Annotated in this window: 768 protein-coding genes, 20 tRNA genes, 3 rRNA genes, 2 other RNA genes, 7 pseudogenes and 1 riboswitch; of the genes and pseudogenes, 489 read left to right on the forward strand and 311 right to left on the reverse strand. The window is 42.1% G+C overall.

The genetic code is table 11. The features are described from left to right. Positions 1–494: 494 nt before the first annotated feature. From dnaA to DABAL43B_RS00025, 5 genes are all read left to right on the forward strand, one after another. Positions 495–1,940, forward strand: coding sequence for a chromosomal replication initiator protein DnaA (gene dnaA / locus DABAL43B_RS00005; RefSeq protein WP_079690480.1), 1,446 nt, complete (start codon positions 495–497; stop codon positions 1,938–1,940). Between the two features lie 161 nt (positions 1,941–2,101). Beyond that, on the forward strand, positions 2,102–3,277 hold the full coding sequence (gene dnaN, locus DABAL43B_RS00010; protein WP_079690481.1) for a DNA polymerase III subunit beta: 1,176 nt from the start codon (positions 2,102–2,104) through the stop codon (positions 3,275–3,277). A gap of 117 nt (positions 3,278–3,394) precedes the next feature. Further along, the gene (gene recF / locus DABAL43B_RS00015) at positions 3,395–4,609 is read left to right on the forward strand and encodes a DNA replication/repair protein RecF (RefSeq protein WP_079690482.1); all 1,215 of its coding nucleotides are present in this window, start codon (positions 3,395–3,397) and stop codon (positions 4,607–4,609) included. 533 nt (positions 4,610–5,142) lie between these two features. After that, positions 5,143–7,770, forward strand: a complete 2,628-nt coding sequence (gyrB, locus tag DABAL43B_RS00020) for a DNA topoisomerase (ATP-hydrolyzing) subunit B (RefSeq protein ID WP_079690483.1) — start codon at positions 5,143–5,145, stop codon at positions 7,768–7,770. A 109-nt stretch (positions 7,771–7,879) separates the two neighbouring features. Further along, a complete protein-coding gene (locus DABAL43B_RS00025) occupies positions 7,880–8,488 on the forward strand; it encodes a manganese efflux pump MntP family protein (RefSeq protein ID WP_079690484.1) in 609 nt (202 codons plus the stop codon). Between the two features lie 125 nt (positions 8,489–8,613). Here DABAL43B_RS00025 and rlmF read toward each other — a convergent pair whose 3' ends face one another. Then, on the reverse strand, positions 8,614–9,651 hold the full coding sequence (gene rlmF / locus DABAL43B_RS00030) for a 23S rRNA (adenine(1618)-N(6))-methyltransferase RlmF (RefSeq protein WP_079692973.1): 1,038 nt from the start codon (positions 9,649–9,651) through the stop codon (positions 8,614–8,616). A 226-nt stretch (positions 9,652–9,877) separates the two neighbouring features. Here rlmF and DABAL43B_RS00035 point away from each other — a divergent pair, with 226 nt between their 5' ends. The 3 genes from DABAL43B_RS00035 (at position 9,878) to DABAL43B_RS00045 (ending at position 13,118) form a co-directional block, all read left to right on the forward strand. Then, entirely contained in the window at positions 9,878–10,693 is an 816-nt protein-coding gene (locus DABAL43B_RS00035) for a crotonase/enoyl-CoA hydratase family protein (RefSeq protein ID WP_079690485.1), read from the forward strand. Positions 10,694–10,710: 17 nt separating this feature from the next. After that, complete coding sequence (locus DABAL43B_RS00040; protein ID WP_079690486.1) at positions 10,711–11,697, forward strand: hypothetical protein; 987 nt, start codon at positions 10,711–10,713, stop codon at positions 11,695–11,697. A gap of 254 nt (positions 11,698–11,951) precedes the next feature. After that, positions 11,952–13,118 carry a MalY/PatB family protein gene (locus DABAL43B_RS00045; RefSeq protein WP_079690487.1) on the forward strand — a complete coding sequence of 389 codons (1,167 nt, stop codon included), beginning with the start codon at positions 11,952–11,954 and terminating at the stop codon, positions 13,116–13,118. Between the two features lie 22 nt (positions 13,119–13,140). Here DABAL43B_RS00045 and DABAL43B_RS00050 read toward each other — a convergent pair whose 3' ends face one another. The 4 genes from DABAL43B_RS00050 to DABAL43B_RS00065 all read right to left on the reverse strand — a co-directional run bounded on the left by DABAL43B_RS00050 (position 13,141) and on the right by DABAL43B_RS00065 (position 18,975). After that, the gene (locus tag DABAL43B_RS00050; RefSeq protein ID WP_079690488.1) at positions 13,141–13,641 is read right to left on the reverse strand and encodes a cupin domain-containing protein; all 501 of its coding nucleotides are present in this window, start codon (positions 13,639–13,641) and stop codon (positions 13,141–13,143) included. Between the two features lie 67 nt (positions 13,642–13,708). After that, on the reverse strand, positions 13,709–15,277 hold the full coding sequence (locus DABAL43B_RS00055; protein ID WP_079690489.1) for an FGGY-family carbohydrate kinase: 1,569 nt from the start codon (positions 15,275–15,277) through the stop codon (positions 13,709–13,711). Positions 15,278–15,321: 44 nt separating this feature from the next. Beyond that, entirely contained in the window at positions 15,322–16,977 is a 1,656-nt protein-coding gene (locus DABAL43B_RS00060) for a glycerol-3-phosphate dehydrogenase/oxidase (protein WP_079690490.1), read from the reverse strand. A gap of 261 nt (positions 16,978–17,238) precedes the next feature. Then, positions 17,239–18,975, reverse strand: coding sequence for an FAD-binding oxidoreductase (locus DABAL43B_RS00065; protein ID WP_079690491.1), 1,737 nt, complete (start codon positions 18,973–18,975; stop codon positions 17,239–17,241). A 515-nt stretch (positions 18,976–19,490) separates the two neighbouring features. On the opposite strand from DABAL43B_RS00065, the gene guaA reads away from it, so the two are divergent. From guaA to DABAL43B_RS00080, 3 genes are all read left to right on the forward strand, one after another. Then, on the forward strand, positions 19,491–21,095 hold the full coding sequence (gene guaA / locus DABAL43B_RS00070) for a glutamine-hydrolyzing GMP synthase (RefSeq protein ID WP_079690492.1): 1,605 nt from the start codon (positions 19,491–19,493) through the stop codon (positions 21,093–21,095). A 212-nt stretch (positions 21,096–21,307) separates the two neighbouring features. Continuing rightward, positions 21,308–21,994 carry a DUF2628 domain-containing protein gene (locus tag DABAL43B_RS00075; protein ID WP_079690493.1) on the forward strand — a complete coding sequence of 229 codons (687 nt, stop codon included), beginning with the start codon at positions 21,308–21,310 and terminating at the stop codon, positions 21,992–21,994. Between the two features lie 154 nt (positions 21,995–22,148). Continuing rightward, a complete protein-coding gene (locus tag DABAL43B_RS00080) occupies positions 22,149–22,847 on the forward strand; it encodes a hypothetical protein (protein ID WP_079690494.1) in 699 nt (232 codons plus the stop codon). A gap of 137 nt (positions 22,848–22,984) precedes the next feature. On the opposite strand, the gene DABAL43B_RS00085 is transcribed toward DABAL43B_RS00080, so the two are convergent. The 9 genes from DABAL43B_RS00085 to DABAL43B_RS00125 all read right to left on the reverse strand — a co-directional run bounded on the left by DABAL43B_RS00085 (position 22,985) and on the right by DABAL43B_RS00125 (position 31,867). Further along, complete coding sequence (locus DABAL43B_RS00085) at positions 22,985–23,938, reverse strand: hypothetical protein (RefSeq protein ID WP_145952474.1); 954 nt, start codon at positions 23,936–23,938, stop codon at positions 22,985–22,987. 336 nt (positions 23,939–24,274) lie between these two features. Continuing rightward, positions 24,275–25,294, reverse strand: coding sequence for an oxidoreductase (locus DABAL43B_RS00090; protein ID WP_079690496.1), 1,020 nt, complete (start codon positions 25,292–25,294; stop codon positions 24,275–24,277). 65 nt (positions 25,295–25,359) lie between these two features. Then, positions 25,360–26,340 (reverse strand): zinc-binding dehydrogenase, encoded by a 981-nt coding sequence (locus DABAL43B_RS00095; protein WP_079690497.1) that lies wholly within the window; start codon positions 26,338–26,340, stop codon positions 25,360–25,362. A 466-nt stretch (positions 26,341–26,806) separates the two neighbouring features. Then, entirely contained in the window at positions 26,807–27,784 is a 978-nt protein-coding gene (locus DABAL43B_RS00100) for a zinc-binding dehydrogenase (RefSeq protein ID WP_079690498.1), read from the reverse strand. 137 nt (positions 27,785–27,921) lie between these two features. Continuing rightward, positions 27,922–28,545 carry a GDYXXLXY domain-containing protein gene (locus DABAL43B_RS00105; protein ID WP_079690499.1) on the reverse strand — a complete coding sequence of 208 codons (624 nt, stop codon included), beginning with the start codon at positions 28,543–28,545 and terminating at the stop codon, positions 27,922–27,924. Then, a complete protein-coding gene (locus DABAL43B_RS00110; RefSeq protein ID WP_171996305.1) occupies positions 28,542–29,741 on the reverse strand; it encodes a DUF4401 domain-containing protein in 1,200 nt (399 codons plus the stop codon). The genes DABAL43B_RS00105 and DABAL43B_RS00110 overlap by 4 nt, the downstream gene beginning before the upstream one ends. Continuing rightward, a complete protein-coding gene (locus DABAL43B_RS00115; RefSeq protein WP_079690501.1) occupies positions 29,734–30,921 on the reverse strand; it encodes a DUF2157 domain-containing protein in 1,188 nt (395 codons plus the stop codon). Before DABAL43B_RS00115 ends, DABAL43B_RS00110 begins: the two co-directional genes overlap by 8 nt. A 122-nt stretch (positions 30,922–31,043) precedes the next feature. Next, positions 31,044–31,589, reverse strand: coding sequence for a DinB family protein (locus DABAL43B_RS00120; RefSeq protein ID WP_197684663.1), 546 nt, complete (start codon positions 31,587–31,589; stop codon positions 31,044–31,046). A 23-nt stretch (positions 31,590–31,612) separates the two neighbouring features. Continuing rightward, positions 31,613–31,867, reverse strand: coding sequence for a DUF2798 domain-containing protein (locus DABAL43B_RS00125; protein WP_079690503.1), 255 nt, complete (start codon positions 31,865–31,867; stop codon positions 31,613–31,615). A gap of 231 nt (positions 31,868–32,098) precedes the next feature. Here DABAL43B_RS00125 and DABAL43B_RS00130 point away from each other — a divergent pair, with 231 nt between their 5' ends. Next, positions 32,099–32,872, forward strand: a complete 774-nt coding sequence (locus DABAL43B_RS00130; protein WP_079690504.1) for an aspartate/glutamate racemase family protein — start codon at positions 32,099–32,101, stop codon at positions 32,870–32,872. Between the two features lie 229 nt (positions 32,873–33,101). Here DABAL43B_RS00130 and DABAL43B_RS00135 read toward each other — a convergent pair whose 3' ends face one another. After that, the gene (locus DABAL43B_RS00135; RefSeq protein WP_079690505.1) at positions 33,102–34,667 is read right to left on the reverse strand and encodes an MATE family efflux transporter; all 1,566 of its coding nucleotides are present in this window, start codon (positions 34,665–34,667) and stop codon (positions 33,102–33,104) included. Between the two features lie 287 nt (positions 34,668–34,954). On the opposite strand from DABAL43B_RS00135, the gene DABAL43B_RS00140 reads away from it, so the two are divergent. Further along, complete coding sequence (locus DABAL43B_RS00140; protein WP_079690506.1) at positions 34,955–35,902, forward strand: alpha/beta hydrolase; 948 nt, start codon at positions 34,955–34,957, stop codon at positions 35,900–35,902. 237 nt (positions 35,903–36,139) lie between these two features. Here DABAL43B_RS00140 and DABAL43B_RS00145 read toward each other — a convergent pair whose 3' ends face one another. Continuing rightward, positions 36,140–37,183, reverse strand: a complete 1,044-nt coding sequence (locus tag DABAL43B_RS00145; protein WP_079690507.1) for an NAD(P)H-dependent flavin oxidoreductase — start codon at positions 37,181–37,183, stop codon at positions 36,140–36,142. Positions 37,184–37,385: 202 nt separating this feature from the next. On the opposite strand from DABAL43B_RS00145, the gene DABAL43B_RS00150 reads away from it, so the two are divergent. Continuing rightward, entirely contained in the window at positions 37,386–38,576 is a 1,191-nt protein-coding gene (locus DABAL43B_RS00150; protein ID WP_079690508.1) for a hypothetical protein, read from the forward strand. After that, positions 38,566–40,650, forward strand: coding sequence for a helix-turn-helix domain-containing protein (locus tag DABAL43B_RS00155; protein WP_079690509.1), 2,085 nt, complete (start codon positions 38,566–38,568; stop codon positions 40,648–40,650). Before DABAL43B_RS00150 ends, DABAL43B_RS00155 begins: the two co-directional genes overlap by 11 nt. A gap of 52 nt (positions 40,651–40,702) precedes the next feature. On the opposite strand, the gene DABAL43B_RS00160 is transcribed toward DABAL43B_RS00155, so the two are convergent. The 3 genes from DABAL43B_RS00160 to DABAL43B_RS00170 all read right to left on the reverse strand — a co-directional run bounded on the left by DABAL43B_RS00160 (position 40,703) and on the right by DABAL43B_RS00170 (position 43,072). Continuing rightward, positions 40,703–41,245, reverse strand: coding sequence for an acyl-CoA thioesterase (locus tag DABAL43B_RS00160; protein ID WP_079690510.1), 543 nt, complete (start codon positions 41,243–41,245; stop codon positions 40,703–40,705). Positions 41,246–41,294: 49 nt separating this feature from the next. After that, entirely contained in the window at positions 41,295–42,341 is a 1,047-nt protein-coding gene (locus DABAL43B_RS00165) for a YheT family hydrolase (protein WP_079690511.1), read from the reverse strand. A 134-nt stretch (positions 42,342–42,475) separates the two neighbouring features. Further along, positions 42,476–43,072 (reverse strand): YigZ family protein, encoded by a 597-nt coding sequence (locus DABAL43B_RS00170; RefSeq protein WP_079690512.1) that lies wholly within the window; start codon positions 43,070–43,072, stop codon positions 42,476–42,478. 196 nt (positions 43,073–43,268) lie between these two features. Here DABAL43B_RS00170 and DABAL43B_RS00175 point away from each other — a divergent pair, with 196 nt between their 5' ends. Then, positions 43,269–43,973, forward strand: coding sequence for a pseudouridine synthase (locus tag DABAL43B_RS00175; protein ID WP_079692974.1), 705 nt, complete (start codon positions 43,269–43,271; stop codon positions 43,971–43,973). 367 nt (positions 43,974–44,340) lie between these two features. Beyond that, complete coding sequence (locus tag DABAL43B_RS00180; RefSeq protein ID WP_079690513.1) at positions 44,341–45,405, forward strand: disulfide isomerase DsbC N-terminal domain-containing protein; 1,065 nt, start codon at positions 44,341–44,343, stop codon at positions 45,403–45,405. A 133-nt stretch (positions 45,406–45,538) separates the two neighbouring features. On the opposite strand, the gene DABAL43B_RS00185 is transcribed toward DABAL43B_RS00180, so the two are convergent. After that, on the reverse strand, positions 45,539–46,189 hold the full coding sequence (locus tag DABAL43B_RS00185) for a DUF2939 domain-containing protein (protein WP_079690514.1): 651 nt from the start codon (positions 46,187–46,189) through the stop codon (positions 45,539–45,541). A gap of 460 nt (positions 46,190–46,649) precedes the next feature. Between DABAL43B_RS00185 and dnaJ the strand changes: the two genes are divergently transcribed. The 3 genes from dnaJ to DABAL43B_RS00200 all read left to right on the forward strand — a co-directional run bounded on the left by dnaJ (position 46,650) and on the right by DABAL43B_RS00200 (position 49,766). After that, the gene (gene dnaJ, locus DABAL43B_RS00190) at positions 46,650–47,786 is read left to right on the forward strand and encodes a molecular chaperone DnaJ (RefSeq protein WP_079690515.1); all 1,137 of its coding nucleotides are present in this window, start codon (positions 46,650–46,652) and stop codon (positions 47,784–47,786) included. Positions 47,787–47,955: 169 nt separating this feature from the next. Next, entirely contained in the window at positions 47,956–48,786 is an 831-nt protein-coding gene (dapB, locus tag DABAL43B_RS00195) for a 4-hydroxy-tetrahydrodipicolinate reductase (RefSeq protein ID WP_079690516.1), read from the forward strand. Positions 48,787–48,848: 62 nt separating this feature from the next. After that, complete coding sequence (locus DABAL43B_RS00200; protein WP_079690518.1) at positions 48,849–49,766, forward strand: hypothetical protein; 918 nt, start codon at positions 48,849–48,851, stop codon at positions 49,764–49,766. A gap of 226 nt (positions 49,767–49,992) precedes the next feature. Here DABAL43B_RS00200 and DABAL43B_RS00205 read toward each other — a convergent pair whose 3' ends face one another. The 9 genes from DABAL43B_RS00205 to erpA form a co-directional block, all read right to left on the reverse strand. Then, positions 49,993–51,168: a type III PLP-dependent enzyme gene (locus tag DABAL43B_RS00205; protein WP_079692975.1), complete on the reverse strand. Its 1,176-nt coding sequence runs from the start codon at positions 51,166–51,168 to the stop codon at positions 49,993–49,995. Between the two features lie 77 nt (positions 51,169–51,245). Next, positions 51,246–51,791, reverse strand: a complete 546-nt coding sequence (gene def, locus DABAL43B_RS00210) for a peptide deformylase (protein WP_079690520.1) — start codon at positions 51,789–51,791, stop codon at positions 51,246–51,248. A 205-nt stretch (positions 51,792–51,996) separates the two neighbouring features. Then, positions 51,997–52,251, reverse strand: a complete 255-nt coding sequence (locus DABAL43B_RS00215; RefSeq protein ID WP_020442437.1) for a GlsB/YeaQ/YmgE family stress response membrane protein — start codon at positions 52,249–52,251, stop codon at positions 51,997–51,999. Positions 52,252–52,587: 336 nt separating this feature from the next. Then, positions 52,588–54,093 carry a UDP-N-acetylmuramate:L-alanyl-gamma-D-glutamyl-meso-diaminopimelate ligase gene (gene mpl, locus DABAL43B_RS00220; protein ID WP_079690521.1) on the reverse strand — a complete coding sequence of 502 codons (1,506 nt, stop codon included), beginning with the start codon at positions 54,091–54,093 and terminating at the stop codon, positions 52,588–52,590. Between the two features lie 340 nt (positions 54,094–54,433). Next, positions 54,434–55,060 (reverse strand): copper resistance protein NlpE N-terminal domain-containing protein, encoded by a 627-nt coding sequence (locus DABAL43B_RS00225; RefSeq protein ID WP_079690522.1) that lies wholly within the window; start codon positions 55,058–55,060, stop codon positions 54,434–54,436. A gap of 229 nt (positions 55,061–55,289) precedes the next feature. After that, positions 55,290–55,814, reverse strand: coding sequence for a disulfide bond formation protein B (locus tag DABAL43B_RS00230; protein WP_079690524.1), 525 nt, complete (start codon positions 55,812–55,814; stop codon positions 55,290–55,292). A gap of 54 nt (positions 55,815–55,868) precedes the next feature. After that, complete coding sequence (gshA, locus tag DABAL43B_RS00235; protein ID WP_413771820.1) at positions 55,869–57,452, reverse strand: glutamate--cysteine ligase; 1,584 nt, start codon at positions 57,450–57,452, stop codon at positions 55,869–55,871. 322 nt (positions 57,453–57,774) lie between these two features. Then, positions 57,775–58,131 (reverse strand): hypothetical protein, encoded by a 357-nt coding sequence (locus DABAL43B_RS00240; protein ID WP_079690528.1) that lies wholly within the window; start codon positions 58,129–58,131, stop codon positions 57,775–57,777. A 312-nt stretch (positions 58,132–58,443) separates the two neighbouring features. After that, positions 58,444–58,812: an iron-sulfur cluster insertion protein ErpA gene (gene erpA / locus DABAL43B_RS00245; protein WP_079690529.1), complete on the reverse strand. Its 369-nt coding sequence runs from the start codon at positions 58,810–58,812 to the stop codon at positions 58,444–58,446. Positions 58,813–59,304: 492 nt separating this feature from the next. Between erpA and DABAL43B_RS00250 the strand changes: the two genes are divergently transcribed. Continuing rightward, positions 59,305–61,323: an ATP-binding cassette domain-containing protein gene (locus DABAL43B_RS00250; protein ID WP_079690530.1), complete on the forward strand. Its 2,019-nt coding sequence runs from the start codon at positions 59,305–59,307 to the stop codon at positions 61,321–61,323. Between the two features lie 121 nt (positions 61,324–61,444). Here DABAL43B_RS00250 and DABAL43B_RS00255 read toward each other — a convergent pair whose 3' ends face one another. Further along, on the reverse strand, positions 61,445–61,807 hold the full coding sequence (locus DABAL43B_RS00255) for a septal ring lytic transglycosylase RlpA family protein (RefSeq protein ID WP_079690531.1): 363 nt from the start codon (positions 61,805–61,807) through the stop codon (positions 61,445–61,447). Between the two features lie 485 nt (positions 61,808–62,292). Here DABAL43B_RS00255 and DABAL43B_RS00260 point away from each other — a divergent pair, with 485 nt between their 5' ends. The 4 genes from DABAL43B_RS00260 (at position 62,293) to DABAL43B_RS00275 (ending at position 65,835) form a co-directional block, all read left to right on the forward strand. Next, positions 62,293–62,595 (forward strand): hypothetical protein, encoded by a 303-nt coding sequence (locus tag DABAL43B_RS00260; RefSeq protein WP_079690532.1) that lies wholly within the window; start codon positions 62,293–62,295, stop codon positions 62,593–62,595. Positions 62,596–62,703: 108 nt separating this feature from the next. After that, complete coding sequence (locus DABAL43B_RS00265) at positions 62,704–64,323, forward strand: DUF4105 domain-containing protein (RefSeq protein WP_079690533.1); 1,620 nt, start codon at positions 62,704–62,706, stop codon at positions 64,321–64,323. Between the two features lie 108 nt (positions 64,324–64,431). After that, the gene (locus DABAL43B_RS00270; protein ID WP_079690534.1) at positions 64,432–65,415 is read left to right on the forward strand and encodes a DnaJ C-terminal domain-containing protein; all 984 of its coding nucleotides are present in this window, start codon (positions 64,432–64,434) and stop codon (positions 65,413–65,415) included. Positions 65,416–65,523: 108 nt separating this feature from the next. Then, entirely contained in the window at positions 65,524–65,835 is a 312-nt protein-coding gene (locus tag DABAL43B_RS00275) for a chaperone modulator CbpM (protein ID WP_079690535.1), read from the forward strand. A 209-nt stretch (positions 65,836–66,044) separates the two neighbouring features. On the opposite strand, the gene sstT is transcribed toward DABAL43B_RS00275, so the two are convergent. The 4 genes from sstT to DABAL43B_RS00295 all read right to left on the reverse strand — a co-directional run bounded on the left by sstT (position 66,045) and on the right by DABAL43B_RS00295 (position 70,509). Further along, positions 66,045–67,247, reverse strand: coding sequence for a serine/threonine transporter SstT (sstT, locus tag DABAL43B_RS00280; RefSeq protein ID WP_079690537.1), 1,203 nt, complete (start codon positions 67,245–67,247; stop codon positions 66,045–66,047). 195 nt (positions 67,248–67,442) lie between these two features. Continuing rightward, entirely contained in the window at positions 67,443–67,943 is a 501-nt protein-coding gene (locus DABAL43B_RS00285; RefSeq protein WP_079690538.1) for a DNA polymerase III subunit chi, read from the reverse strand. A gap of 36 nt (positions 67,944–67,979) precedes the next feature. Beyond that, positions 67,980–69,674, reverse strand: a complete 1,695-nt coding sequence (locus DABAL43B_RS00290; protein ID WP_079690539.1) for a leucyl aminopeptidase — start codon at positions 69,672–69,674, stop codon at positions 67,980–67,982. A gap of 235 nt (positions 69,675–69,909) precedes the next feature. Beyond that, entirely contained in the window at positions 69,910–70,509 is a 600-nt protein-coding gene (locus tag DABAL43B_RS00295) for a cysteine hydrolase family protein (RefSeq protein WP_079690540.1), read from the reverse strand. 480 nt (positions 70,510–70,989) lie between these two features. Between DABAL43B_RS00295 and DABAL43B_RS00300 the strand changes: the two genes are divergently transcribed. Together DABAL43B_RS00300 and lptG are read left to right on the forward strand one after the other, a co-directional pair. After that, positions 70,990–72,339: an LPS export ABC transporter permease LptF gene (locus tag DABAL43B_RS00300; RefSeq protein ID WP_227516706.1), complete on the forward strand. Its 1,350-nt coding sequence runs from the start codon at positions 70,990–70,992 to the stop codon at positions 72,337–72,339. Next, the gene (gene lptG, locus DABAL43B_RS00305) at positions 72,339–73,547 is read left to right on the forward strand and encodes an LPS export ABC transporter permease LptG (protein ID WP_079690542.1); all 1,209 of its coding nucleotides are present in this window, start codon (positions 72,339–72,341) and stop codon (positions 73,545–73,547) included. The genes DABAL43B_RS00300 and lptG overlap by 1 nt, the downstream gene beginning before the upstream one ends. 95 nt (positions 73,548–73,642) lie before the next feature. Here the strand turns inward: lptG and DABAL43B_RS00310 are convergent, their stop codons facing one another. Beyond that, entirely contained in the window at positions 73,643–74,251 is a 609-nt protein-coding gene (locus tag DABAL43B_RS00310) for a class I SAM-dependent methyltransferase (protein WP_079690543.1), read from the reverse strand. 418 nt (positions 74,252–74,669) lie between these two features. Next, the gene (locus DABAL43B_RS00315) at positions 74,670–77,699 is read right to left on the reverse strand and encodes a hypothetical protein (RefSeq protein WP_079690545.1); all 3,030 of its coding nucleotides are present in this window, start codon (positions 77,697–77,699) and stop codon (positions 74,670–74,672) included. Positions 77,700–78,144: 445 nt separating this feature from the next. Here DABAL43B_RS00315 and DABAL43B_RS00320 point away from each other — a divergent pair, with 445 nt between their 5' ends. After that, positions 78,145–78,579 (forward strand): hypothetical protein, encoded by a 435-nt coding sequence (locus DABAL43B_RS00320; RefSeq protein ID WP_079690547.1) that lies wholly within the window; start codon positions 78,145–78,147, stop codon positions 78,577–78,579. A 202-nt stretch (positions 78,580–78,781) separates the two neighbouring features. Here the strand turns inward: DABAL43B_RS00320 and xerD are convergent, their stop codons facing one another. The 7 genes from xerD to recN form a co-directional block, all read right to left on the reverse strand. After that, entirely contained in the window at positions 78,782–79,720 is a 939-nt protein-coding gene (gene xerD, locus DABAL43B_RS00325; RefSeq protein ID WP_079690548.1) for a site-specific tyrosine recombinase XerD, read from the reverse strand. Positions 79,721–79,844: 124 nt separating this feature from the next. Continuing rightward, on the reverse strand, positions 79,845–81,053 hold the full coding sequence (locus DABAL43B_RS00330) for a methyltransferase (RefSeq protein ID WP_079690549.1): 1,209 nt from the start codon (positions 81,051–81,053) through the stop codon (positions 79,845–79,847). 52 nt (positions 81,054–81,105) lie between these two features. Next, positions 81,106–81,366 carry a sulfurtransferase TusA gene (gene tusA / locus DABAL43B_RS00335; protein ID WP_079690550.1) on the reverse strand — a complete coding sequence of 87 codons (261 nt, stop codon included), beginning with the start codon at positions 81,364–81,366 and terminating at the stop codon, positions 81,106–81,108. Between the two features lie 75 nt (positions 81,367–81,441). Continuing rightward, positions 81,442–81,966, reverse strand: coding sequence for a hypothetical protein (locus tag DABAL43B_RS00340; RefSeq protein ID WP_079690551.1), 525 nt, complete (start codon positions 81,964–81,966; stop codon positions 81,442–81,444). A gap of 77 nt (positions 81,967–82,043) precedes the next feature. After that, complete coding sequence (ruvX, locus tag DABAL43B_RS00345; RefSeq protein ID WP_079690553.1) at positions 82,044–82,598, reverse strand: Holliday junction resolvase RuvX; 555 nt, start codon at positions 82,596–82,598, stop codon at positions 82,044–82,046. Positions 82,599–82,661: 63 nt separating this feature from the next. Then, positions 82,662–83,225 carry a YqgE/AlgH family protein gene (locus DABAL43B_RS00350; protein ID WP_079690555.1) on the reverse strand — a complete coding sequence of 188 codons (564 nt, stop codon included), beginning with the start codon at positions 83,223–83,225 and terminating at the stop codon, positions 82,662–82,664. A gap of 117 nt (positions 83,226–83,342) precedes the next feature. Continuing rightward, positions 83,343–85,022, reverse strand: coding sequence for a DNA repair protein RecN (gene recN, locus DABAL43B_RS00355; protein ID WP_079690556.1), 1,680 nt, complete (start codon positions 85,020–85,022; stop codon positions 83,343–83,345). Between the two features lie 569 nt (positions 85,023–85,591). Here recN and DABAL43B_RS00360 point away from each other — a divergent pair. Next, complete coding sequence (locus DABAL43B_RS00360; protein WP_079690558.1) at positions 85,592–85,927, forward strand: pyrimidine/purine nucleoside phosphorylase; 336 nt, start codon at positions 85,592–85,594, stop codon at positions 85,925–85,927. A 218-nt stretch (positions 85,928–86,145) separates the two neighbouring features. Further along, positions 86,146–86,916 carry a 23S rRNA (guanosine(2251)-2'-O)-methyltransferase RlmB gene (rlmB, locus tag DABAL43B_RS00365; RefSeq protein ID WP_079690559.1) on the forward strand — a complete coding sequence of 257 codons (771 nt, stop codon included), beginning with the start codon at positions 86,146–86,148 and terminating at the stop codon, positions 86,914–86,916. On the opposite strand, the gene coaE is transcribed toward rlmB, so the two are convergent. From coaE to pilB, 4 genes are all read right to left on the reverse strand, one after another. Beyond that, the gene (coaE, locus tag DABAL43B_RS00370) at positions 86,879–87,571 is read right to left on the reverse strand and encodes a dephospho-CoA kinase (protein WP_079690560.1); all 693 of its coding nucleotides are present in this window, start codon (positions 87,569–87,571) and stop codon (positions 86,879–86,881) included. The two genes, rlmB and coaE, sit on opposite strands and share 38 nt — an antisense overlap. Positions 87,572–87,724: 153 nt before the next feature. Continuing rightward, positions 87,725–88,624, reverse strand: coding sequence for a prepilin peptidase (locus tag DABAL43B_RS00375; RefSeq protein ID WP_079690561.1), 900 nt, complete (start codon positions 88,622–88,624; stop codon positions 87,725–87,727). A 25-nt stretch (positions 88,625–88,649) separates the two neighbouring features. Beyond that, positions 88,650–89,873 carry a type II secretion system F family protein gene (locus DABAL43B_RS00380; protein ID WP_079690562.1) on the reverse strand — a complete coding sequence of 408 codons (1,224 nt, stop codon included), beginning with the start codon at positions 89,871–89,873 and terminating at the stop codon, positions 88,650–88,652. A gap of 230 nt (positions 89,874–90,103) precedes the next feature. Next, positions 90,104–91,813, reverse strand: coding sequence for a type IV-A pilus assembly ATPase PilB (gene pilB, locus DABAL43B_RS00385; RefSeq protein ID WP_079690563.1), 1,710 nt, complete (start codon positions 91,811–91,813; stop codon positions 90,104–90,106). 449 nt (positions 91,814–92,262) lie between these two features. Here pilB and tpiA point away from each other — a divergent pair, with 449 nt between their 5' ends. The 14 genes from tpiA (at position 92,263) to pnp (ending at position 106,170) form a co-directional block, all read left to right on the forward strand. Then, complete coding sequence (gene tpiA / locus DABAL43B_RS00390) at positions 92,263–93,072, forward strand: triose-phosphate isomerase (protein ID WP_079690564.1); 810 nt, start codon at positions 92,263–92,265, stop codon at positions 93,070–93,072. 216 nt (positions 93,073–93,288) lie between these two features. Further along, on the forward strand, positions 93,289–93,597 hold the full coding sequence (gene secG / locus DABAL43B_RS00395) for a preprotein translocase subunit SecG (RefSeq protein ID WP_079692976.1): 309 nt from the start codon (positions 93,289–93,291) through the stop codon (positions 93,595–93,597). A 159-nt stretch (positions 93,598–93,756) separates the two neighbouring features. Then, positions 93,757–93,841: transfer RNA gene (locus DABAL43B_RS00400), tRNA-Leu, on the forward strand. 121 nt (positions 93,842–93,962) lie between these two features. After that, positions 93,963–94,039: transfer RNA gene (locus DABAL43B_RS00405), tRNA-Met, on the forward strand. Positions 94,040–94,458: 419 nt separating this feature from the next. After that, on the forward strand, positions 94,459–94,959 hold the full coding sequence (gene rimP / locus DABAL43B_RS00410; RefSeq protein ID WP_079690565.1) for a ribosome maturation factor RimP: 501 nt from the start codon (positions 94,459–94,461) through the stop codon (positions 94,957–94,959). A 178-nt stretch (positions 94,960–95,137) separates the two neighbouring features. Continuing rightward, the gene (nusA, locus tag DABAL43B_RS00415) at positions 95,138–96,622 is read left to right on the forward strand and encodes a transcription termination factor NusA (protein WP_079690566.1); all 1,485 of its coding nucleotides are present in this window, start codon (positions 95,138–95,140) and stop codon (positions 96,620–96,622) included. 151 nt (positions 96,623–96,773) lie between these two features. Beyond that, positions 96,774–99,500, forward strand: a complete 2,727-nt coding sequence (infB, locus tag DABAL43B_RS00420; protein ID WP_079690567.1) for a translation initiation factor IF-2 — start codon at positions 96,774–96,776, stop codon at positions 99,498–99,500. Between the two features lie 295 nt (positions 99,501–99,795). Beyond that, positions 99,796–100,200, forward strand: a complete 405-nt coding sequence (locus DABAL43B_RS00425) for a ribosome-binding factor A (protein ID WP_079690568.1) — start codon at positions 99,796–99,798, stop codon at positions 100,198–100,200. Positions 100,201–100,218: 18 nt separating this feature from the next. Beyond that, a complete protein-coding gene (gene truB, locus DABAL43B_RS00430) occupies positions 100,219–101,298 on the forward strand; it encodes a tRNA pseudouridine(55) synthase TruB (RefSeq protein ID WP_079690569.1) in 1,080 nt (359 codons plus the stop codon). Between the two features lie 346 nt (positions 101,299–101,644). Next, the gene (locus tag DABAL43B_RS00435) at positions 101,645–102,169 is read left to right on the forward strand and encodes a type 1 glutamine amidotransferase domain-containing protein (protein WP_079690570.1); all 525 of its coding nucleotides are present in this window, start codon (positions 101,645–101,647) and stop codon (positions 102,167–102,169) included. A gap of 57 nt (positions 102,170–102,226) precedes the next feature. Then, positions 102,227–102,397 carry a hypothetical protein gene (locus tag DABAL43B_RS14200; RefSeq protein WP_171996306.1) on the forward strand — a complete coding sequence of 57 codons (171 nt, stop codon included), beginning with the start codon at positions 102,227–102,229 and terminating at the stop codon, positions 102,395–102,397. Between the two features lie 159 nt (positions 102,398–102,556). Beyond that, positions 102,557–102,742, forward strand: a complete 186-nt coding sequence (locus DABAL43B_RS00440) for a hypothetical protein (RefSeq protein WP_079690571.1) — start codon at positions 102,557–102,559, stop codon at positions 102,740–102,742. 257 nt (positions 102,743–102,999) lie between these two features. Next, positions 103,000–103,266, forward strand: a complete 267-nt coding sequence (gene rpsO, locus DABAL43B_RS00445; RefSeq protein ID WP_079690572.1) for a 30S ribosomal protein S15 — start codon at positions 103,000–103,002, stop codon at positions 103,264–103,266. Between the two features lie 801 nt (positions 103,267–104,067). Continuing rightward, complete coding sequence (gene pnp / locus DABAL43B_RS00450; protein WP_079690573.1) at positions 104,068–106,170, forward strand: polyribonucleotide nucleotidyltransferase; 2,103 nt, start codon at positions 104,068–104,070, stop codon at positions 106,168–106,170. Positions 106,171–106,283: 113 nt separating this feature from the next. On the opposite strand, the gene DABAL43B_RS00455 is transcribed toward pnp, so the two are convergent. The 4 genes from DABAL43B_RS00455 to DABAL43B_RS00470 form a co-directional block, all read right to left on the reverse strand. Continuing rightward, positions 106,284–106,847: a hypothetical protein gene (locus DABAL43B_RS00455; protein WP_079690574.1), complete on the reverse strand. Its 564-nt coding sequence runs from the start codon at positions 106,845–106,847 to the stop codon at positions 106,284–106,286. A 26-nt stretch (positions 106,848–106,873) separates the two neighbouring features. Next, positions 106,874–107,407: a hypothetical protein gene (locus DABAL43B_RS00460; protein ID WP_079690575.1), complete on the reverse strand. Its 534-nt coding sequence runs from the start codon at positions 107,405–107,407 to the stop codon at positions 106,874–106,876. Between the two features lie 141 nt (positions 107,408–107,548). Then, positions 107,549–107,806, reverse strand: a complete 258-nt coding sequence (locus tag DABAL43B_RS00465; RefSeq protein WP_079690576.1) for a YheV family putative metal-binding protein — start codon at positions 107,804–107,806, stop codon at positions 107,549–107,551. Then, the gene (locus DABAL43B_RS00470) at positions 107,807–110,002 is read right to left on the reverse strand and encodes a M3 family metallopeptidase (RefSeq protein WP_079690577.1); all 2,196 of its coding nucleotides are present in this window, start codon (positions 110,000–110,002) and stop codon (positions 107,807–107,809) included. 513 nt (positions 110,003–110,515) lie between these two features. Between DABAL43B_RS00470 and DABAL43B_RS00475 the strand changes: the two genes are divergently transcribed. The 3 genes from DABAL43B_RS00475 to DABAL43B_RS00485 all read left to right on the forward strand — a co-directional run bounded on the left by DABAL43B_RS00475 (position 110,516) and on the right by DABAL43B_RS00485 (position 113,716). Beyond that, a complete protein-coding gene (locus DABAL43B_RS00475; RefSeq protein WP_079690578.1) occupies positions 110,516–111,628 on the forward strand; it encodes a hypothetical protein in 1,113 nt (370 codons plus the stop codon). 264 nt (positions 111,629–111,892) lie between these two features. Continuing rightward, entirely contained in the window at positions 111,893–112,651 is a 759-nt protein-coding gene (locus tag DABAL43B_RS00480; protein ID WP_079692977.1) for an endonuclease/exonuclease/phosphatase family protein, read from the forward strand. Positions 112,652–112,720: 69 nt separating this feature from the next. Next, on the forward strand, positions 112,721–113,716 hold the full coding sequence (locus DABAL43B_RS00485) for an NADP-dependent oxidoreductase (RefSeq protein WP_079690579.1): 996 nt from the start codon (positions 112,721–112,723) through the stop codon (positions 113,714–113,716). 33 nt (positions 113,717–113,749) lie between these two features. Here the strand turns inward: DABAL43B_RS00485 and DABAL43B_RS00490 are convergent, their stop codons facing one another. From DABAL43B_RS00490 to DABAL43B_RS00500, 3 genes are read right to left on the reverse strand one after another with little or no spacing between them, the layout of a single operon-like run. Then, positions 113,750–114,367: an alpha-ketoglutarate-dependent dioxygenase AlkB family protein gene (locus DABAL43B_RS00490; RefSeq protein ID WP_079690580.1), complete on the reverse strand. Its 618-nt coding sequence runs from the start codon at positions 114,365–114,367 to the stop codon at positions 113,750–113,752. 3 nt (positions 114,368–114,370) lie between these two features. Continuing rightward, positions 114,371–115,267: an alpha/beta fold hydrolase gene (locus tag DABAL43B_RS00495; protein ID WP_079690581.1), complete on the reverse strand. Its 897-nt coding sequence runs from the start codon at positions 115,265–115,267 to the stop codon at positions 114,371–114,373. A gap of 48 nt (positions 115,268–115,315) precedes the next feature. Next, positions 115,316–117,208: an ABC transporter ATP-binding protein gene (locus DABAL43B_RS00500; protein ID WP_079690582.1), complete on the reverse strand. Its 1,893-nt coding sequence runs from the start codon at positions 117,206–117,208 to the stop codon at positions 115,316–115,318. 359 nt (positions 117,209–117,567) lie between these two features. Here DABAL43B_RS00500 and DABAL43B_RS00505 point away from each other — a divergent pair, with 359 nt between their 5' ends. Together DABAL43B_RS00505 and DABAL43B_RS00510 are read left to right on the forward strand one after the other, a co-directional pair. Continuing rightward, positions 117,568–118,461: a hypothetical protein gene (locus DABAL43B_RS00505; protein WP_079690583.1), complete on the forward strand. Its 894-nt coding sequence runs from the start codon at positions 117,568–117,570 to the stop codon at positions 118,459–118,461. Between the two features lie 185 nt (positions 118,462–118,646). Continuing rightward, entirely contained in the window at positions 118,647–119,537 is an 891-nt protein-coding gene (locus tag DABAL43B_RS00510) for a fructose bisphosphate aldolase (RefSeq protein ID WP_079690584.1), read from the forward strand. Between the two features lie 105 nt (positions 119,538–119,642). Here the strand turns inward: DABAL43B_RS00510 and thiC are convergent, their stop codons facing one another. The 3 genes from thiC to argH form a co-directional block, all read right to left on the reverse strand. Further along, positions 119,643–121,625 carry a phosphomethylpyrimidine synthase ThiC gene (gene thiC / locus DABAL43B_RS00515; protein ID WP_079690585.1) on the reverse strand — a complete coding sequence of 661 codons (1,983 nt, stop codon included), beginning with the start codon at positions 121,623–121,625 and terminating at the stop codon, positions 119,643–119,645. 241 nt (positions 121,626–121,866) lie between these two features. Beyond that, positions 121,867–121,983, reverse strand: a riboswitch (TPP riboswitch). A gap of 100 nt (positions 121,984–122,083) precedes the next feature. Then, entirely contained in the window at positions 122,084–122,374 is a 291-nt protein-coding gene (locus DABAL43B_RS00520) for an oxidative damage protection protein (RefSeq protein ID WP_079690586.1), read from the reverse strand. 185 nt (positions 122,375–122,559) lie between these two features. Then, on the reverse strand, positions 122,560–123,933 hold the full coding sequence (argH, locus tag DABAL43B_RS00525; protein ID WP_079690587.1) for an argininosuccinate lyase: 1,374 nt from the start codon (positions 123,931–123,933) through the stop codon (positions 122,560–122,562). Positions 123,934–124,172: 239 nt separating this feature from the next. Here argH and DABAL43B_RS00530 point away from each other — a divergent pair, with 239 nt between their 5' ends. The 6 genes from DABAL43B_RS00530 to DABAL43B_RS00555 all read left to right on the forward strand — a co-directional run bounded on the left by DABAL43B_RS00530 (position 124,173) and on the right by DABAL43B_RS00555 (position 130,363). Beyond that, positions 124,173–125,198 carry a histidine kinase gene (locus tag DABAL43B_RS00530; protein ID WP_227516707.1) on the forward strand — a complete coding sequence of 342 codons (1,026 nt, stop codon included), beginning with the start codon at positions 124,173–124,175 and terminating at the stop codon, positions 125,196–125,198. 338 nt (positions 125,199–125,536) lie between these two features. Then, on the forward strand, positions 125,537–126,274 hold the full coding sequence (locus DABAL43B_RS00535) for a LytR/AlgR family response regulator transcription factor (RefSeq protein WP_079690589.1): 738 nt from the start codon (positions 125,537–125,539) through the stop codon (positions 126,272–126,274). 199 nt (positions 126,275–126,473) lie between these two features. Further along, positions 126,474–127,529, forward strand: coding sequence for a hydroxymethylbilane synthase (gene hemC / locus DABAL43B_RS00540; protein WP_079690590.1), 1,056 nt, complete (start codon positions 126,474–126,476; stop codon positions 127,527–127,529). Between the two features lie 103 nt (positions 127,530–127,632). Then, the gene (locus tag DABAL43B_RS00545; protein WP_079690591.1) at positions 127,633–128,637 is read left to right on the forward strand and encodes a uroporphyrinogen-III synthase; all 1,005 of its coding nucleotides are present in this window, start codon (positions 127,633–127,635) and stop codon (positions 128,635–128,637) included. A gap of 95 nt (positions 128,638–128,732) precedes the next feature. Further along, positions 128,733–129,647 (forward strand): hypothetical protein, encoded by a 915-nt coding sequence (locus DABAL43B_RS00550; protein ID WP_079690592.1) that lies wholly within the window; start codon positions 128,733–128,735, stop codon positions 129,645–129,647. A 218-nt stretch (positions 129,648–129,865) separates the two neighbouring features. Next, a complete protein-coding gene (locus tag DABAL43B_RS00555; RefSeq protein WP_079690593.1) occupies positions 129,866–130,363 on the forward strand; it encodes an acyl-CoA thioesterase in 498 nt (165 codons plus the stop codon). 131 nt (positions 130,364–130,494) lie between these two features. Here DABAL43B_RS00555 and ribBA read toward each other — a convergent pair whose 3' ends face one another. Continuing rightward, positions 130,495–131,607, reverse strand: coding sequence for a bifunctional 3,4-dihydroxy-2-butanone-4-phosphate synthase/GTP cyclohydrolase II (gene ribBA, locus DABAL43B_RS00560; protein ID WP_079690594.1), 1,113 nt, complete (start codon positions 131,605–131,607; stop codon positions 130,495–130,497). A 332-nt stretch (positions 131,608–131,939) separates the two neighbouring features. Then, complete coding sequence (locus DABAL43B_RS00565) at positions 131,940–133,229, reverse strand: replication-associated recombination protein A (protein WP_079690595.1); 1,290 nt, start codon at positions 133,227–133,229, stop codon at positions 131,940–131,942. A gap of 303 nt (positions 133,230–133,532) precedes the next feature. On the opposite strand from DABAL43B_RS00565, the gene DABAL43B_RS00570 reads away from it, so the two are divergent. Both DABAL43B_RS00570 and DABAL43B_RS00575 read left to right on the forward strand, forming a co-directional pair. Then, on the forward strand, positions 133,533–134,066 hold the full coding sequence (locus DABAL43B_RS00570) for a type IV secretion protein Rhs (RefSeq protein WP_079690596.1): 534 nt from the start codon (positions 133,533–133,535) through the stop codon (positions 134,064–134,066). Between the two features lie 64 nt (positions 134,067–134,130). Next, positions 134,131–135,144: a hypothetical protein gene (locus DABAL43B_RS00575; RefSeq protein WP_079690597.1), complete on the forward strand. Its 1,014-nt coding sequence runs from the start codon at positions 134,131–134,133 to the stop codon at positions 135,142–135,144. Between the two features lie 63 nt (positions 135,145–135,207). Here DABAL43B_RS00575 and gltA read toward each other — a convergent pair whose 3' ends face one another. Continuing rightward, on the reverse strand, positions 135,208–136,488 hold the full coding sequence (gene gltA, locus DABAL43B_RS00580) for a citrate synthase (RefSeq protein ID WP_079690598.1): 1,281 nt from the start codon (positions 136,486–136,488) through the stop codon (positions 135,208–135,210). A 1,025-nt stretch (positions 136,489–137,513) separates the two neighbouring features. On the opposite strand from gltA, the gene sdhC reads away from it, so the two are divergent. The 13 genes from sdhC to DABAL43B_RS00645 all read left to right on the forward strand — a co-directional run bounded on the left by sdhC (position 137,514) and on the right by DABAL43B_RS00645 (position 156,092). Beyond that, positions 137,514–137,900 (forward strand): succinate dehydrogenase, cytochrome b556 subunit, encoded by a 387-nt coding sequence (sdhC, locus tag DABAL43B_RS00585; RefSeq protein WP_079690599.1) that lies wholly within the window; start codon positions 137,514–137,516, stop codon positions 137,898–137,900. 20 nt (positions 137,901–137,920) lie between these two features. Further along, positions 137,921–138,307: a succinate dehydrogenase, hydrophobic membrane anchor protein gene (sdhD, locus tag DABAL43B_RS00590; RefSeq protein WP_227516758.1), complete on the forward strand. Its 387-nt coding sequence runs from the start codon at positions 137,921–137,923 to the stop codon at positions 138,305–138,307. A gap of 424 nt (positions 138,308–138,731) precedes the next feature. Beyond that, complete coding sequence (gene sdhA / locus DABAL43B_RS00595; RefSeq protein ID WP_079690600.1) at positions 138,732–140,582, forward strand: succinate dehydrogenase flavoprotein subunit; 1,851 nt, start codon at positions 138,732–138,734, stop codon at positions 140,580–140,582. A gap of 191 nt (positions 140,583–140,773) precedes the next feature. Beyond that, positions 140,774–141,484: a succinate dehydrogenase iron-sulfur subunit gene (locus tag DABAL43B_RS00600; RefSeq protein ID WP_079690601.1), complete on the forward strand. Its 711-nt coding sequence runs from the start codon at positions 140,774–140,776 to the stop codon at positions 141,482–141,484. Between the two features lie 1,018 nt (positions 141,485–142,502). After that, positions 142,503–145,388, forward strand: coding sequence for a 2-oxoglutarate dehydrogenase E1 component (locus DABAL43B_RS00605; protein WP_079690602.1), 2,886 nt, complete (start codon positions 142,503–142,505; stop codon positions 145,386–145,388). A gap of 156 nt (positions 145,389–145,544) precedes the next feature. Beyond that, positions 145,545–146,783, forward strand: a complete 1,239-nt coding sequence (gene odhB, locus DABAL43B_RS00610) for a 2-oxoglutarate dehydrogenase complex dihydrolipoyllysine-residue succinyltransferase (RefSeq protein WP_079690603.1) — start codon at positions 145,545–145,547, stop codon at positions 146,781–146,783. Between the two features lie 260 nt (positions 146,784–147,043). After that, a complete protein-coding gene (lpdA, locus tag DABAL43B_RS00615; protein ID WP_079690604.1) occupies positions 147,044–148,495 on the forward strand; it encodes a dihydrolipoyl dehydrogenase in 1,452 nt (483 codons plus the stop codon). Positions 148,496–148,685: 190 nt separating this feature from the next. After that, complete coding sequence (gene sucC, locus DABAL43B_RS00620) at positions 148,686–149,852, forward strand: ADP-forming succinate--CoA ligase subunit beta (protein WP_079690605.1); 1,167 nt, start codon at positions 148,686–148,688, stop codon at positions 149,850–149,852. 139 nt (positions 149,853–149,991) lie between these two features. Next, complete coding sequence (gene sucD, locus DABAL43B_RS00625; protein ID WP_079690606.1) at positions 149,992–150,867, forward strand: succinate--CoA ligase subunit alpha; 876 nt, start codon at positions 149,992–149,994, stop codon at positions 150,865–150,867. Positions 150,868–150,982: 115 nt separating this feature from the next. Further along, positions 150,983–152,014: a UDP-glucose 4-epimerase GalE gene (gene galE, locus DABAL43B_RS00630; RefSeq protein ID WP_079692979.1), complete on the forward strand. Its 1,032-nt coding sequence runs from the start codon at positions 150,983–150,985 to the stop codon at positions 152,012–152,014. 54 nt (positions 152,015–152,068) lie between these two features. Further along, a complete protein-coding gene (locus DABAL43B_RS00635; RefSeq protein ID WP_079690607.1) occupies positions 152,069–152,953 on the forward strand; it encodes a UTP--glucose-1-phosphate uridylyltransferase in 885 nt (294 codons plus the stop codon). Positions 152,954–152,956: 3 nt separating this feature from the next. Further along, positions 152,957–154,639, forward strand: a complete 1,683-nt coding sequence (pgi, locus tag DABAL43B_RS00640; protein WP_079690608.1) for a glucose-6-phosphate isomerase — start codon at positions 152,957–152,959, stop codon at positions 154,637–154,639. Positions 154,640–154,676: 37 nt separating this feature from the next. Continuing rightward, entirely contained in the window at positions 154,677–156,092 is a 1,416-nt protein-coding gene (locus DABAL43B_RS00645; protein ID WP_079690609.1) for a hypothetical protein, read from the forward strand. Between the two features lie 143 nt (positions 156,093–156,235). Here the strand turns inward: DABAL43B_RS00645 and DABAL43B_RS00650 are convergent, their stop codons facing one another. After that, on the reverse strand, positions 156,236–157,768 hold the full coding sequence (locus DABAL43B_RS00650; RefSeq protein ID WP_079690610.1) for a phosphomannomutase: 1,533 nt from the start codon (positions 157,766–157,768) through the stop codon (positions 156,236–156,238). 155 nt (positions 157,769–157,923) lie between these two features. Between DABAL43B_RS00650 and mazG the strand changes: the two genes are divergently transcribed. The 8 genes from mazG to yjgA all read left to right on the forward strand — a co-directional run bounded on the left by mazG (position 157,924) and on the right by yjgA (position 165,572). Then, positions 157,924–158,787, forward strand: a complete 864-nt coding sequence (gene mazG / locus DABAL43B_RS00655; protein WP_079690611.1) for a nucleoside triphosphate pyrophosphohydrolase — start codon at positions 157,924–157,926, stop codon at positions 158,785–158,787. Between the two features lie 61 nt (positions 158,788–158,848). Beyond that, entirely contained in the window at positions 158,849–159,151 is a 303-nt protein-coding gene (locus DABAL43B_RS00660) for a ComEA family DNA-binding protein (RefSeq protein ID WP_227516708.1), read from the forward strand. 165 nt (positions 159,152–159,316) lie between these two features. Beyond that, a complete protein-coding gene (gene pcnB / locus DABAL43B_RS00665; RefSeq protein WP_079690613.1) occupies positions 159,317–161,557 on the forward strand; it encodes a polynucleotide adenylyltransferase PcnB in 2,241 nt (746 codons plus the stop codon). Between the two features lie 34 nt (positions 161,558–161,591). Continuing rightward, positions 161,592–162,158, forward strand: a complete 567-nt coding sequence (gene folK, locus DABAL43B_RS00670; RefSeq protein WP_079690614.1) for a 2-amino-4-hydroxy-6-hydroxymethyldihydropteridine diphosphokinase — start codon at positions 161,592–161,594, stop codon at positions 162,156–162,158. A gap of 74 nt (positions 162,159–162,232) precedes the next feature. Continuing rightward, positions 162,233–163,033, forward strand: coding sequence for a 3-methyl-2-oxobutanoate hydroxymethyltransferase (gene panB, locus DABAL43B_RS00675; protein WP_079690615.1), 801 nt, complete (start codon positions 162,233–162,235; stop codon positions 163,031–163,033). A gap of 51 nt (positions 163,034–163,084) precedes the next feature. Then, positions 163,085–163,969, forward strand: coding sequence for a pantoate--beta-alanine ligase (gene panC, locus DABAL43B_RS00680; protein ID WP_079690616.1), 885 nt, complete (start codon positions 163,085–163,087; stop codon positions 163,967–163,969). Between the two features lie 41 nt (positions 163,970–164,010). Continuing rightward, a complete protein-coding gene (gene rapZ / locus DABAL43B_RS00685) occupies positions 164,011–164,961 on the forward strand; it encodes an RNase adapter RapZ (RefSeq protein WP_079690617.1) in 951 nt (316 codons plus the stop codon). 98 nt (positions 164,962–165,059) lie between these two features. Further along, entirely contained in the window at positions 165,060–165,572 is a 513-nt protein-coding gene (gene yjgA / locus DABAL43B_RS00690; protein ID WP_079690618.1) for a ribosome biogenesis factor YjgA, read from the forward strand. A gap of 127 nt (positions 165,573–165,699) precedes the next feature. Here the strand turns inward: yjgA and DABAL43B_RS00695 are convergent, their stop codons facing one another. Beyond that, the gene (locus DABAL43B_RS00695) at positions 165,700–166,320 is read right to left on the reverse strand and encodes a thiol:disulfide interchange protein DsbA/DsbL (protein ID WP_079690619.1); all 621 of its coding nucleotides are present in this window, start codon (positions 166,318–166,320) and stop codon (positions 165,700–165,702) included. 496 nt (positions 166,321–166,816) lie between these two features. Here DABAL43B_RS00695 and ubiG point away from each other — a divergent pair, with 496 nt between their 5' ends. From ubiG to DABAL43B_RS00715, 4 genes are all read left to right on the forward strand, one after another. Beyond that, positions 166,817–167,662, forward strand: a complete 846-nt coding sequence (gene ubiG, locus DABAL43B_RS00700) for a bifunctional 2-polyprenyl-6-hydroxyphenol methylase/3-demethylubiquinol 3-O-methyltransferase UbiG (protein ID WP_079690620.1) — start codon at positions 166,817–166,819, stop codon at positions 167,660–167,662. Between the two features lie 36 nt (positions 167,663–167,698). Continuing rightward, positions 167,699–168,409 carry an HAD family hydrolase gene (locus DABAL43B_RS00705; RefSeq protein ID WP_079690621.1) on the forward strand — a complete coding sequence of 237 codons (711 nt, stop codon included), beginning with the start codon at positions 167,699–167,701 and terminating at the stop codon, positions 168,407–168,409. 102 nt (positions 168,410–168,511) lie between these two features. Then, complete coding sequence (locus tag DABAL43B_RS00710) at positions 168,512–169,360, forward strand: YciK family oxidoreductase (protein WP_079690622.1); 849 nt, start codon at positions 168,512–168,514, stop codon at positions 169,358–169,360. A gap of 101 nt (positions 169,361–169,461) precedes the next feature. Beyond that, positions 169,462–169,728: a DksA/TraR family C4-type zinc finger protein gene (locus DABAL43B_RS00715; RefSeq protein WP_079690623.1), complete on the forward strand. Its 267-nt coding sequence runs from the start codon at positions 169,462–169,464 to the stop codon at positions 169,726–169,728. A 155-nt stretch (positions 169,729–169,883) separates the two neighbouring features. Here the strand turns inward: DABAL43B_RS00715 and DABAL43B_RS00720 are convergent. Then, positions 169,884–170,105, reverse strand: a pseudogene (locus DABAL43B_RS00720) (transposase); the annotation flags it as partial. Positions 170,106–170,169: 64 nt separating this feature from the next. On the opposite strand from DABAL43B_RS00720, the gene DABAL43B_RS00725 reads away from it, so the two are divergent. After that, entirely contained in the window at positions 170,170–170,481 is a 312-nt protein-coding gene (locus DABAL43B_RS00725; protein WP_079690625.1) for a transposase, read from the forward strand. After that, the gene (locus DABAL43B_RS00730) at positions 170,478–171,359 is read left to right on the forward strand and encodes an IS3 family transposase (protein ID WP_171996307.1); all 882 of its coding nucleotides are present in this window, start codon (positions 170,478–170,480) and stop codon (positions 171,357–171,359) included. The genes DABAL43B_RS00725 and DABAL43B_RS00730 overlap by 4 nt, the downstream gene beginning before the upstream one ends. Before the next feature lie 7 nt (positions 171,360–171,366). Here the strand turns inward: DABAL43B_RS00730 and DABAL43B_RS00735 are convergent, their stop codons facing one another. The 3 genes from DABAL43B_RS00735 to ompR all read right to left on the reverse strand — a co-directional run bounded on the left by DABAL43B_RS00735 (position 171,367) and on the right by ompR (position 173,359). Continuing rightward, positions 171,367–172,077, reverse strand: coding sequence for an IS3 family transposase (locus tag DABAL43B_RS00735; protein ID WP_145952476.1), 711 nt, complete (start codon positions 172,075–172,077; stop codon positions 171,367–171,369). Beyond that, positions 171,981–172,499 (reverse strand): helix-turn-helix domain-containing protein, encoded by a 519-nt coding sequence (locus DABAL43B_RS00740; protein WP_079690628.1) that lies wholly within the window; start codon positions 172,497–172,499, stop codon positions 171,981–171,983. The genes DABAL43B_RS00735 and DABAL43B_RS00740 overlap by 97 nt, the downstream gene beginning before the upstream one ends. Positions 172,500–172,594: 95 nt before the next feature. After that, complete coding sequence (gene ompR / locus DABAL43B_RS00745) at positions 172,595–173,359, reverse strand: two-component system response regulator OmpR (protein WP_079690629.1); 765 nt, start codon at positions 173,357–173,359, stop codon at positions 172,595–172,597. A 392-nt stretch (positions 173,360–173,751) separates the two neighbouring features. Between ompR and DABAL43B_RS00750 the strand changes: the two genes are divergently transcribed. Then, on the forward strand, positions 173,752–176,295 hold the full coding sequence (locus DABAL43B_RS00750; RefSeq protein WP_079690630.1) for a Tex family protein: 2,544 nt from the start codon (positions 173,752–173,754) through the stop codon (positions 176,293–176,295). Positions 176,296–176,463: 168 nt separating this feature from the next. On the opposite strand, the gene DABAL43B_RS00755 is transcribed toward DABAL43B_RS00750, so the two are convergent. From DABAL43B_RS00755 to DABAL43B_RS00765, 4 genes are all read right to left on the reverse strand, one after another. Further along, complete coding sequence (locus DABAL43B_RS00755) at positions 176,464–176,868, reverse strand: hypothetical protein (RefSeq protein ID WP_079690631.1); 405 nt, start codon at positions 176,866–176,868, stop codon at positions 176,464–176,466. A 375-nt stretch (positions 176,869–177,243) separates the two neighbouring features. Beyond that, on the reverse strand, positions 177,244–177,594 hold the full coding sequence (locus DABAL43B_RS14290; protein WP_079690632.1) for a hypothetical protein: 351 nt from the start codon (positions 177,592–177,594) through the stop codon (positions 177,244–177,246). Next, complete coding sequence (locus DABAL43B_RS14430; RefSeq protein ID WP_264753825.1) at positions 177,591–177,725, reverse strand: hypothetical protein; 135 nt, start codon at positions 177,723–177,725, stop codon at positions 177,591–177,593. Before DABAL43B_RS14430 ends, DABAL43B_RS14290 begins: the two co-directional genes overlap by 4 nt. 195 nt (positions 177,726–177,920) lie before the next feature. Next, positions 177,921–179,216, reverse strand: a complete 1,296-nt coding sequence (locus DABAL43B_RS00765; RefSeq protein WP_079690633.1) for a saccharopine dehydrogenase family protein — start codon at positions 179,214–179,216, stop codon at positions 177,921–177,923. A gap of 554 nt (positions 179,217–179,770) precedes the next feature. On the opposite strand from DABAL43B_RS00765, the gene DABAL43B_RS00770 reads away from it, so the two are divergent. Next, positions 179,771–179,926, forward strand: a complete 156-nt coding sequence (locus DABAL43B_RS00770) for a DUF1328 domain-containing protein (protein WP_079690634.1) — start codon at positions 179,771–179,773, stop codon at positions 179,924–179,926. Positions 179,927–180,112: 186 nt separating this feature from the next. Here DABAL43B_RS00770 and DABAL43B_RS00775 read toward each other — a convergent pair whose 3' ends face one another. After that, positions 180,113–180,406, reverse strand: coding sequence for a 4a-hydroxytetrahydrobiopterin dehydratase (locus DABAL43B_RS00775; protein ID WP_079690635.1), 294 nt, complete (start codon positions 180,404–180,406; stop codon positions 180,113–180,115). A 298-nt stretch (positions 180,407–180,704) separates the two neighbouring features. Next, on the reverse strand, positions 180,705–180,998 hold the full coding sequence (locus DABAL43B_RS00785) for a GNAT family N-acetyltransferase (RefSeq protein ID WP_079690637.1): 294 nt from the start codon (positions 180,996–180,998) through the stop codon (positions 180,705–180,707). A 250-nt stretch (positions 180,999–181,248) separates the two neighbouring features. Between DABAL43B_RS00785 and tnpB the strand changes: the two genes are divergently transcribed. Further along, on the forward strand, positions 181,249–182,400 hold the full coding sequence (gene tnpB / locus DABAL43B_RS00790; RefSeq protein WP_079690638.1) for an IS200/IS605 family element RNA-guided endonuclease TnpB: 1,152 nt from the start codon (positions 181,249–181,251) through the stop codon (positions 182,398–182,400). Positions 182,401–182,810: 410 nt separating this feature from the next. Here the strand turns inward: tnpB and DABAL43B_RS00795 are convergent, their stop codons facing one another. Then, on the reverse strand, positions 182,811–183,176 hold the full coding sequence (locus DABAL43B_RS00795; RefSeq protein WP_319823004.1) for a fatty acid desaturase: 366 nt from the start codon (positions 183,174–183,176) through the stop codon (positions 182,811–182,813). A gap of 284 nt (positions 183,177–183,460) precedes the next feature. Continuing rightward, a complete protein-coding gene (locus DABAL43B_RS14295; protein ID WP_197684665.1) occupies positions 183,461–183,850 on the reverse strand; it encodes a hypothetical protein in 390 nt (129 codons plus the stop codon). A 373-nt stretch (positions 183,851–184,223) separates the two neighbouring features. Between DABAL43B_RS14295 and ettA the strand changes: the two genes are divergently transcribed. Further along, entirely contained in the window at positions 184,224–185,885 is a 1,662-nt protein-coding gene (gene ettA, locus DABAL43B_RS00805; RefSeq protein WP_079690639.1) for an energy-dependent translational throttle protein EttA, read from the forward strand. 151 nt (positions 185,886–186,036) lie between these two features. On the opposite strand, the gene plsB is transcribed toward ettA, so the two are convergent. After that, entirely contained in the window at positions 186,037–188,853 is a 2,817-nt protein-coding gene (gene plsB, locus DABAL43B_RS00810) for a glycerol-3-phosphate 1-O-acyltransferase PlsB (RefSeq protein ID WP_079690640.1), read from the reverse strand. 392 nt (positions 188,854–189,245) lie between these two features. On the opposite strand from plsB, the gene ybaK reads away from it, so the two are divergent. Continuing rightward, on the forward strand, positions 189,246–189,734 hold the full coding sequence (gene ybaK, locus DABAL43B_RS00815) for a Cys-tRNA(Pro) deacylase (protein ID WP_079690641.1): 489 nt from the start codon (positions 189,246–189,248) through the stop codon (positions 189,732–189,734). 74 nt (positions 189,735–189,808) lie between these two features. Next, positions 189,809–190,183, forward strand: coding sequence for a 5-carboxymethyl-2-hydroxymuconate Delta-isomerase (locus DABAL43B_RS00820; RefSeq protein WP_079690642.1), 375 nt, complete (start codon positions 189,809–189,811; stop codon positions 190,181–190,183). A gap of 22 nt (positions 190,184–190,205) precedes the next feature. On the opposite strand, the gene DABAL43B_RS00825 is transcribed toward DABAL43B_RS00820, so the two are convergent. Both DABAL43B_RS00825 and DABAL43B_RS00830 read right to left on the reverse strand, forming a co-directional pair. Further along, positions 190,206–190,697: a hypothetical protein gene (locus DABAL43B_RS00825; RefSeq protein ID WP_079690643.1), complete on the reverse strand. Its 492-nt coding sequence runs from the start codon at positions 190,695–190,697 to the stop codon at positions 190,206–190,208. A gap of 152 nt (positions 190,698–190,849) precedes the next feature. After that, complete coding sequence (locus DABAL43B_RS00830; RefSeq protein WP_079690644.1) at positions 190,850–192,670, reverse strand: acyl-CoA dehydrogenase C-terminal domain-containing protein; 1,821 nt, start codon at positions 192,668–192,670, stop codon at positions 190,850–190,852. Positions 192,671–193,079: 409 nt separating this feature from the next. Between DABAL43B_RS00830 and DABAL43B_RS00835 the strand changes: the two genes are divergently transcribed. Next, complete coding sequence (locus DABAL43B_RS00835) at positions 193,080–194,219, forward strand: FUSC family protein (RefSeq protein ID WP_079690645.1); 1,140 nt, start codon at positions 193,080–193,082, stop codon at positions 194,217–194,219. Between the two features lie 203 nt (positions 194,220–194,422). Here the strand turns inward: DABAL43B_RS00835 and aroE are convergent, their stop codons facing one another. Next, on the reverse strand, positions 194,423–195,289 hold the full coding sequence (gene aroE, locus DABAL43B_RS00840) for a shikimate dehydrogenase (protein ID WP_079690646.1): 867 nt from the start codon (positions 195,287–195,289) through the stop codon (positions 194,423–194,425). Between the two features lie 425 nt (positions 195,290–195,714). Between aroE and DABAL43B_RS14325 the strand changes: the two genes are divergently transcribed. The 3 genes from DABAL43B_RS14325 to DABAL43B_RS00850 are packed head-to-tail and all read left to right on the forward strand — an operon-like array spanning position 195,715 to position 197,356. Beyond that, positions 195,715–195,933 (forward strand): hypothetical protein, encoded by a 219-nt coding sequence (locus DABAL43B_RS14325; RefSeq protein ID WP_227516710.1) that lies wholly within the window; start codon positions 195,715–195,717, stop codon positions 195,931–195,933. Next, a complete protein-coding gene (locus DABAL43B_RS00845) occupies positions 195,899–196,390 on the forward strand; it encodes a hypothetical protein (protein WP_227516711.1) in 492 nt (163 codons plus the stop codon). Before DABAL43B_RS14325 ends, DABAL43B_RS00845 begins: the two co-directional genes overlap by 35 nt. 3 nt (positions 196,391–196,393) lie before the next feature. Beyond that, positions 196,394–197,356 (forward strand): aminotransferase class IV, encoded by a 963-nt coding sequence (locus DABAL43B_RS00850; RefSeq protein WP_079690647.1) that lies wholly within the window; start codon positions 196,394–196,396, stop codon positions 197,354–197,356. 6 nt (positions 197,357–197,362) lie between these two features. Here the strand turns inward: DABAL43B_RS00850 and DABAL43B_RS00855 are convergent, their stop codons facing one another. Further along, positions 197,363–197,560 (reverse strand): DpnD/PcfM family protein, encoded by a 198-nt coding sequence (locus DABAL43B_RS00855; protein ID WP_227516712.1) that lies wholly within the window; start codon positions 197,558–197,560, stop codon positions 197,363–197,365. Between the two features lie 155 nt (positions 197,561–197,715). On the opposite strand from DABAL43B_RS00855, the gene DABAL43B_RS00860 reads away from it, so the two are divergent. Together DABAL43B_RS00860 and DABAL43B_RS00865 are read left to right on the forward strand one after the other, a co-directional pair. Then, positions 197,716–198,282 (forward strand): hypothetical protein, encoded by a 567-nt coding sequence (locus DABAL43B_RS00860; protein ID WP_079690648.1) that lies wholly within the window; start codon positions 197,716–197,718, stop codon positions 198,280–198,282. 59 nt (positions 198,283–198,341) lie between these two features. After that, positions 198,342–198,836: a hypothetical protein gene (locus tag DABAL43B_RS00865; protein ID WP_079690649.1), complete on the forward strand. Its 495-nt coding sequence runs from the start codon at positions 198,342–198,344 to the stop codon at positions 198,834–198,836. Here DABAL43B_RS00865 and DABAL43B_RS00870 read toward each other — a convergent pair. Beyond that, on the reverse strand, positions 198,833–199,597 hold the full coding sequence (locus DABAL43B_RS00870) for a DpnI domain-containing protein (RefSeq protein WP_079690650.1): 765 nt from the start codon (positions 199,595–199,597) through the stop codon (positions 198,833–198,835). The two genes, DABAL43B_RS00865 and DABAL43B_RS00870, sit on opposite strands and share 4 nt — an antisense overlap. A gap of 167 nt (positions 199,598–199,764) precedes the next feature. Between DABAL43B_RS00870 and mltG the strand changes: the two genes are divergently transcribed. Both mltG and tmk read left to right on the forward strand, forming a co-directional pair. Next, positions 199,765–201,048, forward strand: coding sequence for an endolytic transglycosylase MltG (gene mltG, locus DABAL43B_RS00875; protein ID WP_079690651.1), 1,284 nt, complete (start codon positions 199,765–199,767; stop codon positions 201,046–201,048). 111 nt (positions 201,049–201,159) lie between these two features. Next, positions 201,160–201,837, forward strand: a complete 678-nt coding sequence (tmk, locus tag DABAL43B_RS00880) for a dTMP kinase (protein ID WP_079690652.1) — start codon at positions 201,160–201,162, stop codon at positions 201,835–201,837. 136 nt (positions 201,838–201,973) lie between these two features. On the opposite strand, the gene DABAL43B_RS00885 is transcribed toward tmk, so the two are convergent. Then, entirely contained in the window at positions 201,974–204,274 is a 2,301-nt protein-coding gene (locus DABAL43B_RS00885) for a cation:proton antiporter (protein ID WP_079690653.1), read from the reverse strand. Between the two features lie 752 nt (positions 204,275–205,026). Here DABAL43B_RS00885 and DABAL43B_RS00890 point away from each other — a divergent pair. From DABAL43B_RS00890 to purC, 4 genes are all read left to right on the forward strand, one after another. Continuing rightward, positions 205,027–206,391, forward strand: coding sequence for a Do family serine endopeptidase (locus tag DABAL43B_RS00890; protein ID WP_227516759.1), 1,365 nt, complete (start codon positions 205,027–205,029; stop codon positions 206,389–206,391). 542 nt (positions 206,392–206,933) lie between these two features. Then, complete coding sequence (gene dapA, locus DABAL43B_RS00895; RefSeq protein WP_079690655.1) at positions 206,934–207,839, forward strand: 4-hydroxy-tetrahydrodipicolinate synthase; 906 nt, start codon at positions 206,934–206,936, stop codon at positions 207,837–207,839. 125 nt (positions 207,840–207,964) lie between these two features. Beyond that, on the forward strand, positions 207,965–208,285 hold the full coding sequence (locus DABAL43B_RS00900; protein WP_227516713.1) for a hypothetical protein: 321 nt from the start codon (positions 207,965–207,967) through the stop codon (positions 208,283–208,285). Positions 208,286–208,421: 136 nt separating this feature from the next. Further along, positions 208,422–209,135, forward strand: a complete 714-nt coding sequence (gene purC, locus DABAL43B_RS00905) for a phosphoribosylaminoimidazolesuccinocarboxamide synthase (RefSeq protein ID WP_079690657.1) — start codon at positions 208,422–208,424, stop codon at positions 209,133–209,135. 543 nt (positions 209,136–209,678) lie between these two features. Here purC and DABAL43B_RS00915 read toward each other — a convergent pair. Continuing rightward, positions 209,679–210,095, reverse strand: a complete 417-nt coding sequence (locus DABAL43B_RS00915; RefSeq protein WP_079690658.1) for an SRPBCC domain-containing protein — start codon at positions 210,093–210,095, stop codon at positions 209,679–209,681. A gap of 477 nt (positions 210,096–210,572) precedes the next feature. Between DABAL43B_RS00915 and DABAL43B_RS00920 the strand changes: the two genes are divergently transcribed. Together DABAL43B_RS00920 and DABAL43B_RS00925 are read left to right on the forward strand one after the other, a co-directional pair. Then, positions 210,573–211,220, forward strand: a complete 648-nt coding sequence (locus DABAL43B_RS00920; RefSeq protein ID WP_079690659.1) for a DNA-3-methyladenine glycosylase — start codon at positions 210,573–210,575, stop codon at positions 211,218–211,220. A gap of 55 nt (positions 211,221–211,275) precedes the next feature. Further along, positions 211,276–211,587 (forward strand): NGG1p interacting factor NIF3, encoded by a 312-nt coding sequence (locus tag DABAL43B_RS00925; protein ID WP_079690660.1) that lies wholly within the window; start codon positions 211,276–211,278, stop codon positions 211,585–211,587. Positions 211,588–211,686: 99 nt separating this feature from the next. Here the strand turns inward: DABAL43B_RS00925 and DABAL43B_RS00930 are convergent, their stop codons facing one another. From DABAL43B_RS00930 to DABAL43B_RS00945, 4 genes are all read right to left on the reverse strand, one after another. Beyond that, on the reverse strand, positions 211,687–212,058 hold the full coding sequence (locus DABAL43B_RS00930) for a hypothetical protein (protein ID WP_079690661.1): 372 nt from the start codon (positions 212,056–212,058) through the stop codon (positions 211,687–211,689). Positions 212,059–212,278: 220 nt separating this feature from the next. Next, positions 212,279–212,635: a hypothetical protein gene (locus DABAL43B_RS00935; RefSeq protein WP_079690662.1), complete on the reverse strand. Its 357-nt coding sequence runs from the start codon at positions 212,633–212,635 to the stop codon at positions 212,279–212,281. A gap of 216 nt (positions 212,636–212,851) precedes the next feature. After that, the gene (locus tag DABAL43B_RS00940; protein WP_079690663.1) at positions 212,852–213,502 is read right to left on the reverse strand and encodes a PepSY domain-containing protein; all 651 of its coding nucleotides are present in this window, start codon (positions 213,500–213,502) and stop codon (positions 212,852–212,854) included. A gap of 872 nt (positions 213,503–214,374) precedes the next feature. Then, entirely contained in the window at positions 214,375–214,578 is a 204-nt protein-coding gene (locus DABAL43B_RS00945) for a CsbD family protein (RefSeq protein ID WP_079690664.1), read from the reverse strand. 498 nt (positions 214,579–215,076) lie between these two features. Between DABAL43B_RS00945 and DABAL43B_RS14435 the strand changes: the two genes are divergently transcribed. Further along, complete coding sequence (locus DABAL43B_RS14435) at positions 215,077–215,253, forward strand: hypothetical protein (protein WP_264753826.1); 177 nt, start codon at positions 215,077–215,079, stop codon at positions 215,251–215,253. Positions 215,254–215,256: 3 nt separating this feature from the next. Next, a complete protein-coding gene (locus DABAL43B_RS00950; RefSeq protein WP_264753827.1) occupies positions 215,257–217,305 on the forward strand; it encodes a molybdopterin oxidoreductase family protein in 2,049 nt (682 codons plus the stop codon). Positions 217,306–217,376: 71 nt separating this feature from the next. On the opposite strand, the gene DABAL43B_RS00955 is transcribed toward DABAL43B_RS00950, so the two are convergent. Continuing rightward, entirely contained in the window at positions 217,377–218,696 is a 1,320-nt protein-coding gene (locus tag DABAL43B_RS00955) for a D-amino acid dehydrogenase (protein WP_079690665.1), read from the reverse strand. Positions 218,697–218,751: 55 nt separating this feature from the next. Further along, the gene (locus DABAL43B_RS00960) at positions 218,752–219,498 is read right to left on the reverse strand and encodes a YgfZ/GcvT domain-containing protein (protein WP_079690666.1); all 747 of its coding nucleotides are present in this window, start codon (positions 219,496–219,498) and stop codon (positions 218,752–218,754) included. A 320-nt stretch (positions 219,499–219,818) separates the two neighbouring features. Between DABAL43B_RS00960 and DABAL43B_RS00965 the strand changes: the two genes are divergently transcribed. Both DABAL43B_RS00965 and hemL read left to right on the forward strand, forming a co-directional pair. After that, positions 219,819–220,172 carry a zinc ribbon domain-containing protein YjdM gene (locus tag DABAL43B_RS00965; protein WP_079692981.1) on the forward strand — a complete coding sequence of 118 codons (354 nt, stop codon included), beginning with the start codon at positions 219,819–219,821 and terminating at the stop codon, positions 220,170–220,172. A gap of 110 nt (positions 220,173–220,282) precedes the next feature. Next, entirely contained in the window at positions 220,283–221,584 is a 1,302-nt protein-coding gene (hemL, locus tag DABAL43B_RS00970; protein ID WP_079690667.1) for a glutamate-1-semialdehyde 2,1-aminomutase, read from the forward strand. A gap of 82 nt (positions 221,585–221,666) precedes the next feature. On the opposite strand, the gene DABAL43B_RS00975 is transcribed toward hemL, so the two are convergent. After that, positions 221,667–222,089 carry a DUF962 domain-containing protein gene (locus DABAL43B_RS00975; protein ID WP_227516714.1) on the reverse strand — a complete coding sequence of 141 codons (423 nt, stop codon included), beginning with the start codon at positions 222,087–222,089 and terminating at the stop codon, positions 221,667–221,669. A gap of 485 nt (positions 222,090–222,574) precedes the next feature. Here DABAL43B_RS00975 and ppx point away from each other — a divergent pair, with 485 nt between their 5' ends. From ppx to DABAL43B_RS01000, 5 genes are all read left to right on the forward strand, one after another. After that, positions 222,575–224,101 carry an exopolyphosphatase gene (gene ppx / locus DABAL43B_RS00980; protein ID WP_079690668.1) on the forward strand — a complete coding sequence of 509 codons (1,527 nt, stop codon included), beginning with the start codon at positions 222,575–222,577 and terminating at the stop codon, positions 224,099–224,101. 228 nt (positions 224,102–224,329) lie between these two features. Next, on the forward strand, positions 224,330–225,133 hold the full coding sequence (locus DABAL43B_RS00985; protein WP_079690669.1) for an acetyl-CoA carboxylase carboxyltransferase subunit alpha: 804 nt from the start codon (positions 224,330–224,332) through the stop codon (positions 225,131–225,133). A 192-nt stretch (positions 225,134–225,325) separates the two neighbouring features. Beyond that, positions 225,326–226,909, forward strand: a complete 1,584-nt coding sequence (gene tilS / locus DABAL43B_RS00990) for a tRNA lysidine(34) synthetase TilS (RefSeq protein ID WP_079690670.1) — start codon at positions 225,326–225,328, stop codon at positions 226,907–226,909. A gap of 180 nt (positions 226,910–227,089) precedes the next feature. Beyond that, entirely contained in the window at positions 227,090–227,923 is an 834-nt protein-coding gene (gene proC / locus DABAL43B_RS00995) for a pyrroline-5-carboxylate reductase (protein ID WP_079690671.1), read from the forward strand. 122 nt (positions 227,924–228,045) lie between these two features. After that, a complete protein-coding gene (locus tag DABAL43B_RS01000; protein ID WP_079690672.1) occupies positions 228,046–228,615 on the forward strand; it encodes a YggT family protein in 570 nt (189 codons plus the stop codon). 232 nt (positions 228,616–228,847) lie between these two features. Here DABAL43B_RS01000 and DABAL43B_RS01005 read toward each other — a convergent pair whose 3' ends face one another. Further along, positions 228,848–229,642 (reverse strand): hydroxymethylpyrimidine/phosphomethylpyrimidine kinase, encoded by a 795-nt coding sequence (locus DABAL43B_RS01005; protein ID WP_079690673.1) that lies wholly within the window; start codon positions 229,640–229,642, stop codon positions 228,848–228,850. A gap of 247 nt (positions 229,643–229,889) precedes the next feature. On the opposite strand from DABAL43B_RS01005, the gene DABAL43B_RS01015 reads away from it, so the two are divergent. The 3 genes from DABAL43B_RS01015 (at position 229,890) to DABAL43B_RS01025 (ending at position 231,064) form a co-directional block, all read left to right on the forward strand. Next, positions 229,890–229,979: transfer RNA gene (locus tag DABAL43B_RS01015), tRNA-Ser, on the forward strand. A 183-nt stretch (positions 229,980–230,162) separates the two neighbouring features. Continuing rightward, positions 230,163–230,239: transfer RNA gene (locus DABAL43B_RS01020), tRNA-Arg, on the forward strand. Between the two features lie 177 nt (positions 230,240–230,416). Beyond that, complete coding sequence (locus tag DABAL43B_RS01025; RefSeq protein ID WP_079690675.1) at positions 230,417–231,064, forward strand: RDD family protein; 648 nt, start codon at positions 230,417–230,419, stop codon at positions 231,062–231,064. 13 nt (positions 231,065–231,077) lie between these two features. Here the strand turns inward: DABAL43B_RS01025 and DABAL43B_RS01030 are convergent, their stop codons facing one another. From DABAL43B_RS01030 to DABAL43B_RS01095, 14 genes are all read right to left on the reverse strand, one after another. After that, on the reverse strand, positions 231,078–232,052 hold the full coding sequence (locus DABAL43B_RS01030) for a calcium/sodium antiporter (protein ID WP_079690676.1): 975 nt from the start codon (positions 232,050–232,052) through the stop codon (positions 231,078–231,080). A gap of 197 nt (positions 232,053–232,249) precedes the next feature. Beyond that, positions 232,250–232,630, reverse strand: coding sequence for an aspartate 1-decarboxylase (gene panD, locus DABAL43B_RS01035; protein WP_079690677.1), 381 nt, complete (start codon positions 232,628–232,630; stop codon positions 232,250–232,252). 113 nt (positions 232,631–232,743) lie between these two features. Then, the gene (pth, locus tag DABAL43B_RS01040; RefSeq protein WP_079690678.1) at positions 232,744–233,325 is read right to left on the reverse strand and encodes an aminoacyl-tRNA hydrolase; all 582 of its coding nucleotides are present in this window, start codon (positions 233,323–233,325) and stop codon (positions 232,744–232,746) included. A 195-nt stretch (positions 233,326–233,520) separates the two neighbouring features. Next, complete coding sequence (locus tag DABAL43B_RS01045; protein ID WP_079690679.1) at positions 233,521–234,204, reverse strand: 50S ribosomal protein L25/general stress protein Ctc; 684 nt, start codon at positions 234,202–234,204, stop codon at positions 233,521–233,523. Between the two features lie 343 nt (positions 234,205–234,547). Next, positions 234,548–235,495 (reverse strand): ribose-phosphate pyrophosphokinase, encoded by a 948-nt coding sequence (locus tag DABAL43B_RS01050; protein ID WP_079690680.1) that lies wholly within the window; start codon positions 235,493–235,495, stop codon positions 234,548–234,550. A 110-nt stretch (positions 235,496–235,605) separates the two neighbouring features. Next, positions 235,606–235,681 (reverse strand) — tRNA-Gln (locus DABAL43B_RS01055). A gap of 243 nt (positions 235,682–235,924) precedes the next feature. After that, positions 235,925–236,000, reverse strand: a tRNA-Gln gene (locus DABAL43B_RS01060). 172 nt (positions 236,001–236,172) lie between these two features. Further along, positions 236,173–236,751 carry a hypothetical protein gene (locus DABAL43B_RS01065; protein ID WP_079690681.1) on the reverse strand — a complete coding sequence of 193 codons (579 nt, stop codon included), beginning with the start codon at positions 236,749–236,751 and terminating at the stop codon, positions 236,173–236,175. Positions 236,752–236,829: 78 nt separating this feature from the next. After that, complete coding sequence (gene ispE / locus DABAL43B_RS01070; RefSeq protein ID WP_079690682.1) at positions 236,830–237,798, reverse strand: 4-(cytidine 5'-diphospho)-2-C-methyl-D-erythritol kinase; 969 nt, start codon at positions 237,796–237,798, stop codon at positions 236,830–236,832. 75 nt (positions 237,799–237,873) lie between these two features. Continuing rightward, positions 237,874–238,518 carry a lipoprotein insertase outer membrane protein LolB gene (lolB, locus tag DABAL43B_RS01075; protein WP_079690683.1) on the reverse strand — a complete coding sequence of 215 codons (645 nt, stop codon included), beginning with the start codon at positions 238,516–238,518 and terminating at the stop codon, positions 237,874–237,876. Between the two features lie 296 nt (positions 238,519–238,814). After that, positions 238,815–239,567 (reverse strand): IS5 family transposase, encoded by a 753-nt coding sequence (locus tag DABAL43B_RS01080; protein ID WP_079690684.1) that lies wholly within the window; start codon positions 239,565–239,567, stop codon positions 238,815–238,817. A 61-nt stretch (positions 239,568–239,628) separates the two neighbouring features. Further along, positions 239,629–240,510 carry an IS3 family transposase gene (locus DABAL43B_RS01085; RefSeq protein WP_171996307.1) on the reverse strand — a complete coding sequence of 294 codons (882 nt, stop codon included), beginning with the start codon at positions 240,508–240,510 and terminating at the stop codon, positions 239,629–239,631. Beyond that, positions 240,507–240,818, reverse strand: coding sequence for a transposase (locus DABAL43B_RS01090; protein ID WP_079690625.1), 312 nt, complete (start codon positions 240,816–240,818; stop codon positions 240,507–240,509). Before DABAL43B_RS01090 ends, DABAL43B_RS01085 begins: the two co-directional genes overlap by 4 nt. Positions 240,819–240,927: 109 nt before the next feature. After that, entirely contained in the window at positions 240,928–242,838 is a 1,911-nt protein-coding gene (locus tag DABAL43B_RS01095; RefSeq protein ID WP_227516715.1) for a tetratricopeptide repeat protein, read from the reverse strand. A gap of 763 nt (positions 242,839–243,601) precedes the next feature. On the opposite strand from DABAL43B_RS01095, the gene hemA reads away from it, so the two are divergent. The 4 genes from hemA to DABAL43B_RS01115 all read left to right on the forward strand — a co-directional run bounded on the left by hemA (position 243,602) and on the right by DABAL43B_RS01115 (position 247,831). Then, positions 243,602–245,017: a glutamyl-tRNA reductase gene (hemA, locus tag DABAL43B_RS01100; RefSeq protein ID WP_079690686.1), complete on the forward strand. Its 1,416-nt coding sequence runs from the start codon at positions 243,602–243,604 to the stop codon at positions 245,015–245,017. Positions 245,018–245,552: 535 nt separating this feature from the next. Then, on the forward strand, positions 245,553–246,689 hold the full coding sequence (locus DABAL43B_RS01105) for an aminotransferase class V-fold PLP-dependent enzyme (RefSeq protein ID WP_079690687.1): 1,137 nt from the start codon (positions 245,553–245,555) through the stop codon (positions 246,687–246,689). A gap of 193 nt (positions 246,690–246,882) precedes the next feature. After that, a complete protein-coding gene (locus tag DABAL43B_RS01110; RefSeq protein ID WP_079690688.1) occupies positions 246,883–247,320 on the forward strand; it encodes a YeeE/YedE family protein in 438 nt (145 codons plus the stop codon). Between the two features lie 91 nt (positions 247,321–247,411). Next, positions 247,412–247,831, forward strand: coding sequence for a DUF6691 family protein (locus tag DABAL43B_RS01115; protein ID WP_171996308.1), 420 nt, complete (start codon positions 247,412–247,414; stop codon positions 247,829–247,831). A 111-nt stretch (positions 247,832–247,942) separates the two neighbouring features. Here DABAL43B_RS01115 and DABAL43B_RS01120 read toward each other — a convergent pair whose 3' ends face one another. After that, complete coding sequence (locus tag DABAL43B_RS01120) at positions 247,943–249,607, reverse strand: AMP-binding protein (protein ID WP_079690689.1); 1,665 nt, start codon at positions 249,605–249,607, stop codon at positions 247,943–247,945. 317 nt (positions 249,608–249,924) lie between these two features. Between DABAL43B_RS01120 and DABAL43B_RS01125 the strand changes: the two genes are divergently transcribed. Next, complete coding sequence (locus DABAL43B_RS01125) at positions 249,925–252,060, forward strand: NADPH-dependent 2,4-dienoyl-CoA reductase (protein ID WP_079690690.1); 2,136 nt, start codon at positions 249,925–249,927, stop codon at positions 252,058–252,060. 146 nt (positions 252,061–252,206) lie between these two features. On the opposite strand, the gene DABAL43B_RS01130 is transcribed toward DABAL43B_RS01125, so the two are convergent. After that, positions 252,207–252,698: a pyridoxamine 5'-phosphate oxidase family protein gene (locus tag DABAL43B_RS01130; RefSeq protein WP_079690691.1), complete on the reverse strand. Its 492-nt coding sequence runs from the start codon at positions 252,696–252,698 to the stop codon at positions 252,207–252,209. Positions 252,699–252,970: 272 nt separating this feature from the next. On the opposite strand from DABAL43B_RS01130, the gene DABAL43B_RS01135 reads away from it, so the two are divergent. Continuing rightward, on the forward strand, positions 252,971–254,176 hold the full coding sequence (locus tag DABAL43B_RS01135; RefSeq protein WP_079690692.1) for a serine hydrolase domain-containing protein: 1,206 nt from the start codon (positions 252,971–252,973) through the stop codon (positions 254,174–254,176). Between the two features lie 28 nt (positions 254,177–254,204). Continuing rightward, a complete protein-coding gene (locus DABAL43B_RS01140; protein WP_079690693.1) occupies positions 254,205–255,161 on the forward strand; it encodes a hypothetical protein in 957 nt (318 codons plus the stop codon). Between the two features lie 247 nt (positions 255,162–255,408). Here the strand turns inward: DABAL43B_RS01140 and DABAL43B_RS01145 are convergent, their stop codons facing one another. The 10 genes from DABAL43B_RS01145 to DABAL43B_RS01190 all read right to left on the reverse strand — a co-directional run bounded on the left by DABAL43B_RS01145 (position 255,409) and on the right by DABAL43B_RS01190 (position 265,739). Continuing rightward, on the reverse strand, positions 255,409–255,858 hold the full coding sequence (locus DABAL43B_RS01145) for a hypothetical protein (protein ID WP_079690694.1): 450 nt from the start codon (positions 255,856–255,858) through the stop codon (positions 255,409–255,411). 457 nt (positions 255,859–256,315) lie between these two features. Beyond that, a complete protein-coding gene (locus DABAL43B_RS01150; RefSeq protein ID WP_145952477.1) occupies positions 256,316–256,993 on the reverse strand; it encodes a hypothetical protein in 678 nt (225 codons plus the stop codon). A gap of 29 nt (positions 256,994–257,022) precedes the next feature. Next, on the reverse strand, positions 257,023–257,382 hold the full coding sequence (locus tag DABAL43B_RS01155; RefSeq protein WP_079690696.1) for a hypothetical protein: 360 nt from the start codon (positions 257,380–257,382) through the stop codon (positions 257,023–257,025). Between the two features lie 477 nt (positions 257,383–257,859). Further along, positions 257,860–258,330 (reverse strand): hypothetical protein, encoded by a 471-nt coding sequence (locus DABAL43B_RS01160; protein WP_079690697.1) that lies wholly within the window; start codon positions 258,328–258,330, stop codon positions 257,860–257,862. Between the two features lie 74 nt (positions 258,331–258,404). After that, positions 258,405–258,788 (reverse strand): hypothetical protein, encoded by a 384-nt coding sequence (locus DABAL43B_RS01165; RefSeq protein ID WP_079690698.1) that lies wholly within the window; start codon positions 258,786–258,788, stop codon positions 258,405–258,407. Positions 258,789–259,269: 481 nt separating this feature from the next. Then, positions 259,270–259,647: a hypothetical protein gene (locus DABAL43B_RS01170; protein WP_145952478.1), complete on the reverse strand. Its 378-nt coding sequence runs from the start codon at positions 259,645–259,647 to the stop codon at positions 259,270–259,272. After that, positions 259,637–260,563: a PAAR domain-containing protein gene (locus DABAL43B_RS14440; RefSeq protein ID WP_079690700.1), complete on the reverse strand. Its 927-nt coding sequence runs from the start codon at positions 260,561–260,563 to the stop codon at positions 259,637–259,639. Before DABAL43B_RS14440 ends, DABAL43B_RS01170 begins: the two co-directional genes overlap by 11 nt. Positions 260,564–260,783: 220 nt before the next feature. Continuing rightward, entirely contained in the window at positions 260,784–261,788 is a 1,005-nt protein-coding gene (locus DABAL43B_RS01180; RefSeq protein ID WP_079690701.1) for a lipoate--protein ligase, read from the reverse strand. A 431-nt stretch (positions 261,789–262,219) separates the two neighbouring features. Next, entirely contained in the window at positions 262,220–263,896 is a 1,677-nt protein-coding gene (locus DABAL43B_RS01185; RefSeq protein WP_079690702.1) for a hypothetical protein, read from the reverse strand. 244 nt (positions 263,897–264,140) lie between these two features. Next, a complete protein-coding gene (locus DABAL43B_RS01190) occupies positions 264,141–265,739 on the reverse strand; it encodes a GMC oxidoreductase (RefSeq protein WP_079690703.1) in 1,599 nt (532 codons plus the stop codon). A 510-nt stretch (positions 265,740–266,249) separates the two neighbouring features. Here DABAL43B_RS01190 and trpB (DABAL43B_RS01195) point away from each other — a divergent pair. After that, positions 266,250–267,476, forward strand: coding sequence for a tryptophan synthase subunit beta (gene trpB / locus DABAL43B_RS01195; protein WP_079690704.1), 1,227 nt, complete (start codon positions 266,250–266,252; stop codon positions 267,474–267,476). A 98-nt stretch (positions 267,477–267,574) separates the two neighbouring features. Next, on the forward strand, positions 267,575–268,471 hold the full coding sequence (locus DABAL43B_RS01200; protein ID WP_079690705.1) for a DMT family transporter: 897 nt from the start codon (positions 267,575–267,577) through the stop codon (positions 268,469–268,471). A 112-nt stretch (positions 268,472–268,583) separates the two neighbouring features. Here DABAL43B_RS01200 and DABAL43B_RS01205 read toward each other — a convergent pair whose 3' ends face one another. Both DABAL43B_RS01205 and DABAL43B_RS01210 read right to left on the reverse strand, forming a co-directional pair. After that, complete coding sequence (locus tag DABAL43B_RS01205; RefSeq protein ID WP_079690706.1) at positions 268,584–269,696, reverse strand: hypothetical protein; 1,113 nt, start codon at positions 269,694–269,696, stop codon at positions 268,584–268,586. Positions 269,697–269,796: 100 nt separating this feature from the next. Then, positions 269,797–270,924, reverse strand: coding sequence for a hypothetical protein (locus DABAL43B_RS01210; protein ID WP_079690707.1), 1,128 nt, complete (start codon positions 270,922–270,924; stop codon positions 269,797–269,799). A gap of 356 nt (positions 270,925–271,280) precedes the next feature. Between DABAL43B_RS01210 and DABAL43B_RS01215 the strand changes: the two genes are divergently transcribed. Next, the gene (locus tag DABAL43B_RS01215; RefSeq protein ID WP_079690708.1) at positions 271,281–272,384 is read left to right on the forward strand and encodes an alkene reductase; all 1,104 of its coding nucleotides are present in this window, start codon (positions 271,281–271,283) and stop codon (positions 272,382–272,384) included. Between the two features lie 124 nt (positions 272,385–272,508). On the opposite strand, the gene DABAL43B_RS01220 is transcribed toward DABAL43B_RS01215, so the two are convergent. From DABAL43B_RS01220 to DABAL43B_RS01230, 4 genes are all read right to left on the reverse strand, one after another. After that, positions 272,509–273,498 carry a pirin family protein gene (locus DABAL43B_RS01220; protein ID WP_079690709.1) on the reverse strand — a complete coding sequence of 330 codons (990 nt, stop codon included), beginning with the start codon at positions 273,496–273,498 and terminating at the stop codon, positions 272,509–272,511. Positions 273,499–273,732: 234 nt separating this feature from the next. Beyond that, positions 273,733–275,034 (reverse strand): NAD(P)/FAD-dependent oxidoreductase, encoded by a 1,302-nt coding sequence (locus tag DABAL43B_RS01225; RefSeq protein ID WP_079690710.1) that lies wholly within the window; start codon positions 275,032–275,034, stop codon positions 273,733–273,735. A 300-nt stretch (positions 275,035–275,334) separates the two neighbouring features. After that, on the reverse strand, positions 275,335–275,490 hold the full coding sequence (locus DABAL43B_RS14205) for a hypothetical protein (protein WP_165767617.1): 156 nt from the start codon (positions 275,488–275,490) through the stop codon (positions 275,335–275,337). 173 nt (positions 275,491–275,663) lie between these two features. Next, on the reverse strand, positions 275,664–275,900 hold the full coding sequence (locus DABAL43B_RS01230; protein WP_079690711.1) for a hypothetical protein: 237 nt from the start codon (positions 275,898–275,900) through the stop codon (positions 275,664–275,666). Positions 275,901–276,317: 417 nt separating this feature from the next. On the opposite strand from DABAL43B_RS01230, the gene acs reads away from it, so the two are divergent. The 4 genes from acs (at position 276,318) to DABAL43B_RS01250 (ending at position 282,102) form a co-directional block, all read left to right on the forward strand. Further along, positions 276,318–278,279, forward strand: a complete 1,962-nt coding sequence (gene acs / locus DABAL43B_RS01235; protein WP_079690712.1) for an acetate--CoA ligase — start codon at positions 276,318–276,320, stop codon at positions 278,277–278,279. Between the two features lie 361 nt (positions 278,280–278,640). After that, positions 278,641–279,855: an NAD(P)/FAD-dependent oxidoreductase gene (locus tag DABAL43B_RS01240; RefSeq protein ID WP_079690713.1), complete on the forward strand. Its 1,215-nt coding sequence runs from the start codon at positions 278,641–278,643 to the stop codon at positions 279,853–279,855. Between the two features lie 494 nt (positions 279,856–280,349). Continuing rightward, positions 280,350–281,021, forward strand: a complete 672-nt coding sequence (gene pgsA / locus DABAL43B_RS01245) for a CDP-diacylglycerol--glycerol-3-phosphate 3-phosphatidyltransferase (protein WP_079690714.1) — start codon at positions 280,350–280,352, stop codon at positions 281,019–281,021. A 268-nt stretch (positions 281,022–281,289) separates the two neighbouring features. Further along, positions 281,290–282,102 carry a hypothetical protein gene (locus DABAL43B_RS01250; RefSeq protein WP_413771833.1) on the forward strand — a complete coding sequence of 271 codons (813 nt, stop codon included), beginning with the start codon at positions 281,290–281,292 and terminating at the stop codon, positions 282,100–282,102. A 164-nt stretch (positions 282,103–282,266) separates the two neighbouring features. Here DABAL43B_RS01250 and DABAL43B_RS01255 read toward each other — a convergent pair whose 3' ends face one another. After that, the gene (locus tag DABAL43B_RS01255; protein WP_079690715.1) at positions 282,267–282,761 is read right to left on the reverse strand and encodes a pyridoxamine 5'-phosphate oxidase family protein; all 495 of its coding nucleotides are present in this window, start codon (positions 282,759–282,761) and stop codon (positions 282,267–282,269) included. A gap of 347 nt (positions 282,762–283,108) precedes the next feature. Next, the gene (locus DABAL43B_RS01260; RefSeq protein ID WP_079690716.1) at positions 283,109–283,603 is read right to left on the reverse strand and encodes a pyridoxamine 5'-phosphate oxidase family protein; all 495 of its coding nucleotides are present in this window, start codon (positions 283,601–283,603) and stop codon (positions 283,109–283,111) included. Between the two features lie 481 nt (positions 283,604–284,084). Here DABAL43B_RS01260 and purL point away from each other — a divergent pair, with 481 nt between their 5' ends. From purL to DABAL43B_RS01280, 3 genes are all read left to right on the forward strand, one after another. After that, positions 284,085–288,086, forward strand: coding sequence for a phosphoribosylformylglycinamidine synthase (gene purL / locus DABAL43B_RS01265; protein ID WP_079690717.1), 4,002 nt, complete (start codon positions 284,085–284,087; stop codon positions 288,084–288,086). Positions 288,087–288,457: 371 nt separating this feature from the next. Beyond that, complete coding sequence (locus DABAL43B_RS01275; RefSeq protein WP_079690719.1) at positions 288,458–289,441, forward strand: hypothetical protein; 984 nt, start codon at positions 288,458–288,460, stop codon at positions 289,439–289,441. A gap of 4 nt (positions 289,442–289,445) precedes the next feature. Further along, a complete protein-coding gene (locus DABAL43B_RS01280; RefSeq protein WP_079690720.1) occupies positions 289,446–290,411 on the forward strand; it encodes a restriction endonuclease in 966 nt (321 codons plus the stop codon). Positions 290,412–290,426: 15 nt separating this feature from the next. On the opposite strand, the gene DABAL43B_RS01285 is transcribed toward DABAL43B_RS01280, so the two are convergent. The 11 genes from DABAL43B_RS01285 to DABAL43B_RS01335 all read right to left on the reverse strand — a co-directional run bounded on the left by DABAL43B_RS01285 (position 290,427) and on the right by DABAL43B_RS01335 (position 301,830). Next, a complete protein-coding gene (locus DABAL43B_RS01285) occupies positions 290,427–290,606 on the reverse strand; it encodes a hypothetical protein (protein ID WP_079690721.1) in 180 nt (59 codons plus the stop codon). Positions 290,607–290,711: 105 nt separating this feature from the next. Then, positions 290,712–291,737 (reverse strand): L-threonine 3-dehydrogenase, encoded by a 1,026-nt coding sequence (gene tdh, locus DABAL43B_RS01290; RefSeq protein WP_079690722.1) that lies wholly within the window; start codon positions 291,735–291,737, stop codon positions 290,712–290,714. Positions 291,738–291,806: 69 nt separating this feature from the next. Further along, positions 291,807–292,997, reverse strand: coding sequence for a glycine C-acetyltransferase (gene kbl / locus DABAL43B_RS01295; protein ID WP_079690723.1), 1,191 nt, complete (start codon positions 292,995–292,997; stop codon positions 291,807–291,809). Between the two features lie 594 nt (positions 292,998–293,591). Continuing rightward, on the reverse strand, positions 293,592–293,789 hold the full coding sequence (locus DABAL43B_RS01300) for a hypothetical protein (protein WP_079690724.1): 198 nt from the start codon (positions 293,787–293,789) through the stop codon (positions 293,592–293,594). Positions 293,790–293,812: 23 nt separating this feature from the next. Continuing rightward, positions 293,813–294,559 carry a type 1 glutamine amidotransferase gene (locus tag DABAL43B_RS01305; protein WP_079690725.1) on the reverse strand — a complete coding sequence of 249 codons (747 nt, stop codon included), beginning with the start codon at positions 294,557–294,559 and terminating at the stop codon, positions 293,813–293,815. A 60-nt stretch (positions 294,560–294,619) separates the two neighbouring features. Beyond that, the gene (locus DABAL43B_RS01310; RefSeq protein WP_079690726.1) at positions 294,620–295,498 is read right to left on the reverse strand and encodes an N-acetylmuramoyl-L-alanine amidase; all 879 of its coding nucleotides are present in this window, start codon (positions 295,496–295,498) and stop codon (positions 294,620–294,622) included. A 6-nt stretch (positions 295,499–295,504) separates the two neighbouring features. After that, entirely contained in the window at positions 295,505–296,275 is a 771-nt protein-coding gene (locus tag DABAL43B_RS01315) for an MOSC domain-containing protein (protein ID WP_227516760.1), read from the reverse strand. A 216-nt stretch (positions 296,276–296,491) separates the two neighbouring features. Beyond that, positions 296,492–296,905, reverse strand: a complete 414-nt coding sequence (rsfS, locus tag DABAL43B_RS01320) for a ribosome silencing factor (RefSeq protein ID WP_079692985.1) — start codon at positions 296,903–296,905, stop codon at positions 296,492–296,494. Positions 296,906–297,046: 141 nt separating this feature from the next. Beyond that, entirely contained in the window at positions 297,047–298,009 is a 963-nt protein-coding gene (locus tag DABAL43B_RS01325; protein ID WP_079690728.1) for a nicotinate-nicotinamide nucleotide adenylyltransferase, read from the reverse strand. A 338-nt stretch (positions 298,010–298,347) separates the two neighbouring features. Beyond that, positions 298,348–300,504 (reverse strand): phosphate acetyltransferase, encoded by a 2,157-nt coding sequence (gene pta / locus DABAL43B_RS01330; protein ID WP_079690729.1) that lies wholly within the window; start codon positions 300,502–300,504, stop codon positions 298,348–298,350. Between the two features lie 93 nt (positions 300,505–300,597). Continuing rightward, on the reverse strand, positions 300,598–301,830 hold the full coding sequence (locus tag DABAL43B_RS01335) for an acetate/propionate family kinase (RefSeq protein WP_079690730.1): 1,233 nt from the start codon (positions 301,828–301,830) through the stop codon (positions 300,598–300,600). Positions 301,831–302,532: 702 nt separating this feature from the next. Here DABAL43B_RS01335 and lptM point away from each other — a divergent pair. From lptM to DABAL43B_RS01355, 4 genes are all read left to right on the forward strand, one after another. Next, positions 302,533–302,856: an LPS translocon maturation chaperone LptM gene (gene lptM, locus DABAL43B_RS01340; protein WP_079690731.1), complete on the forward strand. Its 324-nt coding sequence runs from the start codon at positions 302,533–302,535 to the stop codon at positions 302,854–302,856. 95 nt (positions 302,857–302,951) lie between these two features. Then, a complete protein-coding gene (gene lysA / locus DABAL43B_RS01345) occupies positions 302,952–304,304 on the forward strand; it encodes a diaminopimelate decarboxylase (protein ID WP_079690732.1) in 1,353 nt (450 codons plus the stop codon). A gap of 344 nt (positions 304,305–304,648) precedes the next feature. Further along, positions 304,649–305,536: a diaminopimelate epimerase gene (gene dapF / locus DABAL43B_RS01350; protein ID WP_079690733.1), complete on the forward strand. Its 888-nt coding sequence runs from the start codon at positions 304,649–304,651 to the stop codon at positions 305,534–305,536. 56 nt (positions 305,537–305,592) lie between these two features. Beyond that, on the forward strand, positions 305,593–306,663 hold the full coding sequence (locus tag DABAL43B_RS01355) for a tyrosine recombinase XerC (protein WP_079692986.1): 1,071 nt from the start codon (positions 305,593–305,595) through the stop codon (positions 306,661–306,663). A gap of 77 nt (positions 306,664–306,740) precedes the next feature. Here DABAL43B_RS01355 and DABAL43B_RS01360 read toward each other — a convergent pair whose 3' ends face one another. Continuing rightward, a complete protein-coding gene (locus tag DABAL43B_RS01360; RefSeq protein WP_079690734.1) occupies positions 306,741–307,640 on the reverse strand; it encodes a nitrilase-related carbon-nitrogen hydrolase in 900 nt (299 codons plus the stop codon). 325 nt (positions 307,641–307,965) lie between these two features. Here DABAL43B_RS01360 and rpoN point away from each other — a divergent pair, with 325 nt between their 5' ends. Further along, positions 307,966–309,651, forward strand: a complete 1,686-nt coding sequence (rpoN, locus tag DABAL43B_RS01365) for an RNA polymerase factor sigma-54 (protein WP_079692987.1) — start codon at positions 307,966–307,968, stop codon at positions 309,649–309,651. A gap of 390 nt (positions 309,652–310,041) precedes the next feature. Beyond that, positions 310,042–310,422 (forward strand): ribosome hibernation-promoting factor, HPF/YfiA family, encoded by a 381-nt coding sequence (gene hpf, locus DABAL43B_RS01370; protein WP_079690735.1) that lies wholly within the window; start codon positions 310,042–310,044, stop codon positions 310,420–310,422. A 255-nt stretch (positions 310,423–310,677) separates the two neighbouring features. On the opposite strand, the gene thiS is transcribed toward hpf, so the two are convergent. The 4 genes from thiS to DABAL43B_RS01390 form a co-directional block, all read right to left on the reverse strand. After that, on the reverse strand, positions 310,678–310,878 hold the full coding sequence (gene thiS / locus DABAL43B_RS01375) for a sulfur carrier protein ThiS (protein ID WP_079690736.1): 201 nt from the start codon (positions 310,876–310,878) through the stop codon (positions 310,678–310,680). Between the two features lie 99 nt (positions 310,879–310,977). After that, on the reverse strand, positions 310,978–311,352 hold the full coding sequence (locus tag DABAL43B_RS01380; protein WP_079690737.1) for a DUF423 domain-containing protein: 375 nt from the start codon (positions 311,350–311,352) through the stop codon (positions 310,978–310,980). Positions 311,353–311,403: 51 nt separating this feature from the next. After that, positions 311,404–312,267 (reverse strand): RNA polymerase sigma factor RpoH, encoded by an 864-nt coding sequence (gene rpoH, locus DABAL43B_RS01385; protein ID WP_197684676.1) that lies wholly within the window; start codon positions 312,265–312,267, stop codon positions 311,404–311,406. Between the two features lie 240 nt (positions 312,268–312,507). Then, entirely contained in the window at positions 312,508–312,984 is a 477-nt protein-coding gene (locus DABAL43B_RS01390) for a sulfurtransferase TusA family protein (RefSeq protein ID WP_079690739.1), read from the reverse strand. A 410-nt stretch (positions 312,985–313,394) separates the two neighbouring features. Here DABAL43B_RS01390 and DABAL43B_RS01395 point away from each other — a divergent pair, with 410 nt between their 5' ends. Then, positions 313,395–315,056, forward strand: coding sequence for a M48 family metalloprotease (locus DABAL43B_RS01395; protein ID WP_079690740.1), 1,662 nt, complete (start codon positions 313,395–313,397; stop codon positions 315,054–315,056). A 120-nt stretch (positions 315,057–315,176) separates the two neighbouring features. Here the strand turns inward: DABAL43B_RS01395 and DABAL43B_RS01400 are convergent, their stop codons facing one another. Beyond that, positions 315,177–315,626 (reverse strand): GatB/YqeY domain-containing protein, encoded by a 450-nt coding sequence (locus DABAL43B_RS01400; RefSeq protein WP_079690741.1) that lies wholly within the window; start codon positions 315,624–315,626, stop codon positions 315,177–315,179. A gap of 225 nt (positions 315,627–315,851) precedes the next feature. After that, positions 315,852–316,067 carry a 30S ribosomal protein S21 gene (gene rpsU / locus DABAL43B_RS01405; protein WP_079690742.1) on the reverse strand — a complete coding sequence of 72 codons (216 nt, stop codon included), beginning with the start codon at positions 316,065–316,067 and terminating at the stop codon, positions 315,852–315,854. A gap of 428 nt (positions 316,068–316,495) precedes the next feature. Here rpsU and DABAL43B_RS01410 point away from each other — a divergent pair, with 428 nt between their 5' ends. The 4 genes from DABAL43B_RS01410 to DABAL43B_RS01425 all read left to right on the forward strand — a co-directional run bounded on the left by DABAL43B_RS01410 (position 316,496) and on the right by DABAL43B_RS01425 (position 319,208). After that, positions 316,496–316,918, forward strand: coding sequence for a hypothetical protein (locus tag DABAL43B_RS01410; protein ID WP_227516717.1), 423 nt, complete (start codon positions 316,496–316,498; stop codon positions 316,916–316,918). A 117-nt stretch (positions 316,919–317,035) separates the two neighbouring features. Next, positions 317,036–317,560 carry a c-type cytochrome gene (locus tag DABAL43B_RS01415; protein ID WP_079690743.1) on the forward strand — a complete coding sequence of 175 codons (525 nt, stop codon included), beginning with the start codon at positions 317,036–317,038 and terminating at the stop codon, positions 317,558–317,560. 162 nt (positions 317,561–317,722) lie between these two features. Then, positions 317,723–318,772: a tRNA (adenosine(37)-N6)-threonylcarbamoyltransferase complex transferase subunit TsaD gene (tsaD, locus tag DABAL43B_RS01420; RefSeq protein WP_079690744.1), complete on the forward strand. Its 1,050-nt coding sequence runs from the start codon at positions 317,723–317,725 to the stop codon at positions 318,770–318,772. Positions 318,773–318,836: 64 nt separating this feature from the next. After that, positions 318,837–319,208: a CrcB family protein gene (locus tag DABAL43B_RS01425; RefSeq protein WP_079690745.1), complete on the forward strand. Its 372-nt coding sequence runs from the start codon at positions 318,837–318,839 to the stop codon at positions 319,206–319,208. Positions 319,209–319,235: 27 nt separating this feature from the next. Here DABAL43B_RS01425 and DABAL43B_RS01430 read toward each other — a convergent pair whose 3' ends face one another. From DABAL43B_RS01430 to potA, 4 genes are all read right to left on the reverse strand, one after another. Then, on the reverse strand, positions 319,236–320,126 hold the full coding sequence (locus DABAL43B_RS01430) for a LysR family transcriptional regulator (protein WP_079690746.1): 891 nt from the start codon (positions 320,124–320,126) through the stop codon (positions 319,236–319,238). Between the two features lie 116 nt (positions 320,127–320,242). Then, on the reverse strand, positions 320,243–321,082 hold the full coding sequence (gene potC / locus DABAL43B_RS01435; RefSeq protein WP_079690747.1) for a spermidine/putrescine ABC transporter permease PotC: 840 nt from the start codon (positions 321,080–321,082) through the stop codon (positions 320,243–320,245). Then, a complete protein-coding gene (potB, locus tag DABAL43B_RS01440; protein ID WP_079690748.1) occupies positions 321,082–321,960 on the reverse strand; it encodes a spermidine/putrescine ABC transporter permease PotB in 879 nt (292 codons plus the stop codon). Before potB ends, potC begins: the two co-directional genes overlap by 1 nt. Next, the gene (gene potA / locus DABAL43B_RS01445) at positions 321,960–323,234 is read right to left on the reverse strand and encodes a spermidine/putrescine ABC transporter ATP-binding protein PotA (RefSeq protein ID WP_079690749.1); all 1,275 of its coding nucleotides are present in this window, start codon (positions 323,232–323,234) and stop codon (positions 321,960–321,962) included. Before potA ends, potB begins: the two co-directional genes overlap by 1 nt. 475 nt (positions 323,235–323,709) lie before the next feature. On the opposite strand from potA, the gene DABAL43B_RS01450 reads away from it, so the two are divergent. Together DABAL43B_RS01450 and gloA are read left to right on the forward strand one after the other, a co-directional pair. Next, positions 323,710–324,348 carry a carbonic anhydrase gene (locus tag DABAL43B_RS01450; protein WP_079690750.1) on the forward strand — a complete coding sequence of 213 codons (639 nt, stop codon included), beginning with the start codon at positions 323,710–323,712 and terminating at the stop codon, positions 324,346–324,348. 113 nt (positions 324,349–324,461) lie between these two features. After that, positions 324,462–325,031, forward strand: coding sequence for a lactoylglutathione lyase (gene gloA / locus DABAL43B_RS01455; RefSeq protein WP_171996309.1), 570 nt, complete (start codon positions 324,462–324,464; stop codon positions 325,029–325,031). A 97-nt stretch (positions 325,032–325,128) separates the two neighbouring features. On the opposite strand, the gene DABAL43B_RS01460 is transcribed toward gloA, so the two are convergent. The 3 genes from DABAL43B_RS01460 to ribA form a co-directional block, all read right to left on the reverse strand. Continuing rightward, positions 325,129–325,602, reverse strand: a complete 474-nt coding sequence (locus tag DABAL43B_RS01460) for a c-type cytochrome (RefSeq protein ID WP_079690751.1) — start codon at positions 325,600–325,602, stop codon at positions 325,129–325,131. Positions 325,603–326,083: 481 nt separating this feature from the next. Continuing rightward, the gene (gene hemF, locus DABAL43B_RS01465; RefSeq protein ID WP_413771834.1) at positions 326,084–327,079 is read right to left on the reverse strand and encodes an oxygen-dependent coproporphyrinogen oxidase; all 996 of its coding nucleotides are present in this window, start codon (positions 327,077–327,079) and stop codon (positions 326,084–326,086) included. A 33-nt stretch (positions 327,080–327,112) separates the two neighbouring features. Next, complete coding sequence (ribA, locus tag DABAL43B_RS01470) at positions 327,113–327,805, reverse strand: GTP cyclohydrolase II (protein WP_079690753.1); 693 nt, start codon at positions 327,803–327,805, stop codon at positions 327,113–327,115. Positions 327,806–328,296: 491 nt separating this feature from the next. On the opposite strand from ribA, the gene dxs reads away from it, so the two are divergent. Together dxs and DABAL43B_RS01480 are read left to right on the forward strand one after the other, a co-directional pair. Further along, complete coding sequence (gene dxs, locus DABAL43B_RS01475) at positions 328,297–330,345, forward strand: 1-deoxy-D-xylulose-5-phosphate synthase (protein ID WP_079692990.1); 2,049 nt, start codon at positions 328,297–328,299, stop codon at positions 330,343–330,345. 454 nt (positions 330,346–330,799) lie between these two features. Next, a complete protein-coding gene (locus tag DABAL43B_RS01480; RefSeq protein WP_079690754.1) occupies positions 330,800–331,627 on the forward strand; it encodes an inositol monophosphatase family protein in 828 nt (275 codons plus the stop codon). 65 nt (positions 331,628–331,692) lie between these two features. Here DABAL43B_RS01480 and DABAL43B_RS01485 read toward each other — a convergent pair whose 3' ends face one another. Together DABAL43B_RS01485 and DABAL43B_RS01490 are read right to left on the reverse strand one after the other, a co-directional pair. After that, positions 331,693–333,120, reverse strand: a complete 1,428-nt coding sequence (locus DABAL43B_RS01485) for a WS/DGAT/MGAT family O-acyltransferase (protein ID WP_079690755.1) — start codon at positions 333,118–333,120, stop codon at positions 331,693–331,695. 326 nt (positions 333,121–333,446) lie between these two features. Then, positions 333,447–334,271 carry a thiazole synthase gene (locus tag DABAL43B_RS01490; RefSeq protein WP_079690756.1) on the reverse strand — a complete coding sequence of 275 codons (825 nt, stop codon included), beginning with the start codon at positions 334,269–334,271 and terminating at the stop codon, positions 333,447–333,449. Positions 334,272–334,582: 311 nt separating this feature from the next. Between DABAL43B_RS01490 and gspE the strand changes: the two genes are divergently transcribed. Then, a complete protein-coding gene (gspE, locus tag DABAL43B_RS01495) occupies positions 334,583–336,121 on the forward strand; it encodes a type II secretion system ATPase GspE (RefSeq protein ID WP_413771835.1) in 1,539 nt (512 codons plus the stop codon). Positions 336,122–336,156: 35 nt separating this feature from the next. Here gspE and DABAL43B_RS01500 read toward each other — a convergent pair whose 3' ends face one another. Next, positions 336,157–336,648: a RidA family protein gene (locus tag DABAL43B_RS01500; protein WP_227516718.1), complete on the reverse strand. Its 492-nt coding sequence runs from the start codon at positions 336,646–336,648 to the stop codon at positions 336,157–336,159. A gap of 136 nt (positions 336,649–336,784) precedes the next feature. After that, positions 336,785–337,525, reverse strand: coding sequence for a DUF4442 domain-containing protein (locus DABAL43B_RS01505; RefSeq protein WP_079690759.1), 741 nt, complete (start codon positions 337,523–337,525; stop codon positions 336,785–336,787). 301 nt (positions 337,526–337,826) lie between these two features. Here DABAL43B_RS01505 and DABAL43B_RS01510 point away from each other — a divergent pair, with 301 nt between their 5' ends. The 24 genes from DABAL43B_RS01510 (at position 337,827) to DABAL43B_RS01625 (ending at position 364,835) form a co-directional block, all read left to right on the forward strand. Then, positions 337,827–339,314 carry an McrB family protein gene (locus tag DABAL43B_RS01510; protein ID WP_079692991.1) on the forward strand — a complete coding sequence of 496 codons (1,488 nt, stop codon included), beginning with the start codon at positions 337,827–337,829 and terminating at the stop codon, positions 339,312–339,314. Positions 339,315–339,326: 12 nt separating this feature from the next. Beyond that, complete coding sequence (locus tag DABAL43B_RS01515; protein WP_227516719.1) at positions 339,327–340,826, forward strand: McrC family protein; 1,500 nt, start codon at positions 339,327–339,329, stop codon at positions 340,824–340,826. 246 nt (positions 340,827–341,072) lie between these two features. After that, a tRNA-Pro gene (locus DABAL43B_RS01520) sits at positions 341,073–341,149 on the forward strand. A 95-nt stretch (positions 341,150–341,244) separates the two neighbouring features. Further along, a tRNA-Arg gene (locus DABAL43B_RS01525) sits at positions 341,245–341,321 on the forward strand. A gap of 40 nt (positions 341,322–341,361) precedes the next feature. After that, positions 341,362–341,437: transfer RNA gene (locus DABAL43B_RS01530), tRNA-His, on the forward strand. Positions 341,438–341,876: 439 nt separating this feature from the next. Beyond that, positions 341,877–342,812: an AraC family transcriptional regulator gene (locus DABAL43B_RS01535; RefSeq protein ID WP_079690760.1), complete on the forward strand. Its 936-nt coding sequence runs from the start codon at positions 341,877–341,879 to the stop codon at positions 342,810–342,812. Positions 342,813–343,140: 328 nt separating this feature from the next. Continuing rightward, the gene (locus tag DABAL43B_RS01540) at positions 343,141–344,250 is read left to right on the forward strand and encodes a hypothetical protein (protein ID WP_079690761.1); all 1,110 of its coding nucleotides are present in this window, start codon (positions 343,141–343,143) and stop codon (positions 344,248–344,250) included. 81 nt (positions 344,251–344,331) lie between these two features. Beyond that, on the forward strand, positions 344,332–345,534 hold the full coding sequence (gspF, locus tag DABAL43B_RS01545) for a type II secretion system inner membrane protein GspF (RefSeq protein ID WP_079690762.1): 1,203 nt from the start codon (positions 344,332–344,334) through the stop codon (positions 345,532–345,534). A 476-nt stretch (positions 345,535–346,010) separates the two neighbouring features. After that, entirely contained in the window at positions 346,011–346,526 is a 516-nt protein-coding gene (gspG, locus tag DABAL43B_RS01550; RefSeq protein WP_413771821.1) for a type II secretion system major pseudopilin GspG, read from the forward strand. Positions 346,527–346,863: 337 nt separating this feature from the next. Beyond that, on the forward strand, positions 346,864–347,433 hold the full coding sequence (locus DABAL43B_RS01555; protein ID WP_079690763.1) for a protein-disulfide reductase DsbD N-terminal domain-containing protein: 570 nt from the start codon (positions 346,864–346,866) through the stop codon (positions 347,431–347,433). 48 nt (positions 347,434–347,481) lie between these two features. Continuing rightward, positions 347,482–349,683 (forward strand): protein-disulfide reductase DsbD domain-containing protein, encoded by a 2,202-nt coding sequence (locus DABAL43B_RS01560; RefSeq protein WP_079690764.1) that lies wholly within the window; start codon positions 347,482–347,484, stop codon positions 349,681–349,683. Between the two features lie 384 nt (positions 349,684–350,067). Then, entirely contained in the window at positions 350,068–351,525 is a 1,458-nt protein-coding gene (locus DABAL43B_RS01565) for a phospholipase A (RefSeq protein ID WP_079690765.1), read from the forward strand. 27 nt (positions 351,526–351,552) lie between these two features. Further along, positions 351,553–352,401 (forward strand): ComF family protein, encoded by an 849-nt coding sequence (locus DABAL43B_RS01570; protein ID WP_079690766.1) that lies wholly within the window; start codon positions 351,553–351,555, stop codon positions 352,399–352,401. 306 nt (positions 352,402–352,707) lie between these two features. Beyond that, positions 352,708–353,196 (forward strand): Tfp pilus assembly protein FimT/FimU, encoded by a 489-nt coding sequence (locus DABAL43B_RS01575; RefSeq protein ID WP_227516720.1) that lies wholly within the window; start codon positions 352,708–352,710, stop codon positions 353,194–353,196. Continuing rightward, complete coding sequence (pilV, locus tag DABAL43B_RS01580) at positions 353,190–353,846, forward strand: type IV pilus modification protein PilV (protein ID WP_227516721.1); 657 nt, start codon at positions 353,190–353,192, stop codon at positions 353,844–353,846. Before DABAL43B_RS01575 ends, pilV begins: the two co-directional genes overlap by 7 nt. Beyond that, a complete protein-coding gene (locus tag DABAL43B_RS01585) occupies positions 353,846–354,823 on the forward strand; it encodes a PilW family protein (RefSeq protein ID WP_079690768.1) in 978 nt (325 codons plus the stop codon). The genes pilV and DABAL43B_RS01585 overlap by 1 nt, the downstream gene beginning before the upstream one ends. 24 nt (positions 354,824–354,847) lie before the next feature. Then, on the forward strand, positions 354,848–355,678 hold the full coding sequence (locus DABAL43B_RS01590; protein ID WP_079690769.1) for a PilX N-terminal domain-containing pilus assembly protein: 831 nt from the start codon (positions 354,848–354,850) through the stop codon (positions 355,676–355,678). Between the two features lie 156 nt (positions 355,679–355,834). Further along, a complete protein-coding gene (locus DABAL43B_RS01595; RefSeq protein ID WP_079690770.1) occupies positions 355,835–359,521 on the forward strand; it encodes a PilC/PilY family type IV pilus protein in 3,687 nt (1,228 codons plus the stop codon). A 94-nt stretch (positions 359,522–359,615) separates the two neighbouring features. Beyond that, the gene (locus DABAL43B_RS14530) at positions 359,616–360,245 is read left to right on the forward strand and encodes a type IV pilin protein (RefSeq protein WP_319823001.1); all 630 of its coding nucleotides are present in this window, start codon (positions 359,616–359,618) and stop codon (positions 360,243–360,245) included. Continuing rightward, on the forward strand, positions 360,245–360,694 hold the full coding sequence (locus DABAL43B_RS01605) for a type IV pilin protein (RefSeq protein WP_079690771.1): 450 nt from the start codon (positions 360,245–360,247) through the stop codon (positions 360,692–360,694). Before DABAL43B_RS14530 ends, DABAL43B_RS01605 begins: the two co-directional genes overlap by 1 nt. A gap of 314 nt (positions 360,695–361,008) precedes the next feature. Further along, positions 361,009–361,515: a pilin gene (locus tag DABAL43B_RS01610; protein ID WP_079690772.1), complete on the forward strand. Its 507-nt coding sequence runs from the start codon at positions 361,009–361,011 to the stop codon at positions 361,513–361,515. A gap of 85 nt (positions 361,516–361,600) precedes the next feature. Next, positions 361,601–362,938 (forward strand): sulfatase-like hydrolase/transferase, encoded by a 1,338-nt coding sequence (locus DABAL43B_RS01615; protein ID WP_079690773.1) that lies wholly within the window; start codon positions 361,601–361,603, stop codon positions 362,936–362,938. A 56-nt stretch (positions 362,939–362,994) separates the two neighbouring features. Next, the gene (locus DABAL43B_RS01620) at positions 362,995–364,188 is read left to right on the forward strand and encodes a serine hydrolase domain-containing protein (RefSeq protein WP_079690774.1); all 1,194 of its coding nucleotides are present in this window, start codon (positions 362,995–362,997) and stop codon (positions 364,186–364,188) included. 137 nt (positions 364,189–364,325) lie between these two features. Beyond that, positions 364,326–364,835: a pilin gene (locus DABAL43B_RS01625; RefSeq protein WP_079690775.1), complete on the forward strand. Its 510-nt coding sequence runs from the start codon at positions 364,326–364,328 to the stop codon at positions 364,833–364,835. Between the two features lie 103 nt (positions 364,836–364,938). Here the strand turns inward: DABAL43B_RS01625 and fdxA are convergent, their stop codons facing one another. Both fdxA and mutS read right to left on the reverse strand, forming a co-directional pair. Beyond that, a complete protein-coding gene (gene fdxA / locus DABAL43B_RS01630) occupies positions 364,939–365,262 on the reverse strand; it encodes a ferredoxin FdxA (protein ID WP_079690776.1) in 324 nt (107 codons plus the stop codon). 92 nt (positions 365,263–365,354) lie between these two features. Further along, positions 365,355–368,495, reverse strand: a complete 3,141-nt coding sequence (gene mutS, locus DABAL43B_RS01635; RefSeq protein ID WP_079690777.1) for a DNA mismatch repair protein MutS — start codon at positions 368,493–368,495, stop codon at positions 365,355–365,357. Positions 368,496–368,852: 357 nt separating this feature from the next. Between mutS and secA the strand changes: the two genes are divergently transcribed. Together secA and DABAL43B_RS01645 are read left to right on the forward strand one after the other, a co-directional pair. Continuing rightward, complete coding sequence (secA, locus tag DABAL43B_RS01640) at positions 368,853–371,642, forward strand: preprotein translocase subunit SecA (RefSeq protein WP_079690778.1); 2,790 nt, start codon at positions 368,853–368,855, stop codon at positions 371,640–371,642. 173 nt (positions 371,643–371,815) lie between these two features. Next, positions 371,816–372,340 (forward strand): hypothetical protein, encoded by a 525-nt coding sequence (locus DABAL43B_RS01645; RefSeq protein ID WP_079692996.1) that lies wholly within the window; start codon positions 371,816–371,818, stop codon positions 372,338–372,340. 159 nt (positions 372,341–372,499) lie between these two features. On the opposite strand, the gene DABAL43B_RS01650 is transcribed toward DABAL43B_RS01645, so the two are convergent. The 5 genes from DABAL43B_RS01650 to DABAL43B_RS01670 form a co-directional block, all read right to left on the reverse strand. Next, positions 372,500–373,168, reverse strand: coding sequence for a YsnF/AvaK domain-containing protein (locus DABAL43B_RS01650; RefSeq protein ID WP_079690779.1), 669 nt, complete (start codon positions 373,166–373,168; stop codon positions 372,500–372,502). Positions 373,169–373,458: 290 nt separating this feature from the next. Beyond that, complete coding sequence (locus tag DABAL43B_RS01655) at positions 373,459–374,307, reverse strand: DUF2382 domain-containing protein (RefSeq protein WP_079690780.1); 849 nt, start codon at positions 374,305–374,307, stop codon at positions 373,459–373,461. Between the two features lie 423 nt (positions 374,308–374,730). After that, the gene (locus tag DABAL43B_RS01660) at positions 374,731–375,912 is read right to left on the reverse strand and encodes a thiolase family protein (RefSeq protein WP_079690781.1); all 1,182 of its coding nucleotides are present in this window, start codon (positions 375,910–375,912) and stop codon (positions 374,731–374,733) included. Positions 375,913–375,971: 59 nt separating this feature from the next. Next, positions 375,972–377,315: a homoserine dehydrogenase gene (locus DABAL43B_RS01665; RefSeq protein WP_079690782.1), complete on the reverse strand. Its 1,344-nt coding sequence runs from the start codon at positions 377,313–377,315 to the stop codon at positions 375,972–375,974. 232 nt (positions 377,316–377,547) lie between these two features. Then, a complete protein-coding gene (locus DABAL43B_RS01670; protein ID WP_079690783.1) occupies positions 377,548–378,402 on the reverse strand; it encodes a DsbC family protein in 855 nt (284 codons plus the stop codon). Positions 378,403–378,850: 448 nt separating this feature from the next. Between DABAL43B_RS01670 and DABAL43B_RS01675 the strand changes: the two genes are divergently transcribed. Beyond that, positions 378,851–379,780, forward strand: a complete 930-nt coding sequence (locus tag DABAL43B_RS01675) for a DUF808 domain-containing protein (RefSeq protein WP_079690784.1) — start codon at positions 378,851–378,853, stop codon at positions 379,778–379,780. A 102-nt stretch (positions 379,781–379,882) separates the two neighbouring features. Here the strand turns inward: DABAL43B_RS01675 and DABAL43B_RS01680 are convergent, their stop codons facing one another. Then, positions 379,883–384,253 carry an Rne/Rng family ribonuclease gene (locus DABAL43B_RS01680; RefSeq protein ID WP_079690785.1) on the reverse strand — a complete coding sequence of 1,457 codons (4,371 nt, stop codon included), beginning with the start codon at positions 384,251–384,253 and terminating at the stop codon, positions 379,883–379,885. A gap of 1,228 nt (positions 384,254–385,481) precedes the next feature. Between DABAL43B_RS01680 and DABAL43B_RS01685 the strand changes: the two genes are divergently transcribed. Then, positions 385,482–386,498 (forward strand): RluA family pseudouridine synthase, encoded by a 1,017-nt coding sequence (locus DABAL43B_RS01685; protein ID WP_079690786.1) that lies wholly within the window; start codon positions 385,482–385,484, stop codon positions 386,496–386,498. 132 nt (positions 386,499–386,630) lie between these two features. Then, entirely contained in the window at positions 386,631–387,341 is a 711-nt protein-coding gene (locus tag DABAL43B_RS01690) for an HAD-IA family hydrolase (protein WP_079690787.1), read from the forward strand. 94 nt (positions 387,342–387,435) lie between these two features. Here DABAL43B_RS01690 and yihA read toward each other — a convergent pair whose 3' ends face one another. Beyond that, complete coding sequence (gene yihA, locus DABAL43B_RS01695) at positions 387,436–388,209, reverse strand: ribosome biogenesis GTP-binding protein YihA/YsxC (protein ID WP_079690788.1); 774 nt, start codon at positions 388,207–388,209, stop codon at positions 387,436–387,438. Positions 388,210–388,596: 387 nt separating this feature from the next. On the opposite strand from yihA, the gene DABAL43B_RS01700 reads away from it, so the two are divergent. From DABAL43B_RS01700 to DABAL43B_RS01715, 4 genes are all read left to right on the forward strand, one after another. Then, positions 388,597–388,932, forward strand: a complete 336-nt coding sequence (locus tag DABAL43B_RS01700) for a c-type cytochrome (protein ID WP_079690789.1) — start codon at positions 388,597–388,599, stop codon at positions 388,930–388,932. Between the two features lie 324 nt (positions 388,933–389,256). Beyond that, positions 389,257–389,925 carry a c-type cytochrome gene (locus tag DABAL43B_RS01705; RefSeq protein WP_079692997.1) on the forward strand — a complete coding sequence of 223 codons (669 nt, stop codon included), beginning with the start codon at positions 389,257–389,259 and terminating at the stop codon, positions 389,923–389,925. A 251-nt stretch (positions 389,926–390,176) separates the two neighbouring features. Further along, positions 390,177–391,319, forward strand: coding sequence for a hypothetical protein (locus DABAL43B_RS01710; protein WP_079690790.1), 1,143 nt, complete (start codon positions 390,177–390,179; stop codon positions 391,317–391,319). After that, positions 391,307–391,750 carry an RnfH family protein gene (locus tag DABAL43B_RS01715; protein WP_079692998.1) on the forward strand — a complete coding sequence of 148 codons (444 nt, stop codon included), beginning with the start codon at positions 391,307–391,309 and terminating at the stop codon, positions 391,748–391,750. Before DABAL43B_RS01710 ends, DABAL43B_RS01715 begins: the two co-directional genes overlap by 13 nt. A 25-nt stretch (positions 391,751–391,775) precedes the next feature. Here DABAL43B_RS01715 and DABAL43B_RS01720 read toward each other — a convergent pair whose 3' ends face one another. Continuing rightward, a complete protein-coding gene (locus DABAL43B_RS01720; RefSeq protein WP_079690791.1) occupies positions 391,776–392,192 on the reverse strand; it encodes an outer membrane protein assembly factor BamE in 417 nt (138 codons plus the stop codon). 324 nt (positions 392,193–392,516) lie between these two features. Here DABAL43B_RS01720 and fur point away from each other — a divergent pair, with 324 nt between their 5' ends. Further along, the gene (gene fur, locus DABAL43B_RS01725) at positions 392,517–392,951 is read left to right on the forward strand and encodes a ferric iron uptake transcriptional regulator (RefSeq protein WP_079690792.1); all 435 of its coding nucleotides are present in this window, start codon (positions 392,517–392,519) and stop codon (positions 392,949–392,951) included. A 171-nt stretch (positions 392,952–393,122) separates the two neighbouring features. On the opposite strand, the gene DABAL43B_RS01730 is transcribed toward fur, so the two are convergent. After that, positions 393,123–394,244 (reverse strand): PilT/PilU family type 4a pilus ATPase, encoded by a 1,122-nt coding sequence (locus DABAL43B_RS01730; RefSeq protein WP_079690793.1) that lies wholly within the window; start codon positions 394,242–394,244, stop codon positions 393,123–393,125. 330 nt (positions 394,245–394,574) lie between these two features. Next, a complete protein-coding gene (locus tag DABAL43B_RS01735; RefSeq protein WP_079690794.1) occupies positions 394,575–395,630 on the reverse strand; it encodes a type IV pilus twitching motility protein PilT in 1,056 nt (351 codons plus the stop codon). Positions 395,631–395,984: 354 nt separating this feature from the next. Here DABAL43B_RS01735 and DABAL43B_RS01740 point away from each other — a divergent pair, with 354 nt between their 5' ends. Continuing rightward, positions 395,985–396,749 carry a YggS family pyridoxal phosphate-dependent enzyme gene (locus tag DABAL43B_RS01740; protein WP_079690795.1) on the forward strand — a complete coding sequence of 255 codons (765 nt, stop codon included), beginning with the start codon at positions 395,985–395,987 and terminating at the stop codon, positions 396,747–396,749. A 166-nt stretch (positions 396,750–396,915) separates the two neighbouring features. Here DABAL43B_RS01740 and DABAL43B_RS01745 read toward each other — a convergent pair whose 3' ends face one another. Further along, entirely contained in the window at positions 396,916–398,193 is a 1,278-nt protein-coding gene (locus tag DABAL43B_RS01745) for a hemolysin family protein (RefSeq protein ID WP_079690796.1), read from the reverse strand. 252 nt (positions 398,194–398,445) lie between these two features. Next, complete coding sequence (locus tag DABAL43B_RS01750) at positions 398,446–400,149, reverse strand: NAD+ synthase (protein WP_079690797.1); 1,704 nt, start codon at positions 400,147–400,149, stop codon at positions 398,446–398,448. A 768-nt stretch (positions 400,150–400,917) separates the two neighbouring features. On the opposite strand from DABAL43B_RS01750, the gene DABAL43B_RS01755 reads away from it, so the two are divergent. The 3 genes from DABAL43B_RS01755 (at position 400,918) to epmA (ending at position 404,416) form a co-directional block, all read left to right on the forward strand. Further along, positions 400,918–402,060, forward strand: coding sequence for an AI-2E family transporter (locus DABAL43B_RS01755; protein ID WP_079690798.1), 1,143 nt, complete (start codon positions 400,918–400,920; stop codon positions 402,058–402,060). A gap of 151 nt (positions 402,061–402,211) precedes the next feature. After that, entirely contained in the window at positions 402,212–403,327 is a 1,116-nt protein-coding gene (locus tag DABAL43B_RS01760; protein ID WP_079692999.1) for a 4-phosphoerythronate dehydrogenase, read from the forward strand. Positions 403,328–403,387: 60 nt separating this feature from the next. Further along, positions 403,388–404,416, forward strand: coding sequence for an EF-P lysine aminoacylase EpmA (gene epmA / locus DABAL43B_RS01765; protein ID WP_079690799.1), 1,029 nt, complete (start codon positions 403,388–403,390; stop codon positions 404,414–404,416). Positions 404,417–404,508: 92 nt separating this feature from the next. Here the strand turns inward: epmA and DABAL43B_RS01770 are convergent, their stop codons facing one another. From DABAL43B_RS01770 to DABAL43B_RS01795, 6 genes are all read right to left on the reverse strand, one after another. Then, the gene (locus DABAL43B_RS01770) at positions 404,509–405,147 is read right to left on the reverse strand and encodes an NAD(P)H-binding protein (RefSeq protein WP_079690800.1); all 639 of its coding nucleotides are present in this window, start codon (positions 405,145–405,147) and stop codon (positions 404,509–404,511) included. Positions 405,148–405,484: 337 nt separating this feature from the next. After that, positions 405,485–405,934: a YaiI/YqxD family protein gene (locus DABAL43B_RS01775; RefSeq protein ID WP_021814375.1), complete on the reverse strand. Its 450-nt coding sequence runs from the start codon at positions 405,932–405,934 to the stop codon at positions 405,485–405,487. Continuing rightward, a complete protein-coding gene (locus DABAL43B_RS01780; protein WP_079690801.1) occupies positions 405,934–407,268 on the reverse strand; it encodes a 5-(carboxyamino)imidazole ribonucleotide synthase in 1,335 nt (444 codons plus the stop codon). Before DABAL43B_RS01780 ends, DABAL43B_RS01775 begins: the two co-directional genes overlap by 1 nt. Positions 407,269–407,478: 210 nt before the next feature. Continuing rightward, the gene (gene purE / locus DABAL43B_RS01785) at positions 407,479–408,039 is read right to left on the reverse strand and encodes a 5-(carboxyamino)imidazole ribonucleotide mutase (protein WP_079690802.1); all 561 of its coding nucleotides are present in this window, start codon (positions 408,037–408,039) and stop codon (positions 407,479–407,481) included. Between the two features lie 120 nt (positions 408,040–408,159). Continuing rightward, complete coding sequence (locus DABAL43B_RS01790) at positions 408,160–409,104, reverse strand: metallophosphoesterase (protein ID WP_079690803.1); 945 nt, start codon at positions 409,102–409,104, stop codon at positions 408,160–408,162. 120 nt (positions 409,105–409,224) lie between these two features. Further along, positions 409,225–409,833, reverse strand: a complete 609-nt coding sequence (locus DABAL43B_RS01795; RefSeq protein ID WP_079690804.1) for a rhomboid family intramembrane serine protease — start codon at positions 409,831–409,833, stop codon at positions 409,225–409,227. 479 nt (positions 409,834–410,312) lie between these two features. Between DABAL43B_RS01795 and DABAL43B_RS01800 the strand changes: the two genes are divergently transcribed. After that, positions 410,313–411,848, forward strand: a complete 1,536-nt coding sequence (locus DABAL43B_RS01800; protein WP_079690805.1) for a hypothetical protein — start codon at positions 410,313–410,315, stop codon at positions 411,846–411,848. 485 nt (positions 411,849–412,333) lie between these two features. Beyond that, entirely contained in the window at positions 412,334–414,010 is a 1,677-nt protein-coding gene (locus DABAL43B_RS01805; protein ID WP_079690806.1) for an OmpA family protein, read from the forward strand. 147 nt (positions 414,011–414,157) lie between these two features. Here the strand turns inward: DABAL43B_RS01805 and nagZ are convergent, their stop codons facing one another. Beyond that, on the reverse strand, positions 414,158–415,249 hold the full coding sequence (gene nagZ, locus DABAL43B_RS01810) for a beta-N-acetylhexosaminidase (RefSeq protein WP_079690807.1): 1,092 nt from the start codon (positions 415,247–415,249) through the stop codon (positions 414,158–414,160). 473 nt (positions 415,250–415,722) lie between these two features. Here nagZ and DABAL43B_RS01815 point away from each other — a divergent pair, with 473 nt between their 5' ends. After that, positions 415,723–417,933: a carboxy terminal-processing peptidase gene (locus DABAL43B_RS01815; RefSeq protein WP_079690808.1), complete on the forward strand. Its 2,211-nt coding sequence runs from the start codon at positions 415,723–415,725 to the stop codon at positions 417,931–417,933. A gap of 496 nt (positions 417,934–418,429) precedes the next feature. Here the strand turns inward: DABAL43B_RS01815 and DABAL43B_RS01820 are convergent, their stop codons facing one another. After that, positions 418,430–418,915 (reverse strand): FKBP-type peptidyl-prolyl cis-trans isomerase, encoded by a 486-nt coding sequence (locus tag DABAL43B_RS01820; protein WP_079690809.1) that lies wholly within the window; start codon positions 418,913–418,915, stop codon positions 418,430–418,432. A gap of 328 nt (positions 418,916–419,243) precedes the next feature. Here DABAL43B_RS01820 and DABAL43B_RS01825 point away from each other — a divergent pair, with 328 nt between their 5' ends. Further along, a complete protein-coding gene (locus DABAL43B_RS01825) occupies positions 419,244–421,139 on the forward strand; it encodes a M61 family metallopeptidase (protein WP_079690810.1) in 1,896 nt (631 codons plus the stop codon). Between the two features lie 149 nt (positions 421,140–421,288). Here the strand turns inward: DABAL43B_RS01825 and DABAL43B_RS14450 are convergent, their stop codons facing one another. From DABAL43B_RS14450 to DABAL43B_RS01840, 4 genes and pseudogenes are all read right to left on the reverse strand, one after another. Next, complete coding sequence (locus DABAL43B_RS14450; protein WP_264753828.1) at positions 421,289–421,495, reverse strand: glutathione S-transferase N-terminal domain-containing protein; 207 nt, start codon at positions 421,493–421,495, stop codon at positions 421,289–421,291. Further along, positions 421,468–421,653 (reverse strand): annotated as a pseudogene (locus DABAL43B_RS14535) (hypothetical protein); the annotation flags it as partial. The pseudogene DABAL43B_RS14535 and the gene DABAL43B_RS14450, both read right to left, overlap by 28 nt. A 154-nt stretch (positions 421,654–421,807) precedes the next feature. Beyond that, positions 421,808–422,599, reverse strand: a complete 792-nt coding sequence (locus DABAL43B_RS01835) for a DUF305 domain-containing protein (RefSeq protein ID WP_079690811.1) — start codon at positions 422,597–422,599, stop codon at positions 421,808–421,810. A gap of 203 nt (positions 422,600–422,802) precedes the next feature. Next, positions 422,803–423,429, reverse strand: coding sequence for an rRNA large subunit pseudouridine synthase E (locus tag DABAL43B_RS01840; RefSeq protein WP_079690812.1), 627 nt, complete (start codon positions 423,427–423,429; stop codon positions 422,803–422,805). A gap of 216 nt (positions 423,430–423,645) precedes the next feature. Here DABAL43B_RS01840 and icd point away from each other — a divergent pair, with 216 nt between their 5' ends. Continuing rightward, the gene (icd, locus tag DABAL43B_RS01845; protein WP_079690813.1) at positions 423,646–424,905 is read left to right on the forward strand and encodes an NADP-dependent isocitrate dehydrogenase; all 1,260 of its coding nucleotides are present in this window, start codon (positions 423,646–423,648) and stop codon (positions 424,903–424,905) included. Between the two features lie 252 nt (positions 424,906–425,157). Here icd and DABAL43B_RS01850 read toward each other — a convergent pair whose 3' ends face one another. After that, a complete protein-coding gene (locus DABAL43B_RS01850) occupies positions 425,158–427,377 on the reverse strand; it encodes an NADP-dependent isocitrate dehydrogenase (protein ID WP_079690814.1) in 2,220 nt (739 codons plus the stop codon). 650 nt (positions 427,378–428,027) lie between these two features. Between DABAL43B_RS01850 and DABAL43B_RS01855 the strand changes: the two genes are divergently transcribed. From DABAL43B_RS01855 to DABAL43B_RS01870, 4 genes are all read left to right on the forward strand, one after another. Beyond that, a complete protein-coding gene (locus DABAL43B_RS01855; RefSeq protein WP_079690815.1) occupies positions 428,028–429,374 on the forward strand; it encodes a GNAT family N-acetyltransferase in 1,347 nt (448 codons plus the stop codon). Between the two features lie 229 nt (positions 429,375–429,603). Beyond that, a complete protein-coding gene (locus DABAL43B_RS01860; RefSeq protein WP_079690816.1) occupies positions 429,604–430,110 on the forward strand; it encodes a chorismate--pyruvate lyase family protein in 507 nt (168 codons plus the stop codon). A gap of 402 nt (positions 430,111–430,512) precedes the next feature. Next, positions 430,513–431,769, forward strand: coding sequence for a serine hydroxymethyltransferase (gene glyA / locus DABAL43B_RS01865; RefSeq protein WP_079690817.1), 1,257 nt, complete (start codon positions 430,513–430,515; stop codon positions 431,767–431,769). 149 nt (positions 431,770–431,918) lie between these two features. Continuing rightward, on the forward strand, positions 431,919–433,052 hold the full coding sequence (locus tag DABAL43B_RS01870; protein ID WP_079690818.1) for a hypothetical protein: 1,134 nt from the start codon (positions 431,919–431,921) through the stop codon (positions 433,050–433,052). Between the two features lie 79 nt (positions 433,053–433,131). Here the strand turns inward: DABAL43B_RS01870 and DABAL43B_RS01875 are convergent, their stop codons facing one another. The 4 genes from DABAL43B_RS01875 to DABAL43B_RS01890 all read right to left on the reverse strand — a co-directional run bounded on the left by DABAL43B_RS01875 (position 433,132) and on the right by DABAL43B_RS01890 (position 437,079). Next, a complete protein-coding gene (locus tag DABAL43B_RS01875) occupies positions 433,132–434,403 on the reverse strand; it encodes a sodium/glutamate symporter (RefSeq protein WP_079690819.1) in 1,272 nt (423 codons plus the stop codon). A gap of 102 nt (positions 434,404–434,505) precedes the next feature. Beyond that, the gene (locus DABAL43B_RS01880; RefSeq protein ID WP_079690820.1) at positions 434,506–434,844 is read right to left on the reverse strand and encodes a barstar family protein; all 339 of its coding nucleotides are present in this window, start codon (positions 434,842–434,844) and stop codon (positions 434,506–434,508) included. 1 nt (position 434,845) lies between these two features. Continuing rightward, positions 434,846–435,616: a ribonuclease domain-containing protein gene (locus DABAL43B_RS14455; protein ID WP_079690821.1), complete on the reverse strand. Its 771-nt coding sequence runs from the start codon at positions 435,614–435,616 to the stop codon at positions 434,846–434,848. Positions 435,617–435,777: 161 nt separating this feature from the next. Next, entirely contained in the window at positions 435,778–437,079 is a 1,302-nt protein-coding gene (locus tag DABAL43B_RS01890) for a glutamate-5-semialdehyde dehydrogenase (RefSeq protein ID WP_079690822.1), read from the reverse strand. Between the two features lie 528 nt (positions 437,080–437,607). On the opposite strand from DABAL43B_RS01890, the gene DABAL43B_RS01895 reads away from it, so the two are divergent. The 3 genes and pseudogenes from DABAL43B_RS01895 to DABAL43B_RS01905 form a co-directional block, all read left to right on the forward strand. Continuing rightward, complete coding sequence (locus tag DABAL43B_RS01895; protein WP_079690823.1) at positions 437,608–437,994, forward strand: hypothetical protein; 387 nt, start codon at positions 437,608–437,610, stop codon at positions 437,992–437,994. Between the two features lie 197 nt (positions 437,995–438,191). Continuing rightward, entirely contained in the window at positions 438,192–438,989 is a 798-nt protein-coding gene (locus DABAL43B_RS01900; protein ID WP_079690824.1) for an ABC transporter ATP-binding protein, read from the forward strand. A 334-nt stretch (positions 438,990–439,323) separates the two neighbouring features. Then, positions 439,324–439,665, forward strand: a pseudogene (locus DABAL43B_RS01905) (transporter substrate-binding domain-containing protein); the annotation flags it as partial. A gap of 12 nt (positions 439,666–439,677) precedes the next feature. Here the strand turns inward: DABAL43B_RS01905 and DABAL43B_RS01910 are convergent. Together DABAL43B_RS01910 and DABAL43B_RS01915 are read right to left on the reverse strand one after the other, a co-directional pair. Next, a complete protein-coding gene (locus DABAL43B_RS01910; protein ID WP_171996307.1) occupies positions 439,678–440,559 on the reverse strand; it encodes an IS3 family transposase in 882 nt (293 codons plus the stop codon). Continuing rightward, entirely contained in the window at positions 440,556–440,867 is a 312-nt protein-coding gene (locus tag DABAL43B_RS01915; protein ID WP_079690625.1) for a transposase, read from the reverse strand. Before DABAL43B_RS01915 ends, DABAL43B_RS01910 begins: the two co-directional genes overlap by 4 nt. A 62-nt stretch (positions 440,868–440,929) precedes the next feature. Here DABAL43B_RS01915 and DABAL43B_RS01920 point away from each other — a divergent pair. The 10 genes and pseudogenes from DABAL43B_RS01920 to DABAL43B_RS01965 form a co-directional block, all read left to right on the forward strand. After that, a pseudogene (locus DABAL43B_RS01920) lies at positions 440,930–441,394 on the forward strand (transporter substrate-binding domain-containing protein); the annotation flags it as partial. A 141-nt stretch (positions 441,395–441,535) separates the two neighbouring features. After that, positions 441,536–442,483: a transporter substrate-binding domain-containing protein gene (locus DABAL43B_RS01925; RefSeq protein ID WP_079690825.1), complete on the forward strand. Its 948-nt coding sequence runs from the start codon at positions 441,536–441,538 to the stop codon at positions 442,481–442,483. A 90-nt stretch (positions 442,484–442,573) separates the two neighbouring features. After that, entirely contained in the window at positions 442,574–443,593 is a 1,020-nt protein-coding gene (locus tag DABAL43B_RS01930) for an ABC transporter substrate-binding protein (protein ID WP_079690826.1), read from the forward strand. Between the two features lie 414 nt (positions 443,594–444,007). Beyond that, positions 444,008–444,742 (forward strand): ABC transporter permease, encoded by a 735-nt coding sequence (locus tag DABAL43B_RS01935; RefSeq protein ID WP_079690827.1) that lies wholly within the window; start codon positions 444,008–444,010, stop codon positions 444,740–444,742. A gap of 14 nt (positions 444,743–444,756) precedes the next feature. Next, positions 444,757–445,482 carry an ABC transporter permease gene (locus DABAL43B_RS01940; RefSeq protein WP_079690828.1) on the forward strand — a complete coding sequence of 242 codons (726 nt, stop codon included), beginning with the start codon at positions 444,757–444,759 and terminating at the stop codon, positions 445,480–445,482. An 81-nt stretch (positions 445,483–445,563) separates the two neighbouring features. After that, entirely contained in the window at positions 445,564–446,280 is a 717-nt protein-coding gene (locus DABAL43B_RS01945) for a fumarylacetoacetate hydrolase family protein (RefSeq protein ID WP_079690829.1), read from the forward strand. Positions 446,281–446,544: 264 nt separating this feature from the next. Further along, complete coding sequence (locus tag DABAL43B_RS01950; protein WP_079690830.1) at positions 446,545–448,758, forward strand: PhoX family protein; 2,214 nt, start codon at positions 446,545–446,547, stop codon at positions 448,756–448,758. Between the two features lie 230 nt (positions 448,759–448,988). Next, positions 448,989–450,452 (forward strand): esterase/lipase family protein, encoded by a 1,464-nt coding sequence (locus DABAL43B_RS01955; protein WP_079693000.1) that lies wholly within the window; start codon positions 448,989–448,991, stop codon positions 450,450–450,452. A 109-nt stretch (positions 450,453–450,561) separates the two neighbouring features. After that, positions 450,562–451,080, forward strand: coding sequence for a helix-turn-helix domain-containing protein (locus DABAL43B_RS01960; RefSeq protein WP_079690831.1), 519 nt, complete (start codon positions 450,562–450,564; stop codon positions 451,078–451,080). After that, a complete protein-coding gene (locus tag DABAL43B_RS01965) occupies positions 451,068–451,907 on the forward strand; it encodes an IS3 family transposase (protein WP_079690832.1) in 840 nt (279 codons plus the stop codon). The genes DABAL43B_RS01960 and DABAL43B_RS01965 overlap by 13 nt, the downstream gene beginning before the upstream one ends. Before the next feature lie 87 nt (positions 451,908–451,994). Here DABAL43B_RS01965 and DABAL43B_RS01970 read toward each other — a convergent pair whose 3' ends face one another. Beyond that, a complete protein-coding gene (locus tag DABAL43B_RS01970) occupies positions 451,995–452,975 on the reverse strand; it encodes an Hsp33 family molecular chaperone HslO (RefSeq protein ID WP_079690833.1) in 981 nt (326 codons plus the stop codon). Between the two features lie 433 nt (positions 452,976–453,408). Between DABAL43B_RS01970 and DABAL43B_RS01975 the strand changes: the two genes are divergently transcribed. The 13 genes and pseudogenes from DABAL43B_RS01975 to DABAL43B_RS02030 all read left to right on the forward strand — a co-directional run bounded on the left by DABAL43B_RS01975 (position 453,409) and on the right by DABAL43B_RS02030 (position 468,393). After that, complete coding sequence (locus DABAL43B_RS01975) at positions 453,409–454,350, forward strand: glutamate/aspartate ABC transporter substrate-binding protein (RefSeq protein ID WP_413771836.1); 942 nt, start codon at positions 453,409–453,411, stop codon at positions 454,348–454,350. A 108-nt stretch (positions 454,351–454,458) separates the two neighbouring features. Further along, positions 454,459–455,205 (forward strand): amino acid ABC transporter permease, encoded by a 747-nt coding sequence (locus DABAL43B_RS01980; RefSeq protein ID WP_079690835.1) that lies wholly within the window; start codon positions 454,459–454,461, stop codon positions 455,203–455,205. Further along, on the forward strand, positions 455,202–455,873 hold the full coding sequence (locus tag DABAL43B_RS01985; protein ID WP_079690836.1) for an ABC transporter permease subunit: 672 nt from the start codon (positions 455,202–455,204) through the stop codon (positions 455,871–455,873). Before DABAL43B_RS01980 ends, DABAL43B_RS01985 begins: the two co-directional genes overlap by 4 nt. Positions 455,874–456,054: 181 nt before the next feature. Continuing rightward, complete coding sequence (locus DABAL43B_RS01990; RefSeq protein ID WP_171996362.1) at positions 456,055–456,774, forward strand: amino acid ABC transporter ATP-binding protein; 720 nt, start codon at positions 456,055–456,057, stop codon at positions 456,772–456,774. Positions 456,775–456,947: 173 nt separating this feature from the next. Next, positions 456,948–458,183, forward strand: coding sequence for an FAD-dependent oxidoreductase (locus DABAL43B_RS01995; RefSeq protein ID WP_079690838.1), 1,236 nt, complete (start codon positions 456,948–456,950; stop codon positions 458,181–458,183). A gap of 355 nt (positions 458,184–458,538) precedes the next feature. Continuing rightward, positions 458,539–460,296 (forward strand): AMP-binding protein, encoded by a 1,758-nt coding sequence (locus DABAL43B_RS02000; RefSeq protein WP_079690839.1) that lies wholly within the window; start codon positions 458,539–458,541, stop codon positions 460,294–460,296. Positions 460,297–460,440: 144 nt separating this feature from the next. Next, complete coding sequence (locus DABAL43B_RS02005) at positions 460,441–462,051, forward strand: carboxyl transferase domain-containing protein (RefSeq protein ID WP_079690840.1); 1,611 nt, start codon at positions 460,441–460,443, stop codon at positions 462,049–462,051. A gap of 92 nt (positions 462,052–462,143) precedes the next feature. Then, complete coding sequence (locus DABAL43B_RS02010) at positions 462,144–463,025, forward strand: enoyl-CoA hydratase/isomerase family protein (protein WP_079693001.1); 882 nt, start codon at positions 462,144–462,146, stop codon at positions 463,023–463,025. 172 nt (positions 463,026–463,197) lie between these two features. Further along, positions 463,198–464,757, forward strand: a pseudogene (locus tag DABAL43B_RS02015) (acetyl/propionyl/methylcrotonyl-CoA carboxylase subunit alpha); the annotation flags it as partial. Between the two features lie 387 nt (positions 464,758–465,144). Beyond that, complete coding sequence (locus tag DABAL43B_RS14550; protein WP_413771837.1) at positions 465,145–465,351, forward strand: biotin/lipoyl-containing protein; 207 nt, start codon at positions 465,145–465,147, stop codon at positions 465,349–465,351. A gap of 80 nt (positions 465,352–465,431) precedes the next feature. Beyond that, positions 465,432–466,352 carry a hydroxymethylglutaryl-CoA lyase gene (locus tag DABAL43B_RS02020; RefSeq protein ID WP_079690842.1) on the forward strand — a complete coding sequence of 307 codons (921 nt, stop codon included), beginning with the start codon at positions 465,432–465,434 and terminating at the stop codon, positions 466,350–466,352. Positions 466,353–466,576: 224 nt separating this feature from the next. After that, on the forward strand, positions 466,577–467,764 hold the full coding sequence (locus DABAL43B_RS02025) for an isovaleryl-CoA dehydrogenase (RefSeq protein ID WP_079690843.1): 1,188 nt from the start codon (positions 466,577–466,579) through the stop codon (positions 467,762–467,764). A 119-nt stretch (positions 467,765–467,883) separates the two neighbouring features. Then, entirely contained in the window at positions 467,884–468,393 is a 510-nt protein-coding gene (locus DABAL43B_RS02030) for an energy transducer TonB (protein ID WP_171996310.1), read from the forward strand. Between the two features lie 113 nt (positions 468,394–468,506). Here DABAL43B_RS02030 and DABAL43B_RS02035 read toward each other — a convergent pair whose 3' ends face one another. Then, positions 468,507–469,235: a pantothenate kinase gene (locus tag DABAL43B_RS02035; RefSeq protein ID WP_079690845.1), complete on the reverse strand. Its 729-nt coding sequence runs from the start codon at positions 469,233–469,235 to the stop codon at positions 468,507–468,509. A gap of 37 nt (positions 469,236–469,272) precedes the next feature. Further along, positions 469,273–470,232, reverse strand: a complete 960-nt coding sequence (locus tag DABAL43B_RS02040; protein WP_079690846.1) for a biotin--[acetyl-CoA-carboxylase] ligase — start codon at positions 470,230–470,232, stop codon at positions 469,273–469,275. Positions 470,233–470,451: 219 nt separating this feature from the next. Here DABAL43B_RS02040 and DABAL43B_RS02045 point away from each other — a divergent pair, with 219 nt between their 5' ends. The 5 genes from DABAL43B_RS02045 (at position 470,452) to ligA (ending at position 481,308) form a co-directional block, all read left to right on the forward strand. Then, positions 470,452–471,255, forward strand: a complete 804-nt coding sequence (locus DABAL43B_RS02045; RefSeq protein WP_171996363.1) for a sulfite exporter TauE/SafE family protein — start codon at positions 470,452–470,454, stop codon at positions 471,253–471,255. 290 nt (positions 471,256–471,545) lie between these two features. Continuing rightward, positions 471,546–473,516, forward strand: coding sequence for an alkaline phosphatase D family protein (locus DABAL43B_RS02050; RefSeq protein ID WP_079690848.1), 1,971 nt, complete (start codon positions 471,546–471,548; stop codon positions 473,514–473,516). A gap of 191 nt (positions 473,517–473,707) precedes the next feature. Then, positions 473,708–477,661, forward strand: a complete 3,954-nt coding sequence (locus DABAL43B_RS02055) for an AAA family ATPase (protein WP_079690849.1) — start codon at positions 473,708–473,710, stop codon at positions 477,659–477,661. 190 nt (positions 477,662–477,851) lie between these two features. After that, positions 477,852–478,877, forward strand: coding sequence for a cell division protein ZipA C-terminal FtsZ-binding domain-containing protein (locus DABAL43B_RS02060; RefSeq protein ID WP_079690850.1), 1,026 nt, complete (start codon positions 477,852–477,854; stop codon positions 478,875–478,877). A gap of 322 nt (positions 478,878–479,199) precedes the next feature. Next, the gene (gene ligA / locus DABAL43B_RS02065; protein WP_079690851.1) at positions 479,200–481,308 is read left to right on the forward strand and encodes an NAD-dependent DNA ligase LigA; all 2,109 of its coding nucleotides are present in this window, start codon (positions 479,200–479,202) and stop codon (positions 481,306–481,308) included. Positions 481,309–481,390: 82 nt separating this feature from the next. Here ligA and DABAL43B_RS02070 read toward each other — a convergent pair whose 3' ends face one another. The 6 genes from DABAL43B_RS02070 to DABAL43B_RS02095 all read right to left on the reverse strand — a co-directional run bounded on the left by DABAL43B_RS02070 (position 481,391) and on the right by DABAL43B_RS02095 (position 490,092). Beyond that, positions 481,391–484,339 (reverse strand): hypothetical protein, encoded by a 2,949-nt coding sequence (locus tag DABAL43B_RS02070; protein WP_079690852.1) that lies wholly within the window; start codon positions 484,337–484,339, stop codon positions 481,391–481,393. A gap of 111 nt (positions 484,340–484,450) precedes the next feature. Then, positions 484,451–484,975: a lipase chaperone gene (locus tag DABAL43B_RS02075; protein WP_079690853.1), complete on the reverse strand. Its 525-nt coding sequence runs from the start codon at positions 484,973–484,975 to the stop codon at positions 484,451–484,453. Positions 484,976–485,251: 276 nt separating this feature from the next. Continuing rightward, the gene (locus tag DABAL43B_RS02080) at positions 485,252–485,662 is read right to left on the reverse strand and encodes a hypothetical protein (RefSeq protein WP_079690854.1); all 411 of its coding nucleotides are present in this window, start codon (positions 485,660–485,662) and stop codon (positions 485,252–485,254) included. 360 nt (positions 485,663–486,022) lie between these two features. After that, the gene (locus tag DABAL43B_RS02085; protein ID WP_079690855.1) at positions 486,023–488,455 is read right to left on the reverse strand and encodes a YgiQ family radical SAM protein; all 2,433 of its coding nucleotides are present in this window, start codon (positions 488,453–488,455) and stop codon (positions 486,023–486,025) included. 231 nt (positions 488,456–488,686) lie between these two features. After that, complete coding sequence (locus tag DABAL43B_RS02090; RefSeq protein WP_079690856.1) at positions 488,687–489,445, reverse strand: hypothetical protein; 759 nt, start codon at positions 489,443–489,445, stop codon at positions 488,687–488,689. Between the two features lie 179 nt (positions 489,446–489,624). Next, complete coding sequence (locus tag DABAL43B_RS02095; protein ID WP_079690857.1) at positions 489,625–490,092, reverse strand: Lrp/AsnC family transcriptional regulator; 468 nt, start codon at positions 490,090–490,092, stop codon at positions 489,625–489,627. A gap of 238 nt (positions 490,093–490,330) precedes the next feature. Here DABAL43B_RS02095 and rarD point away from each other — a divergent pair, with 238 nt between their 5' ends. After that, positions 490,331–491,353, forward strand: a complete 1,023-nt coding sequence (rarD, locus tag DABAL43B_RS02100; protein ID WP_079690858.1) for an EamA family transporter RarD — start codon at positions 490,331–490,333, stop codon at positions 491,351–491,353. 122 nt (positions 491,354–491,475) lie between these two features. Here the strand turns inward: rarD and smpB are convergent, their stop codons facing one another. Beyond that, positions 491,476–491,949 carry an SsrA-binding protein SmpB gene (smpB, locus tag DABAL43B_RS02105; RefSeq protein ID WP_079690859.1) on the reverse strand — a complete coding sequence of 158 codons (474 nt, stop codon included), beginning with the start codon at positions 491,947–491,949 and terminating at the stop codon, positions 491,476–491,478. A 252-nt stretch (positions 491,950–492,201) separates the two neighbouring features. On the opposite strand from smpB, the gene coaD reads away from it, so the two are divergent. The 13 genes from coaD (at position 492,202) to DABAL43B_RS02170 (ending at position 503,657) form a co-directional block, all read left to right on the forward strand. Further along, the gene (coaD, locus tag DABAL43B_RS02110; RefSeq protein ID WP_079690860.1) at positions 492,202–492,711 is read left to right on the forward strand and encodes a pantetheine-phosphate adenylyltransferase; all 510 of its coding nucleotides are present in this window, start codon (positions 492,202–492,204) and stop codon (positions 492,709–492,711) included. A gap of 81 nt (positions 492,712–492,792) precedes the next feature. Then, positions 492,793–493,041, forward strand: coding sequence for a YfhL family 4Fe-4S dicluster ferredoxin (locus tag DABAL43B_RS02115; RefSeq protein ID WP_011279634.1), 249 nt, complete (start codon positions 492,793–492,795; stop codon positions 493,039–493,041). 3 nt (positions 493,042–493,044) lie between these two features. Further along, positions 493,045–494,376 (forward strand): adenosylmethionine--8-amino-7-oxononanoate transaminase, encoded by a 1,332-nt coding sequence (bioA, locus tag DABAL43B_RS02120; RefSeq protein WP_079690861.1) that lies wholly within the window; start codon positions 493,045–493,047, stop codon positions 494,374–494,376. A gap of 11 nt (positions 494,377–494,387) precedes the next feature. Further along, complete coding sequence (bioD, locus tag DABAL43B_RS02125) at positions 494,388–495,107, forward strand: dethiobiotin synthase (protein WP_079690862.1); 720 nt, start codon at positions 494,388–494,390, stop codon at positions 495,105–495,107. 66 nt (positions 495,108–495,173) lie between these two features. Further along, positions 495,174–495,556, forward strand: an RNA gene (rnpB, locus tag DABAL43B_RS02130) — RNase P RNA component class A. A 149-nt stretch (positions 495,557–495,705) separates the two neighbouring features. After that, positions 495,706–495,782, forward strand: a tRNA-Met gene (locus tag DABAL43B_RS02135). Positions 495,783–496,199: 417 nt separating this feature from the next. Next, positions 496,200–497,996: a translation elongation factor 4 gene (gene lepA, locus DABAL43B_RS02140; RefSeq protein WP_079690863.1), complete on the forward strand. Its 1,797-nt coding sequence runs from the start codon at positions 496,200–496,202 to the stop codon at positions 497,994–497,996. Between the two features lie 80 nt (positions 497,997–498,076). Further along, positions 498,077–498,979, forward strand: a complete 903-nt coding sequence (gene lepB, locus DABAL43B_RS02145; protein WP_079690864.1) for a signal peptidase I — start codon at positions 498,077–498,079, stop codon at positions 498,977–498,979. Positions 498,980–499,139: 160 nt separating this feature from the next. Continuing rightward, positions 499,140–499,535: a DUF4845 domain-containing protein gene (locus DABAL43B_RS02150; protein WP_079690865.1), complete on the forward strand. Its 396-nt coding sequence runs from the start codon at positions 499,140–499,142 to the stop codon at positions 499,533–499,535. Positions 499,536–499,677: 142 nt separating this feature from the next. Continuing rightward, positions 499,678–500,475: a ribonuclease III gene (gene rnc, locus DABAL43B_RS02155; protein ID WP_079690866.1), complete on the forward strand. Its 798-nt coding sequence runs from the start codon at positions 499,678–499,680 to the stop codon at positions 500,473–500,475. A 217-nt stretch (positions 500,476–500,692) separates the two neighbouring features. Continuing rightward, complete coding sequence (gene era / locus DABAL43B_RS02160) at positions 500,693–501,871, forward strand: GTPase Era (protein WP_171996311.1); 1,179 nt, start codon at positions 500,693–500,695, stop codon at positions 501,869–501,871. A gap of 62 nt (positions 501,872–501,933) precedes the next feature. After that, entirely contained in the window at positions 501,934–502,791 is an 858-nt protein-coding gene (recO, locus tag DABAL43B_RS02165; protein ID WP_079690867.1) for a DNA repair protein RecO, read from the forward strand. A 65-nt stretch (positions 502,792–502,856) separates the two neighbouring features. Further along, complete coding sequence (locus tag DABAL43B_RS02170) at positions 502,857–503,657, forward strand: pyridoxine 5'-phosphate synthase (protein ID WP_079690868.1); 801 nt, start codon at positions 502,857–502,859, stop codon at positions 503,655–503,657. A gap of 19 nt (positions 503,658–503,676) precedes the next feature. Here DABAL43B_RS02170 and DABAL43B_RS02175 read toward each other — a convergent pair whose 3' ends face one another. After that, the gene (locus DABAL43B_RS02175; protein WP_079690869.1) at positions 503,677–504,264 is read right to left on the reverse strand and encodes a Tfp pilus assembly protein FimT/FimU; all 588 of its coding nucleotides are present in this window, start codon (positions 504,262–504,264) and stop codon (positions 503,677–503,679) included. Between the two features lie 604 nt (positions 504,265–504,868). Between DABAL43B_RS02175 and DABAL43B_RS02180 the strand changes: the two genes are divergently transcribed. From DABAL43B_RS02180 to mscL, 3 genes are all read left to right on the forward strand, one after another. Further along, positions 504,869–506,038 carry an OmpA family protein gene (locus DABAL43B_RS02180; RefSeq protein WP_079690870.1) on the forward strand — a complete coding sequence of 390 codons (1,170 nt, stop codon included), beginning with the start codon at positions 504,869–504,871 and terminating at the stop codon, positions 506,036–506,038. Positions 506,039–506,392: 354 nt separating this feature from the next. After that, on the forward strand, positions 506,393–508,240 hold the full coding sequence (gene typA / locus DABAL43B_RS02185; RefSeq protein WP_079690871.1) for a translational GTPase TypA: 1,848 nt from the start codon (positions 506,393–506,395) through the stop codon (positions 508,238–508,240). A gap of 298 nt (positions 508,241–508,538) precedes the next feature. Further along, on the forward strand, positions 508,539–508,982 hold the full coding sequence (mscL, locus tag DABAL43B_RS02190; RefSeq protein ID WP_079690872.1) for a large conductance mechanosensitive channel protein MscL: 444 nt from the start codon (positions 508,539–508,541) through the stop codon (positions 508,980–508,982). 148 nt (positions 508,983–509,130) lie between these two features. Here mscL and DABAL43B_RS02195 read toward each other — a convergent pair whose 3' ends face one another. The 6 genes from DABAL43B_RS02195 to cysM form a co-directional block, all read right to left on the reverse strand. Further along, positions 509,131–509,571, reverse strand: coding sequence for a hypothetical protein (locus tag DABAL43B_RS02195; protein ID WP_079690873.1), 441 nt, complete (start codon positions 509,569–509,571; stop codon positions 509,131–509,133). 221 nt (positions 509,572–509,792) lie between these two features. Continuing rightward, on the reverse strand, positions 509,793–510,776 hold the full coding sequence (gene mutM / locus DABAL43B_RS02200) for a bifunctional DNA-formamidopyrimidine glycosylase/DNA-(apurinic or apyrimidinic site) lyase (RefSeq protein ID WP_079690874.1): 984 nt from the start codon (positions 510,774–510,776) through the stop codon (positions 509,793–509,795). 66 nt (positions 510,777–510,842) lie between these two features. Beyond that, complete coding sequence (locus tag DABAL43B_RS02205; protein ID WP_079690875.1) at positions 510,843–513,395, reverse strand: RelA/SpoT family protein; 2,553 nt, start codon at positions 513,393–513,395, stop codon at positions 510,843–510,845. A gap of 395 nt (positions 513,396–513,790) precedes the next feature. Further along, complete coding sequence (rlmD, locus tag DABAL43B_RS02210) at positions 513,791–515,332, reverse strand: 23S rRNA (uracil(1939)-C(5))-methyltransferase RlmD (RefSeq protein ID WP_079690876.1); 1,542 nt, start codon at positions 515,330–515,332, stop codon at positions 513,791–513,793. Between the two features lie 79 nt (positions 515,333–515,411). Next, entirely contained in the window at positions 515,412–516,236 is an 825-nt protein-coding gene (locus DABAL43B_RS02215; protein WP_079690877.1) for a 3'-5' exonuclease, read from the reverse strand. Positions 516,237–516,260: 24 nt separating this feature from the next. Further along, positions 516,261–517,229, reverse strand: coding sequence for a cysteine synthase CysM (cysM, locus tag DABAL43B_RS02220; protein ID WP_079690878.1), 969 nt, complete (start codon positions 517,227–517,229; stop codon positions 516,261–516,263). 476 nt (positions 517,230–517,705) lie between these two features. Between cysM and DABAL43B_RS02225 the strand changes: the two genes are divergently transcribed. From DABAL43B_RS02225 to tsf, 10 genes are all read left to right on the forward strand, one after another. Next, the gene (locus DABAL43B_RS02225; protein ID WP_079690879.1) at positions 517,706–521,212 is read left to right on the forward strand and encodes an ATP-binding protein; all 3,507 of its coding nucleotides are present in this window, start codon (positions 517,706–517,708) and stop codon (positions 521,210–521,212) included. Positions 521,213–521,345: 133 nt separating this feature from the next. Beyond that, positions 521,346–522,158 (forward strand): crotonase/enoyl-CoA hydratase family protein, encoded by an 813-nt coding sequence (locus DABAL43B_RS02230; protein WP_079690880.1) that lies wholly within the window; start codon positions 521,346–521,348, stop codon positions 522,156–522,158. 261 nt (positions 522,159–522,419) lie between these two features. Next, positions 522,420–523,679, forward strand: a complete 1,260-nt coding sequence (locus DABAL43B_RS02235; protein WP_079690881.1) for a multidrug effflux MFS transporter — start codon at positions 522,420–522,422, stop codon at positions 523,677–523,679. A 374-nt stretch (positions 523,680–524,053) separates the two neighbouring features. After that, complete coding sequence (locus tag DABAL43B_RS02240) at positions 524,054–524,926, forward strand: substrate-binding periplasmic protein (protein WP_079690882.1); 873 nt, start codon at positions 524,054–524,056, stop codon at positions 524,924–524,926. Between the two features lie 14 nt (positions 524,927–524,940). Beyond that, a complete protein-coding gene (locus tag DABAL43B_RS02245; RefSeq protein WP_079690883.1) occupies positions 524,941–527,172 on the forward strand; it encodes an ATP-binding protein in 2,232 nt (743 codons plus the stop codon). Positions 527,173–527,192: 20 nt separating this feature from the next. Then, complete coding sequence (locus tag DABAL43B_RS02250; RefSeq protein WP_079690884.1) at positions 527,193–527,555, forward strand: response regulator; 363 nt, start codon at positions 527,193–527,195, stop codon at positions 527,553–527,555. A 46-nt stretch (positions 527,556–527,601) separates the two neighbouring features. Further along, positions 527,602–528,051, forward strand: a complete 450-nt coding sequence (locus tag DABAL43B_RS02255; RefSeq protein ID WP_079690885.1) for a chemotaxis protein CheX — start codon at positions 527,602–527,604, stop codon at positions 528,049–528,051. A gap of 49 nt (positions 528,052–528,100) precedes the next feature. Then, positions 528,101–528,550 (forward strand): chemotaxis protein CheX, encoded by a 450-nt coding sequence (locus DABAL43B_RS02260; protein WP_079690886.1) that lies wholly within the window; start codon positions 528,101–528,103, stop codon positions 528,548–528,550. A 372-nt stretch (positions 528,551–528,922) separates the two neighbouring features. Beyond that, on the forward strand, positions 528,923–529,723 hold the full coding sequence (gene rpsB / locus DABAL43B_RS02265) for a 30S ribosomal protein S2 (RefSeq protein ID WP_079690887.1): 801 nt from the start codon (positions 528,923–528,925) through the stop codon (positions 529,721–529,723). Positions 529,724–529,949: 226 nt separating this feature from the next. Beyond that, positions 529,950–530,834, forward strand: coding sequence for a translation elongation factor Ts (gene tsf / locus DABAL43B_RS02270; RefSeq protein ID WP_079690888.1), 885 nt, complete (start codon positions 529,950–529,952; stop codon positions 530,832–530,834). Between the two features lie 331 nt (positions 530,835–531,165). On the opposite strand, the gene DABAL43B_RS02275 is transcribed toward tsf, so the two are convergent. The 4 genes from DABAL43B_RS02275 to hflX all read right to left on the reverse strand — a co-directional run bounded on the left by DABAL43B_RS02275 (position 531,166) and on the right by hflX (position 535,670). Next, positions 531,166–531,990, reverse strand: coding sequence for a lytic transglycosylase domain-containing protein (locus tag DABAL43B_RS02275; protein ID WP_079690889.1), 825 nt, complete (start codon positions 531,988–531,990; stop codon positions 531,166–531,168). 587 nt (positions 531,991–532,577) lie between these two features. Continuing rightward, complete coding sequence (locus DABAL43B_RS02280; protein ID WP_079690890.1) at positions 532,578–533,267, reverse strand: LrgB family protein; 690 nt, start codon at positions 533,265–533,267, stop codon at positions 532,578–532,580. A gap of 22 nt (positions 533,268–533,289) precedes the next feature. Next, on the reverse strand, positions 533,290–533,724 hold the full coding sequence (locus DABAL43B_RS02285; protein ID WP_079693003.1) for a CidA/LrgA family protein: 435 nt from the start codon (positions 533,722–533,724) through the stop codon (positions 533,290–533,292). 458 nt (positions 533,725–534,182) lie between these two features. After that, positions 534,183–535,670: a ribosome rescue GTPase HflX gene (gene hflX, locus DABAL43B_RS02290; RefSeq protein ID WP_079690891.1), complete on the reverse strand. Its 1,488-nt coding sequence runs from the start codon at positions 535,668–535,670 to the stop codon at positions 534,183–534,185. 367 nt (positions 535,671–536,037) lie between these two features. Between hflX and DABAL43B_RS02295 the strand changes: the two genes are divergently transcribed. Beyond that, a complete protein-coding gene (locus DABAL43B_RS02295) occupies positions 536,038–536,838 on the forward strand; it encodes a lysophospholipid acyltransferase family protein (protein ID WP_079690892.1) in 801 nt (266 codons plus the stop codon). Between the two features lie 131 nt (positions 536,839–536,969). Here DABAL43B_RS02295 and DABAL43B_RS02300 read toward each other — a convergent pair whose 3' ends face one another. Together DABAL43B_RS02300 and DABAL43B_RS02305 are read right to left on the reverse strand one after the other, a co-directional pair. Next, on the reverse strand, positions 536,970–538,010 hold the full coding sequence (locus DABAL43B_RS02300; protein WP_079690893.1) for an aldo/keto reductase: 1,041 nt from the start codon (positions 538,008–538,010) through the stop codon (positions 536,970–536,972). 42 nt (positions 538,011–538,052) lie between these two features. Continuing rightward, a complete protein-coding gene (locus DABAL43B_RS02305; protein WP_079690894.1) occupies positions 538,053–538,550 on the reverse strand; it encodes an FKBP-type peptidyl-prolyl cis-trans isomerase in 498 nt (165 codons plus the stop codon). Positions 538,551–538,697: 147 nt separating this feature from the next. Here DABAL43B_RS02305 and DABAL43B_RS02310 point away from each other — a divergent pair, with 147 nt between their 5' ends. Further along, the gene (locus tag DABAL43B_RS02310) at positions 538,698–539,357 is read left to right on the forward strand and encodes a DUF1294 domain-containing protein (RefSeq protein WP_079690895.1); all 660 of its coding nucleotides are present in this window, start codon (positions 538,698–538,700) and stop codon (positions 539,355–539,357) included. Positions 539,358–539,482: 125 nt separating this feature from the next. Here DABAL43B_RS02310 and lspA read toward each other — a convergent pair whose 3' ends face one another. Together lspA and ileS are read right to left on the reverse strand one after the other, a co-directional pair. Further along, the gene (gene lspA, locus DABAL43B_RS02315; protein ID WP_171996312.1) at positions 539,483–540,100 is read right to left on the reverse strand and encodes a signal peptidase II; all 618 of its coding nucleotides are present in this window, start codon (positions 540,098–540,100) and stop codon (positions 539,483–539,485) included. Continuing rightward, positions 540,093–542,951 (reverse strand): isoleucine--tRNA ligase, encoded by a 2,859-nt coding sequence (gene ileS / locus DABAL43B_RS02320; RefSeq protein WP_079690897.1) that lies wholly within the window; start codon positions 542,949–542,951, stop codon positions 540,093–540,095. The genes lspA and ileS overlap by 8 nt, the downstream gene beginning before the upstream one ends. Positions 542,952–543,620: 669 nt before the next feature. Here ileS and ald point away from each other — a divergent pair. Next, entirely contained in the window at positions 543,621–544,736 is a 1,116-nt protein-coding gene (gene ald, locus DABAL43B_RS02325) for an alanine dehydrogenase (RefSeq protein ID WP_079690898.1), read from the forward strand. A gap of 106 nt (positions 544,737–544,842) precedes the next feature. Here ald and DABAL43B_RS02330 read toward each other — a convergent pair whose 3' ends face one another. From DABAL43B_RS02330 to DABAL43B_RS02340, 3 genes are all read right to left on the reverse strand, one after another. Further along, the gene (locus DABAL43B_RS02330; protein WP_079690899.1) at positions 544,843–545,250 is read right to left on the reverse strand and encodes a lysozyme inhibitor LprI family protein; all 408 of its coding nucleotides are present in this window, start codon (positions 545,248–545,250) and stop codon (positions 544,843–544,845) included. A 301-nt stretch (positions 545,251–545,551) separates the two neighbouring features. Further along, positions 545,552–546,103 (reverse strand): protein disulfide oxidoreductase, encoded by a 552-nt coding sequence (locus DABAL43B_RS02335; RefSeq protein ID WP_079693004.1) that lies wholly within the window; start codon positions 546,101–546,103, stop codon positions 545,552–545,554. A 132-nt stretch (positions 546,104–546,235) separates the two neighbouring features. Next, positions 546,236–547,873: a carbon-nitrogen hydrolase family protein gene (locus tag DABAL43B_RS02340; RefSeq protein ID WP_079690900.1), complete on the reverse strand. Its 1,638-nt coding sequence runs from the start codon at positions 547,871–547,873 to the stop codon at positions 546,236–546,238. Between the two features lie 518 nt (positions 547,874–548,391). Here DABAL43B_RS02340 and DABAL43B_RS02345 point away from each other — a divergent pair. After that, positions 548,392–549,018, forward strand: a complete 627-nt coding sequence (locus DABAL43B_RS02345) for a BLUF domain-containing protein (protein WP_079690901.1) — start codon at positions 548,392–548,394, stop codon at positions 549,016–549,018. 153 nt (positions 549,019–549,171) lie between these two features. Here the strand turns inward: DABAL43B_RS02345 and DABAL43B_RS02350 are convergent, their stop codons facing one another. Beyond that, the gene (locus DABAL43B_RS02350) at positions 549,172–550,614 is read right to left on the reverse strand and encodes an FAD-binding oxidoreductase (RefSeq protein ID WP_079690902.1); all 1,443 of its coding nucleotides are present in this window, start codon (positions 550,612–550,614) and stop codon (positions 549,172–549,174) included. Between the two features lie 387 nt (positions 550,615–551,001). Here DABAL43B_RS02350 and serA point away from each other — a divergent pair, with 387 nt between their 5' ends. The 3 genes from serA to DABAL43B_RS02365 all read left to right on the forward strand — a co-directional run bounded on the left by serA (position 551,002) and on the right by DABAL43B_RS02365 (position 553,841). Then, a complete protein-coding gene (gene serA, locus DABAL43B_RS02355) occupies positions 551,002–552,228 on the forward strand; it encodes a phosphoglycerate dehydrogenase (RefSeq protein WP_079690903.1) in 1,227 nt (408 codons plus the stop codon). Between the two features lie 349 nt (positions 552,229–552,577). Next, the gene (gene uraH / locus DABAL43B_RS02360; RefSeq protein ID WP_197684666.1) at positions 552,578–553,009 is read left to right on the forward strand and encodes a hydroxyisourate hydrolase; all 432 of its coding nucleotides are present in this window, start codon (positions 552,578–552,580) and stop codon (positions 553,007–553,009) included. 298 nt (positions 553,010–553,307) lie between these two features. Then, positions 553,308–553,841, forward strand: a complete 534-nt coding sequence (locus DABAL43B_RS02365; protein WP_079690904.1) for a DUF488 family protein — start codon at positions 553,308–553,310, stop codon at positions 553,839–553,841. Between the two features lie 78 nt (positions 553,842–553,919). On the opposite strand, the gene DABAL43B_RS02370 is transcribed toward DABAL43B_RS02365, so the two are convergent. The 5 genes from DABAL43B_RS02370 to metX all read right to left on the reverse strand — a co-directional run bounded on the left by DABAL43B_RS02370 (position 553,920) and on the right by metX (position 559,520). After that, the gene (locus DABAL43B_RS02370; RefSeq protein WP_145952482.1) at positions 553,920–554,975 is read right to left on the reverse strand and encodes a rhodanese-related sulfurtransferase; all 1,056 of its coding nucleotides are present in this window, start codon (positions 554,973–554,975) and stop codon (positions 553,920–553,922) included. 237 nt (positions 554,976–555,212) lie between these two features. Further along, a complete protein-coding gene (locus DABAL43B_RS02375; protein ID WP_079690905.1) occupies positions 555,213–556,340 on the reverse strand; it encodes an HNH endonuclease in 1,128 nt (375 codons plus the stop codon). Between the two features lie 286 nt (positions 556,341–556,626). Further along, entirely contained in the window at positions 556,627–557,208 is a 582-nt protein-coding gene (locus DABAL43B_RS02380; protein ID WP_079690906.1) for a tetratricopeptide repeat protein, read from the reverse strand. 387 nt (positions 557,209–557,595) lie between these two features. After that, positions 557,596–558,213: a methionine biosynthesis protein MetW gene (gene metW / locus DABAL43B_RS02385; RefSeq protein WP_079690907.1), complete on the reverse strand. Its 618-nt coding sequence runs from the start codon at positions 558,211–558,213 to the stop codon at positions 557,596–557,598. Next, positions 558,210–559,520, reverse strand: coding sequence for a homoserine O-acetyltransferase MetX (gene metX, locus DABAL43B_RS02390; protein WP_197684677.1), 1,311 nt, complete (start codon positions 559,518–559,520; stop codon positions 558,210–558,212). Before metX ends, metW begins: the two co-directional genes overlap by 4 nt. A 497-nt stretch (positions 559,521–560,017) precedes the next feature. On the opposite strand from metX, the gene hemH reads away from it, so the two are divergent. Further along, positions 560,018–561,037: a ferrochelatase gene (gene hemH, locus DABAL43B_RS02395; protein WP_079690909.1), complete on the forward strand. Its 1,020-nt coding sequence runs from the start codon at positions 560,018–560,020 to the stop codon at positions 561,035–561,037. 94 nt (positions 561,038–561,131) lie between these two features. Here the strand turns inward: hemH and DABAL43B_RS02400 are convergent, their stop codons facing one another. The 5 genes from DABAL43B_RS02400 to DABAL43B_RS02420 form a co-directional block, all read right to left on the reverse strand. Then, the gene (locus DABAL43B_RS02400) at positions 561,132–561,470 is read right to left on the reverse strand and encodes a hypothetical protein (RefSeq protein WP_079690910.1); all 339 of its coding nucleotides are present in this window, start codon (positions 561,468–561,470) and stop codon (positions 561,132–561,134) included. Positions 561,471–561,750: 280 nt separating this feature from the next. Beyond that, positions 561,751–562,539 (reverse strand): SDR family NAD(P)-dependent oxidoreductase, encoded by a 789-nt coding sequence (locus DABAL43B_RS02405; RefSeq protein ID WP_079690911.1) that lies wholly within the window; start codon positions 562,537–562,539, stop codon positions 561,751–561,753. 215 nt (positions 562,540–562,754) lie between these two features. Next, complete coding sequence (locus DABAL43B_RS02410) at positions 562,755–563,282, reverse strand: hypothetical protein (protein WP_079690912.1); 528 nt, start codon at positions 563,280–563,282, stop codon at positions 562,755–562,757. Between the two features lie 181 nt (positions 563,283–563,463). Beyond that, positions 563,464–566,454, reverse strand: coding sequence for a DNA polymerase I (gene polA, locus DABAL43B_RS02415; protein ID WP_413771825.1), 2,991 nt, complete (start codon positions 566,452–566,454; stop codon positions 563,464–563,466). A gap of 215 nt (positions 566,455–566,669) precedes the next feature. Next, positions 566,670–567,083 carry an Ohr family peroxiredoxin gene (locus DABAL43B_RS02420; protein WP_079690913.1) on the reverse strand — a complete coding sequence of 138 codons (414 nt, stop codon included), beginning with the start codon at positions 567,081–567,083 and terminating at the stop codon, positions 566,670–566,672. A 288-nt stretch (positions 567,084–567,371) separates the two neighbouring features. On the opposite strand from DABAL43B_RS02420, the gene DABAL43B_RS02425 reads away from it, so the two are divergent. The 10 genes from DABAL43B_RS02425 (at position 567,372) to rimI (ending at position 575,770) form a co-directional block, all read left to right on the forward strand. Continuing rightward, positions 567,372–568,265: a hypothetical protein gene (locus DABAL43B_RS02425; RefSeq protein WP_079690914.1), complete on the forward strand. Its 894-nt coding sequence runs from the start codon at positions 567,372–567,374 to the stop codon at positions 568,263–568,265. A 159-nt stretch (positions 568,266–568,424) separates the two neighbouring features. Further along, positions 568,425–570,020 (forward strand): peptide chain release factor 3, encoded by a 1,596-nt coding sequence (locus tag DABAL43B_RS02430; RefSeq protein WP_079690915.1) that lies wholly within the window; start codon positions 568,425–568,427, stop codon positions 570,018–570,020. Between the two features lie 209 nt (positions 570,021–570,229). Then, positions 570,230–571,084: an RsiV family protein gene (locus DABAL43B_RS02435; protein ID WP_079690916.1), complete on the forward strand. Its 855-nt coding sequence runs from the start codon at positions 570,230–570,232 to the stop codon at positions 571,082–571,084. An 82-nt stretch (positions 571,085–571,166) separates the two neighbouring features. Then, on the forward strand, positions 571,167–572,312 hold the full coding sequence (locus DABAL43B_RS02440) for an FHA domain-containing protein (RefSeq protein WP_079690917.1): 1,146 nt from the start codon (positions 571,167–571,169) through the stop codon (positions 572,310–572,312). 541 nt (positions 572,313–572,853) lie between these two features. Then, positions 572,854–572,929, forward strand: a tRNA-Thr gene (locus DABAL43B_RS02445). Positions 572,930–572,994: 65 nt separating this feature from the next. Further along, positions 572,995–573,078 (forward strand) — tRNA-Tyr (locus DABAL43B_RS02450). Between the two features lie 85 nt (positions 573,079–573,163). Beyond that, a tRNA-Gly gene (locus DABAL43B_RS02455) sits at positions 573,164–573,237 on the forward strand. Between the two features lie 105 nt (positions 573,238–573,342). Further along, positions 573,343–573,417: transfer RNA gene (locus DABAL43B_RS02460), tRNA-Thr, on the forward strand. Between the two features lie 505 nt (positions 573,418–573,922). After that, the gene (gene tuf, locus DABAL43B_RS02465) at positions 573,923–575,113 is read left to right on the forward strand and encodes an elongation factor Tu (protein WP_079690918.1); all 1,191 of its coding nucleotides are present in this window, start codon (positions 573,923–573,925) and stop codon (positions 575,111–575,113) included. A gap of 180 nt (positions 575,114–575,293) precedes the next feature. Continuing rightward, the gene (gene rimI, locus DABAL43B_RS02470; RefSeq protein WP_079690919.1) at positions 575,294–575,770 is read left to right on the forward strand and encodes a ribosomal protein S18-alanine N-acetyltransferase; all 477 of its coding nucleotides are present in this window, start codon (positions 575,294–575,296) and stop codon (positions 575,768–575,770) included. Positions 575,771–575,836: 66 nt separating this feature from the next. On the opposite strand, the gene DABAL43B_RS02475 is transcribed toward rimI, so the two are convergent. From DABAL43B_RS02475 to trxB, 3 genes are all read right to left on the reverse strand, one after another. Continuing rightward, the gene (locus tag DABAL43B_RS02475) at positions 575,837–576,271 is read right to left on the reverse strand and encodes a MerR family transcriptional regulator (protein ID WP_079690920.1); all 435 of its coding nucleotides are present in this window, start codon (positions 576,269–576,271) and stop codon (positions 575,837–575,839) included. 94 nt (positions 576,272–576,365) lie between these two features. Beyond that, positions 576,366–577,097, reverse strand: a complete 732-nt coding sequence (gene aat / locus DABAL43B_RS02480) for a leucyl/phenylalanyl-tRNA--protein transferase (RefSeq protein WP_413771838.1) — start codon at positions 577,095–577,097, stop codon at positions 576,366–576,368. 123 nt (positions 577,098–577,220) lie between these two features. Continuing rightward, positions 577,221–578,243: a thioredoxin-disulfide reductase gene (trxB, locus tag DABAL43B_RS02485; RefSeq protein WP_079690921.1), complete on the reverse strand. Its 1,023-nt coding sequence runs from the start codon at positions 578,241–578,243 to the stop codon at positions 577,221–577,223. Positions 578,244–578,954: 711 nt separating this feature from the next. Between trxB and DABAL43B_RS02490 the strand changes: the two genes are divergently transcribed. The 3 genes from DABAL43B_RS02490 (at position 578,955) to DABAL43B_RS02500 (ending at position 584,315) form a co-directional block, all read left to right on the forward strand. Further along, positions 578,955–582,308 (forward strand): DNA translocase FtsK 4TM domain-containing protein, encoded by a 3,354-nt coding sequence (locus DABAL43B_RS02490; protein ID WP_079690922.1) that lies wholly within the window; start codon positions 578,955–578,957, stop codon positions 582,306–582,308. Between the two features lie 107 nt (positions 582,309–582,415). After that, positions 582,416–582,697: a hypothetical protein gene (locus DABAL43B_RS02495; RefSeq protein WP_145952484.1), complete on the forward strand. Its 282-nt coding sequence runs from the start codon at positions 582,416–582,418 to the stop codon at positions 582,695–582,697. Between the two features lie 124 nt (positions 582,698–582,821). Continuing rightward, positions 582,822–584,315 (forward strand): amidase, encoded by a 1,494-nt coding sequence (locus DABAL43B_RS02500; protein WP_079690923.1) that lies wholly within the window; start codon positions 582,822–582,824, stop codon positions 584,313–584,315. A 66-nt stretch (positions 584,316–584,381) separates the two neighbouring features. On the opposite strand, the gene DABAL43B_RS02505 is transcribed toward DABAL43B_RS02500, so the two are convergent. Both DABAL43B_RS02505 and rlmH read right to left on the reverse strand, forming a co-directional pair. After that, entirely contained in the window at positions 584,382–585,296 is a 915-nt protein-coding gene (locus DABAL43B_RS02505; RefSeq protein ID WP_079690924.1) for a DODA-type extradiol aromatic ring-opening family dioxygenase, read from the reverse strand. A gap of 105 nt (positions 585,297–585,401) precedes the next feature. Next, positions 585,402–585,890: a 23S rRNA (pseudouridine(1915)-N(3))-methyltransferase RlmH gene (gene rlmH / locus DABAL43B_RS02510; protein WP_079690925.1), complete on the reverse strand. Its 489-nt coding sequence runs from the start codon at positions 585,888–585,890 to the stop codon at positions 585,402–585,404. A 304-nt stretch (positions 585,891–586,194) separates the two neighbouring features. Here rlmH and DABAL43B_RS02515 point away from each other — a divergent pair, with 304 nt between their 5' ends. Then, positions 586,195–586,641, forward strand: coding sequence for a DUF2147 domain-containing protein (locus tag DABAL43B_RS02515; protein WP_079690926.1), 447 nt, complete (start codon positions 586,195–586,197; stop codon positions 586,639–586,641). 213 nt (positions 586,642–586,854) lie between these two features. Here the strand turns inward: DABAL43B_RS02515 and DABAL43B_RS02520 are convergent, their stop codons facing one another. The 6 genes from DABAL43B_RS02520 to dapC all read right to left on the reverse strand — a co-directional run bounded on the left by DABAL43B_RS02520 (position 586,855) and on the right by dapC (position 594,465). Beyond that, positions 586,855–587,403 (reverse strand): DUF421 domain-containing protein, encoded by a 549-nt coding sequence (locus DABAL43B_RS02520; protein WP_079690927.1) that lies wholly within the window; start codon positions 587,401–587,403, stop codon positions 586,855–586,857. 137 nt (positions 587,404–587,540) lie between these two features. Next, entirely contained in the window at positions 587,541–588,056 is a 516-nt protein-coding gene (locus DABAL43B_RS02525; RefSeq protein ID WP_079690928.1) for an ABZJ_00895 family protein, read from the reverse strand. 119 nt (positions 588,057–588,175) lie between these two features. Continuing rightward, positions 588,176–590,266 carry a D-alanyl-D-alanine carboxypeptidase/D-alanyl-D-alanine-endopeptidase gene (locus DABAL43B_RS02530; RefSeq protein ID WP_079693010.1) on the reverse strand — a complete coding sequence of 697 codons (2,091 nt, stop codon included), beginning with the start codon at positions 590,264–590,266 and terminating at the stop codon, positions 588,176–588,178. Between the two features lie 135 nt (positions 590,267–590,401). Continuing rightward, complete coding sequence (locus DABAL43B_RS02535; protein WP_079690929.1) at positions 590,402–591,007, reverse strand: 3'-5' exonuclease; 606 nt, start codon at positions 591,005–591,007, stop codon at positions 590,402–590,404. A 32-nt stretch (positions 591,008–591,039) separates the two neighbouring features. Then, positions 591,040–592,992, reverse strand: a complete 1,953-nt coding sequence (locus DABAL43B_RS02540; protein WP_079690930.1) for a DUF294 nucleotidyltransferase-like domain-containing protein — start codon at positions 592,990–592,992, stop codon at positions 591,040–591,042. Between the two features lie 240 nt (positions 592,993–593,232). Then, the gene (gene dapC, locus DABAL43B_RS02545) at positions 593,233–594,465 is read right to left on the reverse strand and encodes a succinyldiaminopimelate transaminase (protein ID WP_079690931.1); all 1,233 of its coding nucleotides are present in this window, start codon (positions 594,463–594,465) and stop codon (positions 593,233–593,235) included. A 264-nt stretch (positions 594,466–594,729) separates the two neighbouring features. Here dapC and DABAL43B_RS02550 point away from each other — a divergent pair, with 264 nt between their 5' ends. Beyond that, on the forward strand, positions 594,730–595,398 hold the full coding sequence (locus DABAL43B_RS02550; RefSeq protein WP_079690932.1) for a hypothetical protein: 669 nt from the start codon (positions 594,730–594,732) through the stop codon (positions 595,396–595,398). A 119-nt stretch (positions 595,399–595,517) separates the two neighbouring features. On the opposite strand, the gene glnD is transcribed toward DABAL43B_RS02550, so the two are convergent. After that, entirely contained in the window at positions 595,518–598,328 is a 2,811-nt protein-coding gene (gene glnD, locus DABAL43B_RS02555) for a [protein-PII] uridylyltransferase (protein WP_079690933.1), read from the reverse strand. Positions 598,329–598,509: 181 nt separating this feature from the next. Beyond that, positions 598,510–599,301, reverse strand: a complete 792-nt coding sequence (gene map, locus DABAL43B_RS02560; RefSeq protein ID WP_413771839.1) for a type I methionyl aminopeptidase — start codon at positions 599,299–599,301, stop codon at positions 598,510–598,512. Positions 599,302–599,715: 414 nt separating this feature from the next. Here map and DABAL43B_RS02565 point away from each other — a divergent pair, with 414 nt between their 5' ends. From DABAL43B_RS02565 to DABAL43B_RS02610, 10 genes are all read left to right on the forward strand, one after another. Then, positions 599,716–600,804 carry an esterase/lipase family protein gene (locus DABAL43B_RS02565; protein WP_079690935.1) on the forward strand — a complete coding sequence of 363 codons (1,089 nt, stop codon included), beginning with the start codon at positions 599,716–599,718 and terminating at the stop codon, positions 600,802–600,804. Between the two features lie 131 nt (positions 600,805–600,935). Next, on the forward strand, positions 600,936–602,045 hold the full coding sequence (locus DABAL43B_RS02570) for a lipase secretion chaperone (RefSeq protein ID WP_079690936.1): 1,110 nt from the start codon (positions 600,936–600,938) through the stop codon (positions 602,043–602,045). Between the two features lie 316 nt (positions 602,046–602,361). Beyond that, positions 602,362–602,850: an META domain-containing protein gene (locus DABAL43B_RS02575; RefSeq protein WP_079690937.1), complete on the forward strand. Its 489-nt coding sequence runs from the start codon at positions 602,362–602,364 to the stop codon at positions 602,848–602,850. A 92-nt stretch (positions 602,851–602,942) separates the two neighbouring features. Continuing rightward, positions 602,943–604,037 (forward strand): Xaa-Pro aminopeptidase, encoded by a 1,095-nt coding sequence (locus tag DABAL43B_RS02580; protein ID WP_227516722.1) that lies wholly within the window; start codon positions 602,943–602,945, stop codon positions 604,035–604,037. A 305-nt stretch (positions 604,038–604,342) separates the two neighbouring features. Continuing rightward, entirely contained in the window at positions 604,343–605,005 is a 663-nt protein-coding gene (locus DABAL43B_RS02585) for a hypothetical protein (protein WP_079690938.1), read from the forward strand. A 198-nt stretch (positions 605,006–605,203) separates the two neighbouring features. Beyond that, positions 605,204–607,216: a flotillin family protein gene (locus tag DABAL43B_RS02590; RefSeq protein ID WP_264753831.1), complete on the forward strand. Its 2,013-nt coding sequence runs from the start codon at positions 605,204–605,206 to the stop codon at positions 607,214–607,216. A 375-nt stretch (positions 607,217–607,591) separates the two neighbouring features. Continuing rightward, a complete protein-coding gene (locus tag DABAL43B_RS02595) occupies positions 607,592–613,678 on the forward strand; it encodes a DNA repair ATPase (RefSeq protein WP_079690939.1) in 6,087 nt (2,028 codons plus the stop codon). A gap of 55 nt (positions 613,679–613,733) precedes the next feature. Next, the gene (locus DABAL43B_RS02600; protein WP_079690940.1) at positions 613,734–613,904 is read left to right on the forward strand and encodes a DUF2256 domain-containing protein; all 171 of its coding nucleotides are present in this window, start codon (positions 613,734–613,736) and stop codon (positions 613,902–613,904) included. A 44-nt stretch (positions 613,905–613,948) separates the two neighbouring features. Beyond that, complete coding sequence (locus DABAL43B_RS02605) at positions 613,949–614,116, forward strand: DUF2256 domain-containing protein (RefSeq protein ID WP_079690941.1); 168 nt, start codon at positions 613,949–613,951, stop codon at positions 614,114–614,116. Positions 614,117–614,197: 81 nt separating this feature from the next. Next, on the forward strand, positions 614,198–618,250 hold the full coding sequence (locus DABAL43B_RS02610; protein WP_079690942.1) for an NACHT domain-containing protein: 4,053 nt from the start codon (positions 614,198–614,200) through the stop codon (positions 618,248–618,250). A 366-nt stretch (positions 618,251–618,616) separates the two neighbouring features. Here the strand turns inward: DABAL43B_RS02610 and DABAL43B_RS02615 are convergent, their stop codons facing one another. Both DABAL43B_RS02615 and metH read right to left on the reverse strand, forming a co-directional pair. Further along, positions 618,617–619,546, reverse strand: coding sequence for a bile acid:sodium symporter family protein (locus DABAL43B_RS02615; RefSeq protein ID WP_079690943.1), 930 nt, complete (start codon positions 619,544–619,546; stop codon positions 618,617–618,619). 199 nt (positions 619,547–619,745) lie between these two features. Further along, positions 619,746–623,561: a methionine synthase gene (gene metH / locus DABAL43B_RS02620; protein WP_079693013.1), complete on the reverse strand. Its 3,816-nt coding sequence runs from the start codon at positions 623,559–623,561 to the stop codon at positions 619,746–619,748. 606 nt (positions 623,562–624,167) lie between these two features. Here metH and DABAL43B_RS02625 point away from each other — a divergent pair. The 3 genes from DABAL43B_RS02625 to DABAL43B_RS02635 all read left to right on the forward strand — a co-directional run bounded on the left by DABAL43B_RS02625 (position 624,168) and on the right by DABAL43B_RS02635 (position 625,756). Continuing rightward, positions 624,168–624,722 carry a fasciclin domain-containing protein gene (locus DABAL43B_RS02625; protein WP_079690944.1) on the forward strand — a complete coding sequence of 185 codons (555 nt, stop codon included), beginning with the start codon at positions 624,168–624,170 and terminating at the stop codon, positions 624,720–624,722. Positions 624,723–624,752: 30 nt separating this feature from the next. Next, a complete protein-coding gene (locus DABAL43B_RS02630; RefSeq protein WP_227516765.1) occupies positions 624,753–624,971 on the forward strand; it encodes a fasciclin domain-containing protein in 219 nt (72 codons plus the stop codon). A 176-nt stretch (positions 624,972–625,147) separates the two neighbouring features. Then, positions 625,148–625,756, forward strand: coding sequence for a fasciclin domain-containing protein (locus DABAL43B_RS02635; protein WP_079690946.1), 609 nt, complete (start codon positions 625,148–625,150; stop codon positions 625,754–625,756). Positions 625,757–626,131: 375 nt separating this feature from the next. Here the strand turns inward: DABAL43B_RS02635 and DABAL43B_RS02640 are convergent, their stop codons facing one another. After that, on the reverse strand, positions 626,132–627,679 hold the full coding sequence (locus DABAL43B_RS02640; protein WP_079690947.1) for an alanine/glycine:cation symporter family protein: 1,548 nt from the start codon (positions 627,677–627,679) through the stop codon (positions 626,132–626,134). A gap of 938 nt (positions 627,680–628,617) precedes the next feature. Between DABAL43B_RS02640 and DABAL43B_RS02645 the strand changes: the two genes are divergently transcribed. The 4 genes from DABAL43B_RS02645 to DABAL43B_RS02660 all read left to right on the forward strand — a co-directional run bounded on the left by DABAL43B_RS02645 (position 628,618) and on the right by DABAL43B_RS02660 (position 632,395). Beyond that, positions 628,618–629,247 carry a LemA family protein gene (locus tag DABAL43B_RS02645; protein WP_079690948.1) on the forward strand — a complete coding sequence of 210 codons (630 nt, stop codon included), beginning with the start codon at positions 628,618–628,620 and terminating at the stop codon, positions 629,245–629,247. 290 nt (positions 629,248–629,537) lie between these two features. Then, on the forward strand, positions 629,538–630,716 hold the full coding sequence (locus DABAL43B_RS02650) for a TPM domain-containing protein (protein WP_079690949.1): 1,179 nt from the start codon (positions 629,538–629,540) through the stop codon (positions 630,714–630,716). Between the two features lie 51 nt (positions 630,717–630,767). After that, positions 630,768–631,292 carry a TPM domain-containing protein gene (locus DABAL43B_RS02655; protein ID WP_079690950.1) on the forward strand — a complete coding sequence of 175 codons (525 nt, stop codon included), beginning with the start codon at positions 630,768–630,770 and terminating at the stop codon, positions 631,290–631,292. Between the two features lie 104 nt (positions 631,293–631,396). Then, a complete protein-coding gene (locus tag DABAL43B_RS02660) occupies positions 631,397–632,395 on the forward strand; it encodes an adenosine deaminase (protein WP_079690951.1) in 999 nt (332 codons plus the stop codon). 157 nt (positions 632,396–632,552) lie between these two features. On the opposite strand, the gene DABAL43B_RS02665 is transcribed toward DABAL43B_RS02660, so the two are convergent. Beyond that, on the reverse strand, positions 632,553–633,365 hold the full coding sequence (locus tag DABAL43B_RS02665; protein WP_079690952.1) for an SIR2 family NAD-dependent protein deacylase: 813 nt from the start codon (positions 633,363–633,365) through the stop codon (positions 632,553–632,555). A gap of 35 nt (positions 633,366–633,400) precedes the next feature. On the opposite strand from DABAL43B_RS02665, the gene DABAL43B_RS02670 reads away from it, so the two are divergent. After that, the gene (locus DABAL43B_RS02670; protein ID WP_079690953.1) at positions 633,401–633,766 is read left to right on the forward strand and encodes a hypothetical protein; all 366 of its coding nucleotides are present in this window, start codon (positions 633,401–633,403) and stop codon (positions 633,764–633,766) included. A gap of 163 nt (positions 633,767–633,929) precedes the next feature. Then, complete coding sequence (gene nhaC, locus DABAL43B_RS02675) at positions 633,930–635,399, forward strand: Na+/H+ antiporter NhaC (protein WP_079690954.1); 1,470 nt, start codon at positions 633,930–633,932, stop codon at positions 635,397–635,399. Positions 635,400–635,532: 133 nt separating this feature from the next. Here nhaC and DABAL43B_RS02680 read toward each other — a convergent pair. Next, a tRNA-Arg gene (locus tag DABAL43B_RS02680) sits at positions 635,533–635,609 on the reverse strand. Between the two features lie 359 nt (positions 635,610–635,968). On the opposite strand from DABAL43B_RS02680, the gene DABAL43B_RS02685 reads away from it, so the two are divergent. From DABAL43B_RS02685 to queF, 4 genes are all read left to right on the forward strand, one after another. Beyond that, on the forward strand, positions 635,969–636,634 hold the full coding sequence (locus DABAL43B_RS02685) for a c-type cytochrome (protein WP_079690955.1): 666 nt from the start codon (positions 635,969–635,971) through the stop codon (positions 636,632–636,634). A 393-nt stretch (positions 636,635–637,027) separates the two neighbouring features. Further along, positions 637,028–637,990 (forward strand): ABC transporter ATP-binding protein, encoded by a 963-nt coding sequence (locus tag DABAL43B_RS02690; RefSeq protein ID WP_079690956.1) that lies wholly within the window; start codon positions 637,028–637,030, stop codon positions 637,988–637,990. Positions 637,991–638,058: 68 nt separating this feature from the next. After that, complete coding sequence (locus DABAL43B_RS02695; RefSeq protein WP_079693014.1) at positions 638,059–638,832, forward strand: ABC transporter permease; 774 nt, start codon at positions 638,059–638,061, stop codon at positions 638,830–638,832. Between the two features lie 108 nt (positions 638,833–638,940). Next, the gene (queF, locus tag DABAL43B_RS02700) at positions 638,941–639,804 is read left to right on the forward strand and encodes an NADPH-dependent 7-cyano-7-deazaguanine reductase QueF (protein WP_079690957.1); all 864 of its coding nucleotides are present in this window, start codon (positions 638,941–638,943) and stop codon (positions 639,802–639,804) included. A 122-nt stretch (positions 639,805–639,926) separates the two neighbouring features. Here queF and DABAL43B_RS02705 read toward each other — a convergent pair whose 3' ends face one another. Further along, the gene (locus DABAL43B_RS02705; protein ID WP_079690958.1) at positions 639,927–641,645 is read right to left on the reverse strand and encodes a proline--tRNA ligase; all 1,719 of its coding nucleotides are present in this window, start codon (positions 641,643–641,645) and stop codon (positions 639,927–639,929) included. Positions 641,646–642,239: 594 nt separating this feature from the next. Here DABAL43B_RS02705 and DABAL43B_RS02710 point away from each other — a divergent pair. Continuing rightward, on the forward strand, positions 642,240–643,043 hold the full coding sequence (locus DABAL43B_RS02710; RefSeq protein ID WP_079690959.1) for a DUF4230 domain-containing protein: 804 nt from the start codon (positions 642,240–642,242) through the stop codon (positions 643,041–643,043). Between the two features lie 169 nt (positions 643,044–643,212). Next, positions 643,213–643,425, forward strand: coding sequence for a hypothetical protein (locus DABAL43B_RS02715; RefSeq protein WP_079690960.1), 213 nt, complete (start codon positions 643,213–643,215; stop codon positions 643,423–643,425). A 188-nt stretch (positions 643,426–643,613) separates the two neighbouring features. On the opposite strand, the gene DABAL43B_RS02720 is transcribed toward DABAL43B_RS02715, so the two are convergent. Further along, positions 643,614–645,254: a cryptochrome/photolyase family protein gene (locus DABAL43B_RS02720; RefSeq protein ID WP_079690961.1), complete on the reverse strand. Its 1,641-nt coding sequence runs from the start codon at positions 645,252–645,254 to the stop codon at positions 643,614–643,616. Positions 645,255–645,444: 190 nt separating this feature from the next. Here DABAL43B_RS02720 and DABAL43B_RS02725 point away from each other — a divergent pair, with 190 nt between their 5' ends. From DABAL43B_RS02725 to DABAL43B_RS02765, 9 genes are all read left to right on the forward strand, one after another. Then, positions 645,445–646,128: a phosphoribosylanthranilate isomerase gene (locus tag DABAL43B_RS02725; RefSeq protein ID WP_079690962.1), complete on the forward strand. Its 684-nt coding sequence runs from the start codon at positions 645,445–645,447 to the stop codon at positions 646,126–646,128. 123 nt (positions 646,129–646,251) lie between these two features. Beyond that, positions 646,252–647,526 (forward strand): tryptophan synthase subunit beta, encoded by a 1,275-nt coding sequence (trpB, locus tag DABAL43B_RS02730; RefSeq protein ID WP_227516723.1) that lies wholly within the window; start codon positions 646,252–646,254, stop codon positions 647,524–647,526. A gap of 127 nt (positions 647,527–647,653) precedes the next feature. Then, the gene (gene trpA, locus DABAL43B_RS02735; RefSeq protein WP_079690963.1) at positions 647,654–648,478 is read left to right on the forward strand and encodes a tryptophan synthase subunit alpha; all 825 of its coding nucleotides are present in this window, start codon (positions 647,654–647,656) and stop codon (positions 648,476–648,478) included. Positions 648,479–648,814: 336 nt separating this feature from the next. Continuing rightward, the gene (accD, locus tag DABAL43B_RS02740) at positions 648,815–649,690 is read left to right on the forward strand and encodes an acetyl-CoA carboxylase, carboxyltransferase subunit beta (protein ID WP_079693016.1); all 876 of its coding nucleotides are present in this window, start codon (positions 648,815–648,817) and stop codon (positions 649,688–649,690) included. Between the two features lie 188 nt (positions 649,691–649,878). Beyond that, a complete protein-coding gene (locus DABAL43B_RS02745) occupies positions 649,879–651,261 on the forward strand; it encodes a bifunctional folylpolyglutamate synthase/dihydrofolate synthase (protein ID WP_079690964.1) in 1,383 nt (460 codons plus the stop codon). 274 nt (positions 651,262–651,535) lie between these two features. Next, entirely contained in the window at positions 651,536–652,741 is a 1,206-nt protein-coding gene (locus tag DABAL43B_RS02750; RefSeq protein ID WP_079690965.1) for an SPOR and LysM peptidoglycan-binding domain-containing protein, read from the forward strand. A gap of 311 nt (positions 652,742–653,052) precedes the next feature. Beyond that, on the forward strand, positions 653,053–653,583 hold the full coding sequence (locus DABAL43B_RS02755) for a DUF2726 domain-containing protein (RefSeq protein WP_079690966.1): 531 nt from the start codon (positions 653,053–653,055) through the stop codon (positions 653,581–653,583). A 244-nt stretch (positions 653,584–653,827) separates the two neighbouring features. Further along, positions 653,828–655,303, forward strand: coding sequence for a hypothetical protein (locus tag DABAL43B_RS02760; protein ID WP_079690967.1), 1,476 nt, complete (start codon positions 653,828–653,830; stop codon positions 655,301–655,303). A 97-nt stretch (positions 655,304–655,400) separates the two neighbouring features. Continuing rightward, positions 655,401–656,669: a hypothetical protein gene (locus DABAL43B_RS02765; RefSeq protein ID WP_145952485.1), complete on the forward strand. Its 1,269-nt coding sequence runs from the start codon at positions 655,401–655,403 to the stop codon at positions 656,667–656,669. Positions 656,670–656,731: 62 nt separating this feature from the next. Here the strand turns inward: DABAL43B_RS02765 and DABAL43B_RS02770 are convergent, their stop codons facing one another. Together DABAL43B_RS02770 and DABAL43B_RS02775 are read right to left on the reverse strand one after the other, a co-directional pair. After that, a complete protein-coding gene (locus DABAL43B_RS02770; protein WP_079690969.1) occupies positions 656,732–657,685 on the reverse strand; it encodes a DUF1853 family protein in 954 nt (317 codons plus the stop codon). Positions 657,686–658,097: 412 nt separating this feature from the next. Further along, complete coding sequence (locus DABAL43B_RS02775; protein WP_079690970.1) at positions 658,098–659,096, reverse strand: hypothetical protein; 999 nt, start codon at positions 659,094–659,096, stop codon at positions 658,098–658,100. A gap of 904 nt (positions 659,097–660,000) precedes the next feature. On the opposite strand from DABAL43B_RS02775, the gene DABAL43B_RS02780 reads away from it, so the two are divergent. The 6 genes from DABAL43B_RS02780 to DABAL43B_RS02805 all read left to right on the forward strand — a co-directional run bounded on the left by DABAL43B_RS02780 (position 660,001) and on the right by DABAL43B_RS02805 (position 670,109). Then, positions 660,001–662,391 carry a type I restriction-modification system subunit M gene (locus tag DABAL43B_RS02780; protein ID WP_079690971.1) on the forward strand — a complete coding sequence of 797 codons (2,391 nt, stop codon included), beginning with the start codon at positions 660,001–660,003 and terminating at the stop codon, positions 662,389–662,391. After that, on the forward strand, positions 662,391–663,725 hold the full coding sequence (locus tag DABAL43B_RS02785) for a restriction endonuclease subunit S (protein WP_197684667.1): 1,335 nt from the start codon (positions 662,391–662,393) through the stop codon (positions 663,723–663,725). Before DABAL43B_RS02780 ends, DABAL43B_RS02785 begins: the two co-directional genes overlap by 1 nt. A gap of 71 nt (positions 663,726–663,796) precedes the next feature. Further along, entirely contained in the window at positions 663,797–664,555 is a 759-nt protein-coding gene (locus DABAL43B_RS14350; RefSeq protein ID WP_079690972.1) for an abortive infection family protein, read from the forward strand. A gap of 71 nt (positions 664,556–664,626) precedes the next feature. Next, positions 664,627–665,394, forward strand: coding sequence for a hypothetical protein (locus DABAL43B_RS02795; RefSeq protein ID WP_079690973.1), 768 nt, complete (start codon positions 664,627–664,629; stop codon positions 665,392–665,394). Between the two features lie 101 nt (positions 665,395–665,495). Further along, on the forward strand, positions 665,496–666,752 hold the full coding sequence (locus tag DABAL43B_RS02800; RefSeq protein ID WP_079690974.1) for an FRG domain-containing protein: 1,257 nt from the start codon (positions 665,496–665,498) through the stop codon (positions 666,750–666,752). Between the two features lie 96 nt (positions 666,753–666,848). After that, a complete protein-coding gene (locus DABAL43B_RS02805; protein WP_079690975.1) occupies positions 666,849–670,109 on the forward strand; it encodes a type I restriction endonuclease subunit R in 3,261 nt (1,086 codons plus the stop codon). A 986-nt stretch (positions 670,110–671,095) separates the two neighbouring features. Here the strand turns inward: DABAL43B_RS02805 and DABAL43B_RS02810 are convergent. Continuing rightward, complete coding sequence (locus DABAL43B_RS02810) at positions 671,096–672,994, reverse strand: YfjI family protein (protein WP_171996313.1); 1,899 nt, start codon at positions 672,992–672,994, stop codon at positions 671,096–671,098. A gap of 325 nt (positions 672,995–673,319) precedes the next feature. On the opposite strand from DABAL43B_RS02810, the gene DABAL43B_RS02815 reads away from it, so the two are divergent. Beyond that, a complete protein-coding gene (locus DABAL43B_RS02815; protein ID WP_079690625.1) occupies positions 673,320–673,631 on the forward strand; it encodes a transposase in 312 nt (103 codons plus the stop codon). Then, positions 673,628–674,509, forward strand: a complete 882-nt coding sequence (locus DABAL43B_RS02820; protein WP_171996307.1) for an IS3 family transposase — start codon at positions 673,628–673,630, stop codon at positions 674,507–674,509. Before DABAL43B_RS02815 ends, DABAL43B_RS02820 begins: the two co-directional genes overlap by 4 nt. Before the next feature lie 7 nt (positions 674,510–674,516). On the opposite strand, the gene DABAL43B_RS14460 is transcribed toward DABAL43B_RS02820, so the two are convergent. The 10 genes from DABAL43B_RS14460 to gatC form a co-directional block, all read right to left on the reverse strand. Then, positions 674,517–674,645, reverse strand: a complete 129-nt coding sequence (locus DABAL43B_RS14460) for a hypothetical protein (protein WP_264753832.1) — start codon at positions 674,643–674,645, stop codon at positions 674,517–674,519. Between the two features lie 285 nt (positions 674,646–674,930). Further along, the gene (locus DABAL43B_RS02830) at positions 674,931–675,206 is read right to left on the reverse strand and encodes a hypothetical protein (protein ID WP_079690978.1); all 276 of its coding nucleotides are present in this window, start codon (positions 675,204–675,206) and stop codon (positions 674,931–674,933) included. After that, a complete protein-coding gene (locus DABAL43B_RS02835; protein ID WP_079690979.1) occupies positions 675,203–675,493 on the reverse strand; it encodes a helix-turn-helix domain-containing protein in 291 nt (96 codons plus the stop codon). The genes DABAL43B_RS02830 and DABAL43B_RS02835 overlap by 4 nt, the downstream gene beginning before the upstream one ends. A gap of 3 nt (positions 675,494–675,496) precedes the next feature. Then, on the reverse strand, positions 675,497–675,799 hold the full coding sequence (locus DABAL43B_RS02840; RefSeq protein WP_227516724.1) for a helix-turn-helix transcriptional regulator: 303 nt from the start codon (positions 675,797–675,799) through the stop codon (positions 675,497–675,499). Positions 675,800–675,928: 129 nt separating this feature from the next. Then, complete coding sequence (locus DABAL43B_RS02845) at positions 675,929–676,795, reverse strand: hypothetical protein (RefSeq protein WP_079690980.1); 867 nt, start codon at positions 676,793–676,795, stop codon at positions 675,929–675,931. A 117-nt stretch (positions 676,796–676,912) separates the two neighbouring features. Beyond that, on the reverse strand, positions 676,913–678,157 hold the full coding sequence (locus DABAL43B_RS02850) for a tyrosine-type recombinase/integrase (RefSeq protein ID WP_079690981.1): 1,245 nt from the start codon (positions 678,155–678,157) through the stop codon (positions 676,913–676,915). 161 nt (positions 678,158–678,318) lie between these two features. After that, a tRNA-Pro gene (locus DABAL43B_RS02855) sits at positions 678,319–678,395 on the reverse strand. Positions 678,396–678,509: 114 nt separating this feature from the next. Then, a complete protein-coding gene (gatB, locus tag DABAL43B_RS02860) occupies positions 678,510–680,039 on the reverse strand; it encodes an Asp-tRNA(Asn)/Glu-tRNA(Gln) amidotransferase subunit GatB (protein WP_079690982.1) in 1,530 nt (509 codons plus the stop codon). Continuing rightward, positions 680,039–681,535: an Asp-tRNA(Asn)/Glu-tRNA(Gln) amidotransferase subunit GatA gene (gene gatA / locus DABAL43B_RS02865; protein ID WP_079690983.1), complete on the reverse strand. Its 1,497-nt coding sequence runs from the start codon at positions 681,533–681,535 to the stop codon at positions 680,039–680,041. The genes gatB and gatA overlap by 1 nt, the downstream gene beginning before the upstream one ends. A 69-nt stretch (positions 681,536–681,604) precedes the next feature. Next, on the reverse strand, positions 681,605–681,919 hold the full coding sequence (gene gatC, locus DABAL43B_RS02870) for an Asp-tRNA(Asn)/Glu-tRNA(Gln) amidotransferase subunit GatC (RefSeq protein WP_079690984.1): 315 nt from the start codon (positions 681,917–681,919) through the stop codon (positions 681,605–681,607). A gap of 640 nt (positions 681,920–682,559) precedes the next feature. Between gatC and DABAL43B_RS02875 the strand changes: the two genes are divergently transcribed. The 33 genes from DABAL43B_RS02875 to rplQ all read left to right on the forward strand — a co-directional run bounded on the left by DABAL43B_RS02875 (position 682,560) and on the right by rplQ (position 702,576). Next, positions 682,560–683,588, forward strand: coding sequence for a rod shape-determining protein (locus DABAL43B_RS02875; protein WP_079690985.1), 1,029 nt, complete (start codon positions 682,560–682,562; stop codon positions 683,586–683,588). Positions 683,589–683,937: 349 nt separating this feature from the next. Next, a complete protein-coding gene (gene mreC / locus DABAL43B_RS02880; protein WP_079690986.1) occupies positions 683,938–684,798 on the forward strand; it encodes a rod shape-determining protein MreC in 861 nt (286 codons plus the stop codon). A 142-nt stretch (positions 684,799–684,940) separates the two neighbouring features. Continuing rightward, the gene (mreD, locus tag DABAL43B_RS02885; RefSeq protein ID WP_079690987.1) at positions 684,941–685,426 is read left to right on the forward strand and encodes a rod shape-determining protein MreD; all 486 of its coding nucleotides are present in this window, start codon (positions 684,941–684,943) and stop codon (positions 685,424–685,426) included. Positions 685,427–685,562: 136 nt separating this feature from the next. Continuing rightward, a complete protein-coding gene (locus DABAL43B_RS02890) occupies positions 685,563–686,243 on the forward strand; it encodes a Maf family protein (RefSeq protein ID WP_079690988.1) in 681 nt (226 codons plus the stop codon). Between the two features lie 167 nt (positions 686,244–686,410). Then, positions 686,411–687,997, forward strand: coding sequence for an Rne/Rng family ribonuclease (locus tag DABAL43B_RS02895; RefSeq protein ID WP_079690989.1), 1,587 nt, complete (start codon positions 686,411–686,413; stop codon positions 687,995–687,997). A gap of 463 nt (positions 687,998–688,460) precedes the next feature. Then, positions 688,461–688,772: a 30S ribosomal protein S10 gene (gene rpsJ / locus DABAL43B_RS02900; RefSeq protein ID WP_010196670.1), complete on the forward strand. Its 312-nt coding sequence runs from the start codon at positions 688,461–688,463 to the stop codon at positions 688,770–688,772. A 47-nt stretch (positions 688,773–688,819) separates the two neighbouring features. Then, positions 688,820–689,458 (forward strand): 50S ribosomal protein L3, encoded by a 639-nt coding sequence (rplC, locus tag DABAL43B_RS02905; RefSeq protein WP_079690990.1) that lies wholly within the window; start codon positions 688,820–688,822, stop codon positions 689,456–689,458. A gap of 14 nt (positions 689,459–689,472) precedes the next feature. After that, entirely contained in the window at positions 689,473–690,075 is a 603-nt protein-coding gene (rplD, locus tag DABAL43B_RS02910; RefSeq protein ID WP_079690991.1) for a 50S ribosomal protein L4, read from the forward strand. Further along, positions 690,072–690,422, forward strand: a complete 351-nt coding sequence (gene rplW / locus DABAL43B_RS02915) for a 50S ribosomal protein L23 (RefSeq protein ID WP_010196677.1) — start codon at positions 690,072–690,074, stop codon at positions 690,420–690,422. Before rplD ends, rplW begins: the two co-directional genes overlap by 4 nt. Positions 690,423–690,433: 11 nt before the next feature. Further along, a complete protein-coding gene (gene rplB / locus DABAL43B_RS02920) occupies positions 690,434–691,261 on the forward strand; it encodes a 50S ribosomal protein L2 (protein WP_079690992.1) in 828 nt (275 codons plus the stop codon). A gap of 12 nt (positions 691,262–691,273) precedes the next feature. Continuing rightward, positions 691,274–691,549, forward strand: coding sequence for a 30S ribosomal protein S19 (gene rpsS, locus DABAL43B_RS02925; protein ID WP_079690993.1), 276 nt, complete (start codon positions 691,274–691,276; stop codon positions 691,547–691,549). Positions 691,550–691,559: 10 nt separating this feature from the next. Further along, positions 691,560–691,889: a 50S ribosomal protein L22 gene (gene rplV, locus DABAL43B_RS02930; RefSeq protein ID WP_045446615.1), complete on the forward strand. Its 330-nt coding sequence runs from the start codon at positions 691,560–691,562 to the stop codon at positions 691,887–691,889. Between the two features lie 3 nt (positions 691,890–691,892). Continuing rightward, positions 691,893–692,621, forward strand: a complete 729-nt coding sequence (gene rpsC, locus DABAL43B_RS02935; RefSeq protein ID WP_079690994.1) for a 30S ribosomal protein S3 — start codon at positions 691,893–691,895, stop codon at positions 692,619–692,621. Between the two features lie 3 nt (positions 692,622–692,624). Next, positions 692,625–693,038 (forward strand): 50S ribosomal protein L16, encoded by a 414-nt coding sequence (rplP, locus tag DABAL43B_RS02940; RefSeq protein WP_079690995.1) that lies wholly within the window; start codon positions 692,625–692,627, stop codon positions 693,036–693,038. Further along, entirely contained in the window at positions 693,038–693,235 is a 198-nt protein-coding gene (gene rpmC / locus DABAL43B_RS02945) for a 50S ribosomal protein L29 (RefSeq protein WP_079690996.1), read from the forward strand. The genes rplP and rpmC overlap by 1 nt, the downstream gene beginning before the upstream one ends. Beyond that, entirely contained in the window at positions 693,232–693,504 is a 273-nt protein-coding gene (rpsQ, locus tag DABAL43B_RS02950) for a 30S ribosomal protein S17 (protein WP_068408467.1), read from the forward strand. Before rpmC ends, rpsQ begins: the two co-directional genes overlap by 4 nt. Positions 693,505–693,686: 182 nt before the next feature. Then, positions 693,687–694,055, forward strand: coding sequence for a 50S ribosomal protein L14 (gene rplN / locus DABAL43B_RS02955; protein WP_010196702.1), 369 nt, complete (start codon positions 693,687–693,689; stop codon positions 694,053–694,055). An 8-nt stretch (positions 694,056–694,063) separates the two neighbouring features. Next, complete coding sequence (gene rplX, locus DABAL43B_RS02960; RefSeq protein ID WP_010196703.1) at positions 694,064–694,381, forward strand: 50S ribosomal protein L24; 318 nt, start codon at positions 694,064–694,066, stop codon at positions 694,379–694,381. A 21-nt stretch (positions 694,382–694,402) separates the two neighbouring features. After that, a complete protein-coding gene (rplE, locus tag DABAL43B_RS02965; protein WP_079690997.1) occupies positions 694,403–694,939 on the forward strand; it encodes a 50S ribosomal protein L5 in 537 nt (178 codons plus the stop codon). A gap of 12 nt (positions 694,940–694,951) precedes the next feature. Then, positions 694,952–695,257, forward strand: a complete 306-nt coding sequence (rpsN, locus tag DABAL43B_RS02970; protein ID WP_011279798.1) for a 30S ribosomal protein S14 — start codon at positions 694,952–694,954, stop codon at positions 695,255–695,257. A gap of 11 nt (positions 695,258–695,268) precedes the next feature. Next, on the forward strand, positions 695,269–695,667 hold the full coding sequence (rpsH, locus tag DABAL43B_RS02975; RefSeq protein WP_079690998.1) for a 30S ribosomal protein S8: 399 nt from the start codon (positions 695,269–695,271) through the stop codon (positions 695,665–695,667). A gap of 175 nt (positions 695,668–695,842) precedes the next feature. Further along, positions 695,843–696,376: a 50S ribosomal protein L6 gene (rplF, locus tag DABAL43B_RS02980; protein ID WP_079690999.1), complete on the forward strand. Its 534-nt coding sequence runs from the start codon at positions 695,843–695,845 to the stop codon at positions 696,374–696,376. An 11-nt stretch (positions 696,377–696,387) separates the two neighbouring features. Further along, positions 696,388–696,738, forward strand: a complete 351-nt coding sequence (gene rplR, locus DABAL43B_RS02985; RefSeq protein WP_079691000.1) for a 50S ribosomal protein L18 — start codon at positions 696,388–696,390, stop codon at positions 696,736–696,738. A gap of 2 nt (positions 696,739–696,740) precedes the next feature. Next, positions 696,741–697,256, forward strand: coding sequence for a 30S ribosomal protein S5 (rpsE, locus tag DABAL43B_RS02990; RefSeq protein ID WP_079691001.1), 516 nt, complete (start codon positions 696,741–696,743; stop codon positions 697,254–697,256). A gap of 20 nt (positions 697,257–697,276) precedes the next feature. Beyond that, positions 697,277–697,456, forward strand: coding sequence for a 50S ribosomal protein L30 (gene rpmD, locus DABAL43B_RS02995; protein ID WP_010196714.1), 180 nt, complete (start codon positions 697,277–697,279; stop codon positions 697,454–697,456). Continuing rightward, on the forward strand, positions 697,456–697,896 hold the full coding sequence (rplO, locus tag DABAL43B_RS03000) for a 50S ribosomal protein L15 (protein ID WP_079691002.1): 441 nt from the start codon (positions 697,456–697,458) through the stop codon (positions 697,894–697,896). Before rpmD ends, rplO begins: the two co-directional genes overlap by 1 nt. A 19-nt stretch (positions 697,897–697,915) precedes the next feature. Next, positions 697,916–699,247: a preprotein translocase subunit SecY gene (secY, locus tag DABAL43B_RS03005; protein WP_165767659.1), complete on the forward strand. Its 1,332-nt coding sequence runs from the start codon at positions 697,916–697,918 to the stop codon at positions 699,245–699,247. Between the two features lie 31 nt (positions 699,248–699,278). Continuing rightward, positions 699,279–699,395, forward strand: coding sequence for a 50S ribosomal protein L36 (gene rpmJ / locus DABAL43B_RS03010; RefSeq protein ID WP_010196721.1), 117 nt, complete (start codon positions 699,279–699,281; stop codon positions 699,393–699,395). A 256-nt stretch (positions 699,396–699,651) separates the two neighbouring features. After that, a complete protein-coding gene (gene rpsM, locus DABAL43B_RS03015; RefSeq protein WP_079691004.1) occupies positions 699,652–700,008 on the forward strand; it encodes a 30S ribosomal protein S13 in 357 nt (118 codons plus the stop codon). A 20-nt stretch (positions 700,009–700,028) separates the two neighbouring features. After that, positions 700,029–700,418: a 30S ribosomal protein S11 gene (rpsK, locus tag DABAL43B_RS03020; protein WP_058368279.1), complete on the forward strand. Its 390-nt coding sequence runs from the start codon at positions 700,029–700,031 to the stop codon at positions 700,416–700,418. A 48-nt stretch (positions 700,419–700,466) separates the two neighbouring features. Further along, on the forward strand, positions 700,467–701,108 hold the full coding sequence (gene rpsD, locus DABAL43B_RS03025) for a 30S ribosomal protein S4 (protein ID WP_079691005.1): 642 nt from the start codon (positions 700,467–700,469) through the stop codon (positions 701,106–701,108). An 81-nt stretch (positions 701,109–701,189) separates the two neighbouring features. Beyond that, complete coding sequence (locus DABAL43B_RS03030; RefSeq protein ID WP_079691006.1) at positions 701,190–702,197, forward strand: DNA-directed RNA polymerase subunit alpha; 1,008 nt, start codon at positions 701,190–701,192, stop codon at positions 702,195–702,197. Between the two features lie 19 nt (positions 702,198–702,216). Further along, entirely contained in the window at positions 702,217–702,576 is a 360-nt protein-coding gene (rplQ, locus tag DABAL43B_RS03035; RefSeq protein WP_021813387.1) for a 50S ribosomal protein L17, read from the forward strand. 79 nt (positions 702,577–702,655) lie between these two features. Here the strand turns inward: rplQ and DABAL43B_RS03040 are convergent, their stop codons facing one another. Both DABAL43B_RS03040 and DABAL43B_RS03045 read right to left on the reverse strand, forming a co-directional pair. Further along, positions 702,656–703,276, reverse strand: coding sequence for an L-threonylcarbamoyladenylate synthase (locus DABAL43B_RS03040; RefSeq protein WP_079691007.1), 621 nt, complete (start codon positions 703,274–703,276; stop codon positions 702,656–702,658). Between the two features lie 321 nt (positions 703,277–703,597). Further along, a complete protein-coding gene (locus DABAL43B_RS03045) occupies positions 703,598–704,305 on the reverse strand; it encodes an elongation factor P hydroxylase (RefSeq protein WP_079691008.1) in 708 nt (235 codons plus the stop codon). A gap of 182 nt (positions 704,306–704,487) precedes the next feature. Between DABAL43B_RS03045 and DABAL43B_RS03050 the strand changes: the two genes are divergently transcribed. The 6 genes from DABAL43B_RS03050 (at position 704,488) to lysM (ending at position 709,131) form a co-directional block, all read left to right on the forward strand. Then, entirely contained in the window at positions 704,488–705,081 is a 594-nt protein-coding gene (locus tag DABAL43B_RS03050; protein ID WP_079691009.1) for a YceD family protein, read from the forward strand. Positions 705,082–705,414: 333 nt separating this feature from the next. Beyond that, on the forward strand, positions 705,415–705,597 hold the full coding sequence (rpmF, locus tag DABAL43B_RS03055) for a 50S ribosomal protein L32 (RefSeq protein WP_079691010.1): 183 nt from the start codon (positions 705,415–705,417) through the stop codon (positions 705,595–705,597). 439 nt (positions 705,598–706,036) lie between these two features. Then, positions 706,037–707,005, forward strand: a complete 969-nt coding sequence (gene fabD / locus DABAL43B_RS03060) for an ACP S-malonyltransferase (protein WP_079691011.1) — start codon at positions 706,037–706,039, stop codon at positions 707,003–707,005. Continuing rightward, positions 707,002–707,730 carry a 3-oxoacyl-ACP reductase FabG gene (fabG, locus tag DABAL43B_RS03065; RefSeq protein WP_079691012.1) on the forward strand — a complete coding sequence of 243 codons (729 nt, stop codon included), beginning with the start codon at positions 707,002–707,004 and terminating at the stop codon, positions 707,728–707,730. Before fabD ends, fabG begins: the two co-directional genes overlap by 4 nt. A gap of 282 nt (positions 707,731–708,012) precedes the next feature. Further along, complete coding sequence (acpP, locus tag DABAL43B_RS03070) at positions 708,013–708,249, forward strand: acyl carrier protein (RefSeq protein ID WP_025652201.1); 237 nt, start codon at positions 708,013–708,015, stop codon at positions 708,247–708,249. A gap of 372 nt (positions 708,250–708,621) precedes the next feature. After that, the gene (gene lysM / locus DABAL43B_RS03075) at positions 708,622–709,131 is read left to right on the forward strand and encodes a peptidoglycan-binding protein LysM (protein WP_079691013.1); all 510 of its coding nucleotides are present in this window, start codon (positions 708,622–708,624) and stop codon (positions 709,129–709,131) included. A gap of 161 nt (positions 709,132–709,292) precedes the next feature. On the opposite strand, the gene queG is transcribed toward lysM, so the two are convergent. After that, the gene (queG, locus tag DABAL43B_RS03080) at positions 709,293–710,540 is read right to left on the reverse strand and encodes a tRNA epoxyqueuosine(34) reductase QueG (protein ID WP_079691014.1); all 1,248 of its coding nucleotides are present in this window, start codon (positions 710,538–710,540) and stop codon (positions 709,293–709,295) included. Between the two features lie 201 nt (positions 710,541–710,741). On the opposite strand from queG, the gene DABAL43B_RS03085 reads away from it, so the two are divergent. After that, positions 710,742–712,547, forward strand: coding sequence for an NAD(P)H-hydrate dehydratase (locus DABAL43B_RS03085; protein WP_079691015.1), 1,806 nt, complete (start codon positions 710,742–710,744; stop codon positions 712,545–712,547). 24 nt (positions 712,548–712,571) lie between these two features. Here the strand turns inward: DABAL43B_RS03085 and DABAL43B_RS03090 are convergent, their stop codons facing one another. Next, positions 712,572–713,072: a DUF4124 domain-containing protein gene (locus DABAL43B_RS03090; RefSeq protein ID WP_079691016.1), complete on the reverse strand. Its 501-nt coding sequence runs from the start codon at positions 713,070–713,072 to the stop codon at positions 712,572–712,574. Positions 713,073–713,963: 891 nt separating this feature from the next. Between DABAL43B_RS03090 and DABAL43B_RS03095 the strand changes: the two genes are divergently transcribed. The 7 genes from DABAL43B_RS03095 (at position 713,964) to DABAL43B_RS03125 (ending at position 721,220) form a co-directional block, all read left to right on the forward strand. After that, a complete protein-coding gene (locus DABAL43B_RS03095; RefSeq protein ID WP_197684682.1) occupies positions 713,964–715,676 on the forward strand; it encodes an acetolactate synthase 3 large subunit in 1,713 nt (570 codons plus the stop codon). Next, positions 715,676–716,173, forward strand: coding sequence for an acetolactate synthase small subunit (gene ilvN, locus DABAL43B_RS03100; protein ID WP_079691018.1), 498 nt, complete (start codon positions 715,676–715,678; stop codon positions 716,171–716,173). Before DABAL43B_RS03095 ends, ilvN begins: the two co-directional genes overlap by 1 nt. Before the next feature lie 166 nt (positions 716,174–716,339). Beyond that, complete coding sequence (gene ilvC / locus DABAL43B_RS03105) at positions 716,340–717,356, forward strand: ketol-acid reductoisomerase (RefSeq protein ID WP_079691019.1); 1,017 nt, start codon at positions 716,340–716,342, stop codon at positions 717,354–717,356. A 272-nt stretch (positions 717,357–717,628) separates the two neighbouring features. Then, complete coding sequence (locus DABAL43B_RS03110; protein ID WP_079691020.1) at positions 717,629–718,054, forward strand: hypothetical protein; 426 nt, start codon at positions 717,629–717,631, stop codon at positions 718,052–718,054. Between the two features lie 380 nt (positions 718,055–718,434). Further along, positions 718,435–718,647 carry a cold-shock protein gene (locus DABAL43B_RS03115; protein WP_010196799.1) on the forward strand — a complete coding sequence of 71 codons (213 nt, stop codon included), beginning with the start codon at positions 718,435–718,437 and terminating at the stop codon, positions 718,645–718,647. Between the two features lie 758 nt (positions 718,648–719,405). Further along, entirely contained in the window at positions 719,406–720,155 is a 750-nt protein-coding gene (locus DABAL43B_RS03120) for an electron transfer flavoprotein subunit beta/FixA family protein (protein WP_079691021.1), read from the forward strand. A 132-nt stretch (positions 720,156–720,287) separates the two neighbouring features. After that, positions 720,288–721,220 carry an electron transfer flavoprotein subunit alpha/FixB family protein gene (locus tag DABAL43B_RS03125; RefSeq protein ID WP_079691022.1) on the forward strand — a complete coding sequence of 311 codons (933 nt, stop codon included), beginning with the start codon at positions 720,288–720,290 and terminating at the stop codon, positions 721,218–721,220. Between the two features lie 104 nt (positions 721,221–721,324). Here DABAL43B_RS03125 and DABAL43B_RS03130 read toward each other — a convergent pair whose 3' ends face one another. Both DABAL43B_RS03130 and DABAL43B_RS03135 read right to left on the reverse strand, forming a co-directional pair. Continuing rightward, positions 721,325–722,119: a TrmH family RNA methyltransferase gene (locus DABAL43B_RS03130; RefSeq protein WP_079691023.1), complete on the reverse strand. Its 795-nt coding sequence runs from the start codon at positions 722,117–722,119 to the stop codon at positions 721,325–721,327. Between the two features lie 101 nt (positions 722,120–722,220). Next, positions 722,221–723,204 (reverse strand): class 1 fructose-bisphosphatase, encoded by a 984-nt coding sequence (locus tag DABAL43B_RS03135; RefSeq protein ID WP_079691024.1) that lies wholly within the window; start codon positions 723,202–723,204, stop codon positions 722,221–722,223. 403 nt (positions 723,205–723,607) lie between these two features. Between DABAL43B_RS03135 and DABAL43B_RS03140 the strand changes: the two genes are divergently transcribed. From DABAL43B_RS03140 to DABAL43B_RS03150, 3 genes are all read left to right on the forward strand, one after another. Then, positions 723,608–724,681 (forward strand): aspartate carbamoyltransferase catalytic subunit, encoded by a 1,074-nt coding sequence (locus DABAL43B_RS03140; RefSeq protein ID WP_079691025.1) that lies wholly within the window; start codon positions 723,608–723,610, stop codon positions 724,679–724,681. Positions 724,682–724,783: 102 nt separating this feature from the next. Next, entirely contained in the window at positions 724,784–725,965 is a 1,182-nt protein-coding gene (locus DABAL43B_RS03145) for a dihydroorotase (protein WP_413771840.1), read from the forward strand. Beyond that, positions 725,958–726,461 (forward strand): DUF2127 domain-containing protein, encoded by a 504-nt coding sequence (locus DABAL43B_RS03150; protein WP_227516726.1) that lies wholly within the window; start codon positions 725,958–725,960, stop codon positions 726,459–726,461. The genes DABAL43B_RS03145 and DABAL43B_RS03150 overlap by 8 nt, the downstream gene beginning before the upstream one ends. 167 nt (positions 726,462–726,628) lie before the next feature. Here the strand turns inward: DABAL43B_RS03150 and DABAL43B_RS03155 are convergent, their stop codons facing one another. The 4 genes from DABAL43B_RS03155 to DABAL43B_RS03170 form a co-directional block, all read right to left on the reverse strand. After that, on the reverse strand, positions 726,629–727,906 hold the full coding sequence (locus tag DABAL43B_RS03155) for a cation:proton antiporter (RefSeq protein ID WP_079691027.1): 1,278 nt from the start codon (positions 727,904–727,906) through the stop codon (positions 726,629–726,631). A gap of 151 nt (positions 727,907–728,057) precedes the next feature. Further along, positions 728,058–729,695 carry a DUF2254 domain-containing protein gene (locus DABAL43B_RS03160; RefSeq protein WP_227516727.1) on the reverse strand — a complete coding sequence of 546 codons (1,638 nt, stop codon included), beginning with the start codon at positions 729,693–729,695 and terminating at the stop codon, positions 728,058–728,060. 321 nt (positions 729,696–730,016) lie between these two features. Next, positions 730,017–733,253, reverse strand: a complete 3,237-nt coding sequence (locus tag DABAL43B_RS03165; protein WP_319823002.1) for a M66 family metalloprotease — start codon at positions 733,251–733,253, stop codon at positions 730,017–730,019. 164 nt (positions 733,254–733,417) lie between these two features. Continuing rightward, positions 733,418–734,971: a YihY family inner membrane protein gene (locus DABAL43B_RS03170; protein ID WP_079691030.1), complete on the reverse strand. Its 1,554-nt coding sequence runs from the start codon at positions 734,969–734,971 to the stop codon at positions 733,418–733,420. Between the two features lie 333 nt (positions 734,972–735,304). Between DABAL43B_RS03170 and wrbA the strand changes: the two genes are divergently transcribed. Together wrbA and DABAL43B_RS03180 are read left to right on the forward strand one after the other, a co-directional pair. Beyond that, entirely contained in the window at positions 735,305–735,919 is a 615-nt protein-coding gene (gene wrbA / locus DABAL43B_RS03175) for an NAD(P)H:quinone oxidoreductase (protein ID WP_079691031.1), read from the forward strand. Positions 735,920–735,952: 33 nt separating this feature from the next. After that, on the forward strand, positions 735,953–736,426 hold the full coding sequence (locus DABAL43B_RS03180; protein WP_079691032.1) for a hypothetical protein: 474 nt from the start codon (positions 735,953–735,955) through the stop codon (positions 736,424–736,426). Positions 736,427–736,529: 103 nt separating this feature from the next. Here the strand turns inward: DABAL43B_RS03180 and DABAL43B_RS03185 are convergent, their stop codons facing one another. Beyond that, a complete protein-coding gene (locus DABAL43B_RS03185; protein WP_079691033.1) occupies positions 736,530–737,300 on the reverse strand; it encodes a DUF3108 domain-containing protein in 771 nt (256 codons plus the stop codon). Between the two features lie 556 nt (positions 737,301–737,856). Between DABAL43B_RS03185 and DABAL43B_RS03190 the strand changes: the two genes are divergently transcribed. From DABAL43B_RS03190 to DABAL43B_RS03200, 3 genes are all read left to right on the forward strand, one after another. Next, entirely contained in the window at positions 737,857–738,150 is a 294-nt protein-coding gene (locus DABAL43B_RS03190; protein ID WP_041757514.1) for a co-chaperone GroES, read from the forward strand. 95 nt (positions 738,151–738,245) lie between these two features. Then, a complete protein-coding gene (gene groL, locus DABAL43B_RS03195) occupies positions 738,246–739,892 on the forward strand; it encodes a chaperonin GroEL (protein WP_079691034.1) in 1,647 nt (548 codons plus the stop codon). Between the two features lie 145 nt (positions 739,893–740,037). Beyond that, positions 740,038–740,724, forward strand: coding sequence for a DUF6988 family protein (locus DABAL43B_RS03200; protein WP_079691035.1), 687 nt, complete (start codon positions 740,038–740,040; stop codon positions 740,722–740,724). 49 nt (positions 740,725–740,773) lie between these two features. On the opposite strand, the gene yaaA is transcribed toward DABAL43B_RS03200, so the two are convergent. After that, positions 740,774–741,574, reverse strand: coding sequence for a peroxide stress protein YaaA (yaaA, locus tag DABAL43B_RS03205; RefSeq protein ID WP_079691036.1), 801 nt, complete (start codon positions 741,572–741,574; stop codon positions 740,774–740,776). A gap of 476 nt (positions 741,575–742,050) precedes the next feature. Here yaaA and DABAL43B_RS03210 point away from each other — a divergent pair, with 476 nt between their 5' ends. The 6 genes from DABAL43B_RS03210 (at position 742,051) to DABAL43B_RS03235 (ending at position 746,734) form a co-directional block, all read left to right on the forward strand. Next, positions 742,051–743,208, forward strand: a complete 1,158-nt coding sequence (locus DABAL43B_RS03210; RefSeq protein WP_079691037.1) for an NAD(P) transhydrogenase subunit alpha — start codon at positions 742,051–742,053, stop codon at positions 743,206–743,208. A 115-nt stretch (positions 743,209–743,323) separates the two neighbouring features. Continuing rightward, positions 743,324–743,659: a proton-translocating transhydrogenase family protein gene (locus DABAL43B_RS03215; protein ID WP_197684683.1), complete on the forward strand. Its 336-nt coding sequence runs from the start codon at positions 743,324–743,326 to the stop codon at positions 743,657–743,659. 14 nt (positions 743,660–743,673) lie between these two features. Then, the gene (locus DABAL43B_RS03220) at positions 743,674–745,053 is read left to right on the forward strand and encodes an NAD(P)(+) transhydrogenase (Re/Si-specific) subunit beta (protein WP_171996366.1); all 1,380 of its coding nucleotides are present in this window, start codon (positions 743,674–743,676) and stop codon (positions 745,051–745,053) included. Positions 745,054–745,225: 172 nt separating this feature from the next. Beyond that, positions 745,226–745,780: an acyl-CoA thioesterase gene (locus DABAL43B_RS03225; protein WP_079691040.1), complete on the forward strand. Its 555-nt coding sequence runs from the start codon at positions 745,226–745,228 to the stop codon at positions 745,778–745,780. Positions 745,781–745,898: 118 nt separating this feature from the next. Further along, positions 745,899–746,108, forward strand: coding sequence for a Fe-S cluster assembly protein IscX (iscX, locus tag DABAL43B_RS03230; RefSeq protein WP_011279849.1), 210 nt, complete (start codon positions 745,899–745,901; stop codon positions 746,106–746,108). Positions 746,109–746,209: 101 nt separating this feature from the next. Further along, a complete protein-coding gene (locus tag DABAL43B_RS03235) occupies positions 746,210–746,734 on the forward strand; it encodes a GyrI-like domain-containing protein (RefSeq protein ID WP_079691041.1) in 525 nt (174 codons plus the stop codon). Positions 746,735–746,826: 92 nt separating this feature from the next. Here the strand turns inward: DABAL43B_RS03235 and DABAL43B_RS03240 are convergent, their stop codons facing one another. The 3 genes from DABAL43B_RS03240 to DABAL43B_RS03250 are packed head-to-tail and all read right to left on the reverse strand — an operon-like array spanning position 746,827 to position 749,648. Then, complete coding sequence (locus tag DABAL43B_RS03240) at positions 746,827–747,555, reverse strand: hypothetical protein (RefSeq protein WP_079691042.1); 729 nt, start codon at positions 747,553–747,555, stop codon at positions 746,827–746,829. Positions 747,556–747,589: 34 nt separating this feature from the next. After that, positions 747,590–748,801, reverse strand: coding sequence for a succinyl-diaminopimelate desuccinylase (gene dapE / locus DABAL43B_RS03245; RefSeq protein WP_079691043.1), 1,212 nt, complete (start codon positions 748,799–748,801; stop codon positions 747,590–747,592). A 58-nt stretch (positions 748,802–748,859) separates the two neighbouring features. After that, on the reverse strand, positions 748,860–749,648 hold the full coding sequence (locus tag DABAL43B_RS03250; RefSeq protein WP_079691044.1) for a 2OG-Fe(II) oxygenase: 789 nt from the start codon (positions 749,646–749,648) through the stop codon (positions 748,860–748,862). Positions 749,649–749,788: 140 nt separating this feature from the next. Here DABAL43B_RS03250 and DABAL43B_RS03255 point away from each other — a divergent pair, with 140 nt between their 5' ends. The 13 genes from DABAL43B_RS03255 (at position 749,789) to DABAL43B_RS03315 (ending at position 761,641) form a co-directional block, all read left to right on the forward strand. Further along, positions 749,789–750,664 carry a 23S rRNA (adenine(2030)-N(6))-methyltransferase RlmJ gene (locus DABAL43B_RS03255; protein WP_079691045.1) on the forward strand — a complete coding sequence of 292 codons (876 nt, stop codon included), beginning with the start codon at positions 749,789–749,791 and terminating at the stop codon, positions 750,662–750,664. Between the two features lie 10 nt (positions 750,665–750,674). Continuing rightward, positions 750,675–751,607 (forward strand): CDP-diacylglycerol--serine O-phosphatidyltransferase, encoded by a 933-nt coding sequence (gene pssA, locus DABAL43B_RS03260; protein WP_079691046.1) that lies wholly within the window; start codon positions 750,675–750,677, stop codon positions 751,605–751,607. Between the two features lie 279 nt (positions 751,608–751,886). Continuing rightward, on the forward strand, positions 751,887–752,438 hold the full coding sequence (locus DABAL43B_RS03265) for a hypothetical protein (RefSeq protein WP_227516728.1): 552 nt from the start codon (positions 751,887–751,889) through the stop codon (positions 752,436–752,438). Positions 752,439–753,100: 662 nt separating this feature from the next. Beyond that, positions 753,101–754,639 (forward strand): 16S ribosomal RNA (locus DABAL43B_RS03270). A gap of 91 nt (positions 754,640–754,730) precedes the next feature. Continuing rightward, positions 754,731–754,807, forward strand: a tRNA-Ile gene (locus tag DABAL43B_RS03275). An 11-nt stretch (positions 754,808–754,818) separates the two neighbouring features. Then, positions 754,819–754,894, forward strand: a tRNA-Ala gene (locus tag DABAL43B_RS03280). Between the two features lie 347 nt (positions 754,895–755,241). Then, positions 755,242–758,103: ribosomal RNA gene (locus DABAL43B_RS03285) — 23S ribosomal RNA — on the forward strand. Between the two features lie 188 nt (positions 758,104–758,291). Beyond that, positions 758,292–758,406: ribosomal RNA gene (gene rrf, locus DABAL43B_RS03290) — 5S ribosomal RNA — on the forward strand. The 16S, 23S and 5S rRNA genes sit together here with 2 tRNA genes alongside, the layout of an rRNA operon. A gap of 201 nt (positions 758,407–758,607) precedes the next feature. Continuing rightward, positions 758,608–759,474, forward strand: a complete 867-nt coding sequence (locus DABAL43B_RS03295) for an exonuclease domain-containing protein (protein WP_079691047.1) — start codon at positions 758,608–758,610, stop codon at positions 759,472–759,474. 61 nt (positions 759,475–759,535) lie between these two features. Further along, positions 759,536–760,072 (forward strand): hypothetical protein, encoded by a 537-nt coding sequence (locus DABAL43B_RS03300; RefSeq protein ID WP_079691048.1) that lies wholly within the window; start codon positions 759,536–759,538, stop codon positions 760,070–760,072. Between the two features lie 30 nt (positions 760,073–760,102). Beyond that, the gene (locus tag DABAL43B_RS03305; protein ID WP_079691049.1) at positions 760,103–760,513 is read left to right on the forward strand and encodes an OsmC family protein; all 411 of its coding nucleotides are present in this window, start codon (positions 760,103–760,105) and stop codon (positions 760,511–760,513) included. Positions 760,514–760,549: 36 nt separating this feature from the next. Continuing rightward, on the forward strand, positions 760,550–761,014 hold the full coding sequence (locus DABAL43B_RS03310; RefSeq protein WP_079691050.1) for a flavodoxin family protein: 465 nt from the start codon (positions 760,550–760,552) through the stop codon (positions 761,012–761,014). Further along, positions 761,015–761,641: a DUF938 domain-containing protein gene (locus tag DABAL43B_RS03315; protein ID WP_079691051.1), complete on the forward strand. Its 627-nt coding sequence runs from the start codon at positions 761,015–761,017 to the stop codon at positions 761,639–761,641. It begins immediately after the preceding gene. 107 nt (positions 761,642–761,748) lie between these two features. Here the strand turns inward: DABAL43B_RS03315 and DABAL43B_RS03320 are convergent, their stop codons facing one another. Beyond that, positions 761,749–762,540: a dienelactone hydrolase family protein gene (locus DABAL43B_RS03320; RefSeq protein WP_145952486.1), complete on the reverse strand. Its 792-nt coding sequence runs from the start codon at positions 762,538–762,540 to the stop codon at positions 761,749–761,751. A gap of 565 nt (positions 762,541–763,105) precedes the next feature. On the opposite strand from DABAL43B_RS03320, the gene DABAL43B_RS03325 reads away from it, so the two are divergent. Then, positions 763,106–765,193, forward strand: a complete 2,088-nt coding sequence (locus tag DABAL43B_RS03325) for a catalase (RefSeq protein WP_079691053.1) — start codon at positions 763,106–763,108, stop codon at positions 765,191–765,193. Between the two features lie 362 nt (positions 765,194–765,555). After that, on the forward strand, positions 765,556–766,338 hold the full coding sequence (locus DABAL43B_RS03330; RefSeq protein WP_079691054.1) for an MBL fold metallo-hydrolase: 783 nt from the start codon (positions 765,556–765,558) through the stop codon (positions 766,336–766,338). A 175-nt stretch (positions 766,339–766,513) separates the two neighbouring features. Here the strand turns inward: DABAL43B_RS03330 and DABAL43B_RS03335 are convergent. The 7 genes from DABAL43B_RS03335 to leuS form a co-directional block, all read right to left on the reverse strand. Continuing rightward, positions 766,514–766,589: transfer RNA gene (locus DABAL43B_RS03335), tRNA-Lys, on the reverse strand. Between the two features lie 158 nt (positions 766,590–766,747). Further along, positions 766,748–766,823 (reverse strand) — tRNA-Lys (locus DABAL43B_RS03340). A 382-nt stretch (positions 766,824–767,205) separates the two neighbouring features. Beyond that, positions 767,206–769,203: a MacB family efflux pump subunit gene (locus DABAL43B_RS03345; protein ID WP_079691055.1), complete on the reverse strand. Its 1,998-nt coding sequence runs from the start codon at positions 769,201–769,203 to the stop codon at positions 767,206–767,208. Between the two features lie 110 nt (positions 769,204–769,313). Then, entirely contained in the window at positions 769,314–770,678 is a 1,365-nt protein-coding gene (locus DABAL43B_RS03350) for an efflux RND transporter periplasmic adaptor subunit (protein ID WP_079691056.1), read from the reverse strand. Between the two features lie 261 nt (positions 770,679–770,939). After that, positions 770,940–772,010 (reverse strand): DNA polymerase III subunit delta, encoded by a 1,071-nt coding sequence (holA, locus tag DABAL43B_RS03355; RefSeq protein ID WP_079691057.1) that lies wholly within the window; start codon positions 772,008–772,010, stop codon positions 770,940–770,942. A gap of 72 nt (positions 772,011–772,082) precedes the next feature. Beyond that, positions 772,083–772,802 carry a hypothetical protein gene (locus DABAL43B_RS03360; protein ID WP_227516729.1) on the reverse strand — a complete coding sequence of 240 codons (720 nt, stop codon included), beginning with the start codon at positions 772,800–772,802 and terminating at the stop codon, positions 772,083–772,085. Positions 772,803–772,855: 53 nt separating this feature from the next. Beyond that, complete coding sequence (leuS, locus tag DABAL43B_RS03365) at positions 772,856–775,567, reverse strand: leucine--tRNA ligase (protein ID WP_413771826.1); 2,712 nt, start codon at positions 775,565–775,567, stop codon at positions 772,856–772,858. Between the two features lie 219 nt (positions 775,568–775,786). Between leuS and DABAL43B_RS03370 the strand changes: the two genes are divergently transcribed. Both DABAL43B_RS03370 and DABAL43B_RS03375 read left to right on the forward strand, forming a co-directional pair. After that, entirely contained in the window at positions 775,787–776,164 is a 378-nt protein-coding gene (locus tag DABAL43B_RS03370; RefSeq protein WP_079691059.1) for a Spx/MgsR family RNA polymerase-binding regulatory protein, read from the forward strand. Between the two features lie 90 nt (positions 776,165–776,254). Then, positions 776,255–776,614 carry a hypothetical protein gene (locus DABAL43B_RS03375; RefSeq protein ID WP_079691060.1) on the forward strand — a complete coding sequence of 120 codons (360 nt, stop codon included), beginning with the start codon at positions 776,255–776,257 and terminating at the stop codon, positions 776,612–776,614. 237 nt (positions 776,615–776,851) lie between these two features. Here the strand turns inward: DABAL43B_RS03375 and argB are convergent, their stop codons facing one another. The 5 genes from argB to DABAL43B_RS03400 form a co-directional block, all read right to left on the reverse strand. Continuing rightward, positions 776,852–777,763 (reverse strand): acetylglutamate kinase, encoded by a 912-nt coding sequence (gene argB, locus DABAL43B_RS03380; RefSeq protein WP_079691061.1) that lies wholly within the window; start codon positions 777,761–777,763, stop codon positions 776,852–776,854. Positions 777,764–778,007: 244 nt separating this feature from the next. Then, complete coding sequence (locus tag DABAL43B_RS03385; RefSeq protein WP_079691062.1) at positions 778,008–779,894, reverse strand: phosphomannomutase; 1,887 nt, start codon at positions 779,892–779,894, stop codon at positions 778,008–778,010. Between the two features lie 103 nt (positions 779,895–779,997). After that, positions 779,998–780,462, reverse strand: a complete 465-nt coding sequence (gene dut, locus DABAL43B_RS03390) for a dUTP diphosphatase (RefSeq protein ID WP_079691063.1) — start codon at positions 780,460–780,462, stop codon at positions 779,998–780,000. A gap of 92 nt (positions 780,463–780,554) precedes the next feature. Continuing rightward, complete coding sequence (mgtE, locus tag DABAL43B_RS03395; protein WP_079691064.1) at positions 780,555–781,958, reverse strand: magnesium transporter; 1,404 nt, start codon at positions 781,956–781,958, stop codon at positions 780,555–780,557. A gap of 93 nt (positions 781,959–782,051) precedes the next feature. After that, complete coding sequence (locus tag DABAL43B_RS03400) at positions 782,052–784,085, reverse strand: UvrD-helicase domain-containing protein (protein WP_079691065.1); 2,034 nt, start codon at positions 784,083–784,085, stop codon at positions 782,052–782,054. Between the two features lie 898 nt (positions 784,086–784,983). On the opposite strand from DABAL43B_RS03400, the gene ndhC reads away from it, so the two are divergent. The 14 genes from ndhC to DABAL43B_RS03470 all read left to right on the forward strand — a co-directional run bounded on the left by ndhC (position 784,984) and on the right by DABAL43B_RS03470 (position 802,394). Further along, positions 784,984–785,610, forward strand: a complete 627-nt coding sequence (gene ndhC, locus DABAL43B_RS03405; RefSeq protein WP_079691066.1) for an NADH-quinone oxidoreductase subunit A — start codon at positions 784,984–784,986, stop codon at positions 785,608–785,610. A gap of 188 nt (positions 785,611–785,798) precedes the next feature. Then, positions 785,799–786,467 carry a NuoB/complex I 20 kDa subunit family protein gene (locus tag DABAL43B_RS03410; protein WP_079691067.1) on the forward strand — a complete coding sequence of 223 codons (669 nt, stop codon included), beginning with the start codon at positions 785,799–785,801 and terminating at the stop codon, positions 786,465–786,467. A gap of 163 nt (positions 786,468–786,630) precedes the next feature. Then, positions 786,631–788,406: an NADH-quinone oxidoreductase subunit C/D gene (gene nuoC / locus DABAL43B_RS03415; protein ID WP_079691068.1), complete on the forward strand. Its 1,776-nt coding sequence runs from the start codon at positions 786,631–786,633 to the stop codon at positions 788,404–788,406. A gap of 156 nt (positions 788,407–788,562) precedes the next feature. After that, positions 788,563–789,072 carry an NADH-quinone oxidoreductase subunit NuoE gene (gene nuoE / locus DABAL43B_RS03420; RefSeq protein WP_079691069.1) on the forward strand — a complete coding sequence of 170 codons (510 nt, stop codon included), beginning with the start codon at positions 788,563–788,565 and terminating at the stop codon, positions 789,070–789,072. Then, on the forward strand, positions 789,069–790,493 hold the full coding sequence (gene nuoF / locus DABAL43B_RS03425) for an NADH-quinone oxidoreductase subunit NuoF (RefSeq protein ID WP_079691070.1): 1,425 nt from the start codon (positions 789,069–789,071) through the stop codon (positions 790,491–790,493). The genes nuoE and nuoF overlap by 4 nt, the downstream gene beginning before the upstream one ends. 10 nt (positions 790,494–790,503) lie before the next feature. After that, positions 790,504–793,620 carry an NADH-quinone oxidoreductase subunit NuoG gene (gene nuoG, locus DABAL43B_RS03430; protein WP_079691071.1) on the forward strand — a complete coding sequence of 1,039 codons (3,117 nt, stop codon included), beginning with the start codon at positions 790,504–790,506 and terminating at the stop codon, positions 793,618–793,620. Positions 793,621–793,669: 49 nt separating this feature from the next. Further along, positions 793,670–794,665, forward strand: a complete 996-nt coding sequence (nuoH, locus tag DABAL43B_RS03435) for an NADH-quinone oxidoreductase subunit NuoH (RefSeq protein ID WP_171996367.1) — start codon at positions 793,670–793,672, stop codon at positions 794,663–794,665. 55 nt (positions 794,666–794,720) lie between these two features. After that, entirely contained in the window at positions 794,721–795,269 is a 549-nt protein-coding gene (nuoI, locus tag DABAL43B_RS03440) for an NADH-quinone oxidoreductase subunit NuoI (protein WP_079691073.1), read from the forward strand. Further along, on the forward strand, positions 795,266–795,985 hold the full coding sequence (gene nuoJ / locus DABAL43B_RS03445; RefSeq protein WP_079691074.1) for an NADH-quinone oxidoreductase subunit J: 720 nt from the start codon (positions 795,266–795,268) through the stop codon (positions 795,983–795,985). The genes nuoI and nuoJ overlap by 4 nt, the downstream gene beginning before the upstream one ends. 98 nt (positions 795,986–796,083) lie before the next feature. Continuing rightward, complete coding sequence (nuoK, locus tag DABAL43B_RS03450) at positions 796,084–796,392, forward strand: NADH-quinone oxidoreductase subunit NuoK (protein ID WP_045445153.1); 309 nt, start codon at positions 796,084–796,086, stop codon at positions 796,390–796,392. Positions 796,393–796,396: 4 nt separating this feature from the next. After that, positions 796,397–798,271, forward strand: coding sequence for an NADH-quinone oxidoreductase subunit L (gene nuoL / locus DABAL43B_RS03455; RefSeq protein WP_079691075.1), 1,875 nt, complete (start codon positions 796,397–796,399; stop codon positions 798,269–798,271). A 1-nt stretch (position 798,272) separates the two neighbouring features. Further along, positions 798,273–799,898 carry an NADH-quinone oxidoreductase subunit M gene (gene nuoM, locus DABAL43B_RS03460; RefSeq protein WP_079691076.1) on the forward strand — a complete coding sequence of 542 codons (1,626 nt, stop codon included), beginning with the start codon at positions 798,273–798,275 and terminating at the stop codon, positions 799,896–799,898. A 3-nt stretch (positions 799,899–799,901) separates the two neighbouring features. Beyond that, positions 799,902–801,380 (forward strand): NADH-quinone oxidoreductase subunit N, encoded by a 1,479-nt coding sequence (locus tag DABAL43B_RS03465; protein ID WP_079691077.1) that lies wholly within the window; start codon positions 799,902–799,904, stop codon positions 801,378–801,380. 171 nt (positions 801,381–801,551) lie between these two features. Continuing rightward, complete coding sequence (locus tag DABAL43B_RS03470; RefSeq protein ID WP_079691078.1) at positions 801,552–802,394, forward strand: ferredoxin--NADP reductase; 843 nt, start codon at positions 801,552–801,554, stop codon at positions 802,392–802,394. 114 nt (positions 802,395–802,508) lie between these two features. Here DABAL43B_RS03470 and DABAL43B_RS03475 read toward each other — a convergent pair whose 3' ends face one another. Then, entirely contained in the window at positions 802,509–803,306 is a 798-nt protein-coding gene (locus DABAL43B_RS03475; RefSeq protein ID WP_227516730.1) for a hypothetical protein, read from the reverse strand. 364 nt (positions 803,307–803,670) lie between these two features. On the opposite strand from DABAL43B_RS03475, the gene DABAL43B_RS03480 reads away from it, so the two are divergent. Together DABAL43B_RS03480 and DABAL43B_RS03485 are read left to right on the forward strand one after the other, a co-directional pair. Then, complete coding sequence (locus tag DABAL43B_RS03480; protein WP_227516731.1) at positions 803,671–804,558, forward strand: energy transducer TonB; 888 nt, start codon at positions 803,671–803,673, stop codon at positions 804,556–804,558. A gap of 153 nt (positions 804,559–804,711) precedes the next feature. Continuing rightward, positions 804,712–805,587 carry a mechanosensitive ion channel family protein gene (locus DABAL43B_RS03485; protein WP_079691080.1) on the forward strand — a complete coding sequence of 292 codons (876 nt, stop codon included), beginning with the start codon at positions 804,712–804,714 and terminating at the stop codon, positions 805,585–805,587. Here the strand turns inward: DABAL43B_RS03485 and ybeY are convergent. Further along, entirely contained in the window at positions 805,584–806,183 is a 600-nt protein-coding gene (gene ybeY, locus DABAL43B_RS03490; protein WP_079691081.1) for an rRNA maturation RNase YbeY, read from the reverse strand. The genes DABAL43B_RS03485 and ybeY overlap by 4 nt on opposite strands. A 231-nt stretch (positions 806,184–806,414) precedes the next feature. Here ybeY and DABAL43B_RS03495 point away from each other — a divergent pair, with 231 nt between their 5' ends. After that, positions 806,415–807,242, forward strand: coding sequence for a hypothetical protein (locus DABAL43B_RS03495; protein ID WP_079691082.1), 828 nt, complete (start codon positions 806,415–806,417; stop codon positions 807,240–807,242). Positions 807,243–807,370: 128 nt separating this feature from the next. Here the strand turns inward: DABAL43B_RS03495 and DABAL43B_RS03500 are convergent, their stop codons facing one another. Further along, positions 807,371–808,456: a PhoH family protein gene (locus DABAL43B_RS03500; RefSeq protein ID WP_079691083.1), complete on the reverse strand. Its 1,086-nt coding sequence runs from the start codon at positions 808,454–808,456 to the stop codon at positions 807,371–807,373. On the opposite strand from DABAL43B_RS03500, the gene DABAL43B_RS03505 reads away from it, so the two are divergent. The 9 genes from DABAL43B_RS03505 to DABAL43B_RS03545 all read left to right on the forward strand — a co-directional run bounded on the left by DABAL43B_RS03505 (position 808,455) and on the right by DABAL43B_RS03545 (position 816,705). After that, the gene (locus tag DABAL43B_RS03505; RefSeq protein ID WP_079691084.1) at positions 808,455–808,634 is read left to right on the forward strand and encodes a hypothetical protein; all 180 of its coding nucleotides are present in this window, start codon (positions 808,455–808,457) and stop codon (positions 808,632–808,634) included. The two genes, DABAL43B_RS03500 and DABAL43B_RS03505, sit on opposite strands and share 2 nt — an antisense overlap. 424 nt (positions 808,635–809,058) lie before the next feature. Then, on the forward strand, positions 809,059–810,336 hold the full coding sequence (locus DABAL43B_RS03510; RefSeq protein ID WP_171996368.1) for an FAD-dependent monooxygenase: 1,278 nt from the start codon (positions 809,059–809,061) through the stop codon (positions 810,334–810,336). Between the two features lie 119 nt (positions 810,337–810,455). Beyond that, a protein-coding gene (locus tag DABAL43B_RS03515; RefSeq protein ID WP_197684655.1) for an IS5 family transposase occupies positions 810,456–811,207 on the forward strand; the annotation gives its coding sequence in 2 pieces (ribosomal slippage) (positions 810,456–810,684 and positions 810,684–811,207; 753 coding nt in all). A 91-nt stretch (positions 811,208–811,298) separates the two neighbouring features. Then, entirely contained in the window at positions 811,299–812,603 is a 1,305-nt protein-coding gene (locus DABAL43B_RS03520) for an FAD-dependent monooxygenase (protein ID WP_079691086.1), read from the forward strand. A 51-nt stretch (positions 812,604–812,654) separates the two neighbouring features. Further along, positions 812,655–813,353: an OmpA family protein gene (locus DABAL43B_RS03525; protein ID WP_079691087.1), complete on the forward strand. Its 699-nt coding sequence runs from the start codon at positions 812,655–812,657 to the stop codon at positions 813,351–813,353. Between the two features lie 11 nt (positions 813,354–813,364). Continuing rightward, on the forward strand, positions 813,365–814,027 hold the full coding sequence (locus DABAL43B_RS03530; protein ID WP_079691088.1) for an OmpA family protein: 663 nt from the start codon (positions 813,365–813,367) through the stop codon (positions 814,025–814,027). 72 nt (positions 814,028–814,099) lie between these two features. Next, on the forward strand, positions 814,100–815,293 hold the full coding sequence (locus tag DABAL43B_RS03535; RefSeq protein WP_079691089.1) for a hypothetical protein: 1,194 nt from the start codon (positions 814,100–814,102) through the stop codon (positions 815,291–815,293). A 177-nt stretch (positions 815,294–815,470) separates the two neighbouring features. Then, positions 815,471–815,959: an OmpA family protein gene (locus tag DABAL43B_RS03540; protein ID WP_171996316.1), complete on the forward strand. Its 489-nt coding sequence runs from the start codon at positions 815,471–815,473 to the stop codon at positions 815,957–815,959. Positions 815,960–815,994: 35 nt separating this feature from the next. Next, positions 815,995–816,705 carry an OmpA family protein gene (locus tag DABAL43B_RS03545; RefSeq protein WP_171996317.1) on the forward strand — a complete coding sequence of 237 codons (711 nt, stop codon included), beginning with the start codon at positions 815,995–815,997 and terminating at the stop codon, positions 816,703–816,705. A 33-nt stretch (positions 816,706–816,738) separates the two neighbouring features. Here the strand turns inward: DABAL43B_RS03545 and DABAL43B_RS03550 are convergent, their stop codons facing one another. Next, on the reverse strand, positions 816,739–817,650 hold the full coding sequence (locus DABAL43B_RS03550; RefSeq protein ID WP_079691092.1) for a lysine exporter LysO family protein: 912 nt from the start codon (positions 817,648–817,650) through the stop codon (positions 816,739–816,741). A 314-nt stretch (positions 817,651–817,964) separates the two neighbouring features. On the opposite strand from DABAL43B_RS03550, the gene DABAL43B_RS03555 reads away from it, so the two are divergent. After that, positions 817,965–820,703, forward strand: coding sequence for an alpha/beta fold hydrolase (locus DABAL43B_RS03555; RefSeq protein ID WP_079691093.1), 2,739 nt, complete (start codon positions 817,965–817,967; stop codon positions 820,701–820,703). 14 nt (positions 820,704–820,717) lie between these two features. Beyond that, positions 820,718–821,932, forward strand: coding sequence for a patatin-like phospholipase family protein (locus DABAL43B_RS03560; RefSeq protein ID WP_079691094.1), 1,215 nt, complete (start codon positions 820,718–820,720; stop codon positions 821,930–821,932). A 26-nt stretch (positions 821,933–821,958) separates the two neighbouring features. On the opposite strand, the pseudogene tnpA reads toward DABAL43B_RS03560, so the two are convergent. Then, a pseudogene (gene tnpA / locus DABAL43B_RS03565) lies at positions 821,959–822,357 on the reverse strand (IS200/IS605 family transposase). Between the two features lie 74 nt (positions 822,358–822,431). On the opposite strand from tnpA, the gene DABAL43B_RS03570 reads away from it, so the two are divergent. From DABAL43B_RS03570 to DABAL43B_RS03580, 3 genes are all read left to right on the forward strand, one after another. Continuing rightward, the gene (locus tag DABAL43B_RS03570; RefSeq protein ID WP_079691095.1) at positions 822,432–823,739 is read left to right on the forward strand and encodes an RNA-guided endonuclease InsQ/TnpB family protein; all 1,308 of its coding nucleotides are present in this window, start codon (positions 822,432–822,434) and stop codon (positions 823,737–823,739) included. 66 nt (positions 823,740–823,805) lie between these two features. Next, positions 823,806–824,267 (forward strand): hypothetical protein, encoded by a 462-nt coding sequence (locus DABAL43B_RS03575; protein WP_079691096.1) that lies wholly within the window; start codon positions 823,806–823,808, stop codon positions 824,265–824,267. Next, the gene (locus tag DABAL43B_RS03580) at positions 824,264–825,139 is read left to right on the forward strand and encodes an SDR family NAD(P)-dependent oxidoreductase (protein WP_079691097.1); all 876 of its coding nucleotides are present in this window, start codon (positions 824,264–824,266) and stop codon (positions 825,137–825,139) included. Before DABAL43B_RS03575 ends, DABAL43B_RS03580 begins: the two co-directional genes overlap by 4 nt. A gap of 29 nt (positions 825,140–825,168) precedes the next feature. Here DABAL43B_RS03580 and DABAL43B_RS03585 read toward each other — a convergent pair whose 3' ends face one another. The 3 genes from DABAL43B_RS03585 to nadA form a co-directional block, all read right to left on the reverse strand. After that, a complete protein-coding gene (locus tag DABAL43B_RS03585) occupies positions 825,169–826,053 on the reverse strand; it encodes a phosphatidate cytidylyltransferase (protein ID WP_079691098.1) in 885 nt (294 codons plus the stop codon). 75 nt (positions 826,054–826,128) lie between these two features. After that, a complete protein-coding gene (nadB, locus tag DABAL43B_RS03590) occupies positions 826,129–828,030 on the reverse strand; it encodes an L-aspartate oxidase (protein ID WP_079691099.1) in 1,902 nt (633 codons plus the stop codon). Between the two features lies 1 nt (position 828,031). Next, a complete protein-coding gene (gene nadA / locus DABAL43B_RS03595) occupies positions 828,032–829,171 on the reverse strand; it encodes a quinolinate synthase NadA (RefSeq protein WP_079691100.1) in 1,140 nt (379 codons plus the stop codon). 340 nt (positions 829,172–829,511) lie between these two features. Between nadA and DABAL43B_RS03600 the strand changes: the two genes are divergently transcribed. From DABAL43B_RS03600 to DABAL43B_RS03615, 4 genes are all read left to right on the forward strand, one after another. Next, positions 829,512–830,588, forward strand: coding sequence for an NUDIX hydrolase (locus DABAL43B_RS03600; protein ID WP_079691101.1), 1,077 nt, complete (start codon positions 829,512–829,514; stop codon positions 830,586–830,588). Positions 830,589–830,910: 322 nt separating this feature from the next. Continuing rightward, complete coding sequence (gene nadC / locus DABAL43B_RS03605; RefSeq protein WP_079691102.1) at positions 830,911–831,771, forward strand: carboxylating nicotinate-nucleotide diphosphorylase; 861 nt, start codon at positions 830,911–830,913, stop codon at positions 831,769–831,771. Between the two features lie 263 nt (positions 831,772–832,034). Beyond that, on the forward strand, positions 832,035–832,676 hold the full coding sequence (locus DABAL43B_RS03610; protein WP_079691103.1) for a MarC family protein: 642 nt from the start codon (positions 832,035–832,037) through the stop codon (positions 832,674–832,676). A gap of 359 nt (positions 832,677–833,035) precedes the next feature. Beyond that, on the forward strand, positions 833,036–834,418 hold the full coding sequence (locus DABAL43B_RS03615; RefSeq protein ID WP_079691104.1) for an NAD(P)-binding domain-containing protein: 1,383 nt from the start codon (positions 833,036–833,038) through the stop codon (positions 834,416–834,418). A gap of 242 nt (positions 834,419–834,660) precedes the next feature. Here DABAL43B_RS03615 and DABAL43B_RS03620 read toward each other — a convergent pair whose 3' ends face one another. Further along, positions 834,661–835,263 (reverse strand): LysE/ArgO family amino acid transporter, encoded by a 603-nt coding sequence (locus DABAL43B_RS03620; RefSeq protein ID WP_079691105.1) that lies wholly within the window; start codon positions 835,261–835,263, stop codon positions 834,661–834,663. A gap of 184 nt (positions 835,264–835,447) precedes the next feature. Here DABAL43B_RS03620 and DABAL43B_RS03625 point away from each other — a divergent pair, with 184 nt between their 5' ends. The 3 genes from DABAL43B_RS03625 (at position 835,448) to DABAL43B_RS03635 (ending at position 837,840) form a co-directional block, all read left to right on the forward strand. After that, positions 835,448–836,221: a hypothetical protein gene (locus DABAL43B_RS03625; protein ID WP_079691106.1), complete on the forward strand. Its 774-nt coding sequence runs from the start codon at positions 835,448–835,450 to the stop codon at positions 836,219–836,221. A gap of 197 nt (positions 836,222–836,418) precedes the next feature. Next, the gene (locus DABAL43B_RS03630) at positions 836,419–837,078 is read left to right on the forward strand and encodes a hypothetical protein (protein WP_079691107.1); all 660 of its coding nucleotides are present in this window, start codon (positions 836,419–836,421) and stop codon (positions 837,076–837,078) included. A gap of 204 nt (positions 837,079–837,282) precedes the next feature. Next, positions 837,283–837,840: a hypothetical protein gene (locus tag DABAL43B_RS03635; RefSeq protein ID WP_079691108.1), complete on the forward strand. Its 558-nt coding sequence runs from the start codon at positions 837,283–837,285 to the stop codon at positions 837,838–837,840. Positions 837,841–837,964: 124 nt separating this feature from the next. Here DABAL43B_RS03635 and rluB read toward each other — a convergent pair whose 3' ends face one another. Then, complete coding sequence (gene rluB / locus DABAL43B_RS03640) at positions 837,965–838,900, reverse strand: 23S rRNA pseudouridine(2605) synthase RluB (RefSeq protein ID WP_079691109.1); 936 nt, start codon at positions 838,898–838,900, stop codon at positions 837,965–837,967. A gap of 474 nt (positions 838,901–839,374) precedes the next feature. Here rluB and DABAL43B_RS03645 point away from each other — a divergent pair, with 474 nt between their 5' ends. The 22 genes from DABAL43B_RS03645 to DABAL43B_RS03750 all read left to right on the forward strand — a co-directional run bounded on the left by DABAL43B_RS03645 (position 839,375) and on the right by DABAL43B_RS03750 (position 865,513). Then, positions 839,375–840,430, forward strand: a complete 1,056-nt coding sequence (locus tag DABAL43B_RS03645) for a polysaccharide biosynthesis/export family protein (RefSeq protein WP_227516732.1) — start codon at positions 839,375–839,377, stop codon at positions 840,428–840,430. A gap of 19 nt (positions 840,431–840,449) precedes the next feature. Next, positions 840,450–840,881, forward strand: a complete 432-nt coding sequence (locus tag DABAL43B_RS03650) for a low molecular weight protein-tyrosine-phosphatase (protein ID WP_079691111.1) — start codon at positions 840,450–840,452, stop codon at positions 840,879–840,881. Positions 840,882–840,971: 90 nt separating this feature from the next. After that, a complete protein-coding gene (locus DABAL43B_RS03655; protein WP_079691112.1) occupies positions 840,972–843,254 on the forward strand; it encodes a GNVR domain-containing protein in 2,283 nt (760 codons plus the stop codon). 63 nt (positions 843,255–843,317) lie between these two features. After that, positions 843,318–845,279, forward strand: a complete 1,962-nt coding sequence (locus tag DABAL43B_RS03660) for a polysaccharide biosynthesis protein (RefSeq protein WP_079691113.1) — start codon at positions 843,318–843,320, stop codon at positions 845,277–845,279. A gap of 104 nt (positions 845,280–845,383) precedes the next feature. Next, positions 845,384–846,658 (forward strand): lipopolysaccharide biosynthesis protein, encoded by a 1,275-nt coding sequence (locus DABAL43B_RS03665; protein ID WP_079691114.1) that lies wholly within the window; start codon positions 845,384–845,386, stop codon positions 846,656–846,658. 11 nt (positions 846,659–846,669) lie between these two features. After that, positions 846,670–847,860 carry a UDP-N-acetylglucosamine 4,6-dehydratase gene (locus tag DABAL43B_RS03670; RefSeq protein WP_079691115.1) on the forward strand — a complete coding sequence of 397 codons (1,191 nt, stop codon included), beginning with the start codon at positions 846,670–846,672 and terminating at the stop codon, positions 847,858–847,860. Positions 847,861–847,867: 7 nt separating this feature from the next. Then, entirely contained in the window at positions 847,868–849,013 is a 1,146-nt protein-coding gene (locus DABAL43B_RS03675) for a LegC family aminotransferase (protein WP_079691116.1), read from the forward strand. Between the two features lies 1 nt (position 849,014). Further along, positions 849,015–850,160 (forward strand): UDP-N-acetylglucosamine 2-epimerase, encoded by a 1,146-nt coding sequence (gene neuC, locus DABAL43B_RS03680; RefSeq protein WP_079691117.1) that lies wholly within the window; start codon positions 849,015–849,017, stop codon positions 850,158–850,160. A 2-nt stretch (positions 850,161–850,162) separates the two neighbouring features. Continuing rightward, entirely contained in the window at positions 850,163–851,236 is a 1,074-nt protein-coding gene (gene neuB, locus DABAL43B_RS03685; RefSeq protein WP_079691118.1) for an N-acetylneuraminate synthase, read from the forward strand. Beyond that, positions 851,229–851,867 carry an acetyltransferase gene (locus DABAL43B_RS03690; RefSeq protein WP_079691119.1) on the forward strand — a complete coding sequence of 213 codons (639 nt, stop codon included), beginning with the start codon at positions 851,229–851,231 and terminating at the stop codon, positions 851,865–851,867. The genes neuB and DABAL43B_RS03690 overlap by 8 nt, the downstream gene beginning before the upstream one ends. A gap of 10 nt (positions 851,868–851,877) precedes the next feature. Continuing rightward, positions 851,878–852,927 (forward strand): nucleotidyltransferase family protein, encoded by a 1,050-nt coding sequence (locus DABAL43B_RS03695; RefSeq protein WP_079691120.1) that lies wholly within the window; start codon positions 851,878–851,880, stop codon positions 852,925–852,927. Beyond that, positions 852,927–853,613, forward strand: a complete 687-nt coding sequence (gene pseF, locus DABAL43B_RS03700; protein WP_197684668.1) for a pseudaminic acid cytidylyltransferase — start codon at positions 852,927–852,929, stop codon at positions 853,611–853,613. The genes DABAL43B_RS03695 and pseF overlap by 1 nt, the downstream gene beginning before the upstream one ends. 1 nt (position 853,614) lies before the next feature. Beyond that, the gene (locus tag DABAL43B_RS03705) at positions 853,615–854,712 is read left to right on the forward strand and encodes an N-acetyl sugar amidotransferase (RefSeq protein WP_079693022.1); all 1,098 of its coding nucleotides are present in this window, start codon (positions 853,615–853,617) and stop codon (positions 854,710–854,712) included. Between the two features lie 542 nt (positions 854,713–855,254). Next, entirely contained in the window at positions 855,255–856,220 is a 966-nt protein-coding gene (locus DABAL43B_RS03710) for a glycosyltransferase family 52 (RefSeq protein ID WP_079691122.1), read from the forward strand. A 77-nt stretch (positions 856,221–856,297) separates the two neighbouring features. After that, complete coding sequence (locus DABAL43B_RS03715) at positions 856,298–857,368, forward strand: glycosyltransferase family 4 protein (RefSeq protein WP_079691123.1); 1,071 nt, start codon at positions 856,298–856,300, stop codon at positions 857,366–857,368. Further along, positions 857,365–858,393 (forward strand): EpsG family protein, encoded by a 1,029-nt coding sequence (locus tag DABAL43B_RS03720; RefSeq protein WP_171996319.1) that lies wholly within the window; start codon positions 857,365–857,367, stop codon positions 858,391–858,393. The genes DABAL43B_RS03715 and DABAL43B_RS03720 overlap by 4 nt, the downstream gene beginning before the upstream one ends. Then, positions 858,390–859,460, forward strand: a complete 1,071-nt coding sequence (locus tag DABAL43B_RS03725; RefSeq protein WP_079691125.1) for a glycosyltransferase — start codon at positions 858,390–858,392, stop codon at positions 859,458–859,460. The genes DABAL43B_RS03720 and DABAL43B_RS03725 overlap by 4 nt, the downstream gene beginning before the upstream one ends. Then, positions 859,447–860,589, forward strand: coding sequence for a glycosyltransferase family 4 protein (locus DABAL43B_RS03730; protein WP_079691126.1), 1,143 nt, complete (start codon positions 859,447–859,449; stop codon positions 860,587–860,589). The genes DABAL43B_RS03725 and DABAL43B_RS03730 overlap by 14 nt, the downstream gene beginning before the upstream one ends. A gap of 77 nt (positions 860,590–860,666) precedes the next feature. Continuing rightward, complete coding sequence (locus tag DABAL43B_RS03735; protein ID WP_079691127.1) at positions 860,667–862,187, forward strand: hybrid nucleoside-diphosphate sugar epimerase/sugar transferase; 1,521 nt, start codon at positions 860,667–860,669, stop codon at positions 862,185–862,187. A 36-nt stretch (positions 862,188–862,223) separates the two neighbouring features. Further along, positions 862,224–863,678, forward strand: coding sequence for a capsule assembly Wzi family protein (locus DABAL43B_RS03740; protein ID WP_079691128.1), 1,455 nt, complete (start codon positions 862,224–862,226; stop codon positions 863,676–863,678). Between the two features lie 393 nt (positions 863,679–864,071). Then, the gene (gene folD, locus DABAL43B_RS03745) at positions 864,072–864,968 is read left to right on the forward strand and encodes a bifunctional methylenetetrahydrofolate dehydrogenase/methenyltetrahydrofolate cyclohydrolase FolD (protein ID WP_079691129.1); all 897 of its coding nucleotides are present in this window, start codon (positions 864,072–864,074) and stop codon (positions 864,966–864,968) included. A 59-nt stretch (positions 864,969–865,027) separates the two neighbouring features. Continuing rightward, on the forward strand, positions 865,028–865,513 hold the full coding sequence (locus DABAL43B_RS03750; protein ID WP_079693023.1) for a phosphate-starvation-inducible PsiE family protein: 486 nt from the start codon (positions 865,028–865,030) through the stop codon (positions 865,511–865,513). A 254-nt stretch (positions 865,514–865,767) separates the two neighbouring features. Here the strand turns inward: DABAL43B_RS03750 and corA are convergent, their stop codons facing one another. After that, the gene (gene corA, locus DABAL43B_RS03755; protein ID WP_079691130.1) at positions 865,768–866,982 is read right to left on the reverse strand and encodes a magnesium/cobalt transporter CorA; all 1,215 of its coding nucleotides are present in this window, start codon (positions 866,980–866,982) and stop codon (positions 865,768–865,770) included. Positions 866,983–867,045: 63 nt separating this feature from the next. Next, on the reverse strand, positions 867,046–867,435 hold the full coding sequence (locus DABAL43B_RS03760; RefSeq protein ID WP_079691131.1) for a DUF2237 family protein: 390 nt from the start codon (positions 867,433–867,435) through the stop codon (positions 867,046–867,048). Positions 867,436–867,953: 518 nt separating this feature from the next. Here DABAL43B_RS03760 and DABAL43B_RS03765 point away from each other — a divergent pair. The 13 genes from DABAL43B_RS03765 to DABAL43B_RS03825 all read left to right on the forward strand — a co-directional run bounded on the left by DABAL43B_RS03765 (position 867,954) and on the right by DABAL43B_RS03825 (position 884,830). Next, on the forward strand, positions 867,954–869,261 hold the full coding sequence (locus tag DABAL43B_RS03765) for an ATP phosphoribosyltransferase regulatory subunit (protein WP_079693024.1): 1,308 nt from the start codon (positions 867,954–867,956) through the stop codon (positions 869,259–869,261). 172 nt (positions 869,262–869,433) lie between these two features. Further along, entirely contained in the window at positions 869,434–870,723 is a 1,290-nt protein-coding gene (locus tag DABAL43B_RS03770; protein ID WP_079691132.1) for an adenylosuccinate synthase, read from the forward strand. 269 nt (positions 870,724–870,992) lie between these two features. Next, entirely contained in the window at positions 870,993–871,445 is a 453-nt protein-coding gene (locus DABAL43B_RS03775) for a lysozyme inhibitor LprI family protein (protein ID WP_079691133.1), read from the forward strand. A 392-nt stretch (positions 871,446–871,837) separates the two neighbouring features. Further along, entirely contained in the window at positions 871,838–872,269 is a 432-nt protein-coding gene (gene ndk, locus DABAL43B_RS03780) for a nucleoside-diphosphate kinase (RefSeq protein WP_079691134.1), read from the forward strand. A 318-nt stretch (positions 872,270–872,587) separates the two neighbouring features. Next, on the forward strand, positions 872,588–873,817 hold the full coding sequence (gene rlmN, locus DABAL43B_RS03785; protein WP_079691135.1) for a 23S rRNA (adenine(2503)-C(2))-methyltransferase RlmN: 1,230 nt from the start codon (positions 872,588–872,590) through the stop codon (positions 873,815–873,817). Between the two features lie 223 nt (positions 873,818–874,040). After that, on the forward strand, positions 874,041–874,976 hold the full coding sequence (pilW, locus tag DABAL43B_RS03790; protein WP_227516734.1) for a type IV pilus biogenesis/stability protein PilW: 936 nt from the start codon (positions 874,041–874,043) through the stop codon (positions 874,974–874,976). Further along, entirely contained in the window at positions 874,973–875,791 is an 819-nt protein-coding gene (locus DABAL43B_RS03795; RefSeq protein WP_079691137.1) for a helix-turn-helix domain-containing protein, read from the forward strand. Before pilW ends, DABAL43B_RS03795 begins: the two co-directional genes overlap by 4 nt. A 169-nt stretch (positions 875,792–875,960) precedes the next feature. Continuing rightward, entirely contained in the window at positions 875,961–877,076 is a 1,116-nt protein-coding gene (ispG, locus tag DABAL43B_RS03800; RefSeq protein WP_079691138.1) for a flavodoxin-dependent (E)-4-hydroxy-3-methylbut-2-enyl-diphosphate synthase, read from the forward strand. Between the two features lie 127 nt (positions 877,077–877,203). Next, a complete protein-coding gene (hisS, locus tag DABAL43B_RS03805) occupies positions 877,204–878,517 on the forward strand; it encodes a histidine--tRNA ligase (RefSeq protein WP_079691139.1) in 1,314 nt (437 codons plus the stop codon). 144 nt (positions 878,518–878,661) lie between these two features. Beyond that, the gene (locus DABAL43B_RS03810; protein WP_079691140.1) at positions 878,662–879,456 is read left to right on the forward strand and encodes a YfgM family protein; all 795 of its coding nucleotides are present in this window, start codon (positions 878,662–878,664) and stop codon (positions 879,454–879,456) included. Positions 879,457–879,640: 184 nt separating this feature from the next. After that, positions 879,641–880,849, forward strand: a complete 1,209-nt coding sequence (gene bamB / locus DABAL43B_RS03815) for an outer membrane protein assembly factor BamB (RefSeq protein WP_079691141.1) — start codon at positions 879,641–879,643, stop codon at positions 880,847–880,849. Positions 880,850–881,239: 390 nt separating this feature from the next. Next, positions 881,240–882,661 (forward strand): ribosome biogenesis GTPase Der, encoded by a 1,422-nt coding sequence (gene der / locus DABAL43B_RS03820; protein ID WP_079691142.1) that lies wholly within the window; start codon positions 881,240–881,242, stop codon positions 882,659–882,661. A gap of 207 nt (positions 882,662–882,868) precedes the next feature. Further along, positions 882,869–884,830 (forward strand): sensor histidine kinase, encoded by a 1,962-nt coding sequence (locus DABAL43B_RS03825; RefSeq protein ID WP_079691143.1) that lies wholly within the window; start codon positions 882,869–882,871, stop codon positions 884,828–884,830. A 124-nt stretch (positions 884,831–884,954) separates the two neighbouring features. Here the strand turns inward: DABAL43B_RS03825 and DABAL43B_RS03830 are convergent, their stop codons facing one another. After that, complete coding sequence (locus tag DABAL43B_RS03830; protein WP_079691144.1) at positions 884,955–886,121, reverse strand: D-alanyl-D-alanine carboxypeptidase family protein; 1,167 nt, start codon at positions 886,119–886,121, stop codon at positions 884,955–884,957. 588 nt (positions 886,122–886,709) lie between these two features. Further along, positions 886,710–887,054 carry an MCR_0457 family protein gene (locus tag DABAL43B_RS03835; protein WP_227516735.1) on the reverse strand — a complete coding sequence of 115 codons (345 nt, stop codon included), beginning with the start codon at positions 887,052–887,054 and terminating at the stop codon, positions 886,710–886,712. Between the two features lie 711 nt (positions 887,055–887,765). Here DABAL43B_RS03835 and DABAL43B_RS03840 point away from each other — a divergent pair. From DABAL43B_RS03840 to DABAL43B_RS03855, 4 genes and pseudogenes are all read left to right on the forward strand, one after another. After that, complete coding sequence (locus DABAL43B_RS03840) at positions 887,766–888,518, forward strand: IS5 family transposase (protein WP_079690684.1); 753 nt, start codon at positions 887,766–887,768, stop codon at positions 888,516–888,518. 28 nt (positions 888,519–888,546) lie between these two features. Next, positions 888,547–889,332 (forward strand): annotated as a pseudogene (gene surE, locus DABAL43B_RS03845) (5'/3'-nucleotidase SurE); the annotation flags it as partial. 187 nt (positions 889,333–889,519) lie between these two features. Further along, positions 889,520–890,332, forward strand: a complete 813-nt coding sequence (locus DABAL43B_RS03850; protein ID WP_079691147.1) for a LysM peptidoglycan-binding domain-containing M23 family metallopeptidase — start codon at positions 889,520–889,522, stop codon at positions 890,330–890,332. A gap of 123 nt (positions 890,333–890,455) precedes the next feature. Further along, on the forward strand, positions 890,456–891,760 hold the full coding sequence (locus DABAL43B_RS03855; protein WP_079691148.1) for a lytic murein transglycosylase: 1,305 nt from the start codon (positions 890,456–890,458) through the stop codon (positions 891,758–891,760). A gap of 130 nt (positions 891,761–891,890) precedes the next feature. Here the strand turns inward: DABAL43B_RS03855 and DABAL43B_RS03860 are convergent, their stop codons facing one another. Further along, positions 891,891–892,739, reverse strand: a complete 849-nt coding sequence (locus tag DABAL43B_RS03860) for a UDP-2,3-diacylglucosamine diphosphatase (RefSeq protein WP_079691149.1) — start codon at positions 892,737–892,739, stop codon at positions 891,891–891,893. A 35-nt stretch (positions 892,740–892,774) separates the two neighbouring features. After that, positions 892,775–893,290, reverse strand: coding sequence for a peptidylprolyl isomerase (locus DABAL43B_RS03865; protein ID WP_079693025.1), 516 nt, complete (start codon positions 893,288–893,290; stop codon positions 892,775–892,777). Between the two features lie 386 nt (positions 893,291–893,676). On the opposite strand from DABAL43B_RS03865, the gene DABAL43B_RS03870 reads away from it, so the two are divergent. The 5 genes from DABAL43B_RS03870 (at position 893,677) to DABAL43B_RS03890 (ending at position 900,184) form a co-directional block, all read left to right on the forward strand. Continuing rightward, positions 893,677–895,416 (forward strand): glutamine--tRNA ligase/YqeY domain fusion protein, encoded by a 1,740-nt coding sequence (locus tag DABAL43B_RS03870; protein ID WP_079691150.1) that lies wholly within the window; start codon positions 893,677–893,679, stop codon positions 895,414–895,416. Between the two features lie 216 nt (positions 895,417–895,632). Next, positions 895,633–896,898 carry a TerD family protein gene (locus DABAL43B_RS03875; RefSeq protein ID WP_079691151.1) on the forward strand — a complete coding sequence of 422 codons (1,266 nt, stop codon included), beginning with the start codon at positions 895,633–895,635 and terminating at the stop codon, positions 896,896–896,898. A gap of 303 nt (positions 896,899–897,201) precedes the next feature. Next, positions 897,202–897,840, forward strand: coding sequence for a peroxiredoxin (locus tag DABAL43B_RS03880; RefSeq protein ID WP_079691152.1), 639 nt, complete (start codon positions 897,202–897,204; stop codon positions 897,838–897,840). A gap of 248 nt (positions 897,841–898,088) precedes the next feature. Beyond that, a complete protein-coding gene (locus DABAL43B_RS03885; protein ID WP_079691153.1) occupies positions 898,089–898,751 on the forward strand; it encodes a glutathione S-transferase family protein in 663 nt (220 codons plus the stop codon). A 458-nt stretch (positions 898,752–899,209) separates the two neighbouring features. Then, positions 899,210–900,184, forward strand: a complete 975-nt coding sequence (locus tag DABAL43B_RS03890; protein WP_227516736.1) for an META domain-containing protein — start codon at positions 899,210–899,212, stop codon at positions 900,182–900,184. 102 nt (positions 900,185–900,286) lie between these two features. Here the strand turns inward: DABAL43B_RS03890 and ruvC are convergent, their stop codons facing one another. Further along, entirely contained in the window at positions 900,287–900,871 is a 585-nt protein-coding gene (ruvC, locus tag DABAL43B_RS03895) for a crossover junction endodeoxyribonuclease RuvC (protein WP_079691154.1), read from the reverse strand. A gap of 153 nt (positions 900,872–901,024) precedes the next feature. On the opposite strand from ruvC, the gene DABAL43B_RS03900 reads away from it, so the two are divergent. Continuing rightward, on the forward strand, positions 901,025–901,654 hold the full coding sequence (locus DABAL43B_RS03900; protein ID WP_079691155.1) for an FxsA family protein: 630 nt from the start codon (positions 901,025–901,027) through the stop codon (positions 901,652–901,654). Between the two features lie 140 nt (positions 901,655–901,794). Here DABAL43B_RS03900 and ssrS read toward each other — a convergent pair. After that, positions 901,795–901,990, reverse strand: a non-coding RNA gene (ssrS, locus tag DABAL43B_RS03905) — 6S RNA. A gap of 260 nt (positions 901,991–902,250) precedes the next feature. Here ssrS and gpmI point away from each other — a divergent pair. Both gpmI and DABAL43B_RS03915 read left to right on the forward strand, forming a co-directional pair. After that, a complete protein-coding gene (gpmI, locus tag DABAL43B_RS03910) occupies positions 902,251–903,909 on the forward strand; it encodes a 2,3-bisphosphoglycerate-independent phosphoglycerate mutase (RefSeq protein ID WP_079691156.1) in 1,659 nt (552 codons plus the stop codon). A 336-nt stretch (positions 903,910–904,245) separates the two neighbouring features. Then, positions 904,246–905,796: a S41 family peptidase gene (locus tag DABAL43B_RS03915; protein ID WP_145952489.1), complete on the forward strand. Its 1,551-nt coding sequence runs from the start codon at positions 904,246–904,248 to the stop codon at positions 905,794–905,796. Positions 905,797–905,818: 22 nt separating this feature from the next. Here the strand turns inward: DABAL43B_RS03915 and DABAL43B_RS14540 are convergent, their stop codons facing one another. From DABAL43B_RS14540 to DABAL43B_RS03930, 3 genes are all read right to left on the reverse strand, one after another. Continuing rightward, positions 905,819–907,606: a sigma 54-interacting transcriptional regulator gene (locus DABAL43B_RS14540; RefSeq protein ID WP_079691157.1), complete on the reverse strand. Its 1,788-nt coding sequence runs from the start codon at positions 907,604–907,606 to the stop codon at positions 905,819–905,821. Between the two features lie 191 nt (positions 907,607–907,797). After that, positions 907,798–909,576 (reverse strand): sensor histidine kinase, encoded by a 1,779-nt coding sequence (locus tag DABAL43B_RS03925; RefSeq protein WP_079691158.1) that lies wholly within the window; start codon positions 909,574–909,576, stop codon positions 907,798–907,800. Positions 909,577–909,618: 42 nt separating this feature from the next. Next, complete coding sequence (locus tag DABAL43B_RS03930) at positions 909,619–910,254, reverse strand: response regulator (RefSeq protein WP_011279989.1); 636 nt, start codon at positions 910,252–910,254, stop codon at positions 909,619–909,621. Between the two features lie 419 nt (positions 910,255–910,673). On the opposite strand from DABAL43B_RS03930, the gene DABAL43B_RS03935 reads away from it, so the two are divergent. Beyond that, the gene (locus DABAL43B_RS03935; protein ID WP_079691159.1) at positions 910,674–911,759 is read left to right on the forward strand and encodes a serine hydrolase; all 1,086 of its coding nucleotides are present in this window, start codon (positions 910,674–910,676) and stop codon (positions 911,757–911,759) included. Between the two features lie 81 nt (positions 911,760–911,840). Beyond that, entirely contained in the window at positions 911,841–912,521 is a 681-nt protein-coding gene (locus tag DABAL43B_RS03940) for a thiamine phosphate synthase (protein WP_079691160.1), read from the forward strand. A 45-nt stretch (positions 912,522–912,566) separates the two neighbouring features. Here the strand turns inward: DABAL43B_RS03940 and DABAL43B_RS03945 are convergent, their stop codons facing one another. Beyond that, a complete protein-coding gene (locus DABAL43B_RS03945; RefSeq protein WP_079691161.1) occupies positions 912,567–912,896 on the reverse strand; it encodes a TraR/DksA family transcriptional regulator in 330 nt (109 codons plus the stop codon). 340 nt (positions 912,897–913,236) lie between these two features. Between DABAL43B_RS03945 and DABAL43B_RS03950 the strand changes: the two genes are divergently transcribed. The 5 genes from DABAL43B_RS03950 to ruvB all read left to right on the forward strand — a co-directional run bounded on the left by DABAL43B_RS03950 (position 913,237) and on the right by ruvB (position 918,442). Beyond that, entirely contained in the window at positions 913,237–914,451 is a 1,215-nt protein-coding gene (locus DABAL43B_RS03950; protein ID WP_079691162.1) for a phosphoglycerate kinase, read from the forward strand. 259 nt (positions 914,452–914,710) lie between these two features. Further along, positions 914,711–915,097, forward strand: a complete 387-nt coding sequence (locus tag DABAL43B_RS03955) for a hypothetical protein (protein WP_079691163.1) — start codon at positions 914,711–914,713, stop codon at positions 915,095–915,097. Positions 915,098–915,540: 443 nt separating this feature from the next. Further along, on the forward strand, positions 915,541–916,578 hold the full coding sequence (gene fba / locus DABAL43B_RS03960; protein WP_079691164.1) for a class II fructose-bisphosphate aldolase: 1,038 nt from the start codon (positions 915,541–915,543) through the stop codon (positions 916,576–916,578). Positions 916,579–916,663: 85 nt separating this feature from the next. Next, positions 916,664–917,287 carry a Holliday junction branch migration protein RuvA gene (gene ruvA / locus DABAL43B_RS03965; RefSeq protein ID WP_079691165.1) on the forward strand — a complete coding sequence of 208 codons (624 nt, stop codon included), beginning with the start codon at positions 916,664–916,666 and terminating at the stop codon, positions 917,285–917,287. A 174-nt stretch (positions 917,288–917,461) separates the two neighbouring features. Further along, a complete protein-coding gene (gene ruvB / locus DABAL43B_RS03970) occupies positions 917,462–918,442 on the forward strand; it encodes a Holliday junction branch migration DNA helicase RuvB (protein WP_079693028.1) in 981 nt (326 codons plus the stop codon). A gap of 100 nt (positions 918,443–918,542) precedes the next feature. On the opposite strand, the gene DABAL43B_RS03975 is transcribed toward ruvB, so the two are convergent. The 3 genes from DABAL43B_RS03975 to DABAL43B_RS03985 all read right to left on the reverse strand — a co-directional run bounded on the left by DABAL43B_RS03975 (position 918,543) and on the right by DABAL43B_RS03985 (position 922,691). Beyond that, complete coding sequence (locus DABAL43B_RS03975) at positions 918,543–919,973, reverse strand: FAD-binding oxidoreductase (protein ID WP_079691166.1); 1,431 nt, start codon at positions 919,971–919,973, stop codon at positions 918,543–918,545. 175 nt (positions 919,974–920,148) lie between these two features. Further along, complete coding sequence (locus tag DABAL43B_RS03980) at positions 920,149–921,807, reverse strand: ABC1 kinase family protein (protein ID WP_079691167.1); 1,659 nt, start codon at positions 921,805–921,807, stop codon at positions 920,149–920,151. A 164-nt stretch (positions 921,808–921,971) separates the two neighbouring features. After that, positions 921,972–922,691, reverse strand: coding sequence for an SCP2 domain-containing protein (locus tag DABAL43B_RS03985; protein ID WP_079691168.1), 720 nt, complete (start codon positions 922,689–922,691; stop codon positions 921,972–921,974). Positions 922,692–922,746 lie beyond the last annotated feature (55 nt).

The raw sequence follows: 922,746 nt of genomic DNA on the forward strand, positions 1-922,746 counted from the left end.
TTTAGAAAAGATGTTTTTAAATCATTGTCTGTAGAATTCTGGTTATAAACCTTATTTGTTGAATTAAATATAACCGTGGTTTTCAATCACTTTTCAGAAGTTATCCACAGTTTGAGTCGAATTCCATAATAATTAATTAATTAATATATATAGATATTGTTGTTATTGGGAGCTGTTTTTTCTGGGGTTAAGTGTGATTTTCTCTTTATTATCAAAATACTAGGCTATGGGTAAGCCTGTGGATAACCTGTGGGTGAAATATGGATAACTTACTTTATTGACTTGTCCACAAAACTATCCACAGTGTTATCCACAAAAAACAAGGTGTTATCCACAGGGCGTTTGTGTTAGATTAGCCCCCTATCTGATGTGTGATTTTGAGTAATCTTATAATAGAGCTTTTGATGTCAACATCAACGCTTTATCAGGTATGAGTTGACTGGTTTTTACAATAAAAAATATTGATATATTAGACTATAGGGTTAGTGATATTCATGATAGATACAGCAAATATTTGGGATAAATGCCTAAACGACCTACGTTATCACGTCAAAGATAATGTGTTCACTATGTGGTTAAGACCACTGTCCGCTCATCAAGAAGCCAACACATTGATTATTCTTGCTCCCAATGATTATTTTGTGACATATATCAAAAAGAACCATTTAGCGGACATTCAGCAGCTGGTTACTAAGCATAGCCAAGGCAATATAGAAGAAGTTATCGTCCGTGTCGATAATGCTGGCCGTGATACCAATGATGATGTTCAGTCACAATCAGGATCCTTATTTGCAGAAGATAACCTCCCCTCTCCTACTGCAGATCATAAGTTTGAAACCATCCATCATAACAATGCCAAAGCAGATATCGATGCCAATATGCGTCACGCAGAGCTGGTCGACTCGGGTGATGCGAAATCATTAAGTTATTTAAATCCTGATTTTACCTTTGAAACCTTTGTCACTGGTAAGTCAAACAATCTGGCTTATAAGGCGTGTTATGAGCTTGGTAAACGTCAATCAAAAAATCGTCACAATCCTTTATTTATATATGGACCTTCTGGTTTGGGGAAAACGCATTTAATGCATTCTGTAGCCCATCGCTATTTAAAAAATAATCAAAGTTTTTATTATTTCACTTCTGAAAAATTTATTAATCAATTAGTTTATTCATTAAGAAATAATAAAATAGAAGATTTTAAAAAGAAAATAAAAAAAGTGGATTTATTAATTGTAGATGATATTCACGTATTGGCTGGAAAGACTAAAAGTAGTAATGAGTTTTTGACATTGTTTGCAGATTTTACCAGTGGTGATAAACAACTGATTTTAGCTTCGGATCGGCATCCATCACAGATGACTGAGTTTGACGAACGCTTTAGATCGCGTTTTTCTTGGGGTTTAACGGTCGCCGTTGATCCACCTGAAATTGATACGCGTGTACAAATCTTACAAAGGAAAGCTGCTTCGTATGGCATGAGCTTACCTAAAGAGTGCGCGTTATTTATCGCTCAAAACGTCGTCTCTAACGTGAGGCGTTTAGAAGGTGCATTGAACCAAGTATTTGCTAATGCTAACTTAACCGGTGCCCCTATTACGCTTGAGATGGTGCAATATGCGCTAAAAGACATCGTTGCAATGCGCGTACAAGCCGTTAATATGGATAATATTCGTAAAGTGGTCGCTGAATATTATGATGTGACCATTAAAGATATGCTGGGACGCAAACGTACGCGTAGTATTGCTAGACCACGCCAAATAGCGATGGCATTATCACGAGAGTTGACTAGCGATAGCTTTCCTGAGATTGGACAATCCTTTGGTGGACGCGACCATACGACAGTGATGCATGCTTGCGATAAGGTTAATGAGTTGCGAGCAGCAGATCCAGCGTTTGACAAGGATTACAAGACGCTAGCACTGATGTTGCAAGCGGGTTAGAAGGCTTTGCTATCACTATATTTTAGTAGATAGATATGGTTTATAATATTGAAAATAAGCGTACACAGACAGCTAATGGATTATCGTCAGTAGACAAGGTATTATTAAGCCATTATTTTATATTTTTATAAAAAGAATCATTTAAATAAGAGTAACTAAGCATGCAATTATCGATTAATCGAGAGTCGTTACTAAAAGCCATAAACTTGATCGCCAAGGCTGCGGATAAACGCCACAATATGGTTATCTTGGGTAATATCAAGTTGCAATTGTCTGAGTCAGAGCTTGTTTTGACAGCTTCTGATTTAGAAGTAGAGCTGACATCGACGTTGAAATTGCCTGCCGGTGCTTGTGTTCAAGCAGGTACATCGACGTTACCGGCGACCAAATTAAGAGATATTTGTAAATCATTACCCGCTCAAGCACAAATCAACCTTGCCACTCAAGAAAACGAGCGCTGCTTATTGACCAGTGGCAAAAGCCGCTTTACCTTGGGCACATTGCCCAGCGAAGATTATCCAAGCTTGGGAAATCCTGAAAATATTACCCCTTTGACTATCAATCGTAGTCGTCTTACGGATTTGATTCATAAAACGCAGTTTGCGATGGCGATTCAAGATGTACGCTATTATCTGACGGGTATGCTGTTTGACGTATCGCAGCAGCAGCTAACGACGGTTGCGACCGATGGACATAGACTGGCCTTAGCACGTAGCGTTATCGACGTCAGTGCGGATTTGAATATGCAGGCTATTTTGCCGCGTAAAGCTGTGATTGAGCTTGAACGTCTAGCTTCTGAGCTAGGTAAGATGCTTGGCGATCAAGATAACGCAGTCACGTTAAGTTTCGGTCGTGAGTTTTTGCAAGTCAGTTTGCCGTTTGGTGATGTAGATAGTGCAGGGCAGGTCAGTCAAAACCTTATGGTGACTTTTACCGCGCGTTTAATTGATGGTAAATTCCCTGATTATCGCCGTGTGATGCCTAGCAATACTGATAAGCTGGCCTTATTCAATCAAGAAAAAATGATGGATGTGCTGCGCCGCGTCGCGATTTTGAGTAATGAAAAATCTCGCGGGGTGGTATTTAATTTTGCAAGCGATGGCATGGTAGAAGTACGTGCCAATAATGCTGAGCAAGATGAAGCGGTTGAGATGATACAAGCCAAGTATCAAGGTGAACCAATGGAGCTGTCATTTAATGCCGCCTATTTACAAGACGTGCTAGGTGTCATCCAAGGTGACTTACAAATGCATATGAGCCAATCAAATGCGTCGGTATTGGTCAATCAGTTAAATGATGAATTCCATCAGTACGTGATTATGCCAATGCGTATCTAGTTTGTTATTCAAAAATATTGGGTGGTTAGGCTTTAAGTTTAACCTCCCACACCTAGATATTTTATTAAACTTATGTTTGTTAATTATCATTGATTTTTATAGGCGGCTATCGGTATTATGATTGAACGTCTACAAATTTCACACCTGCGTAATTTAACGCAAGTCAATCTAGCGTCTGCTGCTTGCAACGTTATTATCGGCGCTAATGGCAGCGGTAAAACCTCGCTACTTGAAGCGATATTCTTGCTATCAAGAGGCAAGAGTTTCCGCCATAATCAGCCTAAACGCTATATTCAGCACCATCAAAACGCAGCAACCGTGCATGCCAAACTCAGCGATAGCAGTACATTGGCTATCCAAAAGCAAGCGGATGCTACGACGATTTTACGTCTCAATCAAACCACGGTTTATAACCAGAGTATCTTAACTGAGCAGCTGCCAACATTACTCATAGATCCATCGACGATGGACATGCTAGAGCAGGGCAGTGCCAGTCGTCGGCAGTTATTAGATTGGTTGGTGTTTCACATGAAACAAGGCTTCCACCCGCAATGGCTTGCTTATCAACGCCTGTTAAAACAGCGCAATAGTTTGCTAAAACAGAGGCGGCATCTTAGTCAAGTTCAGCTTGCTGAGCTAAAGTCATGGGATAAAGGGCTTAGCAATCATGCAGCCTTGATTCATCATTATCGTGAATCTATATTTGAAGCGTGGCAGCCTTATTTTTCTGAGAGTATTACTCAGTTATTGCCATCCTATGCGCAGCAATTAAGCTTAAGCTACAATGCAGGTTACGATACTGGTATAGCACTCGATATACAGCTTAACGAGCGTTTAGAGCAGGATTTACAGCTCGGTTATACCCGTATCGGTAACCATCGCGCTGACATTCATGTGCATTGGCGATCTAGCGATCCAGTAGCAATGAATAATGAACACCCAACTATCAGTACCATCTCGGCAGCCGATGTAAGTGTTAAATTGCCAGTTCTAAAAGAGCAGGCGGCTAACGTCTTGTCGCGTGGTGAAAAAAAGCTGTTAATTACCGCATTACGCTTATCGCAGTTGCCATTGTTGCTTAACGTTAAAAATAATAGTGAGCTATCTAGCAGTGACGCTAAGCTAAACGCTACACCAGTGGTACTGTTAGATGATATTACTGCAGAGCTTGATGAGAGAGCGATAGATATTTTACTGTCTACCTTAGCGCAGCTACCGTGTCAGGTGTTTATGAGCAGTCTGACCGACAGTATCTTGCCACTGATAAATGAATATTGGTCAGAGCCTAAAGTGTTTCACATGAAACAAGGTGATATTTTACTTACTCAATAATTTTCAATTGACTTAATTATCCTTAAATAATTTAATGGTTATTGATATTTTTAAGTGCCTAGCTTCTTTTATAACTTGCTATAAATTATATTCAAATCCACGCTCAACTTCCTCGATTCACCCAACCTTCTAGAACTGATAAAACTACCAGTAAACAGTGACTTACAAGCAAAAAAATGCTAAAATAGGGCTTTATTTTTGTTCTATTCTCAGCGAGCTGTCTTACTGTTTTATATAAATATTTATTACTGATTGGACGCATTTAAGTCTTTGATAAATAACCGTTTAATATTATTCTTCAAAGTGTGTTGAAGATTGAAAATACTGGCAATGATTGTTTTATAAATAATACTAAGTCTGTATTATTTATAACTGGTTTTCGCCCGTATTTCAACTGTTGGAAATCTTAGGTCAACCACACTAATAGCAGAATTTAACTATAAAAACGATAGCTAAGATAGCATCATCAAGTATTGCCACTGTGGTGATGATTGATGGTACGCAGCTGATAATGGCTAGATTAAGGAATGCACATGAGTGATTCATTACCTACCGACCACCAGCAACTAACGTCAGACAGCGTAGTTGAGACTATTGCCGCCGCTGTCGTTCCTGAAGCATTACCCTCTGATTATAGCTCGAAAGATATTCGTGTACTGCGCGGATTAGAAGCAGTGCGCGTGCGTCCTGGCATGTATATCGGTGATACCGATGATGGTACCGGCTTGCATCATATGGTTTTTGAGGTAGTGGATAACTCTATCGATGAAGCGCTTGCCGGTCATTGTGACCAGATTGATATCATCATTCACGAAGATGAATCTGTGAGCGTCATGGATAATGGTCGCGGCGTTCCTGTGGATATTCATCCAGAAGAGGGTGTGTCTGCAGCACAGGTCATTATGACGGTACTGCATGCTGGTGGTAAGTTTGATGACAACAGTTATAAAGTATCTGGCGGTTTACATGGCGTCGGTGTTTCGGTTGTTAACGCCTTATCTAAAAAGCTTGAGATGAATATCTGGCGCGAAGGCTATCATTATAATCAGACTTATACCGATGGTGTGCCGGATAGCGATATCCAGCAGATGGAAGCGACAGATCAAACGGGTACGCAAATCCGTTTTTATCCTAGTCATGATGTGTTTACGGGCACTACCTTTGAGTATGATATTTTAGCCAAGCGTTTACGTGAGCTGTCATTTTTAAACTCAGGTGTACGTATTGTGCTAACTGATGAGCGTATTGATAAGCGTCATGAGTTTGAGCATAAAGGTGGATTGTCTGAATTTGTTAGCTACATCAATGCTGGTAAAGATGGCGTCAACGATGTATTTCATTTCATCAGTAATCAAGATGACGGTATCAGTGTCGAGGTTGCCCTACAGTGGACGGATACTTATAACGAAAAAGTGCTGTGCTTTACCAATAATATTCCGCAAAGGGATGGCGGCACGCATTTATCAGGCTTTCGCTCAGCGTTAACGCGTTGTTTGAATACCTATATGGACCGTGAAAACCTCTTCAAAAAAGAGAAAGTGGTTGCGACTGGTGATGATGCTCGTGAAGGTTTAACAGCTATTGTATCCGTTAAAGTTCCTGATCCTAAGTTTTCGAGTCAAACTAAAGATAAGCTGGTATCAAGCGAAGTAAAATCAGCGGTCGAATCAGCAATGCATGATAAGTTTAATGATTATCTGCAAGAGAATCCCAGCGCTGGTAAATTGATTGCCGGTAAAATTATTGATGCCGCGCGTGCTCGTGATGCGGCTCGTAAAGCGCGTGAGATGACTCGCCGTAAGACTACTCTAGATATCGCAGGTTTACCGGGTAAGTTGGCGGATTGCCAAGAAAAAGATCCGGCATTATCAGAGCTATACATCGTGGAAGGGGATTCTGCTGGCGGTTCAGCCAAGCAAGGTCGTAGCCGTAAAACTCAGGCGATTTTACCATTAAAAGGTAAAATCTTGAACGTTGAGCGCGCGCGTTTTGATAAAATGCTATCGTCTGCTGAAGTCGGTAACCTAATTACTGCGCTTGGTTGTGGTATTGGTCCTGATGAATATAATCCTGATAAAGTGCGTTATCATAAAATTATTATCATGACCGATGCGGACGTTGATGGATCACATATTCGTACGTTGCTATTGACTTTCTTCTTCCGTCAAACACCTGAATTGATTGAACGTGGTTATATTTATATCGCGCAGCCACCCCTTTATAAAGTGAAAAAAGGTCGTCAAGAGCTGTACCTAAAAGACGATGAAGCGCTAAAAGCGTATTTATTATCATCAACGATTGATAGTACTAAGTTGCATATCAATGCTGATGCACCTGCGATTACTGGGCAAGCGCTTGAGACGTTGCTGAATGATTATAACCAAACACAGCTGATTAAAGCGCGTCTGCAAATTCGTTATCCAGCGGTATTACTCGACGCATTGACGCATACGCCGAAGCTTAGCACTGATATGACTTATGATAAGTCAGCGATGGAAGCATGGAAAGAGTCGTTACAGATCCAGCTTAATCACTTCGGTAGTGATTTATATCCTGAGATTGAATTGGTTAATATCCATGCGCCCGTATCTGCAACTATGGATGCAGTCACTGCTGACTTGTTAGGTATGAAACCGCAGCCAGAACCACAATTAGCCATTGAAGGTGAGTCTGTTTCTAGTGGTGATGCGCTCTCAACGAAGGCGCAATGGTTACCACGGATAACGGTTTATGTGCATCAGCTAGCACATCATTATCTGCTTGATGCCAGCTTTATCAACTCAAGCGAATACAGCAAGCTACTGCGTCTATCCGCTGAGTGGAATACTTTGCTCGATGACAGCGCCTTTATCCGACGCGAAAGTACGTCAGGAACTAATAAAGATATTCCAATACGTGACTTTGATTACCTATGGCAGCAGATGATGCTAGAGGCACGTCGCGGTCTGGCGGTTCAGCGCTATAAAGGGCTGGGCGAGATGAACGCTGATCAGCTTTGGGATACCACTATGGATCCTGAAAATCGTCGTATGCTACGCGTGACGATTGAAGATGCTATTGCAGCTGACCATATGTTTACCTGCTTGATGGGTGATCATGTCGAGCCGCGCCGTATCTTTATTGAAGAAAATGCGCTGACGGTTTCTAATTTAGATATATAGTATTTGAAATTAACTTATTAATTCTATAAAGTCATCTTGCTAGCAAGGTGGCTTTTTTTGTTTCACGTGGAACTTAATTTAAGACTGGCTTTAACCGGTGGAAATATAAATGATTGAAGTAATCTTACTCGCCATTGCGCTGGCGATGGATGCGTTTGCCGTAGCGATTGGGCTGGGTGCTAAGTCCCAAAAGCACAGTCGTCCTTACGTACTGCGTTTGGCGTTTTATGCGGCACTGTACTTTGGTATTGCGCAGGGTGTGATGCCGCTCATCGGCTATTTACTGGGTGCTGTGATGTTGGGTTGGCTGGCATCTGCTGCACCATGGATTGGCGGTATAATTCTGCTGGCTTTAGGTGGAAAAATGCTCTACGAAGCTCTGAGTGCTGATGTTCAAGATGCGATAGATGAGTCTATTCAAGGCTTTGATAGTGGGGCTATGAATGCTAACAACAGGCAAGAATATATCAATCATCGTACGATGTTGACGCTCGCTATTGCGACCAGTATTGATGCGATGGCAGCAGGATTTACTTTAAACTTATTATCACTTAATGCATGGTTAGCTTGTCTAATAATTGCAATAGTCACTGCTGGGTTTGGACTGTTCGGTGTCTATTTGGGTAAGCACTCCGGCACGTGGCTTGAGGATAAAGCTGAAATTTTAGGGGGAGTGGTGCTGATCGCGATCGCGATAAAGGTTATGTTTTTTAGTTAAGTAACGCTAGTGTTTCAGCTTATTTTGCCCATAAAAAAGCACCACTTTGGATACCAGAGTGGTGTTTTTTTAATAAGGGCTGTGTTTCACGTGAAACTATAGTTATTTTTAATTTTAACTATTACTTATTCTTCATCAGTATTAAAGCGCCAAGCCAATATACGGGTGTTCTTTTGACCTTGACTCATCTCAATGATACGCATCTGGGCGACACTGAGTTGCGTTAATAATAACTGCAAAGGCTTCACGTTTTCAGATTTTGACACTAAGCTGGTAAACCAGCCTACATGCTCTGCAAAGTCTTGACTCTCTTTTATCATCTTAGTTAAAAAAGCAATCTCGCCGCCTTCACTCCACAGCTCTTTATGCTGACCACCAAAGTTCAGATTCTGTGCCGCATTGCCAGATTTTGTTGAGCTACGGCTGATTTGCTCGTTCTCATTCTTACCACGATGTCGTTGCAGATTATGCTGCTTACGGCTATTGGCTTCCATCGCTTCTTCTAATGAGGCATGAAACGGCGGGTTACAAACGACCACATCAAAGTAATCTTGGCGACCAATGATATTTTTAAAGATAAATTTAGGCTCAGGTTGCAGCTTTACTTTAACCGCACTTTTTAGCTTGGGATTGGTTTCACAGATAAGCGCGGCAGTATTGACCGAAATAGGGTCAATATCAGTGGCGGTAAAGCGCCAACCATAGCTTTGGCTACCGACAATGGGATAGATAGCACTGGCACCGGTACCAATATCAAGGGCGTGGATTTCTTTGCCAGTTGGTGGCGTATTATCTTTATTAACATGCGTGGTCTGCGCGAGCAGGTCGGCAATATAATGAATGTAATCTGCACGTCCAGGAATTGGTGGGCACAAATAGCCTTCCGGAATATCCCAAAATTTAACACCGTAATAATGAGCCAGCAGCGCCTGATTAAGCACGCGCACGGCGGCACTGTCAGAGAAGTTAATCGTCGACTCGCCTTTAGGATTAGTAATGGTATGCTGGGCAAGCTCAGGTAAGGCACGGGTCAATACTTCAAAATCATAGCGACCTTGATGCGGATTACGCGGATGCAGTTGGCCAAGTTTTTTGGCAGTCTCAGGCGATCTATTTCTGTGATTATTGGTGGTCGGGCGACGGTTCATAGGCTTACTGGTCATAGTATCGGGCTTTGATGTTTGAATATAATGATCCATTTTAGCAGATTTCATCTCAGTCTATCTGTTTATCCACTGCGAATAACCAATGCCAAGCGAACCGTTGGTTTATTTCTATACTTGCGTTGTAGGGTTCGGGTGTCTATATTGAAAGTAAGGCAAATTAACATCAAGTGGATGTTATTTACACTGCGTACACCATAATAATAGACCTTAAAAGGATAAGATCATGACTACGGAAAGCCACAATAGCAATAACACTAGCAATGACACTCGTATTACCTATGCCGTCCAAGATTACATCTGCCTAATCGGGCTCAATCGTGCCGATAAACGCAATGCCTTTGACAGTCATATGATTAAGCAACTGTCTGAGGCACTGACTCAATATGAGAATGATGCGAATCTCCGCTGTGCATTGATATTCGCTCATGGTGAGCATTTCACCGCAGGGCTTGATTTGATGGAGCTACAAGATAAATGGGATAAAGGCGCGTTTGAGTTTGCTGCCGACGAAATCGATCCTTGGGGTATCGGTGGACAATTGCGCAGCAAACCAGTCGTCGTCGCGGTTCAAGGAACTTGCTTTACCGCTGGCATTGAGCTGATGCTCAATAGTGACGTGGTCATCGCAAGTAGCAACTGCAACTTTGCGCAAATGGAAGTTCAGCGCGGCATCATGCCGTTTGGTGGCGCGACCGTACGCTTTGTCGCTGCTGCTGGTTGGCAAAAAGCTATGCCTTATTTACTGACAGGCAAGCCGTTCAATGTGCAGATTGCTGATAGGCTCAATTTAGTCAGTGAAGTGGTCGAAAATGGCGAAGAATATGAGCGCGCGCTAACTATCGCCCAAGAGATTTGTAAAGCTGCACCGCTTGGCGTGCAAGGATTACTATCCTCAGCACAAGATGCCAGTCGTAATGGTGCAAGCTCAGCATTGGCTAACATTCATAGCTATCTGCCGCCGCTATTTCATTCAGAAGATGCCAGAGAGGGTGCGATGGCGATGGTTGAGAGAAGGGCGGCTGAGTTTGTGGGGAAGTGAAATATAAGGTCTAGTTTATGTGGAAGCAAAAAATAATAGCGATATGGTCTAAGTGTTTTTTAAAAATTTCAAAAAGTTGGCAACCAGACTTTGAAGAGCTTTCAGCTTATATCTCTCCAGATATTCTATATTTCTTCACTGTAGATAAAAACTCTTCATATTGCATATCATGGAATACGACGTATTCAGAACTGTTAGCACTTAATTTAGGACATCTAGAAATAGATATAAATGGTGTACAGTTTTATCATTTTGATATACCTATTATAGTGGGTCATATCAAATTTAATCATGCAAAGATTTTATGGAACTCTACTTCATTAGCGTCACCAATCCAGCATTATATAGTCGACATTAGAGAGGGAGTAAGGCATACAGACACTTACTCACAGCTAGCAGGAATTCTCTCTAAATATGAGACGTACGCGCAAAAAATTACCGATAATACGGTTATGGATGAAAACTCTTTCAATTTGCGCATAAAAGATATCTTTTACGTTCTTAATTATTCGATACCTGATAGATGTACTCGCTTAGATATTTATAATAAGAGAGATTATGCTTATCCTATTTTACTAGATAGTAATTATCAGCATCAAGGCACTGTTAGCAAAATTCACTATATGAGCTATGGGCTTAAAATTGAGCAATATCATCACTATTATGATTACTGTATAAAACCTGTACCAAGCTTTGTTACGGCATTACTCAAGTATGATGAAGATAATATCGTATGGATTGATAATATAAATAAGGTAATAGGTTTCAAAGGTGATAATTCTTGCTTGGTACTACCTAATAAAATCCAAAGTATACAGATTGACAATCTACGTCCTGCAAAAGGTTGGGGTGGTTGTTGGATGGAGATTAGGATAGAGGGTTTTAAAGATAGCATTCGTATTTATCAAGTACTAGATGTTAATCAATTAGATAAACACGTAGACGACTTTTCTGAATTTTTTGGAGTTGATGTTGTTATCAATGATAGAGGCTATGATTGTTAGATTAATGACGCTTCTTTAATTAATATCAGATACTAACAAATCTATAAATTAAACAATAATAGCGGATGGCAGGATTGGCTACTCATACATCCAACTCTAATCAAACCGTTAAATCCCCTTTCTAGTGTTTCACAGCATTAATCTTTTAGCGTTAGTCTTATAGCGCATCTATACAAACGCCATAAAGCGATTGGTGATGACGCCATTCATGTTGTACCCTAAACCATTATTTTTTTCTAACTCAGGAGAATACGGTGTTGTACAACTTTGATGAAATAATAGACAGACGTAATACGGGATCGCTTAAATGGCATTATACCGATGATACGATTCCGCTATGGGTCGCGGATATGGACTTTAAGACCGCCCAGCCTATTTTAAAGGCGATTGAGCAAGTAGCGCAGCATGGCGTCTTGGGTTACACCGTCCCGACCGAGCCTTTGTACCAAGCGATTATTCAGTGGCATGGCAGTCGTTATGACTTATGGCTCGATAAGCAGAATATCCTTTTCTCTCCGGGTGTGGTGCCAAGTTTGGTGCTGATGATGGTCGTATTTACCGAGGAAAGGGATGCGGTACTTATCAATGATCCTATTTATACGCCTTTTATGACCAAGGTTTTGGACAATGGACGTAAGCTTGTGACTTCTGCACTCAAAGAAGTTGAGGGACAGTATCGTTTGGATTTGGTCGATATCGAAGCCAAGATTATCGAGCATAAAGTGAAGCTTTATTTACTGTGTAATCCACATAATCCTGGCGGGCGCGTATGGACGACCGAGGAGCTTGAAGCATTACTTTTAATCTGTAAAAAGCATAATGTGGGAATTGTTAGTGATGAAATTCATCAAGATTTAACCTTAAGTAGTCAAAAATTCATCCCCTTTTTAACTCTAGCAAAAGGCTATGAGCACAAAGTGGTGAGCCTGACCTCGATGACTAAAACTTTTAATATTGCCGGTATCAAAGGTTCGATGATCTTTGCTAAAGATAGCGCATTACTCAGTAAAATTAACCAGCAGCAGCGCTTAAGTGACGAGCATGAGCTAAATTTATTTGCTTATACGGCGATGCGTAGTGCTTATGAGCAAGGTGGTGACTGGTTGGTACAGGCGCTTGCTTATATCGAAGCCAATATTGACTTAACCCTGCAGTTTTTAGCTCAGCATCTGCCTAAAATTAAAGCCATGCGCCCAGAAGCTTCGTATTTGATTTGGCTAGATTGCTCGGCATATGCGCAAGACGATCAAATGATTTATGACGCGCTTAGAGATGCTAAAGTTGAGCTTAGTGCGGGCATCAAATATGGTAATGAGGGACATTTGAAAATGCGCCTCAATGTGGCGTGTCCTAAAGCGATATTAATAGAGGGATTGAATCGTATGCATACCGCCTTAAATGATATGTGCCAACCCTTATAAAATGAGATGAGATTTGCTTGTTTTAAGGGTTTACTTGATCCAAATTTTCTAAATCTACAAATTCCTTTTTGCCATGAATATTGTACATTTTGCGCTCAATGTCTGGATAGTTGGTGATATCAATGGGTGGTCTGCTACCGCCCATAAGATAGACGGCATCGCTATCGCTGTCGTTACGCATAGAATGCGCCGCTCCATGTGCTGGGAAGCCGACGAAATCACCCGTATTTAATAAATAAGTGTCATCGCCATAACGTAGCGTAAGCTTACCAGATAGCACATAAATGAACTCGTCCGATTCTTCATGATAGTGATGTTGGGTCGTCTCATCACCCGATTCAACGCGTACGAGATGCAAACCAAATTTGGTTAAACCAACGATGTCGCTCAATGAGACCGTATGGCGAATAGCTTGTTCGTTAAATTGGTGCACGTGTCTGGTTTCAGGAATGCTGTCAATATGAGACTTGATTAGAACGTAATCTTGGGTGTTTTTAAGCTCAGGCTTTGATGTCATGGTCATTAAGTAATCCCCGTTGTTATTATTTTAATCTTATAACAGCCGTAATGAGTGGAGTGCAAGGTTTGGATTACTTAGCTGGATAACCAGTGATATCTTGAATGCTTTGATATAAAGGTTTTAAGCGCTCATACATTTTCAGATAGACTTCATTATATAAGCGTTTATAGAGCTGGACGTTGGCGTCAATTGGCAAAAATTCATCGCCCAAATGGGTCATCGCTTCAGTAGCTGTTAAGTGGTCAGGATAAACACCAAGCCCTACCGCACAATTGATAGCAGCCCCTAAGCCTGAAGCTTCATAAGTATGCGGACGATAAGCGGGCATACCAAAGATATCTGCCGTCAGCTGCATCGCCGAGTCGCTTTGGGAGCCGCCACCAGAGACGCGCAAGTGTTTGATGGTTTTGCCTGTGCGTTTTTCAATGGTATCAAAGCCAAGTTTAAGCTCATAAGCAAGCCCTTCCAAGATAGCGCGGTAAACGTGCGCGCGCGTATGCACATCACCAAAACCAATGAGCGCACCTTTACCTTCAAGTCCCGGATGACGAACGCCGGGCGACCAATACGGCTGCATCATCAGTCCCATACAGCCTGCGGGAATGTCCTTGACTGCTTGATCGAGGAGTTTTTCGGTATCGATACCCTGCGTTTTTGCCAGTTGCTCTTCATAGTGAGCGAACTGCTCTTTAAACCAGCTAACCATCCAAAAGCCACGATAAATCATATATTCATGGTTGTAGTAATTGGGTGCGGCGGCGGTATAAGCGGGCATGTGCTTGAGTATTTCAACATAATTTGTTGAGGTGGTATTGACGGTCGCGGTAGTGCCAAAGCTTAAGCAAGCGGTATCGGCGGCGAGTCCAGCAGAACCTAACGCTTCACAGGCTTTATCGCTGGCAGCAGCGATCATTGGCGTACCTTCAAGAATACCGGTTTCGGCAGCAGCTTTAGCAGTAATATGACCAAGTAGCTGCCCAGGTGGCATGAGTTTGGGCATTTGCTCTAGTCGGCAATTAAATAGTCGCCATTTTAGATTTTTGGGCTTCATCCATGTCTGAGCTTTATAGTCATAAGGCAGGTAGCCTAGCGCGTGACCCGTAGAATCGGCCAGTTGGTCCGTAAGCTGATAGGTTAAATAAGCAGAGAGATTGACATAATAGGCTGTTTTTGCCCACATCTCCGGCTCATGATGAGCAAGCCAATTACAGCGTGCCTTTTGCTGCGCCTCTTGTACCAGCTCGCCCATACCGATGACTTTTGTAAGCGGATTAAGAAAGCCTATGTCATTGGCTTCGCCTCGGCGCAAATCCATCCATACAATGGCTGGGCGTAGCGGCTGTTTATCCTTATCCAAACATATCATGGTATAGCGCTGGGTGGCGAGACTGACACCAGCAATTTGCGCTGGCGTGATATCGCAGGTTTGCCATAATTGCTGGCAAGCCTCGCTTAATTTTTGCCAATAGTAGTCGGCATGTTGCTCAGCAAAATTGGGCTGCGTTGAAAAATACGGCTCGATAGGAACGCGTGCTTTGGCAATCTCGGTGCCAAATTGATCAAAGATAAGCGCCCTAACGCTTTGGGTGCCATTGTCTATGGCTAAGAAATAAATAGGGGCATCAAAATTGTTGGTCATAGTCGTCCTTAACTATGTAGTGATAAGCAGTAATAAAAATAAGCTTAAGCTGCTGGCAGATAATAGTAGCGTTGCCACAACTGTTGATAACGTTTAACTTCTTGCTGCCATTTTTGTTCATCCCATCCAAGCTCCTGCTGACAGATTTGCTTCAGTCTTTCACTAATCAACGGCGTCATCGCGCCATGCGGCAGTATTAATCCTAAGCGCGTACGGCGTAATAATAAATCATCTAAATGAATGACTTGCTCGTAGTGAGCAGCAAAGCGAATCTCCGCCCAGATAGTATTGCTGTCAGTCACATAAGCCAAGTCGTCGTCATGCGCCAGCTCTAGTAAGCTATCAAGTTGCCTACCATAAAATCCTCGCAAGCGCTGTTGTAGCGATATCGGTAGGGTAGCAAGCTTGGCATTGGTTGGCGTTTGATTACTAAAAACTTGGCTGCTATATGACGCATTATCTTGAGTAGCTGACTCATCAAGTTCGAGCACTTTTTGGCAAACCTTAAGCACATCAAGAGCGATTAGGCGAAAGGTGGTTAGCTTGCCGCCGCTGACGGTAACCAAATTATTATCCAACCAAACGCTATGGTCGCGCTTTTCTTTACTAGGGCTAACGCGCTTGCCATCGCCGCCTTCTGAAATCAGTGGACGCACGCCTGCCCAAGTACTGATGACATCCTCTCGGCTTAGTTTGGCATGATCAAAGAGATTATTGGTCGCCACCAATAGATAGTCTACCTCTTCATTAGTGATACCGACTTCATTGTCGTCTAAGGTTGGATGATCTAAATCGGTGGTGCCAAGGACGGTACGGTTTTCCCACGGAAAGACAAAGACGGCTCTTTTATCGACAGGGTGCAAAAAGGTATAGGCTTGTGTAAGCGGCAGACGCTCTTGACTGACCACCAAATGACTGCCGCGCGATGGACGAATTTGTTTTTGAAAGCTCTGTTCCGTCTGCTTGCTGGCTTGCATACGTAAGGTATCAGCCCAAGCACCCGTGGCACTAACCACCACTTTTGCGTGAATATGGTAAGTATGATTGCTATCATCAGATGCGGTATCTTTTAGAGTAGCGCCTACGACCAAGCCTTGCTCATTGGTAATTAATGATTCGGCTTTAAGGTAATTGATTGCGCACGCACCGTCATGAATAGCTTCATCTAGCACACGCATCACAAGGCGTGAGTCATCGGTTACCGCGTCACTAAACTGGCTGGCACCCAAAAACTTCTCTTGCTTGATACCAGGATTTAAACTTAAAAAAGCATCTTTTTTAAAGTACTTAGAGTAGCGCTTGCCCGCTAAGCCATCGTAGACACGGAGCAAAGTATTGAATATCCATGGCGGTGGAAATTTGCCTTTATAATGCGGCATGACGTAATGCATCTCGTTGACCAAGCCACTAGCCTCGCTTAGCATGCGCTCACGTTCACGGACGCTAAGTAAGGTCGTTTTATAATCGCCAGAGGCAATATAGCGCAGTCCGCCATGTACCATTTTGCTAGAGCGGCTAGAGGTGCCCCAAGCAAAGTCTTTTTGCTCAATTAACAATACCGCTAAGCCGCGTCTTGCTGCTTCACGAGCAATCCCAGCGCCTGTGATACCGCCACCGATGATCAGCATATCCCAAGGTTCTGAGCGTACTAAAGGCGCTAATGCTTGCTGGCGTTGCTGATAGGGCTTAGCTTGGTTCATAGAAGACTCATTTTAATGGTTATTTAATTTCAGCTAAGTAGATTATCTAAATTGTTTAATTTATAGTCATTATTCAAAAAAATAGATGCGTTTTATTATGACGCGCGACTGGTATTAATTTTCCTTGCGTGCTGTGCCTACGCCGACAGAGGCTGCGCAAAATCAATATCAGCCGCGCTGTACAGCGCTTATATTAAATTAAACATACCTAAGCTAAGACTGCAAATAAGCCCTGACTTTGAAATCCATTGTTAACTAGAACTAATCTTTAAGCAAAACACCCGGATTCATACGTTGTTCAGGATCTAAGCTTTTGAGCATATCGCTGGTTACCTGAATACCTAGCTTACCTTTTTCGGCAGCAAGGTATGGGGCATGGTCACGACCAACACCATGTTGATGCGATATCGTCGCTGTACCATTAGCCAGACTTGAGCTGGCAGCATGTTTGATTTTCTGCCAGCGGCTTAAGGTACTAGCGTGATCTTTTGCCGCTCTAAAGAAGTAGGTGGTATAAAGACTGGCGCCTTGTTTATATACATGCGATATATGAGTAAAGGCCATCACTTCCTCGCCTTCATCGGCTAGCGAGGTTTTCACTGCCTCCTGCATCTGCGCCATCTGCTCGTCGATACGACTCCAATTGGTTGCGGTTTCAAAGGTATCGACCATGATGCCCTTTTCCCATAAGGTGCCGCGCAAATAAGGAAATTTAAAGCGTCCATGCGCCCACACACTACCCATAATATTGGTTATTTTGCCAGTCACACTACCGTGCTGTTTTAACAGTTTATTAAACTGAGATAGCGCCAGTTTATTCTGTGCTTTATCGCCCGATACGCCATAAGTGAGCATGACTTTATCTGAGCTGAGTCCGCGCGCTTTTAGATAAGTACTAATCGCTAAAAACTGGCTGGGCGTCGTACCTAAATGCAAGTGCGCGTCAGTCTCAACCGCATTACTCAGGCGTAGCATAGATAAGCGAATGTTCTTTTGCACGGCTTGTCTAAGCACTTCTTTACCCGCTTCCCAGTTAGGCAGAAATGCGACTTTAAACAGCTCTTCTTCAGGCTGCTGTTGCACACGCATTTTGACTTCAGTAAAAATACCGGCGCGACCTTCCGTGCCCATCATCATCTCACGCAGATCAGGCCCTGCCGCTGATGCTGGAATATCAGCAATATTGAGCACCCCTTGCGGGGTGACTAACGTACCACCAGCAAACATCTGCTCGATACGTCCATAGCCTAACGACTGCTGACCACTAGAGCGTGCAGCAATCCAACCGCCAAGTGTCGATAGCTCCCAAGACTGCGGATAATGCCCCAAGCGATAGCCGTACTCGTCCAATTGTGCTTCGACGGCAGGTCCTTGCGTACCAGCACCAAAGGTAGCAATTTGACTCTCAAAATCTAAATCAATAAGCTGAGCCATCTTGCTCATCGCTACAGTCAATACGGGGCGTGAACCTTTTTGTGGATTGATATGCCCGACCACGGACGTACCGCCGCCAAAAGGAATAACAATAAGGTCGTGCTCGTGAGCCAGTTTCAATAAGGTTTCGACATCAGCGGTAGATTCAGGAAAAGCGACCCCATCAGGGAAGACTTCAAAGTCGCCACCATGCATGGCTATCCAGTCAGGAAAGCTCTGTCCACGCGCATGTCTAAGTCTATCTTCACTATCGACAGACACCATATCAAGCTCAGTAATGGTAGCGGGCAGGCGCGATTTTGGTACGGTTTTGAGTACCTGTTGTAAGCTCACAGACGATAGTTTTTTGGTTTTACCAATATGTGATTTGATTAATTTCGCCCCATGCGCTGAGACTTTTTTATTAATACTGATATTGCCCCAGCCATTCCAGCGCGTTTGCTCTATCGGCGTGTTGGCGGTCATGTTAATGGGCGTATCATTTTTCGAGGCATTATCTAATTTAGTGTTGTCAGTATTGTTAGACGTAGTGGTTTTACGAATAAGGGATTTGATTTTGCTCATAGGGACATACCTGTCGATTTATTAGGGCTGTTTATTATAATTAAGGGTTCGGATAATGGTGGGTCAATCTGGCTGCTGGTAATTAGCTAAGAGTCATCATAAAAAAACATACGATATTAAAGTCTTATACTAAATATGCCGTCTTAAAAATAAAGTATTTATCATTCGAGCATAGCACAATATAAACAAATTTTTTATATAGACTCGTCATTTGTATAATAAAGATTTATAGGATTTTGTGAATAATAAAAATATTACCACCGTCATCGTTTAGTAACTTATTAAAAAAATATCTAATCAAGCCACTTATTTATTATCAACCTTATCACCTCTTGTTTTGTACGCTTAGCTTCCGAACATTCAAATAATCGCTAATATCTGTTAATAACTATCACTATCCATTAACAACTATCAAGAACTGTGAATTATCATGAATAATTAACCATCTAATCGCCATCATCGTGCGGAAACTTGTTAAAATAGGCCACTAATTTTTTCTTGATGGACATCGATTTATGACCACTGCCGCTGCCACTCCTGCAATACCTACTATCAAAGAAGACCGCATCTTAATTCTTGATTTTGGCTCACAATATAGCCAACTAATCGCCCGCCGTGTACGCGATTCAGGCGTATTCTGTGAGATGTTCCCATTTGACATTGACACCCAGCGCATCACTGATTTTGGCGCAAAAGGTATCATCCTATCGGGTGGCCCTGAAAGCGTGCATGCGGAAAACAGCCCGCGCATTAACGATGCCGTCTTTGACTTAGGCGTACCAGTACTGGGTATTTGCTACGGTATGCAAGCGATGGCAGAGCGTTTCGGTGGTAAAGTTCACGCCAGTGATATCCATGAGTTTGGCGCATCGACTATCAATATTGATGGTAAATCTGTACTTATAGATGGCATCGAAGACGCTGCTGGTAAGCTCAATGTGTGGATGAGTCATGGCGATAAAGTCATTGAAGCGCCTGAAGGTTTTGATATCGTTGCCAGTACACCAAGCTGTCCGATTGCAATTATGGCCGATGAGTCGCGCCATTATTATGGTCTACAGTTCCATCCTGAAGTCACCCATACCGCGCAGGGTGAGGCGTTGATAGGACGTTTTGTGCATCAAATCTGTGACTGCGCGGGCAGCTGGACGCCTGATAATATTATCGATATGCGTATTGCACAATTGCAAAAGCAAATCGGTGATAAACAAGTATTGCTCGGTCTGTCAGGTGGTGTCGATAGCTCAGTCGTCGCGGCATTATTGCATAAAGCCATTGGCGATCAATTAACGTGCGTGTTTGTCGATACTGGTTTATTACGTCTGCACGAAGGCGACCAAGTGATGCAAGTATTTGCGGAAAACATGGGCGTTAAAGTGATTCGTGTTGATGCCGAAGATTTATTCTTGAATGCATTGGCTGGCGAGTCTGATCCTGAAGCGAAGCGCAAAATTATTGGTAAAACCTTTATCGACGTCTTTGCCAATAGCGCCCGTGAAATCAGCGAGCAAAGCGATGGTAAAGTCATTGAGTTCTTAGCACAAGGGACGATTTACCCAGACGTTATCGAATCAGCTAAGTCACATCAGGGTAAGGCTCACGTGATTAAGAGCCATCATAACGTTGGCGGTTTGCCGGATGATTTAGCGTTTGAATTGGTTGAGCCGTTACGTGATTTGTTTAAAGATGAAGTGCGTAAACTCGGTATTACCCTTGGTTTACCGGCTAAAATGATTAACCGTCATCCGTTCCCAGGACCGGGTTTGGGCGTGCGTATTTTAGGTGAAGTCACTAAAGAATTTGCCGATATTCTGCGCTCAGCTGATGCTATCTTTATGGAAGAGTTAGAAAAATCTGGCTGGTATGAGAAGACCGCGCAAGCATTTGCGGTATTCCAACCGATTAAATCGGTCGGCGTGGTCGGTGATGGCCGCCGTTATGCATGGGTGATTGCGCTACGTGCAGTCGAAACCGTGGACTTTATGACCGCACGCTTTGCGCATCTGCCGTATGACTTAATTGAGACGGTATCGAATCGCATTATGAATGAAATCGCTGAAGTATCACGCGTGACTTATGATGTGTCGAGCAAGCCACCGGCTACTATTGAGTGGGAATAATTAATCACTTAATCTTTAGCTGAAAATAAAAAAACACTCAACTTGGTTGGGTGTTTTTTTTGCTTAAAATAAGCAGGTGATTATGAATATAATAGTTTTTATTGAACATTTGTTTTTATTATCTATAATAGTGCCGACTTTAATTGGTTTTTATTGTTAAAGTAGAGTTGAAACGCTAAAGCAATCAGTGTTCAGTAAAATTAAGGTATAAGATGATTTGTAATAACTGTAATCAAGAGAATTCAAGTGATGTTATCGTCTGTTCAAATTGTGAACAACGCCTGTCTGATGTTCAAGCACACACACCGCCACCATTAACGGCGGTTAATATTGCTAAAGATACGCAAAACATGCAAAACAGCGCATCTTCTAGTGTTGAAAGTGCTGATACTTTATTGGCGGCTTTTGTCGGTGAAAAGTATGACAGCTATTATCGCGATAAATGGTTTAAAAACCATGTACCTACTTTAATTGCTGACAATAAAAGTTTCAATATCCAAAGCTTTAATCTCGCAGGGCTTCTGTTGGGAGCGTCTTGGTTATGCTATCGCAAAATGTATCTAATCGCTTTTTTTGTTGTACTTGGCATCAATGCGGTTGATTTGGTCTTAATGCATCTATTAGGTATGGAGACGTATAACAATCTTGGTCAAACCAGTTTTTTTATAGCGTGGGCAGTATTAACGGGCATTTTAGGTAATTACTTTTACTTTAATCACAGTGTCAAAAATATAGAAAAAGTCATGAGTAATACAGCTGACCCAGCTATGGTTGAACAAGAGTTAGCGGCAAAGGGTGGTACGTCATGGGTTGGCGCTATCGTGGGTAGTATATTGGTGGTATTACTATCAATAGGTATATCCTACTTATTTGCGCCTGACTGGTATTGGATAGTATAAGTCACTTAATGATATATCTAATCAAGCTAATAGCGTCCATTGTATGACGTTTAAATGTGAAATCTATTCATAGCCTTTCCATCTGTATTCCATCTTACTTATAACAGACTCACGCTAAGATATTATCAATATCCAAATCCAGTGTGAGACTGTTATGACACCAAAAAATAAAAAATACGCCAAATATCTTGGCCTGTTTATCCTGTCGGTAAGCCTACTTAATTCTCCATATTTTGGCAGTTTTGGACCAATTTTAAGTCTACTCAGTGTGCTTTTCTTTCTTATTGCTGGGTTACTATTTTCAGTTTTAAATATATTTAGCAAAGGATATAAAAAGCCATCTTCTTACGCGCCATTAGTCATATTCCCCATAGTGACTGTAATTGCACTTTCTCTTTCAGTAACGGGTACGGGCGATCACGTGCATTTCTTACTCAATAAAAGTAATTTGCAAGCCATAGATACTCTCAGCCAAGATGCTAACATCCACCAGATAAGTAATATGCGTCGACATCATAAGATGTTAAATGATCAGCTTATTTCCAATGACGATAGCTATACGACTAAACAAGAAATAGCGGCAGCGTACGCTGGAACGATTAGAGTAGATAACTTAGATGTAGAAAAAGTCGCTTTGCTACGTAAGAAGCTGGACCGATCTGGTGTCGTTAGTATGGCTCGAGAGCAGGGTTATATAGTGCTAACAATGGGTGGCTTTTTAGATAATGAGTTTGGCTACCTAAAAGCGCCAAATAACGATATTGAAGTTGGCTATATGATACCGCCTTATGGACTTACCGTAATATCTCTCACTGAGCTGCATAATGGTTGGTATTTCTATTATACGACGTGAGTAGGTTTTCCGTTTACCATTAGTTTTTAGATGAAATAAAAAGCACTCAACTTGGTTGGGTGTTTTTTTTGAAATTTTTATCTAAGAATTTTGGATGTCGGTATAAATAAGCAGCATACCAGCAGCTAAGTTTTCAGTTATTTAAGACTATATAAGTTACCGCTTTTGTCTACAGGTCCATCTAAAGAAGACCAAACTGTATATTGTCTACCTTTTATTTTTTCTAAAAAATCATTAGGTGGACATGGATTAGCAATAATTATTTCACAATCTTGAGGTAATGAGTCAACTATTCTATCAATTTCATCTCTATCGCAAGAGAAATAAGAGATGCCAATAAATAGACAGTATTTACTTTCTTTTAGAATAGACTCAAACCACTTGTTAGCTGGCTCAACCCATTGATAATCTTTATATTTATTAGCTTCATTTGGAATAATACAAAGAGGTTGCTTACGTGGATATATTAAACTATTACAATCTAAGCGCTTAATCGGTGTGTTATTTAAATCGACAAAAATACCACCTAATGGATATTGTGCATTATAAGATATCATTCCATCTGCCATTTCAAAATCTACAGAACCATGCGGTTTTACTAAGGGTATACCTTTTCCATAATGGTTAACTTGTAGTGAGTAGTAAGTCATTGCTAACTTATCAAAAATTGACTCAAGTAATAAATCATAATTAAGTGAAAAAGCTCCATTAATTCTAGCTTTGTGTAAGCTAATCCATTTAAACCAACTCCAGTCTGGATTTAAATTATTACTTTGTAATAGGCTATATTCTGAAAATGCAATAGTTAAAAAATGCCTAGCTTCTAGAGTAGTTTTGGAAGAGTCAAGACCAATCAAATTACAATAAAATCTATCTAAAGCGAATGCAAATATGTCGAAATGTGGTCTGTTCATATTTTTTTCTAATATCTTTTTTAGGCTAGGGAAACTATCTATTAAAAGACCACCTGTGGATGGACATTTCACACTCCAATTTAAGGGTTGTTGTGAATTAAACTTAGTGTTAATTCCACTCTGAGCTCCAAAACTCATTGATAAACCATTTCCAACCACTAATGAAATTTTTGACATTGACTGCTCGCTTCTATTAATTATAATTAATAAAAAAATATTTATTATGAATAAATTCCAACCTTATAGTTAAAAAAGTAACTCTCCAACGCTTTAAAAATCTCAAAATAAACTTGTTAAAAAAAGCAATGGCAGCGCCCCAAAGTAAAGAACGCTGCCACTGCTTGTAACTCTAAAAGTTAATAATTAATTAAGCCTTCAAAAGCACCTTACCTTTCTTATCTGACTGCAATTTACCATCAACTGCTTTAAGTATTTCTACCAAATTAAAAGTCGCTTCAAATGAACTTACTGCCCTAAAAGCTCTTTAGAACAACTTGCTTAAAAATTTAAATTCTAACCCCGAACATTCACCACATAACGACCCAAAGTTTTACTATCTATAAATCGATCTAAGTATTCAGGCGTTTGCTCTAAGGTAATCTCTTCGCAATATTTCTCAAGATTGGGCAGCTTCATATCAGTGGCGACACGCTCCCAGATAGCCTTTTTATCAGCCAGTGGAATATAGACCGAATCGATACCCAATAAAGAGACGGCTCTGGTGATAAAAGGCATGACCGTCATCGAAAACTCAGCGCCGCCTGCTAAGCCACAACTAGTGACTGCGCCGCCCGCTTTGGTCTGTTTGAGTAAGTTTGCCAAATAGTCACCGCCTATCGTATCGATAGCATTTGCCCACAGTTCACGGCCAATAGGTTTATTGCCGATATCATTGATGGTATCGCGATGACGTACTTCGCTCGCGCCCAATTCTTTTAGGTGCTCGCTTTGCTCAGGTTTACCAGAAAAGGCAATGACCTCGTAGCCTAGCTGCTTTAAGATAGCGATGCTGATACTACCGACGCCGCCAGTTGCCCCAGTGACAGCAACTGGTCCATCGCTTGGTTTTGCACCCATTTTTTCTAACTTTTGAATGCTTAATGCTGCTGTTAAGCCACCAGTACCGTAAATCATCGCTTCTTTTAGAGTCAATGAAGACGGGCAGGGCAGCGCCCAATCGGCTGGAATAGAAATCATTTGACTTAAGCCACCATCGGTATCCATACCCAAATCATAACCGAAGACCACAACCTCTTGACCTGCTTTAAAAGTACCAGATTTATCACTGATCACGATTCCTGCCGCATCGATACCAGGCGTATGCGGATAGTTTTTAGTAATTCTTTTATTGCCCGATGCCGACATAGCATCTTTAAAATTTAACGATGAATAATGCACTTCGATTACTAAATCGTTTGCAGGTAAATCACTGAGGTTACGCACTTGGATGCTTTTAGTGAATTTACCATCGCTAGTTTCTTCGACGACCAAGGCTTTAAAGGTTTTGTTGTTAGCGTCCGTTTGGTTAGACATTATATTATTTCCTTTTTATTTCCTTTATTATTAATTTTATATTGAATAAATTTTAAACAAATCGCTTAAGGTTTAATCAATATTTTGCCTTTTTTCTCAGATTGTACTTTTTCAGAGACCGCTTTTTGAATATCGGCTAAATCATAAACGCCACCAGTAGGCAGCTTTAATGTACCGCTAGCCGCGCGTTCGATCAGCTCTTTCGTTAAGCGCTGCATGTCATCGGCACTGATCTCTTGCATCAGATCGCTTGCCCAAAAACCTTTTACCTTGCTCAAATTAAAAATCAGATGACTGGGGTTAATCATCAGCGGTTCGCCAGACATAGAGCCTAAGGATGCCATCGCACCGTGTTTACCTAGCAGCGATAGGAGCTCGCCACCAGACTTACCACCGACCGCATCGACTGCACCGCTTATTTTGGCATCACCAACGATTTTTTGTACTTGCTCTTTCCAGCCGTCATCATCGGTCACCACATTGTTTTCGGTGATACCAAGCTCAATCAGCTCTTTTTCTGATTCTTTACTGCGCACTAAATTAATCGTATTAATATTGCGCTCGGGCGCGAGCATCGCCATGGATTCACCGACTGCACCGTTGGCAGCGTTTTGTATAATCCATTGACCGGGTTCGATGTTTAAGAATTCAATCAGTAACAGCGCACTCATAGGCATAGCGATGAGTTGAGCCGCCATTTCATCGTCGATGGCGTCTGGTATTGGAATGATACGTTGGGCTGGCGCAATAAAATACTCCGCCCACGTGCCCTCTACACCAGAAACGACCACGCGCTGACCTTTTTTAAAACCTTCTACGTCTTTACCAAGCAGGTCAATAGTACCCACCGCTTCGCTACCGCCAGTCGCAGGTAATTTAGGTTTATTACCGTATTCGCCTTTAATAGTCACTAGATCATGATTGTGGATGGAGGATAAGATAGTCTTGATACGAACCTCATTATCCTTTGGTTCTGGGGTAGGGCTATCGGTTACGCTTAGGACTTCTGAAGGTTTGCCAAAATTATTATAAGTTGCGCTACGCATAAGGATTTCCTTTATTTATTTTTTAGGTGGACAGATAAAAGTCGCTGATCATTTTTATTATTGATATATAGTCCGTTCGAAATAAAAGCGATACGATGGTAGTGACGTGCTACGGCTATGAATTTTTGCAGCCTCTGTCACGCCTGCGAACAGCAAGCAAGAAAAGTTATAGCCATAGCACGGTATCGTTTTTAAAGTGACGCCACTATAGATATACGGAATCGTTATCAGTCATCAACCTTAACAACTTAGCCTTAGCGTACTCAACCTGACTTTGGTTAAGGAACCTTGTTGTTTGCTGATAATTGTAAAAGACAAGCGTCTGAGGTTAAGGTAACGTTGCACCCCAAATGTTAGAGACTGTTACCTTCTAGGCTACTGGATTGATTGCCAAAAAAAAGCAATGACGGCGCTCCATAGTTAGGAGACGCCGCCACTGCTGATAATGCTCATACTTAAGAAACTATTAAGCTCTCAAAAGTACCTTACCTTTCTTCTCAGCCTGAATTTTGCCATCAACTGCTTTCAAAACATCTGCCAAATCAAACACCGCTTCAACGGGTAGTTTTAATTTGCCATCAACCGCACGATCTATCAGCTCTTTGACGAGGCGTTGCTTGTTCCCGACGCTCATTTCTTGACTAAGTTTACTGCCCCAAAAACCTTTTAGAACGGCTTGTTTGAAGATCATATCAGTCGGGTTAAGCATCATCGGCTTGCCTGACATCGCGCCAAATACCGCAAACACGCCGCCATGACCCAGTAGCGATAACAGATTGCCACTGTCTTCACCGCCGACAGAATCGACCGCTGCGCTGATTTTATCATCGCCAATGATAGCTTTGACTTGGTCTTTCCAGTCGTCATCAGACGTATTGATATTGTTTTTGATATCGAGCGCTTCTAACTCTGCGAGCGCATCGTTACTGCGGACTAGGTTAATGGTTTTGACACCGCGCGCAGCCGCTAGCATGGCAAGTGATTTACCGACCGCACCATTGGCGGCGTTATGGATAACCCACTGACCGCTTTCTACTTCTAAAAATTCAAGCAGCATCAATGCACTCAGCGGCATAGCGATTAATTGTGCCGCCATTTCATCCTTTAAGCTATCAGGTACGGGGAAAATCATGTCGGCTGATGCGACAAAATACTCTGCCCAAGTTGCCTGCACGCTGGCTGCTGCAACACGTTGACCCACTTTTAAATCTTTGACTTCGCTGCCAACTGCATCAATGACACCCAAGGCTTCGCTGCCACCGATGGCCGGTAGCTCAGGTTTAAAGCCATATTTGCCACGAATTGTGAGCAAGTCGTGATTATGAATCGAGGCTAAGATAGTTTTAACGCGGACATCATTGGCTTTTGGCTCTGGAGTAGGGCGGTCGCCGAGACTTAGTACTTCGGTTGGTTTACCGAAATGGTCGTAAGTTGCGCTACGCATGATAAATTCCTTTATTTATTATTTGAGTGACTGTCTGATTAAATAGTTAAAACGACAAGCAACAGTAACAAGTCGCGCGCATCTATCGCAATATCAGTTTGGTTAATGAAGGCTATCACCTAGTCCACGGTCAATACTCAAAGCGATGCGTCATCGGCTGATTCAGTTTTACTCTCAACCCCTTTAATAATTTGAAATTTATCGTTTACCATGTTCGTTAATAGCGGCTCGCCTTTATCATTCACGCGAAACAGGCCATATTCAGCAGCTTCAAACGCCTCAGCATGACCTTCTTGAAAGAAGAAGGCATTGGTCGCCAGCTTCATGGTGTTATTACGTACGCGGTAGTGAATCGCCATCTCGTTCGCGGCTAGATGGGTAGGCTTTGCATCTATTAATCGGCTGAATTTACCAACTTTATTATTATCTAAGGTGACAATGACGTAACCTTCAGTAGCGTTAATATAGTATTCGTTTTCTGGGAATCTTTCGTTTAACTTATTAAAAACCTCAGCTTCTAACGCATAACGCAACGTCATATAATCGCCTTGCATAAAGCCGCGCGGATCAACAGGCGCTAGCTCTAATAATACGGTATCACCAGTAGCTAAATGATTCTCATATTTCGCGACATTGATGGTCATCACGATTAATATAATGATAAGTCCAAGTAGGCCGATAGTAATTCTAACAGTGCGTTTCTCAAGCCATCCAAGCGATTTCAGCAGCGGCAACTTTTGAGTTATCGTATTATTACTCATAATAAGCGCTCCTGACTGTCAGCTTTACTAAGTTCATTTTCACTAAGTTCATTTTTACTAGGTGTCGAGCTGTTGTCCCATGCTGTGCTATTGGCAAGGTAATAGTGAATGAGCAGCCAACGCATGAGCAATAAGCCGATACCTACAATTAGCATAGAAGCCGACTTTAATAATAAAGACGTATCGAGCTGATAGTAGTACCAAAATATATAGCTGACCAACGCCACAATACCCAGCCCTAATAGCACGCGCTGACTATTAGCGATAGCGATGACGATGATCAGGCTAGTGGCAAGCAATCCTGAGACGTAAATCGACATGACACCTAAGACGATAATGGCGCAGACGATAATGATACTTGCTGATGATAGCAGTTTGACTTGATAGCGTTTGAGAATAAGCAAAGCAGCATAAAGGCTGGCGAGCGTCAGTAGCCCTTGTGCCAAATAGTAGTTGTAGCTGAAAGCCGCATTATAGTGAACAAAGCTATTTCCATATTCAGCGGCAATAAAATACACCGAAACGCATAGCAGCATAAGCGCGCTGGCATAGCCAAATGCGCTAATGATAGCCTTTGCATAGGCTTGCCACTGGCGAGAAATACGTTGTAATAGTGGATAGCGTTGCAATTGAGTCACTATGGTCAATAGCGCCAACACCCCCAAACTCAACTCAGGCAGCTGATAATAATTGAATAAATATACCGTGACACCGAGTGCGATACTAGCGCTTATCAGTCGATAAACGACATTGGGTATGATAAAAGTCAAACAACTCTGAATGATCAAAAACAGCCAGACTGCTAAAGGTAACTCTACCTGGTAAAAGAATAATCCAGCAGCGACATAAAGCTGCCCAGTGACACTAATGGCAAAAGCTGAATACTCAAAGAACAGGCTATGATGTTTGCTTGCTACTTTAAATAGGCAAAGACCCAGTGCGCTTAATAGCAATCCTACTATAATCAATCCTACCGTACTTTCTAAAAGATTAGACCCAGCTAAAACTAAGGTTAGAAAACCTGTGAAAAACAAACTGGCTAACAGCCCACCAAAACCGATAAAAACTTGCAAAAACCAAGGGGTGTGTTTCTCGGACCTGTTACTTAGATGGTTATCAGCGACGCTATAATCGCTAGCGACTAAGCCGCTATTTTGTAACGATGTCAGTTCTCGCTGGTATTGATCACTATTCATGGTCCACCCCTTTTCTGTACACAGTAGTATCAACAACTTTAGAAAATTCATGGTTTTCGGGATGATTGTTATCTGCTTTTGCGATCGCAAATAACCACTTGATAGCATAAGTAATCATGCCAAGCAGCAGAAAAGTTAAGAAAAGAAATGTGCCAGCATCGAAATTACTTGGTAATAATTTAACCGCCCAAAACATCACTACAATGATAGTAGAAAAGCAAAAATAGGTCAGCATTAGTATATCGAGTTGCTTTATATAAAAACGCCAAACCATAAAGGCGCACCAGCCTCCCCATAACAGTAAAGATAGAAGCGTGGCCAAAATACTATCAACGTCAAAAACAGTGATAATAGCTAGGAAGGTAATAGAGATAGTGCTTACTAGACCGACAAGATAACTACTCCAGTGTAAGCCAGTCTGAGCTCGTGAGACGGTGTCGTTAGTAGAGTTTTTGGAATTGGGGAGATTGGAAAGACTAGAATCAGAGATTGAAGTATCAGAATTTAAAGCATCAGTAGCAGTATCAGAATTGAGAGCTTGGCTAGAGATATTACGTTTATTATCGAGAAAGGTAAGCCAGAGATTCAACGCTATAAAATTGACTAGAGCCAATATTCCAGCTTGTATAACGCCTTGATAGCTTTCATTAATAAAAGAGAGATCTACGATATCAAGATAAAGTAATAGAAAAGTATTAATCAGCCCGAGCCATAGTAGCCACAGCGCTGGGAAGCGAGCGATAAGCACCCAAGGACTAATCAATAACGCCCAACCAAAGAACAGCTGCCACGTATCCGCGCCCGTCTGATAGACCTGTCCAAACAAGGCCAGCAAACTCCCAGTGATGATACTTGCTAATAGAAGTAATAACTGGCGAATAAGTTGAAATTTTTGTTTAAAAGAGAGCGCAACGTAAAGCGCGATAATGAGAGCAAGTGCGCCTTCGACCAAAGCAAATTTGCCTATTTTGCCTAAATTCTGCCAGTTATAGGCAATAAAAAATACTAGCGATAATACTAAGGCAATCGACCCGATAATGAGCAAAGCTTTGTCAAAAAAGGATAGCCAAGTACGTTTGCTAGGATAAACCTCTAAATATATAGCAGCGGCATCGGCTTGCTCAACAGACAACGCGCCTTTATTGAGCAATTGCTCGATAGTGCGCCGTGGTTGACTCATAGCATTCTCTAGATAAAAAGATTATTTAGCTCATCTTATCTGTTTTTATAACTTACGAGTACACTAAAGTTGGAAAATAATTATTTAATATACAATTAGAGGTTTAAGACAGCGAGCGTAGTTTAAGAGTCGGCATCAGGAATAAGCATTAATAAATCTGTTTCGCCAATATCCACACCTATCTGATTAAGTAACGTCGTTAATTGACCACGGTGATGGGTCTGATGATTGAATAGATGTTGTAGTAGCATAGCGAACGGCTTATTAAATATTTTACCTTGAGTGTTGGTATAAGTAAGAGTTTGTGAATAATCACTCTCAACGGTCTCATTGATAAATTGGATGATTACCCAATCTAATATTTGACGGTTTTTTGTGAAGTCATGCATATTTAAATATAAAAACTGAGTAAGCGTGGTTGGTGATGGAAAATCTGCTAACGACTCCAGCGCTTTGAAGCCAGCACGATAATTAGAGTGAGCACCAAAACGTCTTAGCCAAATTAGATCACCTACCATTAAATGGTTTAGCGTTCCTAATATTGAACCAAAGAACGCCTTATTATCTTGCCATAAAGCGTCTTCAGAAAGGCTCTCTATACTGTCGCAGACTTTTTGATTCATGACAGCGTTATAATTTGCCATTAGTGCAAAGTGAGGTTTCATCATTGTTTTTTCATCTTTTATATCCCTCAATAAAACTCAATCCGACTTAGCAGATGCTCTTGGATTAAATAAGCACAGATATAAGCGCTTGGCCACGCCACTATAAAGGCATACTTCCATGAGTGAAACAATGTCATAAAGAAGCCGTCGACAAACCCGACGTTTATCAATAGCAGTGCCGTCGATATAATCGTAGACATCAGTAGCGCCATTAAAAAGGTAAAAATAAGCCGGTAGTATTTGCGCCGTGTGCGTATTCTGACGGTCGGGAATTTTGCCATAACGTTATATCGTCCTGCATGATGAGAGCCACGCTTAAGTACTGAAATAAACGTGATTTTGTGAGCTGAGAGAGGATGAATTTAAGCATTGCGAATGCTTGGCGGCGACTATGATATCGTGTGATGATGACGAGGTAAAATGGTTATTATCAATCATTACGTGCAAGTTTTTATATTGCGATGAGCTTAATGCTTAACTTTTATCATGAAAAAAATCATTAGGGATAAAGAATGTCTACTGAACAACGAACCGCTAATCAAAGAACACTTCAACAAAGAACACTTCAACAAAGAACACTTCAACAAAGAACATTAGGCATCATTGGTGGTATGAGTTGGGAGAGTACACAAAGCTACTATCGACTGATTAATGAAGGTATCAAAGCTGAGCTTGTTAATTTACATTCAGCAGATTTATTGATTCATAGCGTGGATTTTGCCCCCATTGGTGCTTTGCAAGCGCAAGGTGCGTGGGATGAGTTAGGCGACATAATGGTGAGTAGCGGCAAACGCTTACAAGCAGCAGGCGCGCAAGGGTTGTTAATTGCCACCAATACCATGCATAAAGTCGCAGAGCAGGTACAAGTTGCGACAGATTTACCGCTTATTCATATCGCTGAAGCGACTGCCAAAGTGATTCAAGATAAAGGTTTAACCCGTGTGGCGTTGCTCGGTACAGAGTTTACGATGACCGAAGACTTTTACAAGCAGCGCCTTATTGATGCAGGCTTAGAAGTGCTGATACCAGATACCGAAGCGCGAGCAGAAGTCCATCGCATCATCTACGATGAGCTGTGCCAAGGGCAGCTACTTGATAGCTCACGGCAGTATTATCGCCAAGTGATTACAGACTTAGCTGAGCAAGGAGCACAAGGCGTGATACTAGGATGTACCGAAATTGGACTACTTATTAAGCAAGCAGACAGCCCAATCCTCGTATTTGATACCACTGTGATTCATGCAGCTGCAGCGGTGGGTTTTTTATTAGGTAATGCAAATTTTTAATCTTTTATCAACACACTTTCAGCTTGTGAATCCTCTACACTGATGGGCGAAAGCCGCCCGCTTGAAGTTCTATAGTCGATCCACTATAAAACAAACACAGTGCTACTGGGATAAGTATTGCGCAGCCTCTGTCTGCGCAGGCACAGCAAGCAAGGAAAACTTATATCAGTAGCGCGTTATAATATTTGTGCTTATTTTATTTAGGACTGACTATATATGAACCGCGCTATTATCGTTTATTCTTTTTTATCATGTGGCGTCTATGAAGTCGTCTACGAAGTCGTCGATGCAACCTTGTAATACGGCGCAAAGGTAATAGCTTCCATACAGTCGTTGGTACAATATCACGGAACGATGCACTGGTACCTGTATTCGCGCGAAACTCCTCAGATCTTTGCGCAGCCTCATCTGCAGGCAACATTTTACCTTTACGCCATCCGCCGTGTAGATACAGTCCTACCCCCATCAGGGCAGTCGCCACCATGCCTGCTGGGAACGATAGCCAAAGTGCATCGTCGCCAAGCATTGGATAAAGCCCAAAAGCAAATCCAAGACGCACTGGGTACATCGAAATAATCATCACAATCAATGGCCAAATTACATAGCCATTTGCCCGCATGGTGCCGAACAAAACCTGCGCTATCCCAAAAAACATAAATCCCCATGTCGCCATTATCTGAATATGCCGCCCGATTGGAACTGCTTGGCTGTCACTGCCAAGAAACAGAGCTAAAAAGGTTTCATCAAAAATGGTGAGCACCACGATGACAGCTCCTGTCAATACCAGATTAAAAATGAGCCCCCAGCGTGTGATTCCTGCAACCCTGTGCCATTGGTTGGCACCAATATTCTGTGCAACCATCGCACTCGCCGCGGCACTTAGCGCCATTGCAGGCATCTGCACGTATGTCCAAAGCTGTTGGGTCGCGCTATAAGCGGCTGTCGTCTGCACCCCTTCACGGTTTATCAGCGACAGCATGGTTAACGCGGCTGAAGAGATGACGATCATCTGAATGCCCATCGGCAATCCTTTCGAGAACATCGACTTCAAAATTTCTGGATCTGCGCGCAAAAAGCGCAGCTCAGGCATGCGAAGTGCCAGCACAGAGCCACGCAGGTACATAGTGATGAGCATGCCAATAAGCGCGAGTGTATTTGCGACGGCGGTTGCGAAGGCCGAGCCAAATATACCCCATTCGGGAAAGGGCCCGAGACCCAGAATGAGCGTCGGTGTCAAAATCAAGTCAATAACGACCGACATAGCTATGAACCAAAGCGGCGTTGTAGAATCGCCCGTCCCGCGCAGTGCCATCATTATCAGCGTAAATGTTAATGTGACCGGCATCGCAATAAAAATCATCCGCATATAGGTCAGAGCAAGGCTTGCAGCACTTGGCGGCGTGCCAAGCAAATCAAGCAGCATCGGCGCAAATATCCACCCTCCTGCCGACACCAATACACTGATCGGAATAATGCTGCCTAGCGCCGTTCCCATGGTTTTTTTGACCATGGATTCGTTGCGGCGACCCATTGCCTGACCAATTAAAATAGTAGACGCCATACCGAAACCGAAAACGAAAGAGATCAGTATAAACATCAAGATGTTGCCGTTCGCCGTCGCTGCCAACGCTTCTTCACCTAAAGAACGGCCCACCCAAACGGCATTGATCGATCCGTTCAACGACTGTAGTGCCGATGATCCAAGGGTTGGCAATGCAAACAGGAGCATGGTTTTGGCAATCGACCCTTCGGTAAGGTCAAGCCGCTTAGCAGTGGAGGTAGCTGTTTTACTCAATGTTTATCCTTTTGCGCCAGACGGTTAATTTGGGGGCTTATAATTAGCGCTAATAATTGGAGCTAATGAAACGAAAATACTTATCATAAACCAGAAAGCTTGTGCCGTCTTTATTAGAGCTGTAACCCCTCAGCAAACGCTATGATTATTTGCCTGTCATTTTTTTAGGCGATTGTCGAGCAATTTGTAGGGAGGGATAGTTATTATGAGCGCTTAAACTCAACATAAGCTTGTGCTAGGATGATGCTTTTTAATTTACTCTGCTAGATTTTAACAAGGATGTTTCGATGATCTTAAAACGCCTAGGCTTTGCCACTCTATTAAGTCTGTCAATCGTTGGCTGTACCACTGCGCCCAATACCTTAGCGGTAAATACCACTCAAAAGATTATTCAGTATGAACGCTCAAAATCTGACTTAGCCATAAAGGCGCTGACATTAAGCTCTGGTGACAAAATGGTCTATGCCGAAAATGGCAATATAGCGGGCGAGCCTTTATTATTGATTCATGGCTTTGGCGGTAATAAAGACAACTTTACCCGTATTGCTCGGCAGTTGGAAAACTATAATCTGATCATTCCTGACTTGCTCGGCTTTGGTGATTCTAGCAAACCGATAGCGGCTGACTATCGCTCGGAAGCGCAAGCAACGCGTTTGCATGAGTTGATGCAAGCTAAGGGCTTAGCATCCAATATTCATATCGGCGGCAATTCGATGGGTGGTGCTATCAGTGTGGCTTATGCCGCGAAGTATCCCAAAGAGGTCAACAGCCTGTGGTTGATAGATAGTGCGGGCTTTTGGTCAGCGGGCGTGCCGAAGTCTTTGGAGAATGCCACCCTTGAGAACAATCCGCTATTAATCAATAAGACGGAAGACTTTTATAATATGTATGACTTTGTCATGTCTAAGCCGCCTTATATCCCTAAGTCAGTAAAAGCCGTATTCGCGCAAGAACGTATCGCTAATAAAGCGCTAGAATCTAAGATACTTGAGCAAATAGTCGAAGACAATGTCGAGGAACGCGCTAAGATTATTGCTGAATATAATATTCCCACGCTAGTGGTTTGGGGTGAGGAGGATAAGGTAATCAAGCCTGAAACGGTTACACTGATAAAAGAAATCATCCCGCAATCGCAAGTTATTACCATGCCAGAAATTGGTCATGTACCGATGATAGAGGCGGTAAAACAGACGGCGAATGATTATAAAGCGTTTCGTGAAGAGCTAAAGAAATAGTCGTTTAGATATAATTTTTTAAGCGGTGATTGATCCAAATATTGATTAAGTATGAGCTGTAGTCAGTCCTAAATAAAAGAAATATAAACATTATAAGATGCTACTGGTATCAATTTTTCTTGCTTGCTGTGCCTATGCAGACAGAGGCTGCGAATAATTAATCCCAGTAGCACTGTATTCTTTTAAAAGGGTATCCACTATATTGTAGGCTGGGTTAAAAACTCAGCCTACGTCAAACTAACTCTCTTTTACCAGCCGCTCTAATAACTCAATCGTCCTCTCTTGTCTGACCAATGCAACCCCTTGTCCTGCCCATAAAGATTGATGTTCTGGATCAAGATTCTTTTTCGCATCAGCACGCAAAAATTTGGTCATGGCATTTAATTGTGGATAAGGCGGCAAATCATAAGCGCTTTCAAATTGAGCAAAATCACGCAAATAGTCGTTTAATAAACCACGAGCCTGCTTACCTGAGAATAGTCGAGTTAAGCGCGTCTCCGTACTACGCTTGCCAAGACTTGCATCGAGCAATGCTTGCTTATAAATATCGCTAATACCGCATTTATCGGTGGTCAAAAATGCCGTCCCTATTTGTGCCAGCTCAGCACCTGCTGTTTGAATTGCCTTGATGGCTTGCCCCGTTATAATACCACCCGCTGCAATTAACGGAATATCGGTACACGCACGAGTTTGACTAATCAACGTCAATAATCCCAATGGGTCACTTGCGCTTTGCGGCAACCAACCGCCTCGATGTCCGCCCGCTTCTGACCCTTGTACACATACCGCATTTGCGCCAATATCTGCCCACTCTTTTGCTTCTAAAGGGTGATTGGCAGTACCGATGACGCGCGTACCTAAACTCTGCAAACGCTGAATTTTCTCAGCACTGATAATGCCAAAGGTGAAACTTGCTACCGGAACAGGATTGTCATAGAGCACTTGTAGCTGATCGGCAAAGCTTAGCGCGGGGCGTTCAGGTAATGCCATTTCTATATTGTTTTCTTGATAGTACTTACTTAGCCAAGCAGGAATTGCGCTGTCCAAAGTAGTAGAGTCGTGCTCGGATAACACCATTAAATTGATCATAAAAGGGCGGTTAGTCAGAGTTTTAAGGGTATTGATTTGGTCGTTTAAAACCTCTGGCGCCGTCGTACCTCCTCCTAATGAGCCTAATCCACCAAAGTTACTCACCGTCGCTGCCAGCTCTGGTGTGGTAGCTCCTGCCATCGGTGCTTGAACAATAGGATGGGTTAAATTCAGGGTATCAAGTAAGGTCATGACGGGCTTCCTTTTTATTTTATTGAAGAATTTACAATACTTACTTTAACAAAGCTGAGCGCCGTGCGTGTTAGATAATGTTTATTTAGTTATTCAATAAAAGAAATAGGTTTTGGCTACAAGTTTGTAGCTAAAGTATTTGACTACGGTTTTGTAGTTAAGTATTATGACTATAAATCTATAGTTAAGTAGAGATGTTAAAATGAGCACAGGAAATATAGTTTACGGAAATAATTATTTTCCACGCCCGAAAGATGAAAAAAGAATATGGCGAAAAATTGCTCAAGGTGACCATTTGCTACTACTTGCCCCAAGACGTGTAGGTAAATCTTCTTTGCTGCATCATTTGAAAGACAACCCTAAACCAGGTTATGCCATTATATACAGCTATGTTCAAGATTGTACGGACGCACAAGAGTTCTATATGAAACTGCTGAAGTCCATTACACAGTCAGAGTTTGTAACTAATACTGCCAATGTATCTAATAAATTAAATGGCTGGTTCAGTAAACTCTCAATTGATTTTTCAATAGAGGCGTTTGGAGTAAAGCTAGCAGCTGATAAAAAGACTAGTGATGAACCTCCTATCATTGATACAGACGTTATTCGTCAAGTATTAATGGACAGTTTGAAGGAGACAGATATTATTCTAGTAATCGCTATTGATGAATTCCCTGATGCTCTCATTAATATCCATAAAAAGCATGGCGAAATAGCAGCTATTAAGTTTTTATCAGGTATCAGAGAGATGTGCCAAGACGTCAACTTTAATAAGAAAGTACGCTTTATATTCACAGGCTCTATCGGACTGGATACAGTAGCCAAGAAACTCAATCTTAGTAATTTGATTAATGTTTTCGTCCATACAACGATTGAGCCTTTATCAGACATAGAAGCTCAGAAATTTATCGATTTTTATTTTAGTAAGTCTTCGGAACGGATAATAACTGACCACTTAAAAGAGATTATCATCAAGCAAGTGGGTTGGAATATGCCTTACTACCTTGCTTTAGTTTGCGAAGAAATAGTTGATAACTATGATGATAGCCATCTACTGGAAGAGTCGGACATTTTAAAGTGTGTTGAACAGCTGTTTGAGCAAGAGACGAAGACAAAGTTTTCTCACTGGCGCGAACGTTTAAATCGGCTAGAAAAGCAAGAAAGGTTATTCGCTGAATCAATATTAACGCTTGTTTGTGACCATGATGAATCATTACCATACGCCGATATTTTTAACTTAAGCCAACATGCAGACTATAAAGATAACGTTAATGCTAATTACGTATTGACCTGTCTTAAACACGAAGGCTATCTTTTCAATCAAACAGAAGATAATACTTATAAATTTACTTCACCTCTACTCAAGCGCTGGTGGAATCGTTATGGAAAATAAAAAAAACGAGACAACGGATACGATGAGTCGTTCAGTCCTTTTATATAATACTCAAAATATAGATGCTCAGTTGCTAAAGGCGGGTTTTAGTATTCGTAAAAAAGAATACCAACGCATCTGGAAGGATATTCAAACGAGTAAAATGACTCATCCAGAGACTCATTACCTTATTCAAGGCGTAAGAGGAGCAGGTAAAACCACTCTATTATCTCGTCTTTCCTATGAAATTGCTGAAGATGACAAATTAAGTAAATGGCTGATACCTATCTTATTGAATGAAGAAGAGTACGGTATATTATCGCTATTTACTTTTTGGCTGCGTATCGCTGAAAAGCTAGCAGAACATGATGTTCAGCTGTATTCAGAGCTATTTCAACAAGTCTTGAGCTTAGACGATGATGCGGTAGTTGCTTGGGAGCTTATACAACATTATTTAAATAAAAATAAGCAAAAAATTATCGTTTTTGTCGATAATTTAGGAGAGTTATTTAAGGATTTTGATGATATTGAGCATGCTCAACTGCGTGAAGTGTTGAGTCTACATCCGCATATTCGGCTTATTGGTGGTTCAAGCCAATCACTAGAAGCACATTTTGATGTATCAGCTCCGTTCTACCAGTTTTTCAAATTGATTAATTTAAAGTCAATTAATGAAACGGAAATGCATGAACTGTTGCGCTCTTTAGCACAACAAACTAATGAAGAAGCGATAAAGACTATCGAAGAAATTATCACTGAACATCCTGAACGTATCGAAGCGGTTAGACGTCTCACTGATGGCGTACCTCGCACTATTGTATTGCTATTTCAAATTATCATGGAAGGGGCAAAAGAAAGTAGTTACGCTTACTTAGAGGAAACTATTGATAAGACTACACCCTTGTATAAACATCGAATGGACGATTTATCACGTCAACAAAAAGCGATTGTACATACTATAGCGATGAATTGGGATGCAATGAGTACCAAGGAAATCGCTGAGCAAACTCGCTTGCCAAGTAAGACAGTATCTGCGCAGTTGGTAAAGCTACAGCAACAATGGGTAGTCGATAAAATTGAGACAGATACTAAGAATCACTTATACATTATCAAAGAACGTTTCTTTAATATCTGGTATCTCATGAGATATGGAAATCAGACAGATAAGCGTCGTGTTCTGTGGCTTACAAGATTTTTGGAGAGTTGGTGTGACGAAAGAGAGTTATCAACAAGGTTTTTAGAAGCTGCTTTCAATATTGAAACTAATCAGACTAATGTATCGGATGTATACTTCAGTGCACTTTTAGCTTCAGAAAAAATTGATAGTGAAATTAAAAAGTCAATTGTAGATGGAATGCAATTTAGAAATAAAGGAAGAATGATAGATTATCAGAATAGTGATTATAAAAATATAGAGATACCTCTAAGAGAGCTAGTGAGTATAAATAAAATAGAAGAAGCATACCAGTTAGTAGAAAATAACTTTAAAAACCTAACAATAAAAGACTATTTATTTAATTTACACACATTATACCTAGTAAGACCAGAAAGCTTTGAACCAGAAGTGTATGGCCTAAAACTGCTTGAAAAAACAAATTTTGCAGCACTTGAATTGTCATACTTACTATTTATTATATTTAATAATAATTTTTATGAATATAAGGAGGTGTTTTTTAAAGTATTGTCAGTAGTTATTGAAAATATAGATATCAATCTAAATCAAATCGCTATAGTACACTCTTATATCCTTTATGCCTTATGGAATAATGATTTTATATGCTTAAAAAGCTTCATAAATGAGTTAAAAAATACTAAATTCATGGATGAATTTATAAAGTTTGAAGATGATGATAAATTTTATATGTTTTTTGAGAATATAATTATAATGCTACTTTCAAAAAGACAAATTGAAATAGCTTTCAGTATTATTGTAGAGTTTAATCTCAAAGAGGAGTTAAAACCCCTTTACTACGCTACAATTTCTTTGCTTAAAGACGAACGTCAGAAAGAGTACTTACGTATGGGTTCGGAACTAAAAGGTACAGTCAACGAAATACTGCAAACGGTTGAAGAGTATCGTACTAAATATTCTTAGATAAAACAAAGGTCATAATCTAGTTCCAAAGACTAAATTATGACCTTTCAAGCTAATCCTGCGGCGGCCATGGACGGTCAGCATCACTGACAATCCATTCTTCTACATAGCCGCTCGGTGGTAGCGCCCAATCAGATTGGTCCAAAGCCGCCAAGATACGAGCGGTCTCGATGACTTTACCACCTTCGGTGACGCCAGTGCGCAGTAAGGCAGATGAGCAAGGCTTACCTTTGACCCACATTGATTGCTCGATATATATCCAACGCTCATCGAACGCGACGATTTTGGTTTTCATAGTAACTTTTTCAAAAGCGCGAATCCGCCTGCGATATTGAATCGTACTGCCAGCGACCACCAAACCCCAACGCTGTTTTAGTAGCTGTTTGCCAAGTCCGCTACGTACCGCAAAGTCGGTACGCCCCATATCATAAAGTGTGAAGACGCGACCATTATTCATCTCTAAAAAATTAACGATATCTGATAAACGGCAGCGAAAAGTAATTTCACTGGTATCTTTAAACGTTAAAGTATTGCCTTTTTTTACTTGTAGCGCGGCATGGGCGATGGTGCTGGCATAACGAATAAATGGATACATAGAACAATCTCAAAAAGGTTAGAAAATAGGTTTAAGGTTGATCAAATTATTATTTATTAGACGACACGCCAATATGGTTAAAATAAGCGCTAACAGTTTCAGGTATCCAATTAATATCAAATCTTGATTTTTTATAAAGATGAGGTGACTTGTCTTTGTCCGAACAATAACGCAAATAACCGACATGACCACCATGGTCAGTATCCAAGATAGTGACACTGTCCGAGACATCGTTTGGCGTGGCGGTAAAACCAATAAAGGGATCGTCTTTGGCGGTAATTAATAGCAGCGGATGGGTAACATCTCTTAAATAAGGCAGGGCAGAAGACGAGTGATAATAGTCGTTTTTAGAACGATAACCATGGCGCGGCGCGGTAAAAATATCATCAAAATCACTGATGCGATTGGCCGCTTTGATAGAGTTGATTTCATCTTGACTCAAATCGTTGGCCAGTGCTTTTTTGATAATTGGGTTGAGCAGATACGGCGTATAGATACGATGGCTCAAAAAGCTATGCATAGTAATAGCAGCAGATGACATATCGACGGGGGCAGAAATCACTGCTGCGCCTTCGCATAACGCTTTATCACCATATTCGCCCATATATTTTGCTAGTGCATTACCGCCAAGTGATACCCCAACGCCATAAATATGAGCATAATTCTCCCACAAATTTTCTAACATATGATGCACTTCTTCCGTGTCACCAGCGTTATAAAACACCCTGCCATTAGCTGGAATGCCGCCACAACTGCGAAAGTGGGCAACCACAAAGTGCCAGCCTTGCGCATGCATCTGATACGCCAAAGCGCGTGCATAATGACTGTCACTGCTACCTTCCATCCCATGAAATAGTACAATCAATGGCGTTTGTTCAAGCGACCCATTTTCTGCATGTTCGATAGGATGGGCATCATAAAAATCATAAGCGATATCTGTTTCAGCAAGGGAGTCTTGCTTAATCACACGGCGATAATTGGGCGCTTTTGGCGCAAAAAACTTAGGTAGGATACTTTGCAAATGCGGATTAGACAGCCAAAATGGCGGTTTAAAAGGAGCGGGCGCGAAAGGCTTAGTAGGTTTTGAAGTTGACATAAAGGCGTCTTATTTAATGGCAGTTGAAAATCATTGTTAATAATCAGTGCTTTATCATACCGATGGTAGTTATCAAAACCAATGACTTTCAGTGAACGCTCAGTGAACGAATGGTTACTCAAAATATTCATGAGTCACGGTGACTCTAATACCCGCCCATCCATCGCAAGGCGTTCTTTTAGATTGTTGATATCTGCTTCAGCAAGCGTCACGGTCAAGGTGACTTGCTTACTATAATCAACCTCATCAATGCTGCCGTTTAAGCTATCGACGATATAGCGGCATTGTGCTTCGGTGGCAAATTCTGCCAATATTTGCACTTGCGCCATCGCTACATAAGGGCTTAATATCATCTGGTCAACTGCCGCTTGCGCCGAGCCTGCATAAGCGCGGGTCAGACCGCCAGCACCGAGCTTGATACCACCAAAATAACGCACTACGATGATAATAATATTACCAATAGCTTTATGTTGCAGTACATTTAATATCGGTCGACCTGCTGTACCATTTGGTTCACCATCATCATCGAAGCCTGCACTGGTAGTATTATTAGGGTCGCCAATAATATAAGCCCAGCAATGATGACGAGCATCGGCATACTGCTCACGTAGCCGTTCCACGTGAAACATCGCTTGTTCACGCGAGGTGACTGGATAAGCATAGGCAATAAACTCAGATTTTTTAATTTCTAAGCGCGCAGTGACGGCACGTTTTAGTGTTTGATAGCTCATATTTCATCAGGTCTAGGTTGGATATGGTAAACTTGTCTCACTTTCACTGTTGTCCGTATTTGGCGCAGTGTAAATTTCATTTTTCATTATAGTACCACTTCTAACCATTGAAGATAGCCAACAACAAACCTGTAAGTGCATGCGTCGTTGGTCTTTGATTGAGAGTGAGTATCCCAAAACGAATGGTAGGCAATATATGCGTCTAGATAAATTTCTGAGTAAAGCCACTGAACTATCGCGTAAAGAATCAAAAAAAATTCTGCACGCTGGTGAAGTTACCGTAAACGAGCAGGTTATCAAAGATCCAGGTGTACATGTCGATATCGTCAATGACGATGTACAATGGGCAGGCGAGCCATTGTCGGTTGCGACTGGCAATCGCTATATTCTACTTCATAAACCTGAAGGCTTTGAATGTACCTTAAAAGCCAAAGAGTACCCAATCGTCACCGACCTCATTGCGGTTCCAGAACTTGGTAGCTTACGTATTGCTGGGCGTCTTGATGTCGATACGACTGGCGCATTGCTCATCAGTGATGATGGCGGCTGGCTACATCGCGTGACCAGCCCTAAGCACGAACATGCCAAAATCTACGAGCTGACGCTAGCGGATGCTATGGATAGTGCAGCACAAGCCAATGCTATCAAAGAAGTAGCTGAAGGGGTTTTATTAGAAGGTGATCATGAAGAAACGAAGCCTGCGACCCTTGAGTTCATTGACGAGACTCATGCACGCTTGACGTTAGAGCAAGGTAAATATCATCAAGTTAAACGTATGATGGGCTATTTTGGTAATAGAGTGGTTGAGCTGCATCGTGCCAGTGTCGGTCATATCAATTTAAACGGCTTAGAGAAAGGCGACAGTCGCTTCTTAACACCTGAAGAAGTAGCCAAGTTTTAAGTTTATGCCCTATTAAATTCTAAAGTAATCCTCTAAAAACAATCCTCTAAAAACATTGTTTTGACATCAGTTTCTAACATCAGCAGCCACTAAAAAGTGTGCTGCTTTTTGCGGTCTGCTAGTTTTGTTAGTTATTGCTCTCAGTTAGTATTAAGGGCTGCCTGTGTTGCCTATCTCTTAAAGCTCAGTAGCAGTTTTGCAAAATTGGGTCGTTAAGACTTTAAAAAATCCGTTCATATGCTACAGTCTGCTTATCTTTTTTAATCTACATTTTTACATAATATAGTTATCGTTATTTAAAGTTTTCCTTATTAACCACGCATTATTAAATAACGGTCGTTATTAAAAACCAGATAGGACTGTCTCTGTGAAACTCCCTGTATTAAAAGCTGCAAGTTTGATTGGTGTTATGTTGTTGGCAACCACTGCCTGTGCGCAGCCGAGCACTACCGACATGACCAATAAAACCGCAGGCCAAACCAGCCAGAATACGCAAGCTATTGGCACAGTCAGTAAGTCTGTTGATAGCCGCTTGCGCCAATTACTGACTCAAGCGGGTATCAAAACGCAGATAACCTCGATTGTACCCTCTAAATTACCCAATATGTATCAAGTCAATTTGGCGGAACAGTTGCCGTTACATATCACTAAAGATGGTAAATATGTCATTCAAGGCGAGCTTCAAAAGAACCCAAGTAAGCGGGTAGTGTCTAAAGTACCGCCGCGTAGTAATAGTGCGCAAATAGGTAAGCCTGTCAGTGCCAGTGTCAAATCTGACATACTGGCAAATATGGAGGCGCTCAAAAACATGAGTGCAAAAACGCCCTTCTTTTATACCGCAGTGCCAGGTGTCATTTGGGGCGCAACATTAGAAGGCGTACCGTTCTTGTTATCAGATGACGCCCAGTACATCACCGATGGTGAGATATCAGTGATCGAAAACGGTCAGTTTATTGGGCTCGATGAAACATTTGAAAAGCAAAAAAATCAGTCTGTTTTTGCTACTTTGGATGATAAGCAGTTAATCAATTATCCAGCCACTAGTCCTGAAAGAGCGGTTATTTACGTGGCCACTGATGTCAATTGTCCTTACTGCCGCCGTCTACATCAACAGCTACCGATGCTGAATGCCAAAGGCGTGACGGTAAAAACTATTGGCTATCCGATCTATGAAGAGTCGCCTAAGCAAATGCGCGGCATTTGGTGTCAAGGGAGCGAGGACGGTCGCCGTAAAGCTTTCGATAAAGCAATGTTACAAGGTAAGATGACTCCAGCAGCGGCAAGCTGTACTACCGACAATGTGACCGCTAACCGCGAAAAAGCTGCAGGGCTTGCGGTAATGGCGACGCCTGCCATTTATCGTGAAGATGGCGTACTGTTTCAAGCGAGCTTTGAAAGTCCTGAGTTTTTAGAGTTTTTGGGTGTGCAATAGTTCAGGCAGATATATAAAACAGTTACTAATGGAGAATGTATTAAGTAATGCATATCTTAATACTGATAAAAAAACCGCCACATAATCAATTTATGTGGCGGTTTTTCTATAAATTGTCTTACAAGGCAGATATTTAAGGCAAAACGATATCAACGATTTTCCAATCAATCAGACCTTCACGCTGCATCTCTATGGTAAGCGGATAGCCTTTCACTTGCCCGCTAATATTAAAGCAATTAATACCGCAATAGCTCAACTTTGGCTTATCACTATCAGAGCCTTGCGCAGCTTGCTTTTCAAGCTCATCCGCTTGTTTTTCCATGATTTGCTGCATTTGATTTTTCACCACCGCATCGATATCACCGCGCTGGATGATTAAGTTTTGAATCAGGTTTTTTAAGTCGACTTGATTGCTGGCGATGGCCCATGCTGCAGCCAGCTCTTTGGTAGCGGTATTGGCTTGACCTTGGGTGTTAATGACTTTTTCGATATTTTTCGGCGTGATAGCGCCAGCGACTGCTTGCATGATAAAGCCGTTAGCCGCCTCTTTTAATGGCTCGCCGCCAAGCTCAGCGACCAAAGGATACTTGGTCATGGTCATGGCAAATTGACTGGTTAGTTGGTTTTGAATACTCGGGCGCACTCGTTCATAGTCAATAGCCGCTGCGATAGTGGCACCGTCTTTGGCATCATAGGCATTTTTAAGCTGATAAGCGCTGTAATAAGGCGAGCCTGCATAGACAGTGACTGCAATAACAATCAATAAAACAATCAGCTTTTTCATAAAAATCGATACCTTGTTGCAAACTTAATGGTTATTAATATAAATCTGAAAACAGAGTTTAGACATACGTGGATATGGCGATAAATACTAGCATGGCTAACCCTGATAAAGGTATGAAAACCTTTGTTGATTCCTTAATAGAACCTTTTTAATATATAGGAAACCCCATAATTTATACTTTCCATACCTCAAAGCTTGATAAACGGCGATGCCATCTCCATAAATAGCGCAAACTTTTAATAATTGATTTGGCTAAGCAGCATCCCACCATATTGCTTGTAAGATTCATACGATTACCATCTCTGTCCTTTATACTCCGTTATGTTTCATGTGAAACCTTTGGGTACGATGATGGACGATATTAAGATAATCGTTCGTTAACTAACGTTGATAAAATGTATTAATGAATCGGGTTGATGAATCGACCGAGTGGTGGACTGTAAAGACGATAGGAGAGCTCATGAGTAAGCGCGATTTTTATGAAGTATTAGGTGTCAGTAAGACCGTTGAAACCAAGGAAATCAAGCGAGCCTACCGCAAGCTTGCCATGAAATACCATCCAGACCGTAACTCTGACGATCCTGATGCCGAAGAGAAGTTTAAAGAAGCGTCGATGGCTTATGAAGTACTGAGCAACGAAGAAAAGCGCTCTGCTTATGACCGTATGGGTCATTCAGCCTTTGAAAACGGTATGGGCGGTGGCGGTTTCGGTGGTGGTGGTAGCGGCAATTTCCAAGATATTTTTGGTGACATCTTTGGTAACTTTGGCGATATCTTTGGTCAATCACGTGGCGGCGGCGGTGGACGTTCGCGTCGCGGCTCAGACCTGCGTTATGTAATTGAGCTGACCTTAGAAGAAGCGGTACGTGGCTGCAAAAAAGAAATTAGCTTTACGGCTCCTGCGCCTTGCGACACTTGTAATGGTAAGGGCGCAAAAAACGCCTCTGATATTGTGACTTGTCAAACCTGTCATGGCCAAGGTCAAGTGCGCATGCAGCAAGGCTTCTTTGCCGTTCAACAAGCCTGCCCACATTGTGGCGGTACTGGCAAACAAATCAAAAACCCTTGTTCTGACTGTCACGGTAATGGCGTCAAAGACAAGTCACGTACGCTAGAAGTTTCTATCCCAGCGGGTGTTGATGATGGTGATCGCGTGCGCTTAGCAGGAGAAGGCGAAGCGGGCGGCGCTGGCGTGCAAAACGGCGATTTATACGTCGAAGTACGTGTCAAACCGCACAACGTCTTTACTCGTCAAGGGGCAGATCTATATATGGATGTGCCGGTTAGCATTACTGATGCCGCATTGGGTAAAGAAGTTGAAATACCAACCTTAGATGGCAAAGTAAAAATCAAAGTCGCCGAAGGTACGCAAAGTGGCAAGCTGCTACGTGTGCGCGGTAGAGGCGTGACGCCAGTACGTACCACGATGAAAGGCGATTTGATTTGCCGTGTGGTTATCGAGACACCAGTGAATCTAAACCGTGAGCAAAAAGATCTGTTACGTCAGTTTCAAGATACGCTTGATGGTGATAGTAAGCATCAGCAGTCGCCACATAAAAAATCTTTCTTTAAAAAGATAGGCGAATTGTTTGATTAAAAATTTAACTTATTTGATTTGCTAAGTTATCTAAAGCCCCATTGTTTCACGTGAAACAATGGGGCTTTTTGTTAGTGGTATAAAAAACCATTCATACATTATATTTGCTAAACTTAGCGGGATAATTTTAAAAACAGCGGATCAAAAATAAAATATTTAGGGTAATGATATGAGTCAGAAAGAGAATAAAAAAATGATTAAGGTCGGTGTCATCGGTGCAGGCGGGCGTATGGGTCGTATGCTTATCGAAGCGATACAAGATAATCCGCAAACGACACTTAACGCTGCCATTGAGCGTCAAGGTTCAAGTCTTGTCGGAGCAGACGCTGGAGAAGTCGCTGCTATCGGACGCTTAGAGGTACAGATTGTTGATGACCTAAAGGCAGTGATTAATGATATCGACGTATTGATTGATTTTAGCTTGCCTGCTGCCACTGAACAAAACATGCAAGTCTGTGCTGAGCATAATGTTGCCATGGTCATCGGTACGACAGGATTTAATGAGCAGCAAGAGCAAGTACTAGCAAAAGCAAGTGAGCAAGTTGCTATCGTTTACGCGGGTAACTATTCAACAGGCGTCAATCTGTCATTAAAATTGCTAGGTATGGCTGCTAAAGCTTTTGGCATTGAGGCAGATGTAGAAATCATCGAAGCGCATCATAAGCATAAAATCGATGCCCCATCCGGTACAGCTTATATGATGGCAGAGGCAGTGGCAGAAGCACGTGGACAGAACCTAAAAGAGGTTGCCGTTTATGGCCGTGAAGGACAGACTGGAGAGCGCGAAGCGGGCACGATTGGTATTCATGCGATTCGTGGCGGTGAAATCATTGGCGATCATACCGTGATGTTTATTGCCGATGGCGAAGTGGTCGAGATTACCCATCGAGCGCGCGCAAGAATGACCTTTGCCGCTGGTGCAGTGCGCGCCGCTACTTGGATCGTTCAGCAGCCTACTGGACAATATAACATGCAGGATGTTTTAGGCTTGAACGATTAGGTTTAAGCTACTAGATTTAAATGAAGGGCTTTTTAATTATTGATTACGGCTAGGAGTCAGATATGGATAAGTTTGGATATAATCTGATAGCAGTATTTAGTCGGGCTATCACTACAGTCAGAAGTGCTAACTACGCGCGCCAAACAGCTTTTGCGTTAACTCTGACTCTCCTACCGTTAACAGTGCAAGCTGCCAACAATCAAAGCAGTTATGAGACTTACGTGATAGAAACCTATGGCGGCGACGCATTATTGCCTGCCGTTCGTCAGCAATTAAATAACAGCCGTGACGGCGGTACGGTCGCCATTTATCAAGATAAGCTAGTACTTCGCACCAGTGCTGCCAATTATCAGGCGGTACAACAGCTATTGACACAGATTGACCGTCAGCCGCAAGCGTTAACGGTTTCTGTGCGTGTCGGCAATAATAGCAGTAGCCAAGGTAATATCCAGCAAGGCCAGGTGATTATCACCAATCGTGGTATCCAAGGCGCAGGAATCATTAATCAGCGTAACAGCCAACAGCAAAGCAATAATTTATATCAAGTACAAACACTGTCTGGTAGTGCGGCAAGCATCAGTACAGGTACGCTTTATTCACTAAACCAAACCTATACTACCAATAGTTATCCTACCTATAATCGACCGTCGGGACAGATTATTATTCAGCAGCAGGTATTACTGCCAACGACGCAAGGCATTGCTGTTACGCCTAGACTGTTACTTAATGGACAAGTTGAAGTAAAATTATCACAAGTGGAAGAGCAGCTAGTACGATCTAATTCTTCTTATCGTCAAAATAGTTATGGCAGTAATGCTATTCAAGGTCAGCGTTTAAACAGCACGATTATCGTACCGCGCGGGCAGTGGGTGACTATCGGACAAATCTCTCAAAACGGTCAAAACCAAAGCTCAAGTTATGGGAGTAACCGCACAAATAATAGTAGTAATAGCGTGCCTATTTCACTATTGGTACAGTAGGCTATCGTCAAAATACCTTAAAAACGTGAGGGTACTGCTGGTATAGTTTTTTTGCAGCCTCTGTCTGCGTAGGCACAGCAAGCAAGAAAAATTTATACCAGCAGTACATGATGTATCGATATTACACTTCACTGCCTACATCTCATAAATAATAAAAAACATAAAAAAGCGCGGCATTATTATTCACAATGCCACGCTTTTTATATTAACGATTATTTATGAAAAACTAGTCAACATAGACTACTTCTAAAGGCGGAAAACCATTGAACTCAATTGACGAATAAGAGTTAGTATAAGCGCCAGTGGCTAACCAAAATATCTTATCACCAATCTCAAGCTCTTCTGGTAGCTGATAGTCGGTTTCTTCATACATAATATCAGCCGAATCACAGGTTGGACCCGCCAATACTACCCTACCTGCGTTGGTTGAGGTTTCCATTTTAGCGGTATAAACAGGATATTTAATCGCTTCACCTAAGGTTTCGATTAAGCCTTGAAATAAGCCCACATCGGTATAAACCCAGCGCGTGGTATCGTCATGCGACTTGCGTGAAATCAGCACGACCTCACTGACCAAAACCCCAGAGCTTGCCGCCAATGAGCGACCCGGCTCCAAGATAATCTCCGGCATATCGTCAACACCATAACTATCCACTAAATACTGCTTTACCGCTTCAGCATATTCCTTAATCGGATTGACTTGACTTAAGTATCTAGCAGGGAAGCCGCCACCTAAGTTAATCATTTGCAGCTTGATACCTTGCTCGTTTAGCAACTGTTCAAATATATTTTTAACCGTCATCAAAGCATCATTCCATACCGCAACAGATTTTTGCTGACTGCCGACATGAAATGAGACACCATAGGGTACTAAGCCCAAGTCACGCGCTTGAATCAGCAAATCAGTTGCCATAGCAGGATCACAACCAAACTTGCGCGACAGCGGCCACTCAGCAGTGTCCGAACCTTCTACTAAAATGCGTACAAACACATTAGAGCCGGGCGCATAGGTAGCAATATTTTTTAGATCGGCTTCTGAGTCGGTCGCATACAATCGCACGCCTCTCTCATAAGCGTATTTAACATGTTGTGCTTTTTTAATGGTATTACCGTAGGAGATACGATTGGCATCGACAGCGCAGTTAAGCACGCGATCTAGCTCATAAATCGATGCACAGTCAAAGTTTGATCCTAGATCGGCAAGTAAATTAATCACCTCAACGGCAGGACTGGCTTTCATTGCATAATGAATCTTTGCCTCAGGAAAAAGTCCAACCATTTCATTATATTTGCTTTTGATACGGCTAAGGTCAACGACTAAGAAAGGGGTTTCACGACCTTCAGCAGCTTGAGTGAATTTCTGCCAGCTGGCAGGGTCAAAATATTGGTCAATTTTGATCATGGTCATGCTAGGTAACCCTTAATAAAAACAATAAAATAGGTAGATAACGAATGCAGGTGGTATTAATACGACTGGTATTAAACAGTCGTTGGTTGTGGCTGCTTATCCGCTTCTTGTTTTTCACGTATTTTTAGCACTTTACGGACTTTATCACGAGCGCGGGTTTGCTTAAGGTTTGATAAATAATCGACGAATATTACCCCGTTTAGATGATCCATCTCATGTTGAATACATACCGCAAGTAACCCTTCTACCTCTTCATCAATCGCATTGCCATCTTGATCGAGTGCTTCTATACGTACTTTGTTTGGACGCTCAACTTTATCATAGACATCCGGTACCGATAAACAACCTTCTTCATAGGGTTGTTTCTCTTCGACTAATGGCGTTACTTTCGGATTGATAAACACCCTTGGGCTATCTTTATCTTCTGATAAATCCATAACGATGAGCTGAATATGGCGATCAACCTGACTGGCAGCCAGACCAATACCTTGCGCATCATACATCGTCTCAATCATATCGGTGATTAAGGTTTTGATTTCAGCAGTGACTTCCTTGACAGGCGTTGCAATCGTGCGCAAGCGCGGGTCGGGATAGCTTAAAATAGGGAGTAATGCCATAAGGCTCACCTCAATGATAAAGATAAAATAGGTTTGATATTATAAGATAAATGGGGGCAAAAGTAATGCTTATCAATACTTTCCCGCAATTATCACTTTTCATGATTCTAAAAAACTAAGATGAGAATTTCAATAGAACAGGAAAAAAGGCCTCACAAATAAGCAAGGCCTTTCTTTTATATGACATCCATTGAGGTAGGCTCAATTATATGCGGCGTTTACTCATAATCATCTCATAGATGAACAGTAAGATAATCGCGCCGATTACTGAGAAGATAAGACCAGTAAAGCCACCGTCAGCATTGATACCGATTAAACCAGCAACAAAGCCACCAAGCATCGCACCAACGATACCCAATACGATCGTCATAATCCAACCCATAGGGTCACTGCCTGGTTTAATGGCACGTGCTAATAAACCTGCGACCAAACCGACGATAATCATCCAAATAAAGCTCATATTCACTCTCCTAAAATGTTTTAATTTATAATGGTTTACTTATTGTGATGGATTCATTGTAGTCACTCTTTAGGTTGAAAAATAAGCAAAAAATGTTATCTGTGTATGCGCTATGTGAGAAAAATGCCATATTTGCTATTTAGCAGAGGAGATAGGTAAACGGGAGGTTACAAAGGTAGGAGAGTCGCAAACGCCGTTAAGGATAAATGGCTAGCACAAATTAAAATTAACGTTAGAAACTATAAAATATAGACGATAAAATAAAAAAGCGTAGCTCGTCAACAACGATACTACGCTTCAATTTTAAATTTTTTAAGCAGCTTTTATTTAGCCAGACTATTTGCCATTTAAGACTGCTAATAGACGTTGGTGAATCCCTTCAAAGCCGCCATTAGACATAATCACAATGGCATCGCCCGCTTTTGCGTGGCTGCGGATATGCTCAATAATGGCATCGACACTAGAGAGGACTTGTTGGCTGCCAATATTGGGGTTTTTGGCATTGGCATGTTCGATGACTTCCTTTAGACCCCATTCTAGACCAGTAGGCTCATACCATAATGTATAGTCGGCGAGGGCAGCAGACTCGGCTAGGCTATCTTGATGGATACCCATCTTCATGGTATTACTACGCGGCTCAATGATGGCCCAAATGCGTCTACCTGCCAGCTTTTTCTTAGCACCATCTAGCGTGGTGGTAATGGCGGTTGGGTGATGAGCAAAATCATCAAACACTAAGATATCGTTCACATCACCAATCAGCTCCATCCGGCGCTTAATACCCGCGAAGTCGGATAAGGCGGCGCAAGCAGTTTTAACGTCAACCCCAATATTATAAGCAGCAGCTACCGCAACAAGCGCATTATTGACGTTATGCACACCGCTCATCGACCAATCTACCAGCGCCGTGGCATCCTTATCATCATTAAAGCTCACAGTAAACTGGCTACCGTCTGCGCTCATGAGCTTAGCTTGCCAGTCGCTACTATTTTCTGGTTGGCTATCTTGTATATCAGCATTAACCAAAGTATTAGCTTTAGCCAAATCTGAACCGATAACCGCTGTACGCCAAATGGGCGTCCAAACACCTTTTGCCAAAGTATCTTCTAGGCTAATGGTTGCTGCTGGCATGATGATTTTACCCGTGCTTGGAATCATGCGCACCATATGATGAAATTGGGTTTGAATGGCATTTAAATCTGCAAAAATATCTGCGTGATCAAATTCAAGGTTATTTAAAATCGCCGTACGCGGGCGATAATGAACGAACTTTGAGCGTTTATCAAAAAACGCAGAATCATATTCGTCTGCTTCAATGACGAAATAGCCTGTGTTTGCTGAGTCATTAGGATCTTTTTCTCCCCCTAAATAACTGCTATGAGCAAAAACATGCTGCAAATGCTCATCAGGGGTATCGACCAAGGGCACGCCGCCGATCAAAAACCCAGTATCAATACCGGCATAATGCAGTATCCAAGCGAGCATAGTCGTCGTCGTGGTCTTGCCATGAGTACCTGCCACCGCGATGACATGACGCGACTGCAATACCTGCTCAGATAAAAACTGTGGTCCGGAGGTGTAGCGCAGACCCGTATCAAGCATATATTCAATCACATCCATGCCACGCTTCATCGCGTTACCGACAACCACTAAGTCCGGCGCAGGCTGCAAATGCTCTATCAGGTAGCCTTCTTCAATAGTGACGCCCGCATGTTCAAGTTGGGTAGACATAGGAGGGTAAATATTGGCATCTGAGCCCGTGACTGTATGTCCAAGCGCCCGCGCCAGCAATGCCAGCGAGCCCATAAAAGTACCACAAATACCAAGAATATGAATATGCATAGACGTTCCATACGAGCTTAAATAAAAGGAATAAAAATCTAAAATTAGCCGGTAAAATATAGAGATTTACATGCTTAGCATCACCTAATAATAAAGCTAAGACTGATTCAGCTATGTTTAGTACGGGCTTATATCTTTGATAAACAGTTGCCAATAGTGACTAATATCGTAGTGTGGCAGACCAGCGCTCATTGTAAAGTAAACGCTGTTCGTTGACCAATAAAAAACGCCTAACAAGTAGGCGTTTTGCAATTTGTAAAGCAGTCTTATTCATGCTTATACTATTTATATAGGCTATAACATCTATATAGGTTATAACCTGTTTTATTGACGCGTGTCTTTATATACGAGACAACGTGTAGTCTTCATCAGGGTTTTTGTCCTCATTCATCATTACTAAATGATTGTCTTGGATATGATAAGTTTCAATATCTTTGCTCTCATAAACAACCGTAATCATATCATTGTCTTGACGATATACACCGGATTCGACTGAGGTTGGTTGCTGCGCTTCAGCATCGTTTAAGACACTGGTTTTCAGTACAGAACCATCAGCAAATAAATTTAAAGTGATATTGATGCTTTCGCAAGATGAGCACGGCACGATGCCACCATAATCGCCCATTAATGTGGCTTGCAGCATACTGTCGCTATTCAATGCTGAAATCATCGGTGAGTTATGCGACCTCGCGTTTGGGTTGGCAGTTGCAATGAGCGATTGTTCTTGATTATCTGCTTCATCCGCTAAATCTTTAGCATCGCTCTTTTGTGAAACAGTGTCATCATCTTTCGCGTCAGTATTCTGTGTACTATTAATCGTTGCACCTTGAGTCATCTTATTATTAGTAGAAGATGAAGCACTGTCGCAGCTCATGAGCAGTATACATACTGGCACAGCCAATAGTGGACGCATACAGCGTCTGATGACGGTAACAGTAGATAAGGAGACGGGTGAAAGATATGTCATAGTGATACCAAAAAACAGTTTTTAAATAGTATTTTTAAATGTTGTCAGCATTATGCATGACCTAAAGCTGTGATAAACAATCATGATAATGACTAGCTTAACGATAATAAGTAAACTGTGCGAGCCTGACTTCGTTAAATTATGTGTTAAGAAGGCCGGTATCGTTTTGAAAGGTTTTAACCAGTGAGCGCTTATAAAGCACAAAAGTGATATAACCATCAGCCGTTTATTAAGCGTGACGGTTAGAAATAGGTCGCACGATACGCCATAATATTAGCAGGTGAGCCAGTATCAGGATGCTAAACAGAATCAAGGATTGCTCGGGAATACTCAACCCCAAAAATGTCCATTCAATAGAAGCACATTCACCAGAACCAGCAAAAACTTCTTTTAATACCTGTTGCATGGGTAGCGTATCAAGCCAGTAGTCTAAGCCTGGACCGCACGAAGGAACTTGGTCAGCAGGTAAATGCTGTAGCCAAACATGACGTCCTGCTACTACTGCCGCCCAACCAATACCGGCGAGGCTACCAAGCCACAATAGTAATCTGATAGCCATAGATTTTGGATTAAATAAAGCGGCAATCAAAGCAAAACCGCCCATCACCATCAGTCCAATACGCTGAAAAATACACAGGGGACAAGGTGAGAACCCCATGTAACGCTGTAAGAAAAACAGCGCAAAACTCATACCTATCACGGCCATTATCACTAAAAACACGTGCAGATTGCGGTAAGTGGTCAGCTGTAGCATAGGGCGGATACTCTTATAAGATATTTATGGATGAATGACAAAATTGGTGATGAATTAGCGATACTGTTTTAAGAATTCCATAAAATCTTCTGTTTCGGTTTCTTCAATCTCCGCTTGTTGTAAGATTGATTTTTCGGCCAATACTTCATATTTAGCTTGGGTGTTTGGACTGAGTGTTTGCTGTAATAATGAATCGCGATGCTGCTGAGCCAGTGTAAAACCTAGCTGCCATAAGCTGCCTAAACGCTTACTATCAGAGTTTACTTGTGCAGATATGGTCGATTCAGGGTGACCGGCTTTACCTTGCATTAAGGCGACGGCCGCACGATAATCATTGCCGCCATAATGCGCGTCAAGTAATGCTGCCAATGGCTGCATACGGCTCAAATGTATGAGCATCCAGCTCTCGAGTGGTTGTTCGGTGCCATTATTGAGTATTTGTAAATTCTCACGGCGACCTTCATTGACAACACGCTCAAGATTAATGGCCAGATCTTCTTCTTCCTCAGGCATCAATTCAGGCGAATCGCTTAATAGACAATATAGCGCCATCACTTCTAAAAAACAGGCGCTAGATAGGCGAATGCCAATATCGCTATAAGGGTCTAAATCAATCGCCCGAAACTCAACATAAGCAATACCACGACGCTCAAGCGCTTCGGTTGGTGTCTCGCCACTCATCGCGATTTGCTTGGGGCGAATAGGGCTATAGTATTCATTTTCTATTTGTAAGATATGATTATTGATTTGAATAGGATTGCCATTCTCATCATCTAAACCGAGTTTCTCAAAGCTTTCATGCGGGGTTTGAATCGCACGGCGCAGTCCTTTGACATACTCTGGTAAATTGTTATAACGGATATCAAGGTGTTCTTGCACGCTATTGGTATAGCCAAGTTTACCCATACGCAGGCTGGTTGCAGTTGGCTTATAATAGGTTGATCCATTGAGCAGCTCGAGGTCATGGTCAATCCCTGCGACAAAGCAGGGGCAAACACTGGGACTCGCTCCTAATAAGTAAAGTACCAAACTGGTCAGACGCTTAAAGTTGCGAATAAGACCCAAATACTTATCGTTTTTAAAATCTGTCAGAGTTAGCGCTTGTGCCGTAGGCGTTTGCGCTTGCCATGCTGAAAATAAATCATCGCCAAACGACAGGTTATAATGTAGACCAGCAATCGTCTGCATTCGGCGACCATAACGGATACCAAGTCCACTACGATACAAAGTTTTTAATTTACCGGTATTAGAGCTGCCATAGTCTGCCAGTGGAATATCTTCATCATTCGCGGATAGCATACAAGGCATGGATAATGGCCACATCAGCTCATCTTCAGGCATACCTTGATAGACCAATAGGTGCAACTGGCGCAACATGGTAAGCGTTTCTTTTGGCGACGTTTTAGGGTCGGTAATCAGCTCAAGTAAGCTTTCTGAATAGTCGGTTGTGATAAACGGATGCGTAAGCTTTGAGCCAAGTTTGGCTGGATGCGGCGTTTGTGACAAATAACCATCAGGCTTAACGCGTAGCCCTTCTTTTTCGATACCGCGTAGCATGCCCGTTAAATGCTCACTAGTAAACCAACCTGGAATGTCAAAATCGACAAAGCTACTCGCAAAATTACTCATAATAGTCATCTATTGTTATTAATTATGGTCGCTCGAAATAAAGTTGATATTCGACCGTAAAAAGGGGTGAGATAATGACGTCAGTTTAGCCCAAAGCCAGTCTAAAAACCACGTACAATTACAAATACAGTAAGCTTCACTTGATGCTATTTGACTGATAAAAATTGGCTTATCGCATCATTTGCATATGACATTTAGTCATCATTCAGGATCTACTTTAAACAAAAAAAGCATCTACTAATAAAGTAGATGCTTTAAATATCGTTAATCTGGATGGTGGTTTTTTATCAGTCATATGATGATTAATAACCGTTTCCAATGCGTCATTGGCTTATGAGAATTCTAGTTCAGTCTCAAAGCTTTTTAGATTATGGCGTGCCATCGCAAGATTAGATTTTTGACGATCAAGTACTAGGTATAAAAATAAATTATCATTACGTACCAATGGACGTAGCAAATGATATTGCTTGCCAAGGGTAATGAGAATGTCTTCAATGCTTTCGTTTAAGCCTAAAGATTCTGCCACTTTACGCTTAGAACGCAAGACATCAGTGTTGCCAGCAGAAGCAAGTTCAAGGTCAATACCAGAGCCTTGGGTTGCCATTGCGAGACCTGATTCGCTGTCTACCAGTGCTGCGGCAATAAAACCGTCAATGTCGTTTAATGCGTCAAGTGATAACTTCGCCATGCAAATATGCCTTAACTATTTCAGATATAAATAGGATTGATTAGATTAGCTACTTAAAAGTAGGCGGTATTTAAGCATATACTAATAATAATGCAATCGTAAACCGACTAAATGCACTTTTAACCGGATTAACGGTATAAGGCATGTTTTTGGGTATACGTTTGTACATTCATATCTATCTAAATAGTTCTGACCTACAACTTATCTGATTCACAATGATGGTTAAGTCAGTGAGCTTTGAATGATACGTGTCGTTAATAGCTGATAAATTTATAGTAACCAAATTATCTACTATTGATTATGAGTACTTACTTAGATAGAAAACGACGAACCACAGCCACAAGTGGTGGTTGCATTGGGGTTGGTGACCACAAAGCGTGCTCCCTCTAGCCCTTCGGTATAATCAACAGTAGAGCCTTGTAAGTACTGATAACTTAGCGAATCGACAACTAATGTCACATCATTATTATCAAAATTGGCATCATCTTCATTGAGCTCGTTAGCAAAGTTAAAGCCGTAAGAGAAGCCTGAGCAGCCGCCACCGGTCACATAAACGCGTAGCATCAGGTTGCTATCGCCTTCTTCTTCACGCAAGCGACGGACTTTTTGCGCCGCACTATCGGTTAAATTTAAAACCGTTGGATCTACGGGTTGGTTTGAGCTTGGGTCAAATTGGTTCATATTTACCTCAATTGCTAAAATCGAATGATATTATTTTTTACTGATGCGAGGTCGTCTATTTATACTGGATAATGCAGAGTTAGCAGGAGTTTTTAATGACTGCTGCTAATGAATCACAGGCGACGGTACTATTATTGAGAGTGGCGGTTATTTTAGCTAGCGACTGTGGCATAGCCGTTAGGCTAACATTAAGGCTATTAGCACTTAACTGACTGATGTCAATAGTGTTTTGCTAGTATAACATAATTGGGGTAACGATTGATTTGTCAAGGGTGACAGCAGCGTTTGCCATTATATAAGGGTAGCATGCGTCACTTATTCTTTACTGATAGAACAGAATAATTAGCAGTATAAAGGATTGAATTTAAAATACTTATTTAATTGTTTGCCTATCGGTTAGGCGTTTGAAATAATAGCCGCCAGTAAACATGCCAGACGTGTGTTTTTCCTATTGCCTTATGTTTTATATTACCGCTGAGATGAAGAAATTATATGATCGAATTTAAAGACGTTGGTGTTCGCCGTGATGGTCGTGAGTTGTTTGCGGGCGCAAGCTTCCAGCTACATCCGGGCCATAAAGTTGGCTTAACGGGCAATAACGGTACCGGTAAATCGACCTTGTTTGCCTTATTGTTGACACGAATGGGCACCGGTGATACCGAAGTGACGCTTGATAAAGGTGAAGTGAGCATTCCTGATAGCTGGCATGTGGCGCACATGGCGCAGGAAGTTGGCGCGACCACACAGACCGCGATTGACTATGTACTCAGCGGTGATGAGCAGTGGTACGAGATTAATGCTACCTTGAATGACTTGAGCAGCGTCAGTGACGAGCAGATTGGCATACTGCATCAGCAGTTTGACGAAATTGATGGTTATCGTACGCCGACTAAAGCGGCACAAATCATGGCGGGTTTAGGTTTTAATACCAATCAGCATGAATTGCCGGTAGAAGGCTTTTCGGGTGGTTGGCGCATGCGTCTAAACCTTGCTAAAACCTTGATGAGCCGTGCTGATTTAATGTTACTCGATGAGCCAACCAACCATTTGGACTTAGACGCTATTCTTTGGCTTGAGACTTGGATTAATGCCTTTACTGGTCTGGTCATTGTTATCTCGCATGACCAAACCTTTTTAGATAATACCGTCGGTCATATCTTGCATGTTGAACAACAAAAAATTACCCTTTATACCGGTAACTACCAGCAGTTTATTCGTACCCGTCATGAGCGTATGGCACAGCAGCAACAAGCTTTTGAGAAGCAAGAAGCAACGAAAGCGCATTTAGATGACTTTATTCGTCGTTTTCGTGCAAAGGCCAGTAAAGCAAAGCAAGCGCAGAGCCGTATCAAGCAGCTTGAACGCATGGCTGAGCTGTCACCGATGATGGCGGACAATCCGTTTTCGTTCCGCTTTTATGAGCCTGCTAATATGAGCTCGCCATTGATTGAGTTGACCGATGCCGATATTGGTTATAGCGACACCCCGCTGCTTTATAATGCCAATGTACAAGTAACCCCTGACACTCGTATCGGACTACTTGGGATGAATGGCGCTGGTAAATCGACCTTGATTAAAGCCTTGGTCGGTGAGCTTGGTGTATTAACGGGCAGTTATAATGTTTCAGACACGCTAAAGCTTGGCTACTTTAACCAGCATCAAATGGATATTCTTGATCCCAAGGCAACCCCGATAGAGATGATGCGTCGTTTAGCAGGCAAAACTTCTGATGCGATGCTACGGTCGTTTTTGGGTAGCTTTGATTTCCGTGGCGACCGTATCGATACCCCAAGTGAGCTATTCTCTGGTGGCGAGCGGGCGCGTTTGACCTTGGCATTAATCGTTTGGCAGCGTCCGAACGTCCTCGTACTCGATGAGCCAACCAACCATTTAGATTTACAAATGCGTCAAGCGTTGACCATCGCCTTGCAAGGGTTCGAAGGGGCAGTGGTACTGGTCTCGCATGACCGCGAGCTGATTGCCAACGTCTGTGATGAGCTGTTTTTGGTACATGATGGGCAAATCGATGAGTTCGATGGCGATATCAGTGACTATGGTAAGTGGCTAGCTGAAAAACGTAAGCAAGAAAACTCACAAGATAAAAATACCAGTAAGAAAAAAAGTAAAAAAGAGAGTAAGAAGTTTGTTTCACGTGAAACGAATGACAATTCAGCAGACAGCCATGCGAGCAAGCAAGTGGGTAATAATGAGTCTCAGCCTGCGCTTAGTAAAGATGCCCAGCGTAAATTAGCCGCTGAGCAACGCAAACTAACCGCGCCTATTCGCCGCGATATTGAAAATATAGAAAAAGCCCTAGCTGATATTGATAAGAAGTTAGCGACCCTTGAGACAAAGCTTGCCGATACTGAGTTTTATGAAGAAAGCCGTAAGTCTGACTTAATGAAACTACTCAACGAGCAAACAGCATTGCAGCAGCAACATAGTGATAATGAAGAAAAACTATTGCTAGCGATGACGACGTTAGAGGAAATGGAAGCGGACATTAGCTAACAAGCTAGAGCTAACAAACCCACCGTTTTATCACGTTATCGTTCAATTACAAAACAAGCCATAAACAGTCAGTCATAAAAAAAGGGAAGGCGTAAGCCTTCCCTTTTTTTATTTTATGCGCTTATTGCATACGATATTTACCATCCCCGTAAGAGAGGATTTTCATGGTGGTCGTACAAAGCTGACAGTTTATTTGACCCGCAGCGGCTTTCGATAAATCAAGAATTCGACCTTTAATAAAAGGTCCTCTATCCGTAATTTTTACGATCACGCTCTGCTTTGTCTTTTTGTTGGTCACTTGTACCTTCGTACCAAACGGCAGCGTCTTATGCGCAGCAGTTAGGGAGTTCATATTGAAGATACTACCACTAGCAGTACGTTTACCATGAAACTTACTACCATAATAACTGGTGTTTCCGGCAAAAACGGTGGTGCTTAATAATAGTGATAATGTGATAACCAAAGACTTAATTAAATAAGACATTTAAAACCTGTGTTCTATTGATGAGATAGACAGATACCCTTGCCTATGTTATTCATATTCCCTGTGAGTACAAATAATATAAAATATCTTACAAGAAATAACTTGTCCGATTATTACAGCTCTGTGAAAGAACTCTCAAGGTCAAATATTTTCATATCGAAAACCAACTAAATGACCAGAAAAATACAAAATAAAGTATTGATTTAAAAGAAAATTAATTTTTCAAGAAGGGTGTTAGGAACAGTTCAAGCAAGGTTTTCTTATGGCTTAGCCCTTATACAAGGCGCTTACCGCTAGATTCTAGCTAACTCTATCGGAACGGTTTAACGCTGCCATAGTTGTGACAAAAAATTAAGCAAAAAGTCATGTAAATAAAACTTGCTATACTCTTACGATTTTGTAATATGCGTAAGATTAAACATTATTTCATAGTATTTGAATGAATATTTATAATAAGTTTGAATGAATATTTATAATAAATTTGAATGCAAAAAATATTTTTGTGCGTGGTTTTTTTTGCTGTCTCTACTGCTTATGCAGCCGAAATCTATAACGTAGATTCGGTGGTGACTGAAGAAGAAGACAGTAATCCATTTATTAATAATGAAACTGCTGAAATGCCCGTGCTTGTTAGTGGACTCGATACTTCGCCAGCAGAAGAGCATGGCGTACAACCGCTTAATGATAAAGATACACTTGAGCCAAAACGAAAGCATAATAAAGACCTAGCTATCGCTCCCGAAAAGCTAAAAGCATTGGCTAAGCAGGCTAAGCAGGCTCAGTGGTAACATTTATTATTCTATAAAAATGGCAAAGCTGAAGTTATTTCACCAAATTTCTATTTAACCAACCCAAAATCACGCTCAAAACGCAACTTCGATCCTTATGCAGAGCTGATGGCAACGATAGAGCAGGCAAGTAACGAGAGCGTTGTCTGCAAATATCCAGCCAGATATTTATGGCTCAATCACCATTTACCTGAATTGAATATCAGTTTCAAAAACTGCGCACAGTTGCCAGATCCAACCCAAGAAATAAGCCTCATCTTAGTCAGTAATTACTTAAAAAATCCCACCTCTTCGTTCGGTCATGTATTGGTCAAAACCAGTATGCCAACAGACGATAAAGACAGTACTATTAAAGAAGTGAGAGAGCTTTCAAGCGAGAATTTGCTCAATAACCCCTATAACTTTGGCGCGCGTATTCCAGCCAATGAAAATGGTGCAATGTATGCTATCAAAGGGCTTTTTGGACTGTATGATGCTGGATTTTCGGAGACAGAGTTTTTTAAACAAGATGCTGTGTACTCTAAGAATGAGCAACGAGATATGTGGGAGTATGTCCTCAATCTTGAAGCGTTTGAAACGCAGTTATTGAACTACCATTTATACGAAGCAAAATTAGCCCGATTTGATTATTACTTCATCAAGCAAAATTGTGGCTATCGTTCAGGCGAGATATTAGAGTTGATTAGCGATGTAAAAACGACTGAGCGTATAGGCCCGTGGTACGCACCAGATTATGTGTTTGACCAGTTGTTAGAACACGATAATGGCACAGAGCCATTAGTAGCTTCGGTACGTTATTTACCTTCTGAGCAAACGCAGCTGCGAGAGAAGTTTGTACAACTGTCCAAGCCAATACAAAGTATTATTAATGGGATCATTATTACAGAGGATACCACTTCGCTTGCCACTTTGAATGCCGATGATAGAGCGCTTGCACTGGATTTTTTGATTTTGCATCGCACCTATCAAATATCACAAGAGCATACGCCACATCAGCAAGCATTAAAAAATGAATTGTTGAGTCAACGTTTTACGCTACCAGCCAGTAACCGTTTAGCTAAGCTGGTTGTGCCTAATAAAGCGTCACCCGCATTGAGTAGTAAAACCACGCAAACTAAAGTGATTTTATATGATGACAAAGCGGAGGTAGGGCTATCACTATTTGTGAAAGATCCGCTCAACGCTTACACTGATATTGATAAGCGGTTTGAAGCAGTACAAGTCTCTTTGGGCTATGATTTTGATGATAGTAAGTGGACGCTGACAGACTTCGTCTTTTTAGACATGCAGCAGATTGAAGACCTTAGACAACCGTTATCAGGCGAGCCCAAATTATCTTGGCAATTAAAAACAGGTGCTCGCACCGACTTGTTTACAGGTAATCATCACAGCCCTTATGCGCAAGCTGGCATGGGAGCGGGTGCAAAATTTGGTCAGCACCTACTTGGCTATGGTATGGTAAATGCGACTGTTCACGATCAAGACCGACATGCCGATATCGGTATCGAGTTTGGTTTGCGCGCTAAGCGTGACCAACAAAGTGCTGAGTTGTCTTATATTGCTTCTAAACGAGAGGGTCGTGCATCTATTGCCCTCACCAAATTGACATTACGTCAACAGTTATCAAAGAATAATGATGCCAGAATCGTAGTGACACATGCCAATAATGCGGCTTTAAGCGATTTAGACAGTTCAGCGGCGAGTCTCGCTTGGCATCATTACTGGTAACACCTTATTAATTACAGCAGCAAGCGAAAAAATGAAATATTGACTTATTATCCCCATATTATGTATTAACTGAAGTTATTAGAAATAAATACGATAAGGAAAAACAATATGGCAGAGAAAAACTACTATGACATTTTAGGGGTCAAAAAAGACGCCTCGGACGCAGATATCAAGAAAAAATATCGTAAGCTCGTTCGTCAATTTCATCCGGATGTTAGTGACGATCCAGATGCTGACAATAAGATTGCTGAGATTAATAACGCTTACGAGACCATCAGAGATAAAGACAAGCGCGCTGAATATGACGCGATGCTAAACAATCCGTTTGCCGGTCAAGGCGGTGGTTTTGGTGGCAGCTCTAATAGGCAGGCTGGCGGTGGACAACGCTGGGAAGATATGAAAGGTCAATTTGGTGAAGGCGAAGCCTATGGTGACGGAGGTTTTCGCTTCGATGATATTTTTTCTGCTTTTGGTCGCGGGGCGCGTGGACAAGCTGGTGGTCAAACGCAGTACGGTGATTTTGGCGCGCAAAATAGCAAAGGTCAAGATCAGCATGCAGAGATTACCGTTGATTTGGCCTCGGTTTATAGTGGCGACGACTACAGTATCAAGTTAAACGTGCCGGTTCGTCAGCCTAACGGTAGCGTAGAGTATGAGAATAAAACCCTTAAAATTAAAATTCCTAAAGGCATTACCGATGGCAAGCAAATTCGCCTAGCTGGGCAGGGCGCGGCTGGTAGCGGTAGTGGTAAAAATGGCGATTTATTTTTAAAGGTTAAGATTCGTCATGCGGCCAACATTCGTGTCGAAGGTGCGGATGTCTATCAAACCGTTAATATAACGCCATGGGAAGCGGCATTGGGTGAGAAAATTAACGTCAGTACACCAGCAGGTACACTAGGTGTAACGATTCCTAAAAACAGCAAATCAGGCAGCAACTTACGTCTAAAAGGTAAGGGTATCCCAGCCAAGCAAGCGGGTGATTTATACTTAACCTTAAATATTGTCAATCCTAGTATCAATAGCGAAGCGGAAACCCAAGCTTATGAGGCGTTAAAACAAGCCTTTGCTGATACCAGTATCGACCGTTAAATGAAGTCATTAATAACAGTTATTTATCACCGCAATAAGCAATAAAGAGTACAGATGAATACGATAACGATGAAATGATGAAATAAAGCGCAAACGAGGATAATAGCTATGAAACATTCGCCTGAATTTACCGACATTATCATGAGCTTAGATGAGCTAGTCTCTGCCTGTGGTCAAGAGCGTCAATGGGTTATCGAATTGATTGAAGAAGATATCATTGAGTACGATGTGCCTGAACACGAGCAATTCACTGGTTATCAGCTGACGATCGTGCGCCGTGCTTCACGCCTCAGTCGCGACTTTGAAGCCAGCGTCCCTGCTATTGGTTTGATACTTGAGCTATTAGAGGAGGTCGAGCAATTACGCCAACTAAAACATCAGCTAGATAGTCAGAAACCTGTCATTGAAGTAGATATCTAGCATTTGAAATAGTGATACCAAATCTAAAAAATACACTTAGCGGTATCAAACTCGCTTAGCCTACTAGACGTAGTACTAACACACGTTTCCCTAGCTACTCTAGCTTTTGGGCAGGGTATTAGATAAATAGCAAAACGTAGACAATAAAAAAGAGCCCTGATGGGCTCTTTTTGTCTGAAAAAAATATCTTATAAATGTCTTATAAAAGATTAACGCGCATATTTTGGATCAGCAGCAGCGGTAAATAACACGTCTGTTGACGAGTTCAAAGCTGTTTCTGCCGAGTCTTGTATGACGCCGATGATAAAGCCAATGGCAACTACTTGCATGGCGATGTCGTTTGGGATACTAAATAAACTGGCAGCAAGCGGAATCAGCAGCAATGAACCACCAGCGACACCCGACGCACCGCAAGCACTAATCGTTGCCACCAAACTCAATAACAGCGCTGATGCAAACGTCACTTCGATACCGAGCGTATGAGCAGCAGCAAGGGTTAAGACGTTAATAGTAATCGCTGCCCCCGCCATATTAATGGTTGCACCCAAGGGAATGGTCACTGAATAAGTGTCTTCGTGTAGACCTAATTTGCGTGCAAGATTCATGTTGACCGGAATGTTAGCCGCTGAACTGCGAGTAAAGAATGCGGTAATGCCTGACTCACGTAGGCAAATGAAAACCAGTGGATAAGGATTCTTACCCGTCTTAACAAGGACAATGAGTGGGTTGACCACCAACGCTATAAATAACATACAGCCGACCAGCACCATCAAGATACGGGCATAACCTGCCAAAGCGGCAAAACCTGTCTCAGCAACTGTATTGGCAACCAAGCCCAAAATACCGAAAGGCGCTAAGGCAATGACCCATTTTACCACTTGTGAGATGGCATCAGAAAAATCACTGACCACGGTACGAGCGGTATCACTGGCTTGACGCAGTGCAAAACCAATGATGATTGCCCACGCTAAAATACCAATATAATTGGCTTCAGCGATCGCACCGACGGGGTTCGCTACTAGACTTAGCAGAAGGTTGGTCAACACTTCTTTGAGGTTGGCCGGTGGAACTTGCTCAATAACCGCATTGATTAAGACCAACTTTGTTGGAAATAAGAAGCTTGCACCTACGGCAGTCAGTGCAGCCAAAAAGGTGCCAAACATATACATAATCAGCACTGGTTTGACAAAAACTTCATTGCCACTGCGGTGTTGGCTAATGGCTGCCATGACCAAGATAAATACCAAAATTGGGGCAACAGCTTTTAGGGCCCCAACAAATAGCGTTCCTAATAATCCTAAGGCAATACCAACACTTGGTGCTAACCAACCAATCAACACGCCTAATATTAAACCGATAATAATGAGCGGCACCAGCCCTATACGCTGGTACATCGCAATCAATGAACGCATCTATACACCCTCGACTTAGTCAATAAATAAGAAAATTATAACGAAAACGGAAAATTAATCGAAGGATGGTAGCATTTTTTCAGATAAGCGCCTACCTTTAACCCACACCTGAATGGGCTTATGGGGCTAAGAGGGAGGCGTCGTATAAGGAAAATAGGAAGGTTTTTATCATGAAAAATAAAGAGGTTTGTTGCATTAAACTTTGAAATGGGTCAGCTCATAGTCTAATTGTTGATAGCTTTTATACTTATGACGACCTTCTTGCATGCTAGTTTCGTCAGGTTTTATCAGCTCAAGTACCCGAGTAGGTTGAGCATTATTGGTTGCTGCCATAAAGGTGTTCACGGGATGTATCGTGGTATTAAGTACGATGCCTTTGAAGTCGGCTGGCATATAGCTGCCAAGCAACACTGGTGCTAATGCTTTATTATTAATATCAGCATTAGAAAAACCAGTATTAGTCACATTAGTATTAGCAACATCAGTATCAGCGCCTAAGAGGCATTGATGTGGTATAAAGCTAGTTGCCTCTTGTGCCCATAATGCCTTATCAAGCGTCGACAGCAATTCATCATCGTCGATAAGAATCAACAAGGACTGATTGCTTTTATTGAGCGCCGTTTGGGTGAGCTGACAAATAAAGCCCAAGAAATCTTGGGCTTTACTCTCAGTTAATACATAAAAGCTAACTTTCATAGACTGAGTTTCATTGATTGGTTATTCATCAATATATTATGCCATATTTGCATGGTTTTTTAGGTATTGCATGAATAATGGCACTGGACGACCAGTCGCTGCTTTGTCTTGACCTGAAATCCATGCCGTACCAGCAATGTCTAAATGCGCCCATGCTTGACCTTCTTCTATAAAGCGCGATAAGAAACAGGCAGCAGTCACAGCGCCAGCACCTTTACCACCGATATTTTGTATATCAGCGATAGGCGAGTCAATCTGCGCTTGATACTCGTCATCCATCGGCATATGCCAGATAAGATCACCAGATAAATGACTGGCGTTTTCTAAGTCAAACAACACATCTTCGTCATTACTAAAGACCGCTGAGCGGACGTGACCCAATGCAACCACACAAGCACCGGTCAAGGTTGCGACATCGATGATGGCTTTTGGCTGATAATACTTTTGTACGTAGCACAAGGTATCGCACAATACTAAACGACCTTCAGCGTCGGTATTTAGGATTTCAACTGACTTACCGTTCATTGCTCTGATAATATCGCCTGGACGCGTTGCCTCGCCTGATGGCATATTTTCAGCACAAGCTAGCGCACCGACGACGTTAATGGGTAGGCGCGCTTCACATAGTGCTTTTAGGGTACCGAGTACCGCAGCAGAGCCACCCATATCAAATTTCATCTCATCCATCGCCGCACCCGGTTTGATTGAGATACCACCTGAATCGAAGGTAACACCTTTACCGACAAGCACGATAGGCGCATCATCATTTGCAGCAGGGGCATTATTAGTTTGAGCACTGTCTTCGCTATTTTGTTCAGATTTTTTAGCGGCTTTCTTGCTAGCAGATTTGGTTGGTAATTTATCAGCCAACGCTTTTAGACCACCAGCCACTTTTGCGCTGTTGGTAGTGGCTTTGCTAGTATCGCCATCAGCATTGACACTAAAATTAGACTGACCACGATATTCCATTAGTACAAGTTTGCCTTCTTTGGTAGAGCCTTGCGCGACCGATAAGAAGCAGTTCATACCCAGTGCAGACATCTCTTTCTCACCTAATACGGTGACTTTTAATAGGTCAGGATAAGTGGCTGCCAATTCCTGTGCTTGCTCAGCCATATAAGCTGGGAAACAAATATTGCCCGGCTCATTGGCGACATCACGGGTCAAGCTTTGACCAGTAAAGACCGCTTGTGCAAAGTCTAATGACTCTTCTAAAGACGGCTCTGCCAATAAGTAGATGTCCGTTAAAACAGGCGTTTGCTGCTCAGATTTGTACTTGTCAAAACGATAGCTTGCTGCCAGCAGACTTAAGGAAAATTGACCAAACTGGTTTTCTTCTAACGCATCACCCAAGGCCACAGTGATAGAGTCAACACGCTTTTGGGTGCTCTTATAAATGGTATTAGCAATTTTTTCTAGGACGCTATGACGCAATTTATCAATATTACCCACACCGACCAATAACAGCTGTACTGGATTTTCTTTGGTGGTTTTTTTATCGCCAGCCAGCGCATAGTCAGCTACGGTTTCACAAGCTTTACCATTAAAGTGCGACACTTCAATCAATTGCTCAATACGGGTTTGATAGTCGCTCAATACCGACTCAGCTAAGATATTTTTTTTATCATCGATTAAGACGACGAGGCAGGCGGCGTCTTTACTTTTGGCTTCTTTTTTAAGAATTTTTTGTGTATGGGTTTTTGGTAGAGTTTGCGTTAATTTAATATTCATATATTGTTATCCTTATTAGATGAATGCATTATTTTAAAAGCGTGAATACAGTAAGGTATTAAATTTAAACTGCTAACGTGTTTGAATCGATATTGTGTTTAAGCTGCTACCTATCTTAAATAGGCACGCCTATCAAGCAAGCGTAGTAGTGTAGCATATCAGCGTACAGTACGCAGTTAGCAAGGGTTAGGTAATGTTTCTGAAGCTATTTCCTGCATTATATTAGCATCTACCGTTAGCCATTAATTAATTTATCAGTCGCTACTAGAGCGGCAAATCTATCCTGAAGCGCTGCCATTGCACTATCATGCACAGTGCTTGCCTTTATAACTTGCCCTGTCACGCTAGGCAGGTCGCGAGTGGCACAAGCATCATGACATACAAAATTCTGGAAACCTAAGTCAAACGCTGCTCTAACGCTTGAACTGACGCACATATGACTCATAAAACCGGCAAAAATAATCTGCTGTTTGTCAGTAGATTCTATAAGCTCTTGTAGCTCGGTATCATAAAAGGCATTAGGGTGCATTTTGGTGATGATTTTTTCATCGTTCATTGGCTGTAAGCTATCAACAATGGCAACATTAGCAGAGGATGGATCAAAAATTTGCTCATTGCCGTGATGAGCGATGTGAAAAATAGGGATGTCTTGCTGACGGGCTTTATCAAGGAGTAGGCGTGCGTTTTCAATAGCTTTAGTACCTGCTTGTCCTAAAGGCATTGCACCATCAACGTATTCGTTTTGATAGTCGATAAGGACGATTACGCAATTTGACCAATCAAGCGTATCAAATTTACCACCAGCGAGTTCGAGTAAGGTAGAAGGCGTAGACATGGTGTGCTCCGTTATGCGGTATGAATATGAATATGAATTCTGAGGCTTTATCAGTCTAGCAATTAATATGGCAGATGCACGGGCAATGATACGAACGACAAACAAACTTTTCTAAACGCAATATAGCAAAAACTTTATTTAAGAAGCTTGCTTAACCTAATGCTGTTTTATGCTTTATTGTCTCTTTATCCTTTCTTTAATGTAGCTACCATCAGTCCATATTACTACGCCATCAGCAAGATCGACGCAATGTTTCCAAACACATTTTACGGTCATTTTTTAGCAAAATATGCTAGGATTAGCGGTTATCTTTATCGTTAATATTTATAGTAGGGTATCGCTAATAAGTGACTCAGTTCTTAAACGACTAAGCCATTAAATTGCTTTTACGCCTGTTCGAATATCTGACTGAGCAGCGCTGCGTCTATAATACTTAGCTGTCGCGCTAGCATTTATCAATCATCTGTCAATAAGCCGGTGATGAATTGTACGAATACCAACCCTTTTTTAAGAGTGCCTATTGTGATATTACGCCGCTACATGACCCAACAAGTTGCTTCTACTACCGCTTTGGTATTGGGTTTTTTAGTGGTGATGATGCTTGGCGGTCGTTTGATCCGTTACTTTGGCATCGCGGCTGAAGGCAATCTTGATATCAGCTTGTTATTTACCATTATTGGTTATAATTTGCCGTATTTTTTAGAGTTGATTCTACCGTTAGCATTTTTTATCGCCTTAATGTTGGTATTTGGGCGGCTGTATGTTGACCAAGAAATGGCGGTGATCAATGCCAGTGGCGTGTCGCGCGGTAGACTTGGGCGTTTGATGACCCCATTGATTCTGGCATTGTTTGTCGGTGAAGCGGCTTTATCCATCGTTGGAAAACCGTGGGGGGTGCGTTCATCCGAGAGTGTTTGGCAGCAGCAAGCCTTGACCAGCGCTTTTGATTTAATTCGGCCCAATCAATTTATCAGCAGTGGTAATTATCATCTATATGTGGGCAGTTTGAGTGATGATAAAAAACAATTGCAAGATGTGATATTGATCCAAAGTGAACCTGAGAAAAAGGGCGGTTCAGCTAAAAATAATACTGTTAAAGATGCTGCCATGGATGTTAAAAACAACATCGATCCTGAAACTGCCGAGCAATTAAATATTCCAGAGCTGCCAAAGGCGCTTATAAACAATAGCAACATTAGCAAAGACACCATTACGCTTGCCAAACGTGCTGAGCAAGTAGAGACGGGTAATAGCGGCGTGACTCAATTGGATTTATTCCAAGGTCGCCGTTATGAAGTCGGCGCTGGTAGTCTAAAATACAATCAAGTGGGCTTTGATCGTTATCGCATCACCTTGACGGAACCCTCCGAAGCAGTCATTACCGAAGACAATATTGAAACGCAAGCGATTGGACCGTTATGGCAAGCGGCTACGGGTAGCTCACAAGTCGGCAGTAACAATGCAATGCGTGCGGCACAAGGTGAGCTTGGTTATCGCTTGGCGTTACCCTGGCTGATGATTATTGCGCCGATGCTGGCGGTGCCACTGGCGCAAGTACGTCCGCGTCAAGGTCGCTGGTTACGTCTATTTCCCTCTATTTTATTATTTGTCAGCTGTGCGCTCGGTATCATTTCGCTTAAAAATGCAGTCGGTAAAGGTAGCGTTAGCGTTTGGGCGTATGCATGGCTTATCTTAGGGTTTATGGCATTAGCCCTTTATATGAATTGGGGCAGCCGTGTGCAACATCGGTTGCGCTTTCGCAAACAAGAGCATGAGCCTTTAATAGTTAATAATAATCAAAATAGTGGCTCACAAGGAGGGCAGTCATAATGCGCTCCTTATTTGCAAAATCTCCAGCGACTCATCACTTGGCTGCAAAACCTACCAACTTAAAAGTGCTTAGCCGCTATGTGAAACTCAATGCCTTGCTGGCGATTATCGCTGCGGTCATAGGCTTGTGGGCATTACAGCTGATATTTTCTTATTTATCAGAGCTTGATTCGTTAGATGACAACTATACGATGGGAGAGGCGATTAAATATATCTTTTATCGCTCGCCCTACTTCTTAGAGCAGTTTATGCCAACTGGCGCGTTACTTGGTGCAGTGGTAGGCTTGGGCTTGTTGGCTAATAATAGTGAGCTGGTGGTGATGCGCGCCGCAGGGGTCAGCGTCTATCGTATCGTCGGTTGGGTATTACAGCCTGCGTTGATTTTTGTGATATTAGCATTATTCATTAACCAATTCGTTTTACCACACACCAATCAATTGGCGAAAGCCATTAATAGTGAAGATAACAGCTCATTAGTCACCTCAGTACGCGGTTATTGGACAGTGCAACCACGCTTTGAGAATACAAAAGATGGCAGTACAAAACCGGATGGCAGCGATATTTTATATATCGATTATGCCGATGTTAAAGGCAATATTGGTCAGGTAAAGCGTTGGCACTTGGATAATAATGGCAACTTGCAAACTGCCATTCATGCGGAAGGCGGGCAATATATCGGGCGCGAGCCGCTTGATACTACGAGCAGCAAACCGAGCGAGCAGTATCGTTACGAGTGGCAGCTGAACAATATGACCAAGCTCACTATCAATCAAGGCTTTGAAAGCAGCCAAGCCATATCGCCCACAGACACATTAAGTTTACCGTTTGCACCTGAATCTGTGTATTTGCTAACGCGCCAAGCTGAGGATTTATCGTTGACCCAGCTATATGAGCACCGTCAGTTTATGCGCCAACAAGGTCAGCGTTCTTTAAGTCATGAGCTGGCATTTTGGCAAAAGCTGTTATCACCGTTGTCCATCTTATCGCTGGTGATTGTCGCCTGCTCATTCGTCTTTGGCTCGCTACGAACACATAGCTTAGGTTTGCGTATTGTCGTCGCGTTATTGTTTGGCCTGCTATTTAGTTACGTTCAGGATTTGGTTGGCTTTGTCTCGCTCGCTACTGGCTTGTCGCCGTTACTGATGGTGCTATTACCGATTATCGCTAGTGCGATATTGGGTGGATATTTACTGAAACGGCAAATGTAATTCTAAAAATGCTGTCATTCTAAAAATTTAGCCATAAAAAAGCACGCTAAATCATAATGATCTAGCGTGCTTTTTTGTTTGTCTAATTCTAGCGTTTAATCTTTGGTTGCCATGGTAATGGTATAAGTCTTGCCCTGTTTTACTTTTTCGCTATTACCAAACACTTCGGTAAATGAGCGTTTCATAAATTGACGTAAGCCATTAATCGTCACCACATAAAAGCGTCCACCTTTACGCATCCGCGCATGTGCATCGAGGAAATAGAGATAATGCTGCTCTTTTCCTACCTTTGCTGGCAAGTTCGACATCACAAGGCTAAAATCTTTCGCTTTAGCCACATGATTAAAGCCGTTTGATAAATGTACATCGACATTATTTAGACCGTTTTTCTCACAATTACGGCGTGCATATTCTACTGCCATAAAGTCTTTATCAATTAAAGTATGTTGACCATTTGGACATTCGCGCGCTGCTGCCATACCTAGCACACCATAGCCACAGCCTAAATCTATCGAGTCATCATCCTGCTCAAAATCAATATAATCGAGTAGCATCAAGCTACCGTCATCGAGCTTTTGCGGGGAGAAAATGCCCCACGTGGTTGCAAAGTCGAAAGGCTTGCCCAGCACATCTTGACGAAAATTAATGTCTTCGCGCCAGTGTTTTGCTTTTTCTAATAGGTCAGCAGGAGGTCTATGGCTCATGGGATTCTCAGATAATAGATAATTAAGAGGGCAGTATGTCGATAAATTCGGCTTACATATTATGATGGGTATTGTAACGAGAAAAGAGGAGGTTTGCAGCATCCTATTGATAGAATTATATGGCGCGACGTTGTATTGCGTCAATTGTAATGGGAGCCAATCGCGCCTTCTGTTTGTATCTGTATCTCCGAGCGGGGCGGTCACTATTGGCTGAGGGCATTCCTGCTCAGCGATACTGCTCTCAGTAAAGCAGCCCGCTCAGATGCAAAGGATACCGCGGCAGTCACGGCCAAAAAGCCTAGTTTGACTCAGGTTGAGTATATTTTTAACTGGAACTTTAGGAGGATGCGTCTTACGCATAGATAGTGAAGTGCAAGACGGACTTTACAATTAAAAATAACAATATCAAAATACAAGTTTATTTATCGTACTTAGATAGCATAGAGCTATCAAAACTTCTGAACTCTTTGCTTCTTTCTCTGGCTTCTCTCCACTCACTGTTATCCTGCATTTTTTTATCTATCGTTTCCACTAGGCTATTATAAAGTTGCGCTATTTTTTCTCGCTTAATTTCTTTGTTTGTTTCTTTTTTCTTGTTCCATACTGCATCAATGATTGCATCAAGGGATTCAGTTGTAACGACCTTTAATTTATCATTGTCAAAAGCTAAGAAAGGAATTAATAAGGAGTTATTTGAGGGGTCGCTATTGTTCCCAAAATAGTTTTTATGAAGCTCACTATAACAAGCCAGTTCTGAAAACTGTTTCAATTCATCAATGTTTTTAACTTTATCGGAGACAATAAACAGTCTGTTTTTATTGTCTGACTTCAAAATTCCTTTTAAATATAATAGTAGTGAGTTATCGAAATTAAGTTTTTTGTTTCTAATAAAGTTCATTTGAATATGTTTTTCACATTGAGTAACCTCATGACTTCCACCCATTTCATACCATTCATCAATAAATAGTTTTATAAAAAAATCACTTCCAGATATGCTCGTCAATATTTCTGTATCTCCGATTTCTAAATCGTTCTTAGTAAGGTTGCTAATTCCACCTCTTTGATCGAACTTTATAACTAACTTATCAACATTAAGCAGCTTTTCAAAAGTATTTTTCTTAAGTAGTTTTTTTCCAAACATAGCTTTATTTTCGTTGAAGAATTTTAATTTTTTCCATGAGCTATCATTTTTATAACTCTTGGCTTCGAATCCGTACATCCGGTTATAAGCACTAATAACTTTTGTGTTTTTAAATTTATTCTCAATCAGGTCGGCATGTTTATTAACTAAATCTTCAAAAAGGTGTTTGAAATAATTTTCATCAATAAGTTTTTGTGAAAACTGTTCCTGCCATTTGTTTCTATCAATTTGTAGAGCTTCTTTAGCGTTAAATCCGTAAAAGTCTATTGTTCCTGGAACAAAATTGATATTCATAAAGCTTACTTTCTGCCCACGGAAAAGGCCTTGCATTTCGACATGTAAATCAGTCAACGAGATATCAATCGGATGTAACTTAATATCTATATAAAGATTTTTATTCTCATCCCAAATGCGATTTTTAGTATCTTTACTATTATTGTTTAACTCATCCCACCTGTTATTTAAAATAACAACAGCAGGTGTTTGACTTATAATGGAGTTAGATACTTTTTCCATGTAATAATTCGCATTTGCATAATCAAAAACTGGACCTTTCAGACTGTCGAATCTATCATGTAATTCAAATCCAAATTTATTTAAGTAAGACGTTTTTTTAGAAAAAGAAACCTTTACAGTCAACTTAGTTCCATAATCTTTACTCATGTTATCTGGTAGCTCTTCAATGAAACAGAAACCACTTTGCTTGGTCAATGGGGAGTTTAATTCAATACTATATGATTTATTATCTTTCTTGCTTTTAGTTTCTAAGATAATTTTTTTATCTATATCAGGTAAACCTTCCATTAATAGAAAAGCACTATTCATACCAATACCAAACTCACCTGATGGTCTCATCCATAAAGGCATAGTTTTAATTATTCGGTATTTTTCAATATTACGACTTGAACCTGCTATTTGTTGCATATATTGTAAGTCTTTGAGACTGATACCTAATCCTCTGTCTAATACTGAAAACTCCCAAACACTTATTTCATTATCTTCATTGTCAGATATCTTCGCTAAGTCAACTTCGATAGGATACTTTGAAAGAACTTCTTGTGTAGTCTTGTGAAAGGGGTGCATATATGAGTGTATGGTTTTAGTTTCACTTATTTCACCGTGTTCAATCCACGCTCTTAGTAGAGTAGAATCTACCGCATTTTGGATAAGCTCACGAAAAATGTTTGTTTTATCATCATATAGGTTTTTACCTTGTAATAGTTCAATAGCATTTTTTTCATCAATGCTGAACTTCATCGGTTTATCGTTAATTAGTTTTTTAGTAGTTGTCATTTCAACTGCTAGCTTTTCGACCGTAGGTAATAAACCAAAGCTTCTGTGAGGAACTATGTTTTTCCATTGAGACATCTGGTCTTGAAGCTCTTCTTTTATCCAACCAAACCATAGTTGTGTTTCGATATATGCGCTTTCATTATTACATTCAGCAGTAATACTGACTGTTTGGTTATCTAATTGAAACTCTCTTATGGACTTATGTTTGTCAAAATGTGCTTGACTCAAAGACGGAGTATCATAGACCTGTTTAGCCATGACAGGGCAGAATCGATTGTCATCAATATCAAATATATCTCCTAAACGTAATAGACACGCTACAAATCGAGGATGACAGTTTTCTGTACCTAGACCAGTTTGTCTAAAGGGAAGTTCTGTCATAACACGTTGAAAGCTTGTTCCATGAGCAAGGCAAATTTGACCTAAATAAGTGTATATTCTGTTCGGAAAAAGCTCAGTTCTTGGGGAACTAATACCTAATTCATTAAAAGGGTCTCTAATAATTTTTTTTGAGTTTTCTTGATGGTGCTTTCTGAACCATTCAGCTATCATCTGTCGGTACTGCTCAATACCTATTTGAGGATGCTCATAGTTACTTAATGCTGTTTTCCAACCTTTATTTAAATAATTAGTTGCAAACTCATATAAATCAGTAGATTTGTCATTCGCTAAAGATTCAACAAATTCTTTAAACTCATCTGATTCTGTTACTTTAATTGCTTCTTTAGCATCGAATAACATACCAATATCATGCCAGTATGCCGATTCAAGTATAAGCCATGTATCAGTAGCACTAAGCAGTTTTAAGTTTTCACCTAAAAGTCTTTCAATATTTATCAGTATTTGCTTTGAATGAGAAGAGTTGTGACTACTAAAATGTGGAAAATAACCAGCAATATTTTCTAACGACTTGCTAACTAATTTTTCATCAAAACTCCATTGTGCGAGTAGAATTGATGTATTGGAATCTTCTGCGGCTTTGTTTTCTAAATGTTTAATTAGTTGAGTGCTCATATTCGGTGTCCATTCTTAATATAATTATATTTTGTAATAGTAACGTATTAATTAGTTTTATTATGATTTAAAACCTAATCCCTTACATGATGCTCCACATGCAACTTCTACAATTTAGACGTCGCCACGTAGTTGTAAATAAAAATTAGTTTAGAATTCCCTAAAGGCTAAATAAGGCTATTCAATTATCGCATAGATGATAAACAAGTCGAATTACCTTTCACATGTGTTTTTCAGCTATTTAAAATCACTTATTTACGCATTTATATCGCAAATGCTATAGCATACTTATTGAAGCTATGGAATACTTAGAAAGCTAACTCATTGGTCAACTATTCATTATAGTGACGTTTTAGGATGAGGGCTTCCTGTCATAATAGGAGGTATACCAGCTCACTAAGCTTACATTGGCTAAGCTTTACTTAAAAAGAAAGGATGCTTAAATATGAAGTCTAAGAAAATAAATCCAGCACAAGAAACGTTTATTCATATCGTACATAGTAAGCGCATTAAGCCCCTCAAGAAACAGCCGGGTGTCAAATGTGTTGAAGCGGTAAAAACCATTGATAAAGCTTACCTCGCTGAGTTGTCTGGTTCTGATGAATATGTGTCTATCGCTTTTTGTTATAAAAACTATAATGAAGAGACAAAACCACGTCTTAGTGAAAATGAAAGCTGCGCGGTTATTAGTGTGGCAAAAGCTAAAGAATTACTACACACTGAAGAGTTGGCTGAAGAGGCATTGTCTGCTGTCAGTATTATTCTGTTTAGCGCTGTATCGCAAACGTTTGGTGGTTTCCTGACCGATGGTGAAACCAATAAGCGTTATGTGCTGTCAAAAGGCACCGAATACGCAAACTTATCCTCATTATCACTATAAAAATATAAGTCAGAAGTTAGGACAGTTGTCTTAAATATGAATAAGATCACGTTTCTAATAGCTATTCTCATAACCATAAAAAACGGCAGTATTATCATAATACTGCCGTTTTTTGCTTTAATTTATAAGCTGTCAGTTTTTATAGGCATATTATTAAATCAATATAAGTTGCTTGTCTTAATACCATCATCCAATAACAGCCTCATCCCCTTGGATGATGTTCAGCATGTAACTTCTGCAATCTTGCCGTCGCCACATGGGTATATATCTGCGTGGTTGATAAATCACTATGCCCGAGCAATAGCTGTACGCTACGCAAATCCGCGCCATGATTCAATAGATGCGTGGCAAAGGCGTGACGTAAGGTATGCGGCGATAAATCTTTATCAATACTGGCAACTTTGGCGTATTTCTTTAGCAGATACCAAAAGTTTTGCCGCGTCATGTAGCCGCCTTGCGCGGTTAGAAACACCGCTTGGCAATTTCCTGCTTTTAGATGCGCAATTAAATCGCCGCGACCATGCGTTAGATAATCCTCTAACGCGTCTGCTGCGTATTCTCCTAATGGCACCAGTCGTGTTTTATTGCCTTTACCGGTAATTTGTAGCCAGCCTGAGTTTAGATTCACTTGTTCTAACGATAAATTCACCAACTCACTGACCCGCAGACCACAGGCATATAGTACCTCTAGCATGGCTTTATCACGTAGTCCGAGCGCAGTGCTACTATCAGGCGCAGCAAGCAAGTTATCGACATCAGCTTCTGCTAAGTCTTTTGGTAGTGGGCGACCAAGCTTTGGGCTTTTGATACGCTCGCAAGGATTGTCTTCACGTAGATTACTGGCAATCATCCAGAGATAAAACTGGCGCAGACTTGAGAGCATTCGTGCTTGGGTGCGTGGGGTTTTGCCATCTTGAGTGAGTATAGATAAACAATGCAGCACTTCATCGGGTTGCCAAAGTGTCAGTGCTGTATGACTGGTTAGCTCGCAAGAGCGCAAATCGCGCACATAAGCATTACGGGTACGCGTTGCCAAACCACGCGCCAGCATCGCTTGACGAAATTCAGTCATATAAGCCGGTTCGTCATCTACGGCTAGCGCTTTTGGCTGTCGCTGCTGTACGGCGCGATCACGGCTCATAAGACAATACTCGGTAGTGGTATAGGAAAGGATGGGTTGGCTCATTTAAACGTTTATCACTTGATAATGCTAAGTAATTTTTACTAAATGACTTTTATGCTTCAGGTGCTATTTAGGTATTACTTCAACTATCAAAAGGCACTAAACACCATAATGAGGTAATTTCCGCACTACGCGCAGCAAACAGTGGATCTGTATTGTCTTGGCTGCGACCATGTTTAGGTCGGGTGTCGAGACGGTATTTTACTTTCAAACCGCTATCTACAAACCAGCCTAATAACTCATCACGACTACGCAGCTGTAAATGTTCAGCCAAATCCGACAGAATCAACCAGACCTCTCCTTGCTTGGCTAAGTGTTGTTTTGCGCCCTGCAAAAAACCACGCAACATTGTGCTATTGGCATCATAGACGGCATATTCGAGTGGCGAGCTTGGTTTAGCAGGCAACCAAGGTGGATTACAGACAATTAGATTCGCGAGTGGCACATCAGTCGGAAACAAATCTGCTTGCTGCAACTGTACGGTAGATAAGTCTAAACGTGTAAAGTTGTCATTGGAACAGGCTAAAGCACGCGGGTTTAAGTCTGTCGCAATCACCTGTTTCACACCGCGTTGCGCTAAGATAATGGCCAGCAAACCGGTGCCGGTACCAATATCAAAAGCGACATCACAAGTATCTGGCAGCGGCACATCGAGTAGCAGTTGCACATATTCATGACGGGTTGGCGCAAAGACGCCATAATGAGGGAAAACCGATAAACCTAAACCTGTAATTGGCACACCTTTCTCGCGCCATCCCTCTGCGCCTAATGCCCCTTGTAGGTCACGAAACGACAGCACACATGTCTCATCTATCGCCTTATCCAACTTGCCAAAAGCCGCAGTACAGGCAGCACTAACATCAGGGGCACGGCGTAATTGGCTGATATATCCAGCATCAAGCTCTAATAGTAAGCGGCTTAATATACGCGAACGCTGGGCTTGCATTTGGCGTTGCTGATGGAACAGGTTGGGTATTTCTTTAGGAGTAACCGATTTATTGGCCGCAGACTTATTCGCGGCTTTTTTTAATTTACGCTGCTCAGAGCGCTCATTAGTGCGATCAATGCGCCGACCAAGCGCTTGTAGCAATTGCCTTGCATTATGAAAATCACCGTGCCACAGCATTGAAGTACCTTCACAAGCCAAGCGGTAAGCCTCATCTGCGGTCATTTTGTCATCGACTAAAATAATACGCGTGGGCGGTACTTGATTGCTTTGGGACAACCAGCGGGCATGATGTAAGGTTTCGTTTTCGTGCCACTGTACATACTGCTTTTCTATTGCTAACACGCTGCCTGCCTTTAAGTTATGGATGAGATATTGCCTATAACACTACCACCTATTAAGCGCTCTTCTTCTTAACCAAATAGCGATAGGTTGGTGCATCATCTAGCGTTTCTTGCTGGACAAGCGTATGCCCTAAATGACGACAAAAATTAGGGATGTCGCGCGTAGTCGCCGGATCAGTGGCTAATATTTCGATAATATCGCCGCCGTCAGCTTTACGAATAGTCTTATGCAACATCATCACTGGCTCAGGGCAAATAAGCCCTTGCGTGTCCAAATGATGGTTAATAGATGTGTCTAATGTCGAAGTTGTCATAGTTTTGATTTTATAAACCTAATAGATAAGCTTGGTTGCGGATAGTATGTTTATTCAGGTTTTTTATTCACGCTCTTATAAGGGCGTATTTTCTGCTTCAGAGGCAGTATCAATATCTGCTGCTAACGCTTCATTAGCTTCAGGTAAGTCTGCCACTTCTAAAAAATTAAAGAAACGCTTAAAGCTCACTTTAAATAAAAATGCCACGCCAAGCCATGAGGCCAAGCCGAGCCAAGCGGTATCAGCAAATAATAGCCCGCCAATAAGGATAATACTCGAGACGCCAATCGTCATTACAACCATTGAGGCCTGATTGAGACGATAGCGATAAATAATAAATGCATCGTATAGCGTCAGTGGAATGGTGAGAGCAATTAGGGCATACGGTAGATTAAAAAATAACCGGTAGAGTAGCTGGTTATCATGAAACATCTTTATGCTGGCAATCGTACCAAACACCATAAACGCAATAATCGCTGCATAAATGAGGTAAATCGCTATTTGATTTGCTCGCTGTGCGCCCTTAATTCGAGCGATAGCTAACGGCGAAAAACCATGTTGCGAGTTATTTGGCAAGGATTGGTTTAAAGCAGTGGTCATAGTAATCAGTCATTTGTTCGTTTGGATTGATGATATATCAGAAAGTGATGATCATTTGAAGTAACGTTATCGCTTAATTAATCGGCTTTGATCGCGTCAATGGCGATACTGCTATTAGGATCAGCAAAGTAGGTCGACATTAGAATACAGGCAGAGATATCATCAATTGGGTCGCGCTCATTCTGAATCCAGCCGTTGTCCCATGCTATCTCACGCGCTGCGACGGATGTTAAGCGCTCATCGCATAGAAATACAGTCACAGGTAAATGCTGTTCCATTATTCTATGTGCTAGACGACGGGCAAATTTATGCGCACGCTTAGAAAGCATTGAACTGCTGCCGTCCATATTTAGCGGCAGTCCAACCACTACCTTCGCCACGCCCCAAACTTTGATAATACCCAGTAGATTATCCCAATCAGGCTGACCATTATTCATCGCCAAGATATCAAAAGCGCGCGCTGTCTCGGTAATACTATTACCCAGCGCCATGCCCATTTTTTTAACCCCATAATCTAAGGCCAAAATAAGATGCGGCTTAACGGCTGGTTCAGTAGCGCTAGTATCAGCACCGTTATCGACGTCATCATTTATCAAATCTGTACTATCTGTTATAAGAGGGCTATCTACCATAGTAATAGGTATTCCTGTTTTTATTTCTGTACACGTTGAGCATATGATGTTCAGTATATAACGCTAAGCATGACCTATGTCGCTGCTTAGATAATCAAAATTAACACCAATTTTATCGGCGGCAATTTGCCAGCGCTCTTCAAATGGCGTATCAAATAATAAGTTTAAATCAGCAGGGCATACCAGCCAGTCGCCGTTATCAAGCTCACGCTCGAGCTGTTTTTTACCCCAACTGGCATGACCCAAGCACAGCTGATAATGACCAACGCCTTGACCTGCGGCAATACGTTTGAGGATATCTTGGCTGGTAGTAATACAGACATTTTCTGAAATACCAAATGATGACGCCCATTCTGGTTGCCCTGTATGCAGCACAAAGCCAACTTCAGGATACATAGGGCCACCTTCTAATGCCAGATCTTCCATCACCTGCGCATCGGTCACTTCAATATCTAAATCTTCTAGCAATTTACCCACACGAGATTGCTCTAAGGGGCGGTTGACCATCAGACCGAGCGCACCGTGTTTGTCATGACGACAGATATAAATCAGCGCCTGCTCAAACCGTGGGTCTGACAGCTCTGGTGCTGCAATTAAGAAATGATGGGTTAAATTAGCTTTAGACATAGAGACAAGCACAACCTACTAACAAAGGTGAGAGACCACTATATGGCGATAATGAGTATAAAATCAACTAAAGCAAATATTTAGCAGCTATTAGACACATTTAGGAACTTCTAACGCTTATTTCACATCGGTCAATAAACTACGAGCATGATCACGGGTGACGTCGGTGATGATCACACCGCCAGACATGCGTGCCAGTTCATCGATTTGTGCGCTATTGGTTAAGATTAACAGCTCACTCTCAGTCTGCTGGTCATGGTGTTTTTGCACCAAGATATGCTGATGTGCTTGCGCTGCTACTTGGGCTTGGTGAGTAATAGCGAGCAATTGCTGCGTTTGCCCAAGTGCGCGTAGTAGCTCACCGACCACTTGTGCCGTACCACCACTGATACCAACGTCGACTTCGTCAAATACCAGCATAGGTTTTGCCGCATTATTATCAGCATTGGTCGCTTGCAGGACTTGCATAACTAGCGCCATGCGTGACAGCTCACCGCCTGAGGCGATTTTATGTAACGGCTGCATGGGCATGCCGACATTAGCGCTAAATAATAAATCAATATCATAGCAACCTTGCGCATTATATTGGCTAGGTTCTATTTTCTTGGTAAAAACAAATTCGCAGCGTGCATTGGGTAAGGCAAGGGGTTGTAATTGCTTAATCAGCTGTTTGCTGACAGTCGGTGCTGCTTTAGAGCGCTCTTTATTTAGCTGCGTTGCTAGTGCGAGATAATCTTGCCAAGCCTGCTCTATTTGCGCCGCCATCGCATCACTGCTCGGCTCATTTTCTAACTGCTCTAATTGCGCTTGCCACGCCTTTGCTTCATTGATCAAATCGCCAGCTGGCAAATTGTGTTTACGTGATAAGCGATGACCCAAGCTGATTAAACTGTCTAATGACTGCAAGCGCTCAGGATCAGGCAGTTGCTGCTCAGCATAATCTGATAATAAGCCCGTCACCTCAATTATTTGCTGCTGCGCTAAATGCAACTGTTCAGAAGCTTGCTCAAAGGTTTGACTGACGCCTAGTTGGTTATCACAAAGTTTAATCGCTTGTCCTAGCATGGTCATCACATCTGGCTCGTCAGTATCATTGTCGAGTAAATGTAAGCCATGACTGGCTTCTTGCATTAGCGCTTCAATATTGGATAATTCTTCATGCTCCGCTTCGACTTCCGTATAATCAACGACCAGTAACGGCGCAATATCGGCAAGTTGGCTGTGCAGTAATTGAATTCTATCCTGACGTTGAGCCTCGCGGTTAGCGATATCATCGGCACGGCGTTTGAGCTGTTGATAGTTTTGATAACTGCTTGCCGTCTGCTTAGCAAGAGAAGTTATCTGCGCCATCTCATCAAGCCATTGCACCACAAACTGCGGTTTTAGCAAAGCTTGTTGAGCGTGCTGACTATGAATATTGACCAGCAACGACCCTAAGCTTTTTAGCTCAGCCAAACTGACAGGTGTACCATTTAGCCATGCTTTTGAGCGCCCAGTATTACTGAGTTGACGGCGAATCAATACTTCTGGTTCTTCTAGCGGTCTATCGTTTTTTGCGAACCACTCAGCGACGACGCTATTGTTTTCCACATCAAATTGCGCGTATATATCGGCATGCGCAGCGCCATGTCTGACCATCGCACTGTCGGCGCGCTCGCCTGCACATAAGGATAACGCATCAAGTAATAGCGACTTGCCAGCACCCGTTTCACCGGTGATGACATTGAAGCCTTCAGCCACACTCAGCTCATGCTGAGCAATCAACGCAAACTGATGTAAAGTTAATGATATTAGCATCAACGCCTCTCATGACAGACAATAAACCTCACATACAATGCAATGCTGGGAGGTCATCTCTACAATAGGGTAAATAAAGGAGTGGAATGGTTCATTTAGTACTGCTAAATATATAAATGCGATTGGCAAATAGTATGGTGGCAAAAAGCCTTAAATACAAATTTTAAAGGTAATCAATAACATCCATCATTGCTTTAATAATAAGCGCAACTTTCATAGTCGCTGTAACAAACTTTATAGATATAATGTGGTAGCATAATCTCACATAATGATAAACTCTTACTACCAGATTTTCATACATCCTAGTACATAGCATGTATCTCATACCTGATTATGCAAAGCTATCCATAAGTAAGTGTCAGTAATAATTCATTATTTTAGAAAAATCTAACTTGGTCTGTATATACAGTCAACGTATAGCGGTGTAAGCCTGATATAGAACAGATGGCTAAAAGAGATGTATGACAACTGTAATCTATCCAGTTACTTATTTTTCAGTTAAGTTTTTCAACTCGGTTTTTCACTTTGGTTCTTTAGTTTGGCAATAATTATTTGATAAGGAAGCCACTATGACAGCGGCGCAATTTACCAATGTAACAGTCAATGCCCAAGCCACGATATCATACGATGGACGTTGCTCAAGCCATACCATTATGTTCGAGGACGGTCGCCATAAAACCTTAGGGGTTATCTTGCCTTGCGACAATTTGGTCGAACATTATCATTTTAGCACCAACACTTCTGAACGTATCGAAATCATCAGCGGTGAGTGTGAAGTCAAAATAAACGGTGACGAAGAATTCAGCTACTACCGCGCCGGACAATCATTCGTGGTTGAAGGCAATAGTGGCTTTAACTTACGCACAGAAGAAATCGTCCAGTATATCTGTCACTTAGAAGGTTAATAGTGTTATTAATAGTGTTAAAGGTGTCATTAGATGGTTTATGACACCTAGCAACCTATCATTTAAAAAGAAATAAACCCTGTCGGTTGGATAAGGTTTATTTCTTTTTTTATTATCTTATCGATATGAAATTATTGATTTGTTGCTACAATGATCGTCATATCTTTTTCTATTCTATCGCATGACGCGATATCCACTTTATAATCAGCAGGCCTATTATGGCAAAACCCACCTATTTCTATGGCATTCATGCAATTGATGCTTTGCTCGAACATCGCCCTCTTGATGGGCTTAGTTTATTTGTGCAGCAAGGACGTGAAAGCGATAGCAGTGTACAGGCTATTATGGCGCAAGCAAGCGCTAATGGCATTAGTATTCAACCGACCCAAAAAGACAACCTCACTCAACTTTGTGGCAGCCCGCAACACCAAGGTGTGGTGCTTAACGCTCGTCCGTTAGGCTTTGCTGATGAAGGCTTGCTTGACATCATTGCTGGGCGCGATGAGTGTTTGCTGCTGGTACTAGATCAAATCACCGACGCACATAACTTCGGTGCGTGCTTGCGTACAGCAGTGGCGATGGGCGTTGATGCTGTTATTTGTCCAAAGCACCATGCGGCAAGCCTGACCCCGACGGTTGCCAAAGTATCGGTCGGCGCGGCAGAGATGATGCCTATTATTAGCGTGACCAATTTGGCACGTACACTGTCGAAGATTAAAAATGCCGGGGTATTTGTATTTGGCACCGCCCTCAATGCGGACGCTAAACCAATACATGCAGCAGATTTGACTGGCAAAACAGCTATCATTATGGGTTCAGAAGGAGAGGGGATGCGCCGCCTGACAACGGAAAGCTGTGATGAGCTGGTTTATATTCCGATGTCAGGGAATGAGCATGGCAATCTACAGAGCCTAAATGTGAGTGTTGCTACCGGCATGGCTTTATACGAGATTAATCGGCAGCGAACTTTAGCTGCTGGGCAAGCATAAGATAGTTTTGATGCAGTGGCTCTAGTTGTAAATATAGAGCCGCAAGATCATTCTCGTTTAACACTACATCATCAGCATGACGATTACGCTCTTCACGACTCAGCTGATTCACCATAATGGCTTTAATCTTCTGTACGCTTTGAGCATCACGCTGACTGGCACGCGCAAGCTGGGTGTCTTCGGTGGCATCCATTACCAATATACGCTGGCATAAATTAGCTAAGCCGGCTTCTGCTGCTTCAATCAGTAAAGGGGCTGACAACACCACATAAGGTGACTTACTCTCTGCCAACTGTATTTTTGCTGCTTCACGTATTGCAGGATGGGTAATTGACTCAAGCTCAATTAAAGCTTCAGGGTGGGTGAATACATGCGTTCGTACCGCTGCACGGTCCATCTCTCCATCGGCATTCAGCACCCAGTTACCAAATTTTCTCTGGATTTTGCGCAGGGATGAGCTGCCTTTAGCAACCACTTCATGAGCAATCACATCCGCATCAATAATATCAATCCCTTGCTGGGCAAACCAGTCACTGGCAGCAGATTTGCCACTGCCGATACCGCCGGTCAAACCTACTACTAGAGTCTTACTTTTGGTTTGATGAAGTTGTGGTTGATGCGAATAAGGTGAGGGTGTTTCTGCATATTTTGACATAATAAGGACTTATCTGACCGATAGAAGGATAATGGTATTAATAAACCATAAACCTGAAAAATGGTTATTAAAGGTTAAAGATAATTATGGAGAAATAGCTAATTTGCTCGCTTAATTATACAGGTCAAAGTGTACATGCTTAGGTATAAATGCTTAAGTATACATACCTAAATACCAGCTGACGATATCTGAGCCGTACAGTAAAGCCACAATACCGGCAATAGCGATATAAGGGCCAAAGGCAAAAGGTCTGCTTTCGCCTTGTTTCTTCATGAGAATGATTCCAACGATTGAGCCGAGCAAGGATGATAATAGAATAATTAGCGGCAACATCATGGGTCCAAGCCAAGCACCCAATACTGCTAATAATTTAAAGTCTCCTTGTCCCATACCATGTTTTTTAGTGATTAAATAGAACACCTTAACCACTATCCACAATGATAGAAACCCAAGCAATAAGCCCCAAATTGACTGAGTTGGCGATACAAACCAACCCTGCGAGTTTACGGCCAATCCTAACCCTGCTAATGGGAACGTTAAGCGGTCAGGTAGTAGCTGCGTATCAAAATCAATACCGGTTAACGCAACGAGTGTCCATACTAAAACTAATGCTGATGTTCCAGCTGCACTGACGCCAAATTTATAAATGACCAATACAGAGAGAAGTGCAGTAACCAGCTCAACAATGGGATAACGCAGTCCGATAGCGGCTTTACAATCTGAGCAGCGTCCGCGTAATACCATCCAGCTAATTAAAGGTATATTTTCGTACCACTTAATTTTATGTGCGCAGTGAGGACAGCGTGATGCCGGTCTACTTAAAGTAATAGGTGTATCAGTGGCGACGATATCGGCTAGAGGCACAGTATGTTCATGCGGCATATCTGCTTGTTGAGACATAAACTGGCTACATTCTTGTCGCCAAGCAGAGATCATCATGAGCGGAATACGGTGAATGACCACATTTAAAAAACTGCCCACACAAAGACCTAGCAGACCAAATATGATTAAAGCTAAAGCCATATTTTCTTGTAATAATTGTATAAACTGCATTAATTAGCTGTCCTTTAATTAGCCGTTATCCTACCACTGCACCCATTTGGAAAATTGGCAAATACATAGCAATGACTAAGCCACCGATTAATACCCCTAACACTGCCATAATCATTGGCTCCATTAAGCTGGTCAGACCATCAACGGCGTTATCAACTTCGTTTTCGTAATAGACTGCTACTTTATCTAGCATCTCTTCTAAGCTACCAGACTCTTCACCGATACCGACCATTTGAATAGCTAAACTTGGAAACAAATTGGTTGAGCGCATTGAAAACTGTAATTGTTGACCCGTAGAGACATCATTTTTAATTTGCTGAATAGCGTTATAAAAAACTACGTTGTTGGCCGCACCAGCGGTAGAGTCTAGAGCATCAAGTAGTGGTACACCAGCAGCAAAAGTAGTCGATAGCGTACGAGAGAAACGTGCAATAACCGCTTGATAAGCAATATTACCAAATATTGGTGCCTTCAATACCGCACGGTCTAAAACATCACGAAATTTCTTCGAGCGCTTTTTAGCTTCTGAAAAACTAATGATGGTACCACCAATAATAATAAGCAAAAGGAACCACCATGCTTGCATCCACTCAGACATACCCACCACCATTTGGGTAAAAGCAGGCAATTCTGCACCAAAAGACTCGAATAATCCAGAAAACACTGGAACCACTTTAACCAGTAGAATAATAGTAACAATAAGAGCGACCACCACGACGGCGATAGGATATTTCATAGCTTTCTTTATTTTTGCTTTAAGCAGTTCACTTTTTTCTTTATAAGTCGCTACTCGCTCTAACATGGTTTCTAATGCACCTGACTGCTCACCGGATTCAACAAGGGAACAAAATAGATCATCGAAATAGCGTGGGTGTCTACGTAATGCCGAAGCAAAAGTACCACCGGCTTCAATATCTGCTTTTATTTGTAGCACCAAATCTTTCATACTAGGGTTATCAAGGGAGTCAGCAACAATCTCAAAGGATTGTGTTAACGGCACCCCAGCTTTCATCATCGTTGCCAATTGACGGGCAAAAATAGCAATATCGATAGGCTTAATGGATTTTTTGAAGGTGTATAAGGGTTTCGGTTTTTTCTTAATCCCTTTAACGGTGATACCTTGTTTGCGCAAAGTGGCTTTTGCTAGCTCTAAGCTACGACTGGTCGTCTCGCCTTTTACCTTTTGCCCACGCCGGTTTACCCCATCATAGACAAAGTCTAATAGCATGTCGGTCTTAGCTTTTGCCATGTTCCTTCCCTCAAAAAATTGTCTTATATAGTCGAATATAGATAATGCAAGCTCATAAAAATATACCTGATTCATCTTTCGAAAAATTCTTACTTCATTTTAGCGTAAAAAACCAGTATATATCTGTTTTATTTTCTATCACGACTAATTGTTTTTTACTGTTGGTAAAGAAGCAAGATATAAACTTTCTGTTTTTAGCATTATTTTTGCTTACTTTTAAGCTATGCATATTATTCAGAGGTGACGCGCATCATTTCTTGAATACTGGTGACGCCCTGTAAAACTTTTAAAATACCAGAACGGCGTAAGTCTCTAAAACCATTTTTAACTGCGGCATCTTTGATATCTATCGCGTTACCGTCTTCCATGATGATACGTGAAATATCAGGGCTGACTTTCATGACTTCATAAATACCGACACGGCCCTTGTAGCCTTCGCGGCATTCATTACAGCCTACGGGTTCATAAATAGTATGGTCTGGATTGTCCAAGTCAGCATCGTTAAAGCCAAGCTCAAGCAAGCTTTGACGTGGGATATTGATAGGCTTTTTACAGTTCTTACATAAGCGTCGTGCTAGCCGCTGGGCAATGACCAAATTCACGGAAGTCGCGATATTAAAAGAAGCCACGCCCATATTGCGTAGACGCGTTAAGGTCTCTGGCGCAGAGTTAGTATGAAGGGTTGAGAGTACCATATGGCCTGTTTGCGCGGCTTTGATAGCAATCTCGGCCGTTTCAAGGTCACGAATCTCACCAACCATTACGATATCGGGATCTTGGCGTAAGAATGACTTAAGGGCGCTAGAAAAAGTCAGTCCCACTTTCGGGTTAACGTTGACTTGGTTAATCCCTTCAAGGTTAATTTCGACGGGATCTTCAGCGGTTGAGATATTAGTATCACCGGTATTAAGTATGTTAATCCCTGTATATAAAGAAACCGTTTTACCAGAACCTGTTGGCCCAGTAATGAGGAGCATTCCTTGCGGTTTATGCAACGCCTCTAAAAACATCTCTTTTTGATCGGGCTCATAACCGAGCGCTTCAATACCCAACATGGCTGATGAGGGATCTAAGATACGTAGGACAAGTTTTTCACCAAATAGGGTAGGTAGACAGCTTACCCGAAAGTCGATGGCTTTATCTTTAGATATTTTAAGTTTGATACGTCCATCTTGCGGTACACGGCGCTCTGAGATGTCCATTTGTGACATCACTTTTAGGCGTGCAGCAATTTTACCAGCAAGCTGTACGGGTGGGTTGGCCATTTTTTGCATCACACCGTCGACACGAAAACGGACCCGATAACTCTTTTCATAGGGCTCGAAATGTAAGTCAGAGGCTCCCATACGAATGGCATCAACCAGCATTTTATTGACAAATTTTACTACCGGTGCTTCCTCGACACTATCAGAGAGTTTGGTTTCGCCTTCCTCTTCTTCGCCTTCATCAAAGCCAATATTTAAATCACTATCAGAAAAGCTATCGAAATTCTGCATCGTATCAGCGTAAAGGCTCTCAATACGCCTTTTCAACTTATCTTCTTCGACCACAACGGTTTCAATAGATAAGCGTGAGTTAAAGGCAATAGCGTCGATAGCGTCGATACGTGTTGGATCACTTAATGCCACAAACAAGCGCTGTCCACGCTTAAAGATTGGCAAAGCATTAAATTTGCGGATAATTTTCTCATCAACCAAATCTTTTGGGATGACATCTGAGCTTAGCGCATCAAGATCAAATAAAGGATCGCCAAAAGCTTGCGACAGCATCTGTGCCAATTGATAAGCGTTGGCAAGTTTATGCTCTACTAGATAAGACACCAGCCCTATTTGCTGCTGCTGCGACTCAGTCTGCGCCGCTTTCATATGTGCTTCGCTCACGATACCTTCGCTGATCAACTGCTGCGCTAAGCCACCGTATTTACTGGTTGTGATAGACATTAAGACTTCTCCTTACTCGATACCGAATATGCGATATATTTACCTAAACCACAGGCTATCTGTTTATCACGTTCAATCTGTTTATCACGTTCAAATAACAGCCAATCTAGCGATGATGTTTAAGCGATTTTTTTAAGATGTGTATGTTGGGGTATTCATTTAAAGGTATTGATTTTAAAAAATAGTTTGAGATATAGAAATAACTAATTGTCTGCACTTTATCCTATATTGATAGCATCATATAGGAATTTACGTGAGCTTAAAGGTTTTATAGGGGTAAAGGGCTTTTGAGCAGTTAAAAATATCCGCTTAGCGAAATCTACTAAACAAGCTGTTAAAACTCAGTTTTGATTTTGGACGCACTATACTATAGCACTTGCGAAATATTTGTTATACTTGCGCGCATATTAGCCACATTGGCAGTCATACATAAGAGAAGGTAGATGAGAATGCAAGCTTGGATAATTGGAAATTGGAAGCAGAATCCAGCGACGATCCATGATGTCAATGCGCTACTAGATGACTTACTTACTACCATGAATGCGACAGAGCAAGCTAATACAGCGTTTACCGCTCGCTGTCAGTTAATGTTAGCGCCAAGTTTTATTCATTTAACTACTGTCAGTGCTCGTTTAAAAGGCACCTTAGCACTGTGCGCGGCGCAGGATATTAGTGCTCATAGTTCTACTGTTGGCGCATATACAGGTGATTGTTCAGCGCAACAAATAGCTGACGCTGGCGCAACGTGGACAATCCTTGGTCACTCTGAGCGTCGTCAGTATCATCAAGAGTCTCATGAGGACTTATTGCAAAAAGTGACTCACGCACTAACGCAAGACTTGGGCGTCGTATTCTGTATCGGTGAGACCCAAGCACAATATGATGCTCAGCAAACGTTGGAAGTCATCGACAGCCAGTTATCGGTCATCAAAGACTTACTCGCGCAGCAGCCAAAACTTATTGATTCGTTATCGACTCGTTTAATCATTGCCTACGAGCCGGTATGGGCAATTGGGACTGGCAAAGTGCCTACCGTGGCAGAGGTTAGCGCGACTCACCAACATATCAAGCAATCGGTTGCAGGCTTTGCGGAGTCGCTATCTGCTATTACTGTCTTATATGGTGGTAGTGTCAATGCTGATAATGCCGATAGTTTTGCTGCAGATTCTATGATTGACGGAGCCTTGGTTGGCGGCGCTTCACTAAAAGCAGAGAGCTTTTTAGCGATTGCCAACGCCTTTAGTCGAGCCAATACTTAATAAGTAAAAAAAGGATTAAAGACTAATTATTTGCTTTATCCGTAAAATGTCTTTATCAGTTGGCAAAAGTGGCTTTAACAGTGCCCTTGCAATCGTGTACAATGCGCCTTATTTATAGCATTGGTTTGGCGTCATCACACGCTGATCTTTATCACTATTAAACCTTACGATTTATTTTTCGTTATCAGTCGTCATTACGCGGCAAAAGAGGCCACCATGTATACGTTTATATTAGCCCTGCATATTATCGTGGCAATAGCCATGATTGGCTTGATTTTGATACAGCATGGCAAAGGGGCAGATGCGGGGGCTTCTTTTGGCGCAGGCTCTTCTGGCACAGTATTCGGCGCAGCAGGCACAGCAAACTTCCTAACTCGTGCGACAGCCGTGCTGACCCTCATATTTTTTATCACCAGTATGACGCTCGCCGTCCATGCTCGTAAGCAAGCGGAAGATCAGTTTCGTCTAGATGCGCCAGTTTCAGCACCACAAACGCCGCGTCCTTTGACTCAAAATCCTCAGTAGCCGTCTTTAAACAGCGTTTTCTAAGCAGGCAGCTCTTGCTATTTTAAGACGTTACATTTACAATGCTTTTCTGTTTTTATAAGTCTTTGTCTATCGATGCCTACCTTAAGCATCAATTATGATAGATGAGATGTCAGAAAACAGAGCAGTCAGAAAAATGCGATTGTGGTGGAATTGGTAGACACGCCATCTTGAGGGGGTGGTGGCGCAAGCTGTGGGGGTTCAAGTCCCCCCAATCGCACCAATTTTTAAAGTTGTATCGTATTAAATGAGTGGTTATATAGGTAAAATTTTTATTTTAAGTTATTTTCAAATAAAGATTGACAGTTCTATAAAACCTCCCTATAATACGCGTTCTAGATTGATGCGGGGTGGAGCAGTCTGGTAGCTCGTCGGGCTCATAACCCGAAGGTCGTTGGTTCAAATCCAGCCCCCGCTACCACTTTTTATACTGATATTTTGTACACTAAATCTGTCAGTGCCAATTAGCCCACCATTATGCTTGTGGGTTTTTTTGTATCTGAAAGTCGGTGTTATCGCGGTATCTATCCTATTTATGCTAAGCTCTATGCCTATAGAGTACGTTGATATCCGCTATTTGCGCGATTGATCGTAAGCAACACTATCTTCTACTTCATACTCTTTTGCTGATAGTTTTGCTTTATGAATAATAATAGCACTAATCTTTTGAGCTTGATATCTATTGGTTGTGCCCTTATAAAGAAGCAAAATCCATATAATATCGGGTTAGGTTTGTAGTAAAAATAATACAATATACAACGATTATACTGCCTGTTATAGATATACGATTAAGACGATGCATCTACAACAGATAGGTAAATAGGACATTATTAATAGATTATGAAACTTTCTACCAAAGTTACAGAGTTAACCAGTATTATTGCCCCTGCGGTCGCTGCTTGTGATGTAGCGTTGTGGGGCATAGAATTTGCACCACAAGGCAATCGCTCTTTGTTGCGTATTTATATTGAGGCGTTGCCAGAAGAGCAAGCCCAGAATAAGCAGGTAACGATTGAAAATTGCGCAGCAGTGAATCACCAAGTAAGTGGTATTCTTGAGGTTCATGATCCGATTGCTGGTGAGTTTATTTTAGAAGTATCTTCACCTGGTTTTGACCGTGCCTTTTTCTCAGATGAACAGATGCATGGCTATGTGGGTCAAACAGTGAGTTTGCGTTTGATACAAGCGATTGGCGAGGGTGACAAAAAACGCCGTAAAGCCACGGGAAGATTAGATAGCATAGATGCCGTCTCTTTAAAGCTGACTGCCACCGACGGTGAGCAGTTCGAGATTGCATTAAGTAATATCGATAAAGCCAATTTAATTTATGAAGATGCTTAGCTAATTAAAATGTTTAATTTATAAACATGGATAGTTTAATTTGATAGGTTAAGTCGCTCATTATAAATTGGTATTTTACGTTACGCTCCAAATAGCTTAGATAGCTGATGGTGAAAATATACAGTAATACACAAATTATAAAATTTAAGTCAATTAAAAATGATAGGACAGGTATAGCATGAGTCGTGAAATCTTAACGGTAGTAGAAACTGTCAGTAATGAAAAGGGCTTAAATCCTGAAGATATCTTTGAAGCAATTGAAGAGGCTTTAGTGGTTTCGACCAAGAAAAAAGTATATACCGAACAGCCAGAAGTGGCCGTGCGGGTTGCCATCGATCGTACGACTGGCGATTATGATACTTATCGTTACTGGACAGTGGTTGCAGACGAAGACCATGAAATGCCTGCTTGTCAGCTTGCTATTACTGATCTTGATCAAGATGAATGGTCAATTGGTGATATAAAAGAAGAGCAAATTGAGTCGATCGAATTCGGTCGTATTGCGGCCACACAAGCCAAACAAGTTATCATCCAAAAAATCCGTGAAGCTGAGCGTGCGCTTGTCGCTGATGCTTTTGAGCCACGTGTTGGTGAGATGATGTATGGCGAAGTAAAAAAACAGACACGCGATGGTTATATCATCGATTTAGGTGACAACGCAGAAGGTTATCTTTCACGCGATCAAATGTTGCCACGTGAGCAGCTACGTGCAAAGTCACGTATCAACGCCATCTTATATCATGTGAACCGTGAAAATCGCGGCGCACAGTTGCTATTGTCGCGTACCCATCCTGAGATGCTCTCGGCACTGATGCAAAAAGAAGTGCCTGAGATTGCAGAACAAATCATTGAAATTCGTAATGTCGCTCGCTTGCCGGGTACTCGTGCTAAAATAGCCGTGAAGACCAACGATCATCGTATCGATCCTGTTGGCGCTTGTATTGGTATGCGTGGTACGCGTATCCAAGCAGTACAGCAAGAGCTTGATGGTGAGCGTATTGATGTGGTGGTTTGGTCAGATGACCCAGCCCAATTTATCATCAGCTCTTTAGAGCCCGCTGACGTTAGCAGTATTATTTTAGATGAAGATACCAAAACCGCTGATATTATCTTTAGCACCAATGATCAGTTGGCGCGCGCGATTGGCTCACAAGGTCAAAACGTACGTTTGGCTTCTGAGCTGACCGGCTATAAGCTTAATATGATGCTAGAAGAAGAGTATCAGCAGCGTCAAGAAAACGAATCTAAAGCCTTTATCGAATTATTCTATGAACGTCTAGAAGTGGATAAAGACTTAGCACAAGCGCTTGTCGATATTGGTTTTACCAGTATTGAAGAAGTGGCTTATGTGCCAGTTGAAACCTTTTATGATATCGAAGGTTTAGACGATGAAGCGATTGATATGATTCAAGAGCGTGCTAAAGAAGTGGTCATCGCTGACGAATTAGTCAAACAACAAAACATGAAAGAGCCAAGTCAAGAACTACAAGATCTTGAAGGAATGACGGTCAGTTGGGCTTATAAAATGGCACAAAAAGACATCATTACGGTTGATGACTTGGCAGAACAAGCCGTCTTCGATTTAGAAGATATCGAAGGCTTAGATACCGAAACCGCAGGAAAACTCATCATGAAAGCTCGGGAATCTTGGTTCAATGAATAAGCGGTAACTGCATATCGCTGTCTTTTGGTGATATGCTATCGATAATAAAGTGCTGGTATGACTGCAATACAAATACTAGCCTTACCCCAATCATTTGTAGCCAACAACTGAATTGAACATATAGCAAATAATAGACAGTAGGTGATAATAAATGGCAGATAAGACCGTCAAAGAACTGGCAGATATGGTAGGCAAAACCGCAAGTGCTGTAAAACAGCAACTGGTAGATGCTGGACTGCCTGCTCGCGCAGAGGATGACCTAGTCACCGAGCTTGAGCAGGAAAAGTTGGTGACGTATTTAAAGCAAAGTCATGGTCAGCAAGACAAGCGTCGTATTAGTCTTAAGTCTAAGACGACTAGTACCGCGCGCGTGACTGGCTCTTCAGGTAAATCTAAGAGCGTCAATGTTGAAGTGCGTAAAAAGAAAGTATTCGAAAAGCCTGATCCAGAAAAGATGGCTGAAGATTTGGCTGCACGCGAGCAAGCGATGATTGAGTCGCAAGAGCGTGCTGCTAAAGATGCTGAAGACCGTGCTGCTACTAAGAAAAAATCTGAAGATCGTCAGGCGGCTACTCTAGCCGCGATGCGCGCAAGTTTAGGCTCTAGCAAAAAGTCTGATGATAAGAACGACGATATCTCAACGTCAGTGGTTGTGAAAAAAGGCGGTAAGACCACAGTTGAGATCAAGCCGAAAGAACAACCTAAGAAGAAAGTCGCTGCGACCAAACCAAAAGTTGAAACGGCAGCGGAGCGTAAAGCTCGCGAAGTGCGTGAGAAAGAAGAAGCTCGTTTACGCGAGATTGAAACAGAAACACGTCGTACCCAAGCTGAAGAAGCACAAAAACGTACGCTTGAACAAATGCGTAAAATGGCCGGTCAATATACGGATCAGCCTGCTGCTGAAGTTCGTAAAGACGAACCATTGGCAGAAGGTTTGGTGGGTGATGCGCTAGAAGAATCGTTTGAAAAAGAGCGTCGTGAAATCAAGCGCGGTGCAAGTAGTACTAGTGCCCGTGGCCGTGGTCGTCGTAAGAATCAAGACGAGCGTGAAATTAAAAACCGTAAAAACGGTTTACGTTCAAGCCAGTCGGCACAGCATAAGTTTGAAAAGCCTGTCGAAAAAATCGTTTATGATGTAGAAATCAGCGAACAAATCACTGTTTCTGATCTTGCTCAACGTATGGCAGTGAAAGCCCGTGAAGTAACCAAGTTGCTCATGAAAATGGGTGAGATTGCTCGCGAAAACGATACGATTGATCAAGCAACAGCCAGTCTAATCGTAGAAGAGATGGGTCACAATCCAGTACCAGTTAGTGATACTAAAGTTGAAGACGACTTACAAGATGCCGTTGATGAGCGCAGCAGTAACGTGCAAACGCGTCCACCGGTTGTCACTATCATGGGTCACGTTGACCATGGTAAAACATCACTGTTAGATAAAATTCGCGCAACGAAGGTCGCGACTGGCGAAGCGGGCGGTATTACCCAGCATATCGGTGCTTACCATGTGAAAACAGATCGCGGTGTTATCACGTTCCTTGATACCCCAGGTCACGCGGCCTTTAGTGCAATGCGTTCACGTGGTGCTCAAGCAACGGATATCGTTGTAATCGTTGTCGCTGCTGATGACGGTATGATGCCACAAACTGCAGAAGCGATTGATCATGCTCGCGCCGCTGGTACACCTATCATTGTTGCTATCAACAAAATGGATAAGCCTAGTGCTGATCCTGATCGCGTACTGAATGAATTAACTGCTAAAGAAGTGGTTTCAGAAGAGTGGGGCGGCGATACCCCGATGGCCCGCATCTCAGCCAAAACCGGTGACGGTATTGACGAGCTTTTAGAACTCATCAGCCTACAAGCTGAGCTTATGGAGCTAGAAGCGCCGTTAGATGGTGCAGCTCAAGGTGTGGTTATCGAGTCAAGACTTGAGAAAGGTCGCGGTCCTGTTGTTAGTGTCCTAGTTAAAAAAGGAACGTTAAAACAAGGCGATCTAGTCTTAGCCGGTGAGCATTATGGTAAAGTCCGTGCGATGACTGATGAACACGGTCAGCGTATTAAATCAGCTGGTCCTTCAATCCCTGTAGAGATCTTAGGTTTACCTGAAACACCAGCTGCTGGTAGCGAATTCTTAGTCGTCACTGATGAGAAAAAAGCCCGTGAAGTTGCGGACTTTAGAACCAACCGTGAGCGTGAGCGTCAGCTGGAACGCCAGAATGCGATGCGTTTAGAGAGTATGTTCGATCAGATGGAACAAGGTAATGTGTCATTCTTAAACATTGTCCTAAAAACAGATGTTCGTGGTTCACTTGAAGCGTTACTTGCAGCATTGAACGAATTATCAACGGATGAAGTTAAAGTCAGGGTCATTAGCTCAGGTGTTGGTCCTATCTCTGAGTCTGATGTGACATTAGCAGAATCTAGTGAAGCTGTATTGTTAGGTTTCAACGTCCGTGCAGATGCAACCGCACGCCGTAAAGCAGATGCAGCTAACATGGATATTCGCTATTATAGTGTTATCTATGGCTTGATTGATGATGTGAAAGCGGCCATGAGCGGTATGTTGGCACCTGAACATCGTGAGAAAATCTTGGGTGTCGCGGATGTTCGTGAAGTATTCCGCTCTAGTAAGTTTGGTGCAGCTGCCGGTTGTATGGTGGTTGAAGGTACCATTTATCGCAACAAGCCTATCCGTGTATTACGTAATGACCAAGTTATCTTTACTGGTCAATTACAATCATTACGTCGCTACAAAGAAGACGTCAATGAAGTACGTACTGGTATGGAATGTGGTCTAGCCGTTCGTGGCTATGATGTAGAAGATGGCGATAAAATCGAAGTCTTTGAGATCCAAGAGTTCGCACGTACTATCTAAAGTTGCTGTTCGATAGAATGGTATTCGATGATGCAATACGCCTAACTAGCTAAGCATGTCCGATATCCTCTTAATATCCAGCTGTACTTAGGCCTAACAGGTACACCCTGCTAGGCCTTTTTTAACAAATATTATTCATTCAATCTATTAAGAATACCGTTCCCAAAAATTAGAGTAGCTAGTAAAATAAGTGTAGGTACTACTCTTTACAGGCTAAGCGAGTTGCACACAGCTCATTGTATTTTTTGGGTTCAGTATCAATAAAGATAAGCCATATTAAAAACAAGGTAATACCATGAACCAACGTTTACAACGTTTAGCTGATCAGATTCAGCGTGAGCTTGCTGTCCTTATCCGTGACGCCGTCAATGATCCGCGTCTGACTGGTTTTGTCACCATCTCCAGTGTTAAAGTCAGCCCAGACCTAGGTTATGCTGATATTTATGTCACTATTATGGAGCCAGAGCTCAATGATGCCATGACCAAGTCTAATCATGAAGAGAGTATTAAAGTCCTTAATAAGGCAGCAGGCTTTTTGCGTACTGAACTAAGTCATAGTCTAAAAACTCGTACGACGCCGCGTTTGCGTTTTCATTATGATGAAGTCACTGCTCGTGGTAATTATATGATGGATTTAATTAGTAAAGCCGTCACCAAAACTGAGCTAAATGAGTCTGACGAGCAAGAAAACCAAGAGTAAAAGGGTAAAAAAGCCATTATGTCGATTGTCTCTACAAAAGCCTCTACGCAAGCTGATAAGAATGCCAATAAAACGCTCACTAAAACCAAAGTGTCGGGCGTTATATTAGTAGATAAGCCTCAGGGTATGACCTCACAGCAAGTGGTATCAAAGGTGAAATATTTATTTAAATCACCAAATCATGACAGTAAAAAAGCTGGTCATACGGGCACGCTTGACCCAATGGCAACCGGTTTACTGCCTATTTGTTTGGGTGAAGCGACTAAATTTAGTCATTACCAACTTGATGCTGATAAATCTTATCAAGCGACTATTTTACTTGGTAGCCAAACTGATACTGGTGATGCCGATGGTAAAATTGTTGCACAGGCTGTAATACCAACGTTTGATGAGGTACTATTAAAAAAAGTTGCTCAGCAATTTTTAGGGGCTCAGCAGCAAATTCCGCCGATGTACTCTGCTTTAAAAAAAGACGGTAAAAAGCTATATGAATATGCACGTGCGGGTATAGAGATTGAGCGCGCGCCAAGAGATATTGTACTCAAAGCAATCGACCTAAAAGCTATCGATGATAAGCAGATTCAGTTGACGGTGACTTGTTCCAAGGGCACCTATGTACGTGTATTAGCAGAAGATATCGCTAAAACGCTGCACACGCTAGGACATTTGACTGCATTGCGCCGTCTACAAGTTGGTGATTTCAAAATAGACGAAGCAATTGCTTTGGCGGATTTAGAAGCGCTAACATTAGCGAGTCGTCAGACACATTTATTGCCAGTGGATGCTTGTGTCAATATTGATGCTGAGCTTACGTTGTCAGCAGAACAGTGTGAACGTGTACAAATGGGTCAACGCTTAAATGTATTTGAGCAGCTGACTGATGATTTGCAAAGCTATATTAAAATGACTATCGATCAACAGCCATGTATTGATGACAATAAACAAAATATTGATGATAGTAAAAATGATACAGAAGCACCATTATTGCATGAGATAGCGGTAGATATCTGTCTCATAAATGAGCAGGGACAATTTATTGGTCTCGGCGCTGTGAGTCTCAATGGTCGATTGCAACCTAAAAAATTGATTCAGTTATAATATTGTCTACTGGATTTACCCTATTTTTATAACTGAAAGTCTGTAAAACTTACTAAGAATTCACACTAATCACATATCGTCACATTTTATTGCAGGTTTCACCTATAGTGAAACCTGCTTTTTTTGTATCTTAGTTTAGTCAGCTAGGGAAAGCGTGAGACAGAAAGGAGATAATAAGAAAGCAAAATATAAAAATAGCGCTAATAATAAAAAATGGATTTAATATAATTTAGGTAGGAAGATTAAATAAAAATAAAAATATATTAACTAATATAAAGTAAGTTTATAAACATAAGAAAATTTTTTAATAAGAAATTTATTCAATAGATAGAGTATAGGGAATATTATGAAAACTATTGCTTTTTTATTACACAATAATTTTGAACAAGCAGAATATGAAGAAGTTAATAATCAGCTAAAAGATAAAGGCTACAAGACGCTTCTTATTACTACTGATAAAAATAAAGAAGTTCAAGGCATGAAGCAAGATGTCAACAAAGGCGATACTTTCAGCGCCGATATATTTGCTAAAGACGCAAAAGTTGCTGATTACGATGCTTTAGTGTTGCCAGGTGGTACGGTAAATGCGGATACCATACGCGGCAATAAAGAAGCGCATGGCATCATTAATGCTATTAACGATGCCGGAAAGCCATTAGCTGTAATCTGCCACGCCCCTTGGGCGCTTATTAATACAGGCATTGCAAAAGGAAAAACACTGACAGCTTATCAGACATTACAGATTGATTTAGAAAATGCTGGGGCAAAATTTGTAGACAAAACGGTGCAAATTGATGGTAATTTGATTACCTCACGCAACCCAGACGATATTAAAAATTTCGTCGAAGCTATCGATAAAGCTCTATCATAATTTCAATTATCATTATTGATTTTCATAGCCAATTACAATCATAAAAAGGAAAATAATATGTCAAATTCTAATCCAAATGATACTAAGCTCGAACAACAACGTTCTGACGCAGCTGAAGCCTCATTAAAAAACCAAACTGAAAGTAATTATACAAAAGAGTCTGACGCAGCAGCAGATCGTATCGCTAATAACGCAGAAGAAGCTAAAAAAGATAAAAAGGATAAATAGAACTTGATCTAGGTTCGATGTGTGTTCTAAAATTTTTTTTAGTAAACTAAAAATGCTAACTGCTCAAACAGTTAGCATTCCTAATAATATACTTCACATTTAAATTTATTAAGATTATTTAATTTTGAATTCTAATATTAATATACTAGGAGAGCTATTATGGATAAATCACAGAAAGATATGGATAAGCAAGAACAAAAGATACAAAAACTAGCTGACGATATCAATCCTAGCCAAGACGTAATTCCTGATAGTTTAGCGGAAGCAACCACAGTACCGTTAGATGATGATGCACTTGGTGGCAACGCGACTGAAGATGACGTTAAGAAAAATAAACATAAATAAGGCTTTTGTAAACAAATTATCAAGCTAAGTTTATTTCTTAAAACTGTTGAAACTAATACGGAAAACTGCTGTTAGTTCAGCAGTTTTTTGTTATAATCGCTTTCAAGTTAAACAACGTGTTTGTCGACCACTAGGTCAACTCTAGTAATGCAGGGTTGTCCCGAATGTCATACAGACTATTTTATTTATTCTATCATTTTACACTCATTAAAATTTATTGATGCATTGTAGAATGTTTAGCATTGCCGGAGAGATTTATGCTAACTAATGCCGATCGCGAACAAATCATTGCTCAATACCAACGTGGCGAAAATGACACAGGCTCACCAGAAGTTCAAGTAGCCTTGTTAAGCGCTCGTATCAACGATTTGCAAAACCATTTTAAAGCGCACAAAGCTGATCACCACAGCCGCCGCGGTCTTATCCGTATGGTTAATACCCGCCGTAAACTGCTTGATTACCTAAAAGGTAAAGATCTTGGTCGCTATACCACCCTTATTAGCCAGTTAGGTCTACGTCGTTAATTTGACGACAGTAGTACAAGTGGTCGCTAAAACAAAATATGCTTTAATAAGGCAATATTTCGAATTTTTGGTCAAACCATTTGGAACTTGCTTGTTGATATCGATAAAATAGATTTTTTCTAAAACGGTGTGGAATAGTTTCACGCCGTTTTTTTATGCTTATTATTGTGGTTAAGTTAGCTTACAGGCTCCAAGCTCATATCATATGATTATTGCAGCGTAAGTGCTAAAGATGCAGAGTTAAATTATGATGGCTTGCGCTAAACCTCAGTAGTCATTATTAATAAAGAATTGTTATTGATAAATATTTACTATCAATAAATAGGCAGCTTTGCATTTAATTGGTCAATGGTCATAAATCACTGTAAAATAATGCCTTGTAAGTTTTATCGCGCTATTAGTTATACAGCTGATCGTTATATGGCTAACTATCTATCAAATAGCTACTTATAAAGTATCTATGCTAAGCATTAATGTTTTATTAAAGAAAGTAACCAGTATCATGCATGCATGGTTTCGACTTGGTAGCGTTTTTGGTGTCACTTTTGATAGTACTTATATAAAACCGAATTCGAAAAAATGAACACACGTAAAAGTATTGTGCTCATGATAGGTAAATGCATAGACAGGCAAATACATAAGATAAATAGGTAAGGATATTAGCCCTAATTGACGCGATTTTTTAATCGACTAATGGTTAATTAGGGGCTATGTACAAAGAAATACAAAGAATTTTTAATGACAGGTATCAGCTTTTATAACGCTGATATTACTTTCGTCAGTCAATATTAGGAAAATTATATGACAATGTTTAATACCATTAAGCGTGAATTCCAATACGGCAACCAACAGGTTGTGATCGAAACAGGTCGTATCGCTCGCCAAGCCAACTCTATTTTAGTTCATATGGGCGGCGTAACTGTACTAGTAGCAGCCGTTGTTAAGTCGGAAGCGAAAGAAGGTCAAAACTTCTTCCCTTTGACAGTTAACTATCAAGAAAAAATGTATGCAGCGGGTAAAATTCCAGGTGCTTATGGCAAACGTGAAGGCCGTGCGAGTGAGTCTGAAACCTTAACCTCGCGCTTGATTGACCGTCCGATTCGTCCACTTTTTCCTGAAGGCTATTTGAACGAAATTCAAATCACGGCGACGGTTGTATCATCAGATAAAAGTCAGTCGGCAGATATCGCGGCATTGATTGGTGCATCAGCTGCGCTAGCTATCTCTGACGCTCCATTTAATGGACCTGTTGCCGGTGCACGCGTTGGCTTTATTAATGGTGAATATGTTTTAAACCCGACTCTTGAAGAACTTAAAGAGAGTGATCTTGACTTGATCGTTGCTGGTACTAAATCGGCAGTATTGATGGTTGAGTCAGAAGCCAAAGAGTTGTCAGAAGATCAAATGTTAGGCGCAGTATTGTACGGTCATCAGCAGCAGCAAATCGTTATTGATAACATTGCCTCACTAGCAGCAGAAGTAGGTACCGCTAAGCAGCAGTTCACTTCTCCTAAGCGTGACGAAGCATTATCGAACGGCATGAAAGAGCAGTTCGGTGCGCAGGTTTCTGATGCCTATACCATTACTGATAAGCAAGAGCGTTATACCAAGCTTGATGAAGTTAAACAAGCTGCTCTTGCTGCGCTTGCTGGTGATGCAGAATCAGAAACTTATAGCGATACAGTATCTGAGCTTAAAGAAATTTATAACGATCTAAAATATCGTACGGTTCGTGACAATATCTTGTCTGGTAAGCCACGTATTGATGGTCGTGATCTTGAAACAGTTCGTGCCATTGATGTGCAAGTAGGTGTATTACCATTTACTCATGGTTCAGCGCTATTTACCCGCGGTGAAACTCAGGCTTTGGTAACGACTACTCTAGGTAACAGCCGTGACGTCAATATGATTGACTCGCTAGCGGGTACGATTCGTGACCATTTCATGTTGCATTATAACTTCCCACATTTCTCAGTAGGCGAGACTGGTCGTGAAGGTATTCCTAAACGTCGCGAAATTGGCCATGGTCGCCTAGCGCGCCGTGGTGTACAAGCGATGCTTCCTGATAGCGAACGCTTTCCGTATGTCATCCGTGTGGTATCGGAAATCACTGAATCAAACGGTTCATCGTCTATGGCTTCAGTTTGCGGCGCAAGCTTGGCATTGATGGACGCTGGCGTACCAATCAAAGCACCCGTTGCTGGTATCGCAATGGGTCTGGTCAAAGAAGGCGAGCGCTTTGCCGTATTGTCTGACATCTTAGGTGATGAAGATCATCTTGGCGATATGGACTTTAAAGTTGCTGGTTCTAAAGATGGTATCACCGCCCTTCAGATGGATATCAAAATCGAAGGTATTACGCCAGATATCATGGAGCAAGCGTTAAAACAAGCCCATGCTGGTCGTATCCATATCTTAGACGCGATGAATAAAGTATTGCCTGAGAGCCGTACTGAAATTAATGCGCATGCGCCTAACTATGCCGTTATCGAAATCAATCCTGACAAAATCCGTGATGTTATCGGTAAAGGCGGTGCAACTATCCGTCAGCTAACGGAAGAAACTGGTGCGGTTATTGATATCGATGATGCTGGTACGATTCGTATCTTTGGCGAAAATAAAGCAGCAACCAAAGCGGCTATCGGTAAAATCGAAGCCTTAACTGCTGAGGTTGAAGTGGGCAAAACCTATGAAGGTACGGTTGCTCGTATCGTTGACTTTGGTGCCTTCATTAACGTCTTACCAAACACTGATGGTCTAGTGCATATCTCACAAATCGCAGATGAGCGCGTAGAGAATGTATCTGACTATCTAAAAGAAGGTCAAATCGTTAAAGTATTGGTACAAGACGTTGATAACCGTGGTCGCATTAAATTGACTATGAAAGGTATTGAGCAAAGCTAAGGCTCGATATTTGATGTAATAAGAAATAAAAAACCGCTTTGAGTCACTTAACATTAGTGCTCAAGGCGGTTTTTTTATGGCTTTAAAAAAGAGCGTACAAGATAGGAAGGTAATTAAAGAGTGATATCTTTAGGAAGATGAATATCGATGCGAAGCTTAGGTAAATCTTGTAACTTCTGCGTCAGTAGCGGTAAGCAATCGGCATACCAATCTAGAGGAACTAGATTTTCTAGGCTAGATTCATCGCTCGTATCTTGTCGCGGATGATTAAAAATAAGTGGACGTGATAGCAGCGCAACTCTACGAATACCTTGATAGCGTATCAGCGGTATAAGCTGCTGCTGTAAATCAACCAAAGCTGCCGTTAACCAGCGCAATCTTGTCGGATGATAAGGATGGTCTGAGATGACGAGGTTGGCAATATAACTGGGTTGGTTACCATTGCTACTAACAGCCAGCCCCGCTTGCTCACGGGAGCGCTTATGAAGTAAACAGCTACCGACTTCTAAGCTACCATCACGGCAAGCACGATAGTAGCGTTGGTAATTATCTGGATATAGACGCTTGGTTCGCGTAAGGATAGGGTCTAAAAGCACACCTGCGGTATTGACTGGCAGAATTAATAGCTGCGCACTGCTATTTAAAACAGGGGCATGAGTGAGTTGCAACGTTGCCATCATCATCCCCTTGATAAAAATTTATGTTATTTAGCGCTGGTTTTAGCGTTTGTATCTGCCTCTAACTGAGCGATTTGCTGTTCGAGCAATTCGATTTGCTCAGCTTTCATCTCTGTCAGTTGCTTAGTCATAGTAATCTGTTCAGTGGCTATCTTTTCCTGTTCAGCCAAGCGTTTACGTTCGTCCTCTAAGCGATCAATCTCTTCTTTAGCTAAGCTATCCGTTTCTGGTAGAGGCGCATTTAAGATAGTCTCGGGGTCAGGTGCTTCAGTATCTGTAACAGCAGCGATAGCTTGGCTGTCATCTAAAGTACCCTCTTTTACCACATTGTCTAATGATGTAGCAGTAGACGGTACAGCCTCAGTTTGTTCAGTAGTCGCCGGCAAGCTTTCTACAGCGGTCGTGTTAGCTGCCGGTAGAGAGTTTTTCCAAACCAAATAACCAATCAATAACGCTATCAATATAATAGCAAACCACCATTTTTGGCGTAGCTTAGCAGGATTGGCAGATTTGTTTTTTGATACTTTAGCAGATATAGGACGCATTTTTTTGTTTTTCATACCACAGTCAATTCATGTAAAAAATATAAGTAGCCATACTATAGCAAACTCAAAATAAAAAGCCTATCTATTGCTAGATAGGCTGAAAATACTATTAATAAGTGACGCAAACATGATGCTCTAAATAGTGATGTTAAACGCTCATAACTTAAACTTTACTGTACCACTAGTGCCAGTTGCCATCGCATCACGAGTTAGCTGATCCTCAGCATGGTTTTTGGCACTGATAGCATCAGGGTCAGGGCGATGCTCGGTATGACCACACTGAGTACATTCGATATATTCATCAGGCGTTGGCTCGGAGATATTTACTTGCACTACCGCATCCATTGTCTGACATTTGGGGCAGCGTACCCCTGCTAAGAATTGCCGCTTTGGTCGTGACGACTGATAACGCATTTAGATGACCTCGTGTGTCGTTTGGGCATTTGCAGCATCAATGTTTTTGCCATTGCTAAAACCGCTGTGACGTAATAAAGCATCAATACTGGCGCTACGACCACGGAAGTTCTCAAAATTGGTCTTGGCTGGGAAGCTACCGCCAACGGACAAAATAGTCTCACGGAACGCTTTACCGGTTACTGGATTAAAAATACCGTCTTCTTCAAACTTACTAAAAGCGTCTGCAGATAATAGCTCCGCCCATTTATAGGAATAATAGCCTGCTGCATAACCACCGGCGAAGATATGGCTAAAGCCATTGGCAAAGCGGTTATAGTCAGGCGTTTGCATAATAGCAATGTCGCTACGCACGGTATTTAAAGTTGCTAATACACCTTCGTAATCAAGTGCTGGCGTATGCGCATGAATTAATAAATCAAATAAGGCGAACTCGATTTGGCGTAACGTTTGTAATCCGCTTTGGAAGTTTTTTACTGCCAGCAGTGCATCGAGTTTGTCTGTGGGCAAGGGTTCGCCTGTTTCGACATGGCTACTGATAAGGGCGATACCTTCCGCATCCCACGCCCAGTTTTCCATAAATTGGCTGGGCAGCTCAACCGCATCCCACTCCACGCCATTGACACCAGCAACGTCGCCGACGGTCACTTGGGTCAATAGGTGATGGAGACCATGACCGAATTCATGAAACAAGGTCAGCACTTCATCATGCGTCAATAAGCTTGGCTTGCCATCGAGTGCTGGCGTGAAATTACCCACCATAAAGCACACAGGTAGCTGCTGATGGTCTTGCGCGTCATAAGTATAACGCGACTGAAAACCACTCATCCATGCGCCGCCGCGTTTACCGCTACGGGCAAATAAATCAAAGTAAAAGCCGCCAAGCAAGTTATCTTCAGCATCAAATAATTGATAAAAACGTACGTCATCATGCCAGCGTGATACAGATTGATTGCCTGTATCATCACGGCTTTGTTCTAGTGCTTTGATACCGTACAAACGCTCTACGATAGCAAATAGACCACTAATCACTTTTGGCAATGGAAAGTAAGGGCGAATCTCTTCTTGCGATAAACTAAACTCGTTTTGTTTTACTTTTTCAGCGATATAGGCACTGTCCCATGGCTGCAAATCTTTAATACCATAATCCTGCGCATACTTTTGCAACTGCGCTAAGTCGTTTTTAGCGGTTGGAGCCGCTTGCACAGCCAAATCACGTAAGAAAGTTTCAACTTCAGCCACACTATCTGCCATTTTAGTTGATAGCGATACTTCAGCGTAATGATTAAAGCCTAATAACTTGGCTTTTTGCTCACGTAATTTCAGGATATCACTCATGAGATTGGCATTGTTTAATGACTCGCCTTTGGCATTGGTATGCTCGTCAAATTCAGAAGCACGAGTAACATAAGCGCGATATAGCGTCTCACGTAGACGGCGATCGTCAGCATGAGTCATAACCGCAAGGTATACAGGAATATTTAAGCTTGCCACATAATGAGGGGTTGGCAGAGCATCAATCTCAGCTTGTGTGAGCGCACCGCTGGCAAACTCACGGGCTTTATACTGTTCACCGGCATCTGCCAATAGCGCCAAACCACTGTCGGTTAAGCCCGCTAATTGCTCGTCATTAAGCGGAAGCGCATAGGCTTGGGTGGCATCTAATACATGATCAGAAAATGTCGCTGATAAAGTAGATAGCTTGCTTTGGATAGCCGCAAACTTGTCTTGCTCTGCTTTAGGTAACGCCACGCCTGATAGCTCAAAGCTTCGTAATGCAAGTTCGATGGCACGCGTACGTGCTGGCTCAAGCGCTGTAAAAAATGCTTTATCATTAATAATTGTCTGATATCGCTTAAATAGCGGCTGATGCTGTCCTACTCGTGTGCCGTAAGCAGACAGTTTAGGTAGTAGTTCATGATGGACATGGCGGATCTCATCGTTACTCATCACGCTATTGAGGTGCGATAAAATACCCCAGCTGCGATCCAATGCCAAATTAATATGGTCAAAGCTCATGATATCGACTAAGGCTTGCTTAGCGTTGAGCTCAAAAGCATTATTATCGCTCTTTGCTGTCATCTCATCTAAAAAAGTATTGGCAGCATCGATAGCGTTAACGACTTGGCTTTGTAAGGTATTTGGCGTGGCACTAGCAAAATCGACAAGGCGTAAATCTGGAGCAATGGAAGTCATAAAGGTATCCGGTATAAATAGTTTGGAGAGAAAACAGAGTGTAAATGAGTGTCATACATCAATTATTTTATTTTGGCGCTACTATTGAGAAGCCTTAGTGTGAAGGGTGTTAGTGGTTACACGCTCATCAAAATGTATCAATGTATCAATGTATCAATGTATCAATGTAATAGTGATAAATAAGGCTGATATTTTTGGTTGATTTTATAGAGACTATTTAAAAGATGGGTCTTACTTAGCGAAAATACAACCCAGTTATCTAGCATTATCATATTAATACTTAGGTTACGCTTATTAAAGCTGCTGTAGCTTGTTAAAGCACCACTTACAAAGCGTCATCATTTGCTTGCAAATTAACCCTATAGCTAATGAAGTTAAGTTGATAGGGTAATAGTAACGATTGGTAATTATTACAGTTACTTATCATATATTAAAAATTTCAAACGAGTAATAGCTAACTAATACCAAAAGAAGTACTAGAAACTAATGATAATAAAATAAGGAGCAGTATTTATGAAAGCAACTCTTAAAAGCTTACGTGAGACTAAAGCAAATCCAGCAGTCAGTATTTTTGTTAAGACTCACCGTGAGCATCCTGCCAACGAAAAAGATCCTATTGCCCTAAAAAATCAATTGAAAGTTGTCGAAGAACGCTTAACTAACGAATTTGATAAGCGGACGGCGACTACTATTTTGGAAAATATTCACGCTAAAACCAAAGAACTTAATCATAACTATAATTTGGATACGTTAGCGATATTTGCCAGCACTGATGATGTTCAGATTGTCCGTATGCCTATTGATACCACAGAACGTGTTGTCATCTCAGACAGCTTTGCTACGCGTGACTTGGTCCGTGATATGGCAAGCGCGGTTCATTATTATACCGTGGTGTTAACCCGTGACAGTGCGCGCCTGATAGAAGCTTCTAACGATCGCGTCGTGCGTGAGTTTGATAAAGACGATAAAGCGCAAAATAATATGGAAAACATTCCATTCCCTATTGAGAATAATGGCTTGTATACGACGGGTGATGCCGGTTCTGATCGTTCAGCCAACAATGAAAGCAGTTATTTAAAAGAGTTCTTTAACCAAGTGGATAAGAGCGTTCAAGAGCTGTGGGGCGAGCATAAAATGCCGCTTGTCATTGTTGGGGATGCAAAAAATATCGGTTATTATAAAGATGCCTGCGACCGTCCAGAAAATATCATTGCTACCGTATCAAATGCGACCAATTTGGAAGCAGGTAGTGCACAGCATATCGTTGATAGTGTTCAAGAAGCAGTAGAAGGTTATCGTACGTCGCTACATCAAGCTGCCTTGGGTGAGATTGATAAAGCCCGCGGTGCAAACATGCTGCAGACTGATCTACAAGAAGTCTACCGCAGTGCTTTCCAAGGCGTAGGCGAGACGCTATATGTCCGCCGTGGTTACATGCAACCTGCCAAGATTGATGAAGCAGCGCAAACCTTAAGCATGGCTGATGATGCTACTGCAGAAGGCGTCACTGATGATGCGATTGGTGAAATTATTGAGCATGTCATTCATAATGGCGGCAAAGCAGTATTTATGCCGCAAGATATTATGGCTGAAGACCAACCAATTGCTCTAGTAACTCGTTACTAATCGATGGCTGATATTCATGAATGAATTAGCCATTGGTAGCACATAGGTATAATATGAGAGCATTGGTTCGATACGAATCAATGCTCTTTTTATATCTATAATGGTAATGAATAGCTATTTTTTAAAGCTATTTACGATTATTTAATCGCTACGACCAACAATTAAATGAGAAGCATGGCTTATTTTTAGGCTTGATATTTTTGTTTAATACCCATCGTTTTTAACGCTTACTCTATCAATACTGAGTTTATGACTAATAAAATTATGACTAATACCACCTCTTTTGTTTTAACCAGCTACAACATTCATAAAGGCATGTCGCCGATGAATCGCCAAGTCAAAATACAGGGTATCGCCCAAGCACTCGATATTATTGGCTCAGACATACTTTGTCTACAAGAAGTACAGGGTCAGAATCTCAAACGCAATATGCAATACAACGAGTATCCTGACCAATCACAGCATGAATGGTTTGGTGAGTATCTGCAGCTGCAAAATAGCTACGGCAAAAACTCAGAGTATGAAAACGGTCATCATGGTAATGCGGTGTTGAGTCGTTTCCCGTTAGATCCCAAGCATAACGTTAATATTACGGTCAATAAACTTGAGCAGCGTGGTGTCTTGCACTGTGAAGTGCAGCCGATAGGCTGGGAGACGCCAGTCGTCGTACTGTGTGCGCATTTAAACTTGTTTGAGCGCGATCGCATTAAGCAATACGAAGCTATTGCTAATTACGTCCGTAATGAGATTGCACCTGACCAGCCATTGATTTTGGCAGGCGACTTTAATGACTGGAAAAAAATGTCTTGCGATAAACTCGCCGCTAATTTAGGTATGACGGAAGCTTTTAAACACTGTCATGGTAAGTTGCTCCCAACGTTTCCCGCAAAGCTACCTGTGCTTAGCTTAGACCGTATCTACGTACGTAATCTGAGAATAAAAGACGCTTGGGTACATACGGGCAAGCCGTGGTCAACGTTATCGGATCATCTGCCTTTGAGTGCAGAGTTGGCATTGCCCTAGAATAACGAAGCCACGAAGTAGCAATTCAATGAACGAAGAAATATTAGAATAATAAAAGGATAATAAATCATGTCTGATAAGCAAATACCTACCACTCAACACGCCGTACTCATACGGGAGTTTGGTGAACCTGAAGTAATGATGTATCAAGATGACGTAGCTATTCCTGAGTTAAAAGATAATCAAGTATTAGTAAAAGTTGCTTATGCTGGTATCAATCCTGTCGATTATAAAACTCGCCAAGGTAAAGGTTGGGGTGCTGATGGCATTCAAAAAAATAAATTCGATCACGATCAGCCTGCCATTTTAGGCTTTGATGTGGCTGGCGAGGTAGTTAAAAGTAATAACGATCAATTTTATATTGGTGATAACGTCGCTGCTCTGAGCTTTGATGGTAGCTGTTACGCTGAGTATGTGGCAGTTGATGCCAAGCTGCTAGCAAAAGTACCAGAGTGTGTCATATTGGAGCAGGCAGGCGCGCTACCTTGTATCGGACAAACGGCGCTACAGTTTGTAGAGTTTGCTGATATCAAAAAAGGTGAGCACGTCGTGATGAACGCCCCAGCTGGCGGTGTTGGTCATTTAGTTATTCAGCTATTGATTGATAAAGTGGCGCAAAATGATATCAAGGTAACGGTTATTTGCTCGCCAGAAAAATATGCTAAGCTTGATTGTTTAATCGATAAAAGCAAGCTGGCAGGCTGGATTGACTATACTAAAGAGGACACCTTCCCTGATTTGCAAGCCGATGTGCTACTGGACTTAGTTGGTAATGATGCTGGTGTGCGTGCGCTTAGCGTGCTCAAGTCGGATGGACGTGTCAACGTGCTGCCAACGATTTGGGTTGATAAGCTTAAAGAGGCTAGTGGTGACAGAGATCTGAGCGTGGAAGGCTATGCAGTCAAGCCAAATGGTCAAGATATGGCAAGAGCACTACAACAGGTGGCCGATGGTAAGCTAAAATTGCATATTCAGCAAACGTATCCGCTATCTGCGGTGGTAGAGGCACACCGCGAGCTACAAAAAGGTGATACCTTTGGTAAGATTGTTTTAAAACTAAACTAAGCTAAGCTAGATTTGATTGATTGCCAGATTTGATTAATTACAGGACATCTGTCTAAACGTTAGGCTAATTCGGCCAGTATCTACCGTTTTAGTCTTAGTAATGGTGTGCTTCCAAAAGGTCTGGGTATCGCCGTGCATCACGATAAGCTGACCTGACTCAAGATAAAGCTCGACTTTATCTTGAGTTTTTTTATGCTTAAAGACAAATTTGCGTGTAGTACCCAGTGATAAAGAAGCAATAATCGGCTGAAAACCTAACTCCTTTTCATCATCCGCATGATAGCCCATACCGTCAGCGCCAGTAGGATAATAGTTGAGTAAGCACGAGTTAAAATTAACTTCGATACCGATATTCAATAGTTGCTGTTCAATATGATGTTTCACATGAAACATCGTATCTGACCATGGAATCGCTTGACGCGAATGACCAGAATATTGGTAACCAATATCACTTTCACCCATCCAAACGATTTGGCGAGTCGTGATATGGGTTTTGCCAAATAAAGTCACAACATCAGCTTGCCAAGGTAGCTCGGTCAACAAGCTATAATATAAAGCGCTAGGATAATCAATAATAAGCCCTAAGTCATTCACCTTACCGTCGTAAGGCAATAGATTGTCAGTCGGTGCAGGGGCAAAAAGATCAGTCATATATTAAGCCTTTTTACTGCTCTGATAATGCTCATTGATAACTTGAGCACATAATTCAGGCGCTTCCATCGGTAACAGATGACCATAGTCTAGCAAGGATATAATGCTGTTATCAGGGATAAATTTTTGCCATTGTTTGCGCACTTGATGATTGATAAATAACGTTGGCTTGCCCGTAATAAGCGTATAAGGACAGCTGAGCTGCTTAAGGGCTGCATCAATATGAGGCGCACCAAAATAGTTGGCCAGCTCTTGCTCTGGCGCAAACATCAATGTATAGCTACCCTCAGGATTTGCCACCAAACTTTGCTCAGCAAACACCCGCAAGTGTGCATCGCTGATACGCTTATAGGCACGCTGAGCGCGCAGGCTATCATAATAATCATTGACACTTGCCCAAGTAGATTGCTTGGTCAAAGTGCTTTTAAAAGGCTCGCGGCTAAGTAGAAACTGACGCGGCAATAGATTGTATATCGTCGCTTGTTTTTTGGTAAATGTCACCGGTTCTATTAGGTATAGCTGTGAGAATAGCTCTGGGCGCTTCGCTGCAGCCATGGCGGTAGCAGTCGCGCCTTGAGAATGTCCAATACCAACGATAGGCTTATCTTGCGTCTTTTCCAAAAACTCAATAAGCATATCAGCGTCTTGCTCGCGCGTGAGGCGACGGCTCTGCGGCTTATCATGCCAATAGCCGCGTAGGGCAAGCGAGCTTATATCAAAGTCAGATACCAGCTCATTTAATAATGGTGCGTAAGTGCCAACGGGAAAACTATTACCACCATAAAAGTGTGCTGGAGGACGTGAAGTAGCATTTAAATCGGCTACCTTGTTAAGTTCGGCTAGATCGTAATAGCGTGCTCGTTGTCCAGAAATCGTAATATTTTTTGCAAAATCTTCCATAATGATGTCACATCCCTGTGTTTTTTGAGTGAGCGAAGTTATGGCAGTCTAGTCGTCTTCACCTAAGAAGCCACCACTTTGACGATGCCATAAGCGTGCATAGACGCCATGTAATGCCAGTAATTCGTCATGACTGCCTTGCTCAATGATACGTCCTTTATCCATAACCACTAATCTATCGAGAGCGGCAATAGTAGAGAGGCGATGAGCAATAGCAATAACGGTTTTACCAGTCATGATGTCGTTTAAGCTTTCGGTAATCGCAAATTCAATTTCAGAATCAAGGGCACTGGTCGCCTCATCAAGCAGTAAAATAGGCGCATTTTTGAGCATGACGCGTGCGATAGCAATACGTTGACGTTGACCACCAGAGAGTTTAACGCCGCGTTCACCAACTTGAGTATCGAGCCCCTTATTACCTTTATCATCATATAGGTCTTTAATGAATTCCCATGCCTGCGCTTGTTTTGCTGCAAAGACGATTTCATCATCGCTAGCATCAGGGCGACCATAGGCAATATTTTCACGTACCGTGCGATGTAGCAATGAGGTATCTTGGGTAACCATACCAATTTGCTGACGTAACGATTCTTGGGTCACTTCGTCAATCGCTTGACCATCGATATAAATCTTGCCGCTATCAACATCAAAAAAACGTAGTAGTAAATTCACCAAAGTAGACTTACCAGCACCTGAACGACCAACCAAGCCAATCTTTTCACCCGGTTTAATATTTAAATAAAAATCATCTAATAGTTTTGTGTGCGAGGCGGTAAGGGTAGTGCTAACCGTATCAATTTTTTCACCTTCGATATCGACGCTTTCGTAACTAAAATCAACATGATCAAAGACAATATTGCCCTCTGTGACAACTAGCGCTTTAGCATTAGGTATGTCTACGATGGTTTGCGGTGCGGATAAGGTACGCATGCCATCTTGAACCGTACCGATACTTTCAAATAAGCTGGCGGTTTGCCACATAATCATTTTGGTGAGACCATTTAACCGTAATGCCATGGCGGTTGCCGCGGCAATCGCACCGACGCCAACTGCACCACTTTGCCAGAGATATAAGCCAATCCCAGCGGTAGTACCGACTAAGATGACACTAATAGTATGGTTGACAATTTCGAGTTGCGAGACCCAGCGCATTTGCGAGTGTACCGTTCCTAGAAACTGCCCCATCGCATCTTTAGCATAGCTCAGCTCACGACGTGAATGGCTAAAAAGCTTAACCGTCATGATATTAGCATAGGCATCGGTGATACGACCAACCATCAATGCACGAGCATCAGCCTGCACAATGGCGGTATGTTTGAGCTTAGGAATAAAAAACCACATGGTCAGGCCAAATAACACAAACCAAATCACAAACGGAATCAGTAATAAGACGTCTAAGTTAAATAAAATCACCCCAGTGGTGATAAAGTAGACGAGGACATACAGCAGCATATCAGTAACGGTCATGACCGTATCACGTACCGCTAGTGCAGTTTGCATGACTTTAGCAGAGACTCGACCAGAGAACTCATCTTGATAGAATTGCATCGATTGATTGAGCATACGCTGGTGAAAACGCCAGCGCATCTGCATCGGAAAAACGCCTTGAATTGATTGAAAGCGGATCAGTGAGGACAACGAAATCCAAAAGGGGCTAATAATCAGCACAGCTAGCATCAACAGTAGCATATCGCCTTTTTCAGTCCATAGCGTCTGCGGTGTATAAGTGCCTAGCCAGTCGACCAGATTACCAATCCATGCAAACAGCATGGCCTCATAGACCCCAATACCAGCGGACAGAATCATAAAAAGAAGTAACCAGCCGCGCAAACCTTCGGTACACGCCCACAGAAATTTTATCAGCCCATCACGGGGCAGTGGCATTGGGGTATCAGGAAAGGCGGATAGGCGGGATTCAAAAAAGCGAAATAGAGCGTTCATAGGCGGTAGTAATACGTCAATAGCAATACGTCAAGATAAACGCTAGCAAACGTTATCTTGAGTGGTTACTTATGTTAATAAAATAGCATTCTATTTTAGCAAAACTTAGCAATCGCGCCTGCATGGTAATTGTAATTTGAATGCTTTTAAACGCTGTAAATCCTTTCTAGTTCAATGTTGCTTGAAAAACTCTCAATAGAAAACTGAAAATCGTATATATCAGTTGCTGTATATGAAATATATTGTTACATTTAATGGTTTTTTTCTAAATGTTTCAGCTGTGTCATTTACCAGCAGTGTCCTTTAAATGGTAATCATAATAACAAAGCAAGGCTGCAATTCAATTAAGGTAGAAACTTATGATGTATTTAATGATTGCGGTGTTATGTAGCGTCGCCGTCTCCGTGCTATTAAAAATATTACGACAAAAAAATATAGATATTCGCCAAACTATCGTTGCTGGTTATCCAGTCGCCTTTTTGCTTACTTGGTTATTATTAAAGCCTGATGTCAGCAAAATCGGTGAGCTTGGTGGCGCATGGGGGATTATCATTGCGCTTGGTATTTTATTGCCCGCAGTGTTCGTTATTCTTGGTCGCGCGATTGCGGCGGTTGGCATGGTCGCGACCGATGCTGCTCAGCGTTTATCGCTAATTATTCCAATAATTGCGGCATTTCTCTTATTTGGAGAAGTGCTAACAGGCACGCGCGTATTTGGTTTAGCATTAGGGTTTTTAGCACTTGGGGCACTGGTGTATCGCCCGCAGCAAAGCGCACTTGTTAATGAGAACGCTAGTACAGATACTGTGACCAATAACGTGGTTAATAAACAGGCACTACGCACACCGCTGTGGTTATTCGGTGTTTGGGTAGGCTACGGTATTATTGATATTTTATTTAAGCAAGTTGCCAAACAAGGCGCTGCATTTCCGCTCACGTTATTTGTCAGCTTTGGCTTAGCAGGTTTGTTGCTGCTTATCTATTTGCTTATCACTCGGGTACGCTGGCAAGGTCGAGCGTTGGCAGCTGGATTATTATTAGGTGCGCTGAATATCGGTAATATTTATGCTTATATCCGCGCCCATCAAATATTATCTGAGTCGCCAAGCATTGTATTTACTGGCATGAACGTTGGGGTTATTGCGGTGGCGACCATTATTGGTGTTGGCATATTTAAAGAGTCTCTTAACCGCATCAATATGCTTGGGTTATTATTAGCGATTGGCTGTGTAGCGGTACTGTTTTTAGCATAATAATTTTAACGTAATAATTTTAGCGTAAGAACAAGTTTCTCTAATTCTTTAACTTACGAGATATAGGCACACAGAGCGTCCTATGGTAAGGTTATCTGCAAACGGACAGACGTGCATAAACTGATAAATATCCGTTTACCTTTGTAATATTTGACTTTGATTAATAAAAATAGGATGTACTTTCAATGGAATACGAAAAACAATTACAGCGTATAAAAAACGGTTCAGGATTCATCGCAGCACTCGACCAAAGTGGCGGCAGCACGCCAAAAGCGCTAGAAAATTATGGCGTCACTAGTAACGATTATGACAACGACGAAGCGATGTTTGATTTGGTACATGAGATGCGTGCCCGTATTATGACTTGCACAGCGTTTGATAATGAGCGCGTCCTTGGAGCAATTTTATTCGAAGATACGATGGAACGTGAAGTAAATGGCAAGCCGACCGCCAATTATCTATGGGAAGAGAAAAATATCGTCCCATTTTTAAAAGTTGATAAAGGGTTGGCGAAACACATGAATGGCGTGCAAGTGATGCGCCCGATACCTAATTTAGACCTATTATTAAACAAGGCTAAAAATTATCCGGTATTCGGTACTAAAATGCGCTCAGTCATTTATGAGCCAAACGTCGATGGTATTGAGTTGGTGGTCCAGCAGCAGTTTGATGTCGCTAAGCAAATTTTATCAAAAGGTCTAATGCCTATCGTCGAGCCAGAAGTTGATATTAATAGTACTAAAAAACATGACTGCGAGATAATACTCAAAACCAGTATTTTGCATAACCTGGAGCGTTTAAACGATGAGCAGCAAGTGATGCTCAAGCTGACCTTGCCTGAAGAAGCTGGTTTTTATAAAGAACTGATCGACCATCCAAAAGTACTTAAAGTCGTAGCGTTATCTGGCGGCTATAGTCGCAGCGACGCTTGCGCTAAACTCAAACAAAACCCAGGTATGATTGCCAGCTTTTCACGTGCCTTTACCGAAGGCTTGAGCAAACAGCAAAGTGATGAAGAGTTTGCCGATACTATTAACACCTCAATTGATGAGATTTATGAGGCGTCTAAGATTTAAAACTTAAGGTTTAAGTTTTAAAATTAAGACTCAACTATAAAAGAGCCTCTGTAATTATTACAGAGGCTCTTTTATAGTTAAAATAAGGTAATGAACCTTATAACTCTAAACTTCTTTATACAACTGACGTCCTTCCGCGTGATACTTTTGCGTCATCTCGTCCATACCTTTTTGGATATCATCTACGCTCATAGCATCTGTAGCTTGTATACCATTTTCTTTAGCGTCTATCCCTTTAGCATACTCACGCACGTTTTGAGTGATTTTCATAGAACAAAACTTAGGGCCACACATCGAACAAAAGTGAGCGGACTTGTGCGCATCTTTCGGTAAAGTCTCATCATGGAATTCGCGTGCTGTATCAGGATCTAGTGCCAGATTAAACTGATCGTCCCAGCGAAATTCAAAACGGGCTTTGGATAACGCATTATCACGAGCTTGTGCACCGGGATGACCTTTGGCAAGGTCAGCAGCATGGGCGGCAATTTTATAAGTGATGATGCCATCTTTGACATCCTTTTTATTGGGCAGACCTAAATGCTCTTTTGGGGTGACATAACAGAGCATCGCGGTGCCGAACCAGCCAATCATCGCGGCGCCAATAGCACTAGTAATATGGTCATAACCTGGGGCGATATCAGTCGTTAAAGGCCCTAAGGTGTAAAAGGGCGCATCGGCACACGTCTCAAGTTGCAAGTCCATATTTTCTTTAATACGGTTCATCGCTACATGACCCGGCCCTTCAATCATGACTTGCACATCATGCTTCCAAGCCACTTGGGTCAGCTCACCTAAGGTACGTAGCTCACCAAATTGTGCCTCGTCATTGGCATCTTGTAAGCAGCCCGGACGCAAGCCATCACCTAAACTAAACGCTACATCATACTGTTTCATAATCTCGCAAATATCTTCAAAGTGGGTATATAAAAAGCTCTCTTTATTATGAAACATGCACCATTGCGCCATGATAGAGCCGCCACGCGAGACGATACCAGTCAACCGATTGGCGGTCAACGGCACATAGCGTAGTAGTACACCAGCATGAATCGTAAAATAATCAACGCCTTGTTCTGCTTGCTCTATTAAGGTATCACGAAAGATTTCCCACGTTAAATCTTCGGCAACGCCATCGACTTTTTCAAGTGCTTGATAAATAGGAACTGTGCCGATTGGTACTGGCGAGTTACGAATCAACCATTCGCGGGTTTCATGGATATGATTGCCCGTCGATAAATCCATGATGTTGTCCGCACCCCAACGCGTCGCCCACGTCATTTTAGAAACTTCCTCATCAATAGAAGAACCCAGCGCAGAATTACCGATATTGGCGTTAATTTTTACTAAGAAATTTCGCCCAATAATCATCGGCTCAGATTCAGGGTGATTGATATTATTTGGAATAATCGCGCGACCAGCGGCAACTTCACTGCGTACAAATTCAGGGGTAATAATGGCAGGCGTATGCGCGCCAAAAGTTTCGCCCGCGTGTTGGCGCATATCAGTCAGCTCATGCTGTTTTTGGGTTTCACGAATGGCGATAAACTCCATCTCAGGAGTGATAATACCGCGACGCGCGTAATGCAATTGAGTAACGTTGCCTACTTTCCCATCAACAGCTTTAGCACGGCGCGGCTTGTCAATATGAGCAAAGCGTAGGTTTGCAGTGCTGATATCACGCGCGCGCGCCAGACCGTATGAGCTTGATAAACCAGCGAGCTGTTCGGTATCGCCGCGCTCATTTATCCAACCTTCACGTAATTTTGGCAGACCTTTGGTCAAGTCGATGCTGGCATTGGGATCGGTATAAACGCCTGAAGTATCATAGACATAAAACGGTGGATTTTGTTCCCATTCGCTCTCAGGAACGCCTTGAATCGGTGTGGGATCAAGTGTTATTTCGCGCATCGGTACTTGAATATCAGGGCGAGAGCCTTCGATATAAACTTTGCGAGAGGCAGGTAAAATGCGATGTAAGTCACGTGCGTCTTCTTCAAAGCGAGCATCGCTTACGTTGCGATGAGCAGGAGTCTTTAGCGCATCTGTTTTAGCAGTTTTTTTGGCGGGGGTAGTCGCTTGTAAAATAGTCATATGCTGTCCTAGCGTGTTGGTTTTTGAATAAAATCAACACCGCCAGTAGCTGCGGGGTAAGTCTATGTCATACGGACAAATATAATCGTAAGACAAACGCACTATCCGAACGAAATCTAGTGAGTCATCTCTAAAGGATTGATGGGCGCAGCTTATTATTGATAGTCAGGTAGCACTATAAAAACTTGCTAGATATTGACGATAATAACAAGGCATTTCTGCGCGCCCTTTGTACTTGTATAACATAAGCTTAAGACTTCCCTGCGTCGGTACTAACCGCATCAGGTTCGGCGGGTGATATCTCAGCGAATGTATAAAGGCTTTTAAGCCATAATACACCGCACCCCGAGTCTGTCAGTGTTGTAAATCACCTTTATACTAGCAAACTTCGCTGACAAGTCCTAGTCATTTACCTGTTTGTTGTGGCTTCAACTATTTTAACAATCACGGTCTTAATATTAGCTTTCTGGCGTCCAGCCCTGCGCGCGCTCATAGTCTTCATTATCCAAAAACTTATCGCGCTGCTCGATTAAGAATTTTTTGGCTTCCGGATCTAGCATGCTTAAGTGATTTTCGTTAATTAGCATCGTTTGCTGCTCAAGCCATTCTTTCCAAGCCTTCTCAGATACAGTTTCTTGTAGCTCTTGACCTTTTTTATTAGGGAAGGGCGGATGTGGCATTTTTGGTAATTGTTGCTGATATTTACGGCAAAATACGGTATTGGCTTGAGGATTAAAAGTCTCAGTCATAGTAAGTTCCTTATTATTGATATTAAATTATCGAGTCGAATATTTGCATCCATCTATGATAACGGTCTTAGCAGATTTAGCAAAGGGTATCTGATGTATCATTTGCGGATGGTATTACAATTAAAAACACCCGCAATGATGGCGGGTGTTTTTCATCGTACGATTTTACTTTTATTCAGTAAATACTAAGCAAACACTTCTAAACGCGTGCGCGCGCGGCTGACCGCTTGTTTCACTTGATTGGGTGCAGTGCCGCCCAAATGGTCACGCGCTGCTAATGAACCTTCTAACGTTAGATAATCAAAGACATCATCGCCAATCGCATCGCTAAACTGCTGCAATTGCGCCAAGGACAAATCACTCAAATCTACGCCTTCTTTGATACCCAAAGCGACTGCATTGCCAACGACTTCATGCGCATCGCGGAACGCAACACCATTGCGTACTAAGTAATCTGCCAAATCAGTCGCTGTGGCATAACCTTTCATGGTGGCAGCGCGCATATTTTCTTTATTTGGCGTGATATTCGGTAGCATATCGGCAAAGGCTAATAGCGAGCCCGTCAAGGTATCAACGCAATCAAAAAGCGGCTCTTTGTCCTCTTGGTTGTCTTTATTATAGGCAAGCGGCTGACTTTTCATTAGGCTAAGTAGCGTCATCAGTTGACCAAAGACGCGTGCCGCTTTACCGCGAACCAACTCTGGTACGTCAGGATTTTTCTTTTGCGGCATGATAGATGAGCCGGTACAAAAGCGATCGGGGATTTGTACAAAGTTAAACTGTGCGGACATCCACAGAATAATTTCTTCACTCATGCGTGACATATGCATCATCAAAATAGAAGCAGCAGAAGTAAATTCAATGGCAAAATCACGATCCGAGACTGCATCAAGTGAATTCTGGCAAATGCCTTCGAACCCTAATAACTCAGCGGTAATCGTACGGTCGATTGGAAAGGTGGTACCGGCAAGGGCAGCGCTACCAAGAGGCATCTGATTGATACGGCGGCGCGCATCGACTAGACGTTCGGTATCACGGTATAACATCTCAAACCATGCCATGACATGATGACCAAAGCTCACTGGCTGTGCGGTTTGCAGATGAGTGAATCCTGGCATAATAGTATCGGTATGTTGTTCAGCTAAATCAAGTAAGCCACTTTGCAAGCGCACCAATAAAGCAATGATATTATCGGTTTCTTCGCGTAACCAAAGACGAATATCGGTCGCTACCTGATCATTACGGCTACGTCCAGTATGCAGCTTTTTGCCAACCGCGCCGACGATATCAGTCAAGCGCGATTCAACGTTCATGTGCACGTCTTCAAGGGCAATCGACCAGTTAAACTCACCCGCTTCAATTTCACGCAGCACTTGCTGTAGGCCGTCGATAATGGTCGCAACGTCATCAGCTTCTAAGATGCCACATTCTTTGAGCATGGTCGCATGAGCAATCGAGCCTTGAATATCGTGACGCGCAAAGCGTTGGTCGAAGCCGACAGAGGCGGTAAAGGCAGCAACAAAACTGTCTGTCGCTTCACTAAAGCGTCCGCCCCACATCTGTTGCCCCTGACTACTCGCAGGGCTTTGCGGTGCAGCAGTATTTGTTAGAGAAGCTTCTGTGCTAGAATCAGAAACAGATGAGTTTTTATTTGAATCAGGATTACTAATATTTGAAGAATTGGCGTTCATATCGGTACAAGACAAGTCAAGAGAATAAGAACTCAAGTATAGCAAATGATGAGGTTGCCTTACTAGCGGAGCGCTTAGAGTTTTTTATACCCAAGTTCATGGAACTCATGAAACCTTGGCAATGGCTGCTGGCAATCTTTTTTTGGTCGTTGTTTGTGGCGATAGTTGATCGCTACAGTGTGGCTAATGAAACGCAATTTATCATAAAGTTTATGGCTAGGTTTTTTCAAATCAGCTTAACGCTGATACCTTCCTTTTATTTAATTGACTATCTGCGCCCTGTTTTTAAACGCCTGCGCATACCGACTGCCAGTATGTATGTTGTGCTAATCCTAACAACAAGCACATTAGTAACCCTCACGTTAGTTCTGCTACTCCTGATGAATTCTGGTTTGTTTGAGTACAGTCTTCAGGCATTTAGTTCAGCGCTTGTATTTAATATGGTGATTACAGCGGGATTCACCATCGCAGCGTTGTTGTTCTTTTTACGTCGCCATCGTGAGTTAAATGCACTCAAGCAATCGTTTGAGCAAAAATTGACTTCGCAAAACGATGTACTTAAAGCCCGTCTCGCGCCGCATTTCTTTTTTAATACTATTAATACCTTAATGTCACTCATTGAATCCAATCCATCTCGCGCCGCTGATTTATTACAGCACGTTTCAGCATTATTTCGTGCCAGTTTTAATGGGGCGCGTGAGATTAGTTTTGAAGAAGAAGTTGCCCTTTGTGAGCATTACTTGGCCATCGAGTCTATTCGATTGGGAGATAAGCTGGTGATAATTTGGCAGCTACCCGATGAGGATGTGATGTATGACATGGTAATCACCGCCTTGACCTTACAAAGCGTGATTGAAAAAATGCTACTCAATGTGGTTGAGATGACCACGGAAACCATTTATATCGATATTCAAGTTAGGTGGGTTCAGCATCGTGTTGTAATTACCATCCATGTACAGCTTCCCAAAAAGACATTAATGATTAACCATCATTTACGTCAGCATATGAATTTTTATATTCAAGCGGAGCGCTTACGTGCATACTTTGGGCAAAGTAGCGATATCCAAAGCACGGTGACGACGAAACAAATTATCACTATTATTGATTATCCGCTGCAAGATGTCAGTTTATAACCTTTACTTTTTTGATGGTGCATTACTCTCCCATTAACAGTGGCATATTTATTGCAATATCTATCACAATGTGACCATGATAATGGCTTAGTATTAACGAATGTGCTCTGCTAATCTTTAAAGTTGAGTGATTAAATTTTAAAAAGTATCGCCAGACTTTTATATTATGGCAAATATAGGAACACTAAGGCCATATTAACGGCTTGCAAGCTCTAGCCGTTAGGTTTATAACTTAGATCAGGCGCTATTTTATGCTAAATGATAGGCGGTAAGTGCTAATATGTTATTGATGCTCTTAAAATATTTTCTAAGTATGCCCTTAAAAAAAAGGAGTTTGCATGCGGATTGTAGTTTGTGATGATGAGCCATTAGCCCGTGAGCGTTTGGTCAGGATTGTCCAAGAGTCAGGTCATGAGGTCGTTGCTCAAGCAAAAACGGGTATAGCAGCCATTATTGCCGTAAAAACTCAGCAGCCAGACATCATATTGCTAGATATTCGTATGCCCGAGATGGATGGCGTAGAGTGTGCTCAAGAGCTTGCGAAGCTTGCACATCCACCAGCAATCATCTTTGTGACGGCTTATGATCATTATGCGATTGCTGCTTTAAAAGCCAATGCCATAGGTTATCTACTAAAACCTGCCAATAAAGATGAGCTATTAGAAGCGCTACAAAAAGCCACCAACCTAAATGCCGCGCAGTTAAATGAGATTCGTAAGCTTGAGAATCCAACAGCACGGCCGGTGCGCGAACATATTGCAGCACGTACCCATCGCGGTGTTGAGCTAATTAAACTCAAAGATATTTACTATTTTACTGCCGACCAAAAATACGTCAAAGTCCGTCATAAGGATGGTATCGTTCTCATTGATGACACTCTAAAAGAGCTGGAGCAGGAGTTTGAAGAAAAACTGTTTCGTGTGCATCGAAACGCTATTATTAACATTAAGTATTTGGACTTTTTAGAAACTTTAGATGCTGGACAGTATCAATTGCATTTCAAAGGAATTGATGAAACATTAGCGGTCAGCCGTCGCCATCTACCCGCACTACGTGAAAAAATCCAAAACATATAAGTTTCAAGGCTCTTCTTTTTCGAAGCTCTTATCTCTCGAAATAATCGCGCCATATCATCAAACCCTTATTTATGCTTAAATAGGGGTATTTTTTTGCGTTATTATTTTCTATAAACCGTTTTTAGTACCCATTTTGTGTGACAAATTAGCATTATTGTTGAGCACTGACATTCTAGTATCGAACTTATTGAGGCCTTTTATGAGCACCATGAAGCAACCTGCTTTGACTACCTTAAATATCGCCACGCGCCAAAGTCCATTGGCATTATGGCAAGCTGAGCATATTCGTGATCGGCTACTAGAGTTGTATCCTGAGATGACGATTAATCTACTAAAAATTGTCACTAAAGGTGACAAGATTTTGGATACGCCACTGGCTAAAATTGGCGGTAAAGGTTTATTCGTCAAAGAGCTTGAGCAAGCATTATATGAGAGGCAGGCAGATATTGCGGTGCATTCTCTAAAAGACGTGCCGATGGAGTTACCGGAAGGATTAATGCTGGGTGTTTATTGCAAACGTGCTTCGCCAACGGATGCCTTTGTTTCCAACACTTATAATAGTATCGATGAATTGCCACAAGGTGCGGTAGTCGGTACTGCAAGTTTGCGTCGTCAGTGTCAAATCAAAGCCTATCGTGCAGATTTGCAAATTAAAACTCTACGCGGCAATGTCGGTACGCGCCTAAGAAAGTTAGATGCGGGCGAGTATGATGCTATTATTTTAGCGACCAGTGGTCTACAGCGCATTGAGCTTGATGCGCGTATTCGCAGTGAATTGGATATCGATATTTGCTTGCCAGCTGTTGGGCAAGGTGCATTAGCGATTGAATGTCGTGAAGATGATGCTGAAGTATTAAAATTACTGGCACCACTCAATGATGACAAAGCCCGTATCCGCTTAATCGCTGAGCGCGCATTAAATCGACATCTGCAAGGTGGTTGCCAAGTACCGATTGCAGCTTATGCAGTATTACAAATGGCTGGGGCAACAGGTACCAGTAGTGACGATAATGGCAATAATCAAAATGCTAATAGCCAAAATGGTAACAATGATGCTGGTGACACACTATGGCTTCGTGGTCGCGTCGGTCAAGAAGATGGTAGCGAGCTGCTTAAAGTTGAAAAGCGCCTGACGTTAACGGGCAGTCAAGCTGAGCAAGAAGCCCAAGCCAACCAGCTGGGTATCGAAGTTGCTGAGATGTTATTGGACGCTGGTGCTGGTGCTATTTTATCAGCGATTTATCATCCTGAATAATATCTAAACTGGATAACATTTAACCACCTCAATTATAGAGTGATCATTGTTTAGATTGCTCTATTATTATGCTAATTCCATCCGCTTTTTTTACGGTATGTTTATGTCTTGGTCATCACCTAAGTCCACGGATTCAAATCAACCTATTGATAAGCCGTCATTGCTGGCGCAAGTTGTCATCAATACGCGCCCAGTAGAGCGTGCCGCACCGCTGACGCAACATCTACAAGCGGCTGGTATGTCAGTCATTGATATGCCGATGTTGACACTGCAACCGCGCCAAACCACAGACGACGATATGAGACTGATGCGCCAATGGCTAGAAGGTGAGTATCAAGCACTCGTCATCGTTAGTCCGACAGCGGCAGCCTCAGGTTTGGCTGCTTGGCAGTTGCTTGAGCGTGAACGTCAAGCTAAGGGCGTGACCAATAAAGACACGACTGATAAAGAAATACAGGGCATAGGCGGCATAGAGGAAAACTTTGAGGTTTTAGCAGCGCCAAGCCATCTAATCGCTGTTGGTGAAGCGACTGCCGCGGTGTTAAATGAGGTAAAATTGCCTTCTGCCAGCTATCAGGTACTACAGCCTACCATTGCCAATAACGAAGGTATGCTGGCGATGCCTGAGATTGAGAGCCTGCAAGCAGGGGATAAGCTGCTGGTGTGGCGCGGTCTTGGTGGGCGACGATTATTGGTCGATACGCTACAGGCGCGTGGTGTTCATATCGATAGCATTGCTTGGTACGAGCGCACGATGCCTATCGATGCCATCGCGCAGTATCAACAGTGGCTAGTACAATTCCTTGCGCAACAGTCTTTGCCGCAAACACTATCAGTAGAACAACCAAAGCCCATTGTTATTGTAAGTAGTGGTACAGCCTTTGAGCATTGGGAAAGTGTCGTTAAAGCAGTAGCGGAGCAGGGATTAAAATCAACATCAAATAAAGATATAACAGATAATGTAGCGCTTGAACTAGCAGATTTTGCCTATGTAGTATTGGGTGAACGTTTGGCCAATATGGTCGCTGAGCAGCAGTTAAGTTATTGGCGTGTGGAAGATTTAGCGCCAGCAACCATTCTCGCTGCTATTCATCCTACTTATTTATAAAGTTTAAATAGGGTGTTTTTTTTAACTACTGAAAACCCAAAGCGTTTACTGTACTTTATGCTCTTAAAATTATTAATCATGAACGGTGCTGCCTTATGTCAATGAACTCTGAATCGTTATCGAAGGAGCCTTCTGCTATTCAGCAGCGCCGCCAAGCAAATATGTTCTTGGTGCGGCTGCAGTGGGTGGTTATTTTGCTGCTGATTGCCGCATTGTTATGGCTATACATCAGTCAGCAGCGTTTTCAGCATAATATTAATGAGCGCTTGCAAAGTAATGAGCAAGTTGTCAACCGCTTAAACGAGATGGACGACCGCTTATTTGCCGTGAGTCAACAGACGTTGCCGACGCCTAGCACTGCCGCTAGTAGCCAAGCTCAAAACCAGTTGGATTTATTACGTATTCAAATTCAAGCTGCTGATAGATTGTTGGTAGACAATAACGACAGTGCAGCGATTGATTTGTTGCGCGGCCTACATTGGCAGCTGTCCCAAAGCAGTAATGAGATTGCCCCAGCGCTCACCATCGTCATTAAACAGAGCTTGCTAAAAGATATCGAACGCTTACAGGCAAGAAGCTCTCAGCCCAGTCCTTGGCAGCTACAAAATATAGCTATCCAAAATATTCAGGAGTTTTTGCACAGCTATGAGAGTGCTGTTAATTCTGATATAAACTTAACGAGCAGGCAGCTCACGATACACGAAGTCATTATGACATTGAATCTAGCGATTCAAGCCAGCAATATGCGCGAGCGCGAACAGCTGATTGCTTATCTGAGTCAAGCGCGAAAGCAGTTGCAAACGCTAGAGCCTAAAGATCTGGAATCAAAAGCATCAGTACCAAAAACAGCTGCCAGCACAAAAAAAGGCTCTCGCACGAATGACTTGCAAACCAAATCATCGCCTACTGATATCTCAGAAGTCATAGACTGGTTAGATCGGCTGATTGCTAATGCGCCAAAACCAACGCCATTGTTGACCTCTCAGATTTTAAACAAGTCCCAACATTAATGATTTGATACTTTGATGATTTAATATATTGCTTAAAAAATTTATTAGTATAGTAGATTCATTTTAAAAACGATAAAGTGCTATTGGCTATAAATTTTTTGCAGCCTCTGTCACGCCTGCAAACAGCAAGCAAGAAAAAATTATAGCAATAGCACGTTCTCACAATCGTATCGCTTTTATTTTGAACTGACTATATAAAAAACAAGAGACAGACAGTTATGGATAGTTTGCATCAAACCACCAATTCAACGCCTGATATCTCAGCTAACCATGAACATGGCCCTGAAGAGCTGTCACATTATCCAATTATTCACCATCAGCCGATTCATTGGGGTGAGATGGATGCCTTTAATCATTTAAATAATGTGGTGTATTATCGCTATGCTGAGTCAGCACGTATTGGCTATTTGCAAGCGTTAGGCATGTTTGATGGCAGCATGGTCACGGTATTGGCACAATCAAGCTGCCAGTATTTACGCCCAGTGACTTATCCTGATACGTTATTATTAGGCGTACGTTGTCAGCGTTTGGGCACAACCAGTATAGTTATAGAGTACAGCTATTATAGCAGTGCGCAATGTGCAGTCGTTGCTACTGCTGAGGCGGTAGTGGTACGTTTAGATAGTGAAGGCAAAGATAAATTACCGTGGACAACTGAAGAGCGTGCACGGCTGCTGGCATTAGAAGCAACCGTTGGTCATACACCTAAATTATAAGTATTGTCTCGTTTTTTATATTTGAATATTTAGTAAAAAGTAAAAGGGCGCACTAACTTAAGTTAGTACGCCCTTTTTATTAGCCAGTTTGACAGTAGTATTGGTTGCTTAAGTTGGTTTATTCAACCTTATTAATCTTGCTTTGGTGCATGAATAAAGTCTACGACATTCAAATCAAAACCTGACAAAGCGTAAAACTTCATCGGTGATGACAATAGGCGCATATCACGAACCCCTAAGTGGCGTAAAATCTGCGCGCCAACACCAATGCTGCGATAAGGCTGCTGCGCAATGGTTGAAATAGATTCATTGGCAGACGCTTTATCCAATGCATCTCCCAAATCAATCGGTTGATGACTACCAATCCAGACCAGCACGCCGCGTTCTGAGGCATTAATTTCTTTTAGAGCAGATTGCACACTCCAACCGCTACGTCCGGTCGTGTCATTTTTGGCAGCAAACAAGTCACGTAGTGGGTGAAATCCATGGACGCGCACGGTGCTAACGCCTTGGCTTACATCACCTTTCACTAAAGCCAAATGGGTCTCGTCAGCACCAAACTCGCGAAAACGATGCAAAGTAAACGTCCCATATTCTGTCTCAAACGGATGTGACTCAATCTCTTCTACCGTTTGCTCATTGGCAATACGATAGTTAATTAAGTCAGCAATCGTACCTATTTTGATGTCATGTTCTTTTGCAAATATCTCAAGATCATCGCGGCGCGCCATCGTACCATCAGCATTGATGATTTCAACAATAACGGCTGCAGGCTCTAGACCTGCCAGTCGAGCCAAATCACAACCCGCTTCGGTATGACCTGCACGGTGAAGAACGCCGCCATTTTGTGCCATAATTGGGAAAATATGCCCAGGCTGCACGATGTCAGCAGGTTTTGCGGCTGATGCAACGGCTGCTTGAATGGTACGAGCGCGATCGGCAGCAGAAATACCAGTTGTCACCCCTTCAGCCGCTTCAATAGAAACGGTAAAGTTGGTACTAAACTTTGCCTCATTGCGGTCTGACATTAGCGGCAGCGCCAATTGCTGGCAGCGTGCTTGTGATAAGGTTAGACAAACCAAACCGCGTGCATGGGTAATCATGAAGTTAATATCATCAGGACGAACGTGGGTCGCTGCCATGATGATATCGCCTTCGTTTTCACGATCTTCATCATCCATCAAGATGACCATTTTTCCAGCACGAATGTCTTCGATAATCTCAGGAATCGTATTTAAACTCATAGGAAGTCTCAATCTTTTATTATTTATAGATAGGCGTGATTGGTGATATAAGGCGTTATCTGCTTATTGTAGCAGTAGATTGGTCAAAGCGCTGTTGTGCTAAAGCAAAGCGCGCTGCAGTCAGAGTAAACCGCCATAAAAATGACTCTTTCAATTAGCTTCTATATATCATTATGAGGTCATTTTAACGCTTTTCACCCCAACGTGCTGCTTCATCTTCCTACTATCTCAATTAGTATGTCAAAAATAGCGATAAGTATTATTAATGATAAATACTATTATCTTTGAATAATGGTTTTGAGAGCAGTCATTTTAAGAAATTCTTCAAATAATCAGTCATTACTTGCTGCTTGGCTTTTGAGCCAATCCATAAACTTCTCGCTATGCTGCTCACGCTGATTATCAGCAAATTCATAAAAGCGTGTACCTACTAAATTGTCAGGCAAATAAGTTTGCGCATAATAATGGTTGGGATAATTGTGCGGATAAGCATAGTCTTTACCGTAGCCTTGTTCACGCATGAGCTTGGTCACGCCGTTCCGCAAGTGTAAAGGGACAGGCGAGGCGTCTTTTTCTGCCAGTGCCATTGCCGCATTAATCGCTTTATAGGTGCTATTGCTTTTAGCGCTGGTCGCAAGATAAACCACCACTTGCCCTAATATAATACGCGCTTCTGGCATACCGATTGACTGCACACTACGCAGAGCAGCGTCAGCGAGAAGCAAGGCGTTGGGATTAGCATTGCCAATATCTTCACTGGCTAAAATGACCAAACGCCGCGCAATAAAGTCTGCTGGCTCACCACCGACTAACATGCGTGCCATCCAGTATAGCGCTGCATCTGGATCTGAGCCACGGACGGACTTTATCATGGCGGATATAATATCGTAATGCTGTTCACCATCTTTATCGTAGCGTACTAGTGCGGTCTGGGCGACGCGGGCGACCAGTGCATCATCAATAACAAGCGGTGATTGATTAGAATCAGCGGTTTGAATCGCCAGCTCTAATATATTTAGCGCTTTTCTTGCATCCCCATGTGCCAGTTGGCTAATGGTTTTCTGCGCCTGCAAATCTACCGTTAAGTTTTTCAATACTTTATCTTCTAAAAGCGCACGCTGTAATACCGCGCTGATTTGCTCAGGTGTGAGCGGCTCTAAGCGATATACTTGGCAACGTGATAATAAAGCGTTATTGATGCTAAAAGATGGATTTTCGGTCGTCGCCCCAATCAAGGTTATATCACCAGATTCTACCGCGCCGAGTAATGCATCTTGCTGGGCTTTATTAAAGCGGTGAATCTCGTCAATGAACACGACAGGCGACTCAAAGCTTAACGAGTCCTTACTATCCAACACTTCACGTAATTGTTTTACCCCTGTATTCAGGGCTGATAACGCATGAAACGGTCTGCCAACCGCATCTGCTAATAGCATTGCGATGGTTGTTTTGCCAATACCAGCTTCGCCATGCAAAATAATAGAAGACAGGTGTCCTTGTTCCACTAAGCGCCGTAATGGTGCGCCTGCTGCCAATAAATGCTCTTGACCAATAATAGCATCGAGCGTCGTAGGGCGCATGCGCTGGGCGAGGGGAGTATCAGCATGAAAGTTAGGCGGCATAAGGCTCTCTATTATAAAATCGAATGGTTATCAATTGGCTACAGCGGCATGAGAACTTAAATTTTTTATATTAATAAACACTATTTTTAGGTATATTTCTTTTATCTTGAATACACTATACATAATTAATATTGTCATTAATGGCTATCATATGGGCTAGGCTAACGCAGATTTACGTTAATAAAAGTCAGCTAAATGTACAGCTTATATCTTTAAGACTTTATTTTTTAGATTTTTACCCTTATTAAGGGGTTAACTCTCTCTATCAGCCTAATATATCAAACATAACGGATGATATTAATAATGTTGCAGTCAACTTTTAAACGCTTATTCAATCATGATCCAGCTACTAGAGCTGCAAAACGATATTCCCGTAAGCTAACTGCTGGAGAAATAGTACTGGCACGCTCAGTATTTGGTGACAGTCTCAGCCTTGATGATATTCAGCTTAAAACGGCTTGGTGGGTACTCAAAAATTATGCCGTTAGCCCGAATGGTCATATTTATTTTCATCCGGCAGACTGGATCGAAGACTTTAGTGAGGCGTCATTGAGTAAACAAAGCTGGCTTATACATGAGTTGACGCACGTTTGGCAACTACAGCGTGGCTTAAAAGTGGTGCGCGGCGCTATCATTAATCGCCGCTATGACTATGTGTTAGAGGTGGGTAAATCTTTTTTTAAGTACGGTATTGAGCAACAAGCACGCATGGTTCAAGATTACTTTATTCGTCGTCAGCGTGGACAAGACTGTCGGGATTTAGAAGCCTGTATTCCATTTCTAGCTGGGCAGTCTGTTAATAATACTCAGCATAGCGACAACTCATTCAACGTTTAATTTTTATGTTTACTCTCTATATTACTATTTAATATTCTGCTTTTAATAAAGGATAGGTACTCGGATGTTTAAATTTTTGCTCGCAACACCTCATACGGGTGCCCATCATAACCTTGCAAAACAAGGCATCATGAGTCCACGTCAAGCCCCAACGTTACTTGCAGCCACACTGACAGGCATATTGTTTTTGAGTGGTTGTCAGCAACAAGCAGCAAACGAAACTGTGCCGGATAATGCTCAAAGTAGTGAGAAAACCAGCGAGCAAATGAGGGCTGAAGATAGCCAGCCTATGCCGAAAAGTGACTCAGCTGCCGTACGTATAGAGCAGTTTCAGCCTTTGTATGTGACTCAATTTCAAGGACTACAGCAGCGCTTGCAAGCAGAGTATGAGTCGTTGCAAGCTGCTGATGCCTCCGGTAATGGAAGCTCTTTATTGGTTGATAGCGCAACTGATCCTGCTGACAGTAATACTAAAAATAACAATAACAATAACAATGGGCAAACTACTGATAGTAATAGTTTGCCTGCGGCAGGTACTAATAATAGTACAGCGCTTGAACCAGCTGCGATTGATTCAGCAGACCCTGTTTCAATAGCGGATATTGATAATAAACCTGCTACAGATGCTGAAATTAATACCAGTACCGAAGTTGGTGAGCGCGACTTAACGGTGTTAAAACGTATTAGCTTAGAGCCACGCAAGCCTGTCCTATTGACTGAAGAGCAGATTATAGAACGCTATGAGCAAGCGATGGAAGCCCTTTATCAGCCAGTGACCACGCCGCTAAATGCAGAAGATGTTGATACGTTGATTGATATCGCAACCTTAGTGCCACAGCTTTTTGAAGATGCGGAAATTGCTGGTAGAGTCAGCGCCAAAAGCCCAGCACTGGCACGTTTGATTATTCAGCATCAAGTGTGGGAGCAGATAGAAGCGCAACAAGTGCTAGATATGCAGCAAATGAAACAGAGTCAACAGCAAGAATTTGAGATGCTGATGTCGAAGTTTAACGAGACTATTAAAGGCTATGATGAGCAAATCGCCAAATATGAGCAAACGCTAAAAGAGTTTAAATAATCTGTCAAATCTAACCATAAAAAAATCTCGCACATGGCGAGATTTTTTAGGCATTGTTAAAAACTATTTACGGTCTTCTACTTTAACGAATTCGCGTTGTTTCTCACCAGTATATAACTGACGTGGACGACCGATTTTGAACGGTGCGCTGTGCATCTCAAGCCAATGGCTGATCCAGCCAGAGGTACGTGCCAATGAGAAGATAACGGTAAACATTGAGGTTGGGATACCGATGGCCTTTAAGATAATGCCAGAGTAAAAGTCAACGTTTGGATACAGGTTACGCTCAATGAAGAACGGGTCTTCTAACGCAATTTTCTCAAGCTCCATTGCAAGCTTAAGCTTTGGATCGTCAATACCTAGAGCCTGTAGGACCTCGTCACAAGTCTTTTTCAGTACTTGTGCGCGTGGGTCAAAGTTTTTATAAACACGGTGACCAAAGCCCATCAGCTTCACTTCACGGCTCTTCACTTTTTCCATGAATTCAGGCACATTTTCTACAGAACCGATTTCATCTAGCATCTCAAGCACCGCTTCGTTGGCGCCGCCATGTGATGGACCCCAAAGGGCGGCGATACCAGCAGCGATACAAGCGTAAGGGTTTGCGCCAGTAGAGCCAGCTAAACGTACCGTAGACGTTGAGGCGTTTTGTTCGTGGTCAGCGTGCAAGGTAAAGATTTTGTCCATGGCGCGAGTGATGACGTCGTTGGTTTTATAATCAACATCAGCAGGCGTTGCAAACATCATATATAAGAAGTTTTCCGCATAATTGAAGTCATTACGTGGATACATGAACGGTTCGCCTTGTGAGTATTTATAACTCATCGCAGCAAGCGTTGGCATTTTAGCGATTAGACGAATCGCGGTAATTTCACGATGCTCTTCATTGCTAACATCTAGTTTTTCATGATAAAACGCTGATAAAGCACCAACGACACCAACCATGATTGCCATAGGATGGGCATCACGGCGGAAGCCTTCAAAGAATTTACGTAATTGGTCATGAACACCAGTATGCTTACGAATTTTTTCAAAGAAATCGGCTTTTTGCTCAGCGTTAGGCAAATCGCCATGAATCAACGCATAAGCCACTTCTAAGTATTCAGCATTATCGGCCAACTGATCGATAGGATAGCCGCGATAAAGTAGCTCGCCTTTACCCCCATCAATAAAAGTAATTTTTGATTCAACAGGCGCTGTTACCATAAAACCTGGATCATAGGTCCAGTAGCCAGCTTTTTGGAAAGCAGCAACATCGATAACTGACGGCCCTAAAGTCCCTTCGGTAATAGGAAGTTGGTAATCCTTACCATCTACGGTTAATGTGGCTTGATTATCAGCCATAATTTAATCTCCAGTGCTTTAACTTGTTAGAATAAAAATATAGAGACGCATACCCTCGCGTCACAAATGGTCAAAATGAATTTAACTCATTTAATATGCAGGCTATATTAGCAGTTATTACTTAGGTTTTGAAAAGACTTTTACCTGCAATGTCTGTGATTGTCGTGGTTTCAGAGTACTTATGTACTGTAAACTTTGTATCAAAATATGTCTAATCAGTAATCTGGCTGTAAACAAGCTTATTTATCATCATGTAATGATTCTCATTAACATTATAATGGTAAAGCGTTTTCAGCTAGATAATCAGCGCCAATACTTCATCTCACATACGATGAAACAGACAGAGTATGAGTGACCGACAAATTCGTTTGGGTTTATGATTCATCAAGCCTGAGTAATACTAATGAATTCATATTGCAAATAGCCAGTTTTTTGTTAATTAATCTCTAATAACCACTATTCAGGGGATAAATTTGTAATTAGGGCTCAGTCATTTTATAATTGTAGGGATTTAACTGGCACTAGCTTTGCGCAAATTGATAAGTCATTTTAATAAATAACGGGGAAAGCTCTGCTTTGCTCATACTTTGTTACGATTGGACAGTCAGTTTATAGACCGAACTTAGCTTATCGCTTGAATATTCTTGTTAACTGTTCTATTTTTAAATAGTCGACAGTGAAGTTTACCTTAACAAAAAATGATAATATAGAGATGACACAACGGCGTTATCTTTTTTTGTTAATGGCAACCAGTAAAAATAGAATAGTTAATCGATTTACCCCATGCTTCGCTCTTACTGTTAAAAAGTAAGTAAAACGAGTGTTATTGAAAGGGTGTATCCATTTAAAGAGCTATGTTAAACAGTCTATAAAGACCGTATAACCCATGTCCAGCTTTCAAATTTAGTGCAAATTAAACGACGTCAGCTAGCCCTTCCTTACTTTATTCGTCTTGTGTGGTGCTCAGTGTATTTGGCAGACGATTGCTAAATCATAAGTAACTACCAGACATAACCGCAAAAAGGATGCCCGCTGTGAAAAGCAACCGACCTATTGACCTGCCCTTAAGCCAAGTGATTAGCGTGAACCGCTCACCGATTGCAATTGCTTCAATCTTGCATCGTATATCTGGCATTGTTTTATTTCTACTTATCCCTGTCATGTTGTGGTTATTGCAGAATTCTTTGGCGTCGCCTGAGAGTTTTGAAACCGTGTTTGACAATGTTCTCGTTCGCTTTTTGGCGTGGATTTTTGTCGCCGCTATCGCTTATCACTTTGTGATGGGTATCAAGCATTTATTTGCTGATATGGGCATGAACGAAGAGCTAAAATCTGGCCGTGCCGCTTCTATGATTAGCTTTGTAATTGCAGCAATCTTAATTGTCGCGTCATTTGTATGGGTGATGTTCTAATGATAAAAAATGATTCAGGAATCAAAAGCGCAACAGGTCTGACAGGATCAGGCACACGCGATTGGATTATCCAGCGTATCAGTGCGGTCATTTTAGCCGTATACAGCGTGGTATTACTGGGCTTCTTTTTAACTCATGGTGATGTGAGCTTCGTTGAATGGTCACAATTTATGACCAGTTTGCCTATGCGTCTGTTTAGCTTGCTTGCTGTTTTAGCGCTAGCGGGTCATGCTTGGGTTGGGATGTGGACAGTTTTTACCGATTATATTACAACTGGAAAACTGGGCTCAAGCGCAGCAGGACTGCGTTTGGTACTACAGTCATTAATGATTATCGCTATTTTAGTTTTTCTATTTTGGGGCATCATGATTTTTTGGGGTAATGGCTTCGGTGTTGTTGCTGTTTAACCACTAGTCATGAATTTCGATACTTATTTATTTGATAGTTGTTTATTTAATAGTTATCAATAAGAGCGGGTTGATCTGAGCGATTTATTAACGGTTAGATTGTTTTAAAACAGTTGATTTGTCTTAGAAAAGTCCGTTAGTAGCCAAAAATAGTCATAGCCAATCATAGCGTTGGATACCACTGACTTAACCAGTCACTTATATAATAGATGCATCATGGTTTAGTCAGTGAGTGGACCCAATATAAAGATAGATATGCAAATTGAGTGGTTGAAGGCTGTTTGCTTGCTATTTGATGATAGCAAGCAAGTTGATGAAAGTAAGCAGGATTGAAGTAAAAATTTATTCAACCTTGTCATACGATAATTGATACAACAACCTTTTTATTTACTTCTAAGCATTAACAGGCATTAGGAAAACCGTAATGGCAACTAGACAAGATAATACCATTAGCAATATTAAAACCCTGAACTATGACGCGGTCATCGTTGGTGGCGGCGGCTCAGGTATGCGTGCTTCATTGCATTTAGCCGAAGCGGGCATGAAGGTTGCAGTCCTTACCAAAGTATTCCCAACCCGTTCGCACACCGTTGCAGCGCAAGGTGGTATTGGCGCAAGTTTGGGTAATATGAGTAATGATAACTGGCACTTTCACTTTTATGACACCGTTAAAGGGTCAGATTGGTTAGGTGACCAAGACGCGATTGAGTATATGTGCCGTGAAGCACCAAAAGTGGTATACGAGCTTGAGCACATGGGTATGCCATTTGACCGTAACGAAGATGGCACGATTTACCAGCGTCCATTTGGCGGTCATACCTCAAACTACGGTGAAAAAGCGGTACAACGTGCTTGTGCTGCTGCTGACCGTACTGGTCACGCACTATTACATACGTTATATCAGAAAAATCTACAGCAAGGTACTGAGTTCTTTATCGAGTGGATTGCCCTTGATTTGATCAAAGACGACGCCGGTAATATCAATGGCGTTATTGCGATTGAACAAGAAACAGGTACGGTTGCGGTATTCCAATCACCGATTACGGTATTAGCAACAGGCGGTGCTGGTCGTATCTTTGCAGCATCTACCAACGCTTATATTAATACTGGTGACGGTATCGGCATGGCAGTACGCGCCGGTATTCCATTGCAAGATATGGAGTTCTGGCAGTTCCATCCAACCGGCGTTCATGGTGCAGGCGTACTATTGACTGAAGGTTGCCGCGGTGAAGGGGCGATCTTACGTAATAAAGATGGCGAAGCCTTCATGGAGCGTTATGCGCCAACCGTTAAAGACTTGGCGCCACGTGATTTAGTATCACGTTCTATGGACCAAGAAATTAAAGAAGGTCGTGGTTGTGGTCCAAATGCTGACCATATCGTTATGGATATGACGCATTTAGGCGTTGAAACCATCATGAAGCGTCTGCCATCAGTATTTGAAATTGGTAAAAACTTTGCCAACGTCGATATCACAAAAGAGCCGATTCCAGTTATCCCAACCATTCACTATATGATGGGTGGTATTCCAACCACGATTCATGGTCAAGTGATTGTACCGGATCTAGAAGCAGGCACTGATGAAGATGGTCTATACGCAAAGGGCAACGTCGTTAAAGGTCTTTATGCCATCGGTGAATGTGCTTGTGTTAGTGTGCACGGTGCTAACCGTTTAGGTACCAACTCGCTACTAGATTTACTAGTGTTTGGTCGCGCTGCCGGTAAGCATATCGTTGATGAGTTCCATCATGCTGACCATAACTATAAGCCACTTGATCCTCGCGTGCTTGATTATACCGTGGGTCGTTTAGACAAGCTGCAACAGTCGACTGAAGGCTATAATGCACAAGATGTAGCGGATGAGATTCGTGCGACCATGCAAACGCATGCGAGTGTATTCCGTACGCAAGCAATGATGGACGAAGGCGTTGCAAAAATCCTAGCGCTAGGTGACAAGATTGACCAAATCCATTTGGCTGATAAATCACAAGTCTTTAACACTGCTCGTATTGAAGCCTTTGAAGTGGCAAACCTTTATGAAGTGGCGAAAGCGACGATGATATCGGCCGCTAAACGTCATGAAAGCCGCGGCGCGCACAGTGTCTCTGATTATGACCGTCCTGAAGATGATGAATATGCACCAAATGGCCGTAACGATAACGATTGGATGAAGCATACCTTATGGTATTCTGAAGGTAATAAAGTTATCTATAAGCCAGTTCGTAAAATCCCATTGACCGTTGATTATATCGAGCCAAAAGTCCGCGTTTATTAATTCTAGACTGCGTGCGCTTGATTTATACGAACAGCATAAATGTTTATCCCTTATTAATTTATTAAAAAGGTGACCGCCAGCTACGAGCTGATATCAGCGCTATGACTAAGAAGTATTAGCGCTGATATATTGTAATCTTTAGGTTGCAAGCCTTGTACGCCCGCCATCACCGACGTGTGGAGTTTAGCATTATGAGCCGAGGTACTCGCACCATCGAGATTTATCGCTACGATCCTGATCTGGACGCAGCGCCACGCATGCAAACTTATACGATTGAGTTACTAGACTCAGATCGTATGTTGCTTGACGTATTATTACGCCTAAAAAAGGAAGATGAAACCCTCACCTTCCGTCGCTCGTGCCGTGAAGGCATCTGTGGTTCTGATGGCATGAATATTAACGGTAAAAACGGTCTGGCATGTTTAATTAACATGAATACTCTGCCTGAAAAAGTAACGGTTCGCCCATTACCAGGTTTGCCAGTGGTTCGTGATTTGGTTGTCGACATGAACCAATTCTACGAGCAATATGAAAAAATACACCCGTTCTTGATCAATGACCAGCCAGCGCCAGCAACAGAGCGTTTGCAGTCACCTGAGCAGCGTGACAAGTTAAATGGTCTATATGAATGTATTTTATGTGCTTGCTGTTCAACCAGCTGCCCATCATTCTGGTGGAACCCTGATAAGTTCTTAGGTCCAGCAGCACTTCTAAATGCCAACCGTTTCGTTTCTGATAGCCGCGATACGGACACGCGTGCTCGTCTGGCTCGTTTAGACGATCCATTCAGCTTGTTCCGTTGCCGTGGTATTATGAACTGTGTATCAGTATGTCCAAAAGGCTTGAATCCAACCAAAGCTATTGGTCAACTACGCAATTTGTTGATCGATCAAGCAGGTTAATATACCTTTTTTGCTCAATTAGCTTTATAATAGCGCTATAAAAAACACCACCTTGTCTTAGGTGGTGTTTTTTATTAGTCAGAAAACCTAAGTATTAACAACTTTACCAACTCAAAAGCTAGTATTTTTTTTCATAAACGACAGTCATTGTCAAAACATGAAGACATGAGCAGTTGGGGATTGATGCTTGAGAGAATGATAAAATAAGTTATTGGAAGTAAGGCCGTATTAACAATACGTTGGTCATATGTAAGAAGACCTGCTATATGGTCCGTCTCTCTATATAATTGAAAAAGAAAACCCATAAACGTAGAAAAAATGCGCAGTCAGCCTAATATCATGGACATAAATAACAATCGTAGAATATGTATGATAGTAGGACTGAGAATGACTGTTACTTATATAAGTGACTTCTACAAGTCACTTATATAAGTAACATGGCGATAAAAAACACCTATAAAAAGTGTCTGTATGAATTGATACACACCACTTATAAGTCGCTAAAAATGATAATCAATATTCATTACCTAAATACCTAGTATTGAACAAACAAACTATGGCCTATAAAGTAGGCATGTTACGCTATACGGCAATATGTATTTAGCGTAATAATCTTCAAAAAGCTACCGTAGAACGTTGTTTCAGCAGAAATAGCCAATAAATAGGCTAGCTGAAAGAAAAAACGTTCGGTTCAAACCTTAGGGTTGATTATTTGGTTATAGCTGAGAGGATTATATATAAATTAATGTTGTGAAACGAGCCATATGAGAAAACTGGACGTTCACAAATAATTATAATGATAGTCTCGGTATTGTAATTATGATTTTTATCGTTAAATGGCAATTAAAATTAATGAGCGTTTAACCTTAAAAAGTCATGATTCGATCATTTCTGTAAAAGACTATGCAGCGGTTGTAACGGTCAATTTTTAAATAATAGTATTAAATAGCTAGCATACAACCGATTAAACAATAATAAGCACGATTCCATTCATTTATCTATCAAATAGACGATTATTATGAATAGTATAACTAAAGAAGCAGTGAGCGTAGGCCAAACTGAACTGGCCGCTGATAATGTCAATTATATCGAAGTGCTCTATGAGCAATATCTAGACGATCCTAGTAGCGTTGATTCGGATTGGCAAGAATATTTTGAACAATACAAGTCGCCAAATGATGAGCAGCACAATGCCATTAAAGACCAGTTCTTGTTGCTAGCTCGCAATCAGACGGCTAACAAGGTCAGCGTTGAAGCGAATAACTCTGCTACTGGTAAGTCAGACAATGTTGGCAGCCCTAAAAAAATGGGCGTACAGCAGCTGATCTCTGCCTATCGTCGCCGTGGTCATCGCCATGCTAAGCTTGATCCATTAAATCTAAATCCACGCGCGGAAATAGAAGACCTAACCCTTGCTTATCACAATCTCTCTGAAGCAGATCTCGATACGGTATTTCCTACCAATGATTTAAATATTGGTAAGAATGAAGCAACGCTACGCGAGATCATTGAAATCATGGAGCGCGTCTACTGCCGTTATATTGGCATAGAGTATATGCACGTGACCACCAGCACAGAAAAGCGCTGGATGGAAAAATATCTCGAGAGCAATCTAGGGTATATCAAATTTGATACAGAAAAACGTTTATCTATTCTTGAGCGCCTGACCGCAGCTGAAGGTTTAGAGAAATATCTTGCTCGTAAATATACGGGCGTGAAGCGTTTTGGTCTAGAGGGCGGCGAAAGCTTTATTCCTGCTATTAACGAAATCATCCAACGTGCTGGCGGTTATGGCACTAAAGAGATGGTTATCGGTATGGCTCACCGTGGACGCTTAAACCTACTGGTAAATATCCTAGGTAAAAATCCAGCGGATTTGTTTGACGAATTTGATGGCAAAGTTCAGCCAGAAAAAGGCTCAGGCGACGTTAAATATCATAATGGTTTTTCGTCAAACGTGATGACTCCAGGTGGCGAGACACATTTAGCATTAGCGTTTAACCCATCGCATCTTGAAATCGTTGCTCCAGTATTACAAGGCTCTGTACGCGCCCGTCAAGTACGTCGTAACGATCAGCCACTTCATGAAAATAAGACGGGTAATTCAGTATTACCAATCGTCATTCATGGTGATGCCGCATTTGCTGGTCAAGGGGTGGTGCAAGAAACCTTCCAAATGTCACAAACCCGCGCTTATACCACGGGTGGTACAGTACATATTGTTATTAATAACCAAGTTGGTTTTACTACCAGTCGTCAAGAAGATGCACGCTCAACCGAATATTGTACCGATGTGGCAAAAATGGTTCATGCGCCAATTTTACATGTAAACGGCGATGACCCTGAGTCTGTGGTATTTGCGGCGCAATTGGCATTAGATTATCGCCACGAGTTTGATAAAGATATCATCATTGATCTGTTCTGCTATCGTCGCAATGGTCACAACGAGGCTGATGAGCCTTCAGCTACCCAGCCACTGATGTATGCAGTGATTAAGAAGCTACCAACCACTCGTACTATCTATGCCCAAAAGCTTATTGAAGAAGGTCTGCTTAGCCAAGAAGATGAAAAACGCTACGAAGATGAATATCGTGAATCTTTAGACCGCGGTGAATATGTTGCCAACTCATTGGTAAGCGAGCCTAACGAAGAGTTATTCGTCGATTGGAAACCTTATCTTGGTCATGACTTGGTCGATGATTGGGATACCAGCGTCGATATCGAAGTGCTAAAAGGTTATGGTCGCCGTATGGCGGAGATGCCTGAAGGCTATAAGCTACAACGCCAAGTACAAAAAGTTGTCGAACAACGCTTAGCCATGCAAACAGGCGAAGAGCCTTTAAACTGGGGTGCTGCCGAGACATTAGCATACGCGTCACTAGTCGATAACGATAAAGTATTGGTACGTATTACTGGTGAAGATGTAGGCCGTGGTACCTTCTCACATCGTCATAGTGAGCTATATAACATTGAAGATGGCAGCATGTATGTGCCACTTGCTCACATGAGTGAAACACAAGCCCGTTTTGCGACTTATAACTCATTGTTATCAGAAGAAGCGGTATTGGCTTTTGAGTATGGTTATGCGACCACAGTGCCAAATGCACTCGTCGTATGGGAAGCGCAGTTTGGTGATTTCGTCAACGGTGCCCAAGTTGTTATTGACCAATTTATCTCAAGTGGTGAGACTAAATGGCAGCGTGTTTGCGGTCTAACCATGCTATTGCCACATGGCTTTGAAGGTCAAGGTCCTGAGCATTCATCTGCTCGTCTTGAGCGCTTCTTACAGCTGTGTGCTGAAGACAACATGCAAGTCATTACGCCGACGACTCCTGCGCAGATTTATCATGCGTTACGTCGTCAAGCGGTGCGCCCAATTCGCAAGCCGTTAATCGTTATGTCGCCGAAAAGTTTGCTGCGTCATAAACTTGCCACATCAAACCTTGAAGAATTGGCTAATGGTAAGTTCGAAACCGTGTTGCCAGAGATGGATCAGCAAAATGCGGACAACGTGACTCGCATGGTGCTATGTGGTGGTAAAGTTTATTATGACTTACTAGAGCAGCGTCGTGCATTAGGTTTAGACCATGTTGCAATCGTCCGTATCGAGCAGCTTTATCCATTACCAGAAAAGCGTTTGATTGCTGAAATTGAAAAATATAGCAATCTAAAAGAAATTGTTTGGACGCAAGAAGAGCCTCTTAACCAAGGTGCTTGGTATTATTTAGCACCGCATATGTTCCGTATCGTAGTACCGCATCCAACCAAAGCAAAAGTGATGGAGCCGGTAGCGCGTCCTGCTAGTGCGGCACCTGCAACAGGTTCTGCAAAACTACACATCCAACAGCAACAGAATTTGATCGCTGGTGGTCTTGGTATCAGTGTAGATGAGCTGTCTAAATAGTAGATTGTTTAAATAACAGATTATATAAAATAAATGCATCAGGCGATAACAGTCAGTACTTTGTAAAAGAATCTAAGTAATAGACTTTAAAAAGGTACTGACTGCCTATCACGACTTAATTATAAATAGTAATATCCAAATCTAAGGAGTATATCGATGGCTGATATCAAAGCCCCCGTTTTTCCAGAATCAGTTGCCGATGGCACAATCGTTGAATGGCACGTCACTGAAGGTCAACAAGTTAACCGTGATGACCTATTAGCTGAAATTGAGACTGACAAAGTTGTATTAGAAGTGGTTGCGCCAGATAATGGTGTGGTCACTAGAATCGTTAAGCAAGTAGACGACACGGTTCTGTCTGACGAGCTCATTGCTGAATTTGAAGCGGGTGCCAGCGCGGATGCTGCTGCGCCAGCAGTCGATCCAGATCAACCAGCTGCCCCAGTACAATTGAAGCAAGCGACAGATGGCGGCGAGCCAGTACAAGTTACCGATAAAAAAGATGAAGCCGACCATAAAGATCAAAGCCCTGCAGTACGTAAAGCAGCGAAAGAAAGTGGCGTCGATCCTAAAGATGTTGAAGGTAGTGGTCGCGGCGGTCGTGTTACTAAAACTGACATGTCAAATCCAACGCTAAAAGCAGACAGCTCTATCAAATCTGATAGTGGTCGTCCAGTCGCTGAATCAACAGGCGAGCGTACTGAAAAACGTGTTCCAATGACGCGCCTTCGTAAGCGTGTTGCTGAGCGTTTGTTATCAGCATCACAAGAAACAGCGATGCTAACGACGTTCAACGAAGTTAATATGAAGCCGTTGATGGATATGCGTGCTAAGTATAAAGACCAGTTCGAAAAACGTCATGGTGTACGTCTAGGCTTTATGTCATTGTTTGTGAAAGCGGCGACCGAAGCACTTAAACGTTTCCCAGCAGTAAATGCTTCACTAGATGGCGATGACATTGTTTATCATGGTTTTTATGATATCGGTGTTGCAGTATCTTCTGATCGCGGCTTAGTCGTTCCTGTATTGCGTGATACCGATCGCATGAGCATGGCGGATGTCGAAAGCAAAATCCGTGAGCTAGGTGGTCTTGCCCAAAAAGGTAAGCTTGGTCTGGAAGACATGACTGGTGGTACATTTACCATTTCAAATGGCGGTGTTTTTGGCTCATTAATGTCGACGCCTATCTTGAATCCACCACAGACTGCTATCCTAGGTATGCATGCGATCAACGACCGCCCAATGGCAGTCGATGGTAAAGTTGAAATCTTACCGATGATGTACCTTGCTCTATCTTATGACCATCGTATGATTGATGGCAAAGAAGCCGTACAGTTCTTAGTAACTATCAAAGAATTGGTTGAAGATCCAGCCATGTTATTACTAGACCTCTAAGCTCTTAAGCTTGTATCAGTTCTGCTGATACAAGCTTTTTAACTTTGTCTAGATTATCTTTTAGTGCCTCTTAGCTTTTTCAGTTCTATCTTATGAGCAACAAGCTAAGCACATTTAGCAGCCATCTTTATCGTCTTTTTAAATGCATCTACTATCTAACACTTAGATATCGTATTGGTTATCGAATAGATATGTCGATTGTTTACTAACGAGATGAAATTGGCTTATATGATACCTAAAATTAGAAATAGGAACGTGTTATGAAAGACAGTTATGATTTAGTCGTCATCGGCGGCGGACCTGGTGGTTATGAAGCCGCAATCCGTGCAGGGCAGTTGGGTATGAGCGTTGCTTGTATCGAAAAGCGCGTTTATAAAGGTGAGCCAGCGCTTGGCGGTACTTGCTTAAACGTTGGTTGTATCCCATCAAAAGCGTTACTTGATAGCTCGCATCGCTATGAAGCTACTAAGCATGATCTTGCTGAGCATGGCATCAGCACCGGCGACGTCGCTATCGATATCGAGCAAATGATAGCTCGTAAAGAAGGCATCGTTAAGCAATTGACGGGCGGTGTTGCAGCGTTATTAAAAGGCAATGGCGTTGACTGGCTACAAGGCTGGGGCACGTTAGAAGACGGTAAGGGCGCTGATAAAAAAGTTAAATTTACCGCGCTTGCTGACGAAGCAGAAAGCACTATTACTGCTAAAAATGTTATTTTAGCGGCTGGTTCAGTTCCTATCGATATTCCAGTTGCCAAAACAGATGGCGATCGTATTGTTGATTCTACTGGCGCGCTTGATTTCACTGCCGTGCCTAAGCGTTTAGGTGTGATTGGTGCGGGTGTTATCGGTCTTGAGCTTGGTTCAGTATGGCGCCGTTTAGGTGCGGAAGTGGTTGTCTATGAAGCGCTACCTAGCTTCTTAGCAGCAGCTGACAAAGACATCGCTAAAGAAGCCGGTAAAATGCTGAAAAAGCAAGGTCTTGATATCCGTGTCGATACCAAAGTGACCAATGCTGAAGTAAAAGGCGATCAAGTTATTGTTACTAGTGAAACTAAAGGCGAGTCTAGCGAAGAAAGCTTCGATAAACTCATCGTTTGTGTCGGTCGCCGTGCTTATTCTGAAAAATTACTGGGTGAAGACAGTGGTATTGCTTTGACTGAACGTGGTCTTATCGATGTCAATGACCAGTGTAAAACCAATCTTGATGGTGTCTATGCGATCGGTGATCTAGTCCGCGGTCCTATGCTTGCGCATAAAGCAATGGAAGAGGGCATGATGGCTGTTGAGCGTATTCATGGCGAAAAAGCCCAAGTTAACTACGATACAATCATCAATGTTATCTATACCCATCCTGAAATTGCATGGGTTGGCTTAACTGAACAAGAAGCTGAAGCTGCAGGTTATGAAGTTAAAACCGGTTCATTTAACCTAGCTGCTAACGGCCGTGCGCTTGCTCAAAGTGAAGCGCAAGGTTCTATTAAAGTTGTCGCTGATGCTAAAACAGATCGCCTACTAGGTATGCACGCCATCTCTGCTGGTGCTGGCGATATCGTCCATCAAGGTATGATTGCGATGGAATTTGTTTCTAGTATTGAAGATCTGCAACTGATGACGTTTGCACATCCAACGATATCTGAAGCAGTTCACGAGGCAGCTTTATCCGCAGATGGTCGCGCTATTCACGCTATCCAGCGTAAAAAGCGTAAGTAAATTTGAAAAGCTGAAAATATTTTAAGTAACGATATTTTAAGTATTTTAGATAGCTATTAAGTGATGATATGGCTGTCGCACTGTTTTGATTAATAGTCACATTAGTGCGTCAGTCTTAAGTGCGGCAGAAAATTTTGCCACGTACTTATTTTCACTTTTTATTAATGGTAAAAAACAAAGGATTCAATCAATGAATTTACATGAGTATCAAGCAAAAGAGCTATTAAAAAGCTACGGCTTGCCGATTCAAGAAGGCATCATTGCCTATAATGGCGACGAAGCAGCTGCAGCTTTTGATAAAACCCCAACTGATATTGCCGTTATCAAAGCCCAAGTACATGCTGGTGGCCGTGGTAAAGCGGGTGGTGTTAAATTGGTTAAGACTCGCGAAGAAGCCAAGCAAGTTGCTGAAGAACTTATCGGTACTAACTTAGTTACTTTCCAAACTGACGCTGATGGCCAACCAGTTAACTTCGTATTGGTTGCAGAAGATATGTACCCAGTACAAACTGAGCTATATCTTGGTGCCGTTGTTGATCGTTCTACGCGTCGCGTAACGTTCATGGCATCAACTGAAGGCGGCGTTGATATTGAAGAAGTGGCAAATGAAACGCCAGAAAAAATCTTCAAAGTAAACGTTGATCCATTAGTAGGGTTAATGCCTTACCAAGCGCGCGAAGTGGCTTTTAAATTGGGTCTTGAAGGCAAACAAATTAATCAATTCGTTAAATTGATGACTGGTGCTTATCAAGCATTTGTTGAAAATGACTTTGCATTGCTTGAGATCAATCCACTAGCCGTTCGTGAAAATGGCGAAATTGTTTGTGTTGATGGCAAAATCGGTATTGACTCAAATGCTCTATATCGTTTGCCTAAAATCGCAGCGCTACAAGATAAGTCACAAGAAAATGAGCGTGAGCTTAAAGCGGCTGAGTTTGACCTAAACTATGTTGCTCTAGAAGGTAACATCGGTTGTATGGTTAACGGTGCTGGTCTTGCGATGGCGACGATGGACATCATCAAATTGTATGGCGGCAAGCCTGCTAACTTCTTGGACGTTGGCGGCGGCGCAACTAAAGATCGCGTTGTTGAAGCATTCAAGATTATCCTTGAAGACAGCAGCGTTGAAGGCGTTTTAATCAACATCTTCGGTGGTATCGTACGTTGTGACATGATTGCGGAAGCTATTATTGCTGCTATCAAAGAAGTTGACGTAAAAGTACCTGTTGTTGTACGTCTAGAAGGTAACAACGCTGAAAAAGGTATTCAGATTCTACAAGATTCTGGTCTGAATCTTATTTCAGCTCAAGGCTTGTCAGACGCTGCTCAAAAAATTGTCGATGCTGTTAAAGCCTAAGCTCTTAAACGCTTAAGCAAATAAACATCGTAGTCAAAGCGTAATAGCGGCTTGCTGGTATAAAAATAGATCGTTAACATTTGATGGTCGACAAACCATCAAGTGGCTATTACAAGACAACCGAATAAAGGAAAAAATAATGAGTGTATTAATCGATAAAGATACCAAAGTATTGGTACAAGGCTTCACCGGTAAAAATGGTACGTTCCACTCTGAACAAGCTATCGAATACGGTACTAAAGTCGTTGGTGGCGTTACCCCAGGTAAAGGCGGTCAAACGCATTTAGGTCTACCAGTGTTTAATACGATGTCTGAAGCGATGGAAGCCACGCAAGCTGACGCTTCTGTTATCTATGTACCTGCTCCATTTGTACTAGATTCTATCGTTGAAGCAGTAGACGCGGGCGTGAAGTTGATTATCGTGATCACTGAAGGCGTACCTACTTTAGATATGCTAAAAGCCAAGCGTTATATCGAAGAAGCAGACGGCGTGCGTATGGTCGGTCCTAACTGCCCAGGCGTTATCACTCCAGGTCAGTGCAAAATCGGTATCATGCCAGGTCATATCCATATGCCAGGTAAAGTAGGCATCATCTCACGCTCTGGTACCTTGACTTATGAAGCCGTCGCTCAGACGACTAAGCTTGGTTTTGGTCAATCAACCTGTATCGGTATCGGTGGTGATCCTATCCCAGGTATGAACCAGATCGACGCGCTAAAACTGTTCCAAGAAGATCCACAAACTGAAGCGATCATCTTAATCGGTGAGATCGGTGGTACTGCTGAAGAAGAAGCAGCCGCTTATATCAAAGACCATGTCACTAAGCCAGTCGTTGGTTATATCGCTGGTGTCACTGCTCCTGAAGGCAAGCGCATGGGTCATGCTGGCGCTATCATTTCAGGCGGTCAAGGTACTGCTGAAGAGAAATTCAAAGCGTTTGAAGATGCTGGTATCGCGTATACACGTGACCCATCTAAACTAGGTGACAAGCTAAAAGAAGTTACTGGCTGGTAAGATAGGCATCTGTCTTAACCTATTGCTTAACTGCTAGAACTGCCTTGATATACTATAAAGACACCCCTACAATGGGGTGTCTTTTTTTGTTTTAAAAACTGCTTTGAGTGATGGTATGAAAAATAAAATATTGGTAACGGGCGGCGCAGGATATATCGGTTCTCATACTTGTATCGCTCTGCATGAAGCAGGCTACGATATCGTTGTCTATGATAACTTATCTAACAGTAGTCATGAGGCTATGAATCGGATCTCGAACCTTATTGGAAAGCCAATCGAGTTTATAGAAGGCGATATTCGAGATGCTGAGTCACTCAGGCAAGTATTTGTCACGCATCAGTTTTTTGGCGTGATTCACTTTGCGGGTTTAAAAGCCGTTGGTGAATCTGTTGCTAAGCCATTGATGTATTATAATAACAACGTCAGTGGAACGATTACGTTATTAGAGGTAATGACTGAGTATAACGTAAAGCGCTTGGTTTTTTCTTCCTCTGCTACGGTCTATGGTGATCCTAAAACGTTACCGATTGATGAGAGCTCGAAGCGCTCCTGTACCAATCCTTATGGTCAAAGCAAACTGGTCGTTGAGCATATTTTAGAAGACCTAGCCGTATCTGACAGTGATTGGAACCTAATCACACTTAGATATTTTAATCCAGTTGGTGCGCATTCATCAGGTCAGATTGGTGAAGATCCAAACGATATTCCTAATAATTTGATGCCTTATATTTCGCAAGTAGCCGTTGGTAAGCTGTCTCAGCTGAATATTTTTGGTAATGACTATGCGACAATTGATGGCACTGGTGTCCGTGATTTTATTCATGTCACTGACCTAGCCCAAGGCCACGTCGCCGCGCTTAATTACCTAGAGCAACAAAACTCAGCTTTAGGCTTCTTACCTATCAATCTTGGTACGGGTACGGGCACCTCAGTATTAGAGTTGGTGACGGCTTTCTCCGAAGTGTCAGGGCAAAAAATTCCTTACCAGTTCGCTGATCGTCGTGCGGGCGATATCGCAAGTTGTTATGCCAGTGCAGATAAAGCGCAATCTTTGTTAGGCTGGCAAGCAAAGCTGTCTATTACCGAGATGTGTCAAGATACATGGCGTTGGCAAAGCATGAATCCTCATGGTTACGACACAGTCTAAATTTTATAGAATATAGATTTGCCTCAATTCTTCTTTTAATACAGTTTAAAAATTATGAAAAAAATTACTCATGCTGTTATTCCGGTTGCAGGCTTTGGCACTCGTATGTTGCCATTGTCTAAATCAGTACCAAAAGAGCTATTGCCGCTTGGTAATCGTCCTGCCATTCATTATGTGGTCGAAGAGGCGATCGCTGCCGGTATTAAGCACATTGTATTGATCGGTCATGCGCAAAAAAGTGCGATTGAAAACTACTTCGATATCAATGCTGAGCTGGATAATCAATTGCGTGCTAAAGGTAAAGATGAGCTGGCGGATAGTTTAAACTGGCTACCTGATGATGTGACGGTATCGATGATACGTCAGGGTAAGCCATTAGGTTTGGGTCATGCTGTGCTTGCTGCACGGCCGATTATTGGTGAGCATAATTTTGCTGTACTGCTACCGGATGTGGTACTCGACCCATTTAACGGCGATATGTCTACGGATAACTTGTCCTTTATGATTGATGCTTTTGCTAAAGACAGTCATTCACAAATATTGGTCGATAAAGTTGCGGATGAGGATGTGCATAAGTACGGTATCGCCCAATTACATGAAGTGTTTAGCGATGCGAGTGCAGTAGATGACGAAGCGGATATGAATGTCAGCTTTAAAGTTGCTGGTTTTGTAGAAAAGCCCAATGTAGTAGAGGCACCCTCAAGACTCGCCGTGGTTGGTCGCTATGTATTTAGTAATAAAATTTTTGATTATTTAGCCAATACTGAAGCTTCGGTCGGTGGCGAGATTCAATTGACGGATGCCATTGACGCCCTCATCAGTGAGTATGGGGTCAATGTTACCACCATGCGCGGTGATAGTTATGATGCCGGTGATATGCGTTCTTACATGCAGGCGTTTATTTATTTCGCTCAGCAGCAATTAGCAGATAAAGAGTAACGGATGAACATTATAAAAGACGATAAAGTGTATGGTAGCGCCCGTCACTCTAAATATTGGCAGCCGCTGCAAACGCTAGCTGAACAGCCATGGTCGCTTGCTCAGCTATTTGCAAAAGATGATGAGCGAACGACTCGCTTTAGTACGCAAGCTGGTGCGCTATACATGGACTATAGTAAGCAGTGTATTGATGAGACGGTATTAGCGAATTTATTGAGCTTAGCAGATAGTTGTGATCTGTCTGCGCGTATTAAAGCTTTGCTGCAAGGGGCGATGGTCAATACCAGTGAGGAGCGCGCAGCTTTGCATACAGCGCTACGCTTACCGGCGAAAGCAACGTTACAAGTCGCTAACCAAGAATTTGGCAAACAAGATGTGGTCGCCGATGTCCATCACAGTTTGGCGCAGGTTGCCAGATTATCTGAGCGGGTACGTGATAATACATGGCGTGGTTTTTCAGGTAAAGCCATGACCGATGTGGTCAATATCGGGGTTGGCGGCTCTGATTTAGGGCCACTAATGGCGGCTACCGCGCTTGATGAGTGGGCAGATACCGATATCGAAGTGCATTTTGTCTCAAATATGGATGGCACCCAGCTTGATAATCTGCTCAAGCATTTAAATCCTGAGACCACTTTATTTATCATCTCATCGAAGTCTTTCGGTACCGTTGATACGTTATCGAATGCCAAAACGGCATTGTCATGGTTACTTGCAACGGCAAGTCTTCGCGCTGGTACTGAAGACAGTGTGTTACGTCGACATTTTATTGGTATCTCAGCCAATAGCGAAAAAATGAGCGCTTGGGGTATTCATCCTGAGCATCAACTACAAATTTGGGAATGGGTTGGTGGCCGCTTTTCTTTATGGTCAGCGATTGGATTGGCTATTGCCATTCGTATCGGTATGTCTGGGTTTAAACAGTTATTGGCCGGTGCTCATAGTATGGACGAGCATTTTGTCCAAGCAGATTTTGCAGAAAACTTACCCGTATTGTTAGGGTTGCTTGCAGTTTGGAACAGTACCTTTTTAAAAGTGAATGCCCATACGGTATTGCCTTATGATGGACGTTTAAGCTATTTACCCAGTTACTTGACCCAGCTTGAGATGGAAAGTAACGGCAAGTCGGTTACTCAGTATGGCGAGCGTATTGATTATGACACTTGTCCAATTCTTTGGGGTGAGATTGGCTCCAATGCTCAGCATGCTTTTTATCAACTGCTGCATCAAGGGACGCAGCAGGTTTCTTGCGACTTTATTGCCTGCGTACGTCGGTATAATGATGAGGCAAAAAATACGCCACTACAACAGCAGCATGAATTGTCTTTGGCCAATTGTCTGGCACAAAGCCGCGTGCTGGCTTTTGGTAATGCCGCTATCGCCGATACTGCGGCTCAGGTAGATTCTGATACCGACAAATATAAATACTACCGAGGCAATCAGCCTTCAACGACCTTGCTTATCGATGAGCTAACCCCGCATAGCTTAGGAGCGCTGATCGCGCTTTATGAGCATAAAGTTTATGTTATGGCGAGTATTTGGGATATCAACCCGTTTGACCAATGGGGGGTTGAAATGGGCAAGCAGATGGCAGAATCAGTTCATGACGCCATGCAGCAAGAGGGAAGTGTCCAATTTGACACTTCCACCAACCAGCTTTTAAAACACATTCAACAGCTGTCTTGATAGTTTTACTACGTCAATCATTATTAAAGGTAAAATCATGAGCGCTGATGTCATAGATAAACACACGTACACACCTGAACCAAATCCGCTTAATAATTCTGCTGTGAGTCCTACCGTCTGCGTCCTTATTGGTCATAGTATTGAAGCGGTTACCAGCGCAGTGGTGCTGGCAAGTTTAGGTCAGTGCGTTCATCTGTATGCAGATAGAGCGTTATTGACGCAGCAATTACAGCAATATGGTTTTGAGCATCATTTACAAGCATTATGGCAAATGTATGTGCAGCAGCAAAAAATTGTCATTTATGCGCTGCCTGACAGTGCTGATGCACTTATACAGTCCTATGAAGTTGTCAATCACAATGACGACCATAGCCGTAGTCATATAAGCCATGACATTAATAACCAAAAAATAGTTGCCCTATATTGGCTATTTTTAGACAGTATTAAGTTAGCATGGATAGAAGATAGCTGGATTACCGCTTTCAATCATAGTCAGCAGCAGACGCAACCGCTGATTATGAGTGGTATTGAGCAGCTAGGCGCTATTGCCGCATTGGCACAGCGTCTAAAGCGTGCTTGGGTCTATTATTTACCGTTCGTATTTTTAAAAGATGGTGACGCTTATAGCTCGATGTTGCAGCCATCTTTATGGTTACTTGGTGAAAAAACTGCGGACAGTAGCCAGCATTTAGGTATGCTGCAACCCTTAATGCAGCATGCTCGCGCGTCCCATCATGCTGATATTGCGACCATAGAGTTTGCTCGCAGTAGTATTATGGCGATGCTCGCAACGCGGGTAAGCTTTATGAATGAGATGTCACGCTTGGCTGATAGTCAACAGGTTGATATCCAACAAGTGAGCCAGATCATGGCACTTGATGAGCGAGTTGGCAGTAGCTATCTGCAAGCTGGCTGGGGTTTTGGTGGCAACACTTTACCGACTGAACTGATTAAGCTGCAGCAGTCGAGTCGAGAGCATAGCTTAGAGATGTCCTTATTACAGTCAGTCATGCACATCAATGAAGACCAAAAAGAGCTGATATTCCGTAAGTTTTGGCAATATTTTGATGGCTTTATCGACAATAAGACGGTGATTATTTGGGGCGGTAGTTATAAATCAGGATCGGGACGGACAGCGGAATCAGCCATTCATCCACTACTGGCGTTATTATGGTCTTATAATATCCGCACTCTGGTTTATAGTGATAAGGCGCAGGCTGAGCTTGCTGCCCTTTATGGGTCGCAGCCATTACTCCAATTGATTCACCGCCCTTATCAGCAGCTCAATGAAGCACAGGCGGTTTTTATCATCAGTTGGTCGCCACAAGATCAGCTGGATGTGGCAGCATTAAATCAACAAGCAATGCCTATATTTGATGCACAAAATGTATTAACACGAGCGCAAATTGACAGTCTCGTGGGTGATTATAGAGGTATTGGTCGCGCTAAATAAGGCTTTTTATCAAGTGCAAAACTAGCGCAGCAGACAACAGGCATTAAACTAAATCTATAAGAAAGCGCCAGTTAATATATTCATTAACTGGCGCTTTCTTATAGAAGAATCAGTGGTTTTTTAGAGGAGATAAAACTAAAGCATTAAGCAGGAATTGCACCTTGTGCCGCTAGCCATTGCTGAATCTCTTGTGTTTTAATGGTCAGTAACTGCGTATCGCCGCAGCTCTCAATATTCAGCCTAATAAGTGGTTCAGTATTGGAGGCACGTAAATTAAAACGCCATTCGCCAAAATCAAGACTTAGACCATCAAGCACCGATTTAGCTGGATGTTGCGCGCTAAATTTAGCTTCAATTGCGCTAATAATTGTCGGGGCATCATGAGTGGTAAGATGAAAGTTAAGCTCACCTGAGCTCGGATACGCTTTGATGTAACCGCTGACCAATTCTGATAACGTCTTGCCCGTGATAGACAATAACTCAATGGTCAGTAACCATGGAATCATACCGCTATCGCAATAGAAAAAGTCGCGAAAGTAATGATGAGCGGACATCTCGCCACCATAAATAGCGCCAGAATCACGCATGACGTGCTTGATAAATGAGTGCCCAGATTTACTGATGACCGCCTTGCCATTATGTTCTTTTATAACGGCTTCAGTGTTATAAATCACACGAGGGTCATACACAATCGACTCACCTGCATGTTTATTTAAAAACGCCTGAGCAAGCATACCGACTATATAACTGCCATCAATAAATTCACCATTTTCATCAAATAAGAAGCAGCGGTCAAAATCACCGTCAAAGGCAACACCAAGGTCGGCCTTGTTTTCTAGGACAGCCTGCTGGGTGGCAGCTCTATTAGCCAAAATCATTGGATTAGGAATGCCATTTGGAAAGCTGCCATCAGGTGTATGGTGCAGTTTAATTACTTCAATGGGCGCGCCAGCTTGTTTCAGCTTATCAATCAATAAGTCAACCACAGGACCAGCACTGCCATTGCCTGAATTAATAACCAGCTTTAACGGTTTCAATTTATCGATATCTAAAAAGCTCATGACATGGTCGATATAGGCACTTTTATCAGTCAACAGTTGCAACTTTCCGGATGGCTTATCAGTAGTAAATTTTCCCGATTCTGCTAATGCTTGAATCTCTGCTAAGCCATCATCGCCACTAATCGGCTTTGAGTGTTCCTTGACCAGTTTTAAGCCATTATAATTGATAGGATTATGGCTGGCAGTGACTTCAATACCGCCTAACGCTTGATAGTGACTGGTGGCAAAATATACTTCTTCCGTTCCAGTCATGCCCAAATCGATAACATCGACGCCTGCATCTATCATACCTTTGATCGTGGCTTGTTTTAATTGCTCGCTTGAATCACGGATATCGCTACCAATAACGATAGCAGGCTGTAGCGTTGCCATGTCGCTAATCACACTATCGATAATATCATTGTCGCTAGTATCATTATTGTGAGTCTCTACTGCCGCCTGATCCTGATAGCGTTGAAATAAAATCTGTGCAAAGGCACGCCCAATACGATAAGCGATATCTTCATCGAGATTTACTCCAAGCTCGCCACGAATATCATAAGCCTTAAATGAATTGATAATAATAGGGTTAAATTCAGTGGCTGGTTGATAGCCAATAGTCGCAGAAGTGGACATGATGATGAGGTTCCTTGCGCGTGAGCAGTGGTAAAATGAGTAAGTAGTAACACAATTATAAGCCAATCAGCGTTCAATGATACACTAACTGCTCCATTGCTATGAACGCCACTTTATTCTGTTGCCTAATCAATTAAAATATAAGAGCATTCTTTATGAGTATTCTAAAAAAACAAATCTCAGCACCTACAGCTGTGCAAGGAACGCCTGCAGCAAGCGGTGAATTGGACGATTTATTGGCATTAATGGCGCGGCTGCGTAGCGATTGTCCTTGGGATAAAAAACAAAGCAATCACAGTCTCATTGCTTATGCGATTGAAGAGGCTTATGAGTTAGGTGAAGCGGTACAAAGTAATGATGATGAAGATATTAAAGGTGAGCTTGGCGATGTACTGTTACAAGTGGTGTTCCATTGTCAGATGTATGCTGAGCAAGGGCGTTTCGATATCAGTGACGTCATTACTACCTTACAAGAAAAACTAATTCGCCGTCATCCGCATGTATTTGAAGCTGAAAGACTTACAGATGAAGCGGCAGTGAAAGTGCGCTGGGATGAAATTAAAGCGGAAGAGCAGCAAGCACGCGAAGCACGTGGTAAACCAAAACGCCGTTTAGATAACACCAAAGCAGGTAGTGCACTTATGCAGGCACAGGATGTGCAAAAACAGGCTTCAAAACTGGGTTTTGACTGGGAAGGTGTCAGCGGTGCATTTGATAAGCTTGATGAAGAAATAAACGAGCTGAAGGCTGAGATTGTAGATAAGTCTAAAGATGAGATAAACGCCAATATTGCCGATATTGAAAAAGAGCTGGGTGATTGTATGTTTGCGCTGGTTAATGTGGCGCGCAAATTAAACCTCGATGCAGAAACAGCGACGCTGACTTGTGTGCATAAATTTAAATCACGCTTTGGCTATATTGAAGAACAGTTAGCCGCCGCGGGTAAGTGTCTAGAAAATAGTGATATAACTGAAATGGACGTGCTGTGGGAAGCGGCAAAACAACATGAACGCACATAATAGATCGTCACTCACGCATTTGATAACGAGCACTGCTCTCTATTTAGCGTACATTTTTCCCATGTTACTTAATAACGCTTATGCTGCGCCGTGTTTTGATAATGCCCAAAGTGCTTATAAATACCTTTTGGAACAAGAGACGACGCTGACCCAAGCGCATACGCAAACAGGTATTAATATCAATCGGGCGACAGAAGGTGAGCTGACAGCGCTGAATGGAATTGGCAGCAGCAAAGCGCAAGCCATTATCCTATATCGTGAAATGTTCGGTAGCTTTAAAACGGTTGATGAATTAACTAAGGTGAAGGGGATTGGTGCAAAAACCGTTGAGAAAAATCGTGGACGTTTAACCGTGCAAGATTAATCGCTGTATTTTGCTTTAATTAACCCCAATATTGACAAATTAGCATGTAAGTAAATGTCTAAATACACCCAGCAAGCTTAAAATTTGTTAAACTAGCAGGTACATCCGCCTGATAGACGCTGTGTTCGTCAGGGTTGGTTAAGAATAAAGGCAAGGAGTAGATGCATGGCCGAGCGTGCCGCCAAGCAGTTAGAACTGAATAAATCTGAATTACCCAATTCCATTACTGAAGTGATTGCCACCCTAACCCGAGCTGGGTTTGACGCCTATATCGTCGGCGGTGGCGTGCGTGATACCTTGCTAGGTCTGCGTCCAAAAGATTTCGATGCGGTCACTGATGCCAAGCCTCATGAGATTAAAGATGTCTTTGGTAAGCGCTGCCGTATTATCGGCCGCCGTTTTCAGTTGGCGCATGTGTACTCTGGGCGTGAGCTTATCGAAGTGGCGACGTTCCGTGGTCCACCTATCAATGATTCCAATACCAATCAAGATGGTATGATTCTGCGCGACAATGTCTGGGGCGATATCAAACAAGACTTTGCCCGTCGTGATTTTTCTATCAATGCCCTTTATTATCAACCGCTTAAAGGTGTGGTTCATGATTTTTGCGGGGCGCTTGAAGATATTGATAATAAAATTATTCGCTTATTAGGTAATGCACCGACGCGTATTGAAGAAGATCCGGTCAGATTGTTGCGTGCTTTGCGCTTTAAAGCTAAGTTGGGCTTTGAATTTGATAAAGAGCTGTCCGAGCAATTTCATGATGGCAACTGGGCGCTGCTAGAACAAATCTCTCCTCATCGCCTTTATGATGAAACGCAAAAGATGTTTACCGGTGGCTATCTAGTACCGTTATTGCCATTATTGTTTGAGTCAGGTGCGATTGATAGCTTAATTATTTATCCGCCCTCTGAGCCTAGTGCTTTAGTACAGCAAGTGGCTATTAATACCGATAAACGTATTGGCGCTGGTAAAAGTATCAATCCGGCATTCTTTTACGCTGCTTTGCTGTGGGAAAATTATTTACATCAATTAGAAAAAGCCAAAAAGCGCAATATGCCTTTTGCGGACGCACAAATGCATGCAGCGGGCAAAGTTATTGATCGTCAACGTATTAAGACGGCCATTCCGAAATTCGCTGAACAATTTATCCGAGATATTTGGATATTGCAGCCAAAACTAGCCGCGCCGCGTAGCAAACAGATTGTACAGCTATCTGAGCATCCACGCTTTCGTGCCGGTTTTGATTTCTTATTATTGCGCGAGCAGTGCGGCGATGCTGAGCATCCATTATCTGAATCGACCAATGGTATGGGCGACTGGTGGCAGACCTATCAAACTTTGTCCGAGCAGCAACAAGATCAAGCCATTGACGATTTTGATGAAAATATTCGCCGCGGTGCCTATAAACAAGGACAGCGTAGTCGTGGCCGTAATCGCCAAAATACTCAGACTTCGAACGATACTGCCAAGGTGAATCGAGTAGATAGCGATATCCAAGCATCTGATCATAACAATACTAGAGCGACTGCTGTCAATGACGCTTCAAATGTACCGACACGCCGCCGCCGTGCCAGTCAGCATATACCTGCTAACCAAAAAAACAAAGGTTATAGTGCGCAGCAAGTCACACAAGACAATAATGAGCTGGCACAGCTGCAGCAATTGTCTTTGGCTAGCTATAATGATGACACTAACCAGCAGCATACGCCAAAACCTGCGCCACTGTTTGTTATAGAGCACGGTAACGTTGTGCCGCCTCTTAAAAAGCAGCTACCAATTGCAGAGAAGGCGAGGTCTAAGCCTACTCAAGCGCCTATGCAGCAAAATGCATCGGCCAAAAAAGCATCAACAGAGACTCAATCACAGAAACAAGAGACAAAAGCTGTTGTTAAAGTGCCTGTTGCTAAAGTGCCTGTTGCTAAAGTGCCTGCTGCTAAAGTAGATTCAAACAATCTCTCGCACAATAAAGTAGCAGTAGAGACTCAGTCATCTTCGAGTGGCGCACGTGCTGTATCCTATGAAACTCGTACAGTAGCACAGTCACCTGCACTCGTAAGCATGAATAATGAGCCGATACCGCATAAACGCCGTCGTCGTCAGCCTACTGTAATTGAAAACACTGGCATTGTAGCAGAAGTTAGCAGTGCCAAAAAAGCAACGGCAACAGATGCTAATAGCAATGAGAAAGCAGCTGGCAAGTACGCAAAAAAAGCGCCTAAGCCGGTCACTCACTCTGCCGATGAAGTGGTTAATAAGGCTCAAAAACCCGCTAAAGCATCAACTGCAAAGCCTGCTAAAACCAGTCAAGTTGCCAGTCCAACAGTTGTTAGTAATATGAATAATAGTAAAGGGCCTGTGCCATCGAAGCGTCGCCGTCGCCAGCCAAGCGTCAATGACGTTTAACGTCCACAGCGGATATGAGAGTAAAGTGATAACGATGAACACGCGCTTTAATGATGTTGATAGTAATGATATCGCTGCTTGCTCTTGGATTATCTGCTATGTGGGCTTGGGCAGTAATTTAGCAAATGAGCTTGGTTCGCCGGTAGAGCATTTACAGCAGGCACTTGAAGTGATGCAAGAAGATGAAAAAGTACGCAAGGTGCGTGTTTCTTCATTCTATGCATCAATACCGATGGGACCACAAGATCAGCCTGACTTTGTCAACGCGGTCGCTGGTTTTGAAACCATATTCACGCCGCTTGAACTGCTGGCATTTTGCCAACAACTAGAGCAGCAAGCCAAACGTGCCCGCCTGCGCCATTGGGGTGAACGTAGTCTTGATGTCGATATATTACTATATGGCGACGCACAAATCGCAGAGCCACAATTGACAATACCGCATGCTGGCTTACATGAGCGTAATTTTGTCTTGATACCGCTGCGCGAGTTAGCGCCAGAGCTAATCATTACTGGCAAGCCAATAACGGATTTTCCACATAGTAGTGATTGGACAGGCTTAAAATTATTATCAAATAATGAGCTAAGCCGTAATCAAATATAGATAAGCCAATCGTTAAAGCTATTGATGCTTGATGAATAGTCATAATTATTATAGTTAAAAGTATTGAGGGTGATATGACAACGTTATCTACTTTAAATAAATTTAAAAAAGACGGCACCAAGTTTACTTGCCTGACCTGTTATGACGCGATGTTTGCGCGCATGATGGAAAAGGCACAAATCGATACGATTTTGATTGGTGATAGTTTGGGCATGGTGGTGCAAGGCCATGATTCAACGTTGCCTGTGACCGTCGATGATATGGCTTATCATACGGCCAATATCGCGCGTAGTAACAAGCACGCCCTCATTTTAGCTGACCTGCCATTTATGAGTTATGTGACTCTGCCAGAAGCGGTTACTAATAGTCGTAAGCTGATGCAAGCAGGCGCGCATGTGATTAAAATCGAAGGCGGTAGTGAGCTTTGCGAGTTGGTGACAACATTGGCGCAAGCAGGCACGCCAACTTGTGCGCATTTAGGATTAACACCACAGTCAGTCAATGTGTTTGGCGGTTATAAAATCCAAGGTCGCGGTGATGAGGCTGGCAAGAAGCTAATAGAAGATGCTAAAGCTGTGGTTGCCGCAGGTGCTGCCCTTTTAGTACTAGAATGCGTGCCTGCTGAGCTGGCCAAAGCCGTAACAGAAGCGGTTGCAGTGCCAGTAATAGGCATTGGGGCTGGTGCAGATACGGATGGTCAAGTATTGGTCATGCATGACATGCTAGGTATGGTACATGGTCGCGTTCCGCGCTTTGTTCATGATTTTTTGACCGATGAGCGCAATACTGAGCATAGTATCGAAGGCGCATTTGCCCTTTATCAGCAATCGGTACGTGAAGGCAGTTTCCCCACAGAGCAGCACCAATTCAGCTAGGCTGATATAACATTCTAGTGTTTATGCTTATAAGTAGAAGACTATTTAACCATGCCCATTATTCATCATCATATCTCAGCGTTGAGAGCGACTCTACAGCTTTACCGTGCTAAACAACAACGCATTGCTTTAGTACCAACGATGGGAAATTTGCACGATGGTCATCTAGAGCTGGTAAAAATAGCCAAACAGCATGCCGATATCGTGGTCGTTAGTATCTTTGTTAATCCGACTCAATTTGGCGTTGGCGAAGATTTTGATAGCTATCCACGCACGTTAGATAACGATGTCGCAAAACTGGTAAACGTTGGTGCAGATTACGTGTTTGCACCAAGTATTGATGAGATGTATCCCGTATTACCGCCGCCTACATCAGTGCTCGCAGGGGAGATTGCCGGTCAGTTATGCGGTCAATCACGTCCTAGCCACTTTGATGGGGTAGGCATCGTCGTCTCTAAGCTCTTTAATATTGTGCAACCTGATGTGGCTATTTTTGGCCAAAAAGACTATCAGCAATTGGCGATTATTAAGCAATTGGTTCGTGATTTGAGTTATGCCATTGATATCATTGGCGCGCCTATTGTGCGTGCTGCTGATGGCCTAGCACTATCCTCTCGTAATCAGTACTTAAGCGAATCTGAGCGCCAAACAGCGCCGATTTTGCAGCAAGAATTACAGTATTTAGCCAAACAGATTGGCGACGGAAAATATGAGCAGCAAGGGTTTGAGAAGCTTTTAGAAGAGTCTCGCCAGCGCATGACCAGTGCAGGTTTTATTATTGATTATCTAGAAATAAAAACGGCTGAACTGACTGCTATCGCTCGTAACTATGCAAGCGTCAGTGATAATCAGCCGTTTGTTATTTTGGTTGCTGCATGGTTAGGTCGTGCGCGCTTGTTGGACAATCAGTTAGTGACGGGCAAGCAGCCGTTATGACACAGTAATTTGCGGGATGCAATTTATTAGGATGACGGAACATGAATGTAAGTAATGACGGTAATAACGATCAAGCAAAGCAAATATCAGCTAATGATCGGTTGAGTATATTGGTCGTGTCAGGACGTTCAGGATCAGGTAAAACCTCAGTACTAAATATCCTAGAGGATTTAGGCTATTACTCTATTGATAACCTACCTTTGTCTTTGGTTCCTGAAGCGGCACAAAAGCTGGTTTGTGATAGCGGTATTAAACGCATCGCACTTGGCGTCGACATTCGTACGCCGCGTGCGGATTTATCGAATTTTGCTGCAACTCATGATGCTTTAAAGCAAACCTATGGCGAAGACGCGGTCACAGTGATGTATGTGACGGCACAAGAGGAAACCTTAGTTGCGCGCTTTAATGCCACCCGCCGCATTCACCCTTTGATGGTACAAGATACCAAAGGCGTAGAGAATACAGTTTATAACTTACCCGCGGCAATTGAAAAAGAAATCAAGCTTTTGCAGCCGATATTTAAACAGGCTGATATCAAAATAGATACCAGTATGCTGAATATTCATCAGCTAAAAGAGCGCCTTCGTGATTATGTCGGCGTTGATAATCAGATAGTCATTAATCTGTTATCTTTTGGTTTTAAATACGGCAGCCCTATCGATGCAGACTTTGTCTTTGATGTCCGGATTTTACCCAATCCGCACTGGAATCCGACCCTGCGAGCTGCGACTGGTCTTGACGCCGAAGTGGCTGAGTTTTTTGCCGATTATCCGGAAGTGTCGGAGATGACTGAAGATATCGCCAAATTCCTCAATCGGTGGTTACCGGATTTTTTACATAATAACCGTCATACGGTAACGGTCGCTATAGGTTGTACGGGCGGCAAACATCGCTCGGTGTTCATTACTAAGCATTTACAAGATAAGCTGACAGCCAGCCTACCTGAGGGCTTGACCGTTGTTGCCAAGCATCGCGAAAAGTATCGTTGGTAGTAGTTAGTAAGCGCGGGCAACACGCTGTTATTTTGAATTGACTGTATAAAAAGCATTATTAACTTTATTATTTATTATCTCGAAAACGGAAAGCTTTTATGATTGACTGGTCAGAACATGATATGCGCGTCTCGCGCACAGAGCTTAAAAAATCTCATGAGCGCTTGCAACAGTTGTCGATACCGCTTGCGAGCTTATCGAAAAAGCAGCTCAAAAACCTACCAGCAAGCGATTACTTTATGGCAGAGTTGATGGCGCTTGCCGATATTACTAGTGCCAATGCACGTAATCGCCAAACCAAACGCGTTGGTAAACTTATCAGTGAAGAAAACCGCCATGAATTGGTAAAAGCCTTGTTTGATGCTTTTTTTCCAAAAGAGCAGGTGTCTAAAATTGAAAGTTGGCATGAGCGTTTAAACATCAATGACGAAGGCACGCTCAAGCAGTTCGTTAAACAATATAAAGCCTCTGAGCGTAATAGTATGTATCAGCTGCTGCTGTGGATTGAATACGCCAAACATACGCAAGATGATGAATTGATGGCGGAGTCTAAAGAAGACCTAGCAAGCTATATTCGTGAAGTGGCGATATTGTCGCAGTTAAAAGGTTAGTTATTTTATTGTTTTAGAATAGCAACCTTATAAAACATAAAGGCTAGCAAAAAATCTTTCGATAGACCATAAAAAAGCCAATCACTATGATTGGCTTTTTTACATTCTATTAGCTATATAAGCTGAATTACTTTTTCTCAGCACGTACTTTATTGACTAAGTAATCAACCACTTTAGGTACAGTAGCACTTTCGCCAGTCACGACATATTTGCCTTGGACGATAACGGCTGGTACACCTGAGATTTGATAACGCTTAGCACCTGCTTGTGAGCGACCGATTTTTGTACCCACAGCAAATGAGTTATAAAGGCTGTTAAATTTCTTTTGGTCAACGCCTTTAGACGCATACCATTTGCTTAATGAAGCTTGGTCGAATAATTGCTTGCCATCTTTATGTACTGCCTCAAATAGCGCATCATGGGTTTTGTCTTCATAGCCTAATAACTGAGCGGCATAAAAACCACGGGCGCTGGCTTCCCAAACAGGGTTAAGCGCTGCTGGCGTTTTAAAGAATGCCACATCTTTACCCTTGGTTTTTGCCCATTTTTCCATATGCGGATTGAGAACGTTACAATGTGGGCAACCATACCAAAAGAACTCACGCACAATGATAGCATCACCGCTGATTTTTTCTGGGTTGTCTAGCACACGATAGTCTTTTCCTGCGACATAATTGGCGGCTTGAGCGCCCATATTGGCAAGCCCAATAGCACAAGCTAGACCAGTCAATGCGATGATACGTTTCATACTTATTCCTTGAGGTATCGAGATTTAGAGATTTCTTGGGATGTTGATATAGGTTTTGGAATGGATAAACGACCATTCTTCGATTGAATCGACCTATAGTAGAGTAGCGACTATAATAACGTAAAATGCTGGTACTTGTGAACCTGATTCTTAACTAAAGGTTGTAAAGCTGTGCGCTATTATTTAAGGTATCTTACTGATAACTTTTAAGCTTACGGTTTTTAAAGCTTATCATTGCTCAAGATTCTGATTATTCAAAATTAGCATTTAAGAATGTCATCATTTAAGGCGATTTAAAATAATTAAAGCCACTGTTATTTATCACTTATTATAAAAAGTTGATACCCGATAATGGTAACGCCTAAGTATACAGTCAGCCGATTCACAATCGGTGACGATGTACGCACGACAAAGCCGCTGCTCCCATGCTAATATTGACTGTATAATCATGCACTGTATACGATAATAACTATAATGCCAATAAAGGAAAAATCCTATGAGCCAAGCTTTATCTTCTGAGCAGTCTTTGAGTAGTCAAGGAAATAACGATACCAATGCTGTTAATGGTCTTGACGATACTATTGCTACCGCTATCAATGTAGATGCAAGCGAAGTTGAAAAATTTAACAACTTGGCAAGTGAGTGGTGGAATAAAACCGGGGCTTTTGCTACCTTACACGAAATCAATCCGCTGCGTCTTAATTGGATAGAAGAAAACGTTAAGCGCGGCTATATAAGTAGAGACCATACGAAAACTGCAGAAATGGGTTTGGCTGGTAAAAAGGTGCTGGATGTAGGTTGCGGCGGTGGTATCTTGTCGGAATCAATGGCACGGCGCGGCGCGGATGTGACCGGTATTGATCTCGGTACGGAAAACCTAAAAGCTGCTAGCTTACACGCTGAACAAAGCCACTTAAATGAGAGCTTGCGCTATCAGCATATCCCGATTGAAGCATTGGCAGCTACTCATGCTGGGCAGTTCGATGTGGTAACCTGCATGGAGATGCTTGAGCATGTGCCAGACCCAAGCGCCATTGTAGAAGCTTGCTTTAAGTTACTAGCGCCAGGTGGCGTTTGCGTCCTATCGACCATCAATCGCAATCCTAAATCGTATCTGTTTGCCATCGTTGGTGCAGAGTATGTCTTGCGCTTACTTGATCGCGGCACCCATGATTACGCAAAATTTATTACTCCAGCTGAGCTAGATAAAATGGCTATTAATGCAGGATTTACGCGTCAAGACATCATTGGACTACACTATAATCCGCTGACCAAACGCTACTGGCTGGCACAAAATGTCGATGTGAATTATATGATGGCAGTGCAAAAACCCCTTGTTTAAAAAAATATTTGATAACCATAACTAAGAGCGCCCATTATGAGCCAATTTGTGAAAGCTGTTTTGTTTGACCTTGATGGGACATTGATCGATACAGCCGCTGATTTTGTAAGAATTATTGGTAAAATGAGCCGTGAAAATGAGTGGCAAGCGCCATCTGAAGCAGAAATTCGCGAGCAAGTCTCTGCGGGTGCCTCAGCGATGGTAAAGCTCATGTTACGTCACAACGACCAAGTTGATTTCAGTGAGGAAACTTTACTTGAGTTTCGTCAGCAGTTTTTAGACGATTACGAAGCAGAGATTTGCGTCGATAGCTGTGTATTTAGTGAGCTTGAAGAAGTTCTGAGCACACTTGAATTAAAAGGCGTACCGTGGGGTATTGTGACCAATAAACCACGTTATTTAGCAGAGCAGTTATTAGAAAAAATGGAGCTAGATGGGCGCTGTGCGGTTTTAGTTTGTCCTGATGACGTGTCACGCCCCAAGCCTGATCCGGAGCCTATGTATGTGGCGTTAGAAAAGCTTGGTATCCCTCGAGGTGCTGCTGAAAGTGTACTCTACGTAGGAGATCACGTCCGTGATATCGAGGCTGGTAATGCTGCTGGCATGCCCACTATTTTAGCCGCTTATGGCTATATTCCACCTGAAGATCAAAATAACTTGAAGAAGTGGGGCGCAGATTATATTACTGATACTCCTAAACAATTGAACAAACTGTTGCTTTCTTCTGGTAAGTTTGACTATCTATAAATGAAATCAGCTATAAATCAAACGCGTTATCAGTCAGTGTTTTAACACGTGCCGCAATGATTAAACATCCCATCTATTAAATGATAAGCAGTGAGTAATGCCATGAGTGACCATACGAATCAGTCAGCGAGTCAGACAGAAAATCAGCAAAGTAAACCACAAACCGTACAACATTCTATGCCATCTTTAACTCACGATGATATTCGGCATTTTGCAGCACCTGATAACTGTTTAGATGGTAAAAATATCTTGGTCACAGGGGCGGGTGATGGCATTGGTCGTGTCGCGGCTTTAACCTATGCGCGTTATGGTGCCACGGTACTGCTATTAGGACGTACCAGCAGTAAGCTTGAATACGTTTATGATGAAATCGAAAGCTTTGGTGGCAAGCAGCCGGCCATGCTACCGATGAATTTAGAAGGTGCTACTTATGCTGAAATGCAAAAGTTAGAAAATTTGATTCATAGAGAAGTGGGTCAGCTTGATGGTATTTTGCATAATGCTGGGATGCTTGGCGCATTGACACCGCTTGAGATGTACGATGTTGATATGTTTGCCCAAGTAATGAAGATTAACTTTACCTCTACCTTTATGCTCACGCAAGCGTTATTACCTTTACTTAAGGATGCGCCTCATGGTTCCATTGTTTTCACATCGAGCAGCGTAGGGACACATCCTCGCGCCTTTTGGGGTGCTTATGCGCTTTCCAAGCAAGCGGTTGAGGGTATGAGTGATATTTTCACCCAAGAGACGCAAAACACCACCAATTTGCGTTTTAACTGTGTCAATCCTGGCGGCACTCGTACCAATATGCGTGCCCATGCGTATCCAGGAGAGAATCCGATGAGTCTCAAAACTCCTGATGACATTATGGCAGGGTATGTTTGCTTGATGAGTGATGAAAGTATTGGCGTACGTGGTCAAGTGGTCGAGCTACAGCCAAAAGATTAGTCGCAATTTATCGATGCTGATACATTGAAATTAACGATATATAACCCCATCTATTTGTTATTAAAGCGTTTTATATAAATTATAAATAATAAGGATGGATTATGGCAGGTGGTTGGTCAAGAGATGGTGCTGAGCATGAACAAATGGATGCGACCGTCAACGATGCGCTAGAGCGCGCACGCCGTGCACTACCGACAGGTAAAAGCGCGGAGTTCTGCGATGAGTGCGGTAAGCCGATTCCAGAAGCACGGCGGTTAGCTGTACCCGGTATACAGCATTGCGTTAGCTGTCAGACGGAGCTTGAACAAGAAGCAAAGGCCACTGAGTTATTTAATCGCCGCGGTAGTAAAGACAGTCAATTACGTTAAGATGAAAAATTAGCATATTGCTATGAGCGCATGTTTTTATTTTGAATTGACAGTATCTACCATCAAGCAGTTAAATAAAGCCGTAGTTGAATAAAAAAGCAGTCAAAAAACCCCTGTCACAAGTGAACTGAGCCCCAAATGTTGGACGGTTTAGTTTACCCCAAGGACTGAGTTCTGTACTGCACAGGACTCAGTCCTTTCAGTTTCATCTGAATACGCTCATTGTTGTAATAATGAATATACTCGTGAATCTGTTGTTCTAAATCCTCAATCGTTTGAGGTTTTTCAATATAAATCGTCTCACACTTAAGTGTCCCGAAGAACCCTTCCATCAGTGCGTTATCTAAGCAGTTGCCTTTTCTGCTCATACTTTGCTTGTAGTGGCATAATAAATTAGGACAGCACGTAAGAGGTTTATACTAACCCAAAGAGGAAAATAGTATGACCAACAAACGCAATCAATATACCCGAGAATTTAAATTAGAAGCCATCAGCTTAGTTGTTGATCACAACCGCACCATACCTGATGTGGCCGATTCCTTAGGGATAGGTAAATCCACCTTGCAGAAATGGCTGAGTCAATACCGTCAAGAAATGAGTGGCCAAGCACCTAAAGTCGGCAACGCTTTAACGGATGAACAGCGAGAACTTCAAGAATTGCGCAAACAAGTTAAGCGGCTGACTATGGAGCGTGACATTCTAAAAAAGGCTTCTGCTCTGCTGGCATTGGACAGTCTGAACGGCTATCGTTGATAAGAAATCTGGCAGAGCAAGATAAACAGGTGAGTAAAAGCCTTTTGTTCAAGCTGTTTGGCGTGATGAAAAGCAATTACTACTATGGCATGCAGCCCAAGCCCATCAGTCTTGAAACCGTCAAGCACAAGGCATTAATTCGTCAAATATTTAACGACTCAAAGCAATCAGCAGGCGCTCGCAGCATTGCCGCCATACTAATGAATGAACACGGCATCAAGCTGACCCGCTATATAGCAGGTAAATTCATGGCGCAGATGGGGCTTAAAAGCTGTCAGTTAAAGATGCATAAATACAAGCACGCTGACGAGGCGCATAAAACCCATCACAATATCTTAAATAGAAATTTCAGTCAAACAGCACCCAATCAAGTCTGGACGGGCGATGTCACATATATTCGTATCAAAGGCGGCTGGTGCTATTTAGCTGTTGTTTTAGATTTATATGCCCGTCGTATTGTTGGCTTTGCCGTGTCAGATTCGCCTGACAGTATGCTGACAACCAAAGCGCTGCAGATGGCATATCAGACGCGCTTACAGCCAATTGGAGTGCTGTTTCACTCTGATCAGGGAACCCATTACACCAGTAAGAAGTTTGCTGAATCCGTGGCGAGTTGTGAAGGTATGACACAGAGTATGAGTCGTCGTGGTAATTGTTGGGACAACGCGCCTACTGAACGCTTCTTTAGAAGTTTTAAGACTGAATGGATGCCAAAGGGCGGTTATGAGAATATTACTGAAGCTAAGATCGCCATCAGTAATTATATCTGGGGCTATTATCAAACCGTGAGACCGCATACTTTCAACGATTATTTAACACCGCTAGAAAAAGAGAAACGATACTTTAATAAAAACCTCTTATCAGGTGTCCTAAATTAGTTGACCACTACAGCTTAATACCATGCTGTTTAAGCACCTGTCCAAACTGTCTCATTTGATAATGCCGTCCTTGATCAGAGTGCAGCATTAGTGCCTTATCACGACACGCTTTAGTCTTTGCTAAAGCATCATCAAGCATCTTACTAACTAAGTCATAGGTCGGGCGCCTTGAGAGCGTATAACTGACGATCTCATTGTTATAACAATCGAGTATAGGCGATAAATACAGCTTATTATCACCCACCTTAAACTCAGTAATGTCAGTGAGCCAGCGTTTATGCGGATGACCTGAATAAAACTGGCGCTTTAAATGATTCTTCGCGATTTTACCTTGTTGTCCTTTATAGGAGCGGTACTTCTGACGTCTTATCTTTGCGCTAAGCTTCATTTGACGCATAAGCTTAGCAATGAGCTTATGGTTGTGATGAATCCCTAGGTACTTTAACGCGGCCGTGACTCTACGGTAGCCATACCTGCCTTTATGCTGATGGTAAAGCTCAGTTATTCGCTGTTTCAAATCAGCGTACTTATCGTCACTCTCAAGCTTTGTTCTATGGTAATAAAAGACGCTTTTAGGCAGACATGAGGCTTTAAGTAAGTCAGATAAACAACAGCTATCCCTTAGTGCTTCGATGAGCCTTGCTTTGTCACTGCTTGTTCCTTTTGTTTGAGCAAGGCATCTAGCTTTTTTAGGTAGGCAACCTCCGCACGTAGGTATTCATTCTCACGTTTGAGTTCTGCTAGTGTTTTTTCATCATCTGGTTTGTCGGTAATAAATGGCTTGGTCATGGCGGTTCTACCTTTACGTTTGGATATTAGTCCAGACATGCCATAAAGCCGATACGCTTTGTGCCAATGACTAATTAAGGCAGGTGAGCTGATGTTGAACGTTAAAGCGACCTCGGATTGACTTAATCCTTGCTCTAACATGGTCGTAATCACGTGATGTTTAAACTTGCGACTATAGTGAGCTTTACTCGACTTTGGCTTGATGGCATCTATGCCACCGCTTTGGTATTGCTTAACCCATTTTTGTACAAGTTTCGAATCTACTTTAAACTTCTCACTTGTGGCAAGTCCGGTATGTCCTTGCCGATAGTATGCGATGACTTCGATCTTGAAGTCTAGTGTATAACGCATAAAAATACCCCATAAGTTGTGTCCAACTTATGGGGGTCAGTTCACAAGTGTGCAGGGGTTTTTTGTACTATAAGAGAGACTGAAAATTTATTAAGTTACAGCGACTCACTTTTAGCGGCTTCTACTTCTGCCTCGTCAGGAACGAACACATAGCCCACACCCCAGACAGTCTGGATATAGCGCGCTTGTGAAGGATTGTCCTCAATCAGGCGACGTAAACGTGATACTTGCACATCGATAGAGCGCTCCATCGCACCCCATTCACGACCACGGGCAAGGTTCATCAATTTATCACGAGTTAATGGCTCACGTGGATGCTGCACTAAAGCCTTTAATACCGAAAATTCACCCGTCGTTAAGGTAACAACATTGCCGTCACGTTTGAGCGTACGAGTCGATAAATCAAGTGTCCATGGGCCAAATTCAACTACTTCAAGCTGATGACTTGGCGCACCAGGGAGCTCGCGATTTTGACGGCGTAATACGGCTTTGATACGAGCCAACAGCTCTTTTGGATTAAACGGCTTTGGTAAATAATCATCCGCACCCGCTTCAAGCCCTGCGATACGATCCGCGTCGCCACCTTTGGCGGTGAGCATGATAATTGGGATGTCGCCGTTATCTTCTCGTAGACGCTTACAGATACTGATACCGTCTTCGCCTGGTAGCATCAAATCCAATACTACTAAAGAAAAGAGCTCACGCTGCAGCAATTTATCCATCTGATTGCCATCGTGCGCCGTACGGACGACAAAACCATCATCTTCTAGGAAGCGCTGTAACAAAGAGCGCAAACGTGCATCGTCATCGACGACTAAAATACGCTGAGTTAAAGTATCAGGGCTGTTATTATCAGTCATACAGGCATCCTCTTATAAAAATTATTATTAGCAGAAACTCTCAATAAAAAACATTCGTAATAAAAAACATTCGTAATAAAAAACGGTTGTTATTTAAGCGTCCTTCCATTGATTATTAAAAAAATCTATAAAAATTAAAGGCTTTTGTTCAATGTAGTAGCATCTAGCAATATTTATGCTATTGATACTTTAGTGTATAAGATTGCAGTCATAAATGCATCACTCATAAGGATAAATGCTGTATGTGTTTGTTTAACAAGGCGCTAGAAACAAGCTTATAAGAAGATTTTTGCTATAAAACACGTGATAAATAACGAAAAGATAAAAAGGATTTTTATTCATGCAGCTTTTGCTATAATGCAAAGCTACATTTCTCAACGATTGATACGTATATGAGTAGCACTGATACCTTAACGCCATCTCAAACCTCGACAAATGCACAGGTTTTGGATGCAACCACACACGCGAATATTCACGACAAGCTTGCTCGCGCGCTTGGCATTAAGACTGCTCAAGTCAATGCGTTTGTGAAGCTTTACGATGAAGGCGCGACCGTCCCGTTTATTGCCCGTTACCGTAAAGAAAAGACTCAGGATCTTGACGATGCGCAATTGCGAGCCTTGGAGAAGTCTCTTAATTATGAGCGTGACATGGCAACCCGTCGCCTCAAAATTACTGAGCTGCTAAGCGCGCAAGGCAATTTGACCGACGAGCTACAGACGCGTATTGATAATGCGACGTCGAAACTTGAGCTTGAAGACATCTACTTGCCATATCGTCCGCGTCGCCGTTCACCAGCTGCCAAAGCACGTGCTGCGGGTTTAGATATTGCCGCCCAAGCAGTCTTAACGCAAGAAATCACGCCAACCGATGCGCTAGCAGACTATCAAGTACAGTCTAGCATTACCGATGATAGCGGTAATGAGATTGAAGTTGACTTTAGTGATATCGAAAAGCAACTTGCTGGCGTACAAGCCATCATTGTTGATGAATGGACGCAAGCGCTAGATTTACTTGATAACTTACGTAGTGGCTTTGCCAAGACAGCCACTATCATCTCTAGCGTTGCGAGTGATGAAAAACGTGAAGTCGGCGAGAAGTTTAAAGATTACTTTGAGCATAGCGAAAGTCTTGCGCGTCTGCCAAACCATCGCTTATTAGCCATGCTGCGTGGTCGTCAAGAAAACGTCTTGGGTCTAAAGATTGAAGGCGAAGACGCGCCATTTATTGAAAAAATCGTTAAACACTTTGAAATTGATGCCAAAGCGCCTGCTGCACGTCAAGAGTTTTTGACAGAAGCGGCTAGTAGCTTATGGAAAGATAAGTGGCGTCCGCATATCGAACATCGTTTATTGACTGAGAAACGTCTGACCGCTGAAGCTGATGCTATTGATGTTTTTGCTAATAACTTACAGCATTTATTAATGTCAGCACCTGCCGGTCGTAAAGTTATCTTGGGTGTTGATCCCGGTATCCGTCATGGTGTAAAAATGGCCATCGTCGATGCGCAAGGTCATGTTATGTTAGATAGCGAAGATAAGCCTGTTGTCGCAACGGTATATCCGTTTGCACCTGACAATAAAATGAATGAAGCAAAAGCAGTCATCGATGAGCTATTAAGCACTTATAACGTCGATTTGGTCGCTATCGGTAATGGTACGGCGAGTCGCGAAACAGACGCGATGATTAAAGAGATTTTGGCAGCGAATGATGCGCTAAAAGCCAAAGCGGTTATCGTGAATGAATCGGGCGCATCCGTCTATTCAGCCAGTGAGCTGGCTAGTGACGAGCTTGCGAATATGGATGTCTCTGTACGCGGCGCTGTTTCTATTGCCCGCCGTCTACAAGATCCATTGTCAGAGCTGGTTAAGGTTGATCCAAAAGCCATCGGTGTTGGTCAATATCAGCATGATGTCAATCAAACTCAGTTAGCAGATAGCCTAGACAAAGTAACTCAGGATAGCGTGAACGCAGTTGGTGTTGATGTGAACACCGCAAGCCCTGCTATTTTGGCACATATCGCTGGTCTGAATCGTAATGTTGCTCAGCAAATCGTTACTTATCGCAAAGAGCATGGCGCTTTTGATAGCCGTGAGTCATTAAAAAATGTCCCGCGCTTAGGTGCTAAGACATTTGAGCAAGCCGCCGGTTTCTTACGCGTACATGGTGGTAGTAATCCACTTGATGCGACAGGCGTGCATCCAGAAAGCTATGCGCTGGTCGATAGTTTATTGTCGCAAGCTAGCAAAGAATTAAGCGACGTGTTGGGTAATGATGGTGTGTTAAATAGTATTGATACCACGGCGCTAGCTGCTAACGACGATAACATCAGTGTTAAAGCTATTATAGAAGAGCTTGCTAAGCCAGCCCGTGATCCACGTCCTGAGTTTAAGACGGCCAACTTCCGTGATGATGTTAACAGCATTAAAGATTTGACTGAAGGCATGACTCTAGAGGGTGTGGTTACTAACGTAACCGCCTTTGGTTGCTTCGTTGACGTCGGTGTGCATCAAGATGGTTTGGTACATATTTCGCAGATGGCCAATGACTTTGTCGCAGACCCGATGAACCGCGTGAAACCAGGTGATATCGTCTCGGTACGTGTCATTGCTATCGACGAAAAACGCGGTCGCATTGGTTTTAGTATGAAGCCTGAAGCCGAAAAGCCAGCACGTACAAGTGCAGCAGCGAAGTCAAATGCGGCAAGCACTGGCAATGAAGATAAAGCCAGCCGCCCACGTAGCAACCGTTCAAATAATAGCCATCCAGCAGCAGATAAGCGTCCATCGAAGCCTCGTGGTAATCGCCAAGATAAAGACAATGCCAGTAATAATCGTAGCAAGGCGCCAAAAGCAGATAAAGCGGAAGCTCCTAGCAAAATGGGTACCCTTGGTGCATTATTGAAAGAAGCTGGCGTGACTAAAACCAAAAAATAATTTCTATTGATAGCGATAGCAGTAGTAATAAATAATAAAAAAGGCAGCCACTAGGCTGCCTTTTTTAATTTGAAATATATCTGAGAGTTGGTGTACTAGAAATACGGTAACGTACTTAACTTCTTTATTTCAAATGATTAAAGCTAATAATTTTGTTAGCCTCATCATCTATAGAGCTGCTGTATCTTCGACCTGTGATGAATCCTCTTCTGAGTCTAGCAAAGCTTCTTGCTCTAATAGCATGGCTTTTGGCTGTTGCTCTAATAGCATGGCTTTTGGTTGTTGTTCTAATAGCATGGCTTTTGGTTGTGCTTGAAGTTCAGTAGCCATCTGTTGTTGGCTAGCGTTATTGTTCACGCTTGCTCTTGAAACAGATTGAGTTTCACTAATTTGAAACGGATTAGATTGATTTGATACTGACTCATTATCGGCATTTCCGGCTTCAGTTTCAAGAGTGGTTGCAGTAGCAGCATCTTGCATATCTACTGGGGCAGTCTCAGCAGGAGCAGCCATTGCCAAACTTGGGATAGTAAGTGCAGCGCCAATAAGCAAAGATAGAGTACGGTTTTTCATCAATTGATTCCTTAATTTGCATTCTTATAGTGTCAGCTTAAAGAGTTTTAAACATGACCTGTATTTAGCTTTTTTATATTACGAATCTATTTAGAATTTTAAATATATATATTTAAAATATCTAAAATATCTAAAATATATTTTATAGATAAAATAAAATCATGGTAACCAATGTGACGATTACCATGATCGATTCGGGTACAGAGCTTTATAAAACGATCTAAATCGGATTAGAAACTCTAAGCAGAAGGATACCAACTAAGTAGCTATTAATTATGTAGTGCATAGATTAAAAATCTAACGGACAGGTGTTTACAGGTGATTTTGTGCAACTACTGTATTATTCTTGTCGAATCAGAATATAGAACAGAGCTTTTACTGTATTAAATCATTGCCTTTTTCGATAGCGATAATTGTGCCGTCGGCAGTATTGATACGTTTTATTTGATCTTCTGGTGCAATCATAACTTCTTTAACACGGTATTTAGCAGGACGAATGACACCTGTAGTTTCGACTACTACCGGCTCTAAGCTGCGCGCTCCAGCGATAGCGACTTGTGCGTCTAGCGCTTCAGCTTCTTTCACGTCGCCCATAATAGGCGTTGGAAATCTAGCACTAAAGTGATTATCGCATTGTTGCATGCTCAAGCGTACCGGATTGCCAGTCTTGTCCATGTAGGCGTTGACGAGCATATCAGCTGCAATAGGAACATACTTGCCAATCAATGCACCGAAACACCGTAGCGACCGTTTGATTGTCCAACGCCTACATCACAAGCACCTGCTGAATAATCACTAGCCGTTAAGTTATTACTATTAATAACGGTTTGAGGAATCATAACCTCAGATAAATGCATTTTTTTGACAGTTACTTCGCCAGTTTGCAGCTTTGATTTTTGATGGGTATATTGATAGATATTTTGATGGGTATAAGGAGCATAGAATTTAGCCTAGCCATCTTTGATCGCCATTAGGCATTAAAAAACCGCATCTTGCTGCCAAGATACGGTTGTTAAAATACTAAGAACAAATTGCTCTATAATTTATTAATGTTAGCTATCTACAACTTCGAAACTAAGACCAGCATGTTCCTCTAGACGTGTTAGCAGCTTATCTCCCATCGCAGAGGCTGGCGTCCAAAACCCACCACCGACTTCCTTTTTACTGATATCTTGCGCTAAGCATAATGCTGCTTGTGATAGCATGCGTGAAGTACTGCCATAACCAGGATCTTTGTCACCGGTTACTTTGGTATTGATGCTATCTTTTTTAGCGGTTTGTCCAAAGAGGCGAATATCGAAATAGCCGTTTTCTTGCTCTTCTTTAGATGGACCCGAGCCTGATTTAGGTAAAACGTGCTTAGATAGCAACTCTCGGCTTGGCTTAATCATCATCGCTGTAGCAAATCCTAACAAGCCTGCACTCATCGCGTAGCTCGATAATTTACCTTTAACGCCATCTTTCATCCACATCGCTTCATCATACTTAAAGTCGCGACCATATTCATAGCCAAGCAGTTGATTACTGCGATGAACGATACGAGTATTGATGCTTGCCATCACAAACGGCGCAAGCCAGCGCTTATGTTCGCTATCGTATTCTGGTTTGCTGACATTATCTTGGCGCTCGTTTGGTGCATCTTTATCGTCATTAAGCAAATAAGGGTTTGCCACTTGCTTGCGGCGAGATTTATCTTGTTCGACTTCTTCAAAGATAGTTGCCATCGACGCAATTGTACCGCCTGATAGACCACCTTTCGCTGCTTTTACGCGCATATGGATGACATCGCAAGTTTCGCCAAACTTCTCTTCTGCTTGCTTTTGAGTGAAGTAGACGCCTAAGTCTGACGGAATAGAATCGAAACCACATGAGTTTACGATACGAGCGCCACTTTGTTTTGCTGCGTCTTGATACTTGTCCATCATATCTTTAATAAATATTGCTTCGCCAGTAAGGTCGACATAATCTGTACCATTATCCGTACAAGACTTAATAAGAGGCTCACCATATTTGAGGTAAGGGCCGACAGTTGAAATAATGACTTGCGTTTGCTTGGTCATCTCATCAAGGCTTGTGGTATCGTCACTATTAGCAATGATAATGTCTACTTTGCTTGCCAGTTTAGACTGCAACTCATTCAGTTTTTCCTCATCACGACCGGCTATCGCCCAAGTGACAGTGCTATTTTTATCTTTAGCATTAGATAAAAATTCCGCTAAATAATGGGCAGTGATTTGTCCAACAAAACTTGTTGCCCCATATAAAACCACCTTATAAGGTCGTTTTTCGTTACTGCTCTCTTTTTCATCAATTGATGGGGTGGTATTTTTTGACGTATCCGTATTCATCGTTATTTTCCTTGTTAAGTGTTTTTATTAAATGCTTGGTGTGGTGTATTTATTGCGACGTACCGGTTGTGAAATCCTTATCACAAGTAAATAAGATTAATAAACGATTGGCTTTTAATGCTAATTTGTAGGTGTGCTTCTTTCTTCAGCCAAAGCCATTTATGAGCTAAATTTTTAAAAACTGATGTAAGACAAAATGCTTATATTAATAGCAGATCTTCTCATAAAAGCGCTGAATATTTAGTAAACCCTAACTATCTCTACACATAAGTAATGAAAAGCCAAGCAAAAACCTAGAAATAGTAAGATTTGCTACAAAGTTTACATAACCTATCGACATTATTACCAAAATCAACCTTTTCTAATGAAAATCATTGCTACTCTGTATTTGTAAGCAGTTATAAGTACTATTAAAAAAGTACTATTAAAAACAAAAAGTAAAGTTATTAAATTGATGAGACTATTGTCGTAAAGTTAACACTAGCTAATTTATTAGTATTTACGCTATTAGTCCCAAAATCTGGTTTTTCAATGATTATTTGAGGAGAATTATTATGTTTCGTTGGGCTATTATTTTTGCCGTAATCGCATTGTTAGCAAGTTTCTTAGGGTTTGGCGGTGTCGCTGGACTATCTGCAAACTTTGCCTATATCTTGTTAGCATTAGCTGTAATTCTATTTATCGTGGCGTTTGTTACTCGCCGTATGTAATAGAAAATTATACCTGTGATATAAAGAACTTAGCCAGTTAGAAAACTGGCTGGTAAAAAAGTCCTCAATTTGAGGACTTTTTTTATGAGTATGGTTTATGGAATTTTTGATTGTTTATAACCAGTCATTAATCTACTTTTGTCACACTCAGTTAAGTAATACTTTATCAATAAAAATCATAAGTCTTTATAAGCGCTTAGGTTGGACAATATGCTCCATTCGTTTTGCTAAACGAATATCATGACTGGTGATGCCGCCCGTATCTCCAGTAGTCAGGCGTACCTCTACTACGTTGTATGTATTGCGCCATTCAGGATGATGCTCAAGTGCTTCAGCATGAAAAGCTGCTTGATTCATAAAACTCATGGCTTCGATAAAATCGCTAAAGTGGTAAGTTTTTACGATAGCATGACCATCCCGTTGCCAGCCGGGCAGTTCGTCTAGCTGCAGATCTACTTGTTTGTCAGATAAACTACTCATGGTGATATCCTTTATTATTATGGTGGATGGATTTATGGTGATTGATGATAGAAAAGTCGATATTAACGATAAGATAAGCAACACGATTACTATTAATCCTATAAGCAGTATAGGACAAAAAACCCACCTATTTCTAACCTCTAATTATATATTTGGTTGCAAACATACAATAAAGAAAATTAGATAAATAGGAGGGTAGTGGTGCGTTAATGCTTAGAATATATCGATAATATAATGATTAATAGCTTTCACTTTTATATCATAATTCTTGTCATAAAACTCAGTTTATAAGCTTAGCTTATAGTAAATCTTGATATTCAGGATGTTTATCAATATAAGAAGCCACAAACGAGCATTGCGGCACCACCTTTTTATCATTCTCACGAGCATAGTTCAGAGCGTGTTTAACTAAGGCTGAACCGACACCGCGACCACCTAGCTCCTGAGGAACGATGGTGTGATCGTATACTAATTTATCATTACGCTCTTGATAGCTGATATAACCAGTATGACCATCGATTGATGTCTCAAAACGTTTTGCTTGTGCATCGTGGACAATGTTCATATCTTGTTTAGCGTTATCTTTACTCATAAAAACTCTCCGTCATTGGATTTTATAGTTATTTGTACATACTAAGCTATCTTACTAAATTATCCCACTTTGTTTATTGTGAGCCTTTTTAACAGCATTCCGCAGAACTCCCCCGTCTTCTATAGGCGGCGGGATGAATGCGGCTTTGTGATCACTGACATAATGATGCCAATGACTGCTTAAAAACGAGTGGTTGTTAAAGTAGTATAATACTTAATCAGGCATCAGTCACCATCGAGAAAAATTAATAATGAGCAAGCAGATCCATAAAGCCTATAAGTTTAGGGTTTACCCCAACGAGGTGCAAAAAGTGTTTTTTGCTAAGTCGTTTGGCTGCGCTCGTTTTATTTGGAATAAAATGCTGGCTGATAAAAAAGAGCATTACCAGCTGGATAAAAAGAGCCTTAAAAACACCCCAGCTCAATATAAAAAAGAGTTTGAATGGTTGCGTGAAGTAGATAGCTTGGCGTTGGCAAATGTACAAATGCAGCTACATCAAGCATTTCAGCACTTTTTCAAACAACCTAATGTGGGCTTTCCGACATTCAAGCATAAAGGTAAAAAAGACAGTTACACCACCAATAATCAAAAAGGCACAGTGGCGATTGATGGCTCGTTTATAAAGCTGCCTAAAATCGGTCCTATTAAAGCTAATATCCATCGGTCTATCCATGGCTTAATCAAAAGCGCAACGGTATCAAAATCGCCTACAGGCAAGTATTACGTTAGTGTTTTGGTTGAAACCATTGCGGCACCCTTCCCAAAAACCCAATCAAACATCGGTATTGATTTAGGATTAACAGACTTTATCGTCTTATCTGATGGCACTAAAGTTGCTAATCCTAAGTTTCTGTCAAAGCTGCAAAATAAATTGGCTCGTGCTCAAAAAATCATGTCTAAACGCGCCTTGGTTGCCAAAAAAGACAATCGTAAACTGCGTGACAGTAAAAACTATCAAAAACAGAAACTTAAAGTCGCTAAAATTCACGAGAAAATAAGCAATACCCGTAAAGACTTTCTACATAAACAGTCCTTCAATATTGTCAAAAACCACGACATTATTGTGATTGAGGACTTAAATGTCAGCGGGATGCTCAAAAACCATAAACTCGCTAAAGCAATCAGCGACAGTTCATGGTCAGCTTTTACCACCATGCTGAGCTATAAAGGAGATTGGTATGGCAAGCAGCTTATTAAGGTTGATAGATGGTTTCCATCATCAAAAACCTGCTCAGGCTGTGGTCATATTCTTGGTAAAAACGAGCTGAAACTTAGTGATAGGTCGTGGAATTGCTCAAGTTGCAAATCCGAAAATGACCGTGACCTCAACGCCAGTGTCAATATCCTCAATGAAGGATTGCGCTGTCTAAAACTCAAAGAACCCTTGGTGCAAGGGAGTTAGCTTAGTCAATTCGCCTAACCGCTGGTACAGAATATCGTACTAAGTATGGGTGTTACCTAAGAAACCCCCGCTTCTAAAGCGGCGGGTAGTTCATTTTGAGTATCCAGTCATTTACCGTAAGAGTAGATAGGGCAAATGCTAATATCTTTAACAAGCTTATTTTAGCAGGCTTTTATTTTACAGGTTCTATTCAAGCTTAAAGAATCTACTGTCGCTGTTCACAACATCTCATCACGTACAAAAAATTAGGCATAAAACATAGCTTGGCGCACGACCTGAGGGAGAAACTTTCTAAAACCGCGTTTAACTTGTTTATTCGATATGATTGTGTGAGAAGCAGGTGCTGTATCAGTCACGCTATTAACGGCAGAATGGTTATTGCTGTTTGATATCGATTGTGTGTAAATGTGTCATTCTTCGGCACTTGGTTGACTAAAATGGTGAATACGTCCGAGTACTTGCATAAACTGCGTACTAAAGTGCCCAGTATTATAGGCTAAATTATACTTACGGCAGATGGCTTGTACAGCTGGTGCAATCCTCGCATAGTGCCTAGCAGGCATATCAGGAAAGATATGGTGCTCAATCTGATGCGATAAATTACCTGTCAAAATATGGAACCATTCATGACCCTGAATGTTGCTGGAGCCAAGAATCTGACGCACGTACCACTCACCTTTGCTCTCATTGGCATCAAGATGGGTGTACATATGCGCCTGATCAGTAAAGTGACCACAAAACATCACCGCCCATGTCCATAGATTACGCGCAATAATGTCACTTTATGCCCATATTTTAATGCCTGTGTCACCAAGCCTAGCATCGGAGTAATGCCACTACCGCCTGCTATAAATAATAGTGAGGTTTGTACAGAGATAGGCGATCGCTTTTCGCTTGTCTGCTGCCCTAATCTTGCCTGAGCAAGAGTAAATTCACCACTGGGTAAACTACTATCAAATACAGTGCCCAGTACTGCGTGATTGGTTAAGTACTCTGAAACCCGACCTTGAGTTTAATAGCGATAGTCACAGTAGAAGTACCAATTTTCACTGGCGACTTTTTATTTATCGAAGCCATTATTTAAATTATTATTATTTTTATGAGGTTTTTGCTCGCTGTCCTCATGCCACCATAATGGTTGCTGCGGTAGACCAACCAATGAATAGCTACGTTGATGATAGACACCATCAATAAGTACGCTTAAATTAATATGCTGTCCGCCATGCCAGCCTTCATGCGAACTATGACCTGAGCGATGACTTGAACTAAAAGCCTGCTGTTTAAAGGCACGGTTAGGCTCAAATTGTAGCGCTATCAATTCATCACTAAGTATACGGCGTGCTATAAGCCGCAACTTGGGCACGTTTAAGGACCAAAATGGGTGCAGTCGCGTACTGATAAAATCAACAAACGCACGGTGGATAAGTTCAGGGCGATAGCCAGTCGTCATGGAGCACCTTTTTTATAAAGACGTTTTTTTATAAAACTATTTTTATTAAGATTAACTAACATAGTAACTAATATTGATTAATTTTACGAAAGGTTCAATGCTGTTTTTTGTGGCTTTTATAAAACAGCATTGAATCACAAAGATACGCCAGTAAGCTGAATGATAAGTTTAATACAAGCTTTTAGGTAAAATGCTCGCAGCTTTGTGTTAAAAGGCATGAAACAAGCGGTAAAACAGCCAGTTAGCTTGCAGGGGCTTCATCACAATGCGATAATGACAGTCAATGAATACCCCTGATTTTGAGGTTCAGCGCGCTTAGCAGTATTGCTAAGTCTGCTTGTTTGCCTCTTTTATGCAGTCTATCGGAGTGTTAATGGCTCAATATATCTACACGATGAACAACGTGTCAAAACTTGTTCCACCTAAGCGTGAAATTTTAAAAAATATTAACTTATCTTTTTTCCCCGGTGCCAAAATTGGTGTCTTGGGTATTAATGGTTCAGGTAAATCAACCTTGCTACGCATCATGGCGGGTGTGGATACTGAATTCAGCGGTGAAGCTCGTGCGCAAACAGGTACCAAAATTGGCTATCTGCCGCAGGAACCGCAGCTTGATAACAGTAAAGACGTACGCGGTAACGTCGAAGACGGTATGCGTGAAGCGTTAGATGCATTATCGCGCCTTGATGCTATTTATGCTGAATATGCTGAGCCTGATGCAGATTTTGATAAGCTTGCTGAAGAACAAGGCAAGATGGAAGACATCATTCAAGCATGGGATGCTCATAACTTAAATACCCAGCTTGAAAAAGCCGCTGATGCCTTACGTCTGCCACCATGGGATGCTGATGTTAGCAAACTATCAGGTGGTGAAAAACGCCGTGTGGCGCTATGTCGTTTGCTATTGTCACGCCCTGACATGTTATTACTTGACGAACCGACCAACCATTTAGACGCTGAGTCCGTAGCATGGTTAGAGCAGTTCCTACAGAATTACAGCGGTACGATCGTTGCTATTACCCATGACCGTTATTTCTTGGATAACGTCGCTCAGTGGATTTTGGAGCTTGACCGTGGTCATGGCTATCCGTACGAAGGCAACTATACTCAGTGGCTCGAGCAAAAGAACACGCGTCTAGAGCAGCAGAACAAGCAAGAAGAATCGTTTGCTAAAGCGCTGAAAAAAGAGCTTGATTGGATTCGTAAAAACCAAAAAGGCCAACAGGCTAAATCTAAATCTCGCGTACAGCGTTTTGAAGAATTGAACTCGCAAGAATTCCAGAAACGTAATGAGACCTCTGAGATTTATATTCCACCTGGTCCTCGTTTGGGTAATAAAGTCATTGAAGTCAACGATATCTCCAAATCATTTGGCGACCGTTTGCTCTATGAAAACCTAAGCTTTAACGTCCCAGCTGGTGCTATCGTTGGTATTATCGGTCCAAATGGTGCGGGTAAAACCACGCTATTTAATATGATTACTGAACGTGATACGCCAGATACGGGCTCAGTCGATTTGGGCGAAAGCGTTAAAGTTGCTTATGTTGGTCAGGTACGTGACAACTTAGATGATACTAAAACGGTTTGGGAAGAAATCTCTGACGGTCTTGATATCATCACCGTTGGCGACTATACCACCCCAAGCCGTGCCTATATTGGTCGCTTTAACTTTAAAGGCTCAGACCAGCAGAAGCATGTCGGTCAATTGTCTGGTGGTGAGCGTAATCGCTTGCAACTGGCCAAGACCCTAAAGCAGGGCGCCAACGTCTTATTACTTGATGAACCATCAAACGATTTGGATATCGAGACTTTACGTGCGCTAGAAGATGCGATTCAAGTCTTCCCTGGTACGGTAATGGTGGTATCGCATGATCGCTGGTTCCTTGACCGTATCGCGACTCATATCTTGGCGTTCGAAGATGAAGGCCCTGTTTGGTTCGATGGTAATTACTCTGAGTTTGAAACCTATCGTAAAAAGACCATGGGTGATGATGCCAATCCTAAGCGTATGAAGTATAAGAAGATTTCGACCTAGAGCTGTTGTTTAGAAGATAGTTACTTAAAAGACAATTACTTAACAGATAGTTACTTAGAGATTTCATATTCGAAGTAACAAAAAAAGACCTCTAAGCAGTTAGAGGCTTTTTTTATGCTTGTTATACGAGCTGGTTATTTAAGTCTACTCATTAACGCTTACGGCCAAATTTACGCTGCTTTTTATTACTAATCTCAGTGATTGCATGGGCAATCTCTTCCTCATTGAGGTTGGCAACTTGCTGCAAAATTTGCATCATATCAGGGCTGAGAACATATTTAGCATGATGCGCAATATCATCGATGCGCTGATCAAAGGTTAATAGACCAGTCTCTTCTTCTTTTTGTAGATAATCTAGACGGGTCAAGGCACCGAGGAAACTGGTAAATAGCGCACGATCAAAGAAGTCAGGAATATCATCGGCATAGAGCACTGATAAACGTTGACCAAGTAAATGACATAAATCAACGACTTCGTTTTCAGTCAAATTGCCTGAGCCTTGCTGGGCCAGTAGAGCCAAGGTCATAAAGTAGCGCTCAAGGCTTTGTTCAACAGGCGTGGCAAGCACTTGCAGCTGCTGGTAGCATCTACTATTGGCTTCAGGAACACTCAGCATACCATCACCCAATTCTATAATCAGTCCATGGGCGATGAGAATATCGATTTTTTTGTTAAGGGTATCCGCCAAGCCGTGCGCAGGATAATATAAGAATAGCTCGCTTTGTAAAAATGGATAAAGCTGTTTGGCAATATTATCCAAACGACTACGCTCGATACGACCGTTACGCGCCACCAATGCCGATAAGAACGACAAGAGAATAAATACATGCAAAATGTTATTACGGAAATAGCTGAGTAATGCTGCTTGCTTGCCTGCAATCTGAATGATATCACCCAAGATATGAGGAATACGCTCAATAAGCTTCAGCTTAATCCCGTAATCAATGATTTGCTGTGGCGACATGTCGGTGACAACGGTATCACTTGAATACGGTAGCTGTTGAGCAAGACCTTGATAAAGGGCTATTTGCTCGCGGCAAATGTCTTCATCGAGCGCCGATTTTGGTGCAGATAATAATACTAATGACAGCAGCGATACCGGAGTGACCACAGCAGCTTTATTGATATGTTGCATGACTTTGATGCCGATATTATCAACCATAGCACTGGCTTTACTATCGAGCGGCGTATCGGTACGATCAGCAGGTAAGCTGTTTTCTGGCACGTCAAATTTGGTCATAAAGTCGGTCAGATGCAGCGGCGTACCAAAGCTTAGGTGTACATTGCCAAAGATACGCTCAATCTTCCGACCGACTTTCAGCAGACCAATCAAAGATTCAGACTCTTTTGGCTTACCTTTTAGCTCACCAATATAGGTACCGCCTTCCATGATGCGCTCATAACCGATATAGGTTGGAATAAAAACCACCGGCTTATTGCTTTGACGCAATTGGCTGTGCACTGTCATTGCCAGCATACCCATTTTCGGTGGCAATAAACGCCCTGAGCGTGAGCGCCCGCCTTCGATAAAGTACTCAATAGGCGTATTACGAGTGATAAGGGTATGCATATATTCACGTAAAACGGCGGTATAAAGCGCATTGCCACGGAAGCTGCGACGAATATAAAAGGCAACTGCGCCGCGTAATAAAGGTCCCAAAATAGGCACATCTAAGTTATCGCCCGCAGCGACATAAGGAATGCTCAAACCACGCTTGTAGATGACATAAGACAGTAGCAGGTAATCAACATGACTGCGATGGCAGGGTACATAGACCAGCTCGTAATCTGCCGCAAGCTCCCGTACACGCTCGAAGTGATGCACTTCTACACCGTCATATAGCTGCGTCCACAGCCAAGTTAAAAACTTATAAAAGCCGCGAACAATGGAATGCGAGTAATCATTGACCATCTCATTAGCGTAGCTTTTTGCAAGAATACGAGCCTCACGCTCGCTGGTGCCAGTCTCGGCAGCTTCTGCTTCTATCGCATGTTTGATCGCTGGTGAATAAACCAGCTTGTCTACTAAGTTACGTCGGTCTGATAAATCAGGACCGAGCATGCTGGCACGCTGTTTGTCTAAATAAATATTGAGCTGTTGTTGCAAAGACCGCACCAGCTCACGATTGCCGTCAGCCGACGCAACCACCGCATAATTTGGCGCTTCATCGATATTCTTAACAGCACTGTTGTTATCTGCTAAATTAGGATCTTTCGAATCAGTATCTTTTAAAGCTTCTACATTTAAATTAGCGGCTACTGATTCAAGTACAGCCGATTCATCACCATCACCATCACCTTTGAGGTTATCATTAATAAGCGTGCGTAAGTCTTGTGGTGGATGGAACTGTACAAAGGTATCACGTCCCATCACGCCGATATTAAATAACTGTTTGGTAATGCTGGGGTCTTCCCAGTTATCAGTAGTCAACAGTTTAAATAGTGAGTCCTCTTTTTCTGGAGCGCGTCCCCACAGAATGGAGACCGGCACCAAGCGTACTTTTAATTCTGGATGCTGTAAAACAGCAGATACTAGACGCGATAGGCGCGGTGATAGTTGGGTGTCTTTGGCATGTGGATGATGCAAAAATATAATGGCGGCGTTTTCTTTAATATCATGGGCACTATCATTTACCCCGACCAACGCTGGTGGTAGTTTGTGTTCTTGTGTTTGCAGATCAATCAAAATACTATTCGAGCGCGAATAATCTTGCAGCACATAAAATCTTAGGGTCTTATCGTCATGATCAAACTCGGGTAATTCGCCTAAAAGCTTTGGCTTAACAGCAACATCAAGTACCTGCCCGGACAGCTGACGATACAGCTGATTGAGTGGTGCATTAGAATACGTTTTGGTAGCAATGGGGCTGACATCAGTTGCTGGAGTTACTGATTCTGCAGTTACTGAGTTGCTCTCTTTCGCTACTGGCGCTTTAAAAATCCGTTTTTTTAAGAACTTCGGTATCATAATCGGTATCAAAATTAGTCAAATATATTGCCCTTATAATGCCATAAAAGCCATCAAAGCGATATATAGTGTCTGTATATACTGCCAATATTAATAAGCTCTGGTTACGATGTCGTAAGTTACACGCTGCGTAAGGCACTCAATGATTTGAAAATTAAGGTGTTTAGCGTAATAATAGTTTTGCACAAGATATAATAGAGTCGATTCACTTTAAAAATAATACAGTATTGCTGGTATGAATTTTTTAAAGCTTCTGTCTGGCGAAGTGTACAGCAAGCGAGAACAGTTTATAGCAGCAGAATGTTGTGACAATCGTCCGTATTTTATTTTGAACTTACTATATATTGTATTTCTGCTTACTCATTAACGTCACTTAATTAAGTTAAAATATTATGACTCCAGCTATCAATCTCGCCAAACAACGTAGTCTTGATTATCGATTACACGAATATACTCACGACAATAATGCCATCTCTTTTGGTTTAGAAGCTGCCGAAAAGCTGGGTGTTGATGTGACACAAGTTTTTAAAACCTTGGTTGTATTGACTGACACAGATGCGCTCGCCGTTGCTATTTTGCCAGTGCATAAAACGTTAAACTTTAAAAAAATGGCCAAAGCCTTATCTGTTAATAAAATACTGCTCTGCAAAAAAGTTCAAATGGCAGACCCTAAGCAAGTCGAGCGTAGTACGGGTTATGTGCTGGGCGGTGTTAGTCCATTGGGACAAAAAAAGCGATTGGCAACCATTATAGATGACTCAGCGCAAGCACATTTGACCATCTATGTGAGCGGTGGTCGCCGTGGTTTGGAGATTGAATTACCTCCTACGCAGTTGGCGACAACGCTTACGGCTCACTTTGCGTCTATTACCGATGACTAAAAAAGGCTAATTTCAAGATAAATTTAGCTTCTTAGAACAGCTCATTTTTTACTCATATTTATAAGGATAGTGTTATGCCACATTTAACCATCCAAGTGACGCCCAATGTCAGTATTGCTCATGAAGAATCATTTCTAAAAGCATTAAATAAAGTACTATGGGACAGTGGACACTTTGGTAAAGCAACGGATATTAAAGCACGTATAGTTCCTGTTGGAGCGTTTTTAGTGGGCGTTGAAGATGATGAGCAAGTCAATGGCTTTGTTTATGCGCATCTAAAAATAATGAGCGGTCGTGACATACTCATCCGTAATCAACTCGCTGAGCAATTGCTTGCAACCATAGAGCAAACGCTGGGCGCAGAGCAATCAGGGCGAGTAGCGTTGCAGATATGTGTTGAGGTTGAAGAGATTAGTACGGTTTATCATAAAAAAATGCTGAATGAATAAACGATAATGTGTCTTGTATTGCTTATAAATACTCACATAAAGACTCACTAGCATATTTAGGTAATATGATCACTTCAACAGTATAACCGGCCGTTTTACCTTGCGTTGCCATCAGATTGCGTGCAATACGTAGACGATATTCTCCAGTTGCTGGCAAGCAGCCTTGATAAATAATACCGCCTTTGGTGCCATCTTGTGTTCCATTAGGCATGTGCAGCACGCCGACATTGGCAGTTTCAGCTGTGCCACTACCTTTACCTGCGAGCGGCGTAATATTAATCACGGCATATTGCCAACTGCTGGCATTAAATTTATACCAATGCTCATTTTCATTGGGCTTCAATTTACCAGTGATGGTGCTAGTCATGGCTCCTTTTGCAAAATGAATAGGTGTATCGTTGCTTTTAGCAACAGCGATGGAGCTATTTATAGTAAAGCTAATGAGTGCTGCACTAAGCAGTAGCGTACGAACATAGCGTGATGATAAAGATGTTTTTTTATTAGTGTTCAACATGATGAGCTCCTAAAAGCGATAGTTGATATCAGTTTGCCATAAGTGCCATTAAACGATTAAAAAACGATAGAGGTTTTATTTAAGCATAAAAAAGCGCCTAATAAATAGGCGCTTTTTATTTTTATAAATTATTGATTAGTTTTAAATTAATCTTAGTCTAAGAAAGCAAAGTTATCGATGTCCATCGCTGTCATGCTGCTGCTTGGTGCAACCATGCTTTCGGCGTGACCTGAGGTACGTGGTAATAGCTTATCGAAGTAGAATTCTGCCGTTTGGATTTTAGCTTTATAGAACTCTGGAGATTCAGTGCCGCCATTTTCAAGCTTGTCATAAGCAACCGCTGCCATACGAGCCCAGTGGTAACCCATCATCACATAACCTGAATACATCAAGAAATCATCTGACGCAGCTGAGATGATTTCACGGTCTTTACGTGCCATTAGCATCAAGCGTACAGTCAATGTATTCCACTCAGCACAAAGCTTAGTCAATGCCCAAACGAATTTACGCATCTCTTTATCAAGCGCATACTCGCCACACCATTTCATGATGCTTGACGTATAGTCGCGAATAATCTTACCTTTAGACTGCAAAATAACCTTACGACCTAATAGATCTAGTGCTTGGATACCGGTGGTGCCTTCGTACATAGTAGCGATACGAGCATCACGAGCGATAAGCTCCATGCCCCATTCTTTGATATAACCATGACCGCCATAAACTTGCTGACCATGCTTAGCCGCTTCAATACCAAGCTCAGTTAAGAAGCCTTTAAGGATTGGCGTATAGAAGCCAAGCTTATCATCCCATTTCTCAAACTCTGCGTCATCACCGTTAGCGATACCTTGAGACATTTTATCCGCATAGCGTGCTGAATGATAAATCATTGAGCGACCGCCTTCAGCAAAGGCTTTTTGCGTGAGTAACATACGGCGTACGTCAGCATGATGGATAATCGCATCTGCTACTTTTTCAGGGTCTTTCGTACCTGATAAAGTGCGCATTGAGCGACGATCTTTGGCATACGGTAGGGCGTTTTGGAATGACAATTCAGTGTGCGCTAGACCTTGGATACCAGTACCGATACGGGCGGTGTTCATAAAGGTGAACATGGCTTTTAGGCCTTTGTTCGGCTCACCAATGAGGTAACCAATAGCATCATCAAAGTTTATGACACAAGTTGCTGATGAGTTGATGCCCATTTTATGCTCAATTGAACCACAAGTAACACCATTGCGCTCGCCAATTTCGCCTTCGGCATTTGGTAAGAATTTCGGTACGATAAATAATGAGATACCGCGTGTGCCTTCTGGCGCACCTGGTAAGCGTGCTAAAACGATGTGCACGATGTTTTCGGTTAAATCATGCTCACCGCTTGAGATGAAAATCTTAGTACCGCTAAGCTTATAGCTGCCATCATCTTGTGGAATCGCTTTTGACTTAACTTGACCCAAGTCAGTACCACATTGTGGTTCAGTTAGACACATAGTGCCGGCCCAAGTACCTTCAACCAATTTATGCAAGTAGGTTTCTTTTTGCTCATCCGTACCATATTGCATGATGGTATTGATACAGCCGGTCGATAGACCAGGATACATTGCCCAAGGCCAGTTAGCCGTACCAATAAGTTCAGCTTTAATCAAGTTGATTGACATTGGTAAGTTCATACCGCCAAATTTTTCAGGGTACGAAATACCTTGCCAGCCACCGTCTACAAACTGATCGTAAGCTTCTTTAAAGCCTTTAGGAGTAGTGACAACACCGTTCTCAAAATGACAGCCTTCTGCATCCGCTGGCTGATATAAAGGAGCTAAAACATTTTCAGCAAAGTCAGCCATACCCTGAAGAATCATATCAACGGTTTCAGGATCTGCGTTTTCGCCATTGTCCAAATCTTTATAATGCGTCTGGAAGTCAAAAACGTCATTAATTAAGAACTTGATATCACGTAAAGGTGCTTTGTAAGTTAACATAGTCGCTCTCTTTAATTATTCGTTATCATAGACGCTCGGCTCAGTATTTAAGCCACGGTTTATATAAACAGTTATTTAATTATTGGGGTTGAAAGTAGACGGTATCAATGGTCGTCAGGAAGATTTATTAAGAACAGCTTATCCATTTTGATAATCGTTAAGGCATCCTTGATAAAAACAGCTGTTGTGGCATTGATGTCAGTATAAATCTTCTATAGCGACAAATATACAACTAATAACTAAAATTCATGATTGTTTAAATTAATGAAAACATTAAGTTATATATATGTTAATTAACTTGTTGTTGATATTCATGATTGAGCAGTCACTTACTATCGAATCACCAAATGAACAAAGTAACTTAGTAGTCTATAAATTAAATGTATCTACGAAATGAGGGATGTTAGTTATGAGCGCATCAAAGCGCGAGCCAAATTACAAGGTAAGGCGAGTAACTTGGCTAACCGTATTATTGACTCGCATAAGGTCGTTGATTGGTGGTGAGCTTGAGCATTTAATAACCGTCAATCGCAGTAAAAGACCGTGGCATATGCCGATTATCGCCGCTATTGCCATTAGCTTCCCTGTATTTGTAGGCGCTTACTTTGATGCTTTGTCATCAGGAATCAAGGCATCGTTAGGGGCTATGGTTATCTTAAACTTACCCTTAATCGGCAAATTGCCCTATCGCTTAGTGACGGTGATGGCATGGGGCTTTGCGCTGTCATTGTGTTTTGCCTTTGGTTTGATAGCCCAGCAAGTCCCCATTCTTAGGCTGCCAGTATTTATGCTGATAGCCTTTGGTGTGGTTATCTTTGGGCGTTATTATCGCCAGCCACCGCCCGCAGGACTATTTGTAATGATGGCAGGAGCGATTGCGTTATTCATACCAGTGCCGCTAGAAAATATCATGTCAGCAACTGGGCTTGTGATGCTCGGCAGTGGCTTTGCCTTAATCATGGGGCTGCTGTATTCGCTGTTTTTATTAGCGACGCGTCCTGCTACGCCTACACCAATCTACAGCTATGAGCCCGATACCATTAGTGAGAGCATTATTGTCGCGGGCTTTGTGAGTTTAGCGCTGCTGATTGCATTGATGCTGAATATGCCTAATCCGTATTGGGCGGCAGTCAGTTGCTTCCTTATCATTCAGGGTATCCATTTACGTACGATGTGGATTAAGCAAATACATCGTTTACTAGGGACATTGGTAGGCGTGGGGCTGGCGAGTTGGATGCTATCTTGGGGCTTGCCAATATGGGGTGTGGCTATTTCGATATTGATTATGATGCTTTGCATTGAATCATTAGTCGATCGTCATTATGGCTTAGCAGTCATATTTATCACGCCGCTGACGATATTCATCGCGGAATATGGCAGTAGTTTGCCGCTTACGTCAGCAGCTTATCAAGAAGTGACAAGCGCGCGCTTGCTCGATACCTTACTTGGCTGCATGGTCGGTCTTGGCGGTGGGGTCGTTATGCATTCAACGAATTTACGCGTACCGCTGCGCCGTATAGAAAAGTGGGTGCTCACGCGTTTTGGCTAGTATAAAAAACCTAGATTTTGACTATGTTATGGCTATAGCCAATTGAATATAAAATAGCATTATACTGGTATAAATTTTTCTTGCGTGCTGTGTTCCCAGAGGCGGCGCAACCTATATTTTAAAAATAAGCATCCCAGTAGCACTGTATTCTTTTTAAATTGAATCGACTATATATTATAGTGGCTGCGCTCATGCGACGTTTTTTATGCTGATGAGTTTTCTAATGTCGCGCTTGCTTGTGTCACATCAATAGCATCTCCTGTCCACCGCTCAAAACTTAATGCCGCTTGCCCGATAAGCATGCCATAACCGTCAGATATCTGGGCGCCACGTGCCGCAAAATGCTGCAAAAATGGCAGTGTCCGTCCATACATCATATCGTAAGCGTATTGGCAGTTTAGCTCATCGGCTAATGGCAACGTTTCACTTGATAGTCCGATGGAGGTAGCATTAATAATGATATCAAACTCTCCGCTTAAATCAGCCGTCGCACAGGTATGAATGGTGTATTGATTTATCGTTTCGCTTGCGGCGCTCAGCTCAGCAACTAATACTTCAGCCTTGTTCAATGTACGATTTGCGATGGTTAGCTGACTGATACCGGCTTCAATCAGTGGCAATATTACGCCACGTGCTGCACCGCCTGCGCCAATGAGTGCCACGCGTGCGCCATTAAGTGGCCAGCCTAAGCGGCTGATATGATTGACCAAGCCTTGACCATCGGTATTGTCGCCATAGACTGCTTCTGCTATCGTTGCACCATTTTTTAGTGCCTCTTTATTTAGCAGAAGTGTATTGACCGCGCCTGCGATTTTGGCATGCTCAGATAAGCCGCCACGCGCCACGCAGCAATCATAAGCGATTTGTTTAAATGGTACGGTCACATTGGCGCCCACGCCGCCGCCATGAAAAAACGCCTCGATTACCGCAATAAAACTGGCAGCATTATCGGGGCAATACTGCCGCTGATAGCTAATATCTATGCCCACCTGCGTGGCAAATAGCGTATGGATTTTAGGGGATTTACTGTGGGCAATCGGATTACCAATAACGATAAAATGCTGGGTCATAAATAGTCCGCTAGCTGCAAAGGGTAAAAGGAAAAATAAAAGCGTTGATAATAAACAGTGCTAATTCAATCATCATAAGGGATAACGCTGTGTTTGACAAACCTAGCGCTTGACTATTAAGCCTTTCATTAAATAGGTATTTTTGACAGAATAGGTCTTTAACAAATCTGTACTCTCTGCGAGTGTTATCGGTAACGTAAAGGGTAGTCAAGTGTTAAGCAGTTGGGTAAACTAGAGAGCATGAAAAAAGTGCCAGCATGCTCGAATGATTGCTTAAATATATAAAGCTGGGTTATAAAAATTTAGTTATAAACGCTTAGTTATAAAAAACGTTTTAATAAAAGACATTGTTCATTATCAGCGGCATCTCTGCCTGCTCGTTAATACCATTTTCAGAACCATCTAAAAGTGTGAGTAAATTGCCCATGTGGAATAAGACCTTACAGACCTTTATGGTCAGTACGATAATGGCAGTTGGCGTGTCTTTGAGCGCCTGTGATAGCACCAAGGATAGTGATGCAACAACTCAAGAAGTGAGTACTGATGCCAGCAAGCAGAATGCCGCTGATACGCTTAAACAAGAAAGCGCTGCGACGAATGCCGATTTAGATGGTGCTACCCCCCCAAGAAGGCACACCGGTTAAATATGATGTCGCGTCGTGGGGCACTCAAAAAGTACAAGCGCTCAATGTCGACCAGTTGGATAGTATAAAATCAACCTTTGGTAAGGTGGTCAGCACTGACGAAAATAGCTTAGACTATGCCAGTAATCCAGCTGCCAAATACCGTTTTATGAATACCGACGCGCCTTATTTAGATCTTATTGATTCTGAAAAATATCTTGAGCTTGGCTGGTACTTTGCCAATCCTACTGACTCTGATAAAGAAAAAGAGCTGAGTCAAAACCATGCCAAAAAATCCTATACGCTTGCACGTCAACTGATGGGTGATGAAGGCGGCAAGCTGGTTGCTGATATGCTTAACGGCCAAATCATCAAAAACAAAGTTGTTGGCGGTCAAAAAGTAGAGCTGGCAAAATGTGAGTTTTATAGCTGTATGCTAATCATCAATAAATCCGCTGCCCAAACAGATAATAAATAAACCATGTTGCCGTCCAATAGCTGGTCATGTCTGTCTCATCTGCCTCAAACAGATAAGTCGCCAGATAACTCAACGGTTACCGCCTCATTAGACAATCGCGGATTGGCATATGCCGATGGGTTTTTTACCACCATGGGCGTTATAAATGGGCTTATACTATGGCAAGACTACCATTATCAGCGCCTCATCTCTCATGCCAAGGCATTGCACCTTGATTTAGACAGCCGCTCACTACTGGCTATCTTGCAAACGCATGCCCAGCAGCTATCGCAAGGTATACTTAAGCTAATAATAACTCGCGCCGTGCAAGATATCCGTGGCTACGGCTATACGCCAAGCGAGTCCGGTAGCAAGTGCGAGATTTGGCTAAAATCCTCTGCGATGACTATTGCAACATCCAAGCAGCTGCATTTACCTGATTGTCGCTTAATTCCCATGCAGTCTGCCAGCACTGCCGTTTGCTTATCCTCGCAGCTTGCTTGTTTGCCGCCGCCTCTTGCGGGACTAAAAAGTCTTAATCGTCTCGATAATGTGCTGGCAAGTGCTGAGCTTCAAGCCATCAAAGTTCATAGATTAGCGTCTAATATAGAGTTAGGTATCAGTGAAGGATTGCTGCGTGATATGAGTGGGCCTTGGGTTGAAGGCACGATGAGCAATGTGTTTTATCAACTATCAAATACTCGATTAGTAGAATCAGAAAGTATTTTAAATGTTAATCAACACAACTCCAACTACCTCAGAACTGGTCAATGGTATACGCCATCTATGGCACAATCGGGCGTCGCTGGCGTGATGCGCCAAGTCATCATCGATGGCTTAGCTAAGACTGACACGCCAGTAATTATCAAACCGTTAACGGACGAAGATTTGCCACAGTTAAGCCAGCTATTCTTTTGTAATGCACTGCGCGGTATTATGCCAATGACCAGTTTGACGTTATTATCAGGAGAAGTGGTGAGTTTTTAAGCGATTTTAACCGTATTCAAAAATATTAAATTTAGTATCAATACAATCGTCAGGATACAAAATAACTTCTTCATTGCGATACATATCTTGTGCTTTTAATAGCGCTTCTTGCTCGTTTTTTGCGTTAACTTCCACGATATTACTCAACGTTTCGACAATCTCTATCTGAAAAACGCTCTCTAGTTTCTTACCTATTTTTATCATCGCTCTTCCTAATATACACTTATAAAAATTTCTTTATTATTTATATAGTCTAGGTTAGCAAAGGCGCTTAAAAAGAAGTGATCGTCTTTTGTTACGTAGACTTGTGCGATAAGGAAAATCGATCAATGATACTGATTTGATAAGGAGAGAAATCCATGGACTACGTCTACGAAGATGAACGAATACCTTTACAAATCCGTCGACTATTAATTTTTGATGAGATTTGCAAATTAGCAAAGAAACAACCTAATGAAATTATTCACTTATCGAGATTTACTGAATTATCGCTCGGTGTTATGTATTTGAAAGACTTTAAAAAGTTTATTGCGTTTGGCGGTGTGTTTGAGTATGCAGAAACGAGAGAAGAAGTTATCGAACAACGTATCAGAGTTTTTCCTAACGACGAACCAGTAACACGTGCGCTAACAGTCAATTTAAAACAGTTTACTCAGCCCGCGCGCACAGCTATCCAGCTAGTTTGGTATTGGAATAACTATGTTAAAAATAGAGTGCACGCTTACGTTGATTATCGTGAAGAGCACTTTTTTAAAATCAATGACGAAATTGATGAGGAGTATCCACCGCATAAGTTTCATGACCGTCTCGTTGCAACGGCACGTTTACCTTTATGGGATGATAGAGAGGAGTTAATTGCAGACGTATACCGTGATAATAAAGGAAAACCGAGGCCTGAACGCTTCAATGAGAAACGCTTAATATAATTTAAAATACGTAGAAATTGATCGTATGTTATTAAATACTATTTAACAGGAGATAAAAAATGCGTACTACCTATGAAGAAAAACGAATTCCACTACAATTACGTCGATTAATGCTATTTAATGAAATATGTCGTATAGCAAAAAAACACCCTGATGAAATTGTTCACTTAGCGGGTTATTCAAAAATAGCATTCAATATTGTTTATTCTAAGAAAGATAAAAAACATACAGCATTTGGTGGAGTGTTTAAGTATGCGCATATACGCCAAGAAGTCATAGAGCAAGGCGTAGACAAGCTACCTCATGATGAACTTGTGATGTGTGCGCTTACCGTAAAAAGACAAGCTTTTACCAAATCTTCTCGTACGCCACTAGGACTATTAATAGACTGGAATAAACATGTAAAGAATAAATCTTTTAAATCTATTAAGGACAATATGGACACTTTTTTTAAAGTAAATGATGAGTTGGAAATGGACTATCCGCCGCACAAATTTTATGAACGATTGGTGGCAAGTGCGCATTTGCCACTTTGGGATGATAATCAAGCTTAGTATAGTTTTCGATAGTGACCACGACCCAAAAACTCAATAATGCCTCTATCGCGTAATACTTGTAATTGCTGACGGATTTTATCTGGAATGTGATTGTTTTCAGGATGTTTGAGTTTTAATAAGTCAGCAAAAGCATAAACTTGATTGAGAGAGAAATTAGTATCAAGTCTATCAATACATTGCCAAACATCCAGTGTCCAACCACGCGAAGCTGTAGATTGCTTACGTAGAAATAAGGTTTTTTGAAATTGTTCGGTGACATTGTCGCGTGGTATAACTTGCTGGTTTTTGACCAAAAATACTTTCCCTGATTCGGGCACTTTACGCAAATCAATATTACAGCCAACCCAACCGGCGCGTTTAGCAGTTGCCGATAGAGGTTTTCGTTTTATAATCATATCGGGCTTAAAAAACTGTTTGGGAATGATTAAAAAGTTATTGACGCTCAATACCTGAGAATAGGTTAAAAAGAAAAAGTTTGGATTGTTGTCGCTGTTGATACGTTCAATCATGGTGTCATAAGCACCATCATTTATAATGTTGCTTAACTTCGCCTTTTTACTTTTTAGCTCGTATTCCTCATTACAATTTGAGCAATAAAAGTCAGCGACAGGTTTGCCATTAGTAAATTCAGCCAATGGCTGAGCATTGCAATTAGGGCAATAACTTTGTTTAGCGACCCAATCTTCGCTTAAAACCCTAATGATTTGACTGGGTGATTTATAGTTTTTGGCAAGACTTTGATTAAAATTTAGATTCATAGCCAGTTTTCGTTATTAGAAGAAAGGATTAAAAGTAATAAGAGGTACTAGTATTAAGCCATATAACTGGGCTTAAACGCTAAGTTAATTGATAAGCTAAGCAAATACCATTGAAAATCGCACGGTTCAGTGCTAAATTCTAGCAATCTTCTGCCTCGCGAGTTGCCATGAGCACGCCCACACCTGAAACGCCTCCTAAAAGCCCTAATGATACGCCATCTAATAACCAAGAAGGCACTGCTGATGAGCGTGTCGACACAGCACCGCTGGACTCAAAACCAGTAGTAGATGAGGCAGTCGCAGAAGAAGTACCGGCGACGGATATCTCACTGATTAGCGGAGAAAATAAACCACGCCATTATAAAGTCGATAACCCATCGTTTTTTATGCAGCGCGGTTATCAAGTGTTGTTGGTGCTGGGACTGATTGCAGTATTTTTCTTAGTGATGGTTTATCAGACCTTGTTTGGACGGATTGAGCAACCCAAGCAGATGGTGACGATTGAACAGGGCCAGACTTATTACGGGCTATTGTCGCAATGGCAGCATGTGCCGTTATTTTCTGCCACTATTGCCAAGCTCTATATTAAATCGCAAGTCGATGCGCCGTTACATGCAGGCATCTACCAATTTCCTGCGAATCCAACAATCGCTGAAGCTCTCCAAGTCTTAGAGCAAGGCGAAAAAGCAGCGATGGTAAAGGTGCAAATTATCGAAGGTAAACCGTCTAAAGATTTATATCAGGCGCTACGTGATAATAAAGGCATCAAAAAAGAAGTGCTGACCAGTGACGCGGACAATGCCAGTATTGCCCAAGCGCTGGACTTGGTTGGTATCTTGCCAGATGCGGTAGTGAACAGTAATGACCCTATCGTCAATCACAATCTTGAGGGCTGGTTTGCCCCTGATACTTATTATTATGGGGAAGGAAGTAGTGATAAGCAGGTGCTGACTGACCTATATAAACGCCAGCAACAAGCGTTGACCAAAGCTTGGGAAAATCGTGCACCAAATTTACCTTATAAGAGTCCTTATGAAGCACTGGTGATGGCGTCGATTATCGAAAAAGAAACCAGTGTGGCAGAAGAACGTCCATTGGTATCGGCGGTGTTTAATAATCGCTTGAATAAAGGTATGCGCATGCAAACCGATCCGACCATTATCTATGGTATGGGTAGCCGTTATGAAGGTAATATTCGCCGTAAAGACATCGATGAAAAAACGGCTTATAACACTTATCAAATCGATGGTTTACCGCCAACACCGATTGCATTACCTTCAGCTGCTTCTATTGAAGCGACCTTGCATCCTGCCGATAGCGAAGCGCTATACTTTGTAGCGACAGGTAATGGCGGGCATAAATTTACCAATAGCTTGGCTGAGCACAATCAAGCGGTCAAAGACTATCTCAGCGTCATGCGTGAAAAGAAAGCCCAAACGCCGCCGCAGTAATCAGTTCTCTATGCTTCTTTTTATATTGCTTTAAGAAAACCATCTTTTATTGAGCGTTATAACCATAAACAATAACAACGATAACGCTCATCAATGACATAAGGTCATATCATGTCAGCATCTACACAGCCTCATTTATCTCATATCAACACTGCGCCCATTCAAGGGCGTTTTATTAGTTTTGAGGGTACCGAAGGCGTCGGCAAGACTACCGCCATTGAGCAGCTATGCGCACGCTTGCAAGCGCGTGGCATTGATTATCTGCGTACCCGCGAGCCGGGTGGTAGTCCGTTCGCTGAACGCTTGCGTGAGATATTGTTAGACCCTAATACCGCTATCAATGATGATACGGAATTGCTATTAATGTTTGCCGCACGTTGCGACCATATGCAGCAAGTGATTTTGCCCGCGCTGCAACGTGGGACATGGGTGATATGCGACCGGTTTACCGACTCGACCATTGCTTATCAAGGCTTTGGACGGGCGCATGGCGATGCTACTGTACGCTGCAAAATTGACATGCTTATCGAGCAGTTCGTCGCGCAGTTACCTGAGCTAACTTTATGGTTGGATTTGCCGGTATTAGAAGGTATGGCACGCGCCAATAAACGTAGTGCGGCTGATCGCTTTGAGCAGCAAGCAACTGAGTTTTTCACTAGAGTGCATAATGGTTTTAGTAGTCTTGCTGCCGAGCATCCTGAGCGCATACAACGTATTGATGCGTCAGGCAGCGCTGATGAGGTCAGCGCGCGAATATGGCAGACGGTTAAAGAGAAATGGGATGTTTAATAGATAGCTTTATAAAGCCATGAGCTTGTCCAAATAAAAAGCCCCGACTTATAAGTTGGGGCTTTCTTTATTGATAAATATTTAAAATGGTTGGATATTTTAAAGAGCCATATTTATGCATTATGCACTTTTTGTTTTAATCGTTTTTACTTGAGTCTTTTTTACCTGAATCCTTGATCATTTCGACTTCATTATTAGCGCTATTCGCAGCTTTATCACTACTTGAGTCTGGTAAACGATTGGGGTCAAGGGAGCCTTTTTTGGTTTTAGGCGCGTTACCATTACCATTTCCACTGCTTTTCCCACTATTTTTACTGTTGCCAGCAATTTTGGTTTTTACAGTTGCTGTCGAAAGATCAGACGCTATCTCTTTATTTTCATTGCTGGCAGTGTTTTTAGGTGCTGATAATTGAGTCGTTAGTATTGCAGATGAGGCGGCTGAAGTATTGGTTGCGGTACTGGTCAGCGTTTCTTGCTCAGCCTGTATATCCGTCTCTTTATCCGCTTCTACGATAGGCGCTACTAGCGTTGCATCATTGTCACCGTCCGTTAGCTCTATTTCTTGACGCTTTTCAGGTGCTTTAGAGCTGGACTCAAAGTTTGCATCCGCTGCCGCGCGTGCTTGTTCTTGTTTGGGCGTCACATCGACTGGTTTTGGCTGTACTTCATCATCCACTACCAATGAGATAAGCTTACGATCACGCGGTACGGTACCATCGAACTTATCGGTAATGACGTGTAGCTTGCCTTCTTTGTCGACGGTATAGAGCGGCACGAATTGTTTATTATCGGCTTTATACTGCTCAAAGCTGTAGCTGTCAGTGATATTGGTAATTTTAATACGGGCTTTTTTGGACAGCATACTGGCAAGCTTGGTATAAGTGGCATCATTGCCAAATAACCACTGCGAATGAAAGTTTGCTTGTTTGTCATCGCGTTCACTTTTAACTTTTTCATCGCTGAATTTGAGACGGTATAATTTGCGCTCACCAAATTCATGACGGTAATGAATCTCAGACAAGGTGTTCATCTCTTTATCCATACTCATGGCAAACAGACGACCGATACCGATAAGATCCAGATGATGATCTGCATGGTCAGAGACAGGATTGCCAAAGTAGGTGCGCAGACCACTCATGCGCGCACTGGCAATATTGGTATAGTTATTATGGGCGACGATGACGTCGAAGCCCTGATCTTTTAAGGAAGTAGCGACTAACAGGGCGATTGGGTTTGAGCCTACGACCAAAATACCGTTGGTTTCAGGCTCACGCACACCCAAAAAGTTACCAACCATTTTCGCGCCCAAACCTTGAATCATTACGGTACCAATAATGACCAAAAATACCAAAGGTACGAGTAGCTCGACACCTTGAATATCATACTCTTGCAAGCGAATAGCAAACAGTGATGAGATAGCGGCTGCGACGATACCACGTGGACCAATCCAGCTGATCATCAGCTTTTCATTGGTTTTTAGGTTGGAGCCAATAGACGATGCCCAAACCGATAGGGGACGCGCGACAAACATCACAATGGCTAGTAGTACGATACCTGCAAAACCAACACTGAGCAGACTTTCAAGCTCAACACGAGCAGCAAGAATAATAAACAACACTGACACTAATAAGATGGTCAACGATTCATTAAACTCTAAAATCGTATCACGTGGGAATTTGGGCCAGTTAGCCAGCGCCACCCCAAGCACGGTGACTGTCAATAAGCCAGACTCGTGCTCTAAATGATTCGATATTGAAAATAATACCAAAACAAAAGACAGGGTGAAAACATTACGCAAAAATTCAGGGATCATATGCTTGCGCATTAAGAAGGCTAAAGCCCACGCGCCAGCCAAACCCATCACCGTTGCCAACACCACAATTTTGGCAAACAGCAAGATACTACTGGCTTCACCGCCCGAGATGATATATTCATAAACCAATACCACCGCAATCGCGCCGATAGGATCAATGATGATACCTTCCCATTTTAAGATATTGGAGATAGTTTTATTGGGGCGCACGCTGCGTAATAGCGGCATAATGACCGTCGGCCCGGTGACGCAAACCAGTGCCCCGAACAGTAAAGCGATAATAGGATCGACATCAAATAGCAAGTATGTCGACAGCGCCACGATAGCAATCGTGATAAGGACGCCGACCGACACCAGCATCTGTACCACAGAGCCGTGTTGTTTAATCTCATCAAACTCTAAGGTCAGCGAGCCTTCAAACAAGATAATCGCCACGCCCAATGAGATAAAAGGGAACATCAGCTCGCCCAATACTAAGTCAGGATCGAAAACCCCTAATACTGGCCCAACAATAATACCAATCAGTAATAAAAACAAAATGGACGGCTGCTTTAAATACCAAGCCAACCATTGGGCGGCAATGCCAATCCCAACCACGCCGGATAATAATAGGGCGGTATCCATAAATTAATCCTTTTATAATCTTGTCATATTCTATATCTATCAAAGCGCGACAGTTATTAGCATAATAACCTGCTATCAAAAAAACCTGCCACTAAAATAAGCGGTCAAAAACACCTGTAACCGCTGGGCGATAACCTATATCGCTACTATTAATCGCAGCATCAGTATCAATCAAAGCATGAATCACAGTATGAGCTAGGTATGATATAACTACTATATCGCAATAAAGACAAAAGCTTTGTCAGATTAATAAACATAATCTAGAAAGCAAAAGATGAAAAATAATTGTGATGATGGCTAATGTAATAAAAATGACAGCATGTAAAATTAACTTTTGTTTACTGTAAGAATTATTTGGCTTGTTATCATAACATGATTTTATTTTATGTATGTTAAAGCGGTCTTTGAACAGACTTGCTGTTTTGTCGTGCATGCTTAGAGTAGGCGACTAGATTAATGATGTTTATGATAGAAAAGATAAAGTTTTATACCATAAGTATAAAATGGACGGTAAACTAACAAACCACAGCAGAGTGCTATTTTGAGTGACTCTCTTTTATCTTGAACTGCTTATAAAACATTACTATCAATAACAGTCATATCAAGACTGTTTATAACAGCGATTTATAACAACTATAAAAACCCATCATAGGGAGGATAATATGCTTATCAATATGTCTAAACTACCGAACACGCTTAATTTAGTGCGCTGTTTACAACATAGTGCGCTGGCAATAGCCGTTGCCACCACAATGGTTGCTGGTATCAATATAGCCACTATGCCGAGTGCGCAAGCGGCGGTTACCACCGCAGATTTCTCAGGTTTGGTACAGCAAGTTACCCCAGCGGTGGCGCGTGTGAATGTGACCAAAACCGTTAGTGAGGCTGAGCTTGCTAAAGCCCAAACGGCTGAGCTGTTACGTAAGTTCTTTGGTGACCGCCTGCGTATTCCCGATCAAGCAGCGACGCCTGCGATTGAACACGCCTATGGCACCGCCTTCTTTGTCACCGCAGATGGTTACATGTTGACCAATCACCATGTGGTCGCGGGCGCAGACAAAATCAGCGTCACCCTCAATGATAGAACGGAGCTGGATGCCACTTTGGTTGGCAGTGATGAGCGTTCGGATGTGGCGGTATTAAAGGTCACTGGCAGAAAATTCCCAGCGCTGCCGATTGGTGATTCTAATAGCTTAAAAGTGGGTGAGCCCGTACTGGCCATTGGCTCGCCATTTGGTTTTGATTATTCGGCATCTGCGGGCATTGTCAGTGCCAAATCACGCAACTTTTCGCGTGAAACCAGCGTGCCTTTTATTCAAACCGATGTGGCATTGAACCCTGGTAACTCAGGTGGCCCCTTATTTAATCAGCGCGGTGAAGTAATTGGTATCAACTCTCGTATCTTTAGTGGCACGGGCGGTTATATGGGGCTATCGTTTTCTATCCCAATTGATGCGGCGATGGACGTTTATGAGCAGCTCAAAACCAATGGCGAGGTCGCGCGCGCCTATCTTGGCATTTACCCGCAAGATATCGATCGTAATCTTGCCGAAGCCTATAATTTAGCTCGTCCACAAGGAGCATTATTAACACGAGTCTCACCAGATTCGCCCGCCCAAAAAGCAGGGCTAAAATCAGGGGATATTATTTTACAATACAATGATATTCAGATTATGGAAGCATCAGATGTATTGAACCTCATTAATCGCGCACGTCCAGATGATACATTTCGCGTGCAGATTCAGCGTGATGGTAAACAATCTATCATCACTGGCAAGCTCAGTAACGCATCGAGCGATATGCAAGCACAAAATAGCACTCAGAAAAATAACGAAATAAGTTTGGGACTGGCACTACGAAATTTGACCCCAGAGGAGAAAGTAGAGCTGGCATCTGATAATAAAACCGGTGTATTGGTTACCGCGATTGAGCCAACAGGATTGGCTGCACGCTCCGGCATACTGGCGGGTGACGTTATTACCAACCTGCATCAAAAACCCATCAAAGCGGTCAATGATTTTTCTAGTGCCGTTTCATTATTACCTAAAAAGGGCGTGGTGACTATTGAGATTATGCGTCAAGGTATCCCGGGTATTATCGGTTTGCGGATTGAGTAGGATTGGATAGTTGATACTACTGCTATCGATCACTTTTATCAGTGCTGGCTCAATAATTTATTTGCTTGTATCGTCCAACTATCGATGTGTTGACGATTCGTTAAAATGCCTTAAAAGGTTTTATCGGTGCTTAGTAATTACGCTAAACTAACTGTTCAGTCTAAAAGCTTTAAACGATTAACTTTGTATTCAATATTTATTGATAGCTGATACTAAAACTAATAGGCATTTTTTCGTCAGACACATCGATTAGGCATTAATTGATTGATAGCGGTTAAGCCAAAATATGCTACACTAGCAGGCGTTTTTATTGCTATCTATCTATTGGATTTACAGCGGATAAAAACAGCGTTAATGACGTTATAATATATATAAATACTCAGTATTGACATCAAGCAAGATCTTGCCATTGGCGTTTATGAGCACGCATAGTATTCGCGCGGACATAGATATAAGCAGTAAGCATCGAACATTGGCACTTGCAAACGACTTATCACGTGATAGCTTTGATAAAAGCTAAGATAATACAGTAAGGCACGGTTATGAGCACAGCATACGACGAGATCAAAACCCAACTACAAGGCTCAATGGTAGCCTTGATAACGCCCATGCATCCTGATGGTATGGTCGATTATAAACGTCTGGCAGACCTCATAGATTGGCAGATTGAACAAGGCACTCATTGCCTCGTCGCTGTCGGTACGACTGGCGAATCCGCGACATTGTCAATGCAAGAACATAGCGATGTGATTCGCTATTTTGTGCAGCATGTCAAAGGTCGCGTGCCAGTGATTGCTGGTACAGGCGCGAACAATACCATGGAAGCGATCAAGCTGACCAGAGACGCTAAAGAAGCGGGTGCAGACTGCGCATTATTGGTTGCTCCTTATTATAATAAACCGCCACAAGAAGGTTTATATCAACATTATAAAGCTATCGCTGAGGCGGTGGATATGCCGCAGATACTTTATAACGTGCCGGGACGTACGGTCGTTGATATCGCGCAAGAAACCGTTGAGCGCTTAGCTGATATCGATAATATCATTGCGATTAAAGATGCGACAGGTTCGGTTGCTCGCGGTGAGCAATTAATCAAAGCCGTTGGTGATAGACTTATCGTCTTATCTGGTGATGATGGCACAGCGCTTGAATTGATGAAAGTTGGTGGCAAAGGTAATATTTCTGTGACTGCCAACGTTGCCCCAAAAGCGATGAGCGAAACTTTTACAGCAGCCTTACGCGGTGATTTTGACGCGGCTAACAAAGCACATGATGTTGTGAAGCACTTACATCGTGATTTATTTATTGAATCCAGTCCTATCCCAGCGAAGTATGCCCTGCATAAAATGGGCATGATAGATACTGGCATTCGCTTGCCACTGGTATGGCTGGCTGAACAACATCATGCGACGATTGATACCGCCTTGGTTCGCGCAAACCTATTATAAAAATTAAGCTTATAAATGCTAAGTCTGTTATTCATGACATCGGTTTAGCAAGCATTTATAAGATTTTGTAAAAAAGATAAGCTGATTGCCTACATAGGCAACGATTGCTAACTCAGAGAGATAATATGATGAAAGTATCATCAACGACAGTCAAAATATTCCCTGCTATGATGACCTTGATTTTGGGTAGCACCTTAGTATTAAGCGGCTGCCAAGCGACAAAAGAATTGATTGGCAAGCGTGATAACGGTAGCCTAGAATATCAGCAAAGCAAAAAACTTACGCCAATAGAGCTACCTGTTGCGCAAAAAACTGCACCGTTTGTACCGCTATACCCCACACCTAATGCGGGTGCAAGTACACTCAAATTACAGAATGAGTCGGGTAAACAGTATCAATTGCCTAAACCTCAACGTAGTTTGGCTGCGGTTGAAGCATCAGAGTAGGCCCCTTTTTCATCCCTATCTATACCGCTGGTTTTTTATTAGTGTTAGCTCTATTTGGTTAACACGGTAATATAAAACTCTTAGCGGTCGCTGCGCGTTTTTACCACATAAGCTTGAACGAACAGGAATCCCCATAATGCAAAAGCAAGAACTGCTGTATAAAGGCAAAGCCAAGTCTGTTTATGAAACAGAAGATAACGATCTGCTGATTTTACATTTCCGTGATGATACCTCAGCGCTTGATGGAAAGCGTATCGAACAATTAGCACGCAAAGGCGTGGTAAATAACCGATTCAATGCTTTTATCATGCAAAAACTGACTGACGCTGGCATCGAAACACATTTTGAAAAGCAATTGTCTGAAGACGAAGTGTTGGTCAAGCGTTTGGATATGATTCCGGTTGAGTGCGTTGTGCGCAACTTTGCTGCGGGCAGTTTGGTACGTCGTTTAGGTTTAGAAGAAGGTCAAGCTTTGACACCACCTACTTATGAGCTGTTCTATAAAGATGATGCGCTTGGTGATCCGATGGTTAATGAATCGATTTCTGTATCTCTTGGCTGGGCAACTGACGCCCAACTGGCAAAAATGGAAGAGCTGAGCCATCAAGTCAATGAAGTGTTGACAGCATTGTTTGATGCAGGTGATTTGATATTGGTAGACTTCAAACTAGAGTTTGGCGTATTCCACGACCGTATCGTTTTAGGTGATGAGTTCTCACCGGATGGTTGCCGTATTTGGGATAAAGTTACTAAGAAAAAACTGGATAAAGATCGTTTCCGCCAGTCATTAGGCGACGTCATTGAAGGTTATGAAGAAGTGGCAAAACGTATTGGTGTGCCATTAAGCTAATTGCTTGATAAAGATTTAAGATAATAAAAAACTGAGCTATGTGCTCAGTTTCTTTATGGCTATAAGATAAAGCTATTACCTAATGATAAGGTATAAAAGGCACCTAAAGTACGGGTAATTTCTTATACTAATTTCGGTTCCCTAGTGAGGACTTGAATATTCAGCTGTAGGCTAGTAGAACCAATGGTTTGAGTGAATAAGGTGTTATTAGTGTACTTAGCAATGTACCTACCATATATATTCTAGCTGTGTTCGATGCGCTATACAGGCTTCGAACTGCTAGTATTAAATATAACTTTAATGGCTATGAAATCGATAGGATGGATGATTCCCATTAAGCTATTTGATTGAAATCTCCCAAGTTAGTTTCTGCAAGATTGTCAGCATAGCTCAGACTCTAAAGAGTGGGAGCTTAAGATGGTTAATCGACTAAGAAAGGATGCATCACAGTTTAGTAAGCGCCCAATTAGAGAGTATCTAGAATATTCAGTCACGATTATATTGAAGCTTAGTGGGCTTCGTGTCTCGCGGACTATTAGCCGGTCAAATATTATGCTTTGCGGTTACATACCTTCCAAAATTGTCTAGCACACCCTGCCAATCTGCCCGCTCCTCGTTGCTGGGGATCGTCGGATCAGCGTTAAACGTCTGTCGGACGATAGTGCCAGTGCCGTTTTCGGAAAAATCCACACGGATAAGGCGGTCATCATCCATCTGCCGCCATTCGATCAGACGGTTTGTTTCTACTTGCGTGTAGATAGCGGCAAAATCGAAACCTGACTTACCAACTTTAGACTCGATGCGCAGTTCTAACAAGCCACCAACCTTCAAATCGTTCGATGCCGTGATCGTATGCCATTCGCCGCAAGAGTCCCATTGTAGGATGTCATTCGGATCATTAAAAGCGTGCCAAACGACATCGAGCGGCGCAGGAATTTTGGTTTCAGTAATGATTTTCATGAGTTAGAACTCCACGGTGCGAGTAAAGTTTTTTATCTTCCTAGATTGTTAAATTCTAAAAAGTAAGGTGTGTTGTTGTATTCTCTCAAAATGTTGAGCTTCCGACAATCTTAGGGCGGTTTAGTCTTATAAACGTGTTAAATAGGGTATACCCTAATGGAACCACCTATTTATACCTCTTAATCAATTAATAGACCACTCAAAATAGACCTGTTTAATGGCACTACTTATGACAGACTACTAAGCTTTGTGCGTGAGCTTACTGCTCATGAAACTTCATAATAATTTACCCCCTGACTATACTTATTTATGGCTGCCCTTAAGCTTGAGCGTGACCATTTCAAGCATTCGTTCTCTCATTTAAATTTCTTATACAGCCATCAAACACAGCGCAAACATTGGCCTAGATACCGGATCTTATTTTTATGCTAACTTATTAGCTGTTAATAATATAAAAACAATAAAAGGTTGTCATCAATGCTAACGCCTGAACTGCCCACGACTCAGTCTACTATTTTAGAGCCATCGTGGTTTACCCGCCCAACTTGCGTGGTCGCTACTGACTTAATTGGGAAAATATTGTGTCGTCAGCTGACAGATAGCGATGGTAAGCAAAAAATCTTGCGGATGCGTATCTCAGAAACGGAAGCCTATATTGGTGAAGATGATGCGGCGTGTCATGCGCATGCAGGCACACGCACGCCGCGCACAGAGGTTATGTACAGTCAAGGCGGTGTGTTTTATGTGTATCTGACCTATGGCACTCATCATATGCTCAACTTAGTCAGCGGACCGATTGAGTCGCCAGAAGCTGTTCTAATACGTGCTGGATTTTTAACAGACGATAGTGACCGCTTGATTGAAGAGCAATTACTAGGATCGATTAAGCAATTAAATCATATTAAACAGCTGGCAGGTCCTGGAAAGCTGACAAAAGGTTTACAAATAGATCGAGCGTTATACGCCAAACCGATCACTCCTGCCTCAAAAGTCTGGGTCGAAGATGATGGTTGTCAGCCGCCAGTGTCACTGCGCCCACGCATTGGTATCGATTACGCTGGCGAGGCAAAAGATTGGCTGCTACGTTATATATGGACTGACCATCCTTCTCTATCGAAAAAATAGCTGCTTTTATGATTTTCTTTGATTCAATTTTAAAGATACTTGATGAGGTTAATATATGTATAAACTGACCGTTTTTATTCCAGAAGAAGCGTTAGAGCAGGTAAAATCAGCGTTGTTTGCTGCGGGCGCTGGGAAGATTGGCAATTATCAACAGTGCTGCTGGCAAGTGCAGGGGGTAGGGCAGTTTATGCCATTGAAAGACAGTAAGCCGCATATTGGCGTGCATGATAGTTTGGAAACTGTCAGTGAGTGGCGGGTAGAGATGGTGGTTGCTACTGCTAATATTGATAACGTCGTCCACGCATTAAAGCAGGCGCATCCTTATGAAACGCCTGCCTACGATGTGATTGCAGTACTGGATTTTTAAAAGAAGTTCTTTAACATGTATTTTTAACAGTGGCTCGGCTTTGAACCGAAGTGCCACCTTTAAAATCGCTCAAACATCTTATTCTAAAAAGCCAGATTATTAGTCTTCTTTTATTTTAATCACGTTATAGCTTGGATAAGCAAGTTCGATTTTATAGTCTTCACCACCACGTCGGGCTTTCACTTTTATTTTGCTGTCGCCTTTTTTATATTTGACGTCTTCAACACGGTAGCCCATGTTACTGACTTTATTAGCCGCCTTTTGCTCAATAGCGGGACGATAAAGATCGTTATCAATGGCCTTGATCGTTTTCTTGTGTTTCTTATAGACGCTACTGTCTTTATAAATATCTTCGTAAAGGTCGCCATAAGCGTTGTAGCCAGGAGCGGTGACACAGCCCGTCGTTATCGTCAATAGCATGGCTGCTATACTGGTCGCGGCGGTGGTTTTTAATAGAGATTTATAGTTCATAATGTAGACTCCTCATTGTCTGTACTCATTGTTTACATCAAGCCATCATTAACATCAAAGGTTTAGTTAAATATTTTAAAATACGTCTTAGCAAATATTAAGCCACATTAAATGTCATCAATCTTATAATAGCCGAGTTCAATTTTATAATCTTGGCCGCTAAACGCCTAGCCGTTAGGCCATATATTTCCTTTTTAATGACGTCTCCAAGAGTTTTATTCTATTTATAATGGTAATTGTTATTGTTATAACGACCGTTATTATTGTATTGGCCCTTATTGTTTTTATAACCACCATTCTTTTTGTATCGACCTTTATTATTTTTATAATGACCGTTTTTATTATTGTAGCGATTATTGTTGTTATTATAATGACCGTTATTATTATAATTACCTTGATTATAACGGCCATTATTTTTATAGAGCCCGTTGCCGTGATTATTACCTTGCTGACGATGGACTTTCTGATTATCGTAGCTTGGTGTCACAGTGGTACAAGCAACGGTGGTGCCCAATAAGGCAACCACAAGACCAGCAGAAAAAACGGTTTTTAGCGTTGAGAAAGTGAAGGTTTTCATAATAAATATTCCTATTATATTGTTAATATTTCATTCATTATGGTGACTATATAGATACTCCATAATGAAATGCTATTATAAAAAATGGTCAGATAAACCAAGGGCTGGTTTATCTGACCAAAGGCATCAAATGGTTAACGATGCCAAAATTTTATCTGTTGCCTAAAAGAGTACAATTAACAAAGGTTAGGGTTGTTAATGTTAGTCTTTGTAATATCAGTCTTTTTCGATCTTAATAACGTTTAGGTTTGGATAGCCAAGTAAAATATCATATTCTTGTGAGCCGCGTTTGGCTTCAATCTCAAAAACGCCGCGATTGTTCTTTTCTTCAAGCTCTATATCTTTGACCCGATAGCCCATTCCTTCTACTTTTCTAATGGCGCGCTGTTTAATCGCTGGGTAACGCGCTTCTTTCTTTATTCTGTCTTCGACATCATCATTTTTATAACGATTGTTATTATTATATTTACCGCTGTTATGGTGTTTACCATTGTAGCCATTGTTTTTATCTTGCCAGATATTAGACCAAGCTTTTTTGTTCGAACTAATGAGTCTTAGATCTGGAGAAGTGTATTTAAGCTCATACGCTTGATTATTCTTTTTGGCAAATGCGGTAAGCACACGATTGCCACGATTACTATCAGACCTGATGTCCATTACTTGATAGCCTTGACGACGTAAGTCTTTACGCAGCTGTTGGATAGCACGATTGTTTTCAGCATTAGCATAGCCACTATTATCATTGTATATCGGATAATTATCATAACCCGAACCTGCCACGGCACAGCCAGCAGTTGCTCCTATTAGAGTAATTGCAAGACCTGCAGACAGGGCTGTTTTAAATGAGAAAGGTTTAAGCGTTTTCACGATGGAATCTCCTATGATATGAATTAACTGAATAATGTATTGGTCTTTCAATGTTTGATACTGAATAACGCTTAACAATCATAAATGATGCTAAAACTATTATTGTAGATTATCGATGTTTGTTCTTTTTTTTAATTTTTTCGAAATGTTTTCTTACATGTACATAGTAAGACCTAAAACTCATTACCACATGTCATTGGTGTTAATAAGTTGTAAATTTTGCAAATAATTGCGTAAGCATTCGATACTTTAAGTCACCAAGGTGTTGTTAATAACCACAAACATCGCTAACACTTTTAAACTTCAGATTATTTTTATAGTACTTCGATAATAGGGTGTTATGATAAAGCTATAATTATCATAAGGTTATGTAGTTATTGGTATTTGGTTTTAAGCTGACGTAAGCATATGCTTACATGCAAAGACGCTTACGCGACTTAACAGTAGGCTAATAATTTGACACTATACACACACGGCATAAGGGAATGTGACTCAAGGATTGAGTTAACCGTATTAAGGATAATACTTCAATCACTAGCATCAGGATGATAACAGCGATTGGAATCAGGACACATAACCCGTGTTGAAGGCAGTTAATGCCAATACTAGTAAGAAAAAATGGGCAGGATGCCCGACTGTCACAATATACTCAATATCTTGCAAGGATGCAGTGATTAGAGTCGTGATGGGTAACATGGATAGTTAACAATAAAGCCGCATAGCAATTCGTTGCTATGCGGCTTTATTGTGTCTGGGCTTTGCACTTTATCTTCCATCACCTATATCTTTCATAAACGCTCACTAATAAATAAAGTATAAAAAAACCGCATTAAAAAATAATGCGGCCTTCGTTTAAAATGTTTGCTTTTTTACTAGTAATTATTTTCAGTGCGCCATGCATCTACTTCACGTTCAGCATCATCTTTACTATGACCATAACGCTCTTGCACTTTACCGACTAGCTTGTCACGGCTACCTTCAACATGTAATAAGTCATCATCAGTAAGATCAGCCCATTTTTGCTTTACTGAACCTTTCATCTGTTTCCATTCGCCTTTCAGGGTATGTTCGTTCATTGATATATTCCTTATTCTAGTTATTGCGTTTTTACATTACCTTGTCTTTAGAAAACTAATCTTTAGGAGACTAAGTGAATAGGATGTATAACGCTTTGATATCCAAGTTATTATTTATGATTCTTATTGCTTACTCTGTACTGTTTTTAAGTACCTTGCTTCTAGCGTTCTAAATACTTCACAATCAGCCAATAGCTAACTTGTGATACCAATATATGAATTTCAAAACACTTTGTCTGTATGGACAATGTTTTTACTGTTACTCGATTATGATAAAAACCATGACTATGTTATGGGCAGTAGCATTGTGTAATAGTCAGGGCGTTTTATCAGCGTTGTACGTAACTCATGCGCGTAACTACCGTGCACACATTTGACTATGAGTTAGAGTGCCAGCGAGATATAGTAAAGAATAGACTGTCAGCAAATAAAGTCTTAAAAAGGAATTTATCATCGATCTATTGAGAATGATAATATAAAACAACAGGGAGCGTGACCATGAGCAGTGGACAGACTAAAACCCGTGAACTAACACATTTGAGAACCTGCAATTTATGCGAAGCGATGTGCGGTATTGTCATCAAGCACGATGATGAAAAAGTCTTGTCCATTAAAGGTGATAAAGACGATCCTTTTTCTAAGGGCTATATTTGCCCAAAAGCAACTGCCTTGTAAGATTTGCATGAAGATCCTGATCGCCTGCGCTATCCTGTTGAAAGAACGGCCAATGGCTGGAAAGAAATAAGCTGGCCTGACGCACTTGATAAAGTCGCCAAAGGTATTCAAACGGTGCAAAAGCAATACGGACAAAATGCCCTTGGTATTTATCTGGGAAATCCAAATGTGCATAACATGGGCGGCATGCTGACCATTAAACATCTATTAAGTAGTCTGAAAACCCGCAGTCGTTTCTCTGCTACTTCCGTCGATCAATTACCGCATCATATTGTTAGCATGCATTTATTTGGCCATATGCTGCGTATTCCTGTGCCTGATGTCAATCGTACGCAGTATATGCTCATCATTGGCGGCAATCCGCTGGCATCTAACGGCAGCATTATGACTGCACCGAATATGCGCCAAAAGCTAAAAGATATAAAAGCGCGCAATGGTAAGGTGGTAGTCATTGACCCAAGGCGTACAGAAACAGCAGATATCGCCAGTGAACATCACTTTATTCGTCCAGCCACCGATGTGTTGTTATTATTAGCAATGCTCAATGAAATCTACCTGCAAGGCTATGCCAAGAAAGCACAGATCAATAATAGAGCCGTAGCACTTGCGCCAGAGATTGAGCGACTGGCAGATTTTGCCAAAGATTATAGCGCAGAGTCAGTTGCCGATATTACCGGTATAACCGCAATCGAAATCAAGCGCTTAGTAAAAGAGTTCTGTGAAGCACAAAGTTCGGTCTGTTATGGTCGTATGGGCGTATCTGTACAAGAATTTGGCTTATTGAGTCAATATCTGATTATGGTGATTGACATCGTTACCGGTCGTTTGGATGAGATTGGCGGCTTAATGTTCCCAAATCCTGCGCTCGATGTGGTGAATAATTCTGGCCCAGGCTATTTAGGTAAACGCCATAGCCGAGTGAGTAAGCTTCCTGATTTCAATGGTGATTATCCCGTGGTTGCCATGAGCGATGAGATGTTAGTAGCAGGTGAGGGGCAATTAAAAGGATTTATTAGCGTCGCGGGAAACCCTGTTTTGAGTACGCCCAACGGTGAAAAATTAGATAAAGCTTTTGCACAGCTAGATTTTATGGTTGCTATTGACTATTTTGTCAATGAAACGAGCCGCCATGCCAACATCGTTTTGCCGCCAGTATCACCGCTAGAGCGCGACCACTATGACGTTACCTTTAATAACTTTGCGGTACATAACGTCGCTAAATATTCCAAAGCTTTGTTTAATAAAAATAAAAACGACAAACATGATTGGCAAATTTATTTAGAGCTGGCAAAGCGTTTGGATAAAAAAGTATCTGTAGCGACCAAAGTGGAACGCTTGTTAACGAAAACTTTAGGGCCAAAATTCTTACTCGATCAAGGATTGAGGCGTGGGCCTTATGCTGGCATGACGCTTAAGAAATTGAAGAAAAACCCTCATGGTCTGGATTTAGGGCCGCTCAAAACTATGTTGCCAGAAGCTTTAAAGTATAAAGATAAACAGATTCATCTCAATATTGATTTTTATCAAGCGGATTTGGTGCGTGTGCAAGCGATGATGCAAGATTATGATGACAGTCAGATTTTATTGATAGGTCGTCGCCATGTCCGCAGTAATAATTCGTGGTTGCACAATAGTTATCGTTTGGTCAAAGGCAAGCCACGTTGCACCTTAATGCTGCATCCTGAGACGGCTGCGCAATATGGCATCGAAGATGGTCAAGATGTCAAAGTAACATCGCGCGTCGGTAGCGTGGTTATCGCAGCAGAAGTTACTGATGAGCTGATGCCGGGGGTGGTGAGTATTCCGCATGGTTTTGGACATGGTCGTAAAGGCGTCAAGCAAAAGATTGCTCAAGCGCATGCAGGCGTCAGTGTTAATGATTTGACCGACGATACTTTAATCGATCAGCTGAGTGGTAATGCTGCTGTAAACGGTGTACCTGTGCAATTAGAAGCGATTGAGCTAGAAGACATTAATTTAGAAGCTGCCGATTTAGATATTAGTGATTTAGACACAACCAATTCTGACGCTGAACCCAGTAGTGCTGCATAGCACTGTCATAAACTATAAGCTTTAATATAGTAAGCGCCTTTTTTAAGCCTATCATTTGTTTAAGACTGAACTTAGATACCAACAAAATCAAAATCGACTGCTGGTTTTTTGCCTTGTATTAATAAACTAACCGCTTTAGCTGAACCACAAGCATGCGTCCAGCCAAGCGTACCATGGCCGGTATTAAGCCATAAGTTATCAAAAGTAGCGTTTGTATTCTGACTGCCATGTCGCACGTGGCCCATATGGGCGCGTCCTATTAACGGCACATTTGATGGTGTCATCGGACGTAGACCTGTCCAATATTGCACTGAGTTGGCAATGATGCCTTTAGGAAATAATTGCTGCACACGGCGAGTGATGGCTTCACAGCGTGTGCTATTTAAGTCTAGATTATAACCATTAAATTCTGCCGTCCCAGCGACCCGTAATTTATCACCAAGACGCGAGGTGACTAGCTTAAATTCGTCATCAATCAAGCTGACAAAAGGCGCTAAGTGCGGTGCTCGTGGGTTGACTTGATAGGTCGCAGAATAACCTTTAGCAGGGAAAATAGGCAGATGCATATTGAGTGGCTTCATTAGCGGCACGCTATAACTACCAAGCGCTAATACATAACTATCAGCGCTAAAGGTTTGCGCGTTTTCGCCCTTGGGTCGAATGGTAATACTATGTACGTGCGGATGAGCAGAGTGAGCATCCGCATTGACGGCTAAAACCTCAGTATCGTATAAAAACTTCACGCCAGCCTCGATGCAGTACTCTGCTAAATGCTGGGTAAATAAGTGCGCATTGCCTGACTCATCACGGCTGGTATAAGTTGCCCCTGTGAGTTTATGAGCAATGGGGTAAAGTGCTGGCTCAAGACTGACGGCATTATTAATGTCAATCACATAACGCTCGCAGCCAAGCGCTTGCATGCGCTCAGTTGGGGCAATGGCGGCATCAAACTCAGCTTGATTGGTATAAAAGTGCATAATACCACGTGTTTGCTGCTCATAATTAATACCGATATCAGCACGCAGCTGCTGCAAAGCATCTCTTGAATACAGACCCAAGCGTACCATTTGTACCAAATTAGCATCTGCACGATCGGCGCGGCACTCTTGCAAAAATTGCATCGCCCATTTAAGTTGCGCCTTATCTGCCCGCAAGCGATAAAGCAGCGGCGCATCTTCTCTAAATAACCATTTGAGTGCCTTCATCGGGGTCGTAGGGTTTGCCCAAGGCGTGGCATGCGAGACTGAAATTTGACCACCGTTGGCAAAGGAGGTTTGCATGCCAGCAGCAGATTCACGTTCAATTACGGTTACATCATAGCCTGCTTGGCGAAGATACCATGCGGTGGTCACGCCCACTACGCCTGCTCCGAGTACCGCAATATGGGTCATAAATTACTCTGCTGCGATTGATAAAATTAGGTGAGAGCCTGCTTAGTGTTTGGTTTTACTTGGGACGAGCAACATCCGCTTGTAGGGCGAGCGGTAATTCTAGTACGGTTAAATTACTATCAGCCAAATGTTCTGGGCGGGCAACCACTAAAGCTTCAAAGCCTTGAGCTGTAGAAATAGCATTAACCACCTGAATTTTTTCTAGCTTGTCACCCGCTGCTGGCACGTCACCTGAGCCTTTAACATAGTGAAGAAACGCTTTTGGTGCAGACTTAAAGTAAATACGCGCAATAACTTCTTGACCCAAATAACAGCCTTTATCGTAGTCCATACCACCGCGCTGATGTAGGCGCAGCTCTTGTGGTTGGAACTCGCCTTGGGTGGCTGCGACTATCCAATAGTTACCAATAGCAAGACTACGAGCCATCCACTGCAACGTATCACATTTCTCATCAGTGTGGCTAAACGTTGGCACCTCATCCAAAACGCACGGATAAATAGCAATGGGCGCGCTAGTCTCAAACTTTGAAAATGCCCCATATTTATTTAAATGTGTTTTGAATGAATCTGCACAATCTGCACTAATGACCACATCATATTGCTTTTCGGCTTGTTTTTTAATCCAAAGTCCAAATTCAATTCGACCTTTTAAGTTACCGATGGCCGCTGCCTGATAGCTAAGTCCGAGCTTGGTGATGTCACAAGTTAACTGTCCTTGTAAGAATTTTTCGGCATCCTCGCCTTGGATGGTTAATTGAGAAAATTGTGGCAATGCTGTTGATGAGAGGGTAGTTTGAGTCATTATTATTATCCTATTTATAAACGTTTATTGATCATGATATGGTTATTAAAATGGTCTTATTAAAGCATTTATTTAAATTTTTATCGTTTAAAGGTAAATGTTTATAAAACCAAATTAGGCCAAAGAAGAGTACCACAAAAAACACCGTGATAAAAAACGTCATAATGACGCCATAACTATGTCATGGCTATGAGGTAAGGTTAATCGTAAATTGAGGCGGTTGCTACGCTTACAACCGAAGCGATTGGTTAAAGGTGGCGAGTTACGGTACAATATAGGCTCTACAATAAACCTAATTTATGATGGCTGCCGAGGGAATTATGAGCTTACCAAATTGTCCGAAATGTGATGCTGAATATACGTATGAAGATGGCGCGTTACTGGTATGCCCGATGTGCGCTCATGAATGGACAGCGTCAGAGACCGATGTCGCGCAAGCTGAAGACCAAGATGCGGTCATTCGTGATGCAGTCGGTAATGAATTACAAGATGGCGATACCGTTACTGTCATTAAAGACTTAAAAGTTAAAGGCTCTTCAACCATTATAAAAGTTGGTACAAAGGCAAAAAATATTCGCCTACTTCCTGATGCATCTGATGGTCATGATATCGACTGCAAACTTGATGGCTTTGGTCCGATGAAGCTTAAATCATCTGTGGTTAAAAAAGCTTAAATTGTTCAGCTTAAACGTGGTTGCATCTAATTGTTTGATCAACAATATTCAATCAGCGATATAAAATACTAAAGAACCAATATTAAAGAAATAATAAATAGAGAATAATTATGAGCACCAAAAACGAACAACTTTTTGCCCAAGCGCGCAAACATATTCCCGGTGGCGTAAACTCGCCAGTCCGTGCTTTTGCTGGCGTCGGTGGCACACCGATTTTTATGCACCGCGCTAATGGTAGCAAGATTTATGATACCGAAGACAACGCTTATATTGATTATGTTGGCTCTTGGGGTCCGATGATTTTGGGTCATGCGCATCCAAAAGTTATTGATGCGGTCAAAAAAGCCGCTGACGATGGACTCAGCTTTGGGACGCCAACGCCATTTGAAACGACCGTTGCTGATAAAATTTGTGAAATCGTCCCAAGCGTTGAGATGATTCGCATGACCAGCTCAGGTACAGAAGCGACCATGAGTGCCATCCGTTTGGCACGCGGCTATACCGGACGTGATAAAATCGTCAAGTTCGAAGGCTGTTATCATGGGCACTCAGACAGTTTGTTGGTCAAAGCTGGCTCAGGCATGCTCGATATCGGCGAGCCAACTTCTAAAGGTGTTCCAGCAGATTTTGCCAAGCATACTATTACCCTCCGTTATAATGATCCACAAGCGATAAAAGATTGCTTTGAGAAATGGGGCGAAGAGATTGCTTGTGTTATCGTTGAGCCAATCGCTGGCAACATGAACATGGTTATTCCTACCCAAGAATTTCATGATACGTTGCGTGCAGAGTGTACGGCGAACGGGGCAGTATTGGTTTTTGATGAAGTGATGACAGGCTTTCGTGTTGGACTTGGCGGTGCACAAGCGCACTTTGGTATTGACCCTGATTTGACCTGCTTTGGTAAAATCATCGGTGCTGGCTTGCCGGTTGGTGCCTTTGGTGGTAAAAAGGATGTGATGTCTTGTATCGCGCCACTGGGTGGTGTTTATCAAGCAGGTACGTTATCCGGTAATCCACTAGCGATGCGTGCTGGTATCGCGATGTTTGAAGATTTAACGGTAGACGGCTTTTATGATGAATTAGCAGCGAAAGTAGACCAGCTCGTTGACGGTTTCCAAGCTGCTGCTGACAAACATGGCATTAACCTACGCACCAATAAATTGGGCGGTATGTTTGGCATGTTCTTTGTTAAAGACAATGAAACTGCCGCACCAAAGAATTTTGATGAAGTGACAGAGTGTGATATGGAGGTATTTAATACCTTCTTCCACGGTATGCTCGATCGTGGTATTTATCTGGCACCGTCTGCTTATGAAGCAGGCTTTATGTCTATCAAGCATAGCGATGCAGATATCGAAGCATCTATTAAAGCAGCGGATGAGATATTTACAGAAATGGCAAAGGCGTAACGAGTTTATTTAAAACTCAGACGCTTAAAAAAACCAGTACGAGAAATCATGCTGGTTTTTTTATTAAAAATAAATAATATTCTTAACTTACATGTACCTTATCGAGTTTCCTGTCTTTTAAGCTTAAATTACCGCGCAGCACATCTCCATACATCCGAAAATCGCTGGCAAAACTTTTTAATGGAAATTTAAAAGAGGCCGGTTTGTTTTTTTCAAAGAAAAAATGTCCAACCCAAGCACAGGCGTATCCTGCAGCAATACCTTTAAGCAATGGTTTTGCTGAGCGATTCTTAATAGATTTTGCGAGTCCTATTAAACCAAAGCTACTACCCGCAAAATGCAGCCGACGGCACGCCATATTTTGATGTTCATCCAAATAAAAGTCATAAAATTTCTGTTTGGCTGGGTTGTTTACTTTTACAAGCGTGCTATTACTAACTTCCTTAGCGATTGTAGTCTTGGCGGGCGATTTTTGGATGGTAGTTGGGTTCATGGTCTGGTTCATGGTTTTGGCTTCCTTGCTGGTTATTTCTCATCAGTCCGTGATGAGTCTATAAGGCAAAATAGGGATGGTTTTTTATTGCATACACCATTGTTGTTACGGGTAAGTACTTGTTCTTTATTACAATATAAGGAACTTTTAATGTAGCAAACTGCTACTGGTAAAACAAGTGCTAGGAGTGAATTGAGACTTTCTTATTTAACAACGGTTTAATCAATTCCTAACCAGTGTTTAGCTATGGTAGCCGCTTACTTGCCAGCGTTTGGCATAAGTGCTTTAATGGCAAAAATTGCGATATAATTGATTTTATTTAAGAGCAATACAGGGCTATTTATATTAATAGCTCTCTTTCATTGCGAATTTATATCAGTTTGATGTTTTTAATTCCTGAGTGTGATTACTTTTTTATCTAGTAGATGCTCTATTTTAAAAGCACGATATCTTTTAAATACTCTATTTTTTTATCTAACATGGTAACGACTTCTCTTATGCCCAAAGACTACCTAAAAAACCCACCACTCGCCGAAGATGAAATGATGGCAGCCATTGATATTGGCTCCAACAGTTTTCACCTAGCCATTGCTCGTCTCGACCATGGTGAGGTGCGAAAAGTGGTTTCTATGTCTGAAAAGGTGCAGTTAGCGGCAGGCTTGGATGAGCATAATATTTTAGGTGCTGCTGCTGAAAAGCGTGGTCTTGAATGTTTGAGCCGTTTTGTAGCTCGTTTAGACTCGGTGCCGCCTGAGCGTATTCGCATTGTCGCGACCAACGCTTTACGCCAAGCCAAAAATGCCAATGATTTTATTGATCGTGCGAATAAAATTTTACCCAAGCCCATTGAAATTATTGCGGGACGAGAAGAGGCGCGTTTGATTTATTTGGGCGTCTCGCACACCAATGCCAGTAGTGACAAGCGTTTGGTCATTGATATCGGTGGTGGTTCGACAGAATTTATCATTGGTCAAGAGTTTGATCCGCTATTGACCGAGAGCTTACAGATGGGTTGTGTCGCTTTTACCCAGAAGTATTTTGCTGACGGAATGATTACCAAAGAAGCCTTTCATAATGCAATCTCAGGTGCGCGTAAAGAAGTGCTTGCGATTAATGGTCGCTACCAAAAGGTGGGCTGGAGTAGTGTCGTTGGCTCGAGCGGTACGATTAAAGCGGTGCGTAATGTCCTTGTCTCTAAAGGCTGGGCCGATGAACAAGAACGCATCACTTATAAAGGCGTCAAAAAGTTAGAAAAATTACTGCTGAAAATTGGCAACGTCGATGATATCGATTTAGAAGGGGTCAAAGAGCACCGTAAAGCGGTATTCCCAGCAGGCGTTGCGGTGTTACGGGCAGTCATGAAGGTGCTGGGCGTTGAGACCATTACTTACTCGGATGGCGCGCTACGCGAAGGGGTCATGTATGACATGCTCGGACGCTTTGCTAGCGAAGATGTGCGTGACCGTAGCGTGCTGGCGCTGATTAAGCGCTACTCAGGTGATAAAAAGCAGGCTAAGCAAGTGGTCAAAACCAGTCGTATTCTCTTTGAACAAGTTCAAGAAAAGCTTGCGCTCAGCACCGAAGATGGTGATCTACTTAGGCGGGCCGCTTTTTTACACGAAATAGGGCTGGCGATTGCTCATAGTAGCTATCATAAACACAGCGCTTATTTGATGGAATATTCTGACATTCCAGGGTTTTCGCAAGTCGATCAAAAACGTATGGCGCAGTTGATGCTCAATCATCGGCGTAAGCTTAAAGCTGATATGTTGGAGCAGACTTGTGTGATTGGCGGCGATCAGCTGGTTTATCTCTGTCTGCTGCTACGTTTAGCGGTACTGGCGCACCACAGTCGCAGTGAGTATGAATTACCAGCATTAACGCTAAAAGTAGTCGATGAGCACCGCTGGGAAATCACGGTTGCCGATAGTAGTGAGCACTATGCTTTCTTATTATCAGATTTGTATACTGAAATTGAACAATTTGCTAAATGGGGCATTAAGCTGAGCGTCATTGAGGTTTAAATATTTATAGGGTGAAACCAATATAGGCTGAAACTCATGAGCGATTTAATCGTTATTTGGCTAAAACTAACGTAACAAAAGCTGCGTTGTCGGTAATGTTATGGCATATAAGATGTGCTATTATAGTTTTTATTGAGTTTACAACTGTACTTTCATTATCCTAAAAGCGATAACGATGCCATTATTAAACATAACTCTATTAAACATAATTATGAAAGGGAAGCGTCTATGAGTACCGTCTGGGATAGCGTTCAGCTTGCACGGCATGCCAAACGTCCATTGTTTATGGACTATGTGAATCAGCTGTTTACCGAATTTGATGAGTTGCATGGCGACCGTGCTTTTGCTGATGACAAGGCAATCCTTGGTGGACTTGCGCGCCTAAATGGTATGCCAGTGATGGTCGTTGGCCAACACCGTGGTCGCAGTACGCGCGAGCGTATCGCCCATAACTTTGGTATGGCCAATCCTGAAGGCTATCGCAAAATCATTCGTTTGGTCAAAATGGCTGAGCGTTTTAATATTCCAGTCATGACCTTTGTCGATACTCAAGGCGCCTATCCTGGTATCGGTGCGGAAGAGCGTGGACAAGCGCAGGCTATCGCCGAGAGCATCGCTGTATTTTCAAGCCTCAAAGTTCCTATCATCGTCACCATCATTGGCGAAGGCGGCTCAGGTGGGGCGTTGGCGATTGGCGTTGGTGATAAAGTAAATATGCTACAAAATAGCATTTATTCGGTCATCTCTCCTGAAGGTTGTGCTTCCATCCTATGGAAAACGGCTGAAAAAGCGCAAGATGCCAGTGAAGCTTTAAAATTAAATGCCATCAATCTATATGAAATGGGTTTGATTGATGCGGTTATCGACGAAGGCGAGGGCGCCCACATTCAGCCACAGCCCGTGATGAATGCGCTAAAAGCATTACTCGTTGAGCAATTGAATGAGCTTGAGAATTTAGATGCGCACGATCGTTGTGAGCTGCGTTATGAGAAGTTCAAATCTTTTAACTCAGAAGTGATGTTGCCTTGCTAGTGCTCCGTCATTCTTAATAGCTAGTGAGCAGCTTTTAGCACTAGAGGTTTGCGCTTAATGTTAAAATAAAAACGTGTCATTTGATGGCGCGTTTTTTTGTGTTTATTAACCTAGGTATTCGTTAATTTATAGCAGCAGCACTGTATCGTTTGAAGTGCTTTAACGATAGTAATCAAATAAATAAGGCTAATGATGAGCAGCAGCGCAATTCTTCCATATCCTATTGAGTCAATCGCTGATCTGTCGATTGATGATAATTTGGCAAAATCGTTATTAAACAGTCTAGCTGAGTATGGCGAAAATCTACACGGTCGCCGAATTTGGCTGGCCTGTAGTGGTGGGCGTGATTCATTAGCACTTGCAGCGCTGTGTGTGCAGTTATATTGGCAAGGTAAGTTGCCGTTTTTACCGCAATTATTGCATGTGAATCATGGTTTGCAAGCGGATAGTGGCGCTTGGGCAATGCATGTTGCTAATTGGGCAAAGGCTCAAAAGATACCTTGCACTATTTTGCAAGCGCAAGTAAACGGTCATGATGAGCAAGCAGCAAGACAAGCTCGCTACGATGTTATGCGTGCCCATATTAATCAAGACGATGTTTTATTGTTAGCCCATCATGCTGATGACCAAGCGGAAACGGTGTTGATGCGGCTGATTCAAGGGGCTGGCGTTAATGGTCTATCGGGTATGCAGGCGTGGCGTGTACAAACGCAGGGTGCGCATCGTATTGTTTTATGGCGACCTTGGCTTACCATACAGCGCACCAGTATTAGCGCCTATGCTCAGCGTTTAAAACTACCGTATATCGATGACCCGACCAATGATGGCGGTGATAATGTCCGTAGCGGACTGCGCCGTGACATCATGCCGATATTGGCTAAATATAATCCTAACGTTATTGATAATATTGCTCGTAGTGCGCAGTTATTAAGCGATGCGCAATTAACGGTTAATGCACAAGCAGCAGAAGATTTACAGCAGACAGAGGCGGCACCATTACAGCTGTCGTCTGCTCAGCGCGTTCTAAATATTGATAAGCTAACAGAGTTACCGCTTTATCGCCAACGCCAATTATTGCACTATTGGTTAGGTCAAGATGAACCATTACCGCCTGCTAAGCAGCTTATCGATGATGTATTAAGTTTGAGTCAACGTCATGATCATGATCATCAAACGGCGCTTTTTTGGCAAGGTCGCAAACAGTCTTATACCATTCGCCGTTATCGTGAGCAGCTTTATCGGCTCAGTAATGAATGGCTAACATGGCTTAAAATCCCGCTTGTAGAGCAAACGCAGACGTTGTCTAATACTGCCTTGTTTGAGACTAATTTAACTGGCACTAATTTGCGTGATAGTAAGCTTGTATCCATTACGGTACGTAGCAGCCAAAACTTTACTTGGCAGTTGCAGATTATGCCAAATGCGTTGGCGCAGCTATTAAACAATGATAAAGGTGAGATTGCGCTTAAGACAGTACTAAAAATAGCGCCATTAGATCGTAAGCAGCGCTTGCAAACGGCACTGGCGTCGCGCCCACAATCTGGTAAAAAGCTATATCAAACCTTGGGTATTCCATTATGGTTACGCGAGAGTTTGATAGTCGTGACTCTTATATTTAGAAATACAAAAGATGAAATACCTATAGAGTTGCCTTTATTGTTACTTTCACCTTTTGATAGCTGGGTGTTAAGCGCTGAACATTTGAGTGTTTATAGCGATAATAAAAAGCTTGCTGAAAGTATCAAAAGCAATATGATTTTTAATCAAACCCTTTAAAAATTAATATATTTATGCTGATTTAATGGCCGTACCGAAATACTTATAGTGAGCTTCAGACCGTTGTTCCAGTCATGAATTTATTAAACGGGGCTAGTAGCATTATGGTAAACTGAGTGTCATTTTACCTATCGTTATGTTAGTTTGAATACCTTTGAATTTGGTCAGTAGGAGACATCTATGTCAGTATTGGATAATAAAAAAATCAGCTTTATCGGTGGTGGAAATATGGCGCAGGCTTTGATTAGCGGGCTTGTGAGCTGCGGTATCAAGCCGAGTCTAATTACGGTTGCCGAACCTAATAGCGATGCGCGTGAGCAACTTACTGCTAAAGGATTGAATACCGTTGATCCAACGACGGATGCCAAAGCTGCTGTTATCGATGCTGATATTGTTGTGCTGGCAGTCAAGCCGCAAGTGATGAAAGCGGTGGTCAGTGATTTTGCTGATGTTTTGGACAAACAGTTAGTGATCTCGGTAGCGGCAGGGTTATCGACCGAGATTTTATCTAGCATGCTGGGCGGCTATGGCAATATCGTACGCGCGATGCCAAATACGCCTGCTATGATTCAGATGGGTGCCACTGGTCTTTATGGTACTGATGATATCTCTGCTGAGCAAAAGCAATTAGCAACTGCCGTCATGGAAGCGTCAGGGCTGGTGATGTGGGTCGATAACGAAGAGCACATGCACGCAGTAACGGCAGTTTCAGGTTCAGCCCCTGCTTATATGTTTTACTTTATCGAATCGATGGTTGATGGGGCAGTGGCCTTAGGATTGGACAAAGAGCAAGCGTCAGCGCTCGCGATGCAAACCATGCTAGGCGCGGCAAAAATGGCGATGGATAGTGATGATGCGCCCGCTGAGCTACGTCGCAAGGTTACCTCACCAAATGGTACTACCCAAGCCGCGATTGAGTCGATGCAAGCCAATGATATTGGTCGTCAAATTAGTGAGGCCATGAAAGCTTGCTACGATCGCAGCCAAGCATTAAGTGAAGAAATGAGTAAATAGTTATCTCTAAATAATAGGCAGCATTTTCATAAAATGCTGCCTATTATTGGTAATAGTAAATGCCTGATAATGACATTCGTCATCCTAAAATCCGTTAATAATGTCACATTGAGTAGCACTTCATGAACAACATGTTATTGCAAATTTTTGATTTGGTCACCACTTTCGCCATGATGTTGGTGTTTATTCGTTTTATGCTACAGTTTGCAGGGATGGACGCCAGCAATCCTATGATTGCGCCTGCTTATAAAGCGACCCATATTGTCGATGTCTTTGGACGTATTTTTCCAACCGTTGCACAAGGTCGTATCAGTATTGCCGCTATTGTGCTGATGTTTTTGATTCGCCTGATTGATATTGCAGGAAAAGCAGCATTAACGCATAAAGGTATTGGTCCTGTACCGCTGTTTTTTACCGGTACTATTAGCTTGGTTTTAGACTTTTTACGCATGTGCCGCTACTTGGTGATTGGTTCCATCATCGTCAGCTGGATTGTAGTGTTTACCAGATCTGAGCATCCTATTATTGGTATCATTATCAATTTGGCTGAGCCTATTTTGGCACCGTTTCGCCGTATTACGCCAAACTTAGGAATGATTGATTTATCACCGATGATTGCCTTTTTTGCCTTTTATCTACTTGAGATTTTTATCGGTGGTTTGGCATCAAGCTTTATGCCGATGTTGGGCTAAGCTAGCTGGGCTAATCAGCTTAAGAAAGTTTGAATAAAAAACAGGAAGTAAAAATAGGAAGTAAAAAGGCGCTCTAGCTTAAGTTAGAGCGCCTTTTTTATGTTTGTCGTTTATAGTCCATTCAATATAAAAGAGCGTCACCTTTAACTGCACTATACTGATAACAGCACTCTGCTGCTATGAATTTTTCTTCAGTGAATCAATTATATTGATTAATAGAAAAATAAATAGATTAAAAGCGAACAAAGCGATTGGGTATCAGCTGTGCTTGTGCATCATCAGGGTGCGGTGCATCAGCGGCACGCAGTGTTTGAGTAATCCAGCTATCTGCTGCTTTGACTGCATCGATAAGCGCGTCATCCATTGCCAAGCGTCCAGCAATAAAGCTTGCTAGCGAACAGCCAGAGCCATGAAACTCGCCATCTAAGCGTGGCAAGGTACTTTTATGTACCATCTCGCCTTTTATATATAAATACTGCTCAATATCACCACTATCAAAATCATGTGAGGTTTTAACTAATACGGCATGAGTACCTTGGACGCATAATTTTTGCGCACCTGTATGCAAGTCTTGCTCCGCGCTTAAGGCGCGTAGCTCATGGGTGTTTGGCGTGATTAAAGTGGCATACGGCAACAGCTTTCTAAACGCAGTGACCAAAGTTTGCTCATCGCCTAAGCTGCCACCGCTATTGGCGACCAATACTGGGTCTAGTACAAAAGGTGTGCCAGCAGCGATAACTTGCTCAGCAAATAGGTTAGTTAGCATGGCGATATTATCAGTCGTACCAAGCATGCCTGACTTGATAACGGCAACAGGCAAGTCATTGAGCACTACGGTAGCTTGATCTCTTACTAAGCTTGCGGCACACGCCTCAAAGCCAATGACCTGCTGCGAGCTTTGTACGGTAATCGCTGTACAGGCGATGGTAGCATGAGCACCTGCTTGCCCGATGGCTTCAATATCCGCTTGTAATCCAGCACCACCGGATGGATCTAACCCCGAAAAACACAACACGACTGGCCGCATAACACATCCTTTGATATCTTTATAATAAGTAGCGAATACTATAGCTATCCACTACTAAAAAATCCATAAAGTCCTATAAATTTATCATTATGAAAAAAGGATGCTTAAAAAGGCAGACAATGCTTGCAATTCGTTTGGGCTTTGCTATAATACCGCCCACGGCATAAGACGTATCATTAGCATTGATACTGTGTTTAAAGAAGTGTTTTTTATCAAAAAATATTTTGATAAGCGTTTTATATCGTTCGGTGAAGTGGGTGAGTGGCTGAAACCAGTTCCCTGCTAAGGAACCATACGTGTAAGCGTATCGAGGGTTCGAATCCCTCCTTCACCGCCATTTATTCGGTTTATTAGTAGAGTTGTAATGCAATTTAACGTTGTTGAACTGCTTTAATCTTTAAAATAAAAATATTATATTTTAATGATTAAAATGTCTTGACACTGGCAATATAATCTATATAATTACCAACCTAATTTACTACAAAGTTATTTACCGCGTAGTAAATGATGTGTAAAATACGCGCTTGTAGCTCAGTTGGATAGAGCACTTGGCTACGAACTAAGGGGTCGGGAGTTCGAATCTCTCCAAGCGCACCATTTTACATCATCACTTTTTTACTAAATCAATCGCCTGTCTTATGACACTTTGGCGGTTTTTTTATATCTGCTGTTTATGATTTTATGGTGTAAACATCAGCGCTGGATAGTATACGATAATGAGCACAATTACGGTACAATAGAGCCATTATTCACTGCTGGCTATGAGCTTGTACCATGTCAAAGAGTCTCCCTAAACGTCCCTCCAAATTTGCTGCTAAAAATAAAGCACATCATACCTCTGAGATTGAGGAGCTCGCGATTGCCAAACCAGGTACCCGTATGGCGGCTATTCTTTATGATGGCATGTTAATTTTAGCATTATTGTTCTTGGTCGGTACTGTGCTGACCGTTATTGGTACGCTATTGACCATGAATGCAGGTACAGAATCATCACAAGCCCAGTCGCTGCCAACTTGGTATCAAAACTTTATTATGACGCCGTCTCTTATACTGACGCTGGTCGGTTTTTATGGTTTGTTTTGGCGTCGTGGTGGTCAGACATTGGGTATGCAGACGTGGCGCTTAAAGACGGTCAATAGTAATGGTCAGTTGCTGAGCTGGGGGCAATCATTTAAGCGGATTTTGGCAGCCAGTATGATGCCGATTATATTTGGCATCATTGGTAGTGTTATTGGTGGCTCGCGCGCTATCTTATTAACCAGTGCATTTTTGGGCTTTGTCTTTAACTATGCGTTTTGCTTGTTTAACTCTCGCGGCCTCGCGGTGCAAGACATGTTATCTAATAGCATTACTTTAAAGATGCCAAAAACAGAAAATGATGGGCTATGGCGAGTGATTAGAAACCGCAAGCAAGGCAAATAGCCGCCATTCTAATCTATAGATTAAAAGTTTTTGCCAGTAATATCGTATAACCGATGAAAAATAGTAGCAATATAGAACCCGAAATACGCCCAAGTTGGCGTTTGCTGATAAAAGCCAATACAGAAAGCACAACCAATAACGTGGTAAGCAGCCCCATCGCCAAAACATCGCGTGACAAAATAATTGGGTCAGCTTGAATAGGGGCGATGAGCGCTGCAAGTCCTACTACTCCCAAGGTATTAAAGGTATTAGAGCCAATAATATTGCCCAATGCTATATCATGCTCACCTTTACGTGCGGCTGACAAGCTAGCAACCAATTCAGGTAATGACGTACCAACTGCAACAATCGTTAAACCAATAATCAGTTCGCTCAGCCCCCAATAGGTTGCAAGTTCGACCGCGCCCCAGACGATAGCGCGTGAGCCTAATACCAATATCGACATGCCAATTACTAAGCTTGCCAAACCGCGAGATAAACCAGCGGTTTCAGCTTTGCTATTATCTATATTGTCTCTATTTTCTGTTGTACTCTTCCCCTCACGCAAACCGACAATTATCTGAAAAGTTAATACCGCTAACAATCCTAGCAATAGCAGGACACCGTCTGTCTGACTGAGTTGCCCATCGCGCAGCTGCCATGCTGCCAGCATGGTAATGACAAGTAACAGCGGCAAGTCGCGTTTGACGATGCTACTGTGAATGATAATGGGGCTGATAAGTGCTGTGATTCCCAATACTAAGGCAATGTTCATGATATTAGAGCCATAGGCGTTCCCTAATGCCAGCTCAGGGCTGCCTTGTAGCGCTGCTAATACAGATACTACCATCTCGGGTGCTGACGTTCCCAAGCCTAAAATGACGACACCGACAAGAAAATTGGGAACGCGTAGATGGTTTGCTAGTGTGGTCGCGCCCTCAATAAAGACATCGGCACTCCAAACCAAAATAGTCAGACCAATCAATACTGCGATGACTGCCAGCCCCATCGATAATTTTCCTTATGGATTTAAACGCATCTATGGATATAAAAAAAGCTGAACCTATTTAGATTCAGCTTTTCTATTAAAATTACAGATTCAATCAGCTCGACGTTAACGGTATATACAAATAAGTCAGCTGCTGACAAATATAAAAATACTATTTATAAAAGTAAGCAAATTGAAGGCCGGTACGAATAAGGCTATTACGCCACTTGTACAGGAATAATATTCGCCGTGTCTTTAACGCTGTTGTCCTCGTTGCAATAGACCAGTTTTGGCTGATATGTTGACGCTTCAACTTCATCAAAATGCGCGTAAGCACAGATGATGACGATATCACCTAAATCAGCCATATGAGCCGCTGCACCGTTTAAGGAGATAATACCTGAGCCAGCCTCAGCGCGGATAGCGTAGGTGCGAAAGCGCTTACCATTGGTGACATTATAGATGTCGATAGATTCGTTTTCACGTAGACCGGCAAGGTCTAATAAATCACCGTCAATACCGCATGAGCCTTCGTAGTGTAGCTCAGCATGAGTAACACGGGCGCGATGTAATTTGCACTTGAGCATATTAAGTAGCATAGGTTGCTTCCTTAGTGTAACTGATATAAATGAGTCAAATCAAAGTGTTAATGGGGATTGACTTGTTAAAATAAAAGGCTGTTTTTCTTAAATAGCTATTTTATTCAGGTGTTTTAATCAAGCAACTTAAAGCCATTAATTTGCGAACGTGCCTTTTCGACATCACCTTCTAGTAATAGCGGTAGGGCTTCAAAAGCGGCCGTCAATGCGCTATCAATGGCAATTTGCTCATCTGGTGAGGCTTTCGAGAGGACATGTCCACTGACTTTAGATTTGTGACCCGGATGACCAATACCCACACGCAGACGATGAAAATCGTTGCCGATATGCGGGGTGATGTCACGCAGACCATTATGACCGCCATGACCACCGTCGGTTTTCAGTTTGATGCTACCAGCTGGAATATCAAGCTCATCATGGGCGATTAATAACTCGTCATTATCAATGCCATAAAAATTAACCATGGGCACAACCGACTGGCCCGATTTATTCATAAAGGTCAGCGGCATCAACAGACGCACATCAGAGCCATGAATTTGCCCGCGTCCTGTCACCCCGTGGAATTTTTTGTCGGGCGCGAGGGTAATATTAAACTGCTGAGCCAAATGGTGAACGAACCAAAATCCTGCATTATGGCGCGTAAACATATACTCCTGACCAGGATTACCAAGACCGACAATAAGCTTTATGGCCATAAAAATACCCTGCTTGACTATAATAAATGAGTGGTAAGGTTTGTGATGATGGTGCTATTTACTGAATAGCAGTCATTGGATTTCTCAAACCTTACTTACAAAAACAGCAGGAGATATGCATCACCTGCTATTTTTTTGACTAAACAAACCTTGTATTACATAGCAGACGATAGGTCGCTATATAGAGGTTGTTTATTATTTGCCGTCTTTATCTTCAGCTGCACTATCACTTTGTGCAGTAGCAGGTACTTCAGCTGCATCAACTTCAGTGTCTTCGTCAACTTCTTCAACCGTTGGAGCTTGCATGTTAACGATCGTACGGTCGTGTGCATCTTCCATATCAAGATCAAAGATGATAACGCCTTCAGGTAGTTTGATGTCTGATAGACGGAAAAGATCACCAATTTCCATACCAGATACATCTATTTCTAGATATTCAGGTAGCTGTGATGGTAGGCAAACGATTTCGATCTCAGTTACTAGCGTTGATAGAATACCACTAGCTTTCGTACCAGGCGCTTCTTCACGACCAGTGAAATGTACAGGAATGTTCATGTTGATTTTCTGACCTTTCACAATGCGCTGGAAGTCAGCATGCATTGGGAAACCTTTAGCAGGATGGCGTTGTAGATCTTTGATAACAACTTGATGCTCATCGCCTTTATCGGTCGTGATGGTCAAAATTTGTGAAAAGAAGGCTTCATATTCAAGTGACTTTACTAGCTCGTTGATTTTGATTGAGATAGCCGTTGGTTCTTCACCGCCACCATAAATGATAGCAGGAACTAGGTTCTGCTTACGTAGGCGGCGGCTCGCACCTTTACCTTGTTGTTCAGCAGAGCGGTCAACCGCGTTGATTGCAAAATGATCAATAGCCATGGATATAATCCTATAGAGAGTATGTGAAGTATCTACCAGCAATAATAGACTTGCGACCAGCCTACCACTGGATAATCAATACTTTAGAAAGTATAAATCATGTCGCTAAGTATAAAAACACCTAAAATAATAGAGGTTAGCTAATGATGAATACAGGCGCGCATTATACGTGATTCTTTAACAATAATAAAGACCTACGTAAAATGGTCATACAAAACGACCGTGCAAAAAAGCCAAGCAAAACGCTTATATAAATGATAGCGTAAAATCATTAAGTAAAACTATTGAACAAAAAAAGCGCCAAGTAATGAAACTTGACGCTTTTTTTAATCGACCATAAAGCTTAAGCGTCAAACATCGCGCTGATAGATTCTTCGTTATTGATACGGCGTAAGCTTTCAGCCAACATTGGCGCGATGCTTACTTGACGAATTTTGCTACAAGCTTTGGCAGCGTCAGATAATGGAATCGTGTCAGTGACGACAATCTCATCCAATGCCGACTCACTAATGTTTTGCAGCGCATTACCAGACAACACAGGGTGAGTGATATAAGCCACTACGCGGCGTGCACCATTTGCTTTGAGTGCTTCGGCAGCTTTACATAGCGTCCCTGCGGTATCGACCATGTCATCAACAATCACGCAATCACGGTCACGGACATCACCGATGATATGCATGACTTGTGATTCATTGGCACGGGCACGACGTTTATCAATAATCGCCATGTCGGTATCGCCTAACTGCTTAGCCATCGCGCGCGCACGTACGACGCCGCCGACGTCAGGAGAGACGACCATGATGTTGTCATAATCTTGTTTTTGTAGGTCGTTGAGTAATACCGGGGTGCCGTAGATGTTATCTACTGGGATATCAAAGAAGCCTTGAATCTGATCTGAGTGTAAATCAACGGTCATCACGCGATCGATACTGACGATGTTTAACATATCAGCGACGACTTTAGCTGAGATAGGTACACGAGCTGAGCGTGGACGACGGTCTTGACGCGCATAGCCAAAATAAGGCATGACAGCTGTGATACGACCAGCACTAGAGCGACGCAAAGCGTCAGCCATCATCATGATTTCCATCAAATTGTCGTTGGTCGGTGCACAAGTAGGCTGCATGATAAACACGTCTTTACCGCGTACGTGTTCTTTGATTTCCACGGCAATTTCGCCATCAGAAAAACGCGTGATGTCAGCTTTACCAAGAGGTATATGAAGATGATCGGCTACGGTTTTTGCTAATTCAGGGTGGGCATTACCCGTAAAAATCGCCAAATAAGGCATGACAGAAGTCCTATTGATTGACTCAAGCAGCGACCGCTAAGCAGTGTCAAACTGCTCAAATTCAGAAAAGAGTATGGAAAACTATTGATGACTACTATTACAGTAAAAAATGGCAGGGGTAGCTGGACTCGAACCAACGGATGTCAGGATCAAAACCTGATGCCTTACCAACTTGGCTATACCCCTGTAATGTCTAGGCTGTGTACGTCGATATCTAATCGTAACTTTACTAACAGTCATTCTTAGAATAGCGTCACGACCTGTTCGTTATCTGATAAACGGATAAACCGTCTAAAACATAACTTTTCCCTAACGGTGTTCATTGCGAACTATACCGAAACTGGGATAACATTGTCAATGTCAATACGATAAGCGGCTATCTATAAACTGCTTATAATAAGCACACATCAAACGCTTTGAGCTTAAAAATGGCAGGGGTAGCTGGACTCGAACCAACGGATGTCAGGATCAAAACCTGATGCCTTACCAACTTGGCTATACCCCTATTGAGGCGACCTATTATAAATAAATATTCAGCTTTTGCAAGTCATTTACGGCTTTTAATGGCTTTTATTCGAAACTAATTGAATTAGCGCGAATTGAATAACTACTATTATAGTGAATAGATATTTTTTATTAAGTTTTTGAATCGCAAATTGAAGCTATACGAGGTTGATTTAGACTAGAGGATTCACCACTCTACCACTCATAAACACCGCGGGTTCTGTCAAACAAGCTGTATTCTCTGGGTCTTCAACAACAATATCACCTTTTCGTAAATAGTAATGACCTATACGTTCTTGAATTCTACCACTCGTAACAACTTCCTCACCGAGTTTAACTTTTGTTTCATTTAGAGAAATGACTTGTTCATTCTCAAAAAGAACGACTCTATCTGGATAAAAAATAGGACTAAGATACTCATTGTTATTTTTGACAAAGTATAAGCAGTTATTTTTAATAACATACTTGCCTTTTAAAACAAAATTGATCTCGCGCATTGAAAGAGTAGTTGCATAAGTGAATAGTTCAGCAGGTGAGCTGGCTTTAGAGTCTTGCTGAGAAATGGCCATCTTTTGAGAATCATCTTTCGCTTTTATCTCTAGTTTCTGTGGCAAAACTATATTATCAGACAAGCGATTATAATTAGATTCATCATGAGATTTGGATAGTGATGTACACCCAGTCAAACTTGATGACAGGTAAACAAAAAACGTGGCTGCTATTACACTCTTATTGAGATGTGAATGGTTCATAGTAATACCAACTGATTTTAGAGTTTAAGTAGGGTGCGCTCAGCGCACAGAAAGGGTACGTACCTCTTAAGTATGACCCTACAAATTTCCCACTACATACCCTGCACAAGGCGCATCTGTAATCCACTTTGCTAAAAGTGCCTTATCATTAACCACACTCACATCCAATGGCAAAAATACTGCGCTACCCGAGCCAGTCATACGTGCTGTGCCCAATGCTATTTTTTCTAAACTTTGCAAATAACATAATGCTTCTGCGACAGCAGGGGCAAGGCTAGTAACCACAGGCGTAAACACATTTTGGTAAGGCGTTTTTAAATATTGCACATAATCATTGGACTGATTTTTAATGGTTTCAATCGATAGCGGGGCGATATCTCGCTGCAGTTGCGTATGTGCAAAAAGCTTAGCAGTATTCACATGTGCGTTAGGCGTTAAAATTAAATACTGTTGGTCTGGTAAATCAATGGCTGTCAGCTCCTCACCAATACCCATCGCAATCGCATCTTGCCCAAAGATAAAGATTGGCACGTCCGCGCCTACTTTAGTACCGATTTTTATTAGTTCATTTTGAGTAAAATTAAGCTGCCAAATCTCATTCAACGTCATCAAAGTCGTCGCGGCATTAGATGAGCCACCGCCCAAGCCTGCGCCCATTGGCAAATGCTTATCTAAAGTCACTTGTACTGACGGCAGTTGCTCAGGCAGCTTATTTGAGTTTATAGCAGCTATCAGTAGGGCACGAGCCGCTTTAAAAATTAAATTGTCCTCTATGCTGCCAGTTATAGCTTCTGCACCATCTAACGTTAGTAGCTGACCACACAGGCTATTAACGTTGGCTGCACTATTACCTGTTACGCTATCAATAGTGATTATTACTTTATCTGCGACCGAAAAATGCAGATAGTCACCCCAATTAAGCAGACGAAAGACGGTTTGCAAATCATGATAGCCATCGGCACGTTTACCAGTGATATGCAAAAATAGATTAATTTTTGCCGGTGATAAGCGGCTGATAACTGATGCGGTAGCAGCGTTTTTAGTCATAAATGATCGTCACAATTCTCAAGCGAAATTCTCAAATAGCAGTTTTTGTATAGCACTCAAACCTACGTGACGCTATTACTTTTGATGGTCAATCGTCATGACGACTTTATTGCCTTGCGACTGAACGGCGCTGATTTTGTTCGGTAGCTTATCTGTGCCTTTATAACTAAAGCTCGCTTGCCACTCACCATTGACCGAACTGATTAAACGGTTTTGTGCGTCAAGTTGCGGCGCGCTATCTGAAGGTGCTGGGCGACCAGATACCCAATAAGGCATTTGTGAGATAGGCGCTTGCCAGCCGGTGGCTTTTTTCAGTAGCGTTTCAGGGTCATCCGCGGTCAACGTACCAGTTTTTTCGCTAACCAAAGTCGCTGATTGACCGTTGTATTCGATGTTGGTTTTACCAATACCTAGCGCGCCGATAAGCTCAATGGCAAAGCGATCGTTTTGTTGGCCCCACGCATAAAACGCACTACCGCCTTGGGTGCCGGTTGTGTCATTGCCAGGTGTTGTGACGCCAATTTTACCAGTGATATTAAAGCTCTCAAGCTTTTTGGGTTGCTCAGCGTTTTGACCTTGTACGGTGGTAGTAGGCTGGTTGGTCGCATTGGCGGTTTTCATTGATTGGCAGCCAGACGTGATTAGCATCGCTGCCGTCATAGCGGTGAATAGAGCTAACTTATTATGCTTCTTATTATATGAAGGGGTTAGTACTGACATGATATTTCCTCAAAAATGGACAAATTTGCAAAATTATTGTTTAGAAAATAGGTTAGCTTAAATCTTATTTGTTACTCGGTTATGCGTGGCTGTTAGCTTCTTATAAGTGGCTTGTAATTATAGGCTTCAATAAATAGCGCTTTGCTGAGATGGTTTTTCCTCGCTTGCTGGGCGCTCCACACTCCAAAGGCTTCGAAAAAATTATCCCCGCAGCGATGCATCTCTTTTAAAATCACTCGATTACACTGCAAAACTAGATAGCTTATCCAATATGTCCATTAGGGCGTGTTGAACATTCATAATTTCAACCAGAGATAAGCACAAGCAAGCGCCACCGTATTCTCATAACTTTGCTTGAGCTTATCAAATCTTGTGGCAACTGCTCTATAGTTTTTTAGTTTAGCGAAAGCGTTTTCTACTAAGTGGCGGACTTTGTACAAGTCCCAATCCATATGGTCGTTAGAGGACTTCGTGTTTCGTTTTCGAGGGATGTTATCACGCGTCCCTGCTTGTTTAATATGCGCCCGCAGTGCCTCAGAATCATAACCCTTATCGGCGCATACGGTCACTGTTGCGCTCAAATCTATGTTATCAATTAAGTCTGGTGCTATCTTCACATCATGAGTGGTGCCATCTGATAAGATAAAAGTGATTGGGTTACCATGAGCATCAACCGCTAAATGGATCTTAGTGGCACGTCCTGCCACACTTTTGCTAATACCTTGCAGGTTCTCATTACCACCACTGCTATGCTGATGCGCTTTAATATGAGTACCATCGATAAATACCCATTCGAGGTCTGAATCTTTGATTAATAAAGCGAACAACGCAATCAACTTATTACTGCGAAACCAGCGTTGATAAGCTTTGTAGATGGTATTAGGCTTACCAAAATTCTCGGGTAAGTCACGCCAAGGGCAACCAACGCGCATTCGATAAAGTATACCTTCAACTGTTTGTCTTAGATTTCCTTTGTCATAAATATTCAGTTCTAGTAAGATAGGTCTTAGTCTAGTCCAGTGTTCATCTTTGAGCATGGTACGAGGCATAGCGAACGTGATCTTTTGGTGTGAGAACTTAAAGATTAGACGTTCGTTATGTAGTGGTCAACTAATTTAGGACACCTGATAAGAGGTTTTTATTAAAGTATCGTTTCTCTTTTTCTAGCGGTGTTAAATAATCGTTGAAAGTATGCGGTCTCACGGTTTGATAATAGCCCCAGATATAATTACTGATGGCGATCTTAGCTTCAGTAATATTCTCATAACCGCCCTTTGGCATCCATTCAGTCTTAAAACTTCTAAAGAAGCGTTCAGTAGGCGCGTTGTCCCAACAATTACCACGACGACTCATACTCTGTGTCATACCTTCACAACTCGCCACGGATTCAGCAAACTTCTTACTGGTGTAATGGGTTCCCTGATCAGAGTGAAACAGCACTCCAATTGGCTGTAAGCGCGTCTGATATGCCATCTGCAGCGCTTTGGTTGTCAGCATACTGTCAGGCGAATCTGACACGGCAAAGCCAACAATACGACGGGCATATAAATCTAAAACAACAGCTAAATAGCACCAGCCGCCTTTGATACGAATATATGTGACATCGCCCGTCCAGACTTGATTGGGTGCTGTTTGACTGAAATTTCTATTTAAGATATTGTGATGCGTTTTATGCGCCTCGTCAGCGTGCTTGTATTTATGCATCTTTAACTGACAGCTTTTAAGCCCCATCTGCGCCATGAATTTACCTGCTATATAGCGGGTCAGCTTGATGCCGTGTTCATTCATTAGTATGGCGGCAATGCTGCGAGCGCCTGCTGATTGCTTTGAGTCGTTAAATATTTGACGAATTAATGCCTTGTGCTTGACGGTTTCAAGACTGATGGGCTTGGGCTGCATGCCATAGTAGTAATTGCTTTTCATCACGCCAAACAGCTTGAACAAAAGGCTTTTACTCACCTGTTTATCTTGCTCTGCCAGATTTCTTATCAACGATAGCCGTTCAGACTGTCCAATGCCAGCAGAGCAGAAGCCTTTTTTAGAATGTCACGCTCCATAGTCAGCCGCTTAACTTGTTTGCGCAATTCTTGAAGTTCTCGCTGTTCATCCGTTAAAGCGTTGCCGACTTTAGGTGCTTGGCCACTCATTTCTTGACGGTATTGACTCAGCCATTTCTGCAAGGTGGATTTACCTATCCCTAAGGAATCGGCCACATCAGGTATGGTGCGGTTGTGATCAACAACTAAGCTGATGGCTTCTAATTTAAATTCTCGGGTATATTGATTGCGTTTGTTGGTCATACTATTTTCCTCTTTGGGTTAGTATAAACCTCTTACGTGCTGTCCTAATTTATTATGCCACTACAGTTATTTTTTTTGCCAACACTTTATCGCCAATGTTCAACACGCCCTAGTATAATTGTATACGGTCATTGATATTGTGCTGTCCAAATGAGAAGCGCTGCTGCAAGTCGGCCAGTAATCTCTCGACTTTTTCATCATCACCTAAGCCTTGATAAGCGCGTAGGAGTAAAGTTCCTGAGCGCAGGGTGGGAAGTACCTCATAAGGTGTTTGTAGGTAGTCGATGACTTGTTGGTACTTTTCATTGGCTAAGGCATTGCCTGCCAGCACATTGAGCGCTTGTAGATGCAGCTCATTGTCGTAACGTGGGTCATCGTAGCGAATCTGTATAATAGCGGTTGCCAGCGCCAAACCTTGCTCAGAGCCACGCTCATTGACGAGCAGTAGCTGTGCATAACTAAGCTGATAGGACGGGTTGGTAGGGTCGAGCATTTGCAAATGATTGAGTAAGGTGCGCTTAACGATATAGTCATCCTTATCATCAAGAAGCTGGGCGCGGGCGAATAGCAACATCTCATTATCAGGGTACTTACGAGCTGCCCGAGTTAATAGACGTAATGCTTCTTCAGGCTCATTTTGCTGCCATAAAATATCGGCTTGTAGCACAATGCTATCAGGTGCGAATACGGTAAAATCTTTACGCAGTTTTTCTAAAGTGGCGATTGCGGCATCGACATCGTCATTGAGTAAGTCAAACGCCACTACTTTTCTACGAGCTTCTAGTACCAAGTCTTCTTGCATGACGGCATTGAGATAGTATTTGGCTTGCTCAAAGCGCTGCTGGCGCTCGGCACTAATACCAAGATAGTAGTAGGCTTGATCAAGGTAAGCAGAATTTTTGGCCAACATATTAAGTAGCTGGTCGGCACTGTCATACTTTTCAATATCCAAACTGACTAGTGCAGCTAACAAGGTAATCTCAGCATCATCAGCGAAACGCTCGTGGGCGTCTAGTAAGCGTTGCCATGCCTGCTCGCTTTGTTGTAAGTCAAGTAAATAGCGAATCTCGTATAGGTATAAGTTTTTACTGTCAGGATTACGTAGACGTGCTTGGCTGACATACTTAATGACTACCTCCGCCGGTTCGATTTTGCGCAAGATATCGGCTTTTAAGGTAATAAAAGGTACATAGTCCGGTTGGTGCTCAAGCGCCCGATTGATATGCACGAGGGCAATCTCAGGCTCATTAAACTGGTAGAGCAAACCGGCTTTTAATACTGATAGCGAGGCGTTTTGTTCACTGGCGATAGGCTGTAAGGCTGCGAGTAATTCGCGCCTGTCTTCATCGGAGTTTGGATAAATCCCGATAAGAATTTCACTGAGGTCGGCGCGAGGATCATAACTTAAGATACGATTTAGGGTTTCACCCGCCAACTCATAATCGTGCGCCCGCAGTGCTAAATGAGCGACATAAAGCCAAGCGGGCACGTGATCTGGGTTTTGGTCTTGCCATGTTTTGGCAAATTGTAATGAATCTTCAACGTTTTCATGACGTAACGATAAGCTTAGTGCCCGTTCAAACACCGCTGTCGCGTCTTGTTTAAAAGACTGCTGTTTATAGATAGTAAGCGCTCTTTCGGTATCATCGCGATCTGCTGCAAACTCTGCATCTAAAAGCGCATATAAGCTTGGTTCGCTAAAATCAGCTGGCGCTTCGCTGGGTGGCAAACGATTTACATCTGTCACACTTTCAGTTATCTGAGTTTGAGTATCAAGCGTTTTACTATTAAGCATTTTACTAGAGGCGCTATCAGTGACGGCTGTATCATTGGCGATAGCTGATGAGGTTTCGGATAATTTTATGTTTGATGATGAGCTTACATTGTTGGAATGGTTGGCATGAGCAGGTAACCCTAGGCACAAACAAATGGCCAGCGATAAAGCTAGCTTATAACGTTGGCATAGACGCTCAATAACGGCGTGCAGTAAAGCTCGGAGGCTGGATTGAGCGTTATGCATAGGTTGCTGTCTAAATAATGACCCAAAAAAAACCATAGCTAGCAGTGTCTACCTATTATTTACCCATGAAATTATCTGCATCATAAAAAGGCGATTTAATTACAATCGCTTTAAAATCAGATGTCTGTGACGAATATTTATATCGAACATTATAAGAGTAGATTGAGGATATAAACAAGAGCGCCCGTGTTACTTAAATATTAGCAATCGAGGAGGTTTTTTACCAGTAAATCGCTATTTCGGGTGGGTCTATTTTGTTTTAAGTTGACTATATAAACAACATAAGTAACCATCTCAATTTTGAGCTGATGCTAGCAGTTGATTCAATTTAAAAAGAATATAGTGCTGCTGGGATAAATTCTGCGAAGCCTCTGGAGTGCGAAGCGCACAGCAAGCGAGGAAAATTTATCCCAGCATAACGCTATTTTTAACGTACCTCTTTTATATTGAACTGATGCTAGCAGTTGATTTGTCACTGGTGCGCCCAAATACAGACAAATAGCTGCCTTGTATAGGCGAGTGTTAAATAAAGCTGGCAATAATGATATAATGAGCGCTTTTTAGCATGTTACTGTGAAGAATTTCTGTTAAAGGCTATTTTTCAAAGACATTTATCAAGAGCTGTCTTTTAAAAATGGTGTCTTACAAAGCTAAAAACGATGTCTCCAAAAAACGATGTTTTCAAAGCTGCTTTTTAATATTTTAAAAAAGCGCTGAGAGCGTTTGGCTGGCAGGTAAACGTTATATTTATGGTCTATCAATAATGAGATTAGTGGTCATCGGGGTCAATCATAAAACCGCACCAGTCGCTCTACGAGAGCGCTTGGCACTTGTGGGTGAGGATGTGAATATCGCGCTCAAGCAGCTACAAGGCTTTACTGACGGTAGCGTGATTGTCTCCACCTGTAACCGTACTGAGATTTATGCGCTAGTACCACAAAACTTAGTACCAGAAAACGCTGTAGCACAAAACTCAATCCTACAAGACTCAGCCTCACAAGTTACAGAGAGTACTACGGAGGTTGGTTCAGAAAATACACTGAGCAGCAACGCCAATCTTTCTTCTGCTACCATCAGCGCTCATATCTTAAAAATAAAAACGTGGCTTGCTGACTTTAAGCAGTTGCCACTGAGCGAGATTGACTCTTATTTGTATGTCCATCGTGATACTCACGCCTTAACCCATTGGCTTAGAGTCGCTGCAGGGCTTGACTCTATGATACTGGGTGAGCCGCAGATACTTGGTCAAATCAAGCGTTCTGTACATCTTGCGCACGATCAAAAAGCACTTAGTAATCAGCTTGGATGGATTGTCGATCAAGTGTATGCCGCTGCTAAGCGTGTGCGTAATGAGACCCAAGTCGGTGCACAAGCGGTATCGCTCAGCTATGCCGCTGCTAAACTGGTGACGCAAATATTTGACGATTTGCCCAGTCGGACTTTATTGGTGGTTGCTGCCGGTGAGATGAATCGCTTGGTGGCGACTCATATCGCTGGGCTTGGGGTAGGGCGTGTTATTATTTGTAACCGTAATCCTGAGCGTGCAGAAGCCTTAGCGGCTGAGCTACGTAATCCTAACCGCCGCGTGGATGTGAGGCCTCTGCAAGAGCTACCGCAATTACTGGCAGAAGCGGATATTGTGAGCAGCTGTAGCGGTAGTATGGATATCTTAATTGATAAAACCATGACCTTACGGGCGCTAAAAAGTCGTCGCTATCAGCCGATGTTGATGATTGATTTAGCCGTACCACGTGATATTGACTCGACGATTAGCCGGATAGATGATGTCTATCTCTATTCTGTCGATGATCTACAACACGTGATTGCGGGTAATATCGAACAACGTCGGCAAGCAGCAGTAGATGCCGAGCTATTAGTCAGCCAATTGGTCGTTGAGATGGATCGGCGTTTTCAAGTGCGCCAAGTGGGCAAAGATATTCAGCACTATCGTGCCCGTACTCAGGATCAGGTGGAAAAACTACTGCATGAGTCCATTGCTAAGCTTCAGCAGGATAATACCAGCCCTGAAGATATCATCACCGAGCTATCACGACGCCTAACGCAAACGTTGACCCATGCGCCATCGAAGCTGATGCGTAAAGCGGCTCGCGAAGGAGATAATGAATTGCTCGACTTTGTGGTATCAGGGCTACAGGACGCCCATCGTGGTCGCCGATAGTCGGCTGCTATTTATCGATAAACCTCATCGACAAACCATAAATTATACAAGTGTTATCCTAACGCAAACATGCGTTGTCAAGCTGCATTATCAGTGCTAATATCAAGCTGTTATGACTATATTAAGCGATGATGATTGATTGGTTAATCGATAATGGTTAGTGGGATATGCTGGCGGTATTCATTAAACGCGCTAGCGCCTTTATGTTATCTTAACCTCTGTTCCACTCATCAATTGTCAACGACCATTATTATCAGCCTACCACCGCGTAGCAACGATAATGGTGCGCATATCATATGCGGTTTCGCTTAAAATTTAATAACATCAACGACGTAAAAGATACCACCATCAACGGCAATAGCACTAGGATAAAGCGCTATATCGTCAACCCTGCGTCAAACTCTTAATACATACTCAATACTAATACCCAGTTAATACTATATATATTGGTATTTGGCTAAAACAGTGTTTATTTTTTGCTGTAACCAATACTTAAAAACAATTAAATTATCTAACAACAAACAAGGAACGTCCTATGTCTGCATTACGTCAAGATATTGATCCAAACGGTTTATTAGAATACTCAGTAGTTTATACCGACCGCGCCCTCAATCACATGTCAAAAGCCTTTCAAGAGGTGATGAATGACATATTGAGCAACCTAAAAACGGTTTATAACGCTGAAGCCGCGGTCATTATCCCAGGGTCTGGTACTTATGGTATGGAAGCGGTCGCCCGCCAATTGACCATTGATGAAGACTGCCTCATCATCCGTAATGGCTGGTTTAGCTATCGTTGGACGCAAATCTTAGAAAAAGGCAAATTTGCCAAGTCATCTACGGTATTAACGGCTGAGCGTACGGAAGATACCGAAGCGCCAAAACCATTTGCACCAGTTGATATTGAAACTGCGGTTGCCAAAATTAAAGCAGAAAAACCTGCCATCGTTTATGCGCCACACGTCGAAACCTCATCTGGCATTATCTTGACAGAAGACTACATCAAAGCATTGAGCGAAGCAGTGCATAGCGTTGGCGGTTTATTGGTCATTGACTGTATCGCCTCAGGTTGTGTATGGCTTGATATGAAAGACTTGGGCATTGACGTCCTTATCAGTGCGCCGCAAAAAGGCTGGAGCAGCACGCCATGTGCAGGTCTTGTCATGCTCAGCGACGCTGCCATCAAAAAAGTAGAAAGTACTGAATCTAATTGCTTTAGTCTCGATTTAAAACAGTGGCTAACTGTTATGCGTGCGTATGAAAACGGCGGTCATGCTTATCATGCGACTATGCCAACCGATAGCTTGCGTCAATTCCGCGATACCATTTTAGAAGCGAAAGAAATCGGCTTTGATAAATTGTGTGATGCACAATGGGAACTCGGAAACCGTATCCGTAAAGTACTGGCAGATAAAGGTATTGAAAGCGTCGCTGCTAAAGGTTTCGAAGCGCCAGGCGTTGTCGTGTCTTATACTGAGCGTGATGATATGCATAAAGGCAGTGCCTTTGCTGAAGCGGGCATGCAAATCGCCGCGGGTGTACCACTAAATGTCGGTGAGCCTGATAACTTTAAAACCTTCCGTTTAGGTCTATTTGGTTTAGATAAACTGACTGACGTTGACGGTGCAGTAGCGCGTTTTGAAAAAGCACTTGACGAGGTGCTAGCGAAATAATTTGAGCCGCTGACTCGTTTATTAACCAATACCTTTATTTAGCCAGTCAGCAATCAAATAAAGAGATACTGAACTTCTGCGTTACGCGGCGTTCAGTATTTTTTTACCTTTTTATTATATTTTATAATATAATGTATTTATATAAAACGAATTTTAAATTGGTTTTTGATAAAAATAAGCTTAGGTAAACATTATGAGTATACAAATAGACTGGCAAGCATTTACGCCAATTTCCTTAGTGGGTGGAATGATGCTGGGCGTGGCGACTGTTATCCTGCTATTAGGTATTGGTCGTATCGCTGGTATTAGTGGTATTTTCTCAAGCTTGTTAAAACCCAAAAGTGTAGAGATGTGGCAAATACTATTTATACTAGGGCTTGTTGTTTCGCCAGTGCTCTACAGTCTGATAAGACCGTTACCTGATATAGAAATCAGCACCTCTTTGCCATTGTTAATTGCTGCAGGATTGCTCGTTGGTTTTGGTACGCGCCTAGGTTCGGGCTGTACCAGTGGGCATGGTATCTGCGGTAATGCGCGCCTATCGCCACGCTCGATGGCGGCGACAGTGACCTTTATGTTCTTTGGTATTGTGACGGTTTATATTGGTCGGCAGGTTTTGGGCTTGATTTAACCATGGCGTCGCGCATGGCTAAGAGTGCTAAGACAGCGTTGGATACTATTTATAAAAGCTTGGATTAACAAATGACGTGCGAGAAATAATAATGCTAAAAAATATAATTGGATTGCTGGCAGGTTTACTCTTTGGCTTTGGACTGCTGATATCGGGTATGACCGATCCTGTCAAAGTACAAGGATTTTTAGATGTGTTTGGTGCTTGGGATATTTCACTTGCACTGGTGATGGGCGGCGGCTTAATGGTGGCAATTGTGGGTGTACAATTGGCTAAGCGCCAACGGACTAGCTGGATTGGGTCATTAATTGAGATGCCAAGCAAAACCACCATCAACAAAAAACTTCTTATCGGCGCGATGCTATTTGGTATTGGTTGGGGTTTGGTGGGTATTTGCCCAGGACCCGGTATTGTATTGCTAGGAACAGGACAGTGGCAGGCGTATGTTTTTATCCCAGCGATGATCATTGGTATGTTGGTCTATCAATGGCTTGAGCCCAAGCTTGGTTGATGAATAGTGAGTTTAAAGTTTTAAGTACACAAAAAAGGTCAGCCTAAGTTCGTTAGTCTGACCTTTTTTGTGCTTAATAACTCAGGAAGTTATGAGACATTAATTGATGAGTTATTTTGCGCTTGTCGTTACTTTTGGCGTTTCATGGGCCAGTGATTTGGCGGCTTGCCGTAGCTCGAATTTCTGTACTTTACCGGTACTGGTTTTCGGTATTTCAGCAAAGATAATATATTTAGGCACTTTAAAGCCTGCTAAATGTTGCTTACAATGCTCCATCACAGTGCTGCGCTGTAAGGTGCTACCAGCATAAATCTCGATAAAGGCAACTGGAACTTCGCCCCATTTATCATGCGGTGCGGCAACGACAGCACAGCTTTGAATTTCTGGCATTTTATATAAAACGTTTTCGACTTCAATACTGGAGATGTTTTCACCGCCTGAAATGATGATATCTTTGAGCCTATCCATAATTTTAATATAGCCATCAGGATATTTAACGCCCAAATCACCGGTGCGAAACCAGCCATCAGCAAAGGCCGCTTCGGTTGCTTTACGACTTTTTAGATAGCCTTTCATCACCATATTGCCACGCAGTGCCAGCTCGCCCATCTCTTCGCCGTCGGCGGCAACAGGCTCAGTCGTTCCTTGCTTAAACACATCAAACCCTGTCATAAGATGGGAGGTAACGCCTTGGCGTGACTTTTTCTGGGCGCGGGTGGCAACATCGAGCTCATTCCATTCTTCTTGCTCAGCACAGACCGTAACTGGTCCATAGACTTCGGTCAGCCCATAGACGTGAGAAATATGAAAGCCCATTTCTTCCATAGCAGCAAGCATTGTTTCAGATGGTGGTGCACCAGCGACCCAGCCGTTGACTTCGTGGGTGATAGCATCTTTATATTCAGGGTTGCCGCTGGCAATCATATTGTGTACCACAGGCGCTGAGCAATAATGGCTGACTTTATACTTCGCAATCAATTGCAAAATTAAATCTGCATTAATCTGACGCAAACAGACGTTGACGCCTGCGCGTTCTGCAATCGTCCATGGAAAGCACCAGCCATTACAATGAAATAATGGTAGCGTCCATAGATACATCGGATGCTTGGGCATGTCCCAATCTAAAATGTTAGAGATGGCATTGAGCGTCGCACCGCGATGATGGTAAACCACGCCCTTGGGTTTGCCAGTCGTACCAGAGGTATAATTGAGGGCAATGGCGTCCCATTCATCCAATGGTTTTTCCCAATTGTCTAAACTGTCGGAGCTAGCAATAAGTTCGTCGTAAGTCATTTGCCCAAAACGCTCGATATCGACGGCGGCATCGGTCGCATGAATGACAATTAAGTTGGGAAAGGTTTCATTGATAATCTCAGCGTGCTCAGCAAATTCGCTGTCTAAAATTAATACTTTCGCTTCTGAGTGCTGCAAACAAAAGGTGAGGGCGTTGATATCGAGACGGGTATTCAGTGTGCATAGTACACCACCTGACATGGGCACCCCAAAGGCACACTCGACCATCGCTGGCGTGTTTGGCAGCATGACCGCAACCGTGTCATTTTTATCAATGCCCAATTTACGCAGACCATCCGCCAGTTGCCGACAACGATCGTAAGTCTGTTGCCACGTTTGGGTCAGATTATTATGCTCTAGGTCGTCATAGATGATGGCGGTCTTATGAGGATAAACCTGCGCGCTGCGAATGATAAAATCTATAGGGGTAAGCGGTTGATGGTTAGCAGGATTTTTGCCAAGACCGGTGTGAAAGTCAGTCATTAAGATAGTCCTTTATCGTCATTCTAGTATTCGTGAACACCATATTTTATCGAAACTACTGTATCAGTAACTGATTATTATAAACAGTCATAAGCAAAAATTGGGCAGATTTTGTGGCGTTTATTTAACCAAATAATATAAAGCAATGCCGTCAGTAGATGTTATTAATCGTTAGGATGAACATAGTGTTCACTCATCAGTCGCTTGTCTGCATAGCTGACGATAATAGCGGTGTGGTACGATAGCGATAATGTTAAATCCCGCAGCATAACCATTTCTACAGAGCATTCCCGTAAACCATTCATAAGGAAAATGACATGACCGCCAGCCGCACTGCCAATACGATTGAGACTGCTAGCACCAACGAACATTACCCACATTTATTTGAGCCGCTAGATTTGGGCTTTACCACGTTAAAAAACCGTTTGGTTATGGGTTCGATGCATACTGGTCTTGAAGACCGTTTTTATAACTACGGCAAGCTTGCAGCGTATTTCGCTGAGCGTGCCAAAGGTGGCGCGGCGATGATGATTACGGGTGGTATCTCGCCGAATCGTGAAGGTTGGCTGCTACCTGCTGGCGGCACCATGAATAGCAAAATGGATGTCCTTAATCACCAACGGGTGACCCGAGCTGCGCATAAATACGATAGCAAAATGATTATGCAAATCTTACATAGTGGTCGTTACGGCTATCATCCATTTGTGGTGTCATCAAGCCCGATTAAATCGCCAATCTCACCGTTTAAACCTCGCAAGATGAGCATTAAAAACATCGAACAAACGGTTAAGGATTTTGCACGCTCAGCAAAACTTGCTAAGCAAGCCGGTTATGATGGTGTCGAAATCATGGGCTCTGAAGGCTATTTGCTCAATCAGTTTTTATCTCGTCATGTGAATAAACGCCAAGACATTTACGGCGGTGACATTCATGCGCGTATGAAGTTTCCGGTTGATGTGATCAAAGCCGTACGTGAAGCGACGGGTGAAGATTTCATTATCCTGTTCCGCTTATCAGTGATTGATTTGGTCAAAGACGGTAACGTCATGGACGAGGTCATCATCGTTGCCAAAGCGTTAGAAGAAGCGGGCGTGACCATCATGAATACCGGCATCGGCTGGCATGAAGCGCGTGTACCAACGATTGTCACTAGCGTACCACGTGCTGCCTTTGTGGACTTTACCGCTGAGATTAAAAAGCATATTAGTATCCCAGTGATGGCGGCTAACCGTATCAACATGCCTGATACCGCTGAAAAAATTGTGGCTAGCGGTCAAGCGGATTTGATTCAAATGGCACGTCCGTTCTTAGCCGATGCTCATTGGGTGAATAAAGCTAAAAATGGTGAAGCCGAGCGTATTAATACCTGTATCGCTTGTAACCAAGCCTGTCTTGACCATACCTTTGAGAATAAACGCTCGACTTGTCTGGTCAATCCACAAGCCTGCTATGAGACGGAATTGGTCTATAAGAAAACTAAAAAACCCCAAAAAGTCGCGGTTATCGGTGGCGGTGTCGCTGGTATGTCAGCCGCTCATGTCGCAGCTTTGCGTGGTCATAAAGTTACTTTATTTGAAGCCAAAGATATTTTAGGTGGACAGTTTAACTACGCCAAAGTTATCCCTGGTAAAGAAGAGTTTTTTGAGACTATCCGCTACTATATCAATGAGCTTGAGCATTTAGGCGTTGAAGTTAAGCTTAATACCAAAGTTGATAAAGCGATGCTCGAGAAAGCCAAGTTCCATCACGTCATCGTCGCAACCGGTGTCGTGCCAAGAAGCCTAGCAGGTAAGTTGGAAGGTGCTGATTTACCACAAGTGATGAGCTATGCTGAATTGCTCTCTGGCGAAAAATCCGTCGGCGATACGGTTGCCGTCATCGGTGCTGGTGGTATTGGTTTCGATGTTAGTGAATATTTGACCGCCAAACATGGTCAGCCGCTCGATGAGCTAGGCCCCGAGTTGCTAAAAGACCCAAGCTATCGTCCAAAAGCCCAGTCTATCGACGAGTGGCGTGAAGAGTGGGGCGTAACCTGCGATACTGACTATCAAAGCGAAGGCGGTCTGATTAAGCCTGAAGCGATTAAACCTATCCGCCAAGTCTATCTCATGCAGCGTACCAAAGGTCGCTTGGGTAGTGGTTTGAATAAAACCTCTGGCTGGGTACATCGCGCCCATGTCAAATCACACGGCGTCATCCAAGTATCGGGTGCTCAGTACGATAAAATCACCAATGAAGGGGTTTGGATCACCAATAATCAAGGTCAAAGCCAACTATTGCGTGTCGATAGCGTCGTCGTTTGTGCTGGTCAAGAATCAGTCGTGGATTTGATGCCAAACGTCGGTGATGCACCTGATGCACAATACCACTTAATTGGCGGCGCAAAGCTTGCTGCTGAGTTGGACGCCAAACGCGCCATTCGTGATGGGGCTGAGGTTGCGGCGAGTATTTAAGGTTTTCTAAAGTTTTAGGTTAGATGTAAAAGCGGCAAGGTAGATTATATTGCTGCTTTTTCGGTTAGGATTTTCGTATTTCGCTTCTATGTAGGTTAGGCTAACCTAGCCTACGTTTGCTCTTTAGTTTTTGTTAATACCAAAGCCTATGTCAACTTATCCATCATGCTAGGATATTGAATCCAACGATAATTATCAACTTTGAACTCTCTAACATGAGTAAAATCAGACCAAATTAACTTACTACCCTTTGTCCATTTTAGAGAACGGATTCGAGTATTGACTAGCAATTTCTCCTGATCTGTTGCCAGTCTTAATTCTCCTAATTTAGTATATAACCTGACACCTGGATAATCATCAAACTGTCCCTTTATAAAAGATGACAACCAAAAAATTTTGCTTGAATTCACCGCACTAATACAAACATTGCTGTTCTGTTTTAAATTTTCTGCCAGCTTTTGAGAGAAAGAATCAAATAGAAATCCTGTTCCATCTTCATTTAGAAAAACAGTTCCTATCGGGGTAATATTTGGCATTCCCTCTTTAGAAACACTTGCAATATTTGCATGCATATTTGATCTTTGTGATTTGGCAAAGACTCTTTTGATTACATTCCAATGGCTTAAATCTATATTCATTTTTACAAGTCCTGTCTAAATTATTGGATGGGTTACCCAAATATACTTCAACTTCAAGCCTCAAACTAAACGCGTGATTATAATAAACTAGTAAGCGTAGAATGGGTTATGCTTTAGCTAACTCACCCTACATCAAGCTTTATTTAATAGAAAACTTAAGTTCAATTATATCTTAATAAGAGTTAAAAACTTAACATCTTCAATAACTCGTAAAATCATCAATTTAAAAGGTCAGTTGCAGTAAGATCACGCCATATAAAAAGGAATTTAACATGGCATTTTTAAAAATAATATTTAAATGGATATTATTACCTATATTAGGGCTATTGATTATTATCAGTCTTGGTTTGGTCGTTACCGGCAATGCTTATATCTTTCGCGGCTTACAGCTCACTTATCTTAAAGGTGAAAATACCGCCAATATTGATGATTATGTCGATTTTGATAATCGCACCATCCGCGCAAAAGATCCTATCGCATGGGACAAAGACGCTAACTTCGATCAAGTCAAACTCACACCTACCTTGCAAAAAGCCTTGGACACCGATGAAACTGTTGCCTTTGCCATTATCAAAGACGGCAAACTGCTGTACGAGAACTATTGGCAAGGTTATAGCGCCGACTCGCACACCAACAGCTTTTCGATGGCAAAAACGGTCACGACCATGCTGTATCTCAAAGCTGTGGAAGACGGCTATATCGGTAGTATTGATGAACCTATCACTAAATGGCTGCCTGAATACGCGGACAATCGATATGCGCAAAACTGCACCTTAGTAGATTTCTCAGCGATGACCTCGGGCTATGATTGGACCGAGGATTATTACTTTCCTATCAATCCTACTGCCGAATCCTACTACGGACATGACTTAGTCAAGCAAATGGTTAGTCGAGACTTTGTCGAAGAGTGTGGTGGTCAATTTGAATACTCTTCAGGCGACACGCAATTGCTTGGCATTGCTTTATCGCGTGCATTAGAGCCACATGGCTATACCATCTCTAGCTATTTGGAAGAGAAGTTTTGGCAACCACTCGGTATGCAAGGTGACGCCTATTGGTCACTTGATGGCTCAGAGAATATCGAGAAAGTATACTGTTGCTTGAGTGCCAGTGCTTTAGATTTTGCCAAATTTGGGCAGCTATTATTAAACGGTGGTGAATGGCAAGGTAAGCAATTACTTAGTAAAGAGCACGTTGATTTTATAATTACGCCCAATGTGGAGGCATTTGCAGAAGGGCAAGCACAAGTCTATGGACATTCAGTGTGGACGGATATGGATAGTCCGATTCCTTTTTATGCCATGCTGGGTCACTTGGGACAGCGCGTTTTAGTGTTGCCTGAAGAGAACGCAATAATCGTTAGATTGGGCAAGCAGAAAGGTTTACCCACACCAGTAGAGAGATTTCATTTAGAGCCAGATTTGGGTCAATATGTGACTGAGGTGAAGACAATTTTGAATGGGTTGGCTTTGGAGTGAGCAGTTATGATGAGAAAGGACTAGAGCGATGAAAAAAGACAGCTTTTTATTCGGTGATGTGATGTTTAGGTGGGGTGATAAGTTATCTGATATAAAAGCTCAGCTTCCTGAAAAAGATACGGTAACGCGTTCTTATGAGGAAAGCTATATGCCTGAAACAGTCACTATAAAACTGTCTGAAATTTGGTCTCTTAAAGTTGCTTACTGTCATTTTAGTGCAGCAGATGATGACCGATTGATAGATTCAATATGGATCAACATCCCAGCACAATTATTCAATAGACAACCGGTGATTAAAAAACTGATAGCGTATTTAGGACCAGGGTCAAACTACTCCTCCGATAGCCAGTACTATAGCGGCAACGTAGTAGAACACTGTGAATGGATATTTGATAACTGTGTCATTGGCGTCAGCATGTATGGCGGTGTACGAGAGGAAGACAACGAAAAAATTATTGGCTCTTTGTCTATATCGTTAAGTGATGTAGAGCTTTTAGATTCATTGTACTCAAAGCCCATACGTGATATGGAGTCTAAAATGGCTGATCAGGTTGATATCAGCACTATTAAATCTTTTCAGACACAGCAAGCACAGAGTATGCGACGGTCAAGAGAAAGAGAAGAGTTCCCAGACCATCCTGCTGCTTTCGTTATCCGAGCATTTGATGGGCTGCATAAGGAGACACTATTTCAAACGCCATTGGTAATTCAGTCAGTCATCACTGAGTCTGAAGTCTGTACGTGGAAATCTAAGGTAGGTGATTATTATTTATCGAACTATTGGCAAACTGTAAAACTAGAGGATGATATGTCATCTAAGTGGACCAATCTATTACCTACTAAGTCTCCTGGCGTCTGCTATGTTTCGATAGGAGGTCTGCTGATTATTGACGAAAATAGTAGACCTGAGACAAAGGTATTCGTTAAACATATCGAAAAAATAATTAAGTCTAAGATAGAGTATCACGAAACATATGACTGTTAGGTTACCTAAGTTGGTATCTGGTTCATCATTATCATTGGCTCATTTTTTCGACATTCTCTAATGTGAGCCCAGTTTCTTCGGTGCTATAGATAGTGATGTCTGTATCAGCAATTTTATCGTCCATGACCAATCTATCAATGCGATTACTGGCTTGTTGATGGACTTGGTCGGCCGCTAATAAATACCATTGTATTGCTTTTTGATAATCCTGAAAAAACTTTCTTCACTTTCATACAAATAAGTTATTTTAGTATTCATTACAGTCGATATTTGAGGAGTATTCAGCTCTTTTAACGTCTATAGCATTATCACCACTCATCCAGTTTCTTTTGTTTTTTGGTATTTGTTTGCCATCCAAATAATTTTTAAATTTTATGAAATTCTCTGTTTCAAAACTATTACCGTCACACACATTAATGAAGAAATACACAATATCGTCGCCTGTCGATGTTTCAAAATCCGTAGTTGATCCATAAACGTAAGGTTTTTGAATATACCAACTATCAACGGCTGTCACTTTAGCTGCAATTTTTTCACCTTTATAAATTAAATAGTAATTTTGACTAGAGATATACCTCAGTTTTAACTTACCTAGGATTGGGGGCTGATAAATATTATGATTAAGAAATAATAATACAGTTATAGTTAACAGAGCAATAAATAACGGAACTAATACTTTTTTAGGTTTGTTAAACAATTTTTATCCTTAATTGCTTTTTAATAGTTGTGCTTATATAGTTCGACCAATTTCCTGCAATTTTATAGGTTGTAACGTTTGGATCTTAATTTCCTGATATTAAGTCAAAGGTATCATAAGAATCTTTAAACTCACTTCTAAAGGAATAGTTGATTTTTCCAGCGATTCTGATATCACCTACCGAGATTGAATTGAGCAATGCCAAGTTCGTATATCTCAGTAGGGGTGCTTTGATTTGATAATATAGGTGTGTTTGATGGTTTCGCTGAACAAGCAGAAACTATCAAACCACTGGATAATACCGTCGCAAGTAATAAATACTGAATTAAAGAGGTGGTTTTTTTTGATACATTAAAATCGCGTTAGGAAATTCTATTTAATGGGCTGATTTGGACTCACTTGCTCGTACGTTTTACCTTCTGGTACAGGTATGCAATCGACCTCTTTTTGAGGTTGATCAATCAAGACATGGCTTCAAAATTGAAACATCTGCTGAATCACCTTCAAAATCAAGTTTCTCATTTAAACATTCAATTTTGCTAATTAACTGTTGCTCTTCTTCTTTACTTAGACTCTGTTCATCGTTGTAGTCTTTCTTAGGGTAATGGTTGAAATCAAGTGCTAAACCATAGTCTCTAATAATGCTATGTTTTAAAGAGTCCAGCTGAAAATTTTTTCTTCTTATGTTTTCTGGCAAATTGTTCCTATCACAATCACATATAGTTTCAAAGTGATTTAAAATATGACTCATCTGTGCGTCACCAGCTTTCACTAGGACTTTAGGCGAAGGGTAGTGAAGAGAAGCCGTACTATATCTATTCCATGCTGTACCATAGTTCTGCTGCTCAAGCTCTATATCGCCCTCTTTTTCAAGATTGAGTAAAGATTGATAGCTCTCTTTTTTATTAGTAGGGCTTACAGGAGTTTCCCATCTATCAGTAACACGACGTAAAATGGCTTTAGAGTCTTCAAAGCCTTGAACTGTCGAATTTTCTGATGATGAGAGCTCACTATTCGTTTTGGTGGTGTCATTACTCTGAGATATAGAATTTTTTTGGTCGTGATCAATATCATCGTTACAGCCTGTTAGAAATAAGCAAAGGATAATTAGACTCCAAAAGGACTTTGACATCATAGTTCTACTATTCAATAACAGGGAGAAAATTAATCATCACATGTAAAACATTTTTTATCTTCATTATTCATTTGACATATTATATAATCTATTGCAATAGCATCATACTCAGATTCTAAATACCTATTTTTATAAGTTATATTCTCATCGTATTTTAAAAAAGTGTTGACCTTGTAGTATTCAACGGGTTTGACATTTTCTTTTGACCATTGTTCTATTTCATCACAAGTAGGGCGATTCCAGAAAGTAGATTTTACAATAAACGTTTGCTGTCCGTCACTATTTGGAAAGATATCATCTAGGTATTTGGCATGGTAAATTTTAGCATCCTCATTACAGCCTGTTAGACATAAGCAAAGAGCAATAAGACTATAAAGATATTTTGACATTCTCTATCCTTAACCTCACGTATAAAGGAGCACAGTTATGATAATGCTGTAACAATGAATAAAGACTGGGTCAGAACGTCAGATTTTTTTAGGTACGTCAAAACTACATTAGAAAGCTTTATTGAACAGGCTGATTCGGACTCATTTGTTCATAGGTTTTGCTTTCTGGTACAGGTATGCAATCGGCTTCTACTTGAAAACTACTGGCCTTGTAAAGCAAGCGCTATGTATTGTTGGGTATAAAACCAGAATCATCTATTGTTTATCTTCTAATCTAACGACCGTAACGTTTTGGCTTCATCGAATCAAATATATTAAATGTCAAATTAGTAATACATCGACTATTTTTTTCTTTCTCTAACTCACTGATTATTTTTAAAGGTTTTAAGTTATTGCTTTGATTTGAAGAAGAGCTGTAGTCTCTTATATGATCTTTTATACCAACAATCACTAACCTATTGGTAAGAAAAACTTTTCCTATATCGTTTTTTTATCTAAAACGCGGTAGTATGATTGAAAGTGATTATTATAAGGTTTTTTATAATCAGAGATTAATTTATTATAGTCAGAACTATTGAAGCAGATAGGTTCTTTAAGATATATGATTAATAAATTACTATTTTGAGGATCCCCTTTTACTTTAATATTTCTTATATAAGGATGTTTATTTTTAATACTTTCAATTTCATAAGAATTATTATTAGCATACTTAATAAATTTAAAGTTATTACCGTAGAATTTTTCAACTTGATGAGTTGAATAGGGGTAGTTATTTGAAAAATAGTCAATTGTGCTAAAAAACATTCGTTTTTCTTCATTTAAGCTATCAATATTTATATGGGCTTCATTGTTTGTAGTAATAGATGAGTGGGCAGTTGTGCAATAAATCGTTATTGTGCTTAATAGTAAAATATTTCTAATAATTTTTTTTGTTTTATCGTTAGTCACAAGTGTCAACCTATATTTTTTTAATAAACCACTATTATTAGTAAAAATGTATTTTACTGTAGTAAATAATATTTTTAAAAATTCAATAGCAGTTCATTCAAATTGCCTTCGTTCTCATATTCATCATAACGGTTACCGTAAAAGTCGTTATATTTTTCACCTGTAGTAGATGTCTCACGATTTCCATATACTTTTCCCGCTTCATGCCAAGCGCCATGATCATCACCATATTTCTCATATGCTGATACAAGAGTTTTAAGCTCACTTGGATCACTATGCGGTTTCATAATATCTATGGCACCATTATCTAGTAACTCTTCTCTGATCATGACACTGTAAATCGCAGCGCCTCCTTCTCCTTTCAGCTTGCTATCAATATAAGCATCTCTACTTGATATCTCGATTTCTCCTTGATAGGTAGCATGACCTACTTCATGAGTGAGCGCATGCATAGCCATGGCTGGCTTATCTGTGTGATCAGAGGTTTTATATTAATAAATGCATCTGCTCCCTCTATAGGCTTATTCGTTTGTTTATCAATTATCTGACCTGTGATCTGCGAAGTAGCATAAATCACTTTCTTCTGACAGCTTATAAAGCTATAGTCAAAACACCTTAAAATCGCTACGATGCTGCTGGTATCAATTTTTTGCAGTCTCTGCTAGCGTAGCTACAGCAAGCAAGAAAAATTGATATCAGCGGCACGTGATGTATCGATATTACTTTTCTATGACTATAATTGATGAAAAAAATAATACTGATATGTATGCGATTTTAATATTCATATTAATCTTTCTTTAGTCTCGACAATCATAATAGGCCTTTAACGTCTCCTTCATTTGCGGCCACTCGATCGAAAAAATCAGTTGGATTATCAACAGCAGAGTATTTAGTATATGTTTACTACTAGAATCAGATAGTGTAATACCATAATCAATATCAACCTTCTCTTGATTTATCAATACAAGTATCACCTTGATATAGCATATAGAACTCAACATGAGAATTATAATACTCAGCATATAAGTGTGCTAGCGTGTTGAATTGCGCTTCTTCGTAGGATTGTCTAGTATCTGATGTGCCTTCAATTGGAATAATATTTTCTTCATCAACGCATTCACGTCTTATACCGGGTGTTGTCATGGAATATCCATAAACGCCGTATACTCTTAAGTCGCCTCTAGCCAAGGCTTCACGAGCATCCGCTGTAGGATCAGCCTGATACAAATAATCTAACGTAAAAGGTTGCTCTACTTCGTAGCTACAAGCGGTTATAAAGTAAAGCAGTATTACTATTGTTGATATTTTATTTAGCAAAACCTCCTCCATGTCTTGCACTTGGATGTCTTAAAATAGAGTTGTCATCCAGCTCTCTCATAATTGTATTTTCATAGGTTATAGCTTTATGTTTATAATCGGTTTTACCTGTATCTACATAATTTTTTATATGTCCTAATTCATGAGCCATTACCCTTGTTAAAGTAGGTTTAAAAACACCTGTAGCCTTACCATCTGTAATTTTACTATCTGCGCGAACAAAGTAAGGATCATCAACGTTCATGTTGATTTTTACAGTAATCATATCTTTATCAATCATTTCAGCCGATTCCCACAGTTTCCAAGACTCATGCCGATTAAGAATCATAGGCTCTTTTTTTATTGTTGTTAATCCTAAGCCTCCGGAGTTTACTGTTTCGATGGAAACTCTATAAACACTACTATCGTTCTGAATAACAGAGATTATATGTTGCCCTTGCGGAGTAGATTTAATCTCATTAAAAGCTTGTATACAGTCTTTACCGAAAACTGAAAACTTACTACCATCGATGCCACCATCATAAACTGTATTCTTATTACCTTTTAAATCTATATATAAACCTTGCGTACTGGCGAGTTTGTTTTCAAACAAAGCATCAGGCTCCGACTTCGGAAATACCAAAGGCGCTGCTTGCGCAATACTGCCTACATTAAATCCTGACTCCGAAAACGACTGCTGACTAGCAATTAGCTTCGCGCCGCAGCTGGTGACATCGCCGCCACGTGCGATGGGTGCACCGTCGACGATAAAAGAGGCATCACCACTAAGAATGGTGGTGACCTTTTTGCATTTTTTACAAATGACTTTATCGCCTATGCGCGAGATTGGGATACCGTTATGAGTGGTGTGCGATGAGCCGGAGATGACCGTCCCACCATGAGAGGTCTTTGCGCCAACGGTGATATAGGCTGCCATAGTGCTACCTTGCTTAAACGTTTAAAGTTTGGACTTTTATAGCGGATCTATTATTTACATCACATTATAGATGGCTAAAGCGTTAAATATCAAACTTAAGTTTAACTAAAGGCAGGGTTCATATCGCGAGATTAGCCTGCGCAAAGCATGAAAGCGTTAGAATGACTGACGGCAGTAAGAAATTGAGACTCTTTACTCGGTATTAATAACAAGCAAAAATCTAACCTTCCATCTCGCTAGTCAGCCACTTAGAAACATCATCAACCTGCGCAGCTAACTCAGGATACGCTTTACCTAACTCATCAAGCCTAGCCTGAATCTCATGCTTATCATATTTAATATCAGTCAGCGACTCTTTTAACAGATCAATCAATTCAACATTTAGTGCATCAGAGAAAATTACGACCTCGTTAATCACTGCTTGCTTCACATCAAGGTGCAAATCAATAATGCCCCAATCAAAGCGCGTTTCAATGTGATGGGTGAATTCAGGCGTCTTGCCAAAGCGCCAATCCCAATCAGCCATTTGCTGATAATATTTGTTTAATGTAGGCTGCTTGGCGAGGCTGGCTTCATCCAACTCTTCTACTGGCGCGGTGTCGCCATAATATTCACAAAACGCTTCGATAATTGCAGCGGATAAGGTCTCGTGATTAATATTATCGTTGAACTCAACCAAGTTAGCGACGCGAGCGCGGACGGATTTGATACCTTTGGCTTTCAGCTTAAGCGGATGCGGGTTGAGATAATCGCCCAGCTTTTGCATGTTGGCGTTCACCAGTAAAGTCCCGTGATGAAAGCTGCGATCGGCGGCATGTTTAAAGGCGCTGCCTGATATTTTCTTATCACCGACTTGCATGTCATTACGACCAGATAAATCTGCGTCTATGCCTAACTTCTTTAGCGCATTAATGATGATAGTGAAGTTTGCCTCTTGGTCGTAGTCGGCTTTGGGCGACAAAAAGGTAAAGTTGGTATTGCCCAAGTCATGAAACACTGCGCCGCCGCCACTTTGTCGCCGCGCCAAAAACACATCGTCGGCTTCCATCTTATCAATTTTGCATTCTACCCATGGGTTTTGCGAGCGTCCAATGACCACGGTCTCGCTATTGCGCCATAAGAATAGCGTGTGCGAGTCGGGGTCGAGCGCTTGGAATATCCAATCCTCGGTCGCGAGGTTAAACCAAGGGTTGGTCACGGCAGACTTTAAAATGCGCAGTTTCATTGTTTGTCCTTTTTCTCGGATGGTTTTTCTAGAGTGAATATTAACAATAGATACTGTCATTGTTGCCGATGCGAGATTGGAATTCAATGGGTGCGTGGTATGGATGATGGTTTTGGAGATTTGTATATCGTGATAGGGCAGAGTATTTTGATTAGATTCTGGAGAAGGTGATTTATAGTTTTTTGGAGGAATGGTTAGTTTTTGGAGCTAATCCTGCTATCCGCTTGTATCTAACTTGTCGATGGCGTGCGGACTAGGTTGTCTGGTGGCGTTCCAACATTCGAGCGACCACCTCCAGCCATAGTCCGCAGCGCCATCATCTACGTCAGGATACCGCTACTATCAGGGCTAGCGGTGAGATCTATTTTCTTATTTACATTTATCGTAGTTTGAATGTTTGTTATGAAATATGCTACCTCTACTATTAGACATCATTTGATTTCATCCAATAAAACTTTTAACGATTCTAAGACCTTTTCAAATAACTGTTTAAAGTGATTATTATAAGAACCGTGATCTTTGAGAGCTTTTTTTCTAAGATCTTCCGCTTCACTTCCAGATACGTGCCCTTTAACCTTATTTCTAAGGTTGTGAACTTCATGAAATACTGACATTAGGCTATGAGCGTCTTCTATTTCGAACCCTTTGGCGATTAAGATATTTTCAATAATTTTCAGAGTACCAAATTTGTTTTCAACATGGACGCTCAGCTCATTTGCTTTGGCTTTCAAGCTCTTCTTATCAAACCCTTCTACGATAACTTGGTCAAAGTTTAATAATTCATCAGCCCATTCATCTTTTGAGTCCGTGTAAGGGTAGTGAAGCTTAGTTAAACCTTCAGACGTTTTTAGCTTCCACCAATCGAGACTACTGTCATTCATTTTCGATAATAATCGCTTTAACTTTTCTAAGACATCATCTTCATCAGAGAATTTACCTAGAAAGTCATTTTCAAATGCACGTTTAGAAATAGAAGTTTTTGGCTCTACATTATATTGTTTCCAATGTAACTGTTCACGGTAAGGTAGCTTGCTCAAGTCGCATAGGTATATAGAAACTTGTCCTGCATCATTTATATCATATGAACGTAAATACCATGCTCCACGACATTCTATAGATCTAGATCTAACAGTGAATTTTTCAGAATCCGACTTGTACTTTCTTAAAACCTCAGCATCAAAGAATGCTGGACTGGTAGCAAATGGTTTGCCAGTATCTTCAAAATAACTATCTAATTCATTAGGATTACATGAATGTGTACAGATTTTATTATGCTTAAAATCATTAATAATCAAATCTACATACTCTTTTTCATCATTACCCCATACGATTTTAACTAACTTGTCCATGGGCATAGAAATATCTACGAGCTGTATACCTCTAAAAAAACTACCTATAGGCAAAATAATTGTTTGCTCTCCAAAAGAAACTTTCGTACTTATTATTTTAGTCCTTCTTTCACCATTCCAGCTAGTAAATGTTGAGGGATTATAATTCGAGAAATCTACCATCCTTAAAAGCAATTGATTAGTAGCAGTCGTATATTGTGAAAGCGCTTCCTTTTTAATGACTACAGCATTTAGCTTATCCTTAGGGTTCAGTTCAATTTCAAGGGTCATGATAACTTCGTCTAAGCCACCAATTTTGTCTAGCTTACACCAAGATCTTTTATCATGAATGTAATGCAATTCTAAAACTTGAGCTATTTTTTGGTTTATTTCGAAGTAACTTTCATAACCTTTCATACCTTCAAAACTTCTTGAGTGAAGAATAGGTTCTCCAGTAGCAATAACATTGCTATCAAAAGCTGAGCTTGGGCTTTCAACATTACAATCTGTATATGAACAACTAAAAGACCAAGAAGAATCTATCCCTCCACTCCATCTAAGTAAGTCTTTCATCTCTTCTTTTGTGTACTCAATACTAGGTATTAGAGCAGTTTGTAAAAATGAATGTGTTGAGCTAGCATATAGCAGTATATAGTCATCCTCTAATTCCTCTTCTAAAAAAGAGATTAAACCTTTTAAGAGTAGCCAATCCTCGATACTTTCATCTTTTGTAGGAAGAGAGGTAATATTTTTTATTTTTTTAAAATTATATAAATTCATTTTCAAATATCTCGTCTATACTTAATTTAAGCTACTAAATTTTCTTGATTGGTTTCAATACTACTGGTTAGCCATAGCATAATCTACCGTTCAATATTAATCATACATTTCACCAAAATCTTATATAGTTAAAAGTAGTCGTCTTGAGACAAGGTTGGCAGGATTAGCTCCCACAAGCTCAAAACCAAAAAAAAGCTCCTAAAAAGCGTTTTTCATACTTCTGATTTTAGAAAACCTCAACAATCTACCCAAAATCTTCCTTCAAAATAGTCACCATATTACGCTCAGCAAGTCCCGTAATAAAGACGTACGGATTGACGCCCGCGCTGCCCGGGATTAACGCACCATCTTGCACGTAGATATTTTTGTGTCCTTTGACGCGTCCAAATCCATCAGTCGCTTTGCCCAATACGCAGCCGCCAAGCGGGTGATAACAGAAATCATCGCCGAAGCCTTTGGTAAATAGTAAGCTTGAGGTAGAGCCACCATTGGCTTTGGCGAGCTTATCTAACAGCTCTTTAGCAGCGTTTACCGAATACTCATTTTGTTTACGTTTCCAATTCAGTTTGACGGTTTTTGAGGTTTTATCATAGTAATAATTACCGCGTTCTGGATTATCAGTGATGGCAAGATAGAGTGTCGTCCAAGTCTCAAGTCCTAGCGGTAGTGGCGCGAGTTCGGCAAAGATTTTATACTTGGAGCCGTCTCTATCGCCGTCCCACATATTAATGGCTTTGACCGGAATGGTAGATTGGATAGTGCCAGCAGCGTGGACGAAATTACGTCCCGTCATGATGTTGCCGTTGGGTCCCCAATGCTGTCCGATATGTTCGTTTAGCTTAGTAAGCTTGCCCTCAGCTTGGCTTTTAAGTAGCAGCTCTGAGGTACCAGTACTGCCTGCATTAAGGAAGAGCTTATCGCAAGTGTAATGTTCTATCTTATCAACGCCGCCAGTTTTATTGATGACGTGTACTTCTAAGCGCAGCTGGTTGTTATCGAGCGCTTGGATAGTATTGACTTTGCGGAGGGTCTTAACGGTGACATTGCCAGTGGCTTCGGCGTCTTTTAGATAAGTTAAATCCAGCGAGAACTTGCCTGCATTGTTGCCGTAGATGACTTCGCCGCCCAATCCTGATTGATAAACTTCGCCGCGCGCTTCCTTTTGCATATAGTCAAAGTCATAGCTATTACCAAAGAATTCCGTCTTCAGTCCAGCTTTTGAAGCTTGGCGTTCAGCAGCGCGGGTAAATTCGTAATGCTCGGACTCATTAAAAAACGACTCTGGAATTTGGCTAACTTTGAGTTCCTTCATGGCGCGAGGAAAGTAAGTATTGTACATCTCATCAGCATCAATCCACGGAAATACAGCTTCAAAGTGTGAGCGTCTAGGCTGAATGGCAATCGCGCCATTAACGATAGATCCACCGCCATAGGCACGCCCAGCGAAGACTTTCATATCGTCATATTCGATTAAATCCAAAACTCCCGGATATTTCTTAATGGGAATAGGAATGGTGATCGGCGCATTTGGCCAATTGCTAAACCAGCTTGAGCGTTTATCGGCGCTAATCATCTTGCAAAAAGTATCGTGCTTGGGACTTCTATCCCAGCGCATGCCCATCTCAAGTATCAACACTTTATGACCTTTTTCGCTCAATCGCAATGCTGATACCGCACCACCATAGCCACTACCAACGATGATATTAGGAAAGTGACCGGCTTGGGTAATCTTGCTTGGTAGCTTTACTGGTTTTGCCAGCGTTTGGCAACCGCTTACTGCAGCGGAGGTGCTGATAGCGCCTAAGCTGAAACCCATAGCTTTAATCAGTTGACGTCGTTGCATACTGCTTCCTAATAGGTGTTATTTAAGCTGAAAAAGTGATTATCTGGTAAGGGTAAGCCTAGTTAGGTAGGCTAAGCGAGCGCTATATTAGCAAACATAGGTTGCTTAACTATGTCTTTTACATTATTGCTCTAAAAAGCATGAATAATAAAAATCGAGTTAACCCAGTAAATCCTTCTATTATTTTTAATAGTTATAGAGTCAGCTCAATGTAAAAACGATACAGCGGGATTGGGATGAATTTTTTGCAGCCTCTGTCGGCGTAGGCACAGCAAGCTAGAAAAATCATCCCAGTCTCGCGTCATAAAATCACGTATTTATTTTATTTGGTATCAACTATAGCCACTCGTTATTTTAGTTTATCCATGAGCTTGACCTTCTAAAAAAAATACCTTAATATCATGTTTCAATGTACTAGAACAAAAGTACAAAAATATTCTTTTATGATTAAAAATTAGTATTTCAAAACTTTCATTTCAAACATTGCATTTAAGGGAATAGGGTCTAGATATGACAACGCAAAATATAGCAGCTGGCTACGGATTACATCAGTCAATCTTGCCTAATGACGATGGTTTATACGGTGAGTTCGGTGGCAAAATTGGTCATCCTGAGCTGGCCAAAGCCATGGCAGAAATTGAAACAGGTTTTCGTGAAATTATCAAAGATGAAGACTTTATCGCTGAGATGAAGCGCTTACGTGAGACTTACGTTGGTCGTCCAAGCCCCATTTACCATGCGCAGCGTTTGACGGAGCATTGCGGTGGCGCGCAGATTTATTTTAAACGTGAAGATTTGAATCATACCGGTGCGCATAAGATTAATCACTGTTTGGGTGAGGTGTTATTAGCCAAAAAATTGGGCAAAACTAAAGTAATTGCCGAAACCGGTGCAGGGCAACATGGCGTAGCGTTGGCAACCGCAGCAGCATTGACGGGCTTAGAATGTGAGATACACATGGGTGTGGTCGATATTAAAAAAGAACATCCAAACGTTAGCCGTATGAAAATATTGGGTGCCAATATCGTGCCGGTATCACGCGGCGCAGGAACGCTAAAAGAAGCGGTCGATAGTGCCTTTGAAACTTACCTAAATGAGCTTGATAGCAGTATGTTTGCGATCGGCTCAGCATTAGGTCCTGCACCATATCCTGAAATGGTCAGCTATTTTCAATCGGTTGTTGGTCATGAAGCACGAGCGCAGTTCTTAGCAACGACTGGCAAGCTGCCCAATAAGGTTGTCGCTTGTATTGGTGGTGGCTCTAATGCCATTGGGATGTTTAGTGGTTTTTTTGATGATGCCGATGTACAAAAGATAGGCGTCGAGCCCGCAGGTGAAGGTTTGGATACGCCCAATCATGCTGCCACTATGTCATTAGGTGTTAAAGGTGAGATTCATGGCTTTAAATGTTATGTATTACTCGATGAAAAAGGCGAGCCAGCGCCTGTTTATTCGATTGCTTCGGGGCTTGATTATCCTGGGGTTGGACCACAGCATTCGCACCTGCGAGATTTAGAGCTTGCCACTTATGAGTCAGCAACGGACGCAGAATGCCTAGAGGCGTTTATGGCATTGTCGCGCCTTGAGGGTATTATTCCTGCATTGGAGTCAGCGCATGCCATCGCTTATGCGATGAAAATCGCCAAGGATATGACTGCAGATGAGACAATTTTAGTTAATTTATCAGGGCGCGGCGATAAAGATATCGATTTTATTTTGGACAAAGTAGATTTATAGAAAAATCTGTCATCAGTATAGAAAAAACAACACCCATTGAGCGACGAACCAGTTATTATCGGAGTTTTTTACTGTCTAACGCTTGATAAGGTTTACCCATGTCCAACCGCGACCTCATTATCTTTGTGACACTGTCCTTTATGTGGTCGCTGTCTTTTATATTTTATCGCGTTGGCGTGCCTGAATTTGGTTCGTTGGCATTTGCCAGTTTGCGTGTGGTATTTGCCGGTTTGGTCATGTTGGTCTTTGTGTTGCTTAGCCCAAAAAACAGGCAAGGTATTCGTGAAAATTGGAAAGTATTGGCACTGGTTGGTTTATTTTCCGCCGCCATTCCTTTTGTGCTATTTTCATTTTCAGCGCGCTCGGTAAATGCTGGGGTGTTAGCAGTACTCAATGCGTCAGTGCCGATGATGAGTGGTTTTATTGCCAGTACCTTTTTTAAAGATAAATTATCAAGAAAACAGATAATTGGTTTGGTCATCGGTGTCATCGGTGTGATTATTTTGATGAGTGAAAGCTTGTTTGGCGGGCAAGGCGCTGAGTCGGGTTCTGGTCTATTGCCGATGGGCTACGCATTATTAGCCTGTGTCGGTTATGCGCTTGGGGCAAACATCACTAGAAACTATTTATTCAACGTCTCTCCCGTCGCGATTACGGCGGGTTCACTTATCATCGCTAGCGTCATTATGTTACCAATAGCGCTCTATGAATTTCCTTATGGCAAAAGTATCAGTCTCAATGCTTGGGTTTCAGTCATTTGTATTGGTGTTTTTTCAACGGCCATCGCGCTGATTTTTATGAATCAGCTGATTAAAAGTATTGGTCCAATGCGGGCGACCAGCATTACCTTAGTGATACCTATTTTTGCCATTATTTTTGGCTATCTGTTGCTTGGTGAAGCGTTGGATACACCAGCGATTATTGGCTCAATGGTGATATTGTTTGGCACGTATTTGTCTTTAGAGCTGTCTTTTAAAAAGATGCTAAAGTCATAAAAATAACAGAAATTGGTTGGTGCATAAAAAAACCTACTTTTTTAAGTAGGTTTTTTATATTCAAAGCACTTGATTGAGCTTAATTAACACCGCTAATAACTACTTGATATCATTATTCAGTGTCTTTTTCTACGCAAAAAACGCCAATGAAACAATTCTTGGTAGCGGCTTGCCATGGTGACTCCATCGGTAGCGCTTCTGCTCTTTGGTAACGGGCGATTGCCCATTCACTCATCTCATCACCATTTTCATCAATGCCGGAGGTAGGGTATTTCTCCTGACGCTGACTATCGGTTAGCGCTATAAAGTCTAACAAGGCTTGAGCGTCTCTAGCCAAAACACTATTGGGACGTCTGGCTAATTTGAGCATTAACGGTCGATATTCGGGTGTGACAAATTCATGAATACTGTCATCTGTCCATTGCGTATTTTCTGAACCAAACAATATTAAATAACGATATACCTCAGATAAATGTTTGGCATCTTGATACGCATAGCCTTTTGGATAACGTGCTATATAATCTTCCCAAAACTGTGCGCGCTCGATTACCTCTACAAATGAGATTGCAATTCCACCATCGTTCCAAAGAATATCTTGATTATCCATTGCCAGTCGCTCAATAAATGCTTTTTGATCTTGGCGCAGATAAGGGGTAAATATATCTACCATGGCTTGTAAGTCATGAGTGAATTCGTAATAGCCTTCGCCCAAATATATGACACGTACATCAGCGTCGTCCTCTACCAGTCTAATAAAATATTGCAATCTTGGGTTTAGCGTCTTCAGTAGGGGCTCGGGCACCTTTTTGCCTTCGTCAGCCATGCTCATAACGGTATAAAAATTCTCATCCTCCATAGTCTGACTTATGGTTAAAAAACGCTTATACATCGCTTGGTAATCTGTTAGCAAACTCAATACTTCAGCATTATTGGCTGTTGGCAAACAGTTTTTTAACCGTTTTTGAATGGCATAAATAGCTTCAATCTTGCTGGTTTCATCTACTTTTTGCATGGACTTACTCAGATCTAGGCAAGTTTTTGCATCTATGGCTGGCTCTGTGACCACTGCTGGTTTAGATTGTTCTATGCTTAGGGGTTGTTGGTTATTTCGCTCTACTCTTTGCCTGTCATTTGATTCAGCAGGCGTTTCTACCTTCGGTTGACAACCACTTAAGGCAACCAGCAAGCTCATTACTGTGGTAAGAGATAATAGGGTTTTTTGCATGCAAACCATCCTTTAAATAAAGGCTAAAAAAAGTAGCAAATTATTTTTGGCATCTTTTTGAGCTGCTAAGCTCCCCAAAACATACCTTTCAACCGTCATATTAGTCAGAACTTTCATCTTGACAAAATACTCCGTTTAAACAATCTCTACTATTGTCAGCATTTTCACCCCAAATACTAGGTATCTGCAACGCTTCATTCAATTGATATCGTGCTATTTGCCATTCACTCATCTCATAACCTTCCTCATCAGTATCAGGCGCAGGATATTTGCTTTGACGTTCGCTATCCGTTAGGGATAAAAAATTCAAAAAGAGTTGAGCGTCCTTTGCTAAGACACTGTTGGGACGCTTAGTTAATTTCAAAAGGTTTTGTCGATAGTCAGGCTCAAGGAGTTCATGAATAGCATCATCCGTCCATTGCGTATTGTCTGAACCGAAGAAAAGCACGTAACGGTATAAGTCTAATAAAGATTTAGCATCTTCAATGGCATAGCCATTCGGGTAACGCTTAATATAATTCTCCCAAAATACAGTGCGTTCAATGAGTTCGGAAAAAGAAGTGGTGACAGAGGCATCGCTCCAAAAGGTGTCTTGATTATCTTGCGCCATACGCTGGATAAATGCTTTTTGGTCTTGGCGTAGATAAGGGGTAAATATGTCTGCCATGGCTGTCAAATTATGACTAAAGGCATAGTAACCTTCGCCTAAATTGTAAACTCTAACATCGGCATCATTTTGGATGAGACCAATCAGGTAGCGTACTCTTGGACTCATCTTTTTGAGCGATTCAACGGGTACTTTTTCATTTTGTTCTAATGCCGACATTACTTCAAAAAAATCGTTATTGAATTCTTCGTCATTAATATCACTATCATCCCATAAAAAACGCTCATACATCGCTTGATAGTCTTTTAGTAAATTCAATACTTCGGTATTACTAGCGGTTGGCAAACAGGCTTTCAGAGTTTTTTGGAGGGCATCAATGGCTTCAATTTTGCTGGTATTATCCACTTTTTGCATGGACTTACTGAGTGCTAAGCAGGTCTTGGCATCTACCGCTGAGTTATCAGCAATCGCAGGTTTGGGCGTTTTGTTTACGGATGGTTGGCGGATTTGGTCGGTGCTGTCTTTTGCCTCTACTTCAGGCGCTTCTGATTTAGGCTGACAAGCACTTAAGGTAAACAGCAAGCTCATCCCTATAGTGAATGATAAAATAGTTTTTTGCATGCGTTACGTCCTGTAAATAAGGGATAAAAAGAGCAAGGGTTATCTTAGAAAACTACGTTGATATGACGATATTTTTTGAAGGCATTTTTTGAAAACACATTTTTTATATCAAGCTAAGAATATCAGCTTAATAAGCTTATAAGACCGCATAAATAATAACGTTTAATAATCCAAAAATATACGTATGTCGGTGTTTTTGTTTGTAAATTTCACTTGGAATACTGACTTTTACCCCTATAAAGAACACGGCTTATACATAGCATGCTTAGTCAGTTCAAGAAGCAAAAGTACGTGCTATTGACCAATTATCGATAAACTTTATAACTGTCGTTTTATAACAACAAACAAGGCTTTTTATGGCATACGATAATTTATTCGAACCCATCAAAATGGGCACTCAGACGTTAAAAAACCGCATAATCATGGCACCCTTAACCCGCTTACGTGCGGTCGAGCCAGGCGATATTCCAACTGTGCTTGCTAGCGAATATTACTCGCAGCGTAGCGGTGCAGGGTTAGTGATTACCGAAGCGACGCAGGTATCTTTTCAGGCAAAAGGTTATGCGGGCGCACCGGGTATCCATACCCAAGACCAAACGACCGCATGGAAAACCATCGTTGATAATGTCCATGCAAAAGGCGGCAAAATTGTCGTACAGTTATGGCACACGGGTTTGGTCGCGCATGAAAGTGTCCAACCTGATGGCAAAGCGCCAATCTCTGCCTCTGATGTCCATGTTGGTGTGCGCACCTCACTTCGCGATAGCAATAACCAAGCCATTCGTGTTGAGGCGACTCCCCCGCGCCCAGCCACCCCTGAACAAATACAGCAAGTCATCGCTGACTTTGGTCTTGCCACCAAAAACGCCAAAGAAGCAGGCTTTGATGGGGTAGAAATTCATGGTGCTCATGGCTATCTGTTGCATCAGTTTTGGGCTCAGCATACTAACCAACGTGATGATGAATATGGCGGCAGTCGTGACAACCGTGCCCGTTTGACGCTGGATGTCATCGATGCTTGTGTCGACGCTTGGGATGCTGATCATGTCGGTATTCGTATTTCACCGCTTGGTACTTTCAATAATGTCGAAGCCGGTTATCATGAAGATGAAAACATTTGGATAATTGAGCAGATTAATAAACGCGGCCTGATGTATCTGCATCTCTCTGAGCCTGATTGGGCAGGCGGTACACCGTATAGCAACGAATTCCGTCAGCGCGTTCGCGATGCCTTTGGTCAAATGATTATCGCCGCTGGTGGTTATACCGCTGAAAAAGCTGAGAAAAATATCAAAGATGGTTATATCGATGCGGTTGCCTTTGGTCGTGACTATATTGCCAACCCTGACTTGGCTGAGCGTATCCGCGAAGGCGCACCGCTTAATGAACAGCTTCCAGAGAGCTTTTATGGTGGCGGCACAGAGGGCTATACCGATTATCCATTTTTAAACCAAGCATAATCGTTTATTAATCAATGCTCTTGATGAAAATAGAGTGATAGCCAAAAAAGCCACCTTGCTAATGATAGCAAGGTGACTTTTTTAATGATCCAATTTAACTATATTGCCCTAATAGCTATCTCAGCTATTTACCAAAGTTACCGGTTTGATAGTCACGAAACGTTTGTTTTAACTCCGCTTCTGTATTCATCACAAACGGTCCGTAGCCTGCAATCGGTTCACCGATAGGCTCGCCACTTAATAGCAATAGTTTGACGGGTGCGAGCGTTTCCCCTGCAGTTGCGGTAGTAGGGAAGTTTAGCTCAATAGTATCACTAGATTGTTTAGATGCCTGCTCAATTTGAGAATCTACACCAGTTTGAGCAGGCGCTTCAAACTGAATCAGGCTACCAGCTGCCACAGGTGTATTGTTAATAAGTAGCTCGCCTTCTTGCACCAATAACATGACATTGTGTGTGCTCGGTACTTGCAACGTCGTTGACCCTGCGCTATGCAAGGCAATATCCCACATATTAATAGCGGTAAAAGTACTTGCCGCGCCGGATGTGTCTTGCGATTGACTAGCACTTTGCCACTGACCTGCAATAATAGCGGCTTTTCCAATAGAACGTCCATTCTCATTAGCCAGTAAATCAATAATAGGTAAATCAGCGCGTTTAAGGGTTTGATATTTAGGAGCAGTCAGTTTGTGCGAGCTTGGCAGATTGACCCACAATTGCACCATACTAAAAAGCCCGCCGCGTTGACTAAATGCTGGCGAGTGGAACTCTTCGTGCATAATGCCGCGCCCAGCAGTCATCCACTGCACATCACCTTCTTGAATCACGCCATAGCCACCGGTTGAATCGCCATGACTGATTTCCCCTGCATAGGCGATAGTGACCGTCTCAAAGCCCTTGTGCGGATGCTGTCCGACACCGTGAGGACGCGACTCATAGTTGGGATTGGGCTCAAAGCTGGTAGGTTTACCGTAATCTAATAATAAAAATGGATCAGTATGCTGATAATTAAAGTCGGGATTATCCTCAAGGTGATTGACCAAGGTTTTTACATAAAAACCGTCACCAACCCAATGTGATTCTTTATCACTATGAATGTTTTTGATTGAACGCATGTCGCACCTCGCGAGCCTAAGCCTGTTATGTCATATCAATAATTTTTTTGATATTAATAAAATGGCTATTATTAAGTAATTCTAAATTGTTTTAGGTATATGTTAAGTGTATATTGTATTTATATTCACAATTATCAAGTGTTGAATCAGTAATATATTCGGTTCAAAATAGAAGCTGGTTTGATAGAACTGAGTCAACAAAGTCAGTTCAAACTTTATAAATATAATTTAATACTAAATAACCTCACCGCAAACAAAGCCACTGGCCCACGCCCATTGAAAGTTATAACCGCCAAGCCAACCTGTAACATCCAGTACTTCACCGATAAAATATAAGCCATCTTGATAATTACTCTGCATGGTTTTTGACGATACTTCATCGGTTTTTATCCCGCCACGCGTGACTTCAGCAGTACGATAACCTTCGGTACCAGAAGGTTTAAGCTGCCAGCCGTTGAGCGTTGCGCCAAGTTCTATCAAGCGCTCATCTTTAATGTTAGCAAGCTCAGTATCTTTGATATCTTCCCATAGATGGGTTTGTAGCGCTGCCAATAGCTTTTTAGGCAATGCGCTATCCGTATAATCAGCCAAAACCGTTCGGATAAGTTGTCTAGGATGTGATTTTTTATGAGCAAGAAAAAGCGCGGTCATATCCGTGTCTGGTAGCAGATTAATACTAATGGTTTCACCAGTATGCCAATAGTTTGATAGCTGTAGCATGGCAGGACCAGAGAGTCCGCGATGGGTAAATAACAGCGGCAATTTAAATGAGATACGCTCATTACTAGCAATCACAGGGAGACTAATACCAGCAAGCGTGCGAATCAGCTCACCTGTTTTATCGGTAAAGGTAAAAGGTACTAGGCTGGCGTCGGTCACTATTAAGGTATGCCCGAACTGCTGCGCCAATTCATAACCCAAACCACTAGCGCCCATCGTCGGAATAGATAATCCACCAGTTGCCACGACCAATGATTCACAGTGATAGCCCGTTTGCGGAATTTTAGTTTGATTTGCCGTGTCTTTTCTTTCTTGCTTTTCTTTTTTACTGAGTACTTTAGTCGTCAATAACTCAAAGCGGGTCTTTTTATCTGCTTCGAGTGCTTGCACACTTTCAATCTGAGTATTAAGCCTTACTTGTACGCCCACAGCAGCACACTCATCAAGTAGCATGGTCAAGATATCTTGCGCCGAATCGTCACAAAATAGTTGACCGTGTTCGCGCTCATGGTAGGGGATTTTATGCTGCTCAACCATGCCGATAAACTCCCAACTGGGATAACGGCTGAGCGCTGATTTACAAAAATGTGGGTTGCTACCGATAAAATGCTCGGGTTCAACGAAATAATTGGTAAAGTTGCAACGTCCACCGCCTGACATAAGGATTTTTTTGCCCGCTTTATTGGCATGATCAAGTACCAATACGCGGCGACCACGGCGACCCGCTGTTAGCGCACAGTATAGCCCTGACGCACCAGCACCGATGATGATGACATCATAATGGGCGTGTTGTGGTGCATTGCGGTGATTGTCCATGATGGTTTGTTCCTGATTTAAAAAGTAAAAATGGGACTGATAGCGCATTTCTTATTTAAAAAGATATGTTCTTATGGATGTGGCTTGCAGCGATTTCTTTAGGGTAGCTATTGTCCATGTTTTATATCAGGTTACAAGGATTAATTAGCACTGTAATAAATTATAAAAGAGTTTAAAAATGGGTGGTGTATCAAAAAGTATGCTGATTAAAATTTGAACAATTCTTGAAGCCTTGAAAGGCCTGTAGAATAAGAAAACTTAGCATAGGTTTCTTATTAACTTTTATCGCTAGCATACTTCTTAGAACACCACCAATATTTCTTTGGCTGGAGGATCTACTCTAACAATAATAGATTGTTCATACTCTAAAGCTTCTGCTACTGGAAAAGGCAAATCTATCTTTTTATTATTTATATAAATGACCCCATCATTAATATCAAAATTTGAAAAAATCATTTCTATAACCTCTTTGTATTTCTAAATGAAGATTCAGGTAAACGCTCTAAAAGTTCGTACTGTATTGAGTTTCCTACGCCAGAAAACTCTGGCAAAGGATTCACTGTTCCTGTCCGAATCTTCGTACTACAACCAGGAAGTTTTGATACAGTATTAATCAGTTCCCCTTTTTATCATGAAGGCCAAGCGATTAGTCTATCAATAATTTCAATACATTCCTCTTGAGGTAATATGAATTCATCCATATCCATTGCTATTAAGCTGTGCAGATCACTCTGAAGTTCATAAGGTATCTCGTTAGAATAATCAAGCAAAAATTTCATAGCTTGTATTGATACCTTAGTAGGTTGGTAGTCGGCCAATATATGTCTTCTCAATTCCAACAACTCAGCTTTTATAAGTTCATTCATATTCTCACCTTAAAATTGCCCATCGTAAATATAGTTGGTGGTGTATCAAAAAGTATGCTGATTAAAATTTTAACGATTTTTGAAGCTTTGAAAACCCTATAGAACCAGAGAACTTAGTATAGATTTCTTATTGACTTTTATCGCCAGCATACTTTTTAGAACACCACCTAAAAATGCTCTACATAGCAAATATTACACACTTATTAAGCAATCAATAAAATCAGATATGAATCATTAAGTCTACAGGCGTACAGTGAAATTGTTGTGATTAGTGGTTGATGTCTTGCAACCATTCTGCTTATTTGTCACACTATCCTTAAGTGTCAAAATTATGGAAGATGACCCTTATCACCTGTGTAAGTCCTCGCTATCTGCGATGGTTGCTACAGGTCATAATAATTAAAAAAGGATGACCCTATGACCCAAAAATCATTTCCGATTGCGGCTGAGTTTGTCGCCGCTGCCAATATCACCGCCGAGCAGTATGCTGAAGAGTACAAGCAATCCATTGCGTCACCTGAAGCGACCGATGCCTTTTGGGCAAAGCGTGCCGAGCTGATTGATTGGATAAAAAAACCCACCAAAATCAGCGACGTCAGTTATGATCTGGAAGATTTTCGCATCAAATGGTATGAAGATGGTGAGCTGAATATTTCAGTCAATTGTCTCGATCGCCACGTCAAAAACAATCCTTATAAGCCTGCCATCATTTGGGAAGGTGATCACCCTTCACTACATAAAATCATCTCATTTAAAGAGCTGCATTCTGCGGTCTGTCGCTTAGGTAATGCGATGCGCAAGCTTGGGGTTAAAAAGGGCGACCGCGTCACTTTATATATGCCAATGGTACCAGAAGCGGTGGTAGCGATGCTGGCATGCACACGCATCGGGGCGGTGCATTCGGTGGTATTTGGCGGCTTCTCTGCTGAGAGTTTGGGCAACCGTATTATTGATAGCCAGTCCAAGCTTGTCATTACCGCTGATGAAGGTATTCGTGGTAATAAGCGTACGCCACTCAAAGCCAATGTCGATCGTGCTTTAGATATGGATGGCACAGACAGCGTGACTAATGTCATTGTCGTGCACCGTACAGGCAACTCAGTACCGATGAGTGGTCGCCGTGATGTTTGGTATCATAGTTTGGTGGACGGTGAATCGCAGCACTGCGAACCTGAGGTCATGAATGCCGAAGACCCGCTATTTTTATTATATACCTCTGGTTCAACGGGCAAGCCTAAAGGCGTCTTGCATACCACCGGTGGCTATATCACTTATGCACTGTCTACTTTTCGGGATGTCTTTGATATCAAAGACGATGATGTTTATTGGTGTACGGCGGATGTCGGTTGGGTGACGGGTCATACCTATGCCACTTACGCACCGCTTGCCAATGGTACCACGACGGTTATGTTTGAAGGGGTGCCAGAATATCCGACTTGGGCACGCATTGGGCATATCATTGATAAACATCAAATCACGATTTTATATACCGCGCCGACAGCTATCAGAGCCATGATGAAAGAGGGTGATACCTTTGTTCGTGAGTCGGATCGCTCAAGTCTACGCTTGCTTGGTACAGTTGGTGAACCGATCAATCCTGAAGCATGGGATTGGTATTATCATCTCGTCGGTGGTGGCAAGTGTCCAATTGTCGATACTTGGTGGCAAACTGAAACTGGCGGTATTATGCTTTCACCGATACCGGGAACGGTCGCACTTAAACCGGGCGCGGCGATGAATCCACTCTATGGCATCATACCTGAAGTCATTGATACTGACGGTACAGCACTTGAGGGTTCTGCTGAGGGTAATTTGGTTATTAATAGTAGCTGGCCCGGTCAGATGCGCACTATTTATAATGACCATAAGCGCTTCTTAAAAACCTACTTTACTGAATATCCTGGCTATTACTTTACCGGCGATGGGGTACAACGTGATGAAGATGGGCATTATTGGATCACCGGTCGTGTCGACGATGTGCTAAATGTCTCGGGGCATAGATTAGGTACGGCAGAGATTGAGAGTGCAGTGGTCGCGCATCCGGCGACTGCTGAAGCGGCGGTTGTTGGTATGCCGCACGATATTCGCGGCACCGGTCTTTGCGCCTTTATCATCCTCAAGTCTAGTGAAACAGCAACGGATTCACTCAAGGCAGAATTGAACCGCCATGTACGTTCCGAGATTGGTCCGATTGCCAATCTAGATGCCATTTATATGGTCAATGTACTACCAAAAACTCGCTCTGGTAAAATTATGCGCCGCATATTGCGTAGCCTAGCGGCAGGGCAATATGTTGGGCTTGGTGATTTATCTACCCTAGCTGATAGCTCAGTGATTAATGAGCTGGTCGAAGTGGTCAAAGCCGAACGTGCAAAATAGCCTTGATTATTCAATATTAATGCGCTTTAAATATGATCAGCGTTTGAAAATGATTGGAAGCTAAGGTATAAAAAGCCATACTATTTTTATAGTATGGCTTTTTACCGATATATTACAGTCTGTCCTAAATAAAAAAATACAAAGGTTATCTAGCACTACTGGGATTAATTTTTCTTGCTTGCTTGCTGTGCCTACGCAGACAGAGGCTGCGAATCATTAAGCCCAGTAGCGCTATACTCTTTTAAAAGTGGATGAACTATATTGCTAGGCTTTAAAGGTTCAATGTTTCTTAGAATAACCCCGTTATTTTCATCTCACTACTTATTATATTGCCCCATAATTTATAAGGTTCACTGTCATTATGACTGATTCTGCTGCGCATGCTACCGATAAGATACCAACGCCTACCATCGCCATTATCGGTGGTGGTTTGACCGGTTTATTTACGGCCACTTTATTGGAGCGCGCGTTTACTCATGACAATCGCAAGTCGGTCGTACCAAACATTGTTATTTTTGAGAAATCGCGCAGTATCGGCCGTTTAGCAACACGTTATCGTACGGACAGCGCTACTACTAAAAACTGGCAATGGGCATTTGGTGCGCAGTTTTTTACTGCTAAAAGTGCTGATTTTCAGCAATTTATCAAGCCTTGGTTGGCGACCAATTTACTACAACCTTGGTGTGCCAATGTGGTGGATTTGACGCCAGTCAGTGATGCCGCACAGATTGCTGATATCCAAAAAAAAGAACAATGGCACAGCACGCAAGCACGTTATATCAGTACACCAAAAATGACCAGCTGGGGTCGCGCCTTAGCTGATGAACTAGAGCATACGAGCATAAACTTTAAAACCCGTGTGGCTCCATTAAGTAAAGAGCATTTTGTAGAAAGAAATGATACTAATAGCAAAACAGAGTTGTTTGATGAAGATGGTAACAGTCTTGGTCACTTTGATTGGGTAATTTGTACGACCCCAAACGGACAGGCGGTAGAATTAATGGTAGATAGTGGCTTTAGTGAGCAAGCGAAAATTAGCGAACCACAGATGCAAGCCTGCTATACCTTGATGCTAGGTTGGGAAGATGGGCAGCCATTACCTGATACATTAAGTAGCCAAACACCTTTATGGGGTGTGGCTTATGTCCATGATTCGCCATTGGAGCGAATATTTATCGAGCATCAGAAGCCTGCTCATGACCAGCTGCTGCCCAGTGTCACTATCCATGCACGCAATGATTGGTCGCAGACGCACGTCGATGCTGATATTGATATTGTAAAAGAGCAGTTACTACAGGCCACGAAGCAAGCTTTGAGCTGGAATGATGAAAGTACGCCTAGCCAAGTTGACTGTCATCGCTGGCGTTATGCGGCAACAATTAGTCATCCAAATAACATAGCGAATAAAGCGCTGCACATCTTAGTAGATGACAAGCACCAATGGATTGTCAGTGGTGATTGGTGTGGGCAAGGTAACATCGAAAGCTGTTATCAAATGGCGGCGGAGACGGTAGCGGTAATTTGCTCTCAAACGACAGGCAAAAAAAGAGCCCACGGAGGAGGAACCGTGGACTGAGGAAAACTTATTATGCGGCTGAGCTATTAATGCTGAACTATTAATAATGAATCATGCAGTAATGAATCGTTAGCCACAAATAAATTGATACATATTTATTATTGTTAATATAAAGATGATGTCAAAGGATGATATTTCAAGAAACTCTTACATCTACTTACAATATTCAGTGTACAACTGTATTGATGTTGTCAGGTCATCATAACTGAAATCTTGTGATTTACCTAAGCTGGTTTACATGTTATTACGTTTCAAGCAATGGGTTTATTAAGTCTATTGTAAAGGCTCAGTGGTATATCGATATTTTTGTTAAGCAATTTTGATTAAACAACAGGAATTATTTAGAGTAAATAGGCAGTCAATTCAGTATAAAAGACGCTTAATTATAAGAATGTACGGCTGGTATCAACGAACATACAGAGATGGCATGACGACTTGTCTGAAAAATGCTAAGCTATCTGCCATTATTATGTCTATATTAAACTGGGTTTGCCATGACTGAGAGTAAGCATTTGCATACGCAGGAGCCGCAAAATACCAAGAGTATTTTTAATTTACCCAACAACCTGACGATTGCGCGTATCTTAATGATTCCGCTATTTGTGGCCATCGCCTATTGGCCGCCTGCCATGGGAATTGGCATGCCAGCAATCTCAGATAATGTGATTGCAAAGGTGGGTATGAGTGAGTTTAGCGATAGCTTATTACGCCATTTATTATTGACTGGTGTGTTTATCCTAGCTGCAATTACCGATTGGCTCGATGGCTATTTTGCGCGTAAGCTTAATGTAGTATCAGCCTTTGGTCGCTTTTTAGATCCCGTGGCTGATAAGCTAATGGTAGCCGCCGCACTGATTATATTGGTGCAGTGGCATCCTAATATTATTATGGCGATTGCGGCTATTGTGATTATCTCACGTGAAATCGCCGTCTCAGCATTGCGCGAATGGATGGCAGAGTTGGGCAAAAGCACCAGTGTTGCTGTCTCTTATGTGGGCAAGCTTAAGACTACCTTTCAGATGATAGCGATTACGGTGCTACTATTAAACTGGGAGTCACTTGAAACCGTTGGCTATGTGCTAATGGTTGCCGCTGTTATTTTAACTTTGTGGTCGATGATGATTTATTTAAGAGCAGCTTGGCCTTATTTAAAACAAAGTGGTTAAATATATAGCGACTAAATCTACTGCATTGATATTAAAACCGTAAAATCCAATCAATAAAAAACGCCAGTCGCACCAGCCACCGGCGTTTTTTTATTGCCTATTTTTATTGGTTAACTATATTTGATTAGAGACTGTTTGATTATTCTGTGATTATAGTTAAGCTTAAGATATACTGAAAAAAGTAAATAAAAAAAATAAGCATTGGAAATAAGCATTGGATAGGTATGACGTAAAATCATTCAAATAAGGATATGATATGGATATGACATTGCAAAAGAAACAGTCAGCCGCTGCCGTTTTATTACTGGCACTAATAACAGGTTGTTCGTCATCGCCAACCATGCAAAAAGAAACCGCAGATGTGGCACAAAGTACGCAAGAGCAGTCAAAGCAAGACCGTTCAGCGGATATGCAAACCGATTCAAGACAGCCAGAGTCGATGCAAGACGCGGCTGAATCAGAACGTTTGGGTACTCAGTGGGGTGATGATGTTGACTCAGAAGTGACCACCGTTGATCTACGTCGTGTCAGTGACGAGCCCATTGCGCAAATGCAGGTCTCTTACGCTGACAAAAATTATAAGGGGCGTGCGGTAAATAGTATGTCCTTACTGGCTGGAAAAGTTGAATTTTCAGCCGCTACAGATAGTGGTAAATTACCGCTTTATCGTGATGGTAGTAATTACTACCTTCAAGGCAAAGCAGGTCAAGCCTATCAATTGGTTTATCAAAATAATAGCGCTAACACGTATGAGATCGTCGCCAGTGTCGATGGCTTAAATGTTCTCGATGGCAGTACAGCCAGTCGTTATGATAGCGGTTATGTTTTGAATCCAAATGATGAGTTGGTCATTGAGGGCTTCCGAAAAAGTGACAGTGCGGTTGCCTCCTTTATTTTTAGCAAACCAGACAACGCTTATGCTGCTAATACTGATACCGGTTCGATAGAGAATACGGGAATTATTGGCACTGTTATTTATGAGCTTTACGATCCTGCTAAACCTAAGTATAAACCTCAGCCTAAATCAAAACAGCCACAAGCTTATCCAGCAGATAACGGCTATGCAAAACCGCCACAATAACCGTGATTAATGTATGATTAATGCCTGATTAAATGAATAATAAAAAACGCCAGTAAGCATATCGCTACTGGCGTTTTTTTATTGTTTTATCCTGCTATAAAATAACTCTCTTAGTAAATTATTTTCATAGCTAATAAAGATTAAACTTTAGCGAAAGATAAAGATTATAGCGTTATTGAGAAATTTTCGCCCAAACTATCACCAACAGCCGTATCTGTTACCGCTGCCGCAGAAATTTTAAATACATTAGCGAATGAATTACCATTAGCCCAATATTCTGCACCGTGCGGCACTACTTTTATCAACTGCACTTTTGGATCTTCTTTGCCATGCTCAAAGTAAGCATTGTAGATAGTTGACCACAATTCGTCGAGCTTGTCTTTATCGTCAACCAGTTCGGCTTTACCTGCGATAGACAGATAGTCTTTGTTATCTTGGGTTGCATAGGCAAGATTGACTTCAGGATGCTTTTTAATATTTTCAACAGTCTCAGATGGTGTATGACCAATGAACCAAATCTCTTTGGCACCAATACTAGTTTCGGTAGTATTCATCGGGCAAGAATGTAGATGATCGTCGCTGGTACGAGTAGTCATCATGGTGTATTTAACCTCTTTTACCAGCGCTTGAATTTTATCCATTTGTTCTTGTTTACTCATAATATTTATCCCTGTCGTTATGAATGCGTTATGAATGCGTTATGAAATATTGTTATAAATATTGATCATGATGTGACGTACTATTATTAGAGTGAGCTTATATTTATTATGCTTATATTTATAAAAACTCTCACTCTTAATAAAAGTACATCATTTTCAACGGACTGATATATTCTGACTCATGCTTTATCCTATAGTGAGTTCAGTATAAAAACGATACAGCGGAACTGAAATGGATTTTTCGCAGCCTCTGTCGACGTAGGCACAGCAAGCCAGGAAAATTTATTCCAGTTTCGCGTAAAAATATCATGTATCTGTTTTATTTAGAATTGACTATATAGATTACTTTATAAAGTCACTGAAAAAGTCTCGCCCATGTCTTCAGCCGTTTTACCTTCTTGTACCGCAGCTGCCGCCATTTTAAACATATTTACGACCGAGCTACCGCTAATCCAGCACTCTGCACCATGAGGTACGACTTTAATCAGTTGCACGTTCTCATCTTCTTTACCGTTAGCAAAAAAGGCATTATAAACAGGCGACCACAACTCATCTAGTTTGTCTTTATCGGTTGATAGTTCGGCATTACCACTGATAGAGACATAGTTTTTTGCATCTTGGGTGGCATAAGTCAAACCAATTCTTGCGTCGTCTTGAATATCTTTTACGACATCTGATGTTTTATCGCCGATAAACCAAATTTCTTTTACACCAAGATTGGTTTCACTGGTGGTCATTGGCCAAGCATGAATATCACCTTTTTTATTGGTGGTACTCATCATCGCAAATTTAACATCTTTGATGACATCTTGAATTTTGTCGATATGGTCTTGTTTACTCATAGTGGATATCCTTTTTCATTATAGTAATTAAATTTCTGATAGTTGATTTTCTGATGATTAGATTTATAGTTATTAATTTTTCAGTGTAGATGAGCAGGCGATATTTATTAAAAGAGTAAACACCTCGCTCGTCAGTAACTGTTATCTAGAATACCGATGAGGGGTAGTCTATTTATATAGGTTGCCAGTAAGGCGATGTGAGTGTTTGTAAGGATTACAAGTTTTAGGTAAAAATTGTGACGGCAGAGATTTAAAGTTTCTGCTATGAAATTATAGTGCTTAAATAGTGCTTAAATAGTGCTTAAAAAGTAACGCTAGCTTCCTTTATAGCAGCGGTTTAGTGATTGTTTGGCGGCGCTTATTAGCAATTTATCTTGGTTTAGACCTGCTTATTACAGGGCTTCTTGTTATAATACGCGGACCATTTACTTTGCATGGCAGAGATGCCTGTTCTTGCCTATATCCTATGGAATATGCCTTTATGATGACCATCGCCGGACAACCGTTTCTTACCGATTTTCAGACGCAGCAACTCATCAGTCAGTTTCAGCAAAAAACCGAACTAAATGTCAGCCAAATTAATACTCAGCAAGTTTATGTGCTGTCACGGGAATTAGACGGTGATGAGCATAAAAAGGCGCTAGATCTACTTGCAGTTGACAGTACGACTGTACTTGAAGCCCCACAAGACAATCAACTACAAGTCATTGTTGGTCCGCGTTTTGGTACGATTTCGCCATGGGCAAGTAAAGCGACCGATATTTTTAATAACTGTGAAATTGCGATCAATCGCGTTGAGCGCGTTATCGTTTATACCCTAACACTTGAGGGTAATGCTGCTAGTAAGCATTTGCCAAAGGTAGCCGAGCAGTTATTATTTGACCGTATGACCCAAAGCTTGGTTTATGACTTAACAGAAGTAAACAAGCTATTTGATGACCAGCAGCCAGCATCGCTCAATCATATTGATGTCATCGGCGAAGGGCAGTCAGCGTTAGAGGCTGCCAATACAGAATTTGGTTTTGCCTTATCGAGCGAAGATATTGATTATTTAATGAATGCTTACGTTAATGAGCTAAAGCGCAATCCGACTGACGTTGAGCTGATGATGTTTGCACAGGCGAACTCAGAGCATTGCCGTCATAAGATTTTCAACGCTGAGTGGACAGTTGATGGTGAAGTACAACCAAAATCATTATTTCAGATGATTAAGAATACTTATAAAGCCAATCCGCAAGGCATTTTGTCTGCTTATAAAGACAACGCAGCAGTAATGGCAGGGTCTGCAGGCTGGCGTTTTTATCCCGTTCCTACTGATGCTATGGATGCAAACTCTGCGCATCCTTACGATTTTCATCAAGAAGAAATCGACATCTTAATGAAAGTCGAAACTCATAACCATCCAACCGCGATTGCCCCTTATGCAGGTGCAGCAACCGGTGCAGGCGGTGAGATTCGCGATGAAGGCGCAACGGGTCGTGGCGGTAAGCCAAAAGCCGGTCTAACGGGTTTCCATGTGTCGCACTTACATATCCCAGAGCTTGCCGAGAAATGGGAACAGTCTGGTCAATTGAGCACGCAGGATTATGGTACGCCGGATCGTATGGCAACCAGTCTTGAAATTATGACTGAAGCACCATTAGGTAGTGCTAATTTCTCTAATGAATTTGGTCGTCCAAACCTATGCGGTTATTTCCGTAGTTTCCAGCTTGATACCTCAGCGGCAAAAGATGGTAGCCAAATGCGTGGCTATCATAAGCCGATTATGCTGGCAGGTGGTTACGGCAATATCAAACGTAACCTCATTGAAAAGAATTCTATTCAGCAAGGTGATCTATTAATCGTCCTTGGTGGCCCTGCCATGCAAATTGGTTTGGGCGGCGGCGCAGCATCTTCTGTTGATAGTGGTTCATTAGATGAAGGTTTGGATTTTGCATCCGTTCAGCGTGATAACGCTGAGATGGAACGTCGCTGCCAAGAAGTGATGGATCGCTGCTGGGCCTTAGCGGGTAATGATGTCGATGCCAGCAACAACGGTAAAGATGGCAACCCAATTGTTTCTCTCCATGACGTCGGTGCAGGTGGCTTATCAAATGCTATGCCTGAGCTGGTCAATGACCATGAAATGGGCGCGCATCTAAATTTACGCCGTATTCCGTCGTTAGAAGCTGGCATGTCACCGATGGCGATTTGGTCAAACGAAGCGCAAGAGCGTTACGTATTGGCGATTCGCCCTGAAAGTGAAGCGCAGTTCGATGCCATCTGCGCTCGTGAGCGCTGCCCATATGCCATCTTGGGTACGGCAACTGATATTCGTCAGCTGATCGTTGATGATGAATTATTAGCGGAACAGCCAGTCGATATGCCAATGCAAGTCTTGCTTGGTGGTACGCCGCAGATGAAGCGTAGCTTTAGCCGTCAAGAGACTACCTTGTCAGTATTACAACTTGACGAGGTTAATCTAGCTGAATCAATCAAAGACGTCTTACGTCATCCAACTGTCGCTAGCAAGTCATTCTTAATTAGTATTGGTGACCGTTCTATCACTGGTATGGTCGTCCGCGATCAGTATGTTGGTCGTTATCAAGTGCCAGTATCAGATTGCGCGATTACCGCTTCAGGATTAATCGCGCTTGATGGTCAGCCAATGAGCGGTGAAGCGATGAGCGTTGGTGAACGCACACCTGTTGCGCTTATTAGCCCAAAAGCTTCTGCGCGTTTAGCAGTTGGTGAAGCAATCACCAATATCGCTGGTGCGCGTATTAGCCAGCTATCAGATATTACGATGTCGGCAAACTGGATGGCAGCATGTGGCGATGATACAGAAGATGCCGCTTTGTTTGATGCGGTATATACCGTTGGTGAAGAGTTGTGCCCAGCGCTTGGTATTGCCATTCCAGTCGGTAAAGATTCGCTATCGATGCGTGCCAATTGGACGGATGAAGACGAAAACGGCAGCCAAGATAAATCAGTCGTTTCACCAATGAGCTTAGTGATTACGGCTTTTGCGCCTGTTATTGACGTTGCAAAAACCTTAACGCCTGAACTCATTAACGGCGATAGCGCGTTTTATCGTATTGATTTATCCAAAGGACAACTGCGTTTAGGTGGCTCAATCCTCGCGCAAACCTTAAGCCAATTAGGCAATGACTGCCCAGATTTAGCACAGCCAAGTGACTTGATCGATTTCTTTAACTTTATCCAAGCGGGTAACGAGCAAGATGTTATCAGTGCTTATCACGATATCGGTGATGGTGGTCTGCTTGCGACTATCGCTGAGATGCAATTTAGCAGTCGTCAAGGTATCAAGCTGTCATTGACCGATGATAATTTATTAGGTCAATTATTCAGTGAAGAGCTAGGCGCGGTTATTCAAGTCATGCCAGAAGACGTCGCCGCATTGATGGCATTGGCAGAAGAATATAACGTTAGCGACATGCTTAGCCTTGTTGGTCAAAGCACTGAGGAAGATACTTTAATTATCCAAACACCAACGCTGATGGGTGATGATACCTTACGCTTTAGCCGTACTGAGTTGCAGCAAGAATGGAGTCAGGTCAGCTATCAGATCGCTCGCCGCCGTGATAACCCTGCTTGCGTACAGCAAGAGTATGACTTGATTGCAGATACTAGCTATCAAGGTCTTATCGCTGCGCCAAACTTTGATCTCAATCAAAAGGTTGAAGAGCCATATTTAGCTAGTCGCGAAAACAAACCAAGAGTCGCGATCTTACGTGAGCAAGGTGTCAACGGTCAGACAGAAATGGCAGCAGGCTTTACTCAAGCTGGCTTTGAAGCGGTCGACGTGCATATGAGCGACTTGCTCAGCGGTCGCATCAATCTACGTGACTTCGATGGTCTGGTCGCTTGTGGTGGCTTTAGCTATGGTGATGTATTGGGCGCAGGTTCAGGTTGGGCGAACTCTATTTTGTTCCATGACGAATTACGCATGCAGTTTGTACGCTTCTTTGCCCGTCCTGATACTTTCTCACTTGGCGTCTGTAACGGTTGTCAGATGATGGCGCAGTTAAAAGACCTCATCCCAGGTGCGGAAAACTTCCCACGCTTTATCGCCAATAAATCAGCTCGCTTTGAAGCGCGTACGGTCAACGTCAAAGTCGAGCGTACCAAGTCTATTCTGTTTAAAGGTATGCAAGACAGTATCTTACCGATTGCGGTTGCTCATGGTGAAGGCTATGCGACGCTTAACGAGACAGAAATCGATGGCATGGCAAAACACGGTCAACTCGCTATGCGCTTTGTCGATAGCCAAGGTCAGCCAACTGAAACGTATCCGCTCAATCCAAACGGTTCGGTTGGCGGTGTCACTGGTCTGTGTAGCACCGATGGTCGCGTTACGCTCATGATGCCGCATCCTGAGCGTACGCTACGTGCCTACAATCACAGCTGGAAACCGGCTGTCTGGGACGAAGATGGCGCGTGGATGCGTATGTTCCGTAATGCGCGTGCTTGGTTGCGTTAAGATATAGGCTAAGTTCGTTTAGATAATTGTTTTAGACAGCTGTTTTTTAAAATAAGAAGGTGGGCTTAGGCTCACCTTTTTTGTGTTTGGGGTTTGGGTTTTTGAGAAGTAGGGGAGCCAATCCTGCTTTTCGCTACTATCTTGGTCGTCCACTGGGGCGGTGGCTAAGGCGAGAGGTGTTCCAACATTCGAGCGACCACCTCTAGCCAAGCCCCCGCAGCCCAGTGACCAACCAAGTATATCCGCTACAATCAGGGCTAAAACGCGCTTCTGAATGACCATTTTATGATAAATTAGTCTGAACTTTAATTTTAGCCTTATTGGTGCGCTGGGCGCACCCTACGAACTAATTGTTTTCTTTGGAGATTAGAATGAACAATCAATCTGAACCGAATAAAGTCGAAAACAAGCCACACGAAAAATCAGACGATAATTTACCAAAAAAATGTGGCATTGTAATGCCTATTGCAAGTATGGAGGGCTATCCTGAATCTCATTGGAAAGATGTCAAAAGGATAATAGAGTCTGCTATTAAAGAAGCTAATTTTGAAGCTAGATTAGTCAGTGATGCGGATGATATAGGTGTTATTCATAAACGTATTGTTCAAAACTTATATGATAATCCGATGATAGTTTGCGATATAAGCGGTAGAAATCCTAATGTCATGTTTGAACTAGGTTTACGTTTAGCCTTTGATAAACCGACTATTATTATAAAAGATGAGGTAACACCATATTCTTTTGATACTTCTGTGATTGAGCACCTAAGTTACCCAAAAGACTTAAGATATCATGATATTGAAATTTTTAAAGAAAATTTAAAAGATAGAATAAAAAAGACTTATAAAGCATATGAAAATGACCCTGAAAATTATTCTACCTTCTTAAAAAACTATGGTGCGTTTAAAGCTCCATTAATTACTGAAGAAACAGTTTCTGTTGATAGATATGTGTTAGACACCCTTAAAGATCTTCAAGTATCTGTCAGTCGCCTCTCTCATTCTATGAGCTCTAAATCCGTAAACTACAACAACAAAACTCAGTTTATAAGAAATGCGTCAGCACACCAACTAGATTTTTATAGTCATGAAGAACCCAATATTTTAGAGTTTTATCTTGATAGAGTCAGAGATAAAGACGAATTAGCTATAAACCTACAAGAGGTCTTAGCGGAATTTAGTTTTCTTATAGAAAAAGTAAGTTTTAATTCAGGGAAGCTCTTTATTAAAGTTAAGAATAGCAGTCATGAGGATTTTGATATTGTTGGAGAAGTAATCTCTCAAATAGAAGGATTAGGCTATGAGATGGATGAGTTAGATCATAATATATATAGACTATCTGAAGGTAGGGGGTAGATTAATGTCTCCAAAAGAGTTCGAGAAAATAGTTAGTCGTATAGTTTCAATTATGGTCGATTCAGGAAGTGAAGTAGTTTGGAATGACAAAATCCCTGACCCTGATAATCTAAAGCAGATGAGACAAATTGATATTTCAATTAATCATAATGGTCTCAAAAGCCATATTGAGTGCAGACATCATAGCGCACCTCAAGATGTAAAATGGATTGAAGAATTAATAGGTAGAAAGTTGAGTCTTGAAGCTTTTACGATGGTAGCAGTATCTAGCTCAGGTTTTACTGAAGGTGCAACTAAAAAGGCAGAAACACACGGTATTTTTCTACATACACTAACAGAACACTCATCTGAATTAGCACATACATGGGGTCGTCGATCTAAGTTGGAGATCGGGTATTATGGTTTTTATCCTTTAGATATACATCTAGTATTTAATGAATTACCAAAAGCCAATCTTCAAGAAGTTGTAAATGCGTTCAGAGTTAAAAATGACTTTATCGATACTATTTTTAATAAGTTGAAATACGCAATAAATGGAAATGAAGAGGTAAAGGATTTTCCATATGATTTACAAGTAGAAGGTTATGCTGGATGTATGGATTTACTCGACAGAAGTATTGAAAAATTTAAGATAAAAGCGACAACTTATTTTATGAAAGAGGTTGTAGAACTTCCATCGCTAATGACATTTTCGCAAAGCTCTCATGATTATCAAGATTTAGCTAGAGTTGAAAGATCAGATGTTCATAATTCGGAAATGATTTTCGCAGGATCAAGAGTTAAGATACAAATTGACATAACCAAAATATTGAATATAGAAAGTAACAAGATTTTTTCAGGTCATATCGATTTGGGTCTACGTCAAAAAACTCAAATTCCTGAAATAAAATGTATAGGTAGTGCTGACCATGAAATATCGCTTTATGATGTCGGTTTAAGTGTGAGTGACTTATTTGGTAATGTGCTGTAATCTGATTTGATTCACTCACTCACGTTCCAAGTTACTATTCCCAGCCTCAGCGATCAATTCATGAATCTTAGCACTTTCTCTTAGCACACAAGCTTCATACGCAGAGAGCGGCTCAACTTCCTGCTCTTTTTCTTGCGCTTGTTTGGCTTTTTCTTCTAGATATTTTTGCAGATCGGCTTGCTCAGAGTTATTCATAGTTTACCTCTCTTCTTACTTTTTAATATCCAAAAAAAACGGCACTGAAATCAGTACCGTTTTATAAGTGTTGACAATTTAAAAGCTAATCACGAATCACCAAAATCAATCCCAGCTTAAAATCACCTTACCACATTGCCCACTTTCCATGATATCAAAGCCTTGTTGAAAGTCATCGATGTGCATGCGATGGGTAATGATTGGCGACAAATCAATACCGCTAATCAGCATTTGCTCCATCTGATACCACGTCTCCCACATCTCACGCCCATAAATACCTTTCAGAGTTAGCGCCTTAAAAATAATCTTGCTCCAATCCACCGTGGTGGTGTTAGGTAAAATGCCCAAGAGAGAGATTTTAGAGCCGTTATACATGTTACTAATCATCGAATCAAAGGCCTGAGGCGAGCCAGACATCTCAAGCCCAATATCAAAGCCGTGCATTTTTAACTCAGCAATGGCGCCTTCGATGGTTTCACCTTTGGCTGGGTTTATGGTCATCGTTGCGCCCATTTTTTTGGCAAGCTCTAGGCGATAGTCGCTGATATCACTGACCACAATATTACGCGCCCCTGCAAATCGGCAAATCGCCGTTGCCATTGAACCAATCAGCCCCGCACCGGTAATCAGCACATCCTCACCAAGGACAGGAAAGGATAAGGCGGTATGAGTGGCATTGCCAAAGGGGTCCATAATGGCTGCCATCTCATCGCTGATACGCTCATCGAGTTTTATGACATTATCGGCAGGTATCACCAAATATTCGGCAAACGCGCCATCGCGGTCAACGCCCACGCCTATGGTGTTTTCGCACACATGTAGCTTACCACGGCGGCAGTTGCGGCAATGCCCGCAAGCGATATGCCCTTCGCCTGTGACTCGGTCACCCACTTCAAAATGCTGCACACCATCGCCCACTTCACTAATGATACCGACGTATTCATGTCCGATAATCATCGGCGTCTTTATGGTGTTTTGTGACCACTCATCCCACTTATAAATGTGCAAATCTGTACCACAAATGGCGGTTTTTTTAATTTTTATTTTAACGTCATTGATGCCGACTGTAGGTTCTGGCATGTCTTGCATCCAGATGCCTTTTTTGTCATGGGCTTTAACCAGTGCTTTCATACTTTTCTCTTATTTAACTGCGTTTAAAAAATAAATACTGAACTACTTTTAGGGTGTGTTAGACATGCCCTAATCAATCACCTTCATTTGCTTGGCGACTTTGATAAAGGCGGCGATACACTGGTCTAGCTGCTCGCGAGTATGGGCGGCAGAGAGCTGGACACGAATGCGAGCCTCGTCTTTGGGTACGACAGGGTAGAAGAAGCCAATCACATAAATGCCCTCGCAAAGTAGCGCATCTGCCATTTGTTGGGAGACAGTGGCGTCATAAAGCATAACCGCACAAATTGCCGATTCGGTGGGCTTGATATCGAAGCCCGCATCTCGCATTTGCTTAACAAAATAGGCGGTATTTTCATGCAATTGGTCTTGTAGGGTATTGTCTTGCGCTAGCATCTCAAACGCTTTTACCCCAGCCGCAGCCACCATGGGAGGAATGGAGTTTGAAAACAGATACGGGCGCGAGCGTTGACGCAACATCTCAATAATTTCTTTTTTACCCGTAGTAAAGCCGCCGATAGCACCGCCAAATGCCTTGCCTAAGGTACCAGTGATAAGCTCAATATCACCACGTAGATTAAACAATTCAGTCACGCCGCCACCAGTGCGACCGACGACGCCTGCTGAATGCGACTCGTCAATCATCACCATGGCATCATATTTTTGTGCCAACGCATAAATCTCATCCATTGGCGCCACATTACCATCCATTGAAAATACACCATCGGTCACAATTAAACGAAAACGCTGTGCTTGCGCCGCTTGTAATTGAGACTCTAAATCTTGCATATCCGCATTGGCATAGCGATAACGCGCGGCTTTACACAGGCGCACACCATCAATGATTGAGGCATGATTTAACGAGTCAGAAATAATGGCATCCTCGCCGGTCAGCAATGGCTCAAATGCACCGCCATTGGCATCGAAACAGGCGGCATAAAGAATCGTATCTTCGGTATTAAAAAACTTAGAAATCGCCGCCTCTAATTGCTTATGCAAATCTTGCGTACCACAAATAAAACGCACCGATGACATACCATAACCTGAGTTTTCAATGGCTTGGATAGCCGCCTTTTTGATCTCAGGGTGGTCAGACAATCCAAGGTAATTATTGGCACAGAAGTTAAGCACCTCACGGCCATCGGCGATCTTGATTAGCGCATCTTGCGGGGAGGTGATAATGCGCTCGGTTTTATACAGCCCTGCCGCGCGTATATCGCTGATTTCTTGCTGTAGATGCTTCTGAAAGGCTTGATACATAAAAATTCCTTTTTAATATTATTGGCGTCTGCATTGATAATGCAGATATTAGGACTACTGATAGGACCAAACTATCAAAGCCGCGCATCATCCTAGTCTTCAGTAAAACTAACGATATGGGAAACCAACGATATGGTGCGAGCAGTGATACTATCTATAACCCCGTAAGCGGTGATTTTATCATTAGCCCATCTCAATAAGTAGCCCAAATAGCTGGTGGATAGGATTGTTTTTTTGAAACTATATAGTGTTGCTTGGTTATAGTATGGGCCTCAGGGCTGCCTAGTCCTGTCTCTTCAAGCATAAGACATCAACTTGCACATCTTCGTAATATCGGCTGGCAAGTAACCTCCATCCAACTTACGAGCTTTCAATACAACTAAAATCACTTAGCTCGACCTATACCGATAAGAGTCACCAAGACGGTCATGGCAGCCACCATTAAAGACAAAAATCCACCATGCCAATGATAGAAGGTATTGACGGGTAGATGGCTATATTGCCCTAAATTAAGCTTACAATGGCATTAACACTGACCCAAGATCCCCAAAACGTCCAGTTGTTTTTCATAATCACACCTTAACTCATTGATGGCTATTCATCCTTCGAACTTTCAACAGTCACTCTTTGAGCCTCAGCGATCAACTCATGAATCTTCGCACTTTCTTTTAATACACAAGCATCATAGGCAGAGAGAGGCTCGGCTTCCTGCTGTTCTTTTTGCTCTTGTTTGGCTTTTTCTTCTAAATACTTTTGCAGCTCGTCTTGCTCATTTGGTTGTGAGTTACCCATGGTTCATTCTCCTGACTATTTAGTTATCCGCTATTCGCCATCCGATTTAGTATAGCGGCTAATCTTGCGTTGTTGTCGGCAATATATTGATCGCCACGCGCTATTATCTCAGCGGCTGATTGTACGGTTTCGGGATAGCTCTTAAGTCCACTTTGGATAGCATCACTGCCATTTACTATCATTTTAGCAAGGCTTTCTTTGGTTACTTCAAAGTGACATTGCCAACCCATTACCCAAGCGCCAAGCGCTTTATGCTGCGGAGTTTGATAGATAAACCCTTGATTCACCCAAGCCTCCGTTGATGCGATAATACTAGCGCCTTTTGGACAGTCAAAACCATCACCATGGAAGTGAAAGACGGTAAAATCTTGCTTAGGTAAATCCTGTAATAAAGGATGCGCCAGACCTGCGGGCGTCAATTGCATTGGCAACCAACCGATTTCCTTTACGCCAGACGGCTGGACGTTGGTGCCCAAACAATGCGCGAGCAGTTGCGCCCCTAAGCAGATACCGATCACCGTTTTTCCGGCATCAATAGCTTGTCTAATCAAATGCTTTTCAGCGATTAACCAAGGATATTCCTCCTCATCGTGGACGCTCATTGGTCCGCCCATCACGATGAGCCAATCAAAGTGGTCTTGCGCTGGCAAGGAGTCGTTATCGTAAGATCGACTGACAGTCATCCTATGATGGTGGCTATTTGCCCATTGTTTGATGAAACTCAGGTCTTCGTAATCGGTATGGAATAGGGCGTGGATGCGTAGTGTCATTTTATACCTTCGATTAGCAAAATTCGCTGAGTGAACGTTTCAAACATCTAGAAATGGAACTCAATAAAAGTCATCACGATCAGCATACTTCTTATTGAGCGCCTTTAAAATCGCATAAGTTTCTAAATCCATCTCGCCCGTTGGTTGCTGCGGGCGAAAGTGTAATTGAAAGGCATAAATAACATCACGGCTTTTTTTATCCCACTCATCGCTATCATTGATTTGATAACCGTAATCGCGAAATGCTTGCTTGATCTCAGGTATCGTTGCCGATGCAAACTCGTCTTGATTCATAAAGAATTGCTTATCAAATTCGTCATACCAAGCGCCAATGCCATACTCTGTATACAGTTGTTGCCACGGGAATTTCGCACCGGGGTCGATTTTTCGCGAAGGTGCCATATCCGCATGACCAATGATATTTTTTGGTGAGATGTTATATCTCTTTGCTAGGTCTTGTACCAGTTGCCCGACTTTTTTAATCTGCAATTCATCAAATTCGACATAGTGCTCGTAAGGATGGTAATCGAGCTTGCCATTTTTTAAGGCGTTTCGATATTCAGGTTTAATGCCGCTATTTACAATCTCGATGCCGATAGAGGTGTCGTTGAGTATCGTTCTGCCTGCAAAGCCACCATTACCCGCATGCCAAGCACGTTCGTTTTCTGGCACTAAGTTATAAATTTTGTCATCGTCGTTGTTTAAAATCAGGTAATGCGCACTCACATTTCCAGTGGTCAATGTTTTTATAGATCTGGCATTATTGCTCACCGTATAATGCAGGACAATGGATTTAATACGCTCGCTCTTGCCAGAGGCTTGATGGGTTTCGCTATCTATGACATAGCTCTCAGTGGTGGCTACTTGAGAGGTCGTCACGCAGCCTATTAAGGGCAGTGTTAAGCCACATGCTAATGCTAAAAAGATATTTTTTGCCATGAAATGCTAACCCTTCTCAATCTTCTTCGCCAAAACCGTCTTCCAACTCTTCTCCAAACATTCAATCGCTAGCCATGGCTCAATCACTTCTGCGTCAAATTTCTCTTTTGAGTTCGACAATTGCCATAGTTTCTGAAGGTTAGCGAACGGATAAGGTCGCTCGATTAAATAGACAGGCAAATCAGCATCAATCATGCCATCACGCACAACCTCAAAATACCAACCAGCGATACCTTGTTTGCTCACCCAAGAAGCGATATTGGGTACTTTAGTAAACTGTCCGATTTGGTCATTGATTTTGTAGCAAGGGCGACGCGGTTGAACGATGCGTAATTGAACACTGTCCGCGCCATTCCCATCAATGACTTCATCTTGCCCATACTGAAAAACGTCGCCAATACAAACCGTTGCTTCCGTCATTTCTGGCAAATCATTCACCGCTTCCGTCGTCAGGTTTTCACCTAATGTACCGACACGTACCTTTAAACCAAACTCGGTATTAATCTGCTCATAAGTGGCAGGCGGCAATTGATGTACGGCTTTTAACGGACCACCATGATGACGGCGGTCGGCTTGCTCATCAGTGGTCAAGCCCATAAAGTTGACGGCGACAGGTGCTTTGATGGGCGCTTTATCAATAGCGCTCATTTGCTCACGGGCGAATGGCATAGCTTTACCAGCACGGACGCAAGTTAAGTTAGCGATATGTAGCGGCAGGGTTTGGTTAAAGTCAGCTGTATTTTTTTGGATGGTGGATTCTATCGATTCTATGTTCATAGGTGTTAAGCTCATTGATTTTCCTAATCTATAAAGACTTATTAGGTAAGTGGCTTTGTAGTTGCTAGTATTAATAATGGGTATTATCTTAGCCTAATCATTCGCCGGATTATACGGCTTCAATGCCTTAAATTTTATTAGCGCTAAATTTTAAACAAAAAAAGACCAGAATAGTCATCTGGTCTTTTTCTTAAGCAGTGTTGGCAATAAGTAGGATTATTTATTTTTATTGCGACGACCCGCTGTTTTCTTTTCACGCGGCACGGCGACCAGCTCAGCCAATTGTTCAGGCGACGACCATAGGCCTTCTAAGTCATAGAACTCACGTGCTTGCGGCGTCATCATATGCACGACGACTGCACCCAAATCAATTAACGTCCAGTCAGAATCGATACCGCCTTCACGGCCAAGTGGCATAAAGCCGCCCAGTTTTGCTTCAGCACCGACACTGTCAGCCATCGCACGCACATGGCGTTTAGACGTACCGTCAGCGATGACGATGCGTTCCATCACGTCAGTTAAGTCTGCTACATCCATTACGGTTATGTTTTTAGCTTTCATATCGTCTAGCGCGCTTTCAACAAGGGTCAAGCATTCTTGTAAGCGTTCTTCAGTCATGGTATTGGTCATAAATTTTAATCTCTTGAATCGTAAATATTTAAAATAAAATGGTAAATTGTCAATTTGCATGCATTTATATTGTCCAACTGAGCCTATATAGCCAGTCACATATAAAGACAGGATGAGCAAAATGACAAAGATAAGGCGATTTTAACGGAATTGAGCAGCAGAATATAGCTGATGGACGATAATATATTGATAAACAGCAGGATTTAGCCATTTAGCTAATGGATTGGGTTTAGTATTGCTTATGATATCATTTATTGGTGGTACAGATGTAATTTGCGTTTCGGCTAAAGGCATTATATTCAATCGATTTTCCGTCTGCTGTAACTGCTGGCGTATTTGGGTACTCGATATTGCGGCGACAGGGCGCGAGTCTATATAAAGGTAGCCTTGATAGTTGTTTTTTAGGACACCGCTGTCTGTTAAGTTTTGAGCGATGGGCGTTAATAACTCAGTGGCTAAACTAACGGTTAAGTTTTGCAGCGGCGTGGATAATTGAGATCGTAATGGAGCCTGCAAAACAGACATATCCTGCGTCATTGTTTTTTTATCATTAAAGTTTTTATCAGTGTCATAAAAAAATTTATCAGTTTTAAAAATTGTGTTATCAAAAAGAGTGTTGTCACTGTCAGACAGGCTACTACGATCAAAAACCCATAGATTGACATAATCAGTGAGTCGTAAACCCTCTTTCCATTTATCTAGACTACGCGCGCTGTCCATGCCCATAATAAATATCAAACTGTCATGCGGGTAGCGGGCGCGCAATGTCTGCACACTATCGATAGTATAGACAGGCGGCGTTTGCCACAGCTCGAGCTCATTAATCTGTAGCGGTGTGTCTTGTGTTGCGAGTTTTAGCATGGCTAAGCGGTGCTCAGGGTCTGTGCTATTTTCTTTAAAAGGCGAGCGCGCATTGGGTAGCAGCGATACATGCAGCGCGCGCTGTTGCTGCTCCGCTATCGGCAATAAGTATTGATAAACGTACAATGCCATTTGCAAATGACCATTATGCACAGGATCAAATGAGCCGCCCAAATAAGCACGAATGGCAGGGGCAATCGAATATTGATATTTCTTTTTTTGCTTAAAATTAATCTCTGGCATAGATACGTTAAAAAATAAATTGATATGGATAAAGTAGATTGAGCAAGCAAGTCTTGTATTGTAGAGTGCAAGTAGGCAGCTGTCATTAATATAGTTAAAGCAATTAAAAAAACCATACAGTGCTACTGGGATAAATTTTTCGAAGCCTCTGGAGCGTAAAGCGCCCAACAAATGAGGAAGATTTATCCCAGTAGCACGTGGCTGTGGCTATCAGCCTATTGATTTTGCTCTGCCTTGACTATAGCGCTTAAAAGCCATAAAAAATAGCCAATAAAAAACCGACCATCATGGTGATAGTCGGTTAAATATAGAATGATTACGCATAAATTTTAACGCAATTAAATCGCGTCGCTATGCGCTTGAATGGCGGTAAGGGCGATGGTATAGATAATATCATCGACCAATGCACCACGTGATAAGTCATTGACGGGCTTATTCAAACCTTGCAACATCGGACCGACACTGACCACATTGGCGCTACGTTGCACCGCTTTATAAGTGGTGTTACCCGTATTAAGGTCTGGGAAGATAAAGACGTTTGCTTGTCCAGCAACCGGTGAGTCTGGCGCTTTTTGTTTACCGACGCTCATCACAGAAGCCGCATCATACTGCAACGGTCCATCAACGGCGAGATGCGGGGCACGCTCGCGGACGATTTGGGTCGCACGAATGACTTTTTCGACGTCTGCGCCGGTTCCTGAAGCACCTGTTGAATAGCTAATCATGGCAACTTTTGGATTGATACCAAAGGCTGCCGCCGACTGCGCCGACTGAATAGCAATCTCAGCCAATTCTTCGGCAGTCGGGTCAGGATTAATAGCGCAATCACCATATACCACCACTTGCTCTGGTAATAGCATAAAGAAAATTGACGAAACTAAAGAATACTGCGGCGCCGTTTTAATCAACTGGAATGCTGGGCGTACGGTGTTGGCAGTAGTATGAATGGCACCAGAGACTAAGCCGTCAACTTCGTCCATCTCCAACATAGTCGTACCCAAATAGACGGTGTCTTTTAGGTATTCGGCGGCGACTTCGGCATTGGTTTTACCCTTACGTCGTTCAACGACGGCAGCGATATATTTGTCCATATCAAGAGTGTCAGGGTCGATTATTTCCAGACCTTCTGGCAAAATTAAGTCGCGGTTTTTGGCCACTTGCTCGACATCGCTACGCTTAGCAAGTAATACACAATTGGCAATACCGCGGCTTTGGCAGATACAAGCTGCTTCTACCGTACGTGGTTCAGAGCCCTCTGGCAGTACGATACGTTTTTTGGCACTTTGCGCTTTTTTGACCACTTGATGACGAAATGCCGATGGTGACAGACGCGGCTCATGATTGCGACTAAAGTATTCTTTAATCCAACTGAGATCCAAGTGTGCTGCTACATAACGCGCCACTTCTTCAGCACGTTCGGTGTCATCGCTTGGAATCTCAGCGCTCATATGGACAAGGCTTTGTACGGTCTCGTAGCTGTCATCTTCGACGCTCATGACTGGGATACCAGTTTTGAGTGCCGATTGCCAAAGCTCAGCCACCGTCGGACTGGGCACGACGCCGCCCGTCAAGACCAATCCTGCCAGTGGAATACCATTGATACAGGCAAGACCCGCTGCCAATAACAAATCATCACGGTCACCAGGTACGACGATAAGGGTGCCACGTTTAAACACTTCATCGACGCGTGCAACCGAGCGTGCGGTCAAACTAATGCGATTAATCCGGCGTGATTTTGCTTCACCAACGTTGAGCCATGTCGCATCAAGCTCAGCGGCGATATCCCAAGTACGAGGCACAGATAGCGAGTCACTAAACGGCACCACACCGATTAAGCGGAATTGTTCGGTATTGAAGTGTGGCGATAGGCGCTGGACTTCTTGCATAAAGCCGCTGTCCAAGCTCACAATCGATTCACCAGGGGCAACGATTTGATTTTCTAAGGTGCTTTGCGTATTCGGCAAGTCATGCATACGCATCAAGATACAACCTAAAGTACGGTCGCTTGCCATGCCACCAAATTCACGGGCATGGACATCAAGCTTATCGGCTAAATAAGCAGGTTTACTGGTATCAGCGGTGCTAACAAAGATGATTCTGGCATCTAGCGCATGGGCAATCGCACGGTTGATTTGTGACGCATAAGAGGTCTCAGTGGTCGATACCAAGCCTTCGCAGATCACTACATCGTAATCATCGCCGAGGGTATGATAGTTGACGACCACTTCTTCCATCAAGTCATCAAGGTTGTCGTCGCCAATCATACGCTCAACACGTTGACGGCTGATAGATTTAGGTGGCGTCAGACCAAATGCATGCATGGCTAACGCGCTCGAGCTGTCTAAACTGTTTTGCTTATCAAGCGTATCGTCTTGCAAAAACGGCTTCATAAAACCCGCTTTGATACCGTTATAATCAAAAGCACGAATCAAGCCCAAAGCGGCTGACGTCACACCGATACCGCGACTGATTGGCACAAGTAAAATAGTTTGCATAATATATCCTACTGTTTATTATATTTTTAAAGAGACTGTCATCCTTGAGCGTACAAGAATCAGCATGTGATTCTTATAGCCACTGTATCAGGATTATTGTAGACCTAATGCTGCACGAGTTTCTTGCGCGATGCGGCACTCTTCGTCAGTTGGCACAACCCACAGCTCAATGCTGCTATCGTCAGTGTGGAAACTGCCTTCTTTGCCAGCATATAAGTCAGCGTTCTTATTGGCATCTACTTTGATACCAAAATGCGGCATCATCTCTAAAATACGTGTACGCGTGGTAACAGAGTTTTCACCAATACCACCGGTAAAGACAATACCGGTAAATTTGGGTAGGGCACAGCTTAGACTGGCAAGGTATTTAGCAACGCGATAGCAGAACATCTCAATAGCAAGCAAGGCATCTTCGTGTCCTTCATTAGCGGCTTGCTCAACGGTACGCAAATCATTCGATAAGCCTGAAATGCCAAGCAGACCACTTTCATTATTGAGCATTTTATCAATTTCTTCTAAGCTCATGCCCAATTGACGTTTTAGATGGATGTGTAGGCTAGGATCGACATCACCACTACGCGTACCCATCATTAAGCCTTCAAGTGGCGTTAAACCCATGCTAGTATCAAGGCTTTTACCGTCGTAGACAGCAGTCGCTGAACAGCCGTTACCTAAATGCGCAGTCAACCAACCATGTGGTCCTTCCGCGCTAGTAATCTCGCTGGCGCGTTCTGATACATAAGCATGCGAGGTACCATGAAAGCCATAACGACGGATTTTATGTTCTGAATAAAGGGCTTTTGGTAGCGGATAGCGGAAAGCGACAGGTGGCATGGTTTGATGGAAAGCGGTGTCAAATACCACGACTTGCGGAATATCAGGATAAATGGCTTGCACCGCTTCGATACCCAAAGCGTTAGCAGGATTGTGTAGGGGCGCCAATACTTTTAAGCGTTTCACTTCTTGTAAGACATGATCATCAACTTGCACGGCTTCTGAGTATTCACGGCCGCCATGTACCGCTCGGTGACCAACAGCGATGAAGTGATACTGTTCAAGTAGGGCAAGGATTTTTTGTAAAGCGAGTTCATGACGACCACCAGGGATAGCAATCTCAAGTTTTTCGCCGTTCAAAGCAGTATGTTTAATACGAGCAGTATCAAGACCTAAGTTTTCTGCAAGACCAGTGATACGAGTGCTTTCATCATCACTAATCAAAGCATATTTGATTGAAGAGGAGCCGCAGTTCAGTACCAAAGTAGGATTGGTTAGGGTCGATGTTTCAGAGTTTTTGTCATCAAAAGTGGTGGTTACGCCAGCGCTCATACTCTATCCTTAGATTATATTTTATAAAGGGTAATCATCATCGATGACCACCTGTTAAATAAACGAAAACCAGCTATATTTTGCTGGTATATGCCAGACAGCTGACATAGGCAAACAATCATACGGCTGATTGACATCATGCTTGGGCTATGAATGTTTCCAAGGCTTTTTAAATACTTCTTAATGCCTTTAAGCGTTAATCGGAAGCCCATTAGCGCCTCGTCACAGCCGCAAGGGTTGAGTATAATGTACCATAATTTTGAGGTTATACCACGATAACTATAAGGTTTTAATAAGCAAGTTTCTAACTGTTCAATACAAGTGTACACCGAGGCTAGCCAGCGTTTCACAGCTATGGCAAAATAAAAACCCCCTATATCAAAATTGTAAGTAAGTTTGTCTAAATTTATCCTAGCTTGATAAATAGGGTTTTATAAATGGATTTCAGTTAGCAAGATCGTCTATTGATATAGCCGAGTCACTTTAAAAAATATACAGTGCTGCTAGGATGATTTTTTCGAGGCTTCATAGCTATATTTTTGCAAATTTATTCAGCAATCAGACTGCGTAGGCGCACAGCTTTATGGAATAATGCTATGATTAAAAAATGGTCATCTTTTTCCTGTTGTATGCTGGCTTCATTTTCACTGATAGCGATTTTTATCCTATTCAAACCATTGCAAGATTAAGGTCATCCATTCTATGTTTACTGTAAAACGCACCTCAAAAACTGAATGCGCTAACGCCGTCACTGGTGTCAGTCGCCATGCTATTTATAAGTTAATACTCGGCACTACTGTCCTGATAGGCGTTACAGCCTTAAGCGGCTGCGGGCAAAAAGGCGATTTATATCTTGTAGAATCCAGTAGCCAAACAGTTCGAGATAGCGCTGCGATACTTGATAGTGGTAACAATCCACAGGACACTGCCTTTGCTGGTATCGACGATGATAACCAAGCTACAGACTATCAAAATACGGATAATTTTAAGCTGCCTGAACCCAGTAACGACCCTAACGATTATTAATTTTTACGAAACAATAAAGCGGTTAAAGTACTTTTTGAGACTGTTTTAACACTTTATTTTCACCTTGTTACCCTGATTATATTCGAGATATTTATATGAGTCATTCTGAGCAAAAAGCTGGCGAAACAGTCACCACCCAAACTGAGCAAGGGTTCTATATTAATCCTGAAGCCTTAACTGCCCACTTGCCTGCGTTGCACTATCGCAATGACGCCTTGCATATGGAACAAGTCAGTATTAAGGAGGTGGTCAAGCACTACGGTACGCCATGTTATGTCTATTCAAAACAGGCGATATTAGATGTTTATCAATCTTACACCGATAGCTTTGCCAGTTTGAATCATCAGATTTGTTATGCGGTGAAAGCAAACTCTAATCTAGCGGTGCTTGGCGTATTGGCGCAGGCAGGGGCAGGATTTGATATTGTCTCTCGCGGTGAGTTGATGCGCGTATTAGCCGCCGGTGGCGAGGCTGCGCGGGTTGTATTCTCAGGTGTTGGTAAGACTTACAGCGATATTGAATATGCTCTTACTCAAGGTATTAGCTGCTTTAACGTCGAGTCCATTAGTGAGCTGACCTTAATTAATGAAGTGGCGGCGCAGTTGGATAAAAAAGCACCGATATCACTGCGGGTCAATCCAGATGTTGACGCCAAGACGCATCCATATATCTCGACAGGACTAAAAGACAATAAGTTCGGCGTCGCCCACGAAGACGCGATAGCCGTCTACAAGCAAGCAGCGGAGCTGTCTCATATCGATATCGTTGGTATTGACTGTCATATTGGCTCACAGCTTACTGAAGTAGAGCCATTTGTAGCAGCATTGGACAAAATAATTGAGCTGGTACATAGCTTACGTGAAAAAGGTGTTGAGCTACGTCATATCGATTTGGGCGGTGGCTTAGGGGTGCGCTACATCGATGAAACGCCAGTGTCTATCGATGATTTTGCAGCTGCGTTATTACCGAAGCTTAGTGAGCTTGGCTTGACGGTATTTTTTGAGCCGGGTCGTAGTATCGTTGCTAATGCGGGTGTTTTATTGACGCAAGTCGACGTATTAAAACCTACTGAACATAAAAACTTTGCGATTGTCGATGCGGCGATGAATGATTTGATTCGTCCGGCGCTGTATCAGGCAGAAATGGCAGTGATTCCAAGCATCTTACCTAGCGATGGTATTGATACTGATGGCACACAGCCGTGGGATATCGTTGGTGCTATTTGTGAAACGGGGGATTTTTTGGCGAAAGATCGTTTATTATCGCTCTCAACGGGTGATATCTTGGCAATCACGGGTGCTGGTGCATATGGTTTTACCATGAGTAGCAACTATAACTCGCGTCCACGTGCCAGTGAAGTGATGATTGCCGATGATCGCCATCAGCTGATTCGTCAGCGCGAGACCATTGAGTCGTTATATGCGAATGAAACATTGTGGCAAGGCTAATTTAATTGGCAAGCGGTAGTTGCAACACCTCAAAAACGATACAGTGCTGCTGGGATAAATTTTCTAAAGCCTCTGTCACGCTTGCGAACAGTAAGCGAGGAAAATTTAACCCAGCATAAAACTATTTTTAACGTACCTCTTTTATATTGAACTGACTATATTTGACGCTTAAAACCAACCCATTATCGTGATGATAGTGGGTTTTTTTATGGCAGGCTCTGATCAAATGTATGAATATTAAGAGATGAATATAACTTGGCATTTGATGACGGTGATAGTTATGATTGTAACTGACAGCGTGCTAATATAAGACATACATAAAAATAGGATAGGATATCAGGGATATGCTAATAGAATTTACTAAGATGCATGGGCTGGGCAATGACTTTATGGTCATCGATTTAGTGACTCAGCGCTTAGAGTTGACCAAGGATTTGGTACAGTTATTGGGTGATCGTCATCTAGGTATTGGTTTTGATCAGTTGCTGGTGGTCGAGCCACCGATGCGCCCCGATGTTGATTTTAGCTACCGCATTTTTAATACCGATGGTATGGAAGTCGAGCAGTGCGGCAATGGCGCGCGCTGTTTCGCCCGTTTCGTACAAGCGCGCAAACTGTCATTTAAGCAGCGCCTGCGCGTTGAGACCGCAAGTGGTATTATCTCGTTGACCACCGACCGCTATGGTTGGGTAGAAGTCGATATGGGCAAACCGAAGTTTGAGCCAAGCGAAATCCCTTTTACACCAAGAGCCACGACCAAAATTCAGAATGCTTATCATTTGGACGTTAATGGCACGCCTGTGCAGCTGTATGTCGCCAATATGGGTAATCCGCATGCGGTGATTAAAGTCGATAATGTACTCGATGCAAAAGTTGAAACCTTGGGCAAAGCCATCGAATCGCATCCTGCCTTTCCAGAGCGCGTCAATGTCGGTTTTATGCAAGTAATGAACCAGCGTCATATTCGTTTGCGGGTTTATGAGCGCGGTGTCGGTGAGACGCAAGCTTGTGGTACCGGCGCTTGTGCAGCCGTTGCAATCGGCATACGCGAAGGCTGGCTTGACGAAGGCGAAGATATACGCGCACAGCTTTATGGCGGCAGCATGGTTATCAAATGGCAGCCGGGCTATTCAGTCATGATGACGGGACCAACTGCTTTTGTTTACGAAGGGGTATTTAGCCCAGATGGTCTGATGGCGCAAGCGGGTATTAAGCCTAACCCAGAAAGTTAATGGTTCGTCGTAGATAATAGGCGGTGCACGTTCGCTGCTAGGTAAATATTATGGTTATGTCTAATAAGGTTGTGTCTAATAAAAAAAGTCAGTCTACAGATCTAAAAAAAAGTCAGTCTACAGATCTAAAAGTAGAGCCGCAAGCATGGTTATCAGCGGAATTAGCTATCACCATAGAAGCAGATGCGGCGCTACGCGAATTACTAGCGCCTGTCCATCGTTGGCTAAATGTCTTGTCCGTGCGTAATCATTCGCCGCATACATTGACGGCTTATTTTGCGGGCTTAAACCAACTGGCGCTGTTTCTGCGTGGTAAACGCCTAACATGGACGCGCTGTGATAAGCGTCAATTAGCCCAGCATATTAGCCAGCGCCTCGATGAAGACAAGCTGGCACTTGCCAGCGTCCAGCAAGAGCTGTCGGCTATCCGCCATTTTTATGGTTGGCTGATTGAAGAGGATTTGGCACGTATTAACCCAACGACGGGCTATCAGCTTAAGCGCAGCCCCAGACCATTACCGTCTATCGCTGACATCGATTTATTGACCCAATTACTTGACCAAGAAATCCCTGATACACCCGAACAAGCGCGCTTATGGTTGCGTGATAAAGCGATGTTTGAATTGCTTTATAGTAGTGGTCTACGCGTCGGCGAGCTAGTAGCGCTGGATATGGCGGATGTGGACTTGTCTGATTTACGAGTACGCGTGACGGGTAAAGGTAATAAGACGCGCTTGGTGCCATTAGGTGCAAAAGCGGCAGAGGCGATTAGCCGTTATTTGCCACACCGTAATCTGTGGGTAGAGCAGATGGATAGTGCATTATTTATTAGTGAAAAACTAGGCACACGCTTGTCAACGCGGGCGGTACAACAACGCCTAAAAGTCGCAGCCACACGTGCGGGTATCGCCCAAAATATGTATCCCCATCTATTACGCCATTGTTTTGCTTCCCACATGCTATCGGGTAGCGGCGACTTACGTGCTGTCCAAGAAATGCTCGGGCATAGCGATATTAGTACCACCCAAATCTATACCCATGTTGATTTCGCTAAGCTCACGCAAGTCTATGACCGCGCCCATCCACGCGCCACTCATGCGCCCAAAGATAGCGATTCAACCACTTAATTTTAAAAGTTCCTTTTATTAAGAACACCTTTTATCAAAATCTGCTTTATCAAAAACTCCTTTATAAAAAAACCGCCTTATGCCAAACGATGACAGTCAAAAATAGGCATTTTTTGTCGTCCTTGCTCTTGAGCGGACTTATCTAAAGCCGCTAAGACGACTTGATAGTTTTTGTCTTCTTCAATGATCGCTGACTTGTTCAACTCGCTACTCTCATAGCTGTCGATAATGGTTCCGTCAAAAGCAGTGATTGCTGTATGTCCCCACGTCTGACGAGTATCGCCATCTTTATAAGCGTGGTCACCGCCTTGTGCTGCGCCAATCACCATACATTGACTGTCTAAAGCACGCGCTCGTAGTAAAAGCGCCCAGTGTGCCTGTCCTGTTAGATAAGTAAAGGCTGACGGTGCGCTTAATAGTTCAGCACCCGCTTGCCGCAGACGCTGCGCTAATGCTGGAAAACGCAAATCAAAGCAGACCATCATGCCCAATTGATAAACTGTATCATTTGCCTTGAGCGCTGCAACGACCGTTTGTGTACCCGGCTCAAAAGTCGCCGCTTCATTATAGCTGCCTTGCTTATCGGCAACCGTCGCGGTGAATAAGTGAATTTTGTCATAGCGCGCGACTCGCTTACCATCGGGCGCAAATAGCTGACTGACTTGACGCAGTCTACCATCAGGTACAATCATGCCATCTGGGCGATAAGAGCAGGGTAGTGAGCCTGCTAGTACGTAAATGTCATAAGTACGTGCATAACCTGCTATCGTTGCTGATAGCGCATCAAAGCGCTCTGCGGTGGCAAATTGTTGGCCCATACTACAGCAGTTTTCTGGTAAAACGACAAGCTGTGCGCCTTGCGCGCGCGCATCGATAATAGCGGCTTTTATATCAGCTAAGTTTTTTTCTATGTTTTGCTGGCTATTCATTTGGATGGCCGCAACGGTTAGCTGTTTATTGTTAATAAGGTTACTCATAACATGATTCTCAGTATTTTAAGTTCTATATATTTCTGATGAGCTATTTTCTAAATTTATCGTTATTGATGGCTTTTGCGTTACTTAAGCTGCAAATACTTGTATACAAGTGCTGGCATGCATAAGCTTTTATGAAAGAGCTCTTAAAAGATTTTTAGAAGCCTACTGTCATAAGCCTAAAGGGCGCTTATCTGAGTAGAGCATAAATTATCATAGCAAAATTGTCATAAAAAATGCTATCGTCATGTCCTGATAAGGTTAAACCGCTGTCTTCATCAGCATAACATAGACAATGTCACCACGATTGGAGTGTAATAAGCTACCTATGAGTATGTCGTTCGGATTGGCGACCACGCTAAGCACCTCACAAAAACTCACCCCGCAAATGCAGCAAGCCATTAAATTGCTGCAACTCTCTAGTCTTGAGCTCGCGCAGGAGGTTCAGGCGAAGCTGGATAGCAATCCATTACTCGAACGTATCGAGGATGATGAAGATGAGTATGAAAGTAATGATAAGGCGATAAATGAGTTTGGCGAGCCGTTAACGTTAGATACTTGGAATCAAAATGCTGGTATTGATTCGTTTACTACATCCTCTACCTCTAATAATAACGATGATAGTTTTGAATATGAGGATAGTATTAGCGATAGCTTTGATAAATTACAGCAAGCCAGTTTTGACGATGATGCCATAGACAGTTATGCGCTGGATGGGGACGACTATAGCAGCTTTGATAGCTCTAATTTAAAAAATGATAGCTTTGATACAGTCAGTACGGGTAGCGCATCCACTGTATTAGCACGCCCAGATTCTGATGACTTTGATAGCTATCAAGGTAGCACAAACGCGATGATTCAAGACCATGTGCGCTGGCAGCTGAACTTTAAGCATCTCTCAGAAAGAGATACGCTAATCGCTGAATATTTAATGGACTCTATGGATGATATAGGCTTTGTGCGGCTTGATATCGACGAGCTGTTGCAAAGCTTTGATACCATGGCAAGCTTCTATCAGTGGGATGAGCGTGTTGAACATGACGAAATCATGGCGGTATTGCGTATGATTCAGTCGTGTGATCCGCTGGGTGTTGGTGCGCGAAATCTAAGTGAATGCCTAGCAATTCAGTTGTCCAAGCTCGATGCTAAGACTGGCTATTTAAGAGAAGCCCAAGCGCTATTGTCAGCCGCTGAGCATTTGGTCAGTAATAATATTAAGGCGCTGATCGATCTCACAGGACTCACTGCTGAGGACATCACACCTGCCCTCAATCTGCTGCGCACTTTAAATCCTTCACCCGGTTTACTATTCCAAAGCCGTCAGCCTGAATATACTCAGCCGCCAGATAGCTATGATATTCCTGATGTACTGGTGACGCCTATCCGTCGCCGTGATACTAGTAAAAATACCGATTCTTCCGCCCAAGAAGATGGTTGGTACGTGCGCCTCAATCCTGACACCTTACCGAAACTGCGAGTCAATCAAGAATATGCCAACCTAGTTAAGCGCGGTGATGACAGCCCTGACAATCAATATTTGCGTGAAAACCTTACCGATGCGAGATTGTTTATTAGAAGTATCGAAGAGCGCAATCAAAACCTAATCAAAGTGGCGACTAGCATTGTGCGTTATCAACAAGAGTTTTTGCAGTACGGTGCAACTGCCATGCAACCGCTTATTTTAAAAGTCATCGCAGAAGAAGTAGACCTACATGAATCTACCGTCTCGCGTCTGACCACCAGCAAGACTATTTTGACCCCGCAAGGATTGTTTTCGCTAAAGCACTTCTTTTCATCTCACGTCAGTAGCACGGACGGTGATATCTCCTCAACTGCTATCAGTGCCATGATTAAACAACTAATAGCCGATGAAAATCCCAAAAAGCCGTTATCGGATAGTCGTATCAAGGACTGTTTATTAGCAGATGGTATCGATATCGCCAGAAGAACGGTTGCCAAATATCGCGAAGCGATGAATATTGGCTCGTCGACCCAGCGTAAACAAAAATATTAATTGTCTTAATTCAACGAGTTATCAGTAGAGACATGCAGTCGTCAATATAGCTTAGAATAAATATAAAAATAAAATTTTTTGATTATATAGAAACATTCAAGAAACAACCGTTTTTATTACATTTACTTACAATATACCGTCTTGCTACTATGCGGTTTTCATGACAAATTAGAGTCATACCAACAACGAAATCTAAGTGTCGATTTAACGTATTTATTTATATCAATAATCAAAAAGACAATAAAAAAATACGTCTATATTTTAATAGAATGACTGGTATTAAAGGCGTTGAGGTTAAAGACACAGAATTAGTTAGTGGTAAGGCAGGGTGATAAAAGCAGCAATGCTAGCTCATCTGTTGATTGTAAGTAACAATAAAAGGACGATAATATGAATGTTTCTATCAGTGGTCACCATATCAGTGTTACCGATGCCATGGACACAGCAGTTCGCGAAAAACTTGAAAAAGTAGAGCGTCACTTTGATCAGATTCAAAGTATTCAAGTGATATTGTCATTAGATAATAGCGGTGCGAGTGATGGCGGTCAAAAGAGCCATAAAGCTGAAGCGATTATGCGAGTCTCGGGTAAAGAGATGTTCGTCCAAGCATGTGAAGATGATATGTATAAAGCCATAAATGAGATGGCAGACAAGCTTGATAGACAAGTACGCAAATATAAAACCAAACTGGAGAGTAAAAAGACACAGGGTGCAGGGCGTGATGGACGCTATGAAGATCTGACGACTGCTGAGGCAGCTCCGGCAGTTTAGCCTTAATGTCTTGTTAGCTTTGCTGTTATAGATGCTTAATAAGTTTTAGCTTATAAATAAATAGTATAAATAGCGAATTTATTAAGCCCATCTATTAAACCTAGCAATATACATTAGTCACAAACTAATGAATGAGCAAACATGACAGACTAAGCAAAAAAAGACCTCTAACGGATAGTTGTTGAGGTCTTTTTTATAGTCATTTTTTACAAACAGTCTATTAAAAATAACGGTTTAATTGACTATCAAAAAAAGCTAGCCGCCGCCCACTGCTTGTACTACTTCGATATTCATCCCTTCAGCAATACGAATTTGCTCAAGCTCACTCTTTGGAATCAGTTCACCATCGACTTCAACTGCATAGCGACCGTTACTGAGTCCCAATTCATTAATGACCAGTTGTACCGTTTGATGAGTGGTTTGTAGTTTTTTACCATTCACAATAATATTGCTCATAATATATACTCCTTAAGTATTCAGAATTCCTTTTTTGCTAATCTATATTTATCGTATTGATTACTGCCGATAGCATGGTTAGCAAAATATTTGCAACATTTAAACGGATACATTACCTAAGCGAAACGTCGATACTGCCAGCCACAACCAACCAGCAATCATAAGAACGCCGCCGATAGGGGTAATCGCCCCAAACCAACGCGGCGCGCCCAATGTCATCGCATATAAACTACCAGCAAAAATAATCACGCCAATCTGTAGTAACCATGCCGTCGCTTGGGTCGCATAATTAAGACGAATCAGTATGCCAACGAGCAATAATCCAAGCCCATGTATAAACCAATATAAAGTCGCCGTCTGCCACCATTCGAGCTGCTGAGTGCTGACCATAGCTTTGAGACCATGAGCACCGAAGGCGCCTAAAGCAACGGCGATAGCCATATTAATCGCCGCGATACCTATCCAATTTAGCATGGTAAAACTCGTATTATTGATTGGGGCTTTTTATATCGGAGAGTCAAACGTTTACTGAAGATCATCTGGCAAAATAACACTATCAATGGTCATCGCCTCGCGGATTTTATCCATGGCATTCTTTTCGATTTGGCGTACGCGTTCTGCAGAGATAGAATAGACTGCTGCCAATTCGTGCAAGGTTGATTTTTGCTCGGATAACCAGCGCTGCTCGACGATATCACGTGAGCGATCGTCTAAGGTATCCATCGCAGCAATCAAGGCTGATGAGTTGTTTTCTTCCCAGTCAGACTCTTCGACAATCTCGGCAGGGTCGATGCCGTCTTCTAAAAATAATTGCGGCGCATAGCGTCCGTCGTCATCATCACTCGACTGCGCTTCAAATGACGCATCGTACGAAGTCAGACGTGACTCCATCTCCAGCACTTGCTTGCGGGTAACATTTAAGTCATTGGCAATCGCATCGGCTTCTTCAAGCGTCAACTGGTTGTTGGTCTTTTTTAGACTACGTAAATTAAAGAACAATTTACGATGCGCCTTGGTAGTCGCGACTTTCACAATTCGCCAGTTACGAATGACAAACTCATGAATCTCCGCTTTAATCCAATGCACCGCAAACGATACTAGACGTACGCCTTTATTAGGATCAAAGCGTTTCACTGCTTTCATTAATCCTAAATTACCTTCTTGGATTAAATCCGCTTGTGGCAAACCATAACCTGAGTAACTACGTGCAATATGAATCACAAATCGTAAATGCGACATCACGAGCAGACGTGCAGCTTCCACATCACCTTCATCATAATAGCGATGAGCAAGCTCCTGCTCTTGGGTCGGCGTCAAAATAGGAATTTGGTGTACAGTATTAATATAGGCGCCCAAATTTACCCCAGGCGCGGACAAATGCGTTGGCATAGCAGGTACTAAATCACGCGTGCTAGTGTCTTCAAACGCACTGGCATCATAAGGTGGACGCTCAGCGGCAGCTTTCAATGCCGCATCACGTGCTTCATTTATTTCAGGAGCGACGCTGTCTTTTTTACGTGTTGGTGCAGCGTTAGTAGAGGTATTAGCCATATTCTTGACCTTGGTTAAATAGATAAGCAAACAGTCAGATAAAATCTTTATAGTGGTAATTGTAAAGGATAGCGACGCTTAGTTGCTATCAGTTTTGGTAATGATGAAGTGATATATTGTATCAACAGAATATTTAGATTTGCTAGCCACGGCACCTTCGTTAGCTAATACCGTTGCTTGATTGATTACCAATGATAGCGGGTTAAGCGCGTCTGTTCGCAGGCTTTGTTGACAAAAAGCCGTAATATCTGCTTGAGAATTTGGGTCGGTTGCGACTACATACAATGATTCGCCAATGGCCACATTGCGTAGCGCCACTTTGGTTTTTAACAAGGGCATCGGACAGGCAAGTCCACGACCATCTACCAAGCTTTTGATATTGAGAACAGGTTTGCTCAAGTCTTTTATATCATTGAGGTTGATTTCATTATTATTGTCTGTTGGTAGTAAGCCTAGCAGCTGCATTATCGATTGCTGCTCTATTTCAGACAAAGTCTCTGCCAAACATATCGGATAAGAGGCTCGTACCATGATGGCTTGGCTATCAGCGGACATAAAATAAACCTTTAAAGTATCTATAATGAAATTTTATACTCAAATCTAATATTTAAGATTGAAATATTTATTGGTTTCGATGTTTTACTATTTCGTGGCTGTTCTTTTACGATGCAGCATGCATCACGGTCTGCCATTATAGCAAATTGCCGCTCGTCAATTGCAGTTGAATATAGTCATCATAATATTTGATCAATCAGAACGACTGGTGAGCATGGGTCTCTAGATTTTCCTAATAGACGTGCCCAATAGGTTTACATAGTCATGTTGCGCAATAGTGACGCCCTGCGGAGTTATTGGTAGCGAAGCGCATACTGCAATTGACCTTGAATAGACAAGCTCGTATAGTCAAAAGGACGTTATGATTACTCGCATAGGATACGCACTTGTATTACTCTAAAAGACAATCGATGCTTGAGAAACCAGCCATAAATGCACAGGATAAATGTGTTGTCACTCATTATTCAAGCATACAGACATGGTCATTCTCTAAGCTTGTAAATCGCCATCTGTCGCCATCGCTTGCGCTAAAACTAGCAGTATCATCACTATTGTTAGCCTGTACAAGCGTAGCCTATAGCAAGAGCCAAGCTGTGCCATTGAGCTATGATTCTTGGCAATCAACTGGCACAGAAGAGTTGAATTTGCCTAACCTGCGCGGGCAAGGACTGAGCTTCGACGAACAATATCAAAATAAATTGCTTGGCGAATGGTCATTAAGAAATATCAATGGTAGCGTGAAGATGGAGCACGACCCTTGGATTCAAGAAACCGTCAAAGAAATGACTTGGCGGCTAAATGCGCAAGCGCGCCAGCAAGCACCGCTCGGCTTGGTCATTATTGATAACCCGAGTATTAATGCGTTTGCTGCACCAGGTGGTGTGATTGGTCTGAATACAGGAACGATATTGGCCGCCCATAGTATGGATGAGCTTGCTAGCGTCGTAGCTCATGAGGTGGCGCATATTAGCCAGCGTCATTATGAGAGCAGTGTTGATGAGCGCAAAAAAGCCTTACTGATGCAAATAGGCGGTGTGCTCGCTGCGATTGCCGCATCCGCTGTCGATGGTGATGCGGCGGCGGCAGTGATGATGGGTAGCCAAACCGCCACTATGAATAGCAACATGGCTTTTAGCCGTAATAATGAGCGTGAGGCTGATCGAGTTGGTATGCAAATTATGAACCAAGCCGGTTACGATCCACGGGCGATGCCGCGTTTCTTTGCTACCATGAATCAGAAAAGTCAGATGAATCAGACCGCCAATCAGTTCTTACCCAGTTTTATACGCTCGCATCCATTGAGCAATGAGCGCTTAAGCGAATCGCAAAGTCGTGCTCAACGTTATAATTCGTTGCCATTGAATCAGCAGCAGCGCCATCAAGCGTTGTTTGATCTGCTGCATTGGCGCGTACAAAGTACGGGTAAGCATGTCTCTGAAACGGCATTGACGACTGCGGCAAAGAATAGCGTTGGGGCAAAGTTGGCGCTGATGCATTGGTATGGCGAGCAGCAACGTTTTAAAGAGGCCAACGATGTGTTTGTTGAGCTGTCAGCATTACCAGCTGCAAAGCGCCAAGTGTTAGAACCGTTATTATCCATTACCCAAAGCCAAATTCTAACTGAGCAAAATAAATGGCAACAGGCTGCTGAAGTGCTAGAAAGCCAGCAGCGCCTTTATCCAGAGCGCCGTGATTTACGTTTGTATTTAGCGGAGGCATTAACCAACAGCAATCAGCCAACCAAAGCGCAAGCATTACTCAAGCCATTGACCGAGCAGCAGCCCAGTGACCGCTATGCTTGGCAGAGTTTGCAATTGGCCAATGAAAAACTGGCAAAAACCACAGACTCACCGCTGCTTGCAAACATCGCAACGATTAATGCGCTGCGCTATCGCAGTCATGACCAGCTGTGGAGTGGACGCTATGAGCGCGCGCTGACCTCTCTTACCCAAGCCAAGCAACTGACGGCAAAGTTGCAAAATACGGCCCAAGCCAGTAGCGCCCGTCCGCTACTCGCCAATATCAATGCCGAAATCAAAGCGGTAAAAACCGCCAAAGACTTTAAGCCTTAGGCGGTTATTTGTAGAACTTGAGGTTCATACAAGGTTTTATAATAGAATTACTTGATGGTAGCTATTGATCACTGATTTTAATAAAAGCTAGCTTTCATTTTACCAATCTTGCAGTCTCTACTAGCCTTGCAATGCATCTTTGATCAGTTTTGAGATTAAGGCAGGGTCAGCACGACCAGCGGTTTTAGTTTTCAGTACACCCATCACGCTACCCATATCGCGCATCGATGTTGCGCCTTGTTCAGCGATTTCTGCATTGACCAAAGCGGCAAGTTCGGCATCATCCATTTGTTTTGGCATATATTCATTGATAATATCAATCTCAAACTGCTCTTTAGTCGCCAAATCGTCGCGCCCGTTTTCGGTAAAAATAGTCAGTGACTCATGACGCTGTTTTAGCTGTTTTTGTAATATCTCCAATACTTCGGCATCATCAAGCTCTGTTTGACGGTCAATTTCAATTTGCTTGATCACCGCTTGTACGTTACGTAGGACTTTGACCCGTTCAATCTCACGTGCTTTCATAGAGACGATGATGGTGTCAGTTAAGGTCTGTTTAAGCTGGCTCATTGTTATTATTCCTTATGAGTATTAATAAAATATTTACGTAAAATTTGGCTGCTATTTTTTAGCTTGGTAATAACGTTGCAATAAGTAATAGCCTTGCAATAAAAATTGTCATAAAAAAAGCTGTCAGCAGTAATAATAAAAATTGTAGCATAAAAAACGCCACTGATATCATTGGATAACAGTGGCGTTAGTGTAGCGCTAGTACTTAGCTAATCGAATAATCGATTAGTACATACGAGTGGTACGAATAGTTTCGCGTTGTAATTTCTTTTTATAACGCTTTACTGCAGCAGCTGCTTTGCGCTTGCGTACTTGCGTTGGTTTTTCATAAAACTCACGCTTACGTACGTCTGATAATACGCCAGCTTTTTCACAAGCACGTTTGAAACGACGGATAGCGATGTCAACTGGTTCGTTTTCTTTAACCTTAACTGCAGGCATGAAGACTCCTTGATTAGGATGAGATATAAGGGCATTAGTTTGGCTGTGTATTAGTATTTAGCCGTAATATCTCAACATTACCGGCATCAGCTCAAACTAGGATAGTCTTGCGCAATAGCACAAGGGCGCTTATTTTAATAAAAAATAGCAGCAAAGTCAAAGGCTTTAGCGTATCTATCTTTAAATATCAGCAAATAACAGTGAATGATAGCTTACTCAGCAGTTTAAATTTAACTAGGTATTGTTTTAAGCAGAAGTGTTATTATTTTTAATAATCTTTTAACAAATAATTAATAAATCATGGACAAAACGCCTGTTTGGTAATAACAGCTTATATAAAGTCTATGATATGATGAGTTTAGTTTACTGCTTGATATTACAGCAAGACTCTACAACCTTTTTATACCAGTCATATTGAGGATTTTTGAATGAAAAGCGGCATGAAAAAAACAGCGATAAATACAGCATTATGGACAACATTGGTTCTCACTATGGGCGTAAGTTTAAGTGCTTGTAGCAGTGAAAAAGAAGAAGCTGGCGCAGAGTCAGGTGAAGTTTTGGCAATAGATCGAGTCGATGATGCGGCAGCGCTTGCCCGCACAAATGCGCCTAAAGCAGAAAATATGGATTTTCCAGAAACTGCGCCCATACCGGCTGCTGATGTTGCAGCAGATGCGGCGGCAACGGCTACTGTTACTGCGAATGCGGAAGGAGACGCAGCGGTTGCTGATACGTCAGCAACGACTGCTACCGACAGCGCGGGTACAGAGGTTGCTGTAGCAGATAGTGCGGATATGCCAGCTGCTGATGCGACTACTACTACTTCCGAAGCTGAACCAGCGACCAACTAATAGCGGTGAATAAGTAGAAGCACTTAGTAATACCACTTAATAGGTAATAGCGCTCAATGACTAGCGTGAATCAGCATTGAGTTTTGTCACTAACAATCCATAGATGAAGGAATAACTATGACTATTAAACAAAATACGATGAACAAAAAATCAGCTGTTAAATTGGCACTGTCAGGCATAAGTCTTAGTGCGTTGTTAGCACTTAGTGCTTGTAGTGGCGGTGATAATAAAGCGACTGATGAGCCTGCTGCTGTCAATGAAACTGAGACGGTGGTCGTAGAGCCAGAAACACCGGTTGCAGAACCTGCAGTGGTTACTCCTGAGCCTATGGTTGAGCCTGAGCCTGCTGAAGTGACGGTAGTAGAAACTGAAGAAGCTGCTGCTGAGCCTGTAGTCTTAGCAGCTGACACTGGTGCTAAACTGTATGAAAAACAGTGCAAGGTCTGCCATGAAAATGGTTTATTAGCAGCACCGAAATTCGGTAATAAAACAGATTGGGCACCACACCTTGTCAAAGACATAGACACGCTACGTATGCATTCTGCGAAAGGCTTCAACAAAATGCCAGCGCAAGCTAACGCTGAAGTGAGTGAAGCTGAAGTTCATGCGGCCGTTGATTATATGGTAGCTGCTGTTAGCTAATATTAATTGTTGAAATTTGATAGAATAACCGCCATTGTACGCTAACAGTGGCGGTTTTTTTGTGACTGCTAAACCCTTACTGTTTTTAAGTTTTAAGATAAGAAAAAATTGAGTTGAGCAAAGTAACGTAATTGAGCAAAGCAACGTAATAAAGGCAAAGACATGAAAGTATTGGGTTTAGAGACCTCTTGCGATGAGACCGGTCTGGCGATTTTCGATAGTGAGCAGATACATAGCGAGAATAAAGGTCTGCTAGGGCAAGTGCTGTATTCACAAATAGAGCTACATGCACTCTATGGTGGCGTCGTGCCTGAGCTTGCCAGCCGCGACCATATTCGTAAGCTCGTGCCTTTATTTAATGAGCTATTAGAGCAGTGCGATATTACTAAAGATGACATTGATGCTATCGCTTATACCAAAGGCCCAGGGCTCATCGGTGCCTTGATGACGGGTGCCTTATTTGGTCGCAGTTTGGCATATGGCTTAGATATTCCGGCTATTGGTGTCCATCATATGGAAGGGCATTTGCTAGCACCGCTGATGGGGGCAAATCCACCCGCGTTTCCGTTCGTGTCGCTACTGGTTTCAGGTGGTCATACCTTGTTGATTGCCGCTCATGGCATTGGTCAATATGAAATACTGGGCGAATCAATCGACGATGCGGCAGGTGAGTGCTTTGATAAAGCAGCTAAAATGCTGAGCTTAGAGTACCCCGGTGGTCCTAATATTGCTAAACTAGCTGAAACGGGAAATCCTAATGCTTACAGTCTACCAAGACCGATGTTACACCGCGGTTTGGACTTTTCTTTTAGCGGTATGAAAACGGCCGTACACAACCTTATTAAAGATACGGATGGTTCTGGGACAGGTTCTGATAGTGACCCACAAGTCCGTGCTGATATCGCTGCCAGCTTTCAACATGCAGTCGTTGATACACTGGTGAAGAAATGTGTTAAAGCACTTAAGCAAGCAGAGATGAGTCGGTTAGTCATTGCTGGCGGAGTAAGTGCCAACAGCCATTTGCGTGAAACCTTAGAGACCGAACTGGCTAAAATAAATGCAACTGTGCATTATGCGCCGCCAGCCTTATGTACCGATAATGGCGCGATGATTGCTTATGCTGGTTATGAGCGCCTGCAAGCTGGGCAATTTGATGATTTAGCCGTCAGCTGCGTTCCACGTTGGCCGATGACCGAATTGCCTGCGCTGTAATTGCCAGCAGTATAGTTTTTTTGCTTATTAAAATGGCATTCATTAATAGAACAAGGATTACATCATGCAGTGGCTCGCTATCGGTTTAGGGGCAGCAATCGGCGCATGCTTAAGAGGATGGCTAGCGCGCTTTAACCCGCTACATAGCTGGATACCACTCGGTACACTCGGCGCTAATGTCTTAGGTGGGCTCCTTATTGGGCTGGCGTTAGTCTGGTTTGAACGGGTCGGTAGCGGATTGTCTGACAATGTTAGATTATTTGTTATCACCGGTTTTTTGGGCGGACTGACCACTTTTAGTACTTTTAGCGCTGAGGTATTTACTTTTATTAGTGAGGGTCGGTTGTTAGCAGGTTTGGGGTTGATAGGGTTGCATGTAGGATTAACTCTATTAGCAACCGCGCTTGGGTTTTATTTCTTTAAGTTTATTTTATAGGCGTAAAGCTAAGGTTTCTTAATAAAGCTAAAGCGGTTTTACTATCCCTTCTAATAAGCTGGCAAACCCTTGCATATAAGCGGTATCTTGGCTAGATGTGCGTGTCGCGGCATAGAGCTGACAATAAACACCCTTACCCAATGGGCGCGACACCACCCAACCTTTTTTCTCATATTCGGCAACGACCCAATCGGGTAGCGCCGCCACACCGCGTTCGCTGGCCACTAGTTGTATTAGCATGGCGGTCAGCTCAGTGGTGCGAATATTTTTAAAACTGACCTGCTCTGGGGTCATAAAATTCGCAATAATATCGAGGCGCTTGGCTTCTACCGGATAAGCAATCAAGGTTTCTTCGATTAAATCGTTTGGACGAATGAAATGTTGTTCTGCCAAATCATGCGTAGGCGACAGCACTAAACGGCTCTCGTACTCAAACAATGGCTGATAGCTAATGCCTTCTATCGGCAAATTGCTGGTCGTAATCAGCAGATCGATATCACCTTCCATTAATAAATGATGCGGCTCAGGTTCAAAACCCGTGGCAAAATCCAGCTCAACATCTGACCATTCACGGCGATACTGATTCAGTATCGGCATCAACCAATCAAAGCAGCTATGACATTCAGAAGCCAAACGTAATCTGCCTGCTTGACCGTGAGCTAAACGCTTGAGATTGGCTTTGGTGCGGGTGACTTGCGGCATGATGCTGTCGGCAAGCGCCAATACCGTTTTGCCAGCTGGCGTAAAGGTAAGGGGTCGCGTTCGGCGATTAACCAAACTGATATCGTAGTAATTCTCTAGCTCTTTTAACTGATGCGAGACAGCAGAGGCCGTGACATGCAGCTCATCGGCAGCAGCGGCCAATGAACCATGTGCGCGTAGCGCAGTTAGCGTATTAAGATGACGAAGCTCTAACATAAAATAATCTAACCACCGAAGTTAAAGGAATAAGAAATACTGAGTTGGATAAATGATTAAAAAACGCTCATTGTTACTTTATTTACTTTAAGAATATTTTTTAATTAAAATTAAAATTAACGTCGACGTAGCAATAACTGGGAGATGACTACCAAAATTAGTGAAGCAACTAGCAATATCGTACCAATGGCATTGACCTCAGGTTTGAGACCCACACGCACCATTGAATAGATACGTAGCGGCAAAATCTCATAGCTAGGACCGGTCACAAAGGTCGATACCACCACATCATCTAGCGATAAGGTAAAGGCGAGCAGCCAACCTGCCATCACTGCTGGAAAGATAACAGGAATCAATACCGTACGCACCATCGTTGATTCACTTGCACCCAAGTCTCTTGCCGCTTCCATCAGCCGCTCATCCAAACTGCTTAACCTTGCAAAGACAGTAATGACCACAAATGGTAGGCAAAAAGTAATGTGAGCTAGTAACAGCGATACAAAACCCAGCTGCAGTCCAATTAATAAAAATAGCGCCAGTAGCGATATTGCCAAGACAATCTCAGGCGACATCATCAGCACAAATAATAAGCCATTTAACAGACCTTTACCGCGAAAATTATAGCGATGTAAGGCAAGCGCTGTCAGTGTGCCGATGATCGTTGATACCGTGGCTGCAACCAAACCTAAGACAATAGAATGCCAAAAGGCATCAAGCATTGCTTGGTTGTTAAATAAGGATTCATACCACTTTAAACTAAAGCCGCCCCAGTTATAACCAACTTTTGATTTATTAAAGGACATCACCACCAAAACAAGGATGGGTAGATATAACATGGCATAAATCAAACCAAGATAGCATTTGGCGGCGATACTGCCGATGCTGGGTGGTTTGATAGAGCGTTTCTTTTTAGTCGGTGGACTATTCGGTGAGCGACTCAGTGAGTTATGAGACATTAGGCCACCTCATTAAAATCAGTCTTGCCAATGCGGCGGCTACTGGCGTGGTAGGCGAGTAGTAATACTGCCATCGCCAGTGTCAATAACACGCTAGCTGCAGCACCAAACGGCCAATCACGCGCATCTAAAAACTGGTTTTTAATAATATTACCAACCAGTAAGTTGCGTGAACCGCCTAAAATATCTGCCACGTAAAACATACCCATCGCTGGTAGTAGTACCAAAAGTACCCCTGATATAACCCCAGGAGTGGTCAATGGCAGTACCACATGCCAAAAGGTTTGTCTTTTTGATGCACCCAAATCCTGTGAGGCGAGCAGCATATCATCGCGTAAGTCGCTAAAGACTGCATACAGTGGCAGTACCATAAACGGAAATAATAAATAGGTTAGACCTGCAACTACCGCCCCTTGTGTATATAAAATATCAATAGGGGTATCGATAACACCTATCGCGAGTAACGATTTATTGATCAAGCCATTATTAGCAAATAATAACTTCAGCGCGTAAGTTCGCACTAAAGAGTTGGTCCAAAATGGCAATATGAGCAGTAGCATCAATAAGGGCTGCCAACGCCTGCTGACTCGAGAGACAAACCAGGCAAAAGGGTAGCCCAATAATAAGCAAATGATCGTGGTAATTCCTGCCATCCATAATGAATGTACAAAGACATCAAAATAGAGGGGATCAATCATGCGTACATAGCTATCAATGCTGACAGGCAGGCTGATAAAAGCCGTACTGTCACGCGTTAAAAAGCTGACCGCAATCACCAGTATATTGGGCAAGAGCGCAAAAATGAGTAGCCAGCCCCAAATAAGCCACAGCGTTGCCGTACGAAAAGGACTTTTATTGCTTATGCCAGTACCTGCCATTAGCGGATATCCTTTCTGGCAGATAAATTGCCAGCTAAATTGGCAGATTGATGATTCATCTCATTATCAAGCGTATCGTCTTCTGGCAAAACCCATTCCCAGCCATCAACCCAGGACACTTTTACGCCCTCATTGAGCTTATAGTCAAAGCTTGGATCGTCCTCATCGAAGAATTCAGAGGCTTTAATAATATGACCATTGGCCAGCTCAATAATCGAATCTAAGGTACTGCCTTTATAGTTACTTTCGATAACGCGGCCCAGTAATCCGCCATGTTCTTTATCGTTCGGGTCATAAATCCGTAAATCCTCAGGTCGTAGCAATAAATTCACCATATCGCCGACTTGGACATCATTGCCAAAGTTAGGACGGCGCAAATTCCGCAAAGTGGTCGGACCCTCTTGCATTTGTGCCTCGCAAACTTCAACTTCAATACGGCCATTGGTCACTTGGCCATCACGGTCTGGCTGCTCAGGGTAGACGCCCTTAACTTCGGCCTTAAATAAATTGGTCTCACCGATAAATTTGGCCGTAAATAAATTGGCAGGGGTTTCATAAATTTCAATAGGCGTGCCAATCTGTTGAAACTTACCGTCTTTCATCACCGCGATACGGTCTGACATCGACAGCGCTTCTTCTTGATCGTGCGTGACAAAGACAAAAGTAATGCCCAGCTCACGTTGCAAGCGTTTAAGCTCCGACTGCATTTGCAGGCGCAGCTTATGATCGAGCGCCGATAAAGGCTCATCGAGCAATAATAATTTAGGACGATTAATGACTGCCCGCGCAATCGCAACACGCTGCTGCTGACCACCGGACAAATCCTGCGGTCTGCGATTGGCAAGGTGCTCAAGTTGTACCATAGCTAGCATTTCGCGCACCCGCGTTTGAATCTCATCTTTAGGGACTTTTTTAAGCTTAAGACCGTAAGCCACATTTTGCGCGACTGTCATATGTGGAAATAACGCATATTGCTGAAACACAGTATTGACCGGACGCTTATCCGCTGGCAAGCCTGCCATCTGTAAGCCATCTAAATAAATCGCCCCTGCATTTGGCTGCTCAAAACCGGCAATCAATCGCAACAAGGTTGTTTTCCCGCAGCCTGATGGACCAAGCAGCGTTATAAACTCACCATGCTTAATGTCGAGATTAATATCTTTTAGGACTTCCGTTTGATCATAGGTTTTTTTTAGACCAGTCAATTGCAGCAAAACCTTGTCAGCGTTGGGTGACGCAGGAATGGTCTGCGTATATAAACTTGATTCGGTCATAAGGTTTTTTCCTAAGCATCCAATAGGTCAGTACGGCTATTTATCTAGGACGCTGTAGTTAAGGTGGTTTGATAGGGGTGTAAGTAAGCGATGGGTATCGATATAGTCTGGTTGCTGTGTATTATAACAAACCCTTGATATAAATTAATGCAAGTTCGTTATCGGTTAGTTGGGTTATGTCGTCATCACAGTAAAAGGCACTCTGATAGGCTTTGATGCCTTTATTTTTACGTTTTACTTATGTCTTTATAAGTTGTCTGCTGCTGGTTTTTGCAAGACTAAATAGGTCTGTCTTAATATAGTGATATTGAAATAAATTTTTTTACCATGTTTTTTGCCTTATTCCTATACAATCATTTTGTGTATGATAAATACAATGCTATTTGCGATAGCAAAACCTTAGCTACACTATTTTGAACAAGATAACGCTAGAGCAATTTATAATTTTAACTATTTTAATCATCAAGGATGTCTTATGCCTAACGATACACGCCCAAAAACAGGTCAAGAAGCACTGGCGCTTCTCAAACAAGGCAATGTGCGTTACATTGATAGTTTGACAAGCACTGATCCCTGCATGCAAAAGCGCCCAGAACTCATCAGTGATCAAGACCCTATTGCCATTATTTTGGGTTGTTCAGACGCACGCGTCCCCGTTGAGATTGTATTTGATCAGGGGCTGGGCGACTTGTTTGTTATCCGTGTGGCGGGCAATGTGGTTGCGCCCTCGCAAATTGGTTCGGTTGAGTTTGCCGCCGAAAAGTTCGGTACTAAGCTGGTGGTGGTGCTTGGGCATTCGCATTGCGGCGCTGTCACCGCTTGCGTAGAGGCGCTTATTAATCCTGAGCAAAATTATTCTCCCAACTTACAATCAATCGTTGATCGTATCCGTCCAAGCGTTTATAACCTACATGAGCTGGCGACCGCCAACGGCCAAGATGTGGATGCTGATGAGCTGGTTGATCGCTCAATACGTGCCAATGTCCGCATGTCGGTCAGCCAATTAAAGCATGGCTCGCGTGCCTTAGAAGACTTAACCAGCAGTGGTCAGCTGCTTGTCGTTGGTGCAGAATATAATTTAGAGACGGGAAAGGTGCGGTTTTTAGATGCGTAATAGATGTTTATAACTATATATTTATAGTTATACAGCTATCATGATTGATGCATGTCAGAATTAAGACCGTATCAACTGTTAACAATTAAAATAATTTAAACATTGGAGTAACCATGATTAATCCTGCTACTTTTAATAATGACCATTTATCGCTAGCCCAGCCTGAGAGCAGCGTAAAAGCTGAGGGCGTTCAGCCTATCTCTGCTCAGACGACAGGCTATACTTTTAACCATACTATGTTACGAGTAAAAGACCCTGCTAAGTCATTGGAGTTTTATACTGGTGTCTTAGGAATGACATTGCTAGCGGTAAAAAAAATCCCTGCGATGGGTTTTGATTTGTACTTTTTAGCCAAGCTTACCGAGAGCGAGCGTGAAAATTTGCCATCAGGTGATGATTTAGAGATTTTTGCGTTCAGACAGCGTGGAATTTTGGAATTAACCCATAACTATGGCACTGAGATACAAGCGGACTTTAGCTACCATGATGGTAACCAAGAGCCACAAGGTTTTGGTCATATTTGTTTTAGCGTACCTGATTTAAACGCTGCGGTGACTTGGTTCGATAAAAATAATGTTGAATTCAAAAAACGTCCGGATGAAGGCAGTATGAAGCATATCGCTTTTATCAAAGACGTTGACGGTTACTGGATTGAAATCGTACAAGCAGACTTAATGGGTTAAATGATTCATAAATCAAATGACTCGTAAATTAAGTGATTAAAAAAGCCACCTGATCTTTTGCTCAGGTGGCTTTTTTGTACTGCTACAGACGCACTACTTAGTCGTCTTTCTTGACTTGGAAATCTGTATGGCACGATTTACAGCTATCACCAACAGGTTTGAAAGCTGGCATCACCTCATCAATGCTGGTCGCTGACTGTGCAGCAGTAGCTAGCTCAGCAGTTACTTTTTGAAAATTCTCTGCTTCTGCTTTAAAACCATCAGCATTTGACCATACTGCATCTTTAGCACCACCAACTGCTTCCGGATTATTAAAATGGCTCCAAGGTTTTTTAGACTCTTCTGCTAAAAATGTTGCTTGCTCTTTAAATACTTCAGCGTCAAAGGTATCAGGCTCTTTTGCCATACCGCCCATCACTTTCATTGAATCGCCAAAGTTTTTCATGATGTCTTGACGGGCTTTGACGTCAGGGTCAACTGGTGTACTACACGCTGTTAAACCTAAAGTTGCTGCCATCAGTGTGATACCGAAGATTGATTTTAGTGATTTATGATTAATTACTTGAGTCATGTGTATTGATCCTTTATACGTAGATAATAAAAAGGTGGCGTAGCATATACATGCTCGTCACCTATATTGGCTTGCTGCTATTAAATTCTTTTATACGATATTTTTAATATCTGCTTTATTAATATATTCTTTATTAATATCCTAAAATACAGTCTTTCACGATGCTGGAAATACTTACTATCCTATATTAAACAGCAAGAGGCTTAAGTAGCATAGGGCGATAGCGTGATTTTTTGTAAAATAGATTAAATTGTCCTATAAATTAGCTTTAAATAATGACCAGTACTTATTTTGAATACTAGCTTACTTAAATAGTAAAGGTCAGCATGGATAGCTGACCTTTATAACTACTGTAATAAGTAACTAATATGACAAGCAATGACTATCTATAAGCTTTTTTAACCGATATAAATAAGCAGTTGATAAATATTTATTATGCAAGCACTTGTACACCGTCTGTTGGTTATTATGCCAATTTCGACTATAAAGTCAACCAATCGCGCGGTTTTAGATAGAAATCAGTCAATTCAAACTCAGACGATCCTTTGACAGGCTCAAAGCGATAATGCCAGCTCGCAAGCGGTGGCATACTGACTAAGATAGATTCGATACGCCCGTTGCTTTGTAAGCCAAACAGCGTACCTCGGTCATAAACGAGGTTGTATTCAACATAGCGTCCGCGACGATATAGCTGAAATTCACGCTGTGCTTCGGTATATGGCGTTTCTTTATTTGCCTCAAAGATGGGTAAAATACCCTCAAGGTAGCCATTACCGACGGCTTGCATGAATTTAAAACAAGTCTCAAAATCCCAGCCACGACTCTCAACGTTGACATCATCATAAAACAAGCCGCCGATACCGCGCTGCTCATCGCGGTGACGTAGATGGAAATATTCATCACACCATTGCTTAAAATCAGGATAAACGCTATCACCAAATGGGGCGCAGAGATCGTGACAGACTTGATGCCAATGCACACAGTCAGCAAGGACTGGATAAAACGGGGTCAAATCAAAACCGCCACCAAACCACCAAATCGGCTCTTCGCCTTCTGCTTCGGCAATAAACAAACGCACATTAGCATGGCTAGTAGGGACATTGGGGTTTCTGGGGTGAACGACCAACGATACACCCATGGCCTGTGCTTGGCGACCGGCAATATCAGGATGGCGGGCGGTTGCTGAGGCGGGCAGGTTATGGACATGAATATGGCTAAACATGACGCCCGCCTTTTCAATTACCTGACCATCTGCTAACACACACGAGCGACCACCACCGCCTTCAGGGCGCTCCCAATCGTCAGGAACAAAGGTTGCTGGTTGATTGTTATCAGTGCTGCCGTCACGCTCTTGTGCCTCTAACGCTTGACAGATACGTGCTTGCAAATCCACCAAAAACTCACGCACGCGCATGATATCGTTATTGCTCGGCGTCACTGCTGAGGCTATTATTAAAAGCTCTGTATCATTGTTCATATTTGGAGTATTCATAAAATATCTAATTATTTACTATTTATTAAGGTGTAAGGCGGTATTGAATTCTTTATCAAACAGATGTCCCATGCGATCGCGCTTGGTCGCTAGATATTCAGCATTCATATCGTTAACCCCAACGACTAACGGCACCCGTTCAACGACATCGATTCCGTGCTCCGTTAAGTAAGCAACTTTATCAGGATTATTGGTGATAAGGCGCACAGCATCGACGCCGACATGGGCAAGCATGGGTCCGCACATATCATAAATGCGCGCATCGGCCGGTAAACCTAACATGAGATTGGCATCTAACGTATCGTGTCCCTGATCTTGCAGGGCATAAGCGCGAATTTTATTGGTCAGACCAATACCTCGACCTTCTTGGCGCAAATATAAGATAGCGCCGCAGCCCATCTCTTGTATCGCCTGCATAGCAGTATTCAGTTGTGGACCGCAATCACACTTCAAGGAGCTAAAAGCATCACCGGTCAAACACTCAGAATGAATACGTATCAGTGGAACAGGTCGCTCTGATAATGTCGCATTTTTTTGATTTAATACTGCATCATGTGGGTGTGAAGTATCGATAATATTCGTGTCATTGACCACAGAGAGACCAACGGTGAGCATCACGTGCTCTTGACCAGCATCGTTTTCAAAGATATGAATATCAAACTCGCCGTGACGAGTAGGCAGCTTGGCGCTAGTGATAAATTGATATGACATTAATGTCCTGCATAAGCCGATCATCGTGGCGGTATTTTAGTATGGGTTTTTTATAAAAATAGCATGCTGATGGTGTTTATGATAAAAACACACAAAGTTCACAGACGACGCACGATGATTAAAGCGACAATTAAAAATAAATGCTATTATGCCATACTATTTTGACGGATACAGTGACAAGTCTTCGCCCTTACATTACTATGTCGTCACTAACGTCCGATATGACTGAAAAAAAATAAGGCATAATAGTCTTTAGAACAGCGCTAAGCACGACAGCGTTAGCATTATTGCCTTAATATTAAACAGCGTGTTTTTCGTTATCCGCAGCGATAAAAGCGGTATCAATAATTGTATAGCCGATGACATCAATGAGATCAATGATGGCGTCGCTATTATTAACGCCACTTAGAATATAGTCATGTTATTGTTATAAGTATTGCTATATTCTAAGGTAGCATTTTGTCAGCAGATTGGTAGGTATCGTACGTTTTATGCAGCAGTCACCTTATTCCCCACAGTCTCAGTCATTATCTGCGTCAGCCATTGCTTCTGCTGTACCGCTATCAAACCTGCAACAGACTTATGCAGCGATTCCACGTGAGCGTCCACATACGCCACTGCTTGATACTGTAGATTTACCCGCTGATCTTAAAGCTTTTAGCACCGATCAGCTAATAACATTGGCTGATGAGCTACGGCTTTTTTTGTTGTATTCAGCGGGTCAAAGTGGCGGTCATTTCGGTGCCAACTTGGGCGTGATTGAGTTGACCGTGGCGCTGCATTATTTATTGGATACGCCGCAAGATCAGATTGTTTGGGATGTTGGTCATCAAGCGTATGCCCATAAAATACTAACGGGCCGCCGTGAGCAATTAGGTACTATTCGTTCAAAAGATGGTTTGACGGCTTTTCCTGAACGTGCCGAATCTGTCTACGATACGTTTGGGGTTGGGCATTCATCGACTTCCATCTCAGCAGGTCTGGGCATGAGCCTAGCGTTACGCTATCAAGGCCTTTCGCAAACGGTTGCTTGTATTATTGGTGATGGGGCGATGACAGGCGGCATGGCCTTTGAAGCCATGAATGATGCCGTGCAACAAGATGCTGATTTGATGGTGATTTTAAACGACAATGATATGTCGATATCGTGCTCTATTGGTGGGTTCTCACGTCATTTAGCGGTGTTATGGGAGTCAGGATATCAGGTTGATATCTCTGATACCGGCGAGCCGATATTATGTCAGCGCCCTGATATGCAAGCCTTTGACCGACGTAAGCGTCATAAAGAGCTGCGCGATGTACCGCAACTAGAGGACAATCTATTTAAAGCCATTGGCTTTGCTTATTTTGGTCCTTTTGATGGTCATAATATTCCTGAGCTGCTGCGCGTATTATCGATTGCAAAGCAAGTAAAGGGTCCGGTTTTAGTGCACATTTATACCACTAAAGGTAAGGGCTTTGGACCAGCTGAACTTGATCCAGTGGGCTATCACGCCATTAGCAGATTGCCTCTTGAGGATGATACTAAAGCTACAGAAGTCAGTATAAACCCAAGCAAAGCCCTTTTAAAATACTCGCAAGTGTTCGGACAGTTCTTATGTGATAAAGCGGCAGCTGACGATCAGCTACTCGCAATTACCCCAGCCATGGAAGAAGGATCGGGGATGATTGAGTTTGCTCGTCAATTCCCAAAACGTTTTTTTGATGTTGCCATTGCTGAGCAACACGCAGTGACGTTGGCTGGTGGAATGGCTACCCAAGGCGTCAAGCCAATTGTCGCGATTTATTCGACTTTTTTGCAGCGCGGTTATGATCAGCTTATTCACGATATTGCTCTGCAAAACCTTGATGTGATGTTTGCGATTGATCGTGCTGGTTTAGTCGGTGAAGATGGCGCAACTCACGCTGGTGTATTCGATTTTGCCTTTTTACGCTGCGTTCCTAATATGCTGATTGCGGCGCCAAAAGATGAAAACGAATGCTATCATTTGCTAAATACCTGTTATGAATATCAAGGATGTACGGCAGTACGCTACCCACGCGGTGTAGGCACTGGAGCGACTATTACCCAGCCAGCACAAGTTTATAATATTGGTGAAGCGGTGGTAGAGTCGGTATTGGGTCAAGATGATGCGCCCAATAAATTGGCGTTATTAGCGTTTGGCACCATGGTTGCAACGGCTGAACAAGCAGCAGAAGTTATCACTTCTAATCCTTCATCAGCATCAAGCTGTCAGGTGCATGTGGTCAATATGCGCTGGGTGAAGCCTTTAGATACTAAGCTATTAGAAAGTCTATTAGCACAAGATATCACTCATATAGTTACTTTAGAAGAACATATGATTATGGGCGGCGCTGGCAGTGCAGTAAATGAGTATTTACTAAACGAATCTGCTGCTTTTAAAGTCAATCGTCCAACCATCTGTAATATAGGTATCCCTGATCGCTTTGTTGCGCATGGCTCTCAAGCGGAACAAATGGCTGATTGCGGTTTAGATGTAGAGGGCGTAGTCCAGCAGCTGTATAAGCTGTTGTCCTAAATACTGGCTTTAAGTTTTCATTTTAAAGAAGTATCTTAAGTAACCGGCCGCTGAATTATAAAAATAATAAGTGACTTAAGTAACAATAGTAACAATAGCTCGTAAAAAATTGATAAAATAGCGTAGTAAAAAATAAAGCATGTATTTTTATGCCAAAATATCGCCTGCTTGCCGTAGGTGTAAATTATTTGACAACTTGGGCGGTGCGACTGATAGCAACCATTAATTATGGTTTGCTAAGCGACTGTGGTTCTAAGCTGTACATGTTTCGAGTACCAATTTTGCGGGCTAACTTTGCAAGCTGGCTTTATTTTTCGTTGCTCTTATAAGCAATATTTATGTAATACATAGCATTTATTCTATAAGTATTTTCTAGTAATTAGTCTCTATCAACAAATAGTTATCAATTAGTCCTTATCAAGCAATATTCATTCATCAAACAAGCAGGTTATTTATGGAACCCATGGTCGTCATCGCAGCGCGTGCTGCTGAAAAAGTCGGTAAAGAGATTTTATACGCGCATCAAAATCGTCACAAAATCGAGCTGGATATTGAGTCAAAAGGACTTGATGGACTGGTCACACGTATTGATCGTTTTAGCGAAGAGCTGACGATTGAGACGTTAAAAGCCAGCTATCCGAATCATTCGTTTTTGGGTGAAGAGTTTGGCATGCAAGAAGGTCGCGGTGAAGACGCTGATTGGTGCTGGATTATTGATCCGCTAGATGGTACCAAAAACTTCGTTCATGGCGTGCCACAGTTTTGTGTTTCTATCGCGGTACAACATAAAGGCGTCACCCAGCACGGTGTCATTTATGATCCCGTCCGTGATGAGATGTTTTCTGCCAGCCGTGGTAAGGGTGCACGTTTAAACCAGCGCCGTATCAACGTCAGTGAACGTAAAACCATTGATGGTGGATTATTTACTACGGGTCATCCTCTTGAGCGTAAGCGCAATGGTGAAGTGATTTCTTATGCAAAAGAGCATTTTGAAAGCTTACAAAAGGTTTCTGAAGCGGGTGGTCAAATTCGCCGTTTAGGTTCAGCAGCGCTTGATTTGTGCTATGTAGCTGCTGGTCGTTTTGATGGCTACTTTGAGATGTCAATCAAGCCTTGGGATATTGCTGCTGGTGAGCTTATCGTCACCGAAGCCCGCGGTGTGGTGGTTGATCATACAGGCGCGCATAACTCGATGACATCAGGCTCTATCTTTGCTTGTAATATAAAATTATTAAAACCTTTGATGCAAGTGGTTGTACCAGCGTGGGGCGACGCGGTATAGTCGCTTATAGTCAGACGTTTTAATACAGTCATTCGTTTTAATATTAAGTAAAAAAGCTGGTTCCGTTATGGAGCCAGCTTTTTTGTTTTTTTAACCCTTTTGTCTTCAACGGTTATACCCTTAAACTCAAGCTCTTTACTGACACTTTCCAATAGCTGCAATTCTTCTTCTATCAAAATCAGCATGTCTTGTATCCGCGGTAATGCTTTACTACAAGCGGTAATACCAAATTCAATTTTATCCAAGTAGCTAGCCAGCGTAATATTCATCGCTTGTCCATTAAAGACAATCGAAGCGGGATATAAGGATTGTAGACGTGCCCCATTCCAGTATAGCGGCTTTTCAGAGCCAGGGACATTCGAGATGATAAGGTTAAAGGCTTGCTTTTTAGGGAATAGACCGGTCGCCAAATTAATCCCCTCCCAAGCATAAGAGACCACACTGTAGTTGATGACTTGCGCTTGATTCATCCGCCGAAAGCGGCGTTTGCCATTATTCATACTGCGATGAATGAGCTCAATTCTACTTAATGGATCGTCTAGGTGCGTGCCTAAATTGGTCAATACAAACGACAGCTGATTGCCCGCCACGCTATCATCCGTACGTAAAGACATCGGTACAAAGGCGATAAGTGGTTTACTAGGTAAAGCATCAATAGAGAGTAAATAACGACGAATTGCGCCAGAGCATACAGCGAGAACCACATCATTTTTACTAATATTTAATCGCTCGGCAATATCATTGAAGCGCTGTATATCATAAGACTGTGCTGCTATTCGCCGTGATGCTGAGATACGCTTATTGAGAACACTCATCGGCGCAGCAAAGGTGTTGACATAACTGTCGTCGCCGTAATTTTTTAGATTATCCAGCAGTTCTGTAAATACAGGTTTAATCGTAGATACTTGCTCTTTGAGGATTCGTAACGCAGAGCGCTCTTTGGGTAAAATAGCATCGATCTGATTGCGATAGCGTGCCATTAAAGACCAAATTGGCAACGTAACTGGCTCGGTGGGCGATTGTGATAAGGACTTTTTGACGAGGCGCATGGCAGCAATGCCATCAACCAAAGAGTGATGAATCTTAAAGTACAAGGCAAAGCGTTCAGGGCTACCTTCGCTTTCTGGTTGAATACCTTCAATGACATGACATTCCCACAATGGCATAGCGCGGTCTAGCAGCCGACCATGCTCTCTTGAGACATACATCAGCAGTTCACGTACGCGTGCCGGCTGGGGTAGAGCGATATGATGCAGGTGATGTTCAACATCAAAATGTTTGTCTTTTTTCCAAAATATCAGATGTTCAAGCACTTGGTTAAAGGGAAAAGTGGGCGGTACATCAGAGTCTTGCATCTGTTTTATTAACTGACAAACAAAATTGCTATCGGCATTTTCTGGTAATTCAAATAGAAATAGACCCCCAACATGCATGGGTTGTTTACGCGACTCAAGAAGTAAGAACAACTGGTCGACTGCTGTGAGAAGTCGCATAATAAATCCTTTTATGACGATAGGTTAAATAAGCAATAAAAAATATAAAAACAGTGTATCAAAGCGAATAAGGACTAAAGTTTCGCTAGCTAAATTTTATTATTTTATAATTGGTTTTTTCTTAAATGTATCGTAAGTTAAAAATAAGACACGTACAATTGTCAAAAGTCTCTGTTGGTATAAATTTTTCTCGCTTGCTGTGTTCTTCGCCAAACAGAAGCTTCTAATCAAAGCTGCGAATAAAGGCTTCTAATACAGGCTTTGAAAAATTCATAACAGCAATACTGTACTCTTTTTACCATAAATCGACTATATAAGCTGAAAAGCTACTGAAAAAAGTATCCTGTCTGCGGTGAGCTGGCAGTTGCCATTTTGCGCATCGGCATACGACCGGCTAAGAACGCCTGACGTCCTGCCCAAACAGCGTGCTTCATCGCCTGTGCCATCATGACAGGATTTTGTGCATTGGCAATCGCTGAATTCATCAGTACGCCATCACAACCAAGCTCCATGGCAATCGCAGCATCAGAGGCCGTACCGACACCTGCATCAACCAACACCGGTACGTTGGCATTTTCAATAATCAGACTCAGCGTGTGGCGATTGAGCAGGCCAAGACCAGAGCCAATCAAGCTACCAAGTGGCATAATTGCCACGCAGCCCATGCTTTCAAGCTCTTGGGCGACGATAGGGTCGTCGGAGGTATACACCATGACTTCAAAACCATCGTCAATCAATACTTTTGCTGCTTTTAAGGTTTCCATCACATTTGGATACAAGGTTTTTTCATCACCTAATACTTCAAGTTTAACTAGATTATGCCCACCTAATAGCTCACGAGCAAGCTTGCAAGTACGAATCGCCGTTTCTGCATCAAAACAGCCCGCCGTATTAGGTAAAATAGTGTATTTATCAGGTGAAATCACATCAAGTAAATTGGGCTCATCACTATTTTGACCAATGTTGGTTCGACGAATAGCGACTGTCACTATCTCTGCTGCTGAAGCGCTGATGGCGGCTCCAGTTTCAGTCATATCTTTATACTTACCCGTACCAACCAGCAATCGAGAAGAAAAGGTACGACTGCCCACAGTAAACGTATCTTGCGAAAGTGGCAGCGCATTGGTAGTAGAAGTTGCAGCTTGTGACATAACGATAATCCTAATAGCGGGCGAGCAAAGATGACAACCAATCACTGGTAGCAGTGATATAAATGATTAAACGCAGGAAGTGGTTTTGGGTGGAAGCTCATAATAACAGCGCTTCATCGGTAAAATAACAAATCAGATGAAAGCCTTGCTACTTGCGTAAAACAAAATGTTATTATAACAAACTCATGCACGCTTACTGACAATCTTTACTCAGTTTAACGATTTAAGCAATCGACATTTTTTATCCTTTATAATACTAACCTTTTGCTAATCTGTTTTTTAAATTTGTCATTCACTAGGTCGTCTTTATGATGCAACTGCCGTACAGTTTTGCGAAACGCCATCAGATTTTGGCCATCCTTGCCATTGATCCTGAGCTACCACCGACGTTGGTGCTGACCAAAGCCACGCCATTGCCAGCGATTAATGAAGCGGTGCGGTTTTTACAGCAGCAGGGCGTACGCGGCGTGCCAACTTATGAAAGCGTCAGCTCGGATGATTTTGAAAAACGCATGAATGCCGCTTATGCTGGCAACACAGGCGAATCACAGCATATCGCCGCTGGACTCGAAGACCATCCTGACTTGGATAGCTTGGCGGACAGCGTCCCTGAAACTGAAGATTTGATGGATCAACAAGACGATGCGCCCATTATTCGTCTGATTAATGCGTTATTGTCCGAAGCAATCCGTCTAAATGCTTCAGATATTCATATCGAAACTTTTGAGAAGCGTTTGGTTGTACGCTTTCGGGTCGATGGTGAGCTAAAAGAAATCATCACGCCAAAGCGCCAATTGGCACCATTATTAGTATCGCGTATCAAGGTCATGGCTAAATTGGATATCGCCGAAAAGCGTGTGCCACAAGATGGTCGTATTAGCTTGCGACTGGCAGGACGAGAAGTTGATGTGCGGGTATCGACATTGCCATCGAGCTTCGGTGAGCGCGTGGTTATGCGCTTACTTGATAAGCAAGCGGGGCGTCTGAATATGACCTATTTAGGGCTGTCTGATAATGATTATAGCGAACTAAAACGCTTAATTCATCGTCCGCATGGAATTATCCTAGTGACAGGACCCACAGGTTCAGGCAAGACCACCACACTCTATTCGGCATTGACCGATTTAAATGATCAGACCCGTAATATCTTGACCGCTGAAGATCCGATTGAGTTTCAGCTTGATGGTATTGGGCAAACGCAAGTCAATAACAAAGTCGATATGACCTTTGCCAAGAGCTTGCGCGCGATGTTGCGTCAAGATCCAGACGTGGTAATGGTTGGTGAAATTCGGGATTTAGAGACGGCAGAAATCGCTGTGCAAGCATCTTTGACGGGACATTTGGTACTATCAACCCTGCATACCAATACGGCTATTGGTGCGGTCACGCGCTTACAAGATATGGGCGTTGAGCCGTTTTTATTATCGTCATCACTGATTGGGGTGGTTGCACAGCGTTTGGTGCGTACTTTATGCACCCACTGTCATAGCTGGCAGGTTGCTGATAGCGAACAAGCCAAACTGTTTACTGAAATTGGTTTGGGGTTAAATACGCTCAAGAGTGGTGTTGAATCCATTAACCTTCCCAAACCAGTTGGCTGCGACAAATGTAATCAGTCAGGCTTTAAAGGGCGGACGGCGATATATGAAGTGGTGCCGGTTGATGATGCCTTGCGCCGTATGATTCATAGTAATACTGCCGAGTATGAGCTAGAAGAGTACGCACGCCAAAAGACACCATCGATTCGTGCTGATGGTCTACGCAAGGTAATAGCGGGGCGTACAACGCTAGAAGAAGTGCTACGAGTGACCAAAGAAAGCGCCCTACTTGAGGACGCTTTAATCGTTTAAATAAGAGTTTTAAAGTAAGATTTTTAGAGAAATCTTTATTTTGCAGCGATACATTCAACCTCAACGCTCGCGCCTGCCGCCAGTTCTGCGACGCCAAAGGCAGAGCGTACCGGGTAGGGCTTAGCCAATTCAGCTTTATAGACTTTATTAAAGTCATCAAAATCGTCCATGTCGGTGAGCATCGCCATACATTTGACGATATCTGACTTTTGATAGCCGTATTTTAATAAGGTGGTATTGATATTATCTAGTGCTTGTTTGGCTTCGGCTTTGACACCACCTTTGACCAGCTTGCCATCTTTAAAGCCAATCTGACCAGACATATATAAAGTATCGCCGACACGTACTGCTTCTGAGAAAGGATAATTGCCGCCGTCACCTAAAAACACAGGGCTAGACTTAGTAATAGTAGCGGTATTGGTCACTGGTGCCGCCGTCGCGCTAACGGCAAATCCTAATGTACAGGCTCCGATGAGCAATGCCTTGGATAAAAAAGTAGGCGCTATTTTGGAAATCATTTTGGACATCATTGTCTCCTTATTATAAGTGTATGAATAACTACTATACGCAGTGCGCTATAAAAATGCTTCATCATAGATAGCGCACTGTTGTTACGTATCTTTCATCAATAATCAATAATCAATTAATGAATCAATCAATCAGTTATTTGCTTGTAGCAACCTCATCATTAGTAGCTGATTGATTGCCTTGCTCGGTTTCTACTTCTGCTTTGGTATTAGACTCACTATCAGACTCCACCGAACCTTCGCTGGCTTTGCCTTGGCGGCGCGCTTCTAATTCAGATTTGGGTATCCAAGCCCATGTCATCTCGACCACGATCGGGTCGCGATCACTGTCAGACTCACGGTCATGAATGACGCACGGAATAACCATCTCGCCTTTTGGTGTATTTAAAATATCTAAGCGCTGTTCATCAGATAAGCTCGCTACGGCGGCCATTTGCCCTTTTTTAATCGGACGATAAAAATTCACCGAATAAGATTTAATCAATAGTACACGATCAGCGGGTAAATTTAAGCCTAAGATAAAGCCCGTCGCTGTCTCAGCAAGCAAGGTAATAGCAACTGCATGGATGGAGCCGATATGGTTTTGCACCGCTTTGGTATTGTTTAAACTGACCACCACTTGGTTTGGCTCAACCGTCTCATAATAGATGCCCGTCGTGCCCACATAAGGTACCACTTTACCAAACGCTTTTGATAAAATGCTCGAGCGTGCTCCAGCAGGCAGGTATTTGGTGATAGATAACAGTTTGGTGAATTGATTGCTGATGGGTTTTAGGGTGCTGTTTGGTTTTTCGACACTTGATCTTGCGTTGTCAGATACTTTAGCGGGTAGTTTATTGCTCAGTTTGATAGGGAGTTTTTTTAATAATCCTGACATACAACATTCCTCATTTGAGTGGGATTTACAATGCTAGTAATACTAGGGCTAAAATACTCATGTCATAAATGAGTCACCAAATACACTTTATCCTAGCAGCTATTTTAGTTATGGTACATTAACTGCTCAGTCGCTACTATTATTAGCATGAACTACCACGCTTACAAAATAACAGTGACGTAACGGCATATTAGTCGATAGTAATAGCGGCGCTAGATGCTATTTAGATAGACACGCTATCATGGTGAGCTTTTAGCACTTTTTTATATTTTTTACCTGATTTTTAATGCTGGATAATGCTATGCCTGATATGTCTCATTGTAAGCCGACCAATATTATTTATACGGGTGTCGCTGGTACGGGTAAAACCTACCGATTACTACAAATCGCTAAAGAATATACGGATTATTTACCTAGAGCTAATGATGAGGATTTGCTCAAGCAGCTATTGAACGAGCTAAGCTGGCGTGACGTTGTCTGTTTAATATTTTTAGATTTTCAATCGCAAAAACAAGACTTAGTAAAAGTACCTGAAGTTGTCAATCATGAATTTTTTGTCACCAAAGCGGCGCAAAACGCCCGAGAGAAAAATTTAAGTAATACGGCATGGTCTGTGCTGCAAATGCATAGTCCAACCAGCTCACAAACCGTTACGTATAAGAATAGAGCCAGCCAGGCTTATTTTGATAAGGACAATAGCGGTGCATGGTATTTGCTGCCTGAAGGCATTGAGTTATTAACCGATTTATCGCAGCAATTAGCAGAGTTTCAGCAGGCGCAGCGTGATAATAGTGCCAGCCAAGACCAACGCTTTAGCCAGCAGCGCTTTAGTATGGTCAGCTTTCATCAAGCTTATGGTTATGAAGAATTTGTCGAAGGTATTCGCCCTGTGATGGCAGTCTCCAGCTCATCAAATAGTAAGGTTGTAAGTAATAGTCAAACAGATAACAGCCCATCGCAAATGAGCTATGCCATTCAAGATGGGGCATTTTTAAAACTATGTCAGCGTGCGGCACGCGATCCTGCACAGCGCTATGCGATGTTGATTGATGAGATCAATCGCGCCAACGTCTCACGGGTATTTGGTGAGCTCCTCAGCTTGATTGAGCCCGATAAGCGTACTGGAACGCCGAATGCTATGACGGTTAATTTGGCGTACTCTGGGCGGGCATTTAGCGTTCCTGCCAATGTTGATATTTATGCCACCATGAATACTCAAGACCATTCTTTAGCACCATTAGATATGGCGCTACGTCGGCGTTTTCGCTTTGTTGACTGTCCGCCGCAGCCTGAGCTTTTACCGATTGTCAGTCTTAGCAAAGAATCAGAAGCGCCAAATGAAACCGAGTCCATAGATTTAGCCAAATTGTTGACTGGTTTAAATAATCGTATTATCCAAACGCTAGGAGGTGAGGCGCAATTGGGTCACGCATTTTTATTGTCAGTGAATAGTTTTGAGCAATTACAAACGGTACTGATTGAACAAATCATTCCGCAATTAGCCCAAGCAGCTGGCGGGCAAGTTGCTGTCTTGCAGTATATTTTCAAAGACGAGCAGCAGCCGATGCACGCGCAGTTTATTCACGATAGCCAAACGCTAATAAATAATCATTCAAGTCATCAGATGGATAGTCAGCATAATATAACTGCCCAAAACCAAATGTTCTCAGGGCATCACTCATTTCTCAATCAGTCTATGAGTACTGGTAGCTATAGGATTAATGCTGACCTTATCGCTAAGGCTGGCGAGTTTGCCAAGCTATTTGTCTATCAGCGTTTATACCAATAAGGTTGTTAAGCAGTGATAAGTAAAGTTTTACAATCTGATAGCAGTGCTACAGCCGATAACGTTAATAGCGCCAGTATTAAAGCGGTTGATACTAATATCATGACTGTGTTTGAGCACCAGCGGTTAACGACTCATGATTTTTTGCACGTATCTGACTTTCATTGGTTAATGGCGCAAGAGTTTGCGGTATTTAGTATTAAACGCAAGCAAGGACAGTGGCAGTTAAAGGTTGGGCACTATATCGGTGTTATTCTACTGCCTAGTGGCATGACGCTTGAGATACTGCCAAAGCTTCATAAGTCAACACAACACAGCGATATAGGACAAACCCGTCAATGGGTGCAAGACATGCTGTCAGATTTGACCAATAGTCTACCTAGCAAACTGCCGCACAGTAAAAATCTAGGTCAATTCAGCAGTCAACTTGCATCACTACCGATAGCCGCATTGCCATTGTCGGACTGGTTGATTGAGCAGTTTTTGCAGCGCTTGGATCATTATCAACCGACCAAGCATTATCAAACGCAGACTCACAATCAAGCAGCACTACAAGGTCGACTGCTCATCAAAGAACAACTGCGCCATAACAGCATGCAGCCGCATAAGTTTGTCTGTGAGACAAGTATTCTGAGTAAAGATATGCTGGGTAACCGCTTGATTAAAAGTGCATTGCAGCTGCTAGCGCCTTTATTATCTAAATCAATCTTTCCCCAATATTTGCAGTCGTGGCAGCAAGTACCTGCGCTGACTCATCATGAGAGGCAGCGTCTAGAATCAGTATATGGTCAGGCAAAGCGCGAGCTTGCTATTCAACCGCTTCGAGCGCAGCAATGTCAAGCCGCCCAGCAGTTAGTCGACTTTGCTTATTGGCTATTGCAGCAGTCAAACGCTACTACCGGTAACAGTATTGATCCAAAAAACTCACTTAACACAAATCTAGCCCAACAGCGCTTATGTTTATTGATTGATATGAATCAAGCCTTTGAGCAATGGGCAAGTCAGCGCATAGCGGCAATGTTTCAGCAAGTGAGTTCAGATTATAAACCGTTGTTTCAAGCGCAAAGTGTATGGCTGAACGATGCAGAAGGGCAGGCGTGTCTGTCTATTCGTCCGGATTTACTCATATATAAGGCGGCTAGTGAGGAATCAGCTACTCACGCTGATAGGCTTCAAGGTCAGGATAATAAAAAAGAAGCGCTCAAACCTAGAATGTCAGGCAGTTATAGCCATGTCATCGATATTAAATGGAAGCATTTAGCCAACCCAAGCGCTATCAGTGCCAGCGATGCTTATCAATTGACCAGTTATGCGCAGGCTTACCAAGCAGGGCAATGCTGGCTGGTTTATCCGGTACAAGATAACGAAAGACAGCCGGTAGTGCTAAAGCAACAAGCCTATAATAATAAAAACGCCAATCAGAATACCAACTATGCACAACTATGGCTCATACCGTTTAATGTCCTCACTGGTACGATAAACAGTGGCTTGCTTCCAGCATCGGATGTAGTATAATCAGCCCTATCGATGGTTAAGCATCATTGATGATTATTGTGGTAAGCATTTTTGTCAGAGCTGATTTCATAAGAAATAAGTGTTTTTTAAATAATTTAGCAGTTTTTTTAAATTAATTAAAAATAGGTGTTGACACAATCGGCTTTACCCCTTAATATGTGCACCTCGATAGCAAGGAACATTAACGAGTTAGCGGTATTACCGATAACCAGTTAAGCAACCAAACTATCGTGATAATAGAAATTTCGGAGTGTGGCGCAGTTTGGTAGCGCATCTGGTTTGGGACCAGAGGGTCGTAGGTTCGAATCCTATCACTCCGACCATCTATTTTTTAAGAGCCTTACAGGCTTTTTTTTATGTATAATGGTTTGGTTTCTGATATTATAAACTGACCAAATTATATAAAAGTCCTCTAAGAGCGCCTGTAGCTCAGTTGGATAGAGCATCTCCCTTCTAAGGAGGTGGCCGCAGGTTCGAATCCTGCCAGGCGCACCATTTAGCCTGCAAATCTTGCCTTTTCTTGGCAATAGTTATGGCGGTTGTAGCTCAGTTGGTAGAGCCCCGGGTTGTGATCTCGGTTGTCGTGGGTTCGAGTCCCATCAGTCGCCCCATATTTTATCTTGCTTTATCTTCTATAAATTCAAATCACTACTTTCCTATTAAAACTCTATTAAAACTCTATTTAAAATAACAGCATCTGCCACTTTTGGCATTTTTTTGTGCCTGACTACTTTATATTATTTTCTTAAATAATTATAAGCTTCTTAGCTATTTAATTAATTAACAGTCTGCTAGCCTTTCCTCTTATTTTTTCTCATTTTTTTATGAGGGGTCTTTTATGATGAAAGCCTACCCAACGTATGTGTTTGCTGTACTATCAATATTAGAAAAATTATTGGTAGTCGATACCTTTTAAAAAAAATATAAGATGTTGGGATAAATTTTCTGCAGACTTTGTCGGATTTTGCATCTAAGAAATAAGAAAGATTTTGCAGAATCCATTGTTATTGAGCATCTGTCATCGAGTATCTGTTATTGAGGAAGTGATTGATGGACGCATTGAGCGTGTTGTTACAAAATGTGCATTTATTCGAAACGAAATACTATCGTTTAAATGGTGCCGGTAATTGGTCTTATTCCCTCACTAGACAAGATACGATTTTATTTTATTTGGTAATGTCCGGTAGCTTTTGTATTGACGTGGGTAATGGGCGACGAGAAGCACATGCTGGTGATCTGATTATGATTCCTAGTGCGCATAAGCATACCAGCTATGCGCTGAATCATCATGGTGAAGACGCCGAGCCATTAGATGAGTTGCTCAATAATTGTAAAGAGAACACGCTTGATCTTCATGGTGATGGTGACCCCAGCTCGTCTTTGATATTGATTGAATGCAAGTACGATAAAGAGATGATTCGTCCTTTATTGTCAGTACTACCATCGATATTGCCTGAAATTAGTGAAGAGTCTGAAGGTCGGTTTGAAGTTATCGATGTAGAGATTCGGCTACTGACGTTGGAAGCTAAGCACGAGCGTATGGGCAAAACTGCTATCATCAATCATTGGGCGAGTATTATGATGATTGAGTGCTTGCGAGTTTATATTGAGAGTCTGCCTGAAGCCACGGACAATTGGCTAAAAGCCATGAAAGACCCATTTCTAACCAAAGCACTGGTAGCGATGCATGAAATACCGAGCAAAAACTGGACGATTCATAAGCTTGCTGAGGTAGCTGGCATGTCGCGATCGAGTTTTGCGCAGCGTTTCAAAGATGTGGTTGGTATACCGCCGTTGACATATTTAATTGACTACCGTTTACGTCTGGCTGCGCGTTATTTACGCTTGCAGCAAAACAGTATCAGCCGTATTGGTGAACTGGTTGGTTATGCGTCGGACTCGACCTTTAGTCAAGCATTTAAGCGCGTTTACGGCGTATCGCCAAAAGCGTACCGCCAGCAATATCAACAACAGCTACTCGCTTAGTTGATATTTAAAATAGAGACTTTTTAAAATACAGACTTTTATAGCAAGTCTTTTTATAGCAAAGACTTTTATACTTTCGTTTTCAACTGACGGCATGAATAATGTCCATTACACCTAATTTTTTAATGAATTTTATGCTTTAATGAGCCAGCTTAATGGGTTATCTTCACTAATAGTATTTCGATAATGCACGGCTGACAATGTACCTAGGTTAAGGTACTATAGAATGCTGAGTCGCCTAGGTGCGACAGTCTTAAGCCTGCTATATTTTATGTCAGTAATATAGTATGACTTAAGTGATTTTTATTTTTGCAGCTGATGGTGTTTTATGACTGAACCGACCGCAAAGCCAACCGTAAAATCAAATAACTCACAAGGCGCTTCTGCGTCTGCCACAAATAAAGCCAATATCAATAAAAACGATAATAAAGGCAAGGCTAAAAACAACCAGCATAAGTCCAAAAATAAGCAAAAAGATAGCATTACTGCAACGCTTGATAAAGCGACATTGTTAGCATTATTCACTCTGCCTAGTTCTGCCGCCGCTGTTTCTGAAACAGCAGACTGTGAAACATTATCTGTAGAGTCATCTAACGTAAGTACAGCCAGTCAAATACCTGCAAAGCAAAGTCTGAATATTGCTGCTAGCGACACTAATATTGCCGCCCAGCGTGTGGCGCTTTATCATACTCAGCACGAGCGTACGCGCCAATTATATATGGCCTCTGCTGCTACCCGTCCTACCTATCTAGTACAAACCCTCAAAACACAGTTTGCCGAATACCAGCAATATCTACTCGCGCAGCAGCTTGATAAGCGCGGTTTGATGGATACGGATTTACTTGAGCGCTTATGGCAACAGCTGCATGTGGTCGATGATATCATCGAAGATATCGTGCGCCATATGCCCGCCCAGCAGCCGGCGGGTTGGCAGCTTTCGACGCAAGATGGACACAATCCATTATGCTTTGCTACCATCGGTAAGCTAAAACATGACAAACCCATCCATGATCAAGGCAGTCTCAACAGCTATGTGCTCGGACACTTTGGCGTGAGTAGTTTTACTTATGATCGCGGTTACTATATTGGTCATGTGGTTGGCTACTTATTCAGCTGTTATTTCTGCGCTCATTTATCCATCAGTTATGGCGTCACAGCGCTTGGCCAGCAAGTGGTCAGCGATTATGATTATGCCAGCCTTGAGACCCCGCATATGGTCAGGCTGCTACAGGGTTTAGATAGCTATTGTAAAAAACGCATTTATCAATTGGCCGTTATCTGCGCTCGATTGAGTGTCTTTGCCAGTGATAAGCGTATTGAGAGAATGCTGATTGCTGAAGTTAATGACTTTGATAAAAAATTGCAACAACAGCATTTAGATGTTTTATTATTGCAAGGCTTAATGCCGGATAGTAACGACTCTACGCCGCTTTTTTAAACTATTTTTATTTAGATGATTTATTGTTTACGTACTTATTTATAACCCATTATTATTGACCGTCTTAGGATATCTGCTGCTATGCCCGCTTATCATTATAAAGCGCTCGACGATCGCGGCGGTATGCAAAAAGGCTTGCTCGAAGGCGATTCTGCGCGGCAAGTACGCCAGCAGTTGCGTGATAAACAATGGACGCCAGTTGAAGTCAGCGCTGTCAATGATAGGCAAAGCCAACACAAAAGCCGCTATAAAAAACCTTCTGCTTATGAGCTGGCATTATTAACGCGTCAACTTTCTGTGCTTTTAGCTGCTGGTATTCCGTTAGAGGAAACCTTGGCTGCCGTCGCCAAACAATCGCCAAAAACCCATATCAAATCCTTGATGCTTGCCGTGCGCTCGCATGTCCTAGAAGGGTTAAGCTTGGCGCGCGCTTTGCAGCAAGCGGCGAGCTTTCCGCCACTTTATATCGCTACTATTGCTGCGGGCGAAAAATCTGGTCATTTGGATTTAATTCTCAATCAGCTCGCCGATTACACCGAAAATCGCTTTGCCCTACAAAAGAAAATACAAGGCGCTATGGTTTATCCCATCGTGCTGATGGTCATGGCAGTTGGGGTGATTATGGGGCTGATGAGCTTTGTAGTGCCCAAAATTGTCAAAGTGTTTGAGCAGTCCGAGCAAGCACTACCGCTGATTACGCAAGTCGTTCTTGCCCTGTCTAATGCCATTACCCAATGGTGGTGGCTGATGCTATTGGTATTGGCAGGCACAGCATTGTTATGCTATCGCTTTGCCCAGACGCAAGCAGGTAAATTAGCGATAGACAGTATTATACTAAGATTGCCAATATTGGCACGGTTATCAAAAGGGCTCAATGCCGCGCGTTTCGCCAGCACGCTTGCTATCTTGGTACGCTCCGGTGTCCCACTGATCGAGGCGTTACATATTGGCGCTGCGGTCACCACCAATTTGCATATTCAAAAAACCATTATTACCGCTGCCGATCGAGTCACAGAAGGCTCAAGCTTATCCAGTCAATTAGAAAAATCGCCATATTTTCCGCCGATGATGGTACAAATGATTAAAAGTGGTGAAAACTCAGGTGAGCTTGAAAATATGCTCAGCCGTGCCGCCAATATGCAGGAAGCGGAAGCCACCAACTTTATTAGTACTCTATTATCGTTACTTGAGCCCTTGATGTTGGTCTTGATGGGCGTAGTCGTTATGATTATTGTGATGGCAGTAATGCTACCGATTGTTAATATGAATGATTTGGCGGGCTAGATTTCTGAGAAGTATGTTGTTTGATTTTTGATGCTAGTGCTGCGCTTCTTAATCCCTTCCTCGATTTCTTTAACTTTTCAGATTTTCACTTCTTATTTACTGTGTCTGATTCTTTAATGCTCTGATACGTTATTTTTTTGTATCCTATCAATATTCTATAGATCTGACTTAACCTTTGATTAGGTTTCTTAAGTTTTGCTTACTGTTGTATATTGTTGACTGGATAATGCTTTTGCTTTCGTCAAATGTGCCGTTACGTTATAGTGAGTCGTACTTAAAAGTCATCGCTATAAATTGCTAATATAAGTATTAATGCCATAAGTATTGATGCCATAAGTATTGATAATAAGTGCTTATAATAATTGGTGATAATATTATTGCAGTGGTAGATAAAAATAAAGTCATAGTCTATAGTTGCAATGACTTCACGATTAATCCCATACTTATGTATAACTGTGATAATAAAAGCGACGACTATGACTGATAAAACCCAAGTAAATACGGCAGCACCGATTGCTGCAAATGATACCCAACTGCTCTCAAACCCTAGCAGTGACCATCTGACACTATCTATAAAACGTAGCCAATCAGGCTTTACTCTGATTGAGATTATGGTTGTGATTGTGATTTTGGCAATTCTTGCCGGTCTCGTAGTGCCAAAAGTAGTAGGACAGAGCGATAAAGCTCGGGTAAAAACCACTGAAACAGCGCTCGCGACGGTTTCTAATGCGCTTGATATGTATAAAGTGGATAACTCACGTTATCCGACGACTGCACAAGGTCTAGACGCACTGACTACGCCGCCTGCTGATGCCAAAAATTATCCTGACGGTGGCTATATTAAAGGCGGCTTTCCGACCGATGGTTGGGAAAATGAGATGCAATATGTCGCTCCCGGTAGCGAAGGTCGCCCTTATGATTTATTTTCTCTGGGCGCTGATGCTCAGCAAGGTGGCGAAGGTCAGGATGCTGATATTTACGCTCAGCTGTAGTAGTGTTTATTGTCGTTAAATATAAGCGTTATTAATTACAAATAACGTCGTAACAACGAGTTTATAAGCATAAGTAATTTAGAAGCATATAACAACAAGTCTAATACTGCTAAATATCAATCAATAACCCGTTATTGGTTGATATTTTTTATGAATACACGAATACATAAATATATAAAACAATCGTCTTATCAGATAATTTTGTATGTTGAATCCCAATACTATTATTAGCACAGCACGTTTGAGTTTTAAGTATCCGTTATCGACAGTTTGTATGATCAAAAACATCCGTTATTAAAAGTAGTCATTGTTGAAAGTAGCCATCAGAGGTAATCATATGTCCATCAAAATGCCAACATCGAAAGCAGCCACCATAAACAAACGCGCTGCTAAAAAGTCTTATGCGCTTGCATTTGCCATTGCAAGTACCTCATTGATGACGGGATTATCAATGATGTCTATGACTGCCCAAGCTGCAGGTCTAGGCGAGCTATTTAGTAATAATAGTGCCGAGCAATCAAAGTTTTTGCCAGTGGATAAAGCGTTTCAAGTGAGCAGCACTACTAAAGCGACGTCTAAAGGCACGCGTTTGTCGATCGCTTTTGCTATTACGCCCGGTCATTATGTTTATAAAGATAAGCTCACTTTAAACTTCCCCAAAGGTATAAGTGCCGCCCCTTTTACTTTTAATCAGTCACCTGTCTCCATTGATGATCCAACCTTTGGTAAAGTACCTGTATTTACGCAAAAAAGTATCGTAGCAACCACCACGCTCACGACAAATAATGGCAAAGCGGCGAAGAATGTACCGGTTATTATTGGATGGCAAGGCTGTTCAAAAGCAGGATTGTGCTATCCACCAGAGAAGATCAAAACCACACTGAATATTGCGGTGACACGCAAATAGGTTTTGAGTAGGTTGATTCAAATATTAGCAATAAATAGGTAGCCCTTCATGTCCATTAAGACACCAAAAACCATCTCTTCACTAAAAACGCCATCGCTAACCGTAGATACTCCTTTAAAAAATTCTTATCTATTGGCCTTTGCTATTGCGAGTAGTTCGTTGTTTGTCGGACTGACAGCAACGACCATGACCACGCAGGCGGCAGGATTGGGCGATCTGTTTAGTAAAGATCAAAGCGCCACGCAGTCGAAATTTCTGCCAGTGGATAAAGCCTTTCAAGTTACTAGTAGCAGTAAAGCTACCAAATCTGGGACGCGCTTATCAATTAGTTTTGATATTACCCCAGAGCACTATGTTTATAAAAATCAGCTTAAACTCACTTTACCTGCTGGTGTGAGCGCAGCACCCTTCACTTTTAGTCAATCACCCGTCTTAATAGATGACCCAACCTTTGGCAAAGTACCAGTATTTGATCAGTCGAATATGGTTGCCACCACTACCTTGACCAGCAGTACTGGCAAAACTGTAGACAATGCGGCAGTTGTAATCGGTTGGCAAGGGTGTGCTAAAGCAGGGCTGTGTTACCCACCTGAAAAGATTAAAACCACCGTCAATATCGGTGCGGCAACGCAACAGGCTACGACAAGTAGCGCCAGTACTGCTGCCAAAGATTCAGTCGCTCAAAATGCTGCAATCAATAACAATGTTATAGATAATGCCAATGCAGCAGCGAATAACTCGGCGACATCAGAAACGATAAATGCTACAGATGTGGATAGTCTTGAAGCAGAACAAGCGCTGACAGATGACGACGTGATTGATTATGCCTTGCTAGAAGACGGCGCGTTAGATGGAGAGCTAGCTGCTAGTAATACGATTTCTGGGGCAGATGGAGGAGCAATAGGCGGTGATGCTACTATTACTAACAGTGATGCCGCTGCCGCTAATGATTTAGTAGAAAGCGATCCATTTGGTTTGGCCTCTCACCCTTGGTTGGCATTGGGCCTATTGTTTTTAGCCGGTTTGGGCTTAGCACTGACGCCATGCGTACTACCGATGCTGCCGATTGTTGCCAATATCGTCGCCCGTGAGGAAAATCCAACGGTTAAACGTGGCGTTATTTTAACCACCAGTTATGCGATAGGTGTCGCAACTGCCTACGGTATCTTGGGTGCGTTAATTGCGGTATTTGGTGAGTCGCTAGGTATCATTGGTTGGTTGCAAAATCCAATTATTCTAATCAGCTTTGCCATAGTATTTGTGCTATTAGCGCTGTATATGCTGGGCGTCTTTAGTATCCGTTTGCCACGAGCGATCAGTAGTAAAATGCAAGGCTTGAGCCAAGCCGGTGATAGTAAACTAGGCAGTACTGGTGGTAGCTTAGTGGCTGGATTTTTATCAGCGCTAGTAGTATCACCTTGTGTGTCCGCGCCATTGTTTGGTGCATTACTTGCGGTGTCGACGATTGGTAGTCCGCTACTTGGTTTTGCTGCTTTATTTATGCTGGGTTTTGGTTTGTCCGCGCCGCTTATTTTAATCGGTGCTACCCAAGGCAAAATTATGCCAAAAGCTGGCGAGTGGATGAACTGGGTCAAGCAAGGTTTTGCTTTACTGTTACTTGCAGTCGCATTATTGCTTATTGAACGTGTCTTTATTTCACCGGTGATGCTGCTGGTGTGGGCATTATGGTTTATGGTCGTGGCGACATGGGCATGGAGCTGGTTGGGTAAAGGTCGCATGCTGACCCAAGCCATTGGTTTGCTAGCTGGTATCTGGGCGGCCTGTTTGATCATTGGTGCGGCATTAGGGAATGATGACAGTTTACATCCGCTAGCATCATTAAGCGCTGCACCGATGTCTATTCAATCTATAGGTAGTCAATCGATAAATGGTCAGCCAGCAGGCAATAACGGCGCGACAGATGAAAACATTACGACACTAGCAGAGTTAGATACTATTATTGCTGCCAACCCTAAAGTCATCGTCGATGTTACCGCTGAGTGGTGTATTGAGTGCCGTATTATGGATAAAAACTTATTCCATAGCCGTCCAGCACAAATGCAAGATTGGCAGTTGGTCAGACTTGATATTACCGAGACTACCGAAGACTCTAAAGCCATCTTAGCGCGCTATAAATTATTTGGCCCGCCAGCGCTGCTATATTATGTAGAGGGTCAATTAGTGGGTCAACAGGTTGGTGAAACCGATCGTCCAAAGTTTGAGGAGACCTTGACGGCGCTGAATAAGTGATTGAAATCGAATAACGCTTAGCTTTACCCTTCTAAGATTCTTAATACAAAGAAGCCAATATACTGTGATGACAGTATATTGGCTTCTTTTATTTCTCTAATATACTTTATAGGCCTTTGGTTAAGCTCTTGGTTTTATGTTACTTATGCCCATTTACCTTCGTGTTATTTACCTTTGTACTGTTCAGCGATAATGCTAGTATAGTGTGTACATTTTCATTACAATAAAGCAACATTGCTAAACGCACTTTATTTATCGTAATGGCAACCCTTTATCTCTAAGTTATATTGATTTTTTATGCCAGTTTAGCGCCGACGCTAATGGTTATATCAATCATCTCATATATTCTACTGACAATAATGCTCAGTTGAATAAAGGATACTTATGTTTTCCAAGATTACTCCGCTGCGCCAGTCTTTAAGCCTTCTCAGTGCACAAAAAGATAACATGCCTCAAACCACTAAGCAGTATCTAAATATCGCTGTTGGGATAGCGCTCACTTGCTTAACGGTACAGGCACAGGCTGCTAATAAGGCTCAGACTTATAATGAGTTGCCATTACCAGAAGCGGCGTTTGAATATGAAGAGTATGAGCTGTCACAGGGTGCTGATGAGCCGTCCATAAATGCGAATACCGCTGCTCAAACTCGTAAAGTAGTAAGTAAAGAGTTTGTTGCCCAACAAGCAACGTTATTTTTTGAGTGTGCGCAAGTACAGACTAGTACCGCCCGTTTGGCCTGCTTCGATAAGGTTGCAGAACAAGGCAAGACGCCAAGTTATGTCACAAGCAAACAGCCAGTAGATTTGGCAAAGACTTTCCAAAGTACTATTTCGGGTAATCCACAAGTAGTACTGGCAGAAGAAACGAGCACAATTACTGGCAAGGGTATTTCAAATAGCACTGTGAATAGTGTAGGGGCGAATCAGCCAGCTGCGACTGAAAATTTAGATACCGTTGGACTGACGCAAAGAGAAGCAGAGGTATTAGAAAATATCGGCGTGACTCAAGCGGATATTGAAAAATATACGCCGCTAAGCTTAGCCTATGATCTCGATAAAAACAGTGAACGTGGAAAGTGGACAGTAAGACCTTATCGACCGACCTATGTCATGCCATTGTTTTATACCTTTGATCCCAATTTAAATCCAAGTACGCCATCGCAGGACCCCAAGCCTTTTACTTCTAATGAAACTCGTAATACGGATCTAAAGTTTCAGTTGTCTTTAAAAACCAAAGTTGCAGAAGACTTGTTTGATACCAATGCTGACTTGTGGTTTGGTTATACCCAAGAGTCGCATTGGCAGGTCTATAATGAAGATAACTCACGACCATTTCGCGCAACCGATTATCAGCCTGAAATATTTTTGACACAGCCTGTGACAGCAAATTTGCCTTTTGGTGGACGACTACGCATGTTGGGAGCAGGTGCTATTCACCACTCAAATGGTCAAGATGATCCATTATCACGCTCATGGAACCGTGCTTATCTAATGGCAGGGGCAGAGTGGGGCAAGTTATCAGTCATACCGCGACTATGGGTCAGAGTCAATAACGAAAGTAGTGACAGTGATGACAATCCAGATATCGAAGATTACATGGGCTATGGCGATATCAAGTTCTTATATGATTTACCTAAGCAGCAAAGCTTGAGCGGTACTTTGCGCTACAATCCAGGCACCAATAAAGGCGCAGCGCAAATCGACTATACTTATCCATTAACGGAAAACGTCAATGGCTTTGTGCAGCTGTTTCAAGGCTATGGCGAATCCATCGTCGATTATAACCATGAAAATACCTCGATTGGTTTTGGTATCGTACTTAATGATTGGAAAGGTTTCTAATATCAGCGCGCATGTCGACAGTAAGTTATGCGCCGCGTAGGCTTAGCGCCTTACCAAGCCGGACTATGGCTGGCAGAGTATGTAGACATACGCTGCCAGTTATGCCGTGTTTATCGCAGTACGCCACAATCGCAGCACTTACAAGATCCCTCCCTATCAAATACTAGTAGTTCAGTAATTGCTGACACTACACTGCGCTCCTTAACAAGCAACTATTCGTCTTTTGTCAATATATGCCAGCAACTGAGTAGCCGTTTTGGTAGCGGACTGCTATGTCCCAGCTGCCATAACAGTATTGCGTGGTTGCCCAAGCCATTTGAAGTCGATATTACTACCGGTACGACGCTAACGATTCAAGCAGCGACCTATTATGACTATCCGATGCGCCAAGCTATCAGAGCGTTTAAGCATCATGAGGACATGACCAAGTTGCCGTTGTTGCTGCATGCAATACGGCAATTACCACGCCCTCATGGCTGCCATTATGATAATAGTATAATTGTTGCTATGCCGACCACCAACCAACGGCTTATCAAACGTGGCTTTGATCCTGTTAGTATTTTGACCGCGCAACTATCTAAGCATTGGCAGATTCCTTTATGGCAAGGCGTCAAGCGCATTGACGATACTGTCAGTCAGCAAGGACTTACACGTGCAGAGCGCTTAAGTAATTTAAACAATGCCTTTGCTCTAATCGAAAAGCCACCCGTTAAGCGCTTGCTATTATTCGATGATGTTGCAACCACAGGCGCTAGTTTGCAAGCCTTGGGGCGTTCACTATCGCTCTCTTCTGAAACAGCAATGACGACCAACCCTCAAACCCATAATAAATATCACCTTTTTGCCTATGCTTTGGCGCATGGTAGCCAGTCATAGCTCCTCATGTTGTTTACGCTCAATTACTATTATGTTGCTAATATGTTACCTTAACGTTATATTACCCAATAATTAGACGTCTTACATCTATGTATATTGCAATCGTTAAGTAGTTTTTCCTGTGAACAGGTCAAAGATAAGGGTTTAAGCTGGATAGCTAATACACTTTATGGAACAGAAATTGCATATCTATTGTTGAATATATAAAAAATACTGAGTGACGGCTCATTTAAATATTAGGTGCTCATTGCTAATGTGAATCTAGCTCTAGTTAGAAACGCTGGCAGTTATAAATAGGGATTTGATGTGAACGCATCTGCGAACAATTTACCACAACAATTACGAATGACCAGTTCAGGGTTTACTCTGATTGAGCTGATGGTAACGATTGCTGTGCTTGCTATTATTGCCGGTATTGCTGCGCCTAGTATTAGCAATCAGTTGGCTAACCAACGCGTAAAATCAACGACGGCTACACTCGCTAACGCGTTGAAAGAAGCAAAGAACGAAAGCCTGATTCGACGTCAAGAAATTGAGGTGTCGTATGATAATACTTCCAATACTATTAAGCTCAAAATCAATGCAAGCGGTGGTACAAAAGACGAAATTAATACTTATCAATATGATGCTAAAAGCACTATTAATTCTACTGGTACTGAAATTGAGTTTAAGCCAAACAAAACGGCAGATGATATGATATTTACTATTTGTGATAGTAATACAAGTATTAGCCCACGGCAAATAACGGTCAGTAAAATAGGCATTATCACTGGTCAACTAGGAGTTACATGCTAATGAAACATGTAAGTAGTCAGCATGGTGTGGGTTTGGTTGAAGTATTGGTCGCTGTCTTGCTTTTGTCTATTGCTGTATTAGGTTTTAGTGCATTGCAAGTACGAGCGGTCAGCGCCACTGATGAGAGTCTTGTCCGTACTAAATCACTGACGCTCGTTCGTAATTTGGCTGAGATTATGCGTGCTTATCCTGAGGCTTACGTCACTGGTGGTGGCTCTACTTTTGTAAGTGTTTCACCTGGCACCGCGCTTGCTATACCCACTATCCAAGCCATTATAACCAGCACTGCAACTGACAATATTAAGATTGATACAAAAACCATAAGCCGCAACGGTACTGACAACTGTTTATCAAACGGCACAACCACTGATGTTAATGGTAAGAAAATTCCAAATAACTTGTGTAATATCAGTCAACTGGCCACTCGTGACGCATTAATGGTCAAGCAATTAGCGAAGGATGAAGGTGTGGAGATTGCTGTGGTTACTTGTCCAGGGACGACCACACAAGCTATTCAACAACAGATGTGTATCGTCACTGCATGGAATGATACCAAAGCATTATTAGATGATGCAGACGATAAAGCCTGTGCTGGTGCTAATGGCGTTTATAAAACAGGCAGTCAGTGTCTAATATCGGAGGCGTATTAATGCACAGTTACAATAATAGCAGCCATCCTTATCACACTTCACCTTCGGCTGTCTCAGGATTCACGCTCATTGAGCTGATGATATCATTAGTCTTAGGTCTACTGATATCTGCTGCAGTGATACAGGTTTATATCATTAGTACCCGTACCGTGACAGTACAGCAGGGGGCCTCAGAAGTTCAAGACAGTACGATATTTTCCTTACAAACATTAGAAGATAAAATTCGTATTGCCAATTTAGGGAATCCTATTACCAATGTAAATGACACCACAAAAAATGGTGGTATTGTTTTAACGGGTAATAATTTAGGGGACAGTAACTACACTAATACCGGCTATCTTACGGTCAGTGCCGGTCAGACAGGAACGAGAGGGGTTAATGGTTGGACAGGCATATCAAATACTAATATTGCTAGCGACCAGTTGACTATTCAATATAAGAATATTACCCCAAATGCTTTGTTTGACTGTGAGGGTACAGAAATTGGTGCTGGTAGTAGCGACTGGGTTATCGAGCGCTATTTTGTGCGCCCAGTAGCAGGCAAGACAGCGGTAACAGGTTCACAAAACTTAGTATTGGCTTGTGATGCAGGACGTCTGAGCAGTGCAGGCGTTGTGAGCAATTTAGGTGATATTGGTGAAGTAATGATACCGGCTATTGACCAATTTAAAGTGTTATTAGGTACGCTAGCAGATGTAGATAATTTAACCTATCTACCATCGAGTACCTATCTTGCAGTAGATAAACCTTTGGTTAGGGATAAGCCTGCCATCACGACAGTCAAAATTGGTGTTATCGTGCGCAGTAGCACGCCACTAATCAGTAGTGTGGACAAAACTGACTTTAGTATATTTGGCACGGCACAGACATTAAAGACTGAGACCGCTAAATATTATCGCCGCAGTTATGAGTCAACCAATTTATTGCGTAACGCTCGTGTTATGTCAGTAACTGGTATGCCATCTAGCAGCAATTAGCACCACAAAATAAAAGAGGACAACATGTCAAATATACCTCATTACCAGCCCATTAAAAGCTCTGTATCAACACAGCAAGGTGCTGTACTAATTGTAGTGCTATTGTTTTTAGTGTTGATTATCTTGGTCGGTGCTATCGCGGTTAAACAAAGTACCACTAATTTGCGCCTAGCGACCAGTGACCAAATAAACACTTTGCTATTGCAATCGGCAGACAATGCCAATCAAAATATGGAGCAAGGCGTCAACGGCAGTAGTGATGCCGACGTCTATACAGACATGTTGTCACGTACAGGACCTTTTGGGCATTTTATTTTAGATACTAACAGTGCCGAACATGAATACGTCTTTTGTTTTCGACCGCGTGGTCGCTTCTTTGATATTAATAAGACCACCATCAATACAGGAAATGGCGGTAATATATTAGGCAATGAAGCTGGCTACTGTAATCCTTCGACACCAGCAGATTATGTGAGTGATCGTAATGCAAGTATGACCCAAGTGAATATTTCGTTGACTGCACCAAGTGCCAATAATGAATTGTTTAGTAATTATACGATCGGACAAGACAGTAGTGAGATATCAAGCCAAGCTTTCATGTTTGATCTTAATACTACCGCCATACTACCAGCCTATTCTGGCAAAACAGATGCCGCTAAAGACTGTTTCAAAAAGACCAGTCGTGTAGGAACGGTAGCAAATGCTAAAGATGCTATTGGGGGCTGTATGATAGAAGAAAGCGTCCCTAGTACAGTGTTATATGAAGTGGCAAACGTAGAAAACTTATCATTACGTGAAAACTGTGTCGATTTTGGCAAAGGAAAAGGCGTCGTTTGTACGCTTCCTACTAGCTAACTACTAGCTAATTTTTCATAGTTGAACAGAGATAACACTATCTAGATATTTGAAGTTATTAGAGTACATTTAAGTAGCAAAATAATTGTTAGATGACAATTAAATGACTGCTAATGATTATCCACTCGATAACACAATCCGTTTAAGGGGTCAGTCATGAAAAATCTACAGAAAAATTTATCCAAACAACGCTCATGGCCTATTAAAGCGCTAACTGCCGCAATCGTTATCGGTATGACAGGTACTATCGTGCAAGCTGCCACTGTCGAACGTAAACCAATCGGTGATTTGGAGATTTATGCACCGGCTAAGCCTGGTACGGCGACTATTTTTATGATGCTGGATATCTCAGGCAGTATGGCTTTTAGTAGTATAAGAAATGACTATGGTGATGGCTCATGTTCGATGAATACCATCGAAGCAGAAGAAATCATTGCAGTGGTAAGAAAAGAAAATGGTGAAATAGAAGAAACCATAGGGTTTAAGCCAAGAGGCTGTTATATCAAAGGGCGTGGGGACGTTCGTTTTGACAGAATGACCCGTCTTAAAAGAGCGCTTATTGAACTATTGGCTGACGAGGTTTATTTTGGTGACGATGACGACGATATAAAAGAAACAAATAAGCTAAAAAACAAAGGTTCGTTACCTAATGATTATGAGATAGGGCTAGGCGCTTACAGTTATAAAAGCGATGGAAGAACAGGTTATGTGATAGAACCAACTAAAGCTCTAACCCCTGAACATCGTGTCGCACTTATTAATAAAATTAAAGACTTAACAGCCAACGGTGGTACGCCTACGGCGCAGGCAATTGCTGAGGCAGGCGCTTATATGATGGGTACTAATACAAAAACCCGATCATATAATAATTATAGTGGTTTTAATTATTCTACTAAGGACGCGAAAAAAGCCGATGAGAATAGTTATTCATCGCCTCTCAACGATAGTGAGTGCAGTGGCAATGGTATTTACTTGCTAACAGATGGTGAGCCTAATGGTTCCAGTAATAACGTAGCAAAAGCGGTGATGAATCAATCACTTAACGGCACATTGTCAGTCAATAAGTGTAATGCTCTAAGTGGTGATGATAACCAAGCATGGGGCTGTACAGCTGAATATGCACAGCTATTACGCAATCCGTCTAATCCTGGTAAATTACCGATCAAAACAGCAACCGTAGGCTTCGGTAAAACTTTTGCAGGGTTGACAGGTACACGGGATATTATAACCAATGGCAAATTAGTCAAGGTAACGGACTGCAACAGTGGTAATGCAAAACAAGATGCACGTAATCTATGTAAGCTTGGTGAGCGTAAAGGGGATGACGAGACCAAAACCTTTGGTGATGGTGGCTTCTATTACACTGAAGAGTCTAAAGATATCGCCGACAGTATTGTTGATTTTGCAGCGAACTTAGTACAGATTATTAATACTGCGCCATCAGGTACGATCACTATCCCTGATGACCCATACCGCGCTTCTAATCAGCTAGCCTATGCTTACTTGCCAATGCTAGATCCTGATATTGCATCAGCAGCGAGTATTTGGAAAGGTAATCTAAAGAAGTACGACCTAAACCAAGGGACGTTGTTCGGTAAAAATAAAAACTTATTATATAAAGATGCTGCGGGTGACCTCAGTACGACGACTCAAGATTTGTGGCAAAACGGTGACTTTATTAAAGGTGGCAAAACGTCGAATAATGATGTGGAAGCAGGTGGGGTCTATGCGCAATTAAAATCTCCAGGCTCAGGGCTTAGTAGTGTTCGTACCCTTTATGTTGAAGATGTGACCTCTAACAGTGACAGCAAAACAGTGTTGCGTAAAATCGGTGTCGATGGCTCAGGTAAGGGCACTGGTTTTGCGTCGCTAACCGACCCCGCTAATAGTAACCAACTCAACAAGCGTCGTCTACTCAGCTTTTTGGGATTTGATAATATAAAAACCAAAAATGGTAACCAGACTACGCTACTAATTCCAGGTGGGCAAGTTTCCGATGATGCGATGATTGATGAGATCACTATGCAGGCACCATCGAAAGAGATTAAGATATTAGGCGGCGTGGTGCACTCAACCCCAACAGCCATCTCTTATGGCGCTACCCTAGATGACAACGGTCGTATTACGGATACTCGTGATGATTATGTACTGTTTGGCTCTATGGATGGGGCGTTGCATATGGTCGATGCCGACACGGGTGAAGAGGAGTTTGCCATCATTCCTAAACTGATGATGGAGACCCAGCCAGAAGCTTTGGTGGAGGGCTCCACTACCGACAAGATAGGCACGCCATACTTTGGTGTCGATGCTCCTTGGCTAGTGACTACCGATTATAAATACGATTTGGATAACAAAAGAGTCACTGTGGATGACAGTGGTGATAAAGGTATGTTTGCCTATGGTGGCTTGCGTATGGGCGGGCAGGCGTTTTATGGCATTGATATTAGCAAAAAGACCAGCCCTAAGATGAAGTTCACCATTACGCCTGATGGTCTCAACGGCATTAGCTCTCCGGATTTTAAAAGGCTCGGGCAGATTTGGAACAAACCCACTACAGCTAAAATTCGCCTGAGTAAAGATGATGAGCCCACCAATGTCCTTATATTTGGTGGCGGCTATGATATGGCCTATGAAGACGACGAATATATGGCTACTACAGCTGCACCAGCAAAGGGTAATGCTGTTTATATGATTGACGCGAGTGACGGCAAGTTACTATGGTCAACCAGTAGTGAAACTGGCAGTAGTGTAAACACCAAAGCAGCCGATATGATTCATAGTGTCACTGCTGAGATTGCCGTACTCGATAGAGACAATGATGGTCTTATGGATCATCTGTATATAGCAGATTTAGGTGGGCAAGTATTCCGTGCTGACTTTGAAAATGCTCGACCTAAAAAATATGGCTATGATGCCGTGAGTAAATTTTCAAATAAAGGTGTCACTCGTGTATTAAATAGCAAACCTAGTGGTAATCCTGCTTATCGTTTTTATGAGCGTCCTATCGTCAGCTTCTATCGTAACCAGAGCACCGGCACTAATAACGGTCAATTATTTGCACTCGTAAACGTCATATCAGGCAATCGCAGCGCACCATTATCAACGTTGCGTAAGAACAATACTTATGCAAACCGCGTCTATGGCATTATTGACAATGATGTGACGCATGCAGATCTCTATAAAAGTGGCTTTACAGCTAAAGTAAAAGACTTGACTGAGGGTAAGCTAACCAATCTGGCAGAGAAATTAGGCAATGCCCCAAATGAAGCTGCAAAAACTGCTGCCAAGGCAGCGATGGTAGAAGGCACCAAGCAAGGCTGGTATTACCCATTGACTCGTTTCGATGGCTATAACAATGTCCGCTACAATAAGGGTGTTGGTGACAGTGTGGTCATTAATAACTTACTCTATACCACTGTTTATAATCCCGATAAGCTCTATGGTACGGTCTCGAGCTGTGCAGCAAAAATCTCCGGTGGCTCAGAGCGTCAGTTGTACTGCTTACCTTATGGCGTCTGTATGGAATCTAGTTCTAAAACAGGGACAGGTGGTTATTTACCTGCTGGGCAAGGTATCCAAGAGCTAACATTGGGTTCATACAATGCTGACAATACTGACCTTACGGTACTCATTGGTAATACGACCATCGCTGAACGGGCGTTAGAAGCCAACCGAGCAGGCTATGGCGAAGATGTCTTTAAAAATGCCAGTAACATCAAGGATTTATATCCAGGTGAGGGCAGTCGTCCTACACAAGTAGGTGGTGACGGCACTGCTGGAGAGTATATATTCAATGAGCGTTATACGATGCAGCCACGTGCCTGGTATGAACGTAATAAATAGTAGCGATAATGGTAATAAAAGGTGCTATGTATTATAAAGGCATAGCATTTTATATCACCGTTCAATAAGAATGACACAGCACTAATGACAATGAATGGATATAGTCGCACGACATTTAATGGATGGTGCGACATATTTATTATTAGATTACGGGACGTCGCACATGATTCAGACGAGAAACACAATCACACCGAAGGGTACTCGCGGTTTCACACTTATAGAGCTGATGATTGTCGTTTTTATTATTAGTATACTAGCCGCCATCGCTATTCCGAGCTATCGTCGTTATGCCGTACTCAATGCTGAACGCGAGACACAGGCAAAAATGCTGCAATTACAGATACAGCTTGAGCGTTGGCGCTCCAAAGCACTCAGCTATCAGGGCTTCCAACCACAGAGAATCGACACTAGTAATACAGTCACTTATGCCTACGCAGAAACAGATAACAAAACCATCTACGTACCGGATAGCAGCGATGCGTCCAACTACCGATATAAGATTACTCTGGTCGATGGTGGCGATACAGATGAGTCGCTAGTATCGACAGGGTTTTCTATCATCACTGGTCGGACGTGGAAGATGTTGGCTGAACCCAACAATTCAGGGATTACAAAAAATGCCAGTACCATACTATTTAGCAGTAGCGGTATACGCTGTCAGCATAAAACCAATACGATAGATATTGCTGATGCCAATTGCGGTGCGAACGAGGAAACCTGGTGATGATAGTAAACACAACGCAGGATAGGGCAGTCACTATATCAACAGCGCAGCGCGGCTTTACTCTGGTTGAAGTGATGATCGTCGTCGCTATCTTAGGCGTACTCGCCGCTATCGCTTATCCGAACTACCAACGCTATGTCATCAAATCCAAACGCACCGATATGATGAGCGAGATGCATAATATCGCGGCTGAGATTCAAAGTCGTAAACTGATCCAAGGTAGCTATAGCAACGCTCTAATCACAGGACTGGGTGGGGACTTTCCTAAACAAGGTACTGCGTTATATGCTATTACCTTTACTCCGAACCCGCTCACGTCCGAGTGGCGTATCATTGCCACACCAAAAGCCAGCACCCAAATGACAACGGATGGGATACTCAGTCTTAACTATCAAGGGACTAAGTGTCGAAATAGCGTTTGCGGTACTGGGAATGACTGGAATGACTAGAAAAAACCGTTAAAAAAAATACAGCTGACAAAAATTGTCAGTATTAGTTACGTATTACTGTCACATAGTGTGTACACTGACAATTTTCAGTAGGTTAAGCGTAACATACAGTGTCAGTCATTATACTGATGATAATTTATTACGTATAAATAATGAACGTAATTGAGTACTTACAGAAAACGCTCACGACGAATGATGATTCTGGCACGTTATATGCAACGTTTATAATAAGAGAAACAAATTATATTACTAAAGATAAAACGCGGCAGTATCAATAACAGCCACTTATCTTTATATACCCCAAAGGAGTTCTTATGAACACTGCTCAAAAAGGTTTTACCTTAATCGAACTAATGATCGTTGTTGCTATTATCGGTATCCTAGCTGCGATCGCTATTCCTCAGTACCAAAACTATATCGCTAAATCACAAGTTAGCCGTGTAATGGGCGAAACTGGTAACCTAAAAACGGCAGTAGAAGACTGCATGAACTCAGGTCGTACTGCTAGTATTGTTAATACTGGTGGCACTGGTGCTACTACATGTTCACTAGGTGCAACAACGTCTAATATTCAAGGTGCTGCTGTAACCAATGGATCTGATGCTACTGATGGTTTCCCATTAGTAAGTATCGATGGTGAAGCTAATACTGCCAGTATCGCAGCTACATTTAGTAACAATGCGGCTAGCACGTTGCAAGCTACTGGTAAGAACACTCTAACTTGGACACGTCTTGCAAATGGTACATGGTCTTGCTGGACTACTGTAGAAGATAAATATCGCCCATCTTCATGTACGGCATCTACCGCTCCTAGTGCATAAGTTTAACTTTTAAAATGTGTTAAAATAAAAAAGAGAGGAGTAATCCTCTCTTTTTTTTGCCTGTGAAATATGCCTGTAGATATATATGAATAACATAAAAAATATAAAAATAGTGTTGGGTGGCTTGCTCGTTGTTCTGCTACCCAATATCATTATGAATCTATTGGCCCATCTGACAGGCACTCAAAGAGCCCTCATTAATATTGATTATTTTATACCGCTGCTATTGTTAGCTTTTCGGCAGCGGCTGCTGTTTGTTATTGCTTTTATTATGCTATCGCTAGCAGATTTTTTGGCATTGTTTACCCAGTTGTTCCCCTTTATCAGAATTAGTGATTTAGTTTATTTATCCAAATTTGCCTTTATATCCTCTAGTAGCTATCAGCTGTATGGTGTTACTCTCATTGTCCTGATTATCGCTCAGAGCTATCTATATCTCAAAGTATATAAAGCAGACTATAATAAAACCTTACTGGTGCTGTTTAATATCATAATCCTTTATTATGCTTATAGTGTGCATTTTACGGACATAGGTAATAATGTAGTAGGTTCGCAGTCCATCAGTAATATCGACTATATTAATAGTGGCTTTGTCCAAACCTTTACCATGACAGGCGATGCCTTTCAAAAATCGACGGCAACAGGGGCGACTGCTGACTTGTTTACTTATCCAAATAGCCACGATAAAGTGCTATTGGTGGTCAATGAAGCGTGGGGTGTAACGACTGATTCAGAGGTTCAGAAAGATGTGCTGTCTCCCATACTGAATAACCTTGCTGTTAGTAATATTAAGCAAGATACCCTAAATTTTATTGGTGCGACTCTCGGAGGAGAGTTAAGAGAGCTGTGTGCCAAAGCGCCTATACACTTCAATCTAAAAAACCAGCTAGAGGGCTTTGAGGACTGTCTGCCCAATCATTATAAAGATTTGGGCTATCATACCGTGGCTGTGCATGGAGCGATTGGCTTTATGTATGACAGACAGTATTGGTATCCAAGAGCGGGTTTTGAGCAAATGCTATTTCGAGATCAGGGGCTGAATATACCAGACTCGCGCTGTTATTCGTTCCCTGGTAACTGTGATAGTGATATAGCGCCTAGAATTGTCGAGCAGTTTAATAACCACAAAAAGTTATTCTTATATTGGCTGACGCTCAATACTCATGCTATTTATGATGAGCGAGATTTGAAATCAGATTTATTTGACTGTAGCAAATACAATATAAAAAATGATACGGCAGCTTGTCGTAACCTGAAACTACAAAAGCAGTTTTTTTATACGTTATCTCAGATGATAGCAGACCCTGCTTTGTCCGGTACACGAATCATAGTGGTGGGTGACCACGAGCCACCGCTCATCGAAGAGGATTCAAGCGTATTTGTTAAAGGTAAAGTACCTATCATTGAGTTTGAAACAAACTAACTCATTTACTAGCAGTAATTATCAAATAGTGATGATCGACTTATTAGGAACAGCGGATGTTTAAGAGTCTTACGATTAAAGATGCAATAATCCTTATTTTGTTAGTATCGTTGGTTGTTTTTATTGGATACTTTTATGTCAATAATCAAGCACGTAATAACTTATGGCAAAAATCTTACCCAATCCGTGCCGAGCTGTCTGTCCAAAAAATGCGCTGTAGTGACAATAGCCCTACATGGCTGGCGGATACTCTACGGTATCAAACCCGTAATAATAACGCCCCTGCCAACCAAATCGCTTATATTGAGCCAAACGGCACGCAGCACCATTGTGAAAACGGCTATATCGGTCAATATCCACTATTGTCAGATGCCACCACCGAGCAGACGCGCTTTCGTTATGCCAGTGTCACTAAGCTATGGACAGCCGATGCGATTCTACAGCTGGTCAAAGACGGTCAGTTGACACTCGATACGCCATTGGCTAATACTATCAGCGAGATTGACACACCTACAGATGCCCGTATCAATGACATTACTATCCGTCAGTTGTTATCACACCGTGCAGGGTTTGACCGTTATAGCGTCTTTGGTCAGGATATGTTCAATATCGGCCAGGACATTTGCCCCAATCATATCACGGGCTTGAATGACATTACCTTAGGCTTCGACCCTGATGATAAGACCAGCTATTCTAATTTGGGATATTGTTTATTGGGCGAAGTAATCAGTCGAATAAATGAGGGTAAATCTTATAAAGAGGTGATTAAAAAGCAATATAATTTTGCTGATAGTCGTATTCAGTTTGTTTCAAATAGCGTACTGCCCGATGAAGTATTTTACAACTATGTCGAGACGGGGCTAACAGGTGTGGCTAATATTTATACCGTGTTTGACTATGAGGCACTAGCATCCGCTGCTGGACTGTCAGGTAATGCGATGGACTTAGCCAAACAAGTACATGTTATGGCAGCTAAGCCTGAGCCAAATATACTAACCGACGCGGATAAGGCAGGATGTGACCCCGCGCAGATAGCGGAGTGCTATGGCTATGCTATGGTGACATATCAGCCCAATGCTCAATCGAGAGTAGTACACTATCGTGATGGTAATTTGTTAGGTTTATCTTCATTAGTCGCGGTCAGTGACAATGGTGGAGTCGTGGCATTATTAAGCAATGGGACCTCAGATGAGGGAGTAGAGGGCAGTAATAAGGTAAAAATGATGATATATAAGCATTTAAACCGTTAAAATCTAGAACTAAAAAGCCCTTCAATTCATTCAATAAAAAAGCCATACATCATGTTTGGCTTTTTTATTAGCTAAAAATTATTAATGGCATACACTGTGCACTATCAGGTTAACTTTGATAACTTGATGTAAACGTTATGACTACTATTAAAACGACTCAAAATCGTCACTCCTTGACCCAAATGGGCTTCACTTTGATTGAGTTGATGATTGTGGTGGCTATTATTGGCATTTTGGGAGCGATTGCTATTCCGCAATATCAAATCTATATTGGCAAAACCCAAGCGACGAGGGTTATAAATGAATTAGGACAGTTGCGCCTAACGGTAGAAGAGTGTTTGCAGACAGGCACAACAGTAATTGGACTAGGTAGGGATGAGTGTGATCCACGCGCATCAGGGTCTAATTTGATAGTAGGTAGCTCACAAGTAGGGGTGGTTTTACCCAATAACATGGGCGTAGCGCAAATTACTAATCCGCTGGTATTAACCGCCAGTATCACCGGCACTGTATCGACACAAGTGAACCCAAGACTGGCGGGTAAAAAAATAAAATGGTTACGCACCAGTGAAGGCTCTTGGAGTTGTAGTAGTAATATAGAAGCTGTCTATTTACCTAATTCATGTAGTTATGACGCTAGTCTGTAGACTTATTGCTGTTCAATAAAAAAACCACCTAATAGCCCTTTATATTTAATGGCCATTAGGTGGTTTTTTTATTTAAATCTATTGAGCTACATTAAAAATCTTACTACTTCTCTAAATACTGAATCTTACCTTCGACACCATCCCACTTTTCAGCTTCTGGCAGTTGACCTTTCATCTCTGTGATGTTTGGCCACTTTTGTGCCAGCTCTTCATTTAACTGGGTAAATTGCTCTTGGCCTTTTGGAACTTCATCTTCTGAGAAGATGGCATTGGCAGGACATTCAGGCTCGCATAGCGCGCAGTCAATGCACTCATCAGGATCGATGACGAGGAAGTTCGGTCCTTCATAAAAGCAGTCCACAGGACAGACTTCCACACAGTCGGTATATTTGCAAAGAATGCAGTTCTCTGTAACGACAAAGGTCATAGTACTGTCTACCTGTTATTGGCTTAAGGCTAAATAGAATAGTTTGGAATAAGCTGTATTTTAACGCTTTTACGACAATTTGACAAACCCCTTTAATGACTAATGATTTTTTTCAGATGATAGAGTAAATCATGCGCCTGCTTAGGCGTGAGGCTATCAGGATCAATCGCACTCAGCTCGTCTTGCAAGCTAAACAATTGATTTTGCTGTGGAATATTAACTATGCTTTGATATTTCTTCACGCTTCTATCACTTGCTATCTCTGCTCCGTTAGCGTGATATTGCGAGCTTTTATCTGTTACTGACTTAGCTAAGTCATTTTTGTCATCAACTTTATCACTAATAACTTTGTCGTTATCCGCTTTAAGAGTTTCTATCTTTAAGTTGTCTATGCTTAAGTTGTCTACTAAATAGCGCTTAGCATCATTAAGTACTTGGGTTGGGATACCTGCCATTTTAGCGACATGTAATCCAAAGCTGGAGCTTGCTGCACCCTCGCGAATCTGATGCAGTAGCAATAGCTGACCATCGACCTCGCTTGCGGCGACATTAACATTGCGAATACTGCTATGACTATTTTCAGTACTTTCTGCCAATTTTGTCAGTTCAAAATAATGGGTGGCAAATAATGTCAGGCAGCCAATCTCAACCAATCGATTGACACAAGCGTGGGCAATGGCTAAACCGTCTGTGGTTGCCGTTCCACGCCCAACTTCATCCATGAGTACCAGCGATTTATTGGTTGCTTGATTGAGAATGTTAGCGGTTTCAATCATCTCCACCATAAAGGTTGATTTACCGCCTGCTAAGTCATCGGCCGAGCCAATACGGGTAAAGATGCGGTCGATATCACCAATATGAGCGCTTGCTGCTGGGACAAAGCTACCGCAATGGGCAAGTAGGATAATCAATGCCGTTTGGCGCATATAAGTAGATTTACCGCCCATATTAGGACCAGTAATCATTAATAATCGTTCAGGATTTGCATCGCTACCGAGCGCACAGTCATTAGCGACAAAATGACTGCTATGTTTGGTTGCGCTGCTATTCTTAAAGTTATTAACGATATTGCCAGCATTGACTGGACTTAACGCAGCTTCGACGACCACATGGCGACCTTGTTTAATATCGATACTGGTTTGATTATCAGTAATTGAGCTGTCTTTATTCTCTGAATCATTACTCATGACTGGGCGCTGCCAGTTATAAGTGTTAGCGAGCTGTGCCCAATTACTAAGTACGTCTATTTGTGCGATAGCAGCGCTTAACTGCTGCAGCTGTGCTAAATGGCTGCTTAAGATGGTTAGCAACTCTTGATATAATTGCTTTTCACGAGTTAGTGCTAGAGTTTGTGCGCTGAGATACTCGGTTTCTACTTCTTTTAGCTCATCAGTGATAAAGCGCTCGCTGCTCTTTAGCGTTTGCCGACGGATAAAGTGCGCAGGGGCATTTTTTGCCTGCATTTTTGGCAGCTCAAAATAAAAGCCGCTGACCTTATTAAAGCCAACTTTGAGGCTAGGCAATTGGTTATCCAGTCGCGCACGCTCTAGCATCTCATCTAGTGTCGTTTGGATATTGTCATGGAGATGGGTGAGACGATCAAACTCTGGATCATATCCCGTAGCGAGCATACCGCCATCACGAATATGGGCAGGCGGCTCTATAATAATGGCGCGCTCGATTAGCTCGGCTACGGATTGTACCGCAGGTAACTGGTCGGGCAATTGCTGCATCAGCATTGGCAACAGTCCTGCCTGCTCATGGCTAATACTTAAATATGTTAATAGGCTAGTAATTTCGGTACTACTAGCAATACCATCAGCAAGCTTGCGTAAGTCGCGAGGCTTAGCACTCATCAATCCGATACGGCTACTGATGCGCTCAATATCTCCGATGGCATTGAGCGTTTCGCGTAGGTTTTGCACTAATGAGCCACTTTCTAATTTTTGTTCAGTCGGCGTTGAGTGCTTGTCGGTCTGCAAAAGACTGGCTATCGCATCTAAGCGCAAATTAATACGCTCATGCTGACGCAATGGGCGCTTCATCTGCTGTACGAGTAAGCGTCGTCCCATTGGCGTTTGACAATGATTGAGGACAGATATTAATGACGTACCGTTACTACTAACGGGGGTAAATAGTTCAAGATTTTGCTGACTATTGGCATCAATAATTAAGTAATCATCGCTATATTCGACGATAAGTTGATTGACTTGTGGCACATGACGTTGCTGAGTTTGCCGTGCATAATGTATCAATGCTGCACAGCTAGATTGAGCCAGTGGCGCATCGCTAATACCTAAGCCATCAAGGCGTTGCACCTCAAACTGTTGGCATAATGTCGCGCTGGCATGGTCACGATGAAAGTCATTGGTAGCCACTTCAATAATAGGACAGTCAAGATGTTGACGTAGCCATAGCAACCAGCCTTCACCGATATCACCACTACTGTCACCGAGCGCTTCGCTAATGATACATTCACTAGGAGCGAAGCGCGCTAACACCGTGAGCATTTGGGTTTGTAAGCCCTTAATATCATCATGGCTGTTATTGTAGCTAGCACTAAGCGTTTGCGTGATTAATGTCCCAGCGGCTAAATCCATCTGACTGATAGCTGCTTGTAATGGTTGATTGCTATTAGATTTAGGTATAGCAATATCAATATCAATAGAAACAACAGTCGGGGTGTGATTGGGCGCAATTAACGCATCATCGGTAATCGTTCCAGCGGTCAGGGTTTTGACCACCTCACGGCGCATAATACTGCCAGCCGCTGATTTACTTTTATCTTTTTTTTGCTTATCGCCTATTGTAGGAGAACTGGATATATTGCTTGCTGACTCGTCAATTTGCTCGCAGACCACCACCGTTTGCCCAGCGGCTATGAGCCGTGCCATATAACTATCGGCAGCATGAAAGGGTACGCCTGCCATGGCAATAGTATTGCCGGCTTTATCGGTACCACGACGAGTGAGTGTAATGTCCAATATTTGCGCCGCGCGCTTGGCATCATCAAAAAATAACTCATAAAAATCGCCCATCCGGTAGAGTAACAATGCTTGTGGATAGTTGGCTTTCATGGTGAGATATTGCACCATCATCGGAGTGTGGTCTGCCAAATAATAAACGGCATCGCCTATGACCAATGAGTCAGATGACGCTGGCACAGATTTTGAAGTGTTTTTTGAAGTCGATTTTATGGTCTTATTGGTTTGAGCAAAAGGTTTGACAGGCATGCAGGGTCTCTTATATCGCTTTTATCTTTCTCAAATAATTTGCTTAAATAATCTAAGCTTATAAGCCCTATTTTAACACGTCCTACTGTGTTTTTACGTCGGCAAATATCTACTAACTGCCCTTGTATCCATCGGCGTCATAACCATATATAATGACGTCACACTTAATTGGGCGATACTTCATTAGGCGATCCTTTATTAGACTATCTTAAATTGGATAGTAATTTATATTAGATAGTAACTTGAATTGGCTAGTAACTTGAATTGGATAGCACTTAGCCGGATGATGACAAAGCGGCAAGCTAAGCGTTGGCTAATGCGCACTAATTATCGAATATTTCCATAGGTCAAAAAATTATGTTATCAAAGATTATAGGCAGTGTCGTTGGCACCAAAAATGACCGTGAACTCAAGCGCATGCGCAAAGTGGTCAGCAAGATCAACGCACAAGAGGCTCAAGTACAAGCCCTGTCTGATGAGCAATTACAACAAAAAACCGAAGAATTTAAGGCAAGACACCAAAATGGTGAAAGCTTAGATGCATTATTACCAGAAGCGTTTGCTGTCTGTCGTGAAGCATCATTACGCGTCACCGGCATGCGTCACTATGATGTGCAGTTGATCGGTGGTATTACCTTGCACGAAGGTAAAATCGCTGAGATGAAAACTGGTGAGGGTAAAACCTTGATGGGCACCTTGGCGATGTACCTCAATGCTATTAGCGGCAAAGGCGTACATTTGGTGACGGTCAACGATTATTTGGCCGCGCGTGATGCTGAATTAAATCGTCCGTTATTTGGCTTTTTGGGCATGACGGTTGGCGTGATTTATTCGCAGCAACCGCCACAAGAAAAAGTCGATGCCTATCAAGCAGACATCACCTACGGTACCAATAACGAATACGGCTTTGATTACCTACGCGATAACATGGTCTTTAGCCTAGCCGAAAAAAAGCAGCGTCCACTGAACTTTTGTATTATTGATGAAATTGACTCTATCTTAATTGATGAGGCTCGTACGCCACTAATTATCTCGGGTCAAGCCGAAGATTCATCGCGCATGTATGCACTGATTAACACTATTATTCCAGTGCTGATACGTTCAAAAGACGAAGAAGCCAATAAAAATAATGAAGAAGAAGATTTCTGGATTGACGAAAAGAACCGTCAGATTGAAATTAGCGAAAAAGGTTATGAGAAAATTGAACGCTTCTTAATCGAAGTCGGTGAGCTGGGTGAAAACGAAAGTTTATATAGCCCAATTCGTTTACCGCTTCTCGCACACGTACAAGCAGCCATTCGTGCTCACCATGTTTTTGTCAAAAACGTTCACTATATCGTTGATGAGGGCGAAGTAGTTATCGTTGATGAAAATACCGGTCGTACTATGCCCGGCCGCCGTTGGTCAGAAGGTCTGCATCAAGCGGTAGAAGCCAAAGAAAACGTCGAGATTCAAGCAGAAAACCAAACGCTTGCGACGACGACATTTCAGAACTTTTTCCGTCTATACGACAAACTATCGGGTATGACTGGTACTGCTGATACCGAAGCGGCAGAATTTAAATCAACGTATGACTTAGATGTCATCGTTATTCCAACGCATGAGCCTATTGCTCGTATCGACATGGATGACCAAATTTTCCTAACCAAGTTAGGCAAATATAAGGGTATCATCCGCGAGATTAAAGAAATTCAAGCAAAAGGTGCGCCAGTATTGGTTGGTACGGCGACGATTGAAGCCAGTGAAGAGTTGTCTTATCTGCTCGATCAAGAAGGCGTGAAGCATAATGTCTTGAATGCTAAGCAGCACGAGCGTGAAGCGGAAATCATCGCACAGGCGGGTAGCCCAAAATCGGTTACTATCGCAACCAACATGGCAGGTCGTGGTACCGATATTATCCTTGGCGGTAACTGGCAGTCGTTTATCGAAGATCCAGAATCTGTTAGCCCAGAAGAAATGCAGCGCTTAAAAGCTCAATGGCAAGTGCAACATGACCAAGTCGTGGCGGCTGGTGGCCTACATATTGTTGGCTCTGAACGTCATGAATCGCGCCGTATTGATAACCAGCTGCGTGGTCGTGCGGGTCGTCAGGGCGATCCTGGTATGTCGCGCTTCTTCTTATCATTAGAAGATGATTTGATGCGTATCTTCGCCGGTGACCGCGTGGTCAATATGATGCGAGCGATGGGTCTAAAAGAAGACGAAGCTATTGAACATAAAATGGTTTCTAAATCGATTGAAAACGCCCAAGGTAAAGTGGAAAGTCGCGATTTTGATGCGCGTAAAAACTTGCTGAAATATGATGATGTGGCCAATGAGCAACGTAAAGTTATTTATGGTCAGCGCGATGATTTATTGGCAGAAATGGATTTGCTCGAAGCCATCAAAATCATGCATCAAGAAGTCTACAACGCCATGATTAACCAGTTTATTCCGCCAGGCTCTATCGATGACCAATGGAACGTCGATGGTCTAGAGGATGAGCTTGAGAACGAATTCAAGATTACAATGCCTATTAATGATTGGCTAGATGAAGATCGCCGCTTGGATGAAGAAGGGCTACGTGCCAAAATTATCCAAACCGCCTTAGATCGCTATCATAGTCGCCGTGAGCAAATGGGTGAAAAAGATGCCGCTCAGCTTGAGCGTCACTTCATGCTCCAAAGCCTAGATAAGCATTGGAAAGAGCATTTAACGCAGATGGATCAGCTGCGTAAAGGCATTCATCTACGTGGTTATGCGCAGAAAAACCCTGAGCAAGAATACAAGCGTGAGTCGTTTGAGCTCTTCCAGATGATGCTTGGGGCGATTAAATCTGAGACGGTACAAGATTTATCACGTGTGCATATTCCAACCAAAGAAGAGCTAGAGGCATTAGAAGTTCAGCAGCGTGAAAATGCTGCACATATGCAAATGCAGTTTGAGCACAATGATATCGATAACATGGATGGCGGCTTAGATGGCGCTAATGATAGAGCGGCGGCACAAAACCGTAATCTTGCTGGCTCGGTAGCCGCAGGTGCTATGGTGGGCAGTGGCAACAATGCTAATGAGCCAAATCCATATGCTGGTATGAACATCAGTCGTAATGCGCCTTGTCCATGTGGTTCAGCACTTAAGTACAAACAATGTCATGGTAAAATCTAAATATTGATAAGCAAACGTTGGTAAGCTATGATAAAAATCCCTGTTTAAACAGGGACTTTTTTATGGGCTAAATAAAATTATCATCTGCATTGTAGCGATTGCTTACAAATTCAGCATAGGCGTGCATTTATGGACACGCTATAGTGTTTAACATATTTATTTGGGAGAGTGTTGTGAATTTAGAATTATTAAAACAGTTGCGTACCTCTGTAGTTATAACGGGTTTGTTGGCTGGTGCTATGACGGTTAGTGCCTGCCAACCAAAGCAAGAAACAGAGCCAAGTTTGGAAGATAGTATCAGTGAAGAGCAGTCAGTGCCCATGTCCGCTGAGCCAGCCGAACCGAGTGATGTCGTTGTAGATGCGCCCGCTAGCGAAGTGGAAGATGATACGATTGCTTCGGTCAATACAGGCGTGAATCAGATAACATATTTATGTTCACCTGAGCTAACGGTTGAAGCGACTTACAAAGATACTGACAATCAAGTGGTTATTGGCACTGCCAAAGGAACGGTAACCTTGACGAAAACCAATGATGCCAGCAACCCTGAGGTATTTGAAGCAGCAACTGCTATCGATGGTGGCGAAGGATTTGTACAGTGGCGCGTGGCTCATAAAGAACGTGAAACGGGCGTGATGCGTACGGCCGGTACGGATGCAGCCAATATAAGTACTTATGAGTGTAAGAAAACAGTATAAAATGCCGTGTAAGAATGGTTTTTATGGTTAATTTATTTTCAACGTAGCATGTGATGATCGATATGTTGATTTTATTTTATGTTGATTACAATGCCTTATAAAAAAAGCAACGTTCGCGTTGCTTTTTTGCATTTGATAGATAAATCCTTTAAAAACGATTTATCTCTTATGCGCAGAATTACGCTCATGCGCTAAAAACCCTTCTTCTTTGACGTCTAGCTCTTCATGTTTCAGTTCGACTTCGATGCTATCAGTATGGCTATGTGTGGTTTTCTCAATAGCTACTTCTTGAATGACATAGGTGTCTTTGGTGATAGTCGCTACTTGACGTGACAGGATTATCTCAATCGGTTCATCACCAATCTCAACTTGTTTACCATTGATGGTAACGACCGCCTTACTATCTAACGATGGCTCAACGTGACGCAAGATATCTTTATCATCATAGTTACCTGACAATAAATCTTGACTCTCGGTATCGTGATAGTCCGTCCGTATGGTCACATATTCTTCGACCAGCTCAATAGGTACTTGGATTGTTTTGGTACGAAAGTGCTTAGTAACGGTTACTTTACCAACATCTAAGCGTTCTTTGTTGACGACTGGACGCTCTTCTAGTAACTCTAGATAACCGCCGTTACCGTTATCAGTACCTATTAGATTGTTTGAAAGACTGCCTTTTTGATTGGCTAATATCGCTTGCTCCTGACTATTTTCAGGTAACGATAAGTCAGATGATATTAAATCATCTTTGGTGCCGCTAGCAGTATTATCGGTAAAGTCAGGATAGTTATTGTCAGGATAATTGTTTTCATTATTGGTGTTCATGGTCATATTCCTTATTTTTATATATGAAAGATATTATATGTAAAAGTTAATATGGATAAAAAACGGTTAGATATAAAAAAAGACCAGAGACGGAGCTCTGGTCTTATCTACTGAGCGAGAGGCTCAGCTGCTAATTTCTATCGCATAGTGGTTCTTTAAATAACAATACTTTAAATAATAATGCTTTGAATAGTACGTTTAAGATAAAAAGATATCTCAACCACTAATCAGATCTTGCAACTATGCGAAAGAGTAGCGTGTTACATACCACGAGGCGAAAGAGTAGCGTGTTACATACCACGAGCGCGGCGTACGTCTTCGGCAGTAATGTCATCACGAGTAAAGAGATTACCATCACGGTCAATTACATTACCATCACCATCGACATCTAGCTCTTCACGCTGAATAGTTTCTACGAGAGTTTCAGTGCGATGCTCTGACGTTTTACCGACATTTACTTCTTCAGTGACATACGTCTCTTTATTCACGCGTGCACGTTCTGCTTCTAGCTCAACTTCAATGGTCTGATTACCATCGATATCACCGATACGGCGATCTGTTGGGCGATCTACATTGGTACGTTCGATATTGGCATGTTCTTCTTCTAGATCGACATCGATATTACGCTCTTCGGTGACGACATGCTTACCAACTTTTACCAAGCCTGCGACGATACGATCTTTATTGACGGTCAAACGCTCTTCTAATAGCTCCAGCGTATTTGGCGCGTCATAGTTATGGTCGGCAATTTCCATACGCTCTGCAACTGGAACCGTATCAGCAACAAACGATTGACGGTCTTTTTCATACTGATCTTTGTAACTATATTGATAATCGTGGTCGTACACTTCCATTGCTTCTACTTGCGCTTGGGTTAAGCTATCAAAGAAGACATCATCCCCAACGATACGTGCCAAACCTGCTGGTACTAGCACTTCTTTTGAGCTGAACCAACCGCCCACATCAACAATTAAATAACGAATACGACCAGTGGTGTCTTCTACCAAGGCGCCATCAATCTTACCAATTTTTTCTTCATTAACACCATAGGCTGTTTTGCCTGTTGGATCATAATAGTCATCACCGATAAGGTCGTGGTGAGTCGCTTGAATATCTTTTAAACGAATTAGTTGGCTCATTATTATCTTCCTTTTGTATGAGTAAATTAATAATTATTTTAAATTTACATTACTAGAAAACGAATAATCGTTTTGCTAATAAGTGGTTGTACTAAACTCAGGATGGTAGCAAAGTACGTTAAGCCGTCTTTGCATCAACTTGTAATCATCGTAACAGCTGAATTTTCAGGGCGATATATGAGCAAGGTAGCAAAGTGTGCACTTGAGGTAATTGCGTGTAATAGGCTGTAAATGGCACAAGCCATATATAAATTTAAGTTAACGTTTTCTTACTATGATAAATAGCTCCTGCATATTTGTAATTTATAAGTACAAAAAAACCGCAAAGCCATAAGCAATGCGGTTAGTAGGTCTTGGAAAATAAGTAAGAATATCAAATAATATTATCGACTCTAGCAGCTCGATAATTAAAACGATTAAATATTAAGCAAGTTCAATCGCAACGGCTACTGCTTCACCACCACCGATACATAAAGTCGCAACGCCTTTTTTGCCGCCAGTACGCTTTAGAGAGTTGATAAGAGTAATTAAAATACGAGCACCTGAACACCCTACTGGGTGACCGAGCGCACAAGCACCGCCTTCAATGTTTACTTTAGCATGTTCGATGTTTAGCTCATCCATAGCCGCCATCGTAACCATGGCAAAGGCTTCATTGATTTCCCATAGATCGACATCAGCTACTGACCAGCCAGCGCTTGCTAAAACCTTTTCAATTGCACCAATCGGAGCAATGGTAAATTCGCTTGGATGACGAGAGTTAGAAACGCTCGCAACGATACGCGCTTGGTAATCAAGACCTTCAGCTTTGGCTTGTGACTCTTTCATTAATACCACTGCGGCAGCACCGTCTGAGATTGAGCTGGCATTTGCCGCCGTGATAGTACCATCTTTTGCAAAGGCTGGGCGTAGGGTAGGAATGCGCTCAGCGTTGGCAAGGGCTGGCTGTTCGTCAGTATCAACGGTTTGCTCGCCCTTACGAGTTTTAAAGGTAACGGGCTCAATCTCATCTTCGAAATGGCCCTCTTTAATAGCTGTTAACGCACGGTTAAGCGATTCGATAGCAAAATCATCCATTTGCTCACGGCTATAGCCTTTTTCATTCGCCATTTCTTGAGCAAATTGACCCATCAGCTTGCCTGTTTCGGCATCTTCTAGACCATCTAAGAACATATGATCTTTGACTTCTTTATGTCCCATGCGATAACCGCCACGTGAACCTGGCATGATGTAAGGGGCATTGGTCATCGATTCCATGCCACCGGCAACAGCGACATTAAAGCTGCCAGCTTTGATACCGTCATGGGCTTGCATGACTGCTTTTAGACCTGAGCCACATAGTTTGTTGATCGTAACTGCACCCGTTGCATCAGACAAACCTGCTTTACGCATCGCTTGACGAGCAGGGCCTTGACCTAAGCCCGCGGTCAAGATACAACCCATGATGACTTCATCAATACTATCGATGTTAACGCCTGAGCGCTCAACAGCCGCTTTGATAGCAGTAGCGCCCAAGTCTGTTGCGCTTACCTCTGTAAGTGCGCCTTGGAAGCCACCCATTGGAGTACGTGCGCCGTTTAAAATTACCACTGCATCATTTGACATCGTTATTTCCTTTTTTATGTATTTTCATTACAAATATTTGACTTACTTAAAGGACGGATTTACGCCAGCTCGTCTAAGCGAATACGTACCACTTTATCAGTAACCGTATCTAGCTTCTCAATTTTTTCAATCGCCAGATTCATCTGACTCTCAACCACAGGTAGCGTCAAGATAATCACGGGCACTTGACCAAGTTTATGGGCAGGTTTTTGTAAAATGGCATCGATATTGATACCAGCATCACTTAAAATACGTGTGATATCAGCCAATACTCCAGGATTATCATAAGCATGAACGCGTAAATAATAACCGGTTATCATCTGTTCAGCACGCAATATCGGCGTGTCCGATAATTGCTCAGGGATAAAGGCTAAGTGTGGGACATGATGACCGTTATTGCCTACATCATTGTTATCTTTGCTACCTAAGACACGAACCAAGTCCATGACATCTGCCATCACCGCAGAAGCCGTCGCGCCTGCACCTGCACCGTCGCCACAATAGAGCGTTTGCCCAAGTGGGTGAGAGTTTACCAACACGGCATTTTTTACGCCATTCACGTTGGCAAGTAAGGCGTTTTGCGGGATAAGTGTTGGGTGTACACGCAGCTCAATACCGGCGGCTTCATCATTACCTGCACCATCACGGCGCACGGCAAAACCTAAATGCTTGATACGGTAGCCAAGCTCTTCGGCATAGTTAACGTCTTGTAAGGTAATACCCGTAATGCCTTCACAGTAAACTTTGTCAAACTGTAGCGGAATACCAAAGGCGATAGAAGCAAGTAGTGCCAGTTTGTGCGCTGCATCAATCCCTTCAACATCAAAAGTCGGGTCTGCTTCAGCATAACCGAGCTCTTGTGCTTCGCTTAGCACATCTGCAAATGGACGACCCTTATCACGCATTTCAGTCATGATAAAGTTGCCAGTACCATTAATGATGCCAGCCAACCAGTCGATTTTATTGGCAGCTAATCCTTCACGCATGACTTTAATAATCGGAATACCGCCAGCTACCGCTGCTTCATAAGCGACATGGACATTATGTTGTTCCGCAAAAGCGAAAATCTCATTACCATGCTCAGCCAATAATGCTTTATTCGCCGTAACCACATGCTTGCCGTTTTTAATGGCGTGCATAATGACGTCTTTCGCGAGAGTAGTACCGCCAATCACTTCGATGACAATATCGACATTGTCACTGGCAGCGATTGCCATCAAGTCACTGTTTTGAATAATATTAGGATCGATATCATCACGCTGACGACGAGTACCGACTTCGGTAATCATAATGTCGCGTCCGCTACGACGTTTTAGTTCATCTAAATTGTCATTGATTAGATTGATCACACCCGTTCCGACGGTGCCTAAACCAAGTATCGCTAGTTTGATGGATTTGCTCACAGTATCCTCAAGAGATTAAAGAGTTGGATAAAAAATGCTTCTATGAAAGTATTTAGATTATCAAATTAATTAGATAAAGAAAAACTTATATGAAGAACTTGCATAAAGAAGGACTTAGATAAAAATATGCGGCTAATTTTGCCTAGCGCTTTATCGTATCATACCGACAAGCGCTGATGGCGTCTACCCACTCTCAATGTCGCCAAAGTCAGCAATATCATAGGATAGCCGATTAGCTAGCATCTATCGCTTGTGCCAATTGGGCGGCGGGTAAATAACCACCCACTTGCTGTCCAGATTCAGTAAAGATAGCCGGCGTACCGTTGACACCAAGGCTTCTACCAAGCGCCATTTGCGATTGCACAGGACTGTTACAGCTAGCTGCTTGTACGTTCGCGCCCATTTTCGCCTGGTCCATAGCGGCTTTACGGTCTTCACTACACCAGATAGCTTCCATCTTTGGAATACTGCCTTCACTACGCGGCCACGCTAAATAGCGTACTTCAATGCCTAAGGCATTAATCTCGTCCATTTCCTCATGGAGTTTGGTGCAATAAGGGCAATCAGCGTCAGTAAAGGAATAAACCACTGACTTAGTCACGCCTTTTGCTGGATAGATAACCATATCTTTTTTATCGACCGCTTTTAGAGCTTGTTGTGCAGTTCGGGCAACCAAAGCACCGCTGATATCCACAGGCACGTCATCACCAACGGCGATAATTTGCCCTTGAATAATATGTTTACCAGACTTATCGGTAAAGAAAGAAGGTAAACCATCAGCAGTAACCCAATAAATATCGTCCATATCGGTTGGTACGGCTGAGAGGATATTTTCTTCAATACCTGAAGCTTTTAAATTGGTTTGTAATGATTTGACCACATCGGCATTGCTATCTTTAGATATCGAAGTGGTACTGGTTTTGGCTGGCGCACTATTGACAACATTGGTGTTACTGGTCGCATCTGCGGCATTATTAGAACAGCCAGCAGCAATAATAACCAGCAATGCCGCAGCCGTGGCACGAGATAGGTGGTTGCGAGAGAGTTTTTTGTTAGTGAGCGTAGCTTTAGAATGGAATAAGGACATATGGTGTTTCCTATAGGCAGGTGTGCCTAATCGTGTGTTCATGACAAAAGATATTGGGATAAGTGGTAATGGTTTTGCTAAATAAGGGCTGCGATATAAGGTCTGTGATATAAGATTATTAATGAGATTGTTGTTAATAGATTGTTTTTCAATGATTTCCGCAAATAAAAATTGCAGAATCAATCAGTATAAAGTGCTCTATATTAACATATTTTTATAAATCACGACGAAAAGCCAGCTTATTGTCTGGCTAAATAAATTATTAGAAAGCCTTCATAATAAAAAATATAATAAGAGATAAGATACATTTTTGCTATGTCATATGGCCTTATGTCTAGGTAGGCTACAAGAAATACTATGGTCTATAGCTGTTAGACAGCTATCAGATTTAATAATTATTGTTTCAAATTTCTATTTCATTAAGTGTATTTAATTTTAAGGAACGTCCATGGCAGGTGCCAGTTTATTAACCTTACTTGATGACATCAGCTTGATATTAGATGATGTCTCCCTGATGACCAAGGTTGCTGCCAAAAAAACGGCTGGCGTCTTAGGTGATGACTTAGCACTTAACGCTGAGCAAGTGACTGGTGTCAAAGCAGATCGTGAGTTGGCAGTCGTGTGGGCAGTGGCTAAAGGCTCATTCGTCAATAAACTTATCTTAGTGCCATCAGCACTATTGATTAGCGCTATTTATCCACCGTTAGTAACACTACTGTTGATGTGTGGCGGCTTATATTTGGCCTATGAAGGCGCAGAGAAAGTGATTCATAAGTTTTGGCCGCATCTTTTGCCTCACGATGAAGAGCAAAACGCGCGCCTACGTGCCAATGCCGATGAGACTGTTGATTTGGTCGCTTTTGAAAAAGAAAAAATAAAAGGCGCGGTACGCACAGATTTTGTACTATCGGCTGAGATTATTGTGATTGCCCTTGGTGCAGCCGCAGGTGCGACGTTGTTAGAGCAAAGCTTGGTTCTCGCTATTATTGCTGTTGCTATTACGGTTGGCGTTTATGGCTTGGTCGCTGCTATCGTCAAGATTGATGATTTGGGTCTGTATTTGATGAAGCAATCAGGCAATGTGAAGCAAAAAATAGGTGAGTTGCTATTAGCTGCTGCGCCAAAATTAATGAAGTTTTTATCTATCGCCGGCACGTTAGCCATGTTTTTAGTAGGGGGTGGCATCTTAGTGCATGGTATTGGTTTTTTGCATCATGAAGTTGAGGACATAGCGCATCTGACTGGTGTATTTGAAAGTCTGACGACTATGTTATTAAATGGACTGGTTGGTCTCATTATTGGCGTTGTAGTAGTGGCTATTGTCACTGTCGTTGGTAAAATACGAAATAAAGACAAAGATGCTTCTTCTGCGCATTAAATCCATAGTCAGTTAAGCAGGTTCGATTAAGTATAAAAAAGCCCCAAAGTTGCTGACAACTTTGGGGCTTTTATCGTTAAGGCTACCTTTAGTTTACTGCGATTAGCTGTCGCTATCTGAATTATCGGACTCTGATTTTTCAGCTTGCGTCGGCTTTTTATGCTCAGCCTTAGGCTTACGAGTGCGAGCCTTTGGCACCTTAGGGGTTGTTAAATTAAACATACCTTTTTGCGGTAGCAGTTGCTCGGCCACGTTTTCAATCATATTTTTATAACTGGCTATCGTCGTTTTTGACTTTGCTGCCTGAATTTCCTCTTTCGTAGATGGCTCTACTATTGATTCAGTAGGCTGCTCAGTTTCGCTTTGCTCGAGGTTAGCATCTTTAACCTCAGCAGCTTCAACATTGACTTCAGTATTGATGTTAGTCTCTTCGATTTCCACATCGTTGACGTCAGCAGCTTCATCCTTCGTAGTTTTAGCCTCAGGAGTGACTTCAACCTCAGTTTGCTCAGTGGTTACTTTTTCTAGCGCTTGCTCTACCTGTAGCAGTTGTTCGCTCTCAGTACTGACCTCAGCTGCTTGCGCTGGATTTGCCAGCACCGTCGCTTCTACTTTGTGAGCATCAATCTCGCTATCAGCTTGCCCTGATTCGTTGATCGGCTCGTCAGAAACAGCCAATACTACTGGCTCTTGATAATCAGGATGCTGACCACGTGGGTCGTTGCTTGCCCGTTTATCGATGGTGCGCGGCTCCACGTCTGTTTTACCTTGCGTTGCTGCAAACTGACTGACAGCTTGTGTCATCGCTTCAAAGCGTGCGAGATAATCTGCTGCTAATGGTTGATAGCCGTAGTTGCTAAAATCAAAATTGTTATTGGCAGTTTCGCCAGTAGCACGTTGATTGTCGTTGGTGTTTGCAACCTTATCATTTACCACGATTTGAACGTGTGCCTGCTCTAGATGCAAAGCAACGGCAGCGTTAAAGCAGTTAATGACACCGTCTGCGGCTAAGCGACTTTCAGCCTCTGGTAGAGTCGCACGGATAAACTCACCAACCGTACCACGAATGGTCGGTACGCTCACAATGGCTTGTTCATCTTTCTTATCTATCTGCGACGCTTGAGTAGCTTGTGATTGCGCCTGCTGTTGACGTACCACGCGTGGGTCATTACTGGCTTGCCCAAATTTAGCGGCTGTAATGTAGCGTTTAGCAAACAACGCGTCATGAGTAAGCTCAAGCGCTGAGTGATTGTTGCTACTAGCATCGATTGCGACTTGGTTAGTATCAACTTGGTCAGTATCAATGCGGTTATCATCAGCTTCTACCTTTTGAGCTTCCGCTACTGGCGCGATATCTTCTGCTTTGATCTCTACTGATTTTTGCTCATGAGCCGCATTGTCAGCTTGGTTATCAGTGCTACTTTTTGAGGTTGCTTGCTCAGCTACCAAGGGTTTTTCATCGTCGCCTTTACTGTCGTCTGTCGAGACAGGTTTTTGCGCTTTGTTGTCAGTAGCGCTTATCTTTACCTCATCTACTTTTGCTTCGTCTACTAAAGCATCGCTATTTTCAGCAGCATGGGCTTGCGTACTGCTGTTTTGCGTACTAGCAGTAGAGTCGCTGTTTATATCAGATGACGGCTGAATGATACTTTGCTCGACCGCGGTCTGCTTATCAGCATGCTGCTGAGCAGTGTTTTCTTGACGCTCCTTTGCGGTATCAGCGACATTGCTATCATTTACTGAATGATGCTTTGCTGTCACCTGACGTGTTGCTGGTACAGATTTACTGTCATCTAAAGACAAGTGCACAACTTCTGCTGCCTTGAGTTCAGTGGCAGCTGCATTGACCTGCAATACAACTTCGTTAGGATCTTGATTACGACGGGCATTGGATTGAGTTTTGCTACCGTTAACATCTTTATTACTTTGTTGGTTGCTTTGCTGGCTCTTAGCCGTTGTTAACGTCTCACCGCGATCGAGTTTGCCGCGTGAGCTACGTTGGCTATTTGATTTGCGTTTAGCACGAGTTTGCTCTTCTGCGGCTTTGGTCTCATTGCTATTATTGCTATCATTTTCAGAGGCATTGCTTTCGCTAACATTGCGCTCGCTTGCATTTTGACGGTTGTCTTGGCGATTGTTGCGGTTGCGATCACTAGGGCGTCTATTATCCTGCTGACGTTTATCTTGGTTGTCAGCTTTATCATCAGTGCTAATTGGGCTGCTGTCAGTCGTATTGTTAGCGGCACTATTATCAGTTTCATCTGCCTGCTCTTTTCTTTGGCGTGGCTTAGATGGTCTTGATTTGCGTGGCTTGCGTCTTCTTCTATCTTCAGCGTCGCTACTATCGCCAGTATTACTATCATCAGTAGCGTTATCGGTATGACGTGTCTGCTGACGCTGACCGTTATTGTTTGACGGTTGGCTATTGTTTTGCTGAGGTGCTGATGCGCTTTGACTAGCATCATTTAACGCACTGTTATCCACTTGTCCAAACGAGCCTAGACTTTGCGCGCCGGTATTTACAAGCGCTTCAATGGCCTCAGCTGCATCACGGCTACTGATACTGTTTGTAGTCTGTGCCTGCGGCGCTTGGGCAAACAAATTAGACAACCAAGCGACTGCTTGCGGTTGGGCCGCAGCAACATTAGCAGATGGAGCCGCTACTGGAACAGAAGTGGTCGCAACGTTTGGGGTGTTCTGTGGTTGCGGCGCACGTGCTGACGAAACATTGTTGGTATTGGTATTGGTATTGGTATTGGTATTGGTATTGTTGCGATGCTCATTACTATGACTGGTGCTATTCTGCTGCTGCTCAGGCGTGCTCGGTTGTGCATTAGTACGAGCCGGTGCTTGACTGCTGCTGGTACTGTTGTCCGCTACTGAGCGTGGTTGGCGGGTAGGCTGCTGTTCAGGACGCTCTTTTTCGGCTGTTTGCCAATCAACGTTATAGCCAAGCTCGCTATATTCTTGCTGCTGAGTATCGGTGATACGCTCATAGCTTGATGGCGCAAAGCCATCGCGGTTAAAGTGGAGTTTAAAGTTTGGCGACTCTAAATGCGCGTGTGGCAAGATGGTGATACGCGTACCACTGTCTTGCTCTAGATAAACTAAGGCATCGCGCTTTTCATTTAATAAGAAAGCTGCGATATCAGTCGGTACTTCTGCTTGGACTTCACCTTGACGTTCTTTAAGCGCGATTTGTTCAATCTGACGCATTATAGATAATGATAATGAACGCAGGTCACGAATCATACCGTTGCCGTGACAACGCGGGCAGATATAGCCGGTTGACTCTTCTAGTGATGGACGCAGGCGTTGACGGCTCATCTCCATCAAACCAAATTTAGAAATATCACCAAATTGTACACGGGCACGGTCATATTTAGTGGCATCAATCAGACGTTTTTCAACTTCTTTTTGATGCTTATTGTCATTCATATCAATGAAATCAATGACAATTAGGCCGCCCATATCACGTAGACGTAATTGACGAGCAATCTCATCAGCCGCTTCTAGATTGGTATGATAAGCGGTCTCAGCAACGTCTGAGCCTTTGGTAGATTTAGCAGAGTTGATGTCGATAGAAACTAACGCTTCAGTTTGATCGATAACGATTGAGCCACCCGATGGCAAGCGAACTTCGCGCTGATAAGCGGTTTCAATCTGCTTTTCAATATTAAAGCGCGAAAACATTGGCTCATAATCGGTATATTTACGCAGTTTTTCTGCTTGTGTTGGCATGACCGCATCGATAAAACCAGCGGCTTCGATATAGGCGTTTTCGTTATCGATCCAAATCTCAGCAATATCATCGCGTAGATAGTCGCGGACAGCACGCGTAACCACGCCCGCTTCTTGATGAACCAAGCGCGGTGATGGATATTTTTGGTTTTGTTCTTGGATGGCTTGCCAGATATTAAGCAAATGATTTAAATCGTGTTGTAAATCTTCTTGGGTCTTACCAATACCAGCAGTACGAATGATAACGCTCATGCCTTTTGGCAAATCAAGACTGCCTAGCATGCGTTTCATATCTTCGCGTAATTTACCTGAGATTTGACGCGAGATACCGCCACCGCGAGGGTTGTTCGGCATTAAGACAAGATAACGTCCTGCTAATGACACATAAGTCGACAGGGCTGCACCTTTATTACCGCGCTCTTCTTTTTCAACTTGGACGATGAGCTCGTCACCTTCTTTGATTAGTTTTTTGATGTTTTCGTCACGTGGATTGCCACTTAAATATTCGGCAGAAATTTCACGAATCGGCAAAAAGCCTTGACGCTGTGAGCCATACTCTACAAAAACGGCTTCAAGCGAAGGCTCGACACGGGTCACATGACCTTTATAGATGTTGGATTTTTTTTGTTCGCGGGTACGGTTTTCTAAATCGAAATCGTACAGATGGTTGCCTTTGCAAAGGGCAACACGAATTTCTTCGTTTTGGGTAGCGTTGATCAAAATGCGTTTCATAATGGTATCCTATGAGTACGCATAACGACGACGAGACAGGCTTTAGAGCAAAGTGGCAAGCGCTGCTAATAACAGAATTAGCGTGAGCGGATGTTAATTAACGGTAGAACGTAAAGCATGGCGTTAATAAAGCACAGTGGCTTTTTCAAAAGCTTTTGACCTAAAGTCATTAGCGAGGCTAATGGCGGTAACGTCAATATAGAGGGTATAGAGTGTAAGGCTATAGTGCATCTATATCTTATTATAAGCAGGCTTGTCATAACGATTAATGCACGAGCAGGTTAGTGATCTTTTATTATCAGTATTTTTATCTACGTTGGTGGTCAGCGCACTTTGTCATAGCGGCGGTGGATAGTTACTGAGTTATAAAGGTATTACTGATACTAAAAAAGCATCGTGCTGTCACGATTAATCAATCAAGGTCTAGCAATAATATCGCTGTCGATAATAACTATTATATAAAATAGTACTACTCAGCGGTTATCCATTCAGGTGAAGCAATTGGTCATTCTTTATTTATCGTTCTTTTAGATATAACGTTAATAATATCTTGGGCGTCTCAAAGCGAAGTGTTGCTGCTTCAGTCATCAGCGGGGCGTACTTGGCAAACAGAATAAATGACCGGCTTATCGGCGCGGTGTCTCATGTCTATTCTACTTATCGTCCTCTGTTTGACCACTAATACTTAGGCAGTTATCGAGATTCACAGTGTTAATACTCAATTGCACTCTCAACGACCCATACTTGCTCAACTGCACGCGGCTAAAGGACTGTTAGATAATAAATTATCAAATCAAGTCGTTATCATGCGGGTAGTGAGTAAAGGGTATATGGTTATCACTTAATAAAAGGGCTTTTGCCAAATTTATTAAGGCGATGCTATCTATTGTCACAATATTCTGTAAAAAATGCTTTGTAAGAATAAATAGTTTTGTACTAATAAATAATTTTTTACTGATAAGTATCAGCATGGTTATTACAATTCATTGGGCATTATAGGGTATATCTGTTGCTATAACACCCTTAAAATTAGATGAAACGCCCAACCTTCGCAGGTTATATAGTCTAACTATTTTTACCAGCAAGTTATTAGCAAGCCGTAAAATAGCGATACGCTGTCTGAAACAACAATGAATTATTGTCGTAGCCTCTGCCGTATTGGCGCTCAACATGCTAAACTATAGCAAATCTTTGTGTAAATACCTAACTAAAAATGACGAACTCGAAAATGACAAACGACGAACCTATCCACGAAGCGCCAGCCATCTTTAATAGTAAAACGCGCCCACAAAGTGCTGACGATGAGATTAGTAACTTTGGCAAGGTGAACTATCTTGAGGTCACGCGTCATCAACATGACCAGCGTTTAGACAATTTCCTACTTAATCGCTTAAAGGGTTTGCCAAAACCGCATATCTACAAAATGATTCGCTCAGATGAGGTGCGAGTCAATAATAAACGCTGTAAAGCGCATGACAGAGTGCAGCGTGAAGACGTGGTTCGTATTGCGCCAGTAGTACTCGCTACTCGCGAAAAACCTATCATCAGTACCGAATTTGCCAAGAGCTTGTTGGCACGTGTGGTCTACGAAGATGAAGGCTTGATAGTGCTCAATAAACCATCAGGTATTGCGGTTCATGGTGGTAGTGGTCTTGATTTTGGTGTCATTGAAGCCATGCGTGAAGTAACGGGTAAAAAATACTTAGAGCTGATACATCGTATTGATAAAGATACGTCAGGTTTGCTGATGATTTCTAAGAAACGCTCGACGCTTAAAACATTGCAGCAGTATCTGGTCGACAGAACCATTCAAAAGCATTATTTGTGTATTGCAAAAGGGCAGCCTGCGCTTAACGAACAACGTATCGATGCGCCATTGCTACGCTATACGCTTGCCAGCGGTGAGCGCCGTGTCAAGGTGGATGCGCAAGATCCACAAGCCAAAGAAAGCCAGACAGATATTGTTATCCATGGTCGCTTTACAATCGCTGATCAGCCAGTCAGTTTGATTGAAGCCAAACCGTTGACCGGACGCACGCATCAAATCCGTGTACATTTAGCGCATATCGGGCATGCTATCTTAGGCGATGATAAGTACCACGTACATGACAAGTCTGGCGTTCATCGTCTGTGCTTACATGCATGGCGCTTAGATATTCCAGGTTATGAGACTATTACTGCGCCTTTACCAGACGAGATGCTCAATTGGATACCAGAAGATATTAAAACCAGCCTGCCTAAATAAGCTTTAAGTCATTTGGTTTCAATCTAAATGCTATAAGCATCAATATTAAACGTCACGATATCTTATTATCAACAATAAGCTGCCGTGACGTTTTCGTATCTGCCATTTGTTACTATTCATTAAGGTAAATTCATGAGTGAATCATCTACAACTACTATAACCTCTATCAAAAATTCTCAATTGTCTGCCAAGCATGGTTTAGCAGATAAGACATTAATCATATTTGATTGGGATGGTACGCTGATGGACTCGATTGGCTTAATTGTTGAGTCTATGCATGTGGCGGGCGAGGCGCATGGTTTTACGACGACCGATCAAGCAGTCAAAGATATTATCGGACTCAGCTTAATGAAAGGTATCGAGACCTTATATCCGCAAGCAACCGATGTGCAGAAGCAGGCGATTCAGCAAAGTTATGCAGATTATTATATCCCTAACAGTCATCGTACGCCGTTTTTTGCACCGATAGAAAATATGCTGCAAACCTTGCAGCAGAAAAATCGTAAGCTTGCTGTCGCCACAGGTAAAAAAAGAAAAGGGTTGGATCGTGTCTTGGATGCCTCGAATAGCCATCATTATTTTGTTATGACGCGCTGTGCTGATGAATCAGGCTCCAAACCTGATCCGCAAATGCTGACGGATATTTTGCAGTATACCGAGCAGCAAATCTCCAATGCGGTATTTATCGGTGATAGCATTTATGATATTCAAATGGCCAATAGTTTGGGTATGACCAGTATTGCGGTTAATTATGGTACGGCAAGCAGTAGCGATCTTGCCGCACAGCAGCCGAGTTATCAAGTAGACACGCCGCAAGCGTTGGCTGAGCTATTGTGTGCGTAACTAAATATTGATTTAATTGTTAAGAAATAAATAATAATAAAAAAGGGTTTATCGCTAATAACGATAAACCCTTTTTCATTAAATACTATGAGATTTATTTGCTTTCTTCTTTAGAGCTATCTTTTTGTTGGACCGCATCCTTTTCGATTGCGTCTTCTAGCTCAGCGCCTTCTAGTAACGCAAAAGACGACTCAATAATTTTGTCTGCATCGAGCTGATACTCATACCAGTTGCCCATAACGCCTGCTAATTCATCAAGACCTTCTTTTCTTAATGCTGAAAATAGCTGAATGCTACAGTTCAAACCCAGTTGCTTCAGTCGTTTACGAGTATTAAGCAAAGCATTTTTAGAGGCACCATACTTCAGCTTATCTGCTTTCGTCAACAAGATATGAACTGGCAGCTTACCATCATTTGCCCAACGTAGCATTTGCTCATCAAAGAATTTCAATGGATGACGGATATCGCTCATCAGCACCAAACCTGCAAGGCTTGAGCGCGACACCAAATACTCTTCTAGCTCAACCTGCCATTCTTTTTTCATCTCAAGCGGTACGGCGGCATAGCCATAACCTGGCAAGTCCACCAAACGCCTATCGGTATCACCGATACTAAAAAAGTTAATCATCTGCGTACGACCAGGTGTTTTAGACGAGCGTGCCAATTGACGCTGATTGGTAAGCGCATTAATGGCTGAAGATTTACCAGCGTTTGAACGACCAGCAAATGCCACCTCTAACCCTATATCTGCAGGACAAAGGCGAAAGGTCGGCGCTGACGTCATAAATTCAGTTTGCTGAATACGCTGACGGGCTTTGGTATTAAAATCCGCATGCTTCGCGGCGACATCATTGAACGGGGTACTCATAAATGACTCATTACTGTTAAAATATAGATACGGTAGTTAAAATTTTTGCAGTTGGTCAGTGACTAGCGTAGCTTCTTTGGCAGCTAGCAACTAAAAACCAATCTTTCATAAAATAAGCGTTTTAAATTACCGACTATTCTATACTATTAATGCGCTTAGTTATTGAAATAACGGCTATTAGCCTTATATTAATCAGAGCATACCACTAAAATGAACTAGCACTTAGCGAAGTTATCTACCTTATTTAAATGAGGTTAACAAAGCTAAACTATATTTATATATATTAATTCGACATATGTTGTTACAATATCTAAGAAGATAGGTTCAATAAAATACGTTTAATAGCATCGCTGATTACGCAAATGCATAAACGAAAGGAGGTGCCCTATGTTGTCAATTACCACACTTTTTGCTAACAGTTACCGCTTGCTTGCCAGCACTGGCGCAGCGCTGATTGTCAGTACTGCAATGATAAGTAATGCAGGTGCAGCGGATATTGCTACGACTTATAGTGACTCTTGTGCGGCTTGTCATGATAGTGGCGCTTTGAATGCCATCAAAAAAGGCGACAGTGCCAAGTGGCAACAGCTGATAAAACAAAAAGGCATGCCAGCGCTGATCAATTCTGTTAAAAGCGGCATGATTCAAATGCCAGCGGGTGGATTGTGCGAAGATTGTAGCGATGATGATTATCGCAAGCTTATTGAATATATGAGTAAGTAGTAAGTAAAAATCAAAAGCTTAAATAGTAAATATAAGGCGCAAGGTCACAGAACCTTTTGCGCTTTTTATTTTTTATTAAGCAAGCACTGAGGCTATGAGTAGAAAAACTATCTAATACTACGATTAAGTAGGCAAATAGTAAAAAGTCTTGCTATAATAATCCAAAATAAACCCTGATATTAGTAAGTGCTTTCGGGCTGCTTGTGACAAAGACTACAAAATATAAGGCTTAGCTGGCTAAATAAGGGCTCTGCAAATATGATGTCTCTTGATAATGCAATCACTCTAGATAATGCTTACATCGAGTTAGTAGGATTTGTATCAATGAAAAAGTTAATCGCTGCCGCCAGCTTATGTGTTGCAAGTTTCAGCGTACAAGCTGCTATCACTGTTCCTGAATATGATCTTAATGCCGGCAAACAAATCGCAGAAACAGTCTGTGCTGCTTGTCATGGTGTTGATGGGGTGAGCCCTGTGCCAGCCCAACCTAACCTTGGTGGTCAAAATGTAAAATACTTATATAAACAATTGGTTAATTTTAAAGCAGGCTACCGTAAAAACGGCATCATGCAGTCGCAAGTGGCCAATTTATCTCAGCAAGACTTAGCGAACGTGTCAGGTTATTATGCTAGCCAAAAACCTTGGGGTGTCGCGTTCGGTAATCCTGCCACCACACAAGAAGCCACTAAGCTATTTTTAGGCGGTGATAAGTCACGCGGTGTCATCGGTTGTGCAGGTTGTCATGGTCCAGATGCAGCGGGTAACGCTTGGGCAGCATTTCCACGTTTAGGCGGACAACATGCGGAATATATTGCCACTCAGTTAAAGCTTTTCCGTGCTGCTGGTCGTGTAGACGATATTGATAGTGATGACCAAAAGCGTGTCAATGATGCAGCGAAAGAGGGCGAGATGGGGATGATGCAAACCGTCGCCTCTAAGCTATCTGATCGCGATATTCGTATTTTGTCAGACTATGTGAGCGCTATTCATTAATCTTTGATAGACGTAGTTTGCCTAATTCATATTATTGCTAATTTTTACTATGAATAGGCATTTGATCTGCACATATTATTATTTAGCCATTAAACCCCGATTTCGGGGTTTTTTTATAACTGTCAGTCCTTATATAATTGCAGGTCTTTATATTACATAAGCTAACTATGAACAGACCGAGTGGCGTTTATCATTTATCATTGGTCTGTATCATTAAATGTTATTCACCTTGAATCGCTTGGATTTAGATTATGATGATTCGCTATGCTTCTTATTTTATCGCAGCGCTGCTACCGTTATTGCTATTTCGCTGGTTTGCGCCGGCGTCAATCGGTGAGATTGATTTTTGGCTACTGTGGCTACTAGCCATGGTTTTGGTTTCGTTACCAGTCATTTATGCGGAGATAGCATTGGCTTATCGCAGTGCAGAAGCTCCTTTGGCTGGTATGCAAAAGCTCACTCGAGAGGCGGATGCCAGTTCGCTATGGCGAGGGTTTGGTTGGCTTGCCGCCTTAGTTTCTATCATTATTGCCGCGCTCGTCATATCTGGTGCAAGCACTGGCATATTAACAGCTTTAACTGAGCTTAATAGTGCGCCTGATGTCCCAAGCTTTGCGATTGCTGCAGGTTTAATGGTCATTGCTGTGTTATTAAGCTTACTGGGAGTGACGCCTTTACCGATTGGTTTGGGTTTAATGTTGGTTGGTTTACTGTTCGGGCTGGCAAACGGCTTGCCAAACATTACTTTTGCGATGACCAATGTCAGCTTAGGTGAATGGGCAAGGGCAGTTGCATTGGCGTTGGTCAGTGTTGGCGCGGGTACAGGCTTATACTGGTTCGGTCAAAATCTAGTGACCAAACAAGCAGTAACTGCGGTAGGAGCCGACAATCATAATGCGCAAAAATCGTCTCACGCTCATGCAGCAAGTGAATATCGGGCAACCAAGCTGGTGCTACCAATTTGGATATTGCAGTTATTAGTTGGGGTGGTGGCTTTATTTATCAGTGGTATGGTGCTACCGCCAATAGGTCAGCTATTGTACTGGGTTGGCGTGCTGTTCGTGGTCAGCTACTTGCTATACTATAGTACTCAGCAGTTAGCGCATCAATTTGGATTGCTGGTAAGCTTGGTATTAACTTTTACTATAGCGCTGCTATTGGTCATTGCCATACCAACCATTTGGCTGGTGGGTATACTGGTTATTATCAGTAGTATTGCGGTGTTATTGTTGTCTATTTTTGCAGGTTGGCAGATGAAAATCAGCCATTTGCGTAAGTCTTTGAACTTTGGCAATGAAGCTTTTTATAACTTGTGGCGAATCGCAATACGTTTGATTGTACCGCTGGCGCTACTGTTAGCATTGATAGGTTGGGTGATGCAGTGGTTAAGCTAATAGCGGATGAAGGTCAAGTTAATAGTCTTGATGCTGTGCTTGATTCTCAGCATGGCACTGCTCAGCAAGGTAATATTCAGAAGAGTACTATTCAACAGGGTGCTCTTCAAAAAACGACTATGATGACAGTGTATTTAGCGTATGCTGAAGAGGCACAGCGTCAGCATTATCTAAGCTTACAAGTCAGTTATGGTACGACCTTGTATGAGGCATTGGCGCAAGCAGGTTGGTTGACAGAGTTTGAAGGGTTGGAAAAATGGTGCGAAGAAGTAGCTGATATTGTAACGCCAACGGCTAAACGTTGGCACGTCGGCATTTATGCGCAAAAGCAGCCACTCAGCTATCTATTGCAACCTTTTGACCGGATAGAGGTGTATAGAAGCTTAAACGCTGATCCTATGTCTCAGCGTAAAAGTAAATCTCGAGGTTGACGCCTAAAGTTTGTTATTAAAGCTATTATTTAGGTAGTGTTTCTACACCTTGAATACGGGTGACTATACCATTATCATCAAAGTAAATAACTAAATGCTGGCTGGCATTATTAACATCAGCGATACCTTTGCGGCGACCGTCTGTCCCTGCTTGATAGTCATAAATATAATCCCAGCGTTTAGGCTCTAGCGTGTCTTTAATCGCTGGGCTACCAAGAATATAAAGTACCTGATTTTGATTCATACCCACTTGCAGTTTTTGCGCTTGCGTTTGAGTAATGGGTGTTCCTTGCGGCAAATCAATCTTGTAAACACTCAGTAATGAGCAGCCAGACATAGCAACAGAGGCGCTAAGCATGCTGGTAATGACAATCTTGCGTAATGTGCTTACAGGGCTTAACGGACGTAAATTTAAGGTCTTTATCATGGTAAGATGACTCATAAAAAATGGGTTAGGTACGGCTAAGGACGGTGGATGTTGGTCTTGCCGACAATCTTGGATAAATGATACGTCATTTACTTGCAATTGCCTACCACTTACGACATTATTTACCAAACGATGTCTTGCGTCATTTATTATTTATATTTTAAATTCATAGACTTGTGGTCCTGTTTTTAGAAAAGATATGTTAGAAATATACTTACTAGTAGCTAGTTCTATATGATTCTAATTTTTTCATAACCAATAACTGCTAACCATTGACGATTGTTTATCTCGTGTTTTTTGAATTTATTTGCTAAGACTTTCATAGTCAGAAGGGATATTATGGCTTCTTTTACCAATCAAGATTTACGTAGAGCGGGTTTAAAAGTAACATTACCGCGCATCAAAATTTTAGAGCTGCTCGAGAGTGCCGAGCTGCATCATATGAGTGCAGAGGAGGTGTATAAGGCACTAATTGAACAAGGCGAAGATGTGGGTCTAGCGACCGTCTATCGCGTATTGACTCAGTTTGAGCAAGCAGGTATTGTCGAGCGCCATAATTTTGAAAACAATTTATCAGTGTTTGAAATTACCCAAGAAGAGCATCATGACCATCTGGTTTGTGATGTTTGTGGCAAGATTATCGAGTTCCATAATAATATAATTGAGGAAGAGCAGATAAAAGTAGCGGCAGAACAAGGCTTTAAGCTATCGGGTCATTCCTTGGTGCTCTATGGTATCTGTAACAACCAAGCCTGTAGAGACAGCGCTAAGTAATCATTTTAAATTGATGATATTTTTTATCTATCTGTATTATTTTACACCTACTGATTATAGAAAACTATAAAGAAGCCCTCACATACGATGAGGGCTTTTTTTATGCGTTTATTTTGTGAGCATGAAATGTTGTGAGTATGAAACGTTATGAATATTGCTGAAAAATAGTCGTTAAGTGATATCTAACGACAAACTATCGGCGCCTTCATCTAAATTAGCGTTACCATTTTTGCTGCTAAGTTTAATTTTTAAGCGCAAATCATTAGGAGAGTCAGCATGGAGAATTGCTTCTTTATAAGTAATCTCACCATTTTCATATAAATCAAAGAGCGCTTGATCAAAGGTTTGCATGCCGCTATCGCGTGAGCGCGTCATGACATCTTTGATTTCATGAATTTCGCCTTTACGGATATAATCACTAATCAGCTGAGAGTTTAATAAAATCTCAATAGCGGCACGGCGTCCTTTACCGTCAGGTGTTGGAATCAATTGCTGAGCAATAATAGCTTGTAAGTTAAGAGATAAGTCCATAAACAATTGGTTGTGGCGGCTGGTTTCAAAAAAGTGAATGATACGATCAATCGCTTGGTTGGCGTTATTGGCGTGTAAGGTCGCAAATACCAAATGCCCTGTTTCTGCATATTGGATTGCATAGCTCATAACTTCGAGGTTGCGAATCTCACCAATCAAAATAACATCAGGCGCTTGGCGTAGCGTATTTTTTAGACCGGCTTCAAAAGAGTGAGTATCGATACCGACTTCGCGCTGGGTAATAATACAACCGCGATGTTTATGTACAAATTCAATAGGGTCTTCGATGGTAATAATGTGACCGTGAGAGTTTTGATTACGGTGTCCAATCATCGCTGCAAGGGTGGTCGATTTACCGGTACCCGTTGCACCCACTAATAGAATAATACCGCGTTTTTTCATTGCCAGCTCTTTTAGTGCTGGCGGCAGACGCAGCTCTTCGACCGTCGGGATTTTATTTTCGATTTTCCGTAAAATCATCCCTGCCATATCGCGTTGTATAAAGGCACTGACTCGAAAACGTGCTTGCTGGGCTTGATCGGTAATCGCAAACTGGCATTCGTTGGTCTCTTTAAACTCTTGTTGCTGGCTGGGCGTCATCACACCTTTGACCAGCCTCATGGTTTGCTCAGCCGTTAAAGGCGTTTTACCAACGGGCAGAATTTTTCCATTTATTTTCATGGAAGGCGCGACATCCGCAGTAATAAAAAGGTCGGAGCCATTTTTATTGATCATCAATTGTAAAAGTTTATCAATGTCCATAACGTACCTATATGTTCGATAAAGTGTGCAATAAGTAGAGTAAAATTTGCTTCAATAAACTTTTGAAAATTGCGAATAATGACCATTAAAATAAAGCCGATCAAAAATCTGTCATTGTCATTGTGTTATTTGCCAAAGTTCAAGGTTATAAAAACTAAGATTATAACCAGCTAAAAATAAAAGAGATACACTCAAAATAGCATTCTGCTGGGATAAATTTTCCTTGCTTGCTGTGTGCTTTGCACTCCAGAGGCTTCGAGAAATATATCCCAGCAACACTGTATCGCTCTTAGAGTGGGTCGACTATATAACTAATAATATAAACCAATATTATATAAAGGCCTCAGGCTGCTTAGCATAAGGTCGTGCGACGTCTTTGCTAATCGTGCCTTTTGATACTAGGTTTTTAAGCGTTTGATCGAGCGTAATCATACCGTCACCTGCACCCGTTTGGATAGAAGAGTACATTTGGGCAATTTTGTTTTCACGTATCAAGTTACGAATAGCGGGCGTACCCAGCATAATCTCATGCGCGGCAATTCGTCCACCAGTTTGACGACGTAACAGCGTCTGGGATATCACTGCTTGTAGCGACTCCGATAGCATCGCACGAATCATATCTTTTTCAGCGGCAGGGAATACGTCAATGACACGGTCAATGGTTTTTGCTGCGGAGCTGGTGTGCAAAGTCCCAAAGACTAAGTGACCAGTTTCAGCTGCGGTGAGGGCCAAGCGTATGGTCTCAAGGTCACGTAGCTCACCAACTAGAATAACATCGGGATCCTCACGTAAAGCTGAGCGCAGTGCTGCATCGAAACCTAACGTATCACGGTGTACTTCACGCTGGTTGATCAAGCTCTTTTTAGACTCGTGAACAAATTCAATCGGGTCTTCAATGGTCAAAATATGCTCTTTACGGGTTTCATTGATATAATCAATCATGGCCGCCAGCGTTGTAGATTTCCCTGAGCCGGTTGGACCAGTCACTAATACTACGCCGCGCTTAAAGTCGGAGACGCGTTTGAAGACTTCACCCATTCCTAAGTCTTCCATGGTGAGAACTTTTGACGGAATCGTACGAAAGACTGCGCCCGCACCGCGATTTTGGTTAAAAGCATTTACCCGAAAACGCGCTAAATTAGGAATCTCAAAAGAGAAATCCGTCTCAAAGAATTCTTCAAAGTCGGCACGCTGCCTATCATTCATGATGTCATAGATAAGCTGATGCACCACTTGATGAGTCATTTCTGGCATATTGATACGGGTCATCTCGCCGTCGACTCGAATCATCGCTGGCATACCGGCTGAAATATGTAAATCTGAGGCTTTATGCTTGACTGTAAAGCGTAGTAAATCTTCGATGCTTAAATTGTTTTTTTCAGCCATAATCGGATGTTCCTATCAATAAATGAGGGTGAGCCAAAAGAACATAAAAGCAGGCAATAAGCATGATTCTATGACATTATTTAAACCAATCTCTCTAAGATAGGCTAGGCTGGACTATGATTATTACTATTGCTATCGTTTTTAGCAGCATATGTTAAACCATGTAACAATATCATAACAAGACTACGCCTATTTAACCATCTACTGACTGAATAAAATGCAAAAATAGTTTATATAAGATTTTTTATGTAGATAAATAAATATCGTTTTTATTAAAATTTATTTCTACCATAAAAACAGTATATGCCAATCGTCTTTTAAAATAATTCAGTGTTTAATCTATAAGAGCTTTTTATGAATGCCACTTCTCATCAAAAAAATATAACGAACACCCCTGCTAATATTACAAATAACAAAGGGAAAGTTCAGGATTTGACTCTCATTGAAAATTGGCAGCAGGTAGGCAAGCAAGTGGCACAGGCTTGTGAGCTAGCAGGTAGACAGGCAGATAGCGTTACCTTGCTTGCGGTATCTAAAACCAAGCCTGTTGAAATGATTGCGACTTTAGCGCGTCAAGGGCAGCATGATTTTGGCGAAAACTATCTGCAAGAGGCTATCGATAAAATTAAGACCCTGCAAGGACAGGCAGAGTGCGATCATATCGTTTGGCATTATATCGGTAGTATTCAGCGTAATAAAACACGCGATATCGCTGAGCATTTTGATTGGGTGCAAACGCTTGAGCGTGACATTATTGCTAAGCGTCTTAATGACCAAAGACCCGCTGGAATGCTACCTTTAAACGTCCTGATTCAGATTAATATCGATAATGAAGATAGCAAGTCAGGCTGTTTGCCAGAGCAACTTCCAGAATTAATAACAGTCATCAAAGCTTATGAGCGTTTGCAATTGCGTGGGCTGATGATAATTCCTGCCAAAGCAAACACGGATGCTTTTAAGCGAACCAAGCAATTATTTGAAGAGATTAAGCGTGAACACCCAGAACTGAGTCAATGGGATACGCTTAGCATGGGCATGAGCGACGATATGGCTGATGCCATTGCTAGTGGCTCCACTATGGTGCGCGTTGGTACCGCAATATTTGGTGCGCGTGCTTGATCGACTTTTAAGAAAGTATAGCGCTACTGTTATTGGTTTTTCGTAGCCTCTGTTTGCGCAGGCACAGCAAGCAAGAAAAATAATAATAGTAACGCACTATGATATTCGCTTTCCTTTTATTTAAGACACCAGCTAATAAGCAATTATCAAAGGTGAAGCACAGCATTTATTCAATGACATCTTCAAACTTTGTCACTAGCAGCTGAGTGATTTTGAGATTATCGGTCGCGATAATCTCAAAACGATAATTGGCATACTCGACGCTGTCTGTTTTTTTAGGAATTTTACGTAGCATATACATCATAAAGCCGCTGATGGTTTCGTAATTTTGGCTATGCGGTAAATTGACCATGCCCAATGAGCGAATCACATCTTCAATGGGTGTCATGCCATCAATCAGCCAAGAGTTGTCTGTGCGCTGGACAATCGGCTGCTCCTCTAAGGTTACCAGCTCGCCCATAACGATGCTCATCACATCTTTGAGGGTAATAACACCAACGACCAACGCGTACTCATTTACAATGACGGCAAAATCTGCACCCGTTGATTTAAACGTTTCAAGCACTTCAAATAACGATAAGGTATCGGGAATAAACAGGGCAGGTTTTAGCAACGCTTTGCCCGTTAGACAAACTTCTTGCTGCTCAAGTACGGAAGCTAAAAAGCTGCGTGATTCTACATAACCAATGATATGTTCTAAATCATCGTCGTTACAGACCAAGAATTTATTATGCGGCTGCTTAATCATGACCTCAACCACCTGTTCGGTACTGGCTTTGGTATCGAAATAAACAATATGTTCACGTGGATTCATCACTGAGGTGACGGTACGCTCCTGCATATCGAAGATGTTGGCTATTAGATGATGTTCTTGCTTTTTAAGTACGCCAGCTTCAGCACCCGCATCCATGACGGCATAAATGTCTTCTGGCGTCATATCGTCTTGACGTACAGTTGAGATGCCCAACAACTCAAAGATGACGTTTGCTGCCCCATCAAATATCCAGATAACGGGTTTGAATATAAAAATCAATAGCATCATTGGTCGTACGAGGCGTATAGCGATAGTCTCAGTGTTGGACATTGCCAGCCGTCTGGGCATCAAATCGGCGAGTAAAGAGAATAAGCTGGTAATCAAAACGAAGGATATAACCGATGATGCTGCTTCATTATTAACCAAAAGCTGTAAGTATGGGCTAATTGCTGACTCACCCACGGCACCCGCTGAAATAGCGACTGCGTTTAAAACCACTTGTACAACAGTGATAAAGCTACCAGGGTGCTCTTGCATTTTAAGGACGTCAAATGCTCGAACATCGCCTTCTTTTGCGATGATTTGCAGCTTAATTTTGCGCGCTGCTGCGATTGCAATCTCGGCAGCTGATACAAAGGCGCTTAAGGCAAGCAATAAAAGGAGAAAGATACTAGCGGTTAGCAAACTCATGAAGTACTCGGATAGAAATAGATAGGATAGATTAGGATAGATAAGGCAGATCAATTGAAAATAATGGTTGGAAGGTTTTAAAACAAAAGAATTTTTATGTTGAGAAGTTATTTATGCACAAAAACTAAAAAAGCTGGGCAAGCACCCAGCTAATGATAAAACAGTTTGATTATATTATATAAAAACTTAAATTTATCAAACCATTAAAAAAGCTCTCTAAAAGGTTGTTGATGATAAATTTAGCTTCAAGGCTTAGCCTTTTATTGACCACTTATTGACCAGCGGATAACGGCGCTCACGACCAAAAGCTTTATGACTAATCTTGGTGCCAATCGGTGCTTGTGAGCGTTTATATTCGCTACCATCGACCATCTGGATAACCTTAGCGACCAAATCAGCATCGAAGCCTTTATCCACAATATCTTGATAACCCATATCTTCATCGATATATGACATTAAGATACCGTCTAGCACATCATAATCAGGCAAGCTGTCTTGGTCTTTTTGATCAGGGCGCAGCTCAGCGGATGGCGGACGAGTAATGACGCGCTCAGGAATAACAGGCGTGTCCTCTAAACGATTGCGATAGCTGGCTAATTTATAAACTTGTGACTTATACACGTCTTTTAAGACGTCAAAGCCGCCAGCCATATCACCATATAAGGTTGAGTAGCCAACGGCTAGCTCTGATTTATTGCCAGTCGTGATAACCAAATGACCAAATTTGTTGGATAGCGCCATTAGTACGACACCGCGCGCGCGTGCTTGGATGTTTTCTTCCGTGGTATCAGCAGGCGACTTGTTAAACAGTGGCGCAAGGGTATGACGGATCCCTTCGACCGCATCGAAAATAGGGCAAACGGTATAAGAGACATTTAAGCGTCGTGCTTGTGCTTGCGCGTCTTCTAGACTGATTTGTGAGGTATATTCGTACGGCATCATGACCGCGTAAACCTTATCAGCGCCCAATGCATCGACAGCGATACATAATGTTAAAGCTGAATCAATGCCGCCCGATAAGCCAATGATGATGCCAGTAAATCCTGAAAGATTGACATAATCACGCAAACCGACGACCAAAGCTTGATACATCTCTGATTCACGGCTCAATGACAATGGTGCTTTGGTTTGTGTATCGAATTTTGCTGTCTTCACATCATAGGTTGCCAGCAGCAATTGATTCATAAAGCGTGAGGCTTCATGCGCGACACTACCGTCTGCTTGAATCGCCATAGAACCACCGTCAAATACCAAATCATCTTGACCGCCCACGGCATTGAGATAAATAATCGGTAAGTTATTTTCGCGGCTACGTTTGGCGAGCATCGTTTTACGATTGTCTTGTTTTTCAATCTCAAACGGTGAGGCGTTTAAGCTCACAATAAGATCAGCGCCTTGCTTTTTAAGCTCCGCAATAGGACCTTTTTCCCATAAATCTTCACAGATAAGCAGACCAATGGTCATGCCTTTATAGTCAAATAAGACTTGATTGCGACCTTTGTCAAAGTAACGGCGCTCATCAAACACGCCATAGTTTGGCAAGATTTGTTTATGATAAAAACCTTTTTGATGACCGTTATGTAAAATAGCTGCCGAGTTAAACGTTCCATGATGATCGACATGCGGATAGCCAACAATCATCACGATATCATCGATATCACTTAGTGACGATAACGCGCTTTTGATACGACCTGATAAGCTTGGGCGTAATAGTAAATCTTGCGGCGGATAGCCTAATAGTCCTAGCTCCGGAAAGATAATTACATCGGCACCTTGCTCGCGTGCCTGTAGCGCTAATGTACGCATTTTTTCGGCATTGGCTTTGATATCGCCCACTAAAAAGTGTGATTGTGCTAAAGCAAAAGTAACGCTATCTTTTGGTTTAGAAGCCTTGTTGGCTACATTAGAAGAAGTAAGGTTGGGGTTGTCAGAGTCTTTTGTCGTGTCTTTTGACATTGTTATTGTTCCTATCAATAGGTTGTTTAAATTTGTTGAATCCGTCTTGGTTTCAAATAAAACCAAATCAAAGTATTTTTCCGAAATCGACGCAAAATATGAATTTTCAATCATTCACTCAAAATACGATGCTTTAATATTGAATCGATATAATGAGTGCAACGCTTGTATAGGCATGAATGTCATGCTTATTTGTAATACCAACATAGGTAGCGCTGCTCTGAAAGTTAGATATTACTATCGTCTAGAGTAGGCTAACCAACGAGGATTGTGAGAAATAATTTTAAAAATGCTAAAGGCTTATTAAGATAAAAATAAATAAAGCCAAGCCAACGTAGCGGCATTTAAAAGTTTAAATTAATTGCTTTAGTATAACATCAATTGCCGCTACTAATAGAACCGGCCAGTGATTTAGCTGGCTAGATATCGGATCTAAAAACGACTAAAAAAGCAATGGCTGGCTAGGCTTTTGGTCAGATAATGCTATTTTACGATTATTGATAGTTAACCTCTTTAGAGGTAGAGGCGACATAAAGAAAGTTGTAAGTAAAGATTACAACATAGCCTTATTTATTTGGGCTATTTTGTTGCATACTATGATAGTAAATCAACTACATTCGAAGCAAAAATTTACCCGAACCTGTACTATTTAAAACTTTCGCTAATGGATAAAAATTACGGACCTCGTCGGTAATTGATGTGACCCATTTATAAGCTTTACAGTAGAGCCATATTAGGTTGCTGCTGTCCGCCCTTGGTTTATACAATATGATTGAAAACTGGACAAAAGAATTTATTATTCAGCGCTTGCTGGCGATTACCTTATTAATCGTGCTGTTCGTGTTGTGTTTCCAAGTCGTACAGTTTTTTATTGTACCGGCATTGTGGGCGGCGATTTTGGCATATGTCACCTTTCCTATCTATAATTTTTTTCATCAAAGAGTCAGATTTAGTTCAAATTTGAGCGCGGCTATTATGACCGTAAGCATCTCTTTAATGATAGGTGTGCCTTTGGTGGTCGGTATATTCATCTTGCAGCAAGAAGCGTTAAGCCTAATTAGCAATTTAATCTATCGTATTAAAGTAGGGTATTTGGATGTGCCTGACTCTATCAAAGACTTGCCATTTATAGGGCAGCAAGTCAAAGACATCCTATGGAGAATCAATAAAAATCCCGATGGGACGCTAGAGGCCTTTCGTCTTTGGGTGCAGTCACATTTATACTATGGCAAAGTCGCGTTTGATGTGGTGTTTGGTGGTTTTGCTAAGCTTGGTATGGCACTTATGACGATATTTTTCTTTTACCGTGATGGTACCAGCTTGATTCGACAAATCCGCCAAGCATTACGTAATATTATCGGTAATCGTATCGATGGTTATATTGACTCTGTTGGTACGACTACGCGTGCGGTAGTCTATGGTATTGGTCTGACTGCATTGGCTCAGGCAATGCTAGCTGGTATAGGCTATTATTTTGCGGGTGCACCAAGTCCTATTTTGCTGACGATATTGACTTTTATCATCGCCTTAATCCCATTTGGCACACCATTCGTTTGGGGCGGCGTATCGATTTTTCTGCTTAGCCAAGGACATACCGTTGAAGGTATTGGCTTGGCGCTATGGGGCATCCTAGTGATTAGCTGGGTTGATAACCTCATCCGTCCTATCGTCATTAGTGGTGCCACCAAAATTCCTTTTATCATTATCTTTATTGGTGTACTGGGCGGCTTGACAGCTTTTGGCTTTGTGGGTTTATTCATTGGTCCTGTGGTGTTAGCAATCGGTCTTGCCGTATGGCGTGAATGGATATCGCAGCATAAGAATGAGTTGTTTGCTCAGCAAGAAGTGATGTTAGCTGATGGTCAAAATCTACTCAAAACTAATGAACAGAATCAAAAAACAGCTGACTAACAATGACGTAATAAACGATCAGTTAGAATATTGCTTTTAATAAATAAATTACCAGTAAATATAGATGATATAAAAAAGCCTATATCAATAGAAAGGCTTACCACTATTAAATGAAACGGTTGTGAATACTATGGAAAACAGGGTAGATACTATTAAAAATATCACGATTGTGGCTGATAGTAATATCGCAAACCTTGATGATTTTTTTAATGCTTCGACACTTGGACAGGATGCTGAGCGGCAGGTGAAGGTAATTCGTGTTGTTGGACGTGACATCAATGCGGAATTGTTGGCAGAATATCAGCCAGATGTGTTGTTGATACGCTCTGTGACCCCAGTAGGGGAGGCATTATTAGCTGATAATCATAGTGTGAAGTTTGTCGGTTCTGCGACTATCGGTACCGATCATGTTGATCAAGATTATTTGGCGACACGCAACATCACTTTTGCCAATGCTGCTGGTTGTAGCAAGCATTCAGTCGCGCAATATGTATTGAGCGCGATCTTAACCTTGCGTCCGCAGTATTGGGCGCAATCCATGCCGCCATTAACATTGGGTATCATCGGGCTTGGTAATATTGGTAGCACGCTTGCTCAGTATGCCAGTGATTTGGGCTGGCGAGTATTGGGTTATGATCCATTGTTAGCGACGTCCGATATCAACAACGCCAGCCTTGAGCAGGTGTTGAGCCAAAGTGACGTGGTTAGTTTGCATGTGCCTTTAACAGATAAAAAAGGTGAGGATAAAGCCAGCAACGGCAGCGATTATCCAACGCACCATCTCATCAATGCAAAATCTTTGGCAATGATGTCGCCGCATACCATGCTGATTAATAGTGCACGCGGACCGGTAATTGATGCAAGTGACCTTGTAGCGGATATCGATCATACTGGGCGGCAAGTGGTGCTTGATGTGTTTGAATACGAGCCGCAGGTGTCTGAGGCTTTATTATCTAAGCTTGCGATTGCCACACCGCATATCGCAGGTTATACAGTTGAAGGTAAGCTGCGCGGCACGCAAATCATTTATGATGCCCTATGTGAAAAATTAGCAGTAATACCCACTCAATCTATGCATGATTTATTACCGCTCAATATGTTCTTATGGTCTGAGCTCAAGGCGCATCCAGATAGACTGATAAAATTTTATGACATTAGGCAAGATGATGCTTCATTAAGAAATAAAGTAGCTGATGGGCAAGTAAATGGCGCTGACTTTGATCAATTGCGCCGTGACTATCACTTACGCCGTGAATGGCAATCTTAAAAGTTAAGTATCATCATTTAAACCCCTGTTTTTAGGATTCATGAGGCACAGTAGATAGTAATGAGCCAAGCAATTAATCAGCCTTTCTCTGAACCCAGCTATGCCCCAACCATGACCTTGGCGATGGCGCAGCAGCGGGCGCAATTCATAAACGCTATCCGTCAGTTTTTTACCAATCGGCAAGTGCTAGAAGTGCAGACGCCGCTCCTATCGCAAGCAGGTAATACCGATACCTTTTTGCAGTCAGTTGCGGCGCAAGTCACCTATCAAGATAAACCTTGTACTTATTATCTTCACACCTCGCCTGAATTTGCCATGAAGCGTTTACTGGCCAGTTGGCAAGTACCTATTTATCAGATTTGTCCCGTTTTTCGCGATAACGAGATAGGCATACGGCACAATATTGAATTCACTATGCTTGAATGGTATCAGCCGAGTTATAGCTTAGATGATATGGCCGCTGAACTTAGTGAATTGTTAGAGACGCTTTATGGTCATTCGGTGGTGATGAATCATTATCGTTACGTTGATGCCTTTATGGACTTTGTTGGTATTCATCCGCTGACAGCTAGTCTAGCTGCACTGCAAGCGGTGGCAGAAGACAAGGGTTTGTTAGGTTTTGATTTTAATAATGCGGAAAGCTGCGCAAATGATAGCGAACAAGACCGTCGCCAAAGCTGGTTGGATTTACTATTTAGCCATGCGGTCGAGCCGAATCTGGGTCACGACTTGCCGACGTTGATTATCGAATATCCGCCAGCGACGGCTGCACTAGCAAAGACGGCTTTTGACAAAGACGGTAATAAAATTGCCGAGCGTTTTGAGCTCTATATCAATGGCATTGAGATTGCCAATGCCTATGACGAGCTGGCAGATGGACAAGCGTTAAGAAAGCGTTTTGAGCAGGACAATGAATTGCGTCAGCGCCACGATTTACCACAAATGCCTATCGATGAGCATCTATTAGCCGCGTCTGATGACTTGATACCTTGTAGCGGTATTGCGGTTGGTATAGATAGATTGTTCATGGTTATAACAGGTGCAAAGAGCTTAGAAAAGGTGATTCCGTTTCCTAGCGGCTTAGCTTAGTCGCTTATTTGATAGTCTATGATAAAACTAAAGCGAGTAAGCCGAAATGCTTACTCGCTTTTTTTCTTTAACCCTTATGAAGATTGGCTTTATTATAATTTTGCGACAGCCTCATCAATGGCCGTCTCACCATTTTGCATACTAAATACTTTCTTAATGGTGTTATCGCTATTTAATACAGCAGCTAGCGTGGTGGCAACATCTTCAATCGAGTTTTCACCGGCTTCATCATCATTGATGGTGATTTTGCCAGTAGATGCGCGTTCTTTTAACGCCCCTGCTTGGACGATGGTGTAGTCAAGGCTGCTATTATTGACCAACCACTGATCAGCATAGTGCTTACAGATATAGTATTCTTTTAAATCAGCAATATCCGGGTTGTTCCATTTGCTGGTATCTAATGAAAAGACTGTGCTTAGCATAATGTAGCGCTTGATACCTTTATCTTGGACTGCTTGCATGGTTTTAACCGCACCATGTAAGTCAACCTCTAAGACATCCTTACCGCCAGAACCGGCGACAAAATACACAGCATCGATATCTTTATCAATTTGGCTTTGAATAGCGTCTTTTTCGGCGGTGATGTCTAAATCTAACTGGCTATAATTATCGTCATCAAATAATTTTTCTTCCTGACGGGTAGTACCGATGACTTGATGATCATCTGCTAATAATTGCTTAACCAAATCAGACCCTACACGACCACTTGCGCCAATCACTAAAATATTCATAATCATTCCTATTGTTGTATGTGTTCGCTTTATAGTATAAAACTGAAAATAGCGTAACAACAATAACTGGTATGCTCCGTTATGATGCGTGCAGATTGCATAGTGTTTGGTTATAGAATGTATAGCGTTTGCAAGGAAGCCCAGAGTGTATAGTCAGGTTAAAATGAAAGAAATACGTTTATAACAACGTGCTACTGCTATTTTTTTTGCTTGCTGTTCGCAGGCGTGACAGAGGCTACAAAAAATTCATACCAGTAACACTGTACCTTTTGTAAATTTTCTCAACTATTTAAGAAAATATAGAAAAGTTAAGCTGCAAAATTAGTGGCTATAAAAACTAACGAACCAAACGATTGAGACCATCAGCAAAAGCTTTTTTATCACGGTCGCCATAAGGTTTTTGCCCGCTCATTTCTTGCAGCTCAAGCACGCCGGTACCGCGCATGGTGTCCATAAAATCACGCATATTGAGCTTTTGCTTAATATTGTTTTTATCATAGACCATACCACGGGTCGTCAAGACCATGCCGCCTTTGTCTAAAATATCATTGGCCAAAGGAATGTCGCTGGTGATAGCGAGGTCGCCTGGTTGTATTTGTTCGACGATATAGTCATCGGCTTTATCAAAGCCAGACGGCACCACTGTCATGACGAGCAGTGGTGACTTACGCAGCTTAATCGGCTGATTGGCGACGAATATCGCCATCGTTTGCGTGCGCTCAGCGGTTTTGATGATCAAGTCTTTGGCAATTAATGGCACCGAGTCGGCATCTACCCAAATCTGCATTATTTCTGAGCCTTATTTACTTTTGCTTTAGCGTCTACGGCACTATCTGTTTGGCTATCTTCTATGCTTAGCTTGGTATCTTCTAAGGTTTTATCAGTAACAGTAATAACCTTATTATCTACAATAGCCGCTGGTTTTTTATCAAGACCAACTTTATTGGGCAATACGGCAACAAGCTTTGCTAAAGCGGGTTCTAAATCTGCCACATCATTGGGCATCAAGGTAATATGCGCAATTTTGCGGTCGTCACGCTCAGCCTTGTGGTAGCTATGATAGTGTGCGCCGTCAATATTGAGCACCGCACTGATATCAGGATACTGCCCCAACACATTGACCATAATCGCTGGATGGACATTGTCGGTATCGCCTAATGGTAAATTTACCACGGCACGAATATGGTTTTCAAATTGGCTGGTGACAGCGCCCTCAATACTCCAGTGCCCAGAGTTGTGCACACGCGGGGCAATCTCGTTGGCAAGTAACGCGTCATTACCACGAGCGTCTTTGGTCACAAATAACTCAAGTGCCATCACGCCGACATAGCCTAAATGATTCATGACGGTAGTAATCGCGTCGGTTGCTTGCTTGAATAAATGGCTAGTACCAACAGCAGGCGCTTGAGTTTTGGCCAAAATACCATGATGATGATGGTTTTCGACCAAATCATAACAGCGTACCTGACCGTTTTGTGCTCGTGCGGCGATAATAGAAACCTCACGGCTAAAGTTAATAAAACCTTCTGCAATCAATGGGGCAGGCGTTGCGGTAAGAGAGCCTTTACCACTAACGGCATCTTTGAGGTCTTGCCAAGCCGCTTTGATATCACTGTCTTGTTTAATAACAAATTGACCTTTACCGTCGTAACCGCCGCGACTAGTTTTCAAGACGATAGGCAGTCCCAATTCATCACACGCTTGCTTTAATTCGGCTTCAGAATTAACTTCCATAAAGGGCACAGTTGCAATATCAAGCGTATTAAACATCTGCTTTTCTTTTAAGCGATCTTGTGCGATATCAAGGGCGATCGGTGGCGGAAACATCCCTTGCTTGCTACCGGATTTCGATAGGCTTGCCAGTTGCTCAACCGTCGTAGTCGGCGTGTTTTCAAATTCTAAAGTAAAGACGTCGGCAGCCGCAATAAATGCTTCTAATTGCTCACTGCTAAAAACACGGCCGTATAGGCTGGCAGGGCAATCAGCGCTGTCTTCTAAAAAAACGCATTGATAGCCTAACGGCATGGCTGCTTCGGCAAGCATCATACCAAGCTGACCACCGCCTAAAATACCGATAGTACGAATGGTTTGGGTAACAGGATAAGCGTTCGCTGTAGTCATGGCAGGCTCTTTGAGTTAAAAATGAATAGGGTTTTTGGGATATAAAAATCTAACAATTAATTTATTAAAATAGGAAAAGGTGCAATGTATGCACCTTATATTTATTACCACTCATCTAAAAATAATGCTTAAGTTGAAAACTTGTATATTCAAACAATGGTCATTAGAGATAAAGACGGCTACTATTCACTTTAATGCAGCAAATGATCATTAGTTATTAATAATACCTGGTGTTGGGCTAGCAAGGATGGTGTCAGTTTGCGATAGACGTAGATGATCGAGCTTACTAGCAATCGACTCATCATGCAAAGCTAACACTTGTATCGCAAGCAGAGCAGCATTATACGCGCCTGCGGCACCAATTGCTAAAGTGCCAACGGCAACGCCTTTAGGCATCTGTACGATAGACAGTAGACTATCCCAACCACTGAGCATCGATGATTTTACAGGGACACCAAAGACAGGCAGCGGTGTTTGACTGGCACACATACCGGGAAGATGAGCGGCTCCGCCTGCACCAGCGATGATCACTTGCAAGCCGTTACCTTTGGCGCTTTTGGCATAGTCAAACAATCTGTCAGGGGTACGATGTGCCGAGACCACTTCACAATCAAAAGCGATATCAAAATCTGCTAGCAATTGCGCTGCGGCGCTCATGGTCGCCCAATCCGATTGTGAGCCCATGATAATGCCAACTTTTGGTTGACCAGCAGGGGAGGTGATAGGGCTGTCTTGATCAATCGCGTTAACCGTAGCTGATGTGGTGCTCATGCTTTGATATCCTCAAAAAGACCATCATACAAAAGTTTTGCTGCATTCGTAAAGCCAAGTTTGCTGTTTAATATCGAAGGGGGATTGATAACGATGATATTGCTTAGCTGTATTACCGCCTTAATCGTGCAGGTGTTGTACAAAATTACTGGCTTTTAATGGCAGTGGCTGTTCGGTATCGAGCTGATAGCAGGTCATATAACCACTATCTACCGCTGCTGAATAATCGGTACAAACGACTTGCGGACTCAGTGGTTCAGGTTCTCCTGTTAGCCAATAATGACCAACGAACACTGGTTTATCAGTTTTAAGAGCGAAGTCGATATTTTCAGCCAGTACGTCACTTGGAATTTGTGCCAAGGCTGATGCAGGCGCACGAGCAACTTCATGAATAGTGCGTTTATTCAGCTCGTCAAGCCACCAGCGTACCCGTACTCGCGTGCGTTTAGTACCTTCTTTATCGATCATCACAATACCCTCAGGTAGCGGTACTTCTACGCCTTTTAATACTCGCTCTAGCGCGTCAAATGGCGCGGTATCTTCTTTAGACGTGGCTATTAACCCCTGCAGCGTTAGGCAATTATCGTCAGTCAATAGCGGCTTTAGTACCGCCATACTATCCACATCCCAGCAGGCATGCACAAAGCAAGCGTAGTCTGTTTCAATCCATAGTGGGATTTCATATAACCGCTGTAGCCAATACTGATGGCTCTCTGAACCAAACGGCACTTCTGCCAAAAATGCTTCATGTTGACGTATATGTATTTCATTATGTGAGCGTAAATACTGGGTATGATCACTAGGATCAAGGGTAGCAAATGCCAACGCATTATATTCATGATTGCCCATTACCGCATCAGCCACGTCCGCATCAAGCATGGCAAAGACGGTCTCTAACGTCGCTACTTGCTGCGAGCCACGGTCAATTAAATCACCAATAAATAGCGCCCGATGACCTGATGGCGGCACAAAATGCTGACCATTATGAACATAGCCTAATTGTTTTAGCAGACCGACTAGCTTGTCTGCATAACCATGAATATCACCGATAACATCTATAATCATAATAAATCATCAAATTTAAAGATAAAATTGGCCACAATATAAAGCCATATTAACAACCGTTCAATCATTTAAACGGTTAGTAAAAATAAGAAGCTCGTACAAAGTCAAATTTAGCAGCGCTTAAAAACCAGGCGACAATAGCGCATTTAGGAAATGCGGCAGTACTTGTGGCTCTAAAATAATCGTCGCTATCACCCCAAATGCACCGCCCCACAAGTGTGCCAAGTGATTGATATTTGAGCCACCACGCCTATCCGAATAGATGCTATAAGCGACATAAGCGACCGCGAATAATATAGCTGGTATAGGAACGATTGCAAATAGATAGATTTTTTCCCAAGGCGCGAGCAAAATAAAAGCAAAAAGTACGGCTGATACGCCACCTGACGCACCAAGGCTTAGATAACTGGCGTTTTTTTTATGCTTAATATAGCTTGGAATGATCGCGACAATAATGGCTAGTACATAAAAAACTACGAAGCCATAACCGAACAAAAACGGCTGATATAAACCTTCAATAGCTCGACCAAAAAAATACAAGGTAAACATATTAAATAGGAGGTGCATACTATCAGCGTGAATAAATCCATGAGTGACAAAGCGATCCCATTGACCATTATTTACCGCTGGTGGATAAAAAATAAGTCGATTAAAGAGGGTTTTGTTTTGCCACGCTAATAAACTGATAATAACCGTGATTATAATAATAAGCGTTGTATGGTTAAACAATGGATAATCCTTAGGCCGAGCCTGATAAACAGCAGTGATATATGTGGCAATGCTTAAAGCCTAAGTCTTATGGCTGAATAAAACTTAAATCTGACCAATCATAAACAGTTATATGCTCATATTAACGATAGTAGCAGTGATGATGCAAAAACCAATAGGCGACAAAATTATGCTTTAATGATTGTTTATATCGAATAATATAACACCGTATTAGGCAGAATGAGTAATGCTTCGTATACTGACCGTAACGATTGACGTTATCGAAAAATAATGCACTGATATTATTCAATTATTGCTTATCGAGTGCGCAATTCTTGCGATATCTCTACTATAAAAGGCAATTAATATACCAACATTGCCAACGAATTACTCAGTTTTGTAAACGACTTCTTTGGTAAGCGATTTATAAAACGCGGCCTATAGAGATACATAAACAATTTTTAACTATTTAACATTAACGCTGATAGAGACAGTAACTTATGAGTATCATCGATCAACTAGAACAAACGGTTACCCCAGCTGTGTTAGGTGACAAGAGTAGCGTGTCCCATGTCAGCTTATTAGAGCAGTTTTATGCAATTTTGGTGGCGCGCTTAGCATTGCCACAAGTCTACTCACAATTACTGCGTGATGATCAGATAATTACTGCTGACAATGCCGCACAAACGCCTTTATTTGAGCAGCTATGGCAAGCACCAAAGGTAAGGCGAACCATGATTCAAGAGCTTGCAGCAACCCATCATATTGATGAGTTTGCGACCATGCAATTGCTCATGAATGCCGCTCCACTTGCCTATCATGAGCTCAAGGTACTCGCAAACGGTCAGTTTTTGCCCGCATTTTTACAAGGCGAGCAACCCTCGTTGCGCCATTATTTGCCGACATGGTCAGCACCCATTATTACCGCTGCGCAGAATCCTGATGATGAATTGTTTCACAACCAAAGCGTGATAACGGATGCCAATGTAGCAGCAACGATACCTGTCACCTTAAGTAAATATGAGGTTACTGATGTTAGTGCCACCAATCCATCGACAAACTTACTGACAGAACCTGCTGTCGATAACTTCGATAACAATCTAAGTACAGATGCTATTCATGCCAGTCCTGCGGATCATCATTTAGCGGAAAACAAAGACTTGAGGCGCGAAAAAGTTCGTACCCGCAATCAGCGTAATGATCTGTTGTTATGGACATTTGTATTACTAGCAGCAATCACAGCCATTGGGCTGGTGTGGGTATTATTAATCAAGCCAAATGATACGCCACCAGTTGAAACCGTGGTGCCAGCGCCTGTTGTAGTAGCACCTGTGACTGCGGCCCCAGCGCAAGTCTTAACGCCGATTGAGCTTATTGTTGGGGTGGATAATAACGGTAGTTTATACACTTGTAGCGCCTCAGTCGGTGACGCAGCGCTACAAAGTACGCTGCAACAAGCACTTAATACCAGTTTCGGTGAGCAGGCAAGTATGTGCCAGCTGACAGTACAGACGGGCGTTGCCAACAGCGTTGCTAATATGCCTATAGAAGCGTTACCGAATATGCTGACATTGTTGAGATTGACTCCATTTGCTCGCTTGCACTTGCAAAATGACCGTATCACCTTAGAGGCGCCAGACAGTATGCAGCTTCAGCGTTTGGTTACGGATATACGCACTTTGATGCCAGCAGTCATGGTTGACAGTACTGCGCCACTACCATTACCTGACAATGTTAATAACGGTAGTAATGTTGATAATGGTACAGGAGTAGAGGATGAGGCGGCAATGAACAGTTCGAATAATCAATTCCAAAATGATGGTGTTCCTGCAAACAACCCTTATAACAATAGCAATAATGTGGAATATCAAGCCGCTGATGACGATACAAATGATAATGTGATGCCTGCTCCTGTAAGAAATAACAATGATTTCAATAACGCACCTGTAAGATCAAACGGTCCGATCTCCTTATCTGAAGCAGATGAGATGGCAAACAATGTCATCGTGGTTGAGCCTGCGCAGGTCAGAAGATAAAGAACACTGTTTTAACAAAATAATAGAGAGTTAAAATAAGTGCCCTATAAGGATTTTTATAGGGCACTTTTAATATGTTTAGAACAAAATATAGATTTTAAATAAGCCAACCTTGATGTTCTAAAATAATTCAACGTATGCCGTTTCTAACTACGGCATTCATAACTAGGTTATTCATAATCATGCTGCCAGACCTTTATATGTTAGTAGTTTGTACTTTATAGGCGCTATAGTTACGAGTAACAACTGAAATATTACTTAATGTAGCATTTGTACAACAGCGCGTTGATTGTGAATGCATGCTTAATACTTTTATAATACAAAAGTTGGATATAGTCGTCGCTAATTTTCGCCGCGTGGCTTTTTATTGCTTTTAGGTTATTAGCTAATATCGTTTATTACCTAATACCAAAGTTCTGTTTTTTGAGAACTCAAATTGTATAAGACAAGCTACTTAAAATAATTATTAATTGAGGAATGACACCATGGATATTATCAGTCACTTAACACGGACGGTGAGCCCAGCAGTATTGGGTGATGATCACAATACTGCCAAGAAAAATTTGCTTGAACAGTTTTACGCTATTTTTGCGGCCCGACTAGCAGATAATGATACCTATAATCGTTTTGCCAACGACAATATCGCGCATGATGACCAAGGTTTTTATGATCGGGTATGGACGGAAGACACCCATCGTGACCAAATTGCTCGAGAGCTTGCCGGCAAACATAACGTCGATGTCACGGCTGCGCGTGGTCTGCTTGCTATGGCAGCGCCACTTGCCTATCACGAAATAAAAAGCTTGGCTGGTACAACGCCAGTACCACAGTTTTTAAATGATAATCTTGCCAACTATCAGCATCATATTCCTGTATGGGCAAGTGCTGTGTTGCCTGCTGGCATGATTGCCGCTGTACCTGCTGGTGAACGCATTTCTACTACCACAACTACGGCCCCACTGGAACGTGAAGAAGAAAAAGATGGCAGCTTTATGAAAGCGCTACTGCCTATCATTGGACTGATTATTTTAGGTGCCTTGGCTTGGGCGCTATTAAGAGGTTGCCAAGACAATCCTGAGCCGGTTGGTACGCCCGTTATTACCGAACAACAGGCAGCTAATAGCGATGGATCTGTCGCTGCTAGTATTGAGCCTGCGTCGTTGCGTATCGCTACGGGCGAAAATAGTGAGCTATATGCTTGTCGTATGAATGTTGGTAATGACACGCTACAAAGCAATGTGATGACTGCCCTCAATGGCGTCTTTGGTGATGATGCCAATAATTGCCGTGCGGATGTCGATAACAGCTTCTCAATAGATATGCCAGCTGCTACTCAGCTTGCTACTATATTGCCTATCTTCAAAAACGTACCAAATGCTAGCATGCTGATCAAAGGCGATACTATTACGGTCAATGCACCGGATGCTACCGCTCTAAGCAAGCTAGTGGCTGACTTACAAGCTGCTGCGCCAGCAATGACGGTAACAGCTGAAGGTCCATTAGATGCTCAAAGTGAGATTGATAACAGCCTGACAGCCTCTCAAGCCGCTATGGACAATCTTGGTGAGAATCCAGATCCTCGTGACGTGGCTCGTGCTCTAAGTCTACAAGTAGTTAATTTTGAAGTAGATAAGGCTGTTATTCCGGATGCTAATAAAGCGCTATTAGACCGTGCGATTAAGCTGATGGAACAAGTGCCCAATATGAAGCTCATGATCATTGGTCATACCGATAAAACAGCGGATGCTGCCTACAATATGAAATTATCGCAAGAGCGTGCCCAGTCGATGAAAGATTATTTGGTAGCACAAGGTGCTGACCCAAGTAAGCTGATGACTAAGGGTATGGGTGAAACCGATCCTGTGGCCGACAACTCAACTGAGCAAGGTCGTTTCCGTAACCGCCGTATTGAGTTTGTGGTATATGACGAGACTGCTACGGCAAACGATGGTATGGCAATTGGCAACAGCGCGCTTGATCCAGACTTGAATCCATTGGACAGCGATAATGATGATTTAATGCCTGATGCTGATGATCGCGGTGTAAGCACAAATATGCCAGATCCCGATTTGAATCCATTAGATCGTGATAACGATGATTTGATGCCAGATAGTGATGACGCCAGCCGTGGTAGTGCATTAGACCCTAAAGCAAGCAATTAATAACCCGAAAGTAAAATATTAATGACGGGTCATCAATCTTTGATTCGTCTTAAGTTTTCATCTTAAAGGTTCGTCTTAAATTAAATTCTAAAACAGAAAAACCGCATCTTAATTGAGATGCGGTTTTTATTTTGCTAAAAATAATTTTTACAAAGATTGTTTATAATTAGTCGGATCTTTTAATTCAGTGTTAGCCAATGCTTGAGATTCTGCTTGAACAGGAAAGAACGTCTGTGAGATATTATCTTTTGCCTGTTGCCAATATTCAAACTGCTGACAAGTAGATTCGAGGTCGCCTTGCCAAACTGGTATTTGTCCACACATGGTTTTAATGCGGTTTTGATTGGGATAAGGTAGGTCTTGAGCAGCTTCGGCAGCTTCATGCGCAGCAACGCGATCGTTGCAAACCAAAGCGATATCGCAACCTGCTTCAATCGCTGCTGTGACGCGCGCGCTGACATCGCCAGCGGCTTGCGCCCCAGCCATAGATAAGTCATCAGAAAATAAGACGCCATCAAACTTAAGCTGATCTCGAATAATATCTTTGAGCCAAATTTTTGAGAATCCCGCTGGTTTATTATCCACTTGTGAAAAAATAACATGTGCTGGCATTAAAGCATCCAGCCACGGCAGCGTTTGCGCAAAAGGCTGCATATCGCTATTTATAATCTCATCTAAACTACGATTATCGATGGCTTCCGCCACATGCGAATCCGGAGCGATAGCACCGTGACCCGGGAAGTGTTTACCCGTGGTTGCCATACCAGCCGCTTTCATCCCGCGCATAAACTGGGTAGCCAAAGCGGTAATAGCTTGGGGTTCATGATGAAAGCTGCGATCACCGATGACTTGGCTGATACCGTCTCTATCCAGCACCGGCGCAAAACTCAAATCAATTCCGACGGCCAATACTTCTGCTGCCATCAGGTAGCCACAATCATAAGCGCAGCTAAGGGCGCGACTGGAATCTTGATTAAATAACTCACCGAGCTTGCCCATCGCTGGCAATGGCGTGAAACCGTTACGTAGGCGGGCGACACGGCCACCTTCTTGATCAACTCCGATGAGTATATCCGCATTGTGATAACGTATGTCGTCACACAACGTTCGAACTTGCGCCGCATCTGCCACGTTTCGAGCAAATAATATGACCCCGCCAACTTGGGCTTGTTTGATTAAGCTGACATCTTCAGCAGTCAGTGCAGTACTATCGATATCAATCATTAAGACGCCATACATTGCGTGATCCTTATTATGCTATACATTGTTATATGATAAGTTAAACGGAAAAACGATGATAAATGACATCCATAATGCATCGCTATTAGAATCTTATTATGACAGCTATTACGAGCCGAGCATAATGTAGCAGATTAATTGATTTGCATGCATTGGCTGATATTCATTAAATAGACACGATCTAATTGATCGGTAGAAAACTTGGTATGTTATCGCGTAGCGTGTAAGATTGTTTATACAGTTTGAGACAGTGCAGTATTTATGCCCATGCTAGTATTGATTGATTTTTTAACGATAAAACTAAAATAACTATCATATATTTGTGGGCTTTTAATGCTAGCGTAACGGATGGTTTAATGGTAAATATAATAGAGTAAAACGCAGCTAAATTTTATGGACAGCTGTTTATAGATAACTTTTGATTTTGATAAAAACCAAGCATACTTTTAACTTAAAATAATTAGGCATATATGATGAAAAAACAACCAGCACAGTGGTTACTTAGTGCAGCGTCAGTGGGTATCGCTGGTCTTATTCTTACCCAAAGCTACGGCACGGCAGTGGCTGATAGTAATACAGAAGGCTTTAAACAGACACCTGAGCAACAGGTGACTACCCGCCAAGTAGCCGCATTGCTGGATCGTAGTCATTATCTCAATCAGCCACTCGATACGGCGACAGGCAGCGAGATTTTGTCTATGTATATCGATAGCCTCGATCCAAACCATACGCTGTTTTTGCAATCTGATGTCGATGAGTTTAAGAAAAAATATGCTGATGAGTTCGGTGCTCGTCTTAAGCGTGGTGATTTGTCCGCTGGGGTAGAAGTCTTTGAGCGCTATCGTAAACGCTCTAATGAATATTTTGCCATGGCAAAAAAGATGTTGAAGACGGATCTGGATTTGACCGGTAAGGAAACAATCGTTCTTGATCGTGAAAAGCTCAATCACTTTAAGACCAAAAAAGAGCAGCGTGACTATTGGACGCGCCAGCTTAAGTTTCAGTTGATGAGTATTACTTTGGGTCAAGAAGACGAAAAAGCAAAAGAAAAAGTGTTTTTAGACAATCCAGATATTACTCGCGGGCAGGACCTAGTGCGTAATGATGAACGCACGCCGAGTGAGATTTTGCTCAATCGCTTATCACGTCAGCAAGAGCAGTTTACCCGTCTAAAAGATGATGAGATTATGGAAACCATCTTAAATACGGCGATGCTGACCTATGATCCGCACAGTAATTATTATGCGCCGATTCAAGCCAATGAATTGCAAATCCAATCCAGTCTACAGTTAGAAGGGATCGGTGTTTCGATTCGCCCTGACCGCAAAAACCCAGATTATACTCGTATTGTAACTTTGGTAGATGGAGGTCCAGCGGCCAAATCTGGTCAGATTAAGCCCAATGATTTGATTATTGGTATCGCAAAAGATGGTGAAACCATGACCGATGTGGTCGGCTGGTCAACGCGTGAGATTGTCAGTTTGATTCGTGGCAAGCGCGGTACTTCGGTGACGATCAAAGTGCGTCAGCCCAATACGCCTGATACCAGCGCTCGCAATGTAACGGTGGTTCGTGACATCATTCAGCAAGAAGAATCAGGGGTTACTCAACGCGTCGTCGAAGTGCAACGTCCTAATATTGATAAAACACCAAAGCGCATCGGGGTCCTTGAGATACCGAGCTTTTATTTAAATTACCGCGCCCGCCGTAATGGTGAGGATTATCGTAGCGTCAGTATTGATACCGAAAAGGCACTCAAAGAGCTTAATAAGGAAAATATCGACGGTCTAGTGGTTGATCTACGTAATAACCCAGGTGGCTCGCTCGATGAAGTTGCCAAAATGCTCGGCTTCTTTATTAAGAGCGGTCCAATGGTGCAAATTCGTGACAATCGCGGCAATATTCAAGTCTATGATGATATAGATGGTGGTGAGCAACTTTATAAGGGCAAGGTGGTGGTCATCACCAACCTAGCGTCTGCCTCTGCTAGTGAGATATTTGCTGCAGCGATTCAAGATTACGGTCGTGGGCTGGTCGTCGGTAGCACAACCACTGGCAAAGGCTCGGCACAAATCCAATTGGATAGCCTAGCTTTGGGTTCTGCGACTTTAACCCAGCGTAAATTTTATCGTATTACTGGTGGCAGTACGCAGAATAAAGGCGTCGTGCCTGATGTTGAATTGGTTAATATCTACGATGACGCGACCTTTGGCGAGCGTGCACAGAAAAAAGCGCTGCCTTGGGATACGATTAAAACGGCGCCGTACAAACCTGAAGGTAAGTTTACTGCTGATACGTTAGCAACGCTTAACCAACAGTCAAAAATTCGCCAACAGAAAAACCCGCAGTTTGTTTATCTATCAACGCTAAATGATATCCGTAATATGGAAGATGAGAAAAAACCTTTCCCTCTCGATATCAATAGCCGCCGTGCCAAAATGCAGCTGATAGAAAAACGCTCATTAGAAGCTGAAAATAAGCGTCTCATCGCAACCGGTGAGCGTCCTTATGCCAATTGGAATACTTATCAAGCGGCAATGGATGCCAAGTTCGAAGAGCGTAGCCAGATGAAGGCTCTAGAGCGTCCAGAGCTACCTGAAGACGAAGCTTTCATTAATGAAGCTGCTTATATTATGCTTAGTGCCAATCCAAAAGTGCTGGTTAGTCCTGAAGAAAAGTTGTAAAAAGCGCAAGCTTCTTAGCGGTCAATAATGCTATTAAAGGGTCATTAAAAATGCGTGTAAGCATATGCTTACACGCATTGACGTTTAGACCTCTTACTAACCTAGGGTCAATCTGCGATTATAACTGTACGGCACGATTGAATGAATAGCTTCATGGATACTAGGGATTGGTATCTTAAAGATCGCATCAGGGATAGGTGGTTTGCTGATTAGGGATGATAAGGCTGGATGCCTGACCGTTATAAGATACTTCGGGATTAAGTATCGAATAACATTAACATGGATGGTTGGTGATAAAAGCCGCATAATGCTTGTCGTTATGCGGCTTTGTTACATCTAACATTTGATAATTCTAAAGAACGATAATTTATATAAAAGCTTGTTAAAAGTTACCCATAAAAAAAGCCAGTAGAACTCTCTACTGACCTTTTACTATTAGACGATGAGTTTTATAATCATTCATCGCCCAAGCATTTCTCACTACATCTACCAGAGATTAGTGCTCAACGCCACCAGCGCCATGTACATGACCATGGTTTAGTTCATCTTCAGTAGCTGCGCGTACTTCTTGGATTTCAACATCAAAAGTCAAACGCTTACCCGCTAATGGGTGGTTCGCATCAACGATTACTTCGTCATCATTGACTTCAGTAACAGTTACCAGCATCACTTGACCGCCAGCTTCTGACTGAAACTGCATACCAGGCTGGATATCATCAACGCCTTGGAAGTTATCACGTGGTACGTGTTGTACCGCTTGTGCTTGGTATTCGCCATAACCATCAGCAGGCTCAACGACAGCATTGACTCTTTCGCCAGCAGATTTGCCTTCTAGTTGTTGCTCAAGACCTGGAATGATATTGCTATGGCCATGCAAATAAGCAAGCGGTTGACCTTCTGGAGACTGGTCAAGGATGTTACCTTCGTCGTCTTTTAGCGTGTAGTTGAACTTGACGGCAGTATCTTTTGCGATAGTAGTCATAAATTATCCTAAATATATTGATATTAAAATTTAAATACGGTTGCAATAAACCTAAAAAAGCCAATCAGCCAGCCAAAAAGCCACGTCATTAGTCAATTATCATCAGTTTATTAGGGTAACTTTAGCAGTTAGCCTCTTTAATTGCGATAACTCCCATAACTTTCAAGGTTAAAATAATAAAAAATGCCAATTAATCGCATAATTAAGTAAATTAACCAAAATTTTTATCATATTTGCTAATTAGCATCTTGCTTGTTTAAGGTTAGCCAGTTGCGTTTTTCGCTAATGACTTCTACCATAGCTATAAACATAAGGATAATAAACGACTATGACTTTATCTTCACATGCTTCTAATCAGCAGATATGCGATATCCATTACCAATTTAACTTTGAGCGTTTCTTTGAACATTTGGTGGATGCCACGCTCACTTTCACCGCAGATACAGACGCTCCTAGCTTATGGTTACCGGCATGGATTCCAGGCAGTTATTTGATACGGGAGTTTGCTCGAAACATTACGGCGGTACATTATCAAACAGCAAACGAAAATAATGAATACTCCGAATACTATCGTGCCCAAAAAACAGATAAACATACGTGGCAGTTACCAGAAGTTAAAGCAGGGCAGACACTAAAAGTCCATTACGAAGTTTACTGTTATGATTTATCGGTGCGCACTGCCTATGTAGACCAGCAGCGTCTCTATGGTAATTTTACCTCTTTAGCGTTAGCCGTTGATGGGCAAGAGCAGTCAGCTGTACAAGTCAGTTTAATCGTGCCCGTAGCATTTTTTGCCGATAAAGATAAAGACAGCGTTTTACTGGCATGCGGGCTTGATGCCACACATTTACAGAGCGATACACAGCATGCGTATAGTCTGCAAGCTAACAGCTATCATGAATTAATTGATTATCCGTTTGAGATCGCTGTACAAGAGAAGTTTGATTTTATCATTCAAGACCATAAGCATAAAACGCTCAGCCATCGCTTTTTTCTCTCCGGTAAGCATAATGCTAATATGGGACGGTTACAGCAAGACGTCACCCAAATCTGTCAGAGCTATCTTAACTGGCTAGGTGATGCGCCATTTAATGACTACACCTTTATGACGTATGCCAGCGGGCAAGATTATGGCGGTCTAGAGCATATCAACTCTACCAGTCTCATTACCCCGCGTCGTGATTTACCAAGTGCTAATGAACCAGAAGTGCCGAGCACCGATTATCAGCGCTTTTTAGGTCTATGTAGCCATGAGTATTTTCATGCATGGTGGGTAAAAACCGTCCGTCCAGATGTGATGCTGGATGTGGATTTACGCCGCGAGGCCTTTACACCATTGCTATGGGTATTTGAAGGTTTTACCTCTTATATTGACGATTTTATGCTGCAAGCGTCAGGTGTGATTGATAAGGCAAGCTATCTCAAACTACTGGCAGAACAGGTTAATCGCTACTATCAAACCCCTGGTCGCGCGCATCAAAGTGTTGCAGAGTCGAGTTTTGATGCGTGGATAAAGCTGTATCGTAACGATGAAAATACCGGCAATGCTGGTATCAGCTACTATAATAAAGGCGCATTGGTGGCATTATGTTTAGATTTAACGCTGCTTGCAAAAAGTGAGGGTCGTTATCGTTTATTTGATGTGGTTAAAGCTTTTTATAATCAAGCCAAGCAAAACGACAATAGACGTATCGGCATCAGTAGTGCCGATATGGGTGTAGTGATAGGGCAGTTTATGCCGTTGGCAGATTGGCAAGAGTTTGAGCGTCATTATGTCAATGGTGTTGAAGAGCTGCCGATTGAAGCGCTGCTAGCGGCAAACGGTATCACGGTGCATAGCAACAGCAAAGAGACGGCTGATAAGTCTATGCCATGGGGCATCCGATGTATTGAAACGCCAGCTGGACTCAAGGTGAATCAGGTACGACGTGGAAGCGCTGCTGCTAAAGCAGGCATATCTGCCCATGATGTCATCATTGCTCTTGATGGTATCAAAGCTGATAATAAGCAGTTGGCAACCCTCAGTCATGCATCGTGCGCCGTTGAGTGCCATCTCTTTCGCCGTGATGAGCTGATGTGTGTCAGCGTAGCAGTGAATGTGGAAAGTGAGATAAATGATAGCCAACAAGATAAAGTAGCTACAGCCAGCCCCCATAAGGTGAATCTAAAGCTGGAAAAGTTAGGGTTTGATAAATGGTTAACGCCTGACTTTATGAAGTCTTAAAGGGATAAAGTTTTTTAAATCAATGTAGAGTAGGTAGGGTTAGTAAGGAATGAGCGTGACTTGATCTGATCAATAAATGGTCGGGTTAGGCTGTTATTGATAGGCTGTTGCTAACCCGAGCCAATAATGACTTTCACTTATCAGAAATATTAGCCAAAACGTTGCTGTAAATAAGCGATAATATCATTTGATTCATACATCCACTGCACCTCGCCATTTTCTTCAATACGCAAACAAGGTACTTTAACGCGTCCGCCATTCTCAGCGAGCTCACTGCGAAATTCTGGATTTTTTTGATATCTCGAAATTCGATAGGCAAATTTAATTGATGCATTTGACGGCGCACTTTTATACAAAAAGGACAGGCATAAAATTGATATAGTGATAATTTTTTACAGGCAGCAGTCACTTCCGCTTGCTGTTCCTGACTGCGTACCATTGGCTTGCCTTGAGTCAATACACTCATAGCAGCAATGATTCGTCCTAAACCTTCTCGTATCAAATTAACTAACATATAGACCTCTATGGATTATATCGTATGGGAGATGATACCACTTCCTTGTTTAAATACTCAGTTAAGCGGTAATATCTGTAAATTAAAAATCTATAATGTGTCAGGCTGTTTTTAAGAGTTATCTTCCTAGCATCTAGCATCTAGCATCTAGCATCTACTGAGCACTATCAGTTAGATTATTACTCTCTTTGGCATCAAATGATGTTCTGCTAATCCAGTCTTGCATTACTTCGATTTCAGGCTGCTGGGCATCGATGATGTCTTGCGCCAATTGACGCATTTCTTCATCAGTACCGTATTTGAGCTGTACTTTTGCCATATCCACTGCGCCAATGTGATGCGCAAGCATGCCGCGCGCAAACGCCATGTCGGGGTCAGGGTCAGCGATACCCAACACCATATCGCCACTCAAGACATCCATGCTTCTCGCATATGCCTGTTGCATGGCTTCGGTATTGGGCTTAGGCTTGGGAGCATCAGGGTGGCTGGCAAGCCATTTGTTCATAATATCAATCTCAAGCTGTTGTAAGTTAATAATGTCTTCTGCAAGCTTAAGCATCTCGTCATTATTACCATATTTCAGCTCAATCTTTGCCATATCTATGGCACCGCGATGATGACCCAGCATACTTTTTGCAAACGCCGTATCAGGATCGTTATAACCCATACCAACCATCATCTCATTATGCATACTGGTCATCGACTTCGTATAATCTTTGAGCATGTCCGTCATTTGTGACTCGTCTACTATAGCGTCGCCTTCAGTCGTATCAAGACCAGCATGAGCGTCCATATCATCAGGAATTTCAGACTGCTCAGTCGTAGTCGGTGTCACTTCTTGTGCTGGCATCACCTCGGTATCTTCTGCTGCTGGCTGGCAAGCACTTAGAAACAGAGCAGCAGAAATCCCAATAGCGAACAAGGCAAAGCGATGAGAAGCGGTCATGATATATCCTTACTAGAAACAAGACAAACAACAAGAAACAAGACAAACAATCAGCAAATAGAGCATGTGGCTCATGTATAACGTAGGTTAAAATCTTAACAGATAAACCTTACTCGTTCAAAACGCTATGTTTAACATGTCGTAATATATCTACTGAGTACAACAGTTAAGCGCTTTAGAGCTAATAAAGGAAAAATGATAGGTTAATCTAAAATGCCTAATTGCTGACAATGTCCGCTATTTAGGTGAATACGCACAAACTCGCCAACGCCCAGTTCCCCAAGCTCAAACCCTGCAACTGACCAGCGAATCAGGCGCAGACAAGGTAGCCCTACATGCGCCGTCATCCGCCTAACTTGGCGATTTTTACCTTCATATATAGTGAGCATCAACCATGACGTCGGTATGTTTTTACGCTCACGAATGGGCGGATCGCGTTGCCATAATGTCATAGGTAATTCTGCTTCAGCGACCAACACAGCGGATGCTGGCAAGGTTTTCCCATCTTTTAATACAACCCCAGATGCCAGCTCGTTTAGCTGCGCAGCAGTTGCCACACCTTCCACTTGTACCAAATAAGTCTTGCCTTGTTTTAGTTTGTTTTGCGCAAAATTCTTAGCAGATGGTGGTTGAGTAATGGCCTTATTAATTCGTCCATCGCTGGTCAAAATCAGTAGCCCTTCTGAGGTTGCATCAAGCCGACCAGCGATTCTAAGAGATTTGTCCGTAAAATATTCTGATAGGGTGGTGTGGTCATTATTGCTGTCATCACGGAATTGGCTTTGTACTCCGTAAGGTTTGTTAAATAAAATAAGGCTAGAGCTGGACATAAAATAGCGTTTCCCAAAAATAAAATGACTGATAGCAGGTCATACATTATAAAAATTAATACATGGATAAAGCATAAAGCTAATGGCGTGTCGCATCTTAAGTTTATCTTATTGTACAAACATTTATAATGCTGTCATCACCATGACAAAACAGCTAGCATAACAGAATGCCAAGGAAGCTTAAAACACATAATATATATCAAGGAGCATCACCTCATGTCATATAACAAGGTTATCGTACCAAGAGACGGCGAAAAAATAACGGTAAATGCGGATTTATCCTTCAATGTGCCAAACCATCCGATTATTCCTTTTATCGAAGGTGATGGTATTGGCGTAGATATCACACCTGTCATGATTAAAGTGGTCGATGCGGCGGTAGAAAAAGCGTATAAAGGCAAGAAGTCAATCGTTTGGATGGAAACCTATTGCGGTGAAAAAGCCGCCAAAATCTACGATGGCGAATTTATGCCAGAAGAGACGCTTGAAATCTTACGGGATTATGTCATCAGTATCAAAGGCCCACTGACCACGCCAGTTGGCGGTGGTATGCGCTCCTTAAACGTAGCCCTGCGTCAAGAACTTGATTTATACGTTTGTCAGCGTCCTGTCCGTTGGTTTGAAGGCGTTCCAAGCCCCGTTCATCATCCTGAATTGACCGACATGATTATTTTCCGTGAAAACTCAGAAGATATCTATGCGGGTATCGAGTGGAAAGCGGGTAGTGAAGATGCGATCAAAGTCATTAAGTTTTTAAAAGAAGAGATGGGCGTTACGAAGATTCGTTTTCCAGAAAATTGTGGTATCGGTATCAAGCCGGTGTCAAAAGAAGGGACGCAGCGTCTGGTCCGTAAAGCAATCCAACATGCCATCGACAATGATTTACCCAGTGTGACGCTCGTGCATAAAGGTAATATTATGAAGTACACGGAAGGCGCTTTCAAAGAATGGGGTTATGAGCTTGCTGCCGAGCGCTTTGGTGCCCAATTGCTAGATGGCGGTCCTTGGATGACGATGAAAAATCCAAAGACGGGTCACGAGATTATTATCAAAGATGTGATTGCTGATGCGTTCTTACAGCAAATACTGATGCGTCCTGCCGACTACTCAGTAATTGCTACGCTAAACCTAAACGGTGACTACATCTCTGATGCGCTAGCCGCAGAAGTCGGTGGTATCGGCATCGCCCCAGGTGCCAATAAGGGTGGCGCTATTGCGGTCTATGAAGCGACTCATGGTACAGCGCCAAAGTATGCAGGACAAAATAAAGTGAATCCAGGTTCATTGATACTTTCTGCTGAGATGATGTTAAGAGATATGGGCTGGCTTGAGGCGGCTGACTTGGTAATTAAAGGTATCCAAGGCGCTATTAAAAACAAAACCGTTACTTATGACTTTGAGCGCTTGATGCCGGATGCCATCCTATTAAGTACTTCTGAGTTTGGGAAAGCGATTATCAAGCATATGAATGCTTAATTGTATGATGAGCTTTATTACTTAAATTATAGTTAAACACTTCAAAAACGAGGCAGGGCTGCTGGGATTAATTTTTTATGCGGTTGAAAAGTTCTCATAAATCCAAAACCCTCAAAAATCTAACGCCCTCAAAAATGACAGCCAAAAAAACACCTCAAAAATCTAAAACCTTTGAGGTGTTTTACTTGTTCTAACTTGAGCCCAGCTAGCTGAGCCCAGTTTATAGATAATTTAAAGCTGGTTTAGAGCCAATTACAATGAGGCTAATATATCATTGAATAAAGCACTTGGACGCATCGCTTGCTCAGCCAATGCTTCATCTGCTAAGTAGTAGCCTTTAAGATCGATAGGTTTGCCCTGAGCTTCGTTTAGCTCTTTAACGATACTTGCTTCATTGCTCTCTAACTGTTGCGCAAGTGGCGCAAATTGCGCTTTTAGATCGCTGTCTTGATCTTGCGCAGCCAGCTCTTGTGCCCAGTACATGGTCAGATAGAAGTGACTACCACGGTTATCTAGTTCACCAGTTTTACGTGATGGCGACTTGTCATTTAATAACAGTTTTTCAGTCGCCGTATCAAGCGTATCCGCCAATACTTGAGCCTTGGTATTACCGTCATTCTGTGCCAAATGCTCCAAAGATACCGTCAAGGCTAAAAACTCACCTAATGAATCCCAACGTAAATGGTTTTCTTCAAGCAATTGTTGAACGTGCTTAGGTGCTGAACCACCGGCGCCTGTTTCAAACAAACCGCCGCCTTTCATAAGCGGTACGACTGACAACATTTTAGCACTCGTTCCTAACTCTAGAATTGGGAATAAATCAGTGAGGTAATCACGTAAGATATTACCAGTAGCAGAAATCGTATCAAGACCACGAGCAACGCGTTCTAAGGTATAACGCATCGCACGAACCTGCGACATGATTTCAATATGCAGACCATCGGTGTCGTAATCTTTTAAGTAGGTTTGAACTTTTTTGATCAACTCATTTTCGTGTGGACGATACGGGTCTAACCAAAAGATAACTGGCGTATCTGATTCGCGTGCGCGGCGTACTGCAAGTTTCACCCAATCTTGGATAGGCTCATCTTTTACCTGACACATGCGCCAAATATCGCCCTTTTCAACACGTTGTTCAAGCAATACTTCATCAGTTTCTTCGTCAACAATACGAGCCATGCCCGAATCGCTCGCTTCAAAGGTTTTATCATGCGAACCATATTCTTCTGCTTTTTGTGCCATCAAGCCAACGTTAGGGACAGTACCCATCGTCGTTGGATCAAAATTGCCGTGCCATTTACAGAAGTTAATCATTTCTTGATAGATACGAGCAAAGGTGGACTCAGGCATGACGGCTTTACAGTCATACATTTTTCCATCGGCGCCCCACATTTTACCACCTGAGCGAATCATAGCCGGCATAGAAGCATCGACAATCACGTCACTTGGTGAATGGAAGTTGGTGATACCTTTTGATGAATCAACCATAGCAAGGCGTGGACGATGTACTTGGCAAGCATGTAAATCGCGCTCAATTTCTTCACGCTTACTGGCTGGCAACTCGGCAATTTTTTCATACAAACTTGCCATGCCGTTATTAACGTTAATACCTAACTCGTCAAAGAAAGCGCCATGTTTGCTAAAGGCATCTTTATAATATGTTTTAACCGCATGCCCAAATACGATAGGATGCGATACTTTCATCATGGTGGCTTTTACGTGCAATGAAAATAAAATACCGGCTTCGCGGCAATCTTCCATTTCACGCTCATAAAATTCAAGCAATGCTTGTTTGCTCATAAACATCAGGTCGATGACTTCTTTGTCCAGCAAAGCAATTCCTGATTTGAAGACATTGATAGTGCCATCTTCAGCGACGCGCTCCATACGTACGGTACGCGCTTTATCTAGAGTGATAGATTGCTCACCCGCATAGAAGTCGCCGCTGTGCATGTGCGATACGTGCGTCTGTGACCACTGTTTCCATTCACCCATAGAATGCGGATGTTTGCGCGCGTAGTTTTTGACCGCTTTCGGTGCACGGCGATCTGAGTTACCTTCACGCAATACAGGATTTACCGAGCTGCCTAGGCTTTTACCGTAGCGCTGACGAATTTCTGTCTCTTCATCCGTTTTTGGATCATCTGGGAAATCAGGTATCGCATAGCCTTTGTCTTGTAACTCTTTAATACAGGCTTTTAGCTGGGGGATTGAGGCACTGACGTTAGGCAGTTTAATAATATTGGTATTAGGATCTTGCGTTAGTCGACCGAGCTCAGCGAGGTTATCAGGAACGCGTTGTTCTTCGTTTAAGTACTCAGGGAATTCAGCCAGCACGCGAGCTGCAACAGAGATATCAGTGCTTTCAACCTCAATGCCTGCCGTGTGAGTAAAAGCTTTAACAATAGGCAAAAATGAGAGGGTCGCTAGCGCTGGTGCTTCGTCAGTTTTTGTATAAATAATTTTTGACATTAGTAGGACATTCCTTTTGATTGTAATTAATAATAAGGCACAAATATAATTTAATAATGCTATACAGCCCTTATGTAATAATGGGCCATGCGGTTAGACTAAATAGCTTATAGCTGTTTTTTTATAGGCAGTCTCTTGAAGACTTTCGAGTCTACTTAGAGTTTTTCTTTCGTTAAGAAGGCAATTTGACTGTCTTGTCTGAACTGCCTGAAAGTGAATGGCGGACGCCACATTATAGTTAACTAATTATAAATCAGCTGCGATGTCAATCTCGCATAATGAACTAAGTGTAGCGTTTTCGCTTGTTTCTAATATATCTGAATTACATTAAGCTATTAAGAGCCTTATTCTACCAGTCATCTGATAAAATTTCATCCTTTCTATACAAACGCTATTCTTTAATATAAATAATAAAGCGCGTAGTCACATTGTAGATACAAGTAGCAGACAAGCCGCCTCTAATGCTATTTTAAAAAACAAATCAATCATAAAAAGTCATCTATATTGTTGTAGATGGCTTTTTTTATGGTTGATTTATAACTATGTAGAGAGCATTTTTATCTATTTTACTCATTTAGTCTGCAAATTGTGACAGCATATGAGTAGAATTTTGCTAGGCTAGGCGTGTACAAAAATAAAAAGTGAGCATTATGAGTTTACAGTACGCACTACTTGGCGATATGAGCTGGCAGAATCGAGCAGAGTGGCAAATACCAGACACCCCTTTTATGTCATTCGCTTTTTGGCAGGCGCTCAGTGACACCGGAGCGATTGGCGAGCAGGCGGGCTGGTTGCCTATTTATGTGTTGATATATCGCGTAGAGGATTCTAGTAGCACAGCGATAACAGGTTCTTCAACGGCATCATTGTCATCATCGCCATTAGATATATCAGAGCCGATTGCGGTGATGCCAGTATTTGTAAAGGGTCATCATCAAGGCGAGTTTGTATTTGATCATGCGTGGGCGCAAGCATATGCACAGTATGGTCTCGACTATTATCCTCGGCTAGTCACTAGTGCACCTTATACCCCAGTCACCGGCGAGCGTTTATGGTTGGCGCGTGGCGAAAAACTGAATGCTGAGATTGTGCAAACTGCAATTGCAGGGATTGATGATATTGCTCAGCAAGTTGGCGCGTCAGGTTGGCATGGACTGTTTGTCAGGCCTGAGTTTGCTGCTATCGCAACCACGTTAATGCCCGTTGATAGCGATATCAATCTTGGTGTTGAAGCCCAAAATCCTGCTTCTGAGTCGACATTTGCTTATACACCGATACTTGAGCGCCAAGGCTGCCAGTTTTTATGGCAAAATAAAAACCTCAGTCAAAATGATGAACCATTTACTGACTTCGAAGGATTTTTAGCGACGCTCAGAGCCAAAAAGCGTAAAACCATTCGTGCTGAGCGTAGAAAAGTCACCGAGCAAGGTATCATTTGCCAGCGAAAATGCGGTGATGAGATTACTGATGCCGACTGGAAAACGTTTTATCATTGTTATGTGATGACCTATGCGATACGTGGGCAACAGCCGTATTTGACCATGGATTTTTTTAAAGCATTGGCGCAAGGTATGGCTGAACACCTAATGTTGGCACAAGCTGTTGATGTAAATGGTGAAGTTATCGCTAGCAGTCTGTTTTTATATGACAAACCCGATAGTAAAAATGCGACTTTGTACGGTCGTTACTGGGGTGCGCTTGGTGAGTATGATAGCTTGCACTTTGAGCTGTGTTATTATCAAGGTATTGATTTTGCGATCGAGCAAGGCTTAAGCTATTTCGATCCTGGCACCCAAGGCGAGCATAAACTGATTCGTGGTTTTGTCCCTACTAAAACGCACTCCTTACATCGCATTTATGATGCGCGTTTTGTACCAGCGATTGGCGATTTTTGTAAAAAAGATCGTCTACATATGGCGCAGTATCGAGAGCAGGCATTTGAGGCTTTGCCATTTAATATTGATAATATGCCGATGTTTGATAGTGCTAATGTTTGATAGTACTAATGTTTGATATAGTTCATACACTTTTAAAAGAATACAGCGTTGCTGGAATGAATTTTTCGAAGCCTCTGGAGTGCAAAGCGCACAGCAAGCGAGGAAATTTTATACCAGCAACGCACTGTTTGACTTGTATCTTTTTTATTTAGACCTGACTATAGCAATGATTAATCTTCTTTCTTCTTTAACAAGCTTCTATTTAATAAGCGCCTATTAGCCATAAACTATGACCAGTACTCTTTCTTGTATTACCAATTCATCACCTCCGGCTGAGCTATTATCTTGGCTAAATACCGAAGGCTCTCTTACTGCCTTGCTAGAGGCAAAAGCGGGGCAGCCGCTACGCGTAAAACGCAGCTTTGAGGGTTATCGGTTATTGTCTTTAATACAAAAAAAGCAATTAGGTCTACAAGGCGCAGCGTTGAGTCGTCCATTATTAGCGTGGGTACGTGAGGCGCAGCTATACGGTAATGATGAGCTGCCATGGGTACAAGCTCAAAGTATTTTCCCGTTATCAAGTTTGCAGGGTCGCGCGCGCCGTCTTCAACAGTTAAAAAGCACACCGATTGGCTATGTATTGTTTAAGCGCAGTCGCACCTTACCCAATCAACGCTTTATCGAGCATACAACAGATGGCTGGCAACGGCAGACACTTTATGATTGGTATGGGCGCAAATTACTGATTAGTGAGACGTTTTTGCCGCAATTCTGTCAAACACAGCTGGACCTTTAAATGCTTCATTAGCAAAATAAAATGATTGATCAATTGGTCAGCTATTATTTTACTCTTTATTATTAAGAGGTTTTTAGTTAATAAGTGTCTTATAATTTTATAGTTTAGATTTAGGTTATATATTTGCAAAATACTGATTGATATATATTTTTAAGAAATAAATATCATCATGTAGGCTACTCAATATAAGGTGAGATTTTTTTGCGGTCGTAACATAAATTTTCATGTTACACTTAAACTTTAGCGATGATATCGATGCAAGCGCGTATCGAATTTATTGTTAAATCTGACAAGCTAATAACAAGCACACTACTTTTGCTTGCCTACTTCAAACTTCTTTTGTTACTCACTTCTTTTCAATGAAAGTTACTACTAACGACAGTCACAACTTAGGATTTTACTATGTTTAAAGATATTTCTATCAAAGATTTTGATCCCGTACTTGCTGAAGCCATGGCTGCTGAAAGCGTTCGTCAAGAAAACCATATTGAGCTTATCGCTTCAGAGAACTACTGCTCACAAGCGGTTATGGAAGCGCAAGGTACCGACCTGACCAATAAATACGCTGAAGGCTATCCTGGTAAGCGTTATTACGGTGGTTGTGAGCACGTCGACGTCGTTGAACAATTGGCCATTGACCGTGCAAAAGAGCTATTCGGTGCCGAGTATGTCAACGTCCAGCCGCATTCTGGTAGCCAAGCAAACTCTGCTGTTTTCTTAGCATTGTTAGATGCCAATGATACGGTTCTTGGTATGAGCTTAGACGCGGGTGGTCACTTGACGCATGGCGCGCATATCAATTTCTCAGGTTTGAACTACAACGCGGTACAGTATGGCTTGGTTGAAGAAACTGGTCTTATCGATTATGACGAAGTTGAGCGTTTGGCAAAAGAGCACAAACCTAAAATGATCATCGCTGGTTTTTCAGCGTATTCACAAGTGGTCGATTGGGCGCGTTTCCGTGAGATCTCTGATGAAGTTGGCGCTTATTTGTTAGTTGACATGGCACACGTTGCTGGTCTAGTTGCTGGTGGTGTTTATCCAAACCCAGTACCTTTTGCGGATGTGGTCACTACCACAACGCACAAAACCTTACGTGGCCCACGCTCAGGTATGATCCTTGCTCGTGACGAGAAGCTGGCGAAAAAGCTAAACTCAGCGGTATTCCCAGGCAACCAAGGTGGTCCATTGATGCACGTTATCGCTGCCAAAGCGGTATCATTCAAAGAAGCATTAGAAGACAACTTCAAAACCTATCAGCAGCAAGTGGTTAAAAACGCTCAAGCAATGGCGAAAGTAATCATCGACCGTGGCTATGAAATCATCTCTGGCGGTACTGAAAATCATCTGATGCTGATCAGCTTAGTGAAGCAAGAAATGACTGGTAAAGAAGCGGATAAATGGCTTGGTGATGCGCACATTACTGTGAATAAAAACGCCGTGCCAAACGATCCAAAATCACCGTTTGTGACTTCAGGTGTGCGTATTGGTACACCAGCGATTACTACTCGTGGCTTCAATGAAGCGCAAGCCGCTGAATTGGCTGGTTGGATTTGTGATGTACTAGACAGTCGTGGCGATGAAACAGTCACCGCTGAAGTACGTGGCAAAGTAGAAGCTATCTGTAAAGAGCTTCCTGTATATGCTAAAAACCAGTAACTTTTAAGCGCTCTTATTAAGAGTTGTAAAAAAACCGCTTAGCTGAATATGGCTAGGCGGTTTTTTTGTGAGTAATATAATGATAGATTAATATAGGTTATGGATTACAAGCTAAATCTTCAATAGACAGCCGTTAAAGAGTAATAAAAATGACAGACTATGATATTGATAAATTACTCGAGCAGTTAGAGCAGTATCCTGACGATGATAAGTTATTAGCGATAATTGCGCTTTACTATATCGAAAATCCAGAGGGTGATAAGGACTTAGAGTATTTAGAAAAAGCTTACCAAACCAACCCTTCGATAGAAAATACCCATAATTTAGCTTTTTGGTTGGATCATGAGTATGGGGAAGAAGAGAGGGGTATAGAATTACAAAAACAGGCTCTTCTTCTGCAACCACAGTCTTATTATCCATATGCGAGCTATGCTCAAATGCTCAGCTTTGATGTTGGATTAACAGACGATAGCTTTGCTTTTAAGTCTGTCGAGCACTATCAGGAAGTTATAAAGTACTGTTTGATAGCTATGGATAAGTATTCTAATGCGCCACTCAAACATCGTCAGTTGTACCCATTAATTCCTATCGGTTTATATAACAATATTGCATGCAGCTGTACTATGTTGGATGACTATGATCGAGCGCTTAGTTATTTTTTACAGTGTATACAATTATTAGAAAATCTGAATAGCTATGATTTTGGAGCAGCAATATCGCAAGCTATATTAGATGATGAAAAATATAAGCTCTTACTCAATCAAACTCGACTGTATATTTTGATAGGAAATAGGCAACAAGCATTAATGCTATTAAGTCAATTACAGAAAAATACCCAGTGTGATAACTTAGATATTGCTAATCTTTATGCAAGAGTAGGCGAATATGAGCTGGCAAGTGAAATAGTTTCAGATAATTATGTAGATGATTCATGGGAATGGATATGGTATGCCATCTACCAAGGTGATCAAGATAAATGGCATAGGATGAAACAAGTTACGCTTGAAAACGAAGTCAAATCGTTGGCTGAATCTCAAGCTGAGGCTGAAAATTATCAAGTAGCAAATGAGCTGGATTTACTTGAACAAGAAAATGAAGCTATAGAACATACAAAAAATGTCATTAGTAATATAAGAGTTATGCTAAAAACTGATAGTTATCATAAGCCTGACAATAGTATAAAAAAAGAATTTCTTAGAACATTTTTTGGCTGTTTATTGTTTGGTTGTCATGTACATGGTAATTTAATGGACGATACTATGGCAATGAGTGCACAAGAATAATCGAGTATTAAAAAAGGCTGAGCTACATTATCGTAGTCCAGCCTTATTCATTTTAGTCTAATTACGTTGCATTAATAGCTTAAAACGGTATCTTAGTAAATATCTGCAATACCGTCGCGTTAACGATATCGACAAAGAAAGCACCAACCATCGGTACAATCAAAAATGCCTTTGGTGATGGCAAATAGCGATCGGTAACTGCCTGCATATTAGCAATAGCCGTTGGCGTTGCGCCCATACCAAAACCAGAATGTCCGGCTGCCAAAACGGCGGCATCATAATCTTTGCCCATGATTCTAAAGGTGACAAAATAAGCATAAGCAATCATGACGGCAGTTTGTACGAGTAAGATTATCAAGACCGGCCCTGCTAAATCTGTCAATTCCCACAGTTTTAGGGATAACAGCGCCATGGCTAAAAATAGGCTTAACGAAGCATTACCAATCACATCAATCGCGCGGTCAAACATATCAAAGTTAAAGACCATGGTCAGCGCATTACGAATAATCACGCCGCCTGCCAATGCCCAAACGAAGGTTGGCAACTCAAATGCCGTGCCCTCTGCAACGATGGTCATCAAATCGGCAAACGCTAAAGCGCCTGCAAATAATGCCAGACTTTCAATGGTAGAAGAAGCGGTAATCAGACGAATGTTATCCGGCTTTTCAAACATCTCTTCATGTCTGTCATCACTATCTTCGGTATGTTTGGTGCTATATAAAGACTGCTGACCAGCAAGCTTTTCAACGTCACTTTGATTTGGATTTATGGGCGCTGGCTTAATGCCCATTTTATTGATCAATCTGCGTGCAACAGGACCACCAACCAGACCGCCTGCAACCAAACCATAAGTAGCAACGGCAATACCGAGGGTTGTGGCGCCAACCACACCGTATTGTTCTTCTAACACCACACCCCATGCTCCTGCAGTACCATGCCCGCCTGTTAGAGCGATAGAACCTGTGACCAAACCGAGCAGTGGATCAAGCCCAAGTGCGCTTGCCATTGCTACCCCAACCACATCCTGTAAAACAATAAAAACAGATACAACGATGGTAAAAATGAGTAACGGTGAGCCACCCGCTTTAAGGCGTCCAAAATCGGCACTCAGACCAATTGAGGCAAAAAACATCAGCATAGTCGCTGTTTGTAGACCTTGGTGAAAGTTAAAAGTATAACCCCATAGCAAATTAAGCGCATATACGATTGCGGCAGCAACTAGACCACCCGCGACAGGCTCTGGAATATTAAAATCTTCCAAGAACTTTATCTTCTTAACCAAGAAGCGCCCAAGTAACAGCACTAGTGTTGCAAATATTAGCGTGTAATATCCATTTAGTGTAACTTCCATAAGTTAATCCTTTCTATAAATATAACTCTATAAATTAACCTGAATTCGGGATAAATCTGTTTTTATCTCGAATTCAGATTCTTGTGATATTAGCGACTAAAATCAGTCGTTTGATGCCACAATAATCCATAATTGTGGTTTGCCAAAATCGTTATAGGCGTCCTCAACGATGCGTTTAAAGACATTAAAGTCCTCAGTATTTATTTTTTCCACCTCATTTAAGTAAATCTTTAGGTGTTTTATATCGCTATCAGTCAAACAGTCCCAAGCACTGTCCCAGTTATGCGAAAAATAACTGGGGAAACTACCTACTTTTGCTAAGCTAGTCAATAGAGTTTCTTTATTTAAGACGTCGCCAATAGGGATATTAATCGCTTGTTCAGGAATACTGCCAATAAGGGCAGAGCTGTTTTGATTAATATAATAAATCGCTTGGCTCATATCAGTTTACCTCCAGTTTTTTAAAGCTATCGTAATGATCGATAGTCAAATAATAAATGGTTGGTGGATAACCGCCCGTGACAATGCGCCGTGCGCCGCGATGAGAAACGCCTGGCGTGGGTACGGTATATTCGCGATAGTAGCCTTGCGACTGCGCCGGTAAGCTGCCTTCTCGATTATAAAACGTCGTGCCATCTTTATTAGGATAAGGAAAAGGTCCACCTTGCTGAATCAGCGCAATGGTTCGATCTATCTGCACATCACCGATGATAGCAGTTGCGTTTGAGGTGCTAGATGGTTCAGAGGAAGTCTGCGATATCGTAGTTAGTTGCGTAGCATCTGCAAAAAAACTAGATTTTAAGTCGGCAAAAAAATAGACCGCCACGGCAATAATGGCAATGATGCTAAATAAAGTGGATAGGGTGCTTTTTTTATGTTGATTGTTACGGTCGTTTTTTACTTTATGATTTGTCTGAGTACTATTGGAGTCATTTCGACCAGTATTTTTTGCACGGCGATGAGCTGAATTTGGCTCTGGACTTTTTGAATCTGCGATTTCTAATATGCTCAATTCATTAGAGGCCACTTCAGTAGCTCTTAATTGATTTTTTTCATTACGCTCACTATTAAAATAAACGCGTTGCCCTTCGTTGATTGGCTGTGATAACCGCACTGTACTCACATGAAAAAACACGTCTTCACTTTGATTATCGACATTGATAAAGCCATAGCCTTTATCTGAATTCCAATGCTTAATCGTGCCACTTTGCATGGGCGTATCATCCTGTCGATAAAGTTTTTGCAGATAAAATAATGCTTATATGTCATATATAACATATTTATTAAAAATAAAAAAACGCCAGCAATTAAGCTGACGTTATGTAACAATTATACTGCAGACAGAACTACAGATTGTATTGAAGACGTAATAAGTTAAGCGCGCGTTTCACCATGCCCATAAACAATCCACTTTTGTGAGGTCAAACCTTCGAGTCCAACGGGTCCACGCGCGTGAATCTTGTCGGTTGAGATGCCAATTTCAGCGCCAAGACCATACTCGAAACCATCTGCAAAACGGCTAGAGGCATTAATCATGACGCTTGCTGAGTCAACTTCGCGGATAAAGCGTTGCGACTTGGTATAATTATCAGTAATGATGACGTCGGTATGATGACTGCCATGGGTATTGATATGTTCAATCGCTTCATCAATGCCGGATAGGATTTTAATCGCTAAGATAGGAGCGAGATATTCGGTATCCCAATCCTGAGCGGTAGCGGCTGATAAATGACCTTTAAGCTTGGCATTGTCATTTAAAATAGCCTGTGATTTATCATCAAGGCGCAGTTGCATGGCATCATCAGCTTTTATGATTGCTTCAGCGATTTTTGGTAATAGCTCATTGGCAACGGATTCATCAACCAATAGGGTTTCCATGGTATTACAGGTGCCATAACGATGGGTTTTGGCATTGACGCTGACTTTAATGGCAATATCTGCATCTGCATCGCTATCGATAAAGGTATGACAATTACCGTCTAGGTGTTTGATCACGGGGACGCGAGCATCACGGCTAATGCGCTCAATCAAGCCTTTACCACCACGTGGTACGATGACATCGACATAGTCAGTCATAGTAATAAGCTCACCGACGGCAGCGCGGTCGGTGGTTTCTAGCACTTGGACACTATGCCCAGACATAGCGACTTTCTGTAACCCTTTTAAAATGCACTTAGCAATCGCTTGATTGGATTCAAATGCCTCAGAACCACCACGTAGGATGATAGCGTTGCCCGACTTTAGCGCCAAAGAGGCAGCCTCTAAAGTCACGTTCGGACGCGATTCATAAATCATACCGACCACGCCAAGTGGCACACGCATTTTACCTAGATGAATACCGGATGGCTGATAAGTCATGTCAGTAACTTCACCAATAGGGTCGGGCAGCGCCGCGACGTCTTTCAAACCTTGTAGCATAGCGTCGAAGCGAGCATCATTGAGCTCCAAACGATCAAGTAGAGCGGCGTCTAAGTTGTTCTTTTGCCCATTATCCATGTCGATTTTATTGGCGGCTAAAATATCTTGTTTGGCGCTTTTTAGTGCCTCGTGAATCGCCATAAGTGCTGAGTTTTTATCGCCAGTATTAGCAGCAGCGAGTGCCCTTGATGCTGCGCGCGCTTGCTTACCGACCGTTTGCATATAAGCGGTAATATCTGTGGTATTCGATTGACTCATAAATCTTATTCCTTATATTTATAAATTAGCGGTTTGTAGACCCGTAATGATAGACCCTAGATTTTTATAAAATTGTCGAAAATAAATAAAAGCAGCTAAAATAGCTGTAAAAGTAACTAAAAAGGCAGTAAAGCTGCCAAATATCATCAATAATCTACAAAGATATAGTTTTCAGCACCCTTATGGCGCTCTGCTATTTAACATAGAGGAGATTACGACGATAGTAAAGTCGATTTTGTGAACAAAGACTGTTTCTGCAAGCGTTACAGTGTCTTTTTACGACGTTATTTTTTTATGCTTAATTCTATATATTTAGTCTTGTCCATTTAATGAGATAGCCGCTATTTTAAGACCAGTTTATGGTTACGTATTTTTAACAGAAGTCCGCTGTAATTGCTAAGGTAGTGGCTATCAATCGTGAGTATAGTAAGTCATAAGCGGTTACGTGGTTTTTCAGCAATTTCTAAGTAACTGTTAATAATAATGCTTAAATGCTTAAATGCTCAATACTAAAAATGGAGAATAAAAATGGCAATTGACAATAATCAGGTTCAAAAAGCTGGCATGTATAAAAGCTGGCTGACTGTGGGATTGGTAGCAGTGGCATTAACGGTAAGCGCCTGCGGTAAAAAAGAAGAGGCTCCTATAGAAGCTGCACCAGCAGTCGATGCACAGACTGCGGTAGAAGAGGAGGCGACGGGCGTTGCCACTGCAGGCAGCTCTGATGATATTGCTGTTGCAAGTGCCGATGCCAATGCCAATGCTAATGCCAATGCCAATGCTAATGCCAATGCTAATGCCAATGCTAATGATGGTATGGTCGTCGGTAGTAATGATGATGTTGCCGTGGCGACTGCTGATGATGCAGAAATAATGGATGGTAGTGAGAGCGAAGAGCATATTTCAACTTACTAATTCAGTAGATAAAACAGCGCTAACAGTATTAAGATGATAAAATGAGGCCTATAACTGATTGCGCGTTATGGGCTTTATTTTATAGAGGCTATTTTAACGCCCAAAATCTGAAGATCAGCAGCTATAGATCTTGCCTTTTTTCTACCTCTCTTTTTTATTCACATTTTCACTCATATTTATTGGAAGTCTGCTAAACCATGCTTGATACTGCAAAGAATCCGACTCGGCCTATCGCCTTAGATTTACAAGACCTCCATAAAAGCTTCGGCTCATTGGATGTGCTAAAAGGGGTGTCTCTCACCGCCTATGATGGCGACGTCATCTCTATTTTAGGCTCGTCCGGCTCAGGTAAGTCGACCCTGCTGCGCTGTATCAATCTGCTTGAAAAGCCCAATCAGGGTCGCATCATCATCGGTAATGACGAACTGATGCTAAAGCCTGCTAAGTCAGGCGAGCTGCAAGCGGCTGATATCAAGCAGTTAGAAAGCTTGCGCGCGCGCGTGGGTTTCGTATTCCAAAATTTTAATCTATGGCCGCACAAAACGATTATACAAAATATTATCGAAGGGCCAATGCAAGTTTTAAAAATAAAAAAAGACCAAGCCATTAGCGATGCTGAAAAACTGCTCGATAAGGTTGGTCTGCTCGATAAGAAAGATGCGTATCCAGCAAACCTATCCGGTGGTCAGCGCCAACGTGTCGCTATCGCCCGCGCCCTAGCGATGCAACCTCAGGTTCTATTGTTTGATGAGCCAACTTCTGCATTAGATCCGGAGCTGGTCAATGAAGTGCTTGCCGTCATGCGAGAGCTGGCAGCAGAGGGACGCACTATGCTGATTGTGACCCACGAGATGCGTTTTGCTCGTGAAGTTTCGAGCAAGGTTGTGTTCTTACATCAAGGTGTTGTTGAAGAGATTGGTACCCCTGAACAAGTCTTTGATCATCCTAAATCTGAACGTGTCAAAGATTTTATGGCATCGCATCGTCAAAACTAAGCATTGTCAAAACTAAGCATCGTCAAAATTAGAAAACGAATGTTATCTTATGTGATGACAGCTTTATCGTTGTTACAGTCACTGTAGCGACATTTGAGAGGCCAAGATTACGCCTTAGTAACTCTGTTAGTAGTTTTATTACCCTATAATCACAGCCGGTAGGCAAAACGTTTGTTTTTGATATTTTACTCAGGTATTATCAAAAGGTTTATAGGCAGTCGCTAATGGCGCCTGCCTCTATCTTCTATTACCTGAGTGACTCATCGGACAGGGATGTCAGAGCACAAAATATCAGACCTTTATACTAAAAAATCCATCAGAATTTAAGGAACACATGATGTCGAATTCTCGCCTATTATGGTCGTCGATGACCGTCACCGCTGCGCTAATGCTTGGTGCTTGTAGTCAGCCTGCCAATGAAGCCACTGATACCAATGCTGATGCACCCGCAGCAGGAACAGCTGGCAAGACCATTCGTATCGCCACCGAGGGCGCTTATCCTCCTTTTAACTATACCAATGCCGATGGCAGTTTGGCGGGTTTCGATATCGACGTTGCCAATGCCTTATGTGAGCAGATGCAAGCCAAATGTGAAATAGTCGCCCAAGAGTGGGACGGTATTATTCCAGGTTTACTGGCACAAAAGTACGATGCGGTGATTGCTGGTATGTCTATCTGTAGTGGTCAACTAATTTAGGACACCTGATAAGAGGTTTTTATTAAAGTATCGTTTCTCTTTTTCTAGCGGTGTTAAATAATCGTTGAAAGTATGCGGTCTCACGGTTTGATAATAGCCCCAGATATAATTACTGATGGCGATCTTAGCTTCAGTAATATTCTCATAACCGCCCTTTGGCATCCATTCAGTCTTAAAACTTCTAAAGAAGCGTTCAGTAGGCGCGTTGTCCCAACAATTACCACGACGACTCATACTCTGTGTCATACCTTCACAACTCGCCACGGATTCAGCAAACTTCTTACTGGTGTAATGGGTTCCCTGATCAGAGTGAAACAGCACTCCAATTGGCTGTAAGCGCGTCTGATATGCCATCTGCAGCGCTTTGGTTGTCAGCATACTGTCAGGCGAATCTGACACGGCAAAGCCAACAATACGACGGGCATATAAATCTAAAACAACAGCTAAATAGCACCAGCCGCCTTTGATACGAATATATGTGACATCGCCCGTCCAGACTTGATTGGGTGCTGTTTGACTGAAATTTCTATTTAAGATATTGTGATGCGTTTTATGCGCCTCGTCAGCGTGCTTGTATTTATGCATCTTTAACTGACAGCTTTTAAGCCCCATCTGCGCCATGAATTTACCTGCTATATAGCGGGTCAGCTTGATGCCGTGTTCATTCATTAGTATGGCGGCAATGCTGCGAGCGCCTGCTGATTGCTTTGAGTCGTTAAATATTTGACGAATTAATGCCTTGTGCTTGACGGTTTCAAGACTGATGGGCTTGGGCTGCATGCCATAGTAGTAATTGCTTTTCATCACGCCAAACAGCTTGAACAAAAGGCTTTTACTCACCTGTTTATCTTGCTCTGCCAGATTTCTTATCAACGATAGCCGTTCAGACTGTCCAATGCCAGCAGAGCAGAAGCCTTTTTTAGAATGTCACGCTCCATAGTCAGCCGCTTAACTTGTTTGCGCAATTCTTGAAGTTCTCGCTGTTCATCCGTTAAAGCGTTGCCGACTTTAGGTGCTTGGCCACTCATTTCTTGACGGTATTGACTCAGCCATTTCTGCAAGGTGGATTTACCTATCCCTAAGGAATCGGCCACATCAGGTATGGTGCGGTTGTGATCAACAACTAAGCTGATGGCTTCTAATTTAAATTCTCGGGTATATTGATTGCGTTTGTTGGTCATACTATTTTCCTCTTTGGGTTAGTATAAACCTCTTACGTGCTGTCCTAATTTATTATGCCACTACAATCACTACCGAACGTCAAGAAAAAGTTGATTTCAGCGAGCCTTACTTTGCCAACACTATGGTATGGCTGACCGATACCAAAGGCAGCTTTGATCCTAAATCAATCAAGAACCTGACGCTTGGTGGTCAACGCTCAACGACGCCTGGCGCTTATTTGCAAGACAATTATGAAGGCAAAGACGGCAATACCGTTCAGCTATATGATAATTATGACAATGCTTATTTAGACCTAAAATCTGGTCGTAGTGATGCGGTGTTAGCTGAAAAAGTGTCAGCCAAATCATGGTTAGCAGACAACCCACAAGGCTTCGGTATCGTTGGTGATGAAATTGATAATGACGATAATATTGCCATTGCTGTCCGTAAAGGTGATGCAATTAAAGAAGACTTTAATAAAGCGCTTAGCGAAATCCGTAGTAATGGTGAGCTTGCACGTCTTGAACAGCAAAACTTTGGTCAATAAGCTTTGATTGCTAACCTTGAATCCATGGCTTTAATCAATGCTCATCATTAATAGCGTTGATGAATAGCGTTGCTAAGTAGCCTTTAATTCATAAATGGCGGATTAATACACGGCTGATAAATATATTAAGGAATAATAAATATGATCATTTCAATGACATCATCGATAACTAAAAAAGCCTTGTGGTTAGCGCCACTTAGCGCAGCAATGCTTATGCTGGCAGGCTGTAATAATAGCTCAGCACCCGTAGACAGTACCGAAACGGATGCTGCTACTGATGCGCCTTTGAACATAAAAATCGCGACAGAATCAAGCTATAAGCCTTTTAGCTATACCGATGCTGATGGCAAACTGATCGGCTACGAGATTGAGCTGGTCGATGCTTTATGTGCACAAATGAAAGCGAAATGTGAAGTTATCTCGCAAGATTGGGATGGTTTGATTCCAGGACTGAATGCGCAGAAGTTTGATGCTGCTATTGCGGGTATGTCTATCACGCCTGAACGTAAAGAAGTCGTCGAATTTAGCGACCCTTATTTTCATACGGGCATCATCTTAATCGGTAAAAAAGGCGATGATGTCAATGTAGAAGCATTAAAAGGTCAGCCCATTGCTTCACAGCGTTCAACGGTTGCCTCGCAGTATCTACAAGAAAAACATGCTGATGCTGATATTAAGCTTTATGACACTCAAGACAATGCTTATTTAGATCTAACGTCAGGTCGTGTCCGGGCGATGATGTCTGATAAAGTAACAGGTCTTGACTGGCTGAAAACAGAAGCGGGTAAAGACTACGAAGTCAAAGGGCAAGAAATCAGCACCAGTGACGATGCGATGGGTATTGCCTTCCGTAAAGGCGATCCATTAGTCGCCAAGTTCAATAAAGCCTTGGCTGAGCTAAAAGATAACGGTACTTATGATCAAATCACGGGTAGTTACTTTGGAACCAGCTCAACCGCTGCTGTGCAAAAAGCAGGCGTGACGAGCGGCGTTAAAGAAGTGGTGGTCGTTGATGATGCTAATGCTGATGCCAATACTGCTAACGCTGTGATTGCCAAAGAAGAGCAAGCAGAAGCAGCGACGAACTAATACTGTTTTTGGTTAATGATTATTTTAGCCAATACGTATTTTAACCACTGCCTATTAGTATTTTACTTAGTAATCAAATCAAGGATGATTATGAGCAACCATTTTGTCCCAGTTGCAGTCTCAGGTTCAATGACCAGCACCTCTGCTATTGGGTCGGTAGCAGGTAAGCATTTCTCAAAGCCGATGCTAGCAATGGCTGCGCTCTTAGCTTTAGTTGGTTGTAGTAATGGTCAAAATGAGTCTAACGATAGTGTCAGCTTAGATGCTGCTGAAACTGCTAAAGCAAAAGCAGCTTCAACAGATGATAATGTGTTGCGTATTGGCACCGAAGGGGCTTACGCGCCTTTTAACTATACCAATGCAGATGGGACATTGGGTGGCTTTGATATTGAGATAGCCAATGCTATCTGTGCGGATATGAAAATGACTTGTGACATCATGGCGCAAGATTGGGACGGTATTATCCCCGGTCTGAAGGCTGGTAAATATGATGCCATTGTTGCAGCGATGTCAGTCACTCCTGAGCGCGCGCAACAGGTTGCCTTTACTGATCCCTACTTTAGCAATGCGTTGGTTTTTTTAGCCAAAAAAGACAGTGCCTTTGATCCAACCAATAGCAGCGATATCGATTCTCACTCTATTGCCGCGCAGCGTTCAACCATCTCTTCGCAGTGGTTAGAAAAAGCTTATCCAAAAGCCGATATGAAGCTATATGATACTTTAAGTAATGCTTTTTTAGATTTGGGTGCTGGTCGCGTCGATGCCATGATATCTGACAAACTGCCAGCGATAGAGTGGCTCAGCTCACCATCAGGTAGTAATTATGCCCTAAAAGGCGAAGAGATTGATATCAATGATAACTTTGCTATCGCTGTACGCCCAGGTGATGAATTACAAGCAAAAATTAATACCTCATTGGCCAATATAAAAGCCAATGGCACTTACGATAAAATCAATCAAAAGTACTTTGCTGTGCCAGCATCTGCTACGAGTACTGTGGCAACAAATACAAATACAAATACAAATACAAATACAGATACAGATACAGATACTACAAGCAATACTGTGAAAACCTCTGAGCAAGCAGTGGCAGATAGCAGCGCTCAATAGCAGCTAAATAAAATGGTATGAATAATGAGAAGGACATCACTTAAATAGCGATGTCTTTTTTTATTTTTTGCTGAAATTTTACTGTAACGCTACTATTTTAGGCGTCACTGACTGTCAAATTTAGTCAGGTTTAGCTGTTTTATTTGGTATTTAACAGTATAAGTGTCTATTTAGGCACGGCTTTTACGCGTCAGTATTAACATAGCGGCGGACGAATATGATAAAATCGGCGCTCATTTCTACTGCGTCAATTACCGCGGCAATAATCGTATGAATCTAGCGTCAATCTATGACGCAAGCGATCAATATCTATTTGGTCTAAAATACGCTTATTAGCAGCGCTCAGCCATTGATGCTGATTCTTTTAACTCATATTTTGCAACTTGCTAATATAAAGAGACTGAGTGGATAATTGTGTTTGATTTACAAGGATTTGGCGCGCTTTTATTGAGCGGCGCTACCGTCACCATACAGCTTGCCGTGACCAGCTTGGTCATCGGTATGGCTTTAGGTTTGCTCGGTGCCACAGCGAAGCTGTCTAATATTTGGCTGCTGCGTAAGCTTGCGACTGTCTATACCGCCACGATGCGTGGTATTCCTGAGCTGCTATTGGTACTGTTTATCTACTATGGTGGCTCTATATTACTGATGAGCATCCTCAAAAAGTTCGGCTATAACGACTATGTCGAGATTAGTGCTTTTTGGGGCGGTGTAATGGCGTTGTCTATCGCTTTTGGTGCTTATGCGACTGAAATTTTTCGCATGTCGATTCAAGAGATTCCGATAGGACAACGTGAAGCTGCACAAGCGATAGGCATGCGTCCTTTTCAGACCTTTTATCGTATTACCTTACCACAAGTATGGCAGATTGCTTTACCAGGATTGGGAAACTTATTCTTGGTTCTGCTCAAAGATACCGCATTGGTTTCAGTCGTTGGTCTCAAAGATATCATGTATCAGTCCTCGCGCGCGGCGCAGTCAACACAGCAGCCATTTACCTTTTATATGGCGGCGGCGATTATTTATTTGGGTCTGACCATGCTGATTACTGGCTTTATGATGTGGCTTGAATGGCGTGCCAATCCGGCGGCGCGTTATGCTAAAAATCTGAGCCGTCAAACCACTCACCGTCAATCGACCATAGGATAAAGGGGAGAGATACTATGGATTGGAATTGGCAGGTTATTTTTGATCATATTCCTGATTTACTCGGTGGTGCAGTATTGACTGTACAGCTGGTTGTGATATCAGGTGTTATCGGACTGTTTTTTGGTTTGGTTTTGGCACTGTTACGGTTGTCCAAAAACTGGATGGTGCAGATATTACCATTTTTATATATTTTCTTTTTCCGTGGCACACCGCTACTGGTACAGATATTTTTGATTTATTACGGTCTTGGGCAGTTTGAAGCGGTACGTGAGTCGTTCCTATGGGAGCCAGTACTGAGTCAAGCGTATTGGTGCGCTATTATTGCCTTTACCTTAAATACCAGTGCTTATTTGGCAGAGATTATTCGCGGGGCTATCCAAAATATTCCAGTGGGTGAGCTCGAAGCTGCCGATGCGATTGGGATGTCAAAATGGCAAAAACTGACGCGTATTACTTTACCGCGTGCTTTTGGTATCGTGATTCCAGCCTACAGTAATGAAGTTATCTTTATGCTAAAGGGCAGTGCGCTGGCTTCAACCATTGCTTTGATGGATATCACTGGCGTCGCTCGTACGATTAGTGCACGGACTTATACCTTGATGGAGCTGTTCTTTGCTGCGGGTATTGTCTATCTCCTATTGTCTTGGGTTATCCTATTTAGCTTTAGAATGTTTGAAAAAAGAATGAATCGTCACGTAAGCTATGTGCCACCAGATGTGCTAACTAAGACAATTCCTTAATTATTTGGCATTGAGATGGCTATAGATAGTGCTGCATCTATTCCCAATAAAAATATCCATAATTTGCTGTGAGAGCCTAATATGAGCCAATCACCACATATGTCGTTAGCGAATGCTATTGCTGCTGGTGTCAATGACGATAAAGCTATTACAAACGTTGATGAGCGCTTACGTGCACCTATTGGCAAGATCGTTTGCGTTGGTCGCAACTATGCCGCTCATGCTCGTGAATTGAATAATGAAGTGCCAACAGCGCCAATGCTGTTTATGAAACCAACCTCTGCGGTCGTTTCTATGCGTCATGGCGTTGTGCGCCCAAACCCAGAAATTTTTGGTGAGACACATTATGAAGCCGAGCTGTGTATTCAGCTGTCAGCGGATTTATCGGCAGCGACTATTGAGCAAGCACAACAAGCAATCGGTGGCGTGACGCTAGGATTGGATTTAACCTTGCGTGAGCTACAAACCAAGCTAAAAGAAAAGGGTCATCCATGGGAGCGCGCCAAGTGCTTTGATGGCGCCTGTGTACTTGGTGATTGGATTGAGCCGCAAGCGTTCGGTGACTTTGGCAATGTCCAATATCAGCTTTATATCAATGATGAGCTAAAGCAAGATGGCGATAGCGCCTTGATGCTATTTCCAGTCTATGAATTATTGGTCAATATCAGTCATGCTTTTAGTCTACAAGCAGGTGATGTCATCATGACCGGTACGCCAAGCGGCGTTGGCGTATTGCAGGCAGGTGATGCGTTAACGCTAAAACTTGGTGCTCATGAATGGCAAGCGCAAGTTCGATAAATTTACGGTAGCAGCAGTATGGTTTTAATCTTTAAGTGCATCGACGCTATCAAAAAATCCCAAGTTAATGCTTGGGATTTTTTTGTTTTATAAGGTCATCAAACAGGACTGTCATTAGATTATCATCAAATTATCATTTGGATGTCAACGTACTGTCATAAACACTCAGTAGACTTGGGCGTAATTCGTATTTTAATGGTTGCAACTATAAGATCGCAATCAACTCTTTTATGCCAATCAAGCCCAACAGCAAGGTGACTGATAATGACATTATTGAATAACAAACAACCACTTGCCCATGAAGTCGTTGAAGATTCCAATCCGACCAACAATATCGATTTTCAAACCATTATTAATCGTCGTTTAAACCGTCGTAGTATCTTAAAAGGTGGCACAGGATTAACGGCAGCGGCGTTCTTTGGCGCGCTACCTTTGGTTGGCTGTAGTGATGACGATGACAGCAGTCCTACCAACAATAACAACAATAATAACGATAATAATGTTGCTATCCCTGCACAAGGTGATCTCAAGCGCCCCGAAACTTTGAAGTTTACAGCAGTGGCGCATTCCACTGCCGAAACGATGAGCGTGGCAGCAGGCTATAAAGCAGAGATTATACTGCCTCTTGGTACGCCGCTGATTTCTGGTATCGATGATTGGAAAGACAATCGAGAGCAGTCAGCAGAATCATTCGAATGGCGAATGGGTGATAACCATGATGGCATGTGGTTCTTTGGCAAAAAGAAAGGTGCCTATGATGCCAAAGCATCAGAAAACGGGCTGCTGGTGATGAATCATGAATATGTAAATAGTAGCGAGCTGAGCCCATTTGGCTATCATGTGGTTCAAGATAATAACGCCGCGCCAATCTTTCAAAATCGCCGCCTCGCGAGCGACGTGCGCCGAGAGGTCAATTGCCATGGGGTAGCTGTGGTTGAAATGAGCCGACGCGCCGATGGCATAGGCTATGAGATGGTACCTAATTCGAAATACAATCGCCGTATCACCAGCAGTACGACCGCACAATTAACTGGGCCAGTTGCCGGTTCTGATTTGGTTAAGACCAAGTTTGATCCGACAGGCTTTCAGACTCGCGGTATCAATAATAACTGCGGTGCAGGCTTGTCACCTTGGGGCACCTATTTGACGACAGAAGAGAATTTCTTAGGTGTATTCGCACGTGGGCAAGATGCCAGTCAATTAAGCGCTGGGCACAACTATGGTCGCGAACGCTACGGGGCGACAGAGAACTTCCCTGGTTGGGAGTATTTATGGCATACTCCTGAAGCCAAAGATGCCAAGATAGCAGACGAGTTTTCACGTTGGGATATGACCGCCGTCGGTAATAGTGCTGCTGATGATTATCGTAATGGCTTTAATACCTTTGGTTATATCACCGAGATTGATCCTTTTGATCAAAAATCTATGCCCCAAAAACGCACGGCACTGGGGCGTTTTGCTCATGAAAACTGCGCCTATGCCCCTGTTGAGCAAGGAAAACCCGTGGTATTTTACATGGGGGACGATGCTCGAGGCGAATATATCTATAAGTTTGTTTCCAAAGCCACATGGTCAAATAATGATATCGGGGGTGGATTAAAAGCGGGCGACAAGTATTTGAATGATGGCACGCTCTATGTTGCCCTCTTTAATGAAAATGGTCGTGGCGAATGGAAAGCGCTGATCCATGGTCAAAACGAACTGGATGCCTCCAATACTGTTTTGCCCTTTAATGGACAAGATGAGGTGTTGGTCTTTGCTCGTGCGGCGGCGGATGCGATTGGTGCCACTAAAATGGATCGACCAGAATGGGTGTCGGTTAGCCCTATGACGGGCGATGTGTATGTAACATTGACCAATAATAAATATCGCGGCGTACGTGATGATCAGCCACTTTCCGCTGCCAATCCGCGCAGTTATGATACTGGTAGCAAAGCGCGCGGCAATGACAACGGTCATATTATTCGCTGGGCGGAAGCAGGTGGCGACCATGCGGCAACGAGTTTTGAATGGGATATTTATTTATTTGCTGCGCCGAGTGATTTGCCAGCAGAAAACTTATCACAGTTGAATGATAATAACGATTTTTCTTCACCCGATGGTTTGTACTTCGATCCACGTGGCGTATTGTGGATTCAAACGGATGATGGCGCTTATACCGATACCAGCAGCTGTATGTTGCTGGCGGCGCTACCCGGTAATGTCAGCGATGGAACCCTTACCACGACTTCGGCAGGACAACAAACCCGAGTCGGTATGCCTGCTAATAATGACAATATCAAACGTTTCTTTGTCGGTCCTGAAGGCTGCGAAGTCACAGGTATTACCATGACTCCAGACTTTAAAACATTGTTTATTAATATTCAGCACCCGGGTAATAATTGGGGCGCTATTGCCGGAGGCAGTACGCCGCGCTCAGCAACCGTGATGATTACACGCGAGGATGGCGATGTCATACTAGCAGAGTCGTTTGTCTAGTTAAATATTTACATCAGTACGGATATGTCTTAATAAACATAAAAAATCCCAAGTCATGGCTTGGGATTTTTATGTTTTGGGCAATAGTCGCTAATGTGCAAGCTTTGATGTCAGAAGATTGAGTACTTCTTTGACAATAAACGTACTTGATGGTTAAATCATCTTCTTCTGTTTGTCGCCTTTACAGGATAATATAGCAAACTCCCTTCATTACTTGATATATGAAAACTATGCGCAGTCCAAAACCTCTAAATTCCATTCATGATTTATTTGCCACGACTCGGCGTCCACCTGATGCCGATAGCGAATCTGACTTTCAAGGCGATGTCTATGAAGAGTTGGATAAACTTGAGTATATTTATGTGGATGAGCTGAGCGCAGAAAACGTAGATAACAGTGACACCCAGCCGTATCAGCCCATCTCTTTGGTTGATTTCTTTGAAGGCTTGGCTCAACTGGCAACGATGGGTGTGGTTGAGGTTACTGATATTGTAGAGGCTGTCCACCGCGAGATTCTATTGCGTCCTTTAGGGCGTTTTAATGACGGTAATCTTGACCAGTGGCAGCGCGGTATCACTGGAAGAATTTATGGCGCAGTACGCAATACGATGCAATTGGTTGGAAATAACATCGCTGTTGGCCTTCGCCTTTATAACAATATTCTGAAACCAAAAAAAGTACAACCGCTACCGAAAAACTTGCGACGCATGGTCAATATCTTAAATGGGGTGATGGGCGATCATCTGGTCAATCATGACAATCCATTGGCAGTTTCGATGACTTTGTATGATAAGAATAATTACGTGCAAAGCGGTGCATTGTCAGGGCGTGTTATTGTTTTATGCCACGGGCTTTGCATGAGTCACTTAAGCTGGCAGATATCTGGAGAGAATAATCTAGGTAATACGCTAGTCAGCAGCTTACCAAATTCGACCGTTCTCTATTTAAATTACAATACCGGTCGCCGTATCTCAAGTAACGGACGTAACTTTGCTAAAGTTCTGCAAAACTTAGTTGAGGATAACCCAGACATCAATCAGATTGATCTAATCGGTCATAGTATGGGTGGTTTGGTGAGCCGTAGTGCGCTGTTTTATGGTAAAGAACAGGGTTTTAGCTGGGTAAAACGCGTGGGTAATCTCGTTACTTTAGGCTCGCCGCATCATGGCGCAAGCTTAGAGCGCATTGGTAATTTTGTCCAAGATAAAATCGCGAAGCTGCCATTTGCAGGGTCATTGGCGACATTGGGCGATTTGCGTAGTGCTGGTATTATTGATTTGCGTTATGGCAGTATTCGGGATGCTGACTGGAAGTCTTTAGAAGGGCGCAGCGTCCTCCCAGCAGAGTTTCGTCATCCGACGCGTTTGCCCTTGCATGTGAATACGTATTTAGTCGCGGCGGCTTTGATTGAAACGCATTATGAAAATAAAACCACAAGCTTACTGGGTGATGGACTGGTTTCAGTAGAGTCGGCACTTGGTGAGTATACCGAAGAGCATACTTTGGCAGTACCAGAGGGACATAAAGCGATTTTTTATGGCGTCAATCATATGAATCTAATCTATAGCGATAGAGTGCATCAGCAAATCCTTGCTTGGCTGTTAGATAATAGGTTGGGTGATGCTCATGAAGCGAAATATGCGCTTGATAGTCGTATCTATTCTTTTCCAAAGCAACATGAAGCAGCAGATTAAGGTTTTTTAATCACTATTCATAGCCTAAGAATAATAAAACGGATAAATAAAAACCCTCAAGCATGTGAACTGACCCCCATAAGTTGGACACAACTTATGGGGTATTTTTATGCGTTATACACTAGACTTCAAGATCGAAGTCATCGCATACTATCGGCAAGGACATACCGGACTTGCCACAAGTGAGAAGTTTAAAGTAGATTCGAAACTTGTACAAAAATGGGTTAAGCAATACCAAAGCGGTGGCATAGATGCCATCAAGCCAAAGTCGAGTAAAGCTCACTATAGTCGCGAGTTTAAACATCACGTGATTACGACCACGTTAGAGCAAGCATTAAGTCAATCCGAGGTCGCTTTAACGTTCAACATCAGCTCACCTGCCTTAATTAGTCATTGGCACAAAGCGTATCGGCTTTATGGCATGTCTGGACTAATATCCAAACGTAAAGGTAGAACCGCCATGACCAAGCCATTTATTACCGACAAACCAGATGATGAAAAAACACTAGCAGAACTCAAACGTGAGAATGAATACCTACGTGCGGAGGTTGCCTACCTAAAAAAGCTAGATGCCTTGCTCAAACAAAAGGAACAAGCAGTGACAAAGCAAGGCTCATCGAAGCACTAAGGGATAGCTGTTGTTTATCTGACTTACTTAAAGCCTCATGTCTGCCTAAAAGCGTCTTTTATTACCATAGAACAAAGCTTGAGAGTGACGATAAGTACGCTGATTTAAAACAGCGAATTACTGAACTTTACCATCAGCATAAAGGCAGGTATGGCTACCGCAGAGTCACGGCCGCGTTAAAGTATCTAGGGATTCATCACAACCATAAGCTCATTGCTAAGCTTATGCGTCAAATGAAGCTTAGCGCAAAGATAAGACGTCAGAAGTACCGCTCCTATAAAGGACAACAAGGTAAAATCGCGAAGAATCATTTAAAGCGCCAGTTTTATTCAGGTCATCCGCATAAACGCTGGCTCACTGACATTACTGAGTTTAAGGTGGGTGATAATAAGCTGTATTTATCGCCTATACTCGATTGTTATAACAATGAGATCGTCAGTTATACGCTCTCAAGGCGCCCAACCTATGACTTAGTTAGTAAGATGCTTGATGATGCTTTAGCAAAGACTAAAGCGTGTCGTGATAAGGCACTAATGCTGCACTCTGATCAAGGATGGCATTATCAAATGAGACAGTTTGGACAGGTGCTTAAACAGCATGGTATTAAGCAAAGTATGAGCAGAAAAGGCAACTGCTTAGATAACGCACTGATGGAAGGGTTCTTCGGGACACTTAAGTGTGAGACGATTTATATTGAAAAACCTCAAACGATTGAGGATTTAGAACAACAGATTCACGAGTATATTCATTATTACAACAATGAGCGTATTCAGATGAAACTGAAAGGACTGAGTCCTGTGCAGTACAGAACTCAGTCCTTGGGGTAAACTAAACCGTCCAACATTTGGGGGTCAGTTCACATGACACTTGAAGGTTTTTTTATGGCCAAATGGCCAAGCAAATCAAACTAAAGACTATTCAGCAAAAATTACCGCAACATCATCTTTGTTAAATTTGTAAATTTCACCGCAAAATCCGCAATCCATCTCAAAAGTACCGTTCTGTTCTGCAACGATATCCAATGCTTCCGTTTCACCGATTTGCTCGATTGCCATTTCACATTTTTCGCGTGAACAGGTGCAACCAAATGACAAAGAAACAGGGTCAGGAGCAACGACTTTTTCTTCATTATATAAGCGATAAAGAATCTCGTTGGTATCCAGCGTGGTCAACTCTTCCGCTTTTAGCGTGCGTGTCAATACAGACAAGCGTGTCCACAAATCATCATCGATACCAGCGTCTGCATTTTGCTCGACTTCATAGGTTTCTTCGGCGGTACGAGGTAGCATTTGTACCAATATACCACCTGCTTGCAAACCATCAGATGCCAAATTAATCAGCGTAGGAATCTGCGCCGATTGCTTTTGATAATGTGCTAAGCAGTCAGCCAAGTTGTCATGGCTACGCTCAACGATACCTTGGTACGGCTCGCCGCCATCAGGCTGGATATTAATAAATAATACGCCTTGACCCATAGCGCCAAGTTCAGCAAAGGCTTCTTTGGCATGGGTCATCTGGTCCCACGCTTGTATCTGCTCATCAGTTTCACCTTTCCAGCTGGCAAGGGCGCGGATGATACCGTTTTGATCGCATTCAGCCATCGCCCAATTGAGCAAGCTATCGCTATCTGATGATTGCAATTGAATCGACAAGCGACCATCGATTTTAACGGTACTGATAAGCAAACTTGCTGCCGTCAGCATCTCGCCCAATAAGCGTTTAATTGCTTCAGGATAGGGCTTTTGCGCAATCGTCGTCGCATAGCTGCGTGATAGGCGCACCACATCACCGCGCACCGGCGAGTCTTCGATAAAAAAGCGCTGGCGTAAGTCGTTATCGGGAGTATTGCCAACAGTTTGGTCAGCGGAGTTTGGGGCTTGAGTATCTTGTGTCATAGGTCATTTATAAGATTAAGAAGTTGCTAGCTTTATGGGGATTGATACGAATTTATCAATCATATGTGCTAGATTGCTTGACAGTTTTAGGGCGTTTATTAAGGATAAATACTCGTCTTAATCACTATACGTATTATTTGCGCCAAAGCCCATTTTCGTTGATGGTCATTTAAGTTTGAAAAATAGAAACCTTGAAAATATAAGGCCCATTAAAAAAAGTTTACCCCAATCAGTCAATTTGTTGTACAGTAACATTGAGTTGCATAGTGATAAATAACAGCAACAGCACGGACGCATGGCGATAAATTGGATTACAACAAATCTATAACGCCTAAGTTCCCTTCAAATTTTGTGATAATGTGATAAAAGGATGTATCTCATGACTTACTCTCTTTCTACCTCTATTTCCAAACCCTTAACATTGGTTGCCTTTATGGCGCTAGGATTGGCAGGCTGTAACAACAGTAATCAAACTACCTCTGAGGCTACACCAGCAGATGGCGAAGCGACCACAGAAGCGGCAGCAAATGCCAATGGTACCTTAAAAAAGATCAAAGATTCAGGCACTATCGTGGTCGGTCACCGTGACTCCTCTATTCCGTTTTCTTATATCGCTGACGACCCTAATCAGCCTATCGGTTATGCCCATGATTTAGAGATGAAAGTGGTTGAAGCAGTGAAAGAAAAATTGAATATGCCGGATCTAAAAATTCGCTATAACCTAATCACCTCACAAACCCGTATTCCATTAGTACAAAACGGCACGGTAGATTTTGAGTGTGGTTCAACGACCAACAATGAAGAGCGCCAAAAACAAGTGGCATTCTCTAACGGCTTCTTTGAAATTGGTACGCGTCTATTAACCAAAAAAGACTCTGGTATTAAAGACTTCGAAGACCTGAAAGGTAAGACTTTAGTGACGACTGCTGGTACTACCTCAGAGCGTTATATCCGTCAGTATAATGATGATAAAAAGATGAATACCAACATTATCTCAGCAAAAGACCATGGCGAAGGCTTCTTGATGTTAGAGAACGGTCGTGCTGATGCGTTTATGATGGATGACGTACTACTCGCGGGTGAAAAAGCCAAAGCTAAAAACCCTGATGATTGGGTTATCGTTGGTACGCCACAGTCATTTGAGATTTATGGTTGTATGATGCGTAAAGACGACCCTGAATTTAAAGCGGTGGTCGATGAAGCATTAGCCAATGTCTTTAAATCAGGCGAAATTAATACTATTTATGACAAATGGTTTATGAATCCTATCCCACCGAAAAACGTCAATCTAAAGTTTGAGATGTCAGATAACTTAAAAGCCTTGATTGCCAATCCACATGATAGCGATCAGCCAAAAGTAGCGACTGCGCAATAACCATCCTTGTCCCTCAACATAGCATGCTTACGCGTTCAGATTGTTTGTCAAATTTCTTGATGGCAGTCTGAGGCGTGAGCTTTTTAACCGTTGCTCGGAGAGACAATTATGAATTATAGCTGGAACTGGGGTGTGCTCTTTGAGCAGACCGGTATCGGTAATGAGCTGTATATCCATTGGATGATTACGGGTCTCGGCTGGTTGTTATTGATTGGCAGTATTGCTTGGGCAATCGCCATGGTGGTTGGTACCATCTTTGGTATTATGCGCACCTTACCGAATAAAGGCGCGCGTGCTATTGGCACCGCTTATGTGACTTTTTTCCGTAATATTCCTTTATTAGTACAATTGTTTTTCTGGTTCTATATCGCCCCCGGTTGGCTGACGCCATCCATACAAGAGTGGTGGTATAAAGACTTGTCTCCAAATACTTCCGCCATGCTATCAGCTAGTATCGGTCTTGGTTTATTTACCGCTGCCCGTATTGTCGAACAAGTACGTACCGGTATCGAGTCGCTACCAAAAGGACAAATCAATGCCGCCTACGCGCTCGGTTTTAGCATCCCGCAAGCCTATAAAGAGGTGCTGCTGCCGCAAGCATTTCGGATTATCTTACCGCCAATGAGCTCGGAGCTGACCAACTGCTTTAAAAATGCGTCGGTAGCGTCTTTAGTGGGGGTAATGGAGCTGATTAGCCAAACCAAAACCATCAGTGAATATACCCAAAACAGTCTCGAGATTTATACTTATGCGACTATTATCTACTTGGTGTTTAATCTGTCTTTGATTGCCATTATGGGTTTGATTGAACGTAAATTGCGCGTACCTGGGCTGATTGCAGGGAGTCAAAAATGAATATGATGACTGAACTTGCAACCGCATATCCAGGCTTGATGGGCGGTATGCTCACCACTTTAAAGGTATTGTTTTTAGCTATCTTAGGTGGTATCAGCTTAGGAACGGTATTGGCCTTGATGCGGCTATCTGGTATCAAAGCGCTTGAGATACCCGCTAAGCTATACGTCAACTACTTTCGTTCTGTGCCATTATTACTCGTGCTACTGTGGTTTTATTTTGCCGTACCAATGATTTACTTTTGGATAGCGGGTAAATATCTACAACTAGATACAGCCTTTACCTCTTGTGTGGTCGCCTTTATGATGTTTGAGGCAGCTTATTTTTCAGAGGTGGTACGCGCCGGTATTCAATCCATCGGCAGTGGTCAGGTTAATGCCGCTAAAGCACTGGGCATGACTTATGGGCAAACGATGCGTTTAATTATTTTACCGCAGGCTTTTCGAAAGATGTTGCCGCTGATTTTGCAGCAATGTATTATTTTATTCCAAGATACGACATTGGTTTTTGCCATTGGCTTGACGGATTTTTTCCGTGCCGCTTATGTACGCGGTGAGCTGATGGGCTTACTGACACCATATATACTTGGGGCAGGGGCGGTCTATTTTATCATCAGTTTGAGTGCCTCTATTGGTGTGCAACAATTGCAAAAACGTCTAAGGTTTTAAGGTTTTGCTACCTCTGTATTGAAACCTGCGTAAGAATAGCTTTATTTAATAATTACGAAAATAATGTGGTTAGGAGCCAGTGATGAATGAGCCGGTGATAAATAACGCTGACACGTATATAAATGAATTTGGCGGACTGGTCACCGACAATGGTCATGCAAGCGATGAGATTGTCATCAAAATGACCGATGTCAGTAAATGGTATGGCGACTTTCAGGTGATGACTGGCTGTACCGCGCATGTGCATAAAGGCGATGTCGTGGTGGTCTGTGGTCCATCGGGCAGTGGTAAATCGACCTTGATAAAAACGGTCAATGGGTTAGAGCCTTTTCAAAAGGGCGAGATAATGGTTAGCGGTATCTCAGTGGGTGCGCCGAAAACTAATTTGCCTAAGCTACGTAGTCAAGTTGGGATGGTGTTTCAGCACTTTGAGCTGTTCCCGCATCTGACGATTATTGACAATTTGACCGTTGCCCAAATCAAAGTATTAGGTCGTAAAGAAGACGAAGCTAAGAAAAAAGCAATGGCCTATTTAGATCGAGTTGGGCTAACGGTTCAGGCGGCGAAATATCCAGCTGAGCTATCCGGTGGTCAGCAGCAGCGCGTAGCGATTGCCCGTGCCTTAGCGATGGATCCTGTGGCGATGCTCTTTGATGAGCCAACCTCAGCACTCGATCCTGAGATGATTCAAGAAGTGCTTGATGTCATGGTTGAGCTCACCCGTGATGGCATGACCATGATGTGCGTGACCCATGAGATGGGCTTTGCCAATCAGGTTGCCAATCGTATTATCTTTATGGATGAAGGTCATATCGTCGAAAACTGTAGTAAGGATGAATTTTTTGAAAGTGCAAAAAGCGACCGCGCGCAAATGTTCTTATCCAAGATTCTGAATCATTAGCGTATAAGTTAGATTTTTTATCATGAGAAGCGTCTATAGATAGACGCTTTTTTTGTTGTAATTAATTTATATATTTAATATGAATGTTAATGTGAGTGAATATCTGTTTACTGATATAATATCGGTCAATATTCTGATAATTAAAATAATTCGTCAACTTTATTGGAGCTAATATGAGTGTAGAAAATCTGTCCATGTCATCGACCTCATCGTCTAATACATCGTCTGAAGGTATTGTTATCATTGGCGCAGGCTTAGCAGGCTGGCATGTCATTGATGCCATTCGCGCAAAAGATAAAGACATCCCAATTACCTTGATTACTGCCGATAATGGCGATCGTTATCATAAGCCGATGCTAACCATGGCGATTAGCCAAAATAAGCGTGCATCGGATTTAGTGCGAGCGACTGGCGTTGATGCCGCAACAGCAGCAGGGATAACTTTATTGGCGAATACCAATGTCAGCGATATTGACCCTGCCACGCAACAATTACAGCTTATCTCTGCGCTGCGCTCAGATCCTGTTTACACCAATTATGCAACTATCAGCTATGACAAGCTGGTCTTGGCAATGGGTGCCCATCCTATCTTTCCAAAAAGCTTACCAGAAGAGCTCGTCTGGCATGTTAACCATATTGAGCGCTTTGGGCAGCTACAAGAGCAGCTGGCAGTTGGCTGTCAGCGCGTCGCCATTATTGGTGCCGGTATGGTAGGCACTGAAATTGCTGAAGATTTGTTAAAAGCTGGTCATCATGTGACGCTGATTGATTTAAATGATGCGCCGCTATCGCAAATGCTACCGCCAAAAGCGACTGCACGTATTGCCCAAGCAGTGAAATCACAAGGTATTAACTTTTTGGGTGGTTGTCAGGTATCTGAAGTGATTCGTAATAGTGAAGGTGAGTTGCAGGTTAGCTATAAGCCAGTTGTTTCTAGCACAGAAAATGCAGAGTCTGAGACATTAATCGTTGATCATGTGATTGCCAGTACGGGTCTGACAGTTGATGATAAATTGCCAACAGCGGCAGGGGTTGAGTTTAATCGCCGCACTGGTATTGAGGTTGACGCACCGACGCTGCGTACCACTACTGATAACATTTATGCGATTGGTGATTGTATGTCTATCAATGGCGTTGCCTGCCGCTATGTAGCACCACTGCGTGCACAAGCCGCCACCATTGCTGATGATATCTTAGGGTTAGAGCATCGCGGCTATAACCATAAACCACCGATGATTCGCCTAAAAAATAAAGCGATTTCGGTGATGATAACAGGTGTACCGCAAGCGAATGGCAATTGGCAAGTAACCACTGAAAGTGATGATGAGCTTATGATGGATTTGTTAGATGATAATTCTGCGATTGTTGCAACAGTGACCATTAAAGCGCCACCAATAGTATCAGCTTAATAATTGTAAAAATGCTTTTAGTCAACTGTCTTGGCTTTTTAATTTGCCATATATTTTTAAGTTAAGAATATTCTGAAATTTAGTCCTAACTAAAAAGCCAGCCACGTATCAATAGCGTGACTGGCTTTTTTGTCTCAAATATCTACCATATTTTTATGCTATCTTTAATAAAGGCTTTAGTATTTAATGCTAATTAAATGATACGTATTGTATTGCTATGATTGACAGGCTTTCATTGATAGCGTTATAGTAGTTGACACGATGTAAGACCTATTCAAGGAAGAAAGACTTGTTTACAGGCGATTAACAAGCACGATTAATAAGCACCGTAAAAAGTAAAACGAAAGGACTCGTTATGACTCAAACTATTGACTTCGATAGCATTCTAAATAATATTCCCAGTATCAATATAGGCGCGCGCTCTGCTAATGCGCCCCTTACTCAAAGCTATGATAAAGGTCCTGATGTACCACTGATTGAAGCAACCATCGGTGACTTTTTTGATGCCATTGTTGCCAAATATCCTGAGCGAGAAGCGTTGGTCTCCCGTCATCAAAATATTCGTTGGACTTACCGTGAGCTACAACAGCAGGTCAATCAATTGGCGAGTAGCATGATTGAGATGGGGCTTGAGATTGGTGATCGTCTCGGCATCTGGTCGCACAATAATGCTGAATGGCTACTTATACAGTTGGCAACTGCCAAAGTTGGCGTAATTTTGGTTAATATCAATCCTGCCTATCGTACCTTTGAGCTTCAGTATGCCCTAAATAAATTAGGCTGCTCAGCACTAGTATTGATGCGCCATTTTAAAAGTAGCGATTACGCGCAGCTTATCCGTGAATTATGCCCTGAGATTTATCATAAAAACCATCAACAGTTGGATCTAGTCGAAATTCCTACGATTGAGCGTATCATTTGGATTGATGAACCTAATAGCGATGAGAACTTTAATTTTATGCAAAAGTTCTCTGCTTGGATGGCAGAGGGCGATGCCAACGATCCACGAGTAGCAGAGCGGCAAGCGCAGCTTAAAAATACCGATTCTATTAATGTGCAGTTCACTAGTGGTACCACGGGTACGCCGAAAGGGGCGACCTTGAGCCATCGTAATATTCTTAATAACGGCTATTTTATCGGTGAGGCAATGAACCTAACCGAAAAAGATAGATTATGTATTCCGGTACCCTTGTATCATTGTTTTGGTATGGTGCTTGGTAACTTAGCGGTATTAACCCATGGCGGTTGTATTCTTTACCCGAATGACGGCTTTGATCCGCTTACCGTATTACAAACAGTTGAAGAAGAGAAATGTACGGCGTTGCATGGTGTACCGACGATGTTTATCGCGATGCTCGACCATCCGGATTTTGATAATTTTGATTTATCCACTTTACGTACTGGCATTATGGCTGGCTCTAGCTGTCCGATTGAAGTGATGCGCCGCGTCATTGATAAGATGCATATGAGCGAAGTTACGATTGCTTATGGGATGACTGAAACCAGTCCGGTTTCTTGCCAGACCAATGAACATACGCCGCTTGATAAGCAGGTCTCGACAGTCGGACTGGTACAACCAGCGCTTGAAGTAAAAGTTATCGATAGCGAAACCGGCAAAATCGTGGCAATTGGTGAGACGGGTGAGCTATTAACCCGTGGCTATTCGGTAATGAAAGGCTATTGGGGCAGTCGCTTTAAATCGCGTGAAGCGATTCAAGATGGCTGGATGCATACTGGCGATTTGGCGACCATGGATGAAGATGGTTATGTCAAAATCGTTGGTCGTAGTAAAGATATGGTCATCCGTGGCGGCGAAAATATCTATCCAGTAGAAATTGAAAACTATTTATACCGTCATCCCAAGATTCGTGACGTGCAAATTGTTGGTATACCTGATGAGCGTTATGGTGAAGTACTGGCCGCATGGATTATCCCCAAACATCCTGACACCTTGACCGAAGAAGAAGTGCGTCAGTTCTGTAGTGAGCATATCGCCCATTATAAAGTTCCGACCTATTATCGCTTCGTGACCGAATATCCAATGACCATTACCGGTAAAATTCAAAAATTCAAAATCGTTGAACAGATGAAAGCAGAGTTGGGCTTGACCTAGTACGGTTGCTATTGGCTGCTAATAACTGTGAGCGGCTAATAACGGTTAGCAGTCAATAAGAATAAGCCACTGTAACAAGGTAACGTCTGTAAAAAAGCAACGTCACTAGATCATAATTAAAAGACAAGTATAAAAAGGGATACCATGAGCGCCATCATAACCAGTAAATTGAGTCCAAACGCTGCTGAATTTCAGCAAAACAGCGCCGCCATGCAAGTGGTGGTTGATGATTTATATGAGCATTTGCGTAAAATTGCCCAAGGTGGATCGGAGCGCGCGCGCGCCAAGCATTTAGCTCGTGGCAAGTTGCTACCACGTGAGCGTGTTGAGCGTTTGCTTGATGTTGGTACGCCATTTTTAGAAGTGGCTCCGATGGCGGCCTACGATATGTATGGCGAAGATATTCCTGCTGCTGGCGTGATTGCAGGTATCGGTCGTATCAACGGTACTGAATGTATGATTATCTGTAATGATGCCACCGTAAAAGGCGGTACGTATTTTCCGATGACCGTCAAGAAGCATCTGCGTGCCCAAGAAATAGCCCAAGAAAACCATTTGCCGTGTGTCTATTTAGTGGATTCGGGTGGCGCAAACTTACCCAATCAAGATGAGGTGTTCCCCGATAAAGAGCATTTCGGTCGTATCTTCTTTAATCAAGCCAATTTGAGTGCAGCAGGTATTCCACAAATTGCAGTGGTAATGGGCAGCTGTACCGCAGGCGGCGCTTATGTACCAGCGATGAGTGACGAATCTATTATTGTCAAAGACCAAGGGACTATCTTTTTGGGTGGTCCGCCACTGGTAAAAGCCGCCACTGGTGAAGAAGTGACAGCCGAAGATTTAGGCGGTGCTGATGTGCATACGCGTCTGTCAGGTGTCGTCGATCATTTAGCGCAAAACGATACCCATGCGTTATCGTTAACGCGTAATATCGTCAGTCATCTTAATCGTCCAGCCAAACAAATCGCCAATCAAATTACTCCACGTCCACCGCGCTATGATGCTAAAGAGCTATATGGCGTTATCCCTACTGATACGCGTAAGCCATTTGATATTAAAGAAATCATCGCCCGTATCGTTGATGACAGCGCTTTTGATGAGTTTAAAGCACGTTTTGGCACGACGCTGGTTTGTGGGTTCGCGCATATCGAAGGTATGCCGGTTGGTATTATCGCCAATAACGGCATTCTGTTCAGTGAGTCGGCGCAAAAGGGCACGCACTTTATTGAACTGTGCTGTAAGCGCAAAATCCCATTAATATTCCTGCAAAACATCACCGGCTTTATGGTCGGTCGTAAATATGAAAACGAAGGTATCGCTCGTCATGGTGCCAAGATGGTTATGGCGGTTGCCAATGCCAAAGTACCAAAATTCACCGTCATCGTCGGTGGTTCATTCGGTGCGGGTAACTACGGCATGTGTGGCCGTGCTTATAGTCCTCGTTTCTTATGGATGTGGCCAAATGCGCGTATTTCTGTCATGGGCGGTGAGCAAGCAGCTTCCGTACTCGCGACCGTCAAGCGTGATAACTTTGATCGTAAAGGCGAAGCGTGGAGCGACGAAGATGAAGCAGCTTTCAAAGCGCCAATACGTGAGATGTACGAAGAGCAAGGTCATCCTTATTATGCCACTGCCCGATTATGGGATGACGGGGTAATTGACCCTGCTGATACGCGTAATGTATTGGCATTAGCGCTTAGTGCGGCTCATAACGCCCCGATTGAAGAGACGACTTTCGGTGTCTTTAGAATGTAATATGTAAGGTATACAGTGTCTGGTTAGACCACTGTTAGATGCATAATAATATGCCAAAACCTTCATCACGATTTAAAGTTAAAGAGACATTCATGGTAAACGATATCAAAAATAAAACGCAATCATCAGCTATTGATAAGGCTAAAGCAGCCGCTCCGATAAAAAGTGTTGAATCTGGAAATAATTATAAAAGCCTATTGGTTAACGTTAAGCAGCATGTGGCGACGGTTACTTTAAATCGTCCTGAAATACGTAATGCTTTTAATGATGAGATGATTGCTGAGTTGACCGATGCTTTCAAGGCGCTTGGCGATGATGATCAAGTACGCGTTATAGTCTTAGCGGCTGCTGGAAAAGCCTTTTGCGCAGGTGCCGATCTTAACTGGATGCGCGCCATGGCAGATTATAGCTATGAAGAAAACTTAGCCGATGCCGATAAATTAGCGCAAATGCTTAAAACTATTTACCAATGTCCAAAGCCAACGATTGCCGCTATTCAGGGTGATGTTTATGCTGGCGGTATGGGCTTGGTAGCAGCATGCGATGTTGCATTTGCCGTTAAAATTGCTAATTTCTGTTTAAGTGAAGTGCGACTAGGCTTGGCGCCTGCGACCATTAGCCCGTATGTCATTCGTGCGATGGGTGCACGAGCAGCGCAGCGTTACTTTTTGAGTGCGGAAGTCTTTGATGCTAAAAAAGCACGCCAACTTGGCTTTATCCATGAGCGCGTTAGCGAAGAATGGCTTGATGATGTGGTAGCAACGTTCTGTGAAAATGTTGTCAAAAACAGTCCAGACGCGGTAAAAACCTGCAAAACCTTACTTCATGAAGTAGCCGAACAACCTATTACTGAAAAGCTTATTAAGCGTACGGTCAAAGGAATCGCCGATATTCGCGCCTCCGAACAAGGTAAAGAGGGTGTACAAGCCTTTTTACAAAAACGTAAGCCTAGTTGGCAAGCTGAAGATAAATAATCAACAGTAAATTATGAATAATGAAATCCACATGCTTGCTAAGCAGATAGGCACTAAGCAGATAGATATTAACCAAATTAGTATTAAATAATCAGCATCGACAAGTCAGGGAAGTCTATCAATAAAGGCTGATGCTACGATAAAAATATAGGGCAAAATAATAAGGATAGTTATGTTTTCTAAAATTTTGATCGCCAATCGCGGTGAAATTGCCTGCCGAGTAGCAGCAACGGCGAAGCGTATGGGTGTCAGTACGGTTGCGGTTTACTCTGATGCAGACCGCCATGCTAAACACGTCGCTGTCTGTGACGAAGCGGTTTATTTGGGCGGCTCTGCCCCAAAAGATAGCTATTTAAAAGGCGATGCTATTATTGCGGTTGCTCTTGAAGTTGGCGCGCAGGCGATTCATCCGGGTTACGGTTTTCTAAGTGAAAATGCTGATTTTGCCCAAGCATGTCAGGATGCAGGCATCGTATTTATTGGTCCATCGGCAGCTGCTATTCGTGCTATGGGTGGTAAATCTGAGTCTAAGCGCTTAATGGAAACGGCTGGCGTACCACTCATTCCTGGTTATCATGGCGACAATCAAGACGGTGCATACTTACAGGCGCAAGCTGATGCAATCGGCTATCCGGTATTGATTAAAGCCAGTGCTGGCGGTGGCGGCAAAGGTATGCGTATCGTCGAGCAAAGCGCGGATTTTATCGGCTTACTAGAATCTTGCCGCCGTGAAGCGATTACCAGTTTTGGTAATGACCAAGTATTGATTGAAAAATATGCCTTAAAACCGCGTCATATCGAAATCCAAGTATTTGGCGATAGCCACGGCAATTACGTGCATTTATTTGAGCGTGATTGTTCGGTTCAGCGCCGCCATCAAAAAGTGTTAGAGGAGGCACCAGCACCCGGCGTTGATGTCAGCATGCGCGAGGAGATGGGTGCCGCAGCTATTGAAGCGGCGCGCGCGGTGAATTATGTCGGCGCAGGGACGGTCGAGTTTATCGTTGAGCAGCGTGAGACATCCATGCATTTTTACTTCATGGAGATGAATACGCGCTTGCAAGTTGAACATCCGGTCACTGAAGCGATTACTGGTTTGGATTTGGTTGAATGGCAGCTCTTGGTTGCTGCTGGCAAGCCACTACCAAAAACCCAAGATCAGCTGGTTATCAATGGTCATGCTATTGAAGCGCGTATCTGCGCTGAAAACCCTGACAATGATTTTCTGCCAGCGACAGGGACGTTATTTGCCTATCAAAAACCTGAACACAGTACTTTTTCTATTACAAACTGTGGCAACGATGTGCGCATCGATGATGGTGTTCGCGAAGGCGATATTATTAGCCCTTTTTATGATTCGATGATTGCCAAATTGATTGTCCATGCGCCAACCCGTGAGCAAGCGTTGGCCAAGCTTGATCGGGCACTAGCGCAAACGCGCATCGTTGGGCTACCGAATAACGTAGCGTTCTTACGCTATATTATTAATACCGATTCATTTAGTCAGGCTAATTTAGATACCGCCTTGATTGAGCGTGAGCAAGCAAATCTCTTTGATCAGCAGCCTCTTGAGCTATCGACGCTTGTTGCAACGGCAGTAGTACAACAGCTGACGACTGAGTCGCTTGTTAATCAAACTGCTAATAGTAATGACCCTTTTAATCAGCCTTCAGGATTCCGTGCTTATACCAATTATACGCGGCAGTTTAGCTTGGTGTATAACGAGCAGTCTTATCTGGCGCTGATTAGTGATTGGAACAATGCTGCTAATGCTAGTAATAAAATCAATGATAAAATCAGCCAGTTTAATATCGTTATTGAGCAGCATACGACCAACAATGATGTCCAAAATACTGCTCATCAAACCAGCCCTAATCAAACGACTAAGCAGACCAAACCACTATGCAATATTTTGCATAATGGTCAGGTCAGCTATATCAGCGATGACGCCCATAACCATACATTATGGTTAGATAAAATCCGCGTACAGGTACAAAGCTGGCTTCATAATGAAACGGTTCATATCTTTACAGATGCTGGGCGCGATCAGATTAAACTGATCGATATTATGGCGCATGTCGGCGAAGATAATGCTGCCGTTGGTAGCTTAAAATCACCAATGCCCGGGCAAGTTATTGCCTTTAAAGTAGCGGTAGGCGATATGGTCAAGCAAGGCGAACCATTAGCGGTGATTGAAGCGATGAAAATTGAGCATACTATTACCGCGCCAACCGATGGCATCGTCGCCGAGCTACTATTTAAAGCTGGCGATTTGGTGGCCGATGGTGATGAGTTGTTGCGGCTTGAGAGTGTGGTTGAGGCATAAACCCTCAAGTATAAGCTTCATTATAATTTCAAAACGATAGATTTCGGCTTAATAAATACATTAATAAAAGGATGGCACTCATGAATCACTCGTATCCAGATCACGTATCGATCGTTGACGTCAGCCCACGTGATGGCTTGCAAAATGAGTCCAAAACCGTACCGACTGCCATCAAGCAAACACTGATTGAAGACTTGATTGCCGCTGGAATTAAAAAGCTCGAAGTGACTAGTTTTGTCTCGCCAAAATGGGTACCGCAAATGAATGATAATAGCGCGCTGTTGGATGCGCTTAAACCCACACGGCATGATGATGTTTGTTATTCCGTGTTAGTACCTAATATGCGCGGCTTTGAAAATGCGATTTTGCATCGTCCTGATGAAATCGTGATTTTTGGTTCAGCAAGTGAAACCTTTAGCCAAAAAAATATTAATTGTAGTGTTGATGAGAGTATCGAGCGTTTTGCGCCCGTTGCTGCTGCGGCAAAAGAGAATGGTATCAAAGTACGCGGTGTCATTTCCTGTACCGTCGGCTGTCCTTATGAAGGCGAGATTGATCCCAGCCAAGTAGCGTACGTGACCAAGCGTCTGGTTGAAATTGGCGCCGAACAAATTGGTATTGCTGATACGATTGGTGTTGGTACGCCGATTAAAGTACAGCGTGCCTTACAAGCAGCACTTGAGCATGTCGATATAGCGGCAATATCGGGTCACTTTCATGATACTTATGGTCAGGCACTAAGCAACACTTTAGCCGCCTTGCAAATGGGCGTACGTGAGTTTGATACTTCCGTTGCCGGACTTGGTGGCTGTCCCTATGCCAAGGGTGCAACGGGTAATGTAGCGACTGAAGATGTGGTTTATATGCTACACGGCATGGGCATCAGTACCGGTATTGATTTGGATAAGTTGGTTGTTGCTGGTGAGCGTATCAGTGAGTTTTTGGGTCGTCCTAATGGCTCAAACGTCTCACGAGCATTGATTAATAAACGTCAGTCTTAAGAAATAGCATGATAAATACAGTTAACCATAATATAAGTAATCTAAGCTAAATGAATAGTTATATGGATTTATAGCTGGGACAAATTTTCTCACTTGCTGTGCGACTTCGTCACTCCAGATGCTTCAAGAAATTTGTCCCAGCCATATTATTTTAGCTATATTGTCTCTTTTTAAATTGACCCAACGCTATTAAGAAATTAAACCTCAAAATACAAGGAATAGTTATGAGTTTACCCGGATTAGATTTTCAGCTTGGCGAAGATATCGATGCGCTACGTGATATGGTGCAAAAATTTGCTGCGAATGAAATTGCCCCGCGTGCCGCTGAGATTGATAGCAGCGATCAGTTCCCCATGGACTTATGGCAAAAAATGGGTGATTTAGGTCTGCATGGCATCACCGTTCCAGAAGCTTACGGCGGTGTCGATATGGGCTACGTTGCGCATATGGTCGTGATGGAAGAGATTAGCCGCGCGTCGGCTTCGGTTGCGCTCAGCTATGGCGCCCATTCAAATTTATGTATCAATCAGATTAAGCGTAATGGCAGTGAAGCACAAAAACAAAAATACCTGCCTAAGCTACTCAGTGGCGAATTTATTGGCGCACTGGCCATGAGTGAAACCGGAGCCGGTTCTGACGTTACTAGTATGAAGCTGAAAGCCGAAGAAAAAGACGGCAGCTATATTTTAAACGGCAGTAAAATGTGGATTACCAATGGTCCTGATGCGGACGTGATGGTGGTTTATGCTAAGACCAATCCTGAGCTTGGCGCTAAAGGTATGACTGCCTTTATCGTTGAAAAAGGGATGGCAGGCTTTGGTACGGCGCAAAAGCTCGACAAATTAGGCATGCGTGGCAGCCATACTGGCGAGATGACCTTTAATAATGTCGAAGTCCCTAAAGGAAATATCTTAGGGGAATTAAATACAGGCGTGAAAGTATTAATGAGTGGCTTAGATTATGAGCGCGCGGTTTTGGCAGCCGGTCCTATTGGTATCATGCAAGCGGTGATGGACAATGTCGTCCCTTATATCCATGATCGTAAGCAGTTTGGACAAGCGATTGGTGAGTTTCAGCTGATTCAAGGTAAAGTCGCTGATATGTATACCATTTTGCAAGCAGGTCGTAGCTTTTTATATACGGTCGGAAAAAACCTTGATATGTTGGATCAACGCGGCGCAGGTCATAGTCGAGAAGTGCGTAAAGACTGCGCCAGCGTTATTTTATGGTGTGCTGAAAAAGCCACTTGGATGGCAGGCGAGGGCATTCAAATATTTGGTGGTAATGGCTATACCAACGAGTATCCGCTTGGTCGTTATTGGCGTGATGCTAAGCTGTATGAGATTGGCGCGGGCACCAGCGAGATTCGCCGTATGCTAATCGGTCGTGAATTGTTTAACGAGACTAAGTAAATGCTTTTCAGCTAATAGCAAACTTTTATCTAAAATATCAGCTCTAAAATATAAAAATGTGCTACGTTATGTATCCAATAGCGTTGCACATTTTAATGATTTGGATAAAAGACTTTTATATGATCAGTAAACTACTTAGCAATCCAGCCTGTAATACGGTTCCTAATAATATAGACTATAATTCTACAACCAATATAAAAACTATTTGTACCTATAGTTTGTTAGCTAGCATACTTATACTGCTTACGTTGACAGTAAGTATAACGCCAGCACAGGCAGAGTTAGTTGATTTATCTAACTCTGAGTCAGTGATTCAGTTTTCTAGTCGAGACGCAAATTGGTTACAGCCGCCAAAATTTTCTTTTAATAGACGCTCACTCAGATGCTTAGATGAAGAAACTGGTGAACCTGTTAAGATTAGTAGGGAACAGAAATTCGAAGTAACATTGGGACTTCAGGTTGATAAGCAAGGTAAAATAACCAAAACATATGTCAAAAAAAGTAGCGGTAATAAGTGTTTCGATAGAAGCGCTGCTCGACAGGTCCAGACAGGGCGTTTGATGCCATTTCTGTTGAAAGGAAAAGCAGTAAGAGGAAGGGTGAGTTTACCCATTGCATTTGAATATTGAGCACACTAATTGGTAATAAAAGCTTTCTCTATATAGTTTGCTCAAACTAAAAAAGCAGTACGCTTAAAACGTCCTGCTTTTTTAATGTTTATTTTATAAAGGCGGTCAAATCCTTAAAATTGTTTGCTATGGTCAAAATAGCGTGCAAGACCATTTAACAATAAGTCATCACGCAGTCGTACTGGACGGTTGACGTGTTGGGCGATAATGGCTGCGTCGCCACCGGTCATTATGATCTCGAAGTTGGGATGGCGCGTGCTAATCTCGTTAATTGCACCGACGATAGACAGCATAATCCCGCGATGTACCGCATCTTTTGTGGTAATGCCCTGACCGACACTATCAAAGGTGCCATTAGAGATAGTAATTTGCTTGGTACCAGAAAATAATGATTCGCGTTGTAGATAAATACTAGGGAAAATATAGCCGCCCAAATGCTCCGCATGATCGATCAAATCAATCGTCACTGCTGTACCGCAGCCAATCACGCATTGACGTTTTGTCTTATCAACGGCACCCAGCATTTGTAGCCAGCGATCACAGCCTAACTGTTCATCATTATAAGCGCTTTTCATCAAAGCGTGCTCAGCATCGACATGAACAAATTCAAACGGAATATTAAGCTGACCTAAAGTCTCTGAGACCTTCATGTTAAGGTCATCGCCCAGCACCGATGAGATACCGATAAAACTAGGCGCATAACGCTCAAAGCGATCGGTTAGACCCATAAGTAATTCAGCAGGCGCTTGCAAATGCTGCTTGGCATCATGTGAGACTATTTGTCCGATATCATCGGTAAGCCAGTATTTAAGGCGGGTATTTCCAAGATCAAGCCAGAGCATAAAAGTCCCTTTATAGAGTGCTCGTTAAGTAAGTGCTTTAAGCCTTATCAATAACGTCAATGCGTCCGGTAAAAAGCGCAGAAATATTACCGTTATCTTGCCTTAATTGCAAACATCCATGTGTATCGATACCGCAAGCATGACCGGTCATTATTTGCTCTTCACTATTATGGTCTTGGGTGACGTGCAAGCGCAGACCTGTCAGCGCATCCATCGAGTCAAACTGCTTTAAGAAGCTGTCCAAATTATACGTTTGACCAGTGGGCTTCTCTAACCCTAAATGCTCAAAGCGCGTCATAGCCGCCATTAATGCCTTGCTCATTTTCTGATAAATCACTTGTAAGCTTGGCAGACTGCTAGCTCGTTGTTTTGGCTCCAGCATCTGTTCAATATCCTGTAAGCTAATCGCTTGATAACTCATGCCTTCGCACGTTTGCGCGGTTAGCTTTGGTGTGGCTTGGACATTGAGACCAACGCCCATCACCACGCCGACCAATTTGCCCGCTTGTGATACTGGCTCTATCAGAATACCAGCGAGTTTATTAAAGGGCAGTGTTTGGTTATCCAATAAAGATTTATCCACGGCAGATTGATATTGATGTCGATTGTGATTTCGATGTTGATAAAAACCTAAGTCATTTGCCCACTTGACACCGATTGGTGTCAAACCTTGCGCCCGCAATTGCGTATTTAGCGTTTGGATAATGGGCATTTTTGCCAGCTCGACGCCGATGATTAACGATAATAAACCACTAATCGGCATATGTACCGGATGATATAACGACAGATAGACATTGCCGCGCGGCGATTGCCATGAGCGTCCTCGTTGCCCGCGTCCTGCGCTTTGGCTCTCAGCCGTTAACAGGTGCATGACTGCTGCATTTAGCACACCGTTTTGCACTGCTGCGATAAGCTCACTATTGGTCGAGGCGCTAGTTGTTAGATGGCGATGGTTAAGCTCGGGTAGCTGGCGAGACAAGCTGGCAAGTGACGTCATAAGTTTAGTCGATGTGGTTAATGTAGCAAATGTAACATGGGTAATCTTTGATATACTGAGCGATTGTTGCCAATAAAACTGTCGCTAATAAACAGTATCAAGTAGACAGCATAAAGCTCAGGTTGCGATTTGGCAAATGCAATTGAGAACGCTGATCTACGAATAAGTACGAGATAAAATAAGCGCAATACGAGATTATTATAAAAGGTTCGTTCTATGATGTTATATGTGTGGTTTGTTATTGCAGGGGCGTTTGCTGGTGTTAGCGCTGGCTTGTTTGGCGTCGGTGGCGGCATGATTATTGTACCGGCGCTGGTATGGATTTTTACCGCTTATAATTTTCCGCCTGAAGTGGTGACCCATTTGGCAATCGGAACTTCTTTAGCGACCATCGTTGTGACCTCAATCAGCTCAATGACTGCGCATAATAAGCGCGACGGCGTACGCTGGGAAGTGTGGCGCAAAATGGCATTGGGATTGGTCATCGGTAGTTTGGTCGGTGCCGGTATCGCCGATATGATTGACGGCAAGGCATTACAAGCCATCATTGGTATCGGTGCGTTATTAGTCGCTATAAAAATGCTATTTTTCTCTAATAAAGAGCAATTGGGCAAGCCGTTACCGTCTACGGGCGTGCAGTTTGGTGCGGGTGCGGGTATTGGTATGGCATCGTCTATCTTTGGGATTGGTGGTGGTAGTTTGACCGTACCTTTTTTAAACTGGGCGGGGCTACCGATGAAGCAATCGGTCGGTACTTCAGCGGCTTGCGGTCTACCGATTGCGCTGGCTGGCGCGGTAGGTTTTGCATGGTTTGGTCAAGACGTGGTCAACCTACCTGAAGGCACGATAGGCTTTGTCCATATCACAGGCTTTATATTTATTTCGGTTGCCAGCTTCGCTATGGCAAAAGTCGGCGCCAAGCTTGCGTATAAATTACCAGCTTTAATGCTTAAACGCGCCTTTGGGGTGTTGTTATTGTTTGCTGGTGGGCAGTTGTTATTAAGTGGGATTGGGGTGATTTAGGTTTAGTCTAGAGAAATATTTTGAGCATTAGAAACATTAATTAAAAAAACAAAAGCTACTAAATAAAGCGAATAGTTATTAGACGGATAGAAAATTTACATAATGAATAATACTGTACATATGCCTAGATGTTTATGATAATATTTTGCTTATCTCTATTTGCTTAAGTCAGTAAGATCAATAAATGAGATAGATGATCATGGAAGGTCATCATTGAAGATAGCTATTAAAGAAAATCATGAGCCCTATTAATAATAGGTAACTACATACAGTACAAGGAAGCACTGACCATGAGTAAGCCAAATGATAAAACCGCCAAAGTGACTGTCAATGAAGAGAGTGCTACAAACACAGTCACAGACAAAAAAGTTATTCATAATGTTTTTGTTGATACGTTAGAAAAACCTATTAATACCCCTCTTTCTAGACCTTCTGTTGATCCCAGCTTATCTCAACGATCCGATAGTAATGTTCAAAGTAACGTCCAAAACAGTGTTCAGAATACGGCAGGCCTTGATAGACGCCGCTTTATAAAAGGTTTCGGCACAATAGGTATAACGGCTGTAGGGGCCTCTAGTTTAGGCTTAACAGGTTGTGGCTCTGACGATGATAGCTTTAATACGGAGGTAGGTGAGACCGCTAGCTTTGATCATGGCGTTGCCAGTGGTGATCCTTTATCTGATCGAGTTATCTTGTGGACACGAGTGACACCGCAAAAAATAGGCTCTCAACAATTCACCGTTAAGTGGTTTATGGCGCGTAATCAGCAAATGACGGATTTGGTTACACAAGGTGAGGTAACTACGAGCGCTGTAAAAGATTATACGGTTAAGATTGATGTTGACGCTTTAGAACCCAATACCGTTTATTATTACCAGTTTGCAGTTGGCAAAAAGGTCAGCCGGGTTGGCAAAACAAAGACCTTACCCGTGGGTCAAGTAAATCAAGTTAAAATGGCTGTTTTCAGCTGTGCTAATTATCCAGCAGGATTTTTTCATGTTTATGCGGATGCTGCTAAGCGTAGTGATTTAGATGTTTTAATCCATCTAGGGGATTATATTTACGAATATGGCCGCACTACTACTGATGCTCAAGGCAATACTGTACCAGCCTATGCTTCGGCAAGCGCGGCGATTATCGATCGTGAAGTCCTGCCAGCACAGGAAGCCTTTACTCTCAGTAGCTATCGCACACGTTATGCTCAATATAAGACCGATACAGATTTGCAAGACTTGCATGCTATTGCGCCAATGATTGCGGTATGGGACGATCATGAGCTGGCAAATGACACCTACGAAGATGGCGCTGATAATCATCAACCTGATAAGGAAGGAGGCTGGGATGCTCGTAAGCTAGCCGCAGTCACCGCCTATCATGAATGGATGCCAATACGCACTAGTGAAGCACAAAGCAAGATCTATCGTAGCTTTGAGTTCGGTAACTTACTGAGCCTGAATATGCTAGACACCCGTGTCATCGGGCGTGATAAGCAGCTTAATTATGTGGATTATATTAAACAAGATAGTATTGTCGGTGCCTATATTGACACCACTGCTTTTAGAGCAGCTACTAATGACACTAACAGGGAGCTGCTAGGACTTAGCCAAAGCAACTGGCTGGTTAGTCAGATGCAGCAATCGACCGCCAAATGGCAAATACTCGGTCAGCAAATTCTGATGGGACGCATGGACATACCAGCGCCCGTGATCTTAAACCTTGCCGATCCTAGGCTTGGGCTCGATATTAATGCCTATTTAGCTTTAGTACAGAAAGCACAAACCAATCCACAAGGTTTGACGGCTAAGGAAGCAGCTCTTATACAACAGCCAGCTGTTCCTTACAATATCGATGCTTGGGACGGTTATGGCTCAGCACGTCAAAGGGTGTTAACGGCGGCTAGAAGTTATAATAAGAATTTAGTAGTACTTGCGGGAGATTCACACAATGCTTGGGCAAATAATCTAACTACTGATGACGGCGTAGCAGCTGGCGTTGAGTTTGCGACTAGCTCTGTCAGTTCGCCAGGCTTTGAAGAGTATATTCCTAATCCACCAGCACAGGTCAAAGCGGTATTGACTCAACTAATAGGAGGCTTGAAATATATGAATCCTAATGAGCGTGGTTATATGGCGATTACCGTTACCCCTGAGTCCTGTCAGTCAGAATGGATATTTGTCAGTGATATTCTTAAACAAACTTATAGCAGCTCAGTAGGACAAACGTTAAAAGTGGTGGCTGGTGAGAATAAGCTGAGTGTTTAGCTAGCTACTACTTAATTTTACTACTGCTGTTGATATAATGACTTGTAATAATAGCGCTCATCTCTTTTTAGAAATGAGCGCCTTTCTATGTCATTACTTATAACTTCGAATACAGACAATACAAACCCTAAAAATCCCCCACAATTTAAGGTAGAATAGCCGCCTGTTTTTGCTAAGTTTACTGATCCTTCATGCGTCTAAAATCTCTTAAGCTGGCAGGCTTTAAATCCTTTGCCAATCCAACCACCTTTACCTTTCGTCATGGCATTACCGCCATTGTCGGGCCAAACGGCTGCGGCAAATCTAACGTGATTGATGCTATTCGTTGGGTGCTTGGCGAGACCTCTGCCAAGCAGCTACGTGGCGGGGCGATGAGTGATGTCATTTTTGCCGGTACGCAAGATAAAGCCGCCAAAAGTGTCGCCAGTGTCGAGCTGACTTTTGAGCATACGCAAGATGAGCAAAATGGCATAAGGCATGAGTTTAATTTATATCAAGAGCTGTCAGTTCGCCGTCAGATAAATAAAGACGGTCGCTCCGATTACTTTATCAATGGCACGCGCTGTCGCCGCCGAGATGTCGTCGATGTGTTCTTGGGCACGGGGCTTGGCGCACGCAGTTATGCGGTCATCGAGCAAGGCATGATTGGGCGAATTGTTGAGTCCAGCCCCATGCAGCTGCGTGAATTTATTGAAGAGGCGGCAGGGGTGTCACGCTATCAAGCGCGCCGCGAAGAAACACAAAAGAAGTTAGAGAAGACCCAAGATAACTTAGCGCGCCTGTATGATATGCAAAGCGAGCTGGTCAGCCAACAAAAGCGATTGTCCAAACAAGCAGCAGGTGCTCAGCGTTACGAAGCGCTAGCCTTGACACTTGCTGATATTAAGCAACAGCTCGCCATTCAGCAGTTATATCAAGCTAAGCATACCCAGCAGCAGCAAAAAATAGCTCACGAGCGTAGCGCTACCGAAGTTGCAGCCCTGCAAGCGAACTATGAAATGCTAAAAGCTCAGCAAGATAAGCTTGCAACGCATATCAATCAAGAACAATGGCTCAAAGACGATGCCCAAAGTGCCCACTATCAGCAGCAGCTAAGCTATCAACAAGCCGAGCATCAACTTAATGATGCAAGGTCACAACTGACCGTCATTGAGCAGCAACTAGCCAGTTTGGATGAGCAGCGTGTACAGACAGTCAATGAGATTGAGCGCTTAAAATTTGAGCAAGCTGAGCAGCAGGATATATTAGAAGAACTGCGTCCCAAGCTTACTGAATTGACAAGCAAACGTGAATCGCACAAACGTAACGAGCAACCATTACAGCGCGCTTGGCATGAAGCGCAAAACCAGCTATCACGGCTGCAAGATAATGCCCGCACGCTTGAGCAGCAGCAAGCTATTAACACACAAGCACAAAAGCGCTATCAGCAAAGCGATGATAAGTGGCAGCGCCGTCAGCAACATTGGCAGAATTTATGGCAGCAGTTACAACAGTCACTATTGCCTATTGATACTAATAATGGTGCTGATGGGCGCGAGAAAATTGATGCGAACAATTTACAGCAGACCTTAGAGACGCAGGTTACTGAGCTAAATAAGCAATTGCAGCAGATTGAGCGCCAACAAGACAGCGTTGCTGAGCGATTATCAGAGCTACAACCGCAAGCGTATGATTTACAACAGCGCTTAAACACGCAGCAGCGCGAATTGAGCGAGTCTGAAAAACGCCACGCCGTATTGGCAAGTGAATACGATACCTTACAGCAGATATTGCATCCTAAACCTCAGCCAAAATCTCAACAACCTCTTAATGAGCAGACTGATTTAGAAAGCAATGCTGTCAATAACGATCACAATTTGGCTGTTGCAACCTTGCGTGAACAGATTGAACTAAGTGAAAAAGGACGTGAGCACTCGCAGCTACTCGATAGTATATTGGCGCTATGGCTGGATAGTCATGTGCTGGTTTCAAATCAAGCCAACCAATCAAGCGTTAATAACGCAGACAATGACTCTCAAAAAGCGAGTAGCTTATGGCAGGCGCTTGAGCAAGATTTAACTGATGTGTTTACGTATCAAGCTATGCAAAACCAGAATGTTAATATTAAAGATAAGTCGTCAATAGAAACGGGTCATAGCTTATGGTTATCTGCTACGCAAAATTACGTGAATGCAGAGCTATTTATTGGTGATTTACCAGATAACTTGGCTGATAAAGTATTGCCTTTATCCCAGCTGATTACGCAGCCAGCATTGGCACTTTGGCAGCAGTGTTACTTGTATATCGCCCAACCTGAGGGCGATAATCAACAAACTCTCAAAGAAATTGCCGATATCTTACAAGTATTGCCATCGTCAGCCATTCTGCTAACGTCTGACGGTTGGCTTATCAGTCGTCAAGGTACGATCAATCTAAGCAAGTTTGCTGGCGCGCAAAATGGTCAAAATGATAGCAGTAGTCAATTTCTAACACAGCGTTTGCAGCAGCGCACTCGTTTGCAAACGCTAGAAGCGTTGCTTGATGACACTGAGATAAAAATCCAAGACCAGCAAAAAGCCATTGCTAAAAACCAGCATGACTATGATGCACTGACAGTTAATGTAGAAGAAACACGCGCTCAAGCCGAACAGTTGACCCGCGATAAACATCAATATCAACAGCAACTCACCACCAAACAAGCTTATGCTGAACGCATGCAAGCTGACAGTAAACGTCTAAATGCTGATAAAGTTGCCCTTGAGCAAGAGCAGCAAGAATTGGCGCAAGAGCTACAAGCGCTTAATGCTGAGCAGCAACATATCCAAAGTGAGATAGCAGTACTGACACCAAAAATAGTGGATGCGCGGGCAACCAGTCAGCAATTGCAAACTGAGCGTAATAAGCTAAATCACAGACGCCAAGCAGATGATGACGCTTGGCAAGCATTACAACTGCGTATTCAGCAGAGCGAGATGCGGTTAGAACACAGCGTTAGCAGTCTCGCGCGTGCGACCGCACAACATGACAAGTCATTACAAAGCGAGCAGAGCTTAAAAGCAACTTATGAGCAGCAGCAACATAAACTGCCAGCCTTGCAGACCGCATTGCAAACGGCACAAACTGCGCGCAATGAGCAGCAAACGTTATTGACGACGCGCGAAACCGCATTGAATGTGCTCAAGCAAGATTATGTGCAGCAGCAGACTGAATTGGATACGTTGCAACAATCATTGCAAACACAACAAAGTAAGCTTGCTCATCATGCCACCGAGTTGGCACTAAGTGCGGCGCGTTTAGAGGATGCCAGTAGCCATACGCAAGATGCCCTAGACGCATACTATCGCGTCAGTCATAAATATAAAGGGCAATCGGATATATGGCAGCATCCGCAGCAAACAATGAGTGTCTCAAACTTATTAGCTGACTTTATTGCCCATGATCGCCGTGTACGTCCAGACAAAATCGCTGAGCTTGAGTCTGAGCGTAGCAAGCTCGAACAGCAATTAAGTAAAATAGGCGCGGTCAATCTAGCGGCAGTGGCTGAATTGGCGGAAGTTAATGAGCGTCTAGAGCCACTGGCGCAGCAGACAGCAGATATTGCCGCCAGCATGCAGACATTGAAAGATGCCATTGCCTCTATTGATGAGACGACCAAGACGCTCTTTATGCAGACACTTGATGCGGTTAATAATGAGCTTGCTAATTTATTTGCCAAAGTCTTTGGCGGTGGGCAAGCCAGTTTGACCTTGAACACTGACGATATGCCAGCCAATATACCCGCTGATAAACATAAGTCAGAGCAGTGGCGGGCAGGGTTAACCTTGATGGCGCAACCAAAAGGTAAGCGTAATAGCCGCCTTGCTGTACTGTCAGGCGGTGAAAAAACCCTCACCGCGCTGAGTTTGATTTTTGCGATATTCAAGCAGCATCCGGCACCGTTTTGTGTGCTTGATGAAGTCGATGCGCCACTTGATGATGCCAACGTTGCTCGCTTTACTAGCTTGATTCATGAGTTGGCAGATGATTTGCAATTTATTTTCATCAGTCATAATAAGCTGACGATGCAGATTGCGGATGAGCTAAAAGGCGTTACGATGCCAAGCGCGGGGATTTCTACTTTGGTTAGCGTTTCGCTCGATGAGGCCGCACGCTATATTACTCAATAGCGCAAATAATTGATAACTGGCAGCGATGGTCAGTGTTATAGTTAGGGCTAAGGCTATAACGTAACGCAAGTATGTCGGGCTGACGGTAAACGATGACTAGATGGTGACGATATTAATTAGCCATGCTAGACTATTGCCATTTATACCCTCTTGTGTATTCCCTTTTGTCATAGATTAGGATGTATTTCTCATGACCGCTATTCAGTTTATATTGATTGCCATTGCCGCATTTATTGTGCTTGCAGGGCTATTTATGGTCATTCGTAGCTTTAAGCGCCGCAAAAACGCTGAAGCTTTAGCGGTTAATTATGATAAAAACGGTATTCCAATTATACCGCGTCATGAGCGCAATATCGTCGATCAGCCAGACTTGGATGATACGGTTGCTGGCGAGACGAGCATCGGCCCTGATCGCAGTTATTTAAATGCGGTCGTTGAAGAAGAGCCTTTGACCCAACCCCATACCAATATCGATGCACAGCTGACGGCTGCCCACAATCCTATAAGCGGCAATGTAAATAACGATAATAACCATGTAAATAATGAGGATTATGCGCGCTGGCAGGATGAGCAACACTATGCCGATAATAGTGAGTTTGCAGAAGCGGCTCAGCAAATGCATATCGAGCAAGAGCCTGATGCGTTTTCTAGCCTTATGTCTGCGACGGACAGTCTGATGCCATCGATTGATACGGCAGAAGAGCCAAGCTTTAATGATAATAGCCCGATACTCGACCAGCATCTGTCAGAGCCTGTTGATGACGTTCAAAACGCGCCATTAATCAACGCCAAAGACAATATCAATATCACCATTTTGCCGCATCAATATCGCGACCGTCCAGCAGCAGTGATTCGTGGTCGTGATTTATTGGCGTTAATTGATAAATATGGTCTGCGCTATGGGGCGATGAATATGTTCCATCGCTATGAGCAAAAAGACGGTACAGGCATGCTATGGTTCAGTATGATGGGTATCACCGATAGTGGTATTGCGCCTTTTGATCCGCATAGCGTAGCGACTAATAGTTATAACGGTGTGGTAGTTTTCTTATCTTTGCCGCATCCGCAAGCGCTGCGCAGCTTTGATAGCATGATGAGCGTTGCCTATATGATGGCAAGCGATTTAGATGCCATTATGCTTGATGAAGAGAATGAACCAATCACACCTGAATATAAGCAGCAATTGCGTAACCAAGTTCGCGACTACGAAGGTTAAGAGCTACCAAGATTAATCAAAAATCGGTAAATACTGGTATTACTCTAAAAGGCAAATAGCGATTGACGTTATTTGTCTTTTTTCATTTTTACTTATAGTCAGTTTAAAATAAAAAAGTCGCCCATTTAACATCGCTTTACTGGGATAGATTTTTCTCGCTTGCTGTGTGCTATGCACTCCAGAGGCTTCGAAAAACCTATCCCAGCAGCGCTGCGTTTTATTTGTAAAACGCTAAGTACATTCTAATTTTCTACAAAATGATATCCGAGTATCCTGCAAACTTGTTATCATATCGGCATCTTGAATTGTAAAGACGCCGACTATGACTGATCCTATCTTATCAACCGCTGCTCACACTAAAAACAATCAAAAAACGACTGCGCAACCTGCCAATGAAATCGATACTGACAATGCTCAAAACGAAATCGTTGCCCAGATGCGTACGCTTATTGAGTCGCTCAAAACCCATAACTATGCTTATTATGTGCTTGATAATCCCATCTTAGAAGACAGCGAATACGATCAGTTGCGTCGCTCTTTATTGGAGCTTGAAGAAGAATACCCAGATTTGGTGCAGCCTGACAGCCCGATTAATCAAGTTGGCGATATGCCGCTATCTGCTTTTACCCAAGTCAGGCATGATGTGCCGATGTTGTCGCTTGGTAATGTCTTTGAATATGATGATTTGCGCGATTTTATGCGCCGCGTCAATGACCGTCTAAGCGACTCTCAGAAAAATCCTGAATATGAAATAGAGTTAAAACTTGATGGCTTGGCGGTCTCACTAAAATACGAGTATGGACAGTTTGTACAAGCAGTCACGCGCGGCGATGGGCAAACGGGTGAGGACATTACCCAAAATGCCAAAACCATTCGTAATTTGCCGCTATGGCTTGCTGCTGCTACTGATATCCCGCTGTTAGAAGTGCGTGGCGAAGTATTAATGCCAAAGGCAGGCTTTGAGCGCCTTAATCGGCTTGCCGCAGAAAAAGAAGAAAAGACTTTTGCCAATCCGCGCAATGCTGCTGCTGGTAGCTTACGCCAACTTGACCCAAGTATAGCCGCCAGCCGTCCGCTAGCCTTCTATTGTTATTCAGTGAATCAAGGGCTACCAATTGCCATTGAAACCCAATCAGCAGCCTTAGCTTGGCTAAAAGACATCGGCTTTACCGTTAGTGCGGTTGAGGTAGTGCAGAACCCACGCGAAGCCCAAGCTTATTATGAGTCAGTGATAAAGACACGCGCAGACTTACCGTTTGAGATTGATGGCTTGGTTATCAAGGTCAATAGCTTAGCGCTGCAACAACAGCTCGGCTTTTTATCCCGTGAGCCGCGCTGGGCAACTGCCTATAAATTCCCTGCTGAAACCGTCATGACGCGTTTGCACGCTATCGAATGGCAAGTTGGACGTACCGGACAAATCACCCCAGTCGGTAAGTTAGAGCCGGTAAAAGTAGGCGGTGTAACCGTCAGCAATGTCACCTTGCATAACTTTGGTGAGATTCAGCGTCTTGATGTACGCGCAGGCGACATGGTCAGCGTCCATCGTGCTGGCGACGTCATCCCCAAAGTCACCCGCGTCTGGCATGAGCAGCGTCCAGCTGATTCCGAGCCTGTAAAGCTACCGTCCACTTGTCCAGTATGTGATTCTCCAGTCGTATTACCCAAAGATGAAGCCTTAGCTCGCTGTACCGGTGGTTTATTTTGTCCCGCGCAGCAGCAAGAAGCGCTTATTCACTTTGTCTCGCGTCGAGCGATGGATATTGATGGCTTAGGTGCAAGTTGGTTGATTAGCTTCTTTGAGCATGGCTTGGTGAAGACCGTCGCTGATATCTATCAGCTGCACAATCATCAAGAAGAACTGATTACGCTTGAAAAACTAGGCGAAAAGTCGGTGCAAAATATTATCAACGCCATTGAAGCTAGTAAACATACGACACTGGCGCGCTTTATCTATGCGCTGGGTATTCGCGGTGTCGGTGAAACGACTGCACAAAACCTCGCTCAGCAATTTGGCGACCTTGATGCCTTAATGTCTGCCAGTATCGAAAAACTGCTACTTACGCCAGATGTGGGCGCTATTACCGCTGAGCTTGCTTATAAGTTCTTCCGTGCACCGCATAATATCGAAGTCATTACCGCATTACGTGAGGCAGGCGTCCATTGGGATAAAGTCGAGCAAAAAGTATCTAGTGATTTACCACTTGATGGGCAAACGTGGGTTATCACTGGCGCGCTGGCAAGTATGGCTCGAGATGAAGCGAAAGCAAAACTTCAAGCCTTGGGTGCAAAAGTATCCGGCAGTATTTCAGCTAAGACTACCGCGTTATTGGCAGGGGAAAAGGCTGGCTCGAAGATGGCGAAGGCTGAAAAATTGGGTGTAAAGGTTGTAGGTGAGGAAGAGTTTTTGGCGTTGGTAGAAAAGGTATAGTAGCTAGAGTGAGAGCTTAGTGATGTTATTACTATACTCTCACTCTAATTTTAAAAATTTATATACATAATGATTGCTACTTTCACATCAAGTCTTTAACTAGTCTATTAAACTTAACTGACGGAGTATCTTGATCTAATAAATATATTACGTCTCGATATTCATCACTTATTTTATATTGTTTCATAGTTGGCTTTTTTGGATCTCTATAGTTTTTTACTACACCTTTTTCTATAAGAGTAGAAAGTAAACTAACGGCGGATAGCTTTTTTCTAACCTGTGCTTGTTTTCTAGGATAAAAATTACCCCGTTCATAAAAAAGCTTAAATACTTTTATTAAATCCGTTGAAATATCTTGTTTTTGATCTTTTTTATCTTCACGTGTCTGGCTAATCAAATGGTGGATTTCTATTAAATTACAACTAGGGCTAAAAAGTTTTTCAGGAATATTTGTAGACATACCGTCTCGAGGGTCAATATCTTTAAAGTATGAATCATAAAACCTAGTTGAATTATCAAAAGTGCATTCCCAGAAATATTCATAATTAATAAAAATACAGTCTTTAAGAATTTTGCCGCGGAAATCGAATGTTGGCTTGCTAGAAGAGTTTCCAAAAATATCAATGAGACATAAGCCTTGTATGTATCCATTACTTTCGAATATTTTTTCAATGATATCAGTTCTAGTATTAATATTGGACTGGTTATTGCCTTTCTCTAAAAGAGTCAACAGAAGGGTTACTATTGCAGAAACAAATAAATTCTTATCATTTAAACTTTCATTGTTTATATTATCTATTAAGTCTAAGCAAAAAAGTACTAAGTCGTCGTCAAGAACTACTTTTTCTGAAATGGACTTGGCAAAGCTAGTGTCAAATTTTAAGTAGCCACTAATAATTCTAAAAATATTTTCTTCTATTTCAGGTAAGTCTTTAGTATTAAAGAATTCTGATACTAAAAGCGATTTAAAGTATATGTCGAAAACATCATATCTAAAATAAAAATTCTCATCCTTATATAAAATTAAGGGGTGGCCTTTAATTTTATCTATATATGAATTATCAATTTCAACATCTATATTTTTATTCTTGAGTACTTGTTTAATATCGGTGATGCTTATACTGTTTTTCTTACTAGAAGCCATACTTATGAATAATTTAATCTGATGGTCTAGGCTTAAACTATCTAATTTTACGATTTCTCTAGTACATATTTGGGCAACTAATACATCTAAGTGGTTCTTTTTATCTAAATACTGACTATTTATTTTGTTGTTTATATCTATATCATCATTATCTGATTCAATAAGATAACTGATCATATCTAAAAGAAAGGGAATGTAGGTTTTTTGTTCAGAAATATATCCATCTTCTTTTGTTTCAATCGCTAACTTGTTAGCTAAAAGCATAGCCTTGTTTATTTTCTTTTCTTGAACTAGTTTTTTTGAAAAGAATTCTGTTGCTAAATCACTGTTAAAAGCTTTTAGGGTTATTTCAGGAAGTAAGATTTTCTTACCAACTTCATTCCAAAAATGATCTCTACAGGTAATTAAAATTTTAGTTCTGTGAAGACCTGATGAATATTCTTCGAATATTGAATTTATAAAAGTTTCTATATCAAATTTATCACCAAGCTTAGCGATAACCTCATCTATCCCATCTAATACAATGACTAGACTACCATTATCGATTGATAGTTTGAGAAGATCTTTACTAAACTTTGAACCCTCTAAACTTTCAACTTCCATTAATGCATTGTAAAAATCGAAAACATCACTGATTTTGTTATCTTGACTATAGTTTCTTGAAAGTTCACTAATTATTTTTTTAGAATCAATAAATAATATTCCTAAACTATTAACTTCGTCATAAACATAGTCCAGAAACTGTTTCGCAAGTGTAGTTTTCCCAATACCACCATGACCACTTACAACAAATAAAGGCTCGCTTTCGGTATTAAACCACTCTTTAAGTCTATCGATAGCGGATAGGTCTAAGTTACTATTACTATCATTGTCATACAGCCCATTAACATAGACAGGGAGGTTGAATTTTTCGTATGGAAGGATACAATCCTTATATAAATGTTCATATCCAAATTCGTCGATAAAGAAAACATGATTAGTACCAAAAAGCTTTCTTATATTCTCTTTTCTTCTATCTACATCTTTAATATTAGGCTTATCTATCAATATTATAGTTCTATTAAAATCTAAAATTAAGTTATTTTTCTTTATTTCTCCTAAGGTTTTCCCTTGGTTTGTCTTCTCATGTAGATAGATAAATTCTTTTGAGTCTGAGAACCTATCAACTAATTTGTACACTTCATATATAATATTATCTTTCCATTTCTTTACTTTAACTGGAAAATTTTCTGCTAAAGAAAAGCTTGAGTTTTTATCTATGTATAGTTGAATAGTTTTTTCTATAGACCTTTCAGGCGTTGTTACAACTTCGTCTTCATTTTTTCTATTTTTCAAGAAGTATTTTCTATATTCTTCAAACTCATACTTCAGTTCTTCTATTTCAGAAATATTGGCAGTTCTTATTTCATCTGCTTTTTGACCTTTTCTAACTAAAACGACTCCTTCATCCAATGATCTAGTTTTAGTCTGTAATTCTTTTTTTGTTTCAGTTATAAAAATTGGGGAGGGTATGCTAAAAACTAATAATTCAACATCATTGTAGTTTACTTTATTTATACTAAAATTTATAAATGCTGGCCGTGTACATTTTTCTAGTCTTTGAACTAAGTCTTTCTTAAAGCTGTCAATATTCCTAAGTTGTTTTATCTTGGAGAAATCTATGTTGTATGATTTTTTTTCACTTTCACAAAATCCAAATATTAGATATCTACTTTGACCTACATAACTATGATAAGCGTTGGCAAGTGAAATTATATCCTTTAGGAATTCTCCCCATTTAACTGCCATATCTTCACTAGGCGTACTATCATCCCAATACCACTGCCTTTTAAACTCTAATATGGGCGACTCTTCTTTCGCTAGAATCAGTTCAATATCGTCTTGCATTTTGCTTTCCATGAAGTTTAGTAAATATGTCGCATCTTATCATTAATATAACATTTGTTTATAAAAATATTTAATCCCAATATTATTATTAAACTTCAAATATTTGCCTCATCAGTTGTTAGCATGCCCCTTCACTTCACCTTTTTTACCATCTGGCTTAATTTCTATAGGTAACACTAGTCCTTTTGCAAAATCCCCAGCCAACACATAATTATAGCTGCTGGCAGCGACATCGGGCGTGGTATGAATGATAAGCGTCATGTCTTTATCATCGGTCAGCTGATGTGAGACATAGCTTTCACTTAGCTGATCCAATGCTTTTGACAGCGCCTCGTTACTTGCCATACTTACGGTCAGATTATGCTGAGCAGTGGCGTTATCAACTTTGAAATACTCGGCGTAGTCGCGGACATTTTGGCTATCAAGCGCAAACGGATACTGATAATTAGCGAGATCGGCTGCCTGTTCACCGCTTGCCATTGCTGACCAGTCAACCGTATTTGCCGCCGCTGCGTCTGCCGTCGTTACCGCTGCGTCAGAGTTTTTATTAGCAGTATCAGTGCTATTGTCGCAACCGGTTAGCGCCCACATGCTTGCAGCAGCGATTATTACTATATTCGTTAGGCGCTTTGACATCGACGTATTCTCTCTATTGTTTATCATAAGATGTTTTTATACATGGGCTATTTTGACAGCTTTCTTGGCGCTTCTCTAGCTAAATGCGTCAGAATACTGACTCTTTAACATCGTAAAATTAAATAATGCGTATTGTCATCTATAAGACCATTTAAAATGGTAGGCATAAAAAAACAGCCACCAAATGATGACTGTTTATAGTAATGCTAATTATAGTAATGCTAAGTTTAACAATGATAGGTTTATCGTTATCAATGCACGATTAAACCGAAATCATTATCTACCCACTTGGCAATTCACTTGGTATTCTTTACCGTCAGCCCATTTCATAGCAAAGATACCTTTGTCGCCTTTCATGTGCCATGCATAGACAACTTCTGGGTTCGACTCATTCACGTAGCTTGCTGTATCGCCTTGTACTGCGCCATTTAAGATAACTGGCTGATTTGCCCAGTTTACTTTAGGCAATGTGGCGTTTAGCATTACTTGTTTTTTGTTGATTGACTGTTTTGCGTTGATAGTGCTGCCATCAGTACAGGTATAAGGTGCTGGTGCCATACGGTCATAAGATGCGTCAGTTACGCTTTCTGAAGCAGGAGTATTTGGCGTAGTAGGCGCAGTAGTGGCACAGGCGCTTAGTAGAGCGAGGGCAGGTAGAGCAGTAGCAATTTTAGTGAGGGTGTTCATGGTTTTCTCCAAAGGTATAAAAGCTATCATGTATTTGTTATTAACTATGCGTTAAGCATATAGCGCATATACTAACGAAAACAGCACTTAAATAATGTTAGAAATTGTTTGTTACGTGTTCATTTAGTTACTTAACGACTGAATAATGTAACGCTTTATTTAAGGTGTTTATTATTTAAGGTATTTAAAAACCGCTAAGTGTTAACAACCTGAACAATGAGTGTGTTCAAACATAATTAATTTTAAATAAGAAAGCGTCTATCGACTGGAGAGCCGATAGACGCTTATTGTTGAACTGAGTTAAGACGTTGTGACTGCTTTAAAAACGACTTAATTTGGCAGTATGATCTACCATATTAGCTACTTAGTTTTGCGTGGCGGTAGACCGGTATGCTGAGTTTGGAAATTACCTTTAGTTACTTTTTTAGCATTTCTACCCGAGGTGTTTTTCGCAGCGCTCGCACTATTATTATTGCGCTTCACCGAATCATTACCTAAGCGGCTGTTCTTTTTACGTGCCGATTGATAGCTATCTTGTGCGGCTTCACGCCCTTCTAAGCTGGCATTAAATGGTGGAATTAAGCAGCCACGATTTTTACCGATCAAATCACCACGCCCCATATCTTGCAGCGCTTTACGTAACATTACCCAGTTTTTAGGATCGTGATAGCGTAAGAAGGCTTTATGCAATTTGCGCTGCTTACCAGATTTGACAATATCCATATTACCTTCGTCACGGCTGATTTTATGCAGTGGGTCTTTATGAGTGTGATACATAGTCGTCGCGGTCGCCATCGGGCTTGGGTAAAACGCTTGTACTTGGTCAGCGCGGTAGCCATTGCTTTTTAGCCATAGCGCTAGATTCATCATGTCTTCATCTTTGGTGCCCGGATGGGCGGCGATAAAGTAAGGAATCAAATACTGCTCTTTGCCCGCTTCTTGGCTGTACTGCTCAAACATGGCTTTGAACTTGTCATAATTGCCCATGCCAGGTTTCATCATTTTTGATAGCACGTTTTCTTCTGAATGCTCAGGGGCAATTTTTAGATAACCGCCTACATGATGACTGACCAATTCTTTGACATATTCAGGATCTTTAATCGCCAAGTCATAACGCAGACCTGAGGCGATAAGGATTTTTTTCACGCCTTTGATATCACGCGCTTTACGGTATAATTTCGTCAAATTACTATGATCGGTAATCAGATTTTCGCAAACATCAGGATAAACGCAAGACGGTTTGCGGCAGTTTTTCTCAATCGTCTCGTCTTTACAGTTTAGGCGATACATATTAGCGGTTGGCCCACCAAGGTCAGAGATAACGCCAGTGAAGTTCGGTGCAGTATCACGAATCGCTTCGACTTCACGTAAGATAGATTCTTCTGAGCGGTTTTGAATAATGCGTCCTTCGTGCTCGGTGATAGAGCAAAAAGTACAGCCACCAAAACAGCCGCGCATGATATTGACCGAAAATTTAATCATGTCATAAGCAGGAATGCGGGCATCGCCATAGCTTGGATGCGGCAGACGCGCATAAGGCAAGTCAAACACATAATCCATCTCTTCCGTCGATAACGGAATCGGTGGCGGATTGAGCCACACATCTATAGAGGTATGCGAGTTACCCGCGCCGCTGCTATGACGCTGTACCAGCGCGCGTGCATTACCCGGATTGGTCTCAAGGTGCAAGATACGGCTGGCATGGGCATAAAGCACAGGGTCGGATTTGACATGCTCGTAATCAGGCAGACGAATGACGGTTTGCTCACGCGGTGGCATTTTGAATTTATGCTTACGAGCGGTTTGTGGTTTATCAAAGCCGCGCATTTGTACCACTTGGGTTTCTTCGTCGACTTGCTCTGCGTTGAGAATTTTATTTGCCACTGGCTCAGACACGAAGCCTGGATATTGCCCTGCCATTCCCGATAGCGCTTGCCCAACAGGTGAATCAGAAGGTTTATCTTGCTCAATTGAGCATTGATCAACGTCTTCAGTCATGACATATGGGTTGATAATTGGATCAACACGACCGACGGTATCGACATCATTACTAGCAACTTCGGTCATGCCTGCTTGCCAATGACGACGGGTTGGGGTCAATAAATAAGATGTACCACGTAAGCTACTCATTTGCTCAAAGCTATAACCCTTTGATAAACCATGTACCACATCGACGATGGCGCGCTCAGCATTACCATATAATAAAACATCGGCACGGGCATCCATCAAAATACTACGACGGACTTTATCCGACCAATAGTCATAATGCGCGATACGGCGTAAGCTGCCTTCGATACCGCCCAAGATAATAGGCACATCAGGATAGGCTTCACGGCAGCGCTGGCTATAAACAATAGCGGCGCGGTCAGGGCGTTTGTCCGCGACGTTACCCGGAGAGTAGGCGTCATCGCTACGAATTTTACGGTCAGCGGTATAACGGTTAATCATGCTGTCCATATTACCGGCAGTCACGCCGTAAGCGTAGACGGGCTTACCAAGCTCCATAAAGGCGTCTTTACTTTTCCAATCTGGCTGCGCAATGATACCGACGCGAAAGCCTTGTGCTTCTAGCAAGCGTCCGATAATTGCCATACCAAAGCTTGGATGATCGACATACGCATCGCCTGAGATGATAATGACGTCACAGGCATCCCAGCCAAGCGCATCCATCTCTTTGCGGCTCATCGGTAAATAAGGCGCAGGCTCGTAGCAGCTCGCCCAATGTTTGTCGTAGTCGTAAAGGGGTTTAGTACCTTGTTTAAAGGCGGTGCGGGCGATGGTATCGGCAGACATGAGCGGACCTGTTAATTAGAAAAATTGCACTGAAAATATAGCCCCTATTAACAAAGGATAATAATGGCTAAATTAAAAGCGCTCATTTTAACATGAATTGCACTCACGATGTCATAAACAGTGATAAACGATTGGCGATAAGTTATTGATAGCGTAAGATAATATACCAGTAAGGAGGCTTCTAAAAAATTAGAAAACCCCTTATTTTAAGCAGTCTTTAGTAGAGTAAGTTTATTGCTCTAGTAGCTGGAAAGGGAAAGTAATCACGTCAAAAGCAAGAGCAAAGGGTAGTAAGACCAGTTTTTGAGCGCTATTGGGTCCATTACGCGAGACTTGAGTCTGCTGGGTTTGGGTGTAAAAGCTCACCATATAAGGTTTGCTTAAGGCGCGATAATTTGATTGAATTAAGCTTAAGTTACTCACTTGTGGGTAGATGGCGCCTTTCACAGGAACGCTAAAACAAAAGCGCTGAGCATTGATGCGCTGATCACTGGCTGACGTGCATTCTTTACCGTTATTTTGTAAAAAGAACTGATAGTCAGAACGCTTAAACTCATCCTTTAGTTTGGCGTAAGAAAGCTTCATTTCTCCTTGAAAATAACCATCATTGTTGGGTACATAAAACTTCATCTCATTATCGACTTGGATATTTTTTGGGGTTAAATTGGTCAATAAATTCACCATCTCCGTTCCCCCTTGAGTCAGCACATAGCTGTTTTTTTCACCGACGATGACCATCGTAGCGTTTGGCATCTTTGGTAATGCTTGGGCAGGACGACCAAAAGCGACGATTTGATCTTCGGATAAGACATTATTGCTAGGCGTGCTGCTGACCTGATTGTTATTTTCTAATAATGAGCTGGTGGCACAGCCTGAGCTGGCTAGCAAGGCGGCAAACAAAGCGCCTGAGATTACAGTTTTTGGATTGATACGTTTTAGAAGTGAATGAATAGGTTTTTCTATATTAATATGAGCGGTACTTTTAATCATAAGAGGGCATCCTTGTCCGTATTTTTAAATTGAATTGACTATATTTACTTATTATTAATATTAGCAGTTATTCATTACTAATATCGATTATTTAAAGCAATATAGGCAAGTTAATATAAATGTCTATTTTCTATTTAGAACTGACTATATTTAATAAAAGCTATATCCTACAGAAAAACTTAATCCAGTAAAATCTTGGTGCCACTCTTGGTAAAGTTCATCACAAACTGGCTTTTAAAGCTGCGCACATTATTCTCGTACGTCAGCAGATTGCGTGTAAATTCATGATAATCATTCATATTTTTGGCATTGACCATCAACATAAAATCCGCATCACCCGACACTTCATAACAGCTCATGACTCGCGGTTGATCGTGCATCAAGCGCTCAAATCGATGCTGCATTGAGTTGTTAGAGCGCAACATCTCTATCATCACCACCGCTGTTAGCCCGTAACCAACCTTATTTGGATCAACGATAGCGACTTGTTTGGTAATCACGCCGTTGTCTATTAATGCTTGAATGCGGCGCTGAGCAGTAGCGATAGAGACGTGAACTTGTGCTGCCACAGCTTTCAATGGCAATGTCGCATCTTCTTGTAGCAAGTTCAAAATGGCCTTATTGGTACTGTCTAAAAAATCGCTCACGGTATGTAATCTCCCCAAATAACAGCATTAGATTTTTATATTATTATCACTATAAATCAATTTATGATAATAAAACTACTTTGTTGACCATAAATAGATAAGTTTATTCAAAAATAAATTGATATAGAAATAATATTTCACTATCTATCGGTAAAATACAGCGCATCAATCAAAGCTGACCAACAAACAAACCATCAATAGCTGGTTCGTTGAAGGTCTACTATTTACGGTGCTACTTATGTCAACCTCAGTCCTATCTACTGTACTCACGAATACGCTAGCAACCACCGTTTCGCGCTTGCCACTGCCTGCGATGTGGACAGCAGGTAGCGCACAGCAACGCACCTTAATCATGGGCGTGATGCTGGCGATATTGTCAAACGTTTTATTTGGCGTGCTTTATGCTTACAGTAGCTTTTTAGCGCCGTTATCAGGCACGCAAGTATTTATCTGGCGTATGCTAGCGATGTGGGCGGCATTAATAGGCTATTTACTCATTAGTGGGCGTTTAGGCACTCATATCGACAAACTAAAAACCTTAGGTTCTGTTAAGCAATGGGCTTGGTTACTATTACCAACGCCGATATTTCTCAGTCAGTTTTGGCTATTTATGTGGGCGCCAGTAAATGGTCAAGGTGTACAGACAGCAATGGGTTATTTTTTATTCCCACTGATGATGGTGGTATTTGGTTGCGTGCTATTTGGCGAAAAGTTAAGTCGTTTGCAATGGTTGGCAGTGGGCTTTGCCGCATTAGGGGTGGGCAGCGAGATTGTGCGCACGCAAAGCGTTTCATGGGCAACACTTTGGGTCTGCGGAACCTATCCTATTTATTATATTTTACGTCGTCTGCAGGGTATCAGTGCGATTACTGGCTTATTGGTCGATTTAACCATTTTTGCACCGTTTGCTTTGGCGTATCTATTCTTTATTGCACCAAGTAGCTTAAGCTTAGTTGGTGGTTCAGGATTTTTTATCATGATGCTAATAGGTTTGGGTATCTTAAGTGTATTGGCAATGAAAACCAACGTCGATGCCAGTCAGATGCTGCCGATGAACGTCTATGGCATGATGAGCTATATAGAGCCGGCGTTATTATTTATTTTGGCAATCACTGTATTAGGTAATCCATTTGAGTCAGCGATGATCTATAGCTATGGGTTAATTTGGCTTGGGATTGTCTTTTTAATTGCGCACGGGGTGCGTCAATTGCGCCGTTCTCATAAGCAATCGAAAATGACAAAAATTTCTCAAGCGGCTTAAGCGTTTATACAAATGATGAGTAAACCAAATAAAAAAAGGACGATTCAGCCAATTGGTTGAATCGTCCTTTTTTATCGCGCTAAAAATAATCAATTTAAGACAGTAGTATTAAACCAATAAATTTAGTCGGCATTTTTAAAGCCGCGCTGCTTATCACGTTCCCAGTCTCGGTCTTTAAGTGTTTTGCGTTTATCATGCTGCTTTTTACCTAATGCTAAGGCAATCTGACATTTTACCAACGAGTTTTTCCAGTAGCAGGATAACGGCACGCAAGCATAACCTTTTTGATTGACTGCACCCATTAATTTTTCGATTTCGCGGCGATTAAGTAATAGCTTACGCGTACGGATACTATCAGGACTGACGTGCGTTGAGCTACTCAGCAACGGCTGAATATGCGCGCCAAATATGAAAGCTTCATTATTACGAAAAATAATATACGCTTCGGTAATGGTCATTTTACCCGCGCGAATGGCTTTCACTTCCCAGCCTTGTAACGACAGTCCTGCCTCAAAAGTCTCTTCAATAAAGTACTCATGACGAGCCTTTTTATTGGCACATATTTGATTTTCCGGTTTTTTTGATTTTTTTGACATAATTTCTCCATAAGGACTTCAAAATATATTGCCCTTGTCTAACAGTCCTCATCCGAACCCTTTAATATGGATTGTCTTTTATTAAGTAATAAGAGGGATGAGTCGAACCGACTATTGTAGCAAAGCAGTCGGTGTAAAGGTAAGTCGGCTGTTAGGACAAATGTAGCAGATAAGTATTAAGTTTGGGCAAAATTTGCTAGCATATACCTTATTATTACCAACCACGTTATCACCAACCATATTGGTCCTGCTATGAGCCTTCCTACTTCTTCAAAATTGCATACCAAAATTTTATATCCTGGCACCTTTGACCCCATTACTAATGGTCATGTGGACTTAGTCACGCGTGCGACCAAATTGTTTGATGAGGTGGTGATTGCTGTTGCCTCAGGACATCATAAAAAGCCATTATTTAACTTTGAAGAGCGCGTTACTTTGGTCGAAACGGTATTTGCCGATTTACCGCAAGTATCAGTAATTGGCTTTGAAGGCTTACTCGTTGACTTTATGCGTGAAAAAAATGCCACAGCAGTATTGCGTGGTTTGCGTGCGATGTCAGATTTTGAGTATGAATTTCAATTGGCGAATATGAACCGTGAGCTCGATGAAAACTTTGAAGCGGTGTTTTTAACACCATCGCAGAATTACTCCTTTATCTCGTCTACTATGATTCGTGAAATTGCCAAGCTTGGCGGTGATGTGACTAAATTTGTGCCACCTTGTGTTTCTGAAGCTTTTATTCAAAAGCTCGGTAGTAAGTAGATCGCGTAGCTGTGTTAGATTGCGTGGTTTTTTATACAAATAATAGATACAAATGCCTTATGGAAAAACAAGGAGCAGTTTATGGCGTTATTAATTACGGATGAATGCATCAACTGTGATGTGTGCGAGCCTGCCTGCCCAAACGAAGCCATCTCAGAAGGCGATGATATTTATGTGATTGACCCTGATTTATGCACCGAATGCGTTGGACACTTTGATGAGCCGCAATGCGTGGTCATTTGCCCCGTCGATTGCATCCCTCATGATCCTAATCATGTGGAAACCGAAAGCGATTTGATGTCAAAATATAAGCGTATTACTGGCAAATAAAACATGACAACATCACTATTATCTACGAAACTTTCATCTGCCAACAGTTTTGACCAGCAACATCTTTGGCATCCCTATGCCAGCCTGCCGCCCAGTTATCCCAATATCGTGATTGACCATGCCGTTGGTATTTATATTGTCACCGAAGATGGTACGCGCCTGATTGATGGTATGTCATCGTGGTGGGCGAGCGTGCATGGTTATAATCATCCCAAATTAAACGCGGCGATTATTGAACAATTGGGCAAAATGGCGCATGTCATGTTTGGCGGTTTGACCCATCAGCCCGCGATAGACTTGGGTAAAAAACTACTGTCAATCGTTCCTGCTGGACTTGATGCTATCTTTTATTTTGATAGTGGTAGTATCGCAGTGGAAGTGGCTCTGAAGATGGCGCTGCAATATCAAATAGCGGCTAAGCGTCCAACCAAGCAGCAGTTTGCCTCGACTCATTCTGGCTACTATGGTGATACCTGGCATGCCATGAGTGTTTGTGATCCAGTCGCTGGCATGCATAGTTTGTATGGTAATCAATTGCCAATGCAGCATTTTGTAGCAGCGCCACCACTGGGTTTTGAGCGTGAGCTGATCCAAAGCGAGCGTGATGAATTAACGGCGTTTTTTGCTAAAAATAGCGATAAGCTTGCTGGCTTTATTATCGAGCCGATTATTCAAGGCGCAGGCGGTATGCGCTTTTATAATCCTGAGTATTTACAACTATTGCGCAAACTTTGTGACGAGCATGATGTGCTACTGATTGCTGATGAAATCGCCACAGGATTTGGTCGCAGCGGTAAATTATTCGCTTGTGAGCATGCAGGTATTAGCCCTGATATTATGACGATTGGTAAAGCATTGACGGGCGGTTATATGACTTTTGCCGCCACATTATGTACGCGCCACATTGCCGATACCATTAGCCACAGTGATTATCCAGCTCTCATGCATGGACCAACCTTTATGGGCAATCCGCTGGCATGTGCCGTTGCTTGTGCATCGATTGATTTGATAGTGTCTTATGATATCGAAGCGCGCACTACAAATATGAAAACTGTCATGGAGCAGCAACTTAACCCAGCTGCAAGGCTAGAAGGTGTTAAAGAAGTGCGTTGTTTGGGTGCGGTAGCGGTGATTGAGTTATATGACGCTGTCGATATGCCAGTCTTTCAATCTTTGCTGATTGAAAATGGCATTTGGGTTAGACCCTTTGGTAAATTAGTTTATATCATGCCGCCTTATGTGATTACTGATGATGAACTTATTACCCTTTGCCAAGCGCTATTAACAGTGGTCAGTATTTATTTAACTCAAGTTTCTTTGACCACAAAAGAATAGCAAGGATAACTATGAGCGTTCTATTTATCTCTGGTATTGATACCGATATTGGCAAGACCTATGCAACCGGCATGATTGCAAAAGCGCTTATGCAGCAAGGTATCAATGTCATTACTCAGAAGTTGGTACAGACGGGCGTGGCAATAAATCCAGATAACGGTGAGATAGGTATTGCCGATGATATTATTACCCATCGTCAATTAATGAATATTCCGCTACAGCCATGTGACCTTGATAACACGACGTGTCCTTATCGTTATGAGAAGCCTGCGTCACCGCATTTATCCGCTAAACTTGCCCATAAGGTGTTAGACCCTGAAGTGATTACCAAAGCGACACGCCGTTTGCAAAGTAAGTATGACGTGGTGTTATTAGAAGGGGCTGGCGGGTTGTTAGTCCCAATCACTGAGCAGTTATTAACCTTAGATTATATTGCTAAAGAACGCTATCCAGTTATTCTGGTTACCTCTGGGCGCTTGGGTAGTATCAATCATACCTTGCTGAGTTTGGAAGCGATAAAGTCGCGTGGTTTAAACGTTCATAGTGTTATTTACAACCACATTCATGACAATTCTGCTCAGACGGATGAACAGATAGCAGCTAGTACGATAGAATTTTTGCAAAGTTATCTTCAGCAGCATTATCCAAGTGCACATTGGTTGTCTTTACCTGTGCAAGAGGATAATGGCTTTAATAATGTAGATTATATACTTCCTCAAGACTTTATATAAATCACCGCTAAAAATAAGCTAAAAAAACTTTCCGAAAGCAGGATTTATTTTGCTATAATAGCGCGCTTGGTAGACTAGGCAATCGCCGCTGCACACTGGCAACAGACATGCAGGGGAGGAAAGTCCGGGCTACATAGGGCAGCGTGCCAGCTAACGGCTGGGCAGGGTAACTTGACGACCAGTGCAGCAGAGAGAAGACCGCCTTTGGCTTATATGGGTATCGCAAGATATTCATGTCATCGGTAAGGGTGAAAGGGTGCGGTAAGAGCGCACCGCGTGGCTGGCAACAGTTCACGGCATGGTAAACTCCACGCGTAGCAAGACCAAATAGGCATCGGCATGGCGCGGCCCGCGTTCGATGCGGGTAGGTTGCTTGAGCGTATTAGCGATGATACGCCTAGAGGAATGATTGTCCACGACAGAACCCGGCTTATCGGTCTACCAACTTTTTTTAGTACTTTTTTTAAAAGTACATTGTAGTACAGGCTTGGTTTTTAAAATTGCTGTTATTTTGAATTTAATTCAATGTTTTTTGCAAAAAATGCTTTTTAGGGGTTGACGCAAGTCACTCATATCGGCATAATACCGAGCCTTAAATGGCGATGTAGCTCAGCTGGTTAGAGCGCATGACTCATAATCGTGAGGTCAAGAGTTCAAGTCTCTTCATCGCCACCATTTATATGCAGTTGCTCAAATTTAAAAAGCCAATCATTATATGATTGGTTTTTTTTTGCCTGCTTTATGGCCGATAATAAATGGTTATACACAAAATCTATCAGTTCTAGCTTAGTCAATGTTCTGTATTTGAAGTCAGTCTGATTAACCTCATTTATCAATCAAAATCTTGCTGATAAAATCGCCTTACTTTACAGTGGAAAACTGCTAGAATACTCTCACATGCCTGCGCGTAGTAATAAGTACTATTAATTAGTAATAAGCGCCATAGGCTTTTAATTTGATAAGATAGTTTCTTAACTTAATACGGTAGTATTAGCGTATTGGCTGATATTAAGTATGAGTGGAGATTCTATTGATTCCATCTAACAGCATTTATTTTCATTACTCCATCCTCCATTATTTAGTAGGCGCTTTGTGACTGCATTAGCCAATATTCGTAACTTTTCTATTATTGCCCACATTGATCATGGCAAGTCGACCCTTGCTGATCGTTTTATTCAGATGTGTGGCGCGCTGCAAGATCGCGAGATGCAGGCGCAAGTCCTCGATTCGATGGATATTGAGCGTGAGCGCGGTATCACGATTAAAGCACAATCGGTGACGCTGTATTATGACCATCCCAATGGTGAGCGCTATCAGCTGAACTTTATTGATACCCCGGGACACGTCGATTTTTCTTATGAAGTCTCACGTTCATTAGCGGCTTGTGAAGGCGCGCTATTGGTCGTTGATGCGGCGCAAGGTGTGGAAGCACAATCCGTTGCCAACTGTTATACCGCAGTTGATCAAGGTTTAGAGGTAATGGCAGTCTTAAACAAGATTGACTTACCACAAGTTGAGCCTGAGCGTGTCATCCAAGAGATTGAAGATATCATCGGTATCGATGCCGTTGATGCCCCACGCGTTTCAGCAAAATCTGGTCTTGGCGTTGATAAATTACTTGAAGCGTTGGTTGAATTTATCCCTGCGCCAACGGGTGATCGTGACGCCCCGCTACAAGCGTTGATTATTGATTCGTGGTTTGATAATTACTTGGGCGTCGTATCATTAGTACGTGTGCGCCAAGGTACGATAAAAAAAGGCGATAAACTTTATATTAAATCTACCAAAGATGCGCATCTAGTCGGCTCAATTGGTGTCTTTACCCCGAAGCCTGTAGATACGGGTATTTTACAAGCGGGTGAAGTGGGCTTTATTATTGCGGGTATCAAGGACATTGCTGGTGCGCCGGTTGGTGATACGATTACTCATGCCAGTACGCCTGATGTTGAGCGTATTCCTGGGTTTAAACAGATTACCCCGCAAGTTTATGCCGGTATGTTCCCTGTTGAGTCTACTGATTTCGAAAAATTCCGTGAAGCGCTGCAAAAGCTACAGATTAACGATGCGTCGTTATTTTTTGAGCCAGATACTTCAGATGCACTCGGTTTTGGTTTCCGTTGTGGCTTCCTCGGTATGCTGCATATGGAGATTATCCAAGAGCGTTTAGAGCGCGAATATGACTTGGATTTGATTACCACTGCGCCTTCGGTGATTTACGAGATTGTGAAAAAAGATGGCGAGATTATTTACGTTGATAACCCATCAAGATTGCCTGAACCTAATAATATTGAAGAATTCCGTGAGCCAATTGCCCGTTGTCAGATTTTAGTACCGCAAGATTACTTGGGTAACGTCATGACCTTGTGTATCGAGCGCCGCGGTGTGCAAGTTGATATGCGCTTTATGGGTCGCCAAGTGCAACTGATCTTTGATATTCCGATGGGTGAAGTAGTCATGGATTTCTTTGACCGCCTAAAATCAGTCTCACGTGGCTTTGCTTCGCTTGACTACAATTTTGAGCGTTATCAAGTCGATAAGTTGGTTAAAGTGGACGTACTGATTAATGGCGATAAAGTTGATGCGCTTGCCATGATTGTCCATGAAACCCAATCACGCTACCGTGGTAATGCGCTGGTTGGGAAGATGAAAGAGCTGATCCCGCGTCAGATGTTTGATGTGGCGATTCAAGCGGCGATCGGTAGCCAGATTATTGGACGTAGTACGGTTAAAGCTATGCGTAAAGACGTCTTAGCCAAATGTTATGGCGGTGATGTCTCGCGTAAGAAAAAGCTATTGTCTAAGCAAAAAGCCGGTAAAAAACGCATGAAGCAAGTCGGTAATGTGGAGATTCCACAAGAAGCCTTCTTAGCAGTACTTCAAGTAGATTAAGATATTGATATACGCATAACCATCGCTAGTCTTATAAATTAAAATAGTCAGATAAGTAGCTCGCTAATAGGCAATTAAGTATGGATTTTGATTTTAATTTGATTTTAGTGCCATTAACCATCGGCTTGGGTATTATTTGGCTATTAGATAAGTTGACGCTTAAACAACGTAAAACCCGTGGTCGCGGTAAAGAGAGCTTACTGGTACGCTGGGCTTATGACTTTTTCCCCGTGTTAGCGGTGGTGCTTATTGTACGCTCGTTCTTAATTGAGCCGTTTAATATTCCTTCATCGTCTATGGTGCCGACGTTATATACTGGCGATTTTATTGCCGTCAATAAATACGCTTATGGTGTGCGTTTGCCATTAACTTATAATAAAGTAATCGATACTGGCGCGCCTGAACATGGCGACGTGGCAGTTTTTCGCTATCCAGAAAACCCGAGTATTTATTATATCAAGCGGGTCATTGGTCTGCCGGGTGATACCGTCAGTTATAACCAAGGTACGCTTGCGATTAACGACGTCCCTGTGAACACGGTCGCGGTTGATTTTGACGCTAATGCTGAGCTGACATCACAGCTGTATTCCGCAGGTCAAGTGGCACCCGGTCAAATGCTCACAGAAGAAAATGCCGCTGCAATGGGCCAGCAAGAAGAAGGCGAAGCACAGTATTTCAAAGAAACCCAAGAGAAGCATGAATATGTCGTTCGCTATTTGAAGGGCATGAACAGCTCGCAATATGCACCATTTTTGCAGCAACAGTCGCCAGAAGTGGTTAGCTCAGAAGGTAATGAGTGGCGTATTAAGGTACCAGAAGGTCAATATTTTGTGATGGGTGATAACCGCGATCGTAGTGCGGATGGCCGTTTTTGGGGCTTTGTACCGGATGATAATTTAGCGGGCAAAGCCGTTTATATTTGGATGCATAAACCGCCTGGTCTTAACTTACCGACCTTTAAACGTAACGGTGCTATCGATTAATATTATCAATACTCGACGGATTAAGTTATCGATAATAGTTTTGTGATAATATCATGGCTATTTAAGGCACTACTATCTAGATTATAGATAGGGACTAAAACATGGTAATTTATAAGCATGGTAAATTATCAATATAGCAACTTTCCCGTTGAGAGGTATTATGGTGCAACAGTTATCTGGTTTGTCTACACAGCGCGGCGCTAGTGTCACTAGCATCGTCTTTATTATCATCGCTTTAGGCGTGGCTATCAAATTGATCGTTGCTATTGTACCAGCACAAATTGGCGATTATCAATTGAGCAAAACCTTAAACGCTCAGCTTAAAGAATCCAATAGTAATAAGGAAACCGCCAAACAGTTCGTTGAGCGTGTTGACAAGCAACTGTCTATTAATGCTGATTATGATACTAAGGCAGCAGAGGTATTTACCTTTACGGATAAAAAAACAGGTCAATTAGCTATTCATAAGAAATATGACATAACCAATAAACTCTTCGGTAATGTAGATATTATTAATCGCTTCGAAGGTGATATTGATGGTACAACAGCCGAATAACTGGCTTTTTGTATATTTGTATAATAGCTATCTAAAAACAGCTATCTGAAAGCTGGTTTTTTGAAGTTAATGTTTTTTGAAAAATATTATCATTTAATAAAATTAAACAATGAAATACAAACGGGATAACCATAAGCCACGCATGAAACCAACTTCGCAGTACCCTCAGGCGGTTCCTAATCCCCAACAAAACAGCCTGTCTGATGACACGCTTGTTATTAGCTCGGAATTTATTCAACGCTTAGCAATATTAACGCGCAAATTGGGTTATGTGTTTAATGATTTAAGCCTACCAAAGCTGGCACTCACTCATCGCTCGTTCGATAGCAAAAAAAACTACGAGCGTTTAGAGTTTTTGGGTGATGCGTTATTAGGTATGATTGTCGGTGAGGCGTTATATCATCGTTATCCTAGCCAAAACGAAGGTCGGCTGACCCGTATGCGTGCCACTTTAGTACGGCAAGAGTCTTTGGTCATCATTGCCCAAAACCTAGAGCTGTCTAATCAGTTAATATTGGGCGTGGGTGAGCGTAAAGGCGGCGGTCGCAATCGCGCTTCTATATTGGCCGATGCTGTAGAATCATTGATTGGTGCTATCTATTTGGATAGCCAAGATATGAATATTACGCGAGCTTGCGTGCTTTCTTGGTACGGCGACCTCATTGATAATGTCAATGATCAAAAAGCCCTAAAAGATGCCAAGAGCCGCTTACAAGAATGGTTACAGTCTAAGCAATTTGATCTGCCGCATTACGAGCTTATGGAGACACAAGGCAATGCACCGCATCAAGTTTTTGTGGTTCGCTGTCAGGTAAATATCAGCAATTGTCCTGATATTACTGAATCTGGCGAGAGTCGCCGTATTGCTGAGCAAAAAGCAGCAGAGCTTATGATTAATCAGCTTCATAAATTACCAGGTGTGCCCAAAAAGCGCGCATAATTGATTTTAAAGTTTGTGAAGCCTATTTTAAAGTTCGATTATAAACATAACCTTTAATTTCTACTATTTTATTCAAATACTTGTGGCTTTGAAAATCGATTTTTTGAAGCACTAAGTGTTGAAATACCCAATACTCTTAACTTGATAACAGTTCTGCTGTTTTATTTTATTTAATTTTACAGCAGTTTGACTGATACAACCTCCACAGGATTAACCTATGAGCAATCACCCTGACTTGCCATTAAATAATGAAGATAATGCCAAAAATATGACCGAAAATGCCGACCTGAATCTAAGCCAAAACAATACTGAATCGAATGATATTCAGCTAAATGCTGATAATTTAGAAAATAATGCACTAGAAGACAATTCGTTAGAAGCTAATGCGCTAGAAGAAAACGCAATAGAAAACAATGATCTAGAAAACGATTTAGCAATTGAAGAGTTTTTTTCACCAAGTAATAGTGCTCGTACTGCTGAAGGTTTTAAAACCGGCTATGTAGCGATTGTTGGTCGTCCAAATGTGGGTAAATCGACCTTGATGAATCATTTATTGGGTCAAAAACTGTCTATCACCTCACGTAAACCGCAGACGACTCGTCATCGTATTCACGGTATTTTATCTAATGATGAAATGCAAGCCGTATTCGTCGACACCCCTGGTATTCATCGTAATGAAGTGCGTGCTATTAATGAACGTATGAATAAAGCCGCCGTGTCTGCCTTAGTCGATGTTGACTTGGTGTTATTCGTAGTTGATTCAGACCAGTGGCGTGATGATGACCTATTGGTTTTACAAAAACTTGGTAATACGGAGCTGACCGTTGTATTGGTCATTAATAAAGCAGACACTTTAAAAGATAAAGGCAGTATTCTGCCACTTATCGAAACCTTTAGTGATAGCTTTGACTTTGCCGATATCGTACCTGTTTCTGCATTAAAAAATCAAAATCTTAATCGTCTACAAGAAGTGATTGCTTCACATCTCCCAATCGCTGAGCCTATCTATGATACGGAGCAAATCACCGATCGTTCAGAGCGATTTTTGGCCAGTGAAATTATCCGTGAAAAAATCATGCGTAGCTCTGGTGATGAAGTACCATACGATTTGACCGTACAGATTGACGGATTTAAAGACGAAGCGGCGCATACTGATCCAAAAACAGGTCGCCCACGCAAAGCCTGTACTTTTATTGATGCCACTATCTATGTTGAACGTAGCGGGCAAAAGGCGATTGTTATTGGCGACAAAGGTCAACGTATCAAACAAGTCGGTATGGACGCGCGTAAGGATATGGAACAACTGTTCGATAAAAAAATTATGTTAACGCTATGGGTGAAAGTGAAGCGCGGCTGGTCCGATGATGAGCGTGCTTTAACCAGCTTGGGATATTAGTAGCGACCAAAAAACAGCATGTCGATAATAGATTTCTATTATTAAAGCTGAGGTAATAATCAATGCGTAACGAAGCGTTAATCGGTTATTTATTACACCAGCGCCCTTATCAAGAAAAGCGCGCCTTATATTATTTATTTTCTCAGCAACACGGGGTGATACATGGTATTGGTAAAAAGGGCGCGCCACTATTTATGCCCTTACAGCTCTTTGCTACTGGCAAACGTGATCTTAAAACATTCAGTCAGATTAATATCGCCTTGTTAAGCGTCGTACAGAAACCCATAGAGCAAGAAGATAGTAACGCTAGAGAAAATAGGGATGCTATAAAAGATAGGGATGCTATAAAAGATAGTGATGCTATAAAAGATAGTGATGCTATAAAAGATAGCAACGCGATAATGTCAGAGGCGTTGCATCACGACAGTATCACTGGCCAACATCAGTATGCTGCCCTGTATTTGAATGAAATACTGTGGCGACTACTACCTACTGAAGATCCTATGCCAGTATTATGGCACCATTATCAAGACAGTCTACGTCAGCTTAAACAGCCCTTAACTGCTGACGAATTACGTTTATGCTTGCGCCACTTTGAGACGTATTTATTTAACGAGTTGGGTTTTTCGCTAACGTTAAAACATGATAGCCTTGAGAATCCTATTGAGCCTCACTGTGCTTACCGCTTCTTAGCTGATGTAGGTTTAGTGCCTATTGTCCATACTGAAGATAATGATAGGGCTATCACTCATACGGTTTTCAGTGGTAGTGAGATATTGATGATGCTGGAGCAAGGAATATCTAATACTACGCTAAACGCATGGTCGCGCTTGCATCGGCAGCTGATTGATCATTTGCTTGATTATCAGCCGCTACAAAGTCGTTTACTTTGGCAGCAGCAACAGCGTTATCAATCATAGTTTTGACAAAGACTTTATAAGCTATTTTTTAGTAAATGATCTACATATTATTAAAAGGATTTTTTATGACTAACGCCGCGCACATAACAGCCTCCAAATTAGAGCAAACTTCAGAAAATGCCTCAAAAAAACCGTTATTAGGGGTCAATGTTGACCACGTAGCGACCTTACGCCAAGCACGTGGCGTTAGCTATCCAAGTCCATTAGCAGCAGCACTTCTATGTGAACAAGCGGGTGCAGATGGGATAACGATTCATTTGCGTGAAGATCGCCGTCATATTCAAGATGCAGATGTTTATGAAATGGCGGGGCAACTGACCACTAGAATGAATTTAGAGATGGCAGCAACGACTGAAATGCTAGAGATTGCCTGTCAGGTCAAACCATTTTGGGTATGTTTAGTACCAGAAAAGCGTGCCGAATTGACCACAGAAGGCGGTCTTGATGTCGCAGGACAGCTCACTTGGTTGACAGATTATATCGGTCAGTTACAGGCGGCAGATATCAAAGTGTCTTTATTTATTGATCCAGAAGATAAGCAGATTGCTGCAGCAGTCAATTGTGGCGCTGATGCTATTGAATTACATACAGGCGCCTATGCGGAGGCAGGTTTAGCAGATGATATCGATAGGATGAACGCAGAACTGAATCGAATCAAAAATGCAGTGGCCACTGCTAGATTTACTGATGATAAACTTCTAGTCAATGCAGGCCACGGTCTCACACGTGATAACGTCAATGCTATTGCCCAGATTGATGGTATATATGAGCTGAATATTGGTCATGCTCTTATTGCCGATGCCGTTTTTGTTGGATTAGAGCAGGCGGTTATTATGATGAAGTCTGCCATGCACCAAAGTATCTAAGCATCTAATCTCATCATTTTTATTGGCCACATTCGGTCGGGTGGCTTTCATTTGGTTTATAAGTAATGAGACCACCTTGATTGAATGAGATTTGATACATGATTTGATTGTAGGTTGAGGTCGGACAGTATTTAATATGACCAAAATGTCCGCGCGGACTACCGCTGTCGCCCCAGAACTTAGTGTAATGACGATTATTACCTACGCGTAGATATAAAGTACTATATTTCGGGTTTAGGATCTGTTCTGCTAGCAAATCATCAATACCAATATCAAAATTTTTATTATTATTCTTATCTGAAAATAACAACAGTGTTTTATAACTGTCTCGATGACAACGTCCAGCACTGTTCGATAAACAAACAAGTAAATCTTGTCTTCTGATATAACTTTCAGCTTTGGCTAATGTCAGCGTATTTTCTATTTGACCTTCAATACGCTTTGCTTCCATGCGAGCGAGTTGCTCCATAATAGAAGGAGCAGCAATCATTGCTAATATAGACAAGACTGCGACGGTAACGATCAGCTCTACCAAATTAAAACCCTTATCATGATAGGGCTTTTGATTTTTTAACCTATTGAAAGATTCTCTATATGATGCAATCATTGAGGACTGTTACCTATATAAAAGGTATGGATAGAATAAAATCTTTAAAATTGTCTGATGAAATTGAGTTTTTGTTTCAATATAACTGGTTAATTTTATAATTTACTTAACTTTTCACCCTAATTTCTGAATTACTCATGATGTAGAAACTGGCGTCTAAGACCACATATTTATCTAGGTAGTGAAACTATGTTTACATTTATGAATATAAACTAAATATATGTCTACTGTCAAAGAATGTTTCAATTCGTGAATGGAGCGTTTTAGCAATAGAGAAACTAAGCCATTTGTATTAAAATAGTCTTAATCAATAGACATGATTGGTTTCATAATCTATTGCGACCTAACATACAAAAGATAAAAAGTGTAAAGTGTGTTAGAGCTCAGTAAGTTAAGCTGGCTAATGTGTTTTAGTTATGACATTATCGTGTAATAATGTGTAGCTGGTTAACGAAAAAAGTTGTAAACTGAATTGATAATCGCTAAGCTACTTCTTAATTGGTTTTGCTTTGTAATTTTAATTCGTAAATGATGTCTATTTTTGGCCATCTTGAGCAGCGGTTTTGCTTAATGCATTACTAAAATTATCCTTTGGAGGAAGTTCATGAAATTAAATAAAATTGCTTTGGCTTTGTTTGCCATCACGGCAGCCCCACTAGCAGCTAACGCTGGCGTTACTATCAGCCCATTGCTACTTGGTTATCATTACAGTGAAGGCGCTTCTGATGAGCAAGCTGAAACTATGGGCGCAGGTGGGGTTTATAAAGAGAATGGTTTATACACTGGTGCAGCACTAGGTATCGAGCTAACTCCTTCTACTCAATTTCAAGTAGAGTATGGCGTATCAAATACTGATGCTGTAAACGATGCTGGTACTATATCTTTAGATGCTGAACAAGAAATGATTTCTGGTAACTTCTTGATCGGTTTTGAAGAGTTCAGTGGTTACACTGATAACGCATTTAAGCCATATGTATTAGTTGGTGCTGGTCAATCTAAAATCGAAGTTGAAGATGCAGCTGGCAACTTTGTTACTGGTTCTAAAGATACTATTGGTAACCTAGGTCTAGGTGCTATGTATCGTATTAACAATGCTTTAAGCCTACGTGGTGAAGCTCGTGCGATTCATAACTTTGACGAAAACTGGTGGGAAGGCATGGCCTTGGCCGGTCTAGAAGTTGTACTTGGTGGCCATTTAGCACCTACAGTAGCTGTTCCACCAATGGAAGAGCCTAACGTTCAAACTCCACCAATCGTTGTTATTGAATCTGATCTTGATTCTGATGGCGATGGCGTACCTGATAGCATCGATGCTTGCCCAGGCACTCCAATGAACGTGGTTGTTGATGAGCGCGGTTGCCCAGTACCAGTAGATATTACTGATGAGCTGAAAATGGAACTTCGTGTATTCTTTGATAACGATAAATCAGCTATCAAAGCTCAGTACCAACCTGAGATCGCTAAAGTAGCAGAGAAGATGCGTGAGTATCCTAACTCTACCGCTCGTGTTGAAGGTCATGCTTCTAAAACAGGTCCATCAGCACGTTATAACCAACGTCTGTCTGAAGCCCGTGCCGTTGCTGTAAAATCTATGTTGACTAACGAATTTGGTATCGCACCAAACCGTCTATCAACAGTTGGTTATGGTTATGACCAACCAATCGCTGATAACAACACTGAAGAAGGTCGCGCTATGAACCGTCGTGTATATGCCATCATCACTGGTGACAAAACCATGACTGTTGAACAAACTAAAGATATGGTTGTTCAATAAGTAATAGCTACTAGTTATGTTATAAACTAATTAGTTACAAAAAAAGCCACCCAATGGGTGGCTTTTTTTATTTATGTATCGAGAAAAGTGAGTTATTACATAAATCTATGATGCAATAATGTTATACTAGCTACCCAAACACTTTGTAGATTGACAAAGTGTACATTAGCATAGCTATCTGTACGATGGATTTATCAGCATAGATACTTGATTTTACGCATATTAATTAATCCACCGTGCCTATTGTATGGTCGTTTGATACTAGTGTAATTAGGACTATCTGGTTAATGGCAAAAGTTTATCCAGCGGTGCTTACTGCTACTGCATTTTTTTAAGACGAAACGAGCATTTTATATGGCGAACGATATCAAACACCTGCGTAACATTGCAATTATTGCCCACGTTGACCACGGTAAAACAACTTTGGTTGATAAGCTATTACATCAGTCTGGTACTTTTGGCGATCGTGCAAACATTGCTGAACGTGCGATGGATTCAGGTGATATTGAGCAAGAACGTGGTATTACTATTTTGGCTAAAAATACAGCCATCCGTTGGACTGACGATACTGATGGTACTGAATACCGTATCAATATCGTGGACACCCCTGGTCACGCCGACTTTGGTGGCGAAGTTGAGCGTGTGATGTCAATGGTCGACTGTGTACTTCTAGTTGTGGACGGTGTCGATGGTCCAATGCCTCAGACCCGTTTTGTGACTCAGAAAGCGTTCGAGCAAGGTCTAAAGCCTATTGTTGTTATTAACAAGATTGACCGTCCAGGCTCACGCCCTGATTGGGTAATGGATCAAATTTTTGATTTGTTTGACAACTTAGGTGCGACTGATGAGCAATTAGATTTCCCAGTTGTTTATGCTTCAGCATTGAATGGTATTGCCGGTTTAGAAGCTGATAATTTAGCTGATGACATGACACCACTTTTCAAAACTATTGTTGATGTTGTGCAGCCTCCGCAAGTAGATGCTGATGCTCCGTTCCGTATGCAAATCTCAAGTATTGATTATAATAGCTTCGTTGGTGTTATCGGTATTGGTCGTATTCAACGTGGCCGTGTATCTACTAATACGCAAGTGACTGTCATCGATAAAGATGGCGAAACACGTAACGGTCGTATATTGAAGATTATGGGTTATCATGGTCTTGATCGTATTGAAGTAGATGATGCGCAAGCAGGTGACATTGTCTGTATTACTGGTGTTGATGCACTTAACATCTCGGATACTATATGTGATCCTAATCATGTTGAAGCTTTGCCAGCGTTAACGGTTGATGAGCCAACAGTATCTATGACGTTCCAAGTTAATAACTCTCCGTTTGCTGGTCGTGAAGGCAAGTTCGTCACTTCACGCAACATTCGTGAGCGTCTTGAGCGTGAACTGATTCATAATGTGGCATTGCGTGTAGAAGACACAGAATCTCCTGATAAATTTAAAGTATCAGGTCGTGGCGAGCTACATCTGTCTGTATTGATTGAAAACATGCGCCGTGAAGGCTATGAGCTTGGTGTATCGCGTCCAGAAGTTATCGTTAAAGAGATTGATGGTAAGCTACAAGAGCCGTACGAGAATGTAGTCTTTGATGTTGAAGATCAGCATCAAGGTCCAATTATGGAGCAAGTTGGTCTACGCAAAGGCGAAATGACCAACATGGAGCTTGATGGTAAAGGTCGTATGCGTATCGAAGCGACAATGCCAGCTCGTGGTTTGATTGGTTTCCGTTCTGAGTTTTTAACATTGACTTCAGGAACAGGTATCCTAACTTCAAGCTTCTCGCATTATGGTCCACAAAAAATTGGTGATGTCGGTGCTCGCTCTAACGGCGTACTCGTTTCTATGACCAAAGGTGTCTGCTTAGGCTTCGCACTATTTAACCTACAAAAGCGTGGCAAGATGTTTGCTGAGCCACAGCTTGAAGTTTACGAAGGTATGATTGTTGGTTTAAACTCACGTAACGATGATATGGCCGTTAACCCAACAACAGCCAAGCAGTTAACCAACGTTCGTGCTAGTGGTACTGATGAAGCGTTGACCTTAACGCCTGCAATCAAGTTTACTCTTGAGCAAGCGCTTGAATTCATTCAAGATGATGAGCTAGTAGAAGTTACACCAAAATCTATTCGTCTGCGTAAGCGTTACTTGACTGAAAGTGAGCGTAAACGTTTTGGACGTAAGAAAGGTGCTTAATATCGATAAATAAATGATAGTCATCATTTATTTGTTTGGTAATTAAGAAATATCCTTAATACTAATTAATATATTTTTTTATTATTAAGTAAGATATCTAATGAACAGCATAGAATGAGTAGAACATCACTCATTCTATGCTGTTTTTTTTGTTGCATTTTTCATGAAATAAAAACACAATAGTTTGATAGAGTTTTTCAAACAACGAAACATTCAATAATTGTCCCTAAAGTCCAATGTCGGATTAACCATTTATATACTTATCTTATTGTAGATAAGATTTTTGAGGAAAGAGATTATGAGTATGGTATCTGAATTTAAAGAATTTGCCTTAAAAGGTAATGTCATGGACTTAGCTGTCGGTGTCATTATTGGTGGAGCGTTCGCTACTATTACGACATCTTTAGTAGAGGATATCATTATGCCTATCGTTGCTTTTATTGCGGGCGGCGAAATCAACTTTAAGAATATGTTTTTCATATTAGGGGATGCGCCTGAAGGTGTTGCTAAAACCTATGATGCACTTAAAGCAGCGGGTGTCCCGGTATTGGCTTATGGTAGTTTTATCACCGTACTTATTAACTTCCTGATTTTAGCGTTTATTATCTTTATGATGATAAAAATGGTCAATAGATTGCGCCGTGCAGATGAGGTGGTAGAGGAAGTAGCAGGACCTTCAGAAGAAGTGCAGTTGCTGCGTGAGATTAGTGCCAAGCTTGGTAATAGCAATCTTACCAAATAAAGCAATTTTATCTAAAATAGGATAATAAAATGCAAAAAGGCCAACGTAATGTTAGCCTTTTTTTATTGGATATTGATAAGCTACTAATTTAAAAATCATCAATTGATAAAATAGCTACTATCAATAATTTATTAGATAAATTAGCGGTTTACGGAGTAACTATAACATAGTCGTTGGTATTAATAAGAATCTCTGATGGTTGATCAACAACAATACGTACAACGTTATTGTCAACAACTTGTGATTTGTAATAATTATCCTCAGCAACAGTACAGCCTAAGCAGCGACCCATTGCATTCCATGGCTCAACGAACAACTTCTGCTGTGCTTGGTCTGCATTACCGCCGATAAGAGAGAAGGGAAGGCTAACGAGATAAGCTGCTGTACCCGCCACTGCTGCTACTAGCTGTAATGGCTTCCCAACAATGGTATCAACTGCCATGGTCTCATAAGAAGGACCAAAATCAGTTTCATCAATTTCTATCGCTGCCAAAGCGGGCTGCATGCTTGCAAAAACTAAGCTGGCACTTGCAATCATCGTTAGTAGCTTATATTTAGCGGTGCGTTTGATTTTAGCTTGAGCCGTCATAATGATGTCCTAAAACTCATAAATAGTATGATGGATAGCTGCTGCTATTTCCCCACAGAAATATCGCGGCAACAATAAATAGATGATATATTACAGATCAATAAACGGTTTGCACTAATTATGTAAGTGCTGGCACTATTAAAGCAATATGTACGTTAATAAGCAACAAAAATGCGCAAGATTTTTTTCTAAAGCAGTGTTATTAGTCAATATGTTTCAATTTAACGGCTTGGCTGACAGTGCGGGCAATAAACACTGGCGCGCCCATTGAGCTTAATATTTTCTAATACTGTGTCACAGTGCGGGCAAGCCTCACCTTGTCTGCCGTAGATATTCAAGGTTTGTTGAAAATATCCTGTTTGTCCACTGGCAACTGTGAAATCACGTAATGTTGAACCACCAAGCGCTATCGCCTTTTGTAAGATAACTTTGATATGATCAACCAGTACCGTAATCTGCTCGAATGATAACTCATGGGCAGGTGTTGCTGGATGAATACCTGAAAGATATAAACTTTCGGTTGCATAAATATTGCCAACGCCAACCACGACTTGTTGCTCCATAATCACTGATTTGATAGCGCGTTTGATCGGTTGTTTAGTGGTAGTGGTTTTACTGATGATTGCCTTACTGACTTTGGTTTCATTTGTTAAAGTATCATTAGATGTTTGGCTGGGATTATTGGTACGCTGAATTAGATAATATAAATAGTCAGCAGTAAAGGTTTCTGATAATGGCTCAGGTCCTAAATGATCTAATAGTTTATGACCATAATCCTCAAGCCATAAGACCGATCCAAAGCGTCTAGGATCATAATAGTGTAACTGGATTTGCGTGTTATCAGCGCCAATAAAGGTCATAATCAAATGGTCGTGTTTGCGTTTATCGCTAGCATGACTGTGTTGTTGTAAGCTGCCTGACATGCCAAGGTGAATTAAAAGTTGGCGCGGCTTTAAAATGTCAGTCTGGAACGTGTCAGACTGGATAGCGCTAGTAGTATGAGCAGCAAATAACGGTATAAAATTGAGGATTAAATACTTTGCTCGTCGCTCAACGCTATCCAAAGTGTAGTCAACTAATTGGTTTAAATCATCAGGCATCGACCAACGCAGTTTGGGTTGAAAGACTTCTACGTTGGTGACCTTACGGCCTAATAGCGGAGTAAGGCTGGTTTTTGTCGTTTCTACTTCGGGCAACTCAGGCATAGTATTTTTTATGAAAACTCTATTATTAATTGAAGGTGTTTTTGGGAAATTTTGATCACTTTATCATCAAGCAACGGCACGACGGGCATGTAAGATGCCGTGCTGCTGTTCGAGCTTGGCAAGTAGCTTTGATAAATGCGCCAATCCTGAAACCTCAATATGAAATTTTAAAAAGGCAATATTGTCATCATTACTCAGCGTTTCAACTTGGCGAATATTGACGTTTTCTTTATCAATAATTTGGGTCAAGTCGCGTAAAAGTCCGCGCCTATCGTACGCCTCTACATGAATATCTACCGGCTGATAGCGACCTGATTTAACTTTCCAAGCCGCTTCGATTTCGCGCTCAGGGTCACGCTCAATCAGACGTAGATACTCGGGGCAGCCCCGATTATGCACGCTAACACCGCGCGACAACGTAATATAACCAGCGATCGGCTCACCATGTACGGGATGGCAACAGCCTGCCAAATTAATCTCGATATTGTCCAAGCCATCGATATGAATTTTATAGGCATCACGTTGCCCTGAGTCTCTTGTATCGATATTAGGTGAGAAATCTTCTTCAGGTTTTTCAGGCTCTAGATGCAACTGACGAGAAATATGGCTGGTGAGTTGGTTGAGTCCAATCTCACCTGTTACTAGACCGACGACGATATCATCGGTATTGTTGACATGAAAATGCTGGATATAGTCATTTAAATCAATGCTATTAGGATGCACCGATAAGCGCTCAAGCTCTTTACTCAGCATATGCCGACCAATCTCGATATTTTTATCGCGATCTTGTTTATTAAACCACTGACGCAGTTTTGAGCGTGCGCGGTTGGTATGAATGTAGCCCAGTGAAGCAACCAGCCAATCACGGTTAGGCTCACGTGACGCTTTGGTAATGATCTCAACCTGTTCGCCAGTCTTGAGCTGATAGGTCAGCGGCACATAGCGCTGATTGACTCGCGCCGCTTGAGCACGATTACCAACTTGCGTGTGCACATAATAAGCAAAATCCAGCACAGTCGCGCCTTTTGGTAGCTCAGTAATATCACCATCACGACTAAAGATATAAATACGTTCGAGCTCATCGAAATCAACCAGTTGTTCTTCGTCATCAAACTCGATTTCTTCTAGCTCTTCGCCTGTCAATAATGACGAGCGTGGCTGATTACGCGTTTCATTATTAATAGAGAGCAGTTGGCGTAATGAGCTGATCCTTTGATTGAGATAGTTGTCTTTCTTATTTTTGAGACCTTCTTTGTAATTGACATGGGCACACATGCCAAGCTCGGCTTCAAAGTGCATTTCATGAGTACGGATTTGTACTTCAAGTGATTTATTTTCAGCAATCACTGCCGTATGCAATGAGCGATAACCATTAGACTTTGGATTGGTAATATAATCATCGAATTGTTCGGGGATATAACGCCACAAGCCATGTACCAGTCCTAAAACATGATAGCAATCTGAAGGGTTGGTGACTAATACCCGCAAGGCGCGAATGTCATAAAGCTGATCAAATGATAAGCCTTTTAACTTCATTTTTCGATAAATGGAGTAGATGTGCTTAACGCGTCCTGAAACTTCACCTTCAATACTAGCTTCTGCCAAGGATTCATTTAGCTTGTCTTGCACGCGCTGAATATAGGACTCACGTTCACTACGTTTTTCCGATAATAGCTTGGCAATTTCTTTATAGCGATCTGGCGCAAGGTAGCGAAACGCTAAGTCTTCAAGCTCCCATTTAAGCTGGGCGATACCCAAGCGGTGCGATAATGGGGCATAAATCGTCATAACCTCACGTGCGACACGATTTTGCCGTTCTGCATTAGAAAAGGTCAATTCACGCATGGCAAAAGTACGTTCAGCCAGCTTGATGAGTACCACGCGCACATCATTGGTGACGGAGATGAGCATGCTATAAATGTTTGATAGCTGATCACGCTGGTTATTAACAAAGTGATCTTCTAGGCGCTTATTGCTCTCGATAATCTCAGACAGCTTACCCATCGCCAAGGTATCTTTGACTAAGGTTGATATATCAGCACCGAAGTTTTTTTCAATATCAGCGAGGCTAATGATTTCCTTACGCGCACTGCGATAAAGCATAGCAGCAACAAGGGCATCTTCATCTTGGTAAAGGTAAGTCAAGATGTCCGTCATAGCAATACCTGTCACGTAAGCGCCTGAACGCTCAGATTCACTAGTATTCATATGACTGCGAATAAACTCACAGGCAACACTGAGATTGGGTACAGATTCTTGACCGATACGCTTAGCTACATTGTCTAGCCAAGTAGGTACGTCAATATTTATCTGATCCAAATCAATCGCTTCAAGTTCTTTTTCTGAAAGCGTCGAGGATTCATTGAGAAGTTTATTGTCTAAATACTCGTTTTTAAGGTTCGGGTCATGACTATGATAAGCATACTGTGCGGAGCGATCAAAGGTAGTATGTAGTTTATGAGTGGACAGCTGATGTTTGATATCGAGGGGAATTTGGGCATAACTGTTGGCAGACTGATGAGAGCGTTGACTCGCGACCAGTTGTGCCGCTAGGGTGGCACTGTCAGCTTGCGTGGTCTGTCCATCCACCAGCGGTAATCCTTCACGAATTTTTACCATAGCCCACTCCTCTTAGCTATTCTAAATTGACGATAACCTCATCTACAATGCATGTGGTGAGCTTGCTATTTGTGAATAGTCAGTTATAAATCAATACAGCCGCTAAAAAATCCTTTTTTAGCAGCTATAAAATTAAACGTATGAATAATACATACAATTATGAGTACGTATACTTGCTACATTTTTATTAAAAAATGAAAGCACTGACTATTATTATCGCATGTTGCGATGACAAATCAAGCGAGCCTCTGTAATGATAATTTCAGGCTCAATAACATAGCGGCTTATTTACGCGCATATCGTCGATTTTCTTTAAGCACAATATGGCTAATTTATTTTAAAAAAAACACCTTAACGCTTTTATGTATCAAAAAATAAACGCGAAAAAACGGACGCTAAGCTGACACTTTCTCAAAGCGAGCGATTGACTCAACATGACCGGTATGGCAAAACATATCCATCACGCCAGCATGAGTCAAACGATAGCCTTGTTCTAGCAAAGCTTTAGTATCACGAGCGAGGGTAGCAGGGTTACATGAAACATAGACAATACGCTCTGCATTAAACTTTGGCAAATACTGCATGATTTCCCATGCGCCAGAACGTGGTGGATCAATAAGCAGCGCATCAAATCCTTGATTGGCCCAAGGTTTATCCGTACAGTCCTGAGTTAAGTCTTGGCTATAAAATTCAGTATTATTAATGCCATTGCGACGCGCATTATCAGCGGCGCGAGCAGTCATAGCTTCACTACCTTCAACACCAACAACTGAGCCAGTTTCACCAACCAAACGCGCAAGTGGTAAGCTAAAATTACCCAAGCCGCTAAATAAATCCAGCACCCGCTCACCTGCTTTTAAATCCAACAAATCACAAGCAAGTTTGGTCATCTGACGATTTACGGATAGGTTGACTTGGGTAAAATCTGTCGGGATAAATTCAAAAGTAAGGTCATATTCGGGTAATTGATAATATAAGCGTCCAAATTGTTCACTTAAATCATCAGCATCCGTCAAGGCAATACGTTGAATGCTATCGACACCTTTTGATTGCAAATATAACTGCCAATTGCGAGCAGCAAAGAAGCCTTTTAGTTTATCTATATCAGCTTCTGATAATGGCGCTAGGTTGCGCACAATCAGTGCCACTGGTTGATCACCATCAGGTAGCTCTGGCAAATACTCACCCATAGCCAATTCAAGCTGGGCAATCTTGTCACGGCTTTCTAAGGTGCTGATAAGGGTTTTTAAGTTTTCAATCTCAAAGCCAATACGCGGATCTAAGATATGACACTCATTTAACTCAGCCAAGAAGTTACTTGAGCGCTCACGAAAGCCTACCAGCGCGGTTTCTTTTTTGGCAACATAACGTACGCCAAGTCGCGCCTTGGTACGATAGCCGAGTTGATCTCCGACTATGGGTGTTAGCCAATTATCAGGCTGAACGTGGGCTTGGTGTTCTAACATTTCAGCAAGGACAGACTGCTTAAAATTAATCTGCGCATCCGGTTGCCAATGCTGTAAGTTACAACCACCACAAACCCCAAAGTGTGGGCAGGGCGGTACAGCGCGTTCAGGATTTGGGTTGGCAGTGATGCTAATGGCATCGCCTTCTTCAAAGCTGGTACGACTATTAGTGATTTTGACCAAGGCGCTTTCACCCGGTAATGCAAAGCTGACAAAGATTTTTTTGCCATGCTTATCTGTGATGTGTCCTTCGGCTTCTCCAAAGCCATTACCGTATACGGCAACGCCGCGACCATCATGCGATAAGCCATCAACAGTAAAGGGTAGTGGCTCAGCATCTTTTAGACGACGGCGTGTCTTCGATGATGGCTTAGATTTTTTCTTATTAGGCGGGATAGTAATGGTCTGAGTCTCGTTAGTTTGCTGTGTGGTATCAGGTGCTGTAGAAGTGTTTGAATCGGTGGGTTGCATAAACCTGCCTTAATAATAAATGATAAATAAAAATAGCTAAAAAAATGAGGATAGAACAAATTGCTTATAACCGTATTTTCTATAATTTGGGCGCAGATGACCAATCAGCAATAAATTCTTGGTGACGTGGACTGCCGTCCGCTTGGGTAAATTTGGCTAAATAGTCATGGCTTTGCTGCTGCCAAGCATCGAAATCGGGTAAGGATAGTTGTCCGGTTAGACGCAGCCAGCGCAAATATATCAACCAGGTATTCATCACATCAGACTCACAATATATCGATAGCGTCTGCCAGTCATTATTGCTGACGAGGTCGCCAACCATGCTGCCATCGACATCCGTCTTACCAGGCAAGCCGTATAAGCTTGCGACGACATCCATGGCCTCACGGCGGCTGGCACCGTATTGGCTAAATCTGTCCATCAAATCAAGGTGGCGCGTGTGAAAGCGATTCACATAATTATCAAAACGCATGTTTTTGATGCGCTCGCCTTCTTCAAATAACCATGGCGCTGACAAATCATATTGCATAGCACGATATATCAGCACCGGAATATCAAAGCCCGAACCATTCCAGCTAATCAGTTTAGGCAGTTTTTCAAGATCACTAAACGCCCGAAAAAACTTGGCAAGAATTTCCTTTTCACTAAACTTATCTGCGGTTAAAGAAAATAAAGAAAACGTACCGTCTTTAATATAGAGCGCAGAAATACAGACAATGCGCTGCAACGGCAAACGCATAAAGTCGTGTCCCGCTTCTTGTATTCGAATAGCCGTTAATGCGCTCAATGCGTCCGCATCGTTTAGCTCAGCCAATTGCGGATAAATACGGCGGGCAGCATCGGTATCCGCGACGGTCTCAATATCAAAGACCAGTATAGGATTGGACGAGAAGGCTTGTGACATAGATAATTCTACCTAGTGGTTGGCTTATAGAGCTGCGTTGTCAGCATTTTCTATGCTGTCATCGACATTATATAGTCCAGTGGACAAATAACGATCACCGCGATCACAGACAATAAAGGCTATGACAGCGTCAGGGTTCTCTTTCGCTACTTGTATGGCGGCCCATGCAGCTGCACCTGAAGATACCCCAGCAAAAATCCCTTCGGTTTTGGCAAGCTTACGCATATAAACTTCAGCGACGCGTTGATCAATATCCATGATGTCATCAACCAAGTCCGCTTCAAAAATACCCGGCATATAAGCGGCAGGCCAACGGCGAATACCAGCGATAGATGCTTCTTCATCAGGCTGTAAACCGATAATTTTCACCGCAGGATTTTGCTCTTTTAGATATTGTGCGACACCGGTGATGGTGCCAGTGGTACCCATAGAGCTGATAAAGTGAGTGATTTTACCGTCAGTTTGTGTCCATAGTTCAGGACCTGTGGTCAGATAATGCGCCTGTTTATTATCAGGGTTATTAAATTGATCTAGCACAATGCCTTTACCCTCAGTCTGCATCTGTAATGCCAAATCGCGCGCCGCTTCTATACCGTCATCCACTTCGATTAACGTGGCACCATAAGCAATCATGGCGTCTTTACGTTCTTGGGTTGAGTTGGTCGGCATAAATAAAGTAATCGGATAGCCACGCATCGCCGCGACCATGGCTAAAGCAATGCCGGTATTGCCGCTGGTCGCTTCAATCAACATATCACCAGGCTTTATATCACCACGCTGCTCAGCTTGATAAATCATGTTAAATGCAGGACGGTCTTTTACAGAACCGGCAGGATTGTTACCTTCGAGCTTGGCTAGCAATACCGCACCATTGGCAATCTGCTCTTGCTCAGGCAAACGCTGCAATTTGACCAATGGCGTTTGACCGACACAATCAGCAAGCTTAGTGATTTGAGTAATAAAGTTGGCGTTTGACTTGGCCGTAGCGGACATAAGGTATCCTTATTAATTTTTTAAAGAATGTTCTCTTAAAAGAACTGTCTGTTAAAAGAACAATCTCTTAAATGATAGTAGGGCATTCATTCGCCTTTTAAACGGCGATTTTATGATCAAAATGCGTTTTTATTATTTGACAATAGGGTCATACCACCATGTTCAATCACCATTTATTAATAGTGTGCCAACAATAATAAGTGAATAGATTACGACTGTCAGGTGTTTATTGTGGCAAATGAAAATTTGCGCCATTATATCATTTTGTTTTCAGCTGCGCTTAGCGCATAAAGCTTTATCAATGATTGTTTAACAGCCGCTTATAGAATCCTGTTAAGATAATCTCAAACGATATTTAATGGTTTTTGCTTATTAAGCACTTATCTGAATAATTGATTAATAAATCATGAATAGTTCGTTAATAAGCGCCTCATAAAATATCTGTCGCAAAAATATCAGTGGAGATTGAATCTAGCATGGCTTACAAAAAGCGTTTTGATACCAGTAGTGCCTATGGTCAGCTGATTATATTGGTGTTTTTGCCAATTTGTTTACTGGCGGCAGTAGGTGGTATTTTGGTGTTTCATGAAACCATGCGAGCCAGTGATTCAGAGCAAGAAGTATTGGCCGAGGCGGTACTCATCCGTTATACACCAACGATTGTGGAGCTTATTCCGGAACTATTGGAGCAAGAGCGTGAAAAGGCAGAATCGGAGAGAGGCAACAGTAATACAGATAGTACTTCGCCAGCCGCGATGGCGGCGCTAAAAAGTATTCAAGATAGGTTAGGGCGCTTGCAGTCGGAGCAGCATGTGCAGCGTATCGCCATTATTAATCAGAATAATCAAGTACTGGCAACGGTGGGTTATGGTACTGATGAGGCGTGGCCAGAGATAGACCCATCAGAGCGTTTTTTATCACAAAAACCAACGCCCATCGGTACCGCTTACGGCAGCGTATTGGACGAGTTTGACGGTCAGCAGTTGTGGTTATTGATTGATATGGATAATGAGCCGCTTTATATCGCCCGCTATCGTATCGCGATGGCATTGGTAATTACTGGCTTATTCACTATTTTAATCTTGCTGCTGAGCTTGAATATCTATTCAAAACGTTGGATAGCGCCAATCTATGAGCTACGTTTGCAGCTGCAACGTACCCATGTCGACAATCTATACCAACCCATTCCGGTTGAATCGAATGGTGAGCTGAATTTGTTACAACAAGATTTGGTTAGAACATTACGCCGTTTACATGGGAGCTTTCAAGAGCTTAAAGACCATGCGGAGCAAACGGAAGATGATTTACGTTTGGCTTTTGATGAAATGGAAATGCAAAACATCTCTATTCGCAATGCGCGTGATGCGGCAATCTCAACCAGCCAAGCCAAATCGGCATTTTTAGCCAATATTAGCCATGAACTGCGTACGCCATTGAATAGTATTGATGGTTTTATTAATTTGCTTGCGCGTCACGGTGAGCTCAATCCTGAACAAGACTTGTATGTACAAACCATACGCAAATCGTCCGCACACTTACTGGCGTTAGTGAATGATGTGTTGGATTTTTCCAAGATTGAAGCAGGTAAATTGGTACTTGATCGTCATGAATTTGATCTTTATGAAACCATCTATGATGTGGTCGATATGCTGTCACCGGTATCTGCAGAAAAAGGTCTGCGCATGGCGGTACTGTTTTATAACGATGTACCGATGCGTATCAATGGTGATGCCTTACGACTCAAGCAAGTACTGACCAATATCGTCGGTAATGCGATTAAATTCACTGACAGTGGTGATGTGGTGGTGCGCGTCAGCTTAGATGACCATCAGGACAATTATTTGATGATTAGCGTGCAAGATAGTGGCAAAGGTATTTCACTGTCTGATCAAAAGATGCTTTTTCAAAGCTTTAGCCAAGGAGATCCTTCAATCACGCGCCAATATGGTGGGACAGGATTGGGTCTGGTCATCTCCAAGCAATTGACACGACTGATGGGCGGCGATATTGGTTTTTATGATAATGTGCAAGAAAATATCTCTAATCAAGGGGCGACGTTTTGGTTTCGCATGCCAGCGCATGTCGATGTGTTAGAGGCTGCTACTGGTCAAACCATTGAGCTACCGGTTCTAGCACCACTGGCGAGCGCGACCGATGAGTTTAATGTCTTAATCTGGATCAATCATACTGCCTCTATACAAGTACTCAAAGCCAGCTTGCAGCACTTGCCGATTAAACTGACCCAAGCAAACTCATTGCCGGGCGTGCTTGAGTCGCTAAAAGAGCAGGGAAATTATTGGGATTGGGTTATCGTTGATGATGACACCCAAGACGATATGATGGCGCTGCTTAAACAAATTCGCCTGCATTATCAAGGTAAGCTTGCGGTATTTGGTTATCAAGTTGCCGCTGACCAAGCACTGCTCAATCGCTACCATGCCAATATATTGTATGAACCATTAGATAAAAGACAGCTATATGCCATGCTTGATACGCAAAAGCGTAGCGCACCGACAGGTATCCCAGAACCACGTTGGAAAGGCGTTACCGTATTGGCAGTTGATGATCATTTGCCAAACCTACTGGTGCTAGATGCCCTGCTGAGTGAGCTTGGCATTCATGTAATCACAGTGAGTAGTGGTTTTGACGCGATAGAACTTATTAGCAAGCAGCAAACCAAGAATATTAAAACCGCCAAAACTGAAAAACAAAGTCTGTCGAAAAAGACCCAGATATCTAAAGCTGAAACGCGCGATGATGTTAATAAAACAGCGGCTGGCTCGCTACATCTTGAAGACGTCACTATAGAGGAGAAAGGCGCTGTGCAGCATAAAGACAGTATTGATCTTATCTTTATGGATATTCAAATGCCGCGTATGTCAGGACACGAAGCGGCGCGGCAAATTCGCAATATTGAAGCGGCTGACAGCCATATTCCTATTATTGCATTGACCGCACATGGACTAGCTGATGAGCGTGATAAATTAATCGCCAGTGGCATTAATGACTATGTGGGTAAGCCTATTAGTCAGCCACAGTTGCTACAAGTGCTGCAAAAATGGCTTGGGCGCACTGCATCGCCTTCACCATTAACGGCAGTAAACGAAAATATTCCAAAAAATAACGGTGAACAAAGCAGTAATTTACAAGCTTTGGAATCGAAAACCAACCATTCTCAAAATGCTGGTTTACAGAGTACTGATTCCAAAGGTACTGATTTGCAAAATGCGATGACGCAACCTTCTTCAGCTGCATATTCAGACGCTACAACGCCTATTTATCAAATGATTAAAAGGAATGAGGCAAATAGTGATAATGCTGCCAAGATACGCAGTCGGCAAAAGATTACTCGCCCTTTATCACTGAAGAAAATTCGTGATGACTATTTGCGTGACAGTCAGCCGCGTGAGGATTATAGGCGTGAAACCTTGCGTGAAAATCAGCCACGCTATGAAAATCTGCGCTATCAAGAGCAGGGGCAAGCACCATTGAAGACGCACGCTTTCCAAACGGTCGACAGTATTAAAGATGAAGTATTAGAAAATACAGGCTTAAACGCACGCGTGTTTGATAGCTTGGATATTCTAAACTGGCAAGATGCACTGACTCGCTCAGCCAATAAACCGGATCTCGCTGCCAAGCTGATTATTATGATGCTCGATACCATTAATGATGAAAAGCAGGCATTGACGCAAGCATGGGAAACGCGCAATCGTAGTATGCTTGGGCAAATTGCTCACCGTATATTGGGCGGCAGTCGTTATACTGGAGTGCCGCAGTTACGCCAAGCCAGCCAAGATCTAGAGGATAAGTGCTTACTAAACATCCAACATACCACGCCTGCGCAGTTTGCGATGCTTGAGCCTTATTATGAGGCCTTGTTATTAGCGTTAAATAATTTGCAAACGCTTGATTTGTCCTCTTATCCGCAGCTGAACTATCATCGTCTGAGCGAAAATGACATGACTTGGAAAATGATTTAAAGCAGGCGTTTTTATGATATTAATGATTAACCGTATCGTAGCAGTCAGTTATTGATAAGGTAGCGTAGGTGCAAGGCTGTTAATATCAGTTTGTTCACGAACTATTATATTTATTTTATTATTAAGGATGATTATGCATACTATCGCCACCTATCAGTATGAAACATTACAAGTCAGCGCGACCGACAATATATTAACCGTGACCATCAATCGACCAGAGAAAAAAAATGCCATGAGCTTTAAGGTGGTCAATGAGTTGATTGCGGTAGCAGGCCGCATCAGTAAAGACAAAACGATACGTGCGGTTATTCTTAATGGTGCAGAGGGGACATTTTGTGCCGGTATTGATTTAGGCGATTTAAACCACCCAAAAAATCAAGCATTTGCTCTATGGGAGCTTGTCAAGCCTTGGCAGAGTCTATTCCAGCGCGTTTGCTTGGTTTGGCGTGATGTTCCAGTGCCAGTCATTGCCGTATTAGAAGGATATTGCATTGGTGCAGGCTTACAACTGGCGCTGGCTTGTGATGTACGTATTAGCCATCCTGATTGTAAATTGTCTATTATGGAGGCCAAATGGGGTTTAGTGCCTGATATGGGCTTGACGCAATCTGGCTTTGGCGTGGTACGAGCTGACGTCTTAAAAGAGCTGGCAATGAGTGCGCGTACTATCGATGCAGAGCAGGGTAAAGCGTTGGGGCTAGTCAGTCATTGTAGCGAGACGCCGTTAGAGCAGGCACAACAGCTCGCTGCTGAGTTTGCTGAACGTTCTCCAGATGCGGTGCTGGCAAGTAAGCGTGTCGTCAATGCCATGTTCCAGCAGTCAGCGACGACATTATATAAAGAAAAAGTATGGCAATTAAAAATGATGTTTGGTCGTAACCGTAAGCTTGCGCTTAGAAAAGCGAAGCAAGCCAGCACCGTATTTAGCAAACGCCAATTCCGTTAGGAAAAATTCGACATATATTGACTAATGATTTTAGTTGTGGGTTTTTGTTTTATTCACATGATACCTCTATTGAATTATAAGCAGACAGTGCGATATAAGACTGTCTGCTTGCGTAGCGGTACATCGATATGCCTGATTGTTTTTAAAAGCTGATAGCAGTAGCACGTTAATATAAGCGTGTTTTTTTGTTTTGAGCTGACTATATGAAACAATCAATTCACTAATAATAAAATAATAATCACTATACCAAATGGTTTAAATATGTCTGCTCCAAAATCTCCCCTTCCCAATAAACCGATTGTTGCTGACCGAGTGCGCTCTGCCGATTTGCCTGTCGCATGGATTATGATGCTTGGTCTTATCGTTGCGGTAGGGCCATTATCGATTGATATGTATCTGCCAGCGTTACCGTCAATGGCAGATGACTTTGGCGTATCGACCGCATTTATGGCCAACTCGGTACCCGCCTATTTCATAGGTTTGGTATTTGGGCAGCTATTTTATGGTCCATTGAGTGATCGTATTGGCCGTGTTAAACCGTTATATTTTGGTATGACTTTATATGTCATTGCCTCGATTATTTGCGCGACGACTAACAACGAATATGTGCTGTTTGCGGGGCGTACCTTACAGGCGCTCGGTGCTTGTGTAGGCGCGGTTGTTACCCGTGCAGCAATCCGTGATCGCCTGACTGCCAAGCAAACTGCCAAAGCTTTTTCTATCATGATATTGGTGATGGGTTTGGCACCGATATTAGCGCCGTCACTCGGTGCTGTATTTTTACAGTTTTTTAGCTGGCACTCTATCTTTTGGTTTTTAGCCGCTTTTGGTACGTTTAATTTATTACTCACTAAGTTTTTCTTCTTTGAGACGCTTAGCGAAGAAAACCGTAACGTACGTCCTGCCAAAGAAATACTCAGTCAATACTGGGATTTATTAAAGGATCCTACCTTTAACTACCCAGCGATTGGCGGCGGGTTATTGATGGGGGCGATGTTTGTCTATATCAGCTCTGCTTCTGAATTAATCATGGACACTTATGGCATGTCAGCTACGCATTTTGGCTGGCTTTTTGGTATGAATGCGGCAGGGTTTGTGGGATTGACGCAGCTGAACCAATGGTTGACCAACCGTTTTCGTATTTTGAGTATTCTGCGTTTTGGTGCGATGATGCAAGTCATCTCAGCAGGAGCACTATTTACGCTCGGTATTATGTTTGGTACAGATGCTTGGTTGCCACTGGTATTGGCCTGTATTTTCTTTTGTATTGCCGGTTTAGGTTTGACTCAGCCCAACTCGTCAGCGATTGCGCTGGCCTTTCAGAAGCGCCGTGCTGGTATGGCCAGTGCCTTGCAAGGCTCTTTAATGTTTTCAGTGGGTATTTTCGGTGGGTTAATATTAAACTTATTCCCAGTGAATCCCGTACTGAAAATCGGTATTGCGATGTTTGCGCTAATGAGTCTTGGTTGCTATCTGATTTGGCAGATAGATAGTAACCTGAACCTTGATAATGCGGATTAATTAGCTGGTAGATTCTACTTATTGACATTTATTCATTATTAAAAAAGCATTCATACGTTTGTTACGTATTGAATGCTTTTTTAATGTCTGGTTCTGTCTTATTTTTAGCATATAGTAATTTGTTAATACAAGCCTTGCTACTACTAAGTTGTTGAGTCATTAGTCTTATTATCACATGAAGATGTTGTATGTAATTATTACTATATATAAACATTTGTATGGCATTGCCAAACAAAGTTATTGCAATGCATGAGTTGCTAGATTATCATCTAACGTAATTTTCTGTAATTAAGTGTTGTTAAGACTTTACCTGACTTTGCAGGATTGTTTTTATCACTGACTTTCAGAACAACGTCGAGATTTAAGGACAACAGATGAAGCAGTTATATAGAGTGTTACCGATTGTATTGAGTGTTGGCTTATTTGGGTGCGGTAATTCTGCGACTCAGAGCGATAGCAGTTCAGCTAATAAAGCAATCTCAGAAAATAAAGAAGCGTTTGTCAGTCAATTACCCGACACAGCACCAGTTATTAAGGTTGCAACAACGGGTACCATGCCGCCGTTTTCGTTCCAAGATGACTACGGCAATATGCAAGGCATTGATATCGATTCAATCCGTGCTATCGGTGAAGCGCAGGGTTTCAAGGTCGAGTTTTATAAAGAGACTTGGCAGGATATGTTTGACAGTGTTGAGTCTGGCGGTCGTGATTTAGCGATTTCAGGTATCTCTTATAAAGTCGATCGTGATCAGAGATATGGTCTTTCAAATTCTTATTTCTTTAACCCTTCTGCGGTTATGTATGAGAAAAAGAATTTGACCATTAATAGCTTGAATGACTTAAAAGGTTTACATGTCGCTGGTATGGAAGGAACCAAACAAGTTGATCAAGTCAGGGAAATGGGTGGGTATAGTGAACTGTCCACTACCATAACAACCTTTTTGTTATTTGAGGACTTGATGCAAGGTAAGGTTGATGCGATTGTTCAAGACTTACCTTTATTACAATATACGGCAGCTAACCACCCTGAACATAAAGTGGTAATCGTGCCTTATGAGGATGAAAATAACCCATCAGCGCAGCAAGTAATCTTGATGGCAAAAGGGAATGGCAAGCTTATTAATACTGTTAATGAGGGTATTACTAAGTTGAAAGACAAAGGAATATTTAAAGAAATTGAACAAAAATGGTTAGGTGGGACAGCTCCTGCTACTACTAGCAACACTACCAATCAACAAACGAACTAAGGGGTTAAGATAAGATGGCAACCACACCTAATATTGACAATAAACGCTATCGCAGTCTAATTGTTTCAATTGCACTGTTTTTATCTTTGATTGGCGCTTTGCTAGCGTTTACTTTCTACACATCAAGCTTACTCGAAAGAAATACAGTTTTAATTGACCAAACCAACCAAGTGGCTAATAGTGCACAAGCGGTAATTAAAGACCTTTTTGACTTAGACAGTAGTTATGGTGAAGATACCAGCTCGCCACATATCCAGCGAGTTTTAGAGCGTTTGGAACAAAATACAACGCTTATTACAGGCTCTATCAGTGCGATCGAAAAAGGTGGAAAAATCACTGATATCGCTGGTAATAGTTATAACTTACCAAAGATTAATAACAAGTCTCAAACTCAAATTGCAGCAGCCAATGAGCAGTGGAAAGCGTTAGAGCCTAAGATTCAAGCATATCTCAAAGATGCTGATAACATCATGATTGATTCCTCTGATGAATTGACCCAAGCCGTTGAGCAGGCAAAAACTTCAAGTTTGTTGATTAATGATTCATTAGATCAGCTCACCGATGAAGTGTTTATTAACGCTGAACGTCAAGCAACGACTATTCGTCTTGTTCAGATACTGGGTGTTGCAGCCATTTTTGCTTACTTTTTGATCTTTGTATTCTTCTTTGTGCGTCGTTTACGTGATACCGATGCTGAAGCATTGGCCGCTCGCCGTGAAACACAAGAAATCATGGAAACGGTAAATACCGGTCTGTTTTTGCTAGATAAAGATTTGAATATTGGACAGCAGCATTCTCGCGCACTGAATGGCATTATTGGTGCGGACAGATTGTCAGGAGAAAACTTTGCCGATGTACTGCGCGGTCGTATTTCAGATAAAGATTTGAAAACCACCCGTCAGTTTATTGAGCAATTATATAACCCACGTGTGAAAGAAAAACTGGTTGATTCTTTAAATCCATTGCATAAAGTGATGCTACACAATACATCTGGCGAAGACAGTGCGACCAGCCGCTTCTTAGACTTTAAGTTTTCACGCGTTTATGAAGATAAAGATATTGCGCGTATTTTGGTCAACGTCAATGACGTCTCAGATGCGGTTTATTTAGAGCAGCGCCTAGAGAAAGAACGCTCGCAAAACGATATGCAGATTGAGATGTTGACCACTATCTTAAACGTTAATCCAAAAATTATTAACGAGTTTATTAGCAATACCAAAACCCATATCGATAAGATGAACAACATTTTGAAAAACCCTGGTAGCTCACAATTTGAGCTCGAAGGTAAATTAAAGGCTATCTATCGTGAAATGCACAGCTTAAAAGGTGAGGCTTCTGCGCTTAAACTGCATAGCTTTACTAAAATCGCGTCAGACGCTGAAGACAAGCTTGATGCGTTGCAAAATCAAGGTAAGTTATCTGGTAATAACTTCTTACCACTAGCGGTACATTTGGATGACTTACTCAGTCTGTCGAACACCATTGAGACGTTGGGTGAGCGTATCAATCAAGCCGCCCCAAAGGCTGCAAGTATTGCTAAGTCAGTAGCGCCAATGACGACTGCATCAGTTGCTGAGACGTTAAAAACCAGTACGCCACAACCAATCGTTACCAATCATGCATCAGTAGATAGCGCTATCAATAGTATGAGTATTAACGGTGATAATGAAATTGATTTGAGTGATGAGTCAGATGATGAGCAGTTGTCTTATTATCAAGATTTTGCCCAAGACATCGCAGTAAGACAAGGTAAGCAAATACAGCTTAACGGTCATAATTTGGCGCACGTAAACATACCTGCACACCTTAAGCAGCCGATTAAAGAAATCAGTATTCAATTGTTACGTAATGCAGTGGTACATGGTATCGAATCACCTGAAGCGCGTCAGTCAGCAGGTAAATCTGTGGTCGGTAGTATCGACTTAAAGATGCAACGTGACAGTCAAAACTTAATCATTGCGCTACAAGATGACGGTCAAGGTATCGACTATGAAGGCATTCGTCATAAGCTAGTTGCAGATGGTCGCTTTGAGCAAGATGCTGCCAGTCAGCTGACTCAGGGTGACTTACTCAAAACATTATTTGCTTCTGGCTTCTCTACTAAAGAGCATGCCGATGAAGATGGTGGACGCGGTGTGGGCTTAGATGTCATCAAGGCGTTAGTTAAAGAATATAACGGTAAGCTCAATGTTAATAGTGAGCTTGGTCAGATGACACGTTTTGTCATTACGCTACCTGCTGCTTAATTAAGGAAAATAGATAAGCTATGTACAAATTAATGATTGTTGATGATTCCAATATTATTCGCAACCGTATTCAGCGCGCTTATGATTCTGGTCAGTTTATGTTGGTTGCTACGGCAACCAGCGGTGTCCAGGCCATTGAGAAATTCAATATACATCGTCCTGATGTGGTTACGATGGACTTAACCATGCCGCAAATGGATGGGCTTGAGTGTATTGAAAAAATCATTGCGATTGACCCTAATGTCCGCATTTTAGTGGTATCAGCGTTGTCTGATAAATCCACTGGGATTGAAGCCTTATCATTGGGTGCTAGCGGATTTTTATGTAAGCCTTTTTCAGAAGAAGAGCTGGTAGAGTCTTTGTATGAGTTGGTACAAGACTGATATTGTCCAATAATTTAAGTAAATATCTTATTAAAGAACACACATTATGAAAGAGCAAAAGTTACAAGTTTTTGTGAGTATTATCACCAACTATTTTAATCAGTTTGGTAATGAAGAGCTTATTGTAGATACGCCTTATTTGCTAGAAAATCAACAACCTAAAGTTCACGATTATACCGGCGTCATCGGCATATCAGGGGTTCAAAAAGGGGTGGTTTATTTTTCTGCTACCAGCGCGCTATTGGATAACATCCTAGATAGCATGGGCGAGACAGATAAAAGTGAGGATAATTTAGTAGACCTAGTAGGCGAGGTTGCTAATACCATTTCGGGTAATGCTCGTAATGAGTTTGGCTCAGAATTCCATATTTCTGTACCCTTCGTATGCAAAGGCTCACCGCAAAGTATTATTTTGCCTAAAAGTGGACGCTCTTTTATCATTCCAGTGAGTTGGCGCGGTCAAATCGGGGAGATTGTGGTTTGTTTGCAGGACTAAATACAATACCTCGTGACGATAAATATGTAAATATGGACGATGAACTATTATGGTTAATGTAGAAAAGTTAGGCGTCTTTTTAAGCTCAATCAGCGCATTCTTTGCGCAGATTGACGATGAGCCAGTGGTGATTGATACGCCTTATTTGCATAGCAATAAAAATGCCGTGGGTTACGATTATAGCGGCATGATTAAGATATCTGGCCCTCTTGAAGGCTGCGTTTATGTCAGCGCCCCTAGCAACTTGTTGCGCGAAGTGATCAAAGTCATGGGTGAGCCTGATTCATCAATTACGATGATGAAAGACTTATTGGGTGAAATGGCAAATACCATTTCAGGTAACGCCCGTGCTGAGTTTGGCGCAGATTTTATTATCTCACCGCCCAAGATTATTGAGGGAATACCCAGTATTCCTTATTTACCAAGAGATCGTCAAAGCTATGTGACGCCATTTACATGGCGTGGCTACAAGGCCGTCATAGGTATCTGCATCGCTTAATCTAAAGCTGCGAGCTGCTTCTTTTTTTTCTGAATAAAAACGACGTTGAGACGTCGTTTTTTTATGCATTATCATCACCTTAAACCTTATAATAGCGCTAGCAGTCGCTAAGCGTTATATGATAAAATACAGCCCAGCTATTTTTATCCTACAGTATTCTGTATGTTCAAATCATAGCTCAATTTTTTTAAACAAACCCATCAACCAATGACACACACATCATGGCAAAAAATTGCTGGGTGTTTGGCGACTTGATTAATTTGCTTCACGGCTAGGTGTTTTATTGATATACCTAACCAATAGCAAATGCGTGTCGCTAGATAGGCAGTTTTTGTGATGTGGAGGCATAACCCAACCAACAGGACATTTAACATGGCTACAAAGAATCCAACCAAAATCGAAATGCGCGACCTATTACAAGCCGGCGCTCACTTTGGTCACCAAACACGTTTTTGGAATCCAAAAATGGGTCCATATATCTTTGGTGCCCGTAACAAGATTCATATCATTAACCTAGAGCACACCGTAAAAGCGTTTAACGAAGCATTGACTTACGTAAACGGCTTAGCTGCTAAGAAAAACAAAGTATTGTTTGTTGGTACTAAACGCGCTGCAAGTGGTGTTATCCGTGAGCAAGCAGCACGCGCTGGCATGCCTTATGTTGACCATCGCTGGTTAGGTGGTATGTTGACTAACTGGAAAACACTACGCCAGTCAATCAATCGTCTAAAAGAGCTTGAGAAACAAGCAGAAGACGGTACTTTCGCTAAGCTAACCAAACGTGAAGCGCTAGAGCGTACTCGTGATATGGAAAAACTTGAGCGTTCACTAGGCGGTATTAAAGACATGGGCGGCCTACCTGACGCTATCTTCGTTGTAGACGTAGATCACGAAGCGATTGCTATCAAAGAAGCTAAAAATCTAGGTATCCCAGTTATCGGTATCGTTGATACCAACTCTAACCCAGATAACGTTGATTACATCATCCCAGCAAACGATGATGCTATCCGTGCCGTGACTTTGTATGTAACTTCTATGGCTGATGCAATCATCGCTGGTAAAGAATACGCACAAACTCAAGCCGGTGGTAAAGCTGAGCAAGAAGCGCCTGCTGCTACTGAAGAAGCACCAGCTGAAGCTAAAACTGAAGAAGCTGCTACTCCAGCAGAATAAATCGCTGACCGATATGGTTTAACTTTGTAAGGATGCCTTGATAGTTTATCTATTGGCAGCCATATAACGTTACTAACAGCATGGAAGTTTATAATAGGCATGATGTAGTTTTACTCGTCATGCCTTATTATTAAGCCGCCAAACAGAATTTAAATGTGTAATGTATTTAGATATCGTGCACTCCCATACATAACAATACTCACATACATAATAAAAGGTAACTCTTATGTCAGAAGTAAAAGTATCTGCCAAAATGGTAAAAGAATTGCGTGACCGTACTGGTCTTGGCATGATGGAATGTAAAAAAGCGTTAGAAGAATCAAACGGCGATGTTGAAACTGCCATTGATAACCTACGTAAATCTGGTCAAGCGAAAGCCGCTAAAAAAGCCGGTAATATCGCAGCTGACGGCGCTATCATTATCGCTCAAGGCGACAACAAAGCTTTCTTGTTAGAAGTGAACTGCCAAACTGATTTCGTTGCAAAAGATGAAAACTTTACAGCATTTGCAGAAAAAGCGGCTAACCTTGCGTTAGAAAATAATGTGACTGACGTCGCTGCTATCTCTGCATTGCCTTATGGCGATGGTCAAACAGTTGAAGAAGCGCGCGTATCTTTAGTACAAAAAATCGGTGAGAATATCCAAATTCGCCGTGTTGAAGTACTTGAAGGTGCTAACATTGCATCATACCGTCATGGTCTACGTATCGGTGTTGTGGTTTCTTATGAAGGTGGCTCTGCAGAAACTGGCAAAAACCTTGCCATGCATATCGCTGCATTCAACCCTGTTGCAGTAGATGATGAAAGCGTAGATGCTGATGTACTAGCACGCGAAAAAGACATCATCGACGCAAAAGCTCGTGAATCTGGCAAGCCTGACAATATCGTCGAAAAAATGATCGAAGGTGGCTTACGTAAGTACCTAGACGAAGTAACTTTACTACGTCAGCCATACGTCATGGACAATGAGAAAAAAGTCGGCGACGTACTAAAAGCTGAAGGCGTAAAAGTACTGGGCTTTAAACGTTTGGAAGTTGGTGAAGGTATTGAGAAAAAACAAGAAGACTTCGCGGCTGAAGTTGCAGCGACACAAGCATTAGCTAACAAGTAATTTATATATTTTGTTATGAGTACTGATGGTATTTTTGCTCAGTACTTATAGGTTTGCTTTATAGTTGTTTCACGTATATTAATTTAATAACTATGAAGCAGCCACGCACAAAAAAAGCCCGTTATTTATTTAACGGGCTTTTTTTATGCTTCATTTTTAAGCTGTTTATAGTGGAATCACTTTAAAAACGATACCGTGCTATGGCTATAACTTTTCTTGCTTGCTGTTCGCAGGCGTGACAGAGGCTGCAAAAATTTATAGCCGTAGCACGTCACTACCATCGTATCGCTTTTATTTCGAACGGACTATAGTATGGTGCCAAGTATCAATACTAACGTAATGCCAAATAAGCAGAATTGGCATAACTGGCGCCATTACTATTACTACTGGTACCGTAACTGACGTTTTGCATGCCACTAGCGTTATTGCTATTAGTAGAATTGCTGTTATTAGCGTTCATCGTATTGCCAGATAGCCCTGAGTCGTTTTTATATAAACTATGATAACGGCTCATCACACTTTTGACATAATTACGTGTTTCTTTAAAAGGTGGAATGCCCTTATATTTATCAACGTTACCTTCACCCGCATTATAGCCGGCAACCGCAAACTCTACGTTGTTATTAAAACGTTTCATTAGCCAAGCGATATATTTGGCTGAGCCTTCAATATTATCAGCAGGGCTCCAAGGATTACTCACCTTGAATCGACGTGCCGTTGCTGGCATCAGCTGCATCAAACCTTGTGCACCGACTGGTGAGCGAGCGTTAGGATTAAAGGCAGATTCAGTATGCATCATGGCTTTCATAAGTGCCGGATCGACACCGTGGCGCTGGGCTGAGGCAAGAATATAGCTATCATAAGAGTTGCGAGTACCGCTGCTGCTTGCAGAGCTACTGCCATAGTTATTGCTGCTAGCGCTGCTGCTTCCACTATCATATAGATTAGAGTCTTTATAATAAGTGACTTTTACTTTTTTGGTAAATTTATCAAAATTACCACTGGGATTGACGTTGGTTAGGAGTACTTGACCACCTTTATCTTTATAGATGTACATATTGCCTGCTTGAGCGGCAATCGGTAGGCTAGATAGGACGACGGTGGTGAGTAAAATAGGTGACAAGCAGCGGGTGACTAGAGGTGCAATATTTATCATAGGGTTATCACTTTTTATCGAGTAGTAGCAAATTGCCTTGCTCATGGACGCATCGGTTTGCGCAACAAAGCGGTTATCCTGTCTGCAAGATTTGTAGTCACCAACCTTTAGTGCTACAACGCAAAACCACGGCTAACAAAACCAATTGCAATAGATACAAAAAATAATAGTTGCTTACTATAACATAAAATAACTTATGACTATATCTGATTGCCGCTATAAACTGCCGAAACAGATATTTAAATTGTAAAAATTTTTAATGAAATCAATATGCTATTACAAGGTACTTGATTAAGGATCGATGTACAGCTATATCATTGCTGTTGTCAGTATAAGATAAAATAAATGTGTTGCTAGCTATGTGCTACTGAGAAAAATTCTTTTTGCTTACTGTTTACAAACTTAGTTCAATAGAAAAAAGTGATTTCAGCAGCATTTTTTTGTTGAAGTAAGCCGATTCTATAAAAATACTGATTATCTAAAGCATCGTAGATATTTTGGACTTTACAATTACTCTATTTAAACAGGTAAAGAGTATTGAAAGCAGATTAACGAGCTTAAGCGCATAGTGCAGTCATAAAGTGAGCTTAAACAGTTAGGGCAGTAATAAAAATAGGTACCCAAACAGCGGTGACCAAACCATTGACTGCCAAGCCAAATGCCGCGTAACGTCCAGCTGTATGACTGATCTGCCAGGCTTCTACCGTACCAAATGCATGAGCGGCCAAGCCAAGCGCTAAGCCTTTGGCACGGTCGTCATCGATGCCAAGAAACAAGAAGCGCGCTAACGTACCGCCAATGATCCCTGAGACTATAATAATCAGATTCGCCATCGCTAGAGGCGCTTTGATCAAATCTGCGATACTCAAACCAATCGGTGTGGTCACTGAACGGGTGGCAAAAGCCAATATCGTATCGTTGCTCAGTGAAAATAGATAGGCCAATGACATCGGTAACAACGCCCCAACTAGACTAGCCATCGCGACAATCATAGTAAGTTTTTTGACTGGTAAGCCTTTAAAGTTCATGGCTGCCAGTGGCACGGCTAATAATACTGTGACGTAGCCTAACAGATGATCAAATACAGGTTTGGCTGCGCTATAATAATCATTATAATCCCATTGTAGAATGAACAAAAACAACACCACCAATGCCAGTGCTGTAATCACCATTGGCAACCATGATAGTTTGCGTGCCAGTACGCGAGCGATTACATGTGCTGTCAAAGTTAATAATATCGCAGCAAAGGTCGCCAAAAACACACTATCAAAATTCATAAGATTCCTTTGTTCATACAGCTTAATGCTGTCCCGTCTGCTTGTTGGTAGTGGTGCTATCACTACTAGCATCGCGATTGAGCCAGCGGTTGGCAAGTATCGCCAGTCCCCAAAGTGGTATGAGCGTACTAATAATCATTGTTAGCATTACCCCCCATAGCTCATCACCTAAGGCGAATAACAGCAAACCTGCACCCGCAGATACCGGTAAAAAAGCAAAGCCACTATCAACCAATAAAGTATTGCTAGCTCGGGTGAGCCAGCTAGGTAGACCTTTAATGAGTCGCCAAACGATCAGGATAGAAAACATCGTTAGCATACCGACGATATTGGCAGCTTTTTCGATTCCTGCCCACTGACAGACAATCACTGCTGACTCACGAACAATGATGATCATCGTTAGTGTCAACAGCAATGCCATCCATAAGGGCATTTTTGAAGAATGGGTAGACTTCATAAGCAATTTCGGCCAAGTCATAGATAGATGAGAGAGAGTTGAAAGGTGAGCATGGTCTTATAAATAGGGTATAAAAAATCGAGTTATTTATACTAAGCGTATTGTTTCTTATTTTAAAGGTATAAAAAGCGATTATATAGAGAGTGGCTTAACTAATAAAGTTTATAGGATAAAGCACTTTCTATCACTTTGGACGGACTGTGACATTTAGTACTATAGTTAATACACTTTAAAAAGAATATAGCGTTGCTGGAATAAATTTTTCGAAGCCTCTGGAGTGCAAAGCGCACAGCAAGCGAGGAAAGTTTATACCAGCAACGCACTGTTTGACTTGTATCTTTTTTTATTTAGAGCTGACTATATATACCCTATAAAAAATGGACGATATCAATTGATACCGTCCATTTATAGTTAACCACACCATTTTAAGCAGCCAGCTATTTTAGCAAACTGATTATTTAGCGCTGTGAATTAAGAGTTGACGTTGCTTCCACTTCAGACCCTAGATTATTTTCAGTTAGAGCTTCCGAAGTGAATGGTTCAGAATTCAGGGCATCAAATTCATCAAACGCTTTTTCTTCTGCTTCGGTCATCGTCTGCTCTTCATCTTCATCAGGCTTTTCAAACTCTTCAAGTATCGGCATCAGTAAGGTCGCTTGCGCCAATGGCAATACATCCGAAGGCTCTAAATTTGCTTGACCAAGTAGCTGTCTCAGCCTATCGCTTGGCAAGCGAATCGTTAAGCACTCATGACCGCTGTCATCGTAGCTCTCTTCTTGAATAACGCCCAGCTCATACAAGGCGTTTTTTAACTGACCCGCATTATAAGGTAGCGTCAAATCAAACGTGGTCAATGTGCCAGTAAGTAGCTGCTGGACGGCTAATGACAACTCTTCCATGCCTAGATTTTCTTTAGAAGAAACATATACACGGTTAGGTAAACCTTCGCTAGCATAGCCGATATGTGCAGGCTCATCGGTTAAGTCGATTTTATTATAGACATTGAGCACGGGTACATCGTTATCGATTTTAGACAACACGTCTTTGACCGCTTGAATTTGCTCATGCATATCTTCACTGGAGGAATCGATAACATGTAGCAATAAGTCTGCTTCTAAGGTCTCTTCTAATGTTGCATGGAAAGATTCGACTAACTCATGTGGTAAATGACGGACGAAACCAACGGTATCGACCAATACCACACGACCAACACCTTGCCAATCTAAACGGCGTAAAGTGGGGTCGAGCGTTGCAAACAGTTTATCAGCAGCATAGATATTTTCATCGACTAAGCGATTGAATAAAGTAGACTTGCCAGCGTTGGTATAACCAACGAGCGAAATGGTTGGCACGTCTGACTTTTGCCGTCTGGCTCGACCTTGCGCACGTGTCTGTCTGACTTTCTCAATTCTAGATTTAAGCTGAGTTACTCGCACTTGTAGTAAGCGACGATCGGTCTCAAGCTGGGTTTCACCTGGTCCACGCAGACCAATACCACCTTTTTGACGCTCCAAATGCGTCCAACCACGCACCAAACGCGTCGACAAATGGTTAAGCTGTGCCAGCTCTACTTGTAGCTTACCTTCATAAGTACGGGCTCGCTGAGCGAAAATATCCAAAATCAAACCAGTACGATCAAGTACGCGACATTTTACCAAGGCCTCAATATTACGCTCTTGTGATGGCGATAAGCTGTGGTTAAAAAGGACAATGTCGGCATCATGTTCGCGTACCAATTCTGCTATTTCTTCTGCTTTACCGCTACCAACGAAGTATCTAGCATCTGGTCTTTGGCGTGAGCCTGTGACCAGCGCCAAACGATCAGCCCCTGCTGAGTCTGCTAATAGCTCAAATTCACCTAGATCATCAGGATCTTGGATTTGGCGGATGTCTAAATGTACTATAATGGCGCGTTCGCCACCTTCGTGTCTTTCAAAATAATCCAAAGAGTATCACCTATTCAATAAATTAAATATATCGCTATTATCAATTCAGTAAACGTCGATATAGCGTTCATATGACCATATATATGTGGTCTCATCACTTAATATTAAAGCGTACTAGCACAATTAGCGATGGTTTTATGTTACAAGGTTAATTATTAAATGTTCTGTCGTCATAGTGGCTACTACCATTATTAGCTTTTTTAATGATGATAAAATACAAATTGAGCGATAGGAGACTGAATCAAAGCGCTAACAAAAACCATTCATAACTCAGTGAACAAATCGTCACTGACTGAATAAACTTTGTTATACTCATTGCGCTTGTTTACGATATATAATCATAAGTTTTCAACCACGAGGGACACAGATGAGCCAATCTAAGTCAGGCTTTTCACTCAAACAGCAATTGGGTCGCGGCAAACAAATTGCTGGCATGACCACGACTATCGCTGGCGGACTGCGCGCCGCCCAACGTATCGGGGCTTTTAAACAGCCACCACGCGAAACACTGCCACGCTATATCCAAACTTTTTGCCGAAAAATGGCAGGCTCTTTTGGTGTAAAGGTCATTGCCGTTGAGCGGGTAGAGCAACATCATGGGCTATGGGTGTCTAATCACGTGTCATGGATGGACATCCCTGTGGTCGGTACGGTAAGCCCTGCCTTCTTTTTATCCAAAGCTGAAATTGGTGATTGGCCTATATTTGGTAAGTTGGCGCAGGCGGCAGGCACGGTTTTTATTGAGCGTGGTTCTGGTGATGCAGGCTCGGTTGCAGCGCAAATTGCCAGTTTTTTAACTAAAGGCTTCTCAGTAATGTTTTTTCCTGAGGCAACCACGACAGACGGTAAAAAAATTAAGCGTATTCATGGTACCTTATTACAAGCGGCGATAGATGCTGACGTACCTGTGCGCCCGCTGGTAATTGCTTATGTCAATAAAGACGGCACCCTGAGTGAAGCATTACCTTATTTCGGTAAGCTTACGATGAAAGAGAGCATAAAAAAGGTGCTCGATACTAAGGATGTTACCGCCTATGTATTGCCACTTGAGCCAATAGATCCCAAAGGGTTGAATAAAAGTCAGCTGACGAATTTATTACAGTCACGTATGCAAGAAGGCTTAGCTGAACTACATTCGCGAGTATTAACGAAAGTAGTAAAAGCATAAGATTTTTTTAAGACTGGTAAAAGAGCAGGAGAAAGGCGCAAATCGCAGTGATAGACCTAGCGATTTGCGCCTTTTTCTTTGCACTATGACTGATTTAATCCTCAGGTTATGAGCGTCTAAGTTGTATTAAACTAAGGTGATGGATTAGGGTGCTGCGTATGTACCGCTTCGATAGCCTCTAATACATCTGAGCTTAACGTTACATGGATACTATCAATATTAGATTTTAGCTGCTCAATAGTGGTAGCACCAATGATGTTGCTTGTGACAAACGAGCGCGAATTGACAAAAGCTAATGCCATTTGCGCCATATCTAAACCGGCATCCGCCGCGATTTTGGCATATTGAGCAGTGGCTGACAGTGCTTGCTCATTGGTATAACGCGCAAAGCGATCATACATAGTGAGCCGCGCGCCGGTTGGGCGTTTGCCATCAAGATATTTGCCAGACAATACGCCAAAGCCAAGCGGTGAGTAAGCGAGTAAACCAACATTCTCACGATGCGCAATTTCTGCCATAGCAACTTCATATAAGCGATTTAATAAACTATAAGGATTTTGCACAGTAATAGGCGCAATTAAGCCATTTTTATCCGCTTCCCATAAATAACGCATCAGTCCCCAAGCGGTATCATTCGACAACCCATAAGCACGAATACGACCTTTTTTAATCTCATTATTTAACGCTTGAATGGTCTCTAAAAAGGGCGTTAAATCGTCCAGTGATTGCGCTACCATCTCTTCAGTATAACCGCGTTGGCTAAAAAAGTTTGCTTGACGTTCAGGCCAATGCAGTTGATAGATATCGATATAATCAGTTTGCAAACGCTCAAGATTGCCATCGATGGCGCTACTAATGTGTTCAGCATTAAAACGCGTCTGCCCATCACGTAAGAAATCCATCGGTGACATCTTGCTGGCGAGAATGACTTTGTCGCGCTGTTTGGTTTTATGAAACCAAGTACCCATAAAGCGTTCGGTATCACCTTGTTTGTCTTTATCCGGCGGTGACGGATACATCTCGGCGGTGTCCCAAAAGTTCACGCCTTCGCTGAGCGCCACATCCATTTGCGCATGTGCATCGCTTTCGCTGTTTTGTTGGCCCCAAGTCATCGTCCCTAAGCAAATTTTGGAAACTTTTTCATCAAGTTGTGGCAGTGTTTGATATTGCATCTGTTTATCCTTTTTTATTCTAATATAAATCAATTTTTCATTCTAAATTAGCTTGATACCAGTGACACCCGGTGGCGTTACTTGAAAGACTTTAATTTTAAATAGCACGGATTGTCCAGCAAGAGGGTGGTTAAAATCCACTTCGATTTCGTCATCATTGATAGCGCTAATCGTACCAGGCAGGGTGTTTTTACCTTTGTCTTCAAACTCTATCAGCATGCCAATCTCAGGATTTTCAGCGATGAGCGCAAACTGGGTAGGGCTAAAGCGTTGGATATTGTTAGAATTCCACTCACCAAACGCTTGCTCTGGCTCAAGGTGAGCGGAGCGCGTATCACCAGCACGCAGGTTCATTAGAACTTGCTCAAAACCGGGTAACAAGCTTTCATCGCCTATGGTCAAGGTGACAGGCGTGTCACGGCTAAAGGTTGAGTCAATCACCGTACCATTTTCTAATGATACTTCAAAATGTAGCTTAACGAGGCTGCCAAAGGTGATACGTGTGTCTTCATTGGGAGTGATAAATTGTGAGTCGGACATAGTAAAAGCTACCTCTTGTTAGAATAGGGAGTCGGGTTGAGAATACTGTAAGAAATGATAAGCCATCTGCGAAAGCATGTAAGCGTAAATAGTGTAACGCAAATAGTGTAATATGTTTGGCGAATCTAAAAGAGGGCGGGCATATCGATGGCAAATAAACAACAAGGTCAGATTAAAAAATGGCAAGATGATAAGGGCTTTGGCTTTATTGAAACTGAGAATGGTGACTCAGTGTTTTTTCATATCAATGAGTTTAAAGCACGCCGTCGACCTAATATCGGTGAGCAGGTCGTCTTTACGTCTGGGCAAGACAATCAAGGGCGCATGCAGGCCAAAGACGTACAAGAGCTGAGCTTTGTACAACAAAAAATGGCACAAAAAAACAAACAAATCCGCCAGCGTAATCATAAACGTAGTGCGCAAGCAGAGTTTGAAGCAGGACAAAAGAAACGCTTGTTCCTCGGTGTTGGCTTTTATGGCGTCTTAATTTTATTGACGGTCATGAATAAGCTAAGCTGGCTAGTCGTTGCTTGGTATGCGGCATTGGGAATCATAACCTATGCAATGTATGCCAAAGACAAAGCTGCCGCTCAAAATAACGATTGGCGCACGTCTGAATCAACCTTGCATCTGTTAAGTGCGCTTGGTGGCTGGGTCGGTGCAATGGTCGCACAAACTTACTTGAGGCATAAGTCACAAAAGCCTGAGTTTCGTATCGCTTATTATTTAACCGTAATGATTAATATGGCGGGGTTGTTGTTTATATTGGCGGGCGGTGGTCGGGCGTTTTTTGCAGGGTTGTTGTGAGCAAGAATTGGTTCTTTATTAAATTTTTAGGGGCTGTAGTAGATAAGGATCAAACTCTTATAAAAAAGCCCCGCCATAGCATTCTATGACGGGGCTTTTATTTTCGCTAATTGACATCAATTTACTTATTTATTACGCTTACCTTCCAAAAACAGCATATCAATAATAATCAGTGCGACACCAATAGAAATGCCAATATCAGCAATATTAAAAATAGGATAATGCCAAACGTCCGCGTAATGTACATGAATAAAGTCGATGACGTGACCATGTAGCAAGCGGTCAATCAAATTACCTATCGCACCACCAAGTACTAAGGCCAAACCGATAGATAACAGCTTAGCTTGGCGTGGCGCTTTGATGAGATAACCGATTAAGAATAATGACATCACCAGTGCGAGACCAGAAAAAAACCACTTTTGCCAACCGCCAGCATCTGCCAAAAAGCTAAAGGCAGCGCCGTAGTTATATGCCAATGTCCAATTAAGAAAAGGTTCGATGACAGGCACTGGCTCATGAAAGGTCAGCTTGGTTTCAGCCAGCCATTTCGTCCACTGATCAAAGATGATTACGACCAGCGACAGTAGATACCAGACAAAGGCGCGACTGCCATTAGCAACAATCTTTGGCGTCTTATTCAGCCGTCCTTTAGGTATCGATGAGTTACCTGTTGTCGCATGCGCAGGCTTAGGTGTATTGTCGACTGCAACATGCGGCTTATTGTTTTCTGTTGAATTAGGCATAGTGACGCACCTCGCCATCGCCGCTGACGTTGGTTGCGCAGCGGGCACATAATTCTGGATGCGTGCTATCGGTACCAATGTCATCACGGATGTGCCAACAGCGCACACACTTGGTGCCAGCTGCAGCGCTGACCTCTACTACTAAGTCGACGACCGCTGTGCTACTGCTGTCTGCTTGCTCGTCTGTGCTTACTGCATTAACAGGGGCAGCGCTCAAAGGCTTTAAGGTTGCATTACTGGTAATAAGTACAAAGCGCAGCTCTTCACCAAGCTTGGCTAGACTTTCATGCATGGCGCCATCAGCATAAAGACTGACGTCGGCAGATAGGTTAGCGTTGATGATTTTTTCACCGCGCGCCGTTTCGATATGCTTATTAACCATATCTTTCGCCAGCATGATACGTTGCCAGTCATCGTTGCTGATAGCGCTTAGCTCAAACTCTGGGAATACATACCACTCTTCCGTAAATACATAGCCGGCTTCACCACCATTGTTACCTTGCAATACTTCCCACGCTTCTTGCGCAGTGAATGACAAAATCGGTGTGATCCAGCGAATGAGTGCTTGGACGATATGATAAATAGCCGTTTGCGCAGAGCGGCGCGGTTGACCATCGGTTTGAGTAGTGTATTGACGGTCTTTAATAATATCTAAATAGAAGCTGCCCAAATCTTGCGAACAAAACGCCGTGATATGTTGCGTGACTTGGTGAAAGTCCATCGCATCATAAGCACTAATGATTTGTGCTTGTACCGTTTGCGCACGTTCAATGATAAACTTATCAAGGCTGACCAATTCATTGATATCGACGCTGTTGGTTGCTGGATCAAAATCATCGGTATTGGCAAGCAAGAAACGCAGGGTATTACGGATGCGGCGATACATATCGATTGCACCTTTAAACACCGTTTTACCAGCGTTCATCTCATAACGGTAATCGCTAGACGCAATCCATAGGCGTAACATATCCGCACCGGTTTTATTAATCTCTTCTTGCGGGGTGATGATATTGCCAAGTGACTTACTCATCTTGCGACCATTTTCGTCGACGACAAAACCGTGAGTCAATACTTGCTTAAACGGCGGGCGTCCGTACATGGCTTCTGAGGTCAGTAATGACGTCTGGAACCAGCCACGATGTTGATCAGAGCCTTCTAAATACAAATCAGCTGGATTGGTCAACTCGTCACGTTGTTCAAGTACGGCAAAATGCGTCGTACCTGAGTCAAACCAAACGTCCAACGTATCAGTCGCTTTATCATAGTCAGCGGCCTCGCTGCCCAAGAAATCTTCACAGCTGGCATCAAACCAAGCTTCAACACCGCCTTCTGCGATTTTCTGTGCGGCAGTTTCCATTAACTCTAGGGTATTTGGATGCAGCTCGCCTGTTTCTTTATGGGTAAAGAAAGCAATCGGTACACCCCATGTACGCTGGCGCGAAATACACCAGTCTGGGCGACCATTCATCATGGATTCAATGCGATTTTGTCCCCATGCTGGTGTCCAATTGACTGTTGGAATATCGGCAAGCGCACGCTCACGTAAGCCTTTGGTTTCCATGCTGATAAACCACTGCGGCGTCGCACGGAAGATAATAGGCGACTTATGACGCCAGCAATGCGGATAGCTGTGCTCAATTTTAGTATGATTGATTAAGTGACCGTTATCATGTAGAGCCGCGATGATTTTTGGATTGGCTTTATAAATGTGCTCACCAGCAAATACCGCCGCGCTTTCTAGATAGACGCCCGTACCACTAACCGGATTTTCAACAGGCAAGTCATATTTTAGACCAACGATATAATCGTCAAGACCATGACCAGGTGCGGTATGTACCAGACCAGTACCGCTGTCAGTCGTCACGTGATCGCCTAAGATTAATGGCACTTGGCGTTCTGTAATTAATGGATGCTGAGCATGCAGACCTTCAAGCTCGCGACCTGATACCGTAGCTAGGATGCCTTTATTATCAAGTTTAAATTCACTTAACGCCGACTCGACCAAGTCAGTTGCCAGTAGTAAGTTGCCGTTTTCAGTGGCGACCACACTATAGTCATGCTCAGGATGTACCGAGATGGCTTGGTTAGCTGGTAAAGTCCAAGGCGTCGTCGTCCAGATAACGGCAGCGATGTTGCCATCTATCTCAGCCAATGCCGTAACCTTGTCGCTGTCTACAATATCAAAGCTGACATAAATAGCGTCAGAAACTTTATCTTGATATTCAACTTCGGCCTCAGCTAAAGCAGAGCTACAGTCCAAGCACCAGTTGACCGGCTTCATACCGCGAGTCACATGACCATTGTCATGAATTTTGGCAAGCGCGCGGACGATGTTGGCCTCTTGATGGAAGTTCATGGTTAGATAAGGATTGTCCCAATCACCAAACACGCCAAGACGTTTGAAGTCTGCCTTTTGTAGCTCAATCTGCGTACTGGCATATTCACGGCACAAACCACGAAATTCGGTTGCAGAAACCTTTTGTCCAACTTTACCGTGTTTGGCTTCAACTTTTTGCTCGATAGGCAAACCATGACAGTCCCAACCAGGCACATAAGGTGCATCAAAACCAGACAAGGTTTTTGACTTGACGATAATGTCTTTTAGTACTTTATTGACCGCGTGACCCAAGTGAATCTGACCATTGGCGTAGGGAGGGCCATCGTGCAAAATATATTTGGTCGCCCCAGTACGTGCCTGACGAATTTTACCGTACACATCATCCGCTTCCCAAGCAGCTAGCCAATCAGGCTCACGTTTGGCAAGGTTTGCGCGCATCGCAAATGGCGTATCGGCAAGATTTAAGGTGTCTTTATAATCGTGGCTTGGTGTATCAGAACTTTTATCAGTCATAGAAGGCGTCTTTTAAAATAGTGATGAAAATGTAAATTGAAAAATTTGTTTAAAGGTGGTTGCAAAACTCAAGCTAATACTGGGATTGATGTTTAATAACAGGGGTCTTTTTTACTTATCAGTTGCTTATAAAATAATCAAATCAATCATAAATGCTCATGAGATGAATGCAACATAACATACAGCTATTAAAACAGGCGGAAAGTAGATAAAGATAACGTCAGCTATTATATGACAAAAACAGTAGGGTAAAAAGAGCTGACCAGTATCGCAATTACGTCCGCCAAAACCAGTCACAAAATTTAAGTAACTAGCGATTGCTACTTATTTTATATCTGCTACGCTAATAAAAGTGATAATAAAGATAGAGCAATCAATATCTAAGCTGTTTTTAAGTGCAAGACAGCATCATATCACTATCCTCAGATAATCCCTACTCCCAGTAGTTTATCGTCGTTTTTGATTGAAGCGTTTTTTATTCATTAATTTTAATCCACATTAATTATCATATCCGATTTAATTCGATTTAAAGAAATACAACATACGCCTACTAGTATGGATTTTTTGTAGCGTCTAGCGCGCATGGGAGCATTAATTAAAAAATAATGCTCGTAGCACGTTGCTATGAATTTATCTATTTTATCTTAAATAATATAACATGGAGCAGTTATGAAAATAGGTATTCCGAAGGAAACAAAGAATAACGAAAACCGCATTGGTCTAACCCCAAACGGCGTCAGTGCTTTGGTCGATGATGGTCATGACGTCATTGTCGAGACTGAGGCCGGTATGGGATCGCAGTTTACGGATGATGACTATAAAGAAGCGGGCGCAACCATTGCGAATAGCGCTGCTGAAGTATGGGACGTAGAGCTGATTATTAAAGTAAAAGAACCACAAGCTGACGAATATCAATACTTAACGGACGACTTAATCTTATTTACCTATTTGCATTTGGCTAATGAACCAGAGCTTGCCAAGGTATTAATTGACAATAAAGTCACGGCAATTGGCTATGAGACAGTACAGCTGGCGGATAACTCGTTGCCGCTATTGACGCCGATGAGTGAGATCGCTGGACGGATGAGTACGCAGATAGGCGCGCAGTTTTTGCAGTCTTTTTATGGCGGTAAAGGCATGCTGCTCGGCGGCGTGCCAGGCGTAAAAAAGGGTAGGGTTACCATTATAGGCGGCGGTGTATCGGGTACTGAAGCGGCAAAAATCGCGGTTGGTCTACATGCTAGCGTCACCATTCTGGATCTTGATCCCAAGCGCCTTAAACAACTATCGGAGATGTTTGGCAATAATGTGCAGACGCTGATATCCAACAAAGTCAATATCGCCGATAGCGTGAGAGACAGTGATTTGGTCATTGGCGCGGTATTAATTCCGGGTGCGGCCACACCGAAGCTGGTCACTGAACAGATGGTTAAAGATATGAATGATGGCGGTGTTATTATCGATATTGCGATTGATCAGGGCGGTTTATTTGAAACCACGGATCGAATCACCACTCATGATAATCCGACTTATACCAAGCATGGCATTATTCATTACGCCGTGGCGAATATTCCTGGGGCAGTACCACGCACCTCAACCATAGCGTTGTCTAACGTTACCTTACCGTATATACAAGCCCTTGCCAAAAAAGGCTTTAAAAAGGCTTGTAATGACAATGCCGCTTTGGCAAAAGGCGTAAATACCACTCAAGGTCATATGACTTATAAAGCAGTTGCAGAGGCGCTGGATTATGAGTATAAGCAGCTTGATTCGTTAGTTAGCTAGCATATTATTAAATACGCCCTAAGTATATGAAAAACCTGCCAGTCAAATGATTGGCAGGTTTTTAGTTTGAGATTCAGTTTTTGATATGTTTCAGAAGAATATCTTTTTAAAAGTTTTCTGAGAAATTCATTAATTCTTCAGCGCGCTCTTTATTTTTAGATGATACACAAAGCGGCAGTGCTGGACTACCAATATACATCCCTTCTAGACCACACTGTTGATCACGATAATCTAGCCAACCGAGCTGTGATTTTTCAAAACTTTCTGCATCAGTGGAATCTCGTCCATTAACTTTAAGAGATTTATAGATTTTATTGTAAGCCTTATTCATCGTACTTTTGTATTTTTGATCGGCATATCCAGTACATTCATAAATTTTAGAATTATTTATAGTCTTATATTTGCTCATACATTCACTATAATAATCTTTAAGTTCAGCATTTGCTGAAGTCACGCTTAAGATGCTAATGAACACAGCAGTAACTATTGTGATACCAGTATTCTTAAAATTCATTTTCAAACCTCAAATCCATTATTAAGATTAAACGAAAGTTTATTATAGCAAATGTTTGCCAATTAATGAGCTTGGGCTTTCTATCATTTATTTAAAATGAAGTAGATATAGTAGATTCATTTTAAAAAAGATACAGTGCTATTGGCTATAAATTTTTTGCAGCCTCTGTCACGCCTGCGAACAGCAAGCAAGAAAAAATTATAGCAATAGCACGTTATTACAATCGTATCGCTTTTATTTTGAACTGACTATAGAGGTAAATCAAAAATGCCATCAGCATAGTAAAACTGATTTTTGAAAATTAAAAAACTGACGACAGCCATAATCGCAATTTCAGTGACCATTTAGGCTGAATACCAGTAAGCCCTTGGGTCATTTCACCATCTTTTAATATCACATAAGAAGGCGTGACTTGTCCTTGCCAATCGTCAAAGATAAGCCCTTCTTGATCATTAATCGTCGTAAAGTTATAGTTATGCTCATTGAGATAACTGTCTAGCTCTTGGTCAGAGCCTGACTTTATGGCGATAGTGACGATAGGATAATTATTTTCTGCTGCCAACGTATTAATAGTCGGCGAGGTGACACGGCATACAGGGCACCAAGTTCCCCAAAAATATACCAGTGTTGGTTTATCCTGACTCAGCGCTGCCAAATCAACGGTCTGCCCTTGATAGTCTGTTAATTGCAACTGCGGATTGGCGGGCGTGACCGGCTGTCGCCACCAGTTGATGGCGGTATAAATCACCATAAATACCAAGCCATATAACAGCACAGTTTTAATGATCGACAATGCTTTTTGCTTAGGTGTCTTGTTAGGTTTTTCTTTTTTGCTTTCAATATCAGTCGTCATAGTGGCTGCTTTTTTGCTCTCAGTGTTTTTTAATAGATAAAAATAAACGGCTGAAGGGTCAGCCGTATTATTCACAAATGCTATTAGGTAGTTTTTAGTACAAGGTTAATGTACGACTTTTAAATGAACCAATTAAGACTTTTGCGCGCGGTCTTGTAATGGATCACCAAGAAGGACACTGCCAGAGTTTTCAAGGCGTTCTTTGTCCGTTAATTTGCTCGCTGAAATTTTGGCTTTTCGTTTCCATTTCAAACTATACAAATCATCACGGCGGTCAAGAAGGTTATGTACCGAGCCTTCGTTGCGCACGTGGATAAGCTTGTCTAAGTTCAAGTCAGAGAAGAATACCATTTCAGTGTTCGCCGTTGTTTCCGCCATAATCGCATCATGTGGGAAGGCAAAATCTGATGGTGAAAAAATAGACGACTGTGCATACTGAATATCTAAACTTTCAACTTGCGGTAAGTTACCTACTGAACCGCAAATCATCACATAGCATTCGTTTTCAATCGCGCGTGCCTGCGCACAGTGGCGTACACGTAAATAGCCGTTTTGGGTATCTGTCCAAAATGGTACGAACAAAATATCCATATCATCGAGTGCCATTAGGCGGGCAAGCTCAGGGAACTCGACGTCATAGCAAACCAAGATGCCAATACGACCGGCATCAGTATCAAATACTTTTACCTCATCACCGCCTTCGATGACCCAAGCGTTACGCTCATGTGGGGTAATATGAATTTTTCGCTGCTCTTCAACCGTACCATCGCGGCGGCAAAGATAGCTGACATTGTACAAGGTATCATCTTCATCGAGCAGAGGCATAGAGCCGCAGATCACGTTGACGTTATAGCTGACGGCCAGATGCGATATCTCGTTTTTGAACCACTCGGTATATCCTGCCAAAAAGCGAATGGCGACGTTTTGATCCGTCGATTCACATAACCCCATCAATGGCGCGTTAAAAAACTCGGGTAGGCAGGCAAAGTCAGAGTTATAATCAGCCATAATATCGACAAAGAACTCAACTTGTTGCAGTAGCTCTTCAGGTGACTCAACCTCACGCATCTGCCACTGAATCCCGCCAATACGTACCTCAGATTTGCGAGTATTAGGCTTATAGTCTTTTGGCTCATAATAAATATTTGCCCACTCAAGTAAGGTCGCAAAGCCTTTAGATTGTTTGTCATCAGGCAAATAAGCAGTCAAAATACGTTTGACGATAAAACCATTTGATAATTGAAAAGACAGCGCAGAGTCGTGAATCTCACGAGCCGCAACGGCCTCAATATATTCGCCCGGTGTGAGGTCTTGATGATTATGATAATTAGGGATACGACCACCGGCCAAAATAGCGCGGAAATTCAGCTGACGGCATAGCTCTTTACGTGCATCATAAAGCCTACGACCTAGGCGATAACCACGATATTCAGGGTCAATGAGTGCATCTAGACCATATATTGCATCGCCTTCAGGATTATCTCTAATAATTTCTTTTTGCCCAATTAAATCATCGTAGGTATGCGGATTAGAAAACTTGGTGTAATCGACGCGCATGGATAGTACGATACCAATCAGCTTATCATGGTCAAACAAAGCGATCTGACCTTCAGGGAACGCATCAATCAAGGTATTGATCGTTGTTTTAGACCATGAACCGCCTAAGTTTACATAGACGCGATCCATCAATGCTTTTAATTGTGGGTAGTCTTTTTTCTTAATCTCAGCAATCGTTAGATGAAAGTCATCTGGTTTTTCTATCTTGCTCATAATGTTCCTGTCTGTTGTTTCAATAACGGGTGTTAATAAATTAATGTTAATAAATAAGGGATCACACGCCGTGGTATTACTCTTTAGGTGAATGCAATCGCTAAAGGCAACCCCAAGGGCACAGTTTTTCATGTAACAATGCCAAGAAATGTCGAGAAAATTATACCAATACTCTTAGAGAATCGTTACAATCATTTATCTCTGTATTTACAATGAGTTATAAAACCTCAATCTCATATCATTAATTTTAATGAGGTGTCTTTGCCAGTTTGCAAGTGGCATTTTCTTACTTTTAAAGTGAATCGACCATACTTTCAGTTCTGACTGCGATGGGTATGATACCAAGCTCATTCGTCAATGACAGTCAAGCGTCGTAAATATTTGCTAGGTTTTTGTGAATCACTATTTTTTATGAGTTTAGTATTTTGTTGACGCAGTAGTTTATTAGCTCAGGCGTAATTTTATTTAGCTTATTTTTTCGGTCATATTTAACAGTGACCTTTTAAGGATTTTAAACGATGCCATCTCACACTACTGCACTTAGCAAATTAGACAAAATAGAAGACGCCGCACTGGTGCAGTTGGTGTATGTCAGCAGCCTGACGATTGGATCACGTTTGAATGCGACGATATTTGACGAGGTAGAAGGTCATGCGCGTGATTACAATGAGCGGCAAGGCATTACAGGAACGTTATGTTACGGCAATGGGCATTTTCTACAATGTATCGAAGGTGAAAAAGAAAAAGTATCGGCCTTAACGCAGAATATTTTTGCTGATAAACGCCACAAAAATGTTCAGGTACTATTACTAAAAGCCATCAAACAGCGTAGCTTCTCTGACTGGCGTATGCGCTTATTGTTTTTGGAGCGTTGGCTATGGTCGCCCGCTACCAAGAAACAAGCCGCGCAGCTGTCACCATTTTTACCGTTTGCGCCTCATGGTTGGACGCCTGAGCGTACTGAGCAGTTTTTGCAAACCATTAAAGCCTTTGATAGTCCACCGCATATCAATGCAGCAGGCATTACTTATAACGCGATGGGCAATATGATGCGTCATATCGCTGCGCCACACCAAGCCTTTTTAATCGTTCAAGGCTTTTTAAGCGTGTTACTGGTGGTGGCGCTGATATTGTTATATTTATAGCGTTATAAATATAATTCATATGGCGAAAATGACCATTTAGATTGTATAAAAGTTATCTTATAAAAGTGACCGAATAAAAAAGACGCTAAACCATTATGTTTAGCGTCATTTTTTATGCCAGCTTGTTCATTACTTTAATAATTAAATGAATACTCACATATCAAAAATTTTCCCACGGTTCATAATATTATTGGGATCAAAGACTTTTTTGACCTCTCTTAAATAATCAATCTCAGTCTCGCTGCGGCTATAATTGAGATACGGTTTTTTGGTCATACCAACGCCATGCTCAGCAGATACTGAGCCACCATATTTTTTTACCGTTTCAAACACATATTTATTAACGATCTGACATTCTGCAAAGAAATCGTCTTTACTCATGTTTTCAGGCTTTAAGATATTCAGATGCAAATTACCATCGCCGATATGACCGAACCAGCAAACTTCAAAGTCAGGGTAGTTGCTGCTGACAATATGATCAATCTCATTGATAAAGTCGGGTACATAGCTGATGAGTACGGATACATCGTTCTTATAAGGTGTAAATACTGAGATGGTTTCAGAGATATATTCGCGTAGCTTCCATAGCTCCTCGGCTTGCGCCAAGCTTTGGCTCATGACCCCATCAACGACCCAGCCTTGCTCCATGCAATCCTCAAATATCGCCATTGCTTTATCCATGATAGGCTCGTATGGCGCTTCAAACTCTAGCAGTGTATAAAACTTGGTACGCGACTCAAACGGCTCTTGTACTTGACCATGTGCCATGAGCTTATCAATCGCCACATCATCAAAAAATTCAAAAGCGGTTAAATCAATTTTCGCTTGAAAGGCTGATAGGACATTCATGACATCGGTAAAGCTGTCCATGCCAAGCACCATAACGTTTAAGTCTTGCGGCTGACGCTCAAGCTTGATTTGAGCATGAGTCACCAACCCCAGCGTACCTTCACTACCGATAAACAATTGACGCAAGTCATAGCCCGTAGCGTTTTTCACCATACCGCGATTGAGGTGCAAGATATCGCCTTTACCAGTGACAACGGTCAGCCCCATGATCCATTGACGGGTCATGCCATAGCGAATAACCTTGATACCACCGGCATTGGTGCCGATATTACCGCCGATTTGACTTGAGCCTGCTGAAGCAAAGTCGACAGGGTAGTAAAGGTCTTTTGATTCAGCAAACTGTTGCAACTGCTGAGTGACCACACCTGCTTCAATCTCAACCATGCGATCGGCAGGATAGAATTTTCCAATATGGTTCATTTTATCCATACTGACGACAATCTCGCCATTAGCGGCGACTGCGCCCGCAGACAAGCCAGTACGACCACCACTTGGCGTCAAGACCACATTGTGCTCATTGGCAAGTAGCACAATCGCTTGTACTTGCTCGGTGGTTTTTGGAAAGACAATAGCCGCAGCAGCAGGCGCGAAATGCTTGGTCCAGTCCTTGCCCCAATGCTCTAAGCTTTCATTGTCAGTTTTGATTTGGCTGGCATCAAATTGATGGCTATCAATCAACGTGTTTAGAATAGTTTGAACAGCGGCTGCATGGGTGTCAGATAGGGTTTGGCTAGATAAAGAGGTCATGGTCAAATCTCGGTATAAACGTAAGCGCTATGCATAAAGGGGATTATTATATAACTAAATGGCTATAACTGAACGTGTGTAGCTGTGTGTATTATTAGTCTGATATAAAAGATGTATATTATTGGAATTTAGCGGATGTAGCAACGAGAGAGCGATATGAGCTTGCATCTATCTATGGCTTCAAAGCATAAAAAGATTGTTGAATCACCTTTGGATAGAATTATTCACTATAGCATAAAAAGTTTTCAGGCTTGATAACCAATAATTCATCTAATCTGCTAACATAGCTGTCGAATTTTGTGTAAGATATCCGGACTGTTTTCGTTTCATCCATCATAGCTTATCCCACTGATGATTTTTATAAGACAATTATAGGACAGTTCTCATATGGCGTTATCACTCCAAAAAGACAAAATCCGGTTTTTATTGCTTGAAGGTCTGCACGACAATGCCTTAAAAATATTGCAAAATGCTGGTTATCAAAACATCGAAAATATCAGCCATGCATTGGATCAAGATGAGCTAATCGAAAAGATTAAAGATGCTCATTTTATCGGCATTCGCTCACGTACCCAGTTGACCCGTGAAGTGCTTGCGCATGCAGAAAAACTGATCGGTATTGGCTGCTTTTGTATCGGTACTAACCAAGTAGACTTGGACGCCGCTCGTGAGTTCGGTATTCCGGTCTTTAACGCTCCTTATTCAAATACCCGTTCGGTCGCTGAATTAGTACTTGCCGAAGCCATCATGCTATATCGCGGTATCCCTGAAAAGAATGCGACCGTTCATCGTGGCGGTTGGGGTAAGTCGGCGACTAACTCACATGAAGTGCGCGGCAAAACCATCGGTATCGTCGGTTACGGCTCTATTGGTTCGCAGTTGTCTGTATTGGCCGAAAGCTTTGGTATGAAAGTCATTTACCATGATGTCTTAACCAAGCTACCATTGGGTAATGCGGTACAAGTTGGCAGCTTAGAAGAGCTACTATCTACCGCTGACATCGTGACCTTGCACGTACCTGATGTAGCAAGCACACGCTATATGATGAAAGCTGAGCAGTTCGCGCAAATGAAAGACGGCAGCTACTTTATCAACGCCGCTCGCGGTACTTGTGTCGAGATTGATGATCTTGCCGACGTGCTTGAGTCTGGTAAAGTGTTAGGCGCAGCGATTGATGTGTTCCCAAAAGAGCCAAAATCTGCTGACGAAGAGTTTGAATCGCCATTACGTAAGTTTGATAATGTCATCTTGACTCCGCATATCGGCGGTTCAACGCAAGAAGCGCAAGCCAATATCGGACTAGAAGTGGCAGAGAAGTTCGTGAGATATTCTGACCAAGGCGATACTGCGACTGCCGTCAACTTCCCAGAAGTTTCTGTACCGTTTAAAGAGGGCTCGCATCGTCTGCTGCATATCCATAAAAACGTCCCAGGCGTACTGTCACAGATTAACCGCTTGTTTGCTGAGGCGCATATTAATATCTTAGCACAAAGCCTGATGACCGAAGGTGATGTCGGCTACCTCGTTATGGATGTAGATTATAACGACTCAACAGCTGCTCTAGACCAACTTAAAGATGTTGAAGAAACGATTCGCGTGCGTATTTTGTTTTAGGCATATCTTTTGTTTGAAGCACATCTATAGCTAATTTGCACTTATCGTCGTTATATGAATGGCAGGCAATTTAATAAATTGTCTGCTATTTTTTTGTCTTAAATAATCGTTAATACAAATATTACTTACCATGAAACTTCATCATATAAGTTAACATTTTCTTTACAATAACGCAGCTATGATAACTTATACTAAACGCCTGTATCGCTAATATGCTTAATATTTAGGTCTTATAATAGCTAGAAGATAAGTATTTTTATCGAATTACTTTATAAGTAAATTTTTATGATTAGTCCTTAGTGTTCTCAAATCAAAAGTGTTCTCAAATTAAACTTAGATAGGGGTTTTTATGAAAGCAAGTATAATTAAAGCGGCTGCGCTTGGTAGCGTATTGGCTATGACGGCGACAGCAAGTTACGCGGCAGGCGATCAAGACAAGTATCAGTTATCTAGCCATATTTTAGATATCAGTACGGGCAAGCCTGCACCGGACGTCAATGTAAGATTGATGATGCAAGAGAAGACTGGTAGCTGGAAACTAGTGAATACGCAAAAGACCGATGCCAATGGTCGTATTGGGACTTTTTTGCCTAATGAAGCTGGCGTACAGCATGATGGTACTTATAAACTGATTTTTGAAACCACGCCATATTTTCAAGATAAAGGTTTAAAGTCGTTTTATCCTTATGTTGAAGTGAACTTCAATATCGAAGGCGACAAGCATTACCATGTGCCAATTACTTTATCAGCCTATGGCTATAGTACTTATCGCGGCAGCTGATCGTATTCGATAAAACGCATTGTAAACGTCAAAAAGAGGGGCTTAATTGAGCGTCTCTTTTTTTATGCTGGGTATCATTATAAGCAGTAAAGGTTTAGGTCACTCTACTTTGCTTTGATCAGTTTTGCCGCGTTAGCAGCCTTTGACCATGATAGTCCTACAAAAGTCCTACTGATTGAGCAAGTTCAAGCTGGTTAATATTGAATGAGCAAAACCATTGGACAATTCAGGATAAGACCATGCAGAACAAGACTATAACAGCAAAATTCAAAACGACAATGCGACAATGGCTTAACTCATGACCACCACATTTTATACGATTGGACATTCGACCCGTAGCCTTGATGAGCTGATTGACATGCTTCAAGCAGCCGATATCGAACTGCTCGTTGATGTGCGCAGCTTTCCCCGTTCTCGCACCAACCCTGATTTTAATATCGATACTTTTCCGCAAGCGCTCAGTCAAGTTGGCATCAGTTATCAGCACTGCGCCGACCTTGGTGGGCGACGTCCAAAACAAAAACAAGTCGATGAACACATTAATAATCTATGGCGCGTGCAAGCTTTTCATAACTATGCGGATTATGCGTTAAGTGATACTTTTCAAGCGGCCCTTGACCAACTCATTCAACTCGGGAAAAAACAGCGCCTTACCCTTATGTGTTCTGAAGCGGTATGGTGGCGTTGTCATCGGCGTATCATTACCGATTATTTACTGCTTAGAGGCAATAGGGTAGAGCATATTATGGGCGTTGGTCGCTTAGATCCTGCCAAGCCAACACTAGGGGCTGAGCTAAATAGTCAAGGCCAGGTGGTTTATCCAGCGGTATAATATAAATAAAAGAGACAAAAAAAAGAGGCGCTAGTGACCTCTTTTTTTACAATTATTATTCAATAAACCTCAACGCCGTTAAGCTTTGGCTTTATTGGCAGCTTCCGCTTGACGGCGAGCTTCGATTTTAGCCGCTTTACGCTTCTCAATCACGTCAATTACATCGCTACCGATATGCGCCTCACCACGTTTTTTCGCCAGCTGCATTTGATGCTCACGCTCACGGAAGCGTGCTTTTTGCTCTTCGGTCGCTTTATCGATACAGTGCGGGCACGATTCGCCTTTGATATAGGCGGGGCTTTGTATCTCATCTTGAGTAATCGGCATACGACAAGCAAAACACTGCTCATAACTGCCTTTTTCTAAGTTGTGATTGACTGACACACGGTTGTCAAAAACGAAGCAATCGCCTTCCCACATAGATTCACTGGCAGGGATTTCTTCTAGATATTTTAAAATACCGCCTTCTAGATGATACACCTCTTCAAAGCCTTGCTCACGCATAAACGCCGTAGACTTTTCACAGCGGATACCACCAGTACAGAACATGGCGACTTTTTTATGTTTAGTCGGATCTAGCTCTTTTGCTACGTATTCTGGGAACTCGCGGAACGTTTCTGTATTTGGATTGACCGCATTTTTGAAAGTACCAATTTGCACTTCATAGTCGTTACGCGTGTCAATGAGGATAACGTCAGGATCTGAGATTAGCGCATTCCAATCGCTTGGTTTGACATAGCGCCCAACCGATTGTAATGGGTCAATATTCTCTACGCCCATGGTGACGATTTCTTTTTTTAGCTTCACTTTAGTGCGATAAAAAGGCTGGGCGTCGGTATAAGATTCTTTAAAAGTAAAGCTGCCAATTGCATCGATACTACGCAGATATTCAAGGACGTGATCAATCCCTTGGCGGGTGCCAGAAATCGTGCCGTTAATGCCTTCGCTTGCGATTAATAAGGTACCTTTGACATCGTTATCAAGCATATTATTTAAAATTGGCTCGCGATACTGCTCAAAGTCGGCAAAGCGCGTAAATTTATATAAAGCGGCAACCACGATGTTATTAGTGACGCTGTCGTATTCAGTCGCATGGGTTGGTGCTTTGACGTTAGTAGTCTGTGAGGTACTCATGTTTTTCTCCTGCTGGCTAGGTCGCAAACCTAGTGCATTGGGTTTAAGGTGTTTGATGGTTTTATAACATTGGCGCAATTGTGGAATTGCAAAATACTGGCGCAGTGTAGCAAATTTTGAAGGGTTTTTATAGATTTGTCGAAATGTTTTATTCAACTTAGATTGAGTAGAGCAACTATAGAACACAAAAAAGCCCAGTAAAAAACTTAGCTTTCTATAAATATTCTAGTGGCTGTATTAATATTCCTTATAAATATGTTCTCTATGGTATTGCAGGTACTTTTCATGTTCAGGTGAAATAATTGATAATTTCATATCTTTGTTAATCGATAAAGCTTCAAGATCGGTTATATTCATTTTATGCGAAATTAGTATATGACCTAGATTATCAAAACTGATGAAACCAGCGTCAAAACATAAATCTAAATTGGGTGATAAAAGTAAACCATTATAAAGACTAAGGCGTTCTATATCTTCAGACTTTGACCATGGTTTAATATGCGATGCTCTTAATAGCTTTTGTTCCTCACAGCCGGTAACAGCACAAGCAGACCAATAATTTATAAGACTTTGTCTGAATTGACCCTGACCAATACGCGATTTTATAATAGAGTCTCTTTCAGTACGGCTAAGATTTAAATAGCCACTAACATCTGTAAGAGCATTTTCTTTTTCCATTTGTGCAGAAAGCATCCAAGTAAATGAGTGAGCATCTAACAAACTAACTTCATTTTCAAGCTCTTCAATTAACATCGTCTTAATAGTATTAATCAATTTTAAATAAACAAAGTAATTTTCCCATGAACAACGTTTATTTGTTTTAAAATCTGCCCCTAATAGGGCAAACGCTTTATCAAAATATGTAGGCGCGATAGGTAGGTATTTCGAAGAGTCTTTAATAAAGTATAGGTAAGCTAAAATAGAATAATTTCTTCCAAAAATTTTAATTATCTCATTAAATGAGTTTTCATCATTCGATGTGTGGTAAAGATTAAATAAGGCAGTTTCAATTTCTTTTACCTTTGCAGAGTCGTTAGCCGCTTCATAAAGTGGTTGATGTGGCCGATTTTTATCGCCATAGCGGTTTTGCCATGGAACTAAATTATTATTTTGAAATTCAATGGCTTCAATAGTGGCCGATATAATTTCACCATTTCCGATATCAGTAATTTTCCATGCTTGAAAAGAAAGCTTATCGCGAGCAGCTCTATATATTTGGTACTTATATCCCTCTTGTTCATCAGTATAGGGATGGGAAGCAAATGACACAAAAGGTACACCTGACTTTTCTTCTACAAATTTCGTAAAAGCTTCGTATTGTTTTTCAAAAAGGTACGGATCTATTGTTGGTGTGGCTGCTGTCATGAGATTCCTTTAATTTATCGTATGAGAAAATGGTGTGGGTTTAGAGGTACTATTTAGTTGAGGTTTGTCCACCCAGTTAATATAGTCAGTTCAAAATAAAAGCGATACGATTGTAATAACGTCCTATTGACTATATTTTTTTCTTGCTTGCTGTTCGCAGGCGTGACAGAGGCTGCAAAAAATTTATAGCCAATAGCACTGTATCTTTTTTAAAGTGAATCTACTATAGATAATAAAAAATCCAGCTCAAAGGCTGGATTTTTCTATTTACTAAGTGTTTTAAAACTTACTTACTCTGAAACCAAGTATCTGCTTTACTACGAGCGCTAGCAATGTCTGAGCTTGATAAGTTCAATGCCAACTGACCAATTTTACCGCGAGCTTTGTTACGGACTTTTTCGTCTAACATGCCATCACGAGCAGCCAAGTCGTACCATTTATAAGCATCAACGAGATTCTTTTGCTTCTCGTCTAACAATGCAAGCGTATAGCTGGCACGGTTATCGCCACGCATTGCCGCTTTTTCTAACCAAACACGGGCTTGTTGTAGGTTTGGTTGGACACCTTCGCCGCGCAAGTACATGATGGCAAGATTCAGTTGAGCAGGGGCAACGCCTTGCTGCGCAGCTTTGGTATACCACTGAACAGCTTGTTGGGTATTTTGAGCAATACCTTCGCCTTTCTGTAGGCGCTTGGCTAAATAGAACTGAGCGTGATCATTACCTTGAGCAGCACGATTGGATAATTCACTGACAGGCATCAGCTCAAAACGTGAGGTATCAAGTGGCACGTTTGATATTAACTCAGCGTTGGCAAAACCTGCACAAGAAAACAATGCAGTGAACAACGCAGCTTTTAATAATTTCATAGCAGCTCCAAAATTAGGCAGTTAATAAGCAAAAAAAGTTGCACCGCTAAAGGAGTTTAGGCGGCGATAACAATTAGGTGAAATCTTGCAATACAAACTTACCTAATTATTAGCAATATATTTAATCGTTGTGTGTGGCAATAGACCTTCATCGAACCGATAAATGGTCATAAATGGGGTGCGATTGACACTATTTTGCTAGCTTAACACCCAAGCTTACGAAACTCAAATACTAATTACATGACTTAATGCTTACTTATACCTCATTGTCCTCAACAAAATCATAGAGTTACCTGAGCGTAAGAATAAGTTAACAATATATTAAGGTTAGAATGGTACTGATGAGCGCTAATATTACCTTTAATAAATAGTACAAAAACTCGAATATCATTCAGGTTTTTGTTTGCTCACCCGATAAATAGCAACATCTGCCAACAGATTGGGCGCTTGGCGTATCAACGCTGTCATCAGCGGTGAATGCCCTTTTTCAGAATCACTGACAGCAAAGCGATTAATAATATGAATATCATGTTGGGCGCAGAGTTTTTCGAAATCCTTAAAGGTACACAAATGGATATTTGGCGTGTTGTACCATTCATACGGCAGTGCCTCTGAAACTGGCATGATACCTTTAAGTCCTAAATGAATACGGTTTTGCCAATGGGCAAAGTTTGGAAAGGTAATAACGGCCTCACGGGCAACCCGTAGCATATCGAGTAATAATATATCAGGAGATTTAACCGCTTGTAGTGCGCGCGCCATGACGACAGTGTCAAAGCTATTATCAGCGAAACGCGCCAAACCATCATTCAAATCTTGCTCGACAATCGATAAACCATTAGCAATCGCCTCATTGATTTTTTCTTCGTCAATCTCAAGCCCGTAGCCCGTTACGCCACGATTTTTTTGCAAGTGAGCGAGCAGCTCGCCATTACCACAGCCTAAGTCCAGCACATGTGAGTGCGGTGCGATCCAGCGCTCAGCCAATTGATGATCCATTCTCATGAGCGCTCTCCTGCTTTTTGATGACTGCTTTGATGGTTTTTTTGACGATTGTTTTCTACTTGGTTATCAGTCATAAATGGTGCGGTCAAAAAACCTCTGACAGCACCCATATAACGCGGAATATCAAATAAGAATGAGTCATGGCCATGTGGCGCATCGATATTAATATAGCTGACCGGCTTGCCAGTAGCCATCAATGCATCGACAATCTCTTGCGAGCGCTCCGGTGCAAAACGCCAATCAGTGGTAAATGACACGATTAGATATTGGCACTGAGTATGAGCAAAGGCTGCTTTAAGCGCGGTAAGTTCTTGGTGATTGTTCTCACTCATGTTGTCGATATCAGTGCTGCCGGCTAAGGTTTCTGCAATCTCATTCTCGCTAGAATCTACTTTTACAGAATCAGAATTAGATGAGGTTAACGGATAATCACGCGTCGGGTCAAAATAGTCTAGAGCTTTGGTCATAAGCAAATAGGTATTGGCATCGAAGTTTTCGCTAAAGCGTTCGCCTTGATAGCGGAGATAGCTTTCGACTTGGAACTCAACATCGTAACCATACATAAACTTGCCCGATTTTAAATCACGGCCGAATTTTGCTTTCATCGCGTCATCGGTTAAATAGGTAATATGCCCAACCATCCGCGCCAAAATAAGCCCGCGACGAGGGTAGGTACCGGCTTGCAGGTAGCGTCCCTCTTTAAAATCAGGATCCGATAAAATCGACTGGCGTGCGACTTCGTTAAAGGCGATGTTTTGTGCGGAGAGCTTTGGTGTACAGGCAATCACCACACAGCGCTTAAGTCGATCAGGATAATCGACTGCCCATTGCATGGCTTGCATACCGCCCATTGAGCCACCGACGATGGCATGCCAAACGTCAATGCCCAAACGGTCTGAGAGCATAGCTTGGGTCTTTACCCAATCTTTAATCGTGACCAGTGGAAAGTCGGGACCATAAGCGCGTCCTTCATCGCCATCGGCTGTACTGTCAGGATTAATGGTTGTTGGACCTGTCGATCCAAAGCAGCTGCCGATATTATTCACACAGACGACAAAAAACCGATTGGTATCAATAGCTTTATTAGGACCAATCATATTGTCCCACCAGCCTGATTTTTTATCATCGGCACTATGAAAACCTGCTGCATGATGACTGCCAGATAAGGCATGACAAATCAGCACCGCGTTTGATTTAGCGCTATTCAGCGTGCCATAAGTTTCGACTATCAGGTCAAACGAGGGCAGGGTACGGTTGCACTCCAAGGTTAATGGCTCAGCGAAATGAAAAGTCTGTGGCGTGACAATGCCAACTGAGCCAACTGGGCCAACTGAGCTAACTGAATCAGCATCGTTAACTGAGCTAACAGAATGTGGTTTTTCTTTGGAGAACTGGTCACTGGTATTATCAGGGCGTGCGTTCAAAGCTACCTCGCAAGACAACAATCATCAATAAAATAAGAAGGGCAATCTATCGACAAATCGTTTTGCCGATATTTTTTAAATGGTTTAAGCTAAAAGCGTTTTATTTACACTATTCTTTTGATAATGTGCTCGCCTATTGTATGGCGATGCGCATATGAGTACAACCTTCGAGCGCAGTCTTTCAAGCTTAGTTTTTATAGTGGCTAAATAACGAATGGAATGCATAGGCTGCAGCTGCGTATCAAATTGTATAAGTGCACTTTTGCGATGCGTTATTAATGGATAAAATGCTACACTAACAGAGCGTTAATTTAACACTGACTTAACAATCTTTTATCTCATATTTTCTTTAATTAACCTAATCATAAAATAGTGCTGCTATGAAACCTGAACTGCCCCCACGTATTGCCGTCTTATTAATCAATCTAGGTACGCCTGACGAACCTACTGCACCTGCAGTACGTCGATATTTGCGTCAGTTTTTATCAGACACGCGAGTGATTGAGATTCCTAAATTATTATGGGCGATTATCCTCAATCTGTTTGTATTACCGAGTCGTCCGAAGCGTGTAGCAGCAGCCTATGCCAGTATTTGGGATGGCGATTCGCCGATGCGTAACATCCTTAATACTCAAGTTGAGATGTTAGATAAACGTTTGGCTGAAAGTGCTGCGCCATTTCGCGTTTCCGTTCATTCTGCAATGAGCTACGGTAATCCTGGTTTGCCTGATGTTATGGACAAGCTGCGTAGCGAAGGGGTCGATCATTTTGTGATGTTACCTGTATTTCCGCAGTATTCAGCGACCTCAACGGGTGCAGTATATGATGCGATTACCAAATGGTCGCTTAAACAGCGTAATTTGCCGAATATCACCATAGTCAAAGACTACTTCGCCCATCCTTTATATATCAAAGCATTAGCGGATAGTATTCGCCGCTTTCAAGCGGTACATGGCAAGCCTGAAAAATTAATGTTTAGTTTCCACGGTATTCCGCAGCCTTATATGGATAAAGGTGATCCTTATCCTAGACGTTGTAAGTGTACCGCTGCGCAAGTCGCTCACGAGCTTGGTCTAAAAGATGATGAATGGATTATTAGCTTCCAATCACGCTTTGGTAAGCAAGAATGGGTCAAGCCTTATACCGATGTCATACTTGATGAGTGGGCGAAGTCAGGCGTGCGCTCCGTCCAAATTCTCAGCCCTGCATTTTCAGCAGACTGTCTTGAGACGTTAGAGGAGCTGGCGATTGAGAACCGTGAGAACTTCATTAATGCTGGCGGGCAAGAATATCATTATATTCCAGCGTTGAACGCAGACGAAGCACACATTGATTTATTAGAAGCCATGAGCGCGCCATTGGTAAAAGGTTGGGCGGGCACATTAGACGGTTGGGCGTAGATGCTATTCTGAGTAAGTCATAAAATATTAAAAAATACCGGACATCATGTTCGGTATTTTTTTGTCTAAATAATTTTTTTACAAGATAATGGCTTTAAAAATCATCATCATTACTCAATTTTGCAGCATCTCTGTCTGCGATATCGACGATATCAGGATAGTCGCTGTCATCTAAATTATCATCGACCAGTAGCTCATCAATGCGTGATTCGTCAATATTTTGGCGATGCATCGGTGTGAGACCTTGAATGGCATCAGTACCGACTTCTGAATTGTCAAACCCTGCGCTATTATCAATGACATCATCATTATCAATAGTATGTAACATAGGGTTGTCTAAATCGACAAGTTGATCATTACTGTCCATATCCGCGCTCTTGTGGCTAGCGATACCGTTCATCTCTTCTGGCAGTGGAGTTTTTGAGTGTTCCATACTATATTCCTTAATTTTTATGCGTGTTAAATTTATTAGAATGTCGTCTTATGGCTATTTTGTACGGTTATCATCATTGCCTCTAGTAGTAAGCTGTCACAGGACGGTAAAAATATGTAAGAGACGCATTTATTTGAGACGGTAATTTACAAGAGGTTATAGTTGTCTCAAAAAAAAGCGATGCAGCCGAAATAATGCCCTACTGATAAAAAAAACGGCTACCGAAGTTGGTAGCCGTTTAAATGTTCTCACGTTATCTATGTAGCTTTTAGCGACTAATTTATTTAGTACCAATTTTACTATTGATAAAGCGCATCAATGAGTCAGGAGCTACTTGCGATGCTGTGTGTAGCATTTTAGCTGGAAAGCCAATAGGATAATGGGTGCGTGAAATCTTACGATTCGGTTTACCGCTTAGCTTGCATAAGGTTTTGGCGACATCATCGACGGTTAAATTGATACCCAAACGATCGATACTTGTGACACTAATGTCTTTTGTCATATCAGATTTTACCCATAATGGCATGACGTCAATTACTTTGATACCCAGCTCAGCGTATTCAATATTTAATCCTTCGGTCAAACCCCGTACAAAAAACTTACTGGCAGAATAAGGAGCAACTTCAGATTGACCATAAATAGCCGAGGCAGATGAGACGTTAATAATTTTACCGTTTTTGGCATCTGCTAAATGAGGGGCTAACTTGTGACAGCCGATAAGAACGCCTTTACAGTTGATATCAATCAATGACAACTGTTTATCCAAATCAGTATTGGGCAACGCGCCACTCACCAAGACGCCCGCATTGTTAATCAATACATCAATGCCCTCAAAATGATCCATCATGTGATCAATGGCAGTATCCCACGCTTCAGGATCAGTAACATCAAGATGACCATGGACGATACGATTGTCTTTCAGGGCTTTTTTAAACGCTTTATCATTAATCGCTTGCTCAAGCTCAATCGTGTCAATATCAAACAGACCGACGCTATGACCTTTTGCGACCAGTCGTTTGGCCGTCGCTAAACCGATACCGCGTGATGCACCTGTAATTAATATATTCATAATGACTCGCTTAGTAGTGATTAATAGTAGTTATTAATAGTGATTAATGATGACTGAATAGAAATGTCGTATTAAATAATGGTTTTAACCATATATTAACTATACATTTATTACCCATAGTAAATCCAACTATTGTTCTTTTATTTAGCTTTTAGTATAACAAATCATACATAAGCTTTTAGCACTAAGGTGAATTGTATCACTGCTGATGCTTTTTATACTTTGCATGGTGCATATAGCTTATATGATAAATCTCTTTCGAAATCAATGGTTTTGAAACGCCACAAATAAACCAATGCAACAGCATAGACGCCCGTCTCTGCGATTTCTTCTACTATTTGTCCAATGCTTTCAGGAATAATAATAGTATTCTCGCCCATATACTCTAGTATTGCTAAGGCCACTACGATGAGATATAAAGAGGCTGGCACGGATTTTAATACCGCCCAAAGATAACGCCATGTATAAGCTAATAAGCCAATAATAGACAGATAAACGACTAAAAGAATAGCGTCTTCCCACCAGTCATAAGAATGATTTAACAATGAAAAATCACTTGAAATAAATAGCTCTGGCAAATAGTTTAACTCACGACGAATCACCGCAAAAAATATCAATACTGATGCCAGCCAAAAATAGTGACTTTGTTTGGTTTGACTCTGTATGACATACTGCGCGCAACGTAATATGCACGCTATCAATATGATGATGCCGGGGATTTCGATAATACCGTCTACAGCCAAAATAAAGGCTCCTAATTTTAAAAATAAAAAAAGTGAGCACAATGGCTCACTTTAAGCTAAAAGATAATATATAAATAAAACAGATTTATTATACTGCTAACTATCATACGCAACTGTTTCTTTAGTTTACGCTGAGAGTGGCAAGTATCTTACGCAGTATTACAACCATTTAATTTAAGGATTAATGCGCCTCGTCCCAGTTTTGTCCACTATCTGTTTCGACTAATAGTGGTACAGCAAATTCTACATTCCAGCCTTTTCCGACGGCTGTCGTCGTCAAGACATCTTGCATCGCATTAGTAATTAATTGGCTAATATCATCAACCTTATCTGCATCGACTTCAAATACCAATTCATCATGGACTTGTAGTAGCATTTTTGCCTGAGATTTTGGTAATACTTTATCGACAGCAATCATCGCCAGCTTAATCAAGTCAGCCGCTGAGCCTTGTAATGGCGCATTAATCGCCGCCCGTTCAGCACCCTGCTTGACCATACGATTGCTGTGGTTGATATCAGGGGTGTAAAGCTTACGACCCAATATGGTCTCGACATAGCCTTGCTCATAAGCGCTGGCACGAGTATTGACCATATAGTTTTTCACACCCGGATAACGCTCAAAGTACATATCGATATAGTCTTGCGCTTCGCCGCGGCTCATTTGCAGCTGCTTAGCAAGCCCAAAGGCGCTCATACCGTATAGCAGACCAAAGTTAATGGCTTTAGCATTACGACGCTCAGTTGAGCTAACATCAGCAACATCTTTCCCTAACACTTCAGCAGCAGTGGCTGCGTGAATATCCAACCCTTCATTAAATGCATGAGTGAGATTTTCATCGCCTGAGAAATGCGCCATCAAACGCAGCTCAATTTGCGAGTAATCCGCTGCTAAAATAACGCGACCTGCTGGCGCAATAAAGGCTTGGCGAATCAGACGCCCAGTAGCGGTTCGGATCGGAATATTTTGTAAATTGGGATCGGTTGAAGATAAACGCCCAGTACTGGTCAGCGCTTGATGATAGCTAGTATGTACGCGGTCAGTCTCAGCATCTGCAACGTTATCTAACGCATCGGTATAGGTGCTTTTAAGCTTAGATAGGCTACGATATTCTAGAGTGATATCAACCAACGGGTGATCGATTTTTGACAATACCGCTTCGCCAGTCGAATACTGACCTGACTTAGTTTTTTTGCCACCAGCAACGCCTAGTTTTTCAAATAGCATCTCGCCAAGTTGCTTAGGAGAACCTAGATTAAATTCCTCGCCAGCAACTTCATACGCGCGTTTTTCTAAAGCGATAATTTCTTCATCAAAACGTTTAGACAGCTCATTTAAAAATGAACGTTTGATTAAGATACCGTGAGCTTCCATCTGGCAAAGTATTTCAGCCGTTGGGATTTCTAGCTCGTGCAGCAGCTTAGAATTATTTTCATCATCGGCAAGTTTCTCGCTGAAAATATCGAACAGCTGATAAGTGATATCGGCATCTTCGCAAGCATAATCACTGGCTATATCAATAGCCACTTTATCAAAACTGACTTGCTTAGCACCTTTGCCAGCCACATCTTCAAAGCTGATGGTTTGTGTTTGTAGATAATGCCGAGCCAAGTCGTCCATGCCATGACGGGTAATCGCGGCATTGATGACGTAGCTGGCAAGCATGGTATCCATTGCCCAATTATTAGGACGCTCATGTATCGCGCCAACTAAGTCGATATCATAGTGACTGAGAATATGCGCATCGTACTTTAAGTGTTGACCGATTTTGCCGATATTTGGATTTTCTAAAATTGGTTTGAGACGTGCTAATACTGTATCGCGATCAAGTTGCTTTGCCGTTAGTTCATCGTCTTCTAAGCTGTGCGTGAGCGGCACATAATAAGCCTCATGTGCTTGCACCGCAAACGATAGACCGACGATTTGTGCCTCGCGCCAATAAACGCTGGTGGTTTCAGTGTCAATGACAAAGTGTGGAGCGGCTTCTAATAACTGAATCAAACTGTCAAATGCAGGCTCATCTAAAATGGTATGCCAGGCTTTATCATGGCTTTTACTGTCTTTGATATCATCAATCTTGGTCGATTGTAGATATTTAGCGATTTGCGCTTGTGATTCGGCATCGGCTTGACTGTCAGCGACACTTTGCGAGCCATGCCCATTAGCGTTGGCGGGATGGTTCGGGTGGTCGAGAGAAGCCAGCTCATTTCTAAACTCAAGCTCATTATATAACTCACGTAATTCATCTATATGGGCACAAGGGTCGGTATTGATTTTTAAATCGTTCCAATCTTGACCGATATCTAAGTCCGTCACGATGGTCGCCAGTTTGGCATTGAACGGGATATCATCGGCGTGCTCAATCAAACCCTTTGCACCGCGACCTTTAATAAAGCCAATATGCTTTAACATATTAGCGATATCACCATATTCTACGAGCAAGTCTTTCGCCGTTTTTTTACCAATACCGGGCACGCCTTTGATACCGTCAGAGGCGTCACCCATCAAGGTTAAAAAATCAATCATTTGGTTGGGGTTAATACCAAATTTTTCAATGACCGCTGCGGTGTCGGTTACTTTGCCTGTAAAGCTATCCTCTAATATGACGCAATCATTGACCAGTTGCATCATATCTTTATCGCCGGTTGAGATGACCACGTGATGACCTTGCTCGACCGCACGGTGAGCAAGCGTACCGATGATATCATCGGCTTCCGCCCCTTCAATGCGTAACAGTGGAATACCCAACGCGGTCACCAAACGATGGATATAAGGAATTTGCTCTAATAGCTCTATATCGATGGGTGGACGGGCAGCTTTATAATCCGCAGACATATGATGGCGAAAAGTCGGTGACTTGGTATCAAAGCAAACCGCCATATGAGTCGGATGATAACGGCGCATCAGCTTTAGCAGCGCATTAAGCGTGCCGCGGATGGCGTTGGTTATCAGTCCTTGCGAATTTTGCATGGTTTTTGGCAGCGCATGATAAGTACGAAACAGATAATAAGAGCCATCAACTAAAATAAAAGGTGGCTGGTCTTTGTCGACGTGACTGGTGTCCATGGTTGCAACATTTGGCATGGTATCGAAGTTAGGCAACGCTTTAGGATCGAGTGCTTGGTGGGAGTTGTGGTTATTGTCTGAGCTAGGGTCGGTCATGTGGTCAGTCATAAAAGTCACTTATCAGCTATTAGATAAAAATATGTGCTTATTATAACGCTAAAATCAGCGCGTGCTGAACTGCTTAAAAGTTACTAGATATTCTTATACTCATAGCTTTTATTGTTAAAGTAACTAAAATTTAACCACACATAAACAAAAGAACCCAGACCAGCTGAGTTCTTTTGTTTATTAATATCGTCGTTGTTATTACTGAGAGTGAGAGCTTATTTTACTTCTGAGGTCACTTCGCTATCAACATTACCGTGGGTAGCTTTAGAATATGGGCAGACTTTATTGGCTTTTTCAACCAATTGTTGGAATTCATCAGCAGATAGCTCTGTATTTTCAGCAATAACGTGAATTTTAACGGCTAATTGAAAATCTAGGCCTTCACCTTTCATTAAATCTACCGATACTTCAGTAGTAGAATCAAACTTTGCTTTTTCTGCCCCTTTGACTGCAGCAAGTGCACCATCAAAGCAAGCAGCATAGCCCATAGCGAATAGTTGCTCTGGGTTATTACCGTCTTTACCAGAACCAGGTGCAACCATATTAATCGTCAAATCGCTGTCTTGAAGGCTAGCGCTACCTGCACGGCCGCCAGTTACAGAGGCTTTAGTAGAATATAGGGTTTCCATGATTTATCCTTTTATATGAATTGTTGTCCATCATTTTTTAGATCGTGTTTTTTAAGTCTTGTTATAGCTAGTTTTAAAATAGCCCATCTAGCATACCAGAGCATCAGGCAAGCTTTATATAGCGGCAGTAAAAGTATGCTATGAATTTGTAAGTTCACCTTCTAAGTTCAGAAGCCAAAGAGTAAGTTTGCTATAACTCGTCGTTACAGTAGGGTAAACTAGGCGTATAAAATCAGATTTATAACAACCATAATTATTGATACTAGTATTTAAGAAGGACGCCGGAAAATGAATAAATTAATAATGACACCTATTGCACTCTCGTTATTGGCGTTTGCGCTTACAGGCTGCGGTGAGGGTGAGGATGCTATTTTTGGCTCGGGTAGCGGTAATAATGAGCTGACAATAAGTACTATTGAACGCAGCTCAAATGCCATTGCACGAATCGATACCACTTATCGCACAGGCGCACGTGATGTTAAAAAGACCAATATCATAGGCAGTTATAATCAAAATCTAGATGATTTAGACGTTTCAGTAGTCCTATCAGATAAATTTGAAGGAACGCTTGAAGATAAAAATATCGAAGTGAATGGTCGTATTGTTAAGCGTCCTATCTATGAGAAAAATAGCAACAACCAGTTTAACTATGAAACTAATTATAAAACGCTGAATTTATCAGGCAAAAGCGCAAACAGCTATCGTCGCGGCGACCGTAATAATAAAAGCACAGGCGTACTGACGGATTTGAATAATTATACCGCTATTCCGTCTAACGCTACTTTTCCTTCAGGTTCGGTATGTTATGTTCCTGTAGCGTCTACAGACCGTTCTTTCTTTAGCTTTAGTCAAAATAAGCGAACTGGATATTTGACATTAGATAAATGGACGGAAGCAGCAGAAAAACAGTTTGGTGATAATCGTGCTTCTAAAACAACCTTGCTCAATATCGGTGCAGGTAATAACCAACAAGCTTCGCAAGTCGAGTTTTTTGCCACCAATAATGAACCTAGCTATCTTTATAATGGGGTTGAATATAATAAGGTCATTTATAATGCCGACTTTGTGGGTAAAAACCAAAGCCCACCGAATCAAAATGATGTAACAGGAGTGATTGACTGTACAATAGTCAATGATATCGCCGCGGACTTTTTAGCAGATCAAATCAAACGTTATTATTAAATTCAAAAAATATTAAACACTCTCTATTTAACCAGTAGGGAGTGTTTTTTTTATGCGCTAATTCTGCATCCTAACGTTAAATCCGCTACAATACGCCCATTGTTTACTCTATTTATTTAGATTGACTTCTAAATGACACAACCGTCGAAGCCGAAAATTATGAGCGTAGATCCAAAGAAATTAAATAAAGAAGTTGCCAAACGCCGCACCTTTGCCATTATCTCGCATCCCGATGCGGGTAAGACTACCATGACCGAAAAGCTGCTGCTATGGGGTCAAGCCATTCAAGTAACTGGCGAGGTAAAAGGTCGCAAAACCGACCGTCATGCGACGTCAGATTGGATGAGCATGGAGCAAGAGCGTGGTATTTCTATTACCACCTCGGTCATGCAGTTTCCCTACCAAGAGTACATGGTCAACTTACTTGATACCCCTGGTCACGCCGACTTTAGTGAAGATACTTATCGTACGTTGACCGCAGTAGACAGTGCGCTAATGATGGTTGACGGCGCAAAAGGCGTTGAAGAACGTACCATCAAGCTGATGGAAGTTTGCCGGATGCGCGACACACCCATCATTTCCTTTGTCAATAAGCTTGATCGCCAGATTCGTGAGCCACTTGAGTTACTCAGTGAAATCGAAACGGTTTTGAAAATTAAATGCATTCCGCTAACGTGGCCGATTGGTATGGGTCAAGATTTCGTCGGCGTTTATCATTTAACTGAGAATAAAACTTACCTCTATGAAAAAGGTCATGGCGGTGAAATTACTGTGGCTGAGACTCGCGAAGGTTATGACTATCCTGATATCCGAGAACGCTTGGGCGCGCTGATGTTTAATTCATTTGAGGAGTCTCTTGAGCTGGTACAAATGGCGTTAGAGGACTTTAGTGTGGAAGCGTTTTTAGCTGGCGAGATGACGCCAGTATTATTCGGTACGGCACTCGGTAACTTCGGTGTCAATATGGTACTTGATACGCTGGTAAAATACTCACCACCACCAAAAGCGCATCCGACTACTGAGCGTGAAGTGGCAGCAACAGAGACAAGTTTTAGTGGCTTTGTCTTTAAGATTCAGGCCAATATGGATCCGCGTCACCGTGACCGCATTGCTTTCTTACGTGTCTGCTCAGGCAAGTACGAAAAAGGCATGAAGATGAAGCATGTGCGTTTGGGTAAAGAGGTGCGTATTGCCGATGCCTTGACCTTTTTGGCAGGTGACCGTGAAACGCTAGAAGAAGCGTATCCAGGTGATATCATCGGCCTCCATAACCATGGCACGATTTCTATCGGTGATAGTTTCACTGAGGGCGAAGAGCTGAATTTCACCGGCATTCCACATTTTGCCCCTGAATTATTCCGTCGTGTGATACTAAAAGATCCCCTCAAGTCAAAAGCCTTGCAAAAAGGTCTACAGCAGTTGAGTGAAGAGGGTGCAACTCAGGTCTTTATGCCACAGATTAACAATGATTTAATCTTGGGCGCTGTGGGTGTGCTACAGTTTGAAGTGGTTGCCCATCGTCTCAAAGAAGAGTACAAAGTCCAATGTATCTTTGAGCCGGTATCGATTGCGACCGTACGCTGGATTCATTGCGATGATGAAGTGGCGTTGGCTAAATTTAAGCGTAAAGCCCATGACCAATTATCTTTAGATGGCGGTGGTTACTTGACGTATCTTGCGCCATCACGAGTCAACTTGCAGCTGATGCAAGATCGCTATCCAGAAGTCACCTTTAGCAATACTCGCGAACACTAAAATCAGCGCGCTAATCACTCTTTATGTTTAATTTTAAAAGACACGCCTATCGTGTCTTTTTTATTGCTTATGATTTATTTAAAGAACACATTACTACTTTGTAATAAATATTAATCACTCGAAAACACAAACAGTGTTCCTACAATACAGGACCGTGGTTACGGTAAAATGTCAATAAACCTTATATGTATACATATCAAAGAGGCTATATGAAATCTGCAACCCAACTTCATACTAATAAGTTAGCAGCAGCCCAACCGTTAGCGCTAAAGACTGGCTGGCTGCGTCTAATGGGCGTGTTAGGTAGTGGGGTGCTATTTAGCGCATTAAGCTTGTCAGCGCATGCTGGTAGCCTTATTAGCAGCACTGATTATCTGGATTATGAACTACCAAAAAAGATACAGGAAGCTTGCCTTCAGCGTGATAAATGCCCAGAGATTGAAGTCAAATATCTCAAGACTAATCATAGTTGGATAAACGATATCACTAACGAGCGCATTAATAATCTAGTCGTTAATAGCAAGCCTACTGAGTCAGCACCTATCACTACTAAAAGCAATCAAGCAGACGTCAAAAGTGCCATCGATAGTTTTGTTGCCTCACAGTTCGCTGATTTACCTGCAGATAGCGTGTTTGTTTATAATTTGATGGTGACGCCTGAATACTTAGGTCACGTCAATGATTTTGAGATGTTTGAGATAAATTCCTACGTCTTTACCGGTGGCGCTCATGGGATGCCTTATAGTGAATATTTGGTGTTTGACCAAAAGACTAAAAAACAAATCCAGTTAGCAGATATGTTGCAGAGTGGTAAAAAAACACGATTCAAAGCGCTGGCCTATAATGCTTACAAAGACTGGGTGAAAACAGTCGATGAAGACGTTAGTAGTTATGAGAAAAACTGGCCGTTTACCCTGAGCGATAACGTGACATTGACGGATAAAGGGATCGATATTCGTTATCAGCACTATTCTATTGGCCCATATGCTTATGGGATGCCAGTGCTGAGCATTCCTTATAATAAGCTTGGCGGGATTATAAAACCTAACTTTATTCCTAAATAATGAAGATTATATCTGCATAATATTTACGACAATAATTTAACATTAGCCATTGGGTATTTGATAAAAAACAAGGAGTCATAGTATGACGAACCATACAGATAATGTGAATGCGGCAACAACAGACACGTGGCAGCTTAAGGCGTTAACAGAGGCACTCGGTGACCTGACATTGACGATAACTGACAGTCTATCTGTTGGACGAGGTAACGATAATGATGTGGTGCTTGGTAGCAAGCAGATATCACGTAATCATGCCGTGTTGAGCGTCTTAAACGGTAAGTTGTATGTAAAGGATTTGAACTCATCGAACGGTACATTTATCAATGATGAACGTATTGAAACCAATGAATCTAAATACCTTAAGGCGAATGATACACTTGGATTTGCAAGCTTTAGTTTTCAAGTAACTGCGCCATTGGCTGCTATGGACAATGAGGAAGTAGTTGCAGATAAACCAACTTTGATGTTGAGTCCTGATACTGAAATCACGCCTATTGTTGAAGTAGAGCCGGTTGTTAAAGAAAACCTTATCAAAGAAACTATTATTAAAGAAACCATGGTCAAAGAGATATTACCTAATAGTGATAATTTAGAAGCTACCTCTATTACAGCTGTGCAAGACGCAAAACCAGCTAACAGTCTGGCTAAGATAGACGAGCCAGTCGTTAAAGAAACAGGAATTGCTGATGTCTTATCAGCTACAAATAATTTGCAACCTGCACCGGTTGAAACGGCTCCCGCTATTACCACAATACCTGACAAATCTAGTGTAGCCGCTGAGCAGGAAGCGCTGACAGCTCTAGAGGCTGCACCGACATCATCGACAGCCTCTGTTAATAACGAGCTACCCGTCACGCAGCCAGTGTTATCTGAAGAATCAGCAGTACGCGAAGAACTAATCTCATATGAAGAACCAACTTTACATGAAGAAGCAGTAGCTCAGGCAGAGCATGACAAAACCACCACAACTGCCCTGCAAGAAGAAGCTGATCCCGATATTCTACGCGCGAAACAGGCAGCCACAGGACAGTTTTCAGGCACTGCTAATCTAGGCCAGTCTCGTGATCTCGGTACGACAGGCAACAATGCCATGGATCAAGCCATTAGCAATCCTGCTAATGCAGGTTCGGTCGAGAAAAAGCCTAGCGGTGGTTGGTTTATATGGGTTTTCCTTGCCATTATTATTATCGGCTTAGCGTTATGGTTATTTAATACGGGTATGGTATAGGCAATATTTGATAGTAAGACAATATTAATCATGTACTGCTCAATGATAAAAGTGATCGTCACCTCACTTTAATACCTTATAGTCAGTTCAATGTCAAAGCGGTATAGCGGGACTGGGATGGTTTTTTTTCAGCCTCTGTCTACGTAGGCACAGCAAGCAAGAGAAATTCATTCCAGTCTAGCGTCATAAAACAACGTATCTATTTTATTGGGTATAGACTATTGCAGCATATGATGAGTAAGTTTCATCTGTATTCACTAAATCTGTCATAACTTATAAGCATTAATAGTTGGTAAGTTTACATAATTATTTTGAGAATTAACCGATAGATGGTAAGTCAAAAAGAAGCCAGTGCTTATATTTTTGGCTGACAAAGTAGATGGTTTAATAAAGAGTTATAAAATTAGTTATTTAACGATAATAAAAACTCTATTATAATCAATTGCTTGAGTTTTTTTATGAAAATAAAAGCAAAAAAAGCAAAAAAGGGCTTGCGTCTGCCAATATATTTGATAGAATAGCCACCACTTTGAGAGAACAAGCCGACTTAGCTCAGTTGGTAGAGCAACTGACTTGTAATCAGTAGGTCGCCAGTTCGATCCCGGCAGTCGGCACCATCTCTTTCAAAGTAGCTTTTTATGAATTTACTTTAAATTAAAGTTATTTTATATCAAGCAATCTAGGTGGGATTGGGGAGCGGTCAAACCCAACAGACTGTAAATCTGTCGCGAAAGCTTCGAAGGTTCGAATCCTTCTCCCACCACCATATTTTTTCTAAAGTTTGTCTTAGCGCCAAGCATACTCTATATCTTTAACGACTTTATATAAAGTCAATGCCGATAAGAGTAAATGCGGGTGTGGTATAATGGTAACACCTTAGCCTTCCAAGCTAATGACGCGGGTTCGATTCCCGCCACCCGCTCCATATATGCACCATCGCAAAAATTATCAATAATTCATCACGACAGTCAGTTATTATCGCTGTATCGTGATATTTTTTTTAGTGCAACTTACTGGTTGGCTAGAATACGCTCATATAGCTCAGCGGTAGAGCACTCCCTTGGTAAGGGAGAGGTCTTGAGTTCAATTCTCAATATGAGCTCCATTTATTGTTACAGGCTTTTATATTTGCTTTGCTACTTTCACACAGAGCCTTGCGTCGATATCGAAATTATAAAATATTGAAAAATTATAAATACAGTGTGGCAAATAATGATTTGAGGGTGACACTGAGGTGTTGCCTTTTCGTGCTGTCAGTTTATTAGTAAATGCTACACTTGTTTATCTTTTTAAGATATGAACAAAGTACAGCGAGATAAAGTTGTGCAACAGCGCTGCTATATATTAGCCTGTGGTATTCAATAGATTGAAAAGCACGTATAATGCCCTTATTTATAGGCTTAGTATCCAGACGTATGGAAGTTATACATAAGATATCAGCGCTATCATAGATTTTTAGTTAACAAGTTTTATCGTTAAAACCTAAATTTTGTTAGCTATATAGAATAAACATAGTGTCAACGGTTTGATGGTCATACATCAGAAGCCGTCAAACAGTTATTTACCAATCTTTGATTGATAAATATTCACCAAAAAAAGAGGAAATACCCATGGCAAAGGCCAAGTTTGAACGCGTAAAACCACACGTTAACGTCGGTACCATCGGACACGTTGACCACGGTAAAACAACCCTTACCGCTGCTATCGCAACTGTAGCTGCAATCACCTCTGGTGGCGAAGCCAAAGACTACGCAGCAATTGACAGTGCACCAGAAGAAAAAGCACGTGGCATCACCATCAACACCTCACACGTAGAATATGACACGCCAACACGTCATTATGCTCACGTCGATTGCCCAGGTCACGCCGATTATGTTAAAAACATGATCACTGGTGCGGCGCAAATGGATGGTGCTATTCTAGTTGTATCAGCCACTGACGGCCCAATGCCACAAACCCGTGAGCACATCCTGCTTTCACGTCAGGTTGGCGTACCGTACATCGTCGTGTTCATGAACAAATGTGACATGGTTGATGACGAAGAATTGCTTGAGCTAGTAGAAATGGAAGTTCGTGAATTATTAAGCGACTATGACTTCCCAGGTGATGACACCCCAATCGTTAAAGGCTCAGCTACTGAAGCCCTTAAAGGTTCACAAGAAAAATACGGCCAACCAGCGGTCGTAGAACTACTAAATATCCTAGACACCTACATCCCAGAGCCAGAGCGTGACATCGACAAAGCATTCCTAATGCCAATCGAAGACGTATTCTCAATCTCAGGTCGTGGTACTGTTGTAACTGGCCGTGTTGAATCAGGTATCGTACGCGTTGGCGACGAAATCGAAATCGTCGGTATCCGTGACACGCAGAAAACCACCTGTACTGGTGTAGAGATGTTCCGTAAACTGCTTGACGAAGGTCGTGCAGGCGAAAACTGTGGCGTACTACTACGTGGTACTAAGCGTGAAGACGTACAACGTGGCCAAGTACTTGCTAAGCCAGGTTCTATCACTCCTCATACCAAGTTTGACGCTGAAGTATATGTATTGTCAAAAGAAGAGGGTGGTCGTCACACACCATTCCTAAACGGCTATCGTCCACAGTTCTACTTCCGTACCACTGACGTAACTGGCGCAATCCAATTACAAGACGGTACTGAAATGGTAATGCCTGGTGATAACGTTGAGATGGGCGTAGAGCTTATCCACCCAATCGCTATGGACAAAGGTCTTCGCTTTGCAATTCGTGAAGGCGGCCGTACGGTAGGCGCTGGTGTTGTTGCTACTGTATTGAACTAAGATTTGAAACATCAGAGCAATCTGATGCTTAGTTTATGTTAAGTAGTTAGTTAAAAGCCGCTCTCTTTATTGAGAGCGGCTTTTTTGTGGGTGTTTGTAGCTAAAGTAAAGGGTTGTGATTATAGTGTTTATAGCTGAAGGCAAAACAATCTTAATTTAAAAAAAGACAGAAGAGAGCTGATGTTCAATATAGAAATACTAACAACCGACCTAGATGAAAGCATGGCAACGATTAAAAATGTCGCTGCTATCGAAGCGGTTGTCCAGTTGCAAGAGCCATGGACTTATCAAACACTTAACGATCTGCTCAAACAAGATAGTATCAGTCTAATGGTCGTTATTCATACTTCTAAAAACGAAGTGATTGGCTATTGCTTATATCAAGTATTGTTTGAGCAAGCAGAAATTTTACGTATTGGCACTCATCCTGACTATCAGCGTCAAGGCATTGCTTCACAAATTTTTGCTAGGCTAAATGAAGAATTGAAGGTCAATCAGGTAGAGAGTCTTTTGTTAGAGGTGCGAGCAGATAATACTCCTGCGATAGGATTATATGAACAGCAAGAATTTGCGGTGATTCATAGACGTAAGGGCTATTATCAATTACCTCATCAGCCAGCGATAGATGCTTTAATCATGCAGCGTATTTACCGTTAATGGCGTCAAATACCATTGAGCGAATTTATTAAAATAAAAATACTATATTAGTCGGATTTTTTATTATCAGAGTGAGGGTGTTTGCTTTTTACAGACTTCAATATCAAGCTTGTATTCACTGTCTGCTTTCATATGTTCGAGAATATCAATGCGTTCGGTCAACATCTCTATCATCAAACTGATGGTAGCTTGTTGTTTTCTGATTTGAGTCAGTTTTTGCTGGGTAAGGGTCAACTGTAAGTCAATATCGAGCTGCCCATCGTAATAATCGTTGAGGCTATCTTTTATTTCAGTCAGCGTAAAGCCAATAGCTTGCGCGCTTTTGATTAATTCGATACGCTCAACACATTCTGGGTGAAACTCAGTATATAGCCGTGAACCTGCCTGACGTTTACGGGATTTCAGCAGCCCCAATTGGTCATAGTGACGAATTGTATCTTTGGTGGTATTGGCTTTTGACGCCAGCTTTCCTATTAATAAAAATGATGTATCAGGTGCCATAATAAACTCATGGTTATAAGGTGTAAGTGGCTGATTATATAGATAGTGATTGTGGATGATACTTAACGATAATAATGATGTTTATCCAGTCAGTTTAGACACTTAATTGCCATGGATTTAAGGTATGAAGTAGCGATACTGGTAAAGGTTTATGAGAATCTTTGAGCCATCTGCTTGAACCATTAGCTATTAAAGAATCTAATTGGATTAAGAATTTCGCGCGCGGTAAGGTAGTTGCGCCTAAACTCATCAGGTGCTCATTGGGTAATTGGCAATCGACGAGCGCTACATGACTCTGATCACACAAGCGCATTAAGCCCCAAAATGCCAGTTTTGATGCATTGGAGGCACGATGAAACATCGACTCGCCAAAGTAAATACTGCCTATTTTTAAGCCATATAAGCCTCCAATCAGCTGTCCTTTATCATCCCAAACCTCAATGCTATGGGCAAAACCTTGAGCGTGCAGCTCAGTATAAGCTTCAATCATTTCATTATGAATCCAAGTATGTTCGCCCTCAGGCTGACTTTCATTAAGATCGTCATTGACGCCATTACTACGCGGTAAACTACAAGCGTGTATGACCTCATCAAAAGCGTGATTAAGGGTTAATTGCCAACGCTCACGGTTCGCTTGTTTGTGTAGTGATTTGCTCGGTTGATAGTCAGCTGGCACCATCACACATCGTGACTCAGGACACCACCAAGCAATGGGTTCGTCTTCATTGAACCACGGAAATAACCCTTGCGCGTAAGCAGAAATCAGGGTTTCAGGTGCCAAATCCCCCCCAATAGCCACAATACCTATGCCATCAGGATCCACCATAGCAGGATCTGGGAAGTCATAACGCCCAAGACTTCTGATATTTTTACCAAAGGTCTCAGACGTTATATGAGCCGCATTGATATCAATATCAATGCGGTCGTCGTCTTTAGAAGAGTTGCTCACTTAAGCTTCTTTGTCTGCAGTCAACGTAGAGTCATAAGTATGATCACGAGCAACCGTTTCGCCTATTGCATCTAGATACTTTTCAGCATCGAGTGCTGCCATACAGCCTGTACCCGCAGAAGTAATCGCTTGACGATACACATGATCTGCCACGTCACCTGCGGCAAAGACGCCTTCAATGCTGGTTTGGGTCGCATTGCCATTAAGTCCACTATTGACAATAAGGTAGCCATCTTTCATCTCTAACTGACCTTTAAATAAGTCAGTATTGGGCTTATGACCAATAGCGACAAACATACCGAACACATCCAGTTGCTTAGTGCTGCCATCGATCATAGATTCGATGACAACGCCATTAACGCCCATGTCATCACCAACCACTTCTTTTACGCTGTGGTTCCACTCGATTTTGATATTGCCGTTTTTAGCTTTTTCAAACAGTTTGTCTTGAAGGATTTTCTCAGAGCGCAAGCTATCACGGCGATGCACTAAAGTGACTTCAGCTGCGATATTCGATAAATACAGCGCTTCTTCAACAGCCGTGTTACCACCGCCAATGACCGCAACTTTTTGGCCTTTATAAAAGAAGCCATCACAAGTCGCACAAGCGGAAACGCCAAGCCCTCTGAATTTGGTTTCTGACTCTAGACCTAAATACTGTGCTGATGCGCCTGTTGAAATAATTAATGCATCACAAGTGTAGTTGCCATTATTACCAGTCAGCTCAAAAGGGCGTACATTTAAATTAACTTCATTAATATGGTCATAAACCAGTTCTGTACCAAAGCGTTCGGCATGGGCTTTCATACGATCCATGAGCGCAGGACCCGTTAAATCATGTGCATCACCCGGCCAGTTATCGACTTCGGTGGTGGTCGTGAGCTGTCCGCCGACTTCCATGCCCGTAACCATAACAGGCTTTAAATTGGCGCGCGCCGCATAGACCGCTGCCGAATATCCGGCAGGACCTGAACCTAAAATAATCAATTTTTCGTGGCGTGGAGCAGTATTATCAGTTGCCATAAGATTTCCTTGCTAGAGCAATAAAAGTGAAAAGGTTCAACGTTAAAATAATAAGTAGATATTATAAGTATTATAAAAGATAAGCGTAAAAATGACGACGTATCTGGTTTTTATCGTTGCTATGTGATAATAACATAAGGGCTAAGAGCAAAAAGTGCAAGTTTGCTAAAACAAATATGGGTATCATTAGAACTAAAGCATCTGACGCTTGAAATTTTAGTGTTCAAAATGAGTCAATATTCAAATATAGTCATGGGAAAGTAATATTGATATATCACGTACTGCTAGTATGAATTTTTCTTGCTTGCTGTGCCTACACAGACAGAGGCTACAAAAAATTTATACCAGCAGTACTGTAGCGTTGTTAAAGTATTTTGACTATGTTTTACTGCAAAAATAAAGTCAGTCTTTCTTAATGGCCGTATTTTTAATGAAATTACTGCCAGATTGATTTTCTTATGCTCTTTATTTATAAGACGGTCGCCACGGCAGCTATGTATTTGTTATTATAAGAAGTTATATGCCGAGCACAAAATAAAAACAGTAACGCGTTTAATATTTTACGGTAATATTTTAGATACAGTTTTCGTATCATTACGCCGCATCAGTAGTAACCTATTGCAGCAGTCTCTATCAGGAATTTATGTCAGCATGATTAAGCTTAATCATGAGTTGGCGACCATTTAGTATTAACAACAAGGCAGATCTTACGTGATATCAGCACCACTTATTGATTATTTAAAAAAGGGCATATTTACCCTACTTGGGTCAATACTAGCGGTTTACTTGTTTGTCATTTTAATGACTTATACGGGTAATGATCCTAGCTGGTCGCACATCAGTAGTGATATGACTGCGATTAATAATATGGGCGGCGAGACGGGTGCTTGGCTATCAGATTTGCTCTACAGCTTTTTTGGTTTTGGCGCGTGGTGGTTGCTGGCGTTTTTGGTTTATGAATCTATCCTAATTTGGTGGGATAACAAACCAACATTTTGGCTACTACGCTTGGTTGCTTATGTATTTTTAATTTTAAGTGCCAGCGCCTTATTTGCGCAAGTGATTGCTTTGGTGCAGCAGGTAGCGGATCCCATGGTGTCAGGTCTCAAGGGTGTTGCTGGCGGTATTATCGGTCTTGAATTACAAGCGCGGCTGGCTCAGCTGTTGTCGCAGTGGGGGAGTGTGACGTTTTTGACAGTGTTCGTCATTATTACGGCCACGTTTGCTTTTAATATCCATTGGCTGACGATTTATGAAAAAATCAAGTCATGGTCGTGGCTTGGCTCTGGTATCAGAAACCAAGATAGTGAGTTTGATCATAGTCAAACATCACAAGAAGCCGATGCTGTCCAACAGGATGTTAATGACACTGTGATGGCTGAAAAAAACCAGCAAGAATATGAGCAGTTACCGCTTGAATTGCAAGCCGCTGACCACGCTGGTAATAGGGAAAATGGAAGTAGAAGTGGTCGTTTCAGTAACGTTTTGACAGATTTTTTATCGACTTCAGGACTGGGTGCTGGCGTAAAAGCCTCTATGATAGCAGCGGCACAAGCAGCAAGTGATAGTGCAAGACGGGATGAGCAATTACAAACGGCTGCCACCATGCCTAGTAGTGCCACTATCTCTAATCCTAATCAAGGATCAACGCCTGTTTCAAACGCTCCTATAACGCCAGTAAGAAAAGTTGAACCGAGTTTTGCATGGAACGATGCCAATACTGTCGATGATTTGTTGGCGAATGAGATGAATATGGGGCAGGATACGATACCTTATGATTCTGCTACGATAAACGCGCCACGTTCAGATGAATCTGCCGCTGACTTTTTTGATAGCTCAAATATAGACGTTTCTGATGCAGAGACGGATAGTAAAGAACTCTCAACGACAAATATAACGTCTACTCAACCTGCTTTTGATACCAATCAAGAGAGTGTTCAGTTGCCTAACGAATCACAAGTCCATTCATTGGTAAATGCTGAACATCATACGAACACTGATATTTCTGATTCAGTTGACACTGTTGATACCTTAGTGGATGCATGGTTAGCAGAACATGCAGCAGTGCCTTCAGCTACTGAACTAGGTAAAGAGGAAGAAGCACCAATATTAGAGACGGTATTTGCGCCTACTGTAGAGGTATCTGATAATTTAGTGAATGACTCAGTTAATAAACCTGCTGATGACTTTTCTAATGAATGGTCTGTTGAAAAAGCTGAGTTCTCAAATGACTTGGACTCCTCTTCTATAGCCGGCATGGGCAGTGCGTCAAAAGTGGTAAATGTGATTGCGCCAGCTTTCGAAACCACTGATATGACGCCAACCAATACCCCGCCTGCTAACCCTAAGTTACCTCCTACGGTAGAAACTAGCGCTTCAACGCCAGATAAGCAGTTAATAACAGCTACGAAGCCAACGGTAAGCTTTGCGGTGCCAGAAGGCGATAGCAGCAATCATATTACCGATATGATGCCGGAAGACGATAGCGTTGAAGATAGTAATGCGCCCGTTATGCCGCATATTAGTGATGATATTGCGTTCAGCCAAAAATCACGATCGATGCAAACGGCTGCTTATCGTAGCAGTCTGTCACCGATTCCAGAGATGTCTATTTTAGATAAGCCAGATCCCAATCGTCAGCCAAGCTATACGCTTGCTGAGCTTGAACAATTATCAGAGCTTTTGGAGATTAAGTTACAAGAGTTCAATGTAAAAGCAAACGTCGTCAATGCGATTCCAGGTCCTGTGGTGACCCGCTTTGAAGTAGACCTAGCACCTGGAATAAAAGCCAGTAAAGTCACGGGGATTTCACGGGATTTGGCACGTTCATTATCAATGGCATCCTTACGTGTCGTCGAAGTGATTCCCGGTAAACCCTATATTGGCATTGAAGTGCCCAATAAACAGCGCGAAATGGTGCGCTTGATTGAGCTATTGGATACCGAAAAATTTAAAGATCCTAAAGCACAAATTAGTATGGCGATGGGTAAAGATATTGGCGGTAAAGCTATTATTACTGATCTTGCACGAGCGCCCCATATGTTGGTTGCTGGTACGACAGGCTCTGGTAAATCAGTCTTGGTCAACGCCATGTTACTATCGATGCTGCTTAAATATACGCCGAATGAGCTGCGGATGATTCTTATCGATCCTAAGCAACTTGAGCTTGCCAACTATAATGATATTCCGCATTTGCTGACGCCAGTCGTTACCGATATGACCGAAGCTGCCAGCGCTTTGTCATGGTGCGTCGCAGAGATGGAACGTCGTTATCAGCTCATGAGCTTATTAAAAGTCCGTAAGCTGAATGAGTTTAACAAAAAAGTTATCGCTGCTGAAAAATCAGGTAATCCCATGCTTGACCCGTTATGGCGACCCAATGACAGCGTGAGTATTAGTCAAGCACCTAAGCTCAAGACTTTACCTATGATTGTGATCGTTGCCGATGAGTTTGCTGATATGATTATGCAGGTTGGCAAGCAGGCGGAAGAATTAATTACACGCTTGGCGCAAAAATCGCGGGCAGCAGGGATTCACTTAATTCTTGCGACTCAGCGTCCATCGGTTGATGTGATTACCGGTTTGATTAAAGCTAATATTCCAGTACGAGCGGCGCTACGAGTGAACTCAAAAGTGGATTCGCGCACTATTTTGGATAGTGGTGGCGCAGAAGATATGCTTGGTAATGGTGATATGCTGTTCTTAGGGCCCGGACAGATTGAACCGGATCGTGTCCATGGTGCCTATGTCAGCGATGAAGAAGTCAATAGTGTCTGTGATGCATGGCGTGAGCGCGGTGCACCTGATTACATTGATAATATGGCTGGCAATTTTGAGTTGTCTAGTCCCGGTGGCGGCAGTAGTGCCAGCGCCTCTGGTGAAGATGATGATCTTTATAATGAAGCCGTTGGTTTTATTATGGAGACACGTAAAGTTTCTGCTTCTAGTATCCAGCGTAAATTCAGCATTGGTTATAATCGTGCCGCGCGTATTGTAGACTCAATGGAGGATGCGGGGCTGGTCAGCTCAATGGGTAAGAGTGGTAAACGTGAGCTATTAATGTAGAAAAATGTTGATTTTGAAAAGTAGTTTTAATTAGTTATCGTTGGTTATTTATATTTGAATAAATATCAAGAGTAATAACTACGCCTGCTTAATATATAGGAAGTTTTATGAAAAAAATGGTATTTACTATTATCATTGCGACTTTATGTATTTCCAATATTACGCTTGCTGATACGTTTCAAAAACAAATGTATTGTTCTAAGCCTAGTAAACCCTACAATTTTACATCTGAGTCTCAATACAATCGGTTTGTCGATGATGTTAACAAGTATCAAAGTTGTATTAACGACTTTGTTGATGAACAGAACCGTGGGATTAAAAATCATCAAAAATCAATAAATAATGCGATTGAAGAGTGGAATAGGTTTGTTCAGTTTGAACTGAAGTAAAGCTTTCAGAAATAAAAAAGTCAAGCATAACTGTTTGGCTTTTTTTATGAGTAGATATCACTAAGAAAACAACGCTATAGTAGTTTAACTTCATTTAACACTTATAAACCAAGGAAGGTCGGTTATGTTTAAAGAATATACCCAATACGATGCGTTAGCACTAGCGGCATTGGTTAATGCAGGGGAAGTCAGCGCTAAAGAGTTGCTTGATGCGGCAGTCGATCAAGCCAATCAGCTCAATCCTAAATTGAACGCTATTATTCATCGTTTTGACGAGCGTGCTTATAATGCAGCGCAGGCAGGACTGCCAGCCGGTGTATTTAACGGCGTCCCTTATTTATTAAAAGACTTATCTTTTAGCTTCGCTGATGAACCTCTCACCATGGGCAGCCGTAGTGTCAATATCATATCAAAAAGCGATAACGAAATCGTCAAGCGTATGAAAGCCACGGGTGTGAACACTTTTGGTAAAACCAATACCCCAGAATTTGGCTTGATTATCACCACTGAACCAAAAGCGCATGGCGTGACTCACAACCCTTTTAAGAAAGGTTATAGCTCTGGTGGGTCATCGGGTGGTAGTGCGGCGGCTGTGGCAAGCGGTATCGTACCGATGGCAGGCGCTGGTGATGGTGGTGGCTCTATTCGTTTTCCTGCCGCGTGGTGTGGTACATTTGGACTTAAACCCAGTCGTGGTCGCAACCCAATGGGTCCCTTATTTGGCGAAGGCTGGGAAGGGGCAGTGGCAGATCATGTGATTACGCGTAGCGTGCGCGATAGTGCCGCCATGCTTGATGCGACTAGCGGTGCAGAGATCGGTGCGCCTTATATTATTGCGCCACCAGATAGTACCTTTCTAGAGGCCGCAATGCGCGTGCCAAGGCAATTAACCATCGCCTTGCATCAACAACCGTTGGTCGCTAATACTGTGGTCGATAAAGAAGTCCTTGCCGTATTAGAGCAGACAGCTAAGCAGCTGGAAGCCATGGGGCATCGTGTGGTGCCTGCTGAACCTAATATTAATATTGAACAGTTTTGGCATGATTTTTTAGTGGTAGTCTGCGCGCATACTGCTTTTACCATCGATAATATCGAGCGTTGCCACGGTGCACAGCACATACAAAATCTTGAGCCGCAAACGTATAATATGGCGATGCTTGGACGTTCATTATCTGCCGTTGATTTGGCTCACGCTAAGCAGGGCTGGCATGATAGCCAATATCAAACCGGTCTGTTGTTAGAGACCTACGATATGATTTTGTGCCCAACCGTCCCGACACCTGCAGTGAAACATGGCGTACTACCACCAAGTCGGATGGATGAGATGCTTATGCGTAGTGCGGGTTTGCTAAACAAAGGCATTGATATGGGTAAATATGCCTTTAGTTCGGGAGTGATTGAAAAGTTAAGTTCGCCAGTACTAGGGAAAATGGGCTTTACTTTATTAGGTAATATTACTGGACTACCGGCTATGTCATTGCCCGTCGGCATGAGCAAAAAAGGTCTGCCAATTGGTATGCAGCTGATTGGGCGCATGAATGATGAAACGACGTTATTGAGTGTCGCTGGAGAGATGGAGCGCGCCGGTTTATTTACCAAACTTGCGTTTGAGATGTAGTTTTATATGCCTGTCTATATCTGTCTGACGCTTTATATCTATTGCTTTTGCTTTGATTCAATTGTTTTAATCAAAGCGATAGATATCCATGCCTAAACTATGGTGCGCCATACTTTGGTGGACGACAGAGACGCGCTGACCAGCACCTAAAGCAAAAAATAGTGGCAGTAGATGCTCATCGCTTGGATGTATATCCTTGTAGTCAGGGTATTGCTGCCAGTCCAGAGCGCTAGGAATGTCTGTTTTTAGCTGTTGTAGTAACCAGACTTTAAAGTTTTTTGCGGTTTGGTCAATACTCTCTGCTTGCCAGCGTAACGCCTGTAAATTATGCGTAATATTCCCTGAGCCAATAATCAGAATTTGCTCATGGCGCAGCTGTGCTAATTGTGCGCCCAATTGATAGCAGGCGATACTGTCATAATAGTGTGGCAAGGATATTTGTACGATAGGAATATCGGCCTGCGGATACAGGTGTAAAAGTGGCGCCCATACGCCATGGTCGCTGACACGCAAGGGATTAACCCGACAAACAATACCGCGCGCGCTCAGTTGCTGCGCCAGTGTCTCGGCAAGTGCTGGGTGACCAGCAGCAGGATATTGAAGCTCATACAGCTCAGGGTTAAAGCCTGAAAAGTCATGCCAAGTCTTTGGCTGCGGATTACTACTGATTTCAAGTTTGGCCGATTGCCAATGCGCAGACATAATGACGATAGCGCGGGGCTTAGGTAGGTTTTGTCCTATACGTGCCAGCGCGCTTGTCGTGGCTGATTGTTCGATAGCGAGCGTCGGAGCACCATGCGAGATAAATAGCGCAGGTAGTTTCGGTCGTTTCGCTGCACTCGATATAGTCGGCGCATCTGCCCAAGCCGCCGCCGCTGTGATTGGCGTCGATATTAGTGGAGTAGACAAATCGTCACGGTTGTCATCGCGTTGCTGATTGGCACTTTGAGCATTAGGTGTTGCAGGTTTAGGATATCTCATGTTGCATTTATTAGGGCACGCGCCCAGTTTTCAATCTGTTGATCATTGTGATTGTTTATGACGTTTTTACGAGGTAATTGTTTTTGCATTATCTTTACATTGGTTTTAATTACCACGGTGATAAGGATGGTTATGATTGATACTCATCGCTCGATATAGCTGCTCCATGAGCACAACGCGTACTAAAGGATGCGGTAGCGTAAGCGCTGATAATGACCATTTCACATCTGCTTTTGCCAATACCTCTGGTGATACCCCGTCGGCACCACCGATGACTAAGGCAATATCATCACCTTGCTGCATGCCATCAGCCAGTTTATCTGCCAAATCTTCGGTGGAAAGCATTTTACCTTTCACATCCAATACCCATAATTGTTCACGTCCTCCAGCAGCATGAGCGGCTAATATTGCCAGACCTTCTTGCTCACGGTATTGAGCCAAATTGGCATCCGAAGGGTTTTTAGCGCGTTTTGCCGCAGCAATTTCAACAATTTCTGTACTGAGCATCGGCTGGATACGTTTGTAGTATTCATCAAAACCAGTTTGTACCCATTTTGGCATTTTATTACCAACGGTCAATATTCTTACTTTCATAGTGCGTACCATTTCAATAGATGATTAATTGTAACAAAAAAATTCTGCGCTTAAGGTAATGTAACAAACGAACCTTTTACAAAGCAAAGTTTTGTGCTTTACTAGCATTCGACAAACAGTTGTTCTTTATTTTTCTGTTTTATTAAAAATTGCCTTTCTAAAAGTTGTTCTCTTAAAGATTACTTGCTTAAAAAGAGTTCAAGAAAGTGAGGTATTTCTTAAGGAGATAAGGAACAACAGTATGATGTCTTTATAATAAACCAAAAGCTAGCTTGAAACATTTTTTAAGCGAAAGGAGTCGTTCATGAATCGTACTATATCAAGTTTACTTACCCTGAGTGCCGGTGCACTGCTATCTACCTCTGTTTTTGCTGCTTCTTTAAATGGCACACAGTGGCAAACTATCGACGATAAAACCGGTGAAAAAAAGGCCGTTATTCAGCTCACTGAAAACAGTGGTAAAGTGTCAGGAAAAATTATCAAAGTCCTCAATAAACAAAATGCTGACGCCGTTTGCACCAAGTGTCCCGGTAGCCTAAAGAACAAGCCTATTGAAGGGTTACAAATATTGTCAGGCTTAAAAGCTGATGGTAATAATCAATGGAGTGATGGCAAACTGGTCGATCCTGAGTCAGGAAAAACCTATTCTGGAAAGCTTACATTGAGTGATAATGGTCAAAGCATGAAATTACGCGGCTATGTCGGTTCACCAGTCTTTGGTCGCTCGCAAACGTGGCAGCGTATTAAGTAAATTGGCTGTTAATCCTATCATTTATTGATAGCAGCTCTGGTTGTTTTTACTTAAAATAAATCTATTGAAGCAAGAATAACGAGAGAAAAAGCATTTAGGAAAAAGTGTCAAAAGTAAAAGGATAGCTAATATATATTGGCTATCCTTTTTAATTTTTGCACATTTATTGGTATATTTAAGGTTTTTTATTAGTAGCGCTTTTTAGTAGCGACATTACATAAGTGGCGCAATCGTCTCTGATACCGCGCCATCTTCCCACTGAGGATTATCGCTATTATCAGACAAAGTAGGTTTTGGAATGATGGTGAGTTTGGCGTCCGATTCAAAAACAATGGCCTCGACATCATCGAAACGGTGAATACCTTCAGAACGCATGGCGCATTCAATCTCTTGTCGAGTCAGACGCTCGGCACGCATCGCATCGGGCAAAAACTGCCCTTGATAAAAAACAATGCGCGGCTCAGATAAAATAAAACTGCTAAATTGCGGTGAAATAGAGGCGTATTTGGTAACCAAAAATTGTAATAGATAGAGCACTACAATAGAAGACATACCTTCGATAAAAGGGATGTCTTTGAGCAAAATAGTACTGGCGCTCAATGAGCCAATCATCACGGTGACAATCCAATCAAAATTATTGAGCTGTGAGGTAGAGCGTTTGCCGGAGATTTTGGTGGCGACCACAATCAAAATATAAACCATGACCGTAGTCAGAACAATACGTCCAAGCTTATCGATATTGTCAAAAAAAAGTGTGTCCATGGTCTTAGCTCCTACTAATTAAAGTTAATCGTCCTAAAGACAGCGTAACGGAATTTACGTATGAATAGGGCAGAAACTTTGTAGTCGCTTGTCGATGACGTTAAAGCGTTCAATCATCATTTAATAGCAATAAATACTTAACTGGCTTTGCGATTAGGATCGAGCAGACGATTGAGGGCCCAAATACTGATGCGTGCGCTCACTAAACTAAGTACCAATATCATGATTAATGCAGAAAGCAGCGGTAGCGGCTGTTGCATGCTCATATCGAGTAGCACCTCACGGCTCACTGCATCAAATAAAAAGAACCAGATACCTAAGAAATAAACGACAGTGAGCAGCCAAACCACAGCTACCCCACCGAACATTAAGCGATTGATTTCACTGCTATCCAATGCGCGCTGTTGATGCTTGATAAATTTCTGCACCGCAATATAAGCGCCCATAATGATGGATAGCACGGTCACCATTTGCGCGTTTAGGGGAAACTTGGTTTGAATAATCATAAATAGCGCACTGGCAAGAATATAACCAACGGCAAAAAATCCAACATAGGGTGTCAGTTTAGGTTGAGTAAGTTTTGCGCTTGGCGGCAATCCATGACGTCCTGATTGAGTAGTAGACTTACTAAGTTGCGGCGATTTGCGTGACATAAGATGACCTTTATAAAGGGGAGAGCGTCGTTTTGATAAAAGCGCGATAAAAGCTGCAAAATATTTATCCCAGCAGCATTGTCTTGCTTATAAAGTATATTGACTATAATAAAAAACGATCAATGCTGCGCCGTCCAATCAAGCATCGCATCTAAAACCGGTCTTGCTGTATAAGCATTTAGCGCCTGTTCGCTATTGATCAGTCCAACCACCACATAATCTTGTCCGGACAGCCCTTTGACATAGCCTGCCATCGAAGTGACATTATTTAAGGTACCCGTTTTTATCCAAGATCGACCAATGGCTTGCGATTCAGGTAAGCGTTCGCTATGAGCGGTAATAGTACCGCTGACCCCAGCGATACCTAATGAGCTGACGTAGGCATCAAAGTTTGGATGGCTGTAAGCGTAGGTCAATAGCTCGCTTAAATTAGCGGCGCTGATCGTGCAGTCGCGGCAGAGTCCTGAACCATTGGTTAGATGTGGCGGCGGTGTGGTCAGATGGGTTTGCCACCATTGGTTTATGGTCTGTAAGGCAAGAGGATAGCTCGTAGTAGTAGGCTTACCAAACTGGTATAAACTGGTTTGGAGCTTATCAATGGTTTTATTACCAGTTTTATTTATGGTTTCATTGATGGCTGCATTGACGGTCTCGTCACTGCTGAATTTTTTATAAGCCGCTATAGATAGCGCCACTTGTTCAGTCATCACATTATTAGAGAAGTGATTGATATCATAAATTTGCTGCGTCAAGTTTAACGATGGGTAGCTGACAATTGGCAACGGTGACATAGCTATAGCGGCCAGACCGCGCAGTGATTTAGGCTTTTTATTCACATCATAAGGGGTTTCTTGGCTGATGACTTTTCCACTTAGCGTATTACCTAGTGCTTGCCATTTGGCGGCGATGACGCGCGCCGCAAAATCTTTGGCATCAGGGTAAGCGACATAAAAGGCATGTTCGCCACAGCTGTCCGGTAAACTGGCATTTAGCGTCAGCTGTGTCGGTTGCCACTGCGGTGCGAGACTATAGCGGGCTTGACCACAGGCAGCTGCGCGTATATTTATCATGTTAGGCAATTGATAGTTTGCTAATTGCGGCGTATAGGTCAGCTGTGCTTGGGTATTACTTAGCGGATAGCTTTGGATACCGATACTACTAAAATTCACCAAAAAACCATCAGGGCTGGCATTATAAGGGCGCAGAGGTGCATTATCAAAGGCAGCAGGGTCTTTACTGACATTTTTAAAAATGGTGCTATCAATGATAATATCGCCGTTAATATGGCGAATACCTGACGTTTGCACTTTATATAGCAAGTGTTGCAAACGCTCATGAGTCATTTTTGGGTCACCGCTACCTTGAATAATCAAGTCGCCATATAGCTGGTCACCGATAATGATGCCTGTGTGATAGACACGTGTATGCCAGACAAAGTCAGCGCCCAAGGTATCTAACGCAATAAAGCTAGGGACGAGTTTCATTGTGCTGGCGGGTGTACGCGCGATATCGGGCTGATGATTTAGTAACGGTGAAAACGAGATTTTTATTGAAGTGTTGGTTATAACCTGCTTATTTTTATTACTACTGTCGCTGTTGCTTTCATTTCTATTATCGTTTCTATTGCTATGGTTAGTAGGCGTTGATGCTCCATCTGGCAATAGCGATGGGCTGCTCTCTAAACTTTGATAGGTATAAGGGTCATCGGTATAAGCATGTAGCTGTTTTTCGTATTGTGTAATCGTTCGCTTCTCGATGGTCACCAAGGCGCTTTGATGGCTTGCGACTGGTTTATTACCATTATTATTTTGCGTCGTTTGTTTATGAATGCTGTTAGATTCAGCATTCATGTTATCTGCGCTTGCAGGCTTTGAGTTACTATTGATTTTGGTGGTGTTAAGATTTTTGCTATCAATATTACCGCTATCAATGACCTTAATAGGAGAGGGTAATCGACTGGCGTTTTTATCACCCACTGGCGTGATAACGATACTGATATCCGCTGCGGTCAAATCAGCTCGCGCTAGCGCCGTCTCGATTGCTTCTGGTAATGCGGCTTGCACGTGTATTGGCGCTACAATAGAAGTGGCAAATAAGACGATTATTGATAAGTGTTTGGTGATGTGATTCGACGGTTTTAAATGTTGGCTATTAGCTTTCAGTTTGGTGTGGCTTGTAGGGTGTTTAATAAATTTAAATGTGGGAAGCATGAGCAGTCTATCATCAGGTGGCAAAAACAACCTATGGTAACATGAGTTGCTATTTTCGCGTAGATGCAGATTCGTAGATCTAGGGTATGGTTGAAAGTATGATTTTATCGTACTATTTTATCAAAATAGTCAAAGTTAGCGCACATGCATAAACGCCATCGCTGTCATGATGGCATCATTATAAGCATCATGAGTGCCAAGCTCAGGAATATCGTAGTGCGCTAAGATATTGGTCAAATGCTGCGACTGACCGGGGATGCTTTGGGTACTACCAACCATACGTCGACTATATAGCTGACGGACATCAATCACTTCATTTGGCAAATGAGTACCCATATAGTGTTTTACCAAAGGATTTAAAAACCCCGTATCTATCTGCGGGCAAAACCCTACTATAGGTCGATTATCAATAAAAGGCAATAGTAGCGCCAGCATCTCATCGTAGCTCATTCCATGCTCAACATCAGCGGTGCGCAAACCATGAATAATAATGGTATCGCGATCAGGCATCACAGGTGGCTTGCAAACCAAATGTAGACCATTACCGGTGTCGATCGTATCGCCATTGATATGAATGGCTGCAACAGATAATAGGTGATGTTTTTTTGGATTGAGTCCGGTCATCTCACAGTCAATCGCTACCCATTGCCCAGCCATAGGTTTAGTAAACATCGATGCCAGCTCAGGGCGCTGTAGCTGTGTTTTTTGCCAAGAAGACGATAACTGTTTTAGCCAACTCATATCATTTTATCTCCAACGCTAGCCAATCTGCCCTAACCAAATTCAAGCTGATAATGGCGACTCAATTGACCTTTAAAACTTTTGACCACCGCCAAACACTCTTTTAATAAATCACGCTCAAGTGCGGTTAATGTTGTTGGGTCAACTTCATGAGCATGTTTATCATCTGTCGACAGCGCGACCGATAAACGCTGCGCCATAAAGAACTCTAATGCCTCAAGCAAGGTATCAGCACGCTCTTGATTCAAGGCTCGTACTTGCACCAACGCTTTAAGACGCCCTTTGCTACTAGGGGCATCAAAAATATCGTTTTCTAATGCTAAGGTACGAATACCATGCACCAGTGGAAAAATACCGGCTTTTTTAAGGTCAATATCATAAGAGCTGGATTTACCGCCCAGTAGCGGCACAAACTTTTGCCACCATTGACTGACATCGCCAAATTGCAGCGCTGCACGGGCGAACTGACGCACAAACATCGCATCTGACTGACGATGGGCTATTTTTAAGTGTTGACGGACATGAGTGAGTAGTGACTCATCGCCGCAGACGTATTCACCATCAAATATAGCCGATAAATAAATACTGTGCTTCGGATCGGTGTTTCTAAACCATAAACTAATCTGGGCTTCAAACTGCTTTAGCGGCTGACGCCAAATTGGGTTGGTCATCATAATATTGCCATTACACAACGGATAACCAAGGTTTGCTAACTGCTGGTTAAAGGTATCGGCAAACTGTGCCAACTCAGGATGAGTAAAGCCGTCACGAATGATCAGGGCATTATCTTGATCCGTACGCATGATTTGCTCACCGCGACCCTCTGAGCCCATGACGATGACGCAGGTATTAGCCATCACTTCATCAGGGACGATAAGTTGCCAAAGCTTGGTAAAAACCTGCGCATTGAGTGTCTGTACCATACGGCTAATATTACCCATTTTTATACCGTTTTGATGCTGTGCACGAATATAGCGCCCGATGAGATCGACTGCTGTATCCAAGCTGGGTAAATCTGTTGCCTGTTCAATCTGAATACTGATCAGCTGTGAATGATGACCAATATGAGCGAGCATATCACTTTGCCCGAGTACGCCTACGACTTGGCCATTGGCGTCAATCACCGGCAGCCTATGAATACGGTAGCGAGTCATGGTCAATAGCGCATCGCCAATCTCATCATCGAAATCGATGGTTCGCAGGTTGAAACTCGCATAACGTTGACAAAGGGTGGTAGCAGGATTTTGCTGGTCGCTAACGGCGCGGCAGATATCGGTATCGGTTAGAATTCCCAGCGTACGATCAGAGCTATTTTTATCTTCTAAATGCCCTGATGGTCGTACCAGAACATGCTTAAGTCCAGCCTCAGTCATGATGCGTGCTGCTTGAAATATGCTGTTATCTGCATCAACGATATGTACCGGCAATAAAGCGACATCGATCACCGGTTGCAGCATGATTTGCTGCACTTCTTGTTGGTCGTTATAACTCTCAGTGTCTAGATTCTGCCCGCTACGTCGCTGCTGCAAAGCCTTCAATCGTTCTGGTAAATTTTCTGATAATAATTGGCGTACCAAATGGTTTTGCGCACTGATTTTATCAATGATTGATCCATTAATTTGCAGTAACAGAGTGTCTTCAGTCGCACGAAATTGATAGGGGGTTATCGCTGAACTTCTGCCTTGCTGAATACTACCTTTTTGTAGACTCTCTTCTATGAGCGATTCTGGCAGGCGACGACTATCAAACCAATCATTGCTATTGAGATGATCGGTATGATTGCTCCCTAGATAAGCGGCAAAAAAATCACCATTAAGCAGTTGCTCGATCTGTCCTTTGAGTACCACATAAAAGTACTGCAAATCGTCCGCCGGCAAGACTTCGTCTTTGGCAAGATAACGAACTTGGGTATTTTTTTTAATACTTTGGCGTTCACCAGCGCTTAACACATCAAATGGCGGTTGGGTAAAATCAAGATGGGGCATGGCATCATCCTTGATGGCACGTTCAGTGAAAGGTATATTACGAATGATAAGTTAGTATAAAGAATAGTGGCGATATATTTTTACTATAACATTGTTTAGGAGAAAGCCGTCAATAACCATAAAAATATTGTGGTTATTGGCGGCTTTTTGAGATTATAGGAGCTTTTTAAGATTAGATAAACTATTAGCGATTATTTTAATATTTACCGCTTAAATAACTTCATTTTTTAAAGTTAGAACTTACGCACCAAGTAATTTTCGAATGCGACTAATCGCTTCACGGCTTTCATCAACGCTGGCTACTAAGGCAATGCGCACATAGCCTTGTCCTGGATTTTTCCCATTAATTTCGCGTGACAAATAACGCCCAGCAAGTGCATGAATATTGGCTTGTTCATATAATGCTTTGACAAACAGCTCATCATCACCATCGAACTGCTCAGGGACTTTTATCCAAAAGTAAAAGCCCGCTTCAGGCATGCGTAAATCTAATAATTCACCAAGCTCAGACATCCACAAAGCAAATTTTTCTTGGTACAGTGCTCGATTGTGTGCCACATGCTTTTCATCTTCCCACGCAGCGATAGACGCAAGCTGATGTGGAATCGGCATCGCACAGCCTTGATAGGTACGATACTGTAAATAAGCCTGCAAAATCTTGGCGTCACCCGCCACAAAGCCTGAACGTAGACCGGGCAAGTTTGAGCGTTTGGATAAAGAATGAAACACCACACAGTTTTTAAAATCATGGCGACCGAGGGCAGCACAGGCTTGTAATAAACCTATTGGCGGTGTTTTAAAATATAGCTCGCTATAACATTCGTCACTGGCAATGATAAAGCCGTATTGGTCTGATAGACGAAAGATTTGCTCCCAGTCGTCCATCGTCATCACCGAGCCAGTCGGGTTATTTGGGCTACAAACAAATAACAACTGCGTACGTGTCCATACCTCTTTTGGTACGGCACGATAATCCCCTTTAAAGTCATTATCTGCTGTGCAGGGTATAAAGTAAGGCGTCGCTTGCGCTAGTATCGCCGCCCCTTCATATATTTGATAAAAAGGATTGGGCATGACGACCGTTGGTGGTTGGCTAACGGTAAGCGGTTCAATAGCGTCTGTGGTTTCTACTTTGTGGTCAATCACAGCCTGCACAATACTAAAGATCGCCTCGCGAGTACCCATCACTGGCAATACTTGCGTATGAGGGTCGACATGATTTAAAAAGAAGCGCTTTTCAAGCCAGTGTGCAATGGTTTGGCGTAGCTCAAATATCCCATTTGTGGTTGGATAAAGGCTTATTTTGTCCAGATTTTCACGTAGCACGTCCAGCACAAATGCTGGTGGCTCATGCTTTGGCTCGCCAATACCCAGCTTAATTTCATTATAACTATGGGCTGGAGTGCTATCAGCAAGCAAAGTTGCCATTTTAGCAAAGGGGTAGGGGTGCAGATATGTTAAGTTGTGATTCATAATTAGGCTAACTATAATAGACAATTAATAATAAAGTTATAAAGAAAAATTACATTCAAGCAGTGTAGCACTTCTCTTATTTTTTGTCTTTTCTTCTCATGTTTATCAATAGCAATCTATAGCGTCTCAAATGAGCGCGCGCTGAGCCATAGCCAGTGTTAACCATGAGACTAGCCCTTAGTATAAAGCTGACATGATATAACCTATAACTAAGAAAAAACAACGGTTGGCTTTTATAGCAACGCATTTTAGGAATAACTTGATATGCCTGGTTTTTTTAAAACTGACGGTCTCAACGCTAACGATATCAATGAAAAATATTTTGATAATGATCAGCGTATTGAATTATATGAACAACTAAAACAGCGGGAGCAGGCTTGGTGGCAGGCACGTCAGCAGTTGACTCTTTTAAAAGAGCGCCAAATGTTTTGGTTTGGAGAAAACAGCTTTATGATGTGGTTGTTGTGGCAGTTGGTCACCTACGTGGTTGTTGCCATGGTATTAATGTTGCTCAGCAAGCTGTTAGATATATCGCTACCTTTATGGCAATATATTACTATATTTGTCATACACACACTGATTTTTGTCATTATGCTTGGGTTTAAGGGTCGATTTACTACTCTTTTAGAACGTAAAATTAACCAAGCCGATTTGTCGAGTGAAGAAACCCTAAATGAGATGACGATTTTGGCAGTCGATAGCCTTTATCGTGATGTTCATGCCAAAGCGCCTATCTCTTTAAAGGAGATTTATAGGTATTATGATGCACAATTCCGTTTAGCAAGCTTGCACCGCTTGCTACAAAAGGAAGTTGATGCTGGACGCTTAACGTATGGAGACCAGAAAGTAGACGCAGGGATACTGCCTCTGGAGCTTGCCGATGACGCGCTGAAAGAACATGCTCGTGGCGTCATATACAAAAGCCTGATATAAAACCTGTTATTTATATAGTGATTTATTCAATCGCTGGATAAATGACAGGTCCTAAACTGCTATCTTGGAGCATGATGCTTTATAGCTAAGCCTCTATGTACAAGATAAGCTGAGCTGAGCTAATTATTGTCATTACGTATACTAAGGCTTTCTATCAGGGTCGCTTTTAAAGTGTCGAGTTTATCAGCGGATAATGCTTGATCGTTCTGATCACTGATATAAAACATATCTTCTGCACGCTCGCCCAACGTGGTGATACGTGCCGCATGTACCTCAATCTGCTGTTGTAAAAACACTTGTCCAACGCGGGCAAGCAAGCCTGGCTGATCAAGTGTCTCTAAGCTCATAATATGCTGATTTGAGGCCTCATTAAACTCAAAGTTAATCGTTGTAGCGACTTCAAAATGTCTAAGCTGGCGTGGAATCCGTCTGTTAGTTAGCTTGGGAACAGTAGGGTTTTTAAACGCATCAATCAAGCGCTGCTTAAGTTCTTGTTGACTATCTGCATCGACCAGTAGCGTGCCACTACGATCCAGTAGCACGTAAGAATCCAAAGCAAAATCACGGGTGGCGGTAATGATGCGTGCATCCAAAACGTCTAGATTCATCTGATCAAATACTGCCATGGTCACCGCAAATAAATTGACCTGATCTTGGGTGTAAATAAAAACCTGCACTGCATCAAGCGCCAGCTCACGGTGTTCACGTAGGACGACTAATGGCGCACTGTCAGCGTCAGAAGCTCGACCTATAGGCGGATGATTCAAAATAGCTTCGGTATGCCATAATATGTCTTCTGCAATCTCCCGCAGAAAATACTCATCACCCAAGTCATCCCATAATCTCAGCACCTCATCGCGATTCATATGCTGATTGTCGACATTATCAAGCATCACCAGTGCTTGTTTACGCGTGGCACTAATCATATCTTGACGGTTGGTCGGCGCATCGATATCTGCACGTAAGATACGTCGCGTTTGCGAATATAACTGTTTCATGAGGGTCGCACGCCAGCTGTTCCAAAGCTGAGGATTGGTAGCATTCATATCAGCAACTGTCAGCACATATAGATGATTTAGATGAGTGACGTTACCGACTAAGTCTGCAAATAGCGTCACTACCTCTGGATCTGAGATGTCTTTTTTCTGTGCGGTCATCGACATCAATAAATGGTAGCGTGTCAGCCAGCCGACTAAGTGGGCATCGGCAACACTCATACCATGTGCTAGGCAAAACTCAATCGACTCTGTTTCGCCAAGTTGGCTATGATTGCCGCCACGACCTTTAGCGATATCATGAAACATCGCTGCCAATACCAAAATCTCTTTGCGCTCAATACGCTGAAAGATAGAGCTGATTAGGGGAAAGTCTTCATAAAAACGCGGGTCAGTGAAACGGTGCAAAATACGAATCAAAAATAAGGTATGCGCATCAACGGTATAACGGTGAAACAAATCATACTGCATCAGACCGGTGACTTGCGCAAAGGCAGGGATGTAGCTGCCCAAAACCCCGTAGCGATTCATGGTACGCAGGCGATGAAAGAGATAATTTTGCTCTTTTAAATTGGCTAAAAATAGCGCTTGGTGCGTGGGGTTATCTCTGTAAGCCTGATCAATACCACGCGCGGCAATTTTTAGTGCACGCAAAGTATGCGTACGTACATTTTTGATACCATATTGACCCATGAGTAAAAACATCTCTAAAATCGACTCAGGGTGCTGGGCAAACACTCGGTGATGCGCCATCGCAATTTGCTCACCGACTTGATTAAAGCGGGCATTAATAGGCTGCTTCTTTGGGCGCTCCTCATCCGGTAATTGCAGCTCTATGATGGTTTCATAGTAGTGATTGGTCAGCATTTCAGACAGCGTCGATATCTGCATCGCACAGCGATAATAGTCACGCATAAAGCGCTCTACAGCCGCATTCGGTTGGTCGTCTGGTTGCGTCTCATAGCCCATCAGTTGGGCAATATCACGCTGATAATCGAATAATAGCTTGTTTTCATTACGACCCGTTAACTCATGCAAATAATGACGTATTTGCCATAAATAGCCTTCTGCAAAGCTCAATTCATCGAACTCTTTTTCCGTCAAAAAGTTTTGCTGTACCAAGTCATAGAGCTTACTGACTCGAAAGTAGCGCTTGGTCACCCAGCCGATAATATGGATGTCACGCAGACCACCAGGGGCAGTTTTGATATTGGGCTCAAGATTGTATTCTGTTGCATTGTGCTGTAGGTAACGTGCTTTTGCCTCATTGATTTTTACCTCAAAAAAATCACGTGGTGACCACTGGGTGTTTACAATCTGATGCGGCACATCTTGCAGGGTTTCGTTACCTATCAACAATCGCGCTTCCAACAAAGCGCTGGCAATGGTATGGTCTAGTGCTGCCTCTAAGCATTCACTAACGCTGCGTACTGACAGGGCTGGCTCAAGTCCAACATCCCACAGTAACGCCACCAAATTATCAATTTTACTACTCGTATTGGTATCAAGCTCGCTAGGCATTAGCAGCAAAATATCCACATCTGAGTGTAGTGACAGCTCACCGCGACCATAGCCACCAGTTGCAAATAACGCCAAATCCGTCTTATCAAGCTCAAACCATTTGAATAAAGCAATCAGTAAGTCATCGATGACACAAGCCCGCGCCGCAACCAGCTGCCGAATATTGACGCCGCGTTCGAGTGCACGGCTGATATCGTCATTGATTTGAATAAGCCACCCAGAAATGCCTAATAGTGAGTTTTCTATCACACTTTTATCTGTTAACAGGTTATTTTCTAATAGGCTATCTGCTAGTAAATTATCTGCTTTTAGAGTGTCCGCTGGCAGTGAGGCTATTGCCGCAGCAGTGTTTGATGAGTACGTTAGAGTGGGCATCGGCGTCAAATCAATAGAGGCGACATCACAATTAAACATGAGATTTATCCAGTTAAAAGTTTGAAATATGGGTCATTAAAACTAAAAAGCTATCGACAATACATTGACAGTATATCGACAATACATTGAAAGTATAAAGGTAAAAAATAAACAACAATAGTAATTAACAAGCATTAATAACAGTCCAAAAAAAAGACCGCCTAAGCGATCTTATATTCTGTTATTGAGTTAAAAAACTCAAGTCTTCTTCGGGGCGCGCGGTGAACACTTCACAGCCATTGTCAGTCACCACCATGGTATGCTCCCACTGGGCTGACAGCTTACGGTCTTTGGTGATTGCCGTCCATTCATCTGGTAAAATCTTAGTCTGCCATTTGCCTTCATTAATCATCGGCTCGATGGTAAAGGTCATGCCCGTTTTTAGCTCAAAGCCCGTGCCTTTTTTACCATAGTGCATCACTTGCGGCTCATGGTGGAATTCATTGCTGATACCGTGACCACAGAACTCACGCACGATACTAAAACGCTCAGGCTCGACTATTTCTTGAATCGCAGCACCGACGTCACCAAGACGCGCGCCATTCTTGACCACACTCATACCAGCATAAAGTGCTTCTTGTGCCACTTTACAAATACGCTGCGCCATGATGGAACCATTACCGACGACCCACATTTTTGAGGTATCACCGTAATAGCCATCTTTAATGACGGTCACATCGATATTGATGATATCGCCGTCTTTAAGAATTTTGTTTTCGCTTGGAATACCATGGCACACCACATGGTTGACTGAGGTACAGATTGATTTAGGGAAACCATTATAATTAAGTGGAGCGGGGATAGCGTCTTGTACATTGACGATATAATCGTGAGCAATTTGATTCAACGCTTCAGTGCTAATACCCACTCTGACATGCTGATCAAGCATGACAAGCAAATCGCTGGCAAGCTTACCAGCGACACGCATTTTTTCTATGGCTTCAGGTGATTGGATAAGAGATTTTTTAGTCATCATAATCGGTCTTATAGTTATAGAATTTAGGTAATAAATTATACCATAAATGCAGATGGTGCTGTTTTAATGCAGAAAGCACTGTGTTTTGATTGCGTTAACCTTCAATGTGCGTATTCGTAGCCTACCCATACTTATTGTCGTAACTTGCTGACACAGTTTCATATATGCCCGCTATTTCCATAAAGAAGCAGTAACTGCAAAGAGTGAAATTATATGTTTTAGATTGACTATAGAGTCACTAATTCTAGTGTTTTTAAAGCAAAAATAAGTTGAATGTTACAAAGTATAGACGTATGGTAATTTTGGTTGCTAAATGAATTAGCAGTGTTTTTTATCGCTTGGTGCTGGATGCAATAACTAAGCCATATCATATAAAGACGCCCCGACTATCACTATAACAAGGATGTTGTTATGACCCGAAAAACTTCCCTTCGTGCGGTATTTACGCCGAGCGCATTTTTACCTTCACTGGGTGCCATTGGTGCCGGTGTCATCCTGATGGCTCTACAAACGACTTCTGCCCAAGCAGCTGGTCAATATTATAACTGTGCCAATCCTACTGGTTGTAAACTGGTCAGTAGCAAGTATTTTACCTCAAATCATACAGATACCAAGTACCCAGTCGTCATGGCGCATGGTTTGGGTGGTTTTACCAAAGCATTTGGATTGGTTGACTATTTTTATGGCATTCCTGAATCGTTAATGAGTGGGGGCAGTCAGGTTTATACCACCAAAACCTCATCCGTCAATAATAGCGAATTTCGTGGTGAGCAATTACTGCAACAAGTTAAAACCATCAGTGCCATTTCAGGCAGTCCCAAAGTTAACTTACTCGGTCACAGCCAAGGTGGTATCGATAGCCGTTATGTTGCTGCCGTCGAACCGAAATATGTGGCATCTGTAACTGCCATCTCAAGTCCAGAGCAAGGCTCAAAAATGAGCGACTGGGTTATTAAACAAGTTGTTGAAGGCAGTGCCAATGATGGCTATGGTGAAGGAGAGTTTAATGTTGGCTCACAGATTGCGCTAGGTTTCTTTAAGCTCGTCGGTGGCTTTATGGATGTCAGCGCCGGTATTAGCTTGAAGGAGTTACAAGAGCAAGATGGTTGGAATGCACTTGAAGCGCTATCTACTGATTATGCCGCCAAATTTAACGCTAAATTCCCAGCTGCGATGCCAACCAGTTATTGTGGTCAGCCAGCGGATACCGAAGTCAATGGTATCAAGTATTACTCATTTAGTGGTATTGGGCAAATAACGAATGGTCTTGATCCTAGTGATTATCTACTGGCTCTTACTGGCACGACTTTTAATGGCGATCCAAACGACGGTTTAGTATCTGCCTGCTCGAGCCGCCTCGGCTATGTGGTACGTGATGATTACCGAATGAACCATTTAGATTCAGCCAATCAAGTACTCGGCTTAACAGCATGGGGACAACCTGACCCAAAAACCTTGTACCGTGATCAAGTAAACCGTTTGAAAAAAGCCAATCTATAAAGCTTATCTATAACACTGTTCTTTAACACGGTCATAACTGGCTCGTACGTAAGCAGGGTCAACAGCGTTGACCCTGCTTCTTTATATTGGATTTATATATAAACTGATTTATTAAATAAGATGTTTTTGCTATGTCATATAATCGCCGCTCACCCTTTTTACCTGTTGTTATTATTGCTGTGATTATCGCTATAACAGTAGCGGTGATTCTGTGGTTTAAACCTAATAATAGCAGCGTTAATGCTTCTCAATCTCTATCTGCAACGGACAATAATGACGCTGAAAATAGCTCGATAAATATGGCTAATCCCAGTAATGGCGCTGGCATGTCATCCAATAAAAATAGTACTCAATTTGCTACGGGGCTGGAGAATTTACCGCGCTCCTTGCAAGGTACCGATGTCGATGGTGACATTATCATTGATGAAAACAAACAGCTGGTCGTCACTGAAGGCTTACGGCGCTTGTTTGATTATTTCTTATCAGCGCTTGGTGAAGAAGAGGAAGCTATTATTTATGCCCGTGTGGAAAGCTATATTCGTAGTCACACGCCAGAACCTGCCGCCAGTCAAGCTGTCACTATATTCGACCAGTATATTGCTTATCTTAAGTCGATTCCTGATATAGAAAACCGTTATGGGAATTTACAGTTGCAAGCAACAGAAAAGGGTGAATTAGATTTGAATGTCGTGGCACAGCAAAAGCAAGATGTGGCTAAGCTACGTCAGCGGCACTTTGCCAAAGAGACGATTACAGCGTTCTTTGGGGCAGAAGATGAATATGATGATTATAGTATCGAGATGGTAAGAATTAATCAAAACCAGCAGTTATCAGAGGCTCAAAAAGAAGCTGCCAAGCAAGACCATATCAGCCGTATGCCGGATAATTCGACCAAAGCTAATATTGCTAAGCAAGCCAATTTGAATGAATTAATGAGTCGCACCGAGCAAATGCAAGCCAAAGGTGCAACGGCTGAGGAGTTATATAATATGCGTCGCGATCTTGTCGGTGCACCAGCAGCAGCAAGGCTTGCACAAGTCGATCAAGAAGATGCCAACTTTGAGCAACGCTTTAATCAGTATCAAGTACAAAAACAGCGTCTGTTAAGCCAAAATACTGATAAAACGCAAGCTCAAACTCAAATCAACCAGATTGAGCAGCAATTGTTTAATGAGGCTGAACGCAAACGTCTGGCAGGTTATGCCGCTCTGCAACAACAGAAAGCTGCTGATATAAATTAATAAAAACATGGGTTACAGATATAGTTTTATAGGTAAATAAAAACCTAACTATTAAGGTTATAACAAAAGTTTAAGTGGTATCAGCTAATAGGTGGCTTAGCAAGGTATGTTAGCAAAAATACCATAAAGTGGAACAAATATAGCGGTAATTGGTACTCAATCTATCATGACAGGCTTATGAAAAATGGGCATAATGGCCGCATTGTTTAGACTAAAGAAAACAACAAATTAATCAGAGCAAACGCTACTGGTTAAAATGATAAACAATAATATTTTTACCTTTCTATATTAATATTTGAAACCTCTAGGAGTTTATATGAAAAACATGACTAAAATGATGCTGGCTGCCACTTTAGCTGTAGGTACACTTGCCGCTGGTTGTCAAACTACCCCTAGTGTTACTGCACCAGTGACCCAGCCAATTACATCTAATACTTTACAAGCCTATGATTGGCAGCTTGTTGATGCCAAGCGTACCAATGGCGATAAAGTAAGTCAGTTATTCTTTGATCCAGCTAAGCCATTAACCCTAAAATTCTTTAAAGATAATGGCAATGACCGCGTTACATTTATGAACACCTGCAATAACATGGGCGCTAACTACAGTGTTGTGAATGGCAATGTTGTGTTAGGTAACGTCTTATCTACTATGATGGCATGCCCTGAGCCACAAGCAAGCTTTGATACGGCAACAATGGCGACTGTACAAGGTAAATATAGCATCAGTAATAACGCTAATAATACGCCTATCTTAACCATCACCAATAGCAATCAAGTTGCTCATTTTAAAGCTATCTCTAAATAATTTAGCGATTTAATAGAAATGTTCTAAAAACTTGTATCGCAAAAATGCCTCACGAATAAGTGGGGCATTTTTTTGTCTAAAATTAGAGGGCAATGTACGTTACACTAGATGCAACGCTTGCATTTTGTGACCCTTCTATACGCATTCCACAAGGCTTTATCGGACTTTATATGATGTTGAAAACTGCTGTATTAAAACCGACTATTAATATTCGCATGATAAGCGGCCGTGTTGTTATGGCAATGTTTGCTATTCCAATACTCGCCATCCTGACAGGGTGTCAGACAATACCAAACAATATGTCTAAAGCGCCTATTGATAGGAGTAATCCGCTTACTGCGGCAATGCCAGCGATAGACCGGCAAGGCTATATTGCTTATGTAGAGGAGCAAGGTTTAGGAGCCGCGAAGATATCGACACTGTATCGTATCCGTCCGGATGGCAGCGACCGCCAATTAATTGATCAGTTAAATGGCTATATCTATGCGCCTGCGTGGTCAGCGGATGGTCAAATGCTTGCTTATAGCAAACAAGCAGCGCGCCAGCACCCAAAGATTTATATTTATGACGGCAAAAGTAAAACCCATAATCTGGTCGTGAATGCTGAGGGCAGCAATTTATCACCGTCATTCTCACCTGATGGACAAAAATTGCTCTATAGTTCAACGGTTGGTGGTAATGCCGATATCTATGAGATGCGTTTAAGCGATGGCGATACTAAACAGCTCACCACCTTACCGAGCACTGAAGTGCAGCCAAGCTATGCAAGCGACGGGCAAAGCTTTGTTTATACCAGTGATAAAGTGCGTGCTGGACGCCCAAGCATTTATCGTTACCGCTTTGCTACTGGTAACGCCGCGCTTATATCGACAGGAGGCTATGCGGCAAGCCCGCAGCTTAGCGTAGATGGTCAGCATTTGGCATATCTTAATGGTCGCAAGGCAGCAGTCATGACCCTAGCTACAGGACAAGTCATCAATCTAGCAGAAACTGGACTTGATGAGCCAGCGCGTCTATCACCTTCTGGGCAATATGCTGTTTACCCGACACGTCATGCAAATTTAGGTGGGCAAGTGAGTAACCAAAGCAGTGGTAGCTTGGTGATCCACTCATTATCTGGTAATACCAGCTATGCTATCAATAGCAAAGATGGGGGCGTTGTGCGTTCACCGATTTGGGGGCGATAGTAGGATAGCTATGTATTATGTAATGAGATGCCTATATAATCACCAATAAAGAAACATAAGTTGATTATATTAATGTAAGTCTGGGATGTGCTTTTTAGTAAATGGAGTCCAATAAGGCCAGCTAAGACATAGCAATCCAGTCCAATGCTTCAAAATATAAAAATCAGATCATGTAGCATGAATTCTATTAAAGCCGAATGGAACAGAACTAAATAGAACTAATTCGAGTTAAGTCATATAGCATCAAATTGTGTAAACGAGTCATAAAAATACCTGATTAGGTGAGCAAAAGGACAGAGTGTGCAATGCAAGAATCTTTTTTAATATTCATTACTAAAATCAGTTTATACCCTACCGTTATCTTTACCGGTCTTGTAATGTTTGTCACCTTATATTGGCTTGTATCTTTGATAGGCATGGTAGATATGGACACCGTAGAATTCGGGGATTCAGGTAGTGATACTAACGTATCTGACTTATCATCCACTGGTTTTTTTACAGGTCTCATGCTTAAGTTTGGTCTTTATGGCGTGCCTTTAATCATCATCCTTAGCTTAGTCAGTTTGATTGGTTGGCTATTAAGCTATGTCTATACCAGTTTTCTGCATCAGCGGATTGATTCTGGCATTTTGTATTATCTGTTTGGGACTGGGGCTTTAGTGTTTGTCTTAGTGGTGTCCATGTGGCTAACAGGTATTATCATTTCACCTATCCGCAAGAGCATCGCCAAAATCCCCAAACGTAATGCGGCAAACAACATCGGTAAAACGGCTATAGTACGGACGCTTAGTGTGACAGATAAGCATGGCGAAGCTGAGCTAAATGATGGCGGAGCAGGATTAATACTAAAAATTCGTCGAGATAGTGATAGCGTGGAGCTGCCACTAAAACAAGGCGATAAAGTGCTGTTGGTAGAGTATTTAAATGATAGCGGTGCGTACAGAGTCGCGCTTGCTAAAGATAAATAATAATAAAAACATTTTTTAGTTAAATAATTTCTAGTAGTCAATTATTAATAATAAATTCTAGGCAAAACGAATATCTAATAACTGTTTAATGAAACAATAATCACTATTGAGTAATGTATAAACGACAAATAATCTATTTAAAGGCATGGTATTAACTATTTTAAATTCGATTTGAATGTTCAAATTTAGGGAGTGAACGTGGATATACTTATTATCGTTGGCGTGGTTGTCATACTGGCATTTGTTTTTGTTATGGCAGCACTTTTGATGCTGAAAGCCTTTTATATTAAGGTGGAGCAGGGTACGGCGCTCATTATTAACGGGGTTAATAAAATTGCCGTACGCTTTGATGGTGGCTTTGTTTGGCCGGTTATCAACAAAAAAGAACTAATGAGAATCTCGCTTATCACCTTAGAGGTCGATAGACGAGGTAAAGAAGGACTGATTTGCGCGGATAACATGCGTGCTGACATCACAGTTGCGTTTTATTTGCGCGTTAATGAAACCGAAGAAGACGTTCTTAAGGTTGCTAAATCTCTTGGCGCTGAGAGAGCATCAGACAAAGTCGCTGTTAATGAGCTGTTTAATGCTAAGTTCTCGGAAGCATTAAAAACAGTGGGTAAGCAAATTGATTTCGTTAAACTGTTTGAAAATCGCAGTGAGTTTCGTGACAGTATCGTTAAAGAGATTGGCAATGATTTAAACGGCTATATCTTAGAAGACGTGGCAATTGATTACTTAGAGCAAACGCCAAAATTATCGTTAGATTCAAGTAATATCTTAGATGCTGAAGGTATCAAAAAGATTACTCAACTGACGGCCTTTCAAAACATCATTACCAATGAGCTTGAGCGTGATGAAGAGCTAGCGGTTAAAAAGAAGAACGTTGAAACTAGAGAAGCTATGCTTGAGCTGGAACGTCAGCAAGCGGATGCTGAAGCCAGACAACACCGTGAAATATCTTCTGTGATTGCACGTGAAACCGCTGAAACGCGCAAGATTGAAGAAGAAGAACGTAAAAAATCTGAGACAGCCGTGATCATGGTTGAGCAAGATTTGGCGATTCAGCGTGAAAATCAACAGCGTGAAATCGAAGTGGCTGGCCAAAACCGCTTGCGTGCTGTCGTCATCGAAGAAGAGAAAGTCACGCGTGCTCGCGATTTAGAAATCGTCTCGCGTGAGCGTGAAGTTGATTTACAGCGTATCGAAGCTGAACGCGCGATTGAGCTTGAGAAAAAAGAAATCGCCAACGTCATTCGTGAGCGTATTGCAGTAGACAAAACCGTTGCTCAAGAAGAAGAGCGTATCAAGGAAGTCCGTGAAGTCAGCGAAGCTGAGCGTTCTAAGCAAACACGCGTATTAGCAGCTGAAGCAGATGCGGAAGAAATCAAAGTACGTCAGGTCAAAAAGGCGGAAGCAGAAGAGCTATCTGCTAAGCATAAAGCCGTTGAGATTACCACGCTGGCTGCCGCCAATCTTGAAGCCGCTGCTAAGGATTCTGAAGCTAAAATAAAAATGGCTGAAGGTATTAAAGCGGAAGAGTCTGCGCATGGATTTGCTGAAGCAGCTATCCAAGAAGCCAAGTCAGTCTCGTTAGAGAAAGAAGGAATTGCCAAAGCCAATATTATCAAGGCCACAGGGCAGGCTGAAGCACAATCAGAACGGGAAAAAGGCATGGCTGATGCTGAGGTTATCGCAGCTCGCGGTGAGTCAAATGCTAAAGCCGAGCGTGATATCGGGTTAGCAAATGCTCAAGTTATCGCCGCTCGCGGTGAATCAAATGCTAAGGCGGAGCGTGAAGTTGGGCTTGCAAAAGCTGAAGTAACCCGCGCCCATTTCCAAGCGGAAGCCGATGGTCTGGTCGAGAAATTCAATGCCATGGGCAGCATGAGCAAAGAAGCTCGCGAGCACGAAGAGTTCCGTATGGGACTTGAAACGGCATTGCAAGAAGCGATGGCATCGATTGAAGCCGGTAAAGAGATTGCGAAAGAAAACGCTGAAGTATTGGCAGTGGCGCTACAAAAAGCCAAAATCGATATCGTTGGCGGTGAAGCGCACTTCTTTGATAACTTTGCTAAGTCATTGTCGATTGGTAAAGCAATTGACGGTCTCGCTGGCAAGTCAGATACGTTGAGCGGCATTATCAATACGATGATGGCCAATCAGGTAATGAGCAAAGCCAATAAGCAAAGCGATGACAGACCTGCTTAATCTATAGCCAGTCTTAAATAAGAGAAGTATAGATGTTATCACGTACTGCTGGGATGAATTTTTCTTGCTTGCTGTGCCTGCGCAGACAGAGGCTGCGAAAAATTAATCTCAGCAGCACTGTATACTTTTAAAAATAGATTAACTATCAATATTGACCATGCACACAATAGTAAATGAAGAGTGTTATTAAAGTAAGTGGTGATCTAGGTTGCCATTTACTTTTTGCCAACTCAAAGTCAACCCTGACAGTGAGTTGGTTAATCTAAAAAAACCGGCAGTGATTAATTGTTTTTTTAGATTAACCAAGTGCTTATTTGATTCAAAAAATTCCTTAGATTTATCTTATTGCCTAAAAATAAAAATGGACGAGCAACGATGGCGGATACGCAGAATTCAATCGATTCAGGTAGCAAAGACCAACATAATAAAGCCGAGCAAACAGATCAGGCGGTTGCTTCAGGTAATGCTTATGAGCTTATTAAAAAACGCCTCACAAAGCAAGGCAGTCGTCTAGAGCAACAAACTGCCAAGCTGAATCATGCGCGCCTGCAAGAATTTGGCAGCACTCAGATGCAAGTCATTGCTCGCACCCGTATTCGTACCGAATATAACTGTGTGGCGCAAGATATGGTACAAGTAGGCGAGTACCTGCTATTTGGCTACAATGTATTTATGGGTCTCAAACGTGCGAGTAATATCAAAGATGTGCTCTCGCTATATCGTTTGAGTGAGCCAGCAGAGGGCGAAGAAGAATATCAGCTCGAGGAAGTAGAATTAAAAAACACGTTTTTAGATCAAGATGCCTTTGTCCAAGACTTCAATGAGTTATATCGATATTACAAACAAACGCGGCTAATCCAGCTGACGGTTAAAGACAGCAAATTGCTAATGGCGTTCCAAATCGGTGAGCGTATCAGTGATATTCGCGTCTTTCGTTTTGCATTGGATTTTAGTGAAAGCGTGCCAGAGGCTGCGCAAGTGGCTTATGTGGATAATCGAGGTGAGCGCGATATTGAGCTTCCGCCTGCCTATGATTTTGATTGGATAGAAACCACGCGTGATCAGATGATCAACGGCAAATATCCGCATATGAATATCTTAGATACGATATTTGTCGAAACCGTCGGTGGCGATCTAACCATTAAAATTGAGGATAATACGCAATCAGGACAAGGTATTTATAGCGAGCCTGTGAATGATCGTACCCAGTCATTGACCGATGCAGATATTGCTTATGCCAAAGTGGGCAGTTTAATTTTACTCAAAGTGTTGCCGTATCGAGAAGACAGTTACCGTTATTTTGTATATAACACCTTGACCGAAGCCGTGCTGCGCTTAGACGTTATTGGACAATCATGTGTGCAGCTGCCTGAGGATCACGGCATTATTTTCCCTGGCGGTTATTACTTACAAACAGGCGAGCATAAGTTGTTTGATGCCAATCATGCCGGTGCTAAAAACTTACAATTTAAGCGTAAAATCGTCTCACCAAACGGTGAAGATGTTCTCTTCTTATTCTACGATGTCGCTAAAGGCGTCACAGGATTGTTTCCATATAACTTGATTAAAAAGCAATTGGCCAATCCCATTTACTGTAACGGTATGGCACTCGCTGAAGATGGTCGCTTGGTACTGTTTAGCGACCAAAGTGAAGCGTCGCGCATCCACCCGATGCAGATATGGCATACCCCTTATGCGTCACCTGAGTATGTGAGTGAGCTGCCTGAAAGTACCAGTTTTTATGGCAAAATCGGTAATAAAGAATTGGTACGCGGTATCTCCGATCTCTATAGCATCACTCGCCTCATCGACAACCAAAGCGTCTCACAAAAGCTCTACGAGGAGCTGGCAGACAATACCAGCCGCCTTTTTGATAGCTATTATTGGTTGTCAGAGCCTGAGCTTGATGAGGTTGCGGGCAGTATTAAAGAAGTCACCGCCACCGCTGAGCTGGTCATTGACGAGTTTGCCAAAGTACAAAGTATCCAAAAGCAAACCCAAAATGCGCTGAGCAATGCTGAAGAAAAACAAAACGACATCTTGCGGCAAATAAAAACCACCACCTTTGAGTCGGCAAGTGACTATGTCGATCAGTTATCTGCGATTAGACGCCAAAAAGGCCATTTGGTTAGCTTAGAGGATTTGCGTTATTTAGATAGCGCTAAACTTGAAGTATTGCAGACTCAACTAGAAGAAGCAGAAAGTGAGCTTGCCGAAAAAACTGTGTTATTTTTAAGTGATGAAAAGGCGCTTGTGAGCTACGAAGGCGTTTTAGCTGATGTCAGTGAACGCTTAAATACCGCTGAAACCAATGCCGAATTAAAACCCGTCCTAGAACAAATCGATGAAACGGCGCAAGGTTTGGACTTATTAACTGAGCTACTAGGCACATTAGACGTTGCCGATGCCACCGTACGTACGCAAATCATTGATGATATTTCTGCTATTTATGCTCGATTAAATCAAAGCAAAGCCAAACTCAATCACAAGCGCAAAAATCTCGGTTCTGCCGAAGCCGTTGCTCAATTTGGCGCGCAATTTAAACTGTTTGGTCAATCGATTGCCAATGCCTTATCGATTGCCAATACGCCTGAAAAATCAGATGAGCAAATGGCAAAATTACTGGTGCAATTAGAAGAGCTAGAGAGCCAGTTTGCCGATCCAGAGACCAACAGTGGCGATCAGTTTTTAGCCGATATTATCAGTAAGCGTGAAGAGATTTACGAAACCTTTGAAAATCATAAGCAGCAATTGCTTGATGCGCGTAATCGCAAAGCCCAGAACTTAGGTGATGGCGCATTACGGATGCTAGAGAGTATCAAAAAACGCACCCAAAGTACGGGGGTCACTGGATTTAAAGAAGAAGATGCGCTCAATACTTACTTTGCATCAGACGGACTGGTACAAAAAGTACGCGCTATCGCCAAAGACTTACAAGCGATGGGCTTTAGTGTCAAAGCCGATGACATCGATGCGCGTCTCAAAGCCATACAAATTGAAAGCTATAAGAGTCTAAAAGATAAGTCTGATTTATTTGAGGATGGCGGTCAGATTATTAAATTGGGCAAGCACCGTTTTTCAGTCAATACCCAACCATTAGATTTGACTCTACTTAGTCGTCAGCAATCCAATGGCGCGCGCGTGCTGAATTTGCATCTAACCGGTACTGACTACTACGAAGTGCTTAACAATGCCGAGCTAAACGCTTTACGCCCGTATTGGGATATGAATAGGGCTTCAGAGTCTGATATCGTGTACCGCGCAGAATACTTAGCTTATAGCATCATCGAGAGTGCTAAAAACAGCCAAGACGGACTGACCGAAGCGCGTTTATATCAGGCTTATGATGAGACGCTGTTAACCTTCGATAGCAAGGGTGATATAGACGAAGACAGTCCGCTACCTAAACTCGTCAGAGCTTATGCGACACCGCGTTATCAGCTCGGTTATGACAAAGGCATTCATGACCATGATGCCACGCTGTTATTGCTACAGATCTTACCCACGCTACGTCAAGCGGGTTTGCTAATTTATACCCCGCAAGTACGGGCGTTGGCGCAATTATTCTATTGGCAATTAAGCCTCGTACAAGCACTTGGCTTAGAAGCACTACAGCAATTTGGTTATGATGCTTGGTTAAATGATTCGGTGCTGACGCGAGTGAGTAACTGGACAGATAGAGCCATCACCGCTGAACAACTGCGCCGTACGTTAGGTAGTGATACTGCCAAAGCTTTGTTGGTTGAAGACATGACGCACGTGATGCGTAACTTTGTCGCCGCTTATAGTGACGATAAATTTAGTGTAGAGAACAGCTCAGATTCAGAAACTGGTCAAATTCATAAAACCACTCTTTTTAATAATACTACTGTCTTTCAGCAAAGCTATGTGCAACTTGCTAGTGAATATTTGGTCAGCGTCATGGGACAAGTCAGTACGCCCAATGGCAATATCGAGTGGCAGACTAGCCAACAAGCCCAGCAATTATGCGAGCAGCTAAGTAAAACTTTGAATAGCTCGTCAGGTAGTGCGCAAAATACTGCTGGTTTTGAGCAATTACAGTCTTCAATCGGCAAGCTTGGATTGCAGCCCAAATCGGCCTATGAATTGCTGGCCACATGGTTCCATGCGCTACTTGACCAAATATATGGCAATGCCGAAACGGATGATAGTCAGAGCGAGTCAAGCGGCGATAATGCGCTTAGTGAAGAGCAGCAGGCTAAAATCGAGGAAGAAAAAACCCTACGCCAGCAGCAATTAGCAAGTGGTCGCCATTATGTGCCAGAAGCGATTGCGGTATTGTTAACGCAGTTAAACGATGCTCAAAGAGAGGAGCTGGTTCAAAGTCTTATAAAATCAGGCACGAGCTTTGATAACATTGATAGCATCAATAAAGGTGCAATTGCCTCTTCATTCTCAGCCATATCGCTGACCAGTATTAATAATCCACTCAACCAAACCCATAATTTTGAGCGTAGCACAGGTAAAGTGTCGCTTGAGAGTCAAGTTAACCACTTATTGGGTGAGCATCAACGTATCCATCAGCAGACGCTAACCTTTGCCGTCGATGATTTCTTGAGTCGTTTGCATCATCATGATACGCAGGTTATTCCTGCCTATAGACGTTACCTAGCTCTGCGCTCAGAAATCTTGCGCGATGCCAAAGAAGCGTTGCGACTTGATGAGTTTATGCCGCGTCCCTTATCATCATTTGTGCGTAACCGTTTGATCAATGAGAGCTATTTGCCGTTAATCGGTGACAACCTTGCCAAGCAAATGGGTACGGTTGGCGAAGATAAGCGTACCGACTTGATGGGTATCTTGATGATGATATCGCCACCAGGTTATGGTAAAACCACCTTGATGGAATACGTTGCCAACCGTCTGGGCTTAATTTTTATGAAAATTAATTGCCCGTCACTCGGTCATGACGTCACCTCTTTAGATCCTGAAAAAGCGCCTAATGCCACCGCACGCGAAGAGCTCAATAAAATTAACTTAGCCTTTGAGATGGGCAATAACGTTATGCTCTATCTCGATGATATCCAGCATACCCACGCTGAATTTTTGCAGAAATTTATCTCGCTCGGCGATGGCACACGCCGTATCGATGGCGTCTGGCAAGGAAAAACTAAAACCTATGATATGCGTGGCAAAAAATTCTGTGTGGTCATGGCAGGTAACCCCTATACCGAAAGTGGTGAAGCTTTTAAAGTTCCTGATATGCTCGCTAACCGTTCTGATATCTATAATTTAGGCGATATTATGAGCGGCATGGAAGAAATATTCGCACTCAGTTATATCGAGAACTCGCTCACCTCTAACGCGGTATTAGCGCCACTTGCCAACCGCGACTTAGCAGATGTCCATCGCCTCATTAAAATGGCGAAAGCAGACAATACTAATCTCGCCCAAGTACAAAGTAGTGAGCTGACTTATCCCTATAGCAGCTCAGAGATTAATGAGATTATTGCTATCTTGCGTCATATGTTTACCGTGCAAAAAGTCATTCTTGATGTCAATCAAGCCTACATTGCTTCTGCTTCGCAAGATGATAAATACCGCGTTGAACCGATATTTAAGCTCCAAGGCAGTTACCGTAACATGAATAAAATGACCGAAAAACTATCGGCGATTATGAATGACAGCGAGCTTAACCAGTTGATAGATGACCATTATTTGGGCGAATCGCAGCTCTTGACCACAGGCGCAGAAAGCAACCTGCTCAAACTTAGCGAGATGCGCGGTGAGCTGACCGAGCAAGAAGCACAGCGTTGGGCGCAAATCAAAACTGACTTCTTACGTAACAAAGCCATGGGCGGTGAAGACGGCGATACTGGTGCACGTATCGTGGCTCAGTTGGTCGACTTGGCGAGTGGTTTTAATGCCATCAGTAGTCAGTTTGATAAATACCTCACCCAAAACAACCCTGAGGAAATCGCTCGCTTACGACAAGCAGGACAACAAGTGCAAATCGATGCGCAACTTGAATCGCAAAAAATCCTCGCCGATAGCTTTATTAATAATGCCAAAGTGGTCAGCGACAGCATCGACAATGGCTTTGAAAAAAGCATGAATCAGCTGATGCAAATCTATAAGCACGATCACAATGCTGAAAAGGCGGAAGGCGAGCATCTCAAACAAAGCCAAGAGATGCAAAAACAGCTGATGGTACAGCTGGTCGATGCGGTTGAACAACTGGCGCAAAAAATGGCTGATGGCCTATCTCATAGCTTAACGGAAAGCTTGCTTAAGAATGATGAGAATCAAACAGCAGATAGCGATATTCCTGATATTCATCAACAAACTGTACTTATGGCAAACGCACTTAAGCAAGCCCTTGCGCCGTTGACAATGCGTATGGATGAAAAGCTGGCCATTGATAGTAGTACCGATCAATCTGGTAAGCTCATTGTGAACAGCCTCAATCGACTGAATAAAATATTTGATGATTATGACTAGGGTGTTGGTAATGGATGTAAACTACTGATATATGAAATAAACCACTGAGAAAAATATGGCGCATAAGAAAAAGAACGTCCGTAAAAAAGAATGTCCCGTCTGCGAGCGTGAGTTTAGCTGGACTAAAAAGTTGGATAAAAACTGGGAAAGCATGGTCTATTGCTCCGACCAGTGTCGCCGCGTGAAAAAGTATGAAGGGTTGGATCATCAAAAAGAAGATAGATAGGCGTTAATAGTCAGTTAGAGATATACGGAAAGAGGGGGCAGACAATGGCACATAAGAAAGTAAACTTACCGCAAAAAATCTGCCCCGTTTGCCAGCGCCCATTTACGTGGCGTAAAAAGTGGGAAAAGGATTGGGAGCAGGTGATTTATTGTTCGGAGAAGTGTCGGCGGGCCAATAGTAGAAAGCGTGAGAGTATTGAGAAGACAAATTGATCGTCTTTCACGTTTGATTAAAGGTTAAAAGACATCTTAGAAAAAAGCTTAGTAACTTCTATTAAAGATTTAGGGTTGAAAATGGCTAGAACTAAAGAGAATAATTTTACAAAACTAACCATAATACAATTAAGAGATAGGGTAGCTAACCTTTGCTCGAACCCTGATTGTAGAAAAAATACCATTGCGGCAAATTTTGAAACTACTGATAAAACAACTCTCATAGGGGAGGCAGCCCATATATGTGCTGCAAGTTCTGGAGGGCCTAGATTTGATCCAAATATTACAGCAACGGAAATAAAATCTTTTGAAAATGGAGTTTGGCTATGTTCGGTTTGTCATAAAATAGTTGATAGAGAGCCTTTAACATATCCTGTAGAAATGCTTAAAAGCTGGAAAACTGAAACTGAAGAATATGTTCGAAAGCAACTAGGAAAAAATTCTAACAATCAAAGTAAATTTGATGAAAAAATTCTAACTGATGAATGGTTTATAAACCAAGTTAGAGGTGAGATTGCTGATTTAGGAGCCAGATATAATAAAACACTAAACGTCGAAATTGATGAAATATCTAATAGCTTTGATGCATTGTTAAGAAACGAGAGGTTTGAAGAGGTCATTTTCGATAATCTCAACAAGATTTATAAAATTCTGAAAGATTTCAAGTTTGATTTTGATAAACATAACTTAGAAGAAGGCAGAACCGTTGTTATTATAGACTTAGCATTAGGTCAGCTAAAACATAGTTGGAGTGAAATTCTGAATGAGGAAATTAAGACGATATCATTTTCAAGCATTGTAGAAATGCTTGATACGATTGGGTCTGATTTGGAAGAAATATTACAATCTACTAATGAAAGTTATAATTATTTAAATAGAAATAATATTTGGAATTTAAGAAGCTATATTGAAAACTTAGAAAGTGTAGACTTTAATATTTTTAATAATCCGTATTTAGTTATTTATGGAAAAGCAGGTGTTGGTAAATCACATTTATTAGCCGATTTAGCATCTAATATAATTAATAATAATAATAAATGCATTTTGATATTAGGTCAGAAACTCAGTAATCAGGACAACCCGTGGAGTCAGATTTTAAGAAATGAACTAAGATTAAACTATAACGAAGATAGGTTGCTAGAGATATTAAATAGTAGAGGTCAGGAGCAAAAGGAAAGATGTTTAGTTATTATTGACGCCCTTAATGAAGGACAGGGTAGATATTTTTGGAACAATTCTCTAGCAGGTTTTATTGATAAGTTTAAAAAATATCCATGGGTAGGTTTGGTCTTATCAGTACGTTCTGAGTATAAAGATGAGGTTTTGGAAGGTATTAAACCAGCTATCAGTAATGGCAATATTAGTGAGATCTTACATGAAGGTTTTGAACATAATGTTTTTGAAGCGGTTCAAGAGTTCTATAAGCACTATGAGCTACCTTTGCCAACTGAACCGATGTTAGTAGATGAATTCAAAAACCCTCTTTTTCTTAGAATATATTGCGAATATAGATCTAATGCGCCAAGTAGTGAACACTCAATAGAACTTATAACAGAGGTGTTTAACGAGTATTTAAGAATAATTAATAAAAAGTTATCACATGTTTCAAGGTTTAGTTATCGACATAGTAGTAACTATGTCAAGAGAGTATTACTCAAGATTGCAGAAGAAATTTATTTGAGTAATGGTAGCCAAATCCATTATGAAGAGGCAATAAATCTTGTCATTAAAACTGGTTTCAAAGAGCCTAACGCAAATGGTTTCTTAGAAGCTCTAATTTCTGAAAACTTGCTACTTAGCTATGAAGATAAAAGTTCTGAAAATGAGTATGTTTACTTTGCTTTTGAACGATTCTTAGATTATTTAACAGCCGAAAATATAGTCAATAGTATCGACCCTTCGGATAGTTTTGATAAATTATTCGAATGTGATTCAATATCAGTCAAATATAAAGGTCGAATATTGTCTACAGGTGTTTTGAGTATCCTATCGGTACTATTTCCTGTCAACTTTAAGCTAGAGTTTTTTGAAGTTTTTGTAAATGATAAAATATATCAGAACTATAGTTTAGGTCATGCGTTTATTGATAGCTTACTTTGGAGATGCGAAGAGGATATTTATTTAGATAGATGTAAAGTATTTTTTGATAGAAATATTTCACAAGATGGAGACTTGTTCCACCTTTTTATTAATCTAAGGTATCAGGTTGCTGGCCGTACTAACCATCCTTTCAATGCTAAAAATCTTAATTTATGGCTAAATAGTTTTACTTTAGCTGATAGAGATGCATTATGGACGACTCATATTAGTAGTCGCATTTATGAAACTTCATCAATCTATAATCTAATAAATTGGGCAAAGAAGTCAGCTTTTTCTGAAGGACTATCTAACGCTAGTCGTAGGTTAGTTGGAATCAGCTTATCATGGCTATTTACAAGTACAAATATTAAGTTACGTGATAATGCAACATTAGCTCTTGTTAGGTTACTCCAAAATAAGTTATCAATTGCTTTTGAAGTCATAGAAATCTTCAAAGATGTGAATGATCCTTATGTTCTAGAAAGAGTTTTTGCCTCAATATATGGAGCAGTTTTATCTTCTCAGCAATTTGAAGGATTGCATAGCATTTGTGACTATTTAGTTGAAGGTTTCTTTACTCAAGATGAGATTTATCCCAATGTTCTCGTAAGAGACTATGCTAGAAATATTGTTGAGTATGCTCAATACAAAGAGGTTATTAATATTAGCGAGCAGAAACTTGAGTTATGTAGACCTCCCTATATAAGCGAGTATCCAACTAATCTTCCAACTAGAAAAGAGATTGTTGAAAATTATCATCCTGAGAGTATAGTCAAAGATAATTCTGAATACCGGTTTGTAGGTAGCAAGATTATTAGTTCCATGACAACTGAATACGGTGCTGGTACTGGAGGGTATGGGGACTTTGGAAGATATGTATTCCAATCAGCATTCCGTAATTTCAAATATCTTAATGTTTCAAATTTGAGCAATTATGCAGTACAACTTATTTTTGAGCGTTATGGGTATGATTTAAAGAAGCATGAAGATTTTGATAAACACGAGGCAACCAGTGGTGATCAACATACAAACGGTATTGAAAGGATAGGTAAAAAATATCAGTGGATAGCTTTGTATGAGGTTTTTGCAAGAGTGTCTGATAATCATGAAATGATAGACCCGTCTACTAAACATGGAGAGTCAGAAATTAAAATATGGTACGACGGTTCTTTAGATAATTCCATTCGGGATATAGATCCTACTTTTATTGCTCCCGAAAAAGATGATCTGAAAATTATTATGAATCCAACATATGAAGATTGGTATGATAGTTTTGAAGCATGGGTAACATCTAGCGAAAACCTAATAAAACCAAGAGAGCTTATTTTAAAAAAATATGCTGACCAAGGATGGTTTAGTTTACAGCAGTATATTACCTATGAGCCAAAACCGAGACTTGGCGAAGACATTTATTCTGGTGCCTATCAAAAAATATGGTACAAAGTTCAAGCATATCTTATTAAAGATACTGAATTTAATAATGTTATTGAAAATTTAAATAATAAGAATTATATGGGAAATTGGATGCCCCAACCCGCTCAAAGATATTATTTGTTTAACTTAGAATACTACTGGTCACCACTATTTAAAATGTATGAGAATCAGTATTATGGAGACTATGGCTGGCGAGATATTAAACAAGATTTTGATGGGAGATCTTTAGGTAAGGCTTATATTTGCACAGAAGAACATAATTGGGAAGGAGGAAAAAACTCAGATTTAGCTTATGGTATACTTTCTCCTAGTAAATTAGTATGGCAAGAACTAAATCTAGTTAACTCTAAGTATGCTGGTGCATGGCTTGATGAGAATGAAGAAGTCGTTTTATTCGATGGCTCTTTGTATGGTAATAAAGTTGAAAATTTACTTATTCGTAGAGATAAGTTAGAAGAGTTACAGAGTAAGACTGGTTGTAGACTAGTATGGACGATATTAGGTGAAAAAATCGCAATGGATAAGGGTCGTGATGGTATTAATAAAAGACTGGAAATTTCAGGCCTATATTATTATGAGAATGGAGAAATTAAAGGTGAGCAGGATTTCTTTGTAGAATAGTCATAAAAATGTTTATTAGAAAAAAGACCTAGAACCACGATAAATACCCGAAAAAAATGCGATGATATCGCTAGCCCCAATTGTCGAGGATATAATACGGCTAGGCAAGTTGTGGTGGATTACTTTGAGACATCATCGAGCCGACAGGAACGGCTCAAAACGCAGCCACCACTTTGACTAGCAGATAGAAATAAAAGCGGGATTGGCTACCTAAACAACCAATCCCGCATAAAACATTTCTCTGGAAAGCTCTAATTAAAATCAACCCTACAAATTCCGATTCAACCACTTTTCAGCAGTTTTTATATCACTACCTTTACGGTCAGCATAAAATTTTAGCAGAATATAAATAAGAAGAACAGTGACTTAACGAGCATCTCTCTTTGCAAAAATATTGGCAACCAGCGCACCACTAAAGTTATGCCACACACTAAATATTGCACTAGGCAAGGCAGCGACAGGATTGAAATAAGTCGCAGCAAGAGCAGCACCAAGCCCAGAGTTTTGCATACCCACTTCAATCATAATGGCACGGCGTTGCTTCTCAGTGAAGCCGGATAAGCGAGCGATTAGATACCCTAAGGTATAACCCAGCATATTGTGTAGGGCAACTACGATAAAGACGATAGCACCACTTTCTAAAATAGTTGCTTTAGAAACCGCGACAACGGCAGCTATGATAATTGAGATACCCAATACCGAAATCATAGGCAATATCTCGACAGCAAATTCGATTTTCTTACCCAAAAATTTGTGGAAAATAACCCCTAATAATATCGGTAAAATAACGATTTTAGTAATGGTTAGCATCATACTGGCTAAATCAATATCAATCAGCTGACCGGCAAACACATTTAAGAGAATAGGGGTCAAAAAAGGCGCTAGTAGGGTTGATATAGAGGTAATGGCGACACTTAACGCTACATCGCCTTTGGCTAAGAAAGTAATCACATTACTAGAAGTACCACCGGGGCAACAACCAACCAAGATAACGCCAACGGCGATTAAAGGATCAAGATTAAAGATGACGGTTAGCAAGTAGGCAATCAAAGGCATCAAAGTAAATTGCGCCAGCAGCCCTACCAATACAGGTTTAGGTCGCTTGATTATTTCTACGAAATCTTCCGCCTTCAAAGTCATACCCATACCAAACATGATGATTCCCAATATGGGTACAATCAAAAAAGCCAACGATGCGAAGAATGTAGGAAAAATAAATCCTAAGACGGCACTGACCAATGCCCAAATTGCAAAAGTTTTGCCAATCCAACTAGAAAGTAGAGCAATTTGTTTCATAACCTTTCTCAAAATAGTGAAGTAGATAATAATCTAGCATGTATATAGGCAGGAAATGATAAAAGTATTTTGTTATCAAGGTAGCGATAAGTTTGCTGACGTGAAGCAGGTTATTACTCTATAAAAAATGGCTTACTTATATTAAATAAGTAAGCCAAATATAATTATCAGATGTCTATGAGTTAACTCAACTTCATTCCTACAAATTCGGATTCAACCACTTCTCAGCAGTCTTCATATCCCAGCCTTTACGCTCAGCATAACTCTCTAACTGATCGGTGCTGATTTTACCGACGTTGAAGTATTCACTATCAGGATGCGAGTAGTAAAAGCCACTAACCGAAGACGCAGGCCACATCGCATAGCTTTCGGTCAAGATAGTACCGATAGCATCGCCTGTACCAATCCATTCAAATAGCTTACCTTTTTCGGTATGCTCAGGGCAGGCAGGGTAGCCAGGTGCTGGACGGATACCGACGTATTTTTCTTTAATCATCTCATCATTGGTTAGGTTTTCGTCAGCCTGATAGCCCCAATACTCTTTACGAATCAGCTCATGTAGATGCTCGGCAAAGGCTTCTGCTAAACGGTCAGACAAGGCTTGAGTCATAATGGCATTATAGTCATCACCAGCGGCTTTATATTTTTCAGCGAGTGCTTCTGTACCAACTATTGAGACTGTAAAGCCACCTAAATAGTCAGTATGCGTTTCCGATGGTGAGATAAAGTCTGCTAAGCTAAAGTTTGGCTTACCACTGGCTTTGTCACTTTGTTGACGTAAATGCTCAAACTGATAGGTTGGGTTGCCACCTTGCTGTGGATCGTTATCATAAACGGTGACAGTATCCGCACCAGTACGACGTGCTGGCATCAGTTTGAATACACCTTTCGCGACGATTAATTTCTCATCAATCATCTTTTGCATCAATTCATTAGCATTATCGAACAAATCACGCGCTGCTTCACCAACTACATCGTCTTGTAATATTCTTGGATATTTACCTGCCAGACCCCAAGAGATAAAGAACGGTGTCCAGTCGATATAAGGCAGTAGATTGGTGATGGGATAATCATCAAGGATAACTTGTCCTAGCTTATTAGGAGTCGGCGGCACATAGTTGTCCCAGTCATCTTTAAAGCCAATGTCGATTGATTCCGCATAGGATATCTTGGCGGCTTTTGGTTGACGCTTGGCGAGGCGCTCACGCACTTTTATATATTCTGCGCGGGTTTCATCGATCAAACCTTGACGGTGCTCTTTTGATAGCAGCTTCGTCACTACGCCGACTGAGCGCGACGCATCTGCCACGTATATGACGCCATTGTTTTGGTATTGCGGCTCAACTTTGACCGCCGTATGTGCTTTAGAGGTCGTTGCACCGCCAATCATCAAGGGCAGCGTTATACCGCGTTCTTGCATTTGTTTGGCGACATAGACCATTTCATCAAGACTTGGAGTAATCAAACCTGATAGACCAATGATATCAACTTCCTCAGCAATTGCGGTATCGAGGATTTTTTCACAGGGTACCATCACGCCCAAATCAACAATGTCATAACCGTTACAGCCAAGCACCACGCCGACGATATTTTTACCGATATCATGGACGTCACCTTTGACGGTTGCCATGAGGATTTTGCCTTTCTTTTCACCCTCGACTTTTTCCGCTTCGATGTACGGGTTGAGCCACGCGACAGACTGCTTCATGACGCGAGCGGATTTGACTACTTGCGGTAAAAACATTTTACCGGCACCAAATAAATCACCAACGATATTCATACCGTCCATCAGTGGCCCTTCGATGACCTCTAGTGGTCTAGGATATTTCTCCCACGCTTCTTTGGTATCGGCTTCAATAAAGGTAGTGATACCTTTTACTAACGCATGGGCAATGCGCTCTTCTACTGTGCCTTCGCGCCAAGTCATGTCGACGGTGCTGTCTTTTTTCTTACCGCCGTCCTGATAGCTCTCAGCGATGGTCATTAGCCGTTCGGTGGCATCTTGACCAGTCTCGCCTTGATTGCGGTTAAGCATCACATCTTCGATGGCATCGCGTGCTTCTTTAGGAATATCGTCATATAACTCAAGCATGGCAGGGTTAACGATACCCATCGTCAAGCCATTTTGAATCGCATGATAAAGGAATACGGAGTTGATGGCTTCACGGATAGGGTTACCACGGAAACTAAATGAGACGTTCGATACGCCGCCCGATACCATGGCATTCGGCAAGTTTTCCGTAATCCATTTAGTCGCGTTGATAAAGTCGGCACCGTAGTTGTTGTGCTCAGTAATACCGGTGGCCACGGCAAAGATATTGGGGTCAAAGATAATATCTTCAGACGGGAAACCTACTTCATTAACCAATACGTCATAGCTGCGCTTACAAATCTGAGTTTTGCGCTCAAAGGTATCGGCTTGTCCATCTTCATCAAATGCCATGACAATAATAGCAGCACCATAGCGCATGCATAACTTTGCGCGCTCGACGAACTCAGCGTGACCTTCTTTTAACGAGATAGAGTTGACGATAGACTTACCTTGAATGCGCTTCAAACCTTCTTCGATAATGTCCCATTTTGAGGAGTCAATCATCAAGGGTACGCGGCTAATGTCCGGCTCGCCCGATACCAAGTTGACGAAATGAATCATCGCTTGTTTGGAGTCAAGCATGCCTTCGTCCATGTTGATATCGACGATTTGTGCGCCGCCTTCGACTTGGTCACGGGCGACATCGAGCGCCTCAAGATAAGCTTCGGTTTTAATCAAACGCAAGAATTTCTTTGAACCGGTAACGTTGGTACGCTCACCGACGTTGACGAATAAGCTATCAGGCGTAATGGTAAATGGCTCAAGTCCAGATAAGCGGCAAGCTGGCGCAATCTCAGGAATGACGCGCGGTGGATAATTTGCCACCATGTTAGCGATTTGGCGAATATGCTCAGGCGTTGTACCGCAGCAGCCGCCGACGATATTTAGAATGCCTGCTTTGGCAAAGCCTTCAAGCAGTGCCGTAGTTTCCTTGGCGGATTCATCGTATTCGCCAAACTCATTGGGCAAGCCCGCATTTGGATGTGCTGATACATAAGTGTTGGCGATATTTGACAGTGTTTGAATATGCGGTCTAAGGGCATCAGCACCAAGTGCACAGTTAAAGCCAACCGTTAATGGCTTCGCATGGCGAATAGAGTTATAAAAAGCTTCAGCCGTTTGACCCGATAAAGTACGACCCGACGCATCGGTAATCGTCCCTGAAATCATAATAGGTAATTCAAATCCGATATCATCAAAGACGCCTGTGACAGCAAAAATCGCTGCTTTGGCATTTAGCGTATCGAAAATCGTCTCAATCAAAATGAGATCGACGCCACCTTCCATCAATGCCAATGTCGCTTCACGATAATTCAGCACCAATTCATCAAAGGTGATATTACGAAAGGCAGGATCATTAACATCAGGCGATAGCGAGCAAGTACGCGACGTTGGTCCAATAACTCCAGCGACGAAACGTGGCTTATTAGGTGTCTTAGCAGTGAACTCATCAGCGGCTTCGCGAGCAATCTTGGCAGCGGTTTTATTTAGCTCAGGAACTAGATATTGCATATCATAGTCGGCCATCGACAGACGCGTACCGTTAAAGCTGTTGGTTTCGATAATATCAGCGCCCGCCTCAAGGTGAGCAAGGTGAATCTCTTTAATCATATGTGGCTGTGAGAGTACCAGCAGGTCATTATTGCCGCGTACATCTTGCTTAATATTAGCAAAACGCTCTCCGCGATAGTCTGCTTCCTCAAGCTTATAATTCTGAATATGCGTTCCCATCGCACCATCAAGCATCAAAATTCGTAACGCCATCTGTTCCGTGATACGTGCGCGTGCTGTCAACTGCTGTGCTTTATAAGGGAACACCTCAGGCGGTGTCAATATGAAATCGTTAGGATTGGCATTTGGGTTGCCATTGTCGACAGCTGGCGTGTCAGAAGATACGGTGATACTGGTTTGAGGAGAGGTCATCGAGGTCATAGGAACACTGCTTATATTATCAATATTATAAAAGAGGAGATAAAGAAACGCGGTAAAAACATTAAAAGAAAAAAGTTGCAAATCCATATTATTCTAGCATGAAAAATGGTGCATTCGCAGGTATGTCCTTATTCATCTTTAACAAAACGAGCGTTCAGCAGCTATCTACTATTTATATAGGCTTAGTCATTGGTAAGTAACTCGTCATACTATCTATTTAAGACGTACTTGAAAATACTATCAGCGCAAATGCCTATCATTATCTTTAATAGCCACAAAAGGTCTTTACTTTCAAAATGAAATTAGACATTTGCCTAAAAAATAGACAAAAATTACACGTATATTACAAAAAACAGCGTAAATGCAAATTGATAAAGTTGTTTTATATGTTAATTTAAGTTTAGAAGGATTGGTTGTTTATAAGATTTACTTAATAAGTCTATGGTAATAGCCATTAACTAATAAGCAGATGCTAATGACTATCAGCTACTAAGTATTAGCTGATGTTTAAACAGCTAGCCTGATAAAAGAACAAGCTAATTGGTAAATAAGACAGTAATAAAAAGTAGGACACACTCAATCATTAAGGACAATATTATGAAAATTACTAAAATTGCTACCATCGGTGCATTAGCAGTATCATTAGTGGGACTTAGCGCCTGTAATAATATGATGCCGCAAAAAAGCGCAGCAATGAAAGCGCCTATGCACAATCAGTCTATGGCAAAAATGAACGTGGTACAAATTGCACAAAGTAATCCTGATTTCTCGCTACTCGTTGAAGCGGTAGTGGCGGCAGACTTAGCGGGTGCGTTGTCTAATCCCAATGCGAACTTTACAATACTTGCTCCAACCAATGCGGCTTTTATGCAAGTATTGAACGAAACAGGTATGAGCAAAGCTCAACTGTTTGCTAACAAGCCGCTGTTAACTAAAATCTTAAGTTACCATGTGATTAATGGCGCCGCGCCAGTATATGCGAAAGATGTTATGCCGGGTAATGTCATTATGCTTAGCAAAGATACGCTCATGGTAACGAATCAGGGCAAACTAATGGATGAAAGTGGTCGCACTGCCACTATCCTAAAAACGGATATCGCTGCTACTAACGGTGTGGTACATGTGATTGATAGAGTGCTATTACCTAAATAAGTTTTAATTGAAAATTTTAAATTAAAAAATATAGAAGTACTCACTTATTATCTTATCAAGGATGACCGAGTCTTTGCTTATGAAACCATGGCAGGCAACCAAGAGACGCTCGACGGCAGTAGTATCACCTTTCATGATAAAAAACAGATTACTGATACTAGCGGTCGTACCTCTAATATTATGATGGCTAATATACAAGCCAATAACGGTGTCGTACACGTGATCGATACAGTGTTGCTACCTAAATAAGCATCAATTAAAAATTAATCCGTTAAAATCGTAGTTATTGATATAGCGGATTTAATGTTCAGACTGGCTGGTTAATGATTTTAATAAATAAGCTGCCAGCTGCTATTTTCATTGGTTAAAAAAACGATTCGTTAAGGAAATCACTTAACTCATTCTTCATCTATAAGGAAATATCTATGTTAAAGAAAAACTTACTATCTATCGCAGTCGTGACAGCAGCAATTTCATTAGCAGCTTGTAACGATAAAGAAGCTGTTGTCGAGCCAGTAGAGCCAGAAGCGACCACTGATGTAGTCGTTGAGCCAGAAGTTTCTCCTGAAGCAGTCGCAGAAGCTGATGCAGCACCTATGCCTGAAGCAGCAGCTACCCAAAGTATTGCTGAAATGGCTGCTGCAAACCCGGATTTATCAATACTAACTGCTGCATTGAAAGCTGCTGGTCTTGACGGTATGATGATGGACGCAGGCACATACACAGTATTTGCTCCAACTGATGACGCATTTGCTGCTGTATTGACTAAATTGGACGTTACTAAAGAAGAGTTATTGGCTAATACCGATTTGCTAAAAAGCGTACTACCGTACCATGTTGTTCCTATGGTAGTAAAAGCAGCTGACATTCCTTATGATACTGCTATCGAAACGGTCAATGGTCAAACCATTACTATCGGTTCTGACAATGTTATTACCGATGCAAGTGGCAATAAAGCTACTATTACTGCAACAGATATGATGGCGACTAATGGTGTTGTCCATGTAATCGATACCGTATTATTACCTAAATAATTGTTACCTAAATAAGGTTTTATTAAAAACAAAACCTTATTATAAATAATATCTAAGAAGCCTAGCTATCGAGCTGGGCTTCTTTTTGTCTGTTAATAAGTTATAAAGAGTTATGGTTCAAACCATTTAAAAAGTAGGATATTGCTGTGGTGGATTTTTTGTAGCATTGAGCCAAGCTTATTAATGGCAAGCTAGCAAGTTTATACCTATAAAAAGTGACTCTCATTATAAAAATGTCAGTCTTAACGTATCGATTTTACTGTGCCTTGATTAGAATATAGGTAGTGGTATGCAAACAGAAAAGCCCGTGACTATGCTCACGGGCTTTTCTGTTTGCTTTACTAACTTAGTAAGTATTATTTACTTTAGAGATTTTTACTTGGGATCTTTATGTAAAGGATCATTGTTCATTGCTGCCATCTGTTTGCGATGACGCTCTTCCCAGTACGGCGCGTTTTTGATACCGAATTTAGCGGGATCAAAACTATAGCGTGTCACGCCAGCTTTACGCTGTGCTTCATAGTCTTTAAGCATAGTGAGCGTTGGGCGAGCCACAAAGAAGATGACCAAGATACCAACAATGTTAAGCCAAGCCATAAGGCCAACACCAATATCACCGATGTCCCAGATGTAACCTGCTGAGTTGAGACCGCCGTATGAAACCATAACCATAATCAAGATTTTAACTAAGAAAACACCTTTCTTATGAGCACCGCGGCTGATAAAGCGGGTTAGATACGCAATGTTCACTTCAGCGATATAGTAGTAGGCCAAGATAGTCGTAAAGGCAAAGAAGAATACAGCGATTGCGATAAAGACATTACCAAAGGTACCGTATACCGATTCCATCGCCATTTGCGTAAAGGCGGGTGAGTTAATTTCAGTAGTAGCAGCTACATTTTGGAGAATGAACTGTCCATCTGGTAACGTACCTTGAATGTTATACATGCCAGTAGATAAAATCATAAATGCCGTAGCAGAACAAACTAGCAGTGTATCTACATAGACTGAGAACGCTTGTACCAAACCTTGCTGTGATGGATGCTCAACTTCAGCAGCAGCAGCAGCGTGAGGGCCAGTACCTTGACCCGCTTCGTTAGAGTAAATACCACGTTTTACACCCCAACCAATTGCCGCACCAAAACCAGCTTGTGCAGTAAATGCATCACCAATGATCAAACCAAATACATCTGGGATCAAACTGAAGTTGCTGAACATGATGATGAGTGCTAAAGCAATATAACCAAGCGCCATAAAAGGAACGGCGTACTCAGTAAAGGTTGCAATACGTTTAATACCACCGAAGATGATAATACCTAGAATAACGAGAATGATACCTAGCGCCACTAAACGCATAGAGCCGACTTCTAAGCCGCCGACATTCATGATCGTACCTTCACCCATCACCTGAGCAAAGGCACTGATAACGCCGTTTGCCTGAACGCCTGGCAAGAATATACCACAGGCTAAGATAGAGGCAACAGCGAATAGAATGCCATACCATTTTTGCCCGAGTGCTCGCTCGAAGTAATAAGCAGGACCACCACGGTATTCGCCAGTAACAACGTCTTTTTCTTTATAAATCTGTGCCAGTGTTGATTCAACATAGGCGGTAGATGCGCCTAAAAACGCCACAACCCACATCCAAAATACGGCTCCTGGGCCACCGAAGCCGATAGCAGCAGCTACCCCGGCGATGTTACCCATACCCACACGACCAGCAAGTGAGACGGCAAGTGCCTGAAATGATGAAATACCATCAGCACTGGACTTACCAGTGAATAGTAATTTAATCATTTCACCAAATAGACGAACTTGTACAAAGCGCGTCATGATGGAGTAAAATAAACCTGCGCCCAAGCATAAGTAAATTAATGCTGGGCTCCAAATAATTCCGTTTACTAAATCGACTAAACCTTCCATATATCTATTCCTTCAACTGTCTCAAAATGACTATATATGAGGATGCAAAGAGTGAGCTAACGATTTAATATCCTTATTAACGCTAGCCACTCAAACTTTTTGCATATACTTAAAATTATCTTTTAAGCTTCATATGTGCATAGTCACCAAGAATGGACTGTAGTTGTCTGTATTTATCCGCTTGGCTTATTACTAAGCTTGGCTATGCTCGCTTGTTTACTGTCAATATAACGTGGTGTTTTGTCGTTCTGTTATAAGCCTAAACACTGTTATTAATAGACCAATGGATAAAACAGGCGGTTATAATATTAAATATCCGTCATCATGACGGTATTCGATTTACTATGAGCGGTATCAGCTGAGCACAATTGCGTAATAGAATCATAAAGCGATGATTTGTCTGTCTATTCATTCTTTTAAATGATAAATAAATCATTCGCTAGTACTAACGAATAAATAAGTCCACTACCAAATGTGTGCAAACCGTACAGCTACGTAACTGCAATTTGCCATATTTTTTCGTCAATTACTACAATTTTTTTCTTACAAGTATTTATATAGTCATTTCGATAAGCGTTATTGAGAGATAGAATGCCGTGGACTATGGTGTAGGCATTGTTTATATCCATATTAAATGTTTTATTAATAGTAGGTGATGAGCAAGCTTATCAAGTTACTTAGTCAAAACAGAGCGCAAGCTTATGCTACAAGTCGTTGCTTGCGGTTGTGTTTTGGTAACGACGAATTGTAAAAAAAGCGTTATAGCGCCATTATTAGCACAATATATCGTAGGCTGTGAATATGAAATAGTAGCTTATATAGTTTCGTACTATTATAGTTTCGTCATATTTAAGATAGCATCCAAAAAAGTAGTAAAAAAGTACACTAAAAATTTGTTATTCATTATTTGATTTTTATCATTATTAGGAGACGCCACAATGACGCGTAAATCTATTGTAAAACCTATGTTGCTATCGGCTGTATTAGCGACTTCTACCGTTGGTTTGACCGGTTGTGGTTATAACAATCTTCAAGCCCAAGATGAGCAAGTGACCGCTTCGTGGTCAGAAGTGGTCAACCAATACCAACGTCGTGCAGACTTAGTGCCAAACTTGGTAAAAGTCGTGCAGCAGTATGCTGAGCAAGAACAAGAAGTCTTTACCCAAGTGGCCGAAGCGCGCTCACGTGCTGGTAGTATTACCGTGACGCCAGAGGTACTCAACGACCCTGAAACGATGGAGCGTTATGCCGCCGCGCAAGAACAGATGACTGGCGCGCTATCACGCCTAATGGCAGTTTCTGAGCGCTATCCTGAGCTAAAATCGGATGCGTTGTTCCAAGATTTGCAGGCGCAGCTCGAAGGGACTGAAAATCGTATTGCCGTCGCTCGTAACCGCTATATTCAAGAAGTACAAGGTTACAATACGACGGTGCGTCAATTCCCAACCAATATTACTGCCAAAGTATTTGGCATGAATGCCAAGCCAAACTTTAGCGTGGCTAATGAAGCGGAAATATCGACCGCACCAAGTGTTGACTTCGGTGATGATGCAGAGAAAACTCAGTAAAACCAGATGAATGGATAATGGCTAAAGGTGAGCGCTTATTCTCTCTTTATCTATTAAATACTTGGTTTATTAAACTGAGTTTTTATGCCCGTCTTAGCCACATTTTTGCTGATATGAACACATATAGGTATCTATACATCATAATACCATAGCGTGTTCATACCTTTAGGTGATGGTAAGAGGGCAGCTTGCTTAGTAAAACGTCATTTGAAAGCCGTTATTGCTATATCAATGAATATTGTTGCACCAATTAATTTAGTACAGATGTTACTTGAGGCGGTATAGATTAGATGAATAATTCAAAAACACTCTTATCAGTATTATTATTCACACTAAGCATCAGTAGTGCGTCTGTGCTGCATGCGGCGCCCAACGATAATGCCATTGCTACTGATAACCCCTCGAACATGCAAAACCGTAGTGTCGAGGACTTAGTGGCTATTGCCAAAGCAGGCGAGTCCAACGAAGCCATCAATGATGCCGTATTAGGTAACGAAGCGATTAATGAAGCCATCCTCGGCAATGAGGCAATAAATCCCAATGCCGCTAATACTGATGGCGTAGCAGCGACGCGAGCTCCAACAAAGCCGCCTGTGCAGTCAACTGCCGCTAGTGTTGATGCCGATAAGCTTATCTTAAATAATCCTGTTATTGATCAAGCTAATATCTTAAACCCGCAAGAAAAACAACGCTTAGAGGCGCAGCTGCGTACGATTTACCAGCAAGGATTAGCGCAAGCGGCGGTTGTCATTGTGCCTACTACCAACGGTGTGCCCATCTTTGACTATGCTTTGCAGGTTGCTGAGAAGTGGCAGCTTGGCAATAAAGACATCGATGATGGTTTGTTGATGGTCGTCGCTGTCAATGACCGTGATATGTATATTTTAACGGGTTACGGACTAGAAGGCGTACTACCAGATGCGGCGGTCAATCGTATTATTCGAGAGGATATTACCCCTTTATTTAAGCAAGATGACTATGGTGCTGGCATATTGGCAGGCGTCAGCGCCCTTGGTGCTCGTCTGACCGCTGACCCTGAAGTATTGGCTCGTGCGGATGCACAAGCGGCTGAACGTAATGCCCAGCAAGGCTCAGATGAGCTGCCATCACCTATTTTCTTGTTCATTATGGCGATGATATTTGGTAGCTTTATTACCAGTATATTTGGTCGCGTATTTGGTTCTATGCTTACCGCAGGTGGTTTTGTTGCAGGCTCACTGGCATTGGGCGGCGGTCTATTTATGACCATCATCATGGCAATATTTTTATGGCTGTTCTTGATTTCACGCGGCGGCGGCGGTGGCGGTAAAGGTGGACGCGGCGGCGGACGTAGAGGCGGCGGTATGATCTTCCTACCCGGTATGGGCGGCGGTGGTGGCGGCGGCTTTGGTGGTGGTGGTTTCGGCGGCGGCGGTTTTGGCGGTGGCGGCGGTGGTTTCGGCGGCGGCGGCGCTGGCGGTTCTTGGTAAACCTATACACTAGATGACAGCCAGTAATGGCGTACTTGAGGAAATAATATAATGGTAAAAAGCAATTCGTCACAGACAAGTTTTGCTCGTTGGTGGCGTCAAGTACTTTTTGTCCCTATGCTGCATAGCAAATGGCTGACGCCAGCAGCCAGAGCGCGGTTGTCAGAACAAGTGACGCGCGTGGAGTACGGCCATCGTGGTGAGGTGTTTTTAATTATAGAAAACCATCTCCCCATCCAAGAAGCCTATCGTATCAACTGTCGTGATCGCGCTATTGATTTATTTAGTGAGTATCGGGTATGGGATACCGAAGAAAACACTGGCGTTTTGGTCTATGTTAATATTTGCGAGCATACGTTAGAAATCGTCGCTGATCGCGGTATTAGCACTCATGTTAGCCCGACAGTATGGCAGGCGATGTGCGAAAAATCTGTGTCCGGTATTGCCAATAAAAAAACAGAAGAGAGTCTGATTGAGTTGTTAGATGAAGTTGGGCAAGTGCTGCGTCAGTACTATCATCTCGAACATGATCCAGCAGGTAATGAGCTGTCTGATACAGTGGTATTTTTGAAGTAGAAAATGACTGGTACATACCTTTTAAGCACACATATATAGATATATAGCATTGAAGAAAATATTTCTTGATAGAGAGCCAATATAAAAATCACTACTGGAATACTATGATCGATTTAATAAAAAAACTGCCAAAAGCGGAGCTGCATTTACATATTGAAGGCTCATTAGAGCCTGAGCTTATGTTTAGATTGGCAAAAAAGAACCATATAGAAATTCCTTATAAAGACATAGAAGATGTACGTAATGCCTATAACTTCACCAATCTGCAAACCTTTTTAGATATTTACTATGCGGGCGCAAACGTCCTTGTCACTAAAGATGACTTTTATGATTTGACATGGGAATACATTCTTAAGTGTGTCGAAGATAATGTCATTCATACTGAGATATTCTTTGATCCACAAACGCATACATCAAGAGGCATCGCTTTTGAAACAGTGATAACCGGCATCAAAGAAGCGCTCACTGATGCTAAGACGCAATATGGCATTACTTCGTGCATCATTATGTGTTTTTTAAGACATTTATCACAAAAAGAGGCGTTTGAAACGTTAGAAGAAGCGTTGAGATTTAAAGACGACATTATCGGTGTTGGTCTTGATTCTTCAGAGATGGGAAATCCTCCTTCAAAGTTCAAAGAAGTGTTTAAAAAAGCAAAAGAAGCAGGCTTTAAATTGGTGGCTCATGCCGGTGAAGAGGCGGATTTTTCGTATATCTACGAAGCCTTAGATTTATTAGAGATAAATAGAATTGATCATGGTGTGCAATCGATAAAAAGTGCCGCGCTGATGCAACGACTAAAAGATGAGCAAATGCCGCTGACAGTTTGTCCAAATTCAAATATTGAACTCAAGGTTTTTGAGAGTTATAAAGAACACAATATCAAAGAGTTGTTGGATTACGGTCTAAATATCACTGTGAACTCCGATGATCCGGCGTATTTCAAAGGCTATATCAATCAAAATTTTATAAACATATGTGAGAATCTGCCGCTAACAGAGGACGATACTATCACTTTAGTTAAGAATTCTTTTAGGTCTTCATTTATAGATGATGAGTTAAAAGAGGCTTACTTAGCGAAAGTTGATCTTGCCCTGCAATAAATACGATTGAGCTACTGCTGCTTTAAGTTGTTTTCATAAATTTGCTGCTATAAGTTTCTTTGCTTAGCGCTAAACTAAGTACAGCATTAATAAGCATAGTCTTCGAAAAACTCATACTAGCAATCCCTATTTTCTCTTATATGCCATATAGTTATGATTACAACGCAGTGATTTGCTGTATCAGTAATGGCATTATCACTCCCGCTTTTTCTGCTAAGGTAATATCAACGATGGTATTCGGAGTTGGATCGGGATTTATCTCGATAATTTTCGCGCCATTTTGCTTTGCCAATTGTGCTAATCCAGCCGCGGGATAAACCAGGCTTGATGTGCCGATACTGATAAATACCTCACAATTAGCAGCGGCCTCTTCTGCTGCCTGCCATGCTTGTGCAGGTAATGACTCCCCGAACCAAACGATATCCGGTCTAATATAACCGTCGCAATGAGGGCAGTCAATCAATCCCTCATTGAAATCGATGCTATCTTCGCTGCTATCTTCGCTGCTATATGAATCCCTTGATTGGCTTTGGTAGGGTGTCTCACATTGACTACAACGATTACGCCATAAATTGCCATGAAGATGAATCACTGTACTACCAGCCTGCTCGTGCAAGTCATCGACATTTTGAGTGATGAGCGTCAATTGTTGATCAGAGGATTGAGTATGGTACTGCCACTGTGCTAAAGCATCATGTGCCGGATTCGGTGTTTTATCGGCGACCAATTGTCTGCGCCATTGATACCATGACCACACTAGCTTTGGGTCGCGAGCAAAAGCATCAGGTGTCGCCAAGTCTTCCGCAGCATAGTTTTCCCATAATCCCGTTTGCTTATCTCGAAAAGTCGGAATACCACTTTCTGCTGAAATCCCTGCACCCGTTAAGAGGCAAATGCGTTGTTTTGATGCCAATAGTTTGGCGGCACGTTGTACTTCTGCTGTTAACGCTGGTGATAATTCTGCTAACATGAGCTAACCCTTATTAATAATGGATATCCCTTCTTATGATAGACGGAACTTGGTGGCTTGTCATATTGATAGCGGTCGGCGTTGGACTATGGTTTTTTGCAAAATCGCGCGCGCCTAAACATATTGGTAAAAATAATATAAAGTTAAAAAGTAAAAACACACCCCTAAATGATGCGCTACAAAAGACATCCGTACTGATTAAACAGTATTTTCCTGATTATCGCGTCACGCGTAAAGCAAATCATTTACTCGTCAGCAAACAAAATAAAAAAATCGCTATGATTACCATTGATAAAAAGCTTGCTGCTAGTCAACGGCGTTTAGGTGATGTGCCGGTGATTAATTATCACCGTGTGCCTAGTCGCGCGCAGTTGGCTGCCAATCTAGAAGAGGCAGAATAGTTATAGCAACTTATAGGCAGAAAAACTATCGCTTGATGGTATATTCCCGTGATTACATATTCCCGTGATTAAGTGACCGAGTTTGTTTCTACGGTTTATTCAGTGTGACTAAAATATAAGAACTTGATAATTAGTAAATAACTGAAATAGAGGGCAGTTGCAAATGAATGGTTATGGGAACACTCAGGAATTTAAAAAACCTTCTTTTAAGCTAGCAGCGATGGCGTTACTGTCGGTCATTTTTAGCCTCATTTTATGTATCATGATCTTTAAAACCGTATCGATACAAGTAGGTTTACTGCTTGGGATGGTTTTTGTCACCTTAATCTCCAGAACCTTGGGCTATAGATTTAATGATTTAATGGTGCTGATGCAAAAGAGCATCGGAGAGTCGACCTTTGGCTTATGGTTTTTCATTGCGATCGGCGCCATTATTGCATCATGGATGGCCGCGGGGACCGTTCCTGCGATCATTTATTATGGCTTGGGTTTTATCTCACCGACTATTTTTCTACCAGCTGGGTTTTTATTGTGTACGATAACAGCGCTAAGTACTGGTACATCATGGGGAACTGTCGGCACGGTAGGCATTGCCCTTGTAGGTATCGGTCAGGGCTTGGGCATTCCGCTACCCATAACGGCGGGTATGATTATATCTGGCGCGATTACTGGAGATAAGATGTCACCGGTTTCTGATACGCCAAACCTTACTTCAATGTCGGCAGGTGCGGATCTGTATGAAACGCTCAAGGCTATGATGCAAACGATAGCCCCTACTTTTTTTATTACTTTAGCGTTGTTCGTATACTTAGGCTTCCGCTATGGCTCGGATGACGCGAATTTGAGTATCATTAATGAAACGCGCTCTGTGTTAGCAGATAATTTTAACTTAAACCCCATCGTTATGCTGCCGATGGCCATTCTTTTGACCTTAAATGTTATCAAGTTTCCCTCTTTACCTTCGATGACCATAGCAGTGATTAGCGGTTTGGTAGTCGCGGTTATCTTTCAGGGTGCTAGTGTGCCTGACGCCTTAGAGTTTTTAAATTCAGGGTTCGAAATCTCTACCGGTTCGGCTTATGTGGATCCCATCTTAAATCGTGGCGGCATCCAAAGTATGATGTGGACGTTCTCGGTGGCATTTATGGCGCTGTCATTAGGAGGTGTTTTAAGTAAAGTGGGCTATATGGAGACATTGATTGCTGGGCTGGTGAGCAGAGCCAAAACGGTGGGCTCATTGACCTTACTGACCATGGCTTCTTCAATGACTTCAACGGCGGCGTTCGGTGAGGCTTATATGTCTTTTATTTTAAATGGTGAGCTGTTTAAAGAGCAGTTTGATAAAGTCGGGCTAAGTCGTGCCATGCTGGCGCGTATTGTCAGTGAAGGGGGATTGATGATGGCACCGATCATGCCGTGGACCACGTTTGGTGCATTTGTAGTGGCAACACTGGGGATTAGCGGATTTGAGTTTGCACCCTATGCTTTTATGAGCTTTTTAAGTCCAATCATATCCGTGCTAATGACCTATTTAGGTTTAGCTGTCGTATGGAATAATAAGAAAAATAAAGGTATCAAAAAGTTCAAAGATGTCGATCTTTCTAATGAGCCTATTTTTATAGCAAAACAATAATATTCAAATGCTGCTTTAAACTAAGTAACGGCATTATTAGATGATGAAAAGCAATATTAAAAGATGTGAAACGATGTTTTTAAAGGATATTACAGATATTGGGTAATACAAGGTTATGGTAAAACCTAGAAGTTGGTGCGCTCGGCGGGAATCGAACCCACGACCCTCGGCTTCGGAGACCGATACTCTATCCAACTGAGCTACGAGCGCATAATGCGAATTGGTTGCTATGCTATTTAATACTGTATTTCATTGAGTATTATTTACAGAGTAACCTGTCGAAAAATAAAGACCGCTTAGTCTAACAAATAAAAGTCATAAAGCCAATGAATGAAGGCGGCTATTGAGGTTTTTTAAGAAAAAACAATATAGTCAGCAAACAGGCATGGCAATCTACCTGTCTTTTCCCTTATAATGTCAGGGAGAATCTATATTTATAATCACCGATTACAAGTTCGCTTGCATGCGGGATGGCTGTTTGCTATTGATAACGGGTTGTTATCAAAGGAGGACAGACAGAATGTCCAAGTCGTGTCGGCCCTTGTATACGTAATAAGAGAACGTGACGAATGAGAAAAGTAGTTATGTTATCGGCAGCTGCCATTCTAGGAATCGCTAGTATCGCTGTGAGCCAAGCTGAAAGTGTTGTAGACACTCCTGTAACGATATCTGATGTCGCAGAAGGGCAAGACGTTGTTGAAAACGCCCCTCAAAAGCTGGGTGACGATACCCAAGCTGCTGCAGATACCACAACAGATGCTGCTGCCCCTGCAGATGAAACCGCGCAAGCAGATGCTCCAGCTGAAGAAACTGCAGCAGTAGCACCTGTAGCTGATGAAGAGCCAATTCCAGAAGATACACCACAAGTGCAAAAGCTGATTGCTTTGTATCCTAACTTGATTGCTCGCATTCAGCCTGTTGGTAAAGTATGCTTCGAAGACGATGAAGTTTGTGATGTGACCGCTCGTTCTTCTGGTCCAGCTGCTGGCGATGGTCCTCGTGAGGGTAAAGCAGTATACAACGCGGTATGTCAGACTTGTCACGCGTCAGGATTGCTTGGATCGCCTATGCTAGGTGATGCTGGTGCTTGGGGGCCACGTATTGCAAAAGGTGCAGATACCTTATATACGCACGCTATCAATGGCTTTAACGCCATGCCTGCTAAAGGTGGCGCTGATATCCCTGACGAAGAAGTTCAGAATGCTGTTGATTATATGATTGCTGAAGCCAGCTAATTATCATTAGCCCATGTATAGCACTATATAGCACTATATAGCGGCAACTGGTTAGCATATTTATACATCAAAAGCTTAAGGGTCGATAATTGATTGTCGGCTCTTATTTTTGCGCTTGGTTTAATAGGTTATTCATTTGAAGCGGGCTGTTTTTTAGGCCAATGCCCTTTAGATTAATATTTTATAGATTATAAGTGTGTAGAGCGCCTATCTCATTTGGTGAGATAGGCGCTTTTTTTTGGCAAATGATTTATGCTCAATGATGAGTTGTACTAATAGCATGCTTATAGTATGACGCAGTTGAAATCTATCATGGCTAGCCTCAGATTAAGGCTTACCTAATCTATTTTATAACCCCTACTATTTATTTCATAAAATTATAAAGAGGTATTCATGTCTGAAGTACCAGCGCTTTCTATTAAGCATTTATCCAAAACTTATGCCAATGGCTTTTCTGCCTTAAAAGATGTCAGCTTAACCGTACCACAAGGTGGGTTTTTTGCACTACTTGGCCCAAATGGTGCTGGTAAGTCAACGATGATTGGCATTATTAGCTCTCTATTTAAACCAACTAACGGTAGCGTACATATTTTTGGCGCTGACCTATTAGCTAATCCTTCAGTTGCTAAGCAGTATTTAGGCGTAGTACCGCAAGAGTTTAATTTTAACCAGTTTGAAAAAGTAGAAGACATTCTAATTACTCAAGCTGGCTACTTCGGTATATCTGCTAAAGAATCAAAACCACGTGCCGAGCGCTTGCTTAAAGCATTAGGTCTATGGGATAAACGCGATAGTATGTCGCGAGAGCTCTCTGGTGGCATGAAGCGACGCTTGATGATTGCACGAGCACTGATTCATAAGCCCAAATTATTGATTCTTGATGAACCAACTGCGGGGGTTGATATTGAACTGCGCCGCTCGATGTGGGAGTTCATGCAGCAAATTAATATTGAAGAAAACACCACTATTATTCTGACCACTCACTATCTAGAGGAAGCTGAGCAGCTGTGTAAGCGCATTGCTATTTTAGATCATGGTGAGATTCGTATTAATACTGAAATGAAAGACTTGCTTGCCCAGTTGTCGGTTGAGACTTTTGTGCTCGATTTAACACAGCCGCTCACTCAGCCTTTAGTCATTGATAAGGTAACAGAGATTGCCCAACCTGATGAGCTGACGGTTGAAGTGACTTTAAGTGAAGGTGAAACGCTCAATTGTGTTTTTGAGCAACTTACCAAACTTGATATCGAGGTTGCCAGCATGCGCAACAAGTCTAACCGCCTAGAGGAGTTGTTTATGCGGCTAGTAGATAAAAATATTCAGAATGAGGACAGCATGAAGGAGGCAGGATTATGAAACAGGAAGTGACTCAGGAAGTGACTCAGGAAGTGACTCAAAAAGTCACTATAGATCCTAATGAGACGATGTCTGCAGCCAAAAAGTGGATTGCTTTTCAAACTATTTTAATAAAAGAGATTCGTCGAATACTGCGTATTTGGCCACAAACCCTGTTGCCACCGGTCATTACCATGGCTTTATACTTTGTCATCTTTGGTAAGATGATCGGCTCGCGAGTGGGGGATATGGGCGGCGTACCATACATGCAGTTTATCGTCCCAGGTCTCATCATGATGGCAGTGATTACCAATAGTTATTCTAACGTGGTATCGAGCTTTTTCAGTGCTAAATTTACCGCCAGTATTGAAGAGCTGTTGGTATCTCCGGTTTCTAAGCACGCCATATTAATGGGTTACATCGGCGGTGGTATTTTTCGCGGTCTGATTATTGCTATTATTGTCTCCATCGTTGCATTATTCTTCACTAAGCTGGGTATCGAGCATTTATTCGTCACTATATTTACGGTACTAGGAACGTCTATTCTGTTCTCACTTGGCGGCTTTATTAATGCGGCTTATGCACGCTCATTTGATGACATTACTATTATTCCAAGCTTCGTCCTGACACCTTTGACCTTTCTTGGCGGGGTGTTTTATTCGATGGAGAATTTATCGCCATTTTGGTATAACATCTCACTACTAAATCCTATCGTCTATATGGTCAACGCATTTCGTTACGGTATCCTTGGCTATTCGGATGTCAACGTCTGGTATTCGATGGCAGCGATTTTTGTATTTTGCGTGGTGTTCTATGTCATGTCTTATCGTTTATTAAGTGATGGCTCGCGTATTCGCTTGTAGATACCTTTTCCCTTAATGAGAAATCCAATACAATAAATATTGATAATAAATCACCATTTATAAACAGTAATACATAGTCATAAATAATATAGATATGAGGAAGTATAAATGAGCATTCACGGTGTTTTAGGCGAGCAAACCACTGATTATCCGACCCGATATAGTCCAGAGACGCTATATCCTATTGCTCGTAGTATGGGACGTGATGCCATTGGCTGGCAAGATGATAAGCTAAAAGTGGGCGTCGATTGGTGGCATGCGTTTGAGCTGTCATGGTTAAATACGCAAGGTATTTCGCAAGTCGCGGTAGCACGCTTTGGTATTCCGGCAAGCTCGCCATTTATTGTTGAATCTAAATCGTTAAAGTTATATCTAAACAGTATTAACTTCACTGAGTTCGCCAGTTGGGAAGAAGTACAAGCCTTGGTTGCGAAAGATTTATCAGTATGTGTGCAAGCCGACGTTAAGGTTGAGTTGTTTGCATTAGATGATGCGTTATCAGGATTGTTAATTACGCAACCTGACGGCATTTGTATTGATAACGCGCTTGTGGATAGTAGTGATAAGGTAGCGTTATGTGAGCACCCAGATGCATCGTTATTGAGTGATGATAAAACGGATGCTAATTTGGAAAGCAGAAGCACTCAGCCCTATACTTTCTACTCTAATTTGCTACGTAGTAATTGTCCAGTGACCAACCAGCCAGACTGGGGTACGTTAGCAGTTTCAATTACTAGTAATAAAGCAATCAATGAAGCCAGTATGCTGCGTTATATTTTAAGTTTCCGTCAGCATAATGGCTTTCATGAGCAATGTGTTGAGCAGATATTTGCTGATTTAAGTCAACACTATGAGCCAAGTGAGCTCATGGTTCGCGCATGGTATACACGCCGTGGTGGTATTGATATCAATCCTTGCCGCGTGAGTGATATTGCATTATTGCCAGCACCAAGTCGCTTGATTCGTCAGTAAATGTAAGCATTAATAATGATTAATCATATTTAAAGAACTTTTAGACAAAAATTCTAGCCGAAAAAAAGCGCCTATTTCATTAAATGAGATAGGCGCTTTTTTATTGCTAATGTTTTCTTAAGCTATTTGCTGCTTACTTTTGCCAATACTTCTTCGCGGCTTAGTAATTGCTTCTCGCTATCACGGCGATTGACGTATTCGTATTTGTCTTCCGCAAGATTGCGATCAGAAACCACGATACGATGTGGAATACCAATCAATTCAAGATCGGCAAACTTCACGCCTGGGCGTTCATTACGATCATCAAGTAATACATTAATACCAAGTGCTTTGAGCTCTTCGTATAATGCGGTGGCGGTTTGCATGACCGTCTCTTCTTTAGACTTCATGGGTACGATAGCCACTTCAAACGGTGCCAGCGAATCAGTGACATCTGGCGTTGATGGCCACATGATGCCATTTTCATCGTTGTTCTGTTCGATAGCGGCGGCGATAATGCGGCTAACGCCGATACCGTAGCAACCCATCATTAAGGTGACTGGTTTGCCATCTTCGCCTGAAACGGTGCAGTTCATCGCTTGTGAATACTTATCACCCAACTGGAAGATATGACCGACTTCGATACCGCGTTTGATTTGTAGCGTGCCTTTACCATCAGGAGAAGGATCGCCTTGATTGACGTTGCGAATATCAACAATACGGGTGATATGAGCATCGCGCTCCCAATTCATACCAATGGTATGTTTGTTCACCTCATTGGCACCAGAAACGAAGTCTGAGAGTGCTGCTGCTGCACGATCGACAAAGACGGGCATATCAAGCTCAACGCCGATATAGCCTTTATGTAGACCGGCAGCTTTCAATTCTTCTTCAGTTGCCATCGTTAGAGGTACATTGGCTTCTTCGATTTTCTCAGCTTTGATGGTGTTCAGCGTATGGTCGCCGCGTAGTACGACAGCGATAAGCTGAGGCTCACCTTCAGGAGTATGGCCATTTACGATCAATGTTTTGACTGTGGTGGCAAGTGCAACGTCTAAATACTCAGCAACTGCTTCACAAGTAGGCATATTGATGGTATCAACATTTTCACGTGTCATCGTCGCAGGTTGACGTTCTGCGGTGCTCACCGATTCCGCAAGCTCTACGTTCGCAGCATAATCAGAAGAATCTGAGAAGGCGATATCATCTTCACCACTATCTGCTAGCACGTGGAACTCATGCGAGGCAAAGCCGCCGATAGAACCGGTGTCTGCTTGTACAGCACGGAAATCCAAACCCAAACGGGTAAAGATACGCGTATAAGCCTCATACATCTCGTCATAAGTCTTTGCCAATGACGCTTGGTCGACGTGGAACGAATAGGCGTCTTTCATAGTAAATTCGCGCGCGCGCATCACACCGAAGCGTGGACGAATCTCATCACGGAATTTATTTTGAATCTGAAAGAAAGTAATCGGTAGCTGTTTATAACTGCGCAGCTCGCCTTGGGCAAGATTGGTGATCACTTCTTCGTGCGTTGGCCCTAAAACAAAATCACGATCATGACGGTCTTTAAAACGTAATAGTTCAGGACCATAATCGTTAAAACGTCCGGTCAGCTGCCAAAGCTCAGCAGGCTGGGTCATCGGCATAAGCACTTCTTGTGCGCCAACACTTTGCATCTCTTCGCGAACGATACGCTCGACTTTTTGCAACACGCGCAAGCCCATTGGCAACCAGATATATAATCCAGAAGCGATTTTGCGAATCAGACCCGCTCTTACCATTAATTGGCTTGAAGCGATATCCGCATCATTAGGCGTTTCTTTTAGGGTGGCAAATAAAAATTGACTGGCTTTCATAAATAAAGCATAACCTTATCAACGATAAAATAAATAAGAAATAGTAGGATATTGAGCGTGTGGTTTGATGGCCGACGCAAGATGACCTTTTATCACTTGGTAATAGTCTAGGACATGGCCTAGCTAAAAAGCACTTCAACAGACAGTACTATATTAGATAATGCGTTAATAAATAGCACTTCAAAAAAGGGCGTAACTTTTCATTTCTGTATAAAAATATCTGTACGTACATCGTAGTATTTAAGACGTATAAGCCTGAAAAAAAATGTAAAACGATATTTCAAACATACAACCTGACTATGTTAGGTAAAGTTCGCCTAAGACGCAATGACTTTTTGTTTTTTCAGAGCGAACGTTACTGAAAGAGTCAAATCAGACGGCTACAACTCGATTATTTACCAGTTTTGAGCGTATTTATGGCAATTGAAGAAGTGTTTTTTGGAAAGGCTATTATTAGTAATTATGTAGAGTATTGGTAGCCATTACTTGAAGTTGCTGCTTAGAAATAGCATTTATTATTTAGAACGTCATTTTTTAAAACGTAGTTTTTCATGTAATTATAAAAATAAATGATAAAACTCTCAAGGTGCTTATATGAACAGTCCTGATGACCGTAATACCCATTCTCAAGCTGACAGCGCTTTAATAAATAATAAAGATGCTCTTAGTAAAAACCCTAAAAAACGACCTGTGTCGATAATGTCATGGTTGCTGTTAATTGTCAGTTTAGCGGCTCTAGCTTTTGCTATTTATATTGCGCAACATTCTGAACCAGAAGAAGCTGTTGAAACCATTACCCGTGAGGGCGTGGTGACACAAATACAAAAGCTTAATCGCTTACAAACGGTTGCCTTTAGTGTAGATACCGTGATTACCAGTCAGAAGCAAGGCAGTTGGTCAAAGCTATGGCAAGATGAGCAAAAAGGACTATTCATCGCTCGTGGGCGTGTACAGGCTGGTATTGACTTAAGCGCGTTAACACCAGATATGGTGCAAGTTGTGCAACCTATTGATCAAATTAATACTGAGGCATCTGATAACGATTCATCTGCTATTGATAGCACTGCTAATGTCGATGCGCCAATATCCATTATGCCGCAGATTAATATTACCTTGCCACCATCAGAGATATTCTCAGTCTATTTAGATGATATTGAAATTTATGATTGGCAAACCGGCGCTTTTGGCATGATGCAAGTTGATCCTAAAATCTTAGAGCAAGCACAAAGTATGGCCAAAAAAGAAGTACTTGAGCGTGCCTGTCGCGGCGATGTGATGACTATGGCACTAGAGAATGCACAAGTGCAGTTGCAGCAGTTATTTGCTTTGACGGGAGCCGTCGTTACAGTTACCACACAAGGTGCAGGCGCGTGCCAGATGCCAGTAAATAATGCCTAGATAATTTTACCAAAACCATAAAATGGGCAATCATACGGTAGCCTATGGCTAAAATCGTTAAAACCACTGAAAGTAACGCCATTTATATTGTATAGTAGAACTTATCTGTTATTCATAATTAACTTATGAATTTCGTTAGTGATATAACATTATATAAGAGGTGGCGCATATGACAACTCCTAATAATAAACCGTCTTCTAAGCCTGAACGTCAGCTTAATAAGCGTCTTAAGCCAAAAGAATCGCTCTCGTTTTCTACATGGATATTATTAATTATAAGCTTTACCTTGTTAGCCTATGCTCTCTACACTATCCAAACCCGTATATTAGAAGCGCCAGCTGCCACTAATAAGGGTGTAGGTAATGTGACTAAAGTGCAGTAGGTGAAGTTTTTATTAAATTGATGCTTTAGTGTTGACGTCATATAGTGAGTTCAGTATAAAAACGATACAGCGGAACTGAAATGGATTTTTCGCAGCCTCTATCGGCGCAGGCACAGCAAGCCAGAAAAATTTATTCCAGTTTCGCGTAAAAACATCATGTATCTGTTTTATTTAGAATTGACTATATGTCAGTCTTTTTTAAATTCAGCAATCGCTAACTGCCGAGCTACTTTATGATCGACCATAGGCTGTGGATAGTCAATTTTAACTAGCTGACCACTGGTGCTAAGCAGCTTGCGCATCTTATCTTCGCTATGCAAAATGCTGGCAGGAACTTCTTTTAGCTCAGGTAGCCAGTTCTTAATAAATATCCCATCAGGGTCATGGCTTTTGGCTTGGCTAAAGGGGTTCATAATACGGAAATAGGGCGCAGCATCGGTGCCAGTTGACGCACTCCATTGCCAGCCGCCATTGTTTGACGCAAAGTCACCATCTATCAGCTGCTGCATAAAATAGCGCTCGCCTAAGCGCCAATCAATCAATAAGTCTTTGGTCAAAAACATCGCTGTCACCATACGCAAGCGATTGTGCATAAAGCCTGTCGCATTGAGACAGCGCAGTGCCGCATCGACTAATGGCACGCCAGTCTTACCTGCACGCCACGCATTAAAGTCCTGCTGATTATAAGACCAATTAACCTTGATATCGGTATCATGTTTATAAGCTTGGTGGCGGATAAGTTCGGGCTTATAGTCTAAAACATGGCGATAAAAATCTCGCCAAGCCAGCTCACTTATCCAGCGGTTGATGTCATTATTATTAACGCTATCAGAATTACCAAAGTTATCATTTTCATTTCCGTGCAATTCGCCCAACGCCTTAGTCGCTTGTAAGTAGCAAAGTCTGGGACTGATTGCACCAATAGTCAGATAAGCTGATAACTGGCTGGTCGCCTGTAAGCTTGGCACATCGCGACTTACATCATAGTTATTAATATCTTCAGCGATAAACTGATCTAGTCGATGACAAGCAGCAACTTCACCAGCAGGGTAAGCGCTGCGTGCTTGGTTGAGCTGGGCATCCGTATCTATATACTTATACGCTTCATCACTCTGTAAATGTTGTTGATAGTCGCTGACGGTTTTTTTGCATAATGCTTCTATAGCGTCGCTAGTGTCTGCACTAACTTTCGATGATTTTAGATCTACTTTATTGTTATTTATAGCTGGTGCTTGATGCATTTGTATATCGCCCACCTCCAAGGTATGTTGCCATTTCTTATAAAATAGGGTAAATACTTGATACATGCTGTTGTCATTGGTGGTGATGGTTTGCGGAGGTAAGATACATTGATCATGCCAGCGGATAAACTCGATATCGGTATCGAGGAGCTGTTTGGTTAATTGCTCATCACGTGCAATCTCATTGCCTTCGTACTCATAATTGGCCATGATACAGCTGATATTGTTTGCGATACATAGCGCGTTTAGTGTCTTAACACAATCAGAAAAGCTCGGACAAACCTGTACGGTTAATTTGATATTTAATTGAGTTTGCAAATTTTTTGCGAGAACAGGTAAGGTGCGCGCGATATGGTCAAGCTGTGTGAGTGACATATCATGTGCTTGCCATTGTTCAGGGGTGCAAAAAAACACCGCGCTGACCTGAGCATTCTCTGCGTTTGCCCGATCACAAAGAGCAGCTAGAGCGGTATTATCATGAACTCGTAGATCGCGGCGAAACCACATTAAGTAATGCGGCTGACTCATATTTTTCTTAATATCCTTACTATTGCTGTTTTTTGTGCTTTCCGCCATCGTTTTAGACATCCAAGAATCCTTATTTTAATCAATCGCAATCATAAACAAAACTATGAATAAAAGTATGCTAGGATAAGTTTTTGTATGCAATTGATTAGCCGTTCAATTAACAAATTATCATCATATATTATAATTAACAGCTTATTATAATTTATAATCAATGCTTATATATTGTTAAGATTATATTTAAGGTCATGAAATGCACGTTAAGTTTTGCGGTTTTACCCAGCTTAGTGATGTTCATACCGCTGCACAATTGGATGTGGATGCGGTCGGTTTGGTGTTTTATCCACCAAGCCCGCGTGCTGTGACAATCGAACAAGCTCAAATACTAAGTGCAGCTTTACCAGCTTTTATCAGTGTGGTGGCTTTAGTGGTTAATATGCCTGAGGATGAACTGATTAAACTGGCAAACAACGTCTCTTTTGATATCATTCAATTTCATGGTGATGAAAGCCCTGAGCAGTGCCAGCAGCTGGCAAGGTCAGTTAATAAGCGCTGGATTAAAGCCTTACGTATCAATACCGAGCAAGATACGCTTGAGAGAGTTAATACACAGATTGACAATTTTGCCGCAGCAGGCGCTAGCAGCATATTATTAGATGCTTACCATCAACATAAATATGGCGGTACTGGCGCACGCTTTGACTGGAGCCTTATACCAAAAGAGAGCTCACTACCGATTATCTTAGCGGGTGGACTTGATGCTGACAATGTTGCTATGACTTATGATTTGCCTATTTATGCAGTCGATGTCAGCGGTGGTATTGAGATTGATAAAGGTAAAAAAGACCCTGCTAAAATGCGGGCCTTTATGAAAGCGGTCAAACGCGACCGATGGCAAAACGCGACGCTTAGCGAACCTTCGAATATAAATAGCTAGCTTTATAGTTTCAAATTTTATAGTTTCAAACTGCCAAAGCTAACGACGTAAACTGTTTCCCCTATAGTTATTTTAAAAAAATACTAATCCTAAAAAATACCACTTATTACAGTAGGAATTACCATGAGTCATGTCGCTAATAAAGATTTATCTACCACCGCCCAAGCTATCAATACCTTTACCAATCCAGAAAGCGTGCAAGATTTTAATCAATATCCTGATGCCCGCGGACATTTTGGTGTCCATGGTGGCCGCTTTGTCTCTGAAACCTTGATGGCAGCACTAGAAGAGTTAGAAACGTTATATACCAAAGTCAAAGCTGATCCTGCATTCTGGGAAGAGTACCACAACGATTTGGTCAATTATGTTGGTCGCCCAACGCCGCTTTATCATGCTAAGCGCCTGAGTGATGAGATTGGCGGTGCGCAAATTTACTTTAAGCGTGAAGATCTAAACCATACTGGCGCGCACAAGGTAAACAACACCATCGGACAAGCGCTACTCGCTAAAATGAGTGGTAAAAAACGTATTATTGCAGAGACCGGAGCAGGGCAACATGGCGTTGCGACTGCGACGATTGCCGCGCGTTTGGGTCTAGAGTGTATTGTTTATATGGGCGCTGACGATGTTGAGCGTCAAAAAATGAACGTCTATCGTATGCGCTTACTTGGTGCGACGGTTGTACCAGTCACCTCTGGCTCACGCACGCTTAAAGACGCCATGAACGAAGCGATGCGTGACTGGGTGACCAATGTTGATAGCACGTATTATATTATTGGCACGGTTGCCGGTCCGCATCCTTATCCACTACTCGTACGTGATTTCCAAGCGATCATCGGTAAAGAAGCGCGTATTCAGCATTTACAAATGACGGGTAAATTACCAGATGCGTTAGTTGCTTGTGTTGGCGGTGGCTCTAATGCCATTGGTTTGTTCTTTGACTTCCTAAACGACACAGAAGTTAAAATGTATGGCGTCGAAGCAACAGGCGATGGCATCGAAACTGGTCGTCATTCAGCGCCGTTGGCAGCAGGTCGTATTGGTGTATTACACGGCAACCGTACGTATTTGATGGCGGATGACGAGGGTCAAATTCAAGAGACCCATTCTATCTCGGCAGGACTTGATTATCCTGGTGTTGGTCCTGAGCACAGCTTCTTAAAAGACATGAAGCGTGTCGAATATGTCGGCTGCACCGATAAGGAATCGTTAGAAGGTTTTCATGAAGTCACACGTAAAGAAGGCATCATTCCTGCGCTTGAATCTGCTCATGCCGTTGCTTATGCACTGAAGCTAGCTAAAACCATGACCCCTGACCAAACGATTATCGTTAATATGTCAGGTCGCGGCGACAAAGATTTGCATTCAGTGATGAAGGCAGAAGGTATCGAGTTGTAATCACAACTATCTTTACTAGTTATTGCATTATCCTTATAAGAAAAACTGCTTAGCGCCCTTTAATATTTAATACAGATTATTTAATAAAGGGTGGAATAAGCTAGTTTATAATAATTAAGAGACCACTATGACCAGAATTGAAAGCACTTTTGAAAATTTAAAAGCACAAAATAAAAAAGCACTCATCCCTTATGTGATGGCAGGCGATCCTAATCCTAGTAACTTTGTTGGTTTGCTACATGACCTAGTCAAGCACGGCGCGGATATGATTGAAGTTGGCTTGCCGTTTTCCGATCCAATGGCAGATGGTCCAACTGTTGCGCTGGCAGGGGAGCGTGCATTAGCAGCGGGCACCAGTACTCGTGATGCGCTAAAGATGGTCGCAGAGTTTCGTCAGCAAGATACACAAACGCCAATTATCCTCATGGGTTATCTCAATCCAGTTGAGATTATTGGTTATGATAACTTCGTGGCGTTATGCGAGCAGTCAGGCGTTGATGGGATTTTGATGGTTGATTTGCCACCAGCGGAGGCAGGTAGCTTTACCCAGCACTTAACTGACCATACGATGAATGAGATTTTCTTATTGTCTCCAACGACTTTGGCTGAACGTCGTCAGCAAGTATTGACCCATTGTGGTGGCTATATCTACTATGTATCGCTTAAAGGTGTGACTGGTTCGGCAACGCTAGATACTGACGATGTCGCTAAGCATGTAAAAGCGATTAAAGCAGAAACTGATTTGCCAGTTTGTGTCGGGTTTGGTATTCGTGATGCGACGTCAGCTAAAGCAATCGGTGCTAATGCTGATGGTATTATCGTCGGTAGTGCATTGGTGCAGAATTTTGCTGATATCGATGCCAATGATGCCACGGCTGTCGCTAATGCACAGCAGAAAATCATGGCAAAAATGGATGAGTTACGCGGCGCACTGGATAGTTTGAATGCTTAATTTTTTAAGAGTGCGAATGGCTGAGTTAAAATAGCGTCACATTTTTTATAATAATGTTTATACAGACACGGTCAATTGGCTTTGCTAAAGTTAGTTTACGTGTGTAAACTAACATCACATATAAATTGTTACAGTTACGCGTAAGCGTGCTTTATAACTGCTCATGTTATGACTGTATGTGACTCTTAAACTGATTCTTATAAAACGACTCTTAGTGACAAGTGAATGAGCCAACTTGCCGATAAGCCTTTGATAATGGCGAATAATATGACTGATACGATAACAAAATCTGAAACTAATAATGATGGTGCTGCTAGCGCTCAGCAGAGTAGTAATATGGCTGGGCAATCATGGTTTGATCGCCCGATACCGGGTATAAAGCAGCAATTAACAGCGCCATTAACCGCAGTAGAAACCGAGCCGTCAACAGAATGCACGAGTTGTCATTCAATGATTACTAATACGGCGCTGATTTTTAACTGTTATGTCTGCCCGCATTGTGACCATCATTTACCGATGAGTGCTCGTGAACGCTTAAACTGGTTGCTCGATCAAGTAGAAGGTGAACTTGGGCAAGAATTTACCGCCAAAGATCCGCTAAAATTTGTAGATAGCAAGCCTTACCCACTACGGATGACGGAAGCACAGACCAAAACGGGCGAGAGCGAAGCGCTGATCGTGATGTATGGTAAGCTGCGCAATCTTGATGTGGTCACTTGTGCGTTTGACTTCCGCTTTATGGGCGGCTCTATGGGGTCAGTGGTTGGTGATCGTTTTGTCCAAGCTGCCGAAAAAGCCCTTGAAGATAAAGTACCTTTAGTCTGCTTTGCTGCTTCTGGCGGTGCGCGTATGCAAGAAGGTGTGCTTTCATTAATGCAAATGGCACGAACTGCTGCTGCGATTGAACGCTTAAGAATTGCTGGCGTGCCGTATATCGTGGTACTGACCAATCCTGTTTACGGCGGTGTGACCGCATCACTTGCAATGCTTGGTGATATTCATCTGGCAGAACCTAAAGCGATGATTGGCTTTGCTGGCAAGCGCGTGATTGAACAGACCGTACGCGAGACGCTAGAAGAGCCGTTCCAGCGTGCTGAGTTTTTATTAGAGCATGGTGTGGTTGATGAGGTAGTGCATCGTCATCAGCTGATTGATACTATTTATCGTCTGCTAGCAAAATTATCCCGCGTACCTAATGTTGATGCTCAATAGGTTAATAAACCTATTATTGAGTCTCTTATTAAGTATATAACGGCTTAGCGGCGTGCTAATATCTGCCAAATATGTAAAACTAACGAATAGCATTTATCGTAAATAACGGTAAATGCTATTTTTGCTTTCTACCAAGCTCGTTATACTGTCTTTATTCTTTATTGCAAACTTTGATATAGGTTTTGTCCATGTCTGATTCTTTAGTTTCTCATAGCCCTAGCAGCAGTAGCCCTCACAATGAAGCCAGCCTGACCGAATGGCTTGATTATATGCAGCAGATCCATGTTTCTGCGATAGATATGGGCTTATCACGCGTGCTACCAGTCGCTGAGGCACTAGGGGTGGTACAGTCAGCTAAAGATGACACTTATGTATTTACCGTCGCAGGCACCAATGGCAAAGGTTCAACGACTGCGGTTATTGCGCAGATGTGCCAAGCTGCAGGGTATAAAACGGCACTGTATCAATCGCCTCATCTGAGCGTTTTTAACGAGCGTGTGCGCATCAATGGCGAGATGGTCAGTGATGAGACCTTAATTAATGCCTTTAGCAAAGTAGAAGCAGCACGGTTGCAGTGCGATTTAACTTTGTCATTTTTTGAGATGACGACACTCGCAGCTTTACTTATATTTGCCGAAGCAGATTGTGATGTTTGGGTATTAGAAGTAGGGCTGGGCGGACGTTTGGATGTGGTCAATATTATTGATGCTGATATGGCAGTCATTACCAACATCGCCATCGATCATGTCGATTGGCTAGGCGATAACGTTGAAGATATTGGTACGGAAAAAGCGGGTATCTTACGTGATGGCATTAGCGTGATTTATGGCGCTAATGAGATGCCAACCAGTGTACAGCAAGCCATTGATAAGCATCAGGCGACCTGTTATCAAATGGGGAAAGATTTTAGTTACCGCGAAATTGACTCAACTACGTGGCAATATAGCAATGCCGCTGTTACTTTACAATTGCCACGCCCTGCGCTGTCGTTGACCAATACCGCCAATGCCTTGTCAGCGGTATTGGCAAGTCCATTAAATGTTGATACCAATGCCATCGAGCAAGCCCTACAAACGGTAAAGCTCGCAGGTCGCTTTGATTACCGTGAGATGCACGCTCGTCATTGGTTATTTGATGTGGCACATAATGAGCAGGGCGTTGAGTTTTTGTTGGCACAGTTATTACCGCTTTGGCAGCAGCATTTGGCAAAGAAACATACAGCTGAACAAGTTAATGAAATTAACCAAGCAAAAAGCGCACCTGCCAGCATTAAAATGCTGTTTTCCATGCTGGGTGATAAAGATATCAATAAAGTCGTGCAGCGTTTGACCGAAGCAGGTTTACCGATTAGCGGCTGGTTTATTGCCGAAATTGATTATCCACGGGCAGCCAGTACGGAGCATTTGCAAGGTATCTTAGCGCGCTATGTCGATGATGCTCAGATACATGAGTTTAAACGTTTGTCAGAAGCAACCTATGCGATTATAGCTGCCAGTCAGCCACAAGATTTAATCGTGGTATGTGGCTCTTTTCATACGATTGGAGAGGCATTGTTTGCACTTGAGATGTGATGATTTAAGTTAAAACCGTGACCGTTTAATGTTAGTCTTAGTAGCAGCGTGATGGCAGACAGCATGAAAAATATGCTTTATAATCAAAGTGATTTAGAAGGCTGTTATTAGAAGGTCGGCATAAAATTTGAAAACTGTTTGAAAACTGATAGACGTAATCGGCGGCAGTAACTGTTTATCAAGGCTATTTATAGTATAGCTTTCTATAACATAGCTTTGAGACGATAGCTTCGCCGCTCAATCAACCTTATTACCAACTAAGAGACGTAAACGGATGAATTTTTCGAGACAAGCCTTATTGGGCATTGGGATGATTATAGGCGGTAGCGTGATGCTATACGCTATGGTGCAACAGATTGGTGATACGAATAAACCAGCGCCAACGTCAGCGATGATAGATAAGCCAAGTAGCGATCAAGCGTCTCCGCAGCCACTGACGACTGATATCGAGACAGAAAAACGTATCTTGGCACAAAAACAAAAAGAACGTGCGGCTCGCGTCGCAGAGCAAGAAAAGCGTGCCAAGCTGTTCTTAACTGAACAAGAGGCCGCTGAGGCACAAGCATTGGCAAAAGCAAGAGCTGAAAGTCAGCAGTATATGGCTAGCAGCGCACCCGCTGCTGAAGACAGTGTCAATAAAGAGACGGCAAAAAATACACTTGAAACGCCAACCACGCAGTTGAGCAATAATAATAGCGCTAATACATCAGCTGACACGACCACAAACTCGAGTACTAACGACCAGCAAAAATCTGCCCAAGCGCAACAAGAAGCTCAGCGACAAGCCAGCATCAGAGCACAAGCCGCTGCTAAAAAGTTAGCAGATAGCAAAAAAGAAGCTGAAGCGAAAAGGCAGGCTGAAGCACAGGCCATGGCTGAGAACAAAAGAGAGGCGGCTAAAGTAGCAGAAGCAGCTAAGAATGAGCCGCCTAAGTCGCCCTCTGATTATCAAGTCAAAAGAGGCGATGGTCTGATTAAACTGGCACGGCAATACAATATGCCGGTAGAAGTCTTGGCTCAAGCGAACAACCTCTCACCATCGGCATCGTTACAGCTGGGTCAAAATATAACCATCCCATCACGTAAGCAAGTACAGCGTTTAGAGCGTGAAGCAACAACTGCTGAGCAATCGCGTGAAGACAAGCGTCAAAAAGAAGAAGCGTTAGCCAAGAAGTCGGTTGATGCGAAGCGTGACGCCCAGCAGAAACTCAGTGAGGCTCGCAAGGAAGTTAAAGAAACTGATGCTAAAGGTAGCTTTGGCGTGCAAGTGGCGTTGGCGAATGACCAAGCCAAAGCGGATGAATTAGCAAAAAAATTCCAAGCAGCAGGCTATCAAGTTAAGACCAGTACTACTAGTCGCGGTGTACGCGTGGTCGTAGGTCCCGAGCGTGGTAAAGTAGCTGCTTTAGCCCTAAAAGATAAAATCAATAGCGACCCCAAAGTTAATACGACCAGTGCTTGGGTATTATACTGGCGCTAAAATAGCGTCTAGGCTGCTACAAATGAATGATTCCTAAATAAATAGCATAGCTTTCGTTATATTTATTTAGCTTCTTACTTTCTTATGATTAAAACACGACATCTGATGTCGTGTTTTTTGTTTTAGTGTTTGCTGATTAGCCCATGCTTAGTTACGATGAGCGTCGCTTTTTTCTGTTTCTCTCTGTATAACCTGTCAGCCTATAAGGGCTGACAGGTTGCGGTTAGAGGTATGTCATCTTTAGCCAAGCTATCATATTAGCAAGGCTATCATACCTATCTAACTGTTTTGATAATGTATAAGGTAAAACAATGTCATTTGGTGTTATATTTTTAATATTGGCGGTTGGGTTTTTGGGGCTTATTACCTTACCAAAACTGTTTTCTACTAAACAAATTACTGAACCTGACCCGCAACCTGTACGCGGCGACGAGCTACCTATTTGGCCATTCGCGCCGATGCCGATTATGACCGCTACTGAGGTAATATTTTTTAATAAGTTAAAAAATGCGCTGCCGGAATATCATATCTTTGTGCAAGTTCAGCTGTCACGAATCATCGAGACGAACAGTAATGAGACCTCCGAGCGTAGCTTTTGGTTTAATCGAATCTGCCGTCAAAGTGTCGATTATGTGATCGTCGACGTTGATGCACAGACTACTTTGGTGGCCATCGAGCTTGATGATTGGACGCATAGCAGTAAAGCGCGACAAAAAGCGGATGATAAAAAAGATAAAGCCCTTGCTAGCGCGGGTATTGCCATTGTACGCTTTCATGCGGAACGTATGCCTAGTGCGGATATGCTGAGATATGAGCTAATGCAGGTTATTGAAAGTTATTGATAAGACGAATCAATAGTTTATTCTGCTATGAAAATTATTAACTTAGTTTTTACGTAACATAACGATAATAATTCTTTACCTTATAGACTAATTTAGCTAATAAATGTATGATTATTTACTTACAAGTGGACTTAAGTTTTCTTATTCTTAATTTGTCTTTTATCTTATTAAGAATCGCGAAAATGAATAAGTAAATTGAATTATATTATTCCAAAAAAATTCTATCAAGGTAAAGGACTATTCTATGAAAGTTTTTAAACTCACGGCAGTGGCACTAGCAAGTACCCTTTTATTAGCAGGTTGTGGCAGCGACAGTGATAATAATGGCTCTAGTAGTAATGGTCCAAACATTCCAGGTGTTCCTTCTAAACCAACTGTAGATAACAGTGTTGCTGAAATTGATCAAGCTAAAAGTATTATTCAAACCGCTAAGCAGTTTGTTTTAGACAATCAAGCAATCTCAGACGCTTATGAAGGCGCGAGCGATATTTTGACTAATAAACAACAGCAGCGTATTGATATCACTTTTGAGATACCAGAAAGTCTATCTACCTATATGAAAACAAAGAATAAGCAAAAGCTTACATCAGCCGATATTATCGCTTTAGGAACCGATGCTGACTTTAATAATGCGATAGGCAATATTACCTTAGCACCTAGCAGCGACTTTACTGCCATACAAAACGCAAATGGCGAATTTACTTTGTCTGGTACGACTACTGTCTTGAGTGAAAAAGAAGACTATATTTATAATCCTGAAACTGGTTACGGTGAATGGGTAGTTGTTGAAGATACATTTAGTACTACGTTTAATGGTTTCAAAAACAGTTTAAGCTCAAATGCTAGTAGTACAACTTTCAGCGGTGGTTTTGGCTTTAATAGCATTAATATTGGTTCAGGTAGTGAGCAAGTTGTCTTTAGCTCAACCTCAAAGGGAGCCACTATTAGTGGAGAGTTTAGCGACAAAGTTATAGTCAATGATGAGTTTGACTTAAACGATGTAAACCGAGCAGGCATTACCCTTAAAAGAGCGGTAATGGAATTGGGTGATTTGAAGATACAAGCCAATGACAGCATTATTAATGCCACTAAATTTAAAATTGCATTTTTAGATATGAGTCATAAACTTGCAAATGGTAAATTAGTGGTCAGAACGCTACCATCAACCATCAATTTGACAGGTCAGCTTATAAAAGTGAAACCTGCGACTAATGCTACCATTACACTAAACGCAGTTGCTAATGAAAATGATATTAAAAATATTATTAAAGTTACGGCAGACGGTAATGTTGAAGAAATCGCTAATAAGTTTGTCGGTATGGATGTCGTGCTATCACTCAAAGGTACAGTAGCAGGAAAGAATACGACTAGCACTTCTCCTGTTCCTCTTGATATCCAAGTAAACCTAAAGCGTACTGCTCGCAATGTAATTGAGTTACAAGCTCTAACTGCAACTGTTAATAAGAAAAACCTATACGTAACTGGTAAAACGACTTTAGATAGCGACTACAATGTCATTAGAACAGAGCTAACTTTCACTCAAAACAATGCAGTTATTGTATTAAATCTTGATGCCAATAATGACATTATAAAGCAAGATACTAGCACAGGTAAGCTTGCTGATATCAAGGTAAATGGCAGAATTTATGGTGAATTATTAGAAAACAATGGCAACACAAATGCTAAATTTATTGATAAATCCTTTATTCCTCTAGGCTAATTATAAGTATTTGAGATATTTATAATACTCGAGAAAGAGACAGCTAGCCCTGTCTCTTTTTTATGCCTGACGTCTTTTTAATACCGCTGAGAATATTATGACTATGTTTTGTACCTATCGTGCTAGCTGTGTTAAAAAATCAAGGTGGATAGACCAATCGCCTAAGCGTATGCAAGAGGGTCGTGCTTATTGCCAATCCACTTTATCCGTTAACCTATTATTGCTCATGAGTATGGGTATTGGCGTGTCTGCTACGGCGCAACAATCCAATCCTGTGTTTATGGAAGCTCCGGCTGTGGCAAGCCAATGGATAGCACCGCAGGTGACTACGGAGATTATGATTACCGCCCATAGCCCAGCGCAGCCAATTGCTGCTTTTATTAAGGAATGGGATGCGCCTCTAGAGTCGGGCAAGCATGCTTATGCGCAAGGACGCATGGCAGTAGAGGTGCGCCCAGCGAATAGTGCAATTAGTTATGGGTTGGGCTGGCGCTATGATTATATGATGCGTTTTAATCAAGAAACAGCCAACTTATACTGGCAATATAAAAACAAACAGATTCCTAATAAAGATCAGGTTTACCCGATCTATCTAGAAGCAAAGCATAATGAGCGTGTTGGCGCAAATATAGGTTTTACTCAGAAAATCGTTCCTAATTGGCAACTGACGGCATACGCGAATCTTTGGAAAGGGCTACATGCGCTTGAAGGGGATGCAGTAGGGACGTTGACTTCTCAGGCGGCTCTTGAGGGCGAAACGATTAGGAATATCGATCGTTTAAACAATATTAAAACGGATTTAAATTATTATTACGATAAGCCCGCACTTGGAGAAGAAGACCTAAATTGGTATCCGGATAAGCCTACAGGTTATGGCTATTCAGTAGATATCCAGCTGGCAGGGCAGATAACAGATAAGACCGCGCTTTTGGTTCGTGGCTATGATGTGCTTGGTCGCATGCATTGGCAAGACATGCCGAGTACTGAGTACGTATTAGATTACGATGTAAATAGAGCAATTATTGATGAAACGCACGGTCAATTAAGAACTAATAATGTTACTCAGACATTACCTTGGCGTATTGAGGGCAGTTTGACTCATCAATTGACAGATAAATGGCAGCTTGGTACCCATGCGCAAGCGAATGATATTGAAACCCTTTATCAGTTGTCAGCTGGTTATCAACTAGATAATCCATCTATGCCTATACCTATAGTTATTACCGGATTAATAGAACCGCAAACACAGGCACTTGGTTTAGCGATAGATAGCAAGTATGGTGGGATTAAATTACTGACTGATGATATTGATGCTGAAAAAGCCAAACGTAGTGAGATTAGCTTATATGGACGTTATGCTTGGTAAGCAATCAATTTAGAAAATCGGTTGCTTAAATTAACAGCTCAGCATGATAAAAAGCATAGTTGCTAAAACTTATCTTCTGCTCCGTCGCGTAGCTTAGGGTAGATGACTATCGGTCTATCTCCTTCGAAGTATAGTCCTGTTTTTAGTGCGCCATTTTCATCGTAGATAAAAGGCGATTGACGTCCATCGTAAAAGTCGCGTTTGCTGAACCATTCGATATAATGCGCGGCGCGCAATGCGGCTATATCAATCGTAGCGAGATTAGCCGTATCATTCTTATCGCACCATTCATGTATCGGAAAACTCGGCGCTAACCAAGCAGGATAAATAAAGTCATTGGCGTTTATTGGCAAAAAGAACCGACCCTTTATGACACCATAACGCTTATCAATCTTAACTTGTCCATGCTTTTCGGTTTCCACCCACACCGTACGAAACTGTTTGGTTTGCATATGGGTCATTTTGCGCTGCAAATTATCGTTGGAATTAATCCCAACCCAATTTTCAGGCTCAAAAGGCACTGATCCCATAAAGAATTTAATCGCCAACTCCCAATGTTCGGTTAGCTTTTCTTTATGGTTATATAAAATCAAATCTAGCTCGCCAGTCGTCTGTTTGCCGTTGAATAACTGCACATTACTAGCCAGTATCTCGTATGGATGTAAGTTACGCGCAAAACCATCTTCTAACCAAAATGATAGCAATCCTTCAAAATGAAAACCCAAACGATTGGGGCTGGGCCTTTTTAATAAATAGCGGGTTAGCTCCTGATAATCATTGGTAGTATCCAGCTCTTTTAAACGCTGCTGATATGCCTCAAACTGCATTTGCCAAAAACTTGCGCTATGTACCGTAATCGCATGTGTATTCTGATGTGGCGCAAAGTCCAGCCACGCCGTCAAAACATTTGGACATGCCAGCACGTAAGCCAAATCTCGCACATAAGGTCGCTGGTATGCTTCCCAAGGTGCATAAGTTGTGGGAGTATCAGGGCGTGTAGTCTTAAACTCAGACATAGGTCAAACCAGAGTAAACATAAGGTATTTACCCTAGCGGCTTGTTTAGTAAAAGTCTATAGATGACAAGTATCAGCTAGGGTAGTGCTTGATTGTCCTATTACTAAATCATGATATAAAAATTAAGCTGAATATCTGGTGCATTTGATAATAAAGGCACTAGGATAATGATCAGAAATTTTAGTATAGCCAATGACAATTTGGGTGGTTTGTTAAATATTTTTTGGACTGATGATTTTGTGATGGTTGAAACTTCAGATTTTTCTAAGTGTGACATATTTATAGCTCCATATTTACCGTAACTTGATTGATACGGCTCTCAACATGGCTCTATGGTATGAGGTGTGGCTAATTAAAAAAATCCCCTTAACCTATGCTTATATAGATTAACTTAGGTTGAGGTACAATTAAATTATGATTGTGGTCTGCCTGCTTCACTAGCATAGCTAGGTGATACTTCTTTAATCCATGGTTTTAAGTTTATAGTATGATTAGGGAGTTCTGTATCAAAGCCAGCATCTATTAATTTAGACCATACTATTTCACACATTTCACCTATCTTTATATTGTTTTCGATATCTCGTTTCCAATGTTCTATAGCTGTATGTTTTGCAAACTCTTTAGCTAGTATTTTTTTCTGACTAATTCCTTTACGAGGTTCAAAGTGCATTCTATTTTCAATAGGTTTATTATTTATAACCTCTTCTTCAATTCTTAATAAATCTTTATGTAAAATAATTAAATTATCAATATTTATACGAATTTCAATAAATGAAAATGTATCTCTTTTATCAAATGAACATAGATAAGGAAATTTCTCTGTAAATTCATTTAAATCATCGTCATCCGTAGAGTCAATCACAAAGCTTAAGGTGTTAATTTCTAACATACGATATTTTTTATCTTTCACAGTTATATCCCATTCATCGAGTTGCTTTGGCTTACATGGATTGTCATTATGACTAGAGTTATAAACAAAACCTTCTATTAAAAGTAATAAAGTCGAATCTTGTAAATTATTAACCATCGCTAAATTAAACAAAGAATATTCATCTACTCTGAATAAGATAAACCCCATATATAAATCATCTATTAATCCATTAGATACTCTTTTTTCCAGTTTATGTGCAATCTTTAAAGTTGGCTTTACTTCTTCTTCACTTAAGCTGTAGACATCGTTAGGAAAGACATTTGAATCATAAGATTCAATCTTTACACGTAATGGCTTTTTAGAAAGATTGTCCATACGAAAATGAATAAAAGCATTTACTCCTCTACTAGATATTAGTTTTAACAATTTTTTTGGTTTTATATTATCAGTTTTATATTTTCTATTTAAGTATTCGCTAGCTTCTTGCAAGCTATAATATTCTAAAGTATCGAAACTTAATGCTATATCGTTATTGCTCACAATTCACACCTCTACACTCTTAAATCAAAGTAGATGCAAGGTGGTGATAGTACAAGAATATGAGTAAATACCTTTTACTTGATCATTCCTAGCCTTGCCCAAAGTTCTATCATTTGTTCTTTGAATACATCATACAATCACTAGCCAAATTTAGCATAAAAAAAGCCAACCATTGAAAACAATGATTGGCTTTTCTGTATTACTACTATATTTGGTCGGAACGGCAGGAAGTAAAGTGTAGGCTGAATGCTTTTATATAAAAGGCTTTAGGTTTTATAAAATAAAAATATACCGCAAAATATACCGCAATTTGCAAAAGTCACTTTGGACTTAGCGGCCATCAGTATATAAAAATAACGAAGATCTGTTAGCCGGTATAAATAATTAAGATTGCTTATTGTCACTTTTATTTACAAGTTTTCTTATATTTATCGTTTTCTTTGAAATATTCTTAGTGCTGAGCAATAGATAAACGAATAAATTCGCATGCATTTTGAGTGTGCCACCACACATTTAAATCAACTACTGTAAGTAGATGATTACTCCATTTCCTGCTTCCTGAGTTTTTTTCTGCTTCCAATGCCAACTACCTATTTCATTGGCTTAGAGACGGTTTTTTGTTTTGGAATAAATGTCTAAATCAGGGTTTTTTGCTTCCTAAATTTCTTGCTTCCTGACTTTCTGCTTCCAAAAATTATTATCTATTCTTAACAAGAATTCTTTTATTCAATATAACCTTTAATTCCGCTTTCATGCTGGTCTTTATATACCCTACTATCATACAATGAGCTTTATAAGCCGTCATAAGTCGATGTACGCCATCGCAGTACGTGTTAGCCAATTTTTAAGCCTGTCATATCATCCCAAGCATTTACCCTTGCTCAACAAACAATAAGACAATCCCATGACCAAAAACTTCTCTCAAACAGCGGCTTTCATCTGGTCTGTTGCTGACCTATTACGTGGTGACTTTAAGCAATCGCAATACGGCCGTATTATCCTGCCATTCACACTGTTGCGCCGCTTAGAGTGCGTATTAGAAGATACTAAGGCAGATGTGGTTGCAGAGAGCCAGCGTATCGCTGAGATGGGTTTGCCAGAGGAAGCGCAAGAGAAGTTCATCATTCGTGCCAGCAAGCGACCGTTCTACAATATCTCGCCGATGGATCTCAGCAAGATGGGTCAAAGCGATATCAAAGATAACCTCAATACTTACGTACAATCTTTTTCTAAAGACGCGCGTGAGATATTTGAGCATTTCAAATTTGAAGAGTTTGTCGGTCAGTTAGCGGATGCCAACCTACTTTATAAAGTGGTGCAGATGTTCGCCAATACCGATCTGAGCCCTGAGACTATCTCTAACCATGAAATGGGCTTTGTCTTTGAAGAATTAATACGCCGCTTTGCTGAAAGTTCTAACGAAACCGCAGGGGAGCATTTTACCCCGCGTGATATCGTCCGCCTGACTACCTCACTGGTATTTATGGAAGATGATAACGCCCTGACTAAAGACGGCATTATTCGCACCATATATGACCCGACAGCGGGGACGGGCGGTTTCTTATCCTCTGGTATGGAATACGTGCTAGAGCTGAACCCTGACGCCGTGATGCGTACCTATGGTCAAGAGCTAAACCCTGAGTCCTATGCAATCTGTAAAGCCGATATGCTCATTAAAGGGCAAGAGGTTAATAACATTAAGCTGGGTAATACCTTATCCAATGATCAACTGGTCGCTGAGAAGTTTGACTATATGCTATCTAACCCGCCGTTCGGCGTAGATTGGAAAAAGATATCAGGCGAGATCAATGATGAGCATACGCAAAAAGGTTTTGACGGTCGCTTTGGGGCTGGCTTGCCGCGCGTGTCTGATGGTTCGCTATTGTTCCTGATGCACTTGCTTAGCAAGATGCGTCCGATTACTGGTGATGATAAAACGACAGACAACGGCAGCACTCAAAACAGCAATCAAGGCAGCCGTATCGGTATCATCTTAAATGGCTCGCCGTTATTCACGGGCGGCGCAGGGAGTGGCGAGAGTGAGATTCGCCGTTATATCTTAGAGGCCGACTTGTTAGAAGCCATCATCGCCTTGCCAAACGATATGTTCTATAACACCGGCATCGCTACCTACATCTGGATATTAAGCAATAAGAAAACAGCTGAGCGTAAAGGTCACGTGCAACTGATTGACGGTAGCAATCTATACAGCAAAATGCGTAAATCACTTGGCTCTAAGCGTAATGAGATGAATCATGACGACATCAAGACCATTACCCGCAGCTTTGGTGACTTTGAAGTGGTTGATGCGCGTGTGCTAGATAAGCCAGAAGAGGTGAAGTCCAACCGTGGTCGTCAGTCGGCTAATCCTAAATCTGAGCCCGCCAAAACCTTTGCCAGTAAAATATTTGCCACCTATGAGTTTGGCTATCGCCGCCTGACTATTGAGCGTCCGCTACGTCTATCAGCCCAGTTATCTGATAGTGATATCGAGAGCCTACGCTATGCGCCTAAGCCTTTTGATGTGGTCATGCCAGCGCTATATGAGAAGTTTGGTAGTGACTGGACGACTGATAGCGAAAATAATAACTATGGTGACTTATCAGCGGTCACGTTAGAAGCACGCGCCATGATTAAGGCAGACTTTAGCGAGCTGAAAGAAAGCCAAGTCAAAGACGTACTGGCCGCTAAGGTATGGCAGTCGCAGCTTGTGCTAATGAATAAAGCTAAGGCATTACAAACGGCTATCGGCACGCGCCAATTTGATGACTTCAATGAGTTTGAAAGAGTGTTCAAGCAAGCTCTAAAAGACGCTGATGTTAATCTTGATACCAAAGAGAAAAAACAGCTGATAGATGCCATCACGTGGAAGAACCCCAATGCTGAGCCGGTCATCAAAAAGACGGTTAAGGCTGCCAATCCGCTGTATGGTGCGTTTAGCTACAAACCTGCCCCGACTAATCAACAAGCGGACAAGCCCGCCAAAATCGTAGAGTTCCAGCCAGATGGTGACTTGCGTGATTATGAAAACGTACCGCTTGACCCAAGCATGACCACCACGGCGCTGATTGAAGCGTACTTCGCTTGTGAGGTGCAGCCGCATGTGCCGGATGCGTGGATTAATGCCGATAAGGTGGATGCTATCGATGCAGAGATTGGCGTGGTCGGCTATGAGATACCGTTTAACCGTCACTTCTATGTGTATGAGCCACCGCGCGCGCTTGCCGATATCGATGCGGACTTGGATGCGGTTAGTGCGGAAATTATGCAGTTATTGGGTGAGGTGCATTCGTAATGACTGAAGTGCTAACGAAGTATCAGCAGTATGCAGAATATAAGGATTCTGGGGTTGAGTGGTTAGATGTTATTCCAATGCATTGGGTTATGAGTAAGATTAAGTATATTGCGCCATTTCAAGTGGGTTGGACACCACCGACAGGTAATGACTCTAATTTTATAGGTGAAAATATTTGGGCTAATATATCTGATTTGAGAGGAAAGGTAATTACTGACACCGTCAAGAGAATCTCAGATAAAGCAGCTAAAGAAGCATCTATGGATATAACTTCCAAAGGCTCACTGCTTTATAGCTTTAAATTATCTGTAGGGTCTGTATCTTTCGCTGGTTGTGATATGTACACAAATGAAGCTATTGCATCTTTCACATCGGATTCTTTGCTACCACTTGAATACTTATACTATGTTTTGCCAAAGTTTTTAATTGAAAACGCATCTACAAATATATATGGAGCAAGGATTCTTAACCAAGAGTTAATAAAAAATGCGATTATTCTCAAGCCTACTTATGAAGAAGCTGAAACAATCGCTAACTTCCTCGACCATGAAACCGCCCAAATCGATACCCTAATCGAAAGACAGCAAACCTTAATAAAACTATTAAAAGAAAAGCGCCAAGCCGTTATCAGTCATGCTGTGACCAAAGGCTTAAACCCTGATGCAATAATGAAAGATTCTGGGGTGGAGTGGTTGGGGGAAGTGCCGGAGCATTGGAGTGTTAAGAGTTATAGACATGCGTCTAAAATTTATCGCGGTAAGTTTGGTCACAGACCACGTAACGACCCTGCTTTTTATGACGGTGAATATCCTTTTATTCAGACTGGCGATGTAGCACGTGCAGGAAAAATTATAACTTCATATTCGCAAACCTTAAATGAAAAAGGTAAAAGCGTAAGCCAGTTGTTTCCAGAGGGCACTTTGATGATGGCGATTGCTGCAAATATTGGTGATACAGCAATTTTAGGTTTTGAAGCATACGCGCCAGACAGTGTTATTGGTTTTAAACCTTATACAGGCGTCGGTGTTGAGTTCTTAAGATATAGTTTTTTAGCAGCTCTACCTGCATTTGAGCAAACGTCGACTCAAAGTTCTCAAGCAAATTTGAATATAGATAGGGTTGGTACTGTTAAGGGAGCTTTTCCTTCGCATAATGAGCAAAAGGAAATCGTAATTTATTTAGATAACATGCTAGAACATTACAGAGCAATTGAAGTGAAAGCAAATGAGCAAATCCAACTGATGCAAGAACGCCGTACGGCTGTAATATCTGCTGCTGTCACGGGCAAGATTGATGTGAGAAGTTGGGAAGCGCCTGATAGTGAAGCTATGTAAGGTGTATTTTACATTACTAAGCTATAGTGGCGTGCAGTACGTTTATGGCATAAAAAATAGTAGGGAATAAAATGAGTAACATCTTGCGTGACTTACCAACGCTTTATGATAAAGCCCAAGGTCTTCAGAACGTTTTGATTTCTAGAGCTACTGGTGGTGATAGTAACGATACCGATTACGTTATATTAAGAAAAACGATTTTAGAATCAAAATTCAGTACTTTAGTACCTGACTTTGTTAGGCACGCAAGGGATTTAAATCAGTTTTGGCAGATGATAAAGTATAAATATGACTCATATGCAGAACGTAGAGTTTATATATATAGTGAGTTTCAAAGCTTAATAGAAGCTATAGAGTTTGATAAATCTGGAATGAGTCCCGCTTTTGAAAAGTCTATTGAAGTTATAAACTCTAGTTATATTGATAATATGTGGAAGAAAGCTATTGAACGCAAAGCTAATGACCCAGAGGGCGCAATCACTTTATCTAGAAGCTTAATTGAGTCTGTATGTAAACATATTTTAGACCTTGAACATGTTTCTTATGGAAAAAATGCTGATTTATCAGAGCTGTATAAAAGTACTTCTGAACTATTAAAAATGTCTGCTAGCCAATATGAAGCAAATTTAATTTTCAGACAAATTCTTGGTGGATGCTCAGGTATAGTGAATGGCTTAGGTTTGTTACGTAATAATGTTGGTGATGCTCACGGACAAGGTGTTATCAATGTTCAGCCGAAACCAAGACACGCTGAATTGTCAGTTAACTTAGCAGGCTCGATGTCACACTTTTTATTGTCTAGTTATGAAGAAAGCTATAAAGGTAAATGATAGTTTATAAGCTTTTTATTTTAATTAAGATGCGCTTAATAAACATAAAAACAAACAAAAGGACTTAATTTATGAAAGCAATGACTGTAGCAGCCATACTTACCTCACTGGCCGTGACCACCATCGCCCAAGCACAGACTTACAAGTGGGGAGATGATTATTGCAGTTATAAAGGTGATTTCGATAGTAAAAAATATAGTGCCGCACAAATTAAAAACTCACACTATGTAATGGATCAATTAAATACTTTAAATTTAGACGTTCGTCATGCACCTCAGAGTGCTGCTGAAATTAAGCAGCTATCTAATACAGATGTAGATGCTTTAGACAAAGAGTATGCTCAAGTCAAAAACAAAGTTAAAAAACTTCAGGTCGTGCCTCAAGCGCAAAAATATAGGCAAAATCTGCTTGATAGCATTGAGAGCGAGTACACAACGAACAAGTTAGTGCTTTTGGCTTATGTTAATCCAGCAGAAGCCATCAAACAAAGCCCAGCTATATGTAAAACCTATATCGAGCCGCTATTGCAAAGCGAAAGTAATGTACAGAACAGATGGCGTCAAGCTGTCGAGGAGAATATTAAGAAGCTCGCGAAGGATTACCCAAATGATCCAAACTTAATCAAATCTCAGCGAAAGCTGGCAATGGATCGTTATCAAGATGAGAAATCAACTAACGCTTCTTTCTATGCTAGAAAAAATCTGGTTTCATATCACTTCAACAACTGTCTTGTTGATACAGGCTATAGTCCTGATTCAGAAGATGTCTTTACTGACTCACAAAAACTGAATAAAGCGCTGTTTGGTAAGAGCTTTAAGCAAATGTGTGATGAGCCTTAAAAACTAATTGGTAAACTGGATGTTCGTGGCTGGCAAGCGCCTACCGTCGACATCAAAAACTAAGTACGATAGCCCATGCTTTTAATTAAAAGGAGGTTTTTTTGTATAATTTAATAGTCATTGGATATGAAGATGAATCATGGTTTGAAAATGGAGTTGTGGAAATTACCACTACTCGCTTCTTAGAGTATACAAAAACCTCTGTTATAGAAAGATTTAAGAATAATCCTAAAAATATATATCAATATCCATGCCTAATTATGAAAGAGGGTGATAATCCTGATATATATTTGTGCAAAATTTCTAACGTTGAGCGTAATGGAAAATATTATAAGGTAAGCTTCAATATTTTCGATGATAGTTATTTTAAGTACTCAGATATTGAATCTCTCATAGTAGAATTAGATATAAGGCAACTAGAGTTAACTAGAACACACTGGGCATTAAAAGATAGTTATTTAGTAGAAATATTATTATCTCCTGTTTCAAATCTATCTGAAAAGAACAAGAAAATAATTAAAGATTATTCAGATACATTTATACAGCGAATTGAAATTAAAGAATCAATAATATCCCCATTTGGATTTTTGGATATAAAGATAGATTATGATAACAGAAGTAAAAGTGTTGAAAGTGTAACTGATTTTATTCAAAAGATATTCAGTCATAAGAATGATAAAAATTTTACAAATTTTTATAGAGGGCATTCAAGTTCTAAATATAAACTTGAACCATCACTATTTAGAAAAAAAATTGATGGCAGCTTCCATTTTTTAGAGAATGAAAATACAATCTATAACGAGTTACTGACTCAAAATTATAGTGAATTTGGTACGGATAATAGTACTTTTGACAGACTTGTTCGTATGCAGCATTTCTCATTACCTACTAGATTGTTGGATATTTCAACTAACCCATTAATAGCATTGTATTTTGCTTGTAAAGGTGGAGAAGGGCTATCAGGCGATGTGGTTTTCATTCAAGTTCCGAGAGATAAAATTAAGTACTTTGATTCTGACACTGCAACTTGTATTGCTAATCTTTGTAAACTAACAAATAAAGATAAAGAAATACTTAGTGGTGGGGTTACTGAGCCCAATTATACAGTTGTTATGGAGAAGCTATATAACTATATAAAAGATGATAAGCCTTACTTTCAAGAAAGAATGAAAGAAAGCAGTATAAATGAAATACTTTGCATTAAAGGTAAAATAACAAATCTCAGAATAAATGCTCAATCTGGTGCCTTTTTAATGTTTGGTCTAGATGCAGAGCTAACAGATGGAAAAGACTTCGGCTTTAATATTATTCATTATTTAATAAAGGCTAAGGATAAAGAAAAATTATTAGAGAGTTAGATTTATTAAATATAAATGAAAGTACTTTGTTCCCATACTTAGAAAATTCAGCTAAATATATTTCTAATAAATTTAAAAATATTTAACGGACTTTATATGACTGATACTACTTACGAATCCGTTTTTCAAGCCGATATCGTAACTCAAATGCAAGCGCAAGGCTGGCAGTTAGGTAATCCTAGCGGCTATCAGGCAGAGACCGCACTATACGAGCAAGACGTGCTGGACTTTGTGCAGACCACCCAGCTGCAAGAGTGGGAGAAGTTCTGCCGCACCTTTCCTATCGACTCTGAACGCCACTTTATCACCGCCCTAGTTAAGCAGCTGAATAAGGCTGATGAGCACTCAACTGATAGAGCCTCACGTACTTATGGCACATTGGGCGTATTGCGTCATGGGTTAAAGATTCGTAATGCGCGCTTCTCACTGTGCCAGTTTAAACCTGAGCACAGTCTTAACCCTGAGATCATGGCACGCTATGAGGCTAATATCTGCCGTGTTGTCCCTGAAGTAATCTATAGCCCTCATGCCAGCTTGAAAGACAGCACTGACGGCAAGGTCGCTAAGCGTAACCGTATTGATGTCGTGCTATTTGTGAATGGCATACCTGTAACGACGATGGAGCTAAAGTCTGAGTTTAAGCAATCCGTACAAAATGCCATCACTCAGTACAAGAAGACCCGCCTGCCAAAAGACCCTGATACTAAAAAACCTGAGCCGCTGCTGACTTTTAAGCGCGGCGCACTGGTTCACTTTGCCGTCAGTCAATATGAAGTCTATATGACAACGAAGCTGGCAGGTGACAGTACTTATTTCTTACCGTTTAATAAAGGCACAGCCGATGGCGGCGCGGGTAATGATACGCCGAGCGATAGCAGCCGCTATGCCACCGACTACCTATGGAATGAAGTACTCACCCCAGACAATCTATTAGCCATTCTCGGCCACTTTATGCACTTGCAGATAGAGGAAGAAGAGGACGCGATTGGGCGTAAGTCCAAAAAGGAAACCATGATGTTTCCGCGCTACCATCAGTGGGATGTAGTGACTAAGCTAGTCAACGCGGCCATTACTGAAGGCGCAGGTCAAAAGTATTTAATCCAGCACAGCGCAGGTTCAGGCAAGTCTAACTCTATCGCATGGACTGCCCATCAGCTCTCTACGTTATACAATAGTGACGGCGATAAGCAGTTTCACTCCGTTATCGTTATCACTGACCGTACGGTACTTGATGATCAGCTACAAGATACCATCTATCAGTTTGAACATGCTGATGGCGTGGTCGGTAAGATTAATAGAAAAGAAGGTGACGGCTCAAAGTCTGAACAGCTTGCCGCCGCGCTGGTGAAATCGCAGCCGATTATCATTGTGACGATTCAAACCTTCCCATTTGTACTCAAAGCGATTGAAGATTCTAGCGTCCTAAAATCGCGCCGTTATGCCATTATCGCCGATGAAGCACACTCCTCACAGACAGGCTCTACGGCTCGCCAGCTTAAAGAAGTGCTAATCTCTGGTGATATAGAGAGTAATACAGATGATGATAAGCCGCTATCTAGCGAAGATATCTTAGATGCCACATTAGCCGCACGCCGTAGCAGTCCTAATCTAAGCTACTATGCCTTTACTGCCACGCCTAAGCCGAAAACCATTGAGCTGTTTGGACGTTTGCCTAATCCTGACTTGCCAGCCGCTAGCGATAACCTGCCATCCGCTTATCACGTCTATTCAATGCGCCAAGCCATTGAAGAGGGTTTTATCTTAGATGTGCTTAAAAACTACACCAATTATAAAGTGGTCTATCAGCTCAAGCAGAAGCTGGCCGCCGAAGATGATGAGGTCGATGCCCGCCGCGCCAAGATTAAGCTCAATAACTGGGTGCGACTCCATGAGCACAATATCGCGCAGAAAGTAAAAATCATCATCGAGCATTTTAATGACAACATTAAAGGCTTACTAGGTGGACAGGCCAAGGCGATGGTGGTGACCGGCTCACGTAAAGAAGCGGTACGCTATAAGCTGGCGTTTGATAATTATATCGCTGAGTACGGCTATAGAAACATCAATGCCATGGTGGCGTTCTCAGGTGAAGTTACCTTCAATGATAATGACCCTGATAGCGGCGCACTGCTTGGTGAGAAGTTCACTGAGCACAATATGAATATTGGCCTCAAAGGCCGTGATCTACGCAAAGCCTTCGACAGTGATGACTATCAAGTGATGCTGGTGGCTAATAAGTTCCAGACAGGCTTTGATCAGCCGAAACTCTGCGCTATGTACGTGGATAAGAAACTGACGGGTGTGGACTGCGTGCAGACCCTCTCACGGCTTAACCGTACTTATAAGGGTAAGGCAGAGAGTGGCACGTTTGTGCTCGATTTCTTTAATGATCCTGAAGATATTTTAGAGGCCTTCCAGCCCTATTATGAGACCGCAACCTTAGCGGACGTGTCCGACCCTGATCAGGTGTATGACCTCTATGAGAAGCTGCGTGCCAGCGGTATCTTCTTATGGAATGAAGTAGAACAATTTGTTGAGGCGTTCTATAGCAAGAACAAGTCTAACGTGGCCATTAGTAATATCTGCAAGCCTGCGGTTGAGCGTTGGCAGAAGCGTTATAAGCTGGCGCGCGAGCAAGCACAGCATGCTAAGGTAATGCTAGAGCGCACCAAAGCGACGGGCGATGTGGTGCTGATGACCAATACTGAGAATGACTACAAAGGTTTTAAGGCCGATCAAGATGCACTAGAGATCTTTAAAAAGGATTTGGGTACTTTCACACGCCAGTATGAGTTTATGTCGCAAATTGTGGACTATGATGATAAAGAGCTGGAGAAGCTTAGCCTCTATGCGCGCAATCTACAGCCGCTACTGCGTGAAAGTGTGGATAATGAAGATGAGGTTGATCTAAGTAATATAGTGATGAGCCATTACCGTGTCTCAATCCTGCATCAACAAGACTTGAAACTAGAAGAAGGCAAGTCTGAGTATCAACTTGATGGCGGTAGTGGAGCGGGTACGGCGACCCCTAAAGATAAACAAGAAGCGTTTTTATCGCAAATTATTGAGCGCTTAAACGAGGTGTTTGCTGGCGAGGACTTTACCGAGAATGATATGGTTAATTTTCAAAATACCATTTGGGATAAGGTCACAGAAAACGAGATTGTGGTAAAGCAGTTTAGTAATAATAGTACCGATCAAATCATGTTAGGCGGTTATCCTGACGCCGCTATGGATGCGCTATTTGAAAGCCAAGAAGCCTATGAGGGTATGACCATGCACTTATTGTCTAATCCTAGTCAGTTTAAGAAGTTCATTAGATTGATGCTTGATACGAAGCTGGGTGATCACGTATAGGTGAATTTATAGAGAAAAACAGAGGTTTAGGCGGGAATATTTATCTGGATGAATAAACGCCTTTTCTCTGATTCCTCGTGATTCCAAATTCCTTCTCTGATTTCGCTGTATCTATTACGTGCTAAGCGATTGACGTGATTCAAATATTCTGAAAAAGGCAATTATTGATTCCAAATTCGCTTGATTCCATGGTTTTGCTTCCAACTTTGAGATGGAGATATTCAAAATAATGAATAGTAATCTGATTATCTCCATCCTCAAATTGAGGATGGTAAGTTCTTCACTACTTGGTATGTGTAAACTATAACTATGTATTTGTCGCACGGTTGCGCAGGAATAACTATCTACGTAGCTGTCTCTATATAAGCTCTCTGTGCTTTTTCACTATTAAGTGTATGTAAAAGATACTAACTAGCATAACTACACAAGACTTCTTCAGCTGATTCCGCTGTACCTGTTACAAGTTAAGCGATTGGCGTGATTCCATTGTTTTGAAAAAGGCGATTCTTGATTCTAAATTCGCTTACTTCCATTTTTTTCGTGTTCAATCGATCAAATAATGGCGGTTAGTATTGCTAATCCAAAGTTGGATTAGGGTTCAATTCCCAATATATTCGTCTAAGTTCGTATGGTGATAAACATATTGGCATCAAGAGAAAATGCAGACGATACACGCCTGCCTCTTACTATTTTTCTGTACTTTAACGATTGGGACAGACGAGGCAGAAAAGCCAAAATGTAAAGTCATGTCCGTTTCGGTAGGTTCATACGAAAGTATGTTAGAGATATATGTTATTGCAAAAGCTTCCTATCCTCATAGAAAGTTTTCATAAATTATATAGCAGTCGCGCTTACCCAGCCTTTTGAATTAACAATTATAGCTTTAATATGCGACTGACAAAACTGACGAAACTACAAGATCAGCATTAAGAAAAGCGCTATTTTTTCAATAACGCCCAGATACTGCACTGACAAAACCGACAATACTATATAAGTTCAGCCACTCTTGGGTTAATGAAGTAAAGCTCCGTTGGTCGACCACCTTTACCAGTACTCGGTACTACTCGCCAGCTTAGCCAGTCATGTTCGACTAGCACCTCAAGTGCATTAAGTACATCATCTGCATCAGTTAAACCTTTCCAACTTTTGCGGATTAACTGCCTAGCAGTAAAGCCATGTTCAATCCAATCGGTTTTGTCAGTTTTGTCAGCTCCTCTCTTGACCATCCTCATGATTTTATCGGCTAAATAAGAAGCTTTGATATTGGCGCTATCGGTGACTATGCCGTAAATTCTCATCATGTGAGTCTCTAGCATACTATGCCATGCAAGCGCGGCATTAAGTGCTGTCATGCCCACGCTACCGAGATTGGCTTGATGCTCGATACAGTCCACTAGATGAAAGATTAAAGCCAATGAAGCTATCGTCTTTGGGTATTTTGTCATGTGCTCAGATATGACGCTGTGCTCGCACTCCTCAGCTTTGGCTTTTACATCATCATACCAGTTCATAAATACATGAAAGGCTTCATCAGTAAAGTGGTAATAAGGTCGTTTGTGATGTTCATCAGGTTCATTAGCGCCATAGTTGATAAGATCCCAGTCATTCATATTATTGATGGTTTCGAATAAATCATAAACGATTTGGCGTATCTCTTTGTTAGGTGCTATGTCTTTTTCTTTCACGCCTTTGATATGATCAGGATAAACAGCAAGTTGAAAGCGCTGTATAAATCCATCGTTATCTAAGCCCTTAATAGTTCTCTCTAAGTATTTTTCTAGCTTATTTGGCTGTATGCCACCAATGACAGATAAACAATGATGTTCAATGAAAATCGAGCCTCTCATAACTCTATCCATAACATGACCTCCTGTACCATTGTAAGCCATAAGATAAAACTCTTTTGCCTCGCCGTTACTTTCTCCATTTAATGATGCTAATAGCCCTATTAGTTCATCACGTTCTACCAGTAAGCCATTATTGGTTTGACTGAGCAACTCGCCTAACTTTTGATAAGTACTATCATTAGCTATGTAGCGCTTCATTACGGGCATATGCTCATCAGCTTGGTTCGCTTCTGTAATGCTTTGCGCTTTGGCTTTTAAGTCATCGTCTGTAATTTTGTTCTCAGCATCATTAGCTTGCTGAGCTTGGTCTTTCGCTAACTTCTGCAATTCACTTTTAACAGCTTTAGTTTTATACTCATTAATCTCTTTTTGAGCAGCAAAATCTTTTTGCGCCTGCTCGTACTCTGCTTTTGCTTTATAAGTTAGATTACGCAAAGGCTTCATGCCAGCGTCAAGCGCTGGACTTTTTTTAGTTGAAGGATTACCAATAATAGCGCCCCATAAGTTTGGTACAACTTCCCAGTCATCTTTAAGCTTTGGAAATATACTTACTTTCGTACCTAAGGCGCTAGCTAGTGAAGTGACTAATGGTATAGCCACGTACTCAGTAGATGTGCTGAGACGTTCAGCATTATTATCCACATATCGTTGTAAACTATCAGGTAGCATGCCTTTAGTAAGCGTCTTAACTGCTGGCAGTGTTTGAATAATAGGTTTGGGCTTTGGTTTGCCTAGTGCCTGTAAGTTTATAATCTCAGCATCAGCGATCAGATTATCGTAGACAGCGCCAAACTCAAGCGCTTCATAAATAAGCGTATGATCACAAATGATAGCTTCAACGTTCATTCCTTTAAGCGGTGTGATTACCTTGGCTTTCTTATCTGAGGTGGTCATAACGGTCACTTGCTGCACTTCTGCAAAATGCTTTACCGTCTGGTTAAATAAGCTCGGTACAAGGCAAGTCAGTACCGTCACATCAATACCCAGCTTTCGATAAGCGTTGTAACATCGCACTGCTTCAGTTAAGTTATCTATCATTATCCACTTACTATCTTTACTCATTGAGCCAATGACAAAAGCGCTTGGTATGTCAGTATCAGATATAAAGATACGTCCGTTATCCTCAAGCGGTATGCTGGCAAGTGTGACAGTCTCAGCTTGATTGTTAACTGTTAACAGTCCTATAGTGTCATTGGTATTGAGCTGCTTTTCACCTGCCAGTGCACCTGTAAATATGCTAATATCTCTATCTAGATAGATAGCTGAGTTTGATAATCCATTGTTTAGTAAACTCTCTATGTAGTGGCATAATAAATTAGGACAGCACGTAAGAGGTTTATACTAACCCAAAGAGGAAAATAGTATGACCAACAAACGCAATCAATATACCCGAGAATTTAAATTAGAAGCCATCAGCTTAGTTGTTGATCACAACCGCACCATACCTGATGTGGCCGATTCCTTAGGGATAGGTAAATCCACCTTGCAGAAATGGCTGAGTCAATACCGTCAAGAAATGAGTGGCCAAGCACCTAAAGTCGGCAACGCTTTAACGGATGAACAGCGAGAACTTCAAGAATTGCGCAAACAAGTTAAGCGGCTGACTATGGAGCGTGACATTCTAAAAAAGGCTTCTGCTCTGCTGGCATTGGACAGTCTGAACGGCTATCGTTGATAAGAAATCTGGCAGAGCAAGATAAACAGGTGAGTAAAAGCCTTTTGTTCAAGCTGTTTGGCGTGATGAAAAGCAATTACTACTATGGCATGCAGCCCAAGCCCATCAGTCTTGAAACCGTCAAGCACAAGGCATTAATTCGTCAAATATTTAACGACTCAAAGCAATCAGCAGGCGCTCGCAGCATTGCCGCCATACTAATGAATGAACACGGCATCAAGCTGACCCGCTATATAGCAGGTAAATTCATGGCGCAGATGGGGCTTAAAAGCTGTCAGTTAAAGATGCATAAATACAAGCACGCTGACGAGGCGCATAAAACGCATCACAATATCTTAAATAGAAATTTCAGTCAAACAGCACCCAATCAAGTCTGGACGGGCGATGTCACATATATTCGTATCAAAGGCGGCTGGTGCTATTTAGCTGTTGTTTTAGATTTATATGCCCGTCGTATTGTTGGCTTTGCCGTGTCAGATTCGCCTGACAGTATGCTGACAACCAAAGCGCTGCAGATGGCATATCAGACGCGCTTACAGCCAATTGGAGTGCTGTTTCACTCTGATCAGGGAACCCATTACACCAGTAAGAAGTTTGCTGAATCCGTGGCGAGTTGTGAAGGTATGACACAGAGTATGAGTCGTCGTGGTAATTGTTGGGACAACGCGCCTACTGAACGCTTCTTTAGAAGTTTTAAGACTGAATGGATGCCAAAGGGCGGTTATGAGAATATTACTGAAGCTAAGATCGCCATCAGTAATTATATCTGGGGCTATTATCAAACCGTGAGACCGCATACTTTCAACGATTATTTAACACCGCTAGAAAAAGAGAAACGATACTTTAATAAAAACCTCTTATCAGGTGTCCTAAATTAGTTGACCACTACACTAATGTGTTATGACCTGCTACATCTGCCAATGTAGCGAGTCTAAAATCTGCGATATATTGTGACAAGCCTGTGCTAATAGCATGGGCTTTTTCATGGGTGTTAGTCTGTGGCATAGTAGTCATCTATTACTCCTTTTCTCGCAACTCGTTCTACTGATATATAGGCTGATGCCTTTCAAAGTAGAGACTAAGATCGGCATTCCTATAGCGTTGCTTTGGTAAGAGCATTTACACTCCACTAATTTTTTAGTTATAAAGATTTCAGGTTCGCTCTGCTTGCACGCCACTAATGATATAAGCAAGCCGATGACACTCACCCATAGCATAAAAATGATAAAACTAACCCACACGCCACGCTTGCCAGCTCGCGCACCGTTCTTGAGCTGTGAGTTGTCTTTGATAGGATTATTACTCATAGTGTTTTGCCTCCACTGTTGGCAAGGTTATAAGCCCATCTATCATTTCACTAACTATCCTTGCCAGCTCACTATTTGCCAGTAGGGCAGACCTTATAGCTACAATAATGCCCTTACTTGTATCATCTTTGATCTTGATAGCACTAAGTGCCATTGATAGGCTTTCGGCGTCGTTTGATATGTCTTGTACGCGGTCGTTAATGATAGACAGATAAAGGCTATCAATTGCTACTAGGCGAGCTTCTAAGATGTCGTTTAATTGGCTCATGGAGTCACCCCAGTATTAGAAAATTTGCTTTCTAGTTCTAGTAAGGTCTGCTCATCAAGCCAATAGACCGCAAACCACTTATTGTTGTGCTTCATCATTTCGCTTTGGATTAGCAGTCCTGCACCTCGCAAGTCGTAAACGCGTTGCGCTAGGCTTGTGATTTGGTAAAGGCAGATAGACTCCCATATACTGATAGTCGCGCCTGTCATTAGGTGCGCTCTGACTATTTCTATTTGGGTTTTGGGTGCTTGCTCATTAATAACAGGTGCGGTTGCTGTGGTTGTCATGGCTTACACCTTCTCGCTAGTGGTTGAGGTGTGACTTTCCAGCCACTCGATAACATCAGCATTGCGCCATGCCGTCATAGTAGGGGATAGTTTGACTGGTGCTGGGAAGCGTCCATCGCGTGACCATGCCCATAAGGTACTGCTACCAAATGGTAAGAATGGTATTAGCTGGCTGGCACGACTCATACCAATAGATGGCAGGTGCGGAATAGGGATGGTGTGCATTGTTGTTTTGGCACTGCTAGAGGTGTCATCAGGGAAAGAGATATCAAGGTTATGGTTATCTACATTGGTGTGTTCTGTCATATCAATAAATCCATACTATGTACCACTACGGTATGTAATGGCTTGTTTTGTATGGGTCATCTTATGTTTTCAGACTAACTGATAGTTCTAATTAGAAAGGTATGAGTTCTAACTAGAGGTTAGTTAGAGTTAAATACTATTTTTGTGGGCAAGATCTAACCAATAGCCAATGACATCTTTACTTACTGTGTGACCTTGTCTTTCAATAGCCGCTTTTATTTTCCCGTTACTATCATTAGAATATGGCTTTGTTATATCCATTTTTAGGAGTTCGCTAGTAAGTGCTGCTATTATCTTACTAACATTGTTTGCAGTTCTAGGATGCATTTCCCTATCATTACTCTTTACAGCTCCCTCATCTAGACTTTTAATATTAGCTACTAGGTTGCTAATATTGTTTTTTTGCTCAGCTATTGTGGTATTAGCTATTTCTAACCTATCTAGTAGATTAATTACTTCATTGCTCTCAGTGTCATTTTCCAGTTTTTTTAATTTATCAGACAGTACTTCATTTTTCTTATGATACTCAATTAACATGCGAGCGTTACCATACATTGCTTTATGACAAAGCTTGAAAGTAGAAGTGTCTAAGCCTAGCTTAACCATGCATTCTAAGCTTAATAAGTCTTCAGTTTTCCAAAAGTATCTATTTTCATAATCATCTGTTCCATTCTCTAGTAATACATCTTCTAAAAAGTTTTCTGTAGGGTAAGGAATATCATCTTTATCTCTATGACTGTCATAATTTAGAGGCGCTAGGTTATATCCTATATACTTTTTATCTAAAATAACGTTTTCATAGGGATAATAAAAGTTTAGCTTTAAGAATTCGTCTTCGTTTATCAGATATTCAGATATTACTCTTAACTCATCGTCAGTATATAATTCCAATAATTCTATAAAGTCAGAAAAGGGAATTAGGTTATGGTTTTCGATAGGAGTCTTATAATTATCATCGTGGTGTTCTTTTCTCATGACGTCGTAAATAATACCCATACTTCATGTTCCTATACTCTTAAATCAAATTAGGTGCAAGGCACTGACAGTCTAAAGGTGTATAAATGGCTTGCTTTAGGATAATTAATCGTAGCCTCGCATAATCGGTTTAAAAAATTATAAAAAGTCTTCTTGTTTTAATTTTGGTGTGAAGCTGGTATAAACAGTTTTAGCGTCTTTTCCTTCATATATATCATTAATAAAACTTGCCCATTTTTTCATCATATCTGTTCTATAGGGTAGGTGCTGCGCTCCGTTATAAGCTTTACTGATCTTATTTTCTTTCTCATGTGCCAGCTGTAGCTCTATCGCCTCGTGCATAAATTCTCGTTCATGTAATGTAGTGCTGGCAAGTCCACGGAAGCCGTGCCCTGTCATTAGTCCTTTATAGCCCATACGCTTCAATGCATTGCTAAAAGCATTTTCACTATAAGGTTGATGCCTCTCAATATTGAAAAAGACGTACTGGTTCGAAAGACCTAGTTGTTTAATCTGTTCTAAAATAGCTATTACTTGAGGTGCAAGGGGTACTAGGTGTGGTCTGTCCATTTTCATCTTGTCAGCTGGTATGCGCCATACTTTGGCTTTGTAGTCTATCTCCACCCATTCCATCATTCGTAGCTCTTGTGTCCGCACAAACGTATAACACATTACCCAAAAGCCTAGCTTTACTAATAAATGACCGCCGTACGCATCAATATCTTTTAATAGCTTAGGTAGTTGTTGACTGGTTACGCGTGGGTGATGTTTCACCTTATGTGGTTTTAACGCTTCGGTTAAGTCATTAGCTGGGTTATGAGTTATCAAACCCTCACGTATGGCTTGTTTAAATATCTGCCCTGCTTGGCGTATCGCTCTACGTGCCATATCAGTAGCGCCTCTTGCCTCTACTGCTTTACCAATAGCCAGAATATCAGGAGAGGTTATGTCATCTATGTGCATGTGACCAATCACGGGCTTAATATCGCGCTGGTACTGTGAGTAATCACGGCTATAAGTCTTAAGGGCAATGTGGGATTTGCGATCGTCATGCCAGCGTTGTGCTATGGCGTCAAATGTTTTGGTACCGTCAGTATCGGCTTGTAAGCGTTTCTTATCGTGCTTAGGATTGATACCTTGCGCGATTAACTCTTTTATCTGTTGGTTACGCTGGCGAGCTTCAGCAAGGCTCATTATTGGATATTTACCAATGGTCAGACTTTGGCGTTTATCAGCGTATTTATAGTCACTTACCCATACCTTACTACCAGTGCTACGAACCCATAGGCGTAAGTTATTACCGTCACTATATTTGTCAGGTCGGCTAGGGGTGCAAGTATCTGATGGTTTAAGGCGTTTGATTTGACTATCGGTTAAAGGCATGACGGTATATTTCCATAACGGTATAATTTATACCGCAAAATATACCGCATTTTTACATGGATTACCATGCACTAAGATGGACTGTCATGTAGGCATTGTTGCTTGAAATCGCCCAAAATAAAGGGCAGACGGTCAATGACGGTCTGCCCTAATATTATGTTTGGTCGGAACGGCAGGATTTGAACCTGCGACCCCTACACCCCCAGTGTAGTGCGCTACCAGACTGCGCTACGCCCCGAATGACTGACTATTTTACGCAAAATTATGTATATTGCAAGGGCTATTTATTTTAGCCAAAATCTACAGTCGTATTTTACCTATAACAGTCAGCTGAACCAATGAGCAGTTAACCTTAACCCAATAGCTCTTTTAGGATCTGGTTTACTTGCTGCGGGTTAGCACTACCACGGCTGGCTTTCATCACTTGTCCAACCAGACCGTTAAAAGCTTTTTCTTTACCGCCACGATACTCTTCGACCATCACTGCATTTTTAGCGATGACCTCTTCAACGATGGCTTTGATGGCACCGGTATCGGTCTCTTGTTTAAGCCCTTTTTCTTCGATGATTTTATCAGCTGCGTCATCAGCATCGCCGCCTTCGCGCTCATACAAAGCACCAAATACTTTCTTAGCCAATTTACCAGATAGCGTATCGTCTTTGATACGTTTCAGCATGCCAGCCAATTGCTTGGCGCTGATAGGGGAGTCAGTAATTTCTTTATCATCTTTATTCAGCGCACCCAGTAGGTCGCCCATGACCCAGTTTGCCGCCATTTTGGCATCTTGCTGATCAATTTCAGCGACCACATCTTCGAAATAATCAGCGAGCTGACGACTACCAGTCAAGATACGGGCGTCGTATTCTGATAGGCCAAGCGCTTCTTCAAAACGCGCACGACGAGCAACAGGTAGCTCAGGCATTGCCGCACGAATGCTATCAACCGTATGCTGCTCGATACGCACAGGTAGCAAATCAGGATCAGGAAAATAGCGATAATCGTTGGCGTCTTCTTTAGTACGCATAACACGAGTTTCGTCGCGCTCTGGATCATAAAGCATTGTTGCCTGCAAGATCTTACCGCCATCTTCTAAGATATCGATTTGACGTTCGATTTCACGATTGATGGCGCGCTCGATAAAGCGGAATGAGTTTAGATTTTTCAACTCAGTACGAGTGCCAAGCTCGGCGCCAGGCTTACGGATAGAGACGTTACAATCACAGCGGAATGAGCCTTCTGCCATGATAGCGTCTGAGATGCCAAGCCAAGTGACCAGCTGGTGAATGGCTTTAATATAGGCAAGCGCCTCATGAGCTGAGCGCATATCAGGCTCAGAGACGATTTCAATTAAAGGTGTACCAGCACGGTTGAGATCCACACCCGTCATACCATCGACAGCATCATGCACTGATTTCCCGGCATCTTCTTCTAAATGCGCGCGAGTGATACCCATGCGTTTAGGGTATTCATTCTTTTCACCTTCGTTAACCACAACATCTATATAACCTTCGCCTACGATAGGGTTGGCCATTTGGGTAATTTGATAGCCTTTAGGTAAGTCAGGATAAAAATAGTTTTTGCGGTCAAAAGTATTGAATAAACCCAGCTCAGCATTGACACCAATACCGAATTTTAAGGCACGCTCAACGACGCCGCTATTAAGAACTGGCAAGACACCCGGTAAACCTAAGTCTACGATACTAGCTTGGGTATTTGGCTCATGACCGAAGTCAGTCGGTGCGCTCGAGAATATCTTGCTTTCGGTATTAAGCTGGCAGTGAATCTCGATACCGATGACCACTTCATAGCCATCAACAAAAAGCTCTTTACGAACAGCATGTTTGCGAACAGCATTATTATCAGTAGTAGTTGCTGTGTTCATTATACCGTCTCCTTCGCGATGGTAGAGTGTTGCAAATGGTGATCCGTATGCTGTTGGAATAAATGCGCGGTACTAAGCAGTTGGCTCTCACACCAATGCTGTCCAATCAGTTGTAGGCCAATAGGCAAGCCCGCTGATGTTAAGCCAACTGGCTGACTAAGCGCAGGTAGACCAGCTAAGTTGACACCAATGGTATAAACGTCACCCAAATACATCGTAGCAGGATCAAGGTCTTCACCAAGTTTGTAAGCAGCTGTTGGTACGGTAGGACTGGCAATCACATCGCAGTTAGCAAAAGCATCTTCGAAGTCTTTGACGATTAAACGACGTACTTTTTGTGCTTTTGTATAATACGCGTCAAAATAACCAGCAGATAGCGCATAAGTACCGGCCAAAATACGGCGTTGTACCTCAGGACCAAAACCTTCAGAACGTGAACGCGTGTATAAGTCTATCAAGTCTGTTGGGTTTTCACAGCGATACCCAAAGCGTACGCCATCGAAGCGTGATAGGTTTGATGATGCTTCAGCCGGTGCGAGCATATAGTAAGTGGCAAGGGTAATCTCTGGATCAGTGATTGTCACTTCTACAATCGTCGCGCCAAGATCTTCGTATTTCTTTAATGCCGCACGTACTGCTTGCTCTACCTCAGTATCAAGACCTTTACTAAAGTATTCTTTAGCGACACCAATACGTAAACCAGCTAGCGGTTTAGACTGATCAGCTGCTACTGCGTCATTGAGGTCTTGTACATAGTCAGGCATATCATAATTGATAGAAGTCGCATCGCGTGGGTCATGACCAATCATCGGTTGCAGTAGATACGCGCAGTCCATGGCACTACGCCCCATGCTACCTGCTTGATCAAGACTAGAGGCGTAGGCAATCATACCGAAGCGAGATACGCGACCATAAGTCGGTTTGATACCAGTTAAGCCACAAAATGAGGCAGGCTGACGAATAGAGCCACCAGTATCACTACCGGTAGCAACAGGTACAAAGCCTGCCGCCACTGCTGCTGCACTACCACCTGATGAGCCACCAGGTACGTGGTCTAGATTCCAAGGGTTATGCACTGCACCATAGTACGAGCTTTCATTATCCGAGCCCATCGCAAACTCATCCATATTGAGCTTGCCAAGACTGATCATGCCTGCTTTATCGATGTTAGAAACGATAGTGGCATCATAAGGGGAGACAAAATTGTGCAACATCTTAGAGCCACAAGTGGTCAATACGCCTTGGGTACAAAAAATATCTTTATGCGCCATGGGTACGCCGAGTAATGGGCGCTTATCGCCTTGCAGACGCATTTCGTCCGCCGCTTGTGCCTGCGCGCGCGCCGTCTCAGAAGTATGAGTGATGAAGCTATTGATCTTACTGTCTAGCGCGTTAATACGCTTGATATAGTGGTCAGTCAGCTCAAGGCTGCTAAATTGTTTGTCTTGCAAGCCAGTAATAAGCTGCTGCGTACTTAATAGATGAAGTTCAGACATAAGGTGTCGTCCGTCAAAATGTGAATAGCATAAAATTAGGGGAGGTCAAAATAAAATAGCGACAGCGACTTATTCAATCACTTGCGGTACTAAATACAAGCCATCTTCGATAGCAGGCGCGACCGACTGATTGCGCTCGCGATTGATATCATGTTTAGCGATATCAGCACGTAACTCTTGGCAGGCTTCATGGATATTTGATAAAGGTTTGATATCGGTGGTATCGACACTGCCCAGCGTATTCATCAGCTTTAATATTTTAGTGATATCAGCAGCGTAGCTATCGGCCGTATTTTTATCAACGCCCAAACGAGCAAGGTTGGCAACTTCTAGGATTTCTTCACGGCTGACGTGGTTGTCAGACGTTAACGGTTGCTGTGACATAGTGTCTCCAGTGACGGACAGTTTTTGTTAGAGTAAGGTAGGGCTAAAAAGATCAGCACTTAAATAAGTGCCTTAGCTCAAAATGTAGATATATAGTGCAGTTATTATAAAGCATCTGACCTAAGTTTACAGAGCCAAGTTTACAGAGCATGACGCTGGATTGCTGCACAATCTTTACTAAGATAAGACGTTTTGCAAATTTGACTGAGTAGTTAGGGCTTGATGAGTAATTGCTTACCATTCGCTTATGAAATACGTTACAGTGGGCAGCTCGCTGAGCAAACTATTAGGTAAGCTACTCATTAAAATCAGCACATAGCGTTCGCGTCTTGTTAGTTGTTGAATTAAAGGCTGTTTCATTAAACAGATGGTTTTGTCTGCCAGTTCAAACTTTGTAACAACTTTTAGCGCTTAAGCACAAAATCCTAGCGTACTGATGCAAATTTCTGTGTTTTTTTTGAACCAAGTCGGTATAATTTAGCTCAGTTTTTTCATTTCATCATTATTGCTTCGGTTTGACTTGTTGCGATGATAAATTCTCGCGATGAGTGATACGACCTGCTCAACACTGACGAGTACCTATTCAGTCAGCCTCATTCGCCTCATTCGCCTCATTTGTAATACGCTGGAAATATTAGTCATGAACCTGTTTGGATTTTTATCAAATAATATCGCAATCGACCTCGGTACTGCGAACACCCTTATTTTTATTCCTGGTAAAGGCGTGGTGCTCGATGAGCCTACGGTGGTTGCGCTACGAAGTAATCGCACACAAAACCCTACTGTCGCTGCTGTTGGTGTTGATGCCAAGCAGATGCTGGGGCGTACGCCTGCCAATATTACCGCTATTCGTCCCTTAAAAGACGGCGTGATTGCTGACTTTGAAGTGACGCAAAAAATGCTCAAGCATTTTATCACTAAGGTAAAAGCCAAACGTTTTATGGCTCAGCCTAACGTAGTGGTTTGCGTGCCTTGCAAATCTACGCTTGTTGAGCGTAAAGCGATTCGTGAAGCGGTTTCTTCAGCGGGCGCGAGCAAAGTATTGTTGTTAGAAGAACCAATGGCAGCAGCGATTGGTGCTGGTATGCCGGTTCATGAAGCCAGTGGTTCTATGGTGGTTGATATCGGTGGTGGTACGACTGAGATTGCGGTCATTGCCTTGTCAGGCTGCGTCTATGCCGAGTCGATTCGTATCGGTGGTGATATGTTTGATGATGCCATTATTACCCATGTACGCCGTACACATGGCTGCGTGATTGGTGAAACCACGGCTGAGCGCATCAAACAAGAAGTAGGTTCTGCTCTAAACGAAGATAGCCAGCTAGAAGTAGAAGTACGCGGACGTAGCATGGCAGAAGGCGTGCCAAAAGCTTTTACTGTCAACTCAGAAGAAGTCCAAAAAGCCTTGAGCGACCCATTAAGTGGTATCGTCAGCGCGGTAAAAGCGGCACTTGAGCAAACACCGCCAGAGCTGTCATCAGACATCGCTGAGCGCGGTATTGTATTGACTGGTGGCGGCGCATTGCTCCGTGATTTGGACAAACTTATTTCAAGAGAAACGGGTCTGCCAGTTACCGTTGCTGAAGATCCATTAACGTGCGTTAGTCGTGGCGGCGGTATTGCCCTTGATTTTATCAATAACAAAAGCTTAAACATGATTTTTGTATAAATCATGGCTTATAAAGCATTGTCATATTAGCAATGTTCAGATAAGGCCTAAGATAAAGTTGAATGAGAAGTAATAGATGAATAAGATTAAAGGTAGCCAATAAGGTTACCTTTAATGTTATCAACAACGGCTACAATGCATGATCAGCGATACCATCATTAATTTATCAGTTATTAATACTATTAGTGATAAAGGTTGTTAATGATAAAAGCTACTAGTTATAAAGACTATTAATGCGATGATAAGTTCAAACATTTAATATTCTTAGATTTTATAACATGGTCACATTTATATAATGCTATTCAGTGCTGGCTACTGCTCACATTAGAACCTCTATATTAGACGACCTATGATTCCAAGTATTTTTGCTCGCCAACCACTCGCGCTGCGTATGACTGCTATTTTATTGATAGTGGCATTGATACTGATGTGGTTTGATAGCAAAAATCCAGAATGGTTTAACCCTATTCGCTCAACGAGCCACGCCGCAATGCAGCCTATTTATGAGCTGTCATTATTACCCAGTTATGCGAAACACTGGTCTAGCGGTAGCTTGCAATCAAAAGAAGTGCTACGCCGCGAAAATATGCAGCTGAAATCGCAACTTATCCACGCCCAAGCCAAGCTACAGCAGCAGGATTATATCTTGGCGCAAAACGCTCGCTTGCAAGGTATTCTATCGACCACGCGCCCTGAGCAGTTTGATTTAAATCTAGCACAGGTGATTGGTACCGATACCAATCTTTTGCGTCAAATTGTGGTGTTGAATAAAGGGGCGCAAGATGGCGTGCACGTCGGGCAAACGGTTATCGATGAAGACGGCATCTTAGGGCAGATTATCAATGTCTATCCCAATACCAGCCGTTTATTGCTGATTACCGATGAGCAGCAGTCAGTTGCCGTTACCGTCAAGCGGACTGGTCAACGCGCTATTGTCACCGGTCAGGGCATACCTACTTCATTGAGCCTCGATTATGTCTTTAAAACCTCAGACGTGCGCGTCGGTGATGAGCTGGTATCATCAGGATTGGGCGGGCGTATACCAGCAGGTTATAGGGTTGGTCGTATCGCCCATATTGAAGATACGCAAGCGGATAACTTTAGAAGCATTGAAGTCAAACCAGCGGCGAACTTTATCGACAATGCTTATGTACTGATACTGCAAGATAAGCTGACTAGTAAAAACAATGCCGGCATCACTGAGCCTTGATAGTCATTGTTCAAAATAATAGTTGTCTAATATTTAGCCGCTATCCAATCTAAGCGTACTGTTTTGCCTCTCGTTTTTTATTCCCTGCAATGCTGAATTCATTATTAAGTAGCTGCTAAATATTCGCTAAAGGTAAGTATTCATGGCATATCCTGATTCTGAACATGCAAATGGGCTACTGCTTGCCATCATTGTACTGAGCTTCATTATTGCCTCATCACTCAGCGTTTATCCGTTAAGTCCTAGTATGGCAACATTGCGTCCCATGATAATGATCATGGTGCTGATTTTTTGGTTGCTATTTCAACCGCGGTATGTGGGCATTTTTAGTGCATTTACTATTGGACTTATCGCCGACCTATTGATGGATACGCACCTAGGACAACAAGCATTTTCTGCTGTGGTCGTGGCATTGGTGATAAAAGTCACTAGCATCTATATGAGACAACTAAATACTGTCAGTGCTTGGTTAGTCGCGAGTTTAGGACTGACTGTCTTTCAAGTGAGTTTGTGGATACTACAGATGTTTATCCAAAATGTCTTTGTCGCCCAATCCGCTTTATCGTTATTAATGAGCATTATCAGTTGGCCGTTGGTACTACTGGCTTTACGTAAATTTGCACGTTAATTAAGGCAGTTATTGAAGCAACTATTAAAGCCGTTATTTTCATTAATACCTTTTACTAACTGCAATGCGAGAAAACTTTTCAAGCGCATGTCTCAAAACCGTACACATCATAGTTCTAAATTATAAGAGAGTAGCGATGGATATCATCTTAGCGTCTGGCTCGCCGCGTCGTCGTGAGTTATTATCAAGGGCGAAACTAGACTTCACTATCTTGAGCGTTGATATCGATGAAACACCGCATGATAATGAGTCACCCAAAGATTATATTGCCCGCATGGTCGCCGCCAAGGCAGAGGCGGCGATAGAACAATTAAATATAAATCTTAAAAATAACCAAACTGATTTACCTGAGTCGTTTATTGTTTTAACCTCTGATACTATCGGTGTATTAGCAGATGGTAAAACTGTACTGGTTAAGCCTATCAATCGCGAGCATGCTTATAGCATGTGGCAGCAAATGTCTGACAATACCCACGAAGTATGGACGGCGGTGCAAGCCACTCAAATATCTTTACTTCCTCAGCTTTCTGAAAAATCAGAGCTTGCTAACACACCAAACTATAAGCAAGCTTTCCAAGTCGTTAATCAACAACAAATCATTGAACGCACAGAAGTAACCTTTATAGCATTAACTAAAGAGATGATGCGTAACTATTGGGACAGTGGTGAACCTGCTGATAAAGCCGGTGGCTATGGCATTCAAGGATTGGGTGCTACGTGGGTTAGTCGTATCAACGGTAGCTATACCAATGTTGTAGGACTACCGCTCGCACAAACGCTGGCGTTGATTAAAGATATGACAGACACTAGTATTTAGTAAAGCAGGTAAAGTATTCAGAGATGAGAGTAGAGACTACTGAATCGTCTGCACATAATGACACGGTAGGGTTATGGGCAAAAGCAAGTTGCATTTGTTACACTGTACTGTAAGGCTACCACGCCATGAACGTTTCATAAGAAAGCTGAGTGATAAGAGAAAACACTATGTCCGAAGAGCTGCTGATTAATATTAGTCCCATGGAATCTCGTGTTGCCGTGTTAGATAATGGCATCTTGGGTGAGATTTATATTGAGCGCCATAATAAACTGGGTTTGGTCGGTAATATCTACTTGGGCACGGTGGTCCGTGTGCTTCCTGGGATGCAAGCAGCCTTTGTCGATATCGGGCAATCACGGACGGCATTCTTACATGTTAATGATATGCAGCGCGAGCCCCGCCCTGTCGCTGAAAACAAAATGGCTGAAAAAATTAATAATGACAGTACTATTATAGATGCTACTGTTAATGATTTAGCAGCAACACCGCCAGTTATTAGTGCGCAAAATACTGAAGTCGTACCGGCATCCAAAACCCTTATCCAACATCGTCTGCATGAAAGCCAACGTATTTTAGTACAGGTCACCAAAGACCAGCTTGGCAGTAAAGGTGCACGCTTAACCACCAATGTATCGCTACCATCACGCTATTTGGTGTATCTGCCATCAAGTGATCATATCGGTATCTCGCAACGTATTGATGGCGAAGAAGAGCGTACGCGCCTCAAGACTGAGCTGAATAGTCTCATGCAAACTGTCAATCTTAAAGGTGGGCTGATTGCCCGCACGGCTGCTGAACGTGTGCCTGTCGATAAGCTTGAGGAAGATATTTATTATTTATTACAATTATGGCGGACTATCTGCGCCCGTCGTCAAGAAATGAAACATAATCAAAGCTCCGAGCTCATTTATCAAGAATTATCACTGCCGCTGCGCTCTATTCGCGATTTAGTACATGCTGGTACCGAAAAAGTCGTCATTGATAACGCGCAGATTTATGAGCAAGTCAGATATTTTGCCAAAGACTTTGTGCCTTTTGTGTATGATCGGATTGTGCATTATACCGCTGAGCAATCATTGTTTGACGTGCACCGCGTCGAAGACGACTTACGTGATGCGCTCAAACGGCGCGTCGATTTAAAGTCTGGTGGCTACCTGATTATTGATCAGACTGAAGCCATGACCACTATTGATGTCAATACTGGCTCATTCGTTGGCGGTCGCTCATTAGAAGATACTGTTTATAAGACCAATCTTGAAGCCACACACGCCATTGCTCGGCAACTGCGTTTGCGTAATCTTGGTGGTATTATTATCCTAGATTTTATTGACATGCTTGAGCAGCAGCACAAGGATGATATCCTTGAGAGCTTGCAGTCACAGCTGATACAAGATTATGCCAAAACTAAAATCACTCAAGTCAGTGAGCTTGGCTTGGTAGAGATGACCCGTAAACGTACCCGAGAGTCGCTTGGACAGCAGTTATGTGAGCCGTGCTCGACTTGTCAAGGGCGCGGCTTTGTCAAAACAGCTGAAACCGTCTGCTTTGAGATATTTCGTGAAATCATGCGCTGTGCTCGTACTTATAATTCCCCAAAGAAGTTTACTGTGGTTGCTCATGCAGCGGTCATTGATTTATTGTTGACCTCGGAGTCGGATACAGTGGCAGATTTAGAGTATCTATTGGGTAGGGTGATTACTTTTGATGTCGAGAATCTTTATACGCAAGAGCAATATGATATTGTTTTAGATTAAGAGTCTTAAATCAAGAGCTGTGAGCTAACGTCTTTGGATGTATTGCTTTAAGCTAAACGTTACAGCTATTACTTCACTATAAAAATAGCTGATTTAGCCTAAAAACAAAGGTTTATATGAATTCTTATCAGATATAATTATAAATAACGCTCTTGCAATCGTTTGATTGTTATGTATAATACATACCACTGAATTATATATGCGCAGCCAATCAAACAGCTGGCGCTATGACAGCTAGAGCATCGTTTCTAGCACTATTTCATTATGCCTTTGCTGACATCCAATAATAGGAGGGTCGGCGGGGCTTTAAACTATTTTGCTTTTGGCACGCTATAAGTTCGGATAAAGAACTCATTCTGGTTAAGAACAGAAGGCCGCTTTAAGTGAATATTTAACCAAACGGCTTTTAGTCATATCTTTGCAAAGCAAGAATGACTAGAGCACATATTAGGAGCTTGCTGGCATGGCTAACCAGAGAATCCGTATCCGTCTTAAGTCTTTTGATCATCGTTTAATTGATCAATCTGCACAAGAGATTGTTGATACTGCAAAGCGCACCGGTGCGCAAGTTTGTGGTCCTGTACCGTTGCCGACTCGCATTGAGCGCTTCAACGTTCTAACCTCACCACACGTAAACAAAGACGCTCGTGATCAGTACGAAATCCGTACTCATAAGCGTATGGTTGACATCGTTCAGCCTACTGACAAAACTGTGGATGCGCTAATGAAGTTAGACTTGGCGGCGGGTGTTGACGTTCAAATTGCTTTGGGTTAATGAACATCACACCCAACCCATTAATATAAGATATAAAGAGGTCTAAAATGGCGATCGGTTTAGTCGGTAAAAAATGCGGCATGACCCGTATCTTCACTGAAGCAGGCGCATCTATCCCTGTAACAGTGGTTGAGGTCAGTGCTAACCGCATTACTCAAGTAAAAAATACTGATACAGATGGCTATCAAGCCATTCAAGTTACCACAGGTACCCGTCGTGACAGCCGCGTAACAGCAGCACAAAAAGGTCACTTCGCTAAAGCTGGCGTTGCCGCTGGTCGTGGTGTTTGGGAATTTCGTGCCAATGAAAGCGATCTTGAAGGTCGTGAGATTGGTGGTGAGATCCTAGCTGACTTGTTTGAACAAGGTCAGATGGTTGATGTCACAGGAAACAGTAAAGGTAAAGGCTTTCAAGGCGGCGTGAAGCGTCACAACTTCAGCATGCAAGATGCCACTCATGGTAACTCAGTATCTCACCGTGCACTTGGTTCTACTGGTCAGAACCAGTCACCAGGTAAAGTCTTCAAAGGCAAAAAAATGCCAGGTCAGATGGGTAACAAACGCGTTACCGTTCAGGGCCTAGAAGTGATATCGGTTGATGTTGAAAAAGGGTTACTTGTCATCAAGGGTGCTATCCCAGGTGCCACCGGTGGCGATGTCATCGTACGTCCGTCAGTCAAAGCCTAAGCAAGGGGATTAACGTGGATTTAAAAACAGTTACAGGGGCGGCAGTTGAGCTTTCTGATACGGCTTTCGGTCGTGAATTCAACGAAGCACTAGTGCATCAAGTCGTCACCGCATATCTTGCTGGTGCTCGCCAAGGTACACGCGCTCAAAAGACCCGTGCCGAAGTTTCTGGTGGTGGTATTAAGCCATGGCGCCAAAAAGGTACTGGTCGCGCTCGTGCAGGTTCTATTCGTAGCCCAATTTGGCGTGGGGGTGGTCGTGCATTCGCGGCTAAACCACAAGATTGGTCACAGAAAGTAAACCGTAAAATGTATCGCGGTGCGATGCAGTGCATCCTAGCCGAATTGATTCGCCAAGAGCGTCTGATTTTGGTTGAAGAGATAAGCGTTTCTGGTCCTAAGACCAAAGAGCTGATCGCCAAGTTACATGAGCTTGGTGCACCTCGTGCACTAATCGTCACCAAAGATGTTGACGAAAACTTATACTTAGCCGCTCGCAACATCCCACACGTCAATGTACTTGGTACAAACGAAGTGGATCCAGTGAGTTTGATTGCTTTTGATAAAGTAATCATGTCAGTTGAAGCTGCGAAACAATTTGAGGAAGCACTAGCATGAACAACGCAAGACTTTATCAGATCCTAAGAGGACCTGTATTCTCAGAGAAATCTCAAATGCTTGGCGACTCACTTGGTGTACAGGTATTTAAAATTGATTCTAACGCTACTAAGTTAGAAGTCAAAAAAGCAGTTGAGATGATGTTTGAAGGTGTTGAAGTTTTAAAAGTAAACACTTTGAATGTTAAAGGTAAGACAAAGCGTTTTGGTAAAAGCATCGGCCGTCGTAATGATTATAAAAAAGCCTATGTTACCTTAAAAGCTGGTCAAGATGTACAAATGGCTGATGCTGGTGAAGAGGTAGCTAACACTACTGCTTCTACTAGTGAAACAGCGAACAACGAATAAGGATTACACTCATGCCTATCGTAAAAGCGAAGCCAACATCACCAGGCCGCCGTTTTGTTGAAAAAGTGGTGCATCCACACCTTTATAAAGGTCGTCCGTTTGCAGCGCTTCTAGAATCAAAAAGCAAGTCAGGTGGTCGTAATAATAATGGCCGCATTACTAGTCGTCATATTGGCGGTGGTCATAAGCAACATTACCGTATTATTGACTTCAAACGTACCAAAGACAATATCCCAGCAACGGTAGAGCGTATCGAATACGATCCTAACCGTACTGCTCATATTGCCTTACTTAAGTATGCTGATGGCGAACGCCGTTATATTATCGCTGCTAAAAAGCAAGCAGTTGGCGATACCGTAATGTCAGGTGAATTATCACCAATTCGTCCAGGTAACTGTTTACCGCTTAAAAACATCCCATTGGGTACTGTGATCCATAATATCGAACTTAAAATCGGTAAAGGCGCACAGATGGCTCGTGCTGCGGGTGCAAGCGTTCAGTTACTAGGTCGTGACGGTATTTATGCTATTCTTCGTATGCGTTCAGGCGAAACTCGCCGCGTACACGTGAATTGCCGTGCTGTTATTGGCGAAGTTTCTAACACTGAAAACAACTTGAAATCACTTGGTAAAGCCGGTGCTTCACGTTGGCGTGGTATTCGTCCTTCAGTTCGTGGTGTCGCAATGAACCCGGTTGATCACCCACATGGTGGTGGTGAAGGTCGTAACAAAGGTCGCCATCCAACCAGCCCTTGGGGTCAGAAGTCTAAAGGACTTAAAACGCGCCATAATAAGCGTACTGACAGTATGATCATCCGCCGCCGCGCCAAGAAGAAATAAAGGAAGAATTTCATGCCTCGTTCATTGAAAAAAGGTCCATTCATAGACGCGCACCTGTTTGCCAAAGTTGAGAAAGCATTAGATACCAACTCACGCAAACCGATCAAAACTTGGTCGCGCCGCTCAATGATTTTGCCACAAATGGTTGGCCTAACTTTATCTGTTCACAACGGCCGTACTCATGTACCGGTTATCGTGAGCGAACAGATGGTTGGTCATAAACTAGGTGAATTTGCCCCGACTCGTACGTATCGTGGTCATGGCATTGACAGAAAAGCTAAGAAATAAGGTGCTTACCATGGAAGTAACTGCAAAATTACGCGGTGCCGCCATTTCGGCACAAAAAGTTAGACTCGTTGCCGATGAAGTTCGTGGCAAATCTATCGAGCGTGCTTTGGATATCCTAACGTATAGTAATAAAAAAGGCGCGGTTTTTGTTAAGAAATGTCTTAACTCAGCCATCGCCAATGCTGAACACAACAACGGTCTAGATATTGATACCCTTAAAGTATCAACCATCTACGTTGATGAAGGCATTACGCTAAAACGTATCCTACCACGTGCTAAAGGTCGCGCTGATCGTATCAGCAAGCGTACCTGTCATATCACTATCAAGGTAGGGGAATAAGTTATGGGACAAAAAGTACATCCAATCGGAATTCGTCTTGGTGTTGTCAAAAAGCATAACGCAAACTGGTATGCTAGCCCAAAACAATACTCAGAATACCTGATCAACGACATTCAAGTTCGTGAATATCTGCGCAAAAAGCTAGATAGTGCTATGATTAGCAATATCATGATTGAGCGTCCTACCGGTGCTGCTAAGATTACCATCGCCACTGCGCGTCCTGGTATTGTTATCGGTAAGAAAGGCGAAGACATTGAAAGACTTCAAAAAGAATTGACCAAAATTATGGGCGTACCTGCTCAGGTCAACATTGAAGAAATCACGTCGCCTGATCTTGATGCTCACTTGGTAGCACAAGGTATCGCAAGTCAGCTTGAACGTCGTGTTATGTTCCGCCGTGCAATGAAGCGCGCGGTACAGAACAGCATGCGTTCTGGTGCTAAAGGTATTAAAGTTGAGTTGTCTGGCCGTCTTGGCGGTGCTGAGATTGCTCGTACTGAATGGTACCGTGAAGGTCGTGTGCCATTGCATACACTACGCGCCGATATTGACTATTCGTCAGTACGTGCGGAAACCACTTACGGCACCATCGGTGTAAAAGTTTGGATCTTCCGTGGCGAAATCCTTGACGGTATGAACAGTGTTTATAACCCCGTTAAAGAAGAGCAGACTCGGGCGCCAAAACGCCGTGGTCGTGGAAACGGAAACCGTCGAAACACAGACAGAGGTTAAACTATGTTACAGCCAAAACGTACCAAGTTTCGTAAAATGCATAAAGGTCGTAACACTGGGCTAGCTCATCGTGGAAGCACCGTTGCATTCGGACAAATTGGTCTAAAATCTTTGACTCGTGGTCGTATGACTGCCCGTCAAATTGAAGCAGCACGTCGTACCATCACTCGTAAAATTAAGCGTGGCGGTAAGATTTGGATTCGTGTCTTCCCAGACAAACCAATTACCAATAAGCCATTAGAAGTACGTATGGGTAAAGGTAAAGGTCCTGTAGAGTATTGGGTATGCGAAGTCAAACCTGGTAAAATGCTATATGAACTTGAAGGGGTATCAGAAGAGCTTGCTCGCGAAGCCTTAACGCTTGCTGCAGCAAAACTGCCCTTTAAAACTACCATTGTTAAGCGGACGATAATGTAATGAAGATCAGTGAATTACGTGATAAATCATTAGAAGAACTGACCCAGTTACTTGATGAAAAGCAACTTGATGCTTTCCGTATTCGTATGGCTAAAGCAACTGGTCAGTTGGGTAATACCCATGAAGTCCGAGTCAATCGTCGTACGATTGCTCAGATTCAGACTATGATTAACGAGAAACAACGAGGCGACTCATGAGCGATAACAATCAAACAGCTAATGCTAGCGTATTGACAGGACGAGTTGTCAGCGACAAGATGGATAAGTCCATCACAGTTTTGATTGAGCGTCTGGTTCGTCATCCTTTGTATGGCAAACAGCTTCGTCGTTCTACTAAAATCAAAGCCCATGATGAAGACAACGTTTGCCAACAAGGCGACCTTGTCCGTATCAAAGAAACGCGTCCAATCTCAAAAACCAAGTCTTGGACTTTGGTTGAAGTGGTTGAAAAAGTAGAAAAAATCTAAGTAAATTGCATTAAAAGCCAGAAGCTGTTAAAATGTCCGCCTTTTTAAGGATGCTGATTGCGCCGAGCGTATATCACTCACATTAAGAGTAAGCTGCGGTTATTTACATTAAATGCCGTCTACTCATACTGTGCTAGCGGCAGCAACTGGTTTTTATTGCTCATACGTGCGGAGTTAACGCTATGATTCAGGTTGAGTCAATGCTGGAAGTTGCAGACAATAGCGGTGCAAGACGAGTTCAGTGCATTAAAGTACTGGGTGGCTCTCATCGTCGTTATGCATCAGTCGGCGATATCATTAAAGTAACGGTTAAAGAAGCCATTCCTCGCGGTCGTGTTAAAAAAGGCGACGTGATGAATGCGGTAGTTGTACGTACCAAAAAAGGCGTTCGTCGTCCTGATGGTTCGGTATTACGTTTTGACGACAATGCTGCGGTATTGTTGAACCAAAACAAAGCGCCGATTGCAACTCGTATTTTTGGACCGGTAACTCGTGAACTACGTGGTGATCAGTTTATGAAAATTGTATCACTAGCACCAGAAGTATTGTGAGGTAATCCATGTCAAAATTACGTAAAGGCGATACAGTTATCGTGATTGCTGGGAAAGATAAAGGCAAACAAGGTACTGTACAAGCTGTAAAAAATGATCGTATTAAAGTAGAAGGCATTAATATTGTTACTAAACATCAGAAGCCAAATCAGGCAACTGGCGTTGAAGGTGGCATTCTTAAGCAAGAAGCTTTTCTGCACATCTCAAATGTCGCAATCTTAAATGCGCAAACCCAAAAAGCAGACCGTATTACTTATCAATTCGGCGAAGACGGCAACAAACAACGCGTCTATCGTTCGAACGGTGAAGTAGTGGCGACTGCGTAAGACACTAAGGGTGTAATGGTAATGGCAAGATTAAAAGCTTTATATAACAACGAACTAAAGCAGCAGATTAAAGAAGAGCTTGGTTTAGATAACGTGATGCAAGTGCCTAAAATCACTAAAATCACACTTAATATGGGTGTTGGTGGCGCGTCTCAAGACAAGAAATTGCTTGAAGGTGCAGTAGCTGATATGACCGCAATTGCTGGTCAAAAACCTGTAGTCACCAAAGCGCGTAAATCAATTGCTGGCTTTAAGATTCGTGAAGAATGGCCGATTGGTTGCAAAGTAACGCTACGCGGTGAGCAAATGTACGAATTTTTAGATCGTCTCATTGCCGTTGCAATTCCTCGTGTTCGTGACTTCCGTGGTTTTTCACCTAAAGCCTTTGACGGTCGTGGTAACTACTCATTGGGTATCAAAGAACAAATTGTTTTCCCAGAAGTAGACTTCGACAAGATTGATCGTATCCGCGGTATGGATGTGACCATCACTACGTCAGCTGCTACTGATGATGAAGGTCGTGCGTTGCTTAAAGCATTCGGCTTCCCATTTAAATAAGGTAAAGACGTTATGGCAAAGAAGAGCATGATTAACCGCGAATTAAAGCGCGAGAAAATGGTAGCTAAATATGCTGACAAGCGTATCAAGCTAAAAGAAACTATCAGTGATATGACTGCAAGTGACGAAACTCGTATGGAAGCGATGTTAGAGCTACAAGCTTTACCACGTAACGCATCACCAGTACGTCTGCGCAATCGTTGTGCTATCACAGGTCGTCCTCACGGTTACTTCCGCAAGTTTGGCTTATCACGCAATATGTTGCGTGAGCGTGTCATGCAAGGCGATGTGCCTGGTGTTCGTAAAGCAAGCTGGTAAGGGGTAACTATATGAGTATGCAAGATACCGTTGGGGATATGCTAACCCGTATTCGTAACGCACAAATGGCTAATAAAGTATCGGTAGCAATGCCGAACTCTAAGCTACGTAAAGCAATCGCTGATCTGTTGGTTAGCGAAGGTTATGTGGCTAACGCTGTTGTTACTGCAGAAGACAACAACAAAGCAACATTATCTATTGAACTAAAATACTTCGAAGGCAAGCCTGTCATCGAAACGATTCAACGTTTTAGCCGTCCTGGTTTACGCCAGCATCGCGGTAAAGACGCTATCCCTACTGTTAAGCAAGGTATGGGTGTTGCTATCGTATCAACTAGCCAAGGTATCATGAGCGATCGTGCTGCACGCGCTGCTGGTATTGGTGGTGAAGTTGTCGCATTTGTAGCGTAAGCTACACGACAATAAAGTCTATTTGACGTTTGTTAGACATCTATCGATATAGTAATGATTAATTATTTCAAATTGATAGATGTCTAACGCGGTCAACTATGCTAAACTAACACGCTTTTTAGCCTGTTAGTTTTTTCGCTAATATAAAGAAGTTAATTTTTTAAGGAATACTCCTATGTCTCGTGTGGCTAAAGCCCCAGTAACGCTGCCAAACGGCGTAAGCGTTACTTTGAACGATCGGCAGGTCGAAGTTAAAGGCAAGAACGGCATTATGTCTTTACGCCTGCATGAATTGGTCGAGCTGAAACAGGAAGATGATGCAATATTTCTCTCACCTGTAGCAGCCTCAAAAGAAGCAATGATGCATACTGGCACCATGCGCTCTTTACTAAACAACTTAGTAATAGGCGTAAACGAAGGCTTTGAAAAACGTCTTCTACTAATCGGTGTTGGTTATCGTGCACAAGCTACTGGAAATAAAATAACCTTGAACGTTGGTTACTCGCATCCAGTAGAATATACGCTACCTGAAAGTGTGTCAGCTGAAACCCCAACGCAAACTGAAATCGTTTTAAAATCAAACGACAAACAGCAGCTTGGTCAAGCAGCGGCTAATATCCGTGGTTTCCGCCCACCTGAGCCTTATAAAGGTAAAGGTATTCGTTATAGTGACGAGCATGTGATTCGCAAAGAAGCTAAGAAAAAATAAGGTGAGTTGAAATGTTTGATAAAAAAGCAGCTCGTCTACGTCGAGCTAAGAAAACCCGCGCGCACATCCGTTTCTTGGGCGTTCATCGTCTAACGGTTAACCGCACGCCAAAGCATATGTATGCCCAGATTATCTCTCCTAACGGTGGTGAAGTGATTGCTCAGGCATCTACCTTAGACAGCAGCTTGCGCTCAGGCGCGACTGGTAACGCTGATGCAGCGACGTCTGTGGGCCAATTAATCGCAGAACGCGCAAAAGCAGCTGGTATCACTAAAGTTGCCTTTGACCGTAGTGGTTTTAAATATCATGGTCGAGTAAAAGCTTTAGCTGAAGCTGCTCGCGAAAACGGATTGGAGTTTTAATCATGGCTAGAAATGATAAAAATGATAAAAATGAACAGACTGACGGTCTAGTAGAACGCTTAGTTACCGTTGATCGCGTTGCAAAAGTTGTTAAAGGTGGTCGTATTTTCTCTTTCACTGCGTTGACCGTAGTGGGTGATGGCAATGGTCGTGTTGGTTTTGGTCGCGGTAAAGCACGTGAAGTGCCAGCTGCTATTCAAAAAGCACTAGAAGCTGCCAAACGCAATATGATTACTGTTGAGCTTAATGGTGCAACTTTGCATCATCCGATCAAAGCACGTCATGGTGCTAGTAAAGTTCTTATGCAACCTGCATCTGAAGGTACTGGCGTAATCGCCGGTGGCGCAATGCGTGCTGTATTAGAAGTTGCTGGTGTCAAAGATGTTTTGACTAAATGTTATGGTTCTACCAACACTGCTAACGTTGTTCGCGCAACGTTTAACGGTTTACGTGATATGTCAACTCCAGAAAAGATGGCAGCAAAACGTGGTAAATCTGTAGACGAAATCTTGGGTTAACTTAGACTAGGTGAGTTACGATGAAAAAAATGAAAGTCACTCAATTTAAATCGGGTGCCCATCGCCTCAAGAGCCACAAAGCGAGCTTGAAAGGATTGGGTTTACGCCGTATTAATCATACTGTTGAAGTAGAAGATACTCCTTCAACTCGTGGTATGGTCAATCGCGTTAACTACATGGTAAAAGTGGAGGAAGCGTAATGGGTCTTAGATTAAATGAATTATCACCAGGTGTTGGCGCAAAGAAAACTGCCCAACGTCGTGGTCGTGGTATCGGTTCAGGCCTTGGTAAAACTGGTGGTCGTGGTGTTAAAGGTCAGAAATCTCGTTCAGGTTCTAGCATTCGCTCAGGATTTGAAGGTGGTCAAATGCCTTTATATCGCCGTCTACCAAAATTTGGTTTTACCAGTAAAATGGCAATGACGACTGCTGAAGTTCGTCTGTCTGAACTGAACAAAATCGAAGGTGACGTCGTTAGTATTGCAACATTAAAAGCTGCTAACCTTATCCGTCACGACATGAAACGCGCTCGTATTATGTTGTCAGGCGAAGTCACTAAAGCTTATACTTTTAAAGGTATCAAAGTGACTAAAGGCGCCAAGCAAGCAATCGAAGCTGCTGGTGGTAGCATCGAGGAGTAGTAACGTGTCAAAACAATCAATGTCATCGACTGGTGTACCGCTCAATCCATTTGCATTTATACGTAAGTATGATGAATTATGGACGCGTCTATTGTTCTTAATCGGCGCATTGATTGTTTATCGTTTAGGGTCACATATTCCAGTACCGGGTATTAATCCGGTTAATTTGGCTGATCTGTTTTCGCGCAACGAAAATACCATTCTGAGCATGTTTAATATGTTTTCAGGTGGTGCACTAGAGCGTATGTCCATCATGGCACTTGGCATTATGCCATATATTTCAGCATCGATTATTGTACAGATGATGTCTGCAGTACTGCCATCGCTTGAAGCTCTCAAAAAAGAGGGTGAAGCGGGACGACGTAAGTTAAACAAGTATACCCGTCAAGGCACGCTTGCATTAGCACTGGTGCAGTCATTAGGAATGTGTGCTGGTTTAATCAGCCAAAACCTTACTTTGTCTGCTGGTCTTACTTTTTATATTCCAGCGGTTACCTCATTGGTAGCAGGCGCTATGTTCTTAATGTGGCTTGGTGAGCAGATTACAGAGCGCGGCGTAGGCAATGGTATTTCAATGCTCATTTTTGCGAGTATTGTCGCTGGTACGCCAGGTATGATTTCGCAGTCTATCGAACAGGTCAATCAAGGTCAGATGAACTTGATTGTCCTCTTTATCTTTGTACTGTTAGGTATCGCGGTTACTGCCGGTATTGTTTATATTGAACGTGCTCAGCGCCGCGTCCCTGTTAATTATGCGCAAAAACAACAACAAGGCCGCAAGATTTATGCCCAACAGCAATCACATTTGCCGTTGAAGCTTAATATGGCAGGGGTTATCCCAGCTATTTTTGCCAGCTCATTATTGTTGTTTCCTGCAAGTTTGGGGCAGTGGGTTGGTCAATCGACTGATCCTACCTTTATGCAAAAGATATTGCAAAATATGGCACTGGTGTTGTCCCCAGGACAACCATTATATTTGGTTCTGTTTGGCGCAATGATTATTTTCTTCTGTTACTTCTATACGGCATTGGTATTTAGTCCACGTGAAGTTGCTGAAAACCTTAAACGTAGTGGTGCGTATATCCCAGGTATTCGCCCAGGACAACAAACTCAGCGTTACCTCGATCATGTATTAAACCGACTGACCTTTATTGGCGCGATGTATATGACGGTTATTTGTTTAATGCCAATGGTCGTTCAGTCATCGTTTGGTGTGCCGTTTCAACTTGGTGGTACGTCGTTACTGATTATGGTGGTTGTGGTAATGGACTTCATCTCGCAGATTCAAGCGCATTTGATGACCCATCAATATCATGATCAGACGTTAATTCAATCGCCCACTCGATCTTAAATGAGCGGTACGATATTTCAAGGAGTATGCTATGAAAGTTCAAGCATCAGTTAAGAAGATTTGTGGTAGCTGTAAAGTTGTGCGCCGTAAAGGCCGTGTACATATTATTTGTACCGCAGAACCTCGCCACAAGCAACGTCAGGGTTAATATTTAGGTAGAGTAAAGCGTTAAGCTTGTCCTACTTATTAAATTAATACTTGAAAAATAACGGCGGATGCGATATCATCCGCCACTTGCCGTAGTTTATGCAAAACCTTTTATAACATGTTCAATGGATAGACTTGGTTTCCAAGTTAAAACAGCGATAATAATTATAAAAGCTTTAGTATTAACAGCAACAAATCTGAAAAATAATGCCTTATTTAATAAATAAAGCTTATTTTTCTTTAATGGAGAGAAATCAATGGCTCGTATTGCCGGCGTAAACATTCCGGATAATAAGCATGCTGTTATTTCACTAACTTACATCTTTGGTGTAGGTCGTACCACTGCTCAGAAAATCTTAGAAGCAGTTGGCATTGCCCCTACTACTAAAGTCAGTCAGTTAGATGATACACAGTTAGATGCTATCCGTGCACAAGTTTCAGAATACATGACTGAAGGTGATCTTCGTCGTGAAGTGTCAATGAACATCAAGCGCTTGGTTGATCTTGGTTGTTACCGTGGCATCCGCCATCGTCGTAACCTACCTGTTAGAGGTCAGAACACTAAGAACAACGCTCGTACTCGTAAGGGTCCGACACGCCCTCTCAAAAGATAATTAACTTAGGAAGCTAAAAGATGGCAAAAGACACTCGCAGTCGCAAAAAGGTGACTCGTCGTTCAGTATCGGAGGGCGTAGCCCATATCCATGCGTCTTTTAATAACACCATTGTTACGATTACCGATCGTCAGGGTAATGCATTGGCTTGGGCCACTTCAGGTGGACAAGGCTTCCGTGGTTCACGTAAATCTACACCATTTGCAGCTCAGGTTGCAGCTGAAGTCGCTGGTAAAGCGGCTCAAGAATATGGTGTTAAGAATATCGATGTTTTGGTCAAAGGACCAGGACCGGGTCGTGAGTCTGCGGTAAGAGCACTAGGTGCATTGGGTTATAAAGTTAACAGCATCTCTGATGTAACCCCAATCCCACACAATGGTTGCCGTGCGCCGAAAAAGCGCCGCGTCTAATATTAAAGACGAAGCTTTTTATAATAAAAGCTTATAGGAGACATAACAATGGCCCGTTATATTGGACCAAAACTCAAATTATCACGTCGTGAAGGTACAGACTTAGGCCTTAAGTCTGGTGTTAAACCATACGACGTAAAAACGAAAAAATCGGCTCGTCCACCTGGTCAACATGGTGTAAGCCGTAACAAAAGCTCAGAATACTCTTTACAGTTACGTGAAAAACAAAAAGTTAAACGTATCTATGGTGTATTAGAGCGTCAGTTTGCAAACTACTACAAAGAAGCTGCTCGTAAGCGTGGCGCTACTGGTGAGAACCTACTAGCGATGCTTGAGAGTCGTCTTGATAACGTAGTATATCGCATGGGCTTTGGCTCAACGCGCGCTGAAGCACGTCAGTTAGTTAGCCATCGCACTGTGATGGTAAAAAGAGCTGGCCGTGATGAGTTTGTTCGTGTGAACATTCCATCAATTCAGCTTCAAGATGGTGATGTCATCGCTATTCAAGAGAAATCTCGCGAACAATTGCGTATTAAAAACGCAATTGAGCTGGCTACCCAACGTGGTATTCCAGAATGGCTAGATGTTGATCACAGCAAACTACAAGGCACGTTTAAAAAAGCGCCTGATCGTATTGATCTACCTGCTGAAATCAACGAAAGCTTAATCGTTGAGCTATACTCTAAGTAAGTAACGTACTGCTCGATGCGATGAAAATGGCATTGAGCAATTAACGTTAATTAAACCAGTTTAATAAATCGAGGTGACATCATGATGCTAAATGCAACTGAGTTTCTAACGCCGAACGCCATCAACGTGGATACGGTTAACGAAACGATTGCGAAAGTCACGCTCGAACCGTTAGAACGCGGCTTTGGCCATACCCTAGGGAATGCCTTACGTCGCATCTTGTTATCTTCATTACCTGGTGCTGCAGTCATTGAAGCTGAGATTGATGGTGTTGACCATGAATACTCAACGCTTGAAGGGCTACAAGAAGACGTGCTTGATTTGCTTTTGAACTTAAAAGGCTTAGCAATCACCCTTCATGACCAAAATGAAGTATTTTTGACCTTGGATAAACAAGGTCCAGGCACTATTACTGCTGCAGACATCACGTTACCGCACAATGTAGACATCATCAATCCAGAATTGGTATTGGGTACATTGAATGACCGTGGTCATCTTAAGATGCGTTTGCGTGTAGTAATGGGTCGTGGATATGAGCCAGCAAACCAACGCCGTGAAGATGGTGATACTAAAGCAATTGGACGCCTAAAGCTTGATGCAAGTTTTAGTCCTGTGCTTCGTGTTGCTTATCAGGTTGAGAACGCACGTGTAGAACAACGTACCGATCTTGATCGTCTTATCATTGAGCTTGAAACTAATGGCACTATAGATCCAGAAGAAGCAATTCGTAAAGCAGCCACTATTTTACAACAACAGATTTCTATCTTTGTTGACCTAGAAGCTGAAGAAGCGCCTGAGCCTGTGAAAGAAAAAGAAGAGGTTGATCCGGTGCTATTACGCCCTGTGGACGATCTTGAACTAACGGTTCGCTCAGCCAACTGCTTGAAAGCTGAAAACATTTACTATATCGGTGATTTGGTACAGCGTTCAGAGACTGAACTTCTAAAAACCCCAAATCTTGGTAAGAAATCATTAACAGAAATCAAAGACGTATTAGCGTCTAAAGATTTGGAGCTTGGTATGCGCCTAGATAACTGGCCACCAGCTGATTTACGTGTTGATGATCGCTTTTCTTATCGTAGCCGTTAAACTTTAAGGATTTTTGACTATGCGCCATCGTAAGAGTGGAGTCAAGCTGGGTCGTACCGGCAGTCATCGTAAGGCAATGTTTCAGAACATGACTAACTCATTATTTGAGCATGAACTGATCAAAACAACTTTACCAAAAGCTAAAGAATTACGTCGCGTTGCCGAGCCATTGATCACTATGGCTAAAGAAGACAGCGTTGCTAATCGTCGTTTAGCATTCAGCCGTATGCGTAGCAAAGCTATGGTAGGCAAATTATTTGGCACGTTAGGTCCTCGTTACCAGACGCGTCCAGGTGGTTATTTGCGTATCGTAAAATGCGGTTACCGTGATGGTGACAATGCGCCAATGGCTTATGTAGAATTGGTTGATCGCGACTAATTTTATATCGACCAGATGATTTATAGAAAAAGCTCCAATTCAATTGGAGCTTTTTTGTGTGCGTAGTATTTTGAATATATTACAGTAGTAATGAATCAACATTGGCAGCACCTTGTCGGATCACTTCAGGCTGGCTACTGGTCATATCTATAATAGTGGTCAGCTTAGTGGTCTTGATTCCAGCGTTGATTAGCGCATCAATTTGATTGCCCAATAGTTCTTCTATTTCAAACGGGTCATCTAATATGTCATCTCGGTTTGGTAATATTAATGAACTGGTCAAAATAGGTTCATCCATCGCTTCCAAAAGTGCTTGGGCGATAGGATTGCTTGGTACTCGAATACCAATGGTTTTTTTCTTCGCATGCGCCAGTTTCTTCGGCACATCTTTAGTCGCATTTAAAATAAAAGTGATAGGCGCGGGTGTAAGAGCCTTTAGCTGTTTAAACTGCAAATTGTCTACGGCTGCATAATTGGCAATTTCACTCAAATCACGACATAACAATGTAAATTGGTGTTTATCATCGAGCTCACGAATGTGCTTCAGCTTTTCTAGCGCGTCTTTTGCACCTAGGCGACAACCAAAGGCATAGCTGGTATCGGTTGGGTAAATAATCAGTTGATCTTTACGTAATAGGTCAGCTGCTTGCTCAATAAGACGTGGCTGCGGATTTTCCGGATGAATATAAAGTACTTGCATAATAATTCCTTATTTTATAATTATTAGACTTTTGTCATTTAAATATATCGTTATTTATGAGAAACAAATATGGTTATATAAATATATAGAAGGCTTGCTAAGTAAAAACAGTTGAATGAGCATAGTAATTGATAGGGTACTGTCAAATACTAGCTTGCTTCATTGAGGTTATGATTGTCGATAAAATATGAGTTAAGTCATTAGTATAGCCCAAAGCAAATATAAGTTTAAGGGCAAGGCGTTATAATATGGGTATGAAATCGTTAACCTAATGGAATAAGATGTTTTTATGAAAAATAAAATATGCTCGGTATTCTTAAGTTAATTCATCGTATAACTAGTAAGTAATGCTTGTAGTAAGGTTTTAGCATCAGCCGGTAGCGTATGTGGTTTAGCAATGTATGTTTTCACTTGCTGATAAACATCTTGAGCAAAGGTACTTTCGCTAGTATCAAAGTCAGCAAATAAATTGTCCTGTGATACTTGAAAAGGGCGTCCACAAGCCAAGGTGAATAGACATTCTAGTGCCTGTGGTTTAATCTCCACACGCTCAAAAGCTTGCTGCTGAGCTGCTGAGCGCCCATCGGGTGCATACCAGTAGCCAAAATCAGGGAGCAATCTACGCTGCTGACCTGCAACACAAAAATGACTGATTTCATGTAATGCACTGGCAAAAAAACCATGGGCAAATTCAATTCTTGCCGGTTGATTGTTTTGGGCAGGAAAATATTCTGGCTCGCCAGTGCCACGAACTAATATAACTCGCTGATTGACGAATAGGGCGTTAAATAATTGTATTAGCCAGTCGGTAATAGCTTGTTCATTATTTTCAGCCAACGGGTATTCGAGTAAAATAACACCCGTTAAGCGATCTTTAATAGATGTATATCGAGTTAGAGGATCAGCTAAATTTTCAGAACTGCTACAGGTTTTTTCACTGTCCAGTTCATTTAGACGTTGTAATAAAAGCTCAGCGTCAAAAATAGATAATAAGCTGGAAAAATTGGGATGAATAGTAGGCGATATCATAAGTAAAGCATTGACCAAATAAAGATTAAGAGATAAATATACTCATATATGCGAACAAATAATGAAAGGTAACAACACATAAGCTACCGAAAATCTTAACATACTAGCGCTAGCGCAGCAGAGCACTTTCCGTTAGTATGGCAAGCAATATTATACACCGTTTTTGATCAATGAGGCCGCGCATGTCAAGCACCCAAAATAACAAGTCGTCAGCGCTTCAGGCTGAACAAATACCAGCGTCTATGTCAACCAGCATGCTCGAACATATTTCCTTAAATAAATGGGAAGACAGTGGCTTTGAATGGGCAGGAGAAGTAATACCCAACTCTTTTGAGCGTCTTGCTACTATATTAGCGACTGAGCATGCTCAATCAAATATTCTGCTAAAAGCTAATCTGTATCGTCGAAATGATGTGTTGCATCTGGCTTTTACATTAACTGGTGAAGTATGGTTAACTTGCCAACGTTGTTTGCAACCAATTGTGATAGATTTGACAGATGATTATGATATTGCGCTACTCGATAATGAGAGCCAAATACGCTTAGTTAATGAAGAGCAAGACTATTTGTTGCTCGATGAAATTATCACCGAACAATCTCCAGAGCGTTTATTACCGCTTAAAAAATTGGTCGAAGATGAAATATTGCTTAAAACGCCAATGGCGCCGAAGCATGATGACTGTGAAATGACGGTTGAGCAGTTTGGTGAGATACCAGAAGAAGAAGAGAGCGAAAATCCTTTTGCCGCTTTAGCTTCTTTAAAAGGCAAGTTGTAACGGTATAAATGATAGCGATAAAAGGCGTAATAAGTGGCTTCGTTATACCTTTTGTCAGCTTTTTGCAGAAGAGTGAACAGCAGGGCTTTATTAATCCGCTAAACATGCGTATAATGTCCCGATTATTGCATTCTAGCAACCTGCCGCTGGCAGATAGAAGCTAACCTTGCAAACTAACTATAGATTTTAGACGTAATCAACACTTCAATACGTGTGGCAATCTATTTAACTAATGATGCGTAAGACTTAGGTTGTTGTGATTATATAGCCTCTGTCAGTGTCGATTAAAGCTGAATTTCAAGCTTATCCCCTTTTAAGTATAGGAGCTATATCATGGCCGTTCAAAAAAGTCGTAAAAGTCGTTCTCGTCGTGACATGCGCCGTTCACATCATCGTATGGAAATCGCTGAGCTAAGCATCGATGCTACCACTGGTGAAAAGCATCGTCGTCATCACATGACTAAAGATGGTTTCTATCGTGGTCGCCAGCTATTTAAAGTCAGTCAAGACGCTTAAGTTATTTGCTGGTTGACGCAGAATTATGATAGTTTTTATAACTATCGACAGTTCTCGCACAGCTGTTACCCAGCAATCAGTTTGAGCTAAAGAAAGCCAAGTTATTTCGCTATCATATATTATGTGGCTAGATAACTTGGCTTTTTGCTATTAATTTTTTACTGTTTTTTAAATCTTAGTACATATTTAAATATTTGTTATTGGTTTTAAATGCTCATGATTGATCATTCAGTGATACTTAATAGGGCAAGATAACGAATTAACTTTTTGGCCGCTATGCTAATGACCTACGTCAGTGTATAGTTTCATAAGAGTCAGCTGTCTTAAAGGACTAGTGACAGCAATGGCTCTATAAAATAAAAATTCCATATAGTCTTTAACTCTGCAATGCACCCCGTTCACTTTAGGGGTATTTTCAATTAAATAAGGAATATTGGTTATGGCCTCTGTACCCGATATGATAAAAAAACAGCCGACTCGTATTGCCATTATTTTCCCTGGACAAGGATCTCAAGTCGTGGGTATGACCAGCGAGCTTGCTGAAACTTACCCTGAAATTCTTGAAACCTTTACTGAGGCGAGTGACGCGCTTGGTGAAGACTTATGGGCAATTTGTCAGGACGAAGACCAGCTCAATCAAACTCAATATACGCAGCCAGCATTGCTGACGGCTAGCATTGCTATTTGGCGTATCTTACAACAAAAAATAGAAAATAAGCCCTGTTATCTAGCCGGTCATTCTCTAGGAGAATATAGCGCCCTTTGCGCCGCTGGTGTGATCTCACTTGCGGATGCGGTGAAGCTGGTGCATAAGCGTGGTCAATTGATGCAAGAGGCCGTGGTAGGTATTGATACGGCTATGGCAGCCGTGCTAGGTCTGGAAGACCATCGAGTCGAAACCCTGTGTGAACAAGCAACTGAGCATGTTGATGATGCGATTGTTGGCGCAGCAAACTTTAACAGTCCTGGACAAGTGGTGGTTTCTGGTAATGCGGTAGGCGTCAACGCGGTCATTGATAAAGTACAAAATACTGGTAAAAAGGCCATTCCATTGAAGGTAAGCGTACCTTCGCATTGTGCCCTTATGGCACCAGCGAGCAGCGCATTGGCGAAAGAGCTAGCGTCAATCAAATTCGATCAGGCGACGATTCCAGTTATTCAAAATCGTCACGCGCGCGTTGAGACCAGTGCAGCAGGTATTAAAGAGGCGTTAACTGAACAGTTAAGTGAACCAGTATTATGGTCCAAGACCATGCAAGAGCTGGCTGATAAACAAATTAATATTTTAATCGAGTGTGGCAGTGGTAACGTATTGAGTAATTTGGCAAAGCGTCAAGCGCACCCAATTGCAAGCTATCCTACCGACAAGCCTGCCCGTCTAGATAAATTGTTGGAGGTGTTATCATGAGTCGTACGATTACATTAGTAACTGGCGCGAGTCGCGGTATTGGCAAAGCTGTCGCCAAACGCTTCGCCAAAGAAGGACATTTTGTCATTGGTACAGCGACCACTGAAAAGGGTGCTGCATTGATTGATGAGTATCTACACGATAGTGGCGGAATAGGTCGAGTGCTAGACGTACGCGATACCGCACAGATTGACAAGCTATTTGAAGAGATAGAAAGTGTCTATGGTGCTGTTCAAGTGTTGGTCAATAATGCTGGTATCACCCAAGATGGCTTATTGATGCGTATGAAAGATGAAGATTGGGACAATGTGATTGATACCAATTTGACCTCTGTTTATCGTATGAGTAAACGTGCTATTCGCGGCATGATGAAAGCGCGCCGTGGTCGTATCATCAATATTACCTCTGTCGTCGCTCAAATGGGCAATGCTGGTCAATCTAACTATGCAGCGACTAAAGCCGGTGTTGAGGGTTTTAGCCGCACCCTAGCGCGTGAAATAGGCTCAAGACAAGTCACGATTAATTGTGTGGCGCCAGGCTTGATTGAAACCGATATGACCGACGAGCTTGACGAACGCTTATTAAACTCAATGTTAGACGCCGTTCCTATTAGTCGTCTTGGCCAGCCAGAAGATATTGCAGCAGCAGTACTATTTTTAGCGAGCGATGAAGCCAGTTATATTACAGGCGCCGTTCTGCCTGTCAATGGTGGCATGTATATGTAGTTGCTAGTGATCAGCTTGTAGCCAAGCGTTACATAGTTATAATAAAAAACTGTGTGAACGAGTGTAAACTATAATAAAGAGTGCTATAATGACGAATACTTTTAAGTCAAAGCCCTGTATGATAGCAAGGTTTTACTAGACATTAGTAAATGTATAACTTGTTATAGCGCACTCAGAAAGCCATACAAATCTAAAAATCCCATTTTATATACAATGCTATAGAATCTAATTAAGATGTTATAGTAATTTGTCAAAATAATAGATCAAAAAGGAGAAATCTACATGAGTAATGATACCGAGCTAAGAGTTAAAGCCGCAGTAGCTGAGCAACTAGGTATGAATGTTGAAGATATCAATAACGATGCTTCATTTATGGAAGACTTAGGTGCCGATTCATTGGACCTAGTTGAATTGGTTATGTCATTCGAAAGCGACTTCGGCATCACTATTCCTGATGAAGATTCAGCAGAATTAACGACTGTTCAAAAAGCAATCGACTACGTACAAGCACAGCTATAATTAGCTACTCGCTTAGCAAGTTTGATATGACCGCTTATCTTAATAGATAAGCGGTTTTTTTATGCCTATCATTCATTCTAAAAATATATGCCAGCAAATTATCTTGGTGCATTACTACACTAGATTATTGCGATAATCCATCGCAGTGATTTAACGTAGTAATGCATAGTCACTTTATTACCAAGTACGTTAACACAAGCTACGCCAAATCAACATTACTAAACATACTGTTACTATTCATAGCGTTGGCCTTTGCTTATACTCGTGATGGTAAGCAAAAAAAATAATAGTAGCTAATTAACTAAAGAAAGATAATTACTATTAGAATGATAACGATTAATAATGAATAACAATATTTCAAGGAGCAGTTATATGGGTATGTTCAGTTTTGCAAAAGACATTGGTGATAAGATTTTCAATCGTGATGATGCCAAGCATGATGCTAAAGTAGAAACGAAAGCGGACGCTAATACACCGGTACAAAGTAGTGAGCCTTCTGCACAGTCAGTAGCCAATATTTTGCTTCGTCGTATTCAGCAGCAAAATCTTAATATTAGTGATCTAAAAATCAAGTATAACGGTTCAACGGATACTGCAGAAATTAGTGGTAAGGCAAAAACCCAAGCAGATCGTGAAAAGGCTATTATCGCTATCGGTAATGTACAGAATGTTGCTAAGGTGATTGATAATATTGATATCGAAGAAGATGCACCTGAATCTACTATGTATACCGTAAAATCTGGCGACAATCTATCGAAGATTGCACAGAATGTTTATGGGTCAGCTGGTGATTATTTGAAAATATTTGAAGCCAATAAGCCAATGCTAACTAGCCCTGATAAAATTTACCCAGGTCAAGTATTGCGTATTCCTAAGCCATAGAATTACTTTTAAAAAGTTGCCTTTGAGTATTGCCTGTAAATAGGTAAAGAAATAGGGTAATAAACGCTTATTGAAAATGCCTCTTATCATAAGAGGCATTTTTTTGTATTTTATAAAGTCCTCAAATATCTCATCGGATGTTGTGTTTTATATGAAGTTTTTTACTGATTCATCACTTTTAGTTTGTTATGTTGTTCAGTCATTGCCCAATGAATGTGTTCATCAAGCATAGCATTATGTTTGCCTAATTTCGTTTGTAAGTGGCCGATTACTTCCTGACTGCCATTAGCATTACCAAGAGCAATGGCGATATTGCGCAAAAAATTTACATAACCTGTGCGCCTTAGTGGACTGCCTTCAGTCTTTTTCATAAAATCTGCTTCCTGCCATTGCCACAGCTCAAGCAAGCTACTGTTGTCAAGATTGTGCCTTGGCGCAAAATCTTCTACAGGCGTGAGATTGGCATAGCGATTCCATGGGCAAATCAATTGACAGTCGTCACAACCAAAGACACGGTTGCCAATGGCGCGGCGATATTTGGTATCAATAATACCGTCGTGCTCAATAGTCAGATATGAGATACAGGCTGACGCATTGAGCTCATAGGGTGCGACAATCGCTTGGGTAGGGCAGATGTCAATACAGGCACTGCAACTACCACAATGCTCTTTGACGGGTTCATCATCAGGTAATTCGAGACTCATAAACAACTCTCCCAGCACAAAAAATGAACCTGCTTGCTTGTTGATGAGCAGCGTGTGCTTCCCGGTCCAGCCGAGACCAACGGCATCAGCAATAGGCCTCTCAAAGATAGGCGCTGAATCACTAAATGGCCTAAAAATAAAATCCGTATCAGCACCGATATCTAGATGTTGCCATTCAGGAAGCATGGCTTCAATCTTTAATGCCAGCTGCTTTAAGCGACTGCGCATGGTCTTATGATAATCACGCCCTCTCGCATAACGCGCAATGATGCCTTGGTTAGGATGATCGTTATCAGTGATAGCGCGCGGTGTCGGTGTTTGGGTTAGGTAATCCATACGTACGCTGATGATGGTTTTAGCCCCTTCCACCAGTTGCTCAGGATGGGCACGTAGATGATGATTGCTATGCATAAACTGCAATTGACCTTCGTAGCCTTTCGCTAACCATTGCTTTAATTGTTCAGTCTGTTTAGTAAACAAAGGATGATGCACGGACAAAAACCCACAGTCAGCAAACCCTAAAGATTGTGCTTGGGCTTTAATCCATTGCTTAACCTCTGCTGTAGTAGCAAATGCGTGCGTATTATTGACAGCAATTTTTTTATCAGGCGTGTTGGGAGGCGCAGAAGACAGCTGTTTGTTAAATGTCTGCTTGGTTTGTGAGGCGGGCGAAGTTGATAAAGTTGCTTGAGGTTTGTTATTCATATTTGGCTATAAATGATAATGTGAATATGAGTATGATAAGCCAGTGAGCTAAGAGCGCAAGTGGCAAAGCAAATAAATCTGCATTCATATTGATACATCAGTTAACGTACACTTTTGCTAAGCTAATATGAGCGATAAAAAAGTAGATATTTAAAATAATATAATATAAAACAACTTCCTAAAAACACTCGAGAACAAACCATGCAAATAACAGCTAATATATCATCGAAAACAACAATGCCTATAGCGCTGTATAGTAGTAAGCAGCTCTATGCTATGGAGCAAGCATGGTTTACCGAAGGTAATGATAGCTTCGGTCTAATGAAACAAGCTGCATGGCAAATGGCGCAATATATTGATCAGATTGATGAGCAAAAACATCTTAATGCGCACGGATCTACTCATGCTAAATTTTCTCATCGTCGTCATACTCGCCAGCGTTTAGCCAATATTTGGATAGGAAAAGGCAATAATGGCGGTGATGGTTGGCTCATTGCTTATTATTTACAGCAAATGGGCTGGCAAGTGCAGGTAACAACGGTCGGCTTTAATAAACATGATTTTGAGTTAGTTAATCTTGAAAGAAATAATATTGAAAAATCTGATATAAGTAGCAGCTCTAAGAAAACCGATTGTATTACGGATGCAGCAAAGGCTCTACAGACAGCGCTATCTGCTAATTGTTCTTACCAGCGCTTTGAAACCAGTGCTGATAAAAAAAATGAGAAAATAGATAAGGGCGCGCAAGCTGATGTTTATATCGATGCGCTATTTGGCATTGGCCTAGAGCGAGCGCCTGAGAATGTTTATAAGCAGGCGATTTGCGCTTTTAATGAAGTAGCACAGCATGCAGAGGCGTTGGTTATCGCGGTTGATATTCCAAGTGGGTTGGTTGCTTCCACGGGTCAAGTATTTGACCATATAGCGATACAGGCGGATATAACGTTATGTCTTATCGCACGAAAATTCGGGCTGCATACCAAAGATGGGTTGGACTATAGCGGCACAGTTATTGACATACCACTGATACCTTATCAGGTGAATGGTAAGGAACTAACGCCAGTTGCTACACTCATTACTTCCGCTCATAGTTTAAAGCCACGCCGCCAAAACAGTTATAAAGGCAGCTATGGACATGTATTGGTCATCGGTGGCAATCGCATTGATGGCTCACAAGGTATGGGCGGAGCAGCCATACTGTCTGCGTCAAGTGCGATGGCAATAGGCGCTGGTAAAATCACTGTCGCTTGCCATGAAGCGTTTCATGGCGCACTACTAACCTCACTACCAGATGCAATGACTATCGACTTACATGATCAAGAGGGGGTGAATCGTCTTATTGAGCAAGCCAGTGTGATCGCTATTGGTATGGGACTGGGCCGTGATGAAAAAGCAAAGTTGATATTTATAAGTTATATGCAGGTTGCCATAGCACAAAGTAAGCCATTAATAATCGATGCCGACGGTCTCTATCATTTGGCATCATTACAAAGAGATAATCATAAACTAATAACGCAATTGAAAGAACATAGTGTCGATTATCAGGTTTGCTTAACGCCGCATAGTGGCGAAGCTGCTAGGTTATTAAATAACGAGGTTAGTGAGGTAGAAGACGATAGATTAGCAGCGATAAAGCAGTGTGCAACGAGTTATGGTGGTGATTGGGTGTTAAAGGGAGCAGGGTCATTAGTTTTGGAGCAGAAAAAAGAGCAAACGCATGTGTACGTTTGCGGAGCGGGTAATGCCGGTATGGCAACCGCTGGTATGGGCGATGTGTTATCGGGTGTGGTTGCTGGGTTACTTGCGCAGCAAGATTTAAATGAAAAACCGCGTAGTTTGCACCAAGCGGTTCTTATCCATGGATTGGCAGGAGATGTTTTAGTAAATCAAACAGCTGCTTGTGAAAATAATGATGGGTCATTATTAATAGGACAACGAGGTTTGCAAGCTCAAGATATGCCAGCTGCTATTCGCCATGTTATCCAGTTAATAACCGATAATTATTAATCATCAAATAGATTGGTCTTGGTATTAAGTGGCAGAGCCATTACAGTACTGAGTGATTGCTTGTTGAACACGCTCACGCTTAAGCTCAATTTCACGACCATCTAGATATTGGCGTTTGCCATTGGCATCCATCTCATAGATGCGCCCACCCACATTTAGATTGGTTAAGTTGTTACGTAACGACTGACAACGTTGGGCATTCGCTTGCGCTTCTTGCTCTTTGATACGCGCTTCTAATTGTGCAACGCGCTGTTCTTCGGCACTTTGCGGTGCAGCTTGGTTGGCTTCGGTTTTGCCTGCTAGCTGTCCGGCATTGCTCTGTCTGCCATCACTGCGGAACTCAATAACTTCAATATTTCTACCATTTTGCGGCGCATGTTGGCTGTATTTAACTTCGCCATGTGCACCAATAGATTTGTATACTTGAACAGCATGGCTGGCGCTCATTGGCAACATGAGCATACACGCAGTGCTGACACTAATAAGCAGTTTGGCAGCGGTATTTATGGTAGACGCATATGCCATGGTAACGATCCTCTTAATGGGTAAAAAACATGTGTATAAATAAACCAAGGATAGTAGTTAACGTCCTCGATAACAATATAAATACATTACTGTTTGATTCTAGCAAATAACTCTTATGAATGTACATTATTTAATAACCAATAGTTAGGGATGGGCTTTAGAAGTTTTTCTTGACAATGGTGCCCAAACCATCGAATATAATAGCAGTTGATTGGTCAGTGAGCGGCTTTTATGATATTGCCGTGGCACTTGAAAATAAGGACTACGGGTTGCTTATCGGTAGCTTGCTTAGCTTTATTATCTTTGTGACAATAATATAAAATAAATAGCAGTTATAACCATTGCTATTGAAATCTATATTTATTGTCTCCGGACTTATCCGTCTACAATGACTAAGATAAACTTATTATTAACGTGATTTTTAAGATTTTGCCGTTATAAAAAATAGAGTGTCATGTGTGTTTTTAACATTTACTCATTAAACATGTTATAAGATTTCGCAATCATATAACGTGATATAAGCTATAAAATATAAGCTTTGAGATTTGTTCTATCATTCTGTATCCATCTATTTATTATCAGCGCAAGCTCGTATGCATTACAAATAATAAGCTTCTTTTACAGATGCGCTCGCATCTTGTCACTGTAAATAGATAAACTCCTGTCGCAAAGCTGACCTTAAATATATTGCTATGTTTGAGTAGTATGCTGTCTTATAGAACAGCACAACTTAGATGTAGTGGGCACATATTCTTGCCACAAAAAAAGGTGACGACAGTGACGCAAACCACGCAAAGTCCGAATATGACTGGACATACCCAAACGGGTCATGCTGCCAAAAACTTCGAAGAAAAGCAACAACGCCTTGCTGAAGGGAGCAATGAGCCTGTGATGCTATCTGGCGCTGAGATGTTGGTGCAAGCACTAACGGATGAGGGCGTCAAATATATCTTTGGCTATCCAGGCGGTGCCGTTCTTCATATCTATGATGCCTTGTTTCAACAAGAAAACATTGAGCACATCTTAGTGCGTCATGAGCAAGCAGCGGGCCATATGGCAGATGCTTATTCACGGGTGACGGGTAACACAGGTGTGGTACTGGCGACTTCTGGCCCTGGTGCCACCAATACAGTGACTGCTATTGCTACTGCCTTTATGGATTCAGTACCGATGGTAATCATCTCTGGACAGGTACCCAGCAGTTTAATTGGTGAAGATGCTTTCCAAGAAACCGATATGATTGGTGTGTCGCGTCCCATCGTTAAGCATAGTTTTCAAGTACGCCATGCTAGCGAAATCCCAATGATTGTTAAAAAAGCCTTTTATATTGCGCAGGCTGGGCGTCCAGGTCCTGTTGTAATCGATGTTCCTAAGGATATGACCGCGCCTAGCGAAAAATTCGCTTATGAATATCCAGAAGAAGTATTTATACGCTCATATCAGCCTTCATTAAAAGGTCATAGTGGTCAAATCAAAAAAGCGGTTGAAACCTTACTTGCTGCTAAGCGCCCGATTATTTACTCTGGTGGCGGTGTTGTTTTAGGTAATGCACACACAGAACTAACGGATCTTGCCCATCGCTTAAACTTACCAGTAACCAATACTTTAATGGGTTTGGGTGCTTTTCCTGGCTCTGATGAACAGTTCTTAGGTATGCTTGGTATGCATGGTACTTATGAAGCCAATATGACCATGCACCATTCGGACGTCATATTAGCAGTTGGTGCACGTTTTGATGACCGTGTGACCAATAACGTCAAAAAATTCTGTCCAAATGCGACGATTATTCATATTGATATTGACCCTACGTCTATCTCAAAAACTATTCTTGCTCATATTCCTATCGTTGGCGATGTCAAGTCAGTGCTTACTGACATGTTAGACATTATCGGCGAAGATAAAGAGCTAGACCAACCAGCGTTATTGGATTGGTGGTCACAGATTAATGAGTGGCGTAAGCGTCATGGTTTGCGCTATGACACCAGTACCGATAATGGTATTAAGCCACAAGCGGTCGTTCAAGCCTTGGATAAAGTGACTAATAGTAACGCTATTATCACTAGTGACGTTGGTCAGCATCAAATGTTTGCGGCTCTTTACTATACCTATAATGAGCCGCGCCAATGGCTGAACTCAGGTGGTTTAGGTACCATGGGTGTTGGCTTGCCGTATGCGATGGCAGCGAAACTTGCTAACCCTGAGCGTGATGTGGTTTGTATTACCGGTGAAGGCTCTATTCAGATGAATATTCAAGAGCTATCAACCTGTTTACAGTATGATTTGCCAGTTAAAATTCTAAACTTAAATAATGCGCAGCTGGGCATGGTGAAACAGTGGCAAGATATGCTGTATGAAGGTCGTCATGCGCATTCTTATATGAATTCTTTACCAGACTTCGTAAAACTGGCTGAAAGCTACGGTCACGTCGGTATCAAGATTACTGATCCTGCGACTATGGAAGCACAGTTGGCTGAAGCCATGGCAATAAAAGATAGATTGGTATTTATTGACGTTTATGTCGATCGTAATGAGCATGTGTATCCGATGCAAATCGCTGGACAGACGATGCGTGATATGTGGTTAACAAAAGGGGAGCGTACCTAATGCAACAACAACATCTGATTTCGGTATTGATGGAAAACGAAGCGGGTTCGTTGTCGCGAGTGGTCGGTTTGTTCTCTCAACGTGGCTACAACATCGAAACTTTGAACGTTGCGCCAACAGACGATCCGAGTATTTCTCGCTTAACATTAACCACCATTACTTCACCTGAAAAAATAGAACAAATCACCAAGCAATTGCATAAATTGATTGAAGTGGTTAAAGTGCTTAATCTATCAGATACCGTACACGTCGAGCGCGAGTTGATGCTAATCAAAGTGCGTGCGACTGGCGGTGTACGTGAAGAGATCAAACGCAGTGCAGACGTTTTTCGCGCACAAATCGTTGACGTCAATGCCAGTTTATATACGATTCAAATCGTCGGTGACAAAGCAAAGCTTGATGGTTTTATTGATGTGATTGGTCGCGAGCGTATCATGGAAGTGGTGCGTTCAGGCGTGATTGGTATCGCTCGTGGCGACAAAACGCTAAGCCTATAATCAGCGTTTACTGTATTTAAAATACTATATTTAAAATATTGTATTTCAAACTTATTTATTCAACATTAACATAGCGCTTATCTCACCAATCACCTTAAAACAGTGGCTGTAATTTAAGTGTTTATTTATCCATGGCACGCCATGATTTAGGAAAAGGACTCTGTTTATGAACGTTTATTATGATAAAGATTGTGATCTATCAATCATCCAAGGTAAAAAAGTTGCCATTATTGGTTATGGTTCACAAGGTCATGCGCACGCGCTTAACTTACAAGAATCAGATGTCGATGTGACCGTCGGTCTACGTGCAGACTCAGGCTCATGGAAAAAAGCAGAAAACGCAGGCTTGAAAGTTGCTGAAGTTGCCGATGCGGTAAAAGCGGCTGACGTTGTCATGATTTTGACGCCTGATGAGTTCCAAAAAGAGCTATATCAAAACGAGATTGAACCAAACATCAAGCAGGGCGCAACTCTTGCCTTTGCTCATGGTTTTGCCATTCACTATAACCAAGTAGAGCCGCGTAGCGATCTTGACGTCATCATGGTTGCGCCAAAAGCACCAGGTCACACAGTACGTAATGAATTCGTAAAAGGTGGCGGCATCCCAGATCTTATCGCTATCTATCAAGATGCTTCTGGTCAAGCCAAACAATTAGCGCTATCTTATGCGGCTGGTGTTGGTGGTGGACGTTCAGGTATCATCGAAACCACGTTTAAAGATGAAACTGAAACGGATCTATTTGGTGAGCAAGCAGTATTATGTGGCGGCGCAGTTGAGCTAGTAAAAATGGGCTTTGAAACGCTAACAGAAGCCGGTTATGCGCCAGAAATGGCTTACTTTGAGTGTTTACATGAGCTAAAGCTTATTGTTGACCTCATGTATGAAGGCGGTATCGCTGACATGAACTATTCAATCAGTAACAACGCTGAATATGGCGAATATGTAACTGGGCCTGAAGTTATCAATGAGCAATCACGTGAAGCGATGCGTAATGCGCTAAAACGCATTCAATCTGGTGAGTATGCGAAGATGTTTATCTCTGAAGGTGCAACGAACTATCCATCAATGACGGCTCGTCGTCGTAACAATGCTGAGCATCAAATCGAAATTACAGGTGCCAAGCTACGCGGTATGATGCCTTGGATCGGTGGTAACAAAATCATCGATAAAGACAAAAACTAATTTGATATCAAGTAATTAATAATTGATTAATAAATTAGTCTAAAAAAGCCCACGCTATCAATGATAGCGTGGGCTTTTTATTGATAGATATTTTTATATGCTTCGGTCTGTCATGGTTGAAAATCTATAACGTCTGCCTAATATAGGCAGACATTGTTATATTTATTAGTAGCGTATCCATTTAATTAGCGCTCTTATTATCGACTATCTTTGAGCTATCAATGCCAAGGATTCTCTCATGCTTCTTTTCTATAGATTACAGGTTGTCTGTTGTGCAAATATCTTATCCTGATTGGCTAACGCCGCAATTCGTATATATTACTCTTAGCGCTGTGGTCGCAGTTCTAATTTGGATAGAAGGGGAGATGCTCAAAAAAACCGATGGCAAACTACCCCAATCTAAGTTTTTTCAAATCAGCTCGCTCTTAGATACAGTCTGGTTCTTTGTTTCCGTTGTGATGTTATACGCGATTGATCTAACGCCGTTGGCGGTTGCTGTGCCTGCCGCTTATGGTATTTATACGACTTTTGGCTGGATATATGGCACGCGACTGTTGAAGCGTAAAGGCATTCCCGAATCTCCTAAAGATTTGGTAATACCCGCCAAATATATCGCCTATAGCCAGTCATTTTCGCTGATATTTTTTGCGTTATGTTTATTGGTATTAAGCTCACCATGGTTACCTGTTCCTCAGTAATTTTCTTTGTTTGATTGCAGAATAGTGAGCTTCAGTCGTATGGTCTATTGCGTTAGATAGTTTATCTATATTCAAAATATAAAGATGTGTCTAATAAAAAATATCTTTCATATCAATAGATTATGTGGTCTTTACTCACTATTATAATTTCTCAAAACGGATTTTAATAGTTTACAAAAATCATCAATTTAAGCTGTTGCGCTTATGAAAAGCTGTTATAATCAGATTGTACTCGAAGGATTTTAGGTAAAAACATTAAGGTATCTTCAAGATGGTTTAATTGTTTTGACCTTTGCATTTAGCAGAAAATTATTTGGGTACATATCAATTAATCGGTGATGACACACGTCTCGCCAACAGTTAAAGAGTTAGGAAAATTTATGTCAGATAAAGTTGAAGGCACTGTAAAGTGGTTTAATGAAGCTAAAGGTTTTGGTTTTATCGCTCAAGACAATGGCGGACAAGACGTATTCGCTCACTACAGCGCTATCCAAGGTGGTGGTTTCAAGACCCTAGCCGAAGGCCAAAAAGTGTCTTTCATCTTAGGTGATGGCAAAAAAGGCCCACAAGCTGAGCAAATCGAAGCTATCTAATCTGATTGGGTATTGAGTAAGCTGATTCTCAGCAAGCTTAATCACAGTAAGATTAATCAATAGTCATTGATACCTTTGTTTGTTAAAACAATAAAAATACTGTTTAGACTTTAAAAAAGAGCAACCTCTGATCAGGTTGCTTTTTTTATGACATTTTTTCTTGTGAGAATAACGAGATGTTGTTGTAGGTTTTTTGCTATCACTAGCCGCAAATTTCTATCAATACTTCAAAAAATTAATTTCGGCAGCATTTTATCCTTTTAAAGTGAATCGACTATATTGCTCAAGTTTTCCCTATTTTTTAAAATACGACCAAAGAAATAAATAATAACAAAATGTTAAGTAGTCAAAGGGCTGTGAATGCTATAAAGATGGATAGTATCAGCGAAAGAAAATTACAGAATTGTGCGCTTATAACTATTTATTATAGAATAGTGACAAATTTATGACGCATTATTCACGGCGTTGTCTTGACCTTATGACTGTGCTCACGCAATATACATAGGTCTGATAATAACGGTTGGCTTAGCTTTAGCGGATTTTATGAATATGGGATATGATGCTGATACACTTTTGGTATTGGATTTTTTTCTTCATTAACTATTTTTTGCTGATGCAGTAACAACCTTGAGTACCATTTTGAACGACGATTTGAAGCAAAATTTGAAAGACAGTTTAGAAGATATTTTGAAAGAAAATGAACCTTTGGTTCTTAACTGACAATTTTTTAATTCATAACATTAATAAACGAGGAACGTATGAAAGCATTAGTAGCGGTCAAGCGTGTCATTGATTACAACGTAAAAGTTCGTGTAAAAGCTGATAACTCTGGCGTAGATTTATCTAACACTAAAATGTCAATCAACCCTTTTGATGAAATTGCAGTAGAAGAAGCGGTTCGTCTAAAAGAAGCCGGTGTGATTGATGAAATCATTGTTGCATCCATTGGTCCAAAAGAATCACAAGAGCAGATTCGTGCTGCTTTAGCATTAGGCGCTGATCGTGGTATCTTGGTATTGACTGATGACAAGCCTTATCCACTACAAATCGCTAAAATACTTAAAAATATTGCTGAATCTGAGTCAACTGATATTATTCTATTGGGTAAACAAGCGATTGATGATGATAATAACCAAACTGGTCAGATGCTAGCGGCATTGATGGGTATCGGTCAGGGCACCTTTGCTTCAGAAGTGAAAGTTGAAGGCGATAAAGTCAATGTGACGCGCGAAATCGATGGCGGCTCACAAACGGTTGCACTTGATTTTCCAGCGGTTATCACCACTGATTTGCGTTTGAATGAGCCACGTTATGCTAAATTGCCTAACATCATGAAAGCAAAGAAAAAGCAGCTTGATGAAAAGACGCCAGCTGATTTTGGTGTTGATATGGCTTCTAAGCAAGAAATTATCAAAGTCGTGCCACCTGCTGATCGTAAAGCTGGTATCAAGGTGGGTTCAGTTGACGAGTTGGTCGATAAGTTAAGAAATGAAGCAAAAGTAATTTAATACTTTGCTACAGCATATCTGGTACAACGTTATTATGTCTAAACTGTTTTTTATTCAAATTAGGCGTAAAAATCACTTTGTACACCAACAACCGCATGAATAGATGATACGAATAAATCAAGGATAAAAACAATGGCAATTTTGGTATATGCAGAACACGACAATGCCAGTCTAAAAAAGGCAACTTTAAATACTATCGCTGCTGCTAAGCAAATAGGCGGCGATATCCATGTATTGGTCGCTGGTAGTGGCAATCAAGCTGTCGCTGACGAAGCGGCTAAAGCTGAAGGCGTGAGCAAAGTACGGTTAGCAGACAACGCTGCTTATGAGCATCAATTGGCAGGTAACGTGGCATTATTGGTTGCGGACATTGCTGGTGACTATAGTCATATCCTTGCACCAGCCACAACTACTGGTAAGAATTTTCTACCACGTGTTGCAGCATTACTTGACGTCAGCATGCTATCAGAAATCTCTGCTGTGGTAGATGCACAAACATTTGAGCGTCCTATCTATGCTGGTAACGCGACAGCAACAGTTAAAACCTCAGAAGATAAAGTGGTATTAACCGTACGTACTACCGCCTTTGATCCAGTAGCAAGCGAAGGTGGTTCAGCTACTGTCGAAACTATTGATAATGTTCAAGACCTTGGTAAAGCAAGCTTCGTAAATGAAGAGATGGCTAAATCTGACCGTCCTGAATTGACCTCAGCAAGTATCGTGGTTTCTGGTGGTCGTGCACTAGCAAATGGTGAAAACTTCACTAAGTACATTGAACCATTGGCTGATAAACTTGGCGCTGCTGTTGGTGCATCACGTGCTGCAGTTGATGCAGGCTATGTACCAAACGATATGCAAGTCGGTCAAACGGGTAAAATCGTTGCACCAGATTTGTATATCGCAGTAGGTATTTCAGGCGCTATTCAGCATTTAGCGGGTATGAAAGATTCTAAAGTTATCGTTGCGATTAATAATGACCCAGAATCACCTATCGCAAGCGTTGCTGATTACTTCTTAGAAGCAGATTTGTTTGCAGCATTACCTGAGCTAACCAGTAAGATTTAATTGTTATTTAGTAAGTAATTAAATACAAAAAAACCCGCTATTATTTATAGCGGGTTTTTTTGTATTTAACTTAAAAAGTGTATTTTTGATTCAGTTAAATAACATTAGCTATAATTTCTTTGACGTAAAGTCTCATATAAGCATAGCGAGCCTGCAATCGCTACATTGAGGCTTTCTTGTCCATTAGGCTGTGGTAGGGCGATAGGTGTAGCGCATTGCATCAGCTCATCACGAACACCTTGACCTTCATGTCCCATAATCCAAGCAATTGGTTTCTTTAGGTCATGTTGATAAATGACTGTATCGGTATGTGAGCTGGTCGCAAACAGCGGCGTTTGTACATAGTCTAAAATATCTTGCACACTTAAATCTTCATAAATAGTCAGTGCAAACTGTGCGCCCATACCTGCTCGCAATGTCTTTGGTGACCAAGCTTGTGCGGTGGCACTAGTACAGAGTATGGTATTAATGCCAACGGCTGCTGCGGTACGTAGCAGGGTGCCGACATTACCGCTATCTTGCACATCATTGAGAATCAGACAATCATTGTTAATCGTTGATAAACTGGGCATTGGCACTTTAATAATTGCCATGATATCGATGCCAGTGCCCAAGCTCCGAATACTCTCATACAGTGAATCTGATAAAATTAAAATCGGCGTATAGGTTGGCAGACGAGTTAAAACTTGCTGAACTTCAGGATGATAATGCGCCGATTCAGCTAGCAATATTTGCACAAATGGATAGTCACTACGCAGGGCAGCATCGATGAGGTGGACGCCCTCAATGACTGTTTGACCTTGTTTTTTGCGTTGACGAGCTTGCGTCAACAAGCCCTTTACTAGCTTGACCGTCGTATTCTTATCTGAGGTAATAAGCTCAGTGGGATTTGCTACCATAGTGAATCGCTTAGAAAAAATGTAGAGTATGTGAACGATTCGTATAAAGCTGTTATTTATTTGACTCTATACGGCTCGTCCTCAAAGTGTGCTTAGCTGACTTATTTATCAGCATAATTTAAATGTAGCTCTTTAATATAATCGACTTCATTTTTGCTACCAAGTACCACAGGGATACGCTGATGGATATCAGTTGGCTCTATATCTAAAATGCGATTAACCGCATCAGTTGCAGCGCCACCAGCACGTTCAATCAAAAGGCTCATCGGATTGGCTTCATACATTAAGCGCAATTTACCTGCTTTATTAGCATACTTCGTATCAAATGGATAAGTGAAGAGACCACCGCGACATAAAATGCGATGCACGTCACCAACCATTGCTGCAACCCAGCGCATATTAAAATCGCGACCACGTACACCTGTTTCGCCAGCGATGAGTTCATCGATATATTGTTGCATCGGCGCGCGCCAGTAGCGGTAATTTGACGCGTTGATGGCATATTCGCTGGTATCGGCATCGATTTGGATGTTTTCTTGTATCAGTACATACTCATTCGTGTCTGGGTCTAGGCTAAACATGACGACACTATCTGTGATGGTCAGTGCTAGGACGGTCGAGGTGCCGTATAATAAGTAACCTGCTGCTAGCTGCTGATTACCAGCTTGTAAGAAATCACTATTTTCACTGGTTTGACCTTGGCGCTGATACGGTAGAATAGAAAAAATAGTACCAACGGCCATATTGATATCGATATTTGATGAGCCATCAAGGGGATCAAATAGCACCAATAAACTGCCATCAGCATTGGCAGGAGTAGCATCATCCAGCTCTTCGGAAGCAACACCCGCACAATGTGCATTTTTTGCCAAAGCGTCTAACAATAAATCATTGGCCAGTACGTCTAATTTTTTTTGATCCTCACCTTGGACGTTTTGATTGCCAGCTTCACCTAAGATATCTGCTAAAGCACCTTTTCTAAGTAGCTGTGAAATAGTCTTACCAACGTCAGCAACGGTAGTAATGACGTCATTAAGGGCAAGATTGGTTGCATGAGCTTTTAAATAGTTTGCTAGGGTCGTCATAATGCTTCCTAATAAATGGTATTGATAAATGAGATTCAAAGTTAAAGAGCAAGTGAGTGCTTAAGAAGTGTGGGAGTTAGTATTTAATACCCCTAAATCTGGCAAATTATTAAATAGCCTGTACGGCATCTTTGTCCTGACCATAAAATCAGCTACACTATATGTATTATTGTTTATTGATATTTTTGGGAAGCTTATTTTCGATCGTGGTTATTACAGCTTTACTTATATTGCTTAGCAGATGGCTAAGTCTATTTTATAGGGCTGGTGTCATTACGGTAAATTGTAGCAAATAAGCGTCAAAATGTCCTTGTATCTGTGCATATCAGCTATAAATGCTCGAACAAAAATGAATAAATGATTAATATAGACTCATATAAACTCAAAATAAAGACTTACCATTATGTCAAATTCTATCGATAGTAATTCACTACCTCCTATTGCAGCGACTGAGTCTGCAAAATTTGATTCTGACACCATTCATCATAAGCTTAATACCTCGTTAAGTCGTCCGCAGCTTAATAGCGATGGTAGTATTCGTCATTTTTTGGGTGTAGAGGGTCTTAATAAAGCACAGTTGCAGGCAATTATTGCAAAAGCTGAGACGTTTTTTGATGATAATGGGCAACTGATTAACCGTCCTGAGCTTGAAGGCTATACGGTAATGAATTTGTTTTTTGAGCCGTCAACTCGTACACGCACCACTTTTGAGGTAGCAGAAAAGCGTTTGGGTGCCAATGTACTGAATATCGATATTGAGCGCTCTAGCACCAAAAAAGGTGAAAGCTTGCGCGATACGCTGTGGAATTTGCAAGCGATGACGGCAGATATCTTTGTGGTACGGCATTCAGCATCAGGTGCTGCCCATTTTATGGCCACAGAAGTGACACCAGATATTGCTATTATTAATGGCGGTGATGGCTGGCACGCCCATCCGACGCAAGGTATGCTCGATATGTTGACCATTCACCGTGAGGCGCCGCGCCCCTTTGAAGAGCTGTCGGTCGCTATCGTTGGTGATATTAAGCATTCTCGGGTCGCACGCTCTGATATCAGTGCGCTGCAAACTTTAGGTGTTAAAGATATCCGTGTCTGCGCGCCTCGTACCTTATTGCCAAAAGGGATTGAGCGTTTTGGGGTGCAAGTTTATGAAAATATGAATGAATGCGTGACCGACTGTGATGTCATTATGGGATTAAGAATACAAAACGAGCGGATCGGCTCGCCGCTATTGGCATCATCGAGTGAGTATTATAAGCATTATGGTATTACCCCAGAGCGGTTAGCACTGGCCAAACCTGATGCGCTAGTCATGCACCCAGGACCAATGAACCGCGGTGTTGAGATTGCCTCAAGCGTTGCTGATGGCGTGCAATCTGTGATTTTGAAGCAGGTTAATAATGGTATTGCTATTCGTATGGCGGTATTGGCATTGGCAATGGAAGGTCAACGCGCTCATCAAGCAGCTAGTAAATAATATCTGACCTAATATTTTGCTAGCCAATTTTATTCTTATTTATCCCATTTTATTGATACGGTAATAACGCTCATGTCCACTATGATAAACCCTGATGCACCGATACTTGATTGTCTTCCTAAAATATTTAAGGATTCACTACCAAGCGCAGTAACCACTAAACTGACTGCACTTGAAGCTGGACATGAAATGTGGCTGCTGCCACCATTGGTTGATTTGTGCGCCCGCTTACGTGAGCCAGGACAACAACAACATGGCACGTTGGAATCAGAAGGGCGAGCTGCCCGCGCCAATGGTTTTTTGCATGTGGTCATTCCGCCCGATACCAATCCTATCTTGGAAAACGGTTCACTATTAAAAGGTTTACGTGAGCGTGCGCTTGATGATGGCGGCATTTACTTACATATTTTAGGTGCCTTGACCGCAGGGTTAGAGGGCGAACGTCCATCTAACATCGCTGGATTAAAAAAAGGTGGCTGTATTGCCGTCTCTAATGCTCGTCGACCTTTTCGCAATGATTTAGTGCTCTTACGTACCCTCGAGTATGCCGCGACTTTTGGCATGAAAGTCTTCTTTTATCCTGATGAGCCCAGTTTGTCTGGAGATGGGGTTGCGCATGAAGGCTACATCGCCTCCTATCATGGGCTACAAGGTATTCCATGGATTGCTGAAACGGTCGCTTTATCTACCCAGTTATTAATGGTTGAAGAAACCGGTATTGCTGCTCACTTTAGTCAGTTATCGTGTAAGTCTTCAATCGAGCTGATGCGCTGGGCAAAAAATAAAAAACTGCCAGTGACTTGTGATGTGGCCATGCATCAGCTGTATTTAACCGATGATAATTTGGAAGGCTTTAATTCTATGGCCTATGTACTGCCGCCATTGCGTAGTAATACCGATCAAAAAGCGCTACTTCGCGGTTTAAAAGACGGCACCATTGATGCGATTTGTAGTCATCATGAGCCATTGAACAGTACGGCTAAAAAAGCACCGTTTGAAGAAAGTACACCAGGTATTTCAAACTTTGATACTTTTATGGCGCTGGCGTGTCAATTGGTACGTGATGAGGTGCTGACATTAGAGCAATTGGTCGATAAAATCTGTCTTAATCCTGCAAAAATTGCCGGTATTAGCGAGCAATATGAAAATATCGGTGGCGCTGTGTTGGTTGATCCTAATTTAGAGTGGCAAGTGACCGCGGAAACGATGCAATCTAGTGGTAAAAATACCCCTTTCTTTAATCAGCAGCTGCAAGGGCGCGTTGTGGAGACTTTCTTTGGTTAACTGGTCTGGTCAGGACGATAATCAGCGACATAAAAAGAGCGAGTCTAGCGAATCTATTAAAGCCGTTGCGATCTATGAGGTTGTTAAAGGTATCGGTGCGCTGTTAGGGGCTATTGCATTATGGCAGTGGCATAAAGATATGGAGCAATGGTTGTCAACGGCCACCCATTCTTGGCGACAGTACTTTGGTCAACTGCTCGCTCCACAAGTTGATAGCGCGGTACAGATCGCACAGCAAGCCAGTAAAAACTGGACAGTGTTTCTATTAATAATATTTGCTTATGCCAGTCTGCGCTTCATTGAAGCATATGGATTGTGGCAAGATAAGACTTGGGCCTATTGGTTTGGCGTCATAGGCTATGGAATATTTATTCCTATCGAACTGTATTATCTGATTGTCAGCCCGTTCGACTGGTTTAAACTGGGTATTTTAGCTCTTAATATCATTATTGTCATTGTGGTTTATCGTAATATGAAGCGTAAAGGCTTGATATAACAGTACTTTCCGATACGAGCTTTTGCTAAATAATGAGTTTTTACTAAATAATATTGCTTTGACCATAATAATAAAAGCCAGCATAAAGAGATTATCTTTAGTGCTGGCTTCTTATTAGTTGAAATCACTGTGTGTTTTTCGACTTAAAGTACAATGTTATTATTTTTCTAAACGTCCAATGCTTTTTTATTAACAGGAGAAATAGTTTTGGCTACTTTACCGACACTCAAACCTTGAATTAAGATAGAGAACACTACTACAGCGTAAGTTAATGCTAGTAAAACATCGCGCTCAGTTCCTGTAGGCAGCTGTAGTACTAATGCGACAGATATACCACCGCGCAGACCACCCCACGTTAATACTTTCCAAGCGCCTACTGGTAGATTAAGTTGGTGTCTAAAAATTCTAGTGGTCATGCCTACCACGATCAGCCGAGCAAGTAGGGCAATGATAATAGTCAAGCCTGCGGCAATAAATAAATTACCAGAATAGGCAATTATCACTACTTCTAAACCAATTAAAACAAACAAAATCGCGTTTAAAATCTCATCAATTAATTCCCAAAATAGATCAATATAGTGACGCGTCTTATCACTCATCGCTAATTCTCGCCCGCGATTACCGACCATCAGCCCCATCATCACCATTGCCAAAGGTCCTGATAGATGCCAATGGCTGGCAAGTGCATAGCCACCTATCACGCCTGCAAGTGTTAATAACACTTCTTCTTGATAGCTATCGATACTTTTGAGCATATAATATAAGATTGCCCCAAGTACCAAGCCAAAGATAATACCGCCACCAGCTTCAACTGCCAGCGTATGCGCCACATAATTTACAGTTGGAATATCACCGCTAGATAAAATCCCGAGCAGTATCACAAAAATAACGACGCCAATACCATCATTAAATAACGACTCACCAGCGATAACGGTTTCAATACTTTTGGGTGCGCCTGCTGATGCCAAAATGCCCATCACGGCAATGGGGTCGGTCGGTGATATCAAGGCACCAAATAATAAACACCAAATAAATGGCAGAGCGAACCCTAAAAGCGGTAGCATAAAATAAATGGCGGTGGCAATGAGTACTGCTGATATGACAGTACCCAAACAAGCAAGGATACCAATGGGTAGCTTATAACGCTTTAAGTCACCAATATTGACATGTAAGGCACCGGCAAATAGTAGCATCGAGAGCATGCCATCGAGTAATACTTCGGTAAAATCAAGCTGGTTTAATAAGCTGATCTCATAATCAATTAGCTGATCAAAGCCTAAAAACCCTAAAAATATCGCCCCAATAGATAATAATATAGAGATGACCATGACACCGATAGTGGTCGGTAGACCAATAAAGCGATGATTCACATAAGTCAGTAGGGCAGTGATAGATAAAAAGATAGCACTGATTTCAAGTATAGTCAGACTGGTTGCAGATGCCATAAAAAAAGTCTCAGATGAATATAAAAATGATTCTAACCCTAAAATCTGTAAGGGTTAGACAAAATGTTAGTTTTGTTGTTTGTCTGGTTTTTATATTGTCTACGATTAATATTGATATGAATAACAAAAAATTCCTATAAATAATAAAATTTTATCTTGATTGCCTCTGTAGTGTTTTATTAATTTGCGCATCAAACTGACTAATATATTCAAAATGTTGATGCTTAGCATTATTACTATGAATAAATTGCCTCGCTTCATTAGACATTGCTTTGAGATCTGTTATTAACTCTTCATAGCTCAGGTTTTCTTCTCCTGCGCGTTCAATCAGTGTGAGCTCATGTAATAGCGTTTGCTGCTGAGCGTTATTCACACAAGCGTAATTAAGATCGGTCATAGCCTGACATAATGCCTTTAATACCATTAAATCAGCCGTTGCATAACGCCGTATCTCACCAAGAGAGGTATCGATAAAGGCAGCTATCGTAGGATTTTTAGTAACCACAGCCAATATTGCTACTCGCTGCTGATTGACTAGAATGTCAGATTTCTCTTGGTTATTTCTATCGCTGTCATTCTGGTCGTGAGGCGGTGTGTAAAAATGATAAGGGCTTGGAGGCTGACGTTGAAACATGACACTCAAGCACGTGGTCAATGATTGGACACAATTGACCGCCGTTTTTGGATCATTTATACCAGGAGATAACGCCCGCACTGCGACTTCAGTGACTTGCCCTAAACTATAAGCGATATCATTAGAGTGCACAGACTGGCTTTCAAGATGGATACAAGTATTGAGTCGCTGCCAAAATAGCCCATCTGGCGCGCGTGGAATAATAGCTAAGCCAGAGGTTTTGGTTTTTTGTAGATGACTGTCATGATCGGCAGGATGCTGATAAAAATGTCCGATGACATTCTTATCGGTAACAAATTGACCCAAGCTGGTATGTAGCTGTACTACACCGCCATAATCTTGCGCCAAAGTAATCAGCGACTCTATATAAATTTGCTGTAGATAACCTGAGCTTGGCGCGATGATAGCGGTTGCTGTCCAAGATTGGAAATGCTCAACATCATGATGCGTCACATCACGTTGATGCTGAATCTCACAGCTGTCCTTGTACCAGTAATGAATATTTCTAAGCGCCTCATTACTGGCACCGTGAATGACATGCGATGCCTGTATAGCATGTACCATATGCTGGACAAAATAAACCAATAACAAGGCACAAATGATGGCCATGATAATAGCAAAGGTTACCGATAATTGCGGTACACCAAAAGCCACATCATATTTATGAATAGATTTTAAAACCAATAAGCTGTAACTAAAAGTACCAATAAATGCGCCCAGTACGAACTGGTTTGGCGTATCGGTCAGAAAGTTACGTAGCAGCCGTGGACCAAACTGCGATGAGGCCATCGATAAGACGGCAATAGTAATTGAAAAGGTCGTTCCTGCGACCCCAAGTACTGCGCCTGCAATCGCGGTCATAATCGCACGTGCGGCCTGATCGTCGCCAGTAAATGCAAAGCTGATCTCTCTGACTGTTTCACGATCAAAATGTTCATCAATGGTAACGAGTATGGGCGCAAGTAAGATGCCTACCAGCACACAAGCTGTTGGAATAAACCAATAAGAGCCAAGCAATTGCTGCCATAAGTTTTTTAGGCGCTCAGGTAAATTGGTTAGATTTTGTAGTGACCATAGCTGTAGAAACTGCCTAAGTCTGTGCTTAACTGCCGTTAGAATCTGTTTAAGCAGGCTTGTTTTGGGGTCTTTGCTCAACGTTGTCAGCTCCAAAATTCATACTACTGTCTTACTTCGATGCCAATCAGAAAAATAATAATACTCTTGGCACAACAAAAGCGCTTAAAAGTAAATTACCTTATCATATAGAGTTACGCTATCAAAAATTTAATAAAAAAATAAGCCCCTATTAATAGGAGCTTGTTTTTAGCATTATAAAGTTTTAATAATGGAGGATTTTAATGATGGAAAGCTCTAATAGTAAGTAATAGTATCAAACTCGAATTCTGAGTTAACACCGTTCATTACTGATTCCAGCCATTATTACCATCGTAAGCCGTCAAGCTTCCGTGTTATCTATTAACTGACCAAATTGTCAATCCAAGTGCTTATCGCGGTGCTTACTTTTGCTAGTACTGACGGCTCTTCTGTAGTGTCCATACTTAATGACCGTGTTTGCAAATTATCCGTCGTTACTGGTTGTTTTTGTAGACTATCTACGATTAACGGTAGATTGTTACCAGCTGTCGCTAAGATAAAGCTTGGGTTTTTGGTCAGCGTCGTCCATTTCTGATTCCATCCACCATTACAGTTGTAAGTAATTAAGCTCCCGCGGTTATCTACTAAATGACCCGTTCGTAAATCAAAGCATTTGTTGCCTTGTTTGATTTGGTTGGTACCGTTCATCTCCCAAACTTGCGCTGGTGAGTCCAAGCTACAAGCGCCCAAATTTACCCAAGAACCTTGTTCCGTCAAACACTGATCCAATGCCATTTTACTATGGATTTTACCCTTAAGATCGTAAACCCACTGTTCAGAGTCATCACCAGTACAGCCACTTTCTCCACTAATAAAGCTATTTAACTTACCATTTTCTAGTTTTTCAACTTTTAGACAGTTGTTGCCGTTACGTATAGTAGCAACATTTTCTAAAGGGTTGTCATCCTGTAGATCTAACCATTTCACAAACTGCTGAAATTCGCTGAGTGCTTCAGGCTCTTTCTTGCTTAAATCAGTACGATACACATTGACCCAACGGTTTAAGCGGTAGATGGTTTCTTGTTGCTTTTCATAACGCTCTAATGTTTCCAATGCTTGCGGGCTGAGCTCATCACGATACTCTTTATAAGAATCATATAATAATTTACCATTGGTATTCAAAACAACCGTCGGATTTTCTGCTTGGGCGATGAGCTGCTGTTCTAAGCCCGGTAACTCTACCTTTCTTAGTGCCGTATAGCCATGTTCTTTACCAAAGGTAACCGCTGGTCTGATAGGGTCGCTATATTGACGAATATCAATTGTCGATAGCTGTACTTGTGCTTCATTGGCCTTTTTACAGTACAAATCCACTTTTTTCGGATCTTCAGCAATCGCTAAATTGACATGGAATTTATTGGCATTGCCATTCATGCGATTAGGGGACAAGGCAATATTATTAACCGTGCTATTACTATAAGTGACGCTCAACCAGCAGCTTGCCGCTTCTAGCGAGTTATTTGGCGTAGGTAAATCAAAAACATTACCCCAGTTACCGCGTGCCTCAGGATAAATGATCCCTTTTTGCGCCACAGGATCATAACCGCCTAAGATGGTGAAAACCGGCACACCTTGTAAGCGTGGTTTTAAGTAATTACCGTCGGCACTGTTGTACCAAACATTACCAGATCTCGGTACTTTAGGCTGGATTACTTCCATCTTTCGAAGTTCGGCATTCCATTTTTTATAACCTGTCGGTGAACTCGTATCAAATACTGCTTTATCAAATGCTGGTTGTATTTTTATTTTGGTACTGTAGCCGGTGTAATGGGTGTAGTCTGAATAAGCGCCACTCTGTGAGCCGCCAGACATCGCGTCACGGCCGTAGCCATAGGTGGCTAAGAAAAGAGGTTTGCCACTGAGACCATCACCTTCGACTTGTCGCGGCCAGTCTAAGTTACCGCGCATTTTGTTTCTAAAACCATTATAGCCCCAGCCGCTGTCGGCATGATGCTCGGCCCAGAAATAATCGCCGCCCGATGCACCAGGGTAATGGCCTAAGCCATAATGATGGCCGATTTCATGACTAAACTCATTCCTGACCGAATCGATAATGGTCAGCATGCCATTACCACCACTTAAGCCGTGGTTATGTTCGCCATTGGCATATTTACCGCGGGCATGGTGCGCATTGACGTTTTGAGTCAGCTGTGGCTGTTCTTGGCTGTGTAGCGATGCGCTAGTCACGCCCCAATTGGCTAAGTTTATGCCGACACCAAAGGTTGCTTTTGCGGTATTTTCACGCATATCACCATTATACATGCCACCGTCTGAGCTACTCACCGAATCATAAATGGTGCCATTGCCCACCATCACTTGATCAAGCTTCATGTCATCATATACAGCAACGGTCATTTGTGCCGCTGGAATGGTTTGGAAGTAGTCTGAACCGGCTCTTTCTGGGTCACGTAACATGTAGTGACCCCAAGATTGAGGCGGAGCAGTTAACATACCTAAACGGATATTGGTTAATACCAGCTCGCCAGGTGCAGCAAAGTCTATTTTATCTTCTAATAAATCACCGCTACGCTTCTTCTCATCCACAATGCGGATTTTAAGACCACCTTCTACCTCATTCCATTTGAGTTTGGTCGACCATGCGCGATTACTGTAAGAGACGCGAGGACGTTTGTCAGTATTGGTCTGATCAGTGGCTGGGATTCTAGTCGGATCGGCTAAGTTGACGCTGCGTAATAAAGCTCCATCTTTATAGATCTCTGCCACAAGATTATTAACGTCACCCATCTCAGGAGTAGGGGTCACTAATAACAGCGCTTCTTTTTCTGCCGTCAGGCGCGGCATGTTTTTTGCTTCATTGCCCTGCGGATCAACAGTATGATTCTGGCCAAACTGAATCATCGCTTGGAAAGTGCCGACTAAATCTGGACGGATATCTCGAATCGTTCCTGCTCTGCCAGCGTGGTCAAAAAACCCTAATAAATAGGCATCAGCGATATCTTTCTTTGGCTCTGGATATTTGAGTTTTGTACCTGGCCCGATTGGCGTCGAGGGAATACTCGGTATACTTGGTCCAATTGGTGTTGAAGGAATACTTGGTGTACTTGGTCCAATGGGTGTTGAAGGAATACTTGGTGTACTTGGTCCAATTGGTGTTGAAGGAATACTTGGTATACTTGGTCCAATTGGTGTTGAAGGAATACTTGGTGTACTTGGCCCAATTGGTGTTGAAGGAATACTTGGTGTACTCGGTCCAATTGGTGTTGAAGGAACAGTTGTCACAGGCGGGTTAACAGGCGGGTTAACAGGCGGGTTAACAGGCGGGTTAACAGGTGGAGTCACTGGTGGAGTCACTGGTGGAGTCACTGGTGGAGTCACTGGTGGAGTCACTGGTGGAGTCACTGGTGGAGTCACTGGTGGAGTCACTGGCGGAGTCACTGGCGGAGTCGTACCCGGTGGTGGAGTCACTGCTGGCGGGGTAGTTCCAGGCTGATTAATTGCTGGCGGGATATGATCAGTTTCTTCACCACAAGCGGAAAGCATGATAGCCATGATACCAATACTTAATGCTTTTACTGGAAATGCTATTATTGTTTTCAACTAAAGCCCCTCATTAATATAATGAGAGGCAATATAACAGTTATGTTAGTATTATGTACGAAATTTGTTCTATTTATAACAATAAGTTTTCCTTATTGGTTGTCATAGAAATGTTTGATTATAAGTTAATTAAAAAATCTCATCCGTTCTTACTCTTATAGCACTCAGTTAGATGTCGGATTGTCTGCTTCAGTAATAATATCGCCTCTATTGCCCGCTTTACTGGCATCTGCACGAGCTTTATCACTAATAGTATCTTTAGGAATGATAATTTCATTGTTATGCTCATCGCATTCTATACCGCTGTCCTTATCATAAGCGACAGGGTCAAAGCGTGGTATCTCATCGTTAATACCTGAATCTTCTTGAGATAAGCGACTAGAGGTAGCAGCGCTAGATCTCCTAAAGAGTTTGGCTTTATTGTTTTTAGAATTTTCGTCTTTATCATTAGCAGATTTTTTGCGCGGCTCACTGTGGGCAAAGATAGCATTTAGCGGCACATCCAATTGTTCTCGAGCATAAGCTTCCGTATTTTCAAAACGATTTACCAATAGGCTTAGCCAAGGTTTTTGGTCCTCTGGACTCATCTCATCAAGCTCATCTTTGATGGGTAATGGATAAGGTAGCGTACGATAAAAATCCCATAACGTCATTTTACTCAAATCTTTTTTGAGCACATAATCATCCTCTTCTGTCATGGTGATTAAATTACTGTCTTGTAGATAATTGATATAGGTATACCACTTTGGTAGCTCTTTACGCCCCAATACATTACGCAGCGCTTGTTCGCTAACGGCTTCACCTTTTAAATGATGGGTATAAACTAAATTTAACATATCGAGTAAACTTAGTAGTGGATGGCGTGGGTAGACTTCTTCCGTCTCAAAAATAGTCAAGGTATAGCTAATCTCAACCCCTAATAGGATTAGATTCCATGACAGATATATCCATAATAAGAAAATCGGTAATGCAGCAAATGCGCCATAAATGGCTTCATAGCTGGTAAAGTTCGCCATCACCGTACCAAAAAGATGCTTCATCAGCTCAAAGACAATCGCCACAAAAACACCAGCAATCGCGGCATTTTTTACAGGTACACGCGCTTTTGGGATAAACCAATACATACTAATAAAACCAGCGATCGTCACTCCAACTGATACTATCTGTACCCAAAACGACCAATCGATACCATAGCCAGCAATTTGACGATTTAAGAGGCTCAGGCTTTGTACGGCACTAGAGGCGATAAATGCCGTACCCAATACTAGCGGTCCCAGCGTGACGATTGTCCAATAGCGCAGCATGCTTTTCATGCCACCAGAGCGATTTTCTACCCGCCAGATTTGGTTAAAAGCGCGCTCAATAGTCGTCAAAGTCATAATGGTCGTAAAAAACAATACCATCGCCCCAATGATGGTTAGGTTTGATGATTTTTCAGCGAAGTTATTGATATATTTACTGACCTGCAAGCTCGATTGTGGCAGCAAGTTACTGTAAATGACTTCGTAAATCTGTGCTCTGACAGAAGATAGCGCCGGTACTGAAGACAAAATCATCAATAGCACCGTTAAGATAGGCACAATCGACAATAAGGTCGTATAGGTCAATGATGCGGCTTTTTGCTGGCAGTTGTCTTCAAAAAAGTGCCGAGTTAAAAAGCGTAGGAACTGAAACCAACGTTGATGTAAAAAGGGTATTTTTTTTAGTAAGTTTTCCATAACGACCATTTAGCAGAAATAATAGAGTGCGAATAGTGTAACAAAAATGGCCTGTCTGAATCTGCGGGTTAATTGTGTCAAAATGCATAATAGCGTTTTGAGGCTTAATGATCTTTGAGGTTTAAGTATCATAATGTCGCTGATGAAAATGTTAGACAAAGCAGTTATATCGCCTAATAGATTTAATGAGTGACTACGCCGAGTGTGAGGGTTTGTTTGCATGTCAGTGAATGACTCGGGCATAATGTACACATCTATTCATCATGCCAATCATTTTATAATAATTACGATTCGCTATATTACTGTTAACGATTTTATAAGGAAGTTTTGCTAATGAGTCAGACCGCCCCTTATGTTTTGGTGCTCTATTATTCAAATTACGGTACGACTAAGACATTAGCATATGCTATCGCTCAGGGTATTGAAGAGGCGGGCATGACCGCGCGCATTCGCACGGTACCGACAGTAGCGCCTGAGACCACATCGAGTAAGCCTGCGATACCAGATGAAGGTGATCTGTATTGCACCATGGAAGATCTAAAAGATTGCGTGGGTCTTGCGCTTGGTAGTCCAACGCACTTTGGTAATATGGCCGCGCCCATGAAGTATTTTTGGGATAATACCGTCACGCTATGGCTCGCTGGTAATCTACAAAATAAACCAGCAGCGGTATTTACTGCAACTGGTTCAATGCATGGCGGGCAGGAGACGACGTTGCTGACGATGATGATGCCATTGCTGCATCATGGCATGCTGATTGTGGGTGTGCCTTATGCAGAGCCAGCATTAAATCGTACCCATCGTGGTGGCTCGCCTTATGGGGCAAGTCATGTCAGCGGTGCGTCACATGATCAGCCTGTGTCCGCTGATGAACGTGAACTGGCTATTGCTCAAGGGCGCCGTTTAGCGATTAGTGCCAAAGCTTTAGCACAAGCAAACTGGCGCTAAGCGGTTTTATTGACAAGGAAACATAGCTCTCTAATGCCAAATACTTCTGATCGTTCCAATCAAACACCTACTGCAAAGGCTGGTAAAACTATTAAACCTAGTAAGCCTATTACGCCCATCCGTCAGCGCTTGATGGTGACTTGGCTGGCTTGGCTAACCTTTAGATTGCTTGCTTTGCCTATTTTGATTAATGTCTTTAATATCAGTAGCCCTGACATTGTCGGCGGTATCGCATGGCAAGCGCTATGGCTAGTACCGGCATTTGTCTTAACACCGTCGATACTGCGCGGACGTTCGCCCTATGCATTGTTAATAGACAGCATGTTTACTTTGGTATATTTAGGGGCAAGTGGGGTCGTATTATTCACACGTGCTTACGGTAGTAGCTGGGCAGAAATTGCCGTCTATTTCATTGATTTTGTATTATTATTTGCGATTAACGTCTGGTTGTTTATTTTATTAAAGCGCCTGCCTTCGATGAATAATGTCGTCAAGCAACCGCGCTAGCGGCTCGATTAATTCCATTTTTATCAGTTTAACCACAAAAAATCGGCGCTCTATTTGGAGCGCCGATTTTTTGTGGTGATATTATTTTTTAGAAATACTTTTATTAATTAACCTTCGTTAATTCTAAGTCCATCTTTTTACCGTCGTTAATTTGGCTTACTTTTACGGGTAAGTAATCTAAGCTTGGTGCCAACCAAAAGCTGGTCGAGCGACTATTGTCATCATGGATACGGTCGACACGTACCGTATCAAAGGTACCAGCAGGAACTGTTATCTTGGTATTACCAGATTTTTTAAAGGGTGTTTTTTCTATCTTATCGTGTTTTGCCATGTAGTAATTGCCAGAGAATTTACCATTTAATAAGTCTTGGCGAATTTGCACCTCAAGACTTAAATCGTCAAAGGCTTGTTGTGCCATCGTCATGGTTGTTGACTTGCCTCTATAGTTACTCACGACTTTTTTGCTACTGGGATTGAAATCCAGCTTATGCGTACGACCGATGCCCAGTAGTTTATAAGTGGTACTGGCTTGGGTTGGAATAACGGCGTTACCGTTGACAGTGAAGGTACTATGTTGTGCAGCACTTGCCACACCAGCGACCCGTGCATTGACATCATATTTCCAAGTATTGCCTGATTTGTTCAATGTACGCGTGGCAGTACCTTTATATTTATCCTCAACCGTAAAGCTATAGTTTGCGCTTGAAGGCTGAATATTCTTTGCGCTAGCAAGGGTAGGTGCGGTCATACTCAAAGCTCCGATAGCCGCTATGCTGGCTCCAGTGGTCAACATGGTTAAAAATTTAGACTTAGCATTTCTTTTGTCATTATAATTGGTTATTAATGGTTTTTTATTCATAGATGAAAAACTCATGGATATTCCTTAATAGATTGATATCAGATAGCTTAATAAGTCGATTCTATACTTAGGGTGATTCGATATTACTGCTAACTATTATTGGATTCACAATGCCTATAATGGTCATACTCTGTTACATTTTCAAGAGTAGAGATACATGCTGACGTTTGGCTCTTGTAGCCGATGTTACTATTATAGCTGCTGCTAGGACTATGAGTAACTTGCTGTAAACCTAGTAAGAATAGGCGAATAAAACAACGATTGATTCTACTAAATATCGCAATCATTTAATGCTTTTATGGTAATCCACGGCTTTATATTAACGCTTTTATTTCAGAGCGCTTTAGCGATTCGCTATTACTTATCGATAAACGCTGCATTAATTAAGAAATTCTTGTAAATTTTTGGGCTTTACACTTGAAGCCCACTGTCCATGCCCCCACTTTTTGAAACAAGCTCAACGCTTATCCTTATTATGCTGTTTTTGAAAAATGGCATTTGCAGATAGAGGTATTGAGACAATCAAACCAAATAAATTCTTAATTTAATTAACCAACTTATTGGAGACATATTGATGAATATTCGTCCTTTACATGATCGTATTGTTGTCCGCCGCATAGAAGAAGAAACAAAAACGGCTGGTGGTATCTTGCTTCCTGGTTCTGCTCAAGAAAAGCCTTCACAAGGTGAAGTGCTAGCAACTGGTAACGGTCAGATTCGTGACAACGGCGAAACTCGCGCGTTAGATGTAAAAACTGGCGACAAAGTCTTGTTCGGTCAATATGCTGGTCAAACCGTGAAAGTTGACGGCGAAGAACTACTTATTATGAAAGAATCTGATGTATTGGGTGTGTTAGAAGGCTAGTCCTTTTTGAGTGTTTTTATACTCAGCGCATTTTTGACAATATCATTGAAACATTTAATTGCATTCTCATACTTATCATAGTGGAGTAATTTAACATGGCAAAAGACGTAAAATTCGGCATTGATGCCCGTAAACAAATGATGGATGGCGTGAACATCCTAGCAAATGCAGTAAAAGTTACTTTAGGCCCTAAAGGTCGTAACGTCGTTATCGATAAATCTTTTGGCGCACCAACCATTACTAAAGATGGTGTTTCGGTTGCTAAAGAAATCGAGCTTGAAAACAAATTTGAAAACATGGGCGCTCAATTGGTCCGTGAAGTTGCAAGCCGCACCAACGATGTTGCTGGTGATGGTACGACGACTGCTACTGTATTGGCTCAGTCAATCTTGCAAGAAGGCATGAAATCAGTTGCCGCTGGCATGAACCCAATGGATCTTAAACGCGGTATTGATAAAGCCGTGCGTGCTGCTGTTGAGCAAATTCATTTGCTATCAACGCCAGCTGATGATTCAAAAGCGATTGCTCAAGTTGGTTCTATCTCTGCCAACTCAGACACCAAAATTGGTGAATTGATTGCCCAAGCGATGGAAAAAGTCGGTAAGCAAGGCGTGATTACGGTTGAAGAGGGTTCAAGCTTTGAAGATACCTTAGAAGTAGTCGAAGGTATGCAGTTTGATCGTGGTTATATCAGCCCGTACTTTGCTAATAAGCAAGACAGCTTAACGGCTGAGTTTGAAAACCCGTACATCTTGCTTGTTGATAAAAAAATCAGCAATATTCGTGAAATCGTACCATTACTTGAGCAAGTAATGCAGCAAAGCAAGCCTTTATTGATTATTGCTGAAGACGTAGAAAACGAAGCATTAGCAACCTTGGTTGTTAACAACATGCGTGGCGGCTTAAAAACTTGCGCCGTTAAAGCACCAGGTTTCGGCGATCGTCGTAAAGCCATGCTAGAAGATATCGCAACATTGACTGGCGGTACCGTTATCTCTGAAGAGATTGGTCTGAGTCTCGAGACTGCGACCCTAGAGCAATTGGGTACAGCTAAAAAAGTCACTATCGGTAAAGAAAATACGGTAATCGTTGATGGCGCTGGTAACACCGCTGATATCGAAAATCGTGTTGAATCTATCCGTCGTCAAGTTGAAGAATCAACGTCTGACTACGATAAAGAAAAGCTTCAAGAGCGTATGGCTAAACTGGCTGGCGGCGTTGCCGTTATCAAAGTTGGCGCTGCGACTGAAACTGAAATGAAAGAGAAAAAAGATCGCGTTGATGATGCGCTACATGCCACTCGTGCAGCGGTTGAAGAAGGCGTTGTCCCTGGTGGCGGTGTAGCCTTGGTTCGTGCAATGAATGCATTGTCTGAACTACGTGGCGATAATGACGACCAAAACGCTGGTATCAATATTCTACGTCGCGCAATGGAATCACCATTACGTCAAATCGTTACCAACTCAGGCGAAGAAGCTTCAGTGGTCGTTAACGAAGTGAAAAGCGGTAGCGGTAACTATGGTTACAACGCTGCCTCTGGTGAATATGGCGATATGTTGGCTATGGGTATTCTTGATCCAGCCAAAGTAGCACGTTCAGCACTAGAAAATGCGGCATCTGTTGCAGGTCTTATGCTAACGACCGAAGTCATGATTACTGATTTACCGCAAGGTGATGATGGTATGTCTGGCATGGGCGGCGGTGGAATGGGCGGTATGGGTGGAATGGGCGGCATGATGTAATCAGTTCCTTTACCTGTATTTGCTTTAAATAATAAAAAGCCCTAACTCATTGAGTTAGGGCTTTTTTTAATATGCTTTACAATAGCTTAGTTAAACACTCTAAATTATAATGAATCTAAATACGTATTTATATAAAGAGATAATTATGCAAACCACTTTTAATGAGTTTTGTTCGAAATCTTTTGAATTCCGTGAAGCACTATTAAGAGAAACTAAGATTATTTCGACAGCTGCAGAACTTAAACACAAAGATATAGCTACTCTAATTTTGGCTGATATATCTTCAGAGCATGGTCATGCAATTCATATTTTAGCGAAGAACCTTTGTAGCATTTCAGCTAGTAGCTTATTACGCTTACAATTTGAATCGCTATTAAGAGCAAAGTGGCTATACTGGGTCGCTTCTGATGAGGTTATAGAAAGGTTTAATAAACCTTTAACAGAGCAGAATGTAAAGCAATCAGAAAAACGCATACCTACAATTAATATTATTTTATCGGAGCTTGAGCTTAAAGTAGAAGAAGGTAAGGTTCCTAAAAAAGCACTAATGCTAATGCAAGAGTTTAAAAATATGGCGTTAAAAGCCTCTAATTCTTATGTCCATAGTGGGATGCATGCATTTTCTAGAAGAAAAGATGGATTTCCAGAACCATTAATGATTCAGATTCTACAGAACTCTAATGGATTAGAAGCTTTAAAAGCAATGTTACTTGCAACATTAATTCAATCTAATGAAATAATGCAGGAAGTGCTTAATCTTCAATATATTTATTTAGATTGTTTACCCATGCATACACCGGAAATCATGGATAGGTTCTACGGTATATCATAATAAAAGCCTAAAAAATCAAGTCGCATTAACGTGTTAGAAGAACGGCTTTTTACTGAGCAGTCTCATCCCGTCTAAACACCCACGTTTTATCATCAGAAGCCTCTGCACAATAGTAATAACCTGCCAAATAAAATTGCTTCAGCTGGTCTGTATTGGTCAGCTTATTATCAGCAGCATATTTAACCATCAGCCCGCGAGCTTTTTTAGCATAGAAGCTAATCACTTTATATTGACCATTCTTTTCATCTTCAAATCGTGGCGTAATAATTTCCGCATTTAGAGCCTTTTTCTTTACGGATTTGAAATACTCATTAGAAGCGAGATTAACCAATACTTTGTCATTACTATCTGCCATGCGTGCATTGATGGTATTGGTCACTTCCTCACCCCAAAATTCATAAAGATTATCTCCGCGCTCATTTTTCAGCTTGGTGCCCATCTCAAGTCGATAAGGCTGAATTAAATCGAGCGGTTTTAACACGCCATAAAGCCCTGACAAAATACCGAGATGCTCATTGACGTAAATAGCGGTGTCCTTATCCATACTATACATATCAAGTCCAGTATAGACGTCGCCATCGAAAAAATAACCAGCAGGCTTAGCATTGTCGCCCGTAAAAGGTTCATTATCACTCCAAGCCCAGTCTTGATTGCGCTTAGCATTCAGCTGCGCCAAATCATCAGAGATGCTCATCAGCTCTTGTAAATCAATCGGCTCTTTCGACTTCAATATTTTCATCAGTGTCTGTGAATGCTCAATCAGCTCAGGCTGACTATAGTAGTTACCTAAGTTTACTGGTACGGCATCTTTCTCGTTGAGAGATTTGGCAGGGGAGAGTAAAAAATACATCTTTATTCCTTATTATAGTGAAGTGATAAACACTCCTTTAACGTGTCAAGCTTTCCTATTATACGATACCTACAGGTTTAACTTGACTTACTCGTAGCTGTTTTGTATTTTTAAGCATTGTCATAGACAGATGTCAAACATCGAAGCAATCATAGTTGCCTCTGTAAGCTAATGGCTGACTGACTTTGAGGCTTATACGGAAAAATAAAACTTTTTAATATAACAATAAAAGTTATACAAGTGGTGTAAATGCCTAACTTTTTATTTTACTTGTGGGTCATCATTAGACAATGAAAGTTAACGGATGATATCTCTATAATAAAACGGCATGATGGCAAAGCAGCTATCATTTATTAAATTGATAATCTTTGGTCTTAAGTTCTAAACCAACAGCGACCAAAGGTTTTTTTGTCCCCTGTGCTTTTTAAATGTGCGTTGAGGGTATTAAAAGTAATCATTAGACGTAAGGAGACGGTATGAAGATCGGTGTCATTAGTGCAGATAGCGCAAGCGAGAGTCGGGTCGCACTAACCCCAGACGCAGTAAAGAAATTACGCAAACTTGGGTTTGAAGTTATTATCCAGTCAGGTGCGGGTCAAGCAGCATATTATGCCGATGAGCTGTATCAAGCGGCTGGAGCTGACATTGCCAACAGTAGTACCGACGTCGTCAGCCAGTCTCAAATCATTACCACCGTCAATGATCTACCACCAGCGGTAACCGACCACTTAACCTCTGGTCAAATCGTCGTTGGCATGCTCGACCCGTATCGCAATACCCAACTTGATACCTATGCTGCCAAAGGGGCTACCGCCTTTGCCATGGAACTGTTACCACGTACCTTATCACGGGCGCAGAATATGGACGTCTTATCCTCGCAAGCCAACCTTGCTGGTTATAAAGCGGTATTGCTGGCGGCCAATGAATACTCGCGTCCGTTTCCGATGTTTATGACCTCAGCCGGTACGGTTAAACCTGCCAAAGTGGTCATCTTAGGTGTCGGCGTAGCAGGTTTACAAGCGATTGCCACGGCTAAGCGCTTAGGCGCCGTCGTTGAAGCAAGCGATTTACGTCCGACCGCTCGTGAGCAAGTAGAGTCATTAGGGGGTAAGTGGCTTGATGTACCAATGAGTGCAGAGGAAGCTGAGACCGCTAAATCCACAGGCGGCTATGCGTGGACGCCATCAGAGCAATATGTCAAAGACCAAGCCGCTGTCGTCGACAAAGCCTTAAGCAATGCAGATATCGTCATCACCACCGCACAAATCCCCGGTCGCCAAGCACCGCGCTTGGTCCATCAAGCAACCCTTGCCAAAATGAAGGCAGGTTCGGTGCTGATTGATATGGCTGCTGGAACAGGCGGTAATGTCGAAGGTAGCGTCCCTGATGAAACCATTATGACGGCCAATGGCGTACGTATCGTCGGTGCCGCCAATATTCCATCCATGCTCGCGGCGCAATCATCAGACCTGTATGCCAATAACCTGGTCAATTTTATTACTACCTTAATTGCGCCTGCCGCGACAGACGACGCTGCAGCAAACACACTGGCACTCAACTTAGACATGGAAGATGAGATTCAAGGGGCATTAGCCGTGACGCATGACAACCAAGTGCGTCTTGCTAAGCGCTAAATCTCAAGCCTCAAATCTCAATATCTTATGATTATACATTTGCCAGTAACGAAACAATTTTTAGGAGGATAAGATGATTGCCACTATTTTAGCGGCAGCGCCAGCGGGTGCGGCCATGAGTAGCACGCCATTTGTAGCAATTTTTACCGTGTTTGTGCTTGCCATCTTTGTTGGATACTACGTCGTTTGGGGCGTGACCCCAGCACTACATACACCATTGATGGCCGTAACCAATGCTTTATCCAGTATTGTCATTGTCGGTGCGATGCTACAGACCGTCACCATTGATGGTTCGATATTTACGCCGACCAGTTTACTTGGGGCGTTTGCGGTCTTTTTAGCCAGTATCAATATCTTTGGTGGTTTTGCCGTAACTGAGCGTATGCTGTCGATGTTTAAACCAAAAGTGAAAAAAGCAGTGGTAATAAATGAGACTGGAGGTGACGCATGAATGAGTTTGCCAATATGATTGCAGCTAATGCTGACTGGTTTTACTTAATCGGTGCCATTCTTTTTGTTTTAACTCTACGTGGTTTATCTAGTCCAAAGACAGCGATTCGTGGTAATCGCTTGGGTATGATTGCCATGGCCATTGCCGTTGTAACCACCTTCTTCTTAGCAGAAGGTCCTGTGCTGTGGTTAATTATCGGTGCGATGGTGTTGGGTGCTATCGTCGGGATGTGGAAAGCGAAGACAGTCGCCATGACCCAAATGCCAGAAACGGTCGCTTTGATGCACTCGTTTGTTGGTTTGGCAGCAGTCGCGATTGCGTTAGCAACGGTATTGCATACTGAACAACAGCATGGCACGGTTGCCCGTATTGAATTGTTTATCGGTTGTTTTATCGGTGCGATTACCTTTTCAGCATCAGTTTTTGCCTTTGGTAAATTGGCAGCGAAGAGCTGGGCGAAAACCTTGGTTGGCGGCTGGGTAAAGCCGGTACAAGCCCTATTATTCATTGCGATGATTGGCTTCGGTGGTGTGTATTTCGTCACCGATTCATTACCCGCCTTCTATGCCATGGCAGTGATTGCCGTAATATTTGGCTGGATGTGGATTGCCCCAATTGGTGGCGGTGATATGCCAGTGGTTGTGTCTTTACTGAACTCATTCTCAGGTTGGGCAGCAGCGGGTATTGGTTTTACCCTTGGCAACTCGATGTTGATTATCGCCGGTTCGCTCGTCGGCTCATCTGGTGCGATCTTGTCTTATATCATGTGTAAAGCCATGAACCGCTCATTACTTAATGTGCTATTTGGTGGTATGGGTACGTCAGCAGTCGCCGCAGGCGGCGATGATGGCGCGCCAAAGAACTATAAAGCAGGCTCAGCAGAAGATGCGGGTTTCTTAATGGCCAACGCCAGTAGTGTGGTGATTGTTCCAGGCTACGGTATGGCACAAGGTCGTGCACAAAACGCGGTCAAAGAGTTATATGAGCTACTAAAAGAAGAAGGCGTTAATGTGCGCTTTGCCATTCATCCGGTTGCAGGTCGTATGCCAGGACATATGAACGTGCTATTGGCGGAAGCGGATGTCCCTTATGATGATATCCTTGAAATGGATGAGATTAACTCAGACTTTGCTAGTACCGATGTGGTGTTGGTCATTGGGGCAAATGATGTGGTCAATCCTTCTGCGAAAGACGATCCGACGTCACCGATCTTTGGGATGCCGATTCTAGAAGTGACTAAAGCGCAAACAGTGATGGTGATTAAGCGTTCGATGAATACGGGTTATGCAGGTCTTGATAATAGCTTGTTCTACATGGACAAAACCATGATGATCTTTGGTGATGCGAAGAAGATGGTTGAAGAGATGGTCCGTAGTATTAATGGTGCTCATTAATTTTTAAAATAATCTTTTAAATATGAGCTTTTAAATAAAGCGTTCAAATAAAAAAGTCACTGTATAAAAAGTCACTATGGTGGCTTTTTTGCGTTACAGTATGCCACATTTATATTCAGTCACTATTTATAGCCAATAAATTTATACAAAATAATAAGTAAGAGAGTCCGTTATGAACATGTTGATACGTTTTTTTATTATGGTTAGCTTATTAAAGCAGCAGCTCAAACAGCAATCGGCGAGTGAGCGCCTAAGTATCGAGACATTGACTGCGCCGACAGTACGTCAGTATCGTGTATTGCCGCATGATATGGGCTTTCGAGATCATCTGCCCAATTATCGCTACTTGTCTTTTATTGAGCTAAACATCACAAAATGGCTTATGGCGTGCTGTCATCAAAAGGGCATTAAAAACCTAGGCTGGATTATCGCCATGCAGGAGATGGTCTATCTTAAACAAATTAAGTTTTTAGATAAGATGACGGTAAATAGTACGCTTGTCGGTTGGGATAAAAAATACGTCTACTTTGAGCATCGCTTTTTTGTCAAAAACCAATTAATGGCAGTAGGTATGACCAAGTTTGTCTTAACCAATAAACAAGGTAAGTGCGCAACTGCGGTGCTAGATATGACTGGTGAGCAGCTGACAGAAGTTATTGAGTCATGGAATCAGCATCAAGTAGCGATTAAATCTACTGAGTCGACTAAATCAGCAAAGGCGGCATAACGAACTTGGCTATAATCCTATGCTGAATTTTGCTAGGATAGTGTTTATGTATAGGATAGCGCTTATGTATATAGTGTGTATATATTCTATAAAAATAATTGAAAAATAAGGAGCTACTATGACCCCGCAGAAGTTAAAATGGACAGACAGTTTAGATATTGCCATTGAGCTTTATGAAAAATTCCCAGAGACCGATCCGCAGTATATCCGCTTTACGGATTTGCATCGCTGGGTGACTGAGCTTGAAGGCTTTGATGATGACCCACAACGCTCCAATGAAGGTATTTTAGAAGCGATTCAGATGAATTGGATTGACGAAGCTGACTAGATTGACCTTCTTATTATCTTTTATTAACAGACATATCATTAATAACAAACATAGCTTTAATAGCAAACATAACTTCAAATGAAAACAGGACAAACCGCCTCATGACTGCACCAATCCAAGAGCTAACCGACGCACAAACTTGCACAGGTATCAGCGTACGCACCACCAATACTGCTGAAATCAACCATGAAACGGCAAAGTTAGGCAAGCTATGGCAAAGTTTTTACAAAAATCATGTGAGCCAACTTGAAAAGGGTGAGGATATCTATGGTATCTATCATAACTATGAGAGTGATGATGTAGGCGCTTTTGATGTGGTTGCGAGTTGGAAGGTAGACAGTGAGCAAGCACAGTCAGACAATGACGATACTGCTAATCCTGTCAAAGCTACTAAGAATAAAAATGCAAGCAACCTAGTAACAGTCAGCATTCCTGCAGGAAAATACATGGTGTTTTCTGAATACGGTAATATGCCTAATACCGTGATGAATGCGTGGGAGAAGGCATGGACGTATTTCAATGACCCAAGCTGTGAGCATACTCGTACGTATAATGTTGATTTTGAGCGCTATGTTGAGGGTAAATTAGAATATGGTCAAGTCGAGCTGTATATTGGTATTGAGTAGAGTCGCAAGTCTGTGAAGCAATCTTGTCAGTGGCTGTAGGGTGGGTTAGCGCAGCATAACCCACCAATTGTACGATTATGTATGAAGGTAGATTAAAGCGGCTTAATGATTATGCTCTTTTTAAACACTGTGACTTTAAGACCGGTCAGGACTTCTAAATCTGCCTCTAAGTTTTCAAACTCAGATATAGTGAATTTATTTGGATAATAGCTAATTGAAAGGCTTAGTTCTGAATCGCCTGAATAACCGAGAGATTGCAATTTAGCGCCATGTATTTCTACAACTCGCGCTACTTCATTAATTTGTTCGTCATTATCAATAGAAAAACGTGGCATTTGATTTTGGTCAGCTACTGATGGCTGTAGGATTTCTAATCTTCCCATCTCATTAGTTAATCTACTGTCTTGAATATTCACTACTATAGGAGTGCCTATCAATTCTGACAAGGTTTCTATTAGTTGTAGGCGCTTGGCTGTTGATATATTAGCATTTAAAATATAAATGTCAGCTGCCTCTATAATTCCTGTATCTGAATAAGCAAGCCCTTGCAATTCGCCACCGTAATTTTTGACAATACGTTTTATTTCATCTACCTTTTCGCTATCCTTAAGTTTAGACCAATCTATATGGGCTTTTGACTTAAAAACTGAGGTAACAGCATTTGGCTCTTCTTGAACGCTAGCAAGACTACCGTCGTATGATTTTATTACTACTTTAGAGTCTGCGCCATCAGAATTTATTTCTCTAACATTGGTGCAGCTACTAATAGCTAAACCTAAGATGGCAAATATAAAGGGCTGATAAAATTTATTAACTTTCACAATTTTTTATCCCTAGAGTATTAATTTAGCTATGCTATTCATCTAACAGTAAATTCTCTAAAATCCCTTCATATATCTGCGCAAGCTTTCCCAAATCATCAACCTCTACCTTCTCATCGACTTGATGAATCGTTGCATTACGCACGCCCAGCTCAACGACTTGCGCGCCAGTTGGGGCAATAAAGCGCCCATCCGAAGTACCACCTGAAGTGGATAACGTCGTATCAGTCCCCGTCACAGATTTAATCGCTTGCTGACATGCCGAGACCAATTTACCTTCGGGTGTTAAAAATGGCTGACCAGATAATTTCCAATGGATATCATATTTGACTTTGCTATCAGCGAAATACTTGTCGAAGATAGCGTGAGTTTTTGCTTTCAACTCATCTTCAGTGGTTTCAGTTGAAAAGCGGAAGTTAAATACCACTTCTAAGGCTTCAGGGATGACATTGGTTGCGCCAGTACCACTATTAATATTGGAGATTTGCAAGGAGGTCGCAGGGAAGTAGTCATTGCCATTGTCCCATGTAGCAGCCGTTAATTCCGCTAGCGCTGACATAGCTGCATGAATAGGATTACTGGCTAAATGTGGATAGGCGACATGACCTTGTTTGCCAGTGACGGTGAGTACCGCGCCCAATGAGCCACGGCGACCATTTTTAATAATATCACCAAGTGTATCGGTACTCGATGGCTCACCAACGAGGCAATAAGTGATTTTTTCTTGACGCGCTTCTAAGGCTTCTATCACTTTGACCGTACCATTAATTGACGGACCTTCTTCATCTGAGGTAATCAAAAAAGCAATAGAGCCATTGTGCTCAGGATGGTTTTGCACGAAGCGTTCGGCAGCGACAGTAAATGCGGCAATACCAGTTTTCATATCAGCGGCACCGCGCGCCCATAAATAGCCATCAGCGATGGTTGGGGTAAATGGTGGATAGGTCCAATTTTTTTCAGCACCTGTTGGTACGACATCGGTATGACCTGCAAAGCAAATGACTGGATCTGCTGTGCCACGTCGCGCCCATAAGTTTTTGACTTCAGCATGTTCGCCTTTTGCTTGTCTATCACCATAATACATAAATTCGCAAGCAAAGCCTGCTTGCGTTAGTCGTTCTGACAATATATCTTGGCAGCCATCGTCATCTGGGGTGACGGAAGGGCGTTCAAGTAGGGCGATACTTAAGGCTAAGGTTGCTTGTTGGTGGGTTTGAGAAAATATGTTTTTATTAACGTCTGACATGAGAAACCTTTTTTATTACAAGGTGAGATGATAAATACAAATAATTAAATACGTGCCGCTAATTACTAACGTCTAATAGTTTTTCTAGCGCTGAAATGTTGTCTTCAACAAACGGCACTAAGCCATCACGCCTTAACCAAGTAGCGATAGAGTAGCGCTGACGATGGGCGATTTGCACTTGATGTTGCAGGTCACTATCAAATATCACCAAACGATTGGCGACAGGCATCACATTATGATGGACGCCATGTTTATCAACGATTTCTAGCGCGCCGCCGTCACTTGCTGTCCACTCATCATTGAGATAAAACACTGCCGAGATAACGCGCTCATCACGTCCAGCTGGGTTATCATTATGCCATTGGTAGCCAAAACCGACTGGATAACAAGCGTAATGCGCTTCGCTATGGCGTATGCCAGCGAATAAGCTGCGATTGAATAAAGTGGCAAGCGTATTGATACTTTGTAAATAATAATAGCCTGCAAAGAAATTCTCAGTAATCCAGCGGATTCTGTCACCGCGAATATCGCTCACACGAATACCGGCAGTGAGCTGGGCATCACGATAGTCAATAAAGCCACTTTCTGCTTGCAGCGCTAACAAGGCTTTTTGCTCAAAGACATCGTCAATAATCAGCCAGCCACCACTGACCAATTTATCCAGTTGATTATCAGTCAGTTTGTCTTCCCAATTTATCTCAAAATCGGAGGAATGTAATAGATGTTGAGTTGGTGGTTTTTGGCTATCGTCATCGCTATGCGGAAACAGTAAAGGAGGATTATCCTGTCCTATCGGATTGTCGACAACCAACTTTGTCACATCAAGATTGCTAATAATCTTTGTCATTTCGTCTCGCCGTTATCAATAAACATTCAATTCGCTGCCAATACACAGCCAATCAATGCCTTTTTACCAAAACCATCGTTATCTTTTACCTATCCTATGCTACCATAGATGCAATTTTTCTTATTTAAACTTTTGAACTTATGAACTATAAACACGCCTATCATGCTGGTAACTTTGCCGATGTCGTTAAACACATTTTATTGGTACAACTACTGAATCAATTGGGGCAGAAAAACAAACCTTTTTATGTGCTTGATGCTTATGGCGGTCGTGGACTGTATTCGCTTGGCAGTGAAGAGGCGCGCAAGACTGGTGAAGCAAAAGGCGGTATCCAAGCCTTAGTAAAAGCCGATGTCGAAAAAGCTCCGACTGCGGTCAAAGATTATATGGAAGGCATCAAACAAGCCCGTTTTACCTATGACAAAAAAGTCTATCCTGGCTCGCCGTGGTGGATTGCCCATCATATTGAAAAAAATCCTGATGCTGGCGTGCGCGGTGAAGCATTTGAAGCCAAAGCCAGTGAGTACGATGCACTGAACTATCAGCTACATAAATTGCCAATTGGTATTCATCATCGCAATTCGTTTGAAGGTATCGCTGCGGTTATTCCACCAAAAGAGAAGCGTGGCTTGATATTCTTGGATCCTCCTTACGAGCAAGAGCATAAAGACTTTACTCGTTTGATTGATCTATTGGTGCACTCTTATAATAAGTGGCCACAAGGTACTTATGCGTTATGGTTTCCGATTAAAAATATCGAAGCCGTAGAGCTGTTCTATAAAAAGCTAAAGCGTACTGAAATGAGACGCCAGTTAATCTGTGAGCTAAATATTTATCCTAACGATGTTGCCGTAGGTCTTAATGGTACAGGGCTACTGGTGATCAATCCGCCATGGCAGTTTGATAACCATGCGCGTGAGATTTTACGCTTCTTACAACCGGTATTGAAAGTTGCTGACGCACCAGATTTAACGCCAGATAGTGCAACCAACGTACGCTGGTTGGTCGGCGAATAGGGATATTATTATGACGACTGATCAATCATCAAGTAATGTAGTAAAGGATAGTCTTGTAACTGATAGAGTTATGAATGATGGTCTGGTAAAAGAGCCTTTATTACAAGATAGCGCCGCCACTCAACCGCCTTTTGTCGATGAGCATGATTTCGATATTCGCTTGGCGGATAATGAGAACTATGATGGGTTGACGTTTGAGGTGATTGAAGCAGAAGTCGCTGAAGGTAAGCGCGTGGTCAGCCGCGGTGTTTATTTAGCACCCAATCTCATCACGACTTTATCGCTGCTATCAGGCTTTTACTCCATTTTAGCCAGTACCCAAGGCGAGTTTTATAAAGCCTCTTTAGCGATTTTCTTATCGGCCATTCTTGATGGCGCAGATGGTAGGGTTGCGCGTATGCTAAATGCGCAAAGCCCTTTTGGCGAGCAGTATGACTCCTTAGCCGATATGTTAGCCTTTGGTGTTGCACCGGCAATCTTAATTTATAGCTTTGCTTTGCAGCCATTAGGTCGTATTGGCTTAGGTTGTGCGTTTGTTTTCACGGCGTGCGCTGCGTTCCGTTTGGCACGTTTTAACGTTCAGATTGGTGAAGTTGACAAAAAATACTTTGTTGGTTTGGCAAGTCCACTTGCCGCCATCTTGGTAACAGCTGCTGTCATGGTTGCTGTCGACCACAATCAATGGATCCGGCAATATGACTCAGTCGTGATGTTTTTGTTTGCTGCTTGGGTCGTTATTTGTGGCTTACTAATGGTCAGCAACGTTAAATACTATAGCTTTAAAGAATTTGATAAGAAGAAAGTCCCTTTTGTGGTTCTTATTATCGGTGTATTGGTCATGAGTATCGTGTTATACGATATCCCTGTTGGCATCTTAGCAATTGGTGTTATCTATGCTTTATCAGGTATCGTAACGACTTTAAAAGCCAAAACGACGAGTTAACTTTATAACTGCTTGATAATAGATATTAGATTATTAAGACATCAATATATAAACCGCTTATTTTTTAATAGGCGGTTTTTTTTGCCATAAATCTTGTTGGTGGGATAACAAGAGGTTGAGAAGGTAACAAGAACAATAGAAGTACTTACAATAATGAGTAAAGAATAAAAATGAGCTTTGATTGGATATCATGTAAGGTGTTATTGTAGAAGGTACTAAGTGAAGGTTTCACGACTGCTCTTTTCCTCATTATATTTAATAAACAAAGTCGAGGTTATTATGTTGAATTTAAATAGTTTCAATCATCTATTGCCTGTTTCTATTGCCTCAGCGTATTTGTTAAAAGGTGTGATGACGAGTGCTTTACTTTCATTGTCATTCGTTTCTGTATCTTCAAATGCTGCTACTAGCAACTCAGTAAACTCCATATCTCGCGCTGAAGCTGCCAATCCTGCTAACTTTTATCATTTAAATATGAATGGTGGTGCCGTTACTTATGCATCAGCACCGTGTTCTATGAAAAAAGGGCTGATTGCTTGTGGACTTGAAAAGCTCAAACTCATTAATAGTAGTATTAATGAAGTGCATGCGGATTACGATTTGGCACAAGCTTTTTACTATCCTTCAAAAGCTCAGCCCAAAACAGGGGTTGTTGTTATTACTCGTTCTGGTCTAATGGATGATAGTGTGAGCGCTGAACGTTATCGTATTAGCTTTACCCTAAAAGGTAAGCCTTCTAATTTAAATTGGCACTGGGTTCAATATGGTGTGCAATATCAATGTCTTCGAGGTAACAAAGCAGGGAAATGGACTACGAATATCTGTCCTTAATAAAAGCTATATTGGTAGGAAGATTAAAGCTTATTGAAGAATTGAAAATTAACCTTCGAAACCTCTTGACCCCTGTCTCAAACCGAGTATAATGCCACCCAGTCGAAAGGGAAGGCGGATTGAGAAGTAGTTTACCACTGACTATTAATAGCGCAGCTATTAACTAATTATCCAGCCAAATAAATTACTTTTAAAATAGAATAATTTATTCCTTGACACCAGATTAAAAGCGTCTATAATACGCACCTCAGCAAAGGAAGCTGGCAAATAAGTTAACAAACTTATAACCCAGATAACCCGTTGAAACGAATTAGAATAAAGGGTTGACAGACTATTTCATTGTGATATACTAGTCAGCTCGCTAAACAAGATAAGCAAATGGCTTAGACTGATTAGCAAGAACATCATCTACTGGACGACAGTAGAGTGATACTATTTAAAAGCATAACTAAAGAACAACTTGTGTGGATTTTTGCTGATTCAGAATGCATAAAAATAAAGTTGGTTGACTCTCTTTTCGAGAGAATGCTAACTATAAAAATTATCATTTAAGACAGTAAAAAAACTCAAAGTTAATTCATTACGAACATAATTTTTAGCGATTTTGCCAGATTAGATGAGCCAAGTTTAGTAGCCTCTTTAAAGGGTTACATAGCAAGATTAAACTGAAGAGTTTGATCATGGCTCAGATTGAACGCTGGCGGCAGGCTTAACACATGCAAGTCGAGCGGTAACATTTCTAGCTTGCTAGAAGATGACGAGCGGCGGACGGGTGAGTAATACTTAGGAATCTACCTAGTAGTGGGGGATAGCTCGGGGAAACTCGAATTAATACCGCATACGACCTACGGGAGAAAGGGGGCAACTTGTTGCTCTCGCTATTAGATGAGCCTAAGTCGGATTAGCTAGATGGTGGGGTAAAGGCCTACCATGGCGACGATCTGTAGCTGGTCTGAGAGGATGATCAGCCACACCGGGACTGAGACACGGCCCGGACTCCTACGGGAGGCAGCAGTGGGGAATATTGGACAATGGGGGAAACCCTGATCCAGCCATGCCGCGTGTGTGAAGAAGGCCTTTTGGTTGTAAAGCACTTTAAGCAGTGAAGAAGACTCCATGGTTAATACCCATGGACGATGACATTAGCTGCAGAATAAGCACCGGCTAACTCTGTGCCAGCAGCCGCGGTAATACAGAGGGTGCAAGCGTTAATCGGAATTACTGGGCGTAAAGGGAGCGTAGGTGGCTCGATAAGTCAGATGTGAAATCCCCGGGCTCAACCTGGGAACTGCATCTGATACTGTTGAGCTAGAGTATGTGAGAGGAAGGTAGAATTCCAGGTGTAGCGGTGAAATGCGTAGAGATCTGGAGGAATACCGATGGCGAAGGCAGCCTTCTGGCATAATACTGACACTGAGGCTCGAAAGCGTGGGTAGCAAACAGGATTAGATACCCTGGTAGTCCACGCCGTAAACGATGTCTACTAGTCGTTGGGTCCCTTGAGGACTTAGTGACGCAGCTAACGCAATAAGTAGACCGCCTGGGGAGTACGGCCGCAAGGTTAAAACTCAAATGAATTGACGGGGGCCCGCACAAGCGGTGGAGCATGTGGTTTAATTCGATGCAACGCGAAGAACCTTACCTGGTCTTGACATATCTAGAATCCTGCAGAGATGCGGGAGTGCCTTCGGGAATTAGAATACAGGTGCTGCATGGCTGTCGTCAGCTCGTGTCGTGAGATGTTGGGTTAAGTCCCGCAACGAGCGCAACCCTTGTCCTTAGTTACCAGCGGGTTAAGCCGGGAACTCTAAGGATACTGCCAGTGACAAACTGGAGGAAGGCGGGGACGACGTCAAGTCATCATGGCCCTTACGACCAGGGCTACACACGTGCTACAATGGTAGGTACAGAGGGCAGCTACACAGCGATGTGATGCGAATCTCAAAAAGCCTATCGTAGTCCGGATTGGAGTCTGCAACTCGACTCCATGAAGTAGGAATCGCTAGTAATCGCGGATCAGAATGCCGCGGTGAATACGTTCCCGGGCCTTGTACACACCGCCCGTCACACCATGGGAGTTGATTGCACCAGAAGTGGATAGCTTAACCTTCGGGAAGGCGTTCACCACGGTGTGGTTGATGACTGGGGTGAAGTCGTAACAAGGTAGCCGTAGGGGAACCTGCGGCTGGATCACCTCCTTATAGACGCATTCGGTCAGCAAGAATTCACAACAAGTTGTTCTTTAGTTTAGCTAGTATTTATTATTAGCGCTTTGCCTTTACAGGCAGACACAGGCCTGTAGCTCAGCTGGTTAGAGCACCGTGTTGATAACGCGGGGGTCGGCAGTTCAAGTCTGCCCAGGCCTACCATTATTATATACGGGGCCATAGCTCAGTTGGTAGAGCGCCTGCCTTGCACGCAGGAGGTCAACGGTTCGACTCCGTTTGGCTCCACCATAATAAATACGATAGTAAATATATAAAATAAGCATAAACAGAATTAAATGATTGTAACTGATTATTTACTTCTGTTTTATACAGAATCTGTGACTCGATGAGAGCATAGAAACTATTTAAAAACATAGATATGAGTCTGGGTTAGGAACACGTGTTCACGCGTTGTTCCTAACCTTAATAACTCACTACTTAACGACATCAGTTGTTATCCCAGTAGTGAGTTATTAAAAAAGTAAAGAGAACTGAATCAAGCGTATAAACATAGGTGATATCGTTATCATAATTAGACTTATATAGCACTTAGAAGTTAAGATCTATTTATAGATCAAGACTACTTGGGGTTGTATGGTCAAGTAATGAAGCGCACATGGTGGATGCCTTGGCAGTCAGAGGCGATGAAAGACGTGACAGCCTGCGATAAGCTTCGGGGAGGCGGCAATATCCTGTGATCCGGAGATTTCTGAATGGGGAAACCCACCTACCATAAGGTAGGTATCTTGTACTTGTACAAGAAGCGAACGAGGGGAAGTGAAACATCTCAGTACCCTTAGGAATAGACATCAAATGAGATTCCCCAAGTAGCGGCGAGCGAACGGGGAGAAGCCGATTAATGCTAATGTAGAAGAACAGCGTGGGAAAGCTGACCGTAGTAGGTGATAGTCCTGTATTCGAAACATTAGCGTTAACATATTAAGTAGGGCGGGACACGAGAAATCCTGTCTGAAGATGGGGGGACCATCCTCCAAGGCTAAATACTCCTGACTGACCGATAGTGAACCAGTACCGTGAGGGAAAGGCGAAAAGAACCCCTGTGAGGGGAGTGAAATAGAACCTGAAACCGTGTGCGTACAAGCAGTGGGAGCCTTAATTTATTAGGGTGACCGCGTACCTTTTGTATAATGGGTCAGCGACTTATGTTCTGTAGCAAGGTTAACCGTTTAGGGGAGCCGTAGGGAAACCGAGTCTTAATAGGGCGTTTAGTTGCAGGGCATAGACCCGAAACCGAGTGATCTATCCATGAGCAGGTTGAAAGTGCCGTAACAGGCACCGGAGGACCGAACCCACTGTCGTTGAAAAGCCAGGGGATGACTTGTGGATAGGGGTGAAAGGCTAATCAAACTCGGTGATAGCTGGTTCTCCCCGAAAGCTATTTAGGTAGCGCCTCGGACGAACACCATTGGGGGTAGAGCACTGTTTCGGCTAGGGGGTCATACCGACTTACCAAACCGATGCAAACTCCGAATACCGATGAGTGATATCCGGGAGACACACAGTGGGTGCTAACGTCCATTGTGGAGAGGGAAACAACCCAGACCGCCAGCTAAGGCCCCAAATTCCTAGTTAAGTGGGAAACGAGGTGGGAAGGCATAGACAGCTAGGAGGTTGGCTTAGAAGCAGCCATCCTTTAAAGAAAGCGTAATAGCTCACTAGTCGAGTCGGCCTGCGCGGAAGATGTAACGGGGCTCAAACTAGGAGCCGAAGCTGCGGATTTGAATTTGTTTTCAAGTGGTAGGGGAGCGTTGTGTAAGCCTGTGAAGGTGTGTCGTAAGGCATGCTGGAGGTATCACAAGAGCGAATGCTGACGTGAGTAACGATAATGCGAGTGAAAAGCTCGCACGCCGGAAGATCAAGGGTTCCAGTCCAACGTTAATCGGGGCTGGGTGAGTCGACCCCTAAGGCGAGGCCGAAAGGCGTAGTCGATGGGAAATTGGTTAATATTCCAATACTTGTTTATAATGCGATGGAGGGACGGAGTAGGTTATGCCAGCCTGGCGTTGGTTGTCCAGGTGGAAGGATGTAGGTAGACAGTTTAGGCAAATCCGGACTGTCATTATACTGAGATCTGATAGCAAGCTGTACTTGTACAGCGAAGTGGCAAATACCATGCTTCCAGGAAAAGCTTCTAAGCAATAGTTATAAACGAATCGTACCCTAAACCGACACAGGTGATCAGGTAGAGAATACCAAGGCGCTTGAGAGAACTCTGCTGAAGGAACTAGGCAAAATGGTACCGTAACTTCGGGAGAAGGTACGCTGCCGATGGTGATAGGACTTGCTCCTTGAGCTGTTGGCAGTCGCAGATACCAGGCTGCTGCAACTGTTTATTAAAAACACAGCACTCTGCAAACACGAAAGTGGACGTATAGGGTGTGATGCCTGCCCGGTGCTGGAAGGTTAATTGATGGGGTTAGCGTAAGCGAAGCTCTTGATCGAAGCCCCAGTAAACGGCGGCCGTAACTATAACGGTCCTAAGGTAGCGAAATTCCTTGTCAGGTAAGTTCTGACCTGCACGAATGGCATAATGATGGCAGCGCTGTCTCCAGCAGAGACTCAGTGAAATCGAAATCGCAGTGAAGATGCTGTGTACCCGCGGCTAGACGGAAAGACCCCGTGAACCTTTACTACAGCTTTACATTGAACTTTGACCTGACTTGTGCAGGATAGGTGGGAGGCTTTGAAGCAGACACGCTAGTGTTTGTGGAGCCAATCTTGAAATACCACCCTGGTCATGTCGGGGTTCTAACTCAGGTATAACAATACCGAGGACAATGTATGGTGGGTAGTTTGACTGGGGCGGTCTCCTCCTAAAGAGTAACGGAGGAGTACGAAGGTGCGCTCAGAACGGTCGGAAATCGTTCATAGAGTATAAAGGCAAAAGCGCGCTTAACTGCGAGACCCACAAGTCGAGCAGGTACGAAAGTAGGTCTTAGTGATCCGGTGGTTCTGTATGGAAGGGCCATCGCTCAACGGATAAAAGGTACTCTGGGGATAACAGGCTGATACCGCCCAAGAGTTCATATCGACGGCGGTGTTTGGCACCTCGATGTCGGCTCATCTCATCCTAGGGCTGAAGCAGGTCCTAAGGGTATGGCTGTTCGCCATTTAAAGAGGTACGCGAGCTGGGTTTAGAACGTCGTGAGACAGTTCGGTCCCTATCTACCGTGGGCGTTGGAAATTTGAGAGGATCTGCTCCTAGTACGAGAGGACCAGAGTGGACGAACCTCTGGTGTTCGGGTTGTCACGCCAGTGGCATTGCCCGGTAGCTACGTTCGGATGGGATAACCGCTGAAAGCATCTAAGCGGGAAGCCCACCTCAAGATAAGATTTCCCTAAAGAGCCGTTGAAGACTACGACGTTGATAGGCAGGGTGTGGAAGCACAGCGATGTGTGTAGCTAACCTGTACTAATTGCTCGTTTGGCTTGACCATACAACACCCAAGTGGTTTGTATGAAAGCTCTAATTAATCTATCTTGTATAGCTTTATGCTATAACATAGAAAGTAATATTTCGATATCACCTTTAACCTTGATTCAGTTAGGTTACAAGTTGATCGACCAATAGATAATATCTTGACGTCAAACAATAAAAATAACAGACTCATATCTAACCCCCTTTGCTGACGACAATAGCACGATGGCCCCACCTGATCCCTTCCCGAACTCAGAAGTGAAACATCGTCGCGCCAATGGTAGTGTGGGTCCGCCCATGTGAGAGTAGGTCATCGTCAGCTCTCTATCCCTGAAAATCCCCCGACTAGTTATCTAGGCGGGGGATTTTCTTTGTGCGTAAAATTTTGATCCTAAGTTATTAACTTCAACATTATTCTATTAATATGTAGTATGGTTGGATATAGGCTTAGAGCAGTAAGTATATCCAAAATATATCTAGTTTGCTTTCATAGTGAACATTGTAAGAACGAAAGGTGTAAGAAATGGAATTTGTTGCAATAGATGTGGAAACAGCAAATGCTGATATGGCTTCAATATGTCAGATTGGATTGGCTAAATACAAGGATGGAATTTTAGAAGAAGAGTGGTCTAGCCTAATAGATCCTGAAGATTATTTTGATGGTATCAATATAAGTATTCATGGTATAAATGAGAAAGATGTTAGAGGTGCGCCAACTTTCAATGAAGTTTTATTAAAGCTTTCAGAATTTATGTCAGGTTCAGTATGTGTTAGCCATACACATTTTGATCGCGTATCTATTCGTAAAGCTTTTGAAAAATATTCATTAAATCAACTAGATGTTACTTGGCTTGACTCAGCGCGTGTAGCACGTCGAACTTGGGAAGAATGTGCTTGGAGTGGTTATGGCTTAGCTAACGTTTGTAAAATTATAGGCTATGAGTTCAAGCATCATGATGCATTAGAGGATGCAAAGGCTGCAGGACAAGTTATATTGTCAGCAATGAATAAAACTGGAATTGATATAAATGGATGGCTTTATCGTGTTGGTAAACCTATAGGTAGTGATAGCAATGGTTCAATTCAGAGAGAAGGAAACTCTGAGGGAGAGTTCTACGGTGAAATATTAGTATTTACCGGAGCTCTTCTAATCCCTAGAGTTGAAGCAGCAAAGTTAGCAGCAAGCGTTGGTTTTGCAATTGGTGCAGGTGTCACGAAGAAAACAACATTAATTGTAGTAGGTGATCAAGATATAACTAAGCTTGCAGGAAAGAAGAAAAGTTCAAAGCACATTAAGGCAGAAGATTTGATTTCGAAAGGTCAAAATATACGTATTTTGCAAGAGAGTGATTTTAAAGAATTAGTAGCTCAATCGCATCAAGTTGTATAAAACGTATCCTAAAATAAAAAATATTCGTTTTCAATCTTTATAGAAAAATATAAGAAAATATATGCTTAAATCTTTCACAGTAAACGATGTCGAAGAGCTCAAACAACTTGAGCAAAAATTGTATGAATCAATGGACAAGTCTTTATTTCAGATTAGCTCTGAAATTACGTCAAGCTCATCGCAAACGCTCTTTTCAAAGATGAAGTTTGGCGGTATAGGTTTTGATCCTTTAAACTCTAACCGTGCACTCAATATAATCGAGCAGATTAACCAGTCTTTTACCTATCTAGCATCATTTTATGCATTGGAAATTTTATTTACTGAACACCCAGAACTAACTCCATTTAGACTTAATCTTGGAACTGCTCCAGGTTCAGATATTGAATCTGAATGTGGTGAACTAGCTGCTGAAGTTTTTGCTGCAGTAGCTCCAACAAGCAATCAGAAGATTAAGAAAGATATAGATAAAGTACTGAAAACTAATGCTAGGTTAAAGTTTGTATTTTTCATGTGCCCTAATTTTGAATTAGGTCGGCAACCTCAGCTTGAGAAAGAGGATGTGGTTGTATGGGCATTGAAGGGTGCGAATAAATTATAACTATTAAACAGAACTATGAAAGAGAAATCTATGACAACCTCAAAAGTAACTTATCAAGGCGATCTACGTACTACCGCTATTCATTTGCAATCAAACAATGAAATCATTACCGATGCACCTGTAGATAACCAAGGCAAGGGTGAAGCATTTTCACCGACTGATTTATTGGCAACCAGCTTAGCTAATTGCATGCTGACGATTATCGGTATCAAAGCTCGTGATATGGATATCGATATTGCAGGCACTACTGCTGATGTGACCAAAGTGATGGCAGCTGATCCAAGACGTGTTAGCGAAGTACATGTTGCTATTACTTTTAATCAAGAGTTAGATGATAAAACGCAAAAAATATTCTATAACACGGCGCTAACGTGTCCAGTTGCTAAAAGTATCCATCCTGATATTATTCAAAAAGTGACTATTAATTCCAAGAACTACTAATTCCAAAAACTAGTAACCTCTATAATGGTAATTAACATGGCTACCAAAACCTTGCTTATCGTCGCTCATGCGCCATCACCTAATACCAAAAAATTAGCACAAGCTGCTTATGACGGTGCTAGTCATCCTGATATTGATATCAATGTCATTCTTAAAACACCGCAGGATACCCAGCCTGAAGATGTGCTAGCAGCAGATGCCTTATTATTGGGCACGACTGAAAATCTAGCCTATATGGCAGGTCTGACCAAAGACTTTTTTGATCGCTGCTACTATCCAGTGTTGGAAAAGAAACAAGGCATGCCCTTTGCATTATATATTCGTGCTGGACAGGATGGTACTGGTACCAAACGTGCTATGCAGACAATCACTACTGGGCTGCGTTGGTCGTGGATTCAAGAGGCGCTGATTTTACAGGGCGATTGGCAAGAAGCATTTACTGAGCAAGTCGAAGAGCTAGCGATGACCCTTGCAGCTGGATTAGAGGCTGGGATTTACTAAATGAGTATATATCCATCTACTGCACTACCATTTTCTCAAGCTTGTGAGAACAATAAACAGCCGATTTTGGAAGTTTTACAAAAAGAATTGAAAGACTCTTTGCATGTGTTAGAAGTTGGCTCAGGAACTGGTCAGCATAGTGTATATTTTGCCCCGAGATTGGCGCATTTAACATGGCAGACGAGTGATATATTAGCGCATCATGCCACTATCAATGCTTGGCATACTGCTTATCCTGCGCCTAATTTATATAAACCGCTGGCTTTTGATTTGGCAGTCGATCCATTACCGATTAGTCCTGCTAGCAATCAGCCCTATGATGCGGTATTTACTGCCAATACCTTGCATATTATTTCGTGGCCTTTGGTTACCAAATTATTTGAATTGGTCGGCGATGTATTACCTGCAAATGGTAAGTTAATCGTCTATGGACCGTTTAATGAAGATGGGCATTATACCAGCGCGGGTAATCAGCAGTTTGATATCAGTCTCAGGCAACGCGACCCAAAGAGTGGTATTCGTCATTTAGAAGACATCATTGCTTTGGCAAAGACACATCATCTAAGACTATCTAATAAATATGCGATGCCCGCTAATAACCAGCTATTGGTTTTTCAAAAACTCTAGCTTACTGAAGCTTTGGGACAAAAAAGACCTCTCAATCAAGATCTTATAACGATCGATTGAGAGGTCTTTTTGTGTAGAGTGGCTTATGTTGTTTACAGACAGTCAAATTATTTATAGGCTTCTGCTAAAAAATCCAAATAACGTTTCCAAGAACGCTCATCAGCGCGAGCATCATATCTATCGCTGCCGAATACGCTAAAGGCATGTGGCGCACCACTATAGGTGACCATTTCATGCGGTACTTTTGCCGCTTCTAAGGTCTTAGCTAAAGTGGTAAAGCTTTCAAGGGAGACGGATTCATCCGCAGAGCCATGAAAGACCAAGATCTCGCCAGTCGTCTTATCATAACTCTGACCTGTTGGAGTATCAAAGGCACCATGAAAGGGTACAAACGCTTTTTGCGGGAATCCTGAGCACGCTAGCTCTAAAGCAACCGTACCGCCAAAACAATAGCCCATCGTCACGCCTGTGCGTGCATCATTGCCTTGCGCTTGACCGGCGTTCAATGCGCCTTGTAGCAAGCGGCGCATTTTGCTGCGATCGTCATATAATGCTGCGGTTAAGCGTTTATTGTCTTCAATAGTCGTCGGGCGGATGCCTTGCCCAAACATATCAGCCGCCAACACGTTATACCCTTCACTTGCCAACATATCAGCACGCTTACGCTCATAATCGGTTAGCCCATCCCAATCATGAATCAGTAAGATAAATGGTGCATTCGCCTTATCGGCTTTGGCGTAATAGCCCTCATAGGGTTGATTATCTACCATATAAGTGACATTTTTAGTCGTAATAGCCGCCGCCGTTTGGCTGAACATTAATGCCATCAAGCCTAATGACGTTCCAAGCAATAAAGAGTGATGCAAATTTTTAGGAGCGTAAATAGAAGTAGGTAGCATAGCGAGCCTCATGATTTAAAGTAAGGAAAATAAATACTCAGCTAAAAACATTGCCCATCCTATTTCTCAGTAATGTACAAAGCCTCATAAAATCATACTTTAAAGAATAACTACATTACAACCGTCTATTGTTAATATAGTCGATTCAATTTAAAGAGAATACAGTGCTGCTGGGATAAATTTTTCGAAGCCTCTGGAGTGCGAAGCGCACAGCAAGCGAGGAAAATTTATCCCAACATAATGCTATTTTTAACGTACCTCTTTTATATTGAACTGACTATAGTTTCATGGCTTAAGACCGCTTTATAACTCATCTCGTAAACTTAACGCTTAACCAAATATCAACACGCTTAACCATATATGTGACATACCTGCTGAGGTTTTTGAGTAATATAATTGATGTGCTTGTTATAGTTTTCTCATTTTTTAATCAATAGCCGTGCTGAAACACAGAAAATTAAACGACATTTGAAGTCATAATCATCTCTAAGGATATAAAAACCGTTTCAGCGCTTATTTAATGGTCTATTTATAGCCCATTTTCACTCATTCGCTAGGATATTTTATGAATAAGAATATTGATCATACTGACCCCGCTAAAGATATGAATACCACACGTGGCAATGGTGGTGAAACCCATCAACGTGCCGGTGACGACAGCAAAGTGCTGACTACTCAGCAGGGTGTAGCCATTTCTGACAATCAAAACTCACTCAAAGCAGGTCCGCGCGGACCGACGCTACTTGAAGATTTTGTGTTACGTGAAAAAATCCATCACTTTGACCATGAGCGTATTCCAGAGCGTATTGTGCATGCACGTGGTAGTGCCGCGCACGGTTATTTTGAGCTAACAGAATCTTTAGAAGACTATACGATAGCCAAGATTTTGACTGAAACTGGTAAACAAACGCCACTATTTACACGCTTTTCGACTGTCGCTGGTAGTCAAGGCTCAAAAGATACGCCACGTGATGTCCGTGGTTTTTCCGTTAAAGTCTATACCGAAGAGGGTAACTGGGATTTGGTGGGTAATGATATGCCCATTTTCTTTATCCAAGATGCGATGAAGTTTCCCGATCTTGTCCATGCTGTCAAACCTGAGCCTGATCGCGGTTTTCCGCAAGCCGCTTCTGCCCATGATACCTTTTGGGATTTCGTTTCATTAAGCCCTGAAACCATGCATAACGTCATTTGGTTGATGAGTGATCGTGGGATACCGCGTAGCTTGCGCATGATCGAAGGTTTTGGTATTCATAGCTATCGTCTGATTAATAAAGAAGGTAAGAGTACCTTTATGCGTTTCCATTGGAAGCCTGTTCTTGGTGTGCAGTCGACGACATGGGATGAAGCGGTAAAAATCTCTGGTGCTGATCCTGACTATCATCGTCGTGATTTGTTCGAATCAATTAACAACGGTGATTTCCCTGAATGGGAATTTGGCGTGCAGTTATTTACTGAAGAAGAAGCCAGCAAATTTCCGTTTGACCATTTAGACGCCACTAAGATGATTCCAGAAGAGATGGTGCCGGTTAAAATTGTTGGAAAAATGGTACTTAATCGTTATCCTGATAATTTCTTTGCTGAAACCGAGCAAGTAGCTTTCTGCCCATCGCATGTGCCGCCCGGTATCGATTTTAGCAACGATCCGTTATTACAAGGTCGCCTGTTCAGTTATTTAGATACCCAGCTGTCACGCTTAGGATCGCCAAACTTTGCACAAATTCCAATCAACGCACCGAAATGTCCGTTTGCTAACAATCAGCAAGATGGTCATATGCAGATGCAAGTGCCAAAAACTCGTGCATTGTATGAACCACAAAGTTTGGATCCAACGAGACCACGTGAGAGCGCCAAAAGAGGCTTTGAATCGTTCCATGAGCAGTTAGACGATGGGGTCAAAGGTCGCGTACGCGCTGAAAGCTTCGCTGACCATTATAGTCAACCGCGTATGTTCTATCGTAGCCAAACGACCATTGAACAAGCACATATTGCTTCAGCGTATGCGTTTGAGCTTGGTAAAGTAGATACTGCGCATGTACGCACTCGTACGCTCAGTCATTTGCGCAATATTGATGAAGACTTGGCGAGCCGTGTTGCAAAAGCACTTGGTATGGAATTGCCTGAGGCTGCTGAAGCTGCCGCACCTGTCCAAGATATGGAAGTTTCTCCTGCCGTCAGAACGATTGGTCTGTCACCTAAGAGCTTAAAGGGTCGCATGATTGGTATTTTAGTGGCAGAAGGCTCAAAGCATAGTGAAATAGAAAAATATGAGAATGCGGCGCAAGCGGAAGGCGCTAGCGTGAAGATTGTCGCACCAGGCCGTGAGGTCACACTTGATGACGGCACTCGTATTCAGTCTGCTGAGCGCGTCGCTGGTGCACCATCAGTGATGTTCGATGCCGTCGTGAGTATCATTATGCCAGAGCAAGCTAAAAAGCTGGCTAAAGACAGCTCAACGCTAGATTGGTTCACTGACGCTTATGTGCATTGCAAGGCGATTGCCTATTGCGGTGCAACCGATGAGTTTATCTTAAGTAAACTACCGATTGAAAAAGATGAGTTCGTCACGCCATTATCTGATTTGGATGCTTTTATTGATAATGCTAAATCGCGTCTATGGGAGCGTGAGCCAAAGGTTCGTGACTTAGCCTAGTTTTTCTGGCCTAATTTATTTTTAGCTTAGCTGTTTTAATAAAGGTAGGTTTACGCATTGCTTAGCCTATGAAAACGGTAAAGCTTAAATGAATGGTTAAACAAAGAACTCAGTATATGTACTGGGTTCTTTTTTTATAAGCATAGGTTTTTATAAGAGTGGATTTTTGATAAGAATAGACCTGTAGGCTTATCATAAAGGCGACAGGAATCGAATTAACTATAGTCACAAGCGTTCACTCAAAGTCATTTTTTTTAAAGTAACGCGCGTTACAATGAGGCGTTATCTTTAATCATCATTGATTGAATGATAACGCATAAAAAAGCACCACAATAATGATTAAAGTAGGTCAAGGAAGATAAATGAGTTTATGTAATATCGTACGGTTAGATGGGTATATTCAAAGTAGCTATCTTGCAGTATATCCAGATAAAATCCTGCTACTTGATGGCTGTTGTCGCCCTGATGTAGCGACGGTGCTGGACTATATTAAACACACTCTGAAGCGACCAATAAGCGACTTAAAAGTAGTCATGGTAACCCACATGCATCCCGATCATGCAGGCGGCGCGCATAAACTTAGAGAAGAAACCGGCTGCTTAATTGTTTCTGCGGATAAGGACAAGCAATGGTATAGCGGAGTAGGTGGTCACGTCATGCATCTGGTGGATATTGGTCTGGCTCACTATGTAGCGAGGCGGCAAGGTCGTTCACCTAAATATCTCTGGTACTCAGCGCACTTGCAGCCTGACCTGACGGTCGTCGATGGTGACAGCATTCCTAAGTTTGATGATTGGCAGGTATTAGAGACACCAGGGCATACAGATCGTGATTTGTCGCTGTTTCATACACCAAGCCGTCAAGTTTATACCGCTGATTTAATTATTAAACTGCGCCATAAATTTGTGGCACCATTTCCTATTTATGATCCTAAAGTTTATATTCAGTCGCTACAAAAGGTAAAAGACTTAGCCCCGTCAAATGTGATGATGGCTCATGGCTGTGAGCTAGATATTGATGCGGCGACTTTTGATATGCTAATTGCTCAAGCACCTAAGCATCGCCGGACGATTAAAGACACGATTAAGCATAAGCTGCTTTGGCGTCAAGATAAAAGCTTTCCTCTTAGTAAACGCAAACGCTAGACTATTCATAGTATGAATTTCTCTCGCTTCTGCGCACTTTGTAAGACAGAGGCGGTGAACAATTAATACCAATAGCGCTGTAACCTTTTAAAAGCCGATCAGCTATATATAAATAACTTAGAGAAAAACGAATAAAAAAAAGCCCAATCATTAAATGACTGGGCTTTTCCGAAGATGGTGGGCCGACCGCGACTCGAACGCGGGACCAATTGATTAAAAGTCAACTGCTCTACCAACTGAGCTATCGGCCCTGAAGAGTGTATAAAAAGCACTGCTTTTTTAACTCTGCAAGAGAATTTACAAGTTCGTAAATTCTGTGAAATTTTCCAAAAGAAAACTTCTTAAACTTTTTAACTTATGACGCCAATACCTGATAGGGTAAAGTGCATGATAAGAATAATACTGAAGATGGTGGGCCGACCGCGACTCGAACGCGGGACCAATTGATTAAAAGTCAACTGCTCTACCAACTGAGCTATCGGCCCTGAGAAGCGTTAAAAAATTGTATTACAATTTTAGCTTCGCAAGATAAATTTCCTTAAAGGGAAATTTATTAAAACTAGACATTTAAAAAATGTCTATAAGCTTGATTTCTTTATCTATCGAAGTATCAATATCAAAAGAGGCAACAAACTTGTTTTCCCGTTTAGATTATTTGTATCTCTAAACGTGAGAGCACATTATATATATAATTAAGACAATTACAACCCCGAATTATCAAAAAAGTGAAAATCTTACGTAATAAGTGGTAATTTTTTAAATTTAGCTATTATTTAGGTTTTGAGCTACTTGGTTTTGAGCTAATTATTGTCATGATTGATTTTTGGTTTTGAAATTGGTGCTCATAATCTTGTGCTCATAATATTTCTAATCTCTAGATAGGGCTTCTACAGGGTCAAGCTTGGCCGCATTACGGGCCGGTAAAAAGCCGAACACAACACCGATAAGCGTCGAGCAGACAAAAGCGGCAATAATAGAGGTTGGTGAGTAGATGACTTTAAAGCTATCTCCGCCCACACTGTTAATCAGCTCACCGATGGCAAATGCCATCCCAATACCCAGTAAACCCCCTAAAATACAGACCAAAACGGCTTCGATAAGGAACTGCTGCATGATATCGCTTTGACGAGCACCGACTGCCATACGTACGCCAATCTCATTGGTGCGCTCGGTCACTGATACTAGCATGATATTCATAACACCAATACCGCCTACGACTAAAGAGATAATGGCAATGGATGAAATAAGTAAGGTTAGCGCAGTGGTGGTAGATTCAATGGTCTGACGAATAGAGTCGGAGTTACGTATACGAAAATCATCAGTACCATGGCGGCTTTGCATGAGTTCCGAGATGGCAGATTCAGCGGCAGAGGATGAGATATTGTTATCAATCAGCGCCACAAAGCTTTCGATATAAGCGCTGCCTATAAGACGTGACATCATGGTGGTATAAGGCATATATAAGGTGGGAGAGTCCTGCCCACTACTGAAGCCGCTGTCATTGGGTTCTAATACCCCGATGATGCGCCCCGGCACGCTGCCTATGAGCAAGACTTCACCGATGGGATTGGCGTTGTCAGGGAAAAAGGTCTGCTTGGCATTGTCATCAATGATAATGTCTTGGCTACGGCGTAGGACGCTTTGCTCATCGAAGCCTTGTCCTTGGCTTAGCGTCTCGCCGGTCACGTCGAGATAGTCTTTACCCACACCTCTAACGCTTGCCGCTTCTTGTATATTACGGTAGCGCACATTGGTGTTGGTATTGATTTGCGGGCTGACGCTAATGACATAGGGCTGATCAGCGACGGCTTGTGCGTCTTGCGGGGTTAGATTGTCATCGTTATATTGACGTCTAGGATCGCCATAGGGGTAGCCGTCAGTGACAGTGATGGTGTTAGTACCCAATGAGCTAATATTAGACAGAATTTGCGCTTGTGAGCCTTTACCTAGCCCGACCACTGACACCACTGAGGCGATACCAATGATAATACCTAACATGGTCAATAACGTACGCATCTTATGCGCGCGCATGGCGAGTAGCGACATTTTGAACGCTTCAAATAGGCGGTCAATAAAACTGCTAAAGGCACTTTTGCGACGTTTGTCTAAAATAGACGCCGGCTGGGCGGCTATTTGTTGATAATCTTCGTTTTTATAGTCCGCTATAATGTAGCCGTCTTTGATTTCAATCACGCGTTCAGCTTGTTCGGCTAGATTGGGATCATGAGTCACCATTATAATGGTATGACCTTGGGCGTTTAACTCTTTTAAGATTTGTACGACATCTTCACCTGACTTACTATCAAGTGCACCTGTCGGCTCATCCGCTAAGATGATATCGCCGCCATTCATCAAAGCCCTTGCAATAGAGACACGCTGTTGCTGGCCACCCGATAGCTGGCTTGGGCGATTATTAACCTTGTCAGCCAACCCTAAGTCTGACAGCAGTTTTTCAGCGCGCTCATTGCGCGCTTGACCGTCCATCCCTGCGTAAACTGCAGGCACAGAAACATTGTCACGAGCGTTGATATCACCCAGCAGATGATAGCGCTGAAAAATAAAGCCAAAATGCTCACGGCGTAGTTTTGCCAGCTCGTCGGCTTCCAAGCGACTAACCGATTGACCAAATACTTGATAGTCGCCTGCAGTCGCTTGATCTAAGCAGCCTAAGATATTCATCAAGGTTGATTTGCCTGAGCCAGATTGCCCGATAATAGCAACCATTTCACCTTGATGAATGGTTAAGTTGATATCATCTAGCACGCGAATAGTTTGCTCGCCTGCCTTGAACTCTTTAATCAGTCCTTTGACTTGCATCAAGGGTATAGCCGTCGCGGTGTTAGAGGTGGGGTCTTGGTTGCTCATCTGCCATGCTGCCTATATCAATCAATATCAACGTTCATCGTCCGCTAGTGAACGCTCGAGGTGTTGCGCCTGATCCTCATCACAGCCCTAATTATGATTAGGGTTTAACGCTAAAACGGTCTGCGACCTCTACCGCCTTTTGCACCTTTCTCAGGTCCTTCTTCGCTTAATATAACTTCATCGCCTACCTTAAGACCACTCAATATCTCAGCATTGACACGGTTATTGATACCTACTTTTACCGTTTGTTCAACGACTTCGCCATCGGCTTTGAGCACGCGGACATTGGCCATGGTTGTACCCGGATCACTGTCAGGCTTAGTCGCAGTGGTAGACTCTGTTTTAGCGTTTCTAGCTTTTTTAGAGTTAGCGGCAGGTTGTAAGGCAGCAGAGGGGATAAGTAAAGCGTCTTTTGCTTGATTAATAACGATATAAACTTGTGCTGTCATATCAATACGGAAGCGGCGTTCGGTATTCGGCACTTCGATATAACCGACGTAGTAGATAGCAGCATCGGTAGAGCTGGTATCGCTAATTTTTTCAGGAGCCGGTTCAATGGCTTTAAGAGTCGCATCATATTTTTGGTCGGGATTACCGATGATATTAAAATAGACTGGCAGCCCTGCTTTAACGTTAATGACGTCGGCTTCAGAGATTTGTGCATTGATTCGTACGGTTGATAAATCGGCTAATGTCACAATGGTCGGGGCCGTTTGATTGGCGTTCACCGTCGTCCCTTGCTCAGTCGTTACCGATACGACTGTCCCTGACATTGGCGCACGAATGGTGGTGTAGCTCAAATCTTCTTGAGCGGTGCTGACGTTGGTTTGAGATTTACGTAATGCTGCCTGTTGGCTATTAATATTCGCCTCGGTGGTTGCAATCGCTGCTTTGGCAGTCTCAATGGCGGCGCGTGCATTAGCCACGGCTGCTTTAGCCGTTTCAACACGAGTGCCTTGCGTATCGTATTCTTGTTGAGAGATAGCATCGATGGCGACCAATGATTGCAGGCGGGTAAAGTCTGATTGTGCTTGTCTTAATTCAGACTGACGGCTATTAAGATCAGCTTGTGCGCCTTTTAAACCCGCTTGACGACTTAAAGATTCTGCTTGTGCACTTTGCAGCGCGGCTTCACTTTGTTCAAGGCTCGCTTGCTCATTACTTAGATTATTCTTTTGAGTAACTTGATCAATCTGCGCAATTAAATCGCCTTTTTTTACCTCATCGCCGACTTCGACGAATAGCCGCGTCACTTCACCAGATACCTGCGCGCCAACATCTACCGTATTTAGCGCTTTGACTTTTCCAGAGGCCATGACGTTATTTTCAATATCGCCAATCTCAGCTGTCGCGGTTAGATAGTTAGGTGTAGCTTCTTTTGGTTTTAAGGTTTTATAGGCTAAAGCCGCTAAGGCGACGATAATTAAGGCAATAATGCCCCATTTAATAGCAGACTTTTTGCTCATTTTGCGCATGACAACAATCCAATCACAATTAAATCAAGTGTAGCTATAGTAAAGACTTCATATCTAAAAAGGAATGGTAATTAGTTTGCGAAAGGTTAAGAAGAGATATTGAGGCGGATTTTAAAGAAGAGGTTTGGATTTGTGAATAGGATTAATGAGTAAAAGAAGCAGGTTAAACAATAATATCATTCAAAATATCATTCAAAATATGATTTATGGTTGATTGATAAATAAGTAAGTAAGTAAGTAAGTAAGGAGCAACAACTTTGCTTATTTAGTAGGGAATAAACGCTTGCCTGATAGCTCTAACGCTGCTTGTAGTAACAACTCCCATGCTGGTTGACGCACGAGACCTTTGATTGCTTGGTCACAGCGATAAAGTAGTGCAGGCCAAGAGACCGTTTGCGCTTTTGACTGACGACGACAGGCTTGTTGGTATAAGCCTTGTTTGCTACGCCAAATACCAAGAGCTTGCGGGTCTTGCCCATCCATCAATTGCATAATCTGCCGCATGTCTTTACTAATTGACCATAAAACCAACGTGGTTGGTTCATCAGTGGCTTTGAGCTGAAAAATAATTTTTGCCACTTGTGCGCTGTTACCTGCAAGCATCGCATCAGATAAATCGAACACGCTAAATTGGGCATCGCTGACCAATGCGGCTTGTAAATCTTTGATATCCAATGCGACGTTTGCTGTATTTGTCACAGCATTGCTGCTTTCTTGATTAGTACTATTTGCCATTAGCTGCGGGGCAAACAAGTAGGATAACCGCCATAAGGTTTGATAGGCGCTTAGCAAATGATGTTCAGTATGTGACATGAGAAGCTGCCAAGCGTCTTGAGACAGCTTTAAGCCAAACTGCTGGGCTTGTATCTGTAATAGCTGCTGGCGCTGTTGTTCATTATATAAATTGCAGTCAATGACATGACCATATTGAGAAAATGGCGCAAACCATTTACTGCTTTGGGCACGTTTGTCTTGTTTGGGCGTTAACCATAATAGGCTATGACTATGGGCACCAGTTTGAGCATCCTGTGCAAAGCGTTCTAACTCTGTAATGACCGCTTTATCAGGCTTATGATTGCCCGTCACAATCAGTGCGCTGGCATCATCGAATAAAGACTGGCTACCAAGCTCTGATAGTACCTCTTGCCAGCTCTTAACCGATACCAGCTCTATGCGCTTGATGGCGTAGTTCTGCGTGCGCCAATGCGGTCGCAAGGCGTCAATCAACCATTGACTCAGTAACGGCTCATCGCCATGCGCCAACCACAAGCCCGCTACTGCAACTGAGGGTTGTAGTAGTTTTGGATAGGCTTTTATAAAGGTATCTTGCATAGATATATGAGAACACAGGGTTATGGATGTGGATTTAAAAGTGTGATTCTAAGAATACTAATCGGCTAAAAACTAAGGTTTTGGTACGATAATGGCATTAGATGCTGAGCCTTTGCTGATTTGAGCGGAGGTATTGGCGCTGGCAGGTGTCACCTTAGGCAGCGCAATAGCGACATATTGATCGGTAATGCGGCGCGCTAAACTGTCATAGAGCCAGTCACGAATTTGATCACCTTGCTGGTCATCAGTACTCACCGACGCTTCGTTATACTGATAGCTACGCTCAACTTGGATAGGATTAGTAAGCGTCACAGGTTTGCCATTTTCAATACTTTGATAGCTGACATCAGCTGACAATACCAAGCGGATTTCTGTTAATACACCGACCAATTCATAACGTTTAAAACGTATATTGTTGACGGTAATAGCAGCGATGGTTTCAGCGCCTGCTCGTTGGTTATTATTGGCAACGTCAGCCAAGGTCATGTTAGTAATCACATCGACACCTAGTGCTTCTAGGCGCCTTGTGAGCGGTAATTTAAGCGGGAATGAGGTGCGATTGTCTTCGACAATCACTGCTGTTTTGGCAACATCAAACAGCATTGACTCGCCATAACCACGTAGCTGAAAGCCGCAACCACTGAGTCCTGCCGTCGCACCAAGTACCGCAAACATTGGCAAAGCCGCGAGTAGTGCCGTCGCTAGTTTTTGTCTACTCGACTTATTGGGCATGCGGTTTTGTCCCTTTAATTGTGTTTGATGTGACTGCATAGCTGGGTGTTTATACGACATAGTCGCTATCCTTATTTTAATAATAAGACCTAAAGCATGACGTTCCAATAGGTCTAGCCTGCAACCACAATATTAACCAGTTTATTGGGTACGACGATTTCTTTTTTAATCTCACCAGTAAGAAACTTTGCCACCCCTTCAAGCGCGCGTGCCTGTGCTTTTATCTGTTCAGGGTCACTATTTGGCGCTACATCCATCTTACCGCGCATTTTACCGTTGACCTGAATCACCATGGTAACCATGTCTTGTATCAGAGCGCTTTCATCGACCGTTGGGTAGTTTAGCGTCACGGTATCAAGACCTAATTGCTCAAGTAAGTGCTCACCAATGTGCGGCGCATACACCGATAGCATAATCAATAAATCAATCAGTGCTTCATGCTGTACTTGCAGATCTTGCTCGCTACTGGCTTTAAAGTTACTTAGCTCGTTGGCAAGCTCCATTAGACTGGATACGGGCGTATTCAGTGCCAAACGCTTACCTAAATCACTGTCAATCTTGCCGATGGTCTCATGAGTTTTACGACGTAATGCTTTTGCTTCTTTGCTTAAACCGTCAGTATTCAAGGAGTCATTATTTAGCGTACTATTATTCAGCGTATCAAGGCTTAAGTTAGCAGCAGCTAACGCTTGGATATGCTCAGTCGCAACGCGCCAAACTTTTTTAACAAAATTATAAGGGCCTTTTAACGCGTCATCCGACCATTCAAGGGTTTGGTCAGCAGGCGCCGTAAACAAAGTATATAGACGAACCGTATCAGCACCATATTTATCAATGGTTATTTGTGGATCAACACCGTTATTTTTTGACTTAGACATTTTTTCGATTTTACCAATCGTTACTGGCTGTCCGTCTGATTTTAAAATGGCTTTAATCGGTTGACCGCGCTCGTCATAATCAATATCGACATCTTCGGTAAAGTAATAAGTGGTGCTGCCATCGCTATTGACGCGGTAGAATGTACCGGCAAGTACCATACCTTGAGTCATTAAATTCTTAAAAGGTTCATCGCCTGATACTAAGTTTTCATCACGCATGAGCTTATGGAAGAAGCGCGCATAAAGTAGATGCATGACCGCATGCTCAACACCGCCGATATATTGATCGACAGGCAGCCATTTATTTGCAGCAGATTTATTGACCATGTTAGTCGTATCATGCGGACTGGCAAAGCGCGCATAGTACCAGCTTGACTCTACAAAGGTATCAAAGGTATCGGTTTCGCGCTCAGCAGGATTGCCGCATTTAGGACAAGTAGTGTTCACAAACTCTGGGATGTTTTTAAGCGGATTACCACGACCGTCAGGAACGACGTCAGTCGGTAGAATAACGGGTAAATCTTTCTCGTCAACAGGCACGGTGCCGCAATGCTCACAGTTGACCATTGGGATCGGGCAGCCCCAATAGCGCTGGCGTGAGACGCCCCAATCACGTAGACGATATTGGATTTTTTTCTTAGCAAGCTGTTGTGGTTCAAGCTTAACTAGCATCGCTGCAAACGCTTGCTCAAAATCTAGCCCGTCAAATTCACCTGAATTAACCAAGATATTGCGCTCAGTGTAAGCACGATTGTCGTCATCTTCTACATCATCGAAATAGCCAGCAGGAATATCAATCACTTGCTTAATCGGAAGCTCGTATTTAGTGGCAAACTCATAATCACGCTCATCATGCGCTGGTACTGCCATTACTGCGCCAGAGCCATAGCTCATCAATACATAGTTGGCAACCCAAACTGGCACTTCTTCGCCAGTCAATGGATGAGTAACGGTAAGACCGGTATCCATACCAATTTTTTCAGCTTTAGCCAAATCTGCTTCAGCGACCGAACCTTTTTTGCACAGCGCGCAGAATTGAGCAATCGCTTCATCATGCTCAGAAGCATATTGCGCTAAAGGATGCTCGGCAGCAACCGCCACATAAGTGACGCCCATTAAAGTATCAGGACGAGTGGTAAACACATCTAAAGTATTGCTTTCGCCTGCAAGCTCATAAGGGAAATGCACTTCCATACCGGCACTACGACCAATCCAGTTGCGCTGCATGGTAATGACTTCAGATGGCCAGTGACCTTCTAGTTGATCCAAATCATCCAATAGCTCATCGGCATAATCGGTAATATTGAAATAATACATTGGAATATCACGTTTTTCGACGGCAGCACCACTACGCCAGCCCTTACCATCGATAACTTGCTCATTGGCTAAAACGGTATTATCGACTGGATCCCAGTTGACGGTCGCAAGCTTTTTATAAACCAAGCCTTTTTTATACAACTGCAAAAATAACCATTGTTCCCACTGATAATACTCAGGGCTACAAGTGGCAAATTCACGTGACCAGTCGATAGACAAACCAAGCAATTTCAGCTGCGCGCGCATGCTATCAATATTTTCAAACGTCCATTTTGCCGGTGGTGTCTGATTAGCAATTGCCGCATTTTCTGCTGGCAAGCCAAAGCCGTCCCAGCCCATTGGCTGCATGACTTCATAGCCTTTAAGACGGTAATAACGGCTCAGCACGTCAGAAATCGTATAGTTACGCACGTGACCCATATGCAGCTTACCGCTTGGGTAAGGGAACATTGACAGCATATAGCGACTTGGCTTATCGCTTGGCTCATTGCTGACTTCAAAACGCTTGTCTGTTGCCCATTTGGCTTGCTGCTGCGCTTCGATAAGTTGTGGCTGATATTGGGCATTATCGATAGAAGTATTATTAGTAGGGTTAGTATTAGCAGTTTCTGCTGTCACGGCGTTGCTCATAGTTGGCTCGGAATCGGTTATTACAGATAAATGGGGTGAAATTTTATAATGCCATAGCATAGCGTAATTTGACGAAAATTGCGACGATATGATGCCGCCTTTACTCGATAGCTTTGCTGCTTTAAAAGTAATTCAAACCGTCATTTAATTTTGCTTCTCGCCAGTCTTAAGGGTTATTTAGGTATAATAAAGAATAACGATAATTGACTTGGAGTTCATATGACCATCACTATTTACGGAATCAAATCATGTAGCACGATGAAAAAAGCCTTTACAAAACTTGATGAGCTTGGCGTCAGCTATGATTTTCATGATTATAAAAAGCAGGGCATAGATAAAGAGAGCGTAGAGCGCTGGGTAAACGAGCTAGGTATCGATAAGGTGCTAAATAAGCGCGGCACAACATGGCGTAAGCTGACCGATGAGCAGAAGCAAGCGGCAGATAGCGATGTGGATAAAGCAATTGATTTGCTGGTCGAAAACACCAGTATGATTAAGCGTCCGATAGTAGAAGGCAAGATAGCAGATAAGAACCAGGGTCAGGACATACTGTTATGTGGCTACAATGAGGTTGAATTTGATACAAAGCTTGAATAGATAAGCTGCCCATTTCGTTTATGATAATTATAAGGCAGTAATTAAAAGGAAGTTTACGGTTTTATTATAATCACGGACGAGGATAAGACTATGAAAAAGTTATTGTTAATGGCAACACTTGCTGTAGCACCTTTGATGGTTACAAGCGTACAAGCCGCAGATACGTCAACTAAGATAACCTTTGCTAAAGACAGCTACTGTGGTAGTTTTACCGGCAATATTCAGAATGGTAAAGTATTTCGTTTATGGCTCATGCCAGATCAAAATTTAGTTATTCGTAACGTCGGTGACGATCAAATCAATGTCGCTTATGTATCAGGACCTAGTGGGCGCTTAAGCGGTGATCGTTATGAGAATGAAACGTCTTATATTACCCAGCGCAAAGGTAATCATCATATGAAAGTTTATGGTAACAGTAGCCATAGCTCTGTTGAGTTCTGCGCTTATTAAATGGTTTTAGGTTTAGCGCTTATAGAAAATTAAAAAAGCCCAAGCTTGGATGTTAAATGCCAAGTTTGGGCTTTTTTATGCTAATGATGACTATAGTAGATTCACTTTAAAATCGATGCAGTGCAACTGGAAGGAATTTTTCGTAGCCTCTGTGATAGCAGCAAGCAAGGAAAATTTATAACAGTTGCACATAGCTACTAATGTATCAGTTTTATCTTGAACTGACTATATAGCCTACTAGCTCATTGACGAATCTAAGTCGCGACTGATTAATGTACCAACACCTTCGTTGGTGAAAATCTCTAACAGCGTCGCATGAGGAACGCGACCATCAACGATAACCGCGCTTTTAACACCACTACGAACCGCATCAAGTGCACATTGAATCTTTGGAATCATGCCGCCTGAGATCGTACCATCTGCAATTAGGCTATCAACTTTCTGTGGTGTCAGTCCAGTGACGACTTGACCATCACGGCCCAAGACCCCTTTGATATTGGTCAATAGCATCAATTTTTCTGCTTGTAAAAACTCCGCTACTTTACCAGCGACCAAATCCGCATTGATATTATAAGTATTGCCTTCGCTATCGACGCCAAGTGGGGCAATAACAGGAATAAAGTTTGAGGCAATGAGCATATTAATGACATCTTTATTGACGCTGACCACATCACCGACAAAGCCTAAATCTACCGGTACCGCAATACCATCTTCGCCAATTTTTTCCATCTTCAGTTTTTTAGCTAGGATTAAATTGGCATCTTTACCAGTCAAACCAATGGCGCTGCCACCATGCTTGTTGATTAAACTGACAATCGATTTATTGACGCTACCGCCCAACACCATTTCAACGATATCCATCGTGCTTTTATCAGTGACGCGCATGCCGTCGATACGATCTGACTGACGTCCAAGCTCCTTTAATAAATTATCCACTTGTGGACCACCGCCGTGTACGACGACAGGATGCATGCCAACCGTTTTTAGCAAGACGATATCGCGAGCAAAAGAGCTTTCAAGCGCAGGATCGGTCATCGCATTGCCACCGTATTTGACCACGATGATTTTATCGACAAAGCGTTGAATGTAGGGTAGGGCTGTGGTCAAGACTTCAGCGGTAATTTTGGCTTCATCTAAATTTAAGGTCATTATAAACTCCTAAAATACGGTATTAAGCGGTCGGTTGTTTCAATAAAAAATGTATGGATAAAAAGGCTATATTCGATACTAAATAAAATAGATACGTTGTTTTATAACGCGAGACTGGGATGAGTTTTTCTTGCTTACTGTGCCTACGCCGACAGAGGCTGCAAAAAATAATCCCAGTCTCGCTGTATCTTTTTTACATTAAACTGACTATACGCTTGTGATAAAAAGTAGTTTTGGCAACTAGCTATTCAGGAAGAATAGCCATAATTTGCGCTGCTAAATCTTCATCAAATGGATGGCATAAAGCGGCGAATTTTGCCTGAATATCTTTTAGATCCTCTATGCTGTCGCCAGCAAAGCGAGCAGTTAAATTGTGACTGGTATTTGATTGACGTAGCACCCCAAAACCGTGTGCAAAATCTAAACGTACGCCATCGATACAACTCAGTTTGGTCCCGACAGGCAATAAATATTGTGCTTGTTGCAATGTTATATAGGGTCTTTTAGCAGAGCATGTGCACTCTGAGACAGCACAGTCGATGATTGGTTGGTGCTCAATATGAGTAGAAGTAAGCGATGTTGCTTTTATAAGTTGTTGTAAGTACAGACATAGCCGGATAAGCCGCTCTACGATTGAGCAGTCTGTCAAAGCTGTCTCTGGAAGCGGTAAATAATGGTCAGCAGTACTCACTATTACCGGTAAGCCATGAATGATAATAGCTAAGTTTGGAGAAATTTTACCGCTATTGGCTGTATGTCCCAGCCAATGTAATAGCCGTAATGCTGCGTACATGGCGTCATCATAAAGGATGAAATAGCCATCATTAAAAATAAAATGACCTGATAACTCACCAGCGAATATAATTTGATTATTAGATTGTTGTAAACGTCTACGTATCAGGCTGCTACCCGTTTTGCTCATCACGGCTGTTGCGCCAAGTTCAGTAATGAGCTTGGGCAAATGATGGCAGCATTTAATATCAAAGAGAATTTGAGACGGTAATTGCGAATCAGTTAAAAATTCAGGGCGTTCAGTCAGCGCTACTTGTGCTAATAAGTAGAGTAAATGGTCAGGCGTGACAACCTTGCCGTTATTATCGACAATCATCAGCCTATCGCCATCGCCATCAAAAGCGATACCTATATCTGCTTGATGCGTAACAACGCTTTGTTGCAGCTGTTTGAGTCGATGTGGTTCAGTAGGATCAGGATTGCCCGTTGGGAAATGTCCGTCTGGTATATCGTTGAACATGATGACATGTTGGCAAAAGCGCTCAAATAAGTGCTGGGCGATATTGCTGGTTGCACCATGCATACAGTCTATGACAACCACCAAATCAAGTTTGGATAATGGTTTTTGGTTGTCTTTTGGGTTCTGATCCTCACGTGGATTGTCGTGCTGATAAAGCTGCTTAAACACTTGCACAATAGTATCTATATAAGTCGTTGCGACTTGTTCAGCGGATAAGTGCATCTGATTATTATTGATAAGGGTATCACTTGCACTTAACGGTGTATTTTGAGCTTTGTTATCTTTTTGAAGGCAGCTTTTTTGAATGTTACTTTTTTGAGTGTTACTTTGTTGAATGTTACTTTTTTGAGTGTTACTTTGTTGAGGAGCACTGTGGTTTAAATGGCTACCATTCAGTTTCTGGTCAAGTAGCTGCTGATAAAGTCCTTGTATCTCTGTGCTGCTAGGAGACTGATGGTTTACTAACCACTTAATACCTAAAATGTCTTTGGCAGAGTGGCTGGCCGTCACAACAATGCCGTGACCCTGATAGTGCTCTGCCCAAAAAACCATCATAGGGGTGGTCACTAAACCCAGCTGGATAACTTGTATGCCGCACTGAGTCAATATATGGGCGAGCTTTTGAGCAATAACGTCACTACCGCAGCGCACATCATAACCAATCACGACGATAATTTTTTCATTATCCGGGTTTTGAATCATGTTTGGCATGAGAGCGCTGTTTTTTAAATTGTACTGTATTGGATGGCGGTGTGAGGCATGATAAAGGTGAGCAAAAGCGTGCCCTAGTGCTTGAATAAAGTCAGTGGTGAAATGCTGGTGCGAACCACGAATATCATAAGCACGAAATAAGGGTTGCTGCGCAGCAAAAGACGGCATCGCTTACTCTCCTTATTATCGTGATTGATGGGGTTGTGGTTAATGAAAAACGCATAGCTGGTTATGAGTGTTTAGACAATTCATAGTGATTTAACGGTTACTATTATTGACGACCGGAGTGGCCAAAACCACCGGCCCCGCGTGCGCTAGTATCACTAAATTCTGTCACCACTTCAAACTCAGGGCGGGCAACTGGTACAACGACATACTGTGCCATACGCTCTGCTGGATTGAGGACAAAGTCTTCATTGCTGCGATTCCAAATACTGACCATCAGCTCGCCTTGATAATCGGCATCAATCAAGCCGACCAAGTTACCCAAAACGATACCGTGCTTATGACCGAGACCTGAGCGCGGCAAAATCATTCCGGCAAAATTAGGGTCTTGAATATAAACCGCAAGACCGGTGCCAATTAAATGCGTTGCACCTGCTTTAATGGTCAAAGGCTCATCAATACAAGCACGTAGATCAATACCAGCACTACCATCAGTGGCACGTGTCGGTAGCGAGAACGCTTTATCTTCGGTGATTTTAGGGTTTAATACTTTAACTTGGACAGCTTGCATAACGCACTCACTTAACGATTTAATGGTTTTATAAATTTAATGTTTTAATCTAAGAGATAAAATTGATGATTTTTTTGAAGCTATATATTCGATTATAGTATCAGCAAACTTGCTAAGCCCAAAAACGACATAAAGCCGACAATATCTGTCACGGTAGTCAGGATCACTGAGGCAGATAACGCAGGATCGATATTCATGCGCTTTAGCATCAGCGGAATACTAATCCCCGAGACATTGGCGGCGGTCATATTAATCGCAATAGCCAGACCGATGACCGCACTAATTTTAATGTCATGAAACCACAATTGAGCAATAAACGCCATGATTATCGCCCATATAATACCGTTTATCGCCCCAACCCACAGCTCTTTATTTAATAACCATAGACGGTTAGAACCACCAATTTGACCCATCGCCATACCACGGATGACGACAGTGAGTGTTTGCGAGCCTGCGATACCGCCCATACTAGCGACCACTGGCATCAGTATCGCTAGCGCCACGACTTTTGCTAATACCGCCTCAAACTGTCCAATCACCGCAGCCGCTAATAGAGCCGTACATAAGTTAATGCCCAGCCAAATACTACGGCTTTTGGCACTGGTTAAAATAGGCGCAAACAGCTCTTCATCTTGGCTGACACCAGCAAGATTTTTCATAGTGCTATCGACATCATCTTGGATAATTTCCATGATATCCTCACCATTTAACTGACCGACCAGCTCGCCATGGCTATTAATAACGGGTGCAAAACGGATGTCTTCTGAGCGGAAAATAGCGGCGGCATCTTGAATATCTAGACGATCATTAATGGTGATGGCAGTATGAATCAAATCTGCAACTAGCGTGTTTTGGTTATGCTTAATCAAATCAGCCAGACTTAATAAGCCAAGCAGTTGCTGGCTTTTATCAACGACCAGTAGTTCCTGGCTTTCATCATCGAGCAGCTCAATATTTTCTCGTAGCCAGTTTTGCACCTCAGCCAACGTCATATCTTCTCGAACCTGAATAAGCTCAGGATTCATATAGCTGCCGACTTCCCAGTCTTTATAGGTATCAAGTTTGTTGACCTGAACTCGGATATCCTCATCCAAGGTCGCCATGACCGAGGTACGCACGCTCTCAGTTACCGTATCTAAAATCTCTGAGATGTCTTGGGCATCAAGATCTTGGGTGAAAAGCGATATCTCTTTTGAGGAGATGTTCTCTAGCAATGGCTGGCGTGTATCAAATTCTAGTTCAGCGAGGACCTCGCCTTTGATATTTTCAGGGACTTGGGCCCAAATCAATAGGCGGTTTTGAGTAGGAAATGATTCTAGTAAGTTGGCAATCTCATACTCTGACTGCTTGGTTAAAAACTCAGTAATAGCCACATACGCTTTATCAGCAACCAGCTCTTGCAAATACAGTAGCTTATATTCGGCGCTATATTCAGCCGGATTATAGTCTCCCTGTCGTGTCGATGGTCGTTCTTGATTCGGCGTCGGGGTGGGCATAAAAGTTCCAAGTTTTGAGGTTCTAAATAATGGTAATGACTACAGACTGGATGGTAGTCCAACCTACGCTTCTCTCAAGCATTTATCCTAAAGCTAGCGATTGCCCAATAACGCTCGAATATTGGCCAAATATTCATCGGCGACGGCTTCTGGATCTTTGGTGGCTTTTTTCTTCTTGGCTTTGGCTGGCCAGTCGATGTGCTCTTCTGGCAGTTCATCTAAAAATCTTGATTCAGAAGTGACGCGCATCTGACCGCCAGCACGGCGCTGAGTGGCTAGCGTCAAGGTCAGCTCACGACGGGCGCGAGTAATGCCTACATACATTAAGCGCCGTTCTTCTTCGACCGTCTCGCTTAAGATGGAGTTGCGATGCGGTAGCATTTCTTCCTCAAGCCCCATAATGTAGACAAAATCAAATTCCAAGCCTTTTGCGGCATGCAAGGTCATCAGATTGACTTTATTGGTATTTTCTTCTTCTTGCTGCTGCTCAAGCATATCCAGCAACACCAGCTTACGAATAATAGTATCGATCGTCCGATCTTCGTCTTCTTCAGCGCGATTAATCAGTGATTGAATACTGGTATAGAGCATATCGATATTATCGATACGGTTTTTTTCTTGTTGCGGTGTCTTAGAGTCACTACGGACAAAGTCAATATAACCGGTCTCATCAATCATCTGACGTACGATTGGCACAGGGTCGGGGTGTCCGTCCAGCTCACGGGTATAATGTTCAATAAAATCGCCAAACTCTTTTAAAGTGCCATAAGCTTTCGATGGCAAGACATGACTAAGACCGGCATGAGTACACGATGCCAATAGTGAGATGCTATGCTCTTGCGAAAATAAGCCCAGTTTTTCAAGCGTGGCTGGTCCCATACCACGTTTAGGCGTATTAATAATACGCAAAAAAGCACTGTCATCTTCAGGATTCAATATCATCCGTAGATAGCCCATGATATCTTTAATTTCACTACGGGCAAAAAAGGACTGACCACCGGATAATTTATAAGGGACTTGCAATTGACGCAGCTGTGCTTCTAGCATGCGCGCCTGAAAGTTACTACGATAGAGGACAGCATACTGATCCCATTCATTACCAAAGCGCAGTTTGTGGGTGACGATTTCTTTGGCGACGCGCTCGGACTCATCATCGTCATTGCGACAATTGATAATGCGAATTTTTTCGCCTTGACCTTTATCTGACCACAGTTTCTTTTCAAATAAATGCTCGTTATTGGTAATAACGGCGTTGGCAGAGGTCAAAATACGACTGGTCGAGCGATAGTTTTGCTCGAGCATCACAATTTTTAATTTTGGGAAATCCTCTTTGAGCAGTGCCATGTTTTCAGGCTTTGCACCGCGCCACGCATAGATAGACTGGTCATCATCGCCAACCACGGTAAAGCGTCCTTGCGGTCCGACCAAATATTTAATCATCTCATACTGAGCGGTATTGGTATCTTGATATTCATCGACAAGCAGGTAACGAATGCGGTTTTGCCATTTATCACGCAGTTCTCTATTTTCACGCAATATTTTAGTCGGCAATACAATCAAGTCATCAAAATCGACCGCATTATAAGCACGTAAGTTACGCTCATATAGCGCATAAAGCGTCGCAAAAATCATATCTTCCGGATCGTCTAAGGTTTCCATCGCCTTATCAGGCTCAATCAGATCATTTTTCCAATCAGAAATCATTTTTATCGCTTTACCGACCAGCTCACGACTTTCAGCGCCACTTAAGTTATCGCGCATCATCAGCTCCATCAGCAGACGTTTACTATCGTCGCTGTCCATGATGGAGAAGTTGCCCTTGAGCGGTGTATGAATCAGCTCATAACGTAAAAACTGAAGCCCAAATTGGTGAAAGGTCGACACCGTCAGCCCGCGCGTCTTTTCGCTCGGCAGTAATTTACTGACCCGAGCTTTCATTTCACGCGCCGCTTTATTGGTAAAAGTCACCGCCGTGATACGCTCAGCTGGCATGTTACATTCTTCAATAAGATAAGCAATTTTGCGCGTAATCACTGACGTCTTACCGGAACCGGCACCTGCTAGCACAAGCAATGGACCTGATACGTAGAGCATCGCTTCTTGTTGTTTGGGATTAAGTTGACTCATAAGGTGACCTGTAAGACAAAAGCAAAAAAAGAAAGCAAAAATAGGCTAGCGCCGATATAAAAAGCTGCTAAGTTAAATAAATACCGTATTAAGCAAATTGATAGCGCAATATGGCAATATGGCGTCATATAGAAATTGAAACATGGCGTCGATAGGATTATTCAAATAATCAGCTAATTGAGCTCATGGTAATTAATATTTTGTGACAATTAATCATGAAAGCCGTCGTTAAAACAGCTGTCGATACCGCCACTGATATAACCATGGAATTCGGTGGGTCATTATAAAGCAAAACCCCTATCTTTGGGTGAGGAGTTAGTGGATGAGTGCTCAGTAAAAAAGCGTTTAGATTGCGAGACTTACACTATATATACCAGGGCCTTTTTAGAAATATAGATATGGGCTTAATATAAGGTAACGTCTGTATCATAGTTTATGGTACAAAAAACATATTTTTTTTGCAGATAAAGTGACCGTTCAATACAGTTAAAAACTAGCTTTTAATTGCCGATATGCGTATAGTACGTAAATAATTTATGCCAGTTGTCACGTCATTGTTGACCACGTGTAATGAGCTATTAAATCAATTAAGTAAACTATCAAATATGATATTGATTTAATAAGTTGATCTTACGTTGTTACAAGATGCGTTGGGCGACCAGCCTTTTATCCGCGTATACAGCGGACACTCTACAGTTGGTCACGTCTGACATCGTCGTCAATAAGCTTGATAATTGGTTATTACCAGCACAGACCCTAAAATAGTTACTTAAATACAGTGACTCAATGACAGTCACTTTGTGTTTTCGTCTGTGTTATGCCTGTCGCTAGACGGCCTTAAATGGGTCAGTACTTGCGCTGCGCTTAACACTCGATTGGGTGAGGAGCACGTATTATCATGTCTGCTTTTAATTGGTCAGCAATTGCTTTTATTTTAGCCGCCATTGCGCTAGTTATTTTTATGCTGGTCGTTCCGCGCCTGCTCGGCGGTCGCTCTCACGGCTCACAAAAAGAAGAAGTATTTGAAGCGGGTGTTGTCGGAGCTGGCAACGCCCGTATTCGTTTGTCTGCCAAATTCTATTTGGTGGCAATCTTCTTTGTTATTTTTGACCTAGAAGCGCTATATTTATATGCTTATGCCGTTTCGGTACGTGAAGCGGGTTGGCTTGGTTTTGCAGCAGCAGCGATATTTATCACGATCTTAATCATTGGCTTGGTATACGAGCTGAGCTTAGGTGCGATGAACTGGGCGCCATCTGATAAACGTCTCAAAAAACCGCGTTTATATGCCGCCCCTGCAGGTTTCAATTTGGCAGACATCACCCAGTTTGATGGTGTTGATGAGCTAATGATCGACCCTACGGGCAAGATACCTGCGCAATCTTCAGGACAGATTAACGTCTCAAACAATATTGAGACCAATCGCCGCCATTTAAAAAATCTTGATCATAATATTAATACCACGGGTAATGTTACTTCTGTGGACTTTGCGACGTCTGCGCAACCAGATAAGGTTAAACGTTAATTAGCTCTAATGGTTTTGCCAGTTTTGCTTAAAATTTGTATGGCCTGTTAGAAGCGGAATGCAGAGTACGGTGACACAAACAGGTTTATAATAAATTTATATTAATGATCAGTTATTAATAATAAAAGTTATGGTGATATTGGTGACAAGATAATGGTCACCTTCGCTTAAAATAAAGGTTGTATGTTATGAAATACACATTAACAAAAGCCAACCCTGATGCAGATGTTTATCCTGCTCAGACACGCCAAACCGTCAATGATCCGATGGAAGATGAAGTCAATAAAAACGTCTTTATGGGTCGTCTAGAAGATCTTGTGCACTCGACAGCAAACTGGGGGCGTAAGCATTCATTATGGCCATTTAACTTTGGTACCTCTTGCTGTTATGTCGAATATGCCACCACACTAACGGCGGTTCATGATTTGTCACGCTTTGGTGCCGAAGTTATTCGTGCATCGCCCCGTCAGGCGGACGTGATGATCGTCGCTGGTACTTGCTTTGTCAAAATGGCACCGGTTATTCAGCGCCTTTACGAGCAAATGCTTGAGCCAAAATGGGTCATCTCTATGGGCGCTTGTGCCAACTCGGGTGGCATGTACGATATTTATTCAGTCGTACAAGGCGTAGATAAAATTATTCCAGTCGATGTCTATATACCAGGCTGTCCGCCGCGTCCAGAAGCGTTGATTCAAGGCCTAATGTTATTGCAAGAATCTATTACTAAAGAACGTCGCCCATTAGGTATTCATGTCAATGATCAGGGTATCTATCAGCCGCAAATGACGCCTGAGCGTGACCGTAAGCAAGCGGATCGTATCGCTGTGAAAAACTTACGTAGCCCAGATAGTATTTAGTCAAGCCGTTTATTTTAGTATTTGCTTCGGTAACTCGGCTCAATAGTTAATAATTCATAGCAATGCTCATTACGCATACGCTCATCATAGTTCGGTTATGATTAATATAGTTCGGTTATGATTGACATAGTTCAGTTATGATTAATGAAGGAATACATCATTCATGGTCACGGTAGTCGAAAACATAGATCCTAAGATCAAACCTGTCCCAGCGGTTATCAAAGAGCTGGAAGAGAAATATGCTGGTAAGTTTGTCGTGCAGCACACGGTTGATGACATTCCAACGGTTTGGGTGGCACGCGCTGATTTATTAGACGTTCTCTTGTTCCTGCGTAAATTGCCAAAACCTTATGTCATGCTATTTGACTTGTCAGCGATAGATGAGCGTTTACGCCAGCATCGCCAAGGTTTGCCTGATAGTGACTTTACGGTGTTTTATCATTTGATGTCGCTTGAGCGTAATAGCGATGTACGTATCAAAGTCGCACTCAGTGAAGACGATCTAAATGTCCCAAGCGCGACGCAGATTTGGCCAAATGCCAACTGGTATGAGCGCGAAGTATGGGATATGTTTGGTATTGTCTTTACAGGGCATCCGCATTTAACCCGTATTCTACTACCTAAATATTGGGAAGGTCATCCACTGCGTAAAGAGTATCATGCGCGTGCGACTGAGTTTACGCCTTACTTCCTAAATAATGCTAAACAACAATACGAGCAAGAAAACTTGCGCTTCGTCCCTGAAGAGTGGGGCATGAAGCGTTCGGGGCGTGACGAAGACTTTATGTTCTTGAACATTGGTCCTAACCATCCATCTGCACATGGTGCGTTCCGTTTGGTACTACAGCTCGATGGCGAAGAAGTGGTTGATTGTATTCCAGATATTGGCTATCACCATCGCGGCGCAGAAAAGATGGCTGAGCGCCAAACATGGCACTCATTTATTCCATATACCGATCGTATTGATTATCTCGGCGGTGTGATGAATGAGCTACCTTACATCATGTCGGTTGAAAAGCTTGCAGGAATTACCATTCCGCCTCGCGCTGAAACCATTCGCGTGATGATGAGTGAGTTTTTCCGTATTACCAATAACTTACTATTTGTCGGTACCTTTATTCAGGATGCGGGTGGTATGACGCCGGTATTCTATATGTTTACCGATCGCCAAAAAGCTTACGATGTCATCGAAGCAGTGACCGGTTACCGTATGCATCCAGCTTGGTTCCGTATCGGTGGTACGGCACACGATTTACCGCGCGGCTGGCAGCGTCTGGTACGCGAGTTTTTAGATTGGATGCCAAAACGCTTGGATGAGTATGTCAAAGCGGCATTGCAAAACAGCGTGCTTAAAGGTCGTACCCAAGGTGTTGCGCAATATAATACCAAGCAAGCATTAGCATGGGGTGTCACTGGCGCAGGTTTACGTGCGACAGGTTTAGATTTTGATCTACGTAAAGCGCGACCGTACATGGGTTATGAGAACTACGACTTTGAAGTGCCAGTTGGCTATAACGGTGATGCATACGATCGCTGTATGGTGAAAGTCGAAGAGATGCGCCAGTCGCTGCGTATCATTCGTCAATGTATGGACAATATGCCGCAAGGGCCTTATAAAGCTGATCATCCATTAACGGTACCACCGCCGAAAGACCGTACATTGAATGATATTGAGACCTTGATTAACCACTTTATCTCCGTATCTTGGGGTCCTGTGATGCCAGCGGGCGAATGTGCAACGATCGTTGAGGCGACCAAAGGTCTGAATAGTTATTATATAACTTCAGATAAAGCCACGATGAGCTATCGTACGCGTATCCGTACACCAACATTTGCACATATCCAGCAAATGCCATCGGTGATTAATGGTTCGCTCGTATCTGATGCCATCATGTATTTGGCGTCGATTGATATTGTGATGGCGGATTGTGACCGTTAGAGTATTTGTGGTTATGAGTTTATCGTAATCACGTTATACGTTTTAAAAGTAAGACAAGTTCATTAATATGTTATTGCCAAATTGGCACACCAAAACGCTGTCATTGCGCTATGAGCGCAACACAAGCAGTGGGCTGAGTGAGGAAAGAAAAAGATTATGAGAATTGTTTCCGATAAAATGCCAAAAGTAGATGTGGCAAGTATCTTAACCGTTGAAGAAATCGCGGCTATTCATGAGTTTGTGCATCATTATCCACATCCGCGTGCAGCGTCTTTAGATTCGCTAAAAATCGTGCAAAAGCGTAACGGCTGGGTCGATGATGCGCAAGTCAATGCCATTGCCAATATTCTAAATGTTCCTATAACCGATATGGATGGGGTAGCCACCTTCTTTAACCGTATCTATCGTCAGCCGGTTGGTCGTCATGTCATCCTCATTTGTGATTCAGTGGCTTGTTATCTAACAGGCTACGAAGCGCTTGCCGCTGAACTAAAATCGCAGCTGGGTATCGACTATGGTCAAACGACGACTGACGGTCGTTTTACGCTATTGCCAATTTGCTGTTTGGGTAACTGTGATAAAGGTCCTGCGGTGTTGATTAATGAAGACACCTATGGTCCTGTACAGCCTGACGAAGTTGCCCAATTGTTGGAGCTATACGCATGAGATTAACCGTTTCAGAGCAGATTGCTCTTCGCAGCCAAGGCAAAGCACCAAGCCAACTTAATGAGCAGCGTATTCCGGTATATGGTGACAAAGCGACGGCTACCAGTGAAACCAAACCACTAACATGGCGCTTAGCACATCATGACGCGGTATTAGATTTAGCGACTTATGAATCACTACGTGGTTTTGAAGCGTTAAAGATGGCGTTAAATCAATCGCCAGATGACACCTTAAATACTATTAAAGAAGCAGTAGTAAAAGGTCGTGGCGGTGCAGGTTTCCCAGCGGGTATCAAATGGTCGCTGATGGCACCACCTGATGGTGGTCCACGCTACTTAGTCTGTAATGCCGATGAGATGGAGCCGGGTACTTTTAAAGACCGTTTGCTCATGGAGCGTCTGCCATTACAGCTCATCGAAGGTATGTTGATATCTGCCTACGCTATCGGTGCAACTGCTGGTTATATCTTTATCCGTGGTGAATATATTTTAGCTGCTGAGCGTCTAACGGCAGCGATCGAAGAGTTAAAAGCCAATAATCTAGTCGGTGACAATATTTTAGGGTCAGATTTCAGTTTTGATTTGCACGTACATACTGGCGCTGGTCGTTATATCTGCGGTGAAGAAACGGCCTTAATTAACTGTTTAGAAGGTCGCCGTGCTAACCCGCGTACTAAACCGCCATTCCCGCAAGTAGCTGGAGCATGGGGGCGTCCAACCGTTGTTAATAACGTTGAAACCCTACATAACGTCTCAGCGATTATTTTACATGGTAGCAAGTGGTATCAAGATTTACCAAAAGCCAAAGGCGTGGTAGAAACGCCGGGTACCAAACTATTTGGCTGTTCAGGTCTGGTTAATGATCCAGGTTTGTGGGAATTGCCATTTGGTTATACCGCACGTGAAATTATTGAAGATTTTGCTGGCGGTATGCAAGAAGGTCGTACGCTCAAAGCATGGTTACCTGGTGGTGCATCAACTGACTTTTTAACAGCTGATCATTTAGATACCGTCGTCGATTTTGATACCATCCAAAAAGCCGGTAGCCGTATGGGTACTGGGCTGATTATGGTCGTCGATGAAGAGCAAGATATGGTGCCATTACTGCGCAATCTTGAGATTTTCTTTCAGCGTGAGTCGTGTGGTTGGTGTACGCCATGCCGTGATGGTCTACCTTGGGGTGTTAAAATCCTCACTGCCATCAATGATGGTGAAGGTCAAATCGGTGATGTTGAAAAGTTAGAAGGTTTAACCCGTGATTTATGGATCGGTAAAACTTTCTGCGCGCATGCCCCAGGCGCAATGGAACCACTGATGAGTGCAATTAAATATTTCCGTCCTGAGTTTGATCAAAAAATTGCGCAGGCGGTCGGTAAAGATGTTATTGAGGCTGCAGCCAGTCAACAGCCAGATGTGAAATAAGGAGAGCGGCATGGCAGTCATACATATTGATGGAACCACTGTCGAAGTAGATAGCGCGGACAACTTGCTACAAGCATGCTTGTCACTCGGCATTGATGTGCCGTATTTTTGTTATCACCCAGCCCTCGGCTCAGTAGGCTCTTGCCGTCAGTGCGCGGTTAAGCAATATCAAAGCAAAGAAGATATGGAAGCGGGTCGTGGTCGCCTTGTCATGTCATGTATGGTCGCACCCAGCGATGATATGTACATTTCGGTCACTGATGATGAGGCCAAGGCGTTCCGTAAGTCGATGGTTGAGCTGTTGATGATTAACCATCCGCATGACTGCCCAACTTGTGAAGAGGGTGGACATTGTCATTTGCAAGATATGACTTATATGTCAGGTCATCACCGTCGTCGCTACCGCTTTACCAAACGTACGCATCATAATCAAGAGCTGGGTCCTTTTATCGCTCATGAGATGAACCGTTGTATCGCTTGCTACCGCTGTGTACGTTTTTATAAAGACTATGCGGGCGGTGAAGATTTGGGTGTTTATGGCTCAAATGAACGGGTTTATTTTGGTCGTGATAAAGATGGTCAGTTTGAGAGTGAGTTTTCAGGTAACTTAACGGAAGTCTGTCCAACCGGCGTATTTACCGACAAGACGCATTCCGATCGTTATAACCGTAAATGGGACATGCAGTATGCCCCAAGCATCTGTCATGGTTGTTCAGCAGGTTGTAATATTTCCGCCGGTGAGCGCTATGGTGAATTGCGCCGTATTGAAAACCGTTATAACGGTGAAGTAAACCGTTACTTCTTATGTGATCGCGGTCGCTTTGGTTACGGTTATGTCAATCGTGAAGATCGTCCAACCCAAGCGCTTGAGCGTATCAATGATAAACACGTCAAAATCAATATCGACTATGCGCTTGATGAAACCATTAAGCGTATTAAAGATAAAAAAGTCATCGGTATTGGCTCGCCACGTGCCAGTTTAGAGACCAACTTTGCGCTAAAAAACCTCGTTGGTTTTGATGATTTCTCAACCGGTCTCAATCATCAGCAGCAAGCATTGGTCAATAAATGTATTGAAGTACTAAGTACTGAAAGCATCTATAACCCAGGCATGACTGATATTGAAAGTCACGATGCGGTTTTGGTTTTGGGTGAAGATATTACTCAAACCTCACCACGTGTCGCACTATCTATTCGTCAAGCGGCGAAAAATGAAGCCCTCAAAATGGCGGCTGCGACCAAAACGCAATCATGGTTGGCTGAGCCAGTCAAGCGCATTGCTCAAGGCGCGCAAAGTCCGGTATATATCATTGATGTGACCCAAACCAAACTTGAAGACATCAGTAAGGTCAGCGTAGTAGCGACACCTGAAGATATCACCAAACTTGGTTTCAAAGTTGCAAATGAGATTGCTAACTTTGCGGATGATTTAGCAAAAATAGTGGACCCAAAAACAGCTGAACAAGATGCAGATATTGATACTGGTATTGACGCTATGCAAGCGCTGGCACAGCAAATCGCTTATGATTTGATCCAAGCGGATAAGCCATTAATCGTATCTGGCAGCAGCTTATCGTCTATCGCCTTGATAGAAGCGGCTGCGCAAATCACGCAAGCATTAAGCCAAAAGCGTGCAGCCATTAAAGCAACTGAACAGTATGAAGTTGAGACGCATAACGAGAAGGTCGAAGCAGCTGAAGCGCAAGCGGCAACCACTCAGCAAACCGAAGATAAAGAGCTATCTGCTAAACCAAACAAACCTGAAACAGGTGTGGATACAGAAGCGCAAGATGATGTTGAGCGTAAGCCTGCAACCAAACTTGAGCTAAAAGAAGTCAATAAAAAATACCACGCTCAAGCCGGTATTTATTTAGCGGTTGCTGATGCCAATAGTATCGGTGTCTGTTTGCTTGGCGGACATTCAGTCGAAGAATTACTGGCCACTGATTTTGATGTAGTGATAGTCGCTGAAAATCAGCTGACCGATGCTATTGACGCGAATAAATTAACCCAGCTATTGACCGACAAAACCGTCATTGCGCTGGATCATCAGTTGCTTGATTGGCATAAAGACGTCGATATTGTATTACCGGCAGCAAGTTTTGCTGAAGCAGATGGCACGCTAGTTTCCGCTGAAGGCCGTGCTCAACGATTCTTCCAAGTCTATGATAACGAATATTATCATCCGCTAAGCAGTATTAAAGAAGGCTGGCGCTGGTTACATGCCGTACACAGCAGCTTAGAAGGTCGTGATGTCGACTGGACACAGCTTGATGATGTGATTAACGCTTTGATTGCGACGCATCCTAAGCTTGCGGGTATTAAAGAGGCGGCACCCGATGCTGACTACCGGATGACTGGTCTGAAAATTGCCCGTCAGCCGCGCCGTTACTCAGGTCGTACTTCTATGCGCGCGCCTGTCTCTGTTCATGAGCCGATGCAGCCAAAAGATTTGGATACCGGTTTAACCTTCTCAATGGAAGGTTATAGTGGCAAACAAACACCAAGCTCAATGATTCCTTTTGCCAATGCGCCAGGTTGGAACTCACCGCAAGCGTGGAATAAATATCAAGATAAAGTCGGTGGCAGTCTTAGAAATGGTGATCCGGGCGTACGCCTATTTGATCAGCTAGAGCGCCTGCCGATGCGTCAATATGTTGCGCCAGAAGCGATGTCTTCGACCACGACGGATATGCAGCAAGGACAAGCCAAGCTAGTGCCTATTTATAATATCTATGCCAGCTCAATGATGACGTCACGTAGCCCAGTCGTTGCTGAACAATTACTGGTTGCAACATGGCATATAGGTATTGATGATGCTAAAGAGTGGGGTCTGGTTGCTGGCGATTATTTAGCTATTGAGATTGATAAACAGCAAATTACCTTACCTATTCAGCTTGTTGGCTATTTAGCAGAAGGCTGTATTGGTTATCCGGTCGGACAAGTAAGCATCATTCATCCATCAATGCCAGCATCGGTACGCAAAGTAGATGCACCAATTACCATGATGGGTAGTATGGCGGACGACAGTGCTTTAAAGAGCCATGCTGAAGCTAACAATAATAGTAACCGCGCAACGCCAGCCACTGTAGCTACTACAGCGCCGACCACCACACAGGAGGTGTAATATGCAAGTTACCCGTATTATCCCCGATGTGCCAAGCTTTTTGGCGGGTATGATGACCTTTGATACTTGGTCTATACTTTTTATGGTCGTACAATCGCTGGTCATCTTTTTAGTGGTGGTGATTGTCGCTGCGATGATGATTGTTTATGAGCGCCGGATGCTAGCTTTATGGCAAGACCGTTATGGTCCAAACCGTGTCGGACCGTTTGGTTCGTTGCAGCTGGTTGCTGATATGCTCAAAATCTTCTTTAAAGAAGATTGGACGCCAAATTTTACCGATAAGTTCATGTTTACCTTGGCGCCTGCGGTTGCGATGTTTACCGCTTTGGCTTCATTTGCCATTATTCCTGTTTCACCAACCCTTGGGGTCGCTGATTGGGATATTGGTATTTTGTTCTTTTTTGCCATGGCAGGTATTGCGGTTTATGCAGTACTGTTTGGTGGTTGGGCGTCAGCCAATAAATTCTCACTACTCGGCGGCTTACGTTCAGCCGCGCAAACGATTAGTTATGAGGTTTTCTTAGGTTTGTCGTTGATGGGCGTTGTTGCATTAACAGGCTCATTTAACTTACGTGCGATTGTCGAAGCGCAGGCTGATGGCTGGTATATCATCCCGCAGTTCTTTGGCTTTTTAACCTTTGTCGTCGCAGGTGTGGCCGTTACGCATAGACATCCATTTGATCAGCCAGAAGCAGAGCAAGAACTTGCTGAAGGTTATCACGTTGAATACTCTGGCATGAAGTTCGGTATGTTCTTTATTGGCGAATACGTCAACGTCGTACTAATTTCTGCGCTGATGACGTGTCTGTTTTTTGGTGGTTGGTTGGCACCTTTTAACTTAAATATTCCGTTTATTCCACCAGCTTTTTGGTTCATGATTAAAACGCTATTCTTTATGACCATGTTTATTTTGGCTCGAGGCTCACTCATGCGTCCGCGCTATGATCAGGTGATGAACTTTGGCTGGAAAGTCTGTCTGCCGGTAACTTTGATTAACCTATTGGTTACTGCTGCAGTCATTTTGATTTTTTCCCCAACGTTGTAATCATTACTAGCCATCACTGATGAACTAGGGTAAAGCTGATAAGGATAATAATCCCATGTTTACTACTATAAAAAAGACCGTCATTGGTATGTTTACCATTGTCCGCAGCATGTGGATGGTCAATAGTCATGCGATCAGACCACGTGACACCATTCTTTATCCTGAGGTGCCGGTACCTGTACCGCCACGTTTTCGTGGACGGATTATATTGTCTCGAGACCCTGATGGCGATGAGCGCTGTGTTGCTTGTAACTTATGCGCCGTGGCATGTCCAGTGGGTTGTATCTCGTTGCAAAAAGCGGAACGTGAAGATGGACGCTGGTATCCAGAGTTCTTTCGAATCAACTTTTCACGCTGTATTTTTTGTGGATTGTGTGAAGAAGCTTGTCCAACGACGGCCATTCAGATGACCCCTGATTTTGAGATGGGTGAATACGTCCGTCAAGACTTGGTCTATGAAAAAGAGCATTTGCTCATCTCAGGACCGGGTAAATATCCCGATTATAACTATTATCGCGTGACGGGTATGGCGGTAGCAGATAAACCAAAAGGAGCGGCGCAAAACGAAGCTGCACCGATTGATCTAAGGAGCTTGCTACCATGATGAATATCTTGAATAATCCTGAATTGGCAGGGTTTTATTCGCTCGCAGCCGTGGCCATATTTGCCAGTTTGCGGGTGGTGACCCAAGCCAATCCAGTCCATGCTATTTTATCGATGATTGTATCGTTACTAGCAATCGCCGGTATATTTTTTGTGATAGGTGCGCCGTTTGCTGGAGCACTTGAAATAGTCGTCTACGCTGGCGCCATTATGGTGCTGTTCGTCTTTGTTATCATGATGCTAAATTTAGGCATGCGTAATGATGAGCGTGAAGAGCGCTGGCTTGATGCTGGCACTTGGGCGATACCGACGGGGCTAACGGTTATTATCGCGGTTGTGCTGTATGCGATGATTGGCCTTAATCATGATGAAGCAGCTGTGATTGGTGGTTCAACTATTTCAGCCAAAGCAGTGGGCACAGTGCTATTTACTAAATATATTATGCTGATAGAAGTCGCCGCATTGCTACTATTAGCTGCCTTAGTTGCGGCTTATCATTTAGGCAAAGAGTCTATCGATGATGAGATTATCGGCAACGATAGCTTAGTAGCCAATCCAAATGACGGCAGTATTGAGCTGTACGAAAACGACAGCATACATAACAATAACGATGCAGTAAAGATGGCAAAGCCATACGAATATAAAGATGTCGACCCGCATGACTATGTAGGTATGCAGGTGGGTGCGAAGAAAGTCACGCGCAAGGAGTCGGATTAATGGTACTAGCAGCGAGCGTGGCACAAGAGGTTGCAAATGTGCCGTTTGCCCACGAGGTAGCAGGCTTAGTGCAGCCGGTTGCTGAGGCGCAGAATGTACTGGGTATGATACCCATGAGCCATGGATTGATTTTGGCAGGTATCTTGTTTGCGATTGGTCTGTGCGGTGTCATGGTACGGCGTAATTTCTTATTTATGCTGATGAGTCTTGAGATCATGATGAATGCGACAGCACTGGCATTTGTGGTGGCAGGTAGCCGCTGGGTCGATCCAGATGGACAGATTATGTTTATCTTTATTTTGACCTTAGCAGCGGCCGAGGCGGCCATTGGTTTGGCAATATTATTGCGTTTTTATCATCAGCGTGGGCATCTCGATGTCGACAGCGCCAATGAGATGAAAGGATGATGTCATGAGTTTATTACCATTAACCTTTATATTCCCGCTCGTTGGCTTTTTGATTCTAGCCTTTATGCGCGACAAGTTAAGCGAGCAGGTAGCAGCGATTGTCGGTGTTGGTAGCATGCTGCTATCAGCACTCTGTACGCTAGTTGTTAGCTATACCTTTTTAACAACGAATCCAGCCGGAACAGTGGTAGAAATTCCGCTGTGGACGTGGTTTCAAGTCGGTGATTTTGCACCGAAATTTGGCTTAAGTTTTGATGGTTTAGCATTGACGATGACTGGGGTTATTACCGGCATTGGCTTTTTGATTCATCTGTTTGCCGCATGGTATATGAAAGGTGATTCAGGCTTTGCGCGCTTCTTTAGCTACATGAACTTGTTTGTCGCTAGTATGTTATTACTGGTATTGGCGGATAATTTATTCCTACTGTATCTCGGTTGGGAAGGCGTTGGTATCTGTTCTTACTTGCTGATTGGTTTTTATTATCATGACCGCGCCAATGGTCGTGCAGCGATGAAAGCCTTTACCGTTACCCGTGTTGGTGATGTGTTCTTAGCTTTTGGTTTGTTTTTATTATTCCGTGAATTTGGTACGCTTAATATCCAAGAGATTATTACTCGTGCCCCGGAAGTTTTTGATATTAATAACCCTACGATGATTTTGACTACCATGATGTTGGTTGGTGGTGCGATGGGTAAATCAGCACAGCTACCGCTACATACTTGGCTTGCTGATGCGATGGCAGGTCCAACGCCAGTATCGGCATTGATTCACGCGGCGACGATGGTTACCGCTGGTGTTTATTTAATCGCCCGTCTACATCCATTATTTATATTGACGCCTGGTGTATTGTTGTACTGGGTTGGGGCAGTGGGTGCATTGACACTCGTTGTTGCTGGCTTTTGTGCGCTGGCACAAACCGACATCAAGCGTATCCTTGCTTATTCGACCATGAGCCAAATCGGCTATATGTTCTTAGCGTTGGGCGTTGGTGCATGGCAAGGCGCTATCTTCCACTTGATGACCCATGCTTTCTTTAAAGCATTGTTATTCTTATCATCAGGTGCTGTGATTCTTGCGGTACATCATGAGCAAAACATCTTTAAGATGGGCGGCTTACGTAAAAAGATTCCATTGGTCTTCTGGTGCTATATCGTCGGTGGCGGTGCATTGGCGGCGATACCTTGGGTAACCGTTGGTTTTTACTCTAAAGAAGCGATTCTTTGGGAGAGTTATGCAACCGGTCATATGGTCTTATTCTATATGGGTGTATTCGGTGCTTTCTTAACCGCGCTTTATACCTTCCGTATGATTTGGATTATCTTCTTTGGTGAAGAGAAAACGCACGCACATAAACTATCTGGTGTGTCGTATTGGCTGCCGCTTAGTGTATTGCTAGTATTATCGACGGCAGTAGGTGCGTTTATTACGCCGCCATTACAAGGCGTATTGCCAGAGAGTGTTGGGCATTTACTAGAAGTTGCTGGTCAAGCGCAGGGCAAACACACGGCAGAATATATCGCCATGGGTGCGATGCTTGCTGGTTTGATCATCGCAGCGCTGTTATATGTGGTCGATAAAGGTCGACTGCTCACAAGCTTTAAGCGCTCGAGTATCGGTGGGGCGTTATATCATTGGTGCTATCACGGTATGGGCTTTGACGCGCTATACGATATAGTTTTTGTAAAACCCTTTTTGTTCATCGGCCGCTTATTTAAAGCCGATCCTGTTGATAAAACGTGGCTGCTACTACCTAAGCTGGCATCAGCAGGTAATAAGGTATTGTCTGCGACGCAAACAGGGTCACTTCGAGGTTATGCTGCAAGCTTTGGCTTGGGTATGGCTGTGCTGTTGGTGCTGGTAATGATGACGGTGGTATAAGATGATAGAGTTACAACAAACGTGGATGCTACCAGCATTAATAGCCATTCCTTTTATTGCAGGATTGCTATGTTGGCTGGTTGAACGCTTTAATAAACGTCTGCCACGCTGGATTGCCTTAATCGGTATGACGTTGACCTTTGTATTGTCGTTAGTGTTATGGCAATACGGCGATTTTTCTGGCATGAGTAAGCAAGTCATTGCGCCAGACGCAAACGTGCCTTGGGTTGCTGAGTTCAGTGTGCCTTGGATACCAAGCTTTGGTATCAGCTTTCATTTAGCCTTAGATGGTTTATCGCTGATGATGGTTGCTTTAACAGGGCTGCTTGGTGTTGCGGCAGTTGCTTGTTCGTGGAACGAGATTCAGCGCCGCGTTGGCTTCTTCCATCTAAACTTACTATGGAGTTTGGGCGGAGTTATTGGTGTATTTTTAGCCATTGATATGTTCTTATTCTTCTTCTTTTGGGAGATGATGCTGGTTCCTATCTACTTCTTGATCGCGATTTGGGGTCATGACGTCGTTGGCAAAACCAAAGAATACGCAGCAACTAAATTTTTTATTTATACCCAAGCTTCTGGGCTTATCATGCTCATCGGTATTTTGGTATTGGTCATTATCAGCTACGCGCAAAAAGGCGTGGTTAGCTTCAATTATAATGACCTGCTCGGTACGCCACTTGGCGGCTGGGAATATCCAATCATGCTGTGCTTCTTTATTGGCTTTGCGGTTAAGTTGCCGATCATTCCGTTCCATGGCTGGTTACCTGATGCGCATGCGCAGGCACCAACGGCAGGTTCGGTGGATTTGGCAGGGGTTCTGATTAAGACGGCAGCTTATGGTTTGATTCGTTTTGTCTTACCATTATTTCCAGCCGCATCACAAGATTTCGCCCCGATAGCGATGACCTTGGGTACGATTGGTATCTTTTATGGGGCGTGGCTCGCCTTTATGCAGACCGATATGAAGCGTTTGCTCGCTTATACCAGTATTTCGCATATGGGTTTTGTGGTATTGGCTATTTATGCCGGTACTTTATTAAGCTTGCAAGGTTTGATGATTCAAATGCTGGCACACGGTTTGAGCTCAGCAGCACTGTTTATCATGGCAGGTCAGTTATATGAGCGTCTACATACGCGTGATCTAACCTTGATGGGGGGCATGTGGGGTCAGTTCCGTTATTATGCACCGATACTGATGTTTTTCTGTGCCGCTTTACTTGGTATTCCGGGAACAGGTAACTTCATCGGCGAGTTCATGATTTTATTTGGGGCGTTTGCTCAGTATCCAGTGTTTGTAGTATTTGCGACATTCAGCTTAGTATTGGCAGGTTTATACTCGCTTATTTTGATTCATAAGGCGTTATTCGGTACCAATAATATTAAAGAATTGGCACTGCGCGAGACCAAATTGCACGGTCTGCCGGAGCGTCCATTAAAAGATTTGGGCAAGCGCGAGCTGTCATTACTATTAATGCTTGCCGCAGGCTTAGTCTGGCTCGGACTGTATCCACAACCGTTCCTTGATACCTCAAGTCACGCGATGCAGTGGATTAATAACGCCTATATATACAGTCAAGTAACACAAGTAGATGCATCACAACTGCTTGATGCAATGGAGGCACGTTAAGTCATGAACGATTTTACGATGAATGATTTGATGGGGCTACTGCCTTATGCACCAATCATTACTGTAGTCATTACGGTATTGGTGGTCATGATTGCCATCACCATTAAGCGCTCACATATGGTGACCGGTACTATCTCGGTCGTCGGTCTGAATATCGGTCTGTTTATTTTGCTTGGGCAAATGGCAGGCATAGTCGATAGTGGGTCGTTAGTACCAGCGGCTGAGCAGTTATTCGTGATTGATAACTTTGCTCAGTTCAATATGGTGATTATCTTTATCTGTGCATTGGCATGTTGTACGCTATCCTATGCTTATTTAGCCGATTTAAAAGACCATAAAGAAGAGCTGTATTTGCTCATGCTGCTATCAACGGTTGGCGCCCTGCTTATGGTAAGCGCGCAGCATTTGGCATCATTCTTTATGAGCTTAGAGATGCTATCGATACCGCTATACGGCATGCTGGCATATACCTATATGCGTAAACGCTCGCTTGAATCAGGACTGAAGTATTTGGTGCTGTCAGCGACGGCATCGGCAACGCTGCTGATGGGTATGGCGTTTATTTATGCGCAAGTGGGTACGCTCGCTTTTAAACCTATTAGTATGGCCTTAGTTGATGTCTTTGAGTCGCCACTCTTGATTTTAGGCGCGGCGATGATGATGTTCGGTATCGCCTTTAAACTCTCTGCTGCTCCTTTTCATATGTGGACGCCGGATGTTTATGAAGGCGCACCTGCACCTATCGCCACCTATCTAGCATCAGTATCAAAAGTAGCTATGATGGCGCTAGCGGTTCGATTCTTAATCGATACGTCTTTATTGGCGCTGCCATCGGTACAAATGCTGCTGATGGTCATGGCAACCTTATCGATTTTGGTGGGTAACTTACTAGCCGTACGCCAAACCAGCCTCAAACGTCTCTTGGGTTATTCTTCGATTGCTCATATGGGTTACGTGCTTATCGTGATTGTCAGCATTGGCTCAGCCGCTGATAGTATCTCTAGCATGTATATGGCGGTTTATGCCTTTACCTCTATTGGTGCATTTGGTGTCGTGACCTTGATGTCGAGCCCTTATCGCTTATCTGGTGAAGCCGATCAATTGACTCATTATCAGGGTCTGTTTTGGCGACGTCCGGTATTGACTGCAGTCATGACCATCATGATGTTGTCGTTAGCGGGTATTCCATTGACTGCAGGATTTATTACCAAGCTGTTCGCTATTCTTGCTGCCGTACAAGGTACCAACTGGTTCTTGGCAGCGATGATTATCTTAGGCAGCTCAATTGGTTTGTTCTACTACTTGCGCGTTATGCTCACGCTATTTAAACGTCCGAAACAGTTTATTGAATTTGACGTTTCTGGACAATGGGGTCTACGTACCGGTGGTATCATGGTCATTGCGGTAACGGCAATGATTGTGTTCTTTGGCGTATTACCAAACAGTATGATTGAATGGGCGAGTTTGGCTCGTATTTGGTAAGCATAAAAAAGAGCAGATAAGTGGCTGCACGCTGGTGCTGCTACTTATTGATTGTTACGGTTAGAAGACCAAGATGCGCCCGCTTTATGATAAGCTTGGCGCATCTTTTTTATTTGTGTTGTTGGGTTTCTAAAAAAATAAATATCAATAAAATGTGGGTAATTCATTATTATGAGTGACAATATTCAAAGAGTAACCGTACTCAGTAAAACCACTTGGACGCCGAATTTATTTAGCTTTACCGTTAGCCGTCCTGATAGCTTTAAATTCACCGCTGGGCAATTCGTGCGTTTGGGTGTTAATCCCAGTCAGTTAAAGTATTATAAACAACAGAGTGACGCAGCGAACGATGCCTCTGATGAAGAACTAGAAGAAGCGCTAAACGAAGATATTTTCCGCGCTTATTCGATTGTATCTTCACCCTTTGATGAGGTGTTAGAGTTTTTCTCTATCGTTATCCCTGATGGCGCATTTACCTCGCAACTGCAACATCTGCAAGTAGGCGATGAGCTATTGCTTAATACCATGCCTTTTGGGTTTTTAACCTTAGCGCGTTATCAGAAGCCATTACCAAAGGATTTATGGCTATTAGCGACGGGCACAGGTCTAGCACCCTTCTTATCCATGCTACAAGATTTGAAAACATGGGAAGATTATGAGCATATTGTATTGGCTTATAGTGCACGCTCAACAGAAGAGCTGGCCTACGTTGAGAAAATTAAAAATCTGCAAGAAGATTTTGGTGACTTGGTCGATAATCCAGCACAATTAATTTTTATACCGATTGTTACCCGTGAAGCTGTAGAAGGTGCACTGACAGAACGTCTGCCAAAACTACTTTTAGATGGGACGTTACAAGAGCGAGCTGGGATTGCTTTAGATATCGATAGCACGCACGTCATGCTCTGCGGTAATCCAGAAATGGTAGAAGACACTAAAGAAACTCTAAAAACGCTAGGATTGATTATGAATCGTCGTGGGGAAGGCAATATTGCGGTAGAAAATTACTGGTAGTTGTAGGGTCAACTTGAATCTATTGTAAAATCCCTTTATAAAAAACGCTGGCTCTAAAAGACATTTGTCTCTAAGAGTCAGCGTTTTTTTGATAAAAGTTGATAGTTGGTTTTTTTACACTTGGCTTGGTACGGTAGCGTCATCTATTGGGTTAATAGGACCTTGCATTAATTCAGGCTCGTCCTTGTCGCTAATGATATCTTCGTTACTAGCTGACGCTAATAAATCTCGATAATTAATTTGAGCTTTCAAAATCATTTGTTCTTCTTCAAGCTCACCGTAGTTTACTTGCACCTTATGCAAGGTGCTCATAATCTTTTTATTCTTTTTCAACCAGCGATTGATATCAAGATAAATAATCTCATCTTTTGCGCGAGCAATATTGATATAAGACAAAATGAATCCCAACGGGTCTTTTTTGAGGATACTGTGATAGAACCAGATGAATAGCTTGATACCTTGGCGCTTGATAAAAGATTCGCAGCGTAGATTAAGGATGTCGGTATAGGTTTGTTGACCAAAGACAAAGCGCTGAACGTTGCGATCAAGCTGTACGTGAACTAAGCTAAAGTTACTCGCCACCTCCGCATAAATGCCACCAGCATCGACCGTACAGTATAAGCGAAACCAGTCATCATGTAGCTCAACGCGCAGCTCTAAGATTGCCTTGACGTTGTCAGTGACAAATTTTTGCAGCGCATCATTGACGTAGGTTTGCGCCACCGGTAGCGCCAGTTCATCCTCAAGCTTATTAGTCGTTCTGTGATAGATATCTTTAATCGATTGGGTAAGACTATCCCATCCATCGCTAAATGAATCGTCAAAGCGATAGCCGATATGCTTAAAAAAGTCATCAAAGCTGTCTGAATGATCAATATGATCAATATGATCAAAGTTATCAGAATTACTCAAACTTATTATCCTTATAATTATCGCGGTCGTTATCTAGTCAATGGCGTAAAAAGTGGCTTATACGATACCTACAAAACAGTATATATCAAAATAGAGGCGTGCAAAATGAACAGCTACGTTTCGTTATCATTCATTTAACCATAATGGCGCATGGTTTTACCTCTTAATGCCCACTATGGTCAGATGATACGTATAAAGCCAAGCAATAATAAATAATAGGCAGGTAGATTAATGCATGCAGTATACGGTTGTGCTAGCGATGCAAATCTATGACATGTTATGATAGCGCCGGTATTGGTCGACATACGCTAATATTATCACGCTTATTGCCGACTGCCCTTATATTCACAAGCTGAGACCGACTGTGGCCTATATCAAAGACTCACAAAGCTACCATTTTTCAGCGCAAGCGCCGAAACGAGATATCAGCTTGCCTATGGCTATCGTCATTGCCGTAACGGCACATGCGTTACTCATTTTTGGTGTCAGCTTTTCGATGGGGCAAGACCCTGCTGGATTGATGCAAGACGTTGCCAAAGCGCTGACCGATAATATGCAGCCGAATGAAGATGCGCAATTTATTGCCAATGCATCACAAGAAGGTGGCGGTACGGTGCAAGAGCAATTACGACAAGAAACCGACCAAAGCAGTCCTTTGTCTGCTGACCAAATGAGTGAAACGCAAGACGTGATTAGCTTGCAGCGTCAGGTCCGGCAGCAGCGCTATCAAGAAAGCTACCTGCGTACCACGCTAAGCTGGCGTCAAGCGAGTGTGGAGTCTGATAACGATAGCAAGCAAGCACAAGATGATATGATGGCGCAAGAAGAACGTCTGCGCAAGCAAATCGCAACGTTAGAAGCTCAGCTGTCTCAGCGTCAGCAAATCTATGCGACCAAATCAAAAGTTGTGACCGTGGATAGCAACTCAACGACGCAAGGTGCAGCAGCCGATTATATCAATACCTTTCGGGAGCACGTTGAGCGCGTTGGTAATCTGCAATATCCTACCCAAGCGCGTGCGCAAGGCATCACCGGCGAAGTGCGCTTGATGGTAATTATCGCCAATGATGGTAATATCAAAGCCATTCGTTTGCTTGAGAGCTCAAACTCAACGATATTAGATGAAGCCGCTAAACAATCAGTCAGACAAGCCGCGCCATTCGGTAAATTTACTGAAGACATGAAAGATATTGTCGAGTTGCGTCTGATACGTACCTATCGTTATAGTGACATAGTAGAAGTGACGTATTAAAATGATCAGTCATAAATTAATACGTTAAAGAAGTGAGATGATGCGTCATATACTGGCTTTACCGCTGATAGATAGCCAAAATCATAAAGTCAGTTCATAAAGCGCATTTATAAAATACATTCATAAAACCCAGTTATAGAATAAAGAGTAAGCATGGAATTTTTAGGATTTACCCTTGATATTGCCACATTGACCAATAGTGCATTAGCCATATTATTTAAAGTGGCTTTAGCGCTACTCATATTTATCGTAGGACGTTGGCTTGCAAAAAAAGCGGTAGTAGTTGCGCATAGGCTGATGCTGCGTAGTCGCTTAGATGATACCGTGGCTAACTTTTTAGGTCGCCTGATGTATGGTTTGTTGTTGGTCATCGTTGCTTTGGCAGCATTGAGTAAAGTGGGTGTGCAGACCACTTCAGTGATTGCCATCTTGGGCGGTGCTGCGGTTGCGATTGGTTTGTCACTCAAGGATCAACTGTCAAACTTCGCCGCTGGCATCATGATTGTGACTTTTCGTCCATTTGTGCGCGGTGATTATGTACAAATTAGTAGTCATACCGGCACGGTCACAGAAATCACTTTGGTCAACACCCATTTGACGACCATAAACAATCACGACATCATCATTCCTAATGGCGACATTACCACTTCAGCGGTGATTAACTATACAGCGCTACCCAATCGCCGCGTCGATATTACTATCGGTATCGGCTATGATGCGGATATTAAAACTGCAAAAGATATCATGCTAAAACTAGCCAACGATAATGCGATGGCTTTCACTGACCCTGCGCCTATCGTTCGTGTTACTAACTTAGGCGACAATTCGGTCGATTTAACCTTAAACGTCTGGACGACTAATGGCGATTGGTGGTCAATGCAGTGTGATTTGCTTGAACAGTTTAAATACGCGCTGGATGATAATAAAATTGACATTCCATTCCCGCAGCGCAGTGTCCATGTTAAAGGGCTTGATCAGATGATTAATCAGATGGATCAAGCACAAAAATTGACGATGACGAAAAATTAAACATAAGGATTTGGTAGCTCTAAACCTGCCAAAATCTCAATTTCAAAACTTTCCATCTCATCTTGTTCAGCTTGTCCAAGCTCATGATCGAAACCTAACAGATGCAGCACACCATGTATTAATAAATGGCTAATGTGCTGTGTCACGGTTTTATTCTGCTCTGCGGCTTCACGTACCACCACTGCATGACAGATAACCAACTCGCCAAGCGGCAACGTTGGCATCAGCCCAATAATCGCTGCTGGCAAGTCGCTTGGGTAGGACAGAATATTGGTTGGATAATCTTTTTCTCGCGCCTCCAAATTAAGCTCGCGAGCTTCATTCTCATCCGTAATATAGATGTCTAGCCCTTTAGATTTTTCTTGCCATTGTTCAGCATCGATATCTTCAAAGTAGGGTAATGTTAGACCGTTCTTTATATGTTCATCAATGTAATCCAATGTCGCCATCATCACAGATTGTAAGTGGTTACGATTATAAAAGGTATCCAGTATTTCATCATCAATGCTATCACTTGCGCTGATATCGAGTGCGGCTAAGCTTGCATCATTCTCTTCAAAATGATGGTTAATGCGGTCATTATTGTCTTGATTCATAGAGTATCCTTTGCCTTGCTTATTCATTATTATCAAAAATAGTCAGAGTAAAAATAAGTGGTTTTTATTTTGAGATTACTCTGTGCGTTTATATTACTATAGCTAGGTTATGATGTCGCTGCTAGTAATGAATAGGGTGATTAACATCACGCTATGAGGGTTCTTTTTTATAAAAAGTAAACAGTCCTTTATCGTTGCAGTGTATTGCACATATTAAAGAGAGAATACAATATGAAAACACCTTTAGTCGTATTATTAGCAGTCGGGTTAACTTTAACTACTACGCAAATAAGCACAGCCAGCAATGTTGTTAATAGCAAAAACGCGTCTAATATCAATAAGCCAGCTAAGATGAAAAAGTATCAATGGGCAACTGAGCTTTGCGAAAACGAAGCCTACTATGATGCTTCCAAAATTTCTGTACAAAATATCGAAGACGGTTTTGAGATATTTAAGCGTCTGACGCAAGTGAATCTACCAAACTATGCGCCTTATACCCCAAAGGAGATGCGTCAGCTGAACAGTCAGTCTATAGGTAAACTAGAAACAGATTATCTACAGTTAAGTACTCAAGTAGAGCGATTAACGACTATACCGAAGCAGTCGAATTTTGATATGAGTTTTTTTAAGAAAAAGCTACAGCAGGACATCACTAATGAATATCAGCTGAATCGTTTAGGGTTAATGGCTTATTTAGATATCGGGCAAGCGTTGAAGGCGGCACCTAAAGTCTGTCAGGAATACCTAATACCGCTGAATCAAAGTCCGGAAAAATTGCAAGCTGCTTGGATGAGTTATACTTTAGAGCATATTCGACAGCAAGAGAAAATTGGTAATACTGGTTATAGCAAAAATGCAATGAACCGCTATCGCTCAGAAAAAGCAGAAGATGCGGTCAGTTATGCGAAGCTCGGTCTAGTTGGCTATGCATGGAATAATTGTTTAAATAGTCATTATAGTAAGCAAGAGCTGAACCCTGAACAGGTAAATAAAGCACAACAAGTTTTTGAGAAAATCGTCTTTAAAAATACTATAAAATCAAAATGTGAGATGCCTTGATGTGAGAGAACTTTATAGCGTGGTTTTTTAATGAAAAAATTTAGTAAATGATAGATGATAAAAAACCGGATATTAAATCCGGCTATTTTTTGAATCAATACTAATAATTTATAATTTAAGGGTATGAATTACATATGAGAGGTAGCATCTGCTATCGCTTGTTTGCGCTCTTGCTCAGCAATGAAGCGCTCTTGCCTACGTTTTTCTTCTAGTAGCAATTGCTCGTCATCAAAGACATCATAAGCCTCAACGATTTTTTGAACTAATTGATGGCGTACCACATCTTTTGAATCAAACTTGGTGATACGAATCTCTTCAATACCACTTAGGATTTCCATCGCTTGCGTCAGTCCTGATTTAGTACCGCGCGGCAAATCTACTTGGGTGATGTCACCGGTAATGACCGCACGTGAGCCAAAGCCCAAGCGTGTTAAGAACATTTTCATCTGCTCAGGTGTGGTGTTTTGTGCTTCATCCAAAATGACAAACGAGTTATTCAAAGTACGCCCACGCATATAGGCAAGCGGCGCCACTTCAATGATTTGCTTTTCAATCATCTTACTCACTTTCTCAAAACCAATCATCTCATACAGCGCATCATATAGAGGGCGCAAATATGGATCGATTTTTTGGGTCAAATCTCCCGGTAAAAACCCTAACTTTTCACCAGCTTCAACCGCAGGACGTACCAGCAAAATGCGTTCAATCTCATTCCGTTCAATCATATCAACGGCACAAGCAACGGCCAGATAAGTCTTACCGGTACCAGCAGGTCCAATACCAAACGATACATCAGAGGATAAAATATCCTTAACATAACGCTGCTGATTGCCACCGCGTGGGATGATTTTGCCGTTACGTGTACGCAGGCTAATGGGCGTAAAGTCACTCGGCGCTTCTAAGTCTTCCTCTTCGTCAGTCGGCTCTTCATCTTCTTCTATATCTTCATCGCGTGCGATGCTCGATTGAATGATGAGATGTAACTCTTCTGCGCTGATGTCTTTGGTGTTTTGCGCTTCATCGACCATTTTATAAATAATACGTTCGCCGCGTTCGACACCCGATATGTCGCCACTCAGACAGAAGTCGCCTTGGCGTTGGCTAATTTTGATATCGAGGCGTTGTTGAATGTATTTCATGTGGTTATTATATTCGCCAAGCACGGTTTTGAGCTGTGCTGGGGTCAAGGATTCAAATTTTATACGGCGGCTCATGGAATCAGTCAAGCGATTATCCTTGTATTGGTTGCCCGCTGCTATCGGTCATGCTTCCATGCGTCATAGGCGAACGAGCTTCAGAGATAAAATGGGTAGTCGTGCTTTATTGCTTTTAGATAGTAGAAATAAAAATGACGGAAAAATCGTTATTAGTGATATGAATGATAATAAGTAAATATCCTGCTTTCATTATGGTAGATAGTTTTTAAAATTCAAGCTATATAAAGGAATGCAGCGCTTTGTTTTTGTATGGGGATTGCAACTACTGAGATAAGTTTTTCTAGCTTGCTATTCACAGGCATGACAAAGGCTGCAAGAAATTTAGCTATTACAGGGTTTGGACACTCTGCATAGCCGTTATGGATACTGTCAAGACCACGGCATGATAGATAATTTGTGGTAATCTATTGGTGAGATAATAGGGTAGTAACAACTGGGCTGAAAACGATAAAAAAACGAGCAGTTTTCTAAAAGTGTAAAGTTTTTGAGTAGGTACTAATCACGTATAAAAGCGTGCTAAATGGGCGATTATAGGAATAATAATGATGCAAAATATTCAATCAAATTCATCAAACTCTAATAATACTAAGCAATCTACTATGAATGATAATGCTAAAAATAAGGCTGCAATGACTGAGCAGCAGGTACTGATCGCGGGTGGCGGTCATGTCGGTTTGTCCTTTGCTTTGCTATTGGCGCATCATGGTATCGCCAGTACTTTGCTTGAAAAAAACAGCTATCCGGCCATCAGTCCCAGTGATGATAGTCAGCGCAGTCACTATTTAGACAGCCGCAATACTGCTCTGTCACGACGTACGGTACAGATTTATCAAGAGATTGGGCTGTGGGATGAATTGCAAAGTCATGCTTGCCGAATTGATGCGGTTCAAATCAGTGAACAAGGTAGCTTTGGACGCGCGCAACTGAATAAAGCGGATGAAAAAGTCGAGTCGTTTGGGCAAGTAATGGAAAACGCTTGGCTTGGACGTAAGTTGCTCCTTGCCGCCCAGCAAGAACCACTGATTACGCTCATTGATAATGCCAATGTTATCGCTGTTGTCCAACAAAGCGACAGCGTGATGTTAAGCTTTAGCTACTACGGTGAAGAAGAACACGAACAGCAATTACAAGGCAGCGTCTTAGTAGCTTGTGACGGTCGTGATTCTACTGTGCGCCAGCTGCTAGATATCACTACTACCAACTATGATTATGGGCAAACCGCCATTGTTGGCGTGGTAGAAACGGACAAACCTCATGAGCATGTTGCTATTGAGCGTTTTAGCCCTGCAGGACCACTGGCGGTGTTGCCATTGACTGATCCAGAAGGCGATGGCAATGATGACTATCAAGCAGGTTATAGACGTTCAGTCGTTTGGGTCTGTCCGAATGGGGAAGAAACGCAATACTTAGAAGACGATGCCCATTTCTTAGCGACTCTGCAGCAAGCTTTTGGTCAACGCGCTGGCACGTTTAAGGCCGCTGGTCGCCGCGGTGCCTATCCATTGACACGGGTACTGGCAGACAAGCAAGTCGATGGTCGCTGCGTCATCATGGGTAATGCGGCGCATACCTTGCATCCAGTCGCTGGTCAAGGCTTTAACCTCTGTATGCGCGATGCTCATGTACTGGCGCAAATGATGAGTGCCCAAGTGTTAAAAGGCGCAGATATTGGTGATCCTACGTTGCTGAAGCGCTATGAAAAGGCCCGTCAAACCGATCAAAAACGTGTTATTCGTTTTTGTGATGCCGTGGTACATGGATTTACTCATCCAAATCCAGCAGTGAAGCTGGCACGTAATGTAGCTCTGGTTGCCTTTGATAAATTGCCTAATATTAAACCTTTAATTGCCAACTACGCGATGGGCTTAAAATCATAGTTCGTACAAGTGATATCCCGTTAATAATTTTATAAGTTACTAGGGCGTGTCCCTAATCTGGAAAAGTAAGTTCAAAAGCCTTAAAATATAGAGACTATTTCAAACATGGCCCTCTACATATGGCAAGAACAGTGCTCACTGATAATACATGGGAACAACTCCAAAGTACCATGAAAGCTCATGGCTGTCATACTTGGAAAAACGACAGACAAGTCATGGAAGCCATACTGTGGAAACTTCGTACGGGCGCCCCGTGGCGTGATATACCGAGTGAGCTATGTCCATGGAAAACTGCCTACAATCGCTTTAATAGGTTGTCAAAAAAGGGGTTGTGGGAGCAATTTTTTTTGACCTACGAGCAAGTATTGATGAAGAGTGGGTATTCGCAGATGGAAGCTACATCCGCTGTCACCAGCATTCAAGCGGCGCCAGACGAGGAGAGCTTCGAGCTACCGGAAAGTCACGAGGTGGAACCACCACTAAGATTCATCTCGCCGTCGATTCGCATGGAAACCCGATTGATTTTAAAATCACTGGGGGTGATGTCCACGACAGCCAAGCGGTAGATGACATTATAGAGATGCTAACGGATGCGACCTACTTTATTGCTGATAAAGCTTATGATTCTGAAACCATTAGAACTAGGCTAAAGCAAGACAACATAAGCCCTGTCATCCCTAAAAGAAAAAACGCTAAGCAACCAGACCTAGCGTTTGATCACTATTTATATAAGCTACGACACTTGGTTGAAAACACATTTGCAAAGCTAAAACACTTTCGTAGTATTGCGACTCGCTACGAAAAACTGGCACGAAATTATAAATCTATGCTATATCTGGCTTGTACTATGATCCACTGCAAACTGAATTAGGGACACGCCCTAAAGAAATCCAAAATTTAAGCTGCTGCTAACTGAGATAAATCTGAGCGGAGCGCATAAATAGCCACACAAAGGATGTTTTATGAAAAATAACCATACGCTGATTATCGGTGGCGGTATCGTCGGTGCGACGCTTGCTCTCAAACTGGCGCAAGACAATGAACCTGTGACGCTTATTGATGCACGCCCAAAGCGTGATGAAGCAGACTGGCAGCAAGTACTGAGTCAACGTGATGCGCGTGTCTATGCGCTTAGCCTTGCCAGTATTGAATTATTAAAAGAGGTTGGTGCTTGGCAAAAAATAGCAGCATCAAAGCGTAAAGCTGATTACTCGCAAATGCAGGTTTGGCAACTAAACGGTATGGGAGAGTTACTGTTTGGCGATAGTGGTGACTCTAATAGCAGTACTAATGGTAATAGAAATATTGTTAATAATAGCAGCAACTCTGAGCCAAAAATGCTTGGTAGTATGGTTGAGCCAGCGGTTATCGAATACGCCTTATGGCAGCGTTTATCTGCTCCCGATGTCAGCCAATATCTAACCGTTATCGATGGGCACAAAGTTGTCGATATGGATTGGCTAGGCGCACAGCAGGGCTATCGTGTGACGTTGGATAACGATACCGTGATTGACGCAAATTTATTGGTCGGTGCTGACGGTCGTGGTTCATTCGTGCGCAAGCAAGCAGGTATTGAGCTGGATGTGCTTGATTATAATCAAACGGCGATTTGCTGTGCGATTCAAACTGAAAAGCCGCATCTAGCAACTGCTCGTCAAGCCATGCTACCGACAGGCACGTTGGCACTGTTGCCTTTAGCGGATATCACTGATGAAGATAAAGCCAATCCACAGCATTGGCAGTCTATTGTATGGACATTGCCACGTAATCAAGCATTAGCGTTGATAGAAGAACACCCGCGCTACATCGCTGATAAACTCGCCGCTGCCAGTCATTATGAGCTTGGGGCTATCCATAAAATTGAGTCAATCGCTAGTTTTCCGTTAGCGGCACAGCAAGCAAAGACCTATGTCGCAGATAATTTAGTATTGATTGGCGATGCCGCCCACGGCGTTCATCCACTTGCTGGGCAGGGACTGAATTTGGGTATGCTCGATGTGAAAGCATTAAGCGAACAACTCACCCATGATTATGCGCGTAGTGGCAATAAGCTCTGGGGTGCCAATCAAACTTTGCGTAGCTATGAGCGTTTGCGCCGTCCACATAACAGTTTGATGATGCACAGCTTTTCGGCGCTTAATTGGCTGTTTGCAGGCTCGCTAGCTCAGCTGCGTCCTATTCAACAAATTCGTAGTGAAGGCATGTATCGGGTGAGCAAAATCAAGCCATTGATGCGACTGTTTGCTAAGCAGGCGAGTGGGGTTTAGAGTTTAACTGAACTTTTTAATTGAACTCTTTAACTTAACTAAGGATGGCGTATGAAAACTAAGTCATGGATGACGATAGGCGTTGTAATAGCTAGTTTTATTTTAGCCTCCTGCCAATCCACACCTAAAAATACCATGATAGATAAACAAGTATATGTTCCACCCAAAGTCTTAATAGAGCCACTTGCAGATACAGACAATGATGGTGTTCCTGACATTATAGATAATTGTCCGAACACTCCTAAAGATGTGGTAACGGATGAGTATGGCTGTCCAGTAGCTGTTAATCTAATAGGACCACTTATGATGGAGATTCGAGTATTCTTTGAGCGCCATAGTAATGATTTGCAAACGAAGTACTTGATAGAAGTGGAGAAAGTAGCGGAAAAAATGCATAGCGATCCTGAGCTGGTAGTGGTTTTGTCTGGTCATACCTCGGAGCCTGAAGCTGTGCAAATAGTAGTAGATATAAATGGGGAAATGAATCAAGTAGAAGCTGATAAACGTCAGTTAGGACGTGAGCGGGCACAGATAATAAAGAGTGCTTTGGTTAAGAGAAATATAGCTCGTGATAAAATCTATATGTTCGATTGCGCTGATAATATGCCGATTGCACCTAACGATACTGAGGAAGGCATGTCAATGAACCAACGTATTTATGGTAAAGCGTTAAAGGCAGATGATTTTTATACGGGCAGTGATCATGAGCAATCACTCACTTACTATAAAGAATTCTGTCAGCAATTTTAAAGGTATCAGCTATGAATATACTATTAAGAAGTATGCTTGTCATTTCAATCAGCGCTTTAACATTATCCGCCTGTCAAACCGCCGACTTGTCTAATCAAGCAACTCAAACTACTGATATACCAGTTGTTGAAGCTATTTTAGACAGCGATGGCGATGGATATTCTGATGATATAGATATGTGCCCAGGCACGCCAATGAACATAGTAACAGATGAAAGAGGTTGTCCTTTTACGGGTATGGGGATAGGTCTAAAAATGGAATATCGTGCCTTTTTTGCAAAGGGTAGTAGTGAGCTATCACCCGAGTATCAGCTTGAGCTTGATAAAGTAGCAGCAAAGCTACAAGAGTACTATACGGCAACTATGCGTATTGAGGGGCACGCTTCGACAGATAAAATAGATGAAACATCAGTTTCTAGTTCACAATTGAATTCTCTATCAAGAAATAGGGCGCTTATCGTCAAAAACTATCTGATAATGCAGCATCAAATTGATCCTAATCGTTTAAGTACTTTTAGTTTTGGTGCTGAGCAGCCTATTGCCTCTTCTGATACTGAAGAAGGTAAGTCTATGAACCGCCGGGTTTATGGGGTAGCTATTGCAAATTTTGATAGCGAAGAGGAGATGTCCATGAACCGCCGAGGTTATGGTATAACTACGGAGCTTGAAGATTAGTTATTAATTATTAGTTATTTAATATTCAATCAGCAGATTTTAGTTTAAAACAACTATCTAAAGGCAAATCACATGCTCATCCCCAAATACTGGGCGCAAGACAAGCAGCGCTTTGAATTGCGCGAAACGCCTAACAAGCCTGCTAGACAAGCGACCATCAAACGTTATGGCTGGTCAGATATCAGTCAAAGCGAAGCGTTAAGTCATGCCAAAGCACGAGTGGATGAGGCTCATAAGTGCTGGCTGGCAGGTGAGGATATCTTACGCCGCGAACGCAGGGAAGAATATAACGCAAGCAACGGCATTCCTATCCGTGAACAGATTATCTCCGAGCATTCTTTTCCAGAAAGTGGATTGCTTAATAATAACGCAGCAGCGACGCAGCTCATTGTCACGCGCAACAGCTATGGGGCACAAGTCGCCAACGTTGATAATATCGCAATTATCGATGTCGATAATGATCAGTTGCTACATTATAAGTATCCTGAGCGCTATGATCATCATGGCTTTATGCCTGCCTTACCAATTGATGAAAGTATTCCATTAGCCAAAGTCAAAATTTGGTTTTTTATCTTTTTATTTATACTTATTGCCAGTGTTATCGCTTGGCTAGGAGTGTCGTGGTTGTGGTTATTGGCAGTCATGTTTGGTGCGACTGCCTATTTATGGCAACAAGCCAGTGCAAGAGATAAAGTGTGGTCGCAAAAATATTCTGACGATGCCGCTTCATTGCTGCCCTATATGACGAATTTAATCAAAAAGCGTATCACCAGTCATCCCAATGAGTCCTTTCGTCTATATCAAACGCCAGCAGGCTTTCGTATCATTGCAACGCACGATATTGTGTCGCCAAGTAATAGCGTGGTCGAAGAATGGTTTGCGTATTTCCATGCGGATACCAATTACGTGCATCTATGTCAGGTGCAGCAATGCTTTCGCGCGCGGCTCACTGCCAAGCCGTGGCGTATGAATGAGGTCGAGAATAACAACTTGGCTAAAGATATCCCTGCGAAAGACTTTTGGTTTAGTTTTGAGGACACAGATGTAGAGCGTAGCATTGAACAACGTGAAGACGCGTTAAAAGCGCGCAAACAGTGGATTGCCGACTATGATAACTATGCTAAAAACTATCGAGCGTGCCATTATGTCGAGAGTATTATTGGTAAAGAAGCTGCTAATAACAGCAAAGCACAAGCTAGTATTGATGATTTTGTCCGCTGGCATGACCGTGCTTGTCAGGTGAATAAAGGGTTGGAGATGGCTTGATAGTTCTTATTGCACTATATTTCTCATTAATAAAATAATAGCTTTGGACTATATCAGGGAAGATTGATTATGAAACTTTATAGTATTTTATTACTAACCGCATCGATAAGTTTAGTAGGCTGCCAAACTACCGAAATCGTACCGCCTAAAAGTACCCCCGAAGTGAATTACGTAGATATGCCCACATTGCTTATCAGTTTGGACTCAGATGGTGATGGCATACTCGATGATATAGACGAATGTCCTGAAACGTCAACTAATGTAGTCGTAGATGAAAGCGGCTGTCCTGTATCTGTAGACATACTTATGTATGAAGGGGTGGAGGCTCGTGTATTCTTCCCTGAGAACAGTAGTGAGCCTATTGCTTCAAGCTATCGAGGTTTCGATAAATTCGGCGAGTATCTAAGAAATAATAATAAAGAGTTTTTGATAGAGGGACATATAAGTACCCATGAAAAAAACTCTGGTAGCGGTACATTAGCAACGACTCGAGCAGAGTTTATAAAAAATTATATTGTCTTAAATTATGGAATCAATCCTAGGCGTTTTAAAGTTATTGGACGGAGTGATACGCAACCAATCGCTTCAAACGATGACCCTGAAGATAGAAAGAAGAATCAAAGAGTATATGTCACAGAAAACCGTTGGTCTAATACTGATGATTAGTTTTGACAGAATTGATAATATTTATGGAAGTAATTATGACTAGAAAAATCTACAACGTTTTATTATTGACCGCATCAATAAGCTTAGTAGGCTGCCAAACTATTACAGTTGTACCGCCCAAAACCGCACCTCAATATGAAAATATCAGGACGATGCAAGCGGATAGCGATTTAGATGGCGACGGCGTCCTTGATGCTATAGACGAATGCCCTGAAACGCCACCTAACGTAGTGGTTGATGCTAAAGGCTGTCCAATAGAGGTTGATGTGGGCGGACTTGAAATGGAATTCAATGGGTTTTTTCCGCCAATGAGCAGTCAATTACCTGATACCTATGATGCAGTATTTGTAAAAGTAGCAGAAAGTCTTAATGATTACCCAAAAGCCAATGTTTTTATTTTTGGTCATGCAGCTACAAATGAAATTGATAAAGATGCTGTAGCGACGCTTGGTTTCGATTCTCTATCACGCAATCGCGCCCTTAGCATCAAAAATACTTTAGTCTTGCAGCATCATATTGATGCTGAGCGTATCCGTACTTATGATTGCTCAAATAAAATTCTAGTGCCAGATACAGCATTTATAGACCCAAGTTTTGAAAAGCTTAATGTTAAAAATATTGAGGCAAAACAGCGTCGCGCAACGTTGAAGGCTAGTAGTTCAGTGAAAGACTTAACGAATCTTGAATATGATTCTTATATACAAATGTATGGTGGGTATGCCAAGCACTGTGAGCCCTTTGAATAATGGTAAATTCTGATAAACCGTCAAAATTTATGCTTACCCCAACGCCGAAAATACCACCATCAGCACGGGCGCGACAATATTAATAATAAAGCCAAAGCTAATCGCCAATGGCACCACTTTTAGACCACCTGATTGCTGAATAATTGGCAGAGTAAAATCTAAACTGGTCGCACCGCCAAGTCCGACGGAAGCGGACGGATATTTACGCATAAAGACGGGAATAAATATCAACGCAAAGAACTCCCGTATCAAGTCATTAAACAACGCCACACTGCCCCAAATCGCCCCATAAGCATCGGTCATCACAATCGCAGATAGCGAATACCAACCAAATCCTGACGCCAGTGCCAAACCTTTTGTCCACGAAACTTCACTAAATATCATGGCAAAAATAAGCCCGCCAACCAGCACGGCTAGCGTAAAGATAATGCTCATCTCAACACCGCGTTTATTAAGCAGCACTTCTTTTAACGTAATACCGGAACCTTTTAGCCCAATACCAACTAACAAAATTAATATCATTAGCATCACCGTCATGGTGTTTTCAGGTGGCATATAATCGGTTGGTAGAAAATAGCCAATTACCATCCCAATCACCACACAGATCACTTGGGCGAGGCTGCCGCGAATACTAACGCGATGCTCTTTAGATTTGACGCTAGGTTTTTTGGCATGCCACGGACGCAGGCGATCAAATAGCATCAGAGCAAATAAACCCGACCCAATCGTCAATATCGATAATATCGTGACATAAAGGGCTATTTCTCCTACTTGACTGCCAAGCCCTTCCACTTGTGATAACTCAATACCAATCAAACCTAAAATAATAAAGACCAAATAAGACAGGCCTTTATCGGCAATCTTAGTCATGGTTGGATTGGAGGGAATGGCAAAACCAATAAACATCGGCATTAAGACCAAGACCAGAGTAACGAGATTTTGCATGGGGAAGGGCTCGCGGCATTTTTTAAAAGACGTTTTCAAGAAGGCATTTCTAAGAAGCGGGAGATTGTAACATATCAGGCTACCGATACTGATATGCACAACTAAAATTCATGGCAAATTATGCAACGCTATTGCTTAATGACTATTATTTTAATGGATGGTAGTGATGACATTACATATTGGTTTTGATTGTGTTCAAATCACTTAAAAAAGACTCAGAATTAGTTTTAAAGCTGCGTTAAGTCCAATTCTAATACTTTACCTGATCAACTTTTGTTGCTACATTGAAGTAATAAATATATTTGGCAGGCACTATGTCGTTATACCAGCTCAAGACCCAATTTCAAGATCAGCTGCGACCCATAAGTGACACTTTTGTTGAGCAAAAAATCACTGCTAATCAAGTGACGGTGTCAGCTGTATTATTGAGTATTGGTACGGCTTATGTGATTGCTAAGCCAGCAACTGAAAAGCAGGCATTATGGCTGTTATTACCTTCTTCTTTGTTTATACGTATGGCGCTCAATGCCATCGATGGCATGATGGCGCGTGAGCATGGGCAGGCATCAAAACTTGGGGCGATACTGAATGAAGCTGGAGATATTATTGCGGACACGGCATTATTAGCCAGTCTGATGCCTCATGTTACTAATAGCCAATCACAAGTATTAGAAAGAGATGTCTTCTCAAACCAGCGCCACATTATTAACCTGATTGCGCTAAGTACGAGCACTGAACTATTAGCCATGGCCAGTGGTGCATTTCTAAATATTCGGACAAACCAAGGACCGTTAGGTAAAAGTGATCGGGCTTTTATGCTTGGTGTGCTGGGTGCTTTTATAGGTAGTAAAGCGCCGTTATCGTTATCTCCTATAAGAATAGGGCAGTTATGCTTACTAACAGAGGCGCTATTAATAAAAACCTGTCTTAATCGTTTACGCTATATGGCAAACTTATATTTGATGCGTCAGCCGCCTGTGCTTAAATCAGGTTTAAATGTATTATCAAGTGATAAATCAAGTCTTCAATCAAATATATTTGATACAAAATCTGACTATCTTACTTCTCCAGCCTTTTTGCACCATTCTTCTGTTAAAGCTTCCTTATTGGAGTCCAAAATAATGCCATCTATGTCTAAAACTACTATAAATGCACCAGATTCAGTAAGGGAAACCCCTAACAACATGAATTTTTCTAAACAAGCCATTATCAATGGTGAAAGTTGCTATAACGCTTATGATGGTACGGCGATTTATTACCGCTATTGGCTAACAATGCCTTTAGAGGAGTTAGAAAAGGCAGAGCAGCAACCTACACAACAAAAGCGCCAAGTCATTTTATTACATCGTGGTCATGAGCATTCGGGACGCCTAGCAGAGCTGGGGCAACAGTTTGCCATCGCAGGCTATCAAATATTCGCTTGGGATGCACGTGGTAATGGACGCTCAGGCGGCATCAAAGATCATGCCGAGAGCGTGACTCAGCTTGAGCGCGATTTAAACGATTTTGTGCAAATGGTTATTGGACAGACGGGTATAGCCATTGACGATACGCTAATCGTCGCCAGTAGTATCGGTGCCGTACTAGCAGCAGCATGGGTACATGATTATGCGCCCAATATTCGCGGCATGATACTCGGCACACCTGCGCTGCGCATTCACTTATATATGCCGTTTGCGATACCGTCGTTAAAGGTGGCGCGCGCACTTGGGGTAATGTCACGCGTTAGTAGTTACGTCAAAGCGCAAGTATTGACCCACGATAAAGAAGCACAGCAAGCCTACAATGCCGATCCGCTCATCTCAAACAGTATCTCAACCGACCTGCTTATCGATACCCATGCGACTGGACAGCGTTTACTCGATGATGCCGGCGCTATCACGGTGCCGACGTTTGTATTATGTGCCGGTAAAGATTATGTGGTTGATAAGCAGGCTGAGCGTGATTTTTATGAGGCAATCAATACGCCCGTGAAGCGTTGGCAACTATATCCAGACAGCTATCATGCTATCTTTCATGAGACCAATAAGGCAGATGTCTTTGATGATTGTATTAATTTCGCTGAGCAAGTATTCAGTACGGAGGTAAAAGCGCCTGATTTGCGTACAGCGCATCTTAATAGTGCCAGTAAAGACAAGGTTGATCGTTTAGCAATTAAACCCTTTAATCCAAGCTTTGCGCTGACGCGTTTTGCCATGCAAAAATTCGGTCATGTCAGCGACGCTATTGCCACAGGACTTGAACATGGTTTTGACTCCGGTCATTCGCTCGATCACGTTTATTATAATCAGCCCAGTGGGCAGAATAAATTTGGGCAGGCGGTCGATAAGTTTTATCTCAATAATATCGGCTGGCAAGGAATTCGTATCCGCCGTGAGCATATATTAGAGCTGGCACGTGAAGCATTGGCAGATATTAAGCTTGCCAATCAAAATCAATTTAATCAAAACAGCCCTGATGAGCCATACCAACCAAAATTACTAGATATTGCCAGTGGGCATGGTTTTTACGCGTTTGATTTATTGACAGAGTTTGAAAACTTACATGCTGAGCTACGTGATTATGAGATGCATAATATCCAAGCATTACAGGCCAAAGCAGAGCAGTTAGAGATTGCTGATCGTGTCATCACGTGTCAAAAAGATGCGTTTGACCCTGCCAGTTATTCAAATGTGCAGAAGGGAAGTGCAAGCGTTAAAGAAACACCGTTAAAAAAGTCAGGCTTTGATATCGCTATTGCCTCCGGTGTTTTTGAATTGTTTTCGGATAACACGCTACCAGCGACGGCATTGACAGGTATTTATGACAGCTTACAAGCTGGTGGCTATTTAATTTATACCAATCAGCCGTGGCACCCTGAACAGGAATTTATCAGTAAAACCTTAAATAATCATCGCGGTAGTAGTTGGGTGATGCGCTGTCGCTCACAAGCTGAAATGGATCAATTGGTTGAGTGTGCAGGCTTTAAAAAAGTTGCGATGCGTATCGATAGGTTTGGTATCTTTACCGTGTCATTAGCAATTAAAACAGCACCAGCCAGTTGTGAATCATAAGTGATGAGTAATAGATGAATGATAAAAGCATAAAGCCTTATGAACGTGTGCAGCTTTTTTCAGGAGGTGGCTCACGTTTTGGCTATTATTTAGGCAGCTATGCGGCACTAGTAGCTTATGATTTGACTCCCGATATTATCATTGGTACGTGCGGCGGTAGCTTATCAGCCTATTTAGTACAGCTCGCGTCCGACCCCAAAGACTTGCAGCAATTGATGTGTAGTCGTGAGTTGTATCATGTAATTGCTTCAATCAGGCATGTCGCGCCAGATGAAGCCAGTAGACGTCTAAAAATGCGCTATATGACGCATGCACTCAAACGTTGGCGCTTATCAAGGCAGCTATCTAAAAGGCAAGCACAACAACAAGCCGATAGTTACGAGCAATTATTAGATGAATTGCAGCAGTTAGCTATATTTCGAATTGATGATGAGAGTCAATGGCTTAAGGAGCTATCTCGTTTTGATGCTAGTAGAAATGACCCTGATGAAACCGATAGCGAAAGCAATAAAAATACACCAGAGATAGCGATTATCGCTAGCCGCCTTTATCAAAAGCCTGCTAGCCACATCTCGCCTAACCATCCATTAAAGCTCCAAGAGTTGCTATTTGCACCGCCACGTTTGACGGCTCCTTTATCAGAACTCACTGACAAAAAAATGCGATCACCTGCGTATATATTTGCTGAGGAACGCATACATCAGTCTGTTAAAGTTCTGAGCCAGTGGGATTTTTCTGCAGCGATTCGCGCTTCGATGGCAGATATGTATTATCTACCACCAACGTATATTGATGAGCTTGGCTGGTGCTTGGGTGGCGTGATTAATCTCACGCCCATTGAACTTGCTTGTCAGTTGGCAGAGACAGTATTTGCAGAGACCAAAGCCGGTTATGATTCATGGCTCGCTGCTCCTGCTATTCAACGCGTTTTTGGTTTTGATCCCAATCGACGTTTGGCACAGGTACACGGCTATCAATCGATAGAACCACTTTATCTATCTAACTCTAACCTTCGCGCCCAGCAGCTACATTGGTTACCCTTTGCTGATAACGGTCAGCAACTGGTAGGGCAGCACGTACAAAAGCGTTTTAATCTGAAACAAATGACGGTCGAGCTGATGCATAGTGACTACGATGGTTTTGTGCGGCAAATGCAGGCGCAATGGCAGTATGGCTATCAGCGTACGACTGAATATCTAAAAGCGAAAGAGGACTCCATCCGACATTAGGATGGAGGTGAATTTCGCATATCTTGTCAGCCTTGCTGATTTTGAATGTACTGCTTAATAATATCTAATGGTGCGCCACCACAAGACTCTGCAAAATAGGAACGCGACCAAAGAACAGGCTTGGAGTAAGCTGCTCTTAAATCAATAAAATCACCCCTCATGCGCCTACTGGTGACTGACTTTAAGTTATTAACCAGTTTGCTTAATTGCACCGTTGGCGGGTACTGAATCATCATGTGAATATGATCAGCCTCGCCATTACATTTTTTTTATTCAGCGTCAAAGTGCTTACATAGCTCAGCCACACACTCACTGAAATACTCATGATGCACTTCATCAAGCACATTTTTTCGATACTCGTTAATAAAAACTAAATGGACATGCATATTAAAGGCAGCATAGCGGTTTTTATATGTCTCACTCATTGTAATAACCGATCTTAAAGGATAGTATTTATGACATACTATCAAATAGACACTCATTGTTAAATAAAGCATTTATGAAAATTAGCAGAGCGTATAAGTTTAGGCTTGAGCCTAATGCAGAGCAAGAGGTTATCTTAAATAACCTTGTCGGCTCTGCACGTTTTGTTTGGAATCAAATACTGGCAATATCATTTGGGATGTTTGCTAAAAATAACTTTATTAACGCAACAAATCTTGTTAATAAAATCATGGATTTAAAGAGTAATCCTGATTTTGCATTTTTAAAATCCAGCGCTAATGCAGTTACATTGCAGCAGAAAATACGTGACCTTGCCTCGGCTTGGTCGCGATTTTTTGACCCTAAAGCACATGCACGACTCAAAGAAAATAAGAGGAAACCCAAAAAACCCAAGTTCTTTAAATTAAGTGATGGTACGGAAATTCAGCTACTCCCACTCATGCCACAATTTAAGCGCAAATCCGATGGCTGTGATTCAATCAGGCTGGTTCAGTTTGATAAGTATTGCCGTATTGATGGCAATCGAGTGAAACTACCGAACGGTGTTGGTTTTGTGAAGTTTAGGAAATCCCAAGAGGTCATTGGCACGATTAAAAACGTTACCATTAGCAAAAAATCAGGTCACTGGTATGTGTCATTTGGTACTGAAAGGGTGTTGCTGGAGAACCCACGCCACCCTGCCACCAGTGCACTAGGTCTGGATTTAGGTATTACCAAGTTAATTACCACCTCGAATGGTCAATACATCAAGCCCAAAAATAGCTTTAAAGCCAATCAAGTCAAACTGGCTAAATTACAGCGTCAATTAAGTAAGAAAGTAAGATTTAGCGAAAACTGGAAAAAACATAACCTGAAGATTCAAAAACTCCACAGCCACATTGCTAATATCAGGCATGACTACCTCCATAAAATCACAACCACACTCAGCAAAAGCCACGCTATGATTGTCGTTGAAGATTTGAAAGTCGCCAATATGTCAAAATCAGCAAGTGGCACAGCCGCCCGAAATGGGCGCAATGTCAAAGCCAAGTCACGATTGAATAAGTCAATCTTGGATCAAGGTTGGAGCATGATGACTGATATGCTTGAATATAAACAGCAGTGGCGCGGTGGATTACTGATTAAAGTTAATCCACGATATACAAGCCAAACCTGCTTTAAATGCAAGCATGTTGATAAAGAAAATAGACAAACTCAGGCAAGATTTGAGTGTGTCGAATGTGGTTGTGTTACGAATGCAGATTTTAATGCGGCTCGTAACATACTAGCGGCAGGGCATGCCGTTTTGTCTGCGGAGGGAGGACGTAGTAAAAGTTACCCGCTGATGCAGAAAACTAGCGAAATCCGCGAGGAAGTCGCCTAAGAGCGTTTGCTTTTAGAATCCCCTACTTGAGCTTTGCTAAAATGGGGTGAGTGTGTCAAGGCAGATATGTATTATCTACCGCCAACGTATATTCGAATGCTTGGTTGGTGCTTAGGTGAGGTTATTAATCTCACGCCCATTGAGCTTGCTTGTCAGTTGGCAGATATGATATTTGCAGAGACTAAAGCAGGTTATGATTCATGGCTTGCTGCTCCTGCTATTCAACGCGTTTTTGGTTTTGATCCTAATCAGCGTTTGGCACAGGTGCACGATTACAACTCAATGGAAATACTGTTGTTTGACAATCTGGCTCATCAAAATCGTCGTGCAAATCAGCTGCATTGGTTACCATTTTCTGATAACGGCGAGCAGTTGGCTGGTCAGCATGTACAAAAGCGCTTTAATATCAAGCAGATGACAATCGAGCTGATGCACAGTGATTATGAGGGTTTTGTGCAGCAAATGCAGGCACAATGGCATTATGGCTATCAACGTACGGCTGATTATATAAAGCAGTATGGCTTATGAGAAATCCCGTAGCGTCTATGTATCCAGAAATCATCAACACTGAAGCTGGTCTTACAAAAGCGACATCTGAAAATGATGCTTCACATGTTAGTGCCCCGCATATCATTGTAGTCGGCGGTACGAGTGGGCTTGGATTGGCATTGGCACTCCACCATCAGCAGCTTGGCTGGCACGTGAGTGTGGTCGGTCATAACGCGTCAAAGATAAATTATATTAACAGCCAGTATCCTAATATCGTGACTTATACTTGCGATTTAACGGATAGTGTTCAAACTCAAAAATTATTAGATAGTCTTTCAGGTATCAACTTTCAAAGGCTAATTTATAGTGCGGGCAGTTATACTAATGAGCGTGTGCATCATCTAAATAAAGCAGATAGTAATAAAATGCTGGCGATTAATTTGCAAGCGTTTGAGCAGGTTTTTAGGTGGGCGAGTGATCAGTTAAAAGTCCAGAATCAATCATTGGATTTCAAAAAAAATGATAGACCAAGCCTCATTTGCATCGCTTCTATCGCAGGCATCATGGATTATCCTTATGCCAGTCTTTATGTCAAAAGCAAACGCGCAATGATTGCGACTGCTAGTGCCTATCGACTTGCACTTGCGCCTTATGATATTCAAGTGAATTGTATTGCTCCAGGTTATATCGATACTCAAGCATTACGAGATTTGAATGATGGCGATGCCAGTCATAAGCCATTTATCATCAGTACGAAAACGGCAGTTGAGCATATTATGCAAGCGATTGACAATGATGTCGAGCTGGCAGTATTTCCGCGTACCATGCGTTATACTACTGGTGCACTAAACCATTTACCCAAGCCGTTACTGAATTGGATATTGCGTAACAAACTGGATAAAAAGAAGTAGTTTTATTGAGTCAGTATAGCTACATTAATTCAACCAAACAGCCAGTAGAGTAGGGTAAATAACGGTACGCCAATCATTAAGCTGTCTATTCTATCTAATACGCCACCATGCCCAGCAAGCAATGTTCCTGTGTCTTTTACGCCGTGTTGGCGCTTAAATGCCGATTCTAATAAATCGCCAGCGATACCGCTGACCGCTAAGCCATAGGCCGCCAATAAACCTAATGACCAATCAAAAGGCGTTAGCCAAATACCGAGTAACGACGCCAATAGAGCCGCGAAAATGCTGCCAAAAATAGCACCTTCGATGCTTTTATTTGGGCTAATATTCGGCGCTAGACCGCGCTTAAATAATTTGCCTCCAAGTAATCGTCCGCATAAATATTGCGCAATGTCGTTAAACTGGCTGGCAAATAACACAAACAGCAACACACCATACTGCTCGCGTTGCCAAGCTAATTGCTGTAATGCAATCAGGCTAATAATTAATAAAATAAAAGCAGCACTAAATAGCAGATCTAATAAGTTTAGACGAGTATAAGAGTTGGTGGGTTTTAATTTTTTTTCAGCAGAGATGGATTTTGCTTGCAAGCCGCATGCTTGGAGTTTGAGAATAAGCCTTAATTTGCTATCTATACACCATAAACGTTTGATTTCATAGCTGCCGCGCAAACCGATTAATATAAAAAATGCGATGAGTAGCCATTGATGTGGATGAGATTGAAACTGTTGAGCATTATTGGTTATTTTAGCAATCAAATAACAGATGCAGAGCGCGGCTAACATCAGCCACCAAGAGCGCGCAATCAAATAAATCTTTGGTAGGCGCTTGCGTAGACTTGGTATCGCCAGTGTGCCCCACGTCAAACTGACTACTATCATAAGACCAATAACAAATAGCGTATCGGTAGCCATATATTCAACACTTTGATAGATAGAAATGGTATTTAACCGTTTAGAAATGGTTAGAGCGGCGATCCTAAATTGCTATTAGCCATTGGCAACTGTTTTTGGCGCTCTAGCCTCTGTATGGCTGATTATAGGCTGAACCAACCAATTAAAGCTAACTTCTTGCAAACTTGATAATGGCTCAATCACACTAATTCGAGGAGTGGCTGATAAATGAGGGTAGTCTGTTCGATAATGTCCACCGCGACTTTCAAGGCGTTGCGATGCAGACTGAACAATTAAAGTCGCTAATTGTAGTTGCCGTGCTAACTGAAAGCTTACTAACTGATTCGAGCTCGTAAAATTATCCGCACTTCTTATATCGCAATGATTGGCTTTATAGCTGGTTATCTGTTGTTGCCATTGCTCAATTTTCATCAACGCTTGTTCTAACGGCTCAGCACTGCGACTGATACCCATATTATTGGTCATTAATACTTTGAGCTGGGCGGTTATTTCAATAAGCTCATTATCGCTGTTTAACTCATTTTTCAGGGTGTTATGCTTATAAGTGTCGACTAAAGGCAGAGTGGCGGCAGACAATATAACGGGCTGGGTTTCTTTAAGTATTGGTGGTGTCCATATATCAATAGCTGGCTGTTTTAAATTATCATCATAGGAAGCAGTCGCTAAACTTTCCATCGCTGTTAAATAGCGCGGTAAATCAGTAGCAATATTTCGCCCAACCACCACGCATTCTAACAACGAATTACTTGCCAAGCGATTGGCACCGTGTAAGCCTGTATAAGCAACTTCGCCAGCTGCATAAAGCCCTACCACATCGGTTACGCCATCGGCATCAGTGACCACACCGCCGCAACTATAATGCGCAGTGGGCGCAACTGGAATAGGCTTCCTAGTGATATCGATACCGAGGTCTAATAGCGTCTGATAAATTTGCGGAAAATGCTGTTGTACAAACACTGCAGGCAAATGACTGACATCAAGATTTACGTAGCCAAGCCCATTATTATTAATCTGCTCAGCGATTGCGCGAGCAACGATATCTCGCGGTGCAAGTTCAGCCCGCGCATCAATATCAAGCATAAAGCGTTTGCCGGTTTTTGGACAATACAGATGCCCACCTTCACCACGCAAGGCTTCGGAAATTAAAAAGCTGCTATCGCCTAGTGCTAGACCAGTTGGATGAAACTGGATAAATTCTAAATTTGCCAAACGGCATCCTGCTTGCCATGCCATCATAACGCCATCACCGACACAAACATTGGGCGCGCTGGCTCGCTTAAACAACTGTCCTAAACCGCCACTGGCTAGAACGACTGCGCGACTGTGGAAAGTCAGTAACCGTTGACTACTATGATCAAAGACCATCGCGCCTTGGCATTGGTTATCATTATTTTTTAAAAGGCTCAGTGCTTCATGATAGGGCAGAGTAGTGATGTTGGACGCGGCTTGTGCTTTTAAAGTTATGGCGTCCATCACATGCCGACCGGTAGCATCGTCAGCGTGGGCAACGCGTCTACAGCCATGACCGCCTTCTTTGGTTAAATGTAAATCGTCAGTTTGTAATTCATTTAAAGATCTTGCGCTGTAGTTTTGTCCCTTGTTTTCTTGCGGAATCTGAGTAAAGGGCACGCCTTGCTCGCACAGCCATTGGACGGCTTGCTGTCCAGCGCTTAGAATATTTGCCGTATTATCCGCTTCACATAATCCTGCGCCAGCGATCAGCGTATCGGCGATATGATCGGCAATTGAGTCGTTTTTATCCAAGCTTGCGGCGATACCACCTTGCGCATAATGGCTTGAGCAGACCTCAAGCGCTGATTTACTTAATACGGTAATGCTTAGCGATGCTGGTAAGGCAAGGGCGGTACTTAAACCAGCAAGCCCAGCACCAATAATAAGTACGTCCGTTTGTATAACCTCATCAGATTCATTAGCCACATCAGAATAATCTTTACCATTCGACCATATCGCGCTCATATTAGGCAGCCCCGACATTAGCAAACAGCGCACGGTCTTTAATGATATCACCGCTCGCTGCCACACGTTGCTTTTGTGACTCAGCAAAATCAAGCATACGTTGTAAGGGTTTTCTGGCTGCCGCTGCCAGCTCTGGCGTCATCAACACTTCACCGCTATGCTGTGTTAAGCACTGCTCAATACCTTGCAAACCATTCATCGCCATCCATGGACAAAAAGCACAGCTCTTGCAGCTGGCACTTTCGCCAGCCGTAGGCGCGGCCAAAAAGCGTTTATTTGGCGAGCGCTTTTGCATCTCGTGCAAGATGCCCAAATCGGTGGCGACGATAAAGGTATCGGCATCCATCTCATAGGTAGATTGCAACAGCTTACTGGTTGAGCCGACCACATCGGCAAGCGCAACCACGCTATCAGGTGATTCAGGATGCACCAACACTTTCGCTGTTGGATGTTCTGCCTTTAGTTGTTCAAGCTCGGTCGCTTTAAACTCATTATGTACCATGCATGAACCTTGCCAAAGCAGCATATCTGCGCCAGTTTCACGAGCGATATATTTACCCAAATGACGGTCAGGACCCCAGATAATAGGCTCGCCCTGTTCATGTAGATGACGAATGATGTCAATACCGACTGATGAGGTCACCACCCAATCAGCACGTGCTTTCACCGCAGCGCTGGTATTGGCATAAACCACCACGGTACGTTCAGGATGCGCATCGCAAAAGGCAGAAAACTCATCAGCTGGGCAGCCCAAATCAAGTGAGCATTCGGCTTCCAAGTCTGGCATCAGTACCGTTTTTTCCATACTTAGTATCTTCGCTGACTCACCCATAAAGCGTACGCCAGCAACTACTAAAGTCTGCGCACTATGGGCTTGCCCAAAGCGTGCCATCTCTAACGAATCACCTACGCAGCCACCTGTTACTAATGCCAAGTCTTGAATAAAAGGATCGACATAATAATGCGCGACCAGCACGGCGTTATTATCCTTTAATAATTGCTTGATATTTTCTTCGACTTTGAGTCGCTCACTACGCGGCAAATCAGCTGGCATCTTAGCTTTGGCATATTCGATATTCATGTGAGTTGCAATGCGATTGTCATTGCTCATAATGGGCGCGTCATACGGATAAGTTTTCATAATGGCAAACCTTTAATGCAATAACGACAAGTCATATGCCGCTAGAAATAAGACAATTAAATACAGCTAGAAATAGACTGTTTTTATTATGCTCATTTTGAGCATAAATACAAGGTTTTTTTATCGTTGGTTTTAAAAACGATACTAATTTATCTTAAAAAAGAAACATGGCTATACAAAATCTCCCTCATTTGTTTTCATATTTCTCTTTTTCAAACTCTTATATTTATGACGGCAGGCTATGATAGTTTTAGATTCACGTTATACTAAGCCGTACTACAAATATCAGGTTTTGTAGCTTTCACACGCATTTTAAAAATAAAGGATAACCCCTAAAGCCATGACGTTATCTTATTCACACGCGCATCAGCAAGGTAGCGGCACGACTGAAGTCGTCGCAGTGCTTGTCGCCATTACTGAGCACACGGCACGCGTTTTAACGGTTGATCAAGGCAAGCTATTGCCCAATGGACCACTGATGCCATTGCATCGCTCACTGCAAGCGGGTGTACGTCAATGGGTTGAGGAGCAAACGCAGCAGCCGCTTGGCTATTTGGAACAGCTATATACCTTTGTCGATACTAATAGACGCAATGTCGACGGTCATGCGCTTGTCTATGTCAGCTATTTGGGTTTGGTGCAAGAAACGCAAACACAGCAGCTGCAAAGCCAAGCGTTATGGCGCGATTGGTACGATTATTTCCCGTGGGAAAATCATTTAGATGGTATGCCAAGTATGATTATGGATCATATTGTGCCTGCGTTATTGTACTGGGCAGACAATGCAAAAGAGTCGGTCGTCCGGCAGCGCCGTCGTCAGCGTATTGGCCTATGCTGGGGAGTAAGTGAAGCATTTTTAGTTAGCGATATATTGACAGATAATCCTAACGATGATCGGTTAAATGACGATAAAGCGTCTGAGAGTAGAGAATGGGTCGCGGAGCATGTGCTATTACGCTATGAAATGCTTTATGAAGCGGGTCTTATTGCAGAAGCACCGACTTATCCACCAAGCTATCTATTAAGTTCACCGTCCAACGCCCAATCTAATAATACATTTAAATTACCTGATAACTGGTCGCAGTTAATAGGGGCACCTATGTACTATGACCATCGCCGTGTGATTGCTACCGCTATCTCAAGACTACGCGCAAAAATTGAATATCGACCGCTTATTTTTGGTCTAATGCCAGAGGTATTTACCTTGTCGCAATTACAGCAAAGTGTTGAAGCGCTATCAGGAATGCGACTACATAAGCAGAATTTTCGCCGTTTGCTGGATTCGCAAAATCTTGTGATGGAAACAGGGCAGAGTAGTAGCGCTCAGCGTGGTCGTCCTGCCAAGCTTTATCGCTTTCGCCATGATATTGAGCTACAAAGCTTATTGATGGATAGTAAATTACCTAAGCGTAAATAGCTACGCAATCTCTTTGATATCGTCGATTCAATTTAAAAACCATACAGTGCTAGTGATATGAATTTTTTGTAGCCTCTGTTACGTAGGCAGCAGCAAGCAAGAAAAATTGATAGCACTAACACGTCGCTATGAATGACTCTTTTTTATTAAACTTAATTATAGTTAAGCCCTATAGAGCTTATTAAATCCATAAATTTATGGACTGTTCTTGCGAGCCTATAAACTTTGCGCTATATTTATGCTCATTTTGAGTTTAAATAAACACTATTTATCATAATATACGCATATATTAAGTAAAAACACGCAAAAATGAGGGTTAAAAATGACAGCTAAACAAGAGCCAGCATTGGCTGAGGTATTACTGAAACACTTGGTTGAGGCCGCATTAACCGAAGATTTGGGCAGACGCGGTGATGTCACGTCACAAGCCACCATTCCAGCCGACATGCAAGCGCAATTACAGATTAAAGCAAGACAAGCAGGCGTGATATGCGGCATGGATTTAGCGCGCTTATCTTTTGCCTTAATTGATGCGCAGATAGAATTTATCGCTCAAGTCAATGACGGTGACACGGTCGAAGCTGGCGCGGTGTTGGCGATTGTCCGTGGTAATGCGCGAAATTTGCTGACCGCCGAGCGTACGGCACTTAACTTTATGACCCATCTGAGTGGCATTGCGACAGATACTAAAAAGATTGTCGATAGCGTGGCAGAATATCCTGCCCAAATTACCTGTACGCGTAAAACCATTCCGGGCTTGCGTATCGTACAAAAATACGCTGTACGCTGCGGCGGCGGACGCAATCATCGCTTAGGGTTAGATGACGCGATTTTAATCAAAGACAATCATATTGCCATTGCTGGTGATATCAAAACAGCCATTAAGCAAGCGCAAAACTTTGCTGGTCATCTGATCTCTATTGAAGTCGAAGTGGATACCTTAGAGCAGCTAGAGCAAGCACTCGATGCTGGCGTGAGTTTGGTACTGTTGGATAATATGTCACCTGAGATATTGTCGAAGGCAGTCGTGATGTGTAAAGATCGTGCTAAGACCGAAGCATCAGGCGGTATCACACCTGAAACGGTACAAGCGGTAGCAAAAACCGGCGTTGACTTTATTGCGATGGGTTATTTGACTCATAGTACGACAGCACTGGATATTGGGCTTGATTTTAGCGCCTAATGTTAGCACTTATTTTTATGGTTTGAGCTCTGCAATGTTAGCTTTATAGTTGGAATTACCGTTAAGTAGTCCATTGAAACGATAGATTGGTATTGAGGTTTTATGGATTTGGCTAGGTAAGAAAATTTAGGCAAAGTAATGATTTAATTAGCTTATCTGCCTATGATACAATGCCGTTGCTAACCGCCTATTAGGTCATCGCTGCACTCGCGCGATGGCCTTATCTTTTTGCCCGATTTGACCAATAGACAAGCGAGCACTCAGTGAATACTGAAATTATCAAGATAATCTTAGCCTTTATGGTACTGATTAATCCCTTTGGCGCATTGACGTTATTCTTGGATTTAACCCGCGGCTATTCGATGAATAATCGACGTAAAGTTGCGCGCGTCGCTTGTCTGACCATTTTTATTACCATTAGCTTTTTTACAGTAGCAGGTGAGACGTTACTAAAAGCCTTGGGTATTTCCATCGGCTCGTTTCAGTTGGCAGGTGGTATATTGGTATTCTTGATTGCTCTTAATATGATGAATGGCGATGGTAATCCCGTTAAGCCTGACCAAGAAAATTTCGATGTTGACCATGTACAAGACGCGCCGCCAACGATGGCAGCAGCGGTGGTGCCCATTGCCATTCCAATGATGATTGGACCTGGCGGTATCTCAACGGTTATTATTTATTCGTCACAAGTCTCTGGTATTTTGCAGGTCTCTGCCATATTGATTGCTGGATTGTTTATTAGCCTATTTTGTTATTTGGCATTGATGGCGGCAGGTCGTATCAGTCGTTTGTTGGGTGATACGGGGCTGAATATTATGAGCCGAATCATGGGTATGCTACTGGCGGCAGTTTCTATTGAAATTATCGTTAACGGGCTACGTACTTTATTTCCTGACTTAATGTAATTATTTTACTTTTCTCCTCCCTTATTTGTCTTTCATTTCTCGTATTCAGCTATTTTTCTTTATATTAAATTACTTCTTCTTATATGTTATTTTCATTATTTAGGCTGTGTAGAAAGATACAGCCTAAATAATGAAAATTCAACGCGCCCTAAAAAGCACCTCAAACATTATCAATTGAGATAAGCCAATAATCGTTAAACATCATTAAATTAGAACGAGATGAAAGGCAGCTTAACGCCTGTGTTTTAGCGCTTAGTCATGGCATTAATAATTTCGATTAATCACCAAAAGTCTGCTCCTAAACGCCATTCATGAAAATATGTTATGATAGTGTTACGACAATATTACAGGAGTTCGTTTTGAGTAAGAAAAGAATAGCGATTTTAGGTGCAGGTCCAAGTGGTTTGGCACAGTTACGTGCTTTTGAAGCGGCTCGATTGGCCGGGGTAAAGGATTTACCTGAAATAATTTGCTACGAAAAGCAAAATGCCATTGGTGGCATGTGGAACTACAGTTGGCGTACCGGTTTAGATAGAAACGGTGAACCCGTTCATGGCAGTATGTACCGTTATTTATGGTCAAATGGACCTAAAGAATGTTTAGAGTTTGCTGATTATTCATTTGATGAGCACTTTGGCGAAGCCATTCCATCATATCCGCCTCGTGAGGTTTTAAAAGACTACATCATGGGTCGCATCGATAAACAAGACATCCAAAAATACATCCGCTTTGAGTGCCCAGTGCGTTGGGTATCATTTGATGATGACACGCAAAAATTTACCGTCACGGTCATGAACCATAAAACGGATGAGCAAGAAGTTGAAGAGTTTGATTATGTCGTGGTGGCGACTGGTCATTTCTCAACGCCAAATATGCCATACTTTCAAGGCTTAGAAGAATTCCCAGGTCGTATCCTGCACGCTCATGACTTCCGTGATGCGCTAGAATTTAAAGACGAAGACATTCTACTTATCGGTAGTAGCTATTCTGCCGAAGATATTGGTACGCAATGTTATAAGTATGGTACCAAATCAGTCACTATTAGTTATCGCTCACAAGCACTCGGCTATGAATGGCCAGAAGGTATTAAAGAAGTTCCGATAGTGACACACTTTGAAGACGATGTGGCGCATTTTGCCGACGGTACTAGCCAAAAATTTGACGCCATTATTATGTGTACGGGCTATTTGTTCCACTTCCCATTTATGCCTGATGAGCTGCGTTTGCAGACGCATAACTGCTTATACCCCGCCAATCTGTACAAAGGTATCTTTTGGCAGCCTAATCCAAAGTTGATTTACTTAGGTATGCAAGATCAGTATTTCACCTTTAATATGTTTGATGCCCAAGCGTGGTATGCACGCGATGTCATCATGGGCGATATCGAATTGCCTGACCTATTAAGCCGTGAAGCAGACGAGCAACAGTGGTTAGCAACTTATGCTAAGTGTGTCACCGTCAGTGATTCGATTGATTTTCAGGCAAGCTATATCCGTGATTTAACCAATGCCACTGATTACCCAGAGTTTGCGGTTGAAAAGCAAGGCGAAATCTTAAAGGAATGGCAAAAGGATAAAGCCGAAGATATCATGACCTTTAGAGAAAAGGCTTATCGTTCCACGTTGACTGGTACGCTATCACCTGAGTTGCCAGAGCCTTGGTTAGATATTCTTGATGATTCGCTAGAGCACTTTTTGAACTTAACCTTTGTTAAGCCTAAAAAACGTAAAAAGGCGTCATAGTTTATATGATCTGTTAACAATAAAAGAGATACGTTAATAGCAACGTGCTACTGATACTAGTTTTTCTTGCTTGCTGTTCGCATGCGTGACAGAGGCTGCAAAAAATCAGTATCAGTAGCACGGCATCGTTTTTAAGTAGGATTGACTCAGTTACTAAGAATTAAAAAAACCAAATACATTTAATAGATGTGTTTGGTTTTTTTATTTTTTAGTTTAAATATTTCTAGCTATAAATAGCTGTTTTAACTTTGATATAAATGCCAAGCCAAATACAACATCAGTATGCCTACCAAAGCATCGAGTATATTCCACGCTTTTGGTTTGGCAAATAAAGGTTTGAGTAATCTTGCACCGTAGCCCAGCGCAAAAAAGAAAAAGAACGAGGCACTGACTGCACCCATTGCAAATGTAAGCTTACTACTAGCGCCCGTTGAAACCATACCGACGAGCACCAATGTATCTAAGTAGACATGTGGATTTAGCCACGTAAAACCAAAGCATAATAACAGCGCCTTTTTTAAGCTGGTCACGACTTGTCCATCGACGGTAAGTGCATGTGATAAGCGTACGCTGGCATACAAGCTCTGCAACCCATAGCCTAATAAAAATATGACGCCAGCAAGCTTTGCGATATTAACGACTTGCGGATAGCGCGCCGTGACTGCGCCAAAACCACCAACGCCAGCCGATATTAAAAGTGCATCACTCACGGCACAAAACAAACAAACAAAAAATATGTGCTCGCGTTTTAGCCCTTGTTTGAGGACAAATGCGTTTTGTGAACCAATGGCGATAATCAGTGATAAGCCAAGCAAAAAACCAGAACTATAATCGGCGATATTCATGACAGTTGACTTAACCTTTAATAAATAAAATGGTGACGTTTGCTTACTGGCAGCATGGCAAAAAGCTGTTAAGATAAGGGATTAATTGTTCGAATGCAATATTCCAAATGCAATATACAGTAAGATGCAACCAATCGTAAATAGGCGAGGAGCAGGGTAGGTCATGGTCATAAGTTTGACAAGAATGCTACAGTCGTTTGGGCAAGCACAAGATGACCTGCCAACCGTCGCTGCCAAAAAGGCTCAGCAAGCGGCTGCCAATAACCTTGCTAATAATGAAAACGATGCGGCTCGTCGCGATACTGGTAATAAGCAGGAACATGCTAATACTGCAACGCTTAAAGCTTCACCGCCTACTGCTTCACCACTTACCGAGCCGCAGCGTACCGAACGTATTTGTAATGCCTTAGCACAAGTGAATGATATTCGGACGCCGACGCCATTGACTGATCGCTATTTGTCCAATCGCGCCAAGATGCGACCGACCAATAGACCTCCTTTTGACCCAGATACCTTATGGTATCTTAAACATGGACGCTGTCCGATTATGACTGAGCTTGTTGATGTGGTCGATGAAGCCACCCTAAACGCCATGCCTATTGAGGCGGTCGCGATACTAGATCGAATAAATGGCAAGTTAAAACGTTACCGTGAATGGAGTAGCGAGCTCAATGAGCAACAACAGCAGCAACATAATGAGCGGCAATTTGTCATTGATAAGCTGATATCAGAAAGTATTCCTGAAGCGCTACATCATTACGAGCAGCTGCAACGTTTCAGTCCGCATCGTACGAAAAATAATGTGGTACAGGGTAAAATGACGGCAGGCGATATGCTGACTGATTTATTTTTAGAGATCGATTACGAGCTTGATGAGTTATTGGATGAGTTACATCAAACCGTGATGAATCGTCTTGCTTCAACCCATCGTTATGTCAAAAGCCGTACGCAAAACTAACTGCTGACTACTTTAAATTGGCATTATCAACTTAAGCTAGGTTAGCTTCATGACACATAATCGACTCAATGCATAACAATATAGGGCTTTAACAGAGCCTTATTTTTTTGTTTAATAATAAGAGCTATTAAACAACTATTATCTAAAATAATAATCAATTTTGCCAATCAGTTTTGCCAAATAAAGAGGACCATCCAATGACCCAAATAACTGCGATGTTAGTAATGTTTGTTTTATATGGGGTGTTACCAGCCGCTGGGTTATATCTAGGGTATCGTGGTATAAAAAAAGTGACTGCGCCCAAAATGCTCGAATATAAAGCGATGCCGCAATTGGGTTATATTCCTGAAAAAAGCTTACCAGAGGAAGTCAAAACAGCACTTACCCAAATAAATGAAAAAGGTGAGAAGCTGCGTGTCATTTATGGTGATAGCAATAATGATGGCAAGATAGATGATAAAGATACCGTTAACGAAACCTATATCATGATTCAAAACTTGATGGATAGACATGTGCCGCAAGCAATAGCGGATTATCGTCGTTTACATGACTTAGATGGCGCACTGGCTGATAATACTAAAATTAAGCACTCTGATGTCACTGGCAAAGAAGCGCTGCTAGATGTGCTTATGACGATTAATACGCAGTTCGATGACCTGCTTAATGCCTCATATCATCAAGATGGACAAAAGCTCCTAGCCACCAATAGATATTTACAGCAGCGTTTTGATAATCCGGCAAACAAGGCCGATATACAGCAGCTTGATAGTAACGCTACTGAGATCAATGCTATTAAAAACAATGCTATTGAAAGCCCAACTGGCGAACGCGCTAATACTGAAGACATTAAGCTTTAGATGGCGCACTATAATCAATCCACTATAAAATAAACACAGTGCTACTGGTATAAATTTTGCGCAGCCTCTGTCTGCATAGGCACAGCAAGCAAGGAAAAGTTATACCAGTAGCACGTTATAATATTTGTACTTTTTTTATTTGGGACTGACTATATAAGTACTAAATCATAAGTTGCATAATTGAATGATAAAAAGTGAGCTGGCATGAGTATATTAATAGGCGTTGGTGTCGTAACGACAGTGACCGTCTTTTATTTGGGTAGAAAAGGTTGGCATGCTCTGCATAAAGCGGTCGGTATTACGCCCGGCGTGCTTATTTATCAGGATGCTAATGCACCATTATTGCTATCGAATATAAGCTGGCAACAGCTTAACTTGAATAAGAAGCATCTTAAATCCTTAGCAAACGAACAGCTTCACCAATTACAGCGTATTGATGAAAAAGTAAGTCAATATCAAGCCTATCAAATAGAGCTACAAGCGCAGAAAATGACACCTGCAATCAGCGAACAGCAGTTTGTATTGCATAAAATGCTGCATACGCGTCTACCTGAAATGCTCGCCAGTTATTATCAACTAACGACTATTAATTCAACGGTTAAAGGCGTTAATAATAAATCACGAGCTGAAGCTGGTAAGTTACTTCAAGAAGCATTAGATAATATCGAGCAGCGCTTAGATAACTTATTAGAGCAAATGCAGAGGCAGAAATTACAGGATTTACGAATCATGAAAAATTATATCGATAGTCATAATAGCTAAGTTTTGAGTTGGTAAAAATCGGCTATTAAAAAACATATATAAAAAAGCTGCTAATGATTATTTATCATTGGCAGCTTTTTTATATCTTATTCTAAATCTATAAAAGACTTAAAATAAATTTAGATTAACGCTTGTCGTTACGATCTCGAGTATTACGTGTGCCGCGACTGGCAGGACTTGCACTGCTTTTAGGTTTTGCGCTACTATTTTTAGTACCACCACTACGCGAACTGTTTTCAGTGCGGCGTGCTTTAAGCGGCTTGCTTTTAATACGCTCTTGCTTCTCTTTAGCAGCGCCATGAAGACCAGTACCATAACGTGGGCGTAAGCTCACTAGGTCTGTTAACGTATTAATATCTTTTCTATCTAGCTCTAAGAAACGACCCGTACGTAGCTCTTTTGGTAACGCAATATTACCATAGCTCGTACGTAATAGACGGCTGACTTTAAGACCTTGGGATTCAAATAGACGGCGTACTTCACGGTTACGACCTTCTTTAAGCTTAACATGATGCCACTTGTTGACGCCTTCACCGCCGCCTTCTTTGATGTCTTCGAACTTAGCCAAGCCATCTTCTAACATGACACCTGTTGTCATCGCGCGTGCCATATCTGGGGTAACATCGCCCAGTACCCGTACAGCGTATTCACGGGTCACTTCGCTAGATGGATGCATCAAGCGATGCGCCATCTCGCCATCATTAGTAAATAATAATAGACCCGTTGAGTTAATATCCAAGCGTCCAACCATTACCCAGCGGTCATGAGTCAGCTTTGGCAAACGCTCAAATACGGTTGGACGACCTTCTGGATCATTGGCAGAGCATACTTCGCCTTCAGGCTTATAATAAGCTAAGACGCGGCGACGTTTCTCATTTTCAGAAGTATATTTGATCTGACGACCATCAACACGGATCTCATCACCTTGCTCAACACGATCACCAATAGTTGCAGGTCCATTATTGACGGTTACACGGCCTGCTTTAATGACTTCTTCCATTTGACGACGTGAACCAAGTCCCATACGGGCAAGTGCTTTCTGTAATTTTTCATCTTTCATAACGATTTCCTTGAATCGGTGGGTTTACATTTCTCAATGTATAAATTTTGACTGGCTATTATACGCTATTTATAAGCGTTACAGAGATTATATTTAGGTCGCTCTCTGCTTTTACACACAAATAAAGTAAATAGTTTTAATATTATTTGTTGGTTAAAATCGATTGGTGAAATCATAAAGATAACAATATTTATTAATTAACGGGCTTAGTAAACATGCAATTATATTTGTTAAATATACCAATAATTACATATAAATCACTTTCAAATTAAGTTCGTTTTCTATCAAAAATACATGATTATGGTTCAAAATTTAACCACCTATGTTATTATGGCTTTGTTTTTTGTGTGTCATGTAACGCTTTGGTATTATTGTCTGTTTTTCAATTGCTAGACACTACTTATATCTATGATTTATAAAGGTTGTTTTATGTTTTTCAATTCATCAAAGCTATTAAGTATAACGTGTCTACTAATGCTTAGTCTGGTTTCCGGCTGTTCTAGTATCAATGCAGGATTGCAAGCAGGTGAGCTGCCGCCAAGTGGCGCATTTATCGCTGAAAACGGTTTGCATTTTAATATTCAATCGTTAAATCTAGCCACATTACCACCTAAACAAGCAGTGCTTCCAAATAGCAACTTAGGTCAGCTAATAAGAAACTCTGGTCGAGTAGACTATCGTATTGCTGAAAGCGATATTCTCAGTATTGTACTTACCGGTTATCCTAATATTACACCCCTACCAGCTGGCGATGTGACTAATCCTTATGCTGCAGGTTTTCCTGTTGACCAACAAGGTTTTGTTCAGTTCCCACTCGTTGGGCGTATAAAAGCCAGTGGTATGAGCGTACCGCAATTTACTGCCAACTTACAGAAACAGCTGCAACGCTACCTTAAGTATTCAGACCCACAGGTTAAAATCGTTAATTATCGAGGCAATAAATTTTTTATTGATGGTGAAGTCAAACAGCCGGGGGAATTTGCGATTAATGATGCTCCAGTTTCGCTATATAGCGCGATTTCTATGGCTGGTGGCGCAACGACTACCGGTGACTCAAACAATATTGTTTTTAATCGTAAAGGTGTAAATTACAATATTGGATTGCAATCTTTACGCCAATTAGGAACGTCCGCCAATCAAATCTATCTGCAAGATGGCGATTCTATTCATGTTAATAGTCAAGATCGTAATAAAGTATATGTCTTAGGGGAGTTTGGGCGTGTAGAGCCTGTTCCTATTCGAGAGCAAGGCATTAGTTTGGCGCAAGTGCTAGGCGAGTCAAAAGGCCTAGATTCTAATACTGCCAATGCCGCTAAGATATATGTAGTGCGTGATAATCTTAATACCAGAACGACAGACATTTATTATGTTGATATGCAGACGATTACCAGTTTTGCACTTGCCAATCGTTTTGAGATGCGTGCCAATGATATCGTCTATGTTGATCCTACTGGCTTGACGCGCTGGAACCGTGTCATTAGTGCAATACTACCTTCCACTTCTGCAATTAGTCTCCTTTCAGGCTTATAGATAACAGGTAATAGTCATAATGGCATTTGATAATATTTTAGTGGTTTGTGTGGGCAATATTTGTCGTAGCCCGATGGCAGAAGCACTATTGAAGCAGCGTTTCCCTAATAAAATCATTGATTCTGCAGGTGTCGGCGCTTTGGTTGGCCACCCTGCCGATCCAGCAGCGCTAGAAATCATGTCAAAACAGCAGATTGACATTACCAATCATGTTGCTAAGCAGATTGATGAGCAGTTAGCAAAAAAGGCTGACATTATTTTTACTATGTCAGATGGTCAGACCAAATGGATTGAAGAGCGCTGGCCATTTTGCCGTGGCAAAACTTTCAAGCTGGGTCATTGGATGGATAAAGATATTGCTGATCCTTACAAGCATGAGATGAGCGCGTTTAAAACGGCATACCAAGATATTGTGGATGGTCTAGAGCAATGGGCTGATAAAATCAGTTAAATATCCGACACTATCAGCTGAGTATGAAGAATACTCGTTATTAAGCACTCTGCTACAAAGTGATTAACCTTAAGCGATGAATATATAAATATGAATACAGATTCACAAAACATGTCGAAGCCTATCAATGATAACGCCAATAATAGTGATAATGACGAGATTGATTTAATGGCACTGTTGTTGGCGCTATTACGCGGATGGAAAACTATACTATTATTTATATTGCTAGGGTTAGTTGTCGGGGTACTCTATAGTCGCTATGTCAACCCCACTTATCGCTCTGATGCTTTGATTCAAATTGATGAGAAGTCGTCAGGTCTACCTGCACTTGGGGAAAATATTTCTGATCTATTAGGTTCTGAGGCAAGTAAAGCGCAGACTGAAGCTGAGTTAATCCGCTCACGTATGATTTTAGAACCCGTGGTTAATGACCTGCATTTGCGTATTAATGTTACTGATCTTGAGGTCAGTGCTATCGATAAAGTGATCAACGATCGTACTCATACACAATTAAATGCACCTGAAGGTGTTGCTCTAAAGACAGCAGAAGGTCAAGTGCAGATCAGTCAATTTAACGTTTCACAAGCCTATCTAAACCAGCCTTTTACATTGACTCGAGAAGGCACTGGCTTTGTATTGAGTAACGGCTTTGATGACTTTAAAGGCAAGCTTAATCAGGTAAATAAGTTTAGCGGTGTAGACGGTCAGATTCATATTACAGTCAATGACCTACCAGCTGACGGTCATGGTATCAGTATTATCAAACAGTCATTACAGACTACTACTGATGAGCTTAATAAGAAACTGGCAGTTATTGAAAAAGGTAAACAAACGGGTATCATCGAGCTGTCGATGACTGGCGCTAATCAGCAGCAAACAAGTTTAATACTTAAGAAAATCATCTTTTCGTATATTGATAAGAACGAATCTCGAGGCTCTGAGGAAACCACTAAAACCATTAGTTTTATGGAAACCCAAATTCCTGTCCTTAAGAAAAAACTTGAGGATGCTGAAGGCGTATTCAATGAGTTTCGTAAAAAGTATGGCACGATTGATGTCGCAAAAGAGGCTGAGTTACTACTTGTGGAAAACTCTAATATCGGCGTGCAACTCAATGAGCTCAAGCTTAAAAAGGCTGATCTCACCACTTATTATACAGAAGAACATCCCTTAGTTATTCAGATTGATGAGCAACTAAAAGTGTTAAATGATAGAAAGCAGACTATTAATAATACTATTGGAGGCTTACCAGAGCTACAACGAGAGTTTCTTAAGCTGTCACAAGACACAGAAATTAATAGAGAGATCTATCTAACTTTACTCAAAAACTATCAGCAATTACAGATAGCTAAAGCAGGTCAGTCAGGTTTTGCTCGAATTATTGATTTACCTATCAGTACTTATAAGGCAATTGCCCCAAAAAAGCTTTTGATTATTACCTTAGCAGCATTGTTAGGAGCGATGCTGGGTTCTATGTTGGTACTCATTAAGAATATGATACGAAATGTGGTCAAAGACCCTGAACGTCTTGAGGCCAAAACTGGCATACCAGTCATTGCGACAATACCACGTTCACCAACATTAATCCGTTTAGGTAAAAACAAAAAATCACCAAATAGATTGTTGGCCTATGCCGACAATAACGGTCTAAGCTATGAGGCGATAAAAAGTCTAAGAACAAACTTAATGTTTAGTATGGGTTCAGTTGCCAAAAGTGGTCAGCGTGCTAGAGTCATTTTAATTACAGGTGAAAGCCCTGGGATTGGTAAATCTTTTATTTCATCTAACTTATCAGAGGTGTTTTCGCAGTTAGATAAAAAGGTTCTGATTATAGATGCAGACATGAGATTGGGTGAACTGCACAAGATGTTTAATATGGATCAAAATAATGGTCTAGGAGACTATCTATCACTGCCTAAAGTTGAGAGTCAGACAGTATCTATTATTGGAGTGCAGTCCGCAGAATATTTAGAACCGCTACCACAAAGTATTGTCGATTATATTCATCCAACTGGCATGGATAATATTGACTTCATACCACGAGGTCAGAATCCTCGTAACCCATCAGCTTTACTGGTAAGTGATAAATTTGTAGAATTGATGAATAATCTTAATGTGCATTACGATTATATTATTATTGATACGCCGCCTGTTTTAGCCGCATCAGACGCTATTATTTTATCCGAATATGCGGATAAAGTTTTAATGGTTGCTCGCTATGATAAATCTATAGAAGGTCAAGTAGCTTATGCGGTTAGACAAATGCATAAAGCCAACATAAAAGTAGATGGTATTATCTTAAATGATGTACAGCAAGGTATCTTGAGCAAATATAGTTATCACTATAGTTATGCTTATGGCAATAATAACTAATATATATCTTAACCATATCGTATTATCTTGCTTATTAGTACTTAAATGAAATAGTTGCTTGTTATGCCAATTGATCCATCAATAATTTCTAAGAAAGATAAAATATCTTCTATAGAGCCTAATGATTTTGCTGAGCGTACTGCTAGGATATTGTTGAGCCTGCCTCGAAGCGTTAAGCGTAGTATTTTAATATTGGCTGATTTTATCATGTCAGTAGTTTGTCTATTCTTTGCCGTTGCAGCACGCTATGGGTATGTAGACCATCATGTAAGTTTATGGTTATTAAGTGTCAGTGCACTGATTCCAGTATTATGCCTATATGCTATTGGATTTTATAATGGCGTGGCACGAGGGTTCTTTGATGCGATGATGGGTAGCGTATTACAACTTTTCTTTGTACTCATCATCGTTGCCCAAACTGTTTTATATTTTAAATTACTACCCGGTATCCCTCGTGCAGTACCTATCTTATATCTGTTTCTATTTTTTATATGGCTATGGAATAGCCGCTTAACGATTAGAGAGCTGCTAGCAAGGTGGCAGGGTCAAAGGCAGCAACATAAGTATGATGATTATGATAACGTTGTTATTTATGGGGCAGGAGAGGCAGGCAAAGAGCTCCTAGAAGGTTTGAGAAACTCTCATAAGTATAACGTGGTCGCTTATATTGATGATGATCCGCAGCTCACCGGTGCTTATTTACTTGGTAAAAAGATTTATCCTGCTCATAAGTTGGTGAGTTTAGTAGATGAGCTTGAGATTGCACAAGTTTTTTTAGCCATTCCCTCTATCAGCCGTGCGCAAAAAAGGCAGATTATAGATAAATTATCTGGCATAGCCATTAAAATTAAAGAGCTACCAAGCTTAGAAGAAATCGCTGACGAAAAAGTCACTGTCAGTAGTATGCGCAAAATTGATATTTTAGATGTGCTAGATCGGCAAACGGTGGAGCCAGATGAGCAGCTGTTGCAGCTCAATATCACAAATAAATGCGTATTAGTGACTGGTGCTGGGGGCTCTATCGGTAGTGAGTTATGCCGACAAATTATTAAAAATAAACCTCAGTGTCTGGTTCTTTACGAGCTGTCTGAGTTTGCACTTTATAGTATCCATCAAGAGCTGATAGCAAAACAAGCTAGTAACCTTGCTTATCAAAACATTAAAATCATTGCCGTTATTGGTAATGTAACTAACGAACCGAACCTGCTTAGAATACTTAATCTCCATGATATACAGACTGTCTATCATGCAGCTGCTTATAAACATGTGCCTATGGTAGAGCACAATCCTTTTGAGGGTGTTATCAATAATACCAAAGGCACTTATCACTGTGCGCGAGCAGCTATCAAAGCCAATGTTGAGACATTTGTGCTTATCTCTACAGATAAAGCTGTAAGACCGACCAATGTGATGGGCGCTTCTAAGCGTTTAGCGGAATTAGTCTGTCAAGGTCTAAGTCAGACAAACAATAAAACCTGTATTAGTATGGTGCGCTTCGGTAATGTCCTTGGCTCGTCAGGCTCTGTCGTACCCGTATTTACTAAGCAAATAGAACAAGGTAAGCCAATAACAGTTACCCATCCTGATGTTACGCGTTATTTTATGACGATCCCAGAGGCGGCGAACTTGGTTATCCAAGCAGGTGCAATGGCATCAGGTGGTGAAGTATTCGTGCTTGATATGGGCGAGCCGGTCAAGATTATTGATTTAGCACATCGAATGATTCATTTAAGCGGTTTTGATATTAAAGATGCTGCCCATCCTGAAGGTGATATCGAGGTCATCTTTACGGGTCTTAGAGCAGGAGAAAAGCTCTATGAGGAGCTAATCATTGGTGAAGATAATGTCGAAGCAACCGATCATCCTCTTATCATGCAAGCGATAGAGCATAGCTTTCCATTAGCCGATATTGAAACCGTATTGTTCGAGATTACTGAAAGGCAAAAAGAGTTTGATGTACCTTGGCTAAAGCAGCAGTTTAAGCAGTTTGTGGAAGGCTATCAGGAAGGAGCTACTCCGACATAGCATAGTAACTATTATGCTCATATTATTTAAATAGACGCTACAATAATATCAAAATAACTATGATTCTTTCCGCTATTTTTTTAGGTTAAATACAATTTATTCATATGATAAAACTTAAAGCTAATAGTTTCGTTGGGGGTGCTGGAGTCTATTTATTTTCTAATATTCTTAATGTTGTAATTCCTTTCATCTTATTACCGATACTAACGCGTTATCTAAGTCCTTCTGAATATGGTGAAGTAGCTATGTTCCAGACTTTGTTAGGTGCAGTAGGTGCGTTCGTAGGAATTACTTTTGTTGGTGCTGCAGGACGTAAATTTTATGATACTGACCTTAAACAAGGTGAGCTTGCTGAATTTATAGGCTCTTGCATTCAACTTATTCTGATTTTCTCACTGGTAGTATTAACAGTATGTTTTCTTTTCCGAATACAGCTTTCTGGATGGATAGGGATTAAGACTGAATATATTACTTGGGCTGTACTCGTTGCATCTTTTAATGTAATTATCACAATACGCTTAGATCAGTGGCAAATAAGGAAACAAGCCATTAAATATGGTGTATTGCAAATCTCACAAAGTCTATTTAATATGCTTTTATCGTTGCTCTTTGTCGTTGCTCTTTTAAAAGGAGCAGAAGGGCGAATAGATTCTCAGATAATAGTAAGTTTGGTGTTTGTAGTGTTAGCGTTATACCTCTTAAACAAAGATAATATCCTTAAAGTTTTTGTATGGCGAAAAGAGTATTTATTTGAGGCACTCAAATTCGGTGTTCCTCTTATCCCTCACATAGCTGGTAGTTTTTTGCTACTGTCAGTAGATCGCTTTGTTATTAATAAAGAAATAGGAATTGCCGAAGCTGGAATATATATGGTTGCTGTCCAGTTAACAGCAGCAATAGGTATTGTTTTCGATGCTATCAATAAAGCATATATACCTTGGTTATTTGAAAAGCTAAAAGCTGACCAGTTAGAAGAAAAGCAAAAAATAGTTAAATTAACCTATGCTTGGTTTTTTCTAATTATCTTAGGTGTTATGCTTTCTTTTTTCATTGGACCGCCATTGGTGGTGTTAATAGCAGGCGAACAATATGCTCAAGCGGGTAAGGTAATAGGGTGGTTGGCATTAGGACAAGGCTTTCAGGGCATGTATCTTATGGTTACTAACTATATATTTTACTCTAAAAGAACCGGCTTGCTTTCATTAGCATCTATTAGCTCAGGTATATTAAATTTAATTTTATTGATTGTTTTAGTACGTATTATTGGTTTGGAAGGTGCAGCGATTGCATTTGCTATATCAATGTGCATTCGTTTCTTATTAACATGGTGGATAGCGCATAAGCGTCATCCAATGCCTTGGTTTAATTTCATTAAGTAGATAGGTTTATTATGGCTTCTATTTTAAAATTAATTGGTAGAGAAAAAAAGTTATTCACTGCTGATATTAGTAATCATTCAGAAAAGATTTTAGAGATTGTTTCTAGTTCACGGTTTTTAGTTTTAGGTGGTGCTGGATCTATCGGTCAAGCAGTCGTTAAGGAAATATTTAAACGTAATCCACAGAAGCTTCATGTTGTGGATATCAGTGAAAATAACTTGGTTGAATTGGTACGTGATATTCGTAGCTCTTTTGGCTATATCAATGGTGACTTTCAGACCTTTGCATTAGATATTGGCTCTATTGAATATGATGCTTTCTTTAAGGCCGATGGGAAGTTCGATTATGTGCTTAATTTGTCTGCATTAAAGCATGTACGTAGTGAAAAAGACCCTTATACGTTAATGCGCATGATTGAAGTTAATATATTCAATACAGATAAAACACTACAACAGTCTATTGATCAAGGTGTCAAAAAGTATTTTTGTGTATCTACGGATAAAGCAGCTAACCCAGTGAATATGATGGGAGCGTCAAAACGTATTATGGAAATGTTCTTGATGCGACGTAGTCTTGAAATTGATATTTCTACTGCACGTTTTGCCAATGTTGCTTTCTCTGATGGGTCGTTATTACATGGTTTTAATCAGCGCTTGGAAAAACGTCAGCCTATAGTTGCGCCTAATGACATAAAACGTTATTTCGTTACCCCGCAAGAGTCTGGTGAGCTGTGTCTAATGTCATGTGTTTTCGGTGAAAATCGTGATATTTTCTTTCCTAAGCTTAGTGAAAGTTTACATCTGATTTCATTTGCTGATATTGCTGTCAAATATCTTACACAAAAAGGTTTTGAACCGGTATTGTGCAGCACTGAAGATGAAGCAAGAGAGTTAGCTAAAACCCTACCGGAGCAAGGCAAATGGCCTTGTTTATTTACTGGCAGCGATACAACGGGCGAAAAAGACTTTGAAGAGTTTTTTACTGATGCAGAAATACTGGACATGCAGCGCTTTAGTAATTTAGGAGTGATTAAAAATGAGCCCGTGTTTAATGCTGATTTGCTAGCAGAGTTTGAAGGAAGCATTTGCTCAATGAAAAGTAACTTAGCATGGGATAAAGAAGCTATTGTTGAACTTTTCTTTAAAATAATCCCTGATTTCGGTCATAAAGAAACAGGTAAGTATCTTGATAGCAAAATGTGAGACAAAAATGCAAACACAACTAATTCAACTAGTTAGAAACATCTATTCCACCAACGACTTTATTCCATTGCATGCTCCAACTTTTACAGGTAATGAGCAGACATATTTAGCCGAAACTATTACTAGCACTTTTGTATCAAGTGTAGGTAAGTTTGTTAGCGAGTTCGAACAAAAAATTGAGGCTTTCACGCATACTTCGCGTGCTATTGCTACTGTAAATGGCACTGCAGCCTTGCATTCAGCTTTACACTTGTCAGACGTGAAGGCAGGTGACTTGGTATTGACTCAAGCTTTAACTTTTGTAGCAACATGCAATGCATTACACCACATGGGAGCTAAGCCAGTTTTTATTGACATCGAGCTCAATTCTTTTGGTTTGTGCCCTAATGCTACTTCTGCATGGTTATCGGATAATGCTATGCTAGACGGTGATGATCAGTGTCGTCACAAAGAAAGTGGAGCTGCAATAAAAGCGGTCATGCCAATGCATACCTTTGGTCATCCAGTCCAGATTGATGAGCTATTAACAATTTGCCAAGAGTGGAATCTAACTTTAATTGAAGATGCTGCTGAAAGCTTAGGTTCCTATTATAAGAATCAACATACGGGTACTTTAGGACGCTTTGGCGCATTAAGCTTTAATGGTAATAAAGTAATTACTACTGGCGGCGGCGGTATGCTGTTGTGCCGTGAGCAAGCCGACGGTATGAGAGCCAAACATATCACCACTACCGCTAAAGTACCACACGCCTATGAGTTCTACCACGATGAAGCAGGGTTTAATTACCGAATGCCCAACCTTAATGCCGCTTTAGGCTGTGCACAAATGGAGCAGCTTCAGGCGAAGCTTGCTAATAAGCGAGTTATTGCTAAGCGTTACGCTGAGTTTTTCGAGGGAAGTAACTTTCGTTTTGTAAAAGAGCCTGATTATGCGCGTTCCAACTACTGGTTAAATGCGGTAGTCTGTCCCGATTTAGATACACGTAATACTCTATTAGAAACTACAAATGCACAAGGTGTCATGACTCGTCCCGTTTGGCAACTGATGCACCGTTTACCTATGTTTGCTAATGCTTTACGCGGTGATCTTACCAATTCTGAGTGGGCAGAAGCCAGATTAGTTAATTTACCTAGCTCTCCTGTAGGAAAATAATATGAGAATTGCAGTATTTACCGGAACAAGAGCAGAGTACGGACTTTTGTATTGGCTGTTAAAAGATATACAAGCAGATCCAACTTTAGAGTTGCAATTACTTGTATCAGCTATGCATTTATCCCCTGAATTCGGTATGACTTACCAACAAATCGAATCAGATGGCTTTGTTATTACTGAAAAAGTTGAGATGCTACTTTCTTCAGACTCTGCAGTAGGTACTGCTAAAAGTATAGGGTTAGGAATTATTGGTTTTGCAGATGCTTTATTGCGTATGCAACCTGATGTATTGATTGTTTTAGGTGACCGTTTTGAAGCGCTAGCAGTTGCGCAGGCCGCTATGATTTTACGCATTCCTATTGCACATATTCATGGTGGAGAGATAACGGAAGGTGCGTATGATGATGCCATCCGTCATGCTATTACCAAGCTAAGTTTATTGCATTTTACCTCAACCGAAACCCACCGTAATCGTGTTATCCAATTAGGGGAATCGCCTAGTCGGGTGCATAATGTTGGGGCGGTAGGATTGGATCATTTACAGCGCAGTGATTTAATGTCGATTAAAGCATTAGCAAGTTCTTTGAATTTCAAGCTTAATCAGCCTTATGTTTTAGTTACTTATCACCCAGTAACTTTGGCTTCTGAGCCAACTAAAGAGTCTTTTTTAAACCTACTAAATGCACTTGAACAATTTCCTGAGTACCAAATTATATTAACCTACCCGAATGCTGATGATGGTGGTAGAGAGATTATTTCTGTGCTAGAAGCTTATGCCCAAAAACAGCCAAAACGTGTGTTGGCAGTACCTTCACTAGGTCAGCTACGTTACTTGAGTGCTGTAAAGTACGCTGCGGCTGTTGTAGGCAATTCTTCTAGTGGCATTATTGAAGTTGCTTCTTTTAAAGTGCCAACAGTTAATATTGGTGAAAGACAGCGTGGACGAATGGCTGCCGAAAGTGTTTTTTCTTGTGCAGCAGATACAGATTCTATTGTTACTACACTTAAAGCAGCATTAAATGCTGACCTGAGTCGGGTAGTGAATCCTTATGGAAAAGGTAATGCGAGTGGCGAAATTTTAGAGCATTTGAAAGTGGCTAAATTGACTACAATAAAGACATTTTATGATTTGAAAGGAGACGGTTAGTTATGGTCAAAATTATTGCTGAAGCGGGTGTTAACCATAATGGTAATAAAGATCTGGCTTTTAAATTGGTTGACGCTGCACATAGTGCGGGTGTTGACATTGTTAAGTTTCAAACATTTAAAGCCAAAAACTTAGTAACTAAAAGTGCTCAACAGTCAGAATATCAAACACGTAATACAGGTATTTCTGAATCACAATTCGAAATGCTTAGTCGCCTTGAACTGGACTATGATACCCATAAAGCTTTAGTTCATTACTGTAATAAGTTAGGTATTGAGTTCCTTTCTACAGCTTTTGATAAAGAGAGTCTACATTTTCTAGTAAATGATTTGAAATTGAAAACTTTAAAGATTCCATCAGGTGAATTGACTAACGCACCGTTTGTATTGGAACATGCACAAACAGGATGCGATCTAATTGTATCAACTGGTATGGCAAGTTTAGCAGAGGTTGAAGCTGCTCTAAGTGTCATTGCGTTTGGCCTGATCAATGCAAGCGATTCACAGCCTAATGAGCAAGCTTTTGCAGAGGCTTATGTGAGTGAAATAGGCCAAGCTGCATTAAAAGATAAAGTGACCATCTTGCATTGTACAACTGAATATCCAGCGCCAGTGAATGAGATTAATCTGAGCGCTATGAATACCTTGAGGTCTACTTTTAAATTGACAGTTGGTTATTCAGACCACAGCGCTGGTATTACTATTCCTATAGCCGCAACAGCTCTAGGTGCCCAATTGATTGAAAAACACTTTACCTTAGATAAAACGATGCCAGGTCCTGATCATAAAGCTTCATTAGAACCTGGTGAGCTAACTGCTATGGTGCATGCCATTCGTGATGTTGAACAAGCTTTAGGTAATGGTATCAAAGGCCCACAACCTTCAGAAATAAAAAATAAACCAATAGCACGTAAAAGTTTAGTAGCAGCAGAAGTAGTTAAAGCAGGTGAGCAGTTTACTGAAAGTAATCTAACTATCAAGAGACCTGGAACTGGCGCCTCTCCTTATCTTTATTGGTCTTTGTTAGGTAAAATAGCTCAGCAAGATTATGTTGAAGGAGACGTTATTCATGTCTAAGCCATTAGTTATAATAGGCGCAGGTGGCCATGCTTCAGTTTTAACTGAAATACTACTGACTGAAGGACGTAAAATTATCGCTGTTGTTTCTCCAGAGATAATTATGGATAGTAGTCCACTTGCAGGTATGAATAGATTGATGACGGATGAAGCTTTATTAGCTACTTATTCACCAGAACAAGTCGAACTAGTTAATGGCATGGGTGCAATCCCAGGTAATGATATGCATTTCCGACTGTTTAACTACTTTTCTGAGAAAGGCTATCATTTTATATCTGTTATCTCACCTGACGCTATTGTTTCGAAATGCGCACGATTAGCTGACGGTGTGCAAATTATGGCCGGCGCAATTGTACAAACAAATGCAAGTGTTAGTATGAATTGTATAGTCAATAGTGGGGCGATTATCGAGCATGATTGTTGCATAGGTGCTCATAACCATATTGCTCCTAATGCTACATTGAGTGGTGGTGTGATTACAGAGAATCAAGTACATGTAGGTACTGGAGCTAATGTAATACAAGGCATAAAAATTGATGAGCAAGCTATTATAGGCGCTGGCTGTACTATAGTTAGAGATGTACCTAAAAAGCAAGTCATTGTTCCTGCACGCAGCCGTATTCTTCGTTAGGAAAGAACTTATGAATGATTGGAAAAATGTAGTTCTAAAACCTGAAGCAACTATTCGTGACGCAATGCGCACTATTGATGAAGCTGCCCTACGTATCGGATTGGTCTGTGATGATCAATATAGATTGCTCGGTACTATAACTGATGGTGATATTCGTCGCGGTTTATTAGCAGCTACTGACATGTGCGACCCTGTCACTAAAGTAATGAATAAAATACCTACTGTTGTAAAACCAACGGATACACGTCAGCAACGTATAGATATTATGGATAAGTATGATTTATTATCTTTACCTATAGTCGATGACGAAAACTGCTTGGTTGGTTTAGAGACCTTACATCAAGTACTACAGCCAAAAAAACGTGATAACCCAGTGTTTATTATGGCTGGAGGTTTTGGTACACGTTTACGGCCCTTAACGGATCACTGCCCAAAACCTATGTTGCGTGTAGGTGATAAACCAATGCTTGAGCATTTAGTTAACCAATTTATTAGTTTTGGATTTCATGATTTTTATATATCTACGCATTATATGCCGGAGCAGATTCGTGAGCACTTTGGCGATGGTAGCCAATGGGGTATAACAGTCAGTTATGTTCATGAAGATTCGCCACTAGGTACAGGTGGTGCTCTAGGGTTACTACCAAAAAATTTGTCTAATTTGCCTTTAATTATGATGAATGGTGATGTATTGACCAAAGTAGACTTTAAACATTTGCTTGAGCATCATGAATCAAATGATTTTGATGCAACCATGTGCGTACGTGAACTTGAGCATAAGGTATCTTTTGGAGTGGTAGAAAGTCAGGACGATCTGATTACTGATATGATCGAGAAACCTACTTACCGCTATCATATTAATACTGGTATATACGTTTTAAGTCCTGACTGTGTAGCTGCTGTACAGCCAAATGAAAAGATAGATCTGCCTACATTGTTAGCACAAAGAATGGAACAAAGTAAGAGAGTAGGTATTTACACAAGCTATGATTATTGGTTAGATATAGGTCAAATGGATGACTACCAAAAAGCCCAACAAGATATTAAAGGCTTCTTATAATGAATATAGCTATTATTCCTGCTAGAGGTGGTAGCAAGCGTTTGCCAGGTAAGAATATAAAAGACTTAGCTGGTAAACCAATGATCGCATGGACTATAGAAGCGGCATTAGATAGTGGTGTATTTGATTACGTGTTTGTCAGCACAGATAGTGAAGATATTGCCATAATATCTAAAGACTTTGGTGCTGAAGTTCCATTTTTAAGACCTGATGAGATTTCTACAGATATAGCTACAACTAATGATGTGGTCACTCATTTAGTTGAATGGTTTGAAGAAGAATATAATAGAGAAGTTATTACAGTAGCAATTCTCCAGCCTACCTCACCGTTAAGAAATGCTCAGCATATTCAAGAAGCTTTTAAAGTAATGAAAGACATGCATGCAAAAGCAGTTATATCTGTCTGTGAGCTTGAACATCCTATCCAATTTTGTAACAAATTAGACTTAGATGGATCGATGAATGGATTTATAGATTCGAAAAATATTAAAAGAACGCAAGATCTAGAACCTTACTATAGATTAAATGGTGCTATATATCTTTTTGGACGTAGCTATGTAAACAGCTTAAAAAGTCTTTATAGTAAGGGAACTTATTCTTATATAATGGATTCTTCTGCATCTATAGATATTGATACAAAGGAAGATTTTAAATTAGCCGAATTTTTTAAGACAAATGGAGTTTAAAATGAATTTTTGCACTAAATGCGTAATGCCAGACACAAGACCGGGAATTCAATTTGATGCTGACGGAGTATGCTCAGGCTGTCAAAGTTTTGAAAAACGTAAAGGAATTGATTTTGACAAGCGTTTCGACGAGCTAAAACTGTTATGTGATAAATATCGTGGGATGAATGGCGCAGATGGTTATGACTGTATGGTTGCTGTTAGCGGTGGCAAAGACAGCCATTTTCAAGTGTATATCATGAAAGAAATAATGGGTATGAATCCCTTGCTAGTATCCGTAGAAGACAACTTCCCTATGACTGATGCTGGTATTCATAACTTAAAGAATATATCGGAAGCTTTCGGTTGCGATATCATAAGTATTAAACCAAATATAAAAGCTCAGAAAAAGATAATGAAATATACTTTTGAAAAATATGGAAAACCAACTTATTTTTTAGACCGCTATATTTATACATATCCATTACATATGGCTGAAAAGTTCAACACACCGTTGCTAGTATATGGCGAAAATATTAGCTATGAATATGGTGGCGACTTTGCTGAAGATACTTATTCTGCAAAAAATCAAATTAAAAACGGTGTGGCCTCTGGTATAACCAAAGAAGAATTGTTAATAGATGGTGTGACCTCAAAGGATTTAAACTTCTTTAATCCGCCTAATGATAAAATTTTAGATAAACTTGATCCTATTTACCTAGGTTACTTTTTAAGTTGGAATAGTTTTAGCAACTATAATTTAGCAAAAAGTAGAGGGTTTCACGATTTGACCCATGAATGGAACAGAACCCACCATATTGAGCAGTTTGACCAAATTGAGTCACCAGCTTACTTAGTACATCCATGGTTAAAATATCCTAAGTTTGGTCACGCAGCAGCCACAGATTATGCTTCAAGAATGATTCGCTATGGAATGTTAAGTAGAGATGAAGCAGTTGATTTAGTAAAAAAACATGATCATGCGCTTGATCCTAGAACAGTAAAAGAGTTCTGCGATTTTCTAGGTTATAAAGAACAAGAATTTTGGTCAATTATTGATGGTTTGTATAATGAAGATATCTTTGAAAAGCAAGCTTATTCTGGTTGGAAGTTAAAGTAATTAAAATATATAGCTTATTATTTATAGAGTTAAAGTTTATTGAGATCTGAACTTGGCACTTACACCGTTTGTCTTCAAATAACTTTAGATTGAAAGTACCTAATTTATTTATTATGAGCAGGTTTTTTAATATAATAGTGTCGAAAAATAGAAGTTTATTTTTAAGTTGATATTAAAAATAAGCGATCTTCGATTCGATCATTACTGCTTGGGTAAATTTTTCTAAGCTTCTAAAGTACACAGCAAGCGAGTGCAATTCTTCCTAGCGGAATATTGTTTTTAATATACCTTTTCTGTTTTTAACTGACTGTATATCGAGTTGTAAAATTAGTTAAGATATTTGCGTTATCGGCAATTTACATGTTGTCAAAAGTAATTTTAGCTATTTGCAGTTCCCTTATGTCATTATTGAATAACCTTTAATCAACAAATATTTTTTAAAAATTTCTGTTAATGAGGTGAAAATATATTATTATGTAATAATTATGTTATACATAATTATTACATAATAATATATTTTAACTTACTGATAGTTGTAAATTATGGATAGTAACAGAAAAACCCCAAGAAGCTTGATTATGTGTGTGACACCATTACAAATGATAATAGCTGAGAAAGTTATAGAACTGAACATAGATAAAGATTTCGACTTGATTGTTATAGCTCTAAGTCATAATGATAAGTATACACATTACTATAATAGATTAAATAAGAAATGTTTAGATAGTATATATTATATTTCCGAAACTGGTCTAAAGGGTTTTTTTGGTTATACTAAAAAAATAAAAGAAAGTAATTTAAATAAAGATTATCAGGAAATATACTTAGCAAGTATAGATTCTAGGCATTTTCAATATATTATTTCCAAAAATTCTTTAGCTCAAATTTATACTTTCGACGATGGCTTAGCTAATATTATTAGTAATGATATTTATTATTCTGATATAGAACCGAACATATGGAAGAAGGCTATATGGTATCTTCTAGGAATAAGGTATTATATGAAGGACATAAAGAAATTATCGATAATGCACTATACAATATATGAAGATATTCCTAATATTATAGGCAATACTAAGTTAATTAAACTTTATGAAGAAGAGGAAGAAGCTGTACATACAAATACATCAGTGAAGATATATTTAGGACAGCCACTATTAGAGCTTTCTAATAAAATCGATAATAGTTATGTAGAAGATGTTTTGAATAAAATTAAAATAGACTTTTATTATCCGCATCCTAGAGAAAAAGAAATCCCTTTAGGCGATTTTGATATCATTGACAGTATGTTGGTTTTTGAAGATTACATTATAGAGTATTTAAAGTGTAATCCAAAAGTAAGTGTTGAGGTTTATAGTTTTATCAGTACTGCTATTTTAAATATATCTCATTTAAATCGTGTAAGCGCAAAATATATTTACAATTCTTATTTGTATGATAGTTACAAAGAGTTTTATGACTTTATAGAAAAAGAACTTAAAATAGATTATATTGATTTGAATGTTTAATATATTAAGTTTGTTCATCGCCTGCATTTAGATTAATTTTTAGAATTTCCATATATAAAATTTTGTAGAATATAATCATGAAAAAAATATGTTTTTTAATTGGTAATCTTAATAATTCTGGAGGTACCGAGAGAGTAACAACTCTTATCGCCAATGAATTAGCAAAAATGAATTATAATATTTTTATTATTAGCTTCAAAGGCGATAAAGAGCCCTTTTTTGAGTTAGATGATAGTATCAAAATCTATTCTTTATATTCCGATAGTATTTCCTTTAAAACTAATTTTTTTGGTGTAATTTGGAAGCTGAGAAGTTTTATTAAAAATAATAAGGTTGATACATTGATTGTGGTAGATAGTATATCTTGCATTTTTAGTGTACCTGCACTTTATAGGTTAAAAATAAACCATATTTGCTGGGAACATTTTAATTTCAATATTAATCTTGGTGTAAGGTCAAGAGATTTAGGACGAAAATTAGCTGCTAGATATTGTGATTATATCATTACGCTTACTCAAAGGGACAAAGAACTATGGGAACAGGGGCTAAAAAATATTCAAGCCAAACTTGTCCCGATTGCAAACCCTACTCCTTATGAAAATACCAATCATATACCTAGTTTAGAATATAAGACCGTCCTTGCTATGGGTCGTCTAACGTACCAGAAAGGTTTTGATTTATTAATAGACGCTTGGGCTGTAGTTTGTAAAACTAATCTTGATTGGACATTGCGTATAGTAGGAAGTGGTGAAGATGAGGAAAACCTAAAGCAACAAGCTAAAAATTTTAGTATTGAAGATAGAGTTAATTTTGTGCCCGCAACTAAAAACGTTGAGACACATTACACAACAAGCTCATTTTATTGCCTAAGTTCACGCTTTGAAGGTCTTCCGATGGTATTATTAGAAGCGCAAGCTTTTGGTTTGCCTATAGTTGCATTTGATTGCGATACAGGACCAAGCGAATTAGTAAATTCAAAAAATGGAATGTTAGTAGAGAAAGAAAATATACAGCAATTATCAACGGCTTTAATTGCATTAATGAATAATAGTAAATTACAGTATTTGAAAAAAGTAAATAATACAGTTTCCACAAATAAAAACTTTACTGTGAAGAATCAAATTGGTCTATGGTTAGATATCCTATGATTAATATAAAATTCACGTATAAAAAATTTTTTTACTGGACGTTTGTAGCTCTTGTAGGTTCAATGTATGTAATTTCTCTTTCCAATATGCCAAATGAATGGTTTCGTGATAGAGATAACTATCTAATTTATGCAAATTATCCAGAATCAATAATTGATCTATATGAAAATAAATTTATATTAATAGTGAATGAACCTTTTTTTCTATATTCAAATATCTGGCTAGGAAAAATATTTGAAAATGATTTCATTCCTAATTTTTTTGTATATTTCATCACTACTGTATTTATTTTTTTTATAGGATATAATGCAAAGAGTACAATTGGTTTTATTTTTGGACTGGTTTTATCTATTCTTATACCTTATATTCTTCAAGCGGAGTTAGTTGCTTTACGTCAAGGTTTGGCTACGGCTTTATTTATACCATTCTTTTTCTTAGTAAAAGATGATAAGAAAATTTTGGTTATTCTATTAGTCTGTGCTTTTTTTCATTCTATATTTTTCTTATTTTTTTTGTTCTATTTTTTAAATTTTTTTGTTTTAAGTAGGTTCAGTATAAGAAAAAAATTAATTATAAATTCTGTTTTTATGATGATTTTATCCCTTATAGGTATAGTTGTTGCTAAGTATCTTGGTCTCAGACAGGGTTCTGAATATATGGGAGTTGAAGGCGATGTTGGTGGTGGCGCTTTCCTATTGTTTGCTTTTGTGTTCGTATATGTATATGCATATGGAAATAAAGATAATAAGAGGCTTTATGAGTTTGTTATGATCGGGTTGACGATATTTCTTACCTCTTACTTTTTATCTCCTGTTTCAGGCAGGCTTTTTAATACAGTAGCCCCTTTTCTTGTTTTCTTATTAGTTAGTAAAAATAGAACTATTGATTATATATTTATTAGTTTTTTGTCTGTTGTTTTTTTAGCCTTATTCCTAAGTGGTTCCTATTATGAACTTTTAGCGGTTTCTGAGTTATTGATACCAGAATACTTTATGAAATATTTGCAAAGTCTGTTTAGTTTATGAAAATTTTATACTTGATTACAGGCTTAGGATTAGGTGGTGCAGAAAGAGTTGTAGTTGACCTTTCTGACCAAATGAATTTATTAGGTCACAATGTAAAAATTGCTTACCTAACAGGCGAGATTCAAGTTAAGCCTGCTTCGTCGGACGTAGAGATAATAGCCTTACATTTAAATTCAGCAAAAGATTTTTTATTAGCATCAAAAAAATATCAAAAGCTAGTTAAGAGCTTTCGCCCTGATGTAGTGCATGCTCATATGGTGCACGCAAATATGTTTGCTCGCCTGAATCGTGCATTCTGTCCAGTTTCAAAACTTATTTGTACTGCTCACAGTTCTAATGAAGGTGGTAGAGCTCGTATGCTGGCTTATCGTCTCACTAATAGATTGTCAAATCTTAATACTAATGTGAGTGAAACAGCAGTTAATGCTCTCATCGACAGAGGCGCTTTTTCTAGAAAAAATTTAATTAATGTTTATAATGGGATTGATTTAAGCCGATTTGAAAAAAAATCTGACTTCATAGCGCTTAATCAAAATTTTATAAATATTCTAGCGGTAGGTCGTTTTAGCGATGCTAAAGACTATCCTAATTTAATTAGTGCTTTTGCATTACTTAGAAAGAATAATAATAGGGGTATTAAGCTTAGTATTGTAGGTGATGGTGAGCTTAGACCTCAAATAGAATCTTTAATTAAAGAGTTAGGTTTAGATAGAGATATCACATTATTGGGCAGACGCTCAGATATTCCACAGCTATTAAATCAAGCTGATATTTTTGTACTAGCCTCTAAGTTTGAGGGTTTTGGGCTGGTAGTTGCTGAGGCTATGGCTTGCGAATGCTATGTAGTTTCAACTGATTCTGGCGGTGTAGCCGAAGTGATGGGCAATACAGGCCAACTAGTCCCTATTCAAGACAGTCAAGCATTAGCTGATGCATTACAAAACGCCGTAAATTTAAGTGATGAAGATAGAGTAGATAATAATAAAAAGGCTAGAGCGCGAGTTGAAGAGCTTTTTTCTTTAAAAACCTCTGTACAAAAATGGTCAGCATTATATGAAGCAGAATAAAAAGATAGTTCTTATAGGTACGGCAGCCAGTAGCGTTTTAGGCTTTCGAGCTAACTTAATTAAAGCTTTATTAGCACAAGAGTACAGTGTTTATGCTTTTGTTTCTGAATATACTCAGGCTGAACTAGATAAGATAGAGTTTTTAGGTGCCATTCCAGTAATTTACCAGTTAAAGCGCGGCGGACTTAACCCTTTAGTAGATATTAAAGTTACTTATGAGCTTTCTAAGAAAATAAAGCAGATAGCGCCAGACTTAGTGTTTTCCTATTTTTCAAAACCAGTAATTTTTGGCACTATAGCAGCGAGAATAGCTAAAGTACCCAAGGTTATAGGTATGTTAGAAGGATTAGGTTATGCCTTTACTGATCAACCTGAAGGATTCAGTAAAAAAACATATCTTATTAAAAGCATTCAAATATTGCTGTATAAATTAGCTTTGCCTCAATTGAACAAACTTATTTTCTTAAATTCAGATGATTCAAAAGACTTATTAGATAAATATAATATTAAAGTCAAACAAGCTGAGATTCTGGGCGGTATAGGTTTAGATCTAGCAGATTACGCTTATCAGCCTGTAATAAATATTGAACGACCTATAAAGTTCATATTTGTTGGTCGTTTACTAAAAGAAAAAGGCATACATGACTTTATTGCTGCAGCACAGATAGTGAAGGAAAAGTATCCCCAAACACAGTTTACCGTTTTAGGCGCTATTGATGCTTCTAATTTAGGCGCATTAAAGCAATTAGAATTAGACAAGTTAGTTGCATCGCGTATTGTCAACTATCCTGGTAAAGTTGATAACGTGCACGATTGGTTAGTTGATTCTGATGTATTCGTGTTGCCATCTTATCGTGAAGGCTTACCACTCAGTACCCAAGAAGCAATGGCGATAGGGCGTGCTGTTATCACTACTGACGTTCCTGGTTGTCGTGATACCGTGATAGATGCGGTTAATGGGTTTTTAGTAGAGAAATGGAATCCTAAAGCGCTAGCTGAAAAAATGATTTATTTTATAGAAAATCCTGAACAGATTGTAACGATGGGCTATGAGAGTTATAAGATGGCACAAGAGAAGTTTGATGCGAACGAAGTCAATAAACACTTATTGGCTATTTTAGATCTTTAGTATCTATTAAATGGCTAAACGTAATATATTTTAATTTTCTAGACATATAAAAATTTAGAGTGAATAAAGGGCAGAGCATGAATATATTAGTAACTGGTGCCAACGGTTTTGTAGGTCACTCATTAGTTAATAATTTGATAGATACTAAGCACAGCGTTGTAGCCGGTGTTCGTGAAATTCCTTTAAAGAAGCTTAACTGTGAATACAGGCTTATAGGTAACCTTGAAGCTAACACTGATTGGAACGATGCACTAAAAGGTGTTGATGTAGTCGTTCATGCTGCCGCTCGTGTACATTTAATGAATGATAAGTCTGCTGACTCTCTTACTGAATTTCGTAAGGTTAATGTAGAAGGAACTTTGAATCTAGCTCGACAAGCTGTCGAAGCAGGTGTAAAGCGTTTTATATTTATCAGCTCAATTAAAGTAAATGGAGAAGGAACAGAGCTTGGTAAGCCCTATACTGCTGATTCTAAGCCTAATCCTATCGACCCTTATGGTATTTCTAAATATGAAGCTGAGCAAGGCTTACTTAAGCTAGCAGAGACTACGCCATTAGAAGTAGTAATTATTCGTCCGACCTTAGTTTATGGTGAAAACGTAAAGGGAAACTTTCATTCATTAATGAAATGGACTTATAAAGGAATTCCTTTACCAATAGGTGGTATCAAAAAAAACTTGCGTAGCTTAGTGTCTGTCGATAATTTGGTTGATTTTATTATTACCTGTATTGAACATAAAGACGCTAAAAATGAAGTATTTTTAATATCTGACGACGAGGACATTTCTACCGCTAGTTTATTAGAAAAAATATCAAAAGGTTTGGACGTCAAAAATAAAGCGGTAAATATACCTCCTAAACTCATCAATACGGCAGCAAGTGCACTTGGTAAATCAAGTGTGGCTCAAAGGCTATCAGGCTCTTTGCAAGTAGACATTAGTAAAGCTAAAAATTTATTAGATTGGCAGCCTAAATATTCAACTAGTGAATCAATTCGAAAAACAGCCGAATTTTATAAGTCAAACTTAGCTAGTCATAAAGCTATGACCTTACAAAGACCTTTAGACGTTATCTTTTCAGCAACAGGATTAGTAGTGGCTTCTCCACTATTAATCGGTACAACAATAATTGGTTACCTTGATACAGGCTCGCCTTTATTTATTCAAGAACGGGTAGGTAAAGAGCAGAAACCGTTTAAGCTTATTAAGTTTCGTACGATGAAGGTGAGCACAGAATCTGTTGCCAGTCACCTTGTCGACAACACTTCGATAACGAAATTAGGTAAAGTGCTGCGTAAAACAAAATTAGATGAATTACCACAACTGTTAAACGTAATAAAGGGCGAGATGAGCTTGGTAGGTCCAAGACCTAATCTTTTTAATCAAAACGAACTTATCAAAGCTAGAGAAGATATGGGTGTTTATAAGGTACTGCCTGGTATCACCGGTTTAGCTCAGTTAAGTGGTGTTGATATGTCGACACCTGAACGCTTGGCAAAAAAAGATAAAGAAATGATTGATAGTATGAACCTTAAAAACTACTTTTCTTATATTGTTAAGACTGCTTTGGGTAAAGGTAGTGGCGATGCAGTTAAATAAAACTCAATAAAATTTAGTCATTGGAAGTAATCTATTATGTATAAAAAACTAAGTATTCTATTGAGTTTTGGTGTTTTATCATCAGTGTCTATGCTGGCATCAGCGCAGAACCTGTATATGAACGATCTAAAGCTTAAAGCAGATCTTGACTGGCTTAATACTCAAGGGGTAGCACAGATTAGCACCAGTACTTGGCCGCTGACCGCTAATGAGATCAAACGCGCTTTAAATACCGCTAATGCCCAGACGTTAGCGCAGCAGCAGATACTACAGTCGGTACAAACGCGATTGAATCAGAACCGTGACTCAGTGGTAAAGGGATCGGCAGCATTGCATATACAAGCCGATAGAGATCAACTACCACAAAAATTCGCCGACGATCAACTTGCTGGTCAACAAGCAAGCGTAGGGGTGTCGCTTAGCGAAGCGGAATGGGAATTTAATTTACAAGCTAACTTAAAGAACGATAAGCTAATTGATGACGACTCAGATGTTAGCTTTGAGGGCTCATATCTTGCGGGTACTGTTGCTAATCAGTGGTTAATCGCAGGTAAAATTCCAACGTGGTGGGGACCTGGGCATGATGGTAGCCTTATTCGAGGCGATGCAAGCTTGCCAGTCGCTGGTTTCACCATGCAGCGTGATCAACAAACAACGCCGACATCTCCATATTTATCATGGGTCGGACCTTGGCAGTATCAGCTATTTGCTGGCCAGTTAGAGGATTATGAGGCGATTCCAGATACTAAGCTATTTGGTGCAAGGCTTACGGTTAGCCCATGGGAATGGTTAGAAGTCGGTGCGTCACGTACCTTTATGTGGGGCGGTGAAGGTCGTCCACAGAGTTTTAGTTCTTTTACTGATGCTCTTTTAGGAACCAAAGATAACGAAGCAACTAATAGTATTGAGGCAGCTGATGATCCAGCCAATCAGCTTGGCGGTTTCGATGCTCGCTTAAACTTATCACCATTGGTGAATGTACCTGCTGGCATTTATGGGCAGTATATCGGTGAAGATGAAGCAGGCGGTTTGCCAGCTAAAAACATGTATTTAGCAGGTATTGATTATGCATCTGCTGCTTATGGTAAACCTTACCAGCTTTATGCGGAATATACGGACACTCGTTCTAGTGGCGAAGTCAGAGGTATATCCTATGACCACTTTGTTTATACCGATGGCTATTATCAGCAAGGTTTCCCATTAGGTTATGCATTAGGTGGCGATGCGGAAAGTATCGCGCTTGGTGGTCGCTTATGGCTTGATAGTCGTAACTTTATCAATGCAAAATTACAGCATGCCAAAGTAAATCAAGCAAATGAAGCCATTAATCAAGCATTCCCAACGACTGATAAGCTGACCGTTCTCGATGTGGCTTGGGAACATCAATACAATCCAAAGACGCTTATATCTAGTAGGCTGTGGGCAGTAGATTCAGATATCCAGTCGACTGATGTCGGCGTAGGTGTAGGTATCGAGCTACAGACTTATTAGATGGTTGCTCAATCAGTTTACAAACGTCTTTGAACGTGAAAAGTCGGTTTATTAGCATTTAATAGATCGGTTTTTTTATAGTAATATTATTTTCTTTTAATTATCACCTTTTAATAGGGCGCTAGGATTTTTTGGCGTAGAGAGGTACAATATCATTCTTAATTATATAATCGATTCAATTTAGAAAAAATACAGTGTTGCTGGGACAAATGTTGCGAAGCCTCTGGAGTGCGAAGCGCACAGCAAGTGAGGAAAACATATCCCAGCAGCACGCTGTTTTTAACGTATCTCTTTTATATCCAACTGATTATAATCGACCAAGCTTAAGACAGGCATGCAAGTGGTTGCAGGCACTGTCTTTCTTTTTTTATCGCACCCTCTATTGGAGTTCTTATGTCTATTACGTCAACTGCCCAAGGATCTGCTACCGTTTTGGACGGTAAAGCACTTGCTAAACAAATAGAACAGCAACTGCGTACGCGTGTAGACGCTATTAAAGCTAAGACAGGGCGCACACCAAGCTTAGCGACGATATTGGTTGGTGATGATCCAGCCTCAGCGACTTATGTACGGATGAAGGGTAATGCTTGTAAGCGTGTTGGTATGGATTCTATACGAGTTGAGATGCCAAGTGTGACGACTACTGAAGAGCTTATATCTAAGATAGACGAGCTCAACAGCAATCCAGACGTCCATGGTATTTTGCTGCAACATCCAGTACCTGCGCATATCGACGAGCGTGCTTGCTTTGAGCAGATTGACTTGGCAAAAGACGTCGATGGGGTGACGTGTCTTGGTTTTGGTCGTATGGCGATGCAGCAGTCCGCTTACGGTTCGTGCACCCCGCAGGGTATCATGCATTTACTAGCGCATCATAATATTGAGTTGGCAGGTAAAGAAGCGGTGGTCGTAGGGCGTAGTGCTATCTTGGGTAAGCCAATGGCGATGATGCTATTAAATGCCAACTGTACGGTGACGATTTGCCATTCAAGAACACAGGATTTAGAATCCCATATTAAGCGCGCCGATATCGTTGTTGGCGCAGTTGGCGTGCCTGAGTTGATCAAAGCTGATTGGATTAAAGCTGGTGCTGTGGTTATCGATGCCGGCTTCCATCCAACCGATAATGGCGGCGTTGGTGATATCGAATTGCAAGGCGTAGAAAATATCGCCAGTGCTTATACACCAGTCCCCGGCGGCGTCGGTCCAATGACCATTAATACCCTTATACGCCAAACAGTCGATGCTGCTGAAAAATCAGCGGGTTTAGATGGTAGCGTAAGCAGCTGATGAAACTACTATCAGAGCAGCGGTCTGAGCAGGAAATTAGTAGAGAAAAAGATGCCAATATACTGAAACCAAATATGGGCATGCATGAACGTCTACAATATATCGGCAGAGAGTTTGTCGATATTTGCCACTATATTATATTATTCTTAATCAGTATAGTGGTAGTTTGGACAGCCGGTAAAGAGTTTTTTATTATATTCCAAAAAGGCTCGGCAGATTTAAAAGATATCTTATTACTCTTTATTTATCTTGAGCTGCTGGCGATGATTGGTATTTATTTTAAAACGCATCGTTTGCCGGTACAGTTTTTAATATTTATCGCTATTACAGCCTTGTCACGACATTTAGTGGTCGATGTACAAGCCGTGTCGGATAACTTTCATCTGTGGTTATTGGCAACGATTTCTTTTGCCATTATGGTACTCAGTGCTTCCATTGTCATACTAACGTGGACCGCTAAAATGTTTGGGCGACCAGAAGATTATTTGGACGATCATCAAGTTCCTAGTACTGAGCATCATCTGCCTAGCGTGGATAGTAAGTAGTATCTTGAATGATTGTTTTTATTAACATCATATAAAATGCTGGGTAGATATAAATCATTTACTCAAAAAAGGGTTGCCAGTAGGTAACCCTTTTTTTGTTTTATGCGTTATAGTCGATCCACTATAAAAAAATACGGTGCTACTGGGATAAGTTTTGCGCCGCCTCTGTCTGCGCAGGCACAGCAAGCAAGGAAAATTTATACCAGTAGCGCGTTATAATATTTGTACTTACTTTATTTAGGATTGACTTTAACTTATAACCAGCCTAAGCGCTTAAAGTTAAAGTATAGATAACTACATAGCGAGCCGATAACCAGCATGATCACAAGATAAGAATATTGCCAATGTAACTCGGGCATAAAGTCAAAGTTCATCCCGTAGATACCGGCAATCGCCGTCGGTACTGCTAAAATCCCTGCCCAAGCGGCAAGTTTACGAACCACTTCGTTCTGTCCCATATTAACCATAGCCAGATAGGTGTTCATCACCACGCTCAGCATCTCATTAAGCCCGTTGATGGCATCTAAAGAATGTAATAAATGGTCATTGACGTCACGGAAGTAAGGTTTTGCAGCGTGCGAAAAAGGTGAGACTAGATCGCTTTTTTGATGATTAATAAAGAAGCTACAGATATCTTGCACGGGTAAAATAACCGCACGCATATGTACCAATTGTGATTTTAATTCATATAAGTTTCTAAGCGTTTCTTTATTAAATTCATAAGTAAAAATATTGCGCTCTTGCTCACGTAAATAGCTGCCTAAGCGGTCGGTCACGGGCATATAGTTATCGACGATAAAGTCAATCACAGCGTGCAAGACAAAAATAGGGCCCATACGTAGTTTTTCAGGGCGGCGATTACAGTGCTCGCGTACCGGAGCATAGGAGTTCGAAGGGCCATTACGGATGGTAATCAGATAGTTCTTACCCATAAATATCGCTGTGGTACCGTAGCGTATGACATTGCCTTCAAGCTTAGCAGTACGCAATACCACAAATATCGTATCATTATCATAGCTTTCAACTTTGGCGCGTTGATGGTCAGCAAAGGCATCTTCGATTGAGAGCTCGTGCAAATCAAAAGCTTCCTTTACCTCAGAGATCGTTTGCAGGCTAGGCTCATAAAGACCCAGCCAGATAAACTGACCGCTATTGCTCAAAGCACGACTGACATCTCTGAGCGCTATTTTGTTCAACTGCTCACCAGTTTTACGTGAGTAAGCATAACAATTGACCACTTCATTCGCACTTAACGGCTCAATATCTTCATAGCGCTCAGAGTCTGGATCATAGACGGTCATCGTCTCAATGGTGTCTTCGACCGTCGCATCCGCATCGCCATAGATATAGCTGTCATAATTGTCTAAATAGGCATGCTCATCTCTGATAGTGGCGTCAATAAGACGGACATTAGACTCAGGTGTGATACGCGTTGTTGTTTTGACAATCAAGTCGTCATCTTGGTTCATACCCTCTCCTTTAGCCTAAGTAGAGAAATAAATATAAAAAATAGCTTATGCAACTGATGTAAATTACAGCGCAAAGCGTTTTAACGTATCAATATCTACTAGGTCTAGCAAGCTCTCGTGACAGGCTTCAAGCTTTATCTGCGGAGCCATATCCAAGTCTAATGCTTCAACCCAACGTAGCGCACAGACACACCAGTAATCACCAGGTTGTAAGCCTGCAAAACCATACTCAGGTAGGGGCGTGATAAGATCGTTGCCACGACTGGCTGAAAAGTTTAAAAATTCACTGGTCATCTTGGCGCAAACCGTATGTTGACCGACGTCATGGTTGCCGGTATGACAAAAGCCATTGCGATAATAGCCGGTAAGCGGGTCAAAACAACAGCTGGCTAGGGCAGTGCCGAGGACATTGGTTTGATTGATGGCTGGATTTGGATGATAATCAGATGACATAATACTTCCACAATAAAAATATATGCTAGTGTAACATGAGTCGACTTCGAAGGCGTTATTCAACCACATACTGCAATCTCTTAGCCCTAAGAAAAAGGTTGATCCTAAAATAGAAGTTTATCTCAACAGCACTGTATTTTCTTTTAAAGTATATGGACTATACTGAGATAAATCGATTACCTAAGTAACCTTCTTATAGAATCCGAGAATGAATTAGATGACGATTGTGGTTAATTGTCACTAGGCGAAGCTTGGCTGCTATGCTAAACTAAAGCATAAAGTGCCTTGATTATTTATCATGATTTTTGAGCACATAAAGATAGACGTCTTATCATCCTAACTTATACTAATTACTCACCTTTTTGCGGTTACCTAGTTTGCTTATAAATAATTGGGTCAGTGATGTTGCGCGTTAAAAATAAAAAATGCCTATCATCCCTGCAATTGTAAATATAACCTTTAAGTACCGCATCAGTACCGCGTTTTTTGGTAAGCGATACGCCAAACAAGGATTTATTGTGTCTGCCAGTTCTGATTCTGCAAAACCTGCCCTGTCAAACCCTACAAAGCAAGCGGCTACTCAGCCTGCTGATAATAACGCTGTATCTAATCGATTACCCTATCTAAGTAGCTTTGCTAGCGAAGTTGCTAATAGCTGGTTGCTGCCTGATGGGGTGGTCGATGTGTTGTTTGAGGATGCGCATAAGCAAGAAGTACTTAGGCATCAATTGACACAACAGCTCATCACGCATGGTTATCAATTAGTTTGTCCGCCAATGATTGAGTTTACCGAATCGTTATTAAGCGGTGCTTCAGAGGATTTAAAACGTCAAACCTTTAAGATTATCGATCAACTAACCGGTCGCTTGATGGGCATACGCGCTGATATTACGCCGCAGATTTTGCGTATTGATGCGCATCATGGTGGCGACGGTATCGCGCGTTATTGCTACGCAGGCGATGTGATTCATACTTTGCCGTCAGGACTTTTTGGCTCACGCACACCGCTACAGTTAGGTGCTGAAATATTTGGCTGCGCGTCGCTTACAGCAGATATCGAGCTGATAGATGTATTGTTTAGCATGATAAATAGCTTGGATATGAGCGCTGCACTGCACGTCGATTTGGGTCATGTAGCCATATTTAAGCGTTTAGCAGAATTAGCAGAATTGTCTGATAGTGACACTGAGCAATTGATGCATCTTTATGCCAATAAAAACCTGCCTGAGCTTAAACGGCTTTGCCAAGCATTGCCGATGGGTAATGACTTTTATGCCTTAGCGCGCTTTGGTCATGATATTGTAAACTTATTAGCGAAGTTGTCAGATAACGCTCAGCAAGATATCGAAATTGTAACCGCTATCGATGAGTTACAACGTCTAAAAACACATTTGCAAGAACAGTGGCAGTGTCCTGTGAGCATCGATGTCACAGAGCTGTCAGGCTATCACTATCATACCGGCATTGTGTTCAATGGCTATATCAATAGCGAGACCCAGCCGCTGGTACGTGGCGGGCGTTTCGATGGTATGAAAAGCGGCAATCAATTAGCCAGTAATCAGCCGCGTGAAGCCACAGGCTTTAGTATGGATGTCAGTCGTTTACTTGCGCATACACAGCTTGAGGCGCCAACCGTCGTGCTGGTCGACCATAACGCATTAAGTAGTTTGGACAACGAACAGATGCAGCTGCTATTACAACAAGTGGCAAGCTTGCGTCAACAAGGCTATCGCGTCACTATGCCATTAAGTGCAGAAGATATGCCAGTAGGGTTGACCTATCGTTTAAACTTTATAGATAATCAGTGGCAGCTAGAATCTGTTTAAATTTGAAAACTCTCTAAATCTAGAAGCTATTTAAATAAAAACCATTCAGTTATTAAGTCGCTAAGAAACATACAGCTGAAAAAGTATCATTTTTTAGCATTACTTTAATTTTGATATATTTTTTTTAAACTATTATTGCACACACCTCAATACATAAAGGTAAGGATTAATCATGGGTAAGAATGTCGTAGTTTTGGGTAGCCAATGGGGCGATGAAGGTAAGGGTAAGATCGTTGATTTGCTTACTGAAAAAGCCTCAGCAGTCGCTCGTTTTCAAGGTGGTCACAACGCTGGTCACACCTTAGTTGTCGATGGCAAAACCACCGTCTTACATTTGATTCCATCAGGCATTTTACGTGAAGGTGTGACTTGCTTTATTGGTAATGGCGTAGTGTTAGCACCAGATGCCTTGCTAAAAGAGATGAAAGGTCTAGAAGATAATGGCGTGCCGGTTCGTGAGCGTCTACGCATTTCACCTAACTGCCCACTCATCATGCCATATCATGTGGCACTCGACCAAGCGCGTGAAGCCAAGCGCGGTAGCGGTAAAATCGGTACCACAGGTCGCGGTATTGGGCCTGCGTACGAAGATAAAGTAGCCCGCCGTGCGATCAAGCTTGCTGACTTATTCCGTGACGATTTAGAAGAAAAGCTGCATAACTTAATCGAATATCATAACTTCCAACTGACTCAATATTATAAAGTTGAAGCGATTGATTTTGATGAGACGCTTAAGCTTTGTAAAGAGTGGAAAGAAGCAATCAGAGGCATGGTTACGGATGTGACCGAAGAGCTTGACCAATTGCGTCGTGCTGGTAAAAACCTAATGTTTGAAGGTGCACAAGGTACGCTACTTGATATCGATCACGGTACTTATCCGTTTGTGACCAGCTCAAGCGTGACTGCTGGTGGCGTGTCAACTGGTACTGGTATTGGTCCGTTATATCTTGATTATGTATTGGGTATCACTAAAGCTTATACCACGCGTGTCGGTAGCGGTCCGTTCCCAACGGAATTGTTTGATGATGTTGGTGCGCATTTAGCCAAAGTTGGTCATGAATTTGGTGCAACGACTGGTCGTGCCCGTCGCTGCGGTTGGTTTGACGCCGCCGCTCTACGTCGTGCAGTGGTATTAAACTCACTAACCGGTATTTGCTTGACCAAGCTTGACGTCTTAGATGGTTTAGAAGAGCTGCTTATTGGTGTTGGCTATGATCTACCAGAAACTGAATGCGCTGGTGCGCATGATGCTGAGTTCTACGAATCAGTAACGCCACAGTACGAAACGCTTGCAGGCTGGAGTGAATCTACCGTTGGTATTACCAATTATGATGACTTACCAGAAAACGCCAAAAAATATATCAAACGTATTGAAGCATTGATCGATTGTCCTATTGATATTATCTCAACCGGTCCTGACCGCGAAGAGACTATCGTCCTACGCGATCCGTATGATGCATAATTTGTTTACGACATCGCCAAAATAGCTTGTTGTGGTTAAATAAAAAATCCCAGTGCTCAGCATTGGGATTTTTTATGTCATTTTTTTGATAAATCGCTACCAGACACTATTAACTCTTTAATTACACTAAATGAAGGTAAGCTATACTAAAAAAGGCTAAGATAAAGCTTAATAGTGTTATTTTTCTTAAAAGCTATTATGTGTCTTTTAAGAGGTACTATGCGGTGAAAAGGATTTTACCAACGTCTAAATGATAAGGGAGAAGCAATATGACAATCAACATTATAACCAATAGAGCTACTAACAAAGCCACCAATATTATCCAGCAGTCCATCCGCAATTTATCATTGGTACTGCTAGCTTCCGCTGCCTTTATGTTACCCACGCTATCTTGGGGTGCACAAAACTGCGATAAACCTATTAATGACTTTGACGGCTTATATTGCTTAACCAAAGTATATTTAGAAGCAGATAAAGAGCTTAATAACTCATATGAAAAGCTAACTAAACGCTTAAGCGCCAAACAAAAAACCACGTTAAAACGTGGACAACTTGCTTGGATGCGTGAGCGCAATGATCGATGTAGTTATAATGATGAAGATGGTTTTTATGTCAACATGAACTGTGCTACTCGAACAACCACTGAGCGTGTGAACTTCTTAAATGAGCGTGTGCGTGAATGTGCCGCTGGCAGTTGTCGCGACAGTCGTTTGGGAGAGTAACGATAGAGTAGCTGTATTATAAAGCTGCTGGTTAGCGGTTAAGCTGTCTCAGATTTCATATTTGATCAAAACCCCTAATGCTATATGTTAGGGGTTTTTTCTAATAAGGCTTATAAACAATTTTTGCTAAGTTTTATGCCCGTACATGGAAAAGGTTATAGTCTATAAATAGAAGCGTATCAACGATTAATAAGTGCTAAATTTACCGTTATGCAAGCTACGGTCATAAATTAATCCTATCATTTATAGCCTCAATCATTATAATAGGCAACAATCACGCGCTGAGAGTTATGTATTCCGCATTGGCATACGTAAATGAGAGACATCAGCACGGCGATCAAAGATAAAATAACGTATTTATTATCTAACTTATTATTTATTAGGAGCTCATCATGGCTATCGAACGCACTTTATCTATCATCAAACCTGACGCTGTTGGCGGCAACCATATCGGCGCTATTTATGAGCGTTTTGAACAAGCCGGTCTAAAAATCGTTGCTGCTAAAATGCAACAATTAGATGACGAAAAAGCAGGCGGTTTTTACGCTGAGCATGCTGAACGTCCATTTTACGATGACTTAAAATCTTTTATGATGTCAGGTCCAGTATTGGTATCAGTATTAGAAGGCGAAAATGCTATCGCTAAGCATCGCGAAATCATGGGCGCTACTAACCCAAAAGACGCTGACAAAGGCACTATCCGTGCTGATTTCGCTAGCAGCATCGATGAAAACGCGGTTCATGGTTCTGATTCAGCTGAGTCAGCTGCACGTGAAATCAGCTACTTCTTCAATGAAGATGAAGTTTGTGCGCGTACACGTTAATAGCAGTTTTTATTAGCAGCCGCTATTATAAACAATAGCGCTGACTAATAATTAGTGTGGCGAGACGGCTTATATCTTTTGGTATAAGCCGTTTTAGCTATTATAATAGTCTGACTATGTATTGAAATTTTCATTATTCTCCCTCATTATTGGTTTTACTTAGCGTTATCAATCCTTTATCAGTATGTTGTTATCAGTTTATGATAAAAAATGCGCTCATAACGGATTGCTCATGCATTCATATATTGGGTATGTCTAGCAACGCCCATCTCAATAATTGCATCGCTTATAATAGCAAATGCAAAAAGGTTATTTATTATGTCGACTGTTCAAACTCCTGTCCAACATGTCCCAGCCAAGACTGCTAAAAGCATCAAATTGGTAGATGAGGCGCAGGCGAAAACCAATCTACTAGGTATGACCCAAGCGCAATTGGCAGATTACTTTAAGAGTATCGGTGAAAAGCCGTTTCGCTCGACGCAAGTAATCAGATGGATTTATCAGCAAGGGGTGACCGATTTTGAACAGATGACTAATTTAAGCAAAGGTCTGCGCGATAAACTATCAGCCAATGCCTGCGTCATCCCGCCAAAAGTCATCCATCGCCAATATAGTGATGATGGTACGCGTAAGTGGGTATTTGAAGTCACTGGTGGCTCATTGGTTGAGACGGTATTGATTCCTGCTGATGATAGCAAAATTAACGGTCGTAAGACCTTATGTGTATCTTCACAAGTAGGCTGTGCGCTAGACTGTAGCTTTTGTAGTACCGGTAAGCAGGGCTTTGAGCGCGATTTAACAGCAGCTGAAATTCTCGGTCAATTGTGGGTTGCTAATGCTTCTTATATGACTGATAAGAACGACAGCTTAGAAGGCGTTGATCATAGCTTATGGGAAAATAACGTCACCAACGTTGTGATGATGGGTATGGGTGAACCGTTATTGAACTATCGTCCCGTTGTCAGTTCAATGGAGTTGATGCTCAGTGACCATGCTTATGGTTTATCAAAGCGCCGCGTTACCTTGTCAACTTCAGGTGTGGTTCCTAAGATGTATGAGTTGGCACAAGAGCTTGATGTCGCTTTAGCGATTTCATTACACGCACCAAACGATGAGCTACGCAATGAGCTGGTACCGATTAATAAAAAATACCCACTAGAGCAGCTGATGGCGGCCGCAAGAAACTACGTTTTTGACGTAAATCCACGCCATAAAAAGCACGTCACTATTGAATACGTCATGTTAGATGGTGTCAACGACAGTAATGAGCATGCTAAACAATTGGTAACCTTATTGGGTGATTTACCAAGTAAAATTAACTTAATACCGTTTAATCCTTTTCCACATGCAGACTATGATAAGTCGAGCAATAATCGCATTCATGCCTTTAGCAATATACTAAGTGACGCAGGTTTTGTCTGTACCATTCGTCAAACACGCGGTGATGATATTGATGCCGCTTGTGGGCAATTGGTTGGGCAAGTAGCAGACAGAACACGTCGTTCAGCTGCTTGGCAGCAAAGTATCAAAGACCGTGAAAATATTTAGCGCCCAGATTTAAGTCTAAAAGCTCAAGCACAATTTAAAGAAGCCTGCTGACCGTTTTTAGCACGCTTTAACTGTCATTTTTCCGTCTTGATAGTAACAGAAATGTAGCCATAGTGATTAATAACCACTAATTAGCAACTAAATTGTACTTAAGTGGGTTAAATCTATTAAACTGATGCCTCGATGATCGAACGCATTGAATCACAGTTTTATGATGGTAGCCATGATGACTTCTAAGAATTCTTATCAGTTTAAATATCAAACACTTTTTTCTCATACGATGAAGCGGTTGAGGTTTACGGTTTTTCAAAAAAGTAGCTCGCAGCGTGTCTTGCTTGCAGGTGCGCTGAGTGCTCTGCTACTGTCCGGCTGCCAAAGCACACCGACCAATGATTTATTAAATGGCACCCCTTATCAAACTTCAACGCGACCGAATGATGATCGTAATTTAGATCAGCAAGAAATTGCTCGCGTTCGAACGACACTTGCTGCACAATATATTCGCAAAAACGAGCTTGATGCAGCACAGCGTCAACTCGAAAAAGCCTTGGCTGCCGATAGCCGTTATGCGCCAGCCTATGATATGATGGGCGTTTTGATGCAGCAAGAGGGCAGCCGCCTTAATCTTGAAAAAGCCGATCAGTACTTTAAAAAAGCCATTGCCTTTGATAAAGAATTTTATCAAGCAAATAATAATTATGGCGTTTATTTGTCGCAGATGAAGCGCTACAAAGAGGCGGCAGCACAGCTTGAGATTGCAGGTGCCGCGCTAGGCTATGAAGGTCGTATTGGTGCGTTAGAGAATTTAGGTCGTACTTACCTTCAGCTAAACGATCACCCAGCCGCGGCCAAAGCTTTTTTGCGTGCCTTAGAAGGTAATCGTAATAGTATTATTGCCCACATTGAGTTGGTTGATTTATTACTCGAGCAGCAGCGTGTGCAGCAAGCACAAAGGCTTTATGATGAAACATTAATATTGGTGAAGGGGGATGCTATTAGTCCGCGTCTACTCTTACAAGGTATCAAACTTGCCGCTGCGCAAAATAACATAGCAACGCGCCAGCAATTGGCACAGCAACTTTTGTCCGCTTATCCGCTAAGCGATGAAGCAAAACAACTTAAGACTTGGCTTAATAATCCAGAGGCACCATGGAAATGACCAACCCATCATCAAACACTCAATCTAACGCTCAGGGATCATTTGGTGCCATGTTGCAGCAAGCCCGCAAAACTAAGCAAGTAAGTTTAGAGGACGCGGCCGCTGAGTTATTTATTTTAAAACGTCATTTGCAAGCATTAGAAAATGAAGATTTTACTGTTTTACCACAAGCGGCATTTGCCCGTGGTTTTGCGATTAACTATGCCAAATTTTTGGGTCTAGACCCAGTCAGAATAGCGAGTAGCTTTGATGCCGCTTACCCTAATGAGCTAAAGTCGCGTTCGCCTAGTAATATTCAGTCGCCACTGCGTCCTATGGGTACTTTGCAACGTGATACGCATAACCGTATTCGTTTTAATCCGTTACTTATCATCGCGGTCATCGGGGTCATTATTTTAGCGATTTTTTTATTTCGTATGGTGAGTAATGCGAGCAAAGAAAACACTGAACAGCCGGTATCGACGGGCGAGGATATATCAGCGGTAGAACAAGCGCAAGGGGCGGCCATTAATACGGATGCCACAGGCGTTGGAGCTTCGGGTTCGGCGCTAAATCTAGGTGGCGATCCAAGTACAGCGCCTGCTACTTTAGATGTTAAGCTGACGGATGCCGCTGTCGTTAGTATCACAGATGCCTCTGGTAGTAGCTTGATAAATGGTTCTCAGGCGGCTGGTGATTATCAACTTTCAGGCATGCCACCATTTAATGTGCAGATTGATAATATCAATAATGTCAGCTTAATGCTTAATCAAAAAGCAGTCGCTTTGAATAGTTATGCGAATGGTAGCCAAGCCAGCTTTGAGTTAGCCCCTTAAAGTATTAAGCGGTTAGTTTTTAATTGACCAGTTTTTAAGTTACTGTGAATTTTATAAGCAACTGTTTAAAAATCACTGTTTAAAAGCAACTATCTAAGAATGGCTGTTTTAAAACGATTATAATTACGTTTATTTTCCGTTCTCCTCGTTCCAATGAAAGGGTTTGTTTATGTCAACGTCAGCGCCTATTAACCGTCGTCTTACCAAGAAAATATATGTCGGTGATGTTGCGATCGGTGGCGATGCACCGATTAGTGTGCAAAGCATGACCAATACCGACACTTGTGATGTGGCAGCAACCGTTGCACAGATTGAGCGCTGCGTAGAAGCAGGGGCGGATTTAATGCGGGTTTCGACCCCGACGATGGATACGGTAAGAGCGTTTGGTGAAATTCGCAAATTGGTCAGCGTACCTTTAATTGCCGATGTGCATTTTGACCATAAAATTGCTTTAGCGGTTGCTGAAGCCGGTGCCGATTGCTTACGTATTAACCCTGGTAACATTGGTAGCGATGCCAAAGTACGCGAAGTGGTTGCCTGTGCTAAGCACTACAATATTCCCATTCGTATTGGCGTTAATGCCGGCTCTTTAGAAAAAGATATTCAGCGCAAATATACTGAGCCAACCGGCGCGGCGATGCTTGAGTCAGCGATGCGTCATATCGATATATTAGAGCGCCTTAACTTTGATCAATATAAAGTGTCCGTCAAAGCCAGCAACGTATTTTTGACCTTGGATGCTTATCGCCTTATATCTGCACAGATTGATAATCCGCTGCATTTAGGCGTGACCGAAGCTGGTGTCTATCGTACCGGTGCAGTCAAATCTGCCATCGCTCTTGGTGGTTTATTATTAGACGGTATCGGTGATACTATTCGTATCTCATTGGCCGCAGAGCCAGAAGAAGAAATTAAAATCGGTTTTGATATTTTAAAGTCGCTGAATATTCGCTCTAATGGCGTTAACTTTATTGCTTGCCCAAGCTGCTCACGCCAAGAGTTTGATGTGATTAGAGTGATGACAGCGCTAGAATCACGTTTAGAAGACATTCGTGAGCCAATGAATTTGTCAGTGATTGGCTGTAAAGTGAACGGTCCGGGTGAGGCCAAAGAGGCCGATATCGGTATCGTTGGTGCGGCACCAAAGTCGCTGGTATACCGTATGGGCGAAAAAAGCCATCTGATTGATACGGATAACTTAGTCGATGAGATAGAAAGCATGGTGCGTGCCCATGCAGAAGACTTGGCAAAAAAACGTGAAAATGAAATCATTCGCGTAAGATAATTGACAGTTTTGGTTTATAAGTACAAATCATTCAAGTGCAAGTTAGCCATTAAAATAACGCTCAATGAAGCGCAAAGACTATAATAATAGTAATCCCTGTTAAAAATTTTAAGGACACGACCGTACCATGATTAAAGCTATTAAAGGGTTTAATGATATTTTGCCTGCACAGTCTGCAAAATGGCTGCACTTAGAGTCGATATTGGCTGACGTGCTGGGCAGGTACGGTTATGAGCATATTCGCTTGCCTATCGTTGAGCAAACCGATTTATTTGCCCGTGCGATTGGCGGCGCAACTGATATCGTCGAAAAAGAGATGTATAGCTTTACTGATAAGTCTGATCCGCCAACGCCATTAGCGTTACGTCCTGAAGGGACAGCTGGGGCGGTACGAGCAGTCATCGAGCACAACCTTTTACGTGGTGACACACCTAAGCTTTGGTATATTGGTCCGATGTTCCGTTATGAGCGTCCGCAAAAAGGCCGTTATCGTCAGTTTCATCAATTGGGTGTTGAGAGCTTTGGTAGTGCATTACCGGATGCAGATGCAGAACTGATTGCGATGACGCATCTGATGTGGCAAGCATTGGGTCTAAAAGACGAGATGCGTTTACAGTTAAATAGCTTGGGCGAGATTGATGAGCGTCACGCTTATCGCGAAGCACTAGTGACTTATCTGACGGATAAGCAAGAGCAGCTAGATGACGATAGTAAACGTCGTTTGACGACCAATCCGCTACGTATTTTAGATAGTAAAGAAGCCAGTACCCAAGCGCTATTGGTAGATGCACCAAAGCTTGCTGATTTCTTGGGTGCGGAAAGCGTGGCGCATTTTGAGCAAGTTCAAACCTATTTGACTGAGCTTGGTATCAATTTTGAGATCAATCCGCACTTAGTGCGCGGTCTTGATTATTATAATAAAACGGTGTTTGAGTGGGTAACTGACAAGCTTGGTAGTCAAGCGACCGTATGTGCCGGTGGCCGCTATGATGGCCTGGTCGGACAGCTAAAGTCTATGGATACGCGTGATAGCAAAGAGAATAATAAAGAGAATAGCAAGCCGGTAAAATCTGAACCAGCGGTTGGTTTTGCAATGGGGCTTGAGCGTTTATTGTTGCTGATTGAAGCCGTCGCCCCAATAGCTGATCTGCCAGCTTGCGATATCTTTGTGGTTGCCCATCCGGAGGTTTATAGTGCCGGTATTGGTTATGCTCAAGACTTGCGTTATAGCCGTCCAGATTTGCGAGTAAAAATGGCAAGTGCTACTAGCCTGAAAGCACAAATGAAAAAGGCCGATAAATCAGGTGCTGCATTGACCGTTATTATCGCCCAGCAAGAAATTGATGATAAAACGATTAGCATCAAAGATATGCAGACCGGTGAACAACGCACGGCCGCGCAAGAGTGGTTGTCGAATAAAGAGAATTTTGCTCGCCATTAATCTTTGCTCGCATTAAACTGGTTAGCCAATTATTTGAGTTAACATGGCATTGTTGTTAATGGTATCGTTCTTAATGACATTGTTCTTATATGCCAATGCGCTTAGCTTTAGCAATTTAATATAAATTTTATCAGGTAAAAGTATATGGCTCTGACCCCTAATTCGCCGAATGCAGACAACTCAATGCAAGCGTTAAAGCAATATGGCAGCTATATCGTCACTGCAATTTTGCTAGCATTAGCCGCCTATTTTGGCTGGACTTATTGGCAGAACAATCATGCGCGAGTAGATACGGTTGCGGCGGATCGCTATGCTGATATTCAACGTTTGAATGAAGAAGTCAGCTTAGCAGCGCAAAACCCAGACCTAGAAGCTGAAGCACAAGCGTCATTGGCTGAGAGCCGTACGCAACTAAATAAAGATATTGATGCTTTGGTGAACACACATGGTCAATCTGTCTATGCTTGGCAGGCACTGATGATTAAAGCACGTCAGCAAGTCGATAGTGATGATTTTGCTGCTGCTAGTGAAACCTTTAAAAAAGCCTTAGCCATTGATTTAGGTGATCCAGGCTTAGAAGCAATCACTCGTCTGCGCTATGCGACAACACTGTTGGCAGCAGGGGATGCAAAGGCAGCATTAACCGAAGCCAATAATGATATGCCAAGCTCGTTTGAAGCCAGCCAACAAGAATTGCTAGGTGATATTTACTTGGCACAAGACAATAAAGACTCAGCGATCAAATCTTACAATAATGCTTGGGAATTGTTACGTAATCGTAAAGAAACACGTGCAGTATTAGCGTTGAAAATGGAAAGTCTGGGTATCGTACCTGAGCCTATCGAAGAACAAACCGGTCTTATCCAAGAGTCTACTGCAACAACGCAACCATTAGTGATTGAAGACTCGACAGAGGATGCTGCAGGTGCTGGCGCATAATCGCTCAGCTCGAATCTGTTAACCAATATAGCAATACTTCAAACTGTTCTACAAACGAAGTAGCGCAGTAAGCTAGTAGAATAATATGAATAACCAGTACTCATCCAAAGTACGTTGTTATTCACCACGTGCTTGCTGATCGCTAATTTATTAATGATTAATTTATTTGTAGTGAGACCTTATAATGACCCTAGCTATTCGCTCTAACAAAACTATAAAAGCCAAGACCATGAGGTCGACGGTCATGCACGTAGCAGTAATTGCAGTGATGGCAACTGCGGTCGTTGGCTGTAACCGAGGTATTAAGCCAGTCGTTAATGACCCCGTAAAATTGGTACAAATTGCGCAACCGATTAGTGTGTTGCAGCCTGTTTTTAGTACGGACGTCGGCAATAAAAAAGTCAGCAAAAAAGATCCGCTTGATTTACAAGTTGGCTATGCTAACTCGCAAATCGTCACGGCATCACGCGGTGGTGACTTGATAGGTTTTGATCAGGCGGGCCAGCGTTTATGGTCAGTAGATGTCGGCGACCAAATCACAGGCGGTGTCGCACTAGATGCATTGAGCCAAACGGCTATTATTAGTACCCGTGGCGGTCAAATAATGGCATTTGACAGTGCAACTGGCGCAAAACGCTGGCAGCAACAATTAACCGGTTCAGTGTTGACGGCAGCGCTCATTACCAATAATCGCGTTATCCTATCGGCTAATGATGGCTTTTTACATGGCTTATCGCTACAGACTGGTCAATCAGTCTGGCAGTTTGCTACTCAAGTGCCTGCTATTAGTGTGCGCGGTAGTGCAGCGCCGACTTTATTAGATGCTAAGACTGCATTGTTGGCCACGGCTGATGGACGTTTACATGCGGTTACGGCGGATAATGGTTTGCCATTATGGTCAAGACGCGTTGGTGTTGGTACAGGCAGCAGTGAAGTTGAGCGCATGAGCGATGTCGATGGAACGCCTACGGTAGATAACAATCAATTATTTGCCATCAGTTATAGTGGTCAGTTATTAGGCATCGATTTAGCCTCACGACAAGTCATGTTCGTCAATGAGCTTGCCAGCTTAAAAGCGCTTGCAGTTAATAACCAGCAAGTTATTGCCACTAGCTTAGATGGTAAAGTTGTTGCTTACAACCGCAGTAACGGTGAGGTTTTGTGGGAAAGCGAAGAGTTGGCTTATCGTCACTTAACCAATCCTGTGATGATTGGCAACTATATCGCAGTAGGTGATTTTGATGGGGTGGTGCATTTATTTGACCCAGCCAGCGGCAAGATCGTCAGCCGTGTACAGACCAAAGGGGCGTTGACCAATTTGCAAGTACAAGGTAGCCGCTTGATGACCCAAAGTACTTCAGGGCAAGTGGCTATTTGGCAGTTGGCACGCTAATTTTTATGAGTTTCTGTTTTATTGAATGAGTGTTTTTCATACCACTCATTCAATAGACAGGCTGATAATAAGGTTAAGAAAAAACGCTGCTTTGTCAGCGTTTCGTGCCTTGTGAAATGGCTTGTTTAAATAGGGGCTTTCGCGTACTCTATGCGACCGGTGCATTATCGGCGTTATCTATATATAATAGCTATACACAATCCTTATAAATAATACCTAGATATGATTTAACCAGCGTATCTAGTAATCGTAAAATAACCAATTATTGTTTTTCGCTATCATTTTATTTTTTATTATTCATTTAAATTTGCGGTCATGTGCAGCTATTCGCTACTATTTTATAAGAATAACCGTACGGTCCGTCATTGTGCCCTTCACTGAGAGTAACCCATGAGTATCAAGCCTGTGGTCGCCTTAATTGGTCGTCCAAACGTCGGTAAATCTACCTTATTTAACCAGTTCACTAAAAGTCGTCAAGCATTAGTTGCCGATTTATCAGGGCTGACTCGTGACCGTCAATATGGTGATGCCGAATATGAAGGTAAAGCATTTATCGTCGTAGATACCGGTGGTATCGGTGAAGCGGACGATGGCAGAGGCGATATCGATGATTATATGTCTGAGCAGTCGTATACGGCCATTCATGAAGCCGACATCATTGTTTTTGTGGTTGATGCACGCGCAGGGATGATTGGTGCCGATGCCGAGATTGGTAAGTTTTTGCATACCCTTGGTAAGCCTGTCTATGTGGTTGCTAATAAAGTCGATGGCGTGCATGATTCGGCGCCTGCTGAATTTTATGCATTAGGTTTGGGCGAACCATATCCGATGGCAGCCAGTCACGGTCGCGGTGTGGGCAACCTGTTAGAGATTCTGACAGCTGATATGCCTGATCAAGAAAACATGGTTGAGCCGAGAGGTTTAAAGCTTGCTATTATCGGTCGTCCAAACGTCGGTAAATCCACCCTTGTTAACCGTTTATTGGGTGAAGACCGCGTAGTGGTTTTTGACATGCCTGGCACTACCCGTGACAGTATTTATATCCCTTATAAACGCGATGGCAAAGATTATGTATTAATTGATACGGCTGGTGTACGTCGCCGTGGCAAGATTGATGATAAGGTAGAAAAGTTTTCTGTTATCAAAACGCTGCAAGCGATTGAAGACTCAAACGTAACGGTTATTGTTATTGATGCGCAAGAAGGTATCGTCGATCAAGATCTGCATATGATTGGCTATGCGCTTGATGCGGGTCGCGCTTTAGTCGTGGCGATTAACAAGTGGGATGGTCTAACTGCTGATCAAAAAAACTATATTAAGATAGAAATGGATCGCCGTTTTAACTTTATCCCGTATGTAAAAGTGCATCAGATATCGGCTTTGCACGGTACGAATGTGGGTAATTTATATCCTTCTATTTTGCGCGCTTATCAATCGTCAATGTTTGAGGTCTCAACCAATCGCTTGACGCAGATTTTACAAGACGCGGTCACCGCCAACCCACCACCAACGGTTGCCGGTCGCCGTATCAAGCTACGCTATGCGCATATTGGCGGTCATAATCCGCCAGTAATTGTCATTCATGGTAACCAAACCGCATCACTACCGAAGAGCTATCAACGCTACCTTGAAAACCAATTCCGTCAGGTGTTTAAGCTTGAAGGTACACCGCTCAACGTTATCTTTAAACAAAATGACAATCCATACGCCAATAAAAGCGACACGCCAACCAAAGCTAAAGCACAGCAGCTGCGTCAACGTGAACGCAATCGCGCGCAGAAATTTACCACTAAAGATAAAAAGCCGCGTTAATTTTACCAAACTACCATCGTCTTTATACTCTTCTAACAGATAAAGTACGTTCTATACGGCTTTGTTATGATGACTGTCTTAGTTGTCATGACAAAGCCGTATTAACACCTCGTATCAAAAATTTGTATGAAAATCTCATGTTTCACTTATCACGCTTTTAAAATAGCGGTAATATAATCGAAAGTTGTCTTAACTCAGTTGAGTGATATGAACAACCGGCCGTCTCAAACGCTTCCTATGCTCATTTGGCAGTCTATCATGCAGACCATGATTTTGGCTGTATTGGCAGGTCTGTTATTATCTTTTGTATATGGCTTTGTGCAGCATTATAAAGAGACGCGTCAGCATATTCAGCAGCTCGCTACCTTACTGAGCATTAGTGCTTCGACGGCAAATTCGAACGACGTGGTTAATGAGCAAGTACGTTTTTTGTTGCAAGGTGAGCTCGGCGTTAAAAGTATCTTATTTTATACAACCTCTCAGCCTATTGTTGATGACAATGAATTAAGAAATGATTGGAAAAATGCTTTATTTGCCAATACTGTCAGCTTCAATTATCCAGTAGTCGGTGATCATACCAATAAGATTGCCTCATCTATAGATATTGATAATACCAATACCAATCAAACAAGTACCAGTGAGCGACCCGCTATAAGCTTGCCGGACAATACGCTGGTATCTAATGCTTCTGATGAGTCAGCGACTGACAATGCCTTGATTGGCCATATTAATATTACCTTAGATGTAGCAACACTGCGTGCAAATTGGGTTAAAAACAATCTATTGCTTTGGCTCATGATTACAGCGTTGGCTATTATTTGGGCGTTGTTTATTCTGCGCAAGCTTAACTGGCCATCCAAAGATATTGCGGCTCTCACTGAAGTGTGCGATATCGTGATAAAAAATCCAGAACTTGAGCAATTGCCCATGATTCATCAGCGTTTCGGCTTTCAAGAATTGGTGCAGATTAAGCAGGCTTTTATTACTCTGTTCAATCGTTTACAAGTAGCAAAGCAAGACTATCAGGCGCTTGCCGTTTTTGAGCAACAATTGCATCACAAAGACTTATCGCTTGATGTGCAGCTGCACAATTTCCAAAGTATGATTACCCATGAGCTAAAAACCTCACTGAATGCAATTGTCGGTGGTTTGCAGCTATTGGATGATGAGCACTTAAGCCATGAGCAAAAAGACGCGGTCGATATTATTCGAAGTGGTAGTGACAAATTGGTCTTGACACTGGATCAAATTATTCAGTTGAATCAGATACAAAAAGGTCAAATCAGTCTGCAGTCGCGTGAATTTAACCCGCTGCAACTCATCGCTGATCTTTTAGCGGATTTTGAGCCTGCTGCCAAACAAAAAGGCTTAGAGTTAATCAGCCATATCCATCATATAGATTATACCCTTGAGGGCGATGTCGAAAAAATACAGCAGATATTAGCGATACTCGTCAACAATGCGATTAAGTTCACCCCAGTAGGACAAGTGACTATTACGTCGCAGTTGACCCACTTTGATAACAGTAATCGCTGGCAGATTAACGTCAAAGATAGCGGTATTGGTGTTGATAGTAATTTTATAGAGGATATTTTCAACCCGTTCTTTCAGGTAGATTCGTCGCAAACTCGTCAGTATGAAGGGTCGGGCATTGGTCTGCCAGTGGTTAAACAGATGGCTCAGCTAATGAGTGCCAGTATTGAAGTTGACAGTGCGCTAGGTGTGGGTACGGACTTTACGCTTACCATTCCCCTGTCTAACCAACGTCAACCTCGACAGCAGCAGCTGCTGAGTGGATTGACAGTGGTATATTACTATTATCATGAGAAAGGGTCACTAGCGGATGAATTAGAACGTTTGGGCGCGTCTGTCATCTGCTATCACCATGAGCAGCTTGTTATTAATGAGATGATGACAAAAAAAGCCGACATGCTCATGTTTGCAGAAGATGTATTCCCAAGAACAGCGGAGTCATTAGCCAGGCGTGTCCGTGCGTCTGAGACCGATTATCGTGCGTTATTGGTGTTTTGGTATCCACAGCAGCAGGCACGATATTTGGACAGTTTTGAGTTTGGATTAAAAGCAGCGGGTATAGATTATTGTGAGATTGCCACTTATAAAGATAAAGCACTGAGTGAATTATTAAAAAGCTGGCTGGCATGGCCATAAAACAGACATAAAAACGGATATAAAAGTAGACATAAAAAAGACGCCCAATATAAAGGCGTCTTTTTTAATATTAAAATTACTGATATAAGCGCTATTATTTAGAGGCTATATTTTAAATGAAGGGTTAAAACAAGTTTTGCGCCCAGCGAGTAAAACGTTGCCATATACGGCTCATAAAACCTGATTGCTCAATATCGCTAGTGGCAATAATAGGCACCGATGCGACTGCTTTGCCATCAATGACCGCCATCATTTTGCCAATTTCTTGACCTTTCTTGATAGGGGCTTCTAAGCTTTCAGGAATATCGACCACAGTAGTGATTTTATTCTTTTGCGTTTTACTGGTCAGAATTTGCAAGTTATCACCAGTGGCAACCTCTATTTCATCTGACTCCCCAAACCATACCGGTACTTTGCTGACAAACTGCCCAGCAGGTGCTTTTGTAACGGTTGTGAAATGACCAAAACCCCAGTTAAGTAATTCACGTGACTGATCAGCACGTGCCTGCTGACTGTCTGTACCCATGATGACAGAGATGAGGCGCATACCATCACGATTACTAGAAGCCGCCAAGCAGTAGCCAGCAGCATCGGTATGTCCTGTCTTTAGACCATCAACCGTAGGGTCGGTCGCGAGTAGGGCATTACGGTTACCTTGAGTGATACCATTGTAGGTAAACTCTTTTTCAGCATAAAGACCATAGTAATCGCCGCTGTTTTTGATAATAGCGCGTGACAATTTTGCCAAATCTAAAGCCGAGGCTTGGTGACCTTCATCGGGCATACCGGTCGCGTTAACAAAATGGGTATTTTCCATACCAAGCTTTTGCGCTTGCTCATTCATCAAAATAGCAAATGAAGCTTCGCTACCTGCGATATGTTCAGCCATCGCTTTTGATGCATCGTTGCCTGATTGAATGATAATACCGCGCAGCATATCGATGACACTAGCGGTTTTATTGACCGGTACATACATGCAGGATTGGCTGCTACTACCGCGGCACCAAGCATTTGGACTCATCAGTACTTGTTCATCTTCTTTGAGGTCGCCTGATGCTAAGCGCTGCTCAATGATGTAACTGGTCATCATTTTAGTCAAGGACGCTGGCGGGAGTGCTTGATTGGCGTTTTTTTGTGCCAATATTTCACCAGTATTATAATCCATTAATACATAGGCCGTATTTTCCATCTCTGGTGGTTGTATGGCTGCGTTCGCCATCATTGCACTCATAGAAATACTGACACCCATTACCAGCTGCACCAGCTGTTTTTTCACATGCTTTACTGTCATAGATTGTTACACCGCATCATAAAACCAAATGTATCTGTCGCTTATACCTAACACCATATCTTTACACAATCTTTGGCAGACTGTGTTAAATCTCAAGTTAAACCATGGATTTTTTTGAGAGCAGAGGAGACTAAGCAACGGACATAAAATTAACGCCTTATCTTAGCAAAATGCCGACCGATGGGGAAACGATAAATATAATAAAATAGGACGCGATTAAAAACAGAGAATTTATGTTTATAAAATGTGGGCTGATAAGAAAATAAGCTTATAAAATACCTGTATATTTAAAGCACCTATATACTTAAAGCGCATATATATTAATATTAACGAATATTTTTTTGCTCACCACAAAAAAGCTTGCTGCCATCCCGTTAACATAACAGGATGGCAGCAAGCTTTTTTAGCAAGTCACCTCAATGGCTAAGCTTATAAAGCTACTTTTCCACAAGGCTAATGCAGTATTTCAACATAGGGGTTATGAGTAGTATAAATAGATAGTGCCGTTGAGTTATTGTCGTTAATTATGACGGTTTTTATCTATTTAGCATCAGTTAGTTAAAGTAGCTTATTCATAAGAGGTTACTACTAATATTCAGCATCTGCTAAATCTTCGCATAAGGCTTTATTTTCTTGCTTAGAGAATCCCATCGTCCAGCTGCGGATACCTTGTAGTATCTGGCGGTAATCCTGCTGTGTAGACAGGTATTGAATAGCAGCTTTTGGATCTTCTAACGATGGCATCAACTCGTGGAGCTGCACGTTATAAGATTTATAAAAGCGCTGTTTTTGTTTACCATTTAGCATCGATGGGCATATCTCTGATAGCACTTGCATCACCGCAATTTCGTGCTTAGTGATATTAATGCCAGATAGATCTAGAGGTATGGTTGTCGCAGTATTAGTGGCGGCATTGGTCGCTTGAGACAGCATAGCAACAGACGTTATCAGTCCAGCGAGCCCAACTTTTGAGGCAGTCTTTGCTATTACAGAAACTATAGATAATATCGATTGATTATTCATTCAGTATTACACTCGCTTATCTTTATTTAATGATGCTATGTTAATGGGTAAAAAAACAAAAGTCACATAAAATATTGCTTTATGTGTAGATATATTGTGAGCCAAACAGGGTCTACAGCAACATATCAGTAGTATAAATGGGTAAGTTACGTCAACATAAAAGTATAAGTTGATATTGTTGTGGGTTGTTGCCTACTGTAACCTCATCAGAGGTTTTTACGCTAAAAAATGACGATATTTTTAGTGATAAAGTCAGCAATAAAATCGACTATCAAGCAAATTCTGCATAAAGACTGGGTTCGTGTCTATGGACTAATAGGGTATAATCGCCCAAAATATAGTCATGCCTATTAAATATTTAAGCAAAAGTTTAAACAATTATGGTGGCTAGGCTTAAGAAAAAGCATAAAAAACTAGCAAGCATGAAAAGCCAATAGAGTCGTTGATTATAGCAATTTTACGATAATAAAGTAGATAAGTAGACAGACGGTCATTTATAAGTATATTGAGCAAAAATAAAATTTTTAATTAGGGCGTGTTGAACATTGGCGATAAAGTGTTGGCAAAAAAAATAGCGAACGTCTAATCTTTAAGTTCTCACACCAAAAGATCACGTTCGCTATGCCTCGTACCATGCTCAAAGATGAACACTGGACTAGACTAAGACCTATCTTACTAGAACTGAATATTTATGACAAAGGAAATCTAAGACAAACAGTTGAAGGTATACTTTATCGAATGCGCGTTGGTTGCCCTTGGCGTGACTTACCCGAGAATTTTGGTAAGCCTAATACCATCTACAAAGCTTATCAACGCTGGTTTCGCAGTAATAAGTTGATTGCGTTGTTCGCTTTATTAATCAAAGATTCAGACCTCGAATGGGTATTTATCGATGGTACTCATATTAAAGCGCATCAGCATAGCAGTGGTGGTAATGAGAACCTGCAAGGTATTAGCAAAAGTGTGGCAGGACGTGCCACTAAGATCCATTTAGCGGTTGATGCTCATGGTAACCCAATCACTTTTATCTTATCAGATGGCACCACTCATGATGTGAAGATAGCACCAGACTTAATTGATAACATAGATTTGAGCGCAACAGTGACCGTATGCGCCGATAAGGGTTATGATTCTGAGGCACTGCGGGCGCATATTAAACAAGCAGGGACGCGTGATAACATCCCTCGAAAACGAAACACGAAGTCCTCTAACGACCATATGGATTGGGACTTGTACAAAGTCCGCCACTTAGTAGAAAACGCTTTCGCTAAACTAAAAAACTATAGAGCAGTTGCCACAAGATTTGATAAGCTCAAGCAAAGTTATGAGAATACGGTGGCTCTTGCTTGTGCTTATCTCTGGTTGAAATTATGAATGTTCAACACGCCATAGTAATGATGATGGGGTTCATGCTCCAGGATTGTTGGCACTATATCAGGCATTATCCAGTATTGGTGAGGTCATGGTGGTTGCGCCAAATAACGAGCAAAGTGGCTGCGCGAGCGCATTGAGTATCACAGCGCCTTTATATGCTCATCAATTAAACTCTGGTTTTATTGCCGTTAATGGCACGCCTGCTGATTGTATTTATCTAGCGTTACATGAGTTATATCGCCATACACGCTTTGACTGCGTAATTACCGGTATCAATTCAGGTGCCAACCTCGGTCAGGATGTTTTATTTTCTGGCACCTTTGGGGCGGCATTGACCGCGCAGCTTTTTGGCATACCAGCTATCGCGACGTCCTTAGTAGGCGGCGGGGTAAAAGGTGAAGGGCGAGAGCATGCCAGTCATTATCAGATGGCAGCAGATGAGATTGTTAAATTATTGGTAGACACACCCATATTAGATGCTTGCAAAAATTTGCCCTATCACGTATTAAACGTTAATATTCCTGATGTTGGTAGTGTTGATGATATCAAAGGTCGCAAAATAACGGCTTTGGCTCACAGTCAGATTGCACGTCCTGTCCACAATATGGTCGACCCACGCGGACGAGATGCTTACTGGTTATCTCTACGCAAGTGTCAGAATGAGCTGGCAGCAGAAAATGAAGACGTTCAATCATCTCCAATAAACTTGACAGATGAGCAAGCGGTTGCTGCAGGTTATATTAGTCTATCACCAGTACGACTACACCATACGCCAACAGACACACTGGATAGCCTCTCCGCGCTAATTTTATAAGCCATCTTGTATGCAGGTCATGCCTAAAAGATAGTTTGAATTATTAGTCGCAAAAGATGAGAGAAAATAGTTACTATCGAGTGAATTATGATGGTATTTGCCAAAAACTAAATGGTATAAAAGTTAGCAAAATGCTTGTGAGTAACACAAGGAGTTTGTGAGTAACATAAAGAATAGGAAATCTTGTATGAATAAGCTTATTGCTGGATCGCGTTTTGCAACAGTGGCATTGGTTGGCACTATAACGGTAGCCACATTAACGATGGTGGGCTGTGCAACGAAGCCTACTTACCAATCGGCCAACCAAGCTGGACCCAAAATTATTACCAATGGTCAAGGTGTCCCTAACTATCATCGCGTACAGCGCGGCGATACAGTCAGTCAAATCGCCGAGCGCTATCGTATCAGTTACCGTCAAATCGGGGCGCTCAATGGTTTAGACAGTAAATATACAATTTATAGTGGTCAATGGCTCAAGTTGTGGCAAGGTGAGCCGGTACGTGCTACCAATAACAATCGCTACAATGCCTCTAACAATACCTCTGCGCCTGCACAACCAACCTACACGCCGCCAGTGACGAGCGCACCCAATTATTCACAGAACCCCGTCTATGAAGTAACCGCTAATGCAACCTCTGGTTATGAATATCCGACTCGCAACCAAATAACCCGTAACTTTGATGCGGCAGCTGGCACGATGGGTATGTGGTTCGCTGGCACAGCGGGCGATCCGGTACTTGCCAGCCAATCAGGTACGGTGCTTTACTCCGGTAATGGTCTACCAGAATACGGCGAGCTCATTATGATTCGTCATAGCGATAACTATATCACTGCCTACGCTCATAACAGCCAGTTGCTCGTCAAAGAAGGCGATAGTGTTCAACGAGGTCAGCGTATTGCAAATATGGGTAGCAGTGGTCAAACCAATCAAGTGGGCTTAGAATTTCAAGTGCGCTTAAATGGCAATCCTATCGATCCTCGTGCGGTACTAGGGCGTTAAATTTGCTGCAATTTATTTCGTTGCTTGGCTATTGAGTGGCTTTAATGAAATTATGTTACTTAAGCTACTTTTATTAAATGGATTTATCTAAGCCACCTTACTTATTGATACTTGAGACTTCTTATGCAATTAAAAAAACAATACCTTACCCTTTTTCCAGCCTTGGTCATGGTCGGGTGTACGAGTCAGCAGGCGATGCAGCAGCCTAACAAGCCTGTTCGTCAAGGTAATGTTCAAATTACTCAAACCCAAACCATTCAAGTGAAGCCAACCCCAGTGCCAGTTATCAAACCGCAGCCAGTCGCAAAGCCAAGCTATAATAGCTTTTCTGATTGGAAATCTGACTTCTCTATGCGGGCTATTTCATCAGGTCATGATGCTTCGACGGTTCGCCGTCTGCTCGATTCTGCTTATTTAAATCAGCAAGTCATCTCGCTTGATTCAGGACAGCCAGAGTTTTCTAAAATGCCATGGGAATATGTCGATTCTGCCGTATCAGATGGGCGCGTCAGTACTGGTAAGCGTAAATTTGCTGAGCAACGGTCATTTCTATCGCAGTTAGAATCACAGTATGGTGTCAATGCAGAAATAATCGCTGCGATTTGGGGCATGGAATCGTCATATGGCGTGGTGACTGGCAATAGCAGTATACCAAGCTCACTTGCCAGCCTTGCTTATGATGGTCGCCGCCAAGAGTTTGCTGAAACTCAGTTATTATCATTAGCGACGCTATTGCAGCGTGGAGATGTGTCTTGGTCACAGCTTGATGGCTCTTGGGCAGGTGGCATGGGGCAGACTCAGTTTATCCCTGATACCTGGCTTAAGCACGGGGTCGACGGTGACGGTAATGGACATCGTAACCCATGGGCAACGGGCGACGCTTTGGCGTCTACTGCTAATTATCTGAGCAATTCAGGTTGGGTACGTGGTTTGGCACCTTTCTATGAAGCAACTATTCCATCGTCATTTGATTATTCGACCGTTGGTACCAAGCAAACTGCTGCTAGATGGGCGTCGATGGGCGTCGATACGATAGCCGATGTATCCTTGGATGGTAATACTCAAATGGAGCTATGGCTGCCAGCTGGTAAAGACGGTCCAGTATTACTATTAAGTCCAAACTTTGATGTTATCAAAGTTTATAACAATTCATCAAGCTACGCGCTTGGGGTCAGCTTATTAGGTAAAGCGCTTGTCGGACAAGGTGGCTTGCAAAAGTCATGGCCGCGCTATGAGCGTCCATTATCGACGTCGCAAGTACGCAATTTACAGCAGCGTTTGACCAGTTCAGGCTATGATACAAAGGGCACAGACGGTATCGTAGGTACCAATACTCGCAATGCGTTCCAACGCTGGCAAGCAGACAATGGTCAGACGCCAGATGGCTTTATCACTCAGCGCAGCGCGTCTTCATTGGCGGGGTGGTGAGATAGGGTAAAGTCATTATTTTTAGATAATCGCTATTTGCGGTGGTTGTTTAAAAATAACGATGCTAATGCATAAAAAAACTCCGTTCTATAACGGAGTTTTTTTATTATATGAGAATGACGGTAGCAGTTTAAACAGTGATGTTAAATTCAAACAATCCAAACTCTGCACTATCAGCAACAATATCTTCATCTACGTTTGCTGTAATCGCACCAATAACAGCGCTCACTTTAGGTTGGCGCGTTTCCTTATCAAGTAATCGCCAATCACCAAGGACATAGCGACTTTTGCCTTCATTACTTTGGTGGATTTCAGGACGATGGGTGTGACCATGTAGCAGGGCGTCAAAGTGATGAATAGCTTTGTTCACTGCTGCTTCATTAACATCCATAATATGTGCCGCTTTATTGGCGTTATTCTGCTGACTTTTTTGCCGCATATTATCGGCGATTGCTAAGCGTTTTTCTAACGACTTATTGAGCAAATACCACTGCGTTATACGATGACGCATGATTTTGCGAAAAAACTGATATTTTTTATCGTCGGTACATAAGGCATCACCATGTTCTAAGCGATAAGTCAGCTGTCCAACAGGCAAAGTGTACGGCTCATAAATAAGCTCGCCACCGAATAGATTACAAAACGGTTGACCCAACAAAAAATCACGATTGCCATGCATGACTAAAATCTCGCAGCCAGCAACACGTAGTTTTTTCAACTGAACAATAAGCGGTGTGAGCCAATGTTTCTTCCGCTCATCTTCTGATAGTGATAGATAAACATCGTCACCAAGCCAGACTTCAAACCAGTCGCCTAAGATAAATAGACGCTTGAGCGCAGGCAAGGCAAGGCAATCATCGAGCAGCGCCAAAAAAGCCTGCACTAAGGCAGGCTCTTCAGGCGATAAATGCAAATCGCTAATCAAAACTTGCCGTACCTCATGAGGGCGGGTCGTTATTAAATGATTAAAACTTTGCATTTATCTTTATCCTCATCACTTACAGTGAGTAACGATTATTCAGAAATAATAGTCGCTGATTTGATAATAACTGGCTCTGTTGGTACATCTGCATGCATACCAAAACGACCGGTTGGAACGCCTTTCATTTTTTCGATCACGTCCATACCGCTTGTCACTTTACCAAATACAGTATAGCCCCAACCTTGCATATTTTTGCCAGAATGGTTTAAGAAGTCGTTGTCTTTTACGTTTACAAAGAACTGGCTAGTCGCTGAATGTGGGTCTTGCGTACGTGCCATCGCAATCGTACCAGCATCATTTTTCAGACCGTTGTCTGCTTCGTTTTCTACTGGCTTATTGGTTGCTTTTTCATTCATGTCAGCGTCCATTCCGCCGCCTTGAATCATAAAGCCGTCAATGATGCGATGGAAAATTGTGCTGTCATAATGACCAGATTTTACATAGTTTAAAAAGTTTTCAACGGTTTTTGGTGCTTTTTCTTCGTTGAGTTCGATGGTGATTGCACCCATACTGGTGTCAAGTTCTACTACTGGTGGCATGTCTACCATGGGATATTCCTTCTTTATTGCAGCGCCTAAAATGACGCTGTTAAGTGGTGGATAAAAAGTTGGTGGATAAAAAGTTATGGCTAGTCTAACGGCTTTTTTATCCTGTGTCATGTATCAGGCTGTTAATGCCTTTGCAAAAGCTGATAGAATAACGCAACTTTACCCATATATAAACGATTTTGACAAAAAGTCATTATCGCTTGGCGTTTATAAGCCACTGTTTTTATGGCTCAAATTTTATAACCCAAGTTTTTGTAAGCCAGCTTAAATTTAATAGCTAAGGTTGGCTTTGCGATATCGTTTTACTTTACTAAATATTTTGAATTTTCCATGAGGCGTGATGGCACGTCGCATGAATTGACCATTTGCGTTAGGAGCAATGCCCGATGAGTGAGCACTCAAACAACCCTGTACAAAAAGACGAGCAAAAGAATGACTTTATTCGTAATATGATTCGTGAAGATGTTAGCGCGCAAAAATACCAGCAAATTGTCACGCGTTTCCCACCTGAGCCAAACGGCTACTTGCATTTGGGTCACGTAAAATCCATCTGCTTAAACTTTGGTGTGGCTGAAGAGTTTGGTGGTATTTGTAACCTGCGCTTTGATGACACCAACCCAACGGCAGAAAAGCAAGATTATATTGATAATATCAAAAATGATGTGAAATGGTTGGGCTTTGAGTGGGCAGGAGAAGCGTACCATGCGTCAGGGTATTTCGACCAACTGCATGCTTGGGCGATTCAGCTTATCAAACAAGGCGATGCTTACGTAGATTTGCAGTCGCCTGAGCAAATCAAAGAAAGTCGTGGTTCATTCAATGAAGCAGGCACAGCGTCACCACATCGTGATGCCAGTGTTGAAGAAAACCTACAACTTTTTGATGATATGAAAAATGGTAAATACGCTGAGGGTAAAGCGATATTGCGCGCCAAGATTGATATGGCAAGCCCAAACATGAATATGCGCGACCCAGTTATCTACCGCGTCATGCATCAAGCGCATCATCAAACGGGTGATAAATGGTGCATTTATCCTATGTATGATTTTGCCCATCCGCTCTCTGATGCGCTCGAAGGTATTACCCATTCGCTATGTACGTTAGAGTTTGAAGACCATCGCCCATTTTATGATTGGGCAGTAGAAAAAGTTGGCTTTGAGCAACCGCCACATCAGTATGAGTTCTCGCGTCTAAATGTTGACCATACCATGACCAGTAAGCGCAAATTAAAGCAGCTGGTTGATGAAGATATCGTCAGCGGTTGGGATGATCCGCGTATGCCGACGATTGCTGGCATGCGTCGCCGTGGTTATACCCCAGAAGGCTTACGCGATTTTTGTGAGCGCGTAGGTGTGACCAAAGTAGACAGTGTTGTTGACTTTCGTTTATTAGAATTTAGTATTCGTCAGTCACTAGAGACGACGACGGCGCGCGGTATGGCAGTACTTAAGCCATTAAAAGTAACGATTACCAACTTTGCCGATGCGGTGAGTAGTTGGGAAACTGAAAAGGCGGATAGCGTGAATGCGCGTTTTGACGATGCCACCCAAACCTTATGGTTAACGCAACCAAACCATCCTAACGTCGATATGGGTGAGCGTGAGATTCCTTTTACTGAAACCTTGTATATCGACCAAGGTGATTACGAAATCGAGCCGCCAGCAGGTTATAAGCGTCTGTCACCAGAAAAGAACGAGATTCGCCTGCGTAATACCTATGTATTGGCAGTGACTGAGCATGTTTTAGATGACGCTGGCAATGTGGTTGAGCTAAAAGCAACAATTGATTCTGCAACACTTGGCAACAACCCTGAAGGTCGTAAAGTTAAAGGCGTCATTCATTGGGTATCAGCCAGCCAAGGCGTGCCAGCGACGGTACGCATGTATGAGCAGTTATTTAGCGCTGAAGACCCAAGTAGCGTCGCTGACGTCCATCAAGCGCTAAATCCCAACTCATTGACTGAGCTGAATGCTGTTGTTGAGCCGTCGCTTGCTAATGCTGGAGCTGGCACGCGTTTTCAGTTTGAGCGAGAAGGCTATTTTATCTCTGATAGTGAAGATCACAGCAGTGATAAGCCAGTCTTTAACCAAATCGTTAGCTTACGTGACAGCTACAAACCCGCTTAATTGATAAGAATTGCCGCCGCTAATGTTTATTTAAGCTATTACTGAACAATAGTAGTTTGCAAGCTTGCCCATTTCTAGTACGCTAGGGATGGGCTTTTTTGTGGTAAATTAGATGGTGTTCTTATGTTAGATTAAAAATAGCAGCCTATGGATATCTTAGGTTAAGTTTTTGAATAAAAAGCAGTTTTATATAAAATCATCATTAGGATAATAATAATGCTAAATCTAAGTATGGGTCAAAAAGCCAAGTTCACTGAGATTGGTATTGCGCAGCAGTTTACCTTGATTGCAGAGCTAACAGCAGGCGCTACCGTGATAGATGTGGCGTGCTTTGGGCTAGATGGACAGCAAAAGCTGGTAAGCGATGATTATATGGTATTTTATAATCAGCCAAAAACGCCCTGTGGCGCTATCAGTTGGCAAGCAACCGCGAGTCAGCAGCGCTTTGATATTGACCTCAGTAAATTACCCGATTCCGTAGATTATTTGGTATTGACGGCAACAATCGATGGTCAATCGACCATGCGAGAGCTTGGCACTAGTCATGTCATGTTGGAGCAAGCAGGACAGATACTTGCAACCTATACATTTGACGGCAGTGCATTTGATAGTGAGCGCGCCATTATGCTATTACAAGTTTATCGTAAAAATGAAGTCTGGCGTATTAATGCCATTGGCCAAGGTTTTAATGGTGGTTTGAGTGTTTTGGTCACACATTTTGGTGGTGAAGTGGCTGACGATGAAGTAGTAGACAAGCAGTTAGAAGAGAATAAAATCACTCAAACTCAGAGTGATTCTGCCAAAAATCTAAATAGCCCATCACAATCTCAACCTTTTAATCTAAAAAAAGTAACGCTTGATAAACCGGGTAGCGAACATCGAATCAATCTTACCAAAGGTGGCAACGATCACTTAGTGGTAGAAGCCATATGGATAGATAATGGCGATGCCAGTGCTAATAATGATGATTTGGATTTGCGCGTCGGCATACTCGCGCACAACAGCAAGGATATGAGCTATATTCATGCGCCAGAGCAGATTGGCAGTTTAACGGCCATGCCTTACCTACAACATCAGGGTGATATAAAGGTTGCCAGTATCAATGAGCCGGGCAAAGAAACCGTTTTGGTCAATCCTGACATTGCTAAGCATTATGGTGGTAAAGTTGCACTGGTGTTCTCCGTCTATTCTGCGGTATCAAACGGTGCCGTTTCTATTGCCTCACTACAGCCTAAAATGCGCATGAAATATCACGATCAAGTGATAGAATGTGTCTTTAATATTCAGGCATCTCCCAAAGCCAAAAGCAGTTTTGTTTATACCTATGTGATCGGTATCGCAATTATAGATGAGGATGGCATTACCCTGCAGCATTCAGGAGAGACGAGCAAACGTGGTAGTGAAGCGACACCAAGACTGACATGGAAAGGGGATAAAGTGGGGTTGAAAATTGATGGTGCAGCGATGTTTAAGCTGAGCTAATATAAGTTGCTGATTAAAGTGTATGTATTGATCCATGCTGTAGACTGTTAATATAGTCATAACATAAGCTAGTTATTTACTTCTTACTTAATTATTGTACTTAGTCTTCTTAACCCAAAATGGAATAACTGCATTACAATCCATCACAAGACATTCATAACCAGTTTGCTAAGATAGAATAGGATTTTTGCTGACGTGCTTGGAGTTATTGTGTAGTATTGACTGAGCACGTTCAATAATAATAGAGCGCATGGATACTTTTAGATCATAGCGCTCATCACAACCATAAATAAGGAATCAAGCATGGCACATTTACGTTTAGGCGATACCGCACCAAATTTTGATGCAACCACCACTGATGGTGATATCAATTTCTACGAATGGGCAGGTGACAATTGGGTGGTTTTCTTCTCGCATCCAGCAGATTTTACCCCAGTATGTACCACTGAGCTTGGTCGTGCTGCTGCACTAAATGGCGAGTTTCAAAAGCGTGGCGTGAAGCCAATTTGTATCTCTGTTGATGGTATCGATGATCACCATGCGTGGGCAAAAGACATCGGTGAAACTCAAGGTACTGAGCTGAACTTCCCAATCATCGCTGACCCTAATAAAGAGGTGGCGAATCTTTATGACATGCTGCACCCTAATGCAAGCACCACTGCGACGGTGAGAAGTGTCTTTATTATTGACCCTAAGAAGAAAGTGCGCTTAATTCTGACGTATCCAGCCAGCTGTGGTCGTAACTTCGATGAAATCATCCGCGTGATTGACGCTATTCAACTGTCTGATGAGTACAACATCGCAACGCCAGTAGATTGGAAAGATGGTGATGACGTGATCATTCCACCAAGTGTCAAAAATGAAGATATCGCTGCAAATTATCCTAAAGGTCATACAGAAATCAAGCCGTATCTACGTACGACGCCAGCACCTAATAAATAATGAGCTTGACTACATGATTTTGATTAAAATATGATTAAGAAAGCCCCATAACATCACGCTGTGGGGCTTTTTGCTATTTAGTTTAGTATCAGAGCGGCAAGCTGAATAAGGCTTTGCTATGATGAGGAGAGTAAGCTATAACTTATATAGAGTATCGATAGTTATCTTCTGTACTCGATAGTGCAACAACCATAATAAAGTGTATCAGCGCTGAGCCGCTTTTTAATTCATATTACAAGGAGTTTGTTATGAAAAAATTATATGTCACCCGTACGGCACCCAATCCACGTAAAGCCCTTATTTTACTAGCATCAAAAGGCATTGATGTGGACGATATAGATGACCTCGATGTAGTAGATATTGATTTTGCTGTCAATGAGCAAATGTCAGAGGCATTTACCAAAATTAACCCCATGCAAACCGTGCCGGTTTTGACATTAGATGATGGTACGGTACTGAATGATTCGCAGGCAATTTGTGAATATCTCGATCGAGTTTATGGTGAGCGCTCGGTGATGGGCAACGATGTGGTACAGCGTGCGCAAGTGTGTTCTATGCGCCGCATCGCTGAGTTTGAGGTGCTGTATAACTTTATGTTGGCATTTCAGCATAGCCATCCATCAAAAGCTCAGCGAGTCGAACAAGTGCCGGAGTTTGTCGCGCCGTCTATTGCACGCGCTGTTAAAGCATTGCCTTATTTTGAAAACGCCTTAAAAGGTCATAATTACTTAGTTGGTGAGCAATTAAGTTTTGCTGATATTGTGCTATATCTGGGTTTAGATTTTGGCAAACTCCTTAAAGTGAACCCTAATGAGCAAGGTGAGAATCTTGCCCGTTTTTATCAGATGATGAATGAGCGTTTTAGTATCAAAAATATGGCAAAAGCCAAACCTGCTCATGAGGGCGAATAACGTAATTTTTTAAAGAGCTAGGCATTATATAGTCCGTTCACTATAAAAGAGGTACGCTAAAAATAGCGTTATGCTGGGATAAGTTTTCCTCGCTTGCTGTGTGCTTCGCACTCCAGAGGCTTCGCAAAATTTATCCCAGCAGCACTGTATTATTTTTAAATTGAATCGACTATAGATAATAAAAAATCTTGAGTAGCGGGTATGATGCTTAGCTACTCAAGATTTTTTTAATACATTTATTTGATCAAAAAACAATCATAGCAGTTACTGTTAATTACTATCAATTTATAAAACTAAACACTTCGTTACACCCATAGCAGACACGAGCGTTATAGTGGTCAAACTATTAAGCTATATAAAAAATTATTAAGCTCTATGAAAATAGATATAATCACTCTCTGGATAGATATAGCTACTCTTCGGATTGTGAAAAGGTTTAGCCACAAGGTATGACTGTTATGACACCATTTTTTATGACGCCATCTTTTAAAAAATTGTCTTTTAGATTTGCCTTATTGCCAAGTATGCTAGCAATAAGTTTAGCATTAGGTGCTTGCCAAGATACTTCTGTTTCAACTGATGAAAATATCGAGGTAGCTGATGCCAATGCTAGTGCCGCAAATGTTGATATAGAGAATGATAGTGTCACGTTAGATAAGGCGGGCGAGATGAGTGCTGAAGAACAGATGATTGCCAACCTTTCAAGTTATCGTTGGACACTGGTATCTGTAACAGATAAAGGTGCTCAGCCATTAAATATGCTGATGAAAATTAAAGATCAAGTACGCTTGTCATTTAACCAATATCAAGGTCAAAATACTTTAATCTATAGCGTTGGTTGTAATACTATAAGTGCGACATATCAGCTGCAAGAATCTACCTTAACTATCAAAGACAGCATGAGTACTAAAATGTCTTGTGGGAATCTTGATAAAGCTGAAAACAGTTTAAGTGAGCTGATGCAAGGTGACAGCCAATTAACCTTAGTAGGAGATGATCAGTCTAAAGATGAGGGCTCTATGGGCGATAATCCAATGTTGACGCAAGTAACAAGTGACGCTGAGACTTTAATCTGGAAAGGTAGACTGACGTCGCAAGCTAAGTACAACAGTAAAGGTGAGACTGTATTTTGGGCGGTGAACTCTAAAATGATACCATGCGAAGATAATAGCTCACAGATGTGTCTGCAAGTAAAACCTATTACTTATGATGACCAAGGTATTAAAACCAGCGAAGGTGAGTGGGCGGCATTTAAAGGTGAAATAGATGGCTATCAACATGATGGCAAACATGACGAAGTGCTAAGATTACAGCGCTACCAGTTAAATAACAGCGAAACGGCAGAAGACAATACTACAGGCGCTTTAAATGAATCAGATGAAGAGTATGCCTATGTATTAGATGCGGTTATTGAAAGTTCGGTTGTCAAATAGCGCTATTAATAATTTTTATTAAATAGGCGGCATCTATAGCCATAAAAAACACGCGCCATGAGACGCGTGTTTTTTTGTGGCTGGTTTTTATGAGCATGTATTTTAACGCAAATTACCTAAGTCTTCTTCAGTCAAACGCCAGCGTCCTTTTTTCTTAGAGGCACCGCGCCCGCGCATTGAGCTATTGAGTAGTAGTTTGTTCATCGAATGGCTTGAGTGCGCATGACAAATGGCGCAGGCGAGACCATCGGCGGCATCTTGTTGTGGTACGACGTCTAAAGACAATATGCGACAGACCATTTCCTGTACTTGTTCTTTGGCCGCAGCACCATAACCGCAAACGGCTTGTTTAATTTGGCGTGCGGTATATTCTGATACTTCCAAGTCCAATGCCACCATCGCTGCAATGGCGGCACCGCGTGCTTGCCCAAGCTTAAGCGCTGAATCAGGATTTTCTGCCATAAATACTTGTTCAATCGCGGTATAAATGGGCTCGTCCGCATATTTCAAATGATGCTGGGTGATACGCGTCAAGCCATTAAAAATACGCTTAAGGCGTTCAGGCATCTCTTTGGTATCCGTGCGAATAGTACCTGCATCAATATAGGTGAGTTTATCGCCGGTTTGTTGAACGATGCCATAACCGGTCATGCGCGAACCCGGATCAATCCCAATTATAATTGCCATAGTATTTCGTTTTGCTCACATTTTATTTTATGGCTTAAAAATTAGCCGTAAGTTTGATAGTATAGCAATCAATCCCCATATACATCATATGTTAGCCATTTTAATTTGCATGGCGCTCAATTTATTGATTTTTATTTTATAGGACGACGCTTTATGGGCCAGATAGTTGGTATTGCCATTGTATGGTTTATTATCGAGATGCTACTGTGGTATTTGCTTGCTCAATTTATGAGTGGCTGGTGGATATTTATGTGGTTTATTGTTGCTGCTGTTATCGGTATCTCACTCATGCGTAAAGGTATGGCGGCTCTCAACCCAATGGCTCAGCAGATGAAAGCTGGCGGTATGATGAACCCTGCGATGCGTCCGCAAGAATCGACTATGATTAAAAGTGTGGCAATGGCAGCAGCGGGTATTTTGCTTCTTATTCCTGGTGTGCTCAGTGATTTGCTGGCGTTACTGGTGGTCTTACCACCGGTGCAAAAGAAACTCAAAGACTTTGCTAATAATTACATCATGAACAACCAGCAAAAAATGATGGAAATGATGGCCAAGCAGATGGGTGGGCAAATGGGTGCTGGTCAAAATCCGTTTGGCGGTGCTGGTGGCATGGGTGGTCAAAACCCATTTGGTGGAGCAGGCGGTATGAATAACCCAAACCCATTTGGTCAACAACAGAATCCGTTCGGTGATGTGTTTAAACAGCATACAACGGTGGATGGTACTGCCAAAAACATTCCTAAGGATGTGAAGAAAATTACCAAGCCAGCCAATGATGAGTAGTAGATTGATTATAAATTAGGTATTAAGAAGTTTTGACATAAAAGAAGCCCCTTTCGTCAATGACAAAAGGGGCTTTTTAGTGGTTTTGACTCATCTATTATAAGCTTATAGCTCACAACTGAAATAATCATTAACCGAATATAACAACCGAAGTGCCGCCGTAAGATGGTGACCCATGAACCGTGAAGTTCAGGGCGGATGCGTCATTACCTCGGCAGGTTTCCTGAGACACCGCAAGCGGTGCAGGCATACACAATGAGGCAATAGGTACCACATCCTGGTAAAGCATTATCGGCTCAGGGAATAAACATCTACTAGCCAACACTTCAGAATACATTTATCTTAACCAATGGTTTGAGTGATTGCAAGTGCGATTTACAGATTGATACGTGTCTTATTGATACGTGCTTTAAGAATGAGCATCATTAAGATCAGAACTTCACTAAATTTTTAGTCAGATAAAGGCATAAAAAATACCTAATTGGTAGCCTGAAAAGTCGATTTTTCAGCTATTTTGAGATGTGTGTTAAGATAGAGGGCTTTAAACATCCTAATACAGCATTATAGGCGTTCATTCACTTGAGGAGCGGTAATCCATGACCAATATCCAGCAACAATCAGAATTTATCGACGATAATCAGGCTCAGCGCAATAATCAACAAAATAACGATCAAAATAAAAAAGTGCCTCATGTTTTAATGATATTAGATGGTTTTGGGCATCGTGAAGATGATAAGGATAATGCGATTGCTGCCGCTAATATGCCAAATATGGATAAGATTTATCAAAAATATCCACATGGATTGATATCCGCATCAGGAGAAGATGTTGGTTTGCCAGATGGTCAGTTTGGTAATTCGGAAGTCGGGCATATGAACTTGGGCGCTGGTCGCGTTCTTTATCAAGATTCTACCCGTATCTCAAGTGAGGTGGCTAATCGTGATTTTTACAAAAACGAAGCCTTAGTTAATGCGGTAAAAGCCGCCAATAAGCTTGGCGGTAATGTTCATATTATGGGATTGCTTTCGGATGGCGGCGTACATTCGCATCAAGACCATATCGAAGCGATGTGCCATTCAGCATTGGTACATGGCGCTAAGAACGTCTTTGTGCATTGCTTCTTAGATGGGCGTGACACCCCGCCTAAGTCTGCTGATAAATATATTAATCGTCTACGCGACCATATCATTAAGCTTAATGCGCATTATGAGGGTGGTCGCGTACAGATTGCCAGTATTATCGGCCGCTACTACGCGATGGATCGTGACAATCGTTGGGATCGAGTACAAAAAGCCTATGAGCTTATCACTGAGGGTAAAGCGGATCGTTTAGCAACCCGAGCCGATGGCGCGGTGCAAGCGGCATACAAAGCGCGTGAAACCGATGAGTTTATTAATCCTACTGTGGTCATTGGACGTGACGAGGTGCCATATACCGTTGATGATAATGACGCCCTCATTTTTATGAACTTCCGCGCTGACCGTGCCCGTGAGCTTGCACAAGCCTTTGTATTACCAGACCATGAATTCTCTGGATTTGCCCGTCATAAACAGCCAAAGCTTGCGGCGTTTGTGATGCTGACTAAATATTCTGACGTCTTGGCGGATAATCCTAAAACCAGCATTGCTTATTATCCAACCTCATTAACCAATACACTTGGCGAATATTTGCAGGACAAAGGTAAAACCCAGCTGCGTATCGCTGAAACCGAAAAATATGCCCACGTGACTTTTTTCTTTAGTGGTGGCCGTGAAGAAGAGTATAAAGGCGAAACACGTATTTTAGTGCCTTCTCCCGATGTTGCTACTTACGATCTACAGCCTGAAATGAGCGCCCCTGAAGTGACAGATAAATTAGTGGCGGCTATTGAGTCTGGCAAATATGATGTAGTGGTTGTCAATTATGCCAATGGCGACATGGTTGGGCATACCGGTATCTTTGACGCTGCTGTCAAAGCGGTAGAGGCGCTAGATGTCTGCGTTGGTCGAGTAGAGGCAGCAGTACGTGCGGCTGGTGGCGATATGCTTATCACGGCAGATCATGGCAACTGTGAGCAGATGCAAGACTATGAAAGCGGTCAAGTACATACTCAGCACACCACTGAGCACGTTCCATTGATTTATGTTGGTGAGAAAAAACTAAAAGTACGTAGCGGCGGTAAGCTGAGCGATGTCGCACCAACTATTTTGGCATTGATGAATATCGAAGCACCCCCTGAAATGACAGGCGAAAGTTTACTAGTCGCAGCACCTTAGCTGTGCCATGTCAGTATTCGTTGCTATGACAGTTTAGTAAAATATAGTGACGAATGATGAACAAGTAAGGGAGGGATATTTATTATCTCTCCCTTTTTTGACGCTAAATTTTGTCTAACATTTCACTTGTAACTTATCACCTAAGTTACTTGCAATACTATCCTACTCTTAGAGGGTCGCTTGATGCTATCTTATAAGCTATTATCCATTAATAACCATATAATAACTATATAACAATAATGTCGTAAATATTTCGGACGAATTTTTTAGGTGATTCATTTTATGCGTTCTATCAGCCCTATACTTTCATTGATCTATAAAAGATTAGAGAATCCAATGATGACAGTATCTATTCGCTCACATGTATTAAAGCTGACACTTATCGTTAGTTTGCTGGGGCTAAGTGTGGTTAATATACAGGCACAAGCAGCGCTCAACGATACTATCGCTCGACCTACCGCTAGCCCTACGGCAAGTTTACAATTAATCCGTTTAAGTACGGATGATGTGCCACTAAACAACGGTGCCGATGATTTATCAGACATCGCTGATATGTTGGAGTCTGCTGATCAAGTTGATGATTCAATAGATAGTATTGCCGATGAAAGTGCGTTAAATAATGAAGCAGGTGCTTTCAATACTGACATTCCCGCTGAAGTGGCTCAGGTCTCATTAAATGCTATCTCTCCGGAGACGCTGAAAACCTTTGTGGCGTTGATCGACTTGGTCCGCCGTGAATACGTTGATACCGTTAATGACGAAGAGTTATTTAACAATGCAATGAGTGGCATGTTGACCAAGCTTGATAGTCATGCTGAATTTCTAGATGCTGAAGCTTATGAAAATCTGCGCGCTTTTACCGAAGGCGATGTCGGAGATATTGGCATTAAGGTAGAGTATCAATCGCAATCAGGCTATTGGGTCATTACCGAGGTAATCGATGACTCACCTGCCGATAAAAAAGGCATTGCGGTTGGCGATTATTTACATCAAGTGGATGAATTTAAGCTTGGCGAAGATGAAGAAACTAATGATATCAATCAACTCTTGACAGGGATTGCAGGCACACAAGTGGATATTGTGACTTCAAAAGCAGGGCGCCGTAAACATACCACGACTTTACAGCGTAATAATAATCATCCTCAAATTGTTGAGACTCGTCTCGTTGATGGTATTGCCATTATTAGGTTACCGGCGTTTCAAAACAATAGCCGCGAAAAATTGCTACAAAGCTTAATCGATTTAGAGGCGCCAGTGTCAGGCATTTTGTTAGATATGCGTGATAATCCGGGTGGAGTCTTGGCATCCGCCGTGAGCGTCGCCAGCCTGTTTATGAATGAGACTGATGTGGTGCAAGTAAAAGGTCGTCAAGGTGATTCACGTACTTTATCAACTCAAGGCGTAGCATTACTTGAACCATTGCCCATGGTGGTTTTACAAAATCGCTATTCAGCTTCAGCAGCAGAGGTATTAGCAAGTAGCTTACAGATGCAAAAGCGCGCCACTATCTTGGGTGAAGTCAGTTATGGCAAAGGATCGGTACAGTCAGTGATACCCCTTAATAATGATCAGGCAGTCAAGCTAACGGTTGCCCACTATATGACTGCCTCAGGTAAGAAAATAGAGGGCATTGGAGTAGAGCCTGATATGGCATTATCGGGTAGTGAGAGTACGTGGGAGCAGCAAGCCCTTGATCTACTACGAAAGAAGGCGCTTGCTTCAGGTATTCGGTTTGTGCGTAAGGGAACGGTAGAAGACCGCTCTGAAAAAAATAATAACCTTCAAAACAGTAGTATCCAAAGCAGTGTCAACAAGAACAGTATCATTAAAAACAATAGCGTCATAGATAATGTTATTGAAAAACCGACACCTACAGACAAACCTTAATTTAACCTTAAAACATGGAGCGCTATTCAGATTGATCTTCAGCAATATCTAGTTTGGTCATACGATAGCGCAGGGATCGGAAGGTTGTCCCTAACAATTCAGCTGCTTGGGTTTTATTCCAGCCTGTTTGCTTAAGCGCCGTGATAATCAGCTGTTTTTCTTGCTCTTGAAGATAGTGCTCTAATCCCTGCGCTGGTAATTGACCGTCGGCTATACCTTTTGTACCTGTGGATTGATTGAATCCTTCGCCGTCATCATGCTGCTTGCTTAATGACTCTTGTGTCTGTTGACCTATTGAGTTATCGGTCGATCCTACGGTGTTTACCGCTGAGGGTTGATTGATTGAAGAGGACATTGCAATTGCAGGGATGGTGGAAGGCGTCATCGAAGAATAGTGCTGTGTAGTACGGTAGGGGTGTAGATTAGTCGTTGCCTGCTGAGATGTTGTTTGCTGAGCATTTTTCTCTGCTGTAGACTGAGATTGGTGATCAGTATTTTCTTCTATACTTTTCTTTAACGACTCAGCTGAGAATCTGTCATCGATATTTTGACTTGAGACGTGAGGAACGGTCGCGTTACTAGTACTTTGGCTTTGTGGTGCTATGGTATTTTGATGTATCTCAACTTCTTGATGCATATCAAAATCAGATAGACCGAGGTGGCTGGCATCAATCGTTGATGTTTCAGCCAATGTTACGGCACGCTCAAGTACATTACGCAGCTCACGAACATTACCAGCGAAATTATGCTGTTGTAAGCGCTTGCAAGCATCTGCTGTTAGCAATGGTGGCGATTCTAATTGCCATTCTTCAGCAATCAGTGCCAAAAAATGCTTGGCTAATACCGGTATGTCATCACGCCGAGCGTTAAGTGTCGGTAATTTAAGCTCAATCACATTGATGCGGTAATATAAATCCTGTCGAAACATCCCTGCCTGTACGAGTTGATTCAAATCTTTATGCGTTGCCGATAAGATGCGAATATCGACTGGCAGTTCTTTGGTATCACCAATCGCGCGAACCGTCTTCTCTTGAATGGCACGCAGCAATTTAACTTGCATCGCTAAAGGCAAGTCTGCTACTTCATCTAAAAATAAAGTACCGCCATTAGCCTGCTGAAATAATCCTTGCTTGTCAGCAACAGCACCGGTAAAGCTGCCTTTTTTGTGACCGAAAAACTCTGATTCCATCAGCTCTGAAGGTATCGCTCCGCAGTTGACCGGCACAAAACTGCCATCTCGACGCGGGCTTAAGTCATGAATCAATCTAGCAACGACTTCTTTACCGGTACCTGAAGCACCAGATAAAAATACCGGGGCTTGTGAGCGAGCCAATTTTAAAATAGTATTTTTTAAAGGATGCATCACGGCTGAATTGCCAATTAGACGATCATCTAACATCTGCTGTTCAGGTGAGCGCTGAGGCGTAGATTTTGCGGTATTGTCTTGCTGGATAACCTTTAGAGCGTTTTCAACCAACTGACGTAAACGTGGTAGCTCAAGGGGTTTATTCACGAAATCAAAAGCCCCCAGTTTTAGCGCTTCAATCGCTAAATCCATACTGCCATGCGCGGTGATAACAGCGATAGGCTTACTAGAGCTGGCACTAATATGTTTGACCAACTCTAACCCTGAGCCATCAGGTAGTTTTAAATCAGTTAAGCAAAAATCATAGTCATTTTCCTGCCAGTATGATTTTGCCTGTGACAAAGTATAGGCGACATCACTTTTGATACCCATCTTAGTCAGCGTAATTTGCATCAATCGGCATAAATCTACTTCATCATCAACGACTAGCGCGGTGGTTGTCATACATTATCTCATTGTGTTCAAGTACTACAAAAGTATTAAAAAATAATCCTATAAAGATTTATAGAGGGTAAATAATAGCGTTTATCGCAGGCATATGGTTTTGGGTGTCAAATATAAATAGTTCTAATCTATCAGTTTTTAACCAAAGGCTTTTTTATTGGGAATGAGCGCTCATTTATTACCACAAGTGCTTAGTCAGCAGTCTCATTATAAATCGCGGGGGCAATCAGACGAAAGCAGGTCTTTTTATAATCAGGAACGTAAAGTAACCGTGCATGATTGGCCTCACAAAATGCTTGGGATAAATACAATCCCAAACCGGTACCGGCCTTATCCGTGGTAAAAAATGGATTAAACAAATGGATTAAATCATCAGCACCAACGCCCATACCTTCATCTAAGACATCAATTATAACATCGTTATCTGCACAATAAATTTCGATTTCCACAAAGGCATGAGGGTGGGCGTAGCTACTGTAACGTAAGCCGTTATTAATCAAGTTAATCAACACCTGCTCTAATTGGTGAGTGTCAAATGAGATAGTAGGCTGCGTATTGATGTGTAAAAAAACATCATGACCGTGAAAGTAATTGTGCAAAAATATCGGCATCCAATCAGCAAGTACAATGCTTTGCTGATTGGCAGTCTGCTGGCGAGACAGTTTTAAAACATCCTCAATAATGCGATTAACGCGTTTGGTTTGCGAAAATATCATTTTATAAAGTTCGTGGTTATTAGCTGTTTCACTATTTAAATGGGCGCTATTTATATGGGCTAGTGTGGTGCCAGCTCGCGTCTCACTTTCGACGACATCTTCTATTAATAATTGGCTTGCTTGGGAAATCGCCGCTAAAGGGTTTCTTATTTCATGGGCGATACTGGCGGTCAGTTGTCCAAGCGAAGCCAGTTTTAACTGTTGAGCGCTGGCTTGCTCGCGGCGTAAATCTTCTAATATGATCAACTTACTGTCATCTTTTAGATGGATAATCTCGACACGTAGCTTGCCGATGACAGAAGCATTGGCGACGGCTGGCAATTCATAAACGAAAGTACGTGATTGTCCTGCAGCTATGGATAAACAGGCGTCAAATAGTTGCAGGTGTTGTTCGTTAAGCTGCAGCTGAAAGTCGGATAACGGCTTACTGTTTTTTGTGCTTAGAGAATTTTTGTGTATATTGCTTGCGTTAATAGCGGTGTCTGTTGTCGTTAGTGATGAATGATTTGGAATACTAAGTAATTGATAGGCAGCAAGGTTTGCTAATACAACGTGTTGGCTATCAATTACGATGACACCATTAGCCATTTGAGTAATCACTTCTTGGTTAATCACGTTCAGTCGTTCGACTTCTTTGACATGGGTAGCGGCTACTTTTTCAAGCTGTACCAAGCGCTGCGAGATTGACCAACTTAAGCCTCCGACTGCCAAAAAGCTGGCTGACATGAGTAAGGCGTTCCCTAAATTTGCCAAACTCATACTATTAGCGATGGCATAAAAAAACTGCTGGTAGATAACAAAGATAATAGCAAGTAAAGTAATAATCAGCGCTTGCGAACCATGTAATAACATGAAGCTTGCGGCCACCACCACCATATACAACATGGTCAGCTGCAAATCAGGCGCGCCAGCGGTATAAAGCAGTAAGCTTAGGATAATGACATCTAGCGCCAGCCCAAAAGCCAACTGTCGGCGCATATGTTTGCCAACGGTATAAAATAATCCCAGCAAGATTAAGCTCAGTAAAACGTAAAAACTGAGCACGGTTTGCTGCAAAAAACTTGGCAATGATGGGCTGCCATCAGCGCGAACCGTAATATACACCATCAGCATAAAAAATAAGCTGACGATAAAGCGATAACTGCTATAAATGAGCCCCAGTTTACGTAGCTGCGGCACAGGCAGGATATCATCTTGCTCTATATAGTCAGTAATAACAGTGATAAGATTCGAGGCAGATTTAACAGGATTCATGGGTTGATAACTAATGTTCTTGATAAAAGAGATTCTTGATAATTAGGGTTGAATGAGGCCATGGCGAATCGCCAAATGAGTCAATTTCACATCACTATCGACATTCACTTTTTCATAAATACGGTAACGATAGGTATTGATGGTTTTTACACTCACAAACAACTGATCGGCGATTTGTTGGGGACTTTGACAGTTGACCACCATCATCGCTACCTGCTTTTCACGGTCGCTTAATAAGTCAAAAGGTGAGTTGGCATTATCAGATAATAGAACATCAGCCAACTGTTCAGCCACATCTTGGCTAAAATAACGCCCACCTTGATAGATTTTTTTGACGGCTCGTATCATCTCATCAAGCGGTGTACCTTTAGTAATATAACCATTGACGCCCGCTTTGATGAGCATCGACGGATAAGGCTGAGCTGACATACTACTGACCGCCAGGATTTTGATGCCCATATCAAGCTGAATCAAGCGTTTGGTTGCTTCAAGACCACCGATATTAGGCATATTAACATCCAGTAATATCACATCAGGACGCAGCTGTTTGGCCAATTTTATCGCCATATCGCCGCTATCTGCTTCGCCGACGACTTCGATATCGGCACTGTCGGCCAACATACGGCTGATACCCATCCGCACCAAATCATGGTCATCTACTACTAATACTCGAATCATCGTTATACTCTTTTTTATCTGTCAGAATAAAGGGTGCACTATTAAACTTAAGCCACCTAAACCAGTCTAAATAATTAGCATAAGTTTATACATTCACAAAAAAACCAATATTAAGCGTTATATTTTAATATTGAATACGTAATTGAGAAGTTTACAGCTTAAATGTAATGCTATATTGCGCTAATGTTAATTAGTATTGCTGTAATATAAAGTAAATGTAGTAAAGTTTGAATGTGGTTAGAAAATCACATCTAATTGATTTAGTAGATTAAACTTAAATGCAAACCATGATACACTAAAAATACAAAAACTCTATGTGAGTATCTACAAACACATCCATAAACGCTACGTACGTTGTTGCCGTTAGTCAGTATGTAACTCATTTACTGACTAACAGCATCGCGGCGGCAGGAGGCATAATGAAGCAACTACCATTAACCAAACAGCAATTAATCGCTGCTATGATTTCATTGAGTTTGGGCAGTGTTGCACAAGCCGCACTTACAATTAATGGTAGCTCTACCTCTGAGTCTAGTGCTCGTATGAGTTGGGGCGGTGCCGACAGCTTGTCCGAAGCGCGTAGTATCATGTCCAAGTCTAGTAATAGCTCTACGATTAAAAAAGTAGATAATGGCAATGGCACGACCAACATTACCAATAGTTTTGGTAGCAGTAATAACAGTTATAATAATACCAATAGCTATAACACCACTTATCGCGGTAGTTTTGGCAGTAGCAACATGATCCCGATCAGCACCGATTCGCGCAGTGTGGCGGTAATCGATGCAGAAACTGGCGAATCTATCTATGAAAAAGATGCGGATATAGCCCGTCCTATGGCCAGTATTACCAAAGTTATGACGGCTATGGTAGTGTTGGATGCGGGTTTAGATATGCGTGAAGAAATCACGCTTGATCCAGAAGATTTTGTCGGTCCTAAGCGTGCTAGCTCAAACCTCAAGTCGGGTGATCGTCTAAATCGTGCTGAGATGCTATTGATGGCATTAATGAAGTCAGAAAATCCAGCAGCAAAAAGCCTTTCTCGCAACTATCCAGGTGGCGATAAGGCCTTTATGCGTGCCATGAATCGCAAAGCTCAAGATTTGGGTATGAGCACGGCGTTCTTCGGTGATGCTACTGGTCTTGATAAGCGTAACGTTGCTTCATCAAATGACTTGGTTAAAATGGTTCGTGCGGCTGGTAACTATGACGTGATTCGTCGTTTTTCGACTACTAAAAGCTATGATTTTTATGTCTCTAACTACTCAAGTGGCAACCGTACTTATAAAGCCAATAACACTAGCAGTCTAGTCCGCGATGGCAGCTATCCTATTGGTATTTCAAAAACAGGCTTTATCAATGAAGCTGGTCGTTGCGTGGTAATGGAAACGCGTGTGAATAACCGCCCAGCGATTATCGTTATTTTGGGTGCCAACAGTTCAGCCACACGTTGGGGCGATGCTAAAAATATTTTGAACAGCTTGGCGACTCGCCGTAGCGTATAAGACTACTCATTTAGCATTGATAAAAAAGGCTGTTATGCGATATAACAGCTTTTTTATTGTGTTGAATTTAAGGACCGTTAAATGATTCAGCCACCAGTTTCTACCGTTTCTCATGCCATACCTAAGTTATATCTACTCACTAATGACGATGAATTTACGATTTTATATCGTAAATTAGAAGCTGCATTAGCAACGGGGCTGATTGCGCTATTACAAATACGTCGCAAGCATATATTGGCATTGCCTGATGGTGAGTCGACTCTATACGCAGAAGCGCTGAAAATAGTGAATTTAGCCAAAGCATACAAGGTAGCGGTCGTTATAAATGATGATATCAGTTTGGCGGCAAAGCTTGGTGTCGGTGTGCATCTAGGGCAGCAGGATGGCGACATTAACGATGCCAAAAGAGATTTAACATCGAATCAGATTATTGGTCGTACCTGTCATGGCGATATAGAGCTGATCAAAGAAGCAAAAAATGATGGGGTAAGTTACGCAGCCATGGGTGCGGTATTTGCTTCGACTACCAAACCTAATGCAAATGTCATCTCACGTCAGCAGCTCATGGAAGGCTGTCAGCAAGGGATCGATATGTGCGTGATAGGAGGGTTAACGGCAGAAAATATTACCAAGCTGGCAGGTTTGCCCATTACTTATGTGGCGGTAGTTGGTGATATCATGGATTTACCCGTGCATCAAATTGCTGCGCGTTGTCAGCAATGGCAGCAGGCGCTTAATACATGGAATGCGCCTACTTTATGAGGATCAGCTTAAAACGAAATCTAGCTTAAAGATAGCGATAATGGGCTATTCTGCATGTTCCATGCATAAGGTAGCATAGGGCAATGCTTGCAAGCGTTGTGCTTCGATTGCCTCGCCGCATACTTCACATTCACCATAATGGCCAGTTTCGATACGGTTTAACGCATTTTCGACGTAAATTAAGCTTTGGCGTGCCTCGACCATTAGATTTTTGCGCATGTCGTTTTGACGATAAGCAATCGCTTGGTCTTCCCAGTGTTCATTTAGGTCGTCTTGAGGGTTTTGGATATGGTCTTCGATTTTATCAATTCGAGTCTCATACTCTTCTTTTAGTTTTAATAACTCTTGTTTGGCCGCTTTGAAGTCGATACTCATTATATTCTCCTAGTAGGTTATTTTTATTGTTGGATTTATTGATTATAAACAGCCTCCCTATCATAAACAGCAGATTCTTTGAGTACCACCACGAAATGTTAATGCTCGCTTTGTTACGTCTAAGTATATTCTTTTCCGGTGAGCAAAATTTATAGCAGGTTCTTTATGAGCGCCAGTTAGAAAGCTGCTAGAATACACCGCCTTAAATTCTTGCTGGGTCAGTGTTATAAAAATAACCAGCAAGATAAATCGACTAAATAAGTTTAATAAAAATTATTCAGTAATATTTAACAAACAGCCACATTGTAGATTAACAATAGATGATGTATAGGAGCAGGTAATGAATTTTTTGCGTATGAGCGAGCTGAGTTTGACCGATAAATTAGTGTTGATTCGTGAAGATCTCAATGTGCCTATTAAAGAAGGTGAAATCACCAGTGACGCTCGCTTACAAGCAAGCTTACCAACGATTAAAATGGCGCTTGAGAAAGGGGCCGCGGTGATTGTTTGCTCACACCTAGGTCGCCCAAAGGAGGGAGCTCCTGAGGCAATATATTCGCTAGCGCCCGTCGCTGACTATTTAAGTGATAAATTGGCAGCGCAACTATCAAAACCAGTGACGCTCAATTGTGATTACCTGACTCAAGGTGTCTCCATCAAAGCGGGCGAAGTCGTACTGCTAGAAAACGTGCGCTTTAATGAAGGTGAAAAGAAAAACGATGCGGCTTTAGCGCAAAAATATGCGGATTTGTGCGATGTGTTTGTGATGGATGCTTTTGGTACTGCCCATCGTGCGCAAGCGTCAACTGAAGGCGTTACCCAAGCTATGCACCAAGCTGGAAAAACTGCCTGTGCTGGACCTTTATTGGCAGCCGAGCTTGATGCATTGAGTTTGGCGCTTGAAACACCAGCGCAGCCGATGCTGGCTATCGTCGGTGGCTCAAAAGTCTCTACCAAACTAGAAGTTTTGCATAGTTTGGCTGAGCTCTGCTCGCAGATTATCGTGGGTGGCGGGATTGCTAATACTTTTTTGGCGGCACAAGGTCATAGCGTTGGTGCCTCATTATACGAAGCAGACTTAGTGGATACGGCTCGTGAAATCATGGGAAAAACCGAGATCTTATTGCCTGAATATGTCGTCGTTGCCAATAAAAACGACATTGATTTTGCCGATTTTACGGGCTCATTACAAAAGGCAACGGCCACTATCAAATCTGTCGATGCAATCGGCGATGATGACATGATATTAGACATTGCTCCAGAAAGCGCAAAACAGTTGGCTGATGCTATTATTAATGCAAAAACTATCTTATGGAATGGTCCTGTAGGTGTTTTTGAAGTCGATGCTTTTGGTCAAGGTACTCAAATAATCGCAAATGCTGTCAAAAATAGCCAAGGTTTCTCAATTGCTGGCGGCGGCGATACGCTTGCTGCGATTGATAAATATCAAGTTGCTGATGGGGTTAGCTATATGTCAACCGGTGGCGGCGCATTCTTAGAGTTTGTAGAAGGTAAAGTATTACCGGCGGTTGCTGCTCTACAAATCAATGACTAATGCCTTAACAATAGTAAGCATATGAGTAACATTAGGCGTACAACTCAGCCTCAACATCTAAGGTAAGCTGTAGCGATAATATTTTGGCTACTACTCTTATCTTACTGTTTTAAGTACGATAAGCATGAATGGTTATTGATTATTGTTAAGTGGTAATTATTTGTTTCTATACTGAAAATTGTTATTGCATGTCTAATTTGCACTCTATAAAATAGCGCAAACCATGTATCTGGCATGCTTTATTTATGAGGGATTTATTATGTTAAAACGTCATTTATTACTTGCTAGCGTTCTTGCTGGTACTTTTGCAATCACTGCATGTAGCCAAGAAACACAAGATAAAACTGCCGCTGCAGCCGACTCTGCTGGTGAAGATGCTGCTGCCAACACGGAAGAAGCCGCTGCTAAAACTGAAGCTGCTGCTGCTGAAGCGGAAGTTGCTGCTCAAGAAGCTGGTGCTAATGCTGCAGACAACGCTGAAACCGCTGGTGCTAATGCTGCAAACGCGCTAGAAAATACTGGTGAAGCCGTTGTGGTAGGCGCAAATGAAGCCGTTGCCAATACTGCTGAAGTGGTTGCCGATGGCGCAACGGCTGTCGCCGATAAAGCCAGTGAAAACGCAGTAGAAGCAGAGCAACAATACTAAGAAAAATAAAGCTAACTCTATTAATATAGAATTAATGGGTAAATCATTAGCTTATTAGTTGCTTTACAAGCCCTAAAAAAATGGAAAAAGCTTTGGTGATTGCCAAGGCTTTTTTTATTGATAAAAATAATCGGCAGCCTTTATAAAAAGTAAGTTATTACTGGTAGCAAACGAGATCGATAGCTTAATTATGCAAACAAGCTAGAAAAACCAAGCAGGCAAACAAATAGTCGGCTAAGCGCTACGAAGCGGCGGTAATTTTTGCTATAATCACGGCGTAATAATGACGAGCAAAAAACAGTGCTTTTTGCTGGCTTATAATGGAATATCTATTACAAAGCTGGGTTGCAGGGCAAGTATTATTGCAGCGTCGTATTGTTAAAAATGATTTCTTAATATCATCTTCAAAATACCATTTTTAAAACATAACCAGAGAGCGTTTTATGGCCTTAATATCGTTACGTCAACTTTTGGATCATGCTGCTGAACACGGCTATGGTGTTCCTGCTTATAATGTCAATAATTTAGAGCAGATGCGTGCCATCATGATAGCGGCTGACGCCTGTGATTCTCCTGTGATCGTACAAGCCAGCGCCGGAGCGCGTAGTTATGCAGGCTCGGCATTTTTGCGTCACTTGATTATTGCTGCTATTGAAGAGTGGCCGCATATTCCAGTCGTGATGCACCAAGATCACGGTATGTCACCTGCTATTTGTCAGCGCTCAATTCAGCTTGGCTTTTCATCAGTGATGATGGACGGCTCGCTTGGTGAAGATGGCAAAACGCCAATGGATTATGATTACAACGCCAGCGTCACGCGTGAAGTGGTCAAAATGGCTCATGCTTGCGGTGTTTCAGTAGAAGGCGAGATTGGTTGCTTGGGCAGTCTTGAGACTGGTATGGCAGGCGAAGAGGATGGTTCTGGCGCAGAAGGGGTTCTGGATCATGAGCAGCTATTGACCAGCGCTGACGAAGCCGAGCAGTTCGTTAAAGACACCAACGTTGATGCGCTTGCCATTGCCATCGGTACCAGTCACGGTGCTTATAAATTTACCCGTCCACCGACAGGCGATATTTTATCGATTGAGCGTGTAAAAGAGATTCATGCTCGTATTCCTAATACGCATCTGGTCATGCATGGCTCATCATCAGTGCCGCAAGAGTGGTTAAAAATTATCAATGAAAATGGTGGTAATATTGGCGAAACTTATGGTGTGCCCGTTGAGCAAATCGTTGAAGCGATTAAGCATGGCGTCCGTAAAGTAAATATCGATACTGATTTACGTTTGGCATCAACAGGCGCTATCCGTAAATTCCTTGCAGAAAATCCTAGCGAGTTTGATCCACGCAAATATTTCAAAGCGTCTATGGTAGCAATGTCAGATATCTGTACCAATCGTTTTGAAGCTTTTGGCTCTGCTGGTCAAGCGCATAAGATTCGCCCTATTAGCCTCGAAGGTATGGTCGATTTTTATCAGTAAGCTTGACTGATAAAAGACAGCACTCAATAACGAGATGGCAGCTCATTTCATTTTTTATAATAGCGCTTATGAGAGGTAGTGGATTATGATTGGATTGATTACTGGACAGGTGCAGTATTTAATGGCACCAACTGCCTGTGTCATGACCACATCTGGCGTCGGCTATGATATTGAGCTGCCACTGCCATCATTTTGCCAGTTGCAACTGAATCAGCAAGCAAGTATCTGGACGCACTTTCATGTTCGTGAAGATGCACAGCTGCTGTTTGGTTTCATCGATCGTAAAGAGCGTGATGTTTTTCGGCAATTGATTAAAATTAATGGTGTTGGTGCCAAAATGGCATTGGCAATGCTGTCTGCAATGTCAGCAGCTGAGCTAAAAATGCACGTTGAGCAAGACTCGGAAACGGCACTCATGCGCATTCCTGGTATTGGTAAAAAGACGGCTCAGCGTTTATTAATTGAGCTAAAAGACAAGCTAAAAAATATCGAAGTTGATGACAGTAATTTAGAGTTTATCTCTCAATCAGCGCCAGTTTCTCACGAGGGCAGTATTATCGCTGAGGTGGAAGGCGCTCTGGTGAGCTTGGGCTACAAAGAAAAAGAAGCTCAGCAAGCCATTAAGGCGGCGAAGAGTAATGGCGAGACGTTTGCAGATACGCAAAGCTTATTAAAAGCCACATTGCAGCAGTTTCAGAGTTTTAAATAGCGGTGCTTTTACGTGAATAATGATTATTAAAAATAAGCGACATTAGGTGTCGCTTATTTTCGTTTTGGCGCGTACTTTATGATGTTTTGCATGACTTATGCGTAGCGTTTGGTTATGCTATTTATTACCCAGCCTTTTAAAAATAATGATTTAAATATAATGATAAAACCTATGATGCAAGATCGTTTGATTAATCCGCTAGAAGGAGCAGCTGATGCTCCTGATGCCAATATTCGACCAGCATTATTGGCTGAATATATCGGTCAGCCAGTGGTACGTGAGCAGATGGAAGTTTTTATTGCCGCGGCACGTGCGCGTGATGAAGCGTTAGATCATACGCTAATCTTTGGTCCGCCAGGCTTGGGCAAAACCACCCTTGCCAATATTATCGCTCGTGAGATGGGTGGTAATCTACGCTCAACGTCAGGGCCTGTATTAGAGCGTGCAGGCGACTTAGCGGCCATGCTGACCAATTTAGAAGCTGGTGATGTGTTATTTATCGATGAGATTCACCGTTTAAGTCCTGTCATTGAAGAAATACTTTATCCAGCGATGGAGGATTTTCAGCTGGATATTATGATTGGTGAAGGACCTGCCGCACGTTCTATTAAACTTGATTTGCCACCATTTACGTTAGTTGCAGCGACTACGCGAGCAGGATTATTAACGTCACCTTTACGCGATCGCTTTGGTATCGTGCAGCGGCTTGAGTTTTATAACATTGCTGACCTTACAACGATTGTGAGCCGTGCAGCTCGGCTGATGCGGGTGCCGATGAGTGAGGACGGTGCGGTTGAGATTGCTCGCCGTGCTCGTGGTACGCCACGAATTGCCAACCGTTTACTACGCCGTGTGCGCGATTATGCTCAAGTCAGAGGCGATGGTAGTATCAATGGTGCGATTGCGGGCAGTGCGCTGGACATGCTAGCAGTTGATAGACGCGGCCTTGATCATTTAGATAGGCGCTATATCGAGATATTACACGAGCGTTTTGACGGTGGTCCTGCTGGGGTTGAAGCAGTGGCAGCGGCGATGGCTGAGGATCGCGGAACGTTAGAAGACGTCATTGAGCCTTATCTTATCCAGCAAGGCTATGTACTACGGACCGCACGCGGTCGTGTATTGACACAGATGGCGATTGATCAAATGGTATAGTATTAAAATCAGAAATATCAAATCATAAGCCCAAAAGTGCACCTACATTTAATTCTTTAATTAAACGCAGGTGCACTTTTTTTTGTTAATCATTATATGGCTACGATTTTATAGGTAAAGGCTGAGGCCATATTTTACCGGGATTGAGGATATTTTTAGGGTCAAGTGCTGACTTAATAGCCTGCATCATCGCGATGGCATTGCCATGCTCTTGATCCATATATTTTTGTTTGCCTTGACCGATTCCATGCTCGCCGGTACAAGTACCATCCATCGCAATCGCGCGCATAGCAAGGCGATCGATAATGCCGTCAGCAGTAGCCACCTCTGCTGGATCATCTGTATTAACCAATAATAAAACATGAAAATTGCCATCACCAACATGACCGACGATAGGTCCAATCATACCGGACGCTTCGATATCTTTTGCCGTCTCACTAACGCATTCCGCTAAGCGTGAAATGGGTACACAGGCATCAGTCGATAAAGCACTGGCTTCAGGTCGTAGGGCGGAGCTAGCATGATAAGCATTATGCCGCGCTTGCCAGAGACGTTTACGCTCGGCTTCATTGGTATCCCAAACAAAATCAGTACCACCAAACTCTTCGATGATCTCGGTAAACATTTGCGCTTGTTCGCGAACGCCAGCTTCTGTGCCATGGAACTCCACAAACAATGTCGGCGTCTCTGTTAAATCAAGATTGGCGTATTGATTACAAGCTTTGATTTGCATGGCGTCCAGTAGCTCAATACGTGCAATAGGCAAGCACATTTGAATGGTCAGCATGACTGCCTGACAAGCATCCTCAATCGTTGGAAAATGACAAATGCCACTGCCAATGCATTCGCTTATACCAAATAATTTAAGCGTCACTTCTGTAACGATACCGAGCGTACCCTCTGAGCCTATCATTAGCCGCGTTAAGTCATAACCGGCGGCGGATTTTTTGGCACGTGTGCCTGTTCGAACAATCTCTCCACTTGCTGTGACGACTTCAAGCGCGAGCACCACATCTTTCATAGTGCCATAACGTACGGCATTAGTTCCTGACGCACGCGTGGCAACCATGCCACCGATACTAGCATTGGCACCAGGATCTATGGGAAAAAATAACCCCGTATCACGTAAATAATGGTTCAATTGCTCACGCGTGACGCCAGGTTGTACGGTCACTGTCAGGTCTTCATTATTGACCTGCAATATTGCATCCATCGCATGCATATCGATACACAGTCCGCCATAAGGAGCATTCAATTGACCTTCTAAAGAAGAGCCAATACCAAAGGCAATCACCGGCATCTGGTATTGATTGCAAATCTCTACGGCCGCTGCTACCTCGTGTTTATCCTGTACGGTTAGTACCGCATCAGGCGGCTGATTGGCTAACCAAGTCATCGTATGGCCATGCTGCTCGCGTACCGTAGCATTGGTACTGAGCTGTTTACCGAAGCGAGTTTGCAGGACCGCAATAGCAGCACTATGATCTGGTTTAACAGTGTTTTCAAGGTGAGAAGCGGGTAAAGATGACATGGTCGATTCCTACATATAAAGCGGGTTCTAAACTGAATGGACGAGACATAAAATAAAGCTAAGCGCCAGCTACCTTTATATTTTTTCAAAGGATAATTAAAGTTAGTGAGCGCTTGTTTAACGAACGTTTGAATTGATGATGATTAATAGCATTTAGCAAATAGCATTCAGCGGTCTAGGCTAGGATACGCCAAACGACGACTAAAATAGCCAATAGATAAAAGACAGGTGCAAACCAACCGACTTGTGTTGCAATCGCAATGAAAATAGCGAAACCCGACAGCGCCAACCAATCGCGGCGACGGTCGTTGAGCATATCGGCACGAATCTGCTGTATTTCACGCAATTGACTGTCTTGGCGTGACCCTTGTGAGGCGAGACTTTGCAGTCCTTGGTCTAGCAGCTTAGGGATATCAGTCGTCGACAGTAATATCTCTGGCAATTGCTGGCGTAGCTGTTGTAAATTACGCATCGGATCTAATTGTTCTTTAATCCAGCTGCTTAAAATTGGCTTAGCAAGTGACCAAATATCAAGATCAGGATATAAGTCGCGACCGAGTCCTTCAACATGTACCAAGGTTTTAAGCAGTAGCATTAATTGCGGTGGGATACTCATATGATGGCGGCGGGCGATATCCAAAATTTGCATCAAAACGCCAGCAAAATCGATATCGTTAATGGACTTTTGCAACATCGGACCGACAGTGCGGCTCATATCACGCATCAACGCATGCTTATCGGCACTTGGCGGTATCCAGCCAGCTCGGCTGACGATATCAACCATCGCCGTAAAGTTATTATTCATCACCGCCAATAGCATCCGCGCTACGATGAGCTGATCGTCCTTTGATAAGGTGCCCATGATGGCACAATCAAGACCGATATAGCGTGGCTCATGACCCAAATCAATCGCAGGCATATTTGCATGGATGGTTTTAACGGGTGGTGTCTCTACGAAGACGTTACCCGGATGCATATCAGCGTGGAAAAAGTTATCACGAAATACTTGGGTGAAAAATATGGTTAAGCCTTTTTCTGCTAGTGCGGCTCGGTCATAGCCCAGCTGATCAAACACCTCAACCTGCGAGATGGGTACGCCTTGAATACGCTCCATGACCATAACGTTTTTGGCAGCGTCATAAACTTCAGGTACATACATCAATGCAGAACCTAAGAAGTTGTTGCGCATTTGGGTGGTATTGTCTGATTCAAGGGTCAAATCTAACTCATTGAGCATCACTTGCCGATAGTCTTCGACAATATCGATGATATGTATGGCACGCGCCGCTTCGATACGAGCTGATGCCCAGTCAGCCAATTCACGCAGTAGCTCAAAGTCTGCAATAATGGTAGTCCGAATGTCAGGACGAACTACTTTGACCACCACTTCACGCCCGTCATGCAGGGCGGCGGTATGTACTTGGGCAATAGAAGCTGCTGCTAAAGGTTTTACATCAAAGCGCGCAAATAAAGTACCAATAGATTGACCGAGACCGTGTTTAGGGTCTTGGATTTGAGCAATGGCGATATCAGAGTCAAAAGATTTAACTTTATCTTGCAGCTGAACCAACTGCTCAATAATCTCAGGCGATACTAAGTCACGACGCGTAGAGAGTAATTGCCCAAGCTTTAAAAAAAGCGTACCCATATCTTCAAGGGCATATTTAATCGCATTGGGCTGGTGCTTTTTACCCCAAGCTGCTGGATGCATACGGATTAAACGCGCTAAAGGTTGTAGCTGCGGTGCCTCTTCGACAGACAGGTGCGTGTCAATACGATAGGTGGCGGCAATACGCCAAAGCTCAAGTAAACGGGCGCGATGAGATAATAGCATGGGCAAAATTACTCTAGATAAAGTCGAAAATAGGGTAGGCGCTGTGACTGTTTATACTGCGATTATGTATGCTGCACAAAAACCATCACAGCAGCACTGTCTTACTTTTAAAGTAAGTCGTTATAGATTAAGCCACTATAGATAATGTCTGATTAATAACACTTTTATCTATGGTTGTTTAAACGCGCCTGCTCGTCTTTGATAGCTGCCAGTCTGGCTTCTTCACGTTCGACATCCGCCCGTAGCTTTAATAGTTGCTGCTTAAGGTCATTCATCTCTGCTGTCTGCATAGGGTCAGAGTCAATATTACCCGCTACATCATTGGCCCAGTCGCTGACATCGTTAAAAGCGCGTTTGGCACTATGCCGCCAGCCGCTTTTGAGCTGTGATATGAGCAGATGCAACTGACTGGCCATCGGCTTACCAATAAAGGGTTCTAGCTGTCCGGCCACATCGGGATCAAATCCTGCTACCAGTTGTTTAAGCTGCATCAGCACTTTGTAATCACCAGCGATAGGCAGGTTACCGTCAGTGCCGCGCATTAGGTTGAGCAGCTGGGCTGGATTATCAACGGTGATGACACAGTCTGGGCGACTATGCCCAATCCGCGCTTTATCCATATTGGCTTTTTGACGCTGATCAGTATGATCGTTGCTTTTAGAAGCGTTTTTAAAATTGCTTTCAAAAACGCTTTCGGTCGTTACCGGCTCAAAACGCAAACGCTCATCAGTAAATAGCACATCCAAACTCACATCCGGTGCACCCATATTTAGTCGTAATACTTTGCCAGCAAGCGGTGCAAGACCAGCTTTGGTAATCTCATCGCTAGCAATAGCGATATTAATCAGCTTTTCGGCACCAGCCAAAAGTAAGACAGTCAGCATAAGGCTCTCACATATTTAGTTGAGCGCCTTAAAAAAAGCGCATCGTTTATCAGGG

This window comes from Psychrobacter sp. DAB_AL43B, from assembly GCF_900168255.1.
Classification (GTDB): Bacteria; Pseudomonadota; Gammaproteobacteria; order Pseudomonadales; family Moraxellaceae; genus Psychrobacter.

Excerpts from the sequence above, each read along its gene's own strand:
- dnaA (WP_079690480.1), top strand. The coding sequence starts at position 495 with ATGATAGATACAGCAAATATTTGGGATAAATGCCTAAACGACCTACGT.
- dnaN (WP_079690481.1), top strand. The coding sequence starts at position 2,102 with ATGCAATTATCGATTAATCGAGAGTCGTTACTAAAAGCCATAAACTTG.
- recF (WP_079690482.1), top strand. The coding sequence starts at position 3,395 with ATGATTGAACGTCTACAAATTTCACACCTGCGTAATTTAACGCAAGTC.
- gyrB (WP_079690483.1), top strand. The coding sequence starts at position 5,143 with ATGAGTGATTCATTACCTACCGACCACCAGCAACTAACGTCAGACAGC.
- DABAL43B_RS00025 (WP_079690484.1), top strand. The coding sequence starts at position 7,880 with ATGATTGAAGTAATCTTACTCGCCATTGCGCTGGCGATGGATGCGTTT.
- rlmF (WP_079692973.1), bottom strand. The coding sequence starts at position 9,651 with ATGACCAGTAAGCCTATGAACCGTCGCCCGACCACCAATAATCACAGA.
- DABAL43B_RS00035 (WP_079690485.1), top strand. The coding sequence starts at position 9,878 with ATGACTACGGAAAGCCACAATAGCAATAACACTAGCAATGACACTCGT.
- DABAL43B_RS00040 (WP_079690486.1), top strand. The coding sequence starts at position 10,711 with ATGTGGAAGCAAAAAATAATAGCGATATGGTCTAAGTGTTTTTTAAAA.
- DABAL43B_RS00050 (WP_079690488.1), bottom strand. The coding sequence starts at position 13,641 with ATGACCATGACATCAAAGCCTGAGCTTAAAAACACCCAAGATTACGTT.
- DABAL43B_RS00055 (WP_079690489.1), bottom strand. The coding sequence starts at position 15,277 with ATGACCAACAATTTTGATGCCCCTATTTATTTCTTAGCCATAGACAAT.
- DABAL43B_RS00060 (WP_079690490.1), bottom strand. The coding sequence starts at position 16,977 with ATGAACCAAGCTAAGCCCTATCAGCAACGCCAGCAAGCATTAGCGCCT.
- DABAL43B_RS00065 (WP_079690491.1), bottom strand. The coding sequence starts at position 18,975 with ATGAGCAAAATCAAATCCCTTATTCGTAAAACCACTACGTCTAACAAT.
- guaA (WP_079690492.1), top strand. The coding sequence starts at position 19,491 with ATGACCACTGCCGCTGCCACTCCTGCAATACCTACTATCAAAGAAGAC.
- DABAL43B_RS00075 (WP_079690493.1), top strand. The coding sequence starts at position 21,308 with ATGATTTGTAATAACTGTAATCAAGAGAATTCAAGTGATGTTATCGTC.
- DABAL43B_RS00080 (WP_079690494.1), top strand. The coding sequence starts at position 22,149 with ATGACACCAAAAAATAAAAAATACGCCAAATATCTTGGCCTGTTTATC.
- DABAL43B_RS00085 (WP_145952474.1), bottom strand. The coding sequence starts at position 23,938 with ATGTCAAAAATTTCATTAGTGGTTGGAAATGGTTTATCAATGAGTTTT.
- DABAL43B_RS00090 (WP_079690496.1), bottom strand. The coding sequence starts at position 25,294 with ATGTCTAACCAAACGGACGCTAACAACAAAACCTTTAAAGCCTTGGTC.
- DABAL43B_RS00095 (WP_079690497.1), bottom strand. The coding sequence starts at position 26,340 with ATGCGTAGCGCAACTTATAATAATTTTGGCAAACCTTCAGAAGTCCTA.
- DABAL43B_RS00100 (WP_079690498.1), bottom strand. The coding sequence starts at position 27,784 with ATGCGTAGCGCAACTTACGACCATTTCGGTAAACCAACCGAAGTACTA.
- DABAL43B_RS00105 (WP_079690499.1), bottom strand. The coding sequence starts at position 28,545 with ATGAGTAATAATACGATAACTCAAAAGTTGCCGCTGCTGAAATCGCTT.
- DABAL43B_RS00110 (WP_171996305.1), bottom strand. The coding sequence starts at position 29,741 with ATGAATAGTGATCAATACCAGCGAGAACTGACATCGTTACAAAATAGC.
- DABAL43B_RS00115 (WP_079690501.1), bottom strand. The coding sequence starts at position 30,921 with ATGAGTCAACCACGGCGCACTATCGAGCAATTGCTCAATAAAGGCGCG.
- DABAL43B_RS00120 (WP_197684663.1), bottom strand. The coding sequence starts at position 31,589 with ATGATGAAACCTCACTTTGCACTAATGGCAAATTATAACGCTGTCATG.
- DABAL43B_RS00125 (WP_079690503.1), bottom strand. The coding sequence starts at position 31,867 with ATGGCAAAATTCCCGACCGTCAGAATACGCACACGGCGCAAATACTAC.
- DABAL43B_RS00130 (WP_079690504.1), top strand. The coding sequence starts at position 32,099 with ATGTCTACTGAACAACGAACCGCTAATCAAAGAACACTTCAACAAAGA.
- DABAL43B_RS00140 (WP_079690506.1), top strand. The coding sequence starts at position 34,955 with ATGATCTTAAAACGCCTAGGCTTTGCCACTCTATTAAGTCTGTCAATC.
- DABAL43B_RS00145 (WP_079690507.1), bottom strand. The coding sequence starts at position 37,183 with ATGACCTTACTTGATACCCTGAATTTAACCCATCCTATTGTTCAAGCA.
- DABAL43B_RS00150 (WP_079690508.1), top strand. The coding sequence starts at position 37,386 with ATGAGCACAGGAAATATAGTTTACGGAAATAATTATTTTCCACGCCCG.
- DABAL43B_RS00155 (WP_079690509.1), top strand. The coding sequence starts at position 38,566 with ATGGAAAATAAAAAAAACGAGACAACGGATACGATGAGTCGTTCAGTC.
- DABAL43B_RS00160 (WP_079690510.1), bottom strand. The coding sequence starts at position 41,245 with ATGTATCCATTTATTCGTTATGCCAGCACCATCGCCCATGCCGCGCTA.
- DABAL43B_RS00165 (WP_079690511.1), bottom strand. The coding sequence starts at position 42,341 with ATGTCAACTTCAAAACCTACTAAGCCTTTCGCGCCCGCTCCTTTTAAA.
- DABAL43B_RS00170 (WP_079690512.1), bottom strand. The coding sequence starts at position 43,072 with ATGAGCTATCAAACACTAAAACGTGCCGTCACTGCGCGCTTAGAAATT.
- DABAL43B_RS00175 (WP_079692974.1), top strand. The coding sequence starts at position 43,269 with ATGCGTCTAGATAAATTTCTGAGTAAAGCCACTGAACTATCGCGTAAA.
- DABAL43B_RS00185 (WP_079690514.1), bottom strand. The coding sequence starts at position 46,189 with ATGAAAAAGCTGATTGTTTTATTGATTGTTATTGCAGTCACTGTCTAT.
- dnaJ (WP_079690515.1), top strand. The coding sequence starts at position 46,650 with ATGAGTAAGCGCGATTTTTATGAAGTATTAGGTGTCAGTAAGACCGTT.
- dapB (WP_079690516.1), top strand. The coding sequence starts at position 47,956 with ATGAGTCAGAAAGAGAATAAAAAAATGATTAAGGTCGGTGTCATCGGT.
- DABAL43B_RS00200 (WP_079690518.1), top strand. The coding sequence starts at position 48,849 with ATGGATAAGTTTGGATATAATCTGATAGCAGTATTTAGTCGGGCTATC.
- DABAL43B_RS00205 (WP_079692975.1), bottom strand. The coding sequence starts at position 51,168 with ATGATCAAAATTGACCAATATTTTGACCCTGCCAGCTGGCAGAAATTC.
- def (WP_079690520.1), bottom strand. The coding sequence starts at position 51,791 with ATGGCATTACTCCCTATTTTAAGCTATCCCGACCCGCGCTTGCGCACG.
- DABAL43B_RS00215 (WP_020442437.1), bottom strand. The coding sequence starts at position 52,251 with ATGAGCTTTATTTGGATGATTATCGTCGGTTTGGTCGCAGGTTTATTA.
- mpl (WP_079690521.1), bottom strand. The coding sequence starts at position 54,093 with ATGCATATTCATATTCTTGGTATTTGTGGTACTTTTATGGGCTCGCTG.
- DABAL43B_RS00225 (WP_079690522.1), bottom strand. The coding sequence starts at position 55,060 with ATGACATATCTTTCACCCGTCTCCTTATCTACTGTTACCGTCATCAGA.
- DABAL43B_RS00230 (WP_079690524.1), bottom strand. The coding sequence starts at position 55,814 with ATGCTACAGCTGACCACTTACCGCAATCTGCACGTGTTTTTAGTGATA.
- gshA (WP_413771820.1), bottom strand. The coding sequence starts at position 57,452 with ATGACTATTATGAGTAATTTTGCGAGTAGCTTTGTCGATTTTGACATT.
- DABAL43B_RS00240 (WP_079690528.1), bottom strand. The coding sequence starts at position 58,131 with ATGGCGAAGTTATCACTTGACGCATTAAACGACATTGACGGTTTTATT.
- erpA (WP_079690529.1), bottom strand. The coding sequence starts at position 58,812 with ATGAACCAATTTGACCCAAGCTCAAACCAACCCGTAGATCCAACGGTT.
- DABAL43B_RS00250 (WP_079690530.1), top strand. The coding sequence starts at position 59,305 with ATGATCGAATTTAAAGACGTTGGTGTTCGCCGTGATGGTCGTGAGTTG.
- DABAL43B_RS00255 (WP_079690531.1), bottom strand. The coding sequence starts at position 61,807 with ATGTCTTATTTAATTAAGTCTTTGGTTATCACATTATCACTATTATTA.
- DABAL43B_RS00260 (WP_079690532.1), top strand. The coding sequence starts at position 62,293 with ATGCAAAAAATATTTTTGTGCGTGGTTTTTTTTGCTGTCTCTACTGCT.
- DABAL43B_RS00265 (WP_079690533.1), top strand. The coding sequence starts at position 62,704 with ATGGCAACGATAGAGCAGGCAAGTAACGAGAGCGTTGTCTGCAAATAT.
- DABAL43B_RS00270 (WP_079690534.1), top strand. The coding sequence starts at position 64,432 with ATGGCAGAGAAAAACTACTATGACATTTTAGGGGTCAAAAAAGACGCC.
- DABAL43B_RS00275 (WP_079690535.1), top strand. The coding sequence starts at position 65,524 with ATGAAACATTCGCCTGAATTTACCGACATTATCATGAGCTTAGATGAG.
- sstT (WP_079690537.1), bottom strand. The coding sequence starts at position 67,247 with ATGCGTTCATTGATTGCGATGTACCAGCGTATAGGGCTGGTGCCGCTC.
- DABAL43B_RS00285 (WP_079690538.1), bottom strand. The coding sequence starts at position 67,943 with ATGAAAGTTAGCTTTTATGTATTAACTGAGAGTAAAGCCCAAGATTTC.
- DABAL43B_RS00290 (WP_079690539.1), bottom strand. The coding sequence starts at position 69,674 with ATGAATATTAAATTAACGCAAACTCTACCAAAAACCCATACACAAAAA.
- DABAL43B_RS00295 (WP_079690540.1), bottom strand. The coding sequence starts at position 70,509 with ATGTCTACGCCTTCTACCTTACTCGAACTCGCTGGTGGTAAATTTGAT.
- DABAL43B_RS00300 (WP_227516706.1), top strand. The coding sequence starts at position 70,990 with ATGAATTGTACGAATACCAACCCTTTTTTAAGAGTGCCTATTGTGATA.
- lptG (WP_079690542.1), top strand. The coding sequence starts at position 72,339 with ATGCGCTCCTTATTTGCAAAATCTCCAGCGACTCATCACTTGGCTGCA.
- DABAL43B_RS00310 (WP_079690543.1), bottom strand. The coding sequence starts at position 74,251 with ATGAGCCATAGACCTCCTGCTGACCTATTAGAAAAAGCAAAACACTGG.
- DABAL43B_RS00315 (WP_079690545.1), bottom strand. The coding sequence starts at position 77,699 with ATGAGCACTCAACTAATTAAACATTTAGAAAACAAAGCCGCAGAAGAT.
- DABAL43B_RS00320 (WP_079690547.1), top strand. The coding sequence starts at position 78,145 with ATGAAGTCTAAGAAAATAAATCCAGCACAAGAAACGTTTATTCATATC.
- xerD (WP_079690548.1), bottom strand. The coding sequence starts at position 79,720 with ATGAGCCGTGATCGCGCCGTACAGCAGCGACAGCCAAAAGCGCTAGCC.
- tusA (WP_079690550.1), bottom strand. The coding sequence starts at position 81,366 with ATGACAACTTCGACATTAGACACATCTATTAACCATCATTTGGACACG.
- DABAL43B_RS00340 (WP_079690551.1), bottom strand. The coding sequence starts at position 81,966 with ATGACCACTGCTTTAAACCAATCCTTGCCAAATAACTCGCAACATGGT.
- ruvX (WP_079690553.1), bottom strand. The coding sequence starts at position 82,598 with ATGGTAGATAGCCCTCTTATAACAGATAGTACAGATTTGATAAATGAT.
- DABAL43B_RS00350 (WP_079690555.1), bottom strand. The coding sequence starts at position 83,225 with ATGTCTAAAGCTAATTTAACCCATCATTTCTTAATTGCAGCACCAGAG.
- recN (WP_079690556.1), bottom strand. The coding sequence starts at position 85,022 with ATGCTAATATCATTAACTTTACATCAGTTTGCGTTGATTGCTCAGCAT.
- DABAL43B_RS00360 (WP_079690558.1), top strand. The coding sequence starts at position 85,592 with ATGACAGCGGCGCAATTTACCAATGTAACAGTCAATGCCCAAGCCACG.
- rlmB (WP_079690559.1), top strand. The coding sequence starts at position 86,146 with ATGGCAAAACCCACCTATTTCTATGGCATTCATGCAATTGATGCTTTG.
- coaE (WP_079690560.1), bottom strand. The coding sequence starts at position 87,571 with ATGTCAAAATATGCAGAAACACCCTCACCTTATTCGCATCAACCACAA.
- DABAL43B_RS00375 (WP_079690561.1), bottom strand. The coding sequence starts at position 88,624 with ATGCAGTTTATACAATTATTACAAGAAAATATGGCTTTAGCTTTAATC.
- DABAL43B_RS00380 (WP_079690562.1), bottom strand. The coding sequence starts at position 89,873 with ATGGCAAAAGCTAAGACCGACATGCTATTAGACTTTGTCTATGATGGG.
- pilB (WP_079690563.1), bottom strand. The coding sequence starts at position 91,813 with ATGTCTATCACAACCAGTAAATACGGTGGCTTAGCGCAGCAGTTGATC.
- tpiA (WP_079690564.1), top strand. The coding sequence starts at position 92,263 with ATGCAAGCTTGGATAATTGGAAATTGGAAGCAGAATCCAGCGACGATC.
- secG (WP_079692976.1), top strand. The coding sequence starts at position 93,289 with ATGTATACGTTTATATTAGCCCTGCATATTATCGTGGCAATAGCCATG.
- rimP (WP_079690565.1), top strand. The coding sequence starts at position 94,459 with ATGAAACTTTCTACCAAAGTTACAGAGTTAACCAGTATTATTGCCCCT.
- nusA (WP_079690566.1), top strand. The coding sequence starts at position 95,138 with ATGAGTCGTGAAATCTTAACGGTAGTAGAAACTGTCAGTAATGAAAAG.
- infB (WP_079690567.1), top strand. The coding sequence starts at position 96,774 with ATGGCAGATAAGACCGTCAAAGAACTGGCAGATATGGTAGGCAAAACC.
- DABAL43B_RS00425 (WP_079690568.1), top strand. The coding sequence starts at position 99,796 with ATGAACCAACGTTTACAACGTTTAGCTGATCAGATTCAGCGTGAGCTT.
- truB (WP_079690569.1), top strand. The coding sequence starts at position 100,219 with ATGTCGATTGTCTCTACAAAAGCCTCTACGCAAGCTGATAAGAATGCC.
- DABAL43B_RS00435 (WP_079690570.1), top strand. The coding sequence starts at position 101,645 with ATGAAAACTATTGCTTTTTTATTACACAATAATTTTGAACAAGCAGAA.
- DABAL43B_RS14200 (WP_171996306.1), top strand. The coding sequence starts at position 102,227 with ATGTCAAATTCTAATCCAAATGATACTAAGCTCGAACAACAACGTTCT.
- DABAL43B_RS00440 (WP_079690571.1), top strand. The coding sequence starts at position 102,557 with ATGGATAAATCACAGAAAGATATGGATAAGCAAGAACAAAAGATACAA.
- rpsO (WP_079690572.1), top strand. The coding sequence starts at position 103,000 with ATGCTAACTAATGCCGATCGCGAACAAATCATTGCTCAATACCAACGT.
- pnp (WP_079690573.1), top strand. The coding sequence starts at position 104,068 with ATGACAATGTTTAATACCATTAAGCGTGAATTCCAATACGGCAACCAA.
- DABAL43B_RS00455 (WP_079690574.1), bottom strand. The coding sequence starts at position 106,847 with ATGGCAACGTTGCAACTCACTCATGCCCCTGTTTTAAATAGCAGTGCG.
- DABAL43B_RS00460 (WP_079690575.1), bottom strand. The coding sequence starts at position 107,407 with ATGAAAAACAAAAAAATGCGTCCTATATCTGCTAAAGTATCAAAAAAC.
- DABAL43B_RS00465 (WP_079690576.1), bottom strand. The coding sequence starts at position 107,806 with ATGCGTTATCAGTCGTCACGACCAAAGCGGCAATTCTTAGCAGGGGTA.
- DABAL43B_RS00470 (WP_079690577.1), bottom strand. The coding sequence starts at position 110,002 with ATGACTTCCATTGCTCCAGATTTACGCCTTGTCGATTTTGCTAGTGCC.
- DABAL43B_RS00475 (WP_079690578.1), top strand. The coding sequence starts at position 110,516 with ATGAAAGCAACTCTTAAAAGCTTACGTGAGACTAAAGCAAATCCAGCA.
- DABAL43B_RS00480 (WP_079692977.1), top strand. The coding sequence starts at position 111,893 with ATGACTAATACCACCTCTTTTGTTTTAACCAGCTACAACATTCATAAA.
- DABAL43B_RS00485 (WP_079690579.1), top strand. The coding sequence starts at position 112,721 with ATGTCTGATAAGCAAATACCTACCACTCAACACGCCGTACTCATACGG.
- DABAL43B_RS00490 (WP_079690580.1), bottom strand. The coding sequence starts at position 114,367 with ATGACTGATCTTTTTGCCCCTGCACCGACTGACAATCTATTGCCTTAC.
- DABAL43B_RS00495 (WP_079690581.1), bottom strand. The coding sequence starts at position 115,267 with ATGGAAGATTTTGCAAAAAATATTACGATTTCTGGACAACGAGCACGC.
- DABAL43B_RS00500 (WP_079690582.1), bottom strand. The coding sequence starts at position 117,208 with ATGAACGCTCTATTTCGCTTTTTTGAATCCCGCCTATCCGCCTTTCCT.
- DABAL43B_RS00505 (WP_079690583.1), top strand. The coding sequence starts at position 117,568 with ATGATGTATTTAATGATTGCGGTGTTATGTAGCGTCGCCGTCTCCGTG.
- DABAL43B_RS00510 (WP_079690584.1), top strand. The coding sequence starts at position 118,647 with ATGGAATACGAAAAACAATTACAGCGTATAAAAAACGGTTCAGGATTC.
- thiC (WP_079690585.1), bottom strand. The coding sequence starts at position 121,625 with ATGACTATTTTACAAGCGACTACCCCCGCCAAAAAAACTGCTAAAACA.
- DABAL43B_RS00520 (WP_079690586.1), bottom strand. The coding sequence starts at position 122,374 with ATGACTGAGACTTTTAATCCTCAAGCCAATACCGTATTTTGCCGTAAA.
- argH (WP_079690587.1), bottom strand. The coding sequence starts at position 123,933 with ATGTGGGGCGGACGCTTTAGTGAAGCGACAGACAGTTTTGTTGCTGCC.
- DABAL43B_RS00530 (WP_227516707.1), top strand. The coding sequence starts at position 124,173 with ATGAAACCTTGGCAATGGCTGCTGGCAATCTTTTTTTGGTCGTTGTTT.
- DABAL43B_RS00535 (WP_079690589.1), top strand. The coding sequence starts at position 125,537 with ATGCGGATTGTAGTTTGTGATGATGAGCCATTAGCCCGTGAGCGTTTG.
- hemC (WP_079690590.1), top strand. The coding sequence starts at position 126,474 with ATGAGCACCATGAAGCAACCTGCTTTGACTACCTTAAATATCGCCACG.
- DABAL43B_RS00545 (WP_079690591.1), top strand. The coding sequence starts at position 127,633 with ATGTCTTGGTCATCACCTAAGTCCACGGATTCAAATCAACCTATTGAT.
- DABAL43B_RS00550 (WP_079690592.1), top strand. The coding sequence starts at position 128,733 with ATGTCAATGAACTCTGAATCGTTATCGAAGGAGCCTTCTGCTATTCAG.
- DABAL43B_RS00555 (WP_079690593.1), top strand. The coding sequence starts at position 129,866 with ATGGATAGTTTGCATCAAACCACCAATTCAACGCCTGATATCTCAGCT.
- ribBA (WP_079690594.1), bottom strand. The coding sequence starts at position 131,607 with ATGAGTTTAAATACGATTCCTGAGATTATCGAAGACATTCGTGCTGGA.
- DABAL43B_RS00565 (WP_079690595.1), bottom strand. The coding sequence starts at position 133,229 with ATGCCGCCTAACTTTCATGCTGATACTCCCCTCGCCCAGCGCATGCGC.
- DABAL43B_RS00570 (WP_079690596.1), top strand. The coding sequence starts at position 133,533 with ATGTTGCAGTCAACTTTTAAACGCTTATTCAATCATGATCCAGCTACT.
- DABAL43B_RS00575 (WP_079690597.1), top strand. The coding sequence starts at position 134,131 with ATGTTTAAATTTTTGCTCGCAACACCTCATACGGGTGCCCATCATAAC.
- gltA (WP_079690598.1), bottom strand. The coding sequence starts at position 136,488 with ATGGCTGATAATCAAGCCACATTAACCGTAGATGGTAAGGATTACCAA.
- sdhC (WP_079690599.1), top strand. The coding sequence starts at position 137,514 with ATGCCCGCTGTGAAAAGCAACCGACCTATTGACCTGCCCTTAAGCCAA.
- sdhA (WP_079690600.1), top strand. The coding sequence starts at position 138,732 with ATGGCAACTAGACAAGATAATACCATTAGCAATATTAAAACCCTGAAC.
- DABAL43B_RS00600 (WP_079690601.1), top strand. The coding sequence starts at position 140,774 with ATGAGCCGAGGTACTCGCACCATCGAGATTTATCGCTACGATCCTGAT.
- DABAL43B_RS00605 (WP_079690602.1), top strand. The coding sequence starts at position 142,503 with ATGAATAGTATAACTAAAGAAGCAGTGAGCGTAGGCCAAACTGAACTG.
- odhB (WP_079690603.1), top strand. The coding sequence starts at position 145,545 with ATGGCTGATATCAAAGCCCCCGTTTTTCCAGAATCAGTTGCCGATGGC.
- lpdA (WP_079690604.1), top strand. The coding sequence starts at position 147,044 with ATGAAAGACAGTTATGATTTAGTCGTCATCGGCGGCGGACCTGGTGGT.
- sucC (WP_079690605.1), top strand. The coding sequence starts at position 148,686 with ATGAATTTACATGAGTATCAAGCAAAAGAGCTATTAAAAAGCTACGGC.
- sucD (WP_079690606.1), top strand. The coding sequence starts at position 149,992 with ATGAGTGTATTAATCGATAAAGATACCAAAGTATTGGTACAAGGCTTC.
- galE (WP_079692979.1), top strand. The coding sequence starts at position 150,983 with ATGAAAAATAAAATATTGGTAACGGGCGGCGCAGGATATATCGGTTCT.
- DABAL43B_RS00635 (WP_079690607.1), top strand. The coding sequence starts at position 152,069 with ATGAAAAAAATTACTCATGCTGTTATTCCGGTTGCAGGCTTTGGCACT.
- pgi (WP_079690608.1), top strand. The coding sequence starts at position 152,957 with ATGAACATTATAAAAGACGATAAAGTGTATGGTAGCGCCCGTCACTCT.
- DABAL43B_RS00645 (WP_079690609.1), top strand. The coding sequence starts at position 154,677 with ATGAGCGCTGATGTCATAGATAAACACACGTACACACCTGAACCAAAT.
- DABAL43B_RS00650 (WP_079690610.1), bottom strand. The coding sequence starts at position 157,768 with ATGTCCACTTCTGCGACTATTGGCTATCAACCAGCCACTGAATTTAAC.
- mazG (WP_079690611.1), top strand. The coding sequence starts at position 157,924 with ATGAGTATTCTAAAAAAACAAATCTCAGCACCTACAGCTGTGCAAGGA.
- DABAL43B_RS00660 (WP_227516708.1), top strand. The coding sequence starts at position 158,849 with ATGTTACTTAATAACGCTTATGCTGCGCCGTGTTTTGATAATGCCCAA.
- pcnB (WP_079690613.1), top strand. The coding sequence starts at position 159,317 with ATGGCCGAGCGTGCCGCCAAGCAGTTAGAACTGAATAAATCTGAATTA.
- folK (WP_079690614.1), top strand. The coding sequence starts at position 161,592 with ATGAACACGCGCTTTAATGATGTTGATAGTAATGATATCGCTGCTTGC.
- panB (WP_079690615.1), top strand. The coding sequence starts at position 162,233 with ATGACAACGTTATCTACTTTAAATAAATTTAAAAAAGACGGCACCAAG.
- panC (WP_079690616.1), top strand. The coding sequence starts at position 163,085 with ATGCCCATTATTCATCATCATATCTCAGCGTTGAGAGCGACTCTACAG.
- rapZ (WP_079690617.1), top strand. The coding sequence starts at position 164,011 with ATGAATGTAAGTAATGACGGTAATAACGATCAAGCAAAGCAAATATCA.
- yjgA (WP_079690618.1), top strand. The coding sequence starts at position 165,060 with ATGATTGACTGGTCAGAACATGATATGCGCGTCTCGCGCACAGAGCTT.
- DABAL43B_RS00695 (WP_079690619.1), bottom strand. The coding sequence starts at position 166,320 with ATGAAACGTATCATCGCATTGACTGGTCTAGCTTGTGCTATTGGGCTT.
- ubiG (WP_079690620.1), top strand. The coding sequence starts at position 166,817 with ATGAGCCAAGCTTTATCTTCTGAGCAGTCTTTGAGTAGTCAAGGAAAT.
- DABAL43B_RS00705 (WP_079690621.1), top strand. The coding sequence starts at position 167,699 with ATGAGCCAATTTGTGAAAGCTGTTTTGTTTGACCTTGATGGGACATTG.
- DABAL43B_RS00710 (WP_079690622.1), top strand. The coding sequence starts at position 168,512 with ATGAGTGACCATACGAATCAGTCAGCGAGTCAGACAGAAAATCAGCAA.
- DABAL43B_RS00715 (WP_079690623.1), top strand. The coding sequence starts at position 169,462 with ATGGCAGGTGGTTGGTCAAGAGATGGTGCTGAGCATGAACAAATGGAT.
- DABAL43B_RS00725 (WP_079690625.1), top strand. The coding sequence starts at position 170,170 with ATGACCAACAAACGCAATCAATATACCCGAGAATTTAAATTAGAAGCC.
- DABAL43B_RS00740 (WP_079690628.1), bottom strand. The coding sequence starts at position 172,499 with ATGCGTTATACACTAGACTTCAAGATCGAAGTCATCGCATACTATCGG.
- ompR (WP_079690629.1), bottom strand. The coding sequence starts at position 173,359 with ATGACTGATAATAACAGCCCTGATACTTTAACTCAGCGTATTTTAGTC.
- DABAL43B_RS00750 (WP_079690630.1), top strand. The coding sequence starts at position 173,752 with ATGAGTAGCACTGATACCTTAACGCCATCTCAAACCTCGACAAATGCA.
- DABAL43B_RS00755 (WP_079690631.1), bottom strand. The coding sequence starts at position 176,868 with ATGAAAAACCGTACTCTATCTTTGCTTATTGGCGCTGCACTTACTATC.
- DABAL43B_RS14430 (WP_264753825.1), bottom strand. The coding sequence starts at position 177,725 with ATGCATTTATCTGAGGTTATGATTCCTCAAACCGTTATTAATAGTAAT.
- DABAL43B_RS00765 (WP_079690633.1), bottom strand. The coding sequence starts at position 179,216 with ATGAATACGGATACGTCAAAAAATACCACCCCATCAATTGATGAAAAA.
- DABAL43B_RS00770 (WP_079690634.1), top strand. The coding sequence starts at position 179,771 with ATGTTTCGTTGGGCTATTATTTTTGCCGTAATCGCATTGTTAGCAAGT.
- DABAL43B_RS00775 (WP_079690635.1), bottom strand. The coding sequence starts at position 180,406 with ATGAGTAGTTTATCTGACAAACAAGTAGATCTGCAGCTAGACGAACTG.
- DABAL43B_RS00785 (WP_079690637.1), bottom strand. The coding sequence starts at position 180,998 with ATGAGTAAAGATAACGCTAAACAAGATATGAACATTGTCCACGATGCA.
- tnpB (WP_079690638.1), top strand. The coding sequence starts at position 181,249 with ATGAGCAAGCAGATCCATAAAGCCTATAAGTTTAGGGTTTACCCCAAC.
- DABAL43B_RS14295 (WP_197684665.1), bottom strand. The coding sequence starts at position 183,850 with ATGACGACTGGCTATCGCCCTGAACTTATCCACCGTGCGTTTGTTGAT.
- ettA (WP_079690639.1), top strand. The coding sequence starts at position 184,224 with ATGGCTCAATATATCTACACGATGAACAACGTGTCAAAACTTGTTCCA.
- plsB (WP_079690640.1), bottom strand. The coding sequence starts at position 188,853 with ATGATACCGAAGTTCTTAAAAAAACGGATTTTTAAAGCGCCAGTAGCG.
- ybaK (WP_079690641.1), top strand. The coding sequence starts at position 189,246 with ATGACTCCAGCTATCAATCTCGCCAAACAACGTAGTCTTGATTATCGA.
- DABAL43B_RS00820 (WP_079690642.1), top strand. The coding sequence starts at position 189,809 with ATGCCACATTTAACCATCCAAGTGACGCCCAATGTCAGTATTGCTCAT.
- DABAL43B_RS00825 (WP_079690643.1), bottom strand. The coding sequence starts at position 190,697 with ATGTTGAACACTAATAAAAAAACATCTTTATCATCACGCTATGTTCGT.
- DABAL43B_RS00830 (WP_079690644.1), bottom strand. The coding sequence starts at position 192,670 with ATGTTAACTTACAAAGCACCTTTACGTGATATCAAGTTCTTAATTAAT.
- DABAL43B_RS00835 (WP_079690645.1), top strand. The coding sequence starts at position 193,080 with ATGAGCGCATCAAAGCGCGAGCCAAATTACAAGGTAAGGCGAGTAACT.
- aroE (WP_079690646.1), bottom strand. The coding sequence starts at position 195,289 with ATGACCCAGCATTTTATCGTTATTGGTAATCCGATTGCCCACAGTAAA.
- DABAL43B_RS14325 (WP_227516710.1), top strand. The coding sequence starts at position 195,715 with ATGTGGAATAAGACCTTACAGACCTTTATGGTCAGTACGATAATGGCA.
- DABAL43B_RS00845 (WP_227516711.1), top strand. The coding sequence starts at position 195,899 with ATGGTGCTACCCCCCCAAGAAGGCACACCGGTTAAATATGATGTCGCG.
- DABAL43B_RS00850 (WP_079690647.1), top strand. The coding sequence starts at position 196,394 with ATGTTGCCGTCCAATAGCTGGTCATGTCTGTCTCATCTGCCTCAAACA.
- DABAL43B_RS00855 (WP_227516712.1), bottom strand. The coding sequence starts at position 197,560 with ATGATAAAAATAGGTAAGAAACTAGAGAGCGTTTTTCAGATAGAGATT.
- DABAL43B_RS00860 (WP_079690648.1), top strand. The coding sequence starts at position 197,716 with ATGGACTACGTCTACGAAGATGAACGAATACCTTTACAAATCCGTCGA.
- DABAL43B_RS00865 (WP_079690649.1), top strand. The coding sequence starts at position 198,342 with ATGCGTACTACCTATGAAGAAAAACGAATTCCACTACAATTACGTCGA.
- DABAL43B_RS00870 (WP_079690650.1), bottom strand. The coding sequence starts at position 199,597 with ATGAATCTAAATTTTAATCAAAGTCTTGCCAAAAACTATAAATCACCC.
- mltG (WP_079690651.1), top strand. The coding sequence starts at position 199,765 with ATGAGCACGCCCACACCTGAAACGCCTCCTAAAAGCCCTAATGATACG.
- tmk (WP_079690652.1), top strand. The coding sequence starts at position 201,160 with ATGTCAGCATCTACACAGCCTCATTTATCTCATATCAACACTGCGCCC.
- DABAL43B_RS00885 (WP_079690653.1), bottom strand. The coding sequence starts at position 204,274 with ATGGATACCGCCCTATTATTATCCGGCGTGGTTGGGATTGGCATTGCC.
- DABAL43B_RS00890 (WP_227516759.1), top strand. The coding sequence starts at position 205,027 with ATGGTTGCTGGTATCAATATAGCCACTATGCCGAGTGCGCAAGCGGCG.
- dapA (WP_079690655.1), top strand. The coding sequence starts at position 206,934 with ATGAGCACAGCATACGACGAGATCAAAACCCAACTACAAGGCTCAATG.
- DABAL43B_RS00900 (WP_227516713.1), top strand. The coding sequence starts at position 207,965 with ATGATGAAAGTATCATCAACGACAGTCAAAATATTCCCTGCTATGATG.
- purC (WP_079690657.1), top strand. The coding sequence starts at position 208,422 with ATGCAAAAGCAAGAACTGCTGTATAAAGGCAAAGCCAAGTCTGTTTAT.
- DABAL43B_RS00915 (WP_079690658.1), bottom strand. The coding sequence starts at position 210,095 with ATGAAAATCATTACTGAAACCAAAATTCCTGCGCCGCTCGATGTCGTT.
- DABAL43B_RS00920 (WP_079690659.1), top strand. The coding sequence starts at position 210,573 with ATGCTAACGCCTGAACTGCCCACGACTCAGTCTACTATTTTAGAGCCA.
- DABAL43B_RS00925 (WP_079690660.1), top strand. The coding sequence starts at position 211,276 with ATGTATAAACTGACCGTTTTTATTCCAGAAGAAGCGTTAGAGCAGGTA.
- DABAL43B_RS00930 (WP_079690661.1), bottom strand. The coding sequence starts at position 212,058 with ATGAACTATAAATCTCTATTAAAAACCACCGCCGCGACCAGTATAGCA.
- DABAL43B_RS00935 (WP_079690662.1), bottom strand. The coding sequence starts at position 212,635 with ATGAAAACCTTCACTTTCTCAACGCTAAAAACCGTTTTTTCTGCTGGT.
- DABAL43B_RS00945 (WP_079690664.1), bottom strand. The coding sequence starts at position 214,578 with ATGAACGAACATACCCTGAAAGGCGAATGGAAACAGATGAAAGGTTCA.
- DABAL43B_RS14435 (WP_264753826.1), top strand. The coding sequence starts at position 215,077 with ATGAGCAGTGGACAGACTAAAACCCGTGAACTAACACATTTGAGAACC.
- DABAL43B_RS00955 (WP_079690665.1), bottom strand. The coding sequence starts at position 218,696 with ATGACCCATATTGCGGTACTCGGAGCAGGCGTAGTGGGCGTGACCACC.
- DABAL43B_RS00960 (WP_079690666.1), bottom strand. The coding sequence starts at position 219,498 with ATGACTCAAACTACCCTCTCATCAACAGCATTGCCACAATTTTCTCAA.
- DABAL43B_RS00965 (WP_079692981.1), top strand. The coding sequence starts at position 219,819 with ATGAGCTTACCAAATTGTCCGAAATGTGATGCTGAATATACGTATGAA.
- hemL (WP_079690667.1), top strand. The coding sequence starts at position 220,283 with ATGAGCACCAAAAACGAACAACTTTTTGCCCAAGCGCGCAAACATATT.
- DABAL43B_RS00975 (WP_227516714.1), bottom strand. The coding sequence starts at position 222,089 with ATGAACCAGACCATGAACCCAACTACCATCCAAAAATCGCCCGCCAAG.
- ppx (WP_079690668.1), top strand. The coding sequence starts at position 222,575 with ATGCCCAAAGACTACCTAAAAAACCCACCACTCGCCGAAGATGAAATG.
- DABAL43B_RS00985 (WP_079690669.1), top strand. The coding sequence starts at position 224,330 with ATGAGTACCGTCTGGGATAGCGTTCAGCTTGCACGGCATGCCAAACGT.
- tilS (WP_079690670.1), top strand. The coding sequence starts at position 225,326 with ATGAGCAGCAGCGCAATTCTTCCATATCCTATTGAGTCAATCGCTGAT.
- proC (WP_079690671.1), top strand. The coding sequence starts at position 227,090 with ATGTCAGTATTGGATAATAAAAAAATCAGCTTTATCGGTGGTGGAAAT.
- DABAL43B_RS01000 (WP_079690672.1), top strand. The coding sequence starts at position 228,046 with ATGAACAACATGTTATTGCAAATTTTTGATTTGGTCACCACTTTCGCC.
- DABAL43B_RS01005 (WP_079690673.1), bottom strand. The coding sequence starts at position 229,642 with ATGCGGCCAGTCGTGTTGTGTTTTTCGGGGTTAGATCCATCCGGTGGT.
- DABAL43B_RS01025 (WP_079690675.1), top strand. The coding sequence starts at position 230,417 with ATGTCAAAGAGTCTCCCTAAACGTCCCTCCAAATTTGCTGCTAAAAAT.
- DABAL43B_RS01030 (WP_079690676.1), bottom strand. The coding sequence starts at position 232,052 with ATGGGGCTGGCAGTCATCGCAGTATTGATTGGTCTGACTATTTTGGTT.
- panD (WP_079690677.1), bottom strand. The coding sequence starts at position 232,630 with ATGCTACTTAATATGCTCAAGTGCAAATTACATCGCGCCCGTGTTACT.
- pth (WP_079690678.1), bottom strand. The coding sequence starts at position 233,325 with ATGGCCATAAAGCTTATTGTCGGTCTTGGTAATCCTGGTCAGGAGTAT.
- DABAL43B_RS01045 (WP_079690679.1), bottom strand. The coding sequence starts at position 234,204 with ATGGCTATTGATCATTTTGCAATCAACGCGGTTGACCGCTCTGCTGAA.
- DABAL43B_RS01050 (WP_079690680.1), bottom strand. The coding sequence starts at position 235,495 with ATGCCTTATTTGGCGATTTTTACGGGTAATGCCCACCCTGAATTAGCA.
- DABAL43B_RS01065 (WP_079690681.1), bottom strand. The coding sequence starts at position 236,751 with ATGAACCATTCACATCTCAATAAGAGTGTAATAGCAGCCACGTTTTTT.
- ispE (WP_079690682.1), bottom strand. The coding sequence starts at position 237,798 with ATGACTAAAAACGCTGCTACCGCATCAGTTATCAGCCGCTTATCACCG.
- lolB (WP_079690683.1), bottom strand. The coding sequence starts at position 238,518 with ATGTCAGTACTAACCCCTTCATATAATAAGAAGCATAATAAGTTAGCT.
- DABAL43B_RS01080 (WP_079690684.1), bottom strand. The coding sequence starts at position 239,567 with ATGCCTCGTACCATGCTCAAAGATGAACACTGGACTAGACTAAGACCT.
- DABAL43B_RS01090 (WP_079690625.1), bottom strand. The coding sequence starts at position 240,818 with ATGACCAACAAACGCAATCAATATACCCGAGAATTTAAATTAGAAGCC.
- DABAL43B_RS01095 (WP_227516715.1), bottom strand. The coding sequence starts at position 242,838 with ATGCATAACGCTCAATCCAGCCTCCGAGCTTTACTGCACGCCGTTATT.
- hemA (WP_079690686.1), top strand. The coding sequence starts at position 243,602 with ATGAGATTAGTGGTCATCGGGGTCAATCATAAAACCGCACCAGTCGCT.
- DABAL43B_RS01105 (WP_079690687.1), top strand. The coding sequence starts at position 245,553 with ATGTCTGCATTACGTCAAGATATTGATCCAAACGGTTTATTAGAATAC.
- DABAL43B_RS01110 (WP_079690688.1), top strand. The coding sequence starts at position 246,883 with ATGAGTATACAAATAGACTGGCAAGCATTTACGCCAATTTCCTTAGTG.
- DABAL43B_RS01115 (WP_171996308.1), top strand. The coding sequence starts at position 247,412 with ATGCTAAAAAATATAATTGGATTGCTGGCAGGTTTACTCTTTGGCTTT.
- DABAL43B_RS01120 (WP_079690689.1), bottom strand. The coding sequence starts at position 249,607 with ATGACTGACTTTCACACCGGTCTTGGCAAAAATCCTGCTAACCATCAA.
- DABAL43B_RS01125 (WP_079690690.1), top strand. The coding sequence starts at position 249,925 with ATGACCGCCAGCCGCACTGCCAATACGATTGAGACTGCTAGCACCAAC.
- DABAL43B_RS01130 (WP_079690691.1), bottom strand. The coding sequence starts at position 252,698 with ATGAATATAGATTTAAGCCATTGGAATGTAATCAAAAGAGTCTTTGCC.
- DABAL43B_RS01135 (WP_079690692.1), top strand. The coding sequence starts at position 252,971 with ATGGCATTTTTAAAAATAATATTTAAATGGATATTATTACCTATATTA.
- DABAL43B_RS01140 (WP_079690693.1), top strand. The coding sequence starts at position 254,205 with ATGAAAAAAGACAGCTTTTTATTCGGTGATGTGATGTTTAGGTGGGGT.
- DABAL43B_RS01150 (WP_145952477.1), bottom strand. The coding sequence starts at position 256,993 with ATGATGTCAAAGTCCTTTTGGAGTCTAATTATCCTTTGCTTATTTCTA.
- DABAL43B_RS01155 (WP_079690696.1), bottom strand. The coding sequence starts at position 257,382 with ATGTCAAAATATCTTTATAGTCTTATTGCTCTTTGCTTATGTCTAACA.
- DABAL43B_RS01165 (WP_079690698.1), bottom strand. The coding sequence starts at position 258,788 with ATGGCTATGCATGCGCTCACTCATGAAGTAGGTCATGCTACCTATCAA.
- DABAL43B_RS14440 (WP_079690700.1), bottom strand. The coding sequence starts at position 260,563 with ATGGCAGCCTATATCACCGTTGGCGCAAAGACCTCTCATGGTGGGACG.
- DABAL43B_RS01180 (WP_079690701.1), bottom strand. The coding sequence starts at position 261,788 with ATGAAACTGCGCATTTTAAAGTCTGCCGTGACCAACCCTTGGTTTAAC.
- DABAL43B_RS01185 (WP_079690702.1), bottom strand. The coding sequence starts at position 263,896 with ATGAATTTATATAATTTTAAAAAAATAAAAAATATTACCTCTCTTCCT.
- DABAL43B_RS01190 (WP_079690703.1), bottom strand. The coding sequence starts at position 265,739 with ATGCAACGACGTCAACTGATTAAAGCTATGGGTTTCAGCTTAGGCGCT.
- trpB (WP_079690704.1), top strand. The coding sequence starts at position 266,250 with ATGACAACGCAAAATATAGCAGCTGGCTACGGATTACATCAGTCAATC.
- DABAL43B_RS01200 (WP_079690705.1), top strand. The coding sequence starts at position 267,575 with ATGTCCAACCGCGACCTCATTATCTTTGTGACACTGTCCTTTATGTGG.
- DABAL43B_RS01205 (WP_079690706.1), bottom strand. The coding sequence starts at position 269,696 with ATGCAAAAAACCCTATTATCTCTTACCACAGTAATGAGCTTGCTGGTT.
- DABAL43B_RS01210 (WP_079690707.1), bottom strand. The coding sequence starts at position 270,924 with ATGCAAAAAACTATTTTATCATTCACTATAGGGATGAGCTTGCTGTTT.
- DABAL43B_RS01215 (WP_079690708.1), top strand. The coding sequence starts at position 271,281 with ATGGCATACGATAATTTATTCGAACCCATCAAAATGGGCACTCAGACG.
- DABAL43B_RS01220 (WP_079690709.1), bottom strand. The coding sequence starts at position 273,498 with ATGCGTTCAATCAAAAACATTCATAGTGATAAAGAATCACATTGGGTT.
- DABAL43B_RS01225 (WP_079690710.1), bottom strand. The coding sequence starts at position 275,034 with ATGGACAATCACCGCAATGCACCACAACACGCCCATTATGATGTCATC.
- DABAL43B_RS14205 (WP_165767617.1), bottom strand. The coding sequence starts at position 275,490 with ATGATTTTTTCAAATTTTGATATTAATGATGGGGTCATTTATATAAAT.
- DABAL43B_RS01230 (WP_079690711.1), bottom strand. The coding sequence starts at position 275,900 with ATGAATGAACTTATAAAAGCTGAGTTGTTGGAATTGAGAAGACATATA.
- acs (WP_079690712.1), top strand. The coding sequence starts at position 276,318 with ATGACCCAAAAATCATTTCCGATTGCGGCTGAGTTTGTCGCCGCTGCC.
- DABAL43B_RS01240 (WP_079690713.1), top strand. The coding sequence starts at position 278,641 with ATGACTGATTCTGCTGCGCATGCTACCGATAAGATACCAACGCCTACC.
- pgsA (WP_079690714.1), top strand. The coding sequence starts at position 280,350 with ATGACTGAGAGTAAGCATTTGCATACGCAGGAGCCGCAAAATACCAAG.
- DABAL43B_RS01255 (WP_079690715.1), bottom strand. The coding sequence starts at position 282,761 with ATGAGTAAACAAGAACAAATGGATAAAATTCAAGCGCTGGTAAAAGAG.
- DABAL43B_RS01260 (WP_079690716.1), bottom strand. The coding sequence starts at position 283,603 with ATGAGTAAACAAGACCATATCGACAAAATTCAAGATGTCATCAAAGAT.
- purL (WP_079690717.1), top strand. The coding sequence starts at position 284,085 with ATGATGACCATCGCCGGACAACCGTTTCTTACCGATTTTCAGACGCAG.
- DABAL43B_RS01275 (WP_079690719.1), top strand. The coding sequence starts at position 288,458 with ATGAACAATCAATCTGAACCGAATAAAGTCGAAAACAAGCCACACGAA.
- DABAL43B_RS01280 (WP_079690720.1), top strand. The coding sequence starts at position 289,446 with ATGTCTCCAAAAGAGTTCGAGAAAATAGTTAGTCGTATAGTTTCAATT.
- DABAL43B_RS01285 (WP_079690721.1), bottom strand. The coding sequence starts at position 290,606 with ATGAATAACTCTGAGCAAGCCGATCTGCAAAAATATCTAGAAGAAAAA.
- tdh (WP_079690722.1), bottom strand. The coding sequence starts at position 291,737 with ATGAAAGCACTGGTTAAAGCCCATGACAAAAAAGGCATCTGGATGCAA.
- kbl (WP_079690723.1), bottom strand. The coding sequence starts at position 292,997 with ATGTATCAAGCCTTTCAGAAGCATCTACAGCAAGAAATCAGCGATATA.
- DABAL43B_RS01300 (WP_079690724.1), bottom strand. The coding sequence starts at position 293,789 with ATGGGTAACTCACAACCAAATGAGCAAGACGAGCTGCAAAAGTATTTA.
- DABAL43B_RS01305 (WP_079690725.1), bottom strand. The coding sequence starts at position 294,559 with ATGACACTACGCATCCACGCCCTATTCCATACCGATTACGAAGACCTG.
- DABAL43B_RS01310 (WP_079690726.1), bottom strand. The coding sequence starts at position 295,498 with ATGGCAAAAAATATCTTTTTAGCATTAGCATGTGGCTTAACACTGCCC.
- DABAL43B_RS01315 (WP_227516760.1), bottom strand. The coding sequence starts at position 296,275 with ATGAACATAGAATCGATAGAATCCACCATCCAAAAAAATACAGCTGAC.
- rsfS (WP_079692985.1), bottom strand. The coding sequence starts at position 296,905 with ATGACCAATACCATGACTGAAGAACGCTTACAAGAATGCTTGACCCTT.
- DABAL43B_RS01325 (WP_079690728.1), bottom strand. The coding sequence starts at position 298,009 with ATGCCAGAGATTAATTTTAAGCAAAAAAAGAAATATCAATATTCGATT.
- pta (WP_079690729.1), bottom strand. The coding sequence starts at position 300,504 with ATGCAAACTATTTTACTTGTGCCAATCAGTCGCGGTATCGGTGTGACG.
- DABAL43B_RS01335 (WP_079690730.1), bottom strand. The coding sequence starts at position 301,830 with ATGAGCGCTGGCGTAACCACCACTTTTGATGACAAAAACTCTGAAACA.
- lptM (WP_079690731.1), top strand. The coding sequence starts at position 302,533 with ATGTTTACTGTAAAACGCACCTCAAAAACTGAATGCGCTAACGCCGTC.
- lysA (WP_079690732.1), top strand. The coding sequence starts at position 302,952 with ATGAGTCATTCTGAGCAAAAAGCTGGCGAAACAGTCACCACCCAAACT.
- dapF (WP_079690733.1), top strand. The coding sequence starts at position 304,649 with ATGCTAATAGAATTTACTAAGATGCATGGGCTGGGCAATGACTTTATG.
- DABAL43B_RS01355 (WP_079692986.1), top strand. The coding sequence starts at position 305,593 with ATGTCTAATAAGGTTGTGTCTAATAAAAAAAGTCAGTCTACAGATCTA.
- DABAL43B_RS01360 (WP_079690734.1), bottom strand. The coding sequence starts at position 307,640 with ATGAGTAACCTTATTAACAATAAACAGCTAACCGTTGCGGCCATCCAA.
- rpoN (WP_079692987.1), top strand. The coding sequence starts at position 307,966 with ATGAGTATGTCGTTCGGATTGGCGACCACGCTAAGCACCTCACAAAAA.
- hpf (WP_079690735.1), top strand. The coding sequence starts at position 310,042 with ATGAATGTTTCTATCAGTGGTCACCATATCAGTGTTACCGATGCCATG.
- thiS (WP_079690736.1), bottom strand. The coding sequence starts at position 310,878 with ATGAGCAATATTATTGTGAATGGTAAAAAACTACAAACCACTCATCAA.
- DABAL43B_RS01380 (WP_079690737.1), bottom strand. The coding sequence starts at position 311,352 with ATGCTAAATTGGATAGGTATCGCGGCGATTAATATGGCTATCGCCGTT.
- rpoH (WP_197684676.1), bottom strand. The coding sequence starts at position 312,267 with ATGCCAACGCATTTGTCCGCGCCTGGGGTAAATTTGGGCGCCTATATT.
- DABAL43B_RS01390 (WP_079690739.1), bottom strand. The coding sequence starts at position 312,984 with ATGTCCGCTGATAGCCAAGCCATCATGGTACGAGCCTCTTATCCGATA.
- DABAL43B_RS01395 (WP_079690740.1), top strand. The coding sequence starts at position 313,395 with ATGCTTGAGAAACCAGCCATAAATGCACAGGATAAATGTGTTGTCACT.
- DABAL43B_RS01400 (WP_079690741.1), bottom strand. The coding sequence starts at position 315,626 with ATGAGCCAGCTTAAACAGACCTTAACTGACACCATCATCGTCTCTATG.
- rpsU (WP_079690742.1), bottom strand. The coding sequence starts at position 316,067 with ATGCCTGCAGTTAAGGTTAAAGAAAACGAACCAGTTGACATCGCTATC.
- DABAL43B_RS01410 (WP_227516717.1), top strand. The coding sequence starts at position 316,496 with ATGAAAAGCGGCATGAAAAAAACAGCGATAAATACAGCATTATGGACA.
- DABAL43B_RS01415 (WP_079690743.1), top strand. The coding sequence starts at position 317,036 with ATGACTATTAAACAAAATACGATGAACAAAAAATCAGCTGTTAAATTG.
- tsaD (WP_079690744.1), top strand. The coding sequence starts at position 317,723 with ATGAAAGTATTGGGTTTAGAGACCTCTTGCGATGAGACCGGTCTGGCG.
- DABAL43B_RS01425 (WP_079690745.1), top strand. The coding sequence starts at position 318,837 with ATGCAGTGGCTCGCTATCGGTTTAGGGGCAGCAATCGGCGCATGCTTA.
- DABAL43B_RS01430 (WP_079690746.1), bottom strand. The coding sequence starts at position 320,126 with ATGTTAGAGCTTCGTCATCTTAATACGCTAACTGCGCTACGCGCACAT.
- potC (WP_079690747.1), bottom strand. The coding sequence starts at position 321,082 with ATGTCTCATAACTCACTGAGTCGCTCACCGAATAGTCCACCGACTAAA.
- potB (WP_079690748.1), bottom strand. The coding sequence starts at position 321,960 with ATGGCAGGTACTGGCATAAGCAATAAAAGTCCTTTTCGTACGGCAACG.
- potA (WP_079690749.1), bottom strand. The coding sequence starts at position 323,234 with ATGACCGAATCAAGTTTATATACGCAGACCATTCCTGCGTCACCCAAC.
- DABAL43B_RS01450 (WP_079690750.1), top strand. The coding sequence starts at position 323,710 with ATGCCTAACGATACACGCCCAAAAACAGGTCAAGAAGCACTGGCGCTT.
- gloA (WP_171996309.1), top strand. The coding sequence starts at position 324,462 with ATGATTAATCCTGCTACTTTTAATAATGACCATTTATCGCTAGCCCAG.
- DABAL43B_RS01460 (WP_079690751.1), bottom strand. The coding sequence starts at position 325,602 with ATGACTCAAGTAATTAATCATAAATCACTAAAATCAATCTTCGGTATC.
- hemF (WP_413771834.1), bottom strand. The coding sequence starts at position 327,079 with ATGAACAATGATACAGAGCTTTTAATAATAGCCTCAGCAGTGACGCCG.
- ribA (WP_079690753.1), bottom strand. The coding sequence starts at position 327,805 with ATGTCATATCAATTTATCACTAGCGCCAAGCTGCCTACTCGTCACGGC.
- dxs (WP_079692990.1), top strand. The coding sequence starts at position 328,297 with ATGCAGCAGTCACCTTATTCCCCACAGTCTCAGTCATTATCTGCGTCA.
- DABAL43B_RS01480 (WP_079690754.1), top strand. The coding sequence starts at position 330,800 with ATGGAACCCATGGTCGTCATCGCAGCGCGTGCTGCTGAAAAAGTCGGT.
- DABAL43B_RS01485 (WP_079690755.1), bottom strand. The coding sequence starts at position 333,120 with ATGCGACTTCTCACAGCAGTCGACCAGTTGTTCTTACTTCTTGAGTCG.
- DABAL43B_RS01490 (WP_079690756.1), bottom strand. The coding sequence starts at position 334,271 with ATGTCACAAGCTGCAACTTCTACTACCAATGCGCTGCCACTTTCGCAA.
- gspE (WP_413771835.1), top strand. The coding sequence starts at position 334,583 with ATGCAACTGCCGTACAGTTTTGCGAAACGCCATCAGATTTTGGCCATC.
- DABAL43B_RS01500 (WP_227516718.1), bottom strand. The coding sequence starts at position 336,648 with ATGTCCAAAATGATTTCCAAAATAGCGCCTACTTTTTTATCCAAGGCA.
- DABAL43B_RS01505 (WP_079690759.1), bottom strand. The coding sequence starts at position 337,525 with ATGTCAGGATTATTAAAAAAACTCCCTATCAAACTGAGCAATAAACTA.
- DABAL43B_RS01510 (WP_079692991.1), top strand. The coding sequence starts at position 337,827 with ATGCCTGATATGTCTCATTGTAAGCCGACCAATATTATTTATACGGGT.
- DABAL43B_RS01535 (WP_079690760.1), top strand. The coding sequence starts at position 341,877 with ATGGACGCATTGAGCGTGTTGTTACAAAATGTGCATTTATTCGAAACG.
- DABAL43B_RS01540 (WP_079690761.1), top strand. The coding sequence starts at position 343,141 with ATGACTGAACCGACCGCAAAGCCAACCGTAAAATCAAATAACTCACAA.
- gspF (WP_079690762.1), top strand. The coding sequence starts at position 344,332 with ATGCCCGCTTATCATTATAAAGCGCTCGACGATCGCGGCGGTATGCAA.
- gspG (WP_413771821.1), top strand. The coding sequence starts at position 346,011 with ATGACTGATAAAACCCAAGTAAATACGGCAGCACCGATTGCTGCAAAT.
- DABAL43B_RS01555 (WP_079690763.1), top strand. The coding sequence starts at position 346,864 with ATGTCCATCAAAATGCCAACATCGAAAGCAGCCACCATAAACAAACGC.
- DABAL43B_RS01560 (WP_079690764.1), top strand. The coding sequence starts at position 347,482 with ATGTCCATTAAGACACCAAAAACCATCTCTTCACTAAAAACGCCATCG.
- DABAL43B_RS01565 (WP_079690765.1), top strand. The coding sequence starts at position 350,068 with ATGTTTTCCAAGATTACTCCGCTGCGCCAGTCTTTAAGCCTTCTCAGT.
- DABAL43B_RS01570 (WP_079690766.1), top strand. The coding sequence starts at position 351,553 with ATGCGCCGCGTAGGCTTAGCGCCTTACCAAGCCGGACTATGGCTGGCA.
- pilV (WP_227516721.1), top strand. The coding sequence starts at position 353,190 with ATGCTAATGAAACATGTAAGTAGTCAGCATGGTGTGGGTTTGGTTGAA.
- DABAL43B_RS01585 (WP_079690768.1), top strand. The coding sequence starts at position 353,846 with ATGCACAGTTACAATAATAGCAGCCATCCTTATCACACTTCACCTTCG.
- DABAL43B_RS01590 (WP_079690769.1), top strand. The coding sequence starts at position 354,848 with ATGTCAAATATACCTCATTACCAGCCCATTAAAAGCTCTGTATCAACA.
- DABAL43B_RS01595 (WP_079690770.1), top strand. The coding sequence starts at position 355,835 with ATGAAAAATCTACAGAAAAATTTATCCAAACAACGCTCATGGCCTATT.
- DABAL43B_RS14530 (WP_319823001.1), top strand. The coding sequence starts at position 359,616 with ATGGATATAGTCGCACGACATTTAATGGATGGTGCGACATATTTATTA.
- DABAL43B_RS01605 (WP_079690771.1), top strand. The coding sequence starts at position 360,245 with ATGATAGTAAACACAACGCAGGATAGGGCAGTCACTATATCAACAGCG.
- DABAL43B_RS01610 (WP_079690772.1), top strand. The coding sequence starts at position 361,009 with ATGAACACTGCTCAAAAAGGTTTTACCTTAATCGAACTAATGATCGTT.
- DABAL43B_RS01615 (WP_079690773.1), top strand. The coding sequence starts at position 361,601 with ATGAATAACATAAAAAATATAAAAATAGTGTTGGGTGGCTTGCTCGTT.
- DABAL43B_RS01620 (WP_079690774.1), top strand. The coding sequence starts at position 362,995 with ATGTTTAAGAGTCTTACGATTAAAGATGCAATAATCCTTATTTTGTTA.
- DABAL43B_RS01625 (WP_079690775.1), top strand. The coding sequence starts at position 364,326 with ATGACTACTATTAAAACGACTCAAAATCGTCACTCCTTGACCCAAATG.
- fdxA (WP_079690776.1), bottom strand. The coding sequence starts at position 365,262 with ATGACCTTTGTCGTTACAGAGAACTGCATTCTTTGCAAATATACCGAC.
- mutS (WP_079690777.1), bottom strand. The coding sequence starts at position 368,495 with ATGCCTGTCAAACCTTTTGCTCAAACCAATAAGACCATAAAATCGACT.
- secA (WP_079690778.1), top strand. The coding sequence starts at position 368,853 with ATGTTATCAAAGATTATAGGCAGTGTCGTTGGCACCAAAAATGACCGT.
- DABAL43B_RS01650 (WP_079690779.1), bottom strand. The coding sequence starts at position 373,168 with ATGAACACCAATAATGAAAACAATTATCCTGACAATAACTATCCTGAC.
- DABAL43B_RS01655 (WP_079690780.1), bottom strand. The coding sequence starts at position 374,307 with ATGAGCCAACTAATTCGTTTAAAAGATATTCAAGCGACTCACCACGAC.
- DABAL43B_RS01660 (WP_079690781.1), bottom strand. The coding sequence starts at position 375,912 with ATGTCAAATGATGCAGTGGTAATTTTAAACGGCGCACGTACTCCAATG.
- DABAL43B_RS01670 (WP_079690783.1), bottom strand. The coding sequence starts at position 378,402 with ATGTCCTTATTCCATTCTAAAGCTACGCTCACTAACAAAAAACTCTCT.
- DABAL43B_RS01675 (WP_079690784.1), top strand. The coding sequence starts at position 378,851 with ATGGCAGGTGCCAGTTTATTAACCTTACTTGATGACATCAGCTTGATA.
- DABAL43B_RS01680 (WP_079690785.1), bottom strand. The coding sequence starts at position 384,253 with ATGAAACGCATTTTGATCAACGCTACCCAAAACGAAGAAATTCGTGTT.
- DABAL43B_RS01685 (WP_079690786.1), top strand. The coding sequence starts at position 385,482 with ATGACAAACGACGAACCTATCCACGAAGCGCCAGCCATCTTTAATAGT.
- DABAL43B_RS01690 (WP_079690787.1), top strand. The coding sequence starts at position 386,631 with ATGAGTGAATCATCTACAACTACTATAACCTCTATCAAAAATTCTCAA.
- yihA (WP_079690788.1), bottom strand. The coding sequence starts at position 388,209 with ATGAGTACCCCGTTCAATGATGTCGCCGCGAAGCATGCGGATTTTAAT.
- DABAL43B_RS01700 (WP_079690789.1), top strand. The coding sequence starts at position 388,597 with ATGTTGTCAATTACCACACTTTTTGCTAACAGTTACCGCTTGCTTGCC.
- DABAL43B_RS01705 (WP_079692997.1), top strand. The coding sequence starts at position 389,257 with ATGAAAAAGTTAATCGCTGCCGCCAGCTTATGTGTTGCAAGTTTCAGC.
- DABAL43B_RS01710 (WP_079690790.1), top strand. The coding sequence starts at position 390,177 with ATGATGATTCGCTATGCTTCTTATTTTATCGCAGCGCTGCTACCGTTA.
- DABAL43B_RS01720 (WP_079690791.1), bottom strand. The coding sequence starts at position 392,192 with ATGAGTCATCTTACCATGATAAAGACCTTAAATTTACGTCCGTTAAGC.
- fur (WP_079690792.1), top strand. The coding sequence starts at position 392,517 with ATGGCTTCTTTTACCAATCAAGATTTACGTAGAGCGGGTTTAAAAGTA.
- DABAL43B_RS01730 (WP_079690793.1), bottom strand. The coding sequence starts at position 394,244 with ATGGACATTGATAAACTTTTACAATTGATGATCAATAAAAATGGCTCC.
- DABAL43B_RS01735 (WP_079690794.1), bottom strand. The coding sequence starts at position 395,630 with ATGGCTGAAAAAAACAATTTAAGCATCGAAGATTTACTACGCTTTACA.
- DABAL43B_RS01740 (WP_079690795.1), top strand. The coding sequence starts at position 395,985 with ATGAATGCCACTTCTCATCAAAAAAATATAACGAACACCCCTGCTAAT.
- DABAL43B_RS01745 (WP_079690796.1), bottom strand. The coding sequence starts at position 398,193 with ATGAGTTTGCTAACCGCTAGTATCTTTCTCCTTTTATTGCTTGCCTTA.
- DABAL43B_RS01750 (WP_079690797.1), bottom strand. The coding sequence starts at position 400,149 with ATGTCAAAAGACACGACAAAAGACTCTGACAACCCCAACCTTACTTCT.
- DABAL43B_RS01755 (WP_079690798.1), top strand. The coding sequence starts at position 400,918 with ATGATTGAAAACTGGACAAAAGAATTTATTATTCAGCGCTTGCTGGCG.
- epmA (WP_079690799.1), top strand. The coding sequence starts at position 403,388 with ATGAGCCAAGCAATTAATCAGCCTTTCTCTGAACCCAGCTATGCCCCA.
- DABAL43B_RS01770 (WP_079690800.1), bottom strand. The coding sequence starts at position 405,147 with ATGAATATTTTAGTGATTGGCGCAAGTGGTCGTGTAGGGTCTGATTTG.
- DABAL43B_RS01775 (WP_021814375.1), bottom strand. The coding sequence starts at position 405,934 with ATGCAGATTTGGGTAGATGCCGACTCGGTGCCATTAATTGCCAAAGAC.
- DABAL43B_RS01780 (WP_079690801.1), bottom strand. The coding sequence starts at position 407,268 with ATGACTACAGCGAACGCTTATCCTGTTACCCAAACCATTCGTACTATC.
- purE (WP_079690802.1), bottom strand. The coding sequence starts at position 408,039 with ATGAGCACCACATCAGCTACGGTTAACGCGATTGATCAAGACAGCCCT.
- DABAL43B_RS01790 (WP_079690803.1), bottom strand. The coding sequence starts at position 409,104 with ATGATTATAGATGTTATCGGTGATATTCATGGTTATGCAGACAAGCTA.
- DABAL43B_RS01800 (WP_079690805.1), top strand. The coding sequence starts at position 410,313 with ATGAGTATCATCGATCAACTAGAACAAACGGTTACCCCAGCTGTGTTA.
- DABAL43B_RS01805 (WP_079690806.1), top strand. The coding sequence starts at position 412,334 with ATGGATATTATCAGTCACTTAACACGGACGGTGAGCCCAGCAGTATTG.
- nagZ (WP_079690807.1), bottom strand. The coding sequence starts at position 415,249 with ATGTATGGCGTCTTAATGATTGATATCGATAGTACTGCACTGACTGCT.
- DABAL43B_RS01815 (WP_079690808.1), top strand. The coding sequence starts at position 415,723 with ATGAAAAAACAACCAGCACAGTGGTTACTTAGTGCAGCGTCAGTGGGT.
- DABAL43B_RS01820 (WP_079690809.1), bottom strand. The coding sequence starts at position 418,915 with ATGACTACTATCGCAAAAGATACTGCCGTCAAGTTCAACTACACGCTA.
- DABAL43B_RS01825 (WP_079690810.1), top strand. The coding sequence starts at position 419,244 with ATGACTTTATCTTCACATGCTTCTAATCAGCAGATATGCGATATCCAT.
- DABAL43B_RS01835 (WP_079690811.1), bottom strand. The coding sequence starts at position 422,599 with ATGACCGCTTCTCATCGCTTTGCCTTGTTCGCTATTGGGATTTCTGCT.
- DABAL43B_RS01840 (WP_079690812.1), bottom strand. The coding sequence starts at position 423,429 with ATGTCCAGCTCTAGCCTTATTTTATTTAACAAACCTTACGGAGTACAA.
- icd (WP_079690813.1), top strand. The coding sequence starts at position 423,646 with ATGTCATATAACAAGGTTATCGTACCAAGAGACGGCGAAAAAATAACG.
- DABAL43B_RS01850 (WP_079690814.1), bottom strand. The coding sequence starts at position 427,377 with ATGTCAAAAATTATTTATACAAAAACTGACGAAGCACCAGCGCTAGCG.
- DABAL43B_RS01855 (WP_079690815.1), top strand. The coding sequence starts at position 428,028 with ATGAGTTTACAGTACGCACTACTTGGCGATATGAGCTGGCAGAATCGA.
- DABAL43B_RS01860 (WP_079690816.1), top strand. The coding sequence starts at position 429,604 with ATGACCAGTACTCTTTCTTGTATTACCAATTCATCACCTCCGGCTGAG.
- glyA (WP_079690817.1), top strand. The coding sequence starts at position 430,513 with ATGTTTAAAGATATTTCTATCAAAGATTTTGATCCCGTACTTGCTGAA.
- DABAL43B_RS01870 (WP_079690818.1), top strand. The coding sequence starts at position 431,919 with ATGACAGACTATGATATTGATAAATTACTCGAGCAGTTAGAGCAGTAT.
- DABAL43B_RS01875 (WP_079690819.1), bottom strand. The coding sequence starts at position 434,403 with ATGGAAGTTACACTAAATGGATATTACACGCTAATATTTGCAACACTA.
- DABAL43B_RS01880 (WP_079690820.1), bottom strand. The coding sequence starts at position 434,844 with ATGAGCCAAGCGATTTATTATATTAATCAAAACAGCTCTGCCCTTATT.
- DABAL43B_RS14455 (WP_079690821.1), bottom strand. The coding sequence starts at position 435,616 with ATGCAAAGTGGCACGATTAAGCATTGGAATTCAGATAAAGGCTATGGC.
- DABAL43B_RS01890 (WP_079690822.1), bottom strand. The coding sequence starts at position 437,079 with ATGAGTCAATCGAATACCACAGATATTACCGCTTATATGCAAACGGTC.
- DABAL43B_RS01895 (WP_079690823.1), top strand. The coding sequence starts at position 437,608 with ATGGCAATTGACAATAATCAGGTTCAAAAAGCTGGCATGTATAAAAGC.
- DABAL43B_RS01900 (WP_079690824.1), top strand. The coding sequence starts at position 438,192 with ATGCTTGATACTGCAAAGAATCCGACTCGGCCTATCGCCTTAGATTTA.
- DABAL43B_RS01915 (WP_079690625.1), bottom strand. The coding sequence starts at position 440,867 with ATGACCAACAAACGCAATCAATATACCCGAGAATTTAAATTAGAAGCC.
- DABAL43B_RS01925 (WP_079690825.1), top strand. The coding sequence starts at position 441,536 with ATGATCATTTCAATGACATCATCGATAACTAAAAAAGCCTTGTGGTTA.
- DABAL43B_RS01930 (WP_079690826.1), top strand. The coding sequence starts at position 442,574 with ATGAGCAACCATTTTGTCCCAGTTGCAGTCTCAGGTTCAATGACCAGC.
- DABAL43B_RS01940 (WP_079690828.1), top strand. The coding sequence starts at position 444,757 with ATGGATTGGAATTGGCAGGTTATTTTTGATCATATTCCTGATTTACTC.
- DABAL43B_RS01945 (WP_079690829.1), top strand. The coding sequence starts at position 445,564 with ATGAGCCAATCACCACATATGTCGTTAGCGAATGCTATTGCTGCTGGT.
- DABAL43B_RS01950 (WP_079690830.1), top strand. The coding sequence starts at position 446,545 with ATGACATTATTGAATAACAAACAACCACTTGCCCATGAAGTCGTTGAA.
- DABAL43B_RS01955 (WP_079693000.1), top strand. The coding sequence starts at position 448,989 with ATGCGCAGTCCAAAACCTCTAAATTCCATTCATGATTTATTTGCCACG.
- DABAL43B_RS01960 (WP_079690831.1), top strand. The coding sequence starts at position 450,562 with ATGCGTTATACACTAGACTTCAAGATCGAAGTCATCGCATACTATCGG.
- DABAL43B_RS01970 (WP_079690833.1), bottom strand. The coding sequence starts at position 452,975 with ATGACACAAGATACTCAAGCCCCAAACTCCGCTGACCAAACTGTTGGC.
- DABAL43B_RS01975 (WP_413771836.1), top strand. The coding sequence starts at position 453,409 with ATGGCGCTAGGATTGGCAGGCTGTAACAACAGTAATCAAACTACCTCT.
- DABAL43B_RS01980 (WP_079690835.1), top strand. The coding sequence starts at position 454,459 with ATGAATTATAGCTGGAACTGGGGTGTGCTCTTTGAGCAGACCGGTATC.
- DABAL43B_RS01985 (WP_079690836.1), top strand. The coding sequence starts at position 455,202 with ATGAATATGATGACTGAACTTGCAACCGCATATCCAGGCTTGATGGGC.
- DABAL43B_RS01990 (WP_171996362.1), top strand. The coding sequence starts at position 456,055 with ATGACCGATGTCAGTAAATGGTATGGCGACTTTCAGGTGATGACTGGC.
- DABAL43B_RS01995 (WP_079690838.1), top strand. The coding sequence starts at position 456,948 with ATGAGTGTAGAAAATCTGTCCATGTCATCGACCTCATCGTCTAATACA.
- DABAL43B_RS02000 (WP_079690839.1), top strand. The coding sequence starts at position 458,539 with ATGACTCAAACTATTGACTTCGATAGCATTCTAAATAATATTCCCAGT.
- DABAL43B_RS02005 (WP_079690840.1), top strand. The coding sequence starts at position 460,441 with ATGAGCGCCATCATAACCAGTAAATTGAGTCCAAACGCTGCTGAATTT.
- DABAL43B_RS02010 (WP_079693001.1), top strand. The coding sequence starts at position 462,144 with ATGGTAAACGATATCAAAAATAAAACGCAATCATCAGCTATTGATAAG.
- DABAL43B_RS14550 (WP_413771837.1), top strand. The coding sequence starts at position 465,145 with ATGCCCGGGCAAGTTATTGCCTTTAAAGTAGCGGTAGGCGATATGGTC.
- DABAL43B_RS02020 (WP_079690842.1), top strand. The coding sequence starts at position 465,432 with ATGAATCACTCGTATCCAGATCACGTATCGATCGTTGACGTCAGCCCA.
- DABAL43B_RS02025 (WP_079690843.1), top strand. The coding sequence starts at position 466,577 with ATGAGTTTACCCGGATTAGATTTTCAGCTTGGCGAAGATATCGATGCG.
- DABAL43B_RS02030 (WP_171996310.1), top strand. The coding sequence starts at position 467,884 with ATGATCAGTAAACTACTTAGCAATCCAGCCTGTAATACGGTTCCTAAT.
- DABAL43B_RS02035 (WP_079690845.1), bottom strand. The coding sequence starts at position 469,235 with ATGCTCTGGCTTGATCTTGGAAATACCCGCCTTAAATACTGGCTTACC.
- DABAL43B_RS02040 (WP_079690846.1), bottom strand. The coding sequence starts at position 470,232 with ATGACGTCACTTGCCAGCTTGTCTCGCCAGCTACCCGAGCTTAACCAT.
- DABAL43B_RS02045 (WP_171996363.1), top strand. The coding sequence starts at position 470,452 with ATGTTATATGTGTGGTTTGTTATTGCAGGGGCGTTTGCTGGTGTTAGC.
- DABAL43B_RS02050 (WP_079690848.1), top strand. The coding sequence starts at position 471,546 with ATGAGTAAGCCAAATGATAAAACCGCCAAAGTGACTGTCAATGAAGAG.
- DABAL43B_RS02055 (WP_079690849.1), top strand. The coding sequence starts at position 473,708 with ATGCGTCTAAAATCTCTTAAGCTGGCAGGCTTTAAATCCTTTGCCAAT.
- DABAL43B_RS02060 (WP_079690850.1), top strand. The coding sequence starts at position 477,852 with ATGACCGCTATTCAGTTTATATTGATTGCCATTGCCGCATTTATTGTG.
- ligA (WP_079690851.1), top strand. The coding sequence starts at position 479,200 with ATGACTGATCCTATCTTATCAACCGCTGCTCACACTAAAAACAATCAA.
- DABAL43B_RS02070 (WP_079690852.1), bottom strand. The coding sequence starts at position 484,339 with ATGCAAGACGATATTGAACTGATTCTAGCGAAAGAAGAGTCGCCCATA.
- DABAL43B_RS02075 (WP_079690853.1), bottom strand. The coding sequence starts at position 484,975 with ATGTCAAAGCGCCTAACGAATATAGTAATAATCGCTGCTGCAAGCATG.
- DABAL43B_RS02080 (WP_079690854.1), bottom strand. The coding sequence starts at position 485,662 with ATGAACACCCTCACTAAAATTGCTACTGCTCTACCTGCCCTCGCTCTA.
- DABAL43B_RS02085 (WP_079690855.1), bottom strand. The coding sequence starts at position 488,455 with ATGTCTGCCGATACCATCGCCCGCACCGCCTTTAAACAAGGTACTAAA.
- DABAL43B_RS02090 (WP_079690856.1), bottom strand. The coding sequence starts at position 489,445 with ATGATTAAAAGTACCGCTCATATTAATATAGAAAAACCTATTCATTCA.
- rarD (WP_079690858.1), top strand. The coding sequence starts at position 490,331 with ATGTCAACCTCAGTCCTATCTACTGTACTCACGAATACGCTAGCAACC.
- smpB (WP_079690859.1), bottom strand. The coding sequence starts at position 491,949 with ATGTCAAAAAAATCAAAAAAACCGGAAAATCAAATATGTGCCAATAAA.
- coaD (WP_079690860.1), top strand. The coding sequence starts at position 492,202 with ATGAGCCTTCCTACTTCTTCAAAATTGCATACCAAAATTTTATATCCT.
- DABAL43B_RS02115 (WP_011279634.1), top strand. The coding sequence starts at position 492,793 with ATGGCGTTATTAATTACGGATGAATGCATCAACTGTGATGTGTGCGAG.
- bioA (WP_079690861.1), top strand. The coding sequence starts at position 493,045 with ATGACAACATCACTATTATCTACGAAACTTTCATCTGCCAACAGTTTT.
- bioD (WP_079690862.1), top strand. The coding sequence starts at position 494,388 with ATGAGCGTTCTATTTATCTCTGGTATTGATACCGATATTGGCAAGACC.
- lepB (WP_079690864.1), top strand. The coding sequence starts at position 498,077 with ATGGATTTTGATTTTAATTTGATTTTAGTGCCATTAACCATCGGCTTG.
- DABAL43B_RS02150 (WP_079690865.1), top strand. The coding sequence starts at position 499,140 with ATGGTGCAACAGTTATCTGGTTTGTCTACACAGCGCGGCGCTAGTGTC.
- rnc (WP_079690866.1), top strand. The coding sequence starts at position 499,678 with ATGAAACCAACTTCGCAGTACCCTCAGGCGGTTCCTAATCCCCAACAA.
- era (WP_171996311.1), top strand. The coding sequence starts at position 500,693 with ATGAGCAATCACCCTGACTTGCCATTAAATAATGAAGATAATGCCAAA.
- recO (WP_079690867.1), top strand. The coding sequence starts at position 501,934 with ATGCGTAACGAAGCGTTAATCGGTTATTTATTACACCAGCGCCCTTAT.
- DABAL43B_RS02170 (WP_079690868.1), top strand. The coding sequence starts at position 502,857 with ATGACTAACGCCGCGCACATAACAGCCTCCAAATTAGAGCAAACTTCA.
- DABAL43B_RS02175 (WP_079690869.1), bottom strand. The coding sequence starts at position 504,264 with ATGATTGCATCATATAGAGAATCTTTCAATAGGTTAAAAAATCAAAAG.
- DABAL43B_RS02180 (WP_079690870.1), top strand. The coding sequence starts at position 504,869 with ATGAAATTAAATAAAATTGCTTTGGCTTTGTTTGCCATCACGGCAGCC.
- typA (WP_079690871.1), top strand. The coding sequence starts at position 506,393 with ATGGCGAACGATATCAAACACCTGCGTAACATTGCAATTATTGCCCAC.
- mscL (WP_079690872.1), top strand. The coding sequence starts at position 508,539 with ATGAGTATGGTATCTGAATTTAAAGAATTTGCCTTAAAAGGTAATGTC.
- DABAL43B_RS02195 (WP_079690873.1), bottom strand. The coding sequence starts at position 509,571 with ATGACGGCTCAAGCTAAAATCAAACGCACCGCTAAATATAAGCTACTA.
- mutM (WP_079690874.1), bottom strand. The coding sequence starts at position 510,776 with ATGCCTGAGTTGCCCGAAGTAGAAACGACAAAAACCAGCCTTACTCCG.
- DABAL43B_RS02205 (WP_079690875.1), bottom strand. The coding sequence starts at position 513,395 with ATGGTAAAAATTCGTGAAGGATTACCGCTGGTGGATGGACAGACCACG.
- rlmD (WP_079690876.1), bottom strand. The coding sequence starts at position 515,332 with ATGCAACCCACCGATTCAAACACTTCTACAGCACCTGATACCACACAG.
- DABAL43B_RS02215 (WP_079690877.1), bottom strand. The coding sequence starts at position 516,236 with ATGTCACAAGCCTTCTCGTCCAATCCTATACTGGTCTTTGATATTGAG.
- cysM (WP_079690878.1), bottom strand. The coding sequence starts at position 517,229 with ATGTCCGCTACGGCCAAGTCAAACGCCAACTTTATTACTCAAATCACT.
- DABAL43B_RS02225 (WP_079690879.1), top strand. The coding sequence starts at position 517,706 with ATGGCTTACAAAAAGCGTTTTGATACCAGTAGTGCCTATGGTCAGCTG.
- DABAL43B_RS02230 (WP_079690880.1), top strand. The coding sequence starts at position 521,346 with ATGCATACTATCGCCACCTATCAGTATGAAACATTACAAGTCAGCGCG.
- DABAL43B_RS02235 (WP_079690881.1), top strand. The coding sequence starts at position 522,420 with ATGTCTGCTCCAAAATCTCCCCTTCCCAATAAACCGATTGTTGCTGAC.
- DABAL43B_RS02240 (WP_079690882.1), top strand. The coding sequence starts at position 524,054 with ATGAAGCAGTTATATAGAGTGTTACCGATTGTATTGAGTGTTGGCTTA.
- DABAL43B_RS02245 (WP_079690883.1), top strand. The coding sequence starts at position 524,941 with ATGGCAACCACACCTAATATTGACAATAAACGCTATCGCAGTCTAATT.
- DABAL43B_RS02250 (WP_079690884.1), top strand. The coding sequence starts at position 527,193 with ATGTACAAATTAATGATTGTTGATGATTCCAATATTATTCGCAACCGT.
- DABAL43B_RS02255 (WP_079690885.1), top strand. The coding sequence starts at position 527,602 with ATGAAAGAGCAAAAGTTACAAGTTTTTGTGAGTATTATCACCAACTAT.
- DABAL43B_RS02260 (WP_079690886.1), top strand. The coding sequence starts at position 528,101 with ATGGTTAATGTAGAAAAGTTAGGCGTCTTTTTAAGCTCAATCAGCGCA.
- rpsB (WP_079690887.1), top strand. The coding sequence starts at position 528,923 with ATGGCTACAAAGAATCCAACCAAAATCGAAATGCGCGACCTATTACAA.
- tsf (WP_079690888.1), top strand. The coding sequence starts at position 529,950 with ATGTCAGAAGTAAAAGTATCTGCCAAAATGGTAAAAGAATTGCGTGAC.
- DABAL43B_RS02275 (WP_079690889.1), bottom strand. The coding sequence starts at position 531,990 with ATGATAAATATTGCACCTCTAGTCACCCGCTGCTTGTCACCTATTTTA.
- DABAL43B_RS02280 (WP_079690890.1), bottom strand. The coding sequence starts at position 533,267 with ATGAATTTTGATAGTGTGTTTTTGGCGACCTTTGCTGCGATATTATTA.
- DABAL43B_RS02285 (WP_079693003.1), bottom strand. The coding sequence starts at position 533,724 with ATGAAGTCTACCCATTCTTCAAAAATGCCCTTATGGATGGCATTGCTG.
- DABAL43B_RS02295 (WP_079690892.1), top strand. The coding sequence starts at position 536,038 with ATGAGCCAATCTAAGTCAGGCTTTTCACTCAAACAGCAATTGGGTCGC.
- DABAL43B_RS02300 (WP_079690893.1), bottom strand. The coding sequence starts at position 538,010 with ATGCAATATCAAACACTGCCACAACTTGATGAAAAAGTTTCCAAAATT.
- DABAL43B_RS02305 (WP_079690894.1), bottom strand. The coding sequence starts at position 538,550 with ATGTCCGACTCACAATTTATCACTCCCAATGAAGACACACGTATCACC.
- DABAL43B_RS02310 (WP_079690895.1), top strand. The coding sequence starts at position 538,698 with ATGGCAAATAAACAACAAGGTCAGATTAAAAAATGGCAAGATGATAAG.
- lspA (WP_171996312.1), bottom strand. The coding sequence starts at position 540,100 with ATGCCTAATTCAACAGAAAACAATAAGCCGCATGTTGCAGTCGACAAT.
- ileS (WP_079690897.1), bottom strand. The coding sequence starts at position 542,951 with ATGACTGATAAAAGTTCTGATACACCAAGCCACGATTATAAAGACACC.
- ald (WP_079690898.1), top strand. The coding sequence starts at position 543,621 with ATGAAAATAGGTATTCCGAAGGAAACAAAGAATAACGAAAACCGCATT.
- DABAL43B_RS02330 (WP_079690899.1), bottom strand. The coding sequence starts at position 545,250 with ATGAATTTTAAGAATACTGGTATCACAATAGTTACTGCTGTGTTCATT.
- DABAL43B_RS02335 (WP_079693004.1), bottom strand. The coding sequence starts at position 546,103 with ATGACGACTGATATTGAAAGCAAAAAAGAAAAACCTAACAAGACACCT.
- DABAL43B_RS02340 (WP_079690900.1), bottom strand. The coding sequence starts at position 547,873 with ATGAGCAAGATAGAAAAACCAGATGACTTTCATCTAACGATTGCTGAG.
- DABAL43B_RS02345 (WP_079690901.1), top strand. The coding sequence starts at position 548,392 with ATGCCATCTCACACTACTGCACTTAGCAAATTAGACAAAATAGAAGAC.
- DABAL43B_RS02350 (WP_079690902.1), bottom strand. The coding sequence starts at position 550,614 with ATGACCTCTTTATCTAGCCAAACCCTATCTGACACCCATGCAGCCGCT.
- serA (WP_079690903.1), top strand. The coding sequence starts at position 551,002 with ATGGCGTTATCACTCCAAAAAGACAAAATCCGGTTTTTATTGCTTGAA.
- uraH (WP_197684666.1), top strand. The coding sequence starts at position 552,578 with ATGAAAGCAAGTATAATTAAAGCGGCTGCGCTTGGTAGCGTATTGGCT.
- DABAL43B_RS02365 (WP_079690904.1), top strand. The coding sequence starts at position 553,308 with ATGACCACCACATTTTATACGATTGGACATTCGACCCGTAGCCTTGAT.
- DABAL43B_RS02370 (WP_145952482.1), bottom strand. The coding sequence starts at position 554,975 with ATGAGTACCTCACAGACTACTAACGTCAAAGCACCAACCCATGCGACT.
- DABAL43B_RS02375 (WP_079690905.1), bottom strand. The coding sequence starts at position 556,340 with ATGACAGCAGCCACACCAACAATAGATCCGTACCTTTTTGAAAAACAA.
- DABAL43B_RS02380 (WP_079690906.1), bottom strand. The coding sequence starts at position 557,208 with ATGAAATTATTAAAAGCTGCGTTGTTCACTGCATTGTTTTCTTGTGCA.
- metW (WP_079690907.1), bottom strand. The coding sequence starts at position 558,213 with ATGAGAATGGATCATCAATTGGCTGAGCGCTGGATCGCACCGCACTCA.
- hemH (WP_079690909.1), top strand. The coding sequence starts at position 560,018 with ATGAAACCTGAACTGCCCCCACGTATTGCCGTCTTATTAATCAATCTA.
- DABAL43B_RS02400 (WP_079690910.1), bottom strand. The coding sequence starts at position 561,470 with ATGGAACACTCAAAAACTCCACTGCCAGAAGAGATGAACGGTATCGCT.
- DABAL43B_RS02405 (WP_079690911.1), bottom strand. The coding sequence starts at position 562,539 with ATGAATATATTAATTACAGGTGCATCACGCGGTATCGGTTTAGCGACG.
- polA (WP_413771825.1), bottom strand. The coding sequence starts at position 566,454 with ATGACTGACCACATGACCGACCCTAGCTCAGACAATAACCACAACTCC.
- DABAL43B_RS02420 (WP_079690913.1), bottom strand. The coding sequence starts at position 567,083 with ATGGAAACCCTATATTCTACTAAAGCCTCTGTAACTGGCGGCCGTGCA.
- DABAL43B_RS02425 (WP_079690914.1), top strand. The coding sequence starts at position 567,372 with ATGAATAAATTAATAATGACACCTATTGCACTCTCGTTATTGGCGTTT.
- DABAL43B_RS02430 (WP_079690915.1), top strand. The coding sequence starts at position 568,425 with ATGAGCGTAGATCCAAAGAAATTAAATAAAGAAGTTGCCAAACGCCGC.
- DABAL43B_RS02435 (WP_079690916.1), top strand. The coding sequence starts at position 570,230 with ATGAAATCTGCAACCCAACTTCATACTAATAAGTTAGCAGCAGCCCAA.
- DABAL43B_RS02440 (WP_079690917.1), top strand. The coding sequence starts at position 571,167 with ATGACGAACCATACAGATAATGTGAATGCGGCAACAACAGACACGTGG.
- tuf (WP_079690918.1), top strand. The coding sequence starts at position 573,923 with ATGGCAAAGGCCAAGTTTGAACGCGTAAAACCACACGTTAACGTCGGT.
- rimI (WP_079690919.1), top strand. The coding sequence starts at position 575,294 with ATGTTCAATATAGAAATACTAACAACCGACCTAGATGAAAGCATGGCA.
- DABAL43B_RS02475 (WP_079690920.1), bottom strand. The coding sequence starts at position 576,271 with ATGGCACCTGATACATCATTTTTATTAATAGGAAAGCTGGCGTCAAAA.
- aat (WP_413771838.1), bottom strand. The coding sequence starts at position 577,097 with ATGGTGGATCCTGATGGCATAGGTATTGTGGCTATTGGGGGGGATTTG.
- trxB (WP_079690921.1), bottom strand. The coding sequence starts at position 578,243 with ATGGCAACTGATAATACTGCTCCACGCCACGAAAAATTGATTATTTTA.
- DABAL43B_RS02495 (WP_145952484.1), top strand. The coding sequence starts at position 582,416 with ATGAAAAAAATGGTATTTACTATTATCATTGCGACTTTATGTATTTCC.
- DABAL43B_RS02500 (WP_079690923.1), top strand. The coding sequence starts at position 582,822 with ATGTTTAAAGAATATACCCAATACGATGCGTTAGCACTAGCGGCATTG.
- DABAL43B_RS02505 (WP_079690924.1), bottom strand. The coding sequence starts at position 585,296 with ATGAGATATCCTAAACCTGCAACACCTAATGCTCAAAGTGCCAATCAG.
- rlmH (WP_079690925.1), bottom strand. The coding sequence starts at position 585,890 with ATGAAAGTAAGAATATTGACCGTTGGTAATAAAATGCCAAAATGGGTA.
- DABAL43B_RS02515 (WP_079690926.1), top strand. The coding sequence starts at position 586,195 with ATGAATCGTACTATATCAAGTTTACTTACCCTGAGTGCCGGTGCACTG.
- DABAL43B_RS02520 (WP_079690927.1), bottom strand. The coding sequence starts at position 587,403 with ATGGACACACTTTTTTTTGACAATATCGATAAGCTTGGACGTATTGTT.
- DABAL43B_RS02525 (WP_079690928.1), bottom strand. The coding sequence starts at position 588,056 with ATGTCACGCAAATCGCCGCAACTTAGTAAGTCTACTACTCAATCAGGA.
- DABAL43B_RS02530 (WP_079693010.1), bottom strand. The coding sequence starts at position 590,266 with ATGCTTCCCACATTTAAATTTATTAAACACCCTACAAGCCACACCAAA.
- DABAL43B_RS02535 (WP_079690929.1), bottom strand. The coding sequence starts at position 591,007 with ATGAGTTGGCTAAAACAGTTATCGTCTTCTTGGCAAAAAACACAGCTA.
- DABAL43B_RS02540 (WP_079690930.1), bottom strand. The coding sequence starts at position 592,992 with ATGCCCCATCTTGATTTTACCCAACCGCCATTTGATGTGTTAAGCGCT.
- dapC (WP_079690931.1), bottom strand. The coding sequence starts at position 594,465 with ATGAATCACAACTTAACATATCTGCACCCCTACCCCTTTGCTAAAATG.
- DABAL43B_RS02550 (WP_079690932.1), top strand. The coding sequence starts at position 594,730 with ATGCCTGGTTTTTTTAAAACTGACGGTCTCAACGCTAACGATATCAAT.
- glnD (WP_079690933.1), bottom strand. The coding sequence starts at position 598,328 with ATGTTTAATTGTGATGTCGCCTCTATTGATTTGACGCCGATGCCCACT.
- map (WP_413771839.1), bottom strand. The coding sequence starts at position 599,301 with ATGACTAAAAAATCTCTTATCCAATCACCTGAAGCCATAGAAAAAATG.
- DABAL43B_RS02565 (WP_079690935.1), top strand. The coding sequence starts at position 599,716 with ATGACCCGAAAAACTTCCCTTCGTGCGGTATTTACGCCGAGCGCATTT.
- DABAL43B_RS02570 (WP_079690936.1), top strand. The coding sequence starts at position 600,936 with ATGTCATATAATCGCCGCTCACCCTTTTTACCTGTTGTTATTATTGCT.
- DABAL43B_RS02575 (WP_079690937.1), top strand. The coding sequence starts at position 602,362 with ATGAAAAACATGACTAAAATGATGCTGGCTGCCACTTTAGCTGTAGGT.
- DABAL43B_RS02580 (WP_227516722.1), top strand. The coding sequence starts at position 602,943 with ATGTACGTTACACTAGATGCAACGCTTGCATTTTGTGACCCTTCTATA.
- DABAL43B_RS02585 (WP_079690938.1), top strand. The coding sequence starts at position 604,343 with ATGCAAGAATCTTTTTTAATATTCATTACTAAAATCAGTTTATACCCT.
- DABAL43B_RS02595 (WP_079690939.1), top strand. The coding sequence starts at position 607,592 with ATGGCGGATACGCAGAATTCAATCGATTCAGGTAGCAAAGACCAACAT.
- DABAL43B_RS02600 (WP_079690940.1), top strand. The coding sequence starts at position 613,734 with ATGGCGCATAAGAAAAAGAACGTCCGTAAAAAAGAATGTCCCGTCTGC.
- DABAL43B_RS02605 (WP_079690941.1), top strand. The coding sequence starts at position 613,949 with ATGGCACATAAGAAAGTAAACTTACCGCAAAAAATCTGCCCCGTTTGC.
- DABAL43B_RS02610 (WP_079690942.1), top strand. The coding sequence starts at position 614,198 with ATGGCTAGAACTAAAGAGAATAATTTTACAAAACTAACCATAATACAA.
- DABAL43B_RS02615 (WP_079690943.1), bottom strand. The coding sequence starts at position 619,546 with ATGAAACAAATTGCTCTACTTTCTAGTTGGATTGGCAAAACTTTTGCA.
- metH (WP_079693013.1), bottom strand. The coding sequence starts at position 623,561 with ATGACCTCTCCTCAAACCAGTATCACCGTATCTTCTGACACGCCAGCT.
- DABAL43B_RS02625 (WP_079690944.1), top strand. The coding sequence starts at position 624,168 with ATGAAAATTACTAAAATTGCTACCATCGGTGCATTAGCAGTATCATTA.
- DABAL43B_RS02635 (WP_079690946.1), top strand. The coding sequence starts at position 625,148 with ATGTTAAAGAAAAACTTACTATCTATCGCAGTCGTGACAGCAGCAATT.
- DABAL43B_RS02640 (WP_079690947.1), bottom strand. The coding sequence starts at position 627,679 with ATGGAAGGTTTAGTCGATTTAGTAAACGGAATTATTTGGAGCCCAGCA.
- DABAL43B_RS02645 (WP_079690948.1), top strand. The coding sequence starts at position 628,618 with ATGACGCGTAAATCTATTGTAAAACCTATGTTGCTATCGGCTGTATTA.
- DABAL43B_RS02650 (WP_079690949.1), top strand. The coding sequence starts at position 629,538 with ATGAATAATTCAAAAACACTCTTATCAGTATTATTATTCACACTAAGC.
- DABAL43B_RS02655 (WP_079690950.1), top strand. The coding sequence starts at position 630,768 with ATGGTAAAAAGCAATTCGTCACAGACAAGTTTTGCTCGTTGGTGGCGT.
- DABAL43B_RS02660 (WP_079690951.1), top strand. The coding sequence starts at position 631,397 with ATGATCGATTTAATAAAAAAACTGCCAAAAGCGGAGCTGCATTTACAT.
- DABAL43B_RS02665 (WP_079690952.1), bottom strand. The coding sequence starts at position 633,365 with ATGTTAGCAGAATTATCACCAGCGTTAACAGCAGAAGTACAACGTGCC.
- DABAL43B_RS02670 (WP_079690953.1), top strand. The coding sequence starts at position 633,401 with ATGATAGACGGAACTTGGTGGCTTGTCATATTGATAGCGGTCGGCGTT.
- nhaC (WP_079690954.1), top strand. The coding sequence starts at position 633,930 with ATGAATGGTTATGGGAACACTCAGGAATTTAAAAAACCTTCTTTTAAG.
- DABAL43B_RS02685 (WP_079690955.1), top strand. The coding sequence starts at position 635,969 with ATGAGAAAAGTAGTTATGTTATCGGCAGCTGCCATTCTAGGAATCGCT.
- DABAL43B_RS02690 (WP_079690956.1), top strand. The coding sequence starts at position 637,028 with ATGTCTGAAGTACCAGCGCTTTCTATTAAGCATTTATCCAAAACTTAT.
- DABAL43B_RS02695 (WP_079693014.1), top strand. The coding sequence starts at position 638,059 with ATGTCTGCAGCCAAAAAGTGGATTGCTTTTCAAACTATTTTAATAAAA.
- queF (WP_079690957.1), top strand. The coding sequence starts at position 638,941 with ATGAGCATTCACGGTGTTTTAGGCGAGCAAACCACTGATTATCCGACC.
- DABAL43B_RS02705 (WP_079690958.1), bottom strand. The coding sequence starts at position 641,645 with ATGAAAGCCAGTCAATTTTTATTTGCCACCCTAAAAGAAACGCCTAAT.
- DABAL43B_RS02710 (WP_079690959.1), top strand. The coding sequence starts at position 642,240 with ATGAACAGTCCTGATGACCGTAATACCCATTCTCAAGCTGACAGCGCT.
- DABAL43B_RS02715 (WP_079690960.1), top strand. The coding sequence starts at position 643,213 with ATGACAACTCCTAATAATAAACCGTCTTCTAAGCCTGAACGTCAGCTT.
- DABAL43B_RS02720 (WP_079690961.1), bottom strand. The coding sequence starts at position 645,254 with ATGTCTAAAACGATGGCGGAAAGCACAAAAAACAGCAATAGTAAGGAT.
- DABAL43B_RS02725 (WP_079690962.1), top strand. The coding sequence starts at position 645,445 with ATGCACGTTAAGTTTTGCGGTTTTACCCAGCTTAGTGATGTTCATACC.
- trpB (WP_227516723.1), top strand. The coding sequence starts at position 646,252 with ATGAGTCATGTCGCTAATAAAGATTTATCTACCACCGCCCAAGCTATC.
- trpA (WP_079690963.1), top strand. The coding sequence starts at position 647,654 with ATGACCAGAATTGAAAGCACTTTTGAAAATTTAAAAGCACAAAATAAA.
- accD (WP_079693016.1), top strand. The coding sequence starts at position 648,815 with ATGGCTGGGCAATCATGGTTTGATCGCCCGATACCGGGTATAAAGCAG.
- DABAL43B_RS02745 (WP_079690964.1), top strand. The coding sequence starts at position 649,879 with ATGTCTGATTCTTTAGTTTCTCATAGCCCTAGCAGCAGTAGCCCTCAC.
- DABAL43B_RS02750 (WP_079690965.1), top strand. The coding sequence starts at position 651,536 with ATGAATTTTTCGAGACAAGCCTTATTGGGCATTGGGATGATTATAGGC.
- DABAL43B_RS02755 (WP_079690966.1), top strand. The coding sequence starts at position 653,053 with ATGTCATTTGGTGTTATATTTTTAATATTGGCGGTTGGGTTTTTGGGG.
- DABAL43B_RS02760 (WP_079690967.1), top strand. The coding sequence starts at position 653,828 with ATGAAAGTTTTTAAACTCACGGCAGTGGCACTAGCAAGTACCCTTTTA.
- DABAL43B_RS02765 (WP_145952485.1), top strand. The coding sequence starts at position 655,401 with ATGACTATGTTTTGTACCTATCGTGCTAGCTGTGTTAAAAAATCAAGG.
- DABAL43B_RS02770 (WP_079690969.1), bottom strand. The coding sequence starts at position 657,685 with ATGTCTGAGTTTAAGACTACACGCCCTGATACTCCCACAACTTATGCA.
- DABAL43B_RS02780 (WP_079690971.1), top strand. The coding sequence starts at position 660,001 with ATGACCAAAAACTTCTCTCAAACAGCGGCTTTCATCTGGTCTGTTGCT.
- DABAL43B_RS02785 (WP_197684667.1), top strand. The coding sequence starts at position 662,391 with ATGACTGAAGTGCTAACGAAGTATCAGCAGTATGCAGAATATAAGGAT.
- DABAL43B_RS14350 (WP_079690972.1), top strand. The coding sequence starts at position 663,797 with ATGAGTAACATCTTGCGTGACTTACCAACGCTTTATGATAAAGCCCAA.
- DABAL43B_RS02795 (WP_079690973.1), top strand. The coding sequence starts at position 664,627 with ATGAAAGCAATGACTGTAGCAGCCATACTTACCTCACTGGCCGTGACC.
- DABAL43B_RS02805 (WP_079690975.1), top strand. The coding sequence starts at position 666,849 with ATGACTGATACTACTTACGAATCCGTTTTTCAAGCCGATATCGTAACT.
- DABAL43B_RS02810 (WP_171996313.1), bottom strand. The coding sequence starts at position 672,994 with ATGATAGATAACTTAACTGAAGCAGTGCGATGTTACAACGCTTATCGA.
- DABAL43B_RS02815 (WP_079690625.1), top strand. The coding sequence starts at position 673,320 with ATGACCAACAAACGCAATCAATATACCCGAGAATTTAAATTAGAAGCC.
- DABAL43B_RS14460 (WP_264753832.1), bottom strand. The coding sequence starts at position 674,645 with ATGACTACTATGCCACAGACTAACACCCATGAAAAAGCCCATGCTATT.
- DABAL43B_RS02830 (WP_079690978.1), bottom strand. The coding sequence starts at position 675,206 with ATGAGCCAATTAAACGACATCTTAGAAGCTCGCCTAGTAGCAATTGAT.
- DABAL43B_RS02835 (WP_079690979.1), bottom strand. The coding sequence starts at position 675,493 with ATGACAACCACAGCAACCGCACCTGTTATTAATGAGCAAGCACCCAAA.
- DABAL43B_RS02840 (WP_227516724.1), bottom strand. The coding sequence starts at position 675,799 with ATGACAGAACACACCAATGTAGATAACCATAACCTTGATATCTCTTTC.
- DABAL43B_RS02845 (WP_079690980.1), bottom strand. The coding sequence starts at position 676,795 with ATGGGTATTATTTACGACGTCATGAGAAAAGAACACCACGATGATAAT.
- DABAL43B_RS02850 (WP_079690981.1), bottom strand. The coding sequence starts at position 678,157 with ATGCCTTTAACCGATAGTCAAATCAAACGCCTTAAACCATCAGATACT.
- gatB (WP_079690982.1), bottom strand. The coding sequence starts at position 680,039 with ATGAACACAGCAACTACTACTGATAATAATGCTGTTCGCAAACATGCT.
- gatA (WP_079690983.1), bottom strand. The coding sequence starts at position 681,535 with ATGTCTGAACTTCATCTATTAAGTACGCAGCAGCTTATTACTGGCTTG.
- gatC (WP_079690984.1), bottom strand. The coding sequence starts at position 681,919 with ATGTCACAGCAACCGTTAACGTCTGACAACCACGTCAGCCGTGAAGAA.
- DABAL43B_RS02875 (WP_079690985.1), top strand. The coding sequence starts at position 682,560 with ATGAACCTGTTTGGATTTTTATCAAATAATATCGCAATCGACCTCGGT.
- mreC (WP_079690986.1), top strand. The coding sequence starts at position 683,938 with ATGATTCCAAGTATTTTTGCTCGCCAACCACTCGCGCTGCGTATGACT.
- mreD (WP_079690987.1), top strand. The coding sequence starts at position 684,941 with ATGGCATATCCTGATTCTGAACATGCAAATGGGCTACTGCTTGCCATC.
- DABAL43B_RS02890 (WP_079690988.1), top strand. The coding sequence starts at position 685,563 with ATGGATATCATCTTAGCGTCTGGCTCGCCGCGTCGTCGTGAGTTATTA.
- DABAL43B_RS02895 (WP_079690989.1), top strand. The coding sequence starts at position 686,411 with ATGTCCGAAGAGCTGCTGATTAATATTAGTCCCATGGAATCTCGTGTT.
- rpsJ (WP_010196670.1), top strand. The coding sequence starts at position 688,461 with ATGGCTAACCAGAGAATCCGTATCCGTCTTAAGTCTTTTGATCATCGT.
- rplC (WP_079690990.1), top strand. The coding sequence starts at position 688,820 with ATGGCGATCGGTTTAGTCGGTAAAAAATGCGGCATGACCCGTATCTTC.
- rplW (WP_010196677.1), top strand. The coding sequence starts at position 690,072 with ATGAACAACGCAAGACTTTATCAGATCCTAAGAGGACCTGTATTCTCA.
- rplB (WP_079690992.1), top strand. The coding sequence starts at position 690,434 with ATGCCTATCGTAAAAGCGAAGCCAACATCACCAGGCCGCCGTTTTGTT.
- rpsS (WP_079690993.1), top strand. The coding sequence starts at position 691,274 with ATGCCTCGTTCATTGAAAAAAGGTCCATTCATAGACGCGCACCTGTTT.
- rplV (WP_045446615.1), top strand. The coding sequence starts at position 691,560 with ATGGAAGTAACTGCAAAATTACGCGGTGCCGCCATTTCGGCACAAAAA.
- rpsC (WP_079690994.1), top strand. The coding sequence starts at position 691,893 with ATGGGACAAAAAGTACATCCAATCGGAATTCGTCTTGGTGTTGTCAAA.
- rplP (WP_079690995.1), top strand. The coding sequence starts at position 692,625 with ATGTTACAGCCAAAACGTACCAAGTTTCGTAAAATGCATAAAGGTCGT.
- rpmC (WP_079690996.1), top strand. The coding sequence starts at position 693,038 with ATGAAGATCAGTGAATTACGTGATAAATCATTAGAAGAACTGACCCAG.
- rpsQ (WP_068408467.1), top strand. The coding sequence starts at position 693,232 with ATGAGCGATAACAATCAAACAGCTAATGCTAGCGTATTGACAGGACGA.
- rplN (WP_010196702.1), top strand. The coding sequence starts at position 693,687 with ATGATTCAGGTTGAGTCAATGCTGGAAGTTGCAGACAATAGCGGTGCA.
- rplX (WP_010196703.1), top strand. The coding sequence starts at position 694,064 with ATGTCAAAATTACGTAAAGGCGATACAGTTATCGTGATTGCTGGGAAA.
- rplE (WP_079690997.1), top strand. The coding sequence starts at position 694,403 with ATGGCAAGATTAAAAGCTTTATATAACAACGAACTAAAGCAGCAGATT.
- rpsN (WP_011279798.1), top strand. The coding sequence starts at position 694,952 with ATGGCAAAGAAGAGCATGATTAACCGCGAATTAAAGCGCGAGAAAATG.
- rpsH (WP_079690998.1), top strand. The coding sequence starts at position 695,269 with ATGAGTATGCAAGATACCGTTGGGGATATGCTAACCCGTATTCGTAAC.
- rplF (WP_079690999.1), top strand. The coding sequence starts at position 695,843 with ATGTCTCGTGTGGCTAAAGCCCCAGTAACGCTGCCAAACGGCGTAAGC.
- rplR (WP_079691000.1), top strand. The coding sequence starts at position 696,388 with ATGTTTGATAAAAAAGCAGCTCGTCTACGTCGAGCTAAGAAAACCCGC.
- rpsE (WP_079691001.1), top strand. The coding sequence starts at position 696,741 with ATGGCTAGAAATGATAAAAATGATAAAAATGAACAGACTGACGGTCTA.
- rpmD (WP_010196714.1), top strand. The coding sequence starts at position 697,277 with ATGAAAAAAATGAAAGTCACTCAATTTAAATCGGGTGCCCATCGCCTC.
- rplO (WP_079691002.1), top strand. The coding sequence starts at position 697,456 with ATGGGTCTTAGATTAAATGAATTATCACCAGGTGTTGGCGCAAAGAAA.
- secY (WP_165767659.1), top strand. The coding sequence starts at position 697,916 with ATGTCATCGACTGGTGTACCGCTCAATCCATTTGCATTTATACGTAAG.
- rpmJ (WP_010196721.1), top strand. The coding sequence starts at position 699,279 with ATGAAAGTTCAAGCATCAGTTAAGAAGATTTGTGGTAGCTGTAAAGTT.
- rpsM (WP_079691004.1), top strand. The coding sequence starts at position 699,652 with ATGGCTCGTATTGCCGGCGTAAACATTCCGGATAATAAGCATGCTGTT.
- rpsK (WP_058368279.1), top strand. The coding sequence starts at position 700,029 with ATGGCAAAAGACACTCGCAGTCGCAAAAAGGTGACTCGTCGTTCAGTA.
- rpsD (WP_079691005.1), top strand. The coding sequence starts at position 700,467 with ATGGCCCGTTATATTGGACCAAAACTCAAATTATCACGTCGTGAAGGT.
- DABAL43B_RS03030 (WP_079691006.1), top strand. The coding sequence starts at position 701,190 with ATGATGCTAAATGCAACTGAGTTTCTAACGCCGAACGCCATCAACGTG.
- rplQ (WP_021813387.1), top strand. The coding sequence starts at position 702,217 with ATGCGCCATCGTAAGAGTGGAGTCAAGCTGGGTCGTACCGGCAGTCAT.
- DABAL43B_RS03040 (WP_079691007.1), bottom strand. The coding sequence starts at position 703,276 with ATGCAAGTACTTTATATTCATCCGGAAAATCCGCAGCCACGTCTTATT.
- DABAL43B_RS03045 (WP_079691008.1), bottom strand. The coding sequence starts at position 704,305 with ATGATATCGCCTACTATTCATCCCAATTTTTCCAGCTTATTATCTATT.
- DABAL43B_RS03050 (WP_079691009.1), top strand. The coding sequence starts at position 704,488 with ATGTCAAGCACCCAAAATAACAAGTCGTCAGCGCTTCAGGCTGAACAA.
- rpmF (WP_079691010.1), top strand. The coding sequence starts at position 705,415 with ATGGCCGTTCAAAAAAGTCGTAAAAGTCGTTCTCGTCGTGACATGCGC.
- fabD (WP_079691011.1), top strand. The coding sequence starts at position 706,037 with ATGGCCTCTGTACCCGATATGATAAAAAAACAGCCGACTCGTATTGCC.
- fabG (WP_079691012.1), top strand. The coding sequence starts at position 707,002 with ATGAGTCGTACGATTACATTAGTAACTGGCGCGAGTCGCGGTATTGGC.
- acpP (WP_025652201.1), top strand. The coding sequence starts at position 708,013 with ATGAGTAATGATACCGAGCTAAGAGTTAAAGCCGCAGTAGCTGAGCAA.
- lysM (WP_079691013.1), top strand. The coding sequence starts at position 708,622 with ATGGGTATGTTCAGTTTTGCAAAAGACATTGGTGATAAGATTTTCAAT.
- queG (WP_079691014.1), bottom strand. The coding sequence starts at position 710,540 with ATGAATAACAAACCTCAAGCAACTTTATCAACTTCGCCCGCCTCACAA.
- DABAL43B_RS03085 (WP_079691015.1), top strand. The coding sequence starts at position 710,742 with ATGCAAATAACAGCTAATATATCATCGAAAACAACAATGCCTATAGCG.
- DABAL43B_RS03090 (WP_079691016.1), bottom strand. The coding sequence starts at position 713,072 with ATGGCATATGCGTCTACCATAAATACCGCTGCCAAACTGCTTATTAGT.
- DABAL43B_RS03095 (WP_197684682.1), top strand. The coding sequence starts at position 713,964 with ATGCTATCTGGCGCTGAGATGTTGGTGCAAGCACTAACGGATGAGGGC.
- ilvN (WP_079691018.1), top strand. The coding sequence starts at position 715,676 with ATGCAACAACAACATCTGATTTCGGTATTGATGGAAAACGAAGCGGGT.
- ilvC (WP_079691019.1), top strand. The coding sequence starts at position 716,340 with ATGAACGTTTATTATGATAAAGATTGTGATCTATCAATCATCCAAGGT.
- DABAL43B_RS03115 (WP_010196799.1), top strand. The coding sequence starts at position 718,435 with ATGTCAGATAAAGTTGAAGGCACTGTAAAGTGGTTTAATGAAGCTAAA.
- DABAL43B_RS03120 (WP_079691021.1), top strand. The coding sequence starts at position 719,406 with ATGAAAGCATTAGTAGCGGTCAAGCGTGTCATTGATTACAACGTAAAA.
- DABAL43B_RS03125 (WP_079691022.1), top strand. The coding sequence starts at position 720,288 with ATGGCAATTTTGGTATATGCAGAACACGACAATGCCAGTCTAAAAAAG.
- DABAL43B_RS03130 (WP_079691023.1), bottom strand. The coding sequence starts at position 722,119 with ATGGTAGCAAATCCCACTGAGCTTATTACCTCAGATAAGAATACGACG.
- DABAL43B_RS03135 (WP_079691024.1), bottom strand. The coding sequence starts at position 723,204 with ATGACGACCCTAGCAAACTATTTAAAAGCTCATGCAACCAATCTTGCC.
- DABAL43B_RS03140 (WP_079691025.1), top strand. The coding sequence starts at position 723,608 with ATGTCAAATTCTATCGATAGTAATTCACTACCTCCTATTGCAGCGACT.
- DABAL43B_RS03155 (WP_079691027.1), bottom strand. The coding sequence starts at position 727,906 with ATGGCATCTGCAACCAGTCTGACTATACTTGAAATCAGTGCTATCTTT.
- DABAL43B_RS03170 (WP_079691030.1), bottom strand. The coding sequence starts at position 734,971 with ATGGAAAACTTACTAAAAAAAATACCCTTTTTACATCAACGTTGGTTT.
- wrbA (WP_079691031.1), top strand. The coding sequence starts at position 735,305 with ATGAGTCAGACCGCCCCTTATGTTTTGGTGCTCTATTATTCAAATTAC.
- DABAL43B_RS03180 (WP_079691032.1), top strand. The coding sequence starts at position 735,953 with ATGCCAAATACTTCTGATCGTTCCAATCAAACACCTACTGCAAAGGCT.
- DABAL43B_RS03185 (WP_079691033.1), bottom strand. The coding sequence starts at position 737,300 with ATGAGTTTTTCATCTATGAATAAAAAACCATTAATAACCAATTATAAT.
- groL (WP_079691034.1), top strand. The coding sequence starts at position 738,246 with ATGGCAAAAGACGTAAAATTCGGCATTGATGCCCGTAAACAAATGATG.
- DABAL43B_RS03200 (WP_079691035.1), top strand. The coding sequence starts at position 740,038 with ATGCAAACCACTTTTAATGAGTTTTGTTCGAAATCTTTTGAATTCCGT.
- yaaA (WP_079691036.1), bottom strand. The coding sequence starts at position 741,574 with ATGTATTTTTTACTCTCCCCTGCCAAATCTCTCAACGAGAAAGATGCC.
- DABAL43B_RS03210 (WP_079691037.1), top strand. The coding sequence starts at position 742,051 with ATGAAGATCGGTGTCATTAGTGCAGATAGCGCAAGCGAGAGTCGGGTC.
- DABAL43B_RS03215 (WP_197684683.1), top strand. The coding sequence starts at position 743,324 with ATGAGTAGCACGCCATTTGTAGCAATTTTTACCGTGTTTGTGCTTGCC.
- DABAL43B_RS03220 (WP_171996366.1), top strand. The coding sequence starts at position 743,674 with ATGATTGCAGCTAATGCTGACTGGTTTTACTTAATCGGTGCCATTCTT.
- DABAL43B_RS03225 (WP_079691040.1), top strand. The coding sequence starts at position 745,226 with ATGAACATGTTGATACGTTTTTTTATTATGGTTAGCTTATTAAAGCAG.
- iscX (WP_011279849.1), top strand. The coding sequence starts at position 745,899 with ATGACCCCGCAGAAGTTAAAATGGACAGACAGTTTAGATATTGCCATT.
- DABAL43B_RS03235 (WP_079691041.1), top strand. The coding sequence starts at position 746,210 with ATGACTGCACCAATCCAAGAGCTAACCGACGCACAAACTTGCACAGGT.
- dapE (WP_079691043.1), bottom strand. The coding sequence starts at position 748,801 with ATGTCAGACGTTAATAAAAACATATTTTCTCAAACCCACCAACAAGCA.
- DABAL43B_RS03250 (WP_079691044.1), bottom strand. The coding sequence starts at position 749,648 with ATGACAAAGATTATTAGCAATCTTGATGTGACAAAGTTGGTTGTCGAC.
- DABAL43B_RS03255 (WP_079691045.1), top strand. The coding sequence starts at position 749,789 with ATGAACTATAAACACGCCTATCATGCTGGTAACTTTGCCGATGTCGTT.
- pssA (WP_079691046.1), top strand. The coding sequence starts at position 750,675 with ATGACGACTGATCAATCATCAAGTAATGTAGTAAAGGATAGTCTTGTA.
- DABAL43B_RS03265 (WP_227516728.1), top strand. The coding sequence starts at position 751,887 with ATGTTGAATTTAAATAGTTTCAATCATCTATTGCCTGTTTCTATTGCC.
- DABAL43B_RS03295 (WP_079691047.1), top strand. The coding sequence starts at position 758,608 with ATGGAATTTGTTGCAATAGATGTGGAAACAGCAAATGCTGATATGGCT.
- DABAL43B_RS03300 (WP_079691048.1), top strand. The coding sequence starts at position 759,536 with ATGCTTAAATCTTTCACAGTAAACGATGTCGAAGAGCTCAAACAACTT.
- DABAL43B_RS03305 (WP_079691049.1), top strand. The coding sequence starts at position 760,103 with ATGACAACCTCAAAAGTAACTTATCAAGGCGATCTACGTACTACCGCT.
- DABAL43B_RS03310 (WP_079691050.1), top strand. The coding sequence starts at position 760,550 with ATGGCTACCAAAACCTTGCTTATCGTCGCTCATGCGCCATCACCTAAT.
- DABAL43B_RS03315 (WP_079691051.1), top strand. The coding sequence starts at position 761,015 with ATGAGTATATATCCATCTACTGCACTACCATTTTCTCAAGCTTGTGAG.
- DABAL43B_RS03320 (WP_145952486.1), bottom strand. The coding sequence starts at position 762,540 with ATGCTACCTACTTCTATTTACGCTCCTAAAAATTTGCATCACTCTTTA.
- DABAL43B_RS03325 (WP_079691053.1), top strand. The coding sequence starts at position 763,106 with ATGAATAAGAATATTGATCATACTGACCCCGCTAAAGATATGAATACC.
- DABAL43B_RS03330 (WP_079691054.1), top strand. The coding sequence starts at position 765,556 with ATGAGTTTATGTAATATCGTACGGTTAGATGGGTATATTCAAAGTAGC.
- DABAL43B_RS03345 (WP_079691055.1), bottom strand. The coding sequence starts at position 769,203 with ATGAGCAACCAAGACCCCACCTCTAACACCGCGACGGCTATACCCTTG.
- DABAL43B_RS03350 (WP_079691056.1), bottom strand. The coding sequence starts at position 770,678 with ATGCGCAAAATGAGCAAAAAGTCTGCTATTAAATGGGGCATTATTGCC.
- holA (WP_079691057.1), bottom strand. The coding sequence starts at position 772,010 with ATGCAAGATACCTTTATAAAAGCCTATCCAAAACTACTACAACCCTCA.
- DABAL43B_RS03360 (WP_227516729.1), bottom strand. The coding sequence starts at position 772,802 with ATGTCGTATAAACACCCAGCTATGCAGTCACATCAAACACAATTAAAG.
- leuS (WP_413771826.1), bottom strand. The coding sequence starts at position 775,567 with ATGAGCAACGCCGTGACAGCAGAAACTGCTAATACTAACCCTACTAAT.
- DABAL43B_RS03370 (WP_079691059.1), top strand. The coding sequence starts at position 775,787 with ATGACCATCACTATTTACGGAATCAAATCATGTAGCACGATGAAAAAA.
- DABAL43B_RS03375 (WP_079691060.1), top strand. The coding sequence starts at position 776,255 with ATGAAAAAGTTATTGTTAATGGCAACACTTGCTGTAGCACCTTTGATG.
- argB (WP_079691061.1), bottom strand. The coding sequence starts at position 777,763 with ATGACCTTAAATTTAGATGAAGCCAAAATTACCGCTGAAGTCTTGACC.
- DABAL43B_RS03385 (WP_079691062.1), bottom strand. The coding sequence starts at position 779,894 with ATGCCGTCTTTTGCTGCGCAGCAACCCTTATTTCGTGCTTATGATATT.
- dut (WP_079691063.1), bottom strand. The coding sequence starts at position 780,462 with ATGCAAGCTGTCCAAGTTAAAGTATTAAACCCTAAAATCACCGAAGAT.
- mgtE (WP_079691064.1), bottom strand. The coding sequence starts at position 781,958 with ATGCCCACCCCGACGCCGAATCAAGAACGACCATCGACACGACAGGGA.
- DABAL43B_RS03400 (WP_079691065.1), bottom strand. The coding sequence starts at position 784,085 with ATGAGTCAACTTAATCCCAAACAACAAGAAGCGATGCTCTACGTATCA.
- ndhC (WP_079691066.1), top strand. The coding sequence starts at position 784,984 with ATGTCTGCTTTTAATTGGTCAGCAATTGCTTTTATTTTAGCCGCCATT.
- DABAL43B_RS03410 (WP_079691067.1), top strand. The coding sequence starts at position 785,799 with ATGAAATACACATTAACAAAAGCCAACCCTGATGCAGATGTTTATCCT.
- nuoC (WP_079691068.1), top strand. The coding sequence starts at position 786,631 with ATGGTCACGGTAGTCGAAAACATAGATCCTAAGATCAAACCTGTCCCA.
- nuoE (WP_079691069.1), top strand. The coding sequence starts at position 788,563 with ATGAGAATTGTTTCCGATAAAATGCCAAAAGTAGATGTGGCAAGTATC.
- nuoF (WP_079691070.1), top strand. The coding sequence starts at position 789,069 with ATGAGATTAACCGTTTCAGAGCAGATTGCTCTTCGCAGCCAAGGCAAA.
- nuoG (WP_079691071.1), top strand. The coding sequence starts at position 790,504 with ATGGCAGTCATACATATTGATGGAACCACTGTCGAAGTAGATAGCGCG.
- nuoH (WP_171996367.1), top strand. The coding sequence starts at position 793,670 with ATGATGACCTTTGATACTTGGTCTATACTTTTTATGGTCGTACAATCG.
- nuoI (WP_079691073.1), top strand. The coding sequence starts at position 794,721 with ATGTTTACTACTATAAAAAAGACCGTCATTGGTATGTTTACCATTGTC.
- nuoJ (WP_079691074.1), top strand. The coding sequence starts at position 795,266 with ATGATGAATATCTTGAATAATCCTGAATTGGCAGGGTTTTATTCGCTC.
- nuoL (WP_079691075.1), top strand. The coding sequence starts at position 796,397 with ATGAGTTTATTACCATTAACCTTTATATTCCCGCTCGTTGGCTTTTTG.
- nuoM (WP_079691076.1), top strand. The coding sequence starts at position 798,273 with ATGATAGAGTTACAACAAACGTGGATGCTACCAGCATTAATAGCCATT.
- DABAL43B_RS03465 (WP_079691077.1), top strand. The coding sequence starts at position 799,902 with ATGAACGATTTTACGATGAATGATTTGATGGGGCTACTGCCTTATGCA.
- DABAL43B_RS03470 (WP_079691078.1), top strand. The coding sequence starts at position 801,552 with ATGAGTGACAATATTCAAAGAGTAACCGTACTCAGTAAAACCACTTGG.
- DABAL43B_RS03485 (WP_079691080.1), top strand. The coding sequence starts at position 804,712 with ATGGAATTTTTAGGATTTACCCTTGATATTGCCACATTGACCAATAGT.
- ybeY (WP_079691081.1), bottom strand. The coding sequence starts at position 806,183 with ATGAATCAAGACAATAATGACCGCATTAACCATCATTTTGAAGAGAAT.
- DABAL43B_RS03495 (WP_079691082.1), top strand. The coding sequence starts at position 806,415 with ATGAAAACACCTTTAGTCGTATTATTAGCAGTCGGGTTAACTTTAACT.
- DABAL43B_RS03505 (WP_079691084.1), top strand. The coding sequence starts at position 808,455 with ATGGAATCAGTCAAGCGATTATCCTTGTATTGGTTGCCCGCTGCTATC.
- DABAL43B_RS03500 (WP_079691083.1), bottom strand. The coding sequence starts at position 808,456 with ATGAGCCGCCGTATAAAATTTGAATCCTTGACCCCAGCACAGCTCAAA.
- DABAL43B_RS03510 (WP_171996368.1), top strand. The coding sequence starts at position 809,059 with ATGAATGATAATGCTAAAAATAAGGCTGCAATGACTGAGCAGCAGGTA.
- DABAL43B_RS03520 (WP_079691086.1), top strand. The coding sequence starts at position 811,299 with ATGAAAAATAACCATACGCTGATTATCGGTGGCGGTATCGTCGGTGCG.
- DABAL43B_RS03525 (WP_079691087.1), top strand. The coding sequence starts at position 812,655 with ATGAAAACTAAGTCATGGATGACGATAGGCGTTGTAATAGCTAGTTTT.
- DABAL43B_RS03530 (WP_079691088.1), top strand. The coding sequence starts at position 813,365 with ATGAATATACTATTAAGAAGTATGCTTGTCATTTCAATCAGCGCTTTA.
- DABAL43B_RS03535 (WP_079691089.1), top strand. The coding sequence starts at position 814,100 with ATGCTCATCCCCAAATACTGGGCGCAAGACAAGCAGCGCTTTGAATTG.
- DABAL43B_RS03540 (WP_171996316.1), top strand. The coding sequence starts at position 815,471 with ATGCCCACATTGCTTATCAGTTTGGACTCAGATGGTGATGGCATACTC.
- DABAL43B_RS03545 (WP_171996317.1), top strand. The coding sequence starts at position 815,995 with ATGACTAGAAAAATCTACAACGTTTTATTATTGACCGCATCAATAAGC.
- DABAL43B_RS03550 (WP_079691092.1), bottom strand. The coding sequence starts at position 817,650 with ATGCAAAATCTCGTTACTCTGGTCTTGGTCTTAATGCCGATGTTTATT.
- DABAL43B_RS03555 (WP_079691093.1), top strand. The coding sequence starts at position 817,965 with ATGTCGTTATACCAGCTCAAGACCCAATTTCAAGATCAGCTGCGACCC.
- DABAL43B_RS03560 (WP_079691094.1), top strand. The coding sequence starts at position 820,718 with ATGAATGATAAAAGCATAAAGCCTTATGAACGTGTGCAGCTTTTTTCA.
- DABAL43B_RS03570 (WP_079691095.1), top strand. The coding sequence starts at position 822,432 with ATGAAAATTAGCAGAGCGTATAAGTTTAGGCTTGAGCCTAATGCAGAG.
- DABAL43B_RS03575 (WP_079691096.1), top strand. The coding sequence starts at position 823,806 with ATGTATTATCTACCGCCAACGTATATTCGAATGCTTGGTTGGTGCTTA.
- DABAL43B_RS03580 (WP_079691097.1), top strand. The coding sequence starts at position 824,264 with ATGAGAAATCCCGTAGCGTCTATGTATCCAGAAATCATCAACACTGAA.
- DABAL43B_RS03585 (WP_079691098.1), bottom strand. The coding sequence starts at position 826,053 with ATGGCTACCGATACGCTATTTGTTATTGGTCTTATGATAGTAGTCAGT.
- nadB (WP_079691099.1), bottom strand. The coding sequence starts at position 828,030 with ATGAGCGCGATATGGTCGAATGGTAAAGATTATTCTGATGTGGCTAAT.
- nadA (WP_079691100.1), bottom strand. The coding sequence starts at position 829,171 with ATGAAAACTTATCCGTATGACGCGCCCATTATGAGCAATGACAATCGC.
- DABAL43B_RS03600 (WP_079691101.1), top strand. The coding sequence starts at position 829,512 with ATGACGTTATCTTATTCACACGCGCATCAGCAAGGTAGCGGCACGACT.
- nadC (WP_079691102.1), top strand. The coding sequence starts at position 830,911 with ATGACAGCTAAACAAGAGCCAGCATTGGCTGAGGTATTACTGAAACAC.
- DABAL43B_RS03620 (WP_079691105.1), bottom strand. The coding sequence starts at position 835,263 with ATGAATATCGCCGATTATAGTTCTGGTTTTTTGCTTGGCTTATCACTG.
- DABAL43B_RS03625 (WP_079691106.1), top strand. The coding sequence starts at position 835,448 with ATGCTACAGTCGTTTGGGCAAGCACAAGATGACCTGCCAACCGTCGCT.
- DABAL43B_RS03630 (WP_079691107.1), top strand. The coding sequence starts at position 836,419 with ATGACCCAAATAACTGCGATGTTAGTAATGTTTGTTTTATATGGGGTG.
- DABAL43B_RS03635 (WP_079691108.1), top strand. The coding sequence starts at position 837,283 with ATGAGTATATTAATAGGCGTTGGTGTCGTAACGACAGTGACCGTCTTT.
- rluB (WP_079691109.1), bottom strand. The coding sequence starts at position 838,900 with ATGAAAGATGAAAAATTACAGAAAGCACTTGCCCGTATGGGACTTGGT.
- DABAL43B_RS03645 (WP_227516732.1), top strand. The coding sequence starts at position 839,375 with ATGCTTAGTCTGGTTTCCGGCTGTTCTAGTATCAATGCAGGATTGCAA.
- DABAL43B_RS03650 (WP_079691111.1), top strand. The coding sequence starts at position 840,450 with ATGGCATTTGATAATATTTTAGTGGTTTGTGTGGGCAATATTTGTCGT.
- DABAL43B_RS03655 (WP_079691112.1), top strand. The coding sequence starts at position 840,972 with ATGAATACAGATTCACAAAACATGTCGAAGCCTATCAATGATAACGCC.
- DABAL43B_RS03660 (WP_079691113.1), top strand. The coding sequence starts at position 843,318 with ATGCCAATTGATCCATCAATAATTTCTAAGAAAGATAAAATATCTTCT.
- DABAL43B_RS03665 (WP_079691114.1), top strand. The coding sequence starts at position 845,384 with ATGATAAAACTTAAAGCTAATAGTTTCGTTGGGGGTGCTGGAGTCTAT.
- DABAL43B_RS03670 (WP_079691115.1), top strand. The coding sequence starts at position 846,670 with ATGGCTTCTATTTTAAAATTAATTGGTAGAGAAAAAAAGTTATTCACT.
- DABAL43B_RS03675 (WP_079691116.1), top strand. The coding sequence starts at position 847,868 with ATGCAAACACAACTAATTCAACTAGTTAGAAACATCTATTCCACCAAC.
- neuC (WP_079691117.1), top strand. The coding sequence starts at position 849,015 with ATGAGAATTGCAGTATTTACCGGAACAAGAGCAGAGTACGGACTTTTG.
- neuB (WP_079691118.1), top strand. The coding sequence starts at position 850,163 with ATGGTCAAAATTATTGCTGAAGCGGGTGTTAACCATAATGGTAATAAA.
- DABAL43B_RS03690 (WP_079691119.1), top strand. The coding sequence starts at position 851,229 with ATGTCTAAGCCATTAGTTATAATAGGCGCAGGTGGCCATGCTTCAGTT.
- DABAL43B_RS03695 (WP_079691120.1), top strand. The coding sequence starts at position 851,878 with ATGAATGATTGGAAAAATGTAGTTCTAAAACCTGAAGCAACTATTCGT.
- pseF (WP_197684668.1), top strand. The coding sequence starts at position 852,927 with ATGAATATAGCTATTATTCCTGCTAGAGGTGGTAGCAAGCGTTTGCCA.
- DABAL43B_RS03705 (WP_079693022.1), top strand. The coding sequence starts at position 853,615 with ATGAATTTTTGCACTAAATGCGTAATGCCAGACACAAGACCGGGAATT.
- DABAL43B_RS03710 (WP_079691122.1), top strand. The coding sequence starts at position 855,255 with ATGGATAGTAACAGAAAAACCCCAAGAAGCTTGATTATGTGTGTGACA.
- DABAL43B_RS03715 (WP_079691123.1), top strand. The coding sequence starts at position 856,298 with ATGAAAAAAATATGTTTTTTAATTGGTAATCTTAATAATTCTGGAGGT.
- DABAL43B_RS03720 (WP_171996319.1), top strand. The coding sequence starts at position 857,365 with ATGATTAATATAAAATTCACGTATAAAAAATTTTTTTACTGGACGTTT.
- DABAL43B_RS03725 (WP_079691125.1), top strand. The coding sequence starts at position 858,390 with ATGAAAATTTTATACTTGATTACAGGCTTAGGATTAGGTGGTGCAGAA.
- DABAL43B_RS03730 (WP_079691126.1), top strand. The coding sequence starts at position 859,447 with ATGAAGCAGAATAAAAAGATAGTTCTTATAGGTACGGCAGCCAGTAGC.
- DABAL43B_RS03735 (WP_079691127.1), top strand. The coding sequence starts at position 860,667 with ATGAATATATTAGTAACTGGTGCCAACGGTTTTGTAGGTCACTCATTA.
- DABAL43B_RS03740 (WP_079691128.1), top strand. The coding sequence starts at position 862,224 with ATGTATAAAAAACTAAGTATTCTATTGAGTTTTGGTGTTTTATCATCA.
- folD (WP_079691129.1), top strand. The coding sequence starts at position 864,072 with ATGTCTATTACGTCAACTGCCCAAGGATCTGCTACCGTTTTGGACGGT.
- corA (WP_079691130.1), bottom strand. The coding sequence starts at position 866,982 with ATGAACCAAGATGACGACTTGATTGTCAAAACAACAACGCGTATCACA.
- DABAL43B_RS03760 (WP_079691131.1), bottom strand. The coding sequence starts at position 867,435 with ATGTCATCTGATTATCATCCAAATCCAGCCATCAATCAAACCAATGTC.
- DABAL43B_RS03770 (WP_079691132.1), top strand. The coding sequence starts at position 869,434 with ATGGGTAAGAATGTCGTAGTTTTGGGTAGCCAATGGGGCGATGAAGGT.
- DABAL43B_RS03775 (WP_079691133.1), top strand. The coding sequence starts at position 870,993 with ATGACAATCAACATTATAACCAATAGAGCTACTAACAAAGCCACCAAT.
- ndk (WP_079691134.1), top strand. The coding sequence starts at position 871,838 with ATGGCTATCGAACGCACTTTATCTATCATCAAACCTGACGCTGTTGGC.
- rlmN (WP_079691135.1), top strand. The coding sequence starts at position 872,588 with ATGTCGACTGTTCAAACTCCTGTCCAACATGTCCCAGCCAAGACTGCT.
- pilW (WP_227516734.1), top strand. The coding sequence starts at position 874,041 with ATGATGACTTCTAAGAATTCTTATCAGTTTAAATATCAAACACTTTTT.
- DABAL43B_RS03795 (WP_079691137.1), top strand. The coding sequence starts at position 874,973 with ATGACCAACCCATCATCAAACACTCAATCTAACGCTCAGGGATCATTT.
- ispG (WP_079691138.1), top strand. The coding sequence starts at position 875,961 with ATGTCAACGTCAGCGCCTATTAACCGTCGTCTTACCAAGAAAATATAT.
- hisS (WP_079691139.1), top strand. The coding sequence starts at position 877,204 with ATGATTAAAGCTATTAAAGGGTTTAATGATATTTTGCCTGCACAGTCT.
- DABAL43B_RS03810 (WP_079691140.1), top strand. The coding sequence starts at position 878,662 with ATGGCTCTGACCCCTAATTCGCCGAATGCAGACAACTCAATGCAAGCG.
- bamB (WP_079691141.1), top strand. The coding sequence starts at position 879,641 with ATGACCCTAGCTATTCGCTCTAACAAAACTATAAAAGCCAAGACCATG.
- der (WP_079691142.1), top strand. The coding sequence starts at position 881,240 with ATGAGTATCAAGCCTGTGGTCGCCTTAATTGGTCGTCCAAACGTCGGT.
- DABAL43B_RS03825 (WP_079691143.1), top strand. The coding sequence starts at position 882,869 with ATGAACAACCGGCCGTCTCAAACGCTTCCTATGCTCATTTGGCAGTCT.
- DABAL43B_RS03830 (WP_079691144.1), bottom strand. The coding sequence starts at position 886,121 with ATGACAGTAAAGCATGTGAAAAAACAGCTGGTGCAGCTGGTAATGGGT.
- DABAL43B_RS03835 (WP_227516735.1), bottom strand. The coding sequence starts at position 887,054 with ATGCTGTCTCAAGCGACCAATGCCGCCACTAATACTGCGACAACCATA.
- DABAL43B_RS03840 (WP_079690684.1), top strand. The coding sequence starts at position 887,766 with ATGCCTCGTACCATGCTCAAAGATGAACACTGGACTAGACTAAGACCT.
- DABAL43B_RS03850 (WP_079691147.1), top strand. The coding sequence starts at position 889,520 with ATGAATAAGCTTATTGCTGGATCGCGTTTTGCAACAGTGGCATTGGTT.
- DABAL43B_RS03855 (WP_079691148.1), top strand. The coding sequence starts at position 890,456 with ATGCAATTAAAAAAACAATACCTTACCCTTTTTCCAGCCTTGGTCATG.
- DABAL43B_RS03860 (WP_079691149.1), bottom strand. The coding sequence starts at position 892,739 with ATGCAAAGTTTTAATCATTTAATAACGACCCGCCCTCATGAGGTACGG.
- DABAL43B_RS03865 (WP_079693025.1), bottom strand. The coding sequence starts at position 893,290 with ATGGTAGACATGCCACCAGTAGTAGAACTTGACACCAGTATGGGTGCA.
- DABAL43B_RS03870 (WP_079691150.1), top strand. The coding sequence starts at position 893,677 with ATGAGTGAGCACTCAAACAACCCTGTACAAAAAGACGAGCAAAAGAAT.
- DABAL43B_RS03875 (WP_079691151.1), top strand. The coding sequence starts at position 895,633 with ATGCTAAATCTAAGTATGGGTCAAAAAGCCAAGTTCACTGAGATTGGT.
- DABAL43B_RS03880 (WP_079691152.1), top strand. The coding sequence starts at position 897,202 with ATGGCACATTTACGTTTAGGCGATACCGCACCAAATTTTGATGCAACC.
- DABAL43B_RS03885 (WP_079691153.1), top strand. The coding sequence starts at position 898,089 with ATGAAAAAATTATATGTCACCCGTACGGCACCCAATCCACGTAAAGCC.
- DABAL43B_RS03890 (WP_227516736.1), top strand. The coding sequence starts at position 899,210 with ATGACACCATTTTTTATGACGCCATCTTTTAAAAAATTGTCTTTTAGA.
- ruvC (WP_079691154.1), bottom strand. The coding sequence starts at position 900,871 with ATGGCAATTATAATTGGGATTGATCCGGGTTCGCGCATGACCGGTTAT.
- DABAL43B_RS03900 (WP_079691155.1), top strand. The coding sequence starts at position 901,025 with ATGGGCCAGATAGTTGGTATTGCCATTGTATGGTTTATTATCGAGATG.
- gpmI (WP_079691156.1), top strand. The coding sequence starts at position 902,251 with ATGACCAATATCCAGCAACAATCAGAATTTATCGACGATAATCAGGCT.
- DABAL43B_RS03915 (WP_145952489.1), top strand. The coding sequence starts at position 904,246 with ATGATGACAGTATCTATTCGCTCACATGTATTAAAGCTGACACTTATC.
- DABAL43B_RS14540 (WP_079691157.1), bottom strand. The coding sequence starts at position 907,606 with ATGACAACCACCGCGCTAGTCGTTGATGATGAAGTAGATTTATGCCGA.
- DABAL43B_RS03925 (WP_079691158.1), bottom strand. The coding sequence starts at position 909,576 with ATGAATCCTGTTAAATCTGCCTCGAATCTTATCACTGTTATTACTGAC.
- DABAL43B_RS03930 (WP_011279989.1), bottom strand. The coding sequence starts at position 910,254 with ATGATTCGAGTATTAGTAGTAGATGACCATGATTTGGTGCGGATGGGT.
- DABAL43B_RS03935 (WP_079691159.1), top strand. The coding sequence starts at position 910,674 with ATGAAGCAACTACCATTAACCAAACAGCAATTAATCGCTGCTATGATT.
- DABAL43B_RS03940 (WP_079691160.1), top strand. The coding sequence starts at position 911,841 with ATGATTCAGCCACCAGTTTCTACCGTTTCTCATGCCATACCTAAGTTA.
- DABAL43B_RS03945 (WP_079691161.1), bottom strand. The coding sequence starts at position 912,896 with ATGAGTATCGACTTCAAAGCGGCCAAACAAGAGTTATTAAAACTAAAA.
- DABAL43B_RS03950 (WP_079691162.1), top strand. The coding sequence starts at position 913,237 with ATGAATTTTTTGCGTATGAGCGAGCTGAGTTTGACCGATAAATTAGTG.
- DABAL43B_RS03955 (WP_079691163.1), top strand. The coding sequence starts at position 914,711 with ATGTTAAAACGTCATTTATTACTTGCTAGCGTTCTTGCTGGTACTTTT.
- fba (WP_079691164.1), top strand. The coding sequence starts at position 915,541 with ATGGCCTTAATATCGTTACGTCAACTTTTGGATCATGCTGCTGAACAC.
- ruvA (WP_079691165.1), top strand. The coding sequence starts at position 916,664 with ATGATTGGATTGATTACTGGACAGGTGCAGTATTTAATGGCACCAACT.
- ruvB (WP_079693028.1), top strand. The coding sequence starts at position 917,462 with ATGCAAGATCGTTTGATTAATCCGCTAGAAGGAGCAGCTGATGCTCCT.
- DABAL43B_RS03975 (WP_079691166.1), bottom strand. The coding sequence starts at position 919,973 with ATGTCATCTTTACCCGCTTCTCACCTTGAAAACACTGTTAAACCAGAT.
- DABAL43B_RS03980 (WP_079691167.1), bottom strand. The coding sequence starts at position 921,807 with ATGCTATTATCTCATCGCGCCCGTTTACTTGAGCTTTGGCGTATTGCC.
- DABAL43B_RS03985 (WP_079691168.1), bottom strand. The coding sequence starts at position 922,691 with ATGCTGACTGTCTTACTTTTGGCTGGTGCCGAAAAGCTGATTAATATC.